Genomic DNA, 922,746 nt, shown 5'->3' with positions numbered 1-922,746 from the left:
CGACTCCGCCCGGCGGTGGCGGGCCGACGTCACCCGACGGTGGAACCGGTTGCACCGGGCCGGTGCCGGGCTCGTCGGCGACCTCACCGTCTACGGACTCTCCGCCGCCTTCGCCGGGATCACCGCGACCACGTCGACCCTCGCCCCGCACCGGGCCTGGGGCACCGTCGCCACCGTCGGGTACGGCGCCGCCGTCCTCGTCGTACTCAGCCAGCTCGCCTTCCGCAGAGCCGCCGCCATCGGGCCGGACGTCCCCGTCGCCGGACGTGGCTGGCTGACCGGACTCACCTGGACGGCGGTGGTCGCCGTACCGCTGCTGGTGCAGTCCGCGCAACGCGCGGGCGGACGGACCGACCGGGCGCAGGAAGAGGTCCTGGTCGTCGAGGACGGGGCCAGCAGGTTGCTCGCCCACGGCACCCCGTACCTGTCCGAGCAGCAGATCACCGCCCTGCCCAGCGACGAGCAGTTGCTCGGCTACCTGCCGTACCAGCCCGGGATGGTGCTGTTCGGCATGGCCCGGGCGCTGGCCGGCGTGGCCTGGTGGACCGATGCCCGGGTGTGGTTCGCCCTCGCCACCGTCGTCCTCGGCGGCACCGCCCTGGTGCTGCTGCGCGCGCAGGTCGGCGTCGACGGCGCCACCCTGGTACGGACGGTGCAGCTCAGCGCGGTCCTGCCGATCTCCGCGTTGACCCTGAGCACCGGAGGCAACGACCTGCCGGTCCTGGCGCTGGCCCTGCTCGGGCTGACGCTCTGCGCCACCGGCCGGTACGGTGCCGCCGGGTTCGCGGTCGGTGCCGCCGCCGCGCTCAAACTGTTCGCCTGGCCGATCCTGGTCGTGGTGGCACTGCACGCCGCCGCCAAGGGGCAGCGCGAGCTGGTGAAGGTCGCCGCCGCCGGCGTCGGGCTGCCGTTGCTCGCCCTGGTCCCGGTGGCCGCCGTGGACCATGCCGCGCTGGCGCACAACGTCGTCGGTTTCCCGCTCGGGGCGGGCGTGGTCGACACTCCGGCGGCGTCGCCGCTGCCCGGTCACCTGATCGCCGACTGGCTACCGGGCGGTCGGTTCGTCGCGGGCACGCTGCTGATCCTGGTCGGCCTCGCGATCGCGGTACGCCTGCGGCACCAGCCGCCACGTACCGTCGCCGGGGCGGCGACGATCTGCGCGGCCGGTCTGCTCGTCGCCACGATGTTGCTGCCGGCGACCCGGTTCGGATATCTGCTGTACCCGATCGCGCTGTTCAGCTGGGTGCCGGTGCTGTACGACGCAGGGTCCAGCGACGCAGGGTCCAGCAACGCCGGGTCCAGCAACGGTGGGTCCAGCACCGGCCAGCCGGGGGCAGCTGCCGGAGAGCGGGCCGTCACCGGTGGCGGCCCGTGAAGTTGCCCGCCGGGTCGGTGTCGCCGGCCGTACTGACCGCGGTCGCCGTCGGCGGTGCCGTCGGTGCCGCCGCCCGGTACGGCATCGCCCTGACCTGGCCCGTCGCCGCCGACGGCCCACCCTGGCCGACCCTGGTCACCAACCTCGTCGGCTGCACCCTCATCGGCGTACTCATGCGGGTCGTCACCGCCCGGCCCCGGCCGCACCGCCTGCTCCGGCCGCTGCTCGGGGCGGGCCTGCTCGGCGGCTTCACCACCTTCTCGATCCAGACCCTGGAGGTCGCCGAACTGTTCGCCACCGGACGCCCCTGGTTGGCCGGCGGCTACGCCCTCGGCACCCTCGCCGCAGCGCTGGTCGCGGTGCTGATCGGCGGTGCGGCGGCCCGGCCGGTCGCCGACCGGTGGGCGGGAGCCGGGTCGTGACACTGCTGCTGGTGATGACCGGCGGTGCCGTCGGGGCGGTGCTGCGCTACCTGGTCGACCGGGTGGTGGTCGGGGCCGGCCGGCCCAGCTACTGGGGCACGTTCGCGGTCAACGTCGTCGGAGCGGCGCTGCTCGGTGGGATCGCCGGCACCGGTACGGCACTCGACGGCCCGCTGGCCCGGCTGCTCGCCACCGGTCTGTGTGGTGCGCTGACCACCTATTCGACCTTCGCCTACGAGGTGGTGCAGCTGGCCGGCGGTGGCGCCCGGGACCGCTGGCGGGCAGCGGGCTACGCGGCGGCGACCCTGACGGTCGGATTCACCGCCCTGGTGACGGCACACGCGATGGCCGCAGCGCTCGCCAGATAGCAGCGACATGGCGGCGACGCGGGGTGCCCGATCGACGGATTTCGCCCGACCACCCGGCGACGACGGCGGATCCGGCGTACACCTGAGGCCATGGACAGTGTGTACCGGGACCGCGAAGACGCCGGCGCGCGGCTCGCCCGCGACCTGGCCAGCCTGACCGGGCGGCCGGACGTCGTCGTACTGGGCCTGCTCCGGGGCGGGGCACCGGTCGCGGCGGTCGTCGCCAACCGGCTCCAGGTGGCCTACGACGTGCTCGTCATCCGCAAACTCGGGCTCCCGGCCGCCCCCGAGGTCGCGTTCGGCGCGATCGGCTCCGGCGGCGTACGGGTGATCAACCGGGAGGTGGCCGACCGCCTCGACGCCGCACAGATCGCCCAGGTGACCGAAGTGGAGACGGCCGAGCTGCACCGCCGGGAGCGCCGCTTCCGGGGCGACCGACCGGCGGTGGACCTGGCCGGACGTACGGCCGTGCTGGTCGACGACGGCCTGGCCACCGGCGCGACGGCCCGGGCCGCCGTCGCGGTCTGTCGGGGTCTCGGCGCCGCGCGCGTGATGGTGGCCGTGCCGGTGGGCTCCGCCGCAGCCGTCGCCGCCCTGCGCGACGTGGTCGACGGCCTGGTCTGCCCGCTGCAGCCGGACGACTTCCAGGCTGTCGGCCAGTACTACGACGACTTCCATCAGGTCGGCGACGACGAGGTCGTCGGGTTGCCTGTCGGCGGGTGAGGACAGCAGCCGGTACCGTCGAATCATGCAGATGAACTGTCCCAAGTGCCACGGCTCCATGCGGCAGTACGAGCGCAGCGGAATCACCATCGACCAGTGCACCGAGTGTCGGGGCATCTTCCTCGACCGGGGCGAACTCGAACGGCTCTTCGACGCGGAGGCTGCCTGGAACGGTGGCGGCTCGGCGGGTCAGCCCGGTCAGCCGGCCCGTCCGCCGGCACCGCCGGCCAGTGGCTACCCGCCGCCGCCCCCGCCGGCCAGTGGCTACCCGCCGCCGGTTCACCACCAGCCCGGCTACCCGCCGGCACCGGCCTACCCGCCGGCGCCCGCCTACGGCCACCACGGCTACCACGGGCACAAGCGGCACAAGCGGCAGAAGAGCTTCCTGAACCAACTCTTCGACTGACCCCGCGCCGGCCTACGGCCGCACCGCGACGCGTCAGATGGCCATGTCGACGAAGCGGGAGAGGTGGAGCTGCGCGGCGACGGTCACCGTGTCGGTGGGACCGTTACGGTGCTTCGCCACGATGAAGTCCGCCTCTCCCGCCCGGGGCGACTCCTTGTCGTAGTAGTCGTCCCGGTGCAGCAGGATCACCACGTCCGCGTCCTGCTCGATCGAGCCTGACTCCCGCAGGTCGGACAGCTGAGGACGCTTGTCGGTCCGCTGCTCCGGGCCCCGGTTGAGCTGGCTGACCGCGATGACCGGGCACTCGACCTCCTTGGCCAGCAGTTTCAGCCCTCGCGACAACTCGGCGACCTCCTGCTGCCGGCTCTCCGTCCGCTTGGGTGAGCTCATCAGCTGCAGGTAGTCCACCACGATCATCTTCAGGTCGTGCCGTTGACGCAGCCGCCGTGCCTTCGCCCGGATCTCCATCAGGTTCATGTTCGGTGTGTCATCGACGAACAGCGGCGCTTCGCTGATCTCGCCCATCCTCCGGGCCAGCTTGGTCCAGTCGTCGTCGGACAGCTGACCGGAACGCAGGACGTGCAGCGGTACCTTCGCCTCGGCCGAGAGCAGCCGCATGACGATCTCCACCTTGCTCATTTCCAGCGAGAAGATGGCGGCGGCGCAGCCGGCCCGGATCGCGGCGTTACGGGCGAAGTCCATCGACGCGGTGGAGTTGTGGGTCGGGACCATCGTGCGCCCCGCCAGGTAGAGGTGGTCCGGGTTGTCCACGGTGACGCACCGTACCGGCACGCTGGGCACCGGCCGGATCGCCGTGACGAACCGTTCCCGGTCGGTGTCCGCGCCGACGGTGACCGTGTACAAGGTCGACGGCGCGGTCATCCGGCCCGGCACGGTGGCGGCCGTCACCGTGCAGTGCCCGCCCAGGGTCGCCACCAGCTCCCGCACCGAATCGGCCAGCCGACGGCCGGTGGTGCGGTACTCGACGAGACCGCCGACGCCGCAGGTGCCGGCGGTGTCGAGCAGGCCGGCGAGCACCGCCCGGCGCTGCGCCTCGCTGGCGCGCAGGTACAGGTCGGGGACGCGACGCTCGTCGGGGTCGCCGTCGGACGGCGGTTCACCCCCGGCCAGTTCGACCCCCAGCTGGTACGGGGGCACCGGCAGGTCGGTGCGCTCGGGCAGCACCAGTGGCCGACTGTTGCGTACCGCGATGCCCGACGTGGCCTGCGGGTCGCGCCCCAGCAGGTCGACGAGCTGTTCGGTGGTCAGCACCTCGGTCGCCGCCGTGGCCGCCGGCCCACGCCAGCCCGGTACGGTGCCACCGGCCGGACCGGCACCGGCCAACGCCAGGCCGGCGGGTTGATGGGTCACCTGCCAGAGGTGGTCAGCGTCGGCGACGATCGTCGAGCCGTCGCTGAACTCCACCTGGTACGACCGACCACCGAGGAGGATCTCGGAGGTGCCGACGACCGTGGTCGGCCGGCCGTCCGCGTCGAGCAGTTGGTCACCGACCGCGACCTCACCCATGGTGGTCCACCCGGTGGGGGTCGGCAGCGGGGTGTCCAGTGCCAGTGCCTTGCCCAGACCCGGCCGGCCGGCAACGATGATCAGCTGGCCGGGGTGCAGGCCGTTGAGCAGCCTGTCCAGGTCGGTGAAGCCGGTGGGGACGCCGGTCATCACGCCGCCCTGGGCACCGACCGCCTCGATCTCGTCGAGGGTCGGCTGCAGCATGTCGGCGAGCACCGCGAAGTCCTCGCTGACCCGGCGCTCGGTGACGTCGTACACCGCCTGCTGGGCCAGGTCGACCACGTCGTCGATGTCGCGGCCGCCGCCGGCGGCGGAGCCGTAGCCCAGCTGGACGATCTTGGTGCCGGCTTCGACGAGCCGACGGAGGACGGCACGCTCGGCGACGATCCGGGCGTAGTAGGAGGCGTTGGCGGCGGTCGGCACGCTGGCGATCAGCGTGTGCAGGTACGGCGCGCCACCCACGCGGCCGATGTCACCGGAGTCGGCGAGCGCGGCGGAGACCGTGATCGGGTCGGCGGGCTCACCGCGACCGTACAGGTCGAGCACCGCGTCGAAGATGGTCGCGTGGATCGGCCGGTAGAAGTCGTGCGACTTGAGGATCTCGACGACGTCGGCGATGGCGTCCTTGGACAGCAGCATTCCGCCGAGGACGCATTGCTCGGCGGCGATGTCCTGCGGCGGGGTGCGGTCGAACCCGCCGCCGGTGGGTGGGCCCGGTGGTGGCGTCGGAGGCCCAGGTGGGCCGGCGGGGCGCGCCGGCCGGGCGTCGGTCTGCCGGTCATCCGTGATGGACATCCGCCACCCCCCTTCGTCGTCGCCTGTGGTGCCAGTGAACGTCGCGGGTACGACATCCGCTGCGGCACGTCGCGGTCCACCGGGCCGACCTGCCACAGGTCGGGCGACCGGGGGACGTCGCGCTGGTAGCGGGAGGGCTGGCGTGAACGATACGGACTCCCCGGCGGCAGACCCAAACGGCGCGGTGGATGAACCTCTGGACAAGCTGTGGACAGCCGGCCGCAGCCTGTGCACAACCTTGTGCACAGGCTGTGGAAAACTCGTTCGCCGCGCGGTCGACCCCCTGCTGAGCTGGGGCTACGCTGTCCACAGCCGGTGGACAAAATTCGTCACCAGGCTGCTGGCCCAGGTACCGGCTAGTATCGGCGGTGACTGTGTCGCCGGCTCAGCCGATCATGGCTGGATAGCGAAGGGGCGAGGCTCCGGCGGTGGACTACCGGGATTGGGAGTACGGCGACCGCGCTCCGCGTGAGCGGCGGCCTGCTCCTCGTTGGTCCGATGACGCCGAGGTCGACCCGACGCCACGGTCGCGTCGCGCCCGGTACGCCGCACCGGATGATGCCAATGAACCGCCGCGAGGGCGTCGCCGACGCCACGACCCGGAAGACGAGCCAGTGGAGAGGCGCGCTGCACCGGGCGGCGCACGGTGGGCGCTGCCCGCCGGGCCGTCCTCCGCCGACCACCGGCCACCGGCCGACCACGGCAGCCGATCCGGGGCGGCCGACCGGTCCTGGGACGGGGACCGGTCCTGGGACCGTGGCCGACCGGCCGGCTGGGACGACACGGCGGCCGCCCCGGACCGGGCCGACCAGTATGACCGGGGCGGGCGGGCCGGGCGGCATCGCGACGGTTCGTGGCAGATCCCGGAGCAACCGACGCGTAGTCGCCGCCGGACAGTCGGCCGGCGTCGCGCACCGGAGGATCCGATCTCGGGCGGCCCGATCTCCGGTGGCCCGGTCTCCGGCAGCCCCACCTCGGGTGGGCCGGTCTCCCCGGCCCCGACCTCCGGCGGTCGTCGTGGCTGGCAGCGCGACCCGCCGCGCAGCGACGCCGGGCCGGTCAGCCGCTGGTCCGACGAACCGCACACGTCGTGGTCCGACGAACCGCGTACCGCCTGGTCCGACGAACCGCGCACGTCCTGGTCCGCGCCCCCGGCAAGATGGTCGCCGCCACCCGGTGACCGCCCCGCCGACGACGACAGTTGGCTCTCCCGTGGCCTGGCCCGCGAACCGGACGACCGGGCCGACACGCCGCCCCGGCGGCGACGGCGACGTAGCGACGAGGCAGCGTCGCGACGCGGTGGCGAGGCAGCGTCGCGACGCGGGTACGACGACCCGGCGCAGTGGCTGCCCGACGACGCCCCACCGGGCCGGCGTACTGACAGCGCCCGACGACCGGTGCCCCGGCAGCGCGCGATCGACAGCCGTCGCGACAGCGGACCAGGCGAGCACACCGGCGGCTGGTCCCGCGACGGCGCGTGGTCAGCGGCAGCAGCCGACTACACCAGCGAATGGTCCCGCGACGATGCGTGGTCAGCGGCAGCAGCCGACTACACCAGCGAATGGTCCCGGCCGCCAACCGAAGACAAGCAACGCGAGTCCGGCCGGGCCGCTCGCCGTACCCGTGCCGCCCGCCGGGAGATCGAGGCACCGAGGCGGGAGCAGCCACGCGAGATCGACGGCTGGTCGCGTACCGCGTCGGCGCCGCGCGCGATCGGCCCAGGCCCTTCGGCGGCGTCGACCAGCGTGGGCCGGGGCCACCGCGACGCCGGGGACGACCCGGCGCTGTTCGACGGCTGGCGGGCCGCCAGCGACTACACCCAGCAGTGGGACCGCGACGACGATCCGCAGAGCTGGCCAACCGGAAGTCGGACCGGGGCCCGCAAGCGACGTGCGCTGGAGGCGGGCGGGTACGCCGACGAGATCCCGCCGGTCGACCCGTGGCCCGAGGTCGAACCCGGCCGCGAAGGCACCTTCTGGTCCGGCACCCGGCTGGCCGCCGACGACCCCCGGTGGGTCGAGACGCCGTCGTCCGCTCCCCGGTCGCCCGTGGTGGCGCTGCCCAGTGCCCCACGCTCGCGGGTGCTGCCCGAGCAGCGGCCACGGCCCCGGTACGAACCACCGTCGCAGCGGCGGCTCACCTACCGGATCGACGACGAACTCATCGACGCCGACCAGGGCGGCTACCTGTCGTCGTTGCTCTACACGGCGGCCTGGTACGCCCTGCCGGTGGTGGCGTTCCTGATCTGGAGCCTCACGCTGGACGGCACCCCCGCCACGAACGACTGCGTCCTGGGCGTGGACGGCGACTGCCTGTCGGCCCGTGCCCAGGCGATCAGCTCGCTGCTCGCGGCGGCACCCGCCTTCGCGTACGCACTGATGATCTCTCTGGTCCTCGCCGTCCTGATCCGGTGGGTGAGCGGGACCTGGCGGGCGTCGAGCGTCGGCCTGGCGGCGGCCGTCATCGGAGGTGGCATGTCGCAGGTGGTGGCGAGCGCCATCACCGGTCAGCCGATCGGTTGACGGCCGTTCGGTGGCGGCCGGCTGCCCCGGCGGTGGCGGTTCGACGACTGATCGCGCTGGTCCGGGCGGCGTACCCGCTCGTACCATCGGTCGGTGCCCAGCAGACCTCGGGCGGTCAGGCACATCCTGACCGGCCTTGTCACGATGGCGCTGCTCGCCGGTTGCGGCGACGCGGCCGGGTCCGGGCCGGCCGGTGTGGTCGGTGCGGCGACCGACGCACCAGCGTCGGCACCGCCGGATCCCACCGCGACCGTGGCGCCGCGCGGCGGCGACGCCGGGCTCGGTCCGGCCCCGCCGCCGACCGCCCCGGCCGACCCGCCGACCGCTGACGGCGGTGCCGCCGGCCCGCCCCCCGGTAATCCGGACGGCGGCGCGGACGTGCCGTCGCACGCGCGGGCGGTGGACACCAGCCGACCCACCCGGACCGTCGGCGACGGTACGCCGGCGAGTTGCACCTCGGACGCGGTCGTGTCGGCGGTCGCCGCCGGCGGGATCATCACCTTCGCCTGTGGTCCACGGCCGGTGGTCATCGTGCTGAAGCAGACGGCAAAGGTCCGCAACGCGGCCAGCCGGCGGGTGGTGCTCGACGGCGGCGGTCTGGTCACCCTCAGCGGCGGCGGCGAACGGCGCATCCTCTACATGAACACCTGTGACGAGACGCAGGGCTGGACGACCTCACACTGCAACGACCAGGACCATCCCGAGCTGGTCGTGCAGAACCTGACGTTCGCCGACGGCGACGCCACCGGCGAACGGGTCGACGGTGGTGGCGGTGGAGCGATCTTCGTACGCGGCGGTCGGTTCCGGGTCGTCGACAGCCGGTTCGTCCGCAACCGCTGCGACCCGACCGGTCCGGACCTGGGTGGCGCCGCGATCCGGGTGCTGGACCAGTGGCAGGACCGACCGGTGTACGTGGTGGGCAGCACCTTCGGCGGAGCGCCGGACGACGGCGGCGTGTGCGCCAACGGTGGCGCGCTGAGCAGCATCGGCGTCTCGTGGATCGTTCTGAACAGCGTACTGACCCACAACGCGGCGGTCGGGCACGGCGCGAACCCGGCGAAGCCGGGCACCCCCGGCGGTGGCAGCGGTGGCGCGATCTACGCCGACGGCAACCGGTTCACGGTGACCGTCGCCGGCAGCGTGGTCGCCGAGAACACGGCGAAGGAGGGTGGCGGGGCGATCTTCTTCGTCAGCAACGACCGGTCCGGCACCTTGGAGGTGACCGGCTCGGTGCTGCGGCGCAACGTCAACGACGGCTTCGCCACGGCCGGCTACCCGGGGATCTTCTTTCTCGGTGCGGGGGAACCGGTGGTGGTCTCCAGCACCCTGCGCTGATCACGGCGAAGGGACCACACCGGTCGGTGTGGTCCCTTCGCTGAGCTGCGCTCGGGTGGCCGGACCTACTTGGCCTGGAGCACGTTGAGGTTGAACGACGCGGTGACGTCCGGGTGGAGCTTGACCTTCACCGGATAGGCGCCGACCGACTTGATGTGGCCGGGCAGTTCGAGCCGTCGACGGTCCAGCGCCGGTCCACCGGCGGTACGGACGGCGTCAACGACCTCGGCCGGGGTGACCGAGCCGAACAGTCGACCGCCCTCGCCGGCCCGCACGGTCAGGGTGACCGTGAGGTTCTCCAGCTGCCCCTTGACCTCGTTGGCGTGGCCGAGGTCGCGGATCTCCCGTGCGGACCGGGCCCGCTTGATCGAGGTGACCTGCTTCTCCGCGCCCTTGGTCCAGGTGATCGCGTAGCCCTGGGGCAGCAGGTAGTTACGGCCGTAGCCGTTCTTGACCTCGACGATGTCCCCGGGGGAACCGAGCCCAGACACCTCCTGAGTCAGGATGATCTTCATATCGGTGCCTCCGCTCAGCGAGCCGTCGTGGTGTACGGCAGGAGCGCCATCTCGCGGGCGTTCTTGACCGCACGGGCGATCTGCCGCTGCTGCTGGGAGGTCACTCCGGTCACCCGCCGGGCGCGGATCTTGCCACGGTCGGAGATGAACTTGCGCAGCAGAGCGGTGTCCTTGTAATCGATATAGGTGATCCCGTCCTTGTCGAGCGGGTTCACCTTCTTCTTCGGCTTGCGAAGTGCCGCAGCCTTGGCCATTGATCTTGCTCCTGGTTTGCGATCACGGGCGTTGTTAGCCATATCAGAATGGGGGTTCCTCGTCGAAGTTCCCGCCGCCCGATCGAGCAGACGAGGCAGCTGGCGCGGCCGTGGCCCAGGGGTCGTCGAAGTTTCCGCCGCCCTGGTTACCACCGCCTCCGGAACCACCGAAGCCGCCGCCACCAGCTCCGGACCGGGACATCTTCTGCACCTTCGCCGTGGCGTACCGCAGCGACGGGCCGATCTCGTCCACTTCCAGCTCGATGACGGTCCGCTTCTCGCCCTCGCGGGTCTCGTACGACCGCTGCCGCAGTCGACCCGAGACGATCACCCGGGCACCCCGCTGGAGTGACTCGGCGACGTGCTCGGCCGCCTGGCGCCACACCGTGCAGGACAGGAAGAGCGGCTCGCCGTCCTTCCATTCGCCGGAGGCCTTGTCCATGAACCGGGGCGTCGAGGCGACCCGGAACTTGGCCACCGCCGCTCCGGAAGGGGTAAAACGCAACTCAGGATCATCGGTCAGGTTGCCGATGACCGTGATGGTGGTATCTCCTGCCATGACCATCTCCTCGCGCGCTCAGTCGATCCCTGGCTCAAGGCTGCCAGAGCCCTGTGACAGGTTCGATGCGGCGGCTGTCGGGCGTACCTGCTGGGACGCGGTCAGCGCGTTTCCGGCCGAATGACCTTGGTGCGCAGGACCGACTCGTTGAGCCGCAGCTGGCGGTCCAGCTCGGCGACGGCGTCCGGATCTGCCTGCAGGTCGATGACGGCGTAGATGCCTTCCGCCTTCTTGTTGATCTCGAAGGAGAGGCGGCGACGGCCCCAGACGTCGAGTTTCTCGACTGAGCCACCAGCGGTCCGGATCACGTTCAGGTACGTGTCGAGCGAGGGCGCGACCGTGCGCTCCTCGAGGCTGGGATCGAGAATCACCATGATCTCGTAATGACGCAAGACGTACTCACCTCCTGTGGGCTTGGCGGCCACGGTCCTTCCGTGGCAGGAGGTCCAGCGTCGTGGCGCGGGCGGCAGATCAGGTGACCTGGCGACTGCGCAACCGGACAAGGATAGCTGGTCGTCGGCGACGAACATCGGTCCACCCCGGCCGCTGGCAGTCGGGGCGTCACCGGCTGCGGCCGGTGGCACGGGATGCACGAGCCGCGGGGCGCCCTGTCCGCATTCTTTGGGTGGGACCTGGGGAGGAACGACCACACCGACGAGGTTGGACGAGAAGCGCCCCGCGGAGCCTGTGCAGTTGTCCGGCAGAGCCGGCCATCAGGGCAGATGTCGTGCCTTCTGCCTGTGTTGCACGATAATAACCCTGATCGCAGCTACAGACGTGCCAATCACCGTAATTAACGCGACAAGCGCTAAAAGTCCGATTGGCTGTTCATGACCCGACAGATCGGCAAGCCACGAGTCGGCGTGTCCGAGGCTGAAGGACAGCTGCGTCGACATGGTCTCTCCTGCCCGGACGGCGGGCCGGCACGCCAACCGAGGGCTCGGTCGGGCCGGACGTCCACCAGGACCAACGACCGCACACCGTCGGCGGTGACGCCAGCCGGCGCGCGACGACGGTCCGCCCGGCCACGTAGGCTCGCCCCCATGCGTATCGGAGCCCACGTCGACCCCACCGACCCGCTCGCCGAGGCCACCGACCGGCACGCCGACGCCGTCCAGTTCTTCCTGGCCGATCCGCAGGGCTGGCAGGCCCCGACGCCGCGGACCGACGCGGACCGGCTGCGCGAGTCCGGCGTCGACGTCTACGTCCACGCGCCGTACGTCGTCAACGTCGCCACCTCCAACAACCGGATCCGGATTCCGAGTCGCAAGCTGCTGGTGAGCCATGCCGCCCGCGCTCGCGAGGTCGGCGCCAAGGGGCTCATCGTGCACGGTGGACACGTCAACCGTGGCGACGACCCGGCGGTGGGCTTCGCCAACTGGCGCAAGACCTTCGCCTACGCCGAGGAGCAGGGCGGATTCCCACTCCCGGTGTTGATCGAGAACACCGCTGGTGGCGACAACGCCTGTGCCCGCCGGTTCGAATCGCTCGCCCGGCTGTGGGATGCCATCGGCGAGTTCGACCCCGGCTTCTGCCTCGACACCTGCCACGCCCATGCCGCCGGCGAGGACCTTGTCGGCATCGTCGACCGAATCAAGGCGATCACCGGCCGGATCGACCTGATCCACGCCAACGGTTCGAAGGACGGCTTCGACAGCGGCCGGGACCGGCACGAGAACCTCCAGGCCGGGTCGATCGACCCGGAGCTCATCGTCGCGGCGGTCCGCGCTGCCGACGCACCGGTGATCGTCGAGACCCCAGGCGGGGCCGAGGGCCAGTCAGCCGACATCGACTACCTCCGGCACCGCCTGGGTCAGCAGGACCCGCCGCGATGACCGACGAGAACCCCACGGCCGCTCCCGACCAGCCGACCAAGGCCGACAAGCCGGCCGAGCCTGATACGCCGACCAAGGCCGAGGAACCAGCCGCGCCCGACAAGCCAGCTGAGACCGACAAGCCAGCTGAGACCGACAAGCCAGCTGAGACCGACAAGCCAGCTGAGCCGGCCGACCCGTTCGTGTCCTTCGCGCCGGAGCCGGAACGTCAGCCCGGCCGGCTTCGTCGCGCGGGTCGGGCCGTCGCCCGGGTGCTGGTCCACGAGTGGACCCTGGCCACCGTGGCGGCCCTCGTCGTCGCCGTGGTGATGACCTGGCCGACCCTGCGCTACCCGCTGTACACGATCCCGCAGGACACCTTCGATCCGACCCTGCAGGCCTGGCAGATGGCCTGGTCCGGGCACATCCTGCTGACCGACCCCACCCAACTGTGGCGGTCGAACACGTTCTATCCCGAGCCGTGGAGTTTCGCATTCTCCGACACGCTCCTCGGCTACGCCCCGGCCGGGATGATCGGGGACGGACCCGTCGCGGCCGTCCTCCGCTACAACATCATCTTCGTGCTCGCCCACGCGCTGGCGACGCTCGGCGCGTACGCGCTGATCCGGCAACTGGGTGCCGGACGTACCGCAGCGGCGGTCGGCGGTGCCGCGTACGCGTACGCACCGTGGCTGCTGGCCCAGGCCGGCCACCTGCACATCGTCTCCAACGGCGGGATCCCGCTGGCGCTGGCCATGCTGGCCCGGGGTCATGGCTGGTCGCTGCGGTACGGCTACCGCCCGCAGCGGCGCAGCATCGGTTGGGCGCTGGCCGGCTGGCTGACCGCGGCCTGGCAGATCAGTCTCGGCTTCGGCATCGGGCTGCCGTTCATCTACATCCTGGCGGTCGTCTGCCTGGTCTCCCTGACCATGTACGTCGTCCGGCGCGCCTGGTTCTGGCGGCCCCGCCGGCCGTTCGGTGCCGTCCTGCTGTTGACCGATCTTGCCGGCGGTGCCCTGTTCGCCGCGGTCGGCGTACTGCTGGCGATCCCGTACTTCCGGGTCGCCGAGCTGCACCCCAACGCCGCGCGCACCCTCGACGACCTGGCCGCATACTCGCCGCCGCTGGTGGGCTTCTTCACCGCGCCGCAGGAGTCGCTGCTGTGGGGTGACCGGCACGCCGACGCCCGCGCCACCATGCCCTGGCATCCGGAGATGACGCTGCTGCCCGGGTTCGTGCTGTACGCGCTGGCCCTGGCCGGGCTGGTCTTCTCCATCTGGACGCTGCGGCAGCGCCTGCTGCTGCTCGCCGGAGTGCTGCTCAGCGGCATCCTCGCGATGGGCACCGAGTTCTTCGGCGGCACCTACACGTACGGTCTGCTGTTCGAGTATCTGCCGGGTTGGGACGGGATCCGTACCCCGGGCCGGATGATGCTGTGGACGACGCTGCTGTTGGCGATCCTCGCCGCCGGCGCCGTCGGGGCGTTCGTCCGCCGGGTCGACGACATCGCCCGGCAGCGGGTCACCGGGCGCCCCGGCGGGTGGTTGCGGCTGGCCACGCTGCTACCGCTGCTGCTGGTCCTGGTCGAGGGACTCAACACCACCCCGCATCCGGAGGTGCCCGAACAGCCGCAGATCATGCGGGTCGACGAAGGCCCGATCCTGGTGCTGCCCAGCGGCCAGAACCTCGACCAGCACGTGATGCTCTGGTCGACGACCCGGTTCCAGCCGGTGGTCAACGGCGGCAGCGGCTTCACCCCTGACCGGCTCGCCGAGGTACGCGAGTTGACCCGGACCTTCCCCGACCAGGCCAGCATCTCCTACCTGCGGGAGCTCGGGGTACGGACGGTGGTGCTGCGCCGTGACCGGGTCGCCGGCACGCCGTGGCAGACCACGATCGACCTACCGGTTGACGGGCTCGGCATCGAGCGCGCCGACATCGGCGACACGGTCGTCTTCCGGCTGTGACGGTGCGCGTGCCCCGGCACCTGGGCCGCCGGAGCCGAACCAGCGGCGCAGCGAACTGATCCAGGCCGCGTCGGTCGCACCGTCGAACACCCCGCCGTCGGGGTCGTCGAGGTAGTTGCCGCGTACCACGTCACGCTCCGGGGCGAGAATGTCACGGATGATGAACACGCACAGCGCCACCACGGTGGCCAGCCGCAGGGTGGCGGCCAGCACGAAGACCCCTTCGGGGATCACCGGGCTGCCGTTGGTGGCACCGAGGAGCTGGCCGTAGAAGGCGAAGAAATAGCCGACCTCGGCGGCCTGCCAGGCCAGGAACGCGCCCCAGCGGGGCCGGGCCAGCACGATCAGCGGCAGCAGCCAGAGGGTGAACTGCTGGGACCACACCTTGCTGAAGATCAGGAACGCGGCGACGACCAGGAAGGCCAGCGCGGCGAGCCGGGGCCGGCGCGGGGCGAGCAGCGCCAGCGCTCCGACGCCGACGCAGGCCAGGCCGAACAGGACGTACGACAGGGTGTTGAGGGTCGGGATGTTCGCGCTGAGCCACTGGAACGGGCCCTGGTCGCCGGGTGCGCCGGCGGCCCACTTGCCGTCGAGGTAGCGCCCGATGTACCAGAGCGTTCCCCAGTCGATCGGCCGCTCCGAGTTGAGCTCGAAGAACCGCCGCCAGCCGTCGTTGGCCCAGAGGTAGACGGGCAGGTTGACGGCGACGACGGTGGCCACCGCCACGGCGATCGCCGTGGCCGTCGCCCGGATCCGGGCCGACCGCAGGCCGAGCACCAGGATCGGTCCGAGCAGGAACAGCGGCCACATCTTGGCGGCGCCGCCGATGCCGAGCAGGATGCCGGCGAGCACCGGGCGTTTCCTGGCCCAGGCGTAGAGGCCGAACGCGGCGAAGGCGATCGGCAGCATGTCCCAGTTGACGGTGGCGGTCAGCACCAGGGCCGGGGCGAGCGCGAACATGGCGGCGTCCCATGGTCGGCGGCGGCGCAGCGCCAGGATCGTCGCCACCGCCGCCACCGCGAGCGCGCAGAGCACCAACGCGTTGGCGTTGTAGAACCACATCGCCTGGTTGAGGTCGGGCCGGTCGGCACCGAGCGCGTGCACCGGCAGACCGAGTACGCCCATGAAGTAGCCGGTCACCACCGGGTACTCGACGGGGTGGTCCAGGTAGGGGACCTTGCCTTCGTTGAGCCCTTCGGCGTAGTAGAGGGCGAGGACGTCGGTGTAGCAGAACCGGGTGTACTGGACGTTGCTGTGCCAGCCTCCGTCCATGCAGGGCGATTTCTGCACCCAGTGCGCCGCCAGGCTGAGGCAGATCAGCGCCAGCACCACCCGGGCGGCGGTCCAGAACCGTCCGGTACGGGCGGCGACCACGTCCTGCCCGGCCGCGTGCCGGCCGAGTGGGCCACCGATGGCCTCGGAGAGGCCGCGGACGAAGCCGTCGGCCCGGGACGGGTAGTCGACCGGTGCCGCGTCCGGATCGACGCCGGTGCCGGTGCCGGGCTGCCCGACTGGCTCGTCGCGCTGAGCTTCATCGATGCTGTTCGGTGGCTGCACGCTCATGAACAGGAATCCTGCCGTACCCGACTGCCTTTCGTCTGCCCGCGTCCGGCATGTCGTCGTGACCGGCTCAGACACCGGTGGCCGGCGGCCAGGTCGACCTGACCTGGCCGCCGGCCACCGGTGCTGGTGCGGGGCCCGTGCGGGCGTCGTCAGCCGGTCGGGGTCGGCAGCGTCGTCACGCCGCCGCCACCGCCACCGAAGTTGAATCCGGTGCCGTCGCCGCCGCCGTCCTGCCCTCCGCTGTTGGGATCGGTGCCGTCACCGTTGTCACCGTTGCCCTGGCCGCCGTTGTTGCCCTGGCCACCGTTGTTGCCCTGGCCGTTGGCCGGCGGGGTGCCGTCGGGGCAGAAGATGACGCCCAACGGCCCGTCACAGACGCCGCCCCGGCCCGGCTCCGGTGTCGGTGGGGCCGGCGACTTGCCGTTGCCGGCGTCGACGCTGCCGATCTGCCGGGCCGCCGGGAAGCGCTCCAGGTCCATGCCCTTGTGCGCCTCGTTCATGAACCGCTGCCAGATGGTGGCGGGCAGCCCGCTACCGCCGATCTTGTTGTTGTTCTTGTCGCGGATCGCCTTGCGGTCTCCGACGTTGCCGACCCAGACGGCGGCGGCGATCTGCGGGGTGTAGCCGACCATCCAGGCGTCACCGTTCTCGCCGCTGGATTCGTCGAGCTCCCAGGTACCGGTCTTGCCGGCGACGGCCCGCCCGCCGCTGAGATCCTTGTTGATGTTGTCGGGGATCTTGGTCAGTACGTCGGTGAGGTCCGCGACGACCTCCTGCCGGATCCGCTGCTCCGGCTTGAGCTGCTCGCCACCGACGTTGAGCCACTCGCCGGTGGTGAGGTTCTTCTGCTCGACCGAGACCACGAAGTGGGCCTTGTTGTAGACACCCCGGTTGGCCAGGGTGGCCACCCCGTTGGCGTGGTCGAGCACCGTCACGGGGTACTGCCCGTACCCGACGACGTTGAAGAACGGCGACGGCGCGACCTCCTTGGGGTCGACGCTCGTCAGGTCGTAGGGCTTGTTGTCGGCGGTGTTCCACATCGTGTTGATGCCGGCGGCCTTGGCCATGCCGACGACCTTGTCCGCGCCGATCTGCTCCGTGACGTGGTAGAACGGCACGTTGTACGACTGGACGGTGGACTCTTCGAGCGTGCAGTACTCACCGCAGCTGGCGTTGCGGCCGGCGTTCTGCACCTCGATCTCGGTGCCCTCGACCTTGAACGGCTTGGCGGTCCACCGCGAGTCGACCGAGATGTCGTTGTCCAGCGCGGCGGCCAGGGTGTAGATCTTGAACGTCGAGCCGGGCGAGTGACCGCCGGTCCACTGGCCGTTCTCGTAGTTGCGCCCGGCGTAGTCGTGGCCGGTGCCGTTGTCGCCGCCGAAGTAGGCGAGCACCCGGCCGGTGCTGGGCTCGATCGCGACCATCGCCGCCATCAGGTTCTCCGGCTGGCCGTCCATCGCCGAGCCCTCGGCCTGCCGCCAGATGGCCTTCTCCAGCGCGTCCTGCATCTTCGGGTCGATCGTCGTCGTGATCTTGTAACCGCCCTGCCGGAGCTCGGCGGAACAGGTGTCCGGGGTGCAGATGCCCAGCTGCACCATCTCGTCCCGGACATAGTTGATCACGTTGCCTTCCGGCGTGTTGATCCCACAGTCGATGATGCAGCTGTTCGGGTCGACCACCTTGACCTCGGGGTACTCGGTCGGTCGTTCGGCAGCTGGCAGCCAGCCCTTCTCCACCATGCCGTCGAGCACGTAGCCCCAACGCCCCTGGGCCTCGGCCTCGTTGACCGCCGGGTCGAAGCCCTGGTGACCGGTGGTGGCGTCCGGCTCGGGCTGCTTGATCACGGCGGCGATCACCGCACCTTCGGCGACCGACAGGTCGGCGACCGACTTGCCGAAGTACTGCTGGGCGGCGGCCTCGATGCCGTACGCGCCCCGGCCGAAGTAGATGGTGTTCAGGTAGAACCCCATGATCTCGTGCTTTTCGTACTTGTCGTTCAGCTTCGAGGCGAGCACCGCCTCACGGACCTTCCGCGCGTAGGAGACCTCCTGCAGGTCCATCGCGTTACGCGCGTACTGCTGGGTGATCGTGGAGGCACCCTGCCGGCTGCCGCCGGTGAAGTTGTTCCACGCGGCGCGGGCGATGCCGACGTAGTCGATGCCGGAGTGGTCGTAGAACTTGCGGTCCTCGGCCGAGGCGACCGCCTGCTGCACGTGCTCCGGGATCTGCTCCACCGGCACGAAGACCCGGTTGAACTCGCCGAGCTTGGCGATGCGGGTGTTGCCGTCGTTGGCGTAGATCGAACTGGCCAACGGCAACGGCAGCTCCTCCGGCAGGGCCACCGTGGTCGTGTAGTAGGTCCCACCGACCACCGCGCCACCGGTGAGCATGATCAGGATGGCGAAGGAGGCGATCAGCAGGTTGATCCGCCGCCGCTGCTTGGCCTTCTTGATCGCGGCGGGATCGTTGCGGCCGCCACGGCCGCGCCGACCCGGTCCGCCGGGACCACCCGGTCCGCCGGGACCACCCGGTCCGCCGGGTCCGCCGGGCCCACCCGGCCCGTCCGGGCCGCCGGGACCGCCGCCGAATCCGCCGGCAGGCGAGACCGGGCGTACGCTGGCCCGCCCGACCGTCGCCCGGCCGACTCCGGCGCGGCCGGCGCTGCCACCGACGGACGCGCTGCCGCTGACCGGGGCCACCCCACCGACCGAGGCGCGGCCACCGCTGACCGGGGCCACGCCGCCGACCGAGGCGCGGCCCGCCGAACCACCGACCGAGGCCCGACCCGCCGAGGCCCGACCCGCCGGGGCGCTGCCACCGACCGAGGCGCGGCCGCCGCTGACCGGGGCGCTGCCACCGACCGAGGCGCGGCCGCCGCTGACCGGGGCGCTGCCACCGACCGAGGCCCGGCCGGGCGTACCCGGCCCGGCGGGGGCGTCGCCGCCGTGCCATCCGGCGTCCGCGTCGGCCCGCCGGGCGCGGGAACGTGCCTGTCCGGCATCGTCCGGGCCGTGGCTCCAGCGGTGGTCATCCGGCTCTGATCCGTATCCGCCGCCGGTGCCTGATCCATAGGCACGCCCGGAGGCGGAGTGGGGTTCGCCGTACGAGTTCATGTGTCACACCCTGCCGGTTGCGGTGATGCGCGGCTGCGACACCACCGGTCTGCCGTGAGTTGGCCCACTGCCGGCACCGCAGCGGCACCAGCAGCCGAAAGCCACTTCATCAGAAATATCGTGACTTGTCCGGTTAACCATTTACATTGCCCTGCCCACTCTCTGGTGCCTACGCAGCGGCCGGGCAAGGTGGTTCATCGGTCGGTCTCTCGCCTTCGTTGGCCCATCGACATGCCGCCGGCCACCGCCAGCGCCGCGCCGGCCGGCGAACCACTGTCGCCAGCGCCGAGCCCGTCCCGGCCGAGCAGGTACTGCTCGACCAGATGGTTCCAGTTGCACAGGCGGCACACCTCGACGACGTACACCTGGAACTCACGCAGCGTCATCGCGAGCAGGGAGAGCTCGGCCCGGTTGCGGGCCTGCCCGGCGGACTGCTTCAGCTCGTCGCCGTAGATGTAGTGCACGTGGATGAGGTTCTCACGGCGGCAGATCGGGCAGCGCTGGTCGGTCGGCTCGCCGTGGAACCGGGCGGCGTTCTTCAGGTACGGCGAGGCGTCACAGACCTCGTAGGCGCCGACCCGGCCGGAGTGGACCTCGCGCAGCACTGCTCGCCGCTGGAGCGAGTAGTCGACGATCTGCCGCTGCGAACGCATGGCCCCGAGGGTACGCGGTCCAGGTTGACATTGGCGACTGCCGTCACGATCAGTAGTCGTACGGGTGCTCAGGAACAGTTTGCCCGTTGTCGGAATCCCGTCTACCGTGACGATGTATCGGTGCGATACATCGAGCCGGTGAACCGGAGAAGACGACCTGGTGGGAGGGGTGCGGCGTGCTGGAACTCGCCATCCTCGGCCTGCTCCAGGAGTCTCCGATGCACGGCTACGAGCTCCGCAAGGAGCTCGCCGCCAAGCTCGGTGCGATCCGCGCCGCGATCAGCTACGGGTCGCTCTACCCCACCCTGCGCCGGCTGCAGACCAACGGACTCATCGCCGAGGCCGACGAGCCGCCCGGCACCGAGGCGGGGATCCCCGCGCTGACCAGCCGCCGCGGCCGGGTCGTCTACACCATCACCGCCGAGGGCAAGGAGCGGTTCGCCGAACTGATCGCCCAGACCGGCCCGGAAACCTACGAGGACACCGGGTTCGGCGTGCACTTCGCCTTCTTCTCCCGGACCGACCGGGCCACCCGGCTGCGGATCCTGGAGGGCCGGCGACGCAAGATCGAGGAACGTAGGGAAGGTCTCCGCGACGTGCTCGGCCGCGCCGCCGAACGCCTCGACGCGTACACCCTCGAACTCCAACGGCACGGCCTCGACGCCTGTGAACGCGAGGTGCGGTGGCTGGAGGAGCTGATCGCCAACGAGCGGTCCGGTCGGGCCCCACGCACCGGCCACCACGAACCCACGAAATCCGAACCCGCAGCAAGCGAACCGCCTCCGCCTGGACCGACCAGGGAAGCTCCGCCCGGACAACCCGGAGACGAGCAGGAGCGGCTGTGACGAACAAGAAGGAGGCAAACGCGATGGGCTCCGTCCGCGTCGCCATCGTCGGTGTCGGAAACTGCGCCTCGTCCCTGGTCCAGGGCGTGGAGTACTACCGCGGCGCCGACCCCACCGACCGCGTCCCGGGTCTCATGCACGTCACCTTCGGCGACTACCACGTCTCGGACGTGGAGTTCGTCGCGGCGTTCGACGTGGACGCCAAGAAGGTCGGCATGGACCTCGCCGAGGCGATCAACGCCAGCGAGAACAACACGATCAGCTTCTGCGACGTACCCCCCACCGGGGTGCTGGTGCAGCGCGGCCCCACCTTCGACGGGGTCGGCGAGTACTACCAGGAGATGATCCAGGAATCCGACCAGCAGCCGGTGGACGTCGCCCAGGCCCTGCGGGACGCCCGCGCCGAGGTCGTCGTCTGCTACCTGCCGGTCGGCTCCGAGCAGGCCGCCCGGTACTACGCCCAGGCCGCCATCGACGCCGGCTGTGCGTTCGTCAACGCCCTGCCGGTCTTCATCGCCTCGGACCCGACCTGGGCGCAGAAGTTCACCGACGCCGGGCTGCCGATCGTCGGCGACGACATCAAGAGCCAGGTCGGCGCGACCATCGTGCACCGTGCCCTGGCCAAGCTCTTCGAGGACCGCGGCGTCGAGCTGCTGCGGACCTACCAGCTCAACTTCGGCGGCAACATGGACTTCATGAACATGTTGGAGCGCACCCGGCTGGTCTCCAAGAAGATCTCCAAGACCCAGTCGGTCACCTCCCAGGTGCCCCACGAGATGGCCAAGAGCGACGTACACATCGGGCCGTCCGACCACGTGCCGTGGCTCGACGACCGCAAGTGGGCGTACATCCGGCTGGAAGGTCGTTCCTTCGGCGACACGCCGCTCAACGCCGAGCTCAAGCTGGAGGTCTGGGACTCGCCCAACTCCGCCGGTGTGATCATCGACGCGCTGCGCGCCGCGAAGATCGCCCTGGACCGCGGCGTCGGCGGCCCGATCCTCTCGGCCTCCTCCTACTTCATGAAGTCGCCGCCGGAGCAGTACGCCGACCACGACGCACGGCAGGCCGTCGAGGACTTCATCGCCAACAAGATCGAGCGCTGAGCCGACCTGATCGGGCGCTGAGCCGATCCGACCGGGCGTCGAGCCACCGCTTGCCGCCGACACCGCGTGGGGCGGTCCGCCATGACCTGGTGGACCGCCCCACGCGCGTACCGCCCGACCGCACCGGGCCGCAGTGGATCAGCTCCACTCCTGACGGAACGCCACCCCGGCCTCCAACTCCAGCAGGTGGCGTTTGCGGGGCAGCCCGCCACCGAAGCCGACCAGCTTGCCGCCGGCGCCGACGATCCGGTGGCAGGGCACGATCACCGGGATCGGGTTGCGGTTGCAGGCCACCCCGACCGCCCGCGCCGCGAGCGGGTCGCCCAACGCGGCGGCGACCTCGCCGTACGTCTCGGTCTGCCCGTACGGGATCCCGGTCATCCTTCGCCACACCGCCCGTTCGAACGCGGAGCCCTGCCGCACCGACAGCGGCACGGTGAATCCGGTCAGCTCGCCGGCGAAGTAGCCGCGTAGTTCGGCCAGGGCCGCCCGTAGCGCCGGGTCCGGTTCCGTGGCCTGCACCACCGCGTCGACCCGGCCGAACCGCACCCCGCAGACACCGACGTCGTCGACTGCCACCGACAGGTCACCGATCGGGGACTCCAGCACCGCCCATCGCATCCGCCGATTATCCGCCGGGCGTCCGCGGCACCGTGGCCGCACCGTCCGACGCCGGGGCCGGTGGCACCGGCGCCGACATGAACAGGGCCACCTCGTCGTCGTACGGCGGCAGGTAGCGGGTGGTGTCGATGCCGGTCAGGGTGAACCCGAGCCGACGGTAGGCGCGTACCGCCCCGACGTTGACGTTCTGGGTCTCCAACCAGATCTCCCGGGCACCGTTGTCCCGGGCGGTGACGCGCACGATCCCGAGCAGTTCCCGGGCCAGACCCCGACGTCGGTACGCCGGTGCCACGTGCAACTCGTTGAGCACCTGCCGGCCGTTCCACCGCTCGTACGTCGTCGCCACGAACCCGACCGGCGCGGCGTCGACGACCGCCACCGCGTACAGGTCCCACGGTCGGCTGCCGACGGTGACGCCCTCGGTCAGGTCGTACCGCTTACGCAGCGCAGGGGCGACCGGCACCTCGCGCAGCACGAACCCGCCGTCATCCACTGTGACCTGGTAGACCAGCTCGGTGGAGTAGGAGGTGTCGAGGAGTCGCAGCGCCGCCAGCTCGGTCGCGCCGAGCAGGCTGCGAATCCTGATCTCCACCGACGCATCGTCGCACGCGGACGACCCCGGACCGGATGTCGCGGGTACGTGGCCCGCGTCCCGGTCCACGCACAAACTACTCCTGATTGCCCTATATCACTACTTTTCGCACGGTACCTTCTGGTGGTGACCCAGACAATCGACATCTACCGGTCTGCGGTGCGTCCGGTCGTTCCCTCGCCCACCCGGTTCACCGCGTACCAGAAGTTGCTCTTTCGAGGCGTCCACCTCGCCGGACGCAGCCTGCTGGACATCGGCGGCGGCAACGGCGTGATGAGCTTCTACGCGGCGGCCCGGGGTGCCGGCCCCGTCGTCTGCCTGGAGCCGGCCGCAGCCGGATCGAACGTCGCCATGGAGCGCCAGTACCGGCTGATGGCAGCGGAACTGGGCACCCGGGTGGACGTCGAGCTCCGTCACGAGCGGTTCCAGGATCTCGGGCCCGGTGACCGGAAGTTCGACATCGTCCTGATCCACAACGCCATCAACCACCTGGACGAGGAGGCGTGTGCGGCGCTTCCCGCGTCCGCCGCCGCGCGCAGCTACGAGCAGGTGTTCCGCAAACTGGCAGACCTGATGACGGACGACGGTGATCTGATCGTCACGGACTGCGCCCGACGGAACCTCTGGGGAGATCTCCAGCTGCCCAACGTCTTCGCCCCCAGCATCGACTGGCGCATCCACCAGCAGCCCGACGTCTGGGCCGGCCTGATGCGCAGGGCGGGCTTCCAGACGATCCGGGTGCGCTGGGACTCACCGAGCAGACTGCGCGGACTCGGTCAGCTCGTGCTCGGCAACCGGGTCGGTGGCTACCTCACCAACAGCCACTTCATCATCTCGGCGAAGCGTGCGGCCTGACTCCCGGCCGCTGCGCCGCAATCTGGTCAGCGGCCTGTACGGCAACGGCCTCTACGCGGCCGCCCAGATGGGCATCGTCGCCGTGCTCGCACGGACGACGTCCACCGAGGCGGTCGGCCAGTTCATGCTGGCACTGGCCATCTGCGGCCCGATCTTCGCCCTCAGCACCCTGAAACTGCGCCAGATCCAGGCCACCGACCTCGCCCAGCAGTTCAGCTTCGGGCACTACCTCGCCCTCCGATTGATCACCGGGCTACTGGCCGCCGTCGCCGTCGTGGTCGCCGCCGGCGCACTCCCGCTGTCGCCCCAGGGCGCCCTCGTCCTCACGGCGGTCGCCGTGGGCAAGGGCGGCGAATCGATCATCGATGTCTGCTACGGCGCGATCCAGCAACGCGAACAGCTCCAGCTCGTCGCCCGGTCCCTGACCGTCCGCGCCGTCGGGGGTCTGCTGCTGTTCACCGTCGTCGTGGTCACGACGCGCCGGGTCGAACTCGCCGCCGGCGCTGCGGCGCTGCTCACCATCGCGCAGAGCGCCGTGGAGATCGCCCGCGTACGCGCCCTCGGGTTCGACGTCCGGCCCCGCTTCGACCGTCGGCTGCTGTGGCGACTCGCGGCCATCGCCATCCCGCTCGGCATCGCCATGGCGCTGGCGTCACTGCTGGTCAACGTACCCAGGTACGTCCTTACCGGCACCCACGGCACCGAGGCGGTCGGCATCTTCGCGGCGCTGGCGTACCTGACGGTCACCGGTAGCACGGTGGTCGGCGCCCTGGCGCTCGCGGTGAGCCCACGCCTGGCCAGCCACCGCAACGAAGGCCACGTGCGTGCCTTCCACCGGCTGCTCTGGTCTGCGGTCGGGCTCGGTGCGGCGCTGGGCCTCGCCGGAGTGCTCGCCGTCGTGGTCGTCGGGCGGCCCGCCCTGGAGATCTTCTACGGCCCCGAATACGGGCGGCACACGGATGTGCTTCTCGTGCTGATGGTCGCCGGGACCATCGGCTACGCGACGGTCTTCGTCGGCACCGCGCTCGACGCGATCCGGGTCTTCCGGGTGCAGTTGCCGATCCATCTCGTCGCCGTCGCCGCCGTCGTGGTCACGTCGTTTCTCGCCGTACCACGGATGGGGATGATGGGCGCCGCCGTCGCGGTCCTCGTCGGCGCACTCGTCAAGGGCCTGCAGCAGGCCGTTGCCTATCTCCGGATCGTCGTACCCGCTCTCCGGACCGTCGTACCCGCGCCGCCGGGCGACGCGCACGCGACGACTCGGACACCTGCGGTGCACCCGCCCACCCGGCAGACCGCCGCGTCGGGGGCCCCCGACCGCCACCCCGCGCTCACCTCGGCAGGGCCGCACAGTCGCGGGGGTGCGGGACCCGGAGCGGAAACCCGTACGCGGTGAGCAGCGGGGCACACATGGCGTTCACCAGCCAGCGGTGCCGCGACGGAAGCGAGGCGCGCCACGCGTCGTCCCGGCGCAGGCTGACCCGCCCGGTCGCGAACCGCATCGGATTCCCCGAAGGATTGTGTACGGTACCCAGCTCGGCGTGCTCGCGGGTCAGGTAGGACAGCGCGGCGTCGGTGGCGTCGATGCCGGCGTAGCTGGCCACATCGCCCACGACCCGACGGGGGTCGTTCAGGAACTCCTCGTACCGGATCCGCGTCACCGGCACGCAACGCGGACCACCACCGGTTCCCCTTCCGACGTCCGTGCCCGGCAATCGACCAAGCAGGTCGAACGCTCCGTTGAACAGGTTCCATTCGAGGGCGGTGCGGGCCGGCGGGTAGCGCATCATGGTCGCCGCACTCGGCGAACCCGGCAGGCGTGGCACCCGCTTGGTGAGCGAGTGGGCGACGCCCCGGGGGTCGCGAACCAGGTGGACGACCCGCAGGTCGAGGTCGGGTGCCCACCGGAGAGTCAGGGCGAGCATCGCGGACTTGGACGAGTCGACGACGGTTCGCGCGCCGGTGAGCGCGGCTGCGGCGGCGTACACGCGCGTGTAGTAGCTGGCGTACTCCTCGACCACGGCCGCCCATCCGGTGGTCAGCTTCGGGCGCGCCAGCAGCGGGAGGTGCCGGACACGTTCGACGGTACGTTTGAGGCTCGTCACCCGGTGCGGGTCCACCTTCTGCCAGCCGCCGAACGCCTGCTCGCCGACCGCCTGCCAGAACTCGCACGCGGAGAACCGACAGCCGCAGCCGCACTGCTCGTCGTCCCGTAGGCCACGGCGCCACAGGTTGCCGACCTCGCCCACCGCGCAGGTGTCCGGCAGTTCACCAAGGACCCGCTCAAGGAGGGTACTTCCACTCCTACTGATGCCGCCGATGAAGAGCACGCGCATGTCCGTCCTCACCTTCTTCGATCGAGTTTCCGGGCTCGTCACACCGTGTCCAGGAGAGCCAGTCAGCTTCTCCCTGCGGGCGCAGCCACGACCAGCCCTCACCGCCGGAACGCTCAGCCGCGCTCGACACCCGCAGCCACCCCGACCACGCGAGACCAAGAAAGACCCACATTGGAAGGGACACTCGAAGGTCGGTCATCGTGTTGGCAAACAGGAACGACACGCAGATCGCAACGAGACCTCCGCGGAGAGCTCGGCCAGCCACCTCCGTGACATCTATCCGCAGCATCGGGACCAGCGCGATCACGACGAGCAGAACGAAGGCGGGAACACCGCATTCCGCCGCAATTCGAACCCAGTCGTTGTGCGTGTTGATCGCATAACCGAGCATCCGCTGCGAATAGTCGAGAAACTGCCCGTATCCAGCTCCGAAAAGCGGATCCTTCTCCACCAGGTTGAATGCGAGTTCAAGTACCCAGATCCGATGTTCGTTCTCGATGAAGGACTGGTCCCTGAACCGGAACACCTCCCGCTCGACCAGGTCGACGAAGTTCTGCCCGGCAACCAGTACGACAACCAGACCTGCAGCGAGTGCGGTCAGGCGCAGCGCGGCGCGCTCCACGGCGAGCCACAGGGCCGCCAGTCCGACGACCAGAACGATGAACGCACCACGCGACTGGGTCGCGAACAGAGCGGAGACAGGAAGGGCTGCGACCAGCAGCCACCGCACCTGCCGGGTCACGACCGAAAGGCCAGCGAGTGTCACCACGGCAATGGCCAGAGAATGCCCTCCGGCGTTTGCATTGAACCCATCGAGAATGGTACGCCCACCTCGCACTTCACCGAAGCCGTGCAGGTAGGCGGAGATGAGTACGCCGGACAGGCCGATCGCCTTCAAACAGGACAGCGCATTCGGTGAGGCCAGGGCGACGGCCAGTACCAACCCCGCGTTGAGGGCGAGTGTCAGCGCATGGTTCCTGGCCTCACTGACCTCCATGACGTTCGTCGGACCGCGCAAGAATCCGCTCGCCACCACGAGGAGAGCGAAGGACCCGACGAGTGCCGTGAGCACCCAGTGTCTCCGCAACTCGCGTCGGACGCCGAAGATGACGCCACAGAGCAGAATTGCAGTCAGAGGCTGTTGCAGGGCCACCCCGTCGATCCGGAGCGGAACCGGCCACATCAGGACGGGTATCGCCATCAGGACCGCATGTCTGGGGTAGCGCGCTACCGAGACGAAGAGCCAGGTGCCCAGAAACACCACCACGGCGATCAGAAGAACGCGCGTCACCGGATCACTCTGCGACACTCCTTGTCCCCTTACGGCTATCCGCGCCCGTGGTACATCGCCAGGTGGGCTGCGGCGGCGGCCGGCACGGAGAAGTCGCTCCCGGCGCAGGCGGCGACCGCAGCCGCGCGGTCCTGCCCGGTGACCCGACGTCGGGTGGCGCGCCGCAGCGCCTCGGCCCACACCTGGGCGGGTGCGTCCGGGGCGACCAGCGTGACGCCGGCCAGTCGCTCGGCGATGAACCGGGTACCGGGAAGGTCCGAGGCGACCACCGGGGTGCCGACAGCCGCTGCTTCGAGGACGGCCCCGGGCAGGCCCTCGCGCGCCGACGGCAGGATCACGATGTCGGCCTGGCGCATCAGGGCGCCGACGTCCTCGGTCGGCCCGAGCAGGTGGACGTACTCGCCGACCCGGTGTTCGTCCGCGACCGCGCGGACCTGCGCGTCGTCAGCTGCGTTCCGGGTGCCCACCAGCACAGCGCGGACCGGCAGGCCGGCCTCTCGCGCCCTCGCCACCACCGGTGGGATGAGCCAGCGGCGTTTCGCTCCGGACGGGCGGCCGACATGCAGGCACACGACGTCCGCCGGCTGTGCACCGATCTCCGCGCGGAGGTCACGGCTCGATGCGCGGCCGAGGCGGTCGAGGTCGACCCCGTTCGGGATGACCCGGCATCGCGGGTCCGATCTCCAGGCCGGCGAGTACCCGTGCTGGAGCGCCCCCGGCGCCACGCCGACCACGTTGGTGGCGCACCTGCGGATGAGCGCGCGCAGCAGCCACCGTTGCAGGCGGCGACGCGGACTGTCGGGTCGACCGTCACCGTCGCTGCGGAAGTGGGCGATGCGGACCGGCACCCGGGCGAGGGCTGCGAGGAGCAGAATCGCGCCGGAGAACGTCGCCACGTCGGAATGCACGACGTGCGGGCGCAGCGCTCGCAGCAGGGCGAGGAAACGTGCGGGGAAGCCTGGCGCCAGCCGGATCGCGTGTACATGTCCACGCAGCTGTCGCACCTGGGACGCGAGCACCCCCTCGCGACCGGACAAGGTGACGAAGTGCAGCTCGATACCGGCCTCGACCAGTAGCGGCATGAGCTCGATCGTTCTCAGCTCGGTCCCGCCGACGTCGAGCACGCCAAGGACCCGGACCACCACGACCCGGCGGCCGCGAGCGGCAGCGGGCGCCGGCCGGTTCACGACATCGTTCTTGACGTGCACCATCCCTCGTCTCCGCTACGCGTCGCCGTATCCCCAGGGTCAAGCCAGGCATCAGTAACGCTAACCGGCTAACGCCGGCAAAACAGACTATTGTCAGAAAACGCCTGATCGGCGGCTGGTGGGCCTGGGACCCCGCGCCGGCCCCGGATCGCTTGCCGGGCGGTCCGGTTGAGGGTGACGGCTACCGTGCCGAGTGTGCAGACAGCGACGCTCGTATTCCTGGTCATCGGTGGTCTCGGTGTGGCGGTGCTCGCCATCGGGCTGCTCGGCGGGGAGTTGCTGCACCTCGGTGACGTCAGCGCCGACGGTCCGGTGTCGCTCGAGGTGGTCGCCGGCTTCGCCGGGGCGTTCGGATTCGCCGCCGCGATCGCCAACGAACTGATCGGCGCCGACAGCGCCGGCCTGACCGTGGCCGCCGCAGCGATCGGCGTCGCCGCAGCGGTGCCGGTCGGCTGGTTGACCGCCCGACTGTCCCGCGCCGCCCGCAACATGCCGACCGACGCGACCCCGCACCGCACCGACCTGGTCGGCGCCATCGGCGTGGTGATCACCCCGATCCACCCCGGCGGGTACGGGGAGATCCGGGTCCGCCTCGGCGGGCAGCCGGTCAAGTTGAGTGCCCGCGCCGACCGGTCGATCCCACTCGGTGCCGAAGTCTTCGTCGTCGAGGCGGTCAGCGACACCAGCGTCGTGGTCGAGCAGACCCCGTCCGCCGGCTGACGGCCCACCCACCCAGCCCCGCCGGCGGAGGTCGTCCGGGGCAGCCCCACTGGAGGAACACCGTGACCCCACTGCTCATCGCGATCATCGGCGCCGCGGCGCTGGTGCTCGTCCTCATCCTGTTCGTGCTCTCCCGGATCAAGGTCGCCGGCTCCAACGAGGCCTTCATCGTGACCGGGCGCAAGGGCCGCACCACCCAGGCGCTCGACGGTTCCCGCTCCACCGACCTGTCCGGGCAGAAGGTCGTCATGGGTGCCTCGGTGTTCGTCCTGCCCGTCGTGCAGAAGCTGCAGGTGCTCGACCTGTCCAGCCGCCGGATCCACGTCGAGATCACCGGCGCGGTCTCCAAGCAGGGCATCCGGGCGAACCTGCAGGGCGTGGCGATCGTCAAGATCGGCGGTACGGAGGACGCGATCCGGGCCGCCGCTCAGCGGTTCCTCCACCAGCAGGACGAGATCGAGGACTTCACCCGCGAGGTGCTGGCCGGTGCGCTGCGCTCGATCGTCGGCCGGCTCACCATCGAGGAGATCATCCGGGACCGGGCGGCGTTCGCCAGCGCGGTCGCCGAGGAAGCCGAACACTCGATGACCAACCAGGGACTGGTGCTGGACACCTTCCAGCTGCAGGACATCATCGCCGAGGGTTCCTACCTGCAGGACCTGGGCCGGCCGGAGGCGGCCCGGGTACTCAAGGACGCAGCGATCGCCGAGGCGCGGGCCCGGCAGGCCGCCGAGCAGGAGCGGCTGCTGGCCGAGGAGGCGATCGCCGAGGCCAACCGCAACCTGTCGTTGAAGCAGGCGGCCATCCAGGCCGAGATCGACGCGGCGAAGGCCAGGTCGGCGGCGGCCGGTCCGCTCGCCCAGGCCGAACGCGACCAGGCGATCCTCTCCGAGCAGCAGAAGGTCGCCGAGCGCAACGCGGAGCTGAAGGAACGCCAGCTCGACACCGAGGTCCGCAAGCCGGCCGACGCCGCCCGGTACCGGGTGGAGCAGGAGGCCGAGGCGGCGCGCAGCGCGGCGGTGCTGGCCGCCGACGCCGACCGGCAGGCGACGATCGCCGCCGCCCAGGCCGCCGCCGAACAGTCCCGGCTGACCGGTGAGGGCGAGCGGGCCCGACGGGCCGCGTTGGCGGAGGCGAACGCGATCGAGGGTGCCAAGGAAGGTGAGGCGGAGCAGCGGCGCCGTACCGCCATCGCCGACGCGGTCGAGCGGGAGGGCAGCGCCGAGGCGGCGGCGATCCGGGCCCGCGGTGAGGCGGAGGCCGAGGCGATGGCCCGCAAGGCCGAGGCATTCGCCGCGTACGGCGAGGCCGCAGTGCTCGACCTGCTGGTCAAGATGCTGCCGCAGGTGGTGGAGGCGGCGAGCGCCCCGATGGGCTCGATCGACAAGATGACCGTCATCTCCACCGACGGCGCGTCGTCGCTGACCAGGTCGGTGGCGAACAACGTGGCGCAGGGTCTGCAGCTGGGCAACGACCTGACCGGGATCGACCTGGCCGGTCTGCTCGCCCGGCTGGGCGGCGCCGGCGCCGAGTCGGTCGCCGCCGGGCGTACCGACCGCACCCCGGTGGCCGGTCCGTCCGACGGCGCCGGTCGCGGCTGAGCCGCCGGCCACGCCGGCACTGCCGGAGATCCGCTGGCCGCCCGTCGGCCCACCTGCCGACGGGTGGTCAGCGGCGCGACATCCGGGCCGAGTAGAGCGAGGTCTGCTGGGTCAGGGTGTCACCGCTGCAGTCGTAGCTGGCCGGGTCGAAGTCGGCGGTGAGCGCGTCACGCTGGGGTGCGAGGCCGGCTCCGCTGAGGGTGACCGTGCCGTCGGCGACGACGTCGGTGAAGGCGACAGTGCCGTCGACGGCCCGGTACCGGTAGGTGACCTCACCGGTGACGGTGAGGGTCAGCGCGACCCCGGAGACCACACCGGCGAACGTCGTACCGTCGCCGTAGTCGGTCCTGCCGTACCCGTCCGCGCGCAGCTCGACCCGGGCGCCCGGCCCGGTCCCGGTGAACCGGGCGCGGCCGAACGGCTCGGGCAGCGCGACGTCCTCCTGGTAGTCGTCCACCTGCCAGCTGCCGACCACGCAGGGATCGCCGTCGGCGGTGACCCGCTGGTCGCCGCCGACACGGTCGCCGTACCGGACCACCAGCACCACCAGGATCGCCGCGACCAGCAGCACGAAGGTGGTGGCGAGCGCGACGATCGGCACCAGGTAGGACCGGCCACCACTTGGCGGCATCTGCGGGGACCGGCCGCCGGCCGGCGGCGGGAACGGGAGTGGTCCGGACGGTGGCGGGTACGGCTGCATCCGACCTCCCCGGGGCCCTGTCGCCGGCAGTGTGGTCGACGCTAGTCGGTGGCCGGCCCGATTCCTTCGGCACGGGCCCAGCGCAGCAGTTCCGCCTCGGCCGCGTCCCGGTCGAGTGGGCCCTGCTCCAACCGCAGCTCCTTCAGGTGCCGCCAGGCCCGGCCGACGATCGGCCCCGGCGGTACGCCGAGCAACTCCATGATCGCGTTGCCGTCGAGATCCGGTCGCACCCGGGCCAGGTCCTCGTCGGCCTGGATCCGGGCGATCCGTTCCTCCAGCGCGTCGTAGTCGGCGGCGAGCCCGGCGGCCTTGCGCCGGTTGCGGGTGGTGCAGTCGGAACGGGTCAGCTTGTGCAGTCGGGCCAGCAGGTCACCGGCGTCGGTGACGTAGCGCCGGACCGCCGAGTCGGTCCACTCGCCCCGCCCGTACCCGTAGAACCGCAGGTGCAGGCCGACCAGCTTGGCCACTTGGGCGGTGGTCTCCTTCGGGTAGCGCATGGCCTTCATCCGGTGCCGGGTCAGCCGGGCACCGACGACTTCGTGGTGGTGGAAGCTGACCCGGCCGTCCGGTCCGACGGCCTTGGTCGCCGGCTTGCCGATGTCGTGCATCAGCGCGGCCATCCGCAGCACGAAGTCACAGCCGTCGTCCTCCAGCCGGACGGCGTTGTTCACCACCGTCAGGGTGTGTTCGTACACGTCCTTGTGCTGGGCGTGTTCGTCGATCTCCAGCCGCAGGCCGGACAGTTCCGGCAGGAACCGGTCGGCGAGTCCGGCGTCGACCAGCAGCCGCAGACCGGCGACCGGGTCGGCGCCGCAGAGCAGCTTGGTGAACTCGTCACGGATCCGTTCGGCGGTGATCCGGTCCAGGTCGGCGGCCATCGTGCTCATCGCCGTACGGACGTCGGGGTGCACGGCGAACCGCAACTGGGCGGCGAACCGGGCGGCCCGCAGCATCCGCAGCGGGTCGTCGCCGAAGGACTCCTGCGGCGTGCCGGGTGTCCGGATGATCTTCGCGGCGAGGTCGGCGATGCCACCGTACGGGTCGGTGAAATCGTGGTCGGGCAGGCTGACCGCCATGGCGTTGATGGTGAAGTCACGCCGCCGCAGGTCGTCGCCGAGATCGTTGCCGTAGGCGACGACCGGGTTGCGGGTCACCCCGTCGTAGGCCTCCGCCCGGAACGTGGTGATCTCCAGGGTGAGGCCGCCGCGTCGGGCGCCGATCGTGCCGAACTCGCGACCGGTCTCCCAGGTCGCCTCCGCCCAGCCCTTGAGCACCGCCAGGGTCTGGTCCGGGTGTGCGTCGGTGCAGAAGTCGAGGTCGTTGCCGAGGCGCCCGAGCAGTGCGTCGCGGACCGAGCCACCGACCAGGTGCAACTCGTGCCCGGCGGCGACGAACCGCCGGCCCAGCTCGTCGGCGACGGGTGACACCCGCAGCAATTCGGCGACGGCGTTGCGTTGCACGACGGTACGGGAGTCGGTGCTGGTGCGGGCATCGGTGCTGGTACGGGCATCGGTGGCGCGGGGCGCGGAGGTCTCGGACATGGGACCGCCAGACTATCCGCTGTGGCCGCCCCGGCAGCCGGCGGGCAGGATGAACCACCGTGTCGATTCCCGAGAGCCTGCGCGGCCTGACCACCGATCCGGCGTTCTGGGCGGCGTACCTGCCGCCGGCCGGCGAGCCGGTGCCCGGACACCACGCCGAGCTGCGGGTGTCGGTGCCGGTGGCCGGCGGCTACGGGCTGGTGCTGGAGATCGACCTGGCGTACGGCGAGTGTCATCTCGGGCTGCGTCAGCCGGGGGCCACCGAGCCGCTGCCGCTGGCCCGCACCGACCCGGGCCGGCCGTACCCGACCGTGTTGCGCTGGGCGGAGCTGAACCTGATCGGTCAGTTGCTCGCCCTGGACGACCCGCAGTGGCGGCACCCTGGGCTGCTGGTGGCGCTGCTGCACCGGTACGCGTCGGCGGACGACCAGGTGGCCGCCGACCAGGTGGCCGCCGATCGGATGGCCGCGCCGGACCGGCCGGCGACCATGCTGGCCACCGCGCTTCGCGGGCTGTCCCGGTCGGCCGACCCGGAGCCGGAGCAGATGCCCGCGGCCGGTCCGGACCAGCCGCCGCTGGCGCTGTTCGACGATCCCCGCTGGTGGCCGACGCCAGTCGCCGACGACCCGCGGATCTTCGACGACGACGCGGTGGCCCGACAGGTCGGCGACCATCTGGCGCACACCGGTGGGGTGCACTGGCGGTACGCGGCCGGCTGGGGCTGGGTGGCGGCCGGGCCTGCCGACGGCGGCGGTACGCCACTGCGGACCCTCGGCGCCGAGTCGTTCCCGTTCGACGACGTCGCCGAACTCGTCCGCCGGGCGGCCGCCCGGCACCGGCGGCTGCTCGACGCGCCCTGGCGGCGGGCACCGCGGATCGCTCCGCTGCTGCAGCGGGTCCGCGAGTCCGGCGACCCGGCGGCGGTCCCGGCGCTCGGCCGGGCACTGGCCGACGCCGGCTGCGACCATCCGACCCTGCTGGACGCGCTGACCGCGCCGGTGGTGCCGGCCGAGGCGGCCTGGGTGGTCGACGCACTGTCGGGCATCGTCCCGGCCGACGACGACGGCCGATAGGCTCGTGCCGGCATCCGGCGTGGCGATTCCGGCGTACCGACGGGGTGGAGGTCCGATGGGCAACGGGTTGTACCGGAGCGCGAACGCCGGCCCCGGCCGGGGCGGCCCGGATCCGGACGGTGCCACGGTCATCTCGGTCGGTCCGGGCGGGCAGCCGCTGGTGGAGGCGTCGGCGCCGCCGGCCGAGCCGCCGACGGTGCTCACCGGTGCCGCCGGTCCGGACGTGCCGGGTGACCGGCCCGGCGGTGCCGAGGCGGATCCGAACGGCGGCGGCAGCGCGGCCACCAACAGCGCGGTCATGGCGCTGGGCAGCCTGGTCAGCCGGGGCACCGGGTTCCTGCGCACCCTGGTGCTGACCGCCGCCCTCGGTGGTGCGTTGGTCGGCAACGCCTACACCACGGCGCAGATCTTCCCCGGCATGGTCTACGAGTTCCTGCTCGGCGGCATCCTGACCAGCGTTCTGGTGCCGGTGCTGATGCGGCGGCGCAAGTCGGACGCCGACCAGGGGCAGGCGTACGCGCAGCGGCTGCTCACCTTGGCGGTGCTCGCGCTCGCGGTGGCGACGCTGGTCGCGATGGCGGCGGCACCGCTGCTGACGATCCTGTACTCCAGCGACGAGACCACCGGCGAGTTCCGGCGGCTGGTCACGCTGCTGTCGTACCTGATGTTGCCGATGATCTTCTTCACCGGGTTGTCGGCGCTGGTCAGCGCGCTGCTCAACACCCGGGGGCACTTCGCCGCCCCGATGTGGGCGCCGATCCTCAACAACCTGGTCGTGATCGCCACCCTCGGCACGTACATCGCGGTCTTCGGTGCCCGGATCGTCAGCCCCGAGGAGATGACGGCGGGTCGGATCGTGCTGCTCGGCGGCGGCACCCTGCTCGGCGTCGTCGTGCAGGCAGCCGGCCTGGTCCCGGCCCTGCGCAAGGTCGGGTTCCGGTGGCGGTGGCGGTTCGACTTCCGGCAGCTGGGGCTGGCCGAGCTGGGCCGGCTCGGTGCCTGGATGTTCTGCTACGTCGCGGTCAGTCAGCTCGGCCTGGTGGTGCTCTTCAACCTGCTCAACCGTGCCGGCGACGAGGACAAGGCCGGCCCGCTGATCTACAACAACGTGTTCCTGCTGCTCATGATGGCGCACGGCATCATCGCGGTCTCGGTGATCACCGCGCTGATGCCCCGGATGAGCAGTGCCGCCGCCGACGGCCGGCTCGACGACGTCGCGGCCGACCTGTCGCGCGGCACCCGCACGGTGACCGCGGTGCTCGCACCGATCGCGGTCTGTTACGCGGTGCTGGCCACGCCGGTGTCGTTCGCCCTGTTCCGGTACGGCGCCTTCAGCTCGGAGGCGGCCACCGCCACCTCGGTGGTGCTACTCGCCGCCGCCCTGGCCCTGGTGCCGTTCGCGGTCAGTCAGCTGTTCACCTTCGCGTTCTACGCGCTGCCGGACACCCGGACCCCGGCGTTGATCAACATCCCGGTGGTGGGCTTGCGGGTGCTGGTGCAGATCGGGCTGTTCGCCGCGTTGTCGGTGCAGTTCGCGGCGGCCGGGCTGATGATCGGCAACGGTGTGTCGTACCTGGCGGCGGCGGTGCTGTCGGCCTGGCTGGTCCGTCGGCGGGTCGGCCGGATCGGGTTCGGCGCCATCATGGTCACCTTCGGCAAGGTGGCGTTGGCGGCGGTCGGTGCCGCGCTGGCCGGGTGGCTGGTGCTGTTCGTGCTGCCGGGTGGCGACTCGCCCAGTCAGATCATGGCCTTCGTCCAGTTGTTCGTGGGCGGCGCGGTGATCGGGCTGGTCTATCTCGGGCTCGCCGTGGTGCTGCGGATCCGCGAGGTGAGCGACCTGTTGTCGATGGTGCGCCGCCGGCTGGGGCGCTGAGACCGCCGGCGACTCCACAGCGGTACGGCGTACCCACGCCCTGTGGACCAACCTGTGGATAACTTCGGCTATCACGCTCGACAGCAGGTCAGAGGCTGTGGATAACTCAGGAACAAGATCCTCGTTACGGGCGGTGTCCGGACCTCGTCGGTCAGCCCGAGCCCGTCCGGGCGGTACAACGTATTATCAGCCGCAGAGGTTATGCGGATGATCGCGGTCCGGTGGGTCGGCCTGGCCCAGATGGCCGCAGCGGCCCGGTGGGCAGTGCGGGCGAGCCCCGAGGTGCTGCGGGAAGCTGGCATGTTGGTCGTCGCGGAACACAGGTAAGGTCGCTCTGGACGGGTGCGTGCGACATCTATCGTAGGAAGCAACGTCCCACCGGCACCCGCGCGGGCAGCGACAGACACTGTGCGAGCAGCGGCGCGGCCGTTCGACCGAAACGATCAACAAGGACCGGACGATCAACAAGGGAGGACGGGTGACCCAGGTCGGCGAAGGCCAAGAGGCGGACGAGGTCAGTCCGCCGATGATGGCCTTCGGAGCGCCAACCGTCGGCGAGATCCTCGCCGAGCGGTACCAGCTGGCTGCGCACGTCAACGACGACAGCGCCGGTAGGCAGGTCTGGCGTGGCGTCGACGTGGTGCTCCGTCGTCCGGTCGCGGTCGTGCTGCGCTACCCCGGCGGCGACTCCGCGATGGAGATGCTGCAGGCGGCCGTACGGGCCAGTCGGGTCATCCACTCCAACCTCGTCGGCGTCTACGACGCGATCGACGAAGGTCAGCGGGCGTACGTGGTCCGCGAGTGGGTCGACGGCGACTCCCTGCGTGAGGTGATCGCGGCCGCCGGGCCGCTCGACGCCGCCCGCGCGACGATGATCGCCCACTCGGTCGCCTCGGCGATCGCGGCGGTGCACGCCACCGGCATGGTGCACGGCAACATCCACCCGGGCACCGTGATGATCGGCCACGACGGTCGGGTGGTCCTCGCCGATGCCCGTGCCGACAGCTCCGACACCTACGAGACCGACATCCGGGCCATCGGCGGGGTGCTCTACTTCGCGATGACCGGCCACTGGCCACATCACGAGGCGGGCGTCACCGCCCTGCCGGACGCGGTCCGCGACACCACCGGTGCGGTGGTCGCACCCCGGCAGCTGCGTCCCGGCGTGCCGGCGTACGTCGACGACCTGACCATGGACCTGCTCGACCCGCGCCTCGCGCTGCCCTCGTCCGAGGTGCTCGCGGCCGAGCTGAGCCGGCTCGACGCGGCCACCGAGGAGCACTACCTCGACAGCGTCGGCCCGCTGCGGTTCACCGCGTCGGCCGACGATCCCAGCGAGCCGGCGCAGGCCTCCCGGCGCAAGATCGCGGCGGGCATCGCCGGCCTGGTCGTGATCGCGGTGATCGGGCTCTTCTTCGGCATCAGCGCCCTCGGCGGCGACGGTGACGGCGGCGACGGCCAGTCACCCGCACCGCAGACCCAGACCAGCGCGACGCCCGGCACCGGGGAGACCGCCGCCCCGGCACCGCCCAAGCCGATCCCGCTCACCGCCGACCAGGTGCGCATCGTCGACGCCGACGGGGCCCGCGACGAGCTCGACGGTGCCGAGGCCACGGTCGACGGGGACACCAGCACCGGCTGGTTGACCGACGCCTACGAGCGCAACCCGAACTTCGGCAACCTCAAGCGGGGCATGGGTGTGCTGATCGACCTGCAGGAGCCCCGGTCGGTGACCAGCGTCCGGGTGGAACTCTCCGCCTCCGGCAGCTCCGCCGAGCTGCTGGTCGGCCCGGCCGACCCCGGGTCGAGCCGGGACGGCGACAACGAGGTGGTCGACACCTTCACCCAACGCATCGGCGAACCGTTCGAGAACGCCGACGGCGCGACCCTGACCTTCAGCGGTTTCTCGCCCGACGAGACGTACCAGTACCTCATGGTGTGGATCACCAAGCTCCCGCCGATCGGCGGCGAGAAGTACCAGATTGGCGTCCAGGAGATAACGGTAGAGGGGCCATGACCGAACGCCGGGCTGACCTCGGCGACGACGAACTGCTCCGGGCGCACGTCGAGGGCGATCCGGAGGCGTTCGCCGAGCTGGTGAACCGGCACCGGGACCGGCTCTGGGCCGTGGCGCTGCGGACGGTGGGGGACCGGGAGGAAGCCGCCGACGCGCTGCAGGACGCGCTGCTGTCGGCGCACCGGGGGGCTGCCCGCTTCCGCGGTGACTCCGCGGTCACCACCTGGCTGCACCGGATCGTCGTGAACGCCTGCCTGGACCGGCTGCGGCGGCGGCGGACCCATCCGACGGTCCCACTGCCCGACGGCAGCCACGACGACGACGACGGGGTACGTGGCGTCGAACCGGCCGCACCGGCGGTCGACCACGACACCGCGCTCGTCGTCCGGCAGGCCCTGGCCGAACTGCCGGTGGAGCAGCGGGCCGCGTTGATCCTGGTCGACGTGCAGGGCTATCCGGTCGCTGAGGTCGCGGTGCTGCTCGGCGTCGCCGAGGGCACGGTCAAGAGCCGTTGCGCCCGTGGGCGGGCGCGCCTCGCCGGACTACTCGGACATCTCCGCCCGCACCGGGCGGACGTCGCTGTCGCACCGCCCTGCGGGCCAGTGCCCTCGCTCACGCCACGGAACCCCAGCCGACTCGACGACGTCCCATCAGGGTCCGCACGCGGCGACAGCGCCAAGGAGGAACGGTGACCGCCGACCGGTTCGCCGAGGTCGATCGGGACCTGCTCGCCGACTATGTCGGTGGGGCGCTCGACGGCACCCCGGACCAGGTCGTGGTGGACCGGTTGATCGCTCAGCACCCGGCCTGGCGGACCGCCCACGACGAGCTGGTCGACGCCTCCCGCCTGGTCCAGTCGACGCTGGCCGAGTGGGGCAGTCAGGCAGAGCCGATGCCGCAGGGCGTCGCCGACCGGATCACCGCGGCGCTCGCCGCCGAGCCCCTTCCCGCCGCCGTACCGGCCATGGTTGCGGCACCGCTGGCCGACCGCACCGGTACGGCAGCCGACCACCTGGCACCGCCGGTGGAGATCACCAGCGCGACCGGCCGCGACCGCACCCGCCGGGACGGTCGGCGCCGCCGGTGGCAGCGGTACGCCACCCCGGTCGCGGTCGCCGCAGCTGCTGCCGCGCTCGCCGGCCTCGGTCTGCAGCAGTTGCTCGGCGGCGGCTTCACCGACGAGGCCAGCACCACGGCCGGCGGCGCGCCGGACAGCGCCGGCGGGGTGGAGTCCGCTCAGCAGGAGGGGTCGCCGAACACGATGATGGAGCCCGGTGCCCCCACCGCGCCGCGCATCCTGGCCTCGGGGAACGACTACCAGCGTGCGACGCTCGCACCGGCAGTCGAGGCGGCCGTGGGCCGCGCCGGCGAGGACTACACGCAGCAGAGCCCGGACGATGTCGTCCTGCAGGAGGAGCCGACCCCGTCGGCCGCCCTCGGCCGTTTCACCGACCAGGCCGCGCTGGCCGACTGCCTGGCGAGCGTCACCGCCGAGCACGGCACCGGCGCGCTCGGCGTCGGCGTGGTCGACCTCGCACTCTTCGAAGGCGCCCCGGCGCTGGTCATCTCGTTCACCGACAGTGCCGGTGCCGCCTGGATCTGGGTCAGCGGATCCCGCTGTGGGGTGCCTGCCGCCGGCGCGGACACCCGATACTCGACCCAGGTAGGGTGACCGGGACGCACGGCGTGACGTGAGCCACGCCCGGCCGGGACGGGAATGTCGCCGCGACGCCGTGACGTTTGAATCAACAGTCGCCGATCGGCAACATCACACCTTGGGAGTCGGCAGTGGACGAGGTCCGCAACCTGATCATCATCGGCTCGGGTCCGGCCGGATACACCGCCGCGGTGTACGCCGCACGCGCCAACCTGAAGCCGCTCGTCATCGAGGGGGTGCAGTCGGGCGGCGCGCTGATGACCACGACCGAGGTCGAGAACTTCCCCGGCTTCCCCGACGGGATCATGGGCCCGGAGCTGATGGACTCGATCCGCAAGCAGGCCGAACGGTTCGGTGCCGAGTTCGTCACCGACGACGTCACCCGGGTGGAGCTGGCCGACACCGGCACGCCGGGTTCCGCCGAGACGAGCACGGTCTACGTCGGCGAGACGGCGTACCGGGCCAAGGCCGTGATCCTCGCGACCGGCTCGGCGTGGCGTCCGCTGGGTGTCCCCGGCGAGCAGGAGTTCCTCGGCCACGGCGTCTCCTCCTGTGCCACCTGCGACGGGTTCTTCTTCCGCAGCCAGCACATCGTGGTGGTCGGCGGCGGCGACTCGGCGATGGAGGAGGCGACCTTCCTGACCAGGTTCGCCGAGTCGGTGACGATCGTGCACCGTCGCGACGAGTTCCGGGCGAGCCGGATCATGGCGGCCCGGGCCCTGGGCAACGAGAAGATCCGGGTCGAGTGGAACAGTGTCGTCGAGGAGATCCTCGGCACCGACGGTAAAGTCTCCGGGGTCCGGATCCGTAACACGCACAGCGGTGAGTCCACGACGCTCGACGTGACCGGGGTCTTCGTCGCCATCGGCCACGACCCGCGCAGTGAGATGTTCCGCGGCCAGGTGGAGCTCGACGGCAACGGCTACGTGCTGGTCGACTCGCCGAGCACCCGGACCAGCGTCCCGGGCGTCTTCGCCGCCGGTGACCTGGTCGACCACACATATCAGCAGGCGATCACCGCTGCCGGCAGCGGCTGCGCGGCGGCGCTCGACGCCGAGCGCTACCTCGCCACACTCGAAGAGGTCTGACCACCTGCGTCGCGGGCGGTCGAGGAGGAGGATTTCGTGGGAGCTACCCGAGCGGTCACCGAAGCCAGTTTCACCAGCGACGTGCTCATGTCCGACAAGCCGGTGCTGGTGGACTTCTGGGCTGAATGGTGCCAGCCCTGCCGCAAGGTCGCACCACTGCTGGAGGAGATCGCCGCCGAGATGGGCGACAAGGTGGAGATCGTCAAGCTGAACATCGACGAGAACCCGGAGATCGCCCGCAAGTACCGGGTGATGTCGGTGCCCACGCTGACCGTGTTCAAGGGCGGCGAGCCGGTGCAGTCCGTCGCCGGTGCCCGGCCCAAGGGCGACCTGGTGAAGCTCATCGAGTCCGCCTTCTGATCCGTACCGACCTGACGACGCCGGCCCGGTGCTGTACAGCACCGGGCCGGCGTCGCTCGTGTTTTGACCGTTCTGTGGGCAGGGTGGTCTGGTGGTGTGGTGTGGGTGTGTTCGTGGTGGTGTGGGTGAGGGCTGTTATTTGCCCTTGTGGATGGCGTTCCTGCGGATGACGGGGTAGCGGGTGCGGCGTTTGCGGCGTCTGCCGGCGGGGCGTCCGGGGCCGGGGTGGCCGGGTTTCGGGTGGCCTGGTGGTTGCCAGGCGTTGCGCAGAGCGGGTGAAACCTGTCGGCGGGTCTGGCCGGGGGTGGGTGTCGTGGTGGTGGCGGGTTCCCAGGGCAGCCGGTGGTGGGTCAGGTGGGTGCGGGCGCAGAACAGGTGCAGGTAGGCGTAGGAGTGCAGGCGGAGCCAGGTGGTCAGGGTGTCGGGTTGGCGGGGGGTGGAAGTCCGGGGCGTGGGCGGTGGTCTTCAGGTATCGGAAGTAGTGCTCGATGTCGAAGCGGGCCAGGTAGGTCATGACCAGGGTGAGCAGGTCACGGCGGGTACCGGAGTACCAGAGCGCGAGGTCGCCCGCGCGGCGGCTGGGGCGCAGGTGCTGGACCCGGGCGAGGAGGACGCTGCCCTCGACGATCGGGAGGGTGGACTGGTTGGTGAAGCCTCGGCTGGCGCGGGTGAGTTTGGGGTGGACCTGGTGCCAGGCCCGGACGGTGACGGTGCCGTAGATGTCGAGTGGTCCGCTGACACCGGCGTCGGGGTGCAGGTCGGGCTGGCGCAGGGCCAGGCGGAACCCGTGGCGGCGGGGGCGGCCGCCGAGGGGGTGCGCGGCCCGGCGTTCGGGTCTGGTCCACATGGTCTGCGAGGTCGCCAGCCGGACCAGGACGTCCGCGGGAATCCCGCGTTCGCGCAGCAGGTGGGTGATCCGGGCCGCGGGGTAGCCGGAGTCCAGCAGGAACAGTGACGGATCGGCCGGGCGGGCGCCGTCGGTGGCGCAGACCCGGGCGATGTGGTCCACGGTGACCTCGACCAGGTCGTCGTCGGAGGCGATCCGGTCGGCCAGGACCGGCACGACCCACGAGTCCGGGGTCAGGGTCAACCGGACGACGTGCTGGTACCGCCACCCGGTCTTGATCTGGGCCGCGCCGCGCGGGCCGCCCGGGGTGTACTGGGGCTGCCGGTCCGGGCTGGTCGGCGAGTTCGGCCGTGGCCACGCGGTGGTGTCGACGGCGTACACCCGGGGCAGGCCGGACCGCGCGGCGATCCGGCACGCCGCCCGCAACGCCCGGCCGGTGTCGATCTCGCCGTCGCGTAACGCCCGGTACGCGGCGGCGTGCCCGGTGACGGTGCCCAGCGACAGATGCGCCGGACAGCCACACCGGCCCTGATCGGTGGCCAACTCGTCGACCAGCGTGAACAACGTCCGTGACCGGGATGTGAGGACTCCCTCGTACAACTCCCGCCGCCACGAGTCCAGCAAGATCCGGCCCAGCTCGCTGTGACCGGTGCCGGTAGCCGTTACGCTCCTCATCGAGGACCCTGCCCATTGATGATCTTTGTGTGAGAACTCAGGATCATGGACAGGGTCCTCCCCGTTCCGCTAGACCTCGACCACCACGAATCCCCCCGATGGTCAAAACACGAGACGACGCCGGCCCGGTGCTGTACAGCACCGGGCCGGCGTCGTTTCCGTGCCCATCTCGTTGCCCGTACCCGTGTCGCCGCCGCTGGCCCGTGACCGGGCACCCGTCCGGTCCGCATCGGGGCAACCCCGGTACGGTCGCCGCGCAACCGGGTTACGCTCCGGACGTCCCGCTCGATCCAGGGGGGAGGTCGGGGTCCCGTGCGTCCCATCCGCCGTGACGATCAGGGTCCCGCCGTGGCCGAGATCCGCTCGATCCTGGTCAACCTGGAGCTGCTCGCCCCCGACCCCGGAGCCGACCGGTTCGACGCGGCCACCGAACACGCCGTACGCGCTTTTCAGCAGTGCCGTGGCCTGAGCATCGACGGCCGGGTCGGCGCGGAGACCTGGCGGGCACTCGACGCCGCCCGGTGGCGCCTCGGCGACCGGGCGCTGTACCACTCCGTCGCCGACCCGCTGGTGGGTGAGGACGTACGGACCCTGCAGGAACGCCTGCTGGAGATGGGCTACGACGTGGGCCGGGCAGACGGGGTCTACGGCAGTCGGACCGCCCGCGCCCTCACCCAGTTCCAGCGGGAGGTAGGGCTGACCGCGGACGGTACCTGTGGCCCGTACACCATGCACGCACTGCGCCGGTTGGGCCGCAAGGTCGTCGGCGGCCGGCCACAGTGGCTGCGCGAGTCCGACGCCCTGCGCCAGTCCGGCCCGACCCTGGTCGGCAAGACCATCGTCGTCGACCCCGGCCACGGCGGCCCCGACCGGGGCGTGGTGGTGACCGACGGCGAGCTGAGCTGGGCCGAGGCGGACCTGGCGTTCGACCTGGCCGCCCGGTTGGAGGGCCGGCTGGCCGCCGCCGGCATGCGGGTCCACCTGACCCGGGGCCCGTACGCGGAGACCGGCGTGACCGACCTGGAGCGCACCCGGACCGCCAACGAACTCGGTGCGGACCTGTTCATCTCGCTGCACGTCGACGGGCACACCAACCCGGCGGCGGAGGGGGTCGCGACGTACCACTACGGCACCGGCACCGGTGCCACGTCGACGGTCGGCGAGCGCCTCGCCGGGCTGGTGCAGCGGGAGATCGTGGTCCGCACCGGGCTGCACGACTGCCGGGTGCACGCCAAGAGCTGGGAGCTGCTGCGGCTGACCCGGATGCCGGCGGTCCGAGCGGACGTCGGCTACCTCACCTGCGCCGGGGACCGGGCCAGGCTGGTCCGCCCCGGCTTCCGTGACCAGGTCGCCGAGGCGCTGGTGGCCGCAGTGCAGCGGATGTACTACCCGACGGAGCTGGATGTGCCGACCGGGTCGATCGACGTACGGACGTTGCAGGCCGCCATAGAGGCCACGGCGGACGCCTGAGTCGGCCCGGTCGACGGGTCGCCGGTCAGTTGGTCATCGCCCGGGTCGCCGGGCGCAGCAGACTCTCCGGGCTCATCGAGCCGAGCAGCTTCTCCAGCGCGTACTCCACGTCCGACTTCCACGACAGCGCGGTCCGCAGCTCCAGCCGCAGCCGGGGGAACCGGGGATGCTGCCGGACCGTCTTGAAGCCGACCGACAGGTAGAAGTCGGCCGGGGCTAGGCAGTTCGACGGCCCGTCGTCGGCCAGGTCCGGGTCGACCGGCCGGGCGTCGCCGAACGCCTCGATCGCCCGGATGCCCCGTTTGGTGAGGTCCCGGGCGACGCCCTGCACCAGCATCCGGCCCAGGCCGCCGCCGGCGAACGGTGGCACCACGTGCGCCGTGGTCAGCAGCACCGCGTCGGCCGACACCGGCGAGGTGGGGAAGGCCATCGACCGGGGCAGGTACGCCGGCGGGGCGTACATGACGAAGCCGGCCGGCATCCCGTCGACGTAGGCGAGCTTGCCGCAGGAACCCCACTCGAGGAGGGTCTGGGAGACCCAGGCCTCCTTCTCCAGGCCGGGATCGCCACAGGCGCGGGCGCGGTCGGCGGCGACCGGATCGAGCTCCCAGAAGACGCACTGCCGGCACGAGCCGGGCAGTTCCTCCAGCGTGTCCAGCGTCAGACTGACCAGACGTCGCGACATGCGCGTTCCCCCACACCCCACCGGATCATGTCGTGAAACCCGCCGAGCTCCACCAGGCGCCGTCTCTTCGTCCCCAACGAGCGATCGTACGCCGCAACCGCCCGTCCGGGGAGGGGTCGGACAGGCCGAGAATGGCCGGTGGGGCCAATCCCGATCGGCTGGTCCGACATGTGGGCCCGCATGGTAATGCCGACGCGGTACGGCGACACGCCGGACTACCATCAAACGATCAGTGCGTGTCGCGGTCGGCCATCCCCGGCACCACCGGAGCGACGCGTATCGAGGTGAAGCCCATGACCGGCACGACGCTCGACGACTACACCGACCGCTATGCCCGCCGGGTCCGCGGCATGACCGCATCCGAGATCCGGGCACTGTTCGCCGTCGCCAGTCGGCCCGAGGTGGTCTCGCTCGCCGGTGGGGCACCGTACGTCGCGGCGCTGCCGCTCGACGCCGTCGGCGAGATGCTCGGCCGGCTGGCGTCGGAGACCGGCACCTCCACCCTGCAGTACGGCATCGGTCAGGGCACCCTCGACCTGCGGGAACGCATCTGCGAGGTGATGTCTTTGTCCGGCATCGACGTCTCCTCCGGTGCCTCCCCGGAGGACGTCGTGGTGACCGTCGGCGGCCAGCAGGCCCTCGACCTGGTCGCCCGGCTCTTCCTGGACCCGGGCGACGTGGTGCTCGCCGAGGGGCCCACCTACGTCGGTGCCCTCGGCGTCTTCCAGGCGGCCCAGGCCCAGGTGGAGCACGTACCGATGGACGCCGACGGGTTGATCCCCGAGGCCCTGGAGCAGGCGATCACCGAGGTCGCCAGGTCGGGGCGGCGGGCGAAGTTCCTGTACACGATCCCCACGTTCCAGAACCCGGCCGGGGTGACCCTCACCGAGGAGCGCCGGGAGCGGGTGCTGGACATCTGTGAACGCGCCGGCCTGTTGGTGATCGAGGACGACCCGTACGGCCAGCTCAGTTTCGACGGCGAGGCCCCCGCGCCGCTGCGGGCCCGCCGCCGGCACGGCGTGTTCTACCTGAGTACGTTCTCCAAGACCTTCGCGCCGGGCCTGCGGGTCGGTTGGATCCTGGCGCCGCACGCGGTACGCGAGAAGCTGGTCATCGCCAGCGAGGCGCAGATCCTCTGCCCTAGCGCGTACGCGCAGGCCGCCGTCGCCACCTACCTGGCGACGATGCCGTGGCGGGAGCAGCTCAAGACGTACCGCGAGGTGTACCGGGAGCGGCGGGACGCGCTGCTGGACGCGCTCACCGATCTGATGCCCGCCGGCACCACCTGGACCCGGCCTAGTGGTGGCCTGTTCGTCTGGGCGTCGCTGCCGGAAGGGCTCGACGCCAAGGCCATGGTGCCCCGGGCGATCGCCGCGCGGGTCGCGTACGTGCCCGGGACCGGTTTCTACGCCGACGGCTCGGGCGCCGGCAACATGCGGCTGAACTTCTCCTTCCCGCCGCCGGAGCGGATCCGCGAAGGGGTCCGCCGACTCGCCGGGGTGATGGAACGCGAGGCCGCGATGCGGGAGGTGTTCGGCCCGGTCACCGGTGCCGGTGCCCGGCGGCGACGCCCCGGCGCGGACACCCCCGGGCCAGACTTGGCATGATTCGGGCATGAGCCCACAGCCCGAGCCCACCGCCGCCGCCCGTGACCTGCGGGTACTGGTTCTCGCCGGCGGCCTGTCCTACGAGCGGGACGTCTCCCTGAAGTCCGGCCGCCGGGTGCTGGACGCGCTGCGCTCGGCCGGCGTGGAGGCCGAACTGCGCGACGCCGACGTCACCCTGCTGCCGGCGTTGCGCGCCGACCCGCCGGACGCCGTCGTGATCGCGTTGCACGGTGCCACCGGGGAGGACGGGTCGCTGCGCGGGGTGCTCGACCTGTGCGGCGTGCCGTACGTCGGCTGCGACGCCCGAGCGGCCCGGCTGGCCTGGGACAAGCCCTCGGCGAAGGCGGTGTTGCGGGAGGCCGGCATCCCTACCCCGGACTGGGTGGCGTTGCCGCACGACCGGTTCTCCGAGCTGGGCGCGGTCGCCGTACTGGAACGGATCGTGGAACGCCTCGGCCTGCCGCTGATGGTCAAGCCGGCGCAGGGCGGCTCAGGGTTGGGGGCCGCCGTCGTGCGCGAGGCCGCCGAACTGTCCGCCGCCATGGTCGGTTGTTTCGCGTACGACTCGACAGCACTGGTCGAGCGGTACGTGACCGGCATGGACGTCGCGGTGTCGGTGGTCGACCGGGGTGACGGGCCGGAGAGCCTGCCGGCGGTCGAGATCGTGCCGCGCAACGGGGTCTACGACTACGCGGCCCGCTACACCGCCGGCCTGACCACCTGGCACGCCCCGGCCCGGCTCGACGACGAGGTGGCCGGTCAGGTGGCCGCCACCGCCGTCGCCGCACACCGGGCGCTCGGCCTGCGGGACGTCTCCCGGGTCGACCTGATCGTGGACCGGCAGGGTCAGCCGCACGTGCTGGAGGTCAACGTCTCCCCCGGGATGACCGAGACCTCGTTGCTGCCGCTCGCGGTGGAGGCCGCCGGGCTGGATCTCGGCCGACTACTTGCCGCCCTGGTCGACCGGGCCGCCGCCCGTCGGTGACCCCGCAGGGACAGCGGCACCTGCTGGTGCCGCTGGTGCCCGTGGCGGCTGCGTCGCCACTGGCGTCTCCGGCCCGGTCGTAGCCTCGTCCGCCTCGTCCGCCTCCCGGGCGGCGTCCGGCCCACCCGTCGGCGGTGCCGTCTCGTCGCCGTCCGGGTCCGCAGCGTCGCGATCTACGTCGGCCGGTTCGCCGACTGCGTTCTCGGCCCGCCCGGTCAGCGCCTGCACGGCGAGCTCGTCAAGGTCAGCAGCGGGCTCGATACTCTCGATCGGCAGTACGGCGACCGCCACCGACCCGTCGCCGTCGGTTGGGCCGCTGGCGGGCGCGTCCTCGTCGAAGTTGGTGTCCGGGTCGATCGGGTGACTCGCCTGCTCGGTCAGGCTCGACGGGGCGCGCCACTCGATGCGCGGTGGCTCGGCCAACGGCCGCCCGCCGAACTCGGCGAGCCAGGCCGCCACCAACGCCAGATTCTCCCGCCACCGCGACTCGGAGATCGGCGGCAGGATGCTGTCCCACAGCGAGAGGAACGTACCCCGTAGCTGCAGCTGCCCGTACGGACGGGCCAGGAACCACAGGTGCAGATGCGCGGAGCCGTCGCCCCACCGGTTCACGTGCACCCGCGCCACGCCGTCCAGGGACCGGATGGCACGCTCCAGCCGTACCGTCAGCACGCCCAGCTCAGCGGCGAGAAGATTCGGCAGGTCCCCGAGGTCGAAGTGGGACCGGGACTCCAGGATCAGCACCATCGGCAGACCGGTCGGCCGGTCCATGGCCCGGACCCGCCAACGCTCGCTCACCCAGATGTAGGCGTCGTCCGGCGCGGCGCAGGACGAGCACTCCGCCGTACCTTCCCCCTTGCGTGGCGGCTCGACGTCGACCGGGTCGTCGAGCTGCTTGACCCGCAGGTCACCTTCGAAGGGGAAGGAGGGCCATCGCGCAAAGTCGGGAATCGCGTCTGGGGTGTGGGGCACGACGCTGACCCTAACCGAGTCTGCCCGACCTGTCGTTCCCCGTTTCGGACGGCCGCCGCCCGCCGTGCGTGCCCGTCCCGCCAAGCGGGCCGGACCGCCCCTGGAGGTCGGCCGCAGACACCGGCCACGGCGGTCGTCGCCGCCATCCACAGCGTTGTCCACAGAAGTTATCCACAGGCAGACAACCCGATCCACCCGCTGTTTCACGTGAAACGACGCGCCCTGTGGACAACGCCTGTGGACAACGCGCTACCTACTCACACCGCCTGCTGACGCTTGCCGGGTCCCGGTTGACCCGGCCCGCCCTCTGCCAGCTGAGTCAGCGTCGACCGGGTCGTCGGTGGCCCCCGGTCCTCAACGATCCAGTCCCGCGATGGTGACCACACACCGCGGGCCCCTGTCGGGCGCGTCGCGTACGCGCGGCCCGGGTCAGGCCGCCGGCGTTTCACGTGGAACGGGCGGGCTTGGCGTTTCACGTGGAACGGGCGGGCTTGGCGTTTCACGTGAAACGGCCCCGACCCGAGGGTTGCGGGTGGGGCCGTTCACGTGAAACGTGGTACCGACGGTCAGTCCTGGTCGGCAGGAACCTCTTCACCGTCCATGCCGATGATCCCGACGATCCGCTCGAGATCGTCGACCGTGGCGAACTCGATCGTGATCTTGCCCTTGCTCCGACCGATGTCCACCTTCACCCGGGTGTCGAACCGGTCGGAGAGCCGGTCCGCCAGGTCCGCCAGCGCGGGCGCGTGCGCCTTCGGACGCCGTGGGGGCGTGCCTGGACGCTTGGCGGGCTCCTCGGTAGCCGCCAGGGCAACCAGTTCCTCGGTCGCCCGTACCGACAGACCCTCGGCGACGATCCGCAGCGCCAGCGCGTCCTGGGCCTCCGTGTCGTCGAGTCCGAGCAACGCACGGGCATGTCCGGCGGAGAGCACGCCGGCCGCCACCCGCCGCTGCACCTGCGCCGGCAGGTTCAGCAGGCGGATCGTGTTCGAGATCTGCGGCCGGCTCCGGCCGATCCGCCGCGCCAGCTCCTCATGCGTGGCCCCGAACTCCTCCAGCAACTGCTGGTAGGCGGCAGCCTCCTCGAGCGGGTTCAGATTGGCGCGATGGATGTTCTCCAGGAGCGCGTCCCGGAGCATCGCGTCGTCCTTGGTCTCCCGGACGATCGCCGGGATGCTCTCCCGGCCGATCGCCTGGGCGGCCCGCCACCGACGCTCGCCCATGACGAGCTCGTACTGCTCGCCGCCGTCCAGCTGCCGCACGACGATCGGCTGAAGAAAGCCGACCTGCTCGATCGAGACCTTCAGCTCCTCGAGCGCCTCGTCATCGAAGACCTGCCGCGGCTGCTTGGGGTTCGGGACGATCGCATTCACCGACAACTCGGCGAATCGGGCACCCGGCACCGGCGAGAGTGCCTCCTCGACCGGGGCCGGAGGTGCCTCCGGCGGGTACGGCGGGGCCGGGTCGAGACGGTCGGCGGTCGCCACCGGTGCCACCGGACCGGTGGGCCGGACAGCCGGCGGCGGCGCGACCTGCGTACCGGTCTGGGCAGGGGCGGGTGCCGCCGTAGGGATCAAGGCGCCGAGCCCTCGACCGAGCCCGCCCTTGGGACGGTTCTTCATGCCCTGCCTCCCGAACTACCCACAGTGTCAGACATTGCCCACACGCCGTGCCGCCCCACGTTCGGCGATCTCCTGAGCCGCCTCGAAGTAGCTCGTCGCACCCCGCGAACCGGGATCGTAGGTCATCACCGACTGCCCGTAGCTCGGTGCCTCGGAGACCCGGACGTTGCGCGGGATGACCGACTGCAGAACCTTCTCGCCGAAGTGGTTGCGGACGTCCTGCTCCACCGCGTCAGCCAACCGGGTCCGGCGGTCGTACATGGTCAACAGGATCGTCGAAACGTCCAGTGTCGGGTTGAGGTGCTGCCGGACCAGGTTGATGTTGTTGATCAGCTGGTTGAGCCCTTCCAGCGCGTAGTACTCGCACTGGATCGGGATCAGCACCTCCTGGGCGGCGACCAGCGCGTTGACCGTCAGCAGGCCCAACGACGGAGGGCAGTCGATGAACACGTAGTCCAGCTCGGCCGGGTAGGCGGTGATCGCCCGGGACAGCCGCGATTCGCGGGCGACCACTGAGACCAGCTCGATCTCGGCACCGGCGAGGTCGATGGTCGCCGGCACACACCAGAGGTTGGGGATGCCTTCGACCGGCTGCGCCACTTCGGTCAGCGGGACGTTGTCGATCAGGCAGTCGTAGACGTCGGGCACGCCGGCGTGGTGCGGGACGTTGAGTCCGGTCGAGGCGTTGCCCTGCGGGTCGAGGTCCACGACCATGACCCGGTTTCCGTGCAACGCCAGCGCCACGGCGAGGTTGACCGTGGTGGTCGTTTTTCCGACGCCGCCCTTCTGATTCGCGACACACATCACCCGGGTCCGGTCCGGCCGGGGCATGGTCACCTCGCCGCTCGGGTTCAGAATCTGCACGGCGCGCAAAGCCTCCATTGCCAAGGGGGGATCATCCTCTTCCCGGTTCGGTGTTTCACGTGAAACGTAGGGGGCGTCGACGGCCGACGGGCCAGGTCCCCCCGGCGGGGCCTGCGGCCCGGGACCCACCACAGCCGCCGGCACCGGTTCCCCGGCCTGTGGCGGTACCGCTGTCGGTGGTCCCACGGGCGCCGTCGGCACAGCGACCGGCGCTGACCGTGTGGTCGGTGGTGCACCGGCGTCAGCCATCGATCCGGTCCTCCCATTCGACCAGTCGGGGGCGTACGAGGTTTCACGTGAAACCACCGCAGGGTCACCGCCCTGGCGATCGCCCGTCAGCCGTGGATCGTCGTACCTACCGTTGTCATGCACCGTGTCATCCCTGCCCGCCGTGGATGGATCGGCACCGCCAGCGCTCACGTCCGCGCTTTCGGGCGTGGCGTGCGGACCAGCAAGAGGCGGCATGATCGAGCCGTTACACGATGCCGCCCGGTCCACACTATCGACGCGCGGCCAGCCTACGGGGATCAGGGCCGGCGTGGCCACGGCCGACTGTCCGACGTGTCGCAGCCTTCACGGCAGGACGGGTGGTCGGTCGCGGATCAGGAGCTGCCCCGACGCGGGGCGCTTCGTCCCGGTCCACCACCCGCGCGGCCCTGACCGTCGGACCGACCGTGGCCCTGGGATCGGCCCTGACCGTCGGACCGACCGTGGCCCTGGGATCGGCCCTGACCGTCGGCGCGACCGCTGCGGTGTGATCGGCCGCGCCCGGCTGCGGTCCGACCCCGGGCAGCAGGAGCCGGACCGGCCGGGCCACCCACCCGGCCGATCTCCACCACCGTCGTCGGAGGGTCGAGCCACCGTTCACCGCACGTCCGCAGCACCGGCTCCGCACCACCCGCGCGGACCACCGCGACCCGGTGCTCGGCCACCTCGGCGGCAGCCGAGCCGCCCTTCATCGCCAACAGCCGGCCACCCGGCTCGGCCAACGGCAGGCACCAACCGACGAGGCGGTCCAGCGGCGCTACCGCCCGCGCGGTGACGATCGGGGCAGCGCCATCCGGACGGCTGCGGCTCAGCTCCTCGGCTCGGCCCCGGACCACCTCCACCGATCCGCCGAGACCCAGCAGATCGACCGCCTCGACCAGGAACGCGGTACGTCGGGCCAGCGGTTCGACGAGCATCACCGACAGATCCGGTCGGGCGATGGCGAGCGCCAACCCGGGTAGCCCCGCGCCGGAGCCGACGTCCACCACCGTCGAACCGGTCGGCACCAGTTCGCCGAGGACCGCGCAGTTGAGCAGGTGGCGGTCCCACAGCCGGGGCACCTCACGCGGGCCGATGAGGCCTCGGAGCGTGCCCTCGGTCGCCAACAGGTCGGCGTACCGGACCGCGAGCGGCAGCCGTTGCGGGCCGAAGATCTCCGCGGCCGCCGCAGGTACCGCCGTGGACGGAACCGGCCCGGACAGGTGGTCCCTGTCCGGGCCGGTGGCCGCCCGGTCGTCTGACTCGGGCTGAGGCGTCATGGTGTCAGTCGGCCGGCCGGACGACGATCCGCCGGGTCGGTTCGACACCCTCGGACTCACTCAGTACGCCGTCGAGCGCGTTCACCACGTCGTGGACGCACTTGCGCTCGAACGCCGACATCGGCTCGAGCCGTACCGGCTCGCCGTACTCCTTGACCTTCTCCACCGCGTTCTTCGCGACGGCCGCCAGCTCCTTGCGGCGGCTTGCCCGGTAGCCGCCGACGTCGAGCAGCAGCCGGCTCGGCGTACCGGTCTGCCGGAAGATCGCGAGCCGGGTCAGCTCCTGCAGCGCCTCCAGGGTGGCACCGCGCTGTCCCACCAGCGCGTTGAGCTGCCCGCCGACCACCTCGACCACCGGCCGTCCGCCGGACACCAGTTCGTCGATGTCGCCGTCGTAGTCGAGGATGTCCAGCAGACCCTCGACGTAGTCCGCCGCGATCTCGCTCTGCCGGAACAGGTCGTTGTCGCTCGGCGCCGCAGCCGGCGGTGCCGCTGCCTCACCCGCCGCGTCGGCGTCATCTGCGTCGTCGATGTCGTCCTCCGCGTCCACCGCGGCCCCGGTCGGAGCCACCTCCTCATCCACGGATGAGTCGGCACTGGGCAGGCTGGTATCGGTCACGGTGTCATCTCCGTACTCGCTCGGCGGGACCGGTCGGTCCGCTGGTTTCCCAGGGGCCGGCGGACGGGCGCCGAGCCTCTGGGGACGTCTGTGTTTCCCGCAGTCGGGGCGGGTGGTGGCCCGGACGGACATCGGCGGGTGACCGGGACCGTACCGGTCACCGCGAAACGTCCGAGCCGGACGGTCACCCCGGACGCTTGGCCGGGCGCCGCTTCTTCGGGTTGACCGGTTTGGCACCCGGCTTGGGCTTGAGCGCCTCGTTGACCGGAGCCGGCTGCGGCTCGGGCTCCGCCTTGGCCCCGTTGGCCTTGCGGGCGAAGATCCCGCCCGACTTCGGCTTGGTGTCCGCGGCGGCGGCAGCGGTACGGCCCGAGCCACCGGTGGCGGGGCGGGTCGACGAGCGGGCACCCGACGACCGGTCAGCCGGCTTGCCCTTGCCGGCGGGCATCGGCGGTGGCGGGAACTTGCGCAGCACCCACTGCTGCTGGCCCAGCGTCACCAGGTTGTTGACCACCCAGTAGATGATCACGCCGATCGGGAAGATCGCGCCGGAGACGAGCAGCGAGGCCGGGATGCCGTAGAGCATCAGCCGCTGGATCATCTTCTGCTGCGGGTCCTCGGCCCATCCGGTCTTGAGGATCATCTGCCGGCTGGTCAGGTAGGTCGTCACGATCATGACCAGCACGAGGATCCCGGCGATCACCTTGACCGTGGTGCCGTTGGCGCCCATCGCCGCCAGCTCCTCGGCGGTGGAGCCGAACTTGCCGGCGATCGGCGCGGTGAACAGGTTGGCCCGGGAGGCGTCGAGGAACTGGTCCGTGGTCCAGCCGTAGAGGTCGGTGTTGACCGTGCGCTCCGGGTTGAGCCGGCGCAGGATGTGGAACAGGCCGATGAAGACCGGGATCTGGAGGAACATCGGAAGGCAGCCCATCAACGGGTTGGCCTTCTCCACCCGGTACAGCTCCATCATTTCCTTCTGGAGCGTCTCCCGGTCACCCTTGTGCTTCTCCTGGAGCTCCTTGACCTTCGGCTGCAGTGCCTGCATCGCACGCTGCGACTTGATCTGCTTGACGAAGACCGGGAACAGGATCACCCGGACGGTGACCACCAGGAAGATGATGGCCAGGATCCACGACCAGTTGGTGCCGAGGACCTCCCCGGACGGCACACCGATCCGGTCCCAGGCCGAGTGCCAGAACAGGAGGATCCACGAGATCGCCCAGTAGATCCAGTCGAGACTCAATTCGGGGCTCCAGTCGCATCGGCACGGCGGCCGCCCGGCATCGGTACCGGGTCATATCCACCGGGGTGGAAGGGATGGCATCGCAGCAACCGCCCGCCCGCCAGCAGCACGCCCCGTAGTGCACCGTGCCGGGCGATCGCCTCCTGGGCGTACGCGCTGCACGACGGGTAGAACCGACAGCGGGCCGGCAGAGCCGGGCTTATCCAACGACGGTACGCGACGATGGCCGCTGTCAGCAGGCGGCCACCCGGTGTCTTCGGCCGGGGCAGTCCGTCGGCGGAGTTCATCGCGCCTCCCCGGGCCGCTGTCGGCCGTCGTCGGTCGCTGACGCGGTACCGGCGGTCGGCCGTCGGGCGACACCGGCGGTACGGCGCGGCCCCCGTCCACCGGACGGCCGGTGGGCCGCCGCCAGCGCCGCGTCGAGATCAGTGGCGAGTTGAGCAGAGGAGCACCCGGCTGCCGGGGGCAGCGCCCGCACCACGACCGTCGCACCGGCGGGCAGGCCCGCCAGCCTCGGCCGGACCAGGTGTCGCAGCCGGCGGCGCACCGTGTTGCGGGTCACCGCGTCGCCCACCGCTTTGGACACGATGAACCCGGCGCGGGCTCCCTGGACGGGAGCGGCCGCGCCGGGTTCGGTGACCGTAGAGCCCGGTGGAAGCAGCAGATGCACGACGAGTGACCCCCGGCCGGCTCGCCGACCACCGCGTACGACCTCGGAGAAGTCGGCACGGTGTCGGACGCGCTGTGCGGCGGCCAGCATGGCTGTTACATACCCGCGACGCCGGCGAAGGCCGTCAGGCCGACAGGCGGGCGCGGCCCTTGGCGCGACGGGTGGCGAGGATGGCCCGACCGGCACGCGTACGCATACGCAGCCGGAAGCCGTGGGTCTTGGCACGCCGGCGGTTGTTCGGCTGGTAGGTACGCTTGCTCACGTCAGTCACTCCGTCAGGTGTGGCCCCGGCCGGGGACCGGAGTCGGTGTCGTCAAACCGGGTGGTACTCGATAACCGGGTGGTGCTGGTCACCGGCCTGTGGTTACCAGTCACCGGTCTGTGGTTGCCAGTGCGCCTGCCTGTGCAGGCACAACACACCGGTCGAGCTTACCAGAGCGATCCAGTCCCCTGACCTGCCCGGCCCACCGGCGCACCACCTGGCCGCCGGGATCCGGACCACCCGGCCAGCGGCACCGTCACCGATTTGCCGCACACCGACAACGGCGGCCCGGCACCGCCGGTTGAACGGTCGTGGACGACGCTGTTAGCGTGCGCGATTGCCGGTCACGCATCAGGCGACACCTGGCACCGGTTCATCGGCGAGGATCGACCAGCCAGGTCGGTCGCGGACACCGGTGACCACCGGGGCGCCGGACCGGTGGGGGGGCGACTCGGGGCGGCCGACGGGGGAGCCGGGTCAGCAGTACACACAGGTTGTGGATAACTTGTGGATGACGGTCAGTTGAGCGGCCCGCGGCATGCTCGTCGTACCTGTTCGAGAGCGGGACCGGTCCCGACCGGCAGCCAGCCACCGACAGTGGCGGCGCCGGGGTACTCGGATGCGATGGGGGTGGCGCAACGGTGGCCGAGACGATCGACCTCGGCGCGGTCTGGTTGGCGACCACGGACGAGTTGGCGGACGAGATCGTCTCCGCTCAGCAACGTGCCTATCTGCGGCTCACCCGGCTGCGTGCCATCGTCGACGACACCGCGCTGCTGTCCGTACCCGACGCCTTCACCCGGGACGTGATCGAGTCCCGGTTACGGCCGGCGATCACCGATGCCCTGTCGCGCCGGCTCGGCCGGCCGATCCAGGTGGCGGTGACGGTCCGCCCGCCCGAGGACGGTCACGGCCGGCCGGTCGGCACCGTGTACGGCACCGCCACCGTCGAGCCGAGGCTGACCGAGCTCGGAACGACCGATCTCGGTGCCGCCGTACCGGCGCTTGCGGACCGGCCCGGTGCGGACCCGGCGGACGGGCCCCGACCCGGACCCGAGCCGGGCGCCGGACCGCACCCCGGTCCCGGACCGCACCCCGGCGGCGGCCGACCGGTGGTGCCCGGTGCCCGCAGCGGTGACCAGGGAGCGCTCTTCGGCGACGAGTACGCCCGGGTGGTCGACGTCGATCCGCCAGGTGCCGACGGGGAGGCCCGCGGCGGCACCGGCACGCGCGACGAGCATCCGCCCCCGTCCGGGCCTGAACCACCGCCGCTGTCCGGGCCGCCGCCGGCGGCCGACTACCGGCCACCGGACCAGCGCTACGGCACGCGCGCCGACCCGGTGGGCAGTCCGCCGGACAACGGCCCGGGCCGGGGTGGCTACGACCATCGCGGCACCGGCCGCGACGACCGTCGGTTGAGTGGTCCGGGGGTGGACACCGGCGGGAACCGGTTGAACCCGAAGTACATGTTCGAGACGTTCGTCATCGGCTCGTCCAACCGGTTCGCACACGCCGCCTCGGTCGCGGTGGCCGAGTCGCCGGCCAAGGCCTACAACCCGCTGTTCATCTACGGCAGCTCCGGGCTGGGCAAGACCCACCTGCTGCACGCCATCGGTCACTACGCGACCACGCTCGGGCACGCCCGGTCGGTGCGGTACGTGTCGACCGAGGAGTTCACCAACGACTTCATCAACTCGCTGCGCGACGACAAGACCAGCGCGTTCCAGCGTCGCTACCGGGACGTCGACATCCTGCTGATCGACGACATCCAGTTCCTGGAGAACCGGGAACGGACCCAGGAGGAGTTCTTCCACACCTTCAACACGCTGCACAACGCGAACAAGCAGATCGTCATCACCTCGGACCGCTCGCCCAAGCAGCTCGCCACGCTGGAGGACCGGCTGCGGACCCGGTTCGAATGGGGGCTGCTGGCCGACATCCAGCCGCCCGACCTGGAGACCCGGATCGCCATCCTGCAGAAGAAGGCGGCCCAGGAGCGGCTGTACGCGCCACCGGACGTACTGGAGTTCATCGCGTCCCGGATCGCCAACTCGATCCGGGAGCTGGAGGGCGCGCTGATCAGGGTGACCGCGTTCGCCAGCCTGACCCGATCGCCGGTGGAGCTGGCGCTGGCCGAGGAGGTGCTGCGGGACTTCATCCCCGACGGCGCCGGACCGGAGATCACCGCCGACCAGATCATGGTGTCGACCGCCGACTACTTCGGGGTCAGCCTGGAGGACCTGCGCGGGCACTCACGGTCGCGGGTCCTGGTCAACGCCCGGCAGGTCGCGATGTACCTGTGCCGGGAGCTGACCGACCTGTCGCTGCCCCGGATCGGGCAGGCGTTCGGTGGCCGGGACCACACCACGGTGATGCACGCCGACCGCAAGATCCGTCAGCAGATGGCCGAACGGCGGTCGCTCTACAACCAGATCGCCGAACTGACCAACCGGATCAAGCAGACCGCCTGACCCCGTACCCACAGGTTTTCCACAGGGGGTTGTCCACCGTCGGTGGACAACCCCCTTGCCGTCGGCACCCCGATGGTGGAGCGTTGTCCACAGGCTGTGGACGACGGCTGGGGAAACCGCTGTGGACAGTTACTCGGAGTGATTGTTTGTCCACAGCTCGGTGGGGGGCTGTGGACGGCCTGTTGAAGGTTCTGGGGACGACCGGACCCGCGATCGTCGAAAGGTTGTCCACAGCTGGGGACGAACCCTTGGGATAACCGGTGGATAACCGGTGGATAACCTGGGGAGCCTGTGTGCGACCGGACGGCCTGTGGATGACGGGGCGGGTTGTACCCACCCTCATCCACAGCTCATCCACCCCCATCCAACCCAGCTGAGCTGCGTAAACGTGAGATGTCCACAGAGTGCACAGGACCGATGAAGACGATGAGTTTTATCTTCTAGACAACAAAACCCAATCATCGGCGTTGGGGGTTTGTGTGGATGGAGCGCAGCGACGGTCCACCGCAGGAGGAGGAGACCGGCCAAGCCTGGGGGCGGACGCGCCACCGCCACGCTCTGGCCTATCGTTCGGTGAGGTCCGTTGACCGACAGCAGCCGCACCGGGCGAAGCGGTCACCCTCGCCGCCCGGTGTCATAGAAGATCGTTCGAGTCGACGCGGAGGCACGCCCATGAAGTGCGGAGGCAAGGGATGAAGTTCCGGGTGGAGCGCGATGCGCTCGCCGACGCGGTCGCCTGGACGGCCAAGAGCCTGCCGAACCGGCCGTCGGTGCCGGTACTGGCCGGAGCCATGCTGCGGGTCACCGACGGCTCGTTGCACGTCTCCGGGTTCGACTACGAGGTGTCCAGCCAGGTGACCGTCGACGTACAGGGCGACGCCGACGGCGCGGCCCTGGTCTCCGGCCGGCTCCTGGCGGAGATCACCAAGTCGCTGCCGGCCAAGCCGGTGGACATCGCCGCCGTCGGGGCGCATCTGGAGCTGGTCTGCGGCAGCGCCCGGTTCACCCTGCCGACGATGCCGGTCGAGGACTACCCGACGCTGCCGGAGATGCCCTCCAGCGCCGGTACGGTCGACGCCCCCACCTTCGCCGCCGCCGTCGCCCAGGTGGCGGTCGCCGCCGGGCGGGACGAGACGCTGCCGATGATGACCGGCGTCCGGCTGGAGCTCGACGGCCCGAAGCTCGCCATGCTCGCCACCGACCGGTACCGGCTGGCGATCCGCGAGATCGACTGGCAGCCGGACGACTCCGGGATCAGCCTCAACGCCCTGGTGCCCGCCCGTACCCTCGCCGACACGGCGAAGACCCTCGGGCCGATCGGCGGCGAGGTCACCATCGCCCTGGCGCAGGGCGGTGCCGGTGAAGGCATGATCGGGTTCGCCGGCGGTACCCGCCGGACGACGAGCCGACTGCTCGACGGAGCCAACTACCCGCCGGTCCGGTCGCTCTTCCCCGCCAGCCACAACGCCGAGGCCCGGGTCAGCGTCGCCGGCCTCGTCGAGGTCGTCCGCCGGGTGGCGCTGGTCGCCGAACGCACCACGCCGGTGCTGCTGAGCTTCAGCGCCGACGGACTGGTGGTGGAGGCCGGCAACACCGAGGAGGCGCGGGCCAGCGAGGCGATGGAGGCCACCTTCACCGGCGAGCCGCTGACCATCGGCTTCAACCCGCAGTACCTGATCGACGGCCTGCAGAACCTCGGGTCGGCCACCGCCGTGTTCGCCTTCGTCGACGCGTTCAAACCGGCGGTGATCTCGCCGGCCGGCGAGGACGACCAGATCATCCCCGGTTACCGCTATCTGATCATGCCCATCCGGGTAACCCGGTAGGCGCGGGAATCGGCACCACGACGATCATCCGCCGGCAACCGTGACGATCGCGGCGACGGAAAGGGGACAGACCGTGCAGTTGGGCATCATCGGCCTGGGCCGAATGGGCGGCAACATGCGGGACCGGCTGCGCGACGCCGGCCACCAGGCGTACGGCTACGACCGGGATCCGGCGGTGAGCGACGTCGGCAGCCTCGCCGAGCTGGTCGACCGACTCGACGCCCCGCGCGCGGTCTGGACCATGGTGCCGGCACCGGTGACCTCGTCGGTCGTCGACGAGCTGTGCGGTCTGCTGGCCCCCGACGATCTGGTGATCGACGGTGGCAACTCGCGGTTCAGCGACGACGCGCCGCGCGCCGCCCGGCTGGCCGAGCACGGCATCGGCTATCTCGACGTCGGCGTCTCCGGCGGGGTCTGGGGTCGGCAGGCCGGCTACGGCCTGATGGTCGGCGGCGACGCCGAGCACGTACGGCGGATGATGCCGATCTTCGACGCGCTCAAGCCGCCCGGCGAGCACGGCTTCGCCCACGCCGGCCCGGTCGGTGCCGGCCACTACGCGAAGATGGTGCACAACGGCGTCGAGTACGCGTTGATGCACGCCTACGCCGAGGGCTACGAGCTGATGCTGCAGTCCGACCTCATCACCGACGTGCCCGGGGTGATCAAGTCGTGGCGCGAGGGCACCGTGGTGCGGTCCTGGCTGCTGGACCTGCTCGACGCGGCCCTCGACGAGGACCCGCAGCTGGCCGCGTTGCGCGGCTACGCCGAGGACACCGGTGAGGGGCGCTGGACGGTCGAGGAGGCGATCCGGCTCGGGGTGCCGATGAACGTGATCGCCGCGTCGCTGTTCGCCCGCTTCACCTCCCGGCAGGACGACTCCCCGGCGATGAAGGCGGTGGCCGCGCTGCGTAACCAGTTCGGCGGGCACGCCGTCCAGTCCAGCCCCTGACGCCCCGGTGTACGTCCGTCGGCTCGAACTGATCAACTTCCGCTCGTACGAGCGGGTCGACGTCACCTTCGATCCGGGTGGCAGCGTCCTGGTCGGGCCGAACGGGGTCGGCAAGACCAACCTCGTCGAGGCGCTCGGCTACCTGGCCACCCTGGGCAGCCACCGGGTGGCCACCGACGCGCCGCTGGTGCGGGTCGGGGCCGACAGTGCGATCATCCGCTGCCTGATCATGCACGACCAGCGGGAGCTGCTGGTGGAGCTGGAGATCGTGCCGGGCCGGGCGAACCGGGCCCGGCTGGGGCGGTCCCCGGCCCGGCGGGCCCGCGACGTGCTCGGCGCGCTGCGGCTGGTGCTGTTCGCCCCCGAGGACCTGGAGATCGTCCGAGGGGATCCGGCCGAACGCCGCCGCTACCTCGACGACCTGCTGGTGGCCCGACTGCCCCGGTTCGCCGGCGTCCGGGCCGACTACGACCGGGTGGTCAAGCAGCGCAACGCGCTGCTGCGCAGCGCCTACCTGGCCCGCAAGACCGGTGGTACGCGCGGCGGCGACCTGAGCACCCTGGACGTGTGGGACACCCACCTGGCCCGGCACGGCGCCGAGCTACTGGCCGGCCGGCTGGAGCTGGTCGACGCCCTGGCCCCGCACGTGGCCAAGGCGTACGCGGCGGTCGCCGCCGGGTCCGCGCCAGCCGGCATCGCCTACCGGTGTGCCGTCGACCTGCCGGCCGCCGACGGCGGCGCCCGTCTGCCGGACCGGGCCGCGTTGGAGTCGGCACTGCGTACGGCACTGCAGGAGGCGCGGCGCAGCGAGGTGGAGCGCGGTGTCACCCTGGTCGGACCGCACCGCGACGACCTGAACCTGACAATCGGCGACCTGCCGGTCAAGGGGTACGCCAGCCACGGGGAGACCTGGTCGTGCGCGCTGGCGCTGCGGCTCGCCGCGTACGACCTGTTGCGTGGCGAGGGAATCGAGCCGGTGCTGGTCCTCGACGACGTCTTCGCCGAGCTGGACACCGGCCGCCGGGAGCGGTTGGCCGATCTGGTGGCCGGTGCCAGCCAGCTGCTGGTGACCTGTGCCGTCGCCGACGACGTACCGGTAGCGTTGCGCGGAGCACGCTTCGAAGTCTTCCCGGGAGGTGTCCGGCATGCCGGCTGAACCGACACCGACCGATCCGACGCGTCGGCAGCCCGCACCGTCCCCTCGGCAGGCAAAGGGCCGGCAGCCTAAGGCTCAGGACCGGCAGCCGGCTGCCGAGCCGGCTGCGGCGGAGCAGCCGGTGGTCCTGCCGCCGCCGTCGACCGGCCCGCAGCTGGCCCGCGCGGTGCTCGACGCCGCCCGGGCCCGTCGGGAGGCAGGGCGGTCGCGGCGTGGTGCGGGCGACGGCCGGGGCGGATCCGCTGGTGCGGGAGCCGGCAGCGGGCGACGGCTGCGCGGCTACTCGGGACCGGGGCCGGATCCTCGGGATCCGCAGCTGTTCGGCGACGTACTGGCCCGGTTGGTGGCTGCCCGCGGCTGGCAGCGGCCGACCGCCGAGGCGACCGTCTTCGGGGCCTGGGAGCGGGTGGTCGGCGCGGAGATAGCCACCCACTGCCGGCCGGTCAAGCTCGAGGACGGTGAGCTGACCGTCGAGGCGGAGTCGACCGCCTGGGCGACCCAGCTGCGGCTGCTCGCCCGGTCTCTACTGCATCGGATCGCCAAGGAGGTCGGCCACAACGTGGTCCGCAAGCTGCACATCCACGGTCCGGCCGCGCCGTCGTGGTCGAAAGGGCCACGGCGGGTCCGGGGCCGAGGGCCCCGCGACACGTACGGCTGACCGGGCCCGACCCGGGCACCCGCCGCCGGCTCGGGCCCGGTGGGGTCGGGTCGGGTCGGGCTGTTCGGGTCAGGCCTCGGCGTCGGCGTAGACGGCGAAGCCCCGGTCGGCGCAGCGGCGGTAGAAACGGGACAGCACGGCGAGCTCGGAGCGGGGGAAGCTCCACTGCGGCGCGTCGCCGGCCTCGTCGCGCAGCGCGTCGAGTCGGCTGTCCAGCCAGCGCAGCTGCTGTTCGGCGAGGCGGGCGTCGGCGAGGGCATCGCGCAGGACCGCGCCGACGGTGTCGAAGGTGACGGTGTCGCCGTACCGGTCGTGGCCGGCCACGAAGCGCTCCAGCCCGCCGGCGATCCAGGCACAGCCGTCCGGGTCGATCACCGGGTCCTCGTCCTCGGCGGCCGCCTCGGTGGCGTACAGCACCCCGGTCAGGCCCAGCAGCAGGTCCACCAGCTCGGTGTACGCGGTGGCCCGGACACTGCCGGTCTTGGCTACGTACCCGGCTAGCGCGGCGGTCGGCGCGGCGACGTCGGCCTGCTCCGCGAGGTCACCGAAGTCGACGAACTCGGCCGGTGCCACCGGTTCGTAGAACTCGCCGACCCGTGGCCACTGCACCGCGACGTTGTCCAGCCCCATCGCACACGTCACCCTTCTGCAGCTGATGGCGCGGCCGGTTCAGCGGACGGGTCGACTGCACCGCAGTGCCGCTGTCGGCGCGCCTGAGCGGTAGCGGCACTGTAGCGGCAGCGGGTCCGGGGCCTCACCACAGGTGGGTGCGGTGACCGGTGCCGGCGTGGTGACCACAGGTGTCGGACGGCCCCGCATCATCCTCGCCGGGTGGTCAGGTCCGTGTGGGGGTGGTCGCGGTGGGTGGGGTGCGGCCGGCTACGAACCTCTCAGGCGCTTTACGGGGGTGCCGCATCCCTGTTATGTCGGCTCGGCACAGTAGGATCGTAGGTAGAGACGAGGGAGACCCGTGCGTCGAGACGCGCGGGACCCAGCCGTTCGTGATCCGCGGGTGCTCTGCGGCGTACGGCGCGTTTCGCCACCCGTCGGCGATCCACCCGAAGTTGCGGGTTGTCGGCCATGGTGCCGGTCCGCGCCCGCCCCGCTGCCGGGTGTCCGCCGAACCCCGCGTCCCTGTGCCCGCCCGTGGCCAGGTGCGCGAGAAAGTGGCTGAGGGTGTCAGCGCAGAAGAAGCAGGAGTACGGCGCCGAGTCGATCACCGTGCTGGAGGGCCTGGAGGCCGTCCGCAAGCGGCCGGGTATGTACATCGGCTCCACCGGTGAACGTGGCCTGCACCACCTGGTCTGGGAGGTCGTGGACAACGCGGTCGACGAGGCGCTGGCGGGCCACTGCGACACCATCGACGTGGTGCTGCTGGCCGACGGCGGGGTGCGGGTCACCGACAACGGCCGTGGCTTTCCAGTGGACCTGCACCCGAAGCTGGGCAAGCCGGGGGTCGAGGTCGCGCTGACCGTGCTGCACGCCGGTGGCAAGTTCGACGGCAAGGCGTACGCGGTCTCCGGCGGTCTGCACGGTGTCGGTGTCTCGGTGGTGAACGCACTCTCCGTGAAGATGGAGGTGGAGATCCACAAGGACGGCCACGTCTGGCGTCAGCAGTACCACAACTCCAAGCCGACACCCCTGGACAAGGGCGAGGCGACCAACCGGACAGGGTCCGCGGTCGCCTTCTGGCCGGATCCGACGATCTTCGAGACCACCGAGTACGCCTTCGAGACGATCTACCGTCGGTTGCAGGAGATGGCGTTCCTGAACCGAGGGTTGACCATCCAGCTGCGCGACGAGCGGGCGACCGACGAGGACGGCAAGCACCGCGAGGTCACCTTCTGCTACAAGGGCGGCATCTCGGACTTCGTCCGTCACCTCAACAACTCCAAGAACCCGATCCACAAGAGTGTGGTGGAGTTCGGGGCCGAGGAGGAGGGCATGTCGGTCGAGATCGCCATGCAGTGGAACGAGTCGTACGGCGAGTCGGTCTACACCTTCGCGAACACCATCAACACCCACGAGGGTGGCACCCACGAAGAGGGCTTCCGGTCCGCCCTGACCAGCGTGGTCAACAAGTACGCGACCGACAAGAAGCTGCTCAAGGGCGACGAGAAGCTCTCCGGCGAGGACATCCGGGAAGGGCTCGCCGCGATCATCTCGGTCAAGCTGGCCAACCCGCAGTTCGAGGGGCAGACCAAGACCAAGCTGGGCAACACCCCGGTGAAGAGTTTCGTGCAGCGGGTGTGCAACGAGTGGCTGGTGGACTGGCTGGACCGCAACCCGGCCGAAGGCAAGATGATCATCACGAAGGCGACCCAGGCGGCGCGCGCCCGGATCGCCGCCCAGCAGGCGCGCAAGCTGGCCCGGCGCAAGTCGCTGCTGGAGTCCGGGTCGATGCCGGGCAAGCTGGCCGACTGTCAGTCGACCGATCCGCGCGAGTCCGAGGTCTTCATCGTCGAGGGTGACTCGGCCGGCGGTTCGGCCAAGCAGGGGCGGGATCCACGGACCCAGGCGATCCTGCCGATCCGGGGCAAGATCCTCAACGTGGAGAAGGCCCGGATCGACCGGGTGCTGAAGAACAACGAGGTCCAGGCGCTGATCACCGCGCTGGGCACCGGCATCCACGACGACTTCGACATCGAGAAGCTGCGGTACCACAAGATCGTGCTGATGGCCGACGCCGACGTCGACGGTCAGCACATCCAGACGCTGCTGCTGACGTTGCTGTTCCGGTTCATGCGGCCACTGGTCGAGCTCGGCCACGTCTACCTGGCGGCGCCGCCGCTGTACAAGATCAAATGGAACCGCAAGGGCGACGACGCGCAGTACGCCTACTCCGACCGCGAGCGTGACGGTCTGATCGCGCTGCGGCAGCAGAAGAAGCCGAACGCCAAGCCGGACGACATCCAGCGGTTCAAGGGTCTGGGTGAGATGAACTACCCGGAGCTGTGGGACACCACGATGAACCCGGCGACGCGTACGCTGCGTCAGGTGACTCTGGACGACGCCGCAACCGCCGACGAGTTGTTCAGCGTCCTGATGGGTGAGGACGTCGAGGCGCGACGGTCGTTCATCCAGCGCAACGCCAAGGACGTCCGGTTCCTGGACATCTAGCGACCTCGGTCGGTCCCGACCCGTGACCCGGACCGGCCCGACCGAGTTATCCACAGCTTCGCGAGATTCCACAGCCGTTATCCACAGCGGTATGACGGTATAAAGTCTGATAAGGGTTAACTGTGACGGATACTCCCGAGTCCTTCGACAGCGAGTCGGACAGCGCAGCAGCCGCAGCGGCCACCCCCGCCGCCGCAGCGGTCGCCGGCCACGACCGCATCGAGCCGGTCGGGCTGGAAGTCGAGATGCAGCGCTCCTACCTCGACTACGCGATGAGCGTGATCGTCGGGCGGGCGCTGCCGGACGTACGGGACGGCCTCAAACCCGTCCACCGCAAGATCCTCTACGCGATGTTCGACTCCGGCTACCGGCCGGACCGGGGCTACGTGAAGTGCTCCCGGGTCGTCGGTGACGTGATGGGCCAGTTCCACCCGCACGGCGACTCGGCCATCTACGACGCGCTGGTCCGGATGGCCCAGCCCTGGTCGCTGCGCTACCCACTGGTCGACGGCAACGGCAACTTCGGCTCCCCGGGCAACGATCCGGCTGCGGCGATGCGCTACTGTGTCACCGGCGACGTACGGGTCCGTACTGCGGATGGCACGGTTCGAATCGATCAGATCGCGCCGGACGCCGCGCCCTCCTCCGAGACGGAGATCGACCTCAAGGTCCGCGACCGCAACGGTGACCTGGTCCGCGCTGACCGTCTGTTCCACTCCGGCGAGCATCCGACATTGCGGCTGCGCACCCGCGAAGGCTATGCGCTCACCGGCACCCACAACCATCCGGTGCTCTGCCTGGTCGAGGTCGCCGGCGTCCCGACGCTGCTGTGGAAGCTGCTCAGTGAGGTGCGCGGCGGAGACCGGGTCGCGATGCAGCGGGTGGTTGCCGACGAGTTCGGGTACCCGATGGCGGATCACGTCGAGGCCGCGCTGCTGGCCGGTGCGTTCGTCAGCGAAGGCTGGTTCTCGACCAACCGTGCCGGATTCAACAACGTCGACCCGGAATTCTTCGCCCGGGTGGTCGCCGCCTACGACGTCGCGGTTGGCGGCCGACGGTACGTCAGCCAGCGAATCATCGCCTCCGGCAGCACCCTGTACGAGTTGGACGTGCAGGATGTCGCCGCGTTGCGGCAGAGTCTGCTCGCCGATCTGGTCGACGTCCGCAGCGCCGGCAAGTTCGTCCCCGAGCTGATCTGGCGCGGGCCGGCGGCGGTCAAGCGCGCGTTCCTGCAGGCGTTGTTCACCGGCGACGGGTCGTCGTCGTTGCTGCCACGCGGCACCATTGCGATCAGCTACTCGACCCGCAGCCACCGCCTGGCCGACGAAGTCCAGCAACTGCTGCTCGAATTCGGTGTGGTCAGCCGGCAGTGCGAGTACCGCAACGGCGAGATCAAGCTGGTGGTGACCAACCGGCGAGACGCCCGCATCTTCGCCCAACGGATCGGGTTCCTCGGCCGCAAGCAGGACAAGCTGCGCGGCGAGCTGCGCGCCGTGCCGCGTACCAGTCGTGCGATGTCCAGCGACCACGTTCCCTACCTGGCCGATTTCATCCGCGCGCATGGCGCGACCCGCTGGACGGAGCGTGACTGGCTGCGCCGGCACAACGTCGACCGGATCGAACGGTGGGAGCGTGACCGGTCCGAGATTCTCGCCCGGATCACCGAACGCGAGGTGCGCGACGTCGTCGAGCCGCTGGTCGACGGCCGTTTCTACTACGCCGAGGTCGCCGAGGTCGCCGACGCGGGCGTGCAGCCGGTCTACAGCCTCCGGGTGGACACCGACGACCATTCCTTCGTCACCGACGGATTCGTCAGCCACAACACCGAGTGCAAGCTCGACCCGCTGGCGATGGAGATGCTGCGGGACATCGACGAGGACACCGTCGACTTCCAGGACAACTACGACGGGCGGGCCAAGGAGCCGGTGATCCTGCCGGCCCGGATCCCCAACCTGCTGATCAACGGCTCCGAGGGCATCGCGGTCGGTATGGCCACCAAGATCCCGCCGCACAACCTGCGGGAGATCGCGGCGGCGGTGCAGTGGTGTCTGGAGAACCCGGAGGTCGACGAGGCCGACACGCTCGAAGCACTGCTCGGGATCGTCAAGGGTCCGGACTTCCCGACCGCCGGGCTGATCGTCGGCACCACGCCGATCCAGGACGCATACCGGACCGGTCGTGGCTCGATCCGGATGCGGGCCGTGGTCGAGGTCGAGGAGGACAAGAAGGGGCGGACCGCGCTCGTCGTCACCGAGCTGCCGTACCAGGTCAACCCGGACAACCTCGCCGAGCGGGTCGCCGAACTGATCAAGGAAGGCAAGATCGGCGGGATCGCCGACATCCGCGACGAGTCGTCCGGGCGTACCGGTATGCGGCTGGTGCTGGTGCTCAAGCGGGACGCCGTCGCCAAGGTGGTGCTCAACAACCTCTACAAGCACACCCAGCTGCAGGAGACGTTCGGCGCCAACATGCTGGCGCTCGTCGACGGGGTGCCGCGCACGCTGAACCTGGCGCAGTTCATCCGCTACTACGTCGAGCACCAGATCGACGTGATCCGCCGGCGGACCGCGTACCGGCTGCGTAAGGCCGAGGAGCGGGCGCACATCCTGCGGGGTCTGGTCAAGGCGCTGGACATGCTCGACGAGGTGATCGCACTGATCCGGCGCTCGCCGACGGTCGAGGACTCCCGCCAGGGTCTGATGCGGTTGCTCGAGGTCGACGAGATCCAGGCCACCGCGATCCTGGACATGCAGCTGCGCCGGCTCGCCGCGCTGGAGCGCCAGAAGATCATCGACGAGCTCGCCAAGATCGAGCTGGAGATCACCGACCTCAAGGACATCCTGGCCAAGCCGGAGCGGCAGCGGAAGATCGTCTCCGAGGAGTTGGGCGAGATCGTCGCCAAGTGGGGCGACGAGCGACGGACGCAGATCGTGCCGTTCGACGGCGAGGTCTCGATGGAGGACCTGATCGCCCGCGAGGACGTGGTGGTCACCATCACCCGGACCGGGTACGCCAAGCGGACCAAGGTCGACCTCTACCGCTCACAGCGTCGGGGCGGCAAGGGCGTCAGCGGGGCGACGCTACGCCAGGACGACATCGTCAGCCACTTCTTCGTTGCGTCCACCCATGACTGGATGCTGTTCTTCACCAACAAGGGCCGGGTGTACCGGGCCAAGGCGTACGAGCTGCCGGAGGCGTCGCGTACCGCCCGCGGCCAGCACGTCGCCAACCTGCTGGCCTTCCAGCCGGACGAGCACATCGCCCAGGTCATCCAGATCCCGAACTACCAGGTGGCGCCCTACCTGGTGCTGGCCACCCGTAACGGTCTGGTCAAGAAGACCAAGCTGGAGGAGTTCGACTCCAACCGGTCCGGCGGGATCATCGGCATCAACCTGCGTGATGCCGACGAGCTGGTCGGCGCCGCCCTGGCCTCGGCGACCGACGATCTGCTGCTGGTCTCCAAGAACGCCCAGGCGATCCGGTTCAACGCCACCGACGAGGCGCTGCGGCCGATGGGCCGGGCCACCTCCGGGGTGATCGGGATGCGGTTCACCGACACGGACGAGTTGCTGGCAATGGCGGTCGTCCGTGAAGGTATGGACCTGGATGTTTTGGTGGCCACCAACGGCGGGTACGCGAAGCGCACCCCGATCGAGGAGTATCCGGTCCAGGGCCGGGGAGGCAAGGGCGTGCTGACTGCCAAGATCACCGAACGCCGCGGTGGTCTGGTCGGTGCGGTCGTGATCAGTCCGGATGACGAGCTCTTCGCGATCACCAGCAACGGTGGCGTGATCCGGACTCCGGTGAAGCCTGTACGACGTACGCGGGATCGGAACACAATGGGGGTCAAGCTCATGGACCTCCCGGACGGCGTGACCATCGTGGCGATTGCTCGCAATGCCGACGAGCCTGACGAACAGGACTAGTTGATGACGGAGACCCAGGCGAAGTCGGGGGCCACGGGGGCCTCGGCGGCCCCGGTCGACGAGGAGTCCGCCGCTGGAGGCCCGGCAACGGCCACCGGGCGGGCCGCCGTCGGCCGGGCCAGCGTCCCAGCCGACTCGCCGGCGCCGAAGTTCACCCGGGCTCCGGGCATGCCGCCCCCACCCGACAAGCCCGCCGACGACCCCGGCAGCGACGCCGGTGCCGAGGACGGATCAGCCCGAGCCGGCGGCACCGGCGACCGCGCCACTGGTGGCGCGCTCACGCTTGGCGGCGGTGCCGCCTCGTCCGGAAGGTCGGCCACGCCAGTGACGTCGGCACCTCCAGTTTCCTCCGCCCCACCGGCCAGCTCCGGTAGCGGATTCACCGGCGGGGCACTCGGTGCCACCGCCGCCAGTGGCACCGCCACCCGGCCCGGTCTCGGCGTGGGCTCCACCCAGCCGCTCGGCACGGTGGGTGGCACGAAGACAGGCTCCGCGCCGGGCTCCCGCAGCGGACTCGGATCACCGACCGTACGTACCGTCGGGGCCGCTGGTACGGCGGCGGCCGGCTCCGCCGCCGTCGGCGCGGCACGGGTCGGTGGCGACGGCGCCCGGACCGCCCGCCCCGGAGTCAGCTCGGCGGCGTCGCGCGGTCCCCGCCGTGCCCGGCTGAACCTCAAGCGCATCGACCCGTGGTCGGTGATGAAGTTCTCGTTCGCGGTTTCCCTGGTGCTGTTCATCGTGGTGATCGTGGCGACGTCCGTGCTCTACCTCGCGCTGGACGCGATGGGTGTCTTCGAGAGTGTGAACACCAGCCTCGGTGACCTGATCGGCACCGGTACCGGCGAAGGCCCGACGTTCCGGGTCACCGCCCAGGGTGTGATCGGCAGTGCCGCGCTCTTCGGTCTGGTGAACGTCGTGCTCTACACCGCGCTGGCCACCCTCGGCGCGTTCATCTACAACGTCTGCGCCGACCTGGTCGGCGGGATCGAACTGACCCTGGCCGAGCGGGACTGACCCGTCCGGAGGATCCGGACACGTGGCCGGGACGGGCGAAACCTGCTCGTCCCGGCCACGTGTCGCCCGGTAGTCTTCCGGTGTCCGGCGCGCCACCTGTCGGCCATCCGGCGGACCCGGCCCCGAGTTGGGTGTCGTACGGCCGGTGCGGTAACCTTGCTCGTCGCGTACGGGGCTATAGCTCAGTCGGTTAGAGCGCAGAGCTGATAACTCTGAGGTCGCTGGTTCGATTCCAGCTAGCCCCACTCCACGACAGTCGAGCGTAAGGGGATCAGCCCCATGGCCAAGAAGCTCCTGATCATCGCGGCGGTCATCGGTGTAGCCGCGCTGATCGCCAAGAAGGTCAAGGAAACCAGCGACGAACGTGCGCTGTGGCACGAGGCGACCACCGCTCCCGACCTGCGCTGACCCGCACCCTGGTCCCTCCCGCACCGCGGCCGGCAGCCGTCGGAGTGTCGCGCGGGGACCGTACGGGGCCATAGCTCAACTGGCAGAGCACTGCCTTTGCAAGGCAGGGGTTAGGGGTTCGAGTCCCCTTGGCTCCACTCACAGCTCGTTGACGGTTCAACCTCGGCCACCCCAACCGGTGATCAGTCGACGACGACCTCGCATTCCGCCGGGTGACCGGTCAGCCAGGACCGGATGGTGTCGTTGCCGCTGTCGCCGTAGCAGGCGTCGAGTTGCGCGCCGCTGGTCTCGGCCATGTTGATCCCACCGAAGATGGTGTCGGGCCCGTCCCCACCGTAGATGTCGTCGTTGTCCTCGTTGCCGCGCAGAGTGTCGCCCCCGACCTGGCCGTAGATGGTGTCGTCGCCGGTACCACCCCAGATCTCGTCGGCGCCACCGGTCACCACGACGCCGAGGCCCTCACCCCAGAGGAAGTCGTCTCCGCCCTCTCCGAAGATGCGGTCCGCGCCCTGGCCACCGTAGACGGCGTCCACCCCGCCGCCGGCACAGATGACGTCGTTGCCGCCCCGGCCGTCGATGATGTCGCTGCCGGACGAGCCACGGATCACGTCCCGCCCGCTCGTCCCGTTGATCGTGCCGGAGCCACTGATGGTCACCGCCTCGCCGTCGCAGGTGTGGGTCGCGACGGCCGGCCCGGCCGGTCCGACCACCGCGATCGCCGTGCCGATGGTCACCAGGATTCCGATACCTACGTACCTGCTCACCGTTGCTCCTTCCGCTCTGCCGGGCCGCCGTCCGCGACCGGCGCCATCAGGATCGCGACGGTGATCACGGACGGCTCAGCGTCGCGTCACGGCCGGATTGCCGACACAGGTCTTGCCGCCGGGGCCGGTGGCGGACCAGCCTGTTTCTGCCCGAAGAGGGAGCCCACCGGAGAGGCAGGTGAGCTGCGGTGCGTTCGTCGGGTCCGGGGCATCGACGTCCGGATTGCCGGATCGTGGTCGCCGCCGCTGGTTACGGCAAGACGACCGCACTGCTCCGCTGGTTCCCGCCGTCGAGCGCCCGCTGGTGGCGAGGGTCGGACACGACACCGCAACGGCTGCTCGACGAGACCCGGTCGACCGCCGACGACCGTCCAGTGATCGTCGACGACCTGCCCCGGCTGTCCGCCGACGAGGCGCAGGCCATGGCGGCGGTCGTCGACGACCTGCCGCACACCGCGACGGTGGTGCTTTCCGGCCGCTGGCCGCTGGCGGCTCCGGTGGCCAGCGGGGTCGGCCGGCACCGGTGGCAGGAGCTTGGTCCGACCGACCTGGCGCTCACTGCGGAGGCGGTCGCCGAGCTCCTCGCCGTCGAACATGGACTGTCCGATCCGGGCCTCGCGGACCAGGTGCACGGGGCGACCGGAGGCTGGCCGGCGCTCGTCGCGCTGACCGCCGAGACGCTACGGCTGGACGGCGTGCCGCCGGGCGACCTGGTGCGGGCCGTCAGCCAGCCTGGCAGCCCACTGGCGACATATCTGACTGGTGAGGTGCTGGCCGGACTGCCGTCGTCGGCGGTCCGGCTGCTGCGGTGCGCCGCTGACCTGGCACCGTTCAGCGCCGACCTGGGTCGGGCACTGGGCCACCGGCAGGCGACGGTGACCGTACGGTTGCTGCGCCGCATCGGACTGCTGACGCGCGTCGGGGCGGCACCGGTCGTACCGGGTGCGTCGGCTCCGATGGAGCGCGTCGTGCCGGTTGTCGCCGAGGTGGTCCGGCAGCGGCAACCGACCCGGCAGCATGTGGACCTTGCCTCGAACGCCGCCGCCTGGTACGACCAGCACGGCCCGCCGGTGGCTGCGGCCCGTGCCTACCGGCGGGCCGGTGTCGACGCGCAAGCCGCTCGCGTCCTCGCCGAGCACGGCGACCGGATGCTCGCCGCCGGGCAGGCGGCCGAGGTCGCGGAGCTGGTCGCTGGGCTGCCTGAGCCTCTGGTCAGCCGTCGACTACGTCTGCTGCTCGGCGATGCGTTGCGTACGATCGGTGACCTGACCGCTGCCGAACAGGCGTACGACGCGGCGGCAGGGCCCGAGTGGGACGCTGGCCTGGCCTGGCGGGTGGGGCGCATCCACTACCAGCGTGGCGACGCCCAGGCGGCGCTGGACACCTTCGCCCGTGCCTGTGCCGAGGGTGGCCGGGACAGTGCCTGCGGTGGCCGGGACAGTGCCGACGGGGGTCGGCCATCCTCGTCGCCCGACGTGGTTCTTCTGCTGGCCTGGACCGCGCACGCCCAACTGCTGGCCGGTGAGGTCGAGGTCGCGACCGGGTACGCCCGGCAGGCGCTCGCCGCAGCAGCCACCACCACCACATCTGCATCCGGGGACAGCGTCGGCAGTGACGGTGCACTGGCCACCGCGCACCTCGGCATGGCGCTGTGCCGGGCGGTGGCAGGCGACGCCGCCGGCAGCGAGGAGCACTTCGCGATCGCCCAGCCGATCGCCGAGCGGATCGGCGACGTGCTGCTGCTCACCCGCATCCATACCAATCGCACCTACCAGCTGCTGCGCACCGCCCGGTACGCGGAGGCGCTGGTGGCCGCGCAGCTGTCCGCCCGGTACGCGGCCGTCGCCGCCGCGCCCAGCCTGCACGCCATCGCGATCAGCAACGAAGCGGAGGCGCTGGCGATGCTCGGCCGCTACGACGAGGCGGCCGCCCGGTACGCCACGGCGCTCACCCGCTACCAGCGCGCAGGCTCGCGCCGGTTCGCCAACGCCATGCTGGGCATGGCCGAGCTGTACCGCCGCCGGGGCTGGCGGGAGCAGGCCCGCGCCGGCTACGAGGAGGTGGTCCGCGTCGGCGAGGCCATCGGCAACACGTACGTGCTGGTGCCGGCGTTGGCCGGACTGGCCCTGGTGGTGCTGGACGACGACGCCACCGCGGCGGCCAGCTACGCGGACCGGGCCACCGACCTGGCCGTGGACGAGTTCGCCGTACCGGCCCTGTTGGCCAGGGGGTGGGTGGCCCGACGCGGCGGCGACCTCGCCGACGCCGCCGCGCTGGCCGACCGGGCGGCGCAGCTGGCGAGGGCCCGGCGGGACCGGGCGGGGCTCGCCGACGCGCTGGAGTTGCGGGCGGCGACGGCGACCAGTCCGGTCCGGGTCCGCGAGTCGTTGCGCGAGGCACAGGCGATCTGGAGCGGGACCGGGGCACGGTTGGAGGCGGACCGGCTGCTCGTCGTGCTCGGGCGGCTGTCGACCGCTGGCACCGACGACCGGCTGGAGGGCCTGCTCGCGGCTGAGCGGCTCGCGGCTGCCGGTGCCCAGGTGGACCGGCCCGGAACCCGGGCCACACCCCCAGCCGGCACCGCAGCGTCGGCCGGCACCGGGACGTCGGATGGCACTGGACCGTCGGATGGCGGCGGGGTCTCGATCCGGGCGCTGGGTCGCTTCGAGGTCCGGCTCGCCGGCCGGCCGGTGCCGGCGTCCCAGTGGCAGTCCCGCAAGGCCCGTGACCTGCTGCGAATCCTGGTCGCTCGGCGGGGGCGCCCGGTGCCCCGGGGCGAGCTGAGTGAACTGCTGTGGCCGGGCGACGAGCCGGAGCGGACCGGGCACCGACTGTCGGTGCTGCTTTCCATCGTCCGGGGAGTGCTCGATCCGGCGAAGGATCTCCCGGCTGACCATTTCATCGTCGCCGACCAGGGCAGCATCGCCCTGGACCTGACGAACGTCCGGGTGGACGTCGAGGATTTCCTGGCCCAGGTCGCGCACGGCCGGCGGCTGCTGGAGCGCGCGATGCTGGAACAGGCACGCACGATGCTGCGTGCCGCCGACCGGGAGTACCGCGCGGACGTGTTCGAGGACGAGCCGTACGACGACTGGTCCCGGCCGCTGCGGGAGCAGGCGCGGGCGGCGTACCTGGACATGTTGCGGATGCTGGCCCGAGCGGACCGGGCCGACGCCGTCGGTTGTCTGCTCCGGCTGCTGGAGCGGGATCCGTACGACGAACCGGCCCATCGTGGACTGGTCCGTGCGCTGGTCGCGGCCGGCCAGCACGGCGAGGCCCGCCGGGCCTTCGACCGGTACGCCGAGGCGATGCGTGAGATCGGCGTACGGCCACCGGACCGACTTCTGCTGATGCCCACCCGGCCCCGTCCCGGCGCCGGTGCGGTTCAGTGAAACGTGGGGCTGAGCAGGATGGCGTACCCGGTCAGTTCGCCGTCGTCGCTGGCGTCGTACCGCCGTGCCCCGGTCCCGTCCCAGGTCGGCTGATCCGGCCGGGGCACCTGGTCCGCCCGGGCACCGGCCAGGTTCAGCACCGGGTGGGGTACGAGCGCGGTGAGCATCGCGCCCCGGCCCCGGACGCTCGCGCCGACGCCGTACACCCGCTCGCCCGAGCCGGCGGCTCCGACGGTGACGGTCTTCGGCCAGGTGGCGTCGGTCCCGGTCGTGGCGCTGCGCCGGATGCCGGGCGTGCCGTCGACGCTGGTCGGCCGTTTGCAGATGGCGTACGCGGTGACCCGGGCCGGGGTGGTGCCGCCGACGTGGACGCGCACCCGCCGCAGGTCCTGGTCGGGTGCCACCTCGTCGAGGTGGGCGGCGGCGACGGCACCGTCGACCCGGAAGCCGGTGCCGGTGACCCGGGTCGAGTCCGGGCAGCTCACGATGGCCGTGGCACCGTCGAGGGTGGTCGACACCTGCCGGTGCGGTGGGTCCGACGAGATGTCGCAGACGGCGATGGCCTCCACGGACCAGTCGGCGGCGTGACCGCCCCGGGCGGTGGCCTCGACGGTCACCGACGACAGCGTCTGGTCGGGGGTGATCGCGGTCAGTGCCACGGCGCCGGCGCCGTCGATGATCCGGCCGCCCGCCCCGAAGACCGACTGTCCAGGTTGTGGACAGTGCACGGTCACCGATTTCACCGGTACGGGGTCGTGTCCGCTGACGAGCACCGCCAGGTCGGGTAGCTCACCCGGCCGGGCCGCCGTGACCGGAGTCGCCACCGTGGCGACCGGGGCGATCACGAGCGCCACCGCTGCGGCGATCTGCCAGTTCCGTTTCCTGCTCATGGTGCTCTCTCCCTTGCCGGGGCGACGATCTGGGCGTACCCAGGGTGCGCCGCCGCGTCACGGTGGCGTCATGGTGCGCGGCCCGGCCCGGCCCGGCCCGGCCCGGCCCGGCCCGGCCTGGCCGCGCCCGGCGCGGCCCGTGCCCGTGCCCGTGACCGGGGCATGACTTCACCCTGACCCCGTGGCGGCACTGTGACGTGCGCCGACGTCCGGCGCTCACCCAGAGGGGAAAAGTCATGAAGAAGCTACGTACCGCAATCGTTCCGGGCCTGGTGCTGCTCGCACTCGGTGCGGTGCTGGTCGGGCAGGCCCCCGCGACCGCGCGGCAGTTGGTCGACGACGACCTGGCCTATGCGGCCGACGGCAGCGGGGTCGTGGCCTGCAACGGCGGTACCCAGATCGCCAGCATGGTGCGCCTCAACGACAGCCCGGTCTCCACCGGGGAGACCGTCAACCCGGTGCAGGTGCCGGGTGCGGTGGTCCCGTTCGTGGTGCCGGCAGGCAACAGCGCCCAGGTCCTGGTGACGTTCGATGCCGAGGCTCGGCTGACCGGCCAACCCAACACCTTCGCCACTCCGGTGGACTTTCTTCAGGTGCAGATCCTGCTCGACGGGGCACCGATGCCGCCGGACAACGACCTGATGTTCACCACGGACGTCGGCCAGTCCACCGCCACCCAGGCATGTAAGCGGGTGGGCCAGGGCAATCACGTGGTGACAGTGGTCTGGCAGGTGATCGACCAGGCGGCGGGCAGCGTCCTCACCGGAACCCTGGACGACTACCAGCTCACCGTCCAGCTCAGCGCCTGACCCGGTACGCCGCAGCACCGGCTTCGCCGAACGCATCGGGTTGCTCCGACGCACCGCGCCGACCGGTTCGGGACCGGTCGGCGCGGTGCGTTGCGGTGCGGCGTTGGTGCGGCGGGGCGGGTGCCGTCAGCGGCGGTACTGGTCGCGGCGGCGTTGGGTGAGGTACACGAGCCCGACGCCAGCGGCGACGAGCACCAGACCGCCCACCATGATGTTGATCGTGTTCGCGCCAGTGAGGGCCAGTCGGTCCGCGAGCTCCTCGGGGCTGTCGACCTCGTTCGCGTCGTCCGTCACGTCGGCGAGGTTGTCGGTGGCCGGGGCGTTCAGGCCACCGGTCGCCGGTGCCGACGGGCTGGGCTCGACATCCTGCTCGCCCTCTTCCTTGACGTCCTCTTCCTTTTCCTTGACGTCTGTTTCGGGATCGGGTGTCGCCGGGTCGGTGGGCTCCGGGGTGCGGTCGGCGTCGCCTCGTGCGGGTTCCGGAGACTCGGTGACCTCAGCCTGTGGACTGGCCGGGGCCGACGGCGTCGCCGCCGGGCTCTCGGGCGCCGGCTCCTGTTCGACGGGCTCTTCCTCGACCGGCTCTTCCTCGACCGGTTCCTCGACCGGGGGCTCGACCGGGGGCTCGTTGGCGGGCGGTTCCTCCACAGGAGGCTCCTCCACCGGCGGCTCCTCGACCGGGGGTTCCTCCACCGGCGGCTCCTCCACGGGAGGTTCCTCGACCGGGGGCTCTCCGGCACCGTCGGCCTGGACCCGGATCCGGACCGCGTCGATGGCCGGCGTCTGGTTGGCCCGCTGCATCATGGGGATGCGGTGGGAACCGTCGCCTGCCCACGACGCGCACTGGGCGATGCCCTCCTGCGGCAGGCCCGGCACCTGGATCGTGACCACGTCCGGCTCCGACCCGCCGCCACCGTCCTCGGTGGCGACGAAGAACGCCGGCACCGGCGCGGGGTCGACCGCCTCGGTGGTGCTGGACAGCATCCGGCACGCGGTGTGGAAGTGGCCGCGGGTCAGGCCCTCGCCGGTGAGCAGGGCCGATTCGATGTAGTAACCGCCCTGGCCGGCGGGGAGGAAACGGTCGCGGACCAGGTTGCGGGTGCTCACCTGCAGTTGGAACGGTTCGCCGACGCCGACCGTCTGCGGGGCGTCGGTGATCAGCAGCGTGGGGTTACGGTCGTCGTCGCCGACCTCACCGAAGGCGGTGGAGACGCAGCGACTGCCTTCCTGGAACCCGGTGTGCGGCGTCAACGCGCTGTTCTCACAGCCGTTGCCGATGACCTCGAGACCGTTGACCTGGGTGGTGGCCGTACGGTCGGTCTGGGCGTTGGATATCTGACTGACGCCGATCAGGATCCCGAACGCGCCGAGGGTAGCGGTCGCGATGACGGCGCGGCGCACCCGACTGCCCGCGCGCGGTGTGGCGGCGTTTCTGTGAGCCGATCGTCCCATGTGTACACCTTCCGAACGCTCACCGTACTGTGATTGTCGCTGTGCTGGCCGGCGGCCGTGCGGCGGGACGCCGATGGCGGTGAGTGTGGCCGGCCGGGCCTCACGCATACGTTAGGGATCGGTTCAATCAAGAATCAACTTCCCAGCGAGAAATGATCGATTCTTGAGCCGAAGGTAATGAAAACTTATGACCTCGACATTGAACCGCAGACATCAGCCGAACGGATGATGTCGGGCCGCAACCGCCCTGGTCAACCAGCCGGTGACTGTCTGTCACCGACTGTCGTCGAGTAGCGCCTTCTTCTGCACCTTACCCATCGCGTTGCGCGGAAGTCGATCCACGATGTGCACCTTGCGCGGTCGTTTGTGAACGGAGAGTTCGGTCGCGACGAAATCGATGAGCTGCTGCGGCCGTACGCCGTCGGCCACGACGTACGCGACCACCTGTTGGCCGAGGTCGGCGTCGGGCGCGCCGACGACCGCAGCCTCGCGTACGGCGGGGTGGGCCAGCAGGACGTTCTCCACCTCGCCGGCACCGATCCGGTAGCCGCCGCTCTTGATCAGGTCGGTGGAGGCGCGGCCGACGATCTGGTGCCAGCCGTCGGGGCCGATCCGCGCCACGTCGCCGGTGCGGAACCAGCCGTCCGGGGTGAAGTCGTCCCGACCGGCCCGTCCCAGGTAGCCGCCGAACACCATCGGTCCGCGCACCTGCAGTTCGCCGACGGACTCGCCGTCGTGCGGCAGGAGTTCGCCGGCCTCGCCGGCCAGCCGGGTCCGTACGCCGGTCAGCGGCGTACCGACCCAACCTGGTCGACGGTCATCGGCCACCCGACTGCTGACTGTGATCAATGTCTCGGTCATGCCGTACCGCTCGACCGGCTGATGCCCGGTGAGCCGGGTCAGTTCCGCGAAGACCGGCACCGGCAGCGCCGCACTGCCGGAGACGAGTAGCCGGGCGTCGCGCAGCGCACGGGCGGCGGTCGGATCGGCACAGACCCGGGACCAGACGGTCGGTACCGCGAAGTAGAGGCTGCCGCCGGCAGCCGCGTACCCCTGCGGCGTGGGTCGCCCGGTGTGGACCAGTCGGCTTCCGGTGCGCAGCGCGCCGATGACGCCGAGCACCAGGCCGTGCACGTGGAACAGGGGGAGCCCGTGGACCAGGACGTCGTCCGGGCTCCATGCCCATGCCTCGGCGAGGGCGTCGAGGCCGGCGGCGATGGCAGCATGGGTGGCCGGGACGCCCTTGGGCGCTCCGGTGGTGCCGCTGGTGTAGAGGATCAGCGCGGTCCGTTCGGGGGTCACCGCCCCGGGCGGCGGGTCGGCGCGACGGCTGAGCACGACCGGCACGACCGGTGGTCCGCCGTCGGAGCCGGAGCGCGGTCCTGGGCTGCGGGGGCCGACCCCGACGGCGGAGCGCGCTCCGGCGCCAGGGTCGAGGAGCAGGTCGGCCGCGCAGTCGCGCAGGATGTGGTCGCGTTCGACCGGGCCGGCGTCGGGCGGTACGGGGACCAGCGGGACGCCGGCGAGCAGGCATCCGGTGACCGCCACGACCGTTTCCGGGCTGGCGGTCGCCCGGATGGCGACCACGCTGGCGTCGGCGACGTCGCGGGCGACCGCGCCAGCGGCCTCGAGCAGCTCTCCGCTGGTCAGGGCCCGTCCGTCGACGGTGACGGCGGCCGGTACGTCGACCGACCCCAGATTGCTCAGCAGCACTGACCGGCCCTCCACGTGGTCGCTCCGGTGCGGGGTCAAGGATCAATGGTGCCGGACCGGCGGTGTCGATCGGCCGTTCGTTCCGCCGGCAACTCCGACAGGAGGCAGGCGGGTCTGGCCCGCCGTCGGTGTGCCGACCGATCAGCCGATCGGACTCGACGTCCTATCGCCGATTCCCGACTTGTTTTCCAGCCCCAATTGGTCCGTTCGTGGACACTCTGTGTGATGTGGATCACTGGCCGGTCGAGTGGTCTTGCGGGGGCGGGATACGGTGACGTTCCGGCGACCAAGGAAACGTACCGCGACGCACGCCAACCGTTCGGTGGGGATCTCGATAAAATGCAGAAAAGAAAGATAGCGTACGCGCTGGCGTCATTTGTCCTTGCTGTTCCGATCGCCGGCTGCGGCATCATCGGAGCAGGTGGCGCCAACAGTGAGGCCGAGCGGGACGAGTTCCTGCAGGCGCTGACCGACGCCGGGTACGCCGGGCTCGGTGAGCCGGTGGACGTGGACGGCCAGTGGAAGGTCCAGGCCGACATGGCGTTCACCAGGTGCTACCTGTGGCTCGAATGGGACGGCGACGACTTCTACGTTTCGCACGCCATGGGAAACGCTGGACCGGTCACTCCAGAAGGGCGCGAGGACGTACCGAATCCCGAACCGACGACCGCCCTGGATCTGGTGAACGACAGCCCGTCCGGTCAGGACGATGGCGGCCGGGTCTGCTGATGGGTGGCCCGACCCGATCCACCGGCCCGACCCGATCCTTCCAAGCGGCGGCCCTGTTCGCCGTCGGCGCGTTGCTCCTGGTCACCGGCTGCGGCGGCGACCCGACCGACGAGGCGGCCCCGGTCACCGCCGCGTCCGAAGCGTCGGACGGGGCGGATCCGTCGGCAGCGGCCGTCACGAGCCCGTCCGCCGACCCGGAGCCGGTGTCGTTCACCGAGGGCGGCGGGGCTGCGGCCCGCGACACCGTCGCGCCCGGCGCGATCGTGGTGCAGACCCTCACCGAGGAGGAGTTCGTCCTCTACAGTGTCGGTGACGACGGCACGGTGACCGAGAACTGGCGCTTCACCCCCAAGGTGTACGCCGACAACCCGGTCCAGGACGTGGCGAGCAGCCAGCTCCGACGGGAGGACTTCACTCCGGACTACCGGCAGCTGGTCGTGATCCGCAAGGAAGCGGCCGAGCCGATCGGCTTCACCACCCGGGTGGGGCTGCTCGCCATCGACGGCACCTTCACCGACCTGTCCGGATACGGCGCGACCGACCCGGACAAGGCGGTCCAGTCCCACCCCGCCGTGCACCACGCGACCGCCCGGCTCTGGTACTGGCAGTATCAGGACCGGCAGCGGCGGCTCATGTCGGTGGGCCTCGACGGGCAGGACCGCCGGCACGAGGCGGCGACCCAGGAGAAGCTGCCCAGGACCGTCGTCGGCCAACCGTTCTACTTCCCGGACTCCGCCGTCGCGGTGCCGACGTACGACGACGGCAAGGTGATGGTCGTCGACGACACCGGGACGGTCGGTGCCAAGTACGTCCTGGCCGGTGCCGGCGCCCAGATCGGTGACCCGTACCAGATCTCCGACGCGCCCCGCTTCGCCTCGCCCGGTTACACGCTGGTCAGCTGGGTCGACGAGCAGACGCTGCTGGCGTACGCCCAGGACCAGGTCTACGCCCTGACGATCGCCGGGTCGGCGTTGACCGAGCAGGCGTTGATCACCGACTCCGACGGGCCTCGGCGCCCGGCGATCCGGCAGGCCGCGTTGAGCCCCGACGCGACCCAGGTGCTGCTGGCCAGTGGCGTGGTCGACGACCTCTACGTGACCCAGTTCAGCCTGCTGCCGATCGACGGCGGCGAGCCGGCACCCCTCGCCCAGGTGGCCCCGGGCGCCGGCCGGGTCGGCGACCACATCATCGGGTGGCAGCCGTGACCGACGGGGCACCGCGGTGAACCCGCGCGGCTACTTTCTCCGGCTCGGTCCGTCCCGCTGGTGGTACGTCGTCGGGCTGGGACTGTGGGTGGCGGGCTTCGTCGGCCTGTTCGGGTACGGCTACACCCTGCAGTCGCAGCGCGCCGCCGCCGCCGAGACGCTGCAGCGTGCCGCCCTCGCCGAACCGGTCGTCGTGCAGGTCACCGAAGCCGGCGGGTACGGCGTCTGGCTGGAGACCACCGTCGGCGGTGAGCGTCCGGAGACCGTACGGCGGCTGCTCGACTCGGCGCAGGTCCGGCTGGTCGACGTCCGGGTGACCGGACCCGACGGTGATCCGGTGCCGGTCGGGCCGACCTTCGGCAACGACCACCGGGTGACCACCGAGTCGGCGCAACTGCAGGGCTGGGGCGTCGGGGAGATGATCCTGACCCCCGGCGAGTACCAGATCACGCTCGTCGACGCTGAGGCGTACACCGGTCCCGGTGTCGCCGGGCTGGCGGTCGGTCCGCTGCCGACGGCTGCCGACGGCCGGGTCTTCGCCGGCGGCCTGCTCACCTCGGTGGCCGGCCTGCTGGTGTGCCTCATGACGGTGGTGCTGCGCCAACGCGCCACCCGCCGCGCAAGCATGTGACGACACGACGTCCTGACCGGATGGAGGTGGGACCCGGTGGATCCGGACAAGCCGCTGCAGTCGTTGAGTGATGCCGAGCTGAGCAGCGCCCGGTGGGGTGGGGTGAGCGGCGCCGAGCAGGAGACCTACCGGCGCGAGCAGGAACGCCAGCTGCGGGAACGGGAGGCCGACCCCGTCCCCGTCCCCGTCCGGCGACCGGGCCGGGGACCGGCCGCCGGTGTCGGTACCGGCTGGCTGTGGAACCTGCTGCTGCTGGTGCTGCCGGTGGTCGTCCTGGGTGCCGTGCTGTCCGGGCTGACCCGGGGTACGGCCTGGCTGGCCACGGAGTCGGTGCTGGCACCGCTGTTTCCGGCCCCGGGCGACAGTCCGGCCCGCTATCTGCTGTCGCTGGTGACGTTGCTGCTCCTGGTGCCGGGCAGCCTGGCGGTGCTCGCCGCCCGGCTGCAGCCGACCGCGCTGCGGTTGCCCGCCCGGCTGATCCTGATGCCGGCGGCCCTGCTGCTGGTGCCGGTGGTCTGCTACGTCACCGAGCTCACCGCCACCGCCGACCTGGTGAGGTTGCCGTCGTGACCGTACTGCTGCAGTTGGTCTCCCGGCTCCGGACGTCGCTGCGCGGCCTGCTCACCGCCGGGCTGGCCGCAGCCGGTGGGCTGTTGCTGCTGCTCGGCTCGGTGCTGCCGTGGGTCGGCGGTCCCGACGCCGACGCGGTGACGTACGGCGCCGCCGCGACCGGGACCGGGTCGGCGCTCGGCTCGCGCGCGGGCCTGGCCGGCGGGGACGCGTTCGTGACCCTGCTGGCCGGTGCCGTCGCCGTGGCCCTCGCCGTCTGGTACGCGCTGGGTCGGGCCCGGCGTTGGCAACAGGTGACCCTGGCCGGTGCCGGGCTCCTGGCGCTCAGCTGGGCGATGCTGAACCAGGCGGAGATCGGTGACGTGGCCGGGCCGGACGGGGCCACCCTGGACATCGGCCCGGGCGTCGGGGTGTACGTCGCGATCCTCGCCGCGGTGCTGGTGGTCGGTGCCGCCGTCGCCGCACCCCGCGACGTCGAACACGATCTGCGGGTGCTGGGCCAGCGGGCGGAGCAGCTGGTCCGCCGCGGGCTGGGGTTCGAGGCGGTCGAGAAGCAGCAGCAGCTGCTGCGCCGCGCCCGACGCCGGCCGGGCTGGGACGACCCCCGGTTGACGTTCGAGGCGTTGTACCTGGCTCGGCTCTACCTGATCGTGGGGCACGTCGACCGGGGCGTCCAGCTGGTGCACGAGGTGATGGCCCAGGCGCCGCAGCGGTTCGGCGACGACCACGAAGGGTTGGCAGCGGCCAGGGCCGAGGCCGGCGACGTCGTCGCGGACGCCAACGCCCAGCTGGCGGCCGTCCGACAACAGCTCGGCATGCCGTACGGCTGACCGGCCGACGGCGCGGCAGGCGGCCGTACGGCTGACGACGCGAATGCTCGGCGGCCCAGGGTTTCCCACCGGCACCGGGCCGGGTATGGAGCTGACCCACGACGAACCACGACGGGCGTCGGCGCATCGTCGGCACCGTCCGGACGAAGGGTCACGTGATGCCGAACCACACTCCACTCCGCGCGAGCGCCGGCACCCGGTCGGGGGCAGGCCGATGAGCGCGCCGATGAGCACCCCGACCGAGCCGGCGACCGTCGAGGTGTGCCTGCGTCTGGGTGCGGGCTTCGGCCAGCGCGACCGGGGATGGATCGTCAGCGAGTTCGCGGCCGTCGACAGTCGGCTCGCGGCGTTCCCGGCCGACAGCACCGAGCTGGAGCTGTCGGTGAAGGACCGCGAGTCGCGCGGTCAGAAGGTCACCTTGGAGTGCTGGATCGCCGGCTGGCCGAAGATCGTCACGACGTCGACGGAGGAGGACCTGCGGGCGGCGCTGCACGACGTACGCGACGATCTGCGCCGGCGGCTCAACGACACGAAGACCCGACAGGAGCCGCGCAACAACCGGCACCTGCGGGAAACCGGTCCGGATCTGCTCGACCCGGATCTGCTCGACCCCGCCGCCGTGGCGGACCGCGCGGACTGATCGAACCGGGGCGGCGGGCGGCCGGACGCCGGTGGCAGACTGCGCATCGTGATCTCGATTGCAGAGCTGGTGCGGCGGTCCGGGGACGACGACGCCCTGCCGCTGGTGACCATCGGGGAATTCTTCGACGGCAACGACGAGGAGGGGGCGATCGCCCCCAACCAGTGGGAGTACGGCCGTCCGCCGCTGGCGGAACTGGCCGAACGGTTCCGGGAGATCGAGCAGCGCGACGACGTGGCATGGGTGCGGGTGCAACTGCATCCGGAGACGCTCGAGACCGACGAGGTGCTGGGCGAGGCGGTCGCCATCTGCACCTCCGCTGACGAGGCGACCTGCGAGTCGTGGCTGGACGGGCTGGAGTCCAGTGGCATCATCGACGGGTTGGTCGACGAGTACGTCGACGTCCCAGCGGTGCCGGACGGCATGACGATCTGGTCGGTGACCTGGGACTGAGCAAGCGCAGGCGAAAGGAGGCCGCGGCGTGCGGCAGCAGGTGCACTTCATCACGGTGGCCACTGCCGATCTCGCCGCGGCCCGTCGCTTCTACCGGGACGGTCTGGGCTGGCGGCCGACGCTCGACGTACCAGGGGAGATCATCTTCTTTCAGATCGGTCCCGGCATGATCCTCGGCTTCTTCGAGGCGACGGCGTTCGGCCGCGACATGGATCCGACGGTGCCGGCCGACGTCCCGGTTGTGCCGTCTCCGACGGTCGATGCGCCGTCTGCGGGGGTCGAGGCAGCGGTGACGCCGGCCGGCTTCACCCTGGCGTACAACGTCGCCTCGCCGGCGGAGGTCGACCAGGTGCTGACCGAGGCGGTGGCGGCCGGTGGGACGATCCGCAAGACCGGTCGGCAGGCGGCGTTCGGTGGCTACCACGGGCACTTCGCCGACCCGAACGGCACGGTCTGGGAGGTCGCGTACAACCCGGGCTGGCAGGTCGCGGCGGACGGCACGGTCACCCTCGGCCCGGTCGACGCGTAGCCGGCGGGCCCCGGTCGTCGACGCGTAGCCGGCGGGTCCGTCGTCGGGGCGTCGCAGACCAAACCGGTACGACGTAGGCGCAGGGCGCGCAACTCGCCGCCATCCATCACGTTTCACGTGATTCGCATTGTCGATTCTGCTTTTATCATGTCGATGTTCTGACTTCTTCAAGTCAGCGCGATTCGAATGTGGGCAACGAGTGGTGATCGACAATTGTGTAGTCGCTGGTGAAAGCGCTTCTCCCTGAATGTGTCCATGATCCGTCAAGGTTTTCGGCATTGTGATCAATGGAGGCATATAAATATGCTGCGGAAGGCCCAGACGGGCACCAAGGACAAGGGAGGTCCTGTTGAAATCAACCCTGCGTTGGTCCGCATTGGTCGGACTGTCGCTCACCCTCGTTCTGACCGGCGCACCCGCCGCTCAGGCGAAGCCCGCACCGATCGACGTGAACGGCAACACATCCACCGTCGCCCGTACTCTCGATGGACGGGCGATCACCAACGCGAAGATCGCGAAGGAGGTCAGCGAATTCTGGACCGAGGAGCGGATGGCGTCCGCGGTCGACATGACCTTCGCCGGGTCGGCGAAGGGCGCCGGAGCGTCGATCGCCGACGCCAAGCCCAACGGGCCGGCGGGCGCGGTGGCGCCGCTGGCTCCGAGCCTCGGCAGCCGCGGTGACGTCGGACTGATGGTCAACGAGTCGCTCGCCGTCGGCAAGGTCTACTTCACCACCCCCACGGGTGGCACCGCCTCCTGCTCGGCCAGCACGGTCGCCAGCGGCAAGCGCCGGCTGGTCATGACCGCCGGGCACTGCGTCCACCAGGGCCCCGGCGGACAGTGGTACAGCAACTGGCAGTTCGTCCCGCGCTACCGCAACGGCTCGCGCCCGTTCGGCACCTTCGTGGCGTCCAGCCTCAACACCCGTACCGCCTGGATCAACAGCGGCAGCTACGCCGAGGACATGGGTATCGCCATCATGAACAACGGCGGCATCTACGGTGCCAAGGTCGTCGACACCGTCGGCGGCCACGGGCTGCGCTGGAACTACAGCTACAGCGTCTATGTCACCGCTCTCGGTTACCCGTCCAACCTGGGTGGCGGCGAGAGTCAGTACTACTGCCAGGGCACCACGTGGAACCCCGGCGGCCAGCAGATCCGGATGTACTGCAACATGACGTACGGTTCCAGCGGCGGACCCTGGCTGCAGGAATACAACGACACGACCGGCTACGGGTACATCAACAGCGTGGTCAGCCACGGTGACAACCCGGGCAACGGTCAATTCGACGGCCCGTACTTCGACAACGACATCAAGAGCCTGTACGACTTCGCCGAAGGCATCTCTCCGGCCTGATCCGTCCCGTCCACCTGATCCGTCCCGTCCAAAGGTAGCCTCGGCCGATATGGCCGGGGCTACCTCCGCCGTGAGTCCGTCGGTGGCTGCCAATTCGCTGATTGGCGTGACCTGTCTCGCGCCGCGAACCAATGTCATCGTCACCGATATGGTCACCGGTGGACAGCGGCCCGTTGCACGACCTCCTCGGTCGTCAACGGGCTGCGTGGGTGGTGGCTCAGGCACATCGGTGCCTGTAGCTTGACGAACCGCGCGCCCTCCACCGCTGCGTAGAACTGTCCGGTAGCCATCTTGCCGACGTCAGGGATGTCGGCACCCTTGGCCCGCGCGACGTCTCGGGCCGCCTCGATCTGCACCGGTGCGGTCAACAGGCCGAAGAACTGGGTGGCAGCGTTGCCGGGGATCTGATTGTGCAGCGCCTTCGGGGCCTGGGTCGCGAAGACCAGACCGAGCCCGTACTTACGGGCCTGCGACGTCAACGCGAGGGTGCTCTGGGTGCAGGCTGTGACCGAGCCGGATGGAGCGAGGGTCTGGGCCTCATCCATCACGAACAGTCCGCCGAGTGGTCGGTCGCCGGCCGGATTTCGCTTGATCCACGTGAACAGGGCGAGCTGCAACTGGTTGACGAAGCTCTGGCGCTGGTGGTCGTGTGGCAGTCCGACGAAGCTGATCACCGAGATGCGGGCGTGTCGCCCCGGCGGCGGCGTGAGTAAGGTGCCCGGGTCGACGGGAGTGCCGTCACCGCCGAACAGCGGATCATCGATCAACGCTGCCTTGAGTAGTTGCGCCATGCCTGCTGCCAGCTTCGGTGCGCTGTCGAGCTGGCTGACCCCGTCCGGTAGGTCGTTCAACAGATCGGTGAACGCCTGCAGGTCGCTGCCACCGTTGCGGGCGTAACCAATCAGTGCCTCGCGCAGCACGGCTCGCCCCAGCCTCGCCTTGTCGGTGCCGCCGTCGACCCGGGCATGTGGCGCGAGCGTGGCGACGGCTGAGTCGACGGCGGCGCGGAACCCGTCGGGGTCGTCGAGCACGTCACCGAAGTTCGGCAACGGTTGAAAACTCAGCGGGCGACCAGCACGACGCCCCGGCGTCCAGACGACCACATCGGTGCCGGCGAGGTAGGCAGCAGCCCGATCGGGATCCTCCGGACCCCAGCCGGTCGGCGGCTCCGGCCAGGCATCGCCAAGCCGGGCGAGGTCGTTGTTCGGGTCAAGCACGATCGCGGACACGCCCCGCAGCGCGCACTCCTCGACAAGCCGGCGGATCAGCACCGTCTTGCCGGATCCCGAGCCAGCGAATATCACCGTATGCCGACGCATCGACTCCAAGTCCATCTTGACCGGGTCCGCCCGGCCGGCGACGGACCCGATCGTCAACTGGGGCGGGTCGATCCCGGCCAGCGTCGCCGGCTTCTCGGCGGGCCCCCCGCGACCAGTGGACGAGTTCTCGCTAACCGCCGGCCGCACCGATACGGAGGCCCGACCGACCGCCCGCACCGGCGGGCCGACCGGTTGCATGGCCGGATCGGGCTCGGTTGGTGCCGTCGTGTCGTGACTGTCGGCATGGCTTTCCCTGTTGGCGTCGGCACCGCCATCGAGCGCGTCGCGCAGGAAAGCGACGGTGGAGGCCGGCTGCCGGGAGGCGAACCAAGGCCGTAGTCGTTCCAATCCGTACTGCTGGATCAGCTGTTCCAGGGCGGCAAGGCGCCTGATGTCCGCAGTGGGGAAGGGAAGCGTCCGCCCGCCGGCTCTGGTGAACGCGTCGAGCAGTTCCCGGGTACGTGCACCGGCGGACCAGCCCGCGCTGCGGAGCAGGAAGAGTCGCCGCTTGGTGACCCCTTCGGTCAACCCGGCGGTGGTCATGGCGTTGCGGATCCGGTTGAGCGCCGCGATGTGGTGCGGGGCGCAGACGGCCCGGAACGACCAGTGCTCTTCGTCCTCGGTCTCCTCGTCGAGCGTCCGCCGCAACCGGGCGTGCAGGGCCGGTTTGCCGCTGAACGGTAGCGGGTCGAGGCTGAACTCATCGGCCGATCCGCCCTGGGCGGCGATCCACGCGGTCAACCCGGCCTGTAGCAGCGCCGGCACCCTCAGGTCCTCGCTGGACTGCTGCACCGCGCTCACGGTCTCGGCTGACTCGATCAACTCGGCGTAGCTGATGTCGATCTTGGCGAGCTCGTCGGACTCGGCCGGCACCGGCTGCGTGTCGTCCCGCACCTCGGACTTGTCGGACCGATCGGGTGTGGGAACGGCATCGGACCTCTTGGCCGGGCCGTTGTCTCCGGACCGCGCATGCAGCAGATGGGTAAGCTCGCGCACCTGCCCGTCGGCCAGACAGGAGCGCACGTGGGTGTCGATCCGACGGAGCAGTTCGCGCGGCGTGAACTGGACGACCTCAGTGAAGGCGGACGGATGAATCGGCCACGTCGGGTACGGCGGGGTGAAGCCCAGCTCGTCGAAGACCAGGCCGAACCGCTTCTCCACCAACTCTCGGCCGATCTCCGGCGACGGGATCTCCTTGAGCCGCACCGCCTCCCGGAACCGGTCCTGCACGGTGTCGGTGGCCTGCTCCTTGATGCTCTGCCAGGTGTGCGGCAGGCAGGAGACAATTGACAGTGAGCGACGCATTGTTTCCCGTAGTGACATCAACCCGGTTGCCGCCTGCTCCAAGAGCAGCGAAGCCTGCCAGTCGACCTCACCACGGGTCTCGAGGCTGGTCGACTTGACCGACTGCGCGACGAGCAGATCGATCTGATCGACCGCGACGACTGTCGGACCAACCATCGCCAACAGTCGGGACGTGTCGCGAACCACTTCCTGTGGCGCCCGCCGGTGGCGCCGCATACCCCAGTCGGTCCGAGCGCCGACTTCCTCCTCGTCGTTCGAGCAGAGGAAGTCGTGGCCGACATCCTGCGCAGTGCCGATGTCTGAGCCGAACAGGACCAGCGCCCGTGCCGTGTCCTGGCACTCAGTGCCGATATGACGGTCGGCCTTGCGAATCTGATCGACGAAGGCGTCAAGGGCATGCCGGGTGAGTTCACTATCGCCGGTGATGGCCCGGCGGACGGCTCTCGGCGCCTTGATCTTGTCTGCCAGCCGGAGAAGGAAGCCGCGTACCTGGGTCGTACCGTCGGGCAGCGGCCGAGCAAAACCATCTATCATCGACAGCGCCGCGCTGCGCCAGAAGGCGCTAGCCTCCAGCAGGCTTACCAGGAAAAAGAAGCCTCCGGCTCCTTGCACGCGGTGGCGCACCTCGCCGAGCAGGTGCGTCTTGCCGGTGCCGCGCTGCCCCAGGATCGCCAGTCCCACCGGGCTGGAGTCGATCGTGTGGTGGGCTTCGGCAAAGCTCTCCATCACCAGCTGGACGATTTCGTGGTGCAGCCCGTCGACGTGAAACGGGGCTGGCTTCCAGACATCGTCCGGGGTGGGCGCCCAGTTGAACCGGAGCGCGGCGAGGGCGCGCCGTTCCTGTTCCGTGATCATGACGAGATGGCGATGAGGTGCTTGTCCTGGTTGCCGATGCTTACTGCTGCAGCACGGTTCTGTGGCGTGAGTGACTTCTGGTTGGATTCCGGGATCAGGTCAACGTCGGGGTCCTGGTTGAGCTTGATCAGCGCGGCGTCGAGATCATCGCCCGGCAGATCGGCGAGCGCGGCCCGCAGCGCGGCCAGCATGACGTAGTCGCCGGGCTGGTCGACAAGCTCGTGGTACGCCCGCCGGATCCGCGTGGCCACGTCGACCTGGCTCGCTTCGCTGCCGCTGGCCGGAGACGCGACCGGCTCTGCCGGGTCGATGGTGGAGGCGATCTCGTTGGGCTTGAACTGCATCCGGAACAGGTCGTCCGCTCGTACGCCCGAGTGGTCGATCAGCCGGCGAACGAAGTCGAGCACCGTGTAGAGCGTCGCACCGGCGGTACCGGCACCCTTCGGTGGCTCGTCCTTGCTCAACTCCGCCTTGGCCGCCTCCCACCCGCTGTCGGTCAGGTGCAGGGTGATCGGCTTCTCCGTCACCTCGATCAGCCCAAGGGCTTCCAGGGCGCGGCGATGGGTCGCCTTGAGCCCGGTGACGCCCGCGACGTTGATGAGGTAGCTCTGCTGCAGCGGAGCGGCCTTGACCATCAGGTTGATGAGTACGCACCGCTCGACGAGGGTGAGTTCCTTCTCCGACATGCGGTGCTCCTCAAGGGGCGTGAGCGGTCGCATCGACATGGCGATGATCAATAGCTCGGGGTGGCCGGGAAGATGAGGTGTCGGGCCGGGGGTGGCCTGGGCACTGGCCGATTCTGCCGATACCGCCGGACCGGCGCAAGGTCCGTCCGGCCGGTGCAGATAGCTGACACTCCGCCATGAGTGGATCTTCAATGTCGCAGGGCAGGAGGTCGCCTGAAACACCTGTTCGCAGTGGCCGGAAAGTGATCATGAATAGAACCGTTGCCAAATCTCGTCGGTGAGAGGCAGCATGGCTGGTCGGTGCAACCCGGGTGGCGGCCCGCAAAGCGCGGGCTGCGGACTTATGCCCGTTTCTGTCGGGCAGCGGAGGTGTGCGGTGCAGTCCGAAGTGGTCCGCTACCAGGTCGACGACAAGACGGTAGCGATGGTCGAGATCGATCCGCCGGTGGGTTTTCAGCCGGCCGGGGTCGGCGACGTCGTTGGCTGGGTACGGGAGTCCGCCGCACCTGCCATCGCCGCCGCCAGCGTGTTGTTGGACCAGGTCAAAGCTGTCTCTCCGGATGCCGTCGAGGTGAAGTTCGGCATCAAGGCGACCGGCACGACCAACTGGGTGGTCGCCAAGGCAGCGGCTGAAGGGAATTTCGAAGTCACCCTCAGCTGGTATCCGGGTGGGCCGCCGGACGCCGGCACCACGATGCGGCGCTGACCGGGACGGATCGGCTGGTGACCGCAGGACCCGACGACTGCTCCTGGCTGGTCGCCCTGCACCGTGGGCAGCACCAGGACACCCCCGTCGGTACCGGCGTCGTTGTGGAGAGCAACCTGGTGCTGACCTGCCACCATGTCGCGTTCGGCAACGACGGGCAGCTGCACGACGACCTCTGGATCTCGTTTCCACTGGCCGAGAAGGTCACCTGGTTCGACCGCCGCCGGATCGGCAGCTGCCTGCACGACGGAATGCGGGATGCCAAGGTCGACCTGGTCATGCTTGAACTCGTGGAGCCGGTACCGGCATCGGTGACCCCGGCCCGACTTCGTTGTCTGCCCGCCAAGCCGCTGGCGGGAAGTCCTTACTGGACGTACGGGTTCCCGACGCACGTGGTCGGCGGCTGCCATGCCGAAGGTAGTGTCGGCCAGCCTGGTGGGTGGGGCCGCGTCATGATCCACACCTCGCCGGCCACCCAGCTGAGCAAAGGGTTCAGCGGCGGTGCGGTCTGGTCATCCGAGTACCAGGCGGTGGTCGGCGTCGTCGTCACCGCCGACGCCCAGGGCGGCGGCCAGGCCGTGACCCTGCACTACGCCGACCAGCAGCTACCGGACATGAAGCTGGCGACTCTGTCCGCCTGGCGGGCCGCCGACGCGGACGACGCCGCCCTCGCCGCCTGGGGATGGGCCCTGGCCACCGACGGCGAGGCAGGCCGGCACTGGCTGCCCAGGGCGCGCGGGGTCGCGGTCGACACCGAGGGCGGCGCGCGGTTCCGCGGCCGGGCCGCCGCCCTGCACCGCATCGTCGACTGGATCGACAGCGCCGAACCGGTCAGCCGGCCGTTGATCGTCACCGGGTCACCGGGAGTCGGCAAGTCAGCCGTACTCGGGCGGATCGTCACCACCGCCGACCAGCAGATCAGCCGGGAGCTGGCCGACACCGACGTGGCCGTCCGAGCTCCGGTCGGTGCGGTCTCATGCGCGGTGCACGTCAAGGGCAAGACCGCTCTCGAAGTCGCCGCCGAGATCGCCCGTGCCGTCGCCGTCGAGCTGCCAGGCGTACCAGCTGATCTGATGCCTGTGGTACGCGATCAGCTGGCCCACCGGCCGGCCCGGTTCACCCTGGTCATCGACGCACTCGACGAGGCTACCGACCCGGCGCAGGCGCGCATGGTCATCGACGACGTCCTGATGCCCCTGGCCCGTGACTGTGGACCTCGCGGCCTGCGCATCGTGATCGGCACCCGGCGCTCTGACGACCACGGTGACCTGATCAGCCGCTTCGGCGGCAACGCGGAACTCGTCGACCTGGACGCGCCGGAGTACTTCGCCGAATCCGACCTGGCCGACTACGCCCAGGCGACGCTGCAACTGATCGGTGCCGAACGACCAGGCAACCCGTACGCCGATTCGACCGTCGCCGCGCCGCTCGCCCGCCGCATCGCCGCCCTCGCCAAGGGAAACTTCCTGGTCGCCGGCCTGGTCGCCCGCGCTCACGCACTGCGCGACAACACCGCGATCGACCCGGACGAGGTGTCGTTCACCGCTACCGTGGCGCACGCCCTGGACACCTATCTGGCCGGGCTGCCGACCGCCGGCCGGACATCGGCCCGGCTGGCGCTGACCGCCCTGGCGTACGCCGAGACGCCGGGACTGCCACTGACGTTGTGGCAGTCCGCGATCGAAGCCCTCGGCGGGGCGGTCACCGAGCCGGAACTCGCCGATTTCGCGCGTACCTCGGCGGCGAACTTCCTCGTCGAAACCGGCGGCGGCGCTCAGCCCGTGTACCGGCTGTTCCACCAGGCGCTCAACGACGCGCTGCTGGCCGATCGGGACGCGCAGGCCTCGCGGCGTGACGACCACGCCCGGCTGCTGGCGATCTGGACCGCCGCCGCGCGAGCTACCGGATGGGCCACCGCGTTCGACTACCTGCTGCGGTCGCTGCCGCAGCACGCGGCCGGCGCCGGCGCGGTCGACGACCTGCTCACCGACGACGACTATCTGCTGCACGCCCACCTGGACCGGTTGCTCACGGTGGCGGACGCGGCCGAGGCGCCACTCGCCGTCACCCGTGCCCGGCTCCTGCAACGGACCCCGCTGGCGGTGGCAGCCGCGCCGGCTGAGCGGGCCGCGTTGTTCTCCGTCGTCGACCGGCTCGACGGCCTGGACAACGGGATCACGGCGGCGGCCGCCCCGTACCGGGCAGGCTGGGCGCACACCCCGCCCCGGCAGGAACGCAGCATCCTCGACGGACACTCCGAGGCCGTCTACGACGTCGCGGCGATCGTCATCGACGGGCGTCGGCTGCTCGCCTCGGCCGGCGACGACGGCACAGTGCGACTCTGGGACCCGCTGACCAACCAGGCCGAGCAGGCGTTCACCGGCCACGACGACACGATCCACAGCGTCTGCGCGGTGCGCCTCGCCACCGGTGAGGTGCTGCTCGCCACGGCCAGTCACGACGGCACCATCGGGCTGTGGGATCCGCGTGCCGGGCACCGCCGGCACGAGCTGCGTGGCCACGGCGACTGGGTACGCAACATCTGCGCGATCCCAATGCCCGACGGTGACCTGCTCGCCTCCGCCGGTGACGACCGGACGGTGCGGTTGTGGGATCCGGACACGGGCAGACCAGGCCATGTGCTGAGCGGGCACACCGGTTGGGTGACGGCGGTGACCCACGTGCCCGTCGGGGACCGACAGTTGCTCGCCTCCACCGGCTACGACGGCACGGTGCGGCTGTGGGACCCAGCGACCGGTGGGGAGCCGATTGAAGTCCTCACCGGTCACCTCGGCTGGGTCAACACTCTGTACGCGGTGCGTACCCCCGGCCGTACCCTGCTCGCCTCGGCCGGCTACGACGGCACAGTGCGGATCTGGGATCCCGTGACCGGGGCATGCGTCCAGGTTCTGCGAACCGGAGGCCCGCTGACCGATCTGTGCACAGTAGATGTCAGCGACGGCTGCCTGCTGGTCTCGACTGGTGAGGACGGACTGATCCGGATGTGGGAGGTGCCGACCGGCGCCCCGCAGCAGACCTGGATTCCCCGACCGAGCTTACGCGGGCATGCCAGCTGGATCCGAGCGGTCTGCGAGCTGCCGACGGCGAACAACCGGATGCTCGCCACCGCCGGCGACGATGGGACCGTGCGACTGTGGGATCCGGGCGGCGGACCGCCGGGGGCGGTCGCCGAGCACGACCGGATCGGGGCGGTGACTGCGGTGTGCCCGGTGCCGGGCGCCGAGGGCCGGCTGGTCGCATCCGCCGGATTGGACGGGCAGGTACGGATCTGGGATGCGGTCACCGGTGCCCAACAGCGCGAGTTCCGCGCGTCGGACGGCCCGGTCAATGCGCTGTGTGTCGTACCCGACGAGGAGGAGCCGCGCATCCTGACCGCTGGCGACGATCGAGTCGTCAAGCTGTGGGACGCGTGGGACGGGACACTGCAGGGGGAGATGAACGGCCACTACGAGCGCGTCGCCGCCGTCTGCCCGGTGCAGCACGACGCGGAGCTGTTGGTGGCCTCTGCCGGCGACGACCAGACTGTCCGGCTGTGGCGTCCGTACTCGGGCGAGGTGCGCCGGGTGTTGCTCGGGCACGTGACCCTGGCCTGGGTGACGACGCTGGCCACGGTCGCCGGGCCGGCCGGCGAGCTGCTCGCCTCCGCAGACAAGAGCGGCACCATCATGCTCTGGGACACCGACGGCACGCAGCTCTGGTCGCAGCAGGGGCATCAGGACGCGGTGAACGCACTCTGCGGGCTCGTGGTCGCCGGCCGTCCGGCGCTGGCATCGGCCAGCGCGGACCACACGATCCGGTTGTGGGACGCCGAGCGGGGTCAGCCGATCCACTGGCTGACCGGGCACACGGGGCCGGTGACCGGGCTGAGTCTGGTCCGGGTGGGTGGGCGTGACCTGCTCGCCTCGACCAGCCACGACCGCACCGTCCGGGTCTGGGACGTACCGACCGCTCGCGCGGTACGCACGATTCCGGTGCTCCATCCGGCGTTGGCATGCTGCACCGTCGACGACACGCTACTGATCGGGCTGGACCAGGGCCTGCTGGCGCTCACGATCACGAGCTGAGTGTGTCGAGGACCCCAAGCCGTCGCAGCTCCGCTGCGATCGCGTCGACCTCGTGCAGGCTGCCGTCGGCAACTGCGAGCATGAATGCCTCGGCGCGGTCGACGTCGACGTCCGGGATCGGCGTCCCGGTGTCGAGGTTGATGAAGACCAGTGCGGCGGCCCACGCCAGGCGTTTGTCGCCGTCGACGAGTGCGTGGTTGCCGCAGATCGAGTGCAGCAGGCTGGCTGCTTTTCCTGCGAGGTCGGGGTAGGCCTCCTGCCCGAAGACGATCGTGCTCGGTCGGGCGGCGGCGGAGGCGAGCAGTCCGTAGTCGCGGACCTTGGCTGGCGTGCCGAAGACGATCGAGCCGATCTCCAGCAGGTCTTCGACGTCGAGGTAGGCGGTCACTGGGTCAGTCGGTCGAGCAGCTCGCGGTGGCGCTCGGCCACATCTGCGGCCAACCCACGCACCTTGGACCGCTTGCTGTGCCTCGCGACGTACTCCTCGACGGCGACGACGATGGTGGCGTTGGCCGACCGGTGCTCAGTCTCAGCGATCTGCTTGAGCCTCGCGTGCAGATCGTCCGGCAGGTTGACTGTGGTAACCATAGGAAAACCATACGACTCTCAAGCGCCACTTGGACCCGCAGCCGGTACGTGTCTTCGTCGAGGTGAGGCTCAGATACCTCACGAGTCCGTTTGAGGGTGCGTAGGCCTCACCTCGCCGACCCTGGACTGCCATGTCAGGATGGGCGAGACCGATGACCGCTTCTCACGCACCGCTGTTGAGGTCTTCATGCGACGTCGATACAGCGAGTATCGCCCTACGTCGCGGTGGAGGGCTCGCCGACGTGCATCACGTCCGGTCCGTCGGGTCCAGTTGAACGCGGTGGGCTGGTCGGCGGTCGCGCTGTCCGGTCTGACTGGTGCCGGCCTGGGGTACGCGGTTGGCAGACTGGCCGACCTTCCGGGCTGGGTCGGCGTCGTATTCGGCGGCACGGCAGCCGTGCTGATCACCCTGATCGCACTTGGTCGGCAGCGTTCTGCCCGAGAGTGAGCAGACGGTCGTGGTGGGGCGGCCTACTCGCGCTACGGGCGGATGAGGACGTCGTAGATGGGGGAGTTCTCCCAACCCGGTCGGAGCTGGGCGACGGTGCGCCAGCCCCAGGAGGCGTACGCGGCCTGCGCCGGGGCGTTCTTCGGATCGGCGAGCAGGGTGGCTCTCGACTCTTCCCGGTTGCCGAGCAACTCGTCGTGCAGTGCGCGTGCAACGCCCTGTCGCCGCCAGGACTTACGGACCATGAGCTCGCTGATCGCGAAGGTGCGCCGCCCGTCCTCTGAGGTGAAGCCGTCCGGTACGGGCGTGAGCAGCCCGGTCCACCAGCGGTCCGATGAGAGCGGAAAGCCGTAGGCGTAGCCGACGAGTTCGTTGCCGACCCTGCCGGTGACGAGCTTCCAGCCGGGCAGCGTCATGTGACCGTTGATCTGCCTGCGGTAGCGGTCCTCGCCGTGGAACGCGTCGGCTGGCTCGTCGTAGATCTCGATGTAGACGCCGACCAGGTCGTCGAGGATCGCCTTCGCTTGGTCGGCGTCGTAGACGTCGAGCTTGAGACCGTCGACCGCCATCAGGCGACCTTTGCGGCGTCGTACGCCTCGATGAAGTCACGAGCCGCCGGCACGTGTGGAGCCGTCTGCCCGAGGTCGGCACGCAGGGACGCCAGTCGCTTCCGCGTCCGCCGAGATTCAATCGAGGCGACGGCAGGCACGACGTCGTTCGCAACTCTGCCGGCTTCGACGTAATCGCCCTGCTGGTACAGGGCATCTGCGACGTCAACCCTGGTAAGGACGAGGTTCCGTCGGAAGAGGGGATCGGGATCCACGAGACCTTCAGCGAAGAGGCTGGATGCACGGTCTGGTCGGTTGAGGGCGAGATGACCGGCGCCCTCGATACCAGTCATCTCCAACGTGTTGACGAACTGGAGATATGGCGGGTCATCGACTGCCGTCCCTCGGTCGAACTGGGTCTTGGCCTTGACCAGCTCGCGTCCGAAGCCGGATGCGTCGCCGGCCTTGGCGTGGGCCAGCGTCGCGCGCAGGTGAAGCAGGGTCTTCAAGCGAGGCGTGGCCCAGGGTGCGGCGATCCGCTGGGCCGCGTCAGCGAAGCGCAACGACTCCGATGGATTGGCATCCCGCACCAGCATCGAGAGCTGCTGCAGCGCACGCACCTCAAGTCGAGGATCGTCGCGGAGCCGGGCGCGGACAAAGGCTTCGTGCAGGTAGTGGCGGGACTCCTGACGTCGCTCGGCATCCAGGGCGAGCCAGCCGGTCTGGACCTCCAGATCACCGAGGCAGTCCTGCAGGGCCTCGCCGACCTGGCGGCTGTAGCTCGCCTCGCGCTCCCAGCGGGTGAGGCGGCGGTGCATGGCGATAGCGACGTCGCACAGGCTGTCGCCGCCGACCGCCGCGTCGGCACGCCGGAAGGCCAGGATCGTCTCGGAGACCTGCTGCATGTGCTCCATGCCGAGGTGCTGCGGCACCTGCGGCGATGTGATCCAGTCGCGCAGCGGTGTGGCGATGCCGAGGCCGGCGAGAGCAGTATTGATCGCGAAAGCACGGCGGTTCACAAGATCACCTCCATCGGTATCCCCAAATGCCACCGTACCGCCGGAATCGGTGCTGTCCAGAGCGAGATTCGTCGGCTCGGCGCTGAACAGTGCGTCGAGCTGATCAATTGGCAGGTCAAGGGCTTCGGCGAGTCGTGCCCGTACCGCTGGGTGTGGATCTGTGTCACCGCGCTCCCACCGGGCGATCGTCGTGCGATCGACCTGTAGGAGCCTGGCCAGTCCTTCCTGGCTGAAGCCTGCCGTCCTGCGCTGCCTGACCAGGTCGTGCCGCCGTGCCGTCACCTGGACGCCCTCCCGTCGCGTCGGACCAATGTCCACGGTGCACGTAGTACACACAGATTTACAAGATCAATGCAATGGGCTGTGGATAACTCTTCCGCTGGACTTGGCGTGGAAATTCCACGGCGATGCGGGTAGGTTGACGTACACCTGTTTTCGCAGGTCAGCGAGCGATGCAACAGAAGTGCACCAGGAATGCTACAGAAATGCATCTGCCGGCGAGCCGCGTGCGCCCGGCATTGTGGTGGCACGGCCCGGGGCGGGTGCCCGGCAACGCGGCTCCCAGGTCTGCAAACTCGGTTGGCGTGATCCCGCCCGCCCCGGCGCCTCTCCACGATTCTTTCCCCCAAGGAGGCACGACGTGTTCAGGCGCAACGCGGCGACCGTACGGCACCGGCTGACGGCGGCGACCGGCGGCGACTACCAGAGCAACAGCGGACGCAACGGCGTACGGCGATCGCGGCTGACCGGGCCGGCGGTGCGCGCCATGCGGTTCCTGCCGCGCCGCTGGCGCGGCGGCCTCGACCCGGACGAGGTGTACGGCTACCTGGAACGGGTCGCCGACGAGGTCGACGAGCTGCGCCGTGAGCTGCGGATGGCCTGGACCGAAGCCGACCGGGTGCGCAACGCGCTGCGCGAATGGCAGACCGAGCAGTTCGAGGCCCGGTTCGACCCGCAGCGGCAGGCCAACGGCCAGCACCACTACTACGCGGGCGCACGGTGAGCAGCGGGCCGTCCGTCGGGGAGGCGGTGCCGGTCCGTGAAGACCTCGTCGCCGTCTACCGGGACATGCTGGCCGCCCATACCGACTCGCCGACGCTCAAGGTCTGCGTGTCCTGCCTGCGGAGCCGCTGCGACGACTGGCGCTGGGCGTACGAGCGGCTTGCCGCCGCCGGCCGGCTCCCCGACGGAGTCACCGACGACGGACCCGCACTTCCTACCGACGAGGAGGAGTAGCTCCCATGAGCTTGTACGACGGCGCGACGTACCCCGGCATCCTGGTGCGCGACGGGCCGGCCGGGCAGCGGGCCGCGCTGGCCGGCGGCCCCGACGTGTGGGAGGTCATCGCCGCGCGGCACGCCATCAAGGCCGCATCCCCGGAGCTGGACGGCGACGAGCTGGTCACCGAGATGATGGCCAGCACCGGGCTGACCCGGCACAGCGTCGACGTCGCGCTGCGCTACTACGCCGACCACCGGGCCGAGATCGACGAATGGATCGCCGCCAACGAGGCAGCCGCCGAGCAGGGCGAACTGCTGTGGCGAGCCGAACAGGCCCGACGAACCGTCAGATGAGTCGGCCGGTCTCAACCGGCAGCGCCGTCGCCGTTCATCGGCTCCAGATAGTCACGCAGCATCTGCCACCCCCCACGCGCAAGTCACCCGCCGCGCCGAGCGCGGGTCTCTAACCGGCGGTACGCCGCCAGCGGCGGCTCGTGATCCGAGTGCCGCCGCAGCGTCAGATCGTCGACGGTGACGAACCAGCGCCGGCCGGTCGAGTCACCTGCCGCCCTGTGGCGGCTGCCCCAGCCGACCGGCGAATCAAGGTCTGTCGTCGGCCGGTCAGGGGACCACGACCCTGCGTGGTTCCTTCTAGACTGCATGGCGAGGCACCAGGTCCTCGACGACAGGGATCAGATGTAGGAGTCGCGGCTCATGAGGATCGTCCGGGCGAAGCTGGAAGGCGTCAACGCCCAGCCCGGCCGCGTCGCGGCGGCCGACGTCGCCCGCATGATTCTTGGTCTTGAACGTGCCATAGCCCACGCGGCGTACTTGGTCCTCGGAAAGGCCCGGCGTGGGACCGGTCGGCACGTCCAGGCTATCGAAAGCGCGGCGCGACTTCGCATGGTAGATATCCAGAGCGGAAGCTTTGTCGGAGTCTTCGCCTTGCCGGAAGCGGCAGAGCCAAACGACGACGAGCTGCCTATCTCCGTCGCGGACCTGAGTTCTCTTGCTTTTGATCGGCTGCTAGCCGTGATCACCGGCGGTGGCCCGGAAACAGACGCGGAGCTGGCCGCCGCGGTCGCTCGGTTAGCCGCAGATCTAGGGATCGGCGACCGAAACACAGCGATGACCTTGATCGATGACTCCCCGATGTCGACGGGACAGGCTTCACGCCAAGCGACTATCGATGCTGCAGTTCGGGAACGCCTGCAGCGCATCGGTGACCGGGTGCCCACGAGCAGGGATGAGACCCTGACCGGGGTGCTTTTCGAGGCAGATTTCGAAAGCCACACCGCTCGGTTGCGTCTTGCCAGCGGCGACGCTGTAGCAGTCAACTTCTCCTCCGAGCTTGCTGACCAGATTCAGGAGGCACTGCGCTCCCGCGCGAATCTTGAGGGCTACGTGCGTTACCACCCTCGGACAGCGCAGGCTACCAGCGTCGACCTGCGCGCAGTCTCCCGAAGCACCCAACTGGAGCTTGACGTTGACTCGTTCTGGGAGCCCCAGACCTTTGCTGGACTCCAGACAGCACAAGGAACGGACGGCTGGGTCAACGCGGCCGAGCTAGGGATGACCGATTTGACGGACGATGAGCGAGCCGCATTCCTCGCGGCTCTCGCCGAATGGGGCCGGAGGACGTCCCCAATGGGCCACTGCTCATTGACACGGACGTTGTGAGCTATTGGCTGATGGGGGCCGATCATGGCAGGGCGTTCATTAGCCTCACTGCAGGTCACGAGCAAGCCGTGAGTTTCGCTACGTACGGTGAGCTGCTCGCCAACGCCCACCGTCGACGGTGGGGTGCTCGTCGCATAGAGGACCTGCGCAGCCGGCTCAAGTCCTTTGTCGTGGTTCCCTACACCTACCAGGTCGTAGAGCTTTGGGCAGAGATGCACGCGAAGCTCTCCGGGCATCTACAGAAGGGCGGCACGAACGACCTTTGGACCGCTGCGTGTGCCCTGGCGCTTCGTCCGCAACTGCCGGTCGCCACGAACAACCTGAGCGACTTCGGGACGATCTCGAAATCTTTCCCTGACCTGAGACTCATTCACCCTGATTTGTGAGGTCGCAATCTCCGGGCGGTCTGTGTGGGGTGTGGCAGGGTCAGCAAGGACTGTGAGACTTGTTCGTTTTAGCCACCGCTCCCTGCTGCGAAATTTCGCTGCCTTCTGCAATATTAGTCGTACAGGCAAGTTTTGCAGTAGCTGAGCCGAATATTGCAGTCCTCGCGGTGGTGGCGCATCACCTCACGTTTGAGCTAGCCTGGATGTTACTAACATCAGTGTTACTAACATGGGAGTTAGCGTGGCGGGCTTCGTCGGGCGTACCCGGGAACTCGGCACCCTCGCCGCCGAGCTGGACCGCATCGCCTCGGCCCGGGACGACCGGCCCGGCCGCTGCCTGCTCATCCGAGGGCGGCGGCGGGTCGGCAAGTCCCGCCTGGTCGAGCGGTTCGTCGACGACGCGCAGGTGCCGTACCTCTACTTCACCGCCGCCGGTGCCGGCACCGCCACCGAGCTGCGGCAACTCGTCGCCGACGCAGCCGAATCCACCCTGCCCGGCCGGGACCTGATCGCCGCCGCCAACCCGTCAGACTGGGACGCCGCGTTTCGGCTGCTGGCAGCGGCGCTACCCGACGACACTCCCAGCGTCGTCGTCCTCGACGAAGTGCCCTGTCTGATGGATCCCGAGCAGCAGTTCGAAGGCATCCTGCAGCGGGCCTGGGACCGGCTGCTGTCCCGCAAGCCGGTGCTGCTCGTCCTCATCGGCTCCGACCTGGCGATGATGGAGGCGCTCAACGACTACCGTCGGCCGTTCCACCAGCGCGGCCGCGAGATGGTGCTCGGCCCGCTCAACCCGGCCGACCTCGCCACCATGCTCGACCTGCCACCCGCCGACGCGATCGACGCCGCCCTGATCACCGGTGGGCTGCCGCTGGTCGCCGCCGAATGGCCGCCCGGCACCAGCCTCTGGGACTTCCTCGGCGTGGCGCTGGCCGACCCGACATCGGCGCTGCTGGTCTCCGCGGAACGGTCACTCGCCGCCGAGTTCCCCGCCCAGCTCCAGGCCCGCGAGGTGCTGACCGCGATCGGCTCCGGCGAGCGGACGTTCACCAACATCGCCCGTACGGCCGGCGAACTGTCCTCGACGTCGCTGCACCGGTCCCTGGAAACCCTGCAGGTCAAGCGGCTCGTCACCGGTGAACTGCCGCTGTCCACCCGCCCGTCGAAGGACCGCCGCTACCGGATCGTCGACCCGTACCTGCGCTTCTGGCTGCGGTTTCTCGCCGCCGCGATGCCGGAAATCGAACGCGGCCGGGGTGACCTGACCCTGGCCCGCATCCGGACGAGCTTCCCGAGCTGGCGGGGCCGGGCGGTCGAGCCGCTGATCCGCGACGCACTCGCCCGGCTGCTGCCCGACGACTCGCTGCCGGCGGCACCCGCCATCGGGGCGTACTGGACCAGATCGAACGACGTCGAGATCGACATCGTCGGTGCCGACCGGGCACCGATCGCCCGCGAGTTGTACTTCGTCGGCTCGATCAAATGGCATGACCAGGCGCCGTTCGACGGGCACGACCTGTCCGCGCTGTTCCGGCACCGGGCAGCACTGACCGACGAGCCGGTGCCGACCGTCGCCGTCTCCCGCAGCGGCGCGTCCTGCCGTGGGCTCGACGTGCTCTACCAGCCCATCGACCTGCTCGCCGCCTGGCAACCGGCCGGCGGCTGATCAGTTGTCGGCGTCAAGGCGCTGACGGTACGCCTGAAGCTGGTCACCGTCGCGGGTGTGCCAGCACGGCCCGAGCTCCCAGCCGAGCCGTTCGTAGAAGCCCGTCGCCCCGGCCGACCCGACCGGGGTGACCAGCTCGGCCTCCGCCGCCCCGGCGCGCCGGGCGTCCTCGACGAACCGGCGGACGAGTTCCGCCCCGATTCCGCTGCCCCGCCACTGCGGCTGCACCGCCACCGCGACCATTACCGCGACCTGCGGATTGTCGGCCGGCCCGGCTGCTGGAGCCGGCTGGCCGGACCGGCGCTGCGCGATCTGGCGGGCCCAGGGAACGGCCCGGGAAGCCAGCTGACTGGCCAGCCGTGGGCGGCGGACCAAGGCACCAGCACCGGCTACCGACAGTGCGGCCAGCGCCCGCCGATCGGCGAACAGTGCCGCCATGTGCGCGGCCTGGTCGGTGGTGCCCAGCAGGAATCCGACAACGTCACCGTGTGGTGTCGTCGGGTCGGTGACCACGTAGCCGACACCGTGCCGGGAGTCGAGGTAGGTGCGGTGCCAGCGGCGGACGAAGCCTGCCCCGAGCGACGGAAACAGCCCGACCGGCAGGAACTCCACATGCGTACGGGCCGTGACGGGCAGATCGGCGTACCCGGCCGGCCGCACGGCGGCTTCGCTGCGACCCGACCTCGTCACCTCGGCGCGGGACCGCGACAGGGTATTGGAGGTGCCTACCATGACCGATGGGTACCCACCGTCAGGGCGGTCATACCGGGGCGGGAACAGCCGGCGTCCGACGAGGTCAGCCCCGCAGGTCGAGGAGCAGGGCGCGGTGGTCGGAGACTTCCGGCTGACGCACGATTTCGAACCGTTCGACGGCGGCGACGTCGGAGACGAGCAGATAGCTCGCGTGCCGGACCGGCTTCGGATAATGCGACGTACGGGTGTCCGCCGCGCCGACCAGCTCGGTCAGTCCGATATCACCCAGTACGTCGAACGTCGCGCTGTCGGGCAGCAGGTTGAAGTCTCCGCACACCACCACCAGATCGTTCGGGTCGCGTACCCGCTGGACCAGCTCGGCCAGCCGTACCGCCTGGGCCCGACGTGCCGGGGTGTCCGCCTTGCCCGCCGGATCACGTAGCCCGTGCACCTGCACCACCCAGACCCGCCGACCGTCGGCGCGGCCGACTGTCCCGACAGCGAGCGCCACCCGTGGACGGTCCGCGACGGTCCACTTGCCATGGGCGATGAACTCCCCGTGCACGAAGGCGGAGTCGACACCGACGACGGGCAGCCGCTCGGCGGTCATCGTCGCCACGCCGAAGTCCTGCCGGTGCCGGGCACCCGTCCCGTCGGTCACCGGCCCGGAGTCACTGGTCAGGAAGAACGCCTGGTGGCGGGGCAGTACGGCGCGCACGTCGTCGAACAGGTTCGCGCGCTGCGGCAGGGCGCGGTCGCCGTCGTCGAAACGGGTCCAGCCGGTCAGGCCCGGCGTCCGGGTCACCTCCTGCAGGCAGGCGACGTCCGCCGCGCAGTCGGCCAGCCAGGGCAGCAGTTCGTCGGCCAATGCCCCGCCCCAGGTGTTCACACTGACGATCCGCATCGCGCTGGCGTCAACCGGCGTCGGCCCGTGTCGCGACGACACCTATGAAAGCACTGGACCGGCCGGACTCGAACCTGCCGTCGTAGTGGTCCAGCATCTCGATGCGCCAGCCGGTGAGCAACTTACGGGTGTACTCCTCGTCGAAGAAATGCCGGACATGGCCGTCGACGCTGAAGATCCGAGGACCGAACTGCTCGCCCTTGCCGTAGTTGGGGTCGGCGGTCGACTTGACGCAGAAGGCCAGGACGCCGTCGGGCCGCAGCACCCTGCCGATCTCATCGAACACGTGCTGGGTGGTCCGCTCGGTGAAGTAGTGCAGCGCGAGGTGCGAGTAGACACCGTCGAAGCGGCCGGTGGCGAACGGGAGGCCCGCGGCGATGTCGTGTACGTGGAGTTCGGTCGCCGCCGCGTCCGGCTGGCCTGACTGCTCAGGTACGCGGGCCCGCGCCAACCGGATCGCTTCCGGCGAGAGATCGACGCCGGTCACGTGCCAGCCGGCCGCCGCCATGGCCAGCATGTCGTGGCCCTGTCCGCAGCCGACGTCGAGTACCCGTCGCGCGGCCGGCAGCCGGGTCATTCGCTCGGTGAAGGTCTGTCGCAGCCGCTGATGGCCGGCGTACCGCCCGGTGGACCTGCCCGAGGCATGCCAGGCATCCCATAGTGGCTGCTGGTCGGGGATGCGTTCGGTGGTCAACTGCTCCCCTCCCGGGCAGAATCCGACTTACGGTAGACAACCGTCTTGTCCCTACAATATTACCGATGCCGGTCTTGCGACTGACATCGGCTACTTGGCGGGTAAAGATGGCCGCGCGTCGTTGTTGTGTATGGGACGTTCCGTAATAGTCGGTCCTGCGGCTTAGCATCGATTCTCAGGGTGAATGACCATAAGTTCAGATTGAATCACCTGGTGAACTGCTGTCCGGTGGCTCAACGTATTTACATGCTTGCTTTGGGCTGGTGTCGCTGTTAGCCTCTGTGCACGGCCACATCGGGGGCGGCCAGTCGATTGAATGCGCCTGATCAGCGTTCGTAGGGAAAGTCTCAATCAACGATCTGGGACACTGACGCCGATGATTTGGTCTATCTGATGCACGCGTCCTCGACGCCGAATGTGACGGCAGCTGAAGCAACGCGAAGAAGAGATTTCCGTCTGTACTGGATCGCTGGTGCGGTCGATCAACTGGGATCTCAGACATCGGGGATCGTGTTCCCGTTGGTGACGCTGGCGGTCACCGGGTCGCCGGCAGCCGCCGGACTCGTCGGCGCGCTCGCGCTGGCCGGCCGGCTGGCCGCCGCTCCGGTGGCCGGCGTCCTGGCCGACCGGCTGCCACGCAAGCAGATGATGGTCGTTTCGTTGGTGGTGGCGGCCGTGGTGATGGCGACTCTGTTCGCCGGGGTCGCCGTCGGCGCGGTCACCCTGGCATTGCTGGCCGGTGCGGCGTTCGTGGAAGGCGTCGCACAGAGCGGGTACGAGGCCGCCGGTGCCGGGTCCATCCGGCGGGTCCTCCCTGCCGACGACAAGCTGGCCCTGTCCCGGCTGGAGGCGCGCAATCACGCCGTACAGGTCGTCGGGCCGGTGATCGGCGGTGCGCTCTACCAGCTCGGGCGATGGGTGCCATTTCTGGTGGATGCGGTTTCCTACGTCGTCTCCGCCTGTCTGGTGTCGGCAATTCGTACCGACCTCACACCGGTGCGCGCGGAACGTACGTCATTTCTCGCTGATCTGCGGAACGGGTTGCGTTTCGTCTGGCAGCAGCCATTCTTGAGATTCGTCACCATCTGGGCCGCCGCCATCAACTTCACTTTCGGCGCACTGATCTACTACGCAATTCTGACTTCTGGCCAGCAGGGCGCTCCGGCCGCGTCAATCGGGCTCATTCTCGCCGTCGCCAGCATCGGCGGCCTCACCGGCGCGTTGGCAGCGCCGGCCGTGTTCGCCCGGGTCCGACCGATGACCGTCATCGTCGTCTCGTCATGGGCGATGGTGGCCCTGGTCGTCGCCATGTCACAGGCTCGGCAGACCTGGACGTACGGCCTGCTGTTCGGCCTGGTGTTCCTGCTCAGCCCGCTGCTCGGGGTGATCTTCCAGTCCCGGGTCATCGCGTTGACCCCGGACGAGCTGCAGGGCCGGGTCGGCACCGTGATGGGCACCGCCGGGGAGGTGCTGCAGACCCCGGCGCCGCTGCTCGCCGGGCTGCTGGTGGCGTGGTACAGCCCGTCGGCCGTGGCGCTGGTGTTCGCCGCCCTGCTGGCCCTGCTGGCCGTCTACACCACCGCCAGCCTGCGGCATCTGCGTGCCGGCACGGAAGAGGGCGAGGACGGGAGCGAACCGCCCCCCGGGCCCGAGCCGTCGTCGGGCCCAGAGTCCGAGGCAGAGCCCAAGCCGGAGTCACAGGTCGAGGAGGCACGTCGATGAGTCGCGAGTACCGGCTGTTCTACCCGGCGCTGCCGGTCGTCGCCGAACACGCACCGCACCGGCTGGTGTACGTCGGTGACGCCGACGGGCGGTGCCAGATCTTCGCCTGGGACCGCCGGGCCGGTGCCCTGACGCAGCTGACCGACCGGCCGACCGGCACGATCCGGGCTGCGCTCGACCCGGCCGGTGAAACGGTGTGGTGGTTCGACGACGACCTGGCCGGGGTCGGTGTCTGGCGTACCACCGATTTTCCCGACGGCCCCACCACCAGCTTCGCCACGACGCCGGCGCTGCCCGGGGTGGCGCCCGCCCGGCACGCGGGCATCGCGATGGCCGACGACGGGACGGCCCTGGTCGGGCTCGCCGACGACGACGGTCTGACGCTGCACCGCCGCCAGCCGCACGGCCGGATCACCGAGGTGACCCGGATCGACGGGTACGCGTACCTGGTCGACCTGGATCCGGCCGGTGACCTCGCCGTGGTCGGCACCGACGCGGCGGCCCCCGACGCGGTCACCGTCCTGGACCGCGACGGTACGCCGGTCAGCCGGATCGCCGGCCGCACCAGTCGGCGGGTCTGGGCGCTGGGCTTCGCGCCCGGCGGAGGCGAGGCGCGGTTGCTGCTGGTGGTCGAGTCCGACGGACGCTACTTCCCGGCGACCTGGACCGCCGACGGCGGACTGACCACGTACGAATGGTGCTGGTACGACACCGAGATCACCGCGAGCTGGTTCCCGGACGGTCGGCGGATCCTGATCCGGCAGGACCGGTACGCGCGGACGGTGCTGCACGAGGCGGACCTCACCGCCCGTACCAGTGTGGTGTCGCCGACCCCGGCGGGCAGCGTGCTCGACGCGGCGGTCTGGCCCGACGGCGAGCTCGTCTATATCTGGACGGATTCGCTGACGCCCCCTCAGCTGCGGTCGGCGAGCGGGGTGCGGTTGCCGGACAGCGGGGTGCGGTTGCCGGACAGCGGCGCGCAGTCGGATCCGGCCGCGGCGGCGGTGCCGGTCGACGACAACACCCGCCAGGAGCTGTGGGTGCCGGGTCCGGGCGGACGGATCCACGTCCTGCTGACCGTGCCGAACGACGGTCGTGCCACCCATCCGGCCGTCTTCCTGGTCCATGGTGGGCCGTCCCAGCACGCCCGGGACGCGTACGACCCGCTGGTGGAGGTGCTGGCCAGCACCGGATGCGCGGTGGTGCGGGTCAACTACCGGGGGTCCAGCGGGTACGGCTCGGCGTGGCGCAACGACTTCAGCGACGGGGTCGGGCTGACCCAGATCGCCGACCTCGCGGCGGTCCGCGAACACCTGGTCGCGGCCGGCGCGATCGAGTCCGGCCGGGTCGCCCTGTGGGGTACGTCGTGGGGCGGCTACCTGACGCTGCTGGCCCTCGGTGTGCAGCCGCAGCTGTGGCGGTTGGGGGTGGCGATCAGCCCGGTCGCCGACTACGTCGCCGCGTTCCACGCCGCCTCGCCGGCGGTCCAGGCGCTGGACGTGACGTTGTTCGGCGGCAGCCCGCAGCAGGTGCCGCAGGCGTACGCCCGGTCGTCCCCGGTGACCTACGTCGACCAGGTCCGGGCGCCGGTGCTGCTCGCTGTCTCCAGCGACGACGTGCGCTGCCCGCCGGAGCCGGTGGAGCGGTACGCGGGTCTGCTCGCGGCGCGGCGGGTGCCGCACCAGGTGGTCCGGCGGCGGGCCGGGCACGACGACTTCGACGCGCACAGCCATCTCGCGTTGACGCAGACCGTGCTGCTGTTCATGCAGCGGCACTTCGACGGCGTGCAGGAGGAGGGGACCCCGGTCGCGCTTGCGATGGCCAGGCCGGTCGGTTGACCCGCGTTTCCGCACGTTGACAGGTCCATCGTCGATCGGAGAGGAGGTGAACGGCATGCGGAAGAACGTTGTCGAGAACGACCCGATCAACGGCAACCGCGACCAGCTTCGCAGCGCGGGCGTCCAGGTCACGGTCACGGTCAAGATCAAGTTCTGATCCGGCCGTACGGGGTGGAGGCGGGCGGACCACCGCTGTCTGCCGGCGCGACCGACCGCCTCCATCCACTGCGCGAGCGAGTCCCACCGCACGCGAGTCCCACCACACCTTGGTGCGATCGAAACAAGTCCGACGAGGAGAAGAAGGGCACATGCGGATCCTGCTGGTCAACATGCCGTGGTCATCGATCGATGTCCCGTCGCTGGCGTTGGGCATCCTCACCAACAGCGTCCGCCAGAAGGTGCCGGACGCGCAGGTCGACGTGATGCACGCCAACCTCGACTTCGTCGACTGGGTGGTCGAGCGCACCGAGTTCGGCCTGAGCGACTACTACTACTATTCGCTGTTCACCTACTTCTCCGGCTGCGGCGACTGGGTCTTCTCCTCCGCGCTCTACGACGATCCGCAGTGGCGGGTCGACGAGTTCGTCACCCGGGTGCAGGGCCAGATGTCCGAACGGGACCTCACCCGCAACCTGGAGCTGCACCGTACGGTGCCCGAGTTCGTCGCCGAGGTGGCCGCCCGGATCGTCGAGCGGCAGCCGGACATCGTCGGGTTCACCTCGACGTTCCAGCAGAACGCCGCCGCCCTGGCCACCGCGCGGGCGGTCAAGCGGCTCGACCCGCGGATCCGTACCGTGCTCGGCGGCGCCAACTGCGACGGCGAGCAGGGCGCGGCGATGCACCGCAACTTCTCCTTCATCGACTACGTGGTACGCGGCGAAGGCGAGGCGGCGTTCCCGAAGCTGCTGACCGCCCTGCGCGACACCGACACAGGCATCGACACCGACAGTCGGCCCGACCTGGCCGGGATCGAAGGTCTCTGCTGGGCCGACGCCGCCGGACGGCACGTGGCCAACCCGATGAGCACCGCCCCGCTGCCCCCCGCCGAGATCGTCAGCCCCGACTACACCGGCTACTTCGAGCGGCTGGCCAGCTCCCGGGCCAACCACTGGGTCGAACCCCGGCTGGTCGTCGAAGGCGCCCGGGGCTGCTGGTGGGGCGAGAAGCACCACTGCACCTTCTGCGGCCTCAACGGGTCGTTCATGCAGTTCCGCAGCAAGCATCCGGGGCGGTTCTACGACGAGATCATCGACCTGGTGCAGCGGCACCAGGTGCTGGACATGTTCGTCGTCGACAACATCCTCGACATGAGCTACGTGACCTCGCTGCTGCCCCGGCTGGCCGAGTCCGGCTACGACCTGCGGCTGCAGTACGAGATCAAGTCGAACATGCGCGGCCCGCAGGTGCAGGCGCTCGCCGACGCCGGCCTGGTCAGCGTGCAGCCCGGCATCGAGAACCTGAACAGCCGGGTACTCAAGATCATGGACAAGGGGGTGACCGGCTGCCTCAACGTGCGGATGCTGCGCGACGCCGAGACCAGCGGCATCACCATCGCCTGGAACTACCTGTACGGCTTCCCCGGCGAAACCGACGCCGACTACCGGTCGATCATCGAGCAGATGCCGGCCCTGCACCACCTCTGCCCGGCCGACGGCAGCACCCGGATCGCCATCGAACGGTTCAGCCCGTACTTCGTCAACCCGGCGCTCGGCTTCACCGACCTGCGCCCGGCCGCCCAGTACCGGCTCATCTACGACCTGCCCGAATCCGAGTTGATGGACCTGGCATACATTTTCGACACCCCGACCCAGGGCATCGGCGACGACGTCGGCGACGAGCTGGACCGGGCCGTCACCCACTGGCAGCACGAGTACGCCCGTAGCCGGCTCACCCACCACGACCTCGGCGACGAGATCGTGCTGGTCAGCCAGCGACGGCACTTCGACTGGCATGTGCTGCGGCTGACCGACCCGGCCGAGATCGCCGCGTTCCGCCAACTGGACCAGCCGCACAGCGTCGCCTCACTGGCCCGGCGCATCGACGTACCGGAGCCGGCCGTCGCCGCGCTGCTGGCCCGCTGGCGGGAACTCGGCATCGTCTTCGCCGACGCGGACCAGTTCATCCAGATCGCCCCCAGGGCGATGAACCAGGAGCTGATCCGGATCGACCACCTGCATCAGGAGCGGGCGGCCGCGCAGGAAGAGGCGGCGTCCGCCGACGCCGTCGGGGCCGCCGGTAACGCCGCGCCGGAGCCAGTGCCCGCGCTCACCGCCGTCTGACCGGAACCGCCTTCTGACAGGAGCAGCCCGTTGACCACCACCCCCGTCGCCGCCGGGCCGTCCCGGCCGATCACCGTACGGCGGCACCGCGACCATGATCCGGCGGTGGCCGACATCCCCGGCATCGACCTCGGCCCGGCCGAGGTGACCGGGCCGGTCGGTGACGCCGTCGCCGACTGGCACGCCGACGGTGTCCGCAAGCTCGTCCTGCCCGGCGTCGTCGATCTCACCGTGGCCGATCCGGCGGCGGCGGCCGACGCGGTACGCCGACTCGTGCTGGTCCGGGAGGCGACCAGTTACGCCATCGAGATCGACTGGTCGGTGCGGCTGCCCGGCGGCGACGACGACCTGTGGCGGGTGTACGGGCACCTGCGCCCGCCGGTCGCCGTCGAGTTGGTCGGGGCCGACGCCGCGACGTCGGCGGCGGCCACCACCGCCTGGCGGGACGCCTTCTACTTCGACAAGTGCACCTACCGCCAGGGCCCGGGTTTCGTGCAGGTACGGGACCGGCGCACCGGTCAGCTGAACCTGCTGACCATCGACGACCCGGCCTACCTTGCCGTGTTGGCGCAACTGGTCGACGGCGCACCGGTCACCGGCGTGGACATCGACATCGCCCGCGAGTTCGGGGAGGAGGGCCTGGTCACGAAGGTGGGGGACCAGTTGGTGTGGCTGCCGCACCGGCTGCGTCGCTGGCCGCTGCCGTCGATGGTGATCTGACCGGGTCGGCCATCGCGTCCGGCGGCACCCCGGGCCAGCGGGCGTACGCACTGTCCACGAAGTACGCCTCGCCCGGATCCCAGGTGTGCCCGGTGGGTCGGCGGTGGTACAGGTAGCCGAGCGGGTGGGTGCGGTAGACGCTCGCCCCCGCCGCGCGCAGCCGCTCGATCAGGCCGAGGTCGACCGAGCGGGGCACCGGGCGCCACCCGCCGACGGCCTCCAGATCGCCCTTGGCGAGCAGCATCGTGCCGCCGGCCACCACGTCGCCGTACGCTTCGGGCACCCCGGAGCTGCGGCGCAGGGTGACCCCTTCACGTTCCAGGTGGACGAGTTCGGCACCCTTGCCGACCAGCACCGCGCCGGAGTAGTGCCGGGCCAGGACCAGGTCCCAGACGTGTTCGACGCCGTAGCTGTCGTCGTCGTCGAACTTGGTGACCAGGGTGCCCCGGGCGCGCCGGGTCACCGCGCCGAGCGCCGCGCCGAAGTCGGCGCTGGCCGGCAGTCGGACCACCTCGAACGGGCGGCCGCAGTCGGACAGCATCCGCCGGGCCGGCTCGGGCAGGTCGATGCCGTGCAGCCCGAGGACGATCTCCAACTCCGGGTAGGTCTGCGCGGCGATCGCGGCCAGCGCCACCGGCACCAGCTCCGCCCGGCGGGTGACCAGGATCGCGCTGACCGAGGGTGGCTGGCCGAGTACCGGCAGCCCGCCGGTGGCCAGGGCGGGTAGCCGCAGCCCGGCGGCGTGCCCGCGCAGCGCGGCCCGGCGCTGCCGTACGCTGCGCGCCTCGACGGCCAGCGCGGTGCCGGCCGGGTCGTCGTGGTCGGGGGTCGGCGGCGGTGTGCTCACCAGTGCCCGCAGGTCCGGGTCGAGCAGGTCGGCGACGGCCGGTGGCAGCACCGGGGCGTGCAGCAGCACCCCGGTGGCGGCGATCTGCACCAGCAGCCCGGCGGTCTGCGCCGGGTGTTCGCCCGGCACCAGTCGGCAGTGCACCGCGCGGACCTGGCGCAGCGCGGCGAGCGCGGTCGCGTCCAGGCCGGGCCCGGTCAAGGCCCCCTGCAGGGTGCGGCCACCGGCCGGCCCGGTGGCCGGGTCGGCGCGGAACCGGGCCGCCGACCGGCCGCCCCGGGCGAACTCCAGGGTGGCCTCGGGCGCCGAAGACCGGTACGCCGTCACTGGTCGGCCCCGTGGGTTGATCCGGGTGGCGTCGACGAGCACCATCGGCGCACCCTCGGTGACGGTGACGCGGTGTCCGCTACCGGCCAGCACGGTGCCAGCCAGCACGGTGCCGGCGTCGTCGGGTCGGGGCGCCACCGCTGCCGGCGTGACGACCAGGTCGTGGGCGCGGATCTCGTCACGGGCGGTGAGTTCACCGGTGGTGACGGTCGCGGTCGCCGACAGGAACGCCGGCCCACCGCCGCTGCGGCCACCGGCCCTGCCGCCGCTGCGGGCGGGGACGACGCCGGTGACGTCCGGGCTGCCGGGGGCCGGCATCGGCCGGGCACCGTCCAGGGCGTTCAGCGCCGACCGTACGGCATCGCGCAGCGCCACCGGGGCGGCGACGGCGAGCCGGACGGTGGCCGCGCCCCGACGCAGCCGGGGCAGCCCCACCCGGTGCCGGCGCAGTCGCGGCAGCATGCCGACCGTACCGCCCCAGCCGACCCGGGGGGACCGCCACCAGGCGACGACCACGGTCACCGACCGTACCGGCGAGCCGGCGGCCGGATGGTGGGTCAGGTCGCGGAGCCGGTCCACGGTGCCGGCGACGACGAGGGCCTGCCCGGTCCCGGGTACGCGCAGCACCCGCAGGCCCACGGCGCGGCCGAGCCGCTCGGCGGGACGCGGCGGGGCGAGCCCGCGTAGTCGCCAGGTGACCTCGACGCCGGCCGGCCCGCTGGTGTCGGATCCGGCACCACGTGTCACCTGAGGGTCTCCTCCCGGTTCTGCCCGCCACCGGCTCCGGCCCCGGCACCGGTCATCGCCGCAGGTCGTGGTCGCGTGGCGGCGGCCATCCCCCGGGCAGGGGAGCCGAACAGCCGTTTCCGCACCAGCCAGCAGGCCATCAGCAGTTCGTACAGAGGATAGGCGTTCGCCGCGACGAGCCGGTGCTTGACCGCCTCGTTGGCGCCGCCCGGCACCGGGTAGGCGCCGCCGGGCCGGTACCGGCGGTACAGCGCGGCGGTGCCGCGGAAGTAGCGCCGCCGGCTGGACCGGGGCACCCGGTGCGGGTGGCCGAGCACCTGCAGGCAGTGCCAGATCATCCGGCCGAAGATCAACGACCGGACCGGTGCGGCCCGGCCAGGGTCGGAGTCGAGGTAGGTGAAGACCCGCTGCCACTGGTCGAACACCTCGAAGTGGCGGTCACTGACGGTACGGGTGATCGCGCCGTCGTGGTGCTGCCGGTACGCGTAGCAGTCCCGGTCCAGTACGGCGATCCGGTCGGCGGCGACCATCAGCGGGATCACGGACGACACGTCCTCGTACCAGCCGGACTGGAAGGTGATGCCGGTCCCGGCCAGCCACTCCCGATCGACGATCTTGTTGCAGGCGATCCACAGGACGTCGAGTAGACCCGGCTCGTCGGCGAAGGAGAAGACCGCCGGCAACTGCCGCCCCGGCGCGATGTCGGTGACCGGGTGCTCCTCGGCCCGGCCGTCGGGGTACACCCGCGCGTACCCGGTGATCAGGATCTCCGGGTCGGTCCGGCGGAGCCGTTCGACCACCGCCGCGAGCGACCCGGCCGGCAGCCAGTCGTCACTGTCGACACACCAGACGTAGCGCCCGCTGGCGTGGGCGATCCCGGCGTTGCGGGCGGCGCCCAGCCCCGAGTTGCGGTCCATCGTGACCACCGTGATCTGCCGGTGGCGCTGCGCGTACTCGGCCAGGATCGCGCCCGACCGGTCGTCGGAGGCGTCGTCGACGGCGACGATCTCCACCTCGTCGCACTGCTGGTCGAGGATCGAGTCGAGGCAGGCGGCGAGGTACTTCTCGACCCGGTAGACCGGGATGATCAGGCTCAACAGGGCCATCGGAGAAGCTCGCCTTCCATACCGTCGGTCCGGCGCAGGAGTCGGCCGGTGGGCGGACAGCATCCGCCGGGCAGGGGAAGGGGGCCCTATCGCAAAGCTAACAGGCAGCGAGCGGAGAGTGAACGTCAGGCAGAACCCTAGGCCTGTCACCTTCTTCCGACGGTGCGACGTCTATGTCTGCGGGGGCGGACACCGAGGAACCACACCGGGGAGGGGTGCCCAGGCATGAGGGTGCAGTGTGTACGGCGCGGTTGAGGTGACGCTGCCGGCGCCGCTGGTGGGCAAGCCACGGCCGGCCGTGGACCAAGCGGCGGCCCGGGTCCGGTCGTCGGCGGGTACGTCGGCCGACGCCTCGGACGAGGAGTTCGTGGCGTTCGCCGAGGCGGCCGCGCCCCGGCTGCGTCGGACCGCCTACCTGATGTGCCGGGACTGGCATCTGGCACAGGATTTCACCCAGACCGCCCTGGCGAAGATGTACGCGGCGTGGTCGCGGGTGGTGCGGGCCGACAACATCGACGCCTACAGCCGCAAGGTGTTGCTGCGGGTGGTGCTGGACCACCGTCGCCGGCTCAGCGGTCAGGAACTGGTGGTGCCCGGGCCGGCGCTCGACAGTGACCCGGCCCGGCCGGAGCAGCCCGCACTGCGGCTCACCATGATCGACGCGCTCGGCTGCCTGCCGCCACGCGATCGGGCGATCGTGGTGCTGCGCTACTGGGAGGACCAGAGCGTGGAGACGGTGGCGGAGACGTTGGGCGTGTCGGTGTCGGTGGTCAAGACCCAGAGCCGACGGTCCCTCGCCCGGCTGCGGGAGCTGCTCGGTGACAGCCGCGCCGACCTGCTGGTCGAGGAGTCGTGACACCGCCGGCCCGGCTCGTCGGGGCGGTGCTGGTGGCCACCCTGCTGATCACCGGATGCGCGACGCCGGACAGCGGGGCCGCGTCGGGTGCCGGCTCCGCGCCGGCCGCAGGGGCCGCCGGCGGCACCACCACCCCGGCGGTACGCGACACCTGGTTCGTCGCCCCCACCGCGCTCGGTCCCGGCTGGTCGTACCAGCCACGACAGCTCGGGGTGCCCCGCTGGCCCTGGGCCCAGGACGACTGCCCGACCTACCGCGACGCGGACTATCCCGCGCAGTTGCACCGGGTAGCCGCCGCGCAACGGCGCTACCACCACCCGACCGCCACCGGGCTGGCGCTCGCCGTCGTCGAGGTGTTCCAGCCGGACTGGGCGGCGCGGGCGATCGCCGACGCCGAGCAGGTGGTACGGACCTGCCCGACGTACCGGTTCGGGCCCGGCACCATCACGTTCGAGCTGCTCGACCCCGAGCGGGAGGCTGCGTTGCTGGTCCGGGGCCGCATCGACCATCCGCAGTCCGCGCCGACCGTCTCCTACTTCCTGGCGGTCCGCCACGGCGACACGGTCGCCACGCTGAGCCTGCCGGATCCCGGCTCCGTGCCGGCGGTCATCCGAACCCTGGACCAGATGGCCACCGCCCTGGCCGGATGACCGGCTCAGCGTCCGGTGAGCCGACGCAGGTGTTGCCGGCCGTGCCGCGCGGCCCGCACGCCCTGCCGGGCCGCACGTTCGGCCCGGTGCCGGGCCAGTCGGGTCCACCGGGCCGGGGTCGCTGCTGCGGTGACCAGCGGGTCGGTGACCACCAGCCGCAGGCCACGGCGGCCGGGCGCGACCCACACCGCCCGGCCCCGGGTGGTGAGCGCGGCCCGGGTGCCCGGTGTCCCACCCGCCGGCGGCAGGACCAGCTCGGCACCGCCGTCGCGGGCCACCACGCGCAGCGCGTAGCGCCCCCGGGGCAGCCCGTCGAGCGGCAGGTCGACCTGCCAGCGCAGCCGGTCGGGGTCACCGTCGGCGACCACCAGCGGCAGCCGTAGCCGGGTGTCGCCCACCTCCAGCAGCAGGTCGTCGCGCACCCTGCCGGGTGCGCCGCCGGGACCGGGCAGGGCGCAGTGGCCGGTCAGCCGGACGGACTCGCCGGTTACCGGGTCGCCTCGGCGGACGCGGTGCACCGCGACCGTGGGCCGGGGCACCCGCAGCAGCTCCCGGTAACGGTCGAAGTGGGGATGGTCGAGGTGCAGCTGTCCGCCGTGCAGCCGGACCGGGCCGTCGTGGCGCGGTCGGCGTACCGCATCGGGTTGTCCTTCGTAGAGCGCGACCGCCCGCAGCCCGGCGGCCGGATCCCCGACGAACTCGGCGGCTACCGGGACGGCGATGTCGGCGAGCAGTGTCGACATCCGGCGGGTGAAGTCGGCCAGCTGCGCGTCGTCGAGGTTCACGGCGGCCCGGCGGGCGTAGCTGAGCTGCATGTACGCGACCCACCGGCGCACCGCCGGCAGGCTCGCCGGGTCGACGCCGTCGAGGTCGGCGACGAGTCGTTCGATGATCGTCAGGTGCTGCAGGATCTTGGCCGGCTGGAACCGGCTGTCCATGATCGAGGAGCCGTTGCCGCGCTGGCGGTACAGGTAGACCAGCTGGGGGCTGAGCACGGTACGCGGAGCGCGCAGCAGCAGCGGCAGGGTGAACAGGACGTCCTCGAAGGCGCTGCCTTCGGTGAAGGTGGCACCGACGTCGGCGACGAAGTCCCGGGCGAACACCTTGTTGCAGGCCGACGGGTTGCCGACCAGCAGGGGTGCCTGCGCGACGGATTCGATCACCCGGGACGCCCCGACGATCTCGGCGCGCCACGGCGGGCTGGGTCGTGGCGGGAAACCGTGCATGTCACCGACGGCGATCGGTGCCTGCGCCGCAGTGGCGACGGCGATCAGGTGGTCCAGTCCGTCGTCCGGATAGAGATCGTCGGAGTCGAGAAACCCCAGGTAGTCGCCGGTGGCCAGGCGTACCCCATGGTTTCGGGCCGCGCCGAGCCCGGCGTTGGACTGCCGGACGTAGCGCACCCCGGGCGACCGCCGGGCGTAGTCCTGCGCGATCTCGCCCGACGCGTCGGTGGACCCGTCGTCGACGATGATCACCTCGATCGTCGCCCGGTGCGGTTGCCGGTCGATCGACGCCAACGCGGCCGGCAACCAGGCCTGCGTGTCGTAGACCGGCACCACGACGCTCGCCCTCGGGGCAGCCACGGTCACCTCTCGGTGTGCTCGACGGAGTCGGTGTCACAGATGGATTCGGTGCCGTCGACGGAGTCAGTGTCGCCGACGAAGTCGGTGTGACGGCACATCCACGGTACCGGCCGGGCCGGCCAACCCCGGTCGGCGGGCAGCGCCAAGCCGGTGCATGATGGCGGTGTGCTGGGCAGACTGCGGACCGAACCGGTCCGGAACCGACTCGACCTGGTCGCCGACCCGGTGTCCGCCGCGATCGAGCAGTGGTCGTCCGACGTCCCGGTGGACGTCGACGACATCACTGTGGCCGCCATCGCCCCCGACCTCGCCGACACCGCCGCATTCTGCGCCGCCTACGAGGTGGGGCTCGAGGAGTCGGCCAACTGCGTGGTGATCGCCGGTAAACGGGGCGGTGTCGTCCGCTACGCGGCGTGCATGGTGCTGGCCACCACCCGCGCCGACGTCAACGGGGTGGTCCGGCGGCTGATGGACGTCCGTAAGGCCAGTTTCGCCCCGATGGCCGACGCGGTGACGGCGACCGGCATGGAGTACGGCGGCATCACACCGATCGGGCTGCCGCCGCAGTGGCCGATCCTGGTGGACGCCCGGGTGGTGGCGGTGCCGCACGTGGTGATCGGTTCCGGGATCCGGGCCAGCAAGATCGTGCTGCCCGGTCCGGCCCTGGGGGTGCTGCCGCAGGCGCAGGTCGTCGACGGCCTGGCGGTCGCCGCCGGGTGACCGGTAGGCCGTCGTGGCCGGCCGCCGGGGGTGAACGCATTCCCCCGCTGACGGTACGGTGATCGTCACATATCAGCGCCGGGTCAGCGTGGACCACCGGCGGATCAGCCGGCAGCGCTTGAAATGGCTGAACGAGCGTTCAACTCGGGATCGATTCAGGGTTAGGCTGGCCAGGTGACGGTAGATCAGCAGGCGACGACGGCGGACGGGGCAGAGACGGTCGCACCTCGTCGACGGTCACGCCGCGACGAGATTCTCCAGATCGCGGTCGGACTCTTCGCGGCCCGTGGCTACCACGGCGTCTCGATGGACGACATCGGTGCCGCCGCCGGTGTCACCGGTCCGGCCCTATATCACCATTTCGCCGGCAAGGAGGCGATGCTCGCCGCCGCGCTGATTCCGGTCAGCGAGGAACTGCTCGACGGCGGGCGGGCCCGGGTGGCGGCGAACTCCACGGACGCCGACGCCGCCCTTGCCTCGCTGATCGAGTTCCATGTGGAGTTCGCCCTGGCCAACCCGGCGGTCATCGCTCTGCACCTGCACGAGCTCGACCGGCTCCCGGAGGAGCCGCGCCGCCGGATCCGCCGACTGCAGCGGCTCTACGTCGAGGAGTGGGTCGGGGTGCTGACCGGCCTGCGCCGCGAGCTCGACGCCGCCGAGGCACGGGTGCTGGCCCACGCGGCGTTCGGCCTGATGAACTCCACCCCGTTCCTCGGTGGCGAGGTCGACCGGGACCGGCGGGCCGCCCTGCTGCGGGCCGCCACCCTGGCCGCGCTGCACGGCTGACCGCAGCCCCGCACGGCTGACCGCAGCCCTGCACGGGGCTGACCGCAGCCCCGCCGCACCTGGTGTCACGACCGCGAGGAGAAGCATGATCGAGTCGTTGCTGGTGGCGAACCGGGGCGAGATCGCCCGACGGATCATCCGTACCGCCCGGCGGCTGGGGGTGCGCACCGTCGCCGTGCACTCCGAGGCCGACGCCGGGCTGCCCTTCGTCACCGAAGCGGACCAGGCGATCTGCGTCGGGCCGGCCCAGCCGGCGCAGAGCTACCGCGACCAGGCCGCCATCCTGGCCGCCGCCAGGAGCAGCGGCGCCGAGGCGATCCACCCCGGCTACGGGTTCCTGTCGGAGAACGCCGAGTTCGCCCGCGCGGTGCAAGCGGCCGGGCTGATCTGGGTCGGTCCCGGTGGCGACGCCATCGAGGCGATGGGTGACAAGATCAACGCGCGGAACTTGATGTCCGCCGCCGGCGTACCGGTCGCCGCCGGCACCACCGAGCCCGCCGAAACCGTCGACGCCGCACTCGACGCCGCCGCCACCATCGGCTACCCGGTGATGGTCAAGGCCGCTGCCGGCGGCGGCGGGATGGGCATGGGCGTCGCTGCCGACGCCGACGCGCTGCGGACCGAGTTCGACAAGGTCCGGGCGTTCGCCGCCCGCATGTTCGGTGACGGGTCCGTGCTGATCGAGCGCTACTTCCCCCGGGTACGCCACGTCGAGGTGCAGATCCTCGGCTGGCGTACGGCCGACGGCACCGACCGGGTCGTCGCCCTCGGCGAGCGGGAGTGCTCGGTGCAGCGGCGCAACCAGAAGCTGGTGGAGGAGTCGCCGTCGCCAGCGGTCACCGACGAGATGCGGGCCGGGCTGCTCGCCGCCGCCGTACGGGCCGGGGAGGCGGTCGGCTACCGCAACGCCGGCACGGTCGAGTGCCTGCTGGACCCCACCTCCGGCGAGTTCTTCTTCCTGGAGATGAACACCCGGCTGCAGGTCGAGCACCCGGTGACCGAGCTGGTCTACGGCGTCGACCTGGTCGAGGAGCAGCTGCGGGTGGCCGCCGGCCTGGAGCCGACGTTCGACCCGGACACGCTCGCCCCGCGCGGGCACGCGATCGAGCTGCGGATCAACGCCGAGGACCCGAAACGCTTCCTGCCCGGTCCGGGCGCGATCACCGTCTGGACGGAGCCGACCGGCGACGGGGTCCGGGTCGATTCCGGGTACGCCGTCGGCACCACCGTGACGCCGTTCTACGACTCGCTGATGGCCAAACTGATCGTCTCCGGCGCCGACCGGGCCGAGGCGATCGCCCGCGCCCGGGCGGCGGTCGCCGCCTTCGAGGTGGCCGGGCCGAAGTGCAACCTGCCGTTCTTCGCCGAGCTGCTGGAGCACCCGGAGTTCGTCTCCGGTGACTACGACACCGGCATCGTCGGCCGGATGCGGTGAGGCCCGGCACCGACGCCGGTCGGCGCGGTATCCCATCGGTGACCTTCGTCGGATCCCATTGAGTGGACGGCCCGGGCGCGCGATGCTGGGCAGATGGCAACGACGCCCCTTCCCGAGTCCGTGTCGATCCGCGAGGTCGGCCCCCGCGACGGCCTGCAGAACGAGCAGCCGGTGCCGACCGACGGCAAGGTCCGCCTGCTGGACGCGCTCTCCGCGACCGGCGTACGCCGGATCGAAGCTGTCTCGTTCGTCCACCCGAAAGCGATCCCGCAGATGGCCGACGCCGACGAGGTGTGGCAGCGGGCCCGGCGTGCCCCCGGCGTGCGCTACTCGGCGTTGGTGCCGAACCTGCGCGGTGCCCGGCGGGCGATCGACGCCGGCTTCACCGAGGTCGAGGTGGTGGTGTCGGCCAGCGACACGCACAACCGGCGCAACGTCAACCGGGGCACCGCCGAGTCCCTCGACGACATCGCCGAGCTGATCCCGCTGCTGCATGCCGCGCGGGCACACGTCGAGGTGATCGTGGCGACCAGCTTCGGCTGCCCGTACGAAGGGGACATCGAACCTGGTCGGGTCGCCGGGATCGTCGACCGGGTGGTGGCCGACGGGGCGGACCGGCTCGCGTTCGGTGACACCACCGGGATGGCGACCCCGCGCCGGGTCCGCGAGCTGGTCACGGCGGTGCGCGACCGGCAGGCCGCCGTGCCGGTGCTGTTGCATTTCCACAACACCCGGGGTGCGGCGTTGGCGAACCTGCTGGCCGCCCTGGAGCTGGGGGTCACCGAGTTCGACGCCAGCGTCGGTGGCCTGGGCGGCTGCCCGTACGCGCCCGGGGCCAGCGGAAACGTGGCCACCGAGGAGGTGGTGCACATGCTGCACGACATGGGCGTCGAGACCGGGATCGACCTGGATGCGCTGCTGGCCGCCGCCGAGCTGGCCGAGGAGCTGGTCGGCCGGCAGCTTCCCTCCGGGGTGCTGCGCGCCGGGCCCCGTACCCGGCTGACCCCGACCAGCTGACCCGCCTACGTTCGGTGGGGTGTCGGGGTCGCGAGGGTGACCGTCGTGCGGTAACCTAACGATCGTTTAGTGCGGGCGGGTGCGAGGGGGCGGCGTGACACTGGACGGTGAGGCGCTGGACCGGCTGGACAAGCGGATCCGGGCCGGCGGCGCGGAGAAGTACCACGCGGCGAACGCCGACCGGGGCAAGCTGTTCGCCCGGGAGCGAGTGGACCGGCTTGTCGACGCGGGCTCCTTCGTGGAGGACGGCCGGTACGCCAACGCCCTCGCCGACGGGCTGCCCGCCGACGGCGTGATCACCGGCACAGCCACCATCGACGGTCGACAGGTCTGCCTGATGGCCAACGACTCCACCGTCAAGGCCGGCTCGTGGGGTGCCCGTACCGTCGAGAAGATCATCCGGATCATCGAGCGGGCGTACGACGCCGGTCTGCCGATGGTCTACCTGGTCGATTCCGCCGGCGCCCGGATCACCGACCAGGTCGATCTGTTTCCCGGCCGGCGCGGTGCCGGCCGGATCTTCTGGAACCAGGTGCGGGCCTCCGGCGCGATTCCGCAGGTGTGCGCCCTGTTCGGGCCGTCCGCCGCCGGCGGCGCCTACATTCCGGCGTTCTGCGACGTGGTGGCGATGGTCGAGGGCAACGCCAGCATGTACCTCGGGTCGGACCGGATGGTCGAGATGGTCACCGGCGAGAAGACCACGCTGGAGGCGATGGGCGGTGCCCGGGTGCACTGCGCCGAGTCCGGCGTCGGGCACTTCCTCTGCAAGACCGAGGACGACGCGCTCGACGTGGTCCGCCGCTACCTGTCCTACCTGCCGGCCAACTGGCACCAGCCGCCACCGGCGACGGCGGCCGTCGAGCCGCCGGCCGGTGTCGACCTGGCCGCGCTGGTGCCGGCGAGTGAACGGCAGGCGTTCGACATGCGCCGGTTCGTCAAAGGGCTGCTCGACGAGGGCAGCTTCCTGGAGATCCAGGCGTTGTGGGCCCGCGAGCTGACCGTCGGCTTCGGTCGGCTGGCCGGCCAGGTGGTCGGCGTGGTCGCCAACAACTCGATGTTCAAGGGCGGGGTGCTCTTCGTCGACTCCGCCGACAAGGCGGCCCGGTTCGTGCAGCTCTGCGACGCGTTCAACGTACCGCTGCTGTTCCTGGCCGACGTGCCCGGCTTCATGGTCGGCAGCACGGTGGAGAAGCAGGGCATCATCCGGCACGGCGCGAAGATGATCAGCGCGATCTCCGAGGCCACCGTACCGAAGATCTGCGTCGTGGTCCGCAAAGCCTACGGCGCCGGGCTGTACGCGATGGCCGGCCCCGGGTTCGCGCCGGACGCCACGCTGGCCCTGCCCACCGCGAAGATCGCGGTGATGGGCGCGGAGGCCGCGGTCAACGCGGTCTACGCCAACAAGATCGCGGCGATCGAGGATCCGGAGCAGCGGGCGGCGTTCGTGGCCCAGCGCCGCGCCGAGTACGAGCAGGACATCGACCTCACCCGGCTCGCCAGCGAACTCGTCGTCGACGACATCGTCCGACCCGAGCAGTTGCGCGCCGAACTGGTCCGGCGGTACGCGGCGGCGGCCGGCCGGGACCGGCACTTCTCCCGCCGCCGGCACGGCGTCACCCCGGTGTAGCGGCACCTCCCGGCATCTCCAGAAAGGACCTGGACATGGACTTCCGGCTCACCGACGAGCAGGTGGCGCTGCGCGACAGTGTCCGCGAGTTCGCCCAAGAGGTGGTCGCGCCGGTGATCGGCGACTACTACGAGCGGCACGCCTTCCCGTACGAGATCGTCCGCCAGATGGGCAAGATGGGGCTGTTCGGGCTGCCGTTCCCGGAGGAGTACGGCGGGATGGGCGGCGACTACTTCACGCTCTGCCTGGCGCTGGAGGAGCTGGCCCGGGTCGATTCCAGCACGGCGATCACCCTGGAGGCGGCGGTCTCGTTGGGGGCGATGCCGATCTACCGGTTCGGCACGCAGGAGCAGCGTCGGCGGTGGCTGCCGCAGTTGATCAGTGGCGAGGCGCTGGCCGGGTTCGGGCTGACCGAGCCGGGCTTCGGCTCGGACGCCGGTGGCACCACGACCCGGGCGGTGCTCGACGGCGACCAGTGGGTGATCAACGGCGCGAAGGCGTTCATCACCAACTCGGGCACCGACATCACCTCGCTGGTGACGGTCACCGCAGTGACCGGGACCCGGCCGGACGGCTCGAAGGAACTGTCGACGATCATCGTCCCGTCCGGTACGCCCGGCTTCACCGTCGCCCCCGGGTACGCGAAGGTCGGCTGGTGCGCGTCGGACACTCACGAGTTGACGTTCGACGATTGTCGGGTGCCGGCGGAGAATCTGCTGGGTGAGCGGGGTAGAGGGTTCGCACAGTTTCTGCGGATCCTCGACGAGGGACGGATAGCGATCGCGGCGCTGGCGGTCGGGCTGGCCCAGGGCTGTGTCGACGAGTCGGTCCGGTACGCCGGGCAGCGGCGTGCTTTCGGTCGGCCGATCAGCGGCTTCCAGGCGATTCAGTTCAAGATCGCGGACATGGAGGTACGGGCGCACACCGCCCGGTTGGCGTACTACGACGCGGCGGCCCGGATGCTCGCCGGTGAGCAGTTCAAACGGCAGGCGGCGGTGGCGAAGCTGCACGCCAGCGAGTGCGCCGTGCAGAACGCCCGGGAGGCCGCCCAGGTACATGGTGGCTACGGTTTCATGAACGAGTTTCCGGTTGGCCGCTTTTGGCGGGATGCGAAAATCCTGGAGATCGGCGAAGGTACCTCGGAGATTCAGCGGATGGTCATCGCTCGTGATCTTGGACTTGTCGACGTGGAGTGAAGTCCCCGGTTGTGTCGGAAATCCGTTCCATTCGGGTCGTCAGCCTGACGGATAGCTGACTGGACGACACCTGGCTGCGTACTCTCTCCTGCCATGAGTCCGGATCATGCTCCTGACCAGAGCACGGTCGGGTTCGACGAACTGCTCCGTGGGTGCCGGCTGGCCGCCGGGCTGACCCAGGCGGAGCTTGCCGCCCGGGCCGGCATCGGCGTCCGTACGGTCCGTGACCTGGAGCGGGCCCGATCCTCCCGGCCGCAGCGCACCACCGTGGAGCTGCTCGCCGCCGCGCTCGGCCTGACCGGCGCGGACCTGGCCGGGTTCGCCGCCGCCGCCCGTGGCCACGCGGCGGCGCTGCGCCCCGCGGTCCCCCGCCAGTACGCTCCGACGCTCGCCGCCGTCGCTGCCGGGGCAGACGGCGACGACCCTGCTCCGGGCACCACCGGCGGCGGCAGCCGCGGCGTGCCGCCGCCAGCGGAGCTGATCGGCCGCGACTGCGACGTGGCGGAGCTCGCGAACATCCTCACCGCGGCCGACAGCTCCGGCGCGGGACTGACCAGCCTGGTCGGTCTCGCCGGGGTCGGCAAGACCAGCCTGGCGCTGGCGGTGGCGGCCAGGGTGACGGGGCAGTTGCCGGGCGGGGCCGGCGGGATCGTCGTCACCGAAGGCTCGTCCGTCAGCGACGTACTCACCGCGACCGCGACCGTGTTCGACGTCGGCCGCCTCCACGACCTGGCGGGCCGGCTCGCCGACGCTCCCGCCCTGCTGCTGGTGGACGCCGTCGAACGGGCCCCGGTCGCCACCGCCGACGCGCTGCACTGGCTGCTGCGGGTGGCGCCCACGCTGCGGGTGGTCGCCACCGGTCGGCACCCGGTCGGCCTGCCGGGCGAGCGGGTGTGGCCGGTCGCTCCGCTGGAGGTGCCGCCGGCAGACACCGAGGCGGACCTCGCCGCGGTCGCCGACTACCCGGCGGTGAAACTCTTCCTGGCCCGACTGCGCAAGGTACGGCGGGAACAGGTCCACCTCACCGAGGTCGGCGCCCTGGTCGGGCTGGTCCGTCGACTCGGCGGGCTGCCGTTGGCGTTGGAACTGGCGGCGGCCCGTGGCCGGGCACTCGACCTCAACGAGATCTTCAACCGGTACGGCGACCGTCCACTCGACCTGACCGGAGCACCGTCGCGGGAAGCGGTGGCGGTGACCCTGCGCGACGCGGTCGCGGCCAGTTACACGCTGCTGACACCGGCGGAGCGGCGCGGGGTACGCCGGCTTTCGGTGCTGCGCAACCGGTGGTCGGTGGAGCTCGCCGAGGGCATGCTGGCAGCGGACGGCACCCCCGACGCCACCGGCACCCCCGGCACCACCACCGGCACCACCACCGGCACCACCACCGGCACCGGCACCGGCACCGACGACGCCGGCGGTCCGGTCGACCCGGTGCCGTTTCTCGACCGGCTCATGTCGTTGGGACTGCTCGGCGCCCGGGGGGTCGGCCCCTACCGGTTCCGTCTGATCGACGTGATCCGGGACCTGGCCACCGAACGGGCGGCGGCGCACGGCGAGCTGTCCGCCATCCGGCGTCGGCACGCGGTCCTGTTCGCCGGGCTCGCGGAGCGCGCCACCGCGGATCTCGCCGGGCCGAAGCTGGTGGCGACGGTCAACCGGCTCGACGAGGTGGCCAGCGACCTGTGGGCGGCGTTGGCGCACTCGGCCAACGACGACCCGCACACCGCGCTGCGCCTGGCGGCGGCGCTGCCGAGGTGGTGGCGGTTCCGGGGCCGCGACGTCGCCGGCCGACGGTGGCTGCGCAGACTGCTCGACGATCCACGGATGGTCGACGTGGATCCGAGCGTGCGGGCCTGGGCGCAGGTCGGCGTGGTGCAACTGGCGGTCGAACATGGTGCCGGCGCCCAGGAGCTGCCGGCCGCCCGGGCGGCGCTGGCCACGTTCGCCCAGCTCGGCGACACCGCCGGCGAGCTGGCCACCCGTACGGTGCTCAGCGCGGCGTGCCTGGCCGCCGGCCAGTTCACCGAGGCCCGCGACCACGCCCAGGCGGTTCTGGCGATCGCCGGGCGGACCGGCCGGGTGCGGGACATGACCCTGGCCCAGCACGACCTTGCCTGGCACGAGGTCCGGGTCGGGGACCTGCGGGCGGCCCGGCGTCGGCTGGCCGCCGTCGACCGGCTGGCGGCACGCACCGGTGAGGACCGGCTGCGGCTGCTGGCCCGGGCCAACCTCGCCGAGGTCGCGCGGCTGGAGGGGCGGTACGCGCGGGCGGTCGACCTGGCCCGTCGGGTGCTGGCCGCACTGACCGCGGTCGGCGACCCGAGCCACCGGAGGCGGGTCCTCGGCACGTTGGCGCTGGCGTTGGCCCAGGACGGCCGGCTGGCCGAGGCGGTCGCGGCGTTGACGCAGCTGCGCAGTTACTCGGTGCCGGTCGACGAGCTGGACCGGGGTCCGGTGCGACCGGTGGACCCGGCCGGTGCCGGCGACGACCCTCGGTGCGCGTTGATCGAGGCGACGATCGCCGCAGGCCGGGGTGACCGGGAGTTGGCGGTGGAGTGGTACGCCGTGGCGGCCCGGTCGCGGTGCGGCGGCAGCCAGCCTCGGGACGCGGTCGAGGCCCTGGTCGCTCTGGTGGCGGGTACGGAGACAGCGGCCGCCCGGCAGGCGGCCCTGGACCGGTTGGCGGCTGCGGCGCAGGAGAGCGGGATCACGTTGCTGCCCCGGGAACGGCAGGAGATCGGCTGGCCGGAGCAGGTGTGAGTATGCCAGCGCGGCGGCGAGGGTGCCGCCGGTGGATGAGGTGTCGGTGCCGGCGGGTCGACGCGGACGTCCGGCGGGGATCGGGTGATCACCCGCCGGACGTCGACACGCCCCCCGGGTTGGCGCGGAGCCGCCCCCGATCCACAGCGGTGCCCTGGATCTTCGCGCCGCACCCCCCGTTACGTTCCCGGCCGTCAGTACGGTATCCAGAAGTTCCGAGCTGAATGCGACTTTCGTGGGCTTATGAAGGTGTCCGCTGTTGGTTTCTGCCGGTCCTTCTGCCGGTCCCGCCGGTCGGTCAGGCTGTCTCCGCGAGCGTCTCGTCACTGCCAGCGGTGGCGCCGGGGTGCACGGCGTCGCGAAGCCGCCGGAGAGTGCCGAGGAACGCCGCGAGTTCGGCCGGTTGCAGCTGGCCGGTGAACCACTGCTCGATCAGCTCCAGGTGCCGGGGCAGCGTCTCGTCGAGGCGTTGCTGGCCGGCGCGGGTCAGTACGGCGTACGAACTGCGTCGGTCGGTCGGACAGGCCCGGCGACAGACCAGCCCGTCGCGGACCATCCGGTCGACGACCCGGGTGGCGCCGCTGGTGGACAGGGCGGCCTGTGCGGCAAGGTCGGTCATCCGCAGTTGGTGGCTCGGGGAGCGACGCAACCGCATCAGCACCTCGAACTCGACGGAGGAGAGCCCTTGCTCCTCGAACTGCGCCGCGAAGCGGGCAGCCAGGCCAGCATGGACTTCGAAGAGGAGCCCGATCGCGGTGATCCGCGGATCGTCGGCGAGGTGCTCGGTCACCAGGTCATCCTAGCAGTGCTTGACACGGGGAATATTGCTTAGTCTAATATTGCTGCTGCACACGTCATCCCTCAACCGCTTGTCCCCGAGAGGCAGCCATGAGCACCGACCAGAACACCCGCGAGTGGAACGGCATCACCATCCCGACGGCCGGCACCTACGAGCTCGACCAGGCGCACAAGCGGGTCGGCTTCGTCGCCCGGCACATGATGGTCAGCAAGGTCCGGGGTGAGTTCGCCGAGGCCACGGCCACCATCACGGTCGCCGAGGACCCGCTGCAGTCCTCGGTCACCGCAGTGCTGCAGGCCGCCAGTATCACCACCGGACAGGCCGACCGTGACGCCCACCTGCGCAGCGGTGACTTCCTGGACACCGAGAAGTTCACCACGCTGGAGTTCCGCAGCACCGGGATCGCCTCGGTCGACGGCAACGAGTTCGTTCTCGCCGGTGAGCTGACGATCAAGGACGTCACCCGCCCGGTCGAGCTGGCCGTCGAGTTCGAGGGTGCCGGCCGTAGCCCGTTCGGCCAGGACATCTTCGGATTCACCGCGACCACCGAGATCGACCGCGAGGAGTTCGGCCTGACGTGGAACGTCGCGCTGGAGACCGGCGGCGTCCTGGTGGCCAAGAAGATCAAGATCGAGATCGAGGGTGAGGCCATCCGCCAGGCGTGAGCCCGGCTGCGGCAGCGGAGCCCTGCCTGAGCCCCGCACCTTACAGCGGCACCCCGGTCACCGTCGACGGTGACCGGGGTGCCGCTGTGTGTGATAAGCCCAGTAGAAGACGCCCGCCGGATGTGAAAAGGTGAAACCGAGCGCTTCGACCCGCTCACTTTGGGGCGATCACCGCCTGTCCCGGCTCGGGGGGCCGACGACAGTCGCGGTCGAGCAGGGGCTGCACCACCAACAGTCGTAGACGGCTTCGCCGCGCCGCTCGGCCATCGGGCCGGCGGGGCGGGGTGTCGACGCGCCGGGGAGGGCATTATGGGCAGGGATGTCGCATCACGCGCGCCGTTCACCCGGGAGGACCGCGTCCGGTACCGGCAGAAGGTCCGTCGGTGTCTCGACGTGTTCGCGTTGATGCTCGACGACTTCAAGTTCGACGCCGACCGCCCCACCACGGGCCTCGAGGTGGAACTGAACCTGATCGACCCGTACGCGGAGCCCGCCATGCGGAACGCGGAAATTCTCGCCAACCTCGCTGATCCGACATTTCAGACGGAGCTGGGCCAGTTCAACCTGGAGCTGAACGCCCGACCCCGGCTGATCGAGGGCGACGGCTTCGCCGACTACGAGGCAGACCTGCAGGCCAGCCTGGCCCGTGCCGGCGACCGGGCGGCCAAGGCCGACGCCGCGATCATCCTGATCGGCATCCTGCCCACCCTGACCCCGCAACACCTGGTGCTCAACAACCTCTCCACCAACGGGCGGTACCGGGTGCTCAACGAGCAGATCGTCGCCGCCCGTGGCGAGGACATCCGGCTGGACATCCGGGGCGTCGAGCGGTTGCAGGCGTACACCGACTCGATCGCCCCCGAGGCCGGCTGCACCAGCGTCCAGTTCCATCTGCAGGTCTCGCCCGACACGTTCGCCGCGTACTGGAACGCGTCCCAGGCCATCGCCGGGGTGCAGGTCGCCCTCGGCGCCAACGCGCCGTTCTTCTACAGCAAGCAGCTCTGGTCGGAGACCCGGATCGTGCTGTTCGAACAGGCCACCGACACCCGGCCCGACGAGCTGAAGGCCCAGGGCGTACGGCCCCGGGTCTGGTTCGGCGAACGGTGGATCACCTCGATCTTCGACCTGTTCGAGGAGAACGTCCGGTACTTCCCGCCGCTGTTGCCGATCTGCGCCGACGAGGACCCGGTCGAGGTCCTGCAGAACGGCGGCGTGCCGGAGCTGAGCGAACTACGGCTGCACAACGGCACCGTCTACCGGTGGAACCGACCGGTGTACGACATCATGAGCGGCCGCCCGCACCTGCGGGTCGAGAACCGGGTGCTGCCCGCCGGGCCGACCGTCGTCGACATGCTGGCCAACGCCGCCTTCTACTTCGGCCTGGCCCGCGAGCTGGCGGAGGCCGACCGCCCGGTCTGGACCCAGCTCACCTTCGCCGCCGCCGAGGAGAACTTCCACCAGGCGGCCCGCCGTGGTCTCGCCGCCCAACTACACTGGCCGCAGCTCGGCGAGATCGCGGTCACCGACCTGGTGCTGGAGGTCCTGCTGCCGAAGGCGTACGCCGGGCTGGACCGGTTCGGTGTCGCCCCGGCGCAGCGCGACCGGCTCCTCGGCATCATCGAGCAGCGGTGCCGTACTGGTCGCAACGGCGCGGTCTGGCAGACCGAGTCGGTCTGGCGTGCCGAGCGTGAGCACGGGCTGGCCCGGCCCGAGGCGCTGCACCACATGCTGCAGCGCTACGCCGAGTTGCAGCGCAGCAACGAGCCGGTGCACACCTGGCCGGTCGACTGATCCGCCGGCAGCGCCTACGTGTCCTGCCGGCGCGGGCTGCCTACGACGGGCTGCCGCCACCGGATGCGGACGGGCGCCCACGACCGGGTCCGGACACCGACGCCGTACCGCGCGCCGGCGCCTGACCGGTCGCACCGGCCGCGCTGCCCGTCGGGCTGCCGGTTGGGCTGCCCGCCGGCTGGGTCGGCACCGGCGCGGCCTGCCGGTCGTCGGCGTCGCCCGAGCCGTCGCCGGCGCCGGCGCTGCCCGTGCCGTCGCCGTCGGCCACGCTCGGCGGGTCGGCGTCGGTGCGGTCGGCCCGCTGCCGGGAGACCTCCAGCCGCTGGGCGATCGCGGTGACCAGCACCGAGCCCGCCAGCCCGGCGATCACCGCGTACGGCGCCAGCAGGTGCGCCGACAACTGCTCCGCGCGTGGCCCGACCAGCCGGGGTGCGGCCAGGAAGTACGCGGCGGCGATCAGCACCGGGCCGACGCATCCGGAGATCGCCGCGCCGATCCGGCGACGGGCGTCACGGGCGGCCGGCCAGGCCGACACCGCGCCGATGATGAACGCCGAGCCCAGCGACAACGCCGCACCCGGCCAGTAGATGTTGCGGAACCAGTACCGCTCGTCGTCGGCGGTGATCTGCCAGACCCCGAGCTGGGCGCTGGTCAGCCCGGTGCCGGCCAGCACCGAATCGACCACGGCCACCACGGCCAGCAGCCACAACCAGCCGACGGTCGCGATCACGTTGACCGCCGCCGCCCGGGAGGCGACCGCCCAGATCGCCATCAGCAGTCCGACGACCGCGCCGACCATCGCGTAACCGGCGGCGATCGTCTGCGGCGAGAAGGTGTCGGCCCGGGTCGCGCTGCGCGCCGGTACGGCGATCAGCGCCACGATCAACATGCCGCCGACCGCTGCGGCGGCGGCCAGCGCCAGTCGCCACAGGCTCGCGGTGAGCAGACTCTCCGGCTGCCAGCGTGCGTCCGGTGCCGATCCGTCCGTTGTCGCCGACGGGGCCAGCCGGTCGGCGGCCACGGCACCGATCACCACCGACGTCGCCACGATCCAGGTGGCCCAGGCGAGGCTGGCGACCCAGGCCGACTCCCCGCCGATGTCGACGGACGGTAACCAGGCGACTATGCCGAGGCCGTAGCCCAGGCCGAGCTGTGCGGCACCCGCGCCCGCAGCTACGCCGGTCGCCGTGGCGACCGATCTTCCCCAGCCTCGTACGGCCATGCCGGGCACTGTAGCGGTCAGCGCGGGCCGAGGCGACTCGTGGGCGTCGGCACGCTGTGCGGGCGGCGGCTGGCTATCTTGAGCCTTACCGAATGTCACACCGGGTGGTACGGAGAGGACGAGCATGGCCGACAGACCGAGAGATCCTGCCCAGGACGGCTCGGCAGGTCGCGACGTCGGGGACTACACGAGTCAACTGCCCCGCCCGGTCGACCCGTGGGCCACCCGGGCCGGCGACCCCGACGGCGACGGCGACGGCGACGCGGGCGGGCCGACCAGGGCGGACCAACCGGGCCCTGGGCCCGGCACGGCGTCGCCGGCCGGGCCCGGCACCGGGGCGGTGCCGCCCGGCCCGGGGACCGGTGCCATGCCGCCGGCCGGCGCGGGGACCGCAGCGATGCCACCGACCGGCGGCGACCGGGAACCGGCCTGGTCGGGTCGGGCCGGGGTGCCGGTGCGGCCGGCGGGCGGTGACGCCGCCGAGGGCTGGCCCGGTGCGGGCGGTGGCGGCACCGGCGGCGGCTGGGGCGAGCCGGAGCGCCCCGGTCAGGCTGGCCGGCCGTGGTGGTTGCCGATCCTGCTGGGCGTACTGGTACTGGTCGTGATCGCCCTGGTCGGCACCCTGATCTGGTGGGTGGCCAACCTGGACGACACGCAGGACCCGGGCGGTCCCGGCCCGACGACGGCACCGACCGCGTCCGCTCCGACGGAGCCGACGGGCCAGCCCGAGCCGACCGAAGCGGAGCCGACCGAGCCGGAGCCGGAGCAGAGCAGCGCGCCCACCGAGGTCGCCGTACCGAACCTGGTGGGGATGACCGAGGCGCAGGCGCGGCAACTGCTGGACGAGAGCGACCTTGGCTACCGGCTGACCTTCCGGGACTCGGACCAGCCGGCAGGCACGGTCATCGAGACGAATCCGCCGGCCGGCAGCGAGGTGCCGCCGGGCACCGAGATCGAGCTCGTGCTCGCCGCGTCCGACAGCGAGCCGTCACCGGAGCCGAGTCCGTCGGCGACCCCCACCGGGGAGTCCGACGACGAGGACGACTGAACGCGGCGCCGCGCGGGCTGGCGGGCCGGCCTGCTGAGGTCAGCTGGCCCGCGCGGACATCGCCTGGGCCGCCGGGCGGCGTTGCGCTGCCCGGCCCGGCAGGTCGGCCACCACCCGCAGCCGCCGCAGCCCGTCGATCTGCACGAAGATCGACCGCCGGTCCACCGCGTCGCCGGCGGCGTTGAGCTCGTAGCCGTCGAGCCAGATCCAGCCCTGGTACGTCGGCCAGTCGTGCACCCTGATCACCCGGAACAGCAGCGGTTCGGTGAACTGCACGCTGGCCGCACGGGTCACGTGGAGTACCTCTCCTGAGCGGGGCAGCAGCATCGCGACTCCTGTGGTGGATTGCCGTTGTCGAGGTCGCCACCCAGCGGCACGTACGTCGACACCGTCACCGACGGCGGACCCGGCGGGGTCGGTCGTCGGCGACCGGATGCGGACGTGGCGGCAGGTCGCGCCGACCCGGCACGGCGCAACCGGGAAGGAACGATCATGCATCAACGCTGAGTGACCTTAGGCCTACGGAAAGGGTGCACCACTGCCGCGATCAATGCAAGTTGCAAGTTGGGTCTGGCGTGGTGCGAGAGTCACTCGCTAGATTGCTGCTTGAAGTCCTACGTGTACCCACGGCAGACTGAACGGGATTCTTCCCGCGTCGGCGACCTCCCCCGCCCCGTACTACCGCTCGCGACGGTCCCATCGTCGCCCCTCAGCTGCGTGAGCGGGGTCCGCCGACTGCCCCTACACCCCTGACCGGAGGTGACCGGTGACCGAGCGCCGAAGCCCGACCGTCCGGCGCCGCCGTCTCGGCGCCGAACTGCGCCGGCGGCGGGACGCTGCGGGCGTCACGATCGATGCTGTCGCGGAGCGCCTGGAGTGCTCCTCGTCGAAAGTTTCCCGGATCGAGACCGGGCACACGACTGCGACGCCCCGCGACGTCCGCGACATGCTGGAGATCTACGGCGTGACCGGCACCGAGGCCGAGGAGTTGGTGCAGATCGCCCGGGAGGCCCGGCAGAAGGGCTGGTGGCATCCGTACTCGACGGTGCTGACCGGGGCCTACGTGGGCTTCGAGGCGGCGGCCAGGTCGGTGCGGGCGTACGAGCAACAGGTCGTCCCAGGGCTGCTGCAGACCGCGGACTACGCCCGCGCGATGATCTGCGCCGCCCGCCCCGACATCACCGCCGAAGAAGTCGACCACCGCGTCCATGTCCGACTGAAGCGTCAGTCGTTGTTGACTCAGGAAGATCAGATCGACGTATGGGCGGTGCTCGATGAGGCGGTGCTGAGTCGGCCGGTCGGTGGGGACGCGGTGATGCGGGCACAACTGCACCGCCTCGTCGAAGCGGCAGACCTGCCGAACGTCACGTTGCAGATCCTGCCCTTCGAGGTGGGCGCACACGCCGGCATGGACGGCACGTTCACGATCCTCGACTTCCCGGAGCCGAGCGACGCGGACGTGGTCTACGCGGAGAACGCCACCGGTGGGCTCTTCCTGGAGAAGACCGAGGAACTACGCAAATACATCTTCATCTTCGATCACATACGCGCGGCGGCTCTCGCCCCCGAGGAGTCCGTCGCCATGATCGCGAAACGTGCTAAGGAGCCATTGTGGACATCGAGGTTAAGGGGCTCCGGGTAGACCTCACCCGGGCGGTCTGGCAGAAGAGCTCACGCAGCGGACCGAACTGCGACAACTGCGTGGAGGTCGCCTTCGTCGACCAGGCGATCGCGATCCGCGACTCGAAGAACCCGACCGGGCCGGCGTTGATCTTCACCGCCGACGAGTGGGACGCGTTCCTCGGCGGAGCCCGCGACGGCGAGTTCGACCTGGACTGAGTCAACGGTTGGGCCACGATTGAGCCCCGGGGGCGTACCCCCGGGGCTCAATCGTTCCCCCCTGCCCCGACGGTGCCCCCGACGCGGCCGTGCCCCCGTGGCTCAACCGTGCCGAGCCAACGCCCGCTCGGCCAGCGCGCTGTGCCGCAGCGCATGCCGCACCCCGACCACGACCAGCAGGGCCACCGCTGCCGCCAGCACCAGCCCGTCGTCGACCAACCCCAGCCCCGGCCCGCCGCCGAAGTACCACGCCGCGACCGGCACCAGCGCCACCGCCGTCACCTGCACCGGCAACGCCACCAGCGGGTGCGCCGCGCGGGCCAGCAGCCCCGGTGGACTCGGCGCGGCGGGCGCGGTGACGAACGCCGCCGACCCGCCGTACAGCCGCCGCAGGCGCGGCAGGGTCACCACCGCGACCGCCGCCGCCGGTACGGCGACCAGCAGCACCTGCGCGCTGGCCGCCCCGCCCCCGATCAACCCGGCGACCCCGCCCAGGCCGGCCAGCACGAACGCGGTCAGCCAGCCGACCCGGCGCCGCAGCGCCGCCGGGCTGCCCACCGACGGCAGCGACTCGGCGATCACGGCGGCGGCGAGCCAGCCGCCGGCCAGAGCCAACCAGCCGACCAGAGCGATGTCCATGCCCCGAATCCTGCCGGCCGGTCGACGCCGGCACCTCCGGGCGTAGCCCTGGTCGACCCCCCATCGGTCACCCGTAGGGGTGCCGGCAGACTGGAGCGCCTGCCGGCTTCCCGCGTCCGGCCGGTTTACAGCGTCCGCAGGTGGAATCCACCGTCCACGTCGAGCACCTGGCCGGTGCTGAACGGCAGCAGGTCGGTGGCGACCGCCACCACCGCCCGGCCCACGTCGTCCGGTCGGCCCCAGCGGCGGATCGGCGTCAGACCCTGGTTGAAGATCAGATCGTCGTACTTCGCCTGGACCGGTCCGGTCATGTCGGTGGCCACGATGCCGGGCCGGATCTCATACACGTTGATCCCGTGCTCAGCCAGTCGGGCCGCGTACAGCTGGGCGGTCATCGCCAGACCGGCCTTGGCCACGCAGTAGTCACCCCGGTTGACGCTCGCGGTGTAGGCGCTGATCGACGAGACGATGACGATCTTCGGCGCGGTGACGGTGCCGGCCGCGACCATGTCGATCATCGCCCGACTGACCTGCTGGGTCAGAAAGTACGGACCCTTCAGATTGATGTCGATCAGCCGGTCGAAGGACTCCTCGGTCGCGTCGAGCAGGTCCGCCCGTACGTCCGGGGCCACGCCCGCGTTGTTGACCAGCAGATCGATCCGGCCGAAGGTCGCCACGGTCTGATCGACCAGCCGCTGCCGGTCCGCGCCGACCGACACGTCCGCGCCGACCAGCAGCACCCGGCGACCCAGCGCCTCGACCTGCTCGCCGACCTCGCGGGCGGCGTCGGCGTTGCGGGCGTAGTTGACCACGACGTCGTACCCGGCGGCCGCCAACGCCAGCACGATCCCGCGCCCGATGCCGCGCGAGCCGCCGGTGACGATGGCGACCTGGTCCGCGCTGCCGGCCTGGTCCGCGGCGGTCACCGTGCGCCCCCGACGGTGCCCGCGCTGTCGGCGATGCCCGCGCCGTCGGTGCCGGCCGGGCCGAAGAACGTGTAGTACGGCTCGTCGCGCGCCACCCGCTGCAGGTAGAGCGCCAGCTCACGGGCATGGTAGTCGCCCCACATGCTCGACTCGCCGTGCGGCACCCGACTGCCGGCCGGCACGTGGTCCCAGCCGTTCGGCCGGTGGTAGATCGAGTGCAGGATCAGTCCCTGGTGGCGGGTGTCGGTGCTCAGGTACGGCTCGTCGAGCAGGGTGCCGGCCACGGTCAGCCCGGCCTGCCAGTAGCGGCGACCGGCGTCGGGCTGCCCGGCGTCGGTCAGGTAGCGGCCGAGTCGCAGCAGACCCTGTGCACCGATGCAGGCGGCCGACGAATCGACCGGCTCATGATCGTTGTACGGGTCCGCCGGCCGGTCCAGGTAGTCGCCGAGAGCGGCCAGACCGGGTGCGCCGGTGTCCCAGTACGGGATGCCGTCGGTCGGGGTGTGCTCGAGGTAGAAGTCGCAGGTGGCGGTGGCGGCCCGCAGCATCATCGCGGTCACTTCGGCCCGCCCGCCGTACGGTTCGAGGTCGCTGTCCGGCAGCACGGCCAGGTATTCCAGCTGCTCCGGGAAGCCGAGCATCGCCCAGGCCAGGCCTCGGGTCCAGGTGGTGAACGGCGAGTAGCCCTGCTGGGTGCTCGGGCAGCGGAACCGGCCGTCGTTGACGTTGAAGATCGACTCGTGGGCGGTGCGGCCCCGGGTGTCGTAGCTGTCCCGCCCCTCGCCGTAGAAGACGTTGTACCGGGCCGTGTTGGTGGCATGCTCGATGAGCCGGCCGAGCAGCGAGATCCGCTCGTCCTGTTCACCCATGAGCGCGTGGCCGAGCAGGTGCGACACGGCCAGCGCCCGGCAGGAGCGGATCGTGTCGACGAACAGCGACTGCGGCCCGTTGAACGAGTAGATGTAGCCGGTGCTGTCGGCGGTGTCCCGCCAGCGGGCCGCCTGGACCGCCCCGGTCAGCTTCAACGCCAGCTCGTAGAAGTCGCGCTCGGCGCGGTCGTGCGGGAGCCGTCCTTCGGCCATCAGCCGCCACAGGTTGCCGTACGTGCTGACGTTGTTGAAGCCGTGGTCGTGCACGCCGATGTGGCTGACGTGGCTGGCCATCACGGCGACGGTCAACTCGCGGGCGGAGTCCAGGAACCGCTGTTCGCCGGTGGCGTCGAACTGCAGCAGCGCCGAGCCGTACTGGAAGCCCTGGGTCCATTCGGTCCAGCCACGCGCGGCGTACCGGCCGTCGACGGTGAAGACCGGCGACGCCGACCCGGGCGGGCAGGTCTTCTCGATCGAGTCGATCTTGTGGGCGGAGGCTTCCCAGAGGCGGTCGATCCTGGTTTGCAGGCTGGCCGGGGTCAGCGCGTCGTCGATCCGAATCATCGGATCAGCATAGGAAAGCGCTTGCCTGGGCGGAAGACCAGGCCGCCGAACCCGCGTCCCGCTACGCGACGAGTTCGACCCGGCAGTACGCGCTCGCCGCGCGGGCGAGTTTGCCGTCGGCGGTCACCAGCGTCAGGGCGCGGCGTTCCGCGAGGGCGACGTAGGGGGCGTCGTACGCGCTGATGTTCGCCTTGACCTGCCACATCCGGGTGAGCAGATCGTCGATCGGCACGGTGTCGACGCCGAGGCGGCTGATCCGGTCGACCGCCCGCGCCGCCATCTCGTTGGTGATCTTCCCGCCGAGGGCGAGCCCTCGCATGACGGAGAAGACCTCGACCTTCCAGTGCTCCGGTGCAGCCCACTCGGGATCGCGACCCAGGACGGCGCGGGCCTTGCGACCGCGGTCGTCGCTGTAGACGAGCACGCTCGCGAGGACCGAGGCGTCGACGACGATCACGCGACGTCCCGCCCGGATGGCGCGGAGTCCGGGAAATCCCGTTCAGCGCGGGAACGGGCGAGCAGGTCGGAGGCGTCGGCCGAGGTCGGTCCGGCTCCGCTGCTGCCGCCGTCGAGTTCGTCGCTGAGCTCGGCGAGGAGCTGCCGGTTGCGGCAGAAGTCAGCCTGCCGGTTGAGGACGGCCAGCAGGTACGCCTGCAGCGACTGGCCGCGTTCGCGGGCCTGCTGGGCTAGGAGGTCCCGCACCTCCTCCGGCACGTCGCGGATGGTGAGCACCACAGTCATGACTTCATTTTGAATGCGTTATGACTGCAGAGTCAAGTCTGCTTCGGCTGCGGCAGCAGGATCTGCTCACCCCGGCCGGTCACGCCGCCTCCGACATCGGCTTGTCGATCACCGGGCCGTCACCGTCGAACGGACCCTGCAGGTCCCGGGCGAGGCTCGGGTCGGCCCACGCCTCGGCCGTGGACCGCCACGAGGCGAGGTTGCGGGCGAACGGCGTCAACAGCCCGGTGTCGGCACCGGCGACCAGATCGGCGAGCAGTTCCCGTACGCATGACACGCGCTCCTCCGGCGGGAGCCAGGTCAGCCACGGCAGCTCCTCGGCGAGACCGCGCTGCCGGCGGGCCAGCAGCGCCAACGACCGGGCCGCGATCCGCAGCCCGGCCGCCACCGCGTCGAACCGCTCGGCCCGCATCAGCACGAGGTTCTCCTCGTCACGGCGCTCCAGGATCACGTCGGCATCCGCCAACGACGGCAGGACCTGCGACGGACCTCGCAGGAACCCGGCCCGCCGAACCGCCAATGGTGGGATCAGCAGCTCGTGGTGTGGGTCCCGTCGGGTTGGATGCGGATGGTGACAGGTTCGCCGGGGTGGTCGGCGGCGAGGCTGCGTACCTCGGTGACGTAGCTGGTGGTGTCGGGCGCTGGGCCGGTGGTGGCAGGCTGTTGTGGGGCGGGGATGGGTTGTTGGGGGTCGGTGGGGATGGTGGCGCGGAGTGCGCCGTAGAGGTAGCGATTGCACAGGGCGACGGCTTCGGGGAGGGCGGCGCTGGTGGGGACCGGGTCGACGGTCATGGGTGTGGCAGGGTCGGCGACCTGGACCGACCAGGTGTGACCCTGCATCAGCTCCGGCCGGCCGACGCTGTCGCGGTGGTCGACGGCGGTGACGTCCAGGGCGAGGCCGAGCCCAGTGACGAGTCGGGCCAACTGGTCGAGCGTGGGGCCGGGCCAGTCGGTGGCGCGGGCGATGATGCGGGCGCCGTCGTGGGCGGCGGCGGCTTCGGCAAGGTACGCGGCGACCGGGTCCCCGCCGGTGTGGGGGATCTGGCTGATGCCGTTGCGCAGGTGCTGGTCGATGACGTGTTCGCCGTCGATGTCGGTCAGGTCGGTCGGCTGTACGCCGAACTCGGCGGCGAGTGGGCCGATCCGGTAGTGCTCGGGGAGCTGCCACACGCTGGTGCCGGACGCCTGGTCGGTGTGGGCGAGGGCGGGTGGGGTGCCGTCGTCGGGTCGCCAGTTGCGGTGCACGGTCCGGCCGCGCAGGTCGGTGACGGTGACGACGGCGCCGTGGCGGACCCGGCGGGTGCCGTAGCAGTCGGTGCAGTAGGGCGGATCTGCCGCGTCGGTGCATCGTCGGCACGGGTGGGTGGGGATCGGCTCGCCCCAGTATCTCGGCGCTGGTGGCTCCCAGCCGCGCCGGAACCTGCCGCCGACCCCGCCCGGCTCGGTGTCGTCGGGTCGCAGGCTGGTGTGCCACCAGTGCCGGTTCCGCCAGATCGCCTGCGCGCCGCCGTGCTGCTCGGCGTCGGCGATCATGCGTCGTTCGAGTTGGTCGAGGTCGTGGCCGCCGGGGTGACCGTCGAGCCCGACCGGCACCGGGTGCGGGGTGAGGGCAGCCTCGGTGAGGTAGTGGGCGGGCAGGTTCCAGTCGGCCACGGCCAGCCCGGACGCGGCCCGATCCGGGCTGATTGCGGCGATCGCCGCCGGCAGGTCGGCTACCCGGCGGTGCGGGTAGTCGGGCACTTTCCCGCCGGCGAGTTCGTACCGGATGTCCCAGCTCAGCCCACTCGGAGTCGACGCTGGTCGGGCTTCGAGGACCAGGTCGACGTGAAGTTGGTTGGCGAGCGCGCACAGCCGGCCGAGCAGCCGGGCAGGGTCGCCCGGTGGCGGTGGTTCGGCGCTGCGGCCGATCAGGACCAGCCACGGCGCGGTGATCCGGTTGGCGAGCGCCGACGCCTCCCACCGGTGGCGGTCCCGCTCCGGGGTGCCGGGCTGCCACTGGATCGGCAGGGTAAGCCCGGACGACGGGAGCCGGCCGGGTTCGTCGGGGAAGTCCGGGTCGCGCAGCGTCGCGGCGGCCACCCCGGCACGCTGGGCGAGGTCGGTGACGATCGGGGCGTACGGCAGCCACCAGGTGCCGTTTGGTGTCGGCAGCGGCGTGAACGAGCCGGGGACGAGGCTGGTCGAGGCCACCGCCCCGGTGTCGAGGTTGGCGACGGTGACCACGAGTTGCGCCCGCCGCCGTTCGGACCCGAACCCGACGACACGGACGACCGGGCCGGCGGGCACTCCGTTGACCCCGGTCACCCGGCCACCCCCGTCCCTGCCTGAAACTGTTGGAACTGCTGTGACTGCCACTCCCGCAACGCCTGCTTGATCCGCACGTTTTCGTCGCGGGTGGAGTGCAGTTCGGCGCGCAGGGCGGTCAGCTCGTCGGCGACCAGGTGCAGGAACGTGCGTACCTCGGTGGGGTCGCAGCCGCGCCGGGTCCGGCCGGTGAACCGGCGCTCGCGGACCAGGCCGGGACTGATCGACGGCCGCACCGGCCTGCCGTACAGGTGGCCGACGGTGTTCGGGGCCCGCCGCACCGGCCGGCGCTCGCCGGCGGCAGAGTCGGTCGGCCGCTGGTTGTGACGGGCGATTTCGGCGAGCAACCGCCGGTTGCGACGGCTCCGCACCGGCGGTCGACGGAACAGGTCAAAGAACCTACGCACAGCAGGAACCACCTTCCAAGAGTCGGGAACCTTCAGGGGTACGGGTCGAGACGGCGCGGCTTACGTCGCAGTTGTGCCGCCGCCCTGGTCAGCGGTGTCGGGGTGGGGTGCGAGCCCAGCGGAGACCGTCGCGCTGGACGAAGATCTCCCGCCGTTCGCGGGCTTCACCGTCCGGTGCCAACACGTACCCGGCCAACCAGACCCAGCCCTCGTATGTCCAGCGCTTGTCCACTGTCGTCACCCGGAACCGGAAACCTCGCCCGGCCGCGAACTGCACACTCGCCCTGCCGTCGATGATCAACTCGTCGCCGGGCCGGGGGTCCGCCGGCGACCGGTCGGCCGGCACGCTACCGATCAGCCGCCGGCATCTTCACGCGGAGGAAGTCGAGGAGTCTGCGCATGGTAGGTCGCCTTTCAAGCACGCGGGTCGTGCATGGTCTTCGGGGTAGAGCGGGTGGAAGGGCGGCCCGACCCCGAACGGGGGTGCGGAGGTCGGGCCGCCCGCCCTGCGCGCGCAGCCTCAATCGGCGGTACGCACGCAGGGCCGCGTGGTGAGGGCCGTCAGGACGGCAGAGCTGGTGCCGCCCTGACGGGGTCGACCGCCGGGTTTGCCGAACCAAGGGGCTGACCGAGCACCAACCTACGTCAACAGCTGATGTAGGTAAACCCTCGGACCCCAGGTTTCTTGCATCACTTGCTGACGGAGGTTGTGCGTGATCGAATAGTGGTGCCGAACCAAGGGGATGTGCCATGCCCTCAGCACCAGCCGATTACCGACGGATCGCAGACGAACTGACCGCGAAGATCAAGAGCGGCGAACTACCGCCTGGCACCAAGCTGCCCAGTACCGCCCAGCTTGCCGACCAGTACGACGTCAGCCCAGCAACCGTGTACCGCGCCGTCTCACTCCTGCACGACCGAGACCTCGTCGTCGGACATTCCGGTCGCGGCGTGTACGTAGCGGAGAAGTAGCTGCCGTCCTACCTGCGGCTGGACGTGCACGTAGCCGGGCTGCTGGTGGTCGATTGGGTGTCACCACACGGACCCTGGGACGACCTGCTCTCGTTCATCTTTGACGGCGGCGAGCTGACCGATGAGCAGATTACCGGGCTCAAGATTTCGGATACTGAGCTGTCTACATTCGAGTCTTGTACGGCGGAGAAGGCGCAGCAGCGGCTCCGTCCCTATGTATGGCGGCGCGTTGCCGTGGCGCTTGACGTACTGAAGACTGGAAATGTGCGATATTTGCATGATGGGCACATGAGGTGAAGTTGCGAGGAGTACCTGAAATGCCCAGTCGACCTGCCGACTACCTACGTGTCGTCGATGACATCACCCAGCAGATCCGGTCCGGTGAGCTGTCGCCGGGCGACAAGCTGCCGACATACGCCCAGCTCTCCGACACGTACAAGGTCAGCGTCTCCACAGCCCAAGCCGCCCTGCGGCTGCTGCGCGACCGTGGCCTGGTCGAAGGCCACCAGGGCAAGGGCACGTACGTCGCCGAGCAAGCCATGGAGATGTAATCCTCGCTGCCGAGTTCGTGGCAAGGCTGCCACGCTCCCGGCGAATGCCCACAGCCTAGAGCGCCGCGTAGTGTATGCCGGCTACGCTCCGTAACAGCTGGGTTAGGTGCTCGCACCGGATTGCGGCAGATCCGTACGTTGGCCTACCCCGAGCCGACGAGGATGCAGAACGGATGTCCCTCCGGATCGGCGAGAACGTAGAGAGGCTCCTCTGAATTCTGGGTGCGGTCGTGAAGCAAGCTGGCTCCGAGCTGCTCGGCTCGTCGACGGTGTCGCTCCAACTCGTTGACGGTTGGTACGTGGAGATCCAGGTGCATCTGCTTCGGAACGTCGTGTGACGGCCAGGTTGGCCGCGCCAATATAGGCACCTGTTGAAAGGCAAGCTTGCGGTTGCCGTTGCCGTCGACCAGGACGAGCCAGTCTTCGTCATCGGTGGTTCCGTCAGCCGGAGGTTCGTCACCAGGACGGTATTGCAGTCCGAGGAACTCCCGGTAGAACTCAGCGAGGGCTCGGGCGTCGGTGGCGTCCAGGACGGTGTGCATGAGAACCGGATAGTCGGACACTGACGACGCCTCCTCATAGTGCTGGCCCTGTCATCACACCACGAAGTCGCCGAGCGAACATCCTGACATCGGCAGGTCCGGACGCGAAGGGAGCGGTCAGCCCAGCTGGACGCAGCCCTACTTGGACGCCTGCTTGCTGCCGTGCCTACCTCAGCAGGGCCGGTGCGTCGACAAGATGGCTGGGCCGGGTGGGCCGCAGCGACCCCAGCCCGGGTGACGGATATCCGTCGCGCAGGGTCGCCGGTCCGTAGCTGGTCGACTATGGTCGGGCGTACCTGACGAACGTGAGTCGCCTTCCGGTACGGCGGCTCCGCGACCGGGGAGGCCGGCTCGGTGAGCGTCGACGAGGTCAAGGCTCAGCTGGGCAGGGGCCTGGAGAGCGCCCGCAGCGGCATGAACACTTTGCAACAGGCTGCCGCTACAGCGGGCGAGGCCCTGGAGTTGGCGACTTACACCTGTCAGGGCAGCAACCATGAACTGGCTACCGACGCGCTGACCGAGGCCAGGTCCGCGCTCCGCGAGATCAAGTTGGCGATCGCCCGACTGGACGTCGGTGAGGAACTGGTCGACACGTACCGCACGGATTTGTGATGGCTGGGACGGTTGCCGAAGTCATCGCCCAGATCGCTCGGGCATCGACCGGCCTCAGCTCGGCCGCCGCGACGGCCCTGCGTGCCCAACAGGAAGTGACCGACGCGCACCAGTCCCTTTCCGCCGCGAGCGCAGGAGCGTCGGCGCGCGCTGTCACGAACGCCACCACCGAGTGGAAGACCGCCGCAGACAAGGCCGGAAAGGTCGCCCGCCTGCTCATTGAGGCCGCCGGGCACCTCAACGCCTACGCCAACCGTATCGCCCCCGGCTCGGCACCCACCGAACCCACGCTCGCCGGCCCGACCGGCGAAGAACTCCTGGCCGACACCACCCGCCGCTCCGAGTCCCGCCGAGGCGTCGGCAGCTTCTTGGACCGTCTGGCGCGTCGAACGGAGGATGTTCAGGACACGGCCAAGACAACCGCTGAGCTGGGCGACTCGGGTCTCAACATCCTGCGGGACCTGGCGACTCCCCCGCCAGGGTCGCAGTCAACCACGGGCACATCGGCCCCTACAGTGGCCTTCACGGACACGAGACCGAAGCTCGAAGCCGGCGACGCGGCGGGCCACCTCGTCGTGGCAGCTCTTATCGCTGGGTTGGCAGCCCGCCGGGCTGACCGATACATCCGACAAGGTTTAGCGAGGTTGCGTCAACGTGAGCGTTCCGACTGAACTCGGCGATCTGATCCGGGCAATGGCTCGACGGGACTGGGGAACGATCGACCGGTTGACTGAGGTTCTTGGCAGGACGAACTGGCACGGCGCGGTCCCGGTGATCGGCGCGGCGTTCGCGATCGCCGTCGACCGCCACTTTGGGCCGGAGCCTGACCTCAACAAGGTGTCTGCGTTCGTCGCACAGGTCCGTGACCAGTACCAACGGGGCAAGGATCTGCCTGCACTTCAGCTGGAAGGTCTCATCCGTGCGGCGCTGGGAGAGGCGGAACTTCTCGACGGGGTCGATGCCGAGGTCTCCTTCCCAGCGCAGATCGTGATCCTCGGTACGCTGCTACAAGACGAACAGTGGACCGAGGCCGAGCTGGAGGAGTTCATCCGCGAAGTCGAGCAGACCGCCGCCCAGTACATGTAGCCGGAGGCAGCAGCGAATCGTATCCCTACGCTGCGCTTGACGTGGGTCGCGTAGTGTTTCGAGCGGCGATCTGTGAGATGCGTTGGGGTGACAGTCCCAAAAGGGCACCCGCATCCCGGACGGTGTAACCGTCGCTCAGGAGAGCCCGTATAGCCGTGGCGGTCGCTTGTTCGGCCTTCTCGTCAGCGTCCCGAGCGGCCTGCCTGGCGTCCAGTGCTGCCGTGACTGTTCCGGGTAGCTCTGGACGTACCTCAATGTCTACTGTGGCCGGATCGATCTCAAGCAGCAGAGCGATCGCCTCGCGGGCCATGGTGGCGACCTGGTCGAGCCGGCGGGCCTGCGTGTGGACGCCTTTGAGTTCGGGCACACTGATGGCCCACCAGTTATCGACCCGCCCGCAGGACACGGAGTAGGTTGTCACTTCCACCAATCCTCCCCGAGTCGGTCGTGTCGGTCGTCTTGCTGGAGCCGGTGAGCGGGGTCAGACGGCGAAGGTGGCGGGGCGGTCAGTGGCCGCCGGCGGCGGCGTGGCCTGCCACATACCCAGCTTCTGCGCGCCCAGCCGGCTCAGGTACGCCGGGTTGAGGATCACGTACCGGCGCCACAGGCGTTTCGGCTCCAGCCCGAGCCGCCACAGCCACTCCAGGCCGTACCGCTGCATCCAGGATGGCGGCTTGCGCAGCAGGCCGGCGTGGTAGTCGAAGGCCGCGCCGACCGCCATCAGCGGCATGTCCAGCAACGGGCGCATGGCGTACGCGAAGACCTCCTGACGCGGGCAGCCGAGCCCGACCAGCACCAGCCGGGCACCCGAGTCCCGGATCCGGTCAGCGATTTCCACCTCTTCGCCAGGCTGGACGGCGCGGAACTTCGACGGCTCGACCCCGGCGAACTTCAACGCCGGGAACATCTGCTCCAGCTTCGGCACCAGCCGGTCCAGCGTCTCCTCGGTGGAGCCGTACAGGTAGACCGGCAGCCCTTCGTCGGCGCAGCGCTGCAGCACCCGCAGGGTGAGCGTCGGCCCGTACACCCGGTCTTTCAGCCCGACACCGTGCAGCAGGTTGAGTCCCCAGCGCACCGGTTGGCCGTCCGGGGTGACCAGGTCGAACGAGTTGAGCCGGGCGTTGTGCGCCGGGTCCAGGACCCCGGTCATCACCCCGTGTACGGCGAGTGCGGTCAACGCCAACGGCCGGCGCTCCCGGGCGGCGTCGATCACCCGCTCGGTGGCGGTCTCGTAGTCGACGGCGTCGACCAGCACCCCGAGCAGGTTGCGTTTGCCCTGGTCGATCATTTCCCGGGCACCCACTTGTCGACGTTGGCCTGGTAGATCTCCTGCAGGATCATCGGTACGTCGTAGACCTGCTTCCAGCCAGGGTAGTCCCGCTGGAAAGCGGCGTTCGAGCCGATCCACCACTGGTGGTCGCCGACCCGGTTCGCCTCCTGGTACTCGGTGATCATCTTTTCGCCGGTGATCTGCTCGGCCAGGGCGAACGCCTCCAGGTGCGAGCAGTTGGAGTGCCGGCCGCCGCCGAGGTTGTAGACCGCCGCCGGGCGCGGGTCGCGGAAGAACGCCTCGAACGCGGAGACCACGTCGTGGCTGTGGATCGCGTCGCGGACCATTTTGCCGCCGTACCCGAAGATCTTGTAGGTGCGTCGCTCCATGTTGCAGCGCATCAGGTAGCCGAGGAAGCCGTGCAGCTCGGTCGCCGAGTGCGCCGGGCCGGTCAGCGTGCCGCCCCGGAAGCAGGCGGTACGGATGCCGAAGTAGCGGCCGTACTCCTGCACCATGATGTCGGCGGCGACCTTCGACGCGCCGAAGACCGAGTGCAGGCAGGCGTCGATCGACATGTCCTCGGTGATCCCACCGGCGTACGGGTGGTCCGGGGCGATCTCCCACCGGGTCTCCTGCTCGATCAGCGGCAGGCTGTTCGGCCGGTCGCCGTACACCTTGTTGGTGGAGCAGTGGATCACCGGCGCCTCCGGGCAGTGTTCCCGGACGTTCTGCAGCACGTTGAGGGTGCCGCCGGCGTTGACGTCGAAGTCGGTGAACGGGTCACGGACCGCCCAGTCGTGCGACGGCTGCGCGGCGGTGTGGATCACCACGGCGATGTCCCGGCCGTACCGCCGGAACAGGCCCGCCAGGGCGTCGCGGTCGCGGATGTCGACCGCCTGATGGGTGTACGCCGCACCGAGGTCGCGCCGCAACGTCTCGACGTTCCAGGCGGTGGACGCCTCGGGGCCGAAGAACTCGCGGCGCATGTCGTTGTCGATGCCCACCACGTCCAGGCCAAGTCCGGCGAAGTGCCGGGCCGCCTCCGATCCGATCAGACCGCCGGAACCGGTAACCAACGCGACGCTCACACGACACTCCTGAGCTGGGGGGTGGAGTAAACGGTCAACAGGATATCCGGGCGATATGTGAAGAAGGCCCCGCCGTCGGGCGGAGCCTTCTTGATCGTTGCTAGCTGGTCCGGGCGGCATCAGCCGCCCGACCTGCTGGTGGGGAAGGGGGGAGTTGAACCCCCACGCCCTTTCGGGCACACGGACCTGAACCGTGCGCGTCTGCCATTCCGCCACTTCCCCGGATGCTGTCCGGGACAGTCGGTAGAAGACTAACCCGGCCGGTCCTTCCCGATCCCGGTGGGGGTGTCGGTCGGGGCCACCCGCTGGCAGGTGCTGGGACATACTACGCTGTCCCTGGTCGCCCCGAGCTTGATATCGCCCGCGACGCCTGGCGAAGAGTAGCACGGGGCGGGCCGGTCGTTCGGGACAGGCCGGGAGCAGTGGTCGATCGGCGTGCGGGTGGCACGGGCGACGGCCGGATACCATCATGTCCTCGGAACCCGAGGAGGAGCCGGTGAGCGTGCTGCAACGCTTCGAGAAGCGTCTGGAAGGCCTAGTCGAAGGGGCCTTCGCCAAGGTGTTCAAGGGTGTCGTGCACCCGGTGGAGATCCTCAACGCGATGCAGCGGGAGGCTGAGGCCCACAAGGCGATCCTTGCCGGTGGGCGCACGCTGGTGCCCAACCGCTACGTGATCGATCTCTCGCCGTACGACCACAGCCGGCTGGCTCCGTACGCGGCGGCCCTGGCCCAGGAGCTCGCCCAGTCGCAGGCCGAGTTCATCGGTGAGCAGGCCTGGACGGTCTACGGCGACGTGATCGTCGAGATCGAGCGCGGCGACGGGCTGGACACCGGGATGTTCCGGGTCACCGCCGAGGTCTTCACCGGCGGCGACGTCGCGCCGGTGCAGCAGCCGGGGTACGACATGCACGGCGGCGGTGGCGGTGCCGGCCACGGCGGCGGCTACTCCCCGTACGAGCAGCAGCAGCCCGGCGGGTACGGCCCGCCGCCGCAGGGTCATGGCGGTGGCCGCAACATCCGGCTGGTCTCCGGTGACGGCCGGACCTACCCGTTGCAGATGGGCTCGACCGTGATCGGCCGTGGCGACCAGGCCAACCTGCGCCTGCCGGACGTCGGGATCTCCCGCCGACACGCCCGGCTGGACTTCGACGGATCACAGGTCGTGCTGACCGATCTAGGGTCGACCAACGGAACCATGGTCAACGGGCAGCGGGTCTCCGCGGTGGCGCTGAACCCTGGTGACATGATCCAGCTCGGAACGACCACGCTCACGTTCCGAGTGGATGGCTAACCTTGCCCGAATTCGTCGTCGTCGTTGCCCGGATCGGCTTCATCGTCCTGCTGTGGATCTTCGTGTTCACGGTGGTCGGTGTGATCCGGCGGGATCTGTTCGCCGGCACCCGTGCCAGCCGCCTGGTGGCGGCGCCGCGAGGTGTCGGTACCACGGCGGCACCAGCCCGGCCGGCCAAGGTCAAACGGGGGCGGGCGGCCCACCAGCTGGTGGTGACCGCCGGACAGTTGGCCGGCACTCGGATCACCTTGGGTGAATCTCCGATCACGATAGGTCGTGCGGAGGACTCCACCCTGGTGATCACCGATGATTACGCGTCGGCCCGGCACGCCCGGCTCGTGCCCCGGGACGGCCAGTGGGTCCTCGAGGACATGGGTTCCACTAACGGGACCTACCTGGACCGCGCTAAGGTCACCGGACCTACCCCCGTACCCCTCGCCGTGCCGATCCGGATCGGCCGCACATCTCTTGAGTTACGGCCATGACTCTGACCCTGCGCTATGCCGCCCACAGTGACCGCGGACTGATCCGTGACGGGAACCAGGACTCCGTCTACGCCGGGCCGCGGCTGCTCGCCGTGGCCGACGGCATGGGCGGGATGGCCGCCGGTGACGTCGCCAGCAACATCGTCATCGGGGCGCTGGCCCCCCTCGACGAGGACGTCCCCGGCGACGCCATGGTCGACGCCCTCCGCGGCGCCGTCGGCCTGGCCAACCAGCATCTACGGGACACCGTCGACGCCAATCCCCACCTGGAGGGGATGGGCACCACGCTGACCGCGACGCTCTTCTCCGGCAGCAAGATCGGCATGGTGCACATCGGGGACTCCCGGGCGTACCTGCTGCGCAACGGCGAGTTCGCCCAGATCACCAAGGACGACACGTACGTCCAGATGCTGGTCGACGAGGGCCGGATCAGTGCCGAGGAGGCCAGCAGCCACCCGCAACGGTCGTTGCTGACCCGGGCACTCGACGGGCGCGACATCGACCCCGAATACTCCGTACGCCAGGTCGTCGCCGGTGACCGCTACCTGATCTGCAGCGACGGGCTCTCCGGCGTGGTCAGCGCGGAGACCATCGCCGAGACGCTGCGCGAGTACACCGACCCGCAGCAGTGCGTCGAGCGGCTGGTCCAGCTGGCGCTGCGCGGCGGCGGGCCGGACAACATCACCGTCGTCATCGCCGACGCCACCGACCAGAGCATCCACGAGCAGGCCCCGATCGTCGGCGGGGCGGCCTCCCGCGACCGTGGCATGGCCACCGCCGCCGACGAGTCCACCCCCGCCGCCCGCGCTTCCGCGCTGTCCGCCCCCCGGCCAGCCGCGCCCGAGTCCGCCGAACCCGCCACCGGCCTGGACGACGACCCCGAGCTGCCCCGACGACGCCCGGTACGCGCGGCGCTCGTCCTGGTCGCGCTCGTCGGAATCCTCGGCGCCGGCGTCTGGGCCGGGTGGGACTACACCCAACGGCAGTACTACGTCGGTGCCACCAGCGACGGCCAGTTGGCGATCTTCCAGGGCATGCCCGGTGAGGTCGCCGGCGTCAGCCTCTCCACCGTGCACCAGACCAGCGAGATCGCGCTCACCGACCTGACCTCGGTGGCCCAGGACCGGGTCAAGCGGGGCATCCACGCCGGCAGCGAGGTCGACGCGCAGCGCCACCTGCTGGAGCTCACCCGCGACGAACCGGACAATCCCAACCTGAAGCCGACCTGCCCGCCGTCGCCCTCGCCGACCCCCACCCCGTCGCCGACCCCGCCGCCGCCGGTGGTCGACCCGACCGGTACGCCGCTGCCCGACCCGGACGCCGTGGCCTCCGGTACGCCGCTGCCGGGGAACAGCCCGTCGCCAGAGGCGCCGCAGACCACCCCGGACGCGCCGCCGGTGGAGCCGACCGAGTCGGTCGAGCCGGTCCCGCCGGTGACCAACCCGGCCGGTTGCCGGACGGTCGACTGAGATCCGGGGCGAACGACGTGAAGGAACTCCCGTGACGGCGCCTGTCGGACCCGCCCCACCACCGGCGATCACCGGTGAGATGCCGCGGGTCCGCACCCTGCGGACCCGCCGCAACGCCGAGCTCGGCCTGCTGGCTCTCGCCCTCGTGGTGGTCGGGCTCTACGCGGCGGCCACCGAGGCGGCCGTGCTCGGCACCGTACGGGCCGGTTTCTGGGTGCCGACCGCCGTTGTCGGCCTCGTCTTCCTCGGCCTGCACCTGGTCATCCGGTTCTTCGCCCCGTACGCCGACCCGGCGCTGCTGCCGGCGGTGGCCCTGCTCAACGGCATCGGCGTCGGTTTCCTGCGCCGGTTCGACCTGGCCAGCGAACCCGCCGCCGAGCGGCTCGACTTTCCGATCTTCGCCGGGACCGGCGGCCGGCAACTGGCCTGGACCCTGGCCGCCGTCGTGCTCGCCGCCGGACTGCTGATCCTGGTCCGCGACCACCAGATCGTCGCCCGGTACGCCTACACCCTGGGCCTGGCCGGCATCGTGCTGGTGATGATCCCGGCGGTGCTGCCGGCCCGGTACTCCGAGGTCAACGGGGCCAAGCTGTGGATCCTGGTCGGCGGCTTCTCGATCCAGCCCGGCGAGTTCGCCAAACTGGCGCTGCTGTCGTTCTTCGCGTACTACCTGGTCCGTAAACGTGAGGTTCTCTCACTGGCCAGTCGGCGGGTGCTCGGCATCGACTTCCCGCGTGGCCGCGACCTCGGCCCGGTGCTGGTGGTCTGGCTGCTCAGCGTGATGGTCCTGGTGTTCCAGAAGGACCTCGGCACCTCGCTGCTGTACTTCGGCATGTTCGTGGTGACGCTGTACATCGCCACCGAACGGGTCAGCTGGCTGATCATCGGTCTGCTGCTGTTCTTCGGCGGCGCGTTCCTCGCCTACTACCTCGGCGGCATCGTCGGCGGCCCGTTCGCCAACTTCTACCAGCGGGCCAACATCTGGCTCGACCCGTTCTCCGACCCGTACGCCGACGGCTACCAACTGGTCCAAGGGCTGCTCGGGCTCGGCACCGGCGGGCTGTTCGGCGCCGGACCGGGCGGCGGCCAGCCGCTGAAGGTGCCCGAGGTGCACAACGACTTCATCTTCGCCGGCATCGGCGAGGAGATCGGGCTGTTCGGCCTCTCCGCGCTGCTGGTGATCTACCTGCTGATCGCCGAGCGCGGGCTGCGGGCCGGGCTCGCGGTCCGGGACTCGTTCGGCAAACTGCTCGCCGGCGGCCTGGCGTTCACCCTGTCCCTGCAGGTCTTCGTGATCGTCGGCGGGATCAGCGGACTGATCCCGCTGACCGGCCAGACCACCCCGTTCCTGTCCGCCGGAGGCTCCTCGCTGATGGCGAACTGGCTGCTGGTGGCGATGCTGCTGCGGATCTCCGACGCGGGCCGCCGCCCCGTCGTGGGCGCCGAACCCCGCCCACCCGGTACGCCCGCCGGACCACCAGCCCAGCTGCACGGCGCCCCCACGGAGGTGATCCGCCGATGAACGCCCCGTTGCGCCGTGTCGGCGTGGTCATCATGGTCCTGTTCGGCCTGCTCTTCGCCAATCTCAACTGGGTGCAGGGCTACAAGGCCGAGGAGTACCGCACCAGCGACTACAACGGCCGGGTCCAGGTCGCCGAGTACGACCGCCAGCGCGGCAACATCGAAGCCGGCGGACGGGCCCTGGCCACCAGCACCGAGACCGACGGCGAGCTGAAGTTCCTGCGTACCTACCCGGACAACGAGCTCTACGCGCACGTCGTCGGCTACAAGCCGGTCAACCTGGCCGCGCTCGGCGTCGAACGGGCCGAGAACGAGTTCCTGGCCGGCACCAGCGACCAGCTCTTCGCCGACCGGGTACGGGACCTGTTCACCGGCGAGGAGACCGGCGGCGGCAACGTGCTGCTGACCATCAACCGCCGCGCCCAGGAGACCGCGTACCAGCAGTTGCTGGAGAACCGGGTCGGGGTCAGCCGGGGAGCGGCGGTCGCGGTCGACCCGCGTACCGGGGCGATCCAGGCGCTGGTCTCGCTGCCCAGCTACGACCCGAACCCGCTGTCCAGCCACGACTCCGATGCCGCACAGGAGGCGTACAACGCGCTGGAGGGCGACCCGGACAAGCCACTGCGTAACCGCGCGCTCGGTGAGGTGCTGCCGCCCGGATCCACCTTCAAGGTGGTCGTCGCCGCGGCGGCCCTGGAGAACGGCACCACGATCGACACGCCGATCTCCGCCGGACCGGTCTACCGTCACCCCGACTCCGGCACCGACATCCGCAACGCCGTCCCGTCGATCTGCCCGCAGGACGAGGTGACCCTGATCACCGCGTTGACCGACTCCTGCAACACCGGGTTCGCGAAGCTGGGCGTCGCGCTCGGCGCCGAGACGGTGAAGGCCAAGGCCCGCGACTTCGGGTTCGAGGACGAGGAGCAGGTGGTCGGCCGCACCAACGGCGACAGTGGGCTGCCGGTGGCCGCCAGCCGGACCGGGGACATCGCCAACCCGGACGGCTCCGAGGACGGCGCCGCGCTGGCCCAGTCGTCGATCGGGCAGAACAACGTCCGGATGACCCCGCTGGAAGGCGCGATGATCGCGGCGGCGGTCGCCAACGGCGGCAGCCAGATGCGCCCGTACCTGGTGCAGCAGTTGCTGCACGCGGACCGGACCAGCAGCTACTACACGGCCGACCCCCGCGAGCTGCGGGAGTCGGTGAGCGGCTCGGTCGCCGCCGACCTGCAGGAGATGATGGTCAGCGTCGTCCGTGAGGGCACCGGCCGTAACGCCCGCATCGACGGCTACACCGTCGGCGGCAAGACCGGCACCGCACAGGCCGGCGAGAACGACCGCGACCACGGCTGGTTCATCGGCTTCGCCATCTCCGCCGACGGGGAGCCGATCTCGGCCGTCTGCGTCGTACTGGAGAACGCCGGCGACGGCGGCAGCGCCGAGGCGACTCGGATCTCCGGCCAGATCATGCGGGCCATCATCGCCGAGCGTGAGGGGCGATGAGATGCTGAGCTCCGGGGTCCTGCTCGGTGGCCGGTACCGGCTCGACGAGCGCATCGCCAGCGGCGGGATGGGCGACGTGTGGCGCGGCACCGACGAGGTGCTGGGCCGTACCGTCGCGGTCAAGAGCCTGCTCCCCGCGCTGCTGGAGGAGCCCGGCTTCGCCGAGCGGTTCCGGGGTGAGGCCCGGACCATGGCCACCATCAACCACCCGGGCGTGGTCGACGTCTACGACTACGGCAGCGACAAGCACATCGCCTTCCTGGTGATGGAGTACGTCGAGGGCGACGCACTGTCGCGCACCCTGTCCCGGGTCGGCCGGCTCACCCCGGCCCGCACGATGGCGTTGGTCGCCCAGGCCGCCGACGCGCTGCACGCCGCCCACGAGAAGGGCATCGTGCACCGCGACGTCAAGCCGGGCAACCTGCTGGTCCGGCCGAACGGCACCCTGGTGCTCACCGACTTCGGCATCGCCCGTTCCGAAATGGTGGGGCAGTTGACCGCCGCCGGCTCGGTGCTGGGCACCGCGTCGTACATCTCGCCGGAACAGGCGTCCGGCGCGGTGGCGACGCCCGCGTCGGACGTGTACGCGCTCGGGGTCGTCGCCTACCAGTGCCTCTCCGGTCGACGGCCCTTCGAAGGCGACAATCCGCTCGAGATCGCCATGAAACACGTACGGGAGATGCCCCGCGCGTTGCCGTCGGACATCCCACCCGTGGTCCGCAGCATCGTCGAGCGGTCGTTGGCGAAGGACCCGGCCGCCCGCTGGCCGACCGCCGCCGCCCTGGCTGCGGTCACCCGGCAGGCCGCCACCACCCTCGCCGGGCAGCCCCGCCCACCGGCCACCGGACACCATCCGGGAGCCGGACACCACCCGGGGGCCGCCCCCCGCCCGCCGGTCGCACCCCGGCCGACCTCCGGCGCGCCGGTCTCCCCTGTCGGCCCGATGTCACCCGGTCCGCTCCCGCCGGCACCGCGGCCACCGCAGGGCCCGCCGGTCTCCGGGGCACCCGGCTACCGCCCGCCTGGTCCGCCGACCTCCGGGGCACCCGGCTATGGCCCGCCGGTCACCGGGGCATCCGGCTACCGGCCACCCGCGCCGGCGCAGCCCGGCGGCTACCCGCCGGCCGGGTACCAGCAGCGCCCCGCCGCGCCGGCCCGGCCGCCGCTCGGCCCGCACCAGCAGCCCAACCCGTACGGGTACCAGCGCCCGGCGACCGCACCGCCCCGCTCGGGCGGCGGGGTGTCCCGACAGCTGTTCACCGTCCTGGCCGTCATTCTCGGCGTGATCGTCGCCCTGGTCTGCAGCGGCCTGGCCATCTACCTGATCAGGGACAGCCTCGGCAGCACGGGCGCCCTCGGCCAGCCCGTGGAGCGATTGGTCACGGCTGAGAACCAGATGGCATCCGGACACGTCGAAATTCATGTCGGGGCCGTACCGTCTGTGGAAGGACACGGCACCGCCAGGCATGATCACGACCATCTGAGCGAAGGACGACAAGGACGATGACCGCGCAGGCTCGCCTGCTAGGTGGCAGGTACCAGGTCGGCGAGTTGCTCGGCTATGGCGGCATGGCCGAGGTCCATCGCGGCCGCGACCTCCGACTCGGACGCGACGTCGCGATCAAGATGTTGCGTACCGACCTCGCCCGGGACCGGACGTTCCAGGAGCGCTTCCGGCGGGAGGCACAGAACTCCGCCTCGCTCAACCATCCGGCGATCGTCGCGGTCTACGACACCGGTGAGGAGTACGCCCCGACCGGCGAGACCCTGCCGTTCATCGTCATGGAGTTCGTCAACGGGCGCACCCTCAAGGAGGTGCTCGCCGCCGAGGGCCGGCTGAACCCGCGCCGCGCCCTGGAATACTGCGCCGACATCTGCGCCGCCCTGGAGTTCAGCCACCGGCACGGCATCATCCACCGGGACATCAAGCCGGGCAACGTGATGCTCACCCAGACCGGCCAGGTCAAGGTGATGGACTTCGGCATCGCCCGCGCGCTGGCCAGCGGTGCCACCACGATGACCCAGACCTCGGCGGTGATCGGCACCGCGCAGTACCTCTCCCCGGAACAGGCCCGGGGCGAGTCGGTGGACGCCCGGTCGGACGTCTACGCCGCCGGCTGCGTGCTGTTCGAACTGCTCTGCGGCCACCCGCCGTTCGTCGGCGACAGTCCGGTCAGCGTCGCCTACCAGCACGTCCGGGAGGATCCCCGGGCCCCCAGCGACATCAACCGGGACGTGACGCCGGCGATCGACGCGATCGTGCTGAAGGCCCTGGCGAAGAATCCGGTCAACCGCTACCAGAGCGCCGGCGAGATGCGCGCCGACCTGCTACGGGCCGCCACCGGCCGGCCGGTGCTGGCCACCCCGGTCCTGCGCCAGGACGAGACGGTCGCGATGGGTGCGACGAGCCGGACCGGTTCCACCCAACGGATCCCGGCCGGTGCCAGCGGTGGCTCGTCGTCGCGGCGCACCTCGCCGGCGGTCATCGCCGGGCTCAGCGTGCTCGGCGTGATGGCGGTGGTCGCCCTCGCCGCCGGGCTGATCTACGCCACCACGAACGAGCAGGAGCCTCCGACGGTGGCGCTGCCGAGCCTGGTCGGTCTGCCGATCGAGCAGGCCCGCCTGGAGATCAACAATCTCCGGCTGGTCTCCGAGGAGTCGACTCGCGAGGAGCCGGACTGCACCTTGAACACGGTCCTCGATCAGTCCCCGGAGCCGGGCCAGGTCGAGCCCGGCAGCGAGGTCGCGCTCACCGTCTGCGCCGGCCCGGGGACCGTGCAGGTCCCGTCGTTGGACGGCTTCACCCGGGACGCCGCCGAGCGGGCGCTCGCCGACCGTGACCTGGTTGCCGAGTTCGAGGAGGTCGACAGCTCCGCACCCAAGGACCAGGTCGTCGCCGTGCCGGCGGCCGGTACGGCGGTCGAGCCCGGCACCGTGGTCGAGGTGCACGTCTCGCTCAACAACCTGCGCGATGTGCCCAACGTCGTCGGCCGCACCGAGGCCGACGCGGTCGCCGCGCTGGAGAACGCCGGCTTCGACGTCCGGGTCATCGACGGAGACCCGGTCGACCCCGCCGACTCCGGCCGGGTCACCAGCCAGAATCCGAGCCGGGGCGAACAGCGGGTCAACTCCCGGGTCGAGATCGTGGTCAGCCAGGCGCGTGAGCCCGAGGCTTCACCGAGCCCGACGCTCACGCCGACGCCCAGCAGCACCCCGACCACTCCGCCGCCCGACCCGGGCGACGGTGACGGCGAGGGCGGCGGCACGGGCGGCACCGGTGGCGGCGGCACCGGTAGCCCGCTCGTGCCCGTGCCGAGTCTCACCGGGCTGCTCGGCTGACGCGGGTCCCGGTCTCCGACGCTGGTCCGGCGGCTGACGGCGCCGGGCCGGGGTCCGGCGCCGTCAGGCGGCGGCGAACGCGGCCCGACGCCTGGCGTCGACCTCGGCGGCCAGTCGCGGTGCCCGCTCCCGGGCCTGCGGCAGGCCGCAGTCGGCCAGCCAGTTCGCCAGCATCAGGTGACCGCCCTCGGTGAGCACCGACTCCGGGTGGAACTGCACGCCTTCCACCGGCAGGTGGCGGTGCCGCATCGCCATCACCACCCCGGACGGGGTCCGACCGGTCACCTCGATCTCGTCCGGCAACGTCTCGGCGCGCACGGCGAGCGAGTGGTAGCGGGTCGCGGTGAACGGCTCCGGCAGACCGGCCAGGACCCCGGCCCCGGTGTGGTGCACCTGGGAGGTCTTGCCGTGCAGCAACTCGGGCGCGCGTTCGACGACGGCACCGTACGCGGCACCGATCGCCTGATGCCCCAGGCAGACACCGAAGATCGGCAGCTGTCCGGCGTACCGCCGGATCACGTCCAGGCAGATGCCGGCCCGGTCCGGATCGCCGGGCCCGGGGGAGAGCAGGATGCCGGCGACGTCGAACCGGCCCACCTCGTCGACGGTGACCTGGTCGTTGCGCTGCACCTCGCACTCGGCCCCGAGCTGACCCAGGTACTGCACGAGGTTGAAGACGAACGAGTCGTAGTTGTCGATCACCAGTACGCGCACGTGGCCGCCTCGCCCTAGTCGACGTTCACATCAGGTGGTACGGGGTTGTTCGTCCCGGTGTCGTACGGCAGGTCGTGCTCGTCGAGCCCGCCGCCATCCGGGTCCTGACCATCGGCCGGGTCACCGCCGTCGGCCGGACCGCCGCCGGGGTCGCCGCCGGTCCCGTCCCCGCTGTCGGTCACCTGTACGTCGTCGAACGGCAGCAGCGGCTCGGCCCACGGGAAGACGACGTACCAGAGCAGCGCCACCGACAACCCGGCCAGCAGCACCGAACCGATCAGCTTGCCGGGCAGGCCGAAGGGGAGCTTGCGCCAGATCCAGGCGTACACGGTCAGCCGCCGAGTTCTGCCGGCCGGCCGTCGGCCTTGGGCTGGCTGCGGACCAGCTCGGCGTGGACGATGAGCCGCTGGTAGTTGTCGAACTTCGGGTGGCAGGTGGTCAAGGTGAGCATCGCCTCGGTGGGCTGCGCCCGGCGGTCGCCGGGGACCGGGGCGACGACCTCGGTCTGGTTGGGCAGCACGATGTGGTTACGGGTGACGGCGTAGATGTGCCAGGTGTCGCGGTCCTCGACGACGATGGTGTCGCCGTCGCGCAGCTCGTCCAGCCGCCAGAAGGTGGCCCGGTTCCGGTGCCCGGCGACCGAGAAGTTGCCGACCTGGCCGGGCTGGGCGCTGTCCGGGTAGTGACCGGGTGCGTACCGGATGTCGTCCTGCTCGACGCCCTCCACCACGACCCAGTTCTTGTCCAGTTTCGGGATGTAGAGCCCGGCGACCGGGGTGCCCTGGACCTGGGGGGCGGCGGGCTCCGGTGACGGTGACGGCCCGTCGCTGACCACCGGCGCGGGGACCTCGGCCCACTGCTGGGCGAGTTGTTCGCTCAGATCGTTCTGGTGGGCGTTGACGATGACGGACTTGCCCCAGATCTCGTAGCCGGCGAAGAGCAGCACGATCATGCCGAACGTGATCAACAGCTCGCCGCTGACCCGGGCGGCGGTCCGCAGCCGGGTCCAGACCGTGGGTCGGGTCAGCTCCGAGTAGACGCTCTTGTAGCCGCTGTCGGTGCGTTCGGGCCGGAGCTTGACCACCCGCTCGCCCCGGCGGGCCGGCGGCTTTCCGTCCTCGGCCCCTGCGCCGTCGGCACCCGTACCGCCCGTCCCGGCGCGGTCCGCGCCCGCGCGCCTGGTCGACGGCGGGATGCTGCCGTCCGTCGGCGGCTGATAGCTGCTGACCACGACCGGTAGCACGGTGGTGGAGGCGGCCGACTCCGTCGGGTATGCCGGGATCGCCGCAGTGAGGGCCGCGCTGGGCGGGACCGCCGGCGGCGGGGTGAAGTGCCGCTGGCCCGGCTGCTGTTGCTGCTGGTACGGCTGCTGCCCCGGTTCCTGCTGGCCCCGCTGGTGGCGGCCCGGCTGGTGGTGGTGGCCCGGCTGGTGGCGGCCCGGTTGCTGCTGGCCGGTGAACCGGGGCAGCACGGCGGTGGCGTCGTCCGGTGGCCGGTAGGCCTGGTGCGGGTCCACCTCATCCGGCCTGCCAGCCTGCTGCTGCGGCCCTGCCCAGGTCATCTGGCTGTCTCCGGCACTGTCGTGTGGTGCAGGGCGGTCGAGCCGTCGAACGCCGGGACGCCCAGCTCCGACTCGACCGTCTGCTGGTAGCCGAGCTGGAAGTGGGTCACCGCGTCCCGGAACAACTGCACCCCTTCGGAGTCGTCCAGCGCCTGCTGCAGGGCGGTCGGGTCGCCGATGGCGGCTATCCGGAAGGGCGGCGAGTAGACCCCGCCGTGCAACAGCAGCGTGTTTCCGACACAGCGTACCGCGCTGGTGGACAACACCCGTACATCCATGATTGACATGGCCTCCGCGCCGCCGGCCCACAGTGCGTTCACCACGGCCTGAACGTCCCCCTGGTGCACGACCAGGTCGTCGTTGCTGGCGCCGTCGGGTAGATCGGCCAGCCGGGGTGCGTCGTCGAGCTCGACGACGATGCCCGGTCCGGCCAGTGCGGTGAAGCCGGCCGCGGCGCGGTTGGCCTCGACCCGGGCCCGCTGGTCGGCGATCGGCTGGTCGGACCCGGCGACGATGTTCGCCTGCTGGTCGACCTGCTCGCGCAGCGCGGCGGCGCGTTCCTCGGCGACCGCCAGTTGGCTGCGGCTGTCCACGATCAGCTGGGTGAGCTGGGGGCGGCGGTCCTCCCGCAGGCTGGTGCCGCCGGCGGTGGTGGCGGTGGTGGTGAAGAGCAGCCCGGCGAGCAGGGCGATCAGCGGCACTCCGCTGGACCAGCCGAACTGTCGGCGGCCGGGCCGCCGGCGGTGGAGCCCGCCCAGCGCTCGGCGTACGACGTCCCGCCAGGACGCGCTGCCGGAGGTGTATTCCACTGCAGCCCCTTCCGGCCCGGTAGCCATCGACAACTGTCCGCATAGTGGACTTCCGTTGGTGCGTATCGCACCTGGTGTCCCTGGTTGTGTCCAAATGTCGCCGCTGCTCCGCCGACGTCCATGGCCGGAACGCGCCAACTTGACTACGCTAGCTCCTGAACATTATTGGCCATGGACCGTCGCCGCTGCGTCCGGTTACCGGGCCGGATGATTGCCACCAGGAGAGCGTCGTGCCCAAGTCGCAGGTTCGCAAGAAGAAGGTCTACACCCCGCCGACCGATGTCCGGCCCACCCAGACGGCTGCCACCCGCAAGCCGAGCCCGATCTGGCTGCCGATCGCTGCGGTCTCGTTGATCGTCTTCGGGATCGGTTGGCTCGTCGTCTACTACCTGTCGGAGACGGCGTACCCCGTGGCGACCTGGGGTTACTGGAACCTCGCGGTCGGTTTCGGGGCGATGGTCAGCTCGCTGATCCTGTTGTCCCGCTGGCGCTGAGACAGTCGGATGTGCGGTCGGCCCGGCCGGTTTCCCGTCGGGCTGACCAACCGGTTTCCCGTCGGGCTGACCAGTCGGTTTCCCGTCCGGTCTCCCCTTGGCTGACCAGCCGGTGCTGGCTGGCGGTCTGACCTGCTGTTTTGGTCGCCCCGGCCGATCGGCTCGGCGTGGTGCTGCCCTAGTGTTGCGGTGACCGACGGATCGGTGACGCTGCTCCTTACGTTACTGCCGGGTAACCTGACGGTAGGCTGACGACGGGACCGGCGACCCGGTCACCCGCCGCGCGTCCGCAGCACACCGGGAGGCCAGCGCATGGGCACGGTTCAGATCGTCACCACGGTCGTCGCCGCCATCGTCACCGTGGTGGCGGTGGCGCTCGCCGGCCGAGCGGTCTGGCAGTTCGTCTCGATCATCCGGCTCGGCCAGCCCGACCCCACCCGCACCGGTGACCCGGCGACCCGCGCCACCGTGATGCTCCGCGAGACCCTCGGCCACACCCGGATGCTGCGCTGGAGCGTCGTCGGCGCCGCGCACTGGTTCGTCATGGTCGCCTTCGTCCTGCTCTCCATCCTGGTGCTGGAGGCGTACTTCGAGGTCGTCGACGCCGGCGGCGGCATCCCGGTGATCGGTGGCTGGCTGCTCTACGGCCTGGTGACCGAGTACGTCTCCATCCTCGGCCTGGCCGGCATCCTGGTGCTGATCGGCATCCGGCTGGCGAACCGGCCGAGCCGGGCCGGCGGCCGTTCCCGGTTCACCGGCTCCACCATGTGGCAGGGCTACTTCGTCGAAGCGGTCGTGCTCGCCGTACTGGTCTGCGGGTTCCTGATCCGCGGCTTCCGGGTCGCCACCGACCACTTCGACTTCCCGGTGTGGGCCACCCCGGTCAGCCACGCCCTCGGTGCGCTGCTGCCCGCCTCAGACGCGGCGATCAGCATCACCGCCCTCGTCAAGATCCTCATCTCGATGACCTGGCTGATCGTCATCGCGCTGACCCTGACCATGGGCGTCGCCTGGCACCGGTTCGCCGCCTTCTTCAACATCTACTTCAAGCGGGACCCGGGCACACCGAACTCCGGCCTCGGCGCGCTGCGACCGATGACCAGCAACGGCAAGCCGCTCGACTTCGAAGAGGCCGACCCCGAGAAAGACCAGTTCGGGGTCGCCCAGGTCGAACAGTTCAGCTGGAAGGGTCTGCTCGACTTCACCACCTGTACGGAGTGCGGCCGCTGCCAGTCGCAGTGCCCGGCCTGGAACACCGGCAAGCCACTGTCACCGAAGCTGCTCGTACTGTCGCTGCGCGACCACGCGTACGCCAAGGCGCCGTACCTGCTCGCCGGCGGCGGCAAGGACCTCACCGGCGAGGAGAAGGCCACCGCCGAGCAGCTCGCCACGGTCGACGCCCTGGCCCTGGCCGAGGCCGACCGCCCGCTGATCGGCGGGGCGGACGACGGCGGGGTCATCGACCCGGACGTGCTGTGGTCCTGCACCACCTGTGGCGCCTGCGTCGAGCAGTGCCCGGTCGACATCGAGCACGTCGACCACATCGTCGACATGCGTCGCTACCAGGTGCTGATCGAGTCGAGCTTCCCCAGCGAGGCCGGCGTGATGCTGCGTAACCTGGAGAACAAGGGCAACCCGTGGGGCGCACCGCCGAACACCCGCGAGGACTGGACCAAGGGCCTCGACTTCGAGGTGCCCCGGGTCGGCGAGGTGGACGACTTCGAGTACCTGTTCTGGGTCGGCTGCGCCGGTGCCTTCGAGGACCGGGCCAAGAAGACCACCCGGGCGGTGGCGACCCTGCTGCACTCCGCCGGCGTCGACTTCGCCATCCTCGGCGAGGGCGAGACCTGCTCCGGCGACCCGGCCCGGCGCATCGGCAACGAGTTCGTCTTCCAGATGCTGGCCCAGCAGAACGTGGAGACCCTCAACGAGGCGTTCGGCGACCGGGAGCCGGCGAAGCGCAAGATCGTCGCGACCTGCCCGCACTGCTTCAACACCCTCGGCAACGAGTACGGGCAGCTCGGCGGCGACTTCGAGGTCGTACACCACACGCAGCTGCTGGCCCACCTGGTCGCCACCGGCAAGCTCACCCCGGTCACCCCCGTCGACGGCGGTCTGACCTACCACGACCCCTGCTACCTGGGCCGGCACAACCGGGTCTTCAGCCCACCCCGCGAGGTGCTCGGCGCCGCGCTCGGTGCCGACGACGCGGTACGCGAGATGCCCCGCAACTCGGAGCGGTCGTTCTGCTGCGGGGCCGGTGGCGCGCGGATGTGGATGGAGGAGCGGATCGGCAAACGGGTCAACGTCGACCGGGTCGAGGAAGCCCTCTCCACCGGTGCCCAGACGATCGCCGTCGGCTGCCCGTTCTGCTTCACCATGCTCGGTGACGGGGTCACCGGAAAGCAGTCCAGCGGCGCGGCGGGCGAGGGCGTCGAGGTCGTCGATGTGGCGACCGTGCTGCTCAGGTCGGTCACGCCGGCGGTAGCATCGTCGACGGCCGCCGAGGAGTAGGGAGAAGCGGGTGCTGGGTTGGGCCCGTGAGTTCCTCTCCCAACCCTGGCCGTTCCTGACCCTGGCGACTCTCGCCGTCGTCGGCGTGCTGGTCCACCGGCCACTGGCCCGCCGGCTCGGCTGGGCCCGCTGGCCCACCCTGGGCATGCTGCTGGGTGCGGCGGCGGTCGCCGCGCTCACCCTGCCTCCGGCACCGGTCGGCACCGGCGTACCGCTGGCTCCCGGGGTCTCGGTCTCCGGGCCGGACGCCGCCGTGATCGCGGCCTGCGCCCGGTCGTTGACCGACCCGGCCGTGCTCTGGTCCGGGCTGGTCACGGTGGATTCGCTCGGCGAGCGGGTCGGCAACGTCGCGATGTTCGTACCGCTGGCCTTCTGCACGGTGCTGGCGGTACGTCGACCGGTGCTCGCCACCGGGTTGCTGCTGCTGGCACCGGCCGGGGTGGAGCTGGCCCAGGCGGTGTCCGGGCTGGGGCGGGAATGCGTCGGCTACGACTGGGTCAACAACGCCACGGGCGTCCTGCTCGGTGCGGCCGCCGGCGGGGTCGTGGCGGTGGGCTGGCGGGTGGTCGGCTCCGGGCCGGTCAGCTCCCGCCGCTCGCGACGTTCGTCGCGATGAACACACCGCGCGCGATCCTGCCCCGGCGCTCGTCGAGCACGGTACGGGTGGCGGCCACCGCCCACTCCACCGACGGGTACCGGGCCAGGCACCGCTGAGGCCAGTCCGCGGCGCCACCGTCCGTACCGGTGTCTGTACCGGCGGCTTGCGCGTCGGTGTGCCCGAGGATCCGCAGCGCGTCGAGGGCATCGAGGAGCCCGGCCAGCGCGGCGGTACGGGCACCGACCGGTCCGTTGCCCCGGCGGGCGGTCAGGAGCCGTTGCCGTGCCTCGGTCTCGGGCTCCGGGGTCGTGCCGTCCGGCGTCGGGTAGCGGGTACGCCGCAGGATCGGCACCCGACCCTGCTCACGCCGGAGCAGGCCGGCCTCGGTGAGCGTGTCGAGCACCCGGTCGACCAGCCCGGGTGCGAGGGCGGTCACCCAGTGTTCCGGCGGTTGCCGGGCCGCTGCGTGAATTCTGTGCCAGGTGGCCTCGAGCAACGGGTCGGTGCCGAGCGGGTCGGGTGCGCGTTCGCCGCCTGCGGTGACCCGGCCGTCGACGTCGAGGTCGAGGTGGCCGGTCGCGGCGAGGTCGCACAGTACGGCGCCGGCGACGCTGTGGTCGAGGTCGTCGGTGGCGATCAGTACGGTGCCGGAGTCGTCGTGACCCAGGAGCACCAACTCTTCGGGAAGGCTGAGTGTCGTCATCGTGTCACGCTAGCGTGATCGGATGGACGCTGCCGGTCATGTGGTGCGGTGGGTGGATCCCCAGCCTTGAGCGAATGCGCATCCTTCCAATAGGGTGGTGCACCGACCGCTGCGAATGTCGGCCTCCGTTTCCCCCGCCCGGGAGGCCCCGGCGATCGTTCATGAAGGAGTCGCTGCCAATGGCACGTGTGCTCACCCGTACGCGCGCAGGTGATTACTTTAAGTTTCTATCTGGTGACTCAAAGAAGTGTTCGCCCATTGTCGGGCGTGGTGTCGTCGCCCTGCTGCTCGTCCTGGCCGCGGTCGTGGGGCCGGCTGCCCCGGTGGCCGCCCAACCCTCTCTGGCGGAGATCGAAGCCGAACTGGACGCCCAGTGGCTGAAGCTGGAACCGGTGATCGAGCAGTACAACAAAGTTCGCAGCGAACTCAAGGCCAACCAGAAAAAGGCCGCTGAACTCGACAAGCGGATCGCGCCACTGTCGTTGCAGGCCAGTCTTGCCGCTGACGAGATCGGCGAGGTGGCCAACAGCTACTACCGCACCGGTCCGTCGAGCGAACTCAACGCGTTGCTGAAGACCGGTTCGCCGACCAGTCTCGCTGATCAGCTGCTGGTGCTGGACCGGATCTCCAAGCGGCGTCAGCAGCAGATCGCGACGGTGATCGAGACCCGCGACCGCTACCTTGCCGAGCGGCAGGCGCTCGACGAGCTGATCGCGCAGCAGAAGGCGCAGGACGAGGAGCTGGCCGACAAGCGCAAGACGATCGACGCCGAGATCGACAGGCTGGAGCAGGCGCGGCTGGCCGCGTACCGGACCACCGGTTTCACGGGCGGTTCCGGGGCGTCCGGGCCGTGCCCGGCCGCATCGGTCGGCGGGGCGGCGGGGGTCGCGGTCGGTACGGCGTGCGCGCAGATCGGCAAGCCGTACGTCTGGGGTGCCACCGGTCCTAACGCGTTCGACTGCTCAGGTCTGACGCAGTACGCGTGGGCGAGTGCGGGTGTCGGGCTGACCCACTTCACCGGCGCGCAGTGGAACCAGGGTTCGACGGTCAGTCGGTCGGAGGCGCGCCCAGGTGATCTTGTCTTTTTCTTCAGTGATCTGCGTCACGTAGGTCTCTACATTGGCAACGGCATGATGGTGCACGCGCCACGTCCGGGACAACCCGTGCAAATGGAGAATATCGACAACATGCCGGTGGTCGGATTCAAGCGCGTCGGCTGAACGTGCAGGTCAACGTCGGCCGGTACGGTCCGAAAGTGCGGGGCGGTCGGCGATCATCGATCGTCCGGACCGGCACTTTCGGACCGGCTGGACCCTGTTCTTCGAACGCGTGAACGACGGCGGGTGATATACGACTAGCAATCGATCGAGTACGTTGAGAAATGAGTAGTCACCTCGCTTGCGTGACGAGAACGGCCCTCTCTACCCTTGGGGATCGTCGAGTCGGGAGGACGTCAACCAGCCCGGTTGACCTCGGCCTGACACCGCCAAATCGTCAGCGACACGGCGAGCCGGGGACCCACGGAACCGGGGTGAATCCACAGCGTCGTCTGTGGTAGGGCGTCTCCTTTCCGCCCGAACCCGTCAGCTAACCCGGTAGGCGGTCTGGGGAGAAGGAGTCCTGGTGGCTACGACAGCCCCTCGGCGATCCGGATGGTCCGACCAGGACCACCTCCGGACAGTCCGGAACACCCGTCGACGCCTCCTCCAGGGCGCGATCGCCGTCACCACCAGCATCGGCCTGCTGCTGACCGGCGCACCCGCACCCGCCCAGGCGCAACAGACCGTGGCGGAGATCGAAGCGCAGATCGACGAGGTCTGGGCCGAGCTGGAGCCCACCATCGAACGGCACAACGCCGTACGGCAGGACCTCACAGCCAAGAAGAAGCAGGCCGAGGCGCTGCAGAAGAAGATCCAACCGCTGCAGGTCCAGATCGACCTCGCGATGGACCGGGTCAGCGAGTTCGCCGCCCGGTCGTACAAGGGCGGCAGCCCGTCGGCGTTCAGCGCGATCCTGACCAGCGGCAAGCCGACCCACCTCGCCGACCAGCTGGAACTGCTCGACCAGTTCGCCCGCCGGCAGGCCCGCGACGTCCAGGCCGTGGTCGACCTCAAGGAGAAGTACGCCGCGGAGAAAGCTCCGCTGGACCAACTGATCGTCGAGTTGACCAGCACCGAGGCGCAGCTGTCCGCGAAGGCCAAGGAGATCGACGCCGAGGTCGACCGGCTCCAGGAGCTGCGACTGCAGGCGTACGGATCGTCCACCAGCCTGGGCTCGCTGCGCCCGGCACCCTGCCCGGCGACCTACCCGGGGGGAGCCGCCGGAAAGGCGGTCACCTTCGCCTGCGCGCAGATCGGCAAGCCGTACATCTGGGGATCCGCCGGCCCGAGCGGTTACGACTGTTCCGGGTTGACCCTGGCCGCCTGGCGGCAGGGCGGCGTCTCACTGCCGCACAACGCGGCACGTCAGCGGCAGGTGACCAGGAACATCAGCCGTGACGAGCTGCGCCCCGGCGACCTCGTCTTCTACTACAGCCTGTCCCATGTCGGAATGTACGTCGGCGACGGCTGGATCGTGCACGCCTCGCAGGCCGGCGAGCCGATCGCGATGCGCAAGCTCGGCTCCGGCATCCACAGCTACGGAAGGCCCGGCTAGACCTCACTCCTCCCCATGGCCTGGCGCATGTCGCGGATCCCCCCGTTGCGCGGCAGCACCGGCCACCAGAAAGACGCTCTCCCAGGTCTCCCCCCGGCCTGGGAGGGCGTCTTTCGCTACCTGCCCGCGCTGGCTCAGCTGGTCGGCCAGGTCCGCCACTGCTGCCAGGACCGGCTCGGGGTAGGTCCGCGCTGTCCCTGGTAGCGGGAGCCGTAGACCGACGACCCGTACGGATGCTCGGCGGTCGACGACAGCCGGAAGATGCAGAGCTGGCCGATCTTCATGCCGGGCCACAGCTTGATCGGCAGGTTCGCGACGTTGGACAGTTCGAGCGTGACGTGGCCGGAGAAGCCCGGGTCGATGAAGCCGGCGGTCGAGTGGGTGAGCAGCCCGAGCCGGCCCAGGCTGGACTTGCCCTCCAACCGGGCGGCGAGTGCGTCGCCGAGTGAGACGACCTCGAGCGTCGAGGCGAGCACGAACTCGCCGGGGTGCAGCACGAACGGGTCGCCGTCGGGCACCTCGACCTGCGACGTCAGATCGTCCTGCCGGGTCGCCGGGTCGATGTGGGTGTACAGGTGGTTGTTGAACACCCGGAAGTACCGGTCGAGCCGGACGTCGATGCTCGACGGCTGGATGAGCGCAGGCTCGAACGGTTCGAGGGAGAGCCCGCCGGTCTTGGTCTCCGCGACGATGTCCCGGTCGGAGAGGAGCATCGTCACACCATAGCGACCCTCGGCCGGGCACCTCGCCGGCTGGGGTGATCGTCGAGGGCGGACACGCCGCGTTCCGACTATCTCTTCGAACACATGTTCGATAGAATGGTCGGCATGGCAACCTGGTCCCAGTTCGCAGCCGACGAGCCCCGCCTGGCCACGGCGATCCGGCTTCTCATGCAGCAGTACGGCCCCGGTCTCGGCTACCTGGCGACGGTGCGTGCCGACGGTGGCCCCCGGGTTCATCCGGTCTCGCCCGTGATCACCAAGGACGGGTTGTTCTGCTTCATCGTCGACTCGCCCAAGCGTCGCGACCTGGAGCGCGACGGGCGGTACGCGCTGCACTCGTTCCCGCCGGAGGAGAGCGACGACGAGGCGTACCTCGCCGGCCGCGCGCGCCCGGTCACCGACGTCGCCACCGTCGCCCGACTCGCCCGCTCCGCGCGTGCCGTGCCGCACGTGGACTGGCGACTGTTCGAGTTCACCGTCGACGTGGCGATGGTCGCCCGGCACGGCACCGGCGCCGGCCCCGCCACCACGATCGCGCTGGAGCCTGCGGTGCAGGTCTGGATCGACCCGGCCAGCGGCACCCCCGTTCCCCACGAGGCGGCGGCTGCGGTCGCCTGCTGATCGACACTCGTCGCCCGACCGCCGGTCGTCTCGACGAGCCGGGCGTGAGGGCGTTGCGCACCAGGGCGGCCGACAGGGTAGAGTAGGGCCGCTCGCGGGTGTAGTTCAATGGCAGAACATCAGCTTCCCAAGCTGACAGTGCGGGTTCGATTCCCGTCACCCGCTCCACACCGAAAGCCCTGGTCAGGATCACAATCCCAACCAGGGCTTCGTCGTATGCGCGCGGGATCGCCGCCAGCTTCCTACTTTCGCGGGTACGCGGCCTGCAGCACTTCACGGATCAACTCGCTGGGACTGCGGTTGGTCAGCTCTGCCACCTTTTTGATCATTTCGTAGGTTTGGTCGTCAACTCGGATGCTGATCTTGTGCGATGCGCCGCCACTGCTGGAGAGTGGCGGTCTGCCGACCCGGCGGGGTGCGAGACTGTCGGGGTCGTACCCAGCCTCTGCTTCTGCGACCAGTTCGCTCTCCAGCTGCGACGTGAGCGTCGTACCGTCCTTGGTCTGTCGGCTGGCTGCCCGAGTCGCCCGGGCTGCGGTGGTGGTTGCCCGGCGTGGTGCCTTTGTCTTGTTAGATGTCGTGGAGGTCGTTCGGTCCTTCGTCGCTCGCGTTACACCCGCCATGGCTTCGCCTCCTTGTAGAGCCGGTTGTACTTGGGTCGCATGTCCATGGAGTGGATCACGCGCAGCGTCCCGTCCAGCAACTCGATGGCGACGACTTCGAGAGCGACGCCGTCCCTGTCGTCGCCGAGGAACAGCAGCCGTTCTGGCCGGTCCGGGGGTTCTGGTGGGAGGGCGTACGGCTGACCGCAGTGTTCGATGACGTACCGTGATCGATGTTGCGCTATGTTGTGCTTGCTGGCGGACTGCGCCCACGAGTACCTGTACCTGGCCACGCGTCGTATTTTGTCCGACGAAACCTGTCCTGGCTAGGATGACACGTTCGCTCGACCGCCGGCAAGGGCCCGGCCAGGCAGCTCGATCTGTCGTTGCGCTGGGAATTCCCCGCGCGCCGTCCAATCGTGCCATTGCCTTGCCAGTAGGCCAGGACGATGAAGGCCAGCCCACGCTACGGGAGGCCCCTGTGGCCTGGGGGACGAGCCCAGCACGGGCCCGGGTCGGCGATTCCCAAGCTGACAGTGCGGGTTCGATTCCCGTCACCCGCTCCACACCGAAAGCCCTGGTCAGGACGCCAGTCCCAACCAGGGTCTGCTGCTGCATGTGCGTGGGTCGCCGGATCGCTACTTTCGCGGCTACGCGGCCTGCAGCACTTCGCGGATCAGCTCGCTGGGGCTGCGGTTGGTCAGCTCTGCCACCTTTTGATCATTTCGTAGGCTTGGTCATCGACTCGGATGCTGATCTTGGTAGTGCTGATCGCCCCCGCCGCAGGTGCGGCAGATCTCACGACCTGGGCAGGCAGGTCCGACCCGGACCGCGACAGACTGGCGTCGTGACCGCGATCTCACTGCAGGCGAATCCATCCGATGCCGGTAGCTGGCTGCAACTCGCCCGGAAGTGCGAGACCGCCGGATTCGACGCCTTACTTGTCCCGGACCATCCGGGCTCGGCGGCCTCGCCCTTCGTCGCTCTCGCGGCTGCGGCGGCCGTCACGTCGACCATCGGGCTCGGCTCGTACGTATCCAATGCCGGAGTCCGCGAACCCATGCTGCTCGCGGCCGATGTCGCCACGCTCGACGTGGTCTCCGGCGGCCGCGCCCGCCTCGGCCTTGGCGCGGGCCACACCCCGGCCGAGTGGGAGGCGATCGGGCGACATCGGCCCGATGTCGCGGGTCGGGTACGGCGGTGCACCGCGGTGGCTGAAGCGGTGCGTGCCCTGCTCGACGGTGCGGAGGTGAGTGTCGACATTTCTGAGGTCACCGCACGTGCGGCCCGGCTGACCGGGCCAAGGCCAGTGCAGGACCGAGTGCCGCTCACTGTCGGCACGGGCAACTCCCACCTGTTGCGCTGGGCGGGAGGCAACGCCGACGTCGTCGGTCTCACCGGGTTCGGCCGCACCCTCCCCGACGGGCACCAGCACCAGACCCGCTGGCGCAGGGACGAGATCGAGGCACAACTGCGGCAGGTCGCGGTCGGTGCCCACGGGCGTGACGACCCGCCGCAGCTCGAGGCACTCGTACAGAAGGTGATCGTGACGGACGACGCGGAAGCCGACGCCGCAGGCATGAGCGCGGCACTCGGCATGACCGTGGCCGAACTACTGGCCACGCCCTTCGTGCTGATCGGCACCGAGTCAGAGATCCTCTCCGCCATCGCCGAGCACGAGAGGCGCTGGGGCGTCACCCGTTTTGTCGTACGCGAGGATGCCTTGGATCCGTTGACCCCCGTGATCGGACAGCTGAGTCGCCGGTTGCGCGGCGGCGCACTGGGCGGCGTACCGCTGGAAGACTAGAGCCCGCAACCTACAGCGGGCCGAGTTCGTCGAGGTCGTAGCTGGTCGCTGCCAGTACGGGTGTCGGTGCCGCGTCGGTCCGGGTCCAGCCGCGGCGTAGCGCCGCGACCCGGGCTTCGATGACCTGGGTACGGTTGGCCCGTTCGATAGGTGACCAGTGTGCCTGCTGGCTGGTCACCTGGCCGGCCCACCGGCGGTAGAGCAGCCCTGCCTCGCCGATGAAGTAGCCGTCGCGTACCGCGTCGGCCGCCAGCAACAGCCCGGTGTCCTCCGAGGCGGGCAGCGCCATCCAGCCGCCGAGGGCGAACAGCAGGTCGGTCCGGATGCACAGGGTCGCCGGGTGCACCGGCAACTGGTGGGCGTTTGCCTGCCAGTGCCGGTGCACCGTCCCGGCGGTCAGCCTGCCGGGTGCCGGGTCGGTGGCTACCGCCGAGGTGCTGCCGTCCGGGGCCAGGTCCAGCGCCCGCGCCGTGGTCCAGCCGATGGTCGGATCGGCTGCGAGGACCGCGATGTCGCGGGCCAGCGCGTCGGCGGTGAGCCGGTCGTCGGCATCGAGCACCTTCACCAGCGGCCCGTCCACCCGGGACAGCGCCATGGTCCGGGTGACGCCCGGCCCACCGGGTCGGTTGGTCCCCGTACTGATTCGGGGGTCGTCGGGCAGGGCGGCGGCGACCGCGCCGGTCTGGCCGTCCTCCTGGACCAGCCAGCGCCACTGCCAGCCGGCGGGTAGTCGCTGGTCGCGCAGTGAGGCGTACGCGGCGGTCAGGAACGGGATGCTCGGCGGATGGACGGGGGTGACCACCGAGATGATCCGGGTTGACCGCTGCACCGGAGTGACTTTACCGATGGTGGTTGATCCGGGACCTACGGTCGTGCCGCCGGGTGCACTGGTACTAATTGTCCATGCCGGAATCGTCGGATCAGCGCTCGGTGGACGCCGCCCACTCCCGTCCCGTCGGGGTGGACGACGCGACGGTGGCCGCACTGGGCGAGCTGAGTAAGGCGCTGGAGACGGTGCACCGCGCGCGGGGTCACCTGTACTCGATGCACCAGCTGATCGGCGGTGCGGACGCGACCCTGGACCGGGTGGTGCAGCTGCTGAGCGACGCCGGCCACCATCAGATCGCCGAGCGGGTGCAGGACGAGCTGATCGGCCGCAACGTGCTGGCGGGCCGGTGGACGTTCCAGCTGGTCGAGGAGTTCGACGACGGCTACTACGCGGCGTTCCAGGAGATCGAGCGGGCGGCCCGCGACGAGTTGGCGGGCGGCCGCCGACACATCCACGAGGCCGAGATGAAGCAGTCCCGGCGCACCGCCGGTCGGCCCGGGCACGAGGCGACGCCGTAGCTCGTGGCCGGGTCGGTCGTGGGTCAGAGTTCCGTACCGTGCAGCAGGCTCCGGATGCGTAGTTCGTCGACGACGGCCGGCGGGCAGTCGGCGACGATCACCGCGCTGCCGGTGACGGTGGCCTGCCGTACGGCGACGAGCTGCGCCATCGCCCGGAGCTGAGCACCGGTGCTCACCCAGTCGTCGACGAGCAGGACCCGGTCGGCGGGGCGCAGGTGGCGGTCGCGGATGCCGAGCCGCAGGGTCCGTCCCCGGTAGTCGGGTGCCGTCGTGGTCCAGGTGGTGGCATCGGCGATGGCCCGTTGCGGGTCTTCCTTGTACGCCGGCACCACGCCGACGCCGAGCGCGCTCGCCACGAGTGGGGCGATGAGCAGCCCGGTCACCTGGGGTGCCATCACCACCGTGGGGCGGTCGTCGGCGGCGAGCGCCGCCAGCGCGGGCCCGAGCGCAGCGACGATCCGTGGGTCGCGCCACCAGCCGGACATGTCGCTGACGAGGTGGCTGCTGGTCGGGCCGGGGTCGTGCCAGCGGAACGTGTCGGTCAGTAGGCGTCGGATCCCGTCGGTCACCGGCCGAGTATGCCGCCAGGTACGCCGCCGACGGGTGCCGCGACGGTGCCGTGACGGGTGCCGTGACCGCCGTAGCCGGGTTGTCGGGCGTTGCCGGGGCTCGCCTTGACAGGACAAGCGCTGCTGTGACTACCCTGCGCGACGGTTATGTTGTCCCCTCGCCCCAGGAGCAACCCATGACGTCACGGCATCGCTCCGCTCGCTCCCGACGGTTGCGGTTCGCGCCCTGGTTGGTGGTTGCGCTGGTGGTCGGCGGGGTGTCCGGGGGTACGGCGGCTGCGGTCCAGTGGACGGCCGGCTCGTCGCGTACGACTGAATGGGTCGACGTCGCGCCGTCGGGCGTCGCGTCACCATCGGCGTCGGCGGCGTCCGCGTCACCGTCGGACACCGCGACGTCGTCGCCGGCTGCCACCGGCACGCCGACCCCGGCGGAGTCCGCGCGGGGCGACCGGGCGGCCCGTGGCGCCGAGCGGGCGGCGACGACCCCGTCGCCGGAGGCGTCGCCGACGACGGCCGAACCGCCGTCGGCGTCGACCACGGGGGACTCGGTGGTCTCCAGTGGCACCTGCGGCACGTCGTACTACGCGAGCGGCCAGGTGACCGCCAACGGCGAGTCGTTCGACCCGTCGGGAATGACCGCCGCGCACCGCACGTGGGCCTTCGGTACGCGGGTCCGGGTGACCAACCCGCAATCCGGTGCTGCTGTGGTGGTGCGGATCAACGACCGGGGTCCGTTCGTCGAGGGACGCTGTCTCGATCTGGCGCGTGGGGCTTTTGAGCAGATCGCACCACTTTCTGTCGGTCACCTCGAGGTGCAGTACGAGGTACTCGACGACTGACCGCGCAAACTGAGTGACCAATCAGTGCTCCGACGCTGGTCAGAGCCGGAATGTGCCAATCCGAGTTGTACCCGCAGGTTGAGCAACCAGACACGTCCCGCCGGGTCGGACCAGAAAACCAGATCGCGTCGTATACCCCAGGTGGCCAGAACCGGGTCAGACAAGGGGTCAACAGCATTGGGCCGCCGCACCCGATGAGTCATGCTGTTTCGCGTACCCATGCGCATCACACCGATGGGCGGCCGCCGCCCACTGAGCTCCGGATCCCGCGTCGGCCTCGGCGCGGCCCTCGTGCTGCTCGCGCTCGTGTCGGTCGTGGAGATCGCCGACGGCTCCGGAGCGAACTACGTGGGGCTGGTCGCGGCGGCGCCGTTCCTGGCCGCCGCCTTCGCCACCTGGCGGGTCGTGCTCTCCATCGGAGTGCTGGCCACCCTGATGGGCGGCGTGTTCGCGTTGACCGGGCAGATGGTCTCCCTGGCCACGGCGGTGAACGTGGTCGGCATCGCGCTGGCCACCGGCCTCGCCGCCGCAGTGGCGGTGATCAGGGAACGCCAGGCGCGGCAGATCGCCGAGCTGTCCCGGCTGGCGTCGGTGGCGCAACAGGCCGTGCTGCGACCGCTCGGACCGCAGGTCGGCACGCTCGCCGTCGCCGGACGCTACATCTCCGCCACGGCCGCCGCGGACATCGGCGGTGACCTGTACGAGGCGCTGGACACCCCGTACGGCGTACGGATGATCATCGGCGACGTACGCGGCAAGGGCCTGGACGCGGTCCGGCTGGCGAGCATCGTGCTCGGGTCGTACCGGCACGTCGCCTACGAGCGGGCGGATCTGCGCGCCATGGTCGCGGACCTGGACCGGGCGGTCGCCCGCAGCGTCGGGGACGAGGACTTCGTCACTGCGGCCCTGGTCGAGGAGCGCGGCGGCACGCTCACCATCGTCAACTGCGGCCATCCGGCACCGCTGCTGCTGCGCCGGGGCGAGGTGATCCCACTCGAACCGCCGGCACCGGCACCGCCGCTGGGGTTCATGCCGGTGGTACGGCCCCGGGTGGAGCGGCTCGAACCGGGTGACCGGCTGCTGCTGTTCACCGACGGCCTGGGCGAGGCGCGTCGCGACGGCGCGTTCTTTCCCACTGCCGACCGGGCCTGGCAACTGCTGGGTCACGGTACGGTCGGCGACGGTCTGGCCTCGTTGGAGACCGCACTGATCGAGTGGGTGTACGGGCGGCTCGACGACGACATCGCCCTGGTGCTGATGGAGTACTCCGGCTCGGGCGCGGTGCCGGCGGCGTCGGTGCCCAGTTGGGAAGTCGGCGTCGCCGACGGCTGATTCGCAGCCTCGGCCGGCTTCGCAGCCTCGGCCGGCCGACAACGCGCCGGCGACCGGCGCCGCTGCGGTCGCCGCGCGGTCGTGACGCGCTGGTCAGGCCAGGCGCAGCTGACCGGTCAGGAAGCTGGTGCCGGTGACGACGGCACGGTGCCGGCCGACGTAGCGCCGGGCGGTGACCGGCTCGATCAACATATCGAACAGTCGGTTGAGAGACATGTCGACCTCCTGTAGCTATCCAGCTTTACTTGGCCTTTGTCCGATTAAGTCTGTTACCGGGCAGAACGAGTGCATCGAAGCTCGGTGACGGGGTCGTCAAGAGTTGGCTGGGGGCGATTGTGTGTCTTCGGTCACTGTCAAGAGTCGCTTGTCGGTGGCTACCTGCAAGTAATACAGTGGTGGTTACTGACCAGTAACAGCGTCCGGGAAGCGGGGGCCACCACGCGATGACCCACTACAAGAGCAACCTTCGGGACCTTGAGTTCAACCTCTTCGAGGTGTTCGGTGCCGACCGTACGTTCGGTCAGGCGCCGTACGCGGACCTGGACGTCGACACGGCCCGGAGCATCCTCGCCGAGGTCGAGCGGCTGGCCCGCGAGGAGCTGGCACCGAGCTTCGTCCCGGGCGACCGCAATCCGCCGGTCTTCGACCCGGCGACACACACGGTCACCATGCCCGAGGAGTTCCGCCGGTCCTTCGCGGCCTTCATGTCCGCCGAGTTCTGGCGGCTGGACCTACCAGAGGAGCTCGGCGGCACCAACGCCCCCCGGGCGCTGTGGTGGTCCCTCGCCGATCTGGTGCTGGGCTCCAACGCGCCGGTCTGGATGTACGCCTCCGGGCCGTCCTTCGCGCACACCCTCTACGTCGAGGGCACCCCGGAGCAGAAGGAATGGGCCAAGCTCTTCGTCGAGCGGCACTGGGCGTCGACCATGGTGTTGACCGAGCCGGACGCCGGTTCCGACGTGGGCGCCGGGCGGACCCGGGCTATCCCGCAGCCGGACGGCTCGTACCACATCGAGGGCGTCAAGCGCTTCATCACCAGCGGCGAGCACGACCTCAGTGAGAACATCATCCACTACGTGCTGGCCCGTCCGGTCGGCGTCGAGGGCGCCGGCGGCCCGGGAACCAAGGGCCTGTCGCTGTTCGTCGTGCCGAAGTACCACTTCGACGGGGCCACCGGTGAGCTGGGCGAGCGCAACGGCGTCTTCGCCACCAACATCGAGCACAAGATGGGGCTGAAGGTCTCCACGACCGCCGAGCTCACCTTCGGTGAGCACGGCGTGCCGGCGAAGGGCTGGCTGCTCGGCGACGTACACGACGGCATCCGGCAGATGTTCCTGATCATCGAGTACGCCCGGATGCTGGTCGGCGCGAAGGCCATCGCCACCCTCTCCACCGGCTACCTCAACGCCCTGGAGTACGCGAAGAACCGGGTGCAGGGTGCCGACCTGCTGCAGATGACCGACAAGGCGGCCCCCCGGGTGACGATCACCCACCACCCCGACGTGCGCCGCTCGCTGATGCTGCAGAAGGCGTACGCCGAGGGCCTGCGCGCCCTGGTCTGCTACACCGCCAGCTGGCAGGACAAGATCAATATCGCGCGGGCGGCCGGTGACGAGGAGGCCGTGAAGGTCGCCAAACGGGTCAACGACCTGCTGCTGCCCCTGGTCAAGGGGTGCGGCTCGGAGCGGGCCTACGAGCTGCTCGGCCACGAGTCGCTGCAGACCTTCGGTGGTTCCGGCTTCCTGCAGGACTACCCGCTGGAGCAGTACGTCCGCGACTCGAAGATCGACACGCTGTACGAGGGCACCACCGCGATCCAGAGCCTCGACCTGTTCTTCCGCAAGATCGTGCGGGACAACGGGCAGTCCCTGATGACCGTCGCCGGTGAGATCCAGGCCTTCATCACGGCCGAAGGCGGAAACGGCCAGCTCAAGGAGGAGCGCGCCGCGCTCGGCCGGGCCCTCGGTGAGGTGCAGAACATCCTCGGCGTGATGACCGGCTGGCTCGGCGAGGTACAGAGCGGTGAGCAGCGTTCGCTGTACAAGGTCGGGCTGAGCAGCCGCCGACTGCTGCTGGCACTCGGCGACGTCGTCGTCGCCTGGCTGCTGCAGCGGCAGGCCGAGGTTGCCCTGACCGCGCTCGCCGGTGAGGTCTCGGCCGCCGACCGTAACTTCTACCAGGGCAAGGTGGCGGCGGCCCGGTTCTTCGCCAGCGAGGTGCTGCCCCGCATCGGAGCCGATCGCCGGATCATCGCCGGAACCGCCCTCGACCTGATGGATCTGCCCGAGGAGGCGTTCTGACCGGCTGAGGCGGCCAACGCACACCCACCTCACCCCGCCACGGGCGGTCGGCGGGAGCCCCCTGCTCGCCGACCGTCCGGCGCCGCCGTTTCAGCCCCTGCCCGCCGGGTAGATCAGCAGGCGACCGCACAACTTGTAGCGACCGCACAAGGAGTGCAGCACATGGGCATCGGCAGTGGAATCTTCCTCATCGCGGTAGGCGCCATCCTCGCGTACGCCGTCCGGGCGGACGTGTGGTGGCTCGACGTACAGGCCGTGGGCTGGGTGCTGATCCTCGCGGGTCTGGCGATCCTGCTCACCGTGCTCTGGTTCTGGAACGATCGTCGTCGCCGGGCACGGACGGTGATCGTCGAGGAGAACAAACTCTCCCATCCGGCGCAGGTGGTGCCACCGCCGGCGGAACCCCCACAGCCACCCAACTGATCCGTACGCCGCGCACATCCCGGTCGGGCCGAGGCCTGCCCGGGATGTGTCGCGTCGGCGTCAGCCGACTCCTGCCCGGGATGTCTGGCGTCGGCGTCAGCCGACCGAGGCGGCCCGGGCCGTGTACGCCGTGACCAGCGCCGCCGTCTCCGGTCGGCACTGCGACCAGTCGCCGGTGAACTCGTGCACCGCCAGTCCGCAGGTGCGCAGCCCGGTGTCGTCGATGCCCTGCGGGTCGAGCAGCGCGGAGAAGTCCGAGATCGTGGGATTGTGGCCGACGATGAGCAACCGTTCGTGCCGGGCGTCGAGTTGGCGTACCACGGCGAGCAGGTCACCCGGGCTTCCGGCGTACAGCGATGGTTCGTAGCTCACCGACGGCGCCGGACCCGCCGACGACGCCTCCTGCCAGGTCTGCCGGGTCCGCCGCGCGGGCGAGCAGACCACCACCTGCGGCCAGTGGTCGTGCTCGGCCAGCCAACGGCCGGCGTACGCGGCGTCCGAATGCCCGCGTGGGGTGAGCCCACGCGCTGAGTCGCTCATCTGCTCGGGCTGCTCGGCCTTGGCGTGGCGCAGCAACACGATCGTGCGTCGTGGCATGGCCCCAGCATGCCTGATTGAGCCGAGAACCGCCTGGGTACATCCGAGCCCGCCGCTACCTCACGAGCGGCATCGGGCCGGTACGACGGTGCCGGCAGTAGCCAAGGAGGTACGAAGTGGGCATCGGCGGAAGCATCTTCCTTGTCGCCCTGGGCGCCATCCTGGCCTTCGCGGTCGAGGCTGAACTGGGCTTTCTCAACCTGAACACGGTCGGCTGGGTGTTGATGGCAGCGGGGGTGTTCGGGCTGATCCTGACCTTGTGGTTCTGGCAGAGCCGCCGCCGTAGCGTGGTGACCCGATCCGCCGCCGAAGAGCCGGCGGCCGTCGCCCCGCCCGCGTCCGACCACGTCGTGGAGGAGCAGTACCGCGAGGTCCGTCGCCCGGGACGCCCGGTCTGAACCCCGTGGCGCACCTCGTCGGCGCAGCCGCACCTACAGCAGCTCTGTTCGCCTGACCGCCAGCTGGCGGTCAGGCGAACAGAGCGAAGTAGATCGCGATGTGGTGGCAGAGCGCGGCGACCAGCGTGCAGGCGTGGAAGAACTCGTGATGGCCGAAGACCGTCGGCCAGGGGTTCGGCCGGCGCAGGGCGTAGAAGATCGCCCCGATGCTGTAGACCGCGCCGCCGACGACCAGTAGCACCAGGGCGGTGACGCCGCCGTAGCGCAGGATGTCGGGCAGAACGGCGACGGCCACCCAGCCGAGCGCGATGTAGAGCGGGGCGCCGGCCCAGCGTGGCAGGTGGGGCCAGATCAGCTTCATCGCCACCCCGCCCAGGGCGCCGGCCCAGACGACGGTCAGCAGCGTCGCCGCGCTGCGCCCCGGCAGGAGCAGCAGGCAGAACGGGGTGTACGTACCGGCGATGAAGACGAAGATCATCGAGTGGTCCAGTCGACGCATCACCTGATAGGCGCGCTCCGACCAGACCCGACGATGGTAGAGGGCGCTGGTGCCGAACAGACCACAGACCGTGAGGCTGTAGACGACGCAGCTGATCAGCGGGGTCCAGCCCGGTCGGGTCGCGGCCAGCGCGCAGAGCACGATGCCGCTGACCAGGGCCACGAAGAATGCGTACGTGTGCAGCCAGCCGCGCATCCGGGGTTTGCCGATGTCGACCGGCTTGAGGCGAAGGGGTGCTTCGGTGGTCACCCACTTAGGTTACGGCACCGTAGGTTACTGCCAGGTAGTGAGTCGTCTCACGTCCAGCTGACAACGACGGGCCAAGATGGTGTCATGCGGATCCATCGCGTCGGTCGGCGTGCACTGCTGCTCGAATGGGCAGCGCCGGACCCGGCAACCATCGATGCCTGGCGGGCCGGCCTCGACCACCGCCGCGACCAGGGCGAACTCGCCGTCGACGACATCGTCCCCGCCGCCCGTACCATCCTGCTCGACGGCCTGGCCGACCCGGTCGCGACCGCCGCCGCGCTGGCCGGCTGGCGGCCGCCACCGCTGCGGACCAGCGCCGACACCCGGCCGGTCACCGTCACCGTCCGGTACGACGGGCCCGACCTGCCCGACGTCGCCCGGCACTGGCGGGTACCCGTCGACGAAGCCGTCGACCGGCTCGCCGGCACCGAGTTCACCGTCGCCTTCTGCGGCTTCGCACCCGGCTTCGGCTACCTCACCGGACTGCCCGACGAATGGTCCGTACCGCGCCGGCCGACACCGCGCGCCACCGTCGCGGCCGGCTCGGTCGCGCTCGCCGGACCGTACGCCGGCATCTACCCGTCCGCCTCACCCGGCGGCTGGCAACTCGTCGGCCACACCGACCTGGTGCTCTTCGACCTTGATCGCGACCCGCCCGCCACCCTCACCCCCGGCACCCGGGTCCGGCTGGCCCCGGCCGACACGCCGCCGGACGTGCCGGCCGACGTGCCACCGGACGTGCCGGCCGACGTGCCACCGGACGTGCCGGCCGCCGCGCCACCGGACGTGCCACCAGTCGATCGGGGCGACCGGTGATCGAGGTCGTCCGGGCCGGCGCGCTCTGCACCGTTCAGGACCGGGGCCGGCCCGGCTGGGCACACCTCGGCGTGCCCCGCTCCGGTGCCCTCGACCAGCCGGCGCTGGCGCTGGCCAACCGGCTCGTCGGCAACCCGCCCGACGCCGCCGGTCTGGAGATCACGCTCACCGGCTGCCAGCTGCGGCTGCCCGCCGGAGGCACCGTCGCGATCACCGGCGCGCCCGCCGCGATCCGCCTCGCCGGTCGACCAGCCGGCTTCCTCAGCTGCGTACCGGTGCCGGCCGGGGCCCACCTCGACGTCGGACCCGCCCGGTACGGCGTGCGCAGCTACCTCGCGGTGGCCGGCGGGATCGCCGTACCGCCGGTGCTGGGCAGCCGCTCGACCGACCTCCTCGCCGGCATCGGGCCACCGGTGGTACGCGACGGCACCGTCCTGCCGGTCGGCGACGCCCCGACCACCGCCGACGGGCCGCCGCCGGCCGACCCCGTCCCCTGGTCGGCACCGGCCGACCCGCTCCGGCTCACCGTACGGCTCGGCCCGCGCGCCGACTGGTTCACCGAGGCCGCGCTGCGGCGGCTGCTCGGCACCCCGTACCTGGTCAGCCCGGTGAGCAACCGGATCGGGGTCCGACTGACCGGCGCACCGCTGACCCGCCGCGTCCCGGACGAACTACCCAGCGAAGGGCTGGTCCTCGGCGCCGTCCAGGTCCCCGCCGACGGTCAACCACTGATCTTCCTCGCCGACCATCCGACCACCGGCGGCTACCCGGTCATCGGAGTGGTCGACGACGTCACCGGGCTCGCCCAGGCCCGGCCGGGCACTACCGTGGAGTTCCATGGACCTCAACGCGGACCTCGGTGAAGGCTTCGGCGTCTGGCGCCTCGGCGACGACGAGGCGCTGCTCGACATCGTCACCTCCGCCAACGTCGCCTGCGGCTTCCACGCCGGCGACCCGGTGACCATGCGGCGGATCAGCGCGGCCGCCGCCGACCGGGGTGTCACCGTCGGCGCCCAGGTCGGCTACCGCGACCTGGCCGGCTTCGGCCGGCGGCGGATCGACTACCGCTTCGACGAGCTCCGCGACGACGTGCTCTACCAGATCGCCGCGCTGGACGGCTTCTGCCGGGTCGCCGGCACCCGGGTCCGCTACGTCAAACCGCACGGCGCGCTGTACAACACCGCCTGCGTCGACGAGGCCCAGGCCGCGGCGGTGGTCGCCGCCGTGGCCGACGTCGACCCAACGCTGCCGATCCTGTGCCTGCCCGGTTCGGTGCTCAGCCAGCTGGCCACCGGTGCCGGGCTGCGTGCCGTCGCCGAAGGCTTCGCCGACCGGAGCTACCAGCCGGACGGCCGACTGGTGCCGCGCGACGCACCCGGAGCCCTGCTCGACGACCACCGTGAGGTCGTCGCCCAGGCGCTGTCGATGGCCGGGTCGGACACCGTGACCGCCACGGACGGCACGGCGGTCGCCAGCCCCGTCGAGTCGATCTGCGTACACGGCGACACGCCCGGCGCGGCCGCGCTGGCCCGGCGGATCCGCCAGTCGTTGGAGGCGGCCGGCCAGCGGCTCACGGCCTTCGTCTGACCGTCCCGGTCAGACCGGGGTGCGCGTGGGGTGCGTGCCGGTCAGGCTTCGGCGTCGTCGGCCGGGTCGACACCACGCAGGATCAGCGGTACGCGGGCCGCACCCGCCGGGTCGACCCGTACCGGCACGCCCCAGTCCTGCCGGGTCAGGTGGCAGGCGGCATGCTCGTTGTCGGCGTCGCAGGTGGCAGCCTGCGCGACCACCTGCAGTACGCCGGCCGGCACCGACGGGTCGATCACCAGCCGACGGCTCAGCCCGGTGTCGGTGCCCGCACCGTCGCGCAGCAGCCCGGGCGGATCGGCCGAGACCTCCAGCCGGGTGGCCGGACCGAAACTGGTGTCGAGCTTCTGCCCCGGTGCGGGAGTGAACACCACCTCCAGGGTCACCTCACCGGGTGCCACCAGCAGCGGCGGGCGTACGGTCCGGTGCCGTGCCCCGTCGACGGTGGCCCCGGCCGCCGACAGTGCACCGGGCGCGATCCGGGTCACCCGGTGGGCGGCGGACTCCACCACCCAGACGGTGCCGTCAGCGGTCACCAGCACGTCACTCGGCTCGGCCAGCCCGTCCAGGACCGTCGTCACCCGGTCGGTGGCCGGATCGTAGCGGCGGATCGCGCCGTTGTAGGTGTCGGCGACCAGCACCGAACCGTCGGCCAGTGCACAGACCCCGAGCGGGTGCTGCAGCAGCGCCTGCGCCGCCGCCCCGTCGACCTGCCCGAAGTCGAACAGGCCCTGCCCGACGACCGTCCGCAGGTGCCCGTCGACCACCTGCCGCAGCGCACTGGTCTCACTGTCGGCGATCCACAGCTGCCGACCGTCGACGCTGGTCGCCAGGCCGGACGGCTGCGCCAGCCAGACGTCGGGAAGGGCACCGTCGCGCAGCGACTCGACCGTGGTGCCGGCGTACATGCCGGCGGTCCGCGTACCCGGGTCGAACCACCACAGCTGGTGGATCCCGGCCATCGCCACGATCACCCGGCCGTCGTACCAGGCGAGGTCCCACGGCGAGGAAAGATCCACGGCGAGCGCGTCGTGCGGGTCGTAGTCGACACCTGAGCGCCACTGCCGGCCGGAGCCGGCGACGGTGACCACCTCGCCGGTGCTCGTCCGTACCCCGCGCAGCAGGTGGTTGACCGTGTCGGCGACCACCAGGTCGTACCCGGCGACGGCGGCGACCTCGGCCGGTAGCCGCAGCAGTCCCTGGGGCTCGCTGAACCGGGCGTTCGCGGCGTCGCCGTCGGTGCGGCCCCGGGCCCCGGAGCCGATCCGTCGGCGTACCGTCTCACCGTCGGGCGCCAACTCCACCAGCGAGTGCCGGGCGGAGTCGGAGACCAGCAGCCCGCCGTCGTCCAGCGCGACCGCCTTGCCCGGAAAACGCAGCGTCGTGTCGGCCGGTTCCGGCGGTACGTACGGGCCGTCGCCCCGGTGCAGCGTGCCCTTCGCCTCGTGCGCCCCGATCAGCTGGTCGATCTCCCGGACCAGGCCTTCGGCGTGCCCTTCGCCGGCCATGGTGGCGACGACGTAACCCTCCGGGTCGACCAGCACCAGGGTCGGCCAGGCCCGGGCGGCGTACTGCTGCCACATGTCCAGCTCGGGATCGTCGAGCACCGGGTGGGTCACGCCGTAGCGCTCGACGGCGGCGGTGACCGCCACCGGATCCCGCTCGTGGGCGAACTTCGGGGAATGGACGCCGATCACCACCAGTACGTCGGCGTACTTCTCCTCCAGCGGGCGCAACTCGTCCAGCACGTGCAGGCAGTTGACGCAGCAGAAGGTCCAGAAGTCCAGCAGGACGATCTTTCCCCGCAGGTCGGCGAGGGAGACCGGCCGGCCGGCCGTGTTCAGCCACTGCCGGCCCTTGAGCTGCGGTGCCCGCACCCGGGGCTGTGGCGGTGACGATGGACTCGACATCTGCGGTGGGCTCAGTTGTCCGGTGCTGAACTGGCGTCCGGCGCCGAGCTGGCGTCGGGAGCCGTGCCCGCGTCCGGGTCGTCGCCGGCGGCTGCCGGCTGGAGGCAGAGCACCTGCTCACGTCCGGAGTCGCCGGCCACCTGGATGTGCGGTGCGTTCGGGTCGGCGCACTGGTCGACCTGGTCGACCTTGGCGACCACCTCGAAGGCGTTCGGCTCGGCGCAGTCCGCCGGCGCGGCGGTGTTTCCGGACTGCTTGACACACGCGCCGACGGCCGGGTCGAACGCCTGGTCACCAGGGCGGGTGATCAACCAGACCAGCGACATCGGGATCGCCACCAGCAGTACGGCGGCCACCAGCACCGCCAGCAGGACCCGACCGTTGCGGACCTGGGGGGCCGGCTCCGGGGTCGCTTCCTGCTCCGCGGGGGCGGCCGGCTCCGGGCGGAACGCGTCGAACCGGTTCTGCTCCGGATCGGGGGCGTTCCACTGGTTGCCAGCGGGCGTCGGACCGCCGGCCGGCGGATAGCCGTCCGGGGCGCCCTGCTGGGCGCCGAAGGTCGGCTGACCCTGCGGCGGGCTGCCGAAGGCCGGCGGGCTCTGCGGTCGGGCGCCGAAGGCCGGCGGGCTCTGCGGCCCGGCGTTGAGGTGCGGTTGGCCCTGGGGGCCGGGGCCGAAGTGTGGCGGGCCCTGCGGCCCCGCACCGTCACCGGCCCGGTCGACCAGATCTCCGTACGGTTCGGCACCGGACGGTCGGAATCCCCGACCGCCGTCGGCTGACGCTGGAGACGCGGGCTGGATGTGCGCTCCGGCGCTCAGGTGCGGTAGCGCGAGATCGACGGCGTCCTGGCCGTTGCCGGCACCCGGCGCGACTGCGGCCGTACCGGGACGGGCACCGAACGGCGGCGCGACCTGCCCAGCTGGCCGGGGCGGCAGCGGCCGGGGCGCGGCCGGATGCTCCGGTGCCGGCACCGGTGAGCCGGTGGGCGGGAAAGGCCCGTCGCTGGGCCGGTACGGCGGTTCGCCGGCACCGAAGGGTGCCGGTCGATCGGCGGGGGACTGCTCCGGTTCCGGGCTGGCTGGACGCCCGTACACCCGGGGTTGGGCCGGCGGCCGGTTGGCGACGATCGCCGCCTGGTCGGCGGGCGGCGCGACACGACTCGCGGTCGGCACCGACGCGCTCGCGCTCACCGCCCGGCCGGCGGCACCGGCGGCAGCCGCTGCGGCGGCCGACGGGCCGCCGAAGGCTGGCCGTTCGGCGTCGGCGTCGGCGGCGGGCGGCTCGTCGAACGGGCCGCGCTGCTGCGGAACATGCGAGGCTGGTTGCGCGGCCGGTGCCGCCGCCGGCGCCGGAGCGGGCGGAGCCGGTGGTGGGGCCGCCGGGCTCAGCGGCGTCGGGGTGCCTCCGCCGAGTGCCGCGGCCAGCGAGGCACCGGGGACCCGGGTCTCCTGCGGTGGCAGCGGCGTCGGACCGGCCGGAGCGAACGGCAGCGCCGCGCCGTGCCGGGCCGGTTCCGGTGCGGTCGGTGCGGGCGGCGGTGCGGCCGGCGGCTCGAACCGGTTCTGTACCGGTCCAGGAACGAAGGGCTGCGGTTCGGCAGACCGTTGGGCGTCGGCCTGCCAGGACGGTTCGGCAGACGGGCGGGCCTCGCCTGGCCAGGACGGTTCGGCCGGCGGACGGGCCTCGCCTGGCCAGGACGGTTCGGCCGGCCGGCCGGCGTCGGCGTCGCGGTGCGGATCCGGTAGCGGCTGTGGCTCGGGCTGGCGCTGGGGCAGCGAGCCGAACCCACCGCCGGGTGCCGGCGGCCCGGCTGGCTGGTCTGCCTGCGGGGTCGGTAGATCGGACTGGTCGGTGCCGGTCCGCCAGGCCTGCTGCGGGGACCAGGGTGCCGCCGGCGGGATGCTGGGCGGCGGCGTCCAGTTCAGCTCGCCGGGAGATTGCGGTTCCGGCTCGCCGGACTGGCCGCCCGGCGGCGGGTACGCGCCGGGCGGGGCCGGGTACGGGGCCGGAGCCGGGTAGCCGGCGGGGCGACCCGGCTGGTCCCCGAAGCCGGTGCCCCAGCCGCCGGCCGGTGGGGTCCACTGCTGCGGCTCGGGGCCGCTGCCGGCTTCACCGGTCGCCTGACCGACGCCATGTCGTTGGCTGGCGTAGGGCGCGGGTCCGCCGGTGCCTGCCTCCTCCGGCTCCTGGCCGGGATGCTGGGTGCCCTCGGACGTCATGTGCGCCTCCTCCATGACCTGTCAGCCGTGCCGTGCCACCGACGTGGCTGGTCGGTCGACCAGTGACGCCGGTAGTCCGGCCGGGCGGGCCCGCCCGCTCCCGGCGATCGAGATCACCGGAGGCTGGCCAGCCGGATTGCGTCGGCTGGCGGCCCGGCGGCGGCTGACCGAATCTGGTCCGCAGCGCGCCGGATCGACCCGACGACGACCGAGCCCACCGTACCGGGCCGTTCCGAGCGGAGGAATCCCGGTGCCGCCGAAGTGGCACGTGTGTCGTGGCGTGGCGCAGGGTTCGCGGCGGCGAGTTCAGTTGTAGTAGCGCTGTGCGATCGCGCGGATTTCGTCGCGGACCGCTGCGGAGTCGGTGGCGCGCAGCGCACGCTCCAGCGCACGGGCCCGGCGGTTGGTCTCCCGGTGCCGACGAATTCGATCGATCATGGACATGACGTGCTCTCCTGTGGATCTGCGTGGCCGGCCATCTGTCGGCCGATTCAAGTAAACCTCGAACCCGCCGCCGGTTGCCAACGATTTGAAGGTGACGCCGCACACCTGCCTTAGAAACGTCGGCACCGTAAGCGGGTCACCGAAGCATCGTCGGCCACTCGCGAGGAACGGCGTTGCAGTCGGTAGCGACTGCAACGCCGTTCGTAGTGGTGGTCGGGATGGAAGAGCGCGTTCAGGTCCAGGCGAGCAACATCGCCGCGGGATCGGTGAGGAACGCGCCGATGTCGCGAAGGAACGCCGACCCCAGTTCGCCGTCGATGATCCGGTGATCGAACGACAACGCCAGGGTGGCGACCTGCCGTACCCGAATCTTTTCCTTGTGCACCCAGGGTGCCTTGCGGATCGTGCCGACCGCGAGAATCGCCGATTCCCCCGGCGGCAGGATCGGCGTCCCGCTGTCCACCCCGAACACGCCGACATTGGTGATGGTCATCGTTCCGCCGGCCATGTCGGCCGGCGCGGTCCGACCAGACTTGGCCGTACGGACCAGAGCCGACATGGCCTCGGCCAGCTCCAGCAGGGTGAGCCGGCCGGCGTCCTTGATGTTCGGCACGATCAGCCCACGGTCGGTGGCCGCCGCGATCCCCAGGTTCACGTACTCCTTGACCACGATCTCGTCGCCGGCCCAGGTGGCGTTGACCATCGGGTGCCGGGCTGCGGCCAGCAGCATCGCCTTGGCGACCATCAGCAGCGGTGAGACCCGGACCTCGCGCCACTGCGGCTGCGCCCGCAGCCGCTCCAGCGCCTTCATCGACCGGGTGAGGTCGACAGTCAGGAACTCGGTCACATGCGGCGCGGTGAAGGCGGAAGCCACCATGTTCTCGGCGGTCAGCTTGCGGACGCCCTTGACCGGAATCCGCCGTTCCCGGTCGGTGCCGACCCGGGCGGCGGACGCCGCGACCGCGACGTCGGCGCTCGCGTCGGCGGCCGGGGAGTCGACCGCCGGTGCGCTGGCCCGCAACACGTCGTCGCGGGTGACGGAACCGAGCGGGCCGCTGCCGACGATTCCGGCCAGGTCGACCCCGAGGTCCCGGGCGAGCTTTCGGACCGGCGGTTTGGCCAACGCCCGGGCCGCCGCGCCGGTTCGCACATCGGCCGGCGGCCCGACCGCAGCGACAGCGGCCGGTGGTGTGACGGCGACAGCGGCCGGTGGTGTGACGGCAGCGGCGGCGGCCGGTGGTGTGGCGGCGGCCGGCGGCTCGACCGCAGTGCCGGCCGGCGGTGCCTGCCCGTTGGTGCGGCGGGGCCGGCGGACCGCCGCAGTGGTCCGTGGGCCGTAGCCGACCAGGACGGCCGTGCGGCCGCCCGGTGCCGGGCCGCCGATCATGCCGGGCTCGATCGCGCCCTCGGCCGGTGGGATCTCCGGCGGATCCGTCGGGCCGGCCGACGGATCCGTGTCGATCGCGATGATCGCCGTGCCGACCTCGACGGTGGTGCCTTCCGGATGGAAGATCGCCTGGACCTGCCCGCCCCACTTTGCCGGGATCTCGACCGCTGCCTTCGCGGTCTCCACCTCGACGATCGGCTGGTTCAACTCGATCGTGTCGCCGACCGCGACGAGCCACTTGAGGATCTCGCCCTCGGTGAGACCTTCGCCGAGGTCAGGCAGGTCGAACTGCTTGATACGCGACATCGGCGCTCACCAACCGAACGCACGGTCGACGGCGTCGAGCACCCGGTCCAGGTCCGGCAGGTACTCCTCCTCCAGCCGGGAGGCCGGGTACGGCGTGTTGAACCCGCCCACCCGCAGCACCGGCGACTCCAGCGAGTAGAAGCACTCCTCGGTGATCCGGGCCGCGATCTCGGCACCGAGCCCGAGGTTGGTCGGCGCCTCGTGCACCACCACGCACCGGCCGGTACGCCGGACCGACTCGTACGCCCCGGCCAGGTCCAGCGGGGAGAGCGACCGCAGGTCGATCACCTCGAGCTCGCGGCCCTCCTCGGCGGCGGCGGTGGCCGCGTCCAGGGCGGTCCGCACCATCGGACCGTACGCCAGCACGGTCGCGTCGTTGCCGGGCCGCACCGTGCGGGCGGCGTGCAGTGGGTACGCCGTACCCGGTGGTGTCTCCAGCTCGACCGGTGCCTTTTCCCAGTAGCGCCGCTTCGGCTCCAGGAAGATGATCGGGTCGTCGGAGAGCACCGCCTGCTGGATCATCGTGTAGGCGTCCTGCGGGTTGGAGCAGGCGACGACCTTCAACCCGGCGGTGTGCGAGAAGTACGCCTCCGGTGACTCCGAGTGGTGCTCCACCGCGCCGATGCCGCCGCCGAACGGGATCCGGATCACGATCGGCAGCTTCACCTTGCCCTGCGACCGGTAGTGCATCTTCGCCACCTGCGACACGATCTGGTCGTACGCCGGGTAGACGAAGCCGTCGAACTGGATCTCGCAGATCGGCCGGTAGCCACGGATGGCCAGGCCGACCGCGGTGCCGATGATCCCGGACTCGGCCAACGGGGTGTCGATCACCCGGGTCTCGCCGAAGTCCTTCTGCAGGCCGTCGGTGATCCGGAAGACGCCGCCGAGCTTGCCGACGTCCTCGCCCATCAGGATGACCTTGCTGTCGCCCTCCAGCGCCTTGCGCAGACCGGCGTTGAGCGCCTTGCCCAGAGTGAGTGTCTCGGCCATCAGTGCGACCCTCCCTCGAACGACGCCTGGTACCGCTCGAACTGGGCACGCTCGGCCTCGACCAGCGGGGAGCCGTGCGCGTACACGTGGTCGAACAGCGCGCCCGGTTGCGGATCGGGCATGGCTAGCACCCGTTCCCGCAACTGGACCGCGTCCCGTTGCGCCTGCGCGTCGACCTCGGCGAAGAAGTCGGAGTCGGCGATCTGCTGCCTGGTCAGGAAGGCGCGGACCCGGGCGATCGGGTCCTTGGCCTGCCACGCCTCGACCTCGCTGGCGATCCGGTAGCGGGTCGGGTCGTCCGAGGTGGTGTGCGCCCCCATCCGGTACGTGTACGCCTCGATCAGCGTCGGACCCTGCCCGTGCCGGGCGTTGTCCAGCGCGGCGCGGGTCACCGCGTAACTGGCCAGTACGTCGTTGCCGTCCACCCGTACGCCGGGAAAGCCGAAGCCGGAGGAGCGCTTGTAGAGCGGGATCCTCGTCTGCCGTTCCAGCGGTTCGGAGATGGCGTACTGGTTGTTCTGACAGAAGAAGACGATGGGTGCGTTGAAGACGCTGGACCAGACGAAGGCCTCGTTGACGTCACCTTGCGCTGACGCGCCGTCACCAAAGTACGCGATGACCGCCTCGCCGTCGTCGCCGCCGGTCCGACCGTCCATGGTGATGCCCATGGCGTAGCCGGTCGCGTGCAGTGTCTGGGCGCCGATCACGATCGTGTACATGTTGAACTTGAACTCGTTGGGGTCCCAGCCACCCTGGTCGACGCCGCGGAACAGCCCCAGCGGCATGATCGGGTCGATGCCCCGGCAGTAGAGGACGCCGTGCTCGCGGTAGGTGGGGAAGGCCATGTCCTGCTCGCGCAGTGCCCGGCCGGAACCGACCTGGGCGGCCTCCTGGCCGAGCAGGCTGGCCCAGATGCCCAGCTCGCCCTGGCGTTGCAGGGCGGTCGCCTCGGCGTCGAGTTTGCGCACCACGACGAGGTCGCGGTAGAGGCCGCGGTACTGCTCGTCGGTGAAGTCGACGGAGTACTCCGTACCGTCCGGGCCGGTGACCCGGTCGATGCGCTCGCCCTCCGGGGTGAGCAGCTGCACCAGCTCCGGGTCGGCGGCGGTCCGGGTGGTCCGCCGTCGGGCCGTGGCCGGTCTGCCGCGGGTCGCCGTCCCGCGGTCGACTTTCGCCATCCGTCTCTCCCATCGTGTGTGCGTGGCAGCGGGGGTGTCCCGACCGCGCAGCTCGTCCTGCTGTCGGCTGCTGCCGAGGCAGGTCCTCTCGCCGCGCCTGGCCCGGTCAGGGTTGCCGCGCGGCACGGGCCGGATTCTGGCTGGACCCGGTCCGGAAGGGGACAACATCGAGTCGTGTCCGCCACGGGTAGCGGCGGAGGCAGCGGCGTCGGTGCCGTCCGGTCCATACTCGCATTGAAGGTGAGGGGCGTCATAGGTCGGTCCGGGTCCGAAGACGTGATGTCCGCGTTGCGCGGAACTTGCCGGGTGACGCGGCGTTCGGGGGACTGTCGCTCATCCGTCCGGTTCTGATAACACGATGTATTGAACTGGAAAACTTTCTGTCACTGCCTCAGTATGTATCCAGGGCCGACGATCGGTGGACCACCGGTCGGGCCACACCGACGAGGAGACCAGCCGTGTCGCTGCCGCAGGAAAGCGCAGCTCCGACCGCCGGACTGAGCGGTCCGGCGCGGCGGTTCGCCCTGATCATGGCGTTGCTGGTGACGACAGCGTCGCTGCCCATGCTGGCGACGCTGCAGGCTGGCTCGGTGACGGCGACCGGTGACGGTCGGACGGCCGTCGTACCGCTGCTCGGTCAGCCCGGCGGCGGGCCGGTCGTGCGATACCCGCAGCCGAGTCCGATCGCCAATCCGTCCCAGACCGACACCGCCGACCACGGCGGCATCGACACCGCTGTCGGCGGCGGTCCGGCTCAGGCGGGCCGGCCACCGACCGGCACCCGCACGGTGCCGCCGTCGCGGGGCGACGGGTCGGGTGGGGTACTCGTCGGACCGGTGTCACCGCCGCCGGTCGCCCCGACGTCGCCGGCTCCGGTCGTCCCCACACCGGGCCCGACGCCGGCCCCGACCCCGTCCACCAGCCCCACGCCTGACACCGGTCCGGACTCCGGTCCGGGTGCGGGTGCCGAGGGTGACCCCGGTACGGGCGCGGAGGGCGACCCTGGGACCGGCGCGGAAGGCGATCCCGGTACGGGCGCGGAAGGCGATCCGGGTACGGGCGCGGAAGGCGACCCTGGGACCGGTGCCGAAGGCGATCCGGGTACGGGCGCGGAGGGCGATCCGGGTACCGGCGCCGAAGGTGACCCTGGGACCGGCGCCGAAGGTGACCCGGATGCGACCCCGGAGCCGTCTCCGGCACCCGACCTGTCACCGACGCCGGACCCCGGCCAGAGCCCCAGCCCCAGCCCGGAACCGACGACCACCGCCGATCCCGGTGCGTCGAGCACCGGCCCGCGCGGTGGATCGTCCGGTCGGGCGGTCAGCTCTGCTCGTCGGCGAGCCGCTGCCGGTTGGCGTCGATCCAGGCGTCCAGCGCCTGCGGATCGTTGAGGTCGACACCGTCGGCGAGGAGCTGGGCCACGGCAGCGGTGGCCGGGCTGCGCCGCTCCCCGGTGGTGTAGAGGCGGACGAACTCCGGCACGATCTCGGCGATCGCGGTGTCGGTCTGGCTGATGGCCGCCGCCGGCAGATTGCGCTGCTGCCCGGCGTACGCGGCCCAGCCCCGGACCACGGCCGGTAGCATCGCCGCGTCGTCGATGTCGAGCACCGCCCGCCGGTGCACCCAGTCCAGCAGGAACATCCCGGCCACCGCCGGACTCCAGCGCATCGGGTCGGGATCGAGCAGGCTCGCCGAGTGGTCGAGCACCAGGCTCAGGCAGAAGTGCAACGAGGCGAGGTCGCTGGTGCCGGTCGAATCGAGGCCGAACCGCCGCGCCTGCGGCGAGGCCAGGAACTCGCGGACCAGGACGGTCCGCCGATCGGCGGGGATGGGGTCGTCACCGGGCGGTGCCACCACGGACGTCGGCGCCGGCAGCACCGCGAGCCGGGCACCGACCAACGCCCGGTCGGTGGCGAGTGAGCCCTCGCCGGGCAACTCCCGCAGGCCGTCGGTGATGGCCAGATGCCGGCTGACCTCGCCCCGCAGGACCCCGGGGTCCTCCTCGCGGAACCAGGTCAACTCGTCGTTGGCGCACATCTGCCGCACCTGGCCCAGGATCCGCTCCGCCGGGCCGCCGACGAAGACGTCCTTGGTGATGCCGATGTTGTGGTCGACCAACGCGACCACCGCGTGCTCCGGTCCGCCGAGGTCGTCGTCGTAGGCGAAGGTCGCCAGGTAGGACGTCTGGTCGCCGTACACGTCGCCGTAGGCGTAGCTGCCGGTCAGCCGTACCTGACCCAGCCGGCTGGACCAGTCGGGTGCGGTGCTGCCGATCTTGACGCCGGCGGCTCCGGCCGCGTCCGGGACGAGCCGGGCGAAGACCGTCCGGATCGTGGTGGCGGACGCGGCCCGGCGGCGGGTGGTGGCGGACAGGAAACTACCGACGAACTCCCGGACCGCGGCTGCCCGGTCGGTCTCGGCGACGGCGTAGACACTGCCCAGCAGGGCGGCACCGAGCATCTCCGCGTCGAGTGCACACTCCAACTTGGTCACGTCACGGGCGGCCGCGAGCACCGCGTCGTAGGGGGTTTCTGGCGTGGCCATGATTCGACCCTACGCCCGCCCCCCGGCAACTGGCATCACCAGTGCGTTACATGTCGGCCACGCCTGGCCGCCGGAATCCGGTCGGCTCAGCGACCTGACCGGGACCGGGCCTGGTCCAGGGCGTCGCTGGCGTCGCTGTGGGCGGCCAGGACCGCGCGGACCGGGGCGACCACGTGGCGTCGGGCCACGTCGGCCACGGCGTCGTAGAGCCGGTCCTCGGCGCGTCGGCGGGCCCGCCGGGCCGCCCAACCGGTCACCGGCCGGATCAGCAGGCCGACCAGGACGCCGCCGAGCAGACCGCCGAGCAGCAGTACCGTCGGCACCGGCACCACCCCGACCGCCGGGTACTCCAGCGCCGGCAGACCCAGCACCCGGACGACGAAGCCGACGAGCAGCCAGCCGAGCCCGGCGGCCGCCGCGGCGGTCACCAGCCACTGCACCGCGCCGACCGCCCGCCACCACAACGGCCGGTCGACCGGGGCCAGATCGGCGGCACCGACGGCCCGGTCCAGCGCGTCGGGCAGATCGGCGGTCTGCGAACGGGCAGCGGCGGTCACCGCCGCCGGCCAGGGTGCCGGCAGTTGGCTGCCGGCCTGCTCGGCGAGGCCGCGTACCGCCAGGTCGACGGCCGCGCGCTGGGCGGCGCTCGGCGCCGGCAGCGACGTCACCGCCAGCGGCGCCGGCGGGTCGGCCGGGCCGTCGGACGGTGCCCCGGGCGGGCCGTCGGCCCGTCGGGAACCGAGCAGGTGCAGCCGCAGCAGCGGGTCGGGGCGCAGCCGGTGCCAGGCCCGGCTGACCGGCCAGCCGGTCGCGGCGGCGGCCCGCTGCCGGTACGCCGATTCGACCGCCTGGGCGACCGTCGGCACTCCGGCGGCGTCGGCCAGCGCGGAGCTGAGCCGTCGGACGGTGCCCCGGTTGATCTCCTCCTCGGCACGTCCCACCGGGCCGACCAGGTCGCCCAGCTCGTCGGTGACCGCGTCGAGGTCGCCGGCGAGCCGACGCAGCACCGCCTGCCGTTCGGTCACCGTACGCTCCAGTTGCCCCCGCAGCTCGGCCATCGCGGCCGGGATCACCGCCGAGGTGGCCAGCAGCGGTACGCCGGCGAGTTCGTCGGTGTCCAGCAGCCGGCGCAGGTCGGCCATCAGCCGGGTGAGTTCGGACTGGTCGAGCCGGTCGGCCTGGTTGAGCACGACGACCGTGACGTCCCGGTTGCGGTGGAACTCCCGCAGGTAGCCACGGTGGATCACCCGGTCGGCGTACTTCTGCGGGTCGACCACCCAGATCACCAGGTCGACCAGGCCGAGCAGCCGGTCCACCTCCAGCCGGTGGCCGAACTCGACGGAGTCGAAGTCGGGCAGGTCGAGCAGGACCAGCCCGTGCAGCCCGGCCTCGTCGGTGCCGTCCAGGGCACTTTCCCGGACGAACCGGTGCCGGGGCAGTACGCCGACCCAGTCCAGCAACTCGCCGGCACCGTCGACCGGGCCCCAGACACAGGCGTGGGCGTTGCCGGTGGTGGGCCGGCGCACGCCGACCGGGGAAAGGTCCATCCCGGCCAGTGCGTTGAAGATGCTCGACTTGCCGCTGCCGGTCGCACCGGCCAGCGCCACCACGGTGTGCTCCCGGGACAGCGTCAGCCGGGCACCGGCCCGCTCGACCAGGGTGCGGGCCGCGCCGAGCCGGGTGTCCGGGATCCGTCCGTCGGTGGCGCGCAGGAACCGGCCCAGCGCGGTGAGGCGGGCGACCAGCTGGTCGGCGTCGACGCGGGGTTCGCGGCGGACCGCGCCACGGACGCGGTCGACGAAGCCGGTCACGCTACGGCTCCCGGCAACGGGCCGGCGGCACCCGGCAGGGTGTCCGGCAGCCGGTACGGCGTACCGCCGTGCAGGCCGGCGCCGGTGCGCGCCCGCTCGACCTCGGCGGCGGCGGCGCGTAGCCGGTCGCCGGGCCCGGTGTCGGGTCCGAGGATGCTCGTCGGCAGCCCGACCGCGTCGATCAGGTCGAGGTAGCGCCCGGCCTCGTCGTCGAGCAGGTCGCGGATCCGCTGGAGCAGACCGTCCCGGGACCGGTTGGCGAGGGTGCGGATGGCCTGGTCACCGAAGATCGCCTCGAGCACCTTCTGGGCGGCCACCGTGGTGCCACCGGCGGCGGCGACCTCCAGCCCGGTGGGGATGAACGCGGTCGACGCGAAGACGGCGACCATGACGGCCAGGCCGGTGGCGTTGACGGCGTACGCGGCGGTCCGGGCGACGAACCGTTTGTCGCCGGCCTCGGCACGGACCAGTTCGAGCACGTCGCGTTGCCAGTCGCGGACCAGACGTTCGGCGCGTTCGGGCAGGTCGGCCGAGGGCCGGGCCAGCTCGGGGGTGAGCAGCGCGGCTCCGGCCGGGTGCGCCCGCCAGGCCAGCTGCGCGGCGTCGGCGCCGTCAGTGGCGGCCCCCCGGATCAACGTGACCAGCTGGGATTCGATGGCGCTGCGCAGCTGGCTGGCCGGGGCCGGTCGGCCGGTGACGACGCTGACGACGCGGTCCCGCAGCCGACCGACCCGGGCCTCCAGCGAGCGGAACAGCTCACCGGTGCCGACGAAGTCCTGCCAGCGGCCGAGCACCTCGCCGCGTAGCAGCCGGCCGTCCTGCACGGCCTGCTCCGCGCCGCGCGCGGCGGTGCGGTACGCCGACCGGACCCGGTCGCTCAGTGACCCGGCGGCGTCGAGCTGGTCGTCGGCGGCGGCGGCCAGCCCGTCGACGGCCGGCGCGAGGGCGCTCAGCGCGCCGTCGAGGGTCTGCCGGATCACCGCCGCGCGGGCGTTCGCGTCGCTGGCGAGCATGCCGAACCACTCCCGCAGCGGTGCGGTGACGATCTCCGGTAGCAGGCCCTGGCCGTCGACGACCGTTTCCGGCACCACGAAGATCGGTACGTCGTCGAGGTCGTTGTCGGCGAGCATCTCCCGCAGGTGGGCGGTGATCTCGTCGACCGCTTCGGGCGGTACGCGGTCCAGCGCGAGGGCGAGCATGGTGCCGCGCAGCTGGGCGGTCTGCAGCAGTTGCCAGGGGACCGCGTCGGCGTACCTGGCGGCGGTGGTGACGAACAGCCACAGGTCGGCGGCGGCGAGCAGTTGTACGGCGAGCGCCCGGTTGGCGTCGACGACCGAGTCGATGTCCGGGGCGTCCAGGAAGGCCAGCCCGGGCAGCAGTGCCGGCGCGGCCACGAGCTGCAGCGCGTCGGGTGCGTCGGTGGGGCCGGCGGTGCGGGTCAGGCCGGGCAGCAGGTCGCCCTGGCGGAACCAGGCGGTGTCGGCGGGGTTGCTGACCAGCACCGGCGAGCGGGTCGTCGGGCGGAGCACCCCGGTGGCGCTGACCCGGGCCTGGACGAGGCTGTTGACCAGGGTCGACTTGCCGGCTCCGGTGGAGCCGCCGACCACCACCAGCAGTGGGGCGTCGAGCCGGGCGAGCCGGGGCAGCAGGTAGTCGTCGAGTTGGGCGATCAGCCCGGCACCGACGGCGCGGGCCTCCTCGGCGGAGGGCAGCGCCAGCGGGTACGCCGTCCCGCCGATAGCGGTGCGTAGTCGATTGAGTGCTCCGGGAAGTTCCGGTGCACTCGGGCTGGGCGCGGCCGGTCCACCCTGCGTGGTCACGGGTAGAGCGTGCCTGATCTATGCATGCCAGACAACCTGAACCGGCCCGGCGCGCCTGGTGATCTGATCGTGATTCATGGGCTCACCTGCGCTGTCGGTGCAGGTGAGGACCATTATTGCGTGTCCCCGGCTCAACCTGACTTGACGGTGGCTGCGATCGTGGCAGTATTGAGTCAAGTCCACTCAACTTGTGGTGGGTGTACGGCGGGGCGGTGCCCCGGCACCTGCTCTACGAACGAAGCGAGGAAGCGACCATGGCACGTGCGGTCGGTATCGACCTGGGCACGACGAACTCCTGCGTCAGTGTGCTGGAGGGCGGTGAGCCCACCGTCATCGCCAACGCGGAAGGCTCCCGGACCACTCCCTCCATCGTCGCGTTCGCCCGCAACGGTGAGGTGCTCGTCGGCGAGGTCGCCAAGCGTCAGGCGGTGACCAACCCGGACCGGACCATCCGGTCGGTCAAGCGGGAGATCGGCACCAACTGGACCGTCGACATCGACGGCAAGAAGTACACGCCGCAGGAGATCTCCGCCCGTACCCTGATGAAGCTCAAGCGCGACGCCGAGGCGTACCTGGGCGAGCGGATCACCGACGCGGTGATCACCGTTCCGGCGTACTTCAACGACGCCCAGCGGCAGGCCACCAAGGAGGCCGGCGAGATCGCCGGGTTCAACGTGCTGCGGATCGTCAACGAGCCCACGGCGGCGGCCCTGGCGTACGGCCTGGACAAGGGCTCCAAGGAGCAGACCGTCCTGGTCTTCGACCTCGGCGGCGGCACCTTCGACGTCTCCCTGCTGGAGCTCGGCGAGGGCGTCATCGAGGTCAAGTCCACCAGCGGTGACAACCTGCTCGGCGGCGACGACTGGGATCAGCGGATCATCGACCACCTGGTGAAGACCTTCCGCGGCCAGCACGGCGTGGACCTGGCCCAGGACAAGATGGCCATGCAGCGGCTGCGGGAAGCCGCCGAGAAGGCCAAGATCGAGCTGTCCGCGGCCACCACGACCAGCATCAACCTGCCGTACATCACGGCCGGCCCGGCCGGTTCCGACGGCGCGCCGTCGGCGCCGCTGCACCTGGACGTCACCCTGACCCGGGCCGAGTTCCAGCGGATGACCCAGGACCTGCTGGACCGCTGCAAGGGCCCGTTCGAGCAGGCCATCAAGGACGCCGGGGTCAAGCTGGCCGACGTCGACCACGTGATCCTGGTCGGCGGCTCCACCCGGATGCCGGCCGTCTCCGAGCTGGTCAAGCAGCTCACCGGTCGGGAGCCGAACAAGGGCGTCAACCCCGACGAGGTCGTCGCCGTCGGTGCCGCCCTGCAGGCCGGCGTGCTCAAGGGCGAGGTCAAGGACGTCCTGCTGCTCGATGTGACCCCGCTGAGCCTGGGCATCGAGACCAAGGGCGGCATCTTCACCAAGCTGATCGAGCGCAACACCACGATCCCGACCAAGCGTTCCGAGGTCTTCACCACGGCCGACGACAACCAGCCGTCCGTGCTGATCCAGGTCTTCCAGGGCGAGCGGGACATCGCGGCGTACAACAAGAAGCTCGGCACCTTCGAGCTGACCGGGCTGCCGCCGGCGCCGCGCGGGGTGCCGCAGGTCGAGGTCACCTTCGACATCGACGCCAACGGCATCGTCCACGTCAACGCCAAGGACCTGGGCACCGGCAAGGAGCAGTCGATGACGATCACCGGCGGCTCGGCGCTGCCGAAGGACGACATCGAGCGGATGATGCGCGACGCCCAGGACCACGCCGACGAGGACAAGCGGCGTCGCGAGGAGGCGGAGACCCGCAACCTGGCCGAGCAGCTGCAGTGGCAGACCGAGAAGTTCCTGGCCGAGAGCGGCGACAAGCTGTCGTCGGACTCGCGTGACCAGATGAACGAGGCCCTCGGCGAGCTGCGCGGCGCCCTGGCCGGCAGCGACATCGAGAAGATCAAGTCGGCGCACGAGAAGCTGGCCCAGGTCTCCCAGCAGGCCGGTTCGGCGCTCTACGCCCAGCAGGCCGAGCAGCAGGGGCAGCCGGGCGGTGCGGCCGGACCGGGTACGGCCGGACCGGGTACGGCCGGACCAGGTGCGGCCGGACCAGGTGCCGGTGCCGCCGGCGCGTCGGGCGGCGCCGCCGGTCCGGACGACGTGGTCGACGCGGAGATCATCGAGGACGACAAGAAGTGACGTCGCGCCGCAACCGGGAACCAGCGATGATCTTCGTCGAAGCGTCGTACGGATCGAGGTAGTCGAATGACGGACACACCACGGGCCGCCGATCCGGCGGGCACCGGGCGACCGGCCGGTCGTTCGAGGTCGACCGGGCGCGCCGAGGGTGAGGCTCCGGAGCGTCTGGTGATCCGGGACCGGCGGCGGATCGACCCCACCGGTACGCGGACCCGAAGTGCTCGGCACGCGGCGGCCGAACCGGCCGACGCGGCGACTGCCACCGACCAACGCCCGGCCGGGCGGCACGCCCGGCCGGGCCCGGAGGAGGAGACCGTGAGTGGGAACGCCAACGGCAGCCCGGCCGACAGCTCGGCCGAACCGGCCGCCGAGCCGACCGACCAGCCGCAGGAGTCCGGTTCCGGCCCGGCCACCCGACCGGACCCGACCGACGCCGCGACCGTCGACGAGCCGGTGACCGGAGAGATCGTCGAAGCCGACGAGGCACCCGACACCGGTCAGCCCGCCGCGTCGGCCGGTGACGCCGCCCCACCGCTCGGTGCCGAACTGCAGGCCCTGCGGGCCGATCTCGACGAGCGCACCCGCGACCTGCAACGGGTGACCGCCGAGTACGCCAACTACCGCAAGCGGGTCGAGCGGGACAAGGGGCTGGCCTCTGAGCAGGCTACCGGGGCGGTGCTCGCCGCGCTGCTGCCGATCCTCGACGACCTGGACCGGGCCCGCGAGCACGGCGACCTGGTCGGGCCGTTCGGCACCGTCGCCGAGCAGCTCACCACGGCGCTCGGGAAGTTCGGGCTGACCCCGTTCGGGGAGAAGGGCGACCCGTTCGACCCGACCCGGCACGAGGCGGTCGCGCACCTGACCTCCGGCGAGGTCACCGAACCCACCTGCGTCGACGTGATGCGGCGGGGATACCTGCTCGGGGACCGGCTGCTACGGGCGGCACTGGTCGCTGTCGCCGACCCCGAATGACCGCCGCCGGTCAGGCACCGGCGCGCACCACCGGCGGTGGGACGCGAGTCGCGTCCCACCGCCGGGGCGCCACCAGCGGTTCGGGGACACAGGGCAGTTCGGGGACGGACGGGAGGAGGACAGGGTGAGTTCCAAGGACTGGCTGGAAAAGGACTTCTACGCCGTGCTGGGGGTGCCCAAGTCGGCCTCCACGGACGACATCAAGAAGGCGTACCGCAAGCTGGCCCGGGAACTGCACCCGGACCACAACCCCGGCAACACCGCCTCCGAGGAGCGGTTCAAGGCGGTCTCCGAGGCGTACACCGTGCTCGCCGACGACCGCAAGCGCAAGGAGTACGACGAGATGCGCTCGTTGTTCGGCTCCGGCGCGTTCCGTCGCGGTGCCCGTGGTGCCGGCGGCTTCGACCCGTCCGACCTGTTCGGCGGTGGCGGCTTCTCCGGAGCCGGCGCGGGCGGCGGGGACCGGCGCTTCGGCGGCGCGGGTTTCTCGGACATCTTCAGTTCGATCTTCTCCGGTGGCGGGGCCGGCGGGATGCGTGCCCGTGGGCCGGCCCGGGGGCGCGACGTCGAGGCCGAGGTGGTGCTGGACTTCGCGGCCGCCGTACGGGGAACCACGCTGCCGTTGAGCCTGCGCGCGCCCGGCGTCTGCGACACCTGCCAGGGCAACGGTGCCAAGCCCGGTACGGTGCCCCGTACCTGCCCGACCTGTGCCGGGACCGGGCTGACCACCCGAAACCAGGGTTCGTTCAGCTTTTCCGAGCCGTGCCGGGACTGCCAGGGCGTCGGCACGATCGTCGACGAGAAGTGCCCGGAGTGTCACGGCAGCGGCGGGGTGACGAAGACCCGGACCCTCAACGTCCGTTTCCCGCCCGGGGTCGCCGACGGGCAGCGGATCCGGCTGGCCGGTCGCGGTGAGCCCGGCGACCGGGGCGGGCCGGCCGGTGACCTGTACGTACTGGTGAAGGTGCGCGGCGACGACCTGTTCGGCCGCTCCGGCGACGACCTGACGTTGACCGTGCCGATCACGTTCGCCGAGGCGGTCCTCGGTACGGACCTGCGGGTCCCGACGATGGACGGTGCGGTGACCCTGCGGGTGCAGCCCGGTACGCCGAGTGGTCGGACGCTGCGGGCGCGGGGCAAGGGTGTGCCGCGTCGGGACGGGACCGCCGGTGACCTTCTCGTCACCGTCGAGGTCGTCGTTCCGGCTACCGTTGACGAGTCGGCCACGGCGGCGCTGCGGACCTTCGCCGAGCACACGCCGGGGGCCGATCGGGAACGACTCGTCGCCCGGCTGCGTCGCAACGACAACGAGACCCCCGGGCCGCGACCAGCCACGGACAGGAGATGAGCGAGGGTGGAGGACGAACTGACGATCTCCTTCGAGGCCGCCTCCGACGCCAAGGTCCTGATCATTTCGGTGGCGGCCCGGATGGCCGGCATGCATCCGCAGACGCTGCGCCAGTACGACCGGCTCGGCCTGGTCCAGGCCGGTCGGGCAGCCGGTGGCGGTCGCCGGTACAGCGTCCGGGACGTGGTGCTGCTGCGGGAGGTGCAGCGGCTGAGCCAGGACGACGGGGTCAACCTCGCCGGCATCAAGCGGATCATCGGCCTGGAGCAGCTCGTCGGTGACCTGCAGCAGCAGGTCACCGAACTGCAGGCCGAGCTGGCCGCCGCGTACCAACGGATCGCCGAGCTGGAGTCGGTCGGGCCGTACCGGCGGGCGGACCTGGTGCCGACCAGTCGCACCTCGACCGCGCTGGTGGTGTGGCGGCCACAGCGCGGTGACCGGGGCGGCCGCCCAGCTACCGGCTGAGCCGGCCCGGCCACCAGGCGTGGTGACCGAGCAGGCTGAGCACCGCCGGGGCGAGGACCACCCGGATCACCGTCGCGTCGATGATCACGGCGGTGGCCAGCCCGATGCCGATCATCTTGACCAGGGTGTCGTCGATCCAGACGAAGCTGAGGAAGACCACCGCCATGATGGTCGCGGCGGCGGTGATCACCCGACCGGTGCCGGCGAGCCCGGCGACCACGGCCGCGCCGGGGTCGCCGCCGCGCCGGTACTCCTCCCGGATCGCCGACAGCAGGAACACCTCGTAGTCCATCGACAGTCCGAACAGCACCGCGAAGAGCAGCATCGGCACCACCGACATGATCGGCACCGGGCGGTCGACGCCGATCAGGGTCAGCCCCCACCCCCACTGGAACACCATCACCAGCACCCCGTACGCGGTGCCGACGGAGAGCAGCGCCATCACCGCGGCCTTGACCGCGATCAGCGGTGCCCGGAACATCGCCACCAGCAGCAGCCCGGCCGCGAGGATCACCGCGAACACCACCCAGGGCAGCCGGTCGGCGACCGCGTCCGCGATGTCGATCATGAACGCGGTGGTGCCGGCGATCAGCGCACCGGTGCCGTACCCGTCGAGGGCCGCCGGGGCGGTGTCGGACCTGATCCGGTGCACCAGATCGGCCACCCGGTCGTCCTGCGGGGCGTACCTCGGCACGACGCTCAGCAGCGCGACCCGGCCGTCCGTGCTGAGCTGGGCCGGGGTGACCAGTTCGACCGCCGGGTCGGCGACCAGCCGGCGGCTGAGGTCGTCGAGCGCGTCGGTGGTCCGCGTCGGGGACAGTTCGGCCGGCACCGGTACGGCGAGCACCAGCGGGCCGTTCCAGCCCGGCCCGAAGGCGGCGGCCACCCGGTCGTACGCCTGCCGCTGCGGCCAGTGCGCCGGCTGGTTGCCGTCGTCCGGGGTGCCCAGTCGCAACGTGAGCACCGGGGCGGTGACGACCAGCAGCGCCAGGGTGGCACCGACGGCGTACGCCCACCGGTGGCGGGTGACGTGGCGACCCCAGCGCGGCCAGCGGGAGTCGGCCGCCGGGTCGCGGGAGTCGGCCCCCGGAATGCGCCGGCGGCGGCGGATCCGGCCCGCGTCGACCCGTCGGCCGAGCAGCCCGAGCACCGCCGGTAGCAGGGTCAGCGCCGCCAGCATGGTCGCGGTGACGGTCAGCGCACCGGCCAGCCCCATCGCGCCGACGAACGGGATGCCGGTGAACAGCAGCCCGAGGATCGCGACCACGACCGTACCGCCGGCGAACAGCACCGCGTGCCCGGCGGTGCCGATGGCCCGGCCGGCGGCGGTGACCGGGTCGGTGGTTCGTCGGCCAGCGCCGCGCGGAACCGGGTGACGACGAACAGCGCGTAGTCGATTCCAGCGCCGAGGCCGAGCATCACGGCGACGATCGGCGCCGAACTTGGCACGTCCACCACGAGCGAGGCGATCAGCACCAGCGTCGTGCCGCAGGCGAGGCCGACCAGGGCGACCAGGATCGGCAGTCCGGCGGCGACCATCGAGCCGAAGGAGAGCAGCAGCACCACGGCGGCCGCGGCGAGGCCGACCAGTTCGGCGGTGCCGGTGGTCGGCTCGAACGCCACGTCGACGACCAGCCCCCGGAAGTCGACGTCGACACCGGCGACGCGGGCCGGTGCCACCGCCGCGTCGAGCCGCTGGTACGCCGCCGGTCCCAGGTCGCCGGCGTGCCGGTCGTAGCGGACGGTGCTGGTGGCGGTGCGACCGTCCGGGCTCAGCAGCCCGCCGGAACCGGGACCGGTGGCGTCGGGCAGCGGGTTGCCGGCGTCGACGACCGACGGCTGCTGGCGGATCGCGGCGACGGCGTCGGTGATCGCGGCGACCCGGTCGGCCCGGTGCAGGTCGCCGTCGGCGGCGTGCCAGACGATCTCGGCGCTGTCCGCGCCGTACGCCGGGAAGTGTCGCTGGATGAGGTCGGCGGCCCGCTGTGACTCGGCGCCGGGGACCCGGAAGTCGTTGGCGAAGCCGCCGCCGGTGAGCTGGCCGATGCCGGCGAGGGCGGCGGCGACGAGCAGCCAGGCGGCGATGGTGTGCCAGGGCCGGCCGGCGCAGGCCCGGCCGAGTCGTTCCAGGATGCGTTCCATGGCACCAGCATGACTGCACCGAGTGCAAAATTGCAATGAGTGAAGCTATCTGGGGTCCGGGCGTAAGGTGTCTGCATGCCGACCGAACCGGGCCTGCGGGAGCGCAAGAAGGAACGCACCCGGGCGGCTCTGATCGACGCGGCGGCCGACCTGTTCGACCGCAAGGGCTACGACGAGACGACCGTCGCCGAGATCGCCGCCGTCGCCGAGGTCTCCACCCGGACCTTCTTCAGCTACTTCCGCACCAAGGAGGAGGTCCTCTTCGCCGACAACGCCGAACGGCTGCGCATCGCCCAGGCCGAGATCCGCCTGCGGCACCCCGGCGAAAGCCCGGCCGACGTGCTGCTGCGTACCGCCCAGCGGATCTTCGCCACCAGCACCTTCTCCAACGAGCTGTTCGCCCGGCTCGCGCCGATCCGGGTCCGGCTGATCCTGGCCAGCCCGGCGCTGCAGGGCTACGCGCTGCGGCTGCTGCTCAGCGGGCAGAACGACCTGGCCCGTGGGCTGCGGGAAGCCTTCCCCGATGACCTCGACGAGGTCACCGCCGCCGCGATGGTGGGTTCGTTCATCGGGGCCCTGGTCGCGGTGATGATGCAACTGCTCGCCGAGCTGCCCGACCCGGGGCGGGCCATCCTGGTCGACCAGGAGCAACTGCTGGCCGGACTGCAACGGGGGATGCAGGTCGCCGTCGCTGGACTCGCCGCCGCCGGTCAGCCACCCGCGCCGTGACCCTTCGGGTGGCGCTCAGCTGAGCCGGCGGGACTTGCGGACCAGACCGCCCTCGCACCAGTCGTGGTAGTCGAACAGCTGCGGCTTGGCCAGCAACACCCGGGTGTTGTGCGCCCAGGTCGCCATCAGCTCGTCGCCCTGCTGCTCGGCCTGCTCGACGAGCCGGCGCAGCCGCCGCTTCGGATGCGCCCGGAAATTGGTGCGGATCCCGTCGGCGGCGTAGATGTAGAGGCAGTGCAGCGCGAACCGGCGGGCCGGGCAGGTCGGATCCATCGCGAGGTCGAACAGGGTGGTCACCAACCGGTCGCCGGAGACCAGCAGATCCCAGTCCTGCGGCATGGACTGCAGCGGCACCGAGTCTGGCTGGTACGCCCAGGCACGCAGCTCGGCGGGCGCCGGGTCCACCGGATTGGCGAAGCCGCGGAACGCCGACTCCTGCACGCTCAACGGGGTGCCCTCCCGTCCGCGGCCAGCGGGGCGCTGCCGGCCCCGGGCCTGTCACTAGCTACTGCCGCGCCACCGTAGCGTGTCGGAGGGTGATCGCGGAAGTCCTGCAGCGTGCCATTCATGAGGGTGATACGTGTCCCCCCGCCTCCGTTGCGTGATGACCGCTGGCCGTACCGGCTGTCGGTCGCCGCCGCACCCGCCGCTTGAACCAGCGGGTGTCCGGCACCCGCGCCAGCACCGGCCCGCTGACGACGGTGATCAACACGTACGCGGTGGCCAGTGGGGCCAGCGCCGGCTCCACGCTCGAACTGGCCACCGCCAGACCGGCGATCACGATGGAGAACTCCCCACGCGGCATCAGCGCCAGCCCGGCCCGCCACCGGCCAGGTGCGGCGATACCGGCCCGACGGGCGGCCAGATAGCCGGTCAGCACCTTGGTGCCCATCGTCGTCACCGCCAGCGCCAACGCCGGCAGCAGCACCGGCGGGATGTCCCGGGGGTCGGTCACCAGGCCGAAGAAGACGAAGAACACGGCGGCGAACACGTCGCGCAACGGCGTCAGCAGCTCGGTGGCGCTGTGCGCCACCGGCCCGGACAACGCGATGCCGACCAGGAACGCGCCGACCGCCGCCGAGACCTGCAACTCGGCGGCGAGACCGGCGACCAGCAGGGTCAACCCGAGTACGCCGAGCAGCAGCGCCTCCGGGTCGCGTACCGACAGCAGGGCGGAGATCCGATGGCCGAACCGGACCGCGGCCAGCAGCACGACGGTTACCGTGCCGACCGCCACCGCGACCGCCACGCTGCCGGCGGCCAACCCGGCACCGATCAGCACCGCGCTGAGCACCGGCAGGTAGAACGCCATCGCCAGGTCCTCGACGACCAGGATCGACAGGATCACCGGCGTCTCCCGGTTGCCCAGCCGGCCCAGGTCACCGAGGAGTTTGGCGACCACCCCCGACGAGGAGATCCAGGTGATCCCGGCGAGCACCAGCGCGGCGGTCGGCCCCCAGCCGAGCAGCAGCGCGAACGCCGCGCCCGGCAGCGCGTTCAGCAGCGCGTCGATCAGACCGGCCGGCGCGGCCCGGCGCAGGTTGCCGATCAGTTCGGCGGCGGAGTACTCCAGCCCGAGCATCACCAGCAGCAACACGACGCCGATCTCGGCACCGACGGCGAAAAAGTCCTGGATGTCGTGCAGCGGGAGCAACCCACCGTGCCCGAACAGCAGGCCGGCCAGCAGGTAGAGCGGGATCGGCGACAGCCCGTAGCGGCGGGAGAGCCGACTCAACAGGCCGAGGAGCAGCAACAGCGCGCCGAGTTCGATCAGCAGCAGGGCGCTGTCGTGCATCGCCGGGTCAGCCAGCCGGGTCGTCGTCGGCCAGGATGCCGCCGACGCCGTCCAGGCCGGCCCGGGTGCCGACGACCACCACCACGTCGCCGGCGGCGAACCGGAAGTCCGGCCCAGGTGACGCCAGCACCTCCCGGTTGCGCAGTACCGCCACGATCGACGCCCCGGTGCGGGTCCGCGCCTTGGTGTCGCCGAGGGTACGGCCGACGAACGGCGAGCCGGCGGTGATCGCCACCTGCTCGGTGAGCAGCCCGGCGGCCTGGTCGCGCAGCCCGGCCAGCTGGCTGAGCATCAGCGAGGCGCCGAGGATGTCGGCGAGCGCCTCGGCCTCGTCGTCGGTCAGCGGGATGTCGGCGTCGCAGGCGTCCGGGTCGTCCTCGTCGTAGAGGACCAGGTCCCGACGTCCCGACCGGTGGCTCACCACCCCAATCCGCCGACCCGACTCGGTCAGCAGGTCGTGGCGCACCCCGATGCCGGGGAGGTCGACCTGTTCCACACGTGCGCGCACCCTTCCACGCTACGCCGTCGCGGGGCGACCCGCCGCGCCGCGTCCGGTCAGACTGAGGGAACAGGCGCGTGGGCGACGGGAGGCGGCGGATGCGAGACCGGGTACGCAGGCCCGCGACGACGACCGACCGGCGGGCTCTCCTGCTGCCGGCCGTACTGGTGGTGGCCGTACTGATCCTGGCGGGTTGTTCGATCGGCGACATCCGGCGTACCCCGCCGGAGCGCGCGGTCCCCTCGGCCGACCCGACGGTGCCGGCCGACGGGCCCGGCGCCGTCGAGGTCCGCCCGATGCGGGTGCCGGTGCCGGCGTACTACGACCCGCCGCTCATCGAGTTCGACCACGCCCGGCTGGGGTACGCGCTCTTCCCCGGCTGCACCCGGTCGGCGGACGCTGGCGACCCGGTCCCGTGCCCGCCGCTGCTCTTCGTCACCTTCGACGCCGGTGGGTCCTGGTGGCAACAGGAGCATCCGGCACCGGACGAGGGGTCGCCGTCGATGCTGGTCGGCTACGGCAGCCTGGTGCTGTCCACCGACGCCGCCTGGTACCGGTCCCTCGACGCGGGTACGACCTTCACCCGGTCGACCAGATCGGACGGGTCGATGCCGCCGGAGTACGCCAGTGTGGACGGGCCGTACCAGGTGTGCTGCCAGACCGATCCGGTGGCGCGGGTCGTCGAGGTGACCGAGCAGGGCATGGTCCCGTTGCCACAGCAGCCGCCGATTCCGGTGGTGCAGACCGTCGGCCACCTCGGCGACAAGCTGACCGTCGCCGGGCTGCGTGAGGGTCGGCTGCACGTGGCGTTCGGCGCTCTGGTGGCGCAGCCGGACGATCGTGGGGTGGCCGAGCCGACCTGGCAGTGGCAGACCGACGCGATCACCATCGCGGAGCCGGACCGGATCCGTCTGCTGGTGGTGCATACCGCGCCCTTGGGCGGCCGCTGGCTGATCGCCGAACGGGCGCCGGGTGAGTTCCCGCTGGTCTGGCGGATCAACGGGACGCAGCTGGAGCATCTGCCGGTCGACGACCCACCGACCGGGGTGGTGTCGGTGCTGCCCGACGGCGGCCGGTTGCTGGTCACCACCCGTACCGGTGCCTGGGCGGTCGGCTCCGACGGCCAGTTCGAGGTGCTCTACTGGCCGGTGCAGGGCGCGTACCTCACCCGGCTGCGGGACGCGACGGTGCAGGCGCGTCGGGACGGCGCGGTGCTGCTCAACGTGCGTCAACCAGTGGGTGCCGGCTGGGTGGAGATCTTCTGGGACCCGACCGGTCGGTGACCCGGTGCGGGTCGGGCTCACGCGGAGGACTCGTCGATCGGAGTTGAGTGGAATAGACTCAAGTCTGGTGGTGTCCTTACCAGTGGACCAACCTGCCGCACAGGGGAGCTCATGAACGCCGAACGTCTGACCACCAAGAGTCGCGAAGTCATCACCGCCGCGGTCGCCGTCGCCAACCAGCGGGGCCACGCCACGGTCGAACCGTGGCATCTGCTGCTCTCCCTGCTGGACACCGGTGGGTCGACCGCCGCCGGCCTGCTGCGGGCCGTCGGCGCCAACCCGGCCGAGATCCGCCGCACCGCCGTACGGACCGTGGAGAACCTGCCCGCCGCCCGCGGCTCCAGCGTCGCCGAGCCGAGCCTGTCCCGCGAGTTCGCCAACGCGATCGGCGCCGCCGAGCAGATCGCCCGTCCGCTCGGCGACGAGTACACCTCCACCGAGCACCTGCTGGCCGGCCTGGCCCGGGTGGGTGGCGCGGTCGCCGGGCTGCTCAAGAGCGCCGGTGCCACCGAGGAGAACCTGATCGCCGCGTTCCCGTCGGTTCGCGGCGGCGACCGCAGGGTCACCACCGCCGACCCGGAGCAGACCTACCAGGCCCTGGAGAAGTACGGCGTCGACCTGACCGCCAGCGCCCGCGACGGCAAGATCGACCCGGTGATCGGCCGGGACGCCGAGATCCGCCGGGTGATCCAGGTGCTGTCCCGGCGTACCAAGAACAACCCGGTGCTGATCGGCGAACCTGGCGTCGGCAAGACCGCGATCGTCGAAGGACTCGCCCAGCGGATCGTCGCCGGCGACGTACCGGAATCGCTGCGCGACAAGCGCCTGGTCTCCCTCGACCTCGGCGCGATGGTCGCCGGCGCGCAGTACCGGGGCCAGTTCGAGGAGCGGCTCAAGTCGGTGCTGGAGGAGATCAAGGGCTCCGACGGCCAGGTGATCACCTTCCTCGACGAACTGCACACCGTGGTCGGTGCCGGCAAGGGCGAGGGCTCGATGGACGCCGGCAACATGCTCAAGCCGATGCTTGCCCGTGGTGAGCTGCGGATGGTCGGCGCGACCACCCTCGACGAGTACCGCGAACACATCGAGAAGGACCCGGCGTTGGAGCGCCGCTTCCAGCCGGTGCTGGTCGGCGAGCCGACCGTCGAGGACACCATCGGCATCCTGCGCGGGCTCAAGGAACGCTACGAGGTGCACCACGGCGTACGGATCACCGACGCCGCGCTGGTCGCCGCCGCCGGCCTGTCCGACCGCTACATCACCGACCGGTTCCTGCCGGACAAGGCGATCGACCTGGTCGACGAGTCCGCCTCCCGGCTGCGGATGGAGATCGACTCGCGGCCGGTCGAGGTCGACGAGATCGAGCGCGCCGTCCGCCGCCTCGAAATCGAGGAGATGGCGCTGGCGAAGGAGCCGGACCCCGGCTCGGCGCAGCGCCTGGAGCGGCTGCGCCGCGAGCTGGCCGACAAGCGCGAGCAGTTGACCGCGCTCAGCGACCGCTGGCAGCTGGAGAAGGGGCACATCACCCAAATCTCCACCGCCCGTGAGGAGCTGGAACGCCTCGGCGGCGAGGCGGAGCGGGCCGAACGCGACGGCGAGTTGGAGCGCGCCGCCGAGCTGCGGTACGGGCGGATCCCGGCGCTGCAGGGCGAGCTGGCCCGTGCCGAGACCGAGCTGGCCGCGTTGCAGGCCGACGGGGCGATGCTGAAGGAGGAGATCGGCGCGGACGACATCGCGGCCGTCGTCGCCGCCTGGACCGGCATCCCGGCCGGCCGGCTGATGGAGGGCGAGACCGCGAAGCTGCTGCGGATGGAGGAGTCCCTCGGTGCGAGGGTGGTCGGTCAGCCCGCCGCCGTCGCCGCCGTCTCCGACGCGGTCCGCCGGGCCCGGGCCGGGGTCGCCGACCCGGACCGGCCGACCGGCAGCTTCCTCTTCCTCGGCCCGACCGGTGTCGGCAAGACCGAGCTGGGCAAGGCGTTGGCGGAGTTCCTCTTCGACGACGAGCGGGCCATGGTCCGCATCGACATGAGCGAGTACGCCGAGAAGCACTCGGTGGCCCGGCTGGTCGGTGCCCCACCCGGTTACGTCGGGTACGAGGAGGGCGGTCAGCTGACCGAGGCGGTGCGCCGTCGGCCGTACTCGGTGATCCTGCTCGACGAGGTGGAGAAGGCCCATCCGGACGTCTTCGACGTGCTGCTGCAGGTGCTCGACGACGGCCGGCTCACCGACGGGCAGGGCCGTACGGTGGACTTCCGTAACGCGATCCTGATCCTCACCTCCAACCTCGGCTCGACGCTGATCAACGACCCGACGCTGACCGAGGAGCAGCGGCGCGACGCGGTGCTGGCCGTGGTCCGGGCGCACTTCAAGCCGGAGTTCCTCAACCGGCTCGACGACATCGTGGTCTTCGCGATGCTCAGCGGCGCCGAGCTGCGCTCGATCGTGGACATCCAGCTGGACCGGATGCGGCGGCGGCTGGCCGACCGCCGGCTGAGCCTGGACGTCGACGACGCCGCCCGTGGTTGGCTGGCCGAGCACGGCTACGACCCGATCTACGGGGCCCGGCCGCTGCGTCGGCTGGTCCAGTCGGCGATCGGCGACCAGTTGGCCAGGGCGTTGCTGGCCGGCGAGATCCGCGACGGGGACACCGTCCGGGTGCAGCTCGCCGACGACAAGGAAGGGCTGGCGGTGCAGGCAGGCTGACCGGCGTCGATGGTCCGTGCCGGGTGGCGCGGCGGGTGCCAGCGGTGTAACTCGAGGCAGACGCGGGTGTCGTTTGCCCCGTGCCACTGGCGGGGTACCGATACGGTGATCTTCCGAAGCTTCGGGGAAGGAGAGCTGTGTCGGATCCGAATCCGGCCGCGCCACCGGTCAAGGCGCGGCCGAGCACCGTCACCATTTCGAGTTACCTGCTGTTCCTGACCGCCGCCCTGCAGGTGGTCGGCCTGATCGTCGCGCTGTCCGTGACGGGCACGATGCAACAGGTCTACGAGGACGCCTACGCCGACTTCGACGGCATGGAGGCCATCGGCACGATCACGACGGTCACGACGATCGCCGGGGCGATCTTCGGGCTGCTGGTCGCCGCCGGTCTGGTGGTGCTGGCCCTGCTCAACAACCGGGGCAAGAACCCGTCCCGGATCGTCACCTGGGTGCTCGGCGGCATCTTCCTCTGCTGCTCCGGCGGTGGGCTGGCGCTCGGCGCCGCCGGCAGTGCGCTCACCCCCGACACGAGCGGCACCGACCCGAACATGCCGGACCCGGCGCAGGTGCAACGAGACCTGGAGGCCGCGTTGCCCGGCTGGTACGACCCGGTCAACCTGCTGGTCGGCGTGGTGACCGTGCTGGCGTTGCTGGCCGCGCTGATCCTGCTGGCGCTGCCGCCGTCGAACGAGTTCTTCCGCAAGCCGGCCGTCGCCTGGGAGCCGCCGGTGCCCGGTGGCGGGTACGGCGGCGTACCGCCGATGCCGGGTGGCGCCTACCCGAGCTACCCGCCGGCCCCGGGCACCCCGCCCGGACCGCCACCGGCGGCCGGTCCGCCGCCCACGGGGGGCAACCCGCCGGCAGCCGGTGACACACCGGACAATCCCTCCGGTAACCCGCCGGGCAGCCAGCCCCCTTCGGGCAGCTGACCGGACGGTCCGGCACAGCACAGGAGGTACGTCGTGGTGGCATCGTCGTCCAGGATCGAGACCGCACTGGTCACCGGTGCCACCGCCGGCCTCGGCGCGGCCTTCGCCCGTCAGCTCGCCGCGCGCGGTACGCGGCTGGTGCTGGTCGCCCGGGACCGTCAGCGGCTGACCACGATGGCGGACGAGTTGACCGACCGGCACGGCGCGACGGTCGAGGTGCTCGACGCCGACCTCGCCACCGAAGGCGGGGTCGGCGTCGTCGCGTCCCGGCTGCGGGACACGGAGACCCCGGTGGATCTGCTGGTCAACAACGCCGGGATCGGCTTGAACCAGTCGTTTCGCCGCACCGACGAGGCCGACGAGCTGCGGCTGCTGCGGTTGAACGTGGAAGCCGTGCTGCGGCTGACCCATGCGGTGCTGCCGGTGATGGTGCAACGCCGAGCGGGAAGAGTGATTAACGTCTCATCGGTCGCCGGATTTGGTCCGGTTGCAGTGGGTTCGACCTATCCAGCGAGCAAGGCGTGGGTCACGAACTTCAGTGAGTCGATCGACAATTCGGTCCGCCACCTCGGGGTCCGGGTGATGGCGCTGTGCCCCGGCTACGTCCGTACGGAGTTCCACGAGCGGGCCGGTATTCGTGTCACTGGATCGCCTGGCTGGCTCTGGCTGCGGGCCGACGACGTGGTCGCCGACGGGTTGCGGGACCTGGCCAGGGGGCGTGCGGTGAGCGTCCCCGACTGGCGGTACAAGGCGCTCGCCACTGTGGTGCGTCACGCTCCGCATGGGCTGCTGCGGCTCGCCGGCGGTCGACCGAAGGATCGCGAGTGAGCCGGAGAGCGTACCAGCGTGTCCGTCGAAACGCTTCCCGCCGCCGCGACCAGGGGTTTTGTGGTGTATGGGCAGCTAGCGACGTGGATGGCGTTATCGGCGAGTTGCCGGGCCGGCGGCGGGAGACCCAGTGACGCGCAGTACGCTTTGCACCATGGGGGACCATGACGACCTGCGCAAATTCATCACTGACCTGGCCGTGGTGCACGGCAAGGTGGTGTTGTCGTCAGGTCGCGAGGCTGATTGGTACGTCGACCTGCGGCGGGTGACGTTGCACCACGCCGCCGCACCGTTGGTGGGGCGGGTGTTGCTCGACCTCACCGCGGACTGGGAGTACGACGCGGTCGGTGGCCTGACGTTGGGAGCGGACCCGGTGGCACTGTCCATGTTGCACGCTGCGGCGACGCGGCAGCGCAAGCTGGACGCCTTCGTGGTGCGCAAGGCCGAGAAGACGCATGGACTCCAGCGACGGATCGAAGGGCCGGACGTGGTCGGTCGCCGCGTACTCGCGGTGGAGGACACCTCGACGACCGGGGGCAGTGTACTGACCGCAGTCGAGGCGCTACAAGAGGCAGGAGCAGAGGTGGTCGGCGTGGCGGTGATCGTCGATCGTGGGGCGGGCGACGCGGTTCGGGCAGCCAGACTGCCCTACCGGGCCGCCTATACGTTGGCTGACCTCGGCCTTCTGGCCTAAAAGTTTGCCGATTCGGATCTGCTGATATGCAGGCGGATCGATGCTGTTTGGTGGAAGGATGGGTTTCGTGGGAACTGCGTTGGCTGAAATGACCATGCCTCAAATCTCGCCGCTTGCCGGCGAGCCGATCGAACGCGCAGACGCGGAGCGACTCGCTGGAGTCCTCAAGGCGCTCGCCGACCCGGCCCGACTCAGGCTGCTCAGCCTGATCCAGTCGGCGCCGGAAGGCGAGGCCTGCGTCTGCGACCTCACCGCTCCGCTCGGGCTCTCCCAGCCGACCGTGAGCCACCACCTGCGTATCCTCACCGAAGCCGGCTTGCTGGAACGGGAGAAGCGCGGCGTGTGGGCTTACTACCGGCTGGTGCCGTCCGCGATCGCCACGATCGCGGATCTGCTGACCCCGCCGCGTAAGCGCGCCACCAAGAAGGCTCGCTGACCTGACGGCACCTTGCCTGGCCGACTCGCTGGAGGCGGAGCTGCCAGGCAAGGTGCCCAAGGCCTCGAAGGGACACCGGTGACGTACGTTGCTGGCGACCTGCGGGACCAGCTGGCCTACCTCGGGCGCGACGTGGTGCGCGCCGGTCTCGTCGTGGGCTCCGGCGGCAACCTGTCCGCCCGGCTGCCCGGTGGCGACGACTGCTGGGTGACCGCGTCCGGCACCTGGCTGGACCGGCTCGACCGGGCGTCGTTCGTCCGGGTCCGGGTCGCGGACGGCACGACGCTGCCCGACGGTCCGGCACCCGAGGCGATGCCGCCTGTCGCGGTGGCACCTGGCGCGATGACGCCTGCCGGTACGCCGGCGCGGCCGACCAGCGAGCTGGCCCTGCACCTGGCGGTCTACCGTGCCCGCCCGGACGTGCACGCCGTGGTGCACCTGCATCCACAGTCCATGCTGCTGCTGGACACCCTCGGCGTACCGATCCGGCTGGTCACCACCGACCATGCCTTCTACCTGCGTCGGGTCGTCACCGTGCCGTTCGCGCCGCCCGGCGGCTGGCCGTTGGCCCGCGCTGCCGCCGACGCTGCCGCCGACGGCACCAACTGCCTGATCCTGTCCCGGCACGGCTGCTCGGTGCTGGCCAGCTCGGTCGAGCTGGCCCACAAGCGTGCGGTCAACCTGGAGGAAGCGGCCCGGCTCACCTACCGGGCGCTGGCCGTCGGCCGGCTCGACGAGCTGACCCCGCTGCCGGCCGACTACCTGGACCAGCTGCCGCACCCCGAGCAGGGCAGCGTCTGAACCGGAACCCTGCTCAGCGGTGGTGGCTGGGCAGCTCCGGCGACTCCTCCTGGGTGACGTCCACGGCGGCGCGGCGCAGCCGCCGCTGCTCGACGATCACCATCGCGGTGACCACCGCGATCCCCAGCAGCAGGAGCAGCACCACCGACGGCGCGTTGCCGGCCGGGGCCAGCAGCCCCCGATCCTCGGTCTGCCACGGCCACAGCGCCCGCAGGCTGCCGACGATGACACCGGTCATCACCGCCAGGGTGACCCGACGGTGATGCTCCAACAGGTACTGCAGCAGCTTCACGAACAGCGTCAGGCCGATCACCATGCCGGCGGCGAAGACCGCCAGGTAGCCGAGGTTCCGGTCGTTGACCGCCTCGATGGTCGGCTCGTAGAGCCCGACGGTCAGCAGCAGGAACGACCCGGACACCCCCGGCAGCACCAGCGCACAGACCGCGACGGCGGCCGCCAACAGCACCACCACCGGGTTCGGGTCGATCGTCGCCGACGGCAGCCCGGTCAACACGAACGCCGCCACCGCCGCGATGCCCACCGCGGCCGCGTCCCGTACCCGCCACGGTCGGCCGATCATCGAGATCGGCACCAGCACCGACGCCAGCACCAGGCCGAAGAACAACCCTCGGGTCTGCTCCGGGTACTCCTCCAGCATCGGCTCCAACAGCCGGGCGGCGAGCAGCAGACCCGGCAGCATGCCGAGCGCCAGCGGGATGACCACATCCCAGTGCACCTGGCGGAACTGGTCGCGGCTGCGCGCCCAGCCCTGCTTGCGGGGTACGTCGGAGACCGCGTACCGGACCGTGTTGATCAGGTGCCCGGCCGAGGCGATGAGCCGCTCGTACACGCCGGTGACCAGTGCGATCGTCCCACCACTGACGCCCGGGATGGCCTCTGCCACCCCGATCGCCGCACCCCGGAACACATGGCCGACACGTTCACGCACTGACATTCGCGCAACCATACCGGGCCAGAGTTCACAGTCGGGGGTCGACCGGCTCGGACTCGCAGGCGAGCACGGCGAACACCAGCTCGTGTCGGCGCCACAGCGCGGCGTCGGCGGCCAGCAGGTCCAACGCGGCCAGGCCGAGGCCGTGCTCACGCAGGGCCATCGCCCGTTTACGTCCCAACGACCGGCGGCGCAGGGCGGTCAGCTGCTCCGGTTCGGTGTACTCCGGACCGTAGATGATCCGCAGATACTCCCGGCCCCGGCACTTGATCCCCGGCTGCAGCAGCCGGCCGGTGCCACCCCGGGCGGCCGGGCCGGCGTACGGCTTGACCACCATGCCCTCCCCGCCGGCTGCCGTCAGCTCCTGCCACCAGTCGGTCGCCCCGGCCACCGCCGCCTCGTCGGCCAGGTCCACCACCCGCCGCCGGGTCGCGGTGAACACCGCCGGATCGGCGGCTACCAGCGCGTCGGCGCAGTCCAGGTGCCAGCCGTGGTCGCGGTCGGCGTACGAACGGCCGTCGCTGGCCAGCACCGCGAACGGTGCCAACGTCACCGTGTCGGGGTCACCGACGTACGCCCGGTAGGCGTCGGCGTACCGGTCGACGTCGACGGCCCGGCGGGCCAGTCGCTCGCGCAGCTGCCCGACCGGCAGCCCCCGACCGGCGGCCGCGTCGAGGGCGTCGAGCGCGGCGGGCAACGCGGCCCGGCCGGCGGCGGCGACCCCCGCGTACTGCTCGCGGATCAGCCCGAGCGCCTTCGCCGACCAGGGCAGCAGCTCGCAGTCGAGCAGCAGCCAGCTGGCCGGCCCGGCGTCGGTGGCCAGCCGCTGCCACAGCCCGGCGGCGTCGGCCGCCGCCCGGACCCGGGCCAGCAGCGCCTCCGTACGGGCGGTCGAGTCGAAGAACGGCCGCCCGGTCCGGGTGTGCACCACCCCGCCTCCCGGCCCGAACCGGGGATCCCCGGCCGGGTCGCGGCAGACCAGCACCACCGCCCGCGACCCCATGTGCTTCTCCTGGCAGATCACCCGCTCCACGCCGGCGGCCCGGTAGTCGGCGAACGCCTCCACCGGATGCTCCAGGTGACCCTCCTGGGTCGACGTCGAACAGGGGGCCATCGTCGGCGGTAGCCAGACCAGCCAGCGGGGATCCACCGCGTACCGGCTCATCACCTCCAGGGCGGCGGCGTTGCCGGCCGCGACCGTCGTGGTGCCGTAGCCGTAGTCGATGTGCCGCCGGCCGGTGACGTCGCTGAGCAGCAGTACGTCGTCGCGGCGCTCCGACACGGTGGCACCGTTTCCGTCGACCGGGTCGGCGGTCAACGGTTTCGCCGGGGCGTAGTACTCGCGGGCGGCCGGCACCGAGACGAGCTCCCGAGACGGGTAGCGCAGCGCGGTGAGCCGGCCGCCGAAGACGCAGCCGGTGTCGACGCAGATGGTGTTGTTGACCCACTCGGGGCGCGGCGTCGGGGTGTGCCCGTAGACCACGGTGGCGGCACCCCGATAGTCGCGGGCCCACGGGTAACGCACCGGCAGGCCGTACTCGTCGGTCTCACCGGTGGTCTCCCCGTACAGCGCGAAGCTGCGCACCCGGCCCGAAGCCCGGCCCTGGTATTCGGCCTTGAGCCCGGCGTGCGCCACCACCAGCGCGCCCCCGTCGAGCCGGTAGTGGCTGACCAGGCCGTCGATGAACCTGGCGACGTCGTCGGTGAAATCGGCCGGCTCGGCGGCCAGCTGCTCCAGGGTCTCGGCCAGCCCGTGCGACACGGTCACCTTGCGGCCCCGCAGTTTGCGCAGCAGCTTCTGCTCGTGGTTGCCGGGCACGCAGAGCGCGGTGCCGGCCCGGACCATCCCCATCACCAGGCGCAGCACCCCGGGCGAGTCCGGGCCGCGGTCGACCAGGTCACCGACGAAGACAGCGGTACGCCCCTGCGGGTGCCGGGCACCGACCGGTCGGCCGGTGTCGTCGCGCTCCAGCGTCCAGCCGAGCGCGGTCAGCAGCGCTTCCAGCTCGGCCCGGCAGCCGTGCACGTCACCGATGATGTCGAACGGGCCGGTGAGTTCCCGGCGGTCGTTGTACAGCCGGGTGAGTCGGATCTCGGTGGCGTCGATCTCGTCGGTGCCGCGCAGCACGAACACGTGCCGGAACCCTTCCCGGGCCAGCTTGCCGACCGACCGGCGCAGGTCGCGGTGCATCCTGGCGACCACGTGCCGGCCGAACGTCCGGTCGGTGCGGCCCTGGGTGCGTTCCCAGCAGAGCTGCTCCGGCACGTCGAGCACCACCGCGACCGGCAGCACGTCGTGCTCGCGGGCGATGGCGACCAGCCCGGCCCGGGCGTGTTCCTGCAGGTTGGTGGCGTCGACCACGGTGAACCGGCCGGCCCGCAGCCGTTTGCCGGCGACGTAGTGCAGCGCGTCGAAGGCGTCCGCCGACGCCGACTGGTCGTTCTCGTCGTCGGCCACCAACGCCCGGAAGGTGTCCGAGGAGAGCACCTGGGTGGCGGCGAAGTGCCGGCGGGCGAACGTCGACTTGCCGGAGCCGGAGACGCCGACGAGCGCGACCAGGGCGAGTTCGGGGATCTCCAGGACGGTCACCGGGCACCCCCGACGCCCACGGCACCGTCGGCGCCGGCGCGGGCGCCGTCGCGGGTGAAGACCGCCAGCTGGGTCGGCGGCCCGACCTGCGGGTCCACCTCGCCGACCGGCCGGTAGGTCACCTGATAGCCGTACGTCGTGGCGACCTGCCCGGCCCAGGCGGCGAACTCGGCACGGGTCCACTCGAACCGGTGGTCCGGGTGGCGCAGCGTACCGGGGGTCATGCCGTCGAAGCGCACGTTGTACTCCACGTTCGGGGTGGTGACCACGACGGTGCCGGGGCGGGCGTGCCCGAAGACCGACTCGGCCAGTGCGGGCAGCCGGGGCGGGTCCAGATGCTCGACCACTTCCATCAGCACCGCCGCGTCGAAGCCGCGCAGCCGGTCGTCACGGTAGGTCAGCGCCGACTGCCACAGCCGTACCCGCTGCTGCTGGCGGGGCGGCAGCCGGTCCAGCCGCAGCCGGCGGGCGGCCAGCTCCAGCGCCCGCGCAGACACGTCGGTGCCGACGATCTCGCTGATCCGGGGCTGGGCGAGCAGTTCGGTGAGCAGCGCACCGCCGCCGCAGCCGAGGTCGAGCACCCGGCTGGCGCCGACCTCGGCCAGCACGGCCAGTACGGCGGCCCGCCGGGTCGCCGCCAGTGGACGCGGCCGCGACGGCGCGTCGTCCGGGTCGCCGCTGTCCGGGCCGACACCGTCGGGTTCGACGCTGTCCGACTCGATGCTGTCGGGTTCGACCGCCGCGTCGGACAGCCGCAGCTGCGCGGCCTGTGCCTCGGCGAGCTGGTCCTCGGCCTGCTGGGCGAGGATCCGTCGGTGCGCCAGGTACCGCCGGGTGATCAGGCGGCGCTCCGGGTGGCCGGCCAACCAGCCGTCCCCGGCCCGTAGCAGTTTGTCCAGCTCGTCCGGGGCAATCCAGTAGTGCTTGGCGTCGTCGAGCACCGGCAGCAGCACGTACAGGTGGTTGAGCGCGTCGGCGACCCGCAGCGTGCCGGTCAGGGTGAGGTCGACGTAGCGGCTGTCGCCCCATTCGGGGAAGCGTTCGTCGAGGGGGATCGGCCGGGCGGTCACCGTCCAGCCGAGCGGGGCGAAGAGACGGTCGGCGAGTGCCGCGCCGCCCCGGCAGCGCAGCACCGGTACCCGGACGGTCAGCGGCAGCGCCACGTCGACCAGTTCGGGTCGGTCCCGGCTCTGCCCGCGCAGCGCCGACCGGAACACCTTGGCGAGCGCGGCGGCGAGCAGGCTGGACGCGGCGTACGGCCGGTCGTTGACGTACTGGCTGAGGGTGAAGCTGCCGGGCATCGCGGCGGTGGGCCGGCCGCGGTGGCGGCCCCGCGCGGCGGTGAGCCGGCCCGGGTCGACGTCGAGCAGCAGCGCGGCGGTGCAGCGCTGTTCGTCGGCTTCCGGGTAGAACACGTGCGCGGTGCCGGTGGGTACGTCGAACGACTGCATCCGGTCCGGATGCTTGACCAGCAGGTAGCCGAGGTCGGTGGCGGGTCGGTGAGTCGTCGTCACGGTCAGCAGCACGCGGGTGATCGTGTCAGCCGGGCGCCACCCGGGGACAGCGGTTTAGCCGTCGTGGCGGACGCCGGCCCGGGACGACCGGGGCGACCGGGGTGACCGGTGTGATCGGCTCAGCGGTAGCCGTCGTCGTCGAGGTCGACGATGCGGGACTGCTCGACGGCGTCCCAGTCGTCGACCTCCAGCCCCCGGTGGATCTCCGGGGACTGCTCGACCGGGTTGGCCACCACCGACTGTTCGACCGCGTCGTCGGTGGGGGCCTCGATGTCGCGTTCGGCGGGGTCGAGGTGGTCGGCCGGGGCGAGGTCCTCGTCCGGGTACGTCATATCGGCCTCCTCGGTCGGCGGTTGCGCGCTTTCCACGGTACGGGCTGACCCGGCTGCCCGCAGACTGCTACCCAGAATCGGAAAGTTGTCCGGTTATCGGGTCAGGTGGTGGATCCCGGATGGCAGGATGACGGGATGGGATTCCTGATCAGACTCGCCATCACCGCGGTCGCCCTGTGGATCACCACGCTCGTCGTCCCCGGGATCGAGGTCTCCGGCGACTCGGCGACCCGTACCGTGCTGACCCTGGTCATCGTCGCGTTGATCTTCGGCATCGTGAACGCCGTGCTCAAGCCGATCATCAAGGTCGTCGGCTGCGTCTTCTACCTGCTGACCCTGGGCCTGTTCGCCCTGGTCGTCAACGCCCTGCTGTTCCTGCTGACCGACTGGCTCGCCCAGCAACTGGACCTGCCGTTCACCATCGACGGCTTCTGGCCGGCGTTCTGGGGCGCGATCGTGATGGCCATCGTCGGCTGGGCGATCAGCCTGGTCGTCCCGGACAAGTACGACCGCCGCTGACCGTCGGCACGGACAGGGGCGATGTCGCCGTCGCCCCGTCGCTGCGGGATACTGCCAGCGGAGGACAGCGCGGTCCAGCGCAGTGAGCTGAGCACGACAATCGACCCGTCGACGGGCCGAACCGGTACAAAGGAGCGTTCGAGATGCCCATCGCCTCTCCCGAGGTCTACGCCGAGATGCTTGACCGCGCCAAGGCCGGCGCGTTCGCGTACCCCGCCATCAACGTCACGTCCTCGCAGACCCTCAACGCCGCGCTGCAGGGCTTCGCCGAGGCCGAGAGCGACGGCATCATCCAGGTCTCCACCGGTGGCGCCGAGTACCTGTCCGGCCCGACCGTCAAGGACATGGTCACCGGTTCGCTGGCCTTCGCCGCCTTCGCCCAGGAAGTGGCGAAGAAGTACCCGGTCAACATCGCGCTGCACACCGACCACTGCCCGAAGGGCAAGCTCGACGGCTTCGTCCGCCCGCTGCTGGCCGCCTCCAAGGAGCGGGTCGCCGCCGGCGGCGCGCCGCTGTTCCAGTCGCACATGTGGGACGGCTCCGCCGTACCGCTGAAGGAGAACCTGGAGATCGCCACCGAGCTGCTCGCCGAGGCCGCCGCGGCCAAGGTCGTGCTGGAGATCGAGGTCGGCGTCGTCGGCGGCGAGGAGGACGGCGTCGTCGGGGCCATCGACGAGAAGCTGTACACCACCGTCGAGGACGGCCTGGCCATGGTCGAGGCGCTCGGCCTGGGCGAGAAGGGCCGTTACATCGCGGCGCTGACCTTCGGCAACGTGCACGGCGTCTACAAGCCCGGCAACGTCAAGCTGCGCCCGGAGATCCTCAAGGAGATCCAGGACGCCGTCGGCGCCAAGTACGGCAAGGACAAGCCGCTGAGCCTGGTCTTCCACGGCGGCTCCGGCTCGCTGCTGGAGGAGATCCGGTCCGCGCTGGACTACGGCGTGGTCAAGATGAACATCGACACCGACACCCAGTACGCGTTCACCCGGCCGGTCGTCACCCACATGTTCACCAAGTACGACGGGGTGCTGAAGATCGACGGCGAGGTCGGCGACAAGAAGGCGTACGACCCCCGCGCCTGGGGCAAGTCGGCCGAGGCGGGCATGGCCAAGCGGGTCGTCGACGCCTGCGAGCACCTGCGCTCCACCGGCACCACCCTGGCGAAGTAACCCTCCGCCCACGCTCTGTCCGCACGGCCGGCCCCACTCGGGGCCGGCCGTGCGTCGTCACTGGTCGGGGTGCACCATAGGACATCAACCGATCCATCAGGTCCGGTGTGGAGGTCGCGGTGCTCGGCATCGACGGGTACGAGCCACAGTGGTGTCACGACGCCGCGACGCTGGCCGCCGCCCACCGCGCCCGGTTCACCCGGTTGATCGGCCGGCCACTGATCGACGTCTGGCTGATGTGGGACCTCGACCAGGACACCTGGTACGCCAACGGTCCGGTGGTCCTCGGCTTCGGTGACACCAACGTCGAGGTCACCCACCGCAAGTTCGACGAATGCGCGATCACCTGGAACCAGGTGGACATGACCATGCCGGTGGACCAGCCCGGCCTGCGGCTGGACTGGCGAGCCGACCGCCACCCGGCGCCGCTGCCGGCCCGGGGCCGACCACTGCGGGCGGTCAACGTGATCGAACGGATCATGCCGTCGCACTGGCGGCCGCACGTGCTGCACGCCGTCGAGTTCCGCTTCGACGGTGCCCGGCTGGCCGTGCAGAACGCCCTCGACGAGAACGGCCTGTCCGCCGCACCCGAGGTCGAACTGCCGATCGTCGCCTGGCGTCGTCGCCCCGTCGCCTGACCTGGCCGACCGACCGGTCGCCCGGCGCGACACCGCCACTACAGGCTCTGCGCTGGAGCGCTACGGCGGTCGGCGAGGCGCAGCGGGCGTGACCGGTCAGGGTTGGGTGTTCTGTTGGAGGATGGCGAGGCTGGTGGCGAAGGTGGTGGTCAGGCTGTCGAGGACGGCCTTGCCTTTGGTGGCGGTTGCGGCGGATGGTGCGCCGATGACGCCGGTGTGGGTGTAGCCGCGCATGCCGAGCACCAGGAGGTCGGGTCGTTCGGTGAGGTGGTCGGCGGTCTGGTAGCCGGGTCGGACGAGGTCGGGGCACAGGTGCAGGAGCAGGGAGGTCTCGATCTCGCCGGCGTGCATGTCGTCGTGGCTGGTGCTGTCGAGGCCGGCGTGCTGGCGGGCGGTTTCCCAGTCCTGCCTCCTCGGGTACAGGGCCATGCGCCGTCCGCTGGTGTTGGCCTCTTGGACGATGTTGGACAGCACGTAGTTGCCGCCGTGGCCGTTGACCACGACCAGCCGGTCGACGCCGGCCTGCTCTAGCGACTGCGCGATGTCGGTGACGATGTGGGTCAGGGTGGAGGAGCGGATGCTGACGGTGCCCGGCCATCCGGTGTGTTCCTGCGAGCAGCTGATCGTCACCGGGGGCAGCAGCAGTAGGTCGTAGGCGGTCGCGGCGGCTTTCGCGATCGCGCTGGCCACGATGGTGTCGGTGGTCAGCGGGAGATGGGTGCCGTGTTGTTCGAAGCTGCCCACCGGGAGGACTGCGACGGCGGCTGCGCGGTGGGCCTCGTCCGTGGTGGTCGCGGTGGAGATCAGGTTCATGATCACAGTCTGGTCGTTGACGCGACGAGGGAGAAGGCATTTCGGAACTCGACGACCTCGGTGGATCCCGTTGCGCCTGCGAGCCGACCGTGAAGATGGTGCAGGGAGGTCATCGCCCTGGCCGCCGAGGTCGCGGCGGCCAGACTCAGGGCGCGGCTGCCTTCGGCACCGGCTTCGGTCAGCCGGTTCGTCGCGGCGTAGGACCGGGCGAGCCAGCTTCGGGTAAGCGCCTCGTCCTGGCGGTAGTCGGCAGGCCAGTCGGTCAGAACGGTTTCCAGGGTGTCGGCCGCCGCAGCGGCGCGGCCGAGCTGGAGCAGGCAGTAGCCCTCGTGGGCGCGGAGGTAGGCGTGGGTGCAGTGGCGGCCGATGGTGTCCGGGTCATCGACCGTGTTGCCCATGGACCGATTGACGAGTTGGTGCGCGGTCTTGATCGCGGAGAGGGACCGCAGTTGGTCGTTGCGGAGGGCGTGTCCCTGGGCCTGGCGGATGAGGCAGAGGGCGCGGTCGCGGTCGGTGAGTGGTTCGAGTGTCTCGGCGGTTTCGGCGAGTCCCGTCGCCTGGGTACCGTCGAGGCGGTCGACGGCCTGCTGTGCCTGGCGCATGACGATATAGGCGGCCATCCGCTTGTCGCCCGCCCGGTTCGCCAGGGTGAGTGCGTGGTCGAGCCAGTAGGTGGCTGCGTTGACGTCGGCGAGGTTGTCGGCGGTCCAGGACGCGAACTCCGCCCATCGTGCCTCCACTGCCAGAAGACGTGGCGTGAGGTCGTCCGAGGCCTCGCGGCGGTATCGGCGGACGATGGCCAGCTCTCGGCAAACAGCGCCGTACACCTGGCGTGAACCGAAGACGTTGTGCGAGGCGGCCAGGAGCCGTAGCAGTTCACGCCAGTGCAGCGCCAAGGCGGGATCGACGCCAGCCGGCCCGGGAACCGGATCGAGGGCGGACATCGTCACCGGCCGGGGCATATCTGGAGCGTTGCCGGTCGATGCTGGTAGCGCCGCCGAAAGGTCGCCGGCAGGTAGCGGTACACCGGCATCGGTCTCGCCCCAACGTGCGAGCTGCCTTGCCTCGACCCTTTCGCGGTCGAACCGCTGCTTCAGCCGCACGTATGCGTCGTAACCGGCGATTAGCGCACCACCGGCGTCCAGGAATTGATCACACCGCTGCCAGAAGACCCTGTCGGCTACCTGCTGGCCCCGTTCCACCCCGGCGATGGTGCTGCGGGTGCTGTACACCCGCCCGGCGACATCGGCCTGGGTCAGACCACGCGACCTTCGCCGGTGCGCGAGCGCGGCACCGAGCTCCCGTTTGACGTCCTGGACCTGCCGCGGATCGATCACGAAGTCCCCGACTCTCGACCACACGTTGAAATAGCACAACGTTGAAAGGGCACGATAACCGTCCGACGCAGAGCGAAGCGACCGTGACCGGCCGGGGAGTAGACGAGTGGATGGGCCCCGGGTAGACCGCACGGCCTCGGGACTTGGGGGTATCGCGAGCACGGCATCGGGTACCTCGACGGTCGACGGCTCCGGCGGCGTCTGCGTGCATGGATTCCGGGAGGCCACCGGCCGGAGGCTGTCGAGGTTTCGTGTCGAGGGTGTTCGACATCGCCGTTCAGGCGTTGAGTGGATGCGACCAACCTCAAGTGATTCAGCGTTTCGGCGGCGCTGGGCATTGTGGCACGGGCTAGCGACCTGCGGGAGCGGTGGGGCTTCAGACGGAGGTCCCGGAGCTGATTTCAGAATCGGGCAGCAACAGACACAGCGGGTCGTCCAGGTGGGCGGCCGTGACAGATGGGGAGTGGCGTAGCGGATGAGTGTCGACATGGTGACCGGCGAGGGTCTGCGGGCGGCGGTGGTGGATGGGTTGGTCGCTGATCATGTGGCGAAGGGTCTGGCCATGCGGCCGGAGGTGGAGGCGGCGTTGCGGGTGGTGCCGCGTGAGTTGTACACGCCGGGTGTGCCGTTGGAGGAGGCGTATCGGGGTGACAGTGCGGTCATCACGAAGCGGCGGGGTGCGGAGACCGTGAGTTCGGTGTCGGCGCCGTGGTTGATCGCGGAGATGCTGGGTCAGGCGGCTGACGCCTTCGATGGTGGCTTGCAGGGTCGGCATGTGTTGGAGGTTGGTTCGGGTGGTTACAACGCGTCGTTGCTGCGGGAGTTGGTGGGTCCGTCGGGTTCGGTGACGACGGTGGACATCGATCCGGATGTGACGGAGCGGGCGGTGGCCTGTTTGGCGGCGGCGGGCTACGGCGATGTGACGGTGGTGTGCGCCGACGCTGAGCGGCTGATTGAGCCGGGTCGCCGGTTCGACCTGATCATCGTGACGGCGGGGGCGTGGGATGTCCCGGAGTCGTGGGTCGCGCAGCTCCTCGAGGACGGGGTGTTGGTGGTGCCGTTGCGGACGTTCGGGATGACCCGGTCGTGGGCGTTGCGTCGGGTCGGTGACCGGCTGGTGAGCCACAGTCAGCGGTTGTGTGGGTTCGTGGCGATGCAGGGTGCCGGGGCGCACGAGATGCGATATGTCGACATCGCCGACGGGGTGCATCTGCGGCTGGACGAGGGCGAGCAGATCACGGCGGAGTCGGTCGCCGGGTTGCTGTCGCAGCCGCGTGAGCAGGTGTGGGCCGGGGTGAGTCTGCCGCCCCGTACCGTGCTGGCGGATCTGGATCTGTGGCTGGCGGTGCGTCTGTCCGCTGAGGTGGATCAGTTCGTGGTGCTGTCGGCGCAGCAGGAAGCGGTCGACGCGGGCGTGGTGGTGCCCGCGTGGCGGTTCGGTACGCCGGCCGCGTTGCACGAGGGCACGTTCTTTTACCGGTCGGCGCTGGCCTGGACCGACGGCCGGTTCGATGTGGGTGCGTGCGCGCACGGGCCGGACGCCGCCGCTGCGGCGCAGCGGATGGTGGCGCACATGCGCGACTGGGTGGACGGCGGCGAGCCGTCCCCGGCGTTGCAGGTGCTGCCTGCGGCTACCCCCGACGGTGACCTGCCGGCCGGGACGGTGCTGGACAAGCGGCACAGCCGTGTCGTCCTCACCTTCAACCCCGCATGAGAAGGGAAACGCGAGTGGAGACCACGGAAATCGAGGAGTTCGACCTGGACATCACCCTGGTCGACGCCGGCCCCGCCACGGGCGGGTACGCGACCAACACCGACGACAACTGCGGCTCGGGTAACACCGGGTCGAACGCCTGCTCCGGCGGCGGCAAGTAGTACGGATTCGACGCCGTTTCGGGCCCGGCGTCCACGGACGCCGGGCCCCTCTTTTCCGGTGGTGTGTGATGGTTCCTGCGGCGGGTGCGGCCCTGGTCAGAGCAGCCGCCTATCCGGACGGGCTGACCGTGCCGGCCTGGCCCGACCTGACTGCGGAGCAGCCGGAGCAGTGGCGGGGTTGGCTGACACAGGTGTGGGCGTTGCCGGGGTTTCCGGCGGCTGTCGCCTGCGCCGCGCCGGAGCTCGCCGAACGGGTCGGCCGGGCGGTGGCCGGCGAGCCGGTGTCGGGTCGCCGGTGGCGTCGCCTGGTGGAGACGGTCGTGCGGTATCTGCTGCGGTGGACGACACGGGCGACGCCGTTCGGTGTCTTCGCCGGGGTGGCGCCGGTCGACTTCGGCGCCCACGCGGGCGTGCGGTGGGGCCGGGCGCACCGGGTGGTCGTGCGCCCGGACGGGGAGTTCGTCGCCGAGGTCACCGCCCGCGCGGAGCAGGACGTGGCCGTGCTGCGGGGTGTGGCGGTGGTGACGAACGCGGCCGGGTACCAGCGGGGCGGGGTGTGGGTGGTGCCCTGCGCCCACGCCGACGGTGACCGCAGGTGGGACGTCGAGATCGGGTTGACCGGGCCGGTGCGGGCGGCGATCGACGCCGCCGCCCGCCCGATCGCGTTCACGGTGTTGGCGGGGCGGGTCGGCGGGTCGTCGCCGGCCGGGGTGGGCGCGGCCGAGCGGATGCTGGCCGCGCTGGTGCGGTCGGGGGTGCTGCTGTCGGAGCTGCGGCCGGCGATGACGGTCACCGACCCAGTGGCCCACCTGGCCCGCCACGTCGCGGTCCCCGACCCCGGCGGGCGGGTGGCGGCCGATGTGCGTCTGGACGTGTCGGTGACGCTGCCGGCGGCGGTCCTGCGGGAGGCGTGCCGGGCAGCGGCGACGTTGGCGGCGGTGGCACCGCCCGCGCCCGGGTGGGTGGAGTACCACGGCGCGTTCATCCAGCGGTGGGGTCCGGGCGCGGCCGTGCCGGTGCACGATGTGGTGACCGTGCTGGGTTTCCCCGCCGGATACCGGGGCTCGACCCGCCGGGCGCCGGCGGGGTTCTCGGCCCGTGACCGGCTGCTCGCCCACCTGGCGCAGCGGTCGGCGGTGGACGGCCGGGCGGAGGTCGTCCTCGACGACGACCTGGTCGGCCGGCTTCGGGGAGACGACGACCGGCCGCCGACACCGCACACGGAGCTGCGGTTCACGCTCGCGGCCGCGACCCTACGGGATCTGGATCAGGGCAGGTTCACGTTGACGGTGGTCAGCGGCGCCCGCCACGCCGGGGTGTCCGCCGGCCGGTTCCTGCACCTGCTCACCCCCGGCGAGCGGGCGTCGTTTCAGCAGGTCTACCGGAGTCTGCCGACCGTGCTGCCCGACGCGGACGCAGTGCAGCTGTCCGGTCCGCCGCTGGACCCGCGTCTGACCCCGCTCGCGCGGGCACCGGAGCTGCTGCCCGTCCTGCCCGTCGGGGACTTTCACCCCGACCCGCCGTACACGGTCGCGGACCTCGCCGTTGCCGGCGACGGCCGCCGGCTGTGGCTGGTATCTGCCAGCACCGGCCGGCCGGTCGAGCCGCTGCTGTTCAACAGCGTGCTGCTGCCCGATCTGCAGCAGCCGCTGACACGGTTCCTGACCGAGATCTCGACGGCGTGGACGGCACCCTGCAGCCGGTTCGACTGGGGACAGTCACACGATCTGCCGTTCCTGCCCCGGGTGCGGCACGGACGCAGTGTGCTGCACCCCGCCCGCTGGATCATCGACCGGCACACCCTCCCACCCGGTATGTCCTCCTGGCCGCTGTGGCGTAACGCCTGGCAGCGGCACCGCGACCGACACCGGCTCCCGGCCGAGATCCTGCTCGGCGGCGGCGATGACGTGCGGCTGCGCCTGAACCTCGACGACGACACCCACCTCGTCGTGCTGCGCCGCCACCTCGACCGGCATCCCCGTACGGTCGTCACCGAAGCGCCCGGACCGGCCGGCTGGATCGGCGACCGGCCCGCCGAAATCCTGCTCACCCTCACCGACACCCCACCCGCCACCCGCCCCACCCGGCGCGCCCGGCCGGTCCGAGCGGCGACCGCCGTGGCGCACCGGCCCGGACCGTCGTCGCCGTGGCTGGAAACCCGGCTGTACGGGCGGCTCGACGACATCCTCACCGACCTCACCCGACAGACCGCACCCGTCCTGCCGGTGGGCTGGTGGTTCCTGGGCTACCCCGACCCCGAACCCCACCTGCGGCTACGCATCCCACTACCCGACACCGCGAGCTTCGCCGGCATCGCCGGGCGCCTCGCCGAGTGGACACACCGGCTGGAACACGACCGTGTCCTGCACGACCACAGCCTCCACACCTACCGGCCCGAGACCCGCCACGGCACCGGACCCACACTCGCCGCCGCCGAAGCGGTGTTCGCCGCCGACTCCCGCACCGTACTGCGGCAGTTGACCGGCGACCGCGTCCGCGGTGCGGACCGCCAAGCCGCCACCGCCGCCGGCATGAGCGCCATCGCCGACGCGTTCACCGGCGACGGGCCACGCTGGCTCACCAACCACGTCCCGCACCGCAGCGGTCCGCGACTCGACCCCACCCAACTCGACCTCGCCCGCACCCCACACCACGACGATGACCGCGCGGCATCCCTGGCCGCCTACCGGGACCTCGCCCACACCGACGGCCTCGACCTCGACCAGGTGCTGGCTGACCTGCTGCACCTGCACCACGCCCGCATGATCGGCGTCGACACCGCCTCCGAACGGCACTGCCTGCGGCTGGCCCGCGCCGTCGCCCGCACCCACCAGGCGACCTCATGAGCACGGGGCAGTCCCTCGCCGACGGCGCGGCCGGAATCGCCCTGCTGCACCTGGAAACCGGCGACTGGCCGGCCGCGTACGCGGCCCTACGGGAAGCCACCGCCGACGGCGTCAGCATCGCCGACGGCGCCAGCCTCTTCCACGGCGCACCCGCCCTCGCCTTCGTCCTCGCCACCGCCGACCACCCCCGGCTCGCGCGGGCCCGAACCATCGCCGCGACTGGCACCGCCACCGTCACCCGCCGACGCCTCGACACCGCCCACCGCCGCATCGACTCCGGCCGCCGGCCGGACTACGCCGAGTACGACCTCATCCGTGGCCTGACCGGCCTCGGCGTCGCCCTGCGCCGCCTCGGCGACCACGACCTGCTCCGCCACGTCCTCGACTACCTGGTCCGCCTCACCGAACCCGTCGACGACCTCCCCGGCTGGTGGTGCCACAACGGACCCGACCGCCACCAGCCGCCACCACCCGGCGGCCACGCCAACCACGGCCTCGCCCACGGCATCACCGGACCCCTCGCCCTACTCGCCCTCACCCACCGCGACGGCATCAGCGTCAACGGACACACCACCGCGATCACCCGAATATGCGACTGGCTCGACCGGTGGCAGCAGCACACCCACAGCGCCACCTGGTGGCCACAAACCCTCACCCTCGACGACCTGCACCGAGGCACCCCAGCCCAGCGACAGCCGCTACGGCCCTCCTGGTGCTACGGCACCCCCGGCATCGCCCGAGCCCAGCAACTCGCCGGCATCGCCCTGCACGACAACAGCCGACGGCACCTCGCCGACACCGCGTTCACCACCTGCGTGACAGACCCCGCACAAACCCGCCAACTCACCGACCGCAGCCTCTGCCACGGCACCGCCGGCCTCCTCTCCACCGGCCGGTGCATCGCCGCCGACGCACTCACCCCGACACCCGTCACGCCGCTGACCCGCCTGCACCAACACACCACCAGCTCAACCGGGGAACCCGCCGGACTTCTCGACGGCACCACCGGCACGAGACTCGCCACCGCAACCACCACCACGACCGGGTGGGACGCCTGCCTCCTCCTGCACTGATCTGCACTGACGAAAGGCCCGCCATGGACACCGCCTGGAAACAGGTGAACATCGACTACCCCGGCCGCAGCCGGCACGAACGCGAACTGAACGCCGTACCCCACCTGCACCGCGTGCTCCCCGCCGCCGAAACCGCCGGCCTCATCACCGCATGGTGGTTCATCCGCAAAGGACCCTGGCGCATCCGCTACCTACCCGCCACACCCACCGACCACCCCGACCCCGTACACCACCTCCTCACCCAGAACGTCCCCTGGACCCACGACATCTACGAACCCGAAACCCACACCTTCGGCGGCCCCGCCGCGATGGACACCGCCCACACCCTGTTCCACCACGACAGCCACCACCTCCTCACCTACCTCCACCACCGGCCCACCAGCCGACGCGAACACTCACTCATCCTCACCACCGCACTGATGCGCGCCGCCGGACTCGACCTCAACGAACAAGCCGACGTCTGGGCCCGCGCCGCCCAACACCGCCCCGACCACGCCCACCCAGCCACCCGCACCAACCCCGCCACCTGGGAAGCATTCACCGACAAGATTCGCCACCTGCTACTCGGCAACACCCGCCACCCGAGCGACTGGCAGACAGCCTTCACACAGGCCGGCACCACCCTCGGCGACCTACGCGCCACCGGCACACTCACCCGCGGACTACGCGCGATCATCACCGAACACGTGATCTTCCACTGGAACCGGATCGGACTACCCGGCACCACCCAGGCCACCCTCGCCCACGCCGCAACCGAAGCGATCCTTGGCAGCGCCCCGCCGCCACCGACCCACCGGCAGACGGCGAGCCGAACACCGCATTCCGCCCCGCGATTGGCCACGGTCAGCTCACCAGGCACCAACCACGGCAGACGGGGCGTTGTCCAATGAATGGGACCGACCGCCGGATAGTCGATCGTCGTGCGGGTCGAGGTCAGCTCCGTGACTGGGCCGGCACCACCGGCGGCAGCCCGGTGGCGGTGAGCAGCGCGACCGCTTCGTGGACGTCGTCGGTGAGCCGGATCAGTGGGGACAGGTCACCGGCCGGGGACAGCGCCAGCAGCGGCGCGAGGACCGACTCGACCGGCAGGGCCTCGGTCCAGAAGGTGCGGTCCAGGAAGATGTACGGACCGCTGGCGCCGTCGGTGCCGTAGAAGGTCTTCGTCGCCGCCTGGAACACCTCCTGGACGGTGCCTGCCCGGCCCGGCGCGAAGACGATGCCGCCCCGGGCCAGCCGCAGGATGGTGTCCTCCCGGACGGCGTTGCAGAAGTACTTGGCGACCCGGCCGGCGAACAGGTTGGCGGGTTCGTGCCCGTACAGCCAGGTGGGGATGGCCAGCCCACCGGCGCGTGCCCAGCCGAGGTCGGCGGCGGTGCCGTCGGCCCCGGCCACCGGGTACCGGTCGCGGACCGCCAGCGCGGCAGCGGTGTACGGCTGCTGGTCGGCGTAGTGCGGCGCGGTGGCCAGCAGGTCGATGGCGGCGGTCAGCTCCTCGGCGTCGTGACCGCTGAGGTACGCGCCGAGGTTGGCAGCCTCCATCACGCCCGGCCCGCCGCCGGTGACGATCAGCCGGCCGGCCCGGGTCAGCTCCCAGCCGAGCGTGGCGGCGAGCCGGTACGGCGCGCTGCCCCGGACCACCGCGTGCCCGCCCATCACGCCGACGACCGAGGCGGGGCCGTACGCGTCGATCCAGGACCGGGTGGCGTCGGTGAGCGCGTTGTCGATCGCGTGGTCGTGCAGCCGTTGGGCGAGCGCCTCGCGGATCTCCGGCAGCGCGCCACCGTGCTGGCGGAAGTGCTGGTAGACCAGGTTGTCGTACATCCCGTCGGCGCCGTGTTCGGCGAAGCCGGCGGCCAGGTCGGCGGGGGTGTACAGCCGGGACGGGTGGCTCGGGTACGGCAGCCCGGCGACCGGCGGCACCACGTGTGCGCCGCGCCGGACCAGGTCGGCCTCGGCCTGGGCAGACGGGAACGTGCAGCCGAGGAAGAGGGTGTCGGTCAGGTCGACGTCGGTCAGGTCGGGCACCGGCGGTACGTCGAACTGCAGTCCCTGCACGGTCAGCCCGGCGAGGCTGCCGGCCCGTAGATGCCGGTCGAGTTCGGCGCGGGACTCCACTTCGAGCGGTGTGGTGTCGTGGGGTTCGAGGAGTTCGGCGGGGGGTGGCGTGGGCACCCGGACATTTTCCCTGTTGGCCGCAAATTGCTGAGCACCTGCTTGGTGCACAGCGGGCGTGGGCATAGCGAAGCCCGGTGGCACGAGGCCACCGGGCTTCTCAAACCGGGTCCTGGGGAGGCTCCGGACCTCTATTTCTAGTCGAGTGCCGCGCCCGGCACACCCGCCGCACGCGTGACGAAGGACTCATCCGTTCAGTCACCATGCCGCACCGAATCCGGGTTGAATGGGCAAAATGCAGAACCTGTTGCCCGAGCCGCCGGCCACCCTGCTTCCCGGCGACGAGCAGGCCGAGGCGGCGCTGGCCGAGGCCGCCCAGGTCGACACCGATGAGGCGTACGCCGCCGCCACCGGCCAGCACCCCACCCACAGCCGGGCCTGGGCGGTGCTGGCGCAGCGGGCGTTCGCCAAGGGTGAGGTCGTCACCGCGTACGCGTACGCCCGTACCGGCTACCACCGGGGGCTCGACCAGCTCCGTCGCAACGGGTGGAAGGGCCACGGGCCGGTGCCCTGGTCGCACCGACCCAACCAGGGTTTCCTCGCCTGCCTGCATCTGCTGTCGCGGGCCGCTGGCGAGATCGGCGAGTCCGACGAGGCGGCGCGCTGCGCGCAGTTCCTGCGTGACTGCGACCCGGCGGCCGGGGACGCGCTGGCCAGCAGCTGACCGGCCGGCCCAGCGGTGAGCGCGGCGCAGCCGACGGCCGCGCTCACAGCCCGTCGGAGACCGCTGCGGCGATCTTGAGCCAGGCCTGCCGGAAGGTCGACGAGAGCTGCCCGTACCGGATCGGTTCGCCGCTGTCGATGATCCGTTCGTACGGTGCCAGCAGGACGGTGCGGGTACGGGCGGCGAAGTGCTGCTCGATGGGGCGCAGGTCGATCTCCCGTCGCGACGGCGGCATGGAGATCACCGTCACCGCCTGGCGGACCAGCCGCTGCCGGCCGGTCTGCTCCAGATGGTCGAGCATCCGGGCGGCGGGTTCGGCGGAGTCGTTGCGGGCGGACATCGTGACCACGAGCTGGTCGGTGGCGTCGATCGCCGCCTGCCAGTTCTGCGCCCGTACGTTGTTGCCGGTGTCCACGAAGATCAGCTTGTAGAAGCGGCTGACGACCTCGCGGATCTCGGCGAACGCGGCGGCGGTGAGCATCTCGCCGGCGGTGGCCGACTCGTCGGAGGCGAGGACGTCGAACATGCCCTCGCCCTGCGCCCGGACGTACTGGGACAGGTCACCGACGCGGCCGTGTGAGCCCTGGAACTGTCGCAGGTCACGCAGCATGTCGCGGACCGTACGGGAATGGAAGTCCTGCTGGGCGCGCATCCCGAGGGTGCCCTGCGTCTCGTTGTTGTCCCAGGCCAGGACGTACCCGCCGCGTTTCTGCCCGAAGGTCATGGCCAGCATCAGGATGGCGACGGTCTTGCCGGCGCCGCCCTTGGGGTTGACCACGGTGACCTGGCGCAGCCCACCGAAGTTGCGGCGCACCATTTCGATGTCGCGCCGGATCTCCTGCTCCTGCTGACCGGGCGGCAGCTTCACCAGCCCGAGCGTGGTCCGGTTGAGCGCGGCCCGCATGCCCATCGTGGCGACCGGGTTGGCCGGTTTGACGGCGCGCCGCTGGGCGAACTCCTCGGCGGTCGGCGCGAAGCCGTCACCGACCCAGCCGGCGTGCGGATCGGGCTGGCCGTGCGGCGGTGCCGGTGGGTACGGCCCGGCCACTGCGGGCGGCACGGGGTAGGTGACCGCTGGCGGCTGCGGGTACCCGGTTCCCGCCGCCGGCGGGTAGCCGGCGGCCGGTGGTACGGGCTGTGGCGGTGGTACGGGCTGTGGCGGTGGTACGGGCTGCTGCGGTGGTACGGGCTGCTGCGGCGGGGTCGGTGGGGACGGAATCCGGTGTACGCCGGGAGCCTCCTCGTACGGCTGGCGAGGCAGCTCCGTCACGCCGGGAACCACCTGCTGGTACGCCATCGGCTGCGGCGGCGACCAGCCGCCACCGTCGGCCGGTGTCCAGTCGTCCCAACCGGTCGCTGCCGGTGGACCGGCATCGGCGGGTGCCCACGGGTCGGCCGGCTGCCCCATGCCGGCGGCCGGCGGGGATGGTGGCGGGCCCGGTGGCGGTGGCGGGCCCGGTGGCGTGGGCGTCTGGCCGGGCGGCGGTGCCGGCCGGCTCGGGCCAGGGTGCGGCGGACTGGGGTGAGTCGGGCCGGGCCGGGGCGACGACGGATGCGGCCGACCAGCGGACTCCGGCGCGAACTGCTCCGCCGGCGCGAACTGCTCTGCCGACGCCGACGCTGACGTCGGCTGCTCGGGTGAGCGTCGCGGTGCCGGCGGCAGGCCGCCCCGCTGATCGTTGTCGCCGGTGTCCGTCGGCGGGGTCAGCCGGCGCGGCGGCTGTGCCCACGGTGAGGTCGGTGAGTGCGGCAGCCCGGGGTCCCGCTCGACCGCCCGACCGTTGCCGTCACCCGGCTGCGGCGTCGGGGCGACGTCGTGCGGTGGTGGCTGGCTGGCCGCTGCCGTGGGCGGCGGGGCGACCGGCACGACCGGGACCGCCATCGTGACGTCGCTGCGCCCGGTGGCGACGATCTCGTCCGGCGGCCAGAACGGCTCCTCCACCGGCGCGCCACCGGCGCCGGTCGACACCGCCGGTTCGGTCTGGTCGTGCACGGCGTACTCCCCCTCGCCCCCCGTGGCCCCACCCGAGGATGTGCAGGTCAGTCGCTACTTAGCGTCGCATACCAGGTCAATGTGTGTACACGCCCCAGGCGGCTGGTTCCACCCACCAGGATCGTTTGCGGGTCAATGTTCCCGTCACCGTATCGTCCACGAACGGCAGCTCTCCGTCGCGCGGGGTGACCGCCGCCGCCCGACCACGGGCCCGCCGTACCTCGATCTTCACCCGCTGCCCGCGCCACCACGATCTCGTCACCACCGGCACCGCCACCGCGACCTCCAGCAGCCCGTCCGACGGGTCGGGGTGGGCCACCAGCTGCACCTCGGCCAGCCGGGCGTACCCGTCGGCGTTGGCCACCACGCAGGCCAGCACCGGTTCGTCGCCGGCACTGAGCACGGTGTCGTCGACCTCGACACGGCCCCGCCACGGCAGCGGGCGGTCGGCGTCGTCGGCACCGCCGAGCAGCGCCCCGTCGAGGGTCACCGAACCGGCGTCGGTACGCAGCAGGTCAAGCCGGCGGACCGGGCCGTGCAGCACCGCTGCCGCGACGGCGGCCGGATCGCGGGGCAGCCCGAGCCGCCCGGCCAGGTCGCCCGGCGGGGTGCCCCCGTCGGTCGGCGTGTCCCGCACCAGGCCCGGGTCCAGCGGCAGGATCCCGATCGCCGGCAGGTCGGGCAGAGTGCGGTTGTCGGCCAGGTCGGCGGGTCGGCGACTCGGCGGTGGAGCGTACCGGCGCACCAGCCGGCGCAGCACGGCTCTTAACTGTCCGTCGCTGGCCGTCGCCACGACCAGCCGGGTCTTGCTGTCCTCATCCGGCCAGGTCAGCCCGTCCGTCCGGGCCGGTCCGTCCAGCTGGGCGAGTACGTCGTCGATCTCCCGGTCGGAGCGGGCGGTGACGGTCCGCACCCGGGCACCGGCCGCGACCAGCGCGTCCCGGCAGGCCAGCACCGGCACCCGGACCGGTTCGGCGCAGTCGGACTTCGGACGGGTCGCCGCCGTACCGCAGGCGACCCCGCAGCCGCCGTCGCAGCCCGCGTCCGGCTGGCTGCCGAGCGTCAGTAGCACCACGTCGTACACCGTCGCCGCCTCCTGCCGATCCTCGCGGCCACGTCCACCAGGATCGCGGCCCTTGTTAGCCTGACTCCCCGGGCTCGCCACGCGGTCGCCACCTGGCACCCGAGCCCCATGGAGGCGGGTTACACAAGATGCCAGCGATCGTGCTGCTCGGCGCGCAATGGGGTGACGAGGGCAAGGGCAAGGTTACCGACCTGCTCGGTGAGCGGGTCCACTACGTGGTGCGGTTCTCCGGCGGCAACAACGCCGGACACACCGTCATCACCCCGGACGGCCAGAAGTACGCCCTGCACCTGATGCCCTCGGGGGCGCTCTCCCCGAACGCGATGATCATCATCGGCAACGGGGTCGTGGTAGACCCGAAGGTCCTGCTGACCGAGATCGACGGCCTGGCCGAACGCGGCGTCGACGTCTCCCGGCTGCGGATCTCCGGCGACGCGCACCTGATCATGCCGCACCACCGGGCGCTGGACCGGGTCGTCGAGCGCTACCTCGGGTCGTCGCGGATCGGCACCACCGGTCGGGGCATCGGGCCGGCGTACGGCGACAAGGTCGCCCGGATGGGGATCCGGGTCCAGGACCTGCTCGACCCCGGCATCCTGCGCAAGAAGCTGGAGCTGGCGCTGCGGGAGAAGAACCAGATCCTGTTCAAGGTCTACAACCGTAAGGGCATCGACCTCGACGCGGTCGTCGAGGAGTACCTCGGCTACGCGTCCCGGCTGCGTCCGCACATCGCCGAGACCCGGGCGATGCTGTGGGACGCCCTGGACCGGGGCGAGACGGTGCTGCTCGAAGGCGCGCAGGCCACCATGCTGGACATGGACCACGGCACGTACCCGTTCGTCACCTCGTCCAACCCGACCTCCGGCGGGGCGTGCGTCGGCACCGGGATCCCGCCGACCGCGATCACCAAGGTGATCGGGGTGACCAAGGCGTACACCACCCGGGTCGGCTCCGGGCCGTTCCCGACCGAGCTGTTCGACGCCAACGGCGAGCACCTGCGCAAGGTCGGCGTCGAGTACGGCACCACGACCGGGCGGGAGCGCCGCTGCGGCTGGTTCGACGCGGTCGTCGGCCGGTACGCCGTACGGCTCAACGGCATCACCGACCTGGTGGTCACCAAGCTCGACGTGCTCACCGGCCTGCCGAAGGTGCCGATCTGCGTCGGCTACGAGATCGACGGCGAGCGTTTCGACGACATGCCGATGACGCAGACCGGGTTCCACCACGCGAAGCCGATCTACGAGGAGCACGACGGCTGGTGGGAGGACATCACCAAGGCCCGCACCGAGGCGGAGCTGCCGACCAACGCCCGCCGCTACGTCGAACGCATCGAGGAGCTGTGCCGGGCGAAGGTCAGCGTGGTCGGGGTCGGTCCGGGCCGTGAGGAGAACGTCGTCCGCCACGAGCTGCTCTGATCCGTACGGCCTGCGCTGATCCGTACGGCCTGCTCTGATCCGTACCGTTTCGCCAGGTCCGTGCCGGCGTGGCCGGCTCCCTCAGGAAACCCTCAGAGTTCCACCAAGCGTGGCGGTGCCTGCCCGCTGCATGATCGACCCGGTCCCGTCCGTCGGCCACCATCGGCCGACGGCGGGACACTTCCCCCGAAATCGATCGATGTAGCGGATAGCAGGGAGCAAGGCAGTGAGCCGGCTGTACGGCGATCCCACTCGGGCGCAACGCTCGATGGCAGCCACCCCCACCCCGACACCACCGACCGGTGTCCCACCGATGACCCTGGCCCGTGTGACGCTGGGCGTCGTCGTCGCGGTCAACCTGGTGATCCTCGAAGTCGTCTTCTTCGCGTACGGCCAGGGTCAGCACCCGGTGCTGACCGTCGCGAAGTTCTTCGGCCTGCACGCGGCCATGATCATGATGGTCCAGCTGACGCTGGTCGCCCGGATCCCCTGGCTGGACCGGCGGCTCGGGATGGACCGGCTCACCGCCTGGCACCGCTGGCTCGGCTTCGGGCTGTTCTGGACCGTGATGCTGCACGCGGCGTTCGTCATCACCGGCTACGCCACCCTCTACGACATGGGGTTCGGCGAGACCTTCCTCAGCCTGGCCCGGGTGCCCGCCGCACTGCTCGGGATGATCGCCGCCGGCATCATGATCGTCGTGGTCGGGGTCTCCATCCGGTACGTCCGGCGACGGCTGCCGTACGAGACCTGGCACGCGCTGCACGTGCTGATCTACCTGGCGCTGCTGGCCGGGCTGGTGCACCAGTTCATCGAGGCGACCACCTTCTCCTCCGTCCTGGCCACCGGCTACTGGTGGACGTTGTGGACGCTGGTGCTCGGCTCACTCGTGATCAACCGGTTCGTCGTGCCGGTGTGGCGCAACGCGTACCACCGGTTCCGGGTCGCCGCCGTCGTGCCGGAGGCCGACAACGTCGTGTCGGTGCACGTCACCGGCCGGCACCTGGACCGGCTGCCGGCCCGCGCCGGGCAGTTCTGCATCTGGCGCTTCCCCGGCCACAACCGCTGGTGGCAGGCGAACCCGTTCTCGTTGTCGGCGGCCCCCGATGGCCGCTCGCTGCGGCTGACCGCCAAGGCGGCCGGCGCGACCAGCGCCGGGCTGCGGCAGCTGAAGGTCGGCAACCGGGTCTTCATCGAAGGGCCGTACGGCGCCTTCACCAACCTGCACCGCAAGCGGGACAAGACGCTGCTGGTCGCCGGCGGTGTCGGGATCACCCCGATCCGCGCGTTGCTGGAGGAGTCGGGTGGGCAGACCGTGGTCCTCTACCGGGCGGCCAAGGAGACCGACGCGGTCCTGCTCGGTGAACTGCAGGGGCTGGCCGCCACGCGGGGCGCCCAGGTGCACCTGCTGACCGGCCGCACCGGTGCCGGTACGCCACCGAACCGGCCGTTCGACCCGGCGAACCTGCACGCGCTGGTGCCGGACATCACCGAACGTGAGGTGTTCGTCTGCGGGCCGCCGGCCCTGACCGCCGCCGTGGTCGACAGCGTACGGACCATCGGTGTGCCGAACGCGCAGATCCACGCCGAACGGTTCGGTCTCGGCTGAGTGGTTCCGTCTCGGCCCCTGCGGTGCGGTCTCGGCTGAGCGGTGCGGTCTCGGCTGAGTGACAGCTCAGTTGTTCGACGGGGGTCCTGGTCCTGGTCCGGGGAGGACGAACGAGGTGGGTGGCAGCGCGATCGTGGTCGGGGCCGGCATCGCCGGCCTGGTCACCGCCCGGGTGCTCAGTGAGCACGTCGACCAGGTGACGGTCCTGGAACGGGACCGGCTGCCCGACGCGGCCCTCCCGCGTCGGGGTGCGCCGCAGGGTCGACACGGCCATCTCGTGCCGGCGGCCGGCCAGCGACTGCTCGAGGCACAGTTTCCCGGGCTGGCCCGGCGACTGGCCGACGCCGGTGCCGTCGCGGTGCCCGCCACCGAGCTGATGTGGCACCACGACAGCACCGAGCTGGCGTGGCACCGCGACGGCACCGACCTGGCGTGGCGCCACGACGGCACCGACCGCCCGCTCGGGCCGGACCCGGCGCCGGACCTCCTGTCAGCGAGCGGGCCGGTGCCGGTCGTCCTGTCGGCGAGCCAGCCGTTGCTGGAGATGGTCGTCCGCCACCACCTGCTGCGGCTGCGCCGCAACGTCCGCGTCGTCGACGCCACGGCGGTGGACGGTCCCGTCATCACCGACGACCGGGTGACGGGGGTCCGGGTGGACGGGGCCGCCCACCACGCCGACCTGGTCGTCGCCTGCACCGGGCGCAACACCCACTTCTTCGACCAGCTGGCCAGGCACGGTTTCCCCACCCCGGAGATCTCGGCCGTGCCGGTCGACGTGACGTACGCCTCGCAGTTGGTCCGCCGCCGCCCGGGTGACCTCGACGGCGCGCTCGCCGTGGTGACCGGGGACCCGGTGCCGGGTGGCCGGATCGGCCTCATGCTGCCGTTAGAGGGTGACCGGTGGATGGTCACCCTCGGCTCCTGGCAGGGCGAGATGCCGCCGAGCGACCCGGCCGCGTACGAATCGTTTGCCCGCCGCCTGGCGTCGCCCGCGATCGCCGACGTCCTCGCCCGCGCCGAGCCACTCGGTCCGGTGCTGACCCACCGGACCCCGACCGACCAGCGCCGGTACGCCGAACGACTGGACCGCACCCCGGCCGGATTCCTGGCCCTGGGCGACGCCGTCCACAGCGGCAACCCGATCCACATGTACGGGGTGACGGCCGTGGCGGCGCAGGCGCGTGCCCTGGATCAGGCACTGCGCCGGCACCGCCCGGCCGCACCGGAACTGCCCCGGGACTTCTACCGCCGGGCGGGCCGGGCGATCGACGTACGGTGGCGGACCGCCACCGGCGGGTCGTTCCCCGCGTCGACCGACCCGGGTGGGTCGGTGTCCGCGTCGACCGACCCGGACACCGCCCGGGTCGGTCAGTAGATCGTCACGTCGTACGCGTCGACTGCCTCACGGACCGGCTGGTAGAAGGTCGTGCCGCCGGTCCGGCAGTTGCCACTGCCGCCCGAGGTGAGGCCCAGCGCGGTCGATCCGGAGTAGAGCGGGCCGCCGGAGTCGCCCGGCTCGGCGCACACATCGGTCCGGATCAGGCCTCGGACGACCCCACTGCCCAGGTAACGGACCCGGGCGTTGAGCGCGGTGACCGTACCGCTGTGGGTGCCGGTCGTCGAACCGGTACGGGTGACCGACTGCCCGACGAAGGCGTCGCCGACGGTGAAGCCACCCGGGTGGCTCTGCGCCGGGTTGTCGTACCGGACCAGGCCGTAGTCGTCGCCGGGGAAGCTGTAGTCGACGGTCGGGCCGATCAGGCTGGTCAGCGCGGAGTTGCTGTACCAGGTGTCGATCACCTCACCGCAGTGCCCGGCGGTGAGGAAGTAGTAGGTGCTGCCGCTGACCACGTTGAAACCGAGCGAGCAGCGTCCGCCGCTGCCGTAGATCGGGTCGCCGGAGGAGACCAGCCGGGTGAACACCCCGGAGGTGCGTTCCAGCTTGATGGCACCGGCCTTGCCGCGGGCGGCCAGCCGGATCTTGGTGATCTCGGCGCGGGAGACGCTGCTGTCGGCGGTGACCACGACCCGACCGGTGGCGCTGTCGACGTGCCAGGCGATGCCTTCGACGCCGGAGGCTTCCACCAGGTCACTGACCTGGGCGAGTTCGCTGGCGGTGTAGACCGTCGGGGCGGCGACCCCGGCGGACGGCAGGGTGAGCGTACCGGCGGTGACGATGCCGACGACGACGGCGAGCAGCCGCGTCGACCGGCTCGGGATGCTGCGGATCCGCACTGTTCCCTCCTGAATGGGACTGGAGATCTCGGACCTACTGGATATTGACAGTTTTGTTGTCCGTTGATGTTGATGCAAGCGCTAACACGTCAACATTACTTAGACAATGACCAATTGGAAAAACCATTCTGGCAATCGTCTGGCGAGGTGGGGTCGCGTGCCGGTCAGGATGCCGGTTGGTCCGACCCGGCATGTGCGGCGCGAATCATCAGCAGCTGGCCGATTTCGGCGACGTTCTTCATCAGCTCCGCGTTGACCCAGCCGACCAGGTGGGCGAGGCTGAGCCCGGCGTCGGCGGGCCACGGGTAGGCGACGGCCCGGTCGAGGTCGGCGTCGGTCAGCCGGTCGAGCGCCGCCGTCCAGTCCGAACGCAGCTCGCGCAGCCAGCGCACGGTCGGCTCGCCGATGCCCGGCCAGTGGATCTCCGTACGGTCGTGTGGTGGTCGCCCCTCGACGTGGTCGATCGCGACGGTCCACCACCAGCCGATGTGCCAACTGAGCCAGGCGATCGTCGGCACCGGTACCGGATCCGGCTCGGTCTCGGCCCAGTCCGGCACCCAGCCGCCGTCGTCGGACGGCCGCATCGTCCAGCACACCGGTGCCGGCTCGGCAAGGAAGTCGTCGGTCCGTAGCCGTTCCAGGTGGTACTCGAACAGCGACCAGGTCAGTTCGAACTGCCAGCTGAGCAGAGTGGCGCGGGCGGACGGCATCGGGCGATCATGCCAGCTCCGACCCGATCGGGCGTACCCGATTATGCGGATGGTGCGACGTCACTTTATGAGCCGTCGACCAGTGGAGCCCATGAAGATCGGACGCAACCGGGCAACCCGTCCGGGTCGTCCGACCCGTGGCCGACGAGTTACTGACATTGACCATCTCCGGCTTGCGCCCGGACATCACAATCCATTGTGGATCTTGTTACCTTTTCGAAGTCGGCATCAATCGAAGTATCTGAATCATGATGGTGCCGCACCCGTTCTTCGTCGAGAGGATCACGGATGTCCCGTCCTGCCCGCCTGACCCGGCGCGCCCTCGTCGCCGCCGTCACCGGCGCCCTCGTCGCCACCCTCACGCCCGGCACCCCGGTCTCGGCCGCCGACCGACCCTTCACCTACCAGGTGACCCCCGGCTCCGCGCAGTGGCGCGCGCTCGGCAGCCACCAGGAGATGGTCGACGCCGTACAGATGCCGGCCAAGACCGCCGCCGTCCTGCGGACCCCGCTGCTCGTCGACGCCGTCCTGGCGTACCCGCTGCTGCCCGACGCCCTGGCCTTCAACAGCGTCCAACACGGCTTCGAGACCGTCACCGCCCGCTTCACCGGACTACAGGAACTGCTCCGCCGCCCCGACGCCGGCCAGGAACTGCTCACGCGCTACCGGACCCTGAACGTCGCGGCCCGCGGCGGTGAGTCCCTCGCCGACGCCGGCGACCGGGCGCTGGCCGTGTGGAAACTGGAGACCGTCCTCGCCCAGCCGCAGGTGCTCGCCACCCTGACCACGGCGCAGTCCGAGGAGTTGCTACGGCTCGGCCTCGCCGTACACCGCGCCAAGCAGACCGATGCCACGACGTACGGCCAGGCCGGCCTGGAACCGACCGCGGTGCTCCTCGGTCGCGCGCTCGCCACCCGGGAGAGCTGGGACTGGTCCCGCTCGGAGCTGCTGCGCGAAGCTGTGCAGCTGCGGCCGGGCGCGGTGGAAACCACCGTCGCGGCCGTACGGGCGCACCTGACCGACCCCAGCGTCGCCCACCCGGTCAGCGACGACGTCGGGACGCTGGACTACGCCAGCACCGTCTACACCCCCAACGGCTCGGCCGTCTCGGTGATCACCATGACGTCCGAGCTGACCAGCGCCCAGATCAGCAGCTACAACAGCTACGTGGCGACCAACTATCCGTCGGCGTCGCGGGAACGCAACGCCTCGCGCAAGTACAACTGCCACTCGTACGCCTGGTACAGCACCTCCAGCGCGAACGACCGGTGGATGAACACCCCCGGGGACGACCGCTACTGGCAGGACGGCAGCTATACCCGCTGGCAGATCCCGTACCAGTGGTTCTCCAACATGAAACTGTCGTACGCCAGTGACGACCACTCCGGCATCTGGGTCGGCACCGGCAACTACGTACGGTCCAAGTGGGGCCAGCTCGGCCTGATGTACCACTACTGGAACTACTCCCCGTACAACAGCTCCACCACCAACTCGTACTTCCGGCTCTGATCCACGGTCGGCCCGACTGACCCTGACGAAACGGCGACGTGCCTGGCGGGAGTTCCATCCCGCCAGGCACCTCGTGCGTCCGGTGGCCTACCTGCCAGCTGCGGCTACTCGTAGCGCAGCGAGTCGACCGGGTCAGCCCGGGCCGCCCGCGACGCCGGCAGCGTGCCGGCCAGGAACGCGATCGCCATCACCAGGCCGATGATCGCCGCGATGGAGAACGGCTCGAAGGCGATCAGCGTGAGCCCCGGCAGGTCCGCGAGGAAACTGCCGGCCAGTGCGCTGCTGATCGCGGTGCCCGCCGCGACCGCCAGCACCGCGCCGATGGCGCTGCCGAGGAAACCGATGAACGTGGCCTCCAGGCTGAACAGGCCGAACACCTTGCCCGAGCCCATGCCCATCGCCTTCATCAGGCCGATCTCACGGGTCCGCTCCTGCACCGACATGAACAGGGTGTTGACGATCCCGAAGCTTGCCGCCAGCAGCGCGATCACCGCGAAGGCGTTCAGCACCCAGACGATGCCGTCGATGACGGTACGGAACGCGCCGAGCTGATCGGCGACCGTGCTCCCGGTGTAGCCGGCGTCGGCCAGCCGGTCCTTCAGTGCGCTGATCTGCTCGTCGGTCGCGGCCGGGTCGAACCAGACGGCCGCCTGGGCGTACCGCTGCGCCTCGGCGGCCGGGACACCGGTGTTCTGCGCGTCGAACAGCGCATCGGTCAACGCGTCGTTGGGCACGACGCCGCCCCCGGTCGCCAGGGTCTCCTCGGCCACCCCGACGATCGTCGCCTCGATCACCTGCTGCGTGCGCTGCGCGTCGGTCACCGCGATCGAGACGGTCTGCCCGACCGCCGAAGCGTCGTCAGCGAAGCCGAGCGGTTCGACGTACGACGTCGGGAGCGCGAGCTGCAGCTGCGACGAGGCGTTGTCCGGCTCCGACCCGGCGGCCAGCGGGGTCCGCTGCCCGGCGACCAGGCCGCCCACGTCCACTACGTACCGCGTACCGTCGCCGACCTGGATGTAGTCGGCGCTGATCGACCGGGTCGCCTGTACGTCGAGGACACCGTCGATGTCGGCCAGGGTGTCCAGGTCGGCCGGGGTGAGCGCGACGACCGTCTGCTGACCGGGCGGACCGTCCTGCCCGCTCGACACCGTGTCCGGGTCGTACTCGGCCGGCCCGGCGTCGGCGGAACCGAACCCGTCGTCGGCGTCCGGGGTCTTGACGACCGACATGACGTCGGACGCGCCGATCGCCGTCACCGTGTCGTCGATGTACGCGTTGATGCCGGTGCCCAGCCCGCTGGTCAACGTCAAGGTGAACGCGCCGATGAAGATCGCCAGGATCGTCAGCAGCGTACGGGTCTTGGACCGGAAAGTGTTCGCGGTGGCCGAGCCGACCAGATCGGAGATCTTCATGCCGGCACCGCCGCCAGGTCGTCGACCAGCTGGCCGTCCCGGACCAGGATGCGGCGGTCGCAGCGCGACGCGAGCTCCTCGTCGTGGGTGACGACGATCAGGGTGATGCCGTTCTGCCGGTTGAGGCCGAAGAGAATGTCCTCCACCACGGCGCCGGTGGCGGAATCGAGGTTACCGGTCGGCTCGTCGGCGAAAATGATCCGCGGATTGTTCACCAGCGCCCGCGCGATCACCACCCGTTGCTTCTGCCCGCCGGAGAGGTTCGCCGCCTTGTTCTTCGCCTTGTCGGCCAGCTCCAACTGTTCCAGGGCGGCCATGCCGCGCCGCCTACGCTCGGCCCGTCCGACGCCGGCGATCTTCAGCGGCAGCATGACGTTGTCGAGGACCGAGGTGTTCGGGGTGAGGAAGAACTGCTGGAAGACGAACCCGAACGTCTTGTTCCGGGTCTGGTTGAGGCGGCTGCCCCGCAGCGTACGGGTATCGACCCCGTCCAGCGTGATCGTGCCCGACGTCGGGGCGTCCAGCAGCGCGAGAATGTGCATCAGGGTCGACTTGCCGGATCCGCTCTTACCGAGGATCGCAACACTCTCGCCGTCATGAATGTCGAAGTTGACTCCCTTCAGCGCGTCGAAACTGTTCGCGCCCCGACCGTACGTCTTCCGTACGTCGACAGCCGAGATGACAGGGCTTTCCATCGGACTCCTCGTATTCGCCGACCAGGCCGAATTCCGGCTGGTGTCTCCATCGTCGTCGGCGGCACGGTCCGCCGCGTCACTCTGTGGCGGGCATTCGCGTACCGCGTTCGCGGTACGGGGGAATACCGCGCCAGGTGGACCTGCCTGGTCACGGCGGCCGGCAGACTGGGGCCATGACGACCACTGCGGCCGTGCCGGCGGACCCGAGGTACGGCCGTCCGCGCGTACCGCCGTGGGTCGGTGACCTGGCCGCTGCGGTGATCATCGTCGCGACGGCGCTCGCCCCGTTCAAGGTCCCCGAGCACGAGGCGGCCGGACCCGTCACCATCGCCCTGGCGATCGTCCCGGCCGTGCTGCTGCCGCTGCGGCGGCGCTGGCCGCTGCCGGTGCTCGCCGGCTGTATCGCGATCTACGGACTCGTCGCGGCCACCGGGGCGCTGGAGCCGGGCGTGGTGCTCGCCGTGTCGATCGCCATGTTCGGGGCGGCGAACCGCACGGACCGGCGGACCACGCTCACCGCAGCCTGCGCCGCCGTCGTCGCGACGACCCTGCTCAACCTCCTGACGGCGATCGGGAGTGTGTTCGATCCCCGGGCGTTCCAGGTCACCGTCCTGGTCGCGTTCGCCGCTGCCGCCGGCGACGGCCACCGCTCCCGGCGGGAATACCTGCGCGCCATCATCGAACGCGCCGAACGCGCCGAACAGACCCGCGAATCGGAGGCCCGCAGACGGGTCACCGAGGAACGGCTGCGGATCGCCCGTGACCTGCACGACGTCGTCGCCCACCAGATCTCCGTGATCAGCCTCAACGCCGGGGTGGCGTCGTCGGCGCTGCAGACCCGCCCGGAGCGGGCCCAGCAGGCCCTCGGTGCCATCCGTGGCGCCTCCCGGACCGTGCTCACCGAGATCGGCGACCTGCTGCGGGTCCTGCGTACGGAGGACGACGACCCCACCAACGGGGCGGCGACCGCCCCGCAGCCCGGTCTGCACCGGCTCGACCAGCTGGTCGCCGGCTTCACCGGGGCGGGACTCCACGTGTCGCTGCGGACCGATGGGGACCTGGCGGCGGTCAGCGGCGCGGTGGACGTGGTCGCCTACCGGGTGATCCAGGAAGGTCTCACCAACGCCCATAAGCATGGTGCCGGGCATCGCGCGCATGTCCAGGTCGAGGTCGACCCTGACCGGATCCACGTGATGGTCACGAATCCGGTGTCCGGCCGGTCGGCCGACGACCGGTCCGAGGTGCCCAGCAGCGGGCACGGACTGGTCGGCCTGCGGGAACGGGTCGCCTCGGTCCGTGGCGTCGTCGAAACCGGCCTGTCCCCGGGCGGCTACCGGCTCGCCGCCACCCTGCCGCTACCCAAGGAGGAACCCCGGTGACCACTGTGCTCGTCGTCGACGACCAGGCACTGATCAGGCAGGCCGTGACAGCGATCCTGACCGACGACGGCCGGATCAGCGTCGTCGGCGAAGCGGTCAACGGTACGCAGGCTGTCGCGCTCGCGGGCTCGCTGCGCCCCGACGTCGTACTGATGGACATCCGGATGCCGGAGCTCGACGGCATCGGCGCGACGGCGGCCATCTGCGCCGATCCGGCGCTGGCCGGGACCCGGGTGCTGATCCTCACCACCTTCGAGGAGGACGAGTACCTGGTGGCGGCGCTGCGGGCCGGCGCGAGCGGCTTCATCGGCAAAGGGTCCGAGCCGGAGGATCTCGTCCGGGCGGTACGCGCGGTGCACGCCGGCGACGCGCTGCTGTCACCCGCCGCGACCCGCAGCCTCATCGAGAGGTACGTGCTGCCGGCCCCGCCGACGGCCACGGTGGGCGGCTTGCCTGTGGTCCCTGAGACCGTCGGGCAGCTGACCGACCGGGAACGCGAGGTGCTGCTGCTGGTCGCACGCGGCCGGTCGAACCAGGAGATCGCCCAGGATCTCGTCATCTCGCCGCACACGGCGAAGACCCACGTCAACCGCATCATGACCAAGCTGTACGCGCACGACCGCGCCCAGCTGGTGATCCTCGCGTACGAAAGCGGCCTGCTTACCCCCGGCCTGACCTGAGTGCCGAGGCGTCTGTCGGAGATCTTGCACCGTGCTGCCCGGGTCCGCCTTGTGGTCCGTGGACTGGCCCGCCTACCGTATCGATATGTCCCGATCATTGTTGTTGATGGGGCGGGGGTGCCTGCCGAGCGGGGTACGGGCCGCCATGGTCGTGGCGGCCGGCACGGCGCTGTCGTTGCTCGCGGTCGCTCCGGTGCGGGCCGCCGACATGGTCCCCCAGGCCTGCCCGATCGAGGAGACCTACGAGGTCTGGTCGCCACAGAAGGTCTGGATCTCCACCGACACCGCGAGCGACTGGCAGACCGGTCCCGGGTCCATCGACTTCACCGGTAGCGGCACGATCGACATCTCGGTCACCACGTCGGCGAGCTTTTCGGTCTCGGCCGGTGCGCTCGTCGCGTCGGCTGAGACCACCTTCGGTGTCGACCTCACCGTCGGGTCGAGCCACACGACCAGCTGGAGCCACTCGATCCCGCTGTCGTCGGGGGTGACGTCCCGCCTGGTACGGACGAAAGAAGGCCGGCTGTTCGGCTTCAGGAAGCATCGGCTCAACACCAACTGCACGGTGACCACGTCGGCTGGCGCGGTGGCGTACGCCCCACTCGCGTCACACAGTTCGAACTACTACTGCTGGAAGCGGGACGACTACCCGGCGACGGCCTGGTGGTATCCGAACCCGCAGGGCGGGTGTTAACAAGGGGTGACGTGGGGAGACATGGGAAGGCTGCCTACCGCCCTGGGCCTCGCTGTGGTCCTGGCGTTCGGCGTCGCCGGGTGCACCGGCGGCTCGGACGGCCCGGATAGCGGGGCGCCCAGGCAGTCGTCGTCCGCAGGCCTGGCCGACGACGATCATCGGGGTGTCGCCCTCGAATCGGCCGGGCGCGGCAGCCAGCACAGCTCACAGCTGGAGGTCAGCCAGAGCCGCTACGACGGCCTGGTCGTCTTCCGGAACGTGACAAGCTCTCCGGTCCAGCTGATCTCCGTTGAGATGGCGACCAGCGACTCGGCGGTCGTCAGCGTGGACTCCGTCGGCCTGGTGGCGCTGGCGCCGGACCAACCCGACGGAGTCGGCTTCACCGACCGGTTCCCGCCCGTGTTCGCACCTGGTCTGACCGCCGTCGACCCGGCTTCGGTCGAGCTGCTGCCGAGCGATGCCAGCCGGGAACGCTACTCGACCGTATTCAAGATCACGGCCGTTCGGCCCGGCCTGTGGGAGGCCCCACCCGTCACGGTGACCTACCGGTCGACCGGGGGCGTTCGCTCGATCGACTTCCCGCACCGGCTCTCTGTCTGCGTCGAGCCCGCCTCGACGGCCGAGTGTTGAGGCGGGCTCGACGGGCGGTCCCCGCCATGAGTCCGTTGAGCAGGGCTGTGTGGCGGAGGGTTCAAGGGGTTGGTCAGTGGGTGGGCCGGGCGTCGAGGAACGGGCTGGGCGCACCGGCGTAGGAGACGTAGAGCGAGTCTCGGGCGCGGGTGCAGGCGACGAAGAGCAGGCAGCGTTCCCGTTGCAGGTCGTGCCGGTGCGCGGTGGGGTCGTCGTCGGCTGCGGTGATCGTCGAGCGGGCCGGCATGGTGTCGGCGTCGACGCCGATCGCCGCGACGCAGCGGAACTCGAGCCCTTTCATCGCGTGCATGGTGCCGACCCGTACCGCGTTGGTCTTGCTGGCGGTGGGGGTGCTGACCGGGATGCCGGCGGTGTCGAGCCGGTCGCGGGCGGCGCGGGCCAGGTGGCCGTTGCGGGCGGCGACGGCGATCGCGTGTGGCTCGACCCCGTCGTCGATCCAGCTGCGTACCTGGGTGACGAGCTGGTCGTGCTCGGCGTCCCGGTCCGGGTGGCCGGCTACCCGGGGCCGGCGGCCGTGCATCGGCGACCGGTAGCCGGTCAGGTCGTCCTGCTGGTCGTCCAGCCCGGTCGGGTGCACGCCGGTGAGCAGCCGCACCGACCAGGCGAGGATCTCCTGGGTGGTGCGGTAGTTGATGGTCAGCTTGCGGCTGCGGCCGCGGATCCCGACGCCGAGGCTGCCCAGCGACACATGGTTGTCGTAGATGCGCTGGTGCGGGTCGGCGACGATGAACAGGTCGTCGGGGCCGGCGGCGACGGCGGCCCGCAGCAGTCGCCACTGGGCCGGGTGCAGGTCCTGGCCTTCGTCGACGATGACGTGCCGGTACGGGCGGTCCGGCCGTTCGGCGAGGATCTTCGCCGCCTGGTCGGCCAGCTGCAGGTGGGTGTACTGCTCCTGTTGCCGCAACGCGTCGGTGACCTGCCGGATCGCTTCCCAGACGGCGAGCCGTTGGTCTGCGCGCAGCGGCGCGCCCCGGCCGTGTCGGCGGGCGGCCAGGTAGCCGGCCGGTTCGGCGATGCCCTGGGCCAGGATCACCTGCTCCCATTCGCGCTGCAGGAAGGTGGCGCTGTGCTGCCCGCCGGTGGCGTCGGCGGCCTGTTCCCACAGCGGTCGGGTGACGGTCCTGGCGTCGGCGATGACCGGTTGGCGGCCGAGGGTCTCGGCGACGATCCGGTAGGCGAGCCGGTCGACGTTCAGCACGTCGATCCGGTCCCGTATCGGCGCATCGTCGGTGAGCAGGCCGAGTTGCCGGTCGAGAGCGTCGGCGAGGTTGCGGGTGAAGGTGGTCAGCAGCAGCCGGTCCGGGCCGCCGGTGATCCGGGCGGCGAGGAACACCGCCCGGTGCAGGGCGGTCACCGTCTTGCCGGTGCCGGCACCGCCGGTGACCAGCGCCGGTCCGGCGTACGACGGGCGGTGGGCGATCTCCCGTTGGGTCGGGTGCAGGAAGACCCGCCAGGCGTCGAACGGGTGGGCGAGGATGCTGGCCAGCTCGGCGGGGCCGGAGACCAGGTGGAAGCGGTCCGGGGTGCGGGCGGCGGCGGCGGCCAGGTCGTCCGGGTCGACCGGCTCGGCGGGTGCGCTGGTCGGCAGGTGTGCGCTGACCTCGTCCCAGACCTGCTCCGGGGGGTAACCGGCGGCGAGGCCGGTGAGTGCGTCGTACTGGGCGGCGGGTAGCAGGTTCGCCAGGGCTTCCAGGTGCGCTTCGGTGGTGAGCAGCCGGACCAGGGGGAGGATGTCGGCGTCGACGCCGAGCCGGATCAGGTCGGCGTCGTTGACCCGGCTGAACAGCATGCTCGGGTTGGCCCTGGCGGCCTGCTGCAGGGCTGGCTCGATGCTGTCGAGGGCCTGCTGGTTGCGGACTTCGAGGACGCCGAGGGCCTGGTTGACGGTGAACCGCCGGCTGGTGGCGTACTCGATGGCGTCGTCGTGGGGCAGGACGGTGAGCAGCAGGAACTCGTCGCCGCTGGTCGGGGCGAGTACGACGCCCCGGTAGAACTGGGTGATCCGGATGGTGCGGATGCGGGAGTCCTTGGCGTTGGCGAGTTTCTCCAGGTGGATGCCGGCGTGGGTGTGTGCCGCGAACTTGTCGATCACGGCAGAAACCGATTTCTGAACGGGTTTCTGCAGCTTGGCATAGTCGGCCAGGAAGTCCTTGGCGATTCCGAGCTTGGCCACTGTCGTAACCCCTGTCGACTGTGTGGACGAATTGCACTAACCTGCACGCCTGCGTTCGCGGAGAGCCCATGCTACGCAACAGTTCCGAGCGCGGAGAACGACGAAAGGTGCAGAGTGGAGGCACGTACGTATGGAATGGGCCGTTCGGACATCTCGCACCAAACTATCGACGATGGTCAGCGTGGTGGATCTGCTGTCACAACCCTGACGGACCAGTCGGCGGTGCCCGCCGAAGGCCAACTGGTGACGGTGCGAAACCGCAGGTGGGTGGCGGCGCAGGTGGTCCGCGGTGAGGTCGCCAGCGCCGACCCGCAGGTGTTCACCGGGCAGGCGCCGCACCTGGTGCAGCTGGTCAGCGTCGAGGACGATGCCCGCGACGAGGAGTTGCGGGTGGTCTGGGAGTTGGAGCCCGGTCGGGCGGTGCACGACTCCACCGTTCTGCCCGGTCCGGGTGACGGGTTCGACGACCCGGCCCAGCTGGACGCATTCCTCGACGCGGTCCGTTGGGGCGCGATTGCCTCCGCCGACCGTACGGCGTTGCAGGCCCCGTTCCGGTCCGGCGTGGAAATCGAGGACTACCAGCTTGACCCGGTGGTGCGGGCGCTGTCCATGCCGCGGACCAATCTATTGATCGCCGATGATGTCGGTCTGGGTAAGACAATTGAATCCGGCCTGGTCATGCAGGAGTTGATGTTGCGGCACCGGGCCCGGACGATGGTGATCGTCTGCCCGGCCGGGCTGACCCGGCAGTGGCGCGACGAAATGCGGGACAAGTTCGGCCTCGAATTCCGCATCGTCGACAGCGCACTGCTGCGTGACCTGCGACGCAGCCGAGGCCTGTACGCGAACCCGTGGACCCACTACCCCCGGTTGATCGTCAGCGTCGACTGGCTCAAACGCGACCGCCCGCTGCGGCTGCTCCGCGAGGTGCTGCCGACCGCCCCCCGCTACCCGCGCGCCATCGACCTGCTCGTGGTCGACGAGATCCACACCTGCGCGCCGGCCGGCCGGGGCCGCTACGCCACCGACTCCCAGCGGACCAAGGCGATCCGGATCCTCGCCCCGCACTGCGAGCACCGGCTGTTCCTGTCGGCGACCCCGCACAACGGCTACCTGGAGTCGTTCACCGCGCTGCTGGAGCTGCTCGACGACCAGCGCTTCGCCCGAGGGGTGAAACCGACCGACGAGCAGCTGGCCCGGGTGATGGTCCGCCGGCTCAAGAGCGACCTGCCGCCGAGGTGGGACGGCAGCCCACGGTTCCCGGTGCGCCGCCTCGACTACCTTGAGGTCGACTACCCGGCCGCCGAACGGCACGCCCACGAGCTGCTGTCGCGCTACGCCGCCAGCCGCCGCGACGCCGCCGCCGACCGGGCCGGGCAGCTCGCCGCCGACTTCGTCACCACGCTGCTCAAACGCCGGCTCTTCTCGTCACCGAAGGCGTTCGCCGAAACCGTCGACACCCACCTGGCCACGATGTCCGCCCGCACCCCGGGCGGGTCCGGCAACCCCACACCCGTCCGGGACAAGGCCGACAAGGTGCTGCGGCCGGCGATCGACCGGCTCGACGAGACCGCCGAGGACGACGAGGCGTACGGCGAGGTCGAAGCCGACGCCCTGACCGCCGTACGCCGCTGGGCGCCGCCGCTGTCCACCGAGGAGAAGGCGCTGCTCACCGAGCTGCGGACCTGGGCCCGGTCGGCGCAGCACCAGCCGGACGCCAAGTTCACCGCGCTGCGCGCCTGGCTGGACCCGATCGTGCGGCCGGGCGGCGACTGGTCCGACGAACGGGTCATCATTTTCACCGAGTACCGCGACACCCAGCGCTGGCTGCACGAACGGCTGATCACCGCCGGCTTCCCGGCGGAACGGATCGCGCTGCTGTTCGGCGGCCAGGACCCGCAGGACCGCGAACACGTCAAGAACGTCTTCACCGAGGACCCGGCCCTGGACCCGGTACGGGTGCTGCTGGCCACCGACGCCGCCAGCGAAGGCATCAACCTGCAGCGCCACTGCCACCGGCTGCTGCACTGGGAGATCCCGTGGAATCCCAACCGGCTGGAGCAGCGCAACGGCCGCATCGACCGGCACGGTCAACGGGCCGCCGAGGTGCAGGTGCTGCACTTCGTCCCGGCCGGCTGGCAGCACGCCGACTACACCGACGGGTCCCTTGAGGACGAGCTGGCGTTCCTGCGGCTGGCTGTGGAGAAGGTCGAGGCGATCCGCACCGACCTGGGCAGCGCCGGTGAGGTCATCGCCACCCAGGTCGAGCAGAAGATGACCGGCAAGCGTACGGACTGGCGGGCCACCGACGCCGAGATCGGCCGGCGGGCCAGCCGTGCCCGGCTACGGTACGAGCGTGACCTGGCCCGTGAACTGCAGCGGCTCACCGAGAAGCTGCATGCCAGCCGTACCCAGCTGAACCTGACCCCGGCCACGGTGGAGCGGGTGGTCCGCACGGCGCTGCGGCTGGCGCACCGCCGCGACCTGATCGCGGCCCCGACCCCGGCGGACGCCACCGGCACCTGGTTCCGGCTGCCGGAGCTGCCCGGCGCGTGGGCGACGGCCCGCACCGACGGGCTGCTGCATCCGGTCACCGGCCGGGAAAGGCCGGTCACGTTCGACCCGGACGCCGCGAAGGGCCGCACCGACGTGGTGCTGCTGCACCTCGGGCACCGGCTGGTCGGCATGTGCCTGCGGCTGCTGCGCGCCGAACTGTGGTCACGGACCGGCGGCGGGTCCAGCGGCAGCACCTCCGGTGCCGGCACCGGCCCCGACGCGGGCACCGGGAAGCGGCTGCACCGGGTCACCGCCCGGATCGTCCCCGGCGAGCTGCTGCGCAGCCCGGCGCTGATCGCCCACGGCCGGGTGGTGATCACCGGCACGGAAGGCACCCGACTGCACGAGGAGATCATCACCGCGGGCGGGCCGATCGTCGCCGGCAAACTGACCCGCGCCCGCCAGGAGGAGCTGGACGCGCTACTCGCCGCCGCCACCGACGAGACACCGGCGGAGCCGATGCTGGGCCAGCTCGTCGAGCTGTGGCCGACGCTGTCCGAGCCGCTCAGCCGGGCCCTCGCCGTCCGCGCCGACCAGCGCAAACGCAGCCTGTACAGCCTGCTGGAGCAGCGCTGCGCCGAGGAGGTCACCGCGATCGGGGCGGTGCTCGACGAACTGGCGGCCAACATCCGGGCCCGCCTCGACGACACGCCGTCCTGGGAACAGCCGTCGCTGTTCGAGCTGGAACGCGAACAACTGCACGCCGACCGGGACGCCCTGCGGAACCGGCTGCGCGACATCCCGGCGCAGCGGCAGCGGGAGACCGACGCGCTGCGCCGCCGCTACGCCGACCCGACCGCCCGCTGGTTCCCTGCCGCCGTCACCTGCCTGGTGCCCGCTTCCCTCGCCCGAGGTGCCCGCTGATGCCGTCCACCCGAAGCACCGCCACCGCAGTCACTGCCGGCCGTCGCCCGTACCGGCCGGCTCCGCAACGTGCCGACGAGCAGCACGCCGAATGGCTCGGCCTGCTCGGCACGGACGGGCCGTTCCTGACCGTGCCGGTGCTGACCGTCGCCCTGCCCGACGGCCTGGACACCGTGCCCGACGAGGTCCGCCAGCGGATCCGCCAAGGCTGGGGTGAGATCCTCGACGCCCCGCCGGACCTGCTTGCCCCGGCCTGGGTGGAGCTGATCCTGACCGAGCTGCTGCGCTACCCGGCCAGCGCCCGTGGCGACGGCACCGCGCTGCCGTCGGAGATCCTCGCTGGCGCCGACCGGCGTCGCCGTCGACCCGACTGGATCATGTACGGGCCGGAGCCCGGCGGCGGCCGGGCCGCCCGGCTGCACGTCTACCACCTGCCGGCTGACACGCCGCTGACCAGGCCCGACGGCGACCGGCCGGCACCCACCGAGCAGGCCGCGCAGCTGTGCCGCGACACCCGTACCCCGGTGGCGCTGCTCACCAACGGCCAGCACTGGGCGCTGGTGCACGCCCGCCCCGGCACCGCCACCGGAGTCGCCGTCTTCGACGCCGACCTGTGGTTGGAGGAGCCGCTGCTGCTGCGGGCGTTCGCCACCCTGCTGGCGGCGAGCCGGGTGCTGCCGCCGGCCGCCAACCCGGACGGCACCGCGTCGACCAGCCTCGCCGGGTTGTTCGTCCGCAGCGCCGACGCCCTCACCCAGGTCACCACCACCCTCGGTGACCAGGTCCGCCGGGCGGTGGAACTGTTCGTCGGCGAGCTGGCCCGGCTGGACCGCGAATCCGGCGGGGAACTGCTGCGCGACGTCGCCGACCGGGAGATCTACCGGGGCGCGTTGACGGTGCTGATGCGTCTGGTCTTCCTGCTGTACGCCGAGGAGCAGCGGCTGCTGCCGCTCGGTGACCCGCTCTACCAGGAGGCGTACGCGGCGACCACGCTGCACGCCCAGCTGAGCCTGGCCCGGGACCTGTACAGCGAGGAGGTGACCGACCGGCGGGCGGCGGCCTGGCCCCGGCTGCTGGCCCTGTTCGCGGCGGTGCACGGCGGCTGCACCCACCCGGACCTGATGATCCCGGCGCACGGCGGGTCGCTGTTCGACCCGGCCCGGTTCGGCTGGCTGCACCGGGCGGCGGTCACCGACCGGGTCATCCTGGAGATCCTGGACGCGCTGCTGGTGCTGCGCCACCGGGGCAAGGCCGCCGAGCAGCTCAGCTACTCCAGCCTCGGGGTGGAGCAGATCGGCCACGTCTACGAAGGACTGCTCGACTTCTCCTGCCTGCGGGTGGATCAGCCGCACGTTGGGTTGGTCGGCAAACTGGAGCCGGAGCTGCCGCTGACCGAGCTGGTCGAGCAGGCCGCGCTCGGTGAGCCGGAGTTCCGCGGCTGGCTGGTGAAACGCTGTGGGCTGACCGCCGGTCAGGTGGGCAGGGCGCTGGCCCGCACGCCCCGGCCGGACGAGGTGGCGGCGCTGCACGCCGCCTGCGACAACGACGCCGACCTGGCTGAGCGGGCCCGCCCGTACTGGGGGCTGCTCCGCACCGACCTGCGCGGCCTGCCGACGATCTTCCCGGCCGGGTCGGTGTTGTTCACTCAGGTCGGCGACCGACGGGCCACCGGCACCCACTACACGCCGAAGGAGCTGGCCGAGGAGGTCGTCCAGCACACTTTGGCGCCGCTGTGTTTCGCGCCCGGCCCGGCGCAGGGCGTCGCCGAGGAAGGCGTGTGGCGGGCGAAGACCGCGAAGGAGCTGCTGCAGCTGAAGGTGCTGGACCCGGCGATGGGCTCCGGCGCGTTCCTGGTGGCCGCCTGCCGCTACCTGGCCGAGGTGGTGGTGCGGGCCTGGCAGCGCGACAAGCTGCCGGCTGAGCTGGCCGACCTGCCCGCCGACGGGCGCACCGAGGAGGAGCTGCGGCTGGTGGCCCGCCGGATGGTCGCCGCCCGCTGCCTGTACGGTGTGGACCGCGACGACATGGCCGTCGAGTTGGCGAAGCTGTCGCTGTGGCTGGTCACCCTGGCCAAGGGGCGACCGTTCGGCTTCCTCGACCATGCGCTGCGCTGCGGTGACTCGCTGGTCGGCATCACCTCGCTGGACCAGCTGACCGCCTTCCACCTGGACCCGGAGCAGGGGCGATCCTTGCACGCCCGGCTCTACGGCTCGGTCACCGACCGGCTGCACGAACTGGTCGCCGAGATGACCGAGCTGCGGGAGCAGATCGAGGCGAGCGTGGTGCAGGACACCCGTGACGCCGCCGACAAGGCGGCGAAGCTGGGCCTGATCGAGCAGATGGGGGACGGGCTGCGGCTGGCCGCCGACGCCGTCGTGGGCGCGGCGCTGTCCACCGCCGTACGGGCACAGCGCCGCCCGTGGGATCCGGCCGACGACCCCGACGACGATCCCGAGTACAGGTACGACGACCGGCTGTCGGCGATCAGCGACCAGGTGTACGCGGTGCTGCACGACGAGGCGTCGGCGGAGCAGACCCGGCAGTTGACCGACACGATCAGCGGCTGGCTGCGCGGCAGCCGCCCCGCCCCGATCCGCCCCCTGCACTGGCCGCTGGAGTTTCCCGAGGTCATCAATCACGCCGGCTTCGACGCCGTCATCGCCAACCCACCGTTCGTGGGCGGGCAGCGGCTGACCGGATCGATCGGCGTCGACCTTCGCGAGTATCTGGTGGAGCGGGTCGGCCGGGGTCGACGCGGCAGCGCCGACCTGTGCTCGTACTTCCTGCTGCGCAAACTGGCGGTGACCGGGAAGGGCCGAGTCGGGCTGATCGCCACGAACACGATCGCCCAGGGCGACACTCGCGAGGTCGGCCTGGACCAGGCGATCGACATGGGCTGGACGATCTACCGGGCGAACAAGTCGCAGCCGTGGCCGGGCACCGCCTCGCTGGAGGTGTCGCTGCTCTGGGTGGGGCACGCCGGCAGCGGCGAGGAGCGCATCCTCGACGGCCGCAAGGTGCGCGGCATCACCGCCTCACTCGATGCCGAGTCCCGAGTGACCGGCAACCCGCACCGCCTCGCCGCCAGCGCCGGCCAGTCGTTCATCGGCTCGTACGTCCTCGGTACCGGATTTCTGCTGGAGCCGGATCAGGCACAGGCGCTGATCGCCAAGGATCCACGTAACAAGGACGTGCTCTTCCCCTACCTCAACGGCGAAGACCTGAACACCAGCCCGGACTGCTCAGCCACCCGCTGGGTCATCAACTTCCACGACTGGCCCATCGAACGCGCCCAGCTGTACCCAGACTGCTTCGCCATCGTCGAACGCGAAGTCAAACCTGAGCGTGAGCGCAACAAGTACAGTGCTAGTGCTCGCAATCGCTGGTGGCAGTACGAGCGCCGTCGCCCCGAACTGTACAAGGCCATCGAAGGACTCGACCGCGTCCTCGCCATCGCGCTCGTCAGCAAGACCGGGCTGCCGATCACCGTGCCGACCGGGCAAGTGTTCTCGCATATGCTCGGTGTGTTCGCGACCGACCGCTTCGCGCACTTGGCGCTTCTTTCAAGCAAGTTCCACTTTTCCTGGTGGACAACTAAGGGCGAGTCGAGCCTCCGTAACGATGCTCGCTACACCCCATCCGATGGTTTCGAGACGTTCCCGCAGCCGGAGTTGACGGACCGGATGGATCGGGTGGGTGACGAGTTGGACTCGTACCGGCGGTCGGTGATGTTGGGGCGGGAGCTGGGGCTGACGAAGCTCTACAACCTGGTCCACGACGAAAGGGTGGCCAGCGCGGATATTCGGCGGCTTCGGGAGATTCACGTCGAGATTGACAAGGCGGTTGCCGAGGCGTACGGCTGGTCCGACCTGCGGCTCAACCACGGCTTCCACGAGACCCGGCAAGGCACCCGCTACACGATCGACCCGGCGATGCAGGTCGAGATCCTTGATCGGCTGCTGGAGCTCAACCACAAGCGCTACGACGAAGAAAATCGCAAGGGCTTGCACTCCGGCTCCCGCCGCACACCACGCAAGTCAACCAAGTCCGTCCCGCGACCCCGGAAGTCAGCGGAATCCGAGTCGCTACCCCCTGCCTTCGACGACGCCCTGTTCCCCCGCCCCGACGCCCTCTTCTAGCAACGCTTCTGTTCGGCTTTAGCTAACGTCGGGCATCAGCGGGATGGTGACTGATGGTCCGCCAGTGGCGATGAAATCGGCCAGCCACTGGCGGACCTCACTCAGCGGAATTTCGGCGCTCGCGGGGACGACATGCTCGTTCCCCATGTAGTCGTAGGTAGCATCGCCGCTGCGGCTGGTGTCTCCTACTGAGTAGAAGCCGCCGTTGTGGTCCGTGTATGAGATGAATCCTCGGTTGTGGCTGATCCCGGCTTCGACTATGGGAAGGCCATCTTGCCCGGAAATGTTCGCCTGAACAACCGAGGGGATTCGGCGGCCTTCCGTGACGGTCAGCACGTGTTCGATCAGCTCGTCAAGGCCGGTCAGGTCGTCGACGATGATCGCCGGGTCTCCGGTGCCGAAGTCGTTCTCCGGGACCTGGTCAAACCAGACTTCTAGCGCCACCATGGGCTGGCACCCCCTGTATAAGTCTTGCGGAAATTCGGAGCGTGCACAGTGATGGAGCTGCCTTCGGGGAGGAGGATCGGCAGCATCCCATCGCAGCCGAGTCGACCTCTGCAGGGTACGTTGTGAGGACCAGATCAAGATGGCGGATGCTGCGGTCTCGCATCTGCATGGCAACCTTCATTTCTACATCTCCGGTGCGCTGCGGCAGTCGGGGGATGCCCTCGTCGCGCAGGTAACTGTCCACTCGGTCTTGGTCCTCATCTTTGCCGCTGATGACCTGGTGAACAACACCTGTGTCCGGATCGATCCACCGCCCGTGTGTTTTCTGTCCGCTTCCTGGCTCGACCGGGTCCGGAAGCTCGCTCCTCAACTGCTCGATCTGGTCAGGATGCAGACGCCCACCCGTCGCAGTGGACGAGGCGGCATCGTCGGGGTCAGGCCTATGCGAAGCCGCTGCTACCGAATCTCCGACGATTCTACGGGTGTAGTCCAGCAGGTCTCGACCTGCGGCTGTAGTGAGTTCGGCAGCCTCTTGCAGGCGTTGGACAGCCGCTGCGGCAGCAGCAACTGCTTGACTGGCGGCCGGACTGCTCGCCCCACGGGTTAGTTCGCTGAGTTGTCCTTGCTGCTGATGGATGGCAGCTCCGGCGGCTGCGACGGTCTTGACGACACGGGCCAGCGCAGACCGGGTCGCGTCTAGCGATCGAGCGACATCTCCTGCCGACGTGATTCCCGGACCTCCGTTCAGAGCGGCCAGATCCTTCTGAATATGAAATATGCACACGTTGAGTGCGATGCCCGAGATCTTCTGATCTAAGCATCTCGATGCTACGGTGTCGTGTGCCTACGCGCGAGGTATGGAAGGCGACAATTGGTCGATCACAAGCAAGCGTGGCTGTGTAGGTACCCGTCGATCTTAACGATCGCATTGTGATCATTTTCGACGAACATCGTGGCAAGGGTGGCATACCTGATGCATGAGATCTTCGGCGGCGACACCGGTGAGCTGCTGACGCTCGACGACTACTGGTCCGACTTCTACGAGCACTTCTGGCGGATCGAGTCGATCGGCTTCTGGAAGCTGGAGCGGCAGCAGTTCTTCAAGGAGCCGGGCAACAAGAGCTGGGAGGCTTTCGTCGACGGCCGCTGGGAGGAGTCGCTTCGGTTGATCGACGAGCAGCGCGACGACTTCGCCGACTACTACGGCCGGATCGCCCGTCAGGGCTTCGTCAACCGGCGGGTGCGGATCGTCGAGAAGCCGATCATCCCGTACCTGCAATGGGAGCTGCACCTGCTCCGACTCCGTCACGACTACGGCGGCCTTACCAGCGTCGTCGGTCCGGAGGAGGTCGCTGCGTACGAGGCGGGAGGTCCGCTGCCGGAGATCTACACGCTCGGCCTCGACGTGATGTACGAGGCGGTCTACGACGACTCGGGTGTGCTCGCCGCCGCCCGTCGCTTCACCGACCCGGAGCTGATCGCCCGGTGTCAGCGCCTCATCGAAGGGCTCTACCACCAGGGCGAGGCGCTGGACACGTTCTTCGATCGCGAGGTGGTCACACTGGATCCGCCCACTACATAGGCATCTCGTGAGGTGCCGCCGCTGGGTGGTGGTCGAGCGCCGCGATACGCCGATGGCGGGCGGCGTACTCGCGTAGCGCGAGGTTGACGGCTTCCTGCTCGCTCCTGGATCCAGACAGGCGCATCGCCTCTGCCAACGCCTCGTCGTCAAGGTCAACCTGCGTGACAGTCATCGGCAACCTTCGAAAGCAGATCGAGCTGGCATCGACGCTGTGAGCGGGAGAGCCAACCTCGGCCGATGATCGGATGCGCTCCATCTGCGCGACACGCCGAGCGCGGAGCAGATGGAGCGCATCCGATCATGAAATCCGGTGCAGCCGCCGAACCAGGCAGGGTCCTGCGGTCAGGGCTGGGTGGGGGTGTGCTTGAGGCCGGTGACGAAGGTGGCCCAGGTGGTGGCGTCGAAGGCGAGCGTCGGGCCGGTGCGGTCCTTGGTGTCGCGTACGTCCACCTGGCCGCCAGCGAAGCGGACCTCGACGCAGGCGGCGTTGTTGGAGCTGCGCGACGACTTGAACCAGTCCCGGTCTGGGGTGCCGACCTGCGGGGTCATCCCATCTCCTTGGCTATCTGGCGGATCAGCGCGAGTGAGTCCTGCGAGCTTAACGCGCGTTCCTCAGCCTCAGCGAAGGTCATCGTGTAGTCGGCTACGCGAGCGGACTGGTCGATGATGTCGCTGGAGGTCAGGACTTCCTGCCAGACCAGGTCAGGCAGCCGGGGCGATGGGAACGAGAGGATTTGGAACGGCCCGCCGAGCGCGGGGTGTGCTCCTGCGGTGAACGGCACGACCCTGATTCGGATCTGATCCGGATGCGAGGACACCAGCTCGACCAGGTGGTTGAGCTGGTCGTGCATGACCGCTGGGCCGCCGATCTGCTGACGGAGGACTGCCTCGCTGATGACGGTGCTCACGTTCAAGGGGTTGGGGCCGGTCAACCGAGCCTGCCGTGCCATACGCGCCTTCACTCGCCTGGTCATCTCGGTTAGCCGGACGTAGGTGTTGCCGCCACGGATCACGGCACGGGCGTAGTCCTCGGTCTGGAGCAGCCCGTGGAGTAGCTCGTTGTCGTAGCTGCGGACGTGATCCGCGCCGGCCTCGTAGCCGAGGAAGCGGAGGAAGTCGGCGGGGAAGAGTTGAGAGTACTGGTGCCACCAGGCGCGACGGGTCGCTCCCACCCGCAGCTCTTCCAGCTCGGCTGCGTCCTCCGGGTCGATCTCGTAGATCTCGATGAGTTGAGCCAGTCGACCGGCTGGCAGTTTGACCCTGCCGGCTTCTACGCCCGAGATGTACGCCTGGGCGATGCCGGTCGCCTTGCCAGCAACAACCGCTGTCATGCCCAGCTCTTCGCGGCGCTGGCGCAGCCTGATGCCGAGTTCCCACGCCTGCACGGTGGGCGAGACGTCTGCGCCGTCGGTTGCCTCTTGGCCCGTCGGTGACTGGATCATGTTCCTCACTCCTTACAGGACCGGATAGCAGGGTGAGCCTACTTCAGGAGGTCGCCGCAAACTAGGGGGTTGATATAACGAGCGACTTCCCTGATGCTAGTCACGGTCGCAGTCCCGCCGCAAACGAGGAGGTTTCCGTGTACCGATTCGGAAAGTTGATCTACCAGCAGGAGGAAGGCGAGCGGTACGGCTTCTCGCTGTGCCGCATCGACAACGCCGGCACGCGCGACCAGACGTACGACCTGCTCGGAGTCATCCGGGTCGCCGTCGACCCACGTCAGCCGGAGAAGCTGGGGGAGAACCTGCGTGGCTGGGCGGTCGCGACCCTCGCGGCCGGCGGCCACGGGTTCGGCTGCTACCACGCCGCCTTCAGCACCCTCGACGAGGACGACCAGCCCGAGAGCGACCTTGGCAACCTCGACATCAACTGGTCCGGCTCCGAAGTCCTCGTGCCCGCCGCCGAGTAGCCGTGTTCACCGAAGCGGCAGCGGCCCGGCTGCTCCGCGTACCGCCGTCGACCCTGCGCCGCTGGCTGGCCGTCACCGACGGCCGCCAGCGGCGGTCCGACCCGGCCGACGGCCGAGCCGGCCCGCCAGGTCGGCGGATGCTCGACTGGGCCGAGTTCGTCGAAGCGGCCTACCTGCGGGAACACCGACAGCTGCATCGTGTGTCGATGACCGGCCTGCCGATCTTCCTGGCGTCGCTCCGGGACCAATTCGGCGTGCCGCACCCGATCGCCGACCGGCGAGTCTTCACCGATGGACGCGCCGTCGTCAGGAAAGTCCAGGCCGCCGCCGGCCTGCATCCACGATGGTGGCTCGTCGTGACGATCGGCGACCGCCTGACGCTGACCCCGCAGGCAGCGGCCTTCCACCGGCGAGTCGACTGGGCCGGCAACACCGCGGCCAGCTACCGACCCGACCCGAACCCGGACTCGCCGATCCGTGTCCGGCCTGACGTCCGCTTCGGCCGGCCCGCCATCGGCGGGGTGAGCACCGAGACCATCGCCGAACACCAGGCGGCAGGCACCGACCCCGAGACGATCGCCGAGATGTACGCCCTGACGCCGGCTGACGTTGCCTGGGCGCTGGCCTACGAGTCCGGCACCCGGCCCAGCCGTTGACCTGACGTGGGAGGTTCGATGCCCGACCGAACGCTGTGTCAGCCCGAGACACTGTTTCCGGCCACGACCAGCTCCGGTGCTGAGCTGGTCGCCGCCACTGCCGACGAGATCGCCGGATGGCAGGCGGACGGGATCGGCGTACACGCCTTCTTTGACGACTGCTATCCCGCCCAGTTGCGCGGCATCGAAGAGGCACCTCCGCTGCTGTTCACCCGTGGCCAGCTGCGGGCCGACGACCGGGCCATAGCCGTCATCGGCAGCCGTAAGGCGTCAGCACGTGGACTGAGCATTGCGCGATCAGTGGCCGAGTCGCTGGCCAACCGGGGAGTGACGGTCGCCAGCGGGCTGGCCCACGGCATCGACACCGCTGCCCACACCGCAGCGCTCGACGCCGGTGGCCGCACTGTCGCCGTCATCGGCACCGGCATCCGCAACTACTATCCGCCCGCCAATCGGCGGCTGCAGGACCACATCGCCGACGTCGGCCTGGTGGTCAGCCAGTTCAGGCCCGACGCCGGTCCCACCAAGCGGAGCTTCCCGATGCGCAACGCGGTGATGAGCGGGTACGCGGCGGCGACCCTCGTCGTCGAAGCCAGCGAGACCAGCGGCGCCCGCATCCAGGCTCGCCTTGCCCTCGGGCACGGCCGGCCGGTGATCTTGACCAGCCACGCCATGCAAAGCAAATGGGCGCAAGCCTTCGCCACCAGGCCGGGCGTCCACGTCGTACGCGGCACAGCAGAGCTGATCGAAGCCGTCGACGGCATCCTCAACCGACTGCCCGCCGAAACCGGCGGGAGGGCGCTACGACTCCGCGAGCGCAAGCCACGTGGTAACGATGGCAATGACCAAGAACCAGCCGCCGACCCATCCGGTGACCAGCCCTCGCTTGAACATTCGACTGCCGCGTTCGGACCAGACGAAGACGAGGCCGACGTTCAACAGGAGTACGTGTACGGCAGCGTAGGTGCACAACACCCCGTAGAAGACGCCGAACCGGTCCCCGGCATCCAGGTTCGCGTTGGGATCGGACGGGCCGAGCTTCGTGACCGGGATCGCCAGGGCGGCGACGGCCAGTGCGTGACCCAGCGTGGCAACGCCAAAGCCACCAGCCAACGGCCACCAGCCCTTGCTGCTACCCGGCTCGGTCGCGCTCCCCTGATCCAACACCCACACTCCGCTTCGACGCTGCGTCAACCTGCCGACGGAGATCCTATGGGGTCAGCCCCAGCGAAAGCGTTCGCTGATCGAGCGCGTGACGCTGGTGATGGTATGCAGCATGGCGAACTCGCCGCCACCGGTCAGGCAGTCGGGGGAGACGTCGGGCAGGTCGAGGTCGCTGGTCGACGGGTTGGCGTAGCCGCCACCGCCGACGACCCGGCTGCCGATCGCGATCGGCTCCCGATCGGGCACGTAGACCCCGGCGACCTGCCCACCGTCCCGCCACACCTTCGTGTCGGGCGGCCAGACGGCGACGTTGCGCATCCCGTCCGGCCCGGTCGTCGCGTCCGGTTCGAGGACGAAGCAGTCCGCGTCGGCGAGGTGGCGCAGGTACCCGTCGATCTGCGCGTCGTCGCCGCGCCGGACGTCGTGGACGAGCAGCGCCGGGTCCGACTCGGCCATGGAGACCGGCGGACCCGACGTACAGCCGAAACAGACTGCGGCCGACAGCGCGGCGAGGAACACCTGAGCAAGCCGGCTACCCCGGAGGCAGCTTTCCCGCCCGGTCATGTCGTCGCGGGTTGCGTCGAACCGGAGACGAGGTCACGCCAGCGGGTGATCGTCGCTTTGTACGGTGCCGGCATGTGCAGGTCGGGCACCTCGTCGTAGCTGAACACACCGAGTTCCTTGTGCTCGTCGGTGTAGGTCAACTTCTCGGCGCCGGTGTAGACCGCACCGAAGCTGACGATGAAGACGTGTCGGAGCGGGGTGATCTCGTACACCCACGAGTCGATGATCTGTACGCCGGTGATGGTCAGGCCCAGCTCCTCGGCTACCTCTCGGCAGACGCCCTGCTCCGGGGATTCGCCGACCTCCAGCTTGCCGCCGGGTAGCTCCCACTCGTCGCGCTCGTTCTTCAGCAGCGGCACCCGACCGTGGTGGTCGACGACCAGCTTCACCGAGATCGGCAACTGGTACTCGAAGTAGCCCGGGTTGCGTTCGACGAGGTACGGCGGCCGGTCGGACATGGCAGGTGCTCCCATCTGTACTGCCTCAGCCCGCGCAGATCAGGACGGCGGCGACGTCGTCGGCGCGTTTGAAACGGTCACCGCCGACGGCCGGGTCGCTCTCCGTCTGCCGGATCAACTTCTCCAGGTACGCCACCCCACGCTCCCGGGCCTCGGCGACGACCTCGGACCACCCGGCGAAGAGCTGGTAATCGGTGACCAGCCGGGCGAACCCGTCCGTGCAGAGCAGGATGTGGCCGGTCCCTGCCCAGTCCGCGGTGATCCGGTGCGGGACGAGGCGGCGTTGCGGGTGGCCGGAGAAGACCGACTCGACGTCACCGGAGGTCATGGTGTGCCGGCGTCGCTGCTGCATGGCGGCGACGACCATCGCCGGGTCGGTCTCGCGGGCCCGCACCGCCGCCGCCTCTCGCCCGTCGAAGTAGCTGGTGGCGAGGACGCGGGTGGTGTCACCGTCGATGACAGCGGTGGCGTCGCCGATGCGGGTCAGCTCGAAACCGTCGCCCTGGTCGACGCAGAGACCGATCGAGCAGGCCGGCGGCATCCGGTCCGACGGGAAGCCGTACGCGTCCTGCCGCCACTGCACCTCGACGGCGATCCGCTCCAACAAGTCGGCGCCGCTGCCCTGATAGCCGTCCGTCCCAGCTTCTGTGAGGAGCGCCCCGACCAGGTCGACCAGCCACACCACGTCGCGTTCTGCGGGCAGGGCAGCGTCGTCGTACAGATCGGTGGCACCGTCGATCACCCAGGCCAGCGAACCTGCGTGGCCCACCCGGTCCTCGTTCGACCTGGCCCCGCCGGCTGTGGTGACCGAATCCCGAACCTTCATCTTGATCCTCTTCACGGCATCCACGAATCCGGAACGAACATCCCGGTCGCGATCAGGCCAGATGCGAGCGTGGCGACCACTCCAACACGCCACACGCTGCTGTTGTTGATGAGCGAGAAGGTGCCGAAGACCAGGCCAATCGCGCCGGCCGCGACCAACATCAGGCGAATCCCGTCGGCACCCTTGCTCTGGCTCGCGACATTACCAGCAGTGGCTACAAACGCAACCACCGCTGCCAACAACCCGAGTACAGCGGTTGAATAGCTGGGGTCTGTAGTTGTCATGGTGGTTCCGGTTCGAGTGTGAGTCCGGTCTGGGCGAGGAAGCCGGGTATCAGCTCTGGCCGGTACTGGATGCGTTTGAGCCGGTTGCGGATGACCGCGGCGAGGTGGTCCACGCCGTCGACGGCGAGGTTGCCCAGGCCGGCTTTCACTGTCGACCACAGACTCTCGACGGGGTTGAGGTCCGGGGCGTACGCGGGTAGCTGGACCACGGTCAGCCACCGGTGACGGGCGGCGGTCAGGCGACGCATCGTGGTGCTGGTGTGGGTGTTGACCCCGTCCCAGATCAGGATGATCGGGGCGTGGAGTTGGTGGTGCGCGGCGGTGATCAGGGCGGCGTAGTCGTCCTCGGAGAGGCTGCGGCGTTCACCGGTGCGGTTGCGGTGCACACGGAGCCGGTAGAAGACGTGGCCGCGCCGGCCGGGTTTGAGGCAGACCAGGCCGGCGATGGAGACCCGGCCTGAGCCCTTGGCGTTGACCCGCACGACGGGTGTGTGTCCTCTGCGGGCCCAGGTGGTGGCCCGGGGTGGTCGCAGGGTCTGTCCGGCCTCGTCCTCGAAGACGATCCACGCCCCGGTCGCCGCCGCTAGCCTCGTACCTTGGCCCAGGTCGTGGCCCGCCAGGCGGCGATGGCGTCGGCGTCGCGTTGGACTGCCCGGTGCTTCGGGACCTGCGGGGTGTAGCCGATGCGGTGCAGCAGGTAGGACACCCCGCGCAGGGTGTAGGAGGTGTGGAACAGCCGGCCGATGAGCGTGGCGACCCGGGCGAGGGTCCAGCGTTGGTCCTCGCTCCAGCCGTGTTCGGCTGGTCCGAGGTCGAGCTCGGCGCGTAGTCGCAGGAGCTGGTCGGGTGCGAGCCGGCAGGTGGTTCCGCCGGGTCCGGTCGAGGCGAGGGCGGTCATCCCGCCGGTCTGCCAGCGGCGCCGCCACTGGTAGGCCGATTTCGTCGATACCCGCAGCCGGGCTGCGACCTCGGTCGCGGGGACACCGGCGGCGAACATCCGCGCCGCCTGCATCCGTATCTCTTCCCGCTTGGCCCGCCCGCCGGCGGACAGACCACCACTATCGGCGTACCTCATACCTCCGGCATAGACCGGCCGTCATCGATGGTCACGCCGACACGCCGCCTGTGATCAACCAGACCCGAACCGCCCAACAGACCCCGGCTATTCAACCGCTGTAGCTGTAGTTGCTGTGTCTTGAACTCGGTCAGCTCTTTACGTAGCCGGTCCTGTGCCCGGAACCACCTTGATCGTTCCTCCAGAAGATCGACTCGGACCCGTGTGGCCTGGTACTGGGTGAGTCTTCGCAGGTAATCCCTTGAGCTGCGGGGTTCGAGCTCGATAGCTTGAGCGACGGATACCCTGGCCGCCTCGAACTCTCCGCGCAATGCCAGGACCCGCCCCTTTGTCTCGAAGTAGTGTGCCAGCTTGCCCTGCGAGAGGGCGATCGCTCGATCGACGTGCCGTTCAACCTGGTCAAGATCTTGCGCGGGGGCACCCTTGTCCAGGCGTTCGAGGTACTCGACCCAGAATGCCGCGAGTTGATGCACCACCGCGGGCACATCTGGCATCAGGTCGACGGCCTGCCTGGAGAACTCTACTGAGCTGCGCAAAGAGGCAAGGTCGCCACGCATTCTGGCCGAGATCGCCCGGAATGTGTGGAAGTACGGCTCGGTACCGAACTGGTCCTCGTACCGTCGGACCATGGCGGCGTACTCGCCGTGTCGCTCTTCCCGTCGTAGTCGCAGCAGCAGCGCGTAGAACGCGGCGAACCGAACACGGCGGGGCAGCTCTGGGGTATCGACGATGGCGTGCAGATCGGCCTCTGGGTCATCGACCTTCTCTAGGATGTCCCGGACCACATGCGGGAAGCGGGCGTCCCGGGCTGGGGGAGTCTTAGACAGCGCCTGTGCCAGCAATGACCTGCGCCGTCGATCCTCGGCGCTGCGCCTGGGCTCAGGAATCCGCACGCCGGAACCCCCTGTTGAGCCAGGCGTACGGGTGGCCCTCCTTGACTTTCGCCAGGAATCGGATAACGCAGCGCCTACCGGTGAACGCTGAACGTCCATGTAGCGTGCGGTGGTTGTGCAACAGGTAACCGTCGCCGCGGCCGAGTGCCAATGGCGCTGACGCGTCCTTGATCAACTGTCGAAGCCTGGCAGTTATCTCCGCAGGTCGATCACGATGCCATGGCCAGGCGATCTCGTCGTCGCGGTAGCGGATCCGCTGGAAGCCATCGCGTGATCCGAATATCGCCTGTACTCCCTCCTGGCCGGACATCGACAGTGACAACCCGGCAACCGCCTCGGCACCAAACTGACCTCGAAGCTCCGCTGCTACGTATGCTCCGTCGACTACCACGCCACCTCCGCCGACGTCAGCAGGGATGACGGTCAGGGAAGCCAGCAAGCTGGGTGGTTCGACGTGCAGGCTTCGGTCGGTATGTGGCAGGAGGGCGGTTCGGGAGAATCCGGCAGCGTTCAACACATCGGAAGGTGTTTTGGAAGGATCGATCACTGTTACTCCCGGTTGAGCTTGGTGAGGGTGATCAACCGGCAGAGTCCAAGTCTTGAGCAGCCTGCTTACCTCGACGGCTCTGGCCTGTCTGATCAGCACGTACCCATCCCGAGCTAGGTAACCACCGACTTCGTCATGCGCAATTTCCAACGCGCCGTTGGACGCCAGCAACCGCATAGGCAGGCCCTTGATTGACTCCTGACAGCCACCGTATGTGTCCAATGTGATCAACACAAGGTCTTGAGTACTCGACGCAAACGGTCTCGCCGACGAGGTGTACGTCTGGGTAGTGATCGTTCTTGCCAGACCGACGGGTACAGCCGATCGCATGAGGACGGTGTCGGGGGGGAGCCGTTACGGTGGCGGGCATGGGTGAGGCAGGCGTACTCGGCAGACCAGACGCGGGCGTGATCCGCGACGAACTGCAGGCGCTGGTCCTGGCCGACCTGCTCGGGCCGCTCGACGGGCCGGACGAGGAGTTCGGCACCCAGGAGAGCCCGCTCGACCGCTACCTGCTCGGCCGGCTCGCCCCCAACGGCCAGGCCGTCGAGCCCGACACCCAGGACGAGCTCTCCGACGCCAGCGCACCGGACATCATGGAGGGCCAGCCGGAGCCGAGCGCGCCCAACGTGCCCAGCCTCGCCCCGTCTGCGCTCGGCTTCACCGCCACCGTGGACGGTGCCGCCACCGCGCTGCAGGTCACCGGCGGCTGGGGTCGCTACGACCGGGCCACCTCGCAGCGCGAGGAACACGCCGGCCGGGTCTGGCAGCGCCAGAGCCACGGCGGCACCATCATCGTCGTACTCGCCGAAGGCCCGCTGCCGCCGCAGGCCCCCGACCCGGACCAACCCGACATCGTGGTACGCGGCCGGGCCCGCCGCCGCGACGGCCGCTGGCTGATCTCCCTGTTCCTGGAGAACCGGCAGCGGCCCGGCGCGCGGCGCGACGCCAGCTCCTGGATCTTCCAGGTGGAGCTGTCCGCCACCGGCGACGGCGACCAGCCGGTCTTCTGGCCCCGACCCGAGCAGATCACCGGCGGCGACGCCTCCGACCAGGCCGAACGCCGCCGGCTCGCGATGGCCTACCGCTTCCACCCCGAGTACGCCGTCGGCCACGGCACCGCCGTGCGGGCCGACCCGGCGGCCGGCGGCGACCCCGCGCTGCGCGCCCACCGGATCCGCACCTGCCCGGTGCCCGTACACGAACTGCCGTTCACCGACGTGCCGACCGCCGACACCGACCCCGATCTGCCGGAGCTGGCCGCCGTCGAGCTCGACATGAAACGCCTCGCCGAGCTGGCCGCCACCCCGCCGGCCGCCCCGGCCAGAGGCACGGCACGCAATCCGGCCGGTGATCCGCTGCTGGCGGCGCTGACCCCGCTCGTCGACGGCTACCGGGCCTGGATCGCCGGCAACGAAGCCGCCGCCGACCAGCCGCACCGCCGGCTCACCGAACACCGTCAGCAGGTCACCGAGGCGCTGCGCGACGCCCGCCGGGCCGCCGACCGGATCGCCGCCGGCATCGGCCTGCTCGCCACCGACCCGGCCGCCCGCCGCGCCTTCGGCTTCGCCAACCGGGCGATGTACCTGCAGCGGGTGCACACCAGGGTCGCCGACGCCCGTCGCGAACACCCCGGCGTCGGGCTCGCGGCGGCGACCGCCGCCGCCGACCAGCCCGTCAACCACCGCTGGCGGCCGTTCCAGCTCGCCTTCCTGCTGATCAATCTGCCGGCGCTGGCCGACCCCCGGCACGCCGAACGCACCGAGGACCAGCAGCGGGCCGTCGCCGACCTGCTGTGGTTCCCCACCGGTGGCGGCAAGACCGAGGCGTACCTCGGGTTGACCGCCTTCACCATCGCGATCCGCCGGCTGCAACCCGCCTACGGCGGACTGGTCGCCGCCGACGGCCTCGCCGTGCTGATGCGCTACACGCTGCGGCTGCTCACCATCCAACAGTTCGAGCGGGCCGCCACCCTGATCTGCGCCGCCGAGACGCTGCGCCTGGCCGACGAAACCACCTGGGGCGACACGCCGATCCGGATCGGACTGTGGGTCGGCGGCAAGGTCACCCCCAACCACACCGACCAGGCCCGGCAGTGGCAGCAGCAGCAGCGTGGCCGGCGCGGCGCCGCCACCCGGGGCCACGGCTCACCGCACCAGCTGACCAGCTGCCCGTGGTGCGGCAGCCGGATCGAACCCGGCCGGGACATCGTGATCGACCCGACGTACCGCCGGACCCTGGTCCGCTGCCCCGACGTCGAATGCCCGTTCAGCGACCTCGCCGGGTTCGGCCGGCCCGACGACCAGCGCGGGCTGCCGGTGCTCGTCGTCGACGAGGAGATCTACCGGCACCCGCCGGCCCTGCTGATCGCCACCGTCGACAAGTTCGCCCAACTGGCCTGGAAAGGCGCGACAGCAGCGTTGTTCGGGCAGGTCAGCCGGCGCTGTGAACGGCACGGCTACGTCACCGAAGACCTGGAACACGCCGACTGGGAAGCGACGTACCACCGGGCCGCCGGCACCGCCGGGCCGGCCAGCATCGTCGACTGCCCCCGGCTGCGACCCCCCGACCTGATCATCCAGGACGAGCTGCACCTGATCTCCGGTCCGCTCGGCTCCCTCGTCGGCCTCTACGAGACCGCCGTCGACCGGCTCGCCACCTGGCAGCCGGTGACCGGTCACTCGACCCGGCCCAAGGTGATCGCCTCCACCGCGACCGTCCGCCGCGCCCACCAGCAGATCGGCGCACTGTTCCACCGCTCGACCAGCGTCTTCCCACCGCCCGGCCTGGACGCCGCCGACAGCTTCTTCGCCCGCCAGCGCGACCCCGACCAGCGTCCCGGCCGGCGCTACATCGGCATCTGCGCCCACGGCACCCGGATCAAGTCGGCCCTGATCCGGGTGTACGTGTCGGTCCTCGGTGCCGCCCAGAAGCTGCACGAACGCTACGGCCGCAACGACGTCACCGACCCGTACATGACCCTGGTCGGCTACTTCAACAGCCTGCGCGACCTCGGCGGCATGCGACGCCTCGTCGAAGACGACGTCTCCACCCGACTCGCCCGCGCCGACGAACGCGGCCTGGCCCGCCGCTACGACCCGCTGCTGGAGGAACTGACCTCCCGGATGCCCTCCGACGCGATCCGGCCACTGCTGGACCGGCTCGCCGTCCGGTTCACCGGCGGGCGCGGCAAAGCCGGCCCGAGACCGATCGACGTGCTCCTCGCCACCAGCATGATCTCCGTCGGGGTCGACGTCTCCCGGCTCGGCGTGATGGTCGTCGCCAACCAGCCCAAGTCGGCCGCCGAGTACATCCAGGCCACCAGCCGGGTCGGTCGCGCCGCCCCCGGCATCGTCTTCACCGTCTACAACTGGGCCCGCCCCCGCGACCTGTCACACTACGAACGCTTCGACCACTTCCACGCCACCGTCTACCGGCAGGTCGAAGCGCTGTCGGTCACCCCGTTCGCCGAACGGGCCATCGACCGCGGATTGACCGGGGTGCTGGTCGCCCTGATCCGCAACCTGGAACACACCTACAACGGCAACCTGAGCGCCCAGCACTTCGACCGCTACGGCCCCCTCGCCGACCACGTGGTGCGTTTCCTCGCCCGACGCAGCGACGTCGCCGCCGACAACGCCGTACGGCTACGCGTCGAGGACGAGCTGGAAGCGCGGCTCGACGCGTGGGCGCGGGAACGGGCCATGCCCGCCCGGCGGCTCGCGTACGACAAACCACGCCGCAGCGACGACACCGCCGGGCTGCTGCACCGCCCCGAGGAGGGCCGCTGGCGGCAGACCACCTGCCCCACCTCGCTGCGCGACGTCGAACCCGGCGTACAGCTGCAGCTGCAGCTCGCCGGGGCAGCCATGGCGGAACCACCGCCACCGTTCGTGCCCCGCGTCGATCCGGCGACCGGCACCGGGGCCGCTGCCGGTGGGGCCGCTGGCGGAGCCGACGGGCCGGAGGCGCTGGCGTGAGCGAACCACAGCTACGGCAACTGCGGGTCGGCGCGCTGCGCCCCAACCAGCTGCTGCACACCTACGGCATCGGCTCCGTCGCCGACCTGCCCAGCCTGTCGGTGATGCCGCTCGGCCTCGACCACTGGGAGCTGGCCCGCGCCACCGTCATCACCGAAGACCGGCTGCTCGCCGCCATGCGCGCCAAACTCGGTCACCAGGTGCAGGCGCTGCGGCTGCCGCCGCACCTGCCGGAAACCTCCGACCCGTACGCCGAATGGGCCCGCATCGGGGTGCCGGTCGCGTTGTTTCCCGCCTGGTTGCGTTGCTCCGACACCCGGTGCAACCAACTCGCCCCAGTCGAGTCGGGTCTGTTCGAGCTGGTCTCGGCGCCGACGCCGGACAAGGTCCGCTACGTGCACACCTGCCGGGGCAACGGCGGCGGCCGACCCACCGCCGTACCGGCCCGGTTCGTGCTGGCCTGCGGCAACGGCCACCTCGACGACTTTCCCTGGTCGTACTTCGCGCACCGGGGCAGCGACCCCGGGGCCGGGCACCCGCTGCAACTGTCCGAACGCGGCAGCACCGGCGAGACCACCAACATCTTCGTCACCTGCGGCCAGTGCGCGGCGGCGCGGCCCATCTCGGACGCGATCGGGGCGCTCGCCGACCGCAACCTGCCCGCCTGCCGGGGCCGCCATCCGCACCTGGGCAGCTACGAACCGTGCGACGCGCCGCCGCGCACCCTGGCGCTCGGCGCCACCAACAGCTGGTTCGCCATGCAGGCGGCGGTGTTCAGCGTGCCGAAGGCCGAACACCCGGTGGACCACCTGGTCGCCGAATTCTGGCCGACGCTGAGCGTGCTCGCCCCGCTGCCAGCGCAGACCGGAACGATGATCCTGCCCACCCAGACCTGCTGGCCCGAGCTGCAACCGCACGGAGTGGACAAGGTGTGGGCGGCGATCCAGCGGCGGCACGAAGCCGGCGACACCCCCGGCGGCGGTGACTGGGACAATCTCGACCTGCACCTGCCCGAGTGGCGCGCGTTCACCGCCAGCGTCGGCGCGGCACTGCCGGACTTCACCACCCGGCCGGAGCCGGTCCCGGCCGGGCACCGGGACTGGCTGAGCCAGGTGGTGCTGGTGCCCCGGCTGCGTCGGGTCGCCGCACTGTACGGCTTCACCCGCATCGACGCCCCCGAACGGGACGTGCTCGACACCCCCGACCAGTGCCGCGCACCGCTGTCCGCCGAGCCGCCCACCTGGGTGCCGTGCGCCGAAACCCGCGGTGAAGGCATCTTCCTGCGGTTCGCCGAGGAACGCATCGTCGCCTGGGAGCACGACCCCGCGGTCAAAGCCCGCGAACACCTGCTGATCCGGGCCCACGACAAATGGCGGGCGCAGCGCCAACTACCCCCTGGAGGCTGGCCCGGCCTGCGCTACCTGCTGCTGCACACCTTCGGGCACACCCTGATCCGGGAGCTGGCGCTGGAATGCGGCTACAGCGCCTCCGGCATCGGCGAGCGGGTGTACGCGCGTGCCGGCGACTCGCCGATGGCCGGGGTGCTGCTCTACACCGCCGCCCCGGACAGTGAAGGCACCCTCGGTGGCCTGGTATCCCTCGGCCGGGCCGACCGGCTCGGCCCACTCATCGACCGCGCGTTGCACGGTGCCCGGCTGTGCAGCTCCGACCCGCTCTGTGCCGAACACGACCCGACGGTGCACGGCCGGCTCGCCGGAGCCGCCTGTCATGCCTGCCTGTACGCCGCCGAAACGTCCTGCGAAGGCGGCAACCACTACCTGGACCGGTCGTTGCTGGTCGACACCCTCGCCGACAACGAGTGCGGCTTCTTCAGGTGACCGGCTGCCAGCGGTGAACCCGTCCGAGGCCACCGCCGGACTTCCTTCCGAGGTGCTGGCCGAAACCGTCGCCGAGTTGGCCGCCGAGCTGCCGGCCGGGCACGTCGCCGCCTGGGCCGGCGTACTGGCCTCGGTCCAGCGGTCGGAGGCCACGGTGGAGGCCGCGCTGATCGACGCCCGCCCCGGGTACGCGGTCGCCGCCCACGCCCGGCGGCTGGTCGCCGTCTGGCGAAGTCACGCCCCCGACCTGCCCGGTGCGGCCGTCGCGCTCGCTCTGCGCAGCGCCGCCCACCTGCAGCGACGGGCCGAAGTACGGCGTACCGAGCTGGTGGTCAGCGGGCCGAGCAGCCCGGCCGTCGCGGTCCGGCTGACCCGGTCGGTGGTGGTCGAGTTGATCCGGCAGGCCCGCCGATCACTGCTGATGGTCAGCTTCGCCGCGTACGGCGTCGCCGAGGTCGTCGCCGAGGTGTCCGCCGCCGCCGACCGCGGCGTCCGGGTCGACCTGGTGTTGGAGAGCGGCACCGCCGACGGTGGACCGCTGCGCGGGGTGACCGGAGCGGACGTCTTCGCCGGCCTCGGCGACCGGGTCACCTGCTGGCACTGGCCGGCGGCGCGGCGACAGCCCGGCCGGTCGCTTCCGGCCCTGCACGCCAAGGTGATCGCCGCCGACACCGACGCCGCCCTGGTCAGCAGCGCCAACCTGACCGACCGGGCGCTGTCGGACAACCTGGAAGTCGGGGTGGTGGTGCGGGACCCGGACGCGGTACGGCGACTCGTCGACCACTTCGCCGCGCTGATGGAACCGCGCACCGGAGTCCTGCGGCGACTCTGACCGGTAGGTCGCGGCCTCACAAGGCACCCCGGCCCGGGGTGTCCGCCAGCGGACACCCCGGGCCGGAAGGCGGGGCAGGGATCAGCTGGCGGTGGCTGGCCGGTCGTCGGCGAGCTCGCGGCGGGTCTCGGAGCGGGTCGGCGCGGCGGCAGCCCGGCGGGCCGGGTCGGTGCAGAGCTCAGCGATCTGGGCCTCGGTCATCGGGCCGCCCCGGGACCGGGTGACGCCCAGGTGGTCGGGGACCTCGACGGTCGCCTCGAAGTCCCAGATGTACCACTCCTTGCGGCCCCAGGCCTTGTTCTTCAGCTTGATCTCGATCGTGCCCTGGGCGGTCTGCAGCTTGGGGCTGCGGTCCAGCGCGGCCCAGCCCGACGGGCCGGCGTTGAGCGACGTGGTCCGGGAGACCGTCGACTCCCAGTTCCACTGCCGGCCGATGCTCTGGCTGATGCTCGTCGACACGTTGCTCAGCGCGCTGGAGCCGAAGGTGGTCGCGGGCACCTCGGCGGTCATGCTGATCGACCCACCGGTGGTGTCGGACCATTCGACCGACAGGCTGTTGTCGTACGGGGTGCAGTTGAAGTGCGAGGCGACCTCGTGGAAGCCGGCGGTGGTCTCGGTCACCGGTGTCCCCGCAACGAACTGGCAGGACACGGCCCGGCTGTCGCAGTGCTCGAAAAGCTCCGCGCGGGACGGTCCGTCCCAGAACCTGACCGAGCTGTACTGGTTGTCGGCGGGCACCTGCGCGAGCTGGTCGTGCGAGTACCACATGTGGGGGGTGCCGGACTGGTTGGTGTTGACGTAATAGTTGCTGGCGCAGTCGGTGATGTTCTTGTATGAACTGATCACGTTACTCCAGGCGGCGCCGGCGTCAGCGAGGTTGTTGAAGTTGTAGTACTTGCCGCCGCTGCAGGTGCCGGATCGCGAGACCATGCTCAGTGAGCCGCCGGTGTAGTTGGCGTTCTGGTACGCGATCCCGAGGACCACCTGGGCGGCCGCGGACGTACCCGAAGCCATGGCGCGGGTGGCGGCGGTGCCGGCGGCGGCGATCCGCTCGGTGGTCGCCGCGTCGAGTCGGCTGCCGTCACGCGGGGCGTCGGTGACCGCCCCGGCGGTCGCCACCTTCATGGCGGTCCGGAAGTCGCGGTAGCAGGCCAGCTCTTCGGCGGACTCGTAGAGCAGACAGTCGGCCATCTCCGCGGTGGGCACGGTGGAGGAGGCGGCGGCGGGTGTGCTGACGGCGAGCATCGGCGCGAGCATCAGTACGGACAGGACGGCTGCGGTGCGGGTGCGACGGCTGACCCGTCGGCGTTGCAGGATTGTCATGGCCACCGATTGTGGAGACCGGATCCGGCGTCGACCTGACGGTTGTCGAAGGATTATCTGAGGAAATTGTGGGCCGGGAATGATTGCGTCAAATGTGTCGCGGGCCACTGTATTTCTGACGGAAATCCTACAGTCGAACTGTCGGAGATTCCATACCTCGGAACTGCAAGATCATCTGGTGGGGGCGTGGTGCGGCCCGGACGGTACGCTCACCCGATGGCCGGCGACACCTACCGCTTCGGTGAGTACGAACTGGACATGGCCCGCTACGAGCTGCGCCGGTCCGGCCAACCGGTCCATGTCGAGCCCCGTGCCCTCGACCTGCTGCAGTATCTGATCGAGCACCGGGACCGGGTGGTGCCCAAGACCGAGCTGCTCGACCAGGTGTGGGGCGACCGGTTCGTCAGCGAGGCGGCGCTCACCACCGGGCTGCGGACCGCCCGCCTGGCCATCGGCGACACCGGCCGCCACCAGCAGCTGATCCGCACGGTGCACCGACGCGGGTACCAGTTCGTGGCGCCGGTGACGGTGCTCCCCGTCAGCGGTACGGCGGGCGGCGCGGGCGGCATCCGCCACCGCGCCGAGCCCGCGACCCGCCATCTCACCGAGCCCGGCTCCCGTGCGGGAGCCGGCGCGGCCGCTGCGTCGATCGGTGTCCCGGAGAGCCAGGTCGTCCGGTTCTGCCGGGCCGACGACGGCACCCGTATCGCGTACGCGACCGTCGGCTCCGGGCCGCCACTGCTCAAGGCCGCCAACTGGATGTCCCACCTTGATCTGGAGTGGACCACCCCGGTCTGGTCGCACTGGCTCAGCGGCCTGGCTCGCAACCGCCAGCTGGTCCGCTACGACGAGCGGGGTTGCGGCCTGTCCGACTGGGAAGTGCCGAGTTTCTCGTTCGACGACTGGGTCGACGACCTGGAAACCGTGGTCGACGCGGTGGGCCTCGACCGGTTCCCGCTGCTCGGCGTCTCGCAGGGCGGTGCGGTGGCGGTCGCGTACGCCGTCCGTCGTCCGGAGCGGGTCAGCCGGCTGATTCTCGCCGGGGCGTACGCCCGGGGTCGCCTGGTCCGGGCCCGCGACCAGGCCGAACGCGACGAGGCCGCGCTGGATCTGAACCTGGCCCGGGTCGGCTGGTCCCATCAGGATCCGAGTTTCCTCGGGGTGTTCGCCGCCCAGTTCCTGCCGGACGGTACGCCGGAGGAGCTCGAGGAGTTCATCGGCTTCCAACGGCGGACGACGTCGCCGGCCAACGGGGTCCGCTTCCTGGAGGAGTTCGCCCGCATCGACGTGTCGGCGATCGCCCACCGGGTGCAGTGCCCGACCTTGATCCTGCACTGCCGCGACGACCTGCGGGTGCCGATATCGCAGGCCAGCGAGCTGGCCACGCTCATCCCGGACAGCCAGCTGGTCCTGCTGGACAGCCGTAACCATCTGCTCAGCGCGACCGAGCCGGCGTGGCCGGAGTTCCTGGCCCAGATCGACGCGTTCCTGACCGACTGACCAGGGGGAAGCCGGCATGAGGATCCTTGTCGTGGGTGGGTCCGGCCTGATCGGCACCCACGTTGTCGACCTGCTGCGCGAGCGCGGCCACGTGGTGACCACGGTGGCGCGGACCGCCCGTGCCGGGGTCGACCACGTGCTCGATGTCGGGCCCGCCCTGGTCGACGACCTGCGGCCGCTGCTCACCGGCCAGGACGGCATCGTGTACGGCATCCGCGTCGACGAGCAGCGGGTCCTCCCCGCACCGATCCACCCGGTGCTCCGCGCCGAGCTCGTCGATCCCGTGGAGCGGATGTTCACCGCCGCGCGGCACGCCGGTCTGACCCGTGGCGTCCTGCTCGGCTCCTACTACACCTACCACGACCGGCTCCGTCCCCAGTGGCGGCTCGGCGACCGGCACGCGTACATCCGGTGCCGGCTGGAGCAGGCCCGGCAGGCGCGGACGGCGGCCGGACCCGACCTGCCGGTCACGGTGCTGGAACTGCCCTTCGTCTTCGGCCGGGCCGGCGACCGGCTGCCGAACTGGGCCGGCCCGCTGGACCGGTGGGCGCGGTCCGCAGCACCGCTGCTGGCCCCGGTCGGCGGGACCGCCGCGGCCTCGGCCGGCAGCGTCGCCGTCGCGGCGGTCGACGCGCTCGAGGGCGCGGACGGTGCGGACGTTCCGGTCGCGGACGCCAACCTCACCTGGGCCGAGATGGTCGGGCGGATCGCCGGGGCGGTGGGCCGGCCTCGGCCGGTACGTCGGCTGCCTGCCGGCGCGCTGCGCGGCGGCCTGTGGCTCGGTGGCGCTCTGCAGGCGCTGACCCGCAAGGAGTCCGGGCTCGACCCCGCCCACCTGGCCGATCTGCTCCTCGCCGAGCTGTTCATCGAGCCGCTGACCGGCCGGTCGCTCGACCCGGCGATCCGCGAGACCTTCGCAGCGTCACCTGCCGGCGGGTGAATGGTCTCGTCCCAGCGGACGTGCAGCGGTCACTCGGCCGGCTGCAGAGGTTCGCAGGCGTCCAGCGCCGCGGCGACGGTCGGATCCGAGGAGTCCAGGTCGTCGGCCCACTGGACGTCGTGCTCGGCCAGACAGTTGCGATAGGCGACGGTGGCGCTACCTTCCGCGTCGTTTCCGGTGTTGCCGCCGGGTCCGCCCCGACCGCCGGGTCCGCCGGCCGGCAGCTCGGACTGGCACGCCTCCTGAGCTGCGGCCCAGGTCTCGTCGTCCACCCCGTCGGGGCGCAGCATGTCGGCGAAGCCACCACCGGGTCGGCTGCCCGCCCGGTCCGACGGGACGCTGGTCGGTCGGCCCGACGGGAAACCTGACGGTCGATCCGACGGGAAGCCTTCCGGCCGACCGGACCGTTGTGCGTCCGGAGCGCCGGTCGGCAGATCGCCGATGTCGACCCCGTTGTTCCGCAGGCATTCGACGTACCCGCTCATCCCGCCGCCGGCCGTCGCCTCCTGGTCGCTGGTCTGCGGATCGGAGTCGGCACACGCGGTGAGCAGTAGCAGCAGGCAGATACCGCCAGCGGCACCCCACGCGGACTGCCTGAGCGCAACGAGCACAGCCGTACCCTCCCCATCCGTTCAGCCCGCGACGGTCGTCGACAGTGCACCGGCAAGCAGAACCGGCGTACCTCCGGAGCGCGTCAGGGATTGCTGTGACCGGGCTGAGCGTCGTCCCCTGGGGCGGGCAGGTTTCACAGCGAACGTCGAGGCGGGACCGAGCCGTCACCGAGCTGGCGCCGTAACACTGCGCGCTCATGACATTCAGCCGTTGGCAGAGGCCGGCGTGGCGGTGGCGTGGCCGACGGCGGCTGGCGGTGGCAGCTGTCGGCGCGACGCTGACCATGGCCGGAGCGCTCGCGTACGGGTTGTCCGGTGCGAGCCGCGCCGACGAGACCGACCCGGTGACCACTGTTCGGGTCGATCGGGGACCTGTCACGGTCGAGATTGCGACCGCTGCCAGCGTGCAGCCGGCGCAGGACCGCCAACTGAGTTTCGCGGTGGCGGGCACGGTGAACCAACTCGACGTACGGCTCGGTCAGGACGTGGCGGCCGGCGACGTCCTGGCGTCGATCGACGACGGCGACGCCGTCGCCGAGGTCGAGCAGGCGCAGTCGGAGGTGGCCGACGCGCAGGACGCGTTGGCGGCGGCCCGGGAATCGGCTGCGGACGCCGCAGGCGTGGACGACTGCGCCACGACCCGCACCGGTTCGGCGGTGAGCCTCGTACGGACCAGTGCCGTGCTGCCGGCCGGCGTCGCACTGGTGGCCGGGACGACTCCGGAGCCGACCACCGACGCCAGCTCACCGGCCGATCCGACGCCGGCAGCCCCGTCGGCACCGGCGGTGACGCCGACCGCCCCGGAGCCCACTGCCACCGCCAACCCCGCACCGACGGTGTCGCCCACACCCGTACCGTCGATGTCGCCCACGGCGTCTGCCGGCACGCCCGGTAGGCCGACACCGTCGACGGACGGCACCGGGACCACGTGCGGCTCGTCCGACGCGCAGAGCGGCACCGGTTCGGACGCTGCCGGATCCGGCAGTGGCGGTTCAGGCAGTGGCGGTTCAGGCAGTGGAGACCAGGTGTTGCGGGCCCAGCAGCAGGTCACCGCAGCCGAGCTGCGGTTGGCCGCAGCCGAGGACGAACTCGCCGGTACGGTGATCCGCGCCCCGATCGACGGCAAGGTGCTCGCCGTCGCTGGTGCCGTCGGCAGCACGGTCCGGGCCGGCGGCACCTTCATCGAGCTCGCGGCGGTCGCCGAGATGCAGGTGACGGCGAGTTTCCCGGAGGCCGACGCCGCCCGGCTGGCGGTCGGCCAGCCCGCGGTGGTCACCCTGCCGACCCGGCCGGACGACGAGTTCGGTGCCCGGGTCGGGCAGGTCGATCCGGTCGGCACCGTCGACGGGCAACTGGTCCGCTACGGCGTGCTCGTCGACTTCGACGAGGTGCCAGCTGACCTGCTGGTCGGTCAGAGCGCCAGCGTACGGATCGTCGTGGACGAGGTGACGGACACCGTACGGATACCGGTGACCGCCCTGCGCGGCGACGGCGGCGAGGACGTGGTGACCGTCCGGGCCGCCGACGGCGCCCAGCAACGCCGGGTGGTGGTCGTCGGCGTTCGCGGTGACCGCTACGTCGAGGTGATCGACGGTCTGACCGTTGGCGAGGAGATCCTGACCACTGGCGCCGGAGGTGGCGAGTGACGACGGGCGGCGGGTTCCCAGCTTTTCCTCAGCCGGAGCCGACCTCGCATCGAGGTCCTGCCCGGACCCTGTCGGCCATGCGTCTGCGTCGTCTGAGCGGTCTGTCCCGACCGCTGGTCGTCAATTCCGTTCTGGTGGCGATGCTGGTGGGTGCGGCCGGCTGGGTCTATCTGCGACTCGGCGTGGCCGACGAAGCCGCCGCCAGCAGCGCGGGCACCGTGACCGTCCCGGTCGGCCAGGGCACGGTAACCGCGACGGTCACCGCCTCGGGCTCGGTACGTGCCGCGAAGACCGCGGTCGCCGACTTCGCCACCGCCGGCCCGGTGACCGAGATCCTGGTCGACGTCGGCCAGCAGGTCGCCGAGGGAGACGTTCTGGCCCGGGTCGACGACACGGTGGCCAGGAGGGAACTCGCCGCCGCCGAGGCCGATCTCGTCGCCGCGCGCGAGGCGGTCGACCGGGCCGAGACCGCCGGTGGTGACACCAGCGAAACAGAGTCGGAGGTGACCCGGGCCGAGCTGGCGGTCGAGGAGGCGGGCGCGGCGGTCGACGGGACGACGCTGGTCGCCCCGATGGCCGGCACGGTGGTCGCGGTCAACGGCAGCGTCGGCGAGTCGACCGGCGGCAGCGGGTCGACGTCCGGTGGCGGATCGACGTCCGGTGGCGGCACCGGATCGGCGACCGGAGCCGACGGCACCGGCGCAGGTGGCACCGGGTCGACGACCTCCGCCAGCGGCTTCATCGACCTGGCGGACCTGACCCAGCTGGAGGTCACCGCCTCGGTGTCAGAGACCGACGCGACCCGGCTCGCGGTCGGACAGCCGGCGACCGTACGGTGGAACGCCCTTGTCGACACCGAGGTCGACGCCACGGTCGGTGTCATCGACCCGAACGCGACCACCAGCAACGGTGTGGTCAGCTACCCGGTCATTCTCGACCTGGCCAGCCTGCCCGACGGGGTACGGCCCGGCCAGACCGTGGAGGTGACGGTGGTGGTGGGTGAGGCCGTGGACGTGCTGACGCTCAGTTCGGCCGCGTTGACCGGCACCGGTTCCCGGCAGGTGGTGACGGTCGCGGCCGACGGTGCGCAGGTCGTCCGGACGGTGGAGATCGGACTGCAGGGTGACGACACGGTCGAGGTCGTTTCCGGGCTGGCCGCCGGTGAGCAGGTGGTGGTCACGATTCCGACGGAGTCGGAGGGCGGGACCGGCGACATTCCGGGCGGCGGGTTCCCCGGCGGTGGCTTCACCGGCGGTGGTGGTCGCACCGGGGGCGGTGGCTTCACCGGCGGTGGCGGTCCGGGCGGCGGCTTCACCGGTGGTGGTGGACGGTGACCCGGAGCAGCCAGCCGGCCGTCCTGGACGTGCGGGACGTGACGAAGACGTACGGCACCGGTGCGGCCGCGGTGTCGGCGCTGCGCGGCGTGTCGCTGCGGGTCGACCGGGGTGATTTCGTCGCGGTGATGGGGTCGTCCGGCTCCGGCAAGTCGACGCTGATGAACATCCTCGGCTGCCTGGACGTGCCGAGCACCGGCCAATACCTGCTGGACGGCGTCGACGTCAGCCGGCTCAGCGAACGGCAGCTGGCGCTGGTCCGCAACCGGCAGATCGGATTCGTCTTCCAGTCGTTCAACCTGATCCCGCGTACCACCGCCGTGGCCAACGTGGAGCTTCCGCTGGCGTACGCGGGGGTGCGGCCCGCGCACCGGCGGCGTCGGGCGATGGCCGCACTCGACCGGGTCGGCCTCGGCGACCGGGCCGGGCACCTGCCGAATCAACTCTCCGGCGGCCAGCAGCAGCGGGTCGCGGTGGCCCGGGCGTTGGTCACCGAGCCGGCCCTGGTGCTGGCCGACGAACCGACCGGGAACCTGGACAGCACGTCGACCGAGGAGGTTCTGGCCATCTTCGACGAGCTCAACGCGGACGGTCGGACGATTCTGCTGATCACGCACGAACCGGAGGTCGCGGCCCGGACCCGGCGGCTGCTGCGGGTGCTCGACGGCCGGATCGTCTCCGACGACCGGCAGGCGCAGGAGCAGGAGGAGGTCGGCGGGTGGGTCCGGTAGAGATCGTCCGCTCCGCGCTCGGCGGGATCGGTGCGAACAAGTTGCGCTCGGCGTTGACCACGCTCGGCATCCTGATCGGTGTGGCCGCGGTGATCCTGCTGGTCGCGGTCGGCAACGGCTCGGCGCAGTCGATCAACGAGCGGATCGAGGCGCTGGGCACCAACACGATCACCGTGTCGGCGTCCGGCGGTGGCGGTGGCGGGTTGACCGTCGAGGTGGCCGAGGCCCTGCTCGACCCGGTGTTCGCCCCGGACGTCCGTTCGGTCTCCCCGGTGGTGAGCACGTCGGCGACCCTCACCTACGCGACCGCCGACCACTCGGTCGGCCAGTTCGTCGGCACCTACCCGAGCTACCTCGGCGCGTCCAACATGACGGTCGGTTCCGGCACCGCCTTCACCGACGCCGACGTGGCGCAGGGCCGGCGGGTGGCCCTGGTCGGGCAGACCGTGGTCGACGAACTGTTCGCCGGGGTGGATCCGGTGGGCAGTCAGGTCACCGTCGACGGGGTCCTGTTCACCGTGGTCGGAGTGCTCGCGGAGCGGACCTCCGTCGGCGGGCTGCAGGACGCCAACGACCTGGTGGTGGCCCCGTTGACGGCGGTACGCCAGGCGTTGACCGGCTACGGCACGGTCAACTCGGTGCTGGTGGAGGCGGCTGCTCCGGACCGGGTCGAGGCCGCGCAGGCACAGGTGGGCGCGATTCTGGACCGCCGGCTCGGTGCGACCGGCGGCACGACCGGCGGTGCGGGCGCTGGCACCGGCCAGGCGTACCGGATCCAGAACGCCGCGCAGTTGCTGGAGACCCAGGCGTCGACGGCGGAGACGTTCACCGTACTGCTCGGCGCGGTCGCGGCGATCAGTCTGCTGGTCGGCGGGATCGGTATCACCAACATCATGCTGGTGACGGTGACCGAGCGGACCCGGGAGATCGGCATCCGTAAGGCCCTCGGTGCCCCACCGGGCACGATCATGACGCAGTTCCTGGTCGAGGCGATCCTGCTCAGTGTGATCGGTGGCGCGATCGGGGTCGCGGTGGCGGTGCTGGGCAGCCGGTTCACGATCGTCGGGGTCGAGCCGGTGATCGTGCCGGCGTCGGTGCTGCTCGCGCTGGGGGTGTCGGTGGCGATCGGATTGTTCTTCGGCAGTGTCCCGGCGCGGCGGGCGGCGAACCTGCGCCCCATCGACGCCCTGCGGTACGAGTAGGCGACCGATCATGACGAAGGTAGGCGATGACGTGCGGGACGACGAGTGGCTGGCCGCTGCCGCGCCACGGCGCTGGACGAACCGGGTCACTCCGTGGCTGGCGGCGGCGGCGCTGCTCGCCGCCGGGTTCGCCGCCGGGGTGGCGGTGCCGCGCGACACCGGCGGTACGGTCACCGGCGCCGGCCAGCGCCAGTTCGGTGCCGGCGGACTGCCCGGCCGGGCGGACGCCGCCGGGCAGTCCGGTCGGGCTGACGCGGCCGGGGCGCAGGCGACGCCGACAGCGGCTGCGGGTCAGCCTGCCACGGCGACCGCGGCGGCCACCGGCACCGTGAAGCTGGTGGACGGTGCGACGGTGTACGTCGAGACCGGGACCGGCGCGGTGGTGATCGTCCGGACCGACGACGGTACGGCGGTCCGGGTGCCGGGCGATCTGACCGGGTTGACCGTCGGTACGGCAGTCACGGTGGAAGGGGAGACGGCGTCGGACGGTACGGTGACCGCCGCGTCCATCGTGGCCGGCGACTAGGGCAGGCCGATCAGGGTCGCCAGTTGCCGCATCTGGTGGTCGAAGAACTCCTCGCGGGCGTGGATGGTGCCGTCGAGCTGGCCGAAGAGTTCGAAGCTGACGGTGCCGAAGCACTGGGTCCAGCCGAGGGCGGCGTTGGCGAGCAGCGCTTCGGGCAGGTCCGGGAAGAGCGCGTCGCGCACGGCGGCGAGGTCGGCGTGGACCGGGCCGGGCAGGCTGTCGCCGCCGGGGTCGGCCAGCTGACCGGCGGTCACCCCGTCGACGAGGATCCGGATCAGGACGGTCGGAATCCGTACGGCGGCGGCGGTGGTCTCCTGCGGTGCGGCGTAACCGGGCACCGGGCTGCCGAACAGCAGGGCGTACTCGGCGGGGTGGGCCAGCGCCCAGCGGCGGATCGCGTGGCAGACGGCCAGCCACCGGCCGCGCAGGTCGGCCCGGTCGGTGACCTCGGTGTCACCGGCCTCGGCGGCGTCGGCGAGGGCGCGGTAGCCGTCCACGATGAGCGCGGTGAGCAGGTCGTCGCGGCTTGGGAAGTAGCGGTAGATCGCTGAGGAGACCATCCCCATGTCGCGGGCGACGGCCCGCAGCGACAGGTTCGCGCCGTCGGTGGCGAGCTGGCGGCGGGCGATCGCCTTGATCTCGTTGATCATCTCGGCCCGGGCGCGGGCCCGGATGCTGGCAGCCGGCATGTCAGAGAGTGTCGCACACAATCGAGAGCAGTGCTCTTGACGGCGTGAGCTCTCGTGCGCGAGCATTAATCTCGACAGAGAGCGCTGCTCTCGTTCTGAGGGGAGACGTCAATGCCCGTACACCTGATCCTCGGCGCCGGCCTGGTCGGCACGACCGCCGCCCGCCACCTGGCCGACCAGGGCGAACAGGTCCGCATCGTCAGCCGCTCCGGTCGCGGCCCGGCCCACCCCCTGGTGGAGCGGATCGCCGCCGACGCCGCCGACGCCGACCGGCTCGCCACCCTCGCCGCCGGTGCCACCGCCATCTACAACTGCCTCAACCCGGCCTACCACCGCTGGCTCACCGACTGGCCCCCGATGGCCGCCGCCCTGCTCACCGCCGCCGAACGCAGCGGCGCCCCGCTGGTCATCGCCGGCTGCCTGTACGGCTACGGCGAGGTCACCGGCCCGATGACCGAGCAGACCCCACTCGCCGCCCGCCACCCCAAGCTGAAGATGCGGGCCGACATCTGGCGCGACGCCCTCGCCGCCCAGCAGACCGGCCGGATCCGTGCGGTCACCGAGGTACGCGGCAGCGACTACCTGCAGGCGCAGTCGATCTTCACCAACGTGCTCGGCGCCCCGCTGCTCGCCGGGCGTCGGGCGTACGTACCCGCTCCGCTCGACGTGCCGCACACCTGGACCTCGACCAACGACATGGCGGCCATGCTGATCACCGCCGCGACCGACCAGCGGGCCTGGAACCGCGCCTGGCACACCCCCAGCGCACCGCCGCTGACCATCCGGCAACTCGCCACCCGGTTCGCCACCGCCGCCGGGGCACCTGCGCCGAAACTCACTGCCCTGCCCGCGCCGCTCGTGCGGGCCGCCGGGCGCTTCTCCCCGCTGCTCGGCGAACTTCAGACCACCGCGTACCAGTTCGCGCGACCGTTCGTGATGGACTCCACCGCCGCCACCGCCACCTTCGGCCTGCACCACCAGCCGATCGACGCGGCGCTGCGGGAGGCCGTCGCCCTGCTCGGCGGGACGCCGGTCAGCGGCTCGCCGACACGCTGACGCTCAAATTCATGCCGGTAAAACCAATAACTCCTGGCAACACCGACGTGACGCGGGCAACACGATAGCGCAACGTCGATTGATGAGGATCGGGCAATGGTCGACCCCGGCAGCTTCGACCTCGGCGGGGGTGTGCCGACCCACTGCCCGTACTGCTCCCTGCAGTGCGGGGTACGGATGTGGCCGGCGCCGCCCCGGCCACCCGTCATCGAGCCAGCCGACTTCCCCACCAACCGGGGCGGGCTGTGCGCCAAGGGCTGGAGCGCTCCCGAACTGCTCGACCACCCGGACCGACTGCTCACCCCACTGGTACGGACCGACCCGGCCGACCGGCGCAGCCCGCTGCGCCCGGCCAGCTGGGACGAGGCCCTCGACCGGATCACCGCCGCCATACAGACCAGCCAGCACCGGTACGGACCGGCCAGCGTCGGCCTGTTCGGCGGCGGCGGGCTGACCAACGAGAAGGCGTACCAGCTCGGCAAGTTCGCCCGGGTCGGACTGCGTACCCCGCACATCGACTACAACGGCCGGTTCTGCATGTCGTCGTCGGCCACTGCCGGCAACCGGGCCTTCGGTATCGACCGGGGTCTGCCGTTCCCGCTCGCCGACATCGCCGACGCCCGCGCCGTACTCGTCGTCGGCGGCAACCCCGCCGACACGATGCCACCCGCCATGCAGTACTTCGACGCCGGCCGGGCCGCCGGCGCCACCCACATCGTGGCCGACCCCCGGCGTACGGCGACCGCCCGGGGCGCCGGCATCCACCTACCGGTAGCCCCCGGCACCGACCTGGCCCTGGCCAACGGGCTGCTGCACATCGCCATCCGGGCCGGCTACGTCGACGAGTCGTACATCCGCGACCGCACCACCGGCTTCGCCGACGTCCGCACCGCCGTCGCCGGCTACTGGCCGGACCGGGTGGAACGGATCACCGGCGTCTCCGAGGAGCTGCTGCAGCGTACGGTGCACGCCCTCGCGACCGCGCCGACCGCGATGATCCTCACCGCCCGCGGTGCCGAGCAACACAGCAGCGGTACGGACACCACCCAGGCGTACATCAATCTGGCCCTCGCTCTCGGGCTGCCCGGCCGCCCCGGCAGCGGCTTCGGCACCGTCACCGGTCAGGGCAACGGCCAGGGTGGTCGCGAACACGGCCAGAAAGCCGACCAGCTGCCCGGCTACCGGCGTCTCGACGACCCGGCCGCCCGCGCCCACGTCGCCGCCGTCTGGGGCGTCGACCCGGCCGAACTGCCCGGCCCCGGGGTCTCCGCCACCGAGATGATCGACCGGATCGGCACCCCCGGCGGGGTGCGCACGATGCTGGTCTTCGCCTCCAACATCCTGGTCTCCGCGCCCGACCGGGACCGGGTCGCCGCCCGGCTGGCCGCGCTGGACTTCCTCGCCGTCTCGGACATGTTCCGCTCCGAGACCGCCGCCGTCGCCGACGTGGTGCTGCCGACCGCCCAATGGGCCGAGGAAGAAGGCACCATGACCAACCTGGAGGGTCGGGTGCTGCGCCGCCGCCGGGTGCTGCCGCCACCCGACGGGGTCCGCGACGACCTGAGCGTGCTGGCCGCGCTCGCCGACCGGCTCGGCCGGGGCAGCCACTTCTCCGCCGACCCGCAGACCGTCTACGACGAGCTGCGCCGGGCCAGCGCCGGCGGAATCGCCGACTACGCCGGCATCAGCTACCAGCGGATCGAGGCCGAGGACGGCGTGTTCTGGCCGTGCCCGACCGACGACCACCCCGGTACGCCGCGACTGTTCACCGAGCGGTTCGCCACCGGTGACGGGCGGGCCCGGTTCATCCGGGTGGAACACCGCGACCCGGCCGAACTGCCCGACCACCGCTACCCGTACCTGCTCACCACCGGCCGGCTCATGGGCCAGTACCAGAGCGGCAACCAGACCCGTCGCTCGCCGTCGCTGGCCAGCACCGCCAGCGATCCGAAGGCCGAGATCCACCCCGACCTGGCCCGCCGGCTCGGCATCGGCACCGCCGACCTGGTCGAGTTGACCACCCGGCGGGGCCGGGCGGTGTTCCGGGCCTACCTGACCGAGCACATCCGCCCGGACACCGTCTTCGTGCCGTTCCACTGGGGCGGCCTGGCCAGCGCCAACGCGTTGACCGACCCGACCCTGGACCGCCACTCCCGGATGCCCGCCTTCAAGGTCTGCGCGGCTGCGCTACGCCGCCTCGCCGGCCCGGACGGAGCCGGCCGGAGCAGCGCCGCCCCGGACGATCCCGCCACCTGACGAAAGGGACCCACGATGCAGTCGACCCCACGCTTCCTGCAAGGAGTGTTCACGTTCGACGGCAAAGGGTTGGAGACTCCGCTGCCGCTGGACGACGCCCTGCGCTACACCGTCCCGGACGGGCTGGTCGGGCAGACCGTCTACTTCCGGGGCGGCAACAGCTCCGGCGAGCTGATCTACGTCCTGCTGCTGCGCGACGGTGCCCCGATGCGCTACTTCCCGATCGGCGCCCGCGACGCGGTGCACGTACCGCTGCGGGTCGTCGAGGACCTCGACAGTGGCACCGTGCTGGAACTGCAGGTGGCCGCCCCGGCCGGGGCCACCGGCACCGTCGTGCTCGACCTCGGCCTGGTCGAGGTGTGAGATGACTCAGCAGCGACGACCGAGGCTGGTGGTGGTCGGCAACGGCATGGCCGGTGCCCGTACCGTCGAGGAGATCATCGACCGGGTCGGCCCGGACCGGTACGCGATCACCATGTTCGGCGCCGAACCGTACGGCAACTACAACCGGATCCTGCTGTCCAACGTGCTGTCCGGAGTGGAAGCCGAGGACGGCATCTTCCTCAACAGCCTGCCCTGGTACCAGGAGAACGGCATCACCCTGCGGGCCGGGCTGGAAGTCACCCGGATCGACGGGTTCGCCAAGGTGGTGCACGCCGTCGACGGCAGCGTCACCCCGTACGACAAGTTGGTCGTCGCCACCGGCAGCGTGCCGTACGTGCCGCCGATCGACGGCGCCCACCATCCCCGGCGCGGCTTCCACCAGGGCGTTTTCACCTTCCGCACGCTCGACGACACCCGGGCGATGATCCGCTACGCCCGCGATCACCAGCGGGCGGTGGTGATCGGCGGCGGCCTGCTCGGCCTGGAAGCCGCCCGTGGGCTGCAGCAGTACGGCGTGTCGGTGACCCTGCTGCACGCCGCCGGCCACCTGATGAACGCCCAGCTCGACGCCACCGGCGGGGACATCCTGCGACGCAGCGTCGAACGGCTCGGCATCGAGGTCGTCACGCAGGCCCGTACCGAACGGATCCTCGGTAGGGACGCCGTCGACGGGGTCCGGCTCGCCGACGGTCGCACCTTCGCCGCCGACATGGTGGTGATCGCCGCCGGGATCCGACCGAACACCGCGCTCGCCCAGGCCAGCGGGCTGCCGGTGGAGCGGGGCATCGTCGTCGACGACCAGCTGCGGGTGCTCGACGAACCGGACATCTACGCGGTCGGCGAGTGCGTGCAGCACCGGGGCCAGACGTACGGCCTGGTCGCCCCGCTGTGGGAACAGGCGAAGGTGCTAGCCGGCCACCTGACCGGCACCGACCCGTCGGCGGCGTACCACGGTTCGCGGACCGCGACCAAGTTGAAGGTCGCCGGGGTCGACGTGGCCGCGATGGGCGTCACCGCCCCGGAACGCGACGACGACGAGTTCGTGGTCTTCGCCGAGCCCCGGCGCGGCGTCTACAAGAGCGTGGTGGTCCGCGACGACCGGCTGATCGGCGCCACCCTGGTCGGTGACGTCAGCAAGGTCGGCTTCCTGATGCAGGCGTTCGACCGGGGTCTGCCGCTGCCGGAGGAACGGGTCCGGCTGCTGTTCGACCTCGGCGGGCCGTCGGCCGAGGTCTCCGCCGCCGAACTCGCCGACGACGCCCAGGTCTGCAACTGCAACGGCGTCAGCAAGGGCGCGCTGGTCGCCACCGTCACCGGCGGGGTACGGACGCTGACCGGGGTGATGGACGCCACCCGCGCCGGCAAGGGGTGCGGCTCCTGCAAGAGCCTGGTCGCGCAGATCGTCGAGTGGGCCGCCGGCGGCGACGTCGCGGAGGATCCGGCCGCCAACTGGTACGTGCCCGGGGTGCCGATGGACAAACCGACCCTGATGGCCGAGATCCGCGCCCGCGGGCTGCGCAGCGTGTCGGCGGTGTTCGACGCGCTCGCCGACGGCCGCGAGGACGCCAAGAGCAAGATGGGCCTGGTGTCGCTGCTGCGGATGATGTGGGGCGACGAGTACGTCGACGAGCGCGGTGCCCGGTTCATCAACGACCGGGTGCACGCCAACATCCAACGGGACGGCACCTTCTCGGTCGTGCCGCAGATGAAGGGCGGCTGCACCACCCCGGCCCAGCTGCGCCGGATCGCCGACGTGGCCGAGAAGCACCAGGTGCCGTTGGTGAAGTTGACCGGCGGGCAGCGTATCGACCTGCTCGGCATCCGCAAGGAGGATCTGCCGAAGGTCTGGGCCGACCTGGACATGCCGTCGGGGTACGCGTACGGCAAGAGCTTCCGGACCGTGAAGACCTGCGTCGGCAGCGAGTTCTGCCGGTTCGGGCTCGGTGACTCGACGGCGCTCGGCATCGCGATCGAGGAACGCTTCCAGGGGCTGGAGGCACCGGGCAAACTGAAGCTGGCGGTCACCGGCTGCCCGCGCAACTGCGCCGAGGCGTACGTCAAGGATCTGGGTGTGGTCGCGATCGAGGGCGGCCGGTGGGAGATCTACGTCGGCGGTGCGGCCGGTGCCCACGTCCGTAAGGGCGACCTTCTGGCCACGGTGGACACCCCGGACGAGGTGATGGCGTTGACCGGCCGGTTCCTGCAGTACTACCGGGAGAACGCCAACTGGCTGGAACGCACCTACGCGTTCGTGCCCCGGGTCGGCATCGAACGGCTGCGGGAGTTGATCGTCGAGGACAGCGACGGGCTCGGGGCCGGGCTGGACGAACGGATGGCGGCGTCGGTGGCCGCGTACCGGGATCCGTGGCGGGAGCGGGACGCGCCGGCGACCCCGGGCCAGTTCCGGACCGCGTTGCCGTTGCTGCCGCTACCGGCGGTGCCGGTGCGCGCCGGGGACCGGCCGTGACCGCCGTGAACGACGGGCGGCTGGTCGACAGCGGCATGGTCGACGGGCGGCTGGTCGAGCACCGGATCGGTCCGGTGGCGGAGATTCCGCCGGGCGAAGGGCGGGCCTATCCGGTCGACGGCGAGATGGTGGCGGTGTTCCGACTGAGCACGGGAGCGCTGCGGGCGGTCTCGGCGGTCTGCCCGCACGCCGGCGGCCCGATCGCCGACCGCCTCGTCGACGCCGAGGTGGTGATCTGCCCACTGCATCAGCACGTCTTCGAGTTGGCCACCGGCTGCTCCCGCAGCGGGCAGCGGTCGCTACGGGTCTATCCGGTGCGCCAGGATGCGGACGGCACCGTGTGGGTGTCGGCTCGGGCCGACACCGACGGATAGACCTCACAATGCCGATGGTCGGCCGGTGCGGATGATGACCACGTACCGACATCACTGTTTCCCATCGTAGTAAACACTCGCTTCGTAGGGTGAGCACTCAATCCACCCGGAAAACCCCGCTCCCTGGTCGCTTCCGGAAATCCGCCCGGAGGTAGTCGATCGTCACCCTCCGTCACCGATCGCAAGGAGCCATCCAATGGTCAACAGGTCACTCGATACCGAAAAGGTCGCGGACCACTCTCGCGAGAATCGGAAACGCTGGATCGCTCACTGGGAGCCGGAGGACCCCGACTTCTGGCAGACCGTCGGACGGCCGGTGGCCCGACGCAACCTCATCTTCTCCATCTTCGCCGAACACATCGGCTTCTCGGTGTGGCTGCTCTGGAGCATCGTCGTGGTACGCCTGGGCAGCGCGGGATGGGACCTCAGCGTCAGCCAGTCGCTCTGGCTGACCGCCGTGCCCAGCGGCGTCGGGGCGTTCCTGCGCCTGCCGTACACCTTCGCGGTGCCGATCTTCGGCGGCCGCAACTGGACCGTCGTCTCCGCGCTGCTGCTGCTGATTCCGTGTGCCGGTCTCGCCTGGGCGGTCGAGAACCCACAGACCGGGTACGGCACCCTGTTGCTGATCGCCGCGACAGCTGGATTCGGCGGCGGAAACTTCGCCTCCAGCATGGCGAACATCTCGTTCTTCTATCCCGAACGGGAAAAGGGCTGGGCGCTCGGGCTGAACGCGGCCGGCGGCAACATCGGCGTCGCGGTGGTGCAGTTCGTGGTGCCCAAGGTGCTCGTCCTCGGCGGTGGGCTGGCCCTGTCCTGGGCCGGCCTGATCTACATCCCGCTGGCGGTCATCGCGGCTGTCTGCGCCTACCTCTACATGGACAACCTGGCCGAGGCGAAAGCGGACGTGGAGCCGGTGTGGTCGTCGCTGCGGCACAGCGACACCTGGATCATGTCGCTGCTCTACATTGGCACGTTCGGCTCGTTCATCGGCTACTCGGCGGCGTTCCCCACCCTGCTGAACGCGGTGTTCAACCGACCGGACATCGCGCTCGGCTGGGCCTTCCTCGGGGCCGGGATCGGCTCGATCAGCCGCCCGCTCGGCGGCCGGCTCTCCGACCGGATCGGCGGTGCCCGGGTGACCGCGGGTAGCTTCATCGTCCTCGCGGCCGGTGCCTACGCCGCGCTCTGGGCCGTACAGCGGCAGAACCTGGGCGTCTTCTTCGTCAGCTTCATGGTGCTGTTCGTCGCCACCGGAGTCGGCAACGGGTCCACGTACCGGATGATCTCAAAGATCTTCCGGGTGAAGGGTGAGGACCGGGGCGGCTCCCCGGAGACCATGCTGCGGATGCGCCGCGAAGCTGCCGGCGCGCTCGGCATCATCTCCTCGGTCGGCGCCTTCGGCGGCTTCCTGGTGCCGATCTGCTACGCGTGGGCCCGGTCGACCTACGGCGACATCGAACCGGCACTGCGGTTCTACGTGGTCCTGTTCCTGGTGATGCTGGCCGTCACCTGGTTCGCCTACCTGCGGCGCGGCTCACGGATGGCGCAGGCCGGCGTCTAGGATCTCCCTTCGTGCGCGTACTTCTCATCGGCAGTGGCGGACGTGAGCACGCCCTCGCGGCGAGCCTCGCCGCCGACCCCGCCGTCGACCAGCTGATCGCCGCCCCCGGCAACCCCGGCATCGCCGCCGTCGCCGAGCTGCGGTCGGTCGCCGCCACCGACCCGCAGGCGGTCGCCGCCCTGGCCGTCGAGGTCGCCGCCGACCTGGTGGTCGTCGGCCCGGAGGCACCGCTGGTCGCCGGCGTCGCCGACGCGGTACGCGCCAAGGGCATCGCCTGCTTCGGGCCGTCGGCGGCCGCCGCCGTACTCGAAGGTTCGAAGACCTTCGCCAAGGACGTGATGGCGGCCGCCGGCGTGCCGACCGCCCGGGCCGCCACCTGCCGTACGGCGGACGAGGTGGCCGCCGCCCTCGACGAGTTCGGCACCCCGTACGTGGTGAAGAACGACGGACTGGCCGCCGGCAAGGGTGTCGTGGTGACCGACGACCGGGCCGCCGCGCTCGCCCACGCCGCCGCCTGCGGGCAGGTGGTCGTCGAGGAGTACCTGGCCGGTCCCGAGGTGTCACTGTTCGTGGTGACCGACGGCACGGCTGCGGTCCCGCTGCTGCCGGCCCAGGACTTCAAACGGGTCGGCGACGGCGACACCGGGCCGAACACCGGCGGCATGGGGGCGTACGCGCCCCTGCCGTGGGCGCCACCCGGCCTGGTCGACCAGGTGATGGCCGAGGTGGTGCAGCCGACCCTGGCCGAGATGCGCCGGCGCGGCACCCCGTTCGCCGGGCTGCTGTACGTCGGGCTGGCGGTCACCGCCGCCGGACCCCGGGTGATCGAGTTCAACGCCCGGTTCGGCGACCCGGAGACCCAGGTGGTGCTGGCCCTGCTGGAGTCCCCGCTCGCCGGGCTGTTGTCCGCAGCAGCCACCGGTACGCTCGCCGACCACCCGCCGCTGCGCTGGCGGGACGGGGCGGCGGTGACGGTGGTCCTCGCCTCGGCCGGCTACCCGGCGAGCGCCCGCAGCGGCGACGTGCTCACCGGCGCGGAGCAGCCGGGCGTGAGCCACGCCGGTACGGCCCGCACCGACACCGGCGAGCTGGTCTCCGCTGGCGGCCGGGTGCTCGCCGCCACCGCCACCGGGGCAGACCTGGCCGAGGCGCGGGCGGCGGCGTACCGCCTGCTGGGCGGGATCGGCCTGGCCGGCGGGCACTTCCGCCGCGACATCGGGCTGGCCGCCGCCGAGGGGCGGATCACCCTGCCTTAGCGGCGTACCGGTGGGCGCGACGGGTACGTCTGCGCCATGCCGACGAGCTACCAGGACGTGCTGGACAGCCTCAACGAGCTGGACTTTCCTGCCGACAAGGACCGGATCCTGGCCGAGGCGCGGCGGGTCGGTGCCAGCCCCGGTGTGGTACGCGCACTGCGCGGCCTGCCGCCGGTCGAGTACGCCAACCGGGCCGAGGTCGCCCGGTCGGCACATATCGACGCCGCCCCGGAGCAGGATCCGGCGCAGCGGGCGGCCCGGGCCCGGTTCCGCGACCACCAGCGGGTGGCCCAGCACCTGCGCCAGCCCTGAGGCCCGGCGGGCCCAGCGGCCGGGTCGGCTTTCTCGACCGGGCGGCGATGCCACCGTCAGTGATGGGTCCCGCAGAGGACATGTCGGTCCCACCGATATTCCTGTGTGGAATAATTATTCCTCACAGGAATACCGCTCTGCGGCAGTACCGGTCCGCCGGCAGCGCCGGTCAGTCGGGGGTGCGGGGGCGGGGCAGATCGCGGGTCACCACCTTGCCGCTGGCGTTGCGCGGCAGCGCAGGCAGGAACATCACGTACCGGGGGACGGCGTACCGGGCCCGGTAGCGCCGGACGTACTCCTGGACGGCCTCCGGGTCGAGGGTCTCACCCGGGTGCAGCACCAGGTAGGCGGCGAGCAGGTGGCCGTACTGCGGGTCGGGCAGCCCGGTCACCGCCGCCTCCCGGACCTGCGGCAGCTGGGCCAGCAGGTCCGCGACGTCGGACGGGAAGACGTTCTCCCCGCCGGAGACGATCATGTCGTCGGCCCGACCACCGACGAAGAGCAGCCCGTCGGTGTCGACGTGGCCGAGGTCACCGGTGCCGAGCAGGCCGTGCCGGTGGTCGGCGGCGGTGCCCTCGCCGGTGTACCCCTCGAACATCAGCTCGTTGCCGACGTAGATCTGCCCGACCTGGCCGGCGGGCACGGGTTCGCCCGACGCACCGAGCACGGCCAGCCGGGTGCCGCGTGGCGGCCGGCCGGCCGTGTTGGGCGCCCGCCGCAGGTCGGCCGGGTTGGCGATGGCGGCCCACGAGACCTCGGTGGACCCGTACAGGTTGTAGAGGACGTCGCCGTAGCGGTCCATGAACCGGGTGGCGATTCCGCCGCTGAGCGCGGAACCGCTGACCGCGACCACCTGCAGCCCGGTCGGCCGGTCCGGAGCCGGTACGTCGTGCAGCAGCCGCTGCAACATCACCGGTACGGCGAACAGTGCCGTGCAGCCGTGCCGGTCGACGGCGGCAAGCGTGGCGGCCGGGTCGAAGCGCCGGTGCAGCACGATGGTCGCCCGCAACGCGACGGCGATCTGCAGAGCGGCGTACCCCCAGGTGTGGAAGACCGGGGCGGCGATCATGATCCGGTCGCGGGCCCGCAGCGGAATCCGGTCGATGATGGCGGCGAGCGGCCCGAAGCTGGCCGGCGTACGTCGCCGGGCACCCTTCGGGGTGCCGGTGGTGCCGGAGGTGAGCACGATGGTGCGCCCGTCGCGGTCGGGCGGCCCGATGCGGGCGTCGTCGGGTGCGGTGCTCAGGAGTGCGGCGAGGCGCGACTCGTCGACCCTGGCCACGTCGGGGCCGACCGCGAGGGCCTGCTCACCGAACTCACGGTCGTGCAGCAGCACCCGCAGCCGCTGTTCGTCGGCGACCGCGGCGAGCTGCGGCCCGGCCAGCCCGGTGTGCAGCAGTACGGTGTCCGCGCCGAGCAGCCCGGCGGCGACCATCGCGACCACCAGGTCGGGGTGGTTGCGGCAGAGCAGTCCGATCCGGTCGCCTGCGGTCACGCCGAGGGTGGCCCGTAACGCGGTGGCGAGCCGTTCGGCACGGGCCAGCAGTTCCCGGTAGGTCAACTGCCGGTCGGCGTCGTCGATCAGCGCGACCCGGTCCGGGTCGCGGGCGGCGGCCTGACGCGCCTCGCCGGCGAGGGTGAACCCCCACCGGCGAAGCGCGGCGAGCTGTGCGATGGTCCGGCCCGGCGACCCGGGCGTGAGCAGGCCCCGCCGGGTCAGCGTGGTGAGAACGAACGGCAGGTCCACTGGCACCCCCAGCTGCGGCGAGACCGGTCCGGCGGGTGGGCGGCCGCGCCGGTGGGCGAAGCCCCGCCTGACAGGGAACACGTACCGGAGCCGGTTGCGGATCGGTCCGCAGCTGAGCCGGGTGGGTCGGCTCTGGGGAATTCGACCTGGTCAGCCCTTGGGGATGTCGAAAAGGTTGGCGATCTGAGCGGCCAGCCCGAGGTCACCCTTTGCCTTCAACTTGCCCGTCATGAACATCATCATCGGGTTGGCGCTGCCGGAGATGATCTTCAGAAGGTCGACCGCGCCGAGGGTCAGGCTCAGCCGGGGCTCGTGCGCCGGGGTCGGCGACAGCACGCAGGTGCCGTCGGCGATGACGATCTCGTACGTGTCGGTGCCACCATCCGGTCGGCCGGTGATGTTCCAGTGGATGACGGCGTTGGTGGAGCCGGCCTTCTCCGGGCGGAACAGCGTGGGCATCCGGTTGAACACCTCGTCGAGGACCTTGCCGCGCAGGTCGCTCTGCATCACCTCGGCGATCTTGGAGTCCGGGGTGGTCTTCACCAGCTTGGCGAACTCCTTGGCATCGATGGACGCGAAGGTGGCCGGGTCGAAATCAGACATCGTGTGCCCTCCAGTACGGGACGTCGGACCTAGCCTAGTCTAGGGTTACGCGCCAGTAGCTTCATCGAGGCCGACCCGGCCCGTACGGTCACTGCCGCTGGCCGCGCCACCCCGCCGCCAGCCGCAACGCGGCACCGACCAGGACGGCCAGCAGGCCGGCCGCCACCAGCGGGCCGGGCGCCCGGCCGGTCACCGGCAGCTCGTCGCCGGCACCGTCACCCGCTGGCGGTGGGTCTGCGCCCGCCGGCCCGTCGTCCGGTGGACCGTCGCCCAGTGGGCCTTCGCCCACGTACCGGAACACCATTGCCGTGGAGGCGCCGGCCGGGGTGCTGACGGTGATCGTCGTCGTTCCGGCGTCGCAGGCCGGAGTCGGGAGCGCCAGTACGTTGAACGCGCCGCCGACCGTCACCGACTCCGGGCCGATCGTCCGCCCACAGATCGTCACCCGGGTCTGCCCGGGGACGAAGTTCGCGCCGCTGACCGTCGCCGTCGTACCGCCGACGGCAGAGCCCTCGCCCGGGTTCACCGAGTCGATCCGGGGAGCGCCGGCCGGCTCCGGTGCGCCGAGGACGTCGGCGGCGTGGGCGTCGCCGGGCACGGCGTCGACCGGTCCAGCAATTACTACAGTGGACAGCAGGCCGCTGGTGGCAGCGATGGTCAGCAGGGCTTTCCTGCGATATCTCGGGGTAAACACGGTTCCTCGTCTCGAAGCGGGGCGGAAGGGTTCGGCCCGTCAAGCAGAACGAGGATAAATACGGACAGTTACGGAATTGCTGGCGAAACTCACCCACCCACCCGCCTGTCCGGACCAGCCTGGCGGCCGTGGGAGACTGCGGTACGTGACCTCGCGCCCGCAGATCCCCAACGTGCTCGCCACCCGGTACGCCTCCGCTGACCTGGCCGTCCTCTGGTCACCGGAGGAGAAGATCCGGCTGGAGCGGCGACTCTGGCTCGCCGTCCTGCGGGCCCAGCGTGATCTCGGCATCGCCGTGCCCGATGGCGTCGTCGAGGCGTACGAGCGGGTCCTCGACCAGGTCGACCTGGCCGCGATCGCCGAGCGTGAGCGGGTCACCCGGCACGACGTCAAGGCCCGGATCGAGGAGTTCAGCGCGCTCGCCGGCCACGAGCACATCCACAAGGGGATGACCTCCCGGGACCTCACCGAGAACGTCGAACAGCTGCAGATCCGGGCCTCGCTGGAGCTGATCCGCGACCGGGTGGTCGCCACCCTGGCCCGGCTGGCCCGGCTCGCCGTCGAGCACACCGACCTGGTCGTCGCCGGGCGTTCGCACAACGTGGCCGCCCAGGCCACCACCTTGGGCAAGCGGTTCGCCTCGGCGGCTGAGGAGCTGCTGATCGCGTACGAGCGGTTGACCGACCTGATCGACCGTTACCCGCTGCGCGGCATCAAGGGCCCGGTCGGCACCGCCGCCGACCAGCTGGACCTGTTCGACGGCGACGCCGCCAAGGTGGCCGAACTGGAGCGCCGGGTCGCCGAGCATCTCGGTTTCCGGCGGGTGCTGGCCAGTGTCGGGCAGGTCTACCCGCGCTCCCTGGACCTCGACGTGCTCTCCTCGCTTGCCCAGGTCGCCGCCGCGCCGTCGTCGCTGGCGACCACGATCCGGCTGATGGTCGGCCAGGAGCTGGTCACCGAGGGCTTCCGGCCCGGGCAGGTCGGTTCCAGCGCCATGCCGCACAAGATGAACACCCGGTCCAGCGAACGGGTCAACGGGCTCGCCGTCGTCATCCGGGGCTACCTGTCGATGGTCGGTGAGCTGGCTGGCGACCAGTGGAACGAAGGCGACGTCTCCTGCTCGGTGGTGCGCCGGGTGGCCCTGCCCGATGCCTTCTTCGCCGCCGACGGGCTGTTCCAGACGTTCCTCACCGTGCTCGACGAGTTCGGCGCCTACCCGGCGGTCGTCGCCCGCGAACTCGACCGCTACCTGCCGTTCCTGGCGACCACCCGGATCCTGGTCGCGGCGGTCCGGGCCGGCGTCGGCCGGGAGGTCGCCCACGAGGTGATCAAGGAGCACGCGGTCGGGGTGGCGTTGGCCATGCGGGAGAAGGGCGCGGCCGACAACGACCTGTTCGACCGGCTGGCCGCCGACGAGCGGCTCGGCCTGAGCCGGGACGAGATCGCCGCCGTGGTCGCCGACCGGGCGGGTTTCGTCGGCGCGGCGGCGGCTCAGGTGCAGGCGGTGGCCGACCGGGTGGCCGAGGTGGTCGCCGCGCACCCGCACGCCGCCGACTACCAGCCCGCCCCGATCCTCTGACCGGGGGGCGCTACTTGTTGCCGGCCGAGCCGCCGGTCTCGTTGCCGGCGCTGCTGTCGCCATGGCTGGCCACGATCTTGGCCTGTTTCGAGTCGTCCCCGGCGTCGGGGCGCAACTGCAGCACCACCGCGGCAGTGCCGTAGGCGCACAGCTCCATGTGGGTGCTGCCGATCTGCCGGGTGTCGAACCGCATCCCGATGACCGCGTTGGCACCCTTCTTCCTGGCCGCCTCGCCCAGTTTGCCGATCATCTCGGTACGCCACTTGGTGAGGTTCGCCGGGCCCTCGGGGTCGGACTTGCCGCCGCGCAGCGCCTTGACACCTTCTTTGAACGGGTTGATGGAGCGGACCACCGAGGTGACCACCTCACCCAGGACACACCTGATCTCGTAGCCGGGAAGGTCATTCGTCGTCACGACCAGCACGACGACGATGCTATGGGCCCCGGTCTCGGCCCACCTGGGCTTTGCTCCGGCTCGCGGATGACGCGAAACGGCGCGGCGCGGACTCCGGGTCCCAACCCGGAGTCCGCGCCGGTTACTGCCCGGACTGCGGAAAAGTACGCGCGTCAGACGCCGGCGACCGACTGGATCCAGGCCCGGTTGTACGCCACGCTGCCGTAGTTCTGGATGTTGACGCCGTTGGCGGTGGAGGCGACACCGACCTGCTGGCCGTTGTAGAACTGCGGGCCGCCCGAGTCGCCCCGCCACGCGTTGCCGTTGATCCGCGTGCTGCGGATCGCCCGACCGCCGTACGCGTCGGTAACGTTGGTGCTGGTCACCTGGACCGAGGCCATCTTCAGCTGGGTCGAGGCGGAGCAGCCGCTGTAGCAGGTCATGCCCCAGCCGTAGATGGTGTTCGTCGAGCCGACCGGCGGGTAGCTGCTGGACAGCGTCACGTAGGTGGTGCTGACCGAGCTGGAGAGGCGGAGCAGGGCCAGGTCGTAGCGGCCGTAGGTGGCGCTGACCGTACGGGTGACCCCGCCGGAGGAGCGGTAGACGCTGCCGACCCGTACCGACATCGACCCGCCGACGCAGTGCTCGGCGGTGAGCACCCAGTTGGGCGCGATGATCGTGCCGGAACAGGTGAACGAACCGTTGCTGAACACCGCTGCGGCCCAGGGGGCCGACGACACGGTGCTGCCACCAATGATCTCCTCCGGCGCGGCGGAGGCGGCGGTGGGGGGTGCGGCGACCAGACTGATCAGGGTGGTGGCGACTGCTGCCACGGCCAGGCGGATACGCATGGGGGTGTGCTCCTTCCCAGGGGCGACCGGCCGCGGGGGTTGCGGGCCGGGTGAGCCGCCGCCGCCGGACGGGTGTCCGGTCGGCGGGGTGTTACAGCTGACGTCCGATGGGGGTCGTCGGGCGTTTGACGATTGACGGTAGGTCCTGCCGGAGTCATCTACAAGAATCAAATCGAGGTCATACGATGCGGTGATGTCCGCGCCGGTCCGGCACCGATCAGCGGTACGCGGCCCACCGCCCGCCCGTGACGGTGTCCCGCCCGTGGCGTCGCCCCGGATCAGGTCGGGGACCGGCCCGGGACCGGACCGGCGAAAACTGTCCCCGTTATCGGTTCGTGGCTGATTTGTGGCCCGATCACCGATTCGACGTGCCGACCGCCGGTGCGTCGCACCTGGCATCACCAGGTAGGCTGACCGGTGCGCGGCCCGTTCGTGGCCGGCACCCCAACGCGTACACGGTCAGGAGTGCCACGTGGCTCGCGTCGTCGTCGACGTCATGCTCAAGCCGGAAATTCTCGATCCTCAGGGCCAGGCGGTCGCCAACGCGCTGCCGAGGCTCGGTGTCAGCGACGTCTCGTCGGTGCGGATCGGTCGGCGGATCGAGATCGAGTTCGCGGGCGAACCCGACGTGGATCGGGCTCGCGAGATCGCGGACAAACTGCTCGCCAACCCGGTCATCGAGGACTACGTCGTCCGCCTGGCCGAGCCGGCCGACGAATCTGGTGAGCAGTCATGACTGCCCGCATCGGGGTGGTCACCTTCCCCGGTTCACTCGACGACGGTGACGCCGCCCGCGCGGTGCGCATCGCCGGTGGCGAACCGGTCCTGCTCTGGCACGGCGACGCCGACCTGCACGGAGTCTCGGCGGTCGTGCTGCCCGGTGGCTTCTCGTACGGCGACTACCTGCGCTGCGGTGCGATCGCCCGGTTCGCTCCGGTAATGGAATCCATCGTCGCGGCCGCCGCCGACGGGTTGCCGGTGCTCGGCATCTGCAACGGCTTCCAGATCCTGTGCGAGGCGCATCTGCTGCCCGGAGCGCTCACCCGAAACCAGCACCTGCATTTCCGCAACCGGGACCAGTTGCTGCGGATCGAAACCGCCGGCACCGCATTCACCAACGCCTTCTCGCCCAAGCAGGAGGTGCTGATCCCGCTCAAGAGCGGGGAAGGCTGCTACGTCGCCGACGAACGGACCCTGGACGAGTTGGAGAGTAGCGGCCGGATCGTGGCCCGCTACGTCGGTGGGAACCCCAACGGCTCGTTGCGCGACATCGCCGGCGTCACCAACGCCGCCGGCAACGTCGTCGGCCTGATGCCACACCCCGAACACGCCGTCGAGGACCTGACCGGCCCGTCCCGGGACGGACTCGGCTTCTTCACCTCCATCCTCAAGCACCTCGTGGGAGTGCCGGCATGACCACGCAGTCGGAGGCGGCGGCCGCCGCCGGGCCGGCGCAGTCCGACGTCGCCGTCGCGGTGGACCCGTACGCGGGTGGGCCGGACACCGTGGCCCGCGCCACCGACACCCCCGGTGAGCTGCAGCCGTACACCGAACTCGGGCTCCGCGACGACGAGTACGAGCGGATCCGCCAGATCCTCGGCCGTCGGCCCACCCAGTCCGAGCTCGCCATGTACTCGATCATGTGGAGCGAGCACTGCTCCTACAAGTCGAGCAAGGTGCACCTGCGGCAGTTCAGCGAGAAGGCACCGCCGAGTGAGCTGATGCTCGCCGGCATCGGCGAGAACGCCGGCGTGATCCGGGTCTCCGACAGCCTCGCGGTCACCTTCAAGGTGGAGTCGCACAACCACCCCAGCTTCGTCGAGCCGTACCAGGGCGCGGCGACCGGCGTCGGCGGCATCGTCCGGGACATCCTGGCCATGGGTGCCCGCCCGGTCGCCGTGATGGACCCGCTGCGGTTCGGCGCCGCCGACCACCCCGACACCGCCCGGGTGCTGCCCGGTGTCGTCGCCGGGGTCGGCGGCTACGGCAACTGCCTCGGCCTGCCCAACATCGGCGGCGAGGTCGTCTTCGACCCCTGCTACCAGGGCAACCCGCTGGTCAACGCGCTCTGTCTCGGCGTACTGCCGGTGGACCGGCTGCAGAACAAGGCCGCCGCCGGCGCGGGCAACGTCGTGGTGCTGATGGGCGCCAAGACCGGCCGGGACGGCATCGGCGGCGTGTCGGTGCTGGCCAGCGCCACCTTCGACGACGCCAGCCAGCAGCGTCGCCCGTCGGTGCAGGTCGGCGACCCGTTCATGGAGAAGCTGCTGATCGAGTCGTGCCTGGAGCTGTACGACGCCGGTCTGGTCGTCGGCATCCAGGACCTCGGGGGTGCCGGCCTGACCTGTGCGCTCACCGAGACCGCAGCGGCCGCCGGCACCGGCATGCGGGTCTGGCTGGAGCGGGTGCCGCTGCGCGAGCCGTCGATGGAGCCGCACGAGATCCTGGCCAGCGAGTCGCAGGAGCGGATGCTGCTGATCGTCGAGCCGGCCAAGCTCGACGCGGTGCTCGCGATCGCCGACAAGTGGGGCGTCATCGCCACGGCCATCGGTGAGGTCACCCCGCCCGAGCCGGACGGCCAACCGGGCCGGCTGACGATCACCTGGCGCGACCACGTCGTGGTCGACGTACCGCCGGGCTCGCTCGCCGACGACGGGCCGGTCTACGCCCGACCGATGCGTGAGCCGGCGGACCTGATCCTGTTGCAGGCCGACCGGGCGGAGACCCTGCCGCGCCCCGGCACGCCGGACGAACTGCGGGAGACCCTGCTACGGATGATCTCGTCGCCGAACCTGTGCGACCGCACCTGGGTGACCGAACAGTACGACCGGTACGTCCTGGGCAACACCGTGCTCGCCCAGCCCGAGGACGCCGGGGTCGTCCGGATCGACGACGCCACCGGCCTCGGCGTGGCCCTGTCGGTCGACGGCAACGGCCGGTACGCCCGGCTCGATCCGTACCACGGGGCGAAACTGGCGCTGGCCGAGTCGTACCGCAACGTGGCCGTGACCGGTGCCCGGCCGGTGGCGGTGACCAACTGCCTCAACTTCGGTTCGCCGGAGGACCCGACCGTCATGTGGCAGTTCGCCGAGGCGGTGCGCGGGCTCGCCGACGGCTGCGCCGAGCTGGGCATCCCGGTCACCGGCGGCAACGTCAGTTTCTACAACCAGACCGGCGCGGCCGCGATCCACCCGACCCCGGTGGTCGGTGTGCTCGGTGTGCTCGACGACGTGGCACAGCGGGTGCCGATGGGCTTCGTGCCGCCGTCGCACGCCGACGGCGACCTGATCATGCTGCTCGGTGAGACCAACCTGGAGCTGTCCGGCTCGGAATGGGCCTGGGTGACCCACCAGCACCTCGGCGGTACGCCGCCGAAGGTCGACCTGGCCCGTGAGCAGGCCCTCGGTACGGTGCTCGCCGAGGCCGCCCGGGTCGGCCACATCACCTCGGCGCACGACCTTTCCGACGGTGGGCTGGCCCAGGCACTGGTCGAGGCCTGCCTGCGGCGGGGCATCGGTGCCCGGGTCGCGTTGCCGCCCGAGTTCGCCGACGGGTCGATGCCGTTCGTCTTCCTGTTCAGCGAGTCGGCGGGACGGGCCATGGTGGCGGTGCCGCGCGGCCACGAAAAGGCCTTCGCCGCGCTCTGCGTCGAGCACGGTCTGCCGTGGACGATGATCGGGGTCACCGATCCGGGTGCCCGGCTGCTGGAGGTACGCGACCAGTTCACCGTCGGCCTGGACGAGCTGCGTGCCGCCTACACCGGCACACTGCCGGCCCTGTTCAGTGGGGTCGGCCCCGGCAACAACCTGCCCGCCGACCCGCAGGATCCGGACGCGTCGAACCCGCTGGACGGTACGGCGGTCGCGGTGGACAGTCCGGTCGAGACGACCGGCGCCGCTGCGGCGACCACCGATGTCGACCCGGAGCCGGCCGAGGTCGCACCGGCGGACGCGGCAGTGGCGGACGATACGGTGCCGGTGGACGACGAGCCGGCGGACGACGAGCCGGCGGACGACGCGGTCACCGAATCGGCGGCGACGACGGATGCCGCGGCTGACGCCGCCAGCGAGCCTGTTGCTGAGTCGGCCGATCCTGAGCCGACCAGCGTCGCCGTGGACGAGCCGGTGGAGCCGTCCGCCGACGAGCCTGTTGCCGACGAGCCGGCGGCCGACGGCAAGTCGACTGACAAGAGCTGAGCCCGCTGCGGCCGTCCTGCCCCTGGCTGGTCGGCCGCAGTTCTGCGGGACGACATGCGAGCGGGCCGGGACCTGATGGTCCCGGCCCGCTCGCATGTCGTCACCCGCGTAGCGCGGACCTGTGCCGCCCGCAGCCGGGCGGCACAGGTTCAGTCATCCAACCAGTCCAACGATCGGCGCTCCCCGCCCCGCCCAGGAGGCGAGTCGCGCCGGGCGGGCGGGTCGACCGGCGGCTGTTGACCACCGTACGGCTGCTGGTCGAACGGCTGCTGCCCGTACTGCTGGTCGTAGCCGCCGCGCTGCTCCGGAAGCCGCTGCTCGTCATGGCCGGCACCGCCCGGTGACCGGTAGCCGCCGCCCTGGTCGTAACCGCCCTGGTCGTAACCAGTACCGGCCGGCGGGCTGTAGCCACCCGGGCCGCCGTAGGCCGCGCCGTACCCCTGATCGGGAGCGGAACCGTACTCTCCGCCCCGGTCGCTGCCGTATCCGCTACCGGGGTAACCGCCGCCGCTGGGCTGCTGACCGCTGTCCGGATATCCACCGCCGCCGTAGCCGGCACTGCCGCCGTAACCGCCGGGTGCCGCGCCGTACGGCGGATCGGCATCCCGGTAGCCGGGCTGCGGTGGCTGCGGGCCACGCGGCGGCGGGGCGTCGCTGCGGGTCGGTTCCGGGCTGCCGTAGCCAGCCGAGTCGTACGGCGAACCGGACCGACCGTAGTTGTCCGGCTCGTACCGCCCGGTCGGTTCGTCGTAGCGGTCGCTGCCGTACCCGCTGCCTGCCGGTTCGGCCGATCCGTACCCGCCGGCCGGGTAGCCGGACGTGCCGGCGTCGGGCCCGTAGCCGTGGCCACCGCGGTAGTCGCCCGGGTCGTCGGCCGGTGGCCGGCCGCTCGGCGCACCGTACTGGCCGGGCACCGTGGTGTTGCCGTAGCTGTACCCGCCGGGTGGCCCGGACGAGGGTGCGGCACCGTAGCCGCCGGGTGCGCCGGACGACGGTGCGGCACCGTAGCCGCCGGGTGCGCCGGACGACGGTGCGGCACCGTAGCTGCCGGGTGCGGCGCTGCCGCCGTAGGCACCCGGGCGCGCCGACCCAGCGGCGCTGCCGCCGTATCCGCCGGCACCTGGTCCATCCGACCCGGGAACCGCCCCGTACACGCTGGTGGCGCCAGCGGCGCCGGCCGCCCCGTACGTCGGTTGGGCCGGTGGTCCGCCCCAACCTGGCCGCTGCTCGCCGCCGTAGCGGGGATCCGGCCCGGCGGGCGCGTTCGGCCCCGGAGGCGGCGGTGCGCCGTACGGGTCGGGGAACTCGTCCTTGATCGGAGCCATGTTGTGCAGCATCGTCGGCGCGTCCGACAGCGACGGCGGGCGGGTCACCATGGTGGCGTCGGTGAGCGGCCCGTCCGGCATGGGCGGCATGGCCACCCGGGTGGCGTCGTCGGAGTCGTGGTAGACGCCCCTGCTGCCGGGCACCGCGGCACCGCCGGCGGCCGGGCCGTCATCGGCCGGGTCGGGGTCGTCGGCGTCGTTGTCCTTGCGGCGGACCAGCAGCAGCACGATCGCGCCGACGCCGAGGGCCACCAACAGGCCACCCATCAGGATGAGCAGCCAGGAGCCCATTCCGCCGCCGGAGCTCTCGTTGGCCAGGTTCTGCGTGTCGACCGGGGGCGCACTCGCCGCGTCGCCGGGGGTCGCGCTCGCTGTCGGCTCGGCCGTGGCCTCCGGGGTGGGCGTCGGTGACTCCGACGGGGTGGGTTCGACGTTGGACTTCAACGTGATCCGGTCGACGGTGATCGACTGACCGGCGGAGGCCGACACGCGCTTGGCGTCGCTGATGTCGTAGCCGTCGGCGACGGCGCCGATGCGCAGGTCACCGGGGGCGATCGGCCGGTCGTTGGTCGACGTGAACCGGTAGTTGCCGTTGGAGTTGGTGGTCGTTTCGAAGTTGTTGCCCTGTGAGTCGCTCATCGCGACCACGGCACCCTCGATGGGGTCCCCGGTGGAGACGTCGGTGACCTTGCCGGCCACCTCCTTGACCCGTGGCGCCTCCTGCGGTCCACGTACCGAGACGTCCCGCTGGGCGGTGCCGTTCTCGCTACCGACCTCGGCGCGGATCTCCACCCGACCGTTGCGGTTCTGGTTGGTGCCGAGAGTGCCGGCGATCAACTGAACGCTGTAGTCCTTGGAGCTGCCCGCGTCGATGGTGTCGGTGAAGTCGCACTGGCCTTCGCAGCGCAGCTCACCGATGTTGGTGGTGACCCGGATGTTGAAGGACGTCTGGGCGTCGTCACCGGAGTTGGCGTTGGTCACCCTGAATCCGAGGGTGGCCTGGTCGCCGGAGTTGAGGGTGCCGCTGGACAGGCTGGTGATGGTCACCTGTGGGGCCGCCGCGAGGGCGGCCGGGACGGGGAGGCCGAATAGTGTGACGGCAGCCAGCGCTGCGACAACACCGGCCCGCGATAGCCAGGCTCGTCGGTGTGTTGTCACGTCCACCGCCTTCCGGTTCGATCCATCCCCCGCACCGGGCTTCGGGCAGGGGTCACCCCGTGACGAGTACACCGTCGGCAACTATGCCTTGCCGGGACGGATCGGCGCGACCCAGGGGCGGGGAGAAGTAGAACCGGACCTAGTCGTATCGTCCCGATGTGTCCTCTCCGTACAGTAAGTCCGAGGCAGTGGTCACCGTGCGTGAGTCGCTGGCGGCCGGTGCCACGCCTGCGCGAACCTCGTTGCGTGACGCTGTCCGCCTGCTGCTCGGGGGTCTGGCCGAGCGGGCACCGGGCCGATCGGTGGAGGTGCGTGTCCCACCTTACGGTGCAATTCAGTGTGTAGCCGGTCCGCGACACACCCGTGGCACGCCAGCGAACGTCGTGGAGATCGATCCGGTGACCTGGATCCTGCTGGCGACGGGCGATCTCGACTGGGAGGTGGCAGTGGCAAGCGGGCGAGTCACCGCAAGCGGCCCCAGATCCGATATTTCGGCATACCTTCCCCTGTGAGGTTGACCGCGCCAGACGTCCGACTTTGCGGTGAGCGACGAGCTGCCGGGTCGGGCCAATCGGAGCACTCTGGGCCAACTGGAACCTCGCGTACACTGATCCGCGACGGAGTCGGTGACACCCGCGCGCGGACGTGCAGATCAGGCGTCCAGTGCTACACCAGGACGAGGGAGCGGCAGGTGCCTCGAGGCGACGGCCGGTTGAGTCACGATCTTGATCCCCAACGACCCGGTCCACAGGACGCCTGCGGTGTGTTCGGTGTCTGGGCCCCGGGCGAGGAGGTCGCCAAACTCAGCTACTTCGGACTTTACGCACTGCAGCACCGTGGCCAGGAGGCCGCCGGGATCGCGGTCAGCGACGGCTCGGGAGTAGTGGTCTACAAGGATCTGGGCCTGGTGGCGCAGGTCTTCGACGAGCCGACCCTGGCCAGTCTGCGCGGACACCTGGCGATCGGGCACGCGCGCTATTCCACCACCGGCGGCTCCACCTGGGAGAACGCCCAGCCGACGATCAAGGCGACCAGCGCCGGCACGACGATCGCCCTGGCCCACAACGGCAACCTGGTCAACACCGCCGAGTTGGCCCGCGAGGTGGTCGAGCGGGGGATGCCCACCGACGGTGCGACCTCCGACACCGCGCTGGTGACGACCCTGCTGGCCAGCCGACCGGACGTGTCGGTCGAGGCCGCGGCGCTCGAGGTGCTGCCGACGCTGCGGGGCGCGTTCAGCTTCGTCTTCATGGACGAGACCACCCTGTACGCGGCCCGCGACCCGCACGGCGTGCGGCCCCTGGTGCTGGGCCGGCTGGAGCGTGGCTGGGTGGTGGCCAGTGAGACCGCCGCCCTGGACATCGTGGGTGCGACCGTGGTGCGCGAGGTCGAGCCGGGCGAGCTGATCGCCATCGACGAGCACGGGCTGCGGTCGGCCCGGTTCGCTCCGCCGGAGCCGAAGGGCTGCCTGTTCGAGTACGTCTACATCGCCCGCCCGGACACCACGATCGCCGGCCGCAACGTGCACGCCGCCCGGGTGCAGATCGGTCGCCGACTGGCCCGCGAGCACCCGGTCGAGGCCGACCTGGTCATCCCGGTTCCGGAGTCCGGTACCCCGGCCGCCATCGGGTACGCCGAGGAGTCCGGGATCACCTACGGCGCCGGTCTGTTGAAGAACTCGTACGTCGGGCGGACCTTCATCCAGCCGTCGCAGACGCTGCGCCAGCTCGGCATCCGTCTCAAGCTGAATCCGCTGCGCGAGAACGTGCGCGGCAAGCGGCTGGTGGTGGTCGACGACTCGATCGTGCGGGGCAATACCCAGCGGGCGATCGTGCGGATGCTGCGCGAGGCCGGGGCGCTGGAGGTGCACGTGCGCATCTCGTCGCCGCCGGTGAGCTGGCCGTGCTTCTACGGCATCGACTTTGCCACCCGGGCCGAACTGTTGGCCAACGGACTGGACACGGAGGGTATCCGACGCTCCATCGGTGCGGATACTCTGGGTTACGTCTCGCTGGCCGGTCTGATAGCGGCAACCGAGCAGCCGAAGACACGATTGTGTCGGGCATGTTTCGATGGGGAGTATCCGATCGAGTTGCCGGCCGGCAACCTGATCGGCAAGCACGTGCTCGAAGGTGTGGACCGCCGGGTTGCTGGCGGGGTCGGCCAGCTGGGGGACACCACCGAGCAGGACTTTCAGGCCGGCGGCGACCGGACCGGCCCGGGTGTTCAACAGTTCGCTGTAAGCCCCGGCGGCATTGACGCCCTGCACCGCCCGTAGCACCGGGCGGAGCGACCAGGTCGTTCCGCCCGGCAGCCCGAGTCGAGCGATCCTCGACCGCTACCCGACGCGGCTTTCGCCGCGAGAAGCCCAAAGGGGAGAACCGTGACGCACGTGACTGAGCGCGGCAGCGCGGATGCCGGCCCGACGGCTGACGACTCCGGCGCCCGGACAGCCAGCCGGCAGCCGTGGTCGGCCAGCTCCGGCCGGGGCAGCCGCAAACGTACCGTGACGTACGCCGACGCCGGTGTGTCGATCCACGCTGGTGAGCGTGCGGTCGAGCTGCTCAAGTCGAAGGTGCGCAAAACCACCCGCCCCGAGGTCATGGGTGACATCGGGGGCTTCGCCGGGCTGTTCCGGCTCGACGTCCAGAAGTACCGCAACCCGATCCTGGCCTCGTCGACCGACGGGGTGGGCACCAAGCTCGTCATCGCCCAGCAGATGGACATCCACGACACCGTCGGGATCGACCTGGTGGCGATGGTCGTCGACGACCTGGTCGCCTGCGGGGCGGAGCCGCTGTTCCTGCTCGACTACATCGCCTGCGGCGAGGTAGTGCCGGACAAGGTCGCCGAGATCGGTGCCGGCATCTCCGACGGGTGCCGCTACGCCGGCTGCGCCCTGCTCGGTGGCGAGACCGCCGAGCACCCCGGAGTGCTGCGCCCGGACGAGTACGACGTCTCGGCGACCGGCGTCGGCGTGGTCGAGGAGAGCGAGATCCTCGGCCGGGACCGGGTCGAGGTGGGCGACGTGGTGATCGCGATGCGTTCCTCGGGCCTGCACTCCAACGGTTACTCGCTGGTCCGGCACGTGCTGCTCGGCGCCGGTCGGATGCGGCTGGACACCGTGGTGGACGACTTCGGCGGGCAGCGCACCCTCGGCGAGGAGCTGCTGACCCCGACCAAGATCTACGCCCAGGACTGCCTCAAGCTCATCGAGGAGTGCGAGGTCCGGGCCCTGGCCCACGTCACCGGCGGCGGTATCCCCGGCAACCTGGTACGGATCCTGCCCGACAACGTCGACGCCCTGGTCAACCGGGCGACCTGGAAGCCGCAGCCGATCTTCGACCTGGTGCAGGCCAAGGGGCGGATCGAGGACGGCGAGATGGAGTCGACCTTCAACATGGGTGTCGGCATGTTCGCGATCGTGTCGGCGCAGGACGCCGACCGGGCCCTGGCCTGCCTGACCGGTCGCGGCATCGAGGCGTGGCAGGTCGGCGACATCATCGAAGGCACCGGCGAGGTCCGGATGGTCGGCCACCACACCCGGGGCTGACCCGGACACGTGCTACGCGCCACGGCGGTCGACCGGTTCCGGTCGACCGCCGTCGACGCCGCCTGGCTACGCCGCCGTGCCGGCCGAGGCTTCACCTGCTCCTCCCGGACACCTAGCCTGAAACGACATCCGTGACAGGCAGGAGGAGGGGGATGGGTCGGCAACAGAACGGACAGGACGGGGCCCGGCCGGACAGGTCGGTTCCCGCCGGCATGCGTGGCGTCGCCACCGTCCCCGACTACGTCGTCATGCAGCCCACCACGCTGTGCAACCTCGACTGCAGCTACTGCTATCTGCCGCTGCGATCGGCGAACCGGCAGATGCCCCGTACGGTGGCCGCCGCCGTCGCCGAGACGGTCAACGGGTGGGCGGCGCAGCGCCGCTTCTCGGTGGTCTGGCACGGCGGCGAGCCGTTGGCGCTGGGCCGCGACAAGTTCGCGACCCTGCTCGGCCCGTTCGACGCGGCGGTGGAGCAGCACGTGCAGACCAACGCGACGATGATCGACGACGCGTGGTGCGAGTTCTTCGCCGCGCACCGGATGCGGGTGAGCGTCAGCGTCGACGGCCCCCGGGCGCGTAACGACGAGCGTCGCGCCCGTGGCGGCCGTCCGGCGTACGACCAGATCGTGCGGGGTGTCGACGCCCTCCGCCGGCACGACATCGCCTTCTCGGCGCTCTGCGTGGTCAGCGACCCCCAGCCCGGCCTGGCCGCCGAGCTGTACGAGTTCTTCCTGACGCTCGGCTGCGACGTGCTCGGCATCAACATCGAGGAGACCGAGGGCGTCAACGTGCGGTCCAACGGGTGGGCCGCCGACGCGGTCGCCGGCTTCTGGGCGGAGCTGGTCGGTGCCTGGCGGCGGGCACCCCGGATCCACCTGCGGGAAGTGGAATGGACCCTGCGCTACGTCGCCGCCGAACTCGACGGCACCGCCGACGAGGTCCTGCCCCGGCGGCTGGACCCGATCCCGACGATCGCCTACGACGGGTCGGTGGTGCTGCTCTCCCCGGAGCTGGCCGGCTTCACCGATTCCCGGTACGGCGACTTCACCAGCGGAAACGTGCTGACCACCGGGTTGGCGCAGATCCTGGCCGCAGCGGAGCAGCCGGGTTGGATCACCGAGTTCGTCGCCGGTGTCGAGGCCTGCCGCCAGGTGTGCCCGTACTTCCGGTTCTGTGGAGGTGGCCACGCTGCCAACCGTTACTTCGAACACGGGCGTTTTGATGGTACGGAGACCAACCACTGCCGTAACAGCAAGATCCATCTACTGGAGGGAGTGTTGGCCCATGCCCGAGACCAGCAATCGTCCACGCCCTGAGCCGGCCGTCACCACGGGTAGGACCGACGGGGCAGGTCAGGTGACTGACCGGGTCCACGCGGTCCGCGACGGACTGGCCGTCCTGCTCGAGGAGGCCCGTCGGGCCCGCGCCGGCCGGGCGGAGGCAGCCGGCGCTGACGGCGCGGTCTGCGCCTGGAACCACTTCGAGAACATCCCGACCTTCTACAACTGGAACAACCGCCCACGCTGACCAGCTGCTCGGAACGAGCGGCCCGGGCCGGACGAGGCCGGGTCACCCGGGTCACCGGGTCACCGGGTCACCGGTTCACTGCCTGTGACGGCGCCCCAGCGGCACAACTGTCCGGATGATATTCCTCAGAGGTATAAATATTCCTCACAGGAATACTGCTCTACCGCAGTACCGGTCTGCCAGGATGGGCGGACGGCAGCGCAGACGGACGGCACGCCGACCGACAGCATGCCGGCAGCTAGGACCGCTACGACGTCCGGTGGTGCGGCCCCCCGGTGAGGGGATCACGCACCACCGGATCGCGGTGTTCCGACGCGTCGGACGGCCGGACAGGAGCTGTCGCCGACATGAATCGGCACGCGGGCTGACCGCGTGCTCTGCTCCAGCCGGACCCTCAACGGGACGAGGAGGGTGTCCAGCTTCCCCGGCCGCCGTCGGCTGAGTCGTCCTCGTCATCGTCGTCGAGGTACGGGTCGTACTCGTCGTCGAATTCACGGTCCGACTTGCCGCTGCCGGCGAGCTCTCGCTGCAAGGCGGCGAGGTCGGTGTTCGGGGAGTGGTATTTCAACTCCCGGGCCACCTTTGTCTGCTTGGCCTTAGCACGGCCGCGCCCCATGGCTCGACCCCCTCGCACAGAATTCGGGGCAGCCCGAAGGCGGGCCCCGATGACGTCAGGCATCTCTCGTGGCTCTTACGGTACATGGGCAGACCCAGGTTCGGCACCTCGGGTTGCATCGGGTCGCCCCCGCGCGTCACCGAGGCGGGGTCAGGTACGGGCGACAGCGGCGTAAGGAGCCCGATCGGCCGTCGCCCGTGACCCGATCGGGTGATCTCCGGCACGGTGTGTGTCCGCTGGCGCCGGCGGGTCGAGCGGTGGTGGGTCAGTGGAGGTGGGTCAGCGGAGGTGGATGCCACGCAGCCGACCGACCTCAGCCATCCGCCGTTCGGCGAGCCGGTCCGCCGCGACCGCGGGCGGTACGCCGTCGGCGTCGGCCGTACGGAGGATCCGCAGCGTCGTCTGGTAGATCCGGGTGGCCCGGGCCTTGGCCCGGTCGAAATCGAAGCCGTACCGGCCGCTGGCGGAGAGCGCCGAGGCCCCGGTGACCTCGTCGGCGACCTGGATGACGCCGCCGGCGTTGACCACGTAGTCGGGCGCGTAGAGGATGCCCCGCTCGGCGAGCTGCTTCTCGACACCGGGGTGGGCCAACTGGTTGTTGGCCGCGCCGACCACCACCGGGGCGCGCAGCGCCGCCACGGTGTCGTCGTCGAGTGCCCCACCCAGCGCGCAGGGCGCGTACACGTCGATGTCGCTGCGGATCAGCGTGTCGGTGTCGGCGACCAGATCCACCTGCGGGTACGTCGTGTGGGCCCAGTCCGTGGCCCGTTCGTCGACGTCGGTGGCGACCACCGAGGCGCCCTCGTCGAGCAGGTGGCCGGTCAGGTACCGGCCGACCTTGCCCAGGCCGGCGATGCCGACGCGGCGGCCGGCGAGGCTGGGTGAGCCCCAACGGTGTTCGGCCGCGGCCCGCATGGCCTGGAAGACCCCCCACGCGGTGAGGATCGACGAGTCGCCGGCCCCGCCGGACTCCCGGCTGCGCCCGGTGGCGAACCGCGTCTCCCTGGCCACCACGTCCATGTCCGGGACGTAGGTGCCGACGTCGCAGGCGGTGTAGTACCGGCCGCCGAGCGACTCGACGAACCGGCCGTACGCGCGCAGCAACGCCTCGGTCTTGAGCTGGTCCGGATCTCCCCAGATGACCGCCTTGCCGCCGCCGAGGTCGAGCCCGGCCATGGCGTTCTTGTAGGCCATCCCCCGGGACAGCTCCAGCACGTCGTGCAGGGCGTCGGCTTCCGAGGCGTACGGGTAGAACCGGGTACCGCCGAGGGCGGGCCCGAGCGCGGTCGAGTAGATGGCGATGATGGCTCGTAGCCCGGTCGGCTGGTCCTGACAGAAGACGACCTGTTCGTGCCCGGTGCCGGGCTCGGCGGTGGTGGCGAAGACGCCCATCGTGACTCCTGAGGCGGGTGGAGCACCGTCGTGGGGTGCTGTCCGGGGAGGCGGGCCGGTGGACCCGCTGGAAACGAGACTAGTATCGATTGGCGGCACCGCGGCGCATCCTGGTCACACCGCTACTGGTCCCGAGCCGGGTGTCGGGTGCGTTTGCTCCCGGCAGGGGCGGTGCCGCGCGGTTTCGTGGGAGGATCGCGCCGTGCCGTCCCTCTTCGCTTCCTACGCTTCCTACCTCCGGGTGTACGAGCCGCTGGCCGCCTTCGACCGTGACCGGCAGGCCTACTGGCGTCGGTACGTCCGGGACGGGCGGGCGGTGGGCCCGCACGAGGGCCCCGGCCGGCAACGGACGGCGGTGATCGAGGCACTCGGCGCGGGCTGGACGCGGCTGCCGGACCTGCCGGACGAGGCGTACGTCCTGGAGTCGGACGAGACGCTGCTGGTCTGCCCGTGGAATCTGCGGGTACGGGTGGCGGAGGCGGCGCTGAGCGCCCGGGACGGCGTACCGTCGGTGCTGGCCGACGCCTTCGTGCCGCCGGTGCTGGCCGGGCAGGCGCGCGCGGTGGTCGACGACTGGCGCAGCGGCGCGCGGGTGCTGGAGCACGGGGTGCCCCGGGTGCACGAGCAGGTGGCGACGTGGGGCGTGCCGCTGCGGTGGTTCGTCTTCGTGGATCTCGCCGAGCGTGATCTGGTGGCCGCGCCGCCGCGGCGGGCACTGCGCTACCGCACGGAGATCTCCAAGGCCCGGCGTCGCGCGTCGCGCGGGCTGTCGGTGTTGCGAAAGTCGGTCGGGGACGCGCCGATCACCGAGGCGGTCGAGGAGAGTGCCCGGTGGTTGGAGGAGTTCCATCCCCGATCGGTGGTCGAGCTGGACTACGGCGGCCTCGTCCGGCTGCTGCCGGACGAGACGCTGGAGGCCGACGATTCGCCCGGTCTCGTCGCTGCCGGGCTGACCGCGTTGTCAAGAGGTGACGCCGAATCGGCGGGCGAGGCCTACGAGAAACTCGTCGCCAGGTGGCGCGCCGTTCAGTTACTGGAGCGGTGCAATTAGTGATTAATGCCCCAGCAAATGCGGGCATTCTTCGCGTACTACCACGCTCATTGCCGCCCAGTCCTGAGGGGTATTCGTAATCAGGCGTTCACGACCGGTGATCAAGAGTCCGTTTAAGGTATGTTCTGGCGTAAAAAATGTATAAAAATCGGTCATTGCTCATCCGTCCATCCAAGGACGTTCGGCCGTTCGGCCCATGTCGGACATCGGGGACTAGCCGGACCATGGGAGACGCGTCGGCCGGCGGGACCCCGGCCGATGTCTATAGCACTGTGGAGGAGTGACTGATGGCATCGCGTACGCACGAACCAGAGCCGCTGCTCACGCCGGCCGAGGTGGCGTCGATGTTCCGAGTCGACCCGAAAACCGTCACCAGGTGGGCCAAGGCCGGCAAGCTCAGCGCCATCCGGACGCTGGGCGGCCACCGCCGCTACCGGGAGTCGGAGGTACGTGCCCTGTTGCAGGGCCAGATTCCCCAGCAACGTCAGGGCGACTGACCGGCCTCTCTCCAGATTGGCTGACATCGGCTAGTCGGGGGCGGTGTTTCCCGGAACCTCGGGAGCCCGCCCCTTCGTCGTTCCCGGGGACCGGCCGGTGACCGGTCGGCCCGGCCGAGCAGACCACGGCAGCAGACCACGGCAGCAGACCACGGCCCGGCGGAGCAGACCGCCGGGCCGTGGTCGTCGTCCGGTTCCGGACAGTTCAGCTCGTCGGCGGGTGCCCGCCGTCACCGTCGACGACCTCGTCCGGCGTACCGTCCTCGTCCAGGTCGACCATGGTGATGTCCACCTTGCCGTCGCCGTCGGTGTCGAACTGGTACATGTCGGCCTTGCCGTCGCCGTCGGTGTCGACCACCCACACGTCGGTCTGCCCGTCATTGTTGGTGTCGGCCTTGAGCAGGTCGACCCGATCGTCGCCGCGGGTCTCCACGGTCTCCGGTGCCTCGGTCATCCCAGGTCCTCCATCGCTGCGTCACAAGTGCTGGCGGATGTGACAGTAGGGTGCCATCCGGCCCGCCGCGACCCGAGCCGGGCTCATCTCGCCGCGTACGGGTTGACCGCCGGGTTCAGGTAACTCACGGTGTCCGCCACCCCGTCGTGATCGGTGTCGCGCAGCACCTGGTCGGCCACCCCGTCGCCGGTCAGGTCGACCCGCACCTCGTCGGTCCGGCCGTCGAAGTCGGTGTCCCTGCTCCAGGTGTCGACCCGGCCGTCGTGATCGGTGTCGGCGGCCACCCGGTCGATCAGCCCGTCACCGTCGCTGTCGGAGGAGACCACGTCGATCCGGCCGTCGCCGTTGGTGTCCATGCTGATCTCGTCGGCGATGCCGTCGTCGTCGAAGTCCCGCAGCATCGTGTCCAGCCGACCGTCGCCGGAGTTGTCCAGCATCGTGACCTCGGCGATGCCGTCGCCGTCGGCGTCGTGCATCACGACGTCGGCCATGCCGTCACCGTCGCGGTCGATCAGCACGTCCGTGGAGCCGTCCATGTGGTGCTGGACGACGGTGTACGCGCCGTCACCGTACGTCTCGTAGCCGACCGCGTCGTGGCCCGGGTCGTCGCTGCTGCCCAGTCCCTGTTCGGCCTCGGCCGACGCACTGAGGTCCGGGTCGACGTACTCGCTCATCCTGCCGCCTCTTTCGCAGATCATCCTGGCTGGTGACAGGACCCACCGTACGCAGCGGCGATGCTCGTGTGATCCCGAGAAAGTGCCACCCGCGCGGGACCGAGGAGCCTCAGACGGCGACCGGCAGTCCCGCCGCCGACAGTGCCTTGATCACTTCAGCGGACTCGCTGAAGCCGATGATCAGGATCGCGTCGGCACCGAACGCCTTGATCTCCTGCGCACCGTCCGTGAAGTCGACCGGCGGCGAGTCCGCCCCCTCCGGGGGGTCGTAGGTGAGCAGCTTGAGCCGGTCCGCGCCGATGCCCGCCCGGTCCAGTTCGGCCCGGACGTTCTCCTGCAGGCCCTCGCCGTACGAGTCCTTGCGGGCGACCACCGCGACCCGCTGCGGGCCGTCGCGCATGATGACGTCCGCCAGCGCCCGACCCTGCAGCAGGTCCGACGGCGCGGTACGGAAGTACAGTCCACTGTCGTCGATGGTGCTCAGCCCGGCGTCGGTGTTGCACGGCGAGAAGAGGATGATCCCGGCCCCGGTGACGTCCGGCAGGACCGCCCGGGAGATGCCGGAGGCGCCGGCACCGATGATCACGTGAACGCCTTCCTCGATGTGCCGCGCCACGGTCTGCCGCGCCACGTCGGGGTTGGTGCCGTCGTCGCCCTCGAACCACTCGACCGGCTCGCCGAGCACCCCACCCGCCGCGTTGATCTCCCGCAGGGCGAGCTGGGTGCCGGCGTCCATCGGCGGGAACGCCAGGGCCAGATCGCCGGTCAGCGGCAGCAGTCCGCCCAGCTTGAGCGGGGCGCCGGTGCGACTGCCGTTGCTCGCCGGCGGCACCGCCGGCGGTGCCACGGTGGTGGTGGTCGACTCGTCACCGGCACCGACGAACTCGGTCTTGCCGTCGTTGATCTGGCCGTTCTCGTCGAAGTGCAACGTGGCGTAGCTGGCCGTCGACGGCTCCCCGGCGTCGGTGAAGCCGCCCCGTTTCAGCGAGATGCCCCGGTACTCGATGTCGACGCCGTCCTCGACGAGCTCCAGGCACAGTGCCACGGTGTCGCACTGCTCGCCACCGGTGGTCACACCGTTGATCTGGGCGGCGATGGCCGCCGGGTCGGTGGTGCCGGCCAACTGCGTGGCGAGGGCACTGATCACCACGGCGTCGTAGGCCTCACCGGCGTACAGGAAGTCGTTGAGCTGGCCGTCGACGGTGCGCAACCGTTCGACGAAGTCGTCCGACAGCGGCGTCAGCGGGCTGGTGCCCTTCATCCCGGACAGCAGGCCCGCCTGATCCTCGAACTCGGCCGCGAAGGAGTTGATCATGTTGCCGTCGGTGCCGTACAGCCGCACGGGCTCGACAGCGACGTCGTCGGTGGTCGACGTGTCGCCGCAACCGGAGGCGGTGACCAACAGGGTCGCGCAGACGGCCAGGGCGGCGGTGCGGGAGCCGCGTGACACGGGCATGGGACGTCCTCCATCGGCCGAAGGTCCGCAGGGCACCTTAGCGTCTTACCGGCTCAAACGCGATGTCAGGCATGGTACGCGGACCGCCGGGCGGCCAGTTGGGCGGCATTGCGACCGCGTGGGCGGTTCGGTGGTCACGCCTTGACCACGCGACATACCCTTCCGCTCATGACCGACCGACGCGACGGGGCCGACGAGGCGTTCACCGACGCCACCGAGATCCTGCGCTCCGCCCTGGCCGGCGACAGCGACGGCGTGGCCGGAGCCTTCGACGCCGTGGTGGACCGCAGCGGCGTGGCCGGTGCCTACGACGTGGCGTGGTGCCTGGCCGCGACGATGGTCGGCGACGACGTCCCGGTCGGTGGCTGGACCCTCGACTTTCCCGGCATCGACGAGGCGCGCTACGACGCCCGCTGGGTGGCGCGGTTCATCAGCGCCTACGCGAACTCGGACAGCTCGACCGGGGAGGCGCTGTTCGGCGCGGCTCTCGCCGACGGGCAACTGCCGGAGTGCCTGCTCACTCTGGCCGGCTCCGCGGTGGCCACCCTGCGCCGCCGCCGCGCCGCCTGAGCGGCCCGGCACGGCCCGGCACGGCCCGGCTGGGCCCGCGTCACTTGCCCCAGTCGTGCTTGGCGGCGCGGACCAGTTTGTCCTTCAGCTCCCGGGTGTGCCGGCGGGAGACCGGCAGCTCGGTGCCGTCGATCACCACGACGTAGCCGGAGTTCGCCAGCCGCAGTTCGGTGATCAGCCGCAACTGGACCAGGAACGACCGGTGGATCCGGACGAACCCGGCATCGGCCCAGCGCTCGCCCAGCGTGGCCAGCGGGACCCGGACCAGATGCGACCCTTCCGCAGTGTGCAACCGCGCGTAGTCGCCCTGCGCCTCGACCCAGCGGACCGCCGAGCGGGGCAGCATCCGGGTGGTGCCGGCCAGCTCCACCGGGATCGCCGGGTCCTCCTCGTTGCGGGCCATCGCCGCCGGATGCGACGGCACCACCCGGGCGGTCAGCACCCGCCGGACCGACTCCGCCAGCCGCTCGGCCCGCACCGGCTTGCGGACGTAGTCGGTGACGCCCAGGTCGAACGCGTCCACCGCAGCGTCGTCGTAGGCGGTGACGAAGACGATCGCCGGCGGCCGGGCGAACCGGCGCAGCACCCGGGCCAGCTCCATACCGTCCAGGCCGGGCATCCGGATGTCGAGGAAGACCGCGTCCACGTCGGTGTCGCGCAGTACCCGCAGCGCCTCGGTGGCGTCGGACGCCGTGTGCAGCCGGGCCACCCGGGGGTCGGCCCGCAGCAGGTACGCCAGCTCGTCGAGGGCCGGTGGCTCGTCGTCGACGGCGAGCACCCGCAGGAACGGGGTCACGACACCACCTCCCAGCGTCCGGCCGCGCCCGGCCGGGCGTCGGGGTGGAACTTCGGCACCCGCATGCTGACCTTCGTACCCGCTCCCACCGCCGTCTCCACCACCAGGCCGAACTGGTCGCCGAAAACCGACCGCAGCCGCTCGTCGACGTTCGACAGGCCGACGTGCTGGCCGGCGTCGTCGGCCGGGTCGCCGCCCCGACGGACCTGATCGGCGCCGGTGCCGGTGCCGGTGAACACCGCCGGGTCCATCCCCACTCCGTCGTCCTCCACGGTGATGTGGCATTCGGTGCCGGCGTCGCGCGCCTCGATGCTGACCGTGCCGAGGCCCGGTTTGCGGGACAACCCGTGCCGGACCGCATTCTCCACCAACGGCTGCAGACAGAGGAAGGGCAGATGGACGGGGAGTACCTCGGGGGCGATCTGCAGCCGCACCTGGAGCCGTTCACCGAACCGGGCCCGCTCGATGGTCAGGTAGCGGTCGATGGACCGTAGCTCCTCGGCGAGCGTGGTGAACTCGCCGTGGGCCCGGAACGAGTAGCGGGTGAACTCGGCGAACTCCAGGATCAGGTCCCGGGCCCGCTCCGGGTCGGTCCGTACGAACGAGGCGATCGCGGTCAGCGCGTTGTAGATGAAGTGCGGGCTGATCTGCGCCCGCAACGCGCGTACCTCGGCGCGGGCGAGCCGTTCCCGCGACGAGTCCAGCTCGGCCAGGGCCAGCTGGCTGCCGGCCCAGTACGCGGTCTCCAGGGTGGCCTGGACCAGGCCGGGTGCCGGATCGTCGTCGACGACGGCGACCAGGGCCACGGCAGCGGCCCGGTCCGGCCCGGTCAGCGGCGCGACGACGGCGCCGCGGATCAGGCAGTCGGGGCGGTCGCAGGGCAGGTCCCGGGCGGTCAGGACGACCGACCGGCCGGTGTCCAGGGCCCGGCCGGTCGCGGCGACGAGCTGGTCGCCGTGGTGGCCGCCGCGCCCGTCGAAGGCGAGTACCTCGTCGCGGCCGGTGAGCGCGGCACCGGGAGCCCCGACCAGGGCGCGCAGATGCCGTACGGCCTTGGCGGCGCCGGCGGCGTCCAGACCGTTGCGCAGCGGCTCGGCGGCCAGGCCGGCGGTGTGCAGCACCTCGTAGGTGGCCCGTTGGGTGGCGGTGGCGATGCCCCGCCGGCCACGGAGCCGGACGACCGCGTACACCGCGACGGTCAGGGCGGTCACCAGGGCCAGTACCGCCAGTGGTGCGGATAGGTTTGCGCCCACGGGTCAGATCCTGTCCGGTACCGGCGGTGCTGCCAAGTTCGGCGTGGTGGTCATTCGGTCAACGGTCGGCTACCGGCTGCCGGCGGACCGTGCCGCCGCCGGACGGGTCAGTACGCGCCCTTGCGGGCCAGCACGACGCCGATGGTGCGCCACAGGATGCTCAGGTCGTAGGTGAGCGACCAGTTGTCGACGTAGTAGAGGTCGAGTCGGACCGCCTCGTCCCAGGACAGGTCGGAGCGCCCGGAGACCTGCCACAGACCGGTCATCCCGGGGCGGACCAGCAGCCGGCGGCGGACGTCGCCGAGGAAGTCACCGTCGTCGGCGGGCAACGGGCGCGGCCCGACCAGCGACATCTCACCCCGGAGTACGTTGATCAGCTGCGGCAGCTCGTCGATCGAGCTGGCGCGCAGGAAACGGCCGATCGGGAAGACCCGTGGATCGTTGCGGATCTTGAAGAGCATCCCGTCGGTCTCGTTCTGGTCGACCAGGGAGGCGAGCCGCTCCTCGGCGTCGACGTACATGGTCCGGAACTTCCAGACCTGGAACACCTTGCCCTCGTGGCCGACGCGCGGCTGCCGGAAGAACACCGGCCCCCGGTCGGAGAACCGGACGGCGATCGCCACCGCGACGAACAGCGGCGCCAACGCGATCAGCCCGAGCCCGGCGGCGACCCGGTCGAGCAGGTTCTTGGCCAGCCAGCCCAGCCCGGAGAGGGTCGGCTCCTCGACGTGCAGCAGCGGCAGGCCCTCGATCGGGCGGATGTGCACCCGGGGTCCGGCGATGTCGGTCAGCTGCGGGGCGACGATCAGGTCGATGCCGCTGCCCTCCAGCTGCCAGGCCAGCCGGCGCAGCTCACCCGGCTCGGAGCTGGCCGAGCCGCAGACCGCGATGGTGTCGGCACCGACCTCGCGGACCAGGGCGAGCACGTTGCGTCCGGCGTACACCGGGACCGGGGTGTCGATGCCCCGGGCGGCGGCGTACCCGTCGGTGAGGTGGATGGCGACCGGGATCAGCCCGGCGGCCGGGCTGCGGGTGACCGCGGTGAAGACCTCCAGGGCCTCCGGCAGCGTGCCGACCAGCACCATGCGGTGCGCGGCGTGGCCGACGCGGCGGCGCAGCACGTGCAGGGCGTACCGGGCGAGGAACCGGAACAGCAGGATCAGGGCGAGCGCGCCGATGAGGGCCGTGGCGACCGACAGCCGGGACAGGTCCGTCTTGGTGGCGAAGGCGAGGAAGGACACGCTCGCGGCGACCGTCACGCCGGCGCGCAGCACCCGCTTGAACTCGTCGGTGCCCAGGCCGAGGTAACGCCGGTCGTACGCGCCGGTCGCCCAGAGCACCACCACCCAGCCGAGCGGCAGGAGCAGGTAGGTGACGGTGTGGAACCAGGTGGCGTCCTTGTCGGCGTCGGAGAAGCCGGAGGTGGCCTTCTCGAACAGGGAGATCGAGATGTAGCTGGCGAGCACCGCCGCGACGAAGTCGAGCAGGAGCAGGATCGCGGTGTACGGCCGGTGCCACCGCGACGCGCGTCGACGTGCCCGGGCCCACGCCGACCGGGGTACGCCGTTGGTCGGCGGCGGCGCGGGCGGCTGGATCTCGAAGCTGTCGACGTGGCGCAACCTGCTGCTCCGGCTGGTGTTGGTTACCGGGCGTTCGAGGCTTGTCGTCACCTCACCCACGTCCTCCCGCGTGACACGTGCCGCCCACTCTCCGTGAAGGCCTGGCTCGCCCACCAGCTCAGTCTCCCACGGCGCCCGTACACGGACGGTGACCCGAAAGACTTTACGCCCCTCGTCCGAAGGGTGGGTGCCGGTGGTCGGTGATGGTGCTGAAGCTTTGGGACCGGGCCACTATACCGATGGATCGTCACCACGGAAGTCACCGTTGTGGTGCGCATCGCCGTAGCGAGGGACGATCATCGTTCGGACCCCGATTTCGTCACCTAACGCACAAGGCGGGACAACCGTCGGTCAGCGAGTGGGGTGCCGCCGGTCTGGCAGGTGGGGCAGTACTGCAGGCTCGAATCTGCAAAAGAGACTTCTCTGATCTTATCCGCACATACCGGGCACGGTAACCCGGTGCGACCATGCACTGTCATTCCGGATCGCTTCTCGCCCTTCAACGTCGCCGCCCGTTGGCCCACCGAACGGTCCACCGCGTCGGTCAGCACCCGCCGGGTCGCGGCGTACAACGCCGACATCTGATCGTCGGTGAGCCGGTGGGTCAACGCGAACGGCGACAACCGGGCCGCGTGCAGGATCTCGTCGGAGTACGCGTTGCCGACGCCGGCCACCACCTCCTGCGTGGTCAACACCCCTTTGACCTGCCCACGTCGGGCCCGCAGCCGCTGCCCGAAGGTGTCGGCGTCGACGGCGAGCACGTCCGGACCCAGCCTGGCCACCCCCGGCACCTGCGCCGGGTCGGCGACCAGGTACGTCGCCAGCTTCTTCTGCGTACCGGCCTCGGTCAGGTCGAACCCGGAACCGTCGTCGAGCCGGACCCGGACCGCGATCGGCCCCTTGCCCGGCTTCAGTGGCGTCGCCGACGGGAAACTCTCCCGGTAGTGCAGCCAGCCGGCCCGCGCCAGATGCACCACCAGGTGCAGCTCACCGCCACACTCCACGTCCAGGAACTTGCCGTGCCGGCCGGTGTCGGTGATCTCCAACCCGGCCAGCGCCGACAGCGGCGGATCGTAGGTCTTCAGCGCGCTGATCGCCGACACGTCGACACGCGCTACCCGGCGGCCGACCGCGCGCTGGCGCAGGTAGGCCGCGAGCGCCTGCACCTCCGGCAACTCGGGCACCCCTCAGACGGTAGCGTCTGACGACGTCGAGCAGGAGGGTTGACCCGGTGAGAGTCGTCGTGGCGCACAACCGATACCGGCAGGCCCAGCCCTCCGGGGAGAACGTCATCGTCGACAGCGAGATCGACCAGCTCGCCGCCGCCGGTGTCGAGGTGATCCCGTTCCTGCGCAGCTCCGACGACATCCCGGCGCTGCCGGCGACCGGCAAGGCACTGCTGCCGATCTCGCCCAGCTACGCCCCGGCCGCCCAACGGGACCTGGACCGGCTGCTCGCCGAGCACCGGCCGGACGTACTGCACCTGCACAACCCGTACCCGTTGATCTCGCCCTGGGCGATCCGTACCGCGCACCGGCACCGGGTGCCGGTGGTGCACACCGTGCACAACTACCGGCAGGTCTGCTCGGCCGGGCTGTACTTCCGCGACGGCCGCATCTGCACCGACTGCCGGGGCCGGGCGATCGGCCTGCCCGGTGTGGTGCACCGCTGCTACCGGGGCTCGCGGGCGCAGAGCGCGGTGATGGCCGCGACCCTGGCCCTGCATCGGCCCACCTGGCGCTCGGTCGACCGGTTCATCGCGCTGACCTCGGCGGTCGCCGGGCACCTGCGCGACTACGGCGTCCCCGACGAGCGGATCGTGGTCAAGCCGAACGCCATCGAAGACCCCGGCCCGCCCGCCCCGCTCGGCGACGGCTTCCTCTTCCTCGGCCGGCTCACCCCGGAGAAGGGCATCGGCCTGCTCCTCGACGCCTGGCAGCGGCATCCAGAAGGGTCGCTCGGCACGCTGCGGATCGGCGGCGACGGCGAACTGCGCCCGCTGGTCGAGACCGCCGCCGGCGGCCGCGCCGACATCGACTTCCTCGGCCCGCTGGACAGATCAGCGGTACGCGACGCGCTGCGCGCCACTGCCGTGGTGCTGGCCGTCTCCACCTGGCACGACGTGCTGCCGACCGTGGTGATCGAGGCGTTGGCCAGCGGCCGGCCGGTGCTCGGCACCGCCCTGGGCGGCATCCCGTACCTGGTCGGCGCGGACGGCTCCGGTACGGCTGCCACCGCCGCCGGCTGGGTGGTGCCGCCGGAGGCGGCCGCGTTGGCCGCGGCCCTGCCGGTCGCCCGCGACGGCGCCGCCGCCCTGGCCGGCGTCGCCCGCGCCCGCTACGAGACCACCTTCCACCCCGATGTGGTCATGAAGCAGCACCTCGCCATCTACGACGCGGTCAGCGCCAGGATCAGTTGACCGAAAGCCGGCCGACACGCCGACGTACTCCCGCATCCTCATCAACTGATCACGCTGGAAGCCGTCACCGCCGTGCTCGGGCCATACCGGCACGTCCCGGCATAAGATGTACCAGTGGGCCACCAAACGCATCACGATCGACCCCGCCCGGATGGGCGGACTGCCGTGCATCAGAGACACCCGGCTGACCGTCACCGCCGTGCTCGGACAGTTGGCCGCCGGCCGGTCGGTCGAGGAAGTCCTCGACGACTACCCGTACCTGGAGCCAGCTGACGTGCTGGCGGCACTGGAGTACGCCGCGTTGGCGGTGCAGGAGCGTGAGCTTCCGATCACACCGAGCGCGGCATGAGCTTCCTCGTCGAACTCGCCAGGTGACGTCAGCGGAGGGCGGAGCGGGCGGAGAAGGTGATGCTGGCCAGCAGGAAACCGCCGTTGACCACGGTGAACGCGGCGATCACCCAGACCGCCAGCGCCGGCGCGACGGTCAGCACCACCCCGGCGACGAGAATCACCGCGCCGTAGTCGCGGATCAGCTTCACCAGGCGTACGGGTAGCGAGGTCGAGGTGACCATACTGGCCGCGTTCGGGCCGGCCTGCATCACCGAGGTCACCAGGTTCACCATCCAGGTGCCGGCGAACGCCGCGACCAGCCACACCGGGGTCGCCGGGACCTGTGCCACCGCGACCGTCGACAACGCGGTGACCAGCGCGATCTGGGCGGCCACGTCGCAGAGTACGTCGACCCGGGCGCCGGCCGGGCTGGTCTGCCCGGTCACCCGGGCCAGCTGACCGTCGGCACAGTCCAACGCGTACGCGATCTGCCAGCCGACCAGCGCGACCAGCCCGATCAGCCAGGCCGGCACGGACCCGGCGGCCACCGCGTCGGCGGAGGCGATCACCGCGACCGACGCGGCCAGCCCGAGGAGCAGGTTCGCCACGGTCAGCACCGTCGGGGCCAGCCGCAGCCGGGCGCCGGCGTACGCGAACACCGCGCCCAGCCGCTGACTGACCGCCTCGCTGAACAGCCCACCCCCCCTGTTGGCCTGGTAGAAATCTGTCAGGAGCGGGGGAGTTACGAGCTGTTCACCTTGCGAAGCTGCTGAGGGCACCGAGGTATTCTGCCAGCCGCTCCTCGACGGCGGTCGCATCGAGGTGCAGGTGCTCCAGGATGGTGTACCGGTCCGGTCGGGTGTGCGGTGCGTGCCCGACGGCGGCGACGAAGTCGGCGTCGGACAGTCCCAGATCGGCCGGGCGCAACGGCAGGCCGTGCCGGTCCAGCGCCGCCGCCAACTGGGCGAACCGCAGCCGATCGCCGCGCAGGAACGTGCAGAACAGCGCGCCGAGCCCGACCTGCTCGCCGTGCGAGCCGGTGCCCGGGTACAGCAGGTCGATGGCGTGCGAGATCTCGTGGCAGCCGCCGCTGGCCGGCCGGCTCGACCCGCACACCGCCATCGCGATGCCGCCCAGGATCAGCGCCTCGGCGAGGGTGGTCAGGAACGCGTCGTCGCCGAGGCCGCCCGGGTGGTTGAGCAGCGCCTCGGCACCGGTGCGGGCCAGCGTGACGGCGAGACCGTCGATCGGTTCGTCGCGGGCGGCGTGCGCCAGCTCCCAGTCGGCGACCGCACTGATGTTGCTCAACGCGTCGCCGATACCGGCCAGGGTCTGCCGGTCCGGGCCGTTCTCGACGAAGTCCAGGTCGACGACGATCGCCAGCGGAATGTGTACGCCGTACGAGCCCCGCCCGCCGTCGTGGTCCAGCGACGCCACCGGGGAGGCGATCCCGTCGTTGGCCAGGCTGGTCGCCACGCTCACCATCGGGATGGCGTACCGGGAGGCGGCGTACTTGGCGGTGTCGATGGTCTTGCCGCCGCCGATGCCGACGACCGCGTCGTAGGAGCGTTGCCGCAGTTTCTCGCCGAGCTCGTGGGCGGCCTGCAGGGTGCCGCCGGTGACGGTGAACACGTCGGCGCGGCCGAGCCCGGGGGCGATCAGTTCGGCGATCCGTTCCCCCTGGCCGGGGCCGACGACCACGGCGACCTCGCCGCCGCCGGAGATCCGCCGGTCGGCCAGCAGCGCGCCCAGGCCGGCGACCGCGCCCCGGCGGACGTCGATGGCCAGCGGGGTGTGGACGGTACGGGCTAGTAGTGGCATGCGATGTCCCGGGCCCTGGTCAGGTCGTCGTGGTTGTCCACCTCGACCCAGGCGACGTCGCCGATCGGCGCGCCGCGCACCTCGCCGCCACGGTCGGCGTACTCCTGGTAGCCGTCCTCGTAGTAGAGGTTCGGATCCCGCCGCCAGGTCGCCTCCAACGCCTCGGCGAGCCCGGCGGCGGCCGAGGACTCGATCAGGGTGGCGCCGATGTACTCGCCGTGGGCCTGCGCCGGGTCCATCAGCTTGGTGATCCGGGTCAGCTGCCCGGCGTCGTCGAAGACGACCTTCATTTCCTCGTCGGCGAGCTTCTTCACGTCGTCGACGGCGAGCAGGATGCTCGGCCCCCGCCCGGTCAGCAGGGTCTGCTCGACGCTGGCCGGGTGCACGGTGTCGCCGTTGACCAGCAGGGCGCCGGCGGCGAAGTGCTCGCGGGCCAGCCACAGCGAGTACGCGTTGTTCCACTCCTCGGCCCGGTCGTTGTGCACCAGGGTCAGCGCCACGCCGTGGCGGGCCTGCAGGTCGGCCTGCCGGGCACGGACGGCCTCGGCGGCGTAGCCGACCACCACGACCACGTCGGTGAGCCCGGCGGCGGCGAGGTTACGCAGCCCGATGTCCAGGATCGTGGTCTCCCCGTCGACCGGCACCAGTGCCTTCGGCAGGGTGTCGGTGTACGGGCGTAGTCGCCGGCCCGCTCCGGCGGCGAGCACGAGACCGATCATCAGGCGGTCCTCCTGGTGAGGGGTATGGGTACGAGGTATCGGTGGAGGATAGCGGCTCAGCCGGGGAGCGCGGCGAGGTCGGCGAGCAGGGTCACCCGCTGGTCCGGGTCCAGCGCCTGGTACGGCCCGGCCGCGCGCCGGTCGGTCTCCTGCTCGATGGCGAGCCGGGCCGGTCCGGGCGGCAGGTCGATGATGCTGCGGGCGGTGTGCCCGGCGGCGGTCCACGCGGCGGCGTGCGCGTCGGCCCGGTGGTAGCGCAGCGCGCAGAGCCGGTTCAGCAGCAGCACCCCGGCCGGGGTGCCTTCCGGCTCGTACGGTGGGGCGACGGCACCGAAGGCGTCCTGGCCGTCGGCCGCCGACGGCTGGTCCGGCTGGTCCGGGCCCGGGGCGGGGTCGGTGCCGGAAAGCGCGGCGGCCAGCAGCCGGCCGGTGAGGTCGACGAGCCGCACCAGCCGGCCAGCGTGTTCGCTGCCCCAGATCGTCGCGGTGACCTCGGCGTGCAGCGCGTACAGGTCGGTCAGGAAGGCTCCGCCGCGTTCGGTGGCCCGCAGCGCGCCGTCCGGGTGGCGTACCACCATGCCGTAGGCGACCTGCTTGTCGAGGACCCGCTGGCAGCTCGCCGGGTCGTGGTAGCGGGTGACGGCGGTGAAGCCGGTGGCGGCGACCAGTCCGCCGGGGGCGGCGAGCCGGGTACGCAGATCGACGAGGAACCCGACGGCGGCCGGTCCGCCGTACCGTTGCTGCAGTTCGGTGCCGGCGCTGGCGGCGGCGGTCATCGCCGCGCGGTAGACCCGGTCCACAGCGGGCGCGGTGAGCGCGGCGCACCGGTGACCGGGCAGCCACAGTTGGTCGGCGCTGCTCACAGGCCCAGGGCGCGCAGGACGGTGAAGCCGTTGTCGGCTATCCGGCGGATCAGACCGTCGTTGACGTCGGCCGACTCGTCGAGGACGTCGAGTTCGTCGGCGCGCAGCCAGCGGAACTCGGTGTGCTTGCCGGGCTCGAGGACGGGGTGGGCCAGGTCGCCGTCGACCCGTACCAGGTAGTCGACCTCGACCCGGGCGATGCCGTCGTCGCCGACGTAGCGGTACTCGCCGACCTCGGCCAGGACCCGGGCGACCTGCCACCCGGTTTCTTCCTGTACCTCACGGTACAGGGTTTCGAGTAGGGTTTCGCCCGGTTCGACGTGCCCGCCGACTATGTCCCAGGTGTCGGGGAAGAGCCGCCGGTACGGCGACCGGCGCTGGAAGAAGATCCGGCCGTCGTCGTCGACGATCAGCGCTGCGGCGCACCGCAGCGGCTGGCCGGGTGCGTCCCGCTCAGGGGGTGGGGCGGACACGTCTGTGACAGTAGCGATCCGCCCCCGGGAAGAACCAGGACGAGCCGCGTACCACCTGGCGCATCGGTTCGTTCAGGCTCTTGTGGACCGCCCAGGAGCAGGCCACGATGTCCGTACCGTGCCTTTCCGGGAGGTGATGCGTGATGCGTGTCGAAGATGTCATGTCCCGCCGGATCTTGATGGTTGGTCCCGATCACACCTTGCGGCAGGCCGCGCAGATGATGGCCGCCCGGCGGATCGGATCGGTGGTGGTCGCCGATCCCGACTCGCAGGGAATCGGCATCCTGACCGAGCGCGACGTGCTGTACGCCATCGGTGCCGGGCTCGATCCCGACGTCGAACGCACCCGGGCCCACCTGACCTGGGACGTGGTCTACGCCGGGCCGGACACGACGCTGACCGAGGCGGCGCAGGCGATGGTCCGGGGCGGTTTCCGGCACCTGGTGGTGCTGGCCGGCGGCGAGGTCGTCGGCGTGGTGTCGGTCCGGGACCTGCTCAAGGTCTGGACCGCAGGTCCGGTCGCGGGTCCGGCCGCCGATCGGACCGCCGGTCCGGCCGCTGCCCCGGTGGCGCCGGTGAGTGTCCTGCCACACCAGCCGGAGGCGATCGGCTGATCGCGTCGTACGCTGGCAGCCATGAGCGCCGAGCAGCTGATCTCCTTCGCCCGTGGGGCGCCCTCGCTGGACATCGTCGACATCGACGGGCTGAAGGCCGCCGCCGGGCGGGCCTTCGACGCCGATCCGGCCGGGGTGACCGCGTACGGCACCTCCGTCGGTTACCTTCCGCTGCGCCGCTGGATCGCCGACAAACACGGGGTCGAGCCGGAGCAGGTGCTGGTCACCAACGGTTCCCTGCAGGCCGACGCGTTCCTCTTCGACCACCTGGTGCAGCCGGGTGACGCGGTGGTGGTCGAACGGCCGACGTACGACCGGACACTGCTCAACCTTCGTCAGCTCGGTGCGCAGGTGCACCCGGTGACGATCGAGTCGGACGGGCTGGACACCGACGAGCTGCGCAAACTGCTGGAGTCCGGGGTCCGGCCGAAGCTGGCGCACATCATCCCGAACTACCAGAACCCGGCCGGGGTGACCCTGTCGGCGGCGAAGCGGCGGGCGCTGCTGGAGCTCGCGGTGGAGTTCGGCTTCACCATCTTCGAGGACGACCCGTACGCCGACATCCGGTTCCGGGGCGAGGCGCTGCCGTCGATGCTCGCCCTGGACACCGACGGTGTGGTGGTGCACGCCTCCAGTTTCACCAAGACCGTCTGCCCGGGGGTCCGGGTCGGCTACCTGGTCGGCGACGCCGGGCTGATCAAGACGATCGCCGGGCGGGCCACCAACCTCTACATCTCGCCGGGCATGGTGGCGCAGGCGATCGTGCACCAGTTCTGCGTCTCCGGCGACCTGGACCGGTCGATCGCCACCGTGCGTACCGCGCTGTCCGAGCGGGCCCGGGTGCTGGGCGAGTCGCTGCGCAAGCACATCCCAGGGGTACGGTTCACCGAGCCGGACGGCGGCTACTTCCTCTGGGTCGAGTTGCCCGACGACGTGGCGGTCGACGCGTTGGTGCCGGCGGCGGCGCAGCGCGGCGTGGCCGTGGTCAAGGGCAGCGACTTCCTGCTGTCCGGCGGTGACCACGCGCTGCGACTGGCCTACTCGGCGGTGACGGTCGACCAGATCGACGAGGGCGTCCGCCGGCTGGCCGAAGCGGTCGACGAGGTACGCGGGGCGTAACTTCACGAGTTTTCGGATCACGCCCCCGGTGCCCGCGAAGGGCACCGGGGGCGTGTCGTGTGGTGGTTTCCTGTTTCTCAGGACGGCTGCCGTGCGGGCACCGGGAGGGAGGCGGGCTGATGGCGGACTCCGCTGGCGGGCAGCCGAAATGGCCGGACGGCGGCAGCAGCCGGGCCCTGTCGCGGGCCTGGACGGCCCCGGTACGGGCGGTCAGCCGGATGCTGCACTCCACCGAGACCGGGCCGGACCCGGAGCCGGCGCCGCTACCGGAACGCAGCGGAATCGTCGACTGTGCGCTCTACATCGACGGGGTCCGCCAGCCCGGGTCGTGGCAGCATCCCGAGGCGTTGGCGACCGCCCGGCAGGAGACGAACGCCTTCGTCTGGCTGGGGCTGCACGAGCCGAGCCTGGCGGAGATGGCCGGCATCGCCGACACGTACGGGCTGCACGAGCTGGCGGTGGAGGACGCGGTCAAGGCCGAGCAGCGGCCGAAACTGGAGCAGTTCGGCGAGGTCAACTTCCTGGTGCTGCGGACCGCCCGGTACGTCGACCACGAGAAACTGACCGGCGACTCGGAAGTGGTCGAGACCGGCCAGGTGATGCTCTTCATCGGGCGGGGGTTCGTGATCAGCGTGCGGCACGGCGACGCCTGCCGTCTGTCGCCGGTGCGGGCCGATCTGGAGCGCAACCGGGAACTGATGACGCAGGGGCCGTGGGCGGTGGCGTACGCGGTCACCGACCGGGTGGTGGACCTCTACCTGGAGGTCGTCGACCGGATCGAGACCGACCTGGAGACCGTCGAGGCCGACGTGTTCTCGCCGGAGGCCAGCGACAAGGTGCACGAGATCTACCAGTTGAAGCGCGAGCTGGTCGAGTTCAAGCGCACGGTGGCCCCGTTGCAGCGGCCGATGATGACGTTGACGGCCGAGATCAACGAGGAGGTGCCGGCGGAGGTCCGCCGCTACTTCCGCGACGTGCAGGACCATCTCAGCCGGGTCGTCGAGCAGGTCAACGCGTACGACGACCTGCTGAACTCGATCCTGCAGGCCCGGTTGGCGCAGGTGACCGTGGCGCAGAACAACGACATGCGCAAGATCGCGGCCTGGGCCGGTATCGCGGCGGTGTGGACCGCGCTGGCCGGGATCTACGGCATGAACTTCGAGTTCATGCCGGAGACGGACTGGGAATTCGGCTACCCGGTCGTGCTCGCGTTGATGCTGAGCATCTCCCTGGTGCTGTACCGGTCGTTCCGGCGTAACGGCTGGCTCTGACGGCGGCCGGCGCGCCCCGGCTCGGCGCGGGCCGTGACACGACCGCGGGCCGGCAGCGGACCAGCTGGTCCGCTGCCGGCCCGCGGTCGGTGCCGAGCTCAGTTGGTGCCGGGCACCGGGCCGGGGACGGCCGAGGCGTTGGTGGCGTTCGAAGCGGCACGCATCGAGTCCAGCGCCTGACCTGGGTCGTACTCCTCCCACTGGGCGGCGCGTCGACGGCGTACCGCCATCGTGCCGAGCGCGCCGGCGGCCGCCAGCAGGCCGACGATCATCGGCCACCGACGGCGGCCGGCGTCCTTGCCGCCACCGGGAGTGAACCGCGAGTTCTTCGCGCGGGTCTTCATCGCCTTGGCCTTCACGGCCTTGGTGCGTCCGGTGGACTTGGCGGCCGCCATCGCCCGCATCCCGGATTTTCTCGCTGCCAACATGTTCGTCGCCTTCGCCTTCCTGGTCGCCCGGCCGGCCTGCCGGGCACCGTCTGCGGCGGCCACCGCCAGTGGCGCCAGCGTGGCCATGGTCCGGGTCATGCCCTGCGATGCCGAGTCGCGCATCCGGTCGGCGGTCGGCCCGACCGCTGTCCGGGCGGCGTGGATCCGTGGGCCGACGGTGGCACCGACGCCCCCGGCCGCATGCGTCGCCGCCTGCATGAAATGATCGAGGCTCTCGCCGAGCTCTGCTCGGACGAGGTCCCGCCGCCTGGCACGCCTGGAGATCCTCAACACCGCTGCCTACCTCCTGTGCTGTCGTTACGCCGTCATCCTCCACCTTCGGGTGCCTCCGTGTAGCCGGATCGGGCACATGGGAGGATTCGCATGGAACTGACCAACAACTGAGGAGTACCCGTGGCTGAGGCTGTCTACGCCACCTTGCACACCAATCACGGACCGATCCGGTTGGAGCTGTTCGCCAACCACGCACCGAAGACGGTCCGTAACTTCGTCGAACTCGCCGAGGGCACCCGTGAGTACACGGACCCGCGTACCGGTCAGCCGGGTAGCGGTCCGTACTACGACGGCACCATCTCGCACCGCGTGATCAGCGGGTTCATGGTCCAGATGGGCGACCCGACCGGCACCGGCCGGGGCGGACCGGGCTACACCTTCGCCGACGAGTTCCACCCGGAGCTGCGGTTCGACCGGCCGTACCTGTTGGCGATGGCGAACGCCGGGCCGGGCACCAACGGTTCGCAGTTCTTCATCACCGTCAGCCCGACGCCGCACCTGAACAACCGGCACACCATCTTCGGTCAGGTCGCGGACCAGGACTCGGTGAAGGTCGTCGACTCGATCGCCACCACCGCGACGAACCCGGCGGACCGTCCGCTCAGCGACGTCGTGATCAACCGGGTGGAGATCGAACGGGTCGGCTGACCTGTCGAGACCGGGCCGACCTGTCGAGACCGGGCTGACCGGTCGGCGCTGATCATTAGTTCGGCGCATCTGCTCCGGGCCGACCGCCCGTCGCCGCCCGACCGTCCAGTTGATCATGGCGGCGGCGGGTCGGTGGCCCGGCAGGTAACCTTGGCGCTCATGGAGACGCACCGGGACTCCGACGGCCGACGTCGGCGCAGCGAGGTGGCGAGATGAGTGATCCGGCCCAGACCGTGCCGGTCTGCTACCGGCACACCTCCCGGGAGACCTGGGTCCGGTGCTCCCGGTGCGAGCGGCCGATCTGCCCGGACTGCATGCAGGAAGCCGCGGTCGGGCACCAGTGCCCGGAGTGCGTCGCCGAAGGGCGGCGGACGCAGCGGTCCGCGCGTACCGCCTTCGGTGGCAGCGTCGCCGGCCAGCAGGGCACCGTCACCAAGGTCCTGATCGGCCTCAACGCACTCGCGGCGGTGATCGGCCTGGTGGTCTCCGGTGGCGGCTCGCTGCTGGGTGCCGGGCTGTTCTCCGCCGCCGGGTGGCTGCACGGCTTCGGTGGCGTGATCGGCCCGGACGTGACGGTCCGGGCCAACGGCACCGTCCTGGGCGGGGCCCTGCCGATGTACGGCGACGTCTTCGTCGGCATCGACAACGGCGGCGTGTACCGGCTGATCACCGCGATGTTCATCCACTACGGCCTGCTGCACCTGCTGTTCAACATGTGGGCGCTGTGGGTGCTCGGCCGCAACCTTGAGGCCGTGCTCGGGCCGGCCCGCTTCGTGGCGCTCTACCTGATCGCCGGGCTCGGCGGCAACGTGGCGGCGTACCTGATCTCGCCCAACTCGCTGTCGGCCGGCGCGTCGACCGCCGTCTTCGGCCTGTTCGCCGCCTTCTTCATCGTGCTGCGCCGGCTGAAGCGGGACACCTCCGCGGTCGTCGGCATCCTGGTGATCAACCTGATCCTCACCTTCACCGTGTCCAGCCTGTCGATCGCCGGGCACATCGGCGGGCTGATCACCGGGGCGCTGATCGGCACGATCCTGGCCTACGCCCCACGGACCAACCGGACCGTGGTGCAGGCGGTCGGCTGCGGCGCGGTGCTGCTCTTCCTGATCCTGCTCACGGTGGCCCGGATAGCGCTCGCCCACGCGGGCTGATCACGGCTGGCGGCCGCCGTGGGCATGCCACCACGTCGTCAGGGCGGCCGCCACATCGGCCGGGTCCGCGCCGAGGTCGGTGCCACCGAGCAGATGCAGCGAATCGCCGGCGTCGATCTCCAGCAGTGCGGTACGGACACCCCGGTGCCCGCGCCGGTCCACGGTGATCGACTCGACCCGCTGCCAGTCGATGGCGCGTCGACCGGCGAGTCCGGTGACCACCTCGACGCCCTGCGGGCCGGCGGTCAGCCGTACCGGCACCAGCAGGTCGCGCACCGCCCAGCCGGTGAGCCCGGCGGCGGCCACCAGGCCGAGGGCCGACCGGATCGGGTCGCCGTCGGCGAACAGCAACCCGACCGCGGCGACCAGCGCGGCCGCCACGACCTTCGCTACCGGCACCTTCGCCGGGACCCGCCAGCTCGTCGCCGGCGGCAGCGCCGGGTCCGGACCGCCCACCGGCCCGTCGGGGTCGGGACGATCCACCGGCCCGTCGTGGTCGGGACGATCCACCGGCCCGTCGTGGTCGGCGTGGTCGTCGGTGTCGTCGTCGCGCACCGGTCAAGGATGCCAGCGGTACGGAGCACGGCGTACCATTGCCGCAACCAAGTTACCGGGGAGTAGGCATGAGGGACGCGGTCATCGTCGGGGCGGTCCGGACACCGGTCGGGCGGCGCAAGGGTGCGCTGGCGTCGGTGCATCCGGTGGAGTTGTCCAGCCACGTGCTGCGCGCGCTCGTCGAGCGGACCGGCATCGACCCGGGCGACGTCGACGACGTCGTCTGGGGCTGCGTCTTCCAGGTCGGCGACCAGAGCTGGAACATCGCCCGCAGCGCCGTACTCGCCGCAGGCTGGCCGGAGTCGGTGCCCGCCACCACGGTCGACCGGCAGTGCGGGTCGAGTCAGCAGGCCCTGCACTTCGCGGCGGGAGCGGTGATCTCCGGCCAGGCCGATCTGGTCGTGGCCGGCGGGGTCGAGTCGATGACCCGGGTCCCGATGGGTGCCAGCACCGGCACCGGACGGCCCTTCGGTGACCAGGTACGGGACCGCTACCGTGGCGTCGACGGCGTCACCCCCGACGAGCCGGTGCCGTTCAACCAGGGCGTCAGCGCCGAGCTGATCGCGGCCCGGTGGGGGCTGTCCCGTACCGCGCTGGACGAGTTCGCCCTGGCCAGCCATCAGCGGGCGGCGGCGGCGCAGGACGCCGGTGAGTTCGACGCGGAGATCGCGCCGGTGCCGGTCGCCAGCTCTGGCGCGGCCGGCTCCGACAAGGCCGGTGCCGACCTGACCGGCGCCGACAAGGTCGGCGCCGACGAGGGCATCCGGCGGGACACCTCGCTCGCCAAGCTCGGCGAACTGGCGACCCCGTTCCGGGCCGACGGGGTGGTGACCGCCGGGTCGGCGTCGCAGATCTCCGACGGCGCGGCGGCGCTCGCGGTGACCACCTCGCAGTGGGCGCGGGAGCACGGCGTACGGCCGTTGGCCCGGGTGCACACGGCGGTGGTGGTCGGCGACGACCCGGTGATGATGCTGACCGCGCCGATCCCGGCCACCGAACGGGCGCTGCGTCGCAGCGGCCTGAGCCTGGCCGAGGTCGGGGTGTACGAGGTGAACGAGGCGTTCGCGCCGGTGCCGTTGGCCTGGCTGGCCGAGACCGGGGCGGACCCGGCGCGGCTCAACCCACGCGGTGGCGCGATCGCCCTCGGTCATCCGCTCGGCGCCAGCGGGGCCCGGATCATGACGACGATGCTGCACCACATGCGGTCGACCGGTGTGCAGTACGGCCTGCAGACGATGTGCGAGGGCGGCGGGATGGCCAACGCCACCATCGTGGAAATTCTGTAGCTGAAATTTCGCCATTACCCCGAGTCATCACAGGTTGACATGTCGTTAACACGACATGGACGTCTTCTCCCGTACGTTCCTGCCCGCGGCGGCGGAGACCGCCGTACCGATATCCACGACCAGCCGACACATGCCGGTGCTCCGGCGCTGTGTCTCCCCCAACGAACGCACCGTTCTCGTCGCCCGGTGCCAACGCCCCGACCAGCCGATGCAGGGTGACTACCTGCTCCTACTGACCCGCCGACGGCTGGTGGTCACCCAGGAGACGATCCTGTGGCGCCGCCTGCGGCTGCACCTCAACAGCGAGTTACGTCACCTGGACCACGTCACCTGGACCACCGACCCGCGTGCCGGGATCGTCGAACTCGCGGTCACCGCCATCGACGGCATCCGGGAACGATTCCTGATCAAGGTCCCCGACCCGGGTCGGGCCAGCCACATCGAAGCGCTGTTCAGCTACGCGTTCCTGGCCCGTCCGCTGGACGCCCGCAGTACCGCCGCCGCCTGACCCGCGCCCGGCTGCCGCCGTCAGCCCGACGACTGTCGCCGCGCTGCCTGCCACCGCCCGACGCGCGTCCGACGCGGTTCACGGCCCGGCGACCGGCGACTGGATCGAACCGGAGCAGGTCGAGCACTTCAGCCAGACCTCCCGGGTACGGCCGCCGATCAGGGCAAAGGTGAAAGCCTTCCCTGCTCCGAGGCATTTCGGGCAGATCGGTGGCCGACGCCGCCTCGGTGCCGGCAGATCATCCTTGTCGCCCATGGAGCGACCCTACCGTCCGTCGTCACCGCCGGTGCACGTCGTCCGCCGTCGTGCCCGGCGGTGCCGAGCCGCCGTGCCGCCGTGCCGCCGCCCGGCGCGCCGGCTCCGGTACCGAGCCGTACAGGTTCGGCTGTCGCGCCGTCGATCAGGAAGGGGGAGTGGCGACGCCGACATAGCCCTGGTAGCGCACCGCCCAACCGTCCGGCACCAACTCCGTACAGTCGTCGCGCTCACCGAGGCAGACGATGGCGTCGACCGACGCCGGATCGGCCGGCGGCCGGTTCGGCAGCACCGACTGCAGCGACACGATGTCGTGCTCGGGCAGCACCAGCCACAGCGGGTACTCCCAGGTGACGTTCTGCTGCACCAGGCCGATCCGGTGGGCGTCGGCACGACGTACCTCCTCGGCCGCCCACCGGAAGTCCGCCGCCCAGTGCGGCCGACGCAGGAACCGGGTGTCCCACGGATCGGTGGTGAACACCGAGCCGGCCCCGACGAGCCGACGCGGAAAGCCGTACGACACCGCCAGCACACCGGACAGCGCGGCCGTGGCCAGCACGGCCACGGCGGCGACCGTCGCCACCGACCGTCGCCCACCCGAGTCACCGGGCCGGCTTCCGTCCGGCCCGCCGTCGGCCCGGCGCCGGAACAGGGCATCCAGCCAGAGCCCGACCAGCGGGACAGCCAGGATCACACAGAACAGCAACAGCCGGTTCCCCCACGGCTGCCACTTGATCATCGCGAAGTAGAGCAGCAGCGCCGCCCCGACGGCGGCGGCGTACGCCCGGACCGCGCCCGGCGCGGCCGGGGCCACCAGCCGGGGCCGGGCCAGCGCGAGCACCCCGGCGACCAGCGCCAGGCCACCGGCGAGCGGGAACGCGACCCGGTCCTCGTCCGGGTACCAGGCGGGCACCGGGAACTCGGTCCGGTGGAAGGTGATCTCCGGATCCTGCGGGTCCACCCCGATCGCCTCGGCGACCGCCACGATCGCCGCCGCCGTACCGGCCCGCAGCGGCGCCAACGGCGTGTCCAACGCGGTGTGCCCTACCCGCAGCCGGTTGACGAACACCGCCGCCGGGTCGTGCCGCTGCATCGGGATCGACTCGCGCAGCCGGGGCGGACCGAGCGGGTGACCGAACTCGTCGGTGATCCGGGCGAGGAACGGACCGACGACGACCCCGGCGACCGCCAGGATCGCCAGCGACGCCGCCCCGGTCCGCAGCACCGCGCCGGGCCGGCGCAGCCAGCCGGCCAGCCGCAGCTGAGCCAGGCCCCAGAGCACGAGCAGCGGGCCGGCACCGAGCAGGCCGCTGGTCTTCGTCAACGCCGTCAACCCGGTCGCGGCACCGAGCGCCAGGACCGTACCGATGCTCGCCTGTCGGCGCAGGCCGTCCAGCGCGAGCGTCGCGACGCAGCCCGTCCAGGCCGCCGCCACCAGGTCGGTCTGGGTGCTGGTGGCCTGCAGTACCACCATCGGGGTGGTGCCGGCGACGAAGGCGGCGATCAGCTGCGCCCGCCGGCCGCCGCCGAACTGGGCGACGATCCGGGTCACGATCAGCAGACAGCCGACCCCGGCCAACCACTGCACCAGGTTGTACAGCGCGTCACCACCGGTCAGCAGCCGCAGGTGCAGCAGCAGATACTCGGCACCCGGCGGGATCGTCACCTGGCGGTGGATCGCCGTCGCCCAGAGCTGCAGGTCACCCTGGGCCACCCAGTGCTCCACCTTCGGCAGGTGGTAGGTCTGCGAGTCCACATTGTTCGGTTCGGCGAGCAGCGCGACGACCAGCTCGACACCGAGCATCCGCCGACAGCGACGGCCAACAGCCGCTCGGCGCGGGTCGCGTACCCCAGATCTGTCGCAGCCGGACCCACGGACGGGCAGCGGGCGTACGGAGTGCCGGGCGGCCGTCCCGTCGCCACCGCAGCGCGGCGGCGACGCCGAGCACCACCAGCGCGGCCAGCCAGGTCAGCCCGATCACCGGTGCGGTGAGCCCGCCGACGACACCCCACAGCTCGACCGTGAGCTCCGCGAACGTACCGGTGAGCAGCGCGGCCAGCACGATCGTCCGCCGCCCGGCCGCCGGAAGCCGGCTCGCGGACTCCGGACCGGGGCGCATGAGGTAGGTCGCGAGGAGGAACAGCAGTGGCGGCGCGAGCAAAGCGGTCATCCACCCGGCTGGCATGGCGGAAGTAAACACCATCGGGCGTACGGAAACCGTCCGCACCCGCGTCGGCCATGGATCGTACGGCGAATCTGACCTTGAGTGCGCCCGGTTCGGGGAGGTGGACACACCAGGTGTCGGTGGGGCGGGTGATCCAGTGCTGGCCAGGTTAGTCTAGGGCGACTGCCATCATTTGCGTTCGGAGACCATGGTGAAGCTCTCGATCCTCATGCCGGTCTACAACGAGGAAGAACGCGTCGGGAACGCCCTCAAGCAGGCGCTCGCCGTGGACTACCCGTGTGAGATCGAGCTTGTCGTCGTCGACGACGGCAGCCGGGACGGCACGGGCGAGATCCTGGGGCGGGTCGACGACGCCCGGTTGCGGGTGATCACCCACCCGCGCAACGCCGGCAAGGGCGCGGCGATCCGTACGGCGGTCGAGGCGGCCGAGGGCGACTACATGGTGATCCTCGACGCGGATCTGGAGTACGACCCGCAGGACATTCCGAAGCTGCTGGAGCCGGTGCTCGATGGGCGGGCCACCGTGGTCTACGGCAATCGCACGTTTGGCAGCCACAGCGCCTACAGCTTCTGGTACGTGATGGGCAACAAGGCGGTCACCACGGCGGCGAACGTGCTGTTCAACTCCTACATCGGTGACCTGGAGACCTGCTTCAAGCTGCTGCCGCTGTCGCTGTACCGTTCGCTGGACGTCAAGTCGCGCGGGTTCGGCATGGAGGCCGAGGTGACCGGCAAACTGCTGCGCCAGCGGATCCGCCCGTACGAGGTGCCGATCTCCTACCGGGCGCGTGGTCGCGAGGAAGGCAAGAAGATCACCTGGAAGGACGGGGTGGAGGCCCTGTGGATTCTGGGCCGGGAGCGCGCCCGTCGCCAAGGAGGACGCCCCACCCCCGCCTGATCCCGACTCCACCGCCTGATCCCGACGATCTTGCAGTTATCGCGAAGATTTGTCCGGATTGTTCATCAATAAGTGCAAGATCGTCGTGATCATGGGGCGGTCGTGATCATGGGGCGATGAAGCGGCTGATCGAGCGGCGTAGGCCGGCCGGGTCCAGCCCGTGCCAGCGGTCATGGTCTGCTGGGCTGCCGTACCGGTGCAACTCCCGGCGGCCGACCCCCAACGCCAGCAGCCGGTACGGCCGGTCCGCCAGCGCCTCGCCGACCAGATGGCTGGAGGTGCCGGCCAGGTACGGTTCGACCAGCACCACCACCGGTGCCGCCTGATCGACCAGCATCCGCAGGCCGGTGACGTCGAACGGTCGCGGGGTGTTCGTGTACGCCACCGTCACGTCCTGCCCGTCGACCGCGGCCAGCACCGGGTCCAGCATCGGGCCGACGGCGACGACGACCGGGGCTCCCCCGCTGCCCCGACGCACCGTCACCAGTCGGCCCGACACCGCGTCGCCGGGCAGGCCACGATTGGCCCGCGCACCGAGCCGCAGGTAGACCGGGTGGTCGTGGGCGGCGGCGGCGCGCAGCAGCGGCCCGACCTCGTCGGCGTGCCCCGGCACGTGCACCGTCCACTGTCCTGCCGTGTCGAGCAGGGCGACGTCACCGGGGGACATGTGGGTCCGCCCCTCCGCCGACGCGTCGTACGAGCCGCCGATGCTGACCAGCACCGCGCCGACGCCCTGATGGTCGAGGTCGAGCTTGACCTGCTCGTACGCCCGGTCGACCAGGAACGGGGCGTAGGAGTGGGCGATCGGCCGCAGCCCGGTCAGGGCCAGCCCACCGGCCACCCCGATCATCAGCTGCTCCCGGATGCCGACGTTGAGCACCCGGTCCGGGTGCCGGCGGGCGGCCGGTGCGAAGGCGTCGGCCGAGATGTCGGCCAACACCACGGCGGTACGCGGGTCGTCGTCGAGCAGTCCGGTGGCGGCCCGGGTGAACGCGTCACGCATGTCCGTTCTCCTTCTCCGGTGAGCCGCTGCCGGACGATCCTGCGGCGCTGCCGGACGATCCTGGGGCGCCGCCGGACGACGTCGGGGCAGGGGTGGCGTACTTGGCCGGCACGCGGGCGACGACCAGGTGCGGCCGTACGCCGTCGTGGCCGGTCAGTGCGGCGGTCAGCGCCTCGTGGTCATGCCCGTCGACGACCGACGCCGACCAGCCGTTGACGGTGAACCGGCTGGCCAGGCCGCCGGGCCAGCCGTGGGTGGCCGAGTCGTTGTCGACGACGACCACGGTCAGGTCGGCGAGCTGCCGGCTGCCGGCGTACGCGATCGCCTCGTGGTTGGACCCTTCGTCGAGTTCGGCGTCGCCGACCAGGACGTACACCCGGGCACCGCCGACCTGCCCGGAGCCGGCCGCCCGGTCCTGGGCGGAGCCGGCGGCCGGGCCTTGGACGCAGCTGCGGGTCAGACCCTGGGCGCGCAGGCCGAGCAGGATGCCGACGCCGAGCCCGAGCCCGTGCCCGAGCGACCCGGAGCCGATCTCCACGCCGGGGATCAGCAGCCGGTCCGGGTGGTGCCCGAGCGGGCTGTCCGGCCCGGCCAGGTCGTCGAGCCAGGCGTGCGGAAGGAAGCCCTTCGCGGCGAGTACGGCGTAGTAGGCGGCCGGCCCGTGCCCTTTGGACAGCAGGAACCGGTCCCGGTCGACGGCGTCGACCGTCTGTGGGTCGACCCGCAGGATCCGGTCGTAGAGGATCCAGAGAACGTCCAGTGTCGAGTGGGCGCTCGGCTCGTGCTTCTCGTCGCCGGTGATCCGATGCAGCAGCGGTGCGAGCGCCGCGTACCCAGGTTCTGCTGGTGGGTCCGTGACAGGGGCCGGGCTGGCTACGAACGTGGTCATGCAACTACTCTGCAACTTCAAGCCAACTTGAACTCAAGGGCTGTGTGATGCAGAAGGAATTGACGATCGGTGAGCTGGCTGCCCGCTCCGGGGTGGCACCCTCGGCGCTGCGCTACTACGAGCAGTTCGGGCTGATCCGGGCCGACCGGACCGGCGGCAACCAACGCCGGTACGAGCGCAGCGAACTGCGCCGGGTCGCGTTCATCCGGACCGCCCAGCAGATCGGCGTACCGCTGGAGGAGATCCGGGCCGCACTCGACGACCTGCCGGCGTCGCGTACCCCGACCAAGGCCGACTGGGCACGGCTGTCCCGCCGCTGGCGGGCCCGGCTGGACGACCGCATCGCGTTGCTGACCCGGCTGCGCGACGACCTGACCAGCTGCATCGGCTGTGGCTGCCTGTCGCTGCAGTCCTGCACGCTGAACAATTCCGGCGACCGGCTCGCCGCAGCCGGTCCCGGCCCACGGCTGCTGCTCGACGGCGGGAGCTAATCCTCGCCGGTGACCAGCAGGACCTTGCCCAGGTGGTCGCTGCCCTCGACGACGCGGTGCGCCTGCGCGGCCTGAGCCAGCGGCAGCCGCCGGTCGATCACCGGCCGGATCGCCCCGGAGGCCACCAGCGGCCACACCTGGTCGTGCACCCGACGGACGATCTCCGCCTTCTCGGCCAGCGGCCGGGACCGCAGCGCAGTCGCGAAGATCGTCGCGCGTTTGGCCAGCATCGCCCCGAGGTTCACCTCGGCCGTGCGGCCACCCTGCAGACCGATGATCGCCAATCGGCCGCCGACCGCCAAGGTGTCGATGTTGCGTTCCAGGTAGGCGGCGCCGATGATGTCGAGGATCACGTCCACCCCGCCGTCGCCGTCGCCGGTCAACTCCCGGGCGCGGGCGACGAAATCCTCCGTCGTGTAGTCGATCGTGTGGTGGGCGCCCAGTGCCCGCAGTTGCTCGTGCTTGCCGGCCCGCGCCGTGGTCAGCACTGTCGCGCCGAGCGCCGCGCCCAGCTGGATCGCGAACGTGCCGATGCCGCTGCCGCCGCCGTGCACCAGCAGCGACTCACCGGCCCGCAGACCGGCGAGCTTGACCACGTTCGACCACACCGTGCAGGCCACCTCGGGCAGCGCGGCCGCGTCGACCAGGTTCAACCCGGCCGGCACCGGCAGCAGCTGACCGGCCGGCACGGCGACCCGTTCGGCGTACCCCCCGCCGGCCAGCAGCGCGCAGACCTGGTCGCCGACCCGGTGGTGGGAGACCTCCGCGCCGACCGCGCTGATCACCCCCGAGCATTCCAACCCGAGGTACGGCGACGCGCCCGGCGGCGGCGGATAGTGTCCCTGTCGTTGCAGCAGGTCGGCCCGGTTGACCGCGGTCGCCGCCACGTCGACGATCACCTCGTTCGGGCAGGGGGTCGGGTCGGGCACCTCGGCCCACGTCAGGGCCTCTGGCCCGCCGGGCTGCGGCACGGTGATCGCATGCATGGCATCAGTCTTACCCGGTCGAGCCGGTTGCCGGGCGGCTACTGCCGCGTTAACCACGGGGCCGGGCACCGGTTCCGGGCCCGTGGCACACTAGGGCACAGCGGCGCGGCAGCCGACCGTCTCCGGCTCGCCTCGCACCGGGAGGGCTCGCCTAGTGGCCGATGGCGCTGGTCTTGAAAACCGGTAAGGCAGCAATGTCTTCGTGGGTTCGAATCCCACGCCCTCCGCTCACCTAGCCAGCAAGAACGCCCCCTGACCAGCGCGAACGCCAGTCAGGGGGCGTGTTCACGAATGCTGAACCGGTCTCACTTCGTGCCGCCGGGTCTCGCTGGTCGTGTCGGCGACGTGTCGGCGTCAGATGGGCTTCGCGGTGCTCCAGAGTGGGGGATTGACCCGTCGGTCAGCCGATTCGGCAACTGGGGCGGCCGCTGGTACCGACCTGGCTACAGTCGGCAGATATGAGTCGGCGGGACTGGAGTGCCTGGCACGAGGCGTACGCGGATCCAGACTCCGCGCTGTCCCGGCGGTTGGCGGTGGTACAGGCCCGGATCCGGGAGACGTTGGACGCGGCCCCGCCGGGCCCGGTCCGGGTGGTGAGCATGTGCGCCAGCGAGGGCCGGGACGTGCTCGGCGTCGACCTTGAGGTGGTCATCGGGGACGCGGCCCGATCCGCCCACTACGCGGATGCCGTACCCGCCGATCTGGTCCTGCTCTGCGGGGTGTTCGGCAACATCGGCGATGCGGATGTCGCCCGGTTGGTCGCGGCCGCGCCACAGCTGACCGCTGCCGGCGGCACGGTGATCTGGACCCGGCACCGTCGGGAGCCGGACCTGGTGCCGCGCATCCTGGAGTGGTTCGCCGCCGCCGGCTTCGTCCAGGTCTGGCTTTCCGACAGGTCCGAGGGGTACGGGGTCGGCGTGCACCGCTTCGCCGGGTTGCCTGCGGCGTTGCGTCTGCGCCTCGACGAGACGCTGTTCCGTTTTCTCGGCTAGCCTTCGCGTCGATTGCTACACCAGATACCTCATCCGGTGCTCATGGGGTATCTGGTGTAGCAATCGGTGGGTCTCCGCTGGCGAGGTTGCGGGTGACGTGGCAGGCGATCTCGCGGAGTACGTCGATCTGGTGGTCGGTGAGGCCGTCGATGACGTACCGGCGGACGGCGCCGACGTGTCCGGGGGCGGCGGCGACGACCAGGTCCCAGCCGGCCTCGGTGAGGACGGCGGTGGTGTAGCGGGGGTTGTCGGCGTCGGGCTGGCGGCGCAGCAGGCCGCGTCGCTCGAGTCGGGTGACGACGTTCGACAGCCGGGACAGCGAGCTGCTGACCTGTTCGGCGAGGTCGCTCAGGCGCCGGGTGCGGCCGGGTGTCATGGACAGGACGCCGAGCACGAAGTAGTCGAACAGCGTGAGGTTGTTGTCCCGCAGCAGCTGGGCGTCGAGCGCGCTGGGCAGGTTGAACATGAGCTTGGCCAGCGCCATCCACGCTTCGTGTTCGCGGTCGGTCAGCCATCGGGGTTCGTCCGGCACGAGGCCAAGCGTACGTCTGCCGCTTCACCGTTGAAGTGACCGATGTCTCAAGGGGTTCAAGCTTGAACCAACAGCGTCTACCGTTGGGCTTCAAGCTTGAACCTACGACCATCTGGAGTAACGGTGACCCTGTTCCGACTGGACGCCAGCATCCGTACGCACGGCTCCGCGAGCCGCGAGATCGCCGACATCGTCGAGCAGGAGTGGCGTACCGCCCACCCTGGCGACCCGGTGGTGACCCGCCACGTCGGCGTCGACACCCTGCCGTCGACCGTCTGGGCAGCGGCGGTGACCGCCGGCATGACCCCGGCCGAGGAGCGGACCGCCGAGCAACGCGACGCCGTCGCCCTCGCCGCGACACTCGTGGACGAACTGGTCGCCGCCGACGCGATCCTGCTCGCCGTACCGCTCTACAACTACGGCGTCTCCCAGCACTTCAAGACGTACCTCGATGTCGTCCTGGCCGATCCACGGGCGACCGGAGTCCCGTTCCTCGCCGGAAAGCCGGTCGTGCTCGCCACCGTCCGTGGCGGCGCGTACGGCACCGGAACCCCACGGGAAGGTTGGGACCACTCCACCCCGTACCTGCGGCGGATCATCGCCGACTGCTGGGGTGCCGACCTCACCGTCGTCGAACGCGAGTTCACCCTCGTCGGGGTCAACCCCGCGCTGGACTCCTTCACCGACGTGGCCGCGCAGCTGCACTCCGGCGCGCTGCAGGCCGCCCGGGAAGCCGGCCGCGCCCTCGGCGCGTTGCCCGTCCCGGCCTGAGCGGGCCCGCCTGCGGTCAAGATCGACGGCGGTACGCGGTCAGCGCCTCGGCGTACGGGCTGGCCACCGCCCCCTCCTGTGCCGACCGGTCCACGGTTGGCACAGGGGTGGGCCGTACGTTTGTCTTTTTTCGCGCGGCGGCGGGCCAACGATTTTGCGAGATTCACACTCGTTCGATCGGCCTCTTTTTCGATCATGCGGCATTGTTCTATATTGATTGTGGCTCGCCCGTCGCCTTTTGAGTAAGGCGACAAAGCGAAAGTCAGTCGCATTCCATCGGCTCCCACCGTCGCCGCTTCTGACTCGTCCTGTGGAGGAATCGATGGACAGTCGCCAATCGGCAGGAAATCCGGAACCGACATTCGTCATGGCGGTGGCCCGCCGTCGATGGTCGGCTGCCGGCCTGGTAGCCGCACTGCTGGCCATGGTCCTGGTGACCGGTGCCGGCTCCACCGGGTACGCCAGCGAGGTCCCGGCTGAGCGCGCAGCAGAGTCGGCGGTGGCAGCGGAGCCCGTGATCCGACAGGTCCCGGCCGGACTCGGCGCGGTCACCGCCATCGCCGCCGGCGTCGGGCACAACCTTGCTCTGCGTTCGGACGGCACCGTCGTTGCTTGGGGCTGGAACACCTACGGTCGGCTTGGTATTGGTCACGGGGAAAATTACCTGACGCCGGTGCAGGTTTGCGCCGTCGGCGAGACCGCGCCCTGCCGACGGTTCCTGACCGGCGTGATCGCAATCGCGGTGGGCACCTTTCACAGTGTCGCTCTGCTACGGGACCGTACAGTCGTCGCCTGGGGCTGGAACATTCGCGGACAGGTCGGTGACGGCACCCACCCCTACCGCCTCACCCCGGTGCAGGTCTGCGCGGTCGGTCAGGTCGCACCCTGTGACGAGCCCTTGAGAGGGGTCAGGGCCCTGTCAGCAAACGGCGATACCACCCTTGCCCAGCTGACCGACGGGACTGCGGTCGCCTGGGGGAGCAACCTGTACGGTCAGCTTGGCGACGGCACCACCGTCGATCGGCGCACCCCCGTGCAGGTGTGCGCGGTAGGGCAGGTAGCCCCCTGCGACCGGTTCCTGACCGGAGTCAGGTCCCTCGCGGTTGCCGGACGGCACAGCATGGCGGTGGTGGACAACGCGCTGGCCGTCACGTGGGGCTCCAACCAGTACGGGCAACTGGGTGATGGCACCACCGTCGATCGGCACACCCCGGTGCAGGTGTGCGCGGTGGGGCAGGTCGCGCCGTGCGACCGGTTCCTGCACGCGGTACGGGCCGTGGCAGGTCACTTCACGCAGAGTATGGCGCTGCTGGGTGATGGCAGCGTCGCCACCTGGGGATACAACAGACTTGGGCAGCTCGGCGACGGCACGACCGTCAACCGCCTCACCCCGGTGCGGGTCTGCGCGGTAGGGCAGGTCGCGCCGTGCGAACAGCTCTTGTACGGGGTCCGGCAGATCAGTGCCGGCGCAAACCACAACGCTGCGCAGCTCAGCAGCGGCGGCGTCGTTTCCTGGGGCTTCAACGACTTCGGCGAGCTCGGTGACGGCACCTACCAGAGTCGTTCCACCCCGGTCAGGGTGTGTGCGGTAGGCCAGGTCGCTCTCTGTGCCCAGCACCTGGTCCTGATCAGAGCCATATCCGTTGGCGGATCGCACACTCTGGCGCTTCAGCCCGACTACTCCGTGATTTCCTGGGGGCTTGAACAACCAGGGCCAGCTCGGTGACGGTACTACCGAAACCCGTCCGATCCCGGTGCGGGTCCGTGCGCCCTGGCCGTAGTGGAGCGGAAGTCGTGCAGCCCAGGCGAGGCGGAAATCCGGCTCATCGATGTGGGGAAATTGCGGCAGCCCCTGCTGTAGCGTGAACCGGCAGCAAGGCAACGCCGTGGTGTACCGGAGCCGGTGAGTGGTGACATGCCTCTTTTGGAGCTGCGCGATGTCAGCAAGTCGTACACGTCGGCGGCCGAGGAGGTTCGAGCAGTCCGAGGTGTGAGCCTGGCGGCAACCGCCGGCGAGTTCATCTGCATCCACGGCCCCAGCGGCTCTGGCAAGTCCACGCTTCTCAATCTGATCGTCGGCCTGGATCTCGCCGATGAAGGCGAGATCCAGGTTGACGGCGTCGACGTCGGACGGATGGATGAGGCCGCGCGGGCGAATCTCCGACTGCGTACCGTGGGGGTGGTTTTTCAGGACCACGCCCTTGTCGAGGAGTTCACGGCGGCCGAGAACGTCGCCCTCCCGCTGGAGGCCAGTGGAACGGCCACGGCCGATGCTCTGGCGCAGGCCGACCGCCTGTTGACGCGAGTTGGTCTGGCGGATCTCGGCAGACGTTGGCCGGGACAGCTCAGCGGCGGGCAACGACAGCGGGTCGGGATCGCCCGCGCGCTCGCTGGCGGCCGACGCATCCTCGTGGCGGACGAGCCAACCGGCTCGCTGGACAGCAAGGCGTCAAGTGACCTGTTCGAGCTGATCAGCGAGCTCTGCTCGGCCGGCGCGTTGGCTGTCGTCAGTTCGCATGATCCGCTCTGTCGCAGGTACGCCGACGCCGTGTACGAGATGGTGGACGGGTCTCTGCGTGGTGCGCCGTGAGTGGCCGGTTCGCTGGACCCGGACGACTTGTCGTCACCTTCGCGCGCAGGTTCGCGCGATCCGGGCGGATGCGGGTCAGTGCCGTCCCGGTGTTCGTAGCTGCAGTGCTGGTGACCGGCCTGTACGTCGCGCTGGTCGGTCAGTCGGTGAGCGCGGAGCAGGTCGCTCAACGGGACATGGGCCGTTACGGTGCCTATGCGGGATTCGGCGTAGTGGACCTGCCGCCGGGTAGCAGGATCCGGGATTCGCTGAGCGCTGCGCTGCCTGATGGGCGGGGCGGGCAGTCCAACGTCGCTCTGGTCTGCACCGACCTGGCAATTCCGGCGCTCGCCCATGGTTCGGTCAGATTCGTCGAGATGGACTGGGCGCAGGACCCGTTCCCGGGGAACTACCGTACGCTCTCCGGGCGCTGGCCGAAGCGGGCGAACGAGATTGTCGTCGTCAACCCCGATACGGCGACAGGTTCGATACCGGAGCACCTCAGCCTGTACGGCGGTCGCGTCGAATTCACCGTTGTCGGCAGCGTCGACGACCTCTTTTCGGGGAACGTGGAGGTCTTTGCCGGACCCGGCACCTGGGCTGCCATGGACCCTGAGCTTGCTGCGGTCAACTCACTGCTGCGCGTCCAGCCAGTCGTCTACTGGGACGGTGCCGAGGTGCCCGCGACGGTGGCTGCCATCGCTCAGACACTACGGGGAGCATCGGGCGGTGCCGCAGCGGCGGATCTCGTAGACCAGGTGGAACGGACGTACGTCAGCCGTGAATCGGTCGTGTCCCAGGCACGTCCTACCTGGATCGACCGGTCACCGGCTGGCTACACGATTCCGTCGTTGGCACTGCCACTACTGGCGACGCTGGCCGCGTTCGCCCTGACCAGGCGGCAGGTCGTGCTGTCCGTGCGCAGGATGACCTCGGTCGGTGTCGCTCACCGGATCGCGGTCGGTGGTGCCAGCCTGGCGCAGAGCCTGTGGTGTCTGGCCGCAATGGTCATCGGACATGTGGTCGGGTTGGCGCTTGGCGTACTGGCTGCCCGGCTCCTGGCCCGGACACTCGGACAACCAGTTGGTCCGGTGCCCTCCACCATCGGACCGCTCGCCCAGGGCATCGCTGTGGTCCTTCTCGGCTGCGTTGCTGGCGCCCTGCTGTTCGGGCAGGCCAGGGCCAGCCGGGTCGACACGGCAGGGGTGCCCGGCCGCGCCCTCGGGCAGCAGCCGCGAACGCCACGGGACGGCCTGCTGCGCAATGCTCGACACCTGCTGGCGGCGCTTGCGGTCGGGGTGGCGCTGGTGCGCCTTCCCGGCCTCGATTCGCCGGCGGAAGCGATGCATGTCGCCGGGCTGCTGGCGGCCGCGGTGCTGCTGATGCTGCCGGATCTGATCCCCGCCGTCTTCGGCCGGCTGCCCGAGGCGAACCTGCGTGCGCGGCTCAGCAAGCGGCAACTCCTGACGGACACCCGTCGGGCAACCGCCTTCATCGCGGCCATCGCGGTGCTGCTGGGGTTGTCGACCGGGTTCGTGTCGCTCCTGGACACGATGATCCGTACCGCTGGTGCGCAGGTGTATCCGGATGTGTTGCCCGGCCAGGTCAAGATCGCCGACATCGCCACGGATGTGCACCCGGCACCGCAGGTCGCGTTGGACGCGGCACGGACCGTGCCGGCGTTGCGGGATCAGACACCGGTGTCCGTCCACTACCTCGCTGACACCGATGCCGTAGGGGAGACCCACGTCGTCGCCGACGGTGCCTGGGGTCTGTTGCTGGCCGTGGACTCGGTCGCCGCCGCAGACCGGCTCCTCGGGACGAGACTCGCTGAGCAGCGGCGGGCGTTGCTGGCACGCGGAGGAGTCCTGTTCTGGGATGCCCGTACCCCGATCGGTGATGCCGTGGATCTTCGCCTTGCTGCGGCCGAGGGCGTCGGCGCGGTGCTGGCCACGATCCCCGCAGCGGCGTTCGAGGTCGAGCCGGCGGGGTGGAACGTCGGCACCACGGGCCTCGTGCTGACGGCGACCGCCAGGGAGCATGACCTGCCTGTCACCGCAGGCGCGGTGATCTACACCGGCGTCAGCCGGGCGGACGCCGAGGCGGCGCAGGCTGCGGTGAACGCTGCCGGCTTGGACCCACGCATCGCAAAGATCTACCGTACGCCGCCCACGCCCATCCCACCGGTGGCGCTCAACATCACCGCCGTCGGCGTGGTGATCCTGGCGCTGGCCCTGACTCTGACGACGACGCAGACGCAGATTCGCATCCTGCGGCAGCACCTCGGGCACCTTGTCGCGCTCGGAGTGGCGCCCCGCTGGGCGAGGGCGGTCCTGGTCCGTCAGCACGTCGTGCTGACCGTTGTGGCGACCGGGGTCGGGCTGCTCATCGGTTTCCCGGCCGTACTGCTGGCAGCCTGGCGGATTCCCGGCTTCGTCCTCAGCATTCCGTGGGGCCAACTGGCGGTTCTGACCGCCGCCGTCTACTCCTCGATCGCCGTCGCGACGCTGCTGGCGACTCGCCGACTCACCGCGAAGGACCGCCTGGCAGCGTAACGGCCCAGCTCACGGGCTCGGTGCTACCAGTTGTGCTGCCGGGTAGCATCAACGGCATGAAGAAGCTGTCGATCTCCGTACCGCAGGACGTCGCGGACATGTTGGCCGAGCAGCCGAACGCGTCCGCCTACGTCACCGAGGCGGTGCGGGGGCGAATGCGCCTGGATGCCCTCCGGGCCGAGCTGGCTGAGTCCGGCATCGAGGTCACCGAGGCCGGGCTGGCGGCTGCGCGGGCGCGCCGCGCCACCGTCGACATGCAGTGGCCGGCCGAGCGGTACGACGTGGTCCGCGACCGGGTGCGCCAACACCTGCGTGACGAAGAGTCCCCGGCCGGGCAGGCACCGGCCGCGTGACCGGCGACGACGAACGTCCGGTCCGCTTGGTGCTGGACCGGTCGGCGCTGCTCGCCTACGTGTCCGGGTCGGTGCACGTCGCGGAGCCGATCTACGAGGTCACTCAGGACCGGGTTCGGTTCGGGGTCACCGCGGTCAGTGTGGCCGAAACCCTGGCGATGGTGGGCGACGGCAAGGATCGCCAGTTGCTGCACCGGCTGCTCGACCTGGCCGCCTGCGCTGTCCTGGACACCTCGGGACGGTCGTGGCAGGAGCTGTCCTACTGGCGGGGCGTCACCGGGCGGGTTGACCTCGCCTCCACAGTCATGGCCTGCCTGGAGCACCGGGCCCCGATTCTGACCGGCGAGTCACGGTACGGCGACGACCTGCCGGTGATCTATCTCCCGGAGTGAGCCGTCCCCGCCATCGACCGGACGTCCCGGTCGGGGCCAGAGCGGCGGTACGCGGTCGACTGCTCGAATCTCCGCCTTCATTTGTCAGGCGTAGCGTCGTCTGTCGACGCTGTGAGCCATTCCAGACACGCAGCTGATCCTGCCACGATCGCGGTGGCGATGATCTGCGGCTTCTGCCAGGGATGGTGGGCGAGTAGATGTCGCTCCAGGGCCTGATACCGGCTTGCTGTCGTGTTGAAGAGGACTTGCCACTCTTCGCCTTCACCTTGACTGCCCAGGTGCCGGAAGACGCTGATGACGGGGCCGAGCACCTGTGCGTTTCCGGCCAGCCGAGCACCCACCGCCGATCGGGCCAGGGCCACCGCAACCTCGCGTGTCTCGGTAGCGGTCGACACCTGTAGATAGTCGCTCATGCACTGAGATTAGCGGCCATTCGACGTACCGAATCATGAGCGATAGTTGATCATCAAATCGCGGTACGGTGGTCAGCGGCGGTCGATGCGACGGTGCCGGCTTCCTGCTGGCGGGCAACGGGTTCGGGAGGCAGCTCGATGAGCTCGACGGTGGGCGACAACGTAGGGCGGCTGCGTCGACTCAGCGGACTCACCCAGGAGCAGTTGGCGGAGGCTGCCGGCCTAGCGGTTGAGACGATCCAGAAGCTGGAGCAGAACAAGCCGGGGTCGCCACGGATGTCGACCTTGCGATCGATCGCCAATGCGCTTGGCGTGCCGACATCCGTACTCGTCGGCCCTGCCATCGCTGGCCCAGCAGTCGGGTTCGGCTCGGCTGATGACGAGGCCGCACTTGACCTGCTGCGGCGGGCGCTGACTCCTGCCCGGGGTCTCAACGGAACGTTCGTCGACAAATCCCCGATGAGTCCACCGACCTTGGCTGGATTGCAAGCGTCGATTGCCGAGATCGACCGGATCTACCATGGTGACGATTACGCCAGTGCGCTGACACGGTTGCCGGTGCTGATCGGTGAAGCCCGCAGCTTCGTCGAGGCGAGTGTCGGCGATCAGCGGATCGCCGGTGCGACGCAGCTCGCTCAGGCGTACCAGGTCGCCGGGACGGCGTTGATCCAGCTCCGACGCTTCGATCTTGCCTACCACGCCCTGAGTCTCGCGCTTGACGTCGCGGACGAGTCCGGGAACGAACTAGTCGCCGCGTCTGTCGTCACCACGATGTGCTGGCTGCTGCTCCGACAAGGGCGGTTCGACGAGGCAGAGCGGTTGGCAGTCGCCACGGCGGATGCGGTGGAGCCACGCTTCTCCCGTACAGATCCGACCCGGCTCGCGGTCTGGGGCTGGCTCATGCTGCGTGGGTCCGCCGCCGCGATTCGCGATGGTCGCGCCGACGACGCCAGCGAAATGCTGGACGCGGCCAGCGCGGCAGCGGTCCGCATCGGCGAGCAACTTCCAGCAGACGTGGCTGTCCGCATGCCGGTGACGATGGGTGCCTTCTGCCCAGTGACCGTGGAGATGAAGCGGGTGGAGATGTCGGTCGTAGGCGGCGATCCCGTCACTGCGCTCGCGTTGGCGGAGCGCGTACCGCCGGGGAGCGGCCGGGCGACTTCGGACAACCGTAATCGCCACCAGCTCGACCGCGCCTGGGCCACTGCTGAACGCGGCGACATGGTCGAAGCGACGCGCATCCTGTCCGGGCTCCGCGCCGAGTCGCCCACCTGGTTGAGACATCAGCGGTACGCGCGGGACATCGTCACCACGATCCTGGCCCGCCGCCGCCGGCCGGTGAGTCAGGAGTTGGCGGCGCTGGCCGACCTGCTGGGCGCTGGCTCCTGAGCATTCTTCACGGACTGGCGTGCCGGGCGCTGAGGGCATGATCGACGCCGCGTTCTAGGGCGGAGCGCGGTTGGCTATCGCTGCTTGTTACGCCCAGGTGACGGCGAGCGAAAGTCGTACGTCGCGTACCAGTTGCCGTCCGAACCAGCAGAGAAGCCGTACGCCTGATGCGTTCACTGCGCGTTGTCAGTGGGTGACCATCTAGTCAGGACAGCGCAAGCTCACCGGCAAGCGGGAGGGCGATGGTCGTCGAGATGCTTCGTGAGCCGGTGATCCCGTCAGTCTTCTTGCTGGGTCGGGCGGTGGGTGCGGATCCACTCGGCGACCTCGTCGCGGTCCCAGATCCGCATCCGGCCGGAGGCGACGAGCGCGACTGGTGCCGGGAAGCTCGACCGGTTGGTGATCTCGGTGGCGCGGGTGCGCGACACACCGCCGAGCATCTCGGCGACGTCGGACAGCGCGACCAGCTTCACAAGGTCAAGCTATGCACCTTGCCTCCGTGAAGCTTGCCAGTTGCAAGGTTGACGGTGCGCACGTTGCAGGGGATGCTAATGAGGCGAGACCACCGGCGCCTATGCGGGATTTCCGGCTGGCTCCGCCGTGGGCTTGATCGATCGGGTAATACGAAAACGATCTTGAACAGGAGCGAGAAATGATCACTGAGATGATTCGCGAGCTGGTGTTGCGGTGGCGGGAGTGGCGGGACGGCCGGTCGGCGGCGTCGAAGCGGCTGGCCCGGCTCGACCAGGAACGGGCGGCGGCCCGGCAACGGTGGTTGGACGGCAACCGGGGGCACCGCTGGTCGTCGGAGCCGACGATGCTCACTCCGACTCTGCGTCCGCTGATGACCTACGGCCAGATGGTCGGCTACCGCGTACCAGCGGGTTTGTGATCTTGGTCGACGACGGTGCGGGCGAGTCGGAGCCGAGCACCGACGACGCCGCCGACGTCACCCGTGAGTGTGTGACCGATGAAGCGGCTGAGATGGTGCTCACCCTGCGATGGAGCTTCGAGGACTTGAAGGCCGAGCACGGTGAGGTCGGTGCCCGGCGGATTCTCGCCGAGATCCTGGCCCGCTGGGAGGCCAACGGCGGCGAGCCGGTGGCGCTCGACGACTGATTGCACGTGACCACGGGGATTCGTCTTCCTTCAGAAAGGAGTACGTCGATGTGGAGTATCGGAGCGCTGATCGGGACGACGCTGCTCGGTTACTGCGCCGGGCTGTGGTCGTTCAAGGTGAAGTCCAGGTGGTGCCCGGTGTGTGGCCGGACCACGCTGCCGCTCGACCATCGGGGGTGTTGATGACCGGGATGTGTGACGACCGCTGGGTCGGCCCGATCCGCGACGACGACGTCGTGACGATCAGGTTCACCTGGGCCGAGCTGGTGGCCGAGCACGGTACGGCCGGCGCGGTGGCGATCCTGGCCGACAAGGCCGGCCAGTGGCGGCGCGAGCCGGGGCCGGCTGCGACGACCGAAATATCCGTGAGGGGGGATTGCGAAGATGCGTGAACTGGTGAGGCAGTTGCGACGGCCGGCCGGCGACCGAAGCTACAGCGGTTGAATAGCCGGGGTCTGTTGGGCGGTTCGGGTCTGGTTGATCACAGGCGGCGTGTCGGCGTGACCATCGATGACGGCCGGTCTATGCCGGAGGTATGAGGTACGCCGATAGTGGTGGTCTGTCCGCCGGCGGGCGGGCCAAGCGGGAAGAGATACGGATGCAGGCGGCGCGGATGTTCGCCGCCGGTGTCCCCGCGACCGAGGTCGCAGCCCGGCTGCGGGTATCGACGAAATCGGCCTACCAGTGGCGGCGCCGCTGGCAGACCGGCGGGATGACCGCCCTCGCCTCGACCGGACCCGGCGGAACCACCTGCCGGCTCGCACCCGACCAGCTCCTGCGACTACGCGCCGAGCTCGACCTCGGACCAGCCGAACACGGCTGGAGCGAGGACCAACGCTGGACCCTCGCCCGGGTCGCCACGCTCATCGGCCGGCTGTTCCACACCTCCTACACCCTGCGCGGGGTGTCCTACCTGCTGCACCGCATCGGCTACACCCCGCAGGTCCCGAAGCACCGGGCAGTCCAACGCGACGCCGACGCCATCGCCGCCTGGCGGGCCACGACCTGGGCCAAGGTACGAGGCTAGCGGCGGCGACCGGGGCGTGGATCGTCTTCGAGGACGAGGCCGGACAGACCCTGCGACCACCCCGGGCCACCACCTGGGCCCGCAGAGGACACACACCCGTCGTGCGGGTCAACGCCAAGGGCTCAGGCCGGGTCTCCATCGCCGGCCTGGTCTGCCTCAAACCCGGCCGGCGCGGCCACGTCTTCTACCGGCTCCGTGTGCACCGCAACCGCACCGGTGAACGCCGCAGCCTCTCCGAGGACGACTACGCCGCCCTGATCACCGCCGCGCACCACCAACTCCACGCCCCGATCATCCTGATCTGGGACGGGGTCAACACCCACACCAGCACCACGATGCGTCGCCTGACCGCCGCCCGTCACCGGTGGCTGACCGTGGTCCAGCTACCCGCGTACGCCCCGGACCTCAACCCCGTCGAGAGTCTGTGGTCGACAGTGAAAGCCGGCCTGGGCAACCTCGCCGTCGACGGCGTGGACCACCTCGCCGCGGTCATCCGCAACCGGCTCAAACGCATCCAGTACCGGCCAGAGCTGATACCCGGCTTCCTCGCCCAGACCGGACTCACACTCGAACCGGAACCACCATGACAACTACAGACCCCAGCTATTCAACCGCTGTACCAGTGGCCAGCCAAAGCATGCCGATCACCTGGTGATCAGGGTACCGCCTGAAGTACTGCCGGCTGAAATGACCCTGACGCCGTATCCGGCTGTCCTGTGCGCCGTCAGCGACGTCGCTTGCGCTTCCATTCCCGGCACGAGTCGGGTGGATTAGTTCGGCGACGTGGGCGGGTCTACCTGCACGTCCTCCTCCTTCGATAGCGATCCGAAAGGCGTAAGAAAGTCTTACGGAGGAGATATGATGTCCTGTGCGCAGGCGTCGCCGTCTGCTTGGTTGCATTCAATTTGAGATTCATCGAAGACTACGCCGGACCAGTATACGGGCGCGGTGCTGCGGATCTCACCCTCGGGGGTACGAATGACTGGGAAGTCTGACTCGTAGTGGCTGCCGTCAGCCCTGACTCCGGCGACCCGAAGCACCAGGGTTTCTGAAGTGTGACTGGTCTTCGGGTAACGTCGAGTGTCGACCACACGTGGGGGATCGGCGCCAGCTTCCCAGCCTTTCGACTCCGTGTAGTCGAGCAAGGACCTGCAAGTCGCGGACGTGGCGGCGACAGTCTGACACAAGCCGGTTGAGTTGCCGGCCTGCGCCAGTACCGCAGCTCGTGAAAGTAGATCCTCTGCCTGGGTGCGTTCAATGTGCCGGCTCGGCTCGTCCAGAGCCCAGTCCATGACCGTGACAGCCGTGGCGATGAAGATCCCCAGCAGCCCGACGGCAGCAGCTGATAGCGCCCCAGGCTTGGCAATCCCTCTCCTGCTGAACATCATCACTCGATTCTAGCCGCAAGGGTCAAGAATTCCGCCAATAGGGTTGCATTCCGAGGTTACGAATCCCCATCGGAGATGAAGCTGTGGGGCGGCGAAGGCCGGATCATGCCCGATTGCGATGAGCAATGCGACTTCACGCACTTCGTTGTTGTATGCGTCGCCGTTCCAGGTCGTACGGAAGTCGGCGCCTGCTTCCCCCTTTTCCGGGTTGAGCTCCTCGCATGTATGCACGGTGTGTTCAGCGCCAAAGCCTGCGTAGCTGACTGCCAAGGTGTAGTCGCTGCAGTTGCCAAGATTGATTGTTGACCTCGGGCTCCAATCGTTCCACACCCACGCCGGCGATGTGTTGGGGGCCTGCTCGGTGTCAACATAGAGGCTTATTCAGCAGGGCCTCGATAGCCCACAGTGGACCCCCTGATAAATGAGACGGCCCGCCCTCCCATAGGATGGAGTTACCACACAACAACCAAAGAAAAGCGGACCGCCGAACATGTATCATACCACCGGCTTCACGACCGATCAGATCCGCGACCTCTGCGTGCTGGTCCGCGCCGAATGCCGGAACCTGGGCATGGAACCGTGGCCACCGATCCTCGGCCTCTACCGCGCCCTCGTGGTCACGTTGACCTACATGCGGCGCAACCGCGTCCAAGCGGAGATCGCCGAGGCGCACGGCGTCTCCCAGTCGACGATCTCACGGGCGGTCACCGCCATCACCCCGGTCCTCGACCGCGTGCTGGCGGGGTTCGTGCCGACCGCCGACGAGCTCGACCCGACCGTCCAGTACATCGTCGACGGCACCCTGTTCCCCTGCTGGTCATGGCGCACGGACCGCTGTCTGTACTCCGGCAAGCACAAGACCACGGGCATGAGCGTCCAGGTCGCCTGCACCCTCGACGGCGCGCTCGTCTGGGTCTCCGATCCCGTCACCGGCAACCACCACGACTCGTACGCGATCAACGACACCGGTGTTCTCGTCAGCCTGAATCCTGCAGGCTGGATCGGCGACAAGGGATACGTCGGCAACGGCATGATCACCCCGTACAAGAAGCCCAAGGGCGGCGAGCTCACAGAGTGGCAGAAGGAATACAACAGGCAGGTCAACAAGATCCGCTGGGTCGTCGAACAGGTCATCGCGAATCTGAAGACCTGGAGAATCCTGCACACCGACTACCGCAGACCGCTCGCGACCTTCACAGAAACGATCTCCTGTGCCATCGGGCTGCACTTCTACAGGATCGCCTGTGAATAGACCTCATAGCAGGAGGTGAGCTCGCGGTATCTGTCTATATCTGTTATGCCGCACGATGCATACATCTTGTACGCATAATTTCGGCGGGTCTCGCCCGCATAGGTCATCAATCCCCATTGGCTACACATGTCCATCCATGCCCAGAAATTTTCCAGCCTTGCCCAGCAGGTCGGCTGACGCCAGTCTGTCTGCGAATCTGCCATCGATCCACCCGACGCGGGTGCAGGAGGAGTGTCTGCGGTCGTTGACATCAGGAATTTAGTATCCCCGTTGTTGTCTTGGGTCTCCTGTGCCTGCAGACGTGCATCCTTAGGTCTGATTACCGTTATTCCTTCGATGGTGGCGACTTCGTAATCGGCTGGACTGACAGTTATTCCCCAGCGTCCTTCGATTCGGCTTACGAACTCATGGATCTTGTCATTGTGCAAATTTGGGCTAGGTGCATCGGCGTGAGCGGGCTTCCCGGCTAGAGAAATTGAGGAGCAGATGACGAAGGCGGTTGCCGATGCGACGATGTGTCGGAAAATTTCGGGTTGCATGCCTTGGCGGTGCTCCATCTTGTAATCCCTGCTGTCGGAGCGATGTGGAGTTCCTAGTTTCACACATCAATGTAGGTACGTCAATGTTCGGGTGGGAAGTTGCCATTTACCCTTGTGGCCGAGTGTCAGTGCTGCTTGTGGCGCCGGGCCGGCACCGGTGGTCCGCCGGTCCGACCGGCGGCGGCCGACCGGCTGCTGTCGTTGTCGGTTTGTCCGAGCTGGACTGATTAGTTTGGTAGCCGACACAGGATGATCGTCAGACGTTTGTCGACGTAGATGCCACGAAGTGTCACTCCTTGGCCACTGCACAATATCGATGTCGGCCGGGAAACTTCGGCGGTGACCAATGCGCCGCAGCACCCGAACCCGCAGAACCCGTACTCGAACAGTCCGTATCCGGCCCCCGGCCCGGCCGCCGCCGGTCCCGGCCTGCGCCCCGGCCAGACCGGCCCTGGCCTCAGCCCTGGCCGGAAGGTCGCCGGGATCCTCGGCGGCGTACTGCTGACCTTCGTCCTGTTCTGCTGCGGTGGGCTCGCGGTGATCGGCGCGTTCGCGCCCGAGCAGTCGGACACCGACACGGTCGACGCTGCCGGGCTGACCGGGCGTACGGACAACGGGTCCGGATCGTCCGGCTCCGTCGCCGGGGTGCCGGGAGCCAGCTCGCCCAGCGCCAGCGCGTCGCCAAGCGTCGTACCGACGCCCAGCGCCTCGGCGTCACCCACGCTGCCGCCGGCACCACCGCGCCCGAAGGTGGAGACCCGGACGGTCACCGAGACCGAGCAGATCCCGTTCCAGGAAAAGCGGGTCGACGACCCGAGCCTGGCGAAGGGCGCCACCAAGGTGAAGACCAACGGGGTCGCCGGGGTGCGGACGCTGACCTACGAGGTGACCCTGACCGACGGCGTGCAGACCGGCAAGCGGCTGATCAGCGAGCAGGTGACCAAGCAGCCGGTCACCAAGGTCGTGCTGGTCGGCACGAAGGTCACCCAGCAGTGCCACAGCAGCTACACGGGCGCGTGTGTGCCGATCGCCGCCGACGTCGACTGCGCCGGTGGCAGTGGCAACGGGCCGGCGTACGTCAGCGGGCCGGTGCGGGTCGTCGGCCCGGACGTCTACGACCTGGACCGCGACGGCGACGGGGTCGCCTGCGAGTAGCGGCCGGGTCCGCCGGGCCGGCCGGGCTGTCCAGCCCAGCCGGCCCGGACGGTGGTCAGGCGGCGCGGTTGTAGACCGTGATCGTCAGGTTGATCCAGCTGAAGACGGTGTATCCGATCCGGACGTCTTCGCGGTTGAACCGCACCGAGGCGAATCGGTCTTCGTTGGTGATCGCGCAGGCGTACCGGGTTTCGGGCAGGTCCTCGTCGAGCGTCAGTCGGTATTGCGCCGTCGCCTGCTGGCAAAGCTCCGGGCCGTCACCTGTAGCTTCCCGTAGCTCGGCGTGGTTGATCGGCTGCAGGCCGATGACGCTGAACCGAAGATCGGCCCGGCCCGTCTCGTCATAGCCCGTGACGTCCCAGTCAGGAGCAAGTGAGTCGAGGTCGAACTCCGATGTCGCGGAGAGCGGGATGACGGTTTCGGCCCGGTGCACCGTCACCGACGTGCCGCCCGGCGCGGGAGCCTGGCCGCCAGCGGTTCGCGACGGACCCGACGAACCCGAGGAGCTGCTCACAGTCGGGTTCGGGGCCGGCGCGCTGGCCTCCGGCGCCGCGACCGGCCGCAACGACCACCCGAGGCTGCCGGCTCCGAGCAGCGCCAGCGCCAGCGCGCTGTGGAAACCGAGGGAACGGTTGTCGGCCGTACGCCATCTGAAGGCGAGCGCGACCCCGCCGACGAGCAGGCTGCCCGCGATGAGCCGCAGTCCAGCCGTGGGATGCTCGGTGAAGAAGGATGCGACACCGGCGATCGACCCGGCCAGAGCCGCTGCCTGAATGAGGCGTTCGACCCAGTTGGCCTTTTGCCGGGGCGTGGTCGGATCGGTACGCGGCGACGGTGGATCCACGGTGGTCGACACCGCCCAAGGATATCAATTTCGGCAGATCGGTACGTTCGGATAGACGACTGGTTTGTCGTAGAGGAGCTTGGTGTCGCCGACGCCGCCCTTCGTGGGGATCGGCTTGGCGTTGAACAATTGCAGGAATGTGTTGATCACCGTGACCAGGCCGGCCGGGATGGTGTAGCCGACACCGTACGACGCCCAGAGGCCGAGCTGGGCGCTGCGACACACCACGAGCGGCGCGCCGAGCGCGGAGCCGATGGTCATTCCGAGGGTGAGGGTCAACTCGAAGTAGAGCCCGGCGATGAAGCCGAGCGCGCCGAGCCCGACGTGGAACTTGGCGTGGTAGTCGAGCCAGATGCCGTTGACGCCGACCGATATCCCGGTGATCGAGTCCATCAGGCTCTGGTCGACGCTGATCGAGGTCGGCGCGCGGACCCCGAAGGAGCCGTTGGCGTAGCCGAAGGACATCGACTGGTTGAGCGACCATTCGCCGGCGGCGGAGATGTTGCCGTCCTTGGCGCCGAACGCCGTGTGCACCCCGATGACCTGGGTCACCGTGGCCGCGAACGGTACGCCGAGCACCTCGCCGATCGGGACGCTGAAGTCGACCGGGATCGGGATGCGCGGGTCGATGTTCTGTCCGGTCGACGTCGTCGCGTTGATCTCGACCCGCAGCGCCGCCGCCCCGTTGATCTCGAACTCGGCCCGGATCACCTTGGCACCCCGGATCTCCAGGTGGAAGGCGGCGGTCGGCGCGGTCATCTTGAGCAGGACCAGGCCCACCAGCCGGACGCCGGCCGAGCTGTAGGTGAATTCCGCGCCGACGCCGTTGGCGCAGCAGATCGGCCGCGGAGTCAGCTGAGGGCGCTGGTTGGCCGCCGGCACCACCAGCCCGCCGTCAGTGGAAGCGCCGCCGACCGGCCCGATGTCGCCGCCAGCGACAGCGGAACCGCCGCCGGTGCCACCGCCGTCGTCGGAGGTCTGCGACCAGCTTGCCGCCCCGTCCGGCACCGGCCGGGCGGCGGCCAACGGGACCGGCTCCGCGCTGGTGAAGGTGCCGTCGCGGATCACGTCGGTGATGTCCACCGGGCCGATCGCGACCGCCAGGTCGTCCCCTTCGGGCCGTACGTCGATCACCCGACCGACGGCCCGTCCGGTCAGGAACATGATCTTGCCGGGGGCCAGTTGGTCGGCGTTTGCCGCCGCCGGGTCTATCCGCCAGGTGAAGGTGTCGGCGGCAACTGAGCGGATGGAGTCCGCCCCGCCACCGACGATCACCACGTCCGGCTGGTAGGTGACGTCGGGGTGCGGCGTCGGCGCGGCACCGTACCGCTGTTGCGCCTGCGCGCTCACCGGCGACCCGCCCGGTGCCGCCGGGTCGCCGGCCGGATCGGCCGCCGGGCCACCGCGCGCACACCCGGTGACGGCGAGCAGGGTGACGGTGGCGACGGCGATGAGCCCCCGCCGGTGGTCGTCGATGCGGAACCGCATGGCCGGCACCACTCTCTATGCGAAAGGCGGCAGGTCAGAGCCGACCGGCGATGAGGCGGGCGGCGTCCTCCAGCCGTTGACGGTGCTCGGCGGGGTCGCTGAGCAGCACCAGCCGCAGACACACCCACTGGCCGGACTTCTGCACGTAGGCGGCGTCGTCCTCGGCGTACGCTTCGTCGCCGATGCCGGGCAGCTCGCGGAACTCGTGCCCGAGCTCGCGGTTGATGTCGAGGATCTTCTTCGCTCCGGGGCCGACGAAGACCTCGACCTGGGCGAGCGGGCCGGAGGTCGGCCCGGTGAACGTGCAGGTCTCCCGCACCGGTAGCGGCTCGTCGAGGGCGGTCCCCGCCAGCTGCTCCGCCTCCTGCTTGGTCAGCAGCGCGCAGGGGTCGACATCGGCCGACGCGCCGGCGGCCGTGCCGTCGCCCCCGGACCCGTCGGCGCCCTGGCCGGATCCGCCGGCGGCCTGACCGGTCGGCGTGTCGACCCGGCTGCGGATCAGCCCGATCAGCTCGACCACGGTGTCCCGGTCGAGGTCGCGGGAGGTGATCTGGATTTCGCTGGCCCGGTCCGCGACGGCGAACTCGGCGATGCCGCCGGCGGCGAACCGGATGCCGTCCGGGCCGGGTTCGGTCTCGCCGTACGGGGATTCGGGCAGTTGGCCGCCGACGGCGGTGCCCCAGTCGCCGATGCTCACGGTGACCGAGTGGTAGGTGTCCGGGTTTTCCCAGGTGCAGGCGCTGCCGCCGGGTCCGCTGGACGGTTCGCCGTCGTCGTGGTCGCCGATGAGCGGGGTGATCTCGTCGGTGGCCAGCAGCGTGCAGGCGTCGATCGGCGGTACGTCGTCGGGCTCCGCGCCGGCTGCCGGCGGTTGCCCGTCGGCGGGCTGCGTCGCCGGGTCGGCACCGCCGCAGGCGGCGGTCGCGGGGATCAGCAGTACGGCCGCGAATGCCAGCGGCCAGTGGTGTCGACGGGTGAGCCAGTGGTGTCGCCGGGTGTGCCGGCGTGCGGTGACGGGCGGGTCGGTGTCCATCGTGGTGCCTCCGGCGGCGGCGAGGTCAGGTCGGGTCGGGTGCCCGCAGTGGCGTGTGGCCCGGCGGTGTCGCTGGTCTAGCATCCTATTCATTAGACAACAGTATTGTCGAGAGACATCGTCTAGTGAATCCGTTGGTAGTATCTGCTGGCTATGGCTGAGGCGAAGGAGAGCAGGCCCGCCCGCCGCTACCGGTCGGCGGTGCGCGAGGAGAGCGCCCGGCGTACCCGTCGGGCGGTCGTCGCGGCGGCCCGTGACCTGTTCACCGAGCGCGGCTACGCGGCGACCTCGCTGGCGGACGTGGCCGCCGTGGCCGGCGTCGCCCGGCCGACCGTCTTCGCCGCGTTCGGCTCCAAACCGGCGCTGCTGCGGCAGGTCCTCGACGAGGCGCTCGCCGGTGACGACGAGCCCGTCGCCGTCGCGGACCGCCCCTGGTACCGGCCGGTCCGGGTGGCGACGACCCAGCCGGCGGTGCTCGACGCGTACGCGGAGGTGTGCCGGCTGATCGGCGGCCGCGCGGCCCGGATGTTCGAGACGGTACGCCGCGCCACCGATGATGCTCCGGAAGCGGGCGAGGTGTGGGAGACGTTGCTGCGCAACCGGCGCATCGGTGCCGGTACGGTCGCCGCCCGGCTGGCCGAGCTGGGGCCGTTACGCGACGGCGTCGACGTGCAGCGGGCCACCGATGTCATCTGGCACTTCAACGACCCGGCCCACTACGACAGCCTGGTGCTGCACTGCGGCTGGGACGAGCAGGTCTTCCGGGACTGGCTGGCCAGCCAGCTCAAGCACGCGCTGCTGCCGGACGCCTGACCGGCGTCGGTCAGGCGCTGAGGTAGCGCCGGTCCGCCGGTCAGGCGCTGAGGTAGAGCCAGTAGGCGAGCGAGATCAGCGCCATGATCGCGACGAAGGCCAGCGGTACGGCCAGGCTGGCGGTCAGCCGGGGGAACCGCCGGTGCAGCGGGTCGCGCTGCTCCCACCGCCAGCGGAATCGACGCAGCGCGGCGGCCCCCGGCAGGCGCGTCACGCCGGCGCCGACCCGGTCACGCCAGGTGACGGCACGCGGCGGCGGATTGCGCATCCAGTCCGGCAGGTCGACGTTCACCGGGCGATTGTCCGACAGGTCCTCGTCGGACCGCAGCTGGTTTTCCACCGGTCCTGCGGGGTGCTCAGCGGAGGCCATCGTGGCCGCCGCGTCGTTCGTCGGCGTCGGCGATCCCGTGCCGGACGGCGAGCCGGATGATCCAGTAGAGGACCAGCGCGCCGAGGCCGTACCCGACAAGAGTCAGGATCAGAAAGAAGAAGCCCTGGCCGGAAAAGAACTCCATGCCGACATGGTGACAGCCCTGTTCCAGTGACTCTTAACGAACTCTCATCGAGTTCTCGTCCGGCTTCCATCCGCTTCGGTTGAGATCAGTTGGTGGAGATCGCGGTTGAGCAGGGGCGTTGCTGTGAGTTACTTCACGTTCTGACCGATCGGTCAGGAGTTCCGGGGTGGCTCCGGCATCCTTGGTCGCGACGGGTGGGCAGCGGGAAGGAGGTAGGTCAGGTGACACAGGCCGTCCGCAGCGGCGCAGGCCGGGCCGAGCTGCGCGAGCAGATCCTCGCCGTGGCGGCCCGGCGGTTCGCCGAGGTCGGCTTCCGAGGCACCTCGCTGCAGGACATCGCCGCCGAGGTCGGCTGCGCGAAGGCCTCGCTGCTCTACCACTTCGACAGCAAGGACGCGATCCTCGCCGCCCTGATGAAACCGGCCGTCGACAGCCTCGCCGACCTCGACCGGCGACTGGCCGACCTCGACGACGAGGCCGCCCACCGTACGGCGATCGACGGTTTCATCGAACTCTGCCTGCGCTTCCGGCGACAGATCGCGGTGCTCTACGCCGAGATCCCGCAGCTGCTGCACCAGCCGGCCTTCTGCGACCTGGAGCAGATGATCGGCCGGCTGCACTGCGCGTTGGCCGGCGACCGCGACGACCCGGCGGAGATGTTCGCGGCCCTGGTCGTCCTGGCCGGGGCCTCCGCCGCCAGCGCCGAACATCTCGACCTCACCGACGACGCACTCCGTCCCCTGCTGACCCAGGTCATCGCCCGGACCCTCGGCGACCCGCCGCGCGCCCGGGACTGACCAAGCACCACACACACCAATCCGCCACGCCCGACACCTCAGAGGATGCCGCATGGCCACCCTGCTCTACCGGCTCGGCCGGACCGCCTTCCGCAGACGCCACCTGGTCGTCGCCGTCTGGCTGATCGCCCTGGTGGCGCTCGGCGCGGCCGCGCTCGCCTTCCGTGGGCCGACCGCCAGCAACTTCAGCATCCCCGGCACCGAGTCCCAGGCGGCGCTGGACCAGCTGCAGGAGCAGTTCCCGGAAGCCAGCGGCGCCGGCGGGACGATCATCGTCGTCGCCCCCGAAGGCCAGCAGCTGACCACCGAGGACGGCCAGACGGCCGTACTGTCCGTTGTGGCCGAGGCCAACGAACTGCCCGGCGTGGTCGGCGCACTCAGTCCCTTCCAGACCGGCACGGTCTCCCCGGACGGCCGGTACGCGCTGATCAACGTGCAGTTCGCCGACCCGGTCGACGAGGTCACCACCGAGCAGCGGGACGCGTACGAGGCCGTCGGTGAACCGGCCCGCGACGCCGGGTACCAGGTCGCCACCGGTGGAGAGGTGCTCAACACCGAGCCGCACGTCGGATCGCAGGAGGCGATCGGTGTGGCGATCGCCCTGGTGGTCCTGATCGTCACCTTCGGGTCGCTGGTCGCCGCCGGAATGACCATGCTGAACGCCCTGATCGGCGTCGGCGCCGGGATGGCCGGACTCTTCGCCCTGAGCGGCGTCGTCAGCCTCACCTCCACCGCCCCGGTGCTGGCCCTGATGCTCGGCCTCGCCGTCGGCATCGACTACTCGCTGTTCATCACCTCCCGGCACCGGCAGAACATGCTCGACGGGCTGGAACCGGAGGAGGCCGCGGCGCGGGCGGTCGGCACCGCCGGGTCGGCGGTCGTGTTCGCCGGGGCCACCGTCGTCATCGCCCTCGCCGGCCTCGCCGTCGTCGGCATCCCGTTCCTCACCGTGATGGGTCTGGCCGCCGCCGGTACGGTCAGCGTCGCCGTCCTGGTCGCCATCACCCTGCAGCCGGCGCTGCTCGGCTACGCCGGCCGCCGGGTCCTGCCCCGCCGGTTCCGGGCCGCCCAGCCGACCGGAAACACCGAAAAGACCGAGAACACCGAGCACGCCGAGAACAGCGAGACCTTCGGATTCCGCTGGGCGCGGCTGATCATCAAGCTGCGGATCCCGGTGATCCTGCTCGGCGTGGCCGGGCTCGGCGCACTGGCGATCCCCGCCGCCGACATGCGGATCGCGCTGCCGGACGCCAGCACCGCCCCGGTCGGCAGCACCGAACGCACCGCCTCCGACCTGATCTCCGAAGGATTCGGGCCGGGCTTCAACGGCCGACTGCTGATGGTGGTCTCCGGTGACTCGGCCGAGTCCGCCACCGCCACCGCCGGCCAGGTCGCCACCACCGTGCAGGGGCTGGACGGCGTCGTGGCGGTCACCCCGCCGCAGCCCAGCCAGGACGGGCAGACCGTGATCCTGGCGGTCATCCCGACGGCCGGCCCCACCGACGCCGAGACCGAGGAGCTCGTCGAGCGGATCCGCGAGGAGATCGCCGTACTCGGATTGTCGCCCGACGACGACGGCGCGGTCCAGGTGGCCCTGACCGGCGCGACCGCCGTCGGCATCGACGTGTCCGACAAGCTCTCCGACGCGATGCCGGTCTACCTGCTGCTTGTCGTCGGCCTGTCGATCCTGCTGCTGATGCTGGTGTTCCGGTCGATCCTGGTGCCGGTGAAGGCCGCCGCCGGGTTCCTGCTGACCGTCGGTGCCGCGTTCGGAATCACGGTCGCCGTGTTCCAGTGGGGTTGGCTGTCCGGCCTGGTCGGCCTGGACACCGCCGGGCCGCTGGTCAGCTTCCTGCCGATCCTGCTGATCGGCATCCTGTTCGGGCTCGCCATGGACTACGAGGTGTTCCTGGTCTCCCGGATGCGGGAGGACTTCGTGCATGGCGACACCGCGACCCAGGCCACCATCAACGGGATGGGCCACGGGGCCCGGGTGGTCACCGCCGCCGCGCTGATCATGACGGCGGTGTTCGGCGGGTTCATCCTGCTCGACGACCCGGTGATCAAGTCGATGGGCTTCGCGTTGGCGATCGGCGTACTGATCGACGCGTTCGTCGTACGGATGACGATCGTGCCGGCGGTGATGTCGTTGCTCGGCAACGCCGCCTGGCGACTGCCCCGCCCGCTGGCCCGGATCCTGCCGAACGTGGACATCGAGGGCGAGCAGCTGCGGGTCCGGCTCGCCGCCGAACGGGAGGCGCAACTCGTCTCCACCGGCACCGACCGGGCCTGACCGACAGGTCCGCCAGACTGACCGGCCGGCACCGGCGCGCACCCGACCGCGCGCCGGTGCCGGTGTGCCGACTGCGTGACGGTGCCGGTGTGCCGACTGCACGACGGTGCCGGTTGCGGCAGGATGCCAGGCATGAACCTGGCAGACCGACCCATCGCGCCCAGCCCGTACGACCTGCTTCCGCCGGTCGACTCGTTCACGCTGACCAGCACGGACGTCCTCGACGGCGACGTGCTGCCCGACGCGCACATCTTCACCGGCGCCGGCGGGGAGAACCTGTCCCCGCAGCTGTCCTGGTCGGGGTTCCCGGCCGCGACGAAGGGATTCGTCGTCACCTGTTACGACCCGGACGCCCCGACCGGCTGCGGATTCTGGCACTGGCTGCTGGTCAATGTGCCTTCGTCGGTGACCGACCTGGCCCGTGGCGCGGGTGGCGCTCCCGAGGCGGCGGCCCCAGGGGCGTTCAGCGTGCGTAACGACTTCGGCAACGCCCGCTACGACGGTTCCGCGCCGCCAGCAGGGGACCGGCCGCACCGCTACATCTTCGCCGTACACGCCCTCGACGTGGAGCGGCTCGACCTCGGGCCGGAGGCCACCCCGGCGTACGTCGGATTCAACCTGACGTTCCACACCCTGGCCCGGGCGACGCTGACCGCGACCTACCAGAACCTGGGCTGACCCACCCCCCGGTCGCACACGTCGCAGTTGCTGCCGGCGGCGATCTTGCACTTATCGATGGACAAATAGGGCAAGTCTTCTCGATAACTGCAAGATCGTCGCGGGGGGATGTCGCGGGGGGATGTCGCGGGGGGATGTCGCGGGGGGATGCCGCGGGGAGTGGGGACCGTGGTGCCCGGGGTGGTCAGGGGCGGATGCAGCAGCCGGGGCAGATCTTCGGGTCCGGCAGGGTGAACGCCAGGCAGCAGGTCCGGCGCTGCACCGACAGCGCGCCGTCCGCCCCGGGCACCAGCTCGATCAGGTCGCCGACGTCGAGCGCGTCGAGCAGCGTGCCGATGGTCGCGGCCGACGACCCCGGCAGGGCGTCCGCCGCCTGCAGCACCGCGTAGGCGATGCCGGAGGAGAGCGAGCCGAGCAGGGTACGCGGGCCGAGCTTGACCCGGGAGTGGATTCGGTCGAGCAGCGGGCTCATGTGCTGGTCGAGCAGGGACGTCCGCAGCACCCGCAGCAGTTCGGCCTCGTCGGCCACCACCAGCACCTCGGGCAGGCCGGCGGCCGCGATCGGGTCGTGCGGCAGCACCGCGACCGGGATGCCGGGGCGCAGGCCGACGTCGACCAGTGGGCCGGCGTCGTCCATCCGCAGCAGTACGTCGTCGGCCCGCATCAGCGGCACCCGTCGGGCCGACGCCCAGCCGAGCGCGACCGGCAGGGCCACCCAGTAGCTGTACGCCTTCCAAGCCAGGGCGGCGGCGGCGTGCCGTTTGGCCTGCCAGCGGCTGGCCGCCGAGTCGAGCATCCGGGGCAGCTGGTCGCCGTCGATCAGGTCGGTGGCCGGGAACCAGCCGGTGGCGTCGTGGACCAGCAGCCCGGCGTGCAGCCCCGGCAGGTCGTCGGTGCCGAACGCTGCACGCAACGTAGCGCTGATCGGGGCCAGTGGGGCGGCGGCCCTGGCGCGGGGGTCGATGACGGCGGTCACTGCCAGTGACCGCCGTTCGCGGAACCGGTGGCCGCGAGGGAGCGGATGCTCCCGTGCTGAGCTGGGCGGTCGTTGCCCTGCCTCATCGCTGTCACCTCTCGGACCTTCCGCTCGCTGCCGACGTCTCACCCTAGCTTCCTAAGGCTAGCCTAACCAGAGTTTGGCGAAACTGCCGCATGAAGAAACAACGTCGTGTAACGGAGAGTGTTTGTCATGCTGCGGTGTGATGTGGTCGGCGGGCGGCATCCATCGCGATGCAACTGTGGGTTACCCCGTTGGCGACATCTCGTCCATAGGATGACGTACGGCTCTGTTGGCATTGCTGAGCGTGGCGGCAGCCGAGTTGTCAAGGATTCTGTCGGTAACGCGCCAATGTCGACCGGGCGTACGAGTCGGAAAGCAGACTGAAGATCCGGCCTGAGGGGACGCCTTGCGATGACCAGCTCGCCCATCGACCGCGCCGCGGACACCTTCGCGGCCGAACTCGCCCAGTGGCGCATCGACCGGGCGATGACCAAGAAGCAGCTGGCCGCCCGGATGGGCTTCGACCCGTCCTACATCAGCCACGTCGAAGGCCGCCGGCACCGCCCCACCGAGGACTTCGCCCGCCGCGCCGAAGCCGTACTCGGCGCCGGCGGCGCGATCTGGCAGCGCTACCAGGAGTACGACGAACTGCGGCACAGCCGGGCCACCACCACCCCGCTGCGCGACCCACCCGTACCGGAGCAGTGGATGCCGCCCGGCACCGGACTCATCGTCGAACAGGAGGTCGCCACCCTCAGCTACCAGGACGGCTACTACCACTGCACGATCCGCCGCGCGCTCTACAACGCCGGCACCGAACCGGTGACCCGCTACCTCGCCCGGATCGCCGTCGACCGGTACCCCGACGACCCGGACCGCTCCAACCGCCACCACCGCGACCACCCGCTGACCTTCGCCGAACTGGACCTGCACGCCTACTGCGGCCCACCCGCACACCGCGAACCGATGCAGTGGCGCAAGAAGCACGACCGGGACGCGTTCAAAGAGGTCTGGCTGCTGTTCGAGAACCCGCACGGGCGGTACCCGCTCTACCCGGGCCAGCGCACCACCATCGAGTACACCTACCGGGTCGGGCAGGAGAAATGGGGGCAGTGGTTCCAGCGCGCCGTCCGGCTACCGACCCGGCAACTCACCGTACGGCTGGAGTTCCCGGCGGCGTTCGAACCGCAGGTGTGGGGCGTCGAGACGTCGCTGTCGGCCGAGGACGCGCCGCTGCGTACCCCGCTGCGCCGCCAACAGGTCGACGGCCGGACCGTGTGGGAATGGTCGACCGACGCCCCGTTGCTCAACGCCCGCTACCGGCTGGAGTGGCGGTTCCGCTCCGGTGCGCCGATCGGCCCCGCGCCCGACGGCACCGACGGCCCGCCGGAGCGGCCCGACACCCGGGCCAGTGAGCGGATGCGGGCCATCGGCATCGTGCAGCGCGGTGCCGAGATGCTGCGGCAGCCGGCGCAGCCGTTCGAACTGCCGGCCGACGAGACCGTGGCCCTGGACACCGTGGCCCGGCTGCGGGCGATGCTGGCGCGACTCGACGAGCTGCACCCGTTCAGCAAGGGCGTCGGGCTGGCCGCACCCCAGATCGGGCTGCCCTGGGCCGCTGCGGTCGTCCGGTCCGCCGAACTGGGTGCCGAGCCGCTGGTGCTGCTCAACCCCCGGGTCGTCGACGTCGCCGCCGACACCGACGACCGGTACGAAGGCTGCCTGTCCTTCTTCGACGTCCGAGGGCTGGTCCCACGTCCGCTGCGCCTCGACGTCGAACACGCCCGGTTCGACGGCAGCCGGGTGATCACCTCGTTCGACCGGGCGATGGCCCGGCTGGTCGCCCACGAGATCGACCACCTGGAGGGGCGGCTGTACGTGGACCGGATGCCGCCCGGCTCGACCCTGGTTCCGGTCGAGCAGTACCGCGACAGCGGCCGCCCCTGGACCTACTGACGCCGGCCGGTTTCCGGTCTGCCGGCTTCTGCGGTCCGCCGCCGGGCTCACACCTCCCCGAAGCTGTCGTAGCGGATGTGCGCTGCCGGCACCTCCAGCTCGGCCAGGGTCCGCAGGCTGGCCCGGACCATGCCGGACGGGCCGGCGACGAAGAAGTCGTGCTCGTGCCAGGGGCCGTAGCGGGCCAGCACCTCGGGCACCGTACCGTGCTCGCCGGTCCAGCCCGGGTCGTCGGTGCAGCACGGCACCAGGTTCAGCCACGGGTACGCGGCGGCGAGCCGCTGCAGCTCCGGCAGGTCGTACAGGTCGTCACGGGTACGGGCACCGAGATAGACGTGCACCCACCGGCTGCGGTTGAACCGGGTCAGCTCGTCGACCAGCGCCTTGATCGGTGCCAGCCCCACCCCACCGGCCAGGCAGACGATGTCGCGGGGCGAGTCGCGGTCCAGCAGCATCGTGCCCATCGGGGCGGCGACCCGCAGCAGGTCGCCGGGGCGGACCCGGCGGACCAGCGCGCTGGAGACCCAGCCGGCGCCGGCGGCCCGGACGTGGAATTCCAGTACGTTGTCCGGCCGGGGCGCGTTGGCGATCGAATAGCTGCGCCACAGCCGGGGCGCGTAGCGCGGCGCCTCCACGCTGACGTACTGCCCGGCCTGGTGGACCAGCGGATGCTGCAGCGGCCGGCAGGTCAGTACGGCGACGTCGGTGCCCCGGCGTTCGTGGCTGAGCACCTCGGCGTGCCAGAAGGCCGGGCCGGTGTCGCTCTCGGCACCGAGGATCAGGTTGGTGGTGAGCAGTTGCAGCGCCTCGCTCCAGGCCTGGTCGTACTCGATCGTCCACCGTTCGTCGGCCACCGTCCGCAGCGCTTCGAGCAGGGCGGGGCCGAACACCGCGTACTGTGCAGGTTGCACATGGAACTTGCGGTGCGCCCGACCGAGGCCCTGCAGGTATTCGGCGAACTGCTCCGGGTCGTCGATCGAGCCGACCGCGCTGACCAGCGCCTCCACCAGGCAGCGGCGTTGGGTGTCCATGTGCACCGGGAACAGTTGGCGCAGGCTCGGTTGGTCGAGAAACAGTCGGGCGTAGAAATAGCCGGCGACCTGGTCGTGCTCCTCTTCGACGAGGACCCAGCTCTCCTTCAGCAGTTGTGCGAGATCGCTCATCGGGCCCTTCCCCGTCACCGTGCCGCCACTGACCGCGTATCCGCTCAGTCCCAGAGTGAACACTCTTCGTAGTGAATCGTCGGACACGATGTGCGACTTTGCTCAGCCGTACCGGCTGCGGCACAGTGGTCCGGTGACGGTCGAACTCACCGGGCCACCACCGCCGGCCAGCAGCCGCGACGCCGACCCGGCCAGCCCGCTGCCACCCCGGATGCTCCGCCACGAGGTGCTGCTGGTGCTGGGCGTCTCGCTCGGCCAGTCCGCCATCTACGCGCTGGTGACCATCACCGCCCGGCTCACCGCAGACCGGCCACTGGGCCAGCAGACCGCCACCATGAACGCCTCCCAGTCGGCCCGCCCCTGGCTCGACCTCACGTACCAACTGCTCGGGATCTTCTTCGCCCTGGTCCCGGTCGTGCTCGCCGTCCACCTGCTCAACCGCGACCGCGCCGACGCCCGGGCCCGGCTCGGCCTCGACGCCCGGTCGCCGTGGCGCGACCTCGGCTGGGGCGCGGCGCTGGCCGCCGCGATCGGGCTGCCCGGACTCGCGCTGTTCTGGGTGGCCGCGCTGCTCGGCCTCAACGCCAGCCTGGTCCCGGCCGCGCTACCGCAGCTGTGGTGGACGGTCCCGGTGCTGATCCTGGCGGCCGCGCAGAACGCCATCCTGGAGGAGGTGATCGTGGTCGGCTACCTGATGACCCGACTGCGTCAGCTCGGCTGGCGCGTCGGCGCGGTCGTCGCCACCAGCTGCCTGCTGCGCGGCACCTACCACCTTTACCAGGGCCTCGGGGCGTTCGTCGGCAACGTGATCATGGGTGTGGTGCTGTCGTTGTTCTTCCTGCGCACCCGGCGGGTGATGCCGTTGATCATCGCGCACACCCTGCTGGACGTGTTCGCCTTCGTCGGCTACGCGCTGCTGCCCCGGGAATGGTTCAGCTGGCTGTGACCCTGCCGCGGGTCACCGCGTGTCAGCTGGTCGCGGCCGGCCGGTAGTGCGCCGTCGCCCGCGCGGCCAGCCGAGCCATCACCAGCGTGTCGCCGGCGCAGGCGACCAGCGCCCGCGCCCCGGGCAGCAGCCGGGCCGGTAGCCGCAGCAGCGCCCAGCCGCCGCCGGACAGGCCGCCGGCCAGCTCGGCGAGCCGCTGCGCGCCACCGGACCACCGCGCCACCGGGTCACCGTCGTCGTCGGCCGGTCGCTGCGCGGCCGCCAGCGCCGCGCGGGCCGCGTCGACATCCGGATGTACGCCGGTCAACGCCAGCAACTCCGCCGCCCGTTGCGGGTTGGTCGGGTCGTGCCGGTACGCGGCCGACACGTGCAGGGTCAGCGCGGCCTGGGCCCAGGCGAGCGTGACCAGCTCCATCGCCGGGCCGAGCAGTCCGGCGGCACCGGCCGCGACCGCACCGGCGCCGGCGTACCGGGTGAACCGGCGGGCCGCCAGCCGGGCGAGGGCGTCGTCGCTGGCCGCCGGGTAGTCGCTGCGCAGCCGCGCCACCCAGTCGCGCGCCGCCGGCCCGATCCGGTCGACCGCCGCCAGGGCCAACAATTCCGGGGCGTACGCCGGACGCGCCAGCACCTGCCAGCCGATCCCGTCGGGTACGCCGACCGGCGTCGTCGGCGGCGGCTGAGCCGGCGCGGGCGGTGCCGGCGCGGGCTGAGCCGGCGCGGGCGGTGCCGGCGGCGACGGCTGAGCCGGTACGGCGGCGGCCTTTCTCGGGGCGGCCCGCTTCGCTGGTGCCTTCGCTTGCGCCGCCTTCGCTGGCGCCTTGGCCGGTGGTGCCTTGGCCGGTGCCTTGGCCGCCTTCTTCGCTGGCGCCGCCTTCGCCGGCACAGCTTTCTTCGCTGGCGCGGCCTTCTTCGCTGCGGGTTGCTGCTGCTTCTCGGCGGCGGCCGGCGGCACCGGGTCCGGGGTCGGCGGCTGGAACAGCACCGGCGCGATGGCGGCCGGTGGAGCCTTCGACGGGGTGGCCCTGGGCGTGGCGGCCTTCGGGTTACGGCGGCGGCCCGGCTGCGCGGGGGGCGACGGCTCCTCCATGCTGAGTCAGCCTATCCCGAACCCGCCCGCACCACCCGTCACATGCGGTAGCGGGCCGCGCCGGCCCCGCGTCCCGCCGGCAAACCGGCCCGCGCCGGTCGCGCGTTTCGCCGGCAGGTCGCCGGGTACCCGGGCCCGGTGGCCCGACCTGCCGCTGACCTCGCCGCGCTGGCGACTCCGCTGACCAGCGCCGACGACCTCGATCCGCTGATCGAGCGGGTCGGTGACGCCCGCGTGGTGATGCTCGGCGAGGCCAGCCACGGCACCCACGAGTTCTACGCCTGGCGGGCCGCGCTCACCCGTCGGCTCGTCACCGAACGTGGCTTCTCGTTCGTCGCCGTCGAAGGCGACTGGCCTGACTGCGACCGGGTCGACCGCAGCGTACGGGGCCGCCTCGACGCCCCGCGCGACCCCCGCGACGCACTGATCAGCTTCGAACGGTGGCCGACCTGGATGTGGGCCAACGACGAGGTGGTCGACTTCTGCCGGTGGCTGCGTCGGCACAACGACTCGGTCGGCGAGGCCGCCCGGGTCGGCTTCCACGGCCTCGACGTCTACTCGCTGTGGGAGTCGCTGCGGGAGATCCTGGTCCACCTGCGCGAGCACCGGCCCGACCAGGTGCCGGCGGCGCTGGCCGCGTACCGCTGCTTCGAACCGTACGGCGAGGACCCGCAGGACTACGCCTCGGCCCTGCGGCTGGTCCCGGCCGGCTGCGAGGCGGAGGTGACCGACCTGCTGGTCCAGCTGCGGGCCGCAGCCGCCGCCGACGGTGCCGGCAGCTTCGGGGCCTGGCAGAACGCCGAGGTCGTGGCCGGTGCCGAACGCTACTACCGGGCGCTGCTGGCCGGCGGCCGACTCTCCTGGAACGTCCGGGACCGGCACATGGACGACACCCTCGACCGGCTGCTCGACCACTACGGCCCGACCTCGAAGGCCGTGGTCTGGGCGCACAACACCCACGTCGGGGACGCCCGCGCCACCGACATGGCCGACCTCGGCGAGGTCAACATCGGACAGCTGGCCCGCGAGCGGTACGGCCGGGAGCAGGTCGTGCTGGTCGGCTTCGGCACCTACCAGGGCACGGTGGTGGCCGGGGACTCGTGGGGTGCGCCGATGCGGCTGATGCCCGTACCGCCGGCCCGGCCGGGGTCGCTCGAAGCGGAACTGTCCGCCGTCGCCCCGGCCGAGGCGTTGTTCGTCTTCCCGGCCGACGGCGGACCGGACCTGCTCACCGACGAGCGGGACCACCGGGCGATCGGGGTCGTCTACCGGCCGCACCGGGAACGGCACGGCAACTACGTGCCGACCGTCCTCGGCGACCGCTACGACGCGTTCTGCTGGTTCGACCGCAGCCGGGGGGTACGGCCGCTGCGTACCCCCCACGTCGACCTGCGGGAACCCGAGACCTTCCCGTCCGGGGTCTGAGTCGCACCCGGTCGGGCCGGGGGAGCGTGCGCCCTACTCGGTGCGCAGCCCGTCGGCGCGCATCAGCCGCCACAGCACCGGCAGGCTGGCGACGGTGACTCCGATCGCCGCCCCGGCACCGAGCGCACTCGCGCCGGCCACACTCCACCAGGAGAACGCCAGGCTGCGCCCGACCATGCCGAGCAGTACCGCGCCGAGACCGAGCCCGGCGACGACCGCCAGGGCCGTGCCGATCAGCACCGGCACCAGCTGCTGCCAGAGGACCGCCCAGCCGAGCACCCGCCGTGGGGTGCCGAAGGCGGCCAGCATCGCCAGCAACCGGCGTCGCTCCCGCAACTGCTCCAGCGTGCTGACCAGCAGGCTGGCGCCGATCAGCAGCAGGGTGACGACGATGCCGACGGTCAGCCCGCGCCGGATGTTGACGTACTGCCGGGCCTGTTCGTTCGTCGACAGGGCGGAGACCTGCCCGTTCACCCCGGCCGTGGCCGCGAGGTTGCGGACCCGTTCGACCGCGTCCGGCACGGTCGGGTCGATGGTCAGGTACGCCTGGATCGTCATCGGTCCGGGCACGGTGGGGTCGATCGCTCCCGTGGTGGCGAAGATCCCTCGTAACTGGCCGCCCCACGGGTCGACGCGTGGCTCGGCGGTGCGCACAGTAGGCGGGAGCGTCCACCCGTACTGATCCTCGCCGACCTGCAGCCGGTCGCCCGGCCGGGTGGTAGCCGCCACCGGCGCCGGCGGTGCGGTCCCGGCGCGGACGGCGGCATCGGGCGGCGTGACGAGGAAGACGTCACCGTCGGCGCAGTCGGTCACGGCGATCAGGTCGGCCAGTACCGCGCAGTCGGCGACGGTCAGCTGATCCCACACCTGGACGTCGCCCGACCCGGCGGTGACACCGGTGGTACGGAATCCACGGACCGACTCGACTCCGGGCACCTCGGCGACCCGGGCCAGCAGCCTGTCCGCCTGTCCGCCGGTAGGCGATCCGACGTACAGGGAATGACTGGCCCGGGTCGGATCCGCGCCGGTGCTCCGGGTGAAGTCGTCCTCGATGCCGATGAACAGGCCCTGCAGCGCTATCGTGCCGGCCACCGCGACCGCGACCCCGGAGACCAGCCGGGCGTTGCCGGCACCGTCGACCTGGAGCCGGCGGACCGCCAGCTGCCAGGCGACCGGCCCACCGCGCATCCGGCGTACGGTCGTCTCGATCAGCCACGGCAGTAGCGTCACCACGCCGATCAGCATCAGTACCGCCCCGGCGGCGACCTGGTACTGGGCCAGCGCGTCGAAACTGGAGATCCCGCCGCGCAGCAGCGGATAGAGCAGGGCCAGCCCGGCCAATGGCACCGCCAGGCGCCACCCGGGCCGGCGGCGGCGGGGCGTGGCCCGGCGTACCACCCCGAGGGGTTCGGCGACGACGCCGCGCAGCGCGATCAGGCCGACCGCGACGGCGGCCAGCGGTGCGGCGACCACGGCCAGCGCCACCAGTACGGCGGGCGGGCGTACGTCGGCGGCGAAGACGCTGAGGTCCGAGACCTGCACCAGCGGGGTGATCTGCCGGCCGATCAGGAACAGTGCGGCGCCGACAACCAGCCCGAGCAACGCACCGGTGAGCGCCTCGCCTGCGGCGAACCGGCCGATCATCCGGTGGTCGGCGCCGGCCAGCCGCAGTGCCGCCAACCGGCGGTCCCGGGCGGCGCCGCCGAATCGGACCGCCGCGCCGAGGAAGACGACGATCGGCAGCAACAGCACCACGAAGATGATCACGACGAGCAGAGTGAGGACCGGGCCGAGCACTTCGTTCGGGCCCCCACCGCCGAACGCGGTGACCCGGTTGCTCAGCTCCGGGTCCAGGTCGGTACTGCCCCGGTAGAAGGCCAGTTCGGCGGGTCCGGTCAGACCCTCCGGGCCGATCTGGCCGACGATCCGCTCGCCGATCCTGGGTGCCAGCAGCGCGCCGTCCGGGCCGGCCAGCAGCTCGGCCAGCGCCGGTGACACGACCGCTTCGCCGGGTCCGGGCAGCGCCGCCACCCCGGGCGGCACCGGTGCCTGCGGCCCTTCGGCCGCAATGGTGCGGCCCCAGACCCCCTGGTTCCGGAAGATCGTGTCGGAGTAGGCGAACAGCAGCGCGTCACCGGTGCTGTCCTGAATGTACCCTCCGGCTCGGGCCGCGCCGCGCTCCTCGCGGGCCGCGAGGGCACCCGGCACCGAGGCGGCGAGCAGCAGCATCGCCACCCCGATGCCGACGCCGACGGCGGTGAAGATCGCCCGGGTCCAGCCGTCCCGGCCGCCGCTGAACGCCAGCCGGGCCCCGAAGGCGACGTCGTAACCGAGCCGGCCGAGCCCACCGCCACGCTGTCTGGTGTAACGCAGCCGGGTGCTGCGCGGCCCGGTCATCGGGCCAGCGCCAGGTCGCGGGTGCGGCCGTCGCGGACCACGACCTCCCGGTCGGCGTACGCGGCGACCCGTGGCTCGTGGGTCACCAGCACCACGGCCGTGGTGGCGTCGCGGGCGGCGGCGGTCAGCAGCTGCATCACCCGCTCGCCGTTGAGCGAGTCGAGGGCCCCGGTCGGCTCGTCGGCGAAGACCACCGACGGCTCGCCGACCAGGGCACGGGCGATCGCCACCCGTTGGCCCTGCCCGCCGGACATCTCGCCGGGCCGCTTGTCGGCGACGTCGCCGACCTCCAGCCGGTCCAGCCAGTCGGTGGCCCGCCGCTGCGCGTCGCGGCGGCCGACCCGGTTGAGCCGCAACGGCAGCGCGACGTTCTCGACGGCGGTCAGCTCCGGCACCAGCTGCCCGAACTGGAAGATGAACCCGAAGTCGGTACGGCGCAGCGCGCTGCGCCGTACGTCGGACATGGCGGTCACGTCCTGGTCGCGGTAGCCGACCCACCCCGAGTCGGGTCGGCTGATCCCGGCCAGGCAGTGCAGCAGGGTGGACTTGCCGGATCCGGACGGTCCCATGATCGCGACCACCTCGCCGGCGACGATCCGGATCGACGCCCCGGCCAGTGCCGGCGTCGCCCCGAACGACTTGTGCAGCTCCTCGGCGTACAGCAGGGGTGTCGTCACCGGTGCAGCTCCTTGGCGAGTTGGTCGAGCCGGGCGGCGGTCAGCTCCAGCCACCGCAGGTCGGCTTCCAGGTGGAACAGGGCGTGGTCGCAGATGAGCTGGTCGGCGAGGTCGCCGCCGGTCTTGCGGCGGGTCAGCTCGCGCATCAGCCGCAGGTGCTCGGCGCGCTGCACGTCCAGCAGGTCGGCGGCGGGCCGGCCGGTGAGCAGCGCCAGCACGACCTTGGTGTAGAGGGTGTTCTGCAGGTAGACGTCGGGCTTCTCGGGTTGGCGCAGCCACTGGGCGACGTCGGAGACACCGGCGTCGGTGATCGCGTACCGCTTGCGTTCCGGGCCGTCGCCGGGGACCACGCCGTCGACCTCGACGAGGCCGTCGCGCAGCAGCCGGGACAGGGTCGAGTAGACCTGCCCGAAGTGCAGCGGCTTGCCGCGGGCGAACCGTTCGTCGTAGGCGCGTTTCAGGTCGTAGCCGTGCCGGGGGGCGGACTCCAGCAGCCCGAGGAAGGTCTGACCGAGGGACATGGCCGTCACTGTACCCCAGGTGTATACACCCGGTGTATATAGGCCGGCGGGCCGACCCGGCCAGCGAATCGGTTGACAGCGGCTATTCGCTCAGTGAATAGTTGGCCAGGTGTCCACCGTCCACGTTCTCCTCGGGCTGCTGTCCCGTGGCCCCCGGCACGGCTACGAGCTCAAACGCGACCACGACCAGCGGCTGCCCCGCGCCAAACCCATCGCGTTCGGCCAGGTCTACGCCACCCTCGGCCGGATGCAGCGCGACGGCCTCGTCGAGGAGGCGCAGCGCGACCGCGCCGCCGGACCCGACCGCACCTCGTACGCCCTCACCGACACCGGCCGGGCCGCCCTCGACACCTGGCTCGACGCCATCGAGGCACCCGCCCCGTACGTCACCAGCGCCCTGCTCGCCAAGGTCGTCGTCGCCCTGCTGATCGACGACCCGCAGCGCGCCCGGCGCTACCTGGCCGCCCAACGCGCCGCACACGCCGCCCGGATCCGCGAACTCACCCGCACCAAGACCACCCCCGACGCCACCCTCGGCGAGATCGTCGCCGCCGACTACGCCATCAACCATCTCGACGCCGACCTGCGCTGGCTCGACGCCACCGTCGGGCGCGTCGCCGACCTGCACCGGGAGGTGCACCAGTGACAACCAGCGAAACGGTGCTCGCCGGCCGGGGAGTGGTCCGCTCGTACGGCGCCACCCCGGCGCTGCGCGGCGTCACCCTCGACGTCGCCGAAGGCGAGATCGTCGCCGTCACCGGACCGAGCGGCTGCGGCAAGTCCACCCTGCTGCACTGCCTCGCCGGCATCCTGCGCCCGGACGCCGGCGAGGTCCACTACCGCGACCAGCGCATCGACCTGCTCTCCGAATCGGCCCGCGCCGTGCTGCGGCGTACCGAGTTCGGGGTGCTGTTCCAGTTCGGCCAGCTCGTCCCGGAGCTGACCGCTGCGGAGAACGTCGCCCTGCCCCTGCTACTCGCCGGCACGGGGCGGCGAGCAGCACGGACAGCGGCGCTCACCTGGCTGGACCGGCTCGGCGTCGCCGACCGGGCCGACACCGTACCCGGCGAGATGTCTGGCGGCGAGCAGCAACGCTGCGCCATGGCCCGCGCGATGATCACCGAACCGCGGGTGCTCTTCGCCGACGAACCCACCGGCGCGCTGGACAGCCTCGCCGGCGAACAGGTCCTCGGCCAGCTGGTCCGGATCGCCCGCGAACAGCGGACCGCCGTCGTACTGGTCACCCACGAACCCCGCGTCGCCGGGTACGCCGACCGGGAGATCCTGCTGCGTGACGGCGAGGTGGACCCGGCCGGGCTCGGCCAGGTCGTCACCCAGGCGGCCGGGTCGTGATCCGCCCGACCGCCCTGCTGCGGCTCGGCCTCGCCGGCACCCGCACCGACACCGTACGGATCGTCCTCACCGCCACCGCCGCGTCCCTGGCCACCCTCACCTTCCTGGCCGCGGCGACGGTCATCGCCGTACCCACGGTCTTCGACGACCGCTCCAACCGGTCCCCGCAGTACGGCCCGGCGCTGCTCGCCGAAGCCGGCCTGCGGCCCGGCGTCGCCATCACCCTGTTCCTGCTGGCGATCCCGGTGCTCGCCCTCGCCGGACAGTGCGCCCGGCTCGGCGCGCCGGCCCGCAGCCGCCGGCTCGCCGCGATCCGGCTGGCCGGCGGCACCCCCAACCAGGTCCGGGCGCTGGCCGCCACCGAAACCGGGCTGGCCGCTACGCTCGGCACCGGCATCGGACTCGCCGGCTACCTGGTCGGCCGGCGGCTACTGCACCGCCCCGACGAGCTCGGACTCCTGCCGCTGCCCACCGACGTCCTGCCCCCGGCCTGGGCCCTGCTGCTCATCGTGGCAGGCATCCCGCTGCTGGCCACCGGGGTCGCCGCCGCGATGCTGCGCGGCGTCGTCGTCACACCGTTCGGCGTACGGCGCAGCGGCCGGGTCGGCCGACCCGGCTGGTGGCCCGGCGTCCTGATCCTCGGCGGACTGGCGCTCGCCTTCGTGTTCCGGCCGCTGCTCGACTGGACCGTCGGCCGAGGTGAACCACTGTGGATCGTACTCCTGGTCGGCTTCGTCGGCGCGCTCGCCGTCGCGATCGGCGTCGCCACCGGCACCGGCTGGATCTCCTACGTCAGCGGGCAGCTGCTGCACCGGGTGGCCCGCCGCCCCGCGACCCTGCTCGCCGCCCGACGGCTGACCGCCGACCCGTGGCACGGTGCCCGGACCTTCGCCGCGTTGCTGGTCTGCGTCCTGTTCGGTGCCGGCACCGCCGGCTACCGCGCCTACATGGCGGCCGAGTTCGACAGCCGGGAACAGGTCGGCCGGCTGCTCGCCGAGCAGAGCGGGCAGCCCTACTACCCGAGCGACGACAGCTTCTACTTCAACGCGGTCACCCTGGTGAACATCGCGGTCCTGCTCGGCCTGACGATCGCCGCCGCCGGTCTGGCGGTCGCGGTCGCCGAGAGCGTCGTCGAACGCCGCCGCGCCAACGCCGCACTGGTCGCCACCGGGGTGCCGCGTGGCGTCCTCGCCCGCTCCATCCTGGTGCAGACCCTCACCCCGCTGCTGCCGGCGACCCTGGTGGCGCTGGCCGCTGGGACCATGCTGGTCCGGGCACTCGGCACCGAGGTCTCCTCTGGATCCCAGTCGACCGGATACTGCGAACCGGCGGACGCCTGCCGGACCGCTGAGGACCGGGAGCTGCACGGCCGCATCATCGAACACCCCGGGGTCACCCTCGCGGTGCCGGTGCCGCTGGACGACCTGGCCCTGCTCGGGGCCGGGGCGGTGCTGGCCGCCCTGGCCACGGTCGGCATCGGGCTGCTGTTCCTGCGCGGCGCCACCGACGTGACCGAACTACGCGCCAGCTGACCGGGCCGTAACCAGCGGGTCAGGGCCGGCGCGTCCGGCCCGTGGTCGGCGTTGTCAGGGCCGGCCTACCGGGCCGAGCAGGGCTGCCTCCATCGACGTCGGATGCAGCATCACCCACTGCAGCCGGCCCTGGCCGACCAGCCCGACCATCTCCGGGTGGATCCGCGACAACCAGCTCTGCGCCCCGGTGAACCCCAACGTCGACGCGGCAAGCCCCGCCTCGGCCTCGGTCAACCGCTGGAACACCACCAGGTCGCTGCGGACCAACGGATCCAGATCCCAACTGCCCAGATCGCTGCGGACCACCAGGGTCGCCCGCCAGGGGGCACCGACGTCCGGCAGCGCGCCCACCGACGGGCCGACGTCGACCACCAGCAACTGCGGATGCGCCGGCGACGGCGGATCCGGCGGCCGGGTACCCGGCGGCAGGAACGACACCGACTCCCGCCCCAGCCCGCACTGGTGCGCGAACCCGTGCCAGTCCGGCTCCCGGGCCGACGCCACGAACAGGTGCGCGCCGAGCGCCAACGCCCGCAACGCCAGCAACTGCGCGCACCGCAGACCGCCGACCAGCAGCAGCCGGGTCGGTTCGGGACGGAACAGCCGTACCGACACCGCCTCGCCCTGCCGGTTACGCCCGACGACCAGGCCGTCCCCGCCGGCCCGCAGCCGCACGTCACCCAACGCCTCCGGCCCGGCGGTGTGCAGCCCGGCCGGTGGATCCATCGACAAGGGACCGGTCACGGCAGGAAACCCCCGAGTGGCAACGTGGCGGCCAGACCCTGGGCGTGCTCGCCGTCGATCCGTTCAGTCAGGCCACCGCGCTCGCGTACCGCCTCGGTCAGCGCATGGTCGCCGGCGGCCAGCGTCGCGGGGTCGGTAGCCGTCAGCCGGACCGCCGCCGACACGATCACCTCCTGGTCGCCGACCTGCGTCGGATGCGGCGGCTCCCGGGTCACCGCCACCGACACCACCGTGTCGACCATCGGCAACTGCCGCAGTACGTCGTCGAGCTGCCACGGCAGCTCCGGCCAGCGCAGCAGCCGGCGGCAGACCTGCGGCACCTGGCCACTCCACCACGCGTGCCAGGTCTCCTGCGCGGTCACCCGGTCACTGGCGGTGCCGTACACGTTGCCGGCGTCCAACCGACCCGGCAGCGCGGCGAGGTAGCCGATCGCGGTCAGTAGGTCGTCGCGCCCCAACAGCCGGGCCGGCATCCGCTCCTGCTTCAGCTGGCGCTGCACCCGCCGCAGGGCCGACACCAGCACCGGCGTCAGCACCGTGTCGGTGTAACTGTCCGGGGTCCGCATCACCTGGACCACCAGCCAGGCCCGCCGGTGCGCCGGCACGTCACCGCCGGTCAACTCCCGGTACGAACGCTCCACCAGACCCCGGCCGGCGCGCGGCGCGGCCGCCACCTGGACCAGCAGCTGCACCGCCACCGGCGGAGCCGCCGGATCGGCCGCCGGCAGCAGCGTCGCCGGCGACGGCAGGCTCAGCGCCGACCCGACGAAGAGCGAACCGTCGGCCGGGTCCAGCTCGAGTACGCCGCACAACCCACCACTGTGGCTGATCGTCGCGGCCGTCCGCCCGGCCACCTCGACCGCGCCGACCGTCGCCGGGTCGGCCACGAAGCGCAGCAGGTCCAGCGCCCGGTTGCCACCCCCGGCGGGCAGCCGCCGGGACCGCAACCGGAACCGCAGCCACACCGCCAGCCACTGGTACAGCCAGCGGCCCCGCACCCGCACGACCGTCGGTGCCACCAGCGGCACCAGGACCGCCGCGGCCAGCAGCGCCGTCATCGGCCCCCGCTGGTACGCGGCGAGCAGCGCGGTCAGCGCCAACTGCCAGTAGACGAGCTGCCCCAACGCGAACGGCCCCGTACCGGGCCGGATCCGACGTGGCCGGATGCGGCCGACCGGCGCGGCGGCAGCCGAGGCCCCGGCTGCGGCCTCGCCGAACACCGGCACCCGCGCAGCCCCGGCGGCCCGGGTCCGACCCACGGCCGCCGCCTGCGGTGCCGGTGGAGCGACACCGGCCCGCGCGGCGCCGGCCGCCGCACCCTGCCCGGAACCGGCCACCTGACCGGCGGCGCCGACCTGGCCAGCGGCGGTGCCGACGTGACCGGCGGCGGCGGTGCGCTGGCCGGCCCCGCCGAGCCGGGGCGGCGGTGCCGACCGGGGTGCCGACGTCGGTGCCGCCGCCGACTCCGGATCAGCGTGCGTGGCAGCCGGGCGCTGCTGCGGCACCCACGGCTGCCCGGACACGGCACCCCGGTACGGGTCCGGTCCGGGCGGCGGCTCAGCGGTCATCGCTCATCTGCCGGTCGCCGCCCGTACGTCGGCCTCGGTCACCGTACGCAGATCGTCCAGGCTCGGCCGCTGACCGGACTGCCGCAACCGTTGCGCCTGCGCCTTGCGTACCCCCTCGAAAAGCTTGCGGGCCTCGCGGGCGTTGCCGAAGTTCTCGTCCCGGCGCACCGCCGAGAAATGCGCAAGCAGCACCTGCGGCACCGTGTCGGCCAGCAGGTACTCGTCGGTGGCAGCCATCCGTTCGACGATCACCACCAGCTGCTGCGGCGAATAGTTGCCGAACTCGATGGTCTTGGCGAACCGGGACGCCAGACCGGGGTTGGCGTCGAGGAACTGGACCATCTCGACGGTGTAGCCGGCGGCGATCACCGCGATCTCGTCCCGATGGTCCTCCATCAGCTTCACCAAGGTGTCGATCGCCTCCTGGCCGAAGTCGCCGCCGCTGCCGAACGACCGGGACAGCGTGTACGCCTCGTCGATGAACAGCACCCCGCCCCGGGCCTGCTCGAACACGGCGGCGGTCTTCTCGGCGGTGTGCCCGAGGTACTGCCCGACCAGGTCCCGCCGCGACACCTCCCTGAACGGGCCGCCCGGCAGCACCGCCAACGCGGCCAGCAACTCGCCGTAGATCCGGGCGACCGTCGTCTTACCGGTCCCCGGCGCACCGGCGAAGATCAGATGGTGGCTGACCGCGCTGACCGGCAACCCGGCCCCGCGCCGCCACTCGTTGACCTGGATCTCGTCGATCAGGGACCGGACCTCGTCCTTGACCGACTCCAGCCCGACCATCGCGTCCAACTCGGCCAGCAACTCGTCGGCGCGGGCCGTGTCCTGCCCACCGGTGTGCTGGGCGGCGGCCGCCCCGAACACGGCCCGGCGGCTCGCCGTACCGGTGACGATCGTCGGATCCGCGCCGTCGGCCACCTCGTACGCCGGGGTCGCGGTGTTCTCGGTGCTGCACTCCTCGACGCTGCCGCCGCAGCCCCGCCCGAACGACACCGCCGGACCACCGGTGTCGCGGATCCGGCAGCGGCGCATCGTCGGCGCGCTCTGGTGGGCGACCGCCACCCCGGCACCGCCGGTACCGGAGATCTCGCAGGTCTCCAACGTGGGCCGGCCGTGCTGGTAGACGTACACGCCACGGTTGCCGCAGCCACTGATGGTGGACGCCCGGATTGTCGGGGCCGCACCGATGCGGACGATCACCCCGTCCTCGGCGAGGTCGGTGAACTCGCAACCGTCCACGGTGCCGTCGGCGTCCTCGACGACCAGGCCGTGCCGGGCCCCGGCGACCGTGCAGCGGGTGAGGGCGAAACGGGAGCGGCCACCGATCGTCACACCCGCGCCGAACCCGGCGTGCAGCCGGCACCCCGACATCGTCAACTCGGCCCGGTCCACCGCCACCGCAGGCGCGTCACCGGCCCGCAGCACCAGGTCCCGCAACTCCAGCACACCGCCGTTGGCGGACACCGTCGGGTACGTACCGCTGGACGCGTCGACCGTGACCGTGCCGGGGCCCTGCGCGGCGACCACGGTGATCCGGCGGTCGTTGACGAACAGCGCCTCGTAGTAGGTGCCCGGGGCGACCGACACCACCGTGTCGTCGGTCGCCGCCGCGAGAGCGTCGCCGATCGACGGATATGCGCCGGGCCGGTCCGGACAGACAGTCAGGGTGCGCGTCATCGCTCCGGGCTTCATGCATGGCGGGACAGGGGATCCCGACGATATCTCAGCCGTCCCAACCCGGGTGTCCGGTGCACACGGCACCGGTTGTCTACCCTCTACCGTGACGCCGGTCCACCGGGGGAAGGAGAGCCGTGGCGCAGGTCCGGATGCTGCCGCTGGCTGCGGCCGCCCTGCTGGTCGACGGGCAGGTCCACACCCACACGTCGGTCCGGGGCGACGTCGCCCCGCAGCTGCACCCGCTGATCCGGCGGCTGCTGCACGAGGTGCCGGTGGCCCAGCGGGAACGCTACGCCGGCTGGTGCGCCGAACCGGTCCTGCTCTCCGACCGGCTCTACGCCGTCGCGCAGCGCACCGGCCAGGCCGAGCTGTCCCCGGCCGCCGCCCGGGCGGCCCTGTGGGGGGCACGGCTGCGGCTCACGCTGGTCCGGGAGCCCGACGACCCGGCCCACGGCACCGCCGTCGCCCCCTGCCGTACCTGCCAGAATCTGCTCGACTGGGCCGGCGTGGAGGTGCTGCGGTGACCGCCGCCGACGAGGTCCCGCCAGGGCCTCCGCCCGAGTTTCCGCCGGAGGTGCTCGCCGTCCTGACCCGGGCCGGCTGGCAGCCGGGCCACCGGGACGCCCGGCGCGGCCGGGACTGGGCGCTGCGGGTCGCCGGCCACGTCGGCCGCGACGGCCGGCAACACGCCGTCGTCGGTCCGGCGATCGAGGCGTACGCCGACTTCGGCGGTCTGCACGTGGTGTCCGACGGCCCCGGCACGGCCGTCGCCCCCAGCACCCTGCACCTGGACCCGATGCGGGCGGTGCACACCGTGGCGACCCTCGCCACCTTCGGCGACGCCCTCGGGGTGCCGGTCAGCCCGCTCGGGGTGGAAGGCGACGGCCGGGGCATCCTCGTCGTCGACGCCCGGCAGCGGGTGTTCGTGCTCGACCACGGCGGCGACTGGTACCTGGGCGCGTCCGTGCCGCAGGCGATCACCGCACTCGTCCTCGGGCTGGCACCGCAGCGGGTCGCCGAGGACGGCACCTGGTGACCGGGCCGCTGCTGCTGCCGGTCTCCGACGACACCGCCGCCGGACGGGCACCGTTCGCCTGGCCCACCGTCGACCATGACGGTACGCCGCACGTGCTCGCCTTCACCTCGCCGCAGGCCATCGCCGACGCCCTGCCGGGCCAGTCCGTCCAGTACGTCACAGTGGAGTTCGCCGAGGTGGCCGCCAACCTGCCCGACGGCTGGTGCCTGGCCGTCGACCCCGGGTCACCGACCGCCGTGCTGCTGCCCGCCAGCGAACTGCGCGACCAGCTGTCGACGGTGGGCGGCGGCACCGCCGGCGACGTGGCGCGGGCGCTGCGGGACGCCGTGGCCGCCGAGGACCCGGACGCCCTGATGGCCGCGCTGCTGCAGGCCGAGTTCACCGTACCGCTGGCCCCGCCGGCCACCGGGGTGGTGCCAGGGTTGACCGACCCGGATTTCCCCTGGTGGTGCGTGCCGGACGCCGACGGGAACCCGTCGGTGCCGGTCTTCACCTCACCGGCGCTGCTGCGACAGGCCCTCGACGACCCGCCGGCGACAGTGGCCGCCAGCAGCGTGCAACTCTTCGCGCACTGGCCAGACCCGGGCTGGCACCTCGCCGTCGACCCGGGCACCCCGTTCGCGGTGAGCCTGCCGGGCACGGCGGTACGGGAGGTCAGTGGCTGGCTCGACGAGGTACGCCGTACCGTCACCGGCGCGGCCGCCGGCCCCATCGAGTCCGGGTCCGACCCGCCGGACCAGGATCCGGACCTGGATCCGGACCTGCCGGTACGGATGCAGGTGGTCGTCCCGCACCGCTACCTGCAGGCGTACGTGTCGGACAACTACGACCGGGTGGCCGGCGTCGTGCACCGCTGGCACGGCCCCGGCCGGGACACCCCCCGACGGCTGTACGCCCGCCTCGCCCTGCTCGGCCCGGAGTCGCCGTTCACCGTCGACGACGAATGGGTGCCGGTGCTGCGCTGGACGCCCGGCCCGGACACGCCGCCGAGCTGGCTCGACGGCGGACCGCAACACCGGTCGCTGGTGGTGCCGGACGGGGCGCAGCTGCGGGTGCTGCACCACGACGGCGGTGACGAACTCCTGGCCAGCTACGACCGGGCGGCGCGCCGCTGGCTGCCAACGGACCAGCCGGCGGACTAGCCAACGGCCCAGCCGCGGCTACGGGCGGTGCCCCACCCAGCGGCGGGCCGGCGGGGTCTCCAACAGGATCAGGGCCAGCCCGGCCAACCCACCGACGATCATCGGCGCCACCATGGTCCCGTTGTAGTCGATCCGGCCGAGCAGCAGCAGCACGCCCGGGATCACCAGGACCAGCCCGATCGTGGCCCCGGCCGGCAGCTGCAGCATGTTCGGGCCGCCGGTCCAGACGACCCGCATCCCGCCCAGGGTCATCAGGACCAGCAGGAGGCAGATCCCGAAGATCCCCGCCGCGATGATCCACATGAGGAACGCCGCGAGTCCCTCGGCACCGAACCCGACCCGCAGGATCGCGACCCCGGCGACCAGCCAGAGGACGGCGGTCGGGAGCGCCAACAGCACCGCCGCGACGACGACCGCCGGCCGCCGGGGTGCGGCGGCAGCGGGGGCGGCAGCCGGTTCGGACACGTCGGGCACCATCGGGGGTACGTCCTCTCCATCGCCGGTCGACGGCGATGTAAACAGGTCAGCGGGGCGGTGGTCGCCAGACCGTGTCGTCATCCTCGCCGGTCGGCGGTGTCTGCGATGCCGGTCCCGCCCCTGGTGCGGTCACCGGCTGCGGCAGCGGTACGCCGGCCTCCGGCGCAGCCGGTTCCGGTACGCCGGACGGGCCGTCCCGGGCCGCCGTACGCCGGGACCGTCGCCGCAGCCAACGGATCAACAGGACGACCCCGGTGACCAGCGTGCCGAGGATGGTGAAGAAGATCAGCATGCCGATCGCCTCGTCCATGCCGAACGAGTAGCCCGGCTCGGGCGGTAGGTACGCGATCGGGTCCGGTGACGCGGTCGGCGACGGCCGCGGGCTGGCCCGGTCGTCCGGCTCGGTGGTGAGCGCGGCGTAAATGTCGAGGATGCCCCAGCCGAAGTCGAGGTCCTTGCCGGGCGGGCCGGCGTCGTACGCGGTGCCGACCAGGCGTTGGAAGAGCTGGCCCTGGTCCTCGTCCGGGAACCTGGACTTGAGCAGCGCGAACGCCCCCGACACCAACGCGGTGGCAGCACTGGCGCCGTCCTGCGTGTAGTAACCCCCGCCAACCTCAGCCCGGACGATTTCCTCTCCGGGCGCGGCGATGGTGGTTTCCTCTGCCCGGATCGACTCCGGGCTCAGCCCTCGGTCGCGCCCGCTACTCGTCACCGCGATGGTCCACTCGCTGCGGGCCGGCTCGCCGATGAAGATGTCGCGGCGGTTCCCGACACCGGCGACGACGATGACTCCGTGCCGGTAGGCGTACTTGACGGACTGTTCGAGTGCCGCGTTCGAGGAGCCGGAGAGAGAGACGTTGATGATGTCGGCGCCATTGTTGACCGCCCAGGTGATCCCAAGCGCAATGGACTCCGGTCGGATGATCTCGGTCCTCGTGCTGGAGAGGGTGAACGGCAGGATCTTCGCCTTCGGGGCGACCCCGAGCACGCCGTCGCGCCCACCCGGCCCGTGCCCGTGACCGGCGATCAGTGACGCCATGCCGGTGCCGTGGTTGCGCCGGTCGATGTGGCCCTTGCTGTCGGCGTCGTTCAGATCCGCGCCGGGCAGCATGTTGTCCTTGATGTCGGGGTGACTGGCGTCGACTCCGGTGTCGACGACGGCGACGGTTACCCCGTCGCCCTGGGTGATCTGGTGCACCTCGGCGAGTCGCATCGCCTCGACGTGCCAGGACCGGTCCCGGATGTCGTCGGCCCAGGCCGGGCCGACGGGCAGCCCGGTCGCGCCGAGCGCGCCGACCACAGTGGCGGCCGCCAGGGCCGTCAGACGCCGGGCGGCACCCATGGGCGGTGCACTCCTCTCCGTCGAGCGGTCGCGGAGCGACCGACACCGTGACCGGATGATACCGCTCCAGGGCCTTTGCCCGACGATGCCCGGCTGTCGGTTGTCGTCACTGCCGGCCCAGGGTCCGGCCCTGCTCCTGCGGGGGGCGCTCGGTCGGGGCGTCGATGGTGCCGGTACCGGCCCGCTCGGTCTCCCACAGCTCGTCGTCGCCGTCACCGTGGGCCCAGGTCTGCGGCTCCTCGGAGGTGCGGCCGGTGCGGGCGCGACCGCTGCCCGCCGCCGGGCCGGCACCGCGCTGACCGCCGAGCACCGGACCGGGTGCCCTGGTGCCACCGGTGCGGCTGGCCGGTGCCGCGCGGCCGGACAGTCGCGGGGCGGTCGGCGCCGCCTTGCCGGCGGCTCCGGTTGCGGGCGGCGTGGGCAGCCGGGGTGCGCCGGCCGTCGACCCGCCAGCTGGGCGCGGGCGTTGCCCGCCGAGGCTGGGTGGCGGAGTGGCCGGTCGGCCGGCACCCGTGCCGGTCGGCTTGGCCGGTCGGCTGGCTGTGCTGCCCGGCAGTTGCGGTGCGGTCGGCGGGGTGCCGCGACCGGTCGGCCGGTTGGCCGGGGGAGCCGGCCGTCCACCGGTGCCCGGGCCGGTGCTGCCCGGCAGGGTCGGGCGGTTCGGGGCCGGCCCGCGCGAAGCCGGATTCCCCGGCGGTGGTCCACCCGCTCCGGGCAGGGTCGGCCGTGGCGGTCCGGGTGGCCGACCGGTGTTCGGACGGTTGGCACCGGCGGGCGGCGGAGCCGGCCGGTTGACCCCCGGTGTGCCGGGGCGCGGGCCGGGTGGTGTCATGCCGGGCGGCACCACGGCAGGAGGTGGGCTCGGGGCCGGACCGGCACCGGGCGGTCCGGGGGTGGGCACCGGGGGCGGGGCGGTCGGTGGGGCGACCGTGCCGCCGGCCAGGTTCAGCCCGTCCGGCATCACCGGCGGCGGTGCGGACGGCGGTGCCCCGGGGCCCGTGTCGAGGCCGGCCGGCGGGGCGCCGGGCCTGACCAGGTCGGGTCGCGTCGGCGGCGCACCCGGTGCCCCACCGGGCGGGACACCCGGCGGAATCCCGGGCCCGCTGGGCGGCATAGTGAACGCTGGGTCGACAATTGCTGCGTCGGTCGGGCCCTTGAAAGCGGTGCCCCGGGTGATGTGGCTCAGGTACACGTCGATGTACATGTCGGCCAGCGGCTTGATGATGTCCCGGGCGCGCTCGTAGTAGTCGTCCATCACGTCTTTGCGGGTCCGACCGGTGGTCCCGGGGATCCAGTCGTAGGTGTCGGACCACTGCAGACCCTTGTCCGGGTCGGCGGCCTCCACGGTGTACTGCTCCCAGAGGCTGCGGAATTCCCGCTGGGTGGACTCGATCTTCGTGGCCAGCTGCTCCAGCCCACGGCGGTTGCTGTCGGCCGCCTCCTTCCACTCGTCGAGCGAGTAGAGGGTGGCACCGACCCGTTGCATGAAGTACTCACCGGCCGGGGACTGCCACCGGTCGGCCAGCGCGGTCGCGTACCGCTGCAGGTTGTTGCGGGTGCTTTCGAGCAGCACGCTGATCCGGTGCCACATTTCGGCGACGGCGACCACCCGCTCGTCGCTCTCGTTCTGGATCCAACCCCACATCGTCTCGATGGTGGTCGTTTCCTTGTCCCAGACGGTGGGTTCGTAGCGCTGGTTCGGATCCGACGCGTCGTAGGTGACGTAGTCGTTCCCGCTGTACGGGTACGGCACCGACACCGGCCGCCAACCGAAGTAGTCCCCGGACATCCTCGCTCCTTGAGGCCGCTATCCGTGCCGATCAGTGGTCCGCCGGCGGACTCTTGAGGTCATCGTGGTGCATGTCTTCGTCGTCGCCCGCGATGTCGTACGCGCCGTCGCCGTCGCCGACGGTCTCCGCCTCGTACAGGGAAAGACCCGGCTCAGCCGACTGCGGGGCGTATGCGGAGGACTCCGGCTCCGGCTCGCCGACCGCCAGGCTGGGGTCCTGGACACCGTTTTCGGCGTTCTGCCAGAGTCCGCTGAGCGTCTCATTGCCGTCGAGGTTCGTGAACGCGGCATAGATGGTCTTCTGGTCGGCTGCGGCGAGGGCGTCGCCGTCGAGGTATTCGGCGGAGATCGACTTTGCGGCGGTGGCCAACGAGGCGAGCCCTTTCGCCACCTCGCCGAGCAGCAGCGTGGCAGCCCTGCGGTTCTCGTCGTGACGGCCCTGGAAGAACCGGCCCTCGGACAGGCCGGAGCCGCCGAACGGCACCGGGATGGCGAGCATGTGGTTGATGCCGCCCTCCAGGCTTGGCTGGAAGTTGAGCCGCAACTCGTCCATCACGCACTGGGCGAAGTCGTCGAGCTGCTCGATGTCGACGTTGATCGTTTCGTTGACCAACCAACTGTCGTCCGCCATGTGCTCCTCCCCCGGGTGCCGTACACGCATCGGCAACGACAAAACTATCGCGTTACCGCAACGGGTGTGAACCGTCCGTCACGTTGTGGACGGTAGGTGTAGCAACTGGACGAGACGAGTGCCTTCCCGTCTGGTGACCAGCCAGCCCCGGCCCGGGGGCAGCGGGCCCGGCCGGACGTTGCCGAGCAGCACCCCTTCGTCGCGGTTGCCGGACATGACCAGCCCCGGGCTGCCGAGTTCGCGCAGCCGCATCAGGATCGGCTCGTACAGGGCGCGGCTCGCGCCGCCGCTGCGTCGGGCGATCACCAGGTGCAGCCCGATGTCGCGGGCCTGGGGCAGGAACTCCAGCAGCGGCAGCAGCGGGTTGCCGCCGCCGCCGGCGACCAGGTCGTAGTCGTCGACCAGCAGGTACAGATCGGGGCCGCGCCACCAGCTGCGGGCCCTTAGCTGTTCGGGGGTGACGTCCGCCGGGGGTAGCCGGTCGCGCATCACGTTGACCACTTCGGTCATCATGCCCTCGGTGACCTGGGCCGAGGTGCCGTACCCGATCTGGTGTTCCTTGCTGATGTCGCCGAGCAGGCTGCGCCGGTAGTCGACGACGATGAGCCGGGCCTGGGTCAGGTCGTTGCGGTCGGTGACGCCCCGGGCGAAGGCCCGCAGGAAGCTGCTCTTGCCGGACTCGCCGTCGCCGAAGACGATGAAGTGCGGGTCGGTGCCGAGGTCGAGGTGCACCGGCTGCAGGTCGGCCTCGGCGATGGCGATCGGCACGCCGGGCCGGCCGGTGTCGGGCACGCTGTCGTACGGCACCTCGGCCGGCAGCAGCCGTACCGGTGGCGCGCCCGGCCCCTGCCAGGCGGCGGCGATGTCGGTGACGAAGCGGCGGGCGCCGTCGGTGAGGGTCTCGCTGTCGGCGTCGCCGTCGGCGCGGGGCAGTGCGGCGAGGAACTGCATGCCGTCGGGGGTGATGCCCCGGCCGGGTGCCTTGTCCGGCACGTTCATCGCGGCCCGTCGGTCCAGGTGGGAGTCGCTGGCGTCGGCGAGGCGCAGCTCCAGTCGGGTGCCGAAGACGTCCCGTACGGCGGGCCGCAGGTCCATCCACCGGCTCGCGGTGATCACCAGGTGTACGCCGAACGACAGTCCCCGGTTGGCGATGTCGGTGATCGCCGGTTCCAGGTCCTCGAACTCGCCCCGTACGGCGGCCCACCCGTCGATGACCAGGAACACGTCTCCGAACGGGTCGTCGGTGTGTCCGCCGTGGCGGCGTTCCCGCCGGTAGGTGGCCATCGAGTCGATGCGGCGTTCGGCGAAGCGGCGTTCCCGCTGGGCCATCAGCAGCCGCAGTTCGGCGATGGTCCGGCGGACCTGGCCGGCGTCGAGCCGGGTGGCGACGCCGCCGACGTGCGGCAGGTCGCGCAGTGCGGTGAGTGCCCCGCTGCCCAGGTCGAGGCAGTAGATCTGCACTTCGCGCGGGGTGTGGGTGAGGGCGAGGGCGGACACGACGGTCCGCAGCAGGGTGCTCTTGCCGCTCTGTGGGCCGCCGACGATGACGGCGTGTCCGGCGGATCCGGCCAGTTCCAGCCAGAGGACGTCGCGGCGCTGTTCGAACGGTTTGTCGATGACGCCGACGGCGGCCCGTAGTTCGCCCTGCAGGGCGGGGCTGGCGGCGGTGAGGCCGCGTTCCGGGTCGGCGGCCAGCGGGGAGAGCAGCTGGTCGAGGGTCATCGGGTCGCCGAGCGGCGGCAGCCACACCTGGTGGGCCGGTTTGCCCCGGCCGGCGAGCCGGCCGACCAGGATGTCGAGCAGGCTTTCGCCGGTGGCGTCGGTCGGTTCGGGTTCGGGGGTACGGGCGGCGGTGGGCAGCCGGGGTGCGACGTACTGGGTGGTGTATTCCTGGACGCGGTCGTCGCCGTCGCCGGCAGCGACCGCTTCGGCGGTCTTGCTGCGGTACGTGCCGGAGACGTACGCGGCCCGGAACCGGACCAGCGGTTCGGTGCCGAAGCGCAGGTAGCCGTGGCCGGGGGAGCGGGGCAGTTCGTAGGCGTCGGTGGCGCCGAGGACGACCCGGCTCTCCATGGCGGAGAAGGTCCGCAGGCCGATCCGGTACGACAGGTGGGTGTCCAGGCCGCGTAGCCGGCCCTCCTCGAGCCGCTGTGAGGCGAGCAGCAGGTGCACGCTCAACGACCGGCCGACGCGTCCGATCTGGACGAACATGTCGATGAAGTCGGGTTTGGCGGTCAGCAGCTCGGAGAACTCGTCACAGATGATCAGCAGCGCCGGCATCGGGTCCAGTGGCGCGCCGGCCGCCCGCGCCTTCTCGTAGTCGCGCTGCGAGGCGTAGTTGCCGGCCGAGCGGAGCAGCTCCTGGCGGCGGACCAGTTCGCCGTTGATGGCGTCGGTCATCCGGTCGACCAGCGGCAGCTCGTCGGAGAGGTTCGTGATCACCGCGCTGGTGTGTGGCAGTTTGTCCAGCCGGGTGAACGTCGCACCACCCTTGAAGTCGATCAGTACGAAGTTCAACGTCTCCGACGAGTGCGTGGCGGCCAGGGCCAGCACCAGCGTCCGCAGCAGCTCCGACTTGCCGGAACCGGTCGCGCCGATCAGCAGGCCGTGCGGGCCCATCCCGTCCTGCGCGGACTCCTTCAGGTCCAGCTCGACCGGCGTACCGTCGGGGGTCAGCCCGAGCGGCACCCGCAGCCGGTCCCGGTTGGGCCGGGGCGTCCAGGCCCGGTCCACGTCGAACTCGTACGGGTCTCCCAGGTCGAGCAGGTCGGCCAGGTCCTGCTCCTGGTGCAGCGGCTGTTCGCCCCGGGACGCGGCGGACAGCCGCAGCGGCGCCAGTTGCATCGCCAACGCCTCGGCCTCGGCGACGGCGCAGCTGTCGGCGGTGCCGATCGCGACCCGCCCGTCCAGGGTCACGCTGGTCATCGCCCCGTCGGCGGCCAGCTCCAGCAGCAGCCGCGCCCGGTCCAGTACGCGCGGCGGCGGCTCGGACAGGTCGAGGATCGTCACCCCTTCGACCCCGCCCTCGGTCATCAGGTGGTCGGACCCGGCCGGGTCGCCGCCGTCGATGACGACCAGCAGGTGCGGGCCGGGTGCGGCCGTACCGCCACCGGAGACGTTGAACCGGGGCCGGTTGGCCAGCACGTCGTCGAGCATCGCCTCCAGCCCGGTCACCGTCGGTGACACCAGCCGCAACGCCCCCATCGCGTCGGTACGGGTCGGGTGCAGCGCGTGCGGCAGCCACTTGGTCCACTCCCACTGGTCCCGCCGGGCCGGTGCCGCGCAGACCGCCACCAGCACGTCGTCCGGGGCGTGGAACGCGGCGGCCTGGCAGATCACCGCCCGTACCAGGCTGCGGGCGGCGTCGGCGTCGCCGCGCAGGTGCACCCGGGCGAAGCCGCGCAACGCCATGTCGACCGGCAGGTCCGGCACCGAGGCGTAGGTGGTGAGGAAGCGGCGCAGCGCCAGCGCGCACATCGGCTCCAGCTTCTCCAGCGCCGTCGGCGGCGGCGGGACCAGCGGCGTCGCCAGCTCCTGCGGCCCCAGACCCACCCGTACGGTGGCGAAGTCGGCGTCACCACGACGGCGCTCCCACAGCCGGGGGCCGACCGGCACCGACCACAGCGCCTGCGGGTCGGGGTGCCGGTAGAACGCGGCCTCCCGCTGCTGGCGGACGGTACGCAGCACCCGGCGGCGCTGCCGCGACAGGTGCGCCATGTACTCGCGGCGGCGCTGCGCCATCTCCTGTTTGCTCGGCCCGCTGGCCTGGCCGGTCAGTTGGGAGGCGAGCATGCCGAGCGCGGAGAGTCCGAACAGGCCACCGGCGACGTAGCTCAGCGTCGAACCGCCCCGGCCGGCGTACATCAGGGCCATCGCCACCGAGCCGGCCAGCATCGGCAGCAGCATCATCAGCTGCCCCCAGGACCGGCCGGTCGGGGCCGGCAGCTCCGGTGGCGCGTCGAGCAGCACCTCCCCGGACGGGTACTCCGGCTCCGGCTGGCGCGTCGGACGCCGAATCACGACCGTACCCACGGATCGACCCTCCCCGTCGTCGTCACACCCGGCTGCCGTCGCACTACCGGCACCGATGGCACCGGCACATGGTAGGTAGCCTTCTCGAGTCAGGACAGCCCGCGGCATCGACGAGGAGTCAGCAGTGGTCACCCAGGCCGGAACCGGACTCGCCCGGATCGCCGTCGTGGCACCGACCCGACGGATCGATCTGGCCCTGCCCGAGCACCTTCCGCTGGTCGGTCTGCTGCCGGCGGTGCTGCGCCACGCCGAAGAGGACCCCTCCGACGGTACGGCCGACGGCGGCTGGGCGCTGCGCCGTACCGACGGCTCCACTCTCGACCTGACCCGTACCCTCGCCGCCCAGCAGGTCCGCGACGGCGAGACCCTGCACCTGCTGCCCCGCCGGACCGACTGGCCGGAGCTGGCCTACGACGACCTGATGGAGGCGGTCGCGGCCGGTGCCCGCCGCCGGGGCCGGCCGTGGACCCCGGGGGCGACCCGGGCGACCGGGCTGCTGGTCACCGCCGTCCTGTTGCTGCTGGCCCTGGTCGCGGTGGTGACCGCCGGCGAGGTCGGGCTGCTCGTCGGGCTGGCCCTGCTCGGTACGGCCGCCGTCCTGGTCGCCGTCGGCACGGTGCTGTCCCGGGCGATGGCCGACTCGCTGGCCGGCGCGGTCCTGACGGCGGTGGCCCTGCCGTACGCGTTCCTCGGTGGCGCGGTGGCGTTGGCCGACGGTGCCCGGATCACCGCGTTGGGGGCGCCGCACGTGCTGGCCGGTGCGGCGGCGCTGGCGTTGACCGGCCTGCTCGGCATGCTCGCCGTCGGCGACGCCGGCCGGGTGTTCGTCGCGGCCATCTTCACCGGCGTCGGCGGGGTGCTCGGCGCGGCCCTGGCGGTCGGCCCGCTGGACGCGCCGAAGGCCGCCGCCGTCGTGGTCAGCCTGGTCACGTTGCTGCTGCCGGCGATGCCGCTGATCTCGGTACGGGCGGGAAAGCTGCCGATGCCGTCGTTGCCGCGTACCCCGGAGGACCTGGTCCGCGACGATCCGCAGCCGGACCGGGCGCAGATCTACCAGGCGACGGCGCGCGCCGACGAGGTGCTGACCGGGTTGATGTTCGGTGCGGCGGCGACCGCCACCGCTGCCCTGGCGGTGCTCACCGATGCGGCGTCGGTCGGCGCGTTGCTGCTGGTCGCGGTGGTGGCTGCGGGTTTCCTGCTGCGGGCCCGGCTGGTGCCGACCGTCCGGCACCGGGTGCCGCTGCTGGTCGGCGGGCTGGCCGGGGTCGCCCTGCTGGTGCTGGTCGGCGCGGCCGACGTGCCGACCGGGGTACGGGTCGCGCTGCTGCCGGCGGTGCTGCTGGTGGTGGCCCTCGTGGTGGCGGCCGGGATGATCTACAGCCGGCGGCCGCCGGCACCCCGGTTGGCCCGCCTCGGTGACGGGCTCGACGTGGTGCTGCAGCTGGCGGTGGTGCCGGTGGCCTGCGCCGTGCTCGGCCTCTACGGCTTCATGCGGGCGATCAACGGCTGACCGGCCACCGCCGTCCCCTGGCCGACGGCTGACCGGCCTGCCGTCCCTGGCCGACGGCTGACCGTCAGTCCTGCGGCGACAGCTGGTCGGGGCGCAGCGGCGGGAACGGCCCGCCCCGGATCAGCCGGGTCAACGCCGTGTCGACGCTGCCGGCGACGAACTGGTAGCCGGCCCAGTGCAGCAGGAACACCCGGCCGGCGGCGTCGACGACCAGCTCCGACGGCCCGTCGGAGTTGCCGCCGAGCGGGAACACCGGGTGGTCGTACTCGTCGACGAATACCCGGGCCTCCTCGGTGACCAGTCCGCTGCGCACCGGGTGCAGGAACGTCGGGAAGCCGGCGTCGGCCGTACCGTCGCTGCCGAACTGCGGCAGCGTCAGGCCGCCGAACTCGACCAGGGCGGCCCGCGCGGCCGGGCTCATCACCAGGCCGTCGAGTTCACCGGCCCACCGGGCCGACCACTGGTCGACCATGGCGGTGACGTCGCGGCCGGCGAACCAGCCGGCGGTGGTCAGCACGTGGTGTACGTCCGGCGGGAACCGGTGGTCGGCGGAGCGTTCGGCGGCGTACCGGGCGGCGACGACCGCCACCGGAAGCGGCGGCCACTGGCTGACCACGCCGGACTGCCGGTCGACGACGATGCGCGCCGACCCGCTGGTCGCCGGCGGCGCGGGCGGCCCCGCCGGTTCGGCGCGGTCGTGGCTGCCGGTGTCCCCGGTCGGGACCAGCCAGGCCACGTACCCCTGGTCGAACTCGTACAGGCCGATCTCGGCCGCCGGGTCCGCGCCGTGCGTCGTCGCCCAGTCGCGGGCCAGCGCGAGCGCCTCGTCGCGTCCGATCATCGATGCCCCTTCGCCGCCGGGGGTCGGACCCCGGGGTACGTCGTGGTAGCCGGAGCCTATGGTAGGCAGCACGCTGCGTGGTGGGGATACGCGGCACCGGCGGTCGGGAGGTGGCCAGGGATGCCGTCGCGGCGCGACCAGGTCCAGTCGTACCAGTTCTTCGTCCAGCGGATGACGTCCGCGCTGGTCGCCCGGGATCCGGATCCGGTCGCGGCACCGTTCGGCCGGCTCGGCGCGGCGGGTCTGGGTGGGATCATGGTCGCCGTGCTGTGCCTCGGCGCGGTCGGCATCTTCGGCTTCGTCGTCCCCGGTGGAGCGACCGGCTGGCAGGACGGCGACGCGGTGATCCAGGAGAAGGAGACCGGCACCCGGTACCTGTACCGCGACGGCCACCTGCACCCGGTGGTGAACTACACGTCGGCGGTGCTGGCGTTGGAACGCTTCGCGCCGCTGACCCGGGTCTCCCGCAACTCGCTGGACGTGGCGCCGCGCGGGGCGCGGATCGGCATCCCGGACGCCCCGGACGCCCTGCCTGCGGCGGACCGGCTGCTGACCGGCGGCTGGACGCTGTGTTCCCAGGTGGTGCGGGACCAGGCCGGCGAGGCGACGACCCGGACGGTGCTGACGGTCGGCCGGCCTCCGGTCGGCGGCCGGTCCGCCGGTGCCGGGGCGCTGCTGGTCCGCGACGCCGACAGCGGCCGGTTGCACCTGATCTGGCGCGACCAGCGGCACGAGCTGGTCGACCCGGACATCGTCCTGGAGGGGCTGACCCTGCGGTCCGAGCCGATCGTGCTGGTCGGTGGTGCGTGGCTGAACGCGTTGCCGGCCGGGGAGCCGATCGGCAGCCGGGCGGTGGCCGGCCGGGGGGAGTCGTCGACGGCGCTGCCGGACGCGGTCACCGGCGAGATCTACGCGGTGCAGAACCAGGCCGGCGACCGGCAGTACTACCTGGCGGAACGGGCCCGGCTGCTGCCGTTGACCGAACTGCAGGCGGAGGTGCTGCTGGCCGATCCCGCGACCCGGGAGGCGTACGACGGGGAGCAGCCGGTGGTGCGTACCGCCGCTGCGGCGGCCGTGGTCGCCGCGCCCCGGGCCGAGCGTGCGGCGCAGACCGCCGCCGCCGCGCCGGAACGTCGGCCGGAGATCGTCCGGCTCACCGACGGCCAGCAGAGTGTCTGCGCCGGGTACGCCCCGGACCGCCACGAGCCGCAGGTGCTGCTCGACGCGCTGGTCGAATCGGTGGAGCAGTCGCTGGTCACGCCGTCGCGGACCGCCGACGGGGTGCCGCTGGCCGACCTGGTGGTGATCGCGCCGGGGCACGGTGCGCTGGTGGAGGCGCTGCCCAGCCCGGACGCCCCCGCCGGGACGCTGACCCTGGTCACCGACCTCGGCATCCGGTATCCGCTGGCGGACCGTGCGGTGGCCGCGATGCTCGGCTATCCGCAGGCGACGCCGGTGCGGATGCCGACCAGCCTGGTGGTGCGGCTACCGGCCGGGCCGACCCTGGATCCGGTCGCAGCGAAGCAGCCGGCCTGAGCCACTACAGTGGATCTTCAATTCCGGTACGGTGAGTGTCGGACGCGCGGCAACGGTCTGGCGCCACTGGACATCAGCAACTACCGTTTCCGTTGACAGATGGTGCGTCGGCGCACCATGCGGCACCGCCCCTGCGAATTCGGGGCATCGCACCAGAGGACGGGGTGAAACTCCACCATGAGCGGCGGGATGAACACCAATACCGGTCTGATGGTCCAGACCGAGAAGGACGTCGACGGCGTCGCGGACCGGCTGACCTCGAACCTGAATCGGCTGATGGATCAGCTCATGCCTCTCTACGACCAGTGGAAGGGCATCGGTGCCGGCTCGTTCCAGCAGGTGCGCGAGTCGTTCGACCAGGACATGGCGCGGCTGAACGTCGCGTTGCGGTCGATCGCCGAGGCCGTCGGCTCGGCCGGTAAGGACTACGAAGTCAGCGACGAAGAGATCAAGTCCGAGATGGATTCGGCCGGCGCCTCCGCCGGTCAGATCACCGCCGCGCTGAAGCTCTGACCGGGGGGACCGAGATGGATATTCGCTACGACTTCGCCGCGTTGAACGGTGCCGCCGACAACTGCGGCGCGGCGGCCAAGAACATGATGGCCGAGCTCGACGGGCTCAAGACCGGCATTCAGCCGCTGGTGGCCACCTGGGAAGGCTCCGCGCAGACCGCGTACCTGGCCCGGCAGACCGAGTGGGAGTCGGCGGCGACCGACCTCAACGACCTGCTCACCCGGATCGAGAAGGCGTTGCGTGAGGCGGCTGTCCGGATGCAGGCCCGCGAGGCGGCCAACCGCGCCAAGTTCGAGTGACCCGTACGGTGACCGGGCCGGACCCCCTGCGCGGCCCGGCCCCGGTCACCGGATCCGGGTGCCCGGCACCACGAAGAACGTCTCCTGCGGGTCCGCGCCCGGATCCCCGCCTGCGCGGGCGGCGCCACCGGCACCGCTGGTGGCGGGTGCCCCGCCCGGCGGTGCGTCGGCCCACCGGGTCGGCCGCCAGCGTCGACGCCGCCCGTACGGCAGCGCGGTGACCGCCACGACGATCCCCGCCGCGATCATCGCCACAGCGGCCGCCACCGCCACCGCGACCAGCCCCAGTGACCGCCACCGCTGCGCCCTGGCCACCGCCGCCGGATCCTCGGTGACCGCCGGCAACGCCGGCACGGCCACCGGCTCGGCCGCGCTGAGCTGCTCGGTGATCGCCCGGTACGGGTTGACCACCCCGTGGCCGTAGCCGTCGGCGCGGCCGCCGGCCGCCGGGTCGGCGGTGGCGAGCAACCGGCGGGTCACCTCCACCGCCGACAACTGCGGCTCGGCGGCGCGCAGCAACGCCGCCGCCGCGCTCACCATCGGGGTGGCGTAGCTGGTGCCGCTGAGCACCTCGTGCCCGGAGACCCGGCTCGCCGCGACGACCGCCCCACCCGGTGCGACCAGGTCGACGTACCCGCCGACCTGCGAGTCCGCCAGCCGTACGCCGGTTTCGTCGATCGCCCCGACGCCGATCACCCCGTCGAAGCCCGCCGGGTACGGCGTCGGATCGGGCACCTCGCCGCGCTGATGGTTGTTGCCGGCTGCGGCGACCAGGACGACGTCGGCCCGGCGGGCCCGCTCCACCGCCGCACGTACCGCCTCGTCCACCCGGTACATCGTCAACGACATGTTGATCACGTCGGCGCCGGCCGCCACCGCAACGTCGATCGCCTCGGCGAGCCGGGCACCGGGCGAACCAGGGCCCTCCTCGGCGGCCTGCACCCGCTCGGTGACCCGCACCGGCACGATCGTCACCCCGGGTGCCAGCCCGTGGAAGCCGACCCCGTCGCGGCGAGTGGCCGCGATCAGGCTGGCCACGGCGGTGCCGTGCGAGGCACAGTCGACGGTGCCGCTGTCCTCGACGTCGAGCAGGTCGGTGCCGTCGGCCACCCGGCCGGCCAGCTGCGGATGGTCGTCGTCCACCCCGGAGTCGATCACCGCCACCCGGACGCCGGACCCGTCGGTGACCGGCCAGATCCGCTCCGGCGCCAGCCACCGCTGATGCCACGACAGCTGCGGGATCACCGGACCGGGCTGCGCCGGGTTACGGCAGCTGCCGGGCGCGGCGGCGGCCGGTGCCCCCGGGACGGCCGCCGTGACGACCACGGTGACGGCCGCAGCCAACAGCCCGGCCCAGGACGTGGTCCGCAACCGGGCCCGGGTCGTGGTCCGCAACCGGGCCCGGGGCGACGCCGGTGAGCGCATCCGTCGACCTCCTGACGAGCCGGTGGGGTGCGGGCATCGTACCGAGCCGGCCGGGCCGAGCGGGCTCGTGCGACTGGCACACATTCAGTATCGTCAGGACGAAGCCGTGCCCGGCCGGTACGGTCGTGCCCCGGTGACGCGGCGACGGGGAGGACACCATGGACCTGCAGGGGCTGCGGGCCCGCGCGGACGAGCTCATGGCGCAGTTCGACCGAATGCGCGCGGGTGTCGGCGACGTACAGCAGCAGTTGCGCACCGTGTCGGCGACGGTGACCTCCGACGACGGCCTCGTCACGGTGACCGTCGGGCCGCGCGGCCAGGTGACCAAGGTGGAGCTGGATCCGCGCATCTACCGGCAGCCGAACGCGTCACAGCTCGCCGCCACCATCACCGACACCATCCGGACCGCCGCCGACCAGGCGATGGCCGAGGTGGAGCGGATCTGCCGGCCGCTCGTGCCGGACGCGCAGTTCCAGGCGCACATGGACGCCGACCTGGACGGCATCTTCCGCCAGCTCGACGCCGACCTGCCCGGAGGTGACCGCAGGTGACCGAACCACAACAGACCTTCGTCGACCCGGACCTGGTGCGACCGGCCGGGGCCGTGCTCGGCGGTGCCGTCGAGCGCCTCTCCGGGGAGTGGACCCGGCTGACCGCCACCATCCGTGGCCTCAACGCCGCCCGGCCCTGGGGCGACGACGAAGCCGGTCGGGCCTTCAACGAGCACTACCTGGACGGCGGCGACGAGGCCCCGGCAGCGGTCACCCTCGACGCCGGCGACGAGCTGATCGCCGCGATCGACGACGTCGGCGTGCGGATCGTCTCCTCCGTCGACGGCACCGTCGACGACGACGACGCGGTGTCCACCAGCTTCGGCGGCAAGTGACCCGGCAGCTGTCGGAAGGCCCACGTCGTGTCGATCATGAACCCGAGGGAGGGGCTCGGCGAGTACGCCTGGGTCTGGGACGCGATCTGCTGGGTGAGCGCCGGTGAGGCCTGGCCCACCGGCGACGAGGTCGAGATGCGCGAGCTCGCCGACGCCTGGCGGCAGCTCGCCGAGGCCATCGGCGAGGCCCTCGCCGAGGCCGACCCGGCGGCGCTGCGGGTCATCGAAGGCTGGGGCGGCGACGCCGGCGCCGAGTTCGCCACCTTCTGGCAGCAGGTCGGCGTCGGACCCAACACCGGGCTGCCGGTGCTGCAGAAGGCCGCCGCCGCCTTCTCCAGCGGCTGCGACAACGCCGCCAACGAGATCGAGTACGCCAAGCTGACCATCCTGATCGCCGTCGCCATCACGGTGATCGCGGTCTTCGTGGCGCTGCTGATGGCCTGGCTCGGTGGCGTCTCCGCCGGTGCCATCCCCGGCATCCTCGCCGCCGGCCGGCAGGCCGTCACCGTCGCCTTCCGGCGGCTGCTCGCCCAGCTCGGCCGGCAGATGCTGACCCAGGCGGGGATGCGGGCCGCGTTGCAGAGCTCGGCACGGCTGGCTGCCACCGGGGTGAGCCGGATCGGCGCCCGCCGGCTCGGCACCCAACTGGGCATCGAACTCGCCGAGGAGATCGGCGAGGAACTGATCATCGACGTCGGTGCCCAGGCGTACCAGATGGCCCGGGGCAACCGCCGCGAGTGGGAAGGCAACCGGACGCTGACCGCCGCCGTCGGCGGAGCCTTCGGCGGGGCGCTCGGCTTCGGCGGCAACCGGCTGCTGCGCAACACCATCGCCCCGCGCGTACCGGTGTCGTTCCGGCCACCGGCGCTGGACTTCGGCACCTCCCGGGCCGCCCGGTGGAGCGCCGGCACCCTCCGCTGGGGTGGCCGTTCGGTCGCCGCCGGCCTGCAGAACGCGGTCGTCTCACCGGCGGCCAGCGTCGCCGCGAACCTCGCCGTCAACCAGCAGTGGACCAGCCCTGGCTGGCAGGGCGTCCTCGGCGGCTTCACCAGCGGTGCCGGCCGGGGCGGTGCCACCATGGCGGCGTCGTCGGCCGGTGCCGCCGCCGCCGGTTTCGCCAACCGGTTGGGTGGTGTCGCGCCACCCACCGGCGCCATCGACCTGGCGACCGGGATGCCGCTGACGACCGTCGGCGCCGGCGGGATCGACCTGGGTACGCTCGGCGGCAGCGGCACAGTGGACGGCAGTGCTGGCGGCGGGAGCAGCGGCGCGACCGGTGGAACCGGCGGTACGGCAGGTATCGGCGTCGCCGACGGTGCAGCCCCGCCCGCGTCGACGAGTGCCGCGCCCCCGAGTGCCGATCCATCGGACATCGTGCCACCGGCGACTGCGCCGGAGACCGGTGCCGGCTCCATCTCGTTGGCACCCATGACCGTGGACGTGACCACCCCGGACGTCGTTGCCTCGAACCTGGCCGCCACCGAGGTCGAGCAGCCCGGTCGGCCCGACACCCAAGCCCCGACGGTCACCGCCGGACCAGCGCAGCCGGCCGAGGTCGGGGCAGGGGTGTCCGGGTCTGCGGCTGCCCTGGTCACCCCGGAGGCGGCGTCCGCACCAGGGGCGTCCTCGGCGTCCGCGCCAGGGGCGGCGGCACCGAGCGGTGGTACGCCTGCAGCGGGTACGCCGTCCACCAGCGCCACCCCGGCGGCGGCGACCCCAGCCGCATCGACCCCGGCGGCCGCCACCCCAGCATCGTCCACCGCCGCACCGACCGCCGCCACCACCCCGGGTACCTCGACGACCAGCCCGACCACGTCGGCGAACCCGACCGCGTCTGCCACGTCCGCCGGCCAGTCCACGTCGACCAGTCCAACGACGTCTGCCGGTGCGAACGCGTCGACCGGTGCGAACGCGTCGACACCGGCCCGGCCACCGGTGCCGGCGACCGGGCCCTCCGCCGGCTCGGTCACCTTCGGCCCGCCGGTCAGCGCGCCGGCCACCGTACCGGCACCGGCCGTGAGCACTGCGCCGACCGCGGCCACCCCGGTCAGCCAGACGCCGCCCGTACTGCCGCCGATCGGCCCGCCGGCACCCGTACCGCCGCCGGCCGCAACCGCCAGCGGCCCGGACCGGACGACGCAGCCGGCACCCGGCGGGCCCGCCCCCGGGCCGACCGTCGACCCGGCGACGCTGCAACGGTCGACCGGCCCCACCGGCAGCGGTACGCACAGTTGGCAGCTGGCGCCGGTCCAGTTCGACGGCGACCCGACCAGCGCGGACGCCGATCAGGCACTCATCGAGGCATCCCGGGCGCTGGTCGACTCCGTCCAGGACGCGGTGACCCGACGGCAGCAGCAGAACACCCCCGGCGAGCAGATCTCGATGGCGAAACGGCCGGGCGTGGTCGGGGCACTGATGACCCGCAACGGCCAGATCACCACGCACACCAGCATGACCGCTGACCAGAGCACCGACCCGGCCGCCGAACCGACCCCGCACCGACTGGTCCAGACCGCGCTCGACCAGGTCGCCCGGCAGGTCGACCGGCCCGGCAGCGGGCACGGCAAATGCGCCGAGGTCGCCCTGGTCTCCGACGTGGTGCACCAGCTGGAGCAGCAGTGGAACGCCGCCGGCCGACCCGGCGACTTCGACACGTACGCCCGATCGGAGCTCGCCGGGGCGCGGATCGTCACCCACCAGTTCCGCCGCGCCCAGGACATCGACGTGGTGTACGAACGCGGCGACTACCGACCACCGTGCCGGTCGTGCGGGCCGCTCCTCGACGACCTCGGGATCACCCCGGTGGTCGACACCGCACGGCTGGCCGGCCCGGCCGTACCGCCCGACTCCGGTGCGCTGGGTGATGGGCGGACGCTGCCGCCGACCAGACCGACCGGCGACGGGCTTCCGCTGGTGCCGCCGGACCCCGCCGACCAGCAGGCGCTGGCCGACGCCGTACCGGTCGGGTCGGACGGCCGACCGGCCCGGCACCCCGACCCGCGCGACGGCCGCTGGCCGGAGCTGGTCAACGACGGCGGTCCGGCCAACCCCGGCCGCAGCACGAACTGCGCCGACGTCGGACTCTCCGTCCTCGCCACCTGGTACGGCGACCCGCAGGTCGCGGCCGCCACCGGCGCGTCGGTGACCGCCGAGCCGGACAGCACCCGGCGGCAGGAACAGTGGCTGGGTGCGCCCTTCGCACCGGCCGGGCGCGGGCCGGCCGGGTTGGAAGCGGTCGCCGACCAGCTGCGCCGCGCCGGCCCCGGCTCCGCCGCCCTGATCATCACCAGCTGGACCGCGGCGGCCGGCGGCGGCGCGCACACCTGGAACGCCGTCAACCACGACGGGCAGATCATCTGGATCGACGCCCAGAGCCGGACCGTCTCCGACACCGCACCGATCTACGGCAGCGAGGTCGACGGGGTCTGGTCGATCACCCTCGACGCCGACGGCAACCCGGTGCCCGCCGACGGCCCGCAGACCAGCACGAACGCGTCAACGAACGCGTCGACGACCGGGACGGTCAGCGACTCTGCGTACCTGGATGCGTTGACCGAGCCTGACCGGGACACCCTGCGTGGTGAACTGGCCGCCGCCCAGGTCGACGCCGACGCGATCCTGGCCGAGCTGCAGACCATCGGCGACCGGCTCAACGCCGACCTCGGCCTGGCCGGCACCGACGCGCTCACCCCGCTGGGCAGCGAGTACCGGGTGAAGGGCGCCGAGTCGCTGGCCCGCAAGTTCAGCACCGACTTCGAGCCGAAGGGCTACACCCTCCCGGAGGCGCTGGCCGAGGTCAACGACGTGGTGCGGTTCTCCGTACGGGCACCGGAGACCGACGCGTACGGGCCGGCGGTCGCGGGAGTGCTCGACGCGCTGACCGCGAGCGGCCACCAGGTGACCGACGTCAAGAGCTTCTGGCACCCCGGGAACCGGTTCTTCGGGCTGAACTGCACCCTCGTCTCGCCCACCGGCCGCACCTACGAGGTGCAGTTCCCGACCGCCACGAGCTGGGCGATCGGCAAACAGACACACGCCCCGTACGAGGTGATGCGCGACCCGGCGGCGACCCCGGCCGACCGGATGCACGCCCTCCTCGACATCCTCGCGGTCAACAAGGCGCACGACATCGCCGACCGGATGCCCGGTGGCATGCCGGTGCTGACCGAGCGGTACGGCCCACCGAAGGACACCAGCTTCGCCAAGTGGATCGGCAAACAGGACCAGGCCGGCCTGCGGCAGGACTACGCCGACTGGCTGGCCGCCGACCCGAGTCGCAGCTTCCGGCAGGAGTTGGCTGCGCGAGGATTGGACCCGTCCGACCTGCCCGGATTCGATCCCGACGCGATAGGAAGCACCGATGCCGACCCTGACCTTCCGCTACCACCTGCTGTATCGGACGGACGACCAGACCCAGCCGCCGGTCAACGTGATAGCGGTGGCGGCCGGCACCGGGCCGACCCAGGCGGTGATCTGGGACCGTCCGACGTCGAGGTGGGGCTTCCGACCGGACGTGGCGGCGTCGATCCTGTACGCCGACCCGGAGCGCCACAGCGTACGGGCAGTGGACCGGTCGACGGCGGAGTCGGTGACCCGTCACTTCACGGCGGTCCCGTTGCCGAGCGAGCCGGAGTTGACCCGGATCTGCCAGGAGGCCAGCCAGGCCTGACCTCGGGTCGGGACGACGGCGGGGAGGCTGCCTCTGATGGAGTTTCACTACTACGTGCTGTCCCGGCAGATCGATCCGACGGACATCCCGGTGAACGTCATAGCACTGGCGAATTGTCCTGGTCCGACTCAGGCGGTGATCTGGGACCGTCGGGCGGACCGATGGAACTTCCGCCCAGACGTCGCGGTGGCAATTCTGTACGCGAATCAGGAGCGTCACACGTTCAACCGGACCGATCGGGCGACGGCGGAGTCGGTGACGCATCACTTCACGACGGTGCCGTTGCCGAGCGAAGCGGAGTTGACTCGGATCTGCGAGGCGGCCCGCCGGACCTGACGGGGCAGGAGGTTGGTGAGAAGCTTCCGAGCTCGGAAAGTGCCGAAGGGGTTGACCGTGCAGTTCACGTATTACCTGATGTACGGACCCGGGAAGGTGGGCGGGACGGCGGCGAACGTGCTCGCGCTAGCTCGGGTACGCGGACCGGTGCAGGCCGTGATCTGGGATCGCCCGACGCAGAGGTGGAACTTCCGTCCGGACGTAGCAGCGGCGTTTCTGTATTCGACGCCGGACCTGGAGCAGACCAGGCTCGTCGATCGGGCGACGGCGGAGTCGGTGACGCATCACTTCACGACGGTGCCGTTGCCGAGCGAGGCGGAGCTGACCCGGATCTGCCAGGAGGCCAGCCAGGCCTGACCTTGGGCCAAGACGACGGCGGGGAGGCTGCCACTAATGGACAGTCTGGAGTTCCAGTACTACCTGCTGTACCGGCCAGTGAATCCGACGGAGATCCCGGTGAACGTGATAGCCCTCGCAGATCGTCCGGGTCCGCCTCAGGCGGTGGTCTGGGACTACCGGGAGAACCGGTGGGGGTACGGGACGGACTTGGCCGTGTCGGTCCTGTACGCGAATCAGGAGCGTCACACGTTCAACCGGACCGATCGGGCGACGGCGGAGTCGGTGACCCGGCACTTCACGACGGTGCCGTTGCCGAGCGAGGCGGAGCTGACCCGGATCTGCCAGGAGGCCAGCCCGACCTGACCGGCACCCGGCCGGTGTCCGGTGAGAGCCGCGATGAGGGGTCGACGAGCCTCGTGTCGGCGGACGCCACAGGCCAATCGTCGACGTTGCCGGAGCAGGGAGGGGCAGTCGATGACCGAGGACGAGACCGTCGTGGACCTGACGGGCGTGGTGACGGCCCAGCCGAGCCTGCCGGCGACGGTGGTGGTCGAGGAGTACGTGGCGGAGCGTCGACAGGGGCGGATCTCGGGCCGGCAGGTGTGGCCGGAGACGGGCCCGCCGGCGGAGTAGGCGACCGGACCGTACCGCTGAAGGGCGGCGATGCGCCGCTGGCCGGCTCCCGTCCGGTGGGCCCGTTGAATTTGGCGCCGTTGGAGGATGTGGGTTTTCAGGCTGATCTTGAGGCGGTGTTGTGGTCGGGTGGTGGGTTCGTGGTGGGTGCGGATCCGTCGTCGCATCCGTTTGGTGGCCTGGTGAACGATGGTGGTCCGGGGCGGTCGGGTCGGGGCAACAATTGTATGGATTGTTCGTTGGCGGGGTTGTCAACGTTTCTTGGTCGGCCGATGGTGTCGCTGCCACGCTGGCCCGACGTCCTGCCGGACGGCACCGTCGACCGGCAGACCGGCGAGGCGTCCGGTGTCGACCGCGCCGAGGAGTGGTTGGGTGGGGAGTGGGTGGCGCCGCCGGCGGACATGCCGGGTGTGCCGCAGAAGCGGGCGGTGGTGGTTGCCCGGCAGTACGCGCAGTTGCAGGAGCGGGTGGCGGCGGCGGGGCCGGGTAGCGCCGCCCTGGTCGTCGCCGACTGGCTCAGTGTGGACGAGCGTACGGGGCAGGTGCAGGTCGACGCCGACGGCAACGCCCTGGCCGACGGCTCGCACGCGTTCCTGATCGTCTACCCGCACGGGGCCGATCGCCCGGTGTGGTGGGATCCGCAGGACGGCCAGACGTGGACGGTGCCGCCGGCGCATGTCGTCGCCGCCACTCACACGTTGTGGTCGATGGACGCGCCGGCTGCAGGTGGAGGGACCAACAGTGACTCGGGACGAAGCGCAGGAGCTGATCCAACGGCTGGTCGGGACGCCGAACCGGATGGCGCTGCACGAGTTCGAGTTCGGCTGGCTGGCGCAGGAGATCCTGAGTCCGCAGGAACGCGGCACGGGGATGCGGATCGGCCTGGGGAGCTACATCATCGACCGGGACGGGACGGTGACGGTGCACGGGAGTCTGCCCGTACCGGTGACGATCAGCCGGTACGCGGCGGAGCGTCGGCAGGGGCGGATCTCGGGTCGGCAGGTGTGGCCGGAGACGGACTCGCCGGACTAGCCGACGGAGCTGGCCAGGCCTCCGGAGCAGCTGACGGACTCGCCGGTTCCGGACCGTTGTCGGGTCCGCGTCCGGTGGGCCCGTTGAATCTGGCGCCCCTGGAGGATGTGGGATTTCAGGCTGATCTTGAGGCGGTGTTGTGGTCGGGTGGTGGGTTCGTGGTGGGTGCGGATCCGTCGTCGCATCCGTTCGGTGGCCTGGTGAACGATGGTGGTCCGGGGCGGTCGGGTCGGGGCAACAATTGTATGGATTGTTCGTTGGCGGGGTTGTCGACGTTTCTTGGTCGGCCGATGGTGTCGCTGCCACGCTGGCCGGACCGGGCGGGCGACGGGACGATCGACCGGGTCACCGGTGAGGCCGACGGGATCACCCGGGCCGAGCAGTGGTTGGGTGGGGAGTGGGTCGCGCCGCCGGCGGACATGCCGGGTGTGCCGCAGAAGCGGGCGGTGGCAGTTGCCCGGCAGTACGCGCAGTTGCAGGAGCGGGTGGCGGCGGCGGGGCCGGGTAGCGCCGCCCTGGTCGTCGCCGACTGGCTGAGTTTCGATCAGGACACCGGCCGGCTGCACCTGGACGCCGACGGGAACGTGCAGGCGGCGGGCTCGCACGCGTTCCTGATCGTCTACCCGTACGGGGCCGACGGGCCGGTGTGGTGGGATCCGCAGTACGGCGGAACCGCGACGCAGCCGCCCGCCGAGTATCTGGCGGCGACGCACACGTTGTGGTCGATGGACGCGCCGACGGCACGGGGAGGGACCGGAAGTGACTCGGGACGACGCGCAGGAGCTGATCCAGCGGCTGGTCGGGACGCCGAACCGGATGGCGCTGCACGAGTTCGAGTTCGGCTGGGTGGCGCGGGAGATCCTGTCGGAGACGGAACGCACCCAGGGGATGGGGCTGGGCCAGGGGAACTGGGTGATCGACCACGACGGGACGGTGACGGCCCATCGGAGCATGCCGCCGTCGATCATCATGCAGGAGTACGCGGCGGCCCGCCGGGCGGGCCGGACGACCGGCCGCCAGGTGTGGCCGCTGACGGTCGCGCCGGAGCAGCAGAGCTAGCCGCTGACGGTCGCGCCGGAGTAGCAGAGCCAACCGCCGCGCCGGACGGCCGGCTCAGCTCCGCGCCGGACGGTCTGGTCAGCGCGGCCGCCGGGACGACCTTCGGGGGCGCGCTGCACGACGCCGACCCGGTCGCGGTCACCGCGGCGGTACGCGACGCGCTCGACACCGGGCTGCTGCCCGCCGGAGCGGTCGCCGACCCGGACGCCGGCACCGTCATCCTCGACACCTCGGCCGGGCCGGTGACCGTCACCGTCACCGTGACCTCCCTGCCGCCCGACACGACGGTGGCACCCGTCGCCACCATCGCGACGCACGCCGCCGGGGCGACCGTACGGGTGTCCGACCGGGCCTCCACCGATCATGTCCGGCGGGCGGTCGCTGCCGCACTGGCCGAAGTGGACGCTATCGCCCAGGAGCGGGCCGACGGGCTGCGTACCGATGCGACGACGGCGCTCGCCGAAGGGTCCCGGCCCGAAGGTGACGGGCAGCGGCACCTGACCGCGCGGGACATGGGGCGGCTGGCGGAGCTGCGTACCGTCGCCGACCAGTTGGCGCAGGCCGGCACCGGCCGGCACGCCGACCCGGCCCAGGTCGCCCAGTTGCATGCCGAAGCGGTCGGCCTGCTGGTCAGCAGCGGGCTGCTGGAACCGTACCCGGGGCACCGGGTGCACAGCCTGGTGCCGAACGTACCGGTGGTCGGGTTGGCCGCCACGGACGCCCGGTTCGCTGCCGTCCGTACCCAGTTGGGGCCGGCCTTCGCAGACCTCGCCGGGCTGCTCACGGTCGCCCGCGACCGACCCGGTCTGGCCGACGAGATCCGGGTCGTGCAGGCCGACGTACGGGCGGCGGCCCGCCAGTGGGCCGCGCAGGCGACCGCCGCCCGCGACCGGGCGGACCTGGCGTTGACCGACCGGGTCGACGCCGCGCTCGACGCCGACCCGCGGCACGTCTTCGACCGGCTGGTCATCGGCGGCGGCTGGGCGGCCACGGCCGACTTCGCCACCCTCGACGCGCCGCCGGACACCGGGGACGGCCTGCCGCCGGTGCTGGCGGTGTCGCAGGGCCACGACCCGTGGGCGGACCGGCAGCAGCTGCTGATGGGGCAGGTCCCCACCGAGTTGGAGATCCCCGGCCTGCCGTTCCAGCCGGCGGACTTCGCCGACGAAGGCACCCAGTTCGCCCGCTCCAGTGACTTCGCGGCGGCGGTCGGCGCGGCCCGCGCGTACACCGGGATGCCCAGCTACCAGGGCACCGCGACCGCGATCACCCCCCGCCCGACCAGCGCCGACGCTGCGGCCGGTTGGCCGGATGGCGCGAACTACCGGGTGACGATCGGCGAGCGCGGTTTCTACGCCGCCACCGTGGACATCGCCGCCGGTCCGGGCCCGGCGCGGGTGCCGGCCGCGCCGGCGTCGACCACCGGCCGGTACGTCGACCCGGCGACCGGCTACCAGGTCGACCTCTCCGGTCCGGTGCCGGTGTTCCGGGACCCGACCGGCGTGCCCGTCGACCCGGCGACGCTGCCGGCCCCGGTCCGTACGGTGCTCGGCGGCACCGACAGCGGCATTGCCAACGCCTCGGCCGGTCCGCCGTTGCTGGCTGACACCGCCGGCCGGCTCACCGATCCGCTGCTGGTCGATCCGGACAGCGGGTACGCGGTCGACGCCGGGACCGGCCAGGTGTACGCGCCGGACGGCTCCCCGGTCCACCCGGCGGCGCTGCCGGCCGGTGCCGCGCAGCGGCTCGGCTTCGACGCCGATGGCCGGTTCACCGACCCTCGGCCAGCGCGTCCCCGGGTCGACTTCGGCGGGCAGAACCTCGCCGACGCGTACCAGCCGGGTGACCGGGTGCTGGTGTTCGGCGCGGGTGCCTCCGGGGCCTGGGACATCGAGCAGGCTGCCGCGTCACCGGCGGCCACCATCGACTGGTCGGCCCGCGCGGTCGGGCTGCCGCCGGCCGATCGCACCGGTGATCCGGCCCGGGACGCCGAGCTGCGGTTTCAGCGCAGCTTCTCCGGCGGCTACAACCGCCGCAACACGTTGCCCGAGGTCGGCGCGTACGACGTGGCCGCCACGGACAGCCGGATCAGCCAGTCGCTGCGCGAGATCGTCTCCGCCCGGCACACTGCGGACGGTACGTTCCTGGTCGAGTTCACCGACGGCACCCGCCAGGAGTACGACCGGGTCGTCCTCTCCATCGGCCAGGCCCCCGAATACCCGGGCGGGGTCGGCAGTCTTGTCGCCCTGGTGGAGTTGGAAGGGCTCACCGGACCTCAAGCCGTACCGGACGTTCCATACGACATCGTCGGCCTTCAGGACAGCTCCGGCAGACTAAGGGTCCTGGGTGCGGCGAGTGTCAGCCGCAGCGCTCTACAACGGGTAGTAACCGGAGCGGACGACGTCAAACTCGCGTTGAGCAGGCAGGCGACCTCGCTGCCGGCCGATTCTGCAGGGATTCTGCCAAGTATCCGATTCCATGCCCAACGGATCGCCGAGGCTAACCGCGCCGCCTCACACCTCGTCGTAGCCGACGCCCAGCCAATGCTTCCCCCAGTCGAGACTCAGCCAGGGCAGCGGACCGAAACGTTCGACGAGACTTCTACCGAACTCGGGCAGCTCGACGTGGACAGGAGATCCATCGATGTCTTCGCCGACCGGGAAGGCGCTGACCATGACCAGGTTGTCGCGGAAGTCGACATAGCGCAGGTTCGGCAGAGCTTTGGTGGCGGCGAGCCGTTCGGCACCGACCGGGCCGATGCCGCATCCCGCCAGCCCGAGCCACCGCAGCCGGGGCAGGGCAGCGGCCCCGATCAGTATGGACAGCCCGTCGTCGCCGATCGGGTTGTGCCCGAGATCCAATCCGACGAGACGGTCAAGCAGCCCCGAGGCCACGATCGCCGGGAGGTGGCCGGCGACGTCAGTCAGGACCAGATGGCGTACGGGAGTCTGGCTCCAGACGCGATCGCCATGATCGAGGAAGGCGTTGGCGGTCATCGTCACCGAGTCGACGAAGCCGAATCTCACTCGCCAGGCGGTGACAAGATCGGCGATCGGGGCGGCGATGCGCGGACCGACCCGGCGTTCCAGCCGGATCAGCCGAGGAGCGTTCACCGGTTCGATCTGCAGTCGGATGAGCTCGGCGTGGTCGGGGTCGGTGGGTTCGATGGCGTCGGCGTAGCGCAGCCGCAGGTCCATGTCGTCGGGGTTGGCGAGGATGACGGCGTACAGGGCGTCGCTGACGGCGGGCCGGGCGTCGCTGGCGTCGGACATGACCGCAGCGTATCGACGCCACCGGCGTTACTGCCGCTACCGGACACTCGGCTGATTGGTCCGCAGGGACTCTCTCCGCTGGAAGACCCTCGCTACCAATCAGATCTGGAGCACAGCCTCACTGCGCCTGACGGCTACCAGGTCGGCTCGGATCCGGCGGTCCATCCGTACGGGGGGTTGATCAATGACGGCGGGCCGTCGCAGCCAGGTAGGGGAAACAACTGCCTGGACGCATCACTGGCCGCGCTGGCCAGCTTCTACGGCCAGCCACAGGTAGCTCTGCCGCGCTGGCCGGACCCGCTTCCTGACGGTCGAACAGACTGGGCGAGTGGGGAGGCGGCTGGCATCGAACGGGCAGAAGCCTGGCTGGGCGGTCAGTGGGCACCCCAGCCAGCCGACATGCCTGGTACACCCCGTGAACGGGCCGAGAGGATCAGCCGACAGTACGGAGAACTGCAGGACCAGCTGGCAACTGGTGGGCCGGGGTCAGCAGCCCTGGTGGTAGCGGAATGGCTCAAGCTGGACCGACTGACCGGACAACCGGCCGTCGACGAAGATGGAAACGTCGTCGTGCACGACGCGCATGCATTCGTGGTGGTTCACCCGGCGGATGCCGATGGGCCCGTCTGGTGGGATCCACAGCAGGGGACGGTGTGGACCGAGCCGCCGACGGAGTACGTCGAGATGACGCACACTCTATGGTCGATGACAGTACCCCCAGGGGAGGTGCCGGGCGATGACGGAGGACGACGCGCAGCAACTGATCGAACGGCTGGTCGGGACGGCGAATCCGATCGAACTGCATCCGTTCGAGTTCGGCTGGCTGGCGAAGGAGACACCGTCGACCGAACAGCGGGCGACGGGGGCGCACGTCGGGATGGGCTGCTACATCATCGACCAGTCGGGGACGGTGACGGTGCACGGCAGCCTGCCGATACCGGTGGTCATGAAGCAGTACGCGGCGGCGAGGCGGCAGGGCCGGATCAGCGGGCACCAGATCTGGCCGCGAGTCGCGACGGTGGACCAGCCGATGCGCGGCTGACCCGGATCCGGGAGCTGGCGGCCCACTACACCGCCGCCGACCCGCCGACCCGGCTGACGCTGCGCGCCGAGATCGGCGTACTCGTCGACCAGCTCGGCCTGACCGGCGGCACCCCGCAGGCGTACGCGCGGTGGGTGCAGCTGCCGCCGGACCTGGCGAACCTGCTGCTGCGGCTCACCTCACCGGCGCTCGCCCCGGAGACCGTACTGGCGGTGCTCGGCGCGGACCCGGCGACGCTGACCGAGCCGCAACGTGCCCAGCAGCGCGACTACCGGGCCCGGCTGGTCCACAACGGGTACGTGCCGTTCGCGCCGCAGCTCACCGAGCAGCTGCACCGGCTCGCCGTCGACGCCGAGCACGGCCAGCAGAGCCTGCCGACGTTGCCGGCCTCCGCCGGCCAGGTGATCGGGTTGCGCCCGGATCAGATCGCCCAGCTGCGGGCCGTCGATCCGGCGCTGGCCGCGCGGATCGCCCGCGACGGCGTGTACGTGGACCTGACCGGCCGGGTCGACGTCAGCCCGTACGTGTTGGCGAACGCGCCGCAGGTCGACGTGGGCGGCGTACACCCTGGGTTTGACCTGACGACGGACGCCGGCCGGCGGGCGCTGCTGGCCGAGGACACCCGTCGGGCGTACGCGACGGTCACCGCGACGTACGGGCAGAACCCGGAGGTGGTTCGGCTGCTCGGCAGCCACCGGTTCCACTACCTGGGGCAGTCCCGCACGATGGTGCTGGTCTCGGATGCGCTGACGAGGTCGATCCTCAACCTGGCGCCGAGCGCGCCGGTCGCGCCAGCGCCGGAAGCGGCACCGCTCGCCGCCGGTCCGACCGAGATCCACGTGTACGCCGACCATCCCTCCCTGCCGGAGCCGGAGCCCGGGGAGGTGGCACCGGCGTACGGCCGCCCGGTGGATCCGCGCTCCGGTGCACCGGCACCCCTGTGGAACGGGCCGCCCCGGCGGGAGCACGTCGCGCAGGGAGCGCTCGGCGACTGCGGCATGTTGGCGTCGATCGGTGCGGTCGCCGGGCACAGCCCGCAGACGATCGGGCACCTGTTCCACCCGAATCCGGACGGCACCGTCGACGTCCTGCTGCACGAGAGCAGCCTCCCCGGTGACCGGACCGCTCCGACCGGGCGACGGTTGCGGCTCACTGTGACCCCGGACGTTCCGGTGCACGCCATCATGCCGGGTCAGGCCGCCTACGCTGACCAGTCGCAGGTGGGGGCGGCGTGGGCGAGCATCCTGGAGAAGGCGCTCGCGGCGGTCGACCGGACCTGGACCGAGTCCCGGCAGGTCCACTGGCAACAGCAGTGGCAGGGTTGGCAGGGTCGGACCGACCCGCATCGGGCGGCACCGCTGGGCTACGCCCGGATGAACCCCGGCAGCACCCCGGACCTGTGGGCGGAGCTGCTGACCCAGCTCACCGGCGAGCCGGCCCGCACCGGGCGGTTCCCCATCGCACCGGGCAGCGAGCCTACCGCCGAGGCGACGTTGGCCCGGCTGCTGGCCCAGGGGAATCCGGTGATCGCCAGCACCAGGCCGCCGGACCGCTACCTGCATCTGCCGAACGGGACACCGCCGTACGGGCTGTATGCCGGACACGCGTACGAGGTGGTGGCGGCGCAGGGTGGGCACGTCTGGCTGCGCAACCCGTGGAACCACGGCCATCCGCAGCCGATCCCGGTACGGGCGTTCCTCGACCTGATGAGCAGGGACTACGCCCACCTGGATCGCGCTCCGGTCGTGCCGCCGCCCCCGCCGCTGCCGCCCGTCGCGGAGCAGGCGAGCAGACCCGGTGAGTCGATGGCGCAGGCCCGGGTCGGTGGGTCGGCCGGTGTGGCTTCCACCGCGCTGACCGCTGCGGGGCCGGGCCGTACGGTGGTCGACCGGGGCGGCGCGTACTTCGTCTACTACGTGGACCGGGACCCGGCCGGTGAGCTGGTCCAGTTGGTGGCCGTCGAGGTGGGACCGGACGGGCAGCAGCGGTCGACAGGGTGGAGCGCTGACCGGGCGACGCCCGGTGCCGGTGCGGTGGCACCGCTGGCAGCCGGTGCCGAACGCCTGCCGGTGAGCCGGGCGGAGGCTGAGCAGGTGGCGCGCAGCGAGTGGGGCTTCGAGTTGCCGGACGAGCCGACGCTGCATGAGATGCTCGGTGGCTGAACTCTCGACGGAAAGGGACAGGATGGTGCCGTCGCACCCCGATGTGCTGGTGATCCGGAACAACACACAGGTGAACATGGGTACGTTCAGCCTCGGTGCGGGTGGGGCGAACCCGCGTCGACCGGTGACCGCACAGGTGGTGGTGGCCTACCCCGGGTCTGCCGATTCGACGACGCACCTGCTGCGGCTGGGCGAGACCTTCCCGATCGGTGCCGATTACTGGTACTTCGCTGGGGCGCATTTCGAGAATGCTGGCCGGTGGCGGGTGACGGTGCGGCGGCTGGCGCCGGGTGAGGCGCCGCCGGTGGTGGACGAGTCGACGGCGGTGACCGGTTGGCGGCCTGCGCAGCTGCAGCCGTTTGGCCAGCTGGACGAGGCGCGGTTGCAGGCGTTGGAGCAGGCGTTGGGTCGCGAGTTGACGGGCGACTACCGGGACTGGCTGGCCGAGACGAACGGCGCGCAGCCGACGGAGCCCCAGTGGGTGCCGGGTGCGCCGTTCACCCTGTTTCCGGGGCGGCCGCTGTTGGGGGTCCATCCGGAGTATCCGGCGTACGACCTGCTGGCGGCGGAGCGGGAGTGGCGGGTCGGGAAGCTGTCGACGGACTTCCTGGTGATCGCCGTACCGATGGAGGGTCTGCTGCTGCTGCGGTTGACGGACCCGCATCCGGGGACGGTCGGTTTCCTGCCGAACGATCTGCTGGCCGGCCCCGGTACGCCGGAGGTGATCGCCTGGCGGGAGCGGCAGGTGGTCACCACCGGCCTGGGCTGGTCGTTCGGCGACTTCCTCGGCCGGCTCACCCCACTCGACGCGCCGACCGCCTGACGCCGGAGGTTGAGCGTGAAGATCAGTTGATGTAAATGCGGCCTTCTGCCGGCGTGTCGTCCGTATTTACATCAACTGATCATGGAGTTCACCGGCTGCCGCTGGGGGCGGAGCCGATTACCAGGAAAGTGCTCTCCGGCCACACATAGGAGTCGGTGTCACCGGGCTCGGCCGGTCGGAGGAAGACGATCCGCACGAGGCGGGGCCACCAGCGGGTCGGCTCCGACCAGGAGCACTGGACCTGCCGGTCGCCGGTGTCGGCGCAGTCGCCGACCTGTTCCCAGCCGTCGAGCTGGCCGGCGACGTCGGACCGGACCTGGTCCCAGGTGGTGGCGGCCGGCATGGCGTAGGTCGCCACCTGCGGTGCGCCGCGTTCGCTGCGCAGGTCGGTGGCGACTTCAGCGGTACGGTTGTCGACGACCGCCTCGTACTCGCCTTCGGGCAGCGCCGTCGACGCCCCTGCCGGTGCCGTGACGGGGACCGGCTCGCCGGCGGTCGTCCAGCGCACCCCGGCCACCGCTGCCGCACCGAGCACGAGGACGGCCCCGGTAACCGCAAGAATGACTCGCACGGCCCGGAGTCTAGGAACACCGGTCCAGCCGGCGCGGCACCCTGCACAGCCGGTCGGTCAACCGGCCGACCTGCCGGTTGCCCGCTGGCTGGTCACGCCGGGCTGGGCAGCAGGACCCGGTAGCCGACGGACTGGCCGTACGTCATCAGTGGGCGCAGGGTCGGGACCAGCTCGGTCGGCTCGGACGCCCAGTGGCGTCCCCGGTTGCGTTCCATCCGCCGTTGCCGGATCGCCGCCTGCTCGCGCCGCAGGTGGGCAAGCCGTCGGGATGCCGTGGAGCGACCGGAGTGCCAGTCCCGCCAGCGCAGCCACCAGTCGCGAATCATTTCAGTGATCATTTCTTCTCCTTGATCAAACTCAACTGTCAGCGCCTGGGTAGTCGGTACAGCCCGCGACGCTGCACGAATATCTCCCGCCGTTCGGCGGCATTGCCGTAGCCGTCGATCACGTACCCGGTGATCCAGATCCAGCCGTCGTACGTCCACTTCCGGTCGACCGAGATCACCCGCATCCGGAAGGCTCGGCCGTCGGCGAACTGCACGCTCGCTTCGCGGCCGATCAGCAGGACGTCTCCCGGTTTCGGCTCGGGTGTGGCGACCAGGCGGCTATCCGCCACGCCGGCACAACGGCCACGTCGGACGGCCGCACACCGGGCACCACCTGGACTTGACCTTGAACGACCACAGCCCGGCACAGAAGCCGAGCAGCGCCGCCCCGACAACCGCCCCGAATCCCAGCATCGGTATCCCTTCCGGCCGCACCGTGGCCGCCATTGCGATCATGAAAACTCCGTCACTCGCGTCGATGGGACCCCGGGGAGCAATCCAGCCGGGGGGACTCCCCGGGGTCAATTTCCACCCTGGACTCTCAGGCCCGACAAGAGCAAGATGCCAACAGGGCAACGGAAAGCCGCCGGCAGTGGTCCGGCAGCCAGTGGACAAAGTCGAGTGATTTGGGGGACGTGAAGACCTATGTCTGCGAGCGAGTATCTGGTAATAGAGCTACGCCGCATCCGGGAGTCGCTGGGGCTCACTCAGGAGTCGTGGGCGGAGCGCGTCCACTTCTCGGCAAAGCACGTGGGCTCCATCGAGCGCGGTGAGCGGCCGGCGCTGCCGGACTATCTGGCCTCGGTCGACAAGGCGTTCGGCACCGCGTTGATGAAGTTCTACCGGGAGTTCGTCGTCGGCGAGCGCACGCCGGTCTGGTTCCGGCCGTTCAGCGACCACGAGGGCGGTGCGACGCTGATCCGGGCGTTCCAGCCGCTGCTGATCCCCGGCCTGCTGCAGACCGAGGCGTACGCCGAGGCGGTGCTGACGGCGTACCGGGTGCCCGAGGAGGCGGCGGCGATCGCGTTGACCACCCGGATGGGTCGGCAGGCCATCCTGCGGCGGGAGAAGCCCTGCCAGCTTGCCGCCGTCATCGACGAGAGCGTGCTGACCCGGCGGGCCGGCAGCCCCGAGATCATGCGGGAGCAGTTGACCGCACTGGTCGAGGCCTGCCAGCGGCCGAACATCCAGGTGCAGGTGGTGCCGTCCGAGGTGGGCGTCTACCCGGGGATGGACGGTCCGTTCGTGCTGGCCAACGTCGATGGCCGCACGGTCGGCTTCCTGGAGGGGCACCTGGACGGCCGGGTGGTGGAGGCCCCGGACCACACGGCCGACTTGGAGGGCACCTGGGAGACAATCCGGGGGTACGCTCTGCCGCACCACCAGAGCCTTGACCTGATCACGAGGACGGCTGAGAAATGGACCTGAGCACCGCCCCCAGTTGGCGTACCAGCACTTACACCGATTCTGGCTCCTGCGTCGAGGTGGCCGACAACCTGCCCGGCCGGGTCCTGGTCCGGGACACCAAGGACCGCAGCGGCCCGATGCTGACCTTCGGCCCGGCCGCCTGGCGTTCCTTCGTCGAGCTGGCCAAGCAGCACTGACGGCCTGACGCCTACCCCGGCGCGACAGCCGGCGAGCGCCGGCCCTGCTTCGGTAGGGTCGGCGCTCCCGCATCGCTCGCCGGGCGCAGCGAGGCTTCCGGGCGACAGTTTCAACTTTGAAATCGCGGTTGACGCAGCAGCTTCTCGGGAGCTGCCCTTGATCGAGTGCCTTGGCCTGGCAGTTGGTCGAGAACATCCTGCGGTGCTGGCTCGGTGGGCGGGACTACGGGGAGGCGTGCAGCGGTGGCCCCCGGTAGTAGGTTCGGCGGGTGACGCCCGACGAGACCGCCCCTGAGCCGCTGACGGCAGCGCAGCGCTTGGCGGCTGCCCTGGGCCAGCCGCCGCTGCTGCCGCTGAGTGCGGATGAGTTTGCGGAGTTGGAAGCGGCGCAGGACCGCGCGGACGCCGACGCTGAGCTGATCTGGGGCGTACGGGGGTGGACAGCGGCCTGAGGCTGCGCCCACCACGGCGCTCCGGTCGGTTCAGGGCCGGTCGGGTCACCACGAATTACGATGCCGTCATGAACTTCGAGCGGATCACCGTCAATCCCGCTCAGATGGGTGGGGCACCCTGTATCCGTGGGCTGCGCATCCCGGCCTCGACGGTGGTGGCTATGGTCGCGGACGGCATGAGCCCGGACGAGATCGTCTTGGAGCTGCCGGACCTGGCCGTTGATGACGTCTGGGAGGCACTGCGCTTCGCGGCCGAGGCTGTCCGGGAGCGGAAACTGCCGTTGCATCGCGCGGCATGAGGTTCCTGTCAGCGGTTGGCGGATCGGCCGTTGGGAGCCCACTCGTCGGCGAAGGTTTCCATCTGGCGGATCACCAGGTCGACAGCGGCCCGCTCGTGGTCCGGCGGGTAGTCGTAGCGGGCCAGTAGGCGCCGGATGTGGCTGCGCAGCTTGGCGCGCACCGGCTCGCGGGAGAACCAGTCCACGGTGATCGACGACTGGATCGACTTGACCAGCTCCCGGGCGATATCGGCGAGGGTGCCGACCCCCATCAACTCGGTAGCCGCCTCGTTCTGCGCGACGGCGTCGTAGAAGGCCAGCTCGGCGTGGTTGAGCGGCGGGTCGAACCGCTGGCCACGGCGGGCGTCAGCAGACACCTCCTTGGCCAGCGCCACCAGCTCGACGATCAGCTGCGCGCTGGTCAGCTGCTGACGCATGTAGCGGCTCATCAGGTCTTCGAGCAGGGCGGAGAAGCGCTCCTGGCGTACCACGTTGTGTTTGGTGACCTCGCGCATCTTCTGCTCGATCAGCCGGCGCAGCGCGGACACCGCCAGGTGTGGGGTTTCCGAGTCTTGCAGGCGCTGCAGCGCTACCCCGTTGAGGTCGGTGATGTCGAGCCGGCCGAGCCCGGCTTCCTCGTAGATGTCGGTGATATCGGTGGCGTCGACCACCTGGGCGGCGAGATGGGCGAGGTAGCGCTCCACCTCGGCCGTGTTGGGCAGCCCTTTGGCTTCTCGGTCGGCGGCCTCCTCCTTGACGATCCAGACCCGGACGTCCCGGAAGAACGTGATGTCGCGGCGCAGCCGTTGGATGTCGCCGGCCCGCTCGACAAAGTCACGGCTGGTGGCGCAGAGCGTGTAGAAGCGCTCCAGCCGGCCAGCCGAGTCACGGAACCGCTGGTGCAGCGGCTTGGTGCCGGGCTCGACGGCGTTGCCGGGGGTACGCGGGTCGCGCAGGTAGTTGGCGGCCTTCCGGATCGCCCGCACCCGGCGGATGTGGTCCTTCTCGTTGTCGAGGATCGCCCTCCAGTTGATCGGGGCCAGCATCGCTTCGATGACGGCGATCTCGTTGTGTACCTCGCCGATGGCCCGATCGATCTCCCGGCCGAGGGTCTGGTCCTCCTGGTCGCGCCGGCTGTACTCGGTGAGCGCCTTCCGCAGGTTCTCGGTCAGCGGGGCGTAGCCGACCAGCAGGCCGTCCTGCTTGCCCCGGAAGCGGCGGTTGACCCGGGCTAGGGCCTGCATCAGGTTGGCGCCGCGCATCGGCCGGTCCATGTAGATCGTGTGGATCGGCGGCGCGTCGTAGCCGGTGAGCAGCATCGAATGCACGATGAGCAGCTCCAGCTCGTCGTCCGGGTCCTTCGCCCGAGCCTGTACGGTCTTGAGCTGCGACGGGCGCAGGTGATGCGGGCGCAGCAGCTCGTCGTCGCTGGGCACCCCATGGAAGACGATCTTCATCTTGCCCTTGTCGACGGCCGGGTCCGCCCAGTCGGGCCGTAGCTCCTTGATCGCGTTGAAGATGCGGACGCAGATCTCCCGGGTCGCGCCGACCAGCATCGCCTTACCTGGCCCGCCGAGCTGCGGCTCCATCAACGTGCGCCGCTCCTCCCAGTGCTCGACCAGGTCCTTCGCCAGGGTCTCGACCCGGTCCGGGGCACCGTAGATCGTGTTGAGCGTCGCCACCTTGGCTTCGGCTTTGCGTCGCTCCCCGTCGTCCAGGCTGGCGGTGAGCTGCTCCACCTCCTCGTCGATGGTGTCCGGGTCGATGTCCGGTGGCAGCGACACCGGGATGATCCGCGGCTCGTGGTAGACCCGCACGGTCGCCTCGTCGTCGACGGCGCGCTTCAGGTCGTACACGTCGATGTAGTCGCCGAAGATGGCACGGGTGTTGACCTCGGCGGTGGAGATCGGGGTGCCGGTGAAGGCGATGAACGTCGCGTGCGGCAGCGCGTCGCGCAGGTGCCGGGCATAGCCGTCGAGGGTGTCGTAGTGGCTGCGGTGCGCCTCGTCGACGATCACCAGGAGGTTGCGGCGGTCGGACAGGAGCGGATGCGACCTCCCGGCCTGCCGTTCCTCCTTCGTCCGCCCGAACTTCTGCAACGTCGTGAAGATGATGCCGCCGGCGTTGCGGTTGGACAGCTCATCCCGCAGCGCAACGCGGGTGTCGACCTGGACCGGCTCCTGGCCGAGCAGCATCTGACTCTCCTGGAACGTGCCGAAGAGCTGATCGTCGAGATCCGTGCGGTCGGTGAGCACCACGATCGTCGGGTTCTTCAGGGCCGGGTGCCGGGCGGTCATCGCCGCCGTGCAGACCATCTCCTCCGACTTGCCGGAGCCCTGGGTGTGCCAGACGACGCCCGCCTTCCCGTCACTCTGCGCCGCATGCACGATGCACTCGACGGCCCGGATGACCGCGAAATGCTGGTGCGCCTTGGCGATTCGCTTCGTGTCCGAGGTGAAGTTGACGAACCCGGCGGCCAGATCCAGGAAACGCCGCTGGTTGAACAGGCCGTGCAGGGCGACGGACAACGCCTCCGGGCCGTCGTACTCCGGTGAGCTGGTGTCGACCCGCTGGCCTTCGTCGTCGATGTTCCATGGTGCGAAATGCTCGTAGGCCGTGAACGGCGTGCCGTACTTCGCGGTGATCCCGTCAGAGACCAGGCAGAGCACGGCGTGCCGGAACGCCAGCGGGAACTCCGCGAGGTACGTCTGAAGCTGGGCGTGCGCGCCGGGCAGGGTGGCGTGCTCGTCGGTGGCGTTCTTCAACTCCACCATGGCGACCGGCAAGCCGTTGACGTAGAGCACGATGTCGAAGCGTCGCCGGAAGTCGCCGTCGATGACCAGGACCTGGCTGATCGCCCGGAAAATGTTGCGGCCGGGGTCGTGCAGATCAACCAGCCGTACGGTCGGGTTGTGCTCGGCACCGAACGAGTCGGTGTAGACGATCGACCGGATGCCGTTGACCAGCCGCTCGTGCGCTGCCCGGTTCTCGGCGAACGCCTCCCGAGAGGCCACGTCGGTGGCGGCCCGCACCGCGTCGGCGACGGCGCCCTGCGGCAGCGTGGGGTTGAGCAGCTCGACCGCTGCCCGCAGGTCCTCGACGAGCACCAGGTCGGCCCAGGTCTGACGCTGCCCCGACCCTGGCGCGAAGTCCTTGCCCGCACCGGGCTCCCACCCGAGCTCCCCGAGCTGCTCCAGCGCGTGCGACTCCCAGTCTGCCTCGCCCATCCGCCCGTCCCACCCCATCACAAACCCTCCCCAGAGTCTTGACCTAAACGGCTTCCTCGACGACCTTCTCCGCGTCCTTCACCCGCAACCGCCCCGACATCAACTCCGGCAGCAGTGCGTCGCGCAGCTCTGCAAGCGCTCTTGATTCGCTCAGGGCGGCATCCGCTCTGTCTTCGAGATTTGACAGTCGCTGTGCCAGTCCCTCCGTGTTACTCGACGGGATCCTGATCGGGAGAGAAGCTAGCTTGGTGCGGCCAAGCTCAGTTTGGCCGGTTGAACCTTCTCCTAGTGATTCGATTTGAGGCTGAGCTGCGAGGATGGCAAAACCACCGACGATCGCCGGGATTTGCGGGATCATCCTGATGATGGTGACATGCGAATCGGCGGTTGCCGTTAGATTCTGCGACCAGATGCCCACTCGGCCCAAAGTTCCAACGCCGGTAGAGTTGACCAAGACGTCATGCCTCTGCAAGATTCGATCCTGCTTGACGCGATCGGCTTCAGCTAGTCGCGCTGGTTCGGGAGTAACTCGCCCGCCTCGAACGCACTTTTGGTTAATCACGGCGATCCCTGACGGGTCGTCCGTGTACTTCGGTGCTTGACCTCTAGTAAGTACCTCGGAGATCTCCCCAATGGACTTTACTTGAAACGACTCATTGATGCTTGATTGATAGAGGGCTACGCCAAGATTGCGCGACGTTGTGGCAATGTGATCGTTGCCTGCAATTTTTCTATCTAGGGTGCGGACAATCTTGGTGATCGCATCCTGATTGATTTTGCTGGGTAAGCTGAGGCGAATGCTGTTTAGTGCCGATTGTGTTAGCTTTGGTTGAGTGGATCCCGTCAGGTAGCCGGAGATGTCTAGCTGTTCAATGGCGTATGCGAGGTAGTAGGTGTTCGCTAGTTCGTTTCCCTGTAGTACGTGTGCATGATTGTTCGCCCAAAACTTCCCGGTTGCAATCATTGCTATGGGAGTCTTCCTGGTTCGGAGATTCTCCCCATCTTCTGCAACTAGCAGGTACTCCCCGTCGAATAGATAACCGGCGACTTTGTCTACTATGCCGGACGCGCCATAGTAGGGATACGGTCCTGCGGTGCGTTCGGCGGCCTTTATGGGCTTACGCTGCCGGTCAAAGTTGACGGTCACGTCACTGAGCAGAAACTCCTGGAGGATCAACGAAGCTCCCCGAGTTGCTTGCGAATAGCCTCTTCGAGGCGGGTGGACTCTTCGAAGTGGGCGTACAGCTCTTTGGTCAGGCGGTCGATGCGGTCGGCTAGTGGTTCGGCGTCCGGGTCCTCTTCGACTTCGGCAGCACCGACGTAGCGGCCAGGGGTCAGCACGTAGTCGTGGGCGGCTACCTCGTCGACGGTTGCCGAGTAGCAGAAGCCGGGCACATCCTCGTACTTCTGGTCCTTGGTCTTGGCCGACCTGGTGCCGCGCCAGGCGTGGTAGGTGTCGGCGATCTTGGCGATGTCGTCGTCGGTGAGGACGCGTTCGGTGCGATCGACCATGGTGCCGAGTGCGCGGGCGTCGATGAAAAGGATCTCGCCGCGCCGGTCAGTCAGCGCCTTGGCGCCCTGTGGCGTCTTGTCCTTGGTGAGGAACCACAGGCAGGCGGGGATCGCGGTGGTGCGGAACAGGTTCGGCGGGAGGGCGACCATGCACGCCACCAGGCCCGCGTCGACCATCGCCTTGCGGATCTCGCCTTCGCCGGACTGCTTCGACGACATCGAGCCGTTCGCCAGGACAATGCCGGCGCTGCCCCGGTCGCCGAGCTTGTAGACGATGTGCTGCAGCCAGGCGTAGTTGGCATTGCTCTGCGGCGGCGTCCCGTAGCGCCAGCGCGGGTCGGAGTCGTTGCGGGCCCAGTCGCTCATGTTGAACGGTGGGTTGGCCATGATGAAATCGGCCCGCATGTCCGGGTGTTTGTCGTCGGCGAAGGTGTCGGCCCACCGGTCGCCGGTGCCGACCGGGTCCATGCCGTGGATGGCGAGGTTCATCTTCGCCAGCCGCCAGGTGCGCTCGTTCGCCTCCTGGCCGTAGATGGCGATGTCGTGGGTGTGCTCACGGCCGGCGCGGGCCTCGACGAACTTCTTCGACTGCACAAACATGCCGCCCGAGCCGCAGCACGGGTCGTAGACCCGGCCGGAGTAGGGCTCCAGCACCTCGACGATGACTCGGACCACGCTTTCCGGCGTGTAGAACTCGCCGGCCCGCTTGCCTTCGGCGCGGGCGAACCGCTCCAGGAAGTATTCGTAGACCTCGCCGAGGACATCCTGCGCCTTGCGCTCGCCGTGGCCGGTGAAGCGGGCGTCGCTGATCAGGTCGACCAGCTCCTTCAACCGCTTCTGGTCGACGTTGTCCCGGTTGAAGATCTTCGGCAGTACGCCGGTCAACGCCCGGTTCTCCCGCATGATCGCGTCCATCGCGTCGTCGAGCAGCTTGCCGACCCCGGACGGCGCGTTCTCCACCAGGTAGTCCCAGCGGGCGTTCTCCGGCACCCAGAAGACGTTCGCGCTGGTGTACTCGTCCCGGTCGTCGAGGAAGGCGGCGCGTCGGCTCTCCGGGATGTCGGACAGGCTCTCCGCGATCTGGTCACGGCGCTCGGCGAACGCATCCGAGACGTACTTGAGGAAGACCAGGCCGAGGACGAACTCCTTGTACTGCGCGGCGTCCATCGATCCGCGCAGCTTGTCGGCGGCCTTCCACAGAATGTCCTGGATCTGCTTGGTGCTGGACATGCCGGGCAGCTCGCCCTGTCCGCTGGCACGTTTGCGTGGGGGCACTGTGTGTTCCGTTCTCTCGATCAGAAGTTCGTACCGTACAGAGTCGTCAGGGTGCCGTCGGCGAAGCCGGTCACGGCGAGTTCGCGTAACTCGGCCAAAAGACTTGCCTGCCGCCGCAGGAGGCGTTCGCGCTCCGCCAATCGGCGCAGCATGTCGTCCAAGCGGGCCACCTCGTCGGCGGCCAGGTCGGGGATCGTGGCGTCGCGCAGCCGTGGGCCGCGCACCGCGCCGGGGCTGCGCGCGGTGTTGCGGGCGGTGCCCAGCAGTGCCGCCAGGACACGCGGGGTGAGCGGATCGCCGGCGGCGATGCGCAGTCCGGCGGCCGGGCGTTCGATCACCGAGAAGCCGTCGTCGTCCACCATGACCCCGAACCGGGGCGTGGCGGTCACCACCAGGTCACCCGGCTCGGTGAGCGCGACCTGCGGATACTCCGCAGCGAGCGTGAGCCGGTCCATCCACCGGGTCGACGACCCCGCGAGCACCTCCGCCGGGCCGAGCACCCGGTGGTGACCCCGGCGCCCGATGTGCTCCGGCGACAGCCGGTGCCCGGCGAGCTGGCGGACCCGGCGGGCCCGGCGGAGCGCGTCGACGGACAGCTCCTTCGGCCTGCCGCCGTCGCGCTGGGCCGCGCCGGTGACCAGCTCGCCGTGCTCCTGCGCGTACCGGATGAAGGTTTGCTCCTCGTCGCTCAGGCGGCGCTCGACCTCGCCGATCAGCGCGGGCCGGTCGGCGGCCAGCCGGGCCCGCAGGGTGACCGACGCCGGACCCGGCGGCCGCAGCGCCGCACCCCGACGCAGGTCGAGGCTCGCCAACGGGACGATCCGGCCGGTCCGTGGATCGTGGCCGTCGCTGCGGTGCCCCTCGGCGCGCCACAGGGTGATGTCCTCGGCGGCGGCGTCGACAGTGCGGTGGTCGAACGCGGCACCGCTGAGATCGGCCAGCAGCAGCCGGCCCTTGACAGTCGGGACCGGATCGCGGGTCAGCACCCACATTGCGGCCGGATAGCCGGGCCGGGCCGGATAGACCCCGCCGGGCAGCCGTACGATCGCCTCGACCATGCCGCTGCTCAGCAGCGCCGTGCGGCGCATCACCGCAGGCCCGTCCCGCAGCTCGTCGACGAGGCTGCTGGCCGGGCCGACGATGATGGCGGTGCGGCCCGCACCGAGTAGATCGGCGGTCGCCTCGACGGAGTCGAGGTCGGCGGCAGCGTCACGGCTCTCGGCCGGCCGGTACGGCAGCCGGGTGACGATCAGATCGGGGTCGGCGAACTCCTCGCTCAACTCGTCGATGCTCACGTCGAACTGGAACTCGTCCAACCCCGCCAGCAGCAACCGTCGGCGGATCAGGCGGACGAGCCCGTCGTCGGCGACGGACGCGACGAACTGCAGACGGGCACGGTCCTCGACGTCGTCGAGCAACGCCGTCAGCAGGTCACCGGTGCCGGCGTTGCCGTCGGCGATGGTGACGGGGCGGCCGCTGCGTAATCTGCCCGGCACGTCGGCGACCTGACGGATCAGCGCGACCAGCTCCGGGGTGAGCGCATCCGCCGCCAGCTCCGGCCAGCCGAAACGGTTGGCGGAGCTGAGCAGCAGACGGCAGGCGTGCCCGGCGTCGTACGCACCCTCGATCAGCTGCTCGACCAGCTGGGTCAGGCCGCCCGGCTCGGGCGCGTCGGCCAGCTCGCGCAGCAGGAAATCGCCGTCGGGGTCGAAGCGGCGGGCCAGCGGCAGCAGGTCGGCGGGCAGCTCCCGGCCGGCGAGGTGGCGCAGGCACAGGGCGGCGCTGAGGACGGCGATCGTGCGTCGGCCGCCGTGCCGTCGGGCGTACGCCGTCAGCGTGTGCAGCGTCTGCTCGGCGCGCAGCGTCTCCGGGTCGGCGTGACCGAGCCCGGTGTGCAGCAGCCAGGCGAGGACCGCGTCGGCGGGGAAGAGTGGCTGCTCGTCGCTGCCGGAGACGGGCGCCGGGAAGCCCGGGTGCCGGCGGCGCCAGTTCATGATCGCCGGCTTTCTGACCCGCGCCAACTGGGCGATCTCGCGCTGCGACATCAACGCCGTCTGTTCCATACCTTCACCCCCTCGGCTGCGAAGCCAACTGTAGGAGCCCTCACGTTCCGATGCCTGATAGTGCTTGTTATCCCGGGATAACAGCAATGTGCACATCCTAATACCTGGGGATGCGGTTCCCTCGATGGGCCAACGACATCAGGGGGTCTGATGAACGACACGCTCACGCTTCACCAGGAACTCGCCGACCGGCTTCAGCGCAGCCAGGTGCCAGCCGAGGTCATCGACCTGGCCCTCGCCGCCCTCCACGGCGACGAGCCGCTCGACGCCGTCGTGCGCGGCGACGCCCTGCCCGTACCGCCCGAAACCGCAGCGGCCGACGGTAGCCGGCTGCCGCAGGCGTTCCTGGAAGAAATCCGGGTCGCCGGCTTCCGCGGCGTCGGCCAGCCCGCCACCGTCGGACTCGTGCCCAAGACCGGGCTGACCGTGTTCATCGGCCGCAACGGCTCCGGCAAATCCAGCTTCGCCGAAGCCGTCGAGTTCACACTCACCGAAGACTCCCTGCGCTGGGCGCAGCGACCGCCGGCCTTCCGCGACGGCTGGCGCAACCTGCACCACAACGGCGCACCGCTGATCCGCCTCACCATGCGGCTGGACAACGGCGAACCGGTGACGATCAACCGCACCTGGCCGGCAGGCACCACCGACCTGGCCTCCGCCACCGTCACGACGACCCAGGGCGACGCCGCGATGTCCCCCGGTCAGCTGCCGGAGTGGATCGGCCAGGCGGAACGGTACCGGCCGTTCCTCTCCGCCCGGGACCTCGAACGCATCATCACCGCCAAAACCACCGAGCTGTACGACGCCATCGCACCGATCCTCGGCCTCGCCCCGCTGCACGCCGCCGACGCCTGCCTGCAGCGCAAGCGGAAGCAGTACGACGACCGCGCGAAGGCGCTCAAGGCGGACTTCGCCCAGCTCCGGGCACAGCTCGCGCAGCTCGACGACGAACGCGCCCGCGACGCCCTGCGCGCCCTCGGAAGCCGGGCGGGGCGGGCTGACCTGACCGTTCTGGCCGCGTTGGCCAGCGACGAGGTCGCCGCCTCGGAAGCAGTGGCTGCCGCAGCAGCCCGGCGGCTCATCGAAGAGAAACTGCCCGACGGTCGACACGTCCTCGTCACCCTGGTCGAGGAGCACTGGGCCGCGAAGGAAGCCGCCGCCACCGACAGCGGGACGGCCCACCGGACCGCCGAACTGCTGCGTGGTGCCCTGGCGATGCACCGCGAAGGCGGCGACCGGCCCTGCCCGGTCTGCCGGGAAGGCACCCTCGACCAGGGCTGGCAGCAGCAGGCAGAGGCGGAGCTGACCCGGCTCGTCGCCCTCGCCGCAGCGGCCAGCGCAGCCCAGGACGAGTACGCGAAGGCCCTCCGTACGGCCGACACGCTGCTCAGCGACGTCCACAAGTGGCTCGACCCGGTCGCCGACGCGCTCGCCGCCCACCTGCCGGTGCAGTGCGCCGCGATGCGCGACGCCCTGGCCGGGCTCAGCCGCGACCCGGCCACCTGGGACGCCGTCCACGCAGCCCACGCCGACCTCACGGCCGCCGCAGCGGACTGGCTCACCCAGCGGCACGACACCTGGCGCGAGCCCGGTGCCGCCATCCGCCGCTGGGTCGACGCCGCTACCCTGGTCCGGGCCGAGGCCGCGACCCTCGCACTGCTCACCAAGGCCCGCGAGGCGCTGGTCGACGCCACCAAGTCGATCCGCGCCGAACGGCTGGGCAACTACGCCGCGCAGTCGGACCGGGTGTGGCAGCAGCTGCGCCACGAAAGCAACGTCGAGCTGCACCAGCTGCGGATGGACGGGGTCAACACCAGTCGCAAGGTCCACTTCCCGGTCGCCGTCGACGGTGTCGAAACTGACGCGCTGGGCGTGATGAGCCAGGGCGAGTTGCACGCCCTCGGCCTGGCGGTCTTCCTGCCCCGGGCGTGTGCCGACGCCAGCCCGTACCGGTTCGTGATCATCGACGACCCGGTGCAGAGCATGGACCCGGCCAAGATCGACGGTCTCGCCGAAGTGCTCCGCGAAGTCGCCCTGACCCGACAGGTCGTCGTCTTCACCCACGACGACCGGCTGCCGGAAGCGCTCCGCCGGCTCGACGTCGAGGCCGACATCCGGGAAGTCACCCGCCGCGAAGGCTCCATCGTCGAGATACGCCGGGCCTGCGACCCCGCCGACCGCTACCTCGACGACGCCCGCGCCGTCGTCGTCGCCGACATCCCCGACGAGGCGAAAGATCTGCTGGTCGCCGGCTTCTGCCGGTCCGCGATCGAGGCAGTGAGCATGGACCGCTACCGGACCGAACAGCACCGGGCCGGTACGCCGTACCAGACAATCCAGCAGGCGCTCGGCGATGCCCACGGTGTGAAGGAGGTGCTCAGCCTCGGACTCTTCAACGGCATCGTGCCCCGACCGGAGCTGTTCACACGCCTCGACCGGGACTACGGCCGGGACGCGTCCCGGACGGTCCAGGCGGTTGCCCGCGCGGTCCACGGACGCCCGAGCGGCATGCCGACCCGGCAGATGCTCAGGCACACCACGGCACTGGTGGAGGGGCTGCGATGAACCAGTCCGTCCACCTCGCCACCGCTGACCGGATGCTGACCACCGTGGTCCGCGGTACCCGAGGTGCCTGGCCGCGGGCATGTGCCTGGCTGCTGCGGCACGAGCTCGAAGCAGCCATGGACCGCTACTGGGCCCGGGTCTGCCCGACGATCGGCCAGACCCGGGTGCAGCGGCCGAAGCTGCTCCTGCTCGCCCACTACGGCGGGCCACAGCTGGCGGGCCGGGCCAGCTACCTGTGGTGGGCCCTGTCCCGAGCCGGACACCACCACCACTACGAACTCGGCGTTACCGCAGCCGAGCTGACGCGGTTTCGCACCGAACTCCTCGAAATCGTCGGGCTCCTAGACCACGCGAAGCCATCGCAACATGGACAGCGCAAGTAGGCCAGTGCTCCCGCGTCGGCGTCAGTCCAACTGGGTCACGACGTTGCCGTCGGCGTCGTGGCCGACGACGGCGGTGATGTCGGTGAGGTTCATCCCGTCGCGCTTATCCCCGTTGCGAGGAAGCCAGACCGCGTATGCGCCGACCTGGCGATTTCGGGTGGCGGGGAGCCGGTGGACAGCGGCCGTGGCGGTCTGGCCGAACATGGTCACGGACACGCTGGTCACGGCACCGCGTACGGGCCCGACCAGGATGATCTCCCGCTGCTGCGGGTCAAGCGGGGCGACGTACGGCATCGGCTTGGTGGGCAGCAGTGGTGGACCCACAGTGTCCAGAGCCTCCGGCGCCGGATCACAGAAGACGAACTCGTTCTCCTTGCCCTCCCTGCGCTTACCGTCGACGCGGGCGACGCGCACGCAAAACGCGTCTTCGGCGAGCCAGGCGGCGGTCTCCCAACCCGGTACGCGGGCATCCAACACCACGGGCTGTCCGACGGGCGGGGCCGGCGGGGGCGTCTCAGGGGCGGTAGTAGCGTCAGCGCAGCCTTGCACAGCGAGTAGCCCGGCTACGACGGTCAGGATGATGCGGGCGCGCATGCCTATAGTGTCGCCCCGCATGCTACGGCGATGGACGTCGCCAGGGTGGGTTCCCGGCCAGACCGTTGTAGCCGAGAGCTGTCGAGGTGAGGCTTACGTACGTTAAAACGCGAGTTTAAGGTATCTCAGCCTCACCTCGGCGCGATGCTGAGTTGCCGGCTGCCCCTTCCGAGCGGTAGCCAGGGTCGATCAGGTCGTGAATCTCCCCGCCACCGTCGCGTAGCTCCTCGACTGCTTCGTTCAGCCGATGGGCGTTGGCCGGGCTGGCCATCAGGTACGCGGTCTCGTTCAGCGATTCGTTCACGTGTCGAGCCGATCCTGGTTGGCGTCGTTGCCCGGTAGGAGGGCGGTGTAGGCGTCGCGGAGGGCGGTGAGGCGGACGCGGCGGAACCGGCCAGGTTCGCGGCGTCGCATCCGCTGCCCGACCTCGCTGGTGATGGTGTCGGGCGGTACTTCGTCGGCGTCGGCCGGGATGAACTTCAGCACCTCGTCGAGCGCGGCGACGGCCCGGGACAGGGCGGCCGCCGCGCGCCGCCGCAACGGGTCGGCAGCGTCCGGATCAGCAGAGTCGGCAACAGCAGCGTCCGCAGCGGCGAAGTCGGCGGGGACCAGGTCGGCGTACTGGTCGGCGACAGTGAGCCACTCGCCGGGGTCGATGAGTCGCGACGGCTCCGGTCCGCCGTACGCGAAAGCGGCGCCGGCGGCCGGGCGCACCGGCTCGGCGGGCAGCCGGAACAGGAACTCCCGGGCGGTGCCGCAGCCGGCGCAGCTGCCCTGGTAGCGGGTGGCGAGGTCGCCGTCGGCGAGCGCGACCACCTCGACCTGAGGGGTGAAGCGCGCCTCGCCGCAGTCGCACGGGTGCAGGTCGAGGTAGAGGCGCGCCTCGGCGCTGCTGCGTGCCGCCGGCAGGACGGCGCTCACAACACACCGCCGACCGTCGCCGGCACCCCGGCGACCGCCGCCGGGACTCCGGGCAGCGCTGCCGGCACCCCGCCGAGCACGGCTGGCTTTCCGGCGACCGGTGCCGGGTCGGCGACCGGGGTGAGCCGTGGCTGACCTGGGCGGACGTGGTACCGCAGCCAGTTTGCCAGCAGCCGCCGGGACGTGGCGACGATCTGCGCCTCACGCGCGTACAGGGTGGCGGTGAAGGCGTCGAGGTCGGCGTCGTGCGGGCCGATCCAGCCTTCGCGGACCAGGGCGCCGCGCCGGCTGCGGGCCAGCGCCGCGACGATGGTCGCGGTGATCTCGGGGTGGGCCTGAATCGTCCGTACGGTCGGACCGATGGCCAGCGCCTCGTTGCGGTAGACCCGGCTGTACGCCAACTCGACGACCGCCCCTTCGGTGGCGCGTGCCGGCAGCTGGTCGACCACGTCGACATGCGAGGTGAACAGGTCGAACTCGTCGGGCAGGCCGGTGAACAGCGGGTCGACCCGGCCGGTCGGGGTGAGCCGTACCGTGTCGACGCCGAACCGGCGGCCGTGCCCGCCGATCGCCGCCCGGCCGCCGATCGACTCCGCGCGGGCCTGGTGTGACCAGCAGATGTGCAGCTCCGGTACGCCGGCGGCAGCGGCGGCGCGGAAGAACTCCTTGGTCCGGGTGATCCACGGCAGGTGTTCGTACGCGGAGTGCCCGGAGCCGCCGCCGATGACCGCGTCGGCCTCGATGGTGTCGGGCAGCGGCTGCCCGTCGGCGACGTCGACGGTGACGATCTGCGTCGGGTCCAGCCCGGTCGCCTCGGCGATCCACTGCGGATAGCTGGTGAGGCCGAGCGCGGTCAGCAGGGCGCGTTCCTGCGTGTTGACGAAGAGCAGGCGGATCCGGTCCCGGAGCCGGTGGGAGGTGCGCACGTGGTGGGGCACCTGCCGGACATTACCGGCTGGGTGGTGATCGTCGGCCGATCGGCGGCAGGAAAGCGCTTACTCGACCCTTTCGGGTAACGGCACATTCACTGATACTGGTCGACGTGGTGATCGAACTGCCGACCGTGGACCGGCGTACGGTGTCGTTCGTCGCGCCGGACCCGCCGCGTACCGCCCCGATCACCTGGGGCCAGCGGGCACTGTGGATGGCGATCCGGCGGCACGGTGCCGGTCAGGTCATGTTCGCCCTGAAACGGTGGGTCGCCGTACCGCGCCGGGCGCAGGCCGACCCCGACCGGGTGTACGCCGCGATCGCCGCCCTCATGGCCCGGCACGCCTCGCTGCGGACCAGGTTGGCGTTGACCGGCGACGAGCCCCGCCAACTGGTCGCGGACGCGGGGGAGCTGCCGGTCCTGCTGGTCCCGACCGCACCGGGCGACGTGGTCGGCGGCGGGACGGGTGACGGGGCCGGCGACCCGGTGGCGGTCGCCCAGCGGGTCGCCGACGAGTTGGCGTCGGAGCCGTTCGCGCACGCCGACGACTGGCCGCAGCGGATCGCCGTGGTGACCCGCGACGGCGTACCGCAGCAGGTCGTGGTCGTGTTCAGCCACACCACGGTCGACTTCCGGGCCGCCGAGCTGGTGCTGCGGGACCTGCGGCTGCTGCTCGCCCGGGGCCGCCTCGACAGTGCCCCTGGCCTACCGGCGGCCGACAGCGCCCCTGGCCTGCAGTCGGCCGACATCGCCGACCTGGAGCAGCAGGACCGGCTGCGGCGGCGGTCGGCACGGGCGGCGGCGTACTGGGTCGACGTCACCCGCCGGTTGTCCCGCGACACCCGGCTGCCGGCGCGCGAGCCGCTGTCGCCCCGGTTCCGGCGCGGGGTGCTGGTCTCGGCGGCGGCCGACACGGCGGTGCGGCTGCTCGCCGTACGGCTGCGCACGACGACCTCGACGGTGCTGCTCGCCGCCGTCGCCCGGGTGGTCGGCGACTGGTCCGGTAACGACCTGGTCGGCATGCACACGATGGTCAACAACCGGGTGCCCGACGGCTACCCGACGGCGATCGCCAAGCTCAACCAGTTGGCGCTGGTGCCGGTCGACCTCGCTGAGGCACCGACGGTGGCGCAGCTGGTGCCCCGGGTGTGGCGGGCGGCGCTGGACGGCTACCGGCACGGCTACTACGACCCGCAGACCCTCAGCGACGCGTTCGCCGCCGCCGGACTGCCGTACGCGACCGGGGTGAACCCGCACTGCTACCTCAACGACATCCGGCTGTCGGCCGACAACGACCTGTTCGGGCGGGTCGTGACCGAATCGGCGGTTCGTGCCACGATGGCCGCGACGACCTATACGCCGACCGGCGGTTTCGTGCGTTTCACCTGGCGTACCCGGGTCGAGATCCTGGACCGGCCGGGCGCGCTGGGGCTGGCGCTGACCGCCGACACCACCTACTTCACGCTCGACGACATCGAGCGGTTCCTGCGGGAGCTGGAGGCCCACCTGGTGGACGCGGCGTTCACCGGCCCGTCGGAAGGCGAGCCGTCGGCCGACGGGCCTCGACTCGCGGAATAGTTGACGCAGCAACTATGTTTGGTCGGGTAGTCCGAGGGAACCCCATCCGGCCCTCGCCGCGAGGAGGAGCAGACCATGCAGTTCGGCGTCTTCACCGTCGGTGACGTCACCGTCGACCCGACCAACGGCCGGGAGCCGACCGAGCGTGAGCGGATCAAGGCCATGGTCGCCATCGCGCTCAAGGCCGAGGAGGTCGGCCTCGACGTCTTCGCCACCGGCGAACACCACAACCCGCCCTTCGTCCCGTCGTCGCCGACCACCATGCTCGGCTACATCGCGGCGAAGACCGAGCGGCTGCTGCTGTCCACCGCGACCACGCTGATCACCACCAACGACCCGGTGAAGATCGCCGAGGACTACGCGATGTTGCAGCACCTCGCCGACGGACGGGTCGACCTGATGATGGGGCGCGGCAACACCGGACCCGTCTACCCGTGGTTCGGCCAGGACATCCGCAACGGCATCCCGCTGACCATCGAGAACTACGACCTGCTGCGCCGGCTGTGGCGCGAGGACGTCGTCAACTGGCAGGGCAAGTTCCGTACCCCGCTGCAGAGCTTCACCTCGACGCCGCGCCCGCTCGACGACGTACCGCCGTTCGTCTGGCACGGCTCGATCCGCAGCCCGGAGATCGCCGAACAGGCCGCCTACTACGGTGACGGCTTCTTCGCCAACCACATCTTCTGGCCCAAGGAGCACACGCAGCGGATGGTCGGCCTCTACCGCGAACGGTTCGCCCACTACGGCCACGGCACCGCCGACCAGGCGATCGTCGGCCTCGGCGGGCAGGTGTTCATGCGCCGCAACTCGCAGGACGCCGTCCGCGAGTTCCGGCCGTACTTCGACAACGCCCCGGTGTACGGGCACGGTCCGTCGTTGGAGGACTTCAGCTCGCAGACGCCGCTCACGGTCGGCAGCCCGCAGCAGGTCATCGACCGTACGCTGGCCTTCCGCGAGTACGTCGGCGACTACCAGCGGCAGCTGTTCCTGATCGACCACGCCGGCCTGCCGCTCAAGACCGTCCTGGAGCAGCTGGACATGCTCGGCGAGGAGGTCGTGCCGGTGCTGCGCCGCGAGTTCGCCATCGGCCGGCCGGCGCACGTACCCGACGCACCCACCCACGCCTCGCTCGTCGCCGCCGCCCGGCAGGCCGCCGAGGCACCGGCCGGTGCCACGGCCGACCACGCCGACGCCGCTGCGACCCCGGCGGCGGTGTGACGATGCCGGACCGACGCCGCCTGGCGGTGGTCACCGCCGGCGTGAGCCAGCCGTCGACCAGCCGGCTGCTCGCCGACCAGCTCGCCGCGGCCGCCCGCGCCGAGCTGGTCGGCCTCGGCACCGAGGTCGAGACCACCGTCGTCGAGGTACGCGACCACGCCCACGAGGTCGTCGACAACACGCTGACCGGCTTTCCCGCCCCGGCGCTGAAGCAGGCGCTGGACGCGGTGGCGGCGGCGGACGGGCTGATCGCGGTCAGCCCGGTCTTCAACGCCTCGTACAGCGGACTGTTCAAGGCATTCTTCGACGTACTGCCGGAGGGTGCGCTGACCGACAAGCCGGTGCTGATCGGAGCCACCGGCGGCACCGCCCGGCACTCGCTCGCCGCCGACCACGCGTTTCGGCCGATGTTCGCCTACCTGCGCGCGGTGGTCGTGCCGACGGCGGTGTTCGCCGCCCCGGAGGACTGGGCCGGTGCCGGCGAGGGCGAGGGCAGTGGGCCGGGTGGGGCGTTGCGTCGGCGGGTCGTCCGGGCCGGGCAGGAACTGGCCCGCGAGGTGCACCGGCGGGAGCCGGCGCAGGTGGCGGACCCGTTCGCCCTGAGCACCGACTTCGCACAACTGCGGGCCAATTCGACATCGACGTGAATTTCCGTTAGCGCCAAGCCTTCCTGAGCGCAAGAGGGGCAGCGCGACTATGTGCACTGTCGCTATAGTCGCGGCTTCCCCCCCCGCACTCAGGAGCAGGATGAAGCTGAATACTGCAAGCTGGGCCGGATCGGTGCCGGCGCGATCATCGCCGGTGCCGCCGCCGTCGCGGTCGGGCCGGCGCGGCACCCGGTGACGCCGGCACGCTGCGCGTGACGATCAGCTCCGCCGAGGAGGACGCCAACCCCGGCGACAACACCGAGACGATCCCGGTGACCGTGCTGGGCTCCGGCCCTGACCTGGTGGCCGTGGGACTACTTCCTGAGGACGGCGGCCACTTCTGTCCGGGAACATTGTCTCCTGACCAGGGCTGACCGGCCGCCCTCCCGGAGTGGGAGCAGGGCGTCGGACCTGAGCAGGATGCATCGGTTGAAGTGAACGACCACCATCAACGGTATGTCGAACATTTTCCGGACAATGAGGATCGTGGCCACCAGCGCGACGCTGGTGGCCACGATCGCTGTCGTACCCGCATCTGCGGCAGCGCAGCCCGGTCCGTCCACCGGTCCGTCCACCGGTCCGTCCACCGGTCCGTCCACCGGTCCCTCCGCGACAGGATCATCGGCCAGCGGCCCGGCTGCTGGCGGGCTCGACCGGGCCGCGCTGCGGGCCGCGCTCGCTGACGTGCCCGAAGCCGGCGTACCCGGCGTGCTGGCCGCCGTCCGCGACGGCCGATACGACTGGCGTGACGCCGCCGGCCAGGCGTACCTGAACAAACTGCGACCGATGCAGCCGCAGTCGCGGCACCGCATCGGCAGCGTCACCAAGACGTTCGTCGCCACCACCGTGCTGCAGCTCGTCGACGAGGGCCGGCTCGGCCTCGACGACCCGATCGGGCAGTGGCTGCCCGAGACCGTACCCGGTGAACTCGGTGCCGCCGTGACCGTACGGATGCTGCTCAACCACACCAGCGGCATCGGCAACTACACCAACGCGATGGTCGACTCGTACGCGGCGATCGACCAGATGCAGGTCACCACGTACCCGCCGGCGGACCTGGTCGCGATCGGGCTGGCCATGCCGCCGACCAACGCTCCGGGCGCGGCGTTCAGCTACTCCAACACCAACTACGTCCTGGCCGGACTGCTGATCGAGCAGGTCACCGGCAACGACCCGGCCGCCGAGGTGCAGCGACGAATCCTGCGGCCGCTGAAGCTCACCGGCACGTCCTTGCCCGGCGCCGATCCGACGATCCGCGGCCCGCACGGCGGCGCCTACTTCGCCCCGTTCGGCGCCCGCGACCTCAGCGAGTTCAACATGAGCTGGGCGTGGACGGCCGGCGAGATGATCTCCACGACGACCGACCTGAACACGTTCTTCCGGGCCCTGCTCAGCGGTCACCTGCTCAGCCCGGCCACTCTCGACGAGATGCTCACCACCGTGCCGTTCCTGCCGGAGCTGCCGCAGGCCGGCGGTTACGGTCTCGGCATCTACTCGATGCCGACCCCGTGCGGCGAGTTCTGGGGCCACGACGGCGCGGTGTTCGGCAATCTGACCTACTCGCTGCACAGCCGTGACGGCGCCCGCCAGGTGTCGACCGGCATCAACATCAGCCACTACCAGCTCGGCCTGCCGGACGCGCACCCGATCGACATCGCCTGGCAGACGTTCCTACTCACCGCGATGTGCCCGACCGGTGACGTCGCCGGCCGCTCGGCTGAGACGGTGCTGCAGCTGCCCAGCGTGACCCGGATGCCCGGCAACGACGCGGTGGTGCCGGTCGGATAGCCGCACGTCAGCAGAGGTCGTACTCAGCTGGGGAGGTGTTGAGCACCCAGGCGAGCGGCATGGTTGCCTTGGCCTGGTAGCGACCCCCGTCATATCGGAACATCGTCACGGTCTGTCCCGGGTCCTGGCCGATCGTCCAGTACTGCGGGATGCCGGCACCGGCGTACTCGGCCGGCTTCGCGACGGTGTCCGTGGCCTCGGATCCGGGAGAAATGATCTCGACTACCAGCAGGACATCGTCGACTGACAGCCACACGCCGTCGGCCTGCGCCTTGCTCCAGACAACCAGGTCGGGAATGCGGCCACCGACGGTGCCAGCGCCCCCAGGTATGCGTAGGCCGACGGTCTGGGCAATGCGGTCGGCGTGAATGCCGGCGGCGAGTAGCCAGCCGGTGAGCCGAGTGGCGATGACCGCGTGCAGGTACCCGGCCGGTGGCATGACCGACAGCACTCCCTCGGGGCTGATCTCGTACCGATGGTGCTCGTCCTCGGCCATCATCGCGGTGAGGTCGTCGAGCGTGATTACCGAGGGCATGTGCCGGCCGACGGCTTCTGCGCTCATGTCGCCCATCGTAACGGACCACGCCGGCCCGGCGGCGGCCATCGGGCGGGGACAGTGTCCTGGTGACGCCGGGACACTGTCCCTGTCCGCCGGGACGACCCGCCCGACACCGTGTGCGCCACAGGAAGCGGGCCAGGCAACGGCCCGCCTTGCCGAAGGAGCATGTGGTGCGTACCAGACAGAGACCGCGCGGGCCCGGACGGCCCGGCACCGGTCGGTGGGGGCGCGGCGTCGCCGCCGTCCTCGCCGGGCTGATGGTGGTGACGGCGCAACAGACACCGGTACGGGCGGCGGACCCGGTGGCGTTCGACGAGAGCCGGGCACAGGCGGCGCTGTTCGCCGCCGCCGTCGCGTTGACCGGCCCGGACACCGCCGGGCTGAAGAACGCCCTGATCACCGCCGAGTTGCTGGACTGGCGGGCGGCCAACCCGGCCGCCAGCAGCGGCGACGTGGCCGCGCACGCGGCGACCGCGCGGACCCTGGCCGACCAGGCCGTACCGGACGGTCGGGGCGACCAGCAGACCCGGTTCGCGCTGGCCTCGGCGGTGCTGGCGAGGTTCGCCGCCGAGGGCAGCCCGGCCACGGTGGACGGTCCGGCGGTCCGGGCGTTCCTGACCAGCACCGTCGGCACCGAAGGCGCCAACGTGGTGCAGAACGCGCTGGACCTGATCCGGGGCGGCTACCAGGACGCCGCCTGGAACACCCAGGTCCGTGACGTCGCCGGCGCGACCTGGCGGACCCTGCACCAGCGGGCAGCCACCGACGACGCCCTGGCCGCCGGCTGGGACGCGGCGTTCGCCGCCCGCACCGGCACCGGGGTACGGGCCGACGAGTCGACCCTGCTGGCCGTGCAGGTGCACCCGCCGAGGTCCGGCAACCCCGGCACGCTCGGCCACTACGTACCGATGGCGTCGCTGCGGGCCGCGAGCGGTGCCGCCGCCACCTACCAGGCGCTGGTCGAACAGCAGGCCACCCGGGTGTTGACGGTGCTGCACGCCGACGGCGACACCCGGATCACCGAAGTGGTCGCCTACTCCACCACGTACGTGCTCAACCAGGATCCGAAGCCGGACGCCGCCACCCGCGAGGCCGAACGGATCAAGACCGAGAGCAACAAGAAGATCTTCGAAGGTCTCGGTGAGACGGTCAACGTGCTGTCCACCCTGATGGGCTTCGTCGACCCACGCTTCGGCAAGCAGCTGCAGACCATCGGCAAGGCGGTGGTCACCTCGGTCACCGCGATCAACTCGTACCTGACGACGGTGCTCGGGCAGGGGTTGACGGCGGCGGCGACCGCGATGGGCACCGCGGTGCTCACCGGCAACCTGCTCGGCGCGGCGATGAGCCTGGTCACCCTCTTCACCGGCGGCGGACCCGACCCCAACGCGCTCATCCTCGGCGAGATCGCCAACCTGAAGAAGCAGATCAACCAGCTCGCCGTGGGGATGACCCAGCGGTTCGACCGGATCGAGACCGCGCTGAACACGATGTACACCGACCTGGTCGGCATGCTGACCGAGCTGACCCGCTCGGTGGCTGAGGTCCGCGCCCGGATCGGCCACATCGCCACCCAGTTGCAGGTCGTCGAACGCAAGATCGACTCACTGGCGCTGGCGGTTCACGTCGCCCTGCAGAACATCGCGAAGTCCGAGCTCAACACGGTGATCACAACGTACGTGCACCACAAGGAGATCGCCGGGGTGCCGATCCCGGACTACGACACCATCTACTACCCGAAAGCAGAGTCACCCACATTCAAGTTCGCCACCGTCGACGCCCTGGGCGAGGGGACCTACACCGCGCCGGCCGGTACCAGCCTGGCCGACCCGGTCGCGGTGCTCGACACCTACCTGCCCGAAGGGGCGATCAACTACCTGACCAGCTGGGCCAACGAGCGGATCGAACCGGACCTGCCCAACGAGCGGGTGGCCAACCCGGCGGCGTGGAGCACCGCCGCGCGGACCTACAACATCCTGCAACTGGAGAACCCGCAGTACGCGGCCCGGGTGAGCAGTGCCCGCGCGGACGCGGTGGCCAAGACCGGGGAGGACATCAACGACCTGGTACGGCAGTTCAGCGCCCCCGGCGACGACGGTGCCACCAACGAGCTGTTCGACACCCTGGTCCAGGACTACCGCACCGCGTTGACCGCCTGGGCCGCCCAGGTGAAGGAGATCGAGGCGGCGGTGAGGTGGAACGGCCACGACGTGCCGCTGCCGCAGTACGACCTGTGGGGCACCGCCGACCAGGCGGTCGCGACCCGCATCCCGGAGACGTCGACGATGTCGTCCTGCTCCGGCACCCAGGGCACCCGGTCCGTACCGGCGACGCTGCTGCGCGCAACCCTGCCCAACGCGTACCACCTGGCCGACCACGGCCTGCCGACCGCCCAGCGGCCCCAGTTCCACACCTGCTACGAGGCGAACTTCGTCAACGTCGTCGAGAACGAAGGCCCGCGGTTCCACACCACCAGCGGCGACCTGCAGGTCACCGTACGGTCGCGGGTCAAATGGCGCGGCGGTGACTGGCAGGTGGCGCAGTCCGCGACCAAGGTCTTCCCGGTCGGCGTCTACTGCTCCTGGGACGTACGGTCCCCGGTGCCCAGCGGCTACTGCCGCGACGAGGTCTACTACCTCAACCAGCTGTGGAATGCCAGCTACCGGGCGAGTTTCGAGACCGCCCCGGTCGCCCCGGTCGCCGCCGCGACGACCACCGCCCGGGCCAAGGCCGCCGCCATGCTCGCCGGCCGGCAGCGCTTCTTCTACCGGGTGCTGGTCGACGGCAGCGGCATCACCCCGCCGGCCGGCGGACACAGCTGGGACAACTCGCGGATCCTCTGGGAACGCGGCCGCGACGTCACCAGGGCCGTCCGGATGCTGCAGGCGTACTCCGAGCTGGGTTGGGCCGGCGCGCTGGAGTCCGACGACGCGATGAACGGCATGCTGTTCGGCACCCGGGCGCTGCCCAGCGACTGGACCCGGCCCCGCACCGACACCAGCCAGGCGCCCAACCAGCACTTCTCCAACGCCTTCCGGCACGCGCTGGGCAACTACGACAACTGCCGGCAGGGGCAGGTGTGGGACCCCTGCGCCGACGACATGTCCGGGTTCGACCCCCGGACCAATCAGCCGCAGTACGGCAGCGCCTGCCCGCTGACCGACACGCCCGATCGGCCACGGGACACGATCGCCGGCTGCCTGTTCAGCGTCGGCAACATCCGGGTCGGGCTGCTCGCCGACCGGTACGCGTACTGGTCGGGGCGGATCGCCGCCGGCAGCCACGTCGAAGGCCTGCCGAAGGTGACGGCGTTGGTCGACCACACCCGGGCCGTCGACGCGAACCTGCACTGACGATCTGACCGGCCGTGACCCGCCAGCAGCTGGCCTGCCTGCTGGTGGCCGGCGCGGTGTTCCTGCTCGGTCTGGTGCTCGACGGGCTGAACCTGACCGGTGCCTGGGTGCTGATGGTCGTCGCGATCCCCGCCGGGCTGACCCTGGCGGTGCTGCGCTACCGGCTCTACCAGCTGGAACAGGTGATCAACCGGGCGCTGGTGTCGACGGTGATGAGCCTGCTGGTGATCGCCGGGTTCGTCGCCGTCGTCGCGCTGCTGCGTGACGTTCTGCTCGCCGGGGACACGTCGACGGCGTCACTGGCGGCCACCGGACTGATCGCGGTGACCTTCGAACCGCTGCGGCACCGGGTGCAGCGCGGCGTCAACCGGCTGCTGTACGGCGAACGCGACGACCCGTACGGGGTGTTGACCCGGCTCGGCGGGCTACTGGCCGACACGGTGCAGCCCGACGCCGTACCGGCGTTGTTGACCGGCACCATCGCCCGGTCGCTGCAGGTGCCGTACGTCGCCGTCGAGGTCGACGAGCCGGCAGGCGGCGAGCTGACCGAGGCGGCGGTGCACGGCCAGCCGACCGGGTCGGTCGAACGCTTCGACATGGTCAACCACGGTGAACGGGTCGGTCAGCTGGTGGTGGCGCACCGGCGCCCCGGCGAGCGGTTCACCCCGGTGGAACACCGGCTGCTGGGCGACGTGGCCCGGCACGCGGCGGTCGCGGTGGCCACCGCCCGGCTGATCCGCGACCTGCGGGACTCCCGCGAGCGCCTGGTCCTGGCCCGCGAGGAGGAACGCCGCCGGCTGCGCCGGGACCTGCACGACGGTCTCGGTCCGACCTTCGCCGGCATGTCCATGCAGGTACGGGCGGCCAGCAGAATGGCTGGCGGTACGCCGCGCCTGGCGGCGATCCTCGACGGGCTCGCCGAGGACCTGCGGTCCGGTACGGCCGAGGTGCGCCGGCTCGTCGACCAGCTCCGACCGGCCGCGCTCGACCAGGGGCTCGCGTCGGCGCTGCGGGCCGAGTGTCAGCGTTTCGACGGTGCGACCCTGCGGGTACGGCTGACCCTCGGCGACGACCTGCGGGAACTGCCGGCGGCGGTGGAGGTGGCGGCGTACCGGATCGTCACCGAGGCCCTGTCGAACGTGGCCCGGCACGCCGGTGCCGGCCGCTGCGAGGTCCGGGTCGGCCGCGACGGCGGTACGTTGCGGGTCGAGGTGGTCGACGACGGGATCGGCGCGGCCCGGCCCCGGCCCGGCGGGGTCGGGCTGGAGTCGATCCGGCAGCGGGCCGTCGAGCTGGGCGGCGGCTGCGAGATCGGCGACGGACCGGACAGCGGGACGGTGGTCCGGGTGACCCTGCCGGTGCCGCATCGGATCTGATGGGAGGCCACGTGGACGATGCTGCGCCGGGCGGGCCGGACCTGGCCCGGGTGTTGATAGTGGACGACCATCCGGTGGTCCGCCGGGGCCTGCGGGCGATGCTCGACGGTGAGCCGTGGGTGGCACGGGTGCTGGAAGCGGCGTCCTGCGCCGACGCGCTCGCCACAGTCGCCCACGAACAGGTCACCGTGGTCGCGATGGACATCGCCCTGCCCGACGGCGACGGGGTGCAGGCCGCCGCGCGGATCCTGCGGCACCGACCGGGTACGGCGGTGCTGATGCTGACGATGGCCGACGACGACGCGGTGGTCGCCCGCGCACTGCAGGCCGGTGCCCGGGGTTACCTGCTCAAGGACACCGACCCGGACGTGGTGGTCGACGCGCTGCGGACGGTCGCCGCCGGTGGGTTGGTGCTCGGCCCGGGGGTCCGGCTGACGGGCCTGGCCGACCCGGCCCCGGCAGGCCTGCCGGGCCTGACTGGCCGGTCGGCGGCAGGTTCGGCGGGTTCGGCGGCGCGGTTGCCGTCACCGTTGCACCAGCTCACCGCGCGGGAACGGGAAATCCTGCGGCACATCGCCGCAGGCGAAGGCAACGCGCAGATCGCCCGGCGGTTCGGGGTCAGCGACAAGACGGTACGCAACCAGGTGTCGGCCGTCTTCGCCAAGCTCGGGGTGAGCGACCGGGTACAGGCGGCGCTGCTGGCCCGCGACGCCGGGATGACGCCGCCGGGCCGTCAGGTTCAGTGACGCGGCAGCAGAGTCAGCACCTGGGTGCGGTCGATCAACGAGTCCTCGGCGGCACCCGTGGCGACTTCGTAGCTGACGATCGGGGCGAGCCGGTCGAGTCCACCGTGACCGCGGCCCGGATCCCCCACCAGCACGTGCACGCCGCGGTCGGCGAGCCGGTCGAGGAACGGCAGGACCCGGGTGGCGAGTTCGGTGTTGTACAGCGCGTCGCCGACCAGCACCAGGTCCACCTCGGCGACGGTGCCGTCGAGCAGGTCGTCGACCGTGGTGGTGAGCACGACGTCGTTCACCACGGCGTTGAGCGCGATCGCGGTCGCCGCGTACGGGTCGATGTCGTTGGCGGTGACCGTCGCGGCACCGGCCATGGCCGCCGCGATCGCGACCAGACCGGACCCGGAAGCAAGATCGAGGACCCGCCGCCCGGCGGCCACCTCGCGATGGTCGAGCAGGTAGCGGGCCAATGCCTGGCCACCCGCCCAGGCCGAGGCCCAGTACGGCGGCGGAAGCCGGTGGCCGGCGGCGGCTTCCAGCCGGGCCCACAGCAGCGTCGGATCGTCGGCGAGGAAGAGCCGGATCTCGGCCGCGAGCGGCACACTGGTCAGCCGGAGCTGGTCCGCGCCGCCGGTGTCGGTGCCGGCGGCATCGTGGAAGAGTTGCCGTTGCAGGGGGTCAGGGGAAGGCCCGCCCTGGGACGACGACGCCGTCGACGGCCGCGTCCCAAGGGACGGGGACAACCTCAGATCACCCGGATGTTGGCCGCCTGCAGGCCCTTCTGCCCCTGCTCGACGTCGAACTCCACCCGCTGGTTCTCTTCGAGGGTGCGGAATCCGCTGGACGCAATCGCGGTGAAGTGGGCGAAGACGTCGGCTTCGCCGCTGTCCTGGGTGATGAAGCCGAAGCCCTTGTCAGCGTTGAACCACTTCACGGTGCCGGTTGCCATGTCTACTCCTTGCCGGTGACGGGTCCGCGACGTGCGAACCCCTTGTTCTGCCGCACTCATCAATCTCCGTCCGGAGAGAGCGGCAGGAACTGCCAAACGCCCGGCTGCTGCCACCCGCAGTCAGGCAGGGGGCATGAGGAAATCAACTGCAACGCCGCAAACCTAGCATGTCGCGGAGTTCCGGGTGGGCCCAAGCCGGGGCGACGGTGTCGGCGCGTTGCGCGCCTGCCCCTGCCCGGTGACCCCGCGCCCGGGAAGGCGGGGGTCACCGGGGACGTACCCGAGGTGAGCCGTGACCGGTGCGACGTCAGCCCACCCCGAGCAGGGTGGCCGCCGCGCCGGCCGGCACCGGATGGGCATCGAGCAGAGCAACCAGCTCCACCCGGTGCTGCCCGCCGGTCGACCCGTCGCCGTCCTGGTCACTGCCCGACCGGCCGCCGGTCGACAGCCCGCCGCCGGCCGACCGGCCGTCGGCTGGCGGCGCGACCGCGCAGTCGAACAGGTCCGCCACCGCGCCGGCGGTCAGCGGGAAACCGGTCAGCAGCTGCGGCACCGGTCCGGTCATCGCGTACCGGGTGATCTCCGGTCCGGACGACGGACCCGCCGCTGGCGCGGGCGCGCCCGCCGACACCCACGGCGGGGCCCAGGAGTCCAATGCCGGCAGCGACGCTGGGAAGGTACGGCCCGCCTCCCGGACCAGGATCGGCACCAACTCGCCGGCCTGCTCCCGCAGCGTGGTGATCAGCGTCGGCAGCCAGGGCAGCAGCACCGGGTCGGGAAGCTGGCCGAACGCCGCCGACAGTACCTCCACCACGAACGGCGCCAACGTCGGCACCGGCTCCAGCGCCTGCACGAACCCGCTCAGATAGTGCGGGAACGCGCCGACGGTCAGCGGACTGGCCAACAGCTCGGTGCAGCGTTCCCGCAGCTGCGTCAACGGCAGCTGACCGAGCTGGGACTGCGCCGCCCAGAGCAACGCCACCTTCGCCGGCGACTCCGGATGGGACTGGCGTACCGCCAGCTCCAGCTGGGCCCGGTCGCAGCCGAGCGCCATCGCCAGGCTCTCCATGCTCATCAGGAAGCCCAACATCGCGGCCACCTGACGCAGCCCGGTCTCGTCGTCGACGAACGCCGTCGGCAGCAGGGTGCAGTAGTGGGCGTACCCGGTGGTGACGAACGCCTGACACCATTCCGGCAGCTCGGCCGTACCGCTGGTGCGGTAGTAGGCCAGCAGCTGCCGGATCCGGTACAGCACCTCCGGGGCGTCGTCGACGGTACGTTCGGCGGCCAGCAGCTGCACCGCGCGGGCCCCGAGCTCGTCGGTGAACCGCCGGTTGGTCAGGTACAGCAGCGAGTCCTCCACGGCGGCGAGGGCCTTCGCCGCCGTGGCCTGCGGATCCCAGGCCGCCTTGCGTAGCCGCTGCTCCAGCACCTGCTCGATGGTGACGCCCTCGTAGCCGAGCTCGATGATCGACCGCTGGTGGCGACCGATCGCGACGTCCCAGCTCTCCTGCACGGACCGTTCACCGAGCCGCCGCTCGCCCATGATCGGCCGTACCGCCTCCGGCGGCAGCAGCCGACGCAGCATCCACAGCAGATCCGAGCAGGGTTGCAGCTCCGGCTGACCGTGCAGATCCAGCAACGCCCGCTGGACCGTACGTTTCTGCAGGTCCAGCCCGAGCGGCGCCAACCGGTCGTGCACGTCGCGAGCCAACGGAGGCAACGCGTCGTAGCCGACCCGGCCCAGCCGGTCGCCGCCGAACATGATCTCGCAGAGCCGGCGGACGTCGCGCCGGCCCGGCACCACGTCCTTCTCGATGCAGGTGACGGCGGCGTCGGCGAAGTCGTACGGCGTCGGCCGACGGCGGTTGCGCATCCCGGCCAGCAGCACCGACGTCTCGACCACGGCGATCGCGTCGGCCGTGCTGGCCAGGTAGCCGTTGCGCCGGGCCAGCCGGACGATGTCGACCGACCAGCCGAGCAGCTCGGCCTCGTCGAGCTCGCCGGGGCGGGCCGGGGTGGCCAGGAAGCCGCTGAGCCGGTCACCGGCGGTCGCCGTACCGGCAGCGGCCGGCGCGGTGGCCTTCGGTTTGCGGGCCGGCCGCTTGCGGCCACCGGCCTGCCCGGCCAGCCGGTACGGGGTGACCCGGCCGGCGGTCAGCGCCTTCTGCCAGGTCGCGGCGGCGATCGACACCGCACCGCCGGCCAGCCCGAACTGTGCCTCGATCGCCGAGTGGCTGGACGGGATCAGCCCGTACCGCCACGTGGTGCCGGTCCGCTCGGTGATCTCGAACGGTGCCGTCGACCGTACGCCGAACTGCTCGACGCGGCTGGCGGCGTGGAACGCGCCGCAGACGTACAGGCAGTCGGCCGGGTCGGCACCCGAGCTGGCGAGGTGCTCGCGCATCCGGGTCCACATGAAACGTTCCCGGTCCTCGTCGCGGTCGGCACGCGCGGTGTCGGTCGGCCGCAGCCGCCGGAACAAGCTGCCGATCATGACCATGACCTGCCGGTACGTGTCATGGTCGGCGCCGATCAGCGGCTGCTCGACGTACTGGTCCCACCACTCCGACCAGTGCCGCACCTTGCCGTGGTGCAGCAGGTACGCCTCCAGCTCGGCGAACCCGGGCCGCAGGTCGCCGATCTCCAGCCCGACGGCGTCACCGTGCAGGGCCTTCTCGTCGACCTGAGTCGGGTCGGCCGGGTCGTCGGCGTCCGTCGCCGGGGCCGTCGCCGTGCCGTCCTCGTCGGGCGGCGACTGCCACTGGAAGACGTGGTCGGCGGAGCGGTCCACCAGCAGCAGCTCCACCCCCGGCGTCTCCAGGGCGTACGCGATCGCCTGGTACTCGGCCGACGCCTCGGTGATCGGGGCGATCACGCTCAGCGGGCCGGACCCGGCCGGGAAGCCGGCCAGGTCGCTGGCGAACGCCTGCAACGCCACCGGCAGTTCGCAGTTGCGCAGCTCGGTCAGTAGCGGTTGCAGGTCCTCGCAGAGCTCCAGGTAGATCACCTTGGGCTGTTTCTCCCGCAGCCGGCGGACCATCGCCAACGCCGAGGACGGCGAGTGGTGGCTGACCGGGAAGATCTCCAGCTCCTCGGCGAGTGCCCGGTCGACGTCGTCGACCATGCCGGCGAGGATGCCGGTCAGCGCGTCCGGGCTGTCGGCGAACGCCGTCGCGGCGTCCGCCAACTGCTCCCGCAACGCCCCGAACCGGCTGTCCGACGATGCGCTCATGACAGGGTCGCGATGCTCTGGCGGCCGCCTTCGAGGAACGCCGACCATTCGCCGCCGTCGGCCTTGCTGCGTGGCTCGATCACCCCGTGCCAGAACTTGTTCAGGATCGCCAGGTCCTCCGGGCTGCGCCGGGCCAGCGAGCCGACCATCGAGCTGGCCAGGGTCTCGGCGCGCAGGGTCCGGTCGCCGAAGAACTGGCTGTGCAGGATCGCGTCCTCCAGTACACCGATCTGCTCGGCGGTGGACAGCGCCGACTCCAACTTCTCGTCGTCGCTGGTCGCCGACGCGGCGGCGGTACGCAGGTCGGCGAAGCTCTGCAGCAGCACGTCCAGCAGGGTCGGCGGCACCTCCAGGTCGATCTGGTGGCGGCGCAGCAGTTCAGTGGTACGGAACTTGACGATCTCCGCCTCGCTGCGCTTGTTGGTCACCACCGGGATCCGGACGAAGTTGAACCGCCGCTTCAGCGCCGACGACAGGTCGTTGACGCCCCGGTCGCGGCTGTTGGCGGTGGCGATGATCGAGAAGCCGGGCTGGGCGAAGACGATGTTGTCCGAGTCCAGCTCGGGGATGGAGACGTACTTCTCGGACAGGATCGAGATCAGCGCGTCCTGGACGTCGCTGGTGGAGCGGGTCAGCTCCTCGAACCGGCCGATCACGCCCTGCTCCATGGCCGTCATGATCGGCGACGGGATCATCGACTGCCGGGACTGGCCCTTGGCGATCACCATCGAGACGTTCCACGAGTACTTGATGTGGTCCTCGGTGGTGCCGGCGGTGCCCTGCACCACCAGGGTCGAGTTGCGGCTGATCGCGGCGGCCAGCAGCTCGGCCAGCCAGCTCTTGCCGGTGCCCGGGTCGCCGATCAGCAGCAGACCACGGTCGGAGGCGAGGGTGACGATGCTGCGTTCGACGAAGCTGCGGTCACCGAACCACTTCTGCGGGACCTGCCGGTCGAGGCCGTCGGCCGGCTCGGAGCCCAGGATGAAGGTGCGGACCATCTTCGGGCTGAGCCGCCAGCTGAACGGCTTCGGGCCGTCGTCGATCGATTCCAGCCAGTCGAGCTCCTCGGCGTACTTGATCTCGGCGGGGGCGCGCAGCATCTCTGCGGTCATGGGTGCGGGTTCTCCTAGTCGAAGGTGCTCGTACGGCGAGCGGAACGGGGGATCAGGTGAGGAAGTTCTTGAGCTCGACGACGAGCTTGCGGACGTGCCCGGACAGCACCGGGGTGCCCTGGTCCTTGAGCCGTTGGCGGAACCACGGGTTGACGCTCTGCTGGCCACCGCTGGAGACCGAGCCGACCGGGATCAGCTTGGCACCGCTGCGGTGCACCGCCTGCAGCCCGTCGAAGACCTCCTGCGACTTCCACTCGTAGAAGTCGGAGATCCACACCATGACGGTGTTGCGCGGGTCGACGATCTTGGGTCGGGCCAGCTCCAGCGCCGCCATTCCGTCGGTGCCGCCACCGAGCTGGGTACGCAGCAGCACCTCGAACGGGTCGTGCACCCACGGCGTCAGGTCCAGCGCCCGGGTGTCGTACGCGACCAGGTGGACGTCCACCTTGGGCAGCCCGGCGAAGATCGAGGCCAGGATGGTGCAGTTGACCATGGCGTCGACCATCGAGCCGGACTGGTCGACCACGACGATCATGCGGGCCGGGGTGGTCCGCTTCGCGGTCTGCTTGTAGAACAGCCGGTCGACGTAGAGCCGTTCGTCGCTCGGGCTCCAGTTCGGCAGGTTCTTCCAGATGGTGCGGTCCAGGTCCAGGTTGCGGAACACCCGCTTCGGCGGAACCGACCGGTCGATGGTGCCGACGCTGGTCTGCTGCACCTGGGTCTTGAGCACCTCGGCGACCTCGTCGACGAACCGCCGGATCAGCGCCTTGGCGTTGGCCAGCGCCACCCCGGACAGGTTCGACTTGTCCCGCAGCAGCTGCTCGATCAGCGACATGCTCGGGGTGAGCTGGCGGGCCAACGCCGGGTCGGCCAGCACCTCCCGCAGCCGCATCCGGCGGACCAGGTCGGCCTCGATGGTGCCGAGCAGCCCGTCGCGGCGGCCCGGCTGCGCACCGCAGGCCTGCTGGTACCAGCCGGCGTCGGACTGCCAGCCGGCCAACTGGGTGGCGGAGACCTCGCCGCTGCCGGTGGCGAAGATGTTGAGCAGCAGCTTGGCGGCGAGCGCGGCCCGGCGTACCTCGTCGGCACCGACCTGGCCCGCGTCGGCGTCGGCAGTGTCGTCCTCGTCGGGGGCCGTGCCGGCCTCGGTGTCGGTGTCGGCCGGCGGTGCGAGCAGGCCGGGTAGCTCCTCGGCGAGCTCCGGGAACCGCTGCACGACGGTGTCGATGGAGACCGACGGGTCGAGTACGGCGGCCGGCAACCCGATGTCGTCGACGATCGACATGCTGGCCCGCTCCAGGGTGGCCTGCTCCTGGCCGTCGAAGAGCCGGGCCAGCAGCCGCCAGTAGAGCACCTGCCGGCGGTTCTCGTGATGGTTCGTGATCTCAGTGGTCATTTGCGCAGTAACCGTCCCGCCCGTTCCCGCAGTACGGCGATCGGGTCGCCGGAGCGGGCCACCGCCTTGGCCACCTTCGGGTCGGTCGGCCCCTGCGCCCAGTCACCGGTGTGTACGGCGACCGACTTGCGCTTCACCGTGGCCTGTACGCCGATCGGCTGCACCGACCAGCCGCCGCCACTGCCGCTGCCGCTGCCGTCGGTGTCGGTGTCGTTGGCGCCGGCGTCCCAGCGCAGCAGCCCGAGGCAGGCCGTCGAGCCGGCGACCAGGTCGGCGGTGAGCGGGCCGCAGGCCGGCAGCCGGTCGACGGCGACCGCGATCCGGGACCCGTCGACGTCGAAGGTCAGGCGGGCGTCGGTGTCGACCGTGTAGCCCTCCAGCAGCACCGGTTCGGCGATCGTGGCCGGATGCCGGTCCAGCGGCGGTACGGCCGGTGCCACCGCCTCGCCGAGCTGCACCCGGGCCACGGCGAACGGGTCGGCCGGCCCGCCGGGCCGGGCCTGCTCGTCGCGCCACACCAGGTCACCGCTGGGGTGCAGGAGCATGTCGGTGACGTCGACGCTGAGCCGGCCGGCGAGCGCGGCCAGCAGCACCGGACGGTCGCCGAACAGCTGCCACAGCACCGGGCCGACGATGGTGTCGACCTTGGCTGCGGAGACGGTGACCCGGACCAGCCGAGGCGGCTCGCCGCCGGATTCGAGCAGGGCGTGCACCTGCAGCGCCACGGCGGTGCCGTGCTCGTGCACGTCGACGCCGAGCGGCAGCAGCCGGCCGGAGACCGGTTCCGGTGCGGCCGGCGCGCCCGGCGGACTGGTCAGCAGCATGCTGCGGGTCCACAGGTCGGCCCACCGGCGCACCGGCAGCCGGTCCAGGGTGGCGACCGGGCTGGCGTAGGCCAGCTCGGCGGCGAACCCGTCGAGCAGCACCGCGCAGCGGCGCAGCGTCGGCTCGGCCAGCAGCGCGTGCAGCGCCTGCTGGCTGGTCGACACCAGGTCATGGTCGACGTTGCGCCAGCCGGTGATGACCAGTTCGGCCAGCCAGGAGCGGGCCGCGAGCAGCCGGCCGTCGACCGCCCCGGTAGCGGCGGTCGGCACCGACCAGCCGGGCCGGGGCCGGCCGAGTGCGCCGTCGAGCTGGTCGCGCAGCGCGTCGTGGACGGCACCGACGATCGCCGTACGGGCCCCGGCGAGCCGCAGCAGCTGTTCGTCGCCGACGGAACCGGCCGCCACCTTGTCGACGGCTTCGGCGACGGCGGCACCGAGCGGCGTCGCGGCGACCGCTGCGGCGATCTCGGTCAGCGCGGTGGTCTGCTCCGGGCCGAGCCGGCTCAGCCCGGCGACCAGCGCCCGGTCGAAGCCGTCGACGACGTCCCACGCCTGCGTCACTCCGGCCGGTACGCCGCCGGTCAGCTCGGCGAGCTGTGTGCCGCGCATCAGGCCGCCACCGCCCCGGCCGGGAACCAGTGCAGCTCCGGCAGCGGCTCGGCACTGCCGGGCAGCTCCAGGTAGGACAGGTGGCGCAGGAACCGGCTGAACACGGCCGCCGCTGGCGACACCGCCGCGACCTGGACGTGGCGATCAAGCTTCCAGACGATCTGGTGACCGATGGTCACTTCGTCGTCGGACTCCAGCCGGAGGAAGCGCAGCACCTGTTCGCCGCCGTACTGCACGATCGCCTCCTCGGCGAGCAGGACGATGTGGTTGCAGGCCGCGCCGTGCAGACCGCCGCACGGCCGGTTGTTGTTGGTGCTGCAGCTGAGCTCGTGCGTGCCGGCGGCGATCGACGACACGTAGACCCGCCCGATGTCCGATCCGCTGGACACGACGCCCTGCAGGCGTCCGTCGGCCATCTCGACGAAGGGCACCTTCGTCAGTTTGCGGGGTCGTGTTGCGGGCACCACCCGCGCCGTGCTGCGCCGCTCGACGGCGGCGTCGTCCGCATCCACTGAGTTGCCCTCCAGGCATGGTCGACCGCAGCGGTCACCCGCCGTCACCGACGGCGGCCCCGCTGCGGATCGGGTGATCCGTACGCGAGAAGTTGTATCGAACCGGTGCGACAAATCGAGGGCGACCGCCGGTGACCGGCTGCGATCGGCCGCGACCGGCGGCGACGGGTGGTGCCGACGCATCGCACAAAGGCGGCCGTACGCTAAACTTCTCTTTCCGCATCTAAGAGAATGACGATAGGGACTGATGAGTACGCAGTGGCTCTCCGTCGAGCAGGTCGCGGAGCGGCTCGACCTGCACGTGCGTACGGTGCGTGGCTACATCCGTGGCGGCCGGTTGTCGGCCGTACGGATCGGGAAGCAGTACCGGATCGCGCAGGCCGACCTCGACGCCTTCACCGGCCGATCACCGAAAGTGAGCGAACCGGGTCGCCCGGTCGTCGAGGTGTCGGCGGTCGTCGACCTCGACGGCGTCGATGCCGCCGCCGCCGACCGGCTCGCCACCCTGCTCGTCGCCGGGGCGCAGGGCGGCAGCGGGGCGTCGGCCGAGCCGCCGCTGCGGCTGCAGACCGGGTACGACCCGGCGCGCGCCCGGTTGAAGATCGTCGTCTTCGGCGGCCCGGCTGACGTCGCGGCGATCCTGTCCACCATCGACCTGATGACGAGACCGGGCAGCGGCATGTTCCACCCGAGCACTGCTGAAGGGACGGGGGATGACGGCGATGGCTGACGAGATCATCGAGGTGGCCGGCGTACCGGTGCTGGTCTGCGCCGCCGACGGGCCGCCGATCGCCAGCGAGCAGGACGCCCTCGACGTCATCGGTGCAGCCTTCGCCGGTGCCGACGTCGTCGCCGTCCCGGTCGAGCGGCTGGACGGCCGTTTCTTCGCCCTGCGTAACGGGGTCGCCGGCGGCATCATGCAGAAGTTCGTCAACTACCGGCTGCGGCTGGTCGTCGTCGGCGACATCGCGGCATACACGGCGGGCAGTACGGCACTGCACGACCTGGTGACCGAGTCGAACCGGGGCCGGCAGGTCTGGTTCGTCGACGACCTCGACGCCCTCGCCGCCCGGCTCGCTGGCAGTTGACGCCAGTTACAGGTGACGATAATTGATCAACTGTGATGGGGAGTGGCGACAGCCCGCAAGGCTGGCCTTGGTGCCGAGGAAGATCAGCAGACCCGGTGTTGACGAACTCCATCATGATTGCTGCATATGCGCATGAGGCCCGGGGCGATCACCTGCCACTCGACGATTCCGGGATAGCAGGGACACCTCCAACTTTCGGGCGGGCCATCGAGCCGTTCGCCTATGGACGGTCGCTGATCGATCGACAGGGGGCGACAGGCTGCCTGCTATCGATCTACGCTGCGTAAGCCCAAGGAGGCACGAAGTACTTGAAACTCTGGTTTGTATGACCCCTAGGAGGTACAGTCTTGACTGTACTTGGCCGCACCACCTGCGAAGACTGTGGGCGCACCTGCTACCAGCGAGGAGGGCGTTTGATGGTAGAAGGGGCAAGACTCTCTTCGGGGAAGGTGCTGGTGGAAGAGTTCTTCGAATCGCTAGCGGGTAGGAAATTCCGGGACGGCCTGCGAAGAGTGTCCGGGATGGACCTTCTTGCGGCGATTGCCCTGCGATTTGAGGATCTGGCGAGGACTGGGACTCTTCCGATCCCGAGGGAACTCAATGAGTTACGGTCTGATATTTGGGAAATAAAAGCCGAGAGGGTGAGGTTGCCCTTCTATTGGACGCAAATTCCTTTTGCGAGCAGGGCGATACGATTAACTCACGGCTTCATAAAGGCCACCGCAAAGACGCCGCGTAAGGAGATCGATTGTGCTATCTGGGTCCGAAAGGAGGATTTAAAATGAGCTATCTTTACGACCGGCTTTCGTCAACGAGGGAGGGAAGCCGCGCGTTGTCGGCGGCGAGACTCAGGTATCAAGTACTCAAAATCCTTCACCGATCTTTGGAGCGATCGGGATTGACGCAGGTGGAATTGGCAAGAAGACTTGGAGTTCGCAAGTCGGCAGTGAATCAGGTTTTCCGTAGTGATGGCAACCTTCGGGTGTCGACTCTCGCCGAGTATCTTCATGAAATGGGAAGTGAGTTGGCGATCGAGGTCGTAAAAGTTGGGACGCAGAGATCGGCTGCTGTCGAAGAAATGGATCGTGAGTGGCGCGCGTCTAGGCAAAAAGTCGAGTCGTATTCGTCGCCCTCCCGGTTGTCGCCGGTCGAGTTGGAGGCCATCGACTGGCGCTCCGCATCCACGTCGAAGTTGTTCCAATCCTTCGCTACGGCTGATTGAGTAGATGCGGATTCTCATGTCAGGAAATGATCAAACTGTGCTCGACGAAATATCTAGTCGAGTTGAGCTGGGAAATATCTTCTTTACGCGACTGTCGGCTGACTTGAAGCAACTGCGTCATGTTGAGCGCATGGGAATAGAAGTAGAGGTTTCCTACGCGATCCGGTCAAATAAATTGCTCTACAGATTCAAGGTTAAATGTGAACTTTACGGAAATTCGTCGAGTGCGGCTCGTGGTGAAGTGGCTCATCCAGAAGCTGACTCGGTTGAACTCGCTCGCATAGAGCTTGATCTTGTTTCTGAGTATATGCCGGAAAAGGACTTCCAGCTACCGGGATCTGAAGTTCTGGAGGAGTTTGGAGATAAAATAGCGGTTTATGTTGCATACCCGTATATAAGAGAGGCTGTAAGCTCTATGACGCTGCGACTAGGTTTTCCTGCCCTAACTTTGGGATTGCTTCAGGATGGCCAAAGGGTGCCGTCGTCAGCAACGGGAAGAAGGCCTTGACTTGATGGCTGATTTGGGCTTGAGTATGGTGGTGCAGCTTTCCGTGAAGGCTGGTGCAGCCTGCTGAAGCTAGGCTCACGGCATGACAACTGCTGGAAAGCGTTGAGTGGCGTATCCTTGTTTTGGTGCCGCTAGCTACGTTTAGTCGGCAGGCGCGATGAGAGTGCTATCGATTATCCAACCTCGCCGGTGCGCGGTAGCGACTTTTAAGGCGTTTCATGCGCTATCTCATGTACCCATTCTGGATATAAAGCATGTCCCCGCTCCCCAGTGCATCGAGCGCTACGGCAACGCGTCGCCAGACGTAGGGCCGGAGCCGCTGCTGTGCCTGTTCCGGCGTACAGAACTCGAACGCAGCCAGCTCGGTATCCGAGATCTTGAGTCCGGCAATCTGCTCATCGGTCAGCTCGCCGCCATCGAAGATGAACGAGAGTAGGTCGTCCCAGGGGCCGTGTGGTGCTACCCAATCGACCACCAGCAGCCTGGCTATATGCACGTCCAGGCCGAGTTCTTCTCGGAGCTCGCGGCGAACGGCATCATGGGGCGGCTCGTTGGCTTCCGCCATGCCGCCGGGCAGGTCCCAGTCCGGCTTGTACTGCGGGTCAACGAGGAGGATCCGTCCCTTCCGGTCCCGGATGAGTGCGTCAGCACTTACACGCTTGCGTGGCTGTTTGGCGTTGCCTTCCGCCAGATGCGCCCGCCACGCCTCCGGGTCACGCTCATACAGCGGAGCATCATCGCTCACGATCTCTCCCCAAGCCTCGATGGCCCGCTACGTTCGTCCTGGGTACGCCACTGGTATAGCCACGCCCGCTCACGTAGCGCCTCATCAAGGCAACTCAGGAACTCGGCCACTACCCGAGCACTCCGGTGTGGCTCGAGCAAACGCCTGAGATCAAGAAGCTGCTGGACGACGATATAGGAACCTAGCTGCCGGGTAGCGTCCAGCACCTCTTGAGCGACGGCACAAGCTTCCTCGGGCCTACCCTGGGCGTGACTGGATAGGTTCCTGATCCCGGTGATGCTGTCTGCTGTGGAGGCTGGTAGGTTGACCAGCCATGCCCGCCGATCCGCCGCCGTCGTATGACGAGTTGTTGGCGTTGAACGCCGGGCTGGCCGCACGGCTGGAGCAGGCGCTGACGCGGATCGCTGAGCTTGAGGCCCGGTTGAAGCAGTCGTCGAGCAACTCGTCGAAACCGCCGTCGAGCGACGGGCTGGCCAAACCGGCGCCGAAGTCGCTGCGGGGCCGTTCGGGTCGCCGGCCGGGCCGCCCCACCGGGGGCGAGGGCACCACCCTGTCCCAGGTGGCCGATCCGGACGTGATCGTCCGGCACGTGCCGGACATCTGTGGCGGCTGCGGTGACGGCCTGACCGACCCCGCCGAGGTGACGGTCACCCGCCGGCAGGTGTTCGACATCCCCCAGCCCCGGGTCGTGGTGACCGAGCACCAGATCGTCACCGTCGCCTGCCCGTGCGGGCACCACACCACCGCCGCGACACCCGCCGGGGCCACCGCGCCCGCCGCCTACGGACCACGGATCGCCGCGATCGGCGTCTACCTGCTCCACGGACAGTTCCTGTCCATCGGCCGCACCGCCGACGCGATCCGTGACCTGTTCGGCCTGCCCGTCGCGCCAGCCACCATCACCGCCTGGGTCACCCGCACCGCCCTCGGCGTCATCGACACGGTGCTCCCCGTCATCCGCGACCGCATCAAGAACGCGCCGGTCGCGCACTTCGACGAGACCGGCATACGCGTCGACGGCCGCCTCGCCTGGCTGCACTCCGCCTCCACACCCACCGACGTGTTCCTCACCGTGCACCGCCGGCGCGGCACCGCCGCAATGGACGACGCCGGCGTGCTACCCGGATACACCGGCACCGCCGTGCACGACGCGTGGGCCCCGTACGACACCTACACCACCGCCCGGCACGCCCTGTGCAACGCCCACGTGCTGCGGGAACTGGTCTACGTGGTCGACACCGCCACCGGGCAGGTCGCCGACCTCGCCGGCCAGGCCATCGACGCCCTGCGGCACCTGAACCGCCTGACGGTCACGGCCCGCGCCGACGGCTGCGAACCCGACCCGGCCGACCTCGCCGAACAGACCCACCTGCTGCGCTCGGCCGTCGTGCTCGGCGCCGCAGCCACCGCCACCCGCACCGACAAGCTGCACCGCAAGTACCACGCCCTGTTCGTGCGACTACGGGACCGACGCGCCGACTACCTGCGGTTCCTCACCGACCCGGCCGTGCCGTTCGACAACAACCCGGCCGAGCGGACCATCCGCATGCCGAAACTCCGGATCAAGGTCTCCGGCAGCATGCGCACCATGACCGGAGCCGAACACTTCGCCGCGATCCGCAGCTACGCCGCCACCGCCACCCGACACGGCATCAACATGCTCGACGCACTCACCCGAGCCGCCGCCGGCAGCCCCTGGATCCCCACAACCGCCTAACCCACCTCGCGCGCTTGCGGTATTCCAAGGTCCCACGCACCTATCCAGTCACCCCTGGGCTACGAGCACAGTCACGAGGATGAGCTGTCCGAATGCGCGACTTCGCGTGCGGTCTCCCGGCCGTAGTTCGACGACCCGCTCGGCCTGCCGTTTCGCCTGGCCTAGGTCGCCAAGCTGGCGCAAGCACCGGGCGGCCTCGTTGGCCAGCGAGCCTTCATCGAAGTGGCTGACCCACGGCGACCGTTCCTCGGCCGGCTCTGCTTCAAGCACCCGCTCTGCCTCAATGAGGTGCTGTGCGCAGTCGTCCGGTTGTCTCAGCGCGGCGAAGGCACGGGCTTGCATCGCGAGGAGGCGAGCTTCGAGTTCGGGCGACCGCGGACCGCACGACAGCGTCTCACGGCCTCGTCGTGCGTATTGGAGAGCGTCGACCGGTTTGCCCCGATGGTGCGCGAGGTGGCTCAGGCTGGCGAGGATGTGCACGCCGAGCTGCCGGTCGTTTCCGAGTTTGACCAGTTCGAGTGAGCACGCAAAGTGCTGTTCGGCGGCCTGGTCCCGACCGGCGTCGTGAGCCATCCACCCGGCCATCTCGGTCAAGGCGGCTGCGGCCGTGAACGCCAACTGCCCATCGCTGCTCTGGTCGACTCCGAACATGCATGGTGCGACTTCGGCTTGCAGGTACTGTACGACCGTAGCGTAGAGGTGACCGCCGCCGACTTGGCGGTCCGCCGCTCGGAACGACTGCATTGCGGACGCGTAGCCATTGCCACGAACCTGCGGCAGGCCGGACGACGGAGGCTGAAGCAGGGCCGGTGCCGGCACTGCTTGTCTCGGTACTGCCTCCACCTTCGTATCGACCATACGAGAGTCGTCGCTCGCAGACGATGTGCTGGGCAGCTTGAACCACAGAAGCTGTTCAGGAATCCTGAGCGTGCGGACCCAGTGCGTCAGGCTGTCGAGATGTCGAACCGGCGGGCCGTTCTCGATGCGGCTGATCTGGGCTTGTGTCAGGCCGAGCCATCCGCCGACGACGCTCTGCGGAACGCCATCCTTTCCGTAGAAGGCGATGTTCTTTGGGTGCTTGCGGTACGCGCGCGAGACGTGGCCGATGTGCTGCGCTCGGAACGCGTCCCGGAACTGATCGGTATCCCAGAAGTCATCCGGCGACTCCGGCGGCTGGATGGCGAACGCGCGCGCCTTCGCCTGACACGGCGCGCACCGCTCGCTCTTGTTGTCTCGGGCGAGGCGCGTTCCGCAACGGCAGTAACGCGCCTTGCGGTTCGCGTCCATGATCTTCCTGATCCTCGAAGCGGCATCCTGATCAGCAATTCTAGAGCGGGATCAGCCTACGCGCTGCACCGCATACGCGGCATGTATGGCGTGTATACGCCTGCGGTCATGTCCGGTACGACCGAGCGGCCCCACTATCGATTTACCGGACCTGTCCCCAACCAGGGAGGACGACAAGGTCCAGACTCGACGGCCCTGTGGGCGTACTGCCGATTGAGGCTGCGCGTGCAGGGCGGGCGGCCCGACCTCCGCACCCCCGTTCGGGGTCGGGCCGCCCTTCCACCCGCTCCACCCGAAGACCATGACCGACCAGCGAGCGTGAAAGGCGGTCCTACCGTGCGCGGACTCCTCGACTTCCTCCCCACGAAGCTGCCGGCGGCCCATCGGTAGCGTGCCGGCCGGCCGTTCACCTGCCGATCCCCGGCCCGGTGACGAGCTGGTCATCGATGGGCGGGCGAGTGTGCAGTTCGCGGCCGGCCGAGGCTTCCGGTTCCGGGTGACGACAGTGGACAAGGGCTGGACGTACGACGGCTGGGTCTGGCTCGCCGGCTACGTGCTCGGACCCGGCGGGGAAGCCCGTGAACGCCGCGACATCTTCGTCCAACGCGCCGGCCTGCGCTTCGCACCCCACCGACGCCGCTGACCAGGGCGGCAACACCACGACATGCATCGCACCTTCTCCACCCGTACCCCCTTGATCGAAAGGTGGTCCTGCCGTGCGCAGACTGTTTGACCTGTTCCGCCGGCCGCCGCTGCGCAGCCGCCGGCACCGGCGGCTGCTCGCCGAGTTGGCCGAGCACACCCGCCGCAACGCGGCGCAGGCCGCCGGCCAGCGTCGGCCGGTGCCGAACACCGTCGGTCACTACTACGGCAGGCCGGTGCGGCCGTCGATCAGCCCCGGCATGGTCCGCGACCGCGCCTTCGGCGACCGCGTCCGGCGCGGCTGCGACCCCACCGAGGTACGCAGCTTCCTGCACCTGGTTGCCGACGAGCTGACCGCCCTGCGCGCCGAGCTGCGCTCCACCCAGGACGAGAACCTACGGATCAAGCAGGCGCTGCGGGACTGGCAGTCGGAGCAGTTCCAACAGTTCCAGGCAGGGGCGGCGTGACCGGGGTCAACGCCACTCCGGCCGGCCCGGTCCACGTCATCGGGTACGGGTCGCAGCGTCGGCGGGCGCAACTCGTCTTCACCGTCGCAAACCTGGACACCGGGGCGGTCGCCTCCACCAGCCTCGTCCCCGGATCGTTCACGCCGATCCACACCCCGGGCGGCACGTGGTGGCTGCCGTACGCCCCGATCGTCACCGACCTGGCCACCCACGCGGGCGTGGCCGCATCGACGCTGCGCGACCCGGACTTCCCCGACGAACCGGGCCGACTGCCGTCGTCCGGGCTGACGCTGCCGATCCAGTGGCAGCCCGACATCCCGGAACAGGACCGCCGGAAGTGGGAAGCCGTCGCGCTCGCCGACCGGCGCAGCACACCGTGGCTGGTCCTGATCGGCCGCAGCAGCGAACCGCCGCCGCCGGGGGAGCCGGCCAGGCTGCTGGGCCGGCTGTGTGCGCTCGCCGATCAGCTGCACGTCGACCTGGTCCTCGAAGCGCGGCCCAGCTCCATCGGGCGCGGGCTGAGCTGGGACGTACGGTTCGAGCTTGCCGGCGGCGCGGTGCCCGACTATCAGCACCGGTGGATCGGGGACCTGCCGACGGCGCTCGCCACCATCCCCGCCGACCGGGCCGCGACCGGCCTGACGGTCGCCAACGCGGGACTGCCCGCCCACTACCTGACCGAGGGTGCGCTCACCCCGGCTGCGGTGCCGGTCGGGCTCGACGGCCACCCCGGCGGCCACGACCTCGACCAGCTCGAACGCCGGATGCTCGCCGACGCCGAGCAACACGGCGGGGCGCAGGCCATCTGGCGCAACCGGCACTGGTGGCACACCGGCCTGCGACCCGCCGACACCGCCGGCCGGTTCGTACGCGGTTGGGAGCCACCGCGCCCGGCGTACTGGGGCGAGCAGATCCCCACCCACCCCTGCCAGCGCTGCACCAACCCAGCCGGCGCGGCTGATCCGCCGTACTGCACCGACTGTTACGGCGCCCGGCGGGTCCGGCGCGGCGCGGTGCTGACCGTCACCGACCTGCGCGGCCGGACCGTGCACCGCAACTGGCGACCCGACGACGGGCAGCAGCACCAGCCGCCAACGCGGACGCACACCGACCAGCCGTCCGGTAGCACGGTGTGGCAGCTCAGCGAGCACTACCAGGTCGGCCCGCTCGCGGCCGGCTTCGGCGTCGAGCCGACCGACCTGACCGACATCGACGGCGAACACGTCATCGACCAGCACCTGCGCAACGGCGTCAGCCAGCTCGCCCACACCGGCGGCGACCCGGTCGACGCGTACCTCGGCGAAGTCGCCGCCACCCACGACGGCGCCCGCGTCATGGTCCTGGCCACCGACTGGCCCGGCCCCACCCTCGACGAACTCGCCGCCGTCGTGCGCGGCCTCGGCCTCGCGTTGGACGTCACCGTCACCGACCACCGCCACAGCGTCGGCCGACCTGAACTGCTGCAAGGCCACACCTGGTCGGTCCGGGTCATCGACCCGGCCACCCCGCTGACTGTCGACCCGCTGCCCACCAGCGCCTGCCTGCCCGAAGCCGTCGCGCTCTGCCACCGCTACCTGCACGGGGCACTGCGCGCCACCGTCCCCACCGACCCCGAACAACCGATGTGCGTCCCACAACAGCCGGCGACGACCGGTCCCGGTCCCGACGTGGCTGGCCTCATCACCGAGGTACGCCGCCTTGCCGCCGCCCACCCCGGCGAACCTGCCACCGTCCGGCTCCTGTTTCCCACGGACAGGGCCAGCGGTTGAAACGGTCCGCTCAGAGCACCGTCGCGCCGACCAACTGCCCGATGGCGAAGGTGACTGCCATGGCCAGGGCCCCACCGGCCACAAGCCGGACGACCGCCCGACCCACGCGGGCCGAGCCGAGGCGCGCGCTCACCGCACCCGTCACCGCGAGGGTGAGCAGCACGACGACGAACGTCACGGGCACCCTCGCGTCGGGTGGCGGCAGCAGGATCGCGACGAGCGGCAGCAGCGACCCCAGGGTGAAGGCGATCGCCGAGGCGGCAGCCGCGTGCCAGGGGTTGGTCAACGACTCCGGGTCGATCCGCAACTCGACGTCGGCGTGCGCGGCGAATGCGTCCTTTGCGGTCAGCTCCTCCGCCACCAACCGGGCGGTCCCGGCGGTCAGACCCTTCGCGACGTACAGCTCGGTCAGCTCGTCCAACTCCTGCTCGGGGAAGCGTTCGAGCTCCATGCGCTCCTTCGCCAGCAGCGCCCGTTCGGAGTCACGTTGGCTGCTGACCGACACGTATTCGCCCAGGGCCATGGAGACGGCTCCCGCCGCCACCCCCGCGACCCCGGCGGTCAGGACCGGACCGGTGGCGACGGTCGCACCGGCCACGCCCACGACGAGCCCCGCCGTCGACACGATGCCGTCGTTGGCACCCAGCACCCCGGCCCGTAACCAGTTCAACCGGGTGGAGATCCCGGCGCCGTGCGGCTCGTCCACGTGGGCCACACCGGACCGACCGGCTCCCGTACCTTCGGCATTCATTCGGATCACCTGCCACCGCAACCGTACGGCGGGCGTCGAGCCACGGCAACGAAGCCAAGCCTGTGCTACCTCAGTGGACCGACGGTGCAGTTGTGCCTGCCGGTACAGCCGTGACTGGCCGCCGGGCCTGACTGGGCCGTGCCCGGCGGATGCGGTGCCGGGTTAGCTCCCGCAAACAGCGGGTACGCGCGCCGGTATGCGGCGAATCTGGAGCGGGTTGCTGGCCGGTGCCGCCGGCACCAGCGCCCTCAACATGGTCACCTACCTCGACATGGTCGGGCGGGCCCGGCCGGCGAGCAGTACGCCGGAGCGCAGCGTCGGCCGGCTCGCCGACACGTTGCACGTCGACCTCGGTGACGAGCAGACCGCCAGCAACCGGCGGGCCGGTCTGGGGCCGCTGCTCGGCTACGCGACCGGTCTCGGCGCCGCCGCGCTGTACGCGGTGGCCGGCCCCCGGCGGGCCCCGGTCTGGGCGGCGACCGGGCTGCTCGCCGCGTTGGCGATGGCCGGCTCGGACGCGCCGCTGACCCTGCTGAAGGTCACCGACCCACGGCAGTGGAGCGCCGCCGACTGGGCGTCGGACATCGTGCCGCACCTGGCGTACGGCCTGGTCGCCGCCGCCGTGCTGCACCGGCTGCAGCACCGCGACTGACCGCGTACCGCCGGCTTTTCAGAGCCAGTCGTGCTCGCGGGCGTAGCGGGCCGCGTCGTGCCGGGTCCGGGTCTGGGTCTTCTGCATCGCGTTGGACAGATAGTTACGGACGGTGCCCTCGGCGAGGTGGAGCCGGACAGCGATGTCGGCCACCGAGTAGCCGTCGCCGGTCGCCCGCAGCACGTCGACCTCCCGGTCGGTAAGTGGGCAGTCGTCGATGACGGCGAGCGCGGAGACGTCCGGATCGACCCACCGCTTGCCCGCGTGCAGGGTGCCGATGACCGAGGCGATGTGCGCAGGCTCCGCCGACTTGCTGACGAAGCCCTGGACGCCGAGGCGGAGAGCCTTCCGGAGCACGCCCGGTCGGGCGTGCCGGGTCAGCATCAGGATGACCTGTTCGGGCCGGACCTGCCGGATCTGGGCGACGGCGCCGAGCCCGTCCACGCCGGGCATCTCCAGGTCGATGACGAGGACGTCGGGCCGGTGCTGCAGGGTCGCGGCGACGGCCGACGTGCCGTCGGCGGCCTCGGCGAGCACGGTGATGTCGCCTTCGAGCGGCAGCAGCGCGGCCATCGCCTTGCGCAGCAGCACCTCGTCGTCGGCGAGCACCACGGTGGTCGGTGGGGCGTCGGCCTGCGTCATCGATCCTCCACGGGTGCTCCGGCCGGCGCACCGGGGCCGGGGCGCGGGAAGGTGGCGGCGGTCAGGAAACGTCCGTCGGTCTGCTCCACGGTGAGCTCACCGGCGCTGCCGGCCACCCGTTCGCGCAGCGTGGCCAGGCCGTGCAGCTCGGGCAGCGGGCTGGATGGCGCGCCGTCGTTGACGACGGTGATGCCCGATCCGGTCAGGGTGATCTTCACCTGGGTGGCCTGCGCGTGCCGCAGGATGTTTGTCGTCGTCTCGCGCAGGACCTGGCCGAGCAGTTCGTCCGCGTGGGTGTCGACCTCGGCCTCGCGGTCGACGTGGACCCGGATGCCGGCGGCTTCGAACAGGTTCTTGGCGTTCTCCAGCTCGGCGGAGAGGTTGAGCCGCCGCTGTGCGTAGGCGAGTTCCTTGGTCTGCTTGATCGTGTCGCTGACCAGCGAGTAGATCTCCCGCAGCTCGTTGTCGGCCCGGTCGGGGTCGCTGCGGACCAGTTTGCGGGCCAGCGCGATCTTCAGCTTCGCGACGTGCAACGTGTGGCCCTGGATGTCGTGCAGGTCGCTGGCGAACCGGACCCGCTCCCGGAAGACGGCCAGCTCCGCTTCCCGCCGGCGGGACTCCTGCAACTCGTCGACGACGTCGTAGAACCGCTTGTTCGGAAACATCAGGCCGGTGACCACCGCGACCGCACCGGCGGGAAGGACGACGTACTGCAGGAGGACGTCGGAGACGCTCTCGGACGACACCAGCAGCCGCGTCGCGCCGACCGCCGCGACGTAGCCGACGAGACCGACGGCCGCCGCGGCCCGGTACCGCTTCAGATAAGGAACGACGAGGGAGCCCACGAGGGCAAGGCCGTAGGAGGCGCGCGGGCTGTCGATCACCAGTACGCCGAGCGGCCAGACGACGGCGGTGACGATCAGACAGTACGGGGCGAACCGGGGCAGATCACGTGCCGTCCACCGTTCGAAGGCCACCAGCGCCGCGACCACACCCGAGGCCAGGATGACCGCGTCCCACCAGGTGCGGGAGTCCGCCACCACCACGACAGCCCCGCCGACGGCGAGCGGCGGGACCAGCATGACGAGGTTGAGCTTGCGCAGCCGCCGCCGCGTGGGCTCGGTGTGCTCGGGCATCTCCTGAGTATTCGTCCGGATCCGGGCTGGCCACCAGTGACACTACGTCACGGGTTCACCGGCAGGAATGTCATCGCGAAGTGGTGACACGGCCGCACTGACCGGCGGGCGCGGTGAGCGCTGGAATTGACGGCATGTCCACCACACCAGTCATCGACGTCGAACGGCTCAACGTCTCGTACGGCGATTTCCACGCCGTCAAGGACCTCTCCTTCCAGGTACGCAAGGGTGAGCTCTACGCCCTGCTCGGCACGAACGGGGCCGGCAAGACCTCGGCGCTGGAGACCATCGAGGGCCACCGTACGGCGACCTCAGGTGTCGTGCGGGTCTTCGGGCGCGACCCCGGTGACCGCGCGGCCGTGCGACCCCGGACGGGCATCATGCTCCAGGAGAGCGGATTCTCCCCGGACCTCACCGTGCGGGAATCGGTCCGGCTGATCGGCAAACTCAGCCAGCGGGTCGACCACGTCGACCGGGTGCTCGACCTGGTCGGCCTCACCGGCAAGGCCGGCACCCTGGTCGCCCAGCTCTCCGGCGGGGAGAAGCGGCGGTTGGATTTCGCCACCGCCGTGTACGGGGCACCGGAGCTGATCTTCCTGGACGAGCCGACCACCGGCCTGGACATCCAGTCCCGTGACGGCCTGTGGGAGGTCGTCGACAACCTGCGTGCGGACGGGTCGACGGTCGTGCTCACCACCCACTACCTGGAGGAGGCGCAGCAGCGCGCCGACCGGATCGGGCTGATGCACCAGGGCACCCTGCGCCGGGAGGGGACCGTCGCCGAGCTGACCCGGTCCCTGCCGGCCGTGATCAGCTTCGCCCTGCCGGCGTCCGTATCGAGTCCGGCGCTGCCGCTACCGGCCGAGCCGGGCGACGGCGACGCGGTACGCATCGAGACCCTCGACCTTCAGCGGGACCTGCACACCCTGCTGCGCTGGGCGCAGGACCACGACGTGGAGCTGCGTGGCCTCGAAGCCGGGCCGACCCGGCTCGACGACGTGTTCCGCGCCATCGGCACCGACTGACCCCCGCGTCTACTGACCCCGTACCGACCTTCTCCCGAACGGACCGTGTCGCCATGCTCTCCATCGCAGGCAGTGAACTGATCCAGATCTTCCGGAACCGGCTCGTGCTGGTCACGAGCTTCGTCATGCCCGTCGTCGTCAGCGCGTTCTTCATCTACCAGCACGAATCGTTCGCGAGCCTCGGCAGCCTCGGCTACATCGCCGGGGTGGTGGTGTTCACCGTGGGCGCGTTCGGGTTGTACGCCACCACGGTCACCACGTTGGCCTCCCGCCGGCAGAACCTCTTCCTCAAGCGGCTGCGCTCCACCACCGCCACCGACACCACGATTCTCGCCGGCCTGCTCACCCCGGCGACCGTCATCGCCGGAGTCCAGGCCACGGCGATGCTGTCCGTGCTGGGGGTGGTGTCCGACCGGCCGGCGAACGTGCCGCTGCTGGCGGCGGCCGTCGTCGCGACGATGATCATGTTGATCGGTCTGGGCCTGGCCACCGCCGGGCTGACGAACTCCCCCGAGCACGCCCAGGTGACCACGCTGCCGGTCAGTCTCGGCGTCATCGCCGTGACGAGCTGGGTCGGGCTCACCGGCACCGAGGATCTCACCCTGCTGAAGCGGGCCCTGCCCGGCGGCGCGGCCACCGAACTCGTCGTCGACGCCTGGAACGGCGGCGTCGCCGTGGCCGACTCCCTGGTCCTGCTCGCACCCACGCTGGGCTGGGTCGTCGTCGCCCTCGCCCTGGCCGCCCGACTCTTCCGCTGGGAACCGCGCCGCTGACGGCACCGGTGGACTGTCAGTCAGTACGTAAGGCCGTGGCCGTAGCGGAACAACGGGTCCGGGTCGTCGAACGGCGTGTCCGGCTGTCCGGCGAGCACCGCCTGCTGGCTGCGCGGCAGGTCGAACGGCAGCCGGCCGGCCGGCGACGCCTGCCCGGCCAGCACGTCGATCAGCGCGGCGTCCTCGACCCCGAAGCTGACCAGCAGGGCGGCGACCCGGCCGACGAGCGCGGTGAGCACCGCCGGCCGGTCCAGGTAGACGTCCACGACGGTCGGCACCCGCTCGGCGATCGCCAGCACCCGGTCCAGGGCACCCGGTGGATGCTCCAACGGGCCGGCGTGGAAGTACGCCTCGACCGGGCCGGTCCGCCGCTCGAACGGCGCTGCCAGCCGCAGCACCGCCACGTCGGCCTGGCCCGGATCGGTCACCACCGTCCAGCGGGGCGACAGGGCGGCGCGCAGCGGGCCCTCGGCGTACACCCGCAGGCCGGCGGCGAGCGGCAACCGGGCGTACCCGCCCGGCGCGGCATTGTGCAGCAGTGTCACACAGGCCCGCTGGGCGGCCAGCCCGTCGGCGCGGGCCGCCGCGTTGCCGACCTCCTGCGCCGCCTGCTCCGGGTCGACGTACCGGTGGTCGAACAGCCCGAGACGCACCTTGCCGGCCAGGATCCGGGTGGCCGATTCGTCGACCCGGTCCTCGGTGACCTGGCCGGTGCGGACCAGGTCGACCACCAGGTCCGGGCGGGCCTCACCGCCGAACTGGTCGACCCCGGCGTGCAGCGCGGTACGCAGCCGCTGCGCCGGGTCGAGATGCTCGACGCCCCAGGCGCGGGCGGGTCGGTGTTCACCCCGGAAGCAGGCGTCGGTCAGCACCCCCCAGTCGGCGCAGATCACCCCGTCGAAGCCGAGCTGGCGGCGCAGCAGGCCGGTCACCACCTCGTGGTTGAAGGCGAACGCGACCGGCGGCAGCTCGGTGCCGACCGGCAGCCCGTAGCCGAGCATGACCTGCGCGGCACCGGCCCGGACGGCGGCCACGAACGGCGCCAGGTGGGCGGCGAGGCGGCCACCCGGGTAGGCCTGTTCGGCGCCGTACCGGAAATGGGGGTCCTCGCCGGTGCGGACCGGGCCGCCGCCGGGGAAGTGCTTGACCAGCGCGGCGACGCTGCCGGGTCCGAGCGTCGGGCCCTGCAACCCCTGCAGGTACGCCACCGTCAGCCGACTGACCAGTTCCGGGTCCTCGCCGAAGGTGCCCAGCACCCGTGGCCAGCGCGGGTCGGTCGCCACGTCGGCCTGCGGGTGCAGCGCGGCCCGGATGCCGACCGCCAGGTACTCCCGGCGGACCGTGTCGGCGTGGCGGCGGACCAGTTCGGGGTCGCCGATGGCGGCCAGGCCCGCCGGCTCCGGCCAGGTCGAGAAGGCACCGGCCAGGGCGGCGGTGTTGGGGTTGGCCGACCGGGCGTGCCGGGGATCGGTGGAGACCGTCACCGGTACGCCGAGCCTGGTCGACGCGGCCAGATCCTGCAGGTGGTTGTGCCAGCGGGCGAGCTCCTCGGCCGACGCGGTACCGACCAGGTTGACGTGGTTGATCCGGCGGCACAGCACCAGATCCTCGGCGGCGAGCAGCCCGGCGTCGGGGTCGGCGGCGGCGAGGGTGCCGCCCGGCCCGATGCCGATCATCGGATGGAACAGCAGGCCCGCCTTCTCCGGCAGGCTCATCCGGGCCAGCAGGTCGTCCACCTGCGGCGCCGAACGGGTAATGGTGCTCGTACGCAGGGTCACCGGGTCGACGCTAGTGCGCGCGGCGGCCGGGGGAGTGGCGGTTGCCCGACGACCGCCGGTTTGGGTCACCGACGGCAGGGAAACCGTGCACCGGCCGACGCGGGGAGCCGCACTCCGACCGGGGCGGGGAGGCACGATGCCGCGACGACGGGTGTTGATCTTCAGCATTCCCAACGAGGGGCACCTGAACATCCTCAAGCGCCTGGTCCGGGACCACCGGACCGAGGAGACGTTCCGGATCGTGCTGGTCGACCGGCAGACCACCGTGCCCCGACTCGGTGACCTGGCCGGGTTGACCGTCGACGTACCGGGGTGCGGGGCCTTCCGCAACACCCCGGCCGACCAGGTGTTCGCCCGGGCGTACCGACTGTTCGGCGAGTGCCTGGCGGCGGGCCGTGACTTCCGTCCGGACCTGGTGGTGTACGACTTCTGCGCGGTGGAGGGCAACCTGGTCGCCCAACGGCTCGGGGTGCCGGCGTGGAGTTCGGTGCCGGGCCTGGTCGGGCCGATGACCGACACCGGCTACCTGCGGCGGGCGCTGGCCTCGCCGGCGAACACGGTGGCGCTGTCCCGGCTGCGCCGGCGGTACGGCGTCGACGTCGACCCCGCCACGGTCGAACTGATCTCGAACAGCCTGCACCTGCCCGGTACGCAGAACATCCTCTGGTCGTACCCGTCGGTGACGCCGCGCGACTTCGGCCGTGGCCGGGCACCGGCCCGGTACCGGTTCGCCGGCTACCTCTCCGACGGCTGGTGCCGACCCGACCGGCCGACCACCCGGCGGCCACTGATCTACCTGTCCTTCGGCACCGAGGTGCTGGACAACCTGTGGCACACCGACCCGCCGCTGGTCGGCGCGCTGCGCCGGTGCCTCGCCGGCCTGACCCGGCACTGGTCCACCGCCGACGTCCAGGTGGTGTTCCCGACCCGGGGCCGGCGGATCCTCGACCGGTACCCGGCGAACTGGACCGTCACGTACGCCGTCGACCAGCAGCAGGTGCTGAGCCGGGCCGACGTGTTCGTCACCCACGGGGGCAGCAACAGTTTCCACGAGGCGGTGCTGGCCCGGGTGCCGATGGTCGTGGTGCCGTTCTTCGGCGACCAGCCGCTGGTGGCCCGGCAGGTGCAGCGGCTCGGGATCGGCATCGACCTGGACGCGGGCGCGGCGACCGACCGGGACGCGGCGCACCGGCTGCTCGACGCCGGCTGCGCCGGCCGGATCGCCGACGCCGTGGCCCGGGTCCTCGGTGACCCGTCCTACCGGGACAACCTGGAGCGGCTACCGCTGGCCGGCGTACTGCCGTCGCCGCTGCCGGTCTGACCGGCAGTGCCGGGGGCAGCCTGACCGGCAGTGCCGGAGCTGGTCTGATCAGCGGTGCCGGCGGCGGCCTGCTCGACCTGGGAGATGGTCCACGCCGCGTTGATCAGACCGATGTGCGACAGCCCCTGCGGGAAGTTGCCGATCAGGCTGTCGTCGCGGCGGTCCACCTCCTCGGCGAGCAGCCCCAGGTCGTTGGCGCAACCGGTGGCCCGGTCGAAGACCCACCGGGCCCGGTCCGGTCGACCGGCCAGGGCGAGGGCCTCGGCCAGCCAGTACGAGCAGATCAGAAAGGCTCCCTCGTCGTCGTCGCCGGTCCAGCGCTGCACCAGACCGTCGTGGCCCAGTTCGCGTTCGATGACGTCGACGGTCGACACCACCCGGGGATCGGTGCCGGGCAGGAATCCCATCATCGGCATGGTCAGCACCCCGGCGTCCAGGTGCGGGGAGCCGAACGCGCCGGTGAACGCCTGTCGGTCGGCGTTCCAACCGTGGGCGAGGACCGCCGCCCGTACGTCCTCGCGGGCCCGCCGCCACCGGCTCACCTCGGCGTCCGCGCCGAGCAGCCCGGCCAGGCGCACCCCACGGTCCAGCGCCACCCAGCACATCAGCTTCGAGGTGACGTAGTGGCGGTCACCTTCCCGGCCCTCCCAGATCCCGGCGTCGGGCTCGGTCCAGCCGGTCGCGGCCCGGTCGGCGACGGTCCGCAGGAACCCGGCGGTGCCCGCCGACAGCCCGCCCAGGTAGTCCCGCATGATCCAGGCGCCGTGCAGCACCTCGCCGAGGACGTCGAGCTGCCGCTGCCGCCAGGCGGCGTTGCCGACCCGTACCGGCCGCGACCCCCGGTATCCGGCGAGGTGGTCCAGGGTGTGTTCGGTCAGGTCCCGCTCACCGCCGACCCCGAACATCACCGGTACGGGCTGACCCGCCGGCAGCCCGTGTCCGTCGGTCGGGACACCCGTGGATCCGGCCATCCAGTCGAAGAACCGTTGCGCCTCGTCCGGGCAGGCGGCCACCCAGAGCGCCTGCATGGTGAAGGCGCCGTCGCGCAGCCACCCGTACCGGTAGTCCCAGTTGGCACCGCCGCCGACCTCCTCCGGCAGCGACGTGGTGGCGGCCGCCACCACCGCCCCGGTCGGCTGGTAGGTCAGCGCCTGCAGCACCAGCGCGCTGCGCCGTACCTGGTCGCGGTAGGGGCCCTGGTAGGTGTGGTGCAGGTCGTCCCAGGACCGCCAGGCGGCGACGGTGTCGGCGAGCGCCTCCGGCGCGAGCGGTACGGCCGGTGGGGCGTCGGCCGGCGAGTGGGCCAGCGTGAATCCGACGGTCTCGCCAGCGGTGAGCCGCAGCCGCGCGGTGGCCCCGCCGTCGACGACGGTCAGCGGCGCGTCGCCGGTGAGGACCAGCCGGTCGGCGCCGCCGGTCAGCCGGATCTGCCGCCCGTCGTCGGTGGCCACCGGCGTGACCAGCCCGTACGACGGCCGGGCCGCCACCTCGACGCGCACCTCCACCGTGCCGGTGAGGGCCTGCACCCGGCGCAGCAACTGGTGCGGCGAGGCCGTCCCGATCTGGTGACCGCGTTCGCCGCCACCCAGGGCCAGGGCGTCGGTGACCCGGACGTCACCCGTCGGGGTGTGGAAGTCGGTCTGCAGCACCATCGTGCCGTCGAGGTAGCGCCGCGACGTCGCGTGCGGGCCGACCGGGGTGATGCTCCAGTGCCCGGCCTGCGGGTCGAGCAGCCGGGCGAAGACGCTCGGTGCGTCGAACCGGGTCGGGCACCACCAGTCGACCGACCCGGCCCGCGACACCAGGGCGGCGCCCTGGCAGTCACTCAGCAGCCCGTAGCCGGCGATGTCGGTCACCTCGTCGGCTACCCCGCCCGTGCCGGTTCATGCCGGCGGAGTCTGCCCTGGCCGATCCGGCATACGAGTGGCTCGAACGGCGGCACCGGGTTCCGCGCCGAGCTGGCCGACTCGACCCGAGTCGAGGAAGACCACGTAGTAGGCAACGGTCCCGGTCGCGTCCGGGTCGCCCGCCGGCAGGTCGACTCGTTCGTAGCCGAGCAGCCGACCGGTCGCGCTGTCGACGACGATCGTGTCGCGGGTCGGTGTGCCGTCCATCGTTCCGGTCGCGCTGATCGCCACCCCGGACCGGCCGGCCCGGTCCAGCACCGGCCCATGGGTGTACAGCTCGGTGTCGGCGAGCACGGCCAGCGCGGCGGCCCGGTGCGGCGCGGACAGGTCGTGGAACCGGTAGAGGCCGACCACGGAGCGCAGGACGGCCTGCGGACCCTCGTCCAGCGGTTGTTCCTCGGCGAGCTGACCGGCCAGTACGGTCCGGTCGGCGGACGGGTCCGGCACCGCCACGCCGAGCGTGCCCGGCCGGTAGCTGACCAGTTCCGGCGACGCCTGCGGGTCGGCCGGGTCGGTCCGGGTCTCCTGCCCGGAGCGGTCGCCGGTCCACCACAGGCGTTGGTCGTAGGAGCCGGCGGTGAGCCCGGTGGCCGGGTCGTCGCCCCACCAGGTACGCAGGTGGACGTAGGTGTACCGGCCGCCGGCCGGGAGGTCGGGCTGGCTGTCGACGTGCCGGGCGATCCCGGCGAGCTGGTGCCGGGCCGGCGTGACACCGTGGCCGGTGGTCAGCGGCAGCGGTGCGTCCGGGTCACCCGCTGCGGCAGGGTCCGCTGCGGTGGAGCCAGGTCTGGTGGAACCGGGTCCGGGTGGGCCGCTGTCGCCGTACGGCCGTAGCGCGCCGACGCCGCCGACCAGCAGCACCACGACCGCGGCGAGGAAGACGGGCGGACCCCATCGGCGGAGCCGGTGCCGGCCGGCTGGCTGCAGCCGCGCCGGCCGCGCCGGCCGGGGCGGCTGGGGCGGCTGGGGCGGGCCGGCCCAGCGGATGCGCGGCCGGTCCGGCAGCAGTGGGCGTGGCCGGTCGGCCCAGACGCCGTGCAGCACGGTCGCCCAGCGTCGTACGGGGCGCCGGTGAGCGGCCGCGATCAGCCCGACGACGTCGATGTCGGGTGGTGGCGGAATCCTGCCCGACCTGGGCAGCAGGACCTTGCCGGCCAGCCGCACCAACTCGTCGCGGCGGACGTCTTCCTCGGTGGTCTGTCGATCCATCGGATCATCCCCTTCCGTGCGCGGGAGCGCGCCGCCGGGCCTGCCGGCGGAGCACCTCGTCGCGCACCTTGTGCAGCGCACCGCGGGTGCGGTACAGCGACTGCCGGACCGCTGCCGGGCTCATCCGCAACATCGCCGCGATGTCGGCGGTGCTGACGTCGCAGATCGTGAGCCGCAGACACTCCCGGTCCCTTTCGCTCAGCCGCCGGCACACCCGGGACACGTCCTGGCGCAGCTCGCTGGCTCCCATGTCACCGTCGTTGCTGACGACCAGGGACAACGCGACGAACTGCCAGGCGCTCCGGTCCTGCCGGCTCTTGGCGAGGTGGCGGGCGGCCAACCGACAGGCGACCCGGTAGAGCCACGCCTTCGGGTGCCTGATCCGGTGTCCCGCCCGGCGGTACTGCCATGCCCTGATGAACGTCTCCTGCAGAAGATCCTCGGCGTCGCCGGTGTCGCCCAGCCGTTGAACCAGTACCGTCCACAGCAGAGATCCCTGCTCGCGTACCTGATCCGCGAGCCATGCGTCGATCTCTGCCGCATCCTCTGCGTCCACAACTCTCCTTGCTCCTCGTCCGGCGGAAGGTCGCGGCCGGGGGCGCCGACGTCGGCACCCGCCATATAAGAGGCGTCAGCGTGCCCGATCGTGATGAGGAAATCTCGTCGATCTTGGTGGAATCGTCCACCATGTGGACCATGAAATCCGTACGCATCTGGAATTGATCTTGATGTGCGCAAATCTGCAGGTGGTGCCGGGAAAAGTGGACGCGATGCAGTTTCATCTATTTACTTACGACTATATGTGGATATTGATGAAACACTGGGGAGATGGGCGAGGGCCTGCCGTCCTCGTCGTACCTGCTGATCGCCTGAGCGCGGCGACAGTGTCCCGTCAGTCAGTCAGTCGGCCGGACCGGCCGACACCAACCGTGGAGATCGACATGACGCTGCCCACCCGCACCCACCGCCCCGGCCGATGGCTGCTTTCCACCGCCCTGATCCTGACTCTGCTGACCACCGGCACCCCCGCCGTGGCGCGCCCGGTAGCCGAACCCGAGCCCGACCCGGCTGCCCCGACCATCGAGCAGTTGATCGCCGAGTACCTCGCCGCGCATCCCGGCGGCGTCCGGATCAACGAGACCGAGCTCGCCTACTCCGACGGTCGGTTCGTCGTCAGCGTGGCCCGCCCGGCCGGCACCGGGGTCCTCGCCGGACCGGACTGCCCGAGCGGATGGTTCTGCTTCTACGACGGCACCAACTACGGCTACCCCCGGGGGCGACTCAGCGACTGCGGCTGGCAGGACCTCGGCAACTGGGGGTGGCGCAACCGCGTCGAGTCGGCGCACTACCACCTCGGCCACGGCAGCACCACGTTCCTCGACGAGACCGGCGCCACCGACACCAAGCTCTTCGTGATCAGCGTCGCGAACCGGGCCGTCGCCGACGTCAGCCCGCACCGCAACCGGGCCGACTACGTCTACCGCATCTGCAGCTGACCGACCTGCTCCAGCCTGCCCGTGACCTGCCCGAGCCCGCCGGTGACCCGCAGCCGTCGATACGGCCAGTGATGTCGCTGCGAACACGGCCGGTCGTTCTGCGTGCCCGAATAGGTAGGCGATAGCCCGTGTCCGCTGGGCGGTCGATCGTTCTAGGGTCGGTGGAGCCCATCGATCCCAAGCTGTCGTCGGGGGCGCGCCGGCGGCACCATCCCCAGAGGAATCCAACGTGTCCCGTACGCTCGTGTCCCGCCTGACGAAATCGGCGCTGGCGCTGGCCGTCGCGGCCGGTCTCGCCGCCATGATCGCCGGCCCGGCCGCCGCCGTCGCCAACGGGGAGATCGTTCCCGAAGGCCAGTACCGGTTCTCGGTGAAGCTGACCATGACCGGTATCCCGACCGCCGACGGCGGTCGCCGCGACAGCGCCTGCTCCGGTGCGCTGATCGCCCCGCAGTGGGTGGTCACCGCCGGTCACTGCTTCCGGGACTACACCGGCACCCGCGTCGAGCGGCCGGTCGCCGACCTGACCACCGCGACCGTCGGGCGCGCCGACCTGTCCGGCGACAACGGCACGGTCCGCACCGTCGTCGCGGTCCGCCAGTCACCCACCAACGACCTGGCCCTGGCCAAACTCGACGCCCCGGTACGAGGAATCGCACCGGTCGCGCTGAGCAAGCGGGCCCCGAAGGCCGGCGATCTGGTCCGACTGACCGGGTACGGGGCGGTCGACTCGGTCGCGCCCACGCCCTCCACCGTGCTGCGTACCGGTCAGTTCCGGGTCACCGAGATCGCCGAATCGACCATCGGGGTGACCGGCCACCAGCCGGCGGCGGACACCAGCGCCTGCCCGTACGACTCGGGCGCGCCGTACTTCCTCGAGCCGAAGTACGGCCCGCCGAAGCTGATCTCGGTCGAGAGCTTCGGGCCGGGCTGCCCGCACGCGGACGTCGAGACGACCTCCCGGATCGACAACATCCTCGGCTGGATCTGGCAGGCCATGCGGGGCTGAGCACGGCGCGTCGACCACGCGGCGTGACGCGCCGCGTGGTCAGCGCCCGGGCAGGGTGATGGTGACCCGGGTGCCGCCGCCGCTGAGGTCGAGCACGAGACGCCGGGCCATCCGGTTGATCAGATCGAGGCCGCGACCCCGCTCCGAGCCGTTGTACGAGTGCCCCCGCCAGTGGCCGCGGTCGGTCACCTCGATCCGGACCTGGCGCCGGTCGAGCAGCATCACCTGCAGCGCGACCGGCCCGGTCGCCCGGCCGTGGTAGGCGTGCTCCAACGAGTTGATCAACGCCTCGTTGCAGGTGGCCAGCAGCGCGTCCACCTGGTCCGGGGAGAGTTCGTGCCCGGCGGACCAGTCCCGCAGGGCCCGCCGGGCCGTCGACAGGTCGGCCGGGGAGGTCAGAGTCAGGCGCAGCACCGGCGCGTTCGCCGCGTCACCCGGCAGGCCGCCGAGACGGACACAGGCCACCACGGTGTCGTCGACGATCACCCGGTCGTCGGCCATCGCCTCGATCAGCCGGTCGCACCAGATCTGCGGCTCGGTGCCGGACAGGCCGGCTGCGGCCCGCCGCAGCCGGTCCAGTCCGGCGTCGATCACCTGGTCGCGGCGCTCGACCAGCCCGTCGGAGTACCAGACCAGCATCGCCGGCTCGGGCACCGTGAGCTGTGCCTGGGTGCGTGCCTGGGAAGTCAGCCGCAGCGGCAGGGAACGGGCCTCGGTCAGGTACCGGCCGACACCGTCGGCGACCAGCAGCGGCGGCAGATGCCCGGCGCAGGCATAGGTGAGCAGCCGGTCGGTCGGGCTGTACTCGGCGTACCCGACCGTGGCGAAGTCGGCACCGTCGATCGTGTGGCAGGCGAGGTCCAGCGCTTCGAGGACCTCGACCGGGGTGGCCCCGGTCTGTGCCACCGACCGCAGCGACTGCTGCAGCCGCCCCATGGTGATCGCCGAGGCCAGACCGTGGCCGACGACGTCGCCGACGGCGATCCCCACCCGGTTGCCGGGCAGCTCGAACACGTCGTACCAGTCGCCGCCGACGTCGCGGCCGCGTTCGGCGGGCCGGTAGCAGACCGCTGCGGTGACCCCCGGCAGGTCGGTGGAGATCTGCGGCAGCAGGGCCCGCTGCAGCTGGTGTGCGGCGGCGTGCTCGGCCTCGTACCGTTCGGCCCGGTCGACCGCCTGGCCGGCGAGTTCGGCGAGGGTCTGGGCGATCGAGGCGATCTCCGGGGTGATCGCGTCGTCGCGGTGGAAGCTGAACGCCAACGCGCCGAGGCACCGGTCACCGACCCGGACCGGCACCACCAGCAGACTGCGGGTGCCGGTCTGCGCCTGGGTCTGCGCCACCGCCGGGTAGCGGGCGGTGACGGCGGCTAGGTTCGGCAGCCGGATCGGCTGGCCGGTGCGGACCGCGTCGACGACGGGCAGCCGACCGGCCTCGGTCAACGGCAGCTCGGAGAAGCGTACGGCGAGCTGCTCCGGCACGGCGCTGGTCGTCCAGGTCCGCAGTTGCGCCCCGGCGGCGTCGACGATCGCCACCGCGCCGTGATCGGCGACCAGACCGACGCCCCGGTCGACGAGGACCCTGACCATCTGGTCCGACGTGGCGGCGGTGGCCAGGCCGGCAGTGACGTCCTGCAGGGTCTGCAGGCGGCGGCGGGCCGCCACCTCACGGCGGGACTCGGCCTGGGCCCGGTCCCGTTCGGCGACAGCGATCGCCAGCGCCCAGGCGCCGAGGACCACCACGGCGAGGTAGACCTGGAGCGAGGCCGCCTCCAACCGGGGCTGGCCGGCCAGCCCCGACCACGGTCCGTGTCCAGCGGCGCTGAGCAGATTGGCGGTGAACGCCATGACGAACCCCGCCGCGCCCACCGTCGCCACCCGGCCCCGGAAGCCGACCGCCAGCAGGACCGGCACCGGCAGGTACGCCAGTGGCACCTCCCGGGGCCAGAAGCCGATCGTGGTCAGCGCGCCGGTCGCGGCGAGCGTCGCCCCGCCGCGCGTCAACTGCCCGGCGAGTAGCCGGCCGCGCAGCGAGTCGAGGCCGACCAGCGCGGCACCGAGGGTGAGCACGGCCAGGCCGTCGCCGGCCCAGAACTGGCCGAGCGCCTCCCACCAGCTGGATCGCATGGCCAGCGCGCTGGTGCTGGCCCCGATCACGGCGCCGACCAGCGGGCCGGCGACGACCCCGCAGAGCAGGAACGCCAGCGCGTCGCGGTAGCGGGTCAGGTCGATCCGTTGGGGGCGTAGCTGCCGGAGCAGAGTGGCACCGACCAGCGGCTCGGCCACATTGGTGACCACGAAACCGGCGGCGGTCAGCGGATCGAGCCCTTGCCACAGATCGATGCCGAGCTCGGTGGCGCCGGCCGCAGCGAGGATCCACGGCCAGTGCCGCCGGTGGGCCAGCACCAGCGCGCCGAAAGTCACCCCGGCCGGTGGGAAGAAGACCGCGCCGACCGCCGAGGCGTGGAACAACAACCAGGAGCAGCCGGAGCCGAGGGCGTACCCGACCGCGACCGCCGCCGCGATCAGCAGGGACGTACGCAGTCGCCGCTGGCGATCGGGGTGTCGGCCGGCCGGGGAGCCGGCGACTGGTGTCATGGCCGTCACCCTGCCACGTACCGTGCGCGGGCCCAAGTCGGTGCGTCCCTACCTGCGGGGCCGGCCGGTGCCGCCCCGCCGCGTCAGCGGGGGCGGCGTACCGGGTCCGGCTCACAGGTGGCGGCGGCGCCAGTCGGTCTCCTCGCTCTCCAACGCCTGCTGCTCGGCGAGCCGGGCCTCGCGCAACTGCTGCCGCTCGCCTCTGGTGTGCCGGTTCTCGACAGCCGTGGCGGTGACCGTGACCAGGCTGAGCGCGGCGAGCGCGGCGAGCGGCGGGAGGTGCTCGGCGACCGGCAGCAGGGCGCCGAGGAGCAGGACCGGGACGACGGAGACCGGCCGTACCGTGCGGATCGTGCGGGCCTGGAAAGCCAACAGGGCAACCAGGTAGATCAGCACACCGCCGTAGAGCACGTGCAGATGGGCCGGGTCGAGCACCTCGGTCTGCTCGCCGCTGGCGACGCCGGAGATGTGGGTGAGCACCTGCTTGACGCCGAGGGAGAGCAGGATGATGCCGAGCACCATCGGGAAGTGCAGCAGGGTGTACGCGTCGCGGGCCAGCCGGATCCGGGCGATGCCCTGGGTGCGGTGCAGGACCTGTTCGGCGGCGATCGACCGGGCGTCGAAGTAGGTCCACCACAGGGCGCAGATCAGCGCGATGCCGAGCACGACGGCACCGATCAGGTGCAGGGTCAGCGGCGTACCGGCGGTCAGGTCGGCACCGATGCCGATCGAGATGACCGTCTCGCCGAGGGCGATCAGGATGATCTGGGCGTGGCGTTCGGCCCAGTGCCCGGCGGACACGATGGTCAGGGCACTGGGACGCAGGACCGCCAGGTAGGCGACGGCGATCGCGGCCACCCAGAGCCCGACGAAGACGGTCACCTGGGCGTTGCCCTCGAACCGCGGTGGCGCGATCGCGCCGAGGACGAGCAGTACGGTGCTCAGCGCCAGGGCCGGGGCGCTGCGCAGCCAGATCTGGCGCAGTCGGGGGTAGCCGCGGGCCGCGTACCGCAGGGCAAGGATCTCCAGCACCCAGATGAGGCAGAAGCAGGCCGGGAAGACGAATTCCCCGGGTACGGACAGCGGAACCCGGTCCGGGGGTGGCGGCGGGGAATCCTCGGCGCTGGTGTCGGGCAGGATCGTGACGGAGATGAAGATCGCTGTCATGATCACGAAGCCGACGATCGGCATGACGCCCTGGTCGGCCCGTAGGTTGTTGCCGAGTACGGCGAACCGCGACCAGACCAGCCAGAGGGCGGCGAGCAGGAAGGTGATCGCGGTCAGGCTGGAGCTGTCGAGTTGGTCGACGGTGAGCGTGTTGAGGTGGATGAAGGCGAAGACGAAGACCAGGTCGAAGAAGAGCTCGAGCCGGGTGACCTTGGCGCCGGGCGCCGCCGGCCGTACGCGTACCGCCGGGCCCGCATCGTCCACTTCCGGAGAATATGCGGGTATCAAGCCTACTTGTCGGCTTATCCCGCGTTTGGTGGAGCGGGTGAGCTGCCCGGGGCACATCCTGGCCGGACCGGAGTGCCTGGCCGGACCGGAGAGCGCCCTGGTCGGACCGGAGTGCGCCGTCCACGCATCCGGTCCGACCAGGGCTGACTAGCGCGCGCCCTTCGGTCCGAGGCCGCGTTCGGTGCGCACCACGCCCTGTCGACCCCGCTCGTCCTGCAGGATCTCGTTGGCGCGTTCGTCCGCACCGCGGTCGTTGGCCTGCCCCGAGTCCTCGAGTTCCTTGCGGAGGCGGGCGCGCTGAATGTCGTACCCCTTGCTGCCGGGCCGCTTACCGGACATGGCTCCTCCTCGGTTGCTCCTGGACGCGGGCGTACCCACGATCCGGCGAGGTATCCGGGCCGCTGTCGGTGCCGACCGGCTCATATCGTTCAGTATCTATCTAATGGGGCTCCGGTGCAACCGTTCGGGTCACCGGCGGAAACGTTTCGGGCACCACCGGGTGGACCGCCCGGACGGCGGGTGGACCGCGCCGGACTCCTCAGGCCGCGCTGGCGAGCGACAGGGCGACGTCGATGTTGCCGCGGGTGGCGTTCGAGTACGGGCAGAGCTGGTGCGCGGCCGTCAGCAACTCCTCGGCGGTCGCCCGGTCGAGCGCCGGTAGCTCGACGGTGAGCGCGGCGGTGAGCCCGAACCGACCGTCGGCCAGCTTGCCGAGGCCGATCCGCGCGGTCACCGTCGACCCGGTCACGTCGGCCTTCGACTGGCGGGCGACGGCGCGCAGTGCGGAGTGGAAGCACGCGGCGTAGCCGGCGGCGAACAACTGTTCCGGGTTGGTGGCGCCGCCGGCACCGCCCAGCTCCTTGGGCATCACGACGTCCAGGTCGAGGATCCCGTCGGAGCTGCGGACGTGGCCGTTGCGGCCGTCGCCGGTGGCCAGTGCCTCGGCGGTGTAGAGAGCCTGCATCAGGATCGGTTTCCTTCCGTGGAGTGGATGTGTTCGGTCAACCCGGTGAGGGTCTGTCGCAGCTCGACGAGCTGGTCGAGGGTGAGACCGGTGGCCGTGGCGACCCGCAACGGCACGTGGGCGGCACGGTCGCGCATCGCGTGACCGTCGGCGGTCAGGTGGATCCGGACCTGCCGCTCGTCCTGACTGGCCCGTTCCCGGCGGACCAGCCCGGTCGCCGCCATGCGTTTGAGCAGCGGGGACAGGGTGCCGGAATCGAGTCGCAGTGCCCTGCCCAGCTCGGTGACGGTGGGCGGCTGCGCGGGTCGCTCCCAGAGGGCGAGCAGCACCAGGTACTGCGGGTAGGTCAGGTCGAGTTCGTCGAGGATCCTGCGGTAGAGGTCGGTCATCGCGCGGGACGCGGTGTACAACGCGAAACAGACCTGGTGCCGCAGCTCAAGACCGGTCTCCATGCGCTGAAAGATAGTGTGCAATTAAATTGTGCGCAACCTATCGGGGTCGGCGGTGATCGACCTCACCGCCACATACCACATCGGGGTATGGGTATATGATCGACGACCGGACCACGAGTACCGAGGAGGCCGAGATGGTCGTCAGCACCTACACCGTCCAGGGCATGACCTGTGGCCACTGCGTGACAGCGGTGACCCACGAGGTCGGCCAGGTCGCCGGAGTCACCGACGTCGCCGTCGACCTGGCCGCCGGCCGGGTCACCGTGACCAGCCAGGAGCCGGTGGACGACCGGTCGGTGGCCGCCGCCGTCGAGGAGGCGGGCTACCAGGTCGTCGCCGGCTGAGGCCGGCTACCGGGCGCCCGCCGCCCGGAACCGACGCAACCGCAGGCTGTTGGTCACCACGAAGACCGAGGACAACGCCATCACGGCACCGGCGATCATCGGGTTCAGCAGCCCGGCGGCGGCCAGCGGCAGCGCCGCGACGTTGTAGGCGAAGGCCCAGAACAGGTTCACCCGGATGGTCCGCAGGGTGCGCCGCGACAGCCGGACCGCGTCCACGGCGGCGGTCAGGTCACCGCGTACCAGGGTGATGTCGGACGCCTCGATCGCGACGTCGGTGCCGGTGCCCATGGCCAGGCCGAGGTCGGCCTGGGCGAGTGCCGGGGCGTCGTTGACCCCGTCGCCGACCATCGCGACGACCTTGCCGTCGGCCTGCAACCGGCGTACCGCCGCCACCTTCTCCGCCGGCAGCACCTCGGCGACCACTCGGTCGATGCCGACCTGGTCGGCGATGGTCCGGGCCACCGTGGCGTTGTCGCCGGTGAGCAGGACCGGGTCGAGCCCGAGCCGACGCAGCGCGGCGACCGCCTGCCGGCTGGTCGGCTTGACCACGTCCGCGACGGCCAGTACGCCGCGTGCCGCACCCGCCCAGCCGACCATGATCGCGGTCTGCCCGGCGGCCTCGGCAGCCGCCGTGGCGGCGGTCAGCTCCGCCGGCACCCGTAGGCCCTCCCCGGTCAGCAGCGCGGGCCGGCCGACCAGCACGGTGCCGCCCTCGACGGTGCCCCGCACGCCCAGCCCCGGCCGGTTGGCGAAGTCCCGTACCTCCGGCAGTGGCCCGAGGTCGGCGGCGGACCGGGCGATCGCCCGGGCGACCGGGTGTTCCGAGGCGGCCTCGACGGCCCCGGCGCGCCGCAGCAGCGTCGCGCGGTCCTCGCCGGCCGCCGGATGTACGTCGACCAGCGTCATCCGGCCGGTGGTGACGGTGCCGGTCTTGTCCAGCAGGACGGTGTCCACCCGCCGGGTCGACTCGAGGGTCTCCGGCCCCTTGATCAGGATGCCGAGCTGGGCCCCGCGACCGGTGCCGACCAGCAGCGCGGTCGGGGTGGCCAGGCCCAGGGCGCACGGGCACGCGATGATCAGGACGGCCACGGCGGCGGTGAAGGCGACGGTCGGCCCGGCGCCGGTGCCCAGCCAGTAGCCGAGGGTGCCGGCCGCGAGCAGGATCACCACCGGCACGAAGACGCCGGAGATTCGGTCGGCGAGTCGTTGGACGGCGGCCTTGCCGGCCTGGGCCTGCTCCACCAGCCGGGCCATCTGGGCCAGTTGGGTGTCGGCGCCGACCCGGGTCGCGGTCACCACCAGCCGGCCGCCGACGTTCACCGTCGCGCCGACGACCGGGTCGCCGACGCTGACCTCGACCGGGACGGATTCGCCGGTGACCATGCTGACGTCGACGGCCGAGGAGCCGTCGGTGACCACCCCGTCGGTGGCGATCTTCTCGCCCGGCCGGACCAGGAACTGGTCGCCGACGACGAGTTGGTCGATCGGGACGCGCAACTGCGCGCCGTCGCGCAGCACCGTGACGTCCCTGGCCCCGAGCTCCAGCAGTGCCCGCAACGCGGCCCCGGCGCGTCGCTTGGCCCGTGCCTCGACGTAACGCCCGATCAGCAGGAACGTGGTCACCCCGGCGGCGACCTCCAGGTAGATGCTGGCGGTGGCCATTTCGCGGTCCACCGCCAGGCTGAACGGATGGCTCATCCCCGGCATGCCGGCGTCGCCGAGGAACAGCGCCCAGAGCGACCAGCCGAACGCCGCGAGCGTCCCCATCGAGACGAGGGTGTCCATGGTCGCCGCGCCGTGCCGCAGGTTGATCCAGGCGGCCCGGTGGAACGGCAGGCCGCCGTACACCACGACCGGGGCGGCCAGCGCCAGCGACGCCCACTGCCAGTAGTCGAACTGCCAGGCCGGCACCATCGCCAGGAGGACGACCGGCACGCTGAGCGCCAGCGAGACCCGGACCCGGGTCCGCAGCGGCCGCAACTCGGCGTCGGCCGGGTCCGCGTCGACCGGGTCGGCGTCGTCGGCCCGGGTCGGCGTCGATGGGCGGGGCGGTGGCGGTAGCTGCGCGGTGTAGCCGGTGCTCTCGATGGTGGCGATCAGCGCGTCGGCGGTGACCGCCGGATCGTCGATGGTGACCGTCGCCTTTTCGGTGGCGTAGTTGACGGTCGCGGTGACACCGGTCATCCGGTTGAGCTTCTTCTCGATCCGGGCTGCGCAGGATGCGCAGGTCATGCCACCGATGGTCAGTTCGACGGGGGCGCTCACGGACGATCACCACCTTGTCGTGTTCGGGGTGCGTGTCCCGTTCGGCGCGCCGAGGGGCCGGCGCGGCGATACCCCGGAGGGGTACGGAACGAGGCTACTATACCCCCTGGGGGTAAAAAGCGCGATGTCGCGTCGGTCCGGCGGTGTCAACCGCGCTTCATCAGCCGGCCGACCGCAGCCATCATCTCGGCGGCCATCTCGTCGGCCCGGCCCGCGACCGACCCCTCGTGCATGCAGTGCCGGGCGTGCCCGTCGAGCAGGCCCAGCGCGACCTTGTCCAGGGCGGCCTGGATCGCTGAGATCTGGGTCAACACGTCGATGCAGTAGCGGTCCTCGTCGACCATCCGCTCGATGCCGCGCACCTGCCCTTCGATCCGGCGCAGCCGGGCCTGCAACTGGTCCTTGGAAGCGGTGTAGCCGCGTACGGGTTGGCTGGTCACCCCTGCAGGTTAACAACCCCCCAGGGGTATCGGCGACTCTTCGCGTACCGGGCCGGTCACAAGACACCGTTGGCGCGGGCGGTCGCCTCGTTGCGCAGGTGCTCGTCGTAGGTCTCGGCGAACGCCGACCGGCCGTCCTTGTCGATCGCGACGAAGAAGAACCAGCCACCGGCGGGCGGGTCCATGGCAGCGGCGAGGGCGAGCCGGCCGGGGTTGTTGATCGGAGTGGGGATCATTCCCCGCAGCTTGCGGCTGTACGGGTTGTCCACCCCCAGCAGTTCGTCCTGGGTCATCTCGGCGGAGGTCTTGGTGGGTTGGCCGGTCGCCTCCAGCCAGTAGTTGACGGTCACGTCCATCTCGAGGCAGCCGCACGCGAAGTCGCCGTACGCCCGGTTGTAGGCCACCCGGGCCACCTTGCCCAGATCCTCCTCGGTCCCCGCTTCCGCCTGGGCCAGTGAGGCGACGATCAGCGCCTCGTACGGGGAGATTCCGCCCCGTTCGGCAGTGACCCGCCCGGCGAAGTCCAGTTCGTCGGCGACGGCGAGGAAGCGGCGCACCATCGCCTGCAGGATCTGCGCGGCGGTCGTCTCCGGCTCCAGGGCGTAGGTGTCCGGGTAGAGGAAGCCCTCGACCGATCGGACCGAGGGCTTGCCGTCGGTGCGGGTGAACCACGACTCCGGTACGCCGAGTGCCACCGGATCCTCCGCAGCCTGCTGGAACTCGGCGACCGGTATCCCGGTGCCCTGGGCGAGCAGGTCCAGCGTCTGCGCGGTGCTGCGCCCCTCCGGCACGGTCACCTGGTTGGTGATCTTGTTGGCCAGGTCGAGCAGCATCGCCAACGCCGCGTCGGCCTTCATCTCCCGGCGTACCGTGTACCGGCCGGGCTGGATGCCCTGACTGCGGGGCTCGGCGGCGGCTGCGGCGACGAAGGCCCCGGCGCTGCGGACCACACCGGCGGCGACCAGGGTCTCGGCGATGTCGGTGGCGGTCTGCCCGGCCCGGACCTCGACGGTCGTCTCGCCGGTGCCGGTGCCGCTGTAGTCGAGGGTGAACACGGCACCGACCAGCCGGTCCGGGCCGTACCAGTAGGCACCGCCGCCCAGCCCGGCGAGGGCGACGGCGACGACCAGGCCGACGGAGACGGCCCAGCCGCGACCACCGGCGCTGCGCCGCCGGGTGCCGCGCCGACGGTTTCCGCCGTCGGACCGGGGCCGGCGGCCGCCCGAGGTGGTCCGGCCGTCGCCGGCCCGCTGTCGGCGGTCCCCGGAGCGGGGTCGGCGGGCGGCGGCCCGTGGCCGGTCAAAGGGGAGATCCAGTTCGTCGGTCACCGTCGTCTGCCTCCGAGGTACGGCCACCCTGCCGATGTGGCGTCAGCCTATTGCAGTGCCGGCCGCGCCGTACGGTGTGGTGGGTCGGTGTCAGCCGGCCGGTACGTCGGCCCACCCCCAGCCCGTCGAACATCGCTGTTCGTCGATGGGTTGTCGCCGGCTTGGTAGGTTCTACCTGTGGATCATGTGCGGGTCGCGCTCTACCTTGATTTCGACAACGTGTTCATCGGTCTGTTCAAACTGGACCCGGCGGTGGCGATCCAGTTCGCCAGCAACCCCGGCGACTGGTTGGCCCGGCTGCTGTCGCTGCCCGCACCGGGCGGCTCCCGACGGTGGCTGATCCTGCGCTGCTACCTCAACCCGGCCGGCTGGGTGGCGCACCGTAACGCGACAGGCGAGCAGGAACGGGTGTACTTCTCCCGGTTCCGGCCGTCGTTCGTCCGGGCCGGCTTCGACGTGATCGACTGCCCCCGGTACAACGCGACGAAGAACGGCGCGGACATCCGGATCGTCATCGACGCCATCGACGCCCTGACCGCAGACACCCCGTACGAGGAGTTCGTCATCGCCTCGGGCGACTCGGACATGACGCCGCTGCTGCAGCGGCTGCGCCGCTCCGACCGGCGGACCATGATCGTGTCCCCGGCCGACGCGGCCGACGCCTTCGTCTCGATCGCCGACCGGGTGCTCGACAGCGAGCAACTGCTCGCCCTGGTCCAGGGTGAGCCGGTCACCCTCGACGGCGACAGCCGCGAACCGGACAGCGACGACCGGGACGCGGACGACCCCGGCGCCGGTCCCGGCCGGGACGCCGGCCCGGGCGCGGGCGACGACGTCCGGGCGGCGGCGTACGCCACGCTGCGGACGATCGTCACCACCGAGTACGACGCCACCGCGACCCCGATCAACATGGCCTCGCTCGCCCAGCGGCTGCGCGGCGAACTGGGACAGGTGATCACCGAGAGCAACTGGTTCGGGTTCGGTAGCTTCGCCCGGGCCGTGGAGAGCCTGCGGTTGCCGAACCTGCGCATGTCGCAGCACCTGATCTGGGACGACGACCGGCACCAGGCGCCGGAGCAGGGGACGGTCACCGGCCACGGCGGCGTCCTGCCCGAACCGGTCGAGCGCCTGGCCGAGCTGCTCAACCTGCCCCGGATCCCGCAGGACTGGTGGCCGCCGATCTACCAGACGCTGGCCGACTACGCCGCCTCGCACCAGTTCAACCTGACCCAGTGCACCAGCTGGTCGCGGGACCAGCTGCACGACCAGGGTGTCCCGGTCAGCCGGGGGGCCGTCGCGTTCGTCGTGCGGGGCACCTCGTACGGCGGCCGCCCGCTGCACGGGCAACCGCCGCCGTCGGCCGACCAGATCGGCACGGCCTTCGTGGCCAACGTACTGAACCGGGCGGACGCCGCCGGGATCGCCTTCGACGAGGAGGAGAGTGGTCAGGTCCGCGACTGGCTGGGCGCCGCCCGTCCCGGCCAGGTCGACCCGGACTGAGGCTGCCGGCCGGTACGGCCGACCCGACCGCACCGGCCGACCCGACCGCACCGGCCGGCTCGCCCGCCGGTACGCCGCGTCAGTCCCCGTCCGCCGCCTCGGTCGAAAGCTCGGCCGGGGCCGGTGCCTCGTCAGCGGCCGCAGCCTCGGCCGGCTTCGGCGACTCGGCCGGCTTCGGGTTCACCCAGGAGAACTCGATCTCGATGGCGAACTCGTCCGGGCCTTCCTGCTCGATCTCCAGCTCGCAGCGGACCTGGTCCGCGACGCTGATGGTGCCGCCAGCGCCGTAGAAGACCTGACCGCTGGCGTCGAGCTGGCTCGCCAGCTGCCGCAACCAGGCGGCCAGGTCGGCCCGGGACACGGTCCGGGCGTCCTCGTAGATGTCCATCCGGCCATCCTGCCATTCCACCCCGGACTGTCCGATGCCGACCTGTGCCGTGGCCGGCACCCCCGGCCGTCCGGCGCGGCTGGCCGGCTGGCCCCGCTCCGGCTCACGTTTCCGCTGCTGGGCGTCCGGGTAGGCAGCGACGGACGGGGAGATCGGCGGCAGACGTCGTCGGTTCGGGAGACGGCAGTGGTGGGAAGCGGTCATGCGTACGCTGGGCGGCCGGTACCGGCTCGACATCCGGATCGGTGTGGGCGGGATGTCCGAGGTGTGGCGTGCCCACGACGAGGTGCTCGACCGACCGGTGGCGGTGAAACTGATCGCCCCACACCTGGTCGACCACGTACGGCTGGAACGGGTGCGTTGGGAGGCGCGGGCCGCCGCCCGGCTGGCCCACCCCAACGTCGCCAGCGTGCACGATTTCGGGGTCACGGTCACCGCCGACGGCCGGCCGGAGCCGTACATCGTGATGGAGCTGGTGCAGGGTCGCACCCTGGCGGAGCATCTCGCCGCCGGGCCGTTGGACTGGCGGATCGCGGTCCGGATCTGTGCCGAGGTCAGCGCCGCGTTGGCCGCCGCCCACGCGCACGACATCGTGCACCGCGACATCAAACCGGCAAACGTGGTGCTCACCGCAGCCGGGGCGAAGGTGCTCGACTTCGGGATCGCTGCGGCGGTCGGTGGCGCCGACGTCGACCCGGACGGCAGCCTGCCGGGAACGCCGGCCTTCGTCGCGCCGGAGCGTTGGGACGGTGGGGTGGCCACTGCGGCGAGCGACAGCTACGCCACCGGGGTGCTTCTGTACCTCTGCCTGGCCGGTCGGTTGCCCTGGTCGATGGAGCCCGGTCGGCGGCGACCGCCGCGGCACGTCGCGCCCGAGCCGTTGCCGTCGATCGACGGGCTGCCGGTCGAGGTCACGCAGGTGTGCCGGCTGTCGTTGTCCCGGGATCCGGCGGCCCGGCCGAGCAGTGTGGCCGCCGCCCTGCTGCTGGCCGAATCCGTGGACGCTCAGGTCTACGTGCCGATCGCCGACCTGGCGGTGCCCCGCCCTCGATCGGTACCGGCCCGGCAGCGCGGTGCGTGGCCGGCGGTGCCGCGCTGGGACGAGCGGGCCGCGCAGGCACCGACCGACCTCGCCGACGGCGACGCGCGGGCGGTGTGACGCGCGCGCAGGCGGCGGACCCGACTTGTCGTCGGGCCCGCCGCGTCGGTTGATCGCCTCCGTACGCCCACGGTGACAGTGCGAACACGGATCTCGGTGCAGCAGCGCCGGAAACGTCAGGGCATCCGGAGAATCGGTGGTGTCGTCAGCGTTGCAGGGTCAGCACACCCGGCCGGTACGGCAGGAGTCCGTAGTCGCCGCCGGAGTTCGGGTCCCGGCCCTGGTAGAGGAACTGGAGGTTGCAGGGGTCGATGGTCATGGTCTGGTCGGCGTTGGTGCGGATGAGTTCGCCGTGGCTGATGTCGTTGGTCCAGGTGGCGCCGCTGTTGGCCTTTCCGGCGAAGGGGTTGGATTCGCTGGTGGCGTTCGGGGTCCAGGTGCCGCCGAGGTTGGTGGCGGTGAAGGAGCGGAAGTAGCGGCCCTGGGAGCCGATGGCCTCGACGATCATGAGGTAGCGCTGTTGGCCCTGGAGTTTGTAGACCTGGACGCCTTCGAAGAGGTTGTTGGTGGTGTCGGTCATGATGGTGGTGTAGTTGGAGCCGAAGCTGCCGGGGAAGTTGCCGATGGGCATGCTGGCGCGGTAGATGCGGCCGTTGTCGCCGGCGAAGAAGAGGTACATGTTCTGGTCGTCGCCGATGAGTGCCTGGTCGATGGGTCCGGTGCCGGAGTTGGAGATGCTGCCGGTGAACAGGGTCTGGTGCGCCGACCAGCTGTTGACGTTGGTGGGGTTGGTGGAGGTGCGGTAGGAGAACGCCGGGCCGCCCCACTGGTAGGCGAGCACCCAGACGTTACGGGGTGCGAAGTAGAACAGCGACGGTGCGACAGCGGAGAAGGGCATGGCGTTCTGGCTGGCGGAGCCCATCTGGTTCCAGTTGGAGAACAGGCCGAAGTTCATCGAGCCCCAGCTGGTGCCGTAGTCGTGGGTGGTGCCGTAGACGAGGTGCTGGCCGTTGTACGGGGCGTGGGTGAAGTCCTTCAACGACACCCAGCCGGAGCGGGGCTGGGCCAGCGCGCCGGTGGACGACCAGCGGTACGTCGACGGCAGGTTGCAGTTCGTCGGTGGCGCGGTGGTGGGCGGTGCCGTGGTCGGGGCGGTGCTGCCGGTGCACGTGACGCCGTTGAGGGCGAAACTGGTCGGCACCGGGTTGCTGCCGTTCCAGGATCCGTTGAAGCCGAAGGCGGCCGTACCGTTGGTCGCGATCGAACCGTTGTAGCTGACATTGCGTGCGGTGACTGCGGACCCGCTCTGGGTCAGGGTCGTGTTCCACGCCTGCGTCACCGTCTGGCCGGCACCGAACGACCACGTCAACGTCCAGCTGGTCAGCGGATCGCCCAGGTTCGTGATCGTCACGTTGGCGGCGAAGCCGCCCGGCCACTGCGACGAAATGGCGTAGTTCACCGAGCAGCCGGCCGCTGCGGCGCCGGCGGGCGCGGCCACGACGATGGCCGCCGACACCAGCAGTGCGGCACCGGCCGACGCAAGGCCGACATTGGTTGCTCTGGATCTGATCATCAATCACCCTCCGGATGCGGTGGCGACCGTTGCATAGGCGCTGGTTGCTGTAAAGTGAGCGTTAACATTGGTATCAGATATATTACGAGAGCGCTCCCAGCGGCTCAAGATGCAATCGGCGTACGTCGATAGGAGCTGTGGTCCCGGGCGGAGCCGGCACCCGACCGGGTGACGTCGGCTGACTGGCCGGGCGGCCGCGCCGGCGGCCGCACATACTGCCTGGTGCTGGCGACGACCCGGGGGTGACCAGATGCCGGTGGCTGCGCAGGACTTCTTCGCCGCGGTCGACGCAGACCCCAGGCCCCGGGTACCGCCGGGCCTCAACGGCACGCTGCGCTTCGACGTTCGCGACGGTGCCGACACCGAGCAGTGGCGGCTGCGATTCCAGGACGGTCGGGTGACCGCCGCGCCGTCTGCGGAACCGGCGGACTGCGTGGTGGTCGTCGACCGCCAGCTGTTCGACCGGATCCTGCAGGGGGTGGAGAGCATCGAGCCGGCCTTCGTCCGGCAGGCCTTCACCGTCGAAGGGCTGCTCCCGCTGCTGCTGTCGTTCCGGTGGCTGCTGCCCGACGCGGTCGGCGCGCGACGGCCCCGGGACCTGGTGTCGGGCTGGTCCAGAGCCCGATGAAACGACATCCGGCCCTCGGCCGAGCTACCCACCGGGCTGTTCAACGACGACATGCGGTACCTGTCGCGGTGGAACCTCACCGTCGATGGTCAGCAGCTGCACGCGCTCTCCGTCGACGATCTGCAGTACTTCGAGTCCCGGTTCTTCCTCGTCCCGGGAGAGCCCACGCACTACGTCGACGCGAACCTGACCATCATCCGCCGCCGGTCGGTCAGCGGAGGGGTCTTCCTGGAGCACCTGACGGTGCTGAACCACCAGAACGTACCGGTGGAGATCGTGATCCGACTCGACATCGGCGCGGACTTCGCGACATCACCGAACTTGGCGACATCCGCAAGAAAGGCAGGATCCGCACCGAGGTCGCCGACGGTACCCTCCGGCTGATCTACACCCGGGAACACATGCACCGGGAAGCGGTCGTCTCCAGCAGCACGGCCGGGATCGTGGACGAGCGCGGAATGACCTTCACCGTACGGATCGCCGCGCACGAGGCCTGGGAGACCACTGTCAAGGCGGTGTTCTGGACGAGAAACACCGAGGGCCGCGACATCCGGGAGGCAGCCTCGGTCTTCGACGCCCCTGGCGTGGTGGAACTGGGTCAGGGTGCTCGACGAATGGCTTACGTCGGCACCCATCCTCAGCTGCGACTCGGCGGCGCTGGCGCAGGCGTACCGGCGCAGTCTGATCGACCTGGAGGCGCTGCGGTTCGTGGGCAACCCCCGTGGTGAGCTGGTCCCGGCAGCCGGACTGCCCTGGCTGATGAACCTGTTCGGTCGGGACAGCATCGTCACCTGCCTGCAGGCGTCAGCCGGTCGCCCTTCGGTTGCAGTCCGAGCAGGGTACGCAGCAGCATCAGCACCGCGCCCGCCGACCTGGGTCAGGGTGAGCGTGCTGCCGGAGACGGCGGCGGGGGCCAGCCGCTATAGATGAACGTCGATAATTCCGGCGACCGCGACCGCGACCGCGACCGCGACCGCGACCGACGACCGTGCCCCGGCTACCTCGAACCCAGGCGCTCCGGAAGCTCCGGGCCCTCGATCAGCACCGTCAGGTCGGTGGCGAGGTGCAGGCTCAGCCCGAGCAGGGTGAGACCGGTGAGTACGTTGAGCGTACGGGCGGCCACCGGCTGCCGGAGTAGGCCGCCAGCCCGGTCGACCGTCACCGCCAGCGTCGGATACCAGATCACCGCCAGGAGCACGATCAACAGGGCCAGCATGGCGGTAGGCGGCCCGACCGGCACTCCGGTAGGAACGAATTGTGGAATCAGGCTGGCAAAGAACACGAACACCTTGGGATTCGTCACGTCGGTCACCAGGCCCTGTCGGTATGCCCGCCAGACGCCGTTGCCTTTGAGCCGTCGATGACTTCGCACGTCATTTCGACTGTGGACAGATTGGTCCGACGACGGTTCGGTCACTGGCCGACTGCACAGCAGCCGGATGCCCAGATAGCAGAGATAGCCCATGCCGACGAACTGGATCACCCGGTAGGCGGTCCCCGACGCGATCATCAGCGCCGCGATTCCAAGAGCGGCCAGCGACGAGTGCAGCAACAGTCCACTGACGACGCCACCGGCGGTGGCCAGCCCGAGCCTGCGGCCAGCGAGTGCGTTGCGGACCACCATCGTGAAGTCCGCTCCGGGCAGGACGACCATCGCGGCTGCCACGCCGATGAACGTGACGAGCTCGCCGCTCAACAAATGCGGCACCGCTCGGTCATGGTCGACGGTTGCGTCAAGGGTGCCTCCTGATGGGTGCGGTCAGGCATGCATCGATCTGCGCGCGGGGACGAGTCGCAGCCGGGTGTGCGACGCCCGCCGCACCAGACCCCGGGGAAAGATCAACATGACCATACACCTACCAGTGCATGCCCAAAAGGGGGAATAGTCAGGTAAGTGGACCCGGAGTGCGGTCCGTCCACGCCGACCCTTTTGGCGTGCGGGTCAGGGCGGCCGGTGTTGGTCACCGTACGTCGATGTCGTATCCATTCGCGACGTCGCCGCATTCGATTGCGGTGACCCGGTCGGCGTGCCGGCGCAGGTAGGTCCGGGCACCCTGATCGCCCCGGACAGTGGCGACGATCTCGGCCCAATGGTCGCGACCCAGCACCACCGGATGGCCCGGCTCGCCGGCGTAGCAGGCGCGGATCAGGCAACCCGGATGGGCCTGCGCTTGAAGTCGGGCGATCGCCGCCGCGGAAACTCCGGGCATGTCCACCAGATGCACCAACGCGGCCGGCGCCTGCGGCAGACGGGTGAGGGCGGTGAGTCCGAGCCGCAGCGAGGAACCCATCCCCTCGGCCCAGCCCTGATTCTCGACGACATCGACACCGGTCAGGTCGATGGTGGCCCGGACCTGTCGGGCACCGGCACCGAGAACCGCGACGACGGGGTCGCAGCCGCCGTCTCGAAGCACGTTGAGTGCCTGATCGAGAAAGACCGGTGCCTTGGGACCGCCGTAGCGGCGCCCCGCACCGGCGGCCAGGACCAGGCCGGCGACACCGTGCCCCGCGACGTCGGGTGGACCCATCTCGACCTCTCCGGCCGTGGACTGACCAGAATGAGAGTACGGGTCGCCGCGCTACGACTCCCGGTGGATGCTGAACGACTCCCGGTGGTCGTCGCTCGACGACCACCGGGGGCGCCGGTCAGCCGGCCCGGTACGACAGGTAGTGACCCTTCGGCCAGCTGTGGAAGTTGTTCAGTTCGGCTGCCGGACCACTGCAGTCGGCGGTCCGGTAGCCGGGGACGGAACGGAAGCCGCCGCTCCAGGCGAGCAGCCAGGTCGCGTCGGCCGGGACGAGTCGGCAGACGCCGTCCGGCGCGTCCTGCCTGCCGACCACCTCGGTCGGGTAACTCGAGTAGAAGACCAGACCCTTGTCAGGCGACTGCACCGGCTCGCCGGCGGCAGCGGGCGACGTCGGTAGCGTCACGGTCAGGGTGGCGATCATGGCTGCGGCGAGACCTGCGGTGACGGTGCGGACGGAAGCGCGCATTCGTGTCCTTCTGGGACGGCGGCGGGGAAGTGTCGGGCCGGCTCCAGCAGGTATTGGAGTGGCCTATGTCGATGCAACGATCGCCCCGGAAGCTTGCGGTGTCAACCAAATGGGGTTGGGGTCTAGGTATCAGCCCAAACCTCCCGATCGGTGCTCGGGTGATCTCGACATCGGGGGCCTCGTCCCTGCTCGCGAGTGTTCGATGTCGATGTATGTCGATGTAGAGTCTGATCACTGTGTGGCTGCGGGTAGCGGATGGCCGGCCGAGCACCGCCGACTCCACACTGGGGAACCGACGACGTCTGGGAGATCAGGACATGAAGGAACATCAGGAGGGTTGGCTGCGGCCGCGATGGCGGCGGGCAGCCCGAGCCGTCGCGGCGGCGGCCTCCTTCGGAATCGCCGTGTTCGCCATCGGGGCCTCGGCGGGCGCGGCCACGGCGGGTGTCAGCCCTGCCGTCGGGGAGCCGTCGGCCGGCGTCTTCTCCGCCGTACCGGTGTCCCAGGTCGCCGCAGGTGACCTGCACAGCTGCGCCGTCCGTACGGATGGAACGCTGTGGTGCTGGGGCAACAACTTCTACGGCCAGCTCGGCGACGGGACCAACACCAACCGGACCGCTCCGGTCCAGGTCGGCACCGCCACCACCTGGGCGAGTGTCGACGCGGGCAGCGGCAGCACCTGCGCCACCCGTACCGATGGAACGCTGTGGTGCTGGGGCAACAACGCCGGCGGCCAGCTCGGCGACGGCACCACCACGAGGCGGAACGCGCCCGTGCGGGTCGGTACCGACAGCACCTGGGCCAGCGTCAGCGCCGCCAGCAACCACACCTGCGCGGTGCGGACCACCGGCAGCCTGTGGTGCTGGGGCCTCAACCGGCACGCCCAACTCGGCGTCGGCACGTCCGTCTACCAGACGACCATCCCGGTGCAGGTGGGTACGGCGACCACCTGGGCGAGTGTCACGACCGGTTACGCACACACCTGTGCCGTCCGGACCGAGGGCACCCTCTGGTGCTGGGGTAGCAGTTCGGACGGGCAGCTCGGTCTCGGCATCCTGAGCTACCAGGCGACCCCGGCCCAGGTGGGCACCACGACCACCTGGGCCGCCGTGACGGCCGGCTACGTGCACACCTGCGCGGTCCGCACCACCGGGACGCTCTGGTGCTGGGGCGAGAACGGGTACGGCCAGGTGGGCGGGGGCACCGGCTTCCAGACCACTCCGCTGCAGATCGGCACCGCCACCACCTGGACCCGTGTGCAGGCGAGCGTCGACTCCTCGTGCGGCGCGCGTGCCGACGGCAGCCTGTGGTGCTGGGGGAGCAACGTCATGGGGCAGCTGGGCGACGGCACCACCACGCACCGGTCGACCCCGACCCGGGTCGGCACCGCTACCGACTGGACGCCCGGCGTCTCCGTGTCGTACCACGCCTGCGCGCCGCGTACCGACGGCAGCCTCTGGTGCTGGGGCAACAACTCGTTCGGGCAGCTCGGCGACGGCACCACCACCCAACGGTCGACCCCGGTTCTGGTGAGCCTGCCGGGCTGACCTGCGTCGACTCGGTCCGGGCCGCGCTGCCGATGCTGGGCGGCGCGGCCCGGTGCCGGGTGCGACATCCCGGCGGTCTTGTCGAAATTAACTTAGTCATTAAGATGATTGGATGACCGTATCGACCGACTTCTCTGTGGCGATCGCCGGGCCTTCGCTCGACTGGCTCCGGGCAGCTATGCGCCGACCGGCGACGACTACGTGATGTGGGACTGCTGTTGCGGCAGGAGCAGGTGCCCGCCGATGTCCGCGGGCACCTGCTGACGCTGTGGGAACTGGCTGCCCGCACGAGTACGGACTTCCACCCGCTCATCCGGCGGCTGGTTGAAACGGCGGAGGTGGACGCCACCGTACTCAACGTCTTCGCCGCCGGCCGCGCCGGTGGACGGTGCCGCGGGCGACGATGATGGGCGACGCCGTGCACGTCATGCCACCGTTCGGGGCCCAGGGCGGCAACACCGCGCTGCGCGACGCCGCCCTGCTCGGCCGCAAACTGGTCGAGGCCCGGGCGAGCGGTACGCAGGTGGAGGAGGCGATCGCCGCATACCAGGACGAGATGGCCCACTACGCCTTCCAGGCCGTTGACACCGCTGCCGGGCTGATGCGCCGCCTCACCGGAGGTGCCGCCGTACCGCACGGGGTGCTGACCCGCGTGCTGCCTCGGCTGCACCGGGTGACCGTACCGGAGGCATGATTGCCGGCATGTCCCACGAGTCGGCCCGTGCGGCCGCGATCGCCGACCTGATGCGCGCCGGCCGGGAGATGTCCCGGCTGTCCATGGTGTTCCGGTACGCCATCGCCGAGCGGCTCGGCCTCACGGTGAGCGACCTGGAGTGCCTGGACTACCTGGCGGACGCCGGTTCCGCCACCGCGGGGCAGGTCGCCGACCGTACCAACCTCACCACCGGGGCGGTGACCAGCATGCTCCGCCGGCTTCAGCAGGCGGGCTACGTGAGCGCCGAGCACGATCCGGCGGACCGGCGGCGGGTGATCGTCACCCTTCGGCCGAAGCGGATGGCCGACCTGGAGCGGCCGTACGAGCAGTTCGCCGAACGGACGCGGCGGCTCGTCGCGGACTACAGCGTCGAGGAGATCGGCTGCTGGTCCGGCACTACGACCGCATGCAGGCGATGTACCTCGCCGAGTTGGACCGCGTCGACGATCGTCGTGGGCCTGGTCGATTTGACACGTTGTGACCTGGTCGCGTCGGCCAGGCTCGGCAAATCATATTTATGATCTTGATTGTTTAGATCTGGCTATCTGGTCTCGTGGTGTCTCGCGCTTCACGGCTGTGGCGTGCCTGCCGGCCACGCGAACGACGGATCGGAGTGACCATGTCCAGACGGAGATCCGTTGTCGGATCTGTCGCAACAGTGGCGGCCATCACCCTCGCGTTGGGTGCGGTGATGGTCGGCGGGGGCCTCGGGGCCACCGCCTCGGCAACCGACGTCGGCGTACTCGCCGCAAGCGCTGGTTGCGGCAAGAACCCGACGCTGACCAGCGGCACGCGGAACATTCAGAGCGGCGGCCGGACGCGCACCTTCACGCTGCGGCTCCCCGACGGGTACGACAGGAACCGCCAGTACCGGCTGATCTTCGGCTTCCACTGGCTCAACGGCTCCGCCGCAGACGTCGTCAACGGCAACTACTACGGATTGCTGCCGGTGTCGAACAACAGCGCCATCTTCGTTGCGCCCCACGGCCTCAACGCCGGCTGGGCCAACTCCGGCGGCCAGGACGTGACCTTCACCGACGACATGATCCGGACAATCGAGAACGATCTATGCGTCGACACCTCGCAGCGCTTCTCGTTGGGCTTCAGCTACGGCGGGGCATGAGCTACGCGCTTGCGTGTGCCCGGGCTAACGTCTTCCGTGCCGTCGCGGTCTACGCCGGTGGCGTCATCAGCGGATGCAGCGGCGGCAACGACCCGATCGGCTACCTGCACGCCCACGGCATCAGCGACAACGTCCTGAGTATCGCCGGCGGGCGTTCCATGCGGGACAGGTTCGTCAGGAACAACGGCTGTACCCCCCAGAACGCCCCGGAACCGTCGCCGGGCAGCGGAAGGTACATCACCACCACCTACACCGGCTGCACGGCAGACCACCCAGTCGTCTGGCACGCGTTCGACGGCGGGCACACCCCCACCCCGGGATCCTGGCTCCCGCAGGCGACGTGGCAGTTCTTCGCCCAGTTCCAAGGCGCCACTCCTGGCCCGACGACCCCCGGCCCGACGACCCCTGGCCCGACCACTCCCGGCCCGACGACCCCTGGCCCGACCACCGCTCCGCCGGGCGGCGGAGCCTGCCGGGTCACCGCGAACGTCAACGCGTGGAACACCGGCCTCACCGAGGACATCACCGTCACCAACACCGGTACGGCCACGATCAACGGTTGGTCGCTGACCTTCACCCTGCCCGGCGGGCAGAACATCACCAACGGGTGGAACGCCAGCTACTCGCCCAGCTCCGGGCAGGTGACGGCCAGGAACGTCTCCTACAACGGCACCATCGCCCCCAACGCGTCAGTCAGCATCGGCTTCCAGGCCACTCACACCGGCAACACCGCCAAGCCGACATCCTTCAGCCTCAACGGCGCGCCCTGCACGGTGACGTGACGGTGCCGGAGCGGCAATCGCGCCGCTGACCTGGTCGCCGAATACTGGACCAGTTGATTTTGAACAAGCGGTGGGCCGGATCCCTTGTCGGGATTCGGCCCACCGCTTTGTCCGCCGGCGCTCTCGGCCAGGTCGACGGTCACAGCCCGCTCTGCGGATGGACCGGCCTGACGACGCTGAAGACGGCCAGCTGGGCGAGTGCCCAGATCGCCGTACGCCTGCCGGACGACCTCGATCCGCCGGATAGGGTGCCTTCGGTGGCGGCGGTGAGCGGTTTGCCTGAGTGGTCGGCGGCGTTGCGGGGTGTCGACTGGGCTTCGCTCGGGGACGCCCACGGTGCGGCCGGGGATCTTCCGGGGATTCTTCTTGCGGTGTGGTCGGATGATCCGGCGGCCTGCCGTGGGGCGTACCGGGCGCTGGCGGGGCGTCTGGTGCATCAAGGTTCGCGGTACGAGGCGAGTGCTGTCGCGGCGGGGTTTCTGATCGATGTCGTGGCGGATCCTGCGGCGCCTGACCGGTTCGCCGCCTGCCAGGTGCTGCGAATGATCGCGATCGGCGACGAGAGTTACTGGTTGACCGAGTTGCCGGACATTGCTGCGGTTCGGCGTGAGGTGGCCCGGCAGGCGACGCTGACGCTGGCGGAGCTGGAACATGAGCAGTCGATGTGGGTGGCTGCGGCCGGTGATGAGGATGAGCGGCGGGGCCGGGAGTCGGCTGCCCGCTACTCATCGAGGAGCTGTCCGCCTGTCTGCTGAACGCGACCGAACCCGTGCCGGACTGGCCGTTCCTGGACGGGGACATGTCAGGGCTGGCGGCGCTGACCCTGGCGCGGCTGGACCCTGACTGTGCTACCGATCGGGTCGAGATCCTGGCGCGGCGGCTGGCCGACACGGTGTCCGGCACTGACCGGTTCACGCTGGTGGGCGCGTTGCTGGACGCGGCGTTCCCGGACCACGACGCCGCAGGGCGGGGCGGTGAGGCTGGGCCGACGGGACCGGGCCGGATCGTCGACGCCCAGCAGGTGGCGGTTCGTGCGCTGGTGGACAGCGCGGTCTGGGGGGACGGGCCGATGATGGCGATGCTGCTCGGCCGGTACGGTCTGCCGTCCGCGTCGGCGTCGCTGCGGGGCTGGCTGGCCGGGGACCGGTAGCACCAACACCAACTGCCCTCGCTCCCTGTTTCTGCCGGAGCCAGCGCGAGGTCCTTGCGGTCACGCTAGTCAGTGTTACTATGTACCAGTAGTCAGTGTTGCTTAGTACCGGCGCGTGGGGTGGGGTTCGTGGGCAGGCAGATGACGGAAATGCTCAAGGGAACGCTGGAGGGCATCGTCCTCGCGGTCCTGGCCATGCGGCCCGCGTACGGGTACGAGATCACCGCGTGGCTACGGGATCAGGGTTTCTCCGAGATCGCCGAGGGCACGGTCTACGCCCTGCTGGTCAGGGTCGAACAGAAACGCCTCGTCGACGTGGAGAAAGTCCCGTCCGAGAAGGGGCCACCACGCAAGGTGTACTCCCTCAACGCCCAAGGGCGGGAGTACCTCGAAGAGTTCTGGAAGACCTGGAGTTTCCTCGCTGGAAGGCTCGAGATGCTCCACAAGGGAGAGCGGTCGTAGTGTTCAGTACGGAGAGCGGATTTCTCGGCAGGGTAGTCGGCCCGAAACGGCGGTGGCGCGCCTACAAGGCGCGCGTGCGAAAGCTCCCTGCGCCGTACCGCGCGGCGGTCGAGGCCATCGAACGGTACCTGATGCACTTCGGGGCGATGGACGGCGACAGCGCGGCATCGCTGTTCGAGGACGTCGCCGACCTGTTCGAGCGGGCCGCGGCAGACGGCGCACCGATCCGGGACATCGTCGGCGAAGACCCGGTCGAGTTCGTCGAGGCGTTGATCGCCAACTACGACAAGGGCGGGTACGTGACCCGGGAACGCGACCGGCTGTCCCGTGCCATCGCGCTCGCCGGTGAAACCCCCGGCAGCGCGGAGGGACCGCGATGACCGTGCGGCAGGCCCCGGCGATCCACGTACGCGGGCTGGAGAAGTCGTACCGGCGGCTGAAGGTGCTGCGGGGGGTGGGCTTCGACGTGGCACCAGGCAGCATCTTCGCCCTGCTCGGGTCGAACGGAGCCGGCAAGACGACCGTCGTGCGTACTCTCGCCACCCTGCTCAAGGCGGACGCGGGGACGGCCACCGTCAACGGCTTCGATGTCGCCACCCAGGCGGCCCAGGTACGGGAGTCGATCAGCCTCACCGGGCAGTTCGCGGCCGTCGACGAGGTTCTCAGCGGTCGGGAGAACCTCGTGCTGGTGGCTCGACTGCGACACCTGCCGAACCCGGGCAGGGTCGCCGACGACCTGCTCGACCGCCTGTCGCTGACCGACGCCGCGCGACGGAAGGCGTCGACGTACTCCGGCGGCATGCGCCGCCGCCTGGACATCGCCATGAGCCTCGTCGGGAACCCGCCGGTCATCTTCCTCGACGAGCGACGACCGGGCTCGACCCCCAGGCACGCATCGAGGTGTGGCGGACCGTCAAGGAACTCGCCGACCAGGGCACGACCGTACTGCTGACCACCCAGTACCTGGCCGAGGCCGAGCACCTCGCCGACCGGATCGCGATCCTCCACGAGGGCCGGATCATCGTCGACGGCACCCTCACCGAACTGAGACAGCTGCTCCCGCCCGCCACGGTCGAGTACGTCGAGAAGCAGCCGACCCTCGAGGACGTCTTCTTCGCCATCGTCGGCAACGGCGACAAGGACGGGCAGCAACCGACCGGACCAGCGAGTGAGGAACAGCGATGAGCACACGTTTTCCTGGCGACACCGCCGTCCTGCTGGGCCGGTCACTGACGCATGTCAGCCGCAGCGCGGACACCATCGTCACGACCGCGATCACGCCGATCGCGATGATGCTGCTCTTCGTCTACGTGTTCGCCGGTGCGATCGAGAGCGGATCCGGTTCGTACGTCAACTACCTGCTGCCCGGGATTCTGCTGATCACGGTCGCGTCCGGGATCGCGTACACCGCTTTCCGGCTCTTTCTCGACGTGCGCAGCGGCATCTTCGAGCGATTCCAGTCCATGCCGATCGCACGATCGTCGGTGCTGTGGGCGCACGTACTGACGTCGTTGGTTGCCAATCTCGTCTCGCTCGTGGTCGTCGTCGGCGTAGCACTGCTCATGGGCTTCCGTACGAGCGCTGGGGTGCTGGCCTGGCTCGCGGTCGCCGGCATCCTGATCCTGTTCACCCTCGCACTGACCTGGCTCGCCGTCATCCCCGGGCTCACCGCGAAGAGCGTGGACGGCGCGAGTGGATTCTCGTACCCGCTGATCTTCCTGCCGTTCGTCAGTTCGGCGTTCGTGCCCACCGACACCATGCCCGGACCGGTACGTGCCTTCGCCGAGCACCAGCCGGTGACGGCGATCGTCGACGCGATCCGCAACCTGTTCGCGCAGCAGCCGGTCGGTGCCGACATCTGGATCGCCCTCGCCTGGTGCGTCGGGATCCTTGTCGTCGCCTATGCCTTCGCCGTGATCACCTATCGTCGTCGGATCTCCTGAACCGCGCAGGTGCGGCGCCATCGGGTAGCGACGGTGCCGCACGTTGTGCGGTCGGCAAGTCCTACTGTTCGTCGTCAACCTGCTCGGTACGCCCGTCGCGGGTGACGGTCGGCTCCAGATGCTCGTCCGGCTGAGGCGCCTGCGCCACGGTGTGGTGCGGATCCCCGTCCGGCGAGAACAGCACCCGGTCCGTCTTCGGACTCTTCTCCTGGTTCTCCTCGGGCTCGGTCACGGCGCTGCTCCCTCCAGCTGGATGTCGTTCCTACGCTATGCCCCGAACCGGCGGCCCGAATCCCGTTCGCCGGAGTAGGGCGACGGAACCGGATCTTCAGCCATTGGCCGAGGTCCTTTTTGTCGGCTGGGAGCGGTCCGGGGCGGGCCAGGGCCACCCCGGACCGGACGGGTACGGGTCAGCCGGCGTAGGCCACGGCGACGTCGAGGATCCAGGTGACGCCGAAGCGGTCGGTGAGCATCCCGAAGCCCGGCGCCCACTGCGACGGGCCGAACTTCTCGATGCTCTCGGCACCGTCGGCCAACTTGTCCCACAGCGCGCCGACCTCTTCGGCGGACTCGCCACGGACGGAGACGAAGAACCGATCGCCGGTCAGCGTCATGCCGTGCTCGCGGGTGGTGGCGGCCGGCGCGGCCGGGGCCGGGGCGTGGCCGGGTACGTCGTAGGCCATGACGTTGAAGCCATTGTCGGCTGTGATCTGCCCGAAGACGACCTTGTCGGCATCGGGTGCCTCCTTCGGCATGCCGAAGTCACCGTACGTGACGACGGTGAGGTGGCCGCCGAACACCGACTGGTAGAACTGGAGGGCCGCGCGGGCGTCACCACGGAAGTTGAGGTGAGTGGTGGTCGTGATAGCCATGCTGTTTCTCCTGGGCTGTCGTCTGCGGTAACCGGTGCCGGCTCAGCCGGCCAGCGGGGTGGCACTGGCCTAGATTCGCAGCACAAGGTGCCAGGGAGTGGCACCTACTGCGGGCAGAATCGGATTCATGCCGAAAACCTCCGCGCGCCTGTTGGCACTGCTGTCGCTGCTGCAAACCCGCCGGGACTGGTCCGGTGCCGCGCTGGTCGACCGGCTGGACGTCAGCCTGCGCACGGTGCGGCGCGACATCGACCGGCTGCGTGAACTCGGCTACCCCATCGCTGCGGTCAAAGGTCCCGAGGGCGGTTACCGGCTCGCCGCCGGCACCAACCTGCCCCCGCTACTGTTCGACGACGAGCAGGCCGTCGCTCTCACCGTCGCCCTGCAGATCGCCGCGACCACCCCGGACAGCAGCCTCGCCGAACCCGCCGCACGAGCGTTGAACACCATCAGGCAGGTGTTGCCCTCCCGGCTACGGCACCGCGTCCAGGCTCTCGACGTCACCGTCGTCAACCGGCCCTCCACCCGTCCGGCCGAACCGGTTCATGGCGACGTGCTGCTGGCCATCAGCTCCGCCGTGCATGCCCGCCAGATCCTTCGCTTCGACTACGGCTACAACGACACCATGTCGCTGCGCCGCGTCGAACCGCACCACGTCATCACCCGGGAGGGGCGTTGGTACCTCGTCGCCTGGGACCTCGACCGTGCCGACTGGCGCATCTTCCGCGTCGACCGCATCAGCCCACGCACCCCCCACGGACCGCACTTCACCCCGCGTGCGCTGCCCGGCGGAGACCTCGCCGAGTACGTCACCGGCGTCTTTCGCGGCTCCGTCGACGCCTCGGGCCGCTGGCCCTGCCAGGGAACCGTGACCCTCGACCTCCCGGCATCCGTAGTGGCTGTCCACGCCGGCGACGGCATCGTCGAGCAGACCACCCCGGACCGCTGCCGGCTCACTCTTGGCTCCTGGTCCTGGCCCAGCCTCGCCGCCGCCATCGCGCGCTACGACGCGGACATCACCGTCATCGGCCCCGACGAACTCGCCGAGGCCTTCGTGCACCTGGCCCACCGATTCAGCCGCGCCGTACCCGGGCACGCCGCCGCCCCGACTGCGTCGCCGCCCCTGTGGTGCGGAACAATGCCATCGTGACCGAGGACCGGGAGCTCTCCGTAGATTCCAAGCTGGACACCGCCGTGCCGCACTCGGCCCGGATCTGGAACTACTGGCTGGGCGGCAAGGACAACTTCGCGGTCGACCGGGCCGTCGGCGACGAGGTGATCGCCCACATCCCGGACATCCCCGTCGGAGCGAGGTCCGAGCGCGCGTTCCTCAAGCGCGTGGTCAGGTTCCTCGTCGAGGATGCCGGTATCGGTCAGTTCCTCGATGTCGGCACCGGGCTCCCGTCGGCGGACAACACCCACGAGGTCGCGCAGTCCCTCGACCCACGCTGCCGGGTGGTCTACATCGACAACGACCCGCTTGTCATGGCGCACGCGCGTGCGCTGCTGACCAGCACGGCGGAAGGCAGCTGCGACTACGTCGAAGCCGACCTGCGGCAGCCGGACACGATACTCGCGTCCGCGCGGCGGACGCTCGACTTCTCGCGGCCGATTGGCCTCATGCTCCTCGGCGTCGTCAACCACCTGATGGACGACGACGTGGCGTACGGTGCGGTCGCGCAGCTGGTGCGGGCGATGCCTGCCGGTAGCCACCTGGTGCTCACCCACTCCACCGCAGAGATCCACGGTGAGCCGATGCTGCGCGTGATGCGGGAAACCACCGAGCGTGGCGGCACGCCGATCCGGGCCAGGACCCGGACGGAGATCGAACGCTTCTTCGACGGGCTGGATCTGTTGGAGCCCGGCGTCGTCACCTGCTCGCGCTGGCGCCCGGACCCGGAGTCCGCCGAGCCTGAGGTCTACCTGTTCGGCGGCGTCGGGCGCGTCGGCTGAGCTGACCCTCTCGGTGTCGGTCGGCCGTGCGGGTGCCCAGTTCCCGCCTCCTGCCACCCAATTCCCGCCCCCTGCCACCCGGGACTGCTGACCAACCAGGATCCTGCCCTGGTCGAGGCCGTCCTCGTCGGTGGACGAGCTTCGTACCGTGATCGGCGCATGACATCGACAGCGGCCACCAGGGACAGGTTGTCGATGTGGGGCAGCGGCGGGCGTCGCCGCCCGTCCGTGACGGCGCGCCCCCGTACGTCCGTCGATTCATGCAGTGTTTACCGGTGGGTCAGTTTGATCGCCCGTGTTCCACATTGCGCACATCTAGCCTGCGACAGGTCGGCCTGACCGGTCGGCGCATCCACTCCGGGCACGCGGCGAGTCTTTCTGAGGTAGGACCGAGAAGGTTGGTGGCCATAATGGACATGTCGACCAGGGTCCGCAACCGGGCGTTCGTGGGGGTGGCCCTGGGCCTGGTCGCGATGATCACCCTGACCGCCTCCCTGGCACCTGGCCGGGCCGACGCCAGGGAACCACTACCTGGCAGCCCGATCTCCGACGCGGATGTCCGGCTGCTGACTGAGGCAGCCAGCTCATGCCCCACCTTGACCCCGGCGCGGCTGGCCGGTCAGGTGATGGCCGCGTCCCGGTTCTCGGCGACCCCGGTCGAGGCAGTGCAGGCCGTCGGGGGGCAGGGCGCCGCCGGGCTGGTGCCGACCGTGTGGCAGAAGTGGGCGCCGTGGGACGGGGCACGACCGGGCGACCGGTCGGCCAGCATCACCGCACTCGCCCACCACATGTGCCAACTGGTCGGCCAGTTGCGGGTGCTCGAACTCGACGGCGACCGGTGGCAGTTGGCGCTGGCGGCGCACCGGGTCGGTGTCGAGGCCGTCGTCGAGGCTGGCGACGTGCCGGTCGGGGCCGTGGAGTACGTCGACACCGTGGAGCGGTACGCCACCTGGTACGCGTTGCAGCCGGCCTTCGGCGGAGATGGGGAAGCCGCGCCCGTGGAGACAGTGCCGGTCACCGGGGAGCGGGTCGCCGACGCCGCGCCGTTGCCGGTGCCGGACGCGTACCTCGAACTGATCCAGACCGCCGGCGCTGTCTGCCCGCAGATGCCCCCTGCTCGGGTCGCCGCGCAGCTCATGGCCACCTCCGAATTCGACCCGCAGCGACTCGGCCCGACCGGCGAACAGGGCATCGCGCAGTTTCTGCCCGAGGTGTGGGTGACCTACGTACGGCCGTCGGCGGAGTCCTCACCGTGGACCCCTGCCTCGGCGGTGCCGGCCCTCGCCGAGACCATGTGTGCCCTGCTGGAGGCCCTGCCCGGGACCGGCCCGGACGCTTACCCGCTCGCGTTGGCGTCGTTCCTGCGTGGCGACACGACGATCCGCTCTTTGGCCGACGTGCCGGGCGGTGAACGAATCATCGTCCTAGCCGAGCAGGTGGGCCACTTCGAGGCCGAGTATGCGAAGGATCCTCGGCTGGCCCCGCCGGCCGATCCGTCGCCGTCGGCCGATCCGTCGCCGAGCCCGACCATTGGGCCCGAGCGGTCGCCGGGGGCGAGCCCTGGCGTGACGACCCCTGCGCCGACGGCACCCCGACCTTCGCCGACGGCGACGCGGTCGAGCGCCCCGGAGCCGGCCGGCTCCGACCAGCCGCCGGTCAAGGCCAAGGACGCCGATGGAACCAACCGCTCGTACGGGCCGTTCTTCATCTACAACCTCGGCACCGAGATGTGCGTGGACGTTCCGGGGGCCGGCCCCGGGCCGCGCGACGGGCCGGTCCTGCAGGACCTCTGCTACCCGCACACTCCTGACAACCAGGAGTACGCCTTCGTCCCGCGCCGGGTCGACGGTTCCGGTAACCAGCTGTACTGGATTCGTAGCGTCACCTCCCAGTACTGCCTGGACCTGCCGGGCAAGGGCTCGGTTTCGCCAGCGACACCGCTCAACGAGACCGGTTGTTTCGACGACGAGAACCAGTACTGGCTGCTGCACCCCACGGTGAAGTCCGGCAACGTCCAGTACTACCGGATCATCAACACCGCCTCGAACCTCTGCCTGGACGTTCCCGGCTATGCGAGTGGTGGAACCGGCCTTCGTCTCGAGGTGTTCGGCTGTCGGTCGAACGACGACCACGACTGGGCGCTGATCCGGAAGGCCAACTGGTGACCGCGACCCTGGCCCGGACGGCCCTGACCGGGTTGGCGACGCTCATGGCGGTGACAGCGGCCGCGACGGGCGCGGTCACCTACGTCCGGGCCGCACCGGCCGCGCCGGCCGACCAGCGGGTGGAGCGGTACGTCCTCTACTACACGGTGCTGGCGTCGTACCAGGGCAAGCCGGAGACACTCTGGGCGATCGCCGACCGGTTCCTCGGCGACGCCGAGCGAGCCGGTGAGATCCTGGTACTCAACTCCGGGCGGCAGCAGCCGGACGGCGGTCGGTTGACCGATCCCGGGCAGTTGCACGAGGGCTGGCACCTCGTGCTGCCCTGGGACGCGATCGGCACCGGACTGCGGCACGGGGCGCTGCCGACCACGACGGCGGTGAAACCTGGCGCGACATCGTCGCCTGAACCGTCTGGTTTGCCCACACCGTCCGACTCGATCGACCGCCCGGCGAATCCGGCCCCGGCGAACCCGGCCAGCGATCCAGAGCGGAGCGCGCTGCCCCTGGCCGGTCAGCGGTCGGAATCCGGCTCCGCGGGGTCCGACCACACCGACTGCCGGCCGACTGTCGTCGCGACCGCTCCGGCCGACGCGAACTGGGGACAGCGGCTGGTGGCACCGCAGCGGGTGTGGCCGACCGCCACCGGCGCCGGCGTTTCGGTGGCCGTCGTCGACTCGGGCGTCGCTGCGGGCCGGCCGGAGCTCGGTGACCGGCTCGGTCGAGGCGTGGACATCGTGTCCGGCAGAGGCCCGGGTGACACGGACTGCGTCGGCTCGGGTACCGCACTGGCGGGTATCGTCGCCGCCGACGACGGCAGCGGCGGCGACCTGGTGGGGATGGCGCCGAAAGCCATGATCGTTCCGGTGCGGCTGGTGGACCGGGGCGTCCCGGCGAGCCCACCGGCGGCCGTGACAGCCATCGAGGTCGCGGTGGCCACCGGGGCGAAGGTGATCCTGCTCGGTGCGTCCGTCGACGTCAGTGACCCTACGGTCCGTTCCGCGGTCGACGAAGCGATCGGCTGGGGCGCGGTCGTGGTGGTGCCGGTCTCTGCCGCCGGATCGGCCATCCCTGCCGGAAACGGTCTGCTCCGCGTCGGCGGGCTCGACCCCGACCAGCGACCGATCGCCGACTACCCGGCCGGCACGGTGGACCTGCTCGCGCCGGCGGCCGGCATCCGCAGCATCAGCGCGGCGGGCACCGGGGCCTACGTCGGCACCGGTACGGAGTACGCTGCCGCGTTCGTCGCGGGCGCGGCGGCGCTGGTGCGTTCGGCCCACCCCGGGCTGTCCGGGGAACAGACCGGCCGGCAACTCGTCGTCTCCGCCGACCGGCCAGCCGACGACGGCGCGGAGAGCATCGGACGGCTCGATCCGTACGCGGCGGTCACCGACCGGCTGGTCGACGAAGGACTGCCCGCAGCCGTCGCCGAGCGGGGCGAAGGATCCCGATCGGTGTCCTGGCCGGCGGTGTTGGCGGTGTTCGCCGGGCTCGGGGCGCTGTTTGCCGGCGGGCGGCTCTGGGGCCGCTTCCGGGCGGCGAGCAGGCGTCGCCGGCTGACGCTGGAGCAGGCCGACGACCCGTTCAACGGCCGCGCCGCAGGCGTGGACCAACTGGTGCACAGCGGAAAGCCGTGAACACCGGTTCCGACGGTCTCCGGCTGGGGCGAAAGATGGTTCGACTGAAGGTCCGCCGGCCGGGTGCCGACCCGAACGTCGTCCGGGTGGCACCCGGCGAACGAGGGGCCGCGCGCAGCATCGCGGCCGGCCTGCGGGCAGCGTCGGGCGGGCAGACCGTGTTGGTGGCGCCCGGTCTGTACCACGAGGAACTGCTCGTCGACACTGCGGCGCGGGTCCGGGCCGAGCAGGGGCCGGGCAGCGTGTCGGTGCTGCTGCGTACCTCGGTACGGATCACCGCCGCGGCGACGTTGACCGATCTGACGCTGGTCGGCGGCGACCCCGGTGAGCCGCTGCTGCGGATCGAGAGCGGCAGCGTGGAACTCGTCGGTTGCCAGCTGCGTGGCGGCCGGATCGAGATCACCGGGAACGCCGACGCGGCGCTGCGCGACTGCCGGCTGACCGGTGCCCGGCTGGCCGGACTGTACGCCACCGGCGACGCCGTGGTCCGGCTCGAGCGGTGCGTCGTCACCGAGGTCGACGGGATAGGTGTGGTGGTCGGCGAGTCGGCGCAGACGACCATGCAGGACACCTGGATCGACTCGGTCACCGGCTCCGGCGTACGGGCCCGTGGCACCGCCCGGATCGAACTGGTCCGCTGCACGGTCGTCGCAGCCGGACGCAACGGGCTCCGTGCCGAGGAGTCGGCGTCGGTCAGCGGGCGGGACGTCGCAGTGAGTCGCAGCGGCGGGGACTCGGTGTACGCCTTCGGCGCGGCGCGGGTGGATCTCACCGGGTGCCGGGTGACCGACCCGGCCGCCGCGGGCGTGGTCGCCGCCGACCGGTCGCAGCTGGTCCTGACCCGCTGCGACGTGGGGCGCGCCGGCGAGACCGGTGTGGTGTGCCGGGACCGGGCCGAGGTCGGCATCTTCGCCGGGTCGGTGCGCGACTGCGCAGGCAACGGAATCCTCGTCACCGACCACGGATCGGTGACAGTCACCGACGCCGCGCTGGGCGACTCGACCTACAGCGTGCTGCACGTCGGCGGTGCCGGCCGGCTGACCGCCACCGGTGCCCTGGTCGGTCCGTCGGCGGAGCACGGGTTGCACGCCATCGGATCCGGCAGCGTCGAGCTGACCGGCGGCTGGGTGCGCGGCTGCGGGCTCGCCGGGGTGAGCACCGCCGACAGCGCCGAGGTGACGGCCACGGACACCGTGCTGGCCGGCAACCGCAACGGGGTGGTCGTCGGCTCGGACCGGCCGGTACGGCTGACCGGATGCGTGGTCGACGCCAGCGGCAGGGCCGGCGTTCAGGTCGGCGGCGGTGCCACCGTGGAGTTGACCGACTGCCGGATCGACCGCGCCGGCACCGCCGGGATCGTCTTCGAGCAGGACAGCGGGGGGACCGTCGAGCGGTGCGCGGTGCGTGATGCCGAGGGCTCCGGCATCGTGGTGTGGACCGGTGCCAGCCCTCAGGTGACCGGCACGTCGTGCACGGCGGGCGCGAAGAACGCGCTGTTCGTCGCCGAGGGCGGCGGCGGCCGGTACGTCGACTGCGTGTTCACCGACAGCGCGTACCCGGCGATCCACGTCGGTCCCGGGGCGACGCCGGTCGTCGTGCGTGCCCGGATCCGCGACACCGAACTCGACGTCGACGTGGACCCGCAGGCCAAGCCGGTCTTCGAGGAGATCCGGCTGACCGAGGTTGCCAGGTCGTTGCTGCCGCCGACCGCGCTCGCCGCCAGCGGTGAACCCGGCGTTCCGGCGATGGCCGGGGCTTCGGCGGCCGGTGGGTCGCTGACCGAGACAGCCCCGACCGAGGCGGCCCGACCTACCGAGGCGGACCTGCCGGAACTGTTGGCCGAGCTGGAGTCGCTGGTCGGCCTGGACCGGGTCAAGCAGGATGTGCAGGCACAGATCAAACTCATGCAGACGGTACGCCGGCGCCGGGAGGCCGGGCTCGCCGCGCCGCCGTTGAGCCGGCACCTGGTCTTCGCCGGCAATCCCGGCACCGGCAAGACCACCGTGGCCCGCCTCTACGGCCGGCTGCTCGCCGCGTTGGGCATGCTGGAGCGCGGCCACCTCGTCGAGGCCGACCGGACCACGATGGTCGGCGAGTACGTCGGGCACACCGGACCCCGTACCCAGGCCGTCTTCCGCCGGGCCCTCGGCGGTGTGCTCTTCATCGACGAGGCCTACTCGCTGGTCCCGCCGGGTCACACCAACGACTTCGGGCAGGAAGCGATCGCCACGCTGGTCAAACTGATGGAGGACTACCGCGACGACGTGGTGGTGATCGTGGCCGGCTACCCCTTGGAGATGAGCCGCTTCGTCGCCTCGAACCCAGGCCTGGCGTCCCGGTTCTCCCGGACGCTGACCTTCGAGGACTACGGGTCCACCGAGCTGACCGCCATCGTCGAGGCCCAGTGCCGACAGCACGAGTACCAGCTCGCCGACGACGCGCGTGCCGCCGTACACGACCTCTTCGCCGCGATCGACCACGGCCACGGGTTCGGCAACGGTCGCGCCGCGCGGCAGGTCTTTCAACGGATGACCGAACACCAGGCGCAGCGGGTCGCCGATCTCGTCGACCCGTCAACCGAAGACCTGCTGCGGCTCACCGCGTCCGACGTACCCGCCGCCAGTTCGGTGGCCTGACCGGTTCCTGCGGCCAGAGATGAGGTGTCCGATGGAGACCACCGAGGGCGATCGTCAGCCGACCCACGCCGAACTGGTGACCTGGTACGAGCGGGTGCTGGTGCCGCAGAGCCGACCGCTGCTGAGCCGGTACGCCCGGCGTCTGGTGCCCGGCGATCCGCACCGTGCCGAGGACCTGGTCCAGGAGACGCTGCTGCGGGCCTGGCGCAATCTCGCCTCGGTGGCCAGCTCCCGGTCGCCACAGGCCTGGCTGTCGCGGGTCGCCCACAACCTCAGCATCGACCAGGCCCGGCGGGTGACGGCCCGCCCCGCCGAGGTCGCCGAGGAGGTCACGGCCACCGCCTGGCAGCCGGCGGAGAGCCTGTACGACGCCGCCCTGGACCGGGCGACGCTGGGCCCCGCGCTGCGTAGCCTCTCGGCGGTGCACCGTGAGGCGCTGTTCCTCGTCTATTACCAGGACCGTACGCACCGCGAGGTGGCCAGGTTGCTGGGCGTACCCCCGGGGACCGTCAAGTCACGCACCCACAACGCCACCCGGGAACTGCAACGCGTGTTGAGCCGGTACGGCGTGACCGGCAACGCGGCCTGAGGATTCCCGTCGGCCCGGAGTCGCCAGCCGGACCGCATCTTCACGCTTTGCGGATGTCGACGGATGGCTCCACCGGCGCGCCCAGGGTGATGCGGTCGGCTCGTCGCCGGTGCAGCGCGGCGAGGCCCTCCGCGAGGCGACCAGCCAGGTCAGGGTCGACCGGCTCGTCGACCACCGGAACGAGCCGGATCCAGGCCCCCTCGCCGAGGTACCGGCCCAGCATGCCGCCGAGCTGCGCCAGCAGCGCAGGCCCGGTCGGGACCCAGGTATGCGCCGGGGAGCCGGCCGGTGGCAGCGGTAGCAGGTCTGGTCCGGCCCGGTAGACGACGACCAGTTCGCCTTCGGCGGCGGGCGGGACCGGGCTCAGGCCGGTGCCGCCCATCGACCAGACACCGGCCGCGTGGTCGATCGGCTGGAGATCACGTAGCCAGATCGACAGCCACATGTCGTCCCGTTCGATGAGATCTTCCAGGTCGTCCTTGTCCAGGCCACCGTTCTGGTTCAGCTCCAGCAGCCGCTGCAGCCGCGTGGGATCGACATCGCCGTACCAGTCGGAGTTGACGCTGCGTAGCAGTTGTTCCAGCGCGGTTTCTCCGGCGAGGAACCGGCCGTCGTCGTGGTATGCCGCCAGCACCCGGTACGCCGCCGCCAGGCGCTGCGGCGTCAGTTCGAACACCCCGTGCGCGCGGGCCACCAGGTAGCCGGCGGCAAGCAGGTTGTGCCGGGCGGCCTGCTCGCCCACCGCGCCCGTCGCCGGCGCGACCGCCGCGAGCCGCGCGGCCAGCCCGTCCAGCGCCGCGACCAGGACCGACGGATTCTGCTCGGCCGCTGCGGCACCCGCCACGTCCAGCAGCCCGGCAACCAGGTCGTGACCGGTGAAACCGAGGTCGGGGCCGCCCGTCGCCGCTGGTAAGTGGCCGACCTCGTCCACTACCGCCGCCGATCCGAAGGCCACCGCGACGGTCCGACGCTCGACGTCGCTGACCGGATGCAGCAGGTCGCCGGTGGCCTCCGGCAGCACCACGGGTCGGGGCTCCGGCCGATGCACCCGCACGAATCCCGATTCGGTCGTGGCGCCGACGTGGCTGGCCAGGGCGCGGCCGATCCACGTCCCGAGCACCCATACCGGCCACGGGGTCTGCCGGGACGGCAGCCCGATCACCACTGGCGGGTCGTCGTCGAGTACGGCCGGCGACTCGTCCGCCGGCCCGATCCACACCCGTTGGCCGACCGTCTGCACATGCCAACCCGGCATCAGCTGGTGCCGGCCCGGGCCGACGCGGTGCACGGCGACCATTTCGAAGTCCAGTACGGACTGCTGCGGTTCGGTGTGCACCGTGTAGTAGCGGGCCCCGGGGCCGAGGGAGGGACGGTGATCCCGACTGCGGGCCACGAAGTGATCCGCCACCGCCCCGGTCGGCTCGACCAGGTCGACGTCGAGCGCGAGCACCCGATCGCCGCCCAGCACCTGGGCGAGTTCCACCGCCCGCAGGGCGCTGATCGGCGCGGCAGTCAGCAACTCCACCATGGTTCCCGCAGGTAGGTCGTCCCGCAGCCGGCGCAGCACGCGGTCGGCCTGGGCGGCGTCGGTGACCTGAACCACCAGGAGCATGCCCTCCCGTCGTGGCAGCCGGGTCGGCGCCTGCGTCGTCGAGGACGACGGTCGGAGGAAGACCCCTGCGGCCCCGGCGGGCATGTGGGGGTACTTGTCCGGGGTGCCCAGGGGGATGCTGTCGTACCCGTCGGTCGGGGGCAGCTGAGCGGCCGCCGCCCCCCAACGGTGCACCGACCCGGCCTCCTGGATCCACAGGCCCAGTAGGAAAGCCTGGGCCTCATGCAACAGGCTCAGGTACAGGGCCCATACCGTGCACTCGAGTGTTCCGACCTGGCTCGCCGCACGTTGCACGCGTTCTCGGAGCCGCTCGCCGGCCGCGCTGTCCGCTGCCGCTGCCGACCACCGCCGCATCTGGGCCATCAGATCGCTTCGCTCAGCGAGAAGCTGGTAGATCGCGGCCCGGTCGGGGTGATTCAGCCCGTGCCGCGACAGCAGCTCCGCCACCTCCCGCTGCGAAGCGTCGAGCTGGCTCTCCGGCCCCTCCAGTAGCTCGCGCTGCACCTCCGGATCCTTGATCAGCCCAGCCAGCACGCCCGGGTCGCCGGTCTCGGCCACCCGCCACCGTGCCACGGTCGCTTCCTGCGTCGAGTGGAACTTCTCGTGGACCAGCACATCCCGCGAACGGTCGGCGTCCAGGTCGTACCGCAGCCGCAACTGCCAGCGCCAGCGCTCGAAGGAGGCATTGGCGTGATGCCCGGCGGGCATCTGCACCAGCCGTTCGTATCCGCGTGGCCTGGGCGTGTGCAGCAGCCAACTCATCCGGCGGTCGAGGCGCCGCCAGGCGTCCATCACGCTGCCCATTTCGTTGTCGACAAGCCGTCTGTTGTCCTGCTCCACCAACGTCGGCACCTCAGCGAGGAGCGCCTCCGCCCCCAGAACGCGGTTGGTGTAGGCAAGGTGGGTGGCGCCGAGCGAGTCGGTGGCGATCTGCTGAATGTCGTGCAGCGCCGAGTGCACCTGTGCGTCGGCGGGGTCGACGTGCACCAGCTGGGCATCAGGGTCGATGGTGGTGCCGCCGTCGCCGGTCACCACCGTCCACCCTGCCTGTACGAGGGCGGCCACGTGGGTGTCGAGCGGCAACGGTGGTTGCGCACGCACCACCCGTACCACCCGACCCGCCGGGTCCTCCTCCACACTGGCCCGGACCTGGATGGTCTGTCCGTGCACCTCCGCTTCGAAGAGATGCGAGTCGTCGATCACGATGTCGGGTTGAACGGGCGTACCCGTGGTGACGACATGCCAGACGAACTCCCGGGCCTTGTCCTGCGCCGACCGCAGCCCGGTCTGCCGGCCCAACCTGTGCAGTGCCTGCGCGACGCGGTCGTCGCCCGCTGCGTTCCAGCCGATCCGCTTTGCCTCTTCGTAGAAATGGGCGGCGTCCGGGGCAGTGAACATCCCGCTACGCGCCCGAGCGCCCGAGAACAGGCTCATCAGGGTCGGCAGCGACCCGCCCGAGCCGCCGCCCCGCAGCCTCAGCGTCGGTTCGCTGCCCGCGCCCTGCTGGTTCGCCGGACCGGTCTGCGCGCTGTCCTGCGTAACCGTCGGAGTCGTGTCGTCGGCACGATCACCACCTGGCTGGCTCGGGGCGGAGCCGCCGCCGGTCGACGGATGTGCCAGATCCGGGACGTCTGCCAGCTCGGACCCGCCGGGCGGAACGACCACGGCATCGGGAGCGGTGGACGGAACGGGGTGCAGGACCCGGCCGCCGTCCGTCGCCGGCTCCGCGTCCCGTACCGCCTCGGTGGTTCCGGTCTGCCGCGCAGGCGGGAGGGCCTCCTGCCCGACCTGGGTTCCGGCCGCCGGCTGCTGGCCGCTGGCGATCGCTGTGGGCTCGGGGTCGGGGGCGGTACCGACCGTTTCGCGCGCTTCATCCGCGACCGCCGGAGGTTCCACGGCGGCGCGCGACGGCACCTCCTTGTCCCCGGTAACCGGTGCGGAGCTGGCTCGTCCGTCAGTCCTGTCGCTCGTCGGTACCAGCGACGAGTCGAGCGTTGCGGGCGGGATGCTCTGAGAGACCGTACCCGCTGGTCCGGGTGGCGCGGCTTCGGTGGCCGAGGGTGGTGGCGCGGTGTGTTCGTGGGGGTGGGCGTGCTCTGTCGCCAGATCGGCCAGCATCGTCTCGCGGTCGGCCGTCAATCCGTTGGCGAGGATCGTGGACGCGACCGGGTCGGTACCTTCGGCCTGCATACGCTGCGCCTTGAACTCCACCCATCGCATGCGCAGATCGTCCACTGGCGGGGCGGCGTCGGTCGTCCTGGCGACAGTGGTGGGTACAGCCGTCGGCGGGTCAGTCACTTGTGCCGGCGGTGCCGTCGCTTGTTCCGGCGGTGCCGGTGGTGGTGCGGTGGCTTGGGTGACTTTTGGTGCGGTGGTGGTGTGTTTGTAGGGGCGGGCTTCGACGGGTACGCCCATCTGTTCGCTCAGTCTTGTGGCAACGCCGTCGAGCCAGCGTTTGACGTCGGCGGGGTCGAGTCCGGGGCGGATCTTCTCACTCATGTAGCGGCCGGACTTGTCGTCGACGATCCATCGTCCGGTGGCCGGGTCACGGCGTAGTTCGCCACTGATTCGTCCCTTGCCCACGTAGGCGCGGCCCTCGTTGTCGAAGCGTACGCCGATGGTGGGGTGGCCTTGCTGGTTGATGCTGTTCCTGAGCTGGTCGAGAGTGAGGTCGGGGTGCTTCGTGCGCATCGCGGCGTGGAGGTCGTCGAGCTGCTTGGCGGAGACGACGGTGAGAATCTCCTCGCTGCCGATCATGATGTCGTCGGATTCTGTGACGACGTAGTGCCAGTGGGCGTCCGGCCGGCCGGCGTAGATTTCGGGGGTGAAGTCGGACAGCGGCATCCAGGCCGGGTTGACACGCACCTGCTGGTTTCGCAGCGTGTCTCCGCTGATGCTCTGCCCGCCGGCCGGACCGGGCGGATCGACTTCGAACGGTTTGGCGCCCTTCGGTTCGACGGCAGGGCCGCTCAGCTGGTCCAACTCGACCGCTGGCTGCTTGCCCGCTGGCTGCTTGCCCGGTGGTGCCGACTCCACCGGGGCAGGTTGTTGCCTGACCATCGCCTGGTAGTGGTCGCTCCGCCGGTACACGTCGACCAGGGGCGCGGAGTCGCGGCCGAGCGTCTGAGTGTGTCCGGGTGCGTGGATGCGTATCCGGGCGTCCAACGCGGCCGCCAACAGACCCGCGAATGCCTCACCGACCGGATCCTGCCAGTGGACTTCCCAGTGTCGGACCGCCTCGGAGAGGGCGGCGAACTCGCTGGCGTCGGCCGGTCGCAGCGGGCTGAGCAGGTGCGTCACGAGCTGGTCGCGCAGCGTGCCGTCGGTGAGTGCCTGGAGTCCGACGGGATGACCGCTGGCCGTGAGGTAGTCGAACATGGCCCGCATCGAGAGCGCCTCGTCGGCCAGGTTGCGGGGCGGTGAGCCGTCCGTCGTGGGCTTGAGAGGCACCTGGCCTTCCGCATGGGCGCGGGCTTCCGCCGGGTCCCACCCTGCGGCGACCAGGTCGGCGGTCCGCTGACCGAGGTAGAGATCGCGCATCTGCGTGGCCGGTGGCAGGCCGGGGTCGCACAGGCTCGTGATCCCCGCGTCCCGCAGCCGGCCCAGCAGGGTGTCGCGGTTCATCGCGTCCACCTCGGTGCGCAACTGCAGCACCCGGTTGTTCCGGTACCCCTCCAGCGCTGCCGCTGGCACGCCGTCCGGGCCGACGGTCTGCAGATACCGTTCGACCAGGCGGCGGAGCAGTTCTGCCGCCTGACCGAGTTGGCTGGTCGACGGCACCAACCCACCCCCGTGGGCAGCCCAGGCGGTGACCTGTGCACGGACGGCCGCTGGGTCGCCGAGCCAGGCGTGCAGGGCAGGCGAGCCGAGCCCTGCGGCGGCGAGCTGAGCGCTGACCAGCTCGGGAGCGCTGCCGACAGTGGAGTAGAGCTGGCAGTACCCGCCGCCCGGGGTCGGAAGTACCTGCGGCCCGTCCGTCGGTCTTCCTGTGATGCCGGTCGCCGGTGGGTGTGTGGTGGTGCCGGTCGAAAGTTGGTGTGTGGCGGTGCCGGTCGGTTGGGGACCACTGTTGGTGTGGATGTGCTTGGCGAGGGCGGCCGCGTCGGTGCCCGAGGTGCCCTTGGGGACTCCGACGTACCGGTGCCGGAAGTCGTCCAGTAGCTGGTGGTGCCGTTGCAACAGTTCCCACCAGGCATTACCGGCCCGGTCCCAGTCCTCGTGCAACCCGGGCAAGGTGGCCTCGGCGGCGACGCGTGCGGGGCTGCCCTCCGGGGCCGTGTACGCGTCGTAGCGGGCCTGGTCGAGTTTGTCCGCTGCGGAAACGAAGTTCTCCGCCGCCTTGGCCAGCTTCGCCTCATGGTCGACGATCTCGTCGAAGGCGGCGATCCGGCCGGGCGAGTCCTTGGCTTGCGCTGTGCCGTCCTTCGGGATGTGCAGCGCCGTCCGGGCGTCATGCAGGCCCATCCGCAACGAGACGTTCACCAACTCGTCCGGCTGACTGGAGCTGGTGACCGTCTTGGCTGGTGCCAGCGAGTACGACAGCGAGACGGTGATCTCGACCCGGCTCAGGTAGTCGACGGAGGCCGAGCGGCTTTCCGGCTTGACGTTGCCCAGGTCGCTGGTGGCGTTGCCGCCGCTCTCGTCAGCGGCCTGGGTGTCACCGGCGGCGACGCCGGGGCCGCCGGCTTCCAACGCCTGGTACGGGTCGTCGGCGAAGCCCCGGCCGATCAGCGGAATGCGGGGGATCCGCAGGTTCTGGGTGATGACGCTGGTGCCGGCGCTGTAGCCACCGCTGCGCTGTGGTGCGTGTTCCCGGTAGACGCCGGAGCTGACGCCGCCGAGCGAGGCGCTCTCGGGCAGCAGTTTGATGTTGATCGCCGCCTTCTGCCCGAAGATCTGGGCGCTGACCGCCGGTGGCAGGTCCAGGCCCGCTTCGGTCATGAGCTTCGGCAGGCCGGGAAGCAGGATCTCCGGGGTGAGGCTCTGGTGGATCTGATGCGCGCCGGCGTACCCCGTTGTCTTGAGCCGCTTGGCGGCATCGGCCAACAGGTCCGCGACGAGGCGTTGCACCTGGGCGACCGGGTTGAGGTCCTCGGCGCTGAACCGCGGCGGCAGCGGCATTCCGTTGTGCGTCCGCCAGCCGGGTGCCGGCTTCTCCGGCGCGACGACCTCATAGGGCACGGGCGTACCCGCCGGGGTGGACCGTGGCGGCCGGAGATCGTCGGCCCACCGGTCCTGGACCACCTTGTCGTGGATGACCAGCAGGTCGCCGTCGACGCGCTCGCCATTGTCGAAGACGGCCAGGGTGTACCTGGTGGGGATCTCCAGTTTGGCCTTGATCCCGCGACCGGAACTGAGGTTCGTGTCGATCGTCGTGGAGCCGTCGCTCTGTGCGTTCAGCACCTGGGACACCTGCCCGACGGTGTCTCCCAGGCCGACCGCGAGGTTCTCGCCCTGGTGGTTCGAGACGCCGGTGCCAGCGACTCCGATGGTGGAGGTGCTGCCGTGCATCCGCTGTCTGGTGACGCCCTGCTCGCTGGTGTGTGTGGTCTTGATGTCCAGGTCGTCGTGGTCGGCGACGAAGCCGAGGACCGTCGGTTCGCCGACGGGCTCGGCGATCAGCCGTACGTCCCAGGAGCGCTGCGTCATCCGGCCGGGCTTCATGTGCAGCACCGACACCCCGCCGTCGGTCATGGCGGACCAGTGCTGCGCCTGCCCGTCGGCGGTGAACAGGTAGAGCAGGCGACGGCGGTTCAGCATCGGGTCGTGCAGCCCCGGGCCGGAGAGCGAATCGGAGATCTTGCCGATCGACCGGTTCGTGATCCGGCCCTGCACCATGTCGAGCAGGCTCTTGACCATGCCCCTGTCGGGGCCGAGTTTGGCCGCCTCGGTGCGGAGCACGGTGGTCATCGACTCGGTCAGGGTCGGGGTCCCGTCGAAGGTGTAGAGGCCCAGGCCGATGCTGCGTCCGGGCAGCATGGTCAGGGTCGGAGGCATCGTCGGCAACCACGGTTGGCTGATCATGCCTGGGTCTCCGGCCAACTTCGGCAGCAGGCCGAGCTTCACCATGGTGGCGGCGGACAGCCGCAGGAAGATCGCATTGGCGATGGTGCCGTGCCGGGCCACCGACTTGTGGTGATGCAACCACTCGCCGCTGCGCAGGGACTGTGGGATGACGGCGTACCGGTCCGGATCGTTGGTGATCTCCACCGCCGCAGACACCCGCATGTCGAACGCGACCAGGAACGACCGCTGCTTTCCCTTGCGGTTGTTGGCGTTGCGTTCGATCGCGCCACTGATGCTCTCGGTGTCGCGCTTTGATCCGGCGTAGAGCACCTTCTCGTACGTGGCGGGAAAGACCGCGCCGCCACCGTGGGTGGTGCTGGTGCTGGTGCCGACGCGCCGGACGTTCGCCGAGAAGTTGGCGCGCATCGCGAACTGCTTCTCGACGGTCTTGTCGGCGCTGATCTCGACCGAGCCGACCGAGGCGGATTCGTTGGTGATGGTGGCGTACGCCGGCAGCACTTTCGGGTTGGTCAATACGGCCGCGATGGCCAGGTCGGTGGCCGCGCCCTCCTCGGCGGAGGTGACCTTGTCCACGTGCCACACGCCGTCGAGCATCACGGCAAGGCCGTGGCTCTGTCGCGACTCGCCAAGCCGGTCGATCATGTTGGCCCAGACCGGCATTCCCTCGGCCAGCCCGTCCGTGCCGCGTAGGCCGCCCAACTTGGTGCGCGACACGGCGTCGGTGTACTGCTGGGCGGCGTGCAGCGCATCCCTGGCAAGCGCGGTGATGAAGGTGCTACCCGGGAAGTCCTCTACCGACAGCCAGCGGTTGACGGTCGACTTCGGTCCCGCGTCGACCCAGTCACGCAGCTCGTCCAGCTTGAGCTGGGTCCGTCGGTCCACCGCCAACGGATCGGGCCGTGGCGTCAACGTGGTCGGCAGACTGACCGGTTGGGCCAGCACCGAGGCGTTGTCGAACTGTACGGTGACCGGACGGGTCTCGACCAGTCGGAACCGGGTGAACTTCTTTCCGGCGACCAGGGCGGCCGGCTCGTGGGTCGGGTTCACCACCCTGCCCGAGTCGGTGGCCGGCCGAGGCAGCCGCTGGTGCATCACCCGCCCGAACCTGACCCGGGACTTCGGGTCCGGGCCGAGACGCTTCGTGTACGCGTACACCTGCACGGTGATCTGCAGGTCGTTGCCGAACGCCTGGGAGTCCGGGGTGCCGCCGTTGAGTCGGCTTTCCTGGCCGCCGAGCTGCGCGCCGCTGCGTCGATCGAATCGGCCACGTACCTCCACCGCGCCCCCAGGTACGAACGCGCCGGCCGTGCTGCCGGTGAGCCGGAAGACGCCACCGCCCTCGAACGCCACGGCGCCTCGCCACTGGCTGCCGGCGCTGATCTTTCCCTGGAAGGCGTCGGTGTGAGTGGTCCGTACCGCGTCGCCCTTGCTGGTGCCGAGGTGCTGGAAGGCTCTGGTGTAGCTGGCGGTCACGTGCACGATGACGTGCCGAGTGCCGATCTTCTTGGTGCGACTGAGACTGGCGATCAGACCGGTCTTGAACAGGGCACCCTTGCCCTGCCGCAACCCGGGCATGGACAGCGCCCGGTCCAACGCGTCCTGGTTGGCCTGCCGTTCGATCGCGGCACGGCTGGTAGCCATCCGTTTGACCTTGCCGGACGTGCCGAACTCGGGCAGGAAGCCACCCTCGATGCGGCGGATCAGCCCGTTCACATCCAGATAGAGCTGTTGGAACCCGCTGAGTCCGTAGATCACCGACCGTCCGCCACCGCTGAGCGCGTACGGCGGCACGTACCACTGGGTCGGGGACGGGACGAGCACGCTGTTGTCATTGAGCAGCTGGGCGACCCGAACCGCCGGTAGGTGCCCGAGCACCACCAGATCAACGGTGACCGGTGCGACGGTGCCCTCGCCGAACAACCGGCTGCCGGGCACCTCGCGTAGCCCGGCGTTGACGGTGACCCGGAAGTGTGCCTCCACCAGGACGTTGGCGATGTCCTTGAACTCGGTACCGGTCCGGGACGTGCCGCCCTGGCTGGCGGAGGCGGTCATCGAGCGGATGAAGCCACCGAAGAGTCGGGCCTGCACGTATCCAGGGCCGAACGCCCACCGGGCGGGAACCAGAGAGAGGCCCATGCCGACCCGGCTGGAATGGGCCACTTTCGTCGCCTCGCTCTGCCCCGGCTGCCAGCGGAAGGAGGTCTTGGCGACGTCGGCCAGGACGGACAGCTTCGGCACGCTCGCCGTGAGTTCCAGTGACAGTGCGTGCGCGCCGTGGGTGCTGGTGATCGTCGGCGGATGGACGACGGTGTCCAGGGCCGGCATGAGGTTGCCGAGCACGGCGGACTCCTTGAACAGGCCACGGGCCTGCCCTGACCCAAGAGTGCCTGGCCCGACGGCCTTGGTGGGCTGCAGCAGGACGAGTAGATCCTCGACCACGTCGTTCCAGGTCCCCGTCGGGTCGGCGCCCTCGGCCAGACCGATGTCCGCACGCAGGATGCGTACCGGTGTGAAGTTCTCGACCAGCATGGACGTGTGCTTGCTCGGGTCGACCGTGAGCCAGTCAGGTTCGCGGGGTGTGGCCTTGGCGATGTCGTCGACGCTGCGGAACGTCACGTCGGCCCGGACCGGTTCGCCAACGTGCCGATCGGCGGCCTTCGGGCCGGTGAGCGGCCTGGCCGGGTCCGTCACGACGACCGAGAAGCCGACCGGCGCGGCCACCAGGTGGGAGGCTGACCCGCTGCGGACGTTGTGCGAGTCGGTCAGCTTGACGCCGTCCTCGAACGACTCCAGCGGCCGGGAGAGGGCGACGTCGACGGAGCCGCCGGCGCCGTAGCCGACCCGCTGCGGGAACATCGTGCCGGCGCCGACCGACCCGGAGCCGCCGCTGGTGGACCCGTGCTTGGTTCCCGCGGACTGGTCACTGCGGGTGTCGAACTTCGCCTTGTCCTCGGACTGGTCGATGACCTTGGCCTCGGCCGGCGACCAGGTCGGTACGACGGTGACCCGGTGCCAACCGAACAGCCCGTCGCGGACGTCGAAGCTACGGCCACCGGTGGTGAAGAACGACTTGCCATCGTCGCGTAGCGCCTGCCCGATCTCGTCGGTCTGCACCGAGAGCTTCGACAGCCCCGGCACCAACGGCAGTTTCTCGGCCACCCGGGCGCGCACCGCGTCGGCGACGCTCTGTTCGAGTCCACGGATCAGGCCGTCGAGGTCGTCGATGGTCTCCGACGTGTACAGCAGGTCGGGTCGGGTCTTGTAGAGGCCCGGCAGCGGGCTGTCGACCATCGTGATCGGCGCCAGGACCGTCATCTCGATGCTCTCGTCCGGCGCGGTCACGGTGATCCTGGGCGTGGTGCTGCTCGTGACGACGGCCGCCAGCGGCGCCGGTGCGAGGCCCGACGGGGTGGACACCGTCCTGGCTGGGGCGGGCGCCACGGCCTCCTCGGTGACCGGGGGAGGGATGTCCACGCCGGAGGCCCAGAACTCCTCGGCGAGGTGGCCGGTGAGCGGGTCCGGCGCCGGCCGCGCGGCGGTGGATCCCGAGAAGTACGGCGAGAGCACCGCAGCGATCTGGCTGAGGGCCCGAGGGGTCAACACGAAGTCGTCGACGCCGTGCGGGTGGCTGCCCATCAGATCGCCGTGCTCGGGCTGGTGGGTGTCGCGCAGCAACGCGTTCGGCGGCGCCGTGCTGTCCTTCACGCCGAGCTGGTGCACGATCTCGTGGGCGTACTTGGCCGGCGACGCGCCGGCCGCCCAGGTCTGCTGGGACATCTGCGTGCCGGCCGGGGCGACCGTGATGGTGCCGCGCGCATCGGCCGGGTCGTCGACGAAGTCCACCGTCACCCGCATCGGTACGTCCCAGCCCGGCAGGTGCTGCTGGGGTGCGTTGACGTACCGCTGCAGCCCTTCGACGGTGCGCGCCTTCACCTCGGCGATCTCTCGTGCCGTGACGCCGGGCGCGGCATCGAGGTGCAGCTTGAGCGCGACGTGCATGTCCTGTTCGGTGACGGTGAGGCGGTAGCCGACGCCGACCCGCTCGCCGCTGGCCGGCGGCCGGGTGACCTTCGGCGGCTGGCCGGGGGTGGTGGGCTCGATGCGGAACGCGTCCTTGAACGGCGTCCACCGTTCGGCGTCCACCTCGATCACCCGGGCCGGGCCGGTGGGTCGGCCGTCGCCGAGCAGATCGCGTGGCGGCGTCACCAGCTTCTCGGCTTGCGTGGCGGAGGCATCGTCGGCGACGCGGCGCGGTGCCGGCAGTTCGAGGACCTCGTCGCCAGCCGTCGGCGTCGGTCGGGCCGGTGCGTCCTGCGGCTTCGTTGCCGTCGGCGATTCCGCCGATTTGGTGACTGCAGGCGTCTCCGCCGATGGGGTGATCGCCGGGGTTTCCGTGAGCTTCGTTCCGGTCGCCGCGTCCGCCGCGTTCGGGTCCGGTCTGGTCGTCGGCAGGTCGCGCGGCGGGCTCGGCAACTCATCGAGCCGGTGGCCGATCGTCGAGTCGGCAGCCTGCGGCCCGGGCGACGGTAGCTCGTCTGCGGCCCGACCGGACACCGCGGTGGCGTCGGCTCCGCGTAGCTGGGCCAACCGGTCGCCGAGGGTGGTGTAGCGCGCCGCGGTGTCGTTGCGCAGGCCCTGGGACAGCCCGCCGAGGGCCTCGTCCAGGCGGGAATCGAGTGGGCGGAGGTGGTCCGGGGAGGTGAGCGCGACGTTGATCTGGGTGGTGCTGTCCAGCCGGTGCTCGTCGAGCCGCGCGGCGTAGCGGGACAGCACCTGATCGATGTCGGCCTGATTGTCGCCGGCCCGGACGAGCGCGTCCTGCCAGGTCCGGTACTCGTCGGCGGAGAGCGGACCGGTCCCGTCGCGCAGCTGTGCGAGGCGGGCCTCGCGTTCCAACGCCGCGATGCGCGTCTCGTACCGGGCCAGCACGGCCGCGTCGGCGGCCTCGTCGCCGGACCGGGCGAACTCGGCACTCCATTCGGCCCGCTCCGCCGGCGGCATGCCGAGCACTTCCTCCCGGTGGGCGCGCAGGTCGGCGAGCCGGTCGGTCAGGTCGTCGAGGGCGCCGGGCGGCACCGTCGGTACGTCGGGCAGTTCCTCGATCCTGACCGGTGGGGTGTCCGGCCCGACGCCACGTAGCGCGTCCAGCCGGTGACGCAGTTCCAGGCCGGCCAGGTTCGGGTCCGGCGTGCTGTCCCCGCGCAACGCGTCCAGGCGCTTCTGCAGGTCGTCGAGGCCGCCCGACGGCAACGTGGGCGGCGCCGTGGGTGGCTCCGGAAACGCCGGGAGCGCTACGTCGGGGCCGTCGGAGCCGCGCAGGTTGGCGAAGCGCAGCTCCAGTTCCAGCTCGGCGAGTCGCGGGTCGGGAGTGTGGTCGCCACGCAGCGCGTCGAGGCGGGCCTGCAACTCGTCGAGGTCGCCCGTCGACCCGGCCTCGTCCGGAGCCCGGCCCGGCGCGCCGTCGGGTACGACCTGGTCGTGCAACTTCTGCTCGGCGAGCTTGCCGGCGAGGCTGTTCTCGTAGTCGTTCAGCAGCCGGTGCAGTTCGTAGGTGCGTCCGGCGGCGGTCGCCCGTTCGATGTCGATGGCGTGTTGCAACCAGGTCGACTTGTCCATGCCCAGCTGCGCGGCGCGGTGATGCCCGGCGTCGACGTGCACCCGGTACGAGTCGAGCCGCTGGAACAGGGCCTGCCGGTCGATCCGGTCGTGCAGCGTGTTGAGCCCTCGGGCCGCGTCACCGTGCCGGCCCTGCTCGATCGCCGTACGAACCTCGGTGCTCAGCACCCTCAGTTCAGACCCGGGCAGGTCGACACCCCGCGCGTCGGAGACGAGTTCGGTCAACCGTTGGCTGAGTGCCTCCGCGCCGGGGGTGGCCGCCGGATCGGTGCGTGGCACGCTGGGCAGGTTCAGCAGACCGTCGTCTTTACCCGTACCGGTTGGCCCTTCAGCTCGGCCCGGCGTACCCGTCTGGTCGGGGGTCTGCGGTCGACCCGTGCCGGACTGCGGCGTGGCCGCAGACCCGGCGTCGTCGAGGCGCGTCGGACCGACATCGAGGGGAGTCTCCTCGGCGCGGACGGCGACCAGCTGAGCTTCCAGATCGGTCAGGCGTTCGACGGCGGTCGCGCGGGCGGTGGCCTCCGCCGGGGAGATCGTGGGGACGTCCGGGAACATCGCCGGGTCGACCTGGCGATGTTCGACCGCCCCGCCTGGTCGGAGCTGGTTGAAGCGGTGTTCAAGCTCCAACTGGCGGGCCGCCGGGGAGGGCGGATCGGTGCCGCGCAGCGCGGCCAGCCGGCTCTCCAGCTCCGCCATGCTGGTGCCGGGCCGGTGGGTGGGGACCGCAGGCAGTTCGGCGAGGTCGGCCGAGGCCGTCGGGCGCAGCTGGGCGAACCGATGTTCCAGGTCCAGCGCGGCGAAATCGGTACGGGGGGCGTCCGGGCCGCGCAGGTTGTCCAGCCGGGTCTGCAGCGCCTGCACCGATTCGTCCACCGTCATGGCCGGTTTGGCCGCCGCGAGGTCCACGTCGGCGGCCGGTCTGGCCGCCGCGAGGTCTGGTGCGACCGTACCGGTGCGGTTAGCCGCCGGGTTGTCGACGGTGTTGGATACCTCGCGGGCTTCGACCTTGACTCCGTCTGCGGTCCTACGCACCAGCGCCTCAGCGACCCGGACGTCCTTTTCGGCGCGGGCCAGGGCCAACGCATCCCCGGAGACGTTGGCCAGCGCGTGCTGTGCCTGTTTGAGCTGCTCCACCGCGTGCAGGTGATTGAGCTGCTGCGGCGACGGGCCGCCGGCCAGATCCAGGCGGGGCGGGGCGGGCATCGAGAGGTCACGGCTGAGGCTGGTGGGCACGGTGACCGTCGGCGGATCGAGTCGGTGCAGGCCGGTGAGCGCGGCCGTACCAGGCTCGTCGAGCAGGTTCAGCGCCTGGTGGACGGTGGTCGCGTCGGCGGTCCTGCCGAGCTGCATCCCGATCGGCGCGGGAGCGTCGACCCGGGTGATGCCCGTCGGCGCCGTCGGCGAGATCGAACCAGTCGGAGTCGGGGTGAGCGCCGAGACGGGGGTCGGCGTGGGCGAGGCCAGACTGACGTCACCGAACGCCTTCTCCGGTGCGCCGAGGTTGAACGCCACCCCGGTCTCCGAGACCCGGACCGCGCTGACCTCGCCCATGTGCAGATTGCGCAGCTCGGCGCGACCGAAATCCGCCAGCCCGTCGACGCCGCCGACGCCCCGGTTCAGGGTGGCGCTGAGATTGCCGATCTGCATGTTCGGCAACGTCACCGCGCCCGGTGTGGCCACCGTGGGCATGATCACCTGATTCATCCCCGCGACCGGGCCGACCGTCGGCACCTCGAGCCTGGAGATGTGGCCCAGGTCGACCGTGTGCGCGGCACCGGGCAGATTGGTCGCGGGGATCGGGGTGACCGGGCCGGCCGTCCTCGGCATCGGTACGTCCAGGTTCTGCACGCCGCGTAGCCCCGCGAGGTCATGCAGGCCGAGCGCGCCACGTGCCGCGGACAGGTCGAGACCACGGGCCGAGAAGCTGAGCTGCTGCGCCGACGGGGCGCCGATCAGCGGCTTCTCGATCAGGTCGGGAAGGTGCAGCCCGCTGGGACTGAAGTTGATTCCACCGGCGGGCGGTGGCGCTCCGCCGGGCTTGACGACGTGCACCGTGGTGAGGCCGTTGGCGAGCCGGACACCGCCGCCGAGCGCCGCGAGTCCGTCGAACCGGGTCAGTCCGAGACCGCGACCCAGCACGCCGAGCTTGAACGCCCCGGACACTCCGACGGCGCGGATCTCATGACCGGCCAAGGGCAGGAAGATCCGTAGCCATTGCCAGCCGCCCAGCTCCCGCGCCATCAGGTTGCCGAACCTGACGGCGTTGGCGGCGATGAACCGGCCCGCGTCGGCCGTCACACCCGCGAGCTTGACCAGACCCAGCTGTCCGACGGTGCCCAACCGGACGACCGTCGCCGGGACGGTGACCAGGGTGAACTTCTCCAGGGTCACGAATCCACGAGCGGCCAGTCCGTCCATCGGGCCGACGATCCGGGGGATCATCAGCGCGCCGACCTTCACCGAGTTGGCCAGGGTGACCCCGATGTCGCCGATGCCGCGCATGGCCCCGCTGAGGCTCAGCGTCGACACCGTCCGCCAGAAGTCGTTGATGCCGGCGCGCGCCAGGGTGAAGCTGTTCCGGCTGAACTGGGTGATGTTGCGCCAGGCGGTGGTGGCCAGCTTGGTGAGGTCGCCGAGGGCGATCAGCGGTCGGGTGCTGGGGCCGAGCAGCCCGAGCAGGCCGAGCGCCAGACCCAGCGCGTTCGTCTTGCCCATGGCGAAGTCCAGGGTCGCCTTCACCGCCAGGGCGGCGTTCATCGCGAAGGCGATCAGGCCGAGCGGGCCGCCGACGAAGATCGCGACCACGGTGACGATGAGGGTCAGCCAGGTGAAGATCTCCCAGAACACCTCACAGGCGGACTTCGGCGTCACGGGTGACTTGATGTGGCCGGTGGCGTCGAGAATGGCCTGGCGAGCCGTACCCGCTGCGGTTTTGACGTCCGCGGCGGCGTTCTCCGCGGTGGTCTTGAGGGCGTTGATCCGTTCCTCGTCGTCGCCGGCCCCGGCCGCGTCGCGCAGCGCCTGGTCCGCCTTTGCCTGCGCCTCGCGCAGCGCCTCGGCGTACGTGCGGACGGCCGGCCCGGCGGCGGAGAAGGCGGTACGTACCCCGGCGATGAACCCGCTCATCTCCTTGCTGATCTGTTCGCGCAGCCAGTCTGCGGTCTTGCCGACGAACGCCCCGTCGCCGCTCTGCCGCAGCACCGCCGCGAGCCCGTCGTCGGCGGTCTTGGCGTGGCCCGCCATGACGTCCATGTAGCTGGCGACGCGCAGCAGCACGTCCGGATCGCCGGGTGTGGGGTCACCCGACAGCGTGAGCGGTGACCAGTCACCAGGCCGTACCCCCACCGGACCCTCCCGCTGCCCCGGACGCCGTCGTCATGTTCGACGTGGCGCACCCGCGTGGAGGTTCACAGTGAACCGCTGGCGGCCCCGGCCGCGTCGAACCACACAGACGGCGTACGCCGACGAGCCGGAGGAAGGGGCGCAGGGTGGCTGACCTGGTGCTCGACTACGCGCTGCTGCACAGCCTCGCGGGCAGCCTGCGTGAGCTGAAAAGCAAGATCCAGTTCGACGTGGAGACCGGCTCGCGCCGGGCAGTGGTCACCGCCGACGGGACCGTCGTCGACTCCAGCCAGGTCGGCAATTCGACCCTGTACGGGACGCTGAGCGCATTCTTCTCCGCCTGCCATACCCCGTTCAAGGACTCGATGGAGCTGCTCGACGAGCTGGCGAACACCTTCGACAGCACCGCCAAGGCCTACTTCGACCTGGACGCCGACGTGGCCGGCAAGGTGAACCTGGACCGGCTGCGGTCCAGCATCAGTGGCTGGCAGTCCGACACCGCCGCGTACGAGCGCTACCTCGACCTGAAGGACCGGGAGATCACCTTCCAGTACTACGACGAGGACGGAAACCTGGTCGACGGTTCAGTGCCGGTGTGGAGTGGCGATCCGGTGCCGGAGCCAGGGGACCCGCCCACCTCCATCGACGGCACCTCGCCGGTGGGCAGCAACCAGACGACGGCGGTCCTGGACGACGACGGCAACGTCGTCTCCGAGACGACCACGGTCACCTCCGGCGACGGGCTGACCTACACCGAGACGACCCAGTTCACCTACCGCGACACCGACGGCGACGGGAAGACCGACGTCGTCGACTACACCTCCACCATCACCCACTCCGACGGCGCGGAGGAGAAGATCGAGAAGAAGACCAACGACGACGGTTCGTTCGTGGTGACCTCCACCACCAGCGAGGGCACCACCACCAGCACGGTCACCCCGAAGGCCGACGGCGGATCGCATCAGGTGACCGTCGACCACGAAGGCGAGACCACCACGACCGACATCGTGGTGACCGGACCGGACACCGGCACCAAGACAGTCGTGGATTCGGAAGGCACCAAGACGTACACCGGCAATCCGAACACCGGGGAGTGGACGCTCGTCTCCGAGGAGTCATCCGAGGACGACTACGTCCCCTACACCACTGTCACCATCTGACCCAGTCACCTTTGGAGCAATGCCATGCCGAACATCACCGTCGACTTCAGCAAGGTGCAGTCGGTCAACGACCAGCTCAACTCCGCCGTGACGCAGACCGTACCGCGCCTGGAGAACCTGCTCGCCGCGGTGTCCCAGCTGCTCACCAGCGACGGTGGCCTGTGGCTGCAGAAGTCGAGCCCCACCCTCAGCGGGCAGTACCAGACCTTCAACACCGAGCTGACCGCAGCGATCGAGAGTATCCGGTCCTTCGCCCAGCAGTTCCACAACATCACCGTTCAGCTCAGCACGATGGACGAGCAGATCGCCACCTCCAGCAGCGCCAGCTGAACCAGCCAACCGGAGGCATCCGATGCCAGAAGTAAACGTCGACTACGCCCTGGTCAACACCGTCGCCGGGCGGCTGACCACCGAGGGCGCGGAGATCGCCAGCGTACTGACGAACCTGCAGACCAGCGTCAGTGAGTTGCTGACCAGCCAGGGCGGCCTGTGGCTACAGCAGTCCAGCCCGGTGATGAGCACGCAGTACACCGAGTTCACCAACTCACTGACCAAGGCTGTCAGCAACCTGGAGACCTTCGCGTCGAGCTTCTCGATGATCGCGAAGAACCTGAGCGACATGGACCAGACGCTGTCCCAGCCGCCACCCGCGAGCTGACCCTCTCGACCTGCGCGGCAGGTGTCTCGCGCGCGGCCCGGTCGCCGGTGACGGCAGCCGGGCCGCGCCTCGTCTGGGCCGGCGACCCGCGTCTGGGCCGGCGGCCACGCCTGGACCGGCGGCCGCGCCTGGACCGGCGGCCGCGCCGCGCGTCCGGGTCAGCGCAGAACGGTGTGTGGGATCGTCACCGCGCCCAGTGCACCGGTCACCGGGTCCGGCACATAGCCGCGACCCGGTCGGCTGCCCGACCGCAGCAGCCCTGGCGGCACCCTCGCTCCGACCAGGTCACCCTCTAACGCCGACTGCGGTGCGAGCAGCACACCCTGCCGGGAACGTCGGGCCTCGGCGATCCAACCGCCCAACGACTGGGTCAGGGTCTCGGCCGTCCCCGCGTAGCCGAGGCCGAAACCGCGGTCCCGACCGGTGCCCACCACCTGACGCAGCACCGCCTCCAGCGGATTGGCGAACCCCAGCAGGTCGACATCGTCGACCAGCACCACCAACGGGCCGCCCAGCTCCTCCAGCGCGGCGGTCACCTGTGCCGGGTCCGGGGCTGCCCCCTCGATCGCCCGCACCCGGGCATGCACCGCCAACCGGCGCAACACCGACTCCCGGGGCGTCAGGATCACCAGTCCGGTACCCCCGGCCAGTAGTGACACCGCGAGCGTGGCCAGCGTGTTGCTGCGGCCGGAGCCGGGCGGACCGGCGACGAGGAAGGTGGCCTGCCGGCCAGCGAAGTCCACGTAACAGGGCGCGGCGGCATCGCCGCCGATACCGAGCAGCGCGCGCAACGGATGCCGCTGTTGCGCCGGGACCTGTGCGAACGCCTCGGCGAAGGTGACCGCGGCGGGCAGCCCGGCCACCGGGAACGGCCGGCGCGGCGCCGGCACGGCACTGTCGCGGGCGAGGGCCCGAGCCGCGATCCGGCGCATCGCCTCGACCTGCGCCGGACCGGACGGATCCGGGTCCAGCAGGGCGATCTGGATCTCCGCCTGGTCCACGGAGTGCCAGCCCCGTCCGGGCGGCACCACCTCCGGCACCCGACGATGGTTGACGCCGATCGCCGAGTAGTCGGTGCGGTCGGTCATCCGCAGCATGATCCGGTGGTCGTTGAGGTTCGCCACCCGGCCGGTCAACAGCGATCGCTCCGAGGACATCACGATGTGCAGGCCAGCGGCCGGCCCCTCCCGCAGCAGGCCGAGGAACTGGTCCATCAGCCGTCCACCGTCGTGGTCGTTGAGGACGGCGGCCAGCGAGTCCCAACCGTCGACGAGCAGCATCAGGTGCGCCGGACGCTGCGTCGGCGGCAGCGCCGCCCGCAACTCGTCGAGCCCGGCGCACGAGTGCTGAGCCAGCAACTCGTGTCGGCGGGCCAGCTCGCCCTGCAGCCGGCCCAGCAGGCGTTCCAGGCGTTCCAGGTCGGCGCGGGGCACCACCGCACCGCAGTGCGGAAACTCCGACAGCACCACCATCGACCCACCGGCCGCGTCGACGGCGTACAGATGCAGGTCGGCGCAGGACACCGACCGGGCCAGCGACGCGGCCAGCGTACGCAGCAACTGTGACCGTCCCGAACGGGAGGCACCCAGCACGTAGAGATGTCCGAGCGTGGAGAGATCACAGGCCAGCACCGGCTGGCTCTGCCGCAACGGCAGGTCGGTCAGCGCGTACGGCACCGGCGGCAGACCAGGACCGGTACGCGACTGCGGGAGGGTGAGGTCGTCCAGCAGCACGACCGGTGGCAGCGGCGGCAGCCACGGGCTCGGCTGCTGCTCGCAGCCCACCTCGCGAGCCGCGGCGTCGATCGTGTCGACCAGCACGTCCAGGTCGGTGGCGGCCAACTCGTCCGGCCCTGCACCGTCACGCGTCTGCTCCACCGGCGGCGGCAGCGCCCGACCCAGCCGCGGCCAGGGCAGCTCCGTGCCGTACACCGGTGGGGCCGGCCGGGACTCCGACGTGTCCGGGCCGGCACCCGGGTACACCCCGCCGACGTACCCGGTCTGGAAGGGCAGGGTGGACCGGTGGGCGAGCCGGGCGAGCGCCCGCCCCGGGGTGGCCACCGGGATCATCGCGGCGTCCGGTACGTCGATGACGTCCGCGCTCTCCATCGGATCGGTGACCCGCAGCGCGATGCGCAGGTTGGTGTTGGCGCGGATGTCGGCGGTCACCACACCAGCCGGGCGTTGGGTGGCCAGGATCAGATGGATGCCCAGCGACCGGCCCCGCTGGGCGATGCTGACCAGCCCGGGGATGAAGTCCGGCACCTCGCGGACGAGAGTGGCGAACTCGTCGATGACCAGCACCAGCCGGGGCACCGCCGGCAGCGACGGGTCGCGGCCGCGCATCGTCCGGTACTGCACGAGGTCCTTGGCGGCGGCCCCGGCCAGGATCTCCTCGCGGCGGCGCAACTCGGCACCGAGCGACTCCAGTGCCCGGACCACCAACGCGTTGTCCAGATCGGTGACCATGCCGAGGGTGTGCGGCAGCCGTACGCAACTGTGGAACGCGCTGCCGCCCTTGTAGTCGACCAGTACGAAGGTCAGCTCGTCCGGTCGGTTCACCGTCGCCAGGGAGACCACCATGGACTGCAACAGCTCGGACTTGCCGGCACCGGTGGTGCCGGCGACCAGCGCGTGCGGCCCGTCGCGGACCAGGTCGAGCGCGACCGTTCCGTCGAAGCCACTACCGATCACGAAGCTCGTGGAGGCGGGCTGTCGGGACCAGCGCTCGGCCAGGTCGCCAGCGTCCGGCGGGTCGGCGTCGAGCAGGTCCAGCAGTCGACTGCGGTCGGGCAACCCGGCTGTCTCGTCCGGGGTGACATCCCGCAGCGGGGCCAACGCCCGGGCCACCCGCTCGCACCACCCGGCGGTGATGATGTCCGGGCGGACTCCGGTGGCCTCGGGCACGCCGGTCTGCCGAACCGTCAACCCGTCCGCGTCCGCCCGGAGCACCGCGGTGCACTCCTCCGGCAGCAGCCGCTCCTCGGCGTCGATGCAGATCGCGAAGACCTGCACCGTCGGCCCGTCGGTGAGCACCTGCACCATGCCGGGCACGTCGCGCAGCCGACGCGCGCCGTCGACGACCAGCAGCACGTCCGGCTCGCTGAACAGGACCTGGCCGAGCTGCGAACCCCGCGCCTTGATGCGCGCGGTCACCAGGGACACCAGCTCGGCCACCCGGTTCGCCACGGTCTCCGGATCGTTGCCGACCAACGTGTAGGGCCGGCCGGTCGGGACGCCGTCCTCGGCCGGGCGGGTGTGCGGCAGCCAGCGCACCCAGCTCCACCGCTCCTCGCCAGCCTGCTCGGTCAGTACGTGGATCCGCAGGTCACGTGGGCTGTGCAGGGTGGCGGCCTGGAGGACGAGCCAGCGTGCCGTCGCGTACGTCGTCTCCGCCGCGCCCGCCAGGCCGATCACCTTGCGGTCGACCAGGTCCACGGTGACCGGCGCGTCCGGCACGGTCCAGCGCAGCTGGCGGTCCGTGTCGGGGCGGGCCGGGTCGTCCACCTCGATCAGTGACGGCTGGTCCAGCGTGCCGACCCGTAGCACGAGGTGGTCGGGGTCGCGGCGGCGTCGTTCCCACAGCCGCCGGCCGGGGCCGACGGCGGTGTGCAGGACGGTCGCCGGGTCGGGCGACGACTCGCACCGGGCCAACCGCTCCTCGGCGACCGCCGCCGTCAGCTCCCGCATCATCCGGGTCCGCTTGCGCAGGTACTCGGCGAGATCCCGGCGGTACCGCTTGCGGCCGCTGCGCCGGTCGGTGTACCAGTTCGCCAGTGCCAGCACCGGACTGAGCGCCATGATCAGCAGGAAGAAGTACGACCGGAAGAGGAAGACGAACGCCAGACCCATCACCATCGGGGCGAGGATCATCAGCAGCGGGATCGGGCGGCTGTTCGGCTTGACCGGCGGGCTGGGCAGCCGTCGCCGAGCGAAGAGCAGCGGCGGCACGATCCGTGGCGGCCGGTTGAAGTCCAGCATCGGCACGTCCACGGCCGGTGTCACCGCGGCGTCCGGGGTCGGGCGCGAGACCAGCCGTAGCAGGCTGCCGCCCACGGCCAGGTCCACACCGGGCGGCCAGCGGCGGGACCCGTCACGTCTGCGTTCCGCGTCGTCGGGTTCGTCCGCGTGCGCCCGCCGCTGTTCGCCCCGAAGGTCCGACCCGCGCTGCTCAGGATGGCTGGTGGGGTACCCGGGCGTGGGCATCGCCTCGGTCTGGGCCGGAGGCTGCGGCACCGCCAGACGTACCTCGGCGCCGCCGGTGGCGATCCAGGCGCGACCCTGTTCGTCGATGGTGAGTCGCGCGGCGTGCGCGGGCACTCCCTCGCCGCCCGGATCGATCGCGGACCCGGGTGCCGAGCCGATGTCGTGGCAGCCCAGGCCGACCGGCCAGATCCGTCCGGCGCTCGGGCCGCCGACGCCGTGCACCTCCAGCCAGTGGGTCCGGGGGTCGCCCGGCAGATACCGGACTTCGCCGCCGGGCACCGGCGCACCGTCGCCCAGCCGGACCCCGGCGACCAGCCCGGCCCGACCCACCGTCCAGCCAGGGTCCAGCCGTGCCCCGTCGAGGTACCAGTCGCCCGGGGAGCCGTCCCGCTCGATGAGCGCACCCACCGGGGTGTCCGCCTCGACGTCCACGGCGATGTCCCGGTGGGCACCGCCGGATACGACGGTCAGCAGCAGGCGCACTATCGGTCCCCGGTTCGGCTGACAGGGCCTGCGGCCCGGCTGGCAGGGTCTGCGGCCCGGCCGCCAGATTCGACGCCGGAGTAGGCCGTCGGCCGTTGCCCGTCGTGCGCCTGTTCGATCAGGTCGTCGTTCGCGGTGGGCGGAACCGACGGTCCGGGCGGTGGATGGGCGGCCGGCGGAGTGGCCCCCGCCGGGACGGATGGCCGGGGGCGCTCGGGCATGGCCGGTTCTGCTGGCGCGGAGGACGCTGCGGCGAGGGCGGCGGGCCTGGGGAACTCCTCCTCGGCCCATGCCGGTGCCGGTGGCGCGGCGGGCGCGGCCCGGCGGCGGGGCAGCAGGCACCGGACAAGCGGTACGGAGTCTACGTCGAGCAGCAACTCCGGTGCGGTCACCCGACCGACCAGGTCGACCCGCAACCGCCACCGCGATCCGGGCAGGTAGCCGGCGACCAGGACCAGCAGCCCGGGATCACCGGCGACCAGGCTGGCGAGCCGCGCCGCCGTCTGCGGATCGGGCCGCCGGCAGACCAGGACGGTACGCCCGCTCGGTGCCGTACGGGTCGCGAGATCTGTCACGGCTGCGGACAGTGACATCCGGTCGACGCCGAACGCCCCGGAGCCGTCGCCGGTTTCCGCCGCGACGATCAGGCGGTGGACGCCGTGCCCGCCGGTCAGCGCGGCCAACTGGAGGCCCAACGCGGAGACCAGTCGCTGCGCCGGTGCCGGGGCACCGTGCACCGACACGATGCCGGGGGAGCGGGCGAAATCCAGCAGGACCATCGTCCTGTCCTTTACCCCTACGGCGATCGGCAGTGCGTCGCTGGCGGTCGGTGCGGAACCTGGGGGCAGTTGGCCGCGGGCCCGCCACTGACGCGGCGCGGTGACCTGCCACGGGGATCCCGGCGCCGGAGACGGCACGTCCGCGTCCGCGTCCGCGCCCGCGAGTCGCACGCTGAGCTCCCCATGGCCCGACAGCACAAGGTACGGCCAGAAATCGTCCCGTTCGGCCAGCGCCGATCGAGCCGATGCGATCCAGGCGCGGGCTGCCGGCACCGGCCCCGAGCCGGCGAAGCTCCCGGCGACCACCCGCATTCCTCGCCGGAGCCGGACGAACCCGACGATCGGTGCCGCCAGCTCCCGCGCTGCGCCGACGACGCCGCGCCGGATGCGCCGTCCGGTGCCCCGCAGGCCGTATCGGCGGTCGAACCACCGCAGCAGCACCACCAGCAGGATCAACAGCTCCAGCACGGTGAGTACGGTCAGCAGCGTCTGTCGGTTGGTGTCCAGGAAACGGCCGAGCTCGTTGAAGGACGGCGTGTTCAACCGTGCTCCTCCTCCGCCCGTGGCCGGCCCGGGTACGGCGCAGCCGCGCCCCGATGGTAGTCGCGGGCAGTGGTCGGCAGTGGCGGCCGCAGTCCGCCCCGAACGGGCGAATCCGCAGCTCAGAGCCGACCGGTGATGGTCGATCCGCCGACCGGTGCGGGAAGATGAACTCTTGGTGACGACTGGGCTCTGGGTACTTGCGGCACTGCCGGGAGGAGCGCGCCGGCAGACAAGCGTCACGTGACCGGGCTGCCCGGGAACCTACGCGGTGAGCTGGGATTTGCCGGTTCTCGTACCGACTCCGCAAGGGATCGATCAAATAGGCGGGGCCGTCGCTTCGGCCTTTCGCCGCATCCAGGTCCTGACCTGGTCGACCAGTTGTTGCGGCGTGTCGGCGGCACAGCTGGCGACGAGATTGTTCGCCGCCGCCCGGAGGAGGCACGCAGAGCCTTGACTGCCGGCTAGCCGGCTTCCGAGGTTGCCGCCCGTTGGCAGTTCGCCGACAGCAGCAACTTCATCCGTGCCTTCCGCAATCGCTACGACCAGACCTCTACCCGGTATGTCTCGACTCAAGAGGACCGGGTAGGGGCGTCTTACCGGCCCTTCGGCCGGGTGCACCATTTCTGGGGCCGGTGGCATTTGTAGGACAGACCGGACTGCCCAACGACTCCGTCAGCGCGGTCAGCGCCGCGGCAGGTACATGTGCGGCCCGCAGCCGTGCCAGCGCCGGGTCGCTGGCCGACGGGATCCGCCGCTCAAGCTCGGCCCAGACCTCCGTGAGGGCGTCGGTCAGCACCCGCAGGTCGCTGGCGTGCTCGCGGGCGCTGCGCTGTCGCGTCTGCTCCAACCGGCCCGCCCAGCCGGCGGTGACCTCGGCGATCCGCCCCGCGTCGGCTCGTGCCTGCGCGTGCCTGCGCGACGCTGCGCGCGGCGGCCGCCGGCAGGGCGCGGGCAGCCATGCGGTCATGGTGCCCGCCGGGTACGACATTCGATGCGTACCGGGTTCGGATTCCTGCGTCGGCCCCGCTGCACACCGCGCCCCCGATACCCTGGTGGGTGAGGTAAAGCAGCGAGGTGATGGTTTCCATGGGTAGGTCCGGCGAGAGCAGTCACCTGCTGGTGGCCACGAACAAGAGGGCACGGCACGACTACCAGATCCTGCGCACCTACGAGGCTGGGGTGGTCCTGGTCGGCACCGAGGTGAAGTCGTTGCGTGCCGGTCGGGTGTCGCTGGTGGACGCCTTCGCGCAGGAGAGGGACCGGGAGATCATGCTGTACGGGCTGCACATCGCCGAGTACGGCTTCGGGAGTTGGACGAACCATCAGCCCCGGCGTACCCGGAAGTTGCTGCTGCGTCGGGTGGAGATCGATCGAATCCTGGAGCGCCTCCGGGAGGGTGGCCTGACACTCGTACCGCTGTCGTTGTATTTCGAGAACGGTTGGGCGAAGGTCGAACTCGGCCTTGCGAAGGGCCGGCGTAGTTTCGACAAGCGACAGGCCATCGCCGAACGGGAGGCGAACCGGGAGATCGCCCGGGAGTTCAGCCGTCGGCTCAAGAGCAGGCCCCGCCACCAGGGCTGACCACTACGCCGACCGCAGCCAGCGAGTATCGAGGCCATCTCACCAACGAGTCGGTTGTCGATTGGTGCGACCTTCTGATCCCTAGCCCGGTCCAGGTGCCGGGACCTGCGCATCAGTGGTTCCGGCCCGCCAGCTCGAGCACGGGTACCCGGGAGACCCGGAACGCGGGCCACGCCGCAGCGGCGACGCCGGCTGCGACCGCGACGACGAGCGTTGCCGCGAGGCGGGGCCACGGTACGACGACGGACGGGATCTCCGTACCACCGGCGACGTCGATCAGCGCCCAGCCGAGACCGACTGCGACGGCGATACCGATCGATGCTGCCACGAACGACAGGAGCGCCACCTCGAGCCGCACGATCCGACGCAGCTCGCGGCGAGTCGCGCCGACGGCTCGCAGCAGCCCGAGCTCTCCGGAGCGTTCATCGATCGCGAGCGCCGTGGTGTTGGCGACTCCGAGGAGCGCGATGAAGCCGGCGAGGAGGAGCATCCCGTCGATGAAGTTGCGGAACGCGGCGATTCCGCTCCCGCTGTTGGCGACGTGTTCCGCCCGAGTCTCGAAGAATGCCCCAGGCGTGGCTCGGACCAGCGCCCTCACGTCCTCGTCGGCGTCTGCGACCGCTCCGTCGGCGAGGCCGACGAACAACCGAGCGTCGAGCAGGCGGCCGACCAGGGTGTCGAGTGTCTGACGGTCGACGAAGTACAAAGGGGCTTCGAAACCGCCGGTGCTTCTCGCGACCACGGCGACGATCGGCGCCTCGAGTGTCGAGCGTTCGAACTCGATCGCGAGGGTGTCGCCGAGCAGCGTCGGGTCGTCGCCGACCACGGCCACGCCCCCCGCGCTCAGGTCGGCGAGGTCGCCGGCGATCGGGTCGAGGTCGAACATGGTGGGCAGTGTCGTCGGGTCGATGCCGCCGACCGCCTCGGCTTTGCCTGCCACGATCCCTTCGGTGACGGACAGCGCGGCGACTGCGTCGACGTCGGGCAGCTCTGTGATCCGGCCGGCCAGGGTCGGGTCGATCGTCGGGAAGTCGGCGGTCGCCGACGTGACCACCAGGTCTGCCTGCAGTCCGTCCCGAACGTCCGTCCCGACCGCGCTCGTCAGTGAACTCGCGAAGACCGCGAACATCGTCACCATCGCGGTGCCGAGCATGAGCGCGAGCGCCGTCGACGCCGATCGACGAGGGCTCGCAGCCAGGTTGCCCGCTGCGATCGAGCCACCCACACCTGCGACGCGGCGTGCCACCCGAGCGCTCCCTCGCGATGCGGCGGTCACGATCGCCGGGCCGCACAGCACGAGCGCCGGGACGATGACAGCGACGAGCATGACCCACGTCGCGTTCGAGCGCACGACAGCTACAGCTCCTCCAGCGATCGCCACCGCGGCGAGCACGAGCCCGCTCGCCGTCCGCGCCGGGCTTACGCCCCGGGGTTCCGCCGCGCTCTCGCGCAGCGCCTCGATCGGCGGCGTCGCCGCCGCGCGGCGAGCCGGGATCCATGCCGAAAGACATCCCAGGAGCTTGAATGTCAAGCAGCAGCCTTGCTGAGGTGATGCGACCACGCGGTCGCCTCGTCGTAGACGGTGCCGGTCTTCAGGCATCCGTGCAGGGTGCCGACGAGCCGGTTGGCGAGTTGGCGCAGCGCGGCGTTGTAGCTGGCGCCGCGGGCACGTTGCCGGTCGTAGTAGGCGCGGGCACCCGGCGAGGCCTTCAACGCGGAGAACGCCTGGGTCATCAGGGCGTCGATGAGCCGGTCGTTGTGGACGAACCGGGCCGCGACGGTCCTCTTCTTCCCGGACGCGCGGGTGATCGGGCTGGTCGCGGCGTAGTTCTTCCGGGCCTTCGCGGTGGCGTAGCGGTCGTGGTCGTCACCGAACTCGGCGAGCACCCGGGCGCCGAGGACGGCACCCAGTCCGGGCTGGGACAGGATGATCTCAGCGTCCGGGTGCCGGCCAAAATGGTCCTCCACCTGCCCTTGCAGGGCCTTGACCTGCTCGTTGAGAGTGACCAGCAGGGCGACCAGGGCGCGCACCGACGCGGCGTAGGCGGTGGTGACCACGGCCGGCTGGCCGAGGTGCTCGGCACGCAGCACCGCCTGGATCGACGCGGCCTTGGCCGCGACGTCACGGCGCCGGGCCCGTTTGAGAGCGGCGCTGATCTGGCTGATACTCAGCCGGGCGGCGCTGGCCGGATCAGGGGCCTTCGCGAGGAGTTGCAGGGTGTCAGCGGCGTCGAGGTCCTCGAACGCCTCCAACGCCGCAGGGAAGTACTCCCGCAGCGCGTGCCGCAGCCGCTGCACAGCACGGGTGCGTTCCCAGATCAGCGTCTTGTGCATCCGGGTGACGACCTTGACCGCCTCGGCGTCCGCCGAGTCTCCGGCCATCGGGCTCAGTTGGTGCGAGTCGGTGTGCACCATGTCGGCCAGCATGTGCGCGTCGGCGGCGTCGCTCTTGGCCCGGGACACCGCCAGACGTTCCCGGTAGCGGGCCGCCTGCAACGGGTTGACCGGGTACACCGTGTACCCGGCGGCGACCAGCGCCTGCACCCACGGGCCCCGATCGGTCTCGATACCGATCTTTACCTGAGCAGCAGCAGCGTCGGCGTCGATGTCGTCGCCGAGCGCCGTGCCGATCATCGCGTGGAGCCTGGTGATGCCGGCGATGCCCTCGGGCAGCCTCGCCTTGGCCAGCCTGCGGCCGGAGGCGTCCATGAGCTCGACGTCGTGGTGGTCCTCCGCCCAGTCATCTCCTATGAACAGCAACGTCTCTCCCGCCTATTGAGTCGATCACCGCTGGTAGCCAGGAGGAGAACCATCAGCGACCTAATGAAGCAGTGCTCACGCCGCGACCGGGCGGGCACGACATCCCATCAGCGATCAACTCTCCACACCGACCAGCCGGGGCACGATCTTTCGTCAGGACTCGACGTCCAGGAACCCGGAGTGCTCACCGGCTGGCGGCTACCTACCCACCAGGAGTTTGCCGGATGGCTCACTCCCAGAACTCATTAGGGACCCATGACGAACATCGACGAGGTGATCACCGCAGTATCGATGGCGCGGAGCATGAGCGTGGCGCGTCAGGATGTGGACGACGTGCTCAACGACACGTTCGCCGCCGTCCGGGACGCCGACAGCGACCCGGACTGGGTGCATGACGTGTCCCTGGTGAGGCGGCTGACGATGAACTCGGGCAAGCGAACACGACCGTTCATGTGTCATCTCGGCTGGTCCATCCACGGCGGTAGGGACCTGCCGGGAATCGCCCGGGTGGCAGCGGCGCTCGAGTTGTTCCACGCCTTCGCGCTGATCCAGGACGACGTGATGGACTGCAGCGATGTCCGCCGGGGGATGCCCGCGCTACATGTCAGCCTCGCCGATCGTCACCGGCGTCGCGGCTGGCGTGGTGACGCCGGTCGGAGCGCCGACAGCGCGGCGATCATCTGGGGTAATCTCTGTCTGGTGTGGGCCGACGAGATCTTCCTCTCCTGCGGGTTGCCCGCCGACGACGTGCAACGGGCCCTGCCCTACTACCACCGCATGCGGTCGGAGGTGTTGAGGGGGCAATACCTGGACCTCAGGGGTGGGGTTGAGGTGCCCCGAGGATTCCGGACAGGGAGCCAATAAGGTTACCCTGTAAGGAAAGTCGAGGGAAGAAGCGCGATGGCACGCATAAGCTCATACACCCCAGAGTTCCGTGAAGAAGCAGTGCAACTCGTTCTACAGTCGAACAAGCCAGTGTCGCAGGTTGCCCGGGAGATCGACGTTCACCCGGAGACGCTCCGTTCCTGGGTCCGCCAGTACCGGCGGGAAAACAGCGGCGCCCAGGACAGCCCACCGATCGGCGTCGACGAGCGCGCTCGACTGAAGGAACTCGAACGTCGCAACCGGGAACTCGAAATGGAGAACAGCTTCCTGAAAAAAGCCGCGGCGTACTTCGCGAAGGACCCTCGGTAACGAGCTTGTACGAGTTCATCGAGACGATGCGACTCGACACCGCGAAGTACGCCTACCCCGTCGACTTCATGTGCGAACAACTCGGCGTGTCCAGGTCCGGATACTACGAATGGCGAACCCGCCCCGACTCCGCGACCGCCACCCGCCGCGCCCACCTTCGATCGGCCATCGAGGAGGTGTTCGCCGCGTCCGACGGCACCTACGGGCATCGACGTGTCCACGCGCAACTGCGGCGCCAGGGCGTGTCCGCCGGGCCGGAACTCGTCCGCCAGCTGATGCGCGAGCTCGGGCTCGTGCCGTGCCAGCCCCGCCCGAGGCGGTGGGGTCTCACCCAGTCGTCGTCCGGCACGGTGCCTGACCTCGTCGGCCGGGAGTTCACCGCCGACGCGCCTGGCGAGAAGCTCGTCGGCGACATCACGTACATCCCGACCGGCGAGGGGTGGCTGTATCTGGCGACCGTCATCGACTGCTGCACGAAGGAAGTCATCGGATACGCGATGGACGACCACTACCAGACGCCGTTGATATCCCGCGCCATCCGTAACGCCGCCCGGAATCGCGAACTCAGGAAGAACGCCATCTTTCATTCGGACCGGGGCAGCAACTACATGTCGGACGACTACGGCAGAACGCTGCGGGATCTGAGGTTGCGGCGATCTGCTGGCCGGACCGGAACTTGTTTCGACAATGCGATGGCGGAATCGTTCTTCGGTGCGCTGAAGAACGAACGCGTGTCGCGTGTGAAGTATCCCACTCGTGAGGCGGCACGCCGGGACGTTACTGCCTACATCGAATTCTGGTACAATCGTCAGCGTCTGCATTCAGCGGTGGGCTACCGACCTCCCCGGGAAGTCCACGCAGAGTTCGAGAACCTTCAAATCGCGGCGTGAAAGAACCGGCCGAACCACTGTCCGGAAAACGCGAGGCCCCTCATGTCGGGGATGCCACGCCGGACCGGACCCAGCGGTTGTTGAACAGGGCGGTGTGGGACACCGAGGGTATGGCGAGCCAGGTACGGCGGTACGCGGCGGCCGGGTTGGACACCGCTGCCGGCCGTCGGCGGCGGCGTGGGCTGGCGGTCGGGGCGTTGGACGAGACCGGGCACCCGAAGCAGGGCACGGCGACGGCCGGGGTGAAACGGCAGTACATGGGCTGCGCCGGTCGGGTCGCCAACGGCATCAACACGGTCCACCTGGCCTATGTGCGGGAACGGACCGGGCACGCCCTGGTCGCAGCCCGGCGGTGGATCCCCGCCGAGCAGATCACCGACCCGGACACCGCCGCGCGGACAGGGCTGCCGACGGACACGCAGTTCCGCACGAAGGGCCAACTCGCGATCGACCTGTGCACCCACGCCTACGCCGACGAGCTGACCTTCGACGTGATCTGCGGTGACGAGGTGTACGGCGGCTGCACCGAACTGAGGGAGTTCCTCGAAGCCCGTGGGCAGGCGTACGTGCTGCGGGTCGCCTCGACGTGCGTGATCCAGACGCCGTCCGGTGACAGGCTGACCTGCGCGCAAGCCGTTACGGAACTCGCCGGCAGGCGCGGTCGTGGCTGGCAGGTCCGCTCGGCCGGTGCCGGGTCGAAGGGACACCGCTGGTACGCGTGGGCATGGATCGCCACCGCCTCACCCCGCCACCACCTCCTCGTGCGCCGTCACCTGGCCACCGGCGAACTGGCGTTCCACTACTGCTTCGTGCCCGAGGGGCAACCGGTGGTCGTGTCGCGGCTGGTCCGCGCCGCCGGGCTGCGGTGGCCGGTCGAGGAATGCTTCGAGTTCGGCAAGGACCACTTCGGCCTGGACCAGTGCCAGGCCCGCCTCCACGACGCGATCGCCCGGCACACCGTACTGGTCATGGCCGCTCTCGCCGTCTGCGCGGTCACCGCCGCGCGGTTACGCCACCGCACCGACAGCCAGGCACCCCCACCGGCCACACCCGACCAGCCGCCACCGGCCGAGCCCGGACTGATCCCACTGACCGTGCCCGAGATCGGACGGCTTCTCGCCGACGTCCTCCACCACCCACAACCACCCGACCACGCCCTCAACTGGCTGACCTGGCGACGACGACACCAGGCCCGCGCCCGCTGGTTCCACCAACGCACCCGCCTCAACCGCGAATACGCCCTGGTCAACTAGCAAATGGCGGCTGCCGTACTAGACGGATGCTTCAAGATTTTGTTGCTCAAGTCTGCCAAGTATACAGTGGAGCGGCCGTTGCAGATCGGTGCTGCGCTGGCCGGTGCGAGCGCCGCCGAAATGGAGGTCCTGTCCCGCTACGGCATCGCTGTCGGTGAGGCCTTCCAACTGCGCAATGACGTTCTCGGCGTGTTCGGTGACGACGCGGTGACCGGGAAGTCCGCGCTGACCGACCTTCGGGACGGCAAGGCGACTGTTCTGATGGCGCTGGTCCGGCAGTCCGCCTCCGCCGCGCAGGCGCAGGTCATCGAAGATCTGCACGGCAATCCCGACCTCGACGACGCGGGCGCCAAGCGGCTTCGTGAGATCATCATGGATACCGGAGGGCTGCGTCGTGTAGAAGAGATGATTGATCGCCGCACCGAGCAGGCCGTTGCGGCGTTGAGAGAAATGAGCGCCGCTGACGGCTGTAGGGAGGTATTGGGGCAGATGGCCTGCGAGTTGAGCCGACGGACCCATTGACCCCTCACGAAGGTCTTCAACAGCAATGATTCAAGCAATCGGATTGACGAAGTCTTATGGCCGCGTACGCGCGGTGGACAGGGTCAGCTTCGAGGCGCGACCCGGTCGCGTCACCGGTTTCCTCGGGCTCAACGGCTCCGGGAAGACGACGACCCTCCGGATGCTGCTCGGGTTAGCGCGTCCGACCTCGGGTGAGGCACGCATCAACCACCGGCGGTTCCGCGACCTGAAGCACCCATCGAGGGAGGTGGGTGCCGTCCTCGAACAGGGGATTAGCCACCCCGGTCAGTCCGGCCGAGCGCATCTCGCCTCACAAGCGATCATCGTGGGTGCCAGCCGGTCGCGCGTCGACACACTGCTCGGCGACGTCGACCTAACGCATGCGGCCGATCAGCGCACCGGCCAGTACTCGCTGGGCATGCGGCAGCGGCTGGCGGTCGCCAGCGCGCTGCTGTGTGACCCACCGGTCCTCGTGCTGGACGAGCCGGCGAACGGCCTCGACCCGGAGGGCGTGGCGTGGATGCGCGGGCTGCTGCGCAACCATGCCAACCGGGGCGGAACGGTCCTTCTTTCGAGCCACCTGCTTGCTGAGTTGGCCCATCTCATCGACGACGTCGTGGTCATCGTCAAGGGGCGGGTCACCTGCGAGGCGCCGCTCGCGAGCCTCTACGACAACGTGGCCTCCCGGCTGCGGATCCGCAGCCGCGACCAGCGGCGATTGTGGCACGTTTTGGAGAGCGCCGGGGGGCAGGTGACACGGAACGGCGACGTCTTGGAGGTGATGGGGCTGACGTCCGAGGACGCCGGCGAGATCGCCTTCCAGGCGCGGGTGCCGCTGCACGAACTGACAGTCGACACACCGGATCTGGAGCAGATCTTCCTCACTATGGCGGGCAGCCGATGATCTCCATCCTCCGTAGCGACCTCTACCGAACCGCGACGATCCGGTCCAGTTCGATCTCGCTGACCGTGCTCACCCTGCTGGGCCTGCTCCTCGGCGCGGTGAACATCGACGCCTGGGCGCTGCTGGCCGGCATGGGCGCCTTCGGCTTCGCCGCGATGATCGTGGCGCAGCACTATCAGCACCGCACGGCCTTCCTGCTCTACCTCTCGCAACCCAGGCGGACGGTGGTGCTCGGTGGGCAGCTGATGGCGGCCATCGTCGTAGCCACCGCCTTCGTCGCGATCAGTGGCCTCGTCGTACTGGTCAAGGGTGATTCGGCGCCGTATACGGAGCTGCTGACGGTGGTGCCGATCGTGGCGATTCTGGCTGCCTCGTGCGCCTCCATCGTTCGCCGCTCGACGTGGCTCCTGCTCGGAAGCGCGGGCTGGTTCATCTTTGTCGAGGGTCTGATCGGCAGGCTGAAGCTGCCTCTGCCATTCACGTCGATCATCAGCGCCGGAGCGGGCGACAGCCGTGGCTTCCTGATCGCCGCCGTGTGGGCCGGCGTGGCCTTCGTCGTGGCGAGCCTCACCATCGGTCGTGACCTGACGGGCGACTAGCGCCAACGCAGCTCGGTTAAGCCGTTGCGGCGGCGGTCAAGGGTGTGTCGGTCGGGCATGGGAAAGCGGAGTTCCTGTAACGAGGTGAGTCACTCCAAGACAGCCTCGAGACCAGGAACTCCGCTTTGGTCGATCAGATTGCCATTCCTCGGACGGGTGCGGGTAGCCGCAGGTGTGTTCGCGCCGGGTCATCTGGGTGAGTTGACCCAGTTCCTGCCCTTCGAGATGGTCGATGAGGTCCTCGCCGCGACCCGTCGTACCCAGCAGCGGATCCGGCTACTGAGGTGCCCCGAGGATTCCGGACAGGGAGCCAATAAGGTTACCCTGTAAGGAAAGTCGAGGGAAGAAGCGCGATGGCACGCATAAGCTCATACACCCCAGAGTTCCGTGAAGAAGCAGTGCAACTCGTTCTACAGTCGAACAAGCCAGTGTCGCAGGTTGCCCGGGAGATCGACGTTCACCCGGAGACGCTCCGTTCCTGGGTCCGCCAGTACCGGCGGGAAAACAGCGGCGCCCAGGACAGCCCACCGATCGGCGTCGACGAGCGCGCTCGACTGAAGGAACTCGAACGTCGCAACCGGGAACTCGAAATGGAGAACAGCTTCCTGAAAAAAGCCGCGGCGTACTTCGCGAAGGACCCTCGGTAACGAGCTTGTACGAGTTCATCGAGACGATGCGACTCGACACCGCGAAGTACGCCTACCCCGTCGACTTCATGTGCGAACAACTCGGCGTGTCCAGGTCCGGATACTACGAATGGCGAACCCGCCCCGACTCCGCGACCGCCACCCGCCGCGCCCACCTTCGATCGGCCATCGAGGAGGTGTTCGCCGCGTCCGACGGCACCTACGGGCATCGACGTGTCCACGCGCAACTGCGGCGCCAGGGCGTGTCCGCCGGGCCGGAACTCGTCCGCCAGCTGATGCGCGAGCTCGGGCTCGTGCCGTGCCAGCCCCGCCCGAGGCGGTGGGGTCTCACCCAGTCGTCGTCCGGCACGGTGCCTGACCTCGTCGGCCGGGAGTTCACCGCCGACGCGCCTGGCGAGAAGCTCGTCGGCGACATCACGTACATCCCGACCGGCGAGGGGTGGCTGTATCTGGCGACCGTCATCGACTGCTGCACGAAGGAAGTCATCGGATACGCGATGGACGACCACTACCAGACGCCGTTGATATCCCGCGCCATCCGTAACGCCGCCCGGAATCGCGAACTCAGGAAGAACGCCATCTTTCATTCGGACCGGGGCAGCAACTACATGTCGGACGACTACGGCAGAACGCTGCGGGATCTGAGGTTGCGGCGATCTGCTGGCCGGACCGGAACTTGTTTCGACAATGCGATGGCGGAATCGTTCTTCGGTGCGCTGAAGAACGAACGCGTGTCGCGTGTGAAGTATCCCACTCGTGAGGCGGCACGCCGGGACGTTACTGCCTACATCGAATTCTGGTACAATCGTCAGCGTCTGCATTCAGCGGTGGGCTACCGACCTCCCCGGGAAGTCCACGCAGAGTTCGAGAACCTTCAAATCGCGGCGTGAAAGAACCGGCCGAACCACTGTCCGGAAAACGCGAGGCCCCTCATACTCCCGGCCCGGGTCGTGGTCTACCTCGTCCTGGCAGGCTGCTTGTTCGCCGAACTCGGCTACGGGCAGGTGTGGCAGAAACTGACTGCCGGTCTGACCGGGCTGGATCTGACCGAGCCGGCCTCAGGCACGTTACGGGAGGCGCGTCAGCGGCTCGGGTCGACGCCGTTGCGGGCCTTGTTCGATCTGCTGCGCGGCCCGGCGGTCACCACGGCGACGCACGCCGTGCGGTGGCGGGGCCTGCTGGTGACCGCGATCGACGGGACCACGATGTCGGTCGCCGACGCCGAGGCGGTCCGGGTCCGTTACCGCAAACAACGGGGTAACCACGGCGGCGCGGGCTACCCGGCACTACGGCTGAGTGTCCTGCTGACCTGCGGCACCCGCTCGATCATCGACGCCGTGTTCGCTCCACTCGGCACCAGCGAACTCGACCAGGCCCGCTCCCTGGCCCGGAGCCTGGCCGCCGGGATGCTGCTGTTGGCCGACCGTAACTATGCCGCCGCCGACCTGGCGGCGGCGGTGTGGCGGCGGTGGCGGGTCGGGCGGTCGGTGCTGGTGGCCGCCGGTGCGGTGCTGGTCGCGGCGGGGGTGCTGCTGGTCGGTGCGGTGGTGCCTCATCCAGACACTCGCCGCCACCAGGGCCGACCTGCTGATCCGCTGCAAGAACGGCCGCCGCCTGCCGGTGATCCGCCGGTACCACGACGGATCCTGGCTGTCGACCATCGGCACGGTACGGGTGCGGGTCGTCGACGCTGAGATCAGCGTCCAGACCATCGACGGCGTCCGTACGGGCGGCTACCGGCTGATCACCACCCTGCTCGACCCACGCACCCACCCGGCCAGCGAATTGATAAAGCTGTACCACCGCCGGTGGGAGGTCGAAACAGCCTACCTGGAGATCAAATCCAGCATCCTCGGCGGCCGGGTCCTGCGCGCGCGTACTCCCGACGGCATCGACCAGGAGGTCTACGCCCTGCTGGTCGTCTACCAGATCCTGCGTACCGCCATGACCGACGCCACCGACAGCCGGCCCGGCACCAGCCCTGACCGGGCCAGCTTCACCACCGCCCTGAACACCGCCCGCGACCAGGTCACCCACGCCGCCGGCGTCCTCGCCGACACCGTCATCGACCTGGTCGGCGCAATCGGTCGCGCGGTCCTGGCCCACCTGCTACCTGAGCGTCGGATCCGGGTGAAGACCCGCATGATCAAACGCTCGAACTCCAAGTACCAAGCCTGCGGACCCAACGTAGACCGACGCAGCTACAAAGCCACCATGGCCATCGATATCATCACAAACACTTGCTAACCATCCACCCGCCCTAACCGAGCGGCGTTGCGACTAGCGCAGGTCCCGGACGTGCAAGCCCGCACCGCCACCGTTGGTTGGTGGGGTGCGGGCCCGCGCAGCCGGTGACTCTGTCCTGATCAGGCAGTCGCGGAGGACCTCAGCACCCGAAGGTGCTTTCGGCGGCGGAGCCGCACCGCTGTCAGCGCCGCGGTGGCCACGATGAGCGCCGAGCCGACAAGTGCCCCGTGTTGGAGCCCCCTGCTCAGGTAGTCGTCGCCCACCGGGTCGACAGCGTACGTCGCCAACTCCCGGGCGGACCAGAACGGCAGGTAGCGCGAGGAGTCGGACGCGGGATCGATCACCATCTGGATGCCGACCAGGGCGATGAGCAGCAGGGTGCCCTCCAGGTCGCGGGGTACGACGGCACCGATCAGCATGCCCAGCGGCACCGCGACCAGGACGGTGAGGAACAGCAGAGCCGCGACCGCGCCCGGTCGGGCCACGTCGAGGTCGATGTAGATGATCACGAAGTACGCGGCGGCGATGCTCCAGGAGACCAGCAGGAGCGCGACCAGTCGACCCACGAACAACTGGAACGAGGTATAGCCGACGAGGCGGAGGCGCGGTTCGATGGACTTGGTCGCGTTCGCGGAGAAGAGGCCCGCAGTGCTCGCGCCCCAGGCGAGCCCGAGCCCGGCGAACCGAACTGCCTGCCCCGTCTGGTCGTGGCGCGCCGCGTAGAAGGCGAGTGGCAGCACGAACAGCAGCCCCAGGACGGTCCGTCGGCGGGCCAGGTCCCGCAGCACCATCTCGGCAACGGTGGGCGCCATCATCACCGGGCCCCCCTGGCGTCCGCGGGGGTGAGATCGAGTACCTGGTCTGCCTTGTCGAGATCGTTCAGCATGTGGGTGATCACCATCACCGCGTGACCCGCTCCCCGCAGCCGCCAGACGACGTCCCAGAAGTCGGTGTACGAGCCCTTGTCGAAACCCTGGTAGGGCTCGTCCAGGAGCAACACGTCGTGTCCGCCGAGAACCGAGAGGATGACGTTCAGCTTCTGCCTATTGCCGCCGGACAGGTGGCGACTCTGTGTCCTGTCGTCCGGTCGCCAGTCGAGCAACCCGGCGATCTCCCGCCCTCGGGTGAGCGCCGCCTTCCTTTTCAGGCCGCGGGCCCGCCCAAAGAGCACGAAGTGCTCCGCCGGGCGGAGGAAGTCGAACGTGCCCCCGGTTTGCGGACAGTAGCCAATCGACCCGTCCACCAGGACCTCTCCACTGCTCGGCGAGATGAGTCCAGCGCATATCTTGAGGAAAGTCGACTTCCCCGCCCCATTGGCTCCGATGACGGCGACGACCTCGCCAGCGTGCAATTCCAGGCACACATCACGCAGCACCTGGCGTCGACCAAAATTCTTCGACACATTCGTCGCGCGTAGCCGGAGTTGGCGAGCGGGCCGGCTGGCGGCGGCGGAATAGAGATTCGCGCCCCCCCGGTCTGGGATGGTGCCCATACCCGGGACTACCAGCCTGTTCGTTCGGCCAAGTTCGCTGGTGCATGAGGTCCCTTCACTCGGTGGTTGCACGTCGGAAACTGCGGATCGGGCGGTATCCACGCCCGGTCGTACCACAGCAGCCTGTCCGGAAGACCGATACAGTTTATGCCCTCGAGTCAAGTCTGGGCGGTGCGCGGTATCCGCATGCTGACTTTAAGTGATCCTTCAACTACGGAGGGCGAGTGCTTTGGGTGCCCTGTGTGGCCGGCCCGGCCGGTTGGCTCGCCGGGTTCGAGAAGAAAGAGGTCTATTCACAGGCGATCCTGTAGAAGTGCAGCCCGATGGCACAGGAGATCGTTTCTGTGAAGGTCGCGAGCGGTCTGCGGTAGTCGGTGTGCAGGATTCTCCAGGTCTTCAGATTCGCGATGACCTGTTCGACGACCCAGCGGATCTTGTTGACCTGCCTGTTGTATTCCTTCTGCCACTCTGTGAGCTCGCCGCCCTTGGGCTTCTTGTACGGGGTGATCATGCCGTTGCCGACGTATCCCTTGTCGCCGATCCAGCCTGCAGGATTCAGGCTGACGAGAACACCGGTGTCGTTGATCGCGTACGAGTCGTGGTGGTTGCCGGTGACGGGATCGGAGACCCAGACGAGCGCGCCGTCGAGGGTGCAGGCGACCTGGACGCTCATGCCCGTGGTCTTGTGCTTGCCGGAGTACAGACAGCGGTCCGTGCGCCATGACCAGCAGGGGAACAGGGTGCCGTCGACGATGTACTGGACGGTCGGGTCGAGCTCGTCGGCGGTCGGCACGAACCCCGCCAGCACGCGGTCGAGGACCGGGGTGATGGCGGTGACCGCCCGTGAGATCGTCGACTGGGAGACGCCGTGCGCCTCGGCGATCTCCGCTTGGACGCGGTTGCGCCGCATGTAGGTCAACGTGACCACGAGGGCGCGGTAGAGGCCGAGGATCGGTGGCCACGGTTCCATGCCCAGGTTCCGGCATTCGGCGCGGACCAGCACGCAGAGGTCGCGGATCTGATCGGTCGTGAAGCCGGTGGTATGATACATGTTCGGCGGTCCGCTTTTCTTTGGTTGTTGTGTGGTAACTCCATCCTATGGGAGGGCGGGCCGTCTCATTTATCAGGGGGTCCACTGTGGGCTATCGAGGCCCTGCTGAATAAGCCTCAAAACACGTCGCCACCTCTGGTGTATCGGCCAGCGTCGAACAAGCCATTGACTGCAGCGAGATCAGCAGGCAGGGTTGACGTGTTCGCCATGAGCCCACGGGGGAAGATATGGTTGATGCTGCGCCTGCTCAGTTGCCTCCAATGCCATTGCCTGACGAGGGAAAGTTTCCTTTCCACCCGCATCCGGAGTACGCGCGCCTGAGGCGCGAACAGCCGGTCGTTCAGGTCAGTTGCCCCACCGGAGTCAACGCGTGGCTCGTCAGCCGTTATGCGGACGTGCGAGAGGTGCTGGGTGACGGTCGCCGATTCAGCTCGCGACCCTCTCCTGTGGCGCACATTCTCCCGGCGTTTCGCCACGATGCGCCGATGAAGCAGCAATTCTCGCGACTTGACGGCCCTGAGCACATCCGGATGCGTCGCAGCCTGGCACCGCAGGTCTCGCACGCCCGCCGGTTGGCCGAACTTCAGCCCTTCATCGACGAGGTAGTCGAGGAGGCCGTCGACCGGTTTGTCGAGGTGGCCCCTCCGGTCGACCTGCACACCCATTTCTCGAACTGGGTCACCAGCGCGGTCATCGCCGAACTGATCGGGGTCCCTCCGGAGGAGCGGCACCTCTTGCACGAGGCTGCCGCTGCCGTCTTCCGGTACGACGTCAAGATCGAGGACGCGCGCCGCGCGCTCGGCCCGCTGTACGGATATCTTTACGCCCAGATCAGGGAGCGCCGGGCGAACCCCGGGGACGACGTGCTGAGCCGGATGATCCTGCACAGCGCGGAGACCGATCGGCCGTTGAGTGACGACGAGCTGGTGGGCATGAACAGTGCCCTCCTCATCGCCGGCTTCGACACCACAGCCAGTCTGCTGAGTCACGGCCTGCTCGCGCTCCTCGACCGGCGGGATGACTGGGACCGGCTGGTCGCCGAACCCGCGCTGGCCGACACTGCGGCGGACGAGATCGTCCGCTATCTCGGCGTGGCGATCGGGCTGCTGCGGCAGGCCACCGAGGACACCGAACTCGGGGGGGAGAAGATCGCGGCGGGAGACCTGGTGGTCGCCGCCGTGCAGTCCGCGAATCGGGACACCGATCTGCACCCGGACGCGGATCTCTTCGACATAGCTCGACAGCCTGGCGCGCACGTCGGCTTCGGCTACGGGGCGCACGCGTGCGTCGGTCGACAGATCGCCCGCATGGAACTCTCCACGATGCTCCGGACGTTGCCTCGGCGGGTGCCGTCGCTACGGTTGGCCCGGCCGATCGAGGAGACCCCCTTCCGGACCCATTCGGCGGTACGAGGCCCCACCGAGGTTCTCGTGAGCTGGGACGCGGTGCTGCCCCGCTCGTCAGCGCCGGTCGAGGAACCATCGCGGTGAAGATTCGCCTGCACACCGACAGGTGCATCGGCTCCGGAATGTGTGCGGCGATCGCGCCGACGGTCTTCGACCAGGACCCCGACACGATGCTGGTACTGCCGCGGGACCTCAGCCCGAGCGCCGAGAAGTGGGCCGCGGCGGCGGCTGCTGCCGACTGCTGCCCCGTCTCTGCGATCGAGTTGCTGGAGTAGCGGTCGCCCTCACTTGCGTCCCGGTCCCGGGCATCGTCCGCCACAAGGAGCTGGTCACCCGGCTGCTGGCGAACCGATGCGAGATCTGCCGCGACACCGACGGCATCTCGGTGCACCACGTCCGCCGCCTGGCGGACCTGCACCGGCCGGGACAGCCACCATCGGCTCTGTCAAGTTTTCGGTGTAACTGAGGTGAAATAGCTACTTGCGTCCGGTACGGAGTCGGCCGTCGAAGGCGATCTCGAAGGCGTTCAGGGCGGCCTTCCAGCGGATGGCCCAGCGTTTGCGTCCGGTGCCTGTGGGGTCCAGGGACATCACCGCCAGGTACACGCACTTGAGCGCGGCCTGTTCGTTCGGGAAGTGGCCACGGGCGCGGACCGCCTTGCGGATGCGGGCGTTGACGCTCTCGATTGCGTTGGTGGAACACACGATCGTGCGGATCTCGGCGTCGAAGGCCAGGAACGGCGCGAACTCCGCCCACGAGTTGGTCCACAGCCTGACGATCGCCGGGTACCGGTCGCCCCACACCTCGGCGAACTCCAGGAACCGCTGCTGCGCGGCCTGCTCGGTCGCTGCGGTGTAGACCGGCCGCAACGCCTTCGCGATCGCGTCCCAGTGCTGACGGGCCGCGTACCGGAACGACGCCCGCAGCAGGTGCACGTTATGCCGATATCGGCATAACGTGCATTACTCCGAGGTCGCGGTTATGCCGATGCCGCGGCGTATGCCGGTGCGGCTGTTCAGGTCCGTTCTGGTGTTGTCGGCATAATCGCGGGTGACTGGATAGGTTCCTGATCCCGGTGGTGCTGTCTGCTGTGGATGCTGGTAGGTTGACCAGCCGTGCCCGCCGATCCGCCGCCGTCGTATGACGAGCTGCTGGCGTTGAACGCCGGGCTGGCCGCACGGCTGGAGCAGGCGCTGACGCGGATCGCTGAGCTTGAGGCCCGGTTGAAGCAGTCGTCGAGCAACTCGTCGAAACCGCCGTCGAGCGACGGGCTGGCCAAACCGGCGCCGAAGTCGCTGCGGGGCCGTTCGGGTCGCCGGCCGGGCCGCCCGGCCGGGGGCGAGGGCACCACCCTGTCCCAGGTGGCCGATCCGGACGTGGTCGTCCGGCACGTGCCGGACATCTGTGGCGGCTGCGGTGACGGCCTGACCGACCCCGCCGAGGTGACGGTCACCCGCCGGCAGGTGTTCGACATCCCCCAGCCCCGGGTCGTGGTGACCGAGCACCAGATCGTCACCGTCGCCTGCCCGTGCGGGCACCACACCACCGCCGCGACACCCGCCGGGGCCACCGCGCCCGCCGCCTACGGACCACGGATCGCCGCGATCGGCGTCTACCTGCTCCACGGACAGTTCCTGTCCATCGGCCGCACCGCCGACGCGATCCGTGACCTGTTCGGCCTGCCCGTCGCGCCAGCCACCATCACCGCCTGGGTCACCCGCACCGCCCTCGGCGTCATCGACACGGTGCTCCCCGTCATCCGTGACCGCGTCCGCCACGCCCCGGTCGCGCACTTCGACGAGACCGGCATACGCGTCGACGGCCGCCTCGCCTGGCCGCACTCCGCCTCCACACCCACCGACGTGCTCCTCACCGTGCACCGCCGACGCGGCACCGCCGCAATGGACGACGCCGGCGTGCTACCCGGATACACCGGCACCGCCGTGCACGACGCGTGGGCCCCGTACGACACCTACACCGACGCGGTCCACGCCCTGTGCAACGCCCACGTCCTACGCGAACTGGTCTACGTGGTCGACACCGCCACCGGGCAGGTCGCCGACCTCGCCGGCCAGGCCATCGACGCCCTGCGGCACCTGAACCGCCTGACGGTCACGGCCCGCGCCGACGGCTGCGAACCCGACCCGGCCGACCTCGCCGAACAGACCCACCTGCTGCGCTCGGCCGTCGTGCTCGGCGCCGCAGCCACCGCCACCCGCACCGACAAGCTGCACCGCAAGTACCACGCCCTGTTCGTGCGACTACGGGACCGACGCGCCGACTACCTACGCTTCGTCACCGACCCGGCCGTGCCGTTCGACAACAACCCGGCCGAGCGGACCATCCGCATGCCGAAACTCCGGATCAAGGTCTCCGGCAGCATGCGCACCATGACCGGAGCCGAACACTTCGCCGCGATCCGCAGCTACACCGCCACCGCCACCCGACACGGCATCAACATGCTCGACGCACTCACCCGAGCCGCCGCCGGCAGCCCCTGGATCCCCACAACCGCCTGACCCACCTCGCGCGCTTGCGGTATTCCAAGGTCCCACGCACCTATCCAGTCACAATCGCGGCGGGTTGACGCTGGCCTCTCCTTTGATTGGAGGGGTTGGTGGTGATGGATCTTCTGGGAGCCCGGGTGGTCGGGCCTTTGGAGTCGCACGCGGCGGGGTACGCCGCGCATCTTGAGCAGCGCGGCTACACCTTGGCGACGCGGCGTAACTGGATGACGCTGGTGGCGCACCTGAGCCGGTGGCTGGCGGGTGAAGGGCTGGGTGCGGCGGGGTTGACGGGGCAGGTGGCGCGTCGTTACGTCGCGGCTCGTGCGGCGGCCGGCTACCGTGCCTGCCGTTCATCCCGGTCACTGGACCCGTTGCTGTCGTACCTGCGTGACGTGCAGGCGGCGCCGGCCGAGCCGCCTGCCGCTGTGTCGGCTGGCGATGCGCTGGTGGAGCGGTTCCGGGCGTACTTGCTGGCGGAACGCGGGGTGAAGCCTGACGTCGCCGAGTTCTACGTCGTGTCTGTGCGACCGTTCGTGTCCACGGTGATGGTCGGCGACGGCGTTGACGCGGCGAGGCTGTCGGCGCGGACGGTGACGGCGTACCTGTCCGGGTTGACCCGTTCGTTGGCGCCCAAGACCGTTCAGGGTCGCGCGTCGGCGTTGCGGGCGCTGCTGCGGTTCTGGTTCCTCGACGGCGTCGCCGACACCGATCTGTCGGTGTCCGTGCCGAAGGTCGCGCACCGCGCGTCGGGTCTGCCCAAAGGGCTACCCGCAGAGCAGGTCACGGCACTGCTCGCGTCGTGCGACACGCACAGCGTGAACGGGCTGCGGGACCGGGCGATCCTGACCATGTTGGCGCGTATGGGCCTGCGGGCCGGTGAGGTCGCGGGGCTGCAGCTCGACGATCTGGACTGGAGGCAGGGCGAGGTCGTGGTGCGCGGCAAGGGCGGCCACCGTGACCGCCTGCCGCTGCCGGTCGACGTCGGGCAGGCCTTGGTCGACTATCTCGAAGCGGGTCGGCCTGCGGGCGCGCTGGACCGGTGCGTGTTCGTCCGGGTGAAGGCCCCGCGTCGTGGACTGACCAGCATCGGCGTGACGCAGGTGGTCAACGCGGCCGGGCACCGCGCCGGGCTGGGCACTGTTTACGCCCATCGGCTGCGGCACAGCGCGGCGACCGCGATGCTGGCCGCGGGGGCGCCGCTGACCGAGATCGGCCAGGTGCTGCGTCACCGCAGCGTGTTGACCACGGCCATCTACGCCAAGGTCGACATCGCGGCGCTGCGCAGCCTGGCGATGCCTTGGCCGCAGGAGGTGACTCGATGACCACCGATCTGCGGGCCGCGCTGGCCGACTACCTGAAGCTGCGGCGCGGGCTGGGCTATGGGCTACGCCGCGATGAGAAGCTGATCGTGCAGTTCCTCGACTATCTCGACGACCTCGGCCGCACCGCGTTCACCGTCGATGATGCGTTGGCCTGGGCGAAGCTGCCGGAGCCGGCCAGCCCGGGCTGGCTGGGAATGCGGCTGTCCGTGGTGCGCAGCTTCGCCGCCTACCTGCACACCCTGGACCCGACGGTGCCGGTCGTCCCGCCCGGACTCCTGCCAAGCCGGGGACGCCGGGCGGTGCCTTACCTCTACTCCGACGCCGACCTGGCCGCCCTGTTACAGCAGACCGAGTCGCTGAAGACACCGCTGCGCACCGCTACTATGCGCACGCTCATCGGGCTGCTCGCGGTCACCGGCATGCGTCTGGGCGAGGCGCTGGCCGCCGATGACAGCGACCTCGACGCCGACGCCGGTGTCCTGGTGGTGCGGCACGCCAAGTTCGGCAAGCAGCGCCTGCTGCCGCTGCACGACAGCACCGTCGCCGCGCTGACCGCCTACCGCGCGATCCGCCACGCGTGGTTCCCCACCCCGGTCAGCCCCGCCCTGCTTGTGTCGCAGGCAGGCACCCGCCTGCTCGTCTTCAACGTCGGCGTGACCTTCGCCCGGCTCGCCCGCCGGGCCGGGCTGGCCCCACGCTCGCCGTCATACCGTCCCCGGCCGCACGACCTACGCCACACGTTCGCGGTCCGCACCCTGCTGGGCTGGTATCGCGACGGCGCCGACATCGACACCCGGCTACCTCTGCTGTCGACCTACCTGGGGCACGTGTCGCCGAAGAACACGTACTGGTACCTCCACGCCGCGCCCGAGCTGATGGCCGAGGCCGCCCAAGGCTGCGATCGGCGTCAGGACCACGGCCATGACCGCCGTCGCGACCACGGTGCAGGCCTTCTTCACCAACCGACTGATCGCGCAGCGGCAGGCCAGTCCGCACACCGTCGCCGCCTACCGCGACGCCATCCGCATGCTGCTGCAGTTCGCCAGCACCAGGACCGCCAAGTCCTTGTCCAAGCTGGACTTCGCCGACCTGGACGCGACCACAGTCGCCGCGTTCCTGGATCACCTGGAACGACAGCGGGCCAACAGCGTCCGCAGCCGCAACGCCCGCCTCGCCGCGATCCACTCCCTGTTCGCCTTCGCCGCGCTGCACCACCCCGAGCACAGCGACGACATCACCCGAGTGTTGGCCATCCCCGCCAAACGAGGCGATCACCGCGTCATCGAGTTCCTCACCGACGAGGAAACCAACGAACTGCTCGACCAGCCCGACCGCGCCACCCGCACCGGCCGCCGCGACCACACCATGCTGCACCTGGCCGTCCAGACAGGGCTTCGCGCCGGCGAACTGACCGCGCTGCGTCGCCGGGACACCCATCTCGGCGCAGGACCCCATGTCAGCTGCCTTGGCAAGGGCCGCAAGCGGCGCGCCACCCCCCTGACCACCGACACCGTCAACCTGCTCCGAACCTGGATGGCCGAACGCGGCGGCGAACCCGACGACGTGTTGTTCCCGACCAACCGCAGCGGCGCACTCAGCCACGACGCACTCGCCCAACGGCTCGCCGTCTACGTCGCGCGATGCCCCCGACTGACCGCAAGAACCATCACCCCACACGTCCTGCGGCACACCGCCGCCATGCGCCTGCTGCACGCCGGCGTCGACATCACCGTCATCGCGCTCTGGCTCGGCCACGAAAGCGTCGCCACGACTCAGATCTACCTACGTGCGGACATGGAACTCAAGCAGCGAGCCCTCGACCGAACAACTCCGACCGGCACACAACCCGGCCGCTACCGCACGCCCGACCGCCTGCTCGCCTTCCTCGAAGCCCTGTGATTATGCCGATCCGACGACCACGAGCACCGCCACTGAACAGCGCCGGAGCACCCGGCATCGGCATAACCGCGACCTCGGAGTAATGCACGACACACGTCTGGGTCACCGCCAGGGGCCAGGTCTGCCCGATCGCCTCGGGCAGACCCTTCAACCCGTCACACACCACCATGCACACGTCCTCGACACCACGGTTACGCAGCTCGGTGAGTACCTGGAGCCAGAACTTGGCGCCCTCACCGCCGTCACCGGCCCACAGCCCGAGGATGTCCCGGTGGCCGTCGACGGTCACCGCGAGCGCGACGTAGATCGGCCGGTTCGCGACCTTACCGTCCCTGATCTTGACGTGGATCGCGTCCAGGAAGATCACCGGATAGACGGGATCGAGCGGCCGGTTCTGCCACTCGGCCATCCCGTCGAGGACCTTGTCGGTGATCGTGGAGATCGTCTGGCGGGACACCTCCGCCCCGTACACCTCGGCGAGGTGGGCGCTGATCTCACCGGTGGTCAGGCCCTTCGCCGACAGCGACAGCACCAGGTCCTCCACACCGGACAGGCGGCGTTGGCGCTTACGCACGATCGTCGGCTCGAACGAACCCGCCCGGTCCCGGGGCACGCTGACCTGCACCGGTCCGACATCGGTCAGCACGGTCTTCGTCCGGGTCCCGTTGCGGGAGTTCCCGCTACCGTCGCCCGCCGGGTCGTGCCGGTCGTAGCCGAGATGGTCGGTGATCTCGCCTTCCAGGGCGGACTCCAACACGATCTTCGTCAGCTGCTGCAGCAGCCCGCCCTCACCGGACAGTTGCAGGCCCTGCTCACGGGCCTGGGCGACCAGTTGGTTGACCAGGGCCGGGTCCATACTCGCCGCCGTGGCCGGCTTCCGGGACCGCTTCGTCGTCTCGTTCTCAGGCACTGCGGAAGTATCCGCTGTGTCCGTGATGACCGTCATCAGAGGTGTCTCCTTGCTTGTCAGGAGTTACACCGTTGTTCTTACAGACCCGTGCTCGGTTCCACTCGACCAGCGCATCGGCGAATCCCTGTCCTCCCCACGCACGTGGGGGTGCTCCGCAGGACGTGGCCGCGATCCGCAGGCTGATCAAGTCCTCCCCACGCACGTGGGGGTGCTCCGGCCGACTGGGTTGCGTACGCCGTCGCCCACGGGTCCTCCCCACGCACGTGGGGGTGCTCCTAGCCAACAAGGAACCCCCGCACCAGGCACATCGTCCTCCCCACGCACGTGGGGGTGCTCCGTGGCGACCGTCAGATCGTCACCGCCGGCCTCGGTCCTCCCCACGCACGTGGGGGTGCTCCGGCACTGAAGGGCCTCGCCCGCGAGCTGGACACGTCCTCCCCACGCACGTGGGGGTGCTCCGTCGCCGAACTGCTGGGCGGCGTCTCTCGGCAGGTCCTCCCCACGCACGTGGGGGTGCTCCGGAGGCAGTGAAGGGCCGCAAGGCACGCAAGGCGTCCTCCCCACGCACGTGGGGGTGCTCCGCCCCATCGTTTCGGAGCCGACCTGCGTTGGTAGTCCTCCCCACGCACGTGGGGGTGCTCCGACGCACGCCACGGCGCGCCGGCTCGGCTGCGAGTCCTCCCCACGCACGTGGGGGTGCTCCGTCGGTGTGGGATGTGGACGGGGTCGGCGACGTGTCCTCCCCACGCACGTGGGGGTGCTCCGGTCTCGACCTCCTCCGCCGCAGCCTCGGCCTCGTCCTCCCCACGCACGTGGGGGTGCTCCGTACCGGCGCATCGACTGGGCCGTGCGGCTGCTGTCCTCCCCACGCACGTGGGGGTGCTCCGTGCGCCGTGTTGCCGGTGATCAGCCCGTTCACGTCCTCCCCACGCACGTGGGGGTGCTCCGTGCGCGGCCACGGTGACCGCCCAGGCGATCAGGTCCTCCCCACGCACGTGGGGGTGCTCCGGAACGCCTTGGCGGCGACGGAGGCTGATTCGAGTCCTCCCCACGCACGTGGGGGTGCTCCGGCGTGCGGGGTTGTGGGCAGGTTCGTCTTTCGGTCCTCCCCACGCACGTGGGGGTGCTCCGTGATGTACGCCGTGCATCACCCCTGTCTTCGCGTCCTCCCCACGCACGTGGGGGTGCTCCGCACGGCCACGGAGACCACGCGACGTGCACGCCGTCCTCCCCACGCACGTGGGGGTGCTCCGGTGACGCTGCCGCCGGCGGGCAGCTCCTCGCCGTCCTCCCCACGCACGTGGGGGTGCTCCGGTCTTGCGTGGTGGCGAACACTGTGAGATCCGGTCCTCCCCACGCACGTGGGGGTGCTCCGGACATCACCCGGCTGTACGGGAATGCTGTCACGTCCTCCCCACGCACGTGGGGGTGCTCCGCCATGCAGCCCAGTGCAGAAGGCAGAGTGATCGTCCTCCCCACGCACGTGGGGGTGCTCCGCACGTCGACGTCCTCGCCGGCACCGCCCGGGTGTCCTCCCCACGCACGTGGGGGTGCTCCGTTGGACACGTTCCGGTTCACCTCGCCGGCGGAGTCCTCCCCACGCACGTGGGGGTGCTCCGTAGTGTCGACGACGCGCTGAGACGGCGCGGGCAGCTTCGTCGAGCGCGGCGGCTTCGTCCTCCCCACGCACGTGGGGGCGGTCCGGGGCGAACTGGAATCCGACCAGAATCACCGACAGGGGCGCGGAGGCAGCTGGCTCAGATTCTCCCGGGCGGCAGGCACATCGCCTACGTGGGAGGTGACCGAATCGAACTCGGAGCCGTGTCCGAGCCGCGATGTCGAAAATTCGTGTCGGGACTGCTCGACACCCGCGCGACGTCGTTACCCGAAGGTTGGCCACGGAGAGCGGCGACGCACTCGCGGAATGACATCCCACTATTTGGACTTTCGGCCCGACGCGGGCAACCATGATCAAAACCCATCGGTACAGGACGGGCTACCGCCGGACTGGCCGGGACGTGAGGGATGCTCGTCGTACGAGCACCCGCCGAGCACCCAACCGACCACAAGGGATGGAAAAGCGAAGGGGCCTGACTGCCGTTTCGGCAGGTCAGACCCCTGTTGATCTTGCGCGCCCGAAGGGACTCGAACCCCTAACCTTCTGATCCGTAGTCCAAAGCAGACAAGCAAGTATATCCTACTTCGACTCTAGCCCTGAAATGGTCCGACGGCAACCAGCTCAGTCCGGCCCGATCCTGGTGTGTCCGCCCAGGTCCCGGCCATGCGGGGCCTCGCCATCGACATCCGTGAACGAAGTCGGCTGCTCGTGGAAGCCGCGAACTCCGGCTGGGTCCCGGGGTGTCCGTGCCTGTCCCCCGACGTTCGAGCACCCATGGAGCACCACGCTCGCCGCTGCCGGTGGCCGGGTGCATGGTCCGACGGCTGGGACCGTACCCACCCTGCCGCCACGCCGAGGAGGCCGCGCGGCCGACGTGCCTGACCTGCCCGGATGACATTTCCGGCAGGTACAACCCCACACCCTGCCTGACCAGCAGGGATGAGATTCTTGGCATTCGCAACCAGCCCAGTTGAGGTTGATCCCGAGCCAACCTATGGTTGACGATATGTGCCCTGACGTGAGTAGCGCGATTCAGTTTGACTACTTGATCGAGAGGATCCAGGAGGGCGGCGAGGATCCGCTACAGCGCCTCGCTACTGCGGTCCAGGTATCAGGAGACCTCGAAGCCTGCGCCCGAAAACTGGTTCAACAGTTCGTCGAGCAGGCGCGCGGATCTGGCGCCTCATGGACGCAGATCGGGCTCACCATGAGCATCAGCAAGCAGGCGGCCCAGAAACGGTTCTCAGCCCGAGACGCCGACAACCCTCGGATCAGCAACCAAGGCGTGTGACCCTGCCGGTGCTCCCGTCCACCTCGACGTGCGCGCCGTCGTGCAGAGCTGTCGTCACGTCCGGGATCGCCAGGACGGCCGGTAGACCCTGCTCGCGGGCCACGATTGCGGCGTGGGAAAGGAGGCCGCCGGTTTCGGTGACGACTGCGGCGACGACGCCGAACAGCGGTGTCCATGCCGGATCGGTGGTGCGACAGACGAGTATGTCGCCGGGCCGGACGCGGGGGAAATCGGCGGGGCCGCGTACTACACGCGTCGGTCCTGTGGCGAGACCTGGACTTCCGGGCGTACCTCTGAGGGCCTTACTCTCCTTAACGGCGACCGTGTGCGCGGCGGGCAGAGCGCTGGTCACCGGGCGTGACTGAAGGATCCAGATCCGGGAGCCGGAGATCGCCCACTCGATGTCCTGCGGGCCGCCCAGTAGATCGGCTATCTGCCGACCGAGTTGTACGAGTCGGGTGACCTCGTCGTCGGTGAGGCAGAGGCGATCTCGGTCGGCCGGTTCCACCTCGCGGGTAACGGTGCGATCGATCCGGGTCTTCTTCGTGCCGAGCGCCCGGTGGGTGACGGCCCCGCCGGAGACCACCCACGAGTCCGGTGTGACGTGGCCGCTGACGACACTCTCGCCCAATCCCCAGGATGCCTCCAGCCGGGTGTCGTCGCCGGTGAACATCACCCCGGCGACGTCTGCGTCCACTAGTCGTTGCACAAGTACGGCGATTGTCGGCGACTGAGCGTTCCCCTGCCGGCGCCGGTACGCCACTGCGCGCTCAGACCACAGCGAAGCCCAGCACCTGCGTACCGCGTCGGCCACCTCATCGGGGCCGCGTACGCCCAGGAAGGTGTCGTGCTGGCCAGCAGCGGTCGCGTGGGCAGTGTCTTCGCTGGTCGCCGACGAGCGTACGGCAAGGTAACCGTCGCCGATCTGGAGCAGCGCCTGAGTGATCTCGTCGACCAGATCGGCCGAGATATCGCCGTCTGCCTGCTCGTACGCGGAGGTCGGTATCACGAAACCGGGTGGGATCGGCAATCCCGCTTGCAGGAGCCGGGCCAGCACGGCGGCTTTGCCGCCGGACGTCGCTGCTTCGGCGTCGGCCAAGTTGATCAGCAACACCATCTCCCCTCAGACTCCCGTGCATCCTACAGGGAACCATTGGGGGAATTGATGCGACTTTGTATGGATTGCGTGTGCCACGTTGACGACCTGTGCGTGAGGCTGGATGCTCACTGGCATGACACATGCCTCATCACCGGATCTGTCTGTCCTGCACACTGTACGGGTGACCGGGGTGACCAGTGACGCGGCGGTCTCCCGACGGACTGGCATCGACCAGGACGCAGCCTCCGAGTTGCTGCGGGACTTCGAAGCCTACGGGTGGGTGACGTACGTCGAGTTCGGAGCCACGAGCGGGTGGACGCTCACCGAGCTTGGCCGTGACGAGGACACCAGGAAACTCGCCGAGGAACTTGATCAGGCTGGTGCCCGAGAGGTCGTCGAACGGGTACACAAGGAGTTTGAGATTCTCAACGGACGGGTGGTCCGGGCCTGCACCGACTGGCAGTTGCGGCCTACCGAGACCGACCGGTTGGCGTCAAACGATCACAGCGACCCGCAGTGGGATGAACGGGTGCTGGACGAGCTCAGGGCGACCAGCGGGGATCTGACCCGGCTGGTCGGCGGGCTCGCCGGCGTGCTGGCTAGGTTCGGCGGCTACGACGACCGGTTCGACGCAGCACTGACCCGTGCCCGTGCGGGGGAGCGACAGTGGGTGGCCGGGGTCGGAGTCGCGTCGTGTCACGCTGTGTGGATGGAGCTACACGAGGATCTTCTGTCGACACTCGGAATCCCCCGCGGTGCCGAGCCGAGAACGCGATAGGTTCCCCCTATGGCTACTCGATACCTCTACTTGGCACGACACGGCGCGGCTGACGCATTCGGTGAGCTCACCGACGTGGGGTACAAACAGGCCGATCTTCTCGGCCGGCGGCTCGCCGAGTTGCCGATCGACGCGGTGTGGCATTCGATGCTGCCGCGCGCCGCCGCGACCGCGCGCGAACTGGCGAAACACCTGCCGGACGTGCCGGTGGCCGATGCTGCCGAGCTCATCGACCATGTGCCGTACGTTCCGAACGCGGACGAGATGCCCCACGCGTGGGCCGGCTTCTTCGACGGCTTTGACGAGGCTGAGGCCGCGGCGGGTCGGCGGACCGCAGAGGCCTTGGTGGCGAGGTTCACCAAGGCTCCCGAGCGCACCGGGGCGGACTCCCACGAGGTGCTCGTCACGCACGCGTACCCGATAGCGTGGCTGGTGCGCGACGCGCTAGAGGCCCCGCCCACCCAGTGGCTCGGCCTGGATAGCGCGAACACAGGCCTCACCGTGATCGAGTACCGGGTCGGGCTGTCACCCACCCTGGTGATGTTCAACGATCAGAGTCACCTGGCGGGTGATCTGCGCTGGACCGGATTCAGGGCGACCGTACGGCCCTGAGCCGGCCGTAGTCGGTGTGAGCGTTCTGTGCGTGGTCTGTGATCCGCCTGCGGCAGCCTTTAACCATGGACTACGCATTCCAGACCGAGGGTCTGGTCAAACGCTTCGGCAAGAAGACCGCGCTCAGTGGGCTCGACCTTGCTGCACCCGCTGGAAAGGTCCTGGGTGTGCTCGGGCCCAACGGTGCCGGCAAGACCACAGCCATCCGTATCCTGGCGACCCTGCTGCGGCCAGATGAGGGCCGCGCGGTCGTCAGCGGTCTGGATGTCGTGACCCAGGCGTCCCGGGTACGGCGCCTGATCGGACTGACCGGCCAGTATGCCACCGTCGATGAGGAACTGACCGCTTTCGAGAACCTCGTGATGGTCGGGCAGTTGCTTGACATGCGCAAGGCGGAAGCCAGGTTCCGCGCCGACGAACTGCTGCGGCAGTTCGACTTGCATGAGTCTGGGAAGCAGCGGGCCTCTGCGTTGTCCGGAGGCATGCGACGTCGCCTCGACCTCGCGGTGAGCCTGGTAGGGCGACCGCACATCGTCTTTCTCGACGAGCCCACCACCGGGCTCGACCCTGGCCGCCGTGAGGATCTGTGGCGGCTGGTGCGCAGCATGACGGCCGATGGTGCGACCGTGCTGCTGACGACGCAGTACCTGGAGGAGGCGGACGCGTTGGCTGACTACATCTACGTGATCGACGACGGACGGGCTATCGCCGACGGAACGCCTGCTGACCTCAAACGAATCGTGGGCGGACAGGCGATCGTTGTGCGGCCGGTCGATCCGCGGCATACGGACCTGGTTGTGGGGGTGCTGGAGCAGGTCGCCGGGCGGCGCGCCGAACCGGTCGACCGTGGCGTTGTCACTGTGCCAGTAGACGATGACCGAGTCCTCCCCGAGGTAGTTCAGCGCCTTGCTGCCGAAGGCGTACGGCTAGCGGAGTTCTCGCTGCGCCTGCCCAGCCTCGACGAGGTCTTTTTCACCCTGACCGGCCGATCCGCGGAGGTGCGGCGATGACCACCACCGAAACCTATCGGCCTCGGCCGCTCGGGCTGCTGCGGCACAGCGCCGTACTGGCCAAGCGAAGCCTCGTGAAGACTAGGCGTAATCCCGGCTATCTGGTCAACGGGGTGATGACCCCGGTGATCTTCCTGGTCCTGTTCCTGTACCTGTTCGGGGGGGCGGTGTCTGGGTCCACCGACAGTTACCTGCAGTATCTGTTCCCTGGGATTTTGGTGATGACCACCAGCCTCTCCGGGATGCTGGCCACCGGGCTGAACCTCAACATCGACGTGAAAAAGGGCATCTTCGACCGCTTCCGGAGCCTGCCCATCGGCCGCGCGGCGCCGCTGCTTGGAAGCGTGGCGGCCGATGTGATCCGGTACGTGATCGCGGTGATTATCCTGTTCGGCATCGGATACGCACTCGGCTTCCGGGTGCAGACCGATCTACTGTCGACGCTGGCGGCCGTGCTGCTGGCCGTCGCGTTCGGGTTCTGCCTTAGCTGGGTGACGGTCTTCTTGGGCGTACTCGTCCGGGACGAGGGCGCGGTGCTCGGCTTTTCGTTCGTAGCATTCCTGCCGCTCGTGCTCGGGACGAGCCTGTCGGCGCCCACCGACACCCTGCCGGGATGGCTTAGGGCGTGGGCGAACGTCAATCCCGTCACGCACGCCATGGACGCCTGCCGCGCGCTGCTCAACGGAGGTGGTGCCGGTGAAGCGGTCAGCCAGACCTTGATTTGGTCGGCTGTCCTACTGGTGATCTTCTGCCCGTTGGCCGTGTTTGCCTACCAGCGTCGGGAATGATGGTGTCGGCGAGGCTTCGTTGGATGAGGGCCAGGGCCGCGACGGGTTCCAGGCTGCATGCGTCCTGGTAGCCCCTCGTGTCGAGCTGCTCGCCCAGCCGGCGCTCGAGTAGCAGGACGTCGGCGTCGGCCGTACCGGTGAGCGCTCGACTGGCACCGAGCACCTCGGCGGCCGCCGCCGGCGAGCCGGCATTCAACAGCAGGGCCGCGACGCCGGCGCCGACCGTCGCACCCATCGGAACGTGCGGCATCGCCGCGATGAGGTCTAGGCCCTCACGCAGGTCCCGCGCTGCGGTGTGCAGGTCGCCGCAGGCAACGGCCAGGTGGCCGGCGGAAAGCCGGTACAGCGAACGGAACACTAGATCCTGCTGGGCTTCGCGGTCGTTGGCAGCGTGCCGCAACTGGCGGGCGGCGGCGTCGAGGTCGCCCTCCTGGCGGCATAGGTCGGCCAGGAATATCCGGGCGGTGGACGCGTAACGGTTGGGCGGTGCCTCCACGATGCTCAACAGCTCGGCGCGTGCGCCCCGCACATCGGCGGTTCGCAGCCGTACGACCGCTAGCCAAAGTCGTTGCTGGCCGTTGCTGCCCAGGCCGTGCGCCAGTTCCGTCGACTCCTCAAGCGCGCGCTGGCTGGCATTCAGGTCGCCGACCATCAGCCGGGCGTCGCTCATGCTGAGCAGACACATAGCGAGCGCCCAGCGGTCCCCGGCCCGGCGGAACCCGTCCTCGGCGCGGGTCAGCGCGTCGCACACGTCGGCGGGTTCCCCCCGTTTCGCGCTGAGGAACGACCGGATCCACCAGAGAAGGGCGTACTCCCAGGAGTCGGTCTCCGGGCGGTCCGAGGCGGACGCCGGGCCAGGGTCGTCGGAGGTGAGCGCCAGCAGCGCTGCGGCCAAGGGCTCGTCCGGCTTCAGCATGCCGCTATCAATTGCCCAGTGCCGGGCATCCCGCATCGCGTCGTGGTCGCCGCCGAGAACACTACTGAAAAGCAGACCGATCGCAGCCGTACGGCTGCGATCGGTCTGCACCAGGCCGGGCACACTCAAGGCGCGGCGCAGCCGCTCTGTCGCCTCGGTGTGTTCGCTGTTGATCACCCAGGCGTACCAAAGGGCGGCGGCAATCCGGACTGACGTGTCCGCATCGCCGAAGTCGGTCGCGAAGCGTAAGGCTGCGAGTAGGTTTCCGCTCTCAGCGTTCAGACGCAGCATCCACAAATGCTGTTCCGGTCCGCGCAGGTGCGGTGCCGCTCGCTCAGCCAGCGCTAGGAAGTGCGTCGCATGATCGCGCCGTAACCGCAGCACCTCGCCGGCCTCCTCCAGCCGCTGGAAGGCGTACTCCCGGATCGTCTCCAAAACGACATACCGAGGTTCGGGACAGTCTGCGAGCGCGATCAGGGATCGGTCGAACAGGACGTCGAGCAGTTCCGGAGCCACCCCGAGTGACTCAGCAGCAGCGGCGTCGAAAGATCCCGGGAAGATCGACACGTTCCGCAGGGCCCGCCGTTCGGGCTCGTTCAACAGGTCCCAACTCCAGGTCACCGCAGCGTGCAGCGTCTGGTGCCGGGACAGGGCAGTCCGGCTGCCGCCGGTGAGCAAGCGGAAACGGTCGTCGAGGCGGGTGGCCAGATGTTGGATCGACATGGACCGTAGCCGGGCGCCGGCCAGCTCGATGGCGAGCGGCAGGCCGTCCAGCCTTCGGCAGGTCTCTACGATGTGCCCGATGTTCTCTTCGGTCACCGAGAACGTGGGGGAAGCCGCCCTGGCTCGCTCGACGAGTAGCTGCACCGACGGGAACTCCATCGCCTGAGCGACCGGTGCACCCGTCGGGGGTACCGGTAGCGGCGGCACCGGGCTGAGGGTCTCACCAGGGATCATCAGCGGTTCTCGGCTGGTCGCGATGACCCGCAGTCTCGGACAGCCGACCAGCAGTCTCTCGACAACCCTGGCCGCCTCGGCGATGACATGCTCGCAATTGTCCATAATCAGCAGGGTCTCGGACGAGCCTAGTGCGGCGACCAGCGCGCGAACAGGTTCGACAGGTCGGTCGGCCTGCCGTACACCCAAGATATTGATCAATATTTGAGGTACGTCGCTGGCGACGGTGGCCGTGGCAAGCGAGATCAGCCAGACTCCGTCCGGCGTCCGGTCAGCCAACTCCGCCGCAATCGTAGTCGCCAGGCGGGTCTTGCCTACACCGCCGGTTCCAACCAACGTCACCAGACGTCGCTCCCGCAACTGGCCGTGGATCCGGCGTCGTTCTTCGGTCCGGCCGACGAAGGACGTCAGGGGCGCACCGAGGTTGCTTCTGTTTCCGTCCGTGTCTCGGTCGTCGCGCAGGACTGCCAGATGGGCCGCACGCAGTTCGGGCCCCGGGTCACTGCCGATCTGGTCGGCTAGAAGGCGCCGGTAGCCTGCGTACCTGCGTAGCGCCTCGGACTGACGGCCGTCAGCGTGTAGCGCACGGACCAGCAGCGCGTATAACCGCTCCCGTAACGGATAACTGGCCGTCAGCGCTTCGAGTTCCGCGACCAGGTCCGTTGCCCCGCATGCCAGATCCGCCGCGATGCGGTCCTCGAGCGCGGTAAGTCGTAGTTCTGTGAGCCGGGTGACCTCCTGGGTCGCGAACGGCATGTCCTGTACATCGACCAGAGGCTCCCCGCGCCACAGGGTGAGCGCCTCCCGGAGTACCCGGCCGGAGCGCGCCGCGTCGCCCTCGCGGAGTCGGCGCTGACCCTCCTGCCGCAGTTGCTCGAAGTGCGTGACGTCGACCGAGGTCGGGGGTAGCCGCAGCCGGTATCCACCTTGAGTGCGCTCTAGCAGGCCAGGCTCGGGCAGCGTCTGGCGCAGCCGCGAGACGAGTGCCTGCAGAGCGTGTGTGCTGTCGGTGAGCCGGGTATTCGGCCACAGCGACCGGGTCAGGGACTCGGTCGACACCACCCGACTCGGCTCCAGCGCGAGCCGGATCAACAGCGCGCGCAGCCGAGCGCCACCGATTCGCACGTCCACCTCACCAGCGGTCACCAGCAGCGGACCGAGTATGCCGACGCGCATGGTGCAAGTTTGCCATCAATGCCGACTGGTCGCGCGCGGCACGACCGGGGTTGCTCCGGGTACACCCGGGTACACCCCAGGGAAGCGCGGCACCATATAGGGAAACTCTGGGGGTGTGCTAGGGAAGCGCAGGGGACATCATGAGGTGGCTCACTTCGGTCTAGGAGATCAATTCGTATGCCTCTTGGCCAGTCTGACTCCACCACGTACGCCAGCGAACTGTGCGATCCCGAGCTGTACCAGCAGGGGAATCCAGAAGACCTGTGGCGGCGCATGCACGCGGCGGGACCGGTTCACGAAGGCGTATTCGAGGGCCGCCGTTTCCACGCCGTGGTCTCGCACACGCTGATCTCCCGGGTGCTCAAGGATTCGAAGGGGTTCTCCTCTGAAGGGGGAATGCGGCTCGACCAGAATCCGGCCGCTACCTCGCTCGCGGCCGGCAAGATGCTGATCATCACAGATCCGCCACGGCACGGGCGGATCCGGCAGATCATGAATTCGGTCTTCACGCCGCGCATGGTGGCCCGCGTCGAACACAACATGCGTGCCACGGCCGTAGACATCGTCGACCGGGCGATCGAGGAAGGCGAGTGCGACTTCACGAATGTAGCCGCACGGCTGCCGCTCTCGGTCATCTGCGACATGCTAGGTGTGCCGCCGGAGGACTGGGACTTCATGCTGGACCGGACCATGGTGGCGTTTGGCTCGGACGGGGCCGACGAGCTTGCGATGGCGGAGGCGCACGCCGACATCCTGTCGTACTACGAGGATCTGATTCGTCGCCGCCGCCGAGAGCCTCGCGATGACGTGGTCACCGCGTTGGTAAACGGGGTCATCGACGGCACCGAGTTGACCGACGAGGAGATAATTCTCAACTGCGACGGCCTGATCTCCGGCGGCAATGAGACGACCCGGCATGCCACGGTCGGGGGGTTCCTGGCCATGCTCGACAACCCCGATCAGTGGGCAATGCTACGCGATGACCCCGGGCTGCTGCCCGGCGCGGTCCAGGAGATTCTACGGTTCGCCAGCCCAGCGATGCACGTCTTGCGGACCGCCGTCACGCCGACCCGGATCGGGGAGCACGCGCTAGATCCCGGGGATCCGGTTGCGCTGTGGTTGTCGGCAGGCAACCGCGACCCCCGGGTGTTCGTGAACCCGGATCGTTTTGACATCACCCGGAGTCCCAACCCGCACGTCGCTTTCTCGACCGGAGCGCATTACTGTCTTGGGTCGGCCCTGGCCAGGACCGAACTCACGGTTCTATTCGAGGAATTGCTGCGTCGGGTAGGTGGCGCCGAGTTGGTCGGAGCTCCCCAGCGTACGCGATCGATACTGATCTGGGGTTACGACTCGGTCGTCGTACGGCTTGTAACCAGAACGGAGCGTTGGCGATGACCGGCTTACCCACCGTTGGACGCCGCCAACTGCGGCTGCCCGACGGCCGTCTGGTGTGGTGCACACGGCCAGGCGAGGCCTCGCTGATGTGGCGTGAAGTCAGCGGCGACGGCTTCTACCGGCGCGCCGCGCGACAGCTGCGCCCGGACGGCGTGATGTTCGACATCGGAGCGAACGTCGGACTGGTGTCGATCGCTGTCGCCGCTGCGAATCCGGATGTACGGATCATTGCGGCCGAACCGGTGCCCGACACGTTCGAGTGCCTACTCGCCAATCTCGGCCAGTATGTCCTTGGCGGTGTAGCGGTGCGTACCGCAGTCGCCGCCACCGCCGGCGCGCAACCACTGACCTACTACCCCGACGCGCCAGGCAACTCCAGCCTGTATGCCGACCGGCAGGCGGACGACGCCCTCACCCGAACCTTTATGCGCAACGGCAGTGTGGACGAAGAGTCAATCGACCTGCTCATCGGAGGGCTACACGAAGGCCGAACCATCGAGGTTCCGGTCACAACGGTCTCCGGCCTGTTCCGCGAATACGGCGTCGAGCGCGTAGCGTTGCTGAAGGTCGACGTGGAACGCGCCGAACTGGACGTCCTGCGTGGCATCGAGGCGGCCGACTGGCCTCGGATCGACGCCGTCGTCGCCGAAGTGCACGACGAACAAGGACGCCTTGCCGAGTTCTGCGACCTGCTAGCGGCGGCGGGTATGTCTGTGGAGACTCGGCAGGATCCGAGCCTGGGCGGAACTGAGCTGTACGAGGTGTACGGAGACCGGTCGTGACGGCGGCGACCCTGGTGACGCTCGGCGGCTCGGCGGCTCGCACGCTTGTATGCATCCCGCATGCTGGTGGCAGCGTGGTGGCGTTCCGGGCCTGGGTCCGGGGCGCTGCAGCAGCGGGCCTGGCGGTCCGAGCTGTCCACTGGGAGGATGAACCCGGCCGGTCCAGTATCGAGTCCCGGGCCGACGCGCTAGCCGCGGAGCTGCAAGGCATTGCCGAGCCCTGGGTGCTGCTGGGGCACAGCCTCGGGGCGTTGATCGCGGCGGAGACTATCCGGCGGATCACTGGCCCCGCGCCCGAACTTGTCGTCCTCTGCGCTGCAGCTCCGCCTGGCTACCCACGCGACTTCCCGGCTGGCGTGCTAGCCGCCCCCGAGGCTGCGATGGTCCAGTACGTAACGCGGCTAGGCGGCACGCCCGATGACATTCTCATGAATCCGGATTTCCGGCCACAGCTACTCGAACATCTACGGAACGACCTCAACCTGATCGAGCGCTACGAACCGGCCTTCGACGGGCCGTTGACATTGCCGGTCTCGGTGTACGGCGGTGCATCCGACGCCTCGGTCCCGATCGAGGCGCTCGGCGGCTGGCAGGCGTTCGCCCGGAAGGCCCGGGTGCGGATCTTTCCCGGCAACCACTTCTTCCTGCATGGCAGGCCAGCTGAGGTATGCCGGGAGGTGGCTGCCGACTGCATGCGGACCAGCCCAGATCGTCTGGGCGGGTAGCATCGAGCCGTGCCCGAGTACACACAGCCCGCTCTGGCCCGGCTCGTCCTCGCAGACCGGGCGCGGGACGTAGTCGACGACGCCTTAAGGCTCGTTCCGACCCTCGACGACGGGCAGCGCCCACCCGCTGAGCTGCTGATGGAGGCACTCCGGGTTCGCTCGCAGGCCGACAAGCTGGTTACTGCAGCCGTGCTGAACGCCCGCGCCCGAGGCGCCAGTTGGTCGGAAATCGCAGTCCTGGTAGGCATCCGCACCGAGTCGGTCGCCGAGCGCTGGCTCCCCGACGAGCAACGCTGGAGCGCCGGGCTCGCCCAGCCGCTGCGGCAGGAACCCGGTGAGGAACTGCCGCAGCTCGTGATACCGCAGGCGGCGTACGCCCCGGAGGTCTACGCCCGCGATCTTGACAACTGGGCCCTGCGCCACATCGACGAAGTTGAGCATGAGCGGTGGCGAGGTCTGGGCAAAGATCTCAAGCGTCCAGTCTCGGGCGGCCTCGACTAAAGCCGCACCGGCAACTCGGCGAGCTTCCGCATGCCGGACACTGCGTGCCACTGGAGTTGCTCAGCAGGCACGGCAAGAGCCAAGGCGGGGTGGCGGTCCAGCAGCCGGCTCAGCGCAATCTCGGCCTCTCGTCGGGCAAGCGTGGCACCGAGGCAGTAATGCGGGCCAGCGCCGAACGAGACGTGCGCCTCACCTCGGACGTCGTGCTGCCGGGCGATGTCCAGTATTCCAGGGTCCTCGAACGCACGCGGATCGTAGTTGCCGCCACTGAGTGCCACCGTAACGGCGTCGCCGGCCTGAAACGTGCCCCAACCGAGGTCGACGTCCTCGGTGGCGTATCGCATCCGGGACACCAACACTGGCCCGCACCAGCGCAGCAGCTCCTGTACGGCCTGTGGCATCAGCCCCGGGTCGGACCGCAGCAGGGCAAGCTGATCCGGGTGGGTCAGCAGCGCCCAGATACTGTTGGCGATGAAGTTGGCGGTGGTATCGTGCCCCGCGATGACCAGGCTGAGCACCATAGTGACCAGCTCGCGCTCGGAAAGGCGGTCGCCGTCGGCGTTTCGGGCCTGGATAAGGTCACTGATCACATCCTCGCCGGGCTCGGCACAGCGGCGCCGGACCAGGTCGTACGTGTAGTCGACGAGCGGTCGCAGTGTCTGGCCCAGTGCCTGCTGGTTGAACGAGAGGTCATGGGTCCAGCGCAGCCACGCCGGCCGGTCGACAGCCGGCACCCCGACCAACTCGCCAATGACGTGGATTGGCAGCGGATACGCGAAGTGCTCCAGAAGGTCGGTCACGCCGGCGGTGCCTTGCTCCGGTAGGGCGTCGATCAGGTCGTCGGTGATGCGCTCGATTCGTGGGCCCAGTTCCTTGACTCTGCGCGCCGAGAACGATGGTGTCACCAAGCGGCGCAGCCGGCTGTGGTCCTTGCCGTCGCTGTCAAGCAAGGTGTCCGTCAGGTAAGGGATCAGCTCCTCATCGAGGCCGAGTCGCCGCATGGCGTTGACTTGCAGCAGGGGGGCGTGTTCGCCGGGAACTGATGCGGGGTTGTTCGCGAAACGTGCGTCGCCGAGTACGGAACGGACGCCGTCATATCGCGCGACGATCCACATCAATGATCCTTCGACGGACCGAATCGGGCAGGCGGGGCCCTGTTCGCGCAGGTGTTCGTAGGCCGCGAGTGGATCGGTAGAAATCGACGGCGCGGCATTCTGGTAGGTGCGATTTTTGGCCGTATTCCTGCGAATATTGCCCATTTGTATCCTCGGGTCTTGGGAATCAGATTGCATTCCCTGCGCACTTCGGAGGACTGCTTCGGCGGCGTCGGTGCCCGTAGCTACTGGCACCGTGTGCGCTGCTGGCGGTCAGGGTCGTGTAGCCCTACGGGATAATTCTAACGGACCGCCGGGTCAGCACAACTGTCCGACCAGGCGGGATGGAGTGATTAAGTTCACATATCTCACTGACCCGTAGTGTTGTCTAGTATAGAATCAAGTCTATTGACTTCACCTGGAGGCGACACTCAAGGTGTCCTTCTATAGCGTTGCGGGGGCGCTTCCGCCATGGTGCTTTCTCTATCTGAAAAAAGGCCCATCACTCTTGTTGGGCGGGACGTCGAGATTTGGCAGGTTGAACACAACTTGCGACGGCTTAGTGCTGGTCACGGTGGAGTCCTGGTCATCGAGGGGGCCGCCGGGTTAGGCCGGTCCAGCCTCCTCAAATTGCTGCATCAGCGGGCGTCCGAGGAGGACTTCTGTGTGCTGTACGCACGGGGGAACGAGTTCGAGAGCGACATGCCGTTCGGGGCCGTTGCCCAACTGCTGGAGCTGGCCGTCTCCGTCCGCAACGCGGAAGATGCTCAGAGGACCGCCTGGCCGAGCGTACTCAGCCAGCTGCGAAGAGAACTGCTGGAACTCGCGGGCGACCGGCGTCTGGTCGTTGTGGTGGACGATGCCCACTGGGTGGACGTGCCGTCGCTGCGGTTTCTGAGCTACTTGGGCGTCCGCGTCGACCGCTCCCCGGTGTTGCTCGCCGTCGCCCTCGATCCGGCTGACCGGGGCCCAGTTGCTGACTGGCTGGGCAGCGTGAGCGTCTTGCTGGAGACGACGATCCTTCGGCTCGCCCCGCTCAGCGAAGCGGCCACCCACCGCTTGGTGTCGGCGTCTCTAGGGGCGGCGAGTTCGCCGGAGTTCGCCGCTGCTTGCTTCGCCGCCACCGGCGGCATCCCTTGGCTGCTGCAAGAGGTGCTGGCAGAGGTCGCTACCGGCCGGTTGGGATCACCAGAGGAGGCGCTGTCTGGCCTGTCTCGGCGACCACCGGTCCGGGTGATGCGCCAGGTGTTTCGGCGCTTGCAGGGCCTCCCACGGTCCTCGCTAGCCGTCGCCCGCGCCGTCGCGGTATTGGGCGTGGCCGAGGACCCGGTGGTCGTATCCCGAACCGCGGACCGGCCCGAGGCCGAGGTTGACGACGCGGTGACCGCGCTGGTCGAGTCAGAGGTGATCAAGGACGGCGCGGCTCTTAGCTTCGCGCAGCCCATGTTGCGTAGCGCGGTGTATGCAGGGATTCCGGCATTCCTGCGCGGCCGCTTGCACGCCCGCGCCGCGCAGGTGCTGGCTGAGACCGGTGCTTCCTCCGAGGCGGTCGCCGAGCAGTTGGCCAACGTTTCAACCGCTGTGGTTCTCCCAGCAGCCAAGGAACTAGGAGATGCGCGGTCGCGGATCCGCCCGGCCTCCAGACAGCTTCGACCCGTGTGGGGTGAGAGCGTCGGGGAGCGCGCGGTGGTGGCGCTGGAGTCCGCCCGGACTCTCACCCTCGATTGCCAGTTTGACCAGGCGGTCGCGACCTTGGAGGCGGCGATCGCCGGGGTGCGTGATCCTGCCCTCGGCGCACGTCTTGAGGCGACAGCGGTGTGGATTGCGCAGCTCTCCCTGGCGACCCGGGATCGTGGACGGGAGCTGCTGGAGAGGCTCGGACGGCCGCACCTCGCAGACAAGGCGCTGCTCGAGGAGGTCGTACGGGGAGCCCCAGCTGAACACATCGGATCGCTCACCGCCGACCTGCTCTACCGGCCTGGAATCCCGGCCGGCGACAGCGTCGGGTGGAGCGCTGGTCTGGTGGCGGTCGCGCTGCTCGCGCAATTCGACCGATTGGCCGAGGCACGGCAGGCGGTGCTGACCCTGAGGAGCACGGCGATCCAGGCCAGTACCACGCTCGCCGGGCTCGACCTGTGCCTGCGGGCTGCGGTTGACTATCAGCTGGGCGACATCGCGGGTGCCGCTGACCTCGCCCTTCAGGTGCTCTCCGGCACCGACGGTCAGCGCCCGGCCCGAATGGTCCGGGCCTTCGCTGCGGCAGTCCGGGCCGAGGCACTGATCTCGCAGGGTGCGTTGGACGCGGCTGCCGCGACAATCGAGAAGGCCGGCCTGATGGACGATGGCATGGCGGGCACCATCGCGATCCTTCCGCTACTACGCTCCCGCGGCCGCCTGCGGATCGCTCAGGATCAGCTCGACGAGGGCCTCAATGACTTGCTCCGGGGCCGCCAAGTCGCCGTCGGCCTAGGATTCACCCCAGGGGCATGGGTGGGCTGGTCATCTGCGGTCACCGCGCTTCACCGCCTCGGGCGTACTGAGGAGGCGCTCGCCATGGCACGAGAGGAACTGGCCGGTGCCCGCTTGAGCGGCGCGGCCGCGCCGCTCGCCGCCGCGCTGCGGACCCTGGGGTTGCTGACCCCAGGGCCGGCTGCACTGCCTCTAATGCGGGAGGCGGCCGGCCTGATGGAGGACTTCCCGGGGCGGATGGAAAGGGCTAGAACCCAGCTGACGTACGGTATCGTTCTGCGTCGCGTAGGCAAGGGCGCGGCGGCGCGGGAGCAGCTGAGGCAGGCTGCCCAGACGGCCGCCATCCACGGTGCGCACGTCCTGAACCGCCGAGCTGTCGACGAACTGCGTTCGATCGAGACCGGCCCGGTGGGCCGTCGACCTCATGCAGTACTGACCCCCCAGCAGCAGCGGGTGGCCGAGCTCGCTGCGGAGGGCATGCAGAACGAGAAAATAGCCCAGGAACTGTTCGTCACGGTGAAAACTGTCGAGTGGCATCTGACCCAGGCGTATCGGAAGCTCGGCATCAAGTCCCGCAGTGCGCTCTCACCCGTGCTCGTGGCGAGAACCCTGGACTACGCAGAGTCTGCATGAGATTACCCTGGGGGCTTGCTGGGGTGCGCCCCTAGTGCGGTGAGCGACCCGTCCTCGCAAGGATTGCCACGGACCTTTTGGCGACACGATGACGGGGCGGCGCGAGTTGTATGGACCTTCGGCATTCCGATATGGATGCGGCACCTACGTACTCCCTGGACGGGGGACGCTCGCTGCACCGGTGGCTAGGTGAGATGCGGCGGCACCACCCGGTTCATCAGGATCCGCTCTCTCGGCTGTGGACGCTCTACCGATACCGCGACATCACGCAGGCCACTGCCGACCCGGCCGCCTTCTCCTCGGAGCTGTGGCGGCATCTGCCCGGCGAGATGAGTACTGGAGCTCTGACCGCCGGCAACCTCACCGCGATGGACCCGCCCCGGCACCGCCTCGTACGAGACCTGGTTAGCCGTTCCTTCACCGCTCGCGCGGTCGCCGCGCTGCGGCCCCGGATCACCGCGATCGCCGATGAACTGGTCGGTGCCGTGGCCGACCGCGGTGAGATGGACGTGGTCGCCGACCTGTCCGATCCGCTGCCCGTCCAGGTGATCGGCGAGCTGCTCGGTCTGCCGGCGGCGGACCGGGCGCTGTTCGGCGAATGGGCCCGGCGCATGCTCTCGTTCGACAAGGCTGGCCTGACTGACCAGACAGTTCGCAAGAGTGTCGCCGACACCCAGAAGGAGCTGCTGTCCTACCTGCGGGCGCACTGCCGGCGGCGCCGGGCGAACCCCAGGGACGACCTGATCAGCCGGCTGAGCCGGGCGGAGATCGACGGGGAGCGGCTCACCGAGGACGAGGTGGTGAACTTCGCCAACCTTCTCCTACTTGCCGGGCACGTGACCACCACGCTGCTGCTGGCGAATATCGTCCTGACCCTCGATGAGTACCCCGGCGCGGCCGCCGAGGTGCGAGTCGACCGCAGGCTGATTCCGAATCTCATCGAGGAGACCCTGCGATACCGGCCGGTCATCGTCAGCAACACTCGGGTGACCACCCGCGCGGTCACGGTGGGCACCGAGCGGCTGCCGGCAGGCCAATTCGTGGCGCTGTCGTTCATCTCCGGCAACCGCGACGAGCAGCACTTCACCGACCCTGACCGGTTCGACCTCCACCGTGACGCCCGCAAGCACCTAGGGTTCGGCCACGGCATCCACTACTGCCTGGGCGCGCCGTTGGCTCGTGCGGAACTGGGGATTGCGATCGAGGCGATGCTCGACCGTTTCAGCCGGTTCGAGGTGACAAGCGCTCCTGTCGACTACTACGACACCCCCGCGGTCGCCGGGCCGCGTTCCCTGCGAATCGCCTTCCGGCATCGCTGATCCGGCCACCTTCGATCGCCGCACATGACGCGATCGCTGTCAGCACATCCTGCTGACCGAATCCACGCAGAGAGAGCTATGAAACTCACCAAGGAACAGCTCGCGACCTACCACAACGACGGATACCTGCTGCTGAATGACGTGTTCTCCAGCGACGAGACCGAGACCGTGTGTATCGCGCTGAGCGAGGACCAGCGTGTGCCGGGCCCACATCGCATCACCGAGGACGACGGCGTAACCCTGCGCTCGATCTATGCCTCGCACGCCCGTCACCCGGTGTTCGCGCGGTTGGTGCGCAGCGAGCGGCTACTTGGCCCTGCTCAGCAGATCGCAGGGGAGGACCTCTATGTCCACCAGATGAAAATCAATTCAAAGCAGGCGTTCGGCGGCGAGCGGTGGGCGTGGCACCAGGACTACATCGTCTGGCGGGACGTCGACAACATGCCGGCCCCCTCCCAGGTGAACGTGGCGATCTTCCTCGACGACGTCACCGAGTTCAACGGCCCAGTGATCTTCCTGCGTGGCTCGCACCGGCTGGGAACGCTGGAACGCCCAGGGTCCACCGAGGGCCACGAATCCGGCCACATCGACCCGGACGAGTACTCGCTGACCCCGGCCGAGCTGGCCGACCTGGTCAAGCAGCACGAGATGGTCAGCCCGAAGGGCACGCGCGGCGGGGTGCTGCTGTTCAGCTCGCAGATCGTTCACGGGTCCGGCACCAACATCTCGCCGTTCGCCCGCCGCCTGCTGATCCTCACCTACAACCCGGTGTCGGACGCGCCGCGCCCGGTCGGCGCCCCGCGCGCGGAGCACCTGGCCGGCCGCGACGCCACCCCGCTCGTGGTCGACAGGGGTCCCCTCGACCGCCACTGACCGACCTTTCCGGCGCCCCGACGAACCGATGGAAGTGAGCATGAGCTCTGCTGACGTAGCGGCCACCATCGTCCGGTTGTACGAATCGGTGGTCGAGGCGCACCCCGACGTGCCGGTGATCACCGACGGCGACCGCGTGTGGTCGTACCAGGAGCTGAACTCGGCCGCCAACCGCATCGCGTGGTGGCTGATCGGGCGCGGTGTCGGGCCGGAGCAGACGGTGGGTGTCGCCCTCGACTGCGGCATCGACCAGGTCGCCGCGCTGCTCGGCACGCTCAAGTCGGGCGCCGTCTATCTGCCGCTCGATCCGGTCCTGCCGGCCGAGCGCATCAACTACCTGCTGGCCGACGCCACGCCCAGCCTGATCCTCGACGGCGACGCCGCCGCCTGGGCCGGGCAACCGGAAGACAATCCGAGGGTGCCGCTCACCTCCGACAGCCTGGCGTACGTCATCTACACGTCCGGCTCCACCGGGACGCCGAAGGGCGTCGGCGTCACGCACGGCAGCATGGTCAACCTTGCCCGCACGGTCAGCGGCCAGTACGCCCCTGGCGACACCCCGCGGGTGCTGCAACTGGCGTCGCTCGGCTTCGACGTGGCCATCTGGGAGCTGCTCACCGCGGTGGCCACCGGCGGCACCCTGGTCGTCAGCCAGGCCGACCAGCTCTCCGGCGATGACCTGCTCCGGGTGCTGCGGGAGCAGCGGATCACGCACGTCACGCTGCCAGTTCCGGTGCTGGCCTCGCTCCCGCCGGACGCCGAGAATCAGCTTCCCGACCTGACCACGGTGCACATCGGCGGGGAGACCTGCCCGCCCGAGCTGGTGCGGCGGTGGTCGGCGGGCCGCCGGCTGATCAACGGGTACGGCGCGACCGAGACCACTGTGGCCGCCACCCTCACCACGCCGCTGAACGGCCCGGACGCCCCGATCGGCAGGGCCATCGACGGCACCCGCGTCTACGTCCTGGATGACACGCTGGCGCAGGTCGTCCCGGGAACGGCCGGCGAGTTGTACGTCGCGGGCACCAACGTGGCCCGGGGCTATCTACGCCGGCCGGGCCTGACCGCGTCCCGGTTCCTCGCCGATCCGTACGGGCAGCCCGGGTCGCGGATGTACCGCACCAGCGATGTCGGCCTGATCCGCCCCGACGGGCAGCTGGAGTTCCTGCGCCGCGCCGACGACCAGGTCAAGATCCGGGGTGCCCGGGTGGAGCCCGGCGAGCTCGAGGCGGTGCTGCAGCGCCGGACCGACGTCGTGCACGCGGCCGTCACCGTACGGCCGAACGCCCGCGGTGAACGACAGCTCGTCGCCTACGTCGTTCCGGCCGCGGCCGCCATCGGCGCGGCGGACCTGCGCGACGACCTGCGCGACGACCTGCGCGGCACGCTGCCGTCGTACCTGGTCCCGGCCAATGTCGTGCTGCTCGACAGCCTGCCGCTGACCCCGAACGGCAAGGTCGACCGTGACGCCCTGCCCGACCCGGAGTACACCCCGGCCGGACTCGACCGGACTGCGCGCAGCCCGGTCGAGGACATGCTCCGGGTTGTGTTCGCCGAGATCCTCGAACTGCCGCAGGTGGGGTTCGACGACGACTTCTTCGACCTCGGTGGGCACTCGCTGCTAGCCGGCCGGTTGATCGGCCGGATCCGCGGCACCCTCGGCCTCGAGGTGCGCATGAAGGACTTATTCGAGAAGTCCACCCCGGCCGCCCTGGCGTCGTACCTGCAACGGCAGGAGGCCGGCCCGGCCCGCCCGGAGCTGACCCGCCTGCCTCGGCCCGAGCGGATCCCGCTCTCCTTCGCGCAGCAGCGGCTCTGGTTCCTGCACCGCCTTGAAGGGCCGTCGGCGACCTACAACATGCCGCTCGCCCTGCACCTGACCGGGAAGGTCGACACCGGCGCGCTGGCTGCGGCCCTCACCGACGTCATCGGCCGCCACGAGCCGCTGCGCACCCTCATCCACGAGGTCGACGGTCAGCCGTACCAGCAGATCCTGGACCCGGGGGAGGTGCGCCCGGCCCTGCCCGTCCGTCCGATCGGCGCGGCGCAGGTGGACGAGGAAGTGCGTCGGTCGGCACGGCACGAGTTCGAGCTGGCCCGGCAGATCCCGGTCCGCGCCGAACTGCTCACCGTCAGCCCGGACGAGTCCGTACTGGTGCTGGTCATCCACCACATCGCCGGCGACGGCTGGTCCGGCGCGCCCCTGGCCCGGGACCTGGTCACCGCCTACTCGGCCCGGCTCAACGGGGTCGTACCGCAGTGGCCACCGCTCCCGGTCCAGTACGCCGATTACACGCTCTGGCAGCGCACGATGCTCGGTGGCGAGGAGGAGCAGGCAAGCCCGCTGACCGAGCAACTGCGGTACTGGCGTGAGCAGCTCGCCGACCTCCCACACGAGATCACCGTGCCGGGCGACCGGCCTCGCCCGGCCGTCGCCACCTACCGCGGCGGCGTCGTCCCGATCACCATGGACGCCGAGCTGCACGCCGGCATAACGGAGCTCGCCCGCCGCAACGGCGTCACCGTCTACATGGTCCTGCAGGCCACCGTGGCCGCGCTGCTTACCCGGCTCGGCGCCGGCACGGACGTCGCCATCGGTGCCGGCGTCGCCGGACGGTCCGAGCCCGCACTCGACGATCTGGTCGGGCTCTTCGTCAACATGCTGGTGCTCCGCACCGACACCGCCGGCTCGCCGCCGTTCACCGAACTGCTGCATCAGGTGCGTGACACCAGCATTGAGGCGTACGGCCACCAGGACATCCCGTTCGAGCAGCTGGTCGAGAGCCTCAACCCGGATCGGGTCGCCGGCCGTCAGTCGCTGTTCCAGGTCGCCCTGGTCCTGCAGAACAACACCTCTGTTCCGTTCGACCTGCCCGGCCTGCGGGTACGCGCGGAGCAGATCCCGACCGGGACCGCCCGGTTCGACCTCTCGCTGAGCGTCACCGAGCACAGGGACGGAATCAGCGGCACCGCGGAGTACGCCGCTGACCTCTACGACCGCGCGACGGCGGAGGCTGTCGTCGAGCGCTGGATCCAATTGATCCGCCAGGTGATGGCGGATCCGAGCCGCAGGGTCGACACGCTCGACGTCACCACTCCCGGCGACGAGTCCCGGCTGGCCGGGTGGCGGCGGTACGAACGGGACGTCCCGCCGGTGACCCTCGGCGACATGTTCGCCCGGCAGGTGGCTGCCACGCCGGACGCGATCGCCGTGAGTGACGGCAGCGATGTGTGGACGTACCGCGAGGTGAACCGGTACGCCAACCACGTCGCGGGCCGGCTGATCGATCGGGGCATCGGCCCGGAGGACCTCGTCGCCGTCGCCATGCCGAGGTCCGCGCGCCTGGTGGCGTCCCTGCTCGGGGTGCTCAAGGCAGGTGCCGCGTATGTGCCGGTGGACCTGGTCTTCCCGGATCGTCGCAACCGGCACGTGATCATCGACTCGGACCCACGGCTGGTGCTGACCTCCCGTGCTGGTGCCGAGAACCTGCCCGCCGACCTGCCCTGTGAGCTGGTCATGATCGACGACTGGGGTACCGGCCGGGGCGACGATCCGGCGGACGCCGACCGGGGACGGCCCTCGAACGTCGACAGCCCGGCGTACGTCATCTACACCTCCGGCTCGACCGGGCAGCCCAAGGGCGTCGTGGTGACCCACCGCGGCCTTGCGGCCTTCGCCGAGACTCTGCGGGAGCGGTGTGCCGCGGGACCGAACGACCGGGTGCTGCAGCTGTCGTCGCCCAGTGTGGACGCCTCGGTGCTGGAGATGGTATGGGCGTTCAGCTCCGGGGCCCGGCTGGTCATCGCCAGCCAGCACCGGCTGGCCGGCGAGGAACTGGCTCAGGCGCTCGCGGAGCGGCGGATCACCCACGCGCACATCCCGCCATCGGCGTTGAGCACTATTCCGGCAGAGGCTGCCGGACGGCTTCCCGAGTTCCGGATACTCAGCGTCGGCGCAGAGTCCTGCCCGCCCGAACTGGTCCGGCTGTGGCTGCCGGGGCGGGACTTCGTCAACGCGTACGGCCCGACCGAGTGCACGGTCGCCGCCTCACACACCTTCCCGCTGGCCGAGGCGCGCGCCCCGATCGGCCGGCCGGTCATCGACGCTGAGCTGTACGTACTGGACGAGACGCTCCGGCCGGCGGCTCCCGGGGTGCCCGGCGAGTTGTACATCGGTGGGGCCGGCCTGGCTCGGGGCTACCTGCGCCGGGGTGGGCTGACCGCGTCGCGGTTCGTTGCGAACCCGTACGGCGAGCCGGGGTCACGGATATACCGGACCGGCGACGTCGTCCGATGGAACACGGACGGCGAGCTGGAGTACCTGGGGCGCTCCGACGAGCAGGTGAAGGTCCGCGGCTTCCGGGTCGAGCCCGGCGAGGTCGAACACGTCCTCGCGAGCCAGCCGTCGGTCGATAGAGCCGTGGTGGTGCCCCGCCGAGACCGCTCGGGGTCGGTCTCCCTGGCGGCGTACGTGGTGCTGGCGGCGGCGTCGCCGGCCGGCTTCGATGATCAGCTGTCCGAGTGGAACGACATCTACGACCAGGTCTACGCCGGTTTCTCCGGTGACGCGGGCAACGACTTCATCGGCTGGACCAGCTCGTTCACCGGCGGCCCGATCCCGATCGAGGAGATGCGGGAGTGGCAGCGGTCCGCGGTCGACGCGGTGCGGCGCTTCGGGCGCGGCCGGGTGCTGGAGATCGGCTCGGGCTCCGGCCTGCTGATGGCCCCGTTGGCCGACGCCGTCGACGAATACTGGGGCACGGACCTGTCTGAGGTCTCGATCGACCGGCTGCGCGCGTTCGCGGACGCCCGCGGGTGGAACGACGTGCGGCTGTCCTGCCAGCCGGCGCACGACGTTTCCGGCCTGCCCCGCCGCTACTTCGACACGGTCGTCATCAACTCGGTGGTGCAGTACTTCCCGAGCGCTGACTACCTGCGCGACGTGCTCGTCCAGGTCGTGGACCTGCTCGCCGACGGCGGCCGGGTCATCGTCGGCGACGTCCGGCACTACGGCCTGCTGCGGGTGTTCCACGCGGCGGTGCACGACTTCCGTGGCACCGAGGGGCGGCGCGCGGCGGTCGAGCACGCCATGGCGGTGGAGAAGGAGCTGCTGCTGGCCCCCGAGTTCTTCACCTCGATCGACCACCCGGCCATTACCGGTGTCGAGGTGACGCTCAAGACCGGGCAGGCGTCGAACGAGCTGACCGGCTACCGGTACGAGGTCGTCCTGCACACCGCCCCGGCGCGGCGGCTCGCGACGCTGCCCGTGCTGGTGTGGGGCCGAGACACCATCGACCTGGACGTGGTGACCGGCCCGGCGCGGGTGACCGGCATCCCGAACCCGCGGCTGGCCGGCGGGGTGGCCGCGGTGCGGTTGCTGGACGGCATGGACGCGGTGCCCCCGTCGGCCGGCCCGGAGCTTGAACCCGAGGCGGTGCGCCGGTGGGCGGTCCAGCGCGGCATGCGGGCGGTGCCGACGTGGTCGCCGAACCGCTGGAACACGTACGACGTCGTGCTGATCGACGCCGCCGAGGCGGAACCCCTGGCCGACGTGTACCGCCCGGCCGACGGCGTCGAGCCGGCCAACGTCCCTGCGGTCGCCCGTACGGCCGGCGAGCTGGTGTCGGAGTTGCGCTCGACGGTGCAGAGGTTGCTGCCGGACTACATGGTCCCGGCCACGATTACCCAGATCGAGCGGATCCCGGTCACTCCGAACGGGAAGATCGACCGCCGGGCGCTGCCGGACCCGGAGGTGGTGCTCTCGCGCGGACGCCACCCGCGAACCCCACTGGAGCAGATCCTCTGCGAGCTGTACGCCGACATCTTGGGCCTGGAGCGGGTCGGCGTCGACGACAGCTTCTTCGATCTGGGCGGGCATTCGCTGTTGGCCACCAGACTGACCAGCCGGATCCGCTCGGTGCTTGGCGTCGAGGCGCTTCTGCAACAGATCTTCGCCGCGCCGTCGCCGGCCGAGTTGGCGGTGGTGTTGGGCGAGGAGCAGGGTCGGGTGCAGCGGGCGCTGGAGCCGGTGGTGCGGCCGGAGGTGTTGCCGTTGTCGTTTGCTCAGCAGCGTTTGTGGTTCTTGCACAAGTTGGAGGGGTTGTCGGCGACGTATAACTCGCCGTTGGCGTTGCGGCTTTCGGGCTCGTTGGATGTGGGCGCGTTGCGGGCTGCGTTGGGTGATGTGGTGGGCCGGCATGAGGCTCTGCGGACGGTGTTCGCGGAGGTGGATGGTGTGCCGTGTCAGCGGGTGTTGGACGCGGTGGATGTCGGGTTGCCGGTGCGTGAGGTGTCTGCGGGTGAGTTGCCGGGTGCGTTGCGGCAGGCGGCTCGGTACGAGTTCGACTTGGCTCGGGAGATTCCGGTGCGGGCGTGGTTGTTCGTGGCTGGTCCGGGTGAGTGGGTGTTGATGCTGGTGTTGCATCACATCGCGGCTGATGGTGCGTCGTTGGGGCCGTTGGCGCGGGATTTGGCGACGGCGTATGCGGATCGTCGGGTGGGTCGTGGTCCGTCGTGGTCGCCGTTGCCGGTGCAGTACGCGGATTACACGTTGTGGCAGCGGCGGTTGCTTGGTGAGGAGGCTGATCCGGGCAGTGTGTTCGGGCGTCAGTTGGCGTATTGGCGTGGGCGGTTGGCGGGTTTGCCGGAGCAGGTGACGTTGCCGGCTGATCGGCCTCGGCCGCAGGCGGCGTCGTATGCCGGTGACGTGTGGATGTTCCGGTTGGATGCGGGGTTGCACGCGGATCTGTTGCGGCTTGCCCGGGCGTCGGGGGCGACGTTGTTCATGGTGTTGCAGGCGGCGTTGGCGGCGGTGCTGACGCGGCTGGGTGCGGGTGAGGATGTGCCGATCGGTAGTCCGATTGCTGGTCGTAGCGATGATGCGTTGGACGATCTGGTTGGGTTTTTCGTGAACACGTTGGTGTTGCGGGCTGACACGTCCGGGAATCCGGGTTTTGGTGAGTTGTTGGAGCGGGTGCGGGATACGTCGTTGGAGGCGTATGCGCATCAGGATGTGCCGTTCGAGTTTTTGGTGGAGAAGCTCAATCCGCATCGCAGTACCGCGCATAATCCGTTGTTCCAGGTGCTGCTGGCGTTTCAGAACAACCCGGACACCGGTTTCCACCTGCCCGGCCTGCGTGCCGAGCCGGAGGAGATCGGCACCGGCGTGTCCCGGGTGGACCTCACCCTCAACGTCACCGAGACGTTCGGCGCGGACGGTGCGCCGCAGGGCATCCGCGCCGCAATCGAATACGCCACCGACCTGTACGACGCGAGCACCGTCGAGTCGTTCGCCGCACGGTTCGTGCGCATGCTGCAGGCGGCCGTCGCGGACCCGAGCCGCCGGATCAACGCCGTCGATTTGCTCTCCGGCGAGGAGAACGCGACGGTTCTCGCCCTGTCCGGGCGGAACGCGGCGGTTCCCGACCCACGGGTGTGGCCTGCCGTCTTCGAGGCCACAGCCGCCGCTGTCCCGGACGCGACCGCTGTGGTCGAGGGGCAGCTCAGCTGGACGTACGCGGAACTGAACGAGAACGCGAACCGGCTGGCCGCATACCTGATCGACCGTGGTGTCGGACCCGAGGACATCGTCGGTGTGCTGATGCCGCGTAGCACGATGCAGCTCGCTGCCGTGCTCGCGATCGGCAAGGCCGGTGCCGCGTTCCTGCCGATCGACCCGGCGTACCCGGCGGAACGGATCGGGTACCTCATCGTGGACGCCCGGCCGAAGATGCTGCTCACCGACACCGCCCATGCGGAGGGGGCAGCCGGCGCCATAGCGATCGACGACCCCGCCGTGGCCGCTGCGCTGCGGGAGGCGCCGGTGACCGACCCGGTCGGCGTCGCCGTGCGGCTCGAACACGCCGCCTACGTCATCTACACCTCCGGCTCGACGGGCCGGCCCAAGGGCACGATCGTGACCCACCGCGGTCTGGCGGCGCTGGCAGTCAGCGGCTGCGAGCGGGCGGCCGTCGACCGGGATAGCCGGGTCCTGCAGCTCACCTCGCCGAGCTTCGACGTATCCGTCTTCGAGTTCCTTGCCGCGTTCCACGCGGGGGCCGTGCTGGTGATGCCCGAGCCCGGCCGGCTGGCCGGCGAGGAGCTGGCGGAGCTGCTTGCGGACGCGGGCGTGTCGCACGCCTTCGTGCCGCCGTCGGTGCTGGCGACGCTGCCGGATGAGGCCCCCGGACGACTGGCCGGGCTGCGGAGTCTGGTGGTCGGCGGGGAGGCGTGTTCGGCGGATCTGGTCCGGCGCTGGTCGGCGGGCCGGCGGATGACGAACCTCTACGGCCCGACGGAGACCACGGTGGCGGCGTCGATCAGCCGCCCGATGTCCGACGGCGCCCACCCGATCGGCGCTCCGCTGCCGGGTACCCGGGTGTATGTGCTCGACGCGAACCTGCGCCCGGTCCCGCCAGGCGCGCGCGGCGAGCTGTACATCGGTGGTATCGGAGTGGCCCGGGGATATCTCGGTCGCCCGGCCCTGACGGCGTCGCGGTTCGTGGCCGACCCGTTCGGCCCCGCGGGCGCCCGGGCGTACCGGACCGGTGACGTGGTGCGGTGGAACGCCGACGGCGAGCTCGAGTACTTCGGCCGGTCCGACCACCAGCTCAAGATCCGTGGCTTCCGGGTGGAGCCAGGCGAGATCGAGGCCGCGCTGGTGCGGCGGCCGAGCGTTGCGCAGGCCGTCGTGGTCGCCCGACGCGATCAGCACGGATTCCAGGCGCTGTACGCCTATGTGACGGCCGGTGCGGAACCCGCCGACGCCGATCGCCTGCGCGCCGAGCTGCGCGCCGAGCTGCCCGATTACCTCGTGCCGGCCGCGGTCGTAGTGCTCGACAAGTTTCCGGTCAACGCCAACGGCAAGCTGGATCGCAATGCGCTGCCCGAGCCGCGGTTCGTCACCTCGGCTGTGGGCAACCGGACGCCGGGCACGCCGCAGGAGGAGATCCTGCGATCCGTGTTCGCCGACGTCCTGGGGATCGAGCAGATCGGCGCCGACGATAACTTCTTCGACCTGGGCGGACACTCGCTGCTGGTGACCCGGTTGATCTCGCGGGTGCGCGGCACGCTCGGCGTCGACGTGTCGATGCGGACGTTCTTCAACGCTCCGACCCCGCGGCAACTGGCCGCTCAGCTCCTCGATGCCGGCCCGGTGCCGGCCCGGTTGCAGCCGGTGCCACGGCCCGAGGCGCTGCCGCTGTCGTTCGCGCAGCAGCGTTTGTGGTTCCTGCACAAGCTGGAGGGGCCGTCGGCGACGTACAACTCGCCGCTGGCGATCAAGCTCTCCGGCGATCTGGACGTGGACGCGCTGCGGTTGGGGCTGGCGGACGTCGTCGTCCGGCACGAGGCGCTGCGGACGGTCTTCGCCGAGCGGGCAGGGAACCCGTACCAGCGGATCCTGGACTCCGCCGAGGTCGAACTGACCATTCGTGAGGTGCCCCAGTCGAAGCTGCCGGGCGCGTTGCGCGAGGCGGCTCGGTACGAGTTCGACCTGGCACGGGAGATCCCACTGCGGGCGTGGCTGTTCGCGGCCGGTCCGGGCGAGTGGGTGTTGATGCTGGTGCTGCACCACGTCGTCGCCGACGGGTGGTCGCTGCAGGTGCTCGTGTCCGACCTGACCTCCGCATACACCAGCCGGCGGGCGGGACACGCGCCGTCGTGGCAGCCGCTGCCCGTGCAGTACGCCGACTACACGCTCTGGCAACGTGAGCACCTGGGCGCCAACGACGACCCGGACAGTGTGTCCAGCCGGCAGGTCTCCTACTGGCTGGAGCAGTTGGCGGATCTGCCCGACCAGGTAACGCTGCCGACCGACCGGCCACGCCCGGCGGTCGCCAGCTACCGCGGCGAGACGGTCACCTTTGACCTCGACGCCAAGGAGCACGCCGAGCTCGTCCGCCTGGCCAGGGAGACTGGCACCACCCTGTTCATGGTTCTTCAGGCGGCCCTGGCCGGCCTGCTCACCCGGCTCGGGGCCGGAACCGACATCGCGATCGGCTCGCCCATCGCCGGGCGCACCGACGACCGTCTCGAAAACCTGATCGGTCTGTTCGTGAACATGCTGGTGCTGCGCACCGACACCGCCGGCGATCCGACCCTGAGCGAGCTGCTCACCCGGGTGCGGGAGACCTCTCTGGCCGCGTACGCCCACCAGCACATGCCCTTCGAATACCTGGTGGAACGGCTCAACCCGCACCGCTCGGCAGCCCACCACCCGCTGGTGCAGATCCTCTTCGGACTGCAGAACACCGCCGAGCAGAATGTCAGCCTGCCGGGCGTCACCGCCTCCGGCATGTCGGTCGACACGGGCGTCTCTCGGGTGGACCTGTCGATCAACATCGTCGAGGCCTCGGCGCGGGACGGCAGCCTGGCCGGTCTCACTGGTCTCGTCGAGTTCTCCACTGATCTGTATGACCGGGCGACGATCGAGGCGTTCGCGGCTCGGTGGGTGCGGGTGTTGCGGGCGATGGTGGTGGCGCCGGGGTCGCGGTTGAGTGGGGTGCAGCTGCTGGGGGTCGATGAGCGGGATCGGTTGTTGCAGCGGTGGGGGGCGGCGTCGGGTCCGGTGGCGGCGGTGACGCTGGCGGAGTTGTTCGAGCGTCGGGTGGCGGCCACGCCGGATGCGGTGGCGGTTGTCGAGGGGGAGCTGAGCTGGTCGTATGCGCAGCTGAATGCGTACGCGAATCGGGTTGCCTGGTCGTTGATCGAGCGCGGTGTGGGTGTCGAGGATGTGGTGGCTGTGGTGCTGCCGCGCGGCGCGGTGCAGGTCGCGACGGTGTTGGGGGTCGTGAAGGCGGGTGCGGCGTATCTGCCGGTGGATCCGGGTTATCCGCGGGCTCGGGTGGAGTATTTGTTGCGGGATGCTGCTCCGGCGTTGGTGATCGGTGAGGGGGATGTCTTCGACGGGCAGCCGGAGCATGACCCGGTGTGTCCGTTGCCGGTGGACGCTGCCGCGTATGTGATCTATACGTCGGGTTCGACGGGGCAGCCCAAGGGTGTCGTGGTGACCCACCGCGGGCTCGCGAGCATGGCCGCGACGCAGCAGCGACTCGGGGCGGGCGAGGGCTCGCGGGTGCTGCAGTTCGCCGCGCTCGGCTTCGACGCCACGGTGTGGGAGCTGGTGATGGCCCTCGGCGCCGGCGCCGTTCTGGTGGTGCCCGAGGCCGACCGGCTGGCCGGGGAGGACCTGGCGGCCGTCCTGCACGAGCAGCGCATCACCCACCTCACGCTGCCGCCGACCGTGCTGGCGACGGTGCCGGCCGACCGGCTGCCCGACCTCGGCACCCTGGTGGTCGCCGGGGAGGCGTGCCCGCCCGAACTGACCGCGCGGTGGTCGCCCGGACGCCGGATGTTCAACGCGTACGGCCCGACCGAGTCGACCGTCTGCGCATCGATCAGCGCGGAGCTTTCACCCGGCCCGGCGCCGATCGGCCGTCCGGTGCTGAACACCCGGCTCTACGTGCTGGATGACGCGCTTCAACCGGTGGCGTCCGGGGTCCCGGGCGAGCTGTACATCGTCGGCGAGGGCCTGGCCCGGGGTTATCGGGGCCGTGCCGGTCTAACCGCGACCCGGTTCCTGGCCGATCCCTACGGGCCCGCCGGCACGCGGATGTACCGCACCGGCGACATGGTCCGCTGGAACGCCGACGGGGACCTGGAGTACCTCGGCCGCTCCGACGAGCAGGTGAAGATCCGCGGCTTCCGGGTGGAGCCCGGCGAGGTGGCGTCCGTGCTGCTGCGCCATCCTGCGGTTGCCCAGGCCGCCGTCATCGTCCGGCTGGACCAGCTTCTCGCGTACGCCGTTCCGGCCTCCGGGCGGGCGGTCCGCGACGGAGTGCTGCGCGCGTACCTGCAGGACGAGCTGCCGGAGCACATGGTTCCATCGGCGGTCGTCCTCCTCGACGAGATTCCCCGCACCTCGCACGGGAAGGTCGACCAGCGGGCGCTGCCGGACCCCGAGCAGGCCGGCGGCCGGGGGCGCGCACCGCGTACGCCGCAGGAGGAGCTGCTATGCGTCCTGTTCGCGCAAGTGCTCGACGTGCCGCAGGTGGACCCGGACGACAGCTTCTTCGATCTGGGCGGGCATTCGCTGTTGGCCACCCGGCTGATCATTCGGATCCGCAAGGCGTTCCGCTGCGAGCTGCCGCCGCGCGCGCTGTTCGCCGCGCCGTCGCCGGCCGAGTTGGCGGTGGTGTTGGGCGAGGAGCAGGGTCGGGTGCAGCGGGCGCTGGAGCCGGTGGTGCGGCCGGAGGTGTTGCCGTTGTCGTTTGCTCAGCAGCGTTTGTGGTTCTTGCACAAGTTGGAGGGGTTGTCGGCGACGTATAACTCGCCGTTGGCGTTGCGGCTTTCGGGCTCGTTGGATGTGGGCGCGTTGCGGGCTGCGTTGGGTGATGTGGTGGGCCGGCATGAGGCTCTGCGGACGGTGTTCGCGGAGGTGGATGGTGTGCCGTGTCAGCGGGTGTTGGACGCGGTGGATGTCGGGTTGCCGGTGCGTGAGGTGTCTGCGGGTGAGTTGCCGGGTGCGTTGCGGCAGGCGGCTCGGTACGAGTTCGACTTGGCTCGGGAGATTCCGGTGCGGGCGTGGTTGTTCGTGGCTGGTCCGGGTGAGTGGGTGTTGATGCTGGTGTTGCATCACATCGCGGCTGATGGTGCGTCGTTGGGGCCGTTGGCGCGGGATTTGGCGACGGCGTATGCGGATCGTCGGGTGGGTCGTGGTCCGTCGTGGTCGCCGTTGCCGGTGCAGTACGCGGATTACACGTTGTGGCAGCGGCGGTTGCTTGGTGAGGAGGCTGATCCGGGCAGTGTGTTCGGGCGTCAGTTGGCGTATTGGCGTGGGCGGTTGGCGGGTTTGCCGGAGCAGGTGACGTTGCCGGCTGATCGGCCTCGGCCGCAGGCGGCGTCGTATGCCGGTGACGTGTGGATGTTCCGGTTGGATGCGGGGTTGCACGCGGATCTGTTGCGGCTTGCCCGGGCGTCGGGGGCGACGTTGTTCATGGTGTTGCAGGCGGCGTTGGCGGCGGTGCTGACGCGGCTGGGTGCGGGTGAGGATGTGCCGATCGGTAGTCCGATTGCTGGTCGTAGCGATGATGCGTTGGACGATCTGGTTGGGTTTTTCGTGAACACGTTGGTGTTGCGGGCTGACACGTCCGGGAATCCGGGTTTTGGTGAGTTGTTGGAGCGGGTGCGGGATACGTCGTTGGAGGCGTATGCGCATCAGGATGTGCCGTTCGAGTTTTTGGTGGAGAAGCTCAATCCGCATCGCAGTACCGCGCATAATCCGTTGTTCCAGGTGCTGCTGGCGTTTCAGAACAACCCGGACACCGGTTTCCACCTGCCCGGCCTGCGAACAAGGCTGGAGGGGGTCAGCACCGGGCTGTCCCGTGTGGACCTGTTCATCAGCCTCGCAGAGCAGCCGGATGCCGGCGGTGTGATCGGGGCCGTCGAGTACGCCACCGACCTGTACGACGCCGCGACGGTCGAAGCTTTCGTCGGCCGCTGGCTGCGATTCCTGGCCGCCGTCGCGCACGATCCGGAGCAGCGCATCGGGTCGGTGGACCTGCTACTCGACGGCGAGCGGGAGCGGCTGACCGGCTGGGCGTACGCCGAGCCGGAGGTGGAGCCGACCACCCTGTCTGAGTTGTTCGAGCGTCGGGTGGCGGCCACGCCGGATGCGGTGGCGGTTGTCGAGGGGGAGCTGAGCTGGTCGTATGCGCAGCTGAATGCGTACGCGAATCGGGTTGCCTGGTCGTTGATCGAGCGCGGTGTGGGTGTCGAGGATGTGGTGGCTGTGGTGCTGCCGCGCGGCGCGGTGCAGGTCGCGACGGTGTTGGGGGTCGTGAAGGCGGGTGCGGCGTATCTGCCGGTGGATCCGGGTTATCCGCGGGCTCGGGTGGAGTATTTGTTGCGGGATGCTGCTCCGGCGTTGGTGATCGGTGAGGGGGATGTCTTCGACGGGCAGCCGGAGCATGACCCGGTGTGTCCGTTGCCGGTGGACGCTGCCGCGTATGTGATCTATACGTCGGGTTCGACGGGGCAGCCCAAGGGTGTCGTGGTGACCCACCGCGGCCTCGCCGCGCTCGCCTCCGGAACGGTCGGCCGCAACGCCGTCGCCGACAACAGCCGGGTGCTGCTGATGGCGTCGCCGAGCTTCGACGCCTCGGTCCTCGAACTGATGATGGCCATCGGCGCCGGTGCGGCCCTGGTCGTCTCCCGCGAGTCGCGACTGGCCGGCGAGGAGTTGGCCACGCTGATCGCGGAGGCGCGGGTCACGCACGCGTTCGTGCCGCCGTCAGTGCTGGCGACCTTGCCCAGTGCGACCACCGGACAGCTGCCGGCGTTCCAGGGCCTTGTGGTCGGCGGCGAGGCGTGTTCGCCCGACCTGGCGCGCCGCTGGTCGGCGGGCCGGAGGATGACGAACCTCTACGGCCCGACGGAGACCACGGTGGCGACGACGGTCAGCCGCCCGTTGTCCGGGGAGGCGCATCCGATCGGCGCCCCGCTGCCCGGATGGCGGGTGTACGTGCTGGACTCGAACCTGCATCTGGCGCCGCCCGGGTCGCGGGGCGAACTGTACATCGGCGGCGTCGGCCTGACCCGGGGCTACCTGCGCCGGGCCGGCCTGACGGCGTCGCGGTTCGTGGCCGATCCTTTCAGCCCGGCCGGTGCGCGGATGTACCGCACCGGTGACGTGGTCCGGTGGAACGCCGACGGGGAACTCGAATACCTGGGCCGTTCCGACCACCAGGTCCAGATCCGGGGTATCCGCGTCGAGCCGGGCGAGGTGCAGGCCGCGCTGACGGCGCATCCGGATGTGGCTCGCGCGGTCGTCGCGTTCCGCGACGATCGGCAAGGTGACCCCGCGCTGGTTGGTTACATGGTGCCCGAGCGGCCCGGCGCCGACCCCGCGGCCGTCCGCGAGGATCTGCGCCGGATCCTGCCCGATCACCTGGTGCCGGTCGCGATCGTCGTGCTGCCGGAGATCCCGCTGACGCCGAACGGCAAGCTCGACCGAGACGCGCTGCCGGATCCGGAGTTCGAGACCTCGCGGGGACGCGACCCACGTACCCCCGAGGAAGAGATCCTGTGCGGACTCTTCGCCGAGGTCCTCGGCCTGGAGCAGGTCGGCGCCGAGGACGACTTCTTCGACCTGGGCGGACACTCGCTGCTGGGTACCCGCCTGATCAGCGGGATCCGGGCAAAGCTCGGCTTCGAGGTGCGGCTGCTGACCCTGTTCGAGGCGTCCACGCCGTCCGCGCTGGCCCGGGCGATCCTGGCGGCGAATGCCCCGGCCCGGACGGCACTGGAGCCGGTGCCGCGACCGGAGCTCCTGCCGCTGTCGTTCGCCCAGCAGCGCCTGTGGTTCCTGCACAAGCTGGAAGGACCGTCGCCGACCTACAACATGCCGCTCACGCTGCGGCTGTCGGGGCCGCTCGACGTACCGGCGCTCCAGGCCGCGCTGACCGACGTGGTGGGCCGGCACGAGGCCTTGCGCACCGTCTTCGCCGAGCACGACGGCCAGGCGTACCAGCGGATCCTGGACCCGGTCGAGATCGAATTGCCGGTGCACGACGCCGCCTCGGACGAAGCGCTGCAGGCCGCCGCGCGCCACCGGTTCGACCTGGCCGGGGAAATCCCGCTACGGGTGTCGCTGTACGCGGCCGGTCCGGGCGAGTGGGTGTTGATGCTGGTACTGCACCACATCGTCGCCGACGGGTGGTCGCTGCGGCCGCTGGCGCGGGACCTGGCGACGGCGTATGCGGCGCGCGCGGCCGGCCGGGCCCCGGACTGGGCACCGCTGCCGGTGCAGTACGCCGACTACACACTGTGGCACCGGGAGTTGCTCGGCGACGACGCGGATCCGGACAGCACGTTCGGTCGCCAGCTCGCGTTCTGGCGGGACCGGCTTGCCGACCTGCCCGAGCAGGTGACCCTGCCGACCGACCGCCCGCGGCCGAGGATGGCCAGCTACCGGGGCGACGTAAGCACCTTCCAGGTGGACGCGGAGCTGCACGCGGGGCTGATGGCGCTGGCCCGGCGGACCGGTTCGACGCTGTTCATGGTGCTGCAGACCGCGCTGTCGGCGCTGCTGACCCGCTCCGGTGCCGGCACCGACGTGGTAGTCGGCGCCGGCGTGGCCGGTCGCACCGACGAACGCCTCGACGACCTCGTCGGCTTCTTCGTCAACATGGTGGTGCTGCGCACCGACACGTCCGACGATCCGACGTTCGTCGAGCTCCTTCAGCGGGTACGCGCCAGCAGCCTCGCCGCGTACGCGCACCAGGACATCCCGTTCGAGTACCTGGTCGAGAAGATCAATCCGCTGCGGTCGGCGTCGCATCAGTCGCTGTTCCAGATCGCCGTGGTGCTGCAAAACAACGCCGAGGCCAACTTCGACCTCTCCGGCGTGCGGGTGTGGCAGGAGGGCCGTGGCACCGGCACATCCCGGTTCGACCTGTCGCTCAGTCTGACCGAGACCACCACGGCCGACGGGCGCCCCGCGGGTGTCACCGGCGTCGTCGAGTTCTCCACTGATCTGTATGACCGGGCGACGATCGAGGCGTTCGCGGCTCGGTGGGTGCGGGTGTTGCGGGCGATGGTGGTGGCGCCGGGGTCGCGGTTGAGTGGGGTGCAGCTGCTGGGGGTCGATGAGCGGGATCGGTTGTTGCAGCGGTGGGGGGCGGCGTCGGGTCCGGTGGCGGCGGTGACGCTGGCGGAGTTGTTCGAGCGTCGGGTGGCGGCCACGCCGGATGCGGTGGCGGTTGTCGAGGGGGAGCTGAGCTGGTCGTATGCGCAGCTGAATGCGTACGCGAATCGGGTTGCCTGGTCGTTGATCGAGCGCGGTGTGGGTGTCGAGGATGTGGTGGCTGTGGTGCTGCCGCGCGGCGCGGTGCAGGTCGCGACGGTGTTGGGGGTCGTGAAGGCGGGTGCGGCGTATCTGCCGGTGGATCCGGGTTATCCGCGGGCTCGGGTGGAGTATTTGTTGCGGGATGCTGCTCCGGCGTTGGTGATCGGTGAGGGGGATGTCTTCGACGGGCAGCCGGAGCATGACCCGGTGTGTCCGTTGCCGGTGGACGCTGCCGCGTATGTGATCTATACGTCGGGTTCGACGGGGCAGCCCAAGGGTGTCGTGGTGACCCACCGCGGGCTCAGCGGCCTCGCCGCCACCCTGCGCCAGCGCTGCGCGGCCGACGTGGACAGCCGGATCCTGCAGGCTTCGTCGCCGAGTTTCGATGCCGCTGTGCTGGAGCTGGTCTGGGCCTGGGATTCCGGCGCCGCCCTGGTGATCGCCTCGGCGGACCGGCTGGCCGGCGACGAGCTGGCGCGGGCCCTCGCCCACCACCGGATCACCCACGCGCTGATCCCTCCGTCGGTGCTGAGCACCCTACCGGCCGACGCGCCGCAGACCCTGACCGACTTCCGTACCCTCATCGTCGGTGCCGAGGCATGCCCGCCCGAGCTGCTGCGGAGGTGGGCGCCCGGCCGGCGGATGGTGAACGCGTACGGGCCGACCGAGGCGACCGTCGTCGCCAGCCAGACCGGTGACCTGCACGAACCCCCGGTGTCGATCGGCAAGCCGGCGCTCGGCACCCGGCTGTACGTGCTGGACGAAAGGCTCGGGCTGGCCGCTCCCGGGGTCCCGGGCGAGCTGTACATCGTCGGCGAAGGCCTGGCCCGGGGTTATCGGGGCCGTGCCGGTCTGACCGCGACCCGGTTCCTGGCCGATCCCTACGGGCCCGCCGGCACGCGGATGTACCGCACCGGCGACATGGTCCGCTGGAACGCCGACGGGGACCTGGAGTACCTCGGCCGCTCCGACGAGCAGGTGAAGATCCGCGGCTTCCGGGTGGAGCCCGGCGAGGTGGAACGCGTCCTCGCCGCGCAACCGTCAGTGGCGCGGGCCGTCGTGGTGCCGCGGCCGGACCGCTCCGGCGCCGTCTCGCTCGCCGCGTACGTCGTACTGGCCGACCAGGGTCCGGCAACCGACTTCGACGATCAGCTGGACGAGTGGCGCAGCATCTACCACGAGGTTTACAGCGGACTGGCGCGCGAGCCGGGCGCCGACTTCGCGGGTTGGAACAGTTCGTTCACCGGCGCGCCGATCCCGATCGAGCAGATGCGGGAGTGGCAGCGGTCCGCGGTGGAGCAGGTGGCCCGGTTCGGCCCTCGCCGGGTCCTGGAGATCGGTGCGGGCTCCGGCCTCCTGATGGTCCCGCTGATCGAGCGGACCGAGGAGTACTGGGCGACGGACTTCTCGGCGGCCGCCGTCGAGCGGCTACGGGAGTACGCCCGGGAACGCGGCTGGGAGCATGCGCACCTGCGATGCCAACCGGCCCACGACGTGTCGAGGCTGCCCCGCGGCCACTTCGACACCATCGTGCTGAACTCGGTGGTCCAGTACTTCCCGAGCGCGGATTACCTGCGCGACGTGCTGGGCAAAGCGCTCGACCTGCTGGCCGACGGTGGCCGGCTGATCGTCGGCGACGTGCGCCACCACGGCCTGCTGCGGGCGATGCACGCCGCTGTACACGAGTTCCGCAACCCCGGATCCGGCTCGTCGGCAGTGGACCACGCCGTGGCGATCGAGAAGGAACTGCTGCTCGCGCCCGAATTCTTCACCGCCTTCCGGCATCCGCGGGCAACCGGCGTCGAGGTGCTGCTCAAGCGGGGCAGCGCGGACAACGAGCTGACCGCTTACAGGTACGAGGTGGTGCTGCACACCGGCGCGACCCGGCCGGTCGGGGACCTGCCGGAGCTGGTCTGGGGCCGTGACGTCACGGACCTGGCCGACGTGAAGGCGCCGGTACGCCTGACCCGGATACCGAACCCGCGACTGGCCGGCACCACCGAACCCCGGCTGCACCCGGAGCAGGTACGCCGGCGGGCCGCGGAGCGCGGCTGGCGGGCGGTGCCCACTTGGTCGCCGCGGAACTGGGACATGTACGACGTGGTGCTCCTCGCCGCCGGCGAGGACGAGCCGCTCACGGACGTCTGCCGACCGGGCACTCCGGAGGTGGTCGCCAACGTGCCCGCGGTCGCCCGCACCGCCGGTGAGCACGTCTCCGAGCTGCGCGGCACGATCAAGTCGTTGCTGCCCGACCACATGGTGCCGGCCACGATCACGCCGATCGAGCGGATCCCGCTCACCCCGAACGGCAAGATCGACCGCCGGGCGCTGCCGGAACCCGAGATCGTCACCACCACGGCCGAGGAGCGCGGGCCGCGCGACCCGTACGAGGAAATCCTCTGCGAGCTGTACGCCGACCTGCTCGGACTGCCCCGCGTCGGGGTCGACGAGAGCTTCTTCGACCTCGGCGGGCACTCGCTGCTCGCCACCAGGTTGACCAGCCGGATCCGTGCCGTGCTCAGCATCGAGGTGCCGCTGCAGCAGGTGTTCGCCGCGTCGACGCCCGCCCAGCTCGCCGCGGTGCTGGCACAGGGGTCGGGCCGTGCGGGGCCCGCGCTGGAGCAGGCGCCACGGCCGGAGGTCCTCCCGTTGTCGTTCGCGCAGCAGCGCCTCTGGTTCATGCAGAAGCTGGAGGGGCCGTCGGCGACGTACAACTCGCCGCTGGCGGTGCGCTTGTCCGGCGCGCTCGACGTGGCCGCGATGCGCGCCGCCCTCGGCGACGTGCTGGCCCGGCACGAGGTGCTGCGCACCGTCTTCGGCGAACGGCGCGGGGAGCCTCACCAGCGGATCCTGGACGCCGTCGAGATCGACCTGCCAGTACGTGCGGTGGCCGAGGGCGACTTGACCCAGGTGCTCCGCGACGCCTCCCGGCACGAGTTCGACCTGTCCCGGGAGATCCCGGTGCGGGCGTCGCTGTTTACCACCGGAGGCGACGAATGGGTGCTGCTGCTGGTCGTGCACCACGTCGCGGTGGACGGCTGGTCGATGCGGCCGCTGGCCCGGGACCTGACCACGGCGTACGAGCAACGCGCGGCCGGTCACGCCCCGGACTGGGCGCCGCTGCGGGTCCAGTACGCCGACTTCGCCCTCTGGCAGCGCCGAATGCTGGGCGACGAGGCTGACCCGGACAGCCGGCTCAGCCGCCAGCTCGCCTACTGGCGCGACCAGCTGGCCGGTCTGCCGCGACTGGTGACGTTGCCGGCCGATCGGCCCCGCCCGGCCGAGGCCAGCCACCGGGGTGCCACGCTGACCCGCAACCTCGACGCGGAGCTGCACCGGGCTCTGCGCGTGCTGGCCCGGCGCCACGGATCCACCCTGTTCATGGCGTTGCAGGCGGCGCTCGGCGCGCAGCTGAGTCGCAGCGGTGCCGGCACAGACATCCCGGTCGGCGCGCCGACCGCGGGACGCGCCGACGACGCCATCGAGGACCTGGTCGGCTTCTTCATCAACACGCTCGTGCTGCGGATCGACACCTCCGGCCGCCCCAGCTTCACCCGGCTGCTGGAGCAGGTGCGGGACACCAGCCTGGCCGCGTACGCCCATCAGGACATGCCCTTCGACCACTTGGTGGAGAAGCTCAACCCCGACCGGTCGCCCGGGCAGCACCCGCTCTTCCAGGTCCAGCTGGTGCTGCAGAACACGCCGGACGCCGAGTTCGAGCTGGCCGGGCTGACCGCACGGCCGCAGCTGGACGGGGTCGAGACCGGGGTGTCGCGGGTGGACCTGTCCGTCAACGCGATCGAGACGTTCGACGACCACGGCGCGCCCGCCGGGCTGATCCTCGTCGTCGAGTACGCCACCGACCTCTACGACAGTGCGACGGTCGACGCCTTCCTCGACGAGTTCGGCCAGCTGCTGCACGAGGTCGTCGACTCGCCCGACCAACCCATCGGAGGACTCGAATTGGACAACATCGCCGCGCCGGTGCCGGGAACTCTGCCGCAGCTCTTCGAAGCCTGGGCTGCCGCTGCGCCGTCCGCGATCGCCGTGACCGACGGCGCGGCCGACACCACGTACGCCGAGCTGAACAGCCGGGCCAACCGGATGGCGCGGGCGCTGATCGACCGTGGGGCCGGCCCGGAGGATCTCGTCGCCGTGCTGCTGCCGCGCAGCATCCGGCAGGTCGTCACGATTCTGGCCATCGCCAAGAGCGGGGCGGCGTACCTGCCGATCGACCCGACCTACCCGGCCGACCGGGTGGCGTATCTCTGCGCGGATGCCCGGCCGAAGCTGGTCGTGACGGACGCCGCCGGGGTGGCCCGCTTCGGCGTGAACCAGCCGGTGATCGACGTCGACGACCCGGCGACCGTGGCGCAGTGGGAGAGCTGGCCGGACAACGACCCGACCGATCGCGACCGCACGACTGCCCTCGGCCTCGACCACCCGGCCTACGTCATCTACACCTCCGGGTCGACCGGCCGGCCCAAGGGGGCGGTGATCACCCACGCCGGGCTGGCCGATGCGGCGGAGTCCTGGCGGCAGCGCTGGGGTGTGGAGCCGGGCAGCCGTGTCCTGCAGCTCTCCTCGCCGAGCTTCGACGCCTCGATCATGGACTTCATCGTGGCGTTCGCCACGCAGGGAACGCTCGTCCTGCCGGAGCCGGGACTGATCGTGGGTGACGCGCTGGCCCGGGTGCTGGCCGAGAAGCGGATTACGCACCTGGTGACCCTGCCGTCGGTGCTGGCCAGCATGCCGGTCGACGCGGCGGGCCGGCTCGCCGACCTGCGCGGCCTGCTGCTCGGCGGCGAGGTGCTGACACCCGATCTCGCCGCGCGCTGGTCGCCGGGCCGACGCATGGTCAACGTGTACGGCCAGACCGAGACGACCATCGCCTGCACGATGACCGGCCCGCTGGACGGTGAGCGCGTCACGGTCGGCCGACCCAACGCGGGCATGCGGGTGTACGTCCTCGACGCCGATCTGCGTATCGTGCCGCCCGGCGCCGAGGGTGAGCTGTATGTGGCGGGACCCGCCGTCGGGCGCGGATACCTGCACCGGTCCGGCCTGACCGCCGAGCGGTTCGTCGCCGACCCGTACGGCCCGCCTGGCTCACGGATGTACCGTACCGGCGACCTCGGCCGGCTCAACTACGCATTCGAGCTGGAGTACGCCGGCCGTACCGACGAACAGGTGAAGATTCGCGGGATGCGGGTCGAGCTGGGCGAGGTGGAGGCCGCGCTGGCCGAGCATCCGGCGGTGACGCGGACCGCGGTGGCCGTACGGGCCGACCGTCAGGGCGACCTGGCCCTGTTCGGGTACGTCATCCCGGCCCAGCCTGGCGCCGACGTCAGCGGTATCCGCGAGGACCTGCGCCGGTCGCTGCCCGAGCATCTGGTGCCGGCGGTGGTGACGGCGATGACGGACTTCCCGCTCACGCCGAACGGCAAGGTGGACCGGGAAGCGCTGCCGGCCCCGCACGTCACGGCGCTGGTAGGCCGCGGGCCGCGTACGCCGCAGGAGGAAATCCTCTGCGGCCTGTTCGCCGAGGTGCTGGGCCTGGGCCAGATCGGCGTCGAGGACAACTTCTTCGACCTGGGCGGCCATTCGCTGCTGGCGAACAAGCTAATCGCCCGGATCGCCGAGGTGATGGGCACGGAGATCCCGATCCGGACGTTCTTCGCCGGTCCTACCGTCGCGCAGCTCGCCGAGCAGCTCGGCTCCGACGGTGCCGGCCGGGCGTTCGACGTGCTGCTGCCGTTGCGCACCGGGGGCACCCTGCCACCGCTGTTCTGCGTCCACCCGGGGGCAGCGATCTGCTGGGCGTACTCGGATCTGCTGTTGCACCTGAGCCCCGACTTCCCGGTGTACGGGCTGCAGTCCCGCGCGCTCAGCCACCCCGACGAGCTCCCGGAGAGCTTGATCCAGGTGGCCGACGACTGCATCGAGGAGATGCGTCAGGTGCAGAAGACCGGCCCGTACTACCTGCTCGGGCAGTCGTTCGGCGGGGTCGTGGCGCAGGCCATGGCCGCCCGGCTGGAGGCCGCCGGGGAGCAGGTCGGGTTGATCGTGGCGCTTGACTCTGAGCCTGCCCGGCCGCTGAGCGAGGAGGAGCAGGCGCAGGTCATCGAGGCTACCGGCAAGGTCTACACCGGCATCCTGGAGGTGCTGGGCGTCGACCCGGCAGCTTTGCCGAACGGCAACCTCACCTTCGCACAGTTCTCCGAACTGGCCCGGACCACCAACACGGTCCTGGGCAACGTCGCCGAGGAGGAGTTCCAGCTACTCATGGCGATTTTGCACCGCAACATCTCGATCGCTACCAGGCACCGCACGGAACGGGTCGAGGCCGACATGCTGATCTTCGGCGCGGCCCAGGAACGGGAGCGGGTGCTCGACCCCGAGGTTTGGCGGGAGTTCGTCGGCGAGATCACCTACCACCCGATTGCGACCAGTCACAGCACGATCATGGCGCCGGAGGCGCTCCAGGTGATCGGCCCGATTCTCGAGCAGCACCTGCGGGCCGTCATCGCCGGCAACGCCACGACCAAGGAGGAGAACTGATGGGTAACCCATTCGACGACACCGAGGGCCGGTTCCTGGTGCTGGTCAACGACGAGGGTCAGTACTCGATGTGGCCAGCGGCGATCGACGTGCCGGCAGGGTGGACCGTCGCCCACCCCGAGGACAGCCATCAGGCGTGCCTCGACTACGTCGAGCAGAACTGGACCGACATGCGCCCGCGGAGCCTTGTTCGCGCCATGGCTGAGGAGTCCTGAGCCTTGCTCGCAACCAACGACGTGAGCGGGACGGACGCCCCGGAACCCGGGCGGGACCTGCTCGAGCTAGTGGACACCACAGGACAGACCGTCGGGGTGCTCGACAAGCTGACCGCCCACACGAGTCCCGGCCATCTGCACCGGGCGTTCTCCGTGTTCCTCTTCGACGACGAGGGGCGCCTGCTACTACAGCGGCGGGCGCTGGGCAAGTACCACTCGCCGGGTGTGTGGTCCAACACCTGCTGCGGCCACCCCTTCCCCGGGGAGGCGCCGGACGCTGCGGCCGCCCGTCGGGTCCGGGAGGAGCTGGGCACGACGCCGGTCGGTCTCGCGGCCGCCGGGACCGTGCTGTACGAGTTGCCGGACCCGAAGTCGGGCCTGATCGAGCGCGAGTACAACCACGTGTTCGTGGGCCGATTCTGGGACGAGCCGCGACCCGATCCCGCGGAGGTCGCGGAGTGGACGCTGGTCGCACCCGGCCAACTGCGTGACATGCGGGATCGGCTGGAGTTCTCGGTGTGGTTCCCGGCCGTGTTCGGACGCGTCGCCGAGACGGGACGTGTCGCAGACCTTCATCTGGACGCGTGGCGCTGAGCCACCCCCGCGCCTCGACGTGGATTCTGACAAGGAGAACCGGGGTTGACCGAGGAGTTGACGACGGTCCGAGACGCCTGCGCCAGAACATTGGAGAACACGGCACGGACCCTGCAACTGGGAGCCAGCGGTACGGAATTCGTCGCGGCGTTCCGGGCCATGACCGACCACTGGGGCGCCGCCCGCCCCCACGATCTACCCCTGTCGGACGTGTCGCCCGACGGGTCGCCCGTGGAGTACGCGGTCGACCTCGGCGGGCTCGCGCCCGCACTCCAGTTCGCCGTGGAGCCGCTGACCGCGGGCTTGCCGGCCCGTGACCCCGTCGCGGCGCGGGCCATCATGCCGCTGCTGGCCGGGCGGTACGGCGCCGGCGCGACCCGGTGGTCGGCCCTCGCGGACCGGCTCCTGCCCGACGACGCGCACGGCCCGCACGTCTCCATGTACGGCGCCGAGGTTCGGGCGGGCGCCCCGATTCGGTTCAAGGCGTGGTTCTATCTGAACGTGACCGGCCCGGACGGCACCTTCGACCTGCTGTACTCCGCCCTGGAACGGATGGGCACGACGCATCTGTGGCCGGTCGTCCAGGCGCACGTGCACCGCGCCGGGGAGGACGTGCCGTTCCTGCTGTCGCTGGACCTAGCGGACGACCCGGCGGCCCGGGTGAAGGTGTACTTCCGGCACTTCATGGCCGACGTCGAGGAGGTGGCGGCCGTGCTCAAGGCGTACCCGGGTTTCGAGCCGGGGGAGGTGCGGGCCTTCTGCAAGGTCATGATAGACGGGCGGCGCCGCTTCAGCGACCAACCGGCCGTCACCTGCGTGTCGCTGTTCGACGCGCAGAACTTCGATCGCGCCGCGGCCACCCTCTACGTTCCGCTGTGGACGTACGCCGAGCACGACGGCGAAATACGGCAGCGGGTGCACCGGGCCTTGGCCGCGTGGCCGGAGGCGCTGCACCGCTACAACAGCGTGCTCGCCGGCATCGCACACCGAGGGCTGGACGCGGGAACCGGGATTCACAACTACATCTCCTGGCAACCCGGCCGGACCCGCCCACGGGTGAAGGTTTACCTGTCACCGGAGATGCACGACGTAACTCCTCCGCCGCTCGGCGTGAGCCAACAGCATCACCTCAGTGGCCAGACCACTGCGAGAGGGAGAACTGAATGAGTACGCAGACGCATCTGGCTCCGCTGCGGACCGCCATCGTGGGGACCGGGAACATCGGAACCGACCTGCTCCTGAAGGTCGAGGCGTCCCGGCTGCTGACGTGCGTCCTGTTCGCCGGGCGGCGGGCCGAGTCGCCCGGCATCGAGCTGGCCCGCGGTCGCGGGGTGACCACCAGCACCGGCGGCATCGACGCCGTGGTCGACGCGGCTGACGACATCGATTTGGTCTTCGACGCGACCTCGGCCGGGGACGCCATCCGGCACTGGGCCGTCATCGAGCCGCTTGGACTGCCGTTCATCGACCTAACACCGGCGAACCAGGGCAAGTTCTGCGTCCCGGCGCTCAACCTGGAGGACTGCCTCGACGAGCAGTACCTCAGCATGGTGACCTGCGGCGGGCAGGCGGCGGTGCCGATGGCTTGGTGCATCGCGCAGATCGCCGGCCGCGTCGACTACCTCGAGATCGTCTCGGCGAGCGCCTCGGCCAGCGTCGGTCCGGCCTCGCGGGCGAACCTAGACGAGTACGTGCACACCACGGAACAGGCCACCGCCGAGTTCTGCAGCACCGCGCGCACCAAGACCGTCCTGATCATCAACCCGGCCGATCCCGGCATCGTGATGCGCAACTCTATCGCGGTCTCCACCACCGAGCGGATCGACATCGATGCTCTGCGCGACTCGGTCACCGCCATGGAGAAGGAGATCCACTCGTACGTTCCCGGGTACCGGGTCGTGGTGCCGCCGGTCGCCACCGGTGACCGCTACATGCTCACCGTCGAGGTCGAAGGACGGGGCGACTACTTCCCGCGCTACGCCGGAAACCTGGACATCATCACCTGCGCCGCCGTCGCCGCGGCGGAGGCTCGCAGCAGGCGGAGGCGTTGATGGGCGTGAAACTGCAGATCTGTGACTCGACGCTGCGCGACGGCAACCACGCCGTCGCCCACCAGCTCGGCCGGGCGGACATCGGCGCCTACGCTCGGGCGGCCGAGGCAGCCGGGGTGGACGTCCTGGAGGTCGGGCACGGCAACGGGCTCGGCGCCTCGTCCATTCAGGTCGGCATCGCCGCCATCAGCGACGTGGAGATGCTGCGCGCCGCGAAGGCCGAGCTGCGCAACTCGCGGCTGGGTGTGCTCTCCATCCCCGGCTTCGCCAGCGTCGAACGTGACCTCAAGCCCGCCCTCGACTGCGGCGTTGACGAGGTCCGGGTGGGCGCGCACTGCACCGAGGCCGACGTCACCTGTCAGCAGGTCACGATGCTGCGGTCGATGGGCGTACGCGTGAAGGGCCTGCTGCTGATGAGCCACATGGCGTCGGCCGGGAAGCTGGCCGAGCAGGCGGGGCTCATGCAAGACTACGGCGCCGAGGCGGTCGTGCTGATGGACTCCGCCGGCGCGTACACCCCGGAGATGGTCCGGGAGAAGGTCGGCGAGCTGGTCGAGAAGCTCGACATCGCGATCGGTTTCCACGCCCACAACAACCTGGGCCTCTCGGTGATCAACAGCATCACCGCAATCCGCGCGGGTGCATCCATCGTGGACGTGACGGCGCGTGGATTCGGCGCCGGGGCGGGGAACGCACCGATCGAACTGGTCGCCGCCAACCTGCACGTCGAGCAGATCGAGGCGCGGATCAAGCTTTTCGGCGCGCTGGACGCGGCGGACACCGCCGAGGAACGGTTCGTGAAACACGTGCCGACCAACGACAGCGTCACCATCGCCAGCGGCATCGCCGGGGTGTTCTCCGGGTTCGCGGCTCCGGTGCGGCGCGCCAGCCGGCGCTTCGGCGTCGATCCCCGCGAGATCCTGCTCGAATTGGGCAGGCGGCGGGTGGTGGCCGGCCAGGAGGACACCATCATCGAGGTCGCTATGGCCCTGGCCGCCGAGCGGGCGTCCGCGGACCTGACGCACGCCTTTGCTGACCACATCTGACGGGTGAGGGTGAGAATCATGGAACGGAAAGATTCGGAAGCCGTGGCCGATGCGGCTGCGGTCGCCGCGCTGCTTCTGATCGGCGCCGAGATCGGAGCCGATCAGGTTCTGGACGCGGGCGAGCCGTTCAGCGCCGCGGACGTGGCCAAGGCCGTTGACGTCCCGGTCGCCGGCATAACCGCGTACCTGGGGGCATTGCTCGCCGCCGGCCTAATCGTCGACACCGAGGTTCCGGGCACCTTCCAGGTGGCCGCCGACTACCCCGGCCTTCGTTACCAGGCCGGGTACGTGTCCTGGGCGATGAACGCGAACGGCCCCTTCCTGGACAACGCCCGCGCGTTCCTCACGGACCCGGCCGCGGCCGCCCATGTCCACCGACGCAACGGGCGGCGGGTCGCGGTCAGCTCGCGGTGGATCGGCCAGCGCGCCTTCTACCCGCAGCTCATCGAGCAGGTGGCGGCAGCCGGGGCGCTGCAGGTGTCGGACCTCGGCGCCGGCGCCGGCGGACTGCTCATCAAGCTGCTGCAGGAGGACCCGGCCCGTACCGGCACGGCGGTCGACAGCAACGGCGCGGCCTGTGCTGCGGCGCGGCAGGCCGCCCTCGCCGCCGGGGTGCACGACCGGCTGACGGTCTTCGAGCGGCCAATCGAGTCGTTGGTCGACAACCCCGAACCGGTCGCGGGCGCGGAAGCCGTTCTCGCGAGCTATGTCATACACGACATCGTGGCCGATGACGGTATCGCCCTGGATGTCCTGGGAGCCCTGCGCGACGCGCTGGCCCCAGGCGGGATCCTCGCCGTGGCCGACGCGGTCTCCTACGCGCGGCGGCCGGAGGAGCGCAAGTTCAGCGCCCTCTTCACCTACCTGCACGCCACCTTCATGAGCGTCACCCTCCCCACCGAGCAGGAGTGGCTGGACAAGTTCGCGGCGGCTGGCTTCTCGCAGACCAAGGTCGTTCCGATCGGCCTGCCCGGCGGTCGGCTCTTCGTGGCGACCAGATGACGGCCGTCGCGCGGACGTTGCACCGCGAACTCGCCGTGGAGCTCTGGGAGGCCGCCCGAACCCGTCGGCCGGTGCCGCCGCTGTCGGTCAGGCACCCGCGACTCGACCTGGCGGACGCGTATGCGATCCAGAGCGAGACCCGGGCGCTCGAACTGGCCGGTGGGGCCCGGATCGCCGGCCTGAAGATCGGCGCCACCAGCGAGGCGATCCAGAAGATGTTCGGCATCGATCATCCTGACTTCGGCTATCTGACCGATCGCATGCTGCTGCCCGACGGCGTCGCTCTGGACGTGCGCAGGTTCATCGCACCGAAGGTCGAGGGCGAGATCGCCTTCCGGATGGCGAGGGATCTCAGCGGCCAGTCCGTCACGGCACAAGACGTTCTTGACGCGGCCACCGAGGTCTGCCCGGTCCTGGAAGTACTCGATAGCCGGATCGAGGCATGGCAGATTGGCCTGGTAGACACGGTCGCAGACAATGCGTCCTCCGCAGCGGTCGTTGTCGGCGCAGGCGTCTCGCCGGATACGGTCGACCTTGCCGCAGCGCGGATGGTGTTGCTTAGCGGCAATGCCGAGTACACGGGAAACGGTTCTGCGGTCATGGGGCATCCTGCCGAGTCGGTGGCGTGCTTGGTCCGTATCCTGGCGGGTTTTGGCAGCGGGATCAGTGCCGGTGATCTCGTGCTGGCCGGCTCGTGGTCGGCTGCGGTCGATTTGGCGGCAGGTCATGAGGTGCATGCCTCATTCGGCGTCCTGGGGTCGGTGTCCATGACGACATGTGACCGTGATGAAGCCTGCGATAGGACCGCCATTGGACAGAGGTGACAAAATGCAGCTCGTTTAGTACTCCAGCCGGGGATCGTGATCATGGCTCGGTGAGTGCTTGTCGGGCGTAGTGGCTGGTTCTGGCTCGTGCCTGGTGGCGGCGTCGGCGTATGGACCAGAGCAGCGGGTCGCGGTGGCGGCGGGTGGGTTCGATGATCAGGACGTTGAACAGGTGACGTAGTTCGTTGACGGTCAGTGCGATCAACCCGGCCGGGTCGGGGCGGCTGCGGTGTGTGGTGGCGGCGGCGAGGAAGGCGTGGGCGAGGATCGCCAGGGTCGTCCAGCGGTGCCAGGATGTCCAGCGGCGGTGTTGGTGCTGGTCCAGGCCGAGGCCGGTCTTCGCGGCCTGGAACGATTCTTCGATCCCGAGTCTTACCAAATTAGTGCGCACCTGGTTGGGCGTGGATGGTCTTGAGGGCGTGGCGGAGGTCGTCGGGTAGGGGGTCGGCTGCGGTGAGGGTGTGGTCGCCGGCCTGGATGCGGATGGTGCGGTAGCGGCGGGCGGTCCGCACGAATTTCTTGATCGACCAGCCGGTGCGGTCCTCGATCCATCTGGCGATGGCCAGGGCGGCGAACACGATCGTCAGGTGCGCCTCGATGGACTCGCGTTTGTGGTGGTAGATCGGCCGGGCCGCGAGGTCGTGCTTGGACATCCGGAACGACTTCTCGATCTGGAACAGCCGGTGGTAGGCGTCGATCACGAACCCGGCGGTGACCGGTGCCCCGTCCGGGCTGGTCGTGAGGTTGGTGACATAGCCCTTCGTGCGACGTGAGGTCGCACCGCTTCAGTAACTGCATGGTTTGGAGGTGGCGCCCTTACGGGAGCTGCATGTAGTTCGGGTCAGTGTCCATCGGCCCGTCCCCACCGTGGCGTGCGTCGTCGGCAACGACGGGGTGCGAAGCCCGCGGGAGAAGCCAAAGCGCGCGGTCAGTCTGCCGACGGCGAGCAGGCAAGGGGAAGACCTGGATGGGCGAACGCAAGTGAACCGTCGTCGACCCCTCGTTAACGTTTAGCCCCTTTGCTGGCAGGTGGCGGGGGTGGCAAGGGCCGGCCGGGGAAGGTCCGGCAGGTGGCACGAGAGAGGTAAGGGTCTCGGTGCGAGGACACCACTGCCCTCGGGGGATAGACGGCGCCCTGCCAGGTCGTATCTGAAGGGTGTGGAACACGGAAACCCCGTCACGCGCCGGTTGATCCGGTGGACGTGCCCGTAAGGGGCGTTGACGTGCGCGGCGGGAACAGGATGGCTCAAGAAGCGAATGCCAGGACGTCGAAAGGCACTGGGAAACGCGCGGCACGCGGCTGCTCCTCCAAGCAGTTGCCGTAGCGATAACCACCTGGATACCGGGCACGTTCCCGGACGGGAAACCGGGCTGACGTGAGCCAGGTGAGTTGCAGCCGTCGATCAGGCAGTTCCAGTGCAGCGCCGGGTGGTTCTTGGGCACGCGGATAACATCGTCGCGGAACACCGGGTCGAAACCCGGCCCGGCGATCAGGGCCGTCAGGATCGCGAGCCGGTCGCGGTGCTGGCGGTCTGGGCGGACCACGGTGAGCTGCGCGGCGGCGGTCACTGCTCACCCCAAACCTTGCGCAGCGCCGCGTCGAACTGCGGTGCGTGGATGTCGGTGTGCCCGTAGATCTCGTCCACCGTGGCGCTGGACGCCCACCCGCCGGCGTCGCGGGCGATCGTGAGGTTGCCGCCCGAGGCGTCCAGGACCGCGGTGGCGAAGTTGTGCCGGGCCTGGTGCGGATGCACCCGGCCGAGCCCGGCCCGCAGTCCAGCCCGGCGGAACATGCTACGCGCGCCCGCAGTCGACAGCGGCTGCCCGTACTCCTCGCCGGCGAGCTGCACCAGCAGCATGCCGTGACCTGTCGCCGCGGCGCGCGGATACTCCGTGGTCATGTACGCGAAGTAGGTGTGGACCATCTCCGGGCTGACCCGCCGGATCAGCCCACCGTGGACGACACCGTTCACCAACTCCCACGGGTGCTTCGTCTTCGCCCGGGCCTTGTTGGCGTTGGCCTCGCGGTGACAGATGTGCACATGCGCGGCGCGCGCCTGGGCGCACTCGGTGTTCTCCCGCAGGTGCAGGTCCGCCAGGTGAAGACCGCACATCTCGCCAATGCGGAACCCGCCGTCGTACAACCAGGTGACGATCATGCGGTCCCGGGCGGTGCTCACCTTCTTGAGCAGGCGACCGCGGCCGTCGTCCGGCAGCATCTTCGGATGCCGCCGGCCGCTGTGGCGCGGCGCGAGGGGATTGGCCGACATCGTCGACTTGACATGCCCCAGCAGCGCCCGGTCGCGGTCCGCCTTCGACGGCAACCGAACCCGATCCAGATCCCGGCGCAGCTCGGCGCTGCGGTGCTCGTTGCTCAGCCCGAGGTAGAACGCCTTCAGCACCGACGCCGCAGTTCCCAACGTCGCCGTGCCGTACGGGCGCTTCCCGACCCGCCACGGTTCCCCTAGCGGAATCCGGACCTCCGCGCCGACGATGCCCATGTACCGCTGGAGATCCCGTAGCCGTACCGCGGCGAGGTGTAACGCCTCCCGCTCGAGCCACCGCAGATGATCCACCAGCAGGTAGGCGTACGTCCGCTGCGTGCCCGGCTCACCGTCGTACCGGCACAGGAACCGGTCCGCCTCCTCGTGGACCGCACCCTCCGGCCACAGAATCGTCCATGACCGCCGACTGCCGGTGAGGAAGATCTCCTGGACACGTATCTGCCCGACAACCCGTCTGCGGCCCACGCACGCTCACATCCCCTACGTCCCGAACGTAGAGATCATGAAAGGTTAGTCGTGCGGAAGGATCAACAGTCCGGACACTCGCGGACGTCACGTACACCAAGAGGACGGTGGGAAAGTTCCAGCAGGGCGCAGCTCATGCGAGCCCTCCGCGGTACAGTTACCGAACGTCACCACCGAATGTGAGCCAGGGCCGTTAGTTGTACACACCCTCGGGGACATGCCGTCGTGGCGCATCCAGCCAAACAGGCCCCTGTTCCGTCCGCAGCGGCTAATATACAAGGCGTCGAGCAGTCAGGGGGCAACGTGGTTGATGAACGACCTTCATTTGCTGCTGGCGATGGTGATGACGAGTCCGTCGAAGAGGCCGCCGTTGACCCAGGTGTCCCCGAGACCGTAATGCTAGAGGCGATCAACACTGAACGCATTCGTTCCATCGTCGGGCTGATTATCGGCGGCGGTGTTATGGTGGGCGGTATCGTTGTGTTGATACTTGGGCTGAGTGCGGCAGTCGACTGGACCATCGAAGGCTTCGGTATTAGCTCGCAGATTCAGACAAGTGGCGTAGGATTGGTGGTCTCTATCATTGGCCTGCTCGCCATCGCTCTGACGCGGCCAATGCCGCCGACGAGGCGACGAAACAGGCGGCCACCCGCCGTTGTCGGACCACACCTACTGGCCGTGAGAGGAGTCCTGGCCACCAGTGGAGGTTGAGGCACCAGCGATCAAGTGTTCCAGCGCCTCCTGGTACGTCCCGATAGCGTGGTCGCTAATGGACCATCGGTTCTTGGCGTGCTCGCGGTCGCGGGCCGCGATCAGTTCCCGCTCCTCGCCGATTGACAGTCCGTAGTTCGTGGCGGTGCGCAGCCGACGCGCCGGCACGTGTGAATCCGGCGTATGCAGGTACCAGAGTTCGCCAACATGTTGAGGTGCCCCGAGGATTCCGGACAGGGAGCCAATAAGGTTACCCTGTAAGGAAAGTCGAGGGAAGAAGCGCGATGGCACGCATAAGCTCATACACCCCAGAGTTCCGTGAAGAAGCAGTGCAACTCGTTCTACAGTCGAACAAGCCAGTGTCGCAGGTTGCCCGGGAGATCGACGTTCACCCGGAGACGCTCCGTTCCTGGGTCCGCCAGTACCGGCGGGAAAACAGCGGCGCCCAGGACAGCCCACCGATCGGCGTCGACGAGCGCGCTCGACTGAAGGAACTCGAACGTCGCAACCGGGAACTCGAAATGGAGAACAGCTTCCTGAAAAAAGCCGCGGCGTACTTCGCGAAGGACCCTCGGTAACGAGCTTGTACGAGTTCATCGAGACGATGCGACTCGACACCGCGAAGTACGCCTACCCCGTCGACTTCATGTGCGAACAACTCGGCGTGTCCAGGTCCGGATACTACGAATGGCGAACCCGCCCCGACTCCGCGACCGCCACCCGCCGCGCCCACCTTCGATCGGCCATCGAGGAGGTGTTCGCCGCGTCCGACGGCACCTACGGGCATCGACGTGTCCACGCGCAACTGCGGCGCCAGGGCGTGTCCGCCGGGCCGGAACTCGTCCGCCAGCTGATGCGCGAGCTCGGGCTCGTGCCGTGCCAGCCCCGCCCGAGGCGGTGGGGTCTCACCCAGTCGTCGTCCGGCACGGTGCCTGACCTCGTCGGCCGGGAGTTCACCGCCGACGCGCCTGGCGAGAAGCTCGTCGGCGACATCACGTACATCCCGACCGGCGAGGGGTGGCTGTATCTGGCGACCGTCATCGACTGCTGCACGAAGGAAGTCATCGGATACGCGATGGACGACCACTACCAGACGCCGTTGATATCCCGCGCCATCCGTAACGCCGCCCGGAATCGCGAACTCAGGAAGAACGCCATCTTTCATTCGGACCGGGGCAGCAACTACATGTCGGACGACTACGGCAGAACGCTGCGGGATCTGAGGTTGCGGCGATCTGCTGGCCGGACCGGAACTTGTTTCGACAATGCGATGGCGGAATCGTTCTTCGGTGCGCTGAAGAACGAACGCGTGTCGCGTGTGAAGTATCCCACTCGTGAGGCGGCACGCCGGGACGTTACTGCCTACATCGAATTCTGGTACAATCGTCAGCGTCTGCATTCAGCGGTGGGCTACCGACCTCCCCGGGAAGTCCACGCAGAGTTCGAGAACCTTCAAATCGCGGCGTGAAAGAACCGGCCGAACCACTGTCCGGAAAACGCGAGGCCCCTCATGTCGCCAGGCGTAGGGCACCCATCTGCCGGTCAGCGTACCGACGGCATCCGCGACCGTCTCGACGGCCGGTGCCAGGATGTAGGCGTACCGCCCGGGCAGCCACGGCACCGGATCCCGGCCCAGTTCGAAGCGGGCCGTGGGCACGGGATAGCCCAGCAGCACGTTGAGGGTGCCCGGCATGGGTGCGCCGAAGGTATAGACCTGATCGATCCAGATCCGGCGCTGGGCGAGCAGCAAGGCGGTCAGCACCGCGATCGCCCCACCCGCGCTGTGGCCCGCCAGGATTAAACGGTCGCCCCGGCTCGCCGCCGTTCTGGCAGCCGCCGCGACGGGTTCGGTGACCCGTCGGGCCGCGTCGGCGTAGGCGGAGTGGTGGTCCTGCCGGGACAGGACCCCGAGGATGTTGTCCAGCCATCCGGCCAGCGCCTCCGCGTGGTCCTCGTCCGCCGCGCCCCGCCACCGTATCGGCAGAGATCCCCGGAAGATGATGAAACAGCACCCGTTGGCACGGAACACGACGGTGCGCCAGTGCGCGGCGGACTCCTCTACCTGGATCAGTTCGACATCCCACGGCACACCGGTGGTGTGCCGCAGCTGTTCGCCGAGATGGGCGAGATCGCGGTCGTAGACGTGCTTGCACAGGACCGCATTGGTGTGTGCCTCTTGTAGGGCCGCCAAGAGCGGCAGAGGGCGGTGCCGCGCCAGGCGCCACCCGTAGGACAGGACTCCACTCATCTCCGGCGCTACCGGAATTCGACCTGGACCCGCAGCGAAAGTTGCTGGGAGGCCGCCTTCATGGATTTGAACTCACCGTCGAAGGATGGCCCGAGTTTGCGCAGGACCGATTCGAGATTTAGTGCGCCCTGGATCTCGTTGCGCGCCTCGGCCGTGATGTCGAGCTCGAGCTGGTGTTCGCGGATTCTGTTCTGCTCGTAACCGCGCTGCCGGATCAGGTCACCGACCGCTGGGTCGTCCTGGATGCCCTGCTCGGTGGCGTAGGCTGTGGCGGCGTCAGCGTCGCCGGGGCCGCTTTCCCAGACCCATGAGGCATGCAGTGACTGCGCCACCCGACGGAGGGACGTCGAGCCCGCTGAGGTGTTTCCCGCTGCGGCCCCGGCCTGGAAGGTGACGGAGGCGGACACCTCGCCCTGGTCGGTGACTTCCCTGATTTCCTTTATCTCGAGGCGGGTCGCGCCCAGTCGTTGACAGACGTTGGCAAAAACGGTGAATTTGGCTACCGATATCCGTTCGTACGCGGCGGCGGCATCCACGTAGGACCCGCTTTCCCAGACGTTGCGGATCAGCAGGGTTCCGGGGTGGAACCGGTTCACAATGGCGCGGATCTCCGGGTCGTCATCCAGCGGTGGGCGTAGCGGGATGGCGATTACTGTGGTAAGCGGATCGATCAGCAGTTCCGGACTTACCATGCGCGCCCGATTGTAGTCGTCACGGCCGAGCAGGACGATCCGCCGCCGTCGTTCCACCGGCTTTTCCGGCATCATCTCCCCTTCCGTCGTAGCAAGCGCCGAAGCGCCCAGATCATCATGAATACGACGCATCCGATCGCGGCCAGGACCGGGCCGCCGCCCGAGAAAGGGCGGCGATGGTCCAGTCCGCCGTGGAACGCCTGGATCAAACGCCGTACGTCGACGGTCAGGCCTTCCTGTCCGAGGATCTCCACCACCTGCTCGGCGGCGGCAGGCACCCACTGCCGGTCCCGGTCCGCGACTCGCGTCACGATCGTCACCTTGACTCGACCGGATGGCCGGTCATCAGCCTCTGCCCGGCCAGAGTCTGTCCCGGCGGGACCGCTGCCTTGCGGGCCGATATCGACCTCCAGCAGGAGCCGGTCGCGATTCCACACCGTCCGACCTGTAGGAAGTCGCCGCGAGGCCCCGGTTGCGACAAGGCTGGCGAGGTCCCGATGGAGTTGTGCGCGCTCGCTCGCCCGCCCCTCCTCGATCACCTGCCCGACGCGCCAGACGAACGCCTCCCGGCCGCCGAACGACTCGGCATACACGATCTCGACAGCAGTCACTTCTTGCCCTTCTCCCAGCCGACGATGTGCTGAATGATCTGCGAGGTAAGGGTCTCGGCCTGCGCCTGCGTCTTCAGGCTGCCGACCGCGAGGCGGGTCTTCTCCGGGCCGCCGAGCCTCAGGACCAGCGGCTCGATCTGTTCGGCGATCTGCTCCCGATACTTGTCTGGATTCGAGGCGGTCAGCCGTGGGTCCTGGTCGCTGTGGGTCAGCACCAGCACGCACAGATGAGCGTGCCCGTCCTTGAGCCAGCTCCCGATCTGCCCGGTGTCGTCCTCCAGCCGGAGCCAACTGCGGGCCGGTTCGGCGTCGAGCTCGCCGGTGAGCGCCCGCGCGTCGATCAGATAGAGGACGTAACGGCTCTCCGCGGTGCGGTCCTTCCAGATGGGCCAGGCGTCACTGGTGCCGCTGACGTCGGCCAACTTGGTGAAGGTCAGGCGCAGGCCGTCCACCGTGAGTTTGGTCTTCGAGTTGAGGTCCCCCCGGTTTCACGGAGCTTCTGATCGTGGTCTGATGGCCATGGGAGGAGGCATTCGTGCCAGCACCGAAGAAGTACCCCGATGAGCTGCGTGCTCGTGCTGTCCGGTTGTATCGGGAGTCGGATCCGAAGCCGGTGATCCGTCGGCTGGCTGACCAGCTCGGCGTGCATCACGAGGCGCTGCGCAACTGGATCCGTCAGGACGAGGCCGACCAGGGTCAGCGCGGTGATCGGCCGACGACGGACATGGTTGAGGAGAACCGGCGGTTGCGGCGGGAGAACACCGAGTTGCGCAGGGCGAACGAGATCTTGAAGGCCGCGTCGGTGTATTTCGCCCAGGAGCTCGACCCGACCCGGCGTCGGTCATGAGGTTCGTTGACGAACATCGTGGCCGTTACGCGGTCGCGCTCCTGCTACGGGTCCTGAACATCACCGCGTCGACGTACTACGGCTGGCGCGACAAGACGGTCCGGCCGTGTGATCGGGCTGAGGTCGACCGGGCGTTGTTGTCCAACATCCACGAGATCTGGGTCGCGTCGGGGCACACCTATGGCGCGGACCGGGTGCATCGGCGGTTGGCGCGGGACGGTGTCCGGGTCGGCCGTAAGCGGGTGGAGCGGCTGATGGCCGGCCAGGGTTGGCAGGGGGCGTTCCTGCGACGTGGCTGGCGGGGCGGGTCCACGAAGCAGGACCCGCGGCACACTCCGGCACCGGACCTGGTCAACCGGGACTTCACCGCGTCGGCGCCGAACCGGTTGTGGGTTGCCGACGCGACCCGGATCCCGTGCGGTCAGGGTGTGTTCTGGCTGGCGGCGGTCCGGGACGCGTTCTCGAACCGGATCGTGGGGTGGAAGACCTCCGATCGGTGCGACACCGACCTGATCCTCGGCGCGTTGGAGTACGGGATCTGGTCGCGGGATGTGCGGGATCAGGAGTTGATCCACCACAGCGACAAGGGGTCGAACTATACGTCGTTCCGGTTCGGGCAACGGTTGGCGGACAACGGGATTCTGCCGTCGATGGGTTCCACTGGGGATAGTTATGACAACGCTCTGATGGAGAACTTCTTCTCGACGTTGAAGACCGAGTTGGTGTACCGGACGTCGTGGCGGACCCGCGACGAGGCCGAGAACGCGATCTTCACCTACATCGACGGGTGGTACAACCCTCGTCGGATCCAGCGTGACCTCGGCTACCTCAGCCCGGACGAGTACGAGACCGCCTGGGCGTCGACACGAATCGATCAGCCAGACTCGAACGGAACCATCCCGGCGCCGACCGGCGTCAGGTAACCACCGCTCCACGAAAGCGGGGGGACCTCAAGTAGAAGTCTGGCGCATGCGTGCGTCCGGGATCATGCTCGTCCGCCACCCACTCTCCGCGCCAGGAGTTGATGAGGGTGGTCTTTCCGGTGTATCTCGCACCCAGGACGGCGATTCGGAATTTCTTGCGCCGTAGCCGCCAAGCGACAAATGCGGAAATCACGACGCCGCCCAGCAGGATGAAAGGGATGATTTCTCCGCTCCCTTCTCATGTGGATGCCGGGGTGGCTGATCCTGGCCACGCCCTTCGGCCAGGTTCAGTATGGACACGAGCCCGGCACACGTTCCAACGTTGCCCGCTACCCTGAGGAATAGGCAACGTGAAACCGCCGAGGCCGGAGAGGGACGTGCGGACTACATCCTTTGGCGCGGAGCTGCGGCGTCTTCGCCTGGCGTCGGGCCTTTCCTTGACCGAGCTAGCCGACCGGGTCCACTACAGCAAGGGCTACCTGAGCAAGGTCGAACGGGACGACAAACCCCCGAGTGTCGCGTTGGCGCGGCGCTGCGAGACGGCGTTGGATGCCTCCGATGCCCTTACCCCGCTGGTACCCGCCCCCTCGCCAGCGCGTGCAGGTCGTCGTTCCGCCGACCCGTTTGGATATCCTGCCGGCCCAACGGTGGCTGCGGATACCGGAGGTGTTCCAACGAGTGACCACGACGACCCGCACCATCGGGTACACGCCGCAGAGAGCGACTGGGTCATCCGCCTGCGCGCCGACGGATCGGGCCACTTCCTCGCGCCGGGCCGGCTGGGCAGCGAGTTCCTTGACGACCCGGGCATGCTGGGCTGGTCGTCCCCGGTTGCGCACGCCGCCGCGCCGGCGGATCTGTCGGCCCTGTTCGCCGGCATCCGTAAGCTTGCTCGGGCGGCCAACCCGTCCGTGGTGCTGCCGATCGCACTTGCCCATCTACACACCGTCCGTGCCACCGCCTCCACTGCCGCCGACCGGGACCGGCGCCACCTGGTGCTACTCGCCTCCAGGGTCGCGGAGATGGTCGGTTGGATGACCCAGGAGGCAGGTGATGACCGGGCCGCGTTGTGGTGGACCGATCATGCGGTCGACCTGGCGCTGTCTACCGGTGATCGGGAGTTGTCCGCATACGCACTGGTACGAAGGGGTCTCATGGCGCTCTACCGTGGGAACGCGGCACAGACCATCCAACTCGCTCAACGGGCCTACCACAGCTCCGGGATGTCGCCACGGATTAGATGGCTGGCGGCGCAGCGCGAGGCGCAGGGGCAGGCGCTGGCCGGCGACCGGTCCAGTTGCCTGCGCGCGCTGGACCGCGCCTTCGCGGTTGCGGATCAGGTTTCGGTCGACGCCGCGCCGTGCGAGCAGGCCCTTGGTCCGAGCACGTCCATCAACCTGACCGATCTCGTCGCCGGTTGGTGTATGTACGACCTCGGCGCGTTGGATGAGGCGACGAAGCTGCTGGATCGGGAGGTGGCGCGGATCCCGGACACGTCGCCCCGTGCCCGGGCCCGGTTCGCCGTACGGCGGGCGCTCGCCCACGCCGCGGCTGGCAACGTCGAGCATTCATGCGCCATCATCGACGATGTGCTCGCTGATGTGATGCGCGTGAGCTCCGCGACCATACGGACCGACCTGCACGCCTTCGCCCGTACCATCAACCGCTGGCATGCGCGCGAGCCCGTGTCCGCGATCCAGCACAGACTGGTCGTCGCCTTGCGTGGGCCCAGCTACGGATGACCGTTAAGCGGCACGGCATCTTCCTCAACTTCCGGAGCAGGGACGGCGGATATCCTGCCGCGCTACTCGATGGGGAACTCACCCGGATCTTCGGCGACGAGCACGTGTTCCGCTCAAGCCGGAGCATCCCGCCCGGCGCGACGTTTCCCGAAGTTCTGCGAGCCGCGCTGGACCAGAGTTGCGTGCTGCTCGCCGTCATCGGCCCTGACTGGCTACGCCGGGGCGAGGACGGCCGGCGACTGATCGACCAGGACGGCGACTGGGTCCGAGCGGAGATCGCGACCGCGCTGAAGGCCAGGATACCGGTGATCCCGGTGCTGCTGGACGACACGCAACGTCCTGCCGCAGACGCCCTGCCTGGGGACATCGCCGGACTCGCGGACTGCCAGGCGGTGTATCTGCGCAGCCGGCACATCGATCCGGACCTGCCGTACCTGGTCGGCAAGCTCTGGCAGGTGGCGCCGGCACTCACCGCACACCGTGTGTTCACGCCACCACCCGGCCCGGACGAGGAGGAGCCGCCCAGCGTGCTGTTACGGCCGGAGCGAGCGGCTGTGCCGTTCCACGGGCGGGTCGACGAGCTGAGGCGGTTGCACAGCTGGGCCACCACGGGAACTGACACCGCCGTCTGCCTGGTCACCGGCCCCGCCGGCCAAGGCAAGAGCCGGCTGGCACGGCAGTTCGCGGAGTCGATGAGTCGGGCGGGCTGGGTGGCCGGCTTCCTGCATCCCGCCGCTGACGACGAGGACGTGCGACGCCTGCGTGAACTACACGGCCGTCTGCTGATCGTCGTGGACAACGCCGAGGGCGAGGCCGTTCGGGTGGGTTCCATGCTGGCCGCCCTGGCCGGCCGTGCCCCGCGGTCGTCGAGCACACGCGTGCTGATGGTGGCAAGATCGCCCGGACTGTGGCTGGAGACGCTGTCGTATGCCGAGCAGGGCCCGGTCACCCTGTCTGAGGTCGAGACGATCACGCTGGGCCCACCGGAGGCGCTCACCCGAGATCCCCGCCAGGAACTCCGGCGCGCGCTCCTGGCCCTCGCCGCCCACCTGCAGGTACCTGAATCCGAGGCACTAAGGATCTGGAACGCCACGCACCAGAACGTCCTCGCCCAAGCCGAGAGCATGCTCGCGCTCCACACCACCGCGTTGAACGGCCTGCTCGACAACGTGTACCCGATCCGGTCCCTTGGCGACGGTGGGCCGAGCACATCCCGAGCGGATCGCGACACGGTCCGCCATATGCTGGCACACGAGCGCCGCTACTGGCGTCGTAGCGCGCAGCCCTTCGAACTTCCCGACCCATACATCGACCGCCTCGACGCCGTGGTCTGCGCGGCGACCCTGTTCGGGGGCGAGCACCCAGACGAGGCAGAGGCGGTCCTCGCGGCCCTGCCTACCATGCGTGGTGAGCGCGGCCATGTCATTGACCGTTACCTGCGCTGGGTAAGGCACATGCAGCCACCCGCAGGCGGGGCGGAAGGTCAGATCGCGCCCAGTGCCCTGCGTCCCGACCTGGTCGGCGAGGAACTTGTCGCGATGGTGCTTGCGAGCCAGCCCGGCCTGGCAACGCCCGCCTGGCCGCTGCTCTCCCCAACCCAGGCGTTGCGGACGTTGCTGGTTCTCGGCCGTGCCGCGCCACGTCATCCGCACCTGCTTCGGTACGTAACCGAGTTCCTGAGCACCGACGCGGCCGGACTGGCATCGGTCGGCATGTGGGTCGCCGATCAACTCGACCAGCCCATGTTGCGGGCCGCAGTCGTCGAGACAGTGCTCCGAGCCGGAGATCCCGACACCGCCGCTTTCCTCAACGGGCGCTGGCCCTTCTCCGCCGGCCACCCCACCGATTCCCGCCTGCTCGACCTAGCCGCCACTGCCGGCCCGGCGGCCCGGGCCGACCAGACCGCGCGCATCGCCACTGACAGGTTGCGCGGTCTGGTACGCCGGGCGGCGCAGGGTGGAGCTCGGGACGTCCTGCCCGAGGCCGCCGAGCTCGTCGAACAGCTTCGGCACTGCTCCGAGCCTGGCGATCTCGCGTCGCGCCGAGCACTCGGCCACGCCGTGTCGGTCTGGGGCGACTGCCTGCTCCTCACCGGGGCCCGCGAGTCGGCTGTCACGGCGATCCAAGAGGCGGTCTCCATCCGACGCGAACTCAGCCGGCGGCACCCCTTGCCCGGCCCCGGGTATCCCACCCCGACCGGGGCGAGTGGGCTGTCGCCCCGCACCGGAGCGGGATGGGTCGCGCGGCTACTGGCCGAGGATCTCGCCCAGTCTGTGTGGTCGCTGGGCCACGCCTGGTCTGCCGTGAACCGCTACGAGGAAGCTGCTCAGGCATTTGCAGAAACCAGCCAGTTGTACAACACCCTGATGCTCGCGATCCTATATGTCACAGCCGAGTGCAACAGCATCAGCGCCACTGCCGCGATGCTGCGGCACCGCCACACCCTACTCAGCTTCGCCCTGAGGCCCGATGCCCTGGAATCGGTCCCCCTGCCCCGCCCCGACTGGGCCGGACCCGGTCGCGATCAGCCCTCGGCAGGGGGAGGGTGAACTGCCTTCGGTGTCGAGCCGGGCGAGCTTGCCGTCGATGTCGACGATTGATCTCCTGCTCGTGGCGCCGACGCCGCAGCCAACCCTCGCCGGCGTACCCGAGGGGGCGACGCAGGGCGTGCAGGTTTTCGCCCTTGTTGAGCTGTCGGACGATCCGCCGGCGGTAGGTTTCGTCGGCTGCGCCTCCAGCACCGCGAATCCGGTCGGGGAGAGCAGCACCTCACCATGGAAGCGCGTCCCACTATCTGGATTTTCGGCCCGGCGCGGGTAACCATGATCAAAACCCATCGGGACAGGACGGGTCGCCGCTGGACGGGCCGGGACGTGAGGGATGCTCGTCGTACGAGCACCCACCGAGCACCCAACCGACCACAGGGGATGGAAAAGCGAAGGGGCCTGGCTGCCGTTTCGGCAGGTCAGGTCCCTGTTGATCTTGCGCGCCCGAAGGGACTCGAACCCCTAACCTTCTGATCCGTAGTCAGATGCTCTATCCGTTGAGCTACGGGCGCAGGCTGCCCGGCAAGCATACACACCCTGCCGAAGCGCGGAGACTCCGGGATTCGAACCCGGGAGGGGCGGTAAGACCCCAACCGCATTAGCAGTGCGGCGCCATAGACCAGACTAGGCGAAGTCTCCTCGGCGGCCGCTGCAGACCACCGCCGACCGAGGATACAGGGCGGGGTGCTGCCGGGGCAAAGCACCCTGCCCCGGGTCGTATCGCCCGAGGGATCCCGGGATGCGACTCAGGGATCGGTCAGTGCGCCGCCAGCGGGATCGACCCCTTCCGGTCCGGGACCGGCAACCTGCCCGGCCGTACGACGACCACCAGCACGACGACCGCAGCCAGCATGCCGCCGGCGATCACCGTCGCCATCGCGCTGCTGCCCGTGCCGAGCATGCCCACGGCCGGTGCGGCGAGTGCGCCGACCCCGAACTGTACGGCGCCGAGCAGCGCGGAGGCGGTGCCGGCGGCTTCGCCGTGGCCCGCGAGGGCCAGGGCCGGTGCGTTCGGCAGGGCGAAGCCGGTGGCGGCGAGCACGGCCCAGAGCGGGATCAGCACCCCGGCGAGTCCGCCGAAATTGGTGACGGCGAAGCCGAGGAGCACGATGCCGCACGTCAGGGCGGCGATCAGGGAGGTCAGCAGGATCTGCTGCGGGGAGTAGCGGCGCAGGAGTCGGACGTTCAGTTGGGTTGCGGTGATCATGCCGATCGCGCCGGCCCCGAAGGCGATGCCGAACTGCTGCTCGTCCAGCCCGTACTGGTCCTGCAGCACGAACGACGAGCCGGCGACGTACGCGAAAAGTGCCGCCATGGCGAAGCCGGCGACCAGCACGAGGCCGACGAAGACCCGGTCGCGCAGCAGGCTGCCGTACACGCGCAGGGTGTCCAGCACCCGCGCTGGGCGACGGTGGTGCGGCGGGAGCGTCTCCGGCAGGCCGAACATGGTCACCGCGAACAGCGCGACCCCCAGTACGGCGAGCGCGGCGAACACCCCGCGCCACTGGGTCCAGTTCAGCAGGGCGCTGCCGAGCGTGGGCGCGAGCACCGGCGCCACCCCCATCACCAGCAGCAGCCGGGACAACACCCGGGCGAACGCGATGCCGGTGAACAGGTCACGGACGACCGCCATCGCGATCACCGACGCTGCTGCGGCGCCGAAGCCCTGCACCACCCGGAGGCCGCCGAGCACCGCGATGTTGGGCGCTACGACGCAGAGTACCGACGCGAGTACGTGTAGTGCGGTTCCGGCGAGCAACGGTCGCCGCCGGCCCCACACGTCGGAGAGCGGGCCAATGATGAGCTGCCCGACGGCGAGTCCGGCAAGGGTGCCGGTCAGGGTCAACTGGACCCCGGCGGCGGTCGTCTGGAGGTCGTCACCGATCGCCGGCAGCGCGGGCAGGTACATGTCGATCGTCAGCGGGCCGACCGCGATGAGCGTGCCGAGCACCAGGATCAACCGGACCCGTTGCCACGTGGTGAGCAGCTCACCTGGGGTCGGCCCCGCCGCAGGAGTCGACGCGGTGGCGGGAGCCGGCGCGTCCGGGCGTTGGGCGAGCGCTGTCATGGTGCCTCTTCCGCGAGGGGCGCGTCGTCGCGCGCGTGCCGGTGCGGGCCGACCGGCCCGGGTACGTACGGGTGCTGCGGGACTGCCGCGCAGCACCCGGTGTCAAGGTGGCCGACCTGCCCGGCATTCCCGATGCGTCCAACGGTGTGACGGGTCACAACGCGGTGCGTACCGCTGGCTGGCGGAGTGCGGGCCCTGCCGGGCCGCACGGCTGCCGCAACGCGATCATAGGCGACAATACATATTGCCGACGTCATATCATCTACGTGCGCCAGGTGATTGTCGCACGCTATCAGAAATAATTGTCACTGATGCTTGTTCGTGAAACCTGTTGCCCCTAGCCTCTGGCCTCACCAGCGTGCGATCGGCGCGCTGGCGTGGCACCTGCCCGGTGCCGCACACCACGGGCGTTCCTGCGGCGTGACCCGCAGCAGGACGCCTCGGCCCGGCCGACCCGGAAACGGGTTCACCCCTCGGTAAGGAGCCAGACTTGCGTATCCGACTCACCTTGGCGATCGCCGCGACAGCTCTCGTCGGCGTATTCGTCGCGCCGTCCGCAGCGGCTGCGGCGCCAGAGCCGATCATTGGCGGCAGTACCGTTTCCTCGGCGCCCTGGGCGGCGGCCGTTTTCCAGAACGGCTCGTTTGCCTGCTCGGGCTCGATCATCGCGCCGCGCTGGGTGCTGACCGCGCGGCACTGCATCGGCGGCACGATGTCCGTACGGGTGGGCAGTGTCTACCGTTCCTCCGGCGGCACGACCCGCTCGGTCAGTGCCACGTACAGCCGCTACGACCTCGGCCTGCTCTACCTGAGCTCGTCGGTCTCCACCACCTACGTCACGCTGGCTTCGAGCAACCCGCCGGTCGGATCGACGAACACGATCTTCGGCTGGGGTCGGACCTGCAGCACCTGCGACGCGTCGCCGCAGCTCAAGACCGCGTCGGTCCGGACCACCACGAACGGCGCCAGTGACGCGTACGGCGGCCCGGCGATCCGCAGCACCGGGGTCAACGGCGTCGCCTGGCGGGGCGATTCCGGCGGTCCGCAGTTCTACAACGGACAGCAGGTCGGCGTCTGCTCGACGGGCAACGGTTCGACCTACCAGAACTACGGATCGGTTGCCGCCAGCCGAAGCTGGATCGCCTCGGTGGCCGGTGTCTGAGTAGCTGTCGGCGCGGGCGGGGCGACCCGTCCGGCCCGGGTGCGGGGTGCCGGTCGGCACCCCGCACAGCGGTTGCCACACCTCGACGGGCTCGTCCCGGCCGGCTATCGACATCGGGGCCAGCCGTCGGAAGGTCATCCGGGCCCGGATCAGGCGGTAGGTGCCGCCGGCAACGGCCACCGTGCCGGGTGCGGTGTGTGCCTGGAGCCGGGCCGCGATGTTGATCACGTCACCAGTGAGGAAACCGACGCCGCCGTCGACCGCCTCGGCCGGGTCGACGACGGCGGTGCCGGTGGCCACACCGACCCGCAGCGTCGGCCGTACGCCGTGCGGGAACTCGGTACGCCGTACCGCCTCGGCCAGTTCGGTGGCGGCCCGGACCGCCCGGAGGGCAGCTTCGCCCGCAGCGCCGGTCGGGTCTGCCTCATCGGCGGGGCCGTCCGCACCGCCAGGGTCGCCGACACCGGGTTCGCTCCCGGTGCCGAAGACGGCCATCACCGCGTCGCCGATGTACTTCTCCACGATGCCGGCGTGGCGGTGGATCACCGACCGCACCGCGTGGAAGTAGCGGAGCTGTATCTGACGGACGTCCTCAGGGTCGAGCCGGGCGGACAGCCTGGTGAAGCCGACCATGTCGACGAAGAGGACAGTGACGGTGCGTCGCTGGGTACACACGGTTGGTCCGATCCACCCGGTCGGCGGTACACGTCGCCGACCGCAGTCGGCACAGTAGCGGTGGGTGGACCGGTCCGAAGCAGTGCAGCTCGGGCAGTTCGGGCCCATGGCGGTGGGCCGCTGGTGTTCGCCGGAGGGACAGCGGTGGGCATCGGCGACGACCCGCACGGTGGCGAGTCCGGCGCGACGGCTGGGGTTGCGACGGAGCGTCCTCATGATCGCCTCCTGCGCGGTGATGGTGCTTCGGTCCGCTCCGAGGTGGACGTGATCCGGTCCGTGCGGACCGACGTATGGAACGGATGGCTGAAACGGTCCCAGCACGGCGCAGCCCTAGGATCTGTAGAACGACGTATGTCAGATACTCCCACCCTTTATGTCGGTGATCGGATTGACACAGTCACGCGAAGCCAGCTCGCTGGCCTGGGGCGCCGACGATGTTCCCTTCGTCGGGCGCCGGGATCAGCTGCGGGTGCTGCACGAGTCGTTACGTAGGGTCGAGCGGGGGGACACGGCCGCAGTCTTCGTCATGGGCGAGAGCGGCATCGGCAAGACGCGGCTGCTCAGTGCGGCCAGCGACCGGTTGCGGACCGCCGGTGCACTGGTCCTTACCGGCGCATGTCTGGACATTGGGGATTCATCGCCATTGCATCCGCTGCGCCAGGCGTTGCGACGTTACCGTCCGGAGCCGGGCCACTCCGGTGCCGTCGCCAGCGCCGCCGCCCGCGACCTGCTCGCGGTGCTCGACGGTGACGCCCGCGACCCCGACGGGGCCGGTGCGGTGCTGGAGCGGGTCTCCCGCGGGCTGGGTGGCGTCGCCGCCGGACGCACCCTGGTCCTCGCCGTCGACGATCTGCAGTGGGCCGACCTGACCACCCGGCACCTGCTGCTGTACCTGATCGCCGGGTTGAGCGACGTACGGCTGCTGCTGCTCGCCGCCGCCCGCTCCGAGACGCTGCAGGCCGACGACCCGATCCGTCGGATGGTCCTGGAACTCCGCCGCTCCCGGGCTCGCTCCGGGGCGGTGCACGTGCTGGAGCTGACCCCGCTGGACCGGGCCGAGACCGCCGAACTGGTGGCCGAGGTGGTCGGCGGCCCACCCGACCCCGAGCTCGCCGAGTCGGTGTGGCGGCGCAGCGGCGGTGTGCCGTTCGTGGCCGAGGAGCTGGCCCGCGACGCCCGCGACGGCCGGGTCGGGCTCTCCGAGACGCTGCGGGAGATCACCCTGGCCCACGTGGACGCGCTGCCCGCCGACGCGCAGCTGGTGTCCCACGCCGTCGCAGCCGGTGTGGAGCCGGTCGCGCACGACCTGCTGGCCGGGGTGGTGCAGTTGGCCGAGGACCGGTTGCTGCAGGCGGTACGGGACGCGGTCGGCCAGCGGGTGCTGCTGTCCGAGCCGGACGGCTACCGGTTCCGCTATCCGCTGATCAGGGAGGTGCTGCAACCCCGGCTGCTGCCGGGTGAGCGGACCCGCTGGCACCGCCGGTACGCCGAGACCCTCGCCGCCGTACCCTCCGGTGACCTGCAGCACGCCCGGTTGGCGTACCACTGGCGGGAGGCCGGCGAGACGACGCGGGCGTTGCCGGCGGTGGTCGCCGCGGCCGAGGAGGCCGAGCGGCTGTACGGCTTCGCCGAGGCGTTCGAGCACTGGGCCAGCGCGGTGGACCTGGCCAACCAGGTGCCGCCCGCCTGGCTGATGGAGTTCGACGTGACCACGCTGGGGCGTCGGGCGGCGGAGGCGGCGCACCGCAGCGGGGAGCACGAGCGCGCCCTGGCGTTGCTGGAGCAGTTGGCGACCAACCTGTTCGGTCCGCCGCCGTCCTGGCTGTACACGTTGCGGGCCCGGTACCTCACGGCGGTCGGGCAGCTGGCCGCCGCCGAGCGCGAGTACGACCGGACGCTCGCCGCCGCCGACGTCGCCCCGAGTGAACGGGTCGCCGCCGCCGCGCACTCGGCCGACCTGCTGCTGCAGCTGTGCCGGTACGCCGACGCCGGTCGGCGCGCCCGTGAGGCCCTCGACCTGGCCGCCGGGGTGCCCGACGCCGCCTCGGCGATGGTGCTGGCCGGGGTGACTCTGGGCTACAGCCAGGCGTACCTCAACGACCCGGCGGCCGGCAAGGAGGCGGTCCGCGAGGCCCGGCGTACCGCCGAGTCGTTCGGCGGCCCGGAGGACGTCGCCGTCGCCGACCTGCAGCTGGCCGAGTTGCTCAGCGGCCCGTTGAACGAGCTGGAGGACGGCGTCGCGGTGGCCCGCCAGGGTGCCGAGCGGGCCGAACGGGTGGGGTTGGCCCGTACGTACGGCACCCGGCTGCTGTCGGTCGCGGCGAACGGTCTGTTCCGGCTGGGCCGGTGGGCCGAGGCCGAGGAGCTGATCGCCGCTGCCCTGCGGCACCGCCCGTCCGGCGCGGACGCGGTCGAGCTGCTGCTCGCCCGCTGCCGGATCCATGTCGGCTTCGGGCGGCTCGACGGCGCCGAGGCCGATCTGGAGGCGATCGAGACGCTGCTCGCCGCCGGTGGTGGGGTCCGGTACATGCTGCCGCTGCTGACGCTGCGGGCCGGGCTGGCGATGTGGCGTGGCCGGCACCGGGAGGCCCGGGACGCGGTCGGGCAGGGGATCGACCTGGCGGAGAGCCGATCCGACGACGTCTGGCTGCAGGCGCCGCTGGTCTGGCACGGGCTGCGGGCGGAGGCGGAGGCCCGGTCGGCCGGCGCGCCGCCCTGCCCGAAGGTGGTGCAGCGGCTGGTCGGGGTGGTCGAGCGGATGGAGCGCAGCAGCACCACGGACACCGCTGCTCCGGTACGGGACGCGGTGATCGGCTACCGGGAGCTGTGCGCGGCGGAGATCAGCCGCATCGACGGACGGTCCGATCCGGCGCTGTGGGACCGGGCCGCGCAGGTGTGGGAGCGGCGTAGCCACCCGTACCCGGCGGCGTACGCCCGGCTGCGGCAGGCGGAGGCGCTGTACGCGATCCGTACCCGTAACGCCGAGGCGACCCGGGCGCTGCAGTCGGCGTACCGGACCGCCCGGCGGCTCGGTGCCCGGCCGTTCACCGAGGAGATCCAGGCGTTGGCGAAGCGGGCCCGGATCGCCCTGCACCCCGGGGAGTCCGAGCCGATGCCCGAGGTGGACAGTCAGGAGCCGGTCACCCTACGGGCCGGGTTGACCAGCCCGCCCAGCGTCGGTGACCGGGTGGCCCGCGCGCTGGGCAACGAGCGTTCCGGCCGGTCGTCGGTGACCGAGCGGACCAGCCGGACCCTGTCGCCGCGTACGGCGGACGAGTTGGCGGTGCTGACCGACCGGGAACGGCAGGTGCTGGAGCTGGTGGCGGAGGGGCGGACCAACCGGGCCACCGCCGAGGCGCTGTTCATCAGTGAACGCACGGTGGGCGTACATGTGTCGAACATTCTGAACAAGCTGCAGGTCAAGACGCGGGTCGAGGCAACCCGGGTGTTCATGCGCAATCAGCCACGTGCCTGAAACCCGACTGTAGACCTGCCAGTCCGGCTGACGGCGGACACCGACCGGCCGGCCGGACCCGGCCGGTCGACGGTGTCTGCCGGGCGACCGCGTCGGTGTCTGCCGGGTTCGGCCAGTGCACACCCGTCGTTGCGCGGATACCTGCGACTTGGCAGGCCCTGCCACTGTAGGGATCGACTGTCTCGAAAGAACAGGGGCCACTGCAGACTGGAGGTGTCCGATGCCGGAACTTCGCTGGGGTCACGTGCACGACCAGATCATGGAGATTCTCTGCCATCGGCCGACCGACGTCGCCGGCGTGGTCGAGGATCTGGCCGCGCTGCAACTGCTGCTGACCGAGGCCACGCCGGACGACCCGGAGAACCCGGTCGCCGACTTCAACCATCTCTACTGGGTCATCACCCGGACCATTCAGGAGCGACTCGAGGCGGGCGCGTTCGCCGACCCGGAGTTCCTCACCCTGCTGGACATCGAGTTCGCCGAGCGCTACTTCGAGGCGTTGCGCTGCTGGGGCAACCGGGCCGACACCCCGGCGGCCTGGCAGGTCCTGTTCCGTCGGCTGCGGGACGAGAGCGTACGGTCGTTGCCGTCGGCGGCCGCCGGGGTGAACGCTCACATCAACTACGACCTGCCGTTCGCGTTGCTGAACACCTGGGCGAAGTTGGGGTCGGGGCCGGAGAACGACGCCCAGCACCGCGACTACCTGTACATCAACGAGATCTTCTTCGACCGGATCCCCGAGCTGCGGCGTAGCTATCTGAGCACCTGGCAGATCTGCATCGACCGGCTGAACGGACGCATCGACGACTGGTACCAGAACCGGTTGGTCGAGTTCACCCGGGACATCGCCTGGCGTGACGCCGCGCGGATGTGGACGCTGCGCGACGATGCGGCGGCGATGGAGAGCGAGCGGATCCGGCTGGACCGGCACACCGCGTTCCTGGGTTGGGCGTTGCTGTCCCCGGTCGGCAGCCTGCTGCAGTAACCGGTCGGCAGCCTGTTGCGGTAGCGGGTCGGCAGCCTGCTGCGGTGACCGGCCGCCGGGCTGAGAACGGCCGCCGGCTGAGACCCTCAGCTGGCGGCGTCGAACCGGGCGCGGGCCGCGAGTACGGTCGGCATCGCGCCTTCCACGAGCTCGATCAGCCCCATCAGAGCGGTCGCGACGGACTGCCCGAGCGGGGTGAGGCTGTACTCGACGCGCGGCGGGATGGTGGCCTGGACGTCACGGTTGACCATCCCGTCGCGCTCCAGCGCCTGCAGGGTCTGGGCCAGCATCTTCTCGCTGATGCCATCGACCCGGCGGCGCAGCGCGTTGAAGCGGTAGTTGCCGTCCAGCAGTGCGACGAGCGCCAGGATGCCCCATTTGCTGGAAACGTGCTCCAGGGTCTCCCGGGACGGGCAGGCCCGCGCGAACACGTCGGCGATCAGTTGCGCCATCGGGTCGTCGGTGGTGGCCCCGACGTGGTCGGGGTGCGGCGTGGTCGGGGACCGGGTGGCCATGGACCCAGGTTAACCCCGATCGGGTACGAAGTCAGTGACAGCGCTCACCGATAGGTTGCACTTTCGAAAAGTTAGTGCACTCTTGTGGGTGGCGGCCCGCCGGGTCGCCACCCACAAGACCCAGGAGCAGACATGATCACTGTCACCGGCGCATCCGGCCATCTCGGTCGTCTCGTCGTCACCGACCTGCTGGACCGCGGCGTACCGGCCGGCGAGATCGTCGCCGTCGTCCGCGACCCGGCCAAGGCCGCCGACCTCGCCGCCCGGGGCGTGCAGGTCCGGGTCGGCGACTACGACCGACCGGAGACCCTCGGCCCGGCCCTCGCCGGCACCCGTCGGCTGCTGCTGGTCTCCGGCAGCGAGGTCGGCAAGCGGGTACCGCAGCACCGCAACGTGATCGACGCCGCCACCTCGGCCGGGGTCGAGCTGATCGTCTACACGAGCATCCTGCGCGCCGACACCAGCAGCGTCCCGCTGGCCGCCGAGCACCTCGCCACCGAGGAGCTGGTCCGCGCCAGTGGGCTGCCGTTCGTCCTGCTCCGCAACGGTTGGTACCTGGAGAACTACACCGAAGCGGCACTGCCGCAGGCGCTGGCCACCGGCAGTGTCTTCGGGTCCGCCGGCGACGGCCGGGTGGCCGCGGCGACCCGCGCCGACTTCGCCGCCGCCGCAGCCGCGGTGCTGACCGATCCGGCCGCCGCCGACCCGGCCGGGGTCGTGTACGAACTCGGCGGCGACCACCCGTTCACCCTCGCCGAACTGGCTGCCGAGATCAGCCAGGCCAGCGGACGTCCGGTCGACTACCAGGACTTGCCTGAGGACGTGTACGCCAAGGCGCTGACCGACGCGGGCGTGCCGGCGGAGTTCGCCGCCGTGCTGGCCGCCTCCGACGTCGGGATCAGCCAGGGCGACCTGACCACCGACAGCGGTGACCTGCGCCGACTCATCGGCCGGCCCACCACCACCCTCGCGTCGGCGGTCCGGGCCGCCGTCGCCGCCGGGTAGGTGGACAGCGGGACCCGCACCCCGCCAGACGGGCGACCGCTGGTCACAGCCGCCGGGCAGGCGGAACGTCAGCCCGGCGGCCCGACCGGCACCGGCAGCTCGTAGTTGGTGATCAGCAGGTCCCAGCTGCGCCGGTTGGCCGCCTGCAGGTTGATGTCCCGGCGGGTGGCCATCCGGGCGATCGAGAAGTCCGGGCCGAACAGATCCCGGACGAACGGGGTGTCGCTGTTGGTCAGCGTCAACCAGACACCGCGTCCGGCGGCCCGTACCATCGCGTCCCGCAGCCGGACGTGGTCGTGCGGGCCGAACTGCGCCGAGGTGTACCGCTTGAAGTCGGCCCAACCACCGAGCGGCACGTACGGCGGGTCCAGGTACACCCAGTCGCCGGCCTGTGCCGCGTCGAGCTCGTCGACGAAGTCGCCCGTACGCAGCTCGGCCCGGCGCAGCGTGCGGGCGGCGTCGAGCAGCACCCGCCGGTCGTAGTACGGCCGGTCGTAGGCGCCGTACGGCGTGTTGAACTCGCCTCGTCGGTTGACCCGCCACAGCCCCCGGAACGCGGTCTTGTTCAGATAGACGACCCGGACCGCGCGTTCCAGGTCGGAGCAGTCGGCGGGCGACCGGCGGCGCATCGCCGCGAAGTGCTCGGCGGTGTTGGGCTGCTCGTCGAGCAGTCGCATCACCGCCGCCGGGTCGGCGGCCACCACCTGGAAGCAGACGATCAGCTCCGGGTTGGCGTCGCTGAGCACCGCCCGTTCGGGTGCCAGCTCGAAGAAGACCGCGCCGCTACCCAGGAACGGCTCCCGGTAGGTGCCGGTGAACGGCGGCGCGGCGCTGACGATGGTCGCCGCGTACCGCGTCTTGCCGCCCGCCCACTTGAGGAACGACCTGCCCGTCGGCCTACCCGTCCCCGTCGACCTACCCGTCGGCCCGGTGGAGCGCGCGGAACTGGCGTCGGTCCGGATCATGCGGCGAATCGTACGCGGCGCCGGTGGCACCCCAGGCGTAGTGCGGCGAGGCCAGGAACTCGGCGAGCAGGCTGGCCGAGCCGGGCGACAGCGGGCGGCCGTCGACGATCTGGGCCGGCTGCAGGAACGTCATGGCCGCGCCCTCGCCGAGCACGACGTCGCGCTGGCGGGCCCGGGTGGTGCCGAAGAAGTAGTGCGCCGTCCGGTCGTCGGCCAGCTCCCGGCGGCAGAACAACCGCAGCCCGTGCTCGGGCCGCAGGCCGGTCTCCTCCCACAGCTCCCGCAGCGCGGTCTGCTCGGGCGTCTCGCCGGGCTCGCAGTGCCCGCCGGGCACGCACCAGGTGTGCGGATGGCTGGGTGCCCGGCCGTCGCGCAGTTGCAGCAGGACGGCACCCGCCGGATCGACCAGCAGCACCGCGGCGACGTCGTTCACCCACCCAGTGTGCGGTCAACCAGCGGTCAATGGGAGCAGCACGCGGAAGCTGGTCGCCCCGGGGGCCGAATCCACCCGGATGTCCCCACCGTGTTTCTTGACGACGATCCGGTAGGAGATGTCGAGCCCCAGCCCGGTACCTTCGCCGATCGGTTTGGTGGTGAAGAACGGCTCGAAGATCCGGGGCCGCACCTCCGGCGGGATCCCGGGCCCGGTGTCGGTGATCTCCACCGACAGCTGGTCGCCGGTGGTGCCGGTGCGCACCGTGAGGGTCCCGGCCGGTCCCATCGCCCCCAGCGCGTTGTCGATCAGGTTGGTCCAGACCTGGTTGAGCTCCGCCGGGTAGGCCGGCACCGCCGGCAGCGTCCGGTCGTAGTCGCGGACCACCCGTACCTCGGCCGGGATCTTGCCGGTGAACATGGCGAGGGTGGCGTCGAGCAGTTCGTGCACGTCGACCGTCTGGTGCGGGGCCCGGTCCAGCTGCGAGTACTGCTTGGCGGCACCGACCAGCGACGAGATCCGGCGGACCGCGTCGTCGATCTCACCGAGCAGCAGCTCGGTCTCGACGGTGTACGCCAGCCAGCGCACCGCCGCCGTCAGGTCCGAGGCAAGGACCGCGCCGGCCACCTCGTCGAGGGCGTCGTCGTCGAAGCCGCCGGCGACCAGGGTGGCGGCCAGCTCCCACCCATCGGGTACGCCGTGCGCGTCGAGCCAGTCGGCCAGTGCGTCCTCCGCGTCGGTGACCTGCAACGGGGTGCGTAAGGGGGCCGTCGTGGCCCGGCGCACCGCGGTCTCCTGCAGTTCGACCAGTCTGTGCAGCTGCGCCCCGTCGAGCCGGCCGTCGGCGACCATGGCGAGCTTCTGTCGCATTCCGGCGAGCCGTTCCCGCAGTACGGCGGTCGCCCGCACCGCCGCCGCGGCCGGGTTGTTCAGCTCGTGGGTCAGCCCGGCGGTGAGCGAGCCGAGCGCGACCAGCCGCTCCCGTTCACCGACCACCGTCTGCGTGGTCCGCATCGCGACGAACAGCCCGTCCAGCAGGTGCATCGCCATCGGGAACCACTGCCGGATGACGGCGGCGAACTCCGGCGCGGGCAGCGCCAGCAGGGCGACGTCGGTCAATGCCCGCATCGTGTTGGGGTAGACCTGCTCCATCCGTTCACCGGCGTACGCCTGGGTGGCCCCGGCGTACGCGCCACGCTGGTCGCTGCGGGTCACCTCGACGTCGGCGCCGCGGACCCGACGGGTCAGCGCGATCGCGCCGTCGAGCAGCACGAAGAAGCACTCCGCCGGGTCCCCCTCGGCGTACACGTCGGCTCCCGGTGGCCAGTGGCGGACCCGGCCGAGCCGACTGATCTCGGCGAGCTGGTCGCCGGTGAGCGACTCGAACAGGAACAGGTCGCGCAGGTCGGCGGGGTCGAGTCGGTCGGCGGCCGGCGCCTGGTCGCTGGCCGGCGCCTCGTCGGCGGCCGGAGCCGGGTCGGCGTTCACTGCGCCGCCAGGTAGCGGTGCGCCAGGGTGACCACCAGGGCGCCTTCGCCGACGGCGGAGGCGACCCGTTTCACCGACTCGGCCCGTACGTCGCCGGCCGCGAACACGCCGGGGACGCTCGACTCCAGCAGGTACGGGTCCCGGGGCAACGACCAGCCGGGCGGTCGGCGCCCACCGGTGGTGAGGTCGGGTCCGGTGACGACGAAGCCACGGCCGTCGCGCACCACCGTCCCGTCGAGCCAGTCGGTGCGCGGCTGTGCGCCGATGAAGACGAACAGCCACGAGGTGTCGACGTCGCGGGTGTCGCCGGTGCGGGTGTCGCGCACCGTGAGCCGTTCCAGATGGTCCTCGCCGGTCGCTGCGACGACCTCCGAGTTCGGATGCACCTGGATGGTGTCGATTCGTTCGATCTGTTCGATCAGGTACCGGGACATCGACTGGGTCAGGTCGGCTCCTCGAATCAGCAGGTGCACCCGGTCGGCGTGCCGGGCGAAGTAGACCGCCGCCTGTCCGGCCGAGTTCGCCCCGCCGACGATGTAGACGTCCTGGCCGACGCAGTGTGGTGCCTCGGTCGCCGCCGAACCGTAGAAGACCCCCCGGCCGGTCAGCTCCGCCAGGCCGGGGGCGTCGAGTTGCCGGTACGCCACCCCGGTGGCGAGCACGACGGTGTGTCCCGCGATGGTGCTGCCGTCGGCGAAGTGCAGCAGCCGGGTCGCGCCGGCGGTGCTCAGGCCGACCACGTCGCGGGTGGTCAGCAGTTCGGTGCCGAACTTCAACGCCTGCCGCCGGGCCCGGTCGGTCAACTGGGCACCGGAGACGCCGTCGGGGAAGCCGAGGTAGTTCTCGATCCGGCTGCTCTGTCCGGCCTGGCCGCCGGTGGCCTGGCGCTCGACGAGGACGGTCCGCAGACCCTCGGACGCGCCGTACACGGCGGCGCCGAGGCCGGCCGGGCCGGCACCGACCACGACCAGGTCGTAGAAGTCCCGGGCGGGTTCGGTGCGCAGACCGACCTGGGCGGCCAGCGCGGCCCGGTCGGGGTTGCGCAGCACCGTGCCGTCCGGGCAGATCACCACCGGGATGTCGGCCGGCCCGGCGTCGGCGGCGGCGAGCAGCCGCTGCGCCTCGGGGTCGTCGGCGAGCAGCCACCGGTACGGCACCAGGTTGCGGGCGAGGAAGTCGCGGACCTCGAACGACGGGGCCGACCAGCGGTGGCCGACGACCCGCAGCTCGTCGGCGGCGGCGACCGGGGTGCGCTGCCACGACTCGAGCAGCGCGTCGCAGACCGGGTAGAGCTTCTCCTCCGGCGGGTGCCAGGGTTTGAGCAGGTAGTGGTCGAGGTCGACGATGTTGATGGCGTCGATGGCGGCGTCGGTGTCGGCGTAGGCGGTCAGCAGCACCCGCCGGGCCTGCGGGTACAGGTCCATCGCGGCTTCGAGGAACTCGATGCCGTTCATCTCCGGCATCCGGTAGTCGGCCAGCAGCAGGGCCACCTGCTCGGCGCGGAGTTTCAACTCCCGCAGGGCGGTGAGCGCCTCGGCGCCCGAGCCGGCCCGTACGACGCGGTAGCGGTCGCCGTACCGGCGGCGGATGTCGCGGGCGACGGCACGGGAGACGTTGGGGTCGTCGTCGACGGTGAGGATCGCCGGGTTGGTCACCTGGCAATCAAAGCACCTGCGCCGAGGTGACGGCGGGTGCCGGTGCGGTGGTGCCGGTCGCGGCGGGTGCCGGTGCGGTGGTGCCGGCGGCGACCGGGTCGGTCAGTTGGGCGGCGGTCACGGCCGGCGGCGGCAGCGCCGCCATCAACCGGGCCGCCCGGTCGACGCCGCTGGTCGCCGGGCCACCGGCGAGCAGCGCGGCGAGCAGGTCGGCGGTGACCGCGTCGGGGTCGGCGCGCAGGCCGAGCCGGTGCCGGACCACCAGCGCGGCGTTGACGAACTGGTCGGCGCCGTGCGGCAGGACGAGCTGCGGTACGCCGCCGCCGAGCGCGGTCATCATGGTCCCGGAGCCACCGTGGTGCACGACGGCGGCGCAGGCGGCGAGGGCGGGGGCCAGCGGCAGCCAGCCGGTGACCCGGACGTTGCCCGGCAGCGGCCCGAGCCCGACCGGGTCGGTGTCGTCGCCCCGGCCGCCGTCTCCTGGCGCGTCACCCTCGGCGACGGTGAGTACGAACTCGGCGTCGACGTCGGCGGCGGCGTCGATGGTGCGGCGCAGCCCGGACAGACCGGCCAGGGCGGGCACCACGGTGCCCAGGGTGATCAGGACGCGGGGTCGGTCGGCTGGCCGGCGCAGCCAGTCGGGCAGCGTCCCGCCGGCGTTGTACGGCACGTACCGCATCGGCCAGCCGTCGCCGTCGCCGATCATCAGCTCGGCCGGCGCGAGGTGCAGGACCACCCGCTCGGGCAGTTCCAGCGGTACGCCGAGTCGGCGGTACGCCGCCGCCAGCCAGGGCAGGAACCGGGTGGCCAGGGTCTGCTCGCGGAGCAGGTTGAATCCGTGCTCGACGGCCGGCACCCGCAGCGCCCGCGCGACCAACGGTCCGACCGGGTGCAGCCGGGAGTGGACGATCAGGTCCGGCCGCCACCAGCGGGCCACCGCCAGGGTGCCGTCGGCCATCAGGTCGGCGATCCGGCCGAAGGTCTCCAGCAGCAGCGGGTCGATCCGGCTGCCGGCGGCGGCGATCCGCAGCCCGCGTCGGCGCATCCGCTCGGTCCATTCGGCCGGGGTGCCGGTGCCGAAGACCCCGGCGACCGGGGCGCCGGGCGCGACGTCCACCGTGGGCAGGCCGGCGTGGGCCGCGCCGGCGAGCCCTTCGGCCGTGGTGGCGACCAGTACGTCGTGGCCGGCGGCGCGCAACGCCCAGGCCAGCGGTACGAGTGGGAAGAGGTGCCCGGCCCCGGGCGGACTGGTGATCAGCACGCGCACCGGCGGACCCCCCGTTGACAATTCGATCGACAATGGATAATTTATCGGCATTGATCCGGTTTTGGCGACCGGTCCGAGGAGCGGAGACCGCGCGATGGCCCGGCCGATGGACGTTCCGTTCACCCCTGAGCTGCACCTACGTCTGCTGCTGAGCATCGACCGTGGGCACAACGTGCAGCGCGCCGTACGGGCCGCGGTCCGGCCCGGCGACCGGGTGCTCGACGCCGGCACCGGCAGCGGCCTGCTCGCGATGATCGCGGCCGACGCCGGTGCCGAGGTGGTCGCCGTCGACCGCCACCACGTCGCGATGGCGCAGCGGATAGCCGCACACAACGGGCTCACCGACCGGATCGCGTTCGTCGAGTCCGACCTCGCCGACCTCGACCCGGCCGACCTCGGTGGCCGGTTCGACGTACTGATCGCCATGATCCACACGAACGACCCGCTGATCGACGAGGAGCGTTCCCGGCTCGTCGTCGACCTGCGTCGGCGGTTCGGCGTACCCGGGTGTCGGGTGGTGCCCGGCGAGGTGCGCTACCAGGCGACCGGCTGCGAGCGGCGGGACTGGGACCTGCCGACCGAGCTGACCGATCTGGCGTCCGCAGGCGAGGCGCTGCGGGGGGCGTACGGCTGGGACTTCCAGCCCTTGCTCGATGCGGTCCGCGGCGGTGTCGCCGTGCCGGCCGCGCGCCCGGCCAAGGCGGTGGCCCCGGTCTGGCGGTCGCCGACCCGCTCCGGGGCCCTGCGGTTCCCGCGCGGCGACGTACGCCTGCTGACCGACGCCGCGGAGTGGGTGACGGTCGACTACCAGGCACCGACCTTCGCCGGCTTCCCCGACCAGGTCCGGCTGACCGCCACCGCCGCCGGTCGGCTCACCGGCGTGATCTGGACCCAGCAGCTGCGCTACGCGGGGACACCGGTGTGGACCAGCGAGTCGTACAGCCCGGTGGCCGTACCGCAGCTGGTCGCCGAGGGCCAGGAGTTGACGTTCACCGCTGGCGCGCCCTGGCGGGCGACGAACATCCTGCGTCACCACCCGACGTAGTCCTCGAGGAACGCGGCCAGGTAGGCCGGTGAGTCCACCAGCCGGGCCAGCCGGGCCGCCTGCACCCGGTGCCGGAACGGCGCGTCGGCGGTGCCGTAGCCAGGGGTGTTGACCAGGTTCATCATCCAGTGCACGAACTCCTGGGCCCGCCAGACGCGGGCCAGTCGGGTCGCCGAGTAGCCGTCGAGCCGACGGTCGTCACCGGCGGTGAACCGGTCGATCAGTCCGAGGGCCAGCTCCTGCGCGTCGGCCAGGGCCAGGTTGAAGCCCTTGCCGCCGACCGGTGGCACGATGTGCGCCGCGTCGCCGGCGAGAAAGAGAGCTCCGTACCGCATCGGCTCGCAGACCAGGCTGCGCATCCGGACCGTGCCGGTGGCGGTGATCGGTCCGGTGTGCAGCGTCCACGGCTCGTCCAGGGCCAGCCGGATCCCGATCTCCTTCCAGATCCGCTCGTCCGGCCAGTCCGCCGCTGTCTCGGTCCGGGCGCACTGCAGGTAGAACCGGCTCACCGTGGGGGTACGCCGTACGTGCACGCAGGCTCCGGACTCGTGCAGGGCGTTGATCACACAGTCGCTCGACGGCGGGGCGTCGGCGAGCACCGACAGCCAGGCGTAGTCGTACTGGTATCCGGTGCTGCGCAGCGCCCCGGCCGGGACGGCGCCCCGGGCGACGCCGTACTCGCCGTCGCAGCCGACGACCACGTCACAGCGCAGCTCACCGCCGTCGGCCAGCTGGATGCGCGGCTGACCGGTCAGGTCGACGATCCCCGCCGCCGCCGTCTCGAACCGCAGGTCGCCACCGTCGCCGAGGTACGCCTCGACCAGGTCACGTACCAGGAACTGCTGCGGGTAGATGTAGTGGCTGCGGCCGGCGGCCAACGGCTCGTAGCGGACCGGGTAGCGCCGGCCGCCCAACCGGAACTCCACGGCGTCCTCGACCGCGCCGGTACGCAGCAGGTTGTCGGCCAGGCTGTGCCGGCGCAGCAGCTGCACCACCCGGTGCTCGACGGTGGCCCCGCGCGCCCGGTGCGAGATGTACTCCCGGTCCCGCCGCTCCAGCACGACGCAGTCCACCCCGGCCCGGCGCAGCAGCACCGCCAGCAACATCCCGGCCGGCCCGGCCCCGATCACGCCGACCTGGGTCCGGTCGGTCACCACTGGGCACCGCCCGCGTCCGGTGCTGCCGGCCGGGAGCCGTCGTCGGGACCGGCCGGCCGGGAGCCGTCGTCGCGGGAGCCGCCGTCGAGGGCGAACAGCCGGGCCCGCATCAACTGGCGTACCACCTGGGTGCCCGGGGCGGCGGCCCGGCCGGCGGAGCGGGCCGCCATCCGCAGGCTGGGCAGCACGTCGCCGCCGAACCGCGCGCAGATCAGCTGGTGGGCCTCGTACGCCGCCACCGTCGCCTCGACGAACTCCTCGAACGCGCTGCCGAGTCGCGCCGGGCCGAGTTTGGCCCGCATCACCCGGACCTCGGCGAACATTGCGGTCAGGTGGGCGTGGTCGCGGGTCTGCAGGCCGCTGAAGCCGGCACGGACGGCCGGCGGCGCCATCGCGGGACGGATCAGCTGCGTGTAGTCCACCGGGGTGAAGTCACAGGTGAAGCGGAAGGCCGCGGCCGAGCTGCGCATGAAGCCAGCGGCGACCGACAGTGCGGCGCGGGCGTCGTCGCTGTCCCCGGCGGCGCTCGCCCGCAGGAAGCAGTTGAGCCCGGTGATCGTGCCCTGGATCAGGACGAAGAAGAGTTGGTGACCGACCAGCCACCGGTCGGCGGCCGCCGACGCGCCCGCCGGTGCGTCGGCGTCGGCACCACCGTCGGCTGCCGATGTCGCTGCGGTGGTGGCTGCCGTCGGGTCGGTCCCGGCGTACTCGAACAGCCTTTTCGCGCCTGTCCAGAGCTGCGGGAAATCGCTCTTCCCGAGTTCCGAAAGATGGTGCCGAGCTGCATCTTCCGAAACCGATTGGCCTGCGCACGCAAGGGCGGTGAGGAAAGTGGGGCCAGGTGAAAGACGGGTGCGGCGGATCTGAAAGTACCGGTCGTGTTCCTGGAAATCGACCTCGGCCGGGTCCGTCCGATCCGGCGTCAGTTCAGGCGGTACGGCGTACGCCTGCGGCCCTGCCGGCGCGTAGTCGGCGATCGCCTGGTGAATTTCGCCCCTGCTTGCGGGCAGTAGTTCCGGATACGGAAGGTCGAGGCTGCCGACAGACACAGGGAATTGCCCTTCTGGCGGATTTCCGGGCATGGGTACGGTGTCGGGTCACTGCACCGACCGACTCGCCGATGTGCCCGAGTCGTCGGATCAACAATGCCGGAAATTCTCGCGCCAGAAGTGAGGGCTGTCAATCCCTGAGTGGTCGATCGGCGACCTGCAGTCGCCTTTCCGCAGGTCGTGCCGGCGGGCGTGGCACCGCTGAGCGGTGCCACGCCGATTCAGCGTCGCGCGGCGTCCAGCATCGGGTCGGTCTCCGCCCGGGGGAGTACGTAGGGGGCGGTGATGGTGTCCACGCCTGTCCCACGGGAGCCGGTCGGGCGGTACGTGACCGTCGCCGCGCCGGCGGAGGCCGCCTCGATCACGCCGGCGCACCAGGTGCCGCCTCGGTAGACCCAGACCGGGTCGGCGGGCTGGTAGCGATCGGTCGGGTAGACGTCGTCGGGATCGCGTTGGCTGGGTTTGAGGATGGGAGCCGGCATGCTCATCGCCCTCCTGACTCGTCGTGCGCGGGGTCGTCGGATGGGCCGTTGGGCGGTGGTGGAGTCCGCAAAATGCTCACTCTGTGTGTGCCTGTCTCCACCCGGGCCTCGAGGTTATCGATGCCCTGGACACCATATGCCCGATTTTCCATCACGATCGGTAAACCGCCGGATACAACTTCACGTGCGCTATCATGCTCGCTATACCTTGCAGGCGCAAGAGCAGATGCACGTGCATTTGATCGCTCCGCGACGAGGCGCGGCTCAGGGTGGATTCCGACAGCCATCGCGAATAATGTCCGATTTGGATTAAATGGATGCATAAGCCTGACAATGGCGTTTCCGGCGCCCAGTTGCCAACCCTCCGATGGCGAAAGAGCGGCCGGAGCAACCCCAGCGGCAACTGTGTGGAACTCGCCCGGTTGCCCGGCGGCGACGCGGTCGCGCTGCGTAACTCCCGGCACCCGGAGGGTCCGGCGCTGATCTACACGCTCGCGGAGATCGAGGCGTTCATCCTGGGTGCTCGGGACGGTGACTTCGACGACCTGATCAGTTAGCATCGATGGCGGCGAGCCCGGCCCGTCTGCAGGGCCCCGACGTGCCGCCGTCGTCCACCGCCTGCCGGACATCGCCGTCCACAGATCGGAATCGGACCGGCTGAAGTAACTGATCACCCTCAGGTCATGGCATGCTTACTCGCCAGCAGCGGGATGTCGTGCAACGCGAGGGTGTCCGGAGGTCGGTGGGTGACGATGACGGCCCAACCAGAAGGCTCGGCCACGGGCCCGACCGTGCTGCGCATGCTGCTCGGCGCCCAGCTGCGCCGGCTGCGGGAGAGTCAGGGGGTGAGCCGGGAGGCCGCCGGCTGGCACATCCGGGCCTCCGAGTCCAAGATCAGCCGGATGGAGCTCGGCCGGGTCGGCTTCAAGGAGCGGGACGTCACCGACCTGCTCACCCTCTACGGCGTCACCGACAGCCGGGAGCGGACCGCGTTGCTCGGGCTCGCCCGGGAGGCGAACACCCCCGGCTGGTGGCACCGCTACGGCGACGTCCTGCCCACCTGGTTCCAGTCCTACCTCGGCCTGGAAGCCGCCGCCCGGATGATCCGCAGCTACGAGGTCCAGTTCGTGCCGGGGCTGTTGCAGACCCGTGAGTACGCCCGGGCGGTCGTCCTGCTCGGTCACGGCCGGGCACCCGCCGACGAGATCGAACGCCGTGTCGAGCTCCGGATGGAGCGCCAGGAGCTGCTCCGCCGGGCGCAGCCGCCGTACCTGTGGGCGGTGATCGACGAAGCCGTGCTGCGGCGCCCGATCGGCGGTGCCGACGTGATGCGCGAGCAGATCCAGACACTGATCGAGGCGACGAAGCTGCCGAACGTACGGCTGCAGATCGTGCCGTTCGACGCGGGCGGCCACGCCGCCGCCGGCGGCGCCTTCACCATCCTGCGCTTCGCCGACCAGGACCTGCCCGACATCATCTACATCGAGCAGCTGACCAGCGCGATCTACCTGGACAAGCGGGAGGACGTCGACCACTACGCCGCCGCCATGGAACGGCTCTGCATCGAGGCCGAGCCTCCCGCCCGTACCCAGGATCTGTTGCACCGGATCCTGCGCGACCTGGAATAGCTCCTTCCCGCGACCCTGACGGCCCGCGAGGGACCGCCGGTCCCTCGCGGACCGCCGGCCGATCAGGTGCCGATCACGCCACCGTCGACCTTGCGGATCACCACCGTCGCCGAGCGGGGACGACCGGCCGGATCGAAGTCCGGCCAGTTGCTCACCGCGCGCGGGTTCTCCGGGGTGGGATCGCCCCAGAACGTCGTCGACTCACCCGGATGCTGCACGTTGACGAACATCGTCCGCTGATCCGGCGTGGTGACCACCCCGGTGATCTCCGCGCCACGCGGCCCGACCAGGAACCGGCGGATCTCACCCGTGTGCGGGTCGGCGGCCAGCATCGCGTTGTTGCCCAGGTTGTCGTGGCCCCGGTCGGCCCGGTTCTGGGTGGAGTTGGAGACGTCGGTCTGGATCCACAGCCGGCCGTCGCCGTCGAACCAGATGCCGTCCGGCGAGCCGAAGATGTTCGTCTCGTCCAGCTGCACCTGCGGGTCGTACGCCGGGTCACCGGCCAGCACGAAGACGTCCCACTCGAAGCTGGTCGCCGTGTGGTCGCCGCCCCGCTCCCGCCACCGGACGATGTGCCCGTACGGGTTCGGCGTACGCGGGTTGACCTCGCCGGGCCAGCCGGTGCCGTTGGTCAGGGTCAGGTAGACGTCGTCGTTGACCGGGTTGACCGCCACCCACTCCGGGCGGTCCAGCGGGGTGGCCCCGACCGCGTCCGCCGCCTGCCGGGTGCGCAGCAGGACGTCGGCCTGGTCACGCCAGCCGTTGGCCCGGGTCAACGCCCCCTTGCCGAAGGTCAGCGGCAGCCACGCGCCCCGGCCGTCGTCGTCGAAGCGGGCCACGTACAGGGTGCCGTGGTCGAGCGGGTCGCGGCCGAGGGCCCGCTGCATCCGCCACGATCCGTCGCCGACGAACTTGTAGACGTACTCGCCGTCCTGGTCGTCACCGGAGTAGACGACGACCCGGCCGCGCGACTCGCAGAACGTGGCACCCTCGTGCTTGAACCGACCGAGCGCGGTCCGCTTCACCGGCGTCGACCTCGGGTTCATCGGGTCGATCTCGACCAGCCACCCGAAACGGTTCAGCTCGTTGGGGTTCTCGGCGACGTCGAACCGGGGGTCGGCCAGGTGCCAGCGGTAGTCGAACCCGGTGGCGTTCACCCCGTACCGGGCCTGTTCCACCGTCGGCGTCCAGGTCGGGTCCTCGGTGCCGAAGTAGCCGTTCCAGTTCTCCTCACAGGCCACGTACGTGCCCCACGGGGTGTACCCGTGCGAGCAGTTGTTCAACGTACCCATGGCGGGGTTGTCGGCCCGCAGCGCCGGATGCCGGGCGCCGACCGGCCCGGAGAACGCCACCGGGGTGGTGCCGGTGACCCGCCGGTTGAACCTCGAGTCGACCTGGCGCCACTGGTCGCCGGCCTGTTCGATCTCGATGACCGTCACCCCGTGCCCGGCGAGACCCTTGTCGACCTTCTCCTTGGTCATGATCGCGTCGCCGTCGGTGTAGTGCAGCGTCTGGTCGATGTACTCGTGGTTGAGCACCAGCAGACCGCGACGGTTGCCCAGCGGGCCCTTGCCCAGCGGGAAGAAGTGCATCCCGTCGTGGTGGCTGCCGACCTGCTGCGCCTGCTCGGCGGCGGTGTTGGAGGCGTCGCGGCGCCAGGCCGGACCCCTGCGGTGCAGGGGGGTGCCCCACGGGATCAGCACCTGGGCGGTGTAGCCGGGCGGCACGGTGATCCGGTCGTCGGTGTTCGGCGCCACCGCAGTGAAGCCGAGCAGCGGCCGGCGGCCGGGCCTACCGGGGCGGTCCGGCTTGCCGGGGCCGTGGCCGGAGCCACCGCCGTGGCCGTCGCCGGAGCCACCGTGGCCCTTGCCGGCGGTGGCCGGGTCGGCTGCGCCGACCGCGCCGGCCAGCCCGAGGAACGCCGCGGCGGCGATCACCGTACCGCCACGCACCACGTCGCGGCGGGCCGCGCGGGCCGCCATGACCTCGCGCATCGGCCGGTTGCCTGACGGGTTGGAACTGATCTCGTCCGGGTCGACGGGAACGTGCCTGTCATGGTCGAGTGACATGTCGATCCTCATTCGGTCGAGCGGCCGGCCGCTCCACGGCGCACCGGCGCCGGCTGCGTACCGCCCCTGATCGACGGTCCGAGCTGGAACACCGGCCGCTGGCACCGGGACCGTAGGCTGCCGACCACGACCACCACCGAACGCGCACACGGACGCCCGGCGACCTGCGGATGAACGATCGGTGTCCGCAGTCGGGGAGCCTTCTGCGTGGCCGTTGTCACGATGAGGTCACGTGACCCGAATGTTTAACGGGCCACCCCCGCGTCGTCTGTGCTTCGACACCGACGTCTCCTAGATTTACCTGACTCACCCTCTGACCGGAGGAACACATACATGCGCCAGCACAGACGCATAGCAACCTGGAAATTGATCACTGCGGTCGTGGGAGCCGGTGTACTCGGTGTCACCGGCGGCACGGCCGCTGTGGCAGCACCGGCCTCCGACGACCCGTTCATCAGCGAGATCCACTACGACAACGCGGGCACCGACACCGGTGAGGCGATCGAGATCACCGCCCCGGCCGGGTTCGACCTGACCGGTTGGCAGATCGTCCTCTACAACGGTGCAAACGGCGCGGTCTACGGCACCCGTACGTTGTCCGGCGCGGTGCCGGCGGCCGGGGTCCTCGTCGCCGAGTACCCCACCGACGGCATCCAGAACGGATCGCCGGACGGCGTGGCCCTGGTCGACCCCGCGACCACTGTCGTGGAGTTCCTCAGCTACGAAGGCACCCTGACCGCGGCCGGCGGCCCGGCGGACGGCGCGACCAGTGTCGACATCGGCGTCGCCGAGACCGCCAGCACCCCGGCCGGCCACTCGCTGCAGAAGATCGGCGACAGCTGGCAGGCGCCGGCGCCGCACACCTTCGGTGTGGTCAACGGCACCGACCCCGACCCCGACCCCGCGCCGGGTTGCGACGTCGCGGTGACCCACAGCATCGCCCAGGTGCAGGGCACCGGTGACGCCACGCCGCTGGCCGGTGTCGCCGTCACCATCGAGGGCATCGTCGTCGCCGACCACCGCACGGGCGGCTACAACGGCATCTACCTGCAGACCCCGGGGACCGGTGGCGAGCGGACCGTCGGCGCCGGCACCGCCAGCGACGGCATCTTCGTCTACCTGACCAGCAACGCCGCCAACCACCCGAGCGTCGCCATCGGTGACCGGGTCCGGGTCAGCGGCACCGCCAGCGAGTACTTCGGCCTCACCCAGGTCAGCATCGCCGGCAAGGCCGGCGTCCAGGTCTGCGACCAGGACAACCCGCTGCCCGAGCCGGTCGCGCTGACCCTGCCGCTGGACGCCGCCGCCCGCGAGTCGGTCGAGTCGATGCTGGTCGCCCCGGTCGGCGCCTACGCCGTGTCCGAGGTCTACAACACCAACCGGTACGGCGAGGTCGTGCTCGCCGCCGGGGACGCACCGGCGGTCATCCCGACCGATGTCGCCGCGCCGGGCAGTGACCAGGCCCAGCAGCTCGCCGCCGCGAACCGGCTGGCCCGGATCCTGGTCGACGACGGCCGGACCACCAACCTGGCCAGCGCCGGGCTCGCCCCGCCGTACGTCTCGCCGGCACAGCCGCTGCGGGTCGGTGACGCGGTCGAGGCGTTCGGGCCGAGCGTGCTGTCGTACGGCTTCGACGAGTGGCGGCTGCAGCCGACCCGACCGGTCGACGCCGACACCCCGGCCGCCGAGCGGACCACCTTCAAGGTGGCCAACCCCCGTACCGCCGCACCCGCCGAGGTGGGTGGCGACATCCGGGTGGCCAGCTTCAACGTGCTGAATTACTTCGTCCACTTCGGCGGCGACGCCCGCGGCGCGGCCGACGAGGCGGGCCTGGCCAAGCAGGAAGCCAAGATCGTCTCGGCGATCTCCGCGCTGGACGCGCACGTGGTCGGCCTGCAGGAGATCGAGAACTCGGTGCGGTTCGCGCCGAGCGACCCGGAGAAGGCGCTCAAGCGGCTGGTCGCCGCGCTGAACGCCGTCGACGGGGCCGGCACCTGGGACTACGTCCGCTCGCCGGGCGACCTGCCGGGCGCGGCACAGCAGGACTTCATCAGCAACGCGATCATCTTCAAGCCGGCCGCGGTGACGCCCGCCGGTCCGTCCCGGTCGATCGACGACGAGACGGTCTGGTTCAACGCCCGCGAGCCGATCGCGCAGACGTTCACCGCCGACGACCTCACCTTCACCGTGGTGGTGAACCACTTCAAGTCCAAGAGCGCCTCCGGGTCGCCCACCGGTGACAACGCCGACGCCGGTGACGGTCAGGGCGCGTACAACGGTGACCGGACCCGGCAGGCGGCTGCCCTGGCCGCGTTCGTGACCGGGCTGACCGAGGCCACCGGCAGCGACGACGTGCTGCTGCTCGGCGACTTCAACTCGTACACCCAGGAGGATCCGATGCGGATCCTCTACGACGCCGACTACGTCAACCTCAACGACACCGGACGCAGCACCTACGTCTTCGGCGGTGAGTCCGGCTCGCTGGACCACGCGCTGGCGTCGCCGTCGCTGGCGGCCCGGGTCACCGGTGCCGACGTCTGGCAGATCAACGCCGTCGAGTCGTACGCCTTCCAGTACGACGGCTTCCCGGCCTTCTACGACGCCGGTCCGTACCGGGCCAGCGACCACAACCCGATGGTGATCGGCCTGGCCACCGGCGAGGCCGGTCCGGTCGAGCTGCAGCTGCTGAGCATCAACGACTTCCACGGTCGGCTCGAGTCGGTGGGCACCTCGAACGGCCAGCCGGTCGGCGGCGCGGCGCAGGTCGCCGGGCTGGTCGACCAGCTGCGGGCGGCGCACCCGAACACCGCGTTCGTCTCCGCCGGGGACAACATCGGTGCGTCGACCTTCGTGTCGGCGATTGCCGACGACAACCCGACCCTGGACGTGCTCAACGCCGCCGGGCTGGACGTCTCGGCGGTCGGCAACCACGAGTTCGACAAGGGCATGACCGATCTGACCGACCGGGTCATCCCCCGGTCGGACTTCCCGCACCTGGGTGCCAACGTCTACCGGGGTGACGAGCGGGCGCTGCCGGCGTACCACGTCCAGGAGATCGACGGGATCCGCGTCGGCTACATCGGTGTGGTCACCGAGCAGACCGCCGCGATGGTCAGCCCGGACGGCATCGTCGGGATCACCTTCCGCCCGGCGGCGGCCGAGGCCAGCATGGTCGCCGAGCAGCTCAAGGACGGCAACGAGGCCAACGGCGAGGCCGACGTGGTGGTGCTGCTCACCCACGAGGGGGCGGCCACCCAGAACATCGGTTCGCCCGAGGCGCTGATGGCCGACCCGGTGTTCGGCCCGTTCACCCGTACGGTGCCCGAGATCGACGTCATCTTCAGTGGCCACACCCACCAGCCGTACGCCTTCGAGGTGCCGGTACCCGGCACCGACGAGACCCGGCCGGTCGTGCAGGCCGAGGACTACGGCAAGAAGGTCGGCCGGGTGGTGCTCCAGGTGGACGTCGAGTCCGGGGAGATCGACACCGAGCTGGTCGAGCTGGTCGACGTGGTGGGCACGCCGGTCAACCAGGAGGTGGCCGACATCGTCGCGGCGGCCAAGGCCGAGGCCGAGGTGCTCGGCCAGCAGCCGCTGGGGTCGATCACCGCCGACATCCGTCGGGCCTACACCGACGGTAACGAGGACCGGGGCAAGGAGTCGGCGCTGGGCAACTTCATCGCCGACGTCCAGCTCGCCGGCACCCGGGAGCCGGGTCGCGGTGGTGCGCAGATCGCCTTCATGAACCCGGGCGGGCTGCGTTCCGACCTGCTGTACGGCGAGGACGGGGTGATCACCTACGCGGAGGCGTTCTCGGTCCAGCCGTTCGCCAACGACATGGTGACCCGCACCTACACCGGGGCGCAGGTCAAGGAGGTGCTCGAGCAGCAGTGGCAGCCGGCCGGGGCGTCCCGTCCGGTGCTCTGGCTGGGCGTGTCGGAGGGCTTCTTCTACACGTACGACCCGACGGCGGCCCAGGGTGAGCGGATCACCTCGATGCGGCTCAACGGGCAGCCGATCTCACCGACCGGCACCTACCGGGTCACGGTCAACTCGTTCCTGGCCTCTGGTGGGGACAACTTCACCACGTTGGCCGCCGGCACGGACACCATGACCACCGGCGACAACGACCTGACGATGCTGATCGCGTACTTCGCGGCGAACTCGCCGGTGACCGCGGACACCGCGTCGCGGTCGGCGATCGGTCAGCCGGAACCGACCTGCGACGTGACCGTCACCGGTACCCACTCCGGTGAACTGATCGTCAAGGCCGGGATGACCTACTGCCTGACGGCGGCGACGGTCAACGGCCCGGTCACGGTCCGGCCCGGTGCGACGCTGATCGCCACCGACGGGGCGGTCAACGGTCCGCTGACGGCGAACCGGCCGGCGGCGCTGACCTTCACCGGCACCACCTTCGCCGGTCCGCTGGCGCTGCTGCGGGCGACCGGGTCGGTGACCCTCACCGGGGTGACGATCCGGGGTCCGCTGGAGGTGACTGGCGGTGACGGTGGCCTGCGTCTCGACGGTGCCGACATTTCCGGCCCGGTGAGCCTGGTCAACAACAAGCACGACGAGCTGCCGGTGGTGGTGGCCGGGACCACGGTCCGTGGCCCGCTCCACTGCCAGGGCAACAGCCCGAAGCCGGTCGACGAGGGCCGGGCGAACACGGTGCAGGGTCCGGCCTCCGGGCAGTGCGCGAAGCTGTGAGATTGAGCTGAGCGTGCGTACCGACAGGTGACGCAACAGGCCGCGGCCCGGTGGACCAGATGGTCCACCGGGCCGCGGCTCTCGTCGTGCAGGGGGTGGGATCAGACCGGCTCCGGTGCCGACACCTGTTCCCGACGCCCGCGCAGCAGGGCGTCGAGCGAGTAGCGGCCCGGCCCGAGCGCCGCGACCAGCAGGAACGACCAGCAGAACAGGGCGGCGAGTTCGCCACCGTTGTTCAGCGGCAGCAGCGCTGACGGCTGGTGCATGACGAAGTACGCGTAGGCCATCGAGCCGGAGCAGATGATCGCCGCGATCCGGGTCCCGAGTCCGGTGAGGACCAGGAGCCCACCGACGAACTGGATCAACGCGGCCCACCAGCCGGGCCAGGAACCGATGGCTGCGGCTTCACCGCTGCCGCGGTGGCCTCCGAAGACTCCGAACAGCGTGGCAGCGCCGTGCAGCGTGAACAGCAGTCCGACGACCACCCGGAACAGCGCGGTGACGATCTCGGGCAGGCGTTCAGTTGGGGACATGGAGGGACTCCTCGTACATCGGGGAAATTCGGGTCCCACGGCGAGAGGAGCGTAACGACAGTAATCAAAACTAGTCAATATTTTGTCACGCGCTGTCAGCATACTCTAGGCGTTGCGCCATCGTCGGTCGTCGGCCGCCGATCCACCCACCCGTCCGTCGGCAACGTCGCGTACGCTGGTCCCTTCGAGCAGCCCCACCCCCGTCCGCGCCGCACTGGACCGCACCGGTCGGAGAGAAGCGACTCGCCATACGGAGAGCAGCATGCACGAGATCCGGGTGTCGCCGCCGGAAGCCCGGCACTGCGTGGTCGAGGCCTCCGGCGAGCTCGACATGGCGGCCACCGGGGACCTCTGCGGGGCCGTCGCCACGATCGATCCCCGCCAGGCAGAGTGGATCATCGTCGACCTGGCCGGCGTGACACTGATCGACTCCAGTGCGATCAAGGAACTGGTCGACGCTCACCATGCCGCCGCCGAGCGGGGTCAGATCCTGCTCGTCCGCAACGCCCGGCCGATCGTCCTTCGGGTACTGCGGGTAACCGGTGTCGCGGCGGTGCTCGGCATCGCGCCGGCCGACCAACCGGGCACCGTGTACGGCCAGCCGGGCACCGGGCCCGACCAGGCGGGTACCGGGCCCGGTAGTGGTGCCGCCGGCGCCGGGAACGCCGGGTGAACACCCTCACCTGGCAGGTGAGCCGTGACTTCGCCAGCGGTGTCACCCAGGTCCGACTCACCGGTGCGCTCACCGACACCGAGCTGGTCCGGCTCGCCCCGGTGCTGCGACGCTGCCTGGTCGAGGAGCCGCTGGGTCTGATCGTGGAGCTCGGCGAGGTCACCGTGGCCAGTCCGATCGGGCTGCGGGTCTTCGCCATCCTCGCCGGCGGCGGGGCCGGGCACCGGCCGGCGATGCACCTGTGCGCCCACCCGGGCACCCCCGCCGGCCTGCTGGCCCGACGCAGCATCAGCGATCTGGTGAGTGTGCAGGACAGCGTCATCGACGCGGTCAAGCTGATCGAGAGTGGGCCGCGGTCGCCGTACCGCTGGCATCAGCACCTCGCCCCCCATCCGCGGACCCCGGGGACGGCCCGCCGCCTCATCGAGGCGGCCTGCCGATCCTGGCAGCTCACCGCGCTGCTCGACGAGGCCATGGTGATCGGCTCGGAGCTGGTCGGCAACGCCGTCGAACACGCCGGAACCGAGCTGGACGTCACCACCACCCGCCAGGCCGGGGCGATCCGGATCAGTGTCCGGGACCGTGCCGCCCAGTTGCCGAGGCCGGTGAACCGGACGGGATCGGCGCACACCGGCCGCCGTGGTCGCGGCTTGGCGATCATCGAGGCGCTGGCCAACGACTGGGGCTACGCCGCGATGCCGGACGGCAAGTCGGTCTGGGCGGCGCTGCGGCTGCCCGACTGACGGCGTTAACTTCGTGCCACCGTGGGTACGCCCTCCGACAGGTCGAATCTCTGGAGGTAGCCATGACCCAAGCAACCGCGATGCTCGACACGTACCCGCTCGACCTGGGCCACGTCGACCGGCAGGCGCTCGCCGACTGTATCGACGCCTGTTTCGACTGCGCCCAGACCTGCACCGCCTGCGCCGACGCGTGCCTGAGTGAAGACATGGTCGCCGACCTGGTCAAGTGCATCCGTACCAACCTCGACTGTGCCGACATCTGCGCGTCGACCGGTCGGGTGCTGTCCCGGCACACCGGCTACGACGCCAACACCACCCGTACCATCCTGCAGGCCTGTATCCAGGCCTGCCGGTCGTGCGCCGAGGAGTGCATGGCGCACGCCGACACGCACGAGCACTGCCGGGTCTGCGCCGAGGCCTGCCAGCGGTGCGAACAGGCGTGCCGGCAGCTGATGGCCGCCCTCGGCTGACGTCCGGCCCCGGTCACCCGGTCGCCGTCGGCGCGGCCTCGGCGACCGGCACCGGCACTGGGGTACGCCGCATCGCCACCGCCGTGGCGGCGGTGGCGAACGCCGCCGCCACCAGCGCGGCGACCACCACCGCCAGGATCGACTCCGGACGGGTCGCCAGCAACCAGCCGAGCAGCCCGACCGTGGTGATCCACAGTGGCGCCGCCGGCCGTCGGGCGCCCGCCGCGACCTGCGCGTTCACCATGACGTACACCAGCGCGTAGAGCGCGCCGACGGCGGCGAAGTACGGCGCGTACCGCCCCAGCGGCACGTAGTCCGGGCCGCCGGCGAGCCGAAACGCCAGGCCGCCGGCGAGCACCGACGCCAGCACCAGCAGCGCGCCACAGCCGGCCACCAGGGCGAGCGCCACTCCCCGGGCCCGCCGGTCGCCCCGGGCCAGCCGGGGCAACGCGACGATGGTGACCACCTGCGGAGCCCAGATGGCCCCCTTCGTCAGCACCGCGCCGATCGCATAGCCGCCGGAGTCCACCGGGGACAACAGGTACCGCGCCATGATCAGATCGGCGTACGAGAGCACCAGCATCGCCAGGGTGGCGCTGCTCGCGGTGAGCACGGCGGCGGCGGTCAGCCGACCGGTCACCGGGCCCGGCACCGGGTCCGGGCCCGGCACTGCGTCGGCCGCCGGCCCCGCTGCGGTTGCGGCGTCGGCCGTCGAGGCGGCCCGTCGCCCGGCCGGCCGGGCCAACCAGGCCAGCACCGGCAGGGTCGCCACGCCGACCAGCACCCCGGCCAGCAGCGCACCGGTCGCGTCCAGACCGACCAGCAGGCCGGCGATCACGCCGCCGTAGCGGGTCACCGCGAGTACCGTCATCGCGGCCGCGAGCCGCAGGAACCGTTGATCGCCCTGCAACTCGCCCAACCAGCGGCAACCGAGCACTGCCGTACCGGTCGCGGCGGCGAGCAGTCCGACCATCGCCAGCGACAGGTCCAGCGCGCCGACCAGCACCGGCCCGGCGGCCAGCACGGCAGCCGCGCAGATCCCGGCGGCGATCCAGGCCAGTCGCCCGGCCGGATCGGTGCCACCACGCGCCCGGTGCACCGCGACCGCGATCTGCAGCCCGAGGCCGGGCACCGAGCCGATCGCGCCGAGCGCCAGCACGGTCGCCAACGCGCTGAGGCCGGCCGCCGGCAGCGTCCGGCCACCGAGCATCGGCGCCAGGTACGCCAGACCGTTGGCCAGCACGCCGGCCAACGCCACCGCCGGCCCGGCGCGCAACAGCCCGCCCGACCGGACGGTCACAACCGGTCCAGGGCGGTGCGCAACGGATCGAGGCCCAGCACCCCGAGATCGAGCGCGGACCGGTGGAACTCCTTCAGATCGAACGCCGCACCCTTGCGGGCCTGGGCGTCCGCCCGCGCCTGCAGCCAGATCCGCTCACCGACCTTGTACGCCGGTGCCTGCCCCGGCCACCCCAGGTAGCGGTCCAACTCGAAGCGCAGGATCTCGTCCGGCACCCGGCAGTGCGCCCGGAGGAACTCCCAACCCAGCGCGGGCGTCCACCGCTCGCCCGGATGGAAGTTGAACGAGTTCGGCGGGATGGTCAGCTCCAGGTGCATGCCGATGTCGACGATCACCCGGGCGGCCCGCAACGCCTGCCCGTCGAGCATCCCGAGCCGGTCACCGGGGTCGGCCAGGTACCCCAGTTCGTCCATCAACCGCTCGGCGTACAACGCCCAGCCTTCGCCGTGCCCGGAGCACCAGGAGAGCAGCCGCTGCCAGCGGTTGAGCCGGTCGGCCCGGACCTGGGTCTGGCCGATCTGCAGGTGATGGCCGGGGACACCTTCGTGGTAGACGGTGGTGACCTCCCGCCAGGTCGAGAACTCGGTGAGCCCCTGCGGCACCGCCCACCACATCCGGCCCGGCCGGGAGAAGTCCTCGGAGGGTCCGGTGTAGTAGATGCTGCCGTCGCTGGTCGGTGCCAGGCAGCACTCGATCCGCCGGACCTGCTCCGGGATGTCGAAATGGGTGCCGTGCAGTTCGCTGATCGCGGTGTCGGCCAGCGCCTGCATCCAGTCGCGGAACGCCTCGCCGCCGGCGACGGTGCGGGCCGGGTCCGCGTCGAGCAGCCGCACCGCGTCGTCGACCCGGGCACCGTGCCCGGCGATCTCGGCCGCCGTCCGGCGCATCTCCTGCTCGATGCGGTCCAGCTCGAAGAAGCCCCAGGCGTACGTCTCTTCCAGGTCGACACGGGCACCGAGGAAGTACTGGGAGGCCAGTTCGTAGCGGTCCCGGCCGGCCGCCTCGGTGTCGCGCCCGTGCGGGGCCAGTTCGGTACGCAGGAAGTGGCCGAAGGCGATCGTCGCGGCGGTGGCGGCCGACGCGGACCGGCGTAGCTCGGCGGTGAGGCTCTCCGGCGCGGTCAGCCGGGCCACCAGGCCGTGGAAGAAGTCGTCGGCCTGCGGATCGGTCCAGACGTCGCACTGGTCGGCGACCTTGAGCATCTGGGCCCGGGGCGCGGAATGCCCGGCGGCGGCGGCGTCGAGCAGCGTCACCCGCAGCTGCTCCAGGGCCTGCGGGTAGCGGTCCAGCCGGGCGGCGATGTTCGCCACCGCCCCGTCGCCGTCGGTCGGCATCAGGTCGAACGCCTGGCGCAGGTGGTGCAGCCCGCTGGCGATGACGCTCAGCTCGCTGGTCTCCTCGCCGGCGTCGTATCGGGCCAGCTCCAACCCGAGCCGTTCGGCCATGGCGTCGCGGGCGACCCGTTCCGTCTCGGTCTGCGGCTCGGCGACGTCGAGCTCCCGCAGCGTGTCACGGATCAACGCTGCCCGCTGCGCGTACCCGTCGGGGGACAGGTCGTCGAGCTGGTCGTCGTGGCCGGCGATCCCGGCGTAGGTGGCGCCGACCGGGTTCAGCCGCGCCCACTGATCGACATAGCGGTCGCTGATGTCATCCACACGTCCCATGGTGGGAGACCCTACGTGGCCGGTGGTCGCCGGTGTCGTACCCGCCGGGCAGAGTGTCAGGGGTGCAGACCCCTATCGGCCCTGACCTGAGCGGAGCAGGCCCCCGGCCGGCCCGTTGGCTACCCGGGTTCGTCCTGCTCGCGGTCGTCTGGGGGTCCAGCTTCCTGTTCATCAAGGTCGGCGTGGCCGAGCTGCACCCGCTGTACGTGACCCTGGGCCGGGTCGCCGCCGGCGCGGCGACGCTGCTGGTCGTGCTGGTGGTCACCGGCGACCGGTTGCCCCGCGACCTGCGGCTGTGGCTGCACCTGACGGTCGTCGCGGCGGTCGGCGTCGCACTGCCCTTCACCCTGTTCGGGTACGGCGAGCAGCGGATCCCGTCGCTGCTTGCCGGCATCTGGAACGCCACCACGCCGCTGATCGTGCTGCCGTTCGCGGTGCTGGTGTTCCGTACCGAGCGGTTGACGGTCCGTCGGGCGGCCGGCACCGCGCTGGGCTTCGTCGGGGTCCTGGTGGTGCTCGGCGTCTGGCAGGGGGTGGGTGGGGCGCAGCTCACCGGGCAGCTGATGTGCCTCGGTGCGGCGGCCTGCTACGGGTTCGCCATCCCGTACCAGAAGCGGTTCGTCGCCGGGCGGCCCGAGACCGGCGTCGCGCTGACCACCGCGCAGTTGCTGCTCGCCACCGTTCAGCTGCTGGTCGTCGCCCCGTTGGTGGCCGGCGCACCACCCGTACCGACGCAGCTGTCCCCGCAGGCCCTCGGCAGCGTGCTGGTGCTCGGCGCGCTCGGCACCGGGGTGGCGTTCGTGATCAACATGCGCAACATCCGGCTGGTCGGGGCGAGTACGGCGGCCACCGTCACCTACCTGGTCCCGTTGGTCGCGGTGGCGATCGGTGTGCTGGTGCTCGACGAGCGGCTGGCCTGGCACCAGCCGGTCGGCGCGGTGGTCGTCCTGGCCGGGGTGGCCCTGGCCCAGGGGTCCCGGCCGCGTCGGCTCTCAGGCGGCCGCCGGCTGACCTCAGGCGGCCGCCGGCTGATGTCCGGCGGTCCAGTCGAGCAGCCGCCGCACCGGCCAGGTGTTGACGACCCGGTCCGGCTCGACCCCGCAGAGCACCGCCCGGGCGCAGCCGAATCGTTGCCAGTCGAGCTGCCCGGGAGCGTGCGCGTCGGTGTTGACGGCGAACAGGCAACCGGTCTCCACCGCTAGCCGGATCAGCCGTTTCGGCGGGTCCTGCCGCTCCGGCCGGGAGTTGATCTCCACTGCCTTGCCGTGCTCGGCGCAGGCGGCGAAGACCGCCGCCGCGTCGAAGTCGCTCGGCGGCCGTGACCGGGCCCGGTGCCCCCGGTCGCCGGGTCCGGTCACCCCGGCCGGCCGGTCGGTGACCATCCGGCCGGTGCAGTGACCGAGGATGTCCAGCCGGGGGTTGGCCACCGCAGCCAGCATCCGCCTGGTCATTCGCGCCCGGTCGTCGCGCAGGTTCGCGTGCACCGAGCCGACCACCACGTCCAGTTGGTCGAGCAGCTCGTCGGACTGGTCGAGGGAACCGTCCGGCAGGATGTCCACCTCGATGCCGGTGAGGATCCGGAATCCGGCCGGCAGCGCGGCGTTCACCGCCGCGACGTGGTCGAGTTGCCGGCGCAGCCGCGCGGCCGTCAGCCCCCGGGCGACGGTCAGCCGGGGGGAGTGGTCGGTCAGCGCCAGGTACTCGTGGCCGAGTTCGACCGCGGCCAACGCCATCTCCTCGATCGGCGAGCCCCCGTCGGACCAGTCCGAATGGGTGTGGCAGTCGCCGCGCAGCGCGGCCCGCAACGCGGTCGCCGCCTCGTCCAGGTCGGTGCCCTCGGTGGCCAGCAGCCGCCGCAGGTAGACCGGCTCCTCGCCGGCCAGCGACTCGGCGACGCAGCGGGCCGTGACCTCACCGACCCCGGCCAGCTCGGTCAGGGTGCCGGCGGCGGCCCGCTCGGCGACCTCGTCGGCGCCCAGGGCGGCGAGCGCACTGGCGGCAGAGCGGAACGCCCGTACCCGGTAGGTGGCCTCGTTGGCGCGTTCCAGCAGGAACGCGATGCGACGCAGGTCGGCGACCGGGTCCCGGGCAGTGCTCACACCGGCCACCCTAGGCGGTACGGACCGACCGCGCGCGGCGATCCCGACGGGTGTCCGCCGCGTCGGCCGTCGAACGCGACGGGTGTCCGCCGCACTACCCACGGTCGAATCTGCGGGTGCCCGCAGGGCGCCGACGACGATAGGGTCGACGCCATGCGGACCATCGACTGGGCCGGCGACGCCGTCGAGATCATCGACCAGACCGCGTTGCCGGAGCACACCATCGTCCGGCGACTATCCACAGTCGAGGAGGTCGTCGAGGCGATCCGGTCGTTGGCGGTACGGGGCGCTCCGGCGATCGGCGTGGCCGGCGCACTCGGCGTGGCACTCGCCGCCCGGCTGCACGCCGCCGCGCCGGCGGACCTCGCAGCCGCCGTCGCCCGGCTCCGGTCGGCCCGCCCCACCGCGGTCAATCTGGCCCGGGGCGTCGACCGGGCGGCGGCCCGGATCCCCGTGGGGCCCGATGCCGTGCTGGCCGAGGCGACCGCGCTGATGGCCGAAGAGGAGGCCGCCTCGGCCGCGATGGCCAGCGCCGGTGCCGACCTGCTCGGCGAGCTCTGCGGTGACCGGCCCCGGCTGCTGACCCACTGCAACACCGGGGCGCTGGCGACCGTGGTGGGTGGCACCGCCCTCGGGGTCGTCACCGAACTGCACCGACGGGGTGCGCTCGGCGCGGTCGTCGCCAGCGAGACCCGACCGTTGCTGCAGGGCGCCCGGTTGACCGCCTGGGAGCTGGGCCGGGCCGGGGTCGACTTCCGGGTGGCGGTCGACGGGGCCGGACCGTTCCTGATGGCCCGGGGGCTGATCGACGCGGTGATCGTCGGCGCCGACCGGATCTGCGCCAACGGCGACACGATCAACAAGATCGGTACGTACGCGCACGCGCTGGGTGCCCGCCGGGCCGGGCTGCCGTTCATCGTGGTCGCACCTGAGTCCACGGTGGACGTCGCGACCGCGACCGGAGCGGAGGTGGAGATCGAGGACCGGGGCTCGGCCGAGGTCGTCGGGTTCGCCACGGCCCGGACCACCCCGCCCGGCACCGAGGCGGTCAACCCCGCGTTCGACGTGACCCCGGCCGACCTGGTCACCGCCATCGTCACCGACCAGCGGGTGATCCGGCTCGATCGCGGCGAGCGGGTCTGACCGCGCCGTTTCTCAGTCCGTCGGTTCGGCCGGCGCCGGCCGAACCGCGGTCACCGTACGGCGGTCGTCGGCGACCGCGCTCACCCACCCGCCGGCCCGACCCAGCCGCAGCAGGGCGTCGGGCTGGGCCGGCAGCTCCAACGGACGCCCCGGGGTCGGCGGCCAGTCGGTGCGCGCCGCGTTGCCCGTCGACAACCACGGCACCAGCGCCGGGATCGGCTCGGCGGCGTCCAACGCCGCCCGGGCCACCGACAACGCCGCCAGCACCTCGTCCAACGCCGACCGCACGGCCGCCGCGTTGCCGCCGCACATCGCCGCGACCAGCTCGGGGCGGCTGGCGGCGACCCGGGTGCCGTCGCGGAAGGATCCCGCCGCCAGCGACCAGGCCAGCGGGTCCGTCACGGCGGTGGCGGCCAGCGCCGAGGCCAGCAGATGCGGTACGTGACTGATGGCGGCGACCGCCCGGTCGTGCTCACCGGCGGTGGCCGGCACGACCCGGGCACCGAGCCCGGTGACCGCCGCCGCGACGGTCAACCAGTCGTCGATCGCGGTGACCTGAGGTTCCAGGCAGAGCACCCAGGAGCAGCCGGTGAACAACTCCGGGTCGGCGGCGGTGAATCCGGAGGTCTCCCGGCCGGCCATCGGGTGGCCGCCGACGAAACCGGCCGTACGGTCGTGCAGACGGTGCAGATGCCGGTCGACGAGCTGGCGTACCGGCTCCTTGACCGACGTCACGTCGGTCACCAGCCCGGTGTAGCCGACCGCCGCGACCTGGTCGAGCACCTGGCCCAGCGCGGGCAACGGCACCGCCAGCAGCACCAGGTCGGCGTCGGTGACCGCGTCCCGCACCGTCGGTGACACCTGCCACCGGGCCCCGGTCGCGGCCCGGGCCGCCGCCGTCCGGGCGGTCGCCCGGGTGGCCGGGTCGGCGTCGTAGCCGAACACCCGATGGCCGGCCGCAGCGAACGCGCGCAGCGCGGAGCCGCCGATGAGCCCCAACCCGATGACCGCCAGACGCACGCGGTGACTCTGCCACATCGCCGTCGGGGTCGGCCGGGCAGCCGTCGTCGGTACGCTGTCGGCAGGACAACCGGCGCGCGGCAGGACACGGTCCTCAAGCGTGCGGGGCGGCAGACGGCCGGTCGGTGCAGCGGGCGGGGCGGACGAAGGAGCGAGGCAGATGCGGGACCACCCGATCAACTGGCCGTCGCCCCACTGGCCGTCGCCGCTTCCGCCGATGCCGCCACCACGGCCGACGTACCGGGAACCGCATCCGGTGCGGCCGGGGGCCATCGCCGCCGGTGCGCTCGCCACCGCCCTCTGGCTGCTGCTGACCGGGCTGCTCGGTACGGATCTGCGCAGCTACGCCCTGACGACGCTGGCCGGCGGGGCGGTCGCCTGGGGGGTCGCGGTCCTGCTGGCCTGGATCGGTGACCGGGGCGTCGCCACCGGTGTCGCCCTGGCGACGTCGGCGGGCTGGAGCATCGCAACTGTGGCGATCGCCACTCACTGGGCCGCCACCGGCAGTTGGCCGCTGTGGTGATCCGGGCGGCCGAATTGCGGGCTTGACGAACGCCGTACCGGTCGGCACGCTCGGCGGCATGGCCAACACTGGGCATCGGCTCGACCCGCAGCGGCACCGCCGTCGCTTGCAGATCCTCGCCGAACTCGCCGGCGCGAAGATCGCCCGCGACCGGGAGCGCCCCCGCCGGGTGCGGGACCAGCAGCTGCGCGAGCTGATCGCCGCACGCCGACTGGTCAACTGACTTTCCCGACGGCTGTCGCACACCCGTCCCTGCACGTCAGGGGTGTTCGGGGCGTTGTGGGGTCAACGACCGACCTGACCCGATACCGTCATCCTGACGACTGATTCGGCGGTTACCGACGGCGGCGAACGACGCCGGAAGGTCACCGCAGGGACCATTGGGGGGACCGTGCCCTACTTTGCTGCCGCTGCCGTACGCGGCCCGGCCGGTTGGTCAGGTGCCGAACTGGACCTCGGCGGGGTCGCCGACATCGACGAGGTGGTCGACCGGCTCCGCGAGGTCGACCCGGACGCCGAGGTGTCACTGCTGTTCGTCGAATCGGACGACTGCTACCTGGTGATCATGCGCCTTGACGAGGGCGAGGACCTGCGGATCTTCAGCTCGGACGCGGCGTTCGCCGACGAGTCCCGGCTGGGGGCGCTGCTGATCGGCGACATCCGGACACCTGCGGTCGAGGTCGATCTGGAACCGGTCGTGGTCGGTGCCGCCGCCGGCGGGGGCACGGTCGCCGGTGGCGTCGCCCCGTCGCCCGGTGGCGGTGCCGGCGGGTACGCCGCCGGTGACCCACTGGCCGACTTCGACGACGACGTGGACGCCCTGGCCGACGAGGAGGACGACGAGGAGCCGGTCGCCGACCCGGACGCGGAGCCGGTCGGCGACGCCGACCTGCTCGCCGACCTCGGGGTGTCCGCCCGCCGGCTGCTGGCGCTCTGCTCCCGGGACGGGATGCTGCCGGCCGACGTGACGGCAGAGGTCTGCCAGACCCTCGGCTGCGGCGACGAGATCGAGGAACTGCGCGAGGCGTGACCGGTCCGGGGAGCACCGTGCCGGCCGCGCGACGCCACCGCGACCCGCAGCACGAGCGGTGGATGCGGCGGGCGCTGGCGGTCGCCGCGGCCGAACCGCCGCCGGTCGGCGCGGCCGATGTGCCTGTCGGGGCGGTCGTCTACGACGCCCACGGCATCGAACTGGCGACCGGGCGCAACGAACGTGAACTGACCGGCGACCCGACGGCCCACGCCGAGATCCTCGCGTTGCGGCGGGCCGCCGCCCGACGCGGCGAATGGCGGCTGGACGGCTGCACCCTGGTGGTCACCCTGGAGCCGTGCACGATGTGCGCCGGAGCGTTGGTGCTGGCCCGGGTCGCCACCGTGGTCTTCGGCGCGTGGGAGCCGAAGACCGGGGCGCTCGGCTCCCTGTGGGACGTGGTCCGGGACCGGCGGGTCAACCACCGGCCGGCGGTGTACGGCGGGGTCCTCGCCGACGAGTGCGCCGCCGCGCTGCGGGCGTTCTTCCGCTGACGTACGGGTGCCCGCGAACTCGCGGCGGCGGCCGTACCCCTGGCGGCGGCGTACCTCGGTCGGTAGGGGTGACGGCGACGCTCAGGCGACGACGGTGTCGAGTGCGATCCGTACCATTTCGCTGAAGGTCTGCTCGCGGTCCTCGGCGCTGGTCTTGTCGCCGGTCCGGATGTGGTCGCTGACCGTGAGAATGGTCAGCGCGCGGGCCCGGAACCGGGCGGCGATGGTGTACAGCGCGGCCGACTCCATCTCGACCGCCAGGACCCCGTAGTCGGCGAGGGTGTCGTACAGGTCCGGCCGGTCGGTGTAGAAGGCGTCGGCGGCGAGCACCGGCCCGACCCGCATCGCGACGCCGTGCCGGGCCGCCACGTCGACCGCCGTACGCAGCAGCCCGAAGTCGGCGACCGGGGCGTAGTCGACCAGGCCGGCGAACCGCACCCGGTTCATGTTCGAGTCGGTGGCCGAGCCGTTGGCGGCGATCACGTCCCGCAGCTGCAGGTCGTCGGTGAGCGCGCCGCAGGAGCCGACCCGGATCAGGGTCTTCACCCCGTAGTCGTTGATCAGCTCGTGGGCGTAGATCGACGCCGACGGCATGCCCATGCCGGAACCCTGGACGGAGACCGGCGTGCCGGCGTAGGTGCCGGTGAAGCCGAGCATTCCCCGTACGGTCGAGTAGCAGGTGGCGTCCGTGAGGAAGTTCTCGGCGATCCACTTGGCGCGTAACGGGTCACCCGGCATGAGGACCCGCTCGGCGATGTCGCCGGGGCTGGCTCCGATGTGCGTGCTCATGTCCATGATCCTGCCAGGTGGGGTCGGGACCGCTCCGGTGCGGGCGGATACCGCCGCGACGTCGCCACCGCTCGTCGGGTACCCTTCTCGGCGGTGGTGTGTCCGAGTGGCCTAAGGAGCACGCCTCGAAAGCGTGTGAGGGTTCACGCCCTCCGCGGGTTCAAATCCCGCCGCCACCGCCACTGAACAGGCAAAACGTCCGGCAGTCCAGGAGGACCAGCCGGGCGTTTTGCCTGTCGGTCTCAGTCCTGGTCTCAGTGCAATGACTGGTACCATTTACGGTACGAGTTTGGGGGTGCCATGACCGAGGCGATCACCGCGAGCGAGGCGCGCAAGACCCTGTTCCCGCTCATCGAGCGGGTCAACGAGGACCACACGCCGGTGGAGATCGTCTCCAAGCGCGGCAACGCGGTCCTGGTCAGCAAGGAAGACTGGGATTCGATCATGGAAACCAACTACCTGCTTCGATCCCCCGCCAACGCGAAGCGTCTCGTGGAGAGTGTCGAGCAGTGGCGCGCGGGTAAGGCCCGGGAACGCGATCTGGGCCCCGAAGAGTGAAGCTGAGCTGGACGGACCACGCCTGGGACGACTACCTGTACTGGCAGACCCAGGACCGCAAGACCCTCAAGCGGATCAACGCGCTGATCTCCGACATCAAACGAGACCCCGACGGGCCGGGCATCGGCAAGCCCGAGTTGCTCCGGAACAACCTCGCCGGACTCCGGTCGCGTCGTATCGACGACGAGCATCGCCTGGTGTACGCCGTCGAGCCGGGCGAGGTCACGATCATCTCCTGCCGTTACCACTATGGATAGTCGGCTCGCCGCATCCTGCCGCTGAGGAGACCTGACCGCGATCGGGCGAGGTCGGTGCGGGCCGTCAGTGCAGTGCGGTGCCGGCGGCGGCCCGGACCGCCGCCGTGAGCGCCGACAGCACTGTGGACTCCAGACGCCAGTACTGCCAGTACAGCGGCACGTCGATGTGGTGTCCGGCGGCGACCTCGACCAGCCGGCCGGCGGCGATGTCGGGCCGGGCGATGTCCTCGGGGACGAGGCCCCAGCCGAGGCCGAGTCGGATCGCCTCGGTGAAACTGGCCGACGCCGGCACCGAGTGCGTCGGTGGGTCGAGGTCGCGGCCGGTGACGGCGCGGACGAAGCGGTGCTGCAGGGTGTCCTTGCGGTTGAACCGGAGCATCGGGGCGGTCGCGAACGCCGTGGTGAGGTCGCCGTCGGCGAACCACACCGGGTACCGGTCGGGCGCGGCGACGGCGAGGTAGCGCATCGCGCCGAGCCGGTGCACCCGGCAGCCCTGGACGGCGACCCGTTCGGTGGTGACCGCCGCCATCACCGTCCCGGCGCGCAACAGCTGCGCGGTGTGCCCCTCGTCGTCGGTGTGCACTTCGAAGATCACGTCGGGCAGGGTGGTGAGGACCGGCAGGAACCAGCCGGCGAGGGAATCGGCGTTGACGACGACGGCTACCCGGGTGCGGGACGGCCCGTCGAGTACGCCGCGTGCGGCGCGCAGCGCCTCGTGCTCCAGCAGCGCGATCTGGCCGCCGAGGCGGACCAGGGGCAGCCCGGCGGCGGTCGGCGCGCACGGTCGGGTCCGCTGGACGAGGACCTGACCGACGACCTGCTCCAGCGCCTTGATGCGTTGGCTGACCGCCGACGGTGTGACGTGCAGGACCTGTGCGGCCGTGTCGAAGCTGCCGTGCGCCACGACCGCCTGGAAGGTCGCGAGCTGGACCGGGTCGAGTGGCATGAGCAGACCTAACATAAGCGAGATTCACCGTACGGAAGAAACTTTAGCTGGAGTGCAGGACGTCGCCGCCCTAGCGTTCGCCACATGGGTTCCGTGTTCGCCGGGTTCGGCCTCTCCCTCGCGCTGATCGTCGCCATCGGGGCGCAGAACGCGTTCGTGCTGCGCCAAGGGCTGCGCCGGGAACACGTACTGCCGGTCGTGCTTACCTGCGCGACAACCGACGCGGTCCTGATGGCCGCCGGCATCGCCGGCCTCGGCGCGGTGCTGACCGCGGCCCCCGCGATCCTGACGGCCGTCCGCTGGGGCGGCGCGGCGTTCCTGCTCGGCTACGCGGCGCTCGCCGCCCGGCGCGCCCTGCGGCCCGGCGACCTCACCCCACTGGACCGGCCGCCGGCGACGCTGCGCGCCACACTGCTGACCTGCCTGGCGTTCACCCTGCTCAACCCGCACGTCTACCTGGACACGGTGGTGCTGGTCGGCGCGGTCGCCCAGCAGTACCCGAGCCGGTGGGCGTTCGGCACAGGGGCGGCGGCGGCGAGCCTGCTGTGGTTCGCCGGGCTGGGTCTCGGTGCCCGCTGGTTGGCGCCGTTGCTCGCCCGCCCGGTCGCGTGGCGGGTGCTGGACGCGTCGATCGCCGTGGTGATGGTGGTCCTCGCGGTGTCGCTGCTCCTCGGCTGACGCCCACTGGCGGTCAGCCGGACTGGTGATCCTGGCCACTGTCGGGCAGGTCCCGGCCGCGTCGACCGTTCCGCAGGACGATCCTGTCGCGGATCGAGGGGGGCGAGAAAATGACCGACTACGGGCACGATCTGCTGTTCGGTACGTTCGTCACACCGGTCGCCGCACAGGCCGACCAGGTGGTGGCGCTGGCCCAACTCACCGAAGAGGTCGGCCTCGACCTGGTGACCGTGCAGGACCACCCGTACCAGGCCCGGTTCCTGGACACCTGGACGCTGCTGTCGGTGATCGCCGCCCGCACCAACCGGGTACGGGTCGCGCCGAACGTGGCCAACCTGCCGTTGCGCCAACCCGCCGTACTGGCCCGCAGCGCGGCCACCCTGGACCTGCTGACCGGCGGCCGGGTCGAGCTGGGCTTGGGCGCGGGCGCGTTCTGGGACGCCATCGCCGCGATGGGCGGCGGCCGACTCACCCCCGGGCAGAGCGTCCAGGCGCTGGAGGAGGCCATCGCGATCATCCGGGGGATCTGGGCGGTCGACGGCGGATCGGTGAAGGTCGACGGCACCCACCACCAGGTCCGGGGTGTCCATCCCGGGCCGGCACCCGCCCACGACATCGGCATCTGGCTGGGCGCGTACAAAAAGCGGATGCTGACCGTCACCGGCCGGCTCGCCGACGGCTGGCTGCCGAGCAGCCCGTACGCGCCGCTGGAGCAACTGCCGGCGATGAACGCGGTGATCGACGACGCGGCCCACGACGCCGGCCGCGACCCGGCCGCCGTCCGCCGGCTCTACAACATCGCCGGATCCTTCGGCCGGGGCAGCGACTTCCTCACCGGGTCGCCGGCGGACTGGGCCGAGCAGTTGGCCGAGCTGACCCTGCGGGACGGCGTCAGCGGATACATCCTGACCAGCGACGACCCGGACATGATCCGGCGGTTCGCCGCCGAGGTGGCCCCGGCGGTGCGCGACCTGGTCGCCGCCGGCCGGTCCGCCGCCGCAGCCCCGGCGGCGAGCAGTCCGGCCCCGGCCGCCACGATGGCTCCGGCGGAAGCGCCGGCCCCGGCCGTGAGCAGCCCGGCCGCGTCGGCGGCTGCGGCCGCCGCCGGGATCACCCCGACCCCGGACGACGGGGTACGGCTCAGCGGCGAGCGCCTCTGGGACGAGTCGACCCGGCCGACCGCACCCGCGCCCGACCCGACCCTGCGGTACAGCCCCGCCCAGCGGGCGGCCGGCCAGCACCTGATCGACGTACACGATCATCTGCGCAGCGAGTTGCGGACGGTGCGGGACCTGATCGGCCAGGTCGCCGCTGGCAGCATCAGCGCCGGCGGCGCCCGCGCCCACATCAACACGATGACGATGCGGCAGAACAACTGGACGCTCGGCGCCTACTGCGAGTCGTACTGCCGGGTGGTCACCACCCACCACACCATCGAGGACATCAGCATGCTGCCGCAGCTGCGCCGCGCCGACCCCGGCCTGGCGCCGGTGGTCGACCGGCTCGCCGAGGAGCACCACGTGATCCACGACGTGCTGGAGCGGGTCGACCGGGCGTTGGTCGCCCTGGTCAGCGAACCGGACCGGATCGGCGAGGTGCAGGCCGCCGTCGACCTGCTGACCGACACCCTGCTGTCGCACCTGTCGTACGAGGAGCGTGAACTGGTCGAGCCGTTGGCCCGGTTCAGCCAGGGGTGAGCGGCGGCGCGACCGCCGCCCGGGCCCGCCGGTCCGCCGGCGGTGGGTCGATCAGGACCTGGCCGGCCATCGCCAGCCGACGGACCGGATGGAACTTGGGCCGGTCACCGAGGACCCGGGCACGCAGGACCGGTACGCCGTCGCCGTCGAGCTCGTCCCAGCCGGCGTCGCGGCCACTCATGGTCAGCAGCAGCGCCTCCGCCGGGCCGCGTACCGGGGCACCCCGCCCGATTCGCCACCCGGTGTCGGTGGCGGTCAGCTCCAGCCCGCGAAGCTGCGGCCCACGCGAGTAACCCAGGGCCGGATGGTGCGCCAGATGGTGGAAGGCCACCCAGCGGGACTCCTCGGGCGCGTCCCGGGGGATCCCCAACGGCCGGCGGATGTCCAGGTCGTGCAGTACGGCGTCGGTGAGCACCGGATCGAAGCCGGAACGGGGAATCGTTGTGCGTGCCCCGGCCCGCCGGTGCAGCGTATCGACGAGCTCGGCGATCGGCCGTCGGGCGGCCCAGCGGGTGAGCGTCACGTTGATCCGATCGATGTCGGCGGCCGTGGCTACGATCCCCAGATAGAGCTTGACCTGCCCGAACCTCAGGTAGGTGGTCAGGTGCGCGGCGACGTCGTGCATGGTCCACCCGGCGCACAGACTCGGCGTACGGAGTTGGTCGGGGGTGAGCCGGCCGAGGGTCCCGGCGAGCGCCTGCCGTTCGCGCACCACCATGTCGTACACGCGCACGCCGTCACGCTACGGCCGTCGCGCCGCCGTCGACGTCTTCGAGGTTGCGGTTCCTGCGCGATGACGATTCCGGCACGACGTGCAACCCCGGGGCCGCAACCGTGTGGGGAAAGGGTGGAAGGGGCCGGCAGCCGGCGGTCCGACCGTCGAGGAGGCCACTTTGTCGAAGAAGCCCGTCGTGTTACTGGGAGGACCTGAGCCTGGTCGAGACCGCCGAAGCACTGGGCTGCTCGGTCGGCACGGTGAAGAGCCAGTGCGCCCGCGGGCTGTAGCGGATGCGTGAACTTCTGCCCGACGACGTGGCCATAGGGGGCGAAGCCTGTGAACGAGTCCGACTTGACCTCGGCGTTCATCGAGGTCTGGGCGGCCGCAGCGCCGCCGCACCGGCTGACACCGCAAGCTCTGATCGCCGCCGGGCAGCAGGCGCGCCGCCGCCGTCGGATCGCCACGACGGCCGGCAGTGGGCCGGCCGTGCTCGTGGTCGTCACCCTGGGCATCGGTACGGTGAACGCGTTGTCGTCCGGTCGGCACGAGGCTCCTCCGATCGTGCCGGGCTACTCGTCGCCGACCGCCGTACCGGAGCCGCCGGTACCTGCCACGCCGGCCCCGACGTTCACCCCGGCACCGGACCACCCGCCGACCCTGGCCGTACCCGTCTCGCCGCGCGTGCCGTCCTCGGTCCCCGGTGGGCCGGCGATCGACATCTCTCCGTCGGCGGACCCGGCGGTGCCGGTGGAACCGGAGGCGGGTGTCTCGGCCACAGCGGAGGAGCCCCTACCTGACCCGCCCAGCGCGTCGCCTCGCTGACCCTGCGATCAACTCTGCCGGCTCCGAGCCGTGATCCACAGCGTCTCTTCGACCCGACACGCCGGGGCCCGGTCAGCTGGAGCGCTGTGGATCATGGTGCGCTGTCAGACGTCAGCGCACGGCCGACCAAGGTACGTCAGGAATCGCTACAGCGCTTCTTCTTGGAACGGTCGGTTCTGTTTGATCCAGGCGACGACTTCTTCGCGTGCCCAGATACGGCCGACGGTGAGCGTATCGAGTGGTTTCGGAAAGTCTGGCCGGTTGACGATGGTCTGGGTGCGCTGACGGCTGATGCCGCCCATGAGCGCCTGGATCTCGCTCAAAGCCACCAGTCTCATGCAGAGAACGCTACGGTGTCAAGGTTAGCAATGGCAGCAACTTGCACCCGTTGCTACCATTGACATGTTTGATGGTTGTGGGTCACTCTTGAGGCATGACGTCGATGGATGAAGATCTCTGGGCTGAATCGGAGCCGAGCACAGACGACGCCGACGTCACCCGTGAGTGCGTGACCGATGAGGCGGCCGACATGGTTCTCACGCTGCGGTGGAGCTACGAGGACTTGAAGGCCGAGCACGGCGAGGTCGGTGCCCGGCGGATTCTCGCCGAGATCCTGGCTCGGTGGGAGGCCAACGGTGGTGAGCCGGCGTCGCTTGACGACTGATGACGCGTGACCGCTCGAAGTCGTCCATCTGAAAGGAATCCATCGATGTGGAGTATCGGTGCGCTGTTCGGGACGGCGTTGCTCGGCTTCTGCGCCGGGATGTGGTCGTTGTGGTCGTTCAAGGTGAAGTCGCGGTGGTGTCCGGTCTGCGGGTGTGCGACGTACCCGATGGCGGATCGGTGTGGCGGGTAGCCGGCTGCTCCGCACACCGGAGCCGAAGCCGGGCGACGTCCTGGTGGTCGGCCGTGAGGCCAGCGTGCAGTTCGCCGGTGACCGGGCACTGAGGTTCCGGGTCATCTCGGTCGACCGGAAGCCGACGTACGAAGGCTGGGCGTGGGTGACCGGGTACGTGATCGACAGGTTCGGGGACGCCGCCGAGCGGCGAGAGATGTTCGTGCAACGCCGAGGGCTCTACCGGCTGCCCCGGCGCGAACAACGACCGTGAAGTGGAGAGTGCAGTGATCGTCGAGATGCTTCGTGAGCTGGTGTTGCGGTGGCGGGAGTGGCGGGACGGGCGGTCGGCGGCGTCGAAGCGGCTGGCGAGGCTGGCCCAGGAGCGGTCGGCGGCGCGGCATCGGAGATTGGAGGGCAACCGGGGTCACCGCTGGTCGTCGGAGCCGACGGTGCTCACTCCGACCCTGCGTCCGCTGATGACCTACGGCCAGCGGCTCGGCTACCGCGTACCGGCGAGACTGTGATCTGACCCGGCAGCCGAGCCGGACGCCGAGCTGAGAACTAGAGTCCTACGAACGCCGCTGGCCGGTTCCGTGATGGACCGGCCAGCGGCGTTGCGGCTGCTCAGAGAGCGGAGGATACGAGATTCGAACTCGTGAGGGTGTGAACCCAACCCACTTTCCAGGTCTGCTGACACGCGTACGCTGAACGCCACTCGCGTCCTCTCCTAGGGAGGCAGCTCCTAGGGAGGCAGCGCTCACTGAACGGGGCCGGCCGGGTTCGTACATGAATGAGACGGAACTGAGACAGCGCCTTGGCCCGTTCGAGCGGCTACAAGACTCCGAGTGACCCTCGGCGACCGAACGAGCGGGCAGGCAGGGCTTCAGACGCGCCGCCTGGGCCGCGCGAGTGGCCAGTGAGAGCGGCGTCGGCCAGCTTCTGGCTAAGGCGCGCGTATGCTGGTTGCGTCTCATGCCAAGACGGAGGGTCTTCAGCGCAAATTGAGAGGAATGGGATGACTCAATCGGCCGAGCAGCTAAACCGACCCCGGTCGACCAATTTTTACGTTCCTGACCTTGTTGACCAGGGCTTGAAGGGTCAATTACGGATTCCTCGCTTTCAGCGAAGCTTCGTATGGGACGAAAAAGACGTACTGGATTTATTCGATAGTCTGTGGCGAGGCTTTCCAATAGGCACGCTACTTCTTTGGCAAAAGAGCGCGGCGGCCGGTGCGGTCGAATTTGGCCCGCTTTCTATCGCTGTCCGCGAGCGGACTGACGCTTTGTGGGTTGTTGATGGGCAGCAGCGTATTACATCCCTCGTCGGTGCCCTGAATCCGACTCACCGCAATGTCGATAAACGCTTTGAGGTATTTTTTGATCTAAGGCGAGGGCGATTTGCGACAGGCGGTAGTTCTGTGCCACCCACTTGGCTGCCGGTGCACAGGGCAGTCGACAGCAGGTCCTTGCTTTCCTGGCTAAGAGAGCATGTCGACGACCTTGAACCGGACGACTATGACGCAGCGGATGCTCTAGGGGGCGCTCTGCGCGATTATCAGGTACCTGCATACATAGTTTCCGGCGATGATGATTATCTTCTCCGTAAAATCTTCGACCGAGTCAACTCGGCCGGTAAGCCCATCGGGCGGGCCGACGTCTTCCACGCATTGTTCGCGAGCGAAGCGGAGCCGGGCAGCCCTCAGACTGTAACCGAAGCCCTCAGTCGTCTAGGGTTCGGAATCGTTGATTCCGACCGCGTTGTTCAAAGCCTTATTGCGCTGAGGGGTGGCAACATTCAGCGCGATCTACGCGACGAATTTGATAGCGGCGAAAATGCCGCAGAATGGTACGAGAAAACCGAGCAGGCTCTGACACTGGCAATCACCTTCTTGCGGAAGCAGGGGATCCCTCACCTATTGCTGATGCCCTCTACTCTCCCACTCCCCGTGCTAGCCGCATTCTTTCATCTCCACCCTGAGCCAGATTCCTGGACTCAGCGGCTTCTAGGCCGGTGGCTGTGGCGTGGATGGGTCCATGGTTTTGGTCGGCAAGGACAGACGCCGGCGTTGCGTCAGGCGATCTACAGTGTCAACCCAAAGAAGGGGAAGCCCGACCTAGCCCCGGTCGAAGACCGCGCTGCCCTCGGCTTGATCTCCAGCGTCGTGGACGAGGATTCCTACAACTTGAGACTGCATCCATTCCGTACTGAGTCGTCTCCAGCGAGGCTGGCTATGTTGGCACTGGCTTCCTTGCACCCACTGGACTTGGACGGGCGGCCGATCGACATCGGCGCTCGGTTGGAGGAGCAGGGTGTAGGGGCGGTTACTGAACTGGTGCCTAAACGGCGCGGACACGTGGGTGCGCGTGGGTTTTGGCCGCGTAACGCTGGATACCCGACGGGATTCGAGCCGTCTAAAATACTAGAAAGTCACGGCATAACTGCTGAAGCTGCGGAGGCTCTGCGGGCTCGCCGGATCGATGATTTCGTTGCCCTGCGAACTGCGTACATCGAAGATCTCCTGGGGCGGTATGTATCGTCCCGAGTTGAATCGAAGACCCTCGCGCGTCCGGCATTATCCAGCCTGATCGTTCAGGATGAGGACTGAGTCATGGAATCGAGGCTCGCGCGAGTAGGATTAGTGCAGCTTCTTTCGCCAGAGGGTGAGTGGCAAAACGTAGGTCGCCTGGTCAACAATGACGAGATTACCCGGTTCGAGTCCGATGAAGGGTACTGGCGTCAGGAACGTCGCCTGGTACTTGGCCAGATATTCGAGGAAAACGAGCCGACTTGGCGTCCTAGTCAAAGGGTCTCGGTTCCGACTTGGTTTTCCCACCTCTTACCAGAGGGCTATCTAAGGTCGGCAGTGGCCTTGGCCACTTCCGTGAACCCTAAAAGGGAGTTTCCGATGCTTCTCCGCCTCGGGAGGGACGACCTCCCGGGCGCGGTTCGAATAGTGTTAGCAGAACCTTCCTCAGTGGATTTGGGGCTTGCTGAGCCTCTAACGTCTGAGAATGTGGAAGCTCCGGAAGATGCTGTCCTCAAATTCAGCCTCGCTGGCGTGCAGCCAAAGTTTTCGGTCGTCATGACAAATGCCCGAGGGCTCACGATTCCTGCTCGCGGGCAGGCTGGCGATTGGATTGTCAAGCTTCCAGACGGAAGACCTGGCTTCGGCGGCGTTCCCCAGTCGGAGCTGGCCGGACTAGAGTTGGCTCGTAGGATCGGTATCCCTACTCCTGAGGCCATGTTGTTTGAGGTAGCGGATATCGAGGGCTTGCCTGGCTGGGCCCGGTCGTATCCCGGAGATGCGTTGGCTGTCAAGCGGTTTGATCGGAAGCCTAATGGAGGGCGTGTCCATGCTGAAGTTCTTGCGCAAGTACTGGACGTGCCCACAACGAATGAAAGACTAAAGTACGTCCGAGCTAACTTTGAGACGGTAGCTTCTCTGATTGGGGCCCTTTGTGGGCCCGATGCGATTTTTGACGTAGTCGATAGAATTGTCCTAAATGTAGTGATCGGTAACGGCGATGCGCACTTAAAGAACTGGGCTCTAACGTACCCTAACGGGGTTCTTCCGGCCTTAAGTCCGGCTTATGACATCGTGCCAACGGTCCTTTATATCGAGAATGACGACCTAGGGCTCAAGCTGGATGGCTCCAGAGAGTTCGGGTCGGTCACGCCTGCTAGCTTTGATCGCATGGCCAACCGGACGGAAATTGAGGTAAGGCATATCCGCACGAGGGTAGCTCGTGCGGTAGAGCTTATCATTCAGGAGTGGCCAGTGTTGAAGGAGTTTCTCCCGCAAGCTGCATACCAGCGGCTTACGGCACGTAGGGATTTGCTGCCGTTAGTTGGAGATAGCTAGGAAGCTCGATGGCCATTTCTGACCTGCTCATAACCAGCCGTGGTCCGATGGAACGTCGCGCTACCAGGACGCTACCAGGAGCTCTGCAGCCCGGCTTGCCGGGCAGCCACAATGACCTCTCGGCCGTAGTGCGTGGGCTCGGCGGCTTGGCGTTCGGCTGCGCATGGCGCATCCTCCACTGCTCGCGTGACGCCTTGGTCGCTGCTCGCCCCGATGCGGCGCAGTACCTCTAGACGAGTAAGTCCTAACGACCCGGTGTGTGGGTATAGGCGAAGGGTGTTGAAGATCCGTTTGTGACGACAGACCTCAACACCCTTCTGACCGCACTGTACGTGAAGATCGACGACTGGCTCGGACGGCCTCGCAGGACCGGTAGGCCACCGAAGCTGTCCGACGCGGAACTACTCACCCTGGCTGTCGCGCAGGCACTGCTCGGAGTACGTTCCGAGGCGCGTTGACTACGGTTCGTACCCAGGCATCTACCCGGAGCGTTCCCGTACCTGCCCGGACAGTCCGGGCTACAACAAGCGTCTGCGGGCCGCGTTACCGCTGCTCAAGCGCGCCCTCCGGGCGGTCGCCGCAGACACCGACCTGTGGTCCGACACGACCTGGGTGGTCGACTCCACGCCGGTGGAGTGCGGCCGGTCGAGACCGACGGTGAAACGCTCCGACCTGGCCGGGTGGGCCGGTTACGGCCACTGCGCCTCGCACTCGCGGTTCTTCTGGGGCCTGCGTCTGCATCTGGTCTGCACCCCGTCCGGTCTACCCATCACCTGGGCCCTGGCCACCCCGAAGGTCGACGAGCGGCAGGTACTCACCGCGATCCTCGATCACGACCCGGACCTCGTCACCGACCGTCCGGGTCTGTTGATCGTGGCGGACAAGGGGTACGTCTCCGCTGAGCTGGACCGGTGGCTGGCCGAGCGCGGGGTGCGGTTGCTGCGACCGTCGTACCGTAACCGCGCTCCCCGTCGTGACGAGCACCTGCTCAAGCCGGTCCGTCAGCTGATCGAGTCGGTCAACGACACGTTGAAGGGCCAGCTCGACCTTGAGTTACATGGCGGCCGAAGTATCGAGGGAGTGGCCGCCCGAGTCGCGCAGCGGCTCCTCGCGATGACGGCCACGATCTGGCACAACCGGGCCACCGGCCAGCCCATGACCAGGTCCCTGATCGCCTACGACCACTTGACCCGACATCGGACTTACTCGTCTAGGCTAGCGGGTCTGGCTCGCTGGCGAGGTCCGGCGGCACGTTGACGCCTCGCTGCCGCAGCACGTCGACCAGCTCGGCGGCAACCTGCGGCGCCGGGTATCCGGCGAAGATGCTGCACACCAGCCCGTCGAAGTCGAGCAGCGCCGCACCGACCTTACCGAGCAGCCGGCCGAGGTCGGCGGTCAGGGGGCCAACTCAAGATCCATACGAAAGGGGTGGAATGGGAGGTTTCCAACACTCGCTCAGCAGAGGAGGCATCGTCGGCCTCTTCACTGCCGGGGCGGTGGCCCTGGCGACCGTCGCGGTCCCTGTGATGCCAGGTGACACCTGTTCCAGTCATCACCGGCGGAGCTGCCCTCGTGATCGTTCTGGCTGGAGCGACTGCCTGGATCATCTCGCAGCTGCGTGAGAGGCGCCAGTCCGCCAGCAGGATGGGGGAGCATCATCTCGTCCCCTGCCAGCAGCGATCGAGACGGGGACTGAGACTAAGTCTGGGGTTGAACCGCGAAGGTCCAACCCCAGAGGGGCTGGACCTTCGCGTCTCGTGTTTTGACCATCGGGGGGATTCGTGGTGGTCGAGGTCTAGCGGAACGGGGAGGACCCTGTCCATGATCCTGAGTTCTCACACAAAGATCATCAATGGGCAGGGTCCTCGATGAGGAGCGTAACGGCTACCGGCACCGGTCACAGCGAGCTGGGCCGGATCTTGCTGGACTCGTGGCGGCGGGAGTTGTACGAGGGAGTCCTCACATCCCGGTCACGGACGTTGTTCACGCTGGTCGACGAGTTGGCCACCGATCAGGGCCGGTGTGGCTGTCCGGCGCATCTGTCGCTGGGCACCGTCACCGGGCACGCCGCCGCGTACCGGGCGTTACGCGACGGCGAGATCGACACCGGCCGGGCGTTGCGGGCGGCGTGCCGGATCGCCGCGCGGTCCGGCCTGCCCCGGGTGTACGCCGTCGACACCACCGCGTGGCCACGGCCGAACTCGCCGACCAGCCCGGACCGGCAGCCCCAGTACACCCCGGGCGGCCCGCGCGGCGCGGCCCAGATCAAGACCGGGTGGCGGTACCAGCACGTCGTCCGGTTGACCCTGACCCCGGACTCGTGGGTCGTGCCGGTCCTGGCCGACCGGATCGCCTCCGACGACGACCTGGTCGAGGTCACCGTGGACCACATCGCCCGGGTCTGCGCCACCGACGGCGCCCGCCCGGCCGATCCGTCACTGTTCCTGCTGGACTCCGGCTACCCCGCGGCCCGGATCACCCACCTGCTGCGCGAACGCGGGATTCCCGCGGACGTCCTGGTCCGGCTGGCGACCTCGCAGACCATGTGGACCAGACCCGAACGCCGGGCCGCGCACCCCCTCGGCGGCCGCCCCCGCCGCCACGGGTTCCGCCTGGCCCTGCGCCAGCCCGACCTGCACCCCGACGCCGGTGTCAGCGGACCACTCGACATCTACGGCACCGTCACCGTCCGGGCCTGGCACCAGGTCCACCCCAAACTCACCCGCGCCAGCCGAGGCTTCACCAACCAGTCCACCCTCCCGATCGTCGAGGGCAGCGTCCTCCTCGCCCGGGTCCAGCACCTGCGCCCCAGCCGCCGCGCGGGCGACCTCGCGCTCTGGTACTCCGGTACCCGCCGTGACCTGCTCACCCTGGTCATGACCTACCTGGCCCGCTTCGACATCGAGCACTACTTCCGATACCTGAAGACCACCGCCCACGCCCCGGACTTCCACCCCCCGCCAACCCGACACCCTGACCACCTGGCTCCGCCTGCACTCCTACGCCTACCTGCACCTGTTCTGCGCCCGCACCCACCTGACCCACCACCGGCTGCCCTGGGAACCCGCCACCACCACGACACCCACCCCCGGCCAGACCCGCCGACAGGTTTCACCCGCTCTGCGCAACGCCTGGCAACCACCAGGCCACCCGAAACCCGGCCACCCCGGCCCCGGACGCCCCGCCGGCAGACGCCGCAAACGCCGCACCCGCTACCCCGTCATCCGCAGGAACGCCATCCACAAGGGCAAATAACAGCCCTCACCCACACCACCACGAACACACCCACACCACACCACCCTGCCCACAGAACGGTCAAAACACGAGACCGCGAAGGTCCAACCCCAGAGGGGCTGGACCTTCGCGGTCGGCCTGCGCAGTGAGCGGAGGATACGAGATTCGAACTCGTGAGGGTGTTAACCCAACACGCTTTCCAAGCGTGCGCCCTAGGCCTCTAGGCGAATCCTCCGTCCGACAGGATACAGGCCGCGGTCGCTACGGCCACGGCGGGCCGGGGTCGCCGGCGGCCGGGTGCGGCCCGGGGTAGAGTGGGCGCAACCCCTCGTGCGGCGTGCATCTCGTGAACCTCCCCAGGGCCGGAAGGCAGCAAGGATAAGCGGGCTCTGGCGGGTGCACGGGGGGCCCTTTCGTTCCCGGGCCAGGCACTGCGGTCACTGGCACGCCAGCGCCCTGGCACGCCCAGGACGCTGGCACGCCCAGGACGCTGGCACGTCGTTGGCCTGGTAATCGCCAGTTTGACATGACAGCCTGGCAGGCGGCCCGTGACCGGGCTGATGAGCGGCCCGCGATCGGGTGACGTCGGGGTCGAGGTCAGGCCAGGCGGGGTCGGGGTGGCAGCGGCCGGGCCGGCCGCGCAGAATGGCCCCCGGCGCAGCACGGCGCGGTCGGAAGGAGGCGGCGAGGGTGGCTCTGGCGCTCTACCGCAAGTATCGGCCGAGGACGTTCGCCGAGGTCATCGGCCAGGAGCACGTCACCGAGCCGTTGTCGCAGGCGCTGCGGACCGGCCGGCTCAACCACGCGTACCTCTTCTCCGGCCCGCGCGGCTGCGGCAAGACCTCCAGCGCCCGGATCCTGGCCCGGTCGCTCAACTGCGAGCAGGGGCCGACGCCCGAGCCGTGCGGTACGTGTGACTCGTGCCGTGCGCTCGCCGCAGACGGCGGCGGCTCGATCGACGTCATCGAGATCGACGCGGCCAGTCACGGCGGTGTCGACGACGCCCGCGAGCTGCGCGAACGGGCCTTCTTCGCGCCGGCCAGCAGCCGGTTCAAGATCTACGTCATCGACGAGGCGCACATGGTCTCGTCGGCCGGCTTCAACGCCCTGCTCAAGCTGGTCGAGGAGCCACCGGAGTACGTCAAGTTCATCTTCGCCACCACCGAGCCGGAGAAGGTCCTCGGCACGATCAAGTCGCGGACCCATCATTACCCGTTCCGGCTGATCCCGCCGGGGGTCCTGCGGCCGTACCTGGAGCAGCTCTGCTCCGCCGAGGGGGTCAAGGTCGACCCGGCGGTCTTCCCACTGGTGGTGCGGGCCGGTGGCGGCAGCGCCCGGGACAGCCTGTCGGTGCTCGACCAGCTGATCGCCGGGGCCGGCCCGGAAGGGGTCAGCTACCCGCGTGCCGTGGCGCTGCTCGGCGTCACCGACAGCGCCCTGCTGGACGAGATGTGCGACGCGCTGGCCGCCGGTGACGGGGCCGCCGCGTACGCGACCGTCGACCGGGTCGCCGAGGCCGGGCACGACCCGCGCCGGTTCGCCTCGGACCTGCTGGAACGGCTGCGGGATCTGATCGTGCTGCGGCAGGTGCCCGACGCGGTGAGCAAGGGGCTGATCGACGGCCCGACGGACCAGATCGAACGGATGACGGCGCAGGCCGAGCGGCTCGGGTCGGCGACGCTGTCGCGGTGCGCCGACATCGTGCACAACGGGCTGGTCGAGATGCGCGGCACCACCGCCCCCCGGCTGCTGCTGGAGCTGGTCTGCGCCCGGATGCTGCTGCCCGGTGCCGAGGACTCGACCGGGGCGCTGCTGCAGCGACTCGAACGGATGGAGCGGCGGCTCGCCGCTGGCGTACCGGTCGGGGGTGGTGACCTGACGGCGGCGCCGCCGGCCGCGGTTCCGGCCGCACCACCGGTGGCCATGGCTGCGCCGACCGCACCGCCGGTGGCCGTGGCACCGCCGACCGCCGGGCCGTCCGCTCCCGCCGCCCCACCGGCTGCGGCCCCCGTCCCGGAGACGGCCTCGGTTCCCGCACCTGCGGCACCGCCGCGCCGACCGGTCGCGCCGGAGGCGGTCATGCCGGACCCGGCGACCCCCGATCCGGCCCCGGCGCCGGCCGTGCCGGGGACGCTCGACGCCGCCGGGGTCCGGCGGGCCTGGGACCAGATCCTCGCCATGGTGGGCAACCGCAGCAAGCGGGCCGCCGCCGTGGTCCGGGAGGCGACGGTACGCGAGGTGGACGGCGACGTGCTGGTGCTGACGTTCCGGCACAGCGTGCACGCCACGATGCTCTCCGCCTCGCCCGACCTGCTGCTCGAAGCGATCTACGAGACCCTCGGAGTGCGGTGGCAGATCCGCTGCGAGACCGCCGGTGGCGCGACCGGTGCGGCCCGGTCCGCCCCGGCGCGCCCTGCCGCCCCGCCGGCCGCCCCCGCCCCGACTCCGCAGCGCAGCGCGGCGGCCAGCGCCGCCCGGGCTGCGGCCGGTGGCGGTCAGTCCGGTGGCGGCCAAGGCGGTGGCGGTCAGTTCGGCGCGGGCGGATCGGCGCAGCGGCCGACGGCCTCCGGTGGCGACGACACGGACTGGCCGGAGGCGGCGCAACCCGGTGGCGGTCAGGCGGCGGCCGGTGGTTCCGCCGGGACCGGGTCGGCTACGGCCGGCCACGGGTCCGCAACGCCGGCCGGTGCAGGGGCGAGCGGCCCCGCCGGTGCGGGGGCGGCCGGCAACGGGTCCGCCGCGCGTACCAATGGGGTCGGTCCGGGTGGCCACGGCGCGCGCCGGCCGGTCGGCGGTGACGGCGGCGCGTGGTCCGACGGGTCTCCGGCGGAGGAGCCGCCGTACGACCCGGACTACGACGGACCGCTGCGCCGGGGATCCGGTGGGTCGGCCGCCGGGCAGCGGACGGCACCCGCCTCGGGGCAGACGTCGGGTCAGGCGTCGGGCCGGCCGACCGCCGCCTACGAGGGTTTCGACCCGGGTGACGAGCCGCTCGACGAGATCGTCGACGAGAAGACCGCCCGGCAGAGCAGCGAGGAGCAGGCGATGCAGCTGCTGCGGCAGACGTTGGGCGCCGAGAAGATCGGCGAGATCGACGCGCGCTAGGCGGTCGCGTCGTGCCAGCCGCCGCCGGGCCGGATCGACGGGCTAGGCTGGGCGGCGGCCCAAGCCAGCCATGACGAAGGAGCGGTGCCGTGCGCCCCGGTGGACAGCCCAACCTGCAGCAGATGATGAAGCAGGCGCAGAAGATGCAGCAGCAGATGGCGACCGCCCAGGCTGAGCTGGCCGAGGCGGAGGTGACCGGTACGGCGGGCGGCGGCCTGGTCACGGTGACCCTGTCCGGCATCGGCGAGATGCGCTCGGTCAAGATCGACCCGAGGGCGGTGGATCCGGACGACGTGGAGACGTTGGAGGATCTGGTGCTCGCGGCGGTCCGCAGCGCCAACGACGAGGTGCGCAAGCTGACCGAGGAGAAGATGGGCCCGGTCACGGGTGGCCTCGGCGGTCTCGGCCTGCCGGGTTTCTGAGCCGTCGCCGGCATGTACGAAGGCGCCATTCAGGATCTGATCGACGAGTTGGGGCGGCTGCCGGGGGTGGGCCCCAAGAGCGCCCAGCGGATCGCGTTCCACATCCTGTCGGCCGATGCGGCGGACATCACCCGGCTGGCCACCGCGCTGCGGCGGGTCAAGGAGCTGGTGCGGTTCTGCACGGTCTGCTTCAACGTGGCGGAGACCGAGCAGTGCCGGATCTGTCGGGACACCCGGCGCGGCGACGACGTGCTCTGTGTGGTCGAGGAACCCAAGGACGTGGTGGCGATCGAGCGGACCGGCGAGTTCCGGGGCCGCTACCACGTGCTCGGCGGGGCGATCAATCCGTTGGAGGGCGTCGGCCCGGACAACCTGCGGATCCGCGAGCTGATGTTGCGGCTGGGCTCGGGCGAGGTCAAGGAGCTGATCCTGGCCACCGACCCCAACACCGAAGGTGAGGCCACGGCCACGTATCTGGCGTTGCTGGTCAAGCCGATGGGGATCGCGGTGTCCAGGCTGGCCAGCGGGCTGCCGGTCGGTGGCGATCTGGAGTACGCCGACGAGATCACCCTGGGCCGGGCCTTCGAGGGCCGTCGGTCGGTCTGACAGCTCGCCGCCGAAACATGCGAAACATGTAACAAGTTGGTATAGCCCAATTTCCGACAAATCTGGCCTATCATCTCCCGTGGAGGGTCTGACCGCCGCTGTCGGGACAGTTAAGACACGATCCGGTACCAACCGCGTTCCGGCCGGTTTCCGGCCGCGTCGAACGCCGGCTAAGGTCTCGCCATCGGTGACCCCCGTCACTACGTTGTCCGTACCCAAAGGACGAGGTGAAGCACCCATGCGTGCACCCAGGCCGAAGGCCGCCATCGCGGCCGTCGCGGTCGCGGCGCTGGCCCTTGCCGGCTGTGCCGAGAGCGAGCGCGACGACTCCGGCGAATCCAGCGATGCCACCCTGGTCTTCGGCGTAGCCGGCGACCCGAAGGTCCTCGACCCCAGCTTCGCCAGTGACGGCGAGTCGCTGCGGGTGGCCCGGCAGATATTCGAGACCCTGGTCCGCCCCGAGGAGGGCGGTACGGCCATCTCGCCCGGCCTGGCCGAGACCTGGACCCCGGACGACACCGGTACGGTGTGGACGTTCAAGCTGCGGTCCGGCGTGAAGTTCCACGACGGCACCGACTTCAACGCCGAGGCTGTCTGCGTCAACTTCGACCGCTGGTACAACGCCAAGGGCCTGATGCAGAGCCCGGACGTCACCGCCTACTGGCAGGACGTGATGGGTGGCTTCGCCGCCAACGAGAGCGAAGACCTGCCGGAGAGCCTCTTCAAGTCCTGCAACGCGGTCGACGACACGACCGTGGAGCTGGCCTTCACCCGGGTGTCGAGCAAGATCCCGGCGGCGCTGATGCTGCCGTCGTTCTCGATCCACTCGCCGGCGGCGCTGGAGGAGTACGGCGCCAGCGACGTCACCGGCAGCGCCGACGACATCACCTACCCGGCGTACGCCCTGGAGCACCCGACCGGCACCGGTCCGTACAAGTTCGCGGGCTGGGACATCGCCAACAAGACGCTCACCCTGGAGCGCAACGAGGACTACGCCGGCGACAAGGCCAAGATCAAGACGCTGATCTTCCGGACCATCTCCGACGAGAACGCCCGCAAGCAGGAGCTGCGCACCGGCGGCATCCAGGGCTACGACCTGGTCGGCCCGGCCGACGTGCAGCCGCTCAAGGACGACGGGTTCAACGTTCTGACCCGGCCGGCGTTCAACATCCTCTACCTGGCGATGAACCAGGCCGGCAACCCGGCGCTGGCCGACATCCGGGTCCGGCAGGCGATCGCGCACGCGCTCAACCGCCAGGCGCTGGTCGACTCGAAGCTGCCGCCGGGCGCCGAGGTCGCCACCCAGTTCATCCCGCCGACCGTGGACGGCCACAACCCCGACGTCACCACCTACGACTACGACGTCGAGAAGGCCAAGTCGCTGCTGGCCGAGGCCGGTCACCCGAACCTGACCCTGCGGTTCCACTACCCGACCGAGGTCACCCGGCCGTACATGCCCAACCCGAAGGACATCTTCGAGTTGCTCGCCGCCGACCTTCGCGCGGCCGGCATCACCGTCGAGGCGATCCCGCTGAAGTGGTCGCCGGACTACCTCAACGCCACCACCTCGGGCAACGCACACGACCTGCACCTGCTCGGCTGGACCGGTGACTACGGCGACGCCTACAACTTCATCGGCACCTTCTTCGACCGGCCGAAGGACGAGTGGGGCTACGACAACGCGGACCTGTTCGCGAAGTTCGCCGCCGCCGACGGCACCGCCGACATCGAGGCCCGCTACGAGCTGTACAAGGGCCTCAACGCCGACATCATGGAGTTCCTGCCGGGTGTGCCGATCTCGCACTCGCCGCCGGCGATCGTGTTCGCCGAGGACGTGATCGGGGTGCAGGCCAGCCCGCTCACCGACGAGCGGTTCGCCACCGCCGAGTTCAAGTCCTGACCCACCGAGTGCACTAGCGAACGGAACGCGGGCGGGCGTCCGCCGTACCCCGGCCACCAGCCGGGGTACGGCGGTGCCCGCCCACGCGACCCTCCACACCCCCTGCCGAGGCACCGTGTTCCGCTTCATCGTCAGACGTCTGCTCCAACTCGTCCCCACCCTGTTCGGCCTGTCGCTGCTGCTGTTCATCTGGCTGCACCGGCTGCCCGGCGGCCCGGAGTCCGCGATCCTCGGTGAGCGCGGCACCCCGGAGATGCGCGCCGCGATCCGCCGCAACCTCGGGCTCGACGAGCCGATCCTGATCCAGTACGGCCGGTTCATGAAGCGGCTGCTGCAGTTCGACCTCGGTACGTCGATCTCCACCAAACGGGAGGTCACCACCGAGTTCCTGCAGCGGTTCCCGGGCACGGTGGAGCTGACCATCGCGGCCATGGTGATCGCGGTGGGAGTCGGAATCCCGCTCGGTTACCTCGCCGCCCGCCGGCGCGGCACGCTGCTCGACCACGGCTCGGTCGTCGCGTCGCTGATCGGGATCTGCATCCCGGTCTTCTTCCTCGCGTACGTGCTGAAGGCGATCTTCGCCGAGAACCTCGGCTGGTTCCCGTCCAGCGGACGCCAGGATCCGCGCATCGACGCCACCCGGGTGACGAACTTCTTCGTCCTCGACGGACTGCTCACCCGGGAATGGGACGCCTCGCTCGACGCCCTGTGGCACCTGGTCCTGCCCGGGTTGGCGTTGGCCAGCATCCCGTTGGCGATCATCGTGCGGATCACCCGGGCCAGCGTGCTGGAGGTGCTCGGCGAGGACTTCGTCCGGACCGCGCAGGCCAAGGGCCTCACCGAACGGGTGGTCCGGCGCCGGCACGTGCTGCGCAACGCGATGCTGCCGGTGGCCACCAGCATCGGCCTGCTGACCGGCGGGCTGCTCTCCGGTGCCGTACTGACCGAGACGGTCTTCGCCTTCGGCGGCATCGGCGCGTTCGTCGCCGACGCCATCGGCCAGCGTGACTACCCGGTGCTGCAGGGTTTCATCATGATCATCGCGCTGGTGTACGTGCTGGTGAACCTGCTGGTGGACATCTCGTACACCTTCATCGACCCGAGGGTACGGGTCCGGTGAGCGCGACGGGGTCGGCGGTGGGTCCGGTGAGCGCGACGAGGTCGGCGGCGGGTCAGGCACGCAGGCGTGGACGGAGGACGGCCCGATGAGCGACCTGCTGAACCCGGGACGCAAGAAGGCCAAGCTCGACCGGCTGGCCGAGTTGTCGGCGGCGCACGACGACGAACGCGGGGTGAGTCTCTGGCAGGAGGCGCTGCGCCGGCTGCGGCGCAACCCGGCGGCGATCGTCGGCGCGGCGATCCTCGGCGTGTTCCTGCTGGTCGCCCTGGTCGGACCGTTCCTGGTGCCGTACGACCCGGTGGCGCAGCTGTGGAAGGACGAGATCCGCGAGTCGCAGGCCTACTACCCGGGCCCGCGCGCGGAGAACTGGTTCGGCGTGGACCACCTCGGCCGCGACGAGTTCAGCCGGATGATCGTCGGGGCCCGGCAGACCCTGCTGGTCGGGGTCGTCGCCACGCTGATCGGGCTGACCGTCGGCGCGCTGATCGGCGGCCTGGCCGGTGCGGCCGCCGGACTCGGCGGCCGCTGGGGGCGCTGGATCGACACCGTCCTGATGCGGATCGTGGACATGCTGCTGGCCATGCCGAGCCTGCTGCTGGCGATCAGCATCGCCGCGCTGCTCGGGGCCAGCCTGACCACGGTGATGATCGCCGTCGGGGTGGTCTCGGTGCCGGTCTTCGCCCGGCTGCTGCGCGGCTCGATGCTCGCCCAGGCCAACAGCGACTACGTGGTGGCGGCGACCTCGTTGGGCGTACGGCGGTCGAAGATCGCGGTGACCCACATCCTGCCGAACTCGCTCGCCCCGGTGATCGTGCAGTCCACCCTCACCCTGGCCACGGCGATCATCGAGGTGGCGGCCCTGTCCTTCCTCGGCCTGGGCAACCCGGACGCGTCGATTCCCGAGTGGGGGGTGATGCTGGCCGACGCACAGCGCTACCTGGACGCGGCACCCCGGCTGGCGATCCTGCCCGCGCTGGGCATCATCGTCACCGCGTTGGGCTTCACCCTGCTGGGTGAGGCGATGCGGGAAGCCCTCGACCCGAAACTGCGGAAGTGAACCATGGCGCTGCTCGACGTGGATGAACTGGCGGTCACCTTCGCCCGCCGGGGCCAGCGGACCGTGCACGCGGTCGACGGGGTCTCCTTCTCGGTCGACGCCGGTGAGGTGACCGGCCTGGTCGGCGAGTCCGGCTGCGGCAAGAGCGTCACCTCACTGGCCATCATGGGCCTGCTGCCCGCCGGCAAGGGGGTGCGGGTGAGCGGTCGGGCCACGTTCGACGGCACCGACCTGCTGCGACTGGCGCCCCGGGCGATGCGCGACGTCCGGGGCCGCGACGTGGCGATGATCTTCCAGGACCCGCTCTCCTCGCTGAACCCGGTGGTGCCGATCGGGGTGCAGGTCACCGAGGTGCTGGTCCGCCACCGGGGAATGCGCGGCGACGCGGCCCGCAAGGAGGCCGCGCACCTGCTGGACCGGGTCGGCATCCCGGACCCGACCCGCCGACTCAAGGAGTACCCGCATCAGCTCTCCGGCGGGATGCGCCAACGGGCGCTGATCGCGATGGCGGTCGCCTGCCAGCCCCGGCTGCTGATCGCCGACGAACCGACCACCGCGCTGGACGTCACCATCCAGGCGCAGATCCTGGAACTGCTCAAGGACCTGGTACGCGAGTCGGGCACCGCCCTGGTCATGATCACGCACGATCTCGGGGTGGTCGCCGGCATGTGCGACACGGTCAACGTGCTCTACGGCGGCCGGGTGGTCGAGACGGCCCGCCGGCGGCCGCTGTTCGCCGCGCCCCGGCATCCGTACACGGTCGGTCTGCTCGGCTCCATCCCCCGGCTGGACGCCGGCCACGGACGGCGACTGCAACCGATTCCCGGTTCGGTACGTGACCTGCTGCCCTGGCCGGACGGCTGCGCCTTCGCGCCGCGCTGCGACCGCCGCGTCGACGACTGCCTCGGTGCCCCGCCCGCGCTGCGCCGCGACACCGGCGGGCACGCGTTCCGCTGCGTCAATCCACCCGCGACCGACCCGGCGGAGGCCACCGGTGAGTGAGACCCTGGTCGAGGTCCGCGACCTCAAGGTGCATTTCCCGATCAGCCGGGGCGTGCTGTTCGACCGGGTGGTCGGGCACGTCAAGGCGGTCGACGGGGTCGATCTGCGGATCGCCCGTGGCCAGACGTACGGGCTGGTCGGCGAGTCCGGTTGCGGCAAGTCGACGCTGGGCCGGGCGATCCTGCAGCTGACCCCGCCGACCGCCGGTGAGGTGGTCTTCGACGGGGTGACGCTGAACCGGTTGCCGGCGGCCAAGCTCCGCACCATGCGCCGCCGCTTCCAGATGATCTTCCAGGATCCGATGTCCAGCCTGGACCCCCGGCAGAACGTCGAGTCGATCCTGGTCGAAGGGCTGCAGGCGCACGGCATGGGCGCCGACCGCGACGACCGGCGGCGGATCGTCGTCGAGGCCCTCGACGCGGTCGGGCTGCCCCGCTGGGCGCTGTCGCGCTACCCGCACGAGTTCTCCGGCGGGCAGCGCCAACGGATCGGCATCGCCCGGGCACTGGTGCTCGGGCCGGAGCTGATCGTCGCCGACGAACCGGTCTCCGCCCTTGACGTGTCGATCCAGGCCCAGGTGATCAACCTGCTCGACGAGCTGCAGATCGACCGGGGCCTGACCTACCTGGTGATCGCCCACGACCTGGCGGTGGTCCGGCACATCTCCGACACGATCGGGGTGATGTACCTGGGGGCGTTGGTCGAGGAGTCTCCCGGCGACCGGCTCTACCAGGAACCGCTGCACCCGTACACCCGGGCGTTGCTGTCGGCGGTGCCGGTGCCGGACCCGGAGGTGGAGGACCGCCGGGAGCGGATCCTGCTCGCCGGTGACCTGCCGTCGCCGGCGAACCCGCCGGCCGGCTGCCGGTTCCACACCCGGTGCCCGTGGGCGCAGCCGACCCGCTGCGTCGACGAGCGTCCGGTGCTGCGGGAGATCGGCGCCTCCCGGGTGGCCTGCCACTGGGCGGAGCAGATCGCCGCCGGCACCCTGCGCCCGCACCAGGTGACCGCGCAGCTGGTGCACCCGGCCGACGGTGCGGCGCCGCCGCACACCGTCTCGGCCCCGAGCGAACCGGAGTCGTACGTCTGAGCTCCTGGTCCGGGCCCGCCGGGCGTGGACGTCCCGGGCCCGCCGGGCGCGGACGCCGTCGTCAGCCGTCCGGGCGGTGCAGCAGGCCGACCGCGATCGCGTGTACGGCGGCCAGGTCGGCCGGGTCGGCCAGGCTGGCCCGGCCGCCGGTCACCACGTACCACTCGTCGGCGTCCTTGTACTGCACGCGGAGGGTGACCTCGCCGGCGGCGAGCTCGGTCCGCAACGTCAGGTCGCCGGTCACCACACCGACCTCGTCGGTCATCACGCCGCCCGGGCCGGCGACGATGTCCTGGGTACGGCTGTTCTCCGGCGGGTCACCCACAGTCTGCTCCTGTCCTCAGCCTGCGCCGTGCGACGCGGTCACGGGCAGGTCGCCAACATGTCGGCCAACGTCGCCTTCTCCGGCTGGGTCACCGACAGCTCCCAGTAGTGCTTCACCGTGATCCAGTCCTGGGCGTACTGGCACCAGTAGTCCCGGTTCGGTGGCTGCCACTGGGAGGGGTCCTGGTCTCCCTTTGCCCGGTTGGTCGACGCGGAAACCGCGATCAGCTGCGGGCGTTCCAGATCGTTGGCGAACTCGCGGCGCTGGTCGTCGTTCCAGCTGTCGGCACCGGAGCGCCACGCGTTGGCCAGCGGCACGATGTGGTCGATGTCGAGGTCGCGGGGGTTGGTGAAGGACTCGCCGTCGAAGGCGCTGAGCCATTCGCCGCCGACCACGTTGCAGCCGTCCAGCTCGATGGCGGTGCCGTCGCGTTCCAGTACGGTGTCGCGCACGTCGCAGTTGCTGCCGGCGGAACTCCAGTGCGGGAACCGGTCCCGGCTGTAGCCCTGCATGCTGCCGGCGGCCGCCACCGTCAACTGGTCGAGCAGGGCGGTGGCCTCGTCCGCCGAGCCGGCGGCCGGTCCGTCCACCGGTGGCGCGGCCGACGGGCTGCCGAGGGAGATGTCGACGGACTCACAGCCGGCGGTCGCGGCCAGCGCCAGGGCGGCGGCCACCGCGGCCACCGCCCGGCGCAGCGAAAAACGGTCGGTCGGCAGGTGTCGTTGCTGAGGGGTTCGCACCCGTCCAGCTTGCGGGTGCCGGGCGGTCAGCGCCAGGCACCCGCAGTTCCGGCGTTTCGCCAGGACCAAAGTGGATCTTGCGAGTCGTCAGCCGGCCCGCCTGCTGGCTGTCAGCCGGCCCGGCGGCCCCGGTTCACCGCGCTGGTCACGGCCCGCACCGAAGCGATGACGATGTTCGAGTCCAGGCCGACCCCCCATACCGTACGGTCACCGACCTCGCACTCCACGTACGCCGCCGCCTGGGCGTCGCCCCCGGCCGAGAGCGCGTGCTCGTGGTAGTCCAGCACCCGCACGCCCACCCGCACCGACTGCAGCGCGTTGACGTACGCGTCGATCGGACCGTTGCCGACCGAGTTCAGCGTGTGCCGGACCCCGTCGACCACGACGACCGAGGTCGCCTCCACCTTGCCGTCGACCGTGCTCGTCGCGTACGACTCCAGCACCACCGCCGGGTCGGGCTGCTGCCCGGCCAGGTACTCGGTGGCGAAGACGTCCCACATCCGCTGCGGCTCGATCTCGCCGCCCGCGTCGTCGGTGAACGCCTGCACCACACCGGAGAACTCGATCTGCAGCCGCCGGGGCAGGTCCAGGTTGTGCTCCTGGCGCATCACGTACGCCACCCCGCCCTTGCCGGACTGCGAGTTGACCCGGATCACCGCCTCGTAGGTGCGCCCCACGTCACGCGGGTCGATCGGCAGGTACGGCACCCCCCAGTCGTGCGCGTCGACCTCGACCCCGGCGGCGGTCGCGTCGGCGGCCAGCGCGTCCAGGCCCTTCTTGATGGCGTCCTGGTGGGAACCGGAGAAGGCGGTGTAGACCAGGTCACCGGCGTACGGGTGGCGCTCGTGCACCGGCAGCTGGTTGCAGTACTCGACGGTCCGCTTGATCTCGTCGATCTGCGAGAAGTCGATCTGCGGGTCGACGCCCTGGCTGAACAGGTTCAGCCCCAGGGTGACCAGGTCGACGTTGCCGGTCCGTTCGCCGTTGCCGAACAGGCAGCCCTCGACCCGGTCGGCCCCGGCCAGCAGACCCAGCTCGGCGGCGGCCACCGCGGTGCCCCGGTCGTTGTGCGGGTGCAGCGACAGGACCAGGCTGTCCCGCCGGGGCAGCCGCCGGTGCATCCACTCGATCGAGTCGGCGTACACGTTGGGGGTGGCCATCTCGACGGTCGCCGGCAGGTTGATGATCAGCGGCCGGTCCGGGGTGGGCGCGATCACGTCGATCACCGCGCTGCACACCTCGAGCGCGTAGTCCAGCTCGGTGCCGGTGTACGACTCGGGCGAGTACTCGTAGAAGATGTCGGTGTCCGGGGTGTGGATCTCGGCGTACTTCTGGCACAGCCGGGCCCCGGTGGTGGCGATGTCGGTGATCCCGGCCTTGTCCAGGCCGAAGACGACCCGCCGCTGCAGCACCGACGTCGAGTTGTAGAAGTGCACGATCGCCCGCTTCGCGCCACGCAGCGACTCGAAGGTCCGGTCGATCAGATGCTCCCGGCACTGGGTCAGCACCTGGATGGTGACGTCGTCGGGGATCAGGTCCTGCTCGATCAGCTGCCGGACGAAGTCGTAGTCGGTCTGGCTGGCCGACGGGAAGCCGACCTCGATCTCCTTGTAGCCCATCCGGACCAGCAGCTGGAACATCCGGCGTTTGCGGTCCGGCGACATCGGGTCGATCAGCGCCTGGTTGCCGTCGCGCAGGTCGACCGCGCACCAGCGGGGCGTCTGCTCGATGCGGCGGGCCGGCCACTGCCGGTCCGGTACGTCGACGGCGAACTGCTGGTGGTACGGCTGGTACCGCTGGTACGCCATCCGGCTCGGCTGCTGCCGGGCGATCGGGTCGGTGCTGTCGTCGGTGGTGGTCGGGTCGGTGCTGTCGTCGGTGGTGGTCGGGCTGGTGCCGGCAGTCGTGGACATGATGGGAACTCCGCTGAGTCGAAAGGATCCCGCTGGTGCCGTTCGGGGCGCTCGTGTCGGGCGAGGCGCGTACGCCGTACGGGGCGCGGGGAAGGTCAAGGCGGCGCGAAGCAACTCCGCGACGAGGTGCCGGCCTAGGAAGCCTCGTCGCGGCAGCGAAGGAGGAGCGCCTGCCACATGACAGGAGTTACCCTACGTGGTCGGCGGGCCGACGGCAAAGCCGTACGGTTCGAATCGGTCAACCGGACGTCGCGGTCGTCGGCGGTGCCGGTGGGCTGCCGGTACGCAGCGCCGGCCGCTCCGTCACCGGTCCCGGCAGGGTGACCGACGGCGGTGCCGCCCCCGGCTGCCCGGCCAGCACGACCGTGCCCAGCTCCAGCCGGGCACCGGTGAGCGTGCCGTCGGGCCGGTAGCAGTAGATGCCGACGTCCAGCGGCGGGCGCAGCGACGCGGTCGTCGACTCGACCGAGAAACAGGTGCCGTCGGTGTTGGGCAGCGGGTCGGCAACCGACACCGCCAGTGGTGCCCGCTGGTCGGCGAGGACCCGCCGCCAGTCGGTGAACAGGTGCTGCAACCGGGGATCCACGCCCGGATCCACCGCCGCGTCCGGATCCCCCAGCCGGACGCAGGACGGTGCCACCGGCTGCGCCGGCGACGGCAGCGCGCACTGGAACAGCCCGTCGGCGTTCTGCGCCATCGCGATGTCCACCGCGCCGCCGTTCGCGCCGCCCGGGACGTCCACCCGCCAACTGCCGTCGGTCGCCAGGGTCACCGCCAGCGTGCGGTCGGCCCGGCCCGGCGTGGTGAGGGTGTAGAAGCCGGTCATCCGCAGGTCGCTGGCGGCGGCAGCGGCCGCCGCCAGCTGCAGCCGGGGGTTGTCGGGGGAGGTGCCCGGCGGGTCCGCCGAGGCACCGGTCTCCTCCGGCGACGGGCTCGGCCCGGCTGTCGGGCCGGCCGAATCACAGCCCAGCAGGGACAACGTGACGAACGCCACGGAAGCCAGGACGGCAGGTGAGTTTCGTGACGCATCGACACCCCGGGAACGCATCCGCCCATTCTGCGTACCGCTCCGGGTTTTGCGGCAGGGCGGTCCGCCAACACGCCGATTTGCGCCGCAGGCACCGCGTCCACCTCCGGCCTTGCGGCCGGCGGCCGGTCCGGCCCGCACCGGACGGCATCCCACGGCGTCGCCGCAGCCGATACGGGCAGTGACCGCGTCCGGCCGGATCGTGGGAACGGCTCACGGTACGGTCCGCCGACGCCGGTACCCTGATGCCGGCAGGTTGGCAGCAGCTGGAAGGAGTGGACCGCCGTGGCACTGGTGGTGCAGAAGTACGGCGGATCCTCGGTCGCCGACGCCGAACGCATCAAGCGCGTCGCCGAACGGATCGTCGCCGCCCGCAAAGCCGGCGACGACGTCGTCGTGGTCGTCTCCGCGATGGGCGACACCACCGACGAACTGCTCGACCTCGCCGGGCAGATCAGCCCGCTGCCGCCCGGCCGTGAGCTGGACATGCTGCTGACCTCCGGCGAGCGGATCTCCATGGCGCTGCTCGCGATGGCCATCCACAACCTCGGCTACGAGGCCCGGTCGTACACCGGCTCGCAGGCCGGCGTGCTGACCACCTCGGCGCACGGCAAGGCCCGGATCATCGACGTCACCCCCGGCCGGCTGCAGGGCGCCCTCGACGAGGGCGCGGTCGCCATCGTCGCCGGCTTCCAGGGCGTGTCCCAGGACACCAAGGACATCACCACCCTGGGCCGGGGCGGCTCCGACACCACCGCGGTCGCGCTCGCCGCCGCGCTGCGCGCCGACGTCTGCGAGATCTACACCGACGTCGACGGGGTCTTCACCGCCGACCCGCGCATCGTGCCCAACGCCCGGCACATCAAGCAGATCACCTACGAGGAGATGCTGGAGCTGGCCGCCTGCGGCGCGAAGGTGCTGCACCTGCGCAGCGTCGAGTACGCCCGCCGGTCCGGGCTGCCGATCCACGTCCGCTCGTCGTACTCGACCAACACCGGCACGATGGTGACCGGATCGATGGAGGATCTTTCCGTGGAGCAAGCACTCATCACCGGAGTCGCCCACGACCGGAGCGAGGCGAAGATCACCATCGTCGGGGTGCCCGACGAGCCGGGTGCCGCCGCCCGGATCTTCGAGACGGTCGCCAACGCCGAGACCAACATCGACATGATCGTGCAGAACGTGTCGACCGAGGGCACCGGCCGCACCGACATCTCCTTCACCCTGCCCAAGGCCGACGGCCCGACCGCGATGGCCGCCCTCGGCAAGGTGCAGGAACAGATCGCCTTCAAGGGCCTGCTCTACGACGACCACGTCGGCAAGGTGTCGCTGATCGGCGCCGGCATGCGCTCACACCCGGGCGTGGCCGCCAACTTCTTCGCCGCCCTCGCCGAGGCCGGCGTCAACATCGAAATGATCTCCACCTCGGAGATCCGGGTCTCGGTCGTCTGCCGGGACACCGACCTGGACGCCGCGGTACGCGCGGTGCACGCGGCCTTCGACCTCGGCGGTACGGAGGAGGCGGTGGTCTACGCGGGCACCGGGCGGTGAACCCCGGTGCCTGACACCAAGGCACACCCGCTGCCGACCCTGGCGGTGCTCGGCGCGACCGGAGCGGTCGGCACCGTCATGTGTGAGCTGCTCACCTCCCGCGCCAACGTGTGGGGCGACATCCGGCTGCTCGCCTCGCCGCGTTCCGCCGGCCAACGGATGCGCTGCCGGGGCGAGGAGCTGCCGGTCGTCGCGGTCAGTCCGGAAGCCTTCGACGGCGTCGACGTCGCCATGTTCGACGTACCCGACGAGGTGTCCCGGCAGTGGGCACCGGTCGCCACCGCCCGTGGCGTGACCGTCGTGGACAACTCCGGCGCGTTCCGGATGGACCCCGGCGTACCGCTGGTCGTGCCGGAGATCAACGCCGAGCAGGTCCGCCGCCGTCCGCGCGGGATCGTCTCCAACGCCAACTGCACCGTCCTGGCGATGATCGTCGCGATCGCCCCGCTGCACCACGAGTACGGCCTGCGCGAGCTGGTGCTCGCCAGCTACCAGTCCGTCTCCGGCGCCGGCCGGTACGGCGTCGAACTGCTGCACAGCCAACTGGCCAGGGCCGCCAGCGACCGCACCCTCGGCTCCCGCCCCGGCGACGTACGCCAGGCCGTCGGCGACGAACTAGGCCCGTTCCCGGCACCGCTGGTGCTCAACGTGGTCCCGTTCACCGGCGAACTGGCCGACGACGGCTGGTCCACCGAGGAGCTGAAGCTGCGCAACGAGTCGCGCAAGATCCTCGGGCTGCCGGACCTGAAGGTCTCCTCGACCTGCGTACGGGTGCCGGTGGTGACCGGCCACTCGGTCGCCGTACACGCCGTCTTCGGCAGCGAGGTGACCGCGGACGGCGCCCGCGAGGTGCTGCGCAACGCTCCCAGCGTCATCGTGGTCGACGACCCCGGCAACGCCGAGTTCCCGATGCCGATCGACGCGGTCGGCACCGAACCGTCCTGGGTGGGCCGGGTCCGGCGGTCGACCGACGACCCGCGCGCGATCGACTTCTTCGTCACCGGGGACAACCTGCGCAAGGGCTCCGCGCTGAACACCATCCAGATCGCCGAACTGATCGCCCGGGACCTCGCCAAGCAGCGCTGACACACCGGGCCGTGGAGGTCCGGTCGATGCTGCTTGATGCATTGATCGACCTCATCGGTACGCCAGGTCCGGTCGATGGACGACACCGCTACCGGGGTGAGGGAACGACTTCGAGTTGGTGATCTGGTACGCGAGGTTGCGCAAGACGCCGAGTGTCTCCTGTACCTCCTGGCCCGCCACCAGCCGAAGTTCTCCCATGGAGCAGTGCGGGACGCGTCAGCGTGGGCTGAACCCGGCGGCGGTGTACGCGTACCTGCGGGACCTTCGCGGTGAGCTGGACCGGCTCACCTGGCAGGCCGCAGTCGACCGTCTCCTGCAACGCCTCGCCGACGCCTGCCTGCACCCGGCGCCTGACGCCCCACTCTTGCGGCAGCGGCGCATGATGGTGTCGTGGACGCCGACCTGGAGTGGCAGCTCAACCATGCCCTCAGCATCGGGCCGTGGCCAGTGCACGTCAGCACCGACGCCAGCCACGCTCGGCTACGCGATCTGGACACGCTCGAAGATCTCAGGGACATGCACGACTGGGGCCCGATGTTCACACTCCGGTTCCCGGACGGTACAACGCGCGATGTCGCGGTGGGCCGCCCAGACGACGACGGAAGTTTCACCCTCATCGACGCCGACACCGCGGCGGCGATCGAAGCCGCCGCAGCCTCTGCTCAAGACTCCGAAGGCCCTCTGGCTGAACCAGCGGACGTTGCCACCGCCACCGCGTGGCTGCACGACCACGGATTTGTCACCCGTGGATACTCGCGAAGCGGCGGGATCAGCGGTAGCCGCCTATTCGAACGCGGCGACGGCTGGCGCGCGCGATACAGTTGCGTCTTCGGCACCTGGTCGCTAGAACTCTCCTCGCCAGAAAGCTCTCGGTTCACGAGCTTCCATCGCCTTTGCCGTGACAAGAACGCCACTTGGCGTGACGCCCTGCCGACGCTCATTGGTGACCCACCACATACATCGACACGTCTGGTTCAGTAGAATCACCCGGTTGATGGAATTGTTGGGTGACCGAACCGGGTCGGTGTTGCTTGATCCGGAAGGTCGCGCCACCTGGTCAGGTCCCGGTGGGTGTACTTCCATCACGAAGAAGAGCGGCGCCGCGCTGATCAAGTTGTTTAGCGAATGAGGGTAGGCGCTGGCCAACGCCACCCAGACGCGCTCGCATGTTCTTCACGGCGGCACGCGCCCGGCCCGACTTGACGCCAGTCATCGCGTCCATGGCCATGTTCCAGTTCGCGGCTGCCTCGCCGAGACGGCCCTGCGCGCACTGCACGTCGCCCAGGTTGGCCAACGTCAGCGTGTGAATACGGCGGTAGACATCTGAGTTCCGAGTCGCAATCGACCGGCGGAGCTGCGTCTCGGCGCCCGGCATGTCTCCCAGATCCCGCAGGGCCTGTCCAGCTTGGCTAGCAAGCGAGGTTTCCGTGAAACCGCTGGTCTGAATCCACGGCGGCTCCTCGTCCGGTGCAGATTCCGCAAGGCGCTTCTCGGCGGCAGAGATCGCCGTGGAGGTGCGTGTACGGTCACCTGTTGCCGCGTGACCGCGCGCCACCAGGATAGCGAACAGAGCAGTGGCGGCCGGGGTGGAGCTTCCCTTCGACCAGCCGAGAGCGGATTCCGCGAGGTTGAGCGCCTGTTGCCCGTGACCGAGGTCAACAGCCTGATGAGCCATCGCGCGCAGAGTGAACGCTGCAAGTGCGCGGTCGTCGGCTTCATTCGCGAGCCGCAGTGATTGGACGTAGTACCGCTGAGCTAGGCCGTGCAGGGACGAATCAAATGCTTTCCATCCGGCGAGGTAGGTCATCTCCGCAGCCAGGCTGAACATTGCCCTGCGGTCCGAGTCGGACGAGAACCTGCCGCGCAGAAAGTCAGCGACATCCGATGAAAGGTATTGAACGACCGCAAGGCGGGCGTGGCCGCCGCCGAACCGCTCGTCAGCTCGGCTGAACACCGCCAGCATGTCTCGCACGGCGTCAATCTCGCTGCGGCCTACCGCGACCCCACCGCCTTGTGCGCGTCGCCCTCGGTCTGCGACCTCCTGCCAGGACTCGAGGGGAACCGCGAGCGCAGCCAGCGAGTACAAGGCTTTGAGTGCGAAAGCTCGTCGCTCCAAGTCGGCCCTCCCGATCGTCACGAGGTTGGTGGCGCAGTCGTCCACCCACCAGTCGAGTCCGCCAAGGTCGGCTTCCAGGCTACCGTCCACGTCGAAGCCAAGGTCGGTCGGTGAGACCAGATGACCGAGTCGACGGCTGACCGCTTCGGCGAGGTAGCGAGGGGTTCGACCACTTGGCCGTACCCCTGCGACCCAGTGGCCGACGTGTGACCGATCGCAGGATCGTAGATCATCGTTGTGCTCGTGGGCGATGACTCGAACCGCTGCGGCACAGGCGTCGTATGACCACCGGCACGCCTTGATCATCTCCCGCAGTTGTTCGTTGCGTTGCCTCTGCTGCCGTGTCATCCGCAGCCTCCCTGGTCGGACCCGCGTTCAACGCGTTCAACGCGTCCAGTGTCCGCACAGGCTACCGGAGTACGCCGACAATCCGTTTACTACAAACAGGTCCTGCCGCACCGGAGGAGAGCGCGGCGATGATCATTGGATGGCGAACGATTGCGCTTCGCGATTCGAACTACTAATCGGCTCATCCATAGATGCGAGTTGTCGATCAGCGTGGCCTTCCTGGGCTGTTGGCTGTGCGTTTGGTGCCGAGTTCACGAGGAGAAGTCATGGAGCAGCGGAGCAGGCGGGGGCGGGCGGTGCCTCGGCAGGGCGTACTCGTGGAGCCGTGGCAGGTCAGAGCGGTGCAGTTCGAGACGCGGTGGCGTGGGCTGGACCCGGCGGCGGTGCACGCGTACCTGCGCGACGTCGCCGATGAGCTGGACCGACTCACCCGCCAGGCCGCCGTCGACCGGGCCGAAGCCGACCGGTGCCGCGAGGGACTGCGGCAGTGGCGGCAACGGCACGTCGGCTGCCGGTTCAACGACCCGCCCGCCGGCGTCTACCGCTCGGAGCATCAGCACCGGACCGGCGGCAACGGAGGCCGCTGGTGAGCGATGCACCGCGTTGGACCATCCACCTGCCGACCCGGCTCACCGACATCGAAGCCGCCGCCCGGTTTGCCGCCGCGCTGCGGGACTCGCTGGCCCACCTCGACGTCGTCGACTTCGCCGACACGACACTGTCGGCCACCGACCAGCCGTTGCTGCGTACCCGGGTATGGGGTGACGTCGACCCCGACCCGGCCGGCGGCGACCCCGGCAGCGACCGCACCGCGCAGGCTGATGACTGACCCGATCCCCCGCCAGATCGAGATCGACCACCTGACGGAACTGGTCGACCGGCACGGACCGCGCCCCGACGGCTGTGCCTGCGGCGACCCGCTCACCGCCGCCCGGCGGTGCTGGCGGGCCGAGGTCGCGCTCACCCGCCTGCAAGACCTCGGCGTGCACGTCGCCGCCGTCGACCAACCGGAGGATCGCGGATGAGCCTGCACGTCCCCACCCGCCCCAGCTGGGCCTGCGCCGGCTGCGGGCACGCCTGGCCGTGCCTGGACAGCAGACAACAGCTCAAGATCGAGTATGCCGACGCCCGCGTCTCGCTCGCGATCTACCTCGCCACCAACCTGATCGAGGCCGTGTCCGACCTGCCGGCCGGACACGGTGGCGACCTCTACTGGCGATTCCTCGGCTGGCTGTGATGTCGATGTCGGTCCTGCGCCCCGGCGACGAAGCGATGCACTACGACGACGGCTCACACCGCTGGATCCCACCCGACCCCGACTACGACCAGGCGACCTGGGAGAACCAGGTGCGTGAACACCAACACGAGCATCGCGGGCGTCCGGACCCGCCCCCGCCCCGCTACCGCCTCATCCGGCGGTCCGTCGCCAGGTGAGAGACCGGACTTCACCAGCCAGGGCGCTCAGACACTCAGTTGGACATGCGAAGGGCCATGTCGATGTGTTCGACATGGCCCTTGACCTGGTCGGGGTGGCCGGATTTGAACCGACGACCTCTTCGTCCCGAACGAAGCGCGCTACCAAACTGCGCCACACCCCGAGGTCCGCTGGGCAATACTAGCCCACCGGCCCGGCGAGGCAAATTCGGTATCCCCGGTGCGCCGCGCGCCCGTCGCCGGGAGCACCGCGCACCGACTCAGCGGGCGATCAACGTCAGCAGGGTGGCCTCCGGCGGGCAGGCGAACCGGACCGGCGCGGTCGGGTGGGTGCCCAGCCCGGCCGAGACGTGCAGCCAGGATTCGGTGGCCGGCCACCGGTGCAGGCCCTTCGCCATCGACCGGGGCAGGTCGCAGTTGGTGACGAGGGCACCGACGAACGGCACACAGACCTGCCCGCCGTGGGTGTGCCCGGCGAGCAGCAGGTCGAACCCGTCGGCGGCCATCTCGTCGAGCACCCGGGGCTCGGGGGAGTGGGTGAGGCCGAGGCTCAGGTCGGCCTCCGGTGACGGCGCGCCGGAGACGGCGGCGTAGTCGTCGCGTTCGATGTGCGGGTCGTCGACGCCGACCGCCTCGATCAGCCGGCCGCCGGCCTTGAACGACGCCCGCCGGTTGTTCAGGTCGTGCCAGCCGGCACCGACCAGCACCTCGCGCAGATCCTCGAACGGCAGGTCCGGGCCGGACCGGTACTCCCGCTCGGGCAGCAGGTAGCTCAGCGGGTTCTTCCACACCGGGCCGGTGTAGTCGTTGGACCCGAAGACGAACGCGCCGGGCAGGTCGAGCAGGGGCTGCAGGGCCCGCAGCGCGCCCGGTACGGCGTCCGGGTGGGCCAGGTTGTCGCCGGTGACCACGACCAGGTCCGGGTCCAGCCCGGCCAGCGCCACCACCCAGGCCTGCTTGCGCCGCTGGTCAGGCATCATGTGCAGGTCGGACAGGTGCAGGATGCGCAGCGGTTCCGCGTCCGGCGCGAGCACCGGGACGTCGAACCGGCGCAGGGTGAACATGTTGCGCTCGATGAGCGAGGCGTACGCCAGAGTGGCGGCGCCGAGGGCCACGGTGCCGGCGGCGAGCCGGAATACGGTGCGCTTTCGCATGCCGACCAGGGTAGTTTGGCCACCCATGAGCACCGTGAAGGACCGTCTGACCGCTGACATGCGGGCCGCCTTGAAGGCCCGCGACGAGCTGACCACGTCCACCCTGCGGATGGCGCTGGCCGCGATCGGCAACGCCGAGGTCGCCGGTAAGGCCAAGCGGGAGCTCTCCGACGACGAGGCGCTGGCCGTGCTGACCAAGGAGGCCAAGAAGCGCCGGGAGGCGGCGGAGGCGTTCGCTGCGGCCGGCCGGGCCGACCAGGCCGCGAAGGAGCGGGCCGAGGGCGAGGTGCTGGACCGCTACCTGCCCCGCCAGCTCGACGACGAGGCGTTGGCCGGGATCGTCGCCACCGCGCTGGCCGAGGGCGGCTTCACCGGCAAGGCCCAGATGGGCCCGGCCATGAAGGCGGCTCAGGCCGCAGTGGCCGGCCAGGCCGAGGGGGGCCGGGTCGCCGCCGAGGTACGCCGCCAGCTCGGGCTCTGAGCGTCAGCTGACGCCGAAGGGGGCGGGCACCGGTGATCGGTGCCCGCCCCCTTCGTTCGTGTCCGTCCGTCAGTCGTCCGGGTTGCCCGGGTTGCCGGGTCGGCCGGGAGGACCGCCCGGCCCGTTGCCGGGACCACCGGGGCCGTCGTTGTTGCCGGGGCTGGGCTGGGCACCCTGGCCGTTGCTGACCCGGATGATCACCGCACCGCCCTTGATGGTCCGGCCGCTCGGGCTGGTGCCGGCGGCGGTGCCGGCCGGGCAGGTGGAGTCGACCGCGCCGGAGCGGTCCACCTCGACCTGGAAGCCGGCACCGGACAGCCGCGACCGGGCGTTGTCGATCGACTGGCAGGCCACGTCCGGGATGGAGCGCTGCTCACCGCGGACCACCTTGCCACTCGGCGGGGTGAACTGCTTCTTCTCCTTGCCCTTCATCGCGTCCCGGAGCGTCTCGTAGACGGCCGGGTTGACGATCGTGTGCTTCATCTTGGCGTTGGTGTCGGCCCAGTCCGGGTCGGCCAGCACCCCGGCGACCGCGAGCTGCTTGGTGGTGACCACCATCGTGGCGGTCTTCTCCGCGTCGGTGGTGCCGGTCTTGCCGGCCACCGGGTGGCCGACGGCGCTGCGGACGCCGCCCGCCGTTGCGCCACGGCACCGGGTGGTGCTGGACCGGTCGCCGACCGGGCAGCGGGCGGCGTCGATCGCGGCCCGGGCCACCTCGGCGGAGACCGCCTGCTTGCACTGCGGCTTGGCGATGTCCAGGCTGTTGCCGTCCTGGTCGCGGATCTCCTGCACCGGCAGCGGCTTGCAGTACTTGCCGTCGGCGGCGAGGGTGGCGTATGCGTTGGCCATCTCCATCGGCGTCGTGTTGGACACGCCGAGGGTGAAGGCACCCCACTGGTTGGCGCTCTCCGGGTCGCCGGCGAACTTGGCGTCGTTGGCCGACCGGAAGGTGATGCCGAGGCGTTGTGCCACGTCGATCGCGGCGGCGGCGCCGACCTGCTCCTGCAGCGGGATGAAGTACGTGTTGACCGAGGAGCCGAAGGCGCTCCACATGTCGTGTACGCCGTTCATGCTGGCACTGGCGTTCTTCGGGCAGTACTTGTTGGTGCCCGCGCAGGCGGCCGGGCTGCCCCGCTCGACGATGTACTTCGACTCGTACGGGCTCTTCGCGTTGATCGTGTACTCCAGCGGGTAGCCCTTCTCCAGGGCCGCCACCAGCGGGAAGATCTTGAACGTCGAGCCGAACTGGTAGCCGGTGATGTCACCACCGCCGGTGAGCAGCGGGTTGGTGGTGTTCGGGTAGGTGCCCCGGATGCCCTTGTCGGCCTTCTTCGGGTCGCTGGAGATCTTGTTCTGCGGGTTGTCCGGGTCGTCGAGCTTGTAGTTGCGGTTGACCGCCATGCCGCGCACGTACCCGGTCCCCGGCTCGACGGCCGCGACCATCAGCGCGTTCTTGCTGCCGGTCTTCAGCGCGTCCTCGACGGCCTTCTTCGCCGACTCCTGGGTCTGCACGTCCAGGCTGGTGACGATGTGGTAGCCGCCGCTCTTGAGCCGCCGCTCCCGGTCGTACGCGGTGGCGCCGAACGTCTCCTGCTCCAGCCACCAGCGGTAGAAGTAGTCGCAGAAGAAGCCCCAGTGGTTCTTGTTGGCGGCGACGCAGCCGTTCGGCGCGCGCTTGCCGTTGACGACCAGCTCGACGGCCTTGGCCGCGTCGGCCTCCTCCTTGGTGATCGCCCCGGTCTGCACCATGTTGTCGATCACGTAGTTGCGCCGGTCGACCGCCTGCGGGTAGCCGCCGGGCGTGGTCGGGTCGAACGCGGTCGGTGCCTTGACCAGGCCGGCCAGCAGCGCGGCCTCGTCGATGGTGAGGTCCGCCGGCTGCTTGCTGAAGTAGACCTGGCTGGCCGCGAAGACGCCGTACGCACCGTTGCCGAAGGGGGCGATGTTGAGGTAGCGCTCGAGTAGCTCGTCCTTGGACATCTCCTTGGTGAGCTGCATCGCGTACTTCATTTCGCGCAGCTTGCGGGCGTTGGTGTCCTCGGTGGCGGCGATGACGTCCTCGGGGTGGGTCGCCGAGTAGGCGATGGCCAGCCGGACGTACTGCATGGTCAGCGTCGAGGCACCCTGGGTGGTCTCGCCGGCGCCCTGGTTGGCGACGAAGGCCCGGGCGACACCCTTGACGTCGACGCCGTTGTGCTCGTAGAAGTTGTGGTCCTCGGCAGCGATGATCGCGGCCCGCATCAGCGGCGAGACGTCCTTGAGCGGCACGTCGCGACGGTTCTCGTCGTACATCGCGGCGAGCATCGTCTTGCCGTCGGAGGCGTACAGGTAGCTGATCTGCGGCGCCCGCTTGACGGTCAGCTCGCTCGGCAGCTTGTCGAAGGTCTCCGCGCCCGCCTTGGCGGCCAGCCCTGACATCGCCACTGCGGGGAACGCCGCGGCGGCGACAACCACGCCGGCCAGCAGCCCACAGATCAGCAGCGATGCGGCGTTGGTCAGAAGGTTGTGGTCTCGCTTCCGCATCCAGGTCACCCAGTCAGGGTACGTGAGGTACTGAAGTGGCCGCCGGTTGGCGTACCGGTGCATTTCCTGCCGGCGTCGGCCTCGTTGTGCTAAACGCAGAGACCCGTCACCCGGTTGTGGTCTCGCCGCCCAGTTTCCTCCGGGAAGGCGTCGGCGGTGGGTTTCCCGCTTTCCGGCTCGGGTACCCCTGCCCGGTACTGCGCCTGACAAGTACGGGTGTGTCCGGATAAGTGGATTTCATCAATAACGTTGCGTAATCATCCGACTACCTATGATGATGGTCCGGCGAGGATCGCACGGCCCGCCGTGCTGCGGGGGAAAGCAGCGCGGGTACGGCCGGGCTTGCCGACTGACTCCACCGGTTGGAAGCGGAAATTGCTAGGGGGGACGAGGAACGATGGGCATGATCGCTGATTGGCCCAGCCTGGCGGCATGCCAGAGCGGAGACCCGGACGCACTGTTCGTACAGGGCGCCGAGCAGAATGTGGCGAAGCGCGTCTGCCGGGGCTGCCCCGTGCGGTACGAATGCCTGGCCGACGCGCTCGACAACCGGATCGAGTTCGGAGTCTGGGGCGGCATGACCGAACGGGAACGGCGTGCCCTGCTGCGCCGGCACCCACAGGTGGTGAGCTGGCGCAAGATGTTCGAAGCCGCCATGCGCGACCGCGACAAGGTGCTCGTCAGCACCAAGTGACCCGGACCGGCCCGGCTGACTCAGCCGCCCTGGCTGATCGCCAGACCGATCGTCCGTAGCCCGTCGACGTCGTGCACGTCGGCGGGCTGCGCCCGGACCGTCGCCACCGGCACCTGCGGGTAGGCGTCGGTGAACACCGTCGCCACCTGCCGCTCCCGGGCCGACTGCTGGGCCAGGGCCGCATGCACCCGCAGCACCTCGGCGGTGGCCGGATGCGCCCCGCTGCGGTCCAGGTCGCGGGCGGCGGCCAGGGACCGCTCCGCCGACAACTCCGTCGCCGGCTCGTGCACCCGGTTGAGCACCAGACCGGCCAACGGCATCCGCTCCGCCCCCAGCCGGCCGGCGAAGTACGCCGCCTCCCGAACCGCGTCCGGCTCCGGCGCCGCGACCAGCAGGAACGCCGTCTCGTCGGCCTGCAGGACCCGGTACGTCTGCTCGGCCCGCTGCCGGAACCCGCCGAACATCGAGTCCAACGCCGCCACGAAACCGGACAGGTCACTGAGCAACTGCGCGCCGAGGATCTTCTGCACCACCCGGGAGAACATCCCGAACGACGCCGTGACCAGGCTGAACATGCTCCGACCGCCGGCCCGCGCCGGGGCCAGCAGCAGCCGCAGCATCCGCCCGTCCAGGAACCGCGACAACCGGGCCGGCGCGTCGAGGAAGTCCAACGCCGAACGCGACGGCGGGGTGTCCACCACGATCAGGTCCCACTCGCCACCGGCGTGCAGCTGACCCAGCTTCTCCATCGCCATGTACTCCTGCGTACCGGCGAACGTCGAACTCATCGCCTGGTAGAACGGATTGGCGAAGATGTCGGCGGCCTTGTCCGCGTCGGTGTGGGCGAGCACCACCTCGTCGAAGGTGCGCTTCATGTCCAGCATCATCGCGTGCAACTCGCCGCCGCTGGCTTCCGCGTCGATCCCCTTGACCTGCCGGGGCGTGTTGTCCAGCTCGGTCAGGCCCAGCGACTGGGCGAGCCGACGGGCCGGGTCGATGGTGAGCACCACCGTACGGCGGCCGTGCCGTTCGGCGGCGCGCAGCGCCAGCGCCGCGGCGGTCGTCGTCTTGCCCACCCCGCCGGCACCGCAGCAGACCACGATCCGTACGCCCGGATCGGCCAGGATCCGGTCGACGTCCAGCGGTGGCGCTGCGTGATCAGTTGGCACCAGTCGAGCGTATCGGGGCCCGACCGTGATCCGCTGATCAAGTCGCTGTGAGGTCGCTTCCAGCCGCCGCCTGACCCTGGGCGAGCAGTGCCGTGGCGAGCAGGTCGAGTCCGGCCCGGGTGACGCCGTCCGGAAGCAGCGGCAACGTCACGATCGGCCGACCCAGCTCGATCAGGTCGGTCTGCAACGACTCCTCCAACGCCCGGCGGGTCAGATGCTCCTGGGCCTCGGTCTGCAGGGCGGCGACCGTGGCCCGGTCGACCGGCAGCCCGGCGGCGGCCAGCCCACGCCGCAGCTGCGCCTGACTCACCGACCCGCCCCGCAGCAGCGGCGGGCGGGCCGCGTTGACGATGACGTTGCCCACCGGAATGCCCAGGCTGGTGAGCTCGGCGACCGCGTCGACCGTCTCCTGGACCGGCATCTCCTCCAACAGCGTCACCACGTGCACCGCGGTGATCGGGGACCGCAGCAGCGCCGCCACGCCTTCGCTCTGGGACTTGATCGGGCCGACCTTGGCCAGCCGGGCGGTCTCCGCGGTCACGTTGAGAAACCGCCCGATCCGGCCGGTCGGAGGCGCGTCGAGCACCACCGCGTCGTACACCCGGTGGTGGTCCACCATCCGGGTGGTGGCCTCCTTCACCTTGCCGGTGAGCAGCACGTCGCGCAGGCCCGGCGCGATCGTGGTGGCGAAGTCGATCGCGCCGAAGCGGCGCAGCGCCCGGCCGGCCGCCCCCAGCTTGTAGAACATGTCGAGGTACTCCAGCAGGGCTTCCTCGGCGTCGACCGCCAGGGCACGCACCTCACCGCCAGCGGCCGAGGCCGCGATCCGCCGCTCCTGGTACGGCAGGGGTGCGATGCCGAACAGTTGGGCGACCCCCTGCCGGCCCTCGACCTCGGCCAGCAGGGTCCGCCGGCCGGCCCCGGCCAACGCCAGCGCCAGCGCGGCGGCGACGCTGGTCTTGCCGGTGCCGCCCTTGCCGGTGACCACGTGCAGTCGCGACGGCCAGCCCGGCACCGCCGACCCCGGTGACTGTTCGAATACCCCCACGTGCAACCAGACTAGTCAGTCCGGCTCAGTTGACGTCGCAGACGAACCAGCCCGACTTCTGCACCACCACGAAGTCGAGCTCCTGCTCGGCGCTGCGCTCGTCCTCGGTGACCATCCGTACGGTGACCGAGACGAGGGCCCGTTCCTCGTTCTGCTCGTCGATCGTCGGCACGTTCCACTCGAACTGGGGGTTGCGGTACGTCGAGGAGTAACCCTCGATCTCCTCTACCTTGTCGATCAGCGCGGTCTCGTCGCGGGCCTCGCGGCAGACCAGGTCGGCGGCGGCGGTGACGTCCCGCTCGGTGTAGACGGCCTCAAGGAACTCGTCGACCGCAGCGACCGGCTCGGCCGCGCCCCCGCCGGTCTCCAGGTTGTTGATCACGAGGAAGGCGGCGAGCCCACCGCCGCCACAGAGCAGCAGCACCACCCCGAGCACGATCGAGGTGATCAGCAGACCGCGTCGGCGGCCCGCCCCCGGCGCGGCCGGCGACCCGGGTGCCATCGGCACCGGCTGGCCGGGTGCCGGCGGGAAGCCGGCGGGCCCCGGTGGACCACCTGCGTATCCCGGCGACGTTGGCTGCCCGGGTGGCGGCGGCGCACCGAACGGCTGGCCGGGCGAGGGTGCCGCACCGAACGGCTGGCCGGGCGGCGGCGTCGGGGCGGCGAACGGCTGCCCGGGCGGTGGCGGGGCGAACGCTGGCGGCGCGGAGGACGGCGGTCCGGCGGGTGCCGGTGGGCCGGCGGGCGGCGGGGCGAACACCGGCGGGTCCGGCCGCTGCCAGGGCGGCGGCGGAAGCGGCTGACCGCCAGCCGGCGGGGTCGACCCGGCTGGTGCCTGCGCAGCCGGCGGCGAGGCCGGCGGGGTCTGCGGCGGCTGGGCGTCCGGCTGCGGGGCGTCCGGCGGCGGGGTGCCGCCGCTGGGCGGTTGCGTCATCCTCATCCCCTGGTGTCGTTGCGGGCGGCGGGATCGTCGTCACCCGACGGTGACAGGGTAGCCGCCCGTCGCACCCGGAGCACCGCGCCGTCAGGTGGCCGTAGGCTGTGCCCGTACCCGAGGAGAACTGAGGAGCCCTACCGCGATGCAGAAGTGGGAGTACGTCACCGTGCCACTGCTGGTGCATGCCACCAAGCAGATTCTCGACAACTGGGGCGACGACGGCTGGGAACTGGTCGCCGTGGTGCCCGGACCCAACCCGGACCAGTTGGTGGCGTACATGAAGCGGCCGAAGGCATGAGCGCCGACCCGTACGGCCGGCTCGCCGATCTGGGGCTGAGCCTGCCCACGGTCGTGCCGCCGGTGGCCGCCTACGTCCCGGCGGTCCGTTCCGGCCAGCACGTCTACGTCTCCGGGCAGCTGCCGATGGCCGACGGCGCGTTGCTCGCGGTCGGCAAGGTCGGCGCCGAGGTGACCCCGGAGGAGGCCAAGGCGCTGGCCCACCAGTGCGCGTTGAACGCCCTCGCCGCGATCGAGCAGCTGGTCGGCCTCGGCGCGGTCACCCGGATCGTCAAGGTCACCGGCTTCGTGGCGTCGGCCGCCGGCTTCACCGGCCAGCCTGCGGTGATCAACGGGGCATCGGAGCTGTTCGGTGAGGTCTTCGGCGAGGCCGGCCGGCACGCGCGCAGCGCGGTCGGGGTCGCCGAGCTGCCGCTCGGCGCACCGGTCGAGGTGGAGATCATCGTCGAGGTGTCCTGACCCGGCGGGGCCGGTCGACACGAGGAAGTCTCGGCGAAGTCACGCTGCGGTCGTACGATCGCAGCCATGACCTCGCACGTCACCGCCCCCGCCACGGCACTGGCCGACCAGTTGCCGGGCTGGGTGCGTCTGCTGCGGGCACCCAACCCGGGGCCGATGACGCTCGACGGCACCAACACCTGGGTGCTGCGCCAGCCGGGGCGGCCCTTCGGCGTCCTGGTCGACCCCGGCCCGGCGCACGCCGGGCACCTGGACCGGATCGTCGCCGCCGGCCCGTACGCGGCGGTCCTGCTCACCCACGGCCACCCGGACCATGTCGAGGCGGTCCCGACGCTCGCCGGGCGGGTCGACGCCCCGGTGCAGCACGCGGTCGCGGACGGGACGACCCTGCACGTCGGCGGCCTGACGGTCACCGCGCTGGCCACCCCGGGGCACACCGGGGACTCGGTCTGCTTCCTGGTCGCCGACACCGACGGGCAGCGGGTGATCCTCACCGGCGACACCATCCTCGGGCGCGGCACCACCGTGGTCGCCTGGCCCGACGGTGACCTCGGCGACTACCTGACCAGCCTGGAGCGGCTGGCCGCGTACGACGGGGTGCCCGCGCTGCCGGGGCACGGCCCGGCGCTGGTCGACTGCGCCGCCGCCGCCCGGTTCTACCTGGCCCACCGGCAGGCCCGGCTCGACCAGGTCCGGCAGGTCGTGGCCGCCGGCGTGACGGACCCGGCCGCCGTCGTGGCCGAGGTCTACGCCGACGTCGACCGGGCGCTGTGGCCGGCCGCCGAATGGTCGGTACGGGCACAGCTGGCCTACCTGCAGCGGTCGGACCCGCAGTGACCTGCGCGGTCTGCGGCACCGTCCCGGTGCCCGGTGCCCGGTTCTGCCACAACTGCGGTGCGGCGCTGCCGGCCGCCGCGTTCCTGCCGGCCGCCGAACGCCGGGTGGTCACGGTGCTCTTCGGTGACCTGTCCGACTTCACCTCCTGGTCGGAGGATCTCGACCCGGAGCGGGTCGGCGCGGTGACCGACCGGGTGCTGGCCGCCCTGGCCGGGGCGGTCAAGACCTTCGGCGGGCACGTCGACAAGCTGACCGGTGACGGGATCATGGCGGTCTTCGGCGCCCCGGTGGCGCACGAGGACGACGCCGAACGCGCCGTCCGGGCCGCGTTGAGCATGCAGCGCGCGGTGCGGCGGGTCCTCGACGACGAACGCGGTGGCGGGGCCCCGCTCGGCCTGCGGGTCGGGCTGAACACGGGCGACGTGGTGGCCGGCATCCAGGCGGCCATCGAGTACACGGTGATCGGCGACACGGTCAACACCGCCGCCCGGCTGGCCGACGCCGCCGCGATCGGCGCGGTGTACGCCGGTGCCAGCACCGAGACCGCGACCCGGCACGTGGCGGCCTGGCGGCGGCTGCGTCCGCTGCGGCTCAAGGGCAAACGGGCCCCGGTCGAGGCGTACGAACTGCTCGGCCTGCACGACGCGCCCGGCACCCGGTCCGGCATCGGCGACCAGGCACCGTTCGTCGGCCGGGAGGCCGAGGTGGGCCGGCTGGCCGGCCGGCTCACCGAGGTGATCGACAACGGCGAGCCCCGGGTGCTGGTGCTGACGGCGGAGGCCGGCATCGGCAAGTCCCGGTTCGCCGCCGAGGTCGAGCGGTACGCGGCCGGCTACGACGTCGGCACCGGCCGGTACGCCGCCCCGACCGGTGCCCGGGTGCTGTCGGTGCGCTGCGCGGCGTTCGGCGAGCGCCGACGGCTGGCACCGCTGGCGGACCTGGTGCGGATCGCGGCCGGGTTGCCCCGCGACGGGTCCACCGCCGTCACCCGGGCCGTCGTCGAGGAGCGACTGCGCCGGCTCGGCCACCGGCTGACCCGGCTCTCCCCGCAGCCGCCGACGATCGCCGTCGACCTGCTGCTGAACCTGCTCGGGTACGCCGATCCGCCGACCGCCCACCCGTCGTCGGGGCCGGCGGACCTGACCGCCGACGCCCCGGTGCTCGACGCGGAGGCGATCCCCGGCGCGGTCGCCGACCTGCTCAGCGCGTTGGCCCGGGAGACGCCGCTGCTGGTCGTCGTCGACGACCTGCACGACGCCCTGCCGGAGACGGTCGAGGCACTCGGCGAGACCCTGTCGCGGCTGACCGGCCCGGTGCTGGTGCTGCTGCTGGGCCGCCCCGAGCTGGTCCGCACCACCGCCGGCGCGCTGAACCGGGTCGCCGACGCCGAGGTGCACGCGTTGCCGCCGTTGCGCGGTGCCGACGCGGCCCGGCTGCTCACCTCGTACCTCAGCGGTGGCCGGTTGCCGCAGCCGGACGTGGACCGGCTGCTGGCCACCGCCCAGGGCAACCCGTTCTACCTGGCGGAACTGGTCACCCTGCTGATCGAGCGGGGGGCGCTGACCCGGACCGGCCCGGTGCCTGGCGACGGGGCCGTCGACGACGTGGACTGGCGGCTGGTACCGGGCTCGCTGAGCAGCCGGCTACTCTCCCGGGACCTGGCGGCGGTGCTGGCCGCCCGGATCGACGCGCTGCCGGCCGACGCGCGGTCGGTGCTGCGGGACGCGTCGGTGGTCGGTGACGTCGTGCCGGAGGGCACCCTGGAGGCGTTGCGGGACCGCCGCGACGGTCGCCCGGCGGCGGTGGTCGCCGTGGAGCTGGCCCGCGCCGTCGAGGAGCTGCTGCAGCGCCGGATGCTGCGGCGGACCCGGACCGGGTACGCATTTCCGACCCCGCTGATGCGGGAGGCGGCGTACGCCGGCATCGGTAAGGCGGACCTGGCCGAGCGGCACGCCTGCCTGGCCCGGTGGGCCGACACGGTGGAGAGCCTGGCGCTGCGGGACGCCTTCATCGCCGAGCACGCCGAGCGGGCGGTCGGGCTCGCCGAGGCGGTGGGTCTGCGACCGGACGCACCGGCCCGTACGGTGGCGGCGATCGGGGTGGCCGCGCTGGGCCGGGCGGCCCGCAAGGCGATCGCCGGTGGCGAGCCGCAGCTGGCCGTCGAGTACGCCGAGCGGGCGACCACGTTGGGCGGCGAGTCGGTGCCCGCCGCCGACCGGCTGGTGTACACGCGGGCACTGCTACAGACCGGCCGGGCGGCGGACGCCCTCGCCGACGCGGAGAAGGTGCTCGCCAACGCGGCCGACGACGCGACCGCCCGGACCGGTGCGCTGCTGGTGGCCGGGCGGGCCCACCGGGCGCTGGGTGACTCGACCCGGGCGACGGCGACGTGGCGGGAAGCGCTGCAGGTGGCCACCGAGGTGGGGCTGCCCGCCGAGCGGGCCGAGGCGATGCGCCGGCTCGGCATGGCCGACTTCCTGGCCGGCCGGCTCAGTCGGGCGAGCAGCCGGTTCGCCGCCGCGTACCAGGTCAACCTGGCCGCCGGCGACCTGCGCGGGCAGGCGTGGTCGCTGCAGAGCCTGGCCTGGGTGACCACGACCCGGGGTGACTTCGCCGGGGCCGACGCGGTGTTGGGCCGGGCGGCCCGGCTCTTCGCCGAGCTCGACGATCCGGTTGGTCGGGCGTGGCTGCGCGGGACGACGGCGTTCGCCCGGTTGCTCTCCGGCCGGTTGGCCGACGCTCGGCGGCTGGCGCAGGTGTTCCTGCCGTTCGGTGAGCGGGTGGGGGAGGCGTGGGCGGTCGGCACGTTGCGGGCGGTCGAGGCGTTCGCGGCGGCCGAGCTGGGTGAGCTCGCCGAGGCGGACCAGTCGGCGCGTCGGGCGTACCGCGACTTCGACAGCGCGGCCGACGACTGGGGCCGGGGTTTCGCGCTGCTGGCCCGTGGCGCGGTCGCCCGTGGGCTGGGTGAGCGCGACCATGCCGTCGACCTGTTGTCCGACGCGTTGGCGCAGGGTGAACGGATCGACCATCCGCTGCTGATCGCGATGGCCGGCACGTTGTGCGGGTTCGTCGCGCTGGAACGCGGTGAGATCGACGAGGCGCAGCGGCTGGCCCAGTCGGTGCTGACCTCGGTGGAGCCGCACAATCCGTTGGCGGCGGTCCAGGTGGCGCCCCGGGTGCTGCTCGCGTCGGCACGGCTGGCGGCGGGGGACGCGGCGACCGCAGTGGGCCTGCTGGCACCGATCGCGACCGCCGCCGGCAGCCCTGCGGTGCTGTTCTCCCGGCGGCAGGCGTTGGCCCGGTACGCCTCCGCGCTGCTCGCCGACGGGCAGCCGGAGGCGGCGTTGCACTGGGCGCGTCGGGCGTTGCACGCCGCCGCCGAGGACGTCCGGAGCCGGGTGATCGCGCTCGGCGTCCTGGCCACCGCGTTGGCGGCCACCGGCGACGGTACGGCGGCCCGGCTGGCCGCCGATCAGGCGGTGACCCTCGCCTACGCGACCGAGCAGGTCAGCGAACGGGCCACCGCCGAGCAGATCCGGTCGGCAGTGGACGGTACACCCGGTGCCGAGCGGTCACCGGACCCGACGATGTGGGTCGGACCGAGCGGTAGCTAGCCTGAAGCCACAGTGTCCCGCCAGGGGGTCACTGTGGCCGGAAGGACCCCCCTGATGAAGCTGCCCCGTTCGGTTGCCGGTTGGACCATCGCCGTCTTCGGGGCGATGGCCCTGTTGCTGGGCGCGGTGGGGCTGGTCCAGCCGGACGTCCTGTTGGTGATGCTCGGGTTCGACGTGGTGCCGGCGGCGGACCGGGTGGCCGGTGACTACACCCGTACGTTCATGGCGGCGTCGTCGATGGCGTCGTTCAACATGGGTGTCTACTACCTGCTGGCCGCGGTCACCGACTGGCGGCCGTTCTTCCTGTTCACCGTCGTGTTCCGGCTGGTGACGACCGTGGTGTTCGGCGTGCTGGTGGCGGCGGAGGTGGCTCCGCTGCGGTTCGTCGGGGTCGCGGCCTGGGAAGGTCTGGGCGCGGTGGTGACCGGGGTCGCGCTGTACGTCGAGCGTCGTCGCGAGGGGCGGGTGGCGCTCTCCGGCTGAGACGTTGGGTACCGTTTACGGTGTGAACGACAGGACGCCGAGCGCACTGCCGTTCCCCATGGTGCCTGGACTGTCGGATTTGTCAGTCTTTGCCAGGGGCGGATTCGCCACCGTGTACCGCGCCGTCCAGGAATCGGTCGGCCGCGAGGTCGCCGTCAAGGTCGAGAACCGTCCCCTGGACAACGAACGGGAACAGCGTCGCTTCATGCGGGAGGCGCGGGCCGCCGGGCGGATGTCCTCGCACCCTCACGTCGTCGACCTGTTCGACGTCGGGGTCACCTCCGACATGCACCCGTACCTGATCATGGAGATGTGCGACGGCTCGTACGGCGACCGGATGAAGACCTCGCCGCTGGACGCCTTCGAGGCCCGCGACGTCGGGGTGAAGATCGCCGACGCCCTCGCCGACGCACACCACCTCGGCGTGCTGCACCGCGACGTCAAACCGGCCAACATCCTCTACTCCCGCTTCAACGAACCGGCGCTGGCCGACTTCGGCCTCGCCGTACTCGTCGAGGCGCGCGACGCGTCGGTCACCCTCGAGGTGCTGACCCCCGCGTACGCCGCGCCCGAGTCGTTCCACCACCGCCCACCGTCGCCCGCCGCCGACGTCTACGCCCTCTGCGCCAGCCTGTACGCCATCATGCGCGGCCGGCCGCCCCGCTGGGAGGACGACCGCAGTCCCAGCCTGGTGATGCTGCTCGAACTGTTCGACCGGCCCCTGCCGGAGCTGCCCGGCGTGCCGACGGCGTTCACCGACGTGCTGCGTCAGGGGATGGCCAACGACCCCGCGGCGCGACCCTCGGCGGTCGCACTGCGCGACATGCTGGCCGCCGTACCGCTCGGCCCGCACTGGAGCCCGGCGGCGCCGCACCGGCCGCCGTTCTCGATCGCCCCGGTCTCGGGCGGGCCGTCGACCGGTGGCACGGTGAGTGGCGGCCGCGCGTCGGTGCCGGCGCAACCGTCGGCGCAACCGAGTGAGCAGACCAGCTGGACCGTGCCGATTCCGCAGCCGCCCGGTGCGGTCGGCCCGCCCGGTGCGAACGGTGCGAACGGTGCGGTCGCTGGCGCGCTCACCCCGGCTGCCCGACCCGGTACCGCCACCGCGCACCCCCGGATGCGCCTGCTGGCCGGTGGGCTCGGGGTGCTGGTGCTGCTCGCGATGACGAGCGTCGGCACCTGGATGGTCGCGAAGGGCACCCTGCCCGGTGGGTTCGACCGGCCGTCGGTGGCCACGCCACAGGAGCGCACCCCCCGCCCGGCCGGCGTCACCGGACCGGCCGGTGCCGTACTGCCCAACTGCGAGCTGGCCACCCGCCCCGGTCTGCGCTGCCCGGACGACCTGGAGTGCTTCGAGGGCGAGCTGACCGGCGGGCAGCAGCAGCTCGCGGTCGTCGCCTGCACCGGGCGGCACACCTGGGAGACCTTCGCCGTGGGCGAGCTGCCGGCCCACCTGTCCGGCGCCGACCACGCCACGATCGAGGCGGACCCGACCGTACGGGCGGGGTGCAGCGCGGAGGTGTTCCGGCTCGTCACCCTGCGGATGGACGTCAGTGACTGGCGGTTCGCGGTACTCGGACCGGGCGAGGTGGCGCTGGCCGGCGGCGAACACAGCTACCGCTGCCTGGCAGGCAAGGGGCCACACGGGCTGTTCGGCCCGGTTCTGGCCGCCCGCTGACTTGGCAAACACCAGTTGAGGTGCACCCCGCGCCCCTAGGCTGGGCAGGCCAGAAGTAGCCGAGCGGGCTGAGGTGGCCGATGGACCAGCCGCACCCGGACCAACCGACCCGGATCAGCCGGTGCCTGCTGACCGGGGCGATCCTCGCGGTGGCGGCGACCGCGATCATGGCCGCGTTCACCTGGCCCGCCGTGTACGCCGAGCCACGCGGCGTACCGATCGGTCTGGTCGCGCCGCAGGGCGCGTCGCAGGCCGTCACCGACGCGCTGGACCAGGCCCGACCGCACGAGTTCGTCGTCCGGCGCTACGCCGACCGCGCCGACGCGGTGCACGCCATCCGGCACCGGGACGTCTACGGCGCGGTCGTGGTCGGCGACGGGACGCCGCCGGAACTGCTGGTCGCCTCGGGTGCCAGTACGGTGGCCCGCCAGCTCATCGAGGCACTGTCGGCGGCGTTCGGTGCCGCCGATCCGGCCGCCACCGATCGACCGCAGGTCACCGATGTCGTACCGCTGTCGCCGCACGACGAGCACGGTGCCGGACTCAGCGCGTTCTTCTTCCCGCTGCTGCTCGGCGGGCTCAAGGGCGGGATCTTCATCGCGATCGGCATCCAGGGCACCGGTCGGCGGCTGCTGACCCTCGCGGTGCTGGCCGGGACGGCCGGTGTCATGGTCGCGCTCGTCGGCCAGGTGGCGTTCCGCATCCTCGGCGGGGCATTCGCCCTCAACGTCGCCGCCAGTGGCCTCACCATCGCCGCCATCGCAGCCACGGTGATCGGCCTGCGGAACCTGATCGGGCTGCACGGCGTCGGCGTCGGCACGGTCGTGATCATGCTGGTCGGCAGCCCGATCTCCGCCGCGATGCTGCCGGTCGAGTTCCTGCCCCGACCCTGGGGCGCGATCGGCCAGTTCTTCCCACCCGGCGCGTCGGTGTCGCTGATCCGCAGCATCTCCTACTTTCCCGACGCCCCGACCCTCGGACAGTGGTCGGTTCTCGTCGGCTGGACGCTCGCCGGCTGCCTGCTGGCGGCCGCCACCGCCGGTCGCCCGTCGGCCCACAGCAGGTCCACGACACCGGCGAGCGTCAAGGCGGCCTGATCACGGTTGCGACGATGTCGAGACGGTCGCCGGTGGCGACGATGTCGGATCGACCCGCAACCATCCGTGGTCGCCGACCGTATCCGTTACGGGTACCGACAGGAGGAGATCGACGTTGACAGTGCACACCTGGTGGTCGCGGTGGACGGCGGTGACCACCGGCGTGCGGGTCGCCCTGGCGACCGGCAGCCGTGCCGTCGCCGTCGCCGTCGTCGGGGGTCCGGCCGCAGCCGTACTGCTCAGCGGCTGCGCCGTCGGCCCGTCGGTGGACGACTCCGGCCCCACGACCCAGCCGCCGGCGGCCACCGCCCCCGCCGCGCCGAACGCGACGGACATCGCTTTCGCCCGTGACATGATCCCGCACCACCAGCAGGCGATCGAGATGGCGGGGCTTGTCGCCGGGCGGTCGGCGAGCGCCGCCGTGCAGGATCTGGCCGGGCGGATCCGTGCGGCGCAGGACCCGGAGATCGACCAGATGGCCGGCTGGCTCACCGAGTGGGGTCAGCCGTTGCCGAGCCCTGGACAGCACACCGGCGCGGACGGGCATCACGGGATGCCGGGCATGATGACCGGTGACGAGATGACCGCCCTGTCGAATTCGACGGGCGTCGAATTCGACAGGCGGTTTCTCGACATGATGATCCGTCATCACGAAGGCGCGGTGCAGATGGCGCGGATCCTGCGCGCGGACGGTGCCGACCCGGCGGTCCGGCAGTTGGCCGAGTCGATCGCGACCAGCCAGGAGGCGGAGATCGGCGAAATGCGCGAGTTGCTGGCGGAGATTCGCCCGTAGCCTCGCCCAGTGGCGTGACCGGACGACGCCGGCGGCGGTGCGGCAATCCGCTGAACGGGTGATCAGAGGCGCTTGCCGTCGACGGCTAGATTGAGGACGGCCGGCAATGTGGACGGCTGCCCAGTGCATGATCGACCGTTACTGTCGTTGACGGGCGGAGGCTGCCGTGACGGATGTGACCATTTCCCCGGATCCGGTCCGCCGTAGTCGGCCACGCCAGCTCGTGACCACCATCGCGGTGGCTGCGACACTGCTGCTGGCCACGGCTGCGGCCTGCGACGACGACACCGATCCGGGCCTGCCGACCGTGCAACAGCTACGCGAGGCGTCCACCATCCACGACCGGGCCAAGCTGCGTATCGGCGTCAATCCGGACTTTCCGCTGATGTCCTACCTCGACGGGAACACCCGCAGAGGATTCGACATCGAGGTCGCCCGCTACATCGCCAGGTCCCTCGGGTTCGAAGGGGACCAGAGCATCCAGTGGGTTCCGCTGACCACCGAGCAGCGGGTCGAATTTCTGCGCAGTGGCAGGGTCGACATCGTGGTGGCCAGCTTCTCCATCACCGACGAGCGGGCGAAGGACGTAGGTTTCGCCGGACCGTACCTGATCACCACGCCGGAGGTGCTGGTCCTGAAGGAGTACGCCGACGAGATCCAGACCATCCCGGATCTGCGCAAGGACGAGTACGCCGTCTGCGTCGCCGGTGGCTCCACCACCCAGAGCATGTTGAAGGAGCTGTCCGTCCCGGTCGGGGAGGCGGACAGCCCGTCGGACTGCCGGGACGGTCTGCTCGACGGCAAGTTCCAGGCGATGGTCTCCGACGAGACGATCCTCGCCGGCTTCCTGTCCGAGGACCCCACCGAGTTCGAACTGGTGGACATGCCGTTCGGGGTGGAGGAGGCGCTCGGCATCGGGGTGCCGCTGGAGGACGAGAACCTGCGGGACCTGGTCGCCTACTTCCTGGCCAAGAGCTACGAACAGAGCCAACGCGGCGAGGCGACCGCATGGCAGACGGCGTACACCGTGACCCTCGGCAACTGGCTCGGCGAGGCGCAGCAGCCACCGCCGATCGGCGCACCCGATCTGCTCGACCACGACGACAAAATCCGCCAGTGACCGCGCCGGCCCGCCGCCCGGAGGACGAGGACCGGCGGAACCGGGCAGCGCAGCAGTTCTGGAGCGTGGTGGTCGGCGCGCCGGCCATCGTCTCGGTGCTGCGGCTCGTCGTCGAGGCCGGCGGCGAACTGCAGACGACGCTGCTGCTGGCCGCCAACGTCAACCCGGTGAACCTGGTCGCCGCGTTCGTCACCACGGCGAGTCGGCTGGTCTCCGGCGCGATGGTCGCGCTGTTCGCGATCAGCGCGGTGCTCGCGGTCAGCATCGACAACGACCCGGCGGGCTGGCGACGACGACCGATACCGCTGCTGGTCCGCTGGAAGCGGGTGGTCCCGGTCTGGCTGGTGATCGTCACTCTCCTGGTCGCGGCGGTGACCTGGAAGATCCTCTACCTGCCGTTGCTGCTGCCCGTGGTGGCCGCGACCTTCCAGCTCTCGCTGCGCCGGGTCCACGAGCGTCGGGCATTCCAGTTGGCGGCCCTCGCCGCGCTCCTGATCGCCTACTACGGCCTGCTCGGCCCGACCGTGGCCGCGGCCGTCGGCGCCGGGGAGTGGATCGCGGCGCTGGTGCTGGCCGCGCCGCCGCTGCTCGCCGTCGCGGTGACCGGCCCGGTGCTGGCCGCCACCGTACGGCCACTCGTCGGGCTCGGCCAGCTGGCCATCATGATCATGCTGGCCTGGACGTCCTACTCGGTGGCCACTGCCCCGGTGCTGCCGACAACGGTGACGACCGTCGAGGTGGCCGACGACGAGACCGAGCAGATCCGGGGCAGCGTGATCGCGGTCGACGACGTCAGCGTGGTGATCCTGCAGGAGCAGGGCGGCATCCGCTACGTGGACACCGAACAGGTGGGGGCCCGGGTGCTCTGCCCCGACGAAGGCGACCTGCCCCGGTACCGGCTGTGGGTGCACGGATTCCACGTCGAGGATTCGTTGCTGCAGGCGCTGGGCCGGCAGGTGCGACCGATCACCCCGGTCGGCGCGGTCTGCCGGGCGACCGCCCCCGGGTCGTGACCGGCCCGGCAGGGGCTCAGCAGCAGCCCGGCAGGGCCTCAGCGGCGGCCCGGCCGTGACCGGGCCGAGGCAGGTCGTTCAGACCCGGGCCCGGCGGGCCAGTCGCTCCGGGTCCAGGATGATGATGCTCTTGCCGTCCAGCCGCAGCCAGCCCCGCGAGGCGAAGTCGGCCAGTGCCTTGTTCACGGTCTCCCGGGACGCGCCGACGAGCTGGGCGATCTCCTCCTGGGTGAGGTCGTGGGTCACCCGCAGCACGCCGCCGTCGCGGGTGCCGAACCGGCCCGCCATCTGCAGCAGGTTCTTGGCCACCCGGCCGGGCACGTCGGTGAATATCAGGTCGGCGAGGGCGTCGTTGGTCCGCCGCAGCCGGCGGGCGAGCACCCGCAGCAGCTGCTCGGCGATCTCCGGCCGGTTGTTCAGCCATGGCCGCAGGGCCTGCTTGCGCAGCCGGGCCAGTCGGGTGTCGGTGACCGCGGTCGCGGTCGCGGTACGCGGCCCGGGGTCGAACAGGGACAGCTCACCGACCATGTCCGACGGCCCCATCACGGCGATCAGGTTCTGTCGGCCGTCGGCCGCCCGCCGACCGACCTTGATCTTGCCGGTCAGAACGATGTACAGGCTGTCTCCGGGCTCGCCCTCGTTGAACACGATCTCGCCCTTGCGGGCCTCGATCGTCTCCATCTCCTTGGCGAGCGCCTCCGCGGCCTCCGGGTCGACGCCCTGGAAGATCCCGCTACGAGCCAGCACCTCGTCCATCGCGCACCTCCGCCTGCGCGGCGTCCGCTTCCGGCACCCAGCCGGCAGCTACCGCGCGCAGTCAGTCTAGGTGCATCCCGCCCCTGGCCGGATGCGCACCCTCCGAATCTTGATCCAGAAGCGTAACCCAACCGGGTGGATCCGTCGTTAATATGCGGCACCGGTTCGCCCACCGGTGCCTGCGGCGCGGCCGGCGGACCGCGCCCACCCGGCTGGCCGTATCGTCGACCGGTGTCTGATCTCGCCCGCCCCTGGTTCGCCACCCGCACCGAGGACGGTACGGCGCTGCCGTACGCCTGCTGGGCCCTGACCGGGCCGGCGCTGGCGATCAGCTCCGCGCCACTCGGTGGTGGCATCGGCCTGCGCTGGTGGGTGATCAACGCGACGGTGCCGATGTCGTACCGCCGCGACGACCCCGACGCGCACCTGACGGCCCTCGCCGACCAGGCCGACCTGCGCGGGCCGGGGGTCGGGCTGCTGACCGGGGTGGACGTACGCAGGACCGTGACCTGCGACGAGGCCGGTGTGCGGATCTGGGCGACCGTCGGGCTCGGCACCCCGATCCTGGCCGCGGCCGACCCTGACCCGGGCGCCGACCCGGGCCGGGTCGGCACGATCAACCTGGTGGCCGCACTGCCGGTGCGGCTGAGCGACGCGGCGCTGGTGAACGCCGTGGCCACCATCACCGAGGCGAAGAGCCAGGCCCTGGTCGAACTGGGGCTGCGGGCCACCGGTACCGCCACGGACGCGGTCGTCGTGCTCTGCCCGCCGGACGGTCCGCCGGAGCCCTACGGCGGACCGCGTTCCACCTGGGGGGCCCGGCTGGCCCGGGTGGCGCACCGCACCGTGCACGACGGCGCCCGGCCAGGTGGGCCGGGACACGCCGGATGAACCAGCCGGACGGGTGGTCGTCGGCGGGCGCCACCGGCCGGTAGGGTCACGCCAGTGACCGACGCCCAGCGTTCCTCGCGGGGCCGGCGGCGGCAGGAATCCACCGCCGGCAGCCCCATCGTGTCGATCGTCGTGCTGACCGCCGTGCTGCTCGGTGCCGTCCTGGTCGGCATCGTGGCGCTCGGCGGCATCAACCGGGAAGAGCCGGATCCGCAGTGGCGCGCGGCCGCCGGCCCGGCCGCCGGGCTCTCGCCCAGCGCCAGCCCGAGCCCGCAGCCCCAGCCGATCAGCATGTCCGCCACCGGGGACATCGTGCTCGGCAACGCCCCGGACCGGTTGCCGCCCGACGACGGGGCCGGCTTCTTCGACTCGGTCACCGAGGCGCTCGCGGCGGACCTGGTGATGGGCAACCTGGAGGAGCCGCTGACGGTCGACACCGGCACCGGCAAGTGCGCGCCCGGCTCGACCCAGTGCCATCAGTTCCGGGCCCCACCGGAGTACGCCGCGCACCTGCGCGACGGCGGGTTCATGCTGCTCAACCAGGCCAACAACCACGGGTACGACTACGGTGAGGCCGGCTACCGCAACACCCAGCAGGCCATCGAGGAACACGGCATGCGGCACACCGGCGCGCTGGACCAGATCACCGTGCTGGACGTCGCCGGGGTCAGCGTCGCGGTCGCCGGGTTCTCGTCCTACTCGCCGCCGAACAACAGCCTGATCGACATCGACGCGGCGGCGGATCTGGTGCGCCGGGCCGACGAGCAGGCCGACCTGGTCGTCGTCCAGGTGCACATGGGGGCCGAGGGGTCGGAGATGACCCGGGTCACCGAAGGCACCGAACTGTTCCTCGGGGAGAACCGGGGCGACCCGATGGCCTTCTCCCGCGCCATGATCGACGCCGGGGCGGACCTGATCGTCGGCCACGGCCCGCACGTGCTGCGCGGCATGGAGTTCTACCAGGGCCGGCTGATCGCCTACAGCCTGGGCAACTTCGCCGGTGGCGGCGGCACGCTCAGCAACAACGGGCGGCTGGGCTGGGGCGGCGTACTGAAGGTGTCGCTCAATCCGGACGGCAGCTGGGTCGACGGTGAGTTCGTCGCCACGTACATGAACGGCAACGGCCTGCCGACCGTCGACGACGATCGCCGGGGCCTCGACCTGGTCCGCGAGCTGAGCGAGTCGGACTTTCCGCAGACAGCCGCACAATTCGCTGATGACGGGACCATCTCCCCTCCACTGGACTGAGCCGGCGACGTAGGCTGGCCGGCGTGACCACCTCGGCCCCCCGCGCCACGAGAATCCGGGCTGACCACCCGGAGACCGACCTGGGCCGCAAACGCCGGGCCCGGCGGATGGCGAAAGTGCTGGCCCGGACCCACCCGGACGCGCACTGCGAGCTCGACCACGACGGGCCGCTGCAACTCGCGGTCGCGACCATCCTGTCCGCGCAGTGCACCGACAAGCGGGTCAACGAGGTCACCCCACGGTTGTTCGCCCGCTACCCGACGGCAGCCGACTACGCCGGTGCGGACCGGGCCGAGCTGGAGGAGCTGATCCGCCCGACCGGGTTCTTCCGGAACAAGACCGACTCGCTGATCCGGCTCGGCCAGGCCCTGTCCGACCAGTACGGTGGCGCGGTCCCGGGCACCCTGCCGCAGCTGGTGGCGTTGCCCGGCATCGGCCGTAAGACCGCCAACGTGATCCTCGGCAACGCCTTCGACGTGCCCGGCATCACCGTCGACACCCACTTTCAACGACTGGTCCGACGCTGGCGGTGGACCGAGGAGACCGACCCGGTCAAGATCGAACACGCGGTCGGGGCGCTGATCGAGCGCCGCGACTGGACCATGCTCTCCCACCGGGTGATCTTCCACGGCCGGCGGGTCTGCCACGCCCGCAAACCAGCCTGCGGCGCCTGTACGCTCGCCCCGCTCTGCCCCGCGTACGGCACCGGCCCGACCGCGCCGGCCGACGCGGTCACCCTGCTCAAGGGGCCCCGTGCCGGGGAGCTCGCCGAGGCGGCCGGGATCAGCGCCGAGCTCGTGCCGGCGGCCGCCGTGGCGGCGGAGGCACCATGACCGTGCAGGCCCCTGCCGCGTCGACCGGCGTCATGCCGGGCTGGCGGCGGCTGCTGGCGGTCGCCGTACCGCTGCTAATGCTGGCCGGTTGCGGCGGTGGCGCCGGCGGCGGGTCGACCACCGAGGCCGGCGCGGTGCCGTTCGCCGACTGCGCGGGCCTGACCACCGCACCGCCGGCCTCCACCGCCCCGCCGGACGCCGCCGCACCGCCAACCGACGGCGTGTCGCCGGACGCCACGCCGACCGGCACGTCGCTGCCCGCGATCGAGCTGGCCTGCTTCGCCGACGGCACCCCGGTCGCGGTCGACGCGATCCGCGGCCCTGCGGTGATCAACTTCTGGGCCTCCTGGTGCGAACCGTGCCGCGACGAACTGCCGGCGCTGCAGCGCCTCGCCGACCGTACCGACGGTCAGCTGCACCTGGTCGGCGTCAACACCTGGGACGACCGGGACCGGGCCGTCGCGATCGCCGAGGACCTCGGGCTGAGCTTCCCGAGCCTGGTCGACCGGGACCGGGCGTTGCTGCTCGGCGTGGAGCGCGTCGGCCTGCCGTTGACCCTGTTCGTGGACGACCGTGGCACCATCCGACACACCTACGAGGGCACCGTCGACGACGCCACCCTCGCCGAACTGGTGCAGCGCGAGCTCGGGCTGCCGGTGGCCCGGTGACCGGGCCAGCCGGACCAACCGCGCCGGTCGGTCCGCTACCGCCCTGGTGGCAGCCGCTGCTGAACCGGCTGCACGCCGCCCGTACCACCGATTTCAGCCGGCTCGCCACGCCGGAGCGCGGCGGCCGGCCCAGCGCGGTGCTGGTGCTGCTCGGCGAGGGCCGACCGGGCGAACCCGACGTGCTGCTGCTGCAGCGGGCCGCCACCATGCGCAACCACGCGGGGGAGTCGGCGTTCCCGGGCGGCGGTGCCGAACCCGGCGACGCCGACGCCCCCGCGACCGCGCTGCGGGAGGCGCAGGAGGAGGTCGGGCTCGACCCCGACAGCGTCACCGTGGTGGCCCAACTGCCCCGGCTGTGGATTCCGGTCAGCGGATTCGTCGTCACCCCGGTGCTCGCCTGGTGGCACCGTCCGCACCCGGTGCACCCCTGCCAGCCCGCCGAAGTGGCCCACGTCACCCGACTGCCCGTCGCCGAGCTGGTCGACCCCGACAACCGACTGCAGGTACGCCACCCCAGCGGCTGGATCGGCCCGGCCTTCCAGGTGCGCGGCATGCTGGTCTGGGGGTTCACCGCCGGCGTGCTGTCGGCGCTGCTCGACATGGGTGGCTGGGCCAGCCCGTGGCCGACCGACCGGGTGATCGACCTACCGGCCACCCCGCCCGCCGGCGTCGGGCTGGTCGACACGGTGGGTGAACGGCTCGGCGACGTACCGCCAACTGTGGACGGGTCGGCGCCGCAGCGGTCCTGACGGCGGCCGCCACGGACGGCTACCGGTCCGACCACCTGACGTGCCCCCGTAGTCTTGACGGGTGTCCGCCGTCGATGTCGTACTTCTGCTGCTCATGTTGGTCTTCGCGGTCAGTGGCTACCGCCAGGGATTCGTCATCGGGATCCTGTCGTTCGCTGGGTTCCTCGGCGGCGCGTTGATCGGGTTGCAACTCGGCCCGCTGCTGGCGCAGCAGTTCGTCGACAACGCGGCCCGGGTGGTGGTCTCGCTGGTCGCGGTCTTCGGCCTCGCCGTACTGGGGCAGGCCCTGGCCGGCTGGGCCGGCTCCCGGCTGCGGCACGCGATCACCAGCCCGGCGGGCCGCCGGGCCGACGACATCGGCGGGGCGGCGGTCTCCCTGGTCGCGGTCCTGCTGGTCGCCTGGCTGGTCGCGGTGCCGCTGGGCTCCTCGGCGATGCCCGGACTCGCCGGCGCGGTCCGCAACAGCGCGCTGCTCAACGGCATCGACCGGGTGATGCCCCCGCAGGCGCAGGCCCTCTCCACCGCCCTGCGGGACACCGTCGACACCCGTGGCTTCCCCGACGTCTTCGGCGGCCTCACCCCGACCCGGGTACGGGAGGTGCCCGCCCCGGACCCCGCCCTGGCCGGCTCGGCGGTGGTCGCCAACGCCGAACGCTCCGTGGTGAAGGTGCTCGGATCCGCGCCCCGCTGCTCCCGCCGCATCGAGGGATCCGGGTTCGTGTACGCCGAGGACCGGGTGATGACCAACGCGCACGTGGTGGCCGGTACGCAGACCGTGGCGGTCGAGGTACTGGGTGAACAGCACAACGGGCGGGTGGTCGTCTACGACCCGGACCTGGACCTGGCCGTCATCTACGTACCGAACCTGCCGGCCCCGGTGCTGCCGTTCGCCGACCGACCGGCCCCGACCGGCGCGGACGCGATCGTGCTGGGCTTCCCACTGGACGGTCCCTACGACGCGCAGTCCGCCCGGGTGCGCGACGTCGGCCCGATCACCGGCCCCAACATCTACAACGAAGGCGACGTCAACCGGGACGTCTACACGATCCGGGCGCTGGTCCGCTCCGGCAACTCGGGCGGACCGCTGGTCGCGGCGAACGGCCTCGTGCTCGGGGTGATCTTCGCGGCGGCGGCCGACGATCCGAACACCGGCTTCGCGGTCACCGCCGAGGAGGCGTCGGTTTCGGCGGCGCTGGGAGTACGGAGCACCCGTCAGACCGCCACCGGCGAGTGCGCGTGACCTCCACACGGGGAGTCGTGGCGGTCACGGACACCAGGTGCATCCGACGGGCCAGCCACGCCCCGATGCCGACCGTGACCAGGACCAGCAGGCCGCCGCTGAGCAGCCCCTGACCGCCGTCGTCCGGGTCCGCGCCGACCGGACCGATCGACCAGCCGGCACCCTGATCGTCACCCGGCCCGCTCAGCCGGGTCGCGGCGCCGGCCACCGCCGCGGTGGCGGACTCCAGCCCGGGTGCCGGGCCGAACCCGACGATGCCCGGTGTCTCGTTGTCGTCGAGCGGGTTGTGTGCCACGGTCTCCACGCCCTCGGTCAGCGCGGCGACCGGATCGACCACGCCGAAGCCGTACCGGTCGTCCCGACCTGCGGCACCGAGGTCCCGCGCCGTCTCGATGAGCCGGGTCACCACCGTCGCCGCCGACATCTCCGGCCAGCGCGCCCGGATCAACGCGGCGGTCGCGGCGACCAGCGGCGCGGCGAAACTGGTGCCCTGGACCCGCCAGTAGCCGCCCGGCCGGGCACCGACCAACCCGGTGGCCGGTGCCGTCAGCACCGTCTGCGCGCCGGTGATCGACCCGGCCCACAATGCCTCGCCCTCACGTTCGAGCCCGGCCACCGCGATCACGCCCGGCTCCCGTGCCGGGTACCACACCTCGGTGGTGCCGGTGGCGGAGACGTTGCCGGTGCAGGCGACGACCACGACGTCGCTGGCGAACGCGTAGTCGAGCGCCGCCGCCAGTGCCGGGCTGTCGCCGCTGCCGCCCAGCGACAGGTTGATCACCTGGGCGCCGTTGTCGACCGCCCACCGGACCGCCTTGGCGACGATCATCGCGTCGTCGTAGCGGTTCTCCTCGTCCAGCACCCGCACCGGCAGAATCCGGGCACCGGGGGCGAGCCCGAGCACCCCACTGTCGTCGTCCCCGCGCCCCGCGATCAGCCCCGCGACGGTGGTGCCGTGCCCGACCGGGTCGGACCGGCCGTCACCGTCGGCCACGAAGTCCATCCCGGGTAGCACCTGACCGACGAGATCGACGTGCTCCGCGTCGACCCCGGAGTCGATCACGGCGACCGTGACGCCGGTGCCGGTGGAATGCTGCCAGGCGGTGGGCGCCGACAGCTCCCGCAACTGCCACTGTTCGTCGCGGATCGCGTCGTACCGCACCGGCAACGCGGTCGGCGGCGTGGCGACGGCCGCTGCGGCGACCCCGGCCGACAACGGGCCGGCGCCACGGCCGGCGACCGGGGCGGTCCGGGAGGTGGCCACCGGAGTGACGGTGACCAGCACGACGAGCACCGCCGCGACGACACGGACGACAGGCACCGGCGCGACGAGGCGTCGGACGGCAGGCACCGTCCCGACGAGGCGTCGGACGGCGCGGCGCGGTTGGCGCGGCAACGACGTCACAATCTGGCCTTCTCACCCCAACAGACACTTGCTGCACGGAGGTTACCGTGATTCTCCACCGCCAGATGTGCTCTTGGGGAGACTGATGTGACCGTCGGGCACCGGCGGCGGCAGATAGGCCAGCTGGATCAGCCGGGTCGGCTCCCGACGGGTCACCAGCCACCCACGGCCCGGCGGCAGCGGTGTGGGGCGGACCGGGCCGACCAGCGGGCCCTCGTCCGGGTCGCCGCGCAGGACCAGACCGGCGCTGGACAACTCCCGTAGTCGCTGCTGGACCGGCCGGTACAGGGCCCGCGCCGCCCCACCGCTGCGCCGCGCCAGCACCAGGTGCAGCCCGACGTCGCGGGCCTGGGCCAGGTGTTCCACCAACGGCAGCAGCGGATCAGGACCGCCGTTGTCGACCAGGTCGTGATCGTCGACCAGGACGAACAGCTCCGGACCCGACCACCAGGACCGGGCGGCCAGTTGGCCGGCGGTCACCTCCGGCCCGGGCAGTCGGTCCCGCAGATAGCTCGCGGCCGACGCGATCAGGTCCGCCGTGTGCGACGGAGTGCTGCCGTACCCGATGAGGTGGGGCGAGGTGACCGCGCCGAGCAGACTGCGTCGGTAGTCGACGATGATCAACCTGGCCTGTTCGGGAACGAACCGGTCGACGATGGATGTGGCGAGTGCACGGAGAAAGGCCGACTTGCCGGACTCCGCTTCGCCGAAGACCACCAGGTGCGGGTCGGCCGCGAAGTCGACCGCCGCCGGTCGCAGGTCCGCCTCGGCCAGGCCGATCGCCAGCCGCAGCCCGTCCGCACCGTCCCCGGCCACCCCCGCGACCCGGGAGAACTCGGCGTACGGCACCAGGTCCGGCAGGAGCCGCACCGGCGGCGCGCCCCGTCCCGGCCAGTGCCGGGCGATCGCGGCGACCAGTCCGGCGGTGCCGGCACCCGCGTCCGTACCCGCGTCCGTACCCGCGTTCGCATTCGCACCCGGCTCGGCCACCCCGGCGAGAGCGGTCTCGCCCACCTCGGCGAGAGCGGTGCGGAAGTGGAAACCGTCGACGGACAACCCCCGGCCCGGCTGCGCCGGCACGTTGCCGGCCGAGCGGCGGGACACCATCGATTCGACCGGATCGCCCAGCCGCAGCTCCAACCGCGACCCGAACAGGTCCCGCAGCGCCGGCCGGAAATCGGTCCACCGGGGGGCCGACGCGACCAGGTGTACGCCGTACGACAGGCCCCGGGTGGCCAGGTCGGTGATCGGCTGCTCCAGGTCGTCGTACTCGCCGCGCAGCGTCGGCCAGCCGTCGACGACCAGGAACACGTCGCCGTACCGGTCGAGGTCGTCGGCCGGGCCGTCCGCCGCATCAACACCAACGGCGGCGCGGACCCCGACGGCGGCCCGGCGACGGCGGTACGCCGCCATCGAGTCCACCCCGAGCGCGGCGAACCGCCGCTCCCGGACGGCGAGCAGGTCGGCGACCTCGGCCACCGTACGGCGGACCGTGGCTGTGTCGGCGCGGCCGGCCACCGCTCCGACGTGCGGCAGCTCGCGAAGTCCGGCCAGGGTCCCGCCACCGAAATCGAGGCAGTACAGCTGAACCTCGTCCGGGGTGTGGGTCAGCGCCAGCGCGCAGACCACCGTACGGAGCAGGTGCGACTTGCCGGCCTGCGGCGCGCCCACCACGGCGAGGTGCCCGGCGGCGGCGTCCAACGACAGCCACAGCGGGTCGCGCCGCTGTGCGGCCGGCTTGTCGACCAGCGCGACCGGCACCCGCAGCCGGCCCGCGACGGCGGGGTCCGCCACCTGCAGACCCCGACCGGGCACCGGACGGACCGGCCCGAGCAGGTCGTCCAGGCGTGGGGAGGTGTCCAACGGCGGCAGCCACACCTGGTGGGCGGTGGGGCCGTACCGGGCGAGCCGGTCGACGGTGACGTCCAACAGGCTCGGCCCGGTGACCGGCGGCGCGACGACCGGCTCCGGCGCGACCGCTGGCACCACCGCCGTCCGGTAGTCGTACAGCCGGGGCGCACGGCGGCGTCCGCCGGCCGGTCGCGGCCTCGGCCGGCGGTACGGTCCGGACACGTACGCGGCCCGGAACCGCACCGGCGGTTCGGTGCCGTAGGCCAGGAAACCGTGTCCCGGATCCCGGGGCAGGTGGTAGGCGTCCGGTACGCCGAGAATCGCCCGGGACTCCAGCGCGGAGAAGGTGCGCAGCCCGATCCGGTACGACAGGTGGGTGTCCAGCCCACGCAGCCGGCCCTCGTCCACCCGCTGCGAGGCGAGGAGCAGGTGGATGCCGAGTGACCGACCGAGGCGTCCGATCTGACCGAAGACCTCGATGAAGTCCGGCTTGGCGGTGAGCAGCTCGGTGAACTCGTCACAGACGATCAGCAGCGCCGGCAGCGGCGGCAACGCCGGGTCGTTCTGCCGGGCCCGCAGGTACTCCTGACGGCTGGCCAGGTTGCCGGCCCGGCGCAGCAGGTCCTGCCGGCGCACCACCTCACCGGTCAACGAGTCCGCCATCCGGTCGACCAGCGGCAGCTCCCGGGCGAGGTTGGTGATGACGGCGGCGGTGTGCGGCAACCGGTCCAGGGCCGCGAACGTGGCACCGCCCTTGAAATCGACGAGGACGACGTTCAGCTCCTCCGGCGGGTGGCTCAACGCCAACCCGAGCACGAGGGTCCGCAACAGCTCGGACTTGCCGGAGCCGGTGGCGCCGACGACCATCCCGTGCGGACCCATGCCCTGCGCCGCCGACTCCTTCAGGTCGAGTTCGACCGGCCGGCCGTCGGCGTCGACGCCGATCGGTACCCGTAGCTGCCGGCCGGCCGCCGGGCCGCGTACCGGCCCGTCCGCCGTCCACCACCGTGCGGCGGGCGCGGCGTCGAGTCCGAGCAGCCGGATCAGGTCGGCCTCAGCGGCCGACCCCGGCGTCGTACGGTCACCGGCCGCCAGCCGCAGCGGCGTCAACTGCCGGGCGAGCGCCTCCGCCTCGACGGTGCTGAGCTGGTCCGCCGTCGCCGTCGCCGGCAGTCCCGTCCGGACCCCGTCGGCAGCGGTGGGCCCGCTGCGCTGGTCGGTGAACCGGCCGTCCGGTCCGATCGCCAGCTCCAGCGTGGCCGGGTCGAGCGTCGCCGGCGTGGGGTCCACCTCGATCACGGTGAGCCGGGCCGTACCACCGCTGTCGCGACGCAGGGTCGGCAGGTCGCCGGTGACGCCGTCGAGGACGACCACCAGGTGCGCGCCGGTGCCGGTGGCCGGCCCGGCCCCGCTCGGCGGCGCCGCCACCAGCGGGGCCACCAGCGGCGCCAACTCGGCGACGTCGGTGGCGACGAGCCGCAGCGCACCGGCGGCGTCGTGCCGCTGCGGATGCCAGACGTGCGGCAGCCACTTCGTCCACTCCCAGGCGGGTCGACGCTGCGGTGCGGCGCAGACGGCGATCCGTAGCTCGTCCGGCGGGTGGAAGACGGCGAGCTGGGCCAGCATGGCCCGTACCACCGCCGCCGGCCGCGTACCGCCGTCCCGCTCCGGCCGCGTACCGCCGTCCCGCTCCGGCCGCGTACCGCCGTCCCACGCCGGGCTCTCGCCGCTCACGTGTGGTGCCGACCGGTTTCCGGTCGTGGTGACGACGATCCGGGACCACGCGGGCAGCGCGACCGTCGCCGGCAGGTCCGGCACCACGGCGTAGGTGTCGACGAACCGTCGTACGGCGGCGGCGGTGAGCGGCTCGACGTCCTCGGGTGCCTGGCCGGTCGGGGCGACGAGCGCGGTGGCGAGGCGTTGCGGGCCCACCCCGACCCGGACCACGCCGAAGTCGTCGTCGCCCGCCCGGCGCTCCCACACCCGGCTGCTGGCCGCCGTCGACCACAGCGTGTGCGGATCCGGGTGGCGGTAGCACAGCGCTGCCCGTTGCCGTACCGCTGTCTGGCGCACCTGTCGGCGTAGCTCGGCCAGGTAGCGCAGGTACCGCCGGCGGGCGACGTCCATCTCGGACGCGGTGGCCGCACCGCCGCCGGCCTGCCACGAGGTGGCCAGCATCGCCAGCGCGGAGACCGCGAACACCGCGCCCATCAGGTACGGGTAGGCGCCGCCGCCCTGGCCGAGGGCCATCGCCGCCGCGACCGAGCCGCCGAGCGCCGGCAGCAGCATGAACGCCTGCTGCCATCGGCCGGCGACCCCGGTGGGTTCGGTCGGCAACGACGGTGGCGCGGCGATGCGGATCTCGCCACCGGTGACGTCGGGTGCCGGCTGGCGGGCCGGTCGGTCGAGGACGGTACCGGACATCGACTCAGCTAACACGGCACGCTGCGTCGTCCGCAACGGACACACCGTGGTGTTCCCCAGTGTATCGAAAGTGGATACAGTGCTCCGGTCTGTTCGGCCAGTGCAGCTGTGCGTAACGGAGGTGCCGTGAGCGTACGTCTGGCGAAGATCACCGTCTGCGGGCCGCGACGTCGGCTGGACCTGGCGCTGCCGGCCCACGTGCCGGTCGCCGAATGGCTGCCGGAGGTGCTGCGTCGCGCCGGCGACGGGCTGGCCGACGAGGGCGAGCGGCACGGCGGTTGGCTGCTGTGCCGCACGGACGGTACGCCGGTCAGCGCCACTCGGCCACTGCCGCAGCAGGGGGTACGCGACGGCGAGGTGCTGCACCTGGTGCCCGGCGACACCTTCTGGCCGGAGCCGGAACACGACGACCTGGCGGACCTGGTCGCGGCGACCTCCCGCCGCCGGCGCACGCCGTGGTCCGGGCAGACCACCCGGCGCTACGCCGGCGCGGCGGCGGCTGCCTGGCTCGCCGGCGGCTGGCTGCTGCTGGTCCGCTCCAACGGTCCCGACCTGGCGGAGCTGGCGGTGGCCGTCACCGTGGCGGTGGCGGTCGCCGGGGTGCTCGCCGACCGGGTGTGGCGCAATCCGGTGGCGGGCCTGACGCTGGGCGCGGGCGCTCTGCCGTACGCCTTCGCCGCCGGCCTGCTGCTCGCCGGGGACGGCGGACCGGTCGGCACCGACCCGCACGGTTGGCCGAGCGCCGGGGCGGTACTCGCCGCTCACCTGGCGATGCTGGTGGCCGCGCCGCTGATCGCACTCGGCGTGACCACCGGCCGGTCGATCTTCGCCGCCGCGACCACCGTCGGTCTGCTCGGCAGCCTGGCAGCGGCGGTGGCGCTCGCTGGCGCGGGAGCGGCCGGTGCGGCCGCTCTGACGCTGGCCCTCGTCGGCTGCGGAACCGGTCTGCTGCCCCGACTCGCGGTCCGGATCGGGCGGCTGCCGGTGACCAGCCCGGCGACCGGCCCGAGTGACGCGACCGCAGCCGGGGCGACCACACCCGGGGCGACCACCGCCGACAGGTCCGCTCCGGACGCGGACGCGGTGGCACATGGCGTGGTCCGCGCCGAACAGGTGCTCACCGGGATGCTGGTCGGGTCCGCCGTCCTGGCCGCCGTCGCGAGCGCCGTCCTGGTGTGGCGCGGCGGCGTGGCCGGTCTGGTTCTGCTCGGGACGGCGGCGGTGGCGTTGCCGCTGCGCGGCCGGATGTTCGTCGTCGCCCGTCAGCGGGTGCCGTTGCAGGCAGCGGGGCTCACGGCAGGGGTGCTGCTGGTGTTCGTCGGTCTCCCGGCGTACCTGCCGTTGCCGGCGACCGTTTTCGTCGCGCTCGCGGCCGTACTCGCGCTGACCACGGCGGCGGCCGGCGGCCGGTACGCCACCCGGGCCCCGTCGCCGTACCTCGGTCGGGCGGCGGACGTGCTGGACACGCTGGCGGTGGTGTCGTTGATCCCGGTCGCCGGTGCGGTGCTGGGCCTGTACCGGTGGGCCACCGGCCTGCTCGGCTGAGCGTGGCCGGCAGCCCACCCGGGGGGGGGCTGGGTTCAGCCGGTCAGTGGGCTGCCTCGCCGCGTTCCAGGGCGGCCTCACGCCGCCGGAACGACGCCTGGATCTCGGCCTCGGCCTCGACCCGCCCGACCCAGGTCGCACCTTCGACCGACTTGCCCGGCTCGAGGTCCTTGTAGACCACGAAGAAGTGCTGGATCTCCAGCCGGTCGAACTCGCCGAGGTGGTGGATGTCGCGCAGGTGCTCCTGGCGCGGGTCCTCGTACGGCACGCAGAGGACCTTGTCGTCGGCGCCTTTTTCGTCTTTCATCCGGAACATGCCGATCGCCCGGCATCGGATGAGGCATCCTGGGAAGGTGGGTTCCGGTACGAGTACCAGTGCGTCCAGTGGATCGTCGTCCTGCCCAAGGGTTCCCTCGATGAAACCGTAGTCTGCCGGGTACTGCGTCGAGGTGAACAACGTACGGTCCAGCCGGATCCGGCCGGTCGCATGATCGACCTCATATTTGTTCCGGTGACCCTTGGGGATCTCAACCGTCACGTCGAAATCCATCATCACGCTCCCTCGTCGCCCGCGCTGGCTACGGAAATAGAGCGGTACGCCGCTCGGGCGTTGCCCCGCCCGACCGTTGGCTCCCGCTCGCTTTGTGAACACAAGTAGTGTCGCCTAGTCGGTTCGTCGTATGGGAGGTGGGGCCGGTGGGGAGGGAAGATTCACACTCGGGTAAGACCGCCGGTGAGGCCGACCCGTCGGGCCGGGAGCCCGACATCTCGCCGCAGGGCAAGGTGGTCGATGCGGAGAGTGACAATCTGGCTGGTGGTGATCCGCCCGAGGACGGTCCGGCCGACGCGCCGGCCTCGCCGGCCGTGGTCACCGCCGACGAGGTGACCGCAGCCGTACCCGAGCCCGTACCGGAACCCGAGCGCGAGCCGGAGTCGGAGTCGACAGTCACGCCGGAGCCGGTTGCTGAGCCCGGCGCGGTCGTACCTGAGCCGGTCGTCGGGCCCGAGCCGGTCGTCGTACCTGAGCCGGTCGTCGTACCTGAGCCGGTCGCTGAGTCCGAGCCGGTTGTCGGGCCCGAGCCGGTCGCTGAGCCCGAGCCGGCGCGGCGGCCGGTGACCGGGCGGGCCGTCGTACCGTCGAACACCCCGCCCCGGCCGCATCGTGGTCAGGCCGTCGTACCGGTGCGCGCCACCGCGTCAGCGCCGCAGCCGCCAGCAGCAGCGCCTCCGTCTGAGTCCGTGCTTGCGGCCGAGTCCGCATCGCCGTCGGTGGCCGCGCCGGAGCAGCCTGTGGCCGTACCCGAGCGTGCTGCGGTCGAGTCCGAGCAGCCTGTGGCCGTACCCGAGCAGCCTGTGGCCGTACCCGAGCAGCCTGCAGCCGGGCCCGAGCCGACCGGCGCTGGGGTCGGTCGCCGGCGGGCCATGTTGCTGGCCGCCGCGATCGTCGGTGCCTTCCTGCTGGTGAGTGGTACGTCGGTCGCCGTGCTGCGACCGGGGCCGGTGGCCGGCTGGTTCGGTGCCCAACCCGATCCCACCCCCAGCCCGTCAGGCGATCCGACGCCCGGGCCGGTGCTGGCCGCGATGGCGGCGGACGCACCGGTGCCGGACCAGACGGCGCTGGCGACGGAGCTCACCGCGGCACTCGCCTCGTCCGGACTCGGCGGTCGGGTGCATGTCTCCGTCCAGGACATGGCGACCGGGTCGGTGCTGTTCAGCCAGCAGCCGGACATGATGACCATGCCGGCGTCGACCACGAAACTGGTCACTGCGGCGACCGTGCTGGCCACGGTCGGCCCGACCCACCGGATCGCCACCCGGGTGGTCGCGGGGTCGGCTCCCGGTGAGGTCGTGCTGGTCGGTGGCGGTGACCCGACCCTGGCGATCGACGGGACCGGGTTCTACCCGACGGCGGCGCGACTCGACGAGCTGGCGGCCGCCACCCGTACGGCGCTCGGGGCGACCCCGGTCGCCAGGGTCGTCATCGACGCGTCGCTGTTCTCCGGTCCGGCGTTCGGGTCCGGCTGGGACGACGACATCCCCACCGGCGGGTACGCCGCGGCGATCACCGCGTTGATGGTCGACGGCGGCCGGACCGACCCGAAGGCAGGCAAGGGGTGGGCACCCCGCTCGTCGGCACCGGATCTGGCGGCCGGCCGGGCCTTCGCCCGGGCCCTGGGCCTGCCGGCGGAGGCGGTGACCAGCGCACCTGCGGGCTACGCCGAGCAGCTCGCCGGATCGACCGGGCAGCCGACGGGCAGCACCGGGGCGGTCGCGGGCGCCCCGGCCACCTCGGCGGCGGGGACCGGCACCGACGCGACCACGCAGACCGCCGGCACCGGCGCGCCCTCGCAGACCGCCGGCACCGGCGACCCGGCGGTGCGTCCCGGCACCGAACTCGCCCGGGTCGAGTCGCCGCCGATGATCAGCCTGGTGGAGACCATGCTGGCCGACAGCGACAACGTCGTGGCGGAGGCGCTGGCCCGACAGGTCGCCATCGCCCGGGGCGAACCCGCGTCGTACGCGGGCGCGGCGGCCGCGATGGACGCCGTACTGGCTGATCTCGGCCTGCCGGCCGAACAGAGCGAGCTGTTCGACGGCAGCGGCCTGTCGCGGACCAACCGCATGTCGCCCCGCCTGCTGACCGAGTTGACGGTGCTGGCGGGCAGCGGCAGCCGTCCCGAGCTGGCCGGGATATTCGCCGGACTGCCGGTCGCCGCGTGGTCCGGAACGCTGCAGGGCCGGTACCGGGCGACGGCCGCGCCGCAGCGGGCCGGCGCCGGCGTGGTGCGGGCCAAGACCGGCTCGTTGTCCGGGGTGAACTCACTGGCGGGGACGGTCACGACCGCCGATGGCCGGTTGTTGGCGTTCGCGGTGCTGGCCGACGCGGTGCCGCTCTACATCGACCAGGCCCAGGAGGCGCTGGACCGGATCGCGGCGACCCTGGCGGGCTGCGGTTGCCGCTGATCAGGACATGATCAACAGGGTCGACGAGCGGTACGCGGGTACGGTGGGTGGCATGGCGCAGTTCGTGGACTGGGATCTGGCCGCCGCTACCGCTGGCGCGCTGAGCAAGTCGGGGCCGAAGGCTACCTTGGACGAGGCGACCCAGGTCGTCGACGACCTCCGGCGACTCACCGACGAAGCGGCCGGGCACGTCGTCGCGTACACCGGGTTGCAGGCCCAGGTCGCGCACCCCCCGGTGCGGGTGGTCGACCGGCGGGACTGGGCGGCGGCGAACATCGCCGGGCTGCGCGACGTGATCACCCCGCTGGTGACCCGGGCCGCCGGGGACCGCCAGCCCGGTGCGCTGACCGACGCGATCGGCTCGCGGGTGACCGGCGTCCAGGCCGGTACGGTGCTCAGCTACCTGTCCGGACGGGTGCTCGGCCAGTACGAGGTCTTCTCCGGTGACCCCGGCCAGCTGCTGCTGGTCGCGCCGAACATCGTCGAGGTCGAGCGGAAACTGCAGGCCGACCCCCGGGACTTCCGGCTCTGGGTCTGCCTGCACGAGGTGACGCACCGGACCCAGTTCACGGCGGTGCCGTGGATGCGGGGGCACTTCCTCGGCCAGGTGCAGGCCTTCGTCGACGCCTCCCAGGCCGGCGGCGACAACATCGTCGAGCGGATTCGACGGGGCGTCGGCACACTGTCCGACGCCATCCGCGATCCGCAGAGCCGGGCCAGCGTGCTCGACATCGTCCAGACCCCGGCCCAGCGGGCCGTCCTGGACCGGCTGACCGCGTTGATGACCCTGCTGGAGGGGCACGCCGAGTTCGTCATGGACGGCGTCGGGCCGGAGGTGATCCCGACCGTGGAGCAGATCCGGGCCGGCTTCAACCGGCGCCGCGAGGCGGGCAACCCGTTGGAGAAGGCGATCCGTCGGCTGCTCGGCGTGGAGGTCAAGATGCGCCAGTACGCCGAGGGCCGCAAGTTCGTCCACGGCGTCGTCGAGCGGGTCGGCATGGCCGGTTTCAACAAGATCTTCGACTCGCCGTTGACCCTGCCCCGGCTGGAGGAGCTCGGCGACCCCGACGCGTGGGTTGCCCGGGTGCACGGCCCGGTGTCCGGTTCGCCGCCCACGGTTGCCTGAGCCGCCGGTGGCCGGGCCCGCTGCTGAGGTCGCCGCGCTGCGGGTCGCGGTCCGCCGGGTCCTGCGCGGGTACGCCGGACGGACCGTGCTGGTGGCCTGTTCCGGCGGTCCGGACTCGCTGGCGTTGGCGGCCACCGTCGCGTTCGTGGCCCCGCGCTGTGCCGTCACCGCCGGTCTGGTGACCGTCGACCACGCCCTGCAGCCGGGTTCCGCCGCGCGGGCCGGGCAGGTGGCCCGGTGGGCGGCCGACGTCGGGTTCGACCCGGTCGTGGTGGCACCGGTGTCGGTCGGGCGCGACGGTGGTCCGGAGGCGGCGGCCCGCTCCGCCCGGTACGCCGCCCTCCGGGAGGTGGCCAGCCGGCACGGTGCCGTCGCCGTGCTGCTCGGGCACACCCGCGACGATCAGGCCGAGACGGTGCTGCTGGCGCTGGCCCGGGGGGCCGGGCCGGCGGGACTGTCCGGGATGCCGCCGGCCCGCGAGGTCGCCGGCGTCACGCTGCTGCGGCCGTTGCTGTCGGTGACCCGGGCGCAGACGACGGCGGCCTGTGCCGCGCTGGGGCTGGACCCGTGGACCGACCCGCACAACACCGACCCGGCGTACGCCCGGGCCCGGGTCCGGGCCGATCTGCTGCCGGCGCTGGTCGACACGTTGGGTGCCGGGGTGGTGGCGAACCTGGCCCGGACCGCCACGCTGCTGGCGGCCGACAACGCCGTACTCGACGGGTTGGCCGACGCCGCGTTGCGCCGGGCCCGGACCCCGGCCGGGCTGGTGGTCGCGGTGCTCGCCGAGCAGCCCGACGCGGTACGGACCCGGGTGCTGCACCGCTGGGCCCGTGAGCTCGGCGCGGCGGGCGGCGCGTTGTCCCACCGGCACGTCGACGCCCTCGACACGCTGGTGACCGGTTGGCGGGGGCAGCGGGCGGTGCACCTGCCCGGGGGGATCCAGGTCCACCGTCGGGCCGGCGTACTGGCCGCCGTGAGCGCGACCGCCGACGAGCCGGTGGGCACCACTCAGCCGGTGGGCACCACTCAGCCGGTGGGGGACGATCAGCCGGTGGCGACCACTCAGCCGGCGGCGGACGCGCCGACGGCGGTGCGGTCGCGGAACGTGCTGCGGTAGGCCTGCGGGGTGGCGCCGACCCGGCGGGTGAAGTGGTGGCGCAGGGTGGCCGCGTCGCCGAAGCCGCAGTGCCGGGCGACCGCCTCGACGCCGAGGCTGGTCTCCTCCAGCAGTTGGCGGGCCCGGAGCACCCGTTGGCCGGTCAGCCAGTCGTGCGGGGTGGTGCCGGTTTCGGCGCGGAACCGCCGGGCGAAGGTGCGCGGGGCCATGTGCGCCCGTGCCGCGAGGTCGTCGACGCTCGCCGGTACGTCCAGGTGGGCCTGCATCCAGGCGAGCACCGGTTCCAGGGTGGTCGCGGTCGGGCTGGCCGCGATCGGGGTCTCGATGTACTGCGTCTGACCGCCGTCGCGGTGCGGCGGGACCACCATCCGACGGGCGAGCTTGGTGGCCAGCGCCGAGCCGTGCTCCTGGCGGACCAGGTGCAGGCAGGCGTCGATCCCGGCGGCGGTGCCGGCGCCGGTCAACACGTTGCCGTCGTGGACGTACAGGGAGTCGCACTGCACCCGGGCGGTCGGGTGACGGCGGGCGAGTTCGTCGGCGTACTTCCAGTGGGTCGTGCAGGCGCGGCCGTCGAGCAGACCGGCGGCGCCGAGCACGAACGCGCCGGAGCAGACACTGAGCAGGATGGCGCCGCGCCGGTCGGCGGCGCGTAGCGCGTCGAGCACCGGCGGCGGCACCGTGCGCTGGTAGGCGGCGGCCGGGACGGCCACCAGGTCGGCGTCGGCGACCGGCCCGAGGTCGGCGGTGGGGGTGATCGAGAACCCGGACGTGCTGCGGACCGGTGCCCCGTCGACGGTGCAGACGTCGAAGCGGTACGTCGGGAAGCCGTCGGCGCTGCGGTCCAGGCCGAAGACCTCGCAGATCACCCCGAGCTCGAAGGCGGCGACGTCGTCGAGGGCGATCACTGCGACGGTACGGATCATACGACCGAGGTTAGCGCGGTGCTGGCAGTAAATCGAGGGGCGATGGCATTCCTGCCACTGTCGGCCCGGGGCGGGCGGTCGCAGACTGGTCACAGACGTCCGGTGCGCACCGGCGGCAGACCTGTCGAACACCATCAGAAGGTGACGCCGCCATGGAACTGTTCATTGTCACGACGATCATCGCGTTGCTGGCCGCCGCCTCGGCGGCGGGCCTGACCCACGACAGCCGTGACTCGGCCGACTGGCGGCCGAGCCACCAGGGCGAGCGGCGCTCTTGGTGACCGGGTGGGCGATCATCGTCACGGCCGGCCCGGCTGCCGGTCGGTGAGCCGGATGCGGCAGGCTTAGGGGCATGGCTGACGGCTCCTGGTACGACGCCGACATCGACCACGTGATCATCACGGAGGACGAGATCCGCGAGAAGACGGCGGAACTCGCCAAGCAGGTCGCCACCGACCACGCCGACGTGCCGGGCGGGCTGCTGCTGGTCTGCGTGCTCAAGGGCGCGGTCATGTTCATGGCCGACTTCGCCCGGGCGCTCGGCCGGCAGGGCCCACCCGTGGAGCTGGAGTTCATGGCAGTCTCCTCCTACGGGCAGGGCACCACCTCGTCCGGCGTGGTGCGGATCCTCAAGGATCTGGAGCGCGACATCGCCGGCCGGCACGTACTGGTGGTCGAGGACATCATCGACTCCGGCCTGACCCTGTCCTGGCTGCTGAAGTACCTGGAGTCCCGGTCGGCGGCCAGCGTCGAGGTGGTCGCGCTGTTCCGCAAGCCGGAGGCGGTCAAGGTGCCGGTCCCGGTGCGGTACGTCGGTTTCGACATCCCGACCGAGTTCGTGGTGGGCTACGGCCTCGACTTCGCCGAGCGTTACCGGGAGTTGCCCTACGTCGGGGTGCTCAAGCCCGAGGTGTACGCCCGGTAGCCGTACCGGTGCGCGGCCGATGGTCGCCGTGGGCGGCCGGTAGCCGCGTACCAGCTGTCGCCGGGTCTTCCGTCCGGGAAACTCGCCGGGACGTCCAGGCCACTTCCAGAAAACAGCGCTACGGTGTCTGATGGTGCGGGCGAACACCCGTACCGGCGGGGCGGAAGCCACCGTACCGGCCAGTCGACAGGCCCACGCCGACCGACCGACCGGGCGCGCGGACACGCGCCGCGCCACCACGGTGTACCGTCGAATGACCGTGGCGTGCGGGTGGCGCCTCGGGGTCGCTAACCAGACGGTCAGAACGTCGATCAGGAGGGTCCGGGCGCCGCGGCGCTCGACATACGTATGGAACGTACGCGTTTCTTCCGCCGGCCGGTGGTCTGGATCATCCTGGTGATCATCGGTGCGATTGCGCTCAGCTCGTTCTTCACCAACGGCCCCAGCTACCACAAGGTGGACACCTCGGTGGCGCTGGAGCGGCTGGAGCAGGGCGGCATCGACAAGGCGATATTCCAGGACCGGGAGCAGACGATCCGGCTCGACCTGGCCGAGCCGGAGCAGTTCGGCGAGACCGAGACCGACCGGATCGAGGCACAGTTCCCGTACGAGGTCGGCGGCGAGATCTGGACCGACGTGCTGGCGGCCAAGGAGGCCGGCCGGATCACCGGCCCGGCCGAGGCCGAGGTCTCGTCGGACAGCATCTTCATCACGCTGCTGGTCAACCTGCTGCCCATCGCCATTCTGGTGATCCTGCTGCTGCTGTTCATGTCGCAGATGCAGGGCGGCGGCTCGCGGGTGCTCAACTTCGGCAAGTCCAAGGCGAAGGTGATCACCAAGGACACCCCGAAGACGACCTTCGCCGACGTCGCCGGCTCCGAGGAGGCGGTCGAGGAGCTGCAGGAGATCAAGGACTTCCTGCAGAACCCCGCGAAGTACCAGGCCCTCGGTGCCAAGATCCCCAAGGGCGTACTGCTGTTCGGCCCACCCGGTACCGGTAAGACCCTGCTGGCCCGCGCGGTCGCCGGCGAGGCCGGGGTGCCGTTCTACTCGATCTCCGGTTCCGACTTCGTCGAGATGTTCGTCGGCGTCGGCGCCAGCCGGGTCCGTGACCTGTTCGAGCAGGCCAAGGCGAACGCACCGGCGATCGTCTTCGTCGACGAGATCGACGCGGTCGGCCGGCACCGGGGTGCCGGCATGGGCGGCGGCCACGACGAGCGGGAACAGACCCTCAACCAGCTGCTGGTCGAGATGGACGGCTTCGACACCAAGGGCGGCGTGATCCTGATCGCCGCCACCAACCGGCCCGACATCCTCGACCCGGCGCTGCTGCGGCCCGGCCGGTTCGACCGGCAGATCCCGGTCGACGCCCCCGACATGGAGGGCCGCAAGGCGATCCTGCGGGTGCACGCCCGGGGCAAGCCGTTCGCGCCCGACGTCGACCTGGACGCGGTCGCCCGCCGGACCCCCGGCTTCAGCGGCGCCGACCTGGCCAACGTGATCAACGAGGCGGCGCTGCTGACCGCCCGGCAGGACGCCCGGGCGATCAGCAACGAGGCCCTGGAGGAGTCGATCGACCGGGTGGTTGCCGGCCCGCAGCGGCGGACCCGGGTGATGGGCGACAAGGAAAAGAAGATCACCGCGTACCACGAGGGCGGGCACGCCCTGGTCGCCTGGGCGTTGCCGCACGCCGCCCCGGTGCACAAGGTGACGATCCTGTCCCGTGGCCGGTCGCTGGGCCACACCCTGGTGCTGCCGACCGAGGACAAGTACACCCAGACCCGTGCCGAGATGATCGACACCCTGGCGTACGCCCTCGGTGGCCGGGCCGCCGAGGAGCTGGTCTTCCACGAGCCCACCACCGGTGCCGGCAACGACATCGAGAAGGCCAGCGCGCTGGCCCGGGCCATGGTCACCCAGTACGGCATGAGCGCCAAACTCGGCGCGGTCAAGTACGGCACCAACGGCGACGAGCCGTTCCTCGGCCGCACCATGGGCCACGAGCGGGACTACTCCGACACCGTCGCCGCGGAGATCGACGGCGAGGTCCGGGCGCTGATCGAGCTGGCCCACGACGAGGCGTGGGAGATCCTCGTCGAGTACCGCGACGTGCTCGACAACATGGTGCTGGAGCTGATGGAGAAGGAGACCCTCTCCACCGCCGACATGGCCCGGATCTGCGAGCGGGTGGTCAAGCGTCCGCCGATGGCCCCGTTCAACGGCTTCGGCAAGCGGCAGCCGTCGACCGAGCCGCCGGTGCTGACCCCGGCCGAGAAGGAGAACCTCGGCCGGCAGGCCGCCGAGGACGGTGCCCAGGCCATCTTCGGCACCGGCATGTCCGCCAACTCGGACGGCACCCCCTGAGCAGCCCGACACCGTCCAACGCGTCGTCGACCGAACCGGACGACGACGCGTTGGACTATCTCGCCGCCCGCCTGATCAACGGCAAACTCAACGGCACCCCGATCGAACGCTCCGTCGACCTGGGCCGCATCGAACGCGCCGTACGGGAGATCCTGATCGCCGTCGGCGAGGACCCGGACCGCGACGGGTTACGCCAGACGCCGGGGCGGGTCGCCCGCGCCTACGCCGAACTGCTGGCCGGACTGCGGGCCGACGCCGGCCAGGTGCTCACCACGACCTTCGAGGCCGACCACGACGAGCTCGTCCTGGTCCGCGACATCGAGGTCATGTCGCTGTGCGAGCACCACATGCTGCCGTTCCGGGGCGTGGCGCACATCGGCTACATCCCCGGCACCACCGGGCGGATCACCGGGCTGTCGAAGCTGGCCCGGCTGGTCGAGGTCTACGCGCGGCGGCTGCAGGTCCAGGAACGGTTGACCGCCCAGATCGCCGACACGCTGATGGCCCGGTTGGAGCCGCGTGGCGTGGTCGCCGTACTGGAGTGCGAGCACATGTGCATGGCCATGCGCGGCATCCAGAAGGCCGGAGCCCGGACGATCACCTCCGCCGTCCGTGGCGTGTTCCAGCGGGACGCCAAGTCCCGGGCCGAAGCGATGAGCCTGATCATCCACAGCTGAGCCTGGTACGACAGCGCCCGGGTCGTCACCGCAGCAGGGCGACGACGGCCGCGAGGACGAGCGCCAGCAGCAGCGGAGCGGAGCAGACGGCGAGGCCGGCCACCGGCGTACGGTCCACCTGCCGACCAGGGCCGGCGTAGACGAACCCGACGGCCAGCCAGCCGAGACCGAACGCCACCGCCGGCATCACCACCCCGCAGCCGAGCACGTAGCGCAGCGGCACCTGGTCGCCGGCGGCGGCGAACAACGCGATCTGGATCACCACGACGATCATCGCGAACGGCCCGTACACCAGCAGGTTGCGCAGCCACGCCGGGCTACCGCCGCCGGTCGGTGCCGGCCCGGCCAGTGCGGCCGCCGCCCCGTCCAGCGCGGCCACGGTCCGCGCCACCGTGGCCTGGCGGGCGGAGGCACCACCCGACTCGAGCGCGGCCCGCGTCGCGGCCACCTCCTCCGCCGCCGGGTCCAGGGCCCCCGGCGGTACGCCGAACGCGATCAGCTGGTGCCGCTGCGCCGCCAGCCGGTCCGTGATGGCCGACGATGCCCCCGGCGCACCGGGAGCCGCCCCCGGCGGCGGTACCGCCGGGGCCTGGCGCAGCCGGGCGAGTCGCCGGACGGTCGCGGCGTACTCCGCCCAGTCGGCGGGCGCGGTCACGACGGCACCTCCCCGTGGTCGGACACCGTGCCCCGGCCGTACGGCACGAAGACCGTGCGCCGGTCGGTCTGGGCGTCGTACAGCAGGCCACGACGGTCCCGGGGACGCCACGGCGGCAGCCGGTCCGGGCCGCCGGTGTCTGCGGCCACGGGCAGGTCGAGCAGCACGATGCCGGCGATCAGTTCCGGGCTCGGCCCGAGGAACGCCACGAACGGGTCCACCCGTTCCCAGCAGGAGAGCAGGTGGACCCCCCGCGCCGGTCCGGAATCCAGCAGGTTGCGCAGCCGGGCGGCGGCCGGCCCACCGAGTTCGAGTACGTCGGCCGTCGCGATGATCAGGTAGGCGGGTCCGGACGTGTCGCCGAGCGTCCGCAGCACGTCCAGATCGACGATCTCCGTCGTCAGCCGACCGTCGACGGCGGCGGCGAGGCTGTCGAGCTGCGGCCGGTCATGTTCGCCGAACGACACGAGGATCAGCCGGCCGGTGCCCGGCTCGTGCTGCCCGGCGAGGCTGATGACCGCCGTGGCCAGTAGTTCGGCCGTCCGCGTACGGGAGCCGAAGATGGCCAGGTGCCGCCCGGGGGCGCGTTCGAACCGGAACTCGGCTGCCCGCTCCGGCAGCTCCACCGCCCGACCGAGCCGGCACACCGGCGGCCCGGTGCCGTCGCCAGTTTTCGACGCGCCCGCCGCCGACATCGGTTCGGCGTACCCGGCGAACACCTGCGGCGGACCGGCCTGCGGGTCGGCCCGGGACCAGAGTTGCCGGCGCAGCCGGGCCAGCTCCGGCCGGTCCGCGTACGGGTCCGGGAAGGCGACGGTCCGCTCGTGGCCCCGGGTGGCACCCCGGGGCCCGCCGAGACCACCGGCGGTGTTCACCACCGCGCTGCCCAGCGGCAGGCCGGCCGCCGCGTCGTTGTCCGGCTCCAGCAGCCAGTCACCGCCGGGCAGCGCCACCCGTACGGGGAAGTGGCCGCGCAGCGTGTCGTCCTGCCACCAGGGCGCACCGGCGGCCGGCTCGGCTGGCCCGGCCGTCCCGCTGTCGGTGTCGTCGGCCGGTCGGCCGCCCGTCGAGTCGGCCAGCACCAGGTGGACGCCGCAGCCGCGGCCGCCCCGGGCGATCCGGTCCAGCAGGTCGACGGCGTCGGCGGCGGTGTCGCTGGAGCGGTCGAGCAGGGGCCCCGGATCCTTGATCACGCAGAGGACTCGGCCGATCCGGGCGTGTGCGGCGAGGTCGGCGAACCGGCTGGAGCCGCTGCGGCCGGCGAGCCAGGTGCGCCGCTCCACCTCGGCGGCGAGCAGCCGCAGCACCGACAGTCCGTACTCCGGGTCGGCCTCGACGCCGACCGACGCGACGTGCGGCAACCAGGCCGGCCCGGCCTGCGGTGGCTGGCCCGACTCGGCCTGTGGTGGCCCGCCCGGCTCGGCTGCGGCGGACATGACGCCGGCGAAGGACTCCCCGGGCGACAGGTCCACCAGATGGACGGTCAGCTCGTCCGGCGGGTACCGGACGGCGAGCCCGTACAGGACGTCGACCAGGAACTCGGCCACTCCGGCACCGGCCTCGCCGGCGACCAGCCAGTGGGGGGTGACGTCGGTGAGGCCCAGCGGCACCTGGCGGTGGCCGTCGAAACCGGCGACGACCACCAGCCCGTCGGCCGCCGACTCGGTCCAGCACCCGGTGGCCGGGTCGGGCAGGAGTTCGGTGAGCGTCGGGCGGGCCGGGGGACCGGCCGCCGCCAGTTCGGCGCTGACCCGGTCGACGAGGTGGTGCGGTGGGTCCGCGTCGAGGTACACCGGTACCGCCAACCCGCCCGGCCGGCCGGGCCCGGCCGACGCGGGATCGCCGAAGGCCTCGCCTGGCGGGTCGCCGACCAGCACGTGCGGATTGCGCAGCCGGACCGTGGTGCTGCGGGGCAGGTCGGCGCGGGTCTGCTCGAGGCTCAACGGCGGCGGCGGCCAACCCGCGACCACCAGGTGCAGACCGTGTTCGGGGCCGGCCTGGGCGAGCCGGGCGATCCGGTCGAGATCGACGCCCTCGGTGTCCTCGGGCAGTGACGCGATCACCAGGACCATGAACCGGCCGTGCCGGTGGTGCCGGGCGACGGTCGGTCGGGCCGGACGGATCCACTGTTCCGCCTCGGCCAGCACGGATCGCAGCCCGGCGGTCTGGGTCGCCGCTGGGCGCAGTACGCCAGCGTCGATCAGCGCCCCGAACGGGGCCAGTACGCCGCCGGGCACTGTCGCGATGCCGTCCACCGCCCGTACCGTCAGGCGGCGCTGCGGTACGGCGGCCAGCAGCCGGAGCACCAGCGCCCGGAGCAGTCCGGCCACCCGTCTGTCCCGGACGTCGCCGTCGACGGCCAGGTGCCCGGTGCCCAGCAGCGGTACGACGACCGGGAAGCGGGCGTCGTCGAGCGGCTGGGCGATCCCGATCCGGACGTGCCCGGCCTGGTCCACGTCGCCGAGCGGCAGGGCCGGGGTCTGCGCGTCCAGCGGCGCGCCCCACCAGCCGGGGGCCAGCCGGGCGGCGAGGCTGCGTAACTGTTCGGCGATCTCGTGCTGGCTCGTGCCCGGGTCGACGCCGTTGCGGTCGGCGCCAGCACGGTCAGCGCCGTCACGGTCGACGCCGTCACGGTCGACGCCGGGCCGGTCGGTGCCGGCTGCCGGGTGGTGGCCGGTCAGCGTCAGGGCGGCGACGCCGGCGGCAGCCGAGCGGTGCAGCGCGGCGGCGCGGTCCAGGTCAATGCCCATCTCGACCACCTGCCTACTGCTTGTTCGCCAACCCGATCTGGCGGGTGCCGGTCGAGTCCAGACCTGAGACGGTATCCCAGCGATCTGGGAGCCGGTCGGCGGCAACCGATGTTTCACGATTGATCGGCACTCGTCGGGGTGCTTCGCCGGATATGTGACCAATGAGGACGCCGCTCCGCTATTCAGTCTCACGTTGTCGACGGATACTGTCGAAGGGTGGAGCAGACGCGACCGGCGACCCCCGTACGCCGGGGCTGGGTGCCCCGGCAGCGGACCGCTCCGGGCGTAACCCCCCCGGTGGTGGTCCCACCCGGTCGCCGGCTCCGCCTCGCGGTGGTCCTGGTCGCCGGTGCCCTCGCCCTGCTCTGCATGGGCGGGGTCGGCGTCGCCTTCGTGCTCTACGCCAACGTCACCACCCCCGACCGCAGCACGCCGGAGACGGCGGCGCTGAGCTTCCTCGACGCGTACCTGTTGCAGCGCGACGATGTCGTGGCCGATCTGCATCTCTGCGAGCAACCGTCGATCGCGCCGCTGACCGCCTACCGCACCGACACCGTCGAGTGGGAGCAGCGTCAGGGCACCCTGTCGGCGATGACGATCGGGCAGTTGACCACCGAGACCTCGGGACAGGACCGGGCGGTGCTGACCGTGGAGGTGGAACGGAGGCTGCCGACCGGCGGGTTGATCACCCGGCTGACCGACCGTTGGCGGATCACCACGGTGGACGAGGACGGCTGGCGGGTCTGCCAGGTCGAGCGGTTGACGTGAGCGCGGCGACGCGTCACTCGACCCAGACCAGATGCACCGGCAGTTCGATGGTCTCCGGCGGCTGCCCGGTCCAGACCCAGCGGTACCACGCCAGCTCGGTGCTGGCCCGGACACAGATGTCGCCGTCGGCGCCGGTGTGCAGCTCGGTGACCGCGCGCAGATCCCGGCGTTCCGTGCCGTCGTCCATGTGCACGATGCGGCGGCCGGCGAGCGGGCCGGCGTCGACCGCAGGCACCGGGAAGCGGGCCGCCGGGGCGTCCAACGAGACCAGCCGCGACAGGACGTCGTCGCGCGGCGGGGCGGTCAGCCGCTCGTCCGGCCGCTCGACCCAGACCCGGTCCGCCGGCACCAGCGGCGCGAACACCTCGACGCCCTCGGACTCCGCCCGGTACCACTCCTGTTCCGGTAGCACCGGCACGTAGGTGCGGCTGCGCTGGACGACCTTCTCGTCGCCGCGCAGATCGCCGCGCCAACCGGTGCCGGGCAGCCCGATCAGCACCCGCCGACCGCGCAGTTCCGGCTCGGCGGCGGCCGGCACCAGGGCCAGTGGCCGGGGTGGTCGGGGCGCCCAGTCGGGTTGGTCGGCGAAGGGATCCGGCATCGGTTCCCGGGTCATCGTGTCCTCCCGCCCGGTCGATCAGCCGCTCTCACCCAGTGGCGCGCCCCGCTCCCGCATGAAGGGCACCGGGTCGACCGCGCCGCGTCGGCTCCGGTCGCCGTCGATGTGCACCTCGAAGTGCAGGTGCGGTCCGGACGAGTTGCCGCTGGAGCCGACCTTGCCGATCACCTGCCCGGCGTCGACCAGGTCTCCGGTGGCGACGTCCGGCCGTTGCACCATGTGACAGTATCTCGTGATCACCTGGTCGGCGTGCAGGATGTCCACGAACCAGCCGCAGCCGCCCGTGTCGGTGGAGCCGTCGACGTCGCAGTTGAGGCGGCCGTACTGGTCCGGGTCGCACCGCGAGACGATCACCCGGCCTGCCGCCGCGGCCCGGATCAGCACCCCCTTGGGCTGGGCGATGTCCACCCCGTTGTGTCCCGGCCGGGCATTGGTGCGGAACCCGGAGCCGACGTTGCCCGGCACCGGCCTGGTCCACCCCGAGGCGGCGATCTCCCCGTCGGCGGCGCAGCGGAGCCCGTCGGGCCCGCTCACCGCGCGGGCCGCGCCGTCGGTGAGGACGTTGACGATCCGGGTGGCGAGGGGTTCGTGCTTGGCGTAGGCGTCCGGGAAGGCGCTGACCTGTACGCGCTGCGCGGCGACGGTCAACGCCATCGTCTCCCAGCCGTCGATGGTGAGCAGCTTGTCGTAGAACTTCCCGGACGAGTACGCCGGGTCCTGCAACTGCTCGGGGGTGCCCCAGCCCTGACTCGGCCGCTGCTGGAACAGCCCGAGCGAGTCGTGATCGTTGCGGGACCCCAGATTCCCCAGGTTGCGCAGGGCGGACTCCTGCATGGCGGTGGCGACCGCGATCACCCAGCCGCGCGGCGGGACCGACATTTCGGCACCGACGTTGATGATCACCACCGCGTTGGCGATCTGGTCCGGCCCGTACGGCCCGATCCGGGGCGCACGGTCGGGGTCGACCGGCCCCTCCCGGCCGCAGCCGAACGTGCTGAACAGGGTCGACTGGTCGGCGTCCTCGCTGAACAGCACGGCGCCGATCCCGCCGGTGCAGCAGAGCAGCACCATCGTCGCGGTCAGCGCCACGGTGAGGGCGACGTGCCGGCCGGCCCGCGACCGGAGACTGGGTTCGGCGTCGCTCATCCCCGCTCCCAGTCCACCCCGTCGACCAACCAGATCCCGTCCGGGCCGGTCAGCCGCAGCCGCAGCAGGCCGGAGTCCACGTCGATCACCACCTCGACCAGATTCGTCGCGTACGGCACGACGGCGGGCTCCCCGGTCAACCGCTCCGCCGGCACCACCACCGGGTCCACTCCGACCAGCTTGTCGGCGAGCTCGGCGGTGACGTACGGGCGCAGCCCCCGGTGCCACTGCTCCGGGGCGAGATCGCGCCGGATCCATTCGGTCGCGAAGTCCATCGCGACGGTCTGCGGCTCCGGCGCGCCCGGACTGGTCACCGGGTCGGGCGGCGGGGCGACCGACTGGATGCCGTCGTCACCGGCGGTCGGGTCGATGGTCAGCGCCGGTTGTGGACCGGGGTTGCCCAACGGCGGCCGGACGGCACCGTCACCGGGACCGACCACCTGCCCGACCCCGATCACGCTGACCACGACGACGAGCAGCAGGATCGCCAGCCCGACCCGGGACCGGAAGAGGAACCGGGTCAGGAAGGCGATGACGGCGCGCATCCGGGGTCACCGCGCCTCGGTACGGATCCGTGGCTTCGGCGCCTCGGTGCTCTTCGGCGCGCTGCCCGGCCGGTAGACGGCGTACTGCTGCTGCTCGGCCGGCACGTCGGGAGCCGTCCAGGTCGGAGTGCGGCGCGGTCTGGCCGCCGGGGCCGTCGAGCGCTCCGGCGACGGTTCCGGGGCCGATTCGCGACCGTCCGGGCGTTCCCGCACCGGGGCGGCGGTGCTGTCGGTGCGTGGCTTGTCGGCGGCCGGATCCTCCAGGCGGGCCTCCGGTCGTACGGTGGACTGCTTGACCACCGTGCTACGGTCACTGCCCTTGGTACGGACCACGACCTGTTCCGGCTCGCGGGTCTCCCGGGTCTCCCGGAAGTAGCGCAGGTGCCAGGAGTTGCCGCCACCGGCGCCGCCGCGACCGCCCAGTTCGGTGATCCGCCGGTACGGGCGCAGCAACAGCCAGCCGACCATGCCGCAGAGCCAGATCAGCACCACCTGCAGCCAGCCCGGCAGGGTCGGCGTACTCATGATCAGATCGACGGCGAAGAGGTACACGGCCGCGCCGGTACCGAAGATCGCGATGTTGAAGATCGCGGCGACGACCGCGTTGCCGAGCCGGCGCATCCCGGCCCCGGCCGGGCGCAGCAGCCCGATGGTGCCGAGGATCGGCGCCGCGACCACCACCCAGCGGAAGAGCAGGAAGCCCAGCAGCACGAGCAGCGACGCCGCCAGGTCGAACATGGCGAACATGACCGCAGCGAAGATCGCGATCAGGCCGGTACCGACCCGGTCCATCTCGCGGATGCCCTGCAGGTGCTCGTACGCCTCCGGATCCTCGGTCCGGATCTGCTCGGCCACCTTCATCCACTGCTGGTTCTTGGCCGCGATGATGGCGTCGCGTCGCGCCGGGTCGGCCCGGATCGCCTCGATCTCGGCCCAGGTGAAGGCCTGGGCGTCGTACAGCGCGAAGCCGTACTTCTGGGCCGTCGGGCTGTCCGCCGACCCGAGCACCCCCCGCAGCCAGTTGCGGTAGACCATTGACGAGGTGATGGTGTCGCTGGCCCGCACGGCCGGCGGGCGCTGGTCGGCGCAGCGCTGCGCGTCTGCCTCCGGGCAGTCCTCGGCCGGAATCTCGACGGCGCGGGGGCCGACCGCTTCGTGCACGACGCCGAGCGTGCTGGTCAGGGCGCCGTCGGCGAGGTTGGCCGAGCGCACCGGCCAGGCGGCGATCGCCGTCACCACCACCATGATCAGGACCGCCCAGCCAGCAGTGGTGATCATGTTGCTCATGTCGGACTGCCGGGACCGCCAGATCAGGTAGAGGCCGACCACGCAGAGCGTGATCAGGCCGAAGACGGTGAAGACCTCCTCGTAGATGGCGGTGGTGGCCTGCTCCACCAGAGGGTCGGCCCAGGCGTACATGGTGCCCGGATCCCAGGCGCGTTCGCGGATCGCGTTCGAGGCGCCGATGATCGCCGTGGCCACCATCATCTCGAAGTTGGCGAGGCCGTTGAACGCGCTGACGTCGACGTTGGTCACGCTGGAGGCGCAGCCGCCGTCGAGGTCGTAGGTGGGGAACCGGTAGCCGGCGTATCCGTAGTTCATGTACAGCCCGCCCGCGCCCTCGGTCTGCTCCGGCTGGGTGGCGAACCAGCCGCCGAAGCCGGAGTCGGGAGCGCTCGGGGCCGGTGGCTTCAGACACTGGGCGCGGGCGGAACCGACGTCCTCCAGCCGGTCGAGGCAGGCCCGGAAGTCGGCCTGCCACGCCTCCACCGGGCACAGGTTCGTCGGATCCTGGGCCGGCAGTTGGGCGATCGGGGCGATCGGGGCGGCCTGTGCGGCGGATCCGGCACCCAGGACCGGCCAGGAGACGCTCGCCACGGCGGTGATCAGGACGGCGAGCAGTAGTGCGGTGCACCGGGTCGCGGTCCTCGCCACGTCACACCTCCAGGTCGCTGAGCGCTGATGGCAGTCCTGCCGGTGCCGACTGCGGCGTGCCGGGCGTGGTGTCCAGATGGTCGAGCAGGCCGTCCACGTATGACACGTCGACCCGGACCTTCTGCACCCGGCCGTCCACGTCGCGCATGATGAACTCACGGAAGCCGAGGCGGGCCGCCGACGAGCTGTCTACGCTGGACAACGAGGCGAGGGTCGCTTCGTAACCGTCGTCGACCGGGACCCGCAGCAGGCGTAGCGCCTCGGCGGCGATCTCCTCGTCCTCGGCGATGCGTCCGACGAAGACGGTGGAGACCAGGTTCTGCACGTCGAGGCCGAGGATGTCCTTCGGGTTCTGTGAGGAGACCAGCGCCGCGAGGTTCCACTTGCGGGAGTCTCTGGCGAGTCGGACCAGGAAGGACCGGCCGGAGCGCCAGCCCTCCATGAAGTGCGCCTCGTCGAGGCCGACCAGTTTGCGCGACGACATCGAGCCGCCGTAGCAGCGCCGGACGGCGAGCCGGTGCGCGGTGTGCAGCATCGGCAGCGCCAGGGCCTCCTCCGCCGACCAGTACTCGCGTTCGATCTTCAGGTCCGGCAGCCGCAGCCCGGCCATGGTGATCACGGTCAGCGCGGCGTCGGCGCCGAGCAGCCCGGGCGACGGGGAGCCGAAGAACAGCAGCGCCAACGGCATCTCGGCGGTGTCCAGCAGCAGGTTCGCCAGCTCCCGGCCGTCCTCGTCGATGCCGTTGAGGCAGGCGACGACGTCGTCGAGGGTCGAGGTCTCCTCGGCGGGGACCTGCCGGACCGCGTGCCGCAGCAGGGTGGCGGTCGAGGATTCCCGGGCCACCTGCGGCGGCACCAGCATCATGCAGATGTCCTGGACGAGCATCCGACGTTCGGCCCGGGCGTTGGAGACGGCGATCTCGTACTCGCGGTCGCCGGCGGCGCCGGTCGCGAACTCCGCCCGGATCGGGGTCGGGATCAGCGAGTACGGCGCCAACGTGCCCTGTTCGGAGCCGGTCAGGTTGAGCACCCGCGAGTACGGCCGCAGCTCCGGCATGGCGCAGAGCCGGGCGAGCGGCCCGGACGGGTCGAGCAGCGTCACCTGCACGCCCCGGCGGGCGGCCAGGTATCCGAGGGCACCGAGCAGGGTCGACTTGCCACCGCCGGGTTCGGCGACGAAGACGGCGAGCCCGGACCGTTCCCGGACCTCCATCGGAAAGTGCAGGTCGAGGAAGACGGGTCGGCGGCAGGTGCCGGCGGTCCGGCCGATCAGGTCGCCACGGCGGTCGCCGACGGTGGACGCCGCCTGCGGCAGCGCGGCGGCGAGCAGCTTCACCGGCATCCGTCGGATGTAGCCGGTGTTGGCCACCGGTTCGCCGGGGATGAACTCGCGGGCCAGCCAGTCCTGGTTCTTCGGGTGCTGCAGCGAGATCCGCATCTCGCGGGAGTAGAGCTGGATGAGCCGGCGGGCGCGTTCCAGGCACTCCTCCCGGGTGCGGCCGCCGACCGCGATGCGGTGCCAGCCGTGTGCCCGGGCGGACTCGACGGGCAGTCCGGTGGTCATCTCGTCGCCGATGTTGAGCGCCCGTTTCGCCAGGCGCTCGAGCTCCGGCGGGGCGTCGATGCCGTGTTCGGCGTAGTCGAGCTGCTGCGACCGGATCATGCGGAGCCGGTGTTCCAGGTTGCGGAACGAGTCGGTGGGGCCGAGCAGGTCGATCCGGGAGGAGATCTCCATCGGCCAGGGCAGCCGCTCGTGGAAGTGCATCCACGGCTCGTGCCGTTCGGGGATCTCCAGCGGTTCCATCCGGCCCACGGCCAGCACGGCGACGTGGCGTTCCTCGCCGGACATCCGGTTGACCAGCTTGAGCGTCGAGCCGTACGGGGTGCGGTAGCGCTCGATCTGTTCGGTGAGGGCGAGCAGGTCGCCACGGTCCCAGTTGCCGTCGCGCACCGGCGACAGCATCGTCGGTGGGGTCATGCACAGGGCGACCGACCGGTAGAGCAGCCATTCGAGTTCGCCGGCGGTGACCCGCCGGCCGCGCATCCCGAAGGCACCGAGGACCTCGTCGAACTGGTCGACCATCCGGCCGAGCCGGCGGCGTTCGCTCTCGGCGACGCCCCGGCCGAACAACCGCAGCACCCGTTCGGACAGCGAGTCGCCGAGCGACCGCCGGGCGAAGGTGATGCCCAGGTAGGTCTGGCCTTCGGCGTGGTTGACCGACATCAGGTGTCGTTGGGCGGCGACCAGGTGGTCGGCCCAGGACGCGGCTCCGTCGACGGCGGCCAGCGGGTGGGCGGTGAGCCCGTCGATGGTCCGGGCCCATTCGTCGGCGGGGAACGGTCGGGTGGTGCGGCGCAGGTGCAGCCGGAAGCCGGCGAGTCCGGCGTACTGCTCGGAGATCGCCGACAGCAGCACCTCCCGTTCGGCGTCGGGCCGGAAGGCCCAGCGCACCTCCGGAAGCCAGTACCAGGCGGTGACGGTGTTCGGGGTGAAGGTCAGGTGGCCGGCGATCTCGGTGATCGCGAGTTCGGCGGCGGGGTCGCGGTCGGTGAACTTGACCTTCGGGGGGCGTACCGGGACCGGCTTGATCGGTTTGTCGGACCGGGAGGTCTCGGCCTTGGGTCGCCGCCGTGGTCGTCTGCCACCGGTGGTGGCCGGCGCGACACCGGCACCGGCTGCGGGGTCGGCGGTGTCGTCGGCCGTCCGGGCAGCGGTGCTGTCGGCCGTCGGGCCGGCGACGGGGGCGTCCCGGCCGCTTCGGCCGGCGGGCGGGCCGACGGTGGGATCGGGCCGGCCGGCGGTGTCCCGGCCGGCCGCCGGCGGGCCGGGGACGTCGCCGGGCGCGACCTGGTCCGGCGAGGTCCGGGTCCGTGGTGCCGGGCGGTCCGGCGGCGTCGTCCGTGCCGTCGGTGCGGGGCGTGCGTCGGGGTACGGGTGGCCCGCGCGGTCCGCCGGGGCGGTGCCGGGCCCGTGCGGTGCCGGGGCCGCCAGCTCCGTCGGGGCGGCGGCCTCTGCTGCGGTACGGGGCGGTGGTGCCGCGCTGCGCCGTCGGGTCGCCGGATCGGGGTGATCGGTGGTGGGGCCGGTCAGCGCGGTGCCGATCTGGTCCGGCGGGGGTCCGGTGGGCCCGGAGCGGGCCGGCGGGGTCTGGGTGGGCCCGGAGCGGGCCGGCGGTGCGGTGGCGCGGGGTGGGGCCGGCGGTGGGATCTCGGCGGGGCGCGCGGGAGGCTCGATGGCGGCGGGCCGGGTCGGCGGTTCGATGGCGGTGGGCCGGTTCGGGGGCTGGATCGCCGGCCGGTGCCGCTGGGTGGTGGGAGTGGTGCCGGAGAACAGGTCGAGGAAGGGCGAGTCGATGTCGCCGTGGTCGGTGACACCGGAGGCCCGAGGGGGCGGTACCGGGTGGTGCGGCGAGGTCGGCGTGGCGGCCGGGCCGGCGGCGGTACGGCCGGCGCGGGGGCCGCGGGTCGCCGACGGGGTCTGGAAGACCGCGACCGCGCCGTGGCTAGGGCTGGTGACGAGCTCGGTCTCGGCCGCCTCGTCCACGTCGGGGTCGCGGTAGTCGTGTGATCGCTTACCGTTACCGCCGTTGCCGGCCGGCTGACCTGCCGGGCGGGGGCCGCCCGGCGGGAATGATCGACTCATGCCATCGCCTCGCACGCGTGGCTGCCGGAGTGGGTGCGGGCCGGCGTCCGGATGCCGGTGCAGGTCATGCCAACTCCTCCCGGATCCTGATGTGGCTGGCGATCAGGCGTGGGTCCCGCTGCTCGGTCGCCGGTTCCCGGGTCCGGCGCCAGTCGGTGAGGGCGGTGCGCACGACCATCCGGGCCGGCCGGTCCGGGTCGACGTACCGGAAGATGAAGGAGGTGGTGACGATCGCGAGCGCGATCTCCCAGGCGGGGAAGAGTTCCACGTTGAGGGTGAACGCCCAGTGGACGAACATGTAGAACGGAACAAGTAGGATGAAGACCCCGTACTGGGCGTACGGCAGGTGGACCGGCAGCGTGTAGCCAGGCGGGCCCAGGTAGACCAACCGGGCCCGGTAGATGTCGTCGTCGGTGCGCAGCCGCATCTCGTGCTCCGCGCTCTATTCGAACATCAGGTTGATGAGGTAGTCGCCGACGAAGAACAGGGTCGCGGCTCCGGCGATGAAGGCCAGGCCGACGATCGCGATCGCGGAGCTGGTCAGCACCTTGGAGATCTCACCCTTGCTGGCCCGCCCGATGAAGATCACGCCCAGTACGGCCAGCAGGATCGGGGCGACCTTGCTGGCGAGGAAGGAGACGACGCCCTCGGTGTTGAAACCGGTCGGCGTGTCCGGCTCGCCGGTGGGCGCGGCGAGCAGCGACAGCGTGTCGATGGCGGAGACCACGCTGGCGTGGACCGCTGCGACGAGCGTCGTTTCGATCATGGGAACCTCCCCGGTGTGCGGCCGGCAGAGCCGGGGCACTGCAGTTGTCACACCTTGTGGGCGTCGTGGGTCGAGCCGCGGATGTCGACCCTGTGTCCGACGGTCACCGCGTACGGTGACGACTTTTGGGCACTTTGTCCAACTTCGGCCCTTCTTCTCAACCTTCGCCCCCACTGGCCCCCGGCAACTGCAAAGCGTACGGGCCACCCTTGTCTGGTACAAGCTGCGTGGAACCAGACCGACAGCGCCGCCCGTGACCGTTGTCTGATTCGAGGGTACCCACCGCGCCCGGTCGCGTCCGGCCACGAAGTGCGCCGGTACCGTCTACCCGTGACAGATCTACTACGCCCGACCCGGCCGGTCGTGATGGGCGTCCTGAACGTCACGCCCGACTCCTTCTCCGACGGCGGGCGGTACGCCGACCTCGACGCCGCCGTCGCGCACGGGGTCCGGCTGCACCGCGACGGCGCGGACCTGGTCGACGTCGGCGGCGAGTCCACCCGCCCCGGAGCACAGCGGGTCGACCCGGAGACCGAGGTGGCCCGGGTGCTGCCGGTCATCCGCGAGCTGGCCGCCGCCGGCGTACCGATGAGCATCGACACCACCCGGGCCCGGGTGGCCGACGCCGCGCTCGCCGCCGGGGTGAGCGTGGTCAACGACGTCTCCGGTGGCCTGGCCGACCCGGCGATGGGCGCCGTGGTCGCGGCCGCCGGCTGCCAGTGGATCCTGATGCACTGGCGGGGCCACTCCGACCGGATGCAGGATCTGGCCGACTACCGCGACGTGGTCGCCGAGGTCCGCACGGAACTCGCCGCGCGGGTCGACGCCGCGCTCGCCGCCGGAGTGGCCGCCGAGCGGATCGTCGTCGACCCCGGCCTCGGCTTCGCCAAACGTCCGGAACACAACTGGCAGCTGACCGTGCACCTGGGTGAGTTACTCAGCCTCGGCTACCCGCTGCTCTTCGCCGCCAGCCGCAAGTCCTACCTGGGGCGGCTGCTCGCCGATCCGGACGGCACGCCCCGCCCGGTGGACCAGCGGGCCGCCGCGACCACCGCGACCAGCCTGCTGGCCGTCGCCGCCGGTGCCTGGGGGGTCCGCGTCCACGATGTCCGGGACACCGTCGACGCACTCGCCGTCTGGCAGGCCAGCGGTCGCCCCACGCTCACCGTCGGCCTCCCACAGCCGACGACCGTCGCGAGCCACCGGCCCGACCATCGCCAGCCGACCCACGGAACCGATCACGGGAGCCGACGATGACTGACCGGATCCAGCTCACCGGGCTGCGGGCCCGTGGCCGGCACGGCGTCTACCCGCAGGAGCGGGCGGCCGGCCAGGACTTCGTCGTGGACGTCGTACTCGAACTGGACCTCGCCCCGGCGGCCCGGACCGACCAGGTCGAGCAGACCGTGCACTACGGGGACCTCGCCGGCCAGCTCGTCGCCGTCGTGGCCGGCGAGCCGGTCAACCTGATCGAGACGTTGGCCGACCGGCTGGCGACCGTCTGCCTGGCCGACCGCCGGGTCCGGACCGCGACGGTCACCGTCCACAAACCGCAGGCACCGATCCCGCACGAGTTCGCCGACGTCGCGGTCACCCTCACCCGGAGCCGGGCGTGACCCGGGCGGTGCTCGCCCTGGGCAGCAACCTCGGCGACCGGTACGCGCGGCTGCGCGACGCGGTCCGGGCGCTCGACGACGTACTGCTGGTGGTGTCGGGGGTGTACGAGAACCCGCCGTGGGGTGACCCGGCGCAGCCGGACTACCTCAACGCCGTCGCCCTCGTCGCCGACCCGGACGCCACCGCCGTCGACTGGCTGGCCCGCTGCCGGGCCCTGGAGCAGGCCGCCGGGCGGGTGCGCGACGCCGACCGGCCGTACGGCCCCCGCAGCCTCGACGTGGACGTCGTCGCCGTCTGGGCCGCCGACGGCGCCCCGGTGCACAGCGACGACCCCGAGCTGGTCCTGCCGCATCCCCGGGCCCATCTGCGGGCCTTCGTGCTGCGCCCGTGGATCGACATCACGCCGTACGGGCAGCTGCCGGGACACGGCTGGTTGACGGACCTGCTCGGTCGGGAACCTGTCGCGAGTGACCTGCGCGATCTGCGCCCGCGCCCGGATCTGCCGCTAGAGTCGGCACAGTGAAGGTGCGTCTGTCGATCGCTGTGCCGGTGCTGCCGTGACCGGGCCCGGGGTCAGCCCGCGTGGCCGGGGTCCGGACGAGCCACGGATGGAACCCACGCGGGCCTCGACGCTCGTGGTGGCGGCGTTGGCGGCGGCCGCCGTCGGCTGGTGGGTGATCAGCACCTGGTACGTACGGATGCCGGTCTTTCCGTGGTTACCCTCCGTGACGCTGGCGGCTCTGGCGGTGCTCGAGGCGTACGCGGCGGTCAACACCCGGGCCCGCATCGACCGCCGGCCGGGCCAGGATCCGGTCAACCCCCTGCTGGTCGCCAGGTTCGTGGTGCTGGCCAAGGCCTCGGCTCTCGCCGGGGCGATCTTCGCCGGCTTCTACGCGGGGCTGGTGCTCTGGCTGTTCATCCAGCAGACCCGGGCGGCGGACAACGATCTGCCCGCGGCCGTCAGTGGCCTCGCCGCGTCGCTCGCGCTGGTGGCGGCCGCTGTCTGGCTCGAACGCGCCTGCCGGGTGCCGGACCAGCCGGAGGACTCCGACGCCCCGCAACCGCCCGTCGGCTGACCCGCCGCCGGCTGTCGCCCGCAGCGGTCCCGGTGGCCGCCTGCGCACACGGGGGGTGACGGCCGTACCCGGTCGCGGGTACGGTGCCAGCGACCGGTACCGCTCGACGCGCCACCGCGCCTGCCGCACTGGTCGATCGAACGACCAGGTCCACCTGCCGTCGTAGTCCCGACCGACGGTGGTGGACGGGCACGGCAGAGGAGACGCGGTATGGCGTACGACGACTCGCCTTATCGCCGGCGGAGCGCGGGCGTACCGGAACCGGGCGGCCACGGCGATCCCGGCCACGGCGATCCCGGCCACGGCTACTCCGGCGACCCCGGCTACGGCGACCCCGGCTACGGCGGCCCGGACGGCCCCGGCGAGCCCGGCAACCGTACCGCCTCCGGCTATCAGACGAGTTCGTTCACCACGGCGGGGGCCGTCACCGACGCGGGTGCCGGCACCGCCACCACGACCACCGGCCGGACCCGTGGTGGCGGCAGGCGGTCGGCGGGTCGGCGGTCCGGCCACCGCCGCCCGGCCCCCGGGCTCGACGACGTCTTCGACGATCCACGGCACGGCGAGCCGGGCCGCGACCGGCTCGCCGTGCACGTCGTCTGGGAGACGATCCTGCTGGCCGTGGTCGGTGGGCTCGGCTACCTGCTCTACCAGGAGGATCCGACGGTCACCGGGGCGGCGGCCCGGGATCCGCTGCTGGTCTACGCCACCGGGCTCGGCCTGCTCGTACTGGCCGCCGGGGTGAGCCTGCGTGCCGGGGCACCGAATCTCGCCATCGGGCCGGTGGCCATCGCGGCCGCGCTGCACTTCGCCGAGAACGGCGACAACGGCGTGCTGCCGGTGCTGGTCACCGCCGGCATCTGGGCGGTGGTGCTCGGCGTGCTCACGGCCGTGCTGGTGACCGGTCTGCAGATGCCCGGCTGGGCCGGCAGTCTCGTCGCCGCCTGCGTCGCGGTCGTGTTCATCCAGCAACGCGCCGCGCCGGTCGACCTGCAGGGTGCGTTCGACCCGACCGGCCAGGCAGTCTTCCTGTTCGGTGGGTTCGTGGCGGTGGCCGTGCTCGGCGGGATCCTCGGCACCGTCAAACCGGTACGCCGGGGTGTCGGACGGTTCCGCCCGGTCGCCGATCCGGCGTTGCGGCGTGGCGCGACCGCCGCCATGGTCACCAGCGGGGCGCTGGTGGTCTCGATGGGTCTGGCGGTCGGCGGCGGCGTGCTGCTGGCCGCGGTCGGCGGCGGGCCGGTCAGCCCGTCGGTCGGGCTGGAGTGGAGCGCGCTCGCGATCGGCGCCGCGCTGCTCGGCGGCACCAGCGTCTTCGGCCGGCGCGGCGGGATCTTCGGCGCCGTGTTCGCGGTGGTCGGCCTGACGATCTTCATCCGGTACGCCGACCTTCGCCAGCTGGACATCGCGTTGTACGCCACCGCTGCCGTCACCCTGGCGGTCGGGCTCGTGGTGACCCGGCTGGTGGAGACCTTCGGACGGCCCCGCGTCCGGCAGGAGGTCGAGGACGCCGAACCGCCGCCGGAGGAGGAGGACGAGTGGGTCGAGCCACCGCCGCAGTCCTGGACGCCGGCCGTCACCCAGGACTCGTGGTCGGCGACGCTGCCGGCGCAGCCGGCCCGGGCCCGGGAACGCTGGGACACCGGCAACCACTGGGGGTGAGGCCGGCCAGTGCGGCGGTGGCCGACCCGCTGCCGACCCGCCCGGGCCCGCGACGGTCGGGTTAGGCTCGGCGTATGACCGAATCGCCGGCCCCGGGGCGCGCTGTGCCGACCTTCGCCGAACTCGACGTGCTCTCCACCGAGCAGCTGCGGGAACGGGCCTTCGACCTGGCCCGCGAGCGCAAGGACCTCGGCTTCTTCTGGTCGATCACCAAGCGGTTGTCGCGGGCCGACGACGCCAGCGAGCTGGACGGCGCACCGAACTCGATCGGCCCGACCGTCGACGACGCGGTGGCGATGTGGCGGGAGTTCACCGGCCACGAGTACGGCGAGTCCGAGCCGCTGCTGCGCGCGGCGTTCATCGACTACCTGCTGCACGACGGTCACCGCGACTGAGCCCCGCCAGCCGGTACCCGCCCGTCAGCCGGCGTCCAGCAGCCGGCGGCGGCTGACCACGCCGACCGGATCCCCGGCGGCGTCGACGACCCGCCCGTGCTCGGTCCCGTCGGCGAGCAGCCGGGCCAGCGCGTCGTAGCGGGAGACGCCCAGCGTCAGGGTGGGCAGCCCGGCCAGGTCCGGTAGCTCCGACTCCGGCTCCAGCAGGTCCCGGTCGACCGGGGTGACCGCGAGGCGGCGGATCGCCCGGTCCGCGCCGACGAACTCCCGGACGAACCCGGTGGCCGGCTGACCGAGCAGGGTGGTGGGGTCGGCGTACTGCTCCAGGTGGCCGCCCTCGGACAGCACGGCGATCCGGTCGCCGAGCCGGACCGCCTCGTCGAGGTCGTGGGTGACCAGCACGATCGTCTTGCGGACCTCGGCCTGCAACCGCAGGAACTCCTCCTGCAGCCGGCCGCGCACGATCGGGTCGACCGCGGAGAAGGGCTCGTCCATCAGCAGGACGACCGGGTCGGCGGCGAGGGCGCGGGCCACGCCGACCCGTTGACGCTGCCCACCGGACAACTCGTGCGGGTACCGCTTCGCGTACCGGCCCGGCTCCAGCCCGACCAGGTCGAGCAGTTCGTCGGCGCGGCGGCGGATCTGGTCGCGGGGCCAGCCGAGCAGCCGGGGCACGGTGGCGACGTTGGCCCGGATCGTCTGGTGCGGGAAGAGTCCGACGTGCTGGATGACGTAACCGATCCGCCGGCGCAACCGCACCGGGTCGACCCCGGTGACGTCCTCGTCGCCGAGCAGGATCCGGCCACTGGTCGGCTCGATCAGCCGGTTGATCATGCGCAGGACGGTCGACTTGCCGCAGCCGGACGGCCCGATCAGCACCACCAGTTCGCCAGCGGGGATGCGCAGCGACAGGTCGCGTACGGCGCGGGTGCCGTCCGGAAACTGTTTGCCGATGCCGGTCAACGTGATCGCCGCCGCGCCACCGGCGTCCCGCGCGGTACCGTCCACCTGTGTCCTTCCACCTGCTCGACGACCGGGCTGATCCGGGGAACCCGTGGTTCTCCGGCCAGTACGTGCGGGACAACTGGTCGACGATCGTCGCCGCGTTCACCGAACACGTCACCCTGACCGTACAGGCGGTGGTGGTGGCGGCGCTGATAGCGGTGCCGTTGGCGGTGCTGGCGTACTGGTTCCGGCCGTTGACCGGTCCGATCCTGGCGCTCACCGGGGTGCTCTACACGATCCCGTCGCTGGCCCTGCTGGCCTTCCTGGCCCCGTACGTGGGGGCGACCAACCCGGCGTCGGTGCTGATCGCCCTGGTCCTGTACGCGCTGCTGCTGGTGGTGCGCAACTGCCTGGCCGGGCTGACCCAGGTGCCGGCGGACACGATCGAGGCGGCCGACGGGATGGGGTACGGCCGGCTCGTCCGGCTGCTGCGCATCGAACTGCCGCTGGCTCTGCCGAGCATCCTGACCGGGGTACGGCTGGCGACGGTCTCCACCGTCGCGCTGGTCACCGTCGGGTCGCTGATCGGCTACGGCGGTCTCGGCGACCTGATCTTCAGCGGTTTCCGGAACAACTTCTACAAGGCACAGATCCTCACCGGGACCCTGCTCAGTGTGGCGCTGGCGCTGGCGCTCGATCTGCTGCTGGCGGTCGCCGGGCGGCTGCTGACGCCGTGGACCGCCCGGCGGGCCGTCCGATGAGCCGTCGGTACGCGGCGGCGAACCCCGTCGAGCAGGCGGTGGTCTGGCTCAACGATCCGCTCAACTGGACCAATCCGGGTGGGGTGCTCGACCGGTTGGGCGAGCATCTGGTGATCTCGGCGGCGGCGGTGGCGATCGGGGTCCTGGTGGCCTGGCCGCTCGGCCTCTGGCTCGGCCACACCGGACGCGGCGGTGCCGTGGTGGTCCTGGTGTCGAACATCACGTTGGCGGTGCCGACGATCGCGCTGCTGTCCATTCTGCCGTTGACGTTCCTGGGCTTCGGCAAACCGCCGGTGATCCTGGCCCTGGCGGTGTTCGCGGTGCCGCCGCTGCTGGCCAACGCGTACACCGGGCTGCGCCAGGTCGACCCGCAGGTGCGTGAGGCGGCCCGGGGGATGGGCCTGTCCGGCTGGCAGGTGCTGCGCCGGGTCGAGCTGCCGCTCGCGGTGCCGTACCTGGCCGCCGGGTTCCGGACCGCCGCGGTGCAGGTGGTGGCGACGGCGGCGCTGGCGGCGTTCGTCAACGGCGGGGGTCTGGGCCAGATCATCAGTGCCGGATTCGGGTTGGGCATCTCGGTGGGCGGCGGCCAGATCCTGGCCGGCGGCCTGCTGGTCGCGTCGCTCGCGCTGGTCACCGAGGCGGTGTTGGCGGTGGCCGAGCGGATGCTCACGCCACTGCCGCTGCGGCGCTACCGGCGGCCGGCCGACGAACAGGCCAGTGCGGTGGGAGCGGCTTGACGCGTCCTGTGACGATCCGATGACAACCGATCTTCAGCGCTTGTCGGACCTGGCTGTGAGGATGTTCGGTAGAGGAATCGGGCGACGGCGCCGGCGACGGCACAAGCCGGTCGCGTTTGCGGGCATACGGGAGGCGGGCAGTCATGCTGGTACGGACACGGGTCGCGCTGGGCGCGGTGAGCGCGGTCGCGGCGGCGGGGATTCTCGCCGGCTGCGGGGATGCCGGGTCGTCCGGCACCGACGCGCCGCAGGCGGGGGCGTCCGGTGCCGGCTGCGCACCGGTCGCCGGCGATCAGCTGGTGGTCCTCGACGACGACCAGAATCTGCAGAACACCGACAACATCGTGCCGGCGATCAACGCCGACGCGGCATCGCCGCAGGTCATCGCCGCGCTGGACAAGGTGTCGGCTGCGCTGGACACCGAAAAGCTGATCGGGCTCAACCGGGCGGTCGACGTCGACCGGCAGACGCCGCAGGCTGCGGCCGAGGAGTTCGCCGCTGCCGAGGGCCTGGCCGACGGTATCGAGACCGGACCGGGCGGCGAGTTGACCGTCGGCGCGGCGAACTTCAGCGAGAGCGAGATCCTGGGCGAGCTGTACAAGATCGCGTTGACGGCCGCCGGCTACGAGGTGACGGTGCAGCAGATCGGCAACCGCGAGCTGTACGAGCCGGCGTTGGAGACCGGTGAGATCCAGGTGGTCCCGGAGTACGCCGCCACCCTGGCCGACTTCATCAACGGCAAGGTCGAGGGCGAGAACGCTCCGGCGATCTCGTCGACGGACCTGACCGAGACCATGGCCGGGCTGCGCCGCGTCGGTGAGCAGGTCAACATCGTCTTCGGGGAGCCGTCGGCGGCGCAGAACCAGAACGCCTTCGCGGTGACCAGTGCGTTCGCCGAGGAGTACGGTGTGCGGACGCTTTCCGAGCTGGCCGAGAAATGCTCCGGCGAGGCGACTGTGCTGGGTGGTCCGCCGGAGTGCCCGCAGCGGCCGAAGTGCCAGCAGGGGTTGGTCGAGGTGTACGACTTCCGGGCCGGTGAGTTCAGTTCTCTCGACGCCGGTGGGCCGCAGACCAAGACCGCGTTGACCACCGGTGAGATCAGCGTCGGTCTGGTGTTCTCCTCGGACGGTGCGTTGGCCGCCGGCTGATTTTTCCGGTGGCGTCCGTACGGATGCCACCACCGGCTGTCGTCGGGCCTGTCCACTCGGCCGCTCAGCGGTACCCGTTCCGTTGATCTGCAGATGTGGGTAGGCTCGACAGCCATGTCCGCTCCCGAGGCCGAAGAGGAGCCACGCCGCACGGTTCCACTCAAGTGGCTTACCTGGGGTGGCCTGGGGTTGGCGCCTCTAGCTGCGGTTTTGTTGCTGCTTGGCGATGGTGACGGGTCATTACGGCTCGCGATGGTGATCGCGATCGCATCGGTCGTCCTGATCGGATTGTCAATCACTTTACGTGGTGGCATCGAAACTATGCGCACTGACATGGAAGATGCGCTGGTGGAGGAGATGGACGTGCTCCGCGAGGACGTCCGTAATGACATTTCCACGGCGGTACGGGCCACCCATCGCGCGCTCGGCGAAAAGGTGCAGGCGATGCAGGACGACGTCGAGGCACTGCGTGGCCAGGTGGACGCGGTCCGTGGGGAAGTGGTGCGCAGCGAGGCGGTCCGCGTCGAGTCCGCCCGCGCCGAAGCGGTCCGGGCGGAGGCCACCGCCCGCGACGTACCGGTCCGGGGCCGGGACGCCTCCGGCGGTGACCGGGGCCGGTCGGCCCGTCCCGACGACGAGGCCGGGTACGACCGCTTCGACCCGAGCGCCCCGGCGTCGGCGGTGCCGGCGGCTGCCCCTGCCTCCGGCCCGGCCGGCTACGGCGGGCGCAACGGTGCCGACGGCTACGGCGGGCGCAACGGCGCGGCCGACTACGACGGTCAGTACGGCGCGGGTCAGTACGGGGCCGGTCAGTACGGGTCCGGTCCGACCGGTGGCCGCGCCTCGGTGCCGGCGGTGACCGGGACCGTGCTGCCCCGTCAGCCAGCGGCCAACGGGCTGGCCCGGCAGATCGAGCCGGCCCCGGCGAGTGGCCGCCGACCGGCGGCCGAGGAACCGGGGGGCACCGTGTACGGCGGCACCCGGTACGGCACCCGTACCGGTGAGTCGATCGACGGGGAATGGTCGGCGAGTTCGACACGCGGTCGACGCGCGGCCGAGGCCGACGAGCAGTCGTGGTCCGACCGACGGCCGCGTGGCCAGGCCGACGACCGGTGGTCCTGGAACGGTGACCGCGACGACAGTTCCGAGCAGCGCTACGGCGACCGGGCCGAGGACCGGTGGGACGCCGGGCGGGCCGACGGCTACGGCACCGGCTCGCCGGCGCAGCGGTGGTCGACCGGCCGGGGCGAGGACGGCTACGCCGACCGGGCGGCCGGTGCCGGTCGACCCGACCGGTACGCCGAGGACCGGGCCGGCCGTTACCCCGACGACCGGTTGGACCGGCCGGGTGGCCGGTTCGACGGCCCCGACCCGAGGGGCGCGCGGGACGCCTCCCGGTTCGACGCGCCGGTGTCCGGTGCCCGATCGGCGGACGAGCCGCCGTGGCGCGACGCCCGCTGGGACCAACGGGCGCCCGACGTGGCGGACAGCCCGGGTCCGCGCCGTACCGCGCTGCCGGCGCTGCCGGCCGGCAGCAGCGCCGAGGTCACGCCCTGGTCGTCCGGCGTACGCGAGGTGGCCGACGCCGAACCGGTGCGCCGCAGCCGTCGTTACCGCGACGACGACGACGAACCTGGCCGTCGTTACCGCGCCGACGACCTCGAGGGTGGCCGCTACCGCGACGACGACGAGCCCGGCCGTCGCTACCGGCCCGACGACCTCGAGGGCGGCCGCTACCGCGACGACGATCCGGGCGGGCGCAACCGCGCCGACGAAGCGGGCGGCCGGTACCGCGCCGAGAGCAGCCGGGACGTCCGTGGCGAGCCCGACGCCGGTCGGCGCTACCGGGCCGACGAGTTCGACGGTGGCCGGTACCGCGACGACGGCGGCACCGGTCGGCGCTACCGGGACGACACCGGCCGGGACCTGCACGACGACGTGGGGCGGGGCTACCGGGACGACGCCGGCCGGGGCTACCGGGACGACGCGGGGCGGGGATATCGCGACGACGTCGGGCGCGGCTACCGCGACGACGGCTACGCCGATGACGGGCGGGGCCGCTACGCCGACGACTACGAGTACTCCGAGGACCGTCGACGGCGCTAGCCCGACCTCACTTGTCGATGTCACCGACCACGAAGAACATCGACCCGAGGATCGCCACCAGATCCGGTACCAGGCTGCCCGGGATCAGCGTCGCCAACGCCTGCACGTTGGCGTACGAGGCGGTCCGCAGCTTGAGCCGCCACGGGGTCTTCTCGCCCCGGGACACCAGGTAGTAACCGTTGACGCCGAGCGGGTTCTCGGTCCAGGCGTACGTGTGCCCCTCGGGTGCCTTGACCACCTTGGGCAGCCGGACGTTGACCGGCCCGGTCAGCTGGTCGACCCGGTCGAGACAGCGGCGGGCCAGCTCGAGGGAGACGTACACCTGGTCGAGCAGGACCTCGAACCGGGCGTGGCAGTCGCCGGTGCGCCGGGTGACCACCGGGACGTCGAGTTCGCCGTAGGCGAGGTACGGCTCGTCGCGGCGCAGGTCCAGGTCGAGCCCGCTGGCCCTGGCGACCGGCCCGGACGCGCCGAACGCGGCGGCGGTGGCGGCGTCGAGCACCCCGACGCCGACGGTACGGGCGAGGAAGATCTCGTTGCGCCGGATCAGCCGGTCCAGGTCGGGCATCCGCGCCTCGACCTGGCCGATGGCTTCGCGGGCCCGGCGGGTCCAGCCGGCCGGCACCTCCTCCTTGAGGCCGCCGACCCGGTTGAACATGTAGTGCATCCGCCCGCCGGAGACCTCCTCCATGACGGTCTGCAGGGTCTCCCGCTCCCGGAACGAGTAGAACACCGGGGTGAGCGCCCCGATCTCCAGTGGATACGAGCCGAGGAACATCAGGTGGTTCAGCACCCGGTTCAGCTCGGCCAGCGCGGTCCGCAGCCAGACCGCGCGTTCCGGCACCTCGATGCCCATCAGCCGCTCGACGGCGAGCACCACCCCGAGTTCGTTGCCGAACGCCGACAACCAGTCGTGCCGGTTCGCCAGCATGATGATCTGGCGGTAGTCGCGTACCTCGAACAGCTTCTCGGCACCCCGGTGCATGTAGCCGACGATCGGCTCGCAGGAGACCACCCGCTCGCCGTCGAGGACCAGCTTGAGCCGCAGTACGCCGTGTGTGGACGGATGCTGTGGGCCGATGTTGAGCACCATGTCGGCGGTGTCCAGGCCGGCACCCGTGCCGACGGTGACCTGACGGAGCCCGGCTGCCGGGTCGGCCGCAGGCAGCGAACCGGTCTCGGTGTCCATGCCGGTCATCGTGCCACGTCGCTGCCGCCGTCGTCGGCCAGCAGCGCGGCGGCTGCGTCGGCGGCCGGCAGCGAACCGTCCTCGGCGGTCAGGCCGACGGGCTGCAGCAGCCACCAGTGCGCGCCCAGGCCGTACGGGTCGGTCAGTTCGGCGGCGGTGCCGGCGGCGGACAGCGCGGCGAGATAGCCGCGTGGGTCGCTGCCGGCCAGGGCCAGCGGCGGCCGGGCACCGGACACGCCCAGCGTCCGCAGGACGTCGCGTTGCCGGCGCAGCAGATGACCGGCGCCACCGGCGGCGGCGGTGCCGGCGTCGGCCACCGCGTCGATCGCCACGTGGGCGGTGACGTCGCAGGAGCCGTCGGGCACCGGGGCGACGGTCCGACCGGACCGGTAGCCGGTCAGCGTGCTGGCGGTCGGGCGTTCGGCGTACCGGTGGCCGTAGTCGACCGCGACCGCGACGCCCCGCCGCAGCGTCCGGACGGCCTCGGCCCAGGCCTCGTCGCGGGCCCGACCGAGGTCGGCCCGGCCGCCGTTGGGCAGCGCCGGCCACCACCGGGCCAGCCAGGCGGCGTCGGCGTCGGCAAGCGGGTCGCCGGGCCGCTCGGCGCCGGTGACCGGGTCGACCAGGCCGTACCGCACGACGCCGTCGACCCGCACGGCCAGATCCAGCGGTACGTTGTCCAGCCATTCGGTGGCGACGAGCAGTCCGACGATCCCGGTCGGGAGGGTGGCCTGCCAGCCGATGTCGGCGGCCAGCCCGGCGGGTCGGTCGGCGTGGTCGACGCCGACCAGCCGGAGCCGTCCGGCGAGTGGTCGGGCCCTGTCGTGGACGGTGCCGAGCAGGTCGTGGACGGTGCCGAGCAGCTCGCCGCCACCGGCGCCGATGTCGACCAGGTCGAGCGGGTCGGGGTGGCCGAGCAGCCGGTCGACCCGGGTCAGCAGCCGCAGCACCGCCGTGGCGAACGGCACCCCGGTCTGGGCGCTGGTCCGGAAGTGCGTCGCCGGCACCGGCCCGCCCCCGGCCCGGTAGAAGCCCTGCGGACCGTAGAGCGCCCGGGTCATGGCGGCCCGCCAGGTCAGCACCCGGCCACCCTAGTCGACCGGGGTGAAGGTTTTCACACACCATGTTTCGGCCGTGTGGCGGCGGCGCATACTGGGCATCGACCGGTACCCCCGTTTCGAGGACTGGATCACGTTATGAGCGCATTGGCGCGCCCGGCGGCGGACGTCTCCGCCGACCGGGACACCGGCCCCACCGTCGGGGTCATCGGCGCCGGACGGGTCGGCGTGGTGCTCGCCGCCGCCCTCGCCGCCGCCGGCTACCGGATCACCGCCGTCTCCGGCGACAGCCCGACGAGCAGACAACGGATCGCCCGGATGCTGCCCGGCGTGCCGCGTCGGCCGGTCCCCGCTGTGCCGGCCACCGCCGACCTGCTGATCCTGAGCGTGCCGGACGACACACTGCCCGGACTGGTGGCCGAGCTCGCCGCCCGGCAGGTGCTGCGCACCGGTCAGGTGGTGGCGCACACCTCGGGCGCGTACGGGCTCGGGGTGCTCGCCGAGGTGGAGCGTGCCGGGGCCGTCGGGCTGGCACTGCACCCGGCGATGACCTTCACCGGGCAGCCAGGGGATCTCGACAGGTTGCCCGGCATCAGCTACGGCGTCACCGCCCCGGTATCGGCGCGGGCGTTGGCGCAGCGGCTCGTCGCCGATCTCGGCGGCAGCGTCGAGTGGGTCGACGAAACCGACCGTCCGCTCTACCACGCCGCCTTGGCACACGGTGCCAATCACCTGGTCACCCTGGTCAACGAGGCCGCCGACCGGCTGCGCGACGCCGGGGTCGGTGACCCGGCGAAAGTGCTGGCGCCGCTGCTGCGGGCCGCCCTGGACAACGCACTGGCGCACGGCGACGCGGCGCTGACCGGGCCGGTGTCGCGCGGCGACGCCGGTACCGTCGCGCGGCATGTCGACCGCCTGGCCGGGACCGCGCCGGAGAGTCTGCCGAGCTACCTGGCGCTGGCCCGGCGGACCGCCGACCGGGCGATCGCCGCCGGTCGGCTGTCGGCCGGCGACGCCGTACCGCTGCTCGACGTGCTGGCCGGCCGGGACCCCGCTGCGGCGGCGCGCCGGGAGTGGGCGCGGTGAGCGCGCCGGGAGTGGGCGCGGTGGGTGCGTCGTCGACCGCCGGGTTGCAGGTCGCCTGGACCCGCGCCGAGCTGGCCGCCGTACGGGCCGGCTGGACCGGATCGGTGGCGGTGGTGATGACGATGGGTGCGCTGCACGACGGGCACGCCGCCCTGCTGCGGGCGGCGACGGCCCGGGCCGACCACGTCATCGTGACGATCTTCGTCAACCCGCTGCAGTTCGGTCCGACCGAGGATTTCGACCGCTATCCGCGCACCATCGACGACGACCTGGAGATCTGCCGGCAGGCCGGGGTCGGGCTGGTGTTCGCGCCGGGCCGGGCCGAGATCTACCCGGACGGCGAGCCGATGGTCCGGGTGAACCCCGGTCCGGTCGGCGAGACCCTGGAGGGGGCGAGCCGGCCCGGCTTCTTCCACGGCGTCCTCACCGTGGTGCTCAAGCTGCTCCAGTTGACCCGCCCTGATCTGGCCTTCTTCGGCGAGAAGGACTACCAGCAGCTGACCCTGGTCCGGCGGATGGTGCGGGACCTGGACCTGCCGGTGGAGATCGTCGGGGTGCCGACCGTCCGGGAGGCCGACGGGCTGGCCCGGTCGAGCCGCAACCGGTACCTGTCCCCGTCGCAACGACGGACGGCGCTGGGGCTGGCCGCGGCGTTACGGGCCGGGGCCGCGACGGCCGACGCCGGAGGTGACGCCGCCGAGGTGGTGGCTGCCGGCCGGGCCGCCTTCGACCGGCACACCGCCGGCGCCGCCGAGCTGGACTACCTGGTGCTGACCGGTCCCGACCTGGCCCCGCCGGTGGCCGGCCCGGCCCGGCTGCTGATCGCGGCCCGGGTCGGCGGGACCAGGTTGATCGACAACGCGCCGGTGCACCTGGCCGACCCCCGACCCGACCTGCAGTCCGGCCCGCGATCGGAAGGACCCTGATGCTGCGCACCATGCTCAAGTCGAAGATCCACCGGGCCACGGTGACCCAGGCCGACCTGCACTACGTCGGCTCGGTCACCGTCGACGCCGACCTGCTCGACGCGGCGGACCTGCTCCCCGGTGAGCAGGTCGCCATCGTGGACGTGACGAACGGGGCGCGGCTGGAGACGTACGTCATCGAAGGTGCCCGGGGCAGCGGCGTGATCGGCATCAACGGTGCCGCCGCCCACCTGGTGCACCCCGGTGACCTGGTCATCCTGATCGCGTACGGGCAGTTCACCGACGAGCAGGCGCGTGCCTTCACCCCCCGGGTGGTACACGTCGACGCCGCCAACCGGGTGATCCAGCTGGACGCGGACCCGGCCGGGGCGCCGGCCGGTCTGGTCGGCGAGCCGGTACGCGGTGACCGGGCCGTCGGCTGGCCGACGGTTGCCGCCACGCCGTAGCGTGGGACGTCGCCGTCGTACCGTGCTGCCCCACCGTCACCGGCCGGTGACTGGAAGCTCACGTATGCTCGGCGGTCCGTACTACTGCCTGCCAGCCAGTGCCCGTGGGAGGGACACGATGCGCCGATGGACCGCCGCCGTCGCGGTCGGCGGAGCGCTCGCGCTCGGCCTGACCGGTTGCGGCCTGCCCGCCGGGGTGGACGGGAAGCTGACGAACAGTTGGCAGCCGATCCCCGAGCCGACCCCGTTCGTGCCGCCGGCGGAGGTCTGCCACTCGGGTGACTTCGCCGAGACCGCCTACCTGTCGTCGTACAGCCCGGTGGACTGCACCGCGCCGCACCGGACCGAGACGGTGCACGTCGGGGCGTTCGGCGCGGCGGTGGCCGAGGCGGCCGAGCCGCCGGCCCAGGGGTCGGCGGAGATCCGTGGCGCGTACGCCGAGTGTGACACCAAGGCCAGCGAGTACGTCGGTGGCGACTGGCGGTCCGGTCGGCTGTGGATCGGCGTCGCGGTGCCCTCGCCGGCGGCCTGGGAGGGCGGCGCCCGGTGGTTCCGCTGCGACATGACGGAGCTGACCAACGTCGAGGACAACGGCGGTACGGCCAGCCGTACCGCGAGTCTGCGGGACGCGCTCGCCGAGCCGTCCCCGCTGCATCTGACCTGCTACGCGGTGCGCAACGACAGCAACGGCGCGATCGACACGATGCCGGCGGAGCAGTGCGACAAGCCGCACAACGCGGAGTTCGCCGGGGTGTGGCAGGCACCGGACATCCCGTTCCCCACCAAGGACCGGGACTGGGCCCAGTTCCACGCCGAGTGCCGCAAGATCATCGGCCGGTACGCCGGGGTGCCGCTCGACGACAACCTGCAGTTCCGTACGGGTGTGATCTCGCTGCCGGGCGGCGCGACCGAGTGGGCGGCCGGCAACCGGGGGGTCCGCTGCTACCTGTGGCTCAACGAGCGCAACGTCAGCCGTTCGCTCAAGGGCGCCGGGACCGACGGGCTGCCGATCCAGTACGAGTAGGCGGCGGCGCGGGTGTACCGGCCCACATCCGGTCGCCCCGGCGCACCCGGCCTGCGGCGGGCGGGGTTGACTGACGCCATGCTCGTGCGTACCCCGGAACTGCCCGCCCTGCCGGGCCGGCTCGCCGCGCCGCAGCCCGGTTGGGCGGAGACCACCGACGTGGTGGTCGTCGGCTCCGGGATCGCCGGTCTGACCGCCGCGCTCTACCTGCGGGAAGCCGGCCTGCACGTCACCGTCGTGACCAAGGTCAACATCGACGACGGCTCCACCCGCTGGGCGCAGGGCGGGATCGCCGCCGTGCTGGACCCGCTGGACACCCCGGCGGCGCACGCCCAGGACACCGAGGTCGCCGGCGTCGGCCTGTGCGACCGGGACGCGGTCCGGACCCTGGTGGAGGAGGGGCCGGCGCGGGTCCGGGAGCTGATGCGGGTCGGCGCGGAGTTCGACCGGGACGCCGCCGGTGCGCTGCTGCTCACCCGGGAGGGTGGGCACCGGGCGAACCGGATCGTGCACGCCGGCGGTGACGCGACCGGTGCCGAGGTGCAGCGGGCGCTGCACGCGGCGGTCCGCCGGGACCCGTGGATCCGGCTGGTCGAGCACGCCCTGGTGGTCGACCTGCTGCGGGCCGCCCCGGAGCGGGCCGGGGCACCGGGTGCCGCCTGCGGGGTCACCCTGCACGTGCTCGGCGAGGGCTCCCCGGACGGGGTCGGGGCGATCCTGGCCCGGGCGGTGGTGCTGGCCACCGGCGGGATGGGGCAGATCTTCGCCACCACCACCAACCCGGCGGTCTCCACCGGCGACGGGGTGGCGCTCGCGCTGCGGGCCGGCGCGGTCGTGGCCGACCTGGAGTTCGTCCAGTTCCATCCCACCGCGCTGGCGGTGCCCGGTGGGGCCGGCGGCAGCGGACAGCAGCCGCTGGTCTCCGAGGCGCTGCGCGGCGAGGGCGCCCACCTGGTCGACCCGGACGGCAAACGGTTCATGCTCGGCCAGCACGAACTCGCCGAACTGGCCCCCCGGGACGTGGTCGCCAAGGGCATCCACCGGGTGATGGTGGCCAACGACAGCGACCACGTCCATCTGGATGCCCGGCATCTGGGTGCCGAGTTCCTGGACCGGCGCTTCCCGACCATCGTCGCCTCCTGCCGGGCCGCCGGCATCGAGCCGGCGCAGGCGTTGATCCCGGTCGCACCGGCCGCGCACTACGCCTCCGGCGGCGTCCGTACCGACCTGTACGGCCGGACCAGCATCCCCGGCCTGTACGCCTGCGGCGAGGTGGCCTGCACGGGGGTGCACGGCGCCAACCGGCTGGCCAGCAACTCGCTGCTGGAAGGGCTGGTGTTCGCCCGGCGGATCGCCCGCGACATCGCCCGTGCGCTGCCCGCCCAGCAGGATCCGGCCGGGCCCGACGCCGGCACCGGCGACGACCCCGGATGGGTGGTGGCGGCGACCGCGCGGCAGCCGTTGCAGCGGGCGATGAGCCGGGGCGCCGGGGTGCTGCGGTCGGCGGCCACCCTCGACGCAGCGGCGACCGCGTTGCGCGCCGCGGCCGCCGTGCCGGGTGTGCCCGGCACCGCCGACTGGGAGACGACTAATCTGGTCACCGTCGCCACCGCGCTGGTGGCGGCGGCGTACGCCCGGCAGGAGACCCGGGGTTGTCACTGGCGTGACGACTTCCCGGAGGCCGACGAGGACTGGTCGGGACATCTGGTGAGCGGTCTCGGCTCCGCCGGAGCGCCCACCCTGACCTGGGAGCCGTCATGCGCAGCGAGCTGACCGCCGGGCCGGTCGACGGCGACCTCGACCCCGTCGTGGTCGAGCGGGTGGTCGCGACCGCGCTCGCCGAGGATCTCGGTCCGGCCGGGCTGGACGTGACCACGGCCGCGACGATCGACGCCGACCAGATCGGCACCGCCGAGCTGGTGGCCCGGGCCGACGGGGTGGTGGCCGGGCTGGCGCTGGTCGCCGCCGTGTTCGACGCGGTGCCGTCGGCCGGTACGCCGGTCGATGTGCGGTTGCACCGCAGCGACGGTGACCGGGTGCCGGCCGGTACGGTGCTGGCCTCGGTGACCGGCCCGGTCCGGACCCTGTTGACCGGGGAACGGACCGCGTTGAACCTGATCAGTCGGCTGTCCGGGATCGCCACCCACACCCGCGCCTGGGCCGACGCGCTGGCCGGCTCGACGGCGACCGTGCTGGACACCCGCAAGACCACGCCGGGGCTGCGGGCGTTGGAGAAGTACGCGGTGCGGGTCGGCGGCGGCGGCAACAAGCGGATGGGCCTGTTCGACGTGGCGATGGTCAAGGACAACCACAAGCTGGCCGCTGGCGGGGTGGGGGCCGCGTACCGACGGGTCCGCGCGGCGTTCCCGCAGGTGCCGGTCGAGGTCGAGGTGACGACGTTGGCCGAGGCGGTGGAGGCGGTGGCGGCCGGGGCGACGTTCCTGCTCTGCGACAACATGCCGCCGGAGCTGCTGCGGGAGGTGGTGGCCGCCGTCGGCGACCGTGCCGAGTTGGAGGCGACCGGCGGGTTGACGCTGGCCAACGCGGCGCGGTACGCGGCGACCGGCGTGGACTACCTGTCGGTGGGGGCGCTCACCCACTCCTCGCCGATCATGGACATCGCGCTGGACCTGCGGCCGGCCGCCGACGCCGGTTCGCGCGACGCTGGTGCCGACGGGCCGTCGCGCTGACCGGCCGGGAGGACGACATGCTGCTCTGCATCGACATCGGTAACACCAACACGGTGCTGGCCACCTTCTCTGGCGACAAGCTGGTCCACTCGTGGCGGATCAAGACCGACGCCCGGTCCACCGCCGATGAGCTGGGTCTGATGTTCCGTGGGCTGCTCGCCGGGGACGCGGTGGAGATCACCGGGGTGGCAGCCTGCTCGACGGTGCCGGCGGCGCTGCGGTCGCTACGGTCGATGCTCGCCCGCTACTACGGCGACATCCCGAGCGTCATCGTGGAGCCGGGGGTGAAGACCGGCGTGCAGTTGGCGATCGACAACCCCAAGGAGGTCGGCTCCGACCGGGTGGTCAACACTCTCGCCGCGCACACCCTGTACGGCGGTCCGTCGATCGTCGTGGACTTCGGCACCACCACGAACTTCGACGTGATCAGCGCCCGGGGGGAGTTCCTCGGCGGTGCGTTCGCGCCGGGTATCGAGATCTCGTTCGACGCGTTGGCGGCCCGGGCCGCGCAGCTGCGCAAGGTCGAGCCGACCCGGCCCCGGGCGGTGATCGGCAAGAACACGGTGGAGTGCCTGCAGTCGGGCATGTACTTCGGTTTCGCCGGTCAGGTGGATCGCATCGTGGAGCGGATGTCGGAAGAGTTGGGGCAGCTCAGCGCGGTCATTGCCACTGGTGGTCTGGCGCCGGTGGTGATCGGCGAGTGCCGGACCATCACCCACCACGAGCCCATGATCACCCTGATCGGCCTGCGGATGGTGTTCGAGCGCAACACCTGAGCCGCTGCGGCGCTTATCGACTGCCGGGTCCGCTCCGGCTTGAGTACGCTCGTGGCCGGACGGCCGCCCCGAGCTGCCCACCGTTTGTCCGTACCCCCTGTGTTTGAGGATGCCCACCGTGACCGAGCACGTGACCGTACCCGACGATTTCGCCGAGGATCTGCCCGAGCAGATGCGGGTGCGCCGGGAGAAGCGGGACCGGTTGCTGGCCCGGGGCGTCGCGCCGTACCCGGTGGGATATCCCCGGACGGCGACGCTGGCGCAGGTGCGTGAGCGCTTCGGCGACCTGCCGACCGACACCGCGACCGGCGAGCAGGCGGCGGTGACCGGCCGGGTGATCTTCGTACGGAACAGCGGCAAGCTCTGTTTCGCGACGCTGCGTGACGGCGACGGTACCGAGTTGCAGGTGATGCTCTCCCGGGACCGGGTCGGCGCCGAGCCGCTGGAGGACTGGAAGCGGCTGGTCGACCTCGGCGACCACGTCGGGGTCACCGGCGAGGTGATCACCAGTCGGCGGGGTGAGCTGTCGGTGCTGGCCGACTCCTGGCAGATCACCGCCAAGGCACTGCGCCCGCTGCCGGTGGCACACAAGCCGTTGAGCGAGGAGTCGCGGGTCCGGCAGCGGTACGTCGACCTGATCATGCGCCCGGAGGCGCGGCGGACCGTCGCCACCCGGGCGACGGCCATGCGTACGCTGCGTGACTCGTTCCACACCCGTGGGTACGTCGAGGTGGAGACGCCGATGCTGCAGTTGCTGCACGGCGGCGCGGCGGCCCGGCCGTTCGTCACGCACAGCAATGCCCTGGACGCCGATCTGTATCTGCGAATCGCCCCGGAGCTTTTCCTCAAGCGCTGCGTGATCGGCGGCATCGACCGGGTGTTCGAGATCAACCGGAACTTCCGCAATGAAGGGATCGACTCGTCCCACTCGCCGGAGTTCGCGATGCTGGAGACTTACGAAGCGTACGGGGACTACGACAGCATGGCGCGGCTGACCCGGGAGTTGGTGCAGGAGTGCGCTGCCGCAGTCAGTGGGTCACATGTGGTGACGCACGCCGACGGGTCGGAGTTCGACCTGGGTGGTGAGTGGCGGACCGTCACACTGTACGGAGTGTTGTCAGAAGCTCTCGGTGAGGAAGTCACCGTGCGAACCGACCGTACGCAGTTGCTGCGTTACGCCGAGAAGTTCGACGTCAGCGTCGACCCGAAGTGGGGCCCGGGCAAGCTGGCGGAGGAACTCTTCGAAGAATTGGTCGTGCCGCATCTGCACCAGCCGACGTTCGTGCGGGACTACCCGGTGGAGACCAGCCCGCTGACCCGGGAGCACCGCAGCGAGCCCGGGCTGGCCGAGAAGTGGGACCTCTACGTGCGCGGGGTGGAGCTGGCCACGGCGTACAGCGAGCTGGTCGACCCGGTGGTGCAGCGCGAGCGGCTGGTGGCACAGGCCCGGCTGGCCGCCGGGGGGGACCCGGAGGCGATGCGCCTCGACGAGGACTTCCTGCGGGCCATGGAGTACGGAATGCCGCCGGCCGGGGGCATGGGAATGGGAATCGACCGGTTGCTCATGGCCCTGACCGGCCTGGGTATTCGCGAAACCATCCTCTTCCCGCTGGTCCGTCCGGAGTAGTTCCGGCAAGTTTTCTGGGGGAGTTTGCGCGTCCTATTGACGGCTGGCGCATCTTTCGGGCTATTGTGCTCTTGATTGCGGGAGAACGTGCTCGGAAGGACAACGGCCTGTGGCCAAGCAGATCATTCACAAGCTGGTCGACGATCTGGACGGCGGCGACGCCGACGAGACCGTCAAGTTCGCCCTCGACGGCGTCCAGTACGAGATCGACCTCTCGGAGAAGAACGCGGACAAATTGCGGCAGGTGTTCGCTCCGTACGTGGCTGCAGGCACCAAGATCGGCCGCGGTGGCGTGGTCGTGGGTGGTCGGGCCGCGCGGGGTCGGGGCGGTGCTGCTGCCGACCGTGAGCAGAACCGGGCGATCCGTGCCTGGGCGAAGAAGGAAGGCAAGGAGATCTCCGACCGCGGGCGCATCCCGCAGGAGATCGTGGACGAGTACCACGCCAAGGCCGGTCGCTGATCGTCCCAGGCGTACCGGTGCTGGCCGGCTCGGCCGGTCCAGTCAGGTGCAGTGACACGAGGTACGGATGGCGACATCCGTACCTCGTGTCGTTTTTGGGGGTTTCTGGGTTTTTGGGCGCTCACTGACTGCGACCCTGGACACACCGCCAGCACCGCAGGGCACCGAGTGCGCCGCAGGGCAGGGCAAGGCAGGGCACGCGGCCCGGCGGAGGTTGTCCACAGGCTGTGCACCAGTTGTCCACAGGCCTGTGGACAACTGGCTGGCCCGGCCCGGTACGGACGGCGCGGCCGACTGCGCCGACGCCGCGCCGAACCTGCGGATCGACCGGATTTCGCTCACCGCGTAGCGCCGGAGCCTCGGGGAACAGCCAACGAGGCTGCACAGTTGGGGTAAACGTTGCGGATCGCCCCTGCTCCGGCAAGACACGGCAGGAGCGGAGCCGGTCCACGGCGATAGAGTGATGGCACGAGCTTCCACCTGGAGGCTCGTGCGCTGGCCCGCCAAGACCATTGGCGCACGGCACGTGAGGAGCACGAGGGCATGTTCGAGCGGTTCACCGACCGAGCGCGGCGAGTTGTCGTCCTGGCTCAAGAAGAAGCCCGGATGCTCAACCACAACTACATCGGCACGGAGCACATCCTGCTCGGCCTCATCCACGAGGGTGAGGGCGTGGCGGCGAAGGCCCTGGAGAGCCTGGGCATCTCGCTGGAAGGTGTGCGTCAACAGGTCGAGGAGATCATCGGCCAGGGTCAGCAGGCACCGAGCGGACACATCCCGTTCACGCCGCGGGCCAAGAAGGTCCTGGAGTTGTCGCTGCGCGAGGCGCTGCAGCTCGGCCACAACTACATCGGCACGGAGCACATCCTGCTCGGCCTGATCCGCGAGGGCGAGGGCGTCGCCGCCCAGGTGCTGGTCAAGCTCGGCGCCGACCTCAACCGGGTGCGCCAGCAGGTCATCCAGCTGCTGTCGGGCTACCAGGGCAAGGAGCCGGCGGCCGCCGGCGCGGCGGCGGGCGAGGCGGCCCCGTCGACCAGCCTGGTGCTGGACCAGTTCGGCCGCAACCTGACCCAGGCGGCCCGGGAGGGCAAGCTCGACCCGGTCATCGGCCGGGAGAAGGAAATCGAGCGGGTCATGCAGGTGCTGTCCCGCCGCACCAAGAACAACCCGGTGCTGATCGGTGAGCCCGGCGTCGGCAAGACGGCCGTGGTGGAGGGCCTGTCCCAGAAGATCATCAAGGGCGAGGTGCCCGAGACGCTGAAGGACAAGCAGCTCTACACCCTCGACCTCGGCGCGCTGGTCGCTGGCTCCCGCTACCGCGGTGACTTCGAGGAGCGCCTGAAGAAGGTGCTCAAGGAGATCCGCACCCGGGGCGACATCATCCTGTTCATCGACGAGATCCACACCCTGGTCGGCGCGGGCGCGGCCGAGGGCGCGATCGACGCGGCGAGCATCCTCAAGCCGATGCTGGCCCGTGGTGAGCTGCAGACCATCGGTGCGACCACCCTCGACGAGTACCGCAAGCACCTGGAGAAGGACGCCGCGCTGGAGCGTCGGTTCCAGCCGATCCAGGTCGGCGAGCCGTCGCTGGCCCACACCATCGAGATCCTCAAGGGCCTGCGGGACCGGTACGAGGCGCACCACCGGGTGAGCATCACCGACGGTGCCCTGGTCGCCGCCGCCACCCTGGCCGACCGGTACATCTCCGACCGGTTCCTGCCGGACAAGGCGATCGACCTGATCGACGAGGCCGGTGCCCGGATGCGGATCCGCCGGATGACCGCGCCGCCGGACCTGCGTGACTTCGACGAGCGGATCGCCCAGGTGCGTCGCGACAAGGAGTCCGCGATCGACGCGCAGGACTTCGAGCGGGCCGCCCAGCTGCGCGACAAGGAGAAGCAGCTGCTCGGGCAGAAGGCACAGCGGGAGAAGGAGTGGAAGGCCGGCGACCTCGACGTCGTCAGCGAGGTCGACGACGAGCAGATCGCCGAGGTGCTGGGCAACTGGACCGGTATCCCGGTCTACAAGCTGACCGAGGAGGAGACCTCCCGGCTGCTGCGCATGGAGGACGAGCTGCACAAGCGGGTCGTCGGTCAGTCCGACGCGGTCAAGGCGGTCTCGAAGGCGATCCGGCGCACCCGGGCCGGCCTGAAGGACCCGAAGCGGCCGTCCGGCTCGTTCATCTTCGCCGGCCCGTCCGGCGTCGGTAAGACCGAGCTGTCCAAGGCGCTGGCCGAGTTCCTGTTCGGCAGCGAGGATGCCCTGATCCAGCTGGACATGTCCGAGTTCCACGACCGGTACACGGTGTCCCGGCTGGTCGGTGCCCCGCCCGGGTACGTCGGCTACGACGAGGGTGGCCAGCTGACCGAGAAGGTCCGGCGTCGGCCGTTCTCGGTGGTGCTCTTCGACGAGATCGAGAAGGCCCACCCGGACGTGTTCAACACGTTGCTGCAGATCCTGGAGGACGGTCGGCTCACCGACGGTCAGGGTCGGATCGTCGACTTCAAGAACACCGTGATCATCCTGACCACGAACCTGGGCACCCGGGACGTGGCCAAGGCGGTGTCGCTGGGCTTCCAGGCGTCGGAGGACAACGACTCCAACTACGACCGGATGAAGCAGAAGGTCAACGACGAGCTGAAGCAGCACTTCCGGCCGGAGTTCCTCAACCGGATCGACGACACCATCGTGTTCCACCAGCTGAACCGCACCGAGATCCTGTCGATCGTGGACATCATGATCGCCCGGATCGAGACCCAGCTGCGGAACAAGGACATGAGCATGGAGCTCACCGAAAACGCCAAGAAGTACCTGGCGAAGAAGGGCTTCGACCCGGTGCTGGGTGCCCGGCCGCTGCGCCGCACCATCCAGCGCGACATCGAGGACAACCTGTCGGAGCGGATCCTGTTCAACGAGCTCAAGGCGGGTCAGATCGTGGTCATCGACTGCGACGGCGACCCCGAGGACATCGACAAGTCCAAGTTGGTGTTCCGGGGCTCGGATCGGCCGGTCACCGTGCCGGACGCAGTGCCCGCCGACCTCGGCGGCACGGCCGCCGCCGGTGCCGACGAGTAGGTCTGTACAAGCACCACCTGTTCGTGAGGCGTCGCCGGGGCACCGGCGACGCCTCACGGCGTCACGGGGGTCCGGCCGCGCCTCACGGCGTCACGGGGGGTCCGTCCGCCCCGCACGGCGTCACGGGGGTCCGTCCGTCCCGCACGCGGTACGGGACGGGTCAGCCCTGGCCGGCCAGGGCGTACCCGGTCGGCGGTGCGTCGTCGTGGCCGACCGGCTCCACCAGGCCGTCCTCGATCAGGCTGGCCAACGCCCGGCGGCGCTGCAGATCGTCGGCCCAGACCGTGTCCAGCCGCTGCTGCGGCACCGGGCCGGTCGCCTCCCGCAGCACCGCCAGCAGCAGCCCACGTACCTGCCGGTCGGTGCCGGCGTACTGCTGCGGTCGCCGGCTCGGGCCGACCAGCGGCGGGCTGCCCGCCGCCCGCCAGGCACACCGTCGGGCCATCGGGCAGCCACCGCAACGGGGCGTACGGGCCACACAGACCACCGCACCCAGCTCCATGAACGCGGCGCTGGCCCGGGCGGCCCGGGCCGGCTCCACCGGCAGCAGGGCCGCCGTGGCCACCAGGTCCGCCGGTCGGGTGGCCGGACCGGCGTCGGCGGCGCCGTCGATCGCCCGGGCCACCAACCGTCGTACGTTCGTGTCGACCACCGGATGACGCTGCCCGTACGCGAACGCGGCGACCGCCCGCGCCGTGTACATGCCGACCCCGGGCAGCGCGAGCAGCTCGTCCAGGTCGGTCGGCACCGCGCCACCGTGCCGGGTGACCAGCTCGACGGCGCACTCGTGCAGCCGCAACGCCCGACGTGGATAGCCGAGCCGGTTCCACATCCGGATCGCCTCGGCGGGTGGGTCTGCCGCCAGCGCCGCCGGCTCCGGCCACCGGTCCAACCAGGCCCGCCAGGCCGGCAACACCCGGACCACCGGTGTCTGCTGCAGCATCACCTCGCTGACCAGGATCGCCCATGCGCCGATCCCCGGCTCACGCCACGGCAGGTCGCGGGCGTTGCGGTCGTACCATTCGATGGCGGCATCAGCGAAGCTCACGTCACGCATAGCGGGGACGATCCTGCCAGGCCGCGCGGACGCCCCGTCATCCGGTCGGGCAGACTGCTCAGGTGGAGTCGACCGGAAGTGAGGGCCCGACAGGCATGAACGAAATCGCGATCACCGTGATCGGCCGGGACCGGCCGGGGATCGTCGCGGACGTCGCCGAGGCGTTGGCGGGTCTCGGCGCGAACCTGACCGACTCCACGATGACCCGGCTGCGCGGTCACTTCGCGATGACCCTGGTCTGCACCGGTCCGGCCGGGTCCGACGTCGACGCGGCGCTGCGCGGGCTGACCGCCGACGACCAGCTGCTGGCCACCGTACGGCCGGTCCCGGCCGACAACCAGCTGCCGCCGGCCGGGGAGCCGTACCTGGTCAGTGTGCACGGAGCCGACCGGTTGGGCATCGTCGCCGCAGTGACGCGGGTGGTCGCCGAGGCGGGCGGCAACGTCACCGACCTGACCACCCGGCTGACCGGCCCGCTCTACGTACTGGTCGCCGAGGTCGAACTGCCGGTCGGTTCGGCGCCCGAGGTGGGCCGGCGGCTGGCGGAGACCGGGCGGGAGCTCGACGTCGAGGTGACCCTGCGACCGGTCGATTCGGACGTGCTGTGAGCACCGTCAGCCGTCCGCTCGCCGACTGGACCGAGGCGGCGCTGGGCGTACCGGGCCAGGTGCTCCCGGTGGTCACCGCGCCTGATCAGACGCTCAGCCGGCCCGGCGAGCCGGTCGATCCGTGCGCGGCCGAGGTGGTGCGGCTCGCCGCCGACCTGGTCGCCACCATGCGGGTGTCGCCGGGCTGTGTCGGCCTGGCCGCGCCGCAGGTCGGCGTCGGCGCACAGGTCTTCGCCGTCGACGTGACCGGACATCCGAAGACCGTCACCGGACACGGCACGTTCGTGCTGTGCAACGCACGGCTGGTCGAGGCGACCCGGTGGCGACCCGGCCGGGAGGGCTGCATGTCCGTTCCCGACCTCACTGGTGACGTCAAGCGGGCCAGCCGGGTGGTGGTCGAGGCGCAGCTGCCCGGCACGGGAGAGCCGGTCCGCCTGGTCACCGACGGGTTCGAGGCCCGTGCCCTGCAGCACGAGATCGACCACTGTGCCGGCCTGCTCTTTCTGGACCGGGTGGCCGGCGCGCACGCGGTCTTCGCGCGCAAGACATATCTCTGACGGACCCGCCCGGGGCGTCGGCGCGTCGCGTGCCGGCCGACCCGGACTTGCCGATACGGTGTGCCATCATGCGACTGACGGTTGGCCCGCTGCCATCCGCCATCTACTGGCGGCGTCGTGCCGTCGTGCTCGGCGCAGTGTTGATGCTGCTGTTCATCGTGGTCTACTCCTGCAACGGCTCCGACCGGTCCGGTGTGGGTGGCGGCCCGACGCCGACACCGACGCCGTCGGGCGAGATCCTCACCCCGACCACGGGCTCACCGCCGGCCGACGACGGCGGTGACGACGGGGCCTCCGGTGGCGGCACCGGCGACGCCGGCGGTACGGGCGACGGTGGCACTGGCGACGGCGGTACCGGCGACGGCGGTGCGACCGGCGGTCAGCCGCCCGCCGCCGGTGGCGGGGACCCGGGTCTGCCGCAGGCGCCGGTCGGTCCGTCCGCCGGAGCCTGCACCGACGACGAGCTGCTGCTGACGGCCTCCGCGTCCCCGGCGAGTGCCCAACGGGGCGTGACTCTGGCGCTGCGTCTGCGGGTGCAGAACGCCGGCAGCCGTACCTGCGACCGGGACGTGGGCGCCGACCCGCAGGAGCTCTACCTCAAGCGTGGTGCCGAGCTGATCTGGTCGTCGGACACCTGCGGCTCGGCGCGCGGCACCGACGTGCAGACGTTCGGCCCGGGGACGGCCCGCGACTACCAGGTCAGCTGGAACGGTCGGGCGGCCAGCACCTGCGCCAACGACGTCGCCGCCGGTGACCATCTCGCCGCCGGCGAGTACCAGCTGTTCGCCCGGCTGGGCAGCAAGGTGAGCGAGCCGTTCGTCGTGACCATCACCAACTGACCAGGACGGCTCAGACGTAGCGTTCCAGGATCGACGCCTCGGCCAGCCGGGACAATCCTTCCCGTACGCTGCGCGCCCGGGCGTCACCGACACCGTCGACGGCCTGCAGGTCCTCCACGGTGGCCCCGAGCAGCCGCTGCAGGCTGCCGAAGTGGTTGACCAGCCGGTCGACCACCGCCACCGGCAGCCGGGGCACCTTGGCCAGCAGCCGGAACCCACGCGGGCTGACCGCCGCGTCCAGTGCCTCGGTGGAGCCGGCGTACCCGATCGCCTTGGCCACCGCGACCAGGTCGATCAGCTCGGTCGCGGTCAGCAGGTCCAGCTCGACCAGGGCCTCGTCCAGGGTGCGGGGCTTGCGCCCGGTCGGCAGGTAGTCGCGGATCACCAGGGTCCGGTCGGCGTCGACGCCGGCCATCAGCTCGTCGAGCTGCAGGGCGAGCAGTCGCCCGTCGGTGCCGAGCTCGACGACGTACCCGGCGATCTCGTCGGCGATCCGGCGGACCATCTCCAGCCGCTGCACCACGGCGACCGCGTCCCGGACGGTCACCAGATCCTCGATCTCCAGGGCGGACAGGGTGCCGGAGACCTCGTCGAGGCGCAGCTTGTAGCGCTCCAGAGTGGCCAGCGCCTGGTTGGCCCGGGACAGGATCGCGGCGGAGTCGTCGAGCACGTGCCGTTGACCGTTGACGTAGAGGCTGATGATCCGCATCGACTGGCTGACCGAGATCACCGGGTAGCCGGTCTGCCGGGCGACCCGTTCGGCGGTGCGGTGCCGGGTGCCGGACTCCTCGGTGGGGATCGACGGATCCGGCATCAGGTGCACGGCGGCCCGGACGATCCGGGTGCCGTCGCTGGAGAGCACCACCGCGCCGTCCATCTTGCACAGCTCACGGACCCGGGTGGAGGAGAACTCGACGTCCAACGGGAAACCGCCGGTGCACAGCGACTCGACCTGTTTGTCGTAGCCGAGCACGATCAGTGCGCCGGTTCGTCCGCGCAGGATCCGTTCCAGCCCGTCGCGCAGCGCGGTACCCGGCGCCATCAGGGCCAGATTGGCCCGCAGCGGGTCGCCGGTGGCTGCCGGGGTGGTCAACGCGGACGTGCCGGCGCTGATCGGGCGGGCCGGGGAGCCGACGGCACCGACCCGGCCGGGCGTGCCAGCGCCGGCAGTCTTGTTCGCATCGCGGTCGATCGCCACGGCACCAGTCTACGGACCGGCATGCGGTGGGTGCTGCCGTGGTTACTGTTGCCCCGGTGACGCCGGTGGTCAGTCGGCGGAGGCACGGGCTGCGGCCTGCAGCGCGGCGCGTACGTCGCCGACCTCGGTGACGTGCATGTTCGCCGGTAGCGGGTCACTGCCGGCGGCGGCTGAACCGGGTGGCACCAGGGCGTACCGGAAGCCGAGCCGGGCCGCTTCGGCCAGCCGGCGGGCGACCGCGCCGACCCGGCGGACCTCGCCGGTCAGCCCGACCTCGCCGATCGCCACCAGCTGCGGGGAGATGGCCAGGTTGACCCCGCCGGACGCGACCGCCAACGCCACCGCCAGGTCGGCGGCGGGTTCGACCACCCGGATGCCGCCGACGGTCGCCGCGAAGACCTCCCGGTCGTGCAGGGTGAGCCGTTCGGTACGCCGTTGCAGCACCGCCAGCACCATGGCCAGTCGGGCACCGTCGAGCCCGGAGACGGTCCGCCGGGGCGAGCCGGCGACGGTGGCGCCGATCAGCGCCTGCACCTCGGTGACCAGCGCCCGGCGGCCCTCCATCGCCACGGTCGCGCAGGTGCCCGGCACCGGTTCGCTGTAGCGGGTGAGGAACAGCCCGGACGGGTCGGCCAGGCTGCTGATGCCGCCCTCGTGCATCTCGAAGCAGCCGACCTCGTCGGCGGCGCCGAACCGGTTCTTCATGCCGCGTACCATCCGCAGCGACGAGTGCTTGTCGCCTTCGAAGTGCAGCACCACGTCGACCAGGTGTTCCAGCACCCGGGGGCCGGCGACCTGGCCGTCCTTGGTGACGTGGCCGACCAGCACGGTGGCGATGTTGCGTTCCTTGGCGGCGGCGACCAGGGCGGCGGTGACGGCCCGGACCTGGGTGACCCCGCCGGGGATGCCGTCGGAGCCGGGCATCGAGATGGTCTGCACCGAGTCGAGCACCAGCAGCCCCGGCTTGACCGCGTCGAGGTGACCGAGGACCACCCCGAGGTCGCTCTCGGCGGCCAGGTAGAGCTTGTCGTGCAGGGCGCCGATCCGTTCCGCCCGCAACCGGACCTGGCTGGTCGACTCCTCGCCGCTGACCACCAGCGACGGGCTGCCGGCACCGGCGGCCCACTGCTGGGCGACGTCCAGCAGCAGGGTGGACTTGCCGACCCCGGGCTCGCCGGCGAGCAGCACCACCGCGCCGGGCACCAGCCCGCCGCCGAGGACCCGGTCGAGTTCGCTGACGCCGGTCGGGCGGGCCTTGGCCGGCGCGGCGCTGATGGTGGCGATCGGCCGGGCCGGTTCGGTGGGCATCCGGGTGCTGACCACTCGGCCGGAGACCACCGGGCCGCTGACGACCGACTCGATCACCGACCCCCACTCGCCGCACTCCGGGCAGCGGCCGACCCACTTGGGCGGCTGGTGTCCGCAGGCGTCGCATTCGTACGCGGGTCGGGGCTCACGGGCCGCGCGGGCCCGTGGCGCGGCACCACCACGGGTGGTACCGGCGGCGCTGCCGCCGGCACCCCGGGGGATCGACCGCGAGCTCAGTGCTCTTCCTCGTCGTGCTCGGCCGGGGCGCGCGGCACCGGGGTGAGCGGCATGTCGACCGGGGCCGGCACGACCAGCGGTTCGTTGCCGTTGTCGAACTCGAAGACCAGGTTGACGGAGCGGCCGGCGGTCAGCGTGTCGGTCAGGCCGGTTACCCGCAGCGGCTCGGTGTCGTCGGTGCTGAACAGGGCCCAGCCGTTGGCCGGCAACGAGATCCGGGCGTCCCGGCCGGGGTCGCCGGTCGGCTGGCCGGTCGGCTCCGCGCCCTCGGTGGCCTGCGGCGACGGCTCGGCGTCGGATCCGCCGATCACCACCGACGCGGCACCGATGACCGTCTCCCGGTCGCTGTCGCCCGGCCCGGCGACGCTGACCGTCACGGTGACCGGGTCGTTGGTGTTGTTGAAGATCGCGACCTCGACGGGGGCGCTGCTGCCGGCCGGGTAGCCCTCGACCCCCGGGTAGGGCACGGACAGGTCGCGTAGCGACACCGCACCGTCGGGTGAGTCGACGTTGACTCCGTTGATCGACGTCGACTTGATCGCGGTCTCGGCGATCTGGCCGGTGCCACAGCCGCTGAGCAACAGGGCGCTCGCAGCGGCCGCGCCGGTGAACAGCACCGTGACTCGGCGGTATCCCCTGGTCGAGGGCGTCACGTCGGTCCTCCTCGTTACGATCCGCGCCGCGCCGGCGCCGGGCGCGGGGCGACACCCCGCGCAGACCGGCTCCAGGGTAGTTGGCGTTGATCGGCCGTCCGCCACGGACCCGACAATCACCTGACCTGGCACCCGGCGCGGGTGGCGTACCCGCTCAGGCCACCGGGCCGCTGGCGACCAGCAGGACCACGTCGATCACGGCGACCAGCATGACGGCCCGGAAGACGGCGTTCGGCCGGGTGCCGTCGGTGGCGGCACGGCGGGCCACGTACCACCCGGTGGCGAGGATGAGGACGGTGCCGGCGACCGCCGCGAGCCCGGCCCACGACGGCGGCCCGGGCGGGCCGGCGACCAGGGTGACGGTGGCGGCGGCGAGCAGCCCGGCGGCGGCCAGCCCGGACCCGGTGGCCCCGAGGCGGTGCGGCAGGCCGTGCACCCCGGTGCGGGCGTCGTCGGCCAGGTCCGGCAGCACGTTGGCGAAGTGCGCGCCGGCACCGAGCAGTGCGCCGGCGGCGACCAGCCAGGCCGGCGGGGCCGGCGCGCCGGGCAGCGCCAGGACGACGAAGGCCGGCAGCGCCCCGAACGACACCGCGTACGGCAGGACCGAGACGACGGTGAACTTCAACGGCCAGTTGTACGCCAGGGCGCTGAGCAGCGCACCGGTGATGCACGCCGCGGCCGGTACGCCGGTCGGCGCGGCCAGCAGCGGGGTGGCCGCCGCCGCGACCAGCCCGGCGACACCGACCGTGCGGTGGCTGACCGCCCCGGCCGGCACGGGTTTGTCGGCCCGCCCCACCTGCCGGTCCCGGTCGGCGTCGAGCCAGTCGTTGGTCCAGCCGACGGCGAGCTGGGTGGCCGCGATGGTGAGTGCGACCAGGATGATCCCGACCGGACGGTGCCCGACGCCCCAGGCCAGCAGCGCCGCGACGGCGGTGACCGCGACCGCCGGTTCGGGATGGCTGGCCTTGATCAATGCGGACACGCGGCGTGACATAGCCGTCAAGTGTGGCCGTTACCAGCTGGTCGTGTCACGCTCACTCAATGTCCGGGCTGCCCGCGAACGACGTCCGCCAGTACGACGTACTGGCCGACGAGTGGTGGCGACCGGCGGGTGCGTTCGAGATGCTGCACTGGATCGCGCAGGCGCGGGCCGAGCTGGTCCCGCCGGCCACCCGCGACGGCGCGGTGCTGGTCGACGTCGGCTGCGGGGCCGGTCTGCTCGCCCCGCACCTGCGCGGCAAGGGTTACCGGCACGTCGGTGTGGACCTGACCGCCTCCGCGCTCGGGCAGGCGGCCGCGCACGGGGTGACCCCGGTGCGCGGTGACGCGCTGGCGTTGCCGCTGGCGGACGCGGTGGCCGACGTGGTCTCCGCCGGTGAGCTGCTGGAGCACGTGCCGGACCTGGCGGGAGCCGTCGCCGAGGTGTGCCGGGTGCTGCGCCCGGGTGGGCTGCTGGTGCTGGACACCCTGAACGCGACGCTGCGCTGCCGGCTGGTCGCGGTGGAGCTGGGGGAGCGGCTGCCGATGGTGCCGCGCGGCATCCACGATCCGGCGCTGTTCGTCGACCCGCGGCGGCTGACGGCGGAGTGTGCCCGGCACGGCGTACGGCTGTTCGTGCGGGGGCTGCGGCCGACCGGCCCGGCGCTGGCCGACTGGCTGCTGCGGGCGGCGCTGCCGCGCACCGCACGCGCCGGCAGCGCACGGACCGGGACCGCGCTCACCGGCACCGAAGCCGCGCGCCCCCTGTTGTGGCCGGTACGGCGCCGGATGGTGCCGGTCCGGTCCACCGCACTGCTGTACCAGGGCAGGGGGCTGAAGTCAGGCTGATCGACCGGCGGAAGGGGAAGCAATGGTGGGCGACGCATTGGCGGCGGCGCGGCGGTTGGTGCCGAGGTTCGCCGCGCGGGCGGGTGAGCACGACCGGGCCGGGAGTTTCCCGGTGGCGGACTTCGCCGACCTGCGCCGGGAGGGCCTGTTCGGGCTGCTGGTCCCGGAGCGCCTGGGCGGCCTGGGTGCCGGGTTCGCCGACTACGCCGAGGTGGCGTACGAGCTGGCCCGGGGCAACGGGGCGACGGCGCTGGTGTTCAACATGCACGTGTCGGTGACCGGGGCGCTGAGCGCGGTCGACGACAACCTGGCCGAGGCGCTCGGGCTGCCGGCCGAGGCGCTGGCCGCCCGGGACCAGCTGCTCGCGGCGGCCGCCGCCGGCACGTGGTACGCGGTGGCGATGAGCGAACGGGGTGCCGGGTCCCGGCTGTCTCAACTGTCGACGGTGTACCACCCGGTGCCCGGCGGCGGGTTCCAGATCAAGGGTGCCAAGGCGTTCTGCTCCGGGGCCGGGCACGCCGGCGGGTACCTGGTGGCGGCCCGGCACGGCGACGATCCGGCGACGGTGTCGCAGTTCCTGGTGCCGGCGGACACCCCGGGGCTGCGGGTGGAGCAGACCTGGGATTCGCTGGGGATGCGGGCGACCTGCTCGCACGATCTGCACCTGGACGTCACCGTGCCGGCGTCCGCCCTGCTCGGCGGGGTCGAAGGGTTGGCGCTGGTGGTGGCCCAGTTGATGCCACACTGGATGGTCGCCAGCTACGCGGCGGTGTACGCCGGGGTGGCCCGGGCGGCGGTGGACGCGGCGGTGGCGCACCTGACCGACCGGGGCCTGACCGGGCTGCCGGCGGTGCGGGCCCGGATCGGTCGGGCCGACGCGGCTGCGGCGTCGGCGTGGCTGACCGTACGGGAGGCGGCCCGCCTGGTCGACGCCGCGCCGGGGGATCCGCAGACCAACCAGTGGGTGTGGCGGGCCAAGCTGGTGGCTGGTGCCACGGCGGCCGAGGTGGCGTCGTCGATGGTGGAGGCGGCCGGCACCGGGGCGACCCGCCGGGGTCATCCGGTGGAGCGGTTGTTCCGTGACGCCCGCTGCGGCGCCCTGCATCCGCCGACGGCGGACGTCTGCGCGGACTGGCTGGGGGTGGCCGCCCTCGGCGGGGACCCGGACCGCGACGGATCGGCGCCCCGGTGGTGACCGCCTCGGTGGAGCCGGCGGCGGTGGGCGCGACGACACACCGGTCGGCGGCGGTGGTCGGGCTGGGGCTGGCGTTGCCGCCGTCGGCGACCCAGGACGAGCTGTGGCGGGACTTCTTCGCCGCCCGCTACACCGGTGCCGCGAAGGCGCTGGCCGCGCGGATCTTCGCCAATTCGGGGGTACGGACCCGGCAGGCGGCGGTGAGTCCGCTGCTGGAGGACGTCGCGGACTGGCCGACGGAGCGCCGGATGCGCCGCTACCAGGTCGAGGCGTTGCCGCTGGGCAAGGAGGCGGTGACGCAGGCGTTGACCGGGTCGGGGGTGTCCGCCGGCGACATCGGCCTGTTCGTGGTCTGTTCCTGCACCGGGTACGCCACGCCGGGCCTGGACATCCTGCTGGCCCGGGATCTCGGGATGTCACCGGCGACCCAGCGGCTGTTCGTCGGGCACATGGGCTGCTATGCGGCGCTGCCGGGGCTGGGCGCGGCGGCGGACTTCGTCACCGCGCGGGGTCGGCCGGCGGTGCTGTTGTGCGCCGAGTTGACCAGCCTGCACATTCAGCCGCCGGGCCGCCGTACCGACACGCAGCAGATCGTGGCGCACGCCCTGTTCTCGGACGCGGCGGCGGCGGTGGTGCTGGCGCCGACCGGGCCGGGGCCGACCGGCGCGGGCGGCGGCCCGCCCGGTCCGCGCCGGTCCGGCGACGTCGTACGGTCCGTCGACGACGCCCCACGGTCGGGCAACTACGTCGTACGGGAGATCGTGGCCGCGACGGACACCGCGACGGCCGACCACATGACCTGGGAGGTGACCGATCTCGGGTTCCGGATGGGTCTGTCACCCCGGGTGCCGCAGGTGTTGTCGCTGCACGTCCGGGCGCTGGTGGCCGACCTGCTGGCCCGGCACGGTCTGTCGGTGGCCCAGGTCGACGGCTGGGCGGTGCATCCGGGTGGCCCCCGCATCCTGAGCGTGGTGCAGCGGGAGCTGGTGTTGCCGGACGAGGCGTTGGCGGCGTCCCGGGAGACCCTGGCGGAGTACGGCAACTGTTCGTCGCCGACCGTACTGCTGATCCTGGACCGGCTGCGACGGGCGCCGCGGCCGCCGCGTCGGGTGGTGATGCTGGCGTTCGGTCCGGGGCTGACGCTCTACGCCGGGCTGCTCACCGCTGACTGACCAGCCCGGCCAGGTCGGCGCGGTACGTCTCGGCGGTGCGGGCTGCCGGCACGAGCCGGACCACGTCGCCGCCGCGCGCCACGAGCAGGACGGTGGCGGTGTCGGCGACCGGGGTGACGTCGACGAAGCCGCGGATCTCGCCGGTCGGGTCGACGAGCCGGTGCACGGCCGGGTCGGCGGCGGGCGGCGGATCAGCGCCGTCGGTGCCGGCCGTCGCGGCGCTGCCGTCGGTGCCGGCCGCCGGGTCGGTGCCGTCGGTGACGGCGACGACCGACACCCCGGCCGGGGCGGCGGCCCGGGCGGCGGCGACCTGGTCCGCGCACTCGCAGCTGTCGACCAGCAGGATCACCGCTGGCAGCAGGGCATGCAGGGCGACCGTGCGGCCGCCGGGGTCGATCAGGTCGAGTGCGGGCAGCGGCCCGGCGGGCAGGACGGCCGAACCCGCCGCCGCCGACGGTGCCGCCGACGGGTCGGCCGACTGGCCCGGCGACGGTGGCGGCCGGTCGGTCCAAGCCACGATGAACAGGCTCACCATGGCGGCGAGCACGGCGACCAGCATGATGGTCAGCGGCAGGCGCAGCGCGGCGATCTCGTGCGGGCGGTGCCCGACCTGGTCGGAACGCAGCCCCAGCCGGCGGTGCCAGCGGTCACGGCGGCGGGTGCGGCGCAGCTCCCGGCGGACGAGCTCGGCCTCGGCGGCGAGCGCGGCGGGATCGTCGGGCACGACGATCGGGCCCCAGTCGGCAGGGATCTGCGGCAGGTCGTCGGGCGCTCCCGCGCCGTCAGACCACCCATCGCCGTTGCCTGTCCTGCCCACAGCACCCCCAGCCCGCTCGCCCGTGAGGTCGATCGGGGTCCACCTATCAGGGTCCCGCACCGGACCTGGTTACGCCAGAGCCAGGTCAAAGATGAGGGTGACGGATAGGATGAGGGTGCCGAAACGCGCCTCGTCAGGCCGCCCGGCGGGTTAGCTGCCTGCTGACCGTCTGGTTACTCACAGTGGCCGAAGCGTGTCGGCGGCTGCGTGTCAAGCCGGAGAAAGACCTCTCACAGCCCCTCTGACCTGCGCTTACGGCTATGAGTACGACGGGACATCGGTGCCTGAGCGTGTTACCCTAGACACAGCGAAAGGGGCTTCGAACCTATGGTTTTCAGTGTCGGCGAGACCGTTGTTTACCCCCACCACGGGGCCGCACTCATCGAGGCAATCGAGACTCGTGTCATCAAGGGCGAGGAGAAGCAGTACCTCGTCCTCAGGGTTGCGCAGGGTGACCTGACGGTGCGAGTCCCCGCCGAGAACGCCGAGATCGTCGGTGTGCGTGAAGTGGTTGGCGAAGAAGGCCTGGGCAAGGTCTTCGACGTGCTTCGCGCGCCACACACCGAGGAGCCGACCAACTGGTCGCGGCGGTACAAGGCAAACCTCGAGAAGTTGGCGTCCGGAAACCCGCTCAAGGTCGCCGAGGTCGTTCGTGACCTCTGGCGTCGGGAGCGGGAGCGGGGGCTGTCCGCAGGCGAGAAGCGCATGCTCGCCAAGGCCCGGGACATCCTGGTCGGCGAGGTCGCGCTTGCGGAAAAGAGCACCAAGGACGAGGCGGAGAACCTCCTCGACAAGGTGCTCACCGACGCGTAAGGCAGCTCTCCACCCATAGATCGTCTGTTGCTCCGAAAACGAGGACCGCGACGTGACCGCGCATCTCCAGCAGCGCGGTGACGTCGCGGTCCTCGTTCCGGCGGCCGGTGCCGGGGTACGCCTCGGGCCCGGCGCGCCGAAGGCGCTGCGCCTGCTCGGCGGCGTACCGCTGCTGGTGCACGCGGTCCACCGGCTCGCCGACGCCGCCTCGGTCGCGGTGATCGTGGTCGCCGCCCCGCCGGCCGACGTCGACGCCGTGCGCGACCTGCTCACCCCGGCCGCCGCCGGGCTCCCGCTGATCGTCGTACCGGGCGGGGCGCACCGGCAGGCGTCGGTGGCCGCCGCGCTGGCCGCCGTACCGGCCGGCCCGCAGATCGTCCTGGTCCACGACGCGGCCCGCGCCCTCACCCCACCCGACCTGGTCGACTCGGTCGCCGCCGCGGTCCGGGCCGGTGCCCCGGCCGTCGTCCCGGTGCTGCCGGTCGTCGACACGATCAAGTCGGTGGACGCCGACGAGACCGTCCTGGCCACCGTCGACCGGTCGACGCTGCGGGCCGTGCAGACCCCGCAGGGGTTCCGCCGGGACGTGCTGGCCGCCGCGCACGCCGACGCAGCCGACCCGCACACCGACGACGCCGGGCTGGTCGAGAAGCTCGGCGTACCGGTGGTCTGCGTGCCCGGCTCGGAGCGGGCGTTGAAGATCACCCGCCCGTTCGACCTGGTGATCGCCGAGCACCTGCTCGCCACCGAACCCGCGCCCCGTACCCTTCCGTCATGATCGTCCTTACGGACCGAGCCGTCATGATCGTTCTTCGGCCTGAGCCGGCATGATCGTTCCCCGGGTCGGGGTCGGCACCGACGTGCACGCCTTCGCCGCCGACCGCCCCTGCTGGGTCGCCGGCCTGCACTGGCCGGGCGAGACCGGGCTGGCCGGGCACTCCGACGGCGACGTCGCCGCGCACGCCGCCTGCGACGCGCTCTTCTCCGCCGCCGGCCTCGGTGACCTGGGCGCCAACTTCGGCGTCGACCAGCCGCAGTGGGCCGGAGCCGCCGGGGTGGACCTGCTCGCCGAGGCGGCCCGCCGGGTGGTCGCCGCCGGGTTCGTCATCGGCAACGTATCGATCCAGGTGATCGGCGTACGGCCGAAGATCGGCCCCCGCCGGGCCGAGGCGCAGCAGGCGCTCAGCGCCGCCGCCGGTGCCCCGGTCACCGTCTCCGGCACCACCACCGACGGGCTCGGACTGACCGGCCGGGGCGAGGGTCTCGCCGGCCTGGCGGTCGCGCTCGTCTATCCGCTCGCGCCGCCCGGATAGGCTCGACAGGTGTCGAGCGAGTCTGCCCCCGAGCCGCCCACCGACGTCCACGGCTATCTGCAACGGGCCGGGCTGCTGGCCGACCTCGGCCGCTACGACGAAGCCGCCGCCGAGATCGGGTTCGCGACGGCGCTCGACCCGGACAGCGTCGCCGCCCGGATCATGCTGGCCCGGGTGCAGCTGGCCGCCGACCGCCCGGAGCAGGCCCTCGCCGCGGCCGACGGGTCGACCACCGGCGACGTGCCGAGTCCGTGGTCGGCGGCCGCCGCCGACCACCCGCCGGCCGATGCCGCCGCCGGGCTCGACGTCGCGGACCGGATCGCCCTGCAGGTGGTACGCGGCCTGGCGCTGATCGACCTGCGCCGGTTCGCCGAGGCTGCCCGGGTCGCCACCGACCTGCTGGCCACGTACCCGGACGACGCGTACGCCCAGCGCAGCGGCGCGGCGATCCTGGCCGGCTCACGCAACGGCCAGCCGGCGCTGAACGCGGCCTGGCGCGGGGTGGAGCTTGCCCCGCAGGACGCTCAGGCGCATCTGGTGCTCGGTCTGGTCGGTGCCCGGCTGGAGCTGTTCGACCTGGCGCACCGGGCGTACGGCGAGGCGCTGCGGCTGGACCCGCTGATCGGTGAGGCGCAACACGACGTCGGGGTGATCGGCCTGGAGCAGCGCCGGTACGCCGCCGAGCTGGCGATCCTCGCCGAGCAGGCGACCATGATGGCCCCGCCGCCGCCACCGCCGGATCCGAGGCAGCAGCAGCCGCGTACGGTCGACGAGGAGCTGCGCCGGCTGGTGCTGATCGGTGCCGGCTACAGCATGGTCGCGGCGGTGACCGTGGCCTGTCTGGCGGGCAGCACCGCGTCGCGCGGCTGGGCGATGTTCTCGGCGGTCGGCGGGGTGGTGCTGGTCTGGCTGCTGGCCCGGCGGGTGCCGGGGCGGATCAGCGAGGTGCTGTCGCAGCTGCTGGACCGCCGCCTGGCGACGGCCGTGTACGCGGTGGGTGCCGCCCCGGTGCTGATCTTCTGCTACGCGGCGATCGCCTCGCCGTGGCTGCTGGTGTCGGCGATCGGTGCCGCCGCGTTCGCCCAGTTCATGGTGCTGCGCTCGGCCACCGGCCGGCCGCCGGACCAGCCGTAGGGCCGGCTGCCGGACCAGCCGTAGTCGCCCTCAGCGGGCATTGCCCGCCCAGGTCCAGGCGTACCCGCTGTCCTCGACCGTCAGGGCGGCGTCGCACAGGTCCAGCGGTCGGAAGGTGTCGACCATCACGGCGAGTTCGTCGAAGTGCTCGGCACCGAGTGAGCGTTCGACGGCCCCGGGTTGCGGCCCGTGGGTGCAGCCGGCCGGGTGCAGCGAGATGGAGCCCTGTTCGATGCCGGAGCCGCGCCGCGCCTCGTAGTTGCCGCCGGTGTAGAACAGCATCTCGTCGGAGTCGACGTTGTGGTGGTTGTACGGCACCGGGATGGCCTGCGGGTGGTAGTCGACCTTGCGGGGCACGAACGAGCAGATCACGAAGTTCGGGCCGGCGAAGGTCTGGTGCACCGGTGGCGGCTGGTGCAGCCGGCCGGTGATCGGCTCGAAGTCGTGGATGCTCAACGCCCACGGGTAGAGGTGGCCGTCCCAGCCGACCACGTCGAACGGGTGGTGGGCGTACACGTGCCGGGTCCAGCCCTGCCGGTGCCGCACGTACACCTCGACGTCGGTGCCGTCGATCAGCAGCGGCTGGCCGGGTCCACGGATGTCCCGCTCACAGTACGGCGAGTGTTCCAGGAACTGGCCGCGCTGCGACAGGTACCGCTTGGGTGCTCCGATGTGGCCGGTCGCCTCGATGGTGAGCAGTCGCAGCGGTACGTCGTCGACGGGCACGATCCGGTGCACCACCGAGGTCGGGATGACCACGTAGTCGCCGGAGGTGACGCCGAGCACCCCGAAGCTGGTCTCCACCCGGGCGGCGCCGGACTCGACGTACAGGCATTCGTCGCCGGTCGCGTTGCGGTACAGCGGGGACGGCTGGTCGGCGACGACGTAGCTGATCCGTACGTCGTCGTTGGCGAGCAGCGGCGCTCGGCCGAGGACGGCGTCGGTGTGTCCGGAGTCGAGCTTGTGGGTACGCAGGTGCCGTGGCGTGAGCGGGTGGTTCGGCAGCCGTCGGGTCGGTGGTGGTGCGTAGGTCTCGGCGGCGACGATCGCGGTGGGCAGGTGCCGGTGGTAGAGCAGGGACGAGTCGGCGGAGAAGCCTTCCTGGCCCATCAGCTCCTCGGCGTACAGGCTGCCGTCGGGTTGGCGGAACTGGGTGTGGCGCTTGCGGGGGATCTCGCCAACGCTGCGGTAGTAGGGCATCATTACCCTCCGTATCTCCCCGTTGACCGGCCGGTAGCGTCCGATAATCGGACGCTGTTGTCCGTTAATCGTAGAATCCACTAGGTTCAGAGGCGTGTCAATGCAGGTACCCAGGATCTTCGCCGGCCTCGTCGACGACGCGGCGGTCTTTCCGCCCGGCAGCGCCGACCTGCCCGACGCGATCACCGCGCACCGTGACCACCGCACCGCCTGGTACGCCGACCTGGTCGGCCCGTTCCTGCTGCCCGCCTCCGGGATCGACGCGGCCCGGCGGCTGCTCGGCAGCCTGCTCGGCCCCGGCGAGGAGCTGGAGATCGGCCTGATCGGCGACACCGGCCTCGCCGTCCTGCCCGCCGCCGTCGACGCACTGCCCGCCGACCGGCTGCGGCTGCGCCAGGTCGAGGTCGCCGTTGCCAAACGCGGCGAGGACCCGCAACCCGGCCTCCGGACGCTGCTGACGGCCCTCGCCGGCTGGCCCAAGATCAGTGGGTACGCGGAGGTGCCGCTGACCTGGGGGCTGCTCGCCGCCCTGGACACCCTCGCCGAGGCGCGGGCCGGCGGCGTCGACGTGGCCGCGAAGTTCCGCACCGGCGGGCTGGCCGCCGAGCTGTTCCCCACCCCGGTCGAGCTGGCCGCCGTGATCTGCGCCTGCCGGGACCGGGCGTTGCCGTTCAAACTGACCGCCGGGCTGCACCACGCCATCCGGGACACCGACCCGGAGACCGGCTTCACCCACCACGGCTTCCTCAACGTCCTCGCCGCCACGATCACCGCCGCCGAGGGCGCCGAGGTGGCCGAGGTCGCCGAACTGCTCGCCACCACCGACGCGGCCCGGCTGATCGAACCGGCCCGTACGCGCCGGAGCGCCGACCGGCCGCTGTGGGTAGGTTTCGGGTCCTGCAGCATCACCGACCCGCTGACCGACCTGGTCCGGCTGGGGCTGATCAACGGAGGATTCGCGTGACGACCTGCTGGGTGCCCGGTGCCGACGGTTCACCGTACGGGGTGCAGACCCTGCCGTACGGTGCCTTCCGCCATAGCGGCGGGGCCGGCTCGCCGGGTGAGCCCGGCGGCAGCTCGCGTGCCGGCGGGCAGCGGCTCGGCGTACGGATCGCCGATTTCGTGCTCGACCTGCGCGGCGCGGAGGATGCCGACCTGATCCTCGCCGGCGGCGCCCTGTGTCAGCCGACCCTCGACGAATTCCTGGCCCTCGGCCGGGCACAGTGGACCACCGTCCGGCGGCGGATCGTCGAGCTGCTCACCGAGTCGGAGCACCGGGCGGCGGTCGAGCCGCTGCTGGTCCCGCTGGCGCAGGTCGACCTGGTCATGCCGTTCACCGTCGGCGACTACGTCGACTTCTACTCCTCCGAGCAGCACGCCAGCAACGTCGGGCAGATCTTCCGCCCCGGCCAGCCGCTGCTCACCCCGAACTGGCGGCACCTGCCGATCGGCTACCACGGCCGGGCCGGCACGGTCGTCGTCTCCGGTACGCCGATCGTGCGCCCCTGCGGGCAGCGGCGCAGCTCCGCCGGCCCGGTCTTCGGCCCGTCGGGTCGGCTCGACATCGAAGCCGAGGTGGGTTTCGTCGTCGGGGTGCCGACCCGGCTCGGCGACCGGGTGCCGACGGGCCGGTTCGCCGACCACGTCTTCGGCGTCACCCTGGTCAACGACTGGTCGGCCCGGGACATCCAGGCCTGGGAGTACCAGCCGCTGGGTCCGTTCCTCGGCAAGTCGTTCGCCACCTCGGTCAGCCCGTGGATCGTGCCGCTGGAGGCCCTCGACCATGCCTGGGTGCCTGCCCCCGAGCAGGACCCGCCGGTGCTGGACTATCTCGTTGAGTCGGCGCGCCTCGGTCTGGATCTCTCGATCGTCGTCGAGTGGAACGGCACCAAGGTCAGCGCCCCGCCGTTCGCCGGCATGTACTGGACGCCGGCGCAGCAGTTGGCCCACCTGACCGTCAACGGCGCGGCGCTGCGCACCGGTGATCTCTACGCCTCCGGCACCGTCTCCGGGGCCCGGCGTGACCAGGTCGGCTCGTTCCTGGAGCTGACCTGGGGCGGCACCGAGCCGATCAAGCTGGACGACGGCTCCGAGCGCACCTTCCTCGAAGACGGTGACACCGTCGTCATCACCGCCACCGCCCCCGGCCCGGCCGGCGCAACCATCGGCCTAGGCGAGGTCACCGGCACCGTCCTGCCCGCCTCCTGACCGGCCGGCGACTAGGTAGATCGTTTAGTAGACGATATGTAGACCAGTGGGTAGACTACCTCCATGGCGACAACGACGATCAGGGTCAGCGCTGTCACCCGCGACCGGCTGATGCGGACCCGCGCACAGGAGTTCGGAGACGCGTCGATCGACGATGTCATCACGCGGCTCCTCGACGAACATGCCGACCACGCGTTGAAGGCGAGAATGCGGGCGGACGCAGAGCACGCGCGCGGCAACGTCGACGACCTCGCGGAGGTTCGCCGGGTCCAGGCAGAGTTGGACGAGCTCAGTGCGTGGTGACGTCTACCGGCTCCGCGCTCCCCGTGACGCGATCGGTCACGAACAACAAGGCCGCCGGTACGCCGTGGTGGTGCAGTCCGACGAACTGCACCTGTCGACGACGGTGGTTGCTCCGACCTCTACGTCGGCACACCCGTATGTCTTCCGTCCTGAGGTGACTGTGCGTGGTGAGTCGACCCGGCTCATGCTGGACCAACTGCGTGCCGTCGACACCGAGAAAGCCATTGGCGAGCGTGTCGGACGACTGAGCCCCGCCGAGATGGTGGAGGTCAATCGGCTGCTACGAGCCGTACTCGACATTCTCTGACCGGACGAACCCCCCACCCCCCCCATGATCGCGACGATCTTGCGCTTATCGAGAAGATTTGTCCACTTTGTCGCACGATAACCGCAAGATCGCGGCGATCATGGGGAGGGGTGTGCTGAGTCGTCGTCGTCGCGGGCCGGTGGGGTGAGGCCGGCGTACTGCAGGACGGCCCGGATCTGGCGGGCGGCGGCCTGGTCGCGCCGGTCCAGCACCGCGAGCGCCTCCAGGAACAGATCGCAGTACGTACGCCCGCAGTGTCGACAGCCGCCCATCCGGTCCGGCATGTGCCGCTGCGCCATCCGCTTGGCGAGCTGCGCCACCGTCACCGGGTTGTCGGGTGGCGCCGGGGCAACGCCTCGCGCGCCGACCAGGTGGAAGCGGGGGTCGGCGTCGACATCGGTGTCACCCGGCACCCGTTTCGGCAGTGGCGGCCGGTCGGGAGCGGGTCGTTCGTTGATCAGCTTCGCCGGTAGCGGCGGCCTGGTGAATCGGTCCGGCTTGTCATTACGGTACGGCATGATCCCTCGCATTGGCGTGTTGTCGGTCGTGGTGGAAATTGCAAGTCAACTGCCGTTGCTGATCTGCATATCATGGCCGTCCGGTGGCCGTGGGTAGGTCATCGCCCCGCACTCGGGGCACCACCGGCTCTTGACCTTGAAACTGAGCAGGCCGGCGAGGAAGCCGACCAGTGCGGCGCTGGCCATCGCGATCGCGAAACCGACGTCGGACATCTTCCACCTCCCATAACGGTGGTGAGCTGGGAAAAGTTCGGGCGGCGTGGCGGCCGGACGGCTCGGGGGTGCCGTGCCGGCCGCCACGCCTGATTGGGGAGAAACGTCCCTGGCCGTTCGGATGGTTTGCCGCCCACCGATCGGTCAGGTCGTATTCGTCGACGAAAGGTCCGCGCCGATTTGCGGCGCTTCGGTCTCGTTCCCGAACGAAGACGAGTCTGTCGGCCAATCCGCGCCACCGCAACACTGTCGGGGCCCTGTGATAGAGATATGGCCAGCCAGTTGTATAGACCTCGGTCGACCAGAAGTTGACCTGCCAGACGTGCATGATCAGCCCGGGTGTGATCAATTCCAGGAGGTGGCACCAATGTCCTCGGCCCTGTTGAACTCGTCGGTCCCGCGACGCCAGCTCGGTCGGGAGCTGCGTCGGCTGCGGGAGCGGCTGGCCCGGGTCCCGCAGACCACGGCGGCCCGCGAGCTGGACTGGTCGGCGACCAAGCTGCTGCGGATGGAGCGGGGCGAGGTGCCGATCCGCGCCGAGGACGTGGTGCTGCTCTGCGAGCTGTATGGCGCGGACCTGCCGACCATCGAGGCGCTGGCCGCGTTGGCTCCGAAGACGAAGGAGAAGGGCTGGTGGCACGACTACGCCAGCATCCCGTCCTGGTTCGAGCTGTTCATCGGCCTGGAGGAGGCCGCCGCCCACCTCCGCGAGTACCACACCGGCCTCGTCTCCGGCGTGCTGCAGACCCGGGAGTACGCGACGGCGATCTTCGCCCGCAGCCCGCTGCGCCTGTCGCCGGAGATCATCGAGCAGCGGGTGGCGGTGCGGCTGCAGCGCGCCAAGCTGCTCACCCGGATGGAGCCGATCCTGCCCCGGTTCGACATCGTGCTCAACGAGGCGGTGATTCGTTGCCCGGTCGGCTCCGGAGCGGTCATGGCGGCTCAGCTGCGCCGGCTGGCCGAGGCGAGCGAGCTGCCGAACGTCTCGATCCGGCTGATCCCGTTCAGCGCCGGCATCCATGGTGGATCGTTCACCGGCGGCTTCACCATGCTCGACTTCCCGGCCGAGCTGGAGCCGACCACCGTCTACGTCGAGGGCCTCACTGGTGCCCTCTTCCTGGACCGCCCGGACGAGGCCGAGCGCTATACGATTGCCTTCGATGACCTGACCGCCGCCGCGCTGGGCCAGGCCGCGACACGTGACCTCCTCGCCCGGACCGCAAAGGAGTACGAGTCATGATCGACCTGTCCACCGCCACCTGGCGCAAGAGCAGCCGCTCCAACGACCAGGGCCAGTGCGTCGAGGTGGCCGACGCCACCTGGCGCAAGAGCAGCCGATCCAACGACCAGGGCCACTGCGTCGAGGTGGCCGACGGGCTCGGCGGCGTGGTCGGCGTACGGGACTCGAAGGACCCGAGCGGCCCGGTGCTGGTGGTCGCCCCGGCCAGCTGGTCCGCCTTCATCACCGCTACCAAGGGCGGCACCCTCACAGCCTGACCGCTCGCCCCCGGCGACGGCCCGCACGATGTGAGGCTGGGATACCCAACGAGCTTGCCGTTGGGTATCCCAGCCTCACACAGGTGTTGCTGTCGCGGGCGTCAGACGGCTGAGCCGAACCCGGCGACGTCCTTGGGGTCGGGGCCGAAGCGGTTCGGGCCGGCCGTGCCGTTCTGCACGTAGAACACCAGCAGGACGATCCAGCCGATGATCGGGATCAGCCCGATCAGGATCCACCAGCCGGACCGGTCGGTGTCGTGCAGCCGGCGTACGGCGACCGCCAACGACGGCAGCAACAGCGCCAGGCTGACGATCACGCCGATGACGCCGTTGGTGGAGTCCTCGAAGTTGGTGCCCAGGGCGGTGTCCAGGACCGAGGTCACGATGCTGACCAGGAGCGAGAAGAGGGCGAACCACCAGTACTCGGAGCGGCGGGCCCGCCCGCTGAACCCGACGTACTGGGTGAGCACAGAACGAACTGCGGCGGTGAAGTTCATGACGCCTCCAGCATCTCAAGCGGGGCGGTGCGTGACACTCAGGGTAGGAGACTGTCGCAACTGGATCTTGCCTGCCTGAGTGCACAACGCCCCGGAGAGGTCGCCGTTCCTGCGGACGGCGTTCAGGTGCCGGGGTTACCGACCTGGCGGGCGGTGGCGGCGGCAGCGGTCAGCGACTCGTCGACGACGCCGGCCTGTTGCCGTACCGCCGCCAAGGTCTCCTTGACGGTGCCGAGCGTGCCGAGCAGCCGGCCCGGGTCGCCGCCGGCCAACACCCGGGCCACCAACGTCGCCACCTCGTCGGCCTTGGCGGCGGCTGCGCCGATGCCGTCCTGGACGGCGCGCAGCTTGTCGCCGGCCCGGCCCAGCGTGGCCAGCACCTCCGCCGGTGAAGCCTTCCTCGGCACCGGCACCACCGTGGCCGCCGCCTCGTCGAGGGTGCCGGTGACCCCGGCCAGACCCGCCTGCAGTTCCTTCAGCGCGTTGCGTACCTGGATCATGCCGGCCACGATGCCGCTGAAGCCGCCGGCGGCGGCCTGGCCGGCGACCCGCTCGGCCTCGTGCTGGGCCGACGCGGCGGCCGTCCGGGCCTGTTCGATGCCCGCCCGCATCGCCCGCAGGTCCCTGTCGACGCCATCTACCGGTGCTGCCGCCATCGTCGAACTCCTCACCCCGTTTGACCTGCTGTTTTACATGGTGCGGGGTGGTCGGTGGAAAAGCCGGCAGACTAGCCGTCGGTCGCGGTCGTGTCCGCCGTCTGGCCCTGGTACCAGGCGAGCTTCTCGTCGAGGCGGGCCCGCCAGCGGTGCAACTGGTCGATCTGCTGCTCGACCGCATCCGCATGCTCCCGGAGCAGCGCGATCCGCTCCGGGACGGTCTGTGGGTCGCGGCAGAGCTCGCCGTAGCGGCGGAGCCGTTCGATCGGCATCCCGGTGTCCCGCAGACAGCGCAGGAAGTCGAGCATGCCCAGGTCGTCGTCGCTGTAGACGCGGCGTCCGCCGGAGTTGCGGGCGACCGGCGACAGGATCCCTTCCCGCTCGTAGTAGCGCAGAGTGTGGATCGAGAAGCCGGACCGGGCCGCCGCCTCGGCGGGTGAGTAGGCCGTCATACCGCTGACAGTACCGCTTGACCTAGAGCGCGCTCCAGGTCGCAAGGTGGACGCATGACGTACGAGAACTCCCCGACTACCACCACCACTGTCCCGAGCACGCCGGCACCGGCCTCGCCGCTGGTCCTGGGCGCGATGATGTTCGGCACCCGGATCGACGAGGAGACCTCGTTCGCCCTGCTCGACCGGTTCGTCGAGCGGGGCGGCGAGTGGATCGACACCGCTGACTGCTACGCCTTCTGGGCCAGTCAGGACGGCCGGGGTGGCGACAGCGAACGGGTCGTCGGGCGGTGGCTCGCCGCCCGGCCCGGCGTACGGCAGCGGGTGCGCATCGCGACCAAGGTCGGTGCCGAGCCGCTGTGGGCCGGCTCGTGGCCGCGCGTGCGGGCCGGGCTCAGTCGCCACGCCGTCGCCGACGCCTTCGCCGGCAGCCTGGACCGGCTGGGCGTCGACAGCGTCGACCTGCTCTGGCTGCACCAGGAGGACCGGGCCGCCCCGATCGAGGAGACCGTCGACGCGGTCGCCGCACTGGTCGCCTCCGGTGCCGTACGCCGGGTCGGCGCGTCCAACCACCCGGCGTGGCGGGTCGAACGGGCCCGTGCCCACGCCGCCGCCACCGGTACCCGGCCGATCGACGCCCTGCAGCTGAACGCCACCTATCTGCGGGCCCGCCCCGGCACGCTGCCCGAGGGAGTGGTCCATCCGTTCGGCCTGCTCAGCGACGAGCAGCGGGACATCGCCGAGGCGTACCGGATGGAGGTGTGGGCGTACACCCCGCTGCTGTCCGGTGCCTACGACGACCCGGCCAAGCCGATCCCGCCGGTGTACGACCACCCGGGCAGCGCACGGCGGCTCGCGGCACTCGACGACGTCGCCCGGACCACCGGCGCGTCCCGTGGCCAGGTGGTGCTGGCCTGGCTGGTGGCGCAGGGCATCCGCCCGATCCTGGGCGGCAGCAAGCCGTACCAGTTGGACGCGGCGCTCGACGGCGTCTCACTGGACCTCACCGACGAGCATCTCGCCCGGCTGAATGTGGCCGGCTGACGGTCGCCGACTAACGGTCAGCCGGGCCGTGCTCCTCGGATGAACTGGTCGACGGCCGTCTCCAGGATCCCGTCGAGCAGTTCGGTGGGGACCAGGTTGCCGTTGATCAGAGCGGCGATGCCCTGCAACGTCGCGAGCAGCACGACGCCCACCCGTTGCGGGTCGCCCGGGGCCAGGTGGCCCTGCGTCTGCCCTTCCTCGATGAGGTCCTGCATCAGCCCGATCGGCGCGGCGGCGGCTTCGACGAGCTGATCGGCGCCGGTCTGGTGCTTGGCGGCGAACATCAGCTCCAGCAGTGCGGCGTCCTCGGTGGCGAACCGGAGGTAGGCGGCCGCCATGGCCTGCAGTCGCGGCCTGAACTGCTTCCCGGCGGCGTCGATCGCCGCGCGGAGTTCGGTGCCCAGCCGGGCGAATCCGGCCTCGGCCAGTGCGTCCAGCAACGCCTGCCGGTCGGCGAAGTGCCGCCGCGGGGCGGCGTGGCTGACGCCGGCCTCGCGGGCCAGCTCGCGCAGCGAGAGCTGGCCCGCGCCGTGCTGGCGCAGGCTGCGTTCGGCGGCGGCGAGCAGCGTCGTCCGCAGGTTTCCGTGGTGGTACGCGGGCACAGCCCACCCTAACCCAATGTTGTCGTTGACGACATTGTTGTCGCTGACTACATTGTTTTCCATGACAACATTCACCGCTGCCCGGATCCCCGACCAGGCCGGCCGGACCATCGTCGTCACCGGGGGCAACAGCGGCATCGGTCGCGCCGCCGCCCGCGCACTCGCCGCCCGGGATGCCCGGGTCGTGCTCGCCGTCCGCGACCCCGCCAGAGGTCGTGACGCCGCCGCGACAATGACCGGCGACGTGGTCGTGCGCCGGCTCGACCTCGCCGACCTCGCCTCGGTCCGCACCTTCGCCGAGAAGTTCACCGAGCCGGTCGACGTGCTGATCAACAACGCCGGGGTGATGATCCCGCCGCTGGGCCGCACGGCCGACGGATTCGAGCTGCAGCTCGGCATCAACCACCTGGGGCACTTCGCGCTCACCAACCTGCTGCTGCCCCGGATCCGCCAGCGGGTGGTCACCATCTCGTCGGGCGGCCACCACGCTGGCAAAATCGACTTCGACGACCTCAACTGGCACCGCCGCCGCTACCGGGCCTTCCCGGCGTACGCCCAGTCGAAGCTGGCGAACCTGCTGTTCACCGCGGAGCTGCACCGTCGCCTGACCGAGGTGGGCTCGCCGGTGCTGGCCACCGCCGCGCACCCCGGCATGGCGGCCACCAACCTTCTCGGGCACCAACGCCGCCCACTGCAGCGGTTGCGTACGGTGTTGTTCAAGGCGCTCGGGCAGAGCGACGACGGCGGCGCGCTGCCCACGCTCTACGCGGCGGTGGCGGACGTCCCCGGCGGCAGCTACGCCGGACCGGGTGGCCTTGGGGAGATCCGTGGCGCGCCCAAACTCGTCGGCCGATCGTCGGCCGCCCGCGACGAAGCGCTGGCCCGCCGACTCTGGACAGCTTCCGAGGAACTGACCGGCGTGGCCTTCCCGCTCGCCACGACACCGGCCTGACCCGGCAGCCATGATGTCCTAGTGCAGATCTACTTTGATTTTGATGGTGATCAAGGCCGGGTATCGGTGGAGGTCGTGCCGAACGACGATCCGGTAGCTGTCGGCAAGAGTGAACGAGAGTTGGGGATGCCGGTCTGCACGGCGTCTGTCGAATTCAGTGCCCGTGGCTACCGGTCGATGCTGGGTTGGGTGCAGCTGGTCAGTGAGCCAAGTACGGCAGACCGGTTCGAGATCGACCCGTTCGACCTGTTCGCCGACTCCACCGCACCATTCGCCTGGTACGGGTTTCGGCCGGTGCTCTTCGACGCACCCTCCCGCTGGCGCGCTGGCGCTGTGCAGTGGCGGGCACACAGCTTCCTCACCATTGGTCCGTGGGACCTCGACCGGCGTCTTGTCGTCCCGCTCGTAGGGTTCGCCTGGGGTTACGAACAGGATCCGCAGGACCGGTTACGTCTATTGCAACTGCGGTTGCTCGGGCCGGCTGACTGGGATAGTCACCGCCCGTACATGATCGAGAAGTACCCGGCTTGGAAGTTCAGCGACGGAAACCCACTGGCAGAACAACGCTGACGCGTGCGGGTCGCGGCTGGCCGGTCGGCAACGGCGAGGCCGCGCTCGGCGAGCACGGTGGTCAGGCAGACAGCCGTCAGCCCGACCCCGTGCGGCAGCAAGCTGTACCAGTTGGAAGCGGCGCTCGACGGCGTCACTCTTGCCCTCACCGACGAGCACCTCGCCCGCCTGGCCGTCGCCGGCTGACAATGCTGACAGGTTCCTGACGGTTGGCCGGAATTCTGGCTCGCATGAGCAGATATCGACAGATGCGTCCGGCGAGCCGGCTGGCCGAACCGTTGCTGGCCGCGCTCGCCGTGACGGCGATCGGGCTGTCGGCCGGGTGCGGCGGCGGTGACGGGAACACGAGCGCTACCGGTGCCCGAGGGTCGGCTGGTGACACCGGCGACAGTGGTGTCGCCTCGATCGTGGGCAGCGCTGGGCCGGACGCCTCGCCATCGCCGCAGGCCGAGCGTCCGTTGATCCGCCCCGACACGTCCGCTGAGGAACAGGAGCGGCTGATGAACCTCTGGCTGCAGTGCTTCGAGGACAACGGGGTGTCGGAAATGGAGCGGAAGACGAGAGCGGACACCCCGCAGGTGCGGCAGGTCGCCGAGGACTGCGCTCCGCTGGAACCCGAACGGCTGTGGCAGCGTTCCCTGCGCCTCGACCCCGAGTACCCGGACAAGCTTCTAGCGTGGGCGGAATGTCTGCAGGACCGGGGGATCGACGCCTTCGTCGATGGAGACTTCCTGTCACTAGCTGATGGACTACCAGCCGGCACCGAGATCGAGGACTGCGAAGCAGAGGTGTTCAGCGGTAGCTGACCGGATCGCAGTGCCGGGCCGGGAGGCGTACGGTGACGTGCGTGCCCCGGCCCGGCTCGCTGGCCACGGTGATGTCGCCGCCGTGTGCGCGGGCCAACTGCCGGGCGATCGGCAGACCCAGCCCGCTGCCGCCGGTGCGCCGGCTGCGCGAGGCGTCGGCCCGCCAGAACCGGTCGAACAACTTCGGCAGATCGTCGGCAGCGATCCCGATTCCGGTGTCGACCACCTCGATGGTCAGCCAGTCGTCGCGTACCGCGCAGTCGACGGTGACCGAACCCCCGGCCGGGGTGTGCCGGACAGCGTTGCCCACCAGGTTGCCGACGAGTTGCCGCAGCCGTACCGCGTCGAGGACGACCTGCGGATCGCCGTGCACCGTCCCGGTCAGGGTGACCCCGGCGGTGGCAGCGGCCCCCTGATTGGCCTCGACGACCTGGGTGAGGACGTCGCCGACGAAGGTCGGCTCCGGATGCAGGGTGAAGGTGCCGGCATCAGCGGCGGCCAGATCCCGCAGGTCGTCGATGACGTGCTGCAACAGGGTGGCTTCCTCGGTCAGCAGGGTGAGGGTGCGTGGATCCACCGGTGCCAGCCCGTCCTGGGCGGCCTCCAACCAGGCCCGGATGTTCGTCAACGGGGTACGCAGCTCGTGCGCGACGTCGCTGACCATTGCCCGACGCTGCTGTTCCAGCTGGTCCCGCCGCTGCGCCAGATCGTTGAGGGCGGTGGCGAGGTAGCCGATCTCGTCGCGGGTGGTGACCGGCACCCGGCGCTGCCGGTCGACCGGCGCACGGGCCGCCTCGGTGAGCGCCCGCAACGGCCGGACCAGGCGCATCCCGACTCCGACGGTGACCGCGACGGTGAGCAGCAGGACCAGGCCGGCGACGCCGGCGATCCGCAGCAGATTCCCGGTGGACAGGTTGACGGTCGGCGACCCGGCGTCGGTGGCCGTCGCGTCGGTGACGTACAGCAGCACCGGCGGTGCCGCGTACGCCCGGAGCTGGTTGCGTAGGCTCGTCTCGGCGCAGGCGCGGGCGTCGGCCTCGGACGGCGCACCCGGGGAGGCCCGCAGGACCCGGAGGTCCAGTGTCGGAGTGACAGCCAGATCGATGTTCGCCGAGTCGGGCCCGAGACAGGCCTCGGTGAGTTCGAGCAGCTCGGCCAGGGGTGCGACCTCGCTGCGTGCCGGCTCGCGCAGCAGCGCCGGCTCCGGGCAGGCCAGCGGCCGGCCACGGTCGATGCCGGCGTCGAGGATCGTCACCGTCGCCCGGCCGCCCGGCAGCTCGACGACTTCGGCGGCGAGCCCCGCCCCGTCGACCAGGCAGCTCCGGTGGTCCTCGGCCGCCCTGCGGATGCCGGCGCGTTCGTCGTCGCTCAGCCGGTACGGCCCGACGACCCGGGTGTCGATGCTGGACTCCTGGCGGCTGGCGGCGAGCGCCGGGTCGAGGTCGAGCGGGTCGACGATCGCTGACGGGCGGGCGTCGCGCAGCGCCGGCCCGGGTGCCGACTCGACGACCGGGTCGCGGGTCACCGGGTCGAGCAGCACGATCCGCCGGTCGGTGCGGGCCGCCAACTCGTCGACGGTCGGCGCGACGGCCGACCAGTCGCGGTGCTCGACCGCGTACGTGATCAACGTGTCGTAGATGCTGACGTCGTCGGCGAGGGACCGGCCCTGCTCCTGTTCGATCGCCCGGGTCGTCGACTCCACGGTCAGCCAGGCGGTGGCGACGACCGCGCAGACCGTCACGAGCACCGACGCGGTGAGCAGCCGCAGCACCAGACTGTGCCGCAGCGGCACCCGGGCACCCCCGGTGGCCGCCGACCCGGTGCCGGTCGGCTCAGCCATTGGTGGGGTCGCGGAGTTTGTAGCCGATGCCGTACACCGTCACCAGGTACGTCGGCCGGCGTACGTCCGGTTCGATCTTGCGGCGCAGGTTGACCATGTGGGTGTCGATGGCCCGCTCGGTCGAGTCCCGGTCCACGCCCCGGGTGTGCTCCAGCAGTTGCGCCCGGGTGAAGGCACGCTCCGGCTGTTGCGCCATGGCGGCCAGGAGGGCGAACTCTCCCGGGGTGCAGACCACCGGCCGCCCGTCGAGGGTGACCTCGCGGCGGGCCGGGTCGACGGCGAGCGCACCGACCCGCCGTACCCCGTCGATCGTGGTCGGCAGCCGGTCGACCCGGCGCAGCAGCGTCCGGACCCGGGCCACCAGCTCACGCGGCGAGTACGGCTTGGTCAGGTAGTCGTCGGCGCCCAGGTCCAGCCCGCGCAGCATGTCGTCCTCGTCGGCGCGGGCGGTGAGCATCAGTACCAGCACGTCGGATTCGCGGCGCAGGATCCGGCAGACGTTCAGCCCGTCCAGGCCGGGCATCATCACGTCGAGCACCAGCAGGTGCGGGCGTAGCCGACGGGCCTGGTCGAGAGCGGCGCGGCCGTCGTGGACCACGGTGGTGCGGTGGCCCTCGGACTCGAGGTAGCGGCGCAGCACCTCGGCCTGCCGCCGGTCGTCTTCGGCGATCAGCACGTGGGCAACCACCGCCGAACCATACTGTGTCGTGAGGCCGGGACAGGGGTGGGAAATCGCACCGTGGCGGCCTGACAGGATCCTCACAATCGCCGCTGACGCTGGCCGGCATGGTGCTCTCCCTGCGGGTCGCGGGCCGTCGTTGGCGGCGGGCCCTGACGTACGGACTGCTCGTCGTGATGCTGGTGGCCGGGTTGGTGGCGGCATCGACCATGGTCGGCTGGGGCTGGCCGGGCCGGGGTGCGACCGCCGACGCGGCCACGGACCCGGTCTGGGTGGCGACCACCGAGGTCGTCCGGATGGACATCTCGGACAGTCGGGAGCTGGACGGCACTCTCGGCTACGGGGCGGCCCGGCCGGTGCGGGGCGCCGACGGGGTGCTGACCTGGCTGCCCGAGCAGGGCTCTATTGTCGAGCGTGGCCAACAACTGTACCGGGTGGACGATCAACCGGTCCTGCTGTTCTATGGCGGTACGCCGTTGTTCCGTACCCTCGACACGCCGAACCTGGTCGGCCGGGACGTCCGGGTGGTCGCCGACAATCTGGTGGCGCTGGGCTACGACATCGGTTGGCAGCCGCCGGTCGGCACGACCGTCGCGATGCCGGAGCAGACCGCGGACACCAGTCAGGACGCGAATCCGGCACGGTCACCGGACCCGGAACAGTCACCGGACCCGGAACAGTCGGCGCAATCCGCTCGGCAGCCGACCGCGGCCGGCGGCGCGGTCACCGTCCGTACCGGCGACGCCGTCCTCACCGCGGACCTGATCGCGGCGATCCGGCGCTGGCAGCGTGACCGCGACGCGCCGGACACCGGCACGCTGCGGCCCGGCGAGATCGCCGTACTACCGGGGAAGGTCCGGGTCGACGCGGTCGCCGCGCTGGCCGGCGACAGCGCCGCGTCGGACATCATGTCGGTCACCCCGACAGACAAGATCATTACGGTACGGGTGGGAGCCGGCGAGGCGAACGGGATGCTGCCCGACGCGCCGGTGACGATCACCCTGCCCGACGGCGCGACCGTCCCCGGCCGGATCACCGCAGTCGGCACCGTCGTCACCGACCCCGAAGGCCAGCCGGGGCAGGAGCCGCAACTGAACCTCAGTGTCGTGCCCGACGACCCGGCGGCGGTCGCCGCGCTGGAATCCGCGCCGGTCCGGGTGCAGTTCAGCACCGAGGTACGCGAGCAGGTCCTCGCCGTACCGGTCGGCGCGCTGCTGGCCCTCGCCGAGGGCGGGTACGCGGTCCAGTTCACCGACGGCACCCTGACCGCCGTGGAGACCGGGCTGTTCACCCGGGGCATGGTCGAGGTGACCGGGACCGGCCTCGACGAGGGCATGACGGTGGTGACGACCTCGTGAGCGTCCCGGTGCTGTCGGTCGTCGGGGCCGGGATGAGCTACCCCGGCGGGGTGGCCGCGCTGACCGACGTCGACCTCGACATCCACGCCGGTGAGCTGGTCGCCATCGTCGGCCCGTCCGGTTCCGGCAAGTCCACTCTGCTCAACATCATGGGTACGTTGGACCGCCCGACCACCGGCACGGTCCGGCTCGGCGGCCACGACGTGACCAGCCTGTCCGACCGGCAACTGTCGGCGTTGCGCGGGCGCTGGCTCGGCTTCGTCTTCCAGCAGTTCCACCTCAGCGACGGGCTCACCGCCGCCGAGAACGTCGCCACCGGGCTGCTGTACGCCGGTGTGCCGCGCCGCCGACGCCGGCACCTGGCCACCGAGGCGCTCGCCCGGGTCGGGCTCGCCCACCGGGTCGGTCACCTGCCCCGACAGTTGTCCGGCGGGGAACGGCAGCGGGTGGCGATCGCCCGCGCGCTGGTGAACGACCCGGCGCTGGTGCTGGCCGACGAGCCGACCGGCGCGCTGGACACCGTCACCGGTGGTGCCGTACTCGACCTGCTCACCGCGCTCAACGCCGACGGCACCACGATCGCGGTGATCACCCATGACCGGGACATCGCGGCGCGGCTGCCGCGCCGGGTGGAGATCCGCGACGGCCGCCTGGTCAGCGACGTCCGCCAGCAGCCGGTGGGGGCGGCATGAGCCCGATGGATGCTCCTCGGCGGGCGCCGCTGGAACTGCCCCGGCCGGTGCGGCTCGCTCCGCTGGACCTGCTGCGGCTCGGCCTGGTCGGCATCCGCACCCGCCGGTTGCGGGCGACGCTGTCGGCACTGGGCATCTCGATCGGCATCGCCACGATGATCGTGGTCACCGGAATTCCGGCGGCCAGCGAACGGGCCCTGCTGGCCGAGCTGTCGGCCCTCGGGGTGAACCTGCTGCAGGCGACGGCCCGTGCCGGCGACGACGGGATCACCCGGCTGCCAGTCGAGTCGCCCGCGATGGTGGCCCGGATCGGCCCGGTGACCGCGACCAGTGCGGTCGCCAACACCAACACGGTGATCCGCCGGTCCGACTGGGTCGACCCGCGCGACGGCTCCGGGCTGACCGTGCTGGCCAGTGCACCGAGCCTGCCGGAGACGCTCGACGCGCGGCTGCGGACCGGCCGCTACCTCGACGCCGCCACCGAACGCCTGCCGACGGTGGTGCTCGGCTCGGTGGCCGCGACCCGGCTGGGCATCGTCGACCTGGGGCGGCCGGACTCGCCGACGCAGGTACGCATCGACGACGAGTGGTTCACCGTGATCGGCATCCTGGAGCCGCTGCCGCTGGCACCCGAGATCGACCGCGCGGCGTTGGTCGGCTGGCCGGCCGCCGAGGCGAAGTTGGGCTTCGGCGGGCATCCGACGGTGATCTACCTGCGGGCGCACGAGCCGTCGATCGAGGCGGTCCGGGCGGTGCTGCCGGCGACCATCGACCCGCAGCGGCCCAGCACGGTGCAGGTGACCCGGCCGTCGGACGCGCTGGCCGCCAAACGCGCCACCGAGAGCAGCTTCGCGTCGCTGTTCCTGGCCCTGGCCGGGGTGGCGCTGCTGGTCGGTGGGATCGGGGTGGCGAACACGATGGTGATCTCGGTGTTGGAACGTCGCGCGGAGATCGGGCTGCGCCGGGCGCTCGGCGCGAGCCGGGGGCAGATCCGGGCGCAGTTCCTCACCGAGTCGGTGGCCATGTCGCTGCTCGGCGGCCTCGCCGGTACGGTGCTCGGCCTGCTCGCCACCGCCGGCTACGCCCTGGTCAACGACTGGCCGGTGGTGGTGCCGCCGGGGGCGACCCTCGCCGGGCTGGGCGGGGCGCTGCTGGTCGGTGTCGTCGCGGGCGGCTATCCGGCGTTCCAGGCGGCCCGGCTGCCGCCGACCCGGGCGCTGAGCGCACCCTGACCGGCGGTCTGCCTTGGCTGGCGGTCTGTCTTGGCTGGCATGAGGAGCGCCGGGCGGAGGACAGGTAATGCGCCGGGCCGGTATTCCTCTGAGGAATAATTATTCCTCAGAGGAATACCGGCTGAAGCCTTACCTGCCGGTGTCGAGGTGACAGTGGGTGACGTCGTGGGACGCTGGCGGTGGACGGCGAGGACGGTGAGCCAGGCGGCCGTCTGCGCGACGAAGACCGGCACCGAGAAGACGTCGTGCAGCGCGCCGACCGCTCGGCAACATTGACAGGAGATCCTGTCTTGACAGAATCTCCTGTCAATGGCAGGTTGGTGACCGTGCAGGACATCGAAGTCATCGAGGATCCGCAGGTGGCGGTCGCCGCGCTGGAGCCGACCCGGTCGCGGCTGTTGGCCGCGCTCGCCGCCCCGGCCAGCGCAACCGAGCTGGCCGGGCGCACCGGGCTCACCCGCCAGCGGGCCAACTACCACCTGAAGGCACTGGAGCAGCACGGCCTGGTCCAGCCGGCCGGGGAGCGGCGGCACGGCGGCCTCACCGAGCGGCTGCTGGTCGCCAGCGCCGCCGCGTACCTGGTGTCACCGGCGGCGCTCGGCGACGCCGCCGGTGACCCGGCACGCACCGCCGACCGGGGGTCGGCCCGCTACCTGATCGCGCTCGCCGCCCGTACGGTCCGCGAGCTGACCCGGCTGCTGCGCCGCGCGGACGCCACCGGCGCGCCGGTCGTCACCTTCTCGCTGGACAGCGAGGTGCGGCTGGCGGCGTCCGCGCAGGCCCGCGCCGCGTTCGCCGACGACCTGACCGCCGCCGTCGCCGCCGTGATCCGCCGGCACCACCTGCCGGCCGACGCCCCCGGCGACGACTACCGCCTGATCGTCACCACCCATCCGAGGGAGAGCGTCAATGACTGACCCTGTCGAGGTGTCCGCCGAGGTCGTCGGCACCCCGGAGGAGCTGTGGCCGCTGCTGACCACCGGCCCCGGCATCTCCACCTGGTTCATGCCGGCCGAGGTCGACGCCGTCGCCGGGACCGTCCGGCACCGGTTCGGCCCCGGCGACGACGAGGTCTCCGACGGGGCGATCGTCGCGCACGAGGCACCGCACCGCTTCGCCTACGTGGAGGAGTGGGTGCCCAGCGAGGGCGCCGCGCCGGTCGCCTCGACCACCGAGTTCCTGATCGAGGCGGTCTCCGGCGGCACCAGCCTGGTCCGGATCGTCTCCGCCGGCTTCGGCACCGCCGGCCCCGACGCGCAACGTCAGGCCGAGTCGACCGCCGCCGGCTGGACCCAGGCGCTGCGGGTGCTCACCCTCTACCGGGCACACTTCCCCGGCCGGCCGAGCGCGTCGCTGCGCGCCTGGGGACACTCGACCCGACCGATCGTCGAAGTCTGGCAGGCCCTGACCGGCGACCTCGGGCTGACCGGCGCGGCCGTCGGCGAGCGGGTCCGGGTCGGCGGCGACGCACCACCGCTGGCCGGGCAGGTGGCCGCGCTCGCCGGCACCGGAATGACCCTGCTGCTGGACGAACCGGCCGACGGCGTCGCCAGCGTCACCGCCGCCGACTTCGGCACCAGCCGGGGCATGGTCGTCGACATCTTCTGGTACGGCGAGCACGCCGCCGACGCCGTCGCCGCGTACGGGCCGGCCTGGGAGAAGTGGATGTCGACCCGCTGACTCGTTGACCCGCTGAGCCGTCGTCCGGCTCCGTGGCCCCGACCGGGCTGTCCGGTTCGGTAGGGTGCGGAGGGAGGTGCCTGGATGGCCGAGCCGGCGAGCAACACCCAACACCCAGCGGGCGCAGCGGACCCCTCGGCGGGCGCAGCGGACCCTTCGACGGAGTCGGCCGGTGAGGGGCCCCGCCCCGGGTGGCGATCCCGCCCCAGGTGGCAGTTGATCACCGCAGGGGTGCTGGCCGGTCTGGTGGTGCTCGGTGCCGCCACGGTCGTCGCCTGGCGGGTGCTCGCCCCAGCCGAGGTCGTCACCCCGTCGGGCTACCAGCCGTCGCCGCCGACCGCCGAGCCCGGCCCGGTGGCCCGGCTCTCCGCCGCACCGTTGCTGGTCGACGGTCGGTTCCGGGTCTACGCCACCACCCGCCAGGTGCGCGCCGACGGCCCGATCGACATGCGGACCCAGGTCACCCCGGCCTGGTCGTTCCGGCGTTGGCCGGAGCAGGTGACCGGGGTCGTCGCCACCGGCACGACGGTGGTCAGCCGCTGGTCCGACGGCGAACTGGTGGCGATCGACGCGGTCAGCGGCGAGGTCGCCTGGCGGGCGGCCGGACCGCAACCCAACGACACCGGGTACGCCGGCCGGCGTACCGGGGCGCAGACCGTCTACGCCCCGGCGGGCCTGCACACCGTGGTCAGCGGGGCGGACGGTCGAGTGATCGTGCTGGTGCAGGGCGGCTCCCAGCTGGTCGGTCTCGACGCTGCGACCGGCCGCCGCCTGTGGCAGACCACGCTGCCCGGCCAGGGTGACGCCTGCCGGGACGCCGGCTTCAGCACCACGGGCGGCCAGTTCGCCCTGGTCAACAGCTGCGCCGCGCCACCGGTGGTGGAGTTCTACGAGGTGGCCGACGGGAAGTTGACGTCGACCTGGCAGCCGGAGGGTGCCGGGCCGGGCCTGGCGGTGGAACCGCTGGGCTGCACGGTCGCCCGCTCGCGGTGCGCGGCGCTGCGGACCACCGGTGCCGGCGAGTCCCGGGGCTGGCTGGTCGACGGCCCGGAGCCGGAGCCGGCAGCGGCGCTCGATCCGGTGGACGCGATGCTGGTCGACGGCATGGCGGTCCAGTTGGCCGCCGACGCCAGCGATCCGGCGGTGGTCGCGCAGGCGGTCCGCACCGGTGAGCAGGCGTGGCGGTGGCCGCTGCCGACGGCGGTCGCGCCCGGCCCGGACACCACCGGGGACCGGCTGCTCGCCGTGCAGCCGGGCCGCGTACACCTGTTGACCGCCGCCCGCGAGCTGGTAACCCTCGACGCGACCACCGGTGCCGAGCTGTCCCGCTTCGTGCTCATCATGCCGAGTGAGCGGATGACCGACTGGGCGCCGGGCTACGTGTACACCCAGGACGGTTTCGTGGCCGTCGAACGACTCCGGCTGCCGGTCGACCCGGACGCCGACGACGGCCGTTACTACTGGATCCAGGAGACGGTCATCGTCGCCGGCACCTGACCGGCGCGGTCTGCCGCCCGGCGGGACGACACCCCGGCCGGACGACAGCCGGACAACCACCTGCCGGTGCCGTCAGGCCGTCCGGTCCCGGCGGCGGTAGGCGACAAACGCCGAGCGCGCCGAAGGCGAGCAGCGCGACCAGCACGCTGATCCCCACCGCCGTCGTCGGGCTCACGATCGCGAACGACTCGACCAGCGCCGGGCCGAAGACGACCGTCGCGGTCGTCTCCCGCTCGACCTTTCCACTGGTCAGCGCGAGCTTGGCGGTCCAGCGGCCGTCCGGCACGACCGCCTCCAGCGGCAGTTCGATCATCCGGTCGTCGCCGACGGCGAGGGTGGTGATCTCCACTGGGAACGGGCCGGCGGACAGGCCGCCGGGCCCACCGGTCAGCGTCAGCTCACCGCGCAGATCGAGCGCCCGCTGCCCGGTGTTGCGGACCCGTACGCCGATCACCGGGTGTCCGTCCTTCGTGCGCTGCGCGGTCAGGTCGCCGAGCGTGAAGTCCGACGGCGGTTCGCCGCCGTCCCCGATCGACAGGTAGACCCGGATGCCGCTGCGGGCGACGTTGTGGACGTTGGCGTTCGGGTCGGGCCGGTCACCGGCTTCGGCCCAGATCACCCCGTAGTGCTCGCCGCTGGTGGCGTCATCGGGAACGGTGATCCGGGCCAGCACCCGGGTGCGGTGCTCCGGGTCGAGGCGTACCTCGGTCTCGTCGAGCGTGATCCACTCGGTCAGTTCGTTGTCCGCACGGCCGTCACCGAAGAGGAAGCCGCCCTTGTCGACGACCGCTGCCCCCGGATACAGGGCGATCTCCCGGGTGCCCGCCGAGAAGTTGGTGACCTCGAAACGCCGTTCGATGACGTCACCGGGGTTGAGATGGTCCACGATGTAGATGTGGGCCCGGTAGTCGTCGCGGCGTTCCAGCGGTGCGTCGAGCAGCCGGATGCCGAGGCTGGTCGCACCGGCGTCCGGAGCCGGTGCGGCGGACGCGGGCACCCCGGTGCCGACCAGCAGCGGCACCAGGGCTAGCGCGGCGATTCGACTACGCAACGGAGTGGGTCACCGTGCCCGAGTAGAGACCTGCGACCGCTGCGGGTGGAATGGCGATGGACAGTGTCGGGTTCCAGGTCGCCGTGTTCACGCCGGAGCCGGAGGTCTTGGAGAACGCGGTGCGGGGCAGGTTGAGCGAGACCGCGTCGGCCGAGGTGGGCTGGCCGGGGACGAAGGTGCCATCGCCGGTGGTCGACACCGCCGGGCCGGACCAGTAGTCGACCAGGTTCGGCAGGATCGTCTCCTCGGCGCTGGCGGCGCCGGTGGTGAAGGCGGTGGAGACGACAGAGGCGGTCCAGGTCGCCGTCAGCGCGGCCCGCTGGTCGCTGACCGTGACGTTGCCGAGCGGCCGGTGATGGTCTGCGCGGGGAACGCGGCACCGAGGTTGACCGACGGCGGCACCTGGATGATCAGGTCGGACGTCGAGACGGTGAACGTCACGATGGTGTTTCCGGACGGCTGGGCGGCAGCGGGCGATACCACGGCGATGGTCGTCACCACTGCGGTGACCAGCAGCAACATTCTTCTCATGCGACACACGCTAATTGCCCTTTTGCCGCCGCTTAGTCGGCAAATCGGCCAAAGCATCTGATTGGCGCTGTCGGCGGTCGTCGAGCCGCTCACGCGACCGAGTGGGTGATCGTCCCGGTGTAGGCGCCGGCGATCGCGCCGGTGGGTACCGCGATCGACACCGTCGGGTTCCAGGCCACTGTGTTGTTCGCGTTGCCCGACGTCTTGCTGAAGGCGGTCCGGGGCACGCTGAGCACCACGGCCGCAGCGCTGGTCGGCTGGCCGGGCACCCGCGTGCCGCCACCGCTGGTGCTGGTGGCCGGGCCCGACCAGTAGGAGACCTGACCGTTGCCGATCGTCTCCGGCGGCGTCGCCCCACCGGTGGTGTACAAGCTGGACGAGACGGTGGCCACCCAGACGTTCGGGCTGATCGACCGGAAGTCCCGGACCGTCACGGTGCCCAGCTGGCCGCCGATCGTCGAGCCCCGGAAACCGGCACCGTAGCTGCGGGTCGCGGGGACCGTGATGCTGAGGGTCTGCTGCCGGGCGGCCAGGGCGGGCAGCCACTTCGGCGCGGCGGCGGCCACCATCGGTCCCGCTGCCGCCGTGCCGACGGTCATCGGCATCGGCAGCGGCAGCATCGATCCGGCCAGCACCGCGAGCCCGATCCACACCGACAGTCTGCGCATGTTACAAACGGTAACTGACGCGGTGACCGTTTTCGGCGTTTATGGGGTGCGAGTTCCGCTCCGTGCCCCGTCAGCCCTGGAGTGCTACTTCGGCGGCGGCGAGGAACGCGTCGTTCTCGGCCGGCGTACCGATGGTGACCCGCACCCCGTCGCCAGCGAACGGGCGCACGATCACGCCGCGTGCCTCGCAGGCCGCGCCGAACGCCGCCGCCCGCTCACCCAGCGGCAACCAGACGAAGTTCGCCTGGCTCGTCGGCACGTCCGGCACCAGCTTGCGCAGCGCCTCGGTGACCCGCTCCCGTTCGGCGATCACCAGGTCGCAGCGGCGGCGGACCTCGTCGGCCTGGTCGAGCGCGGCCAGCGCCGCTGCCTGCGCCAGCGAGCTGGTGCCGAACGGGGTGGCCACCTTGCGTACCGCCGACGCCACCTCAGGGTGCGCGACCAGGTAGCCGACCCGCAGCCCGGCCAGCCCCCACGCCTTGGACAGCGTCCGCAGCACGACCACGTTGGGCCGGTCGCCGTAGGCGTCGAGGCCGTCGGGCACGTCCGGGTCGGTGACGAACTCGCGGTACGCCTCGTCCAGCACCACCAGCACGTCGTCCGGCACCGCGTCGACGAACCGGTCCAGTTCGGCCCGGCGCACGCTGCTGCCGGTCGGGTTGTTCGGGTTGCAGACCAGCACCATCCGGGTCTGCTCGGTGATCGCCGCCGCCATCGCCGGCAGGTCGTGGCCGTGGGTCGCGGTGTTCGGCACCCGGCGGCTGTTCGCCGCCGTGGTCGCGGCGATGATCGGGTACGCCTCGAACGACCGCCACGAGTAGACGACCTCGTCACCGGGCAGGCAACTGGCCCGCATCAGGTGCTCACAGAGTGCCACCGAGCCGCAGCCGGTGACGACCCGCTCCGCCGCCACCCCGAGCCGCTCGGCGAGGGCACCCCGCAACGCCAGCACCCCCATGTCGGGGTAGCGGTGCGTCGACGCCGCCGCCTGCGCCACCGCCTCGACGACGCCGGGCAGCGGCCCGAACGGCACCTCGTTGCTGGCCAGCTTGATCGCCTCGGGCAGGCCGAGCTCCCGGGCCAGGTCCACCGGGCTGCGACCCGGTACGTAACTGGGCAGCGCGTCGAGGTCGGCGCGGGTCAGACCGAGCGAGGGGGGCATCGGGGGGCCTCCTGTCATGCTGAACTTCCGGGAGTGTCGCGGTCAGCGGCCGGCTTGTCCACCCCGGTGCCGCCAGCGCCGCCGGTGCCGACCGCGCTCGCCGGTACGCCGGCCGGCAGTTGCACCACGACGGTGCGCGCCGACTTGTCGTGCAGCGCCTGCCGCAGCGGGCGGTCGAACAGCAGGTAGACGCAGTCGATGAACTGCAGGACGAACCCGACGCAGCAGATCCACAACAGAGTGGGCAGGCCGAGGGTGTTCCAGCGGCGGAACGAGCGGGCGAAGCCGAGCTGTCCGCCCGGCTCGACCGGCACGACCTTCAGCCGGGTCAGCCGCTTGCCGAGGGTCTGGCCGGTGTTGGCGACGGCCGGCACTTCGTACGCCCACCAGATCGCCGCCGCCAGCAGGATGATCACCATCTGCAGCCCGGAGGCCCGCTCGGTGACCTGCGGCAGTCCGTCGGTGGACCGGTCGCCGGCCAGCGACCGCTGCCAGATTTCGGCCCAGACCGGCCAGGACTCGACCACGAACTGCCAGACGAACCAGCCGTTGATGACGATGTTGAGCAGCAGTACCACGCTGATGTCGATCAGTCGGGCGGCCAGCCGGGCACCGAGCGGGGCCAGGGCCAGCCCGTGCGGCCGTGGTTCGGCCGGCGGATAGTAGGCCGGATACCCCGGCGGTGGGTAGCCCGGCGGCGGGGCCGGGTATCCAGGCGGTGGGTAGCCCGGCGGTGGGGCCGGGTAGCCCGGAGCCGGCGGGGCCGCCACCGGAGTCGGCGGAGCCGGGGCGGCCGGCACAGGTTGCGCTGGTGGGCTCGGCGGCTCCTCGGCCGGCGGTGGCCCGTCCGGTGGGCTGGCGTCCGCCGGCAGCGGCGCACCGATCCAGCCACCGCCGTCCCAGTACCGCTGGGTGCTCGGATCGGCGGGATCCTTGTACCAGCCGGGCGAGATCGACGTCACCGGACGGATCCCGGGTAGCGGGCGGCCGGGCGGGGCGCGTTGGGCAAGCTCACCCTGGCACCTTAACGACCGACCCCGCCGGCACCGCAGCCTGTCGACGGTTCACCGACCGCCCATCCGCCTCAGAGGTTGCCCCGATTGGCCTGTTCGCGCTCGATCGCCTCGAACAACGCCTTGAAGTTGCCCTTGCCGAAGCCGAGTGAACCATGCCGTTCGATCAGCTCGAAGAAGACCGTCGGCCGGTCCTGCACCGGCTTGGTGAAGATCTGCAGCAGGTAGCCGTCCTCGTCCCGGTCGACCAGGATCCGGCGGGCCTTCAGCTGCTCGATCGGGGCGCGGACCTTCCCGATGCGGGCCCGCAGCTGCGGGTCGTCGTAGTACGAGTCCGGGGTGTCCAGGAACTCCACACCGGCGGCGCGCATCGCGTCCACGGTCGCCAGGATGTCGTTGGTGGCCAGGGCGATGTGCTGCACGCCCGGTCCGCCGTAGAACTGCAGGTATTCGTCGATCTGCGAGCGGCGGCGGGCGACGGCCGGCTCGTTGAGCGGAAACTTCACCTTGCGGCTGCCGTTGGCGACGACCTTGCTCATCAGCGCCGAGTAGTCGGTGGCGATGTCGTCGCCGATGAACTCGGCCATGTTGGTGAAGCCCATCACCCGGCGGTAGAACTCCACCCACTCGTCCATCCGACCCAGCTCGACGTTGCCGACGACGTGGTCGACGGCCTGGAAGAACCGTTTCGGCGCCAGTCCGGCGTCGATCAGCGGGGTCCGGTCGACGATCGGCGCGCGGGGCACGAACCCGGGCAGGAACGGCCCGTCGTAACCGGACCGGTCGACCAGCGTGTGCCGGGTCTCGCCGTACGCGGCGATGCTGGCCATCCGTACGGTGCCGTGGTCGTCGGTGACGTCGGTCGGGGCGGCCAGCCCGGTCGCGCCGTTGGCCAGCGCGTGTGCGTACGCGGCGTCGACGTCCGGTACGCCGAGCGCGATGTCGGCGACGCCGTCGCTGTGCCGGGCGACGTGCGCGGCGGCGGGGGCATCGGTGTGCACCGCCCCGCGCAGCACGAACCGGGCGGCGCCGCTGGTCAGCACGTACTCGGCGTGGTCACGGAAGCCCTGCTCCGGCCCTCGGTACGCGACACAGGTCATGCCGAACGCGGTCGAGTAGTAGTGCGCCGCCTGTTTGGCGTTGCCGACCAGGAAGGTCAGGTGGTCGATGCCCTGCACCGGGAACGGGTCGCGGACCTCGGCGCGGTGGACGGTCGGGGATTCGGCCAGATCAGTCATCGTCGTCGTCTCCCTTCAGTACCGGCGGGTGGCCGGTAAGGGCAGGATGGGCGGTTCTGCAGGACTGGGCAATAGTCCGGAGAAATGCTGGTCAGGCTGCCCATTAGATAGGGTCTCAAGCCATGGATGCTGTGCAGAATGTCCAGCTGGACCGGTTGGACGCTGACCTGATCGCCCTGCTCGCGGCCGAGCCGAGGATCGGCGTACTGGAGTGTTCCCGGCGGCTGCGGGTGGCGCGCGGCACCGTCCAGGCCCGGCTGGACAAGCTGCTCGCCCGGGGCGTGATCGAAGGCTTCGGCCCGCAGGTGTCACCGGCGGCGATCGGGTTCACGGTGACGTCGTTCGTCACCCTGGAGATCGGTCAGCGGCACGGGCACGGCCCGGTCGCGGCGCACCTGCGCGCCATCCCGGAGGTGCTGGAGGCGCACACCATCACCGGCTCCGGTGACCTGCTGTGCCGGATCGTGGCCCGGTCCAACAGCGATCTGCAGCGGGTGCTGGACGAGATCCTCGCCTACGAAGGGATCCGCCGGGCGTCGACGATCATCGCCCTGGCGCAGCAGATCCCGTACCGCGTCCTGCCGTTGGTGTCGGCGGCGGCGGACGGCCCGCCGCCGGCTGCGGTGCCGCCGGCGCCTCGTCCGGATTGATCACGCAGGTCGGCGGGGTTGTCCAGCGGTTGATCGCGCCGCGCCGCTGCCGGCACGAGGCGACAGTGACGGCCCTCGATCGTACGGTGCCCATTGCATGTCGGCCGTGGTCGCGGTGCTGGGCCACGGGGTGCCGACACCGTTCGCGCCACGTCTGGAACAGCCGGACGATCAGCTGCGCGAGGAAGTACCCGGTCCACTGACCGCCGGGTGCGGTGCCGTGCCTGACGGGACCCGGCGCGGCACCGCACCACTGGCGTCGTCGGCCGCGCCCCCGCCGGTGTCGTCGAGCGCGTCGCCGAGCGCGGTCCGTTCGTAGCGGACCGCGCGGCCGGTGCGGGCCCGCCGGACCAGCCCGGCATCGCGCAGTACGGCCAGGTGCCCGCCGACGGTGCCCAACGTCATGCCGAGCTGGGCGACCAGTTGGCTGGTGGTCGCCGGCACCGCCAGCGCGCGCAGCACGGCCGCCCGGGTCGGCCCGATCAGCCGGTCCAGCCCGTCGGCCGCCCGGTCGGCCTGCGGCGGGCCGAACAGTCCGGCGACGCCGCGCGCCGGGTAGCTGATCGCGTACGGCCAGGGCGGCTCCAGGTGCAGGCTCAGGGCGCTGAAGACCGACGGGACGAACAACAGCCCCTGCCCGCCGAGCCGGTGCCGCTCCGGCAGGGACCGGTCGACGACGATCGTGCCCGGGTCGGGTTCCCAGTGCAGTCGGGCGTCGAGGTCGGCCAACGCGGCGCTCCAGCCGTACGTGGTCAGCCGGCCGGCCCGGTAGACGACGTCACGTTCCAGGATCGCCCGCAGCCGGGGCCAGTCCGGAGCGATCAGGGCCTGCCAGGCGGCGTCGATGGCCTCGGCGAGCCGGTCGACGACATCGTCGGCGGCCAGCAGCCGCCCGGTGGGCCCGGTCGGGAACGGCCGGCCGGCCAGGCTGCGGGCGATCTCGTCGCGGGCCTGGTCCAGCGGGGTACGGCGGACCACCGCGAGCTGGTCGGCGAAGCTCAACCCGACCCCGTCCGGTGGTGGCTGGACGAAGTCGGCATTGTAGCCGTTGCGCCGGTACAGCGCCCGGATCGCCGTGATGCCCGGCTGGGCGCGGCGCAGCGCGGCGTAGCGGTCCCGGTGGCGGCCCACCCAGGGCAGCAGCGGCCCGGCCGGATGGGTGCCGGCGAACAGCCGCAGCGCGGCCATCGTCTCGCCCAGCGGGGAGATCCCGAACCGACTGGCCGCCAGGTCGCCGGAGCTCACCTCGATCCGCACCGCCGCCCCCGCTCCCACCTGGCTCTTTCGCCTGACGCCGAAAGGTTACCGCTGGTCGGGGCCGCACCGGGATGCTCGACGCATGACCACGAGTGCGCCGCCGGCCCCGCAGGCGACCTTCCGGGACCTGTTCACGGTCCGCGAGTTCCGGGTGCTCTTCGCCAGCTACGGCATCTTCATGGTCGGCGAGACGGTGAAGATGCTGGCCCTGTCGGTGCTGATCTACGACCGTACGGGTTCGCCGTTGCTGGCCGCGTTGGCGTACGTCGCCGGTTTCCTGCCCAGCGTGCTCGGCGGCATGTTCCTGCTGGCGTACGCCGACCGGTGGCGACCACGGGCCGTGATGGTCGGCTACGACCTGGTCCGGGTGGCCATGGTGGCGGTGCTGGCGCTCGGTGTGCTGTCGCCCGGTGGCGCGTTGGCGCTGGTGTTCGTCGTCGGGCTGTTCACCCCGGTGTCGTCGGCGATGCGGGCCGCCCTGCTGCCGGATCTGCTGGCCGGAGACCGGTACGTGCTGGGGCGGGCGTTGTTCACCGTCACCGCCGGTGCCACCCAGGTCCTCGGGTTCGCCGTCGGCGGGGCGCTGATCGGCCTGCTGGGCCCGTACGGTGCCCTCTGGATCACGGCCGCGACCTGCCTGACCTCGGCGGCGTTGATCCGGTTCGGGCTGACCGACCGGCCACCTCGGACGGTCGCGGTGGCCGGGGTGGCGCGGCCGGGCGCGGTCCGCGAGACCTGGCGGGTCAACCGGCAGTTGCTGGCCGACCGCCCGGTACGCGGGCTGCTGCTGGCGCAGTGGCTGCCCGGTTCGCTGCTGGTCGGGGCGGAGGGGGTGGTGGTGCCGTACACCGGTGGCGAGGGGGCCGGGGTGCTGTTCATGGCCGGTGCCGCCGGGATGCTGCTGGGGGATCTGGTGATCGGGCGGTGGACGGCGCCGGCCCGCCGGGAGGCGTTGACGCCGTGGTTGGCGCTGCTGCTCGGGGTGCCGATGCTGGCCTTTGTCGCCGACATCGGGCTGCTGGTGGCGGCGGTGCTGTTCGGGGTGGCGACGTTCGGGTTCTCGTACCATCTGGGGTTGGCCCGACGGTTCCTGGACGCGGTGCCGGCGGATCGGCGCGGCCAGGCGTTCGGGCTGTCGCACATGGGGATGATGACCGGGCAGGGGCTGGCGGCCGGTGGCGCCGGGCTGGTGGCGCAGTGGCTGGCGCCGGGGCTGGTGATGGCTGGTTTCGGGGCGTTGTCGCTGGTCGCGACCATGCTGCTGTGGCGACAACTCCGGGTGCCGCGCATGAATGTACCCCGACACGCCTAAAAGGGGCATTTAGGTCGATGGGCGGTCGGGGCCGGACCCGACCGATACCGTGGCCCGATGGCGAAGGGGAGCGCGCCGTGCGTGAAGTGCTATCTGGCCTTCGCGCTCGTCGTGGTCATCGTGCTCGCCGCCACCGGCGTCTGGAACCCGTTCCCCGGCCTGTGGGACTGGGTCAACCGCAGCCGACCCCTCGCTGACCCCGACGTCACCTGGCAGCAGCGGGTCGACGGCGCACCGCAGAGCATCACCGTCACCGACCGGGCCGTCATCGTCGAACACCGGCTGACCGTCGAAGGGCGCAGCATCACCTCCGGCAACCAGGTCTGGGAGCACAAGGCCGACTGGGCCGCCGTCGCCGGCACCGGCACCGACCAGGTCGTCGTCGCCGGTACCCTGCTGGTCGACGGCTACCAGGTGCTGAACCCGGCGACCGGTGCCCTGCTGCGCCGCGACGAGGCCGCCGTCGCCGTCTGGACCTACCGCAACGCGCTGCTCGACGTCGAATGCGCCGGCCCGCGTGACTGCACCCTGCGGGCCTGGGATCCGCGCGGGCAGCAGCCACGATGGACCGCCCAACTGCCCGGCATGGGTCTCGTGCTCTTCGCCGACAATCCGCAGCTGCTCACCAGTCGACCGTTGACCGCCCGCGGCGTCGCCGACGACGCTGGCGGCCCGCAGAACCTGCCGGCCGCGCTCGGCTTCCCGATCGACGGCAAGATCCATGTCGTGGAGACCCGGACCGGCAAGGTGCTGCAGGAGCTGAAGGAGGAGCAGCACGAACGGATCGTGGTGCTCGGCGGTCGGGTCTTCACCCTGGTCGCCACCCCGCGCGACGGCGCCTGCTACTACACCGCCACCGCCAACGACCCGGTGACCGCGCTGCCGGTGTGGCAACGGGCCGGGATCAACCTGCGGACCGCCGACCGTACCGGTTGCGCCCAGCGGCACAACCCCACCGGCGGCCCCAACGTCCTGGCGGGTGTCGCCCCCGACATGCGGGAGACCGTCATCGACGCCCACGACGGGCGGGTGCTGTGGACCGGTGCCGCCGGGCAGGAGCTGCGGGCCGTCGACGACCGGTACGCGTTGGCCCGCTCCGCCGACGGCGCCACCCTCCAGGCGTACGCCCTGCCGACCACCACCCCGGCGTGGACCCGGGACATCGACGACGACGCGCAGATCGCCCTCACCCGGTACGCCGCCCTGGTGACCACCCGTAAACCCGACCGGGTGGTGGCCCTTGATCCGGCCACCGGCACCGAGCTGGCCAATCTGCGTACCTCGGCCGAGGTCAAGGCCGTGGGGCCGGCCGGCATGGTCATCGGCGAGGGCCGGGAGATCGGCTACGTCAGGTTCGCCGGAGCTGACCTGCCGGCGCCCGCCGTCACCGGCCCAGGTGGCGTCGACCCCGGACCCACCTGCGGCGGCGTGAAGCAGGAGTCCTGCCCCGGCGACGGCAGCAAGGACGGCTGAGTCCACCCCCTCCCCGACGATCTTGCCCCCCGCCCCGCCCTTCCCGACGATCTTGCAGTTATCGCGAAGATTTGTCCGAAATGTTCAACGATAAGTGCAAGATCGTCGGGATCTTGGGCGGGTGGCGTGGGGGGTGACCGGGGGGTTGGTTGGTGCGGCCCTCTCTGGCCTAGGCTTGCCGGTCATGAGCAGTGCCGCCCCGTTCTCCCACGTCCCGCTGCTGCCCACCGGGGACGACCTCACGGAATACCGCCTGATCAGCGACGAAGGCGTCGACGTGGTGCACGGGCCGGGAAATCGCCGGTTCCTCACCATCGATCCGGCGGTGCTCACGGCACTGACGGCCGAGGCGATGCATGACATTGCTCACTATCTGCGCCCGGCGCACCTGGCTCAGCTGAGGGCGATCCTTGACGACCCCCAGGCGTCCCCCAACGACCGGTTCGTCGCCCTCGATCTGCTGCGCAACGCCAACATCGCCGCTGGCGGGGTGCTGCCGATGTGTCAGGACACCGGCACCGCGATCGTGATGGGCAAACGCGGCCGGCACGTGCTCACCGACGGCACCGACGAACGGGCCATCGCCCAGGGCGTGTACGAGGCGTACACCAAACTCAACCTGCGCTACTCGCAGCTCGCGCCGATCACCATGTGGGAGGAGCGCAACACCGGGACCAACCTGCCGGCCCAGATCGAGCTGTACGCCGAGGACCCGGGCGGTCAGCCGGACGCGTACAAGTTCCTGTTCATGGCCAAGGGCGGCGGCTCGGCCAACAAGTCGTACCTCTACCAGGAAACCAAGGCGCTGCTGAACCCGACCCGGATGATGCAGTTCCTGGAGGAGAAGCTGCGGCTGATCGGCACGTCAGCCTGCCCGCCGTACCACCTGGCGATCGTCGTCGGTGGCACGTCGGCTGAGTTCGCGCTCAAGACCGCCAAGTACGCCAGCGCCAAGTACCTGGACAACCTGCCGACCAGCGGCAGCATCGGCGCCCACGGCTTCCGCGACGTCGAGCTGGAGGCGCAGGTGCTCGAACTGACCCGCCAGTTCGGCATCGGCGCGCAGTTCGGCGGGCGGTACTTCTGCCACGACGTACGGGTGGTGCGGCTGCCCCGGCACGGTGCCTCCTGCCCGGTGGCGATCGCCGTCTCCTGCTCCGCCGACCGGCAGGCCGTCGCCAAGATCACCCCGTCCGGGGTGTGGCTGGAGAAGCTGGAGACCGACCCGGCCCGCTTCCTGCCCGACGTCACCGACGAGACCCTCGCCGCCGATCAGTCCGCCGACGCCGACGTGGTCCGCGTCGACCTGAACCGGCCGATGGCCGAGATCCGCGCCGAGTTGTCGAAGTACCCGGTGAAGACCCGGCTGTCGCTGACCGGCCCGCTGGTCGTCGCCCGGGACATCGCGCACGCGAAGATCGCCGAGCGGCTGGACGCCGGTGAGCCGATGCCGCAGTACCTGCGCGACCACGCCGTCTACTACGCCGGTCCGGCGAAGACCCCCGAGGGGTACGCGTCCGGCTCGTTCGGCCCGACCACCGCCGGGCGGATGGACGCCTACGTGGAGAAGTTCCAGGCCGCCGGCGGCTCGCACATCATGCTCGCCAAGGGCAACCGGTCCGCGCAGGTCACCCGCTCCTGCGGTACGCACGGCGGCTTCTACCTCGGCTCGATCGGCGGCCCGGCGGCCCGGCTGGCCCAGGACTGCATCCGGCACGTCGAGGTCCTCGAATACCCGGAGCTGGGCATGGAGGCCATCTGGAAGATCGAGGTGGAGGACTTCCCGGCGTTCATCGTCGTCGACGACAAGGGCAATGACTTCTACGCCGAGGTCACCAAGCCTGTCCTCACCGTCGGCCGCCGCTGACCCCATGGGCTCCGCACAACGACGGAACTGGCATCGCTTCTCGAACCTGCCGATTACTTTACGTCATTGTTCTTGAGTGCACGGTGATCCTTCTGGGTGGGGGTGCCGGTTGGGCTTGATGCCACAGGTGCATCAAGATGCGCCTGTGGCATCAAGCCTGCGGAGGCATCTTGGGTTCCCGCCCCAACCCGAGAAACACCAACCCGGAGCAAATCCGAAGCACTCAGCTGCGGTCGAGGGCGTCGTCCGTGCCGGGGTGTTCGGGTCAGCCCCGTCGGTCGAAGGTACGAAGCTCGTAGATGGCGCGGGAACCCTGGCCGTTGTCGCGGTCGGACAACGTCAGGTGCTCGGTCCGTACGGTGACCTCATGGCCCCCGCCCGATCCTGCATCTATCCACACCCTGACCCGGCTGTGCTCGGGCAGTGGACGCGGACCGACCACCAGTACGCCGCTCGTTTGGATCTCAGACATCGGACCTCCCTGGTTGGGGCGGGTCGGTACCGGGAGTGCCGATCCGGACCCACCGTCTCCGGATGCCAACTATCACAACCTTAGTTTGGCCAAACGTCAAGTGTTCTAGTTGGCCCACTACACGGATGCGTGAGTTGGCCTAGTGTCTGACCTGCTGAAATGGCCAAGTGGCGGACCTGGAGGCGGCGGTACGAAAGTTGCGCACGGCGCAAGCTGCGGTGCCTCGTGCCGAAGAACGGGCCGCCCGCCTCGTGGCCGAGGCCCGGGTGAAGGTGGACCGGGCACGTGCCGACCTGGCCGAAGCGATCAGGGCCGCCGACCGGGACGGCGTGCGCCAAGTGGACATCGTGGCGGCCACCGGCTACAGCCGGGAGCGGGTCCGGCAGATCATCCGCGACGGCGAAACCTGACGTCTCGACGCAAGACATCAGCTCCGCCGGGCGTCGAGCCGAGCGGAGCTGACATCAGACGTCGGTGGCCGGATGTTGGACAGCGGTCGTGTGCGGGTGGGACCGGCCGGTCCGGTCCACCCGCACTGTCGACCGGGTCAGCCCAGGTACTTCTCCCAGGGGCCGGTGATGGCCAGGGTGAGACCGGGGTCCTGCATGTTGACGAAGAGCACCTTGCCGTCGTCGGTGAAGACCGGCCCGCAGAACTCCGAGTCGTTGAGCTGGTTGCGGGCGATCGCGTAGGTCGGCCCGCCCGGGACCGAGCTGAGCACGTGGGACGCGCCCGAGCCGTCCTCGGCCAGCACCAGGCTGCCCCACGGGGTGACGGTCACGTTGTCCGGCCCGTCGAAGGTCAGATCGCTGTACTTCGGCGGCGTACCCTCCTCCGACGAGGTCTGGTGCGGAAAGTACGTGACCAGCTGGATGGTCTCGGCCCGGTAGTCGTAGAACCAGACCATGCCGTCGTGCGGGGCGGCGTCCGCCGGCAGGTCCCCGTCCTCCCAGGCGTACGAGTTGACCACGTACACGCCCTGGTCGGTGCCCCACACGCCTTCGAACTTGCGGCCCCGGGTGACCTGACCGTCGGTGAACTGCTCGCGCAGGGGAGTGGTCCGGGCGTCGCGTTCCGGCACCTCGATCCACCGTACGGGGAACGGCCGGCCCAGCTGCGCGGAGGTCAGGTAGGCGACGTCCGGCAGCACCGAGCCGTCGTCCATGATGATCTGCATCGCGGCGAGCACACCGGCGTCCGGGGCGAGCCGGGTCAGCACGCCGGGGCCGAGCTTGACGCGGCGCGGCGCGGTCCACCGGTAGAACAGGCCGTTCGGCTCGTCGGCGTCCTCGGACAGGTAGATCTTCGTACGGTCGGCGTCGACCGCCAGCGCCTCGTGGGCGTACCGGCCCAGGCATTTGATCGGTGTCGGGTCGGCGCGGCCGTCGGCCCAGACCTCGAAGACGTAGCCGTGGTCCTTCTGGTACGTGCCGGTGCGGCCGTCCTCGTCCCACTCGTCGCTGGCCCGGTCCTCGGTCTCCTCGCAGGTCAGCCAGGTCCCCCACGGGGTCGGCCCGCCCGCACAGTTGTCGACGGTGCCGGAGATGGCGACGAACTCACCGAGGTTGCGGCCGGCCCGGTCGGTCCTGATCACCGTGCAGCCGCCGGCGTCGACCGCGCCCGGGTCGTAGACGGTGCCCGGGACGTGCGGTACGCCGTACTCGGCCCCCGGGCCGAGCTCGTGGTTCTGGATCAGGGTGTACCGGCCGGGTCCGGCGTCGAAGACGGCCATCCCGTCGTGCTCGGCCGGGGTGAGGCCCTGGCCCCGGTCGAGCCGGGTGACGCCGGTGCGGGTGACCACGGTGTACCGGAAGCCCTCGGGCAGGGCGAGGATGCCGGCGGGGTCGTCCACCAGCGGCGGGAACGGTACGTGGCCGCGGCCCTTCGGCGGGTGCTCCCGGCCCGGGTGGGCCTGGGCGAGCGACGGCAGGCCGCCGGCGACGGCGAGGCCGACGCCGGCCGCGCTCGCGGCGCCACCGGCGAGGAAGGTACGACGGGAGGAAGGCACGTCGATCGACTCCAGTTCACATCGAGGGTGATGACGTGACGCAACTCCGGTGGACCGACGGCCGTCTATCGGCGTGGTGGCGAACGGGCGACATCGATGTAAAGAGTCGGGTGACAGGCCGACCGTGAACTCAGCTTTCGCTCACAGGCCTGCCATGGCTGGCGCACAGGAAGCCGAGGCTGAATGAACGAACAGTGAACGAAAGATGAAGGACGGCCTGTGGAGCAGTTACCGATCATCGCGATCGACCTTGTCGCGATCACCGTACTCACCTTCGTCCTCTACTTCCCCCGGCATCACCGGCGCGACCTGGTCGTCGCCTTCCTCGGCGTCAACGTCGGGGTGCTGGCGGTCGCGATGGTGCTCGGCACCTCGGCGGTCGGTGTCGGGCTCGGCCTCGGGCTGTTCGGCGTCCTGTCGATCATCCGGCTGCGGTCGGACGAGATCGCCCAGCACGAGGTGGCGTACTACTTCGCCGCGCTCGCTCTCGGCCTGCTCGCCGGACTCAGCTCCGCACCGAGCGTCCTCGTGGTCGGTCTGATGGCCCTGATCATCGCCGCCCTGGTGATCGGCGACCACCCACGGCTGTTCCACCGGCACCGCCAGCAGACCGTGCACCTGGACACGGTGCAGACCGACGAGGCCGCGCTGCGCCGACAGCTCACGGAGCTGCTCGGCGGGCCGGTCACCCACCTGAGCGTCAAGCACGTCGACCTGGTCAACGACACCACGCTGGTCGAGGTCCGGCATGTGGTGCAACGGGAACGGGTGACGGTGTGACCCTCCTCGACCTGCGCCCCGACGACACCGGGCACGCCGTCCGGTCGGTGATCGACCGGCTGCCGCCGATCGGTCTCGACGACCTGGTCACCCGGGCCGAGCTGCTGACCCGGGTCGACGCCAAGTATCTGCTGCCGGTGACCGACCTGCCGGACGTGCTGCGTGACCTGGCGGACAGCGGCACCGCCCGGGTGCTGCAGATCGACGGCTGCCGGACGTTCCGCTACCGGTCGGTCTACTTCGACACCCCGGACCTGGCCAGCTTCCACGCCGCCGCCCGGACCCGACGCCACCGGTACAAGGTGCGGGTACGCAGCTACCTCGACACCGACCTGCACGTCGTCGAGGTCAAGACCCGAGGACGGCGGGGCGTCACCGTCAAGCAGCGGATCCCGTACCCGTCGACTGGCCTGGCCGCGACGCCGACGCTGTCCGACGGCGCGGTCCGCGCCTGGGTCGACGCCCAGCTCGCCGCCGCCGGATTCCACAGTGCCGGCCTGCGGTTCGACCCGGTGCTGACCACCACCTACCAGCGGATCACCCTCTTCCTGCCGCTGGTCGGTAGCCGGATGACGGTCGACACCGGGCTGACCTGGTCGTTGCCGGCCGGCGCGGGTCCGGCGCTGTGGCGCGAGCTGCGTCTGCCGCACCGGGCCGTCGTCGAGACCAAGTCACCCCGTGCCGCCTGCGCCGTCGACCGGCTGCTCTGGTCCGCCGGACACCGGCCCCGCGCCATCTCCAAGTACGCCACCGGGCTCGCCGCGCTGCGGCCCGACCTGCCCGCCAACCGGTGGCGGCCGACGCTGCGTCGGCTGCTCACCGACGGCCCCGACCCGAGGGAGTTCCGATGAACGTCCGCTACCGGCGTGCCACCGTACGGGCTGCCTGCGCCGCCGCCGCGCTGTTCGCCGCGACCGTGCTGACCGGCTGTTCCGACGACGCCACGGCCGACCCCGGCGCCAGCGGCGACGTCGCGGCGGTCGCCACCGCCACCACCGGCGACCCGGTCGACGTGACCTCGACCGTCGCCGACGTGCTCGCCGACAACACGGCCGACCACACCGACGACACCGACACCACCTGGGACGAGGCCGCAGTGGTCGACGTGACGCTGACCGGCACCTCGGCCACTGTCGACGGTGACGGCGCCTCGGTCGACGAGTCGACGGTGACGATCAGCGCCGCGGGCAGCTACCGGCTGACCGGTGAGCTGACCGACGGCCAGGTGCTGATCGCCGCGCCGGAGGCGACCGTACAGCTGATCCTCGACGGGGTGTCGATCACCAGTACGTCGGGGGCGGCGATCGCGGCGACCGACGCCGACGCCGTCGTGGTGGTCGCGGCCGACGGCAGTACGAACACGCTGAGCGACACCGACACGTACGCCGAGGACGCCGACGTCAACGCCGCCCTGTTCAGCGCCGGTGACCTCACTCTCGCCGGCGGCGGCACGCTGACCGTGCACGGCAACGGCAACGACGGGATCGCCAGCAAGGACGGCCTGGTCATCGCGTCCGGCACGATCGTCGTGGACGCTGTCGACGACGGAATCCGGGGCAAGGACTACCTGGTGGTCGACGGTGGCACGGTCACCGTCGATGCTGGCGGCGACGGGCTCAAGGCCGACAACGACGAGTCCGCCGACGCCGGATACGTCCTGCAGACCGGTGGCGCGGTCACCGTGACCGCCGGCGGTGACGGCGTCGACGCGGCCACCGACCTGCTGGTCGACGGCGGCACCCTGGCCGTCACCACCGGCGGCGGCAGCGGGGTCGCCCCGACCGACGACACCTCGACCAAAGGGCTCAAGTCTGCCGTCGTCACCGTGCTCGAAGGCGGCGACGTCACGGTCGACTCCGCCGACGACGCGGTGCACAGCAACGGGTCGGTCCATCTCGGTGGGGCATCGTTGACACTGGCCAGCGGTGACGACGCGGTGCACGCCGACGCGGCACTGCGCATCGACGACGGCACAGTGGACGTCACCGCCTCGGTCGAAGGGATCGAAGCGGTCGAGATCACGGTGGCCGGTGGGACGACGAGCATCGTCGCCAGCGACGACGGGGTGAACGCGGCCGGCGGCGACGACACGTCCGGCGGCGACCCCGGCACCGGTGGTGGCCCCGGTGCCGGTGGCGACCCAGGCACCGGCGGCGGCCCCGGCACGGGCGGCGGCCCGGGCGGCGGTGGCGGCGAGGCGGTGGGCGACTACTCAGTGACGGTCAGCGGTGGCACCCTGGCCATCGACGCCGACGGGGACGGCTTCGACTCCAACGGTACGGCGACGATCAGCGGCGGCACCGTCGTCGTCGACGGCCCGACCCAGAGCATGAACGGTGCCCTCGACGTCAACGGCACGTTCCAGGTCAGCGGCGGCGTACTGCTGGCCACCGGCAGCGCAGGGATGGCCGTCGCCCCGGATCAGGACTCCCCGCAGGGCTGGCTCTCGGTGACCCTGGACAGCCAGATCGAGCCGGGCAGCACGGTGCACGTCGTCGACGCCGACGGCGCGGTGCTGGCGAGCTTCGTCGCGCGCAAGACGCTGCAGAACGTCGTCTACTCGGCGGCGGAGGTCACCAGCGGCTCAGCGTACCGCATCTTCACCGGCGGCACCGCGACCGGGACCGGCGTCGGCAGCCTGGCGGACTCCGGTGATCTCGGCGGAGCGACCGAGGTCGCCACGGTGACCGCCGGTGCGGCCCCGGCGGGCGGGTTCGGTCGGGTCAGGCGATGAGCCGGTCGAGCAGTTCGAAGTGCTCGTACGGCTGGTCGTAGTCGCCGAAGTGGCCGTCGTCGCGCACGATCTGCGTGCCGCCGAGCCGTTCGAACATCGCCCGCCCCTGATGTTCGTCGCACCCGTACGGGTCGGTGCGGGAGTTGATGAAACAGATGTCCCGGACATGGGCCCGGATCGCGGCCCAGTCGTACTCCTGCTGCAGGACCGGTTCGTTCTCGGTGTTGGGCGGGGTGCAGTAGCCGGCTACCAGGATCGCCTGGGCGACGGTGACGTCGAGATGCTGCAGGATCGCGAGCAGCAGGGCCGCACCGCCGGAGTGACCGACGAGGACGGTCTGTTCGTCGAAGTCGTGCTCCTGCAGCATCTTCGGCAGAAAGGTCGCGATCGGCTCGACGTTGATGCCCGGGTGGTGCGGCACCTCGACGGCGTACCCCCGGGCGGTCAGCCGCCCCGCCAGCCAGCGGTACCAGCAGACGTCCGGATTCCCACCGGTCCCGTGGAAAATGATCGCTCTACGACTCGCCATGACCGGATTCTTCCCGCTGACCGGTGATCCCGGTCGCCTCCTCGTGCGCCCGGTGCAGGATCGCGGCAGCCTCCTGCCGGGCGGCGGACAGGATCGCCTCGGATTCGCGCTTCGCCTCGCGCCGATGATCGTCGGCCTGCTCCTCGGCGAGTCGCAGGATCTGTTCCACCCGGGTGCCGAGGCCGCCGAGAGACGACTGCTGCCCGCCATCGCCGAGGGGGGACAGGCCCGTACCGGTCAGCGAGGGGCCGTCGGTCGTGCCCGCCAGGCAGAGTGCGACACCGAGCGCGGCGATCACCGCCCCGGCCCAGAGCGCGGCGTCGCCGAGGAACGGACCGGTGACGACGCCGACACCGAACCCGACGACCATCCCGGCTGCCGCCGCCGAACCGCGCATGACTCACTCCTCGACGTGGGACACGGGAGCCGAACCGTTCCGCTCGACAGTGACAAGCGGAGTCAATGGTCGACGGCGGGTGTCCGGGTCCACTGCCAGGTCGACGATCCACCGGCGTACGCCGTCGGCGTCGAGTCGCCGGTCCCGGCTGGTCAGGACGCGGGTGACCGACAGCCGGTCGGGGTGGTCGCGTTCCAGTCGGCGCAGCTCGTCGGCGAAGATGACGTCCTGCTCGGTCCGGCTGACGAGACCGGGCCGTACGGGTCGCCCGGCTCCGCTACGGCGAACGAGATCCGGGTGGGGGGAGTGGACGTGGGTGAATCCGGGCGTACCGCCGATGAAGGTCGTCGTGCTGGTGCCGTCGGTGTCCCGGTAGCCGAAGGCGGCGATCGGACTTCGGTTCAGGATGCGGCGGCAGCCCTCGTCGAGGGCGCTGATCTGCTTGAGCATGACCATCGGTGCTGGCCGGCCGATGATGGCCGCTAGCTGCTCCGCCGTCGTGAGTCGGCGCGGGGTGGCTACCTGGTCTACCTGGTCTACCTGTCGCACAAGGGATTCCTCTCTGCGGCGAATTCAGCCGGGTGCGGCCCGGCCGAGACGCCAGTAGCCGAAGAACGAGATGTCCCGCTTGGCGACTCCTCTGTCGTTGACCAGGTGTCGTCGTACCGTGGTGGCCAACCAGGACTCGCCCGCGACCCAGGTGTAGAAGCGGGCCGTCGGCAGGGCCGCCTCGCGTAGCGCCGCCACCAGCAGAGCGCCGGGTCGTAGATCCGCGCCGTCGCGGCTGAACCAGTGGACGCGTACGCCGGCGGGTGTCTCGACCGGCCGGATGTCAGCCCCGGTCGGGACCTCCAGGTAGACCTCCGTGGCCAGCGTCGGCGGCGTGCCGTCGAGAATCGACAGTACGGCGGGCAGTGCGCTCTCGTCGCCGACCAGCAGTTGCCGGTCCACCTGCTCCGGCAGCCGGTACATGGTGCCGATGTCGAAGATCCCGGCGGGGGTGCCCGGCTCGGCGGTGCGTGCCCAGGACGACATGGGTGAGTCGCCGTGCAGTGCGAACTCGATGTCGATCTCGTCGTCGCCGGTTCGGGCCCGCCGGACCGTCAGGTTGCGGACCCATGGCCGGGTCGACTTCGGCCACATCAGCAGCTGGGCGATCCAGGCGTCGTTCGAGACGGTGGGCATCCGTAGCCGGGTCTGTCCGTCGCGGGGGAAGAACAGCCGGACTGCCTGGTCGTTGCCGGCGACGACGAGGTCCCTGATGGCGGGGCCACCCAGGGTGACGCTCGCGAAGCCCGGGGTGGGGAACTCGCGGCGGCGCACCTCCAGCGTGATCATCGTCCGTGACCCGGGCAGTTGCACCCTGGGAATCACGATCCACCACCAGGCCGAAGGTCGCCCTTGTTTTCGCAGCTCACCGTTATATTCTGAGTAATAGCTCAGCTTTTTGGCTACTCGCTTTTGCTGCCGTCGAGGAGGGCCCGGATGCCGTCGGGCGACGATCGTCTTGCGCCACGTCGCAGGCCCCGTCAGGTGCGGGCCGAGCTGACCCGGGAGCGCGTCCTCACCGCCGCTGCTCACGTTTTCACCGAGTACGGCTACGCCGCCGGGACCACCAACCGCATCGCCGAGCGCGCCCGCATCTCCATCGGCTCGCTGTACCAGTACTTCCCGAACAAGGACGCCATCCTCGCCGAGCTGCTGGTCCGTCACATCGATCGGGGCGCCTGGCAGCAGGCCGATCAGCTCGACATGTCCGCCGGCAGCCTCAAGGCGATGGTCCGGGCGATCGTCCGTGACGCCATCGACAACCACCGCGACGACCCGCAGCTGCTCCGCATAATGATCGAGGAGGCGCCGTTCTCGCCGGAACTGCTCGACACGGTCAACCGGCACGGCGAGATCCGGGTCGGTCAGCTGCGGGACCTGCTCACCCGGCATCCGGACGTCGACGTCCGCGACGTCGGCACCGCGGCCGAGCTGATCCTCTTCACCGTGGAGGTGAACACGCACAAGCTGATGGCCGATCCACGGGGCATCCCGGTCGAGACGCTGGAGAACGAACTGGTCGACATGGTGACCCGGTACCTACGCGGCGACCGGGACAGGTGATCGTGATTGGTCAGTCTCGCGGGTCGACGACCGGGATTCCCGCGTCCTTCGCCGCAGCCGCCAGTCGGTCGTCATAGGTGGCAAGGCCGTCCAGATCCGTCCCGAGCACGCGCGCGGTGGCCAGGTGAATCGCGTCCAGTGACCGCAGCATCCGGTCTGGTTCGTCCATCGCCGCGTCCACGACCTCGTCGTCGATGTTCACGTAGTCGAAGGCCAGTAGGAGTGCCCTCGCATCCGGCAGGGCTGCCGGCATGACCCGGCCGACGGCGCGGATCACCTCGATCCGCAGCAACGTCGAACTGACCCACGCCGCGCCCGGGTTGTCGTCGTAGAAAGCGGCAAACGCGCGAGAGTGGCTCTCCTCTGCCAGCAGCTTGAGCGCGGCGGATGTGTCGATGTAGTAGAGACTCACCAAGGTTCCTCGTCGCGTAGCGCCCCGAGGGTGTCCGCGAGTCGGTCGGTGCCGTCCCCGGCCCGCATCCGGGGGCGGAATCCCGGCCGTACCGCCAGACGTGCCCGGCCTGCCTCGACCAAGCGGTCCAGCACCGGCGTCGGCTCGCGCTCGCCAACTGGCACGATCCGCGCCACCAGTTTTCCGTACTCTGTCACATCGATCGTTTCGCCGTGTCGCACCCGCGCCAGCACCTCGCTGGTGTTGTGGCGCAGCTCCCGAAGGCCGACCGAGTGCTCACCGGGAGTCGTCATGACCGAAATGTATCACAATTTTGTGTAAACATGAACGCCGAACGGGTCAGGTGGGTGTCGGACCTGACCTTGTCGAGGGGACCTAAGGGTGAGCGGGTGGGTCGGGCGCTTCCGTCGGCCCGGCGGGGGCCACGCTGAACAGGTCACCTGGCTGGCAGCGGAGCACGTCGCAGATGGCAGTGAGGGTGGAGAACCGGACCGCTCTGGCCCGGTCGTTCTTCAACACCGACAGGTTCACGACGGTGACTCCGGCCCGTTCGGCGAGTTCGGCGAGGGTCATCCGGCGGTCGGCGAGCAGCCGGTCGAGGTGGCAGACCACCCGGTGTCCGGCGGGCTGCTCGCTGTCGGTCGGGGCCATCAGACCAGTCCGTCGAGGTCGGCGCGCATCGCCGCGCCCCGGCGCAGGAACTCGGCCGCCGCGCCGAGGCCGAGCCCGAACAGCAGGACGGCCGCCGGTGGGTCGATGACGGCCTGCAGTGTGAAGGCCTGGTCCGGCTGCCAGGCGTGCCGGGCGGCGCTGACGAGTGCGAGGTGACCGGCGGCCTGCAGCGCGGCGGCCAGTGATCCGCCGAGCAGGAGCACGGCGGCCGCCGCGCCCACCCGACGGGCGTTGCGCGGGTGGAACGGGTCGGCGCTCCGCAGCGACCGCACCACCCGCCACAGCAGTCCGCCGGACGTCGCGATGACCGCCGCGAGCAGCAAAGCCGGCCCGAAGATCCAGAGTCGGTCGGCAGCGGTCGGCTCGGTCACGGTCAGGACGGCGGCGCCCTGGGGCGCGAGCGCGAAGCGGCCGGCGGTGGCCAGCGGCCCGAGATCCGTGGTCGGGTCCACCGTCACGGGTACGACCAGGTTGTCGGCGACCAGTACGCCGATCGCCGAGCCGACGGCCAGCAGGGTGCCGAGCGCCACGGCCCCTGCCGTGACCGCCTCGAAGGCCCGCTGCCCCGCTGGACCGGTTCGGGGACGGGTCCCCTGTTCGATGTCGTGCCGCACGGCCGACCTCCCTATCGACATTCGATATGGTGCCCGTCTAGTATATCGAAATTCGATATGCACACCGGTGGCACACCCGCCGCCGGTGTGTCGAAACGACCCGAGCCGCAGACCGGAAGGCTGGACCAGCCCGTGACCATCCCCGTTCCCGTCCGTACCGCCGGGGTGTTCCTCGTCGGCGCGATCATCTGCTTCGTCGGACCACCGCTGGCCATGGGTGTGCTCGCGGCGGACGGGGTGCCAGCGGTGCTCGTCGCGGTCGCCGCCGCCGAACTGGTGTCGGCCGCCGCTCTCGTCGCCTGGTGGGTACGCCGTCACGGGCTGACCCGCCGGAGTCTCGGCCTGACATCGCGGCACTGGCGGCGGGACATGCTGATCGCGGTCGCCACCGTCCCACCCCGCCTGCTGTTGGAGTTCGGGGTGTTGATGCCGGCGGCCGGCGGCGAAGCCAACCCGGAGATCCAGGAGATCCTGCGAATGTCCGCCGCCGGACCGGCCGCGTTGGCCGCCACCCTCTTCCTCGGGATCGTCGGCGGCGGCGTCGCCGAGGAGCTGTACTTTCGTGGGTTCCTGCTCGGGGCGATTCCGCAACGGTCCGCCCGCCCTCAGGTGACGCTGTGGGTGGCGGCGGTCGTCTCGGTGGTCCTGTTCGGCGTGCTGCACCTGCCGGCGAGCGCGCTGGACGCGCTGTCCATCACCGTCGCCGGCCTGGTCTACACCGGGCTGTTCCTGGCCACCCGCCGGCTGACGGCACCCATGGCGGCCCACGCGCTGTGGAACGCCGCCGCGCTCTGCACGGTCCTCGTCAGCTACGGCTGAGCACCGCCGGCCGGCGGTGCCGGCAGCGAGGCCGACCCGCCACCGGTCAGCGCCGGGTGGCGGTCCGGACGAGGCCGGCGACGGCCCGGGAACGGTTGTCCGGCAACCAGGCCAGCACGGTGGTGACATGCGGTGCGTCGGTCAGTGGTACGGCGGTGTGCGCGCTCCACAACCACGACCGGGACGAGGCACACAGCACCGCCATCGTGTGCCCGAGGGCGATCAGCTGAGCCAGCTGCGACTGGTCGTGGATCTCCGGCCCCGGCCCCGGTTCGTACGTGCCGTCGGGGCGCGGCCAGCGGGCAAGCGGCAGACCCGGCACATCGCTGACGTCGGCCATGGTCAGCGACGTACGGGTGGCGAGCGGATGCCCGGCCGGGAGGATCGCGACCTGCTGCTCGGTCAGCAGATCCTCAGTGTCGAAGCCGGTGAGCGAGTCGAACGGCCGCTGCATCAGGGCGGCGTCGGCGCGGCCGTCGCGCAGCATCCGCGCCTGGTCGCCCATGCCGCACAGCAGCACGTCGATCTCGGCCGCGTCCGGCTCGACGGCGTGCGCGTCGAGCAGCTTCTGCAGCAGTTCGTGGCCCGCGCCGGCCTTGGTGACCAGGGTCAGCCGGTTCGCGCCGGCGGCGGCGCGGCGGGTACGCCGGGCCGCCGCCGCGGTGGCGGCCAGGATGACGCGGGCCTCGTCGAGCAGCACCTGACCTGCGTCGGTGAGTGCCACTCTTCGGCGGTCGCGGTCGAGCAGGGTGACGCCGAGGCGGCGTTCGAGCCGGGCGATCGCCCGGGACAGCGGCGGCTGGGCGATGCCGAGCCGTTCGGCCGCCCGGCTGAAGTGCAGCTCCTCGGCGACCGTGACGAAGTACCGCAGCTCACGGGTCTCCAGCGTCTCCACGCCGACAACGATACGTCGGTGATACCCGCCGGGTATGACAGCGGAACTCAACTGGTGTAACGACGGCGGCTACCGCCGCGCCACCATCGGCGTCATGACCGAAACGAAGGCCACGACCGAAACGAAGGCCACGACCGGAACGAAGGCCACGACCGGAACGAAGACCGCGCTGGTCACCGGCGCGAACAAGGGACTCGGCTACGAGATCGCCGCCGGGCTCGGCGCGAAGGGCTACCGGGTGGCGGTGGGAGCGCGCGACGCCGCCCGCGGCGAAGCGGCCGTCAAGACGCTGTACGCCGCCGGCGTCGACGCGTTCGCCGTACCGCTGGACGTCACCGACGACCGCAGCGTCACCGAGGCCGCGCAGCTGATCGAACGCACCGCTGGAGGACTTGACGTCCTGGTCAACAACGCCGGCATCGCCGGCGAGACCGGGCCGGGGTGGGAGCAGGACCCGACCACGCTCGACCTCGACGCGGTCCGCCAGGTCGTCGACACCAACGTGTACGGCGTGATCCGCGTGACCAACGCGATGCTGCCGCTGCTGCGCCGGTCGCCGTCGCCGCGCATCGTCAACATCTCCAGCAGCGTCGGCTCACTGACCTGGCAGTCGGACCCGGAGGTCAACGTCGGCCCGATCATGGCGGCCTACTCGCCGACGAAGACGTACCTCAACGCGGTCACCGTGCACTACGTGCGGCAACTCGCCGGCACCGACATCCTGATCAACACGGCCTGTCCGGGGCTGGTCGCCACCGACTTCACCGGCGGTGTCGGGCGTCCGGTCCAGGAGGCCGCTGCCACCCCGATCCGGCTGGCCACCCTGCCCGACGGCGGCCCGACCGGCACGTTCGTCAACGACGACGGCAGCATCCCCTGGTGATCTCCCGGCCCTGTCGGTGACTCCGCCTTGCTGGTGACCGGGCTGGACCAGCCCGGTCACCAGAGGGGGACCGGCGCGGCGGGCGGCGGGGACGGGCAGCGCCGACAGTTCAGCGTCCGGGCCGTCGGCTCCGTCGCCGGCCCACCGTTGGTCGCCCCCATCAGTGCCGTTGTCACCGGATCCGCTGTTGTCGCCGCTGCCCGGCCCGAGCAAGGTGCAGGACGCCAGCCGGGTCAGCCCGGTCGGCCGCGCCGCGTGCCGGCCGATCGCGATCTCGATCCGTTCGAGGGCGGCCCGCCGCTTGTCCCGCAGCGGCCCCACGATCGCGTTCTGGGCGAAGTTCGGGCCGCCCTCGCCGGCTGTGGTCAACAACCGTTCGTTGGCCTCGGCGATCTGCCGGAGGCTCAGATTCTGGTCGACCTCGGCCGCTGCCTGCGCCGGTACGGCCGGCAGCCGGTCCCGTACGGTCGGGCACTCGACCATCGGGTTGGCCTGCGTCCGACCGTCCGTGCTGTGCCCGGCATGGAGGGCGTCGTAGCTGACCGCACAGTCGACCAGCGACATCAGACCGGTCGGTCGGGTCGCCCGGTCACAGGCCCGCGATGTTCAGGGTGACCTTCGACATCGGCCGGTCCACGCAGGTGAGCAGGTAGCCGTCGGCCCGCTGCCGTGGGGTGAGGCAGTTCGGTTCGTGCTGCTTGACCTGGTGCCGCAGGTGTCTCGGTAGCCGAAGGCCGCGATCGGGCAGCGCCAGGATGCTCCGGCAGCCCTCGTCAAGGGCTGGTCACCTGGTTCACCTCCACCACCGGGCCGGCGAGCGCGTCCCGCGCTGCAGCATCCGGCGCGGCAACCACGAGCCCGCTGTGTGCGTCGTGGTCCGATCCGGGTCTGCGATGATGGCGGGATGTCCACCGGTACCGCACCGGCCGCTCAGCCGTTCGCGCACCTGCAGGCGCAGAATGTCACCCTGTACCGGGACGTGCTGGACGCCTTCATCCGCGCGAAACGTCGGTTCACCGTGCATCTGCGGCCGGAGGACGTCCTGGCCGAGATCGGCCCCGGGGTGTCGCTGGAGGCCGTCGCGGCGGCGCTGGCCCAGCTCGCCGAGTGGGGCAACCTGCGGGCCGACCCGGACACCGGACGGGTCACCACCGTGGAAGACTTCCACCGCGCCCGCTACCTCTACCAGTTGAGCGCGCACGGCCACGCCGCCGAGCAGGCCATCGCCACGTACGAGGAGGCGATCGGCCGACGCGGCGCCCTGCAGTCGGTGGCGCTGTCCGACATCGCCGACCAGCTGCGCGCCCTGCTGGGCATCGCCACCGAGGCCGCCGCCGGGTCCGCGCCCGACCCGGCGAAGACCCACCTGCTGATGCTGAGCCTGGTCGACCGGTTCACCGGGCTGGCCGACAACGCGCAGGCGTTCATGGCGTCGCTGCGGCGGGCCGTCGACTTCGCCGACGCCGACGTGGCGGCCTTCCTCGCGTACAAGGAACAGCTGATCGCGTACCTCGAACGGTTCATCGCCGATCTCGCCAACCGGGGCGCGGAGATCGCCAACCTGGCCCACCGGATCGAGGCGACCGGGGTACGCCCGCTGCTGGAGATAGTGGCCCGCCGGGAGGCCGTCGACGCCGCACCCGGCGAGGACGCCGACGACCGGGCACTGCACCAGGCGCGGGTGGTCTGGCAGCAACGCTGGGACGGGCTGCGGGACTGGTTCGTCAGCGGCGACGCCAGCCGGCAGTCCCAGGCACGGCTGCTGCGTACCGCCGCCATCGGCGCGATCCGGCAGCTGCTCGGCGCGGTGGCGTCGATCAACGAACGTCGGGCCGGCCGGTCGGACCGGTCGGCCGACTTCCGGTCGCTCGCATTGTGGTTCGCGCAGGCCTCCGACGACGAGGCCGCGCACCGGCTGTGGCACACCGCGTTCGGCCTGTCGCCGGTGCGGCACCTGACCGTGACGACCGAGACCCTGGCCGCGGTCGAGCAGCGACCGGTGCCGGCATCGACGTCGTGGGCCCAGGCACCCCGGCTGGAGATCAGCCCTCGACTGCGCAAAACCGGATCGTACGAGCGGCGTGGCTCGCCGAGCCGGGTGCTGGACCGATCCGCGCAGCGGCGGCAGTTGGCCGAACGTGCCGAGCGGGAGACGACCCAGACGGCCCGCGCCCGAGCGGCGTTGGCCACTGACGGGCCCGTCCCACTGTCGCGCCTCGGTGAACTGGACACCGCCGAGTTCCGGCTCTTTCTCCATCTGCTGGGCGACGCGCTGGCGGCCCGGCGGCCGGACGCCACGGAGGTGACCACCACCACCTCCGACGGCACGCTACGGGTACGTCTGGTCCGCGTCGACGGGGCGCCGCCGGTGCGGATCGTCACCGCCGACGGGGTGCTCACCGGGCCGGAGCATCTGGTCGACATAACCGACCTGGCTCCGACCGGAGCCGACCTGGTCTCTGCCGGCCCGCTCTCTGCCGGAGCCGACCTCGCGGCGGTCGGGGCGGCCGGGTGAGGGCGCGCGGCCCGGCCGAGGGCGACTCCTCGGGCCGGCTGCAGCGGGCCGCCCGGCTGCTGCTCGCCCGCCCGCTGCTGGTCGCCGGGCTGACCCCGGACGCCGAGTTCCGGCTGGTCCGCACGTACGCCGTAGAGCTGCGCGAGTGGTTCGACCGGGAGACCGGGTGGCGGCTGGTCGCCGACGCCCAGACGATCCGGCTGATGAAGCTGACCGCCGACCCACAGGACCAGACCCACCCGGCCCGGGATCCGAAGGCCAGGACCCCGTTCTCCCGGCAACGGTACGTGTTGACCTGCCTCGCCCTGGCCGCGCTGGAACGCGCCGACGGGCAGATCACCCTGGGCCGGCTGGCCGAGGACGTGGTGCTTGCCGCCGCCGATCCGGCGCTGGCCGCCACGGGGTTCACGTTCGCCCTGGACCGGCGGGAGCGGCGGGCCGACATGGTGGCGGTGGTCCGGCTGCTGCTGCACTGGGGGGTGCTGCGCCGGGTGGCCGGCCACGAGGACGCGTACCTCGGCACCAGTGGTGACGTGCTCTACGACGTTGACCGGCGGGTGATCGCCGGCCTGCTGGCCAGCAGCCGCGGCCCGTCGATGATCGGTGACGTGGCACCGGACGGCCGGCTGGCGGCGCTGACCGTCGAGGTGGTGCCCGATGTCGAGGATGCCCGCAACCGGGCGCTGCGGCACCGGCTCACCCGGCTGCTGCTCGAACAGCCGGTCGTCTACTACGACGAGCTGACCGAGGCCGAGCTGGCCTATCTGACCAGCCAGCGGTACGCCATCCTGAACCGGATCACCCAACTGACCGGATTGGTTGGCGAGGTACGGGCCGAAGGGGTCGCGATGGTGGACCCGGCCGACGAGCTGACCGACGTCCGGATGCCGGCCGAGGGGATGCAGAGCCACCTGACGCTGCTGCTGGCGGAGCGGATCGCGGCGGCCGGCTCAGCTGGGCTACGGGCCAGCGAACTGCACCGGCACACCCGCGAGCTGGCCCGGGCACACCGGTCGTACTGGCGAAAACACGCCACCGACCCGGGCGCCGAGGTCGAGCTGGTCGCCACCGCGTTGGACGCGCTGCGTGCCCTGAAACTGATAACGGTCGAGCCGGCCGAGGACCCGCTGGTCGTCGCCCGCCCGGCGATCGCCCGTTACGCCCTGGCGGAGCCGACGATCCGCCAGAGCCGTCCCGCCGCCCTGAGGAGGTAACCGTCACCGTGACCGCCGCAGCCACCACCGCCGCACCGACGTCCATGCTGGACCGGGAGCTGCCGGTGCCGGACCGGGAACGGTGGCAGCCACTGCGGGCCGGGCTGGTGGACATCTTCTACTACGACCAGGAGGAGTTCCACTTCCACGGCGGCAGTCTGCTGCTGCGGGGCAACAACGGCACCGGCAAGTCGAAGGTCCTCGCGTTGACCGTACCGTTCCTGCTGGACGGTGAGCTGACACCGTACCGAGTGGAGCCCGACGGGGATCCGCACAAGCGGATGGAGTGGAACCTGTTGCTCGGTGGACGGCACCCGCACCCGGAGCGGACCGGCTACACCTGGCTGGAGTTCGGCCGCCGCGACGCCGACGGCACCGCCCGGTACCTGACCATCGGCTGCGGACTGAAGGCGGTGGCCGGGCGCGGAATCGCCCGGCACTGGTACTTCGTCACCAGCCAACGGGTCGGCGCCGATCTGCAGCTGCTCACCCCCACCGGTACGGCGGCGACCCGGGACCGGCTGCGGGACGCGATCGGCCCGGTGGGGATGCTCTACGACCGGGCCGTCGACTACCGGCGGGCGGTCGACGAGGCACTGTTCGGCCTGGGCGACCGGTACGACGCGCTGGTGTCCCTGCTGATCAAGCTGCGGCAGCCGCAGCTGTCCAAGCGTCCGGACGAGAAGACCCTGTCCCGGGCGCTCGGCGACGCGCTACCGCCGCTGGACGAGAACCTGATCGCTCAGGTCGCCGAGGCGTTCCGGGGTCTCGACGACGAGCGGGAGACGCTGACCGAGCTGCGCGAGACGAAGAAGGCCGCCGACGACTTCCTCACCCGCTATCGGCAGTACGCGCGGATCGCGACGAAACGCAAGGCCGCGGTGCTGCGGCAGCAGCACAGCCGGTACGAGCAACTGGGCCGCGAGCTGGGCGACGCGCAGCGGGCGCACGAGCAGGCCGACCGGGCGGTACGTCAGGCCGAGGTCAGACTGGCCGAGCTGGACGCGCGCGCCACCGAGCTGCAGGCGCGCCGACGGGCGCTGGCGGAAAGCCCCGAGGCGCGTACCGCCGAGCATCTGCGTCGGCTGCGGGAGGCGGCCGATCAGCGGGCGACGTTCGCCGACCAGCAGGCCAAACGCCTGCGTGACGTCGAGGCGGAGGCGGCCCGGACCCGGCGAACCGCCGAGCAGACGGCGCAGGAGCTTCAGTCGGCCCAGCGGGACGAGGCTGCGGCCCGTACCCGGGTGGCCGGCGGTGCGGCGGCGGCGCGGATCGCCGACCGGCACCGTGACCGGGTCCTCGCCGCCCTGCCGGACGACTCCGCCCATGGGCTCGACGAGGCGCGCCGGGCCGCCGGCCAGCTGGTCCAGGATCGGCGGGCCGCGCTGCGTACCCTCGATCGGCTCCGCGCGGCCGCCGAGTCGGCCCGAACCCTCGCAGACCGCGCCCGGGAGGAGGTCGACCGGCTGGACGCCGAGGTGGCGGCGGCCGACGAGGCGGTCACCGACGCCGAGACCGCCGCCGCCGAACAGGGCGAAACCCTGGTACGGCGCACCGGCGAGTACCTGACCGGGCTGGTCGAGCTGTCTATCGCCGACCCGGAGGCGGTGCTCGGCCGGCTCGACTCCTGGGTGAGCACCCTCGACGGGGACAACCCGGCCGCCCGGGAGGTGACCGCCGCCAGCCGGGCAGCCGCCGAGGCGATCGCCCGCGCCGACGCGGCGGTGGAGGCCGAGCAACGGCGGGTCGCCGACCGGGTCGGGGAGATCGACGCCGAGCTGCGTCGGCTGACCGACGGGGCGCACCAGCCGCCACCGGCACCGCACACCCGGTCCCCGCAGCTGCGCCTCGACCGGCCCGGCGCACCACTGTGGCGGGTCGTCGACTTCGTTGAAGGCGTGCCGCCGCAGGTGCGTGCCGGCATCGAGGCGGCGCTGGAAGCCGCCGGGGTGCTCGACGCGTGGATCGACCCGGACGGCACGGTCCGCGACCCGGACAGCGGCGACGCGCTGCTGCGACCAACCGACGAGGTGGCGACGAACCTCGGGACGCTGCTGCGTCCGGCCATCGACGACGCCGACCCGCACGCCGCCGCGCTGACCGGGCCGACCGTCGCCGCCGTCCTCGCCGCGATCGGCCTCGGCGCGGAGTCCGGTGCGGCGACCTGGGCCGACACCGACGGCGGCTTCGGCATCGGCGTCGTCACCGGGCGGTGGACCAAACCGGACGCGGAGCACATCGGCGACGGCGCCCGGGAAGCGGCCCGCCGGGCCCGGATCGCTGCGCTGCGCGCCGAGTCCGACGAACTCGCTGCCGTGTCGGCCGACCTCGCCGAGCAACGCACCAGACTGGACGAACGTCGGCGGGCGGTCGGCCACGAGACCGAGAGTCTCCCCTCCGACCAGCCACTACGCGAGGCGCACACCCTGGTCCGTGGCGCCCACCAGTTGCGCCGGGACACCGCCTGCCGACGTGACGAGGCGGCGGCGAGGCACCGTACGGCGGTCTCGGCGGCGCAGACGGCGCTGGCCGAGGCGACCGAGTTCGCCGACGACGTGGGTCTGCCACACGACGCCGACGGGCTGGCGGAGGTTCGCGACGGGCTGCAGGACTACCAGGTGACGTTGGCCGCCTGGTGGCCCACCCTGACCGGGGTACGCGATGCGACGCGCCGCCGCGCTGAGGCGTCCCGCACCTACGAGGAGAAGCAGGAGAAGCTCGAACCGGCCGCGATCGAGGCGGCCGAGGCGGCCGAGGCGGCCCGGCTGGCCCGGGTGGAGTTCGAGACGTTGGACGCGACCGCCGGCGCGACCGTCGCCGACCTGGAACGCCAGCTCCGCGAGGTGGCCGACGCCGAGCAGGAGTGCCAGCGGGAAAGCCGGGAGACCCGGCAGCGCGAACGCGACGCCTGGGGTGCCCGGGGCGACGCCGACGGGCGACGGGACCGGCTGACCGAGGAACTCGACGGGGCCACCGCCACCCGGGACGCCGCCGTCGAAGTGCTGCGGGCCTTCGCCGACACCGGCCTGATCGCCCTGGCCTGCCCCGAGCAGGAACTACCGGACACCCGACAGCCGTGGGCGACGACCCCGGCGGTGGCCGTGGCGCGCGGCGTCGACCGGCTGCTCGCCGACGTCGACGACGGTGACCGCCCCTGGGAACGGATCCAGCACCAGGTCAGCCTGGACATGAAGGTGCTCACCGACAGCCTGTCCCGGCACGGACACCAGGTGCTGCCCGCCGTCCGCGAGGACACCATGATCGTGGAGGTGGTGTTCCAGGGGCACGGCCGCTCCGTCGCGGACCTGTCCGCCGCCCTGGTCACCGAGATCGACGAACGGCAGCGGGTGCTCTCCGCCCACGAGCGGGAGGTGCTGGAGACCCACCTGGTCAACGAGGTCGCCGGAGCGTTGCAGGAGCTGGTCGCCGGCGCCGAGCAGCAGGTTGCGACGATGAACGGCGAGCTGGAGGAGCGGCCCACCTCCACCGGCATGCGGCTGCGGCTGCTGTGGCGGCCCACCCGCGACGCCCCGCCCGGCCTGGCCGAGCTGCGCGCCCGGCAGCTGCGGCAGAGCACCGACGTCTGGAACGACGCCGACCGTCGAGCGATCGGCGCGTTCCTGCAGGAACAGATCAGCCGGGAACGGCTGCGCGACGAGGCGGCGACCTGGCACGAGCAGCTCACCCGGGCGTTGGACTACCGGGCCTGGCACGAGTTCGCAATCCAACGCCACCAGGACGGGCAGTGGCGGCCGGCCACCGGCCCGGCCTCCGGTGGTGAACGGGTGCTGGCCGCCAGCATCCCACTGTTCGCCGCCGCGTCCTCGTACTACGGGTCGGCGGGCAATGCGCACGCGCCGCGGCTGATCGCCCTCGACGAGGCGTTCGCCGGGGTCGACGACGACTCCCGGGCCAAGTGCCTCGGGCTGCTCGCCACCTTCGACCTGGACGTGGTGATGACCAGCGAACGGGAGTGGGGCTGCTATCCGCAGGTGCCCGGACTGGGCATCGCGCAGCTGGCCCGGCACGACGGCATCGACGCCGTCCTGGTCACCCCGTGGCGGTGGGACGGGCGGGAACGGCACCGGATGCCTCGGGCCGAGCTGGCGGTACCGCAGCAGCGACCGACCCGCCCGGACGGCGAACCCGACCCGACCCGACCGGACCCGACCGGACCTGACGGCTCGGAGCAGCCCGCTCTGTGGTCCGCCGAGTGACCGCACCGGACGGCGATGTGGTCGGGCCGGATCTCGATGTGGTTGGGCCGGATCTCGATCGGCTGCGCCGGCAGCTCGGCGGGGCCGACACCGAACGGGTCGTGCAGCGGGTCCGCCAGCGGATGGCCCACGGCCGGCCGCTGACCGGCACGATCTCGCTGAGCCAGCCGACACCGGCCGAGCGGCTGGCGGTGCAACGGCTGCTTGGGCGGCCACCCGCCCGGGGCACCTCGCTGACGGTCAACCTCGACGACCTCGACCAGGTGGTCCGCCGCAGCGGCCTGCACCCGGACGGGCTGGCCGCCGCCGTCGAGACCCTCCTCGGGCCGGTGCCGGTGACCGCCGAGGTCCGCGCCGCCGCCGACGCCGCATGGCGTACCGTGCTGGAGCCGTTGGACCGGCTCGGCCGCCGCGCGCCGCACCTGGCCGACTGGTGCGGCGACCGCACCACGGTCGCGCTGGCCCGCCGACTGTCCGGTACGCCGGACGCGGCGGCCCGGCTCGTCGAACACCTGGTCGCGGTGCTGGCGGCGTTGCCTGCCGACGGTGCTCCGTTGGCCCGGCTCGCCGCGCAGACCACCGGCGACGCGCACGCCCTCGACGCCGACCGTCCACTGGCCACCCTCGTACTGTCGGCGGTGCGGGCCGTCTGGTGGCCCGGGGACGACGAACCGACGTCCCCGGCGCAGCGGCGGCGGGCGCTGTGGGACAGCGCCGGTGTCCTTGTCGACGAACTATCGTCGACCGTACTGACGCTCAACGTCGTGGCGAGTCCGGGCAGCCGGCTGTCCGCCCTGACGGCGCCCGCCGCGACGGCCGGTGAGCCGCTAGTGCTGACCCTGCGCCAACTCGGCCGGGAGCGGTCGACTTTCCCGGCCGGCACCGTCCACGTCTGCGAGAACCCGACGGTGCTGGCCGCGGCGGCCGATCTGCTCGGTCCGGAGTGTCCGCCGCTGGTCTGCGTCAACGGCCAGCCGAGCACGGCGGCGCTGCGGCTGCTGACCGGCCTGACGGCCGGTGGCGCGCGGTTGCGCTACCACGGCGACTTCGACTGGGGCGGGGTACGGATCGCCAACCTGTTGCGCTCCCGGGTGCCGTGGCAGCCGTGGCGCTACGACGCCGCCGCGTACCGGGCGGCGGTGGCGGGCGCGGCCGTGGTGGGCGCCGTGTCGGGGACGCTGACCGGCCGGCCGGTCGACGCCGGCTGGGACGCGGAGCTGACCGCTGCGATGAGCCGGCACGGTACGCGGGTCGAGGAGGAGCTGGTCCTCGACACCCTCCTCGCCGACCTGTCCGGTGCCCAGTAGCGCGTGATCATCCTGCCCATAGTCGACTGTCGCACCGGTTGTCCGCTGAACGGACGTGCGAGTGGCCCTACCGGATTGTCTGGCCTAGAGTCTGCGCGTGCCAGCATCCCCCGTGACCCCGCCTGACCGACTGGCCGCGCTACTGGGCACCGTTGGCCCGGCTGGCGCGTTCAGCGCACGTCGTACCGCGTCACCCCATGGTCTGAGGCTCGCGGTGCGCGGTGTCGGGCCGATCGCCTTGCCGGCGGCCGCCGAGCAGGCGAAGCAGCTGTGCTCAGTTGGCCGGCCGGCCAGGTTCGGCAAGGGTGAGCAGACGCTGACGGACGCCGGGGTGCGCGACACGTGGGAAGTCCCGACGAGCCTCGTCGACATCGACGAACAGCGGTGGCACGAGACGCTCCACCCGATGCTGGACCAGCTCCGGGCCGACCTCGGCCTGCCGCAGGGGTGCGAGCTGGTCGCCGAGCTGCACTCGATGCTGGTGTACGCGCCCGGCCAGTTCTTCGCGCCACATCAGGATTCGGAGAAGGCTGATGCGATGATCGGCACCCTGGTGGTGACGTTGCCGTCGGAGTCGGCCGGCGGCGTGCTGTCGATCGAGCACGCCGGCCGGACCGGGAGCTACGAATCGTCACCGGACGAGCTGACCTTCGTCGCGTTCTACGCCGACTGTCGGCACCAGGTGTCGCCGGTGACGACGGGCCACCGGATCGTGTTGACCTACAACCTGTTGCTCGCCGGTGACCCGGTCACCCTGGCCGCCGGCTCGCTGGGCCAGGACCTGGTCACCGAGTTGACCGGCTGCCTGGACGATCACTTCGCGGAATCGGCCGACGGGCCCGCCCGGCTGGTCTACCTGCTGGACCACGAGTACACCCAGCGGGCGTTGGGCTGGGACCGGCTCAAGGGCGACGACGTCGGACGTGCCGCAGCGGTGCGGGCGGCCGCGCAGGCCGCCGGTTGTGAGGTCACCCTGGCGTTGGCGGAGCTGCAGGAGACCTGGAGCGCCCTCGACCCCGAGGAATCATGGGGCCGCTGGGGTCGGGGCCGGAGTCGGTACGGCCGGTATCGGAACGACGAGGAACCCAGCGGCGGGAGCGGGTCGGGCAAGTACGAGCTCGAAGAGCTCATCGACTCGTCGATGACCCTCGACTGCTGGCTGGACGAGTCCGGCGAGGTGGTGCCGACGTCGCTGCGGGTTTCCGACGACGAGGTGTGTGCCACGACGCCCACCGCGAACCTGTCGCCCCAATCGTCGGAGTACGAGGGGTACATGGGCAACTACGGCAACACGTTGGACCGGTGGTACCGCCGGGCGGCGATCGTCGTGTGGCCACGTCGGTGGACCTTCGCGATCCGTGCGCAGGCGTCGCCAGGCTGGGCCCTCGACCGGCTCGCCGGTCTGCTGCGGGCCGGGGACGTCGCCGGTGCCCGGAGCAGCGCCGCCACGCTCGCCTCGTTCTGGCGGGTCACCCCGGCGGCCGGTGAGCTTGTTGCCGGGCGGGCACTGGCGGTCGCCTGGGAGCTCGACGAGCCGGACCTGGCTGCCATGCTGCTCGCGCCGCTGCGGGTGGAGGCGCTGGCGCCGGCCGACGCCCCGGTGCTCGCCCGCCTCGCCACCCGCTACGGCGAGTCCTGGACCCGGGAGCGGGTCAACGGCTGGTTCGGCCGGAACTGGCTGTCCCGTTCGTCGCTGTTCGACAAGCAGACCCCGGACTGGCTGGCATCGCTGCCCGCGATGTGCGCGGCGCTGCGGGCCACCTCCGACACCGGGGGTGTGCTGGTCGGCCGGCTGCTGGTGGCCGGCGTCTGGTCCGAACTGCACGGCCGGGCCCGAGGAATGCTCAGCTACCCGGCGGCCCGCGACCGGCGCAGGTACCTCGCGGACCTGGGGCCGCAGATCGCCGTCGTCCTGGCTGGTGCCGCCAGCCTCGGTACGGCTGACCTGGCTGACGGGCCGGTCGAGTTCCTCTGTCAAGACGAGGACGACGTGCTTGGCTGCGCGATGTCGACGCTGCGGGCCACCCGCGCGACCGCAGCGGACCAGGCGGGGCAGCAGGTGACCGGCCTCGACACCCTCACCGCGCACGCCGCCCGGCGGCTCGAGCAGCGGCTCGCCAGGCCAGTTCGGGCCGCCGACGACTGGTCGGTGGAACTGCCCAAGGGATGCGACTGCGAGCTGTGCACCACCTTGGTGGCGTTCCTCGGCGATCCGGCGCGCCGCACCTTCGAGTGGCCGCTGGCCGAGCAGCGCCGCCGCCACGTCCACTCCCGCATCGACCAGGCCGACCTGCCGGTCGACCATCAGACCCGGCGCAGCGGGCGACCGTACACTCTGGTGCTGCGCAAGACCGACGCGCTCTTCGATCGCGAACGCGAGGCCCGCCGCCGCGCCCAGGAAGACCTGGCCTGGCTCACCCACTGACCGAGCCGGCCGGTCCGACCCCGACCACTCCGAACAGCTACGAGGACCCGAGCATGCCGATCACGGCCGTCCGACAGATGGCGTACTTTCCACCCTCGGCCTACGAGCAGGCGTGGGAGCGCGGCCTGCTGGACGCCACCAACTACCGGGACCACGCGGACTACCGCCGCGAGATTCAACAGCAGCTGCAGGCCCTGTCCACCGACGGCCGAGGCCCGATCCGGATCGTCGCGCTGGACGTGCCCGGCCTGCTGGCGTACGCGGAACAGACCGGCCAGGACCCGACCAGCCGGCAGACCCGGCTGGGTTTCGTGGGCTGGCTCGGTGAGCAGGGCGCCGACACCGTCGCCTGGCCGCCGGAGCGCAACGCCGGGTGCTGGTGCGGCTCCGGCCGCAAGTACAAGAGGTGCTGCGCGGCACCGTCGTTCCTGGCGGTCGAACCGGCCGACCCGGCGTCGCTGGTGCTCACCGTCGAGCTCGACGGGGTGGCGCAGCGGGTGTGGCGGCGGGTTGCCATCCCGTCGAACACCCCGCTGGATCGGGCCCACCGGATGCTTCAGGAGGCCTTCGAGCTGCCCGGTGAGGGGTCGTACGCCTTCCGCACCGACGAGTACACGATCGTCGCGCCCGGGTCTGGCCAGCGTGGTGTCCCGGCGGACGGGGAACGGCTGGTGTCGATCGCCACCGAACTCGGCGACCAGTTCCACTACTTTCACGGCCACGGCCGGAGGTGGCGCCACACGGCCACTCTCGACGAGATCCGGCCCGGCGGACCCGGCAACACGTTCACCGTGCTGGCGGGTGACGGCAGCTGGCCGGCCGAGCCGGTCGCCGACCAGGTCAGGCAGGCGATCGATGGGCTGATGGAACTTGCCGAGTCCAGCGCCGACGTGGTCGCCGCCGAGGCTGAGTCGTTCCGTGAGTTCGGCGACCGGGCCGACCCCATGGACGTGGAAATCCACACCGCGCAGCTGCTGGCCAGGTTCGACCAGACCCAACCGTCGGGGTCGATCGGGCTGGCGATGGGGGCGCTCTCCATCGCGAACCGGCGGCCGAGACCGCACGTGGCGGCGTTCGTCGCCGCCGTGAACCACCTGATGCCCGGCCTGGTCACGGGGAAGGCGCTGACCGACCTGGCCCGGCATGGAGTGCCGTTTCCGGCATGGGCCGAGCGGCTCGGCAAGGTGGACCCACGGCGGGCGTGGCGCTACCGGGACGCCTTCGGTGATCAGGAGGCCGTGCTGGTGACCTTCGGCTACCTCGGCGACGCCGCCGAACACGGCATCCTCGTCGAGATCGCCACCTGCCCCACCCCCACGGTCAGCGTGGTCCACCTGTCTCGAAGCGTCGACGCGCTGCGGGAGGTGCTGGAAAAGTCCGCCGCCACCGCCGCCGGCCCGGTGATCCTGGAAGAGACCACCCTGGCGTGGGCGTCCGGGGCGTTGGCCGGCGTGCTCCGGCGAGTCAGTTCTGACCTGCCGGCCGAGAGCCGGGCCTGGCTGCCGATCGTGGCGCAGCGGGTCGACCTGCTCCCACAGCCCGAACCGGTCGAGCCGGCCCGCCACACCCGGGCGGACCGGGCTGCGGCGGTCGACGGGTTCCTGGCCGCCACCGCACCCCTGCCGGGCGTCGACGGCGACGTCCTGCGGTTCTGGGCGCAGGTCCTGGCCGGTTCCACCGGGACGGACGGTTCGGCGCCGACCCGGATCGGGCCGGTCTGGCTCGGACACGTCCTCGGCGAACACGTCCCACGTACCTTCGAACTGACCCTTGCCCAGCGGGCCGGGCTCAGTGCCGCCGTCACCGCCTGGGCCGGGTGGGCGGCCGAGCAGCAGGGCCTGCCCGCCGCCGCTGTCGAGGTGCTGGCGGCCCGGATCGCCGAGATCGACGAGGCGTTCGACCGCGCCTACGCCGACCCCGAGCGGGCGGCCGCCCGCAGCTATCTCAGCGACATCACGCCGACCACCACCGACGGGGAAGACCTGCGGCGGGCGTTCGCGCTGCGAACCGCCGCCGTCCCGGTGGCGCGACCCGGGCAACTGACCGAGCAGCCGCTGTGGGTGTCCGATTTGGCCGACCGGCACCGGATTCTCGCCGCCGAACTCGAGTCGTGGGAACTGGCGCCGAGTCAGTCTGTTGCGGCCTGGTCCGCCGCGCTCACCGCGATCAGCGACCAGCTCTGGAACCTGGAGTCCGACCTGGCCCGCGAAACCATGGACTACCTGGACCAGGTCGGCCCGGACGATGAACTGCTCGGCGACCTCACCGAGCTCGCCGTCGAGCACGGCCTCGGTACGACCAGGTTCAACGCGGCAGCCCGCGACCGGCTCACCCCGGATCCCGAGGACCTCGGCTGAGCGTTGGTCGCGTCGGGGACGTCACGCCTGGAAGTAGTGCCCGTCGTGCAGGTCGGCGATCAGGCCGGGGCGGCTGGGGGACCAGCCCAGGAGTTCCCGGGTGATCGCGGCCGACGTCGGATTGTCCAGTTGGGCGAACGGCCCGAGGAAGCCGAAGTAGTCGTCGGCTTCCTCGGGGCTGATGCTGCGGACCGGCACGTCGAGGTTGCGGGCGATGGCGGCGGCGATCTGTCGGAAGGGGACTCCTTCGTCGGCGGCGGCGTGCAGGCGGGAGCCGGCCGGGGCCTTTTCGAGGGCGAGCCGGTAGAGGTCGGCCGCGTCGAGCGTGTGCACGGCCGGCCACCGGTTGGTGCCTTCGCCGACGTACGCCGCGTACCCGTGCTGCCGGGCGGCGGCGACGAGGACGGTGACGAAACCGTTGCGGTCGAGCGGGCTGTGCACCGTCGGAGCGAGCCGGACGACGCAGGAGCGCACGTCGTGGGAGGCGAGGCCGATCACGAAGTTCTCCGCGTCGACCCGGTAGCCGCTCGGGAGGGCGTCGTGTTCGGTGCCGGGGCGGCCGACGAGTCCGCCCATCGCGAGCATGGCCGTGCCGCCCGTACCGACCAGCGGTTTGCCGGAACCGCTCAGACCGTCGGCGAGTGCGTGGAGGGCGGCCAGGTCGGCACCGGCGGCGCCGGTCAGGTCGCCGGTGAGCAGTAGGTCGTGACGGAACGCCAGGTGGATGACGCCGTCGGCGGCGTTCGCCTCCGTACGGAGAACGTCGAGGTCGGACAGGTCGCCGCGGCGCGTCCGGGCACCCAGTTTCTCGATCGCGGCAGTGGACGCTTCGGAGCGGGCCAGGCCGACGACGTCGTGTCCGGCGGAGATCAGGGCCGGCACGACCGCCGAGCCGAGGTGGCCGGAGGCGCCTGTGACGAATACGCGCATGTTGGTGTTCCTTCGTGAGTGCCGATGTCGCCTTGTGACATCACCCTACCTTGTGATGTCACTAGGCGACATGGCTGGATCAAGAAGATGTCGTAGTGTGACATCGGATACCATCGCGGCATGGCCCGCTGGCAACCGGACGCACGCGGCCGCCTGGAGGCGGCCGCCTTCGAGCTGTTCCGTGAACGCGGCTTCGAACAGACCACGGTCACCGACATCGCCACCCGCGCCGGCCTCGACAAACGCACCTTCTATCGGCTCTTCGGCGACAAACGCGAGGCGCTGTTCGGCGGCAGCGGGCAGTTGGAAGACCTCCTCGTCAAGGCGGTGACCGAGACGGATGCCGCCCCCTTCGAGGCGGTCGTCGCCGCCTTCCGCCGGGTGGCGGAGGAGATCTTCGCCGACCGCCTCGAGCTGGTCCGGGTCCGCCAGACCATCATCGAGAGCAGCTCCGAGCTGCAGGAACGTGAGCTGCGCAAAATGGGCTCGCTGGTGGCCGCGGTCGTTGCCGCGCTGTGCGCCAAGGGCTTCGGCCAGACCACGGCGACCCTGGCCACCGAGTCGGGTGTCACCGTGTTCCGGGTCGCGTACACCCGCTGGGTCGAGCCCGGCAACCGCGACTCGCTCACCGACCTGATCGCCGAGGTCGCCAGCGAACTACAGGCGATCACCTCGCCTGCTCGACGGTAGTTGCCGTGCGGTACGTTGCCGGCATGACGGCTGTCGCTGGACGACGGTGCGCCCGCCGGGCCAGCACACAGTAAACCGTCCAGTATGATCGGTCGCCCGTTGGCCGTCGGCGCGACAGCCGACGGCCCGGCGTACTCAACTGGGTTCCGGAGGTTCTCATGGCCGACCACGACGCAACGCTGTTCGACCGGCTCGACACCTCGGTGCCGCATCCGGCCCGCCGATACAACTACTGGCTCGGTGGGAAGGACAACTTCGCCGTCGATCGGGCCTCGGCGGACCAGATCGCGGCGGCCTGGCCGAGCGCGCCGATCGCGGCGCGAGAAAACCGCCGCTTCCTCGGCCGGGCGACCCGGTTCCTGGCCGCCGAGGCCGGGATCAGGCAGTTCCTCGACATCGGCACCGGCCTGCCCACCGCGGACAACACGCACGAGATCGCCCAGGCGATCGCGCCGGAGTCGCGGGTGGTGTACGTCGACAACGATCCGATGGTGATGGTGCACGCCAGGGCCCTGCTGACCAGCACCACCCAGGGCAGAACGTCCTACATCGAGGCCGATCTGCGCGAGCCCGGCAAGATCCTCAACCATCCCGACCTGCTCGCCACCCTGGACCTGTCCAAGCCGGTCGGGCTGATGCTCGTCGCGGTACTGCACTTCCTGCCGGGTCGAGGGGCGGCCGCGCCGGTCGTCGCCGAGCTTGTCGACGCGCTGCCGCCGGGCAGCTACCTGGTCGTCAGCAACGCGACCAAGGACTTCCTCCCGGCACCGATCGCAGCGGTCTACGACCGGATGCTGGCTGCCGGGCAGACCGACATCTGGCCCCGGGAACGCGCCGAGTTCGCCGCGCTGGTGGAGGGCCTGGACCTCGTACCACCCGGGATCGGGGTGGTGAGCGACTGGCGCGCCGACGAGCAGGACCAGCCACGTCCGGCGGCAGCCGACGTGTCGGTGTACGGTGCGGTCGCCCGAATTCCCTGACCGCCGCACCAGGCAGCGCCGTTGCCGGAGGCGAGTCGCCCGCAGCACGCCGGTAACTGCGGCCTGGGCGGTAGCGTCGTCCGGGTGAACCTGGACGAGACCGCCGCCCGGCTCGGGGTGCCCGTCGCCGACGTCGAGCGGGTGCACCGGCTCGCCGGTGACCGGCCGTCGGCTCCGCTGCCGGCCAGGGCCGACGCGCCCGCGATCCTGGACCGGCTCGCGGTGCGGCCGGACGACGCCGCCGAAATCATGGCCGGCTGGCCGGATCCCGACTCGCCGCTGTGGACTCCGGAGCTGCGCTGGCTGCTCGACCGGACGATCGCCCTGGTCCGGGCCGACCTCGGCGGCTACGGCTGGCTGGCACCCGGCCCGGAGCTGCCCCGCGACCGGGGACCCGCCTGGCGGCACCTCTACGTGTACGCGTACCTGGCCCTGGTCGACGTCGTCCGGGCGTACCACCGCGCCCACGGCATCGCCGACGCCGTGTCCTGGGCGACCCTCGCGGACCTGGGCCGCAACCTCGCCATCGACCGGCGGATGCGTGGCGAGGGCTGGCCGGTGATGCAGGCCTGGCTGACCCTGCACGTGCGCGGCGGCCTCTACGAGCTGGGCCGGCTGCAGCACCACCGCAGCGACACCGCCATCGAACTGCACATCCCCGACGCGGGGCCGCTGACCCCGGAGGCGGTCAGCGCGTCACTCGACGCGGCCCGCGCGTTCTTCCCCCGGCACTTCCCCGACGGGCGGTACGCGGCGTTCGCCTGCGGGTCGTGGCTGCTCGACCCGCAACTGCGGGAGTACCTGCCGGCGGACTCGAACATCGTCCGGTTCCAGCGCCGGTTCGAGCTGGAGCCGTACCAGGAGCAGGACGGGCCGGACGCCGACGTCGAGGTGCTGCGGTTCGTGTTCCGCACCCTGAGCACGCCGCTCGACGCGCTACCACGCCGTACCGTTCTGCAACGCGCCGTCGTCGACCACCTGTCCGCCGGCCGCCACTGGCAGTGGCGCCGCGGTCGCTTCCCGAGCTGACCACGCCTGCTCTGCACCCGGCTCGGTAACCGCGACGGCCGAGGCGGAAACGAGGCGGGTGACGGCCGACCGGCTGTCTGCTGTCGCCGGATCACCAGGAGCTGGAAACGTAGAACATCTAGTTCTACACTCGTGTCCATGGAGCGTATCGGTGTCCGAGAGCTGAATCAGAACACGAGTCAGGTGTTGGCTCGGGTGAGTGGTGGCGAGACTGTCGAGATCACCGACCGCGGACACCCGATTGCCCGACTTGTTCCGGTAGGCGACGACCGGTCAGTATTGGCGAAGCTGGTAGCGGCGGGGCGAGCCGTCGCCCCCACCGGCGGCGGCTCTGTGCCGCTTCCCCCGAAGCTCGGTGACGAGGATGTGGACGTGGCCGCCTCGCTTGTCGCGATGCGTGACGAGGAGCGCTGGTGATCTATCTCGATTCAGCTGCCGTCGTCAAGCTGGTTCGGCAGGAGGTGTGCAGCGCCGACCTTGTCTCCTGGCTCAACAAGCACGACGATGTGCCGCTGGTCTCCTCCGCTCTCGTCGAGGTGGAAGTGCCCAGAGCGCTGCGCCGAGCAGCTCCGCAAGCGTTGATCGGCGTGCCGGCTGCCGTCGGACGGCTGTTCCGACTCGAGATCGACAGCACGATTCGGGCGACCGCAGCCGCGTTCGCCGAGCCGACGCTCCGCAGCCTCGACGCCATCCACCTGGCCACCGCCCAGGTGCTGACCAACGAGTCCGGCACGGCACTCACTGCCTTCGTGACCTACGACCGGCGGCTGCTCGACCATGCCAAGGAAGCAGGACTACCCGTAGCAAGCCCTGGCCAGAACTGACCCACAAAGACGAGGTACCGCCACCACCGTTACCCAGGGTGTGCCGACTTTGCCTGGCCCGCTTTCGCCGCCGCATGGTGGCGTTGCCAGACGCAGGCGATTTAGCCGAGATCTAGCCGGGCTTGCTTTGCCGCCCTGCCTCACGAGAGCTGGGCCGGCTGGCGGAAGGCGTACTCGTGCCGGTCGAAGTCGATGGTCCAGGCGTACCTGCTCAGGAAGGCGTGCGACAGCAGACCGTCGATCCGTACGCCGCCGAACGACGCCCACGGTGCACGTCTACCCGGTGCGGTGGCTACGAACTGCCGCTGCTGCCGCAGCGGGCCGAGTGAGATCGGTGCGTCGGTGTCGAAGTGCGGGCCGGCGGCGCGGGCACGGGGGACTCCCCAGGAGCGGTACCGCCGGGCTGTCGCGTACAGGCAGGCCTGCCGGGGCGGCGATCCGTCGTCGCCCCGGACGACGTACGCGAGCCCGGAGTCGATGAAGTAGTTGAGATCCTGGCGGTCGCCGAAACCGCCACGGGCGAACATGTAATGGTCACTCCACAGGTGGAACGGAATGCGTGCGGCCTCGGGCCAAGTGCCGAGCAACGCCTGATGCGTGGCTGACCCGTCGGGGTCGCGACGGGGCGACAGGAGCAGCCGTTCGCCGGGGTAGTCGACGGTGGTGAGGAACCGTTGCAGGACGTTGGTGCCGATGACCACTACATCCTGGCCGCCTTTCAACGTGGGCATCGCCTCGACGGGCACGTTGGTCAGCGTGGCGTCGCCGAGGGTCAGCTCGTGGGCGAGGCCGGTGTAGCTGTCGGTGCGGGTGGTGCCGTGGTGCTGCCGGCCGGTGGCGACGAGCCGGATGCCGAGCGCGTCGGCGCGCGGGGTGCCCATGACGATGAAAGGCCCGCCGGTGTCGATGACGGCGTTCACCTGGTGGCCGTCGATGGTCGCGGCCACCGCCGGCAGGTACGGCGCCAACGCGTGGTCGGCGAACGGCAGTGTCGTGGTGCGGCCGAGGCTGCTTGTCAGCGGGTGGTCCACTCGCAGCTGAAGGTCCGGCGGTGTCGGTCGTCGCGGCCGTCGCCGGCGCAGGTACGCCGCCGCTTCGGCTGGTCTGTCCAGATGCAGCAGTGCCTGCGCGACGAGCCCGTCCAACCGCCTGAAGCCCAGCGGCCCTGGTCGCAGCGTCGCGTGGTGTGCCAGCGCCTGTTCGTAGCGTCCGCACACGTAGTCGGTGAGGAACAGCAGGTGCGCGCGTTGCCGAGGGCTCACCTGCGCCGCCAGCCGTTCGACCTCGCTGACGTCTCCCCGGGTCCACGCCCGCCACGCGGCGCGTGCGGACCCACTCGGCAGCAGCCCCTGGTGCCGGCTCACCGCTCCTCCTCCGCTGGCGGCGGTTGGCCGCCGGTGTCGAGGTCGGAAGTTGCGGCGATGATGGTCAGCAGAGGGATGACTGCTCGCGGGGTCAGCTCGTACTCGCCACGGCGGGGCTGGGCGAGCAGGCCGGCCGTCTGTAGGACGCGCAGATGGTGGTAGAGATGTCCGGTCGAACTTTCGCCGAGCACCTCCTGCAGCTGCATACGGGTGCGTGGCGCGCCGAGCAGTGCGGCGAGCAGGGCCAGGCGTGCCGGGCTGCCGAGGGATTCGAGCGTGCCGGCGGCGGCTGCCCAGTCGGCGGCGGCGAGATCCTGGACGCGATGCTCCATGACCCACTGGTATTCGCGGCGGCCGAACCCGGCTGCCCCCGCATAGGTGATCGAGCCGGTCTCCGTCGGCTCTCCGGAGGCCTCGGCACGCTGCTCACGTAGCCGGTCGAGCAGCCCCAACGCTTCGCTTCCGGCTGCTCGACCGGTGCCCGACCCACCGCCGCCCCGGCCTGCCGCCGTTTCCAACTGCTCGACGCGCCGCTCCAGCGCGGCGATCCGCAGCTCCGTTGAATCCGATGCCACCCGGTCACCCCTGATCGTTGTTCCGGAATGTCGTACTAGCGTACAAAGTTGGCTGCAAAGCTGTCAACGACGCCCCCGCGCGGGCGGTAACCCCGACGGCGGAGGCGGAAACAGACCAGGCATGGACGACGATCGGAGACGATTCGCGGAGCTGTTCCGGCGGCACTACGGCGCGGTGATGCGGTACGCGGCCCGCCGGGTCGGCCGGGAACGCGCGCCGGACCTCGTCAGCGAGGCGTTCCTGGTGGCCTGGCGACGCCTGCCGGACGTGCCGACCACCGACCCGCTGCCCTGGCTGTACGCCACCACCCGGCACCTGATCGGCAACGAGATCCGGGGCCGGGCCCGGCAGGCGAGGCTGACGACCCGGCTGGGCGCGGTCGTCGAGACGGTCACGGCCGACCACGCCGATGTCGTGATCGACCAGGTACGGGTCCGCCACGCGCTGGCGCAACTGTCCGAAGCGGACCAGGAGGCGCTGCGGCTGGCCGCCTGGGAAGGGCTCGACGCCACTGCCGCCGCCACCGTCATGGGGTGCAGTCGTACCGCGTACAAGGTGCGGTTGTTTCGGGCCCGGCGGCGGCTGGCGGCCGCGTTGGCGCCGACCCCGACCAGGAGGCCGGCGGACGCCGCGCTCTCCCCGCTGGCGAACGAAGGAGGACGATGATGGAGACCGACAGACTGATGCGCGACGCGGATCCGGTCGCCGGCTGGCGGGTGGACGCCGAATCGTCCCAGGCCACGGCGATGCTGGCCGGAATCCTCGCGCAGCCCCGGTCCGACACCGCGCAACCTTCCGGCTTGGCGGCGGTACGGCGTCCGCGTACCGCTGTTCGTCGGGTGCGGCACCGGCGGCTGGCGTTCGGCGGGGTCGCCGCCGCAGCGGTGGCGGTGGCCCTCGCGGCGTCGACGATCTGGCTCGACGGCCCCGGCGGCGCCACCCCCGCATACGCGGTGACCGCCAACCCGGACGGCTCGGTGGAGCTGATCGTGGAGTGGGACCGGCTCGACGATCCGGCTGGCCTCGCCGCCGACCTGCGTCAGGCCGGGGTGCCGACCGAGTTGCGCACCGGGCTGCCGGAACGCTTCTGCCCCGGGGCAGGCCGGGACTACACCAGTGAGGCGCTCAACAAGCTCGGGCCTGAGGGCGAACCGGTCTCCACCGACGGATACGTGATGCAGCCGGAGCTGTTCCCCGACGGAAGCGTGCTGGTCATCTCGACGCACGCCGACCCGCAGACGCAGTTCTTCTACACGATGATGTACCTCGCGCCGGCCGGCTCCACATCCTGCACCCTGTCCGGCACGCTCGGCTCAGCCCGCTACACCGGGCCCAGCCCGCACCCAACGACGATGTGGTGGCCGCAGCCCGCCGAGTGAGCATGCAGCTGTGCATCGAGGTGAGGCTGACGCACCTCAAACGCGATTTTGAGGTGCGTCAGCCTCACCTCGACCCGTGGTGATCTCGCGGCCTGCGCCACGGCGTAGCTCCAGATGCAGGCCGAGGGTCGAGATCACAGCGAGGACCTTGTCGAGTTGTACGGTCCGTTTGCCGTTCTCCAACCCGTAGACGAACCGTTCGGAGACTCCGGCGAGGTCGGCCAGCTCGTCCTGGCGCAACCCGAGCGCGCGCCGCCGCTGGCGGATGGTGTCGGCGAACTCGTCGCGCTTCCGGCTGCTCTCCACAGGTTCGGCCCGTCGCATCCTCTACTCGCCTCAGCAAGACCGCACGATCGTGTGGGCCGGTGCGCCACGGCGGGATCAGGCTGGGGTGAGGAGGCAGAACTCGTTGCCTTCCGGATCGGCGAAGGCCTTCCACGGGATGTCGCTTCGGCCGAGGTCGACGGGAGTGGCGCCAAGCGCCCGCAGCCTGGCTGCTTCGGCGTCCAGGTCGTCATCCGGGTACGAGCGGACGTCGAGGTGGACGCGGTTCCACCCGACCTTCGCGTCGGGCGTACGGACGAACTCCAGGTACGGGCCGACGCCGGCAGCGGAGCGCAGCCTCGCGGTCTCGTTGGTCACCTCGTACAGGGTCCAGTCCGTGGCCTCGCTCCAGAAGCGGGCCATTGCTCGCGGGTCGGCGCAGTCGACCACGACCGTGGCGATCGGCCCGGTGTCCAGGTAGATCGGCCGGGGCTCCAGCACGCAGAACTCGTTGCCTTCCGGGTCGGCCAGCACGGTCCACGGCGCGTCGCCCTGGCCGATGTCGACGGGGGTCGCGCCGAGCTCCGTCAGTCGTGCGACCGACTCCGCCTGATGGGCCGCCGAGGTGGTGGCCAGGTCGAGGTGTACGCGGTTCTTCACCGTCTTGGGTTCGGCGGACATGACCAGGTCGATGCAGACGGCGACCGGATCGGGGTAGACGAAGCCTGCGGGTTCGAGGTTGGTCACGCCCGGTCCCTCGCTGGAGACCTCCCAGCCGAGGACCGCCGCCCAGAAACCACCCAACGCGGAGTCGCTGCGAGCCTTCATGTTGATCTGCACCAGCCGCGTCGCCACCCCGACGATGCTAGACGCAAGGTGAGCCGGAAGCTGTTGATCAGGCGTTCGGGCGTACGTCTGCCTCGGCATCGACGTCGATGTGCCCCTGCAACCCGCTGCCGCAGCCGACACCCGGGACGTTGACCTGCTTCGCGGTGAGCGTCACAGTCTCGGCGACGAACTCCGCGCCGGTGGCGTCAGCCAAGCTCAGGGTCACCTCGACCGGGCTCGGCGGCAGGTCGGCGACGGCGGCGAATCCGACCTTGTCCCCGGTGGCCACCGCGTCCGCCGCGCAGGCAGCGTCGGGTCCGCCGTCAGCGCAGCCGTTGTCGGTGACGGTCGAGCTGGGCAGGAGCATGACCTGCCGCCGCTGACAGGCGGTGTCCCAGCAGACCACCAGCTCGGCGGTGCCGACCTGCTCCGCCACCGGCCCGGCGATCCGGATCCCGATCCCGTTCTGGACACCGACGAGTCGACACGCCTCTGCGGTGGAGGTGCCGGCGCAACCCGACAGGGCTCCCATGATCAGTACGGCGGCAACCAGCGATCTGTGTCTGCCCATGACGTCTCCCATCGCTCCAATAGTGTCGCCGGGCAGCGGTACCGTGACTCAATGCGGGCTGTCCGGATTGGGCTACCCATCGCCGTACTGTTCGTGGTCGCCAGCGCCACGGCGGTCGCCGTGCCGCTGGTGCGGGCCAGCGTGTCGGCCAGCGGGCCGGACGAGCGGCCGGCTGTAACGGTGAAGCAGTTCGTTTGCGCGCAGGTGGCGTCCAGCGTCGATGACTACTGCGATCGCATCGCGGAGGATCTCGGCCGGCGTACGCCGCTGACGGACGAGGAGCGGGTGGCGGCGCAGCCCCGCCGGCAGGCGCTGCTGGACGGCTTCGTCCGCGAGCTCGGCGCGGACTGTCCCGGGCCGCCGGAGCCCTGCCGGCTCCCGGCCACGACACCGGACGCGGTCCGGCAGGCGCTGGTCGCTGCCGGCTTCACCGATCCGGCGGTACGGTCGGCCCGGTTCACCGATCCGGCCCCGGCGGGGGCGATCCTGTACGCCGTACGGGCCGGGCGCGCCTGCCTGCTCGGCTACGTTCGGCCGGAGACCGCCGCGCCGCCGCTGATCGTTGGTCGCCTGCCCGACGACGCCTGCCTATTCTCCTGAGCGACTGCACGCCTGAAGTGGTCCACTGTTCATGCGGCGTCCGCGTCGGCACGGAACCGCGTCGTATCCATCACCGGTGCGTTCGTTGACCCGTCCGCGCTAGTCCTCGCATCGCGCGCCAGCGCTGGTGATGTCTCCCTTGCGCACCAACTCCCGGATTGCCGCGGTCATCGCTGGCATGCCCGGCTCCGGCACGATGAGCTGGTCGACGGCCCAGAAGTAGCTGCCGTTCGCAAGCTCCCCGGTCTTCTTCCACCGCGCCAACAGGCGGCCGACCTCATCGACGGTGAAGATCGTCAACGACCAGGTGGAGCCGTCGGGAAGGTCGACGAACACGTCGACAGAGGCCACCCCATCTACGGTGTCCGTCCCTGGATCGAGCATGAACCGTGCCACGAAAGTTGACTCGGTGATGGTGGTGAACGGATCGTCGGTGCTCATGAACGCCAATCATGACCGACCGCTGGGTTGTCAGCGCCGCCCGCCTCCCTGAGTCTGACCCGACATCGTCCGACCCTGTTGGACGGTGGTGGGGTTCGGTAGGTTCGGCTGGTGGCGGGAGGGCGACGGGCGGTGGCCGATGAGCGTTGACGATGTGAAGCGGACCGTCGAGCTGGGCAACGAGGCAGTCCGGCGCGGGTGCCAGATCCTTGAACAGGCGCTGGCCGAGGCAACCGAAGCGGGTGCTCTGGCTCGGGCGACGATGCATGACAGCAGCCATGACGAGGTCGAGAAGGCAAAGGCGAAGCTGGACTCGTTGGAGCGTGAGGTCGAACTGGCGATCCGGCGGTTCGAAGCTGCTGTGCAGTACGCGAACGAATACGTGGACAAGCTCTGATGTCCGGGACCCTCGGCGACGTGGTAGCGCGGCTCTACGCTGCGCGGGAGCGGCTGCTTGCCGCAGCCGTGACAGCCAACCGTGCACAGGCGGATGCCGAGCAGGCAGCCGGGCACTACACAGAAGCTGCTCAGGGAAGCAATGACCAGTTGATCAAGACAGCGATCTCTGAAGTGCAGATCGCTGGGGCGAAAGCCGACCGGGTCGCCGGAATCCTGAACGACATCTGTGAGCATCTCGTCAACTATGTGAACCATATTGCCCCAGGGGTGGCACCTCCGTCTGAACCTAAAATCGACGTCTCTGGTGAACGCCTTGTGGCAGAGGCTGAGAGTGGCGGCAGCAGGGCCGACCGGTTTGCGCGTCGCTTCGTGCAGAAGGGTGACTCTGCTGAGGAACACCTGCAGAACGCCGAAAAGACGATGCAGACCGGGAAGGAAATCCTGGATCTGTTCAAGATCAAGCCGGGTTCGGAGAGTGCGACGACGGTAGCGCCGGAGCCGCTTCCCGCTGATCGCCCGGCTGTGGACAACCCTGTGACTGCAGTAATCATGGCTGCGGGTGCCACCGCGTTGGTGGGTCGTGAGATGTGGAAGAAATACAAGAAGCGCCGTGAAGGGAAGTAGATAATGAAGATCGAGCCAGACCTGGTCGAGTATTTTCGCACCATGCTCAAAGGCGATTACGTCGAGAATGATCGCCTGGAGGCCCAGTTGAACGCCAAGGGTTGGGGTGACTTCTCGACTCTGCTGGGGATCGTCTTCTACTATGCAGTCAACCATCGCCTATCGGAACTTGCTAGCGAAGCCGACATCGTGCAATTCGTTGCGGAGCTGCGCTCAGCTGCTCCGGTGGATCCACGTGAGATCGATGCCAATGCTGCGGAACGCCTGGTGAAGGCGGCACTCGACCCCGATGTCGAGTCCGACTTCGATCCTGAGATGGCCGGTAAGATCCAGAGCCTTACCATCATGCATGTGCTCGGCGAGGGTCGGGCGAGCGGGGACGAGATTGATGCCATTCTCGCCAGCGCTGTCGAAACGGCTAGTCGACTCTGACGGTGGCGTCGGCCGCTGACCAGGTTGAGGCCGTCCCAGTTTCATTGCGCAGGCCAACATTTTATGTGCGGTGCTCGGGGTGGGCCTCGTGGAGCAGCCCTTCGGCTTCTAGGAGGAAAGCGTCAATCTGATCGTCGCTCAATTGCGCGTCCTCGACGAGCCTGAACAGGAGCTTGGCCTGGATTTCTGCCATCTCGCCGATGTTAATCTTGTCGACGGTTTCTTCGGCACCCGTGATGTCCATGCCGAGCATGGCAAAGATGAGAGATTTGGATTCTTTCTCTGGTAGTTCGTGTCCCTCGATGAGGTTCGCTCGCGCATCGGCGACGAACCTTATAACCTCGGCTGGGTCGAGGTACTGGCCGAACCGTCGCTGAACTGCGACGAAGAAGGCATACCCGATGATCGCTACCGGCGTGCCCTTACCTTCGGCTTCCAGTCGTCGGACGAAGGAGTCGTATTCATTCCAGTCTCGCCTGAGGATCGTGCTGAGAAACTGGGTTTCTTCATCCATGAGCTTGACCCAACCGGGGGATTCGTGACGGCTTCCTGATTTGCTACTTCTTCGTGATCGTGTGGCAGTTTGAGCATCTCAATTGATTGGTAGTGTACGGCTGAAGCGTGTACTTGCCGCATTTTGGACACTTGTGACCCTTGGGTACAACGCTCCCCTTCTCTGGGTGGTCCGCCCTGGTGCTAGCAGGCGATGCTTCATCGTGGTCAAGTTTTCCGATCACGTCAATTCGATAGCTCTGACCTGCGGTTTCGCGACTAATCATTGGAGGCGGGAATCAGGGCGCCAACGTTGTAGCCAGTTGGTCAGCAACTCGGGCTGGTGAAGTCGGAGGTCGCCGTAGGCTCCCAGCGCAGCCAGTCCGGCGTGAGCACACCTAGCGTGATCAGGTCGGAGCCGTCGCTGTCGGTGATCTTGAGCCAGCAATCGGGCCAGGACAGCCAGTCCATGAGCCCAGACTCGGGCCGCAGGCGAAGCGCGGCTGCGAGCGCTTCCAGGGCGTCAGCACCTACGACATCGGCGAGTAGCCATGGGCGACCATGAGTACGCCGCTTGCGAGCTGGGTGTTCGCCTTGCCGATCGAGGATCTGGACCCGGTGTGCGCGGAGCAGCTTGGCGGGTAGTGCCTCGGCAAGCTGCTCGGCGGTGGCGCTCGAATCCACGTGCAGGTCGGTCAGGGGGTGTCGGTGAGGGTGGAGAGGAAGGACGTCCAGCCGGCGGGGGCGAAGGTGAGTGCCGGGCCGGCGGGGTCTTTGCTGTCGCGTACGAGGACTGTGGCGGGGACGTTGGTGGCCACCTCGACGCATGAACCTGTGCTGTCCGATCGCGTTGACTTGCGGTACTGCGCTGTGGCCAGGACCTCTGGGGAGAGCGCGTCACGACTACTTGGCATGGGATAGCTCCTTCGCTCTCTGGTGGATCAGGTTCCTGGATGCGGTTTCGTTCAGGGCGCTGCGGTTGATGGCTGCCGCTGCGGCCTCGAATCGACTGATATCGGACGGTTTGTGGGTCAGGAGGTGGCCGGTGAAGTTGTCCATGTAGGCCGTTGCCGGCCCGCCTTGCTCCGGGAACGTTATGACCGCGAACGGCCCCGTGTCGATGCCGTAGTGCGCGCCGACGCTGTACGGCACGACCCGGACGGAGACGTTCGGCAGGGTGCCCCGCTCGTTGATCTGCTGTAGTTGGCGGGCCATCACGGCTGGTCCACCGATGGCGCGGTGCAGCACGGCCTCGCCGAGCACGACGGTGAAGTCGACGGGATTGTCTGATCTTGTCAGGATCTCCTGTCGGCGCATCCTGACGGCGACGCGGCGTTCGAACTCGGCATCTGCGGCTTTCGGGCCGTCGGTAGCTGAGATCCGAAGGATCTCCCGCGCGTACTCCTCGGTCTGCAGGAGTCCGTGGACGCGCTCGCCCTCGTAGGCCCAGACCGATTGAGCTGCGGCCTCCAGGCCGATGTACATGTCGAAGCCGGGCGGGAGCACGTCGCGGAACCGTGAGAACCAGCCCTTGACCCTGGTTGCTGCTGCCAGCGCCAGCATCGTTGCCGTGGTCTCGTCGTCCGCGCCGAACAGCTCGGCCAGGGACTTCACGTCGTGGTCCTTGACCCGTACGCCGGGCAGGCCGTTGATGATCCGGTGAGCGGTGGGACGGGCGCGCTCCATGTGCTGCGCGGCCTGCTCGATCGTTATCGGGGTGCCGTCCTTGTTCCGCGCCTGTTTGCGCAGGTTCTGCAGCATCAGCGCCAGGCGCTGACGAGCCACGGCCGCGCCGGCATCGTCTCCGTCGACTGCCACTGTGGAGCCTCCCCTCGGGTGTGCGTCGCGTCCCTGCCGATCGCGTCCGGCAAAAATTTAACACTGCATCCGAACGATCTTGTCCGAGCGTAGCTGCCCGCTGTGGCTACCTCTCCGGCCCGCCTGGCAAAACTATGAAGTCAAAAATTGAATGTTGCGGTTTTGCGTGATCGATGGTTGACTCCGTACCGAAACGACCTTCGTGGACGGTTGATCAACTGGCCGGCTGCTGGGTAGCGGGGAGCGGCGAGTTCATGATCGTTTTCCCGTTGCGTTTCGCTGTATTCCCAGGTGGTCGGGCGGGTCGCGGCAACGGCCCGCCCGGCTGCCTCCCCGGCCCAATCGGAAGGGTTGATCATGATCGTGTTCAGTGCCCTGGCTTCCGGAGTCCTGCTCGGGTTCTTCGTCGGGCTGTTCTGTTTCAAGGTCAAATCCCGGTGGTGCCCGGTCTGCGGTCGATGGACCGTGCCGGCGGCCCATCGGTAGCCGGTCGGCCGACCGCTCACCTGCCGACCCCCGCCCCGGCGACGAGCTGATCATCGACGGGCGGGTGAGTGTGCAGTTCGCGGCCGGCCGAGGCTTCCGCTTCCGGGTGACGACAGTGGACAAGGGCTGGACGTACGACGGTTGGGTCTGGCTCGCCGGATACGTGCTCGGACCCGACGGGGAAGCCCGCGAACGCCGCGACATCTTCGTCCAACGCGCCGGCCTGCGCTTCGCACCCCGCCGGCACCGCTGACCCGTGCAGCGACACCACGACATGCACCGCGCCTTCTTCACCCGTACCCCGATTGAAAGGTGGTCCTGCCGTGCGCAGACTCCTCGACCTGTTCCGCCGGCCGCCGCTGCCCCGCAGCCGCCGGCACCGGCGGCTCCTCGCCGAAATCGCCGAACACGCCCGCCGCACCACGACGCACGCCGCCGACCGGCGTCCGCCCGTACGGCCCGCGCCGAACACCGCCGGCCACTACTACGGCCGGCCGGTGCGGCCGTCGATCAGCCCCGGCATGGTCCGCGACCGCGCGTTCGGCGACCGCGTCCGGCGCGGCTGCGACCCCACCGAGGTACGCACGTTCCTGCACCTGGTCGCCGACGAGCTGACCGCCCTACGCGCCGAACTGCGCACCACCCAGGACGAGAACACGCGGATCAAGCAGGCGCTGCGGGACTGGCAGTCCGAGCAGTTCCGCCAGTCCCACCGGTTCGGGGCGGGGGTGGCGGCGTGAACGGCGTCGACGCGGTACCGCCCAGCTCACTGCACATCGTCGGAGTCGGCGCGGACCGACGACGGGCGCAACGCGTCTTCACCGTCGCCAACCTCGACACCGGGGCGGTCGCCTCCACCAGCCTGATCCCTGGCTCGTTCACCCCGATCCCGACCCCGGGCGGCACCTGGTGGCTGCCGTACGCCCCGATCGTCACCGACCTCGCCGCCCGCGCGGGCGTGGCCGCATCGACGCTGCGCGACCCGGACTTCCCCGACGAGCCGGGCCGGCTCCCGTCCTCCGGGCTGATGCTGCCGATCCAGTGGCAGCCCGGCATCCCGCAGCGCGACCGCCACCGGTGGGAAGCGGTGGCGCTCACCAACCGGCAGGTCACGCCGTGGCTGGTCCTGATCGGCCGCAGCAGCGAACCGCCGCCACCCGGCGACCCGGCCCGGCTGCTCGGCCGGCTCTGCGCCCTCGCCGACCAGCTGCACGTCGACCTGGTCCTCGAAGTGCGGCCCAGCTCCAGCCGGGGCGGGCTCAGCTGGGACGTCCGGTTCGAACACCCCGGCGGTACGGTCCCCGACTACCAGCACCGCTGGATCGCCGACCTGCCGACCGCGCTCGCCACCATCCCCGCCGAACGCGCCGTCACCGGCCTGACCGTCGCCAACCCGCAACTGCCCGCCCACTACCTCACCGAGGATGCGCTGACCGCCCGCCCGGTGCCGGTCGGGCTCGACGGCCACCCCGGCGGCCACGACCTCGACCAGCTCGAACGCCGCATGGTCGCCGACGCCGAGCAGCACGGCGGCGCGCAGGCCATCTGGCGCAACCGGCACTGGTGGCACGCCAGTCTGCGCCCCGCCGACACCGCCGGCAAGTACGTGCGCGGCTGGGAGCCGCCGACCCCGAAACACTGGGGCGAGGCGATCCCCACCCACCCGTGTGGACGCTGCGCCGACCGGGTCGACCCGCCGTTCTGCCTCGACTGCTACGGCACCCGGCAGGTGCGGCGCGGCGCGGTGCTGACCGTCACCGACCTGCGCGGCCGGACCGTGCATCGCAACTGGCGACCCGACAGCGCCCCCGAGCCGGCGACCCGCACGCTCACCGACCGGCCGTCCGGCACCACCGTGTGGCAGCTGCCCGAGCACTACCAGATCGCCGCGCTCGCCGCACAGTTCGGCGTCGGGCCGACCGACCTGACCGACATCGACGGCGAACACGTCATCGACCAGCACCTGCGCAACGGCGTCAGCCAGGTCGCCCACACCGGCGGCGACCCGGTCGCCGCGTACCTCGGGGAAGTCGGCGCGACCCACGACGGCGCCCGCGTCATGGTCCTGGCCACCGACTGGCCCGGCCCCACCCTCGACGCACTCGCCGCCGTCGTGCGCGGCCTCGGCCTCGCCCTGGACGTCACCGTCGTCGACCACCGCAACACCGTCGGCCGCCCCGAACTGTCGCAGGGCCACAGCTGGTCCGTCCGGGTCGTCGACCCCGCCACCCCGTTCGCGGTCGACCCGGTCCCCACCAGCGCGAGCCTGCCCGAAGCCGTCGCGCTCTGCTACCGCTACCTGCACGGGGCACTGCGCGCCACCATCCCCGCCGACCAGGAGAAGCCGATGCCCGTCCCACAACAGGCCGCGGCGGCCGGCACGCTCCCCGACACCGCAGCCTGCATCACCGAGGTACGCCGCCTCGCCGCCACCCGGCCCGGCCAGCCCGTCACCGTCCGGCTCCACCCCGACGGCACCCACACCACCACCACCACCACGGCCCAGCCTCGGGGCTGAAGGGCTGAAGGATGTATTCGTGCTCAGCGATATACCTGTGAGGAATAATCATTCCTCACAGGAATACCGTTGGATCGACCAACTGGTGCCGGGACCGGTGACGCAGCGTGGTGCTGGACTCGGTCACGCCCCAACCGGGGGAGAGCGGTCAGACAGCCGTACGGGACCACTGCTGGTTGGTGCCGGTGTGGCACGACCACTGGTGCAGGACCACGCCGTCGGCGGTCGAGGCGGCCGGCACGTCCACGCACTTGCCGCTGTGCCGGGCCCGGAGCTGGAAGTAGCTGCCGTTGGCGACCATCTGGAACTGCTGGTTCGTGCCGCTGCCACAGGTGTACTGGATCAGCTCGGCACCGTCGGCGGTGGAGGCGCTCACCACGTCGAGGCACTTCCCGCTGTGCCGGCTGACGATCCGCCAGTAGCCGCCGCCGGCGTCCTGGAACTGCCACTGCTGCCAGGCGTTGCCGCTGTAGGTGTACTGGCCGACCCGCGCACCGTTGTCGGTGTTCGGCTGCTGCACGTCCATGGCCTTGCCGCTGTGCCGCGCGGTGACCCGGTAGAACGTCCCCGTCGGCGGAGTCGAGGGGTCGTCGCTGACGGCGTCGCCCCAGCCGTAGCGGATCCGGTCGGCACCGGAGGGGTTGCGGACCGTCAGGTCCAGGCCGGTGCCACTGCCGCTGAGCGCGAACATCGAGTACCAGTCGTACCCGATGTTGCCGGTCTTGCCGCCGATTGCCGGCCAGTAGGTGCCGCCCATCTGGTTGTCGCGCATCACCTGGGCCATCGCGCGGATGTGGCGGACGAAGTTGTCGGTGCTGTTCGGCTCGGCGTAGTTACGGCCGTCGTTCATCGGCGCACCGAACTCGGTGGCGACCGCCCGGGAGGCGCAGTTGCCGAGCCGGGTCTGGATGTGGCTGCGGAAGGCGTCGTAGCTCATCTCGCCGTAGAAGAAGGCGTAGTGGTGGAAGGAGAACAGCGTCGCGTTGAAGCGGCTGTCGTTGCAGACGTCCCGCAGGTCCTGGCTGAGGCCGGTGCCGCCGATCAGCACCCGGCCGGGCACCGCCGAGTAGTGGTAGCTGAGCCAGTTGGCCGCCACGTTGCGCCACTCCGCCGAGCTGTAGCCGTGCGGCTCGTTCATCGGCTCGAAGTAGACGTTCGGGTTCGACCCGTACGTGTGGGTGACCGTGGACCACATGGCGTTCCACGCCGCGAGGTTCGTGACCCGGCCGCCGGAGGCCGCGCCGTCCTCCCAGTACGCCAGGATGACCTTGAAGCCGCGGGCGGTCGCGGCGTCGATCGCACCCCGGTACGCCTCCCACCAGGCCGTACCGACCGTGTGGGTGTTGATCGGCAGCCGTACGGTGTTGACCCCCATGGTGGCCGCCATGTCGTCGTAGATGGCGTTGGCCTTGGCCCGTACCGTCGCGTTGCTGTCGGACATGCTCAGCCCGTGCACGACGAGCGGACCGGTGCTGAAGTTGTCGCCCAGCACGGCCCAGTTCATGCCTCGGAAGTTGCTGGTGGCGGCAGCGGCCGGGGAGGACGTGACGACGACACCGCCGAGTGTCGCGGCCATCGCGATCACCGGCACGATCAGCAACCGACGCAACCAGCGGTGACTCATGGCGCCTCCCGGGCGAGCCTCGATGTGAGCGTTAACAACACTGTTGTTACATGCGTGTTGCCGACAAGTGTCAGCGACTGCATCCAACGCTGTCAATACACCGAAGATCGCCGTACGGGGCGGTTGACGGCCCGGATCGGCTCGGGGTTAGCTGACCGGCGTGCAGCGACCTCAGGTAGGGGTGGCGGTCTTCGTGCTTCGCGAAGGTCGCTTCCTTATGGGCTTCCGCAAAGGTGCCCACGGGGCCGGCACCTGGTCACTGCCCGGCGGCCACCTCGAACACGGGGAGAGCTTCGAGCAGACCGCGCGGCGGGAGGTCGCCGAGGAGACCGGCGTCGAGATCACCAACGTACGCTTCGGCGCGGTCACCAACGACGTCTTCGACGCCGCCCGGCACTACGTGACCATCTGGATGATCAGCGACCACCTGCGCGGCAGCCCCCAGGTCCGCGAGCCGGACAAGTTCGTCGACCTGAGCTGGACCGCCCCGCCCACGATGCCTGATCCACTCTTCCTCCCCATGCGGAACCTGCTCGACCACCACGATCTTGATCAACTGCTCCGCAGCTCGCGTCCACCAGGCTGACCCGAGCCAGAACCGACAGACCCTCGCTGAAATCAGCGACGGCGGCGTCGCGGCCCCCGGACACCCTTAACGCTGCCGACCTGCTGGCCCGTGCTCGTGCAGAAGGCGGCCAGCCCGACGCCGAGTCTCCTGCCTTCCAAGCTGACTGATTGAATCAGTCCCACTCCTTCTCGCCGTTTCGTCGTTCTTAGTGGTCGGCGCCGTAAGTCCTTCGGGGGTTGACGGGTGACTGGGGTCAGGGTTCGGGTGTGATGGGGCTGATGTGGATGTCGCAGACGAAGTCGAAGGCGTCCTCGACACTGCCGCTGAACCAGATCTGGTCCTCGTAGCTGTTGCTGCCGGCCACGTAGATCGCGGTGCCCCAGCGGTGCGCGGACCCGCCGTAGCGGTACCGCATCAGCGGCAGCCGCTCGCCGTTGGCCAGTTCGCCGGTGACGTACGCGAACCGCCCGCGACAGCGCACATCCACCGCAGCCAGCTGGGGCCATCTCGCCTTGGCGTGTTCACGCAGCCGCTGCGCCAGGGAGTTCTTGGTGGACTCGGGAATCGCCGGCATGGGTCACATCCTGCCCCCGGCGTGTCGACGCCCGACGGCGGCATCGGCAGGGCAACCTGCGAGCCCCCACCCCGGATCATTGTCGTGAAGGCTCGCCCGTGCCCGTCCCCCGAGCACGCCAGATCACCTTGCCCGCCGCCGACCGGCACCGGCTCAAGGCCCTGGCCCACTCCCACACCGCCGCCTACCAGCAGGTCATCCGCGCCCGGATCGTCCGCGACGCCGCCCACGGCTACTCCAACCAGAAGATCGCCGCCCGGCAGCGCGTGCACATCGACACCGTGCGCCGCTGGCGTGGACGCTACGCCGAGCAGGGACTGCCCGGTCTGGCCGACCGCAAGCGAACCGGGCGGCCAGTCCGGTTCACGCCCGTGCAGGTCGCCGAGGTCAAAGCCCTGGCCTGCCAGCTACCGGCCGAGGCCGAGGCGCCACTGTCGCGGTGGAGCTGCCCCGACCTGGCCCGCGAGGTCGTCGCCCGGGGCATCGTCGCGGAGATCTCGCCCTCCACGATCCGCCGAATCCTGGCCACCGACACCCTCAAACCCTGGCAACACCAGTCCTGGATCTTCATCCGCGACCCCGACTTCGCGGTCAAAGCCACCCGCGTGCTCGACCTCTACGCCCGCTCCTACCAAGGCGTCCCGCTCGGCGACGACGAGTACGTCATCTGCGCCGACGAGAAGACCAGCATCCAGGCCCGCTGCCGCTGCCACCCCACCCTGCCACCGGGCGCGGCCCGCGCCATGCGGGTCAACCACGAATACGACCGCGGCGGCGCACTCGCCTACCTCGCCGCCTACGACGTGCACCGCGCCCACGTCATCGGACTCTGCCAGGACACCACCGGCATCGACCCGTTCACCGAACTGGTCGACGAAGTCATGACCCGCGAGCCGTACGCCTCCGCCCGGCGGGTGTTCTGGATCGTCGACAACGGCTCCTCCCACCGAGGCCAAGCCGCGATCAACCGGCTGGCCAGGCGCTACCCCAACGCCGTCATGATCCACACCCCGGTCCACGCCTCCCGGCTCAACCAAGTGGAGATCTACTTCTCCATCGTGCAACGCAAAGTCGTCACCCCCAACGACTTCACCAACCTCGACCAGGTGCAGGACCGCCTCACCGCCTTCGAGCAGCGCTACAACGCGACCGCCCGGCCCTTCAGATGGAAGTTCACCCCAACCGACCTCGCCGATCTACTCGCCCGGATCGAGCGACACGAACCGAAAGAGCAGAACCCCCAACAGCCCTCCAGCCGCGAACGCCAACCCGCCGCACACGCCCTGGCCGCGTAACCCCCGAAGGACTTACGGCGCCGACCACTTAGGTTGCGACCAGCCCTTGCTGGTAGGCCGGTCAGTTGCGCGTATGGCCGGAAGTGCCGTCACCCGATCTGGGCGCATTGCCGGTGCGGCCATCAATGTATGTTACTTGGTACCTTGCGCCAAGTTCGGCAGCTACCTGATGGGCCAGTTCGACACCGTGCGCATGGAAGCTCTCCTCTGCTGCGGCGTCCGGGAAGCCGGATGCAACGGGATCCTGGCGGTCCAGCGTCGCATCGTAGGCATCTGCCCACGCCAACAGTGCTGAGCGAAGCTGCGGCGAGAGCCTCAGCTCTCTTGGGTCGACATTGTCCGTGCCGCCTCTGTTGAGGAGCCAGAGTGGAAAACAATCGTAGTCAGCCATGACTTGCACGAGCAATTTATCTTCTGCCAACGGGATTCGTCTCCACTAGGGACCAACTGTTCGGTGACTCGCGCTGGCTGGCTGTTCCAGCCGATCGACAGCTTCTCGCCGCTTCAAGACGAGATCGATGGCTGCGGCGCGGCCCCGGGCACCCCCGACGCAACCGACCTGCTGGCCGGTGTCCGTATGGAACGCGGCCAGCGCCTCCGGTCTTTAAAGTTATCGGCGTCGTGGCCGTTCGTCGGGCCACTCAGTAGTCAAGCCACAGCAGTTGGCTGTTGACTCCAGGTGCTATCGGGGCAACTCCTGCCATTTCCGTTCTTCTATTCCGAGGCAATCGTCGACGGCGGCTAGGTCGGACCCAAGATGCTTTCTACATGGGACTGGATGTGCGGTGATGGTGCTTGCGCAGGCCTTAGTGCCGGGTTGTTCGGAAGGTGTTCGCCTATGGAGAGCTTCTGGCCACCCACTCGCCTGCATCCTCGAATTCATCGCAGCCATCATGTTCAAATTGTACCCTGCCGTCGAAGGGTGATCGGGCGTTGGCACACGCGCCATAATCTGCACCCAGCTCACCTGCGAGCGGCAACCAAAATTTACATGAGCCGCATTGCTCATCGTACCATTCTTCATGATAGTCGGCGCGGGCGGTGTCGCGATTCCGAAGAGCGACCCAGCATTTATGTGTCTCGTCTAAGAAATATCGGTTTTTGCTATGATCCCTGTCTATGTTGTCCATCTGTCGACATCCGATTGATTCTTTTCGCCGTTTCTTATTCACGATGAATGATGACCGCAGGTTCCTGGGGTTTCTGCTGCGGTTCTGGGTCAGTCTTCAATTAGTGGCCGACATGGGGATAGGAAGTTGTCTGATTCTTGGACTATCTGTCCGCGTCGAATTACTCTGACCCGAAAGGCATTTGGTCCAGGTGGGTCTGATCGCTCGTCATCACGGTCGTGCAGGATTCCGTAGGATCCGGATAGATGGTCCGCCACGAATTGCAAGATCTCGTCCGCAAGCCTGGCTTCATCGCGTTTCCGGTTGGCATTTATGTCCACAGAAAGGTGATAGGTGCCGTTGAGGGGTCGAAGTTCGACGGACATCGTCGTCCAGTGGGCCTTGTTGATCAGGCTGTTTAGCTGCTGAATCATCGGGTCGAGGGTGTCGAAATTTGATTCATACGTGTTGTCTAAGAGGGTGATCCATCCGTGAAGTTCGTACATGTCATCCTCCGAGTCGCCTAGTGTCGATCACGGGCTGTATCCCGTATCGCACACCATACTCCTGGAGCTTGCGGGTCACCTCTGGCATCGGTGGTCCCTCAAAATGAAAGTACGGACGTCGTCCGGTCTGAATCGCCATCTCGAACGTTGCCTGTGCCTGGCGGCGGAAGCTGCTGCCGATTTGGTAATTTGCTGGCTTGGACTGTGCTACGTAGAGGTGGCTCACCGCGTCAAACTCCCGCCCCTTAGGGTCGCCCGAAAACCTCACGGAGGCTCGACCGTGGATGCGAACCGCCAGAGCTTGAGCTGCGGGATCTTTAATATTTACGTCGATTAGCTCGTTGGCGGTCCTGCCTATGTATGGCCGACCAACCGCACCCACGCTGTTCGGTGCCGGGCAGTTGGCGGCTTGGAACCCTGCGGTGCGGGCGGCGGCTCGTTGGGCTACTGTACCGGCTGCGACGCCACCAGCGGAGCCGGCGGCGCCCCAGAGGAAGTCGTTGGCGGCATTGCCGTAGCTGTAGGGCTGCCCGGTGGCGGCGGCTACCCCGGATCCGTAAAGGACGCTGCCGGCACCGCCGGCCACGATGCCCCCGGCGATCTGGGTCCCGGTGCTGACCCCGCCGTACAGGCCGGCGGCTGCGCTGCCCCCGGCGCCGAGAGTGGCACCGGTGAGCGCGCCGGCCGCCGCGCCGACGGCAATTTTCGTGAGACAGGTATTGCGGTCGTCGCGGCTGAGCCAGCAGTCGATGCCGCCGACGGCAGCCCCGGCTACCCCGCCAATGATGGCGGTGCAAATGATCGGGCACAGTCCGGTCGGATCGGTCAGGACCGTCGGTCGGTTGTAGCCGTAGTGGTAGGTCTGGATGAAGGCGGTTCCCGCTGCGGCGGCAACTGGGTCCGGGGACGTGAAACGACCGGTGGCGGCGTCGTAGTCGCGGGCCCGGACGTCGTACAGGCCGGTGGTGTGGTCGAGGTACTGGCCGTGGAAGCGCAGCGGGTTGTCGGCGTAGTCGCCGGTGTCGGCACCGGTCGGGCTTCCGTACGGGTCGAGGTCGCCGCTGCCGGTCAGGGTAGTCGCGTCAGCGACGCCGGTGATGCTGCCCTGATGGTCGCCGAGTAGCCAGGCCGGGGTGCCGGCGGCGGTGTCGGCGAGGGCACCGCCCAGGTCGGTCAGTGGGTCTGTCCACCACTGATGGGTCAGGGTGTCGGTGCCGTCGCGTTCGTCGAGACGGGTCGGCAGGCCGAGGGTGTCCCAACTCCAACTGGCGTCCAGGACCGCGTCGACCGTGCGGTTGACGCGGTTGCCGGCCTCGTCGTAGCCGTACCCGATCGTCTGGCTGTCCTCCAGCTCGACGGCGCGCAGGTTGGCGTCGAGGCCGTAGTCGAATTCGCGGGTGCCGGCCGGTCCGGTCTGGCTGGCCAGGGAGCCGTTCGCGTCGTAGGAGATGGCGGTGGCGACGCCGTCGACGGTCTGCCCGGTCGGCCGGTCATCGTAGGCGTAGGCGTAGGCGTAGGCGTAGGCGTAGGCGGTCGGCCGCGCGGTCGACCGCCTGCACCGCGTACGCGACGAGCGCTCCTCGCTCGTGCACCCCGGCGGCAACGTCATTCTGCGCGACCGCTCCGGCGACCTGCGCTGGTGGACCTGGGCCGGATACCGGGCCAACGCCACCCTCGCCGCCACCCTCAGCGAGGTGGTCGACCCGGTGCAGCGCTTCGACGACTGCCAGATCCGGTTGCGCGCCGACCTGACCCCCGCCGACTGGCGGTCACTCACCGCAGACGCCACCGAACGAATCTGTCTGCCCGACGTCGACGAGAAGGCCCTGGAAGGGCTCAAGTTCAGCACCGCCCTGCCGGCCCGGCTCGCGATGGCCACCCTCGCCGCCCGACTGGCCGATCCGGCCGCCGCCCTGGCTGTGCTCCGCCAGCGCACCCGGTTCGTATCTGCCTAAGGTCGCGCGCGTCAGCCGTTCCAGGCCGGCGCTCTGACGCTCCCACAGAGCGATGCCGCGGCCCGCGTAGGTTTCGTGGCTGCCGATCGGGGCACCCCCGCCTCCAGGACGGGAGGGCGACGACATGGGGCGACGTAGCGACAACGCGGGGCAGGACCGGGACTCCGAGCGTGATCACGGGCAGGCGTTCGTCGACGAGCTGGAGCAGCGGTCGGCGTACCGCCAGGAGATCCTGGACGACGTGGTCGCGCCGCCGACGGACCCGGTCCGCGAGGTGAAGCAGCGTGACCTCGACGACCCGGCCGACTTGCCGATCCCGGCCGAGGTGCTGCGCGACGGCGGCCCGACCCGCTCCGGCGGCGGCCTGACCACCACCGGCGGCACCGCCGGACCGGCCAGCACCCGCCGCGCCGCCGGCCCCGGCCGCGACAAGGACCCCGGCGGAGGGAAGAAGGGCCGGGGGAAGAAGGGCCGGGGGCGGGGCAAGGTGACGCCGACGACGACCGGCGACGCGACCAGCGGTGGCATGGGTACGCCGGTCGGCGGCTCGACCAGCGACGCCACCACCCGGGAGTGACGGCTGGCCTGGCCGGGAGTGACGGCTGGCCCGGCCGGGCCTGAAGGATGTATTCGCGTTCAGCAGTATTCCTCTGAGGAATAATTATTCCTCAGAGGAATACTGTTGGTGCGCGACAGTGGTCTCGGGCAGGGAGCGCGACACCCAGGTGGCCTCGGCCACATCGTCTGCGCAGTGCCGCCACTGCGGGCAGGATGGGAAGGGTGACGGACGAGGGCATCAGCGACGAGGGCTACCGGATCGAACGCGACACCATGGGCGAGGTGCGGGTGCCGGCCGACGCGCTGTGGCGGGCGCAGACCCAGCGCGCGGTGCACAACTTCCCGGTCTCCGGCCGTACGCTCGAATCCGCCCAGATCCGCGCGCTCGCCCAGATCAAGGGTGCCGCCGCGCAGGTCAACGCCGACCTGGGGGTGATCCCGGCCGGCATCGCCGAGGCGATCGTCACCGCCGCCGCGCACGTCGCCTCCGGCGGCTACGACGACCAGTTCCCGGTCGACGTGTTCCAGACCGGTTCGGGCACCTCGTCGAACATGAACACCAACGAGGTCCTGGCCACCCTCGCCGCCCGTGAACTCGACCGGCCGGTGCACCCCAACGATCATGTCAACGCCTCGCAGTCGAGCAACGACGTCTTCCCGACCTCGATCCACCTGGCCGCCTCGCACCAGGTGGTGCACGAGCTGATCCCGGCCCTGGACGAGCTGGCGACCGCGCTGGAAGGCAAGGTCGACGAGTTCGCCACCGTGGTCAAGGCCGGCCGTACCCACCTGATGGACGCCACCCCGGTCACCCTCGGCCAGGAGTTCTCCGGCTACGCCGCGCAGGTCCGCTACGGCCAGGAACGCCTCCGGTCGATCCTGCCCCGGCTGGCCGAACTGCCGCTCGGCGGCACCGCCGTCGGCACCGGGGTGAACACCCCACCCGGGTTCGCCGCCGCCGTCATCGCCAAGCTGGCCGAAACGACCGGGCTGCCGCTGACCGAGGCCCGTAACCACTTCGAGGCACAGGGTGCCCGCGACGCTCTGGTGGAGACGTCCGGGCAGCTGCGGACCATCGCCGTCGGCCTCTACAAGATCGCCAACGACATCCGGTGGATGGGTTCCGGCCCCCGCGCCGGCCTCGGCGAACTGCGCATCCCCGACCTGCAGCCAGGGTCGTCGATCATGCCGGGCAAGGTCAACCCGGTGGTCTGCGAGTCGGTACGCCAGGTCTGCGCCCAGGTGATCGGCAACGACGCGACGATCGCGTTCGCCGGCAGCCAGGGCGACTTCGAGCTGAACGTGATGCTGCCGGTGATGGGCAGCAACCTGCTCGAAGCGGTCCGGCTGCTCGCCGCCGCCAGCCGGCTGCTCGCCCAGCGCTGCGTGGTCGAGCTGGCCGCCAACCCGGAGACCTGCCTGGCGTACGCCGAAGGGTCGCCGTCGATCGTCACCCCGCTCAACCGGCACCTCGGCTACGACGAGGCCGCCTCGATCGCCAAGCAGGCCCTCGCCGAGAACAAGTCGATCCGCGCGGTCGTCCTGGAACGCGGCCACGTCGACGCCGGCACGCTGACCGCCGCCGAGCTGGACGAGGCGCTGGACGTTCTGCGGATGACCCGCCCCAGTTGAGCAGGCATACCCTGGTGGGGTGATTACCACCGTGGTGTTCGACGTCGACGAGACCCTCGTCGACCTGCGGCCCGCGGTCACCGGCGCGCTGCGGACCGTCCTCGCCGAGCTGCGCCAGCTGACCCCCCGCGCCGCCGACCTGACCCTCGACGACATGGCCGAGGACTGGGATCTCGCGTTCGCCGCCGATCCGTCCGCGCCGGTGATGTCGATCCGCCGGGCCGCCCTGGCCCGTTCCGTCGCCCGGGTCGGTCTGCCGCACGAACTGGACCGGATCACCGACATCTTCTTCGCCCGCCGGTTCGAGCTCAGCCGACCGTACGCCGACACGCTGCCCGCCCTGAGCCAGCTGCGCCGCCGGTACGCCGTCGGCCTGGCCACCAACGGCAACAGCCGCGCCGACCGGTGCGGCCTGCGCGGCCAGTTCGCCTTCGAGGTGTACGCGCACGTCGATGGCCTGCCGAAAAAGCCCGACCAGCGGTTCTACGGTGCCGTACTGGCCGCCGCCGGGGCCACCCGTGCCGACCGGGTGGTCTACGTCGGCGACTCGATCGCGCACGACGTGGTCGGCCCGCAGGCGGCCGGGCTGCGGGCGATCTGGCTGAACCGGCGCGGCGAGTCCTGCCCGCCGCAGGTGTGCCCGGACGCCCAGGTCACCACCCTGGCACAGCTGCCCGACGCCCTCGCCGACCTGTTCTGAGCCGACCTGTTCTGAGCCGCCATTCGCGCGCCGACCCGCTGCGCGTCGGCGTGCGGCTCACGCGTCGCCGGCCAGCAGCCGGGCGACGGCCTCGGCGGTCGCCTGCACCTGTGCGCCGATCGCCGACACGTCCATGGTGCCCATCGCCACCACGCCGACGCTGGCCTCCAGGCCGGGCACCCCGAGCACCGGGGCGGCCACCCCGTACGCGCCGGGTTGCAGCTCGCCGCTGCTGGTCACCGGTCCGGGCGTACCGTCGCGGCCGGCCAGGATCGCCCGCCCGGCGGCCCCGCGATCCACCGGATGCCGCGACCCGGTCCGGTACGCCACGTGGAACGCCGTCCAGCTGGGTTCGACGACGGCGAGCGCCACCGCCTCGACGCCCTCGGCGACGGTCAGATGGGCGGTGGCCCCGGCGGACTCGGCGAGCCTGCGCAGCGCCGGCAGCGCGGCGTCGGCCAGCAGCGGCTGCGCCCGGCGGGCCAGCTGCAGCAGCCCGGCACCCAGCCGCAGCCGGCCGGCGGTGTCCCGGCGCAGCATGCCGTGCGCGGCCAGCGTGGTGGCCAGCCGGTAGACGGCGGCCCGGCCGACCCCGAGCTGCCCGGCGGCCTCGGTGACGCTGACCCCGCCGGGCGCTTCGGCGACCAGCCGCAGCAGCCGCAGCCCCCGGTCCAGGGTCTGCGCCGTCTCCGCCCCTCGCGCGTCCACTCCGACAGCGTACGGACGTGGGCCAGTCGGTACCCTCGTAGCGTGACGCTCCGCTTGTACGACACCGCGACCCGGTCCGTGCGGGACTTCGTGCCCCGCCAGCCCGGCGAGGTCTCGATCTACCTGTGTGGGCTCACCGTCCAGTCCGCCCCGCACATCGGTCACCTTCGCTCCGGCGTCAACTACGACGTGCTGCGCCGCTGGCTGACCCACCGTGGGCTGCGGGTCACCTTCATCCGCAACATCACCGACATCGACGACAAGGTGCTGGAGAAGGCGGCCGCCGCCGGTCAGCCGTTCTGGTCGATCGCGTACGCCAACGAACTGGTGCTGGCCGCCGCGTACCGGTCGCTGAACGTGCTGCCGCCGACGTACGAGCCGCGCGCCACCGGGCACGTGCCGGAGATGCACCAGCTGATCGAGCTGCTGATCGAGCGCGGCCACGCCTACCCGGCCGGCGACGGCAGCGGCGACGTCTACTTCGACGTCGCCTCGTACGCCGACTACGGCGCCCTGTCCGGGCAGCGCCTCGACGCGATGCAGCCGGCCGAGGACTGCGTCGGGCGGGCCAAACGCGACCCGCGTGACTTCGCCCTGTGGAAGGGCGTCAAGCCGGACGAGCCCGCCGACGCGGCCTGGCCGTCGCCGTGGGGTCCGGGCCGGCCCGGCTGGCACATCGAGTGCTCGGCGATGTGCTGGCGCTACCTGGGTGCCGAGTTCGACATCCACGGCGGCGGGCTGGATCTGACCTTCCCGCACCACGAGAACGAGATCGCCCAGTCGAAGGCGGCCGGGCTGCCGTTCGCCCGCTACTGGGTGCACCACGGGCTGCTCAACCTGGGTGCGTCGAAGATGAGCAAGTCGCTGGGCAACGTCATCGACCTCGGCCACGTCGCCGAGCTCGGGGTACGCCCGGCCGAGTTGCGCTACTACCTGACCGCCGCGCACTACCGGTCCCGCATCGACTACTCCGACGACGCGCTGCGGGAGAGCGCGACGGCGTACCGGCGGGTCGAAGGGTTCGTGCAGCGGGCGGTGGAACGGGTCGGCGCGGTCGCCGCGACCGACGTGCCGGCGGCGTTCGCCGCCGCGATGGACGACGACCTGAACACGTCGGCGGCGTTCGCGGTGCTGCACGACGAGATCCGCGACGGCAACAACCTGCTGGCCGGCGCGAGCGCGAGCTCCGATGCCGACGGCGGTGCTGACGACGCGGTCCGGGCCAGCCTCGGCCGGGTCCGCGCCATGGTGGGCGTGCTCGGCCTGGACCCGCTCGACCCGGCGTGGGGCGACACCGCCCCCCGCGACGAACTGCGCGGCGCCGTCGACGCGCTGATCGCCCTCGCCCTCGACCAGCGGGCGCAGGCCCGCGCCCGGCGCGACTGGGCCGCCGCCGACGCGGTGCGTGACCAGCTCAAGCAGGCCGGGATCGCGGTCGAGGACACCCCGCACGGACCCCGATGGACCATTGGAGAGCAGACCTGATGCCCGGCAACTCGCAACGACGTGGCCGGCGGGTCACCTCCAAGAAGGGCACCACCCAGGGCTCCGGCGGCAAGAACCGCTCCAGCCTGTCCGGCAAGGGCCGCACCCTGCCCGCCGACGAACGTCCCTGGCACAAGGGCTACTCCGGCACCGAGAAGCTGCCGAACAAGACCGCCTGGAAGCAGGAGAAGGAGCGCCGGGCGGCGGCCGCCGAGGGCCGGGCACCGAAGGTCGGCGTACCGGGCACGAAGGACACCACCTGGGGCGGCGGCGGCCGCAGCCGGGGCGGCCCGGTCAGCGGCAAGCTGACCCGTGGCGGTGGCCGGTCCGGGCCGAGGGTCTCCCCGGGGCGCAAGTCGCACCCGCCGAAGGACGCCCCGGAGCTGCTGGTCGGGCGGAACCCGGTGGTCGAGGCGCTGCGGGCCAACGTACCGGGCACGGCGCTCTACATCGCCCAGGGCATCGACGTCGACGAGCGGGTGACCGAGCTGGTGCGGGCCGCCGGTGACCGGGGCATCGCGATCCTGGAGATCAGCCGGGCCGAGCTGGACCGGATGACCGGCGGCGTGCTGCACCAGGGCGTCGGGCTGCAGGTGCCGGCGTACGCGTACGAGCCGTTCGAGGATCTGGTCGCGGCGGCGGCCGAGCAGCCGGAGCCGTTGCTGGTGGCGCTGGACGGGGTGACCGATCCGCGTAACCTCGGCGCGGTGGTCCGCTCGGCGGCGGCGTTCGGCGCGCACGGCGTGTTCGTGCCGGAGCGGCGGGCCGCCGGGATCACCGCGACGGCGTGGCGGACCAGCGCCGGCGCGGCCGCCCGGATGCCGGTCAGCCAGGTCGTCAACCTGACCCGCGCGGTGAAGAAGTGCCAGGCGGAGGGGTTCGTCGTGGTCGGCCTGGACGCCGACGGCGAGACCGACCTGTACGACCTGGAGGCCGCCGTCGGCCCGCTGGTCGTGGTGGTCGGCTCGGAGGGTCGCGGCCTGTCGCGGCTCGTCGGCGAGACCTGCGATCTGCGGGTACGCATCCCGATGCACTCCGACGTCGAATCGCTCAACGCCAGTGTCGCCGCCGCCGTCACCCTCGCCGAAGTGGCCCGCCGCCGCGCTGTCGGCTGACCTCGCCGCCGTGCTGTCGGCTGACCGGCCGATCGCTGATCACCGGGTCAGCCACCCGTAGCATGCCGGGGGCGGGACGGTCCCGCCGGCAGCGGAGGTCAGCGGATGACAGGGCAGGACGGGGGCTTCGCCCTCGGCGTCGACCTGGGCACCTCGCACACCGTGGCGGTGCTGCGCTGGCCGGACGGTCGGACCCGCCCGCTGCTGTTCGACGGCGCGCCGCTGCTGCCGTCCGGGGTGTTCCTCGGCGACCGGCTGTACGTCGGCCGGGACGCGCAGCGCCTCGCCCAGGCGGACCCGGCCCGGTACGAGCCGAACCCGAAACGCCGGGTCGACGAGCCGACGGTGCTGCTCGGCGACCGGGAGGTGCCCACCGTCGACCTGCTCGCCGCCGTCCTCGGCGCGGTCGCCCGGGCGGCGGTGGAGGCCGTCGGGTTCCTGCCGCCGGCGGCGTTGACGTACCCGGCCACCTGGGGTGCCCGCCGTCGCGACGTTCTGGCCCACGCGGTGGCCCGCGCCGGCTGGCCGTCGGCCGGGACCCGGCTGGTGCCGGAGCCGGTCGCGGCGGCCCGCTACTTCGCCGACGTGCTGCGCCGACCGGTGCCCGTCGGGCAGGCGCTGGCCGTGTTCGACTTCGGCGGCGGAACCCTGGACGTCGCCGTGGTCCGCAACGAGGGGGTGGACCCGGCCGGCCGGGCCCGGTTCGTCGTGATCGGCTCGGGCGGCCTGGCCGAACTCGGCGGCCTCGATCTGGACGCGGCGCTTGTCGAACACCTCGGCGGCGTACTGGATCCGCAGGTGGGTCGCCAGTTGGCGGCACCGGCGACGCCGGCGCAGTGGCGCAACCGGCGGCAGTTCTGGGACGACGTACGGGGTGCCAAGGAGATGCTGTCCCGGTCGTCGTCGGCGCCGGTCGCCGTACCGGGGGTGGACCGGGCGGTGCACCTGACCCGCGACGAGTTGGAGCGGGTCGCCACCCCGCTGATCCGCCGGGGTGTGCTGGAGGCGGCGCGGGTGATCGACGGCTGTGGGCTCGGCCGTGACCAGCTCGCCGGACTGTTCCTGGTCGGCGGTTCGTCCCGGGTGCCGCTGGTGGCCCGGCTGCTGCACAGTGAGCTGGGCGTCGCGCCGACCGTACTGGAGCAGCCGGAGTTGCCGGTCGCCGAAGGTGCCCTCGCGGAGCTGGCTGCGGTCGCGTCGCCGGCTCCACCCGGCCCGGCCCCGGCTGCGACGCCGGCCGCGCCTGGCCCGGTGTCCCCGGCCGCGCCCGGTCTCGTGCCGCCAGCCGCACCCGGTTTCGTGCCGCCGGCCGCACCCGGCGCGGCCGCGGTGCCGCCGGTCGGCGTGGCCACGGGGCGGGCTGCGCGGTCGAAGCGGCTGCCGTGGCTGGTCGGCGCGGCCTCGCTGGCCCTGGTCGCCGTGGTCGCCGCCACCGTGGTCTACCTGCTGCGGGATCCGGCCCGGCCGATCGAGTTCCGGGCCTTCACCCCGGTCGGTGAAGCGATCCTCGTCGGCGAGGACGCCGACGCCGACTTCACCCAGCTCGTCGCCGGGCGGGCGTACGGCGGCTACCTCCGCGACGACGGCCGCCTCGGGGTCGTCGCCATCGATCCGGCCACCGGCGAGAAACGGTGGGACGTCGCCACGACGGTGCGGTCCGACCGGTGGGCGGGCCTGCGGGCCACCCCGGACGCGCTGATCGCCGTCGCCGACGGGTTGAGCAGCGAGCCCCGGCCGGTCGCGGTGCTCGATTCCGACGACGGCCGGCAACGGTGGGACTTCGCGATCACCGGCGACGACCAGCTTTTCGTCTTCGACGACGTCCTCGTCTGGTCGGACGTGGCCGGTGCCCAGCTGGTCGGGCTGGACCTGGCCGACGGAACCGAACGCTGGTCGCACGCCAACCCGGCCGACCAGTACGGCGACACCGACACGGCGGTGTATCCGGCGGTCAGCGCTGTCGACCTGACCGGGCCGGCCGGGTTCGACGGGCTGTCCACCGCACCGGACCACGGCGACGACCGGCGGTTGGCGCAGATCACCGCGACCCGGCAGGTACGGGTGTTCGACGCGGCCAGCGGCGAACTGCTCGGTGAGCGGCCCAACGTGGCCGCGCCGGCCGACACGGCCATGGTGTACGCCGGCTGGCTGCTGATCGCCGCGTCCGGCAGCGGCTACCGGCTGGCCGCGTACGACCTGTCGACCACCGGTGAGGCGGTCAACCTCTACACCCCGGCGGACGATCAGCGGCGGCTGCAGTCCATGGTGCCCTGCGGTGGGGTGCTGGTCTGTCTGCTGGAGTCGACCGGGTTCAGCGCCGACACCAACGAGCTGGTGGTGATCGACCTGGACGAGCGGGCGCAACGGTGGCGGGTCGACGCGGCCGAGTTCGACGTCGTCGTGCCGGTCGGCGAGCACGTACTGCTGCGCCGCAGCGCCACCGATCACCTGTCGTTGCTGCTCGACGCGTCAGGCACGGAGGTGCTGCGCCGCGACGGTGTCGCGGTCCGCGTCGACGCGGCGAACCTGCTGTGGTTCCGGGAGAACCCGAGCAGTTACGCCGACGATGTGAGCGTGGCCGGCGTGCCGGTGTCGGCCCCGGCCGATCTGCTCGAACTCGGGGTGCTCGGCGACGTGGTGGCCGCAGCCTGTTCCTGGGACCGGTCGGTGATCGTCTGCCCGACCGACGACGGGTTCGTGACGCACCGCTTCGTCGCCGCCTGAGCCGCTGCCTGAGCCGCCGACTGATCCCGGCGTGACGTTCTACTGCTGCGGGTCGAGGCGGCGGCGCACGGCGTGCAGGCCGTGCAGGGTGTAGCCGAGCAGGATCGGTGCCAATACCGGGATGGTCAGGGCGCTGAGCAGGGCGGCCAGGCTGACCACCCCGGCGGCGGCCAGGACCGCCAGCGGCCGTCGTTCGGCGAGCCGCCAGGTACGGCGTACCGCCGCTCGCCAGCCGGCACCGGCCCGGCCGACCCCGATCCCGACCTCGACCACGACGAGGCCGGCGAAGCCGGCGACGAGCGCGGCCAGCACCAGGGTGCCGACCAGCATGACGGTGCCGCCGGGCACCACCCCGGCGGAGATCAGCACCGCGTTGCCGCCGAGTACGCCGATCGCGACGGCCGCCACGGCGGTGGCGGCGGCTCCGGGCAGCAGTGCCCGCCAGAAGCCGCCGGCCAGCTCCCGCAGGCTCGGCCAGTGGCCGTCGACCGTCCACCGGTGGATGGCGGTGCTGGCGGTGGCGACCGCCGCGCCCGCCGTCAGCACGGCGGCCGCGGCGAGCGCGGCGACGATGCCCAGCAGCGCCAGGTCGGTGGCGGCCCGCAGGGTGTCGCGCCAGTCGGCCCGAGCCGGGGCCGGGGTGTCCGGCCAGTCGGGTCGCGACACGGTGGTCACCCCTTGAGTCCGCTGGTGTTGATGCCCTGCACCAGCATTTTCTGGAACGCCAGGAAGAAAAGGAAGACCGGCAGCAGGGAGAGCACGGACATGGCGAACATCGGGCCGAGCGAGGTCTGCCCGGTGGAGTCGATGAACAGTCGCAGCCCGATCGGCACCGTGTAGCTTTCCACACTCGGCAGGTAGATCAGCTGGGTGAGGAAGTCGTTCCAGGTCCAGATGAACGAGAAGATCGCCGTGGTGACCAGCGCCGGACGGGCCAGCGGCACGATGACGTACCGGAACACCCCGAACGGCGAGCAGCCGTCGATCTTGGCGGCGTCGTCGAGGTCACGGGGGATGCCCCGCATGAACTGGACCATCAGGAAGACGAAGAACGCCTCGGTGGCCAGCAGCTTCGGCACGATCAACGGCAGTGGGGTGTCGATCCAGCCGAACGTGTTGAACATGATGTACTGCGGCACGATCAGCACGTGGCTGGGCAGCAGCAACGTACCGATCATGATTGCGAACCAGACCTTGCGGGCCCGGAACCGCAGCCGCGCGAAGGCGTACGCCGCCAGCAGGCAGGAGACCGCGTTGGCGACCACCGTGGCGCTGGCGATCACCGTGCTGTTCCAGAAGAACCGGCCGAACGAGATGTTGCGCAGGTAGTTCCAGCCGTCCGGGTAGTTGGCCCAGGTCGGGTCCTGCGGGATGACCGACAGGTTGCTGGCCACCTCGGTCGGCGACTTCAGCGACGAGCCGACCACCCAGATCAGCGGGTAGAGGACCACGACGAGGATGGCGACCAGGATCGCCACCCGGGCGACGGTGCGCACGCCGGTGCCGGCCCGGCGTCGGGTGTACGGAGCAGCCTGGGATGTCATCAGTCGTTGTCTCCGTCCGAGTAGTGCACCCAGAACCGCCCGGTGCTGAAGAACAGCACCGTGATCAGGCCGATCGCGATCAGGAAGACCCAGGCCAGCGCGGACGCGTACCCCATCTGGAACTCGGTGAAGCCCTTCTCGTAGAGGTACAGCGTGTAGAGCATGGTCGAGTCGACCGGGCCACCGGTGCCGTTGCTGATCACGAAGGCGGCGGTGAATCCCTGGAACCCGTTGATGGTCTCCAGCACCAGGTTGAAGAAGATCACCGGGGAGAGCATCGGCAGGGTCACGTTGAAGAACTGCCGGACCTTGCCGGCACCGTCGACCGAGGCCGCCTCGTACAGCTCGGTCGGCACCTGCTTGAGCCCGGCCAGGAAGATCACCATCGGGGCGCCGAACTGCCAGATGGCCAGCACCATCAGGGTCTCCAGCGCCCACGCCGGGTCGTTGACCCAGGGCCGGCCGGTGATGCCGAACAGGGCGAGGAAGTCGTTGAACGCGCCGTCGCCGCTGAACATGGCCCGCCAGATCAGCGCCAGCGCGACGCTGCCGCCGAGCAGCGACGGCAGGTAGAACAGGCTGCGGAACAGCCCGACGCCGCGGACCTCACGGTTGAGCAGCAGCGCGACGCCGAGGGCGGCGGCCAACTTCAGCGGTACGGCGACGAACGCGAAGAGCAGCGTGACCCACACCGAGTGGCGGAACGTCTGGTCGTTGACGAACAGGTCCCAGTAGTTCTCGAAGCCCACCCATTCGACGAACTCCCAGGACGACAGGATGTCGTAGTTGGTGAAGCTCAGGTAGAGCGAGAACAGCATGGGGAAGGCGGTGATCGCCATCAGCCCCAGCAGCCACGGGGAGAGGAAGACGTACCCGGCCAGCCCTTCGCCGTGCCGGCGGCTGGCGCCCGGGGCGCTGCCGCGCCGCTTGACGGTGCGGGCCGGGGGAGTAGTGCTCGTGGCCGGGGCGGGTTTCGTGGTCATGGCCACGATCGGGGTCCTTTCTGGGTGTCAAGGGTCGTGGTGCCCACGGCGAGTCCACCGTGGGCACCACGACCGTGCGCCGGTCCGGCCCGGACTACTTCAGGGTGGCTTGCGCCTGTCGGAAGAACTCGGCGGCGGCGTCAGCCGGGCTGGCCTGGCCGTAGGTGACGCTCTCGGCGACGGTGACCAGGGTGGAGCGCAGCGGGCCGTGGCCCTGCGGTGGCGGCGCGGGTGCCGGGCCCATCTGCGGGATCAGCTCGTTCTCGAACGCGACGGTGGCGGTCATGTACGGGTCGTCCAGGCCGGCCTGCACGGTCTCCCGGTTGTCCAGGTTGGATGGCAGGCCCCGGTCGACGCCGAGGATGGCGGCCGCCTCCGGGTCGTTGGCCAGGAAGTCGATGACGTCCGCGACGACCTCCGGGTGGTCGGTCGCCCGGGAGCCCGCCCAGTACAGCGACGCCCGCGCCCACTGGCCCTTCGGGTCGCCGGGGTACGCGACGATGCCCAGCTCGTTGGTGGTCGACTTGCCCAGCTCGGCGAGCTGGTTGGACCACATGAACGAGGTGGCTCCCTTGCCGGTCACCACCAGCTGGTCGGCGACCCCGCCGCCGACGGCCTCGTGCACGATGTCGGCCGGCGGGGTGGCGCCCTTGGCCCGCGCGTCGACCCACATCTCGAACCAGGCGACCAGGTCGGCCTCGGTGAAGGCCAGCTTCGGCCCGTCGTAGAACTCCTTGCCCTGCGAGCGCAGCCAGAGCCAGAGCGCCTTGTAGTCGGCGCTGGGGTCCATCGCGCCCCAGTAGTCGCCGCCGGCCTTCGTGCTCAGCTCGGCCGCCCAGGCGATGAACTCGTCGTACGTCCAACCGGTCTGCGGCTCTTCCATCCCGTACTCGGCGATCTTGGTCTTGTCGTAGACCAGGGCCGGGGTGTTCTCGCCGGCGGCGACCGCGACCTGCTTGCCGTCGATCTGCCCGTACTGGGTCAGGCTCTCCGGGTGGTTGCTCAGGTCGATGTCGCCCGATTCCACGAACGGCGTCAGGTCCAGGGTGACGTTGCGGCCGGCGTACTCGGCCAGGCCGTTGTCGTCGATCTGGAAGATGTCCGGGGCGTTGCCGCCGGCGGAGATGGTGGCCAGCTTGTCGTAGTAGCCGGTGAACGCCTGCCAGGTCGGGTTGATGGTGACGTTCGGGTTCTTCTCCTCGTACAGGTCGAGGGCCTGTTCGGTGAGTTCCGCGCGGGCCTCGCCGCCCCACCAGAAGAACTCGATGGTGACCGGGGCGTCGGGGTCGGTCGATGCCTCGTCGTCGCCGCAGGCGGCGACGCCGAGGACCAGCGGCACGACGGCCGTGGCGGCGATGCCGCGCAGCAGGCGGCGTCGACCAAAGGGGGTACGGTGAGCACGCGTGGCAGGCGTGTTTGCCGTCGGTGATGTAGCGGGGTGCATTGCGCTCACTCCTTGGGGTTAGGAGGCGACATCGGCCGGCGCGGCGGCAGCCGCGTCGCCCGGGTCCGCATGGCGGTGCGGTTCCGGGCCCGTCGAGTCGCGGATGACCAACTCGGTCTGGAGCGTTACCTGGGCGGTGGTGCGACGGTCGTCGCCATGCTGGAGCAGCATGTCGACGGCCGCCCGGCCGGCGGCCGCGTTGGGTGTGGCCACCGTCGTCAGTTTGGGCCGGGTGAGCCGGCTCAGCGCGATGTCGTCGATGCCGACCACGCTGATGTCGCGGGGCACCGCGATCCCGTGTGCGTCGAGCCCTTCGATCAGGCCGATCGCCATCAGGTCGTTGTAGGCCAGGACGGCGGTGACGTCGGCGCGGCGGACCTGGTCCGCCGCGGCGATGCCGCCGCCCTCGGTGGGCGGGTTGGGGCCGAGCACGGTCAACGTGACATCGGTCGAGCGGACCGCGGCGGTCGCGGAGCGGCGGATCTCCCGGTTGGTCCATGAGCCGCGCGGGCCGCCGAGCAGGGCGATCCGGCGGTGGCCGAGGCCGATCAGGTGCTCCACGGCGAGCCGGGCGCCCTGGCCGACGTCGATCACCACGTTCGGCAGGCCGGTCACCTGCCGGTTGATCACCACCAGCGGTACGTCCCGGCTGAGCTGCTCGATCAGGCTGTTGCTCATCCGGGGGCTGCACAGCAGCACCCCGTCGACCTGCTTGGCGAGGGCGTGGACCAGCTCCTCCTCGACCGCCGGGTCCTCGTTGGTGTCGGTGACGAAGATGTGGTAGTCGCGGTGCCGGGCCTGGCTCTCCGCCGCCTTGATCAGCGGTGGGAAGAACGGGTTGGCGATGTCGGCGACGATCAGCCCGATGTTGTGCGTACGGCCGGTGATCAGCGCGCGGGCCGCCCGGTTGGGGCGGTAGCCGAGGTGTTCCGCACAGGCCAGCACCCGGCTGCGGGTCTCCGGGTTGACCAGGTGCGGGGCCGAGAACGTGCGGGACACGGTGGAGATGTGCACTCCGCAGGCCCGGGCGACGTCTCGAATGGTGGCTGGCACGCGCGGTCCTTGGGGTCGAAGCGGTGCACCGGCCCGGCGGGCGCGGACGGTGACCGGTGTGTGGCTGGGGTCACGTGGTCCGCCAATTAATGCAAACGGTTGCTCAGGTGTCAACGGTCTTCGATTGCGTATTTGTTGCGGCGACGGTCCTGCGGAGTGTTCATAACCTCGCGTTAGCGGATGAATCGGACCGGTTGCCGAGCGGGCATTGACGAGAGTGTTGGTCTCGTGGCAACTTCGGCTGCAAACCTTTGCAGCCAACCGGAGGCGGAGCAGCGATGTCCCCAGAACCCGATCGGCGGCTGCGCTACGCGCTCGTCGGCACCGGCGCCCGCGCCGAGATGTTCGTCCGCGCCCTGGTGCTCGACCACCGCGACACCGCCGAGCTCGTCGCCTTCGCCGACAGCAACCAGGCCCGGATGGACGCGCACAACGCCTGGCTGGAGGAGCTCGGCCGCGACGCCGTCGCGACGTACCCGGCCAGCGAATTCGTCACCATGCTCGGCAAGGAACGGGTCGACGTCGCACTGGTCACCACCGTCGACCGGGTGCACGACGAGTACATCGTCGCCGCCCTGCACGCCGGCTGCGACGTGATCACCGAGAAGCCGATGACCGTCGACGTGCCCCGCTGCCAGCGGATCCTCGACGCGGTCGCACAGACCGGGCGCAGCGTGCAGGTCGCCTTCAACTACCGCTACAACCCGTTGCACGAACGGGTCCGCCAGGTCCTCGCCGACGGCGAGATCGGCGAGGTCGGCTCGGTGCACTTCGAATGGCTGCTCGACGTGCGCCACGGTGCCGACTACTTCCGCCGCTGGCACCGCGACAAGGCCAACTCCGGCGGGCTGATGGTGCACAAGGCAAGCCACCACTTCGACCTGGTCAACTGGTGGCTGGACGCGGCCCCGGTGCAGGTCTACGCGGCCGGCCGGCTGTTCTTCTACGGCGAGTCCGGCCGCCGCCACGGCTACGCCCGCGACTACGACCGGGCGCACGGCGAGGTCGCCGCCGCCGGTGACCCGTTCGCCCTGCAACTGGCCGCCCACCCCCGGCTGCGGGCGCTCTACCTGGAAGCCGAGGCCGAGGACGGCTACCACCGTGACCAGAATGTCTTCGCCCCCGGAGTGACCATCGAGGACGACATGTCGGTGCTGGCCACCTACTCCACCGGGGCCACGATGACGTACCACCTCACCGCGTACGCCCCCTGGGAGGGCTACCGGGTGATGTTCAATGGCAGCCGGGGTCGGCTCGAGCTGGAGGTGGTGGAGAGCGACTTCGTCAGCCCGTACGCCGCCGGTGAACTCAAGGGTGCCGCGTTGCACGGCGTCCAGGCGGCGGTCGAGGAGGGCTGGGCCAAGATCACTGTCCGGCCGTTCTGGGAGCAGCCCCGGCAGGTGCCGGTCGCCGGCTACACCCGGACCGGCCACGGCGGGGCCGACGCCAAGATGACCGCCGTGCTCTTCGGCGGCGCGACCGACCCGATGGGCCGGGGTGCCACCGCCCGCGACGGCGCGCTCGCCCTGCTCACCGGCCTGGCCGCGAACCGGTCCTTCGAGACCGGCCAACCGGTGCGGGTCGCCGACCTGCTCACCGTCGACTGACCGGCGACCTTCCCGACCCTGCCTGACCGCGAGGAGCCTGCTTCCGTGTCCCTGCAACCCGACCCGGCATCCGCGAGCGCCGGCCCGCTGGCCGACCAGCTGTTTCCGGCCGAACCCACCCAACGGGCGATCGCCCGCGAGCTCTACGGCTACGCCCGGCACCTGCCGATCATCTCCCCGCACGGCCACGTCGACCCGGCGATCCTCGCCGACGACGAGCCGTTCCCGGACCCGGCCCGGCTGCTCGTCGTACCGGACCACTACGTCACCCGGATGCTGCTCAGCCAGGGCATCCCGCCGGGCGACCTCGGCGTACCGCTGCGGGCCGGGATTCGGGCCCGGCCGCCGGCCGGGGACGGCGACTACGCCGCCGAGACCGACGGGCGGGCCATCTGGCGTCGGCTCGCCGCCAACTGGCACCTGTTCCGGGGCACCCCGTCACGGCTGTGGCTGGAGAAGACCTTCGCCGAGGTGTTCGGGGTGACCGTCGGGCTGAGCGCGCAGACCGCCGACGAGGTCTACGACACCATCGCGGCGCGGCTGGCCGAGCCGGCGTACCGGCCCCGGGCCCTGTTCGACCGCTTCAACATCGAGGTGCTGGCCACCACCGAGTCGCCCCTGGACGACCTCGGCCGGCACGCCAAGCTCGCCGCCGACGGCTGGGGCGGCCCCGGCGGGCGGGTGATCACCACGTTCCGGCCGGACAACGTCGTCGACTTCGAGTTCGACGGCTGGGTCGACAACGTCGCCGCCCTCGGCGTGATCACCGGAACGGACACCGGCACGTACGCCGGTTTCCTCGACGCCCTGCGCTCCCGCCGGCAGGCCTTCGTCGCCGCCGGCGCGACCAGCTCCGACCACGGCCACCTGACCGCCCTCACCCTGCGGCTGGACCAGCGCGAAGCCGCCGAACTGTACGACCGGGGGCTGCGCGGCGTCGCCACCGCCGCCGACGCCGAGGCGTTCCGGGCGCACATGCTCGTCGAGTTCGCCCGGATGTCCATCGAGGACGGCATGGTGATGCAGCTGCACCCCGGCTCGGTGCGCAACCACAACAAGTGGCTGTACGCCACCCACGGCCGCGACGTCGGCGGCGACATCCCGCAGGCCACCGAGTACCTGCACGCGCTGACCGCGCTGCTCGACGCCTACGGCAACGACCCGAGGCTGCGGATCGTCGTCTACACCCTCGACGAGTACACCTTCACCCGGGAGCTCGCCCCACTCGCCGGTGGGTACGCCGCCCTCTACCTCGGCGCCCCCTGGTGGTTCCTGGACTCCCCGGAGGTGCTGCGCCGGTTCCGGGAGGCGGTCACCGAGACCGCCGGCTTCTACAACACCGCCGGCTTCGTCGACGACACCCGGGCGTTCTGCTCGATCCCGGCCCGCCACGACGTGGCCCGCCGCATCGACGCCGGCTACCTGGCCCGGCTCGTCGCCGAGCACCGGCTCAGCCTCGACGAGGCCGCCGAGACCATCGTCGACCTGGCGTACCGCCTGCCCAAGCGGGTCTTCAAGATCGGGGAAAAGTTGTCATGAGCGTCACCATCACCGGCGTCGACGTGCACGACGTACGGTTCCCGACCGCCGCCGCCGGCGACGGCTCGGACGCGATCAACCGGGGCGACTACTCGGCCACCTACGTCGAACTGCGCACCGACGCGCCCGGCGGGGTCTTCGGTGCCGGCTTCACCTTCACCAACGGCCGCGGCAACGAGATCACCTGCGCGGCGGTACGCGCGTTGGCCCACCACGTCACCGGCCGGACCGTCGCCGAGATCGTCGCCGAACCGGTCGCCTTCTGGCGCTCACTCACCGCCGACGTGCAGCTGCGCTGGCTCGGGCCGGAGAAGGGCGTCATCCACATGGCGTCCGGCGCGCTGGTCAACGCCGTCTGGGACCTGCGGGCCAAGCTGGAGGGCAAGCCGCTGTGGCGGCTGCTGGCCGAAATGCCGACCGACGAGCTGGTCGCCAGCATCGACTTCCACCACATCAGCGACGCGATCACCCCCGACGAGGCCGCCGCGATCCTGGACAAGGGGCTGGTCGGCCAGGCCGACCGGCTCGCCGAGCTGCAGCGCGACGGGTTCCCGTCGTACACCACCTCGGTCGGCTGGCTCGGCTACCCCGACGACAAGGTCCGCGCGTTGACCCGGGCGGCGTACGCCGACGGGTGGCGGGCGATGAAAATGAAGGTCGGCGGCCCGATCGACGACGACGTCCGCCGGGCGCGGATCATCCGCGCCGAGATCGGCCCGGACGCGCTGCTGATGATGGACGCCAACCAGGTGTGGGACGTCGACGAGGCGATCGCCAACATGGCCCGGCTGGTCGAGGTCGACCCGTACTGGATCGAGGAGCCGACGCACGCCGACGACGTGCTCGGCCACGCCCGGATCGCCGCCGCCGTCACCGAACTGTCCGACGGGCGCTGCCGGGTCGCCACCGGCGAGGTCGCCGCCAACCGGGTCATCTTCAAACAGCTGATGCAGGCCGAGGCGATCCGGGTCTGCCAGATCGACGCGTGCCGCATCGCCGGGGTCAACGAGGTGCTGTCGGTGATCCTGCTGGCCGCCAAGTTCGGCGTACCGATCTGCCCGCACGCCGGTGGCGTCGGCCTCTGCGAGTACGTGCAGCACCTGGCGATCTTCGACTACCTGCGGGTCGGCACCTCGCTCGACGGGCGGATGGTCGAGTACGTCGACCACCTGCACGAACACTTCGTCGACCCGGTCCGCACCCGGGGCGGGCGCTACCTGGTGCCCGACCAGCCCGGCTACAGCGCCACCATGAAGCCCGCGTCGATCGCCGAGTTCTCCTTCCCGGACGGGCCGGTGTGGCGGTGAACGGCGACATCCCGCTGCTCGGCCTGGGCACCCTCGACCGGGTACCGACGGCCAGCCGGCCACTGATCCGCCCCGGCGACGTCGGCGCCGGCATCGTCCACCTCGGACTCGGTGCGTTCCACCGGGCCCATCAGGCCGTCTACACCGAGCGGGCGATCGCCGCCGCCGGCGGCGACTGGGGCATCGTCGGCGTCGCCCCGCGCAACGTCGACGTGGTCCGCCGGCTCACCGACCAGGACGGCCTGTTCAGCGTCACCACCTTGTCCGCCGCCGGCGCGCAGACCAAGGTAGTCGGCGCGTTCGCCGGGGTCCGGCACGCCGCCAGCGACCCGACGGCGATCGTGGCGCTGCTGGCCGACCCGGCGATCCGGGTGGTCACGTTGACGGTGACGGAGAAGGCGTACCAGCTGGACCCGGTCACCGGCGAGCTGCGCCCGGACGAGGCCGTCGCCGCCGACCTGAGCACCGACCGGCCGCCGACGACCGTGCCCGGCCTGCTGCTGCGCGGGCTCGCCGCCCGGGCCGCCGCCGACGCCGGCCCGATCGCCCTGGTCAGCTGCGACAACCTGCCGTCCAACGGCCACCGGCTGCGCGGCCTGGTCCACGAGGCCCTGGCGTACGCGAAAGTGCCCGACGCGACCACCGACTGGGTGCACGCCCACGTCACCTTCCCCGGCACCATGGTCGACCGGATCGTGCCGGCCGCCACCGCGCAGACCCTGGACACCGCCGCTTCGGCGCTCGGGGTGCGGGATCTGGCGGCGATCGCCGGGGAACCGTACTCGCAGTGGGTGGTCGAGGATGACTTTCCCGGCGGCCGGCCCGCCTGGGACCGGGCCGGTGCGGTGCTGACCGGCGACGCCGGCCCGTGGGAACGGCTCAAGCTGCGCGCCCTCAACGGCGTCCACTCGGCCATCGCCTACCTCGGGGCGCTGGCCGGGCAGGAGACCATCGCCGAGACGCTGCGGCTGCCCGGCCTGGCCGACGTGCTGCGGCGGATGATCGCCGAGGACGTCGCGGCCAGCTTCACCCCACCCGACGGGGTGTCGGTGATCGGGTACGGCGAATCGGTGCTGGACCGCTTCGCCAACCCGGCGATCCGCCACCGCACCATCCAGGTGGCGATGGACGGGTCGCAGAAGCTGCCGCAGCGGGTGCTGCACACCATCGCCGACCGGCGGGCGGGCGGGCACTCGGCGTACTGGTCGGCGCTGGTCGTCGCGGCCTGGATGCGGTTCGTCCAGGGCCGGGCCGACGACGGCGCGGCGCTGCCGCTGGACGACCCGCTGGCCGGGCGGATCCGTGCCGCGCTGGCCACAAGCACCGGTACGCCCGCCTCGGTGGTGCCGGCGCTGCTCGGCCTGACCGAGATCTTCCCGCCCGAGCTGGCCGTCGACGAGCAGGTCCGGCGCGACATCGTGACCTGGCTGACCGCGCTGGACACCCACGGGGCGGCCGGTACGGTGACCGGCGCGGCGACCTGACCCACCGGAGGTTCCCGAACGTGACGAACACCCCGCCCCGGGTGGCCCTGATCGGTGCCAACGGCCACGGCCTGTGGCACCGGCGGCAGATCGCCCCGCTGCACGCCGCCGGTGCGCTGCGTCTGGTCGGCCTGGTCGACGTACGGCCGGTGACGCCGGCACCGGACGCGCCGATTCCCGACGACGTCGAGGTGTCGACCGACCATCGGCAGTTGCTGGAGCGGACCAGCCCGGACGTGGTGGTGATCTGCACGCCGCCGTACACGCATCTGCCGATCGCCCTCGACGCGCTCGCCGCCGGCGCCGACCTGCTGCTGGAGAAGCCGCCGGTGGTGAACCTCGACGAGCACCGGCGGCTCGCCGAGGCCCTGGACCGGCACGGCCGGGTCTGCCAGGTCGGCTTCCAGGCCCTCGGGTCGGCGGCCCTGGCCGAGCTGACCCGGGCGGCGACCGACGGCCGGCTCGGTACGGTCACCGGCATCGCCACGGTCGCCGCCTGGCAGCGCGACGACGCCTACTACCAGCGGTCGCCGTGGGCCGGGCGGCGCAGCGTCGACGGCCGGCCGTCGCTGGACGGGGCGTTGGCCAACCCGTTGGCGCACGCCACCATGCAGTGCCTGGCGGTGGCCGCTGCGGTGGGCGGCGGCCGGCCGGTGCTGGTCGAGCTGGAGCGCTACCGGGTGCGCCCGATCGAGGTCGACGACACCGCGTCGATGCGGATCACGCTGGACTCCGGGCTGTCGATCGTGGTCGCGGTGACCCTGGCCGGGGAGGACTTCATCGCCGGTGAGGTGCTGGTGCACGGCACGGCCGGCACCGCCGTGCTGGAGTATCCGACCGACCGGCTGCGGCTGCCCGGCGAGGCGGCGATGCGGCTGGTGCCGGGGCGGACCGGGCTGTTGCAGAATCTGCTGGCGCACCGGCGGGACCCGGGCGGCGTACCGCTGATCGCCCCGCTGGCGCGGACCGCGCCGTTCACCGAGGTGCTGGCGGCCGTGCAGGCCGCGCCGGCACCCCGGCTGGTCGACGCCGCGCACGTGGTCGCCACCGGCACCGCCGGGGCCGACCGGGTGGTGACGATCAGTGGGATCAACGGGATCGTCCGGCGCAGCGCCGTCGAGATGTCGCTGTTCGCCGAGCACGAGGTGCCCTGGGCGGTACGGCCACAGCGGATCCGACTGGGACGGGAGGTGCCCGCCGGCGGCTGAGTCCTTGCAAATCGGCAGCCACATCGGTAGTGAGAAAATCGGACGAAATGTCACCGACCTCGGCGAATATTCGCCGGGTAAACAAATTGTGCCCGATTAATCTGCAAACAATCTGCAAACGAAGTCCATTGACTTGCTTCTTCGTGAGATTTTATCGTGTGGCAATGCGACTTAGGAGAATGACCGCCGTTGTCGTCGGAGTGGCGCTCGTGGCCGTGCTGCCGGCGACGGCGGCCGTGGCGGGTGCCGGCAGGGACTCCGACCGGCTGTCCTGGGCGGCCCGGCACCTGGGCCGGCAGGTGCTGCCGGCCAACGACGGCTGGGCCGCCGCAGGTCCCGGCACCACCGGCGGTTCGTCGGCTGCCGCCGACGACGTCCACGTCGTCGACAGCCGGGCCGAACTGATCGCCGCGCTCGGCGGGGACAACGCCACCAACCGGACCAACGATACTCCGAAGATCATCTATCTGAAAGGCGCGATCAACGGTTTCGAGGGGCCGGATGGTGCACTGCTGAACTGCGCCGACCTGGCCGACCCCGAATACGATTTCGACGAGTTCCTGGCCACCTACGACCCGGCGGTGTGGGGGCGGGTCAACCCGAGCGGCCCGCTGGAGGACGCCCGCCGACGGTCGGTCACCAATCAGACCCGGCACACCCAGATCAACGTGGGCCCGAACACCACCATCATCGGCCTGCGCGGCGCGCGGCTGCACAATCTCACCCTGATGGTCGACAGCGCCAACAACGTCATCGTCCGCAACGTCGTCTTCGACGACGCGTACGACTGTTTCCCGGCCTGGTCGCCGAACGACGGCGAGGCCGGCAACTGGAACTCGCAGTACGACCTGATGTCGGTCCGCCGCTCCGAGAACGTCTGGGTCGACCACAACACGTTCACCGACGGCGACAACCCGGACAGCGCCCAGCCGGTCCACTTCGGTCGACCGCTGCAGGTGCACGACGGGGCACTCGACATCACCCACACCGCCAGCCTGGTCACCGTCTCGTACAACCGGTTCGACGGCCGCGACAAGGTCATGCTGATCGGCTCGTCGAACACCGTCGGCCCGGACGTCGGCCGGCTCAACGTGACCCTGCACCACAACGTCTTCGACGGCAGCCTGCAACGCCTGCCCCGAATCCGGTTCGGTCAGGTCGACATCTACAACAACCACTACCAACTGCGCGGCGACGGATTCGAGTACGCCGTCGGCGTCGGCGTGCAGGGCGCGCCGTACCTGGAGAACAACGCGTTCGAACTCGGCGCCGGGATCACCACCGCCGACCTGCTCTACGACTGGGGCGGCACGGTGGTCAGCGAGCAGGGCAGCTGGGTCGCCCAGGGCCACCGGCCACTGCGGCCGGCCAGCCTGCTCGCCGCGTACAACGAGGTCAACGACCCGGACCTCGGCGCGGACGCCGGCTGGACGCCGACCCTGCGGCACGGGCCGGTGCTGCCGGCCGCCGTCGTCCCGCTCTACACCGCGCTCACCGCCGGAGCCGGCAAGCTGCCGGTCTGACCCGGCTCCCTGCAGAGACCCCCGCGGGCAGTGGCGGCCCCGCTGTCCGCGGGTCCCACAACCGGACGGCCGGCCTCCCCGAAGCGGGGAGGCCGGCCGTCCGTGCCGCGTAAAGCCCGGTGTTCCGGAGACCTCAGAGGCGGTGGCCGTTGGTGGCGTGGAACGCGTGGTGCTGACCCGGCCGGGGCCGGACGAACACGGTGTCGTTCATCGCCGGCATGTGCCGCCGGTCGGTCCGCACCACGAACCGCTCGGAGCTGCCGTCCAGGGTCGCGTGGCCGTAGACGTTGGCGTCCGAACCGAGGTCCTCGACCAGTTCGACGACCATCGGCATGCCACCCTCGGTCGCGCCGACCAGGTCGCAGTCCTCCGGCCGGAAACCGACGGTGACCCGGTTGTTGCCACCGGCCTTCGCCGCCTCGATCTGCTCCCGGCTCAGCTGCACGACCATCTCGGCGAAGACCGCGCCGTTGTCGGTCAGCGGAACGGTCTTGATGTTCATCGCCGGCGAACCCATGAAGCCGGCGACGAACACGTTCGCCGGTGCGTCGTACAGGTTCCGGGGGGTGTCGACCTGCTGAAGTTCGCCGTCGAGCAGCACCGCCACCCGGTGACCCATCGTCATCGCCTCGACCTGGTCGTGGGTGACGTAGACGGTCGTGACACCGAGGCTGGCCTGCAGCGAGGCGATCTGGGTACGGGTCTGCACCCGCAGCTTCGCGTCGAGGTTCGACAGCGGCTCGTCCATCAGGAAGACCTGCGGCTCCCGGACGATCGCGCGGCCCATCGCGACCCGCTGACGCTGACCACCGGAGAGCGCCTTCGGCTTGCGGTTGAGGTACTCCTCCAGCTGCAGCAGGGCCGCGGCCTTCTTGACCCGCTGGTCGATCTCCGCCTTCGAGGTCCGGCGCAGCTTCAGCGCGAAGGCCATGTTCTCGTACACCGTCATGTGCGGGTAGAGCGCGTAGTTCTGGAAGACCATCGCGATGTCGCGGGCCTTCGGCGGCAGGTGCGTGACGTCGCGGTCGTCGATGAGGATGCGGCCCTCGTCGACGTCCTCCAGGCCGGCGAGCATCCGCAGGCTGGTGGACTTACCACAACCGGAGGGGCCGACCAGCACCAGGAACTCGCCGTCGCCGATCTCGAGGTTCAGCTTGTTGACGGCGGGGCGTTCGGTGCCCGCGTAGATGCGCGACGCCTGTTCGTACGTGACCGTAGCCATGGTCGATGCTTCCTTTCACCGGCAGGAACGTGCCGGACGATCCGAGTGAAGGAGCGGCCGGCGCCGTACGCCGGCCCACGCGTGGGCACGCAGCCGCCTGGCGTCGTGTCGCACGTGTCACGCCACGGTAAACGGGTTTTGCCCGGCTGCCAAGGCCGGGACGGGCTACCGTTACCGCTGATTCCGGACTTAACGGAAACCATGGTGGTGTATGCCACCCCGGCCGGCCCATCCGGACGCCCGCACCGCCCCGTACAACGGGAAAGATCGATCGGACAGACCGGCCGATGCGGCGGTAACGCCACGTCAGTGGCTATGCTGACCCCGGAACACCTGCCCCTGTAGCTCAGTTGGCCAGAGCACTCGCCTTGTAAGCGAGATGTCGCCGGTTCGAGCCCGGCCGGGGGCTCCAGCACCACGAGGGTGATGTCACCCTCCGTTACGACGCTCTCTCGGTGTACCGGTTCGGCCGGTATTCCTCTGGGGAATGATTATTCCTCACAGGTATACCGGTCTGCCGCAGTACCGGTCCGTCCGACCGGCCGGGCCGGCCGGCGACAGCCCGTCGGTGTGCAGGCCTTCCCACTCCTGATCACGAGTTGGCCGCGATCGCGGCCCGGCGGCGGTCGCGGGGCGATCGTTTGTCGCTCGGCGTCGCTAGGATCAGCCGTCCCGCACAGCCGGCGCTCAGGTGGTTCTCACCGTCGGCGGTCCGCGGGCACGGGGAATCTCTTATCTAGGAGCAGGTGGAACATGTCCGACCCCTCGCAGCCGCAGCAACCCGCTGGCCCGACCGGGCAGCCGATGCCGCCGGCTGGCGTTCCGATGGATCCGGCGTACGGCGGTCAGCCCGTCGCGCCGATGGCCGCGCCGCCGAAGAAGTCCAAGGCCGGGAAGATCATCCTGATCGTTCTCGCCGTCGTGCTGGTGCTCTGCCTCGGCGGTGCGACGGCGATCTACTTCCTGGTCCGTGACACCGTCGACGAGGTCGTCCAGGCCAGCCAGACCCGGCTCGTCACCCCGGAGACCCTGGCCGGCCGGGCGCTGAGCACCGATCCGGAGTTCCAGTCCCTGGCCGAGGAGGTGGCCACCGGGCTGAAGACCGACGTGCCCGAGTCGTCCAGCACGATCGGCGCGTTCTACGGCGACATCGAGCAGGAAGACCTGATCATGATCGCCGGGGCGTCCGGCATCATCGCCGATCCCGACCAGGAGTTGGCGGACGCGACCAACGGCGACGCCATGGGCTTCGGCATGACCAACGTGACCGACGTGGACGCCGGCCCCAAGGGCGGCTCGGCGCGGTGCGGTGACGCCGACCTCGAAGGCATCCCCGGCGGGGTCTGCGTCTGGACCAGCCGCGGTGCCCTGGTGATGTACGTGTTCTACTTCAGCACCGGCGAGGAGGCCGCCGCCGAGCTGGTCACCATCCGGGACGCGGTCGAGCAGACCAGCTGATCACCACCCCGGCCGGCGGCCCACCATCGTCATCGGTGGGCCGTCGACCGGGTACGGGCCAGCAGCCCGTACCGGCGGATCGCCCGCAGTGGCTCGGTGGCCGCACCCTCCCGGCGCAGGATGTGGTTCGCGGCGAGGATTCCGGTCACCGCCGCCCGTTCCATCAACGCACTCGGCACGTCGGTGCCGATCCCGTCGCCGGCGAGGAAGAGCCCGTCGGCGTCGGTGACCACCCCGGGCCGCCGGTGGGCCGCCCCCGGCGCGAACGCCGGCGCCTGGGCCTCGACCCGGGCCCGGACCTGCCGCACCGGCAGCGCCGCCACCTCCGGCCAGAGGGTCACCAACTCGGTCCGCATCCGTTCGGCCAGCACCTCGGCGGGCACCTGCTCCGGGCAGGCGTACGCGTGCAGCTCCAGCACCGCCCCCCGGTGCCGCTGCGCCCACTGCCGGGCCTGGTGCTCCAGCCGGTGATAGAGGGTGACCGAGTCCAGCGTCGGCTGCCGCGATACTCCACAGAAGACCGGTCGGTCGGCGGCGACGTCACCGTCGAGCCAGAACCGGGCGACCGCGTACGGCGGCCCGACGCCCAGCCCGCCGACCTGATCGGCCAGCGTCGGCGCGTCCTGCGCCAACCGGGGCGACTCGGCCAGCAGCGCCCGCAACGCCGGCGGGTCGACGGCCAGAACCACGTACCGGGCGGTGTGCGCGGCACCGGAGGCGCACCGCACCTGCCAACCGTTGGCCCGACGCGGGGTGACGCCGCGTACCTCGTCACCGGTGACCACCCGACCACCGTGCCGGCGCAGATGCTCCTGCAGCGGCTGCCAGATCGCGGTGTCGTAGTCACGGTCCGGGGCGTCGAAGCCGAGCCCTTCCGGGTTGCCCAGGAAGTAGAAGTGAAAGCTGGCGACCAGTTCGGCGGCGGACATGTCGCGTTCGTGGTTGAAGAACGAATGCGAGAAGACCTCGAACAGCATCGCCCGCGCCCGGTCCGGCAGCCGCAGCGAGTCCAGCAGGTCGGCCGCGCTGCGCCCGTCGAGGTCCTGGTAGGTCCGCTCCGGATGGAAGGCCAGCAGCGGCAGCGCCGCCGCCCGGTCCATCTCGCGCAGCTGCCGCAGCCGCAGGCTCGGGCTGCGCAGCAGCAGCGCCAGCAGGTTGACCGGCGGGGTGGTCGGCAACCGGCCGAACTCCTCCGGCGGCCACTGCGCCGACCACACCGGATACCCGTCGACCGGGTGCAGCATGCCCAGCGCCGGATCGGCGCGGCGCAGAATCGACCGCCAGTTGTAGTACTGCCGGAAGAAGGCGTGGAAGCCGTGGTCGACGGGTTGGACGGTGCCGTCGTGGAGCGTCTCCGGCCAGGCGGCGAGCCGTCCGCCGAGCTGCGCGGCGCGTTCCAGCACGGTCACCCGTACGCCGCGTTCGGCGAGCACGATCGCCGCCGACATGCCGGCGATGCCGCCACCGACCACCAGGGCGTCGGTGCCGGCGGCGACCTGATCGGTGCCGGTCGCGTCGGCCGGCGACACCTCGGCCCGTACGCCGAACATCCGGCCGACCGCTCGGGACAGTCCCACCGCTCCTCCTGACGACGCCGGTGCGTCCAGTGTGCCGGTCACTGTGGCGCGGCGAGCGGCTTTACGGTCACCCCGCGCGTGCCGCGGGTTACTACCATCCCGGGCATGGTTGCCGACCCCTGGCGTGACCGGGCCCGCCGCGTGGGCGGCCGGTGGCGTGGCACCGCCGACAACCGTCCGCACTACATCGTCTGTGGGCAGGACCCGCTGGCGTACCGCGTGGTCGGTGAGCTGGTCGCGGCGTCGGCACTGGTCACGGTGATCGTGCCGACCCGGCCTCGGCCGGACGGCCCGGACATGCGGTCGATCAAGGGGATCCGGCTGTTGCGGGCCGACCGGCTCACCGAGCGGACGTTCCGCAGCGCCGGGCTGGCCGGTGCCCGGGGGCTGGCCCTGCTCGACCAGGACGACGTCGGCAACATCGACGCCGCGCTCTGCGCCCAGGAGGTCGAGCCGAACCTGCGGGTGGTGATGCGGATGTTCAACACCCGGCTCGGTAGCCGGGTGAAACGCCTGTTCGCCGACTGTGAGGTGCTCTCCGACGCGTCGATGGCGGCACCGGCGTTCGTCGCGGCGGCGCTCGGTGTGGTGTCGCCGACCCACTTCCGCCACGGCGGCCGGACCCTGCACGTGGCCCGCCGTGACGAGGTCCGCCCGGAGCATGTCGTGTGCGGGCTGGCCGACCTGCGCGACCCTGGCCACCCACGGGTGCTGCCGGCCGACGCCGACAGCGCCGACCTGGTGCTGGCCGAGGCGGCCGGGGCGCAGGTGGGGCCGGTGCCGGCGGCCCGGGCGGATCGCCCGCGCCCGGCAGCGGGCGCGGATCTGGCGCAACCCGGTACGAGCGCTGCGTTCGTTCGCCACCCGGAAGATCGGCATGGCGACTCTCGGCGTACTGGCCGTGGTGGTGGTCTTCGGTGTGCTGCTGTCGCGGGCGGAGGGGGTCAGCGTCGCCCAGGCGGTCTACCTGACCGTGGTGATGACCCTCAGCGGCGCCGATCCGGATCTGGGCAAGTCGGCGGCGGTCCAGGTGATGCAGGTGGTGCTCAGCCTGGCCGGGCTGGCGTTGATTCCGCTGCTCACCGCCGCCGTGGTCGACGGGGTGGTGAACGCCCGGCTGGCGCTGACCGACGGGCGGGCCCGCCCGGAGCGGATCGGCCACGTCGTGGTGGTCGGGTTGGGAAACGTCGGCACCCGGGTGATGTGGCAACTGCACGACCTCGGCGTCGAGGTGGTCGGCGTCGACACCGATCCGCAGGCGCGGGGAGCGGCGGTCGCCCGGGACATCGACGTGGCGGTGGTCATCGGTGACGGTTCCCAGGTCGAGACGCTACGCAGTGCCTCGGTGCAGACCTGCCGGGCGCTGGTGGTGGTCTCCACCGACGACGTGACGAACCTGCAGGCGGCGCTCTACGCGCGGGAGCTGAACCCGGACGTCACCGTCGTCCTGCGGCTGTTCGACGGCGACTTCGCCGGACGGATCCAGCGGGCCTTCAACATCGGGGTCTCCCGCAGCGTGTCGTACCTGGCGGCGCCGGCGTTCGCGGCGGCGCTGATGGACCGGGAGGTGATCGCGACGATCCCGGTGAGCCGGCACGTGCTGCTGGTCGCCGAGGTGATCGTCGCGCCGGGGTCGGTGCTCGACGGGCAGACCCTGGCCGCGGTCGGCACCAACCCGGGGGTACGGGTCATCGCGTTCGCCCAGTTCGGCGAGCCGGGCCCGATCTGGTTGCCGGCGGCCGGCTACCGGCTGCACGCCCGGGACCGGATCACCGTGGTGGCCCGCCGCTCCGGGTTGAGCTGGCTGCTCAAGCAGGCGGCGGACCCGACGGACGAGGCCGACGAACAGCCCTGACCGCGCCGCACCGACCCGTCGTCGCCTGACCGCGCCCGGTCTCAGCCGACCGGCACCTCTGCGCCGAGCACCGCCTGCTCGTCCGGGTAGTGCACCAGCACGTCGGCGAGGAACGACTGGACCGCCGGGGCCAGCCCCACGTCCCGGCCGGCCTGCTCGGACAGCCGCCAGCGGTGTTCGATGACCTGCGCGAACAGCTCCGACGGCTCGACCTTGCGGCGCAGGTGGGCGGGGACCGCGCGGACCACCGGCTCGAACACCTCGGTCAGCCAGCGGTGCGACGCCTGCTGCTCGTCGGTCAGGTCGCTCTCCGCCCGGTACGCGTCGAGGTCGTTGAGCAGCCGGCGGGCCTGGTTCTCCTCGGCGTCGAGCCCGGTCAGGCGCAGCAGCCGGCGGCTGTGGTAGCCGGCGTCGACGACCTTGGGGCGGACGAGGTAGGAGCCGCGGTCGACGACCGACATGGCCACTTCGGCGACGTCGAAGCCGAGCTCGTTGAGCCGGCGGATCCGGCGTTCGATGTCGTGCCGCGACTCGCGTTCGACGTGCTGCTCGTAGGTGATCTCGTGCCAGAGGCGTTCGTAGCGGGCGACGACCTCCTCGGCGACCGTCTCCGGGTCGATCGACTCGTGCAGCAGGCCGGCGGCCTGCAGGTCGAGCGCCTCGCCGAAGATGTTGACCCGGGCGATCTCCAGATCCTCGCCGCGTTGCCCGTTGGACAGGCTGGGCCGCAGCGCCCCGGTCTCGGCGTCGACCAGGTACGCGGCGAACGCGCCCGCGTCCCGGCGGAACAGGGTGTTCGACAGTGAGCAGTCGCCCCAGAAGAAGCCGGTCAGGTGCATCCGGACGATCAGCGCGGCGAGCGCGTCGAGCAGCCGGGCCAGCGTCTCCGGGCGCAGCTGGTTGGAGAACAGCGCCCGGTACGGCAGGGAGAACTGCAGGTGCCGGGTGATCAGTACCGGGTCGAGGGGCTCGCCGTCGGCGTCGGTGCGGTCGGCGACGATCGCCACCGCCTCGACGGACGGGAAGTCGATCCGTTCCAGGGCGCGCAGCAGGTCGTACTCGCGTTCGGCGACCCGTTCACCGGTCTCCTTGACCGCGTAGACGGTGCCGGCGAGTTTGACGAACCGGACGACGTGCCGCGAGATGCCCTGCGGCAGTGCCACCAGGTGGTCGGCAGGCCACTGCTCCAGCGGTGTCGACCAGGGCAGGTCGAGCAGCGCCGGGTCCACAAGGGCCGAGGTGATCCGCACGGGATCAAGCATGACGGGTACGCCGCCGCGATGCCGCCTGCCGTGGCTCGGCTAACACTCGTGATTCGTCCGTTATTGATGGCATTTGTAGGGTCCCGCCGCCATCCTGTCGCCACCGCGACACGACAATGTCACGCCCGGCGTTCGGTAACCTGGCCGGCGTGCCCGACGCCACCGCCTCCCGCCCGTCCGCGCAGCTGGCCGACGCGCGACGGCGGCCGACACCGACGCCGGCCGGCTGGTGGTTCGACGTACTGCTGCTGGCGGCCCTGGCCGGGCTGACCGGGGCGCTGATCGCCGGTGTGTTCCTCGACACCGACGTGGCGGTACGCGACTGGGTCGAGGCGAACCGGCCACCGGTGGCGTACTGGGCGGCCCGAGTCCTCAACTACTTCGGCCAGGGCGGCTCGGTGCTGATCCCGGTCTCCAGCCTGCTCGCGCTCTGGCTGGGCCGGCGGGTCCGGTCGGTCCGGCCGGCGCTGCCGGTGCTCGCCGCCGTGGCGTCGACCTACCTCAGTGTCGGCGCGATGAAGGTACTGCTGCCCCGGGCCTACCCGCGCAACTTCGAGGACCCGTTCCCGGAGCGGCTGTTCACCGAGGCGACGCCGGCGATGGCGTACCCGTCGGGGCACGTCGCCAACGCCGTCATCTGGTACGCCGTGATCGCCCTGCTGATCACCGCGCTGCGCCGCTCGTACGGGCGGCCGGTGCCGGCCGGACGGCCGTTCCCCGGCTACTGGGCGCTGCGGCTGCTGCCCGCCGTCGTCATCTTCTGCACCACGGTCTACCTGGGCTACCACTGGCTGACCGACTCGGTCGCCGGGCTGCTGCTCGGCTGGCTGCTGCTGCGCCTGCTGCAGCGGGTGCCGTGGGACACCGTACGGCTGCCATGGGTGCGCGGCGGCCTGGACCGCCCCGCCGGCCTGTCCTGACCGCTGACGCTTCATGTCGGGGCTGGTGGCGCGAGCGGCTGAGCTTGCCGAGGAACGGTTGGCGGCGGCTCTGCCTCGGCGTTGGCGTCATGTGCAGGCCGTTGCCGGGAAGGCCGGCGAGGTCAGTCATGTCCTGGACCCGGCGGACGCTGAGGTTCTCGTCGCTGCCGCGTGGCTGCACGATGTCGGGTACGCCCCCGGGGTGGCCGATACCGGCCTGCATGCTCTCGATGGCGGGCGGTGGCTGCGCCGTGTCGGGGTGTCCGATCGAGTGGCGGCTCTGGTGGCTCACCATTCGTGCGCGCTGTTCGAGGCGGAGGAACGTGGCCTTCGGGACGAGTTGGCCGCTGAGTTCCCGCAGGAACAGTCGCTGACCGCTGATGCCCTCTGGTACGCGGACATGACGACGGGCCCGGACGGACACGATGTCGCCGTTGCGGACCGGCTGGCGGAGATCGAGCAGCGCTATGGCCCGGATCACCCGGTCACCAGGTTCTGGGTACGGGCCAGACCGACACTGCTGGAAGCCGTCGAGCGGATCACGGATCGGCTCGCGGTGTCCTAACCGATGTACGGCTTCGAACGCCCCTCATAGCCGTGATCGATGCGCAGCCGCATGGACGGTCGACGACGTGGTTGGGGTTGGTGTAGAAGCCGACGATGTGGGTCACTTTGATGTCAACCCCGGTTGCTGCGGCAAGCAGCCAAAGCCCGCTTCAGGTGCAGTTCGTGCACGCTGTTCTGCGCAACGCGCTCCAGCATACGAAGCGGGAAGAACTCGTCTCCCGCAACGTCGCCGAGCTGGTCCGGATTCCATCGCCCCGTTGAAGGTCGGCAAGGGGCTGTCGGTTGAACAGGTACGAGGTCTGCTCAAGGCTGCCGAGGGTCACCTGCTGTACGCGCTGTACGTGGTCGCCGCCACGATGGGATTCCGGCGCGGGGAACTGCTCGGGCTGCGCTAGAGTTCACTGCATACATCACCCGGTTCCCCTAGAGGGGCCGGGTTTTCTTTTGGATCGCGGCAGCAGGCCACTTGGCACTTCCACGCCGGTTTCCGGGTAGTCAACTGCTGAGGACGAGCCAAGATCACCGTCTCAGGGCCTCCCTCTCTGCACCGCGAGAAGCGATAGGGAGGCATCCACCCCCATCCCGTCTGCCGTCGACCCGCACACTGTGGATCGGGCCGCCGCCCGCCACGTCAAGACGGCTTGACGTGCGTATGGACGCGGGCGGGTCCGTCAGCGGTCTGCTCGGCTCACCCGGGTTGACGGCGGGCGGGATGGCTCCCGCGCGCCCGGTGCGGCGTGCGCTCGGCCACACCGCGCGGAGCGCGGGCCGACTTCGCCACGGCCCCGTCCGCTGCCTCGACGACCGCCCTGCTCGGGGGCCAACGACATGCAGGGAGATCTCTCGCAGCGCTGGGTGCAGCAGGCTGTTCAGGGGGGTCAGCGGGGCAGGGCGGCAACACCGGTAAGCAACGCGACACCATCGTGGGCGCGGACGGCCGGGCCGTCCTCGCGGAGCGCATCGAGGATCCGGACTGCGTAGGCAGGGTCCATCCGCTCCGTCACCGTGTCGGGTGTCCACCACTCGATCTGGCTCGTCTCGTCGGACGTCGAGAGAGTTCCCCCGGTGACCTCGGCGCGGAACATCAGCGCGACGATGCCACGGGGCATGTTCTTGTAGACGCCGGTGAGCCGAGTCGGCTCGACAACAAGGCCTGTCTCCTCCCAGACCTCGCGGCGTACGCCGTCCAGCACGGATTCCTCAAGTTCAAGCACCCCACCGGGCGGTTCCCAGTGGGCGTTGTCGCGACGTTGCGTCACCAGCACTCGCCCGGCTGAATCGACGATCACGGCAGCGACGCTGACGGAGTGTCTCGGGCTGCCGGTGGCATCGGTCATGGACGCAGGTTAACATGTTGTCAACACATGTATACCTCCTGGAGTCTGACGATGAGCATCCGCAAGATCGACCCTGCCAGTGACCGAGCGGTCTACCGGCAGATCGCGGACCACCTCCGCGAGGCGATCGAGCGGCATGATCTCGCGCCGGGCGCACAGCTTCCCTCGGAGAGCTCCCTGGTCAACGACTACGGGGTCAGCAGGGTGACCGCGCGCAGGGCGTTGTCGGTCCTCGTTACGGACGGTCTGGTGGTTGCCGAGCACGGCAAGGGCTGGTTCGTCCGACGTCGGCCACCGGTCAAGCGGCTTTCGTCGGACCGGTTTGCCCGGCGGAAGGAAGGCAAAGCGGCCTTCACCGTCGATATGGAGGCGAACGAGCGCAGGTTCACTGTCGAAGTGCTGCACGTGGGGACCGGTCAAGCCCCGGTTGAGGTGCTGGATCGGCTAGGGCTCCCACGCGGCAGTGAGGTAGTGGTCCGGCGCCGCCGGTACCTGGCCGAGGGCCAACCCATCGAGTACGCCACGTCCTACATCCCGATGGATATCGGTTCCGGTACACCGATCGCGGAGCCGAACCCTGGTCCTGGCGGCATCTACGCCCGCATGGAGGACCAGGGCTTCGTCTTCGAGCGGTACGACGAGGAGACAACCGCACGGATGCCCACTGAGGAAGAGGCAAGGATCCTCGCGTTGCCTGCCGGGTCACCAGTTCTGCACCTCGTGCGGACGGCGGTGGCGTCCGGTAGGCCTGTCGAGGTCTGCGACACCGTGATGGATGGTGCCGCATTCGTGCTCTTTTACTCCCTTCCGGCTTAAGGCCGCAAATTGGACGACGTTCGAGACATTGTTGACCGGCTACGTAGACTCGTGTACACATGTATTTGAGTGGTTGGCGTTTCGAGCTGTCGCCCCCAGGGGGCGCTCTGAACAGGAGGTCCGTTGTGAACCCGACCAATTCGGAGGTCTGATGGTGGAGATCGGCGCGGTCGTTGGGGCGGCGCTGCTCGGCTTCTGCGCGGGGCTGTGGTCGTTCCGAGTGAAATCCAGATGGTGCCCCAACTGCGGATGCGCCACCTGGCCGATGGAACGAGGCGCCGACGGCGTGGAAAGGCCATGTGGCGACGGATGACCCGGTGAACAACCGGCTGCTCCGGACACCGGAACCGAGCCCAGGAGATGTGCTGCTGATCGGGCGGGAGGCGAGCGTCCAGTTCGCGGACGACCGCAGCATCCGATTCCGGGTGATCGCAGTGGACCGGAAGTGGACGTACGACGGCTGGATCTGGCTCACCGGCTACGTGATGGACCGCCACGGCAACGCCACGGAACGGCGCGAGATCTTCGTCCAACGACGCGGACTCCACCGACTGCCCAAACGTACCGCGACCTGACTATTGACCAAGGAGACGAAGTGATCATCGACGTACTGCGGGACTGGTGGCTGCGCTGGCTCGACTGGCGCTCCGGCCGGTCCACGGCATCCCGGCGACTGCGCGCCCTGCGGCTGCGGCAGACGACATCCGCCCAGCGTCGCCGCCTCGACGGCAACCGGGGGCACCACTGGCGATCGGAGACCACCACCCTGCTGCCGACCCTGCGCCCCCTGATGACCTACGGCCAGCAACTCGGCTATCGGCTGCCGTCCACCAGCATCCTGACCAACCGGTGACCGTGGCTCACTGCCAGACGCCGGCCCGCATCACCCGGCGTACCCGAAGGTCGTCGTCGAGCTCGACCAGGTCGGCGCGCAACCCTGGCGCGAGCGCCCCGACGCTACCGGCCAACCCGAGCAGCCGCGCCGGGGTGGTCGCCGTCATCCGTACGGCGTCAACGATGCCGATCCCGCCGGCGACCGCCCGGCGCAGCGCCGCGTCCATGGTCAACGTGCTGCCGGCGATCGAGGAGTCCCGGGTCAGCCGGGCGACCGCGTCGGTCACCGTCACCGACTGCCCGCCCAGCTCGTACCCGCCGTCGGGCATCCCGGCGGCGGCCATCGCGTCGGTGACCAGCGCGACCCGGTCGGGCCCGGCGACCGACGCCGCGAAGGTGAGCGTGCCGTCGTGCAGGTGCACCCCGTCCGCGATCAGTTCACAGGTGACCCGGTCGTCGCCGAGCAGGGCGAACACCGGACCGGGCTCGCGGTGGTGCGGCGGGCGCATCCCGTTGAACACGTGCGTACCGGCGGTGGCACCGGCGTCGATCGCCGCCCGGGTCTGGTCGTAGCTGGCGTCGGTGTGGCCGATCGCGGCGACCACTCCGGCGTCGACCAGGCGGGTGATCGCGGCGAGCGCGCCGGCCCGCTCCGGTGCCACGGTGACCATCCGGAGGGTGCCGGCGGCCAGATCGAGCAGCCCGGCCAGCTCCGCCGGCTCCGGGTCCCGCAGGTACGCCGGGTTCTGCGCGCCGCACCGTGCGACCGACAGGTACGGGCCTTCGAAGTGCAGCCCGGCGAGGGTGCCGTCGACGACCAGCGGGGCGTACGCGCGGACCGCCCGGTGCATCAGTTCGACCGGCGAGCTGACCAGGCTGGCCAGCAGGGTGGTGGTGCCGTGGGCCAGGTGGAAGGCGGCGGCCTGCCGGGCCGAGTCGGGGTCGCCGGTGGTGAAGGTGTGCCCGCCGCCGCCGTGGTTGTGGATGTCGACGAAGCCCGGCACGAGCCAGCCGGCATCGGCTGCGCTGTCGGATGCAGTCTCGGAGGTGCTGCCGATGTCGCTGATCGTCGGCCCGTCGATGGTCAGGAAGCCCTGCTCGATCACCTGATCGGGGGTGACCACCCGGCCCCGCAGCCTCACCGTGCCGGCCCTGCGCCCAGTGCCGGCCGTACGGTGTCCGGCACCCGCCGTACGGAGTCCAGCGCCAGCAGGGCGGCACCGAGGCAGCCGGCCTCGTCGCCGAGCGCCGCCCGGACCAGACGCGGCACCCGGTGGAAGGTGGCCCGCTGGCGCATCGCCGCAGCCAGCGGGGTGAGGAGCTGGTCGCCGGCTTCGGCCAGTCCGCCGCCGAGCACCACCACCGCCGGGTCGTACATCGCCTGGCCGATCAGCAGGCCGTCGGCGAGCGCGTCGACCGCCTCGGCCCACACCTGCGCGGCGACCGGGTCGCCGCTGGTCGCCCGGCGGGCCACGGCGGCGGCACCGGCCGTGTCGCCGCCGGGGGTGCCGGTCCGCTCGGCGTACCGGCGGGCCACGGCGGCGGCGGAGGCGACGGCTTCCAGGCAGCCGGTCTGGCCGCAGCCGCAGACCGGCCCGGCCGGGCGGACCACCACGTGGCCGAGTTCACCGGCGGCGCCGTGCGCCCCCGGGTAGCCGGTGCCGTCGACGATCGCGGCGGCGGCGATCCCCGTACCGACCGCGACGAACAGCACGTGCCGGCAGCCCTGACCGGCGCCGATGCGGGCCTCGGCGATCCCACCGGCGCGTACGTCGTGGCCGAGCGCCGTCGGCAGGCCGGTGCGCGCGGCCACCAGGTCCCGCAGCGGTACGTCGCGGAAGCCGACGTTGGCCGACCAGACCGCCACTCCGGTGGTCTCGTCGACGACGCCGGGTACGACGACGCCGACGCCGATCGGGACGAGTCCGTCGGCGCGGGCGGTGTCGGCCAGCGCGTCGGCGAACTCGCCGATGGTGTCGATCACGGCGGCGGGTCCCCGGGTCGCACCGGTGGGCCGCCGCTCGGTGTGCCGTACGGTCCGGTCGGCGGCGCTGACCAGGGCGGCCTTGATGCCGGTGCCGCCCACGTCGAGCGCGACGACCACCTCGGCCCCGGTGGGCGCGACGACGATCCCGGGGCCGACCGGCGCGGTGCCGGCTGGGCCGTCGGCGGGCGGTGCGTTCACGCCAGGACGACCGAGCGGGTCAGGTGTCGGGGGTTGTCCGGGTCCAGGCCACGGCTGTCGGCGAGGGCGACGGCGAACCGCTGGGCGAGGATCAGGTCGGCCATCGGGTCCAGTGGTTGCCGGCCGGCAGCCCACCGGTCGAGGATGGCGTACACCCCGTTGGTGCGGCTGTGCACGAAGGCCGCGCCGGTCGCGGCCACGTCGTCGGCCAGGTGGTCGGGGATCTCGCCGAACGCCCAGACCATCCGGTGCGGGCCGGCGACCGCGATCGGGCCGTGCCGGTAGTCCATCGCCGGGTACGCCTCCGACCAGAAGCCGGCGGCCTCCCGGCACTTCAGCGCCGCCTCGTGGGCCAGCCCGACGGTCCAGCCCCGGCCGAGGAATGTGACCTGGTCGACCAGGGCCGGGTTGATCGGCAGCGGGGCGCGGACGGTGACCTCTGCGTCGGCGGCGATCGCCGCGACGTCGGCACCGAGGTGGGCGCGGAGCAGGGCCAGCACGCTGGTGGCGAAGCGGGTCTGCACCACCGACCGTTCGTCGGCGAAGGGCAGCGCGACGACGTGGCCGGCGAGGTGGGCGGCGGGGGAGGCCGGGTCGCCGACGAGGACCGTGCTGCGGGTCGGGTCGGCGACGGCGGCGAGCAGGTCGGTGATCTCGGTGGTGGTGCCGGAGCGGCTGATCGCCAGGATGCGGTCGTAGTGTCGGCCGGTCGGGAACTCGGAGGCCTGGAAGGCGTCGGTCTCGCCGTGTCCGGCGCGTTCCCGCAGCCCGGCGTAGGCCATCGCGATGAACCAGGAGGTGCCGCAGCCGACCACCGCGACCCGCTCGCCGGCCGCCGGCAGCGCAGTGGTGGACGTGGCGGCCAGTGCGGCGGCCTGTCGCCAGCAGTCGGGTTGGCTGGCGATCTCGGCGTCGACGTACGTCATCGCCGTCCTCCCTGTTGGCCAGGGAACGCTGCGCGTTCCCGCTCGAACAGACAGCTTTTCGCGCGTCATTGTGCGCACGGCGGTGACCGGCTGGCAACAAACTTCCAAGATCGCGCAGCCGGGAGTTTTGCCCTCCGGGCGTTTCGCGCATTAGTGTGCAGCAAACTACTCACCGTCTGCGCGATCGCGGCGGAAAGGGACGGGATGGACCGGTACGCGCGGTGGAACGCCCTGCTGGAACTGCTCACCGACAGTGGGCGAATCACCGTCGAGGACGCCGCCGAGCGCCTCGACGTCTCCCAGGCGACCATCCGGCGCGACTTCGACCAGCTCGCCCAGCAGCAGATGATCACCCGTACGCGCGGTGGCGCGGTCGCCAACGGCGTCTCCTACGACCTGCCGCTGCGCTACAAGACCGCCAAGAACTCCGCCGAGAAGCAGCGCATCGGCGCGGCGGCGGCCGCCCTCGTCGCCCCCGGCATGGTGGTCGGCCTCAACGGCGGCACCACCACCACCGAGGTCGCCCGTGCCCTCGCCGTACGGCCCGATCTGAACACCAGCGCGGACGGCGCCCAACTGACCGTGGTCACCAACGCGCTGAACATCGCCAACGAGCTGCTGGTCCGTTCCCGGATGAAGATCGTCGTCGCCGGCGGAGTGGTCCGCCCGCAGTCGTTCGAACTGGTCGGACCGCTGGGCGGGGCACTGCTGCGGGAGGTCACCCTGGACGTCGCCCTGCTCGGCGTCGACGCCATCGACCCGCAGCTCGGCGCCGCCGCCCACCACGAGGGCGAGGCGTCGATGAACGCCCTGATGGTGGCGCGGGCCAAACGTGTCGTGATCATCGCCGACGCGACCAAACTCGGCGGGCACGCATTCGCCCGGATCTGCCCGATCGAGCGGGTGTCGACGCTGGTCACCGACTCCGGCGCGGACCCGCGTACCGTCGCCGCGTTCCGTGAACTCGGCCTGACGGTGGTCACTGCCTGAATCCGGCCTGACGGTGGTCACCGCCTGAGCCCGGATCGGCGTATGGTGTGCGCTGTCCGGACGGCGGGCACACGGAGGAGGACGGCCGATGGCTGCCGTACTGGAGATATCCGGGCTGCGCAAGACGTACCGCAGCCGTCGCGGCGGGGTCCGCCACGCCCTCGACGGCTTCGACATGCGGGTCGAGGCCGGCCAGGTGCACGGCTTCCTCGGCCCGAACGGCTCCGGCAAGACCACCACCCTGCGGACGCTGCTCGGCCTGGTCGCCGCCAACGACGGCCGGATGCAGGTCCTCGGTCGGTCGGTGCCCGAACACCTGCCCGAGGTGACCCGCCGGGTCGGCGCCATCGTGGAGAGCCCGCAGTTCTTCCCGCACTTCACCGCCCGCGACACGCTGTCGCTGCTGGCCCAGGCCGGTGAGGTGGCGCCGCAGCGGGTGCCCGCCGTCCTGGAGCTGGTCGGTCTCGCCGACCGGGCCGGTGACCGGGTCCGGACCTACTCCCTCGGCATGCGTCAGCGCCTCGCCGTGGCCTCGGCGCTGCTCAAGGAGCCGGAGCTGCTGATCCTCGACGAGCCGGCCAACGGGCTCGACCCGGCCGGCATCCGCGAGATGCGCACCCTGATGCGCGACCTGGTGGCCAGCGGCACCACGGTGGTGCTGTCCAGCCACATCCTCGGCGAGATCCAACTCATCTGCGACTCGGTCACCATCATCGCCCGGGGCCGGCGGGTCACCGCCGGGCCGGTCGCCGAGGTGCTGGCCGCGCACTCCGGCGGCGGCCTGCGGGTACGCCTGCCGGCCGCCACCGACCTGCCGGCGGCCGAGGCGGCCCTCACGGCTGAGGTGGCCCGCACGGCCGCAGCGCCGCCGGGCGTGGGCGGCGCGGCCTCGTCGGGCGTGGGCGGCGCGGCACCGGTCACCGTCGCCCGCCACCCAGACCACCTGCTGGTGTACGGAGTGAGCGCACCCGAGTGGGTGACCCGTACGTTGGCCGCCGCCGACCTGTACGTCAGCGAACTGGCCCCGGTCACCGCGGACCTGGAAAGTGTCTTCCTGGAGTTGACCGGCGACGGCGAAGCGGGAGCAGTGTGATGGGGCTGTACCGGGCGGAACTACGTCGCCTCGTCAAGCGGCGCTTCGTCCGCTACCTCACCCTCGCCGCCCTGCTGGTCCTCGCCACGGTCGTCGTCGCGACGTTCCTGCAGAACCAGAGGGTCGGACCGACCGCGCTGGCGCAGGCCGAGCGCACCGCTGAGCAGGAGTTCCGGGCCGCCGTCGAGTGGACCGAGCAGTGGCAGGCCGAGTGTGAACGCAGCCACGCCTCCGGCTCACCCGATCTCAACCAGTTCCCGCCGGACTGCGCCGACATCGGCCTGCCCACCCGGGACTCGTTCCCGGCCGTGAACTACCTCCCGATCACCTTCATCTTCGCCGACGAGTTCCCGGCGACCCTCTACACCGTTACCAGCCTGCTGTTTCTGGTGTTCTTCGCCGCCGGTGCCTCGTTCGTCGGCGCCGAGTGGAGCAGCGGCGCGATGATGAACCTGCTGCTCTGGCGACCGCAGCGGCTGCGGGTGCTGTTCACCAAGCTGGCCGCGCTGCTGACCGGCGTCGTGGCGGTTACCGTGCCGGCGGTGCTGCTGTGGACGGTCGCGCACTGGATGATCGGCGCGCTGCGCGGGTCGACCGACGGGGTGACCGCCGGACACTGGCAGTCGTTCGCCCTGGCCGACCTGCGGGTGGTGGTCCTGGTCGTCGCGGCGGCGGCGGTCGGCTTCGGACTGGCCGCGATCGGCCGGCACACCGCGTTGGCCCTCGGCGGGGTGCTCGGCGTACTGGTGCTGGGGCAGTCGGCGTTGAGCTTCCTCGCCGAGGTCGTGGACGCCCGCTATCCGGAGGCGTGGTTGCTGCCGGTCTACTGGATCGCCTGGATGGATTCGTCCGTCAAGCTGATCGACTACGGGGCATGCGCGGGTGCTCCGGCCTGCGTACCGCCGACGACGGAACTCACCTGGGTGCACACCGGTGCGCTGATGGCGGTCGTGGTGGCGCTGGTGCTGACGGTGGCGGCCTGGACGATGCGCCGGCGCGACATCACCTGACATCACCCGAGCCGCCGGCGCGGTGCCGGCCATCATGCCTGTGCGGTGCCGGCCGACACATCGGCCGGTGCGTTTGATGCGGGCCGGCAGGTCGGCGATTACCCTGGTGAGGTGCCGGCTGCTGACGAGTCCCGGACCGGACCCGGGCCGGGTGCGGTGCCCCAGACATCGACGAACGTTCCCCGGCAGCGGGTCGACCCGGACGCCGACCC

Annotated in this window: 812 protein-coding genes, 11 tRNA genes, 1 other RNA gene, 31 pseudogenes, 1 CRISPR repeat array and 1 riboswitch (2 of these 857 only partly in view); of the genes and pseudogenes, 501 read left to right on the top strand and 354 right to left on the bottom strand. The window is 70.9% G+C overall.

The window, feature by feature from the left end; translation table 11 throughout:
• The 5 genes from O7608_RS05055 to O7608_RS05035 all read left to right on the top strand — a co-directional run.
• A protein-coding gene (locus tag O7608_RS05055; protein WP_289208861.1) for a glycosyltransferase 87 family protein crosses the window boundary here: on the top strand, window positions 1-1,375 show its 3' portion. It extends 47 nt beyond the left edge of the window; only the last 1,375 of its 1,422 coding nucleotides appear in the window; its start codon lies off the left edge, out of view; its stop codon occupies window positions 1,373-1,375.
• A complete protein-coding gene (locus O7608_RS05050; protein ID WP_289208860.1) occupies window positions 1,372-1,797 on the top strand; it encodes a fluoride efflux transporter FluC in 426 nt (141 codons plus the stop codon). Before O7608_RS05055 ends, O7608_RS05050 begins: the two co-directional genes overlap by 4 nt.
• A 14-nt stretch (window positions 1,798-1,811) precedes the next feature.
• Window positions 1,812-2,165, top strand: a complete 354-nt coding sequence (locus O7608_RS05045; RefSeq protein ID WP_502959207.1) for a fluoride efflux transporter FluC — start codon at window positions 1,812-1,814, stop codon at window positions 2,163-2,165.
• 90 nt (window positions 2,166-2,255) lie between these two features.
• On the top strand, window positions 2,256-2,888 hold the full coding sequence (locus O7608_RS05040) for a phosphoribosyltransferase (protein WP_289208858.1): 633 nt from the start codon (window positions 2,256-2,258) through the stop codon (window positions 2,886-2,888).
• A gap of 22 nt (window positions 2,889-2,910) precedes the next feature.
• On the top strand, window positions 2,911-3,294 hold the full coding sequence (locus O7608_RS05035) for a TFIIB-type zinc ribbon-containing protein (protein WP_289210784.1): 384 nt from the start codon (window positions 2,911-2,913) through the stop codon (window positions 3,292-3,294).
• A gap of 33 nt (window positions 3,295-3,327) precedes the next feature.
• On the opposite strand, the gene dnaB is transcribed toward O7608_RS05035, so the two are convergent.
• On the bottom strand, window positions 3,328-5,616 hold the full coding sequence (dnaB, locus tag O7608_RS05030; protein WP_289208857.1) for a replicative DNA helicase: 2,289 nt from the start codon (window positions 5,614-5,616) through the stop codon (window positions 3,328-3,330).
• A 614-nt stretch (window positions 5,617-6,230) separates the two neighbouring features.
• On the opposite strand from dnaB, the gene O7608_RS05025 reads away from it, so the two are divergent.
• Window positions 6,231-8,138, top strand: coding sequence for a hypothetical protein (locus tag O7608_RS05025; RefSeq protein WP_289208856.1), 1,908 nt, complete (start codon window positions 6,231-6,233; stop codon window positions 8,136-8,138).
• A 144-nt stretch (window positions 8,139-8,282) separates the two neighbouring features.
• Entirely contained in the window at window positions 8,283-9,473 is a 1,191-nt protein-coding gene (locus O7608_RS05020) for a hypothetical protein (RefSeq protein WP_421361421.1), read from the top strand.
• Window positions 9,474-9,538: 65 nt separating this feature from the next.
• On the opposite strand, the gene rplI is transcribed toward O7608_RS05020, so the two are convergent.
• The 5 genes from rplI to O7608_RS04995 all read right to left on the bottom strand — a co-directional run bounded on the left by rplI (window position 9,539) and on the right by O7608_RS04995 (window position 11,697).
• Window positions 9,539-9,988: a 50S ribosomal protein L9 gene (gene rplI / locus O7608_RS05015; protein ID WP_289208854.1), complete on the bottom strand. Its 450-nt coding sequence runs from the start codon at window positions 9,986-9,988 to the stop codon at window positions 9,539-9,541.
• 14 nt (window positions 9,989-10,002) lie between these two features.
• A complete protein-coding gene (gene rpsR, locus O7608_RS05010) occupies window positions 10,003-10,242 on the bottom strand; it encodes a 30S ribosomal protein S18 (RefSeq protein WP_091551811.1) in 240 nt (79 codons plus the stop codon).
• Window positions 10,243-10,285: 43 nt separating this feature from the next.
• A complete protein-coding gene (locus O7608_RS05005; RefSeq protein WP_282224533.1) occupies window positions 10,286-10,801 on the bottom strand; it encodes a single-stranded DNA-binding protein in 516 nt (171 codons plus the stop codon).
• A 101-nt stretch (window positions 10,802-10,902) separates the two neighbouring features.
• A complete protein-coding gene (gene rpsF / locus O7608_RS05000) occupies window positions 10,903-11,193 on the bottom strand; it encodes a 30S ribosomal protein S6 (protein ID WP_289210783.1) in 291 nt (96 codons plus the stop codon).
• 321 nt (window positions 11,194-11,514) lie between these two features.
• Window positions 11,515-11,697, bottom strand: coding sequence for a hypothetical protein (locus tag O7608_RS04995; RefSeq protein WP_289208853.1), 183 nt, complete (start codon window positions 11,695-11,697; stop codon window positions 11,515-11,517).
• Window positions 11,698-11,844: 147 nt separating this feature from the next.
• Here O7608_RS04995 and O7608_RS04990 point away from each other — a divergent pair, with 147 nt between their 5' ends.
• Window positions 11,845-12,636, top strand: a complete 792-nt coding sequence (locus O7608_RS04990; protein ID WP_289208852.1) for a deoxyribonuclease IV — start codon at window positions 11,845-11,847, stop codon at window positions 12,634-12,636.
• A complete protein-coding gene (locus tag O7608_RS04985) occupies window positions 12,633-14,582 on the top strand; it encodes a hypothetical protein (RefSeq protein ID WP_289208851.1) in 1,950 nt (649 codons plus the stop codon). Before O7608_RS04990 ends, O7608_RS04985 begins: the two co-directional genes overlap by 4 nt.
• Here O7608_RS04985 and O7608_RS04980 read toward each other — a convergent pair.
• From O7608_RS04980 to O7608_RS04970, 3 genes are all read right to left on the bottom strand, one after another.
• Entirely contained in the window at window positions 14,517-16,145 is a 1,629-nt protein-coding gene (locus tag O7608_RS04980; protein ID WP_289208850.1) for a glycosyltransferase family 87 protein, read from the bottom strand. The genes O7608_RS04985 and O7608_RS04980 overlap by 66 nt on opposite strands.
• Window positions 16,146-16,294: 149 nt before the next feature.
• The gene (locus tag O7608_RS04975; RefSeq protein WP_289208849.1) at window positions 16,295-19,258 is read right to left on the bottom strand and encodes a transglycosylase domain-containing protein; all 2,964 of its coding nucleotides are present in this window, start codon (window positions 19,256-19,258) and stop codon (window positions 16,295-16,297) included.
• Between the two features lie 194 nt (window positions 19,259-19,452).
• The gene (locus O7608_RS04970) at window positions 19,453-19,911 is read right to left on the bottom strand and encodes a DUF5318 domain-containing protein (protein ID WP_289208848.1); all 459 of its coding nucleotides are present in this window, start codon (window positions 19,909-19,911) and stop codon (window positions 19,453-19,455) included.
• Window positions 19,912-20,087: 176 nt separating this feature from the next.
• On the opposite strand from O7608_RS04970, the gene O7608_RS04965 reads away from it, so the two are divergent.
• Window positions 20,088-20,756, top strand: coding sequence for a PadR family transcriptional regulator (locus tag O7608_RS04965; RefSeq protein WP_289208847.1), 669 nt, complete (start codon window positions 20,088-20,090; stop codon window positions 20,754-20,756).
• A gap of 23 nt (window positions 20,757-20,779) precedes the next feature.
• On the top strand, window positions 20,780-21,859 hold the full coding sequence (locus O7608_RS04960) for an inositol-3-phosphate synthase (protein ID WP_289210782.1): 1,080 nt from the start codon (window positions 20,780-20,782) through the stop codon (window positions 21,857-21,859).
• Between the two features lie 138 nt (window positions 21,860-21,997).
• Here the strand turns inward: O7608_RS04960 and O7608_RS04955 are convergent, their stop codons facing one another.
• Entirely contained in the window at window positions 21,998-22,480 is a 483-nt protein-coding gene (locus O7608_RS04955; RefSeq protein WP_289208846.1) for a methylated-DNA--[protein]-cysteine S-methyltransferase, read from the bottom strand.
• Window positions 22,481-22,487: 7 nt separating this feature from the next.
• Window positions 22,488-23,072 (bottom strand): GNAT family N-acetyltransferase, encoded by a 585-nt coding sequence (locus O7608_RS04950; RefSeq protein ID WP_289208845.1) that lies wholly within the window; start codon window positions 23,070-23,072, stop codon window positions 22,488-22,490.
• Window positions 23,073-23,198: 126 nt separating this feature from the next.
• On the opposite strand from O7608_RS04950, the gene O7608_RS04945 reads away from it, so the two are divergent.
• Both O7608_RS04945 and O7608_RS04940 read left to right on the top strand, forming a co-directional pair.
• Complete coding sequence (locus tag O7608_RS04945; protein WP_289208844.1) at window positions 23,199-23,927, top strand: class I SAM-dependent methyltransferase; 729 nt, start codon at window positions 23,199-23,201, stop codon at window positions 23,925-23,927.
• Complete coding sequence (locus O7608_RS04940) at window positions 23,917-25,323, top strand: lipopolysaccharide biosynthesis protein (RefSeq protein WP_289208843.1); 1,407 nt, start codon at window positions 23,917-23,919, stop codon at window positions 25,321-25,323. The genes O7608_RS04945 and O7608_RS04940 overlap by 11 nt, the downstream gene beginning before the upstream one ends.
• Here O7608_RS04940 and O7608_RS04935 read toward each other — a convergent pair.
• Genes O7608_RS04935 through O7608_RS04925 form a run of 3 tightly spaced genes read right to left on the bottom strand, consistent with a single transcriptional unit; the run spans window position 25,259 to window position 28,765 of the window.
• On the bottom strand, window positions 25,259-26,263 hold the full coding sequence (locus O7608_RS04935) for a sulfotransferase family protein (RefSeq protein ID WP_289208842.1): 1,005 nt from the start codon (window positions 26,261-26,263) through the stop codon (window positions 25,259-25,261). The genes O7608_RS04940 and O7608_RS04935 overlap by 65 nt on opposite strands.
• Entirely contained in the window at window positions 26,232-27,554 is a 1,323-nt protein-coding gene (locus O7608_RS04930; protein WP_289208841.1) for an O-antigen ligase family protein, read from the bottom strand. The genes O7608_RS04935 and O7608_RS04930 overlap by 32 nt, the downstream gene beginning before the upstream one ends.
• A gap of 35 nt (window positions 27,555-27,589) precedes the next feature.
• Window positions 27,590-28,765, bottom strand: coding sequence for a glycosyltransferase family 4 protein (locus tag O7608_RS04925; RefSeq protein ID WP_289208840.1), 1,176 nt, complete (start codon window positions 28,763-28,765; stop codon window positions 27,590-27,592).
• Between the two features lie 192 nt (window positions 28,766-28,957).
• On the opposite strand from O7608_RS04925, the gene O7608_RS04920 reads away from it, so the two are divergent.
• Together O7608_RS04920 and O7608_RS04915 are read left to right on the top strand one after the other, a co-directional pair.
• Window positions 28,958-29,482 carry an NfeD C-terminal domain-containing protein gene (locus O7608_RS04920; protein ID WP_289208839.1) on the top strand — a complete coding sequence of 175 codons (525 nt, stop codon included), beginning with the start codon at window positions 28,958-28,960 and terminating at the stop codon, window positions 29,480-29,482.
• Between the two features lie 62 nt (window positions 29,483-29,544).
• Window positions 29,545-31,083, top strand: a complete 1,539-nt coding sequence (locus tag O7608_RS04915) for a flotillin family protein (protein WP_289208838.1) — start codon at window positions 29,545-29,547, stop codon at window positions 31,081-31,083.
• 67 nt (window positions 31,084-31,150) lie between these two features.
• Here the strand turns inward: O7608_RS04915 and O7608_RS04910 are convergent, their stop codons facing one another.
• Together O7608_RS04910 and O7608_RS04905 are read right to left on the bottom strand one after the other, a co-directional pair.
• Window positions 31,151-31,783, bottom strand: a complete 633-nt coding sequence (locus O7608_RS04910; RefSeq protein WP_289208837.1) for a hypothetical protein — start codon at window positions 31,781-31,783, stop codon at window positions 31,151-31,153.
• A 41-nt stretch (window positions 31,784-31,824) separates the two neighbouring features.
• The gene (locus tag O7608_RS04905; protein ID WP_289208836.1) at window positions 31,825-33,324 is read right to left on the bottom strand and encodes a CCA tRNA nucleotidyltransferase; all 1,500 of its coding nucleotides are present in this window, start codon (window positions 33,322-33,324) and stop codon (window positions 31,825-31,827) included.
• A gap of 59 nt (window positions 33,325-33,383) precedes the next feature.
• Here O7608_RS04905 and O7608_RS04900 point away from each other — a divergent pair, with 59 nt between their 5' ends.
• The 7 genes from O7608_RS04900 to trxA all read left to right on the top strand — a co-directional run bounded on the left by O7608_RS04900 (window position 33,384) and on the right by trxA (window position 41,392).
• Window positions 33,384-34,397 (top strand): hypothetical protein, encoded by a 1,014-nt coding sequence (locus tag O7608_RS04900; protein ID WP_289208835.1) that lies wholly within the window; start codon window positions 33,384-33,386, stop codon window positions 34,395-34,397.
• A gap of 55 nt (window positions 34,398-34,452) precedes the next feature.
• The gene (murJ, locus tag O7608_RS04895; RefSeq protein ID WP_289208834.1) at window positions 34,453-36,270 is read left to right on the top strand and encodes a murein biosynthesis integral membrane protein MurJ; all 1,818 of its coding nucleotides are present in this window, start codon (window positions 34,453-34,455) and stop codon (window positions 36,268-36,270) included.
• Window positions 36,271-36,748: 478 nt separating this feature from the next.
• Window positions 36,749-38,287, top strand: coding sequence for a protein kinase family protein (locus O7608_RS04890; protein ID WP_289208833.1), 1,539 nt, complete (start codon window positions 36,749-36,751; stop codon window positions 38,285-38,287).
• Window positions 38,284-38,979, top strand: coding sequence for an RNA polymerase sigma factor SigM (gene sigM / locus O7608_RS04885; protein WP_289208832.1), 696 nt, complete (start codon window positions 38,284-38,286; stop codon window positions 38,977-38,979). The genes O7608_RS04890 and sigM overlap by 4 nt, the downstream gene beginning before the upstream one ends.
• A complete protein-coding gene (locus O7608_RS04880; RefSeq protein ID WP_289208831.1) occupies window positions 38,976-39,959 on the top strand; it encodes an RsmA family anti-sigma factor in 984 nt (327 codons plus the stop codon). The genes sigM and O7608_RS04880 overlap by 4 nt, the downstream gene beginning before the upstream one ends.
• Before the next feature lie 116 nt (window positions 39,960-40,075).
• Complete coding sequence (gene trxB, locus O7608_RS04875; protein WP_289208830.1) at window positions 40,076-41,032, top strand: thioredoxin-disulfide reductase; 957 nt, start codon at window positions 40,076-40,078, stop codon at window positions 41,030-41,032.
• A 36-nt stretch (window positions 41,033-41,068) separates the two neighbouring features.
• Window positions 41,069-41,392: a thioredoxin gene (gene trxA, locus O7608_RS04870; protein WP_282224556.1), complete on the top strand. Its 324-nt coding sequence runs from the start codon at window positions 41,069-41,071 to the stop codon at window positions 41,390-41,392.
• Here the strand turns inward: trxA and O7608_RS04865 are convergent.
• Window positions 41,373-42,914, bottom strand: a complete 1,542-nt coding sequence (locus tag O7608_RS04865) for a hypothetical protein (RefSeq protein WP_289208829.1) — start codon at window positions 42,912-42,914, stop codon at window positions 41,373-41,375. The two genes, trxA and O7608_RS04865, sit on opposite strands and share 20 nt — an antisense overlap.
• A gap of 312 nt (window positions 42,915-43,226) precedes the next feature.
• Here O7608_RS04865 and O7608_RS04860 point away from each other — a divergent pair, with 312 nt between their 5' ends.
• A complete protein-coding gene (locus tag O7608_RS04860; protein WP_289208828.1) occupies window positions 43,227-44,384 on the top strand; it encodes an N-acetylmuramoyl-L-alanine amidase in 1,158 nt (385 codons plus the stop codon).
• Window positions 44,385-44,409: 25 nt separating this feature from the next.
• Here the strand turns inward: O7608_RS04860 and O7608_RS04855 are convergent, their stop codons facing one another.
• A complete protein-coding gene (locus tag O7608_RS04855) occupies window positions 44,410-45,069 on the bottom strand; it encodes a GNAT family N-acetyltransferase (protein ID WP_289208827.1) in 660 nt (219 codons plus the stop codon).
• Window positions 45,070-45,362: 293 nt separating this feature from the next.
• On the opposite strand from O7608_RS04855, the gene O7608_RS04850 reads away from it, so the two are divergent.
• Complete coding sequence (locus O7608_RS04850) at window positions 45,363-46,676, top strand: aminotransferase-like domain-containing protein (RefSeq protein ID WP_289208826.1); 1,314 nt, start codon at window positions 45,363-45,365, stop codon at window positions 46,674-46,676.
• Window positions 46,677-46,683: 7 nt separating this feature from the next.
• Window positions 46,684-47,661 (top strand): D-alanine--D-alanine ligase family protein, encoded by a 978-nt coding sequence (locus O7608_RS04845; protein WP_289208825.1) that lies wholly within the window; start codon window positions 46,684-46,686, stop codon window positions 47,659-47,661.
• Here O7608_RS04845 and O7608_RS04840 read toward each other — a convergent pair.
• From O7608_RS04840 to rpmH, 9 genes and pseudogenes are all read right to left on the bottom strand, one after another.
• On the bottom strand, window positions 47,620-48,612 hold the full coding sequence (locus O7608_RS04840; protein ID WP_289210781.1) for a hypothetical protein: 993 nt from the start codon (window positions 48,610-48,612) through the stop codon (window positions 47,620-47,622). The two genes, O7608_RS04845 and O7608_RS04840, sit on opposite strands and share 42 nt — an antisense overlap.
• Window positions 48,613-49,199: 587 nt before the next feature.
• Window positions 49,200-50,255 carry a ParB/RepB/Spo0J family partition protein gene (locus tag O7608_RS04835; RefSeq protein WP_289208824.1) on the bottom strand — a complete coding sequence of 352 codons (1,056 nt, stop codon included), beginning with the start codon at window positions 50,253-50,255 and terminating at the stop codon, window positions 49,200-49,202.
• Between the two features lie 27 nt (window positions 50,256-50,282).
• Window positions 50,283-51,491 (bottom strand): ParA family protein, encoded by a 1,209-nt coding sequence (locus O7608_RS04830; RefSeq protein ID WP_289210780.1) that lies wholly within the window; start codon window positions 51,489-51,491, stop codon window positions 50,283-50,285.
• Window positions 51,492-51,883: 392 nt separating this feature from the next.
• Window positions 51,884-52,588, bottom strand: a pseudogene (gene rsmG / locus O7608_RS04825) (16S rRNA (guanine(527)-N(7))-methyltransferase RsmG); the annotation flags it as partial.
• 61 nt (window positions 52,589-52,649) lie between these two features.
• Window positions 52,650-53,264 carry a Jag family protein gene (locus O7608_RS04820; RefSeq protein ID WP_289208823.1) on the bottom strand — a complete coding sequence of 205 codons (615 nt, stop codon included), beginning with the start codon at window positions 53,262-53,264 and terminating at the stop codon, window positions 52,650-52,652.
• Between the two features lie 184 nt (window positions 53,265-53,448).
• Window positions 53,449-54,507, bottom strand: a complete 1,059-nt coding sequence (yidC, locus tag O7608_RS04815; RefSeq protein WP_289208822.1) for a membrane protein insertase YidC — start codon at window positions 54,505-54,507, stop codon at window positions 53,449-53,451.
• Complete coding sequence (gene yidD, locus O7608_RS04810; protein WP_289208821.1) at window positions 54,504-54,794, bottom strand: membrane protein insertion efficiency factor YidD; 291 nt, start codon at window positions 54,792-54,794, stop codon at window positions 54,504-54,506. Before yidD ends, yidC begins: the two co-directional genes overlap by 4 nt.
• Window positions 54,795-54,886: 92 nt before the next feature.
• Window positions 54,887-55,267, bottom strand: a pseudogene (gene rnpA / locus O7608_RS04805) (ribonuclease P protein component); the annotation flags it as partial.
• Between the two features lie 34 nt (window positions 55,268-55,301).
• The gene (gene rpmH / locus O7608_RS04800) at window positions 55,302-55,439 is read right to left on the bottom strand and encodes a 50S ribosomal protein L34 (RefSeq protein WP_282224565.1); all 138 of its coding nucleotides are present in this window, start codon (window positions 55,437-55,439) and stop codon (window positions 55,302-55,304) included.
• Window positions 55,440-56,080: 641 nt separating this feature from the next.
• Here rpmH and O7608_RS32110 point away from each other — a divergent pair.
• The 6 genes and pseudogenes from O7608_RS32110 to O7608_RS04775 all read left to right on the top strand — a co-directional run.
• Window positions 56,081-56,378 (top strand): annotated as a pseudogene (locus O7608_RS32110) (chromosomal replication initiator protein DnaA); the annotation flags it as partial.
• Window positions 56,379-56,743: 365 nt separating this feature from the next.
• Window positions 56,744-57,910: pseudogene (dnaA, locus tag O7608_RS32105) on the top strand (chromosomal replication initiator protein DnaA); the annotation flags it as partial.
• 692 nt (window positions 57,911-58,602) lie between these two features.
• Complete coding sequence (gene dnaN, locus O7608_RS04790) at window positions 58,603-59,736, top strand: DNA polymerase III subunit beta (RefSeq protein WP_289208819.1); 1,134 nt, start codon at window positions 58,603-58,605, stop codon at window positions 59,734-59,736.
• Window positions 59,737-59,809: 73 nt separating this feature from the next.
• The gene (gnd, locus tag O7608_RS04785; protein ID WP_289208818.1) at window positions 59,810-60,685 is read left to right on the top strand and encodes a phosphogluconate dehydrogenase (NAD(+)-dependent, decarboxylating); all 876 of its coding nucleotides are present in this window, start codon (window positions 59,810-59,812) and stop codon (window positions 60,683-60,685) included.
• A 7-nt stretch (window positions 60,686-60,692) separates the two neighbouring features.
• Window positions 60,693-61,841, top strand: coding sequence for a DNA replication/repair protein RecF (gene recF, locus O7608_RS04780; protein ID WP_289208817.1), 1,149 nt, complete (start codon window positions 60,693-60,695; stop codon window positions 61,839-61,841).
• Entirely contained in the window at window positions 61,831-62,499 is a 669-nt protein-coding gene (locus O7608_RS04775) for a DciA family protein (RefSeq protein WP_289208816.1), read from the top strand. The genes recF and O7608_RS04775 overlap by 11 nt, the downstream gene beginning before the upstream one ends.
• A gap of 69 nt (window positions 62,500-62,568) precedes the next feature.
• Here O7608_RS04775 and O7608_RS04770 read toward each other — a convergent pair whose 3' ends face one another.
• Window positions 62,569-63,129: a hypothetical protein gene (locus O7608_RS04770; protein ID WP_282224571.1), complete on the bottom strand. Its 561-nt coding sequence runs from the start codon at window positions 63,127-63,129 to the stop codon at window positions 62,569-62,571.
• A 546-nt stretch (window positions 63,130-63,675) separates the two neighbouring features.
• On the opposite strand from O7608_RS04770, the gene gyrB reads away from it, so the two are divergent.
• The 6 genes from gyrB to O7608_RS04740 all read left to right on the top strand — a co-directional run bounded on the left by gyrB (window position 63,676) and on the right by O7608_RS04740 (window position 71,104).
• Window positions 63,676-65,619, top strand: coding sequence for a DNA topoisomerase (ATP-hydrolyzing) subunit B (gyrB, locus tag O7608_RS04765; protein ID WP_289208815.1), 1,944 nt, complete (start codon window positions 63,676-63,678; stop codon window positions 65,617-65,619).
• A gap of 122 nt (window positions 65,620-65,741) precedes the next feature.
• Entirely contained in the window at window positions 65,742-69,545 is a 3,804-nt protein-coding gene (gene gyrA, locus O7608_RS04760) for an intein-containing DNA gyrase subunit A (protein ID WP_353850498.1), read from the top strand.
• 3 nt (window positions 69,546-69,548) lie between these two features.
• Complete coding sequence (locus O7608_RS04755; RefSeq protein ID WP_289208814.1) at window positions 69,549-70,559, top strand: DUF3566 domain-containing protein; 1,011 nt, start codon at window positions 69,549-69,551, stop codon at window positions 70,557-70,559.
• Between the two features lie 171 nt (window positions 70,560-70,730).
• Window positions 70,731-70,804: transfer RNA gene (locus tag O7608_RS04750), tRNA-Ile, on the top strand.
• A 34-nt stretch (window positions 70,805-70,838) separates the two neighbouring features.
• Window positions 70,839-70,967, top strand: a complete 129-nt coding sequence (locus O7608_RS04745; protein WP_282224574.1) for a DLW-39 family protein — start codon at window positions 70,839-70,841, stop codon at window positions 70,965-70,967.
• Window positions 70,968-71,031: 64 nt separating this feature from the next.
• Window positions 71,032-71,104 (top strand) — tRNA-Ala (locus O7608_RS04740).
• A gap of 45 nt (window positions 71,105-71,149) precedes the next feature.
• Here O7608_RS04740 and O7608_RS04735 read toward each other — a convergent pair.
• Window positions 71,150-71,731 (bottom strand): calcium-binding protein, encoded by a 582-nt coding sequence (locus O7608_RS04735; protein ID WP_289208813.1) that lies wholly within the window; start codon window positions 71,729-71,731, stop codon window positions 71,150-71,152.
• A gap of 233 nt (window positions 71,732-71,964) precedes the next feature.
• On the opposite strand from O7608_RS04735, the gene O7608_RS04730 reads away from it, so the two are divergent.
• A complete protein-coding gene (locus tag O7608_RS04730; RefSeq protein ID WP_289208812.1) occupies window positions 71,965-75,123 on the top strand; it encodes a BTAD domain-containing putative transcriptional regulator in 3,159 nt (1,052 codons plus the stop codon).
• On the opposite strand, the gene O7608_RS04725 is transcribed toward O7608_RS04730, so the two are convergent.
• On the bottom strand, window positions 75,117-76,013 hold the full coding sequence (locus tag O7608_RS04725; protein ID WP_289208811.1) for a hypothetical protein: 897 nt from the start codon (window positions 76,011-76,013) through the stop codon (window positions 75,117-75,119). The genes O7608_RS04730 and O7608_RS04725 overlap by 7 nt on opposite strands.
• 236 nt (window positions 76,014-76,249) lie before the next feature.
• Between O7608_RS04725 and O7608_RS04720 the strand changes: the two genes are divergently transcribed.
• On the top strand, window positions 76,250-76,822 hold the full coding sequence (locus O7608_RS04720; protein WP_289208810.1) for a hypothetical protein: 573 nt from the start codon (window positions 76,250-76,252) through the stop codon (window positions 76,820-76,822).
• A 126-nt stretch (window positions 76,823-76,948) separates the two neighbouring features.
• Here O7608_RS04720 and O7608_RS04715 read toward each other — a convergent pair whose 3' ends face one another.
• Window positions 76,949-78,274: a hypothetical protein gene (locus O7608_RS04715; protein WP_289208809.1), complete on the bottom strand. Its 1,326-nt coding sequence runs from the start codon at window positions 78,272-78,274 to the stop codon at window positions 76,949-76,951.
• A 273-nt stretch (window positions 78,275-78,547) separates the two neighbouring features.
• Entirely contained in the window at window positions 78,548-79,987 is a 1,440-nt protein-coding gene (locus tag O7608_RS04710; protein ID WP_289210778.1) for an acyl-CoA synthetase, read from the bottom strand.
• Between the two features lie 225 nt (window positions 79,988-80,212).
• Here O7608_RS04710 and O7608_RS04705 point away from each other — a divergent pair, with 225 nt between their 5' ends.
• From O7608_RS04705 to O7608_RS04665, 9 genes are all read left to right on the top strand, one after another.
• Window positions 80,213-80,716 (top strand): hypothetical protein, encoded by a 504-nt coding sequence (locus O7608_RS04705; protein ID WP_289208808.1) that lies wholly within the window; start codon window positions 80,213-80,215, stop codon window positions 80,714-80,716.
• Complete coding sequence (locus O7608_RS04700) at window positions 80,716-81,921, top strand: hypothetical protein (RefSeq protein ID WP_289208807.1); 1,206 nt, start codon at window positions 80,716-80,718, stop codon at window positions 81,919-81,921. Before O7608_RS04705 ends, O7608_RS04700 begins: the two co-directional genes overlap by 1 nt.
• Before the next feature lie 16 nt (window positions 81,922-81,937).
• A complete protein-coding gene (locus O7608_RS04695) occupies window positions 81,938-82,552 on the top strand; it encodes a hypothetical protein (protein WP_289208806.1) in 615 nt (204 codons plus the stop codon).
• 36 nt (window positions 82,553-82,588) lie between these two features.
• Window positions 82,589-83,122 (top strand): hypothetical protein, encoded by a 534-nt coding sequence (locus O7608_RS04690; RefSeq protein ID WP_289208805.1) that lies wholly within the window; start codon window positions 82,589-82,591, stop codon window positions 83,120-83,122.
• A complete protein-coding gene (locus O7608_RS04685; protein WP_289208804.1) occupies window positions 83,119-83,952 on the top strand; it encodes a hypothetical protein in 834 nt (277 codons plus the stop codon). The genes O7608_RS04690 and O7608_RS04685 overlap by 4 nt, the downstream gene beginning before the upstream one ends.
• A gap of 226 nt (window positions 83,953-84,178) precedes the next feature.
• Window positions 84,179-84,592: an HPF/RaiA family ribosome-associated protein gene (locus tag O7608_RS04680; RefSeq protein WP_289208803.1), complete on the top strand. Its 414-nt coding sequence runs from the start codon at window positions 84,179-84,181 to the stop codon at window positions 84,590-84,592.
• 48 nt (window positions 84,593-84,640) lie between these two features.
• Entirely contained in the window at window positions 84,641-85,045 is a 405-nt protein-coding gene (locus O7608_RS04675; protein ID WP_289208802.1) for a YfbO family protein, read from the top strand.
• Between the two features lie 28 nt (window positions 85,046-85,073).
• Window positions 85,074-85,574 (top strand): VOC family protein, encoded by a 501-nt coding sequence (locus tag O7608_RS04670; RefSeq protein ID WP_289208801.1) that lies wholly within the window; start codon window positions 85,074-85,076, stop codon window positions 85,572-85,574.
• A 349-nt stretch (window positions 85,575-85,923) separates the two neighbouring features.
• On the top strand, window positions 85,924-86,931 hold the full coding sequence (locus O7608_RS04665; protein ID WP_289208800.1) for a trypsin-like serine peptidase: 1,008 nt from the start codon (window positions 85,924-85,926) through the stop codon (window positions 86,929-86,931).
• Window positions 86,932-87,083: 152 nt separating this feature from the next.
• On the opposite strand, the gene O7608_RS04660 is transcribed toward O7608_RS04665, so the two are convergent.
• Window positions 87,084-90,410 (bottom strand): ATP-binding protein, encoded by a 3,327-nt coding sequence (locus tag O7608_RS04660; RefSeq protein ID WP_289208799.1) that lies wholly within the window; start codon window positions 90,408-90,410, stop codon window positions 87,084-87,086.
• Window positions 90,407-91,318 carry a hypothetical protein gene (locus O7608_RS04655; RefSeq protein WP_289208798.1) on the bottom strand — a complete coding sequence of 304 codons (912 nt, stop codon included), beginning with the start codon at window positions 91,316-91,318 and terminating at the stop codon, window positions 90,407-90,409. The genes O7608_RS04660 and O7608_RS04655 overlap by 4 nt, the downstream gene beginning before the upstream one ends.
• A gap of 154 nt (window positions 91,319-91,472) precedes the next feature.
• Here O7608_RS04655 and O7608_RS04650 point away from each other — a divergent pair, with 154 nt between their 5' ends.
• Together O7608_RS04650 and O7608_RS04645 are read left to right on the top strand one after the other, a co-directional pair.
• Window positions 91,473-91,802: a CU044_2847 family protein gene (locus tag O7608_RS04650; protein ID WP_289208797.1), complete on the top strand. Its 330-nt coding sequence runs from the start codon at window positions 91,473-91,475 to the stop codon at window positions 91,800-91,802.
• A 17-nt stretch (window positions 91,803-91,819) separates the two neighbouring features.
• On the top strand, window positions 91,820-95,887 hold the full coding sequence (locus O7608_RS04645) for a trypsin-like peptidase domain-containing protein (RefSeq protein ID WP_289208796.1): 4,068 nt from the start codon (window positions 91,820-91,822) through the stop codon (window positions 95,885-95,887).
• Here O7608_RS04645 and O7608_RS04640 read toward each other — a convergent pair.
• The 4 genes from O7608_RS04640 to O7608_RS04625 form a co-directional block, all read right to left on the bottom strand.
• On the bottom strand, window positions 95,877-96,275 hold the full coding sequence (locus tag O7608_RS04640) for a type II toxin-antitoxin system death-on-curing family toxin (RefSeq protein ID WP_289208795.1): 399 nt from the start codon (window positions 96,273-96,275) through the stop codon (window positions 95,877-95,879). The genes O7608_RS04645 and O7608_RS04640 overlap by 11 nt on opposite strands.
• Window positions 96,272-96,475, bottom strand: coding sequence for a CopG family ribbon-helix-helix protein (locus O7608_RS04635; protein WP_289208794.1), 204 nt, complete (start codon window positions 96,473-96,475; stop codon window positions 96,272-96,274). The genes O7608_RS04640 and O7608_RS04635 overlap by 4 nt, the downstream gene beginning before the upstream one ends.
• A 480-nt stretch (window positions 96,476-96,955) precedes the next feature.
• Entirely contained in the window at window positions 96,956-97,492 is a 537-nt protein-coding gene (locus tag O7608_RS04630) for a GNAT family N-acetyltransferase (protein ID WP_289208793.1), read from the bottom strand.
• Window positions 97,492-98,808, bottom strand: a complete 1,317-nt coding sequence (locus O7608_RS04625; RefSeq protein ID WP_289208792.1) for a helix-turn-helix transcriptional regulator — start codon at window positions 98,806-98,808, stop codon at window positions 97,492-97,494. The genes O7608_RS04630 and O7608_RS04625 overlap by 1 nt, the downstream gene beginning before the upstream one ends.
• Window positions 98,809-99,130: 322 nt before the next feature.
• Between O7608_RS04625 and O7608_RS04620 the strand changes: the two genes are divergently transcribed.
• The 6 genes from O7608_RS04620 to O7608_RS04595 all read left to right on the top strand — a co-directional run bounded on the left by O7608_RS04620 (window position 99,131) and on the right by O7608_RS04595 (window position 103,442).
• Window positions 99,131-99,493: a hypothetical protein gene (locus O7608_RS04620; protein WP_289208791.1), complete on the top strand. Its 363-nt coding sequence runs from the start codon at window positions 99,131-99,133 to the stop codon at window positions 99,491-99,493.
• Window positions 99,490-99,726 (top strand): hypothetical protein, encoded by a 237-nt coding sequence (locus O7608_RS04615; RefSeq protein ID WP_289208790.1) that lies wholly within the window; start codon window positions 99,490-99,492, stop codon window positions 99,724-99,726. Before O7608_RS04620 ends, O7608_RS04615 begins: the two co-directional genes overlap by 4 nt.
• A gap of 5 nt (window positions 99,727-99,731) precedes the next feature.
• Window positions 99,732-100,064: a hypothetical protein gene (locus tag O7608_RS04610; protein ID WP_289208789.1), complete on the top strand. Its 333-nt coding sequence runs from the start codon at window positions 99,732-99,734 to the stop codon at window positions 100,062-100,064.
• A gap of 360 nt (window positions 100,065-100,424) precedes the next feature.
• Complete coding sequence (locus O7608_RS04605) at window positions 100,425-101,390, top strand: hypothetical protein (protein WP_289208788.1); 966 nt, start codon at window positions 100,425-100,427, stop codon at window positions 101,388-101,390.
• The gene (locus tag O7608_RS04600; RefSeq protein WP_289208787.1) at window positions 101,387-101,776 is read left to right on the top strand and encodes a PIN domain-containing protein; all 390 of its coding nucleotides are present in this window, start codon (window positions 101,387-101,389) and stop codon (window positions 101,774-101,776) included. The genes O7608_RS04605 and O7608_RS04600 overlap by 4 nt, the downstream gene beginning before the upstream one ends.
• A 241-nt stretch (window positions 101,777-102,017) precedes the next feature.
• Window positions 102,018-103,442, top strand: a complete 1,425-nt coding sequence (locus tag O7608_RS04595) for an ATP-binding protein (protein WP_289208786.1) — start codon at window positions 102,018-102,020, stop codon at window positions 103,440-103,442.
• Here O7608_RS04595 and O7608_RS04590 read toward each other — a convergent pair whose 3' ends face one another.
• The 3 genes from O7608_RS04590 to O7608_RS04580 form a co-directional block, all read right to left on the bottom strand.
• On the bottom strand, window positions 103,443-104,174 hold the full coding sequence (locus tag O7608_RS04590) for a GNAT family N-acetyltransferase (protein ID WP_289208785.1): 732 nt from the start codon (window positions 104,172-104,174) through the stop codon (window positions 103,443-103,445).
• Window positions 104,175-104,238: 64 nt separating this feature from the next.
• The gene (locus O7608_RS04585; protein ID WP_289208784.1) at window positions 104,239-105,039 is read right to left on the bottom strand and encodes an endonuclease/exonuclease/phosphatase family protein; all 801 of its coding nucleotides are present in this window, start codon (window positions 105,037-105,039) and stop codon (window positions 104,239-104,241) included.
• 10 nt (window positions 105,040-105,049) lie between these two features.
• Window positions 105,050-105,733 (bottom strand): class I SAM-dependent methyltransferase, encoded by a 684-nt coding sequence (locus O7608_RS04580; protein WP_289208783.1) that lies wholly within the window; start codon window positions 105,731-105,733, stop codon window positions 105,050-105,052.
• 393 nt (window positions 105,734-106,126) lie between these two features.
• Between O7608_RS04580 and O7608_RS04575 the strand changes: the two genes are divergently transcribed.
• From O7608_RS04575 to O7608_RS04560, 4 genes are all read left to right on the top strand, one after another.
• A complete protein-coding gene (locus tag O7608_RS04575; RefSeq protein ID WP_289208782.1) occupies window positions 106,127-107,455 on the top strand; it encodes an MFS transporter in 1,329 nt (442 codons plus the stop codon).
• Complete coding sequence (locus O7608_RS04570) at window positions 107,452-109,293, top strand: S9 family peptidase (RefSeq protein WP_289208781.1); 1,842 nt, start codon at window positions 107,452-107,454, stop codon at window positions 109,291-109,293. The genes O7608_RS04575 and O7608_RS04570 overlap by 4 nt, the downstream gene beginning before the upstream one ends.
• Window positions 109,294-109,601: 308 nt before the next feature.
• Window positions 109,602-111,572 (top strand): RiPP maturation radical SAM C-methyltransferase, encoded by a 1,971-nt coding sequence (locus O7608_RS04565; RefSeq protein WP_289208780.1) that lies wholly within the window; start codon window positions 109,602-109,604, stop codon window positions 111,570-111,572.
• 30 nt (window positions 111,573-111,602) lie between these two features.
• Window positions 111,603-112,292 carry a DUF5825 family protein gene (locus O7608_RS04560; protein WP_289208779.1) on the top strand — a complete coding sequence of 230 codons (690 nt, stop codon included), beginning with the start codon at window positions 111,603-111,605 and terminating at the stop codon, window positions 112,290-112,292.
• Here O7608_RS04560 and O7608_RS04555 read toward each other — a convergent pair.
• Entirely contained in the window at window positions 112,216-114,213 is a 1,998-nt protein-coding gene (locus O7608_RS04555) for a glycosyltransferase family 2 protein (protein WP_289208778.1), read from the bottom strand. The two genes, O7608_RS04560 and O7608_RS04555, sit on opposite strands and share 77 nt — an antisense overlap.
• The gene (locus tag O7608_RS04550; RefSeq protein ID WP_289208777.1) at window positions 114,210-115,319 is read right to left on the bottom strand and encodes a glycosyltransferase family 2 protein; all 1,110 of its coding nucleotides are present in this window, start codon (window positions 115,317-115,319) and stop codon (window positions 114,210-114,212) included. Before O7608_RS04550 ends, O7608_RS04555 begins: the two co-directional genes overlap by 4 nt.
• Window positions 115,320-115,557: 238 nt before the next feature.
• Between O7608_RS04550 and O7608_RS04545 the strand changes: the two genes are divergently transcribed.
• Window positions 115,558-116,175, top strand: a complete 618-nt coding sequence (locus O7608_RS04545) for a SigE family RNA polymerase sigma factor (RefSeq protein ID WP_289208776.1) — start codon at window positions 115,558-115,560, stop codon at window positions 116,173-116,175.
• Window positions 116,172-116,825: a hypothetical protein gene (locus tag O7608_RS04540; RefSeq protein ID WP_289208775.1), complete on the top strand. Its 654-nt coding sequence runs from the start codon at window positions 116,172-116,174 to the stop codon at window positions 116,823-116,825. Before O7608_RS04545 ends, O7608_RS04540 begins: the two co-directional genes overlap by 4 nt.
• 5 nt (window positions 116,826-116,830) lie before the next feature.
• Here the strand turns inward: O7608_RS04540 and O7608_RS04535 are convergent, their stop codons facing one another.
• Window positions 116,831-118,411 (bottom strand): glycosyltransferase family 2 protein, encoded by a 1,581-nt coding sequence (locus O7608_RS04535; protein ID WP_289208774.1) that lies wholly within the window; start codon window positions 118,409-118,411, stop codon window positions 116,831-116,833.
• Window positions 118,412-118,579: 168 nt separating this feature from the next.
• On the opposite strand from O7608_RS04535, the gene O7608_RS04530 reads away from it, so the two are divergent.
• From O7608_RS04530 to O7608_RS04500, 7 genes are all read left to right on the top strand, one after another.
• Complete coding sequence (locus tag O7608_RS04530; protein ID WP_289210777.1) at window positions 118,580-119,131, top strand: YbaK/EbsC family protein; 552 nt, start codon at window positions 118,580-118,582, stop codon at window positions 119,129-119,131.
• 174 nt (window positions 119,132-119,305) lie between these two features.
• Window positions 119,306-119,917: a TetR/AcrR family transcriptional regulator gene (locus O7608_RS04525; protein WP_282224608.1), complete on the top strand. Its 612-nt coding sequence runs from the start codon at window positions 119,306-119,308 to the stop codon at window positions 119,915-119,917.
• An 85-nt stretch (window positions 119,918-120,002) separates the two neighbouring features.
• Window positions 120,003-121,352, top strand: a complete 1,350-nt coding sequence (locus O7608_RS04520) for an acetyl-CoA carboxylase biotin carboxylase subunit (protein ID WP_289208773.1) — start codon at window positions 120,003-120,005, stop codon at window positions 121,350-121,352.
• 93 nt (window positions 121,353-121,445) lie between these two features.
• The gene (locus O7608_RS04515) at window positions 121,446-122,369 is read left to right on the top strand and encodes a hydroxymethylglutaryl-CoA lyase (RefSeq protein WP_289208772.1); all 924 of its coding nucleotides are present in this window, start codon (window positions 121,446-121,448) and stop codon (window positions 122,367-122,369) included.
• Between the two features lie 94 nt (window positions 122,370-122,463).
• Entirely contained in the window at window positions 122,464-123,996 is a 1,533-nt protein-coding gene (locus O7608_RS04510; protein ID WP_289208771.1) for an acyl-CoA carboxylase subunit beta, read from the top strand.
• Between the two features lie 35 nt (window positions 123,997-124,031).
• Window positions 124,032-125,192: an acyl-CoA dehydrogenase family protein gene (locus tag O7608_RS04505; RefSeq protein ID WP_289208770.1), complete on the top strand. Its 1,161-nt coding sequence runs from the start codon at window positions 124,032-124,034 to the stop codon at window positions 125,190-125,192.
• Window positions 125,193-125,285: 93 nt separating this feature from the next.
• Window positions 125,286-127,952 (top strand): ATP-binding protein, encoded by a 2,667-nt coding sequence (locus tag O7608_RS04500; protein WP_289208769.1) that lies wholly within the window; start codon window positions 125,286-125,288, stop codon window positions 127,950-127,952.
• Between the two features lie 298 nt (window positions 127,953-128,250).
• Here O7608_RS04500 and O7608_RS04495 read toward each other — a convergent pair whose 3' ends face one another.
• Window positions 128,251-128,742: a MarR family winged helix-turn-helix transcriptional regulator gene (locus O7608_RS04495; protein ID WP_289208768.1), complete on the bottom strand. Its 492-nt coding sequence runs from the start codon at window positions 128,740-128,742 to the stop codon at window positions 128,251-128,253.
• A 98-nt stretch (window positions 128,743-128,840) separates the two neighbouring features.
• Here O7608_RS04495 and O7608_RS04490 point away from each other — a divergent pair, with 98 nt between their 5' ends.
• Together O7608_RS04490 and O7608_RS04485 are read left to right on the top strand one after the other, a co-directional pair.
• Window positions 128,841-129,416 (top strand): YceI family protein, encoded by a 576-nt coding sequence (locus tag O7608_RS04490; RefSeq protein WP_289208767.1) that lies wholly within the window; start codon window positions 128,841-128,843, stop codon window positions 129,414-129,416.
• Between the two features lie 309 nt (window positions 129,417-129,725).
• Window positions 129,726-131,207, top strand: a complete 1,482-nt coding sequence (locus tag O7608_RS04485; RefSeq protein WP_289208766.1) for a glutamate-cysteine ligase family protein — start codon at window positions 129,726-129,728, stop codon at window positions 131,205-131,207.
• Between the two features lie 40 nt (window positions 131,208-131,247).
• Here the strand turns inward: O7608_RS04485 and O7608_RS04480 are convergent, their stop codons facing one another.
• The gene (locus O7608_RS04480; protein ID WP_289208765.1) at window positions 131,248-132,429 is read right to left on the bottom strand and encodes a hypothetical protein; all 1,182 of its coding nucleotides are present in this window, start codon (window positions 132,427-132,429) and stop codon (window positions 131,248-131,250) included.
• Window positions 132,430-132,553: 124 nt separating this feature from the next.
• Here O7608_RS04480 and O7608_RS04475 point away from each other — a divergent pair, with 124 nt between their 5' ends.
• A complete protein-coding gene (locus O7608_RS04475) occupies window positions 132,554-133,477 on the top strand; it encodes a PASTA domain-containing protein (RefSeq protein WP_289208764.1) in 924 nt (307 codons plus the stop codon).
• Between the two features lie 39 nt (window positions 133,478-133,516).
• On the opposite strand, the gene O7608_RS04470 is transcribed toward O7608_RS04475, so the two are convergent.
• Window positions 133,517-133,801: a hypothetical protein gene (locus tag O7608_RS04470; protein ID WP_289210776.1), complete on the bottom strand. Its 285-nt coding sequence runs from the start codon at window positions 133,799-133,801 to the stop codon at window positions 133,517-133,519.
• Window positions 133,802-134,243: 442 nt separating this feature from the next.
• On the opposite strand from O7608_RS04470, the gene O7608_RS04465 reads away from it, so the two are divergent.
• A complete protein-coding gene (locus O7608_RS04465; protein WP_289208763.1) occupies window positions 134,244-135,119 on the top strand; it encodes a helix-turn-helix domain-containing protein in 876 nt (291 codons plus the stop codon).
• Window positions 135,095-135,316 carry a DUF397 domain-containing protein gene (locus tag O7608_RS04460; protein WP_421361415.1) on the top strand — a complete coding sequence of 74 codons (222 nt, stop codon included), beginning with the start codon at window positions 135,095-135,097 and terminating at the stop codon, window positions 135,314-135,316. Before O7608_RS04465 ends, O7608_RS04460 begins: the two co-directional genes overlap by 25 nt.
• Before the next feature lie 102 nt (window positions 135,317-135,418).
• Here O7608_RS04460 and O7608_RS04455 read toward each other — a convergent pair whose 3' ends face one another.
• From O7608_RS04455 to O7608_RS04415, 9 genes are all read right to left on the bottom strand, one after another.
• Window positions 135,419-135,955 (bottom strand): hypothetical protein, encoded by a 537-nt coding sequence (locus O7608_RS04455; RefSeq protein WP_289208761.1) that lies wholly within the window; start codon window positions 135,953-135,955, stop codon window positions 135,419-135,421.
• A 125-nt stretch (window positions 135,956-136,080) separates the two neighbouring features.
• Window positions 136,081-136,881: a 3-ketoacyl-ACP reductase gene (locus tag O7608_RS04450; protein WP_289208760.1), complete on the bottom strand. Its 801-nt coding sequence runs from the start codon at window positions 136,879-136,881 to the stop codon at window positions 136,081-136,083.
• Complete coding sequence (locus O7608_RS04445; RefSeq protein WP_289208759.1) at window positions 136,878-138,314, bottom strand: hypothetical protein; 1,437 nt, start codon at window positions 138,312-138,314, stop codon at window positions 136,878-136,880. Before O7608_RS04445 ends, O7608_RS04450 begins: the two co-directional genes overlap by 4 nt.
• A 61-nt stretch (window positions 138,315-138,375) precedes the next feature.
• Window positions 138,376-138,771, bottom strand: a complete 396-nt coding sequence (locus tag O7608_RS04440; protein ID WP_289208758.1) for a type II toxin-antitoxin system VapC family toxin — start codon at window positions 138,769-138,771, stop codon at window positions 138,376-138,378.
• Window positions 138,768-139,055, bottom strand: a complete 288-nt coding sequence (locus tag O7608_RS04435; RefSeq protein ID WP_289208757.1) for a FitA-like ribbon-helix-helix domain-containing protein — start codon at window positions 139,053-139,055, stop codon at window positions 138,768-138,770. The genes O7608_RS04440 and O7608_RS04435 overlap by 4 nt, the downstream gene beginning before the upstream one ends.
• A gap of 79 nt (window positions 139,056-139,134) precedes the next feature.
• Window positions 139,135-139,575 (bottom strand): hypothetical protein, encoded by a 441-nt coding sequence (locus O7608_RS04430; protein ID WP_289208756.1) that lies wholly within the window; start codon window positions 139,573-139,575, stop codon window positions 139,135-139,137.
• Between the two features lie 8 nt (window positions 139,576-139,583).
• A complete protein-coding gene (locus O7608_RS04425; RefSeq protein WP_289208755.1) occupies window positions 139,584-141,359 on the bottom strand; it encodes a hypothetical protein in 1,776 nt (591 codons plus the stop codon).
• Window positions 141,356-141,766 carry a DivIVA domain-containing protein gene (locus tag O7608_RS04420; protein WP_502959173.1) on the bottom strand — a complete coding sequence of 137 codons (411 nt, stop codon included), beginning with the start codon at window positions 141,764-141,766 and terminating at the stop codon, window positions 141,356-141,358. Before O7608_RS04420 ends, O7608_RS04425 begins: the two co-directional genes overlap by 4 nt.
• A gap of 88 nt (window positions 141,767-141,854) precedes the next feature.
• A complete protein-coding gene (locus tag O7608_RS04415) occupies window positions 141,855-142,112 on the bottom strand; it encodes a hypothetical protein (protein WP_281552410.1) in 258 nt (85 codons plus the stop codon).
• 404 nt (window positions 142,113-142,516) lie between these two features.
• Between O7608_RS04415 and O7608_RS04410 the strand changes: the two genes are divergently transcribed.
• Window positions 142,517-142,738, top strand: coding sequence for a winged helix-turn-helix domain-containing protein (locus O7608_RS04410; protein WP_281552411.1), 222 nt, complete (start codon window positions 142,517-142,519; stop codon window positions 142,736-142,738).
• Window positions 142,739-143,055: 317 nt separating this feature from the next.
• A complete protein-coding gene (locus O7608_RS04405; protein ID WP_281552412.1) occupies window positions 143,056-143,289 on the top strand; it encodes a winged helix-turn-helix domain-containing protein in 234 nt (77 codons plus the stop codon).
• Window positions 143,290-143,432: 143 nt separating this feature from the next.
• On the opposite strand, the gene O7608_RS04400 is transcribed toward O7608_RS04405, so the two are convergent.
• Entirely contained in the window at window positions 143,433-143,852 is a 420-nt protein-coding gene (locus O7608_RS04400) for a VOC family protein (RefSeq protein ID WP_281552413.1), read from the bottom strand.
• A 333-nt stretch (window positions 143,853-144,185) separates the two neighbouring features.
• Here O7608_RS04400 and O7608_RS04395 point away from each other — a divergent pair, with 333 nt between their 5' ends.
• The 3 genes from O7608_RS04395 to O7608_RS04385 are packed head-to-tail and all read left to right on the top strand — an operon-like array spanning window position 144,186 to window position 145,529.
• On the top strand, window positions 144,186-144,443 hold the full coding sequence (locus O7608_RS04395) for a hypothetical protein (protein ID WP_281552414.1): 258 nt from the start codon (window positions 144,186-144,188) through the stop codon (window positions 144,441-144,443).
• Entirely contained in the window at window positions 144,443-145,114 is a 672-nt protein-coding gene (locus tag O7608_RS04390; RefSeq protein WP_281552415.1) for a hypothetical protein, read from the top strand. Before O7608_RS04395 ends, O7608_RS04390 begins: the two co-directional genes overlap by 1 nt.
• Window positions 145,098-145,529 carry a hypothetical protein gene (locus tag O7608_RS04385; RefSeq protein ID WP_281552416.1) on the top strand — a complete coding sequence of 144 codons (432 nt, stop codon included), beginning with the start codon at window positions 145,098-145,100 and terminating at the stop codon, window positions 145,527-145,529. The genes O7608_RS04390 and O7608_RS04385 overlap by 17 nt, the downstream gene beginning before the upstream one ends.
• A 481-nt stretch (window positions 145,530-146,010) precedes the next feature.
• Here O7608_RS04385 and O7608_RS04380 read toward each other — a convergent pair whose 3' ends face one another.
• The 3 genes from O7608_RS04380 to O7608_RS04370 form a co-directional block, all read right to left on the bottom strand.
• Window positions 146,011-146,817, bottom strand: coding sequence for a WecB/TagA/CpsF family glycosyltransferase (locus tag O7608_RS04380; protein WP_289210775.1), 807 nt, complete (start codon window positions 146,815-146,817; stop codon window positions 146,011-146,013).
• On the bottom strand, window positions 146,814-147,887 hold the full coding sequence (locus tag O7608_RS04375; RefSeq protein ID WP_282232951.1) for an NAD-dependent epimerase/dehydratase family protein: 1,074 nt from the start codon (window positions 147,885-147,887) through the stop codon (window positions 146,814-146,816). Before O7608_RS04375 ends, O7608_RS04380 begins: the two co-directional genes overlap by 4 nt.
• A gap of 136 nt (window positions 147,888-148,023) precedes the next feature.
• Window positions 148,024-148,109 (bottom strand) — tRNA-Leu (locus O7608_RS04370).
• Window positions 148,110-148,356: 247 nt separating this feature from the next.
• Between O7608_RS04370 and O7608_RS04365 the strand changes: the two genes are divergently transcribed.
• From O7608_RS04365 to pknB, 7 genes are all read left to right on the top strand, one after another.
• Window positions 148,357-149,178 (top strand): FHA domain-containing protein, encoded by an 822-nt coding sequence (locus tag O7608_RS04365; protein ID WP_289208754.1) that lies wholly within the window; start codon window positions 148,357-148,359, stop codon window positions 149,176-149,178.
• Window positions 149,179-149,180: 2 nt separating this feature from the next.
• A complete protein-coding gene (locus O7608_RS04360) occupies window positions 149,181-149,663 on the top strand; it encodes an FHA domain-containing protein FhaB/FipA (RefSeq protein ID WP_282224643.1) in 483 nt (160 codons plus the stop codon).
• A complete protein-coding gene (locus O7608_RS04355) occupies window positions 149,660-151,132 on the top strand; it encodes a PP2C family protein-serine/threonine phosphatase (protein ID WP_289208753.1) in 1,473 nt (490 codons plus the stop codon). The genes O7608_RS04360 and O7608_RS04355 overlap by 4 nt, the downstream gene beginning before the upstream one ends.
• Window positions 151,133-151,211: 79 nt before the next feature.
• Window positions 151,212-152,654 (top strand): FtsW/RodA/SpoVE family cell cycle protein, encoded by a 1,443-nt coding sequence (locus O7608_RS04350; protein ID WP_289210774.1) that lies wholly within the window; start codon window positions 151,212-151,214, stop codon window positions 152,652-152,654.
• Window positions 152,651-154,159, top strand: coding sequence for a peptidoglycan D,D-transpeptidase FtsI family protein (locus tag O7608_RS04345; protein WP_289208752.1), 1,509 nt, complete (start codon window positions 152,651-152,653; stop codon window positions 154,157-154,159). The genes O7608_RS04350 and O7608_RS04345 overlap by 4 nt, the downstream gene beginning before the upstream one ends.
• A gap of 1 nt (window position 154,160) precedes the next feature.
• The gene (locus O7608_RS04340) at window positions 154,161-155,666 is read left to right on the top strand and encodes a serine/threonine-protein kinase (protein WP_289210773.1); all 1,506 of its coding nucleotides are present in this window, start codon (window positions 154,161-154,163) and stop codon (window positions 155,664-155,666) included.
• A complete protein-coding gene (pknB, locus tag O7608_RS04335; RefSeq protein ID WP_289208751.1) occupies window positions 155,663-157,498 on the top strand; it encodes a Stk1 family PASTA domain-containing Ser/Thr kinase in 1,836 nt (611 codons plus the stop codon). The genes O7608_RS04340 and pknB overlap by 4 nt, the downstream gene beginning before the upstream one ends.
• A gap of 63 nt (window positions 157,499-157,561) precedes the next feature.
• On the opposite strand, the gene O7608_RS04330 is transcribed toward pknB, so the two are convergent.
• The 4 genes and pseudogenes from O7608_RS04330 to O7608_RS04315 form a co-directional block, all read right to left on the bottom strand.
• Window positions 157,562-158,212, bottom strand: coding sequence for an aminodeoxychorismate/anthranilate synthase component II (locus O7608_RS04330; protein ID WP_282224647.1), 651 nt, complete (start codon window positions 158,210-158,212; stop codon window positions 157,562-157,564).
• A gap of 14 nt (window positions 158,213-158,226) precedes the next feature.
• On the bottom strand, window positions 158,227-158,541 hold the full coding sequence (locus tag O7608_RS04325; RefSeq protein ID WP_289208750.1) for a hypothetical protein: 315 nt from the start codon (window positions 158,539-158,541) through the stop codon (window positions 158,227-158,229).
• 2 nt (window positions 158,542-158,543) lie between these two features.
• Window positions 158,544-159,688: pseudogene (locus O7608_RS04320) on the bottom strand (class E sortase); the annotation flags it as partial.
• Between the two features lie 81 nt (window positions 159,689-159,769).
• Window positions 159,770-160,582, bottom strand: coding sequence for a DUF881 domain-containing protein (locus O7608_RS04315; RefSeq protein ID WP_289208749.1), 813 nt, complete (start codon window positions 160,580-160,582; stop codon window positions 159,770-159,772).
• A gap of 230 nt (window positions 160,583-160,812) precedes the next feature.
• On the opposite strand from O7608_RS04315, the gene O7608_RS04310 reads away from it, so the two are divergent.
• The 3 genes from O7608_RS04310 to O7608_RS04300 all read left to right on the top strand — a co-directional run bounded on the left by O7608_RS04310 (window position 160,813) and on the right by O7608_RS04300 (window position 164,206).
• Window positions 160,813-161,076, top strand: a complete 264-nt coding sequence (locus O7608_RS04310; protein ID WP_278119775.1) for a cell division protein CrgA — start codon at window positions 160,813-160,815, stop codon at window positions 161,074-161,076.
• Between the two features lie 312 nt (window positions 161,077-161,388).
• Window positions 161,389-163,590 carry a (Fe-S)-binding protein gene (locus O7608_RS04305; RefSeq protein WP_289208748.1) on the top strand — a complete coding sequence of 734 codons (2,202 nt, stop codon included), beginning with the start codon at window positions 161,389-161,391 and terminating at the stop codon, window positions 163,588-163,590.
• Between the two features lie 10 nt (window positions 163,591-163,600).
• A complete protein-coding gene (locus O7608_RS04300; RefSeq protein ID WP_289208747.1) occupies window positions 163,601-164,206 on the top strand; it encodes a VanZ family protein in 606 nt (201 codons plus the stop codon).
• Here O7608_RS04300 and O7608_RS04295 read toward each other — a convergent pair.
• Entirely contained in the window at window positions 164,172-164,891 is a 720-nt protein-coding gene (locus O7608_RS04295) for a GOLPH3/VPS74 family protein (protein ID WP_289208746.1), read from the bottom strand. The genes O7608_RS04300 and O7608_RS04295 overlap by 35 nt on opposite strands.
• A 179-nt stretch (window positions 164,892-165,070) precedes the next feature.
• Between O7608_RS04295 and O7608_RS04290 the strand changes: the two genes are divergently transcribed.
• Together O7608_RS04290 and O7608_RS04285 are read left to right on the top strand one after the other, a co-directional pair.
• Complete coding sequence (locus O7608_RS04290; protein ID WP_289208745.1) at window positions 165,071-166,111, top strand: C40 family peptidase; 1,041 nt, start codon at window positions 165,071-165,073, stop codon at window positions 166,109-166,111.
• A gap of 254 nt (window positions 166,112-166,365) precedes the next feature.
• A riboswitch (cyclic di-AMP (ydaO/yuaA leader) is annotated at window positions 166,366-166,508 on the top strand.
• 6 nt (window positions 166,509-166,514) lie between these two features.
• Window positions 166,515-167,546 (top strand): C40 family peptidase, encoded by a 1,032-nt coding sequence (locus O7608_RS04285; protein WP_289208744.1) that lies wholly within the window; start codon window positions 166,515-166,517, stop codon window positions 167,544-167,546.
• 134 nt (window positions 167,547-167,680) lie between these two features.
• Here the strand turns inward: O7608_RS04285 and dcd are convergent, their stop codons facing one another.
• The gene (dcd, locus tag O7608_RS04280; RefSeq protein ID WP_289208743.1) at window positions 167,681-168,259 is read right to left on the bottom strand and encodes a dCTP deaminase; all 579 of its coding nucleotides are present in this window, start codon (window positions 168,257-168,259) and stop codon (window positions 167,681-167,683) included.
• A gap of 114 nt (window positions 168,260-168,373) precedes the next feature.
• On the opposite strand from dcd, the gene O7608_RS04275 reads away from it, so the two are divergent.
• Both O7608_RS04275 and O7608_RS04270 read left to right on the top strand, forming a co-directional pair.
• Window positions 168,374-168,889, top strand: a complete 516-nt coding sequence (locus O7608_RS04275; protein WP_289208742.1) for a pyridoxamine 5'-phosphate oxidase family protein — start codon at window positions 168,374-168,376, stop codon at window positions 168,887-168,889.
• A 94-nt stretch (window positions 168,890-168,983) separates the two neighbouring features.
• Window positions 168,984-169,057: transfer RNA gene (locus O7608_RS04270), tRNA-Gly, on the top strand.
• A 74-nt stretch (window positions 169,058-169,131) separates the two neighbouring features.
• Here O7608_RS04270 and O7608_RS31950 read toward each other — a convergent pair.
• Both O7608_RS31950 and O7608_RS04265 read right to left on the bottom strand, forming a co-directional pair.
• On the bottom strand, window positions 169,132-169,512 hold the full coding sequence (locus O7608_RS31950) for a ribbon-helix-helix protein, CopG family (protein WP_353850497.1): 381 nt from the start codon (window positions 169,510-169,512) through the stop codon (window positions 169,132-169,134).
• On the bottom strand, window positions 169,500-169,784 hold the full coding sequence (locus tag O7608_RS04265) for a hypothetical protein (protein ID WP_289208741.1): 285 nt from the start codon (window positions 169,782-169,784) through the stop codon (window positions 169,500-169,502). Before O7608_RS04265 ends, O7608_RS31950 begins: the two co-directional genes overlap by 13 nt.
• A gap of 554 nt (window positions 169,785-170,338) precedes the next feature.
• Here O7608_RS04265 and O7608_RS04260 point away from each other — a divergent pair.
• Window positions 170,339-171,298 (top strand): LLM class flavin-dependent oxidoreductase, encoded by a 960-nt coding sequence (locus tag O7608_RS04260; protein WP_289208740.1) that lies wholly within the window; start codon window positions 170,339-170,341, stop codon window positions 171,296-171,298.
• A 10-nt stretch (window positions 171,299-171,308) separates the two neighbouring features.
• On the opposite strand, the gene O7608_RS04255 is transcribed toward O7608_RS04260, so the two are convergent.
• The gene (locus tag O7608_RS04255) at window positions 171,309-172,127 is read right to left on the bottom strand and encodes a glycosyltransferase family protein (protein ID WP_289208739.1); all 819 of its coding nucleotides are present in this window, start codon (window positions 172,125-172,127) and stop codon (window positions 171,309-171,311) included.
• Between the two features lie 74 nt (window positions 172,128-172,201).
• Between O7608_RS04255 and O7608_RS04250 the strand changes: the two genes are divergently transcribed.
• The gene (locus tag O7608_RS04250) at window positions 172,202-172,645 is read left to right on the top strand and encodes a hypothetical protein (protein WP_289208738.1); all 444 of its coding nucleotides are present in this window, start codon (window positions 172,202-172,204) and stop codon (window positions 172,643-172,645) included.
• Between the two features lie 23 nt (window positions 172,646-172,668).
• On the opposite strand, the gene O7608_RS04245 is transcribed toward O7608_RS04250, so the two are convergent.
• Window positions 172,669-173,214: a phosphoribosyltransferase family protein gene (locus O7608_RS04245; RefSeq protein ID WP_289208737.1), complete on the bottom strand. Its 546-nt coding sequence runs from the start codon at window positions 173,212-173,214 to the stop codon at window positions 172,669-172,671.
• A 176-nt stretch (window positions 173,215-173,390) separates the two neighbouring features.
• On the opposite strand from O7608_RS04245, the gene O7608_RS04240 reads away from it, so the two are divergent.
• Together O7608_RS04240 and O7608_RS04235 are read left to right on the top strand one after the other, a co-directional pair.
• Window positions 173,391-174,053 (top strand): septal ring lytic transglycosylase RlpA family protein, encoded by a 663-nt coding sequence (locus O7608_RS04240; protein ID WP_289208736.1) that lies wholly within the window; start codon window positions 173,391-173,393, stop codon window positions 174,051-174,053.
• A gap of 219 nt (window positions 174,054-174,272) precedes the next feature.
• On the top strand, window positions 174,273-175,385 hold the full coding sequence (locus tag O7608_RS04235; RefSeq protein ID WP_421358463.1) for a PP2C family protein-serine/threonine phosphatase: 1,113 nt from the start codon (window positions 174,273-174,275) through the stop codon (window positions 175,383-175,385).
• A 93-nt stretch (window positions 175,386-175,478) separates the two neighbouring features.
• Here O7608_RS04235 and O7608_RS04230 read toward each other — a convergent pair whose 3' ends face one another.
• On the bottom strand, window positions 175,479-175,601 hold the full coding sequence (locus O7608_RS04230; RefSeq protein WP_289208734.1) for a hypothetical protein: 123 nt from the start codon (window positions 175,599-175,601) through the stop codon (window positions 175,479-175,481).
• Window positions 175,602-175,828: 227 nt separating this feature from the next.
• Between O7608_RS04230 and O7608_RS04225 the strand changes: the two genes are divergently transcribed.
• Window positions 175,829-177,685, top strand: coding sequence for an acyl-CoA dehydrogenase (locus tag O7608_RS04225; RefSeq protein ID WP_289208733.1), 1,857 nt, complete (start codon window positions 175,829-175,831; stop codon window positions 177,683-177,685).
• 162 nt (window positions 177,686-177,847) lie between these two features.
• Window positions 177,848-178,108: a DUF6458 family protein gene (locus O7608_RS04220; RefSeq protein ID WP_289208732.1), complete on the top strand. Its 261-nt coding sequence runs from the start codon at window positions 177,848-177,850 to the stop codon at window positions 178,106-178,108.
• 96 nt (window positions 178,109-178,204) lie between these two features.
• Here O7608_RS04220 and O7608_RS04215 read toward each other — a convergent pair whose 3' ends face one another.
• Window positions 178,205-178,705 carry a SixA phosphatase family protein gene (locus O7608_RS04215; RefSeq protein WP_289208731.1) on the bottom strand — a complete coding sequence of 167 codons (501 nt, stop codon included), beginning with the start codon at window positions 178,703-178,705 and terminating at the stop codon, window positions 178,205-178,207.
• A gap of 116 nt (window positions 178,706-178,821) precedes the next feature.
• Here O7608_RS04215 and O7608_RS04210 point away from each other — a divergent pair, with 116 nt between their 5' ends.
• On the top strand, window positions 178,822-179,103 hold the full coding sequence (locus tag O7608_RS04210) for a DUF6458 family protein (protein WP_289208730.1): 282 nt from the start codon (window positions 178,822-178,824) through the stop codon (window positions 179,101-179,103).
• Between the two features lie 70 nt (window positions 179,104-179,173).
• Here the strand turns inward: O7608_RS04210 and trhA are convergent, their stop codons facing one another.
• Window positions 179,174-179,851: a PAQR family membrane homeostasis protein TrhA gene (gene trhA / locus O7608_RS04205; protein WP_289208729.1), complete on the bottom strand. Its 678-nt coding sequence runs from the start codon at window positions 179,849-179,851 to the stop codon at window positions 179,174-179,176.
• Between the two features lie 84 nt (window positions 179,852-179,935).
• On the opposite strand from trhA, the gene O7608_RS04200 reads away from it, so the two are divergent.
• The 3 genes from O7608_RS04200 to O7608_RS04190 are packed head-to-tail and all read left to right on the top strand — an operon-like array spanning window position 179,936 to window position 182,254.
• On the top strand, window positions 179,936-180,667 hold the full coding sequence (locus O7608_RS04200) for a 5-oxoprolinase subunit B family protein (RefSeq protein ID WP_353850493.1): 732 nt from the start codon (window positions 179,936-179,938) through the stop codon (window positions 180,665-180,667).
• Window positions 180,664-181,530: a 5-oxoprolinase subunit C family protein gene (locus O7608_RS04195; protein ID WP_289208728.1), complete on the top strand. Its 867-nt coding sequence runs from the start codon at window positions 180,664-180,666 to the stop codon at window positions 181,528-181,530. The genes O7608_RS04200 and O7608_RS04195 overlap by 4 nt, the downstream gene beginning before the upstream one ends.
• The gene (locus O7608_RS04190) at window positions 181,505-182,254 is read left to right on the top strand and encodes a LamB/YcsF family protein (RefSeq protein ID WP_289208727.1); all 750 of its coding nucleotides are present in this window, start codon (window positions 181,505-181,507) and stop codon (window positions 182,252-182,254) included. Before O7608_RS04195 ends, O7608_RS04190 begins: the two co-directional genes overlap by 26 nt.
• A 41-nt stretch (window positions 182,255-182,295) precedes the next feature.
• Here O7608_RS04190 and O7608_RS04185 read toward each other — a convergent pair whose 3' ends face one another.
• The 10 genes from O7608_RS04185 to O7608_RS04140 form a co-directional block, all read right to left on the bottom strand.
• On the bottom strand, window positions 182,296-184,164 hold the full coding sequence (locus O7608_RS04185) for an NHL domain-containing thioredoxin family protein (RefSeq protein WP_289208726.1): 1,869 nt from the start codon (window positions 184,162-184,164) through the stop codon (window positions 182,296-182,298).
• A gap of 11 nt (window positions 184,165-184,175) precedes the next feature.
• Complete coding sequence (locus tag O7608_RS04180) at window positions 184,176-186,383, bottom strand: LppU/SCO3897 family protein (protein WP_289208725.1); 2,208 nt, start codon at window positions 186,381-186,383, stop codon at window positions 184,176-184,178.
• A gap of 306 nt (window positions 186,384-186,689) precedes the next feature.
• A complete protein-coding gene (locus O7608_RS04175) occupies window positions 186,690-186,827 on the bottom strand; it encodes a hypothetical protein (protein ID WP_282224690.1) in 138 nt (45 codons plus the stop codon).
• A 232-nt stretch (window positions 186,828-187,059) separates the two neighbouring features.
• Complete coding sequence (locus O7608_RS04170) at window positions 187,060-188,520, bottom strand: dihydrolipoamide acetyltransferase family protein (RefSeq protein WP_289208724.1); 1,461 nt, start codon at window positions 188,518-188,520, stop codon at window positions 187,060-187,062.
• Window positions 188,521-188,526: 6 nt separating this feature from the next.
• Window positions 188,527-189,516, bottom strand: a complete 990-nt coding sequence (locus O7608_RS04165; protein WP_289210772.1) for an alpha-ketoacid dehydrogenase subunit beta — start codon at window positions 189,514-189,516, stop codon at window positions 188,527-188,529.
• Entirely contained in the window at window positions 189,513-190,691 is a 1,179-nt protein-coding gene (gene pdhA, locus O7608_RS04160) for a pyruvate dehydrogenase (acetyl-transferring) E1 component subunit alpha (RefSeq protein WP_282224692.1), read from the bottom strand. Before pdhA ends, O7608_RS04165 begins: the two co-directional genes overlap by 4 nt.
• A 754-nt stretch (window positions 190,692-191,445) precedes the next feature.
• Window positions 191,446-191,619 (bottom strand): hypothetical protein, encoded by a 174-nt coding sequence (locus O7608_RS04155; RefSeq protein ID WP_289208723.1) that lies wholly within the window; start codon window positions 191,617-191,619, stop codon window positions 191,446-191,448.
• 392 nt (window positions 191,620-192,011) lie between these two features.
• Window positions 192,012-193,235 carry a hypothetical protein gene (locus tag O7608_RS04150; protein ID WP_289208722.1) on the bottom strand — a complete coding sequence of 408 codons (1,224 nt, stop codon included), beginning with the start codon at window positions 193,233-193,235 and terminating at the stop codon, window positions 192,012-192,014.
• Between the two features lie 86 nt (window positions 193,236-193,321).
• Window positions 193,322-195,046 (bottom strand): GTPase, encoded by a 1,725-nt coding sequence (locus tag O7608_RS04145; RefSeq protein WP_289208721.1) that lies wholly within the window; start codon window positions 195,044-195,046, stop codon window positions 193,322-193,324.
• Complete coding sequence (locus O7608_RS04140) at window positions 195,043-196,866, bottom strand: GTPase family protein (RefSeq protein ID WP_289208720.1); 1,824 nt, start codon at window positions 196,864-196,866, stop codon at window positions 195,043-195,045. The genes O7608_RS04145 and O7608_RS04140 overlap by 4 nt, the downstream gene beginning before the upstream one ends.
• A 254-nt stretch (window positions 196,867-197,120) precedes the next feature.
• Between O7608_RS04140 and dnaK the strand changes: the two genes are divergently transcribed.
• The 4 genes from dnaK (at window position 197,121) to O7608_RS04120 (ending at window position 201,831) form a co-directional block, all read left to right on the top strand.
• Window positions 197,121-199,046 carry a molecular chaperone DnaK gene (dnaK, locus tag O7608_RS04135; RefSeq protein ID WP_289208719.1) on the top strand — a complete coding sequence of 642 codons (1,926 nt, stop codon included), beginning with the start codon at window positions 197,121-197,123 and terminating at the stop codon, window positions 199,044-199,046.
• A 66-nt stretch (window positions 199,047-199,112) separates the two neighbouring features.
• A complete protein-coding gene (locus O7608_RS04130) occupies window positions 199,113-200,018 on the top strand; it encodes a nucleotide exchange factor GrpE (protein ID WP_289208718.1) in 906 nt (301 codons plus the stop codon).
• Window positions 200,019-200,142: 124 nt separating this feature from the next.
• Window positions 200,143-201,366 carry a molecular chaperone DnaJ gene (gene dnaJ, locus O7608_RS04125; protein ID WP_289208717.1) on the top strand — a complete coding sequence of 408 codons (1,224 nt, stop codon included), beginning with the start codon at window positions 200,143-200,145 and terminating at the stop codon, window positions 201,364-201,366.
• A gap of 6 nt (window positions 201,367-201,372) precedes the next feature.
• Window positions 201,373-201,831 (top strand): heat shock protein transcriptional repressor HspR, encoded by a 459-nt coding sequence (locus O7608_RS04120; protein ID WP_289208716.1) that lies wholly within the window; start codon window positions 201,373-201,375, stop codon window positions 201,829-201,831.
• On the opposite strand, the gene O7608_RS04115 is transcribed toward O7608_RS04120, so the two are convergent.
• Together O7608_RS04115 and O7608_RS04110 are read right to left on the bottom strand one after the other, a co-directional pair.
• Window positions 201,821-203,122 (bottom strand): MMPL family transporter, encoded by a 1,302-nt coding sequence (locus O7608_RS04115; RefSeq protein WP_289208715.1) that lies wholly within the window; start codon window positions 203,120-203,122, stop codon window positions 201,821-201,823. The two genes, O7608_RS04120 and O7608_RS04115, sit on opposite strands and share 11 nt — an antisense overlap.
• On the bottom strand, window positions 203,026-203,973 hold the full coding sequence (locus O7608_RS04110) for an MMPL family transporter (RefSeq protein WP_289208714.1): 948 nt from the start codon (window positions 203,971-203,973) through the stop codon (window positions 203,026-203,028). Before O7608_RS04110 ends, O7608_RS04115 begins: the two co-directional genes overlap by 97 nt.
• A 75-nt stretch (window positions 203,974-204,048) precedes the next feature.
• Here O7608_RS04110 and O7608_RS04105 point away from each other — a divergent pair, with 75 nt between their 5' ends.
• The gene (locus tag O7608_RS04105; RefSeq protein ID WP_289208713.1) at window positions 204,049-204,702 is read left to right on the top strand and encodes a TetR/AcrR family transcriptional regulator; all 654 of its coding nucleotides are present in this window, start codon (window positions 204,049-204,051) and stop codon (window positions 204,700-204,702) included.
• 15 nt (window positions 204,703-204,717) lie between these two features.
• On the opposite strand, the gene O7608_RS04100 is transcribed toward O7608_RS04105, so the two are convergent.
• The 3 genes from O7608_RS04100 to O7608_RS04090 form a co-directional block, all read right to left on the bottom strand.
• Window positions 204,718-205,149 (bottom strand): hypothetical protein, encoded by a 432-nt coding sequence (locus O7608_RS04100; protein WP_282224703.1) that lies wholly within the window; start codon window positions 205,147-205,149, stop codon window positions 204,718-204,720.
• A 118-nt stretch (window positions 205,150-205,267) separates the two neighbouring features.
• Complete coding sequence (locus tag O7608_RS04095; protein WP_289208712.1) at window positions 205,268-206,497, bottom strand: cation:proton antiporter; 1,230 nt, start codon at window positions 206,495-206,497, stop codon at window positions 205,268-205,270.
• A gap of 7 nt (window positions 206,498-206,504) precedes the next feature.
• Complete coding sequence (locus tag O7608_RS04090; protein WP_289208711.1) at window positions 206,505-207,005, bottom strand: cation:proton antiporter regulatory subunit; 501 nt, start codon at window positions 207,003-207,005, stop codon at window positions 206,505-206,507.
• A gap of 89 nt (window positions 207,006-207,094) precedes the next feature.
• Here O7608_RS04090 and O7608_RS04085 point away from each other — a divergent pair, with 89 nt between their 5' ends.
• The 7 genes from O7608_RS04085 to O7608_RS04055 all read left to right on the top strand — a co-directional run bounded on the left by O7608_RS04085 (window position 207,095) and on the right by O7608_RS04055 (window position 214,670).
• Entirely contained in the window at window positions 207,095-208,279 is a 1,185-nt protein-coding gene (locus O7608_RS04085) for a hypothetical protein (protein WP_289208710.1), read from the top strand.
• 111 nt (window positions 208,280-208,390) lie between these two features.
• Complete coding sequence (gene clpB / locus O7608_RS04080) at window positions 208,391-210,982, top strand: ATP-dependent chaperone ClpB (protein WP_289208709.1); 2,592 nt, start codon at window positions 208,391-208,393, stop codon at window positions 210,980-210,982.
• Window positions 210,983-211,119: 137 nt separating this feature from the next.
• Entirely contained in the window at window positions 211,120-211,911 is a 792-nt protein-coding gene (locus O7608_RS04075; protein ID WP_289208708.1) for a hypothetical protein, read from the top strand.
• A 33-nt stretch (window positions 211,912-211,944) separates the two neighbouring features.
• Complete coding sequence (locus tag O7608_RS04070; protein ID WP_289208707.1) at window positions 211,945-212,739, top strand: SDR family NAD(P)-dependent oxidoreductase; 795 nt, start codon at window positions 211,945-211,947, stop codon at window positions 212,737-212,739.
• 154 nt (window positions 212,740-212,893) lie between these two features.
• Window positions 212,894-213,433, top strand: a complete 540-nt coding sequence (gene pyrE, locus O7608_RS04065; RefSeq protein WP_289210771.1) for an orotate phosphoribosyltransferase — start codon at window positions 212,894-212,896, stop codon at window positions 213,431-213,433.
• A 58-nt stretch (window positions 213,434-213,491) separates the two neighbouring features.
• Window positions 213,492-213,869, top strand: coding sequence for an ArsR/SmtB family transcription factor (locus tag O7608_RS04060; RefSeq protein WP_278110946.1), 378 nt, complete (start codon window positions 213,492-213,494; stop codon window positions 213,867-213,869).
• A 78-nt stretch (window positions 213,870-213,947) separates the two neighbouring features.
• Window positions 213,948-214,670 carry a class II aldolase/adducin family protein gene (locus O7608_RS04055; RefSeq protein ID WP_289208706.1) on the top strand — a complete coding sequence of 241 codons (723 nt, stop codon included), beginning with the start codon at window positions 213,948-213,950 and terminating at the stop codon, window positions 214,668-214,670.
• Between the two features lie 13 nt (window positions 214,671-214,683).
• Here the strand turns inward: O7608_RS04055 and O7608_RS04050 are convergent, their stop codons facing one another.
• From O7608_RS04050 to O7608_RS04035, 4 genes are all read right to left on the bottom strand, one after another.
• Window positions 214,684-215,625, bottom strand: coding sequence for a DUF368 domain-containing protein (locus tag O7608_RS04050; protein ID WP_289208705.1), 942 nt, complete (start codon window positions 215,623-215,625; stop codon window positions 214,684-214,686).
• 25 nt (window positions 215,626-215,650) lie between these two features.
• Window positions 215,651-218,212 carry a polynucleotide kinase-phosphatase gene (locus O7608_RS04045; RefSeq protein WP_289208704.1) on the bottom strand — a complete coding sequence of 854 codons (2,562 nt, stop codon included), beginning with the start codon at window positions 218,210-218,212 and terminating at the stop codon, window positions 215,651-215,653.
• Window positions 218,209-219,738, bottom strand: coding sequence for a 3' terminal RNA ribose 2'-O-methyltransferase Hen1 (locus O7608_RS04040; RefSeq protein WP_289208703.1), 1,530 nt, complete (start codon window positions 219,736-219,738; stop codon window positions 218,209-218,211). The genes O7608_RS04045 and O7608_RS04040 overlap by 4 nt, the downstream gene beginning before the upstream one ends.
• 107 nt (window positions 219,739-219,845) lie before the next feature.
• Complete coding sequence (locus tag O7608_RS04035; RefSeq protein WP_282224715.1) at window positions 219,846-220,058, bottom strand: hypothetical protein; 213 nt, start codon at window positions 220,056-220,058, stop codon at window positions 219,846-219,848.
• A 135-nt stretch (window positions 220,059-220,193) separates the two neighbouring features.
• Here O7608_RS04035 and O7608_RS04030 point away from each other — a divergent pair, with 135 nt between their 5' ends.
• From O7608_RS04030 to O7608_RS04020, 3 genes are all read left to right on the top strand, one after another.
• Window positions 220,194-220,577, top strand: coding sequence for a phage holin family protein (locus tag O7608_RS04030; protein WP_289208702.1), 384 nt, complete (start codon window positions 220,194-220,196; stop codon window positions 220,575-220,577).
• Window positions 220,578-220,720: 143 nt separating this feature from the next.
• The gene (gene fbaA, locus O7608_RS04025) at window positions 220,721-221,746 is read left to right on the top strand and encodes a class II fructose-bisphosphate aldolase (protein WP_289208701.1); all 1,026 of its coding nucleotides are present in this window, start codon (window positions 220,721-220,723) and stop codon (window positions 221,744-221,746) included.
• A gap of 107 nt (window positions 221,747-221,853) precedes the next feature.
• Window positions 221,854-222,384 (top strand): hypothetical protein, encoded by a 531-nt coding sequence (locus tag O7608_RS04020; protein WP_289208700.1) that lies wholly within the window; start codon window positions 221,854-221,856, stop codon window positions 222,382-222,384.
• A 96-nt stretch (window positions 222,385-222,480) separates the two neighbouring features.
• Here the strand turns inward: O7608_RS04020 and O7608_RS04015 are convergent, their stop codons facing one another.
• Window positions 222,481-223,197 carry a creatininase family protein gene (locus O7608_RS04015; RefSeq protein ID WP_289208699.1) on the bottom strand — a complete coding sequence of 239 codons (717 nt, stop codon included), beginning with the start codon at window positions 223,195-223,197 and terminating at the stop codon, window positions 222,481-222,483.
• A gap of 2 nt (window positions 223,198-223,199) precedes the next feature.
• Window positions 223,200-224,534: a helix-turn-helix domain-containing protein gene (locus tag O7608_RS04010; RefSeq protein WP_289208698.1), complete on the bottom strand. Its 1,335-nt coding sequence runs from the start codon at window positions 224,532-224,534 to the stop codon at window positions 223,200-223,202.
• A gap of 475 nt (window positions 224,535-225,009) precedes the next feature.
• On the opposite strand from O7608_RS04010, the gene fxlM reads away from it, so the two are divergent.
• The 5 genes from fxlM (at window position 225,010) to O7608_RS03985 (ending at window position 231,218) form a co-directional block, all read left to right on the top strand.
• Window positions 225,010-226,248 carry a methyltransferase, FxLD system gene (gene fxlM, locus O7608_RS04005; protein WP_289208697.1) on the top strand — a complete coding sequence of 413 codons (1,239 nt, stop codon included), beginning with the start codon at window positions 225,010-225,012 and terminating at the stop codon, window positions 226,246-226,248.
• A gap of 14 nt (window positions 226,249-226,262) precedes the next feature.
• Window positions 226,263-226,409 (top strand): FxLD family lanthipeptide, encoded by a 147-nt coding sequence (locus O7608_RS04000; protein WP_289208696.1) that lies wholly within the window; start codon window positions 226,263-226,265, stop codon window positions 226,407-226,409.
• 68 nt (window positions 226,410-226,477) lie between these two features.
• Window positions 226,478-229,255, top strand: a complete 2,778-nt coding sequence (locus O7608_RS03995) for a lantibiotic dehydratase (protein WP_289208695.1) — start codon at window positions 226,478-226,480, stop codon at window positions 229,253-229,255.
• The gene (locus O7608_RS03990) at window positions 229,252-230,328 is read left to right on the top strand and encodes a lanthionine synthetase C family protein (protein WP_289208694.1); all 1,077 of its coding nucleotides are present in this window, start codon (window positions 229,252-229,254) and stop codon (window positions 230,326-230,328) included. Before O7608_RS03995 ends, O7608_RS03990 begins: the two co-directional genes overlap by 4 nt.
• Before the next feature lie 23 nt (window positions 230,329-230,351).
• Entirely contained in the window at window positions 230,352-231,218 is an 867-nt protein-coding gene (locus O7608_RS03985; RefSeq protein ID WP_289208693.1) for a thiopeptide-type bacteriocin biosynthesis protein, read from the top strand.
• Between the two features lie 43 nt (window positions 231,219-231,261).
• Here O7608_RS03985 and O7608_RS03980 read toward each other — a convergent pair whose 3' ends face one another.
• A complete protein-coding gene (locus tag O7608_RS03980) occupies window positions 231,262-232,500 on the bottom strand; it encodes an LOG family protein (RefSeq protein WP_289208692.1) in 1,239 nt (412 codons plus the stop codon).
• A 235-nt stretch (window positions 232,501-232,735) separates the two neighbouring features.
• Here O7608_RS03980 and O7608_RS03975 point away from each other — a divergent pair, with 235 nt between their 5' ends.
• Window positions 232,736-233,164 carry a DUF3151 domain-containing protein gene (locus O7608_RS03975; protein WP_282224720.1) on the top strand — a complete coding sequence of 143 codons (429 nt, stop codon included), beginning with the start codon at window positions 232,736-232,738 and terminating at the stop codon, window positions 233,162-233,164.
• A 43-nt stretch (window positions 233,165-233,207) separates the two neighbouring features.
• Here O7608_RS03975 and O7608_RS03970 read toward each other — a convergent pair whose 3' ends face one another.
• Both O7608_RS03970 and O7608_RS03965 read right to left on the bottom strand, forming a co-directional pair.
• The gene (locus tag O7608_RS03970; RefSeq protein ID WP_502959172.1) at window positions 233,208-235,157 is read right to left on the bottom strand and encodes a MinD/ParA family ATP-binding protein; all 1,950 of its coding nucleotides are present in this window, start codon (window positions 235,155-235,157) and stop codon (window positions 233,208-233,210) included.
• A gap of 76 nt (window positions 235,158-235,233) precedes the next feature.
• Complete coding sequence (locus tag O7608_RS03965) at window positions 235,234-236,241, bottom strand: diacylglycerol kinase family protein (RefSeq protein WP_289208691.1); 1,008 nt, start codon at window positions 236,239-236,241, stop codon at window positions 235,234-235,236.
• 128 nt (window positions 236,242-236,369) lie between these two features.
• Between O7608_RS03965 and O7608_RS03960 the strand changes: the two genes are divergently transcribed.
• From O7608_RS03960 to O7608_RS03950, 3 genes are all read left to right on the top strand, one after another.
• A complete protein-coding gene (locus O7608_RS03960) occupies window positions 236,370-237,656 on the top strand; it encodes an adenylosuccinate synthase (RefSeq protein WP_289208690.1) in 1,287 nt (428 codons plus the stop codon).
• Window positions 237,657-237,882: 226 nt separating this feature from the next.
• Window positions 237,883-239,265 (top strand): ferredoxin reductase family protein, encoded by a 1,383-nt coding sequence (locus O7608_RS03955; RefSeq protein WP_289208689.1) that lies wholly within the window; start codon window positions 237,883-237,885, stop codon window positions 239,263-239,265.
• Between the two features lie 115 nt (window positions 239,266-239,380).
• On the top strand, window positions 239,381-240,640 hold the full coding sequence (locus O7608_RS03950; protein ID WP_289208688.1) for an FAD-dependent oxidoreductase: 1,260 nt from the start codon (window positions 239,381-239,383) through the stop codon (window positions 240,638-240,640).
• On the opposite strand, the gene O7608_RS03945 is transcribed toward O7608_RS03950, so the two are convergent.
• Window positions 240,634-241,500, bottom strand: coding sequence for a S1 family peptidase (locus tag O7608_RS03945; RefSeq protein WP_289208687.1), 867 nt, complete (start codon window positions 241,498-241,500; stop codon window positions 240,634-240,636). The two genes, O7608_RS03950 and O7608_RS03945, sit on opposite strands and share 7 nt — an antisense overlap.
• A gap of 164 nt (window positions 241,501-241,664) precedes the next feature.
• Entirely contained in the window at window positions 241,665-242,210 is a 546-nt protein-coding gene (locus O7608_RS03940; protein WP_289208686.1) for a DinB family protein, read from the bottom strand.
• Window positions 242,211-242,498: 288 nt separating this feature from the next.
• Here O7608_RS03940 and O7608_RS03935 point away from each other — a divergent pair, with 288 nt between their 5' ends.
• Window positions 242,499-243,719, top strand: a complete 1,221-nt coding sequence (locus O7608_RS03935; protein WP_289208685.1) for a hypothetical protein — start codon at window positions 242,499-242,501, stop codon at window positions 243,717-243,719.
• 104 nt (window positions 243,720-243,823) lie between these two features.
• Here the strand turns inward: O7608_RS03935 and O7608_RS03930 are convergent, their stop codons facing one another.
• On the bottom strand, window positions 243,824-245,131 hold the full coding sequence (locus tag O7608_RS03930) for an ABC transporter permease (RefSeq protein ID WP_289208684.1): 1,308 nt from the start codon (window positions 245,129-245,131) through the stop codon (window positions 243,824-243,826).
• A complete protein-coding gene (locus O7608_RS03925; protein ID WP_289208683.1) occupies window positions 245,128-245,826 on the bottom strand; it encodes an ABC transporter ATP-binding protein in 699 nt (232 codons plus the stop codon). The genes O7608_RS03930 and O7608_RS03925 overlap by 4 nt, the downstream gene beginning before the upstream one ends.
• Before the next feature lie 173 nt (window positions 245,827-245,999).
• On the opposite strand from O7608_RS03925, the gene O7608_RS03920 reads away from it, so the two are divergent.
• The 4 genes from O7608_RS03920 (at window position 246,000) to O7608_RS03905 (ending at window position 249,209) form a co-directional block, all read left to right on the top strand.
• Window positions 246,000-247,205: a sensor histidine kinase gene (locus O7608_RS03920; protein WP_289208682.1), complete on the top strand. Its 1,206-nt coding sequence runs from the start codon at window positions 246,000-246,002 to the stop codon at window positions 247,203-247,205.
• A complete protein-coding gene (locus tag O7608_RS03915) occupies window positions 247,202-247,885 on the top strand; it encodes a response regulator (protein WP_289208681.1) in 684 nt (227 codons plus the stop codon). The genes O7608_RS03920 and O7608_RS03915 overlap by 4 nt, the downstream gene beginning before the upstream one ends.
• An 85-nt stretch (window positions 247,886-247,970) precedes the next feature.
• The gene (locus O7608_RS03910) at window positions 247,971-248,579 is read left to right on the top strand and encodes a hypothetical protein (RefSeq protein ID WP_289208680.1); all 609 of its coding nucleotides are present in this window, start codon (window positions 247,971-247,973) and stop codon (window positions 248,577-248,579) included.
• Window positions 248,580-248,600: 21 nt separating this feature from the next.
• The gene (locus O7608_RS03905; RefSeq protein WP_281552477.1) at window positions 248,601-249,209 is read left to right on the top strand and encodes a hypothetical protein; all 609 of its coding nucleotides are present in this window, start codon (window positions 248,601-248,603) and stop codon (window positions 249,207-249,209) included.
• Window positions 249,210-249,282: 73 nt separating this feature from the next.
• Here O7608_RS03905 and O7608_RS03900 read toward each other — a convergent pair whose 3' ends face one another.
• A complete protein-coding gene (locus tag O7608_RS03900) occupies window positions 249,283-251,403 on the bottom strand; it encodes a UvrD-helicase domain-containing protein (protein ID WP_289208679.1) in 2,121 nt (706 codons plus the stop codon).
• Window positions 251,404-251,538: 135 nt separating this feature from the next.
• On the opposite strand from O7608_RS03900, the gene drmD reads away from it, so the two are divergent.
• Window positions 251,539-254,823 carry a DISARM system SNF2-like helicase DrmD gene (gene drmD / locus O7608_RS03895; protein WP_289210769.1) on the top strand — a complete coding sequence of 1,095 codons (3,285 nt, stop codon included), beginning with the start codon at window positions 251,539-251,541 and terminating at the stop codon, window positions 254,821-254,823.
• Entirely contained in the window at window positions 254,823-258,962 is a 4,140-nt protein-coding gene (locus tag O7608_RS03890) for an Eco57I restriction-modification methylase domain-containing protein (RefSeq protein ID WP_289208678.1), read from the top strand. Before drmD ends, O7608_RS03890 begins: the two co-directional genes overlap by 1 nt.
• An 18-nt stretch (window positions 258,963-258,980) precedes the next feature.
• Here O7608_RS03890 and O7608_RS03885 read toward each other — a convergent pair whose 3' ends face one another.
• Both O7608_RS03885 and O7608_RS31945 read right to left on the bottom strand, forming a co-directional pair.
• Window positions 258,981-259,409 carry an Imm1 family immunity protein gene (locus O7608_RS03885; protein ID WP_289208677.1) on the bottom strand — a complete coding sequence of 143 codons (429 nt, stop codon included), beginning with the start codon at window positions 259,407-259,409 and terminating at the stop codon, window positions 258,981-258,983.
• Window positions 259,397-260,193: pseudogene (locus tag O7608_RS31945) on the bottom strand (DddA-like double-stranded DNA deaminase toxin). Before O7608_RS31945 ends, O7608_RS03885 begins: the two are co-directional and overlap by 13 nt.
• A gap of 177 nt (window positions 260,194-260,370) precedes the next feature.
• On the opposite strand from O7608_RS31945, the gene O7608_RS03875 reads away from it, so the two are divergent.
• Entirely contained in the window at window positions 260,371-260,991 is a 621-nt protein-coding gene (locus O7608_RS03875; RefSeq protein WP_289208675.1) for a DUF6879 family protein, read from the top strand.
• Here O7608_RS03875 and O7608_RS03870 read toward each other — a convergent pair.
• From O7608_RS03870 to O7608_RS03860, 3 genes are all read right to left on the bottom strand, one after another.
• The gene (locus O7608_RS03870; protein WP_289208674.1) at window positions 260,984-261,163 is read right to left on the bottom strand and encodes a type II toxin-antitoxin system VapB family antitoxin; all 180 of its coding nucleotides are present in this window, start codon (window positions 261,161-261,163) and stop codon (window positions 260,984-260,986) included. The two genes, O7608_RS03875 and O7608_RS03870, sit on opposite strands and share 8 nt — an antisense overlap.
• Before the next feature lie 170 nt (window positions 261,164-261,333).
• On the bottom strand, window positions 261,334-261,540 hold the full coding sequence (locus O7608_RS03865) for a DUF397 domain-containing protein (RefSeq protein ID WP_289208673.1): 207 nt from the start codon (window positions 261,538-261,540) through the stop codon (window positions 261,334-261,336).
• Window positions 261,537-262,433 carry a helix-turn-helix domain-containing protein gene (locus tag O7608_RS03860; protein ID WP_289208672.1) on the bottom strand — a complete coding sequence of 299 codons (897 nt, stop codon included), beginning with the start codon at window positions 262,431-262,433 and terminating at the stop codon, window positions 261,537-261,539. Before O7608_RS03860 ends, O7608_RS03865 begins: the two co-directional genes overlap by 4 nt.
• A gap of 137 nt (window positions 262,434-262,570) precedes the next feature.
• Between O7608_RS03860 and O7608_RS03855 the strand changes: the two genes are divergently transcribed.
• From O7608_RS03855 to O7608_RS03845, 3 genes and pseudogenes are all read left to right on the top strand, one after another.
• A complete protein-coding gene (locus tag O7608_RS03855) occupies window positions 262,571-262,900 on the top strand; it encodes a hypothetical protein (RefSeq protein WP_282232882.1) in 330 nt (109 codons plus the stop codon).
• Window positions 262,901-262,902: 2 nt separating this feature from the next.
• Window positions 262,903-263,556: a DUF433 domain-containing protein gene (locus O7608_RS03850; protein WP_289208671.1), complete on the top strand. Its 654-nt coding sequence runs from the start codon at window positions 262,903-262,905 to the stop codon at window positions 263,554-263,556.
• Between the two features lie 18 nt (window positions 263,557-263,574).
• Window positions 263,575-264,270, top strand: a pseudogene (locus tag O7608_RS03845) (DNA-processing protein DprA); the annotation flags it as partial.
• A gap of 87 nt (window positions 264,271-264,357) precedes the next feature.
• Here the strand turns inward: O7608_RS03845 and O7608_RS03840 are convergent.
• From O7608_RS03840 to O7608_RS03800, 9 genes are all read right to left on the bottom strand, one after another.
• Window positions 264,358-264,723 carry a hypothetical protein gene (locus O7608_RS03840; protein ID WP_289211155.1) on the bottom strand — a complete coding sequence of 122 codons (366 nt, stop codon included), beginning with the start codon at window positions 264,721-264,723 and terminating at the stop codon, window positions 264,358-264,360.
• A 51-nt stretch (window positions 264,724-264,774) separates the two neighbouring features.
• On the bottom strand, window positions 264,775-265,176 hold the full coding sequence (locus O7608_RS03835) for a hypothetical protein (protein WP_289211154.1): 402 nt from the start codon (window positions 265,174-265,176) through the stop codon (window positions 264,775-264,777).
• A gap of 104 nt (window positions 265,177-265,280) precedes the next feature.
• Window positions 265,281-265,742, bottom strand: coding sequence for an NUDIX hydrolase (locus O7608_RS03830; protein WP_289208670.1), 462 nt, complete (start codon window positions 265,740-265,742; stop codon window positions 265,281-265,283).
• Between the two features lie 25 nt (window positions 265,743-265,767).
• Window positions 265,768-266,568 carry a protein phosphatase 2C domain-containing protein gene (locus O7608_RS03825; RefSeq protein ID WP_289208669.1) on the bottom strand — a complete coding sequence of 267 codons (801 nt, stop codon included), beginning with the start codon at window positions 266,566-266,568 and terminating at the stop codon, window positions 265,768-265,770.
• Between the two features lie 11 nt (window positions 266,569-266,579).
• Window positions 266,580-266,852, bottom strand: coding sequence for a hypothetical protein (locus O7608_RS03820; protein ID WP_289208668.1), 273 nt, complete (start codon window positions 266,850-266,852; stop codon window positions 266,580-266,582).
• Window positions 266,849-267,415, bottom strand: a complete 567-nt coding sequence (locus O7608_RS03815) for a transposase (RefSeq protein ID WP_289210768.1) — start codon at window positions 267,413-267,415, stop codon at window positions 266,849-266,851. Before O7608_RS03815 ends, O7608_RS03820 begins: the two co-directional genes overlap by 4 nt.
• Window positions 267,416-267,435: 20 nt before the next feature.
• Window positions 267,436-267,927 (bottom strand): winged helix-turn-helix domain-containing protein, encoded by a 492-nt coding sequence (locus tag O7608_RS03810; protein WP_289208595.1) that lies wholly within the window; start codon window positions 267,925-267,927, stop codon window positions 267,436-267,438.
• A complete protein-coding gene (locus O7608_RS03805) occupies window positions 267,924-268,820 on the bottom strand; it encodes a hypothetical protein (protein ID WP_289208667.1) in 897 nt (298 codons plus the stop codon). The genes O7608_RS03810 and O7608_RS03805 overlap by 4 nt, the downstream gene beginning before the upstream one ends.
• Window positions 268,807-269,544 carry a Fe(II)-2OG oxygenase family protein gene (locus O7608_RS03800; RefSeq protein ID WP_281552498.1) on the bottom strand — a complete coding sequence of 246 codons (738 nt, stop codon included), beginning with the start codon at window positions 269,542-269,544 and terminating at the stop codon, window positions 268,807-268,809. The genes O7608_RS03805 and O7608_RS03800 overlap by 14 nt, the downstream gene beginning before the upstream one ends.
• A gap of 191 nt (window positions 269,545-269,735) precedes the next feature.
• Between O7608_RS03800 and drmA the strand changes: the two genes are divergently transcribed.
• The 3 genes from drmA to drmC are packed head-to-tail and all read left to right on the top strand — an operon-like array spanning window position 269,736 to window position 276,017.
• A complete protein-coding gene (gene drmA / locus O7608_RS03795) occupies window positions 269,736-273,347 on the top strand; it encodes a DISARM system helicase DrmA (RefSeq protein WP_289208666.1) in 3,612 nt (1,203 codons plus the stop codon).
• Window positions 273,344-275,185, top strand: a complete 1,842-nt coding sequence (drmB, locus tag O7608_RS03790; RefSeq protein WP_289208665.1) for an MrfA Zn-binding domain-containing protein — start codon at window positions 273,344-273,346, stop codon at window positions 275,183-275,185. The genes drmA and drmB overlap by 4 nt, the downstream gene beginning before the upstream one ends.
• Window positions 275,186-275,198: 13 nt before the next feature.
• Window positions 275,199-276,017, top strand: coding sequence for a DISARM system phospholipase D-like protein DrmC (gene drmC / locus O7608_RS03785; protein ID WP_281552501.1), 819 nt, complete (start codon window positions 275,199-275,201; stop codon window positions 276,015-276,017).
• Between the two features lie 81 nt (window positions 276,018-276,098).
• Here drmC and O7608_RS03780 read toward each other — a convergent pair whose 3' ends face one another.
• On the bottom strand, window positions 276,099-277,340 hold the full coding sequence (locus tag O7608_RS03780; RefSeq protein WP_289208664.1) for a hypothetical protein: 1,242 nt from the start codon (window positions 277,338-277,340) through the stop codon (window positions 276,099-276,101).
• Between the two features lie 216 nt (window positions 277,341-277,556).
• Here O7608_RS03780 and O7608_RS03775 point away from each other — a divergent pair, with 216 nt between their 5' ends.
• Together O7608_RS03775 and O7608_RS03770 are read left to right on the top strand one after the other, a co-directional pair.
• The gene (locus O7608_RS03775) at window positions 277,557-278,840 is read left to right on the top strand and encodes an alpha/beta hydrolase (protein ID WP_289208663.1); all 1,284 of its coding nucleotides are present in this window, start codon (window positions 277,557-277,559) and stop codon (window positions 278,838-278,840) included.
• Between the two features lie 16 nt (window positions 278,841-278,856).
• The gene (locus tag O7608_RS03770) at window positions 278,857-279,780 is read left to right on the top strand and encodes an NAD-dependent epimerase/dehydratase family protein (RefSeq protein WP_289208662.1); all 924 of its coding nucleotides are present in this window, start codon (window positions 278,857-278,859) and stop codon (window positions 279,778-279,780) included.
• A 29-nt stretch (window positions 279,781-279,809) separates the two neighbouring features.
• Here the strand turns inward: O7608_RS03770 and O7608_RS03765 are convergent, their stop codons facing one another.
• Window positions 279,810-280,391, bottom strand: coding sequence for a hypothetical protein (locus O7608_RS03765; RefSeq protein WP_289208661.1), 582 nt, complete (start codon window positions 280,389-280,391; stop codon window positions 279,810-279,812).
• Window positions 280,392-280,648: 257 nt separating this feature from the next.
• Between O7608_RS03765 and O7608_RS03760 the strand changes: the two genes are divergently transcribed.
• From O7608_RS03760 to O7608_RS03740, 5 genes are all read left to right on the top strand, one after another.
• Entirely contained in the window at window positions 280,649-282,037 is a 1,389-nt protein-coding gene (locus tag O7608_RS03760) for an efflux RND transporter periplasmic adaptor subunit (protein ID WP_289208660.1), read from the top strand.
• Between the two features lie 77 nt (window positions 282,038-282,114).
• On the top strand, window positions 282,115-283,371 hold the full coding sequence (locus O7608_RS03755; RefSeq protein WP_289208659.1) for an efflux RND transporter periplasmic adaptor subunit: 1,257 nt from the start codon (window positions 282,115-282,117) through the stop codon (window positions 283,369-283,371).
• A complete protein-coding gene (locus O7608_RS03750; protein ID WP_289208658.1) occupies window positions 283,368-284,102 on the top strand; it encodes an ABC transporter ATP-binding protein in 735 nt (244 codons plus the stop codon). Before O7608_RS03755 ends, O7608_RS03750 begins: the two co-directional genes overlap by 4 nt.
• Window positions 284,090-285,304, top strand: coding sequence for an ABC transporter permease (locus O7608_RS03745; protein ID WP_289208657.1), 1,215 nt, complete (start codon window positions 284,090-284,092; stop codon window positions 285,302-285,304). The genes O7608_RS03750 and O7608_RS03745 overlap by 13 nt, the downstream gene beginning before the upstream one ends.
• Window positions 285,305-285,314: 10 nt before the next feature.
• Window positions 285,315-285,830, top strand: a complete 516-nt coding sequence (locus O7608_RS03740) for a hypothetical protein (RefSeq protein WP_289208656.1) — start codon at window positions 285,315-285,317, stop codon at window positions 285,828-285,830.
• Here the strand turns inward: O7608_RS03740 and O7608_RS03735 are convergent.
• Window positions 285,827-286,519 (bottom strand): TetR/AcrR family transcriptional regulator, encoded by a 693-nt coding sequence (locus O7608_RS03735; protein WP_289208655.1) that lies wholly within the window; start codon window positions 286,517-286,519, stop codon window positions 285,827-285,829. The two genes, O7608_RS03740 and O7608_RS03735, sit on opposite strands and share 4 nt — an antisense overlap.
• Window positions 286,520-286,630: 111 nt before the next feature.
• On the opposite strand from O7608_RS03735, the gene O7608_RS03730 reads away from it, so the two are divergent.
• The 8 genes from O7608_RS03730 to O7608_RS03695 all read left to right on the top strand — a co-directional run bounded on the left by O7608_RS03730 (window position 286,631) and on the right by O7608_RS03695 (window position 296,185).
• Entirely contained in the window at window positions 286,631-287,575 is a 945-nt protein-coding gene (locus O7608_RS03730) for an NAD-dependent epimerase/dehydratase family protein (RefSeq protein WP_289208654.1), read from the top strand.
• A 96-nt stretch (window positions 287,576-287,671) separates the two neighbouring features.
• Entirely contained in the window at window positions 287,672-289,831 is a 2,160-nt protein-coding gene (locus tag O7608_RS03725) for a molybdopterin oxidoreductase family protein (protein ID WP_289208653.1), read from the top strand.
• 15 nt (window positions 289,832-289,846) lie between these two features.
• Entirely contained in the window at window positions 289,847-290,194 is a 348-nt protein-coding gene (locus O7608_RS03720; protein WP_289208652.1) for a molybdopterin oxidoreductase, read from the top strand.
• Between the two features lies 1 nt (window position 290,195).
• Complete coding sequence (nirB, locus tag O7608_RS03715) at window positions 290,196-292,682, top strand: nitrite reductase large subunit NirB (RefSeq protein ID WP_289208651.1); 2,487 nt, start codon at window positions 290,196-290,198, stop codon at window positions 292,680-292,682.
• A complete protein-coding gene (locus O7608_RS03710) occupies window positions 292,679-293,056 on the top strand; it encodes a Rieske (2Fe-2S) protein (protein WP_289208650.1) in 378 nt (125 codons plus the stop codon). The genes nirB and O7608_RS03710 overlap by 4 nt, the downstream gene beginning before the upstream one ends.
• A gap of 196 nt (window positions 293,057-293,252) precedes the next feature.
• Window positions 293,253-294,617 (top strand): NarK family nitrate/nitrite MFS transporter, encoded by a 1,365-nt coding sequence (locus O7608_RS03705; RefSeq protein ID WP_289208649.1) that lies wholly within the window; start codon window positions 293,253-293,255, stop codon window positions 294,615-294,617.
• Between the two features lie 11 nt (window positions 294,618-294,628).
• On the top strand, window positions 294,629-295,873 hold the full coding sequence (gene purD, locus O7608_RS03700) for a phosphoribosylamine--glycine ligase (RefSeq protein WP_289208648.1): 1,245 nt from the start codon (window positions 294,629-294,631) through the stop codon (window positions 295,871-295,873).
• A gap of 36 nt (window positions 295,874-295,909) precedes the next feature.
• A complete protein-coding gene (locus O7608_RS03695; RefSeq protein ID WP_289208647.1) occupies window positions 295,910-296,185 on the top strand; it encodes a DUF2795 domain-containing protein in 276 nt (91 codons plus the stop codon).
• Window positions 296,186-296,354: 169 nt separating this feature from the next.
• Here the strand turns inward: O7608_RS03695 and O7608_RS03690 are convergent, their stop codons facing one another.
• The 3 genes from O7608_RS03690 to O7608_RS03680 all read right to left on the bottom strand — a co-directional run bounded on the left by O7608_RS03690 (window position 296,355) and on the right by O7608_RS03680 (window position 299,229).
• Window positions 296,355-297,932 (bottom strand): AMP-binding protein, encoded by a 1,578-nt coding sequence (locus O7608_RS03690; RefSeq protein ID WP_289210767.1) that lies wholly within the window; start codon window positions 297,930-297,932, stop codon window positions 296,355-296,357.
• A 150-nt stretch (window positions 297,933-298,082) separates the two neighbouring features.
• Entirely contained in the window at window positions 298,083-298,535 is a 453-nt protein-coding gene (locus O7608_RS03685) for an SCP2 sterol-binding domain-containing protein (protein ID WP_289208646.1), read from the bottom strand.
• Between the two features lie 88 nt (window positions 298,536-298,623).
• Entirely contained in the window at window positions 298,624-299,229 is a 606-nt protein-coding gene (locus O7608_RS03680) for an IPT/TIG domain-containing protein (protein WP_289208645.1), read from the bottom strand.
• A gap of 145 nt (window positions 299,230-299,374) precedes the next feature.
• Here O7608_RS03680 and purB point away from each other — a divergent pair, with 145 nt between their 5' ends.
• The gene (purB, locus tag O7608_RS03675; RefSeq protein ID WP_289208644.1) at window positions 299,375-300,808 is read left to right on the top strand and encodes an adenylosuccinate lyase; all 1,434 of its coding nucleotides are present in this window, start codon (window positions 299,375-299,377) and stop codon (window positions 300,806-300,808) included.
• Window positions 300,809-300,818: 10 nt separating this feature from the next.
• Here purB and O7608_RS03670 read toward each other — a convergent pair whose 3' ends face one another.
• Complete coding sequence (locus O7608_RS03670) at window positions 300,819-301,232, bottom strand: YbjQ family protein (RefSeq protein ID WP_289208643.1); 414 nt, start codon at window positions 301,230-301,232, stop codon at window positions 300,819-300,821.
• 143 nt (window positions 301,233-301,375) lie between these two features.
• Entirely contained in the window at window positions 301,376-302,053 is a 678-nt protein-coding gene (locus O7608_RS03665; protein ID WP_289208642.1) for a S1 family peptidase, read from the bottom strand.
• 472 nt (window positions 302,054-302,525) lie between these two features.
• Between O7608_RS03665 and purS the strand changes: the two genes are divergently transcribed.
• The 3 genes and pseudogenes from purS to purL form a co-directional block, all read left to right on the top strand.
• Window positions 302,526-302,789: a phosphoribosylformylglycinamidine synthase subunit PurS gene (gene purS / locus O7608_RS03660; RefSeq protein ID WP_289208641.1), complete on the top strand. Its 264-nt coding sequence runs from the start codon at window positions 302,526-302,528 to the stop codon at window positions 302,787-302,789.
• On the top strand, window positions 302,786-303,469 hold the full coding sequence (purQ, locus tag O7608_RS03655) for a phosphoribosylformylglycinamidine synthase subunit PurQ (RefSeq protein ID WP_289208640.1): 684 nt from the start codon (window positions 302,786-302,788) through the stop codon (window positions 303,467-303,469). The genes purS and purQ overlap by 4 nt, the downstream gene beginning before the upstream one ends.
• A pseudogene (gene purL, locus O7608_RS03650) lies at window positions 303,466-305,853 on the top strand (phosphoribosylformylglycinamidine synthase subunit PurL); the annotation flags it as partial. The gene purQ and the pseudogene purL, both read left to right, overlap by 4 nt.
• 545 nt (window positions 305,854-306,398) lie before the next feature.
• On the opposite strand, the gene O7608_RS03645 reads toward purL, so the two are convergent.
• Complete coding sequence (locus O7608_RS03645) at window positions 306,399-308,621, bottom strand: carboxypeptidase-like regulatory domain-containing protein (protein WP_289208638.1); 2,223 nt, start codon at window positions 308,619-308,621, stop codon at window positions 306,399-306,401.
• Window positions 308,622-308,890: 269 nt separating this feature from the next.
• Here O7608_RS03645 and O7608_RS03640 point away from each other — a divergent pair, with 269 nt between their 5' ends.
• The 5 genes from O7608_RS03640 (at window position 308,891) to amcA (ending at window position 313,812) form a co-directional block, all read left to right on the top strand.
• A complete protein-coding gene (locus O7608_RS03640) occupies window positions 308,891-309,244 on the top strand; it encodes a sterol carrier family protein (RefSeq protein WP_421358345.1) in 354 nt (117 codons plus the stop codon).
• A 179-nt stretch (window positions 309,245-309,423) separates the two neighbouring features.
• Window positions 309,424-311,010, top strand: coding sequence for an amidophosphoribosyltransferase (purF, locus tag O7608_RS03635; protein WP_289208637.1), 1,587 nt, complete (start codon window positions 309,424-309,426; stop codon window positions 311,008-311,010).
• Between the two features lie 105 nt (window positions 311,011-311,115).
• Window positions 311,116-312,285, top strand: a complete 1,170-nt coding sequence (gene purM / locus O7608_RS03630) for a phosphoribosylformylglycinamidine cyclo-ligase (RefSeq protein ID WP_289208636.1) — start codon at window positions 311,116-311,118, stop codon at window positions 312,283-312,285.
• 212 nt (window positions 312,286-312,497) lie between these two features.
• Window positions 312,498-313,601, top strand: coding sequence for a cyclophane-forming radical SAM peptide maturase AmcB (gene amcB, locus O7608_RS03625; protein ID WP_289210765.1), 1,104 nt, complete (start codon window positions 312,498-312,500; stop codon window positions 313,599-313,601).
• Window positions 313,570-313,812: a multiple cyclophane-containing RiPP AmcA gene (amcA, locus tag O7608_RS03620; protein ID WP_289208635.1), complete on the top strand. Its 243-nt coding sequence runs from the start codon at window positions 313,570-313,572 to the stop codon at window positions 313,810-313,812. Before amcB ends, amcA begins: the two co-directional genes overlap by 32 nt.
• A 394-nt stretch (window positions 313,813-314,206) precedes the next feature.
• On the opposite strand, the gene O7608_RS03615 is transcribed toward amcA, so the two are convergent.
• Complete coding sequence (locus O7608_RS03615) at window positions 314,207-314,428, bottom strand: DUF3073 domain-containing protein (RefSeq protein WP_282224767.1); 222 nt, start codon at window positions 314,426-314,428, stop codon at window positions 314,207-314,209.
• Between the two features lie 279 nt (window positions 314,429-314,707).
• Window positions 314,708-315,820 carry a Glu/Leu/Phe/Val family dehydrogenase gene (locus O7608_RS03610; protein WP_289208634.1) on the bottom strand — a complete coding sequence of 371 codons (1,113 nt, stop codon included), beginning with the start codon at window positions 315,818-315,820 and terminating at the stop codon, window positions 314,708-314,710.
• A 202-nt stretch (window positions 315,821-316,022) separates the two neighbouring features.
• On the opposite strand from O7608_RS03610, the gene O7608_RS03605 reads away from it, so the two are divergent.
• Window positions 316,023-316,871, top strand: a complete 849-nt coding sequence (locus O7608_RS03605) for a DUF8083 family protein (RefSeq protein WP_282224769.1) — start codon at window positions 316,023-316,025, stop codon at window positions 316,869-316,871.
• A gap of 287 nt (window positions 316,872-317,158) precedes the next feature.
• Window positions 317,159-317,368 carry a BldC family transcriptional regulator gene (locus O7608_RS03600; protein WP_007073996.1) on the top strand — a complete coding sequence of 70 codons (210 nt, stop codon included), beginning with the start codon at window positions 317,159-317,161 and terminating at the stop codon, window positions 317,366-317,368.
• Window positions 317,369-317,573: 205 nt separating this feature from the next.
• On the opposite strand, the gene O7608_RS03595 is transcribed toward O7608_RS03600, so the two are convergent.
• The 3 genes from O7608_RS03595 to O7608_RS03585 form a co-directional block, all read right to left on the bottom strand.
• Entirely contained in the window at window positions 317,574-317,822 is a 249-nt protein-coding gene (locus O7608_RS03595; protein ID WP_289208633.1) for a hypothetical protein, read from the bottom strand.
• 83 nt (window positions 317,823-317,905) lie between these two features.
• Complete coding sequence (locus tag O7608_RS03590; RefSeq protein WP_289208632.1) at window positions 317,906-318,496, bottom strand: hypothetical protein; 591 nt, start codon at window positions 318,494-318,496, stop codon at window positions 317,906-317,908.
• Between the two features lie 109 nt (window positions 318,497-318,605).
• Window positions 318,606-319,952 carry an ABC transporter substrate-binding protein gene (locus tag O7608_RS03585; RefSeq protein ID WP_289208631.1) on the bottom strand — a complete coding sequence of 449 codons (1,347 nt, stop codon included), beginning with the start codon at window positions 319,950-319,952 and terminating at the stop codon, window positions 318,606-318,608.
• 168 nt (window positions 319,953-320,120) lie between these two features.
• Here O7608_RS03585 and O7608_RS03580 point away from each other — a divergent pair, with 168 nt between their 5' ends.
• The gene (locus O7608_RS03580) at window positions 320,121-320,522 is read left to right on the top strand and encodes a hypothetical protein (protein ID WP_282224773.1); all 402 of its coding nucleotides are present in this window, start codon (window positions 320,121-320,123) and stop codon (window positions 320,520-320,522) included.
• A gap of 40 nt (window positions 320,523-320,562) precedes the next feature.
• Here the strand turns inward: O7608_RS03580 and O7608_RS03575 are convergent, their stop codons facing one another.
• The 4 genes from O7608_RS03575 to O7608_RS03560 form a co-directional block, all read right to left on the bottom strand.
• Window positions 320,563-321,318 (bottom strand): LytR/AlgR family response regulator transcription factor, encoded by a 756-nt coding sequence (locus tag O7608_RS03575; RefSeq protein WP_289208630.1) that lies wholly within the window; start codon window positions 321,316-321,318, stop codon window positions 320,563-320,565.
• The gene (locus O7608_RS03570; RefSeq protein ID WP_289208629.1) at window positions 321,315-322,571 is read right to left on the bottom strand and encodes a sensor histidine kinase; all 1,257 of its coding nucleotides are present in this window, start codon (window positions 322,569-322,571) and stop codon (window positions 321,315-321,317) included. Before O7608_RS03570 ends, O7608_RS03575 begins: the two co-directional genes overlap by 4 nt.
• A 107-nt stretch (window positions 322,572-322,678) precedes the next feature.
• Window positions 322,679-324,250, bottom strand: coding sequence for a sugar transferase (locus tag O7608_RS03565; protein WP_289208628.1), 1,572 nt, complete (start codon window positions 324,248-324,250; stop codon window positions 322,679-322,681).
• Window positions 324,251-324,513: 263 nt separating this feature from the next.
• Window positions 324,514-325,374: an Fpg/Nei family DNA glycosylase gene (locus O7608_RS03560; protein ID WP_289208627.1), complete on the bottom strand. Its 861-nt coding sequence runs from the start codon at window positions 325,372-325,374 to the stop codon at window positions 324,514-324,516.
• A gap of 47 nt (window positions 325,375-325,421) precedes the next feature.
• On the opposite strand from O7608_RS03560, the gene O7608_RS03555 reads away from it, so the two are divergent.
• Together O7608_RS03555 and O7608_RS03550 are read left to right on the top strand one after the other, a co-directional pair.
• Window positions 325,422-326,609 carry a glycosyltransferase family 4 protein gene (locus tag O7608_RS03555; protein ID WP_289208626.1) on the top strand — a complete coding sequence of 396 codons (1,188 nt, stop codon included), beginning with the start codon at window positions 325,422-325,424 and terminating at the stop codon, window positions 326,607-326,609.
• Window positions 326,610-326,715: 106 nt separating this feature from the next.
• Window positions 326,716-326,958 (top strand): DUF433 domain-containing protein, encoded by a 243-nt coding sequence (locus O7608_RS03550; protein ID WP_289208625.1) that lies wholly within the window; start codon window positions 326,716-326,718, stop codon window positions 326,956-326,958.
• 28 nt (window positions 326,959-326,986) lie between these two features.
• Here the strand turns inward: O7608_RS03550 and O7608_RS03545 are convergent, their stop codons facing one another.
• The 5 genes from O7608_RS03545 to O7608_RS03525 are packed head-to-tail and all read right to left on the bottom strand — an operon-like array spanning window position 326,987 to window position 330,815.
• On the bottom strand, window positions 326,987-327,718 hold the full coding sequence (locus O7608_RS03545; RefSeq protein ID WP_289208624.1) for a CDP-alcohol phosphatidyltransferase family protein: 732 nt from the start codon (window positions 327,716-327,718) through the stop codon (window positions 326,987-326,989).
• The gene (locus O7608_RS03540; RefSeq protein WP_289208623.1) at window positions 327,693-328,760 is read right to left on the bottom strand and encodes an iron-containing alcohol dehydrogenase family protein; all 1,068 of its coding nucleotides are present in this window, start codon (window positions 328,758-328,760) and stop codon (window positions 327,693-327,695) included. The genes O7608_RS03545 and O7608_RS03540 overlap by 26 nt, the downstream gene beginning before the upstream one ends.
• Entirely contained in the window at window positions 328,748-329,479 is a 732-nt protein-coding gene (locus tag O7608_RS03535) for a phosphocholine cytidylyltransferase family protein (RefSeq protein WP_289208622.1), read from the bottom strand. Before O7608_RS03535 ends, O7608_RS03540 begins: the two co-directional genes overlap by 13 nt.
• Before the next feature lie 56 nt (window positions 329,480-329,535).
• On the bottom strand, window positions 329,536-330,342 hold the full coding sequence (locus O7608_RS03530; RefSeq protein WP_289208621.1) for a hypothetical protein: 807 nt from the start codon (window positions 330,340-330,342) through the stop codon (window positions 329,536-329,538).
• Window positions 330,339-330,815: an NUDIX hydrolase gene (locus O7608_RS03525; RefSeq protein ID WP_289208620.1), complete on the bottom strand. Its 477-nt coding sequence runs from the start codon at window positions 330,813-330,815 to the stop codon at window positions 330,339-330,341. The genes O7608_RS03530 and O7608_RS03525 overlap by 4 nt, the downstream gene beginning before the upstream one ends.
• 143 nt (window positions 330,816-330,958) lie before the next feature.
• On the opposite strand from O7608_RS03525, the pseudogene O7608_RS03520 reads away from it, so the two are divergent.
• The 3 genes and pseudogenes from O7608_RS03520 to corA all read left to right on the top strand — a co-directional run.
• A pseudogene (locus O7608_RS03520) lies at window positions 330,959-331,321 on the top strand (CBS domain-containing protein); the annotation flags it as partial.
• 129 nt (window positions 331,322-331,450) lie between these two features.
• The gene (locus O7608_RS03515; RefSeq protein ID WP_289208619.1) at window positions 331,451-332,548 is read left to right on the top strand and encodes an aminotransferase-like domain-containing protein; all 1,098 of its coding nucleotides are present in this window, start codon (window positions 331,451-331,453) and stop codon (window positions 332,546-332,548) included.
• Window positions 332,549-332,667: 119 nt separating this feature from the next.
• Complete coding sequence (gene corA, locus O7608_RS03510; protein WP_421358322.1) at window positions 332,668-333,819, top strand: magnesium/cobalt transporter CorA; 1,152 nt, start codon at window positions 332,668-332,670, stop codon at window positions 333,817-333,819.
• 98 nt (window positions 333,820-333,917) lie between these two features.
• On the opposite strand, the gene O7608_RS03505 is transcribed toward corA, so the two are convergent.
• Window positions 333,918-334,466, bottom strand: coding sequence for a hypothetical protein (locus O7608_RS03505; protein WP_289208618.1), 549 nt, complete (start codon window positions 334,464-334,466; stop codon window positions 333,918-333,920).
• 195 nt (window positions 334,467-334,661) lie between these two features.
• On the opposite strand from O7608_RS03505, the gene O7608_RS03500 reads away from it, so the two are divergent.
• Together O7608_RS03500 and O7608_RS03495 are read left to right on the top strand one after the other, a co-directional pair.
• Window positions 334,662-335,189 carry a peptidylprolyl isomerase gene (locus O7608_RS03500; RefSeq protein ID WP_282224786.1) on the top strand — a complete coding sequence of 176 codons (528 nt, stop codon included), beginning with the start codon at window positions 334,662-334,664 and terminating at the stop codon, window positions 335,187-335,189.
• Between the two features lie 212 nt (window positions 335,190-335,401).
• Window positions 335,402-336,340, top strand: coding sequence for a rhomboid family intramembrane serine protease (locus O7608_RS03495; RefSeq protein WP_289208617.1), 939 nt, complete (start codon window positions 335,402-335,404; stop codon window positions 336,338-336,340).
• Here O7608_RS03495 and O7608_RS03490 read toward each other — a convergent pair whose 3' ends face one another.
• Complete coding sequence (locus tag O7608_RS03490; protein WP_502959171.1) at window positions 336,341-336,895, bottom strand: PH domain-containing protein; 555 nt, start codon at window positions 336,893-336,895, stop codon at window positions 336,341-336,343.
• Between the two features lie 68 nt (window positions 336,896-336,963).
• On the opposite strand from O7608_RS03490, the gene O7608_RS03485 reads away from it, so the two are divergent.
• Complete coding sequence (locus O7608_RS03485) at window positions 336,964-338,181, top strand: thiolase family protein (protein WP_289208616.1); 1,218 nt, start codon at window positions 336,964-336,966, stop codon at window positions 338,179-338,181.
• A 55-nt stretch (window positions 338,182-338,236) separates the two neighbouring features.
• Window positions 338,237-338,689, top strand: coding sequence for a hypothetical protein (locus O7608_RS03480; protein WP_282224789.1), 453 nt, complete (start codon window positions 338,237-338,239; stop codon window positions 338,687-338,689).
• A 400-nt stretch (window positions 338,690-339,089) separates the two neighbouring features.
• Here O7608_RS03480 and O7608_RS03475 read toward each other — a convergent pair whose 3' ends face one another.
• Both O7608_RS03475 and O7608_RS03470 read right to left on the bottom strand, forming a co-directional pair.
• On the bottom strand, window positions 339,090-340,748 hold the full coding sequence (locus tag O7608_RS03475) for a glycosyltransferase family protein (RefSeq protein WP_289208615.1): 1,659 nt from the start codon (window positions 340,746-340,748) through the stop codon (window positions 339,090-339,092).
• Window positions 340,645-341,115 (bottom strand): hypothetical protein, encoded by a 471-nt coding sequence (locus tag O7608_RS03470; protein WP_289208614.1) that lies wholly within the window; start codon window positions 341,113-341,115, stop codon window positions 340,645-340,647. The genes O7608_RS03475 and O7608_RS03470 overlap by 104 nt, the downstream gene beginning before the upstream one ends.
• Before the next feature lie 205 nt (window positions 341,116-341,320).
• Here O7608_RS03470 and O7608_RS03465 point away from each other — a divergent pair, with 205 nt between their 5' ends.
• Window positions 341,321-342,028, top strand: a complete 708-nt coding sequence (locus tag O7608_RS03465; RefSeq protein WP_289210762.1) for a glycosyltransferase family 2 protein — start codon at window positions 341,321-341,323, stop codon at window positions 342,026-342,028.
• A gap of 106 nt (window positions 342,029-342,134) precedes the next feature.
• Here O7608_RS03465 and O7608_RS03460 read toward each other — a convergent pair whose 3' ends face one another.
• Both O7608_RS03460 and O7608_RS03455 read right to left on the bottom strand, forming a co-directional pair.
• Window positions 342,135-343,031 (bottom strand): transketolase family protein, encoded by an 897-nt coding sequence (locus O7608_RS03460; protein WP_289208613.1) that lies wholly within the window; start codon window positions 343,029-343,031, stop codon window positions 342,135-342,137.
• A gap of 100 nt (window positions 343,032-343,131) precedes the next feature.
• A pseudogene (locus O7608_RS03455) lies at window positions 343,132-343,920 on the bottom strand (thiamine pyrophosphate-binding protein); the annotation flags it as partial.
• A gap of 47 nt (window positions 343,921-343,967) precedes the next feature.
• On the opposite strand from O7608_RS03455, the gene soxR reads away from it, so the two are divergent.
• Window positions 343,968-344,411, top strand: coding sequence for a redox-sensitive transcriptional activator SoxR (soxR, locus tag O7608_RS03450; protein ID WP_289208611.1), 444 nt, complete (start codon window positions 343,968-343,970; stop codon window positions 344,409-344,411).
• Here the strand turns inward: soxR and O7608_RS03445 are convergent.
• Window positions 344,408-345,397 carry an NAD(P)H-quinone oxidoreductase gene (locus tag O7608_RS03445; RefSeq protein WP_289208610.1) on the bottom strand — a complete coding sequence of 330 codons (990 nt, stop codon included), beginning with the start codon at window positions 345,395-345,397 and terminating at the stop codon, window positions 344,408-344,410. The two genes, soxR and O7608_RS03445, sit on opposite strands and share 4 nt — an antisense overlap.
• Before the next feature lie 140 nt (window positions 345,398-345,537).
• On the opposite strand from O7608_RS03445, the gene O7608_RS03440 reads away from it, so the two are divergent.
• Together O7608_RS03440 and O7608_RS03435 are read left to right on the top strand one after the other, a co-directional pair.
• A tRNA-Ser gene (locus O7608_RS03440) sits at window positions 345,538-345,624 on the top strand.
• Between the two features lie 231 nt (window positions 345,625-345,855).
• Entirely contained in the window at window positions 345,856-346,389 is a 534-nt protein-coding gene (locus tag O7608_RS03435; RefSeq protein ID WP_289208609.1) for an SAM-dependent methyltransferase, read from the top strand.
• A 40-nt stretch (window positions 346,390-346,429) separates the two neighbouring features.
• Here O7608_RS03435 and O7608_RS03430 read toward each other — a convergent pair whose 3' ends face one another.
• Window positions 346,430-346,921 carry a MarR family winged helix-turn-helix transcriptional regulator gene (locus O7608_RS03430; protein ID WP_289208608.1) on the bottom strand — a complete coding sequence of 164 codons (492 nt, stop codon included), beginning with the start codon at window positions 346,919-346,921 and terminating at the stop codon, window positions 346,430-346,432.
• Window positions 346,922-347,044: 123 nt separating this feature from the next.
• Here O7608_RS03430 and O7608_RS03425 point away from each other — a divergent pair, with 123 nt between their 5' ends.
• From O7608_RS03425 to O7608_RS03400, 7 genes are all read left to right on the top strand, one after another.
• Complete coding sequence (locus O7608_RS03425; RefSeq protein ID WP_289208607.1) at window positions 347,045-347,692, top strand: FMN-dependent NADH-azoreductase; 648 nt, start codon at window positions 347,045-347,047, stop codon at window positions 347,690-347,692.
• A 322-nt stretch (window positions 347,693-348,014) separates the two neighbouring features.
• A complete protein-coding gene (locus O7608_RS03420) occupies window positions 348,015-349,418 on the top strand; it encodes an RCC1 domain-containing protein (RefSeq protein WP_289208606.1) in 1,404 nt (467 codons plus the stop codon).
• Entirely contained in the window at window positions 349,393-349,473 is an 81-nt protein-coding gene (locus O7608_RS31940; RefSeq protein WP_353850550.1) for a hypothetical protein, read from the top strand. Before O7608_RS03420 ends, O7608_RS31940 begins: the two co-directional genes overlap by 26 nt.
• 134 nt (window positions 349,474-349,607) lie before the next feature.
• The gene (locus tag O7608_RS03415) at window positions 349,608-350,282 is read left to right on the top strand and encodes an ABC transporter ATP-binding protein (protein ID WP_289208605.1); all 675 of its coding nucleotides are present in this window, start codon (window positions 349,608-349,610) and stop codon (window positions 350,280-350,282) included.
• A gap of 89 nt (window positions 350,283-350,371) precedes the next feature.
• Window positions 350,372-352,816 carry a hypothetical protein gene (locus O7608_RS03410; RefSeq protein ID WP_289208604.1) on the top strand — a complete coding sequence of 815 codons (2,445 nt, stop codon included), beginning with the start codon at window positions 350,372-350,374 and terminating at the stop codon, window positions 352,814-352,816.
• A 56-nt stretch (window positions 352,817-352,872) separates the two neighbouring features.
• A complete protein-coding gene (locus tag O7608_RS03405; RefSeq protein ID WP_289208603.1) occupies window positions 352,873-353,169 on the top strand; it encodes a hypothetical protein in 297 nt (98 codons plus the stop codon).
• A complete protein-coding gene (locus tag O7608_RS03400; RefSeq protein WP_289208602.1) occupies window positions 353,166-353,561 on the top strand; it encodes a hypothetical protein in 396 nt (131 codons plus the stop codon). The genes O7608_RS03405 and O7608_RS03400 overlap by 4 nt, the downstream gene beginning before the upstream one ends.
• Window positions 353,562-353,638: 77 nt before the next feature.
• Here the strand turns inward: O7608_RS03400 and cutA are convergent, their stop codons facing one another.
• Window positions 353,639-353,974 carry a divalent-cation tolerance protein CutA gene (gene cutA, locus O7608_RS03395; RefSeq protein ID WP_289208601.1) on the bottom strand — a complete coding sequence of 112 codons (336 nt, stop codon included), beginning with the start codon at window positions 353,972-353,974 and terminating at the stop codon, window positions 353,639-353,641.
• A gap of 138 nt (window positions 353,975-354,112) precedes the next feature.
• Between cutA and O7608_RS03390 the strand changes: the two genes are divergently transcribed.
• Window positions 354,113-355,363: a helix-turn-helix domain-containing protein gene (locus tag O7608_RS03390; protein ID WP_289208600.1), complete on the top strand. Its 1,251-nt coding sequence runs from the start codon at window positions 354,113-354,115 to the stop codon at window positions 355,361-355,363.
• Between the two features lie 278 nt (window positions 355,364-355,641).
• Here O7608_RS03390 and O7608_RS03385 read toward each other — a convergent pair whose 3' ends face one another.
• Window positions 355,642-355,836, bottom strand: coding sequence for a helix-turn-helix transcriptional regulator (locus tag O7608_RS03385; protein ID WP_289208599.1), 195 nt, complete (start codon window positions 355,834-355,836; stop codon window positions 355,642-355,644).
• Window positions 355,837-356,015: 179 nt separating this feature from the next.
• On the opposite strand from O7608_RS03385, the gene O7608_RS03380 reads away from it, so the two are divergent.
• From O7608_RS03380 to O7608_RS03355, 6 genes are all read left to right on the top strand, one after another.
• Window positions 356,016-356,255 carry a hypothetical protein gene (locus O7608_RS03380; protein WP_289208598.1) on the top strand — a complete coding sequence of 80 codons (240 nt, stop codon included), beginning with the start codon at window positions 356,016-356,018 and terminating at the stop codon, window positions 356,253-356,255.
• Window positions 356,252-356,482: a hypothetical protein gene (locus O7608_RS03375; RefSeq protein WP_289208597.1), complete on the top strand. Its 231-nt coding sequence runs from the start codon at window positions 356,252-356,254 to the stop codon at window positions 356,480-356,482. The genes O7608_RS03380 and O7608_RS03375 overlap by 4 nt, the downstream gene beginning before the upstream one ends.
• Before the next feature lie 48 nt (window positions 356,483-356,530).
• Window positions 356,531-356,665, top strand: a complete 135-nt coding sequence (locus O7608_RS03370; RefSeq protein ID WP_282224809.1) for a hypothetical protein — start codon at window positions 356,531-356,533, stop codon at window positions 356,663-356,665.
• Window positions 356,665-356,874 carry a hypothetical protein gene (locus O7608_RS03365; RefSeq protein ID WP_289208596.1) on the top strand — a complete coding sequence of 70 codons (210 nt, stop codon included), beginning with the start codon at window positions 356,665-356,667 and terminating at the stop codon, window positions 356,872-356,874. The genes O7608_RS03370 and O7608_RS03365 overlap by 1 nt, the downstream gene beginning before the upstream one ends.
• Before the next feature lie 143 nt (window positions 356,875-357,017).
• Window positions 357,018-357,509, top strand: a complete 492-nt coding sequence (locus O7608_RS03360) for a winged helix-turn-helix domain-containing protein (protein ID WP_289208595.1) — start codon at window positions 357,018-357,020, stop codon at window positions 357,507-357,509.
• Window positions 357,473-358,096, top strand: coding sequence for a transposase (locus tag O7608_RS03355; protein ID WP_289210761.1), 624 nt, complete (start codon window positions 357,473-357,475; stop codon window positions 358,094-358,096). The genes O7608_RS03360 and O7608_RS03355 overlap by 37 nt, the downstream gene beginning before the upstream one ends.
• Before the next feature lie 258 nt (window positions 358,097-358,354).
• On the opposite strand, the gene O7608_RS03350 is transcribed toward O7608_RS03355, so the two are convergent.
• Window positions 358,355-358,897: a hypothetical protein gene (locus O7608_RS03350; protein ID WP_289208594.1), complete on the bottom strand. Its 543-nt coding sequence runs from the start codon at window positions 358,895-358,897 to the stop codon at window positions 358,355-358,357.
• Between the two features lie 490 nt (window positions 358,898-359,387).
• Here O7608_RS03350 and O7608_RS03345 point away from each other — a divergent pair, with 490 nt between their 5' ends.
• Entirely contained in the window at window positions 359,388-360,149 is a 762-nt protein-coding gene (locus tag O7608_RS03345) for a transposase family protein (protein WP_289205445.1), read from the top strand.
• Here the strand turns inward: O7608_RS03345 and O7608_RS03340 are convergent.
• Window positions 360,128-360,706 carry a hypothetical protein gene (locus O7608_RS03340; protein ID WP_289208593.1) on the bottom strand — a complete coding sequence of 193 codons (579 nt, stop codon included), beginning with the start codon at window positions 360,704-360,706 and terminating at the stop codon, window positions 360,128-360,130. The two genes, O7608_RS03345 and O7608_RS03340, sit on opposite strands and share 22 nt — an antisense overlap.
• A gap of 321 nt (window positions 360,707-361,027) precedes the next feature.
• Between O7608_RS03340 and O7608_RS03335 the strand changes: the two genes are divergently transcribed.
• A complete protein-coding gene (locus O7608_RS03335; protein ID WP_289208592.1) occupies window positions 361,028-361,843 on the top strand; it encodes a G5 domain-containing protein in 816 nt (271 codons plus the stop codon).
• Between the two features lie 55 nt (window positions 361,844-361,898).
• On the opposite strand, the gene O7608_RS03330 is transcribed toward O7608_RS03335, so the two are convergent.
• The gene (locus O7608_RS03330) at window positions 361,899-362,282 is read right to left on the bottom strand and encodes a hypothetical protein (RefSeq protein WP_289208591.1); all 384 of its coding nucleotides are present in this window, start codon (window positions 362,280-362,282) and stop codon (window positions 361,899-361,901) included.
• On the opposite strand from O7608_RS03330, the gene O7608_RS03325 reads away from it, so the two are divergent.
• Window positions 362,254-362,616: a hypothetical protein gene (locus O7608_RS03325; protein ID WP_289208590.1), complete on the top strand. Its 363-nt coding sequence runs from the start codon at window positions 362,254-362,256 to the stop codon at window positions 362,614-362,616. The two genes, O7608_RS03330 and O7608_RS03325, sit on opposite strands and share 29 nt — an antisense overlap.
• Window positions 362,617-362,711: 95 nt before the next feature.
• On the opposite strand, the gene O7608_RS03320 is transcribed toward O7608_RS03325, so the two are convergent.
• Both O7608_RS03320 and O7608_RS03315 read right to left on the bottom strand, forming a co-directional pair.
• Window positions 362,712-364,175 carry a hypothetical protein gene (locus tag O7608_RS03320; RefSeq protein WP_289208589.1) on the bottom strand — a complete coding sequence of 488 codons (1,464 nt, stop codon included), beginning with the start codon at window positions 364,173-364,175 and terminating at the stop codon, window positions 362,712-362,714.
• A gap of 34 nt (window positions 364,176-364,209) precedes the next feature.
• On the bottom strand, window positions 364,210-365,208 hold the full coding sequence (locus O7608_RS03315) for a DUF3558 domain-containing protein (protein ID WP_289208588.1): 999 nt from the start codon (window positions 365,206-365,208) through the stop codon (window positions 364,210-364,212).
• Between the two features lie 153 nt (window positions 365,209-365,361).
• Between O7608_RS03315 and O7608_RS03310 the strand changes: the two genes are divergently transcribed.
• The gene (locus tag O7608_RS03310; RefSeq protein ID WP_289208587.1) at window positions 365,362-366,021 is read left to right on the top strand and encodes a TetR/AcrR family transcriptional regulator; all 660 of its coding nucleotides are present in this window, start codon (window positions 365,362-365,364) and stop codon (window positions 366,019-366,021) included.
• A gap of 40 nt (window positions 366,022-366,061) precedes the next feature.
• On the opposite strand, the gene O7608_RS03305 is transcribed toward O7608_RS03310, so the two are convergent.
• On the bottom strand, window positions 366,062-366,313 hold the full coding sequence (locus tag O7608_RS03305) for a hypothetical protein (RefSeq protein WP_289208586.1): 252 nt from the start codon (window positions 366,311-366,313) through the stop codon (window positions 366,062-366,064).
• 64 nt (window positions 366,314-366,377) lie between these two features.
• Window positions 366,378-366,536 carry a hypothetical protein gene (locus O7608_RS03300; protein WP_289208585.1) on the bottom strand — a complete coding sequence of 53 codons (159 nt, stop codon included), beginning with the start codon at window positions 366,534-366,536 and terminating at the stop codon, window positions 366,378-366,380.
• 221 nt (window positions 366,537-366,757) lie between these two features.
• On the opposite strand from O7608_RS03300, the gene O7608_RS03295 reads away from it, so the two are divergent.
• The 3 genes from O7608_RS03295 to O7608_RS03285 all read left to right on the top strand — a co-directional run bounded on the left by O7608_RS03295 (window position 366,758) and on the right by O7608_RS03285 (window position 370,304).
• Window positions 366,758-367,333, top strand: coding sequence for a TetR/AcrR family transcriptional regulator (locus tag O7608_RS03295; RefSeq protein ID WP_289208584.1), 576 nt, complete (start codon window positions 366,758-366,760; stop codon window positions 367,331-367,333).
• A 52-nt stretch (window positions 367,334-367,385) separates the two neighbouring features.
• On the top strand, window positions 367,386-369,626 hold the full coding sequence (locus O7608_RS03290) for an MMPL family transporter (protein WP_289208583.1): 2,241 nt from the start codon (window positions 367,386-367,388) through the stop codon (window positions 369,624-369,626).
• A 132-nt stretch (window positions 369,627-369,758) separates the two neighbouring features.
• On the top strand, window positions 369,759-370,304 hold the full coding sequence (locus O7608_RS03285; RefSeq protein ID WP_289208582.1) for a YbhB/YbcL family Raf kinase inhibitor-like protein: 546 nt from the start codon (window positions 369,759-369,761) through the stop codon (window positions 370,302-370,304).
• A 184-nt stretch (window positions 370,305-370,488) separates the two neighbouring features.
• Here the strand turns inward: O7608_RS03285 and O7608_RS03280 are convergent, their stop codons facing one another.
• Window positions 370,489-371,280 (bottom strand): hypothetical protein, encoded by a 792-nt coding sequence (locus O7608_RS03280; protein WP_289208581.1) that lies wholly within the window; start codon window positions 371,278-371,280, stop codon window positions 370,489-370,491.
• Between the two features lie 435 nt (window positions 371,281-371,715).
• Between O7608_RS03280 and O7608_RS03275 the strand changes: the two genes are divergently transcribed.
• Window positions 371,716-373,260: a peptide deformylase gene (locus O7608_RS03275; protein ID WP_289208580.1), complete on the top strand. Its 1,545-nt coding sequence runs from the start codon at window positions 371,716-371,718 to the stop codon at window positions 373,258-373,260.
• 47 nt (window positions 373,261-373,307) lie between these two features.
• Here the strand turns inward: O7608_RS03275 and O7608_RS03270 are convergent, their stop codons facing one another.
• Entirely contained in the window at window positions 373,308-374,423 is a 1,116-nt protein-coding gene (locus O7608_RS03270) for a globin domain-containing protein (protein ID WP_289208579.1), read from the bottom strand.
• 211 nt (window positions 374,424-374,634) lie between these two features.
• Here O7608_RS03270 and O7608_RS03265 point away from each other — a divergent pair, with 211 nt between their 5' ends.
• Window positions 374,635-375,369: a CPBP family intramembrane glutamic endopeptidase gene (locus O7608_RS03265; protein ID WP_289210760.1), complete on the top strand. Its 735-nt coding sequence runs from the start codon at window positions 374,635-374,637 to the stop codon at window positions 375,367-375,369.
• 22 nt (window positions 375,370-375,391) lie between these two features.
• On the opposite strand, the gene O7608_RS03260 is transcribed toward O7608_RS03265, so the two are convergent.
• Window positions 375,392-376,456, bottom strand: a complete 1,065-nt coding sequence (locus O7608_RS03260) for a hypothetical protein (protein ID WP_289208578.1) — start codon at window positions 376,454-376,456, stop codon at window positions 375,392-375,394.
• Window positions 376,457-376,594: 138 nt separating this feature from the next.
• On the opposite strand from O7608_RS03260, the gene O7608_RS03255 reads away from it, so the two are divergent.
• On the top strand, window positions 376,595-377,881 hold the full coding sequence (locus O7608_RS03255; RefSeq protein ID WP_421358280.1) for an erythromycin esterase family protein: 1,287 nt from the start codon (window positions 376,595-376,597) through the stop codon (window positions 377,879-377,881).
• A gap of 33 nt (window positions 377,882-377,914) precedes the next feature.
• Here the strand turns inward: O7608_RS03255 and O7608_RS03250 are convergent, their stop codons facing one another.
• The 3 genes from O7608_RS03250 to O7608_RS03240 are packed head-to-tail and all read right to left on the bottom strand — an operon-like array spanning window position 377,915 to window position 381,476.
• Window positions 377,915-380,278 (bottom strand): FtsX-like permease family protein, encoded by a 2,364-nt coding sequence (locus O7608_RS03250; protein WP_289208577.1) that lies wholly within the window; start codon window positions 380,276-380,278, stop codon window positions 377,915-377,917.
• Window positions 380,275-380,955, bottom strand: a complete 681-nt coding sequence (locus tag O7608_RS03245) for an ABC transporter ATP-binding protein (RefSeq protein ID WP_289208576.1) — start codon at window positions 380,953-380,955, stop codon at window positions 380,275-380,277. The genes O7608_RS03250 and O7608_RS03245 overlap by 4 nt, the downstream gene beginning before the upstream one ends.
• Window positions 380,952-381,476, bottom strand: coding sequence for a PadR family transcriptional regulator (locus tag O7608_RS03240; protein WP_289208575.1), 525 nt, complete (start codon window positions 381,474-381,476; stop codon window positions 380,952-380,954). The genes O7608_RS03245 and O7608_RS03240 overlap by 4 nt, the downstream gene beginning before the upstream one ends.
• Window positions 381,477-381,585: 109 nt before the next feature.
• Here O7608_RS03240 and O7608_RS03235 point away from each other — a divergent pair, with 109 nt between their 5' ends.
• The 3 genes from O7608_RS03235 to O7608_RS03225 are packed head-to-tail and all read left to right on the top strand — an operon-like array spanning window position 381,586 to window position 384,361.
• Complete coding sequence (locus O7608_RS03235; RefSeq protein WP_289208574.1) at window positions 381,586-382,122, top strand: PadR family transcriptional regulator; 537 nt, start codon at window positions 381,586-381,588, stop codon at window positions 382,120-382,122.
• Window positions 382,119-382,829 (top strand): ABC transporter ATP-binding protein, encoded by a 711-nt coding sequence (locus O7608_RS03230; protein WP_289208573.1) that lies wholly within the window; start codon window positions 382,119-382,121, stop codon window positions 382,827-382,829. The genes O7608_RS03235 and O7608_RS03230 overlap by 4 nt, the downstream gene beginning before the upstream one ends.
• A complete protein-coding gene (locus tag O7608_RS03225) occupies window positions 382,826-384,361 on the top strand; it encodes an FtsX-like permease family protein (protein ID WP_353850491.1) in 1,536 nt (511 codons plus the stop codon). Before O7608_RS03230 ends, O7608_RS03225 begins: the two co-directional genes overlap by 4 nt.
• Window positions 384,362-384,415: 54 nt before the next feature.
• Here the strand turns inward: O7608_RS03225 and O7608_RS03220 are convergent, their stop codons facing one another.
• Genes O7608_RS03220 through O7608_RS03210 form a run of 3 tightly spaced genes read right to left on the bottom strand, consistent with a single transcriptional unit; the run spans window position 384,416 to window position 388,356 of the window.
• On the bottom strand, window positions 384,416-385,105 hold the full coding sequence (locus O7608_RS03220; protein ID WP_289208572.1) for a hypothetical protein: 690 nt from the start codon (window positions 385,103-385,105) through the stop codon (window positions 384,416-384,418).
• Entirely contained in the window at window positions 385,102-386,673 is a 1,572-nt protein-coding gene (gene eccE, locus O7608_RS03215) for a type VII secretion protein EccE (RefSeq protein ID WP_289208571.1), read from the bottom strand. Before eccE ends, O7608_RS03220 begins: the two co-directional genes overlap by 4 nt.
• 3 nt (window positions 386,674-386,676) lie before the next feature.
• On the bottom strand, window positions 386,677-388,356 hold the full coding sequence (locus O7608_RS03210) for a right-handed parallel beta-helix repeat-containing protein (RefSeq protein ID WP_289208570.1): 1,680 nt from the start codon (window positions 388,354-388,356) through the stop codon (window positions 386,677-386,679).
• A 134-nt stretch (window positions 388,357-388,490) separates the two neighbouring features.
• On the opposite strand from O7608_RS03210, the gene O7608_RS03205 reads away from it, so the two are divergent.
• The 3 genes from O7608_RS03205 to O7608_RS03195 are packed head-to-tail and all read left to right on the top strand — an operon-like array spanning window position 388,491 to window position 390,534.
• A complete protein-coding gene (locus O7608_RS03205; RefSeq protein ID WP_289208569.1) occupies window positions 388,491-388,880 on the top strand; it encodes a YwqJ-related putative deaminase in 390 nt (129 codons plus the stop codon).
• Window positions 388,877-389,392, top strand: coding sequence for an SUKH-3 domain-containing protein (locus tag O7608_RS03200; RefSeq protein WP_289208568.1), 516 nt, complete (start codon window positions 388,877-388,879; stop codon window positions 389,390-389,392). The genes O7608_RS03205 and O7608_RS03200 overlap by 4 nt, the downstream gene beginning before the upstream one ends.
• Window positions 389,389-390,534, top strand: coding sequence for an SseB family protein (locus O7608_RS03195; RefSeq protein WP_289208567.1), 1,146 nt, complete (start codon window positions 389,389-389,391; stop codon window positions 390,532-390,534). Before O7608_RS03200 ends, O7608_RS03195 begins: the two co-directional genes overlap by 4 nt.
• Before the next feature lie 18 nt (window positions 390,535-390,552).
• Here the strand turns inward: O7608_RS03195 and O7608_RS03190 are convergent, their stop codons facing one another.
• The 5 genes from O7608_RS03190 to eccCa (O7608_RS03170) all read right to left on the bottom strand — a co-directional run bounded on the left by O7608_RS03190 (window position 390,553) and on the right by eccCa (O7608_RS03170) (window position 398,805).
• A complete protein-coding gene (locus tag O7608_RS03190; RefSeq protein WP_289208566.1) occupies window positions 390,553-390,999 on the bottom strand; it encodes a hypothetical protein in 447 nt (148 codons plus the stop codon).
• Window positions 391,000-391,057: 58 nt separating this feature from the next.
• On the bottom strand, window positions 391,058-392,353 hold the full coding sequence (locus O7608_RS03185) for a S8 family serine peptidase (protein WP_289208565.1): 1,296 nt from the start codon (window positions 392,351-392,353) through the stop codon (window positions 391,058-391,060).
• 106 nt (window positions 392,354-392,459) lie between these two features.
• On the bottom strand, window positions 392,460-394,142 hold the full coding sequence (locus tag O7608_RS03180) for a WXG100 family type VII secretion target (RefSeq protein WP_289208564.1): 1,683 nt from the start codon (window positions 394,140-394,142) through the stop codon (window positions 392,460-392,462).
• 31 nt (window positions 394,143-394,173) lie between these two features.
• On the bottom strand, window positions 394,174-394,773 hold the full coding sequence (locus O7608_RS03175; RefSeq protein ID WP_289208563.1) for a hypothetical protein: 600 nt from the start codon (window positions 394,771-394,773) through the stop codon (window positions 394,174-394,176).
• A gap of 78 nt (window positions 394,774-394,851) precedes the next feature.
• Window positions 394,852-398,805: a type VII secretion protein EccCa gene (gene eccCa, locus O7608_RS03170; protein WP_289208562.1), complete on the bottom strand. Its 3,954-nt coding sequence runs from the start codon at window positions 398,803-398,805 to the stop codon at window positions 394,852-394,854.
• A 124-nt stretch (window positions 398,806-398,929) separates the two neighbouring features.
• On the opposite strand from eccCa (O7608_RS03170), the gene eccD (O7608_RS03165) reads away from it, so the two are divergent.
• Window positions 398,930-400,315 carry a type VII secretion integral membrane protein EccD gene (gene eccD, locus O7608_RS03165; RefSeq protein WP_289208561.1) on the top strand — a complete coding sequence of 462 codons (1,386 nt, stop codon included), beginning with the start codon at window positions 398,930-398,932 and terminating at the stop codon, window positions 400,313-400,315.
• 64 nt (window positions 400,316-400,379) lie between these two features.
• On the opposite strand, the gene O7608_RS03160 is transcribed toward eccD (O7608_RS03165), so the two are convergent.
• Window positions 400,380-401,156 carry an SUKH-3 domain-containing protein gene (locus O7608_RS03160; protein WP_289208560.1) on the bottom strand — a complete coding sequence of 259 codons (777 nt, stop codon included), beginning with the start codon at window positions 401,154-401,156 and terminating at the stop codon, window positions 400,380-400,382.
• A 120-nt stretch (window positions 401,157-401,276) separates the two neighbouring features.
• On the opposite strand from O7608_RS03160, the gene eccB reads away from it, so the two are divergent.
• The 3 genes from eccB to O7608_RS03145 all read left to right on the top strand — a co-directional run bounded on the left by eccB (window position 401,277) and on the right by O7608_RS03145 (window position 403,504).
• Window positions 401,277-402,692, top strand: a complete 1,416-nt coding sequence (gene eccB, locus O7608_RS03155) for a type VII secretion protein EccB (RefSeq protein ID WP_289208559.1) — start codon at window positions 401,277-401,279, stop codon at window positions 402,690-402,692.
• A gap of 177 nt (window positions 402,693-402,869) precedes the next feature.
• Window positions 402,870-403,205 (top strand): WXG100 family type VII secretion target, encoded by a 336-nt coding sequence (locus tag O7608_RS03150; protein WP_289208558.1) that lies wholly within the window; start codon window positions 402,870-402,872, stop codon window positions 403,203-403,205.
• Window positions 403,206-403,219: 14 nt separating this feature from the next.
• Window positions 403,220-403,504, top strand: coding sequence for a WXG100 family type VII secretion target (locus O7608_RS03145; protein ID WP_289208557.1), 285 nt, complete (start codon window positions 403,220-403,222; stop codon window positions 403,502-403,504).
• Between the two features lie 45 nt (window positions 403,505-403,549).
• Here the strand turns inward: O7608_RS03145 and mycP (O7608_RS03140) are convergent, their stop codons facing one another.
• Entirely contained in the window at window positions 403,550-404,929 is a 1,380-nt protein-coding gene (gene mycP / locus O7608_RS03140) for a type VII secretion-associated serine protease mycosin (protein WP_289208556.1), read from the bottom strand.
• A gap of 158 nt (window positions 404,930-405,087) precedes the next feature.
• Here mycP (O7608_RS03140) and O7608_RS03135 point away from each other — a divergent pair, with 158 nt between their 5' ends.
• From O7608_RS03135 to O7608_RS31935, 3 genes and pseudogenes are all read left to right on the top strand, one after another.
• The gene (locus tag O7608_RS03135; RefSeq protein WP_289208555.1) at window positions 405,088-405,480 is read left to right on the top strand and encodes a YbaB/EbfC family nucleoid-associated protein; all 393 of its coding nucleotides are present in this window, start codon (window positions 405,088-405,090) and stop codon (window positions 405,478-405,480) included.
• Complete coding sequence (locus O7608_RS03130) at window positions 405,477-405,815, top strand: hypothetical protein (protein WP_289208554.1); 339 nt, start codon at window positions 405,477-405,479, stop codon at window positions 405,813-405,815. The genes O7608_RS03135 and O7608_RS03130 overlap by 4 nt, the downstream gene beginning before the upstream one ends.
• Before the next feature lie 36 nt (window positions 405,816-405,851).
• Window positions 405,852-413,480, top strand: a pseudogene (locus O7608_RS31935) (toxin glutamine deamidase domain-containing protein); the annotation flags it as partial.
• A 2,916-nt stretch (window positions 413,481-416,396) separates the two neighbouring features.
• Here O7608_RS31935 and O7608_RS31930 read toward each other — a convergent pair.
• Window positions 416,397-417,080: a hypothetical protein gene (locus O7608_RS31930; RefSeq protein ID WP_353850549.1), complete on the bottom strand. Its 684-nt coding sequence runs from the start codon at window positions 417,078-417,080 to the stop codon at window positions 416,397-416,399.
• On the opposite strand from O7608_RS31930, the gene O7608_RS31925 reads away from it, so the two are divergent.
• Window positions 417,027-420,359: a toxin glutamine deamidase domain-containing protein gene (locus tag O7608_RS31925; protein ID WP_353850548.1), complete on the top strand. Its 3,333-nt coding sequence runs from the start codon at window positions 417,027-417,029 to the stop codon at window positions 420,357-420,359. The genes O7608_RS31930 and O7608_RS31925 overlap by 54 nt on opposite strands.
• Entirely contained in the window at window positions 420,340-421,182 is an 843-nt protein-coding gene (locus O7608_RS03120; RefSeq protein WP_353850490.1) for a DUF6406 domain-containing protein, read from the top strand. The genes O7608_RS31925 and O7608_RS03120 overlap by 20 nt, the downstream gene beginning before the upstream one ends.
• A gap of 88 nt (window positions 421,183-421,270) precedes the next feature.
• Here O7608_RS03120 and O7608_RS03115 read toward each other — a convergent pair whose 3' ends face one another.
• The 3 genes from O7608_RS03115 to O7608_RS03105 all read right to left on the bottom strand — a co-directional run bounded on the left by O7608_RS03115 (window position 421,271) and on the right by O7608_RS03105 (window position 422,369).
• Complete coding sequence (locus O7608_RS03115; RefSeq protein WP_289208552.1) at window positions 421,271-421,753, bottom strand: hypothetical protein; 483 nt, start codon at window positions 421,751-421,753, stop codon at window positions 421,271-421,273.
• A gap of 92 nt (window positions 421,754-421,845) precedes the next feature.
• Complete coding sequence (locus O7608_RS03110; protein ID WP_289208551.1) at window positions 421,846-422,091, bottom strand: hypothetical protein; 246 nt, start codon at window positions 422,089-422,091, stop codon at window positions 421,846-421,848.
• Between the two features lie 26 nt (window positions 422,092-422,117).
• On the bottom strand, window positions 422,118-422,369 hold the full coding sequence (locus tag O7608_RS03105; protein ID WP_289208550.1) for a hypothetical protein: 252 nt from the start codon (window positions 422,367-422,369) through the stop codon (window positions 422,118-422,120).
• A gap of 355 nt (window positions 422,370-422,724) precedes the next feature.
• On the opposite strand from O7608_RS03105, the gene O7608_RS03100 reads away from it, so the two are divergent.
• The 4 genes from O7608_RS03100 to O7608_RS03085 all read left to right on the top strand — a co-directional run bounded on the left by O7608_RS03100 (window position 422,725) and on the right by O7608_RS03085 (window position 424,434).
• The gene (locus tag O7608_RS03100) at window positions 422,725-423,507 is read left to right on the top strand and encodes a helix-turn-helix domain-containing protein (protein ID WP_289208549.1); all 783 of its coding nucleotides are present in this window, start codon (window positions 422,725-422,727) and stop codon (window positions 423,505-423,507) included.
• A complete protein-coding gene (locus tag O7608_RS03095) occupies window positions 423,498-423,683 on the top strand; it encodes a DUF397 domain-containing protein (RefSeq protein ID WP_289208548.1) in 186 nt (61 codons plus the stop codon). Before O7608_RS03100 ends, O7608_RS03095 begins: the two co-directional genes overlap by 10 nt.
• A gap of 269 nt (window positions 423,684-423,952) precedes the next feature.
• Window positions 423,953-424,135 carry a hypothetical protein gene (locus O7608_RS03090; RefSeq protein WP_289208547.1) on the top strand — a complete coding sequence of 61 codons (183 nt, stop codon included), beginning with the start codon at window positions 423,953-423,955 and terminating at the stop codon, window positions 424,133-424,135.
• 68 nt (window positions 424,136-424,203) lie between these two features.
• The gene (locus O7608_RS03085; protein WP_289208546.1) at window positions 424,204-424,434 is read left to right on the top strand and encodes a DUF433 domain-containing protein; all 231 of its coding nucleotides are present in this window, start codon (window positions 424,204-424,206) and stop codon (window positions 424,432-424,434) included.
• Between the two features lie 8 nt (window positions 424,435-424,442).
• On the opposite strand, the gene O7608_RS03080 is transcribed toward O7608_RS03085, so the two are convergent.
• From O7608_RS03080 to O7608_RS03065, 4 genes are read right to left on the bottom strand one after another with little or no spacing between them, the layout of a single operon-like run.
• Window positions 424,443-427,658, bottom strand: coding sequence for a type I restriction endonuclease subunit R (locus tag O7608_RS03080; RefSeq protein WP_502959170.1), 3,216 nt, complete (start codon window positions 427,656-427,658; stop codon window positions 424,443-424,445).
• A 25-nt stretch (window positions 427,659-427,683) separates the two neighbouring features.
• Window positions 427,684-428,817 carry a restriction endonuclease subunit S gene (locus O7608_RS03075; protein WP_289208544.1) on the bottom strand — a complete coding sequence of 378 codons (1,134 nt, stop codon included), beginning with the start codon at window positions 428,815-428,817 and terminating at the stop codon, window positions 427,684-427,686.
• A complete protein-coding gene (locus O7608_RS03070; RefSeq protein WP_289208543.1) occupies window positions 428,814-430,427 on the bottom strand; it encodes a class I SAM-dependent DNA methyltransferase in 1,614 nt (537 codons plus the stop codon). The genes O7608_RS03075 and O7608_RS03070 overlap by 4 nt, the downstream gene beginning before the upstream one ends.
• Window positions 430,428-430,447: 20 nt before the next feature.
• The gene (locus tag O7608_RS03065) at window positions 430,448-432,490 is read right to left on the bottom strand and encodes an SAM-dependent DNA methyltransferase (protein ID WP_289208542.1); all 2,043 of its coding nucleotides are present in this window, start codon (window positions 432,488-432,490) and stop codon (window positions 430,448-430,450) included.
• A 150-nt stretch (window positions 432,491-432,640) separates the two neighbouring features.
• On the opposite strand from O7608_RS03065, the gene O7608_RS03060 reads away from it, so the two are divergent.
• Together O7608_RS03060 and O7608_RS03055 are read left to right on the top strand one after the other, a co-directional pair.
• Window positions 432,641-435,055 (top strand): AAA family ATPase, encoded by a 2,415-nt coding sequence (locus O7608_RS03060; protein ID WP_289208541.1) that lies wholly within the window; start codon window positions 432,641-432,643, stop codon window positions 435,053-435,055.
• Window positions 435,052-435,438: a hypothetical protein gene (locus tag O7608_RS03055; protein WP_289208540.1), complete on the top strand. Its 387-nt coding sequence runs from the start codon at window positions 435,052-435,054 to the stop codon at window positions 435,436-435,438. The genes O7608_RS03060 and O7608_RS03055 overlap by 4 nt, the downstream gene beginning before the upstream one ends.
• Window positions 435,439-435,459: 21 nt before the next feature.
• Here the strand turns inward: O7608_RS03055 and O7608_RS03050 are convergent, their stop codons facing one another.
• From O7608_RS03050 to O7608_RS03035, 4 genes are all read right to left on the bottom strand, one after another.
• Window positions 435,460-436,032 (bottom strand): hypothetical protein, encoded by a 573-nt coding sequence (locus O7608_RS03050; RefSeq protein WP_289208539.1) that lies wholly within the window; start codon window positions 436,030-436,032, stop codon window positions 435,460-435,462.
• 115 nt (window positions 436,033-436,147) lie between these two features.
• Window positions 436,148-436,336: a type II toxin-antitoxin system Phd/YefM family antitoxin gene (locus O7608_RS03045; RefSeq protein WP_289208538.1), complete on the bottom strand. Its 189-nt coding sequence runs from the start codon at window positions 436,334-436,336 to the stop codon at window positions 436,148-436,150.
• The gene (locus O7608_RS03040; protein WP_289208537.1) at window positions 436,333-436,953 is read right to left on the bottom strand and encodes a hypothetical protein; all 621 of its coding nucleotides are present in this window, start codon (window positions 436,951-436,953) and stop codon (window positions 436,333-436,335) included. Before O7608_RS03040 ends, O7608_RS03045 begins: the two co-directional genes overlap by 4 nt.
• A complete protein-coding gene (locus O7608_RS03035; RefSeq protein WP_289208536.1) occupies window positions 436,950-437,879 on the bottom strand; it encodes a type 1 glutamine amidotransferase in 930 nt (309 codons plus the stop codon). Before O7608_RS03035 ends, O7608_RS03040 begins: the two co-directional genes overlap by 4 nt.
• Before the next feature lie 116 nt (window positions 437,880-437,995).
• Between O7608_RS03035 and O7608_RS03030 the strand changes: the two genes are divergently transcribed.
• From O7608_RS03030 to O7608_RS03010, 5 genes are all read left to right on the top strand, one after another.
• Window positions 437,996-439,462, top strand: coding sequence for a condensation domain-containing protein (locus O7608_RS03030; protein WP_289208535.1), 1,467 nt, complete (start codon window positions 437,996-437,998; stop codon window positions 439,460-439,462).
• 75 nt (window positions 439,463-439,537) lie between these two features.
• Complete coding sequence (locus O7608_RS03025; RefSeq protein ID WP_289208534.1) at window positions 439,538-440,680, top strand: LLM class flavin-dependent oxidoreductase; 1,143 nt, start codon at window positions 439,538-439,540, stop codon at window positions 440,678-440,680.
• A gap of 2 nt (window positions 440,681-440,682) precedes the next feature.
• The gene (locus O7608_RS03020) at window positions 440,683-441,327 is read left to right on the top strand and encodes a CE1759 family FMN reductase (RefSeq protein WP_289208533.1); all 645 of its coding nucleotides are present in this window, start codon (window positions 440,683-440,685) and stop codon (window positions 441,325-441,327) included.
• Between the two features lie 212 nt (window positions 441,328-441,539).
• Window positions 441,540-441,701, top strand: a complete 162-nt coding sequence (locus O7608_RS03015) for a hypothetical protein (RefSeq protein WP_289208532.1) — start codon at window positions 441,540-441,542, stop codon at window positions 441,699-441,701.
• A gap of 82 nt (window positions 441,702-441,783) precedes the next feature.
• Window positions 441,784-443,115, top strand: coding sequence for a serine hydrolase domain-containing protein (locus tag O7608_RS03010; protein WP_502959169.1), 1,332 nt, complete (start codon window positions 441,784-441,786; stop codon window positions 443,113-443,115).
• 7 nt (window positions 443,116-443,122) lie between these two features.
• Here O7608_RS03010 and O7608_RS03005 read toward each other — a convergent pair whose 3' ends face one another.
• A complete protein-coding gene (locus O7608_RS03005; RefSeq protein ID WP_289208530.1) occupies window positions 443,123-443,719 on the bottom strand; it encodes a Uma2 family endonuclease in 597 nt (198 codons plus the stop codon).
• Between the two features lie 125 nt (window positions 443,720-443,844).
• Here O7608_RS03005 and O7608_RS03000 point away from each other — a divergent pair, with 125 nt between their 5' ends.
• The 3 genes from O7608_RS03000 to O7608_RS02990 are packed head-to-tail and all read left to right on the top strand — an operon-like array spanning window position 443,845 to window position 449,149.
• A complete protein-coding gene (locus O7608_RS03000; protein ID WP_289208529.1) occupies window positions 443,845-447,027 on the top strand; it encodes a hypothetical protein in 3,183 nt (1,060 codons plus the stop codon).
• A 14-nt stretch (window positions 447,028-447,041) separates the two neighbouring features.
• On the top strand, window positions 447,042-448,403 hold the full coding sequence (locus O7608_RS02995; RefSeq protein WP_289208528.1) for a sensor histidine kinase: 1,362 nt from the start codon (window positions 447,042-447,044) through the stop codon (window positions 448,401-448,403).
• 11 nt (window positions 448,404-448,414) lie between these two features.
• A complete protein-coding gene (locus O7608_RS02990) occupies window positions 448,415-449,149 on the top strand; it encodes a response regulator transcription factor (RefSeq protein WP_289208527.1) in 735 nt (244 codons plus the stop codon).
• On the opposite strand, the gene O7608_RS02985 is transcribed toward O7608_RS02990, so the two are convergent.
• The 7 genes from O7608_RS02985 to O7608_RS02955 all read right to left on the bottom strand — a co-directional run bounded on the left by O7608_RS02985 (window position 449,143) and on the right by O7608_RS02955 (window position 457,681).
• A complete protein-coding gene (locus O7608_RS02985; RefSeq protein WP_289210756.1) occupies window positions 449,143-449,814 on the bottom strand; it encodes a class I SAM-dependent methyltransferase in 672 nt (223 codons plus the stop codon). The genes O7608_RS02990 and O7608_RS02985 overlap by 7 nt on opposite strands.
• Before the next feature lie 71 nt (window positions 449,815-449,885).
• Entirely contained in the window at window positions 449,886-450,089 is a 204-nt protein-coding gene (locus O7608_RS02980; protein WP_282224881.1) for a cold-shock protein, read from the bottom strand.
• A 307-nt stretch (window positions 450,090-450,396) separates the two neighbouring features.
• Window positions 450,397-453,324 carry a DUF5682 family protein gene (locus tag O7608_RS02975; RefSeq protein ID WP_289208526.1) on the bottom strand — a complete coding sequence of 976 codons (2,928 nt, stop codon included), beginning with the start codon at window positions 453,322-453,324 and terminating at the stop codon, window positions 450,397-450,399.
• Window positions 453,321-454,436, bottom strand: coding sequence for an ATP-binding protein (locus O7608_RS02970; protein ID WP_289208525.1), 1,116 nt, complete (start codon window positions 454,434-454,436; stop codon window positions 453,321-453,323). Before O7608_RS02970 ends, O7608_RS02975 begins: the two co-directional genes overlap by 4 nt.
• Window positions 454,437-454,488: 52 nt before the next feature.
• A complete protein-coding gene (locus O7608_RS02965; RefSeq protein WP_421361402.1) occupies window positions 454,489-455,820 on the bottom strand; it encodes a vWA domain-containing protein in 1,332 nt (443 codons plus the stop codon).
• Between the two features lie 8 nt (window positions 455,821-455,828).
• Entirely contained in the window at window positions 455,829-457,265 is a 1,437-nt protein-coding gene (locus tag O7608_RS02960; protein WP_289208523.1) for a hypothetical protein, read from the bottom strand.
• Window positions 457,265-457,681 (bottom strand): hypothetical protein, encoded by a 417-nt coding sequence (locus O7608_RS02955; protein WP_289210755.1) that lies wholly within the window; start codon window positions 457,679-457,681, stop codon window positions 457,265-457,267. The genes O7608_RS02960 and O7608_RS02955 overlap by 1 nt, the downstream gene beginning before the upstream one ends.
• A gap of 343 nt (window positions 457,682-458,024) precedes the next feature.
• On the opposite strand from O7608_RS02955, the gene O7608_RS02950 reads away from it, so the two are divergent.
• From O7608_RS02950 to O7608_RS02930, 5 genes are all read left to right on the top strand, one after another.
• Window positions 458,025-458,507 (top strand): helix-turn-helix domain-containing protein, encoded by a 483-nt coding sequence (locus O7608_RS02950; protein ID WP_289208522.1) that lies wholly within the window; start codon window positions 458,025-458,027, stop codon window positions 458,505-458,507.
• Window positions 458,500-458,865 carry a DUF4180 domain-containing protein gene (locus tag O7608_RS02945; protein WP_289208521.1) on the top strand — a complete coding sequence of 122 codons (366 nt, stop codon included), beginning with the start codon at window positions 458,500-458,502 and terminating at the stop codon, window positions 458,863-458,865. Before O7608_RS02950 ends, O7608_RS02945 begins: the two co-directional genes overlap by 8 nt.
• Before the next feature lie 416 nt (window positions 458,866-459,281).
• Window positions 459,282-459,650: a type II toxin-antitoxin system RelE/ParE family toxin gene (locus O7608_RS02940; protein WP_289208520.1), complete on the top strand. Its 369-nt coding sequence runs from the start codon at window positions 459,282-459,284 to the stop codon at window positions 459,648-459,650.
• Window positions 459,647-460,087 carry a helix-turn-helix domain-containing protein gene (locus O7608_RS02935; RefSeq protein ID WP_289208519.1) on the top strand — a complete coding sequence of 147 codons (441 nt, stop codon included), beginning with the start codon at window positions 459,647-459,649 and terminating at the stop codon, window positions 460,085-460,087. The genes O7608_RS02940 and O7608_RS02935 overlap by 4 nt, the downstream gene beginning before the upstream one ends.
• Before the next feature lie 4 nt (window positions 460,088-460,091).
• On the top strand, window positions 460,092-460,595 hold the full coding sequence (locus tag O7608_RS02930; RefSeq protein ID WP_289208518.1) for a hypothetical protein: 504 nt from the start codon (window positions 460,092-460,094) through the stop codon (window positions 460,593-460,595).
• A 223-nt stretch (window positions 460,596-460,818) separates the two neighbouring features.
• Here the strand turns inward: O7608_RS02930 and O7608_RS02925 are convergent, their stop codons facing one another.
• The gene (locus O7608_RS02925) at window positions 460,819-461,340 is read right to left on the bottom strand and encodes an NUDIX domain-containing protein (protein ID WP_289208517.1); all 522 of its coding nucleotides are present in this window, start codon (window positions 461,338-461,340) and stop codon (window positions 460,819-460,821) included.
• A gap of 313 nt (window positions 461,341-461,653) precedes the next feature.
• Between O7608_RS02925 and tnpC (O7608_RS02920) the strand changes: the two genes are divergently transcribed.
• On the top strand, window positions 461,654-463,057 hold the full coding sequence (gene tnpC / locus O7608_RS02920; protein WP_289208516.1) for an IS66 family transposase: 1,404 nt from the start codon (window positions 461,654-461,656) through the stop codon (window positions 463,055-463,057).
• A 48-nt stretch (window positions 463,058-463,105) separates the two neighbouring features.
• On the opposite strand, the gene O7608_RS02915 is transcribed toward tnpC (O7608_RS02920), so the two are convergent.
• Complete coding sequence (locus tag O7608_RS02915) at window positions 463,106-464,344, bottom strand: NsdA family TPR-like regulatory protein (RefSeq protein WP_289208515.1); 1,239 nt, start codon at window positions 464,342-464,344, stop codon at window positions 463,106-463,108.
• Window positions 464,345-464,735: 391 nt separating this feature from the next.
• Between O7608_RS02915 and O7608_RS02910 the strand changes: the two genes are divergently transcribed.
• The 3 genes from O7608_RS02910 to O7608_RS02900 all read left to right on the top strand — a co-directional run bounded on the left by O7608_RS02910 (window position 464,736) and on the right by O7608_RS02900 (window position 467,222).
• Complete coding sequence (locus tag O7608_RS02910; protein WP_289208514.1) at window positions 464,736-464,987, top strand: hypothetical protein; 252 nt, start codon at window positions 464,736-464,738, stop codon at window positions 464,985-464,987.
• Window positions 464,988-465,060: 73 nt separating this feature from the next.
• Complete coding sequence (locus O7608_RS02905) at window positions 465,061-465,453, top strand: DivIVA domain-containing protein (protein WP_289208513.1); 393 nt, start codon at window positions 465,061-465,063, stop codon at window positions 465,451-465,453.
• On the top strand, window positions 465,450-467,222 hold the full coding sequence (locus O7608_RS02900; RefSeq protein ID WP_289208512.1) for a hypothetical protein: 1,773 nt from the start codon (window positions 465,450-465,452) through the stop codon (window positions 467,220-467,222). The genes O7608_RS02905 and O7608_RS02900 overlap by 4 nt, the downstream gene beginning before the upstream one ends.
• A 10-nt stretch (window positions 467,223-467,232) precedes the next feature.
• On the opposite strand, the gene O7608_RS02895 is transcribed toward O7608_RS02900, so the two are convergent.
• Window positions 467,233-467,928 carry a VIT1/CCC1 transporter family protein gene (locus tag O7608_RS02895; protein ID WP_289208511.1) on the bottom strand — a complete coding sequence of 232 codons (696 nt, stop codon included), beginning with the start codon at window positions 467,926-467,928 and terminating at the stop codon, window positions 467,233-467,235.
• Window positions 467,929-468,169: 241 nt separating this feature from the next.
• Here O7608_RS02895 and O7608_RS02890 point away from each other — a divergent pair, with 241 nt between their 5' ends.
• Window positions 468,170-468,625 carry a hypothetical protein gene (locus O7608_RS02890; protein WP_289208510.1) on the top strand — a complete coding sequence of 152 codons (456 nt, stop codon included), beginning with the start codon at window positions 468,170-468,172 and terminating at the stop codon, window positions 468,623-468,625.
• A gap of 18 nt (window positions 468,626-468,643) precedes the next feature.
• On the opposite strand, the gene O7608_RS02885 is transcribed toward O7608_RS02890, so the two are convergent.
• Window positions 468,644-469,267, bottom strand: a complete 624-nt coding sequence (locus O7608_RS02885; RefSeq protein WP_289208509.1) for a response regulator transcription factor — start codon at window positions 469,265-469,267, stop codon at window positions 468,644-468,646.
• Window positions 469,264-470,403: a sensor histidine kinase gene (locus O7608_RS02880; RefSeq protein WP_289208508.1), complete on the bottom strand. Its 1,140-nt coding sequence runs from the start codon at window positions 470,401-470,403 to the stop codon at window positions 469,264-469,266. Before O7608_RS02880 ends, O7608_RS02885 begins: the two co-directional genes overlap by 4 nt.
• A gap of 134 nt (window positions 470,404-470,537) precedes the next feature.
• Between O7608_RS02880 and O7608_RS02875 the strand changes: the two genes are divergently transcribed.
• Window positions 470,538-471,428 carry an ABC transporter ATP-binding protein gene (locus O7608_RS02875; RefSeq protein ID WP_289208507.1) on the top strand — a complete coding sequence of 297 codons (891 nt, stop codon included), beginning with the start codon at window positions 470,538-470,540 and terminating at the stop codon, window positions 471,426-471,428.
• Between the two features lie 53 nt (window positions 471,429-471,481).
• The gene (locus tag O7608_RS02870) at window positions 471,482-472,201 is read left to right on the top strand and encodes a hypothetical protein (RefSeq protein WP_289208506.1); all 720 of its coding nucleotides are present in this window, start codon (window positions 471,482-471,484) and stop codon (window positions 472,199-472,201) included.
• A gap of 20 nt (window positions 472,202-472,221) precedes the next feature.
• Here the strand turns inward: O7608_RS02870 and O7608_RS02865 are convergent, their stop codons facing one another.
• The gene (locus O7608_RS02865; RefSeq protein WP_289208505.1) at window positions 472,222-473,979 is read right to left on the bottom strand and encodes a glycoside hydrolase family 3 protein; all 1,758 of its coding nucleotides are present in this window, start codon (window positions 473,977-473,979) and stop codon (window positions 472,222-472,224) included.
• A 136-nt stretch (window positions 473,980-474,115) separates the two neighbouring features.
• Between O7608_RS02865 and O7608_RS02860 the strand changes: the two genes are divergently transcribed.
• A complete protein-coding gene (locus O7608_RS02860; RefSeq protein WP_289208504.1) occupies window positions 474,116-475,300 on the top strand; it encodes a glycosyltransferase in 1,185 nt (394 codons plus the stop codon).
• A gap of 53 nt (window positions 475,301-475,353) precedes the next feature.
• Here the strand turns inward: O7608_RS02860 and O7608_RS02855 are convergent.
• From O7608_RS02855 to O7608_RS02845, 3 genes and pseudogenes are all read right to left on the bottom strand, one after another.
• Window positions 475,354-477,156, bottom strand: a pseudogene (locus O7608_RS02855) (glycoside hydrolase family 15 protein); the annotation flags it as partial.
• Between the two features lie 27 nt (window positions 477,157-477,183).
• Complete coding sequence (locus tag O7608_RS02850; RefSeq protein ID WP_289208503.1) at window positions 477,184-478,416, bottom strand: hypothetical protein; 1,233 nt, start codon at window positions 478,414-478,416, stop codon at window positions 477,184-477,186.
• A 4-nt stretch (window positions 478,417-478,420) separates the two neighbouring features.
• Window positions 478,421-478,972: an RNA polymerase sigma factor gene (locus tag O7608_RS02845; protein ID WP_289208502.1), complete on the bottom strand. Its 552-nt coding sequence runs from the start codon at window positions 478,970-478,972 to the stop codon at window positions 478,421-478,423.
• Window positions 478,973-479,357: 385 nt separating this feature from the next.
• Here O7608_RS02845 and O7608_RS02840 point away from each other — a divergent pair, with 385 nt between their 5' ends.
• Together O7608_RS02840 and O7608_RS02835 are read left to right on the top strand one after the other, a co-directional pair.
• Window positions 479,358-479,912 (top strand): type 2 periplasmic-binding domain-containing protein, encoded by a 555-nt coding sequence (locus O7608_RS02840; RefSeq protein WP_289208501.1) that lies wholly within the window; start codon window positions 479,358-479,360, stop codon window positions 479,910-479,912.
• Between the two features lie 229 nt (window positions 479,913-480,141).
• Window positions 480,142-480,921, top strand: a complete 780-nt coding sequence (locus tag O7608_RS02835; RefSeq protein ID WP_289208500.1) for a S1 family peptidase — start codon at window positions 480,142-480,144, stop codon at window positions 480,919-480,921.
• Window positions 480,922-480,960: 39 nt separating this feature from the next.
• Here O7608_RS02835 and O7608_RS02830 read toward each other — a convergent pair whose 3' ends face one another.
• The 5 genes from O7608_RS02830 to O7608_RS02810 all read right to left on the bottom strand — a co-directional run bounded on the left by O7608_RS02830 (window position 480,961) and on the right by O7608_RS02810 (window position 486,387).
• Window positions 480,961-483,516 carry a SpoIIE family protein phosphatase gene (locus tag O7608_RS02830; protein ID WP_289208499.1) on the bottom strand — a complete coding sequence of 852 codons (2,556 nt, stop codon included), beginning with the start codon at window positions 483,514-483,516 and terminating at the stop codon, window positions 480,961-480,963.
• Between the two features lie 111 nt (window positions 483,517-483,627).
• Window positions 483,628-484,947, bottom strand: a complete 1,320-nt coding sequence (locus O7608_RS02825) for a low temperature requirement protein A (RefSeq protein ID WP_289208498.1) — start codon at window positions 484,945-484,947, stop codon at window positions 483,628-483,630.
• A 171-nt stretch (window positions 484,948-485,118) separates the two neighbouring features.
• On the bottom strand, window positions 485,119-485,310 hold the full coding sequence (locus tag O7608_RS02820; RefSeq protein ID WP_282224909.1) for a phosphatidylethanolamine-binding protein: 192 nt from the start codon (window positions 485,308-485,310) through the stop codon (window positions 485,119-485,121).
• Between the two features lie 199 nt (window positions 485,311-485,509).
• Entirely contained in the window at window positions 485,510-485,935 is a 426-nt protein-coding gene (locus tag O7608_RS02815) for an organic hydroperoxide resistance protein (protein ID WP_289208497.1), read from the bottom strand.
• Window positions 485,935-486,387 (bottom strand): MarR family winged helix-turn-helix transcriptional regulator, encoded by a 453-nt coding sequence (locus O7608_RS02810; protein WP_289208496.1) that lies wholly within the window; start codon window positions 486,385-486,387, stop codon window positions 485,935-485,937. Before O7608_RS02810 ends, O7608_RS02815 begins: the two co-directional genes overlap by 1 nt.
• 134 nt (window positions 486,388-486,521) lie before the next feature.
• Between O7608_RS02810 and O7608_RS02805 the strand changes: the two genes are divergently transcribed.
• Window positions 486,522-486,731 (top strand): heavy-metal-associated domain-containing protein, encoded by a 210-nt coding sequence (locus O7608_RS02805; protein ID WP_289208495.1) that lies wholly within the window; start codon window positions 486,522-486,524, stop codon window positions 486,729-486,731.
• 6 nt (window positions 486,732-486,737) lie between these two features.
• Here the strand turns inward: O7608_RS02805 and O7608_RS02800 are convergent, their stop codons facing one another.
• The 3 genes from O7608_RS02800 to mltG form a co-directional block, all read right to left on the bottom strand.
• Window positions 486,738-488,996 (bottom strand): heavy metal translocating P-type ATPase, encoded by a 2,259-nt coding sequence (locus O7608_RS02800; RefSeq protein ID WP_289208494.1) that lies wholly within the window; start codon window positions 488,994-488,996, stop codon window positions 486,738-486,740.
• Between the two features lie 146 nt (window positions 488,997-489,142).
• Window positions 489,143-489,436 (bottom strand): metal-sensitive transcriptional regulator, encoded by a 294-nt coding sequence (locus O7608_RS02795; RefSeq protein ID WP_282224913.1) that lies wholly within the window; start codon window positions 489,434-489,436, stop codon window positions 489,143-489,145.
• A gap of 56 nt (window positions 489,437-489,492) precedes the next feature.
• Window positions 489,493-490,764: an endolytic transglycosylase MltG gene (mltG, locus tag O7608_RS02790; RefSeq protein WP_289208493.1), complete on the bottom strand. Its 1,272-nt coding sequence runs from the start codon at window positions 490,762-490,764 to the stop codon at window positions 489,493-489,495.
• Window positions 490,765-490,941: 177 nt separating this feature from the next.
• Here mltG and O7608_RS02785 point away from each other — a divergent pair, with 177 nt between their 5' ends.
• A complete protein-coding gene (locus tag O7608_RS02785) occupies window positions 490,942-492,264 on the top strand; it encodes an NYN domain-containing protein (RefSeq protein ID WP_289208492.1) in 1,323 nt (440 codons plus the stop codon).
• 79 nt (window positions 492,265-492,343) lie between these two features.
• Here O7608_RS02785 and O7608_RS02780 read toward each other — a convergent pair whose 3' ends face one another.
• A complete protein-coding gene (locus O7608_RS02780; RefSeq protein ID WP_289208491.1) occupies window positions 492,344-492,652 on the bottom strand; it encodes an amphi-Trp domain-containing protein in 309 nt (102 codons plus the stop codon).
• A gap of 202 nt (window positions 492,653-492,854) precedes the next feature.
• Between O7608_RS02780 and O7608_RS02775 the strand changes: the two genes are divergently transcribed.
• The gene (locus tag O7608_RS02775) at window positions 492,855-493,811 is read left to right on the top strand and encodes a serine/threonine-protein kinase (protein ID WP_289208490.1); all 957 of its coding nucleotides are present in this window, start codon (window positions 492,855-492,857) and stop codon (window positions 493,809-493,811) included.
• A gap of 145 nt (window positions 493,812-493,956) precedes the next feature.
• Here O7608_RS02775 and O7608_RS02770 read toward each other — a convergent pair whose 3' ends face one another.
• Window positions 493,957-495,324, bottom strand: a complete 1,368-nt coding sequence (locus tag O7608_RS02770) for a glycoside hydrolase family 62 protein (RefSeq protein ID WP_289208489.1) — start codon at window positions 495,322-495,324, stop codon at window positions 493,957-493,959.
• A 250-nt stretch (window positions 495,325-495,574) separates the two neighbouring features.
• On the opposite strand from O7608_RS02770, the gene O7608_RS02765 reads away from it, so the two are divergent.
• From O7608_RS02765 to O7608_RS02755, 3 genes are read left to right on the top strand one after another with little or no spacing between them, the layout of a single operon-like run.
• Window positions 495,575-495,952: an SCP2 sterol-binding domain-containing protein gene (locus O7608_RS02765; protein ID WP_289208488.1), complete on the top strand. Its 378-nt coding sequence runs from the start codon at window positions 495,575-495,577 to the stop codon at window positions 495,950-495,952.
• Between the two features lie 6 nt (window positions 495,953-495,958).
• Window positions 495,959-496,336 carry a glycogen debranching N-terminal domain-containing protein gene (locus O7608_RS02760; protein ID WP_289210754.1) on the top strand — a complete coding sequence of 126 codons (378 nt, stop codon included), beginning with the start codon at window positions 495,959-495,961 and terminating at the stop codon, window positions 496,334-496,336.
• A gap of 17 nt (window positions 496,337-496,353) precedes the next feature.
• Window positions 496,354-496,680, top strand: coding sequence for a hypothetical protein (locus tag O7608_RS02755; RefSeq protein WP_289208487.1), 327 nt, complete (start codon window positions 496,354-496,356; stop codon window positions 496,678-496,680).
• Window positions 496,681-496,949: 269 nt separating this feature from the next.
• On the opposite strand, the gene O7608_RS02750 is transcribed toward O7608_RS02755, so the two are convergent.
• The 3 genes from O7608_RS02750 to O7608_RS02740 form a co-directional block, all read right to left on the bottom strand.
• Window positions 496,950-497,660 (bottom strand): LysE family translocator, encoded by a 711-nt coding sequence (locus O7608_RS02750; RefSeq protein WP_289208486.1) that lies wholly within the window; start codon window positions 497,658-497,660, stop codon window positions 496,950-496,952.
• A 253-nt stretch (window positions 497,661-497,913) separates the two neighbouring features.
• The gene (locus O7608_RS02745; protein WP_289208485.1) at window positions 497,914-498,480 is read right to left on the bottom strand and encodes a nucleotidyltransferase family protein; all 567 of its coding nucleotides are present in this window, start codon (window positions 498,478-498,480) and stop codon (window positions 497,914-497,916) included.
• A 118-nt stretch (window positions 498,481-498,598) separates the two neighbouring features.
• Window positions 498,599-498,946, bottom strand: a complete 348-nt coding sequence (locus O7608_RS02740) for a hypothetical protein (RefSeq protein ID WP_289208484.1) — start codon at window positions 498,944-498,946, stop codon at window positions 498,599-498,601.
• A 317-nt stretch (window positions 498,947-499,263) separates the two neighbouring features.
• Here O7608_RS02740 and O7608_RS02735 point away from each other — a divergent pair, with 317 nt between their 5' ends.
• The 12 genes and pseudogenes from O7608_RS02735 (at window position 499,264) to O7608_RS02685 (ending at window position 506,668) form a co-directional block, all read left to right on the top strand.
• The gene (locus O7608_RS02735; RefSeq protein WP_289208483.1) at window positions 499,264-500,493 is read left to right on the top strand and encodes an RCC1 domain-containing protein; all 1,230 of its coding nucleotides are present in this window, start codon (window positions 499,264-499,266) and stop codon (window positions 500,491-500,493) included.
• Window positions 500,494-500,699: 206 nt separating this feature from the next.
• Window positions 500,700-500,900: a hypothetical protein gene (locus O7608_RS02730; protein WP_289208482.1), complete on the top strand. Its 201-nt coding sequence runs from the start codon at window positions 500,700-500,702 to the stop codon at window positions 500,898-500,900.
• Window positions 500,897-501,187, top strand: coding sequence for an FAD-dependent oxidoreductase (locus tag O7608_RS02725; protein ID WP_289208481.1), 291 nt, complete (start codon window positions 500,897-500,899; stop codon window positions 501,185-501,187). Before O7608_RS02730 ends, O7608_RS02725 begins: the two co-directional genes overlap by 4 nt.
• Window positions 501,188-501,195: 8 nt before the next feature.
• The gene (locus O7608_RS02720) at window positions 501,196-501,729 is read left to right on the top strand and encodes a MarR family transcriptional regulator (protein ID WP_289208480.1); all 534 of its coding nucleotides are present in this window, start codon (window positions 501,196-501,198) and stop codon (window positions 501,727-501,729) included.
• A 137-nt stretch (window positions 501,730-501,866) separates the two neighbouring features.
• A complete protein-coding gene (locus O7608_RS31920; RefSeq protein ID WP_353850489.1) occupies window positions 501,867-502,331 on the top strand; it encodes an alpha/beta hydrolase family protein in 465 nt (154 codons plus the stop codon).
• A complete protein-coding gene (locus O7608_RS31915) occupies window positions 502,328-503,113 on the top strand; it encodes a CE1 family esterase (protein WP_353850488.1) in 786 nt (261 codons plus the stop codon). Before O7608_RS31920 ends, O7608_RS31915 begins: the two co-directional genes overlap by 4 nt.
• 53 nt (window positions 503,114-503,166) lie before the next feature.
• Window positions 503,167-503,868 (top strand): hypothetical protein, encoded by a 702-nt coding sequence (locus O7608_RS02710; protein WP_289208479.1) that lies wholly within the window; start codon window positions 503,167-503,169, stop codon window positions 503,866-503,868.
• 44 nt (window positions 503,869-503,912) lie between these two features.
• Window positions 503,913-504,263 carry a hypothetical protein gene (locus tag O7608_RS02705; protein WP_289208478.1) on the top strand — a complete coding sequence of 117 codons (351 nt, stop codon included), beginning with the start codon at window positions 503,913-503,915 and terminating at the stop codon, window positions 504,261-504,263.
• A 129-nt stretch (window positions 504,264-504,392) separates the two neighbouring features.
• Window positions 504,393-504,725, top strand: a complete 333-nt coding sequence (locus O7608_RS02700) for a PadR family transcriptional regulator (protein WP_289208477.1) — start codon at window positions 504,393-504,395, stop codon at window positions 504,723-504,725.
• A complete protein-coding gene (locus O7608_RS02695) occupies window positions 504,725-505,105 on the top strand; it encodes a DUF1048 domain-containing protein (protein ID WP_289208476.1) in 381 nt (126 codons plus the stop codon). The genes O7608_RS02700 and O7608_RS02695 overlap by 1 nt, the downstream gene beginning before the upstream one ends.
• Window positions 505,102-505,910 (top strand): annotated as a pseudogene (locus O7608_RS02690) (ABC transporter ATP-binding protein). Before O7608_RS02695 ends, O7608_RS02690 begins: the two are co-directional and overlap by 4 nt.
• A complete protein-coding gene (locus O7608_RS02685; protein ID WP_289208475.1) occupies window positions 505,907-506,668 on the top strand; it encodes an ABC transporter permease in 762 nt (253 codons plus the stop codon). The pseudogene O7608_RS02690 and the gene O7608_RS02685 overlap by 4 nt, the downstream one beginning before the upstream one ends.
• Before the next feature lie 61 nt (window positions 506,669-506,729).
• Here O7608_RS02685 and O7608_RS02680 read toward each other — a convergent pair whose 3' ends face one another.
• Together O7608_RS02680 and O7608_RS02675 are read right to left on the bottom strand one after the other, a co-directional pair.
• On the bottom strand, window positions 506,730-506,900 hold the full coding sequence (locus O7608_RS02680) for a hypothetical protein (RefSeq protein ID WP_289208474.1): 171 nt from the start codon (window positions 506,898-506,900) through the stop codon (window positions 506,730-506,732).
• A gap of 178 nt (window positions 506,901-507,078) precedes the next feature.
• Window positions 507,079-507,540 (bottom strand): VOC family protein, encoded by a 462-nt coding sequence (locus tag O7608_RS02675; RefSeq protein WP_289208473.1) that lies wholly within the window; start codon window positions 507,538-507,540, stop codon window positions 507,079-507,081.
• A gap of 127 nt (window positions 507,541-507,667) precedes the next feature.
• Between O7608_RS02675 and O7608_RS02670 the strand changes: the two genes are divergently transcribed.
• From O7608_RS02670 to O7608_RS02645, 6 genes are all read left to right on the top strand, one after another.
• Complete coding sequence (locus O7608_RS02670) at window positions 507,668-508,690, top strand: helix-turn-helix transcriptional regulator (RefSeq protein ID WP_289208472.1); 1,023 nt, start codon at window positions 507,668-507,670, stop codon at window positions 508,688-508,690.
• Window positions 508,687-509,493, top strand: a complete 807-nt coding sequence (locus tag O7608_RS02665) for an SAM-dependent methyltransferase (RefSeq protein WP_289208471.1) — start codon at window positions 508,687-508,689, stop codon at window positions 509,491-509,493. Before O7608_RS02670 ends, O7608_RS02665 begins: the two co-directional genes overlap by 4 nt.
• 410 nt (window positions 509,494-509,903) lie before the next feature.
• Window positions 509,904-511,658 carry an RICIN domain-containing protein gene (locus O7608_RS02660; RefSeq protein WP_289208470.1) on the top strand — a complete coding sequence of 585 codons (1,755 nt, stop codon included), beginning with the start codon at window positions 509,904-509,906 and terminating at the stop codon, window positions 511,656-511,658.
• The gene (locus tag O7608_RS02655) at window positions 511,655-513,292 is read left to right on the top strand and encodes a S8 family serine peptidase (protein WP_289208469.1); all 1,638 of its coding nucleotides are present in this window, start codon (window positions 511,655-511,657) and stop codon (window positions 513,290-513,292) included. The genes O7608_RS02660 and O7608_RS02655 overlap by 4 nt, the downstream gene beginning before the upstream one ends.
• A gap of 35 nt (window positions 513,293-513,327) precedes the next feature.
• The gene (locus O7608_RS02650) at window positions 513,328-515,928 is read left to right on the top strand and encodes a right-handed parallel beta-helix repeat-containing protein (protein ID WP_289208468.1); all 2,601 of its coding nucleotides are present in this window, start codon (window positions 513,328-513,330) and stop codon (window positions 515,926-515,928) included.
• 31 nt (window positions 515,929-515,959) lie between these two features.
• Window positions 515,960-516,517 (top strand): sigma-70 family RNA polymerase sigma factor, encoded by a 558-nt coding sequence (locus tag O7608_RS02645; protein WP_289208467.1) that lies wholly within the window; start codon window positions 515,960-515,962, stop codon window positions 516,515-516,517.
• A gap of 40 nt (window positions 516,518-516,557) precedes the next feature.
• On the opposite strand, the gene O7608_RS02640 is transcribed toward O7608_RS02645, so the two are convergent.
• Window positions 516,558-533,117 (bottom strand): hypothetical protein, encoded by a 16,560-nt coding sequence (locus O7608_RS02640; protein ID WP_289208466.1) that lies wholly within the window; start codon window positions 533,115-533,117, stop codon window positions 516,558-516,560.
• Window positions 533,118-533,260: 143 nt separating this feature from the next.
• Between O7608_RS02640 and O7608_RS02635 the strand changes: the two genes are divergently transcribed.
• The 3 genes from O7608_RS02635 to O7608_RS02625 are packed head-to-tail and all read left to right on the top strand — an operon-like array spanning window position 533,261 to window position 534,932.
• Window positions 533,261-534,274, top strand: coding sequence for a hypothetical protein (locus O7608_RS02635; protein ID WP_289208465.1), 1,014 nt, complete (start codon window positions 533,261-533,263; stop codon window positions 534,272-534,274).
• A gap of 24 nt (window positions 534,275-534,298) precedes the next feature.
• Window positions 534,299-534,604 carry a hypothetical protein gene (locus O7608_RS02630; protein WP_289208464.1) on the top strand — a complete coding sequence of 102 codons (306 nt, stop codon included), beginning with the start codon at window positions 534,299-534,301 and terminating at the stop codon, window positions 534,602-534,604.
• 22 nt (window positions 534,605-534,626) lie between these two features.
• The gene (locus O7608_RS02625) at window positions 534,627-534,932 is read left to right on the top strand and encodes a WXG100 family type VII secretion target (RefSeq protein WP_289208463.1); all 306 of its coding nucleotides are present in this window, start codon (window positions 534,627-534,629) and stop codon (window positions 534,930-534,932) included.
• Between the two features lie 158 nt (window positions 534,933-535,090).
• Here the strand turns inward: O7608_RS02625 and O7608_RS02620 are convergent, their stop codons facing one another.
• Together O7608_RS02620 and O7608_RS02615 are read right to left on the bottom strand one after the other, a co-directional pair.
• Window positions 535,091-539,620, bottom strand: a complete 4,530-nt coding sequence (locus tag O7608_RS02620) for an FtsK/SpoIIIE domain-containing protein (RefSeq protein WP_289208462.1) — start codon at window positions 539,618-539,620, stop codon at window positions 535,091-535,093.
• On the bottom strand, window positions 539,620-540,942 hold the full coding sequence (locus O7608_RS02615) for a hypothetical protein (RefSeq protein WP_289208461.1): 1,323 nt from the start codon (window positions 540,940-540,942) through the stop codon (window positions 539,620-539,622). The genes O7608_RS02620 and O7608_RS02615 overlap by 1 nt, the downstream gene beginning before the upstream one ends.
• Before the next feature lie 1,086 nt (window positions 540,943-542,028).
• On the opposite strand from O7608_RS02615, the gene smpB reads away from it, so the two are divergent.
• Complete coding sequence (gene smpB, locus O7608_RS02610) at window positions 542,029-542,523, top strand: SsrA-binding protein SmpB (RefSeq protein WP_289208460.1); 495 nt, start codon at window positions 542,029-542,031, stop codon at window positions 542,521-542,523.
• A 112-nt stretch (window positions 542,524-542,635) separates the two neighbouring features.
• Here smpB and O7608_RS02605 read toward each other — a convergent pair whose 3' ends face one another.
• On the bottom strand, window positions 542,636-544,054 hold the full coding sequence (locus O7608_RS02605; protein WP_289208459.1) for an FtsX-like permease family protein: 1,419 nt from the start codon (window positions 544,052-544,054) through the stop codon (window positions 542,636-542,638).
• On the bottom strand, window positions 544,051-545,283 hold the full coding sequence (locus O7608_RS02600) for an IS110 family RNA-guided transposase (RefSeq protein WP_289208458.1): 1,233 nt from the start codon (window positions 545,281-545,283) through the stop codon (window positions 544,051-544,053). The genes O7608_RS02605 and O7608_RS02600 overlap by 4 nt, the downstream gene beginning before the upstream one ends.
• A 255-nt stretch (window positions 545,284-545,538) precedes the next feature.
• Here O7608_RS02600 and O7608_RS02595 point away from each other — a divergent pair, with 255 nt between their 5' ends.
• The 10 genes and pseudogenes from O7608_RS02595 to O7608_RS02550 all read left to right on the top strand — a co-directional run bounded on the left by O7608_RS02595 (window position 545,539) and on the right by O7608_RS02550 (window position 553,539).
• Window positions 545,539-546,147, top strand: a complete 609-nt coding sequence (locus tag O7608_RS02595; RefSeq protein ID WP_289208457.1) for a polyprenyl synthetase family protein — start codon at window positions 545,539-545,541, stop codon at window positions 546,145-546,147.
• Between the two features lie 36 nt (window positions 546,148-546,183).
• Window positions 546,184-547,367 (top strand): IS3 family transposase gene (locus O7608_RS02590; RefSeq protein ID WP_421359974.1). Its coding sequence is split into 2 segments (ribosomal slippage): window positions 546,184-546,439 and window positions 546,439-547,367, totalling 1,185 coding nucleotides; the frame shifts between segments, so codons are not numbered across the junction.
• 35 nt (window positions 547,368-547,402) lie between these two features.
• Window positions 547,403-548,620: pseudogene (locus O7608_RS02585) on the top strand (IS701 family transposase); the annotation flags it as partial.
• Between the two features lie 3 nt (window positions 548,621-548,623).
• A complete protein-coding gene (locus tag O7608_RS02580; protein WP_289208455.1) occupies window positions 548,624-549,142 on the top strand; it encodes a polyprenyl synthetase family protein in 519 nt (172 codons plus the stop codon).
• Window positions 549,143-549,167: 25 nt separating this feature from the next.
• Window positions 549,168-550,046 carry an ABC transporter ATP-binding protein gene (locus O7608_RS02575; protein ID WP_289208454.1) on the top strand — a complete coding sequence of 293 codons (879 nt, stop codon included), beginning with the start codon at window positions 549,168-549,170 and terminating at the stop codon, window positions 550,044-550,046.
• Window positions 550,043-550,645 carry a hypothetical protein gene (locus O7608_RS02570; RefSeq protein ID WP_289208453.1) on the top strand — a complete coding sequence of 201 codons (603 nt, stop codon included), beginning with the start codon at window positions 550,043-550,045 and terminating at the stop codon, window positions 550,643-550,645. The genes O7608_RS02575 and O7608_RS02570 overlap by 4 nt, the downstream gene beginning before the upstream one ends.
• Before the next feature lie 132 nt (window positions 550,646-550,777).
• A pseudogene (locus O7608_RS02565) lies at window positions 550,778-550,927 on the top strand (transposase domain-containing protein); the annotation flags it as partial.
• A gap of 71 nt (window positions 550,928-550,998) precedes the next feature.
• A protein-coding gene (locus tag O7608_RS02560) for an IS3 family transposase (RefSeq protein WP_421359974.1) occupies window positions 550,999-552,182 on the top strand; the annotation gives its coding sequence in 2 pieces (ribosomal slippage) (window positions 550,999-551,254 and window positions 551,254-552,182; 1,185 coding nt in all).
• A gap of 42 nt (window positions 552,183-552,224) precedes the next feature.
• Window positions 552,225-552,986 (top strand): transposase domain-containing protein, encoded by a 762-nt coding sequence (locus tag O7608_RS02555; protein WP_289210752.1) that lies wholly within the window; start codon window positions 552,225-552,227, stop codon window positions 552,984-552,986.
• Window positions 552,967-553,539: a transposase gene (locus O7608_RS02550; RefSeq protein ID WP_289208452.1), complete on the top strand. Its 573-nt coding sequence runs from the start codon at window positions 552,967-552,969 to the stop codon at window positions 553,537-553,539. Before O7608_RS02555 ends, O7608_RS02550 begins: the two co-directional genes overlap by 20 nt.
• A gap of 119 nt (window positions 553,540-553,658) precedes the next feature.
• Here the strand turns inward: O7608_RS02550 and O7608_RS02545 are convergent, their stop codons facing one another.
• From O7608_RS02545 to O7608_RS02535, 3 genes are all read right to left on the bottom strand, one after another.
• Window positions 553,659-554,354: an ABC transporter permease gene (locus O7608_RS02545; RefSeq protein ID WP_289210751.1), complete on the bottom strand. Its 696-nt coding sequence runs from the start codon at window positions 554,352-554,354 to the stop codon at window positions 553,659-553,661.
• A complete protein-coding gene (locus O7608_RS02540) occupies window positions 554,354-555,031 on the bottom strand; it encodes an ATP-binding cassette domain-containing protein (RefSeq protein ID WP_289208451.1) in 678 nt (225 codons plus the stop codon). Before O7608_RS02540 ends, O7608_RS02545 begins: the two co-directional genes overlap by 1 nt.
• 289 nt (window positions 555,032-555,320) lie before the next feature.
• A complete protein-coding gene (locus tag O7608_RS02535) occupies window positions 555,321-556,082 on the bottom strand; it encodes a transposase family protein (RefSeq protein WP_289205445.1) in 762 nt (253 codons plus the stop codon).
• Window positions 556,083-556,342: 260 nt separating this feature from the next.
• On the opposite strand from O7608_RS02535, the gene O7608_RS02530 reads away from it, so the two are divergent.
• Both O7608_RS02530 and O7608_RS02525 read left to right on the top strand, forming a co-directional pair.
• Window positions 556,343-557,572 (top strand): cytochrome P450, encoded by a 1,230-nt coding sequence (locus tag O7608_RS02530; protein ID WP_289208450.1) that lies wholly within the window; start codon window positions 556,343-556,345, stop codon window positions 557,570-557,572.
• Window positions 557,569-557,763: a ferredoxin gene (locus O7608_RS02525; RefSeq protein WP_289208449.1), complete on the top strand. Its 195-nt coding sequence runs from the start codon at window positions 557,569-557,571 to the stop codon at window positions 557,761-557,763. Before O7608_RS02530 ends, O7608_RS02525 begins: the two co-directional genes overlap by 4 nt.
• Window positions 557,764-557,964: 201 nt before the next feature.
• Here the strand turns inward: O7608_RS02525 and O7608_RS02520 are convergent.
• Window positions 557,965-558,423 (bottom strand): annotated as a pseudogene (locus tag O7608_RS02520) (transposase); the annotation flags it as partial.
• Between the two features lie 180 nt (window positions 558,424-558,603).
• Here O7608_RS02520 and tnpC (O7608_RS02515) point away from each other — a divergent pair.
• The 4 genes and pseudogenes from tnpC (O7608_RS02515) to O7608_RS02500 all read left to right on the top strand — a co-directional run bounded on the left by tnpC (O7608_RS02515) (window position 558,604) and on the right by O7608_RS02500 (window position 563,216).
• A complete protein-coding gene (gene tnpC, locus O7608_RS02515) occupies window positions 558,604-560,007 on the top strand; it encodes an IS66 family transposase (protein ID WP_289208448.1) in 1,404 nt (467 codons plus the stop codon).
• Between the two features lie 104 nt (window positions 560,008-560,111).
• Window positions 560,112-561,317 carry a tyrosine-type recombinase/integrase gene (locus O7608_RS02510; protein WP_289208447.1) on the top strand — a complete coding sequence of 402 codons (1,206 nt, stop codon included), beginning with the start codon at window positions 560,112-560,114 and terminating at the stop codon, window positions 561,315-561,317.
• Window positions 561,314-562,126 (top strand): annotated as a pseudogene (locus O7608_RS31910) (tyrosine-type recombinase/integrase); the annotation flags it as partial. The gene O7608_RS02510 and the pseudogene O7608_RS31910, both read left to right, overlap by 4 nt.
• 112 nt (window positions 562,127-562,238) lie before the next feature.
• Entirely contained in the window at window positions 562,239-563,216 is a 978-nt protein-coding gene (locus O7608_RS02500) for a tyrosine-type recombinase/integrase (RefSeq protein ID WP_289208445.1), read from the top strand.
• A gap of 82 nt (window positions 563,217-563,298) precedes the next feature.
• Here the strand turns inward: O7608_RS02500 and O7608_RS02495 are convergent.
• Window positions 563,299-564,072: pseudogene (locus O7608_RS02495) on the bottom strand (IS256 family transposase); the annotation flags it as partial.
• A 180-nt stretch (window positions 564,073-564,252) separates the two neighbouring features.
• Window positions 564,253-565,830: direct repeats of the CRISPR family, unit length 29 nt; unit sequence GTCCTCCCCACGCACGTGGGGGTGCTCCG.
• Between the two features lie 932 nt (window positions 565,831-566,762).
• Here O7608_RS02495 and O7608_RS02490 point away from each other — a divergent pair.
• Entirely contained in the window at window positions 566,763-567,035 is a 273-nt protein-coding gene (locus O7608_RS02490) for a hypothetical protein (protein WP_289208444.1), read from the top strand.
• Here O7608_RS02490 and O7608_RS02485 read toward each other — a convergent pair.
• On the bottom strand, window positions 567,016-568,152 hold the full coding sequence (locus O7608_RS02485) for a PEP/pyruvate-binding domain-containing protein (RefSeq protein ID WP_289208443.1): 1,137 nt from the start codon (window positions 568,150-568,152) through the stop codon (window positions 567,016-567,018). The genes O7608_RS02490 and O7608_RS02485 overlap by 20 nt on opposite strands.
• A gap of 163 nt (window positions 568,153-568,315) precedes the next feature.
• On the opposite strand from O7608_RS02485, the gene O7608_RS02480 reads away from it, so the two are divergent.
• The 4 genes from O7608_RS02480 (at window position 568,316) to O7608_RS02465 (ending at window position 571,322) form a co-directional block, all read left to right on the top strand.
• A complete protein-coding gene (locus tag O7608_RS02480) occupies window positions 568,316-568,912 on the top strand; it encodes a transcriptional regulator (protein WP_289208442.1) in 597 nt (198 codons plus the stop codon).
• 9 nt (window positions 568,913-568,921) lie between these two features.
• A complete protein-coding gene (locus O7608_RS02475) occupies window positions 568,922-569,524 on the top strand; it encodes a histidine phosphatase family protein (protein WP_289208441.1) in 603 nt (200 codons plus the stop codon).
• A 65-nt stretch (window positions 569,525-569,589) separates the two neighbouring features.
• Entirely contained in the window at window positions 569,590-570,534 is a 945-nt protein-coding gene (locus O7608_RS02470; RefSeq protein WP_289208440.1) for an ATP-binding cassette domain-containing protein, read from the top strand.
• Window positions 570,531-571,322, top strand: coding sequence for an ABC transporter permease (locus O7608_RS02465; protein WP_289208439.1), 792 nt, complete (start codon window positions 570,531-570,533; stop codon window positions 571,320-571,322). Before O7608_RS02470 ends, O7608_RS02465 begins: the two co-directional genes overlap by 4 nt.
• Here the strand turns inward: O7608_RS02465 and O7608_RS02460 are convergent.
• A complete protein-coding gene (locus tag O7608_RS02460) occupies window positions 571,240-574,371 on the bottom strand; it encodes an ATP-binding protein (RefSeq protein WP_289208438.1) in 3,132 nt (1,043 codons plus the stop codon). The genes O7608_RS02465 and O7608_RS02460 overlap by 83 nt on opposite strands.
• A 177-nt stretch (window positions 574,372-574,548) precedes the next feature.
• Between O7608_RS02460 and O7608_RS02455 the strand changes: the two genes are divergently transcribed.
• The 4 genes from O7608_RS02455 to O7608_RS02440 are packed head-to-tail and all read left to right on the top strand — an operon-like array spanning window position 574,549 to window position 577,777.
• Window positions 574,549-575,769, top strand: coding sequence for a cytochrome P450 (locus O7608_RS02455; protein WP_289208437.1), 1,221 nt, complete (start codon window positions 574,549-574,551; stop codon window positions 575,767-575,769).
• The gene (locus O7608_RS02450) at window positions 575,766-576,551 is read left to right on the top strand and encodes an FkbM family methyltransferase (RefSeq protein WP_289208436.1); all 786 of its coding nucleotides are present in this window, start codon (window positions 575,766-575,768) and stop codon (window positions 576,549-576,551) included. The genes O7608_RS02455 and O7608_RS02450 overlap by 4 nt, the downstream gene beginning before the upstream one ends.
• On the top strand, window positions 576,548-577,276 hold the full coding sequence (locus O7608_RS02445) for a thioesterase II family protein (protein WP_289208435.1): 729 nt from the start codon (window positions 576,548-576,550) through the stop codon (window positions 577,274-577,276). The genes O7608_RS02450 and O7608_RS02445 overlap by 4 nt, the downstream gene beginning before the upstream one ends.
• 9 nt (window positions 577,277-577,285) lie before the next feature.
• Window positions 577,286-577,777: a hypothetical protein gene (locus O7608_RS02440; RefSeq protein ID WP_289208434.1), complete on the top strand. Its 492-nt coding sequence runs from the start codon at window positions 577,286-577,288 to the stop codon at window positions 577,775-577,777.
• Here O7608_RS02440 and O7608_RS02435 read toward each other — a convergent pair.
• The gene (locus tag O7608_RS02435; protein ID WP_289208433.1) at window positions 577,774-579,036 is read right to left on the bottom strand and encodes a cytochrome P450 family protein; all 1,263 of its coding nucleotides are present in this window, start codon (window positions 579,034-579,036) and stop codon (window positions 577,774-577,776) included. The two genes, O7608_RS02440 and O7608_RS02435, sit on opposite strands and share 4 nt — an antisense overlap.
• Window positions 579,037-579,342: 306 nt before the next feature.
• Between O7608_RS02435 and O7608_RS02430 the strand changes: the two genes are divergently transcribed.
• From O7608_RS02430 to O7608_RS02380, 11 genes are all read left to right on the top strand, one after another.
• Window positions 579,343-581,973 carry a helix-turn-helix transcriptional regulator gene (locus O7608_RS02430; RefSeq protein ID WP_289208432.1) on the top strand — a complete coding sequence of 877 codons (2,631 nt, stop codon included), beginning with the start codon at window positions 579,343-579,345 and terminating at the stop codon, window positions 581,971-581,973.
• A gap of 503 nt (window positions 581,974-582,476) precedes the next feature.
• Window positions 582,477-583,292 (top strand): cytochrome P450, encoded by an 816-nt coding sequence (locus O7608_RS02425; protein WP_289208431.1) that lies wholly within the window; start codon window positions 582,477-582,479, stop codon window positions 583,290-583,292.
• Between the two features lie 78 nt (window positions 583,293-583,370).
• A complete protein-coding gene (locus tag O7608_RS02420; protein ID WP_289208430.1) occupies window positions 583,371-584,165 on the top strand; it encodes a phytanoyl-CoA dioxygenase family protein in 795 nt (264 codons plus the stop codon).
• Window positions 584,166-584,205: 40 nt separating this feature from the next.
• A complete protein-coding gene (locus tag O7608_RS02415) occupies window positions 584,206-607,572 on the top strand; it encodes a non-ribosomal peptide synthase/polyketide synthase (RefSeq protein WP_289208429.1) in 23,367 nt (7,788 codons plus the stop codon).
• Window positions 607,572-607,787, top strand: coding sequence for an MbtH family protein (locus O7608_RS02410; RefSeq protein WP_289208428.1), 216 nt, complete (start codon window positions 607,572-607,574; stop codon window positions 607,785-607,787). Before O7608_RS02415 ends, O7608_RS02410 begins: the two co-directional genes overlap by 1 nt.
• Before the next feature lie 21 nt (window positions 607,788-607,808).
• Window positions 607,809-608,381 (top strand): isopentenyl-diphosphate Delta-isomerase, encoded by a 573-nt coding sequence (gene idi / locus O7608_RS02405; RefSeq protein ID WP_289210750.1) that lies wholly within the window; start codon window positions 607,809-607,811, stop codon window positions 608,379-608,381.
• A 45-nt stretch (window positions 608,382-608,426) separates the two neighbouring features.
• The gene (gene cymD, locus O7608_RS02400) at window positions 608,427-609,548 is read left to right on the top strand and encodes a dimethylallyltryptophan synthase CymD (RefSeq protein ID WP_289208427.1); all 1,122 of its coding nucleotides are present in this window, start codon (window positions 608,427-608,429) and stop codon (window positions 609,546-609,548) included.
• Complete coding sequence (locus tag O7608_RS02395) at window positions 609,545-610,432, top strand: acetaldehyde dehydrogenase (acetylating) (RefSeq protein WP_289208426.1); 888 nt, start codon at window positions 609,545-609,547, stop codon at window positions 610,430-610,432. The genes cymD and O7608_RS02395 overlap by 4 nt, the downstream gene beginning before the upstream one ends.
• Window positions 610,432-611,478: a 4-hydroxy-2-oxovalerate aldolase gene (gene dmpG, locus O7608_RS02390; RefSeq protein ID WP_289208425.1), complete on the top strand. Its 1,047-nt coding sequence runs from the start codon at window positions 610,432-610,434 to the stop codon at window positions 611,476-611,478. Before O7608_RS02395 ends, dmpG begins: the two co-directional genes overlap by 1 nt.
• A gap of 18 nt (window positions 611,479-611,496) precedes the next feature.
• On the top strand, window positions 611,497-612,480 hold the full coding sequence (locus O7608_RS02385) for a class I SAM-dependent methyltransferase (RefSeq protein ID WP_289208424.1): 984 nt from the start codon (window positions 611,497-611,499) through the stop codon (window positions 612,478-612,480).
• Window positions 612,477-613,304, top strand: a complete 828-nt coding sequence (locus O7608_RS02380; protein ID WP_289208423.1) for a 2-keto-4-pentenoate hydratase — start codon at window positions 612,477-612,479, stop codon at window positions 613,302-613,304. The genes O7608_RS02385 and O7608_RS02380 overlap by 4 nt, the downstream gene beginning before the upstream one ends.
• Window positions 613,305-613,344: 40 nt before the next feature.
• Here the strand turns inward: O7608_RS02380 and O7608_RS02375 are convergent.
• The 3 genes and pseudogenes from O7608_RS02375 to O7608_RS02365 form a co-directional block, all read right to left on the bottom strand.
• Window positions 613,345-613,677, bottom strand: a pseudogene (locus tag O7608_RS02375) (IS701 family transposase); the annotation flags it as partial.
• A 7-nt stretch (window positions 613,678-613,684) separates the two neighbouring features.
• Window positions 613,685-614,065: pseudogene (locus tag O7608_RS02370) on the bottom strand (IS1634 family transposase); the annotation flags it as partial.
• An 804-nt stretch (window positions 614,066-614,869) separates the two neighbouring features.
• Window positions 614,870-616,054, bottom strand: coding sequence for a tyrosine-type recombinase/integrase (locus O7608_RS02365; protein WP_289208422.1), 1,185 nt, complete (start codon window positions 616,052-616,054; stop codon window positions 614,870-614,872).
• 303 nt (window positions 616,055-616,357) lie between these two features.
• Between O7608_RS02365 and O7608_RS02360 the strand changes: the two genes are divergently transcribed.
• Window positions 616,358-616,765: a hypothetical protein gene (locus tag O7608_RS02360; protein ID WP_289208421.1), complete on the top strand. Its 408-nt coding sequence runs from the start codon at window positions 616,358-616,360 to the stop codon at window positions 616,763-616,765.
• A gap of 284 nt (window positions 616,766-617,049) precedes the next feature.
• Window positions 617,050-618,233, top strand: a protein-coding gene (locus O7608_RS02355) for an IS3 family transposase (RefSeq protein WP_421359974.1) whose coding sequence is annotated in 2 segments (ribosomal slippage) — window positions 617,050-617,305 and window positions 617,305-618,233 — 1,185 coding nt in all. Because the reading frame shifts where the segments join, the coding sequence is not laid out codon by codon here.
• Here the strand turns inward: O7608_RS02355 and O7608_RS02350 are convergent.
• The 4 genes from O7608_RS02350 to O7608_RS02335 are packed head-to-tail and all read right to left on the bottom strand — an operon-like array spanning window position 618,165 to window position 620,768.
• Window positions 618,165-619,013, bottom strand: a complete 849-nt coding sequence (locus tag O7608_RS02350; protein ID WP_289208420.1) for a lipase family protein — start codon at window positions 619,011-619,013, stop codon at window positions 618,165-618,167. The genes O7608_RS02355 and O7608_RS02350 overlap by 69 nt on opposite strands.
• Before the next feature lie 8 nt (window positions 619,014-619,021).
• The gene (locus tag O7608_RS02345; RefSeq protein WP_289208419.1) at window positions 619,022-619,780 is read right to left on the bottom strand and encodes a hypothetical protein; all 759 of its coding nucleotides are present in this window, start codon (window positions 619,778-619,780) and stop codon (window positions 619,022-619,024) included.
• Complete coding sequence (locus O7608_RS02340) at window positions 619,777-620,316, bottom strand: hypothetical protein (protein WP_289208418.1); 540 nt, start codon at window positions 620,314-620,316, stop codon at window positions 619,777-619,779. The genes O7608_RS02345 and O7608_RS02340 overlap by 4 nt, the downstream gene beginning before the upstream one ends.
• On the bottom strand, window positions 620,313-620,768 hold the full coding sequence (locus tag O7608_RS02335) for a hypothetical protein (RefSeq protein ID WP_289208417.1): 456 nt from the start codon (window positions 620,766-620,768) through the stop codon (window positions 620,313-620,315). The genes O7608_RS02340 and O7608_RS02335 overlap by 4 nt, the downstream gene beginning before the upstream one ends.
• Window positions 620,769-620,851: 83 nt before the next feature.
• Here O7608_RS02335 and O7608_RS02330 point away from each other — a divergent pair, with 83 nt between their 5' ends.
• The 4 genes from O7608_RS02330 (at window position 620,852) to O7608_RS02315 (ending at window position 626,377) form a co-directional block, all read left to right on the top strand.
• The gene (locus O7608_RS02330; RefSeq protein WP_289207449.1) at window positions 620,852-621,163 is read left to right on the top strand and encodes a transposase; all 312 of its coding nucleotides are present in this window, start codon (window positions 620,852-620,854) and stop codon (window positions 621,161-621,163) included.
• Window positions 621,160-622,086 carry an IS3 family transposase gene (locus O7608_RS02325; RefSeq protein ID WP_289207450.1) on the top strand — a complete coding sequence of 309 codons (927 nt, stop codon included), beginning with the start codon at window positions 621,160-621,162 and terminating at the stop codon, window positions 622,084-622,086. The genes O7608_RS02330 and O7608_RS02325 overlap by 4 nt, the downstream gene beginning before the upstream one ends.
• A 377-nt stretch (window positions 622,087-622,463) precedes the next feature.
• Window positions 622,464-623,828, top strand: coding sequence for a helix-turn-helix domain-containing protein (locus O7608_RS02320; RefSeq protein ID WP_289208416.1), 1,365 nt, complete (start codon window positions 622,464-622,466; stop codon window positions 623,826-623,828).
• Window positions 623,825-626,377 carry a P-loop NTPase gene (locus O7608_RS02315; RefSeq protein ID WP_289208415.1) on the top strand — a complete coding sequence of 851 codons (2,553 nt, stop codon included), beginning with the start codon at window positions 623,825-623,827 and terminating at the stop codon, window positions 626,375-626,377. Before O7608_RS02320 ends, O7608_RS02315 begins: the two co-directional genes overlap by 4 nt.
• Window positions 626,378-626,429: 52 nt before the next feature.
• On the opposite strand, the pseudogene O7608_RS31905 reads toward O7608_RS02315, so the two are convergent.
• The 4 genes and pseudogenes from O7608_RS31905 to O7608_RS02295 all read right to left on the bottom strand — a co-directional run.
• Window positions 626,430-626,561 (bottom strand): annotated as a pseudogene (locus O7608_RS31905) (Tn3 family transposase); the annotation flags it as partial.
• Between the two features lie 252 nt (window positions 626,562-626,813).
• Window positions 626,814-626,886 (bottom strand) — tRNA-Arg (locus O7608_RS02305).
• A 36-nt stretch (window positions 626,887-626,922) separates the two neighbouring features.
• Window positions 626,923-627,013 (bottom strand) — tRNA-Ser (locus O7608_RS02300).
• 118 nt (window positions 627,014-627,131) lie between these two features.
• Window positions 627,132-628,442 carry a multidrug effflux MFS transporter gene (locus O7608_RS02295; protein ID WP_289208414.1) on the bottom strand — a complete coding sequence of 437 codons (1,311 nt, stop codon included), beginning with the start codon at window positions 628,440-628,442 and terminating at the stop codon, window positions 627,132-627,134.
• 490 nt (window positions 628,443-628,932) lie between these two features.
• Here O7608_RS02295 and O7608_RS02290 point away from each other — a divergent pair, with 490 nt between their 5' ends.
• A complete protein-coding gene (locus O7608_RS02290; RefSeq protein WP_289208413.1) occupies window positions 628,933-629,604 on the top strand; it encodes a S1 family peptidase in 672 nt (223 codons plus the stop codon).
• A gap of 147 nt (window positions 629,605-629,751) precedes the next feature.
• On the opposite strand, the pseudogene O7608_RS31900 reads toward O7608_RS02290, so the two are convergent.
• Window positions 629,752-630,237 (bottom strand): annotated as a pseudogene (locus tag O7608_RS31900) (adenylate/guanylate cyclase domain-containing protein); the annotation flags it as partial.
• Window positions 630,238-630,658: 421 nt separating this feature from the next.
• On the opposite strand from O7608_RS31900, the gene O7608_RS02285 reads away from it, so the two are divergent.
• Both O7608_RS02285 and O7608_RS02280 read left to right on the top strand, forming a co-directional pair.
• Complete coding sequence (locus O7608_RS02285) at window positions 630,659-633,754, top strand: helix-turn-helix transcriptional regulator (RefSeq protein ID WP_289208412.1); 3,096 nt, start codon at window positions 630,659-630,661, stop codon at window positions 633,752-633,754.
• A gap of 220 nt (window positions 633,755-633,974) precedes the next feature.
• Complete coding sequence (locus O7608_RS02280; protein WP_289208411.1) at window positions 633,975-634,739, top strand: DUF5995 family protein; 765 nt, start codon at window positions 633,975-633,977, stop codon at window positions 634,737-634,739.
• A gap of 86 nt (window positions 634,740-634,825) precedes the next feature.
• Here O7608_RS02280 and O7608_RS02275 read toward each other — a convergent pair whose 3' ends face one another.
• Window positions 634,826-635,254 carry a winged helix-turn-helix transcriptional regulator gene (locus O7608_RS02275; RefSeq protein ID WP_289208410.1) on the bottom strand — a complete coding sequence of 143 codons (429 nt, stop codon included), beginning with the start codon at window positions 635,252-635,254 and terminating at the stop codon, window positions 634,826-634,828.
• 132 nt (window positions 635,255-635,386) lie between these two features.
• On the opposite strand from O7608_RS02275, the gene O7608_RS02270 reads away from it, so the two are divergent.
• Window positions 635,387-636,259, top strand: a complete 873-nt coding sequence (locus tag O7608_RS02270) for an SDR family oxidoreductase (protein ID WP_289208409.1) — start codon at window positions 635,387-635,389, stop codon at window positions 636,257-636,259.
• Between the two features lie 68 nt (window positions 636,260-636,327).
• Here O7608_RS02270 and O7608_RS02265 read toward each other — a convergent pair whose 3' ends face one another.
• Genes O7608_RS02265 through O7608_RS02245 form a run of 5 tightly spaced genes read right to left on the bottom strand, consistent with a single transcriptional unit; the run spans window position 636,328 to window position 642,067 of the window.
• A complete protein-coding gene (locus O7608_RS02265) occupies window positions 636,328-637,224 on the bottom strand; it encodes a DNA adenine methylase (protein WP_289208408.1) in 897 nt (298 codons plus the stop codon).
• Entirely contained in the window at window positions 637,175-637,657 is a 483-nt protein-coding gene (locus O7608_RS02260; RefSeq protein ID WP_289208407.1) for an NUDIX domain-containing protein, read from the bottom strand. The genes O7608_RS02265 and O7608_RS02260 overlap by 50 nt, the downstream gene beginning before the upstream one ends.
• 15 nt (window positions 637,658-637,672) lie before the next feature.
• The gene (locus O7608_RS02255) at window positions 637,673-639,145 is read right to left on the bottom strand and encodes a sensor histidine kinase (RefSeq protein ID WP_289208406.1); all 1,473 of its coding nucleotides are present in this window, start codon (window positions 639,143-639,145) and stop codon (window positions 637,673-637,675) included.
• Window positions 639,142-640,800, bottom strand: a complete 1,659-nt coding sequence (locus tag O7608_RS02250) for an NAD(P)/FAD-dependent oxidoreductase (protein ID WP_289208405.1) — start codon at window positions 640,798-640,800, stop codon at window positions 639,142-639,144. Before O7608_RS02250 ends, O7608_RS02255 begins: the two co-directional genes overlap by 4 nt.
• Before the next feature lie 7 nt (window positions 640,801-640,807).
• Window positions 640,808-642,067: a nucleotide disphospho-sugar-binding domain-containing protein gene (locus O7608_RS02245; RefSeq protein ID WP_289208404.1), complete on the bottom strand. Its 1,260-nt coding sequence runs from the start codon at window positions 642,065-642,067 to the stop codon at window positions 640,808-640,810.
• 94 nt (window positions 642,068-642,161) lie between these two features.
• Here O7608_RS02245 and O7608_RS02240 point away from each other — a divergent pair, with 94 nt between their 5' ends.
• Window positions 642,162-643,112 (top strand): methyltransferase domain-containing protein, encoded by a 951-nt coding sequence (locus O7608_RS02240; RefSeq protein WP_289208403.1) that lies wholly within the window; start codon window positions 642,162-642,164, stop codon window positions 643,110-643,112.
• On the opposite strand, the gene O7608_RS02235 is transcribed toward O7608_RS02240, so the two are convergent.
• The 3 genes from O7608_RS02235 to O7608_RS02225 form a co-directional block, all read right to left on the bottom strand.
• Entirely contained in the window at window positions 643,097-644,266 is a 1,170-nt protein-coding gene (locus O7608_RS02235; RefSeq protein WP_289208402.1) for a 4-hydroxybenzoate 3-monooxygenase, read from the bottom strand. The genes O7608_RS02240 and O7608_RS02235 overlap by 16 nt on opposite strands.
• Window positions 644,263-645,318, bottom strand: coding sequence for a 3-methyl-L-tyrosine peroxygenase-related protein (locus tag O7608_RS02230; protein ID WP_289208401.1), 1,056 nt, complete (start codon window positions 645,316-645,318; stop codon window positions 644,263-644,265). The genes O7608_RS02235 and O7608_RS02230 overlap by 4 nt, the downstream gene beginning before the upstream one ends.
• A 221-nt stretch (window positions 645,319-645,539) precedes the next feature.
• A complete protein-coding gene (locus tag O7608_RS02225; protein WP_289208400.1) occupies window positions 645,540-645,806 on the bottom strand; it encodes a hypothetical protein in 267 nt (88 codons plus the stop codon).
• Window positions 645,807-646,117: 311 nt separating this feature from the next.
• Between O7608_RS02225 and O7608_RS02220 the strand changes: the two genes are divergently transcribed.
• Together O7608_RS02220 and O7608_RS02215 are read left to right on the top strand one after the other, a co-directional pair.
• On the top strand, window positions 646,118-646,357 hold the full coding sequence (locus O7608_RS02220) for a DUF397 domain-containing protein (protein ID WP_289208399.1): 240 nt from the start codon (window positions 646,118-646,120) through the stop codon (window positions 646,355-646,357).
• A gap of 195 nt (window positions 646,358-646,552) precedes the next feature.
• A complete protein-coding gene (locus tag O7608_RS02215) occupies window positions 646,553-647,428 on the top strand; it encodes a Sco1979 family transcriptional regulator (protein WP_502959168.1) in 876 nt (291 codons plus the stop codon).
• Between the two features lie 62 nt (window positions 647,429-647,490).
• Here the strand turns inward: O7608_RS02215 and O7608_RS02210 are convergent, their stop codons facing one another.
• Window positions 647,491-649,497 (bottom strand): PhoX family protein, encoded by a 2,007-nt coding sequence (locus tag O7608_RS02210; RefSeq protein WP_289208398.1) that lies wholly within the window; start codon window positions 649,495-649,497, stop codon window positions 647,491-647,493.
• 381 nt (window positions 649,498-649,878) lie between these two features.
• Between O7608_RS02210 and O7608_RS02205 the strand changes: the two genes are divergently transcribed.
• Window positions 649,879-654,207, top strand: coding sequence for an ExeM/NucH family extracellular endonuclease (locus tag O7608_RS02205; protein ID WP_289208397.1), 4,329 nt, complete (start codon window positions 649,879-649,881; stop codon window positions 654,205-654,207).
• A 101-nt stretch (window positions 654,208-654,308) separates the two neighbouring features.
• Here the strand turns inward: O7608_RS02205 and O7608_RS02200 are convergent, their stop codons facing one another.
• The gene (locus O7608_RS02200) at window positions 654,309-654,740 is read right to left on the bottom strand and encodes a DoxX family protein (protein WP_289208396.1); all 432 of its coding nucleotides are present in this window, start codon (window positions 654,738-654,740) and stop codon (window positions 654,309-654,311) included.
• Window positions 654,741-655,002: 262 nt separating this feature from the next.
• Between O7608_RS02200 and O7608_RS02195 the strand changes: the two genes are divergently transcribed.
• The 3 genes from O7608_RS02195 (at window position 655,003) to O7608_RS02185 (ending at window position 656,626) form a co-directional block, all read left to right on the top strand.
• Window positions 655,003-655,413 carry an STAS domain-containing protein gene (locus tag O7608_RS02195; RefSeq protein WP_289208395.1) on the top strand — a complete coding sequence of 137 codons (411 nt, stop codon included), beginning with the start codon at window positions 655,003-655,005 and terminating at the stop codon, window positions 655,411-655,413.
• A complete protein-coding gene (locus tag O7608_RS02190) occupies window positions 655,410-656,156 on the top strand; it encodes an ATP-binding protein (RefSeq protein WP_289208394.1) in 747 nt (248 codons plus the stop codon). The genes O7608_RS02195 and O7608_RS02190 overlap by 4 nt, the downstream gene beginning before the upstream one ends.
• 62 nt (window positions 656,157-656,218) lie before the next feature.
• On the top strand, window positions 656,219-656,626 hold the full coding sequence (locus O7608_RS02185; RefSeq protein ID WP_289208393.1) for a four-helix bundle copper-binding protein: 408 nt from the start codon (window positions 656,219-656,221) through the stop codon (window positions 656,624-656,626).
• A 13-nt stretch (window positions 656,627-656,639) separates the two neighbouring features.
• Here the strand turns inward: O7608_RS02185 and O7608_RS02180 are convergent, their stop codons facing one another.
• Together O7608_RS02180 and O7608_RS02175 are read right to left on the bottom strand one after the other, a co-directional pair.
• Window positions 656,640-657,926 (bottom strand): MATE family efflux transporter, encoded by a 1,287-nt coding sequence (locus O7608_RS02180; RefSeq protein ID WP_289208392.1) that lies wholly within the window; start codon window positions 657,924-657,926, stop codon window positions 656,640-656,642.
• Window positions 657,923-659,590 carry a DUF885 domain-containing protein gene (locus tag O7608_RS02175; protein ID WP_289208391.1) on the bottom strand — a complete coding sequence of 556 codons (1,668 nt, stop codon included), beginning with the start codon at window positions 659,588-659,590 and terminating at the stop codon, window positions 657,923-657,925. The genes O7608_RS02180 and O7608_RS02175 overlap by 4 nt, the downstream gene beginning before the upstream one ends.
• Before the next feature lie 62 nt (window positions 659,591-659,652).
• Here O7608_RS02175 and O7608_RS02170 point away from each other — a divergent pair.
• Window positions 659,653-660,579 (top strand): annotated as a pseudogene (locus O7608_RS02170) (DMT family transporter); the annotation flags it as partial.
• 24 nt (window positions 660,580-660,603) lie between these two features.
• Here O7608_RS02170 and O7608_RS02165 read toward each other — a convergent pair.
• Window positions 660,604-661,689 (bottom strand): PHP domain-containing protein, encoded by a 1,086-nt coding sequence (locus O7608_RS02165; protein ID WP_421358127.1) that lies wholly within the window; start codon window positions 661,687-661,689, stop codon window positions 660,604-660,606.
• A gap of 153 nt (window positions 661,690-661,842) precedes the next feature.
• Here O7608_RS02165 and mtnA point away from each other — a divergent pair, with 153 nt between their 5' ends.
• The gene (gene mtnA / locus O7608_RS02160) at window positions 661,843-662,832 is read left to right on the top strand and encodes an S-methyl-5-thioribose-1-phosphate isomerase (protein WP_289208389.1); all 990 of its coding nucleotides are present in this window, start codon (window positions 661,843-661,845) and stop codon (window positions 662,830-662,832) included.
• 12 nt (window positions 662,833-662,844) lie between these two features.
• Here mtnA and O7608_RS02155 read toward each other — a convergent pair whose 3' ends face one another.
• Window positions 662,845-663,870, bottom strand: a complete 1,026-nt coding sequence (locus O7608_RS02155; RefSeq protein ID WP_421358126.1) for a prephenate dehydrogenase — start codon at window positions 663,868-663,870, stop codon at window positions 662,845-662,847.
• 142 nt (window positions 663,871-664,012) lie between these two features.
• On the opposite strand from O7608_RS02155, the gene O7608_RS02150 reads away from it, so the two are divergent.
• The 4 genes from O7608_RS02150 to O7608_RS02135 all read left to right on the top strand — a co-directional run bounded on the left by O7608_RS02150 (window position 664,013) and on the right by O7608_RS02135 (window position 665,899).
• A complete protein-coding gene (locus tag O7608_RS02150; RefSeq protein ID WP_289208387.1) occupies window positions 664,013-664,375 on the top strand; it encodes a hypothetical protein in 363 nt (120 codons plus the stop codon).
• 58 nt (window positions 664,376-664,433) lie between these two features.
• A complete protein-coding gene (locus O7608_RS02145) occupies window positions 664,434-664,598 on the top strand; it encodes a hypothetical protein (RefSeq protein ID WP_289208386.1) in 165 nt (54 codons plus the stop codon).
• 168 nt (window positions 664,599-664,766) lie between these two features.
• Window positions 664,767-665,405, top strand: coding sequence for a tRNA adenosine deaminase-associated protein (locus O7608_RS02140; RefSeq protein ID WP_289208385.1), 639 nt, complete (start codon window positions 664,767-664,769; stop codon window positions 665,403-665,405).
• Window positions 665,402-665,899, top strand: coding sequence for a nucleoside deaminase (locus tag O7608_RS02135; RefSeq protein WP_289208384.1), 498 nt, complete (start codon window positions 665,402-665,404; stop codon window positions 665,897-665,899). The genes O7608_RS02140 and O7608_RS02135 overlap by 4 nt, the downstream gene beginning before the upstream one ends.
• 81 nt (window positions 665,900-665,980) lie before the next feature.
• Here O7608_RS02135 and deoD read toward each other — a convergent pair whose 3' ends face one another.
• On the bottom strand, window positions 665,981-666,688 hold the full coding sequence (gene deoD, locus O7608_RS02130; protein ID WP_289208383.1) for a purine-nucleoside phosphorylase: 708 nt from the start codon (window positions 666,686-666,688) through the stop codon (window positions 665,981-665,983).
• A gap of 92 nt (window positions 666,689-666,780) precedes the next feature.
• On the opposite strand from deoD, the gene O7608_RS02125 reads away from it, so the two are divergent.
• The 3 genes from O7608_RS02125 (at window position 666,781) to O7608_RS02115 (ending at window position 667,503) form a co-directional block, all read left to right on the top strand.
• Window positions 666,781-666,870 (top strand) — tRNA-Ser (locus O7608_RS02125).
• Window positions 666,871-666,988: 118 nt separating this feature from the next.
• Window positions 666,989-667,246, top strand: coding sequence for a type II toxin-antitoxin system Phd/YefM family antitoxin (locus O7608_RS02120; RefSeq protein ID WP_289208382.1), 258 nt, complete (start codon window positions 666,989-666,991; stop codon window positions 667,244-667,246).
• The gene (locus O7608_RS02115; protein ID WP_289208381.1) at window positions 667,243-667,503 is read left to right on the top strand and encodes a Txe/YoeB family addiction module toxin; all 261 of its coding nucleotides are present in this window, start codon (window positions 667,243-667,245) and stop codon (window positions 667,501-667,503) included. Before O7608_RS02120 ends, O7608_RS02115 begins: the two co-directional genes overlap by 4 nt.
• A gap of 64 nt (window positions 667,504-667,567) precedes the next feature.
• Here the strand turns inward: O7608_RS02115 and O7608_RS02110 are convergent, their stop codons facing one another.
• Entirely contained in the window at window positions 667,568-668,449 is an 882-nt protein-coding gene (locus O7608_RS02110; protein ID WP_289208380.1) for a LysR family transcriptional regulator ArgP, read from the bottom strand.
• Window positions 668,450-668,533: 84 nt separating this feature from the next.
• On the opposite strand from O7608_RS02110, the gene O7608_RS02105 reads away from it, so the two are divergent.
• Window positions 668,534-669,127 carry a LysE/ArgO family amino acid transporter gene (locus O7608_RS02105; protein ID WP_289208379.1) on the top strand — a complete coding sequence of 198 codons (594 nt, stop codon included), beginning with the start codon at window positions 668,534-668,536 and terminating at the stop codon, window positions 669,125-669,127.
• A gap of 110 nt (window positions 669,128-669,237) precedes the next feature.
• The gene (locus O7608_RS02100) at window positions 669,238-670,824 is read left to right on the top strand and encodes an LLM class flavin-dependent oxidoreductase (protein WP_289208378.1); all 1,587 of its coding nucleotides are present in this window, start codon (window positions 669,238-669,240) and stop codon (window positions 670,822-670,824) included.
• Here the strand turns inward: O7608_RS02100 and O7608_RS02095 are convergent.
• Entirely contained in the window at window positions 670,811-671,557 is a 747-nt protein-coding gene (locus O7608_RS02095) for a maleylpyruvate isomerase family mycothiol-dependent enzyme (RefSeq protein ID WP_289208377.1), read from the bottom strand. The two genes, O7608_RS02100 and O7608_RS02095, sit on opposite strands and share 14 nt — an antisense overlap.
• A 182-nt stretch (window positions 671,558-671,739) precedes the next feature.
• Between O7608_RS02095 and O7608_RS02090 the strand changes: the two are divergent.
• Together O7608_RS02090 and O7608_RS02085 are read left to right on the top strand one after the other, a co-directional pair.
• A pseudogene (locus O7608_RS02090) lies at window positions 671,740-671,829 on the top strand (sigma factor-like helix-turn-helix DNA-binding protein); the annotation flags it as partial.
• Between the two features lie 49 nt (window positions 671,830-671,878).
• Window positions 671,879-672,364: a hypothetical protein gene (locus tag O7608_RS02085; protein WP_289208376.1), complete on the top strand. Its 486-nt coding sequence runs from the start codon at window positions 671,879-671,881 to the stop codon at window positions 672,362-672,364.
• Window positions 672,365-672,510: 146 nt separating this feature from the next.
• Here O7608_RS02085 and O7608_RS02080 read toward each other — a convergent pair whose 3' ends face one another.
• Entirely contained in the window at window positions 672,511-672,702 is a 192-nt protein-coding gene (locus tag O7608_RS02080; RefSeq protein WP_289208375.1) for a hypothetical protein, read from the bottom strand.
• Between the two features lie 95 nt (window positions 672,703-672,797).
• On the opposite strand from O7608_RS02080, the gene O7608_RS02075 reads away from it, so the two are divergent.
• The 5 genes from O7608_RS02075 (at window position 672,798) to O7608_RS02055 (ending at window position 677,064) form a co-directional block, all read left to right on the top strand.
• Window positions 672,798-673,028 (top strand): hypothetical protein, encoded by a 231-nt coding sequence (locus O7608_RS02075; RefSeq protein WP_289208374.1) that lies wholly within the window; start codon window positions 672,798-672,800, stop codon window positions 673,026-673,028.
• Between the two features lie 154 nt (window positions 673,029-673,182).
• Window positions 673,183-673,473: a hypothetical protein gene (locus O7608_RS02070; RefSeq protein ID WP_289208373.1), complete on the top strand. Its 291-nt coding sequence runs from the start codon at window positions 673,183-673,185 to the stop codon at window positions 673,471-673,473.
• A 1-nt stretch (window position 673,474) separates the two neighbouring features.
• The gene (locus tag O7608_RS02065) at window positions 673,475-673,726 is read left to right on the top strand and encodes a hypothetical protein (RefSeq protein WP_289208372.1); all 252 of its coding nucleotides are present in this window, start codon (window positions 673,475-673,477) and stop codon (window positions 673,724-673,726) included.
• 491 nt (window positions 673,727-674,217) lie between these two features.
• The gene (locus O7608_RS02060) at window positions 674,218-675,807 is read left to right on the top strand and encodes a DUF262 domain-containing protein (RefSeq protein WP_289208371.1); all 1,590 of its coding nucleotides are present in this window, start codon (window positions 674,218-674,220) and stop codon (window positions 675,805-675,807) included.
• Between the two features lie 3 nt (window positions 675,808-675,810).
• The gene (locus O7608_RS02055) at window positions 675,811-677,064 is read left to right on the top strand and encodes a type II toxin-antitoxin system HipA family toxin (RefSeq protein WP_289208370.1); all 1,254 of its coding nucleotides are present in this window, start codon (window positions 675,811-675,813) and stop codon (window positions 677,062-677,064) included.
• Between the two features lie 86 nt (window positions 677,065-677,150).
• Here the strand turns inward: O7608_RS02055 and O7608_RS02050 are convergent.
• A pseudogene (locus O7608_RS02050) lies at window positions 677,151-677,297 on the bottom strand (haloacid dehalogenase); the annotation flags it as partial.
• Window positions 677,298-677,357: 60 nt separating this feature from the next.
• Between O7608_RS02050 and O7608_RS02045 the strand changes: the two are divergent.
• Window positions 677,358-678,249, top strand: a pseudogene (locus tag O7608_RS02045) (IS982 family transposase); the annotation flags it as partial.
• A 31-nt stretch (window positions 678,250-678,280) separates the two neighbouring features.
• Here O7608_RS02045 and O7608_RS02040 read toward each other — a convergent pair.
• Window positions 678,281-678,463, bottom strand: a pseudogene (locus tag O7608_RS02040) (haloacid dehalogenase); the annotation flags it as partial.
• 469 nt (window positions 678,464-678,932) lie between these two features.
• On the opposite strand from O7608_RS02040, the gene O7608_RS02035 reads away from it, so the two are divergent.
• On the top strand, window positions 678,933-680,447 hold the full coding sequence (locus O7608_RS02035; protein WP_289208369.1) for a hypothetical protein: 1,515 nt from the start codon (window positions 678,933-678,935) through the stop codon (window positions 680,445-680,447).
• 1 nt (window position 680,448) lies between these two features.
• On the opposite strand, the gene O7608_RS02030 is transcribed toward O7608_RS02035, so the two are convergent.
• A tRNA-Ser gene (locus tag O7608_RS02030) sits at window positions 680,449-680,533 on the bottom strand.
• Between the two features lie 87 nt (window positions 680,534-680,620).
• Between O7608_RS02030 and ffs the strand changes: the two genes are divergently transcribed.
• The 9 genes from ffs (at window position 680,621) to O7608_RS01985 (ending at window position 690,600) form a co-directional block, all read left to right on the top strand.
• Window positions 680,621-680,711, top strand: an RNA gene (gene ffs, locus O7608_RS02025) — signal recognition particle sRNA small type.
• 277 nt (window positions 680,712-680,988) lie between these two features.
• Window positions 680,989-683,403, top strand: a complete 2,415-nt coding sequence (locus O7608_RS02020) for a DNA polymerase III subunit gamma and tau (RefSeq protein ID WP_289208368.1) — start codon at window positions 680,989-680,991, stop codon at window positions 683,401-683,403.
• A 113-nt stretch (window positions 683,404-683,516) separates the two neighbouring features.
• Window positions 683,517-683,825, top strand: a complete 309-nt coding sequence (locus tag O7608_RS02015; RefSeq protein WP_282229515.1) for a YbaB/EbfC family nucleoid-associated protein — start codon at window positions 683,517-683,519, stop codon at window positions 683,823-683,825.
• Between the two features lie 12 nt (window positions 683,826-683,837).
• The gene (recR, locus tag O7608_RS02010) at window positions 683,838-684,431 is read left to right on the top strand and encodes a recombination mediator RecR (protein WP_289208367.1); all 594 of its coding nucleotides are present in this window, start codon (window positions 683,838-683,840) and stop codon (window positions 684,429-684,431) included.
• A 238-nt stretch (window positions 684,432-684,669) separates the two neighbouring features.
• The gene (locus tag O7608_RS02005; protein ID WP_289208366.1) at window positions 684,670-686,331 is read left to right on the top strand and encodes an ABC transporter substrate-binding protein; all 1,662 of its coding nucleotides are present in this window, start codon (window positions 684,670-684,672) and stop codon (window positions 686,329-686,331) included.
• A 115-nt stretch (window positions 686,332-686,446) separates the two neighbouring features.
• Window positions 686,447-687,451 carry an ABC transporter permease gene (locus O7608_RS02000; RefSeq protein ID WP_289208365.1) on the top strand — a complete coding sequence of 335 codons (1,005 nt, stop codon included), beginning with the start codon at window positions 686,447-686,449 and terminating at the stop codon, window positions 687,449-687,451.
• An 85-nt stretch (window positions 687,452-687,536) separates the two neighbouring features.
• On the top strand, window positions 687,537-688,508 hold the full coding sequence (locus O7608_RS01995) for an ABC transporter permease (RefSeq protein ID WP_289208364.1): 972 nt from the start codon (window positions 687,537-687,539) through the stop codon (window positions 688,506-688,508).
• A 3-nt stretch (window positions 688,509-688,511) separates the two neighbouring features.
• Window positions 688,512-689,510: an ABC transporter ATP-binding protein gene (locus tag O7608_RS01990; protein WP_289208363.1), complete on the top strand. Its 999-nt coding sequence runs from the start codon at window positions 688,512-688,514 to the stop codon at window positions 689,508-689,510.
• Entirely contained in the window at window positions 689,503-690,600 is a 1,098-nt protein-coding gene (locus O7608_RS01985; RefSeq protein WP_289208362.1) for an ABC transporter ATP-binding protein, read from the top strand. The genes O7608_RS01990 and O7608_RS01985 overlap by 8 nt, the downstream gene beginning before the upstream one ends.
• A 61-nt stretch (window positions 690,601-690,661) precedes the next feature.
• On the opposite strand, the pseudogene O7608_RS01980 reads toward O7608_RS01985, so the two are convergent.
• The 4 genes and pseudogenes from O7608_RS01980 to O7608_RS01965 all read right to left on the bottom strand — a co-directional run.
• Window positions 690,662-690,904 (bottom strand): annotated as a pseudogene (locus O7608_RS01980) (hypothetical protein); the annotation flags it as partial.
• Window positions 690,905-690,963: 59 nt separating this feature from the next.
• Window positions 690,964-691,665: an HNH endonuclease family protein gene (locus O7608_RS01975; protein ID WP_502959167.1), complete on the bottom strand. Its 702-nt coding sequence runs from the start codon at window positions 691,663-691,665 to the stop codon at window positions 690,964-690,966.
• A gap of 110 nt (window positions 691,666-691,775) precedes the next feature.
• Entirely contained in the window at window positions 691,776-693,578 is a 1,803-nt protein-coding gene (leuA, locus tag O7608_RS01970; RefSeq protein ID WP_421358096.1) for a 2-isopropylmalate synthase, read from the bottom strand.
• A gap of 238 nt (window positions 693,579-693,816) precedes the next feature.
• Entirely contained in the window at window positions 693,817-694,572 is a 756-nt protein-coding gene (locus O7608_RS01965) for a hypothetical protein (protein WP_289208361.1), read from the bottom strand.
• 318 nt (window positions 694,573-694,890) lie between these two features.
• On the opposite strand from O7608_RS01965, the gene O7608_RS01960 reads away from it, so the two are divergent.
• The 3 genes from O7608_RS01960 to O7608_RS01950 all read left to right on the top strand — a co-directional run bounded on the left by O7608_RS01960 (window position 694,891) and on the right by O7608_RS01950 (window position 698,223).
• The gene (locus O7608_RS01960) at window positions 694,891-696,156 is read left to right on the top strand and encodes an aspartate kinase (RefSeq protein ID WP_289208360.1); all 1,266 of its coding nucleotides are present in this window, start codon (window positions 694,891-694,893) and stop codon (window positions 696,154-696,156) included.
• Window positions 696,157-696,162: 6 nt separating this feature from the next.
• Window positions 696,163-697,242, top strand: coding sequence for an aspartate-semialdehyde dehydrogenase (locus tag O7608_RS01955; RefSeq protein ID WP_289208359.1), 1,080 nt, complete (start codon window positions 696,163-696,165; stop codon window positions 697,240-697,242).
• Between the two features lie 390 nt (window positions 697,243-697,632).
• A complete protein-coding gene (locus O7608_RS01950; protein ID WP_289208358.1) occupies window positions 697,633-698,223 on the top strand; it encodes a hypothetical protein in 591 nt (196 codons plus the stop codon).
• Window positions 698,224-698,299: 76 nt separating this feature from the next.
• Here O7608_RS01950 and O7608_RS01945 read toward each other — a convergent pair whose 3' ends face one another.
• Entirely contained in the window at window positions 698,300-699,706 is a 1,407-nt protein-coding gene (locus tag O7608_RS01945) for an NsdA family TPR-like regulatory protein (protein ID WP_289208357.1), read from the bottom strand.
• A 266-nt stretch (window positions 699,707-699,972) separates the two neighbouring features.
• On the opposite strand from O7608_RS01945, the gene O7608_RS01940 reads away from it, so the two are divergent.
• The 5 genes from O7608_RS01940 to O7608_RS01920 are packed head-to-tail and all read left to right on the top strand — an operon-like array spanning window position 699,973 to window position 701,140.
• The gene (locus O7608_RS01940) at window positions 699,973-700,296 is read left to right on the top strand and encodes a DivIVA domain-containing protein (protein WP_289208356.1); all 324 of its coding nucleotides are present in this window, start codon (window positions 699,973-699,975) and stop codon (window positions 700,294-700,296) included.
• Window positions 700,293-700,535 (top strand): hypothetical protein, encoded by a 243-nt coding sequence (locus O7608_RS01935; RefSeq protein WP_289208355.1) that lies wholly within the window; start codon window positions 700,293-700,295, stop codon window positions 700,533-700,535. Before O7608_RS01940 ends, O7608_RS01935 begins: the two co-directional genes overlap by 4 nt.
• Window positions 700,528-700,731, top strand: a complete 204-nt coding sequence (locus tag O7608_RS01930; RefSeq protein ID WP_289208354.1) for a hypothetical protein — start codon at window positions 700,528-700,530, stop codon at window positions 700,729-700,731. The genes O7608_RS01935 and O7608_RS01930 overlap by 8 nt, the downstream gene beginning before the upstream one ends.
• Window positions 700,728-700,943 (top strand): hypothetical protein, encoded by a 216-nt coding sequence (locus O7608_RS01925; RefSeq protein WP_289208353.1) that lies wholly within the window; start codon window positions 700,728-700,730, stop codon window positions 700,941-700,943. Before O7608_RS01930 ends, O7608_RS01925 begins: the two co-directional genes overlap by 4 nt.
• Window positions 700,943-701,140 (top strand): hypothetical protein, encoded by a 198-nt coding sequence (locus tag O7608_RS01920; protein ID WP_502959166.1) that lies wholly within the window; start codon window positions 700,943-700,945, stop codon window positions 701,138-701,140. Before O7608_RS01925 ends, O7608_RS01920 begins: the two co-directional genes overlap by 1 nt.
• Window positions 701,141-701,227: 87 nt before the next feature.
• Here the strand turns inward: O7608_RS01920 and O7608_RS01915 are convergent.
• Both O7608_RS01915 and O7608_RS01910 read right to left on the bottom strand, forming a co-directional pair.
• Window positions 701,228-701,304: transfer RNA gene (locus O7608_RS01915), tRNA-Pro, on the bottom strand.
• A gap of 96 nt (window positions 701,305-701,400) precedes the next feature.
• Window positions 701,401-702,294 carry a metallophosphoesterase gene (locus O7608_RS01910; protein WP_289208352.1) on the bottom strand — a complete coding sequence of 298 codons (894 nt, stop codon included), beginning with the start codon at window positions 702,292-702,294 and terminating at the stop codon, window positions 701,401-701,403.
• Window positions 702,295-702,319: 25 nt separating this feature from the next.
• On the opposite strand from O7608_RS01910, the gene O7608_RS01905 reads away from it, so the two are divergent.
• Window positions 702,320-702,775, top strand: a complete 456-nt coding sequence (locus O7608_RS01905) for a GatB/YqeY domain-containing protein (RefSeq protein ID WP_289208351.1) — start codon at window positions 702,320-702,322, stop codon at window positions 702,773-702,775.
• Window positions 702,776-702,844: 69 nt separating this feature from the next.
• Here O7608_RS01905 and O7608_RS01900 read toward each other — a convergent pair whose 3' ends face one another.
• On the bottom strand, window positions 702,845-705,298 hold the full coding sequence (locus O7608_RS01900) for a transglycosylase domain-containing protein (RefSeq protein ID WP_289208350.1): 2,454 nt from the start codon (window positions 705,296-705,298) through the stop codon (window positions 702,845-702,847).
• Between the two features lie 397 nt (window positions 705,299-705,695).
• On the opposite strand from O7608_RS01900, the gene O7608_RS01895 reads away from it, so the two are divergent.
• A complete protein-coding gene (locus O7608_RS01895; protein WP_289208349.1) occupies window positions 705,696-705,992 on the top strand; it encodes a WhiB family transcriptional regulator in 297 nt (98 codons plus the stop codon).
• A gap of 20 nt (window positions 705,993-706,012) precedes the next feature.
• On the opposite strand, the gene bagB is transcribed toward O7608_RS01895, so the two are convergent.
• Genes bagB through O7608_RS01880 form a run of 3 tightly spaced genes read right to left on the bottom strand, consistent with a single transcriptional unit; the run spans window position 706,013 to window position 709,143 of the window.
• Window positions 706,013-707,161, bottom strand: a complete 1,149-nt coding sequence (gene bagB / locus O7608_RS01890; RefSeq protein ID WP_289208348.1) for an ArsA family ATPase — start codon at window positions 707,159-707,161, stop codon at window positions 706,013-706,015.
• A 37-nt stretch (window positions 707,162-707,198) separates the two neighbouring features.
• The gene (gene bagA, locus O7608_RS01885) at window positions 707,199-708,209 is read right to left on the bottom strand and encodes an ATPase BagA (protein WP_289208347.1); all 1,011 of its coding nucleotides are present in this window, start codon (window positions 708,207-708,209) and stop codon (window positions 707,199-707,201) included.
• A 25-nt stretch (window positions 708,210-708,234) separates the two neighbouring features.
• Window positions 708,235-709,143: an Rv0361 family membrane protein gene (locus O7608_RS01880; protein WP_289208346.1), complete on the bottom strand. Its 909-nt coding sequence runs from the start codon at window positions 709,141-709,143 to the stop codon at window positions 708,235-708,237.
• A 145-nt stretch (window positions 709,144-709,288) separates the two neighbouring features.
• Here O7608_RS01880 and sp36 point away from each other — a divergent pair, with 145 nt between their 5' ends.
• The 10 genes from sp36 (at window position 709,289) to O7608_RS01830 (ending at window position 720,537) form a co-directional block, all read left to right on the top strand.
• Window positions 709,289-709,444 (top strand): Sp36 family protein, encoded by a 156-nt coding sequence (sp36, locus tag O7608_RS01875; RefSeq protein WP_282225106.1) that lies wholly within the window; start codon window positions 709,289-709,291, stop codon window positions 709,442-709,444.
• Window positions 709,441-709,902: a RidA family protein gene (locus O7608_RS01870; RefSeq protein ID WP_289208345.1), complete on the top strand. Its 462-nt coding sequence runs from the start codon at window positions 709,441-709,443 to the stop codon at window positions 709,900-709,902. Before sp36 ends, O7608_RS01870 begins: the two co-directional genes overlap by 4 nt.
• A gap of 66 nt (window positions 709,903-709,968) precedes the next feature.
• Complete coding sequence (locus tag O7608_RS01865; protein WP_289208344.1) at window positions 709,969-710,739, top strand: MBL fold metallo-hydrolase; 771 nt, start codon at window positions 709,969-709,971, stop codon at window positions 710,737-710,739.
• On the top strand, window positions 710,736-714,353 hold the full coding sequence (locus O7608_RS01860; RefSeq protein ID WP_289208343.1) for an adenylate/guanylate cyclase domain-containing protein: 3,618 nt from the start codon (window positions 710,736-710,738) through the stop codon (window positions 714,351-714,353). Before O7608_RS01865 ends, O7608_RS01860 begins: the two co-directional genes overlap by 4 nt.
• 54 nt (window positions 714,354-714,407) lie before the next feature.
• On the top strand, window positions 714,408-714,836 hold the full coding sequence (locus O7608_RS01855; RefSeq protein WP_289208342.1) for a hypothetical protein: 429 nt from the start codon (window positions 714,408-714,410) through the stop codon (window positions 714,834-714,836).
• A 22-nt stretch (window positions 714,837-714,858) separates the two neighbouring features.
• Complete coding sequence (locus O7608_RS01850; RefSeq protein ID WP_421358060.1) at window positions 714,859-716,514, top strand: serine/threonine-protein kinase; 1,656 nt, start codon at window positions 714,859-714,861, stop codon at window positions 716,512-716,514.
• Between the two features lie 80 nt (window positions 716,515-716,594).
• Window positions 716,595-717,611 (top strand): ABC transporter permease, encoded by a 1,017-nt coding sequence (locus tag O7608_RS01845; protein WP_289208341.1) that lies wholly within the window; start codon window positions 716,595-716,597, stop codon window positions 717,609-717,611.
• Window positions 717,612-717,732: 121 nt separating this feature from the next.
• Window positions 717,733-718,404, top strand: coding sequence for a DUF305 domain-containing protein (locus O7608_RS01840; protein WP_289210743.1), 672 nt, complete (start codon window positions 717,733-717,735; stop codon window positions 718,402-718,404).
• A gap of 238 nt (window positions 718,405-718,642) precedes the next feature.
• Window positions 718,643-719,524: a transporter substrate-binding domain-containing protein gene (locus O7608_RS01835; protein ID WP_289208340.1), complete on the top strand. Its 882-nt coding sequence runs from the start codon at window positions 718,643-718,645 to the stop codon at window positions 719,522-719,524.
• A complete protein-coding gene (locus O7608_RS01830; protein ID WP_289208339.1) occupies window positions 719,521-720,537 on the top strand; it encodes a hypothetical protein in 1,017 nt (338 codons plus the stop codon). Before O7608_RS01835 ends, O7608_RS01830 begins: the two co-directional genes overlap by 4 nt.
• 78 nt (window positions 720,538-720,615) lie before the next feature.
• Here O7608_RS01830 and O7608_RS01825 read toward each other — a convergent pair whose 3' ends face one another.
• Entirely contained in the window at window positions 720,616-721,293 is a 678-nt protein-coding gene (locus O7608_RS01825; RefSeq protein ID WP_278119492.1) for a Crp/Fnr family transcriptional regulator, read from the bottom strand.
• 231 nt (window positions 721,294-721,524) lie between these two features.
• On the opposite strand from O7608_RS01825, the gene O7608_RS01820 reads away from it, so the two are divergent.
• The 6 genes from O7608_RS01820 (at window position 721,525) to O7608_RS01795 (ending at window position 726,922) form a co-directional block, all read left to right on the top strand.
• The gene (locus O7608_RS01820; protein WP_421358057.1) at window positions 721,525-722,184 is read left to right on the top strand and encodes an adenosylcobinamide amidohydrolase; all 660 of its coding nucleotides are present in this window, start codon (window positions 721,525-721,527) and stop codon (window positions 722,182-722,184) included.
• Between the two features lie 117 nt (window positions 722,185-722,301).
• On the top strand, window positions 722,302-723,432 hold the full coding sequence (locus O7608_RS01815) for a CapA family protein (protein ID WP_502959206.1): 1,131 nt from the start codon (window positions 722,302-722,304) through the stop codon (window positions 723,430-723,432).
• 23 nt (window positions 723,433-723,455) lie between these two features.
• Window positions 723,456-724,265, top strand: coding sequence for an endonuclease III (gene nth, locus O7608_RS01810; RefSeq protein ID WP_289208338.1), 810 nt, complete (start codon window positions 723,456-723,458; stop codon window positions 724,263-724,265).
• Window positions 724,262-724,933 carry a TlpA family protein disulfide reductase gene (locus O7608_RS01805; protein WP_289208337.1) on the top strand — a complete coding sequence of 224 codons (672 nt, stop codon included), beginning with the start codon at window positions 724,262-724,264 and terminating at the stop codon, window positions 724,931-724,933. Before nth ends, O7608_RS01805 begins: the two co-directional genes overlap by 4 nt.
• Window positions 724,930-725,682: an NUDIX hydrolase gene (locus O7608_RS01800; protein WP_353850485.1), complete on the top strand. Its 753-nt coding sequence runs from the start codon at window positions 724,930-724,932 to the stop codon at window positions 725,680-725,682. The genes O7608_RS01805 and O7608_RS01800 overlap by 4 nt, the downstream gene beginning before the upstream one ends.
• A gap of 61 nt (window positions 725,683-725,743) precedes the next feature.
• Complete coding sequence (locus O7608_RS01795; protein WP_289208336.1) at window positions 725,744-726,922, top strand: MarP family serine protease; 1,179 nt, start codon at window positions 725,744-725,746, stop codon at window positions 726,920-726,922.
• Here O7608_RS01795 and mycP (O7608_RS01790) read toward each other — a convergent pair.
• Window positions 726,843-728,327, bottom strand: coding sequence for a type VII secretion-associated serine protease mycosin (mycP, locus tag O7608_RS01790; RefSeq protein ID WP_502959165.1), 1,485 nt, complete (start codon window positions 728,325-728,327; stop codon window positions 726,843-726,845). The two genes, O7608_RS01795 and mycP (O7608_RS01790), sit on opposite strands and share 80 nt — an antisense overlap.
• A 42-nt stretch (window positions 728,328-728,369) precedes the next feature.
• Window positions 728,370-732,602 (bottom strand): type VII secretion protein EccCa, encoded by a 4,233-nt coding sequence (gene eccCa / locus O7608_RS01785; protein WP_289208335.1) that lies wholly within the window; start codon window positions 732,600-732,602, stop codon window positions 728,370-728,372.
• Between the two features lie 126 nt (window positions 732,603-732,728).
• Here eccCa (O7608_RS01785) and eccD (O7608_RS01780) point away from each other — a divergent pair, with 126 nt between their 5' ends.
• Window positions 732,729-734,147, top strand: a complete 1,419-nt coding sequence (gene eccD / locus O7608_RS01780) for a type VII secretion integral membrane protein EccD (RefSeq protein ID WP_289208334.1) — start codon at window positions 732,729-732,731, stop codon at window positions 734,145-734,147.
• 43 nt (window positions 734,148-734,190) lie between these two features.
• On the opposite strand, the gene O7608_RS01775 is transcribed toward eccD (O7608_RS01780), so the two are convergent.
• A complete protein-coding gene (locus O7608_RS01775) occupies window positions 734,191-734,697 on the bottom strand; it encodes an inorganic diphosphatase (RefSeq protein WP_282225122.1) in 507 nt (168 codons plus the stop codon).
• Window positions 734,698-735,569: 872 nt separating this feature from the next.
• Between O7608_RS01775 and dacB the strand changes: the two genes are divergently transcribed.
• From dacB to tilS, 3 genes and pseudogenes are all read left to right on the top strand, one after another.
• Window positions 735,570-737,111, top strand: a complete 1,542-nt coding sequence (dacB, locus tag O7608_RS01770) for a D-alanyl-D-alanine carboxypeptidase/D-alanyl-D-alanine endopeptidase (RefSeq protein WP_421361394.1) — start codon at window positions 735,570-735,572, stop codon at window positions 737,109-737,111.
• A 52-nt stretch (window positions 737,112-737,163) separates the two neighbouring features.
• Entirely contained in the window at window positions 737,164-738,237 is a 1,074-nt protein-coding gene (locus O7608_RS01765) for an Rv3626c family coenzyme F420 biosynthesis-associated protein (RefSeq protein WP_289210739.1), read from the top strand.
• A gap of 7 nt (window positions 738,238-738,244) precedes the next feature.
• Window positions 738,245-739,216: pseudogene (gene tilS, locus O7608_RS01760) on the top strand (tRNA lysidine(34) synthetase TilS); the annotation flags it as partial.
• Window positions 739,217-739,302: 86 nt separating this feature from the next.
• Here tilS and O7608_RS01755 read toward each other — a convergent pair.
• Window positions 739,303-740,280, bottom strand: a complete 978-nt coding sequence (locus O7608_RS01755) for a GlxA family transcriptional regulator (RefSeq protein WP_289208332.1) — start codon at window positions 740,278-740,280, stop codon at window positions 739,303-739,305.
• A 152-nt stretch (window positions 740,281-740,432) separates the two neighbouring features.
• Here O7608_RS01755 and O7608_RS01750 point away from each other — a divergent pair, with 152 nt between their 5' ends.
• The 4 genes from O7608_RS01750 to folE all read left to right on the top strand — a co-directional run bounded on the left by O7608_RS01750 (window position 740,433) and on the right by folE (window position 744,246).
• Window positions 740,433-740,561 (top strand): hypothetical protein, encoded by a 129-nt coding sequence (locus tag O7608_RS01750; protein WP_289208331.1) that lies wholly within the window; start codon window positions 740,433-740,435, stop codon window positions 740,559-740,561.
• 71 nt (window positions 740,562-740,632) lie between these two features.
• The gene (hpt, locus tag O7608_RS01745; protein ID WP_289208330.1) at window positions 740,633-741,205 is read left to right on the top strand and encodes a hypoxanthine phosphoribosyltransferase; all 573 of its coding nucleotides are present in this window, start codon (window positions 740,633-740,635) and stop codon (window positions 741,203-741,205) included.
• A 348-nt stretch (window positions 741,206-741,553) separates the two neighbouring features.
• Window positions 741,554-743,569, top strand: coding sequence for an ATP-dependent zinc metalloprotease FtsH (gene ftsH, locus O7608_RS01740; protein WP_289208329.1), 2,016 nt, complete (start codon window positions 741,554-741,556; stop codon window positions 743,567-743,569).
• Window positions 743,570-743,619: 50 nt separating this feature from the next.
• Entirely contained in the window at window positions 743,620-744,246 is a 627-nt protein-coding gene (gene folE, locus O7608_RS01735) for a GTP cyclohydrolase I FolE (protein WP_289208328.1), read from the top strand.
• A gap of 25 nt (window positions 744,247-744,271) precedes the next feature.
• On the opposite strand, the gene O7608_RS01730 is transcribed toward folE, so the two are convergent.
• Complete coding sequence (locus O7608_RS01730) at window positions 744,272-744,901, bottom strand: hypothetical protein (RefSeq protein ID WP_289208327.1); 630 nt, start codon at window positions 744,899-744,901, stop codon at window positions 744,272-744,274.
• The gene (locus O7608_RS01725) at window positions 744,898-747,651 is read right to left on the bottom strand and encodes an FtsK/SpoIIIE domain-containing protein (RefSeq protein WP_289208326.1); all 2,754 of its coding nucleotides are present in this window, start codon (window positions 747,649-747,651) and stop codon (window positions 744,898-744,900) included. The genes O7608_RS01730 and O7608_RS01725 overlap by 4 nt, the downstream gene beginning before the upstream one ends.
• A 216-nt stretch (window positions 747,652-747,867) precedes the next feature.
• Here O7608_RS01725 and O7608_RS01720 point away from each other — a divergent pair, with 216 nt between their 5' ends.
• Window positions 747,868-748,419, top strand: a complete 552-nt coding sequence (locus O7608_RS01720) for a hypothetical protein (RefSeq protein WP_289208325.1) — start codon at window positions 747,868-747,870, stop codon at window positions 748,417-748,419.
• A 13-nt stretch (window positions 748,420-748,432) separates the two neighbouring features.
• Here the strand turns inward: O7608_RS01720 and O7608_RS01715 are convergent, their stop codons facing one another.
• The 7 genes from O7608_RS01715 to O7608_RS01685 form a co-directional block, all read right to left on the bottom strand.
• On the bottom strand, window positions 748,433-749,035 hold the full coding sequence (locus O7608_RS01715; protein WP_289208324.1) for a hypothetical protein: 603 nt from the start codon (window positions 749,033-749,035) through the stop codon (window positions 748,433-748,435).
• Between the two features lie 21 nt (window positions 749,036-749,056).
• Complete coding sequence (locus tag O7608_RS01710; RefSeq protein WP_289208323.1) at window positions 749,057-750,184, bottom strand: M23 family metallopeptidase; 1,128 nt, start codon at window positions 750,182-750,184, stop codon at window positions 749,057-749,059.
• Window positions 750,181-750,729 (bottom strand): hypothetical protein, encoded by a 549-nt coding sequence (locus O7608_RS01705; protein ID WP_289208322.1) that lies wholly within the window; start codon window positions 750,727-750,729, stop codon window positions 750,181-750,183. Before O7608_RS01705 ends, O7608_RS01710 begins: the two co-directional genes overlap by 4 nt.
• Window positions 750,730-750,735: 6 nt before the next feature.
• On the bottom strand, window positions 750,736-752,664 hold the full coding sequence (locus tag O7608_RS01700) for an MFS transporter (RefSeq protein ID WP_289208321.1): 1,929 nt from the start codon (window positions 752,662-752,664) through the stop codon (window positions 750,736-750,738).
• 1 nt (window position 752,665) lies between these two features.
• Window positions 752,666-756,307 carry an ATP-binding protein gene (locus O7608_RS01695; RefSeq protein ID WP_289208320.1) on the bottom strand — a complete coding sequence of 1,214 codons (3,642 nt, stop codon included), beginning with the start codon at window positions 756,305-756,307 and terminating at the stop codon, window positions 752,666-752,668.
• Between the two features lie 64 nt (window positions 756,308-756,371).
• Window positions 756,372-756,734 carry a hypothetical protein gene (locus O7608_RS01690; RefSeq protein WP_289208319.1) on the bottom strand — a complete coding sequence of 121 codons (363 nt, stop codon included), beginning with the start codon at window positions 756,732-756,734 and terminating at the stop codon, window positions 756,372-756,374.
• A 15-nt stretch (window positions 756,735-756,749) separates the two neighbouring features.
• Window positions 756,750-757,073, bottom strand: coding sequence for a hypothetical protein (locus O7608_RS01685; RefSeq protein ID WP_289208318.1), 324 nt, complete (start codon window positions 757,071-757,073; stop codon window positions 756,750-756,752).
• A 366-nt stretch (window positions 757,074-757,439) separates the two neighbouring features.
• Between O7608_RS01685 and folP the strand changes: the two genes are divergently transcribed.
• From folP to O7608_RS01655, 6 genes are all read left to right on the top strand, one after another.
• Entirely contained in the window at window positions 757,440-758,330 is an 891-nt protein-coding gene (gene folP, locus O7608_RS01680; protein WP_421361392.1) for a dihydropteroate synthase, read from the top strand.
• Window positions 758,327-758,689: a dihydroneopterin aldolase gene (folB, locus tag O7608_RS01675; RefSeq protein ID WP_289208316.1), complete on the top strand. Its 363-nt coding sequence runs from the start codon at window positions 758,327-758,329 to the stop codon at window positions 758,687-758,689. Before folP ends, folB begins: the two co-directional genes overlap by 4 nt.
• Window positions 758,686-759,213 carry a 2-amino-4-hydroxy-6-hydroxymethyldihydropteridine diphosphokinase gene (folK, locus tag O7608_RS01670; RefSeq protein ID WP_289208315.1) on the top strand — a complete coding sequence of 176 codons (528 nt, stop codon included), beginning with the start codon at window positions 758,686-758,688 and terminating at the stop codon, window positions 759,211-759,213. Before folB ends, folK begins: the two co-directional genes overlap by 4 nt.
• Before the next feature lie 85 nt (window positions 759,214-759,298).
• Window positions 759,299-759,766 carry a DUF3180 domain-containing protein gene (locus O7608_RS01665; protein WP_289208314.1) on the top strand — a complete coding sequence of 156 codons (468 nt, stop codon included), beginning with the start codon at window positions 759,299-759,301 and terminating at the stop codon, window positions 759,764-759,766.
• 210 nt (window positions 759,767-759,976) lie between these two features.
• Window positions 759,977-761,428, top strand: coding sequence for an ABC transporter permease (locus O7608_RS01660; RefSeq protein ID WP_289208313.1), 1,452 nt, complete (start codon window positions 759,977-759,979; stop codon window positions 761,426-761,428).
• Between the two features lie 74 nt (window positions 761,429-761,502).
• Window positions 761,503-761,823: a hypothetical protein gene (locus O7608_RS01655; protein WP_282225144.1), complete on the top strand. Its 321-nt coding sequence runs from the start codon at window positions 761,503-761,505 to the stop codon at window positions 761,821-761,823.
• A gap of 24 nt (window positions 761,824-761,847) precedes the next feature.
• Here the strand turns inward: O7608_RS01655 and O7608_RS01650 are convergent, their stop codons facing one another.
• Window positions 761,848-762,831, bottom strand: coding sequence for an ABC transporter ATP-binding protein (locus tag O7608_RS01650; protein WP_289208312.1), 984 nt, complete (start codon window positions 762,829-762,831; stop codon window positions 761,848-761,850).
• Between the two features lie 2 nt (window positions 762,832-762,833).
• On the opposite strand from O7608_RS01650, the gene O7608_RS01645 reads away from it, so the two are divergent.
• The 4 genes from O7608_RS01645 to O7608_RS01630 all read left to right on the top strand — a co-directional run bounded on the left by O7608_RS01645 (window position 762,834) and on the right by O7608_RS01630 (window position 767,520).
• Window positions 762,834-763,529, top strand: a complete 696-nt coding sequence (locus O7608_RS01645; RefSeq protein ID WP_289208311.1) for an ABC transporter permease — start codon at window positions 762,834-762,836, stop codon at window positions 763,527-763,529.
• Window positions 763,526-764,266, top strand: a complete 741-nt coding sequence (locus tag O7608_RS01640) for an ABC transporter permease (RefSeq protein ID WP_289208310.1) — start codon at window positions 763,526-763,528, stop codon at window positions 764,264-764,266. The genes O7608_RS01645 and O7608_RS01640 overlap by 4 nt, the downstream gene beginning before the upstream one ends.
• A gap of 143 nt (window positions 764,267-764,409) precedes the next feature.
• Complete coding sequence (locus tag O7608_RS01635; RefSeq protein ID WP_289208309.1) at window positions 764,410-765,414, top strand: glycine betaine ABC transporter substrate-binding protein; 1,005 nt, start codon at window positions 764,410-764,412, stop codon at window positions 765,412-765,414.
• A gap of 321 nt (window positions 765,415-765,735) precedes the next feature.
• The gene (locus O7608_RS01630; RefSeq protein ID WP_289208308.1) at window positions 765,736-767,520 is read left to right on the top strand and encodes a hypothetical protein; all 1,785 of its coding nucleotides are present in this window, start codon (window positions 765,736-765,738) and stop codon (window positions 767,518-767,520) included.
• Between the two features lie 7 nt (window positions 767,521-767,527).
• Here O7608_RS01630 and O7608_RS01625 read toward each other — a convergent pair whose 3' ends face one another.
• Window positions 767,528-768,718, bottom strand: a complete 1,191-nt coding sequence (locus O7608_RS01625) for an NADH-quinone oxidoreductase subunit D (protein ID WP_421358032.1) — start codon at window positions 768,716-768,718, stop codon at window positions 767,528-767,530.
• Window positions 768,715-769,770 carry an SAM-dependent methyltransferase gene (locus tag O7608_RS01620; RefSeq protein WP_289210738.1) on the bottom strand — a complete coding sequence of 352 codons (1,056 nt, stop codon included), beginning with the start codon at window positions 769,768-769,770 and terminating at the stop codon, window positions 768,715-768,717. Before O7608_RS01620 ends, O7608_RS01625 begins: the two co-directional genes overlap by 4 nt.
• Window positions 769,771-769,905: 135 nt before the next feature.
• On the opposite strand from O7608_RS01620, the gene O7608_RS01615 reads away from it, so the two are divergent.
• From O7608_RS01615 to O7608_RS01570, 10 genes are all read left to right on the top strand, one after another.
• Complete coding sequence (locus tag O7608_RS01615) at window positions 769,906-770,853, top strand: Rossmann-like and DUF2520 domain-containing protein (RefSeq protein WP_289208306.1); 948 nt, start codon at window positions 769,906-769,908, stop codon at window positions 770,851-770,853.
• A 44-nt stretch (window positions 770,854-770,897) separates the two neighbouring features.
• Window positions 770,898-771,779 (top strand): pantoate--beta-alanine ligase, encoded by an 882-nt coding sequence (gene panC / locus O7608_RS01610; RefSeq protein ID WP_289210737.1) that lies wholly within the window; start codon window positions 770,898-770,900, stop codon window positions 771,777-771,779.
• Complete coding sequence (panD, locus tag O7608_RS01605; protein ID WP_289208305.1) at window positions 771,779-772,225, top strand: aspartate 1-decarboxylase; 447 nt, start codon at window positions 771,779-771,781, stop codon at window positions 772,223-772,225. Before panC ends, panD begins: the two co-directional genes overlap by 1 nt.
• A 118-nt stretch (window positions 772,226-772,343) precedes the next feature.
• Window positions 772,344-773,249: a septum formation family protein gene (locus O7608_RS01600; protein ID WP_289208304.1), complete on the top strand. Its 906-nt coding sequence runs from the start codon at window positions 772,344-772,346 to the stop codon at window positions 773,247-773,249.
• A 78-nt stretch (window positions 773,250-773,327) separates the two neighbouring features.
• Window positions 773,328-775,022, top strand: a complete 1,695-nt coding sequence (locus O7608_RS01595; protein ID WP_289208303.1) for an L-aspartate oxidase — start codon at window positions 773,328-773,330, stop codon at window positions 775,020-775,022.
• On the top strand, window positions 775,007-775,939 hold the full coding sequence (gene nadC / locus O7608_RS01590) for a carboxylating nicotinate-nucleotide diphosphorylase (RefSeq protein ID WP_289208302.1): 933 nt from the start codon (window positions 775,007-775,009) through the stop codon (window positions 775,937-775,939). Before O7608_RS01595 ends, nadC begins: the two co-directional genes overlap by 16 nt.
• A 17-nt stretch (window positions 775,940-775,956) precedes the next feature.
• Window positions 775,957-776,715 carry a type III pantothenate kinase gene (locus O7608_RS01585; RefSeq protein ID WP_289208301.1) on the top strand — a complete coding sequence of 253 codons (759 nt, stop codon included), beginning with the start codon at window positions 775,957-775,959 and terminating at the stop codon, window positions 776,713-776,715.
• A gap of 109 nt (window positions 776,716-776,824) precedes the next feature.
• Complete coding sequence (lysS, locus tag O7608_RS01580) at window positions 776,825-778,342, top strand: lysine--tRNA ligase (RefSeq protein ID WP_421361388.1); 1,518 nt, start codon at window positions 776,825-776,827, stop codon at window positions 778,340-778,342.
• Between the two features lie 109 nt (window positions 778,343-778,451).
• Complete coding sequence (locus O7608_RS01575; RefSeq protein ID WP_123603817.1) at window positions 778,452-778,802, top strand: histone-like nucleoid-structuring protein Lsr2; 351 nt, start codon at window positions 778,452-778,454, stop codon at window positions 778,800-778,802.
• A gap of 543 nt (window positions 778,803-779,345) precedes the next feature.
• Window positions 779,346-781,877: an ATP-dependent Clp protease ATP-binding subunit gene (locus tag O7608_RS01570; protein WP_289208299.1), complete on the top strand. Its 2,532-nt coding sequence runs from the start codon at window positions 779,346-779,348 to the stop codon at window positions 781,875-781,877.
• Between the two features lie 160 nt (window positions 781,878-782,037).
• Here O7608_RS01570 and O7608_RS01565 read toward each other — a convergent pair whose 3' ends face one another.
• Window positions 782,038-782,934, bottom strand: a complete 897-nt coding sequence (locus O7608_RS01565) for an HhH-GPD family protein (RefSeq protein WP_282225158.1) — start codon at window positions 782,932-782,934, stop codon at window positions 782,038-782,040.
• 95 nt (window positions 782,935-783,029) lie between these two features.
• Between O7608_RS01565 and O7608_RS01560 the strand changes: the two genes are divergently transcribed.
• The 3 genes from O7608_RS01560 (at window position 783,030) to O7608_RS01550 (ending at window position 784,938) form a co-directional block, all read left to right on the top strand.
• Entirely contained in the window at window positions 783,030-783,542 is a 513-nt protein-coding gene (locus O7608_RS01560; RefSeq protein ID WP_289208298.1) for a glycine cleavage system transcriptional repressor, read from the top strand.
• Window positions 783,539-784,099: a peptide deformylase gene (locus O7608_RS01555; RefSeq protein WP_289208297.1), complete on the top strand. Its 561-nt coding sequence runs from the start codon at window positions 783,539-783,541 to the stop codon at window positions 784,097-784,099. The genes O7608_RS01560 and O7608_RS01555 overlap by 4 nt, the downstream gene beginning before the upstream one ends.
• Before the next feature lie 68 nt (window positions 784,100-784,167).
• Window positions 784,168-784,938: a hypothetical protein gene (locus O7608_RS01550; RefSeq protein WP_289208296.1), complete on the top strand. Its 771-nt coding sequence runs from the start codon at window positions 784,168-784,170 to the stop codon at window positions 784,936-784,938.
• Between the two features lie 10 nt (window positions 784,939-784,948).
• On the opposite strand, the gene disA is transcribed toward O7608_RS01550, so the two are convergent.
• The 4 genes from disA to O7608_RS01530 all read right to left on the bottom strand — a co-directional run bounded on the left by disA (window position 784,949) and on the right by O7608_RS01530 (window position 789,328).
• Window positions 784,949-786,136 carry a DNA integrity scanning diadenylate cyclase DisA gene (disA, locus tag O7608_RS01545; RefSeq protein ID WP_282225162.1) on the bottom strand — a complete coding sequence of 396 codons (1,188 nt, stop codon included), beginning with the start codon at window positions 786,134-786,136 and terminating at the stop codon, window positions 784,949-784,951.
• A 69-nt stretch (window positions 786,137-786,205) separates the two neighbouring features.
• A complete protein-coding gene (gene radA / locus O7608_RS01540) occupies window positions 786,206-787,666 on the bottom strand; it encodes a DNA repair protein RadA (RefSeq protein WP_289210736.1) in 1,461 nt (486 codons plus the stop codon).
• Between the two features lie 11 nt (window positions 787,667-787,677).
• Complete coding sequence (locus O7608_RS01535) at window positions 787,678-788,334, bottom strand: hypothetical protein (RefSeq protein ID WP_289211153.1); 657 nt, start codon at window positions 788,332-788,334, stop codon at window positions 787,678-787,680.
• Between the two features lie 154 nt (window positions 788,335-788,488).
• A complete protein-coding gene (locus O7608_RS01530) occupies window positions 788,489-789,328 on the bottom strand; it encodes a UbiA family prenyltransferase (RefSeq protein WP_289208295.1) in 840 nt (279 codons plus the stop codon).
• A gap of 47 nt (window positions 789,329-789,375) precedes the next feature.
• On the opposite strand from O7608_RS01530, the gene O7608_RS01525 reads away from it, so the two are divergent.
• Genes O7608_RS01525 through O7608_RS01515 form a run of 3 tightly spaced genes read left to right on the top strand, consistent with a single transcriptional unit; the run spans window position 789,376 to window position 792,528 of the window.
• Window positions 789,376-790,161 (top strand): methyltransferase domain-containing protein, encoded by a 786-nt coding sequence (locus O7608_RS01525; RefSeq protein ID WP_289208294.1) that lies wholly within the window; start codon window positions 789,376-789,378, stop codon window positions 790,159-790,161.
• A 22-nt stretch (window positions 790,162-790,183) separates the two neighbouring features.
• Window positions 790,184-791,356, top strand: a complete 1,173-nt coding sequence (locus O7608_RS01520) for an acyl-CoA dehydrogenase family protein (RefSeq protein WP_502959164.1) — start codon at window positions 790,184-790,186, stop codon at window positions 791,354-791,356.
• The gene (locus O7608_RS01515; RefSeq protein WP_289208293.1) at window positions 791,350-792,528 is read left to right on the top strand and encodes a type III polyketide synthase; all 1,179 of its coding nucleotides are present in this window, start codon (window positions 791,350-791,352) and stop codon (window positions 792,526-792,528) included. The genes O7608_RS01520 and O7608_RS01515 overlap by 7 nt, the downstream gene beginning before the upstream one ends.
• Here the strand turns inward: O7608_RS01515 and O7608_RS01510 are convergent.
• Window positions 792,515-793,252 carry a hypothetical protein gene (locus tag O7608_RS01510; RefSeq protein WP_289208292.1) on the bottom strand — a complete coding sequence of 246 codons (738 nt, stop codon included), beginning with the start codon at window positions 793,250-793,252 and terminating at the stop codon, window positions 792,515-792,517. The two genes, O7608_RS01515 and O7608_RS01510, sit on opposite strands and share 14 nt — an antisense overlap.
• Before the next feature lie 420 nt (window positions 793,253-793,672).
• Here O7608_RS01510 and O7608_RS01505 point away from each other — a divergent pair, with 420 nt between their 5' ends.
• The 4 genes from O7608_RS01505 to O7608_RS01490 are packed head-to-tail and all read left to right on the top strand — an operon-like array spanning window position 793,673 to window position 796,605.
• The gene (locus O7608_RS01505) at window positions 793,673-794,158 is read left to right on the top strand and encodes a CarD family transcriptional regulator (RefSeq protein WP_282225167.1); all 486 of its coding nucleotides are present in this window, start codon (window positions 793,673-793,675) and stop codon (window positions 794,156-794,158) included.
• A gap of 52 nt (window positions 794,159-794,210) precedes the next feature.
• Window positions 794,211-794,936 carry a 2-C-methyl-D-erythritol 4-phosphate cytidylyltransferase gene (gene ispD / locus O7608_RS01500; RefSeq protein WP_289208291.1) on the top strand — a complete coding sequence of 242 codons (726 nt, stop codon included), beginning with the start codon at window positions 794,211-794,213 and terminating at the stop codon, window positions 794,934-794,936.
• Window positions 794,937-794,985: 49 nt separating this feature from the next.
• On the top strand, window positions 794,986-795,471 hold the full coding sequence (ispF, locus tag O7608_RS01495; protein ID WP_289208290.1) for a 2-C-methyl-D-erythritol 2,4-cyclodiphosphate synthase: 486 nt from the start codon (window positions 794,986-794,988) through the stop codon (window positions 795,469-795,471).
• A gap of 9 nt (window positions 795,472-795,480) precedes the next feature.
• Window positions 795,481-796,605, top strand: a complete 1,125-nt coding sequence (locus tag O7608_RS01490; RefSeq protein ID WP_289208289.1) for a tetratricopeptide repeat protein — start codon at window positions 795,481-795,483, stop codon at window positions 796,603-796,605.
• 30 nt (window positions 796,606-796,635) lie between these two features.
• On the opposite strand, the gene O7608_RS01485 is transcribed toward O7608_RS01490, so the two are convergent.
• Window positions 796,636-797,805: a homogentisate 1,2-dioxygenase gene (locus O7608_RS01485; RefSeq protein WP_289208288.1), complete on the bottom strand. Its 1,170-nt coding sequence runs from the start codon at window positions 797,803-797,805 to the stop codon at window positions 796,636-796,638.
• 94 nt (window positions 797,806-797,899) lie between these two features.
• Here O7608_RS01485 and O7608_RS01480 point away from each other — a divergent pair, with 94 nt between their 5' ends.
• From O7608_RS01480 to O7608_RS01465, 4 genes are all read left to right on the top strand, one after another.
• The gene (locus O7608_RS01480; RefSeq protein ID WP_289208287.1) at window positions 797,900-798,769 is read left to right on the top strand and encodes a hypothetical protein; all 870 of its coding nucleotides are present in this window, start codon (window positions 797,900-797,902) and stop codon (window positions 798,767-798,769) included.
• Complete coding sequence (gene fahA / locus O7608_RS01475; RefSeq protein WP_289208286.1) at window positions 798,766-800,013, top strand: fumarylacetoacetase; 1,248 nt, start codon at window positions 798,766-798,768, stop codon at window positions 800,011-800,013. Before O7608_RS01480 ends, fahA begins: the two co-directional genes overlap by 4 nt.
• A gap of 63 nt (window positions 800,014-800,076) precedes the next feature.
• Window positions 800,077-800,316 carry a hypothetical protein gene (locus tag O7608_RS01470; RefSeq protein WP_289208285.1) on the top strand — a complete coding sequence of 80 codons (240 nt, stop codon included), beginning with the start codon at window positions 800,077-800,079 and terminating at the stop codon, window positions 800,314-800,316.
• Complete coding sequence (locus O7608_RS01465; protein ID WP_282225174.1) at window positions 800,306-800,623, top strand: type II toxin-antitoxin system PemK/MazF family toxin; 318 nt, start codon at window positions 800,306-800,308, stop codon at window positions 800,621-800,623. The genes O7608_RS01470 and O7608_RS01465 overlap by 11 nt, the downstream gene beginning before the upstream one ends.
• A 98-nt stretch (window positions 800,624-800,721) precedes the next feature.
• On the opposite strand, the gene O7608_RS01460 is transcribed toward O7608_RS01465, so the two are convergent.
• The gene (locus O7608_RS01460; protein WP_289208284.1) at window positions 800,722-801,141 is read right to left on the bottom strand and encodes a hypothetical protein; all 420 of its coding nucleotides are present in this window, start codon (window positions 801,139-801,141) and stop codon (window positions 800,722-800,724) included.
• A 45-nt stretch (window positions 801,142-801,186) separates the two neighbouring features.
• Complete coding sequence (locus tag O7608_RS01455; RefSeq protein ID WP_289208283.1) at window positions 801,187-801,354, bottom strand: hypothetical protein; 168 nt, start codon at window positions 801,352-801,354, stop codon at window positions 801,187-801,189.
• Between the two features lie 367 nt (window positions 801,355-801,721).
• On the opposite strand from O7608_RS01455, the gene O7608_RS01450 reads away from it, so the two are divergent.
• Together O7608_RS01450 and O7608_RS01445 are read left to right on the top strand one after the other, a co-directional pair.
• Window positions 801,722-802,594, top strand: coding sequence for a helix-turn-helix domain-containing protein (locus tag O7608_RS01450; protein WP_289208282.1), 873 nt, complete (start codon window positions 801,722-801,724; stop codon window positions 802,592-802,594).
• Window positions 802,591-802,851: a DUF397 domain-containing protein gene (locus tag O7608_RS01445; protein ID WP_289208281.1), complete on the top strand. Its 261-nt coding sequence runs from the start codon at window positions 802,591-802,593 to the stop codon at window positions 802,849-802,851. Before O7608_RS01450 ends, O7608_RS01445 begins: the two co-directional genes overlap by 4 nt.
• A gap of 101 nt (window positions 802,852-802,952) precedes the next feature.
• Here the strand turns inward: O7608_RS01445 and O7608_RS01440 are convergent, their stop codons facing one another.
• The 3 genes from O7608_RS01440 to O7608_RS01430 all read right to left on the bottom strand — a co-directional run bounded on the left by O7608_RS01440 (window position 802,953) and on the right by O7608_RS01430 (window position 804,456).
• Window positions 802,953-803,348 (bottom strand): DUF805 domain-containing protein, encoded by a 396-nt coding sequence (locus O7608_RS01440; protein WP_289208280.1) that lies wholly within the window; start codon window positions 803,346-803,348, stop codon window positions 802,953-802,955.
• 122 nt (window positions 803,349-803,470) lie between these two features.
• Window positions 803,471-804,004, bottom strand: coding sequence for a DUF6244 family protein (locus O7608_RS01435; RefSeq protein ID WP_289208279.1), 534 nt, complete (start codon window positions 804,002-804,004; stop codon window positions 803,471-803,473).
• Window positions 804,005-804,075: 71 nt separating this feature from the next.
• Window positions 804,076-804,456, bottom strand: coding sequence for a MerR family transcriptional regulator (locus tag O7608_RS01430; RefSeq protein WP_289208278.1), 381 nt, complete (start codon window positions 804,454-804,456; stop codon window positions 804,076-804,078).
• 54 nt (window positions 804,457-804,510) lie between these two features.
• Between O7608_RS01430 and O7608_RS01425 the strand changes: the two genes are divergently transcribed.
• Window positions 804,511-805,500 (top strand): aldo/keto reductase, encoded by a 990-nt coding sequence (locus tag O7608_RS01425; RefSeq protein WP_289208277.1) that lies wholly within the window; start codon window positions 804,511-804,513, stop codon window positions 805,498-805,500.
• A 17-nt stretch (window positions 805,501-805,517) separates the two neighbouring features.
• On the opposite strand, the gene O7608_RS01420 is transcribed toward O7608_RS01425, so the two are convergent.
• Entirely contained in the window at window positions 805,518-806,102 is a 585-nt protein-coding gene (locus O7608_RS01420) for a TetR/AcrR family transcriptional regulator (RefSeq protein ID WP_289208276.1), read from the bottom strand.
• Between the two features lie 61 nt (window positions 806,103-806,163).
• Here O7608_RS01420 and O7608_RS01415 point away from each other — a divergent pair, with 61 nt between their 5' ends.
• The 4 genes from O7608_RS01415 to O7608_RS01400 are packed head-to-tail and all read left to right on the top strand — an operon-like array spanning window position 806,164 to window position 808,430.
• Window positions 806,164-807,054, top strand: a complete 891-nt coding sequence (locus O7608_RS01415; RefSeq protein ID WP_289208275.1) for an oxidoreductase — start codon at window positions 806,164-806,166, stop codon at window positions 807,052-807,054.
• A 21-nt stretch (window positions 807,055-807,075) separates the two neighbouring features.
• Entirely contained in the window at window positions 807,076-807,624 is a 549-nt protein-coding gene (locus O7608_RS01410; RefSeq protein ID WP_289208274.1) for a hypothetical protein, read from the top strand.
• A 57-nt stretch (window positions 807,625-807,681) separates the two neighbouring features.
• Window positions 807,682-807,810 carry a hypothetical protein gene (locus O7608_RS01405; protein WP_289208273.1) on the top strand — a complete coding sequence of 43 codons (129 nt, stop codon included), beginning with the start codon at window positions 807,682-807,684 and terminating at the stop codon, window positions 807,808-807,810.
• A gap of 44 nt (window positions 807,811-807,854) precedes the next feature.
• Window positions 807,855-808,430 carry a hypothetical protein gene (locus O7608_RS01400; protein ID WP_289208272.1) on the top strand — a complete coding sequence of 192 codons (576 nt, stop codon included), beginning with the start codon at window positions 807,855-807,857 and terminating at the stop codon, window positions 808,428-808,430.
• Here the strand turns inward: O7608_RS01400 and O7608_RS01395 are convergent.
• Complete coding sequence (locus O7608_RS01395; protein ID WP_289208271.1) at window positions 808,417-810,270, bottom strand: sensor histidine kinase; 1,854 nt, start codon at window positions 810,268-810,270, stop codon at window positions 808,417-808,419. The two genes, O7608_RS01400 and O7608_RS01395, sit on opposite strands and share 14 nt — an antisense overlap.
• Window positions 810,263-810,958, bottom strand: coding sequence for a response regulator transcription factor (locus tag O7608_RS01390; RefSeq protein ID WP_289208270.1), 696 nt, complete (start codon window positions 810,956-810,958; stop codon window positions 810,263-810,265). Before O7608_RS01390 ends, O7608_RS01395 begins: the two co-directional genes overlap by 8 nt.
• 98 nt (window positions 810,959-811,056) lie before the next feature.
• Between O7608_RS01390 and O7608_RS01385 the strand changes: the two genes are divergently transcribed.
• The 6 genes from O7608_RS01385 to O7608_RS01360 all read left to right on the top strand — a co-directional run bounded on the left by O7608_RS01385 (window position 811,057) and on the right by O7608_RS01360 (window position 817,408).
• On the top strand, window positions 811,057-812,307 hold the full coding sequence (locus O7608_RS01385) for an efflux RND transporter periplasmic adaptor subunit (protein WP_289208269.1): 1,251 nt from the start codon (window positions 811,057-811,059) through the stop codon (window positions 812,305-812,307).
• The gene (locus O7608_RS01380; protein ID WP_502959163.1) at window positions 812,304-812,999 is read left to right on the top strand and encodes an ABC transporter ATP-binding protein; all 696 of its coding nucleotides are present in this window, start codon (window positions 812,304-812,306) and stop codon (window positions 812,997-812,999) included. The genes O7608_RS01385 and O7608_RS01380 overlap by 4 nt, the downstream gene beginning before the upstream one ends.
• Window positions 812,996-814,231: an ABC transporter permease gene (locus O7608_RS01375; RefSeq protein ID WP_353850484.1), complete on the top strand. Its 1,236-nt coding sequence runs from the start codon at window positions 812,996-812,998 to the stop codon at window positions 814,229-814,231. Before O7608_RS01380 ends, O7608_RS01375 begins: the two co-directional genes overlap by 4 nt.
• A 326-nt stretch (window positions 814,232-814,557) precedes the next feature.
• Window positions 814,558-815,148, top strand: coding sequence for a helix-turn-helix domain-containing protein (locus tag O7608_RS01370; RefSeq protein WP_289208268.1), 591 nt, complete (start codon window positions 814,558-814,560; stop codon window positions 815,146-815,148).
• Entirely contained in the window at window positions 815,141-815,911 is a 771-nt protein-coding gene (locus O7608_RS01365; RefSeq protein WP_289208267.1) for an SRPBCC family protein, read from the top strand. The genes O7608_RS01370 and O7608_RS01365 overlap by 8 nt, the downstream gene beginning before the upstream one ends.
• Before the next feature lie 216 nt (window positions 815,912-816,127).
• The gene (locus tag O7608_RS01360; RefSeq protein ID WP_289208266.1) at window positions 816,128-817,408 is read left to right on the top strand and encodes an outer membrane protein assembly factor BamB family protein; all 1,281 of its coding nucleotides are present in this window, start codon (window positions 816,128-816,130) and stop codon (window positions 817,406-817,408) included.
• Here O7608_RS01360 and O7608_RS01355 read toward each other — a convergent pair.
• On the bottom strand, window positions 817,389-818,459 hold the full coding sequence (locus O7608_RS01355; RefSeq protein WP_289208265.1) for a hypothetical protein: 1,071 nt from the start codon (window positions 818,457-818,459) through the stop codon (window positions 817,389-817,391). The two genes, O7608_RS01360 and O7608_RS01355, sit on opposite strands and share 20 nt — an antisense overlap.
• A 56-nt stretch (window positions 818,460-818,515) precedes the next feature.
• Between O7608_RS01355 and O7608_RS01350 the strand changes: the two genes are divergently transcribed.
• Window positions 818,516-818,677, top strand: a complete 162-nt coding sequence (locus O7608_RS01350; protein WP_289208264.1) for a hypothetical protein — start codon at window positions 818,516-818,518, stop codon at window positions 818,675-818,677.
• An 88-nt stretch (window positions 818,678-818,765) separates the two neighbouring features.
• Here the strand turns inward: O7608_RS01350 and O7608_RS01345 are convergent, their stop codons facing one another.
• The 5 genes from O7608_RS01345 to hppD all read right to left on the bottom strand — a co-directional run bounded on the left by O7608_RS01345 (window position 818,766) and on the right by hppD (window position 823,071).
• On the bottom strand, window positions 818,766-818,990 hold the full coding sequence (locus tag O7608_RS01345) for a hypothetical protein (protein ID WP_289208263.1): 225 nt from the start codon (window positions 818,988-818,990) through the stop codon (window positions 818,766-818,768).
• An 89-nt stretch (window positions 818,991-819,079) separates the two neighbouring features.
• Window positions 819,080-819,658, bottom strand: coding sequence for a hypothetical protein (locus O7608_RS01340; protein ID WP_289208262.1), 579 nt, complete (start codon window positions 819,656-819,658; stop codon window positions 819,080-819,082).
• 70 nt (window positions 819,659-819,728) lie between these two features.
• Window positions 819,729-820,820 carry a histidinol-phosphate transaminase gene (gene hisC, locus O7608_RS01335; RefSeq protein ID WP_289208261.1) on the bottom strand — a complete coding sequence of 364 codons (1,092 nt, stop codon included), beginning with the start codon at window positions 820,818-820,820 and terminating at the stop codon, window positions 819,729-819,731.
• A 14-nt stretch (window positions 820,821-820,834) separates the two neighbouring features.
• Window positions 820,835-821,782 (bottom strand): RDD family protein, encoded by a 948-nt coding sequence (locus O7608_RS01330; RefSeq protein ID WP_289208260.1) that lies wholly within the window; start codon window positions 821,780-821,782, stop codon window positions 820,835-820,837.
• 122 nt (window positions 821,783-821,904) lie between these two features.
• Complete coding sequence (gene hppD, locus O7608_RS01325; RefSeq protein ID WP_289208259.1) at window positions 821,905-823,071, bottom strand: 4-hydroxyphenylpyruvate dioxygenase; 1,167 nt, start codon at window positions 823,069-823,071, stop codon at window positions 821,905-821,907.
• A gap of 122 nt (window positions 823,072-823,193) precedes the next feature.
• Here hppD and O7608_RS01320 point away from each other — a divergent pair, with 122 nt between their 5' ends.
• Window positions 823,194-823,721: an Lrp/AsnC family transcriptional regulator gene (locus tag O7608_RS01320; RefSeq protein ID WP_289208258.1), complete on the top strand. Its 528-nt coding sequence runs from the start codon at window positions 823,194-823,196 to the stop codon at window positions 823,719-823,721.
• Window positions 823,722-823,892: 171 nt separating this feature from the next.
• Here O7608_RS01320 and O7608_RS01315 read toward each other — a convergent pair whose 3' ends face one another.
• Window positions 823,893-824,978, bottom strand: coding sequence for an ArsR/SmtB family transcription factor (locus O7608_RS01315; protein ID WP_289208257.1), 1,086 nt, complete (start codon window positions 824,976-824,978; stop codon window positions 823,893-823,895).
• Between the two features lie 82 nt (window positions 824,979-825,060).
• Here O7608_RS01315 and O7608_RS01310 point away from each other — a divergent pair, with 82 nt between their 5' ends.
• The 3 genes from O7608_RS01310 (at window position 825,061) to O7608_RS01300 (ending at window position 829,630) form a co-directional block, all read left to right on the top strand.
• On the top strand, window positions 825,061-826,290 hold the full coding sequence (locus tag O7608_RS01310; protein WP_289208256.1) for an MFS transporter: 1,230 nt from the start codon (window positions 825,061-825,063) through the stop codon (window positions 826,288-826,290).
• A gap of 57 nt (window positions 826,291-826,347) precedes the next feature.
• On the top strand, window positions 826,348-827,763 hold the full coding sequence (locus O7608_RS01305) for a PQQ-binding-like beta-propeller repeat protein (protein WP_289208255.1): 1,416 nt from the start codon (window positions 826,348-826,350) through the stop codon (window positions 827,761-827,763).
• Window positions 827,764-827,947: 184 nt separating this feature from the next.
• Window positions 827,948-829,630, top strand: coding sequence for a fumarate hydratase (locus O7608_RS01300; protein WP_289208254.1), 1,683 nt, complete (start codon window positions 827,948-827,950; stop codon window positions 829,628-829,630).
• Window positions 829,631-829,895: 265 nt separating this feature from the next.
• Here O7608_RS01300 and O7608_RS01295 read toward each other — a convergent pair whose 3' ends face one another.
• A complete protein-coding gene (locus O7608_RS01295) occupies window positions 829,896-830,102 on the bottom strand; it encodes a hypothetical protein (RefSeq protein WP_289208253.1) in 207 nt (68 codons plus the stop codon).
• A gap of 218 nt (window positions 830,103-830,320) precedes the next feature.
• Between O7608_RS01295 and O7608_RS01290 the strand changes: the two genes are divergently transcribed.
• Complete coding sequence (locus tag O7608_RS01290; protein ID WP_289208252.1) at window positions 830,321-830,512, top strand: hypothetical protein; 192 nt, start codon at window positions 830,321-830,323, stop codon at window positions 830,510-830,512.
• A 137-nt stretch (window positions 830,513-830,649) separates the two neighbouring features.
• Here O7608_RS01290 and O7608_RS01285 read toward each other — a convergent pair whose 3' ends face one another.
• Window positions 830,650-832,110, bottom strand: a complete 1,461-nt coding sequence (locus O7608_RS01285; protein ID WP_289208251.1) for an alkaline phosphatase PhoX — start codon at window positions 832,108-832,110, stop codon at window positions 830,650-830,652.
• 219 nt (window positions 832,111-832,329) lie between these two features.
• On the opposite strand from O7608_RS01285, the gene O7608_RS01280 reads away from it, so the two are divergent.
• Genes O7608_RS01280 through O7608_RS01270 form a run of 3 tightly spaced genes read left to right on the top strand, consistent with a single transcriptional unit; the run spans window position 832,330 to window position 835,624 of the window.
• Window positions 832,330-832,890: a DUF4956 domain-containing protein gene (locus O7608_RS01280; protein ID WP_289208250.1), complete on the top strand. Its 561-nt coding sequence runs from the start codon at window positions 832,330-832,332 to the stop codon at window positions 832,888-832,890.
• Window positions 832,887-833,741 (top strand): polyphosphate polymerase domain-containing protein, encoded by an 855-nt coding sequence (locus O7608_RS01275; protein WP_289208249.1) that lies wholly within the window; start codon window positions 832,887-832,889, stop codon window positions 833,739-833,741. The genes O7608_RS01280 and O7608_RS01275 overlap by 4 nt, the downstream gene beginning before the upstream one ends.
• On the top strand, window positions 833,738-835,624 hold the full coding sequence (locus O7608_RS01270) for a carbohydrate-binding domain-containing protein (RefSeq protein WP_289208248.1): 1,887 nt from the start codon (window positions 833,738-833,740) through the stop codon (window positions 835,622-835,624). The genes O7608_RS01275 and O7608_RS01270 overlap by 4 nt, the downstream gene beginning before the upstream one ends.
• Here the strand turns inward: O7608_RS01270 and O7608_RS01265 are convergent.
• From O7608_RS01265 to O7608_RS01250, 4 genes and pseudogenes are all read right to left on the bottom strand, one after another.
• Entirely contained in the window at window positions 835,614-836,153 is a 540-nt protein-coding gene (locus O7608_RS01265; protein WP_289208247.1) for an RBBP9/YdeN family alpha/beta hydrolase, read from the bottom strand. The two genes, O7608_RS01270 and O7608_RS01265, sit on opposite strands and share 11 nt — an antisense overlap.
• A 10-nt stretch (window positions 836,154-836,163) precedes the next feature.
• Window positions 836,164-836,346 (bottom strand): annotated as a pseudogene (locus O7608_RS01260) (cell division protein DivIVA); the annotation flags it as partial.
• A gap of 207 nt (window positions 836,347-836,553) precedes the next feature.
• Window positions 836,554-837,099, bottom strand: coding sequence for a ferredoxin reductase domain-containing protein (locus tag O7608_RS01255; protein ID WP_289208246.1), 546 nt, complete (start codon window positions 837,097-837,099; stop codon window positions 836,554-836,556).
• A 24-nt stretch (window positions 837,100-837,123) separates the two neighbouring features.
• Window positions 837,124-837,888, bottom strand: coding sequence for a siderophore-interacting protein (locus O7608_RS01250; protein ID WP_289208245.1), 765 nt, complete (start codon window positions 837,886-837,888; stop codon window positions 837,124-837,126).
• A gap of 195 nt (window positions 837,889-838,083) precedes the next feature.
• Here O7608_RS01250 and O7608_RS01245 point away from each other — a divergent pair, with 195 nt between their 5' ends.
• On the top strand, window positions 838,084-838,662 hold the full coding sequence (locus tag O7608_RS01245) for a TetR/AcrR family transcriptional regulator (RefSeq protein ID WP_289208244.1): 579 nt from the start codon (window positions 838,084-838,086) through the stop codon (window positions 838,660-838,662).
• Between the two features lie 10 nt (window positions 838,663-838,672).
• On the opposite strand, the gene O7608_RS01240 is transcribed toward O7608_RS01245, so the two are convergent.
• The 4 genes from O7608_RS01240 to O7608_RS01225 all read right to left on the bottom strand — a co-directional run bounded on the left by O7608_RS01240 (window position 838,673) and on the right by O7608_RS01225 (window position 840,360).
• Complete coding sequence (locus tag O7608_RS01240) at window positions 838,673-839,074, bottom strand: type II toxin-antitoxin system VapC family toxin (RefSeq protein ID WP_289208243.1); 402 nt, start codon at window positions 839,072-839,074, stop codon at window positions 838,673-838,675.
• A complete protein-coding gene (locus O7608_RS01235) occupies window positions 839,071-839,367 on the bottom strand; it encodes a type II toxin-antitoxin system Phd/YefM family antitoxin (protein ID WP_289208242.1) in 297 nt (98 codons plus the stop codon). Before O7608_RS01235 ends, O7608_RS01240 begins: the two co-directional genes overlap by 4 nt.
• Window positions 839,368-839,449: 82 nt before the next feature.
• Window positions 839,450-839,725, bottom strand: a complete 276-nt coding sequence (locus O7608_RS01230) for a helix-turn-helix domain-containing protein (protein WP_289208241.1) — start codon at window positions 839,723-839,725, stop codon at window positions 839,450-839,452.
• Window positions 839,725-840,360, bottom strand: coding sequence for a DUF2975 domain-containing protein (locus O7608_RS01225; RefSeq protein WP_289208240.1), 636 nt, complete (start codon window positions 840,358-840,360; stop codon window positions 839,725-839,727). Before O7608_RS01225 ends, O7608_RS01230 begins: the two co-directional genes overlap by 1 nt.
• 132 nt (window positions 840,361-840,492) lie before the next feature.
• On the opposite strand from O7608_RS01225, the gene O7608_RS01220 reads away from it, so the two are divergent.
• Entirely contained in the window at window positions 840,493-841,179 is a 687-nt protein-coding gene (locus O7608_RS01220; protein WP_289208239.1) for a CPBP family intramembrane glutamic endopeptidase, read from the top strand.
• 46 nt (window positions 841,180-841,225) lie between these two features.
• Here O7608_RS01220 and O7608_RS01215 read toward each other — a convergent pair whose 3' ends face one another.
• Entirely contained in the window at window positions 841,226-842,065 is an 840-nt protein-coding gene (locus tag O7608_RS01215) for a LysR family transcriptional regulator (RefSeq protein WP_289210732.1), read from the bottom strand.
• Window positions 842,066-842,168: 103 nt separating this feature from the next.
• Between O7608_RS01215 and O7608_RS01210 the strand changes: the two genes are divergently transcribed.
• The 7 genes from O7608_RS01210 (at window position 842,169) to O7608_RS01180 (ending at window position 856,992) form a co-directional block, all read left to right on the top strand.
• Window positions 842,169-842,957: an SDR family oxidoreductase gene (locus O7608_RS01210; RefSeq protein ID WP_289208238.1), complete on the top strand. Its 789-nt coding sequence runs from the start codon at window positions 842,169-842,171 to the stop codon at window positions 842,955-842,957.
• Window positions 842,958-843,861: 904 nt separating this feature from the next.
• Window positions 843,862-845,472 carry a TIGR02677 family protein gene (locus O7608_RS01205; RefSeq protein ID WP_281552865.1) on the top strand — a complete coding sequence of 537 codons (1,611 nt, stop codon included), beginning with the start codon at window positions 843,862-843,864 and terminating at the stop codon, window positions 845,470-845,472.
• Window positions 845,469-846,686 (top strand): TIGR02678 family protein, encoded by a 1,218-nt coding sequence (locus O7608_RS01200; protein ID WP_289208237.1) that lies wholly within the window; start codon window positions 845,469-845,471, stop codon window positions 846,684-846,686. Before O7608_RS01205 ends, O7608_RS01200 begins: the two co-directional genes overlap by 4 nt.
• Window positions 846,687-846,694: 8 nt before the next feature.
• Window positions 846,695-850,903 (top strand): TIGR02680 family protein, encoded by a 4,209-nt coding sequence (locus O7608_RS01195; protein ID WP_289208236.1) that lies wholly within the window; start codon window positions 846,695-846,697, stop codon window positions 850,901-850,903.
• Entirely contained in the window at window positions 850,900-852,210 is a 1,311-nt protein-coding gene (locus O7608_RS01190) for a TIGR02679 family protein (RefSeq protein WP_289208235.1), read from the top strand. Before O7608_RS01195 ends, O7608_RS01190 begins: the two co-directional genes overlap by 4 nt.
• A gap of 97 nt (window positions 852,211-852,307) precedes the next feature.
• Window positions 852,308-854,635 carry a 2OG-Fe(II) oxygenase gene (locus O7608_RS01185; protein ID WP_289208234.1) on the top strand — a complete coding sequence of 776 codons (2,328 nt, stop codon included), beginning with the start codon at window positions 852,308-852,310 and terminating at the stop codon, window positions 854,633-854,635.
• Between the two features lie 53 nt (window positions 854,636-854,688).
• On the top strand, window positions 854,689-856,992 hold the full coding sequence (locus O7608_RS01180; protein WP_289208233.1) for an IS1096 element passenger TnpR family protein: 2,304 nt from the start codon (window positions 854,689-854,691) through the stop codon (window positions 856,990-856,992).
• Between the two features lie 21 nt (window positions 856,993-857,013).
• Here the strand turns inward: O7608_RS01180 and O7608_RS01175 are convergent, their stop codons facing one another.
• Window positions 857,014-857,922 carry an SDR family oxidoreductase gene (locus O7608_RS01175; RefSeq protein WP_289208232.1) on the bottom strand — a complete coding sequence of 303 codons (909 nt, stop codon included), beginning with the start codon at window positions 857,920-857,922 and terminating at the stop codon, window positions 857,014-857,016.
• Window positions 857,923-858,042: 120 nt separating this feature from the next.
• On the opposite strand from O7608_RS01175, the gene O7608_RS01170 reads away from it, so the two are divergent.
• From O7608_RS01170 to O7608_RS01150, 5 genes are all read left to right on the top strand, one after another.
• Window positions 858,043-858,612 (top strand): TetR family transcriptional regulator, encoded by a 570-nt coding sequence (locus tag O7608_RS01170; protein ID WP_289208231.1) that lies wholly within the window; start codon window positions 858,043-858,045, stop codon window positions 858,610-858,612.
• Window positions 858,613-858,770: 158 nt separating this feature from the next.
• Window positions 858,771-859,592 carry an SAM-dependent methyltransferase gene (locus O7608_RS01165; RefSeq protein WP_281552873.1) on the top strand — a complete coding sequence of 274 codons (822 nt, stop codon included), beginning with the start codon at window positions 858,771-858,773 and terminating at the stop codon, window positions 859,590-859,592.
• Window positions 859,593-859,676: 84 nt separating this feature from the next.
• Window positions 859,677-860,621, top strand: a complete 945-nt coding sequence (locus tag O7608_RS01160; protein ID WP_281552874.1) for an acyltransferase domain-containing protein — start codon at window positions 859,677-859,679, stop codon at window positions 860,619-860,621.
• 138 nt (window positions 860,622-860,759) lie between these two features.
• Window positions 860,760-861,038, top strand: coding sequence for a type II toxin-antitoxin system Phd/YefM family antitoxin (locus O7608_RS01155; RefSeq protein ID WP_281552875.1), 279 nt, complete (start codon window positions 860,760-860,762; stop codon window positions 861,036-861,038).
• Window positions 861,035-861,445, top strand: coding sequence for a type II toxin-antitoxin system VapC family toxin (locus O7608_RS01150; RefSeq protein WP_281552877.1), 411 nt, complete (start codon window positions 861,035-861,037; stop codon window positions 861,443-861,445). The genes O7608_RS01155 and O7608_RS01150 overlap by 4 nt, the downstream gene beginning before the upstream one ends.
• Window positions 861,446-861,585: 140 nt before the next feature.
• Here the strand turns inward: O7608_RS01150 and O7608_RS01145 are convergent, their stop codons facing one another.
• Complete coding sequence (locus tag O7608_RS01145; RefSeq protein WP_289208230.1) at window positions 861,586-862,809, bottom strand: retropepsin-like aspartic protease; 1,224 nt, start codon at window positions 862,807-862,809, stop codon at window positions 861,586-861,588.
• The gene (locus tag O7608_RS01140) at window positions 862,806-863,384 is read right to left on the bottom strand and encodes a helix-turn-helix domain-containing protein (RefSeq protein WP_289208229.1); all 579 of its coding nucleotides are present in this window, start codon (window positions 863,382-863,384) and stop codon (window positions 862,806-862,808) included. The genes O7608_RS01145 and O7608_RS01140 overlap by 4 nt, the downstream gene beginning before the upstream one ends.
• 121 nt (window positions 863,385-863,505) lie before the next feature.
• Between O7608_RS01140 and O7608_RS01135 the strand changes: the two genes are divergently transcribed.
• Together O7608_RS01135 and O7608_RS01130 are read left to right on the top strand one after the other, a co-directional pair.
• On the top strand, window positions 863,506-864,051 hold the full coding sequence (locus tag O7608_RS01135; protein WP_289208228.1) for an RNA polymerase sigma factor: 546 nt from the start codon (window positions 863,506-863,508) through the stop codon (window positions 864,049-864,051).
• A complete protein-coding gene (locus O7608_RS01130; RefSeq protein ID WP_289208227.1) occupies window positions 864,051-864,764 on the top strand; it encodes a hypothetical protein in 714 nt (237 codons plus the stop codon). Before O7608_RS01135 ends, O7608_RS01130 begins: the two co-directional genes overlap by 1 nt.
• Before the next feature lie 36 nt (window positions 864,765-864,800).
• On the opposite strand, the gene O7608_RS01125 is transcribed toward O7608_RS01130, so the two are convergent.
• The 3 genes from O7608_RS01125 to O7608_RS01115 are packed head-to-tail and all read right to left on the bottom strand — an operon-like array spanning window position 864,801 to window position 866,427.
• Entirely contained in the window at window positions 864,801-865,088 is a 288-nt protein-coding gene (locus O7608_RS01125) for a helix-turn-helix transcriptional regulator (protein WP_289208226.1), read from the bottom strand.
• A gap of 57 nt (window positions 865,089-865,145) precedes the next feature.
• Window positions 865,146-865,883, bottom strand: a complete 738-nt coding sequence (locus O7608_RS01120) for a VOC family protein (RefSeq protein WP_289208225.1) — start codon at window positions 865,881-865,883, stop codon at window positions 865,146-865,148.
• A 40-nt stretch (window positions 865,884-865,923) separates the two neighbouring features.
• The gene (locus tag O7608_RS01115) at window positions 865,924-866,427 is read right to left on the bottom strand and encodes a hypothetical protein (RefSeq protein ID WP_289208224.1); all 504 of its coding nucleotides are present in this window, start codon (window positions 866,425-866,427) and stop codon (window positions 865,924-865,926) included.
• Window positions 866,428-866,478: 51 nt separating this feature from the next.
• Here O7608_RS01115 and O7608_RS01110 point away from each other — a divergent pair, with 51 nt between their 5' ends.
• Entirely contained in the window at window positions 866,479-867,027 is a 549-nt protein-coding gene (locus tag O7608_RS01110) for a DUF6993 domain-containing protein (protein ID WP_289208223.1), read from the top strand.
• 99 nt (window positions 867,028-867,126) lie between these two features.
• On the opposite strand, the gene O7608_RS01105 is transcribed toward O7608_RS01110, so the two are convergent.
• On the bottom strand, window positions 867,127-867,468 hold the full coding sequence (locus O7608_RS01105; RefSeq protein WP_289208222.1) for a hypothetical protein: 342 nt from the start codon (window positions 867,466-867,468) through the stop codon (window positions 867,127-867,129).
• A 139-nt stretch (window positions 867,469-867,607) separates the two neighbouring features.
• On the opposite strand from O7608_RS01105, the gene O7608_RS01100 reads away from it, so the two are divergent.
• The 3 genes from O7608_RS01100 to O7608_RS01090 are packed head-to-tail and all read left to right on the top strand — an operon-like array spanning window position 867,608 to window position 868,923.
• The gene (locus O7608_RS01100; protein ID WP_289208221.1) at window positions 867,608-867,865 is read left to right on the top strand and encodes a hypothetical protein; all 258 of its coding nucleotides are present in this window, start codon (window positions 867,608-867,610) and stop codon (window positions 867,863-867,865) included.
• Window positions 867,865-868,491 carry a hypothetical protein gene (locus O7608_RS01095; RefSeq protein WP_289208220.1) on the top strand — a complete coding sequence of 209 codons (627 nt, stop codon included), beginning with the start codon at window positions 867,865-867,867 and terminating at the stop codon, window positions 868,489-868,491. Before O7608_RS01100 ends, O7608_RS01095 begins: the two co-directional genes overlap by 1 nt.
• A gap of 3 nt (window positions 868,492-868,494) precedes the next feature.
• A complete protein-coding gene (locus O7608_RS01090; RefSeq protein WP_289208219.1) occupies window positions 868,495-868,923 on the top strand; it encodes a hypothetical protein in 429 nt (142 codons plus the stop codon).
• 61 nt (window positions 868,924-868,984) lie between these two features.
• On the opposite strand, the gene O7608_RS01085 is transcribed toward O7608_RS01090, so the two are convergent.
• From O7608_RS01085 to O7608_RS01070, 4 genes are all read right to left on the bottom strand, one after another.
• Complete coding sequence (locus O7608_RS01085; RefSeq protein WP_289208218.1) at window positions 868,985-869,437, bottom strand: hypothetical protein; 453 nt, start codon at window positions 869,435-869,437, stop codon at window positions 868,985-868,987.
• 305 nt (window positions 869,438-869,742) lie between these two features.
• Window positions 869,743-870,099: a hypothetical protein gene (locus tag O7608_RS01080; RefSeq protein WP_289208217.1), complete on the bottom strand. Its 357-nt coding sequence runs from the start codon at window positions 870,097-870,099 to the stop codon at window positions 869,743-869,745.
• Window positions 870,100-870,110: 11 nt separating this feature from the next.
• The gene (locus O7608_RS01075) at window positions 870,111-870,329 is read right to left on the bottom strand and encodes a DUF397 domain-containing protein (protein ID WP_289208216.1); all 219 of its coding nucleotides are present in this window, start codon (window positions 870,327-870,329) and stop codon (window positions 870,111-870,113) included.
• Window positions 870,319-871,233, bottom strand: coding sequence for a helix-turn-helix domain-containing protein (locus tag O7608_RS01070; RefSeq protein WP_289208215.1), 915 nt, complete (start codon window positions 871,231-871,233; stop codon window positions 870,319-870,321). The genes O7608_RS01075 and O7608_RS01070 overlap by 11 nt, the downstream gene beginning before the upstream one ends.
• 550 nt (window positions 871,234-871,783) lie before the next feature.
• Here O7608_RS01070 and O7608_RS01065 point away from each other — a divergent pair.
• From O7608_RS01065 to O7608_RS01055, 3 genes are all read left to right on the top strand, one after another.
• Complete coding sequence (locus O7608_RS01065) at window positions 871,784-871,972, top strand: hypothetical protein (RefSeq protein ID WP_289208214.1); 189 nt, start codon at window positions 871,784-871,786, stop codon at window positions 871,970-871,972.
• Between the two features lie 70 nt (window positions 871,973-872,042).
• Entirely contained in the window at window positions 872,043-872,459 is a 417-nt protein-coding gene (locus tag O7608_RS01060; RefSeq protein WP_289208213.1) for a DivIVA domain-containing protein, read from the top strand.
• A complete protein-coding gene (locus O7608_RS01055; RefSeq protein ID WP_289208212.1) occupies window positions 872,456-874,237 on the top strand; it encodes a hypothetical protein in 1,782 nt (593 codons plus the stop codon). Before O7608_RS01060 ends, O7608_RS01055 begins: the two co-directional genes overlap by 4 nt.
• A gap of 148 nt (window positions 874,238-874,385) precedes the next feature.
• On the opposite strand, the gene O7608_RS01050 is transcribed toward O7608_RS01055, so the two are convergent.
• Complete coding sequence (locus O7608_RS01050; RefSeq protein WP_289208211.1) at window positions 874,386-875,861, bottom strand: RICIN domain-containing protein; 1,476 nt, start codon at window positions 875,859-875,861, stop codon at window positions 874,386-874,388.
• Window positions 875,862-876,021: 160 nt separating this feature from the next.
• Between O7608_RS01050 and O7608_RS01045 the strand changes: the two genes are divergently transcribed.
• Complete coding sequence (locus O7608_RS01045) at window positions 876,022-876,447, top strand: nucleotide triphosphate diphosphatase NUDT15 (RefSeq protein WP_353850483.1); 426 nt, start codon at window positions 876,022-876,024, stop codon at window positions 876,445-876,447.
• A 235-nt stretch (window positions 876,448-876,682) separates the two neighbouring features.
• On the opposite strand, the gene O7608_RS01040 is transcribed toward O7608_RS01045, so the two are convergent.
• Window positions 876,683-877,003 carry a hypothetical protein gene (locus O7608_RS01040; protein ID WP_289208210.1) on the bottom strand — a complete coding sequence of 107 codons (321 nt, stop codon included), beginning with the start codon at window positions 877,001-877,003 and terminating at the stop codon, window positions 876,683-876,685.
• A gap of 98 nt (window positions 877,004-877,101) precedes the next feature.
• On the opposite strand from O7608_RS01040, the gene O7608_RS01035 reads away from it, so the two are divergent.
• Window positions 877,102-878,298 (top strand): IS630 family transposase, encoded by a 1,197-nt coding sequence (locus O7608_RS01035; RefSeq protein WP_289208209.1) that lies wholly within the window; start codon window positions 877,102-877,104, stop codon window positions 878,296-878,298.
• A 61-nt stretch (window positions 878,299-878,359) separates the two neighbouring features.
• Here O7608_RS01035 and O7608_RS01030 read toward each other — a convergent pair whose 3' ends face one another.
• The 4 genes from O7608_RS01030 to O7608_RS01015 all read right to left on the bottom strand — a co-directional run bounded on the left by O7608_RS01030 (window position 878,360) and on the right by O7608_RS01015 (window position 881,522).
• Complete coding sequence (locus O7608_RS01030; protein ID WP_289208208.1) at window positions 878,360-878,689, bottom strand: immunity protein CdiI family protein; 330 nt, start codon at window positions 878,687-878,689, stop codon at window positions 878,360-878,362.
• A gap of 445 nt (window positions 878,690-879,134) precedes the next feature.
• Entirely contained in the window at window positions 879,135-879,428 is a 294-nt protein-coding gene (locus tag O7608_RS01025; protein WP_289208207.1) for a DUF3027 domain-containing protein, read from the bottom strand.
• Window positions 879,429-879,517: 89 nt separating this feature from the next.
• Window positions 879,518-879,913, bottom strand: a complete 396-nt coding sequence (locus tag O7608_RS01020) for an Imm7 family immunity protein (RefSeq protein ID WP_289208206.1) — start codon at window positions 879,911-879,913, stop codon at window positions 879,518-879,520.
• 1 nt (window position 879,914) lies between these two features.
• Complete coding sequence (locus tag O7608_RS01015) at window positions 879,915-881,522, bottom strand: RHS repeat-associated core domain-containing protein (protein WP_289208205.1); 1,608 nt, start codon at window positions 881,520-881,522, stop codon at window positions 879,915-879,917.
• Here O7608_RS01015 and O7608_RS01010 point away from each other — a divergent pair.
• The 4 genes from O7608_RS01010 to O7608_RS00995 all read left to right on the top strand — a co-directional run bounded on the left by O7608_RS01010 (window position 881,500) and on the right by O7608_RS00995 (window position 884,758).
• The gene (locus O7608_RS01010) at window positions 881,500-881,868 is read left to right on the top strand and encodes a hypothetical protein (protein ID WP_289208204.1); all 369 of its coding nucleotides are present in this window, start codon (window positions 881,500-881,502) and stop codon (window positions 881,866-881,868) included. The genes O7608_RS01015 and O7608_RS01010 overlap by 23 nt on opposite strands.
• Window positions 881,869-881,992: 124 nt before the next feature.
• Window positions 881,993-882,445 carry a hypothetical protein gene (locus O7608_RS01005; protein ID WP_289208203.1) on the top strand — a complete coding sequence of 151 codons (453 nt, stop codon included), beginning with the start codon at window positions 881,993-881,995 and terminating at the stop codon, window positions 882,443-882,445.
• Window positions 882,446-882,639: 194 nt separating this feature from the next.
• Entirely contained in the window at window positions 882,640-884,058 is a 1,419-nt protein-coding gene (locus O7608_RS01000; RefSeq protein ID WP_289208202.1) for a class II fumarate hydratase, read from the top strand.
• 19 nt (window positions 884,059-884,077) lie between these two features.
• Window positions 884,078-884,758, top strand: a complete 681-nt coding sequence (locus O7608_RS00995) for an HAD family hydrolase (protein ID WP_289208201.1) — start codon at window positions 884,078-884,080, stop codon at window positions 884,756-884,758.
• A gap of 57 nt (window positions 884,759-884,815) precedes the next feature.
• Here the strand turns inward: O7608_RS00995 and O7608_RS00990 are convergent, their stop codons facing one another.
• On the bottom strand, window positions 884,816-885,466 hold the full coding sequence (locus O7608_RS00990; protein WP_289208200.1) for a helix-turn-helix domain-containing protein: 651 nt from the start codon (window positions 885,464-885,466) through the stop codon (window positions 884,816-884,818).
• A 42-nt stretch (window positions 885,467-885,508) separates the two neighbouring features.
• On the opposite strand from O7608_RS00990, the gene cysS reads away from it, so the two are divergent.
• From cysS to O7608_RS00975, 3 genes are all read left to right on the top strand, one after another.
• A complete protein-coding gene (gene cysS / locus O7608_RS00985) occupies window positions 885,509-886,951 on the top strand; it encodes a cysteine--tRNA ligase (RefSeq protein ID WP_289208199.1) in 1,443 nt (480 codons plus the stop codon).
• Window positions 886,951-888,066 carry a 23S rRNA (guanosine(2251)-2'-O)-methyltransferase RlmB gene (gene rlmB, locus O7608_RS00980; RefSeq protein ID WP_289208198.1) on the top strand — a complete coding sequence of 372 codons (1,116 nt, stop codon included), beginning with the start codon at window positions 886,951-886,953 and terminating at the stop codon, window positions 888,064-888,066. Before cysS ends, rlmB begins: the two co-directional genes overlap by 1 nt.
• A 105-nt stretch (window positions 888,067-888,171) precedes the next feature.
• Window positions 888,172-890,790, top strand: a complete 2,619-nt coding sequence (locus O7608_RS00975; RefSeq protein ID WP_289208197.1) for an Hsp70 family protein — start codon at window positions 888,172-888,174, stop codon at window positions 890,788-890,790.
• Between the two features lie 39 nt (window positions 890,791-890,829).
• Here O7608_RS00975 and O7608_RS00970 read toward each other — a convergent pair whose 3' ends face one another.
• The 5 genes from O7608_RS00970 to O7608_RS00950 all read right to left on the bottom strand — a co-directional run bounded on the left by O7608_RS00970 (window position 890,830) and on the right by O7608_RS00950 (window position 895,814).
• The gene (locus tag O7608_RS00970) at window positions 890,830-891,456 is read right to left on the bottom strand and encodes a hypothetical protein (protein ID WP_289208196.1); all 627 of its coding nucleotides are present in this window, start codon (window positions 891,454-891,456) and stop codon (window positions 890,830-890,832) included.
• A 5-nt stretch (window positions 891,457-891,461) separates the two neighbouring features.
• Window positions 891,462-892,334 (bottom strand): carbohydrate ABC transporter permease, encoded by an 873-nt coding sequence (locus tag O7608_RS00965; protein WP_289208195.1) that lies wholly within the window; start codon window positions 892,332-892,334, stop codon window positions 891,462-891,464.
• On the bottom strand, window positions 892,334-893,323 hold the full coding sequence (locus O7608_RS00960; RefSeq protein ID WP_421357900.1) for a carbohydrate ABC transporter permease: 990 nt from the start codon (window positions 893,321-893,323) through the stop codon (window positions 892,334-892,336). Before O7608_RS00960 ends, O7608_RS00965 begins: the two co-directional genes overlap by 1 nt.
• An 88-nt stretch (window positions 893,324-893,411) precedes the next feature.
• Complete coding sequence (locus O7608_RS00955) at window positions 893,412-894,761, bottom strand: ABC transporter substrate-binding protein (RefSeq protein ID WP_289208193.1); 1,350 nt, start codon at window positions 894,759-894,761, stop codon at window positions 893,412-893,414.
• An 18-nt stretch (window positions 894,762-894,779) separates the two neighbouring features.
• Window positions 894,780-895,814 carry a LacI family DNA-binding transcriptional regulator gene (locus tag O7608_RS00950; protein WP_289208192.1) on the bottom strand — a complete coding sequence of 345 codons (1,035 nt, stop codon included), beginning with the start codon at window positions 895,812-895,814 and terminating at the stop codon, window positions 894,780-894,782.
• A 278-nt stretch (window positions 895,815-896,092) separates the two neighbouring features.
• Here O7608_RS00950 and O7608_RS00945 point away from each other — a divergent pair, with 278 nt between their 5' ends.
• The 6 genes from O7608_RS00945 to O7608_RS00920 all read left to right on the top strand — a co-directional run bounded on the left by O7608_RS00945 (window position 896,093) and on the right by O7608_RS00920 (window position 904,482).
• The gene (locus O7608_RS00945; RefSeq protein ID WP_289208191.1) at window positions 896,093-897,421 is read left to right on the top strand and encodes a Gfo/Idh/MocA family protein; all 1,329 of its coding nucleotides are present in this window, start codon (window positions 896,093-896,095) and stop codon (window positions 897,419-897,421) included.
• A gap of 51 nt (window positions 897,422-897,472) precedes the next feature.
• Entirely contained in the window at window positions 897,473-898,960 is a 1,488-nt protein-coding gene (gene uxaC / locus O7608_RS00940; protein WP_502959205.1) for a glucuronate isomerase, read from the top strand.
• On the top strand, window positions 898,957-900,267 hold the full coding sequence (locus O7608_RS00935) for an enolase C-terminal domain-like protein (RefSeq protein ID WP_289208189.1): 1,311 nt from the start codon (window positions 898,957-898,959) through the stop codon (window positions 900,265-900,267). Before uxaC ends, O7608_RS00935 begins: the two co-directional genes overlap by 4 nt.
• Window positions 900,258-901,751, top strand: a complete 1,494-nt coding sequence (locus O7608_RS00930) for a mannitol dehydrogenase family protein (protein ID WP_502959162.1) — start codon at window positions 900,258-900,260, stop codon at window positions 901,749-901,751. Before O7608_RS00935 ends, O7608_RS00930 begins: the two co-directional genes overlap by 10 nt.
• 20 nt (window positions 901,752-901,771) lie before the next feature.
• Window positions 901,772-902,959 (top strand): Gfo/Idh/MocA family protein, encoded by a 1,188-nt coding sequence (locus O7608_RS00925; protein WP_289208187.1) that lies wholly within the window; start codon window positions 901,772-901,774, stop codon window positions 902,957-902,959.
• A 179-nt stretch (window positions 902,960-903,138) separates the two neighbouring features.
• Window positions 903,139-904,482: a pectate lyase family protein gene (locus O7608_RS00920; RefSeq protein ID WP_289208186.1), complete on the top strand. Its 1,344-nt coding sequence runs from the start codon at window positions 903,139-903,141 to the stop codon at window positions 904,480-904,482.
• Window positions 904,483-904,615: 133 nt separating this feature from the next.
• Here the strand turns inward: O7608_RS00920 and O7608_RS00915 are convergent, their stop codons facing one another.
• Window positions 904,616-905,704, bottom strand: coding sequence for an ABC transporter ATP-binding protein (locus O7608_RS00915; protein ID WP_289208185.1), 1,089 nt, complete (start codon window positions 905,702-905,704; stop codon window positions 904,616-904,618).
• Between the two features lie 335 nt (window positions 905,705-906,039).
• Here O7608_RS00915 and O7608_RS00910 point away from each other — a divergent pair.
• Window positions 906,040-906,116, top strand: a tRNA-Thr gene (locus tag O7608_RS00910).
• Between the two features lie 341 nt (window positions 906,117-906,457).
• Window positions 906,458-907,162: a hypothetical protein gene (locus O7608_RS00905; protein WP_289208184.1), complete on the top strand. Its 705-nt coding sequence runs from the start codon at window positions 906,458-906,460 to the stop codon at window positions 907,160-907,162.
• A gap of 29 nt (window positions 907,163-907,191) precedes the next feature.
• Here O7608_RS00905 and O7608_RS00900 read toward each other — a convergent pair whose 3' ends face one another.
• A complete protein-coding gene (locus O7608_RS00900; RefSeq protein WP_289208183.1) occupies window positions 907,192-908,739 on the bottom strand; it encodes a hydroxysqualene dehydroxylase in 1,548 nt (515 codons plus the stop codon).
• Window positions 908,740-908,844: 105 nt separating this feature from the next.
• Here O7608_RS00900 and O7608_RS00895 point away from each other — a divergent pair.
• A pseudogene (locus tag O7608_RS00895) lies at window positions 908,845-910,748 on the top strand (potassium channel family protein); the annotation flags it as partial.
• Here O7608_RS00895 and O7608_RS00890 read toward each other — a convergent pair.
• Window positions 910,636-911,856, bottom strand: a complete 1,221-nt coding sequence (locus tag O7608_RS00890; protein WP_289208182.1) for a DUF4032 domain-containing protein — start codon at window positions 911,854-911,856, stop codon at window positions 910,636-910,638. The pseudogene O7608_RS00895 and the gene O7608_RS00890 overlap by 113 nt on opposite strands.
• A 149-nt stretch (window positions 911,857-912,005) precedes the next feature.
• Here O7608_RS00890 and O7608_RS00885 point away from each other — a divergent pair, with 149 nt between their 5' ends.
• The 3 genes from O7608_RS00885 to O7608_RS00875 all read left to right on the top strand — a co-directional run bounded on the left by O7608_RS00885 (window position 912,006) and on the right by O7608_RS00875 (window position 913,738).
• Window positions 912,006-912,776 (top strand): phosphatase PAP2 family protein, encoded by a 771-nt coding sequence (locus O7608_RS00885; RefSeq protein ID WP_289208181.1) that lies wholly within the window; start codon window positions 912,006-912,008, stop codon window positions 912,774-912,776.
• Between the two features lie 13 nt (window positions 912,777-912,789).
• Window positions 912,790-913,341, top strand: coding sequence for an HD domain-containing protein (locus O7608_RS00880; protein WP_289208180.1), 552 nt, complete (start codon window positions 912,790-912,792; stop codon window positions 913,339-913,341).
• Window positions 913,342-913,600: 259 nt separating this feature from the next.
• The gene (locus O7608_RS00875) at window positions 913,601-913,738 is read left to right on the top strand and encodes a site-specific integrase (protein ID WP_289208179.1); all 138 of its coding nucleotides are present in this window, start codon (window positions 913,601-913,603) and stop codon (window positions 913,736-913,738) included.
• Between the two features lie 483 nt (window positions 913,739-914,221).
• Here O7608_RS00875 and O7608_RS00870 read toward each other — a convergent pair whose 3' ends face one another.
• Window positions 914,222-914,680 (bottom strand): NUDIX hydrolase, encoded by a 459-nt coding sequence (locus tag O7608_RS00870; RefSeq protein WP_289208178.1) that lies wholly within the window; start codon window positions 914,678-914,680, stop codon window positions 914,222-914,224.
• Window positions 914,681-914,731: 51 nt separating this feature from the next.
• Here O7608_RS00870 and O7608_RS00865 point away from each other — a divergent pair, with 51 nt between their 5' ends.
• The 3 genes from O7608_RS00865 (at window position 914,732) to O7608_RS00855 (ending at window position 916,349) form a co-directional block, all read left to right on the top strand.
• A complete protein-coding gene (locus O7608_RS00865) occupies window positions 914,732-915,496 on the top strand; it encodes a GntR family transcriptional regulator (protein WP_289208177.1) in 765 nt (254 codons plus the stop codon).
• Window positions 915,497-915,813: 317 nt separating this feature from the next.
• Entirely contained in the window at window positions 915,814-916,071 is a 258-nt protein-coding gene (locus O7608_RS00860) for a hypothetical protein (protein WP_289208176.1), read from the top strand.
• Between the two features lie 20 nt (window positions 916,072-916,091).
• A complete protein-coding gene (locus O7608_RS00855) occupies window positions 916,092-916,349 on the top strand; it encodes a hypothetical protein (protein WP_289208175.1) in 258 nt (85 codons plus the stop codon).
• Between the two features lie 7 nt (window positions 916,350-916,356).
• Here O7608_RS00855 and nagA read toward each other — a convergent pair whose 3' ends face one another.
• The 3 genes from nagA to O7608_RS00840 are packed head-to-tail and all read right to left on the bottom strand — an operon-like array spanning window position 916,357 to window position 919,441.
• Window positions 916,357-917,472, bottom strand: coding sequence for an N-acetylglucosamine-6-phosphate deacetylase (nagA, locus tag O7608_RS00850; RefSeq protein ID WP_289208174.1), 1,116 nt, complete (start codon window positions 917,470-917,472; stop codon window positions 916,357-916,359).
• Window positions 917,469-918,461, bottom strand: a complete 993-nt coding sequence (locus O7608_RS00845) for an ROK family protein (RefSeq protein ID WP_289210730.1) — start codon at window positions 918,459-918,461, stop codon at window positions 917,469-917,471. Before O7608_RS00845 ends, nagA begins: the two co-directional genes overlap by 4 nt.
• Window positions 918,462-918,511: 50 nt before the next feature.
• Window positions 918,512-919,441 (bottom strand): SIS domain-containing protein, encoded by a 930-nt coding sequence (locus O7608_RS00840; RefSeq protein ID WP_289208173.1) that lies wholly within the window; start codon window positions 919,439-919,441, stop codon window positions 918,512-918,514.
• 204 nt (window positions 919,442-919,645) lie between these two features.
• Here O7608_RS00840 and O7608_RS00835 point away from each other — a divergent pair, with 204 nt between their 5' ends.
• From O7608_RS00835 to O7608_RS00820, 4 genes are all read left to right on the top strand, one after another.
• Window positions 919,646-920,431 (top strand): DeoR/GlpR family DNA-binding transcription regulator, encoded by a 786-nt coding sequence (locus O7608_RS00835; protein ID WP_289210729.1) that lies wholly within the window; start codon window positions 919,646-919,648, stop codon window positions 920,429-920,431.
• 88 nt (window positions 920,432-920,519) lie between these two features.
• A complete protein-coding gene (locus O7608_RS00830) occupies window positions 920,520-921,524 on the top strand; it encodes an ABC transporter ATP-binding protein (RefSeq protein ID WP_289208172.1) in 1,005 nt (334 codons plus the stop codon).
• Complete coding sequence (locus tag O7608_RS00825; protein ID WP_289208171.1) at window positions 921,524-922,534, top strand: ABC transporter permease subunit; 1,011 nt, start codon at window positions 921,524-921,526, stop codon at window positions 922,532-922,534. The genes O7608_RS00830 and O7608_RS00825 overlap by 1 nt, the downstream gene beginning before the upstream one ends.
• Window positions 922,535-922,645: 111 nt before the next feature.
• On the top strand, window positions 922,646-922,746 hold the beginning of the coding sequence (locus O7608_RS00820) for a DUF3263 domain-containing protein (protein ID WP_289208170.1). The gene runs 310 nt beyond the window's last position; 101 of the gene's 411 nt are visible here — the first part of the coding sequence; it begins with the start codon at window positions 922,646-922,648; its stop codon lies off the right edge, out of view.

Source organism: Solwaraspora sp. WMMA2056 (assembly GCF_030345095.1).
In the GTDB taxonomy this organism is placed as follows: Bacteria; Actinomycetota; Actinomycetes; order Mycobacteriales; family Micromonosporaceae; genus Micromonospora_E.
This window is presented reverse-complemented; position numbering and strand designations above follow the sequence as displayed.

Coding starts and splice junctions, on each gene's coding strand:
- O7608_RS02005 (WP_289208366.1), top strand. CDS start 684,670: ATGCGTGCACCCAGGCCGAAGGCCGCCATCGCGGCCGTCGCGGTCGCG.
- O7608_RS04990 (WP_289208852.1), top strand. CDS start 11,845: ATGCGTATCGGAGCCCACGTCGACCCCACCGACCCGCTCGCCGAGGCC.
- O7608_RS01400 (WP_289208272.1), top strand. CDS start 807,855: ATGAGCAGATATCGACAGATGCGTCCGGCGAGCCGGCTGGCCGAACCG.
- O7608_RS03820 (WP_289208668.1), bottom strand. CDS start 266,852: ATGACAACTACAGACCCCAGCTATTCAACCGCTGTACTCGGGTTGTTG.
- O7608_RS02225 (WP_289208400.1), bottom strand. CDS start 645,806: ATGAGCATGCCGGCTCCCATCCTCAAACCCAGCCAACGCGATCCCGAC.
- O7608_RS04635 (WP_289208794.1), bottom strand. CDS start 96,475: ATGGTTACCACAGTCAACCTGCCGGACGATCTGCACGCGAGGCTCAAG.
- O7608_RS04340 (WP_289210773.1), top strand. CDS start 154,161: ATGCTGAGCTCCGGGGTCCTGCTCGGTGGCCGGTACCGGCTCGACGAG.
- dnaB (WP_289208857.1), bottom strand. CDS start 5,616: ATGTCCATCACGGATGACCGGCAGACCGACGCCCGGCCGGCGCGCCCC.
- O7608_RS03320 (WP_289208589.1), bottom strand. CDS start 364,175: ATGCGGTTCCGCATCGACGACCACCGGCGGGGGCTCATCGCCGTCGCC.
- O7608_RS03600 (WP_007073996.1), top strand. CDS start 317,159: ATGGCATCGCGTACGCACGAACCAGAGCCGCTGCTCACGCCGGCCGAG.
- O7608_RS03940 (WP_289208686.1), bottom strand. CDS start 242,210: ATGCCGTCCGCCCGCGCCACTCTGCTCAGCTGGCAGTTCGAACTGACC.
- folB (WP_289208316.1), top strand. CDS start 758,327: ATGACTGACCGGATCCAGCTCACCGGGCTGCGGGCCCGTGGCCGGCAC.
- O7608_RS02410 (WP_289208428.1), top strand. CDS start 607,572: ATGGGTAACCCATTCGACGACACCGAGGGCCGGTTCCTGGTGCTGGTC.
- O7608_RS03960 (WP_289208690.1), top strand. CDS start 236,370: ATGCCAGCGATCGTGCTGCTCGGCGCGCAATGGGGTGACGAGGGCAAG.
- O7608_RS03405 (WP_289208603.1), top strand. CDS start 352,873: ATGAAGAAGCTGTCGATCTCCGTACCGCAGGACGTCGCGGACATGTTG.
- O7608_RS04975 (WP_289208849.1), bottom strand. CDS start 19,258: ATGAACTCGTACGGCGAACCCCACTCCGCCTCCGGGCGTGCCTATGGA.
- O7608_RS04960 (WP_289210782.1), top strand. CDS start 20,780: ATGGGCTCCGTCCGCGTCGCCATCGTCGGTGTCGGAAACTGCGCCTCG.
- O7608_RS04150 (WP_289208722.1), bottom strand. CDS start 193,235: ATGGCCACGCCAGAAACCCCCTACGACGCGGTGCTCGCGGCCGCCCGT.
- O7608_RS31950 (WP_353850497.1), bottom strand. CDS start 169,512: ATGGCGGGTGTAACGCGAGCGACGAAGGACCGAACGACCTCCACGACA.
- hppD (WP_289208259.1), bottom strand. CDS start 823,071: ATGACTGATCTGGCCGAATCCCCGACCGTCCACCGCGCCGAGGTCCGC.
- O7608_RS01470 (WP_289208285.1), top strand. CDS start 800,077: ATGGCGACAACGACGATCAGGGTCAGCGCTGTCACCCGCGACCGGCTG.
- O7608_RS02580 (WP_289208455.1), top strand. CDS start 548,624: ATGGCGGCTGCCGTACTAGACGGATGCTTCAAGATTTTGTTGCTCAAG.
- O7608_RS04630 (WP_289208793.1), bottom strand. CDS start 97,492: ATGGCGGTCGACGGTCTCAAGCTCGACGTCTACGACGCCGACCAAGCG.
- hpt (WP_289208330.1), top strand. CDS start 740,633: ATGGCTGACGGCTCCTGGTACGACGCCGACATCGACCACGTGATCATC.
- O7608_RS01430 (WP_289208278.1), bottom strand. CDS start 804,456: ATGACGGCCTACTCACCCGCCGAGGCGGCGGCCCGGTCCGGCTTCTCG.
- O7608_RS01350 (WP_289208264.1), top strand. CDS start 818,516: ATGGACAGTGTCGGGTTCCAGGTCGCCGTGTTCACGCCGGAGCCGGAG.
- O7608_RS03260 (WP_289208578.1), bottom strand. CDS start 376,456: ATGGAGGAGCCGTCGCCCCCCGCGCAGCCGGGCCGCCGCCGTAACCCG.
- O7608_RS03735 (WP_289208655.1), bottom strand. CDS start 286,519: ATGCCGGCTGCCAGCATCCGGGCCCGCGCCCGGGCCGAGATGATCAAC.
- O7608_RS02415 (WP_289208429.1), top strand. CDS start 584,206: ATGAGCTCTGCTGACGTAGCGGCCACCATCGTCCGGTTGTACGAATCG.
- O7608_RS04095 (WP_289208712.1), bottom strand. CDS start 206,497: ATGCACGACAGCGCCCTGCTGCTGATCGAACTCGGCGCGCTGTTGCTG.
- O7608_RS01075 (WP_289208216.1), bottom strand. CDS start 870,329: ATGCCAAGTAGTCGTGACGCGCTCTCCCCAGAGGTCCTGGCCACAGCG.
- O7608_RS02840 (WP_289208501.1), top strand. CDS start 479,358: ATGACGCTGCCCACCCGCACCCACCGCCCCGGCCGATGGCTGCTTTCC.
- pknB (WP_289208751.1), top strand. CDS start 155,663: ATGACCGCGCAGGCTCGCCTGCTAGGTGGCAGGTACCAGGTCGGCGAG.
- O7608_RS01765 (WP_289210739.1), top strand. CDS start 737,164: ATGGCGCAGTTCGTGGACTGGGATCTGGCCGCCGCTACCGCTGGCGCG.
- O7608_RS00825 (WP_289208171.1), top strand. CDS start 921,524: ATGGGGCTGTACCGGGCGGAACTACGTCGCCTCGTCAAGCGGCGCTTC.
- O7608_RS03265 (WP_289210760.1), top strand. CDS start 374,635: ATGCTCCGCCACGAGGTGCTGCTGGTGCTGGGCGTCTCGCTCGGCCAG.
- O7608_RS01530 (WP_289208295.1), bottom strand. CDS start 789,328: ATGTCACGCCGCGTGTCCGCATTGATCAAGGCCAGCCATCCCGAACCG.
- O7608_RS02455 (WP_289208437.1), top strand. CDS start 574,549: ATGCCTCTTGGCCAGTCTGACTCCACCACGTACGCCAGCGAACTGTGC.
- O7608_RS04305 (WP_289208748.1), top strand. CDS start 161,389: ATGGGCACGGTTCAGATCGTCACCACGGTCGTCGCCGCCATCGTCACC.
- O7608_RS01725 (WP_289208326.1), bottom strand. CDS start 747,651: ATGGGCATTGACCTGGACCGCGCCGCCGCGCTGCACCGCTCGGCTGCC.
- O7608_RS01775 (WP_282225122.1), bottom strand. CDS start 734,697: ATGGATTTCGACGTGACGGTTGAGATCCCCAAGGGTCACCGGAACAAA.
- O7608_RS02240 (WP_289208403.1), top strand. CDS start 642,162: ATGGCCCGGCCGATGGACGTTCCGTTCACCCCTGAGCTGCACCTACGT.
- O7608_RS03445 (WP_289208610.1), bottom strand. CDS start 345,397: ATGCATGCGATCACCGTGCCGCAGCCCGGCGGGCCAGAGGCCCTGACG.
- O7608_RS03370 (WP_282224809.1), top strand. CDS start 356,531: ATGTGGAGTATCGGAGCGCTGATCGGGACGACGCTGCTCGGTTACTGC.
- O7608_RS01570 (WP_289208299.1), top strand. CDS start 779,346: ATGTTCGAGCGGTTCACCGACCGAGCGCGGCGAGTTGTCGTCCTGGCT.
- O7608_RS03810 (WP_289208595.1), bottom strand. CDS start 267,927: ATGAGGTACGCCGATAGTGGTGGTCTGTCCGCCGGCGGGCGGGCCAAG.
- O7608_RS04230 (WP_289208734.1), bottom strand. CDS start 175,601: ATGTCTCTCAACCGACTGTTCGATATGTTGATCGAGCCGGTCACCGCC.
- O7608_RS02885 (WP_289208509.1), bottom strand. CDS start 469,267: ATGACGCAGGCCGACGCCCCACCGACCACCGTGGTGCTCGCCGACGAC.
- O7608_RS01295 (WP_289208253.1), bottom strand. CDS start 830,102: ATGTCTGAGATCCAAACGAGCGGCGTACTGGTGGTCGGTCCGCGTCCA.
- O7608_RS04170 (WP_289208724.1), bottom strand. CDS start 188,520: ATGTCGCGTATCAAGCAGTTCGACCTGCCTGACCTCGGCGAAGGTCTC.
- O7608_RS01595 (WP_289208303.1), top strand. CDS start 773,328: ATGCTCGTGCGTACCCCGGAACTGCCCGCCCTGCCGGGCCGGCTCGCC.
- O7608_RS03505 (WP_289208618.1), bottom strand. CDS start 334,466: ATGCAGGCGGCGACGCATGCGGCCGGGGGCGTCGGTGCCACCGTCGGC.
- O7608_RS02270 (WP_289208409.1), top strand. CDS start 635,387: ATGATCACTGTCACCGGCGCATCCGGCCATCTCGGTCGTCTCGTCGTC.
- O7608_RS02675 (WP_289208473.1), bottom strand. CDS start 507,540: ATGGCTATCACGACCACCACTCACCTCAACTTCCGTGGTGACGCCCGC.
- O7608_RS03475 (WP_289208615.1), bottom strand. CDS start 340,748: ATGCTCGGTGTCGAGCTGGTCGTCGCGCTGCTCGCCGAACCGAACAAT.
- O7608_RS02155 (WP_421358126.1), bottom strand. CDS start 663,870: ATGTGGCAGAGTCACCGCGTGCGTCTGGCGGTCATCGGGTTGGGGCTC.
- O7608_RS01435 (WP_289208279.1), bottom strand. CDS start 804,004: ATGGCGGCAGCACCGGTAGATGGCGTCGACAGGGACCTGCGGGCGATG.
- O7608_RS01620 (WP_289210738.1), bottom strand. CDS start 769,770: ATGACCCGGGCGCTCTACGGTCCGCAGGGCTTCTACCGGGCCGGGGGC.
- O7608_RS03145 (WP_289208557.1), top strand. CDS start 403,220: ATGGATATTCGCTACGACTTCGCCGCGTTGAACGGTGCCGCCGACAAC.
- O7608_RS02705 (WP_289208478.1), top strand. CDS start 503,913: ATGTCAGGGCTGGCGGCGCTGACCCTGGCGCGGCTGGACCCTGACTGT.
- O7608_RS02660 (WP_289208470.1), top strand. CDS start 509,904: ATGGACATGTCGACCAGGGTCCGCAACCGGGCGTTCGTGGGGGTGGCC.
- O7608_RS03890 (WP_289208678.1), top strand. CDS start 254,823: ATGCCGTCCACCCGAAGCACCGCCACCGCAGTCACTGCCGGCCGTCGC.
- O7608_RS03175 (WP_289208563.1), bottom strand. CDS start 394,773: ATGGCGGACGACAGTTGGTTGGTCAACGAAACGATCAACGTCGACATC.
- O7608_RS04565 (WP_289208780.1), top strand. CDS start 109,602: ATGCGGATCCTGCTGGTCAACATGCCGTGGTCATCGATCGATGTCCCG.
- O7608_RS04050 (WP_289208705.1), bottom strand. CDS start 215,625: ATGTCAGTGCGTGAACGTGTCGGCCATGTGTTCCGGGGTGCGGCGATC.
- O7608_RS04935 (WP_289208842.1), bottom strand. CDS start 26,263: ATGCGCGTGCTCTTCATCGGCGGCATCAGTAGGAGTGGAAGTACCCTC.
- O7608_RS03685 (WP_289208646.1), bottom strand. CDS start 298,535: ATGTCTGATTTCGACCCGGCCACCTTCGCGTCCATCGATGCCAAGGAG.
- O7608_RS04770 (WP_282224571.1), bottom strand. CDS start 63,129: ATGGGGCTGGACAACGTCGCGGTGCAGTGGCCACGGGTCGGCGAGTTC.
- O7608_RS04015 (WP_289208699.1), bottom strand. CDS start 223,197: ATGAACCTGATCTCCACCGCGACCACCACGGACGAGGCCCACCGCGCA.
- O7608_RS02035 (WP_289208369.1), top strand. CDS start 678,933: ATGAGGAGCGTAACGGCTACCGGCACCGGTCACAGCGAGCTGGGCCGG.
- O7608_RS03010 (WP_502959169.1), top strand. CDS start 441,784: ATGTCGAACATTTTCCGGACAATGAGGATCGTGGCCACCAGCGCGACG.
- O7608_RS03990 (WP_289208694.1), top strand. CDS start 229,252: ATGAGCACGGGGCAGTCCCTCGCCGACGGCGCGGCCGGAATCGCCCTG.
- O7608_RS01345 (WP_289208263.1), bottom strand. CDS start 818,990: ATGAGAAGAATGTTGCTGCTGGTCACCGCAGTGGTGACGACCATCGCC.
- O7608_RS01025 (WP_289208207.1), bottom strand. CDS start 879,428: ATGGACAACATAGACAGGGATCATAGCAAAAACCGATATTTCTTAGAC.
- O7608_RS03100 (WP_289208549.1), top strand. CDS start 422,725: ATGTCTGCGAGCGAGTATCTGGTAATAGAGCTACGCCGCATCCGGGAG.
- amcB (WP_289210765.1), top strand. CDS start 312,498: ATGCGTGGCGTCGCCACCGTCCCCGACTACGTCGTCATGCAGCCCACC.
- O7608_RS31930 (WP_353850549.1), bottom strand. CDS start 417,080: ATGGACCTGCGGCTGCGCTACGCCGACGCCATCGAACCCACCGACCCC.
- O7608_RS03025 (WP_289208534.1), top strand. CDS start 439,538: ATGCAGTTCGGCGTCTTCACCGTCGGTGACGTCACCGTCGACCCGACC.
- recR (WP_289208367.1), top strand. CDS start 683,838: ATGTACGAAGGCGCCATTCAGGATCTGATCGACGAGTTGGGGCGGCTG.
- O7608_RS04435 (WP_289208757.1), bottom strand. CDS start 139,055: ATGACTGTGGTGCTCACCATCCGCGACGTGCCGGAGGAGGTGCGGGAC.
- O7608_RS03495 (WP_289208617.1), top strand. CDS start 335,402: ATGAGTGATCCGGCCCAGACCGTGCCGGTCTGCTACCGGCACACCTCC.
- O7608_RS01320 (WP_289208258.1), top strand. CDS start 823,194: ATGGATGCTGTGCAGAATGTCCAGCTGGACCGGTTGGACGCTGACCTG.
- drmD (WP_289210769.1), top strand. CDS start 251,539: ATGGGCCGTTCGGACATCTCGCACCAAACTATCGACGATGGTCAGCGT.
- O7608_RS03150 (WP_289208558.1), top strand. CDS start 402,870: ATGAGCGGCGGGATGAACACCAATACCGGTCTGATGGTCCAGACCGAG.
- O7608_RS01445 (WP_289208281.1), top strand. CDS start 802,591: ATGATCGACCTGTCCACCGCCACCTGGCGCAAGAGCAGCCGCTCCAAC.
- O7608_RS01210 (WP_289208238.1), top strand. CDS start 842,169: ATGACCGAAACGAAGGCCACGACCGAAACGAAGGCCACGACCGGAACG.
- O7608_RS04355 (WP_289208753.1), top strand. CDS start 149,660: ATGACTCTGACCCTGCGCTATGCCGCCCACAGTGACCGCGGACTGATC.
- O7608_RS02890 (WP_289208510.1), top strand. CDS start 468,170: ATGCGGCGAATCTGGAGCGGGTTGCTGGCCGGTGCCGCCGGCACCAGC.
- O7608_RS01385 (WP_289208269.1), top strand. CDS start 811,057: ATGGTGCTCTCCCTGCGGGTCGCGGGCCGTCGTTGGCGGCGGGCCCTG.
- O7608_RS03420 (WP_289208606.1), top strand. CDS start 348,015: ATGGACAGTCGCCAATCGGCAGGAAATCCGGAACCGACATTCGTCATG.
- O7608_RS03020 (WP_289208533.1), top strand. CDS start 440,683: ATGCCGGACCGACGCCGCCTGGCGGTGGTCACCGCCGGCGTGAGCCAG.
- O7608_RS04550 (WP_289208777.1), bottom strand. CDS start 115,319: ATGGCCCTGTTGAGCCTGATCATCCCGGTCTACCGGGTCGAGAAGTAC.
- O7608_RS03585 (WP_289208631.1), bottom strand. CDS start 319,952: ATGCCCGTGTCACGCGGCTCCCGCACCGCCGCCCTGGCCGTCTGCGCG.
- O7608_RS01125 (WP_289208226.1), bottom strand. CDS start 865,088: ATGCGACGGGCCGAACCTGTGGAGAGCAGCCGGAAGCGCGACGAGTTC.
- O7608_RS04365 (WP_289208754.1), top strand. CDS start 148,357: ATGTCCTCGGAACCCGAGGAGGAGCCGGTGAGCGTGCTGCAACGCTTC.
- O7608_RS01090 (WP_289208219.1), top strand. CDS start 868,495: ATGAAGATCGAGCCAGACCTGGTCGAGTATTTTCGCACCATGCTCAAA.
- O7608_RS02815 (WP_289208497.1), bottom strand. CDS start 485,935: ATGCAGGCTCTCTACACCGCCGAGGCACTGGCCACCGGCGACGGCCGC.
- O7608_RS04520 (WP_289208773.1), top strand. CDS start 120,003: ATGATCGAGTCGTTGCTGGTGGCGAACCGGGGCGAGATCGCCCGACGG.
- O7608_RS01170 (WP_289208231.1), top strand. CDS start 858,043: ATGGCCCGCTGGCAACCGGACGCACGCGGCCGCCTGGAGGCGGCCGCC.
- O7608_RS01020 (WP_289208206.1), bottom strand. CDS start 879,913: ATGTACGAACTTCACGGATGGATCACCCTCTTAGACAACACGTATGAA.
- O7608_RS01585 (WP_289208301.1), top strand. CDS start 775,957: ATGCTGCTCTGCATCGACATCGGTAACACCAACACGGTGCTGGCCACC.
- O7608_RS03055 (WP_289208540.1), top strand. CDS start 435,052: ATGAACCAGTCCGTCCACCTCGCCACCGCTGACCGGATGCTGACCACC.
- O7608_RS01205 (WP_281552865.1), top strand. CDS start 843,862: ATGTCCACCGGTACCGCACCGGCCGCTCAGCCGTTCGCGCACCTGCAG.
- dmpG (WP_289208425.1), top strand. CDS start 610,432: ATGGGCGTGAAACTGCAGATCTGTGACTCGACGCTGCGCGACGGCAAC.
- nadC (WP_289208302.1), top strand. CDS start 775,007: ATGCGCAGCGAGCTGACCGCCGGGCCGGTCGACGGCGACCTCGACCCC.
- yidD (WP_289208821.1), bottom strand. CDS start 54,794: ATGAACTCCGCCGACGGACTGCCCCGGCCGAAGACACCGGGTGGCCGC.
- O7608_RS04985 (WP_289208851.1), top strand. CDS start 12,633: ATGACCGACGAGAACCCCACGGCCGCTCCCGACCAGCCGACCAAGGCC.
- O7608_RS02975 (WP_289208526.1), bottom strand. CDS start 453,324: ATGAGCGCATCGTCGGACAGCCGGTTCGGGGCGTTGCGGGAGCAGTTG.
- O7608_RS02470 (WP_289208440.1), top strand. CDS start 569,590: ATGGACTACGCATTCCAGACCGAGGGTCTGGTCAAACGCTTCGGCAAG.
- O7608_RS04720 (WP_289208810.1), top strand. CDS start 76,250: ATGAAGAAGCTACGTACCGCAATCGTTCCGGGCCTGGTGCTGCTCGCA.
- O7608_RS04225 (WP_289208733.1), top strand. CDS start 175,829: ATGACCCACTACAAGAGCAACCTTCGGGACCTTGAGTTCAACCTCTTC.
- O7608_RS04865 (WP_289208829.1), bottom strand. CDS start 42,914: ATGAGGAGCGTAACGGCTACCGGCACCGGTCACAGCGAGCTGGGCCGG.
- rlmB (WP_289208198.1), top strand. CDS start 886,951: ATGCCCGGCAACTCGCAACGACGTGGCCGGCGGGTCACCTCCAAGAAG.
- O7608_RS02770 (WP_289208489.1), bottom strand. CDS start 495,324: ATGATCAGATCCAGAGCAACCAATGTCGGCCTTGCGTCGGCCGGTGCC.
- ftsH (WP_289208329.1), top strand. CDS start 741,554: ATGGAACGTACGCGTTTCTTCCGCCGGCCGGTGGTCTGGATCATCCTG.
- O7608_RS02280 (WP_289208411.1), top strand. CDS start 633,975: ATGCCGGAACTTCGCTGGGGTCACGTGCACGACCAGATCATGGAGATT.
- O7608_RS04035 (WP_282224715.1), bottom strand. CDS start 220,058: ATGACGTACCCGGACGAGGACCTCGCCCCGGCCGACCACCTCGACCCC.
- O7608_RS02460 (WP_289208438.1), bottom strand. CDS start 574,371: ATGCGCGTCGGCATACTCGGTCCGCTGCTGGTGACCGCTGGTGAGGTG.
- O7608_RS02595 (WP_289208457.1), top strand. CDS start 545,539: ATGACGAACATCGACGAGGTGATCACCGCAGTATCGATGGCGCGGAGC.
- clpB (WP_289208709.1), top strand. CDS start 208,391: ATGAACGCCGAACGTCTGACCACCAAGAGTCGCGAAGTCATCACCGCC.
- O7608_RS01880 (WP_289208346.1), bottom strand. CDS start 709,143: ATGACGCAACCGCCCAGCGGCGGCACCCCGCCGCCGGACGCCCCGCAG.
- O7608_RS02150 (WP_289208387.1), top strand. CDS start 664,013: ATGCGGGACCACCCGATCAACTGGCCGTCGCCCCACTGGCCGTCGCCG.
- O7608_RS04590 (WP_289208785.1), bottom strand. CDS start 104,174: ATGGTAGGCACCTCCAATACCCTGTCGCGGTCCCGCGCCGAGGTGACG.
- lysS (WP_421361388.1), top strand. CDS start 776,825: ATGCCCACCGTGACCGAGCACGTGACCGTACCCGACGATTTCGCCGAG.
- O7608_RS03985 (WP_289208693.1), top strand. CDS start 230,352: ATGGACACCGCCTGGAAACAGGTGAACATCGACTACCCCGGCCGCAGC.
- O7608_RS04485 (WP_289208766.1), top strand. CDS start 129,726: ATGGGCAGGGATGTCGCATCACGCGCGCCGTTCACCCGGGAGGACCGC.
- O7608_RS02275 (WP_289208410.1), bottom strand. CDS start 635,254: ATGGCCACCCGGTCCCCGACCACGCCGCACCCCGACCACGTCGGGGCC.
- O7608_RS00840 (WP_289208173.1), bottom strand. CDS start 919,441: ATGACGTACGTCGACGCCGAGATCGCCAGCCAACCCGACTGCTGGCGA.
- O7608_RS03290 (WP_289208583.1), top strand. CDS start 367,386: ATGGCCACCCTGCTCTACCGGCTCGGCCGGACCGCCTTCCGCAGACGC.
- O7608_RS03515 (WP_289208619.1), top strand. CDS start 331,451: ATGAGCGCCGAGCAGCTGATCTCCTTCGCCCGTGGGGCGCCCTCGCTG.
- O7608_RS01805 (WP_289208337.1), top strand. CDS start 724,262: ATGACCGTGCAGGCCCCTGCCGCGTCGACCGGCGTCATGCCGGGCTGG.
- O7608_RS00880 (WP_289208180.1), top strand. CDS start 912,790: ATGTCGGGGCTGGTGGCGCGAGCGGCTGAGCTTGCCGAGGAACGGTTG.
- O7608_RS01930 (WP_289208354.1), top strand. CDS start 700,528: ATGACTGACCCGATCCCCCGCCAGATCGAGATCGACCACCTGACGGAA.
- O7608_RS03665 (WP_289208642.1), bottom strand. CDS start 302,053: ATGCGTATCCGCCTGGCCGTGGCAGCAGTCGCCACCACCCTGATCAGT.
- folP (WP_421361392.1), top strand. CDS start 757,440: ATGGGCGTCCTGAACGTCACGCCCGACTCCTTCTCCGACGGCGGGCGG.
- O7608_RS01615 (WP_289208306.1), top strand. CDS start 769,906: ATGAGCGCATTGGCGCGCCCGGCGGCGGACGTCTCCGCCGACCGGGAC.
- O7608_RS01665 (WP_289208314.1), top strand. CDS start 759,299: ATGGAACCCACGCGGGCCTCGACGCTCGTGGTGGCGGCGTTGGCGGCG.
- O7608_RS02670 (WP_289208472.1), top strand. CDS start 507,668: ATGCCGAAAACCTCCGCGCGCCTGTTGGCACTGCTGTCGCTGCTGCAA.
- O7608_RS01945 (WP_289208357.1), bottom strand. CDS start 699,706: ATGACACGGCAGCAGAGGCAACGCAACGAACAACTGCGGGAGATGATC.
- O7608_RS02570 (WP_289208453.1), top strand. CDS start 550,043: ATGATCTCCATCCTCCGTAGCGACCTCTACCGAACCGCGACGATCCGG.
- O7608_RS00890 (WP_289208182.1), bottom strand. CDS start 911,856: ATGCTTGATCCCGTGCGGATCACCTCGGCCCTTGTGGACCCGGCGCTG.
- fxlM (WP_289208697.1), top strand. CDS start 225,010: ATGAGTGTCGACATGGTGACCGGCGAGGGTCTGCGGGCGGCGGTGGTG.
- O7608_RS03825 (WP_289208669.1), bottom strand. CDS start 266,568: ATGAAGGTTCGGGATTCGGTCACCACAGCCGGCGGGGCCAGGTCGAAC.
- O7608_RS02545 (WP_289210751.1), bottom strand. CDS start 554,354: ATGATGGCGCCCACCGTTGCCGAGATGGTGCTGCGGGACCTGGCCCGC.
- O7608_RS04660 (WP_289208799.1), bottom strand. CDS start 90,410: ATGATCACGGAACAGGAACGGCGCGCCCTCGCCGCGCTCCGGTTCAAC.
- O7608_RS03275 (WP_289208580.1), top strand. CDS start 371,716: ATGACCAGCTCGCCCATCGACCGCGCCGCGGACACCTTCGCGGCCGAA.
- O7608_RS05045 (WP_502959207.1), top strand. CDS start 1,812: ATGACCGGCGGTGCCGTCGGGGCGGTGCTGCGCTACCTGGTCGACCGG.
- sp36 (WP_282225106.1), top strand. CDS start 709,289: ATGCAGAAGTGGGAGTACGTCACCGTGCCACTGCTGGTGCATGCCACC.
- O7608_RS01995 (WP_289208364.1), top strand. CDS start 687,537: ATGAGCGACCTGCTGAACCCGGGACGCAAGAAGGCCAAGCTCGACCGG.
- O7608_RS01115 (WP_289208224.1), bottom strand. CDS start 866,427: ATGGGCAGACACAGATCGCTGGTTGCCGCCGTACTGATCATGGGAGCC.
- O7608_RS04700 (WP_289208807.1), top strand. CDS start 80,716: ATGGGTGGCCCGACCCGATCCACCGGCCCGACCCGATCCTTCCAAGCG.
- O7608_RS01415 (WP_289208275.1), top strand. CDS start 806,164: ATGACAACATTCACCGCTGCCCGGATCCCCGACCAGGCCGGCCGGACC.
- O7608_RS03095 (WP_289208548.1), top strand. CDS start 423,498: ATGGACCTGAGCACCGCCCCCAGTTGGCGTACCAGCACTTACACCGAT.
- O7608_RS05005 (WP_282224533.1), bottom strand. CDS start 10,801: ATGGCAGGAGATACCACCATCACGGTCATCGGCAACCTGACCGATGAT.
- O7608_RS04390 (WP_281552415.1), top strand. CDS start 144,443: ATGGCTGGGACGGTTGCCGAAGTCATCGCCCAGATCGCTCGGGCATCG.
- O7608_RS01895 (WP_289208349.1), top strand. CDS start 705,696: ATGGGCATGATCGCTGATTGGCCCAGCCTGGCGGCATGCCAGAGCGGA.
- O7608_RS04345 (WP_289208752.1), top strand. CDS start 152,651: ATGAACGCCCCGTTGCGCCGTGTCGGCGTGGTCATCATGGTCCTGTTC.
- O7608_RS02295 (WP_289208414.1), bottom strand. CDS start 628,442: ATGACAGCGCTCGCCCAACGCCCGGACGCGCCGGCTCCCGCCACCGCG.
- O7608_RS02765 (WP_289208488.1), top strand. CDS start 495,575: ATGCCGGTGGCTGCGCAGGACTTCTTCGCCGCGGTCGACGCAGACCCC.
- O7608_RS02100 (WP_289208378.1), top strand. CDS start 669,238: ATGACCGACTACGGGCACGATCTGCTGTTCGGTACGTTCGTCACACCG.
- O7608_RS01365 (WP_289208267.1), top strand. CDS start 815,141: ATGACTGACCCTGTCGAGGTGTCCGCCGAGGTCGTCGGCACCCCGGAG.
- O7608_RS02645 (WP_289208467.1), top strand. CDS start 515,960: ATGGAGACCACCGAGGGCGATCGTCAGCCGACCCACGCCGAACTGGTG.
- O7608_RS02110 (WP_289208380.1), bottom strand. CDS start 668,449: ATGCCACTCGACCCGGTCCAGCTCGCGACCTTCCAGGCGGTCGTGGCG.
- O7608_RS02430 (WP_289208432.1), top strand. CDS start 579,343: ATGGTGCTTTCTCTATCTGAAAAAAGGCCCATCACTCTTGTTGGGCGG.
- O7608_RS04715 (WP_289208809.1), bottom strand. CDS start 78,274: ATGGGACGATCGGCTCACAGAAACGCCGCCACACCGCGCGCGGGCAGT.
- O7608_RS03180 (WP_289208564.1), bottom strand. CDS start 394,142: ATGTCCGGGGACTACTTCGGTTGGCGGCCGGTGTCGGTGCCGTACCCG.
- O7608_RS02315 (WP_289208415.1), top strand. CDS start 623,825: ATGACCGTTAAGCGGCACGGCATCTTCCTCAACTTCCGGAGCAGGGAC.
- O7608_RS01550 (WP_289208296.1), top strand. CDS start 784,168: ATGCGACTGACGGTTGGCCCGCTGCCATCCGCCATCTACTGGCGGCGT.
- eccCa (WP_289208335.1), bottom strand. CDS start 732,602: ATGTCCGGTACCGTCCTCGACCGACCGGCCCGCCAGCCGGCACCCGAC.
- O7608_RS02200 (WP_289208396.1), bottom strand. CDS start 654,740: ATGTCCCCAACTGAACGCCTGCCCGAGATCGTCACCGCGCTGTTCCGG.
- O7608_RS04405 (WP_281552412.1), top strand. CDS start 143,056: ATGCCCAGTCGACCTGCCGACTACCTACGTGTCGTCGATGACATCACC.
- O7608_RS03615 (WP_282224767.1), bottom strand. CDS start 314,428: ATGGGGCGCGGCCGTGCTAAGGCCAAGCAGACAAAGGTGGCCCGGGAG.
- O7608_RS03550 (WP_289208625.1), top strand. CDS start 326,716: ATGTACCAGTGGGCCACCAAACGCATCACGATCGACCCCGCCCGGATG.
- O7608_RS02685 (WP_289208475.1), top strand. CDS start 505,907: ATGAGCACACGTTTTCCTGGCGACACCGCCGTCCTGCTGGGCCGGTCA.
- O7608_RS03535 (WP_289208622.1), bottom strand. CDS start 329,479: ATGATCGGTCTCGTGCTCGCCGCCGGAGCGGGCCGGCGACTACGCCCG.
- O7608_RS04585 (WP_289208784.1), bottom strand. CDS start 105,039: ATGCGGATCGTCAGTGTGAACACCTGGGGCGGGGCATTGGCCGACGAA.
- O7608_RS01845 (WP_289208341.1), top strand. CDS start 716,595: ATGGACCAGCCGCACCCGGACCAACCGACCCGGATCAGCCGGTGCCTG.
- O7608_RS01340 (WP_289208262.1), bottom strand. CDS start 819,658: ATGCGCAGACTGTCGGTGTGGATCGGGCTCGCGGTGCTGGCCGGATCG.
- O7608_RS00955 (WP_289208193.1), bottom strand. CDS start 894,761: ATGCACCCCGCTACATCACCGACGGCAAACACGCCTGCCACGCGTGCT.
- O7608_RS04505 (WP_289208770.1), top strand. CDS start 124,032: ATGGACTTCCGGCTCACCGACGAGCAGGTGGCGCTGCGCGACAGTGTC.
- O7608_RS03485 (WP_289208616.1), top strand. CDS start 336,964: ATGAGGGACGCGGTCATCGTCGGGGCGGTCCGGACACCGGTCGGGCGG.
- O7608_RS03285 (WP_289208582.1), top strand. CDS start 369,759: ATGAACCTGGCAGACCGACCCATCGCGCCCAGCCCGTACGACCTGCTT.
- pyrE (WP_289210771.1), top strand. CDS start 212,894: ATGGGGGACCATGACGACCTGCGCAAATTCATCACTGACCTGGCCGTG.
- O7608_RS03120 (WP_353850490.1), top strand. CDS start 420,340: ATGAGATGCTCGGTGGCTGAACTCTCGACGGAAAGGGACAGGATGGTG.
- O7608_RS01265 (WP_289208247.1), bottom strand. CDS start 836,153: ATGGCGAGTCGTAGAGCGATCATTTTCCACGGGACCGGTGGGAATCCG.
- O7608_RS01695 (WP_289208320.1), bottom strand. CDS start 756,307: ATGAGTCGATCATTCCCGCCGGGCGGCCCCCGCCCGGCAGGTCAGCCG.
- purQ (WP_289208640.1), top strand. CDS start 302,786: ATGACTGCCCGCATCGGGGTGGTCACCTTCCCCGGTTCACTCGACGAC.
- O7608_RS03975 (WP_282224720.1), top strand. CDS start 232,736: ATGCAGAACCTGTTGCCCGAGCCGCCGGCCACCCTGCTTCCCGGCGAC.
- O7608_RS02630 (WP_289208464.1), top strand. CDS start 534,299: ATGCCGAACATCACCGTCGACTTCAGCAAGGTGCAGTCGGTCAACGAC.
- fbaA (WP_289208701.1), top strand. CDS start 220,721: ATGCCCATCGCCTCTCCCGAGGTCTACGCCGAGATGCTTGACCGCGCC.
- O7608_RS04955 (WP_289208846.1), bottom strand. CDS start 22,480: ATGCGATGGGCGGTGCTGGAGTCCCCGATCGGTGACCTGTCGGTGGCA.
- O7608_RS02465 (WP_289208439.1), top strand. CDS start 570,531: ATGACCACCACCGAAACCTATCGGCCTCGGCCGCTCGGGCTGCTGCGG.
- O7608_RS01990 (WP_289208363.1), top strand. CDS start 688,512: ATGGCGCTGCTCGACGTGGATGAACTGGCGGTCACCTTCGCCCGCCGG.
- O7608_RS03185 (WP_289208565.1), bottom strand. CDS start 392,353: ATGGGTGCCGCCCGGCGTCTGACGGCCCTGGCGGCCGCCACTGTGGTC.
- O7608_RS03350 (WP_289208594.1), bottom strand. CDS start 358,897: ATGATGTTCAGCAGGAGAGGGATTGCCAAGCCTGGGGCGCTATCAGCT.
- O7608_RS04215 (WP_289208731.1), bottom strand. CDS start 178,705: ATGCCACGACGCACGATCGTGTTGCTGCGCCACGCCAAGGCCGAGCAG.
- O7608_RS04490 (WP_289208767.1), top strand. CDS start 128,841: ATGAGCACCGACCAGAACACCCGCGAGTGGAACGGCATCACCATCCCG.
- O7608_RS04905 (WP_289208836.1), bottom strand. CDS start 33,324: ATGTCCGAGACCTCCGCGCCCCGCGCCACCGATGCCCGTACCAGCACC.
- O7608_RS03595 (WP_289208633.1), bottom strand. CDS start 317,822: ATGACCGAGGCACCGGAGACCGTGGAGACCCGCGGCGACGATCGGGTC.
- O7608_RS31915 (WP_353850488.1), top strand. CDS start 502,328: ATGAGCTACGCGCTTGCGTGTGCCCGGGCTAACGTCTTCCGTGCCGTC.
- O7608_RS02625 (WP_289208463.1), top strand. CDS start 534,627: ATGCCAGAAGTAAACGTCGACTACGCCCTGGTCAACACCGTCGCCGGG.
- O7608_RS01940 (WP_289208356.1), top strand. CDS start 699,973: ATGGAGCAGCGGAGCAGGCGGGGGCGGGCGGTGCCTCGGCAGGGCGTA.
- O7608_RS03210 (WP_289208570.1), bottom strand. CDS start 388,356: ATGACGCGCACCCTGACTGTCTGTCCGGACCGGCCCGGCGCATATCCG.
- O7608_RS03720 (WP_289208652.1), top strand. CDS start 289,847: ATGCAGTCGACCCCACGCTTCCTGCAAGGAGTGTTCACGTTCGACGGC.
- O7608_RS02210 (WP_289208398.1), bottom strand. CDS start 649,497: ATGTCACTCGACCATGACAGGCACGTTCCCGTCGACCCGGACGAGATC.
- O7608_RS01640 (WP_289208310.1), top strand. CDS start 763,526: ATGAGCCGTCGGTACGCGGCGGCGAACCCCGTCGAGCAGGCGGTGGTC.
- O7608_RS02735 (WP_289208483.1), top strand. CDS start 499,264: ATGAAGGAACATCAGGAGGGTTGGCTGCGGCCGCGATGGCGGCGGGCA.
- O7608_RS00905 (WP_289208184.1), top strand. CDS start 906,458: ATGTCCGACCCCTCGCAGCCGCAGCAACCCGCTGGCCCGACCGGGCAG.
- O7608_RS01855 (WP_289208342.1), top strand. CDS start 714,408: ATGAAGCTGCCCCGTTCGGTTGCCGGTTGGACCATCGCCGTCTTCGGG.
- mtnA (WP_289208389.1), top strand. CDS start 661,843: ATGCGGACCATCGACTGGGCCGGCGACGCCGTCGAGATCATCGACCAG.
- O7608_RS03925 (WP_289208683.1), bottom strand. CDS start 245,826: ATGGAAAGCCCTGTCATCTCGGCTGTCGACGTACGGAAGACGTACGGT.
- hisC (WP_289208261.1), bottom strand. CDS start 820,820: ATGCCCCCCTCGCTCGGTCTGACCCGCGCCGACCTCGACGCGCTGCCC.
- O7608_RS04235 (WP_421358463.1), top strand. CDS start 174,273: ATGCGCATCACACCGATGGGCGGCCGCCGCCCACTGAGCTCCGGATCC.
- O7608_RS04105 (WP_289208713.1), top strand. CDS start 204,049: ATGCCGACCGAACCGGGCCTGCGGGAGCGCAAGAAGGAACGCACCCGG.
- O7608_RS02830 (WP_289208499.1), bottom strand. CDS start 483,516: ATGACACCAGTCGCCGGCTCCCCGGCCGGCCGACACCCCGATCGCCAG.
- O7608_RS02185 (WP_289208393.1), top strand. CDS start 656,219: ATGACCCAAGCAACCGCGATGCTCGACACGTACCCGCTCGACCTGGGC.
- O7608_RS03480 (WP_282224789.1), top strand. CDS start 338,237: ATGGACGTCTTCTCCCGTACGTTCCTGCCCGCGGCGGCGGAGACCGCC.
- O7608_RS03780 (WP_289208664.1), bottom strand. CDS start 277,340: ATGACAATCCTGCAACGCCGACGGGTCAGCCGTCGCACCCGCACCGCA.
- O7608_RS02955 (WP_289210755.1), bottom strand. CDS start 457,681: ATGGCCGACGGACGCCTGCAGGGCGTCGTGTCCAGCGGATCGGACATC.
- O7608_RS04725 (WP_289208811.1), bottom strand. CDS start 76,013: ATGAGCAGGAAACGGAACTGGCAGATCGCCGCAGCGGTGGCGCTCGTG.
- O7608_RS03065 (WP_289208542.1), bottom strand. CDS start 432,490: ATGGAACAGACGGCGTTGATGTCGCAGCGCGAGATCGCCCAGTTGGCG.
- O7608_RS03050 (WP_289208539.1), bottom strand. CDS start 436,032: ATGCGCGCCCGCATCATCCTGACCGTCGTAGCCGGGCTACTCGCTGTG.
- O7608_RS02725 (WP_289208481.1), top strand. CDS start 500,897: ATGATGGGCGACGCCGTGCACGTCATGCCACCGTTCGGGGCCCAGGGC.
- O7608_RS03135 (WP_289208555.1), top strand. CDS start 405,088: ATGGACCTGCAGGGGCTGCGGGCCCGCGCGGACGAGCTCATGGCGCAG.
- O7608_RS01235 (WP_289208242.1), bottom strand. CDS start 839,367: ATGACGACTCCCGGTGAGCACTCGGTCGGCCTTCGGGAGCTGCGCCAC.
- mycP (WP_289208556.1), bottom strand. CDS start 404,929: ATGCGCTCACCGGCGTCGCCCCGGGCCCGGTTGCGGACCACGACCCGG.
- O7608_RS02755 (WP_289208487.1), top strand. CDS start 496,354: ATGCACCGGGAAGCGGTCGTCTCCAGCAGCACGGCCGGGATCGTGGAC.
- O7608_RS01165 (WP_281552873.1), top strand. CDS start 858,771: ATGGCCGACCACGACGCAACGCTGTTCGACCGGCTCGACACCTCGGTG.
- O7608_RS01925 (WP_289208353.1), top strand. CDS start 700,728: ATGAGCCTGCACGTCCCCACCCGCCCCAGCTGGGCCTGCGCCGGCTGC.
- O7608_RS04680 (WP_289208803.1), top strand. CDS start 84,179: ATGAGCACCCCGACCGAGCCGGCGACCGTCGAGGTGTGCCTGCGTCTG.
- O7608_RS01660 (WP_289208313.1), top strand. CDS start 759,977: ATGGCGTACGACGACTCGCCTTATCGCCGGCGGAGCGCGGGCGTACCG.
- O7608_RS03920 (WP_289208682.1), top strand. CDS start 246,000: ATGACGACCACTGCGGCCGTGCCGGCGGACCCGAGGTACGGCCGTCCG.
- O7608_RS01155 (WP_281552875.1), top strand. CDS start 860,760: ATGGAGCGTATCGGTGTCCGAGAGCTGAATCAGAACACGAGTCAGGTG.
- rplI (WP_289208854.1), bottom strand. CDS start 9,988: ATGAAGATCATCCTGACTCAGGAGGTGTCTGGGCTCGGTTCCCCCGGG.
- O7608_RS04220 (WP_289208732.1), top strand. CDS start 177,848: ATGGGCATCGGCAGTGGAATCTTCCTCATCGCGGTAGGCGCCATCCTC.
- deoD (WP_289208383.1), bottom strand. CDS start 666,688: ATGAGCACGCACATCGGAGCCAGCCCCGGCGACATCGCCGAGCGGGTC.
- O7608_RS03740 (WP_289208656.1), top strand. CDS start 285,315: ATGACGAAGGTAGGCGATGACGTGCGGGACGACGAGTGGCTGGCCGCT.
- O7608_RS02535 (WP_289205445.1), bottom strand. CDS start 556,082: ATGTATCATACCACCGGCTTCACGACCGATCAGATCCGCGACCTCTGC.
- O7608_RS03935 (WP_289208685.1), top strand. CDS start 242,499: ATGTCCCGTCCTGCCCGCCTGACCCGGCGCGCCCTCGTCGCCGCCGTC.
- O7608_RS00915 (WP_289208185.1), bottom strand. CDS start 905,704: ATGGCTACGGTCACGTACGAACAGGCGTCGCGCATCTACGCGGGCACC.
- O7608_RS04180 (WP_289208725.1), bottom strand. CDS start 186,383: ATGACGTCCGAGGGCACCCAGCATCCCGGCCAGGAGCCGGAGGAGGCA.
- O7608_RS01015 (WP_289208205.1), bottom strand. CDS start 881,522: ATGACGTTGCCGCCGGGGTGCACGAGCGAGGAGCGCTCGTCGCGTACG.
- O7608_RS03300 (WP_289208585.1), bottom strand. CDS start 366,536: ATGGAGTTCTTTTCCGGCCAGGGCTTCTTCTTTCTGATCCTGACTCTT.
- O7608_RS04480 (WP_289208765.1), bottom strand. CDS start 132,429: ATGGCCGTACGAGGCTGGGGAAGATCGGTCGCCACGGCGACCGGCGTA.
- O7608_RS01750 (WP_289208331.1), top strand. CDS start 740,433: ATGGAACTGTTCATTGTCACGACGATCATCGCGTTGCTGGCCGCCGCC.
- O7608_RS02980 (WP_282224881.1), bottom strand. CDS start 450,089: ATGGCAACCGGCACCGTGAAGTGGTTCAACGCTGACAAGGGCTTCGGC.
- O7608_RS02080 (WP_289208375.1), bottom strand. CDS start 672,702: ATGAGACTGGTGGCTTTGAGCGAGATCCAGGCGCTCATGGGCGGCATC.
- O7608_RS03240 (WP_289208575.1), bottom strand. CDS start 381,476: ATGTCCCTCGGTCAGACCTTCCTCGGGCTGCTGGAGTCCGCCCCCCGG.
- O7608_RS01300 (WP_289208254.1), top strand. CDS start 827,948: ATGAGCAGTGCCGCCCCGTTCTCCCACGTCCCGCTGCTGCCCACCGGG.
- O7608_RS04455 (WP_289208761.1), bottom strand. CDS start 135,955: ATGGACATCGCTCTGGTCGGCTGGTTGGCTCTGGCCGGCGGCTGGCTC.
- O7608_RS01130 (WP_289208227.1), top strand. CDS start 864,051: ATGGAGACCGACAGACTGATGCGCGACGCGGATCCGGTCGCCGGCTGG.
- O7608_RS04605 (WP_289208788.1), top strand. CDS start 100,425: ATGAGGATCGTCCGGGCGAAGCTGGAAGGCGTCAACGCCCAGCCCGGC.
- O7608_RS02265 (WP_289208408.1), bottom strand. CDS start 637,224: ATGATCCGGACCGACGCCAGTTCCGCGCGCTCCACCGGGCCGACGGGT.
- O7608_RS03885 (WP_289208677.1), bottom strand. CDS start 259,409: ATGGTGGCGCTAGAAGTCTGGTTTGACCAGGTCCCGGAGAACGACTTC.
- O7608_RS01755 (WP_289208332.1), bottom strand. CDS start 740,280: ATGATCCGTACCGTCGCAGTGATCGCCCTCGACGACGTCGCCGCCTTC.
- O7608_RS04970 (WP_289208848.1), bottom strand. CDS start 19,911: ATGCGTTCGCAGCGGCAGATCGTCGACTACTCGCTCCAGCGGCGAGCA.
- O7608_RS04475 (WP_289208764.1), top strand. CDS start 132,554: ATGGCCGACAGACCGAGAGATCCTGCCCAGGACGGCTCGGCAGGTCGC.
- O7608_RS03460 (WP_289208613.1), bottom strand. CDS start 343,031: ATGCGTGACGCGTTCACCCGGGCCGCCACCGGACTGCTCGACGACGAC.
- O7608_RS04190 (WP_289208727.1), top strand. CDS start 181,505: ATGGACCTCAACGCGGACCTCGGTGAAGGCTTCGGCGTCTGGCGCCTC.
- smpB (WP_289208460.1), top strand. CDS start 542,029: ATGGGTAGGTCCGGCGAGAGCAGTCACCTGCTGGTGGCCACGAACAAG.
- O7608_RS02860 (WP_289208504.1), top strand. CDS start 474,116: ATGCCGCGACGACGGGTGTTGATCTTCAGCATTCCCAACGAGGGGCAC.
- O7608_RS00865 (WP_289208177.1), top strand. CDS start 914,732: ATGAGCATCCGCAAGATCGACCCTGCCAGTGACCGAGCGGTCTACCGG.
- O7608_RS03835 (WP_289211154.1), bottom strand. CDS start 265,176: ATGGCCGAGTCGGACCCGGCGCTGCTCGTCCACGACGTCCGGCGCGGC.
- O7608_RS02175 (WP_289208391.1), bottom strand. CDS start 659,590: ATGGGACGTGTGGATGACATCAGCGACCGCTATGTCGATCAGTGGGCG.
- O7608_RS04845 (WP_289208825.1), top strand. CDS start 46,684: ATGAGCCCACAGCCCGAGCCCACCGCCGCCGCCCGTGACCTGCGGGTA.
- O7608_RS02435 (WP_289208433.1), bottom strand. CDS start 579,036: ATGGGCAATATTCGCAGGAATACGGCCAAAAATCGCACCTACCAGAAT.
- O7608_RS01040 (WP_289208210.1), bottom strand. CDS start 877,003: ATGCCGGCGATTCCCGAGTCCACCAAGAACTCCCTGGCGCAGCGGCTG.
- O7608_RS01705 (WP_289208322.1), bottom strand. CDS start 750,729: ATGCGCGCCGTCATCGCCTTCCTGACCCGGTTCCTCTTCCGGTCCCGG.
- O7608_RS03800 (WP_281552498.1), bottom strand. CDS start 269,544: ATGCGGTTGCTGGCGTCCAACGGCGCGTTGGAAATTGCGCATGACGAA.
- O7608_RS01910 (WP_289208352.1), bottom strand. CDS start 702,294: ATGCGAAAGCGCACCGTATTCCGGCTCGCCGCCGGCACCGTGGCCCTC.
- O7608_RS03775 (WP_289208663.1), top strand. CDS start 277,557: ATGGCCGGCGACACCTACCGCTTCGGTGAGTACGAACTGGACATGGCC.
- O7608_RS03085 (WP_289208546.1), top strand. CDS start 424,204: ATGAACTTCGAGCGGATCACCGTCAATCCCGCTCAGATGGGTGGGGCA.
- O7608_RS03610 (WP_289208634.1), bottom strand. CDS start 315,820: ATGGGCGTCTTCGCCACCACCGCCGAGCCCGGCACCGGGCACGAACAG.
- O7608_RS01520 (WP_502959164.1), top strand. CDS start 790,184: ATGGTGGGCGACGCATTGGCGGCGGCGCGGCGGTTGGTGCCGAGGTTC.
- O7608_RS01920 (WP_502959166.1), top strand. CDS start 700,943: ATGTCGATGTCGGTCCTGCGCCCCGGCGACGAAGCGATGCACTACGAC.
- O7608_RS01450 (WP_289208282.1), top strand. CDS start 801,722: ATGTCCTCGGCCCTGTTGAACTCGTCGGTCCCGCGACGCCAGCTCGGT.
- O7608_RS04775 (WP_289208816.1), top strand. CDS start 61,831: ATGCCGGCTGAACCGACACCGACCGATCCGACGCGTCGGCAGCCCGCA.
- O7608_RS03390 (WP_289208600.1), top strand. CDS start 354,113: ATGAGCTCGACGGTGGGCGACAACGTAGGGCGGCTGCGTCGACTCAGC.
- O7608_RS03435 (WP_289208609.1), top strand. CDS start 345,856: ATGAGTCGGCGGGACTGGAGTGCCTGGCACGAGGCGTACGCGGATCCA.
- O7608_RS04290 (WP_289208745.1), top strand. CDS start 165,071: ATGGCACGTGTGCTCACCCGTACGCGCGCAGGTGATTACTTTAAGTTT.
- O7608_RS02385 (WP_289208424.1), top strand. CDS start 611,497: ATGGAACGGAAAGATTCGGAAGCCGTGGCCGATGCGGCTGCGGTCGCC.
- O7608_RS04500 (WP_289208769.1), top strand. CDS start 125,286: ATGAGTCCGGATCATGCTCCTGACCAGAGCACGGTCGGGTTCGACGAA.
- O7608_RS04380 (WP_289210775.1), bottom strand. CDS start 146,817: ATGATCGACCAGGGCAAACGCAACCTGCTCGGGGTGCTGGTCGACGCC.
- O7608_RS03060 (WP_289208541.1), top strand. CDS start 432,641: ATGAACGACACGCTCACGCTTCACCAGGAACTCGCCGACCGGCTTCAG.
- O7608_RS02105 (WP_289208379.1), top strand. CDS start 668,534: ATGGGTTCCGTGTTCGCCGGGTTCGGCCTCTCCCTCGCGCTGATCGTC.
- O7608_RS02425 (WP_289208431.1), top strand. CDS start 582,477: ATGGACGTGGTCGCCGACCTGTCCGATCCGCTGCCCGTCCAGGTGATC.
- O7608_RS02960 (WP_289208523.1), bottom strand. CDS start 457,265: ATGCGCGGCACACAGCTCGCCGAGCTGACCGGCGGCGTACCGGCCGGA.
- O7608_RS02970 (WP_289208525.1), bottom strand. CDS start 454,436: ATGACCGCAGAGATGCTGCGCGCCCCCGCCGAGATCAAGTACGCCGAG.
- O7608_RS02475 (WP_289208441.1), top strand. CDS start 568,922: ATGGCTACTCGATACCTCTACTTGGCACGACACGGCGCGGCTGACGCA.
- O7608_RS03160 (WP_289208560.1), bottom strand. CDS start 401,156: ATGATCGGACGCGACGAGGCGCTCGCGCTGGCCCGCGACTGGGCGACG.
- O7608_RS01000 (WP_289208202.1), top strand. CDS start 882,640: ATGGGAAGGGTGACGGACGAGGGCATCAGCGACGAGGGCTACCGGATC.
- O7608_RS03910 (WP_289208680.1), top strand. CDS start 247,971: ATGTCCCGATCATTGTTGTTGATGGGGCGGGGGTGCCTGCCGAGCGGG.
- O7608_RS01005 (WP_289208203.1), top strand. CDS start 881,993: ATGGGGCGACGTAGCGACAACGCGGGGCAGGACCGGGACTCCGAGCGT.
- O7608_RS01655 (WP_282225144.1), top strand. CDS start 761,503: ATGACCGAATCGCCGGCCCCGGGGCGCGCTGTGCCGACCTTCGCCGAA.
- O7608_RS04835 (WP_289208824.1), bottom strand. CDS start 50,255: ATGAAGAACCGTCCCAAGGGCGGGCTCGGTCGAGGGCTCGGCGCCTTG.
- O7608_RS02145 (WP_289208386.1), top strand. CDS start 664,434: ATGGCCAACACTGGGCATCGGCTCGACCCGCAGCGGCACCGCCGTCGC.
- O7608_RS01250 (WP_289208245.1), bottom strand. CDS start 837,888: ATGATCACGCTGGAGGTGCGCCGCCGCGAGTTCCCCACCCCGGGCTTC.
- O7608_RS03310 (WP_289208587.1), top strand. CDS start 365,362: ATGGCTGAGGCGAAGGAGAGCAGGCCCGCCCGCCGCTACCGGTCGGCG.
- O7608_RS03870 (WP_289208674.1), bottom strand. CDS start 261,163: ATGACTGTCACGCAGGTTGACCTTGACGACGAGGCGTTGGCAGAGGCG.
- soxR (WP_289208611.1), top strand. CDS start 343,968: ATGCAGAAGGAATTGACGATCGGTGAGCTGGCTGCCCGCTCCGGGGTG.
- O7608_RS01440 (WP_289208280.1), bottom strand. CDS start 803,348: ATGAACTTCACCGCCGCAGTTCGTTCTGTGCTCACCCAGTACGTCGGG.
- O7608_RS02745 (WP_289208485.1), bottom strand. CDS start 498,480: ATGGGTCCACCCGACGTCGCGGGGCACGGTGTCGCCGGCCTGGTCCTG.
- O7608_RS01565 (WP_282225158.1), bottom strand. CDS start 782,934: ATGCGTGACGTGAGCTTCGCTGATGCCGCCATCGAATGGTACGACCGC.
- O7608_RS02530 (WP_289208450.1), top strand. CDS start 556,343: ATGCCATTGCCTGACGAGGGAAAGTTTCCTTTCCACCCGCATCCGGAG.
- O7608_RS00965 (WP_289208195.1), bottom strand. CDS start 892,334: ATGACATCCCAGGCTGCTCCGTACACCCGACGCCGGGCCGGCACCGGC.
- O7608_RS01635 (WP_289208309.1), top strand. CDS start 764,410: ATGCTGGTACGGACACGGGTCGCGCTGGGCGCGGTGAGCGCGGTCGCG.
- O7608_RS04185 (WP_289208726.1), bottom strand. CDS start 184,164: ATGTCGAGTCCATCGTCACCGCCACAGCCCCGGGTGCGGGCACCGCAG.
- O7608_RS02810 (WP_289208496.1), bottom strand. CDS start 486,387: ATGGAGACCGGTCTTGAGCTGCGGCACCAGGTCTGTTTCGCGTTGTAC.
- O7608_RS04350 (WP_289210774.1), top strand. CDS start 151,212: ATGCCGCGGGTCCGCACCCTGCGGACCCGCCGCAACGCCGAGCTCGGC.
- O7608_RS01135 (WP_289208228.1), top strand. CDS start 863,506: ATGGACGACGATCGGAGACGATTCGCGGAGCTGTTCCGGCGGCACTAC.
- O7608_RS01050 (WP_289208211.1), bottom strand. CDS start 875,861: ATGAGTCACCGCTGGTTGCGTCGGTTGCTGATCGTGCCGGTGATCGCG.
- O7608_RS02450 (WP_289208436.1), top strand. CDS start 575,766: ATGACCGGCTTACCCACCGTTGGACGCCGCCAACTGCGGCTGCCCGAC.
- O7608_RS03470 (WP_289208614.1), bottom strand. CDS start 341,115: ATGACCGCTTTGCTCGCGCCGCCACTGCTGTTCCTCCTCGCGACCTAC.
- O7608_RS01175 (WP_289208232.1), bottom strand. CDS start 857,922: ATGCGCGTATTCGTCACAGGCGCCTCCGGCCACCTCGGCTCGGCGGTC.
- O7608_RS01455 (WP_289208283.1), bottom strand. CDS start 801,354: ATGTCCGACGTCGGTTTCGCGATCGCGATGGCCAGCGCCGCACTGGTC.
- O7608_RS03540 (WP_289208623.1), bottom strand. CDS start 328,760: ATGCCACTACTAGCCCGTACCGTCCACACCCCGCTGGCCATCGACGTC.
- O7608_RS01870 (WP_289208345.1), top strand. CDS start 709,441: ATGAGCGCCGACCCGTACGGCCGGCTCGCCGATCTGGGGCTGAGCCTG.
- O7608_RS03770 (WP_289208662.1), top strand. CDS start 278,857: ATGAGGATCCTTGTCGTGGGTGGGTCCGGCCTGATCGGCACCCACGTT.
- O7608_RS04130 (WP_289208718.1), top strand. CDS start 199,113: ATGACGGACACACCACGGGCCGCCGATCCGGCGGGCACCGGGCGACCG.
- O7608_RS02950 (WP_289208522.1), top strand. CDS start 458,025: ATGAGTACGCAGTGGCTCTCCGTCGAGCAGGTCGCGGAGCGGCTCGAC.
- O7608_RS04850 (WP_289208826.1), top strand. CDS start 45,363: ATGACCGGCACGACGCTCGACGACTACACCGACCGCTATGCCCGCCGG.
- O7608_RS02930 (WP_289208518.1), top strand. CDS start 460,092: ATGCGGATTCTCATGTCAGGAAATGATCAAACTGTGCTCGACGAAATA.
- O7608_RS01685 (WP_289208318.1), bottom strand. CDS start 757,073: ATGATCGAAACGACGCTCGTCGCAGCGGTCCACGCCAGCGTGGTCTCC.
- O7608_RS03345 (WP_289205445.1), top strand. CDS start 359,388: ATGTATCATACCACCGGCTTCACGACCGATCAGATCCGCGACCTCTGC.
- O7608_RS04610 (WP_289208789.1), top strand. CDS start 99,732: ATGAGCTTGTACGACGGCGCGACGTACCCCGGCATCCTGGTGCGCGAC.
- O7608_RS02215 (WP_502959168.1), top strand. CDS start 646,553: ATGACGGCCCAACCAGAAGGCTCGGCCACGGGCCCGACCGTGCTGCGC.
- O7608_RS02650 (WP_289208468.1), top strand. CDS start 513,328: ATGGTTCGACTGAAGGTCCGCCGGCCGGGTGCCGACCCGAACGTCGTC.
- cutA (WP_289208601.1), bottom strand. CDS start 353,974: ATGAGCGACTATCTACAGGTGTCGACCGCTACCGAGACACGCGAGGTT.
- O7608_RS04110 (WP_289208714.1), bottom strand. CDS start 203,973: ATGGAACGCATCCTGGAACGACTCGGCCGGGCCTGCGCCGGCCGGCCC.
- leuA (WP_421358096.1), bottom strand. CDS start 693,578: ATGTCCACGACTGCCGGCACCAGCCCGACCACCACCGACGACAGCACC.
- ispF (WP_289208290.1), top strand. CDS start 794,986: ATGATCGTTCCCCGGGTCGGGGTCGGCACCGACGTGCACGCCTTCGCC.
- O7608_RS04275 (WP_289208742.1), top strand. CDS start 168,374: ATGGCAACCTGGTCCCAGTTCGCAGCCGACGAGCCCCGCCTGGCCACG.
- O7608_RS00945 (WP_289208191.1), top strand. CDS start 896,093: ATGTCCCCAGAACCCGATCGGCGGCTGCGCTACGCGCTCGTCGGCACC.
- O7608_RS01180 (WP_289208233.1), top strand. CDS start 854,689: ATGCCGATCACGGCCGTCCGACAGATGGCGTACTTTCCACCCTCGGCC.
- O7608_RS01710 (WP_289208323.1), bottom strand. CDS start 750,184: ATGAGCGACGCCGAACCCAGTCTCCGGTCGCGGGCCGGCCGGCACGTC.
- O7608_RS03730 (WP_289208654.1), top strand. CDS start 286,631: ATGCCCGTACACCTGATCCTCGGCGCCGGCCTGGTCGGCACGACCGCC.
- O7608_RS04445 (WP_289208759.1), bottom strand. CDS start 138,314: ATGATTCGGATCGACGACGCGCTGACCCCGGCCAGCCTGCAAACCAGG.
- O7608_RS01865 (WP_289208344.1), top strand. CDS start 709,969: ATGACCTCGCACGTCACCGCCCCCGCCACGGCACTGGCCGACCAGTTG.
- O7608_RS02195 (WP_289208395.1), top strand. CDS start 655,003: ATGCACGAGATCCGGGTGTCGCCGCCGGAAGCCCGGCACTGCGTGGTC.
- O7608_RS04575 (WP_289208782.1), top strand. CDS start 106,127: ATGCACGCGTCCTCGACGCCGAATGTGACGGCAGCTGAAGCAACGCGA.
- O7608_RS03995 (WP_289208695.1), top strand. CDS start 226,478: ATGGTTCCTGCGGCGGGTGCGGCCCTGGTCAGAGCAGCCGCCTATCCG.
- O7608_RS02325 (WP_289207450.1), top strand. CDS start 621,160: ATGAGGTTCGTTGACGAACATCGTGGCCGTTACGCGGTCGCGCTCCTG.
- O7608_RS01425 (WP_289208277.1), top strand. CDS start 804,511: ATGACGTACGAGAACTCCCCGACTACCACCACCACTGTCCCGAGCACG.
- O7608_RS01030 (WP_289208208.1), bottom strand. CDS start 878,689: ATGGCTGACTACGATTGTTTTCCACTCTGGCTCCTCAACAGAGGCGGC.
- O7608_RS00870 (WP_289208178.1), bottom strand. CDS start 914,680: ATGACCGATGCCACCGGCAGCCCGAGACACTCCGTCAGCGTCGCTGCC.
- O7608_RS01230 (WP_289208241.1), bottom strand. CDS start 839,725: ATGGCCCCGACCGACAGCGAGCAGCCCGCCGGACACCGGGTGGTCTGC.
- O7608_RS00830 (WP_289208172.1), top strand. CDS start 920,520: ATGGCTGCCGTACTGGAGATATCCGGGCTGCGCAAGACGTACCGCAGC.
- O7608_RS03905 (WP_281552477.1), top strand. CDS start 248,601: ATGGGAAGGCTGCCTACCGCCCTGGGCCTCGCTGTGGTCCTGGCGTTC.
- O7608_RS02945 (WP_289208521.1), top strand. CDS start 458,500: ATGGCTGACGAGATCATCGAGGTGGCCGGCGTACCGGTGCTGGTCTGC.
- O7608_RS04515 (WP_289208772.1), top strand. CDS start 121,446: ATGGCAACGACGCCCCTTCCCGAGTCCGTGTCGATCCGCGAGGTCGGC.
- O7608_RS00975 (WP_289208197.1), top strand. CDS start 888,172: ATGACAGGGCAGGACGGGGGCTTCGCCCTCGGCGTCGACCTGGGCACC.
- O7608_RS01560 (WP_289208298.1), top strand. CDS start 783,030: ATGAACGAAATCGCGATCACCGTGATCGGCCGGGACCGGCCGGGGATC.
- O7608_RS02060 (WP_289208371.1), top strand. CDS start 674,218: ATGACTCAATCGGCCGAGCAGCTAAACCGACCCCGGTCGACCAATTTT.
- O7608_RS03360 (WP_289208595.1), top strand. CDS start 357,018: ATGAGGTACGCCGATAGTGGTGGTCTGTCCGCCGGCGGGCGGGCCAAG.
- O7608_RS03695 (WP_289208647.1), top strand. CDS start 295,910: ATGCCGACGAGCTACCAGGACGTGCTGGACAGCCTCAACGAGCTGGAC.
- O7608_RS01525 (WP_289208294.1), top strand. CDS start 789,376: ATGTCCGGGCTGCCCGCGAACGACGTCCGCCAGTACGACGTACTGGCC.
- O7608_RS02875 (WP_289208507.1), top strand. CDS start 470,538: ATGTCCACCACACCAGTCATCGACGTCGAACGGCTCAACGTCTCGTAC.
- amcA (WP_289208635.1), top strand. CDS start 313,570: ATGCCCGAGACCAGCAATCGTCCACGCCCTGAGCCGGCCGTCACCACG.
- O7608_RS01100 (WP_289208221.1), top strand. CDS start 867,608: ATGAGCGTTGACGATGTGAAGCGGACCGTCGAGCTGGGCAACGAGGCA.
- O7608_RS01825 (WP_278119492.1), bottom strand. CDS start 721,293: ATGGACGAGGTGCTGGCTCGTAGCGGGATCTTCCAGGGCGTCGACCCG.
- O7608_RS01375 (WP_353850484.1), top strand. CDS start 812,996: ATGAGCCCGATGGATGCTCCTCGGCGGGCGCCGCTGGAACTGCCCCGG.
- O7608_RS03415 (WP_289208605.1), top strand. CDS start 349,608: ATGCCTCTTTTGGAGCTGCGCGATGTCAGCAAGTCGTACACGTCGGCG.
- O7608_RS03080 (WP_502959170.1), bottom strand. CDS start 427,658: ATGGGGTGGGACGGGCGGATGGGCGAGGCAGACTGGGAGTCGCACGCG.
- O7608_RS02120 (WP_289208382.1), top strand. CDS start 666,989: ATGACCGAGGCGATCACCGCGAGCGAGGCGCGCAAGACCCTGTTCCCG.
- O7608_RS02420 (WP_289208430.1), top strand. CDS start 583,371: ATGAAACTCACCAAGGAACAGCTCGCGACCTACCACAACGACGGATAC.
- murJ (WP_289208834.1), top strand. CDS start 34,453: ATGGGCAACGGGTTGTACCGGAGCGCGAACGCCGGCCCCGGCCGGGGC.
- O7608_RS03860 (WP_289208672.1), bottom strand. CDS start 262,433: ATGATCCAGTCACCGACGGGCCAAGAGGCAACCGACGGCGCAGACGTC.
- O7608_RS02485 (WP_289208443.1), bottom strand. CDS start 568,152: ATGGTGTTGCTGATCAACTTGGCCGACGCCGAAGCAGCGACGTCCGGC.
- O7608_RS01095 (WP_289208220.1), top strand. CDS start 867,865: ATGTCCGGGACCCTCGGCGACGTGGTAGCGCGGCTCTACGCTGCGCGG.
- O7608_RS01460 (WP_289208284.1), bottom strand. CDS start 801,141: ATGCCGTACCGTAATGACAAGCCGGACCGATTCACCAGGCCGCCGCTA.
- O7608_RS04240 (WP_289208736.1), top strand. CDS start 173,391: ATGACGTCACGGCATCGCTCCGCTCGCTCCCGACGGTTGCGGTTCGCG.
- O7608_RS02880 (WP_289208508.1), bottom strand. CDS start 470,403: ATGCCCGAGCACACCGAGCCCACGCGGCGGCGGCTGCGCAAGCTCAAC.
- O7608_RS04705 (WP_289208808.1), top strand. CDS start 80,213: ATGTGGATCACTGGCCGGTCGAGTGGTCTTGCGGGGGCGGGATACGGT.
- O7608_RS02500 (WP_289208445.1), top strand. CDS start 562,239: ATGACCGCCGTCGCGACCACGGTGCAGGCCTTCTTCACCAACCGACTG.
- O7608_RS02850 (WP_289208503.1), bottom strand. CDS start 478,416: ATGGATCGACAGACCACCGAGGAAGACGTCCGCCGCGACGAGTTGGTG.
- O7608_RS02720 (WP_289208480.1), top strand. CDS start 501,196: ATGTCCCACGAGTCGGCCCGTGCGGCCGCGATCGCCGACCTGATGCGC.
- nirB (WP_289208651.1), top strand. CDS start 290,196: ATGACTCAGCAGCGACGACCGAGGCTGGTGGTGGTCGGCAACGGCATG.
- O7608_RS02540 (WP_289208451.1), bottom strand. CDS start 555,031: ATGGGCACCATCCCAGACCGGGGGGGCGCGAATCTCTATTCCGCCGCC.
- O7608_RS00935 (WP_289208189.1), top strand. CDS start 898,957: ATGAGCGTCACCATCACCGGCGTCGACGTGCACGACGTACGGTTCCCG.
- O7608_RS03270 (WP_289208579.1), bottom strand. CDS start 374,423: ATGAGCGATCTCGCACAACTGCTGAAGGAGAGCTGGGTCCTCGTCGAA.
- O7608_RS03325 (WP_289208590.1), top strand. CDS start 362,254: ATGACGGTTTCGGCCCGGTGCACCGTCACCGACGTGCCGCCCGGCGCG.
- O7608_RS02345 (WP_289208419.1), bottom strand. CDS start 619,780: ATGATGCCGGAAAAGCCGGTGGAACGACGGCGGCGGATCGTCCTGCTC.
- pdhA (WP_282224692.1), bottom strand. CDS start 190,691: ATGGCGAAAGTCGACCGCGGGACGGCGACCCGCGGCAGACCGGCCACG.
- O7608_RS02780 (WP_289208491.1), bottom strand. CDS start 492,652: ATGGACATCTACGAGGACGCCCGGACCGTGTCCCGGGCCGACCTGGCC.
- O7608_RS03725 (WP_289208653.1), top strand. CDS start 287,672: ATGGTCGACCCCGGCAGCTTCGACCTCGGCGGGGGTGTGCCGACCCAC.
- O7608_RS03930 (WP_289208684.1), bottom strand. CDS start 245,131: ATGAAGATCTCCGATCTGGTCGGCTCGGCCACCGCGAACACTTTCCGG.
- O7608_RS02380 (WP_289208423.1), top strand. CDS start 612,477: ATGACGGCCGTCGCGCGGACGTTGCACCGCGAACTCGCCGTGGAGCTC.
- O7608_RS05020 (WP_421361421.1), top strand. CDS start 8,283: ATGGCGCTGCTCGCCGGTTGCGGCGACGCGGCCGGGTCCGGGCCGGCC.
- O7608_RS01690 (WP_289208319.1), bottom strand. CDS start 756,734: ATGCGGCTGCGCACCGACGACGACATCTACCGGGCCCGGTTGGTCTAC.
- O7608_RS02350 (WP_289208420.1), bottom strand. CDS start 619,013: ATGAGTGGAGTCCTGTCCTACGGGTGGCGCCTGGCGCGGCACCGCCCT.
- O7608_RS04250 (WP_289208738.1), top strand. CDS start 172,202: ATGCCGGAATCGTCGGATCAGCGCTCGGTGGACGCCGCCCACTCCCGT.
- O7608_RS03580 (WP_282224773.1), top strand. CDS start 320,121: ATGACCGACCGACGCGACGGGGCCGACGAGGCGTTCACCGACGCCACC.
- tnpC (WP_289208516.1), top strand. CDS start 461,654: ATGCCCGCCGATCCGCCGCCGTCGTATGACGAGTTGTTGGCGTTGAAC.
- O7608_RS01110 (WP_289208223.1), top strand. CDS start 866,479: ATGCGGGCTGTCCGGATTGGGCTACCCATCGCCGTACTGTTCGTGGTC.
- O7608_RS04745 (WP_282224574.1), top strand. CDS start 70,839: ATGGCCAAGAAGCTCCTGATCATCGCGGCGGTCATCGGTGTAGCCGCG.
- O7608_RS03340 (WP_289208593.1), bottom strand. CDS start 360,706: ATGGAGCACCGCCAAGGCATGCAACCCGAAATTTTCCGACACATCGTC.
- O7608_RS04755 (WP_289208814.1), top strand. CDS start 69,549: ATGACGGAGACCCAGGCGAAGTCGGGGGCCACGGGGGCCTCGGCGGCC.
- O7608_RS01505 (WP_282225167.1), top strand. CDS start 793,673: ATGGTTTTCAGTGTCGGCGAGACCGTTGTTTACCCCCACCACGGGGCC.
- O7608_RS04925 (WP_289208840.1), bottom strand. CDS start 28,765: ATGGTGCACGTCAAGAACGATGTCGTGAACCGGCCGGCGCCCGCTGCC.
- drmA (WP_289208666.1), top strand. CDS start 269,736: ATGGGTGAGGCAGGCGTACTCGGCAGACCAGACGCGGGCGTGATCCGC.
- O7608_RS01485 (WP_289208288.1), bottom strand. CDS start 797,805: ATGCCCTACTACCGCAGCGTTGGCGAGATCCCCCGCAAGCGCCACACC.
- O7608_RS01270 (WP_289208248.1), top strand. CDS start 833,738: ATGAACGTCCGCTACCGGCGTGCCACCGTACGGGCTGCCTGCGCCGCC.
- O7608_RS04175 (WP_282224690.1), bottom strand. CDS start 186,827: ATGTCCATGATCGATCGAATTCGTCGGCACCGGGAGACCAACCGCCGG.
- O7608_RS01105 (WP_289208222.1), bottom strand. CDS start 867,468: ATGAGCACCGACGATCCGTTCACCACCATCACCGAGTCAACTTTCGTG.
- O7608_RS03110 (WP_289208551.1), bottom strand. CDS start 422,091: ATGATCACTGAAATGATTCGCGACTGGTGGCTGCGCTGGCGGGACTGG.
- O7608_RS02075 (WP_289208374.1), top strand. CDS start 672,798: ATGACGTCGATGGATGAAGATCTCTGGGCTGAATCGGAGCCGAGCACA.
- panD (WP_289208305.1), top strand. CDS start 771,779: ATGCTGCGCACCATGCTCAAGTCGAAGATCCACCGGGCCACGGTGACC.
- O7608_RS05040 (WP_289208858.1), top strand. CDS start 2,256: ATGGACAGTGTGTACCGGGACCGCGAAGACGCCGGCGCGCGGCTCGCC.
- O7608_RS03590 (WP_289208632.1), bottom strand. CDS start 318,496: ATGAGCGAGTACGTCGACCCGGACCTCAGTGCGTCGGCCGAGGCCGAA.
- O7608_RS01630 (WP_289208308.1), top strand. CDS start 765,736: ATGCGCACTGACATGGAAGATGCGCTGGTGGAGGAGATGGACGTGCTC.
- O7608_RS04995 (WP_289208853.1), bottom strand. CDS start 11,697: ATGTCGACGCAGCTGTCCTTCAGCCTCGGACACGCCGACTCGTGGCTT.
- O7608_RS01085 (WP_289208218.1), bottom strand. CDS start 869,437: ATGGATGAAGAAACCCAGTTTCTCAGCACGATCCTCAGGCGAGACTGG.
- O7608_RS01900 (WP_289208350.1), bottom strand. CDS start 705,298: ATGCGGAAGCGAGACCACAACCTTCTGACCAACGCCGCATCGCTGCTG.
- O7608_RS03250 (WP_289208577.1), bottom strand. CDS start 380,278: ATGACCGGGCCGCGCAGCACCCGGCTGCGTTACACCAGACAGCGTGGC.
- O7608_RS00835 (WP_289210729.1), top strand. CDS start 919,646: ATGGACCGGTACGCGCGGTGGAACGCCCTGCTGGAACTGCTCACCGAC.
- dnaK (WP_289208719.1), top strand. CDS start 197,121: ATGGCACGTGCGGTCGGTATCGACCTGGGCACGACGAACTCCTGCGTC.
- O7608_RS01395 (WP_289208271.1), bottom strand. CDS start 810,270: ATGGCTGAGCCGACCGGCACCGGGTCGGCGGCCACCGGGGGTGCCCGG.
- dnaN (WP_289208819.1), top strand. CDS start 58,603: ATGAAGTTCCGGGTGGAGCGCGATGCGCTCGCCGACGCGGTCGCCTGG.
- O7608_RS02395 (WP_289208426.1), top strand. CDS start 609,545: ATGAGTACGCAGACGCATCTGGCTCCGCTGCGGACCGCCATCGTGGGG.
- O7608_RS02740 (WP_289208484.1), bottom strand. CDS start 498,946: ATGCGCGCTTCCGTCCGCACCGTCACCGCAGGTCTCGCCGCAGCCATG.
- O7608_RS01625 (WP_421358032.1), bottom strand. CDS start 768,718: ATGACCGGCATGGACACCGAGACCGGTTCGCTGCCTGCGGCCGACCCG.
- O7608_RS04855 (WP_289208827.1), bottom strand. CDS start 45,069: ATGTCGCGACGTCTGGTCAGTCTGACGCTGGACACGCTGGAGGAACTG.
- O7608_RS04200 (WP_353850493.1), top strand. CDS start 179,936: ATGCGGATCCATCGCGTCGGTCGGCGTGCACTGCTGCTCGAATGGGCA.
- O7608_RS04030 (WP_289208702.1), top strand. CDS start 220,194: ATGGGATTCCTGATCAGACTCGCCATCACCGCGGTCGCCCTGTGGATC.
- O7608_RS02575 (WP_289208454.1), top strand. CDS start 549,168: ATGATTCAAGCAATCGGATTGACGAAGTCTTATGGCCGCGTACGCGCG.
- O7608_RS04910 (WP_289208837.1), bottom strand. CDS start 31,783: ATGCAGCCGTACCCGCCACCGTCCGGACCACTCCCGTTCCCGCCGCCG.
- O7608_RS04085 (WP_289208710.1), top strand. CDS start 207,095: ATGCGAGACCGGGTACGCAGGCCCGCGACGACGACCGACCGGCGGGCT.
- O7608_RS01600 (WP_289208304.1), top strand. CDS start 772,344: ATGCGCCGATGGACCGCCGCCGTCGCGGTCGGCGGAGCGCTCGCGCTC.
- O7608_RS04060 (WP_278110946.1), top strand. CDS start 213,492: ATGGGTTTCGTGGGAACTGCGTTGGCTGAAATGACCATGCCTCAAATC.
- O7608_RS03380 (WP_289208598.1), top strand. CDS start 356,016: ATGATCACTGAGATGATTCGCGAGCTGGTGTTGCGGTGGCGGGAGTGG.
- dcd (WP_289208743.1), bottom strand. CDS start 168,259: ATGCTCCTCTCCGACCGGGACATCGTCGCGGAGACCAAGACCGGCGGG.
- O7608_RS03005 (WP_289208530.1), bottom strand. CDS start 443,719: ATGGCCGCCGCCGGGCCGGCGTGGTCCGTTACGATGGGCGACATGAGC.
- O7608_RS02055 (WP_289208370.1), top strand. CDS start 675,811: ATGGAATCGAGGCTCGCGCGAGTAGGATTAGTGCAGCTTCTTTCGCCA.
- O7608_RS02510 (WP_289208447.1), top strand. CDS start 560,112: ATGGATCTTCTGGGAGCCCGGGTGGTCGGGCCTTTGGAGTCGCACGCG.
- O7608_RS01310 (WP_289208256.1), top strand. CDS start 825,061: ATGACCACGAGTGCGCCGCCGGCCCCGCAGGCGACCTTCCGGGACCTG.
- O7608_RS04980 (WP_289208850.1), bottom strand. CDS start 16,145: ATGAGCGTGCAGCCACCGAACAGCATCGATGAAGCTCAGCGCGACGAG.
- sigM (WP_289208832.1), top strand. CDS start 38,284: ATGACCGAACGCCGGGCTGACCTCGGCGACGACGAACTGCTCCGGGCG.
- eccE (WP_289208571.1), bottom strand. CDS start 386,673: ATGACCGCTGAGCCGCCGCCCGGACCGGACCCGTACCGGGGTGCCGTG.
- O7608_RS03315 (WP_289208588.1), bottom strand. CDS start 365,208: ATGGACACCGACCCGCCCGTCACCGCACGCCGGCACACCCGGCGACAC.
- O7608_RS00920 (WP_289208186.1), top strand. CDS start 903,139: ATGACCGCCGTTGTCGTCGGAGTGGCGCTCGTGGCCGTGCTGCCGGCG.
- O7608_RS02820 (WP_282224909.1), bottom strand. CDS start 485,310: ATGTCCGGTAAGCGGCCCGGCAGCAAGGGGTACGACATTCAGCGCGCC.
- rpsR (WP_091551811.1), bottom strand. CDS start 10,242: ATGGCCAAGGCTGCGGCACTTCGCAAGCCGAAGAAGAAGGTGAACCCG.
- O7608_RS02870 (WP_289208506.1), top strand. CDS start 471,482: ATGCTCTCCATCGCAGGCAGTGAACTGATCCAGATCTTCCGGAACCGG.
- eccB (WP_289208559.1), top strand. CDS start 401,277: ATGCCGTCGCGGCGCGACCAGGTCCAGTCGTACCAGTTCTTCGTCCAG.
- O7608_RS03365 (WP_289208596.1), top strand. CDS start 356,665: ATGACCGGGATGTGTGACGACCGCTGGGTCGGCCCGATCCGCGACGAC.
- dacB (WP_421361394.1), top strand. CDS start 735,570: ATGTTGCTGGCCGCCGCGATCGTCGGTGCCTTCCTGCTGGTGAGTGGT.
- O7608_RS03755 (WP_289208659.1), top strand. CDS start 282,115: ATGCGTCTGCGTCGTCTGAGCGGTCTGTCCCGACCGCTGGTCGTCAAT.
- O7608_RS01905 (WP_289208351.1), top strand. CDS start 702,320: ATGAGCACCGTGAAGGACCGTCTGACCGCTGACATGCGGGCCGCCTTG.
- O7608_RS03830 (WP_289208670.1), bottom strand. CDS start 265,742: ATGTCCGACCGGCCGCCGTACCTCGTCGAACGCAACCCGGGCTACTTC.
- corA (WP_421358322.1), top strand. CDS start 332,668: ATGGCGGACTCCGCTGGCGGGCAGCCGAAATGGCCGGACGGCGGCAGC.
- O7608_RS03705 (WP_289208649.1), top strand. CDS start 293,253: ATGGTCAACAGGTCACTCGATACCGAAAAGGTCGCGGACCACTCTCGC.
- O7608_RS04410 (WP_281552411.1), top strand. CDS start 142,517: ATGCCCTCAGCACCAGCCGATTACCGACGGATCGCAGACGAACTGACC.
- O7608_RS04570 (WP_289208781.1), top strand. CDS start 107,452: ATGAGTCGCGAGTACCGGCTGTTCTACCCGGCGCTGCCGGTCGTCGCC.
- O7608_RS01305 (WP_289208255.1), top strand. CDS start 826,348: ATGGCGAAGGGGAGCGCGCCGTGCGTGAAGTGCTATCTGGCCTTCGCG.
- O7608_RS02940 (WP_289208520.1), top strand. CDS start 459,282: ATGGTAGAAGGGGCAAGACTCTCTTCGGGGAAGGTGCTGGTGGAAGAG.
- O7608_RS02220 (WP_289208399.1), top strand. CDS start 646,118: ATGCATAAGCCTGACAATGGCGTTTCCGGCGCCCAGTTGCCAACCCTC.
- O7608_RS02935 (WP_289208519.1), top strand. CDS start 459,647: ATGAGCTATCTTTACGACCGGCTTTCGTCAACGAGGGAGGGAAGCCGC.
- O7608_RS01715 (WP_289208324.1), bottom strand. CDS start 749,035: ATGACCCGGGAACCGATGCCGGATCCCTTCGCCGACCAACCCGACTGG.
- O7608_RS02805 (WP_289208495.1), top strand. CDS start 486,522: ATGGTCGTCAGCACCTACACCGTCCAGGGCATGACCTGTGGCCACTGC.
- O7608_RS02775 (WP_289208490.1), top strand. CDS start 492,855: ATGCGTACGCTGGGCGGCCGGTACCGGCTCGACATCCGGATCGGTGTG.
- O7608_RS04295 (WP_289208746.1), bottom strand. CDS start 164,891: ATGACGACACTCAGCCTTCCCGAAGAGTTGGTGCTCCTGGGTCACGAC.
- O7608_RS03865 (WP_289208673.1), bottom strand. CDS start 261,540: ATGACCCCGCAGGTCGGCACCCCAGACCGGGACTGGTTCAAGTCGTCG.
- O7608_RS02915 (WP_289208515.1), bottom strand. CDS start 464,344: ATGGACGCGAACCGCAAGGCGCGTTACTGCCGTTGCGGAACGCGCCTC.